This window comes from Mixta intestinalis, assembly GCF_009914055.1.
Lineage (GTDB): Bacteria > Pseudomonadota > Gammaproteobacteria > Enterobacterales > Enterobacteriaceae > Mixta > Mixta intestinalis.
In genome coordinates this window covers 1,371,824-2,294,569 of the sequence record NZ_CP028271.1, presented here as the reverse complement: position 1 = coordinate 2,294,569, position 922,746 = coordinate 1,371,824, and the positions used below count along the sequence as shown (strand labels likewise).

The following is a 922,746-nucleotide window of genomic DNA, read 5'->3' as shown; positions in this document are numbered from 1 at the left end:
TCAGGCATCACCTTCTCTCAGGAAATGAAAGATTCCGGCATGCGTAGTCACGTCTGGGGTAACGTTAAACTCGATACTACCGGCCTCATCGATCGCAAAATCGTGCGTTTTATGAGTGATGCGTCTATTTATGCTTACCTCTCCATGGCCGAAGCGATTAAAGATGCAGGTCTGAGCGAAGAGGCCTACCAGAATAACCCGCGTGTGGGCCTGATCGCCGGTTCCGGCGGCGGTTCTCCGCGCTTCCAGGTATTCGGCGCTGATGCTATGCGCAGCCCGCGCGGTCTGAAAGCCGTTGGCCCTTACGTGGTCACTAAAGCGATGGCTTCCGGCGTTTCTGCCTGTCTGGCGACGCCGTTTAAAATCCACGGCGTAAACTATTCCATCAGCTCTGCCTGCGCCACCTCTGCACACTGCATCGGCAACGCGGTAGAGCAGATCCAGCTGGGCAAACAGGACATCGTCTTTGCTGGCGGCGGCGAAGAGCTGAGCTGGGAAATGGCCTGTGAATTTGATGCGATGGGCGCGCTCTCTACCAAATATAACGAAACGCCGGAAAAAGCGTCCCGTACCTATGATGCTAACCGTGACGGTTTTGTTATCGCCGGCGGCGGCGGTATGGTGGTAGTGGAAGAACTGGAGCACGCGCTGGCGCGCGGCGCGCATATCTATGCTGAGATCGTCGGCTACGGCGCAACCTCTGACGGTGCGGACATGGTGGCACCTTCAGGCGAAGGTGCAGTACGCTGCATGAAGATGGCGATGCAGGGCCTTGATACGCCGATCGACTATCTGAATACGCACGGTACTTCCACGCCGGTTGGCGATGTGAAAGAGCTGGGCGCGATTCGCGAAGTATTTGGTGACCAGCAGCCCGCTATCTCCGCCACTAAAGCGATGACCGGCCACTCGCTGGGCGCGGCGGGCGTGCAGGAAGCCATCTATACGCTGCTGATGCTGGAGCATGGCTTTATTGCACCGAGCATCAACGTTGAAGAACGCGATCCGGCGGCGGAAGGAATGAACCTGATCACTGAGCCTACCGAGCGTAAACTGACCACGGTGATGTCCAATAGCTTCGGTTTTGGCGGCACCAACGCCACGCTGACAATGCGTAAGTATCAGTAAGCGCAGCGTTAATATCAGCCCGGCCTGCGCCGGGCTTTTTTGTGTCTGCGTTACGTGCTGGAGCTGATTTTTGTTCAACAGTGCGCATTTTTCCCTCAGCAGGGTAAAAAGCGTCCGGTTCTGTTGGTGCTTCCGGTCACTTCTATTACACTCCTGCCGTCTGCTGGCAGACACCCTATTTTTTAACGTGGTTTTTTCTTTTAATTAACATCATCGTCATGATGTTGCGTAAGCGTTCACGTTAATCAACGCACCCGGTTCGGCAACTAATGCCGGGCATTAAGGGCGCGCGGCTGACGTGCGCCCGCAATAGCAGGAGAACCGTGACGAATGTCTGAAACGACAATCAACACATCGAGAAAAGCGACAGGGCTTATCGCCTGTACCTCATTTGCGGTCTTTTTAACCTATTTGACCGCCGGGCTGGCTTTGCCCGTTATACCGCTGTTTGTTCATCAGCAGCTGGGTTACAGCAATTTAATGGTAGGTATTGCCGTCGGTATTCAGTTTCTTGCCACGCTGCTGACGCGTGGTCTGGCTGGCAGGCGCGCCGATCGGCACGGTGCCAAGATCACCACACAGCAGGGCATGATGGCGATTGTGCTGGTAGGTGTCGCCTACCTGCTGGCGGCGCAGCTGCCGCTGGTGGCAGCGGGAAAGTTTGCGTTGCTGGTGGTGGGACGACTGCTGTTAGGCTTTGGTGAAAGCCTGTTGCTGACCGGCAATCTTACCTGGGGGCTGGGGCTGGTAGGACCGCGTCGTTCTGGCCTGGTAATGTCCTGGAACGGTATGGCGATTTACGGCGCGCTGGCGGCGGGTGCGCCGCTGGGGCTGCTGATCTATGCACGCTGGGGATTTACCGGTCTTGGCGCGGTAGCGCTGGTGATGCCGCTGATTTCGCTGGCGCTCAACTGCTGGATTCGTGCGGTACCGGTGCAGGGCGGCGAACGTCCTTCGCTATGGCGCGTGGTGGGGCAAATTCTATCGCCCGGCAGCGCGCTGGCCTTGCAGGGCGTCGGCTTTGCGGCAATTGGTACCTTTACCTCACTGTGGTTTGCCGAGCGTCACTGGGGCAATGCCGGTTTTGCATTGAGCGCCTTTGGCTGCGCTTTTGTCATGGTACGTATCTTCTTTGGTGCGCTGCCGGATCGGCTGGGCGGTACGCGCGTGGCGGTGATTTCGCTGCTGGTTGAAGTTGCAGGCCTGCTGCTGCTGGGATTTTCCAGCAACGGCTGGATGGCGCTGGCCGGAGCGGCGTTAACCGGCTGCGGCTGTTCGCTGGTCTTTCCGGCGCTTGGGGTGGAAGTGGTTAAACGGGTAGCACCACAGGTACGCGGCACGGCGCTGGGCGGTTTTGCCGCCTTTCAGGATATCGCCTACGGCGTTACCGGCCCGCTAACCGGCCTGCTGGCAACCTCGCTGGGCTATGGCTCAGTTTACCTCGCCGCTGCCGCCTGTGCCGCGCTCGGCATTCTGTTGACGTTACTGATGAAGAAAGCGGCTTAAAACAGCAACGCGAGTTTGTTTACGCCGCTCCCTTCCTGCATCACGATATGGCGCTGAAAAGCCGGGCGAATGGCCACGCCAGCACAAATTGCCTGAATGTGGCTGCTGATTTACGCCAGCAGCCAAACCAGCAGGGCAATCACCAGCATGGCGATAAACAGTGCCAGCACCGGCTTACCGGCCAGCGGACGCAACGGCGTCGGCAGCCAGGCGACCAGCGGGTTGTAAATCGGCTGCGGGTTAATATCGCTGGCGGCGCGTGGCGTATCGCTTTCGCTAAGGCGTTCAGCGCGGCGGGAAAAGAGCAGGTTCAGAAGATCCTGCGCCTGCGCGGCGGTAAGTACCGTCTGCGGCGTTGCCTGAAAGCGCTGCTGGCTGTGATCTTCCAGCATCTGCTGCTCGGCGCGATCCGGCGGGTGTTTCAGCGCCGCCTCCAGCATCTGTAGCGTAGGCGCATGCTGCTGGCTCAGCGTCTGGCGTACCTGTAAATACTGGGTCAACAGTGGAAAATGGCGTGAAGGGATCGGATCGCCGCTTTTCAGGCCGATCAGCTTCAGAGCAGAGGCCCAGATTGAGGAAGGCTGCTCGCCGGTTACGGCAACCAGCTTCACCACCTGCTGATTCAGCGTCTGATGCTCTGCGGGCAGCAGGGTGCGATCGCTGTTGCGGCTCAGCTGCGGTTGCGGAATGGTCATCTGACCGTTTTGCAGTACGGTCAGCACCTGGCGCAGCTGATCCGGCGACAGTGAACTCAGCACGGTATGCCCGAACTGCTGGCGAATAAAATCGCTTACCGCCTGGCGATTATTGCCCTGCGGCAGCAGCTCGGTCAGCTGCTGCAATAGCTGGCGCGTGGCGTGGTTATTCTGTACCTGCGTCAGCCTGCCGTTGAGAAAATTTTCGGCGGCAGGAAAGTGACGCGATTGCAGCTCCGCATCATTTTTTACCCCAACCTCATGGCGCAATCCGGCCCACAGCTCCGGTGCCTTCAGCGGGCTGAGCGACATAATGCGCACAATCAGCCGTTCCAGCGTGGTACGCTGAGCCGGAGAAAGCGGCTGCTCGCCTGGCGTACCGCCGCGAGAAGGCTGGCCAGCTACAGTTGTGCGATCGCCCTGAGGCGCGCCTGGGCCAGTAAGAGGTTGCATGGCGGAATCCTTAAAACGGCGGGTCAATATCCGGGCCGACCGGAAAGGTGGAGTAGAACGACATAATAACAATCCTGACCGTAAAAAATCCAGGGGCGCGACCTCGCTGCCCCCGTTTTTTCTGTGATGAGGTCAGCCTCACATCCCGTGCGATAAGGCCACCAGAGCTGGCTCAGGCGGTCGGATCGTTTTTCGCTACCTTTTCTGCCCGTTGCTTAAATAGCGGCTGACGTAAGCGCTGCGCCACCATCACGCCCAGCAGCGTGACGCCGCCGCCGATAAAGTGATAGCCGTGTAGCTCTTCATGCAGAAACAGCACGGCGATCGCGGCGGTAAAAATCGGCACCAGATTCATAAAAATGCTGGCGGTGCTGGCCCCCATACGCAACACGCCCTGAATCCACAGGAAAGGAGCGATAATTGAGGCAGGGATACCGGCGAACAATACCAACGGTATATTTTGCGTGGTCAGACTGACGTCTGGCGCGCGCAGGAAGTTGGGGATCAGCAGCAGTACGCCGAAGAAAATCTGCATATAAAGGCTCTGCCAGCCGGGCAGATCAATGGCCCAGCGCCTGGTCAATACGCCATACAGCGCGTAGGAGGTGGAAGCGGCAAACATCATCAGTTCACCTTTTCCCAGCCCGTGCGCCAGCAGTTGCGCAGGCTCGCCCTGGCTTACCAGCCATAACAACCCGGCAAACGAAAGCAGCGTGCCGAGCAGAATACCCTGCGTCGGTGCCAGGCGCAGTATAAACAGGCTCAGCAGCACCGTCAGCAGCGGAATTAACGCGTTCAGAATCCCCATAAACAGCGCGCTGACGCTGTGCGCTGCATAGTAGGTCAGGCACTGATAAAGCACCATCCCCAGTAATCCCAGCACCAGCAGCTTCCACCATACCTGCATTACCTGGCGGCGGTTACGCCAGACGGCAGGCAGCACAAATGGTGTCAGCGCTAACAGTGCCAGCAGCCAGCGATAAAAAGAGATTGCGGCCGGATCGATAGCGCCAGCCGAAAGTTTGCTGACGATAGCGTTAACCGACCAGATCAGTACGGCAAAAAGAGGAAAAAGAAAACTCATGATGATCCCGCCTTAAAACAGAGGGCGCTAGTGTACGCTTGTCCGTTTTCAGGCGGATAGCTAAAATCCAACAAAATTTTTACCCGCTGGGGCGGATCTTCCGCTGGCACGCGGCGGTATGAATTTTCGCAGGGAGTGTGGCACCATAAGTCACTCTTTTCCGTCGATGCAGGTAAGTCGCAGTGAAAATTCTGGTAGATGAAAATATGCCCTACGCTCGTGAGCTGTTCAGCCGCACGGGTGAGGTGGTTGCGGTGCCCGGCCGTCCCATTCCGACGGCGGCGCTGGATGACGCCGACGCGCTGATGGTGCGCTCCGTCACTAAGGTTAATGAGACGCTGCTGAGCGGCAAAAAAATTCGCTTCGTCGGCACCGCTACCGCCGGTACCGATCATGTTGATGAGGATTTTCTCGCCCGCGCAGGTATCGGCTTTTCCGCCGCGCCGGGCTGCAACGCGATTGCGGTAGTGGAGTACGTTTTCTCTGCGCTGCTGATGCTGGCGGAGCGCGATGGCTTTCAGCTCACCGATCGTACCGTGGGCATCGTTGGCGTCGGCAACGTGGGGGGACGTCTGCAAAAGCGGCTGGAAGCGCTGGGAATAAAAACGTTGCTGTGCGATCCGCCGCGTGCCGATCGGGGCGATGAAGGTGACTTTCAGCCGCTGGAAACGCTGGTGGCGCAGGCAGACGTGCTGACTTTCCATACGCCGTTGTTTAAAGAAGGCCCTTACAAAACGCTGCATATGGCGGACGAAACGTTGCTGCGCGCCTTACGGCCGAACGCCATTCTGATCAACGCCTGTCGTGGCCCGGTGGTGGATAACGCTGCGCTGCTGCGGGTATTGCAACAGCGTAACGATCTTAGCGTGGTGCTGGACGTCTGGGAACCGGAGCCGGATCTTAACGTAGAACTGCTACAGCGCGTTGACATCGGTACCGCGCATATTGCGGGGTATACGCTGGAGGGTAAAGCACGCGGCACGAGGCAGGTGTTTGAAGCCTGGACCCGCTTTATCGGCTCGGCGCAGCAGGTTGCGCTGGATACGCTGCTGCCCGCGCCGGAGTTTGGTCATATCACTCTTCATGGCGCGCTCGATCAGGCAACGCTAAAACGTCTGGCACATCTGGTGTATGATGTGCGCCGCGATGATGCGCCGCTGCGAAAAGTGGCCGGGCAGCCGGGCGAGTTTGATCGCCTGCGTAAGCAGTATCAGGAACGTCGCGAATGGTCATCGCTGCGGGTGCAGTGTGATGATGCGGAAGCGGCGGCGCTGCTGCAAAAGCTGGGCTTTAATGCGGTCTGGCAGCCAGCATAATTCTTATTTTTCTGCGTTGCCAGGTTGTTGAAAACCGCAGGGGAATAATCTGAATCAACGGGCGGTGAATATCACCGCCTTCTGTTTTTATGTCATTGTCTGGAGTAAATCACCATGTCTGACGGCTGGAACATTGCCCTATTGGGCGCGACAGGCGCAGTGGGGAGCGCTTTACTGGAGCTGCTGGCTGAACGCGAGTTCCCGGTTGGTGAAATTTATCTGCTGGCGAGCGAGCGCAGCGCCGGAGAGAGTGTACGCTTTGCCGGAAAATCGCTGCGCGTACAGGAGGCCAGCGAGTTTGACTGGGCGCAGGCGCAGCTGGCGTTTTTCGCCGCCGGACGCGAGGCTTCGGCGCGCTATGCCGAAGAGGCAGCCAGCGCGGGTTGTCTGGTGATCGACAACAGCGATTTGTTCGCGCTGGAGCCGGACGTGCCGCTGGTCGTGCCGGAGGTCAACCCGCAGGTACTGGCGGATTACCGCAACCGCAATATTATTAGTGTAGCCGACAGTCTGACCAGCCAGTTACTGTGCGCCATCAAGCCGTTGATCGAGCAGGCAGGTCTGGCCCGACTGCAGGTGACCAATCTGCTTTCCGTATCGTCGCAGGGCAAAGCCGCAGTTGATTCCCTGGCGGGCGAGAGTGCACGTTTGCTGAACGGTATACCGGCGGAAGAGCACTATTTTGGTCGCCAGCTGGCGTTTAACCTGCTGCCGCAGCTGGCAGACGAAACGGGCAGCGTAGCCAGCGAGCGGCGTCTGGTCGATCAGGTGCGTAAAGTGTTACAGGATGAAGGGCTGCCGATTGCAGTGAGCAGCGTGCAGGCACCGGTGTTCTATGGCAATGCGCAAATTGTGTATCTGGAAAGCCTGCGTCCGCTGTCGGCGGAAGAGGCGCGTGATGAACTGGCTCGTAGCGACGCAATCGTGCTGTCGGATGAATATGATTATCCAACGCAGGTCAGCGATGCTTCTGACAACAGCAATCTTAACGTTGGTTGTTTGCGTAACGATTACGGCATACCTGAACTGCTACAGTTCTGGTCGGTGGCTGATAATATCCGCTTCGGCGGCGCGCTGATGGCGATAAAAACCGCTGAGAAGCTGGTTCAGGAGTATCTCTACTGATGACGCAGGCGGTAAATCCAGACGCTTATAAACTGGCGCTGGGCATTGAATATGATGGCAGCCGCTACTACGGCTGGCAGCGGCAGCAGGAGGTTCGCAGCGTGCAGGCGCGGCTGGAACAGGCGCTGTCGCAGGTGGCGAACCATGAGGTAACGGTATTTTGCGCCGGACGCACCGACGCGGGCGTACATGGCACCGGGCAGGTGGTGCATTTTGAAACTACTTCGCAACGTAAAGATGCGGCCTGGACGCTGGGCGTCAACGCCAACCTGCCGGACGATATCGCAGTGCGCTGGGTGAAGGCGGTGCCGGAGGAGTTTCATGCACGTTTCAGCGCAACGGCGCGCCGTTACCGCTACGTTATCTATAATCATCGGCTGCGTCCGGCGATTTTACATGGCGGCGTTACGCACTTTCACTTCCCGCTGGATGCAGAAAAAATGCATCGTGCCGGACAGTGCCTGCTGGGCGAAAACGACTTTACCTCGTTTCGCGCCGTGCAGTGCCAGTCGCGTACGCCGTGGCGTAATGTGATGCATCTGAACGTCAGCCGCCACGGTGCTTACGTGGTGGTGGATATCAAGGCGAACGCCTTTGTGCATCACATGGTGCGTAATATCGTTGGCAGCCTGTTAGAAATTGGCTGCGGCAATCAGCCCGAAGGGTGGATGGCTGAATTGCTGGCGGCTAAAGATCGTAAGCTGGCAGCCGCGACGGCAAGGGCGGAGGGGCTGTATCTGGTCTCCGTTGATTATCCGGCGCGTTTTGCCTTACCGACCCCGCCGATGGGGCCACTTTTTCTTGAAGATTAACAGTCAGGCGCTGCCACTAAGGAACAGTCATGGAGCTCATCCATTTCATTATTGATTTTATTCTGCACATTGATGTTCATCTCGCCGAGCTGGTAGCGCAGTATGGGATTTGGGTGTATGCCATTCTGTTTTTGATTCTGTTTTGTGAAACCGGCCTGGTGGTTACGCCGTTTCTGCCGGGCGATTCGCTGCTGTTTGTGGCGGGCGCGCTGGCGGCGCTGCCGGATAACGATCTGAACGTGCATATGATGGTGACGCTGCTGGTGATTGCGGCGGTGCTGGGCGATGCGGTCAACTACATGATAGGCCGTCTGTTTGGTGAAAGGTTGTTCAGCAACCCGAATTCGCGTATTTTTCGTCGTAGCTATCTGGATAAAACCCACGCTTTTTATGAGCGTCACGGCGGAAAAACGATTATTCTGGCGCGCTTCGTGCCGATTGTTCGCACCTTTGCGCCGTTTGTCGCCGGTATGGGGCATATGTCCTACCGCCATTTTGCGCTGTTTAACGTGACCGGCGCGCTGCTGTGGGTACTGTTGTTCTCCTATGCGGGCTACTTTTTCGGCGCATTGCCGATGGTGCAGGAAAACCTGAAACTGCTGATCGTGGCGATTATCGTGGTTTCAATACTGCCAGGCGTGATTGAAGTATGGCGTCACCGCCGGGCAGCACGGCAGCAAAAACAGCCATAAACCATCACGGCGCAGGGGTATGACCAGATTTTTATCCACAGCGCTGAGTGGTTATGGTTTAATGAGCAACAATTATGGTCTGCTGAAGACGGCTTTAGCAGCAACAAGAAAAACTGGTCTCACCAGGTTCAAACAGAAAGGTCATCAATGAGCTGGATTGAACGAATTCTCAATAAGAGCACAATTACCCCGTCGCGCAGAGCAAATATCCCTGAAGGGGTGTGGACGAAATGCGACAGCTGCGGACAGGTACTTTACCGTGCCGAGCTGGAACGCAACCTGGAAGTTTGTCCTAAATGCGACCACCACATGCGTATGCACGCGCGCGAGCGTCTGCACAGCCTGTTAGATCAGGGCACGCTGGTTGAGCTGGGCAGCGAGCTGGAGCCGAAAGACGTCCTCAAGTTCCGCGACTCGAAAAAGTACAAAGATCGTCTGGCTGCGGCGCAGAAAGAGACGGAAGAAAAAGATGCGCTGGTAGTAATGAAAGGCACGCTGCACAGCATGCCGGTGGTTGCCGCCGCGTTTGAATTCGCCTTTATGGGCGGCTCCATGGGCTCGGTAGTGGGCGCGCGCTTCGTGCGTGCCGTAGAGCAGGCGCTGGAAGATAACTGCCCGCTGATCTGTTTCTCCGCCAGTGGCGGTGCCCGTATGCAGGAAGCGCTGATGTCGCTGATGCAGATGGCGAAAACCAGCGCCGCGCTGGCGAAAATGCGCGAGCGTGGTCTGCCCTATATTTCAGTGTTGACCGATCCGACCATGGGCGGCGTCTCCGCCAGCTTCGCGATGCTGGGCGATCTGAACGTGGCGGAACCGAAAGCGCTGATCGGCTTTGCCGGCCCACGCGTTATCGAGCAGACCGTGCGCGAAAAGCTGCCGCCGGGCTTCCAGCGCAGCGAATTTCTGATTGAAAAGGGTGCGATCGATATGATTATCCGTCGCCCGGAAATGCGCTTTAAACTGGCGAGCCTGCTGGCGAAAATGCAAAATCTGCCCGCGCCGCTGCAGGACAGCGAAGATCGTCCTTCGCCGACGGAAGCGGAGAGCCAAGAGGCCTGACAGATGATGGGAGGGCGTCGTATGCGGCGCCTTTCTCCAGTGAACCGTAACCTTGTGAACGGGACCCATGGAAAATCCTCAACTTCCTCAAGCCACGTCGCCTCTGGCCGCGTGGCTTTATTATCTTGAGCGTCTGCACACGCAGGCTATCGATTTGGGACTGACGCGTGTCGAACGCGTTGCCCGCACGCTCGATCTGTTAAAACCCGCTCCCTTTGTGTTTACCGTGGCCGGTACTAACGGCAAGGGCACCACCTGCCGTACGCTGGAAACGTTGCTGATGGCCGCAGGCTATCGCGTTGGCGTTTACAGTTCGCCGCATCTGCTGCGCTATACCGAACGGGTACGGATACAAGGCGAAGAATTGCCGGAGGCGGCGCATACCGCCAGCTTTGCCGCGATTGAAGCGGGACGCGGCAACACCTCGCTGACCTACTTTGAATACAGCACGCTGTCGGCGTTGCAGCTGTTCAAACAGGCGGCGCTGGATGTGGTGATCCTTGAAGTTGGGCTGGGCGGGCGTCTTGACGCCACCAATATTGTCGATGCGGACGTGGCGGTAATAACCAGTATCGCGCTGGATCATACCGACTGGCTGGGGCCGGATCGGGAAAGTATCGGGCGGGAAAAAGCGGGCGTCTTTCGGGCGGCGAAGCCAGCGGTAGTTGGCGAGCCGGATATGCCGCATACCATTGCCGACGTGGCACAAGAAAAAGGTGCCCGGCTGTGGCAGCTGGGGCGCGACTGGCGCTGGCAGCAACAGGAGAACGGCTGGCGTTTCAGCGATGGTTGCCTCACGCTGGAGAATTTGCCGCTGCCGCAGGTGCCGCTGCCTAACGCGGCGACCGCGCTGGCTGCACTCAGCGTCTCCGGGCTGAAGGTCAGCGAGGCGATAATTCGCCAGCACCTCGATAAGGCGATTTTACCGGGACGTTTTCAGACCGTCGCACAGTCACCGCAGGTGATTCTGGACGTGGCGCATAATCCGCATGCCGCCAGCTATCTTGCTTCGCGGCTGGCGCAGTTGCCAAAACAGGGCGTGGTGCGCGCGGTAGTGGGAATGCTGCACGATAAAGATATTGCCGGTACGCTTGCAAATCTTGCGCCGCAGGTTGATTACTGGTATGTCGCGCCGCTGGAAGGGCCGCGTGGGGCCAGCGCTGAACAGCTGCTGACCACGCTGGCAACCGACCGGGCTGCCGCCTTTGGCTCCGTAGCCGAAGCTTGGCAGGCAGCAATGCAGCAGGCTGCTGAACAGGATATCGTGCTGGTATGTGGATCCTTTCACACGGTAGCACAGGTCATGGAAGCGATAGATATGGAGAAGGGCAGTGGCAAGTAAGTTTCAGAACCGCCTGGTCGGTACGATCATCCTGGTCGCCGTTGGCGTCATCGTTCTGCCAGGCCTGCTTGACGGTAAAAAAAAGCACTATAAAGAGGAGTTCGCAGCGATTCCGCTGGTGCCGAAGCCGGACGATCAGCAGGACAGCGACATGGTGCCGCCGGTAACCCAGGCGCTGCCGACCCAGCCGCCGGAAGGGGCTGGCGCGGCGATTGGCGGCAACAGCAACCGTCCGCCGCAGTCGGCGGACAGCGGATCTACCGTGCCGCAGCAGAACAGCGCACCGTCAGTTGTTTCACCGCCGCCGGTAGTTTCCGCTAAACCGCGCGTCGAGCCGCCAAAACCGAAGCCGGTAGAGACGCCGAAGCCGAAGCCAGTCGAACAACCGAAACCCAAACCGGTCGAGCAGCCGAAGCCGAAACCGGCGGAATCTGCCGCACCTGCGGGTCAGGCTTACGTAGTACAGCTCGGCGCGTTGAAAAACGCCAGTAAGGTTAATGAGATTGTGGCGCAGCTGCGTCTTTCCGGCTATCGCGCCTTTACCGTGCCCGCCACGCCGGTACAGGGGCAGATTACCCGGATTTACGTTGGCCCGGATGCCTCAAAAGCTAAAATGCAGGCGGCGATCGGTGAGCTGAAAAACCTCTCCGGGCTGAGTGGGGTAGTTAAACCCTACAGCGTGCGTTAAGGCGTTTAACTTACAGTATCGATGCCCGGCAAAGTCAATCGTTATCGGGCATTAAACGGCGGCCGCACACCGCCTTTTTTTCGCGCTTTTTTTATTTTTATGCCGCAGGGAAAACGCTACGCAAACGTTTTCTTTTTCTGTTAGAATGCGCCCCGAACTGGATGCAGGGGCCTCATCGCTGGAATAGTTCATGGTCTGGATAGATTACGTCATCATTGGGATTGTTGGTTTTTCCGCTCTTGTCAGCCTGATCCGTGGGTTTGTTCGGGAAGCTTTATCGCTTATCACCTGGGGATGCGCATTCTTTGTTGCCAGTCATTACTATCCCTACCTTGCGGTCTGGTTCACCGGTTTTAACGATCAGCTGGTGCGCAACGGTATCGCCATCGCCGTTCTGTTTATCGCCACGCTGATTGTTGGAGCGATAGTGAACTATGTGATTGGCTCGCTGGTCGAAAAGACCGGATTATCGGGCACGGACAGGGTGCTGGGAGTCTGCTTCGGGGCGCTGCGTGGCGTATTGATCGTGTCAGCGATGCTGTTCTTCCTCGATACCTTTACCGGCTTTTCCAAAAGCCCGGACTGGCAGCAGTCTCAGCTGATCCCTGAGTTCAGTTACATCATCAGATGGTTCTTTGACTATCTGCAAAGCACGTCGAGTTTTTTACCCCGGTAATCGCGCCGGGTGTGCGGCCAATGAGGATATGACAACATGTGCGGTATTGTCGGTATCACCGGTTTCATGCCGGTCAACCAGTCGATTTATGACGCGTTAACGGTGCTCCAGCACCGTGGGCAGGATGCCGCAGGCATTTGTACCATCGATGCGCTGAACTGTTTCCGTCTGCGTAAGGCGAACGGGCTGGTCAACGATGTGTTTGAAGCTCGCCATATGCAGCGTTTGCAGGGCAATATGGGCATCGGCCACGTGCGTTACCCGACCGCCGGTAGCTCCAGCGCTTCCGAAGCGCAGCCTTTTTACGTCAACTCCCCGTACGGTATCACCCTGGCCCACAACGGCAACCTGACTAACGCGCACGAGCTGCGCAAGCAGCTGTTTGAAAGCGGGCGTCGCCATGTCAATACCACCTCAGACTCAGAAATCCTGCTGAATATCTTTGCCCAGGAACTGGATCGCTGTAAGCATCACCCGCTGGAAGCGGACGATATCTTCTCGGCGGTTGCTGCGGTACATCAGCAGGTACGTGGCGCATACGCCTGCGTGGCGATGATTATCGGCCACGGCATGGTCGCCTTCCGCGATCCGAACGGCATCCGTCCGCTGGTGATGGGCAAGCGCGAGCTTTCAGAAGGACGCACCGAATATATGGTGGCTTCGGAGAGCGTGGCGCTGGATACGCTCGGCTTTGAATTTCTGCGCGATGTAGCGCCGGGCGAGGCGGTTTATATCACCACGAAAGGGCAGCTCTATACGCGTCAGTGCGCGGAGAATCCGCGTAACAACCCCTGCCTGTTTGAATACGTTTATTTCGCCCGCCCCGACTCTTTCCTCGATAAAATTTCGGTCTACAGCGCCCGCGTGCGCATGGGCACCAAGCTGGGCGAAAAAATCGCTCGCGAATGGGAAGATCTGGATATCGACGTGGTGATACCGATTCCGGAAACCTCTACCGACGTGGCGCTGGAAATCGCCCGAATTTTGAATAAACCCTATCGTCAGGGGTTTGTAAAAAACCGCTACGTGGGCCGCACCTTTATTATGCCGGGCCAGCAGCTGCGCCGGAACGCAGTGCGCCGTAAGCTGAACGCTAACCGCGCCGAGTTCCGCGATAAAAACGTGCTGCTGGTGGATGATTCCATCGTGCGCGGCACCACCTCAGAGCAGATTATTGAAATGGCGCGCGAGGCGGGGGCGAAAAAGGTTTATCTTGCTTCGGCAGCGCCGGAGATTCGCTTCCCCAACGTTTACGGCATCGATATGCCCAGCGCGACGGAGCTGATCGCCCATGGACGTGAAGTGGATGAGATTTGCCAGCTGATTAAGGCCGATGCACTGATTTTCCAGGATCTGGACGATCTGATTGAGGCGGTGCGTGAAGAGAATCCCGATATCGCCCAGTTCGAATGCTCGGTATTTAACGGCATCTACGTGACGAAAGATGTCGATCAGCAATATCTGGAGTATTTGCAGTCGCTGCGCAACGATGACGCTAAAGCGCTGGCGCGGCAGAATGAGGTGGAAAGCCTCGAACTGCACAACGAAGGTTAATGCTTTGCGGGCCGGTTAATCCGGCCCGCTGTTTTTTTAACGCATTATTTTCTCTTACGCGATGCTTATTGGATTTACTTTTATCAATTCAGGTTACGCGCCTGAGTAAAATAATCGCTTTTAACCTGACGCTCGCTAAAGTGGATTTACCTGATTTAACCGTAGCATACTTTGCGTTCCGGTTATTCATTATTTGGTGTAGCAAAAACAGATTTGGTTTTTCTTAAATAAGAATGTGCCAGTACTTCGAGTTAAGTTATATTATTACAACGGCCTGTATTTATGTTTATCTGAATCAGGTTTTTATCCGCCAGATATAATGCATTTTTATATTAAATCAGTATCAAACTACCAGTGGAAGCGACAAAAAAAGATAGCAGTTAAATTAATGATGAGGCATTCATTTTATTAGTAATTAAAAAAATTACTTAATCTATGAGAAACGGTTTAACTGCTTCTGAATATCTCAATTAATAATTGACTCCTTCCCACTTTAGCGGTATTCCTCACTTAAAAAATATACTATCCGCTTAATTCATGGATGAACATTATGCCAGGCCGTATTACCGTCATTTCTCCCGTTCAGGATCTGTTATTCTGGAAACTGTCCGGGAAAGAAGCGCTTTCCGAACCCTTCAAGTTTACCGTGACGTTATTAAGCACCGCGGCGCAGGTTGACAGCGCCAGCCTGCTGGGAAAACCGCTGACGGTTTCCCTGCCGCTACAAAACTTCCTTTCTGTACGCCATCTGAATGGCAAAATTACCCGCGTGGCAACCGGCGCGCAGGAGCTGGACGGTACGCGCTACGCCAGCTACACGCTGACGCTGGAATCCGATCTGTGGCCGATGCAGCGCGACCGCAACCTGCGCATCTTTCAGGAGCAGACCGTACCGCAGATCGTTAAAACCCTGCTGAACGAATATCAGGTGCAGGTGGAGGACAAACTGTCCGGCAGCTACCGCAGCTGGGAATATTGCGTGCAGTATCAGGAGAGCAGCTTCGACTTTATCAGTCGCCTGATGGAGCTGGAGGGCATCAGCTACTTCTTTCGTCACGAAGAAGGCAGCCACACGCTGGTGCTGACCGACAGCCCGGAGCAGTTTAAGCCCTTCGACGGTTATGAAATCATTCCTTACCACCAGACGCCCGGCGGCGGCGTCACCGGCGAAGAAGGGATCGCTGCCTGGGAGAAGATGGCGCGAGTGACGCCGGGGCTCTACAGCGTTGATGACTACGATTTCCGCAAGCCGAACGCCTGGCTGCTACAGGCGCGGCAGAACCCAACTTCGCCGCAGCCGGGCGGCATTGACGTTTATGAATGGCCGGGGCGCTATGTAGAGCACGGCCACGGCGAGTTTTACGCGCGCATCCGCCAGCAGCGCTGGGCGGTCGAACATCATCAGCTGCGCGGTACGGCCACGGCCAGCGGCCTCTGTCCGGGCTGCACCTTCACGCTGATCAAAGCGCCGACGCCTGGCGACAACGGTGAGTACCTGATTACCGGCGTTGACTATGAGTTTGAAGAGAACCGCTACGCCAGCGGAGGCGAATCAACCCGCCATCAGCTGAAATTCAGCGCGCTGCCCGCCGATATCCCGTTCCGCCCCGATCCACGTACCCGCTGGCCACGCACTTACGGCCCGCAGACGGCAAAAGTGGTGGGGCCTGCGGGAGAATCGATCTGGACCGATCGCTTTGGGCGGGTAAAAGTGAAATTCCACTGGGACCGGGAGGCGAAGGGCGACGATACCAGCTCCTGTTGGATCCGCGTCTCCAGCGCCTGGGCAGGACAGGGCTATGGCGGCGTGCAGATCCCGCGCGTGGGCGATGAGGTGATTGTTGATTTTATCAACGGCGACCCGGACCGGCCGATTATTACCGGTCGCGTCTATAACGAGGCGAGCATGCCGCCGTGGGGACTGCCGGGAGCGGCGACGCAGATGGGCTTTATGAGCCGCACCAAAGACGGCACGCCAGCTAACGCCAATATGCTGCGCTTCGAAGACAAGGCGGGTGCCGAGCAGGTGTTTATCCAGGCCGAGCGCAACATGGACACCAGCGTCAAAAATGATGAATCGCACAGCGTAGGGGCCAACCGTACCAAAAATGTGGCGGGGAATGAAACCACTACCGTTAAACAAAACCGTACCGAAACAGTAGATGGTAACCAGAATCTGACAATCGGAAAAAATCAGGCTGAGACGGTATCCCTCAACAAAGCAGAAAGCATCGGTGTCGCCAAGGCTTTAAGCGTGGGTGCCGCTTACCAGACTACCGTGGGTATGGCGATGAATACCTCGGTGGGGTTGAGCCAATCTTCACAGGTGGGGGTGGAAAAATCTTTATGGGTCGGGGAAAACTACAGCGTCGATGTTGGTCAGGCTCTGTCCTGCACGGTTGGTGTCCGTAAAACGGAAACGGTAGGGCAGGTCTCGGTTACAAATGCTGGCGACCATCTTGAGCTGGTCTGCGGCCAGGCCCGAATTGTATTGACCAGCGATGGCGGAATTTATCTACAGGGAAAACATATAGAGTTGCTGGCGGAGAACGCGCTCAATGGCGATGCGGCTATGACGCAGTGGAACTGCGGCGCAACGCAAGCGCCGCCCTCCGCGCCGGGCGAGTGACAGGATATCCCCCGGAGCGGGTATCAGGGAGCGTAATAAAAACATATGGAGTAGAAAATGAGTGGAAAACCGGCGGCCAGACAGGGTGATAACACAGCGGGCGGACCGATAGTTCAGGGCGCGGCCACCGTAAAGATAAGCGGGAAACCGGCGGCTAGGCAGGGTGACGAGACAGCTGCCGGACCGATAACGCAGGGCTCGGCCACCGTTCTGGTGGGAGGGAAACCAGCGTCCAGACAGGATGATGCAACGTCTGGCGGCCCAATTACTAACGGGGCCGCCACGGTATTGATAGGGGCGCCAAATGGAGTTGCCTGTTCGGCCTGCCCCGGCGGCATGGCGGTCGGCAGCCCGGTCAACCCGTCGCTGGGGGCTAAGGTGCTGCCTTCCGAAACCGACATCGTCTTGCCCGCGCCGCTGCCCTTTGTCCTGATGCGCAGCTACAGCAGTTATCAAACGGATAAACCTGCCCCGGTCGGGCTGTTCGGGCCGGGCTGGCAGTCGCCAGCGGAAATCTTTTTACAGTGCCGCGAGGATGCGCTCATCCTTAACGACAACGGCGGGCGCAGCATTCACTTTGAGCCGCTGCGGCCGGGAGAAATCACCTTCAGCCGCAGCGAGCACCTCTGGCTGGCACGCGGCGGCGCGGCGAACCTGCTGAAGGGCCATGCGCTGGAAGAAACCTGGCAGGCACTGCCCGCTGAGCTGCGGCTCAACCGCCACCTTTATTTTGTCACCGGTGAGGCGACCGGCCCCTGGTGGGTGCTGGGCTATACGGAGCCTTACGTTCCGGACGAGACGGATATCCTGCCGCAGCCGCTGCCGCCGTACCGCACCCTCCAGGGAATTGCTGACCGCTTCGGCAACATCCTGCGCTACCACCGCGCGCCCGACGGCCCGTATAAAAACGCCGTTACGGCGGTCACCGACGGCAGCGGACGCACGTTCCGCCTGGAGCTGGTCACGCTGCCGGACGTGGCGACAGAAAACGGCGGCTGGGGGGCGGACGGCGGCGTGCGCCTGCGGGCGGTGTACCTGACGCATGACCCGGTCCACGGCCCGCGCGAGGCGGCGCTGGCGCGCTATGACTACAACGAGTGCGGGGAGCTGGCCGTGGTATATGACCGCAGCGGGTATCCGGTGCGCCACTTTCGCTATCATCCGCGCCTGGCCGGACGGATGGTGGCCCACCGCTTTGCGGGCAGGCCGGAGAGCCGCTATCAGTATGACGCGCGGGGGCGGGTGACCGTCCAGACCAACCCGGAGGGGCTGAGTTACCGCTTTGAGTATCACCCGGACCGCACCGTGGTCACCGACAGCCTGTCGCGCCGGGAGGTGTATCACTTTACGGGTGAAGGCGGGCTGCGGCGGCTGGTGCAGCACGAGCGCGCCGACGGCACGCGGGTGCGGCATGAATATGACGACAGCGGGCGGCTGACGGCAGACATCGACCCGCTGGGGCGCAAAACCGAATACCAGCTGCACCCCGGCGACGGGCGGCTGCTCGGTATCACCACGCACGACGGGCGTAAAACCCGTCTGGATTATAACCGCCGGGGCCTGGTGACGCAGACCACCGCGCCGGACGGCACCAGGACGGCGCGGACCTACGATGCGCCGGGGCGGCTTACCGCCGTGCGCGACCCGGAGGGGCGCACCGTCCGTTATCATTATCCCGACAACAGCGACCTGCCGGACGTCATTACCGACCCGGCGGGCGGCGAGGTGCACATCACCCGGACGCGCTTCGGCCAGCCGGAGACCGTGACCGACTGCTCCGGCAAACGGACCCGCTGGCATTATGACCGTTACGGACAGCCTGTTCAGGTGGAGCAGGAGGGCGGGCTGCGCACCCGCCTGCACTATGATAATTGCGGACGGCTGAGCGAACAGGAAAATGCCGAGGGTGAAATAACCCGCTGGCGCTATAACGAGGCCGGCGACCTGCTGACCACGCTTTATCCCGACGGCAGTGAAGAGCAGTTTCATTATGGTCCGCGCGGCGAATTGCTTTCACTTTCGCTGGGCGGGCTGACGCGGCACGCTGAGTATGATGCGGCGGGCAGGCTGACGCGGCTGGTCAACGAAAACGGCGCCGAAACCCTGTTCGGTTATGACCTGCTGGACCACCTGACGGAAGAGAGAGGTTTTGACGGACGTACCTGTTGCTATGACTACGATGCTGCCGGACGACTGATACGCAGCCGCGATGCAGGCCGGGTGACGGCATGGCATTATGATGAGGCTGGCCACCTCAGCCGTCTGGTGCGCGAGGCGGCCGACGACGTGCAGGAAGAGGAGCGCTGGCATCATGATATCATGGGACGGCTGACCGAAGTCTCCCACGTCAGCCAGGGGCACCGGGTGAGCGTGCATTACGCCTACAACAGGGCCGGACAGGTGACGGAAGAGCTGCAACGGGTGATTAACCCGCAGGACGAACGGGTCTGGCAGCACCGGGTCAGCCATGAGTATGACGCGCTGGGGCTGCCCTGCATCACGCAGGCGGAGGGGCTGCCGCCGCTGCGCAGGCAAACCTACGGCAGCGGCCACCTGCTGGGCGTGGCGCTGGGCGAACAGAGCCTGGTGGAGTTTACGCGTGACGACCTGCACCGGGAAACGGAGCGGCGCTTCGGCGCATACGTGCTGAACAGCCGCTACACGCCGGCGGGCCGCCTGCAGGGCGCGTACCTGCACGACGATCCGTGGCACGCGCTTAGCCGGCGTTATGGCTATGATGCACGCGGGCGGCTCACCGCGCTGCTGGCCGGCGGCGAACGCCATGACTACACTTATGACGCTGCCGGACGTCTGGTGCAGGCCACGGCGCCGCGCTGGCAACAGCGGTACCGCTTTGACCCGGCGGGCAACCGGCTGTTCCGTGACGGCGTACTGCCCTCTAACCAGCTGAGCGACGACGGAGAATACCGTTACCGCTATGACCGTTTCGGCAGCCTGGTGGAAAAACGCCGCGCGGGTAACGATGATGAGATTCATCAGTACGCCTGGGACGCGGCGCAGCGGCTGAGCCGTTACCGGCGCACGCAGGGAGATCGGACGCTGACGGCGGTCTACCTGTATGACCCGCTGGGGCGGCGGGTGGGTAAACAGGTGCTGAGCCGGGCAGCGAATGAGAGCGGCGCGTCGCAGCTGCAGACCTTCTGGTACGGCTGGGAGGGCGACCGGCTGACGGTGACGGAGCATAACGGCAGGCGGACGCATACGGTATACCATCCGGGCAGCTTCGTGCCGCTGCTGCGCGTGGAGGGGGAAAGGCCGCCGGACACGCCGTCGCTGGCGGAGAAGCTGGCGCAGGAGGCAGGGGTGACCTTCCCGCCGGCGGTAGTGAGCGCGCTGAATGAGGTTGAGCAGGCGCTGCGGGCGGACGCCGCACTGCCGGCGGAAAGCGAGCGCTGGCTGGCGATGACCGGCTTTACGCGCGAGGGGCTGCAGGCGTTTGTGAAGCCGCTGGCATCGTCAGAGCAGCGAATACACCTGTACCACTGCAATCATGTGGGCACGCCGCTGGCGCTGGTGACGCCGGAAGGAAAGGTGGAGTGGCAGGCGGAATTTGACCCGTGGGGCAACCTGCTGCGGGAAGAAAACCCGCAGGGGCTGTATCAGCCGCTGAGGATGCAGGGCCAGCATAAGGATGAGGAGTCGGGGCTCTGTTACAACCGGCACCGTTACTATGACCCGCGGCAGGGGCGCTATATCAGCCAGGACCCGATTGGGCTGGCTGGAGGATGGAATTTATATCAATATCCACTGAATCCACTTCAAAATGTAGATCCTTTAGGATTAAAAAGCTGTGAGCAATTAGCAAAAGAAATTAATGAGTTCGTTAACCGTAATAAAAATAGTAATCTGAATAAAGGGTGTGGTGGAACTCATGGGTTAAAAGCTCGTTTTCCCGATCAAATAAATGGAGCGAACGGGCCCGGCACTGAATCATGGTCTAATCATGAGATGCAAATTAAAAATCAACAAAAAGGCCTTAGAGACAGATTGCAAGATTGGGATCGTCAGGGCTGTGGTGGCGGTGGCGGTGGTAGCGCTGTTCCCGTTGATGCGTGGAAATGGGCAACTAAGCCCTCTCCATCAGAGGCTGAATGGAAAGGAAATAGTGCATTATCTGCTGAAGATGTTGTAACAGGCGTTGTGGTTACTGGTGGAACGATAACTGCTGGCTATTTAATCTATCGAGGGATAAGACTTATCCCATCTTTATTTCCACCTTTATGGCCTACATTGCCTGCAAATATAGCTCTCCCCTAAATGTTAACAGGAAATAATTCATGTATGATGAATTAAAAGACGATATAAATGCAGCTTTCAAAACAGATGAATTTATCTGTTTTGAAAAAAAAAATACAAATGCGAATTGCGATTTTTTATTGCCTTTTGTTAGTTCAGAGAACGATAAACCAAAAGAAAAAATACTCTGGTCTGAGGTATTAGAAAAAGAAAATGATATTCTTGGTTCTATTTTTTCATGGTATGAATGTGATATTTGCTTTCATTATTTATTTCCAACTATTTTACAGCATTGTCTGGAGAATAATTTTTCAGATGACGATGTGCTAATGTGTTTAATGGACAGATTTTCACCGTCTTTTTTTGAATATGGTGATTGCTCTTACTTTAATGAGTTTTCTAATTTATCAAAATTTCAACGTGACGTTGTTAAAGATTTCTTGTTGTTGTTAGAGAGTAAAAATACTTCTTTCCAGGAATCTTGCACCTCCGCGTTATCCGCACTGGACTGGTTGAATTCTAGAGATAAGTTAGTAGAAATAATTAGTTTTAATTTCTCCAAAGAGAATTTATTTTTAATTGAAGATATTACCAGTGAACAAGAAAAAGAAGGTGATTTTTTAAGGCACACTTTATTTAATATAAATTGGAGTGAGCTGGCAACAAAGAATAATTTATTATTAGCTTCAGTAATAGATGATTATCCACTGCTTTCGAATAAGGCTTTTTTATATTTTATTCCGGCATGTATGATTGCAACTTTATATGATTTTTTTGATGAGGATTCAAATATACCATTTAATACTATTCATAATATTTGTTACGCAAATCAACGAAATTTAAAAGATAAATTTATATTTGAAAAATTTAACATTTTTTCACTGGATCAAAAAAAGGCAGTTCAAGCCTTCCTTGAATTGATATTAAAAACTGGACGATCTGAGAAATTTGACAGAAGGAAAATCATGATTTCTTTAATGGAATTTTGGGCAAAATGATTTTTTAAATTACCGCTAATTCAAAGTCATCGCTCATTGTCTCGTTTATTAGCGAACGAAAAGAACTGTAGGCTAAGCGTCATCGAGTATGATGATGCGCTCTGTTACAAGATCATCGGGTTAGCCTGGCGCAGTCGTCTTGGGGCGCCATACAAGCCAGTTTCGCCTGCTCACAGTGGATAAAGATAGCAACCAATCGTTTTATCGACTTGTTTAATACGCAGATAGTGAGGTTAAATGGCGCTAGCGTTTTGTTAATTAGCGCTGCGTTGGCTCAAAGTGGCGCTTTGGTTGTAATCTCCTGCGCTCACGTTCAGAATTACCGCTCCAGCAAAAAGAAAGGCTTCATCATGAAAAGAGTGATCGTCGGTATTTCCGGTGCCAGCGGGGTAATTTATGGCGTGCGTATGTTACAGCTGCTGCAACCGCTGCCGGAGATTGAAACGCACCTGGTAATGAGTAACGCCGCGCGCCAGACGCTGGCGCTGGAAACGGATTATACGCTGCGCGAGGTACAGGGCTTTGCCGACGTGGTGCATGACGTGCGCGATATCGCTGCCAGCATCTCTTCCGGATCTTTCCAGACGGTGGGCATGGCGATTTTGCCCTGTTCGATGAAAACCCTTTCCGGCATTGTGCACAGCTACAGTGATGGGCTGCTGACGCGCGCCGCCGATGTGGTGCTGAAAGAGCGCCGCCGTCTGGTGCTCTGTGTGCGCGAAACGCCGCTGCATCTGGGCCATTTGCGACTGATGACCACCGCCGCCGAACTGGGCGCGATAGTGATGCCGCCGGTACCCGCTTTTTATCATCGACCACAAACGATCATGGAGATCGTCGATCAAACGCTTAACCGCGTGCTGGATCAGTTCGATATCACTCTGCCGGAAGATCTCTTTACCCGCTGGCAGGGTGCCTGATATCACATTAAAAGTTTGGTTTTGGTGCATTAATCCAGCCTGGATCACTTTTCGTGCATCTAATGCACCAAAACGTAACATTATCGCTTCTTCCTGTTATCTATCCTGCTATATTCCCATCACAAACAGAGCCATCAGGTCAGCCGGTCGCTGATGGCGGCGCCTGAGCTATACGCCCCGTTGCCGGGCAAGCTGGCATGAAAAGTGCAATTTCCTGAACGCAACCTGTCACGCATCACATAACAATAAGCTCTTCACTTGAGGATAAACCATGAAAAAGCGAGTTCTGGCTCTCTCTTTGCTGCTGGCTTTCTCCGGCGTTGTCAGCGCTGCCATACCTAAAACGCTGCGTATCGGTAACGATCCTACCTATCCGCCGTTTGAGTCGAAAAATGCCCAGGGCCAGCTGGTTGGTTTTGATATCGATCTGGCTAATGAAATTTGTAAGCGCATCGGTGCCAGCTGCAACTATGTCGAGAGCGATTTTGATGCGCTGATCCCTTCGCTGAAGGCGAAGAAAATCGATTTTATTATCTCCTCGCTCTCCATCACGGAAAAACGCCAGCAGGAGATCGCGTTCTCAGAGAAGCTTTACGCCGCTAATGCCCGCCTGATCGCGCCAAAAGGTGCCAAACTGGAACCAACGCCGGAATCGCTGCGCGGTAAAAATATCGGCCTGCTACAGGGCACTACTCAGGAGACCTACGCCAACCAGTACTGGCGTCCAAAGGGAGTGACCGTTACGCCTTACGCTAATCAGGATCTGGTTTATCAGGACCTGACCGCGGGGCGCATCGATGCCGCCTTCCAGGATGAGGTGCAGGCCAGCGAAGGTTTTCTGAAGCAGCCGGTAGGCAAAGATTACGCCTTCGCTGGTCCGGCGGTAAAAGATGACAAAATCTTCGGCGTCGGCACCGGTATTGGTCTGCGTAAGGATGATAGCGAGTTAAAAGCAGCGATTGATAAAGCCTTTAACGAAATGCGTCAGGATGGCACCTACGACCGCATCGCGAAGAAATATTTCGATTTTAACGTCTACGGCGATTAACCGCCGCTTGGTATGCAGGCTGTCGCGGTTGGGCGGCCTGCTGTCCGTTTTGTTATGCCAGGATTCCATTGATGCTGTATGGCTACTCTGAAGTGATCTTTCGCGGTGCGCTGGTAACGCTGGAGCTGGCGCTCAGCTCGGTGCTGCTGGCAGTGGTGCTCGGCCTGTTAGGAGCGGGTGCGCGTCTTTCCCGCTATCGCTTGCTGGCGCTGTTGTCAGAAGCGTATACCACCTTAATTCGTGGCGTGCCGGATCTGGTTTTGATGCTGCTGATCTTTTATGGATTGCAGATCGTCCTGAATCAAATCACCGAGGCGCTGGGCATGGCGCAGTTTGATATCGATCCGATGGTGGCGGGCATCATTACGCTGGGCTTTATTTACGGTGCCTACTTTACCGAAACCTTTCGCGGCGCTTTTATGGCGGTACCGAAAGGGCAGATCGAGGCGGCAACCGCCTTTGGTTTTACCGGCGCGCAGGTGTTCCGCCGCATTCTGTTTCCCGCCATGATGCGCTTTGCCCTGCCGGGCATCGGCAATAACTGGCAGGTGGTGCTGAAGGCGACGGCGCTGGTATCGCTGCTGGGGCTGGAGGATGTGGTGAAAGCGACTCAGCTGGCGGGGAAAAGTACCTGGCAGCCGTTCTGGTTCGCTATCGTCGCTGGCATCATTTATCTGCTGTTTACCACGCTCTCTAACGGCGTGCTGTGGTGGCTGGAGCGTCGCTATTCGGTGGGCGTCAAAAGGGCGGAATTATGATCGCTATTTTACAGGAATACTGGCAGCCGCTGCTGTGGAGCGACGGCTACCGCTTTACCGGCGTAGCGATTACGCTGTGGCTGCTGATCCTTTCCGTGGTTATTGGCGGTTGCCTGGCGGTGCTGCTGGCGATCGCCCGTGTCTCGCCGATCCGCGCCATCAGCCTGCCGGTCTGGCTGTTTACCTGGGTATTTCGCGGCACGCCGCTCTATGTACAGCTATTGGTTATCTATTCCGGCATGTATACGCTGGAGGTGGTGAAAGGCTCGGAGCTGCTCAGCGCTTTTTTCCGCAGCGGCCTGAACTGTACGCTGCTGGCTTTTACGCTCAATACCTGCGCCTATACCACGGAGATTTTCGCCGGGGCGATCCGCGCGGTGCCGCATGGCGAAATTGAAGCGGCGCGCGCCTATGGGTTCTCTACCTTTAAGCTCTACCGCTGCATTATTTTGCCTGCGGCGCTGCGTATCGCGCTGCCCGCCTACAGTAACGAGGTGATTTTAATGCTGCATTCAACGGCGCTGGCATTCACCGCTACGGTGCCGGATCTGTTGAAAATCGCGCGTGATATTAACGCTGCCACCTATCAGCCTTTTACCGCCTTCGGCATCGCGGCGGCGCTCTATTTAGCCATCTCTTACCTGTTGATTAGCCTGTTCCGCCGGGCAGAGCATCGCCTGCTGGCACATATCAAACCTCTATCGTCCCACTGAGTACCACTATGGCTGAAAATAAACTCAACGTAACTGAACTCCATAAACGCTACGGCGAACATGAGGTGCTGAAGGGCGTATCGCTTCAGGCTAACGCGGGCGACGTGATTACCATTATCGGCTCATCCGGCTCCGGTAAAAGCACCTTTCTGCGCTGTATCAACTTCCTCGAACAGCCGAGCGAAGGCAGCATCACGGTAAATAACCAGCCGGTAAATCTGGTACGCGATAAAGACGGGCAGCTAAAGGTAGCGAATAAGGAGCAGCTACGCCTGCTGCGCACGCGGCTGACCATGGTCTTTCAGCATTTCAATCTCTGGAGCCATATGACGGTGCTGGAGAATGTGATGGAAGCGCCAGTTCAGGTGCTGGGGCTCAGCAAAGCTGACGCACGCGAGCGGGCGCTGCGCTATCTCAATAAAGTCGGTATCGACGAGCGCGCCTGCGCTAAATATCCGGTGCATCTCTCCGGTGGGCAGCAGCAGCGCGTCTCTATTGCCCGGGCGCTGGCGATGGAGCCGGATGTGTTACTGTTCGATGAGCCGACCTCGGCGCTCGATCCGGAGCTGGTAGGCGAGGTGCTGCGTATTATGCAGAAGCTGGCGGAAGAAGGGAAAACCATGGTGGTGGTCACGCATGAGATGGAGTTTGCGCGCCATGTCTCCAGCCATGTGATTTTTCTGCATCAGGGGAAAATTGAAGAGCAGGGGCCGCCGGAAACGCTGTTCCAGCAGCCGAAAAGCGCCCGGCTACAGCAGTTTCTCTCCGGCGCGCTGAAATAGCAGATTGCTGTACGGAGTAATGACAGGGAGTTACAGCACATCCTCCAGCGCGGTTTGCAGATCGTACCAGCGAAAGTGAAAACCCGATTCCTCCAGACGGCGGGGCAGTACATGCTGCCCGCCCAGCACCAGCACCGACGATTCGCCCATCAGTAATCTGATGGCGATAGCGGGCGTGCGCAGCAGCGAAGGGCGTCGCATCGCTTTACCCAGCGTGGCGGCAAACTGTTCATTGCGCACCGCGTAGGGCGAAACCAGATTAAACGGCCCGCGCAATGGATGATCCAGCAGCCAGAGGATGCCGTTAAGCATATCGTCAATATGAATCCACGGCATATATTGTCGTCCGCTGCCGAGCGGCCCGCCAAGCCCCAGTGCGAACGGCTTTTTCATCTGCGCCAGCGCGCCGCCCTCTTTGGCCAGCACCACGCCGGTGCGCAGCAGGCAGACGCGGGTTCGATCGCTGGCGGCGCTCAGCGCCAGGGTTTCCCAGCGCTGACAGAGCTGATGGGTGAACTCATCGTGAGCGCTGTCCTCTTCGGTCAGCACCGCTTCGCCACTGTTGCCGTAGTAGCCGGTCGCCGAACCGGAGAGCAGCACCGCAGGCGGCTCGCTGCTGGCGTTAATCAGCGAAGCCAGCCGCTCGGTAATCTGCCAGCGGCTCTCACACAGCCGCTGTTTTTGCTGCGGTGTCCAACGTTTTGCGGCGATTGGCTCACCCGCCAGGTTAATCACCGCATCGATACCGTTTAGATCATGTTGCTGTGTCAGCCCCGACCAGAGGGTGACCTGCGGGCCAAGCAGGTTGCGTGCCGCCTCGATATTGCGCGTCACCACGCTAACCCGATCGCCACGCGCCAGCAGTCGTGTAATTAGCTGTCGCCCAATCAAGCCGGTACCGCCGGTTATCAATATTTGCATGAGAGCCCTATGTCCGTGTTATTGCTGTCTGTTTAGCATAGAAGAGAACCCTGGGAATAGTGGTAATATCGGGCTGCGCCATTGCCAGGTTGCCCTCCGTCGGGTAAACAGAATGCGTAAATTCTGGACGTTTGATATCTTCCTCACCCGTGAACTGTAGGTATGACAACGCAGCGATTTCATGCTGCTCAGGCTGCAGCGTTCTGGCGAAGCGCTGTTTGCCGGAAAAAAATAGTCACCGCTAACGGAAGACGCGCGGCAGAGCGCCGCTAAACTGATTGAGGGTGCACTGCGCCTCCTCAGCGATGACCAGCAAAATCTGTTTGGCGAATGGTCGATTGCCGATACCGATTTAGCGGTGATGCTTAATCGTCTCGCGCTGCACGGCGATAGTTTGCCGGATAACCTGGCGGCAGTACGCCTGGTTCTGGTGGCAACCTGCGTCAGTGCAGCTTTGGCTGGGTGAATCGGGCAAAAACCGCCGACCGCACGACTTGTGTATTGCGTCCGGCTCGTGAAGCCTTTAATTTAGGGCGGTTTGCGTCAACGTAACGCGAAACCTGTGGCATATCAGCGCGCAATGGGCGCCAGAACGAAAAGGGTTACTGATGGTGGAGCAAAATCAGGATGCCGGTACGGAATGGGTAGACATCGTTAATGAAGATAACGAAGTTATCGCTCAGGCCAGCCGGGCTCAGATGCGGGCACAACACTTGCGTCATCGCGCTACGTATATCGTAGTGCACGACGGCATGGGTAAGATTCTGGTGCAGCGCCGTACTGAGAGCAAAGATTTTATGCCGGGTATGCTGGATGCTACCGCGGGCGGCGTGGTGCAAAGCGGCGAAGCGATTCTTGATTCCGCTCGCCGTGAGGCCGAAGAGGAGTTGGGTATCGCCGCCGTGCCTTTTGCCGAGCATGGGCAGTTCTACTTTGAGGATGAACACTGCCGGGTATGGGGTGGACTATTCAGCTGCGTTTCGCACGGCCCGTTTGCTATGCAGCCGGAAGAGGTGGATGAGGTCTTCTGGCTGACGCCGGAAGAGATCACCGCTCGCTGCGATGAGTTTACCCAGGATTCGCTGAAGGCGCTGTCGCTCTGGCTGAGCCGCAATGCCAATAACGAACCGGTCAGACAGAAAAAAACGGAAGAGGCGAAGTAACAACGTCGGCAGCTGCGAGCGGCTGTAATGGGAAAAGCGTTAGCTCTCGCCAGTTGGTTTAAAGAGCGGAATATCGTTCTGCAATAAAAGAGGCGGCTAAGTTGCCGCCTCTCTGTTTACTGTGTTACAGCACCTTATAAGAAGGTATTTTTACCGTAAGCGTTAATCGCGTTTGGTTGGACGCTGATGACTCAGCACCTGACGCGGCTGAGTACGGCGACCTACCATTCCCATTACACCCGCCAGCACGGCTTCAACGATCATCATGAAGAAAGCGAACCAGCTGGCTTTGGAGGTTGCGGCAGCAGCTTTATCAGCGGCTTCGCGTGCTTTCTGCTCTGCCTGCTGCTTCAGCTCGTTATATTTCTGACGCGCCTGCTGATAGCTTTTCTCCGTCTGATCAACGATCTGTTCTGCTTCCGCATCGGTTTTACCGGTACGCGCTTTGATAATATTTTTCAGCGCATCGCGGTCAGCGGCCTGTAACGTATCCTGATTGCGGGCGATTAAGCCTTTTACCCAGTTAGCCAGATCGGTATCCGCATTCTGCGGGTTGTTAGCAGTGGTCTGCGCCTGGTTCTGCGCGCTGTTTACCGCGTTCTGCGCATCGTTTTGCAGGTTTTCCGGCTGTAATTCAGGCTTACCGGTCTGACGCAGCGTAGTTTCCAGCTCGTTTTGCAGGTCATCAAGATTAATGCCGCTCTCCTGCAGCTTGTCCTGGGCCAGGCGTGCGGCGTGCGGTGCTGCCGCAGAAACGGTATTACCGATAGCGCTCAGTCCGGCACCCATAACATTCATCGCACCGCTAACGGTGTAGTTCACCAGCGTGACCGCCAGCCAGACGCTGAACAGCGTATTTACGCCGAACATCAGCAAACCGTGCAGTGCACCTTCGCGCTGAGCGAGACGACCGCTGACCCACGCACCGACGGCAATCGCAATCAGCATACTGATACCGGTCCAGATAGCGGCGCCGGTGCCGATACCCTCGAGCGGGTTTTGCTCATGTAAAGGATCGATGCTGGCAGTACCGACAGCGGTACCCAGCAGCGTTAATAACAGATGAATCACTACCGAAGTAATAACGCCCGCAAAGATAGCGCTCCATGAAATACGTTTTAGCGGTACACCGTTCAGCGGCGCTTCATGTACAGTCTCTACCCAGCCTGCGTCATGCCGGGTGCGCAAATGATCAGGATGTTCACTCATAATATTCACTCCCTATCGTTATCTTTAAGCCGTTGCCACAAAATTAATTTCTGACGTCATGAAAATAGTGAAACCTGTTATTCAGGCAACTTAAGGCTAGTTAGGGAATGAAGATTTGACCAAAATAATTTTGCAAAATGTGGCAGAAAATAAACTAAATTTTTACCGTTACGCTTATTTTTAACTTTTTATTAAACTATTTGCGTGAGGCGTTTATTGAGAAAATAAAGGGGCGATTTATTTTGCGGTGACCAGAACAACAGCCTGCACGATGAATGAGGAAATAAAAAAGGCGGCCCGCAGGCCGCCCTTAACCGCAAAGGATAATTACTTCTGCTGATCTGCCTGTGAAGCCTGAATAGCTGTCAGAGCGATGGTGTAGACGATATCGTCAACCAGCGCGCCGCGAGACAGGTCGTTAACCGGCTTACGCATACCCTGTAGCATCGGCCCGATAGAGATCAGGTCGGCAGAGCGTTGCACCGCTTTATAAGTGGTGTTACCGGTGTTCAGGTCAGGGAAGATAAATACCGTTGCGCGACCGGCAACCTGTGAATTTGGCGCTTTGGATTTAGCGACATCTTCCATAATTGCTGCGTCGTACTGCAACGGACCATCGATCACCAGATCCGGACGTTTTTCCTGCGCGATACGCGTTGCTTCACGTACTTTCTCTACGTCGCTACCTGCGCCGGAGTTACCGGTGGAGTAGGAGATCATTGCCACGCGCGGCTCGATACCGAAGGCGGCAGCGGAATCGGCAGACTGGATTGCGATCTCAGCCAGCTGCTCCGCGGTCGGGTCTGGGTTGATGGCGCAGTCGCCATACACCAGCACCTGCTCAGGCAGCAGCATAAAGAACACGGAAGAGACCAGCGAGCTGTTCGGCGCGGTTTTGATCAGCTGTAACGGCGGACGAATGGTGTTAGCGGTGGTATGTACGGCACCGGAAACCAGACCGTCTACTTCGTCGCGCTCCAGCATCATGGTGCCGAGCACCACGTTATCTTCCAGCTGTTCCTGCGCAACCACTTCAGTCATGCCTTTGTTTTTACGCAGTTCTACCAAGCGAGCAACGTAGTTATTACGCGCGGCTTCCGGATCGACAATTTCGATGCCTTTGCCCAGTTCAACGCCCTGTGCTGCCGCTACGCGCTGAATTTCATCCGGGTTACCCAACAGCACACACTGTGCGATGCCGCGTTCAGCACAGATAGCCGCTGCTTTCACGGTACGCGGCTCGTCACCTTCCGGCAGTACGATGCGTTTACGTGCGCTACGCGCCAGCTCGGTCAGCTGATAACGGAAGGCTGGCGGAGAGAGACGACGGCTACGCTCGGAGGCGGCGGTCAGTGATTCAATCCAGTCGCTGTTGATATGGCTGGCAATATATTCCTGTACTTTCTCGATGCGTTGCGTATCGTCGCTGGGCACTTCGAGGTTAAAGCTCTGCAGGTTGAGCGAGGTCTGCCAGGTGTTGGTATTCACCATAAATACCGGCAGGCCGGTCTGGAAGGCGCGCTCGCACAATTTGTAAATACGGTCATCAATTTCATAACCGCCGGTCAGCAGGATAGCGCCGATCTCTACGCCATTCATCGCGGCGAGGCAGGCAGCAACCAGCACGTCCGGGCGATCCGCAGAGGTGACCAGCAGTGAGCCGGGACGGAAATGTTCCAGCATATGTGGCAGACTGCGTGCGCAGAAGGTAACGGATTTCACGCGGCGGGTCTGAATTTCACCTTCGTTGATAATGCGCGCGTTCAGATGACGGCTCATATCAATCGCGCGGGTAGCAATCAGCTCGAAGCTCCACGGAATGCAGCCCAGTACCGGCAGCGGGCTGTTGGCGAACAGCTGGTTCGGATCGATATTGGCAACGCTGGCCTTGGTGGAATCGTCAAAGATTTCTGACAGATCGGGACGGGTACGGCCCTGTTCATCCACCGGTGCGTTAAGTTTGTTAATGATAACGCCAGTAATGTTTTTGTTTTTGCTGCCGCCGAAGCTGCTTTGCGTCAGTTCGATACGCTCTTTCAGCTGAGCCGGAGAGTCGTTGCCCAGCGCCATGACGAAGACGATTTCCGCATTCAGCGTTTTCGCGATTTCGTAGTTCAGGGCGGTAGCGAACTGATGTTTACGCGTCGGTACCAGACCTTCTACCAGCACAACCTCAGCATCCTGAGCGTTGGCGTGATAGCGGGCGATGATCTCTTCCATCAGCACATCTTGCTGATTAGATCCCAGCAGCGATTCAACGCGTGACATATGCAGCGGCTCAGCGGCGGGGATAGAGGAGCTTTTACGGATGATGGTGGTAGTCTGGTCAGGCGCATTGTCGCCAGCACGCGGTTGAGCGATGGGTTTGAAGACGCTGAGGCGAACCCCTTTGCGCTCCATCGCGCGGATAACGCCCAGGCTGACGCTGGTCAACCCGACGCTGGTGCCGGTAGGAATAAGCATAATGGTACGTGACACAGTAAACCTCTCAGGTATTTCAGGGTGTCAAAAACAACTCCGTCAGCCGGAGCTGACGGAGAAAAACTTAAGCGGTAAGACGCGCAGCGTCGCGGGCGATAACCAGCTCTTCGTTGGTTGGGATCACCAGCGCCGGACGAGTACCTTCTTTGTTAATGAAGCCTTCCTGACCGAAACGTGCTGCCAGGTTGCGTTCGTGATCGACTTCAAAGCCCAGCAGTGACAGTTTCGCCAGCGACAGTTCACGCACCATCGCTGCGTTTTCACCGATACCGCCGGTGAAGACGATAGCGTCCAGACGGCCATCCATCATGGCGGTGTAGGAACCGATATATTTCGCCAGACGATGGCAGAAGACATTCATTGCACGTTTCGCATCGTCTTTAGTGGTGTAGTTTTCTTCCACATAGCGGCAGTCGCTGGTCACGCCGGTCAGTCCCAGCAGGCCAGATTCTTTGGTCAGCATTTTGTTGATGGCATCAACGTCCATGCCCAGCGTATCATGCAGGAAGAAAACGATCGCCGGATCGATATCGCCGCTGCGCGTACCCATGACCAGACCTTCCAGCGGGGTCAGACCCATAGAGGTATCCACGCATTCACCGTTGCGGATCGCGGAGACGGATGCACCATTGCCGAGGTGGCAGGTGATCACGTTCAGCTCTTCCACCGGTTTGTTCAGCATACGTGCCGCTTCGCGAGAAACGTAGTAGTGGCTGGTGCCGTGGAAACCGTAGCGACGGATACCGTGCTCTTTGTACAGATGGTAGGGCAGGGCATAGAGATAAGATTCTTCAGGCATCGTCTGATGGAAAGCCGTATCGAAAACCGCTACGTTTTTATCAGCGAGGTGCGGGAAGTTTTTCAGCGCTTCGTCGATACCGATCAGGTGCGCCGGGTTGTGCAGCGGAGCAAACGGTGACGCCGCTTTGATATCCTGCACGGTTTCGTCGGTGATAACGACGGAATGGGTCAGCTTTTCGCCGCCGTGGACGATGCGGTGACCGATTGCAGCGATTTGTGCCGACAGCTCTGGTTTTTGTGCCAGAATGTTTTTAACAATGAAGTTCAGGGCTTCGCTGTGGGCAGCGCCCGCACCCAGCGCAGCTTCCTGTTTGGCGCCGTCCAGTTTCCATTTAATGCGCGCTTCAGGCAAATGGAAGCATTCGGCCAAACCTGACAGATACTCTTCACCATCGGCCGGGTTAATGATGGCAAATTTCAGGGAAGAGCTACCGCAGTTCAGAACCAGTACTAACTTACTCGACATGGAAGTACCTATTTGTCAAAAGTGGCTAAAAAAAACGCAATCAGTCTATCATCCTAAGGTATGAAAGCTGGTACAGTAATGATTATCATCATGCTGTCAGCAAAAAAGTTATCCGACAGCAAAAAAAAACGGTAATTTTACGTAAAAATTTGAAAGCGCAGTAGCTTTCTGCGGCTGCGCCTCAGGATAATGAGGAAAATCCGTTTTCAGGGCGTTGATAACGCGCTCAGAATAACGGCAGTGCCTCGTAAAAACAAAATTTTTTGAATAATGTTATATAAAGTTGTGTCGTTGTCTAAATTTTTTAAATCTTGCAAAAGAAGTTGAGGTGAGCCATGGCAAATGAATCCAGCGTCGGCTGGTTTAAAACGTTCCAGCTTGGACAGCGCTACATGAAAACATGGCCGAATGACAAACGCCTCGCGCCGGTTTTCCCGGAAAACCGCATCACAACCGCCACCCGCTTTGCAATCCGCTTTATGCCGCCGCTGGCGGTCTTTACGCTGACCTGGCAAATTGCGCTGGGTGGACAGCTGGGGCCAGCGGTCGCCACGGCGCTTTTTGCCTGTAGCCTGCCGATGCAGGGGCTGTGGTGGCTGGGACGGCGTTCTGTTACGCCGCTGCCGCCTGCGCTGCTGAGCTGGTTCCACGAGGTGCGCGAGAAGCTGCAACAGGCTGGACAGGCAATTGCACCGCTTGAAGGCAAACCCACTTACCAGACGCTGGCGGATCTGCTCAAACGCGCTTTTCGTCAGCTGGATAAAACCTTCCTCGACGATCTTTAACCATTCTCAGTCGGGTGCCCAGATAATTATTTGGCGTCAACCCGGCTTAAATCAAAGAAAGTCAGGCTTGTGATACCTCCTTTTTATCTGCTGTGCGATTCTTGAACGTCCCTTTTTTATGATGTCGAGATACAGGAGATTACGATGGAGATGACGCACGCCCAGCGCCTGATTCTTTCTAACCAGTACAAAATGATGACGCTGCTCGACCCGGATAACGCCGAGCGCTATCGTCGCCTGCAAACCATCATTGAACGCGGTTACAGCTTACAAATGCGTGAGCTGGATCGCGATTTCGGTGAGCTGAGTGAAGAAGTGTGTCGCACCATTATTAACATAATGGAAATGCATCACGCGCTGGCGGTTTCATGGGAAAACCTGAAAGAACAGGCCAGTATCGATCGGCGTCGGCTACATTTTCTCGGTTTTGATGCCGCGACCGAGGCGCGTTACCTGGGCTATGTGCGCTTTATGGTGAACGTTGAAGGGCGCTATACCCATTTTGATGCCGGTACGCATGGCTTTAACGCTCAAACGCCGATGTGGGAAAAATATCAACGCATGCTGGCGGTCTGGCAAACCTGTCCACGGCAATATCACCTGTGTGCGACTGAAATCGCACAGATCATCAACGCCTGAGAAGGAAACGCAAGTGAAGTGCAGAGGCTTTTTGTTTGATTTAGACGGCACGCTGGTGGATTCATTACCGGTGGTGGAACGTGCGTGGAGCAACTGGGGAAAACGTCACGGCATTGCCGCCGATGAGATCCTGAGTTTTATCCATGGTAAACAGGCTATTACTGCACTGCGTCACTTTATGCCTGACAGCAGTGAAGAGACGATCCAGCAAGAGTTTCGCCTGCTGGAAAAAACTGAGGCGGAAGATACCGATGGCATTACCGCGCTGCCCGGTGCGCTTGCTTTGCTGGAACGGCTGGACGCGCTTGATATTCCCTGGGCGATCGTGACGTCAGGTTCTATGCCGATAGCCTCGGCCCGGCACAAAGCGGGCGGGTTACCATTGCCACAGCATTTCGTAACCGCCGAGCAAGTAAAAAACGGCAAGCCTGAGCCGGATGCCTATCTTATCGGCGCTGAACTGCTGGGCCTGTCGCCCGCTGAATGCGTGGTGGTAGAGGATGCGCCCGCGGGCATTCTTTCCGGCCTCGCCGCAGGCTGTGCGGTGATTGCCGTCAATGCGCCTGACGATACGCCCCGCCTTTCCGAAACCGCGATGCGGCTCACCTCACTCGCCTCGTTGTATATCAGTAAAGAAGAGGATGGTACGGTCAGGGTGCTAAACCAACAGTGATTGATTTAACCCCGCTATAAGCGGGGTTATTTTATGGCATGCTGCGCGTAAAGGAATTCTCTGACGCGGAAAAGGCTGTGAATAATCAACTTCTTTGGGTGCTGTGCTTACTGGCGGTAACCGTTTGGCTGTTTGTCTCAGGACGGCTGCGCATGGATGTCGTGGCGCTGCTGGTCATTGTCGCTTTTGTGCTTAGCGGCACGCTGACATTACAGGAAGCGACCATCGGTTTCAGCGATCCCAACGTGATTTTGATTGCTGCCCTGTTCGTGATAGGCGAGGGGCTGGTACGCACCGGTGTGGCGATTCAAACCGGCGAGTGGCTGATAAAAATCGCCGGCAACAGCGAAAGTAAAATGATTTTCTGGCTGATGCTGACCGTAGCCGGGCTGGGTGCCTTTATGAGCTCAACCGGCGTGGTGGCGATTTTCATTCCTGTGGTGCTGAGCGTGGCGGCGAAAATCGGCTCTTCACCCGCAAGGCTGATGATGCCGCTTAGCGTGGCGGCGCTAATCAGCGGTATGATGACATTGGTAGCCACGCCGCCTAACCTGGTGGTCAACAGTGAGTTACAGCGCGAAGGGCTGGAGGGCTTTGGCTTCTTCGCCGTCACGCCTATTGGTCTGGTCGTGCTGGTGCTGGGCGTGGGTTATATGCTGGTGGCACGTTACTGGCTGGCCTCAGCCCCGGTTGATAGCACCTCCGGCAACGCTCCGTCCCGACGACGCAATTTCCGCGATCTGATTCGTGAATATCGCCTCAGCGGACGCGCCCGGCGCTTGTCGATTCGCGCCGGATCGCCGCTGATTGGTCACCGACTGGACGATTTACAGCTACGTGAAAAATATGGTGCTAACGTAGTGGGGCTGGAACGCTGGCGTCGTTTTCGACGCGTGATGGTGGCGGTTACCGGTGAGACCACCTTTCGGGCCGGGGACGTACTGCTAATCGATATGTCCGCCGCCGATATCGATCTGCGCCAGTTTTGCAGCGAGCAGCTGCTGGAGCCGCTTATTCTGCGCGGCGACTACTTCTCCGATCGCGCCCGTGATGTTGGCATGGCGGAAGTGCTGCTGATTCCTGACTCTGAGCTGTCGGGTAAAAGCGTGCGCGAAATTGGTTTTCGCAGCCGCTACGGGATCAGCGTTATCGGCATCCGTCGACGCAATAGTCTGGTTGAAGGGGCATTGACCGATGAACCGCTGGAGCTGGGCGATACGCTGCTGGTTATCGGTGACTGGCGCTGTATCCGTCAGCTACAGCAGCAAAAACGCGATCTGCTGCTGCTGGCGCTGCCCGCCGAAATTGATGATGCGGTGCCCGCCCACAGTCAGGCACCGCACGCGCTGTTTAGCCTGGCGCTGATGGTGGCGTTGATGATTACCGATGCTATTCCAGGCCCCGTTGCCGCGATTATCGCCTGTCTGCTGATGGGGAAATTCCGCTGTATCGATATGGAGAGCGCCTACAAGGCTATTCACTGGCCGGGGCTGATTCTGATCGCCGGTATGATGCCGTTTGCGCTGGCGTTGCAAAAAACCGGTGGCGTGGCATTGGTGGTGCAGGGCCTGATGGATATTGCCGGTGGCAAAGGGCCGCATGTGATGCTGCTCTGCCTGTTTGTGCTCTGTGCAACGATTGGGTTGTTTATCTCCAATACGGCAACGGCGGTACTGATGGCACCGATCGGCATTGCGGCGGCGCATCAGATGGGTGTATCGCCTTATCCTTTCACCATGATCATCGCTATTGCCGCCTCTGCCGCTTTTATGACGCCGGTCTCTTCACCGGTGAACACGCTGGTACTTGGCCCCGGTGGTTATCGTTTCGGCGACTTTGTGAAAATTGGCGTGCCTTTTACGCTGGTGGTGATGGTGGTCAGTGTATTGCTGGTACCGCTACTGTTTCCGTTCTGATTTACAGCGGCGTGTCCTGAGAGATTTCGTCCAGCGACAGGTTGAAGCTGGGGACGAAGACCGAGATAAAGTAGTCCATCTCTTCGCTGCGGCGTTGCTGCAAAGTCTTCTCAAGGCGCGCTAGCGCCCGGCGGAATTCGTTATTACCGGCGGAAAGTTCCTCCAGGCATTTCAGGTAGGCACACAGCGCATCGGCCTGCTTCAGAATGGCCGTTTCTTCCTCGTTTTGCAGCTGCTCATCCAGCAACGGACGCCACGCATCCTGTATCTCGGCGGGCAGCATCTCAATTAACTTGTGGCGCGCAATCTCCTCAATTTTTTTATATTCATGGGCAATCTGCGCGTTGTAATACTTTACCGGCGTCGGCAAATCTCCGGTCAGCACTTCGCTGGCATCATGATAGAGCGCAATCAGGGCGATGCGTTCTGCATTCAGATTACCGTTAAACAATTTATTTTTAATCACGGCCAGCGCATGGGCCACCGTCGCCACCTGCTGACTGTGTTCGGAAACGTTTTCCGTGCGCACATTACGCATTAGCGGCCAGCGGTTAATCAGTTTCAGACGGGAAAGGTGGGCAAAAAAGTGACTCTGCTTCATCGACAAGGCTTCTCCTTCAGGCGGGCTGCGGAAAACGGCGAACCCGATCTCCGCAGCCAGAGTATAGCCTTTTCATGCGATCGGCTACAGCCCACAGGCGCGTAACTGGCCTGCTGGCTTACTGGTGATAACCTTCAAGGAAACGTCCGAATTTGCCGATGGCGAGTTCCAGATCGTCAACGCGCGGCAGAGTAACGATACGCACATGGTCCGGCCACGGCCAGTTAAAGGCGGAACCCTGCACCAGCAGCACTTTTTCCTGTAGCAGAAAATCCAGCACCATTTTCTGATCGTCATGTAGGTTGAATTTTTTTGCATCAATGCGCGGGAACATATAGAGCGCGCCTTCCGGCTTCACGCAGCTGACGCCGGGAATTTGATTAATCAGCTCCCAGGCGCGCTGGCGCTGTTCATAAAGGCGTCCGCCGGGCATGATAAATTCATTAATGCTCTGATAGCCGCCCAGCGCGGTCTGGATAGCATGCTGCGCCGGAACGTTGGCGCACAGGCGCATTGAAGCGAGCATTTCCAGCCCTTCGATATATCCTTTCGCGTGCTTTTTCGGACCGTTAAGCACCATCCAGCCCTGACGGAAACCGGCGACGCGGTAGGTCTTTGACAAGCCGTTAAAGGTAACGGTAAGCAGATCGGGCGCCAGCGCGGCGATAGAGTGGTGCTGCGCGGCATCATAGAGAATCTTATCGTAAATCTCATCCGCAAAAATGATCAGATTATGTTCACGTGCAATCTCAACAATTTCCATCAGCAGCGCTTTGCTGTAAACGGCACCGGTCGGGTTGTTCGGGTTGATTATCACGATACCGCGCGTGCGCGGGGTAATTTTACTGCGGATATCGGCCAGATCGGGGAACCAGCCGGCGGACTCATCACACAGGTAATGTACGGCCTTGCCGCTGGAAAGCGAGACTGCGGCAGTCCAGAGTGGATAATCGGGCGCAGGCACCAGCATTTCATCACCGCTGTTTAACAGTGCCTGCATCGACTGCACAATTAGTTCGGAGACGCCGTTGCCGATATAAATATCCTCAACGGTCACATCGCGCATATCGCGCGCCTGATAGTGCTGCATAATGGCTTTACGTGCTGAATAAAGCCCTTTCGAATCGCTGTAACCTTGTGCTCCCGGCAGGTTGCGGATCACATCTACCAGGATCTCATCCGGCGCTTCAAAGCCAAACGGGGCAGGGTTGCCGATGTTAAGCTTAAGTACCTTGTTGCCTTCTTCTTCCAGACGTTTGGCCTCTTTCAACACCGGGCCGCGAATGTCATAGCAAACATTATCCAGCTTGGAAGATTTTTCGATAATTGTATTCATTACTTAGCGCCTTTACTGACAGAACTGCGTTCCTGCCGTGGAAATAAACCAGCCCAATTTACTCCTCTGATGCCTGGTTTTGAAGGGCTGAACAGGCTTTGGGCGCAACCGCCAGATAAGGGGACACTTACTGGCATGCAACAGTATGCAGCGAGATTTATCTGGTTTAAAAAACTGACTTTAAGATATAAATCAGAATTTATAACTGTCTTCTGGTGTATTAGTGTAAATTTGCCATAACGGTTTGAGATGCTTATCAGAAAAAGAATGAAATTAAGATAAAAAAAGTAGATTGATACAGAATGAAACAGTTAAATTTTACTACTTAAAGAAGGATTAAGAGGGCCAAAGAATAATGAAACTTCGTCCCGGCTTTTCCGTCATCGTATGAATCCCGCATCTCCTGCTACGCATTGGGTTACTTTTCCGGCGATCGGTAAGAAAAAGCAATCCCGAAAAAAAGCCGTATTAATGCTAAAATGATGCTTTATTGATAAGAAAAATGCGATTGGGGCTTAAAAAGTAGGCGTCAATGTGGCAGGATATCCATCAACGGACTTTGTGACAAAAACAGGCATGCTCGTTTGTTGTTCAGGTTAAAGCGATGCAGCCGGAGATTAAGTCCGATAATTTATTACATTTTTGCGTCATGCAGCTTTGCTGACGCCTTATATCGAAGTTATGAACCAGCGGCCCCGACGTTAGCTTGCCTGAAGCTGGCGTGGTTTCCATCAATAAGCGGAGCGCAACTTGCGTTCGTAATGTTAGCGCTTAAGCGCTAAATGATAATTAATCTTAAATACTGGCGGCACTGGCGGTTTTGTATGCATTTCCTCCAGCAGTATTGGTGAACAGCAGCTTTTCTTTAGTCGTTTAAGCTGTCGTTTCTGCAGTCTGGAAACGTCATTTTTGCCATATTAAACTCCGTCCGCCATTTGAACGACGGCAGTCACACCAGGGTAGTTGTTATTAAAAATTTATAAGTGAAGAAAAATATGACTAATGCAAATCGTCCGATACTTAATCTCGATCTCGATCTGCTGAGAACGTTTGTTGCTGTAGCAGATCTTAATACTTTTGCTGCCGCAGCAGCTGCCGTATGCAGAACCCAGTCAGCGGTCAGCCAGCAGATGCAACGCCTGGAACAGCTGGTAGGTAAAGAGCTGTTTGCTCGTCACGGTCGTAATAAATTGCTAACCGAGCATGGTATTCAGCTACTGGGCTATGCCCGTAAAATTTTACGCTTTAATGATGAAGCCTGTACGTCACTGATGTACAGCAACGTACAGGGCGTACTGACTATCGGGGCTTCTGACGATACTTCAGATACCATTCTGCCGTTCTTGCTGAACCGTGTAACCTCTGTTTATCCGAAGCTGGCGATCGACGTACGCGTGAAGCGTAATCCATTTATGATGGAAATGCTGAATCAAGGTGAAGTGGATCTGGTGGTTACCACCTCCAGCCCCGGCTCCTTTACTCATCAAGTACTGCGTACTTCTCCGACGCTGTGGTACTGCGCCGCAGACTATATTTTCCAGCGTGGGGAAGCCATTCCTCTGGTGCTGCTGGACGAGCCGAGCCCGTACCGCGATATGGCGATCGATCATCTGAACGAAGCGGGCATTCCGTGGCGTATCTCTTACGTTGCCTCAACGCTGGCGGCAGTACGCGCGGCCGTTAAAGCGGGTCTGGGCGTTACTGCACGTCCGGTAGAGATGATGAGCCCGGAACTGCGCGTTATGGGTGCTGCCGAAGGCTTGCCGGTGCTGCCTGATACGCAATATCTGCTGTGCCGTAACCCGGACAGCGAAAATGAGCTGGCGCTGGCGATTTTTAACGCGATGGAATCCAGCAACGATCCGTATAACCTTGCGCTGGCCGGTCAGGGCGATGCAATGTTACTGGATGATGAAGAATAAGTATTAAAAATGAGAACTTTTCTCATTCGAAACGGTAATTGTTAAAATAAACCGTGATAAAAAAGCCTCTCGGCGCAAACAAGCGCTAAGAGGCTTTTTTTACAGGCTTTTTTGGCGATCGTTTTCTCTTTTTTACTGGCTTTTTTTTCACCATTTCAATAAAAATGAAACGTACCGCGCTGTACAAAAAAATTTTTGCCTGTATAGCGACTGGCGCGCTTTCTGATAAAAAAATGGTCAGCAATCTGGCGGTTTTTTTATCTAAAAAATTCAAACTGTGTTCTGGATCAAAAAAATAACCCTGCTTTGGGGAAGGAAATCTTCAAGTTTCCTGTCAGAATATGTTTGTTAAATGTGCGATCTATCCGTGCAATACCCACTACACTTAATTTACATCTTGAAACTGACACGATTTAGCCTGATGCTTGCGCACCTTATGTTAATAAGATGATGCAAGTGTAAATTAACGTGTGGATATCTTTGTCAAAGTTGACAAAAGGTTATAGAAAGGGGTAAAAATCCCCATTAAATTGCTGCTTATAGGTTAATGACAGCATAATTTATAAGGTTTTTATCCTTCCCTTGAATTAATGTGGTGTGTTCTCGCCATCGGCTTCGCAGGACGCTAAACGCCACTTTTGATGAGTAAGCAAAGAGTATGTCAACAACCACAGAAGTTATCGCTCATCACTGGGCATTCGCTGTTTTTATCGTTGTCGCTTTTGGTCTGTGCCTGTTTATGCTGACCGGCGGTTGGTTGTTGGGCGGTCGCGCCCGTGCACGCCATAAAAACATACCTTTTGAATCCGGTATCGATCCGGTTGGTAGTACGCATCTTCGCCTTTCTGCCAAATTCTATCTGGTGGCTATGTTCTTCGTTATCTTCGACGTAGAAGCCCTCTTTTTATACGCATGGTCGACTTCTATTCGCGAAAGCGGCTGGGTCGGCTTTGTCGAAGCCGCAATTTTCATTTTGGTGCTGTTGGCGGGTCTGGTCTATCTGGTGCGAATTGGCGCGCTGGATTGGGCACCTGCGCGTCGTCGCGTGGATGTCGATACCAGCAAAGTCACTCACACCAACCCTCAAAAGCAGTAACAGCGAGGCATTAAGATGGACTATACGCTCACCCGCATAGACCCCAACGGTGAGAACGACCGTTACCCCCTGCAAAAACAGGAGATCGTTACCGATCCTCTGGAGCAGCATGTGCACCGTAGCGTGTATATGGGCAAACTGGAGCATGCGCTGCATGACATGGTGAACTGGGGGCGTAAAAACTCTCTGTGGCCCTATAACTTCGGCCTTTCCTGCTGCTACGTTGAAATGGTGACGTCATTCACTGCGGTGCATGACGTTGCGCGTTTTGGTGCAGAGGTACTGCGCGCCTCTCCGCGCCAGGCGGATTTTATGGTGGTGGCCGGTACGCCGTTTAAAAAAATGGCACCGGTAATTCAACGCCTGTATGACCAGATGCTGGAGCCAAAATGGGTTATCTCCATGGGCGCCTGCGCTAACTCAGGCGGCATGTACGATATCTATTCCGTTGTGCAGGGCGTCGATAAGTTCCTGCCGGTTGATGTTTATATTCCCGGTTGCCCGCCGCGTCCTGAAGCCTATATGCAGGCGCTGCTGCTGCTACAGGAATCCATCGGTAAAGAGCGTCGTCCGCTCTCCTGGGTGGTTGGCGATCAGGGCGTTTATCGCGCCAATATGCAGTCCGAGCGAGAAAGGAAACGCGAGGAACGCATTGCGGTCACTAACCTGCGTACCCCGGACGAAATTTAACGCAACTGTATGGATGGGGCCTGACACGATCGCTTTAACATTATAAAACAACGCGCCCCCCATCCTGACACCAACGACTTCGCGCCTGTTTTCAGGCCAGAATGGTGAGTAACGTATGACAGATTTAACCACGCAAGACCTCGCTCAGCCTGCATGGCAAACCCAGGATCACCTGGACGATCCTGTAATCGGCGAGCTGCGTAATCGTTTTGGGCCGGATGCCTTTACTGTTCAGCCTACCCGTACCGGCATGCCGGTGGTTTGGGTAAAACGCGAACAGCTGCTGGAAATCGGGGAATTCCTGCGTAAGCTGCCGAAACCCTATGTAATGCTTTACGATCTACACGGTATGGATGAGCGTCTGCGCACCCACCGTCAGGGGTTGCCTGCGGCTGATTTTTCGGTGTTCTATCACCTGCTGTCCATTGAACGTAATCGCGACATCATGCTCAAGGTCGCCTTGTCTGAAAATGACCTGCACCTGCCGACCTTTACCAAACTCTTTCCTAACGCCAACTGGTACGAGCGTGAAACGTGGGACATGTTCGGCATAACCTTCGATGGTCACCCGCACCTGTCTCGCATCATGATGCCGCCGACCTGGGAAGGGCATCCGCTGCGTAAAGATTACCCGGCACGCGCTACCGAGTTCGATCCTTACGAACTGACCAAACAGAAAGAAGATCTGGAAATGGAAGCGCTGCTCTTCAAACCGGAAGAGTGGGGGATGAAACGCGGCACCGAAAACCAGGACTTTATGTTCCTCAACCTTGGCCCGAACCATCCGTCAGCGCACGGTGCATTCCGCATCATTCTGCAGCTGGATGGTGAAGAGATCGTCGATTGCGTGCCCGATATCGGTTATCACCATCGCGGGGCGGAGAAGATGGGCGAGCGCCAGTCCTGGCACAGCTACATTCCTTACACCGATCGCGTGGAATACCTGGGCGGCTGCGTTAACGAAATGCCTTATGTGCTGGCGGTAGAGAAGCTGGCGGGCATTGTGGTGCCGGATCGCGTCAACGTTATTCGCGTGATGCTCTCTGAGCTGTTCCGCATTAACAGCCATCTGCTCTACATCTCCACCTTTATTCAGGACGTTGGTGCAATGACGCCGGTGTTCTTTGCCTTTACCGATCGTCAGAAAATTTACGACGTGGTGGAAGCGATCACCGGTTTCCGTATGCACCCGGCCTGGTTCCGTATCGGCGGCGTAGCGCACGATCTGCCGAACGGCTGGGAGCGTCTGATGCGCCAGTTCCTCGACTGGATGCCGAAGCGCCTGAAAGAGTATAAAACCGTCGCGCTGAAAAACAGCGTGCTGGTAGGACGTGCCAAAGGTGTTTCCGCCTACGGTAAAGATGAGGCGCTGGCGTGGGGCACCACCGGCGCGGCGCTGCGCGCTACCGGCATCGATTTCGACGTACGCAAAGCTCGTCCTTATTCAGGTTATGAAAATTTCGATTTCGACATTCCGGTCGGCAATGGCGTCAGTGATGCCTACAGCCGCGTGCTGCTGAAACTGGAAGAAATATGGCAGAGCCTGCGCATTCTTGAGCAGTGTCTGAACAATATGCCAGCCGGGCCGTTTAAAGCCGATCATCCGCTGACCACGCCGCCGCCGAAAGAGCGCACGTTGCAGCATATTGAAACGCTGATCACCCATTTCTTACAGGTTTCGTGGGGGCCGGTGATGCCTGCTAACGAATCGTTCCAGATGATCGAGGCAACGAAGGGAATCAACAGTTACTACCTGACCAGCGACGGCAGCACCGTAAGTTACCGCACGCGTATTCGTACGCCAAGCTTCCCGCACCTGCAGCAGATCCCATCGGTGATCCGAGGTAGCCTGGTATCCGACTTGATCGTATACCTGGGTAGTATCGATTTTGTTATGTCAGACGTGGACCGCTAATTATGCACGATCAAAAAATTGCCATCGAAACGATCGACCCGAATGAGGTCTTTGAGCTGAGTGCGGCAGAACGCGACGCGATTGAGCATGAAAAACACCATTATGAAGATGCACGCGCCGCCTCTATTGAAGCGCTGAAAATCGTGCAGAAGCAGCGCGGCTGGGTGCCGGATGGTGCCATTACTGCTATCGCTGAATTGCTGGGCATTCCTGCCAGCGACGTGGAAGGCGTGGCAACGTTTTACAGCCAGATTTTCCGTCAGCCGGTTGGTCGCCATGTGATTCGTTACTGCGACAGCGTGGTGTGTCATATCACTGGCTATCAGGGTATTCAGGCCGCGCTGGAGCAGAAGCTGAACATTAAACCGGGCCAGACGACGGCGGATGGGCGTTTTACGCTGCTGCCAACCTGCTGCCTCGGTAACTGTGATAAAGGGCCGACGATGATGGTGGATGAAGATACTCACGTTCACCTGACGCCGGAAAAAATTTCATCGTTACTGGAGCAGTATCAATGACAGTGAAAACGATCGTTCGTACTGCGGAAACGCACCCGCTGACCTGGCGGATGCGCGACGATAAACAGCCGGTCTGGTTTGAAGAATACCGCAGCAAAAACGGCTACGTCGGCGCGGAAAAAGCGCTGAACGGTATGTCACCTGACGAAATCGTCGCGCTGGTGAAAGATTCCGGCCTGAAAGGGCGCGGCGGCGCAGGCTTTTCCACCGGTCTGAAGTGGAGCCTGATGCCGAAAGATGAGTCGATGAACATCCGTTATCTGCTGTGTAACGCCGATGAGATGGAGCCGGGCACCTACAAAGACCGCCTGCTGATGGAGCAGATGCCACACCAGCTGGTGGAGGGGATGCTGATCAGCGCCTTCGCACTTAAAGCGTATCGCGGCTATATCTTCCTGCGCGGCGAATACGTTGAAGCGGCGGTGCATCTGCGTCGCGCCATCGCGGAAGCGACCGAAGCGGGCTTCCTCGGCAAAAATATTCTTGGCACCGGTTTTGACTTCGAACTGTTCGTACATACCGGCGCGGGCCGCTATATCTGCGGTGAAGAGACTGCGCTGATTAACTCGCTGGAAGGGCGTCGTGCTAACCCGCGCTCCAAGCCGCCGTTCCCGGCATCGGCTGGCGTCTGGGGCAAGCCGACCTGCGTTAATAACGTAGAGACGCTCTCCAACGTGCCCGCTATCCTTGCCAACGGCGTGGAGTGGTACAAAGGACTGTCGAAGAGCGACGACGCCGGTACCAAAATGATGGGCTTCTCAGGACGGGTAAAGAACCCCGGCCTCTGGGAGCTGCCGTTCGGCATTACCGCACGTGAAATTCTTGAAGATTATGCGGGCGGGATGCGCGACGGATTGAAATTTAAAGCCTGGCAGCCGGGCGGCGCGGGTACCGATTTCCTTACCGAGCAGCACCTCGATCTGCCGATGGAATTTGCCAGCATCGGTAAAGCAGGCAGCCGTCTTGGCACCGCGCTGGCAATGGCGGTGGATCATGAGATCAACATGGTGTCACTGGTACGCAATCTGGAGGAGTTTTTTGCCCGTGAATCCTGCGGCTGGTGTACGCCATGTCGTGACGGCTTACCGTGGAGCGTGAAAATTCTGCGTGCGCTGGAGCAGGGCAAAGGGCAGCCGGGCGATATTGAGACGCTGCAACAGCTCTGTCGTCAGCTTGGCCCAGGTAAAACTTTCTGTGCTCATGCGCCCGGTGCGGTGGAACCTTTACAGAGCGCGATTAAATATTTCCGTGAAGAGTTTGAAGCTGGCATTGCGCCGCAGGTGTTCGGCAATACCCGTGCGATTAACGGGATTCAGCCCAACCTGCTGAAAGCGCGCTGGTAAATATAACGCGGTGCCAGAGCTTGTTTCGCGCTATGACGCGAGATAAATAGCCAAAATTTATGTTTAACGCTCGGTCATTCCGAGCCTTACGGAAGCATGTTCACTATGGCTACAATTCATGTAGACGGTAAAGAATATGAGGTGGATGGAGCGGACAACCTGCTACAGGCATGTCTTTCCCTCGGCCTGGATATTCCTTATTTTTGCTGGCATCCCGCGCTGGGAAGCGTCGGTGCCTGCCGCCAGTGTGCGGTAAAGCAATATCAAAACGCGGAGGATACCCGCGGACGCCTCGTCATGTCCTGCATGACGCCAGCCGCTGACGGCACCTTCATCTCCATTGATGACGCCGAAGCAAAAGAGTTTCGTGAAAGCGTGGTGGAGTGGCTGATGACCAACCACCCGCACGACTGTCCGGTTTGCGAAGAAGGGGGCAACTGCCACCTGCAAGATATGACGGTAATGACCGGGCACAGCTTCCGCCGCTACCGCTTCACCAAGCGCACCCACCGCAACCAGGATCTGGGGCCGTTTATCTCTCATGAGATGAACCGCTGTATCGCCTGCTATCGCTGCGTGCGCTACTACAAAGATTATGCTGACGGCAAAGATCTCGGCGTTTATGGCGCACACGACAATGTCTACTTTGGACGCCCGGAGGATGGCACGCTGGAGAGCGAATTCTCCGGCAACCTGGTAGAAATCTGCCCGACCGGTGTCTTTACCGACAAAACCCACTCCGAACGCTATAACCGCAAATGGGATATGCAGTTTGCGCCAAGCATCTGCCAGCAGTGCAGCGTCGGCTGTAACACCAGTCCTGGCGAGCGCTATGGTGAGCTGCGTCGTATCGAAAACCGCTACAACGGCAGCGTAAACCACTACTTCCTTTGCGATCGTGGGCGCTTTGGCTATGGCTACGTAAATCGTAAAGATCGCCCGCGTCAGCCGATGCAGCGTCGTGGCAACGACTGGGTAGCGCTTAATGCTGAACAGGCGATGCAGGGCGCGGCGGATGTACTGCGCCAGGCGAAAAACGTTATCGGTATCGGTTCGCCGCGCGCCAGCGTGGAAAGCAACTTTGCGCTACGTGAACTGGTAGGCGAAGCGAATTTCTCTACCGGTATACCCGCCGGTGAGCAGGCGCGTCTGGCGCTGATGCTGAAAGTGCTGCGCGAAGGCGGCATCCATACACCGGCGCTGCGTGAAATTGAAAGCTACGATGCGGTACTGGTACTGGGTGAAGATCTAACGCAGACCGGCGCGCGCGTAGCGCTGGCGGTGCGTCAGGCGGTTAAAGGCAAGGCGCGTGAAATGGCAGCGGCGCAGAAAGTTGCCGACTGGCAGATCGCGGCGATCCTGAATATCGGTCAGCACGCCAAACACCCGCTGTTTGTTACTAACGTTGATGAAACGCGCCTCGATGATATCGCTGCGTGGAGCTATCGTGCGCCGGTAGAAGATCAGGCGCGCCTGGGTTTCGCTATCGCCCATGCGCTGGATAACGCTGCTCCGGCGGTTAGCGATCTCGACAGCAGCCTGAACAGCAAAGTTGATGTAATTGTCCAGGCGCTGGCCGGGGCGAAAAAACCGTTGATCGTTTCCGGTACGCATTCCGGCAGCGAAGCGATGATTGAAGCGGCGGCAAACGTGGCGAAAGCGCTGAAAGGACGCGGTGCCGATGTCGGCATTACGCTGATCGCCTCTGCGGCTAACAGTGTCGGTCTCGGAATGATCGGCGGCATGACGCTGGATGATGCGCTGGAACGACTGGAAAGCGGCAGCGCCGATGCGGTGGTGATCCTGGAAAACGATCTCTATCGCCATGCGCCGAAAGCGAAAGTAGACGCGGCGCTGCGTCATACGGATAACGTGATCGTGGTTGATCATCAGCATACCGCGACGATGGAGAAAGCAGGGCTGATCCTCTCCGGTGCCAGCTTCGCTGAAAGCGACGGCACGCTGATTAACCAGGAGGGCCGCGCCCAGCGCTTCTTCCAGGTCTACGATCCCGCTTACTACGATAACCAGGTGGTGATGCTGGAGAGCTGGCGTTGGCTGCATTCGCTGCACAGCACCATTGAAAGCCGCCATGTGGACTGGACACAGCTCGATCATGTCATCGACGCCGTTGTGCGTGCGCTGCCGCAGCTGAGCGGTATTAAGGATGCGGCACCGGATGCGTCGTTCCGCGTGCGCGGACAGAAGCTGGCGCGTTCGCCGCATCGTTCCAGCGGACGTACTGCCGCGCGCGCCAATATCAGCGTACACGAGCCGCGTCAGCCGCAGGATGTGGACACCATGTTCAACTTCTCGATGGAAGGCAACAACCAGCCGAGCGCACCGCGCTCTGACATTCCATTCGCCTGGGCACCCGGCTGGAACTCCCCGCAGGCGTGGAACAAATTCCAGGATGAAGTCGGCGGCAAACTGCGTCACGGCGATCCCGGCGTGCGTTTGTTCGAAGCGGCGGCAGGTCAGCTTGCGTGGTTTAGCCAGGTGCCGAACGCGTTTACACGCAGCGGCGGCTGGCGCGTTGCGCCTTACTACAACCTGTTCGGCAGCGAAGAGATGTCACAGCGTGCGCCGGTTATGCAGCAGCGCATGCCGCAGCCGGTGGTGGTCATCAATCCGGCAGATGCCGCCAAGCTCGGCGTTAACGTCGGTGCGGCGCTAGAACTGAGCTGTGCCGGTGAGACGCTACGCCTGCCGGTACGTTTCTCCGAAGCGCTACAGCCGGGGCAGGTAGGTTTACCGCTTGGTATGCCGGGCATTCCGCCGTTCCTGTCCGGCGCTGATATTGACACTCTGCGGGAGGCGGCACAATGAGCTGGTTAACACCGGATGTTATCGATATTTTGCTGGGCGTACTGAAGGCGGTTGTGATCCTGCTGGTCGTGGTGATTTGCGGTGCCTTTATGAGCTTTGGCGAACGCCGTCTGCTCGGCCTGTTCCAGAACCGCTATGGGCCTAACCGCGTCGGCTGGGGCGGCTCGCTACAGCTGGCGGCGGATATGATTAAAATGTTCTTTAAAGAGGACTGGGTTCCGCCGTTTACCGATCGCTTCATCTTTACGCTGGCGCCGGTTATCGCCTTTGTTTCGCTGCTGTTGGCTTTTGCCATCGTGCCGGTCAGCCCCACCTGGGTGGTGACCGATCTGAATATCGGGCTGCTGTTCTTCCTGATGATGGCGGGTCTGGCGGTCTACGCGGTACTGTTTGCCGGTTGGTCAAGTAACAACAAATACTCGCTGTTAGGTGCGATGCGCGCATCCGCTCAGACGCTGAGCTACGAAGTGTTTCTTGGTCTGTCGCTGATGGGCGTCGTGGCGCAGGCGGGATCGTTCAATATGAGCGATATCGTTAATAGCCAGGCGCACCTGTGGAACATCGTCCCGCAATTCTTCGGCTTTATCACCTTCTGTATTGCTGGCGTTGCGGTGTGTCACCGCCATCCCTTTGACCAGCCGGAAGCGGAGCAGGAGCTGGCGGATGGTTACCACATCGAATATTCCGGCATGAAGTTCGGTCTGTTCTTTGTCGGTGAATATGTGGCGATTACTACGGTTTCTGCGCTGATTGTGACGCTGTTCTTCGGCGGCTGGCACGGACCATGGCTGCCGCCCTTTATCTGGTTCGCGATTAAAACGGCCTTCTTCATGATGATGTTTATTCTGATTCGTGCCGCGCTGCCGCGCCCGCGCTATGACCAGGTAATGTCCTTCGGCTGGAAAGTTTGTCTGCCGTTGACGCTGTTGAACCTGCTGGCGACTGCCGCAGTGATTCTGTACAACGCGCAGTAAAGGGGTTGTAACCATGACATTAAAAGACATTATTGTCGGTTTCGGCACCCAGGTACGTAGTATCTGGATGGTAGGCACGCACGCCTTCGCCAAACGCGAAACCCAAATGTACCCGGACGAGCCGGTTTATCTGCCGCCGCGCTATCGTGGACGCATCGTACTGACGCGCGATCCGGATGGCGAAGAGCGCTGTGTTGCCTGTAACCTCTGTGCTGTCGCCTGCCCGGTTAGCTGTATTTCGCTGCAAAAGGCGGAAACCAAAGATGGTCGCTGGTATCCGGAATTCTTCCGCATTAACTTCTCCCGCTGCATCTTCTGCGGCATGTGTGAAGAGGCCTGTCCGACGACGGCGATCCAGCTAACGCCCGATTTCGAGCTGGGCGAGTTTAAGCGTCAGGATCTGGTATACGAGAAGGAAGACCTGCTGATTTCAGGGCCGGGCAAATACCCGGAATATAACTTCTACCGTATGGCAGGTATGGCGATCGAAGGGAAAGACAAGGGCGAAGCGGAAAACGAAGCCAAACCCATCGACGTCAAAGGCCTGTTGCCTTAAGGAGCCCGGCATGGAACTTGCGTTTTATCTTTGTGGTCTGGTGGCGGTGTTAACCACGCTGCGCGTGATTACCCACACCAACCCGGTACATGCGTTGCTGTACCTGATTATCTCGCTGTTAGCGGTCGCTGGCGTGTTCTTTTCGCTTGGCGCTTATTTCGCTGGCGCGCTGGAGATTATCGTTTATGCGGGCGCCATTATGGTGCTGTTCGTCTTTGTGGTGATGATGCTCAACCTCGGCAAAGCGGTGCAGGACCAGGAGAGCCGCTGGCTACAGCCTTCACTGTGGATCGGGCCTGGCCTGGTATCGCTGCTGCTGTTGCTGGTCATGGTTTACGCCATTATGACCGCTAACGATCAGGGCATTGACGGCACGATGATCGATGCGAAAGCGGTCGGCATCAGCCTGTTTGGTCCTTATGTTCTGGCGGTAGAGCTGGCCTCAATGCTGCTGTTGGCGGGCCTGGTGGTCGCCTTCCATATCGGACGTGAAGATCGTCATGGCGAAATCTTAAGTAACCGCGTCAGCGACGCGGCGACAGCGAAAAGTAAGGAGGAGCGCGTATGATCCCTCTGCAACATGGATTGATTCTGGCAGCCGTGCTGTTTGTTCTCGGCTTCACCTCGCTGGTGCTGCGCCGTAACCTGCTGTTTATGCTCATCAGCCTGGAAATCATGATTAATGCCGCAGCCCTGGCGTTAGTGGTGGCGGGAAGCTACTGGGGGCAGGCGGATGGTCAGGTGATGTATATCCTGGCGATCAGTCTCGCCGCGGCGGAAGCCAGTATCGGCCTTGCGCTGCTGCTGCAACTTTACCGCCGCCGTCAAACCCTGAACATTGACACAGTAAGCGAGATGCGCGGATGAATCTTCTCTACTTAACCATACTGCTGCCGCTAATCGGCTTTGTGCTGCTGGCGTTCTCTCGTGGCCGCTGGTCTGAAAACCTGTCGGCGACCGTGGGCGTCGGTTCGGTGGGACTGGCGGCGCTGGTCACGCTCTATGTTGGCATTGATTTCTTTGCCAACGGACAGGCGCTGTTTACCCAGGCGCTCTGGACCTGGATGCAGGTTGGCAACTTTAATATCGGCGTTACGCTGTCGCTCGACGGGCTCTCGCTCACCATGCTGTCGGTGGTAACCGGCGTCGGTTTCTTTATTCATATGTTCGCCTCCTGGTATATGCGTGGGGAAGAGGGCTATTCGCGCTTCTTCGCCTATACCAACCTGTTTATCGCCAGCATGGTGGTACTGGTGCTGGCGGATAACCTGATGCTGATGTATCTCGGTTGGGAAGGGGTAGGCCTCTGCTCTTATCTGCTGATTGGTTTCTATTACACCAATCCGAATAACGGCAAGGCGGCGATGAAAGCCTTTATCATCACCCGCGTCGGTGACGTATTTCTCGCCTTCGCGCTGTTCATCCTCTACAACGAGCTGGGCACGCTGAACTTCCGCGAGATGGTGGAGCTGGCACCGGCGCATTTTGCGGCGGATAACCACATGCTGCAATGGGCAACGCTGATGCTGCTGGGCGGCGCGGTAGGTAAATCTGCACAGCTGCCGTTGCAGACCTGGCTTGCCGATGCGATGGCCGGTCCGACGCCGGTTTCCGCGCTGATCCACGCTGCCACCATGGTAACCGCAGGTGTCTATCTGATCGCCCGTACGCACGGTCTGTTCCTGATGACGCCAGAGGTGCTGCATCTGGTGGGCATTATCGGCGCGGTGACGCTGGTGCTGGCGGGTTTTGCCGCGCTGGTACAGACCGATATCAAGCGTGTGCTGGCTTACTCAACCATGAGTCAGATTGGCTACATGTTCCTGGCGCTGGGCGTGCAGGCGTGGGATGCGGCGATTTTTCACCTGATGACCCATGCGTTCTTCAAGGCACTGCTGTTCCTCTCATCTGGTTCGGTGATCCTTGCCTGCCATCACGAGCAGAACATTTTCAAAATGGGTGGCCTGCGTAAAAGCATCCCTCTGGTTTATGTCTGCTTCCTGGTGGGCGGTGCCGCGCTGTCTGCGCTGCCGTTGGTCACCGCAGGCTTCTACAGTAAGGATGAAATTCTGTTCGGCGCGCTGGTTAACGGTCACGTTAATCTGATGGTTGCCGGTCTGGTGGGCGCTTTCCTGACCTCGATTTACACCTTCCGCATGATCTTTATCGTCTTCCACGGCGAGGAGAAAATTCATGCGCACGCGGGCAAAGGCATTACGCATCATCTGCCGCTGATCGTGCTGCTGGTGCTTTCTACCTTCGTTGGCGCGCTGATCACGCCACCGCTGGCGGGCGTCTTGCCGCAAAGCGAACATGGCGAAACGGGCAAAATGGCGCTGGAGATCGCTTCCGGCGTGGTGGCAATCGTCGGCATCCTGATCGCAGCCTGGCTGTGGCTGGGTAAACGCACGCTGGTAACCAGCATAGCGCGTAGTGCGCCGGGTCGCTTCTTCGGCACCTGGTGGTTCGCTGCCTGGGGCTTTGACTGGCTGTATGACAAAGTTTTCGTACAGCCTTATCTTGGCGTCGCCTGGCTACTGAAGCGCGATCCGTTGAATGCGCTGCTGAATATTCCGGCGCTGGTTTCCAGGCTGGCAAATAAAAGCCTGGTGGTCAGTGAAAATGGCTATCTACGCTGGTATGTCGCCTCAATGGGCGTCGGCGCGGTAGTGGTGCTGGCGCTGATGCTGACGCTGTAAGGTTAGTGAGCGGGAGGCGGCATGCTGCCGCGTCCCACCCGATAAGCTTGTGAAAAAACCTGAGGTTGGGTGCGCCGGTAACTGTTACCGGCGGCTCATCCAGGACTAGAAAAGGGACCGTAACCGCCATGTTATTACCTTGGCTAATTGTTATCCCGTTTGTCGGTGGCTTTCTCTGCTGGCTGGCTGAGCGCTTAGGTGCCAGAACGCCACGCTGGATCGCACTGATTACAATGGGTCTGACGCTGGCGCTTTCACTGCAACTTTGGTTGCAGGGAGGCTATACACTGACCCAGGCCGCTGGCATTCCGCAGTGGCAGTCTGAGTTTTCCGTTCCCTGGATTCCGCGCTTCGGCATCAATTTTCATCTGGCGCTGGATGGGCTCTCGCTGCTGATGGTGGTGCTGACCGGTCTGTTAGGGTTGATGGCGGTGCTCTGCTCCTGGAATGAGATCGAGAAATATCAGGGCTTTTTTCACCTCAACCTGATGTGGATTCTGGGCGGCGTAATCGGCGTGTTCCTGGCAATCGACCTGTTCCTGTTCTTCTTCTTCTGGGAGATGATGCTGGTGCCGATGTATTTCCTCATCGCGCTCTGGGGTCACAAGGCATCAGACGGTAAAACCCGTATTACCGCCGCTACCAAATTCTTCATCTATACCCAGGCGAGCGGCCTGGTCATGTTGATTGCCATTCTGGGCCTGGTATTCGTGCATTATCGCGCGACCGGCGTCTGGAGCTTCAACTATGAAGTGCTGCTGCAAACGCCGATGTCGCATACGGTTGAATATCTGCTGATGCTGGGCTTCTTTATCGCCTTCGCGGTAAAAATGCCGGTGGTGCCGCTGCATGGCTGGCTGCCGGATGCGCACAGCCAGGCACCGACCGCCGGTTCCGTTGACCTTGCAGGTATCCTGCTGAAAACCGCCGCTTACGGTCTGCTGCGTTTCAGCCTGCCGCTGTTTCCTAACGCCTCGGCGGAGTTTGCCCCTGTCGCCATGTGGCTGGGTATTATAGGTATTTTCTACGGCGCGTGGATGGCGTTCTCGCAGACCGATATCAAACGTCTGATTGCCTACACCTCGATTTCCCATATGGGCTTCGTGCTGATCGCTATCTATACCGGTAGCCAGCTGGCCTTTCAGGGCGCGGTGGTGCAGATGATCGCGCACGGTCTTTCGGCGGCGGCGCTGTTTATTCTCTGCGGTCAGCTTTATGAGCGTCTGCATACGCGCGATATGCGTAAAATGGGCGGCCTCTGGGCGCGCATTAAATGGATTCCGGGCCTGTCGCTGTTCTTCGCGGTGGCGAACCTCGGTATGCCGGGTACCGGTAACTTCGTCGGTGAATTTATGATTTTGACCGGCAGCTTTAAAGAAGTGCCGACCATTATCGTCATCGCTACCTTTGGCCTGGTATTCGCATCTGTTTATTCGCTGATCATGATGCAGCGTGCCTATTACGGCGCGCCGCAGTCGGAGACGCCGCTGCGCGGTATGTCTGCGCGTGAATTCATTATGATTATGGTGCTGGTGGTTCTGCTGGTGCTGCTGGGTATCTATCCGCAGCCGATTCTGGACACCTCACACGCTGCGATGAGCAACATCCAGCAGTGGTTTACCGCTTCAATTTCAACTACAAGGCCGTAATTCGCCATGACAATAACTCCTCAACAACTGATCGCGCTGCTGCCGCTGTTGATCGTCGGATTGACGGTGGTGGTTGTGATGCTGTCCATTGCGTGGCGACGCAACCATTTTGTTAATGCGACGCTGACCGTCATTGGCCTCAATCTCGCGCTGCTTTCGCTCTGGTTTGTGGGTCAGGCCGGTCCGATGGACGTCACGCCGCTGCTGCGCGTTGACGGCTTCTCAATGTTCTACACCGGTCTGGTAATGCTGGCGAGCCTGGCGACCTGTACCCTGGGTTATCACTGGCTACAGGGCTTCAGCGACAACTGCGATGAGTTCTATCTGCTGGTGCTGATCGCCGCGCTGGGTGGCGTGGTGCTGGCGAGTGCTAACCATATGGCCTCGTTGTTTATCGGGGTTGAATTGCTGTCGCTGCCGCTGTTTGGTTTGATCGGCTACGCCTTTCGCCAGAAACGCTCGCTGGAAGCGGCGCTGAAATATACCATCCTGTCGGCGGCGGCCTCGTCGTTCCTGCTGTTTGGTATTGCGCTGCTTTACGCTGATTCTGGCAGCCTGAGTTTTGTTGCGTTAGGCAAGAGCCTGACCAACAGCATGTTGCATCAGCCGCTGCTGCTGGCTGGTCTGGGGATGATGATTGTGGGACTGGGCTTTAAACTGTCGCTGGTGCCGTTCCACCTCTGGACGCCGGACGTTTATCAGGGTGCGCCTGCACCGGTTTCCACCTTCCTGGCGACCGCCAGCAAAATCGCCATCTTTGGTGTGCTGATGCGTCTGTTTATGTATGCACCAGTTACCGACAGCGAAGCGGTACGTAACGTACTGGCGGTTATCGCCGTGGTTTCCATTCTGTTTGGTAACCTGCTGGCGATAAGCCAGAGCAATATCAAGCGTCTGCTGGGTTATTCTTCTATCTCCCACCTCGGTTATCTGCTGGTGGCGCTGATTGCGGTGCAGTCACATCAGATGTCGCTGGAAACCGCAGGCGTCTACCTCGCAGGCTACCTGTTTAGCAGCATTGGCGCGTTCGGCGTGGTCAGCCTGATGTCCAGCCCGTACCGTGGTCCGGATGCCGATTCGCTTTACTCCTATCGTGGGTTGTTCTGGCACCGCCCAATACTGTCGGCGGTAATGACAACCATGATGCTGTCGCTGGCGGGTATTCCGCTGACGCTGGGCTTTATCGGTAAGTTTTACGTGATCGCGCTGGGCGTTAGCGCCTCGCTGTGGTGGTTAACCGGTGCGGTAGTATTAGGCAGCGCCATTGGCCTTTACTACTATCTGCGCGTTACCGTCAGTCTCTACCTCAGCCCGCCGGAGCTGCATACTCGTGATACGCCCGCTAACTGGGGCTTTACCGCCGGTGGTGTGGTGGTCCTGATTTCAGCGATTCTGGTGTTGCTGTTGGGTATCTATCCGCAGCCGCTGATTCGCCTGGTGCAGATGGCGCAGCCGCTTATGTAACTCAAAAAAACCATACTGGCCCCGTAGCGATACGGGGCTTTTTTTTGCCCATCGTATTTTACTTCCCGCCGATCCAGAGAAAAGTTAACTATTTCTGTCCACAGGTAACATTGTCCCCTTATATCAGGCATGGATAATAATTTCCCTTGTCTGACAGCCAATTCCATTAATCCATAGCGCCGTGGATGCGGTTTTTTCATTTTCGACTGCCGCTCTGGTGGCTGGTGTCGCCGCTAATAGCAGAACCTTTTTTGGCTTCATTGCTTATCTTTCTGTCCGCCGCCATTTGGCAAAAAAACTGCTACGTGTGGGTAATAAGGCGACCGGATGTGCCCTGTTGTTTTTTCGCAGAATGGCATTGAGCCTGAAACATTGAGCAAATCATTTTTCCGTCATTAAGGAACGCATTTTTTTGATGGAACAGGGTTGATGAAGAAGGCCGTTTAATAAAGCAACCGCAGGGAGCAAAACGCGATGGGAAGTGACTACCTGGCCGCCAAACTCGACGATCCGCTGGTGCATTCCTCGTGGTTCGCCGATTTTATGGGCGGTGTGGTTAAAGGGGCGATCTACGCGGCCGTCGGGGTAGGTGTGGTGGCGCTGCTCGGGCCTGTAGGGGGCTTCCTGGCGGCGATGGCGTTTGGTTTTATCTTTGGCGAGGCGGTGGATGCGTTAGCCGATTTTGCTGGCGAGTTAACGGATAAAGCGTTAGAGGCGTTGGGCCTGAAAGGTCCGCCGGACGGCATTATCACCAGCGGCTCGCCGGACGTCAGAACCAAAGGCAAACCGGCGGCGCGCGCCGCGGGAAAAATCCCGGCGGAGGTGATACGGGCCGAACTGGAGGCGGAGCGGGCGAACCCTTCGCCACAGTCCCCTGAAGCGCTGGCCATCGCCGGACGCACGCTGGAGCGCGCGGCGTCGCTTGCCCGCTTAGTGACGGGCATAACGGCGGGAAAAGCCATTGCCGGCTGGCTGACGGGCGATAAGGAAAAAGAACCGCCGCCCGATCCGGATGCGCCGAAGCCGGTTCCCTCGCCGGAAAGCCCTGTATGGGAGAGCGTGATTTCTCCGGTGGTGACCGCGAAGCACCCCTACGCCAGCCCGGCAGATCACGACACCATCGCATGCAGGAAGGGCCACGTTTTCTCCGGCAGCGGGCTTTATCTGGCCGAAGGCTCGAAAAAGGTCTTTATCAACAGCCAGCCCGCCTGCCGCAACGACGACCGCAGCACCTGCGAGGCGAAAATAAAACACGGGCAGCAGGGGGCCAGGGTGCGTATCGGCGGGCCGACGGTCACGGTACGCGATATTCACAGCGGCAAAAACCCGCTGGCTGCCTTTATGGGGGAAATCGTCGGGTCGCTGGGCGTGGCGATGGTTGCTTCCGGCGGGCGCATGTGCACGCGTTCGCTCGCCTGCGCGCTGGCCGGAGAGGTGGGCAGCGCGCTGCTGGGCTACGCCGCCGGGATGCTGGGCGAGGGGGCCGCGCGGATATTCAGCGAGGCGACCTCGCGCGGTTATCCGGTGCATATCCCCACCGGGGCAAAAATCCTGGCGGGCGAAGAGGAGTGCGATTTCACCCTCGACGGCCGGCTGCCGCTGGTCTGGCAGCGCCTCTACAACAGCCGCAACGACGCCGCCGGGGCGCTGGGCCGGGGCTGGACGCTGCCGCACGAGTATTTCCTGACGCTGACGCCGGTGGCGGACGAGCCCGCGGCGACGGAGGTGACCCTCACCGACCGCAGCGGACGCGTCCTGGGGCTGGGGGCGCTGGTGCGCGGCCAGGGCGTGCACTACCCCGACGAGGGCTTCCGGCTCTGGCGCAGCCTGCAGGACGTCTACATGCTGGAGGACGACGACGGGCTTTACTCGGTGTTTGAGCCCGACCCGCAGGCGGCGGGGCGGCTGCGGCTGGCGCAGCAGCTTGACCGCCACGGTTACGCGCTGCTCTACCGCTACAACCACGCCGGCCAGCTCACCGCCATCCACGACGACGCTTACGAGGTCAGCCTGCGGCTGCACTGGCATCCGGCGCTGAACCGGCTCGCGGAGGTGTGGCTGCTGACCGACGATGGCGAGCGGCGGCTGGCGGGCTATGCGTATGACGCGGCGGGCAGCCTGGCGGCGGTCACCGACGCCGACGGGCGCGTCACCCGTCGCTTTGAGTACGACCCGGCGCACGGCTGCATGACCGCCCATCACTATGCGGGCGGGCTGAGCGCGCACTACCGCTGGCGACGGCTGCCGGTGTTCAACGCGCAGGTACAGGGGGAAGAGGAGGCGTGGTACGTCACGCAGCACTGGCTGGAAGAGCGCGGGCGGGCGCTGGAGCATTATGAATTTGACTACTGCCCGCAGGAGTACCGCGCCGGCGTGACGCGCCGCGACCGTGGCACCACCCACCACCGCTGGGACCGGCTGGGACAGATAACGGACTACACGGACGAGACGGGCGCCCGCTGGACCTTTGACCGGGACGATGCCTCCAGCCTGATTTCCCTCATCACGCCGTCGGGCGACGAATTCCGTATGGAGTATGACGAACGCGGCAACCCCATCGCCTGGATTAATCCGCTGGGCGAAAAAGAGACGCAGACCTGGGTGGAGGACCTGTCGCTGCCGGTGCTGCACACCTTTGCCGACGGCACGCAGGAGTACCGCGAGTATAACGAACAGGGAGACCTGACGGCGCTGCGCGACCGCGAGGGCGGGCTGACCCGCTTTTACTATGACGGCCAGGGCAACCCCGTGCGCATCGTGGACGCGGCGGGCAATGAAACCCGGCTGGAGCACAACAGCCGCGGGCAGCTTATCAAACGCTTCGACTGCTCCGGCTACCTGACGCGCATTTTCTATGACGAACTGGGACGGGTGGAGCGCATCAGCGACGCGGCGGGCCGCGACGTGTCGTGGCAGCGCAGCGCCGCCGGGCTGCTGCTGGCGGAGACGCTGCCGGGCGGCGGGCGGCGCGAGTACGGCTATGATGCCGCAGGGCGGCTGAGCCACGTGCGCGACGAGGGCGGACGGGTGAGCCGCTTTACCCGCAACGGGCGCGGCCAGGTGACGGAGCTGGTCAGGCCGGACGGCACGCGGCTGCGCTGTGACTACGACGACGCGGGGCTGCCCGCGGTGCTGTTTAATGAAAAGGGCGCGGCATGGTACTTCCGCCACGACGTGCGCGGGCGGCTGACGGAGGAGACGGACTGGTCCGGGCAGCGCCGCACCTGGCGCTACGATGCGCAGGGCAGGCCGGTGGAAACGGTGCATTACCCTTATCCGGGCGCGCAGGACGAGCCGCCGCTGACCACGCGGCTGACGTGGGACGCGCTGGACCGGCTGACGGGCAAAACCACGGCGCGGCACCATACCCGCTATGACCATCAGGGCGGCACGTTGACGGTGGAGCGCTTCGCGCTGGCGGAGTGGCAGCAGGCGCAGCGGGAAGGGCGCGCCGCACGGTCGCAGGAGCGGCTGGCGTTTACCTGCAGCCCGGAGGGGCGGCTGACGGCGGAGGAGAACCGGGGCGGCCGCATCGCGCACCGTTATGACGTGCTGGGCAACCTGCTGGAGACGCGGCTGCCGGGCGGCGAGCGGCTGGCGTACCATTATTACGGCAGCGGCCACCTGCAGCAGCTGGACCTGCTGGCGGCGGGAGAGCGGCACGTTATCGCGGCGTACGGGCGTGACCGGCTGCACCGGGAAACCGCGCGCTCGCAGGGGGCGCTGTGGCAGCACGTGGTGTACGACGCGGTGGGGCGGGTCACCGAAAAGCGGATAAGCGCGGACGAGTCGGCCTGCGGCACCGCCCTGGCGGAAACGCGCTTTGTCTGGGACGCGGCGGGCAGCCTGGTGCGGCGCCGCTGGCAGGCGCGCGGCGGGGCGGCGGGACATTACACGGACCAGCGCGGGGCGCAGTACCGCTACGACAGCCGCGACCATCTGCTGAGCGCGCAGGATGAGGAGGGCACCCGGCGGTGGCACTATGACGCGGCGGGCAGCCTGCTGTCGCCGCAGGAGGAGAACATCCTGCACAACCGTCCGGGCCACAGCGGCACGGCGCGCTGCCGCTACGACGGCTTCGGGCGGCTGGCGGAGCGAACGGACAGGCGGCGTAACCGGACGGAGCGCTTTTACTACGACGACGAGCACCGGCTGGTGCGGGTGGCGTTCAGCGGGCACCCCGACTACCGTGAGGCGCGCTACCGCTACGACGCGCTGGGGCGACGCACCGGCAAGACGCTGACGCGCCACGACGGGCGGGAGGAGGAGACCAGATTTTTGTGGTGCGGGCTGCGGCTGTACGGCGAGCGGAGCGAAGCGTCACCGGAGACCGGCACGCTCTATATTTACAACGAAGGCGGCCACGAGCCCGTCGCGAGGGCGGAGCGGCAGGCGGGCGGCGGCTACCGGCTGTACTGGTACCGTACGGCGCTGAACGGGCTGCCGGAGTCGCTGCATGACCGGACGGGCCGCGCGGTGTGGCGGGGCCGCTGCGACGAGTGGGGGGCGCTGAAGCAGGAGAGCCGGTCCGGAGAAGGGGAAAGTCTGCGGCAGAATCTGCGCTTTGCCGGGCAGTACTTTGACCACGAAACGGGGCTGCACTACACTACCTTCCGCTACTACGATCCGGAGAACGGGCACTTTACCCAGCCGGATCCGATAGGGCTGGCGGGCGGGCTGAACCAGTACGCGTATGCGCCAAATCCATTGACGTGGATCGATCCGCTGGGGTTAACTACAGGTGGATGCGGTGTTACTAAAAGTAATAAAAATATTCTATATCATTACACTGACGATGATGGTTTAGCTGGTATATTAAAATCAAAAGAAATGCGTCCGTCTTTAAAAGCTAATAATCCCAAAGATGCCCGTTATGGGGACGGCCAATATTTTACCGATATTATTCCTGGAACCAAGACAAATGCTCAGTTATCGAGAACATTTGTTCGAATTCCGTTCTTAGGTGATAAATTCAAAAATTATATAGCAGTAGACGTCACAGGATTAGATGTGGTTAAAGGACGAGATGGTGTTTTTGTTATACTTAATGACGGAAACTTAAATATTAATGGAAGGGTTGTTGGTTTTGGAGTAAATGAATGAAGTATATAAAAGTGCATTGGGATCATTTATTTGATGATGAGCCTACTGAACTGTACAGTGAAATAGATGATAGCCGATATGAGGTTCGTAAGGTGGAAGTGTTTTCTACTGGAGAGTTAATTTTTTCCGATCAATCTACACCTAAAGATATTTCAACGTTGGGTGAATTACCGATTCCATCTTTAAATGAAATAAATAAAGATTCTCAATTTAAGGCAATATATATAGATGCCGATGAATTCGAAAATGTATGGATAAAAGCCATTAAAAAATAAATAAAAAGCCGGGAGTATTAAATCTTTCCGGCTTTTTATTATCTAACGAAACGGATATGGTGTTTATGGTTTATTCAATCTTGGGGCAACAGAATTTTATTACATTGATATTACCAATGACATTGAACGAAGGATGGGAAAACATATTAATTCAGGTAAGCTGATGCCTGGTTCCAGAATGCTGCCCATTGATGCAAATGTAAATTATGGAAAGGCCAGAGGCTACGAACAATATTACATCGAGGAATATAAAACCCGAACAGGGACGATAGGTGAAGATATGCCTCTACTCACCGTGGCAATAAATATAATTCCTTTGACCATAGCCGGACTGGTGTAAGGGGGCAAGCATTTGAGGCAGCTTATAACAGCAAGCAGAATGGTTTAGGTGGAAAAACAAAGGGGCGTGGATGAGTAATTTTAAATTTTGGGGGTTGGGATAAAAAGCCGAGAACAATGCTTCTTTATGTGTAACCCGGTGATATATTCTGTTTTAAGTTAGGGAAAGATGACTTTTGCTTTGGTAGAGTAATATCTAAAATAATAACTGGGCATGTTATTGAATAGTTTGATTGTATATCAGCCAGGTAAGAAATATCCGAGTAACAGATTAATGTAGAAAAAAGAATTCATTCGCCCATTGTTATTGATACTTATGGTTTATTTGATAAAAAAGTGTACAAACATGGTGAATGGAGAATAATAGGTCATCAGAGCAATTTTTCTCCTGTAGATATTGAGAATGTATATTTTACATACGGAATTGAAAATTCATGTAAGAAATTTGATGTTTTTGACAATGAAATTTTCATATCACAAGAAGAATCAATGTAATATCCAAAACTAGGTCCATATGGTGATTATGATATTAAAAACTTATTAAAAAAATCTAAAAATAAAGTCGGGATAGATTATCAAACTTTCCCGGTTTTTACCATTCAACTTTCTACTACTGTGACCCGAAGAACGGGCACTTTACGCAGCCGGACCCGATCGGGCTGGCGGGCGGGCTGAACCAGTACGCGTACGCGCCGAATGCGCTGACGTGGATCGATCCGTTAGGATTGAATAATTGTAATATTGTCAAAAGAGCGGTGACTCCCGAACAAATGGAGAGTATTCGTGCTGGTAATGGTATAACCAGAGCAACGCCTTATCACAGAACAACGCCGCCCCAACATGTTGCAGGTGCTCCGCATTCACGTGACCCTTGGATTTCTACTACCAGAAGCCAGGCGTCAGCAGAGTATTTCGCTACTCATGGCGGGACTCGTCCGGCAAACCCTATTATAGAAATTGATTTATCTAAAATACCGCAAGAGAGAATATTGGATGTTTCAACAGTTCAAAAAGCTACTGAAAATTTACAAACACCGTTTACTCGAAATGCTGCCGCAGCACATCAGGAAGTTTTGATATTTGGGGAGATTCCGCATGAAGCCATCATATTTAAATAGGTGAGTTATGTTGAATGAAGTAAAGGAAAAAATAATTGACAATAATTTCGTTAATGATATTAGAATTAGTATGAATTTTAATGTCGATGAGTATAATAAATTGATATCTAACCTAAAAATTCTTTCCAGTCTTTTGAAAAATGAGAGATTTATAGATAAGGAGTTAGCTTTATATTTATACGAAATGCCTCAAATGATAAGAAATGCATATGCTAGTTTTGATAAGTGTGAAAACAAACCAGAAATAGCATTAAGTTTAGAAGAGGCGTGGATCGAACTGGATTCATTAGTGATTAACTGTTTGAGCTGAATAAATTAAAGGCCGGAAAGATCCTTAAAACATCCTGGTCTTTTATTATTTAGCTTTCGTTCAATCCACTAAACAATTGTCCGGGCCACAGCGGGGAGGCGCGCTACTGCTACGACGAGCTGGGGCGGCGCACCGCCAAGACGCTGACGCGCCAGGGCGGAGCGGCAGGCGGCTACCGGCTGTACTGGTACCGTACGGCGCTGAACGGGCTGCCGGAGTCGCTACGACGAGTGGGGCGTGCTGAAACAGGAGAGCTGTACCGGAGAAGGAGAAAGTCTGCGGCAGAATCTGCGCTTTGCCGGGCAGGACTTTGACCACGAAACGGGGCTGTACTGCACTATCTTCCGCTACTGGGCATTTTACCCAGCCGGACCTGACAGGGCTAAAAGGCGGTTTAAACTGACCTGCCCATGATTAACTGACAGTAAAGATAAATTTTTTTTTATGCAAGAAGTGGATTCAAAATTTCTACATCACTTATTGATGAAAAAATCAATGAAATATAATTATGGATAATTTATACATAATTTTCATGCCAAATTTTAAAGGATTGCCCAGTGAAAAAAATAAACTTTTTAGCATGTGCTCTTCCTGCAATATTGTTAATGGGATGTGTGGCTAAACCACCAATTGCAACAGAAAGTGAAATGAAAGAGGCTGCTGCCTTTACTTTGAATGTCGATGCTTCTCAGGTAGCGATTTCCGATATAAGCCAAAATGGTGTAAAAACTAATTTTGTTGCAACCGTAGGAAAAAAAGCGCACCGCTGTTATGTGACTAAAGCCGCAGAAACAAAACTTTATGGCCTGATACCACTAGGAGACGGCAGTACGGTTTCTGATGCTATTTGTGCTGGTGGAAATGGAAATTCGGTTTCTGGTAGTAAAACATGTGACGCGTTGTCAAAAAAAGCGGGACGTTGTTGAGTTGTTGATTAATAAAAATAAGTGAGCGCTATCAAAAGAGATAGCGCGAACCTGTAAATCATCCTGTGTAACTGCCACTGTAAGCATCCCGCATAATCGTGCCATTCACATTCAGAGATTATTCGACATAAACAATCTACCAATGAAGGAGATCGCCAGGCGTAAAGCCCGTTTCCGGGTGCTCGACGGGATCGTGGCAAGCGGCGACTGTACGGCGAACGGAACGGCACCGGAGACCGGCACGTACTATTTTATAAAGGAGTTGGCGAGTTGGTGGCGGTAGTCAGGAAGGCGGCTACCGGCTGTACTGGTAGGCGGTGCTAAACGTGCTGTATTACAGCAAATACTACAATCCAAAAAAAGCATAAAAGCCAGCAGCGTGCATGCTGCTGGCGATAAAACCAAATGCTATTTTCGGTAATTCCTTATTTTAACAGCTGCGGCTCCCAGTCTGTGAAAATGGCCTGTAGGTTGTATTGCTGTGCTGCCGTTTCAGTCAGCTGATAGCGTTCGCCACCCTGAGCCGCGCCTGGCCCACGGTTTTCAAACTCCCAAAAACGGCTGTCTTCGGGATAAAACCACTGTTTTTCTCCAGCTTTATTCTTACCGGACATTTTGTCCCAGCCGTAGATATGGTCGTCGATTTCGCAGTTGATAAAGGCTGCCAGCCCGATAGCGTTTGGATCGGCGTAGCGCCCATCCTCAAACTGTGTGGTGGGATGCCATGGACGCCCCAGCGCAAAACTCTTCGCCGGCACACCTTTCTCTTTGAATAATCTGCTGTTAAAGAAAATTAGCCCATACTGCTGCGTTGAGGGCGTAGAGGGGGCGGTGATATAGCCAAGCGGTGGTGCGATATCGCTACGTCCACGTGCGACAATGTCGCATCGATCAAATACCGCAATGCCGGAGCCGAAGATAAAGTCGACGTGACCGCTTATACGGCAGTCGGTAAAGTAGCTGCGGCTACCGCTTTTGCTGTAAAAGGTGTCCTGAAAGCCTTCCAGCGTCACCTGACGGAAGCGGGCTTTATCGACGTTTTCTGCCACCATCAGCGCTACGGCCTGGGTATCCTTCAGCTTGCGAGGATCGCCTGAGGGCAGGGCAGCATTAGCAGGAAAATCAAAGCTGTTGCGAATGGTCAGATTTTCAAGCGTTACGTTGCTGGCGCGTATTTCCACGGTGCTGGTGCGCGAGGTACCAAGCTTCTTGCCGTTGCTGTCCAACGCCCCGGCGGGCGTATTCGCTTCAATCTGCGTCTCTTCACGCGATTGGCCAATCAGCGTTACCGGTTTATCAATGACCAGCCGCTCCTGCCAGCGTCCTGATTTGATCAGGATACGCCACGGCGTGCCGCTTTCCGGCGCAGCCGCCAGTGCCTGAGCGATAGTGGCATATTCTCCTGACTGTGGCGTCGGGGAAACGACGGCGTTCCATTCCGTCGCCTGAGCGCTACAGGCGGTAATACTCATGCCTGCCATTAGCGCGGCAACACAGAAAAATTGCTTCATTAGCTTCTCCTTAGGGTTTCAGTTTGTCAGCCAGCGCGTTGAGCGCTGTGTTCTGACGAATCTGTTCAGCAACAATAGCGGCAACGGCCTCCGCGCCTTTCTGCTGGAAATGGGTAGCATCTGGGTTGCTGCGAATGCCCGCTTTTTGGGTTTTATACCAGGGATAGCGCGGATCGTTAGGATCGACTGCCAGCCAGTAATCCATCCAGTCATGTGCATGGGCGTTAGCAAAGGCGATGGTTTCCCGCTCCAGCTCAATCAGCGGAACGCTGTTACGGCTGGCTGTCTGTCGAATGGTCGCGACATAATCACCGCTAAAGCGGTAGCCCGGCTTATTCTTCGTAACGTGGCTGCTCACCACCACATCCTGCGGTCCTTGCTGAAAAGCGATTTTACCAGCCGCGTTTTTTACCCTGGTGGTTGGGGTAAACAGCACCGGCGTCGCACCCGCCTCGCGTGCCAGATTGATGTAGCGCTCCAGCGAATGCTGGAATGACATATCCGGGCGGCCTTCAGGATGCTGCGGCTTGCCCTGAGCATCGTTGGGGTAGGTGCAGAGGTTTTTCACGTCGGATGTGCCACGTAGCGGCTTGTCGCCGTTGCAGTTCTCATCGTTATGACCGTGGGCGATAAAAATATAGTCGCCGGGCTGCAAAAAGCGCCCCATCTGGTGATACCAGCCTTCGTTATAAAAATCGCGACTGGAGCGTCCGGCACGAGCACCGTTTAGTACAACTACGTCGCTGTCATCACGAAACTGCTGCTGAAAAACCTGTCCCCAGCCCATGCGCGGCAAACGCTGAACTTCATAGGTAGCGGCGGTGGAATCGCTAACGATCAGGATACGCGTTTTTGCCTGTAAAATTGCCTGACGATCGTTTAATGCCCGCTGTAGATCAAGCGGCTCCCAGGCTCCCTCTTTCTCCAGACCGGCTATGGGGCGAAATGCGATATCGGTCAGCACTGCGCCACTCGCTTCGCCGCTGTTATTATCGTAACCGCGGGTATGATTAATCACCGACAGCAGACGTGTCATACCATCACCCGGCTGAACCGGCGTGCTAATCGGATCGATCTGCTCCGCCCGCATCCCCAACTGCTGTAGCGCTGCCTGCATCCCAGCGCGGAAATTGGCCAGCGGCGCGGTCAGAAGTTCGGCATTGAGCTTCGCGGGCGTACCCCGTTCCACCCATTGCTGAGGGCCGATATAACCCAGTTTGCTCGCTACTTCCGTCACCATCCGGTCAGTAAAAGGCGTAATGTTCGCAGTATTAATACCGTCCTGTTTAACATTCAGCAGTAGTGAGGCCATACAGCGGGCGCGGCGGATATCGCTGTTAATGCAATCGATTGAAGTACCGCCTTCCGGTAGTGCGCTATTCATCGCGGACAGGGTAAACGGTGGCGTCAGCGTATCCACCTCCAGCGAATAGCGCCCATCCGCTGCGGTTGTCGTTGTTAGCTGTTTACCGTTACTGTCAATGACGCTAACCTGCGCGTCGGCAAAAGGCACTTCCGCCACCACCATTCCCTGCAACAGGGTAGCGGCATTGGCCATCGCCGGTAGCGCACACAGCAGCGTCAGGTTTTTCACGGGAAAGTTCATCTTGGTTCTCCAGACAGGTAAAGAAATCAGAAGCGATAGGTGAAGCCCGCTTTTAACAGCACCTCACGCCCATCATTGACTTTACTTTTCGCCACGTCTTCGGCCCCCAAATTCAGCTGTAGGCGCGGGAAGATGTTCCAGTCAATATCAATATCATGTTGATAATCATGTTTTTTATTATCAGCGAGGATGTAATCTGCCTGATAGTAATAGGCTTTACAGGAGAGCGTCAGATTATCCAACGGCTGGTAATTAATCCCGGCCTCGATACGATGACGATGGCGGTTCTGCTCATCCTCTTTGGCGACGGCACGGGTAATTTTGCGGTAGTCGTAGCGATACTGGGTATAGAGGGAAACCGGAGTGGCCACCTGCCATGCGAGCTTCAGGCCCGGCGTATAACGAGCACCCGCTTTTTGCGTATCGCTAATATCACCGCTGGTGCCTTCTCCGCTGGTACCGCCGGAATAAAAGCGAGCCTCAATATTAGGCGTCAGGGTGATCTGTGGAAAAAGTTGATAATCGTAGCCCACCTGAAGGGAATAGGCGTTAGAAACCACGTCATCCAGGGTGGCATCTTTATTTTTGTTATACAGGTGGATAGTAATATCTACCCAACCCCCATTGTCTGCCTGATGCAGAATACCGAATTTTTCGCTGTGAAAGTGATTTTCACTGGCGTACTGATGCTGATAATGAATAAAGGTTTCAGAGGCCAGCGCGGCGCTGCTTAATAAAGCAACGTTAACTAAACATGTTGCCAGGAAGAGATTCTTTTTCATACCGATTACGCTCGCTAAAAATGTTATTATTTAAATTTATATTTAACGCCGATTTTAAATTTACCCTGACGTGATTTAGAGGTGTTGGAAACGGAGACGTCATCAATTTCAAGATAGGGCTGCCACTGTTGCCAGGAATACTGAATTTTAAACTGGTGTTCGTAATCGGTTTTACCATCTCTGTAAACGCTGTAACGGTTACTGGTAAATACACCGTTTTTGTATGTCCAGGAATCGTTAAGATTATCGCCAACGTAGAGGTTAAAAACGTATCCCAGCGAGAGGTTAGGGATACCGTTCCAGCTAATACCGGTATCGATACGGTGGCGTGCCGTATCCGATTTGGCACGATATTTTTCGCCAGCGTAGCCATATTTATCGCTTTTGCTAATGGTTTTATAGCGTGAGCTGCGGGAAGGTTTTTTTATCTCATAGCGATAACGGGCGTAGGTGGACCACTTTTTATTGATGGAGTAAGTGTATTTTACGCCAGGCTGGTAGCCAACGGAGCTATTGCCGTATGACACTTCAAAGGAAGGCGTCAGGGTACTTTTTTTATCGTCGAATTTAAAATCTTTTTGAACGACGATGCCGCCAGAACCGCCCTGCATATCATCCCATGCAACATCGTAGTTTTTATTGCCTCCGGCAGCACTGGCGAATTTAATTTCATACTGCCATAACGATTTGGTTTTATGAATGAGTTTATAAGAATCACTGTGACGGCGATCCATCGTTTTGAAATTATGCTCGTACTGTAGAATGGTTTTTCCATCTGCGGCTAATAATGATGGAGAGATTATTAGCGCCAGTCCGGCTATTATGACGCTATCACCTTTAATTTTCATACCCCCTCCTGACGTGGGTGTTATTATACAAAAACGCTTTTTAACCCTGATGTATTGCATGTTGTCAGGCATCCATTGCAACAAGATGCGTTGACGCGCTGAAAATATATTGCTGCAGTAACTGAAATTACTATGAGTTGCAGCCGCAGCCCGGACGCGCTTTTCCGAATCCAGCAACTCTGGTCAAAGAGATATTCTGCTACCGCTGTGGCTACAGCTATTATTTATGTCCGCCCGACGATCCAGCCTCGCTAAATTGAGAAATAATTTAATTTGTGTTTAATTAATGTTGTTTATCAATCTTTCTGTTTTATGAACCGTATTTTCATTTATTTTGAAAAATCGTTCTGAGATGCCGATCTGATATTTGTAACAAGATGTGAAATAGCAAAATTCCTTGCTGATAAAGATAATCTTAAAGCGGAAAATAATTGAAAAAATGTTTAATAACATGAGGTTGTGATTGTTTTCCATTTTGGGAGACGTGCTGACCTGTGGTTACAGATAAAACGCATGCGTATAATGCATAAACTTTTTCCTGGTATAACTGCCGTCGCCTCAGGGTAATAAAATGAATTAACAAGCCGAAATTGAAGAGCGTAAATAATTAATGCAATGTTAACGCCACGATAAAACCTGCAATCGTGGCTATCCTGCGCGTTACCGCCAGACTGATGCTACTCGTGCCCCATATCTCATACCTCAACGCGGCGTTACGTTATTGCGAGATCGGGTAGCCGTTTAGGTTGCTTCACTCATCATTAAGGTACGCTGGATGTTAATCAGTCCACGTTTCTGCATCGTGTGCTTACGCGACGTTGTTAGCCGTGTTTTAATATTATGGCTGCGATAAAAAACAGGATTTATGGTCTGGTGCGCCTCAGGCGGCGACACTGTTTGCGGAGGGATGAGTGTGGAATTAACCTGGTATGATTTGCACCATAGCGAGCTGAGCGTTCATCAGCTGTATGACCTTCTGGCACTGCGCAACCGCGTTTTTATCGTGGAACAGCAGTGCGCCTATGAAGATATCGACGGTCAGGATTTAGCGCGTGATAACCGGCATGTCTTTGCGCTCGGTGAAGGGCGATTGCTGGCCTGCGCGCGTCTGCTGTCGCCGCTGGACGATAACAGCCCGGTGACCATTGGACGTGTCATCGTTACCAGCGAGGCGCGTGGCCTGCGCCTCGGTTATCGACTGATGGAACAGGTGATGGTCAGCTGTCAGCGATATTGGCCCGATCGTCAGCAGGCGCTCTCCGCGCAGGCACATTTGCAGGCTTTTTATATGCGCCTCGGCTTTAAATCCGTTGGCGATATCTATCTTGAAGATAATATTCCACATATTGCGATGGTAAAATAGCCTGCGATCGGGCATAGCGGGCGGGGCCTTTACTCCGCCTGTGGCTTAGCGACTAAAGTCGGCAACTGCCTGTAGCGGCTTGCTGAGAAAGTTACGGGTTGCTTCATCCGCCAGGATGTTCTCTTTTCCTTATATCCGTTACCTGTGCAGTCATCGTTTCCGGTCCGTCATGGAGAGGCAATGAATCAGGCGGCAGCAATAAAAACGGCGAGATTATCTCGCCGCTATAATTAGCCTGCCGTCATCTGACGATCATCGATATATTTCCGCTGATCCGGCGGCGGTGGGAAATATTGATAAAGCCAGGTTTCGCTCAGCGTCTCCTCTCTGGAACGCAGGAACATACGCATTTCGACCGGGTCGGTAGCGTCACTGTTGGGATACCAGTCAAACAGAATGCGATAGCCGTTCAGCGGCTCCACATACAGAATTTCCACCTGCTTAATGGTACCGGCAGAGACGGTAATCACCGGCTCGATGCCCTTTGGCGCGGCAGCTTTCAGATCGCCATCGACAAAGTCTACGGCGAAGCGGCGACACCAGACATCCGGGAAGTGCTCGCCGGGCGCCCAGCCCTCCGGGAAGCCACCAATGCCGGAGCGGGTTGCTTTAACGCGCGCCAGTTCGCTGTGCACCGGCGGCAGGCCGCTCCAGTAAAGTTTGTACTGGAAGGCGAGCGTATCGCCCGCCTTAATCGGCTGCTCTGGCTGCCAGAAGCAGACGACATTATCCAGCGTTTCGCCGGTGGTGGGGATCTCCATCAGGTTGATTGCGCCTTTACCCCAGTGGCCTACCGGCTCGACCCACAGGCTGGGCCGCTTGTCATACCAGCCGATGACATCCTGATAATCTTCAAAATCATGGTTCAGTTGCAGCAGGCCAAAGCCGCGCGGGTTTTCATCTTCATAGGCGTTAAACTGTAGCTTGCGCGGATTATTCAGCGGGCGCGCAATCCACTCGCCTTTGCCGGTCCACATCGCCAGCCGGTCGGAATCATGAATCTGTGGATGATAGGTATTGCACATCCGGCGCTCGCTGTTGCCGCAGCTAAACATGCTGGTCATTGGCGCAATACCGAGCTGAGGAATCGCTTTGCGTGCGCAGAGGTGGTTTTCCACTTCCATCACCACACGCTTCGGCTCGCAGTGAATCACAAATTTATAGGCACCGGTCAGGCTGCTGCCGTCGAGCAGGGCATAAACGGTGAAGGTAGTGTCATCCGCTTTGGGCGTCTCAAACCAGAAGGCAACGAAATCGGGAAACTCTTCCTGTCCGCTGCTAAAGGTATTAACCGCCACGCCGCGTGCCGACAGGCCATATTGATAAGTCTCATCTACCGCGCGGAAATAGCTGGCACCGAGAAAAGAGACGATATCGCGCCGCGCCAGCTCCGGCTGTTTAAACGCACGGAATCCGGCGAAGCCAAGATCGGTTTTGCCTTCCAGCTGTTGGGTATCAACATTGGCGTTATGGTAGTTAAACAGCTCAGGCCGGAAGTGAATTTCCCGTGCCTCACGGCTGGCGGCGTCCACGCTGAACATACGAATGCGGCGCTTAAAGCCCATGCCAACGTGGAAAAACTGCACGTCCAGCTGGCGATTATCAATGCCGTTCCACAGCGAATGGTCTGCGTCATACTGAATAGCGTTGTAGGCCTGTGGCGTCAGGGTCGCCAGCGTATCAGGCAGCGGGCCGGGCGCGCCGCCCCAGGGTTTTTGCGCCATTTCGGCGGCTTTTTTCTTCAGCACCTCAAAGTCGAAGCGCGTCGCGGTACCGTCTGCGATGCCATCTTCTGCCCAGGCGGATTGCGCAAATAGCGTGGTCAGTCCGGACATACCGCTGACCGCAGCGAATGCCATTGACGTTTTCATAAACATTCTTCGATTCATGCCAGAAACGATTTCCTTGTGCTGAACGAGTTTGTAGTGACTGTCGTGCCGCTGAGCCCGTTTGCCACGGCGGGGCCAGGGCTACAGTCAGCTACGACAGGCGGGAGCGGTAAAAATTCAGTACGCAGAAAATTTATCAGATTAATCAAATAAAACTACGGATTTCACGCTGACGCTATCAGGCAATTCCTGGCGGCGCAGACGAGCGAGCGGCAGAAAACTGTCTATAGTTAGTGAACATGCATATGTTTTACACGGAGGAAGAAAATGGCTGTAACGACTGACCCGCAAGACAAGCGCGATCCGCTGCTGACGGAAGAGCCTCAGGTAGCCGGTGAGCCGCAGGAAACGCGTCTGGATGACGATTTAACACTGCTTACCGAAACGCTGGAAGAAGTGTTGAAATCCTCCGGCGATCCGGCTGATAAAAAGTATATCGAGCTGAAGGCCAGGGCGGAGCAGGCGCTGCACGATGTTAAACATCGCGTCAGCACAGCGTCTGATTCCTACTACTACCGTGCGAAACAGGCGGCCTACCGTGCGGATGATTACGTTCATGAAAAACCGTGGCAGGGTATCGGTATCGGCGCTACTGCCGGTCTGATCCTCGGCCTGCTGCTGGCGCGTCGCTAACCGCGCTGGTGCTTTACCGCCTCCGCATCCCCGGCGGAGGCGGGCAGCGCACAATAACCGCCCCAAACCTTGCTATCGCTGGATAAACATCCAGCAGAATACCCGGCAAAAGATTAGCCAAACTGTTCTGCATCAACATTCCACCCCGACGACCCTCTTACACTAATTACCTCTTTCTACTTAGGAGGTTCTGTGTATTCGCTCTCTGCCGCTTACGCTGCACTGCTGGCCCAGCTGGCTGACATTCACAGCGACGAAGCGGGCTGCCGCGCGCTTACCGTTCCCCTTGATGCCGCTGGGGATTCTCTTGCCTGGCTTAGCGCCCAGTCACTGCGCCCTCAGCTCTGGTGGCAGCATCGCTCAGGTCATGAGCAGGTGGCACTTTGCGGCGCTATCGCACGTTATCAAACGCTGTATCAGGCTGAACAGGCGTGCCGCCGCCTGCCGTCAAACTGGCGTATCTGGGGCGGTAACCGCTTTGAAGCGGCTAACAGCTTTTTCTTTCTGCCGCGTCTGATGTGGCGCCACGATCGCAGCGGCGATCGGCTGACGCTGTTTCTCTATAGCGAGCACAGCCTGCGTGAGGATGCCGATGTTGCCGTACGGTTTCTGCAACAGCTACGGCTGCCGCAGCCTCTGCCGACGCTGACCGCAAATTTACAGCGTCGTGATTGTCAGCCGGAACAGGCGGAGTGGTGCCAGCGCGTAGAAACCGCGCTGGCGACCATTGCTACCGGCGTGCTGGAAAAAGTGGTACTGGCGCGCAGCGCCGATCTGTTCTGGGATCGTCCGCTGCCGCCTGAAGCGCTGCTGGCGGCCAGCCGCCGCGTCAATCCGCGTTGTTATCAGGTAATGCTGCGCTTTGATGATGACAGCGCGCTGGTGTGCGCCAGCCCGGAGCGGCTCTGGCTGCGCCAGCAGAACGAACTGCTGACCGAAGCGCTGGCAGGCACTGTCGCCCGCGACAGCCAGCCCGATGTTGCCCGGCAGCAGGCGCAATGGCTGCTGCACGATCGAAAAAATCGCCGGGAAAATGGCCTGGTGGTGGAGGATATCTGCCAGCGGCTACGGCGCATGGTCAGCGGGCTGGAGGTGATGCCGGTTGAGCTGGTGCGGCTGCGTAACCTACAGCATCTGCGGCGGCGTATTCACGGCGAGCTGCGCAGCCGTAGCGATGCGCTCTGCCTGCAACGCTTACAGCCTACGGCGGCGGTAGCGGGACTACCACGTGCAGCGGCGCGGGCCTTTCTGCAACGCCATGAACAGCTAAATCGCGACTGGTATGCCGGTTCGCTGGGCTTTATTTCCCGTCAGAAAAGTGAATTTTGCGTCACGTTGCGCTGTGCCTGGCTATGCGGCGAACGGGTGCGGCTGTATGGCGGCGCTGGCATCGTCGCCGGTTCCGATCCGCTGCTGGAGTGGCAGGAAACGGAGAATAAAATGGCGGCGCTGGCGGCGTTGCTGCCCGGTGGAACCGCTGCCAGTCGTGCGGCGTCAGCGGAATCGCCTGCGGCAGCAGAGGTATCGTCTGCTGTCGTTGATGCCGAGTCATGATCCCGTCGCGCTGTACACCTGAGACTAACCCGATGCGAGATGCCGTTAACCTATTGGGAGAGGAATATGTCCGTCAGTAGCTTCAACCGCCGCTGGGCGGAGCTGATTATCGCCGTGCTGACGCGCCATCAGGTGCGTCATATCTGCATCGCCCCAGGCTCTCGCTCTGCGCCGCTAACGCTGGCGGCAGCCAGTCAACCCGCACTGACCTGCCATACTCACTTTGATGAGCGCGGCCTGGGCTTTTTGGCGCTGGGCCTGGCGAAAGGGCTAAACGCGCCGGTGGCGTTGATCGTTACTTCCGGCACTGCGGTTGCCAATCTGCTGCCAGCGGTGATTGAGGCGCAGCTTACCGGCGAGCGGCTGATCGTGCTGAGCGCCGATCGCCCGCCGGAGCTGATTAACTGCGGCGCGAACCAGGCGATTATCCAGCCGGGAATCTTTTCCCATTTTGCCCGCCGCTGCGATCTGCCGCGCCCGACGCCGGAAATTGACGCCCGCTGGCTGGCAGCCACGCTGGATGAGGCGATTGACGCTACACAAACGGGCGCGCTGCATATTAACTGCCCCTTTGCCGAACCGCTTTATGGTCCGGAAGATGATGCCTGGCGCGACTGGCTGGCGACGCTGGATGAATGGCCGCAGCAGGCGCATCCGTGGCTCAGCCACCACGGCCTGAGTGCCGTGACGCCGCAGCCGGACTGGGCCGGGTGGCGTGAAAAGCGCGGCGTGGTGGTTGCCGGACGTTTGCAGGCCGGGCAGGGCGTTTTAGTGGCGCAGTGGGCAGCAACGCTTGGCTGGCCGCTACTGGCAGACGTGCAGGCGCAAGCCGGTCAGCCGCTGCCCTGCGCCGATCTCTGGCTGAACAGTCCGCAGGCGCAGCAGCTACTGGGCCAGGCGGAGCTGGTAATACAGTTTGGCGCTAACCCGATTGGCAAACGGCTGTTGCAATGGCAGCAGCGGGCGCGTCCACGGCAGTGGTGGTTAATCGATCCGCTGCCGGGACGACGCGATCCGGCGAACCAGCCCGGCCGACGATTTATCTGTGACGTCAGCGAATGGCTACGGGCGCATCCGGCGCTGGAGCAGGCACCCTGGGCCCCGCAGCTGGAGACGCTGGCTGCCCGTATGCAGCGTCAGGCGGGCGCGGCGGTGGTTGAAGTTGACGAGGCGCAGATGGCGCACCGGCTGGCTGAACTTTTACCTCCGTCTGGTCAGCTGTTTCTCGGCAACAGCCTGCTGGTACGGCTGGTGGATGCGCTGGCGCAGCTGCCGGCGGGCTATCCGGTCTACAGCAACCGCGGTGCCAGCGGCATCGATGGGCTGATTGCGACCTTTACCGGTATTCAACGCGCCTGTTCGCGCCCGATGCTGGCGCTGCTGGGCGATATCTCCGCGCTTTACGATCTTAACAGTCTGGCACTGCTGCGTCAGACCACGGCACCGCTGGTGCTGGTGGTGGTCAACAATAACGGCGGGCGCATCTTCTCGCTGCTGCCAACGCCACCCGATCGGCGTGAAGCGTTTTTTACCATGCCGCAGGCGGTTAACTTCGCTCCGGTGGCGCAGATGTTCGGCCTGGGTTACCAGCAGGCGACCAGCTGGGCTGCGCTACAGACAGCCGTTCAGCACGGCTTTAGCCAGCCAGGGGCGACGCTGGTGGAGTTTAGCGTACCGCCGGAGAGCGGTGCCGAAGTCTTCGCGCGGCTGGTAACGATGGGAGCGCAGCTATGATCCTACATGCCCGCTGGCAGGGCCATCGCCGCAGCTGTAAGCCAACGCTGGTCTGGCTGCACGGCTTTCTCGGCTCGGCTGAAGAGTGGCTGACGGTGCAGCAGGCTTTTCCCGACTGGCCGATGCTGAGCATCGATCTGCCCGGTCACGGCGGCTCGCGCAGCCAGCGCGTTAGCGGCTTTGACGCACTCAACGAGCAGCTGAGCGCTACGCTGCGTCATCATCAGACTCATCATTACTGGCTGATCGGCTATTCGCTGGGCGGGCGCGTGGCGATGTACTACGCCTGTCGCGCCGCGCTGCCGGGCCTGTGCGGGCTGGTGGTTGAGGCGGGGCATCCCGGCCTGCGCGACGAGCGCCAGCGTCAGCTGCGGCTGGCGCACGATCGGCAGTGGATCCAGCGCTTCCGCGATTTGCCGCTGACCAACGTGCTGGAAGCCTGGTATCGGCAGCCGTTGTTTATGGATTTAACCGAGCAGCAGCGCGGTGAGCTGGTGAAACAGCGCAGCGCAGGCCACGGCCCCTCGCTGGCGGCGATGCTCAGCGCCACCTCGCTTAGCCATCAGCCCAATCTGCTACCTGAGCTGCACCGGCTACGCGTGCCGTTCAGCTACCTGTGCGGCGAATGGGACAGTAAATTTTTACAGCTGGCGGTAGAGGCGCAACTGCCGCTGCATACGGTGCCCGGCGCAGGACACAACGTCCATCGCGCCGCGCCCGCCGCTTTTAGCGATCGACTGGCGCAGCTGCTGCGTCAGCCTACCTGATCTTATGGAGACCCTGAATGCTTTATCCCGATGACCAACAGCTTACCGCCCCCGTTGAATGGCACGACTGTAGCGGCGAGTTTACCGATATCCGCTACCACAAATCGCCGGAGGGAATCGCCAAAATTACCATCAATCGCCCGCAGGTACGCAACGCGTTTCGCCCGCTGACCGTGCAGGAGATGATGATGGCGTTGCAGGATGCACGCTATGACGAAGGCATCGGCGTAATTATTCTCACCGGCGAAGGCGATAAGGCGTTCTGCTCCGGTGGCGATCAGAAAGTGCGCGGCGACTATGGCGGCTACCAGGATGAAGGCGGCGTGCATCACCTTAACGTGCTCGATTTTCAGCGCCAGATCCGCAACTGTCCAAAACCGGTGGTGGCGATGGTAGCCGGTTACGCGGTGGGCGGCGGTCACGTGCTGCACATGCTGTGTGACTTAACCATCGCGGCGGATAACGCCCGCTTTGGCCAGACCGGGCCGAAAGTCGGTTCCTTTGACGGCGGCTGGGGCGCTTCCTATATGGCGCGCATCGTCGGACAGAAAAAGGCGCGTGAAATCTGGTTCCTGTGCCGTATGTATGATGCACAACAGGCGCTGGAAATGGGACTGGTCAATACCGTGGTGCCGCTGGCACAGCTGGAAACGGAAACGGTGCGCTGGTGCCGCGAAATGCTGTGCAACAGTCCGATGGCGCTGCGCTGCCTTAAGGCGGCGTTGAACGCGGACTGTGACGGTCAGGCAGGTTTACAGGAGCTGGCCGGTAACGCCACCATGCTGTTCTATATGACGGAAGAGGGGCAGGAAGGGCGCAACGCCTTCAACCAAAAACGCCAGCCTGATTTCCGTCCGTTCCGGCGTAACCCCTGATGCGTCAGGCGAAGCTGTGGCGCTATGCCATTCCAGTGGAAAGCGGCGTGGTACTGCGCGATCGACGTCTGACGCAGCGCGAAGGTCTGCTGGTACAGTTGCAGGAAGGAGAACGACAGGGCTGGGGTGAAATAGCGCCGCTGCCGGGCTTTAGCCACGAAACGCTGGAGCAGGCGCAACAGGCCAGCATCGCCTGGCTGGCCGACTGGCTTGCTGACAAACCGGTTGCCGAGAGCGATCTACCGTCGGTGGCGTTTGGCCTGAGCTGCGCCCGCGCTGAACTGTATGGCGAGCTGCCGGAGGCGGCGAACTGGCAGAGCGCGCTGCTGTGCAAGGGCGATCCGGACGAGCTGCTGCTTCAGCTGGCGGCACAGACGCCGCCGTGCGCCAAAATGAAGGTTGGGCTGTATGAAACGGTACGTGATGCTATCCAGGTAACGCTGCTGCTGGAAGCGTTGCCGACGCTGCCGCTGCGGCTGGACGCCAACCGTAGCTGGACGTTAGAAAAAGCGCGGCGTTTTGCCGATCGCCTGACGCCGTCACAGCGTGCACGCATCGCCTTCATTGAAGAACCCTGCCGCACGCCGGAAGAGAGTCTGCGTTTCGCCACCGAAAGCGGCATCGCTATTGCCTGGGATGAAAGCCTGCGCGAGCCGGGTTTTCAGCTTAGCGCCCAGCCGGGCGTCGTGGCGGTGGTGATTAAGCCAACGCTGAGCGGTGGCATTGCGCAGCTGCAACAAATCCTCGCCAGCGCGCAGCGGCTGGGATTGCAGACGGTTATTAGCTCGGCGCTGGAATCGAGCCTCGGCCTGACGCAGCTGGCGCGCCTTGCCCACTGGCTGACACCGCATGTGACGCCTGGGCTGGATACGCTGTCGCTGATGCGTCAGCAGCTGGTGCGACGCTGGCCCGGCTGTGAACTACCGCTACAGGAGCAGGGGCAATGGACGCGGATTTGCTGATGCACGATTTTCCGTGGCGCAGGCTGGCAAATATTGCGCCCGACGCCGTGGCGATCGCTACACCAACGGAGACGCTGAACTGGCGCACGCTGGCGCAGCGACTGGATGCACTTTGTGCCGGCTTTCAGCAGCAGGGGGTGCAGGCCGGAACGCTGGTGGCGCTGCGCGGTAAAAATAGCCTTACTTTGCTGCTCGCCTGGCTGGCGCTGATGCAGGCGGGAGCAACGGCATTGCCGCTGAATCCGCAGCTGCCGCCCGCCACGCTTCAGCCGCTGCTGTCAGCGCTACGCCCCGATTTTATGCTTAATCTGGCCGATGCGCTGATGGAAAGCCCGCCGCCGCTGGCGCTGCGTCGCGTTACTTTGCCGCCGCGTTGTCGCTGGCAGCCTGACGCTATTGCTACGCTGACGCTGACCTCCGGTTCCAGCGGCCTGCCGAAGGCGGCGGCGCACCGTTATCAGGCGCTGCTCGCCAGCGCGGCGGGCGTGAATCAGCTGATGAATTTTACCGCCGACGAGCGCTGGCTGCTGTCGTTGCCGATCTGTCACGTTTCCGGTCAGGGTATTGTCTGGCGCTGGCTGCTGGCGGGCGGCTGCCTGGCGATTCCTGATGTGGAGACGCCGCTGGCGCAGGCGCTGGCAGGCTGTAGCTTTGCTTCGCTGGTACCGACGCAGCTGTGGCGGCTGTTGCAGCTGCCGCAGCCGCCTGCCGGACTCAAGGCGGTGCTGCTGGGCGGCGCGGCGATTCCCCCGGAATTAGTAGCGCGCGCCGAGGCGGTGGGTATCCGCTGCTGGTGCGGCTACGGCCTGACGGAGAGCGCGGCGACGGTGTGCGCCAAACGCGCCGATGGTCAGCCCGGCGTCGGTCTGCCGCTGAGCGGACGTGAGGTGCGCATCGTCAATGAAGAAATCTGGATTCGCGGTGTGACGCTCGCCAGCGGTTACTGGCGGGAAGGGCAGCTTCAGCCGCTAACCGACGCGCAGGGCTGGTTCCACACCCGCGATCGGGGACGCTGGCATCAGGGCGAACTCCAGGTGCTGGGCCGAATGGATAACCTGTTTTTCAGCGGCGGCGAAGCGGTACAGCCGGAAAGCATTGAAAGCCTGCTGCTTCAGCATCCAGCCGTTAATCAGGCGTTTGTGCTGCCGCAGCCGGATGAGGAGTGGGGAGCCAGGCCAGTAGCGCTGCTGGCGCTGGATGCCGACGGGCTGCTGGAGAGCGTGGCTGACTGGGCGCAATCGCGGCTGGCAAGCTTTCAGCGCCCGACACGCTGGCTACCGCTGCCGGAACATATCAACGAAGGCGGCATTAAGCTATCGCGTCAGCGGCTGGCAGAGTGGCTACGGGCGCAGCCCTAATCGTGGCGTATAAAAAGCCCGGCACAGAGCCGGGCTGAGCAGGTGTCTGCGCGGGGTGTGACGCAGAATGTCATCCCGGAGGTCAGGCAACATCCCCGGCTATTTCCCCGCGCATCAGCGTTAGCCCTGTAATGCGCGCAGCGCGTCTTCCACGCCCGCACCGTAGGCGTCATCCACCTGACGGAACAGGGCGATTTGCCGCTGCTGGATAAACGCCGGTACCTGCACCAGTTCACTGGCGATGCGGGTGAACATGCGCTGATGCTCCTCTGCGCTCAGCTGATTAAACAGTGCGCGCGGCTGGCTGAAGTAGTCGTCATCTTCACGATGGTTCCAGCGATCGGCAGCCCCTTCCAGCGACAGCGGCGGTTCGCTGAAATCGGGCTGCTCCTGGAACAGACCGAAACTGTTCGGCTCATAGGTTGGGCCGTTACCGCTGTTGCCGTCCACGCGCATCGCTCCATCGCGATGATAGCTGTGGAACGGGCACTTCGGCGCGTTAACCGGAATTTGATGATGGTTGACGCCCAAACGGTAGCGGTGCGCATCGCCGTAGGAGAAGAGACGCCCCTGCAACATGCGATCCGGTGAGAAGCCGATGCCGGGCACCACGTTCGCCGGACTCATCGCCACCTGCTCTACCTCAGCGAAATAGTTATCCGGGTTACGGTTCAGCTCAAACTCGCCCACCTCAATCAGCGGATAGTCAGCGTGCGGCCAGACTTTGGTCAGGTCAAAGGGGTTGTACGGCGTCTGCGAGGCCTCTTTCTCTGGCATCACCTGCACATAAAATTTCCAGCGTGGAAAATCGCCGCGCTCGATCGCTTCAAACAGATCGCGCTGCGAGCTTTCACGATCCCGTCCGATCAGCAACGCCGCCTCATCGTCCATCAGGTTAGCGATGCCCTGCTGACAGCGCATATGGAATTTCACCCAGAAGCGCTCCTGTTGGTCATTGATAAAGCTGTAGGTATGGCTGCCGAAGCCGTGGATATGGCGATAAGAGTGCGGTAGGCCGCGATCGCTGAAATCGATTGTCAGCTGATGCAGCGCTTCCGGCAGATGGGAGAAAAAGTCCCATTTATAGGTGGCGTTGCGCAGGTTGGTGCGCGGATCGCGTTTTACCACGTGGTTGAGATCGGGAAACTTGAGCGGATCGCGCAGGTAAAACACCGGCGTATTGTTGCCCACCAGATCCCAGTTGCCCTCCTCGGTATAGAACTTCAGCGAGAAGCCGCGAATATCGCGTTCGGCATCGGCTCCGCCGCGCTCACCGGCAACGGTGGAGAAACGAATAAAAAGGTCGGTTTTCTTGCCCACCGCAGAAAACAGCCTGGCGCGGGTAAAGCGGGTGATATCCTGGGTAACGGTAAAGGTGCCGTAAGCGCCGGAGCCTTTGGCATGCATGCGACGCTCCGGGATTACCTCACGATCGAAATGCGCCAGCTTCTCCAGCAGCCAGACATCCTGCAATAGCAGCGGCCCACGGCGTCCGGCAGACATAGACTGATTGTTATGGGCGACCGGTGCGCCAGAAGCGGTAGTAAGACCTTTTTTATTCATGTGGCGTTTCTCTGTCGGTGTGATTGTCAACGGTTTAATCTTATAAAATTTGCGTTTTAATTGGATAAACCTATTACTGGCGCTATTTTGCCCTCGCTACCGCTGCGCTGACAATCTGGCAAAAGCTATCGCTGCTATCTCTGAAACTGTGCGCCGCCGGGAGATTTACGTTGTATTCGCCAGCGCGCCTTTCTACAGTAAAAGCATCAACCACAGGAGGACGTGAAGTGATTAGAGTGGAAATGCTCTCGACGGGCGATGAAGTGCTGCATGGTCAGATTATTGATACTAATGCGGCCTGGCTGGCGGACATGTTGTTTCAGCACGGGCTGCCGATGACCAGCCGCGCCACCGTAGGCGACAGCCTGAGCTCGCTGGTGGAAGTGTTAACGGAGCGTAGCCACATTGCCGACGTATTGATCGTTAACGGCGGACTGGGGCCAACCAGCGACGATCTCAGCGCGCTGGCGGCGGCTACCGCCTGTGGCGTAGAACTGGAAATGCAGCCCGCCTGGCTGGAAAAGATAGAGGCGTTTTTCGCCAGCCGTGGACGACCGATGGCGCCCAGCAACCGCAAGCAGGCGGAGATCCCGGCGGGCAGCGAGCTGATTGATAACCCGGTTGGCACCGCCTGCGGTTTCGCCGTCACCCTCAACGACTGCTGGATTTTCTTTACTCCCGGCGTGCCGTCGGAATTTAAAGTGATGGTAGAGCAGCAGATTTTGCCGCGCCTTAAAGCACGCTATGCGCTGCCGGAGCCGCCGATCTGCCTGCGTTTAACCACTTTCGGGCGCGGCGAGAGCGATCTGGCCGCCGAGCTGGAGCCGCTGCCGCTGCCGGAAGGTGCGGTGATGGGTTACCGTTCTTCAATGCCGATCATTGAGATCAAGCTGACCGGCCCGGCTTCGCAGCGGGTGGCGATGGATCAGGCCTGGCAGCAGGTGCGCTTACAGCTGGCGGAATGCACACTGTTTGAGGGCACGGAAGGTTTGCCCGCACTGCTGGCGCGTCAGCTGCACGAGCGACAGCTAAGCCTGACCGTCAGCGAACGCTTCAGCGCCGGACTGTTGCAGTGGCTGCTGGCCTCGGCGCAGGTGCCGATGCGGGCAGGCGAAGTGCTGCCCGCTGGCAATGAGTCGCTGGCGGCGCTGGCGCAGCAGGCGCAGGATCGGGCCGCCGCGCAGCCCGCGTCAGTGGCGCTCTGCGTCGGTTCGTTACAGGATGAGCAGCTCGGCTTTGCGCTCTCTACGCCGGATGGCCTGTTTGCACAGCGCGTGAAGTTCAACAATCAGCGCCATACGCTGAAAACGCGTCAGGAGCTGGTGGCGATGATGGCGATGAATATGCTGCGCCGCTGGCTGCACGGCATGGAGGTCAGCACCGGCCACGGCTGGGTTGATATTGTGGAAACGCTGAAAGCGTAAGTGGCGCCCTCCTGACGTCACGGCCTGAAGAAAAAGACTGAGCCCGATCCGCTCAGTCTTTTTTTTGGCTGTATCGCGCCGTCAGGCTCCCAGCGTTGCGCCGCCGTCAATCACCATATCCTGTAACGTAATATGGCTGGCTGCGTCGGAAGCGAGGAAAAGCACGCTGCTGGCAATCTCATTGGGCAGGGCGATTTTCCCCAGCGGGATACCCAGCTTAAACTGCGCGGGCAGCCCGTCAATCAGGCGCTGGCGTGCGGCAGGATCGTCACCGAGCATCCCTTCCAGCATCGGCGTCAGCGTGGAGCCAGGGGAAACCAGGTTGCAACGAATGCCCCAGGGGGCTAATTCCAGTCCGGCGCTCAGGCAGAGACTGCGCATTGCCGCTTTTGAGGCGCAGTAAGCCGCCATATTGACCCGTGGCACGTGGGCAGCGTTCGAGACAATCGACACGATATTTCCGCGACGTTGCCGCTGAAAGTGGGGGATCGTCAGCTGGAACAGATTAAAGGCGGCTCCGGCGTTAACGTTTAGCGACTGCTGCCACGCCTCCCAGCTCATGGTTTCCAGCGCCCCCAGCCGCAGAATACCTGCGCCGTTCACCAGCACATCCAGATCGCCCGCCGCCAGCAGAGGTGCGCACGCCTCCCTGACGGCAACGGGATCGCTGAGATCCAGCGTCACCGTAGTAAAAGGCAGATCGCGCCGTTGAAAGGCGAGATCGAAGCCGATCACCCTGGCACCCGCCTCAACAAAGCGCATCGCGACCTGTTCGCCGATGCCGCTACCGGCACCGGTCACCCAGACGGTTTGCCCGCTAAACGACATCATACTGCCTCCTGCCGTTCAGCAACCTCAGCCAGGCCGCCAGCGTCGGCTGTTTTACCAGCGCCACAAAGTCCAGCTCGTGTCCCTCTTTACGCCAGCGCGAAGCCAGCGACATGATGCGTACCGAATCCAGGCCATAGTCGAGCAGGTCGTCATCGTCGGCCAGCTGTTGCGTATCCTCATCCAGCATCGGGGCCAGCAGTGCCAGCAACGCTTCCCTATGCCAGGCCTGCGGCGGGGCGACCAGTTCATCGAGCGCGCAGGCGGTAGTCAGTACCCGACCCGATCGTCCGGCGGTATAACGCAGCGCCATCTCATGCTCCTGCTGGCTAAAATCCGCCAGCGCGTCGGCGACCATAAATGGCTGAATGTCACGCATAAAGGCGTCGGTAGCGGTAGTCAGACAGCCGATGTGGGCGTAGATGCCGCCGATCAGCAGCTGATCGCGTTGCAGGGCGTTAAGCCGCGCTTCCAGATCGCTACGCTGAAAAGCGCTGTAGCGCCACTTCACCAGCACGCAGTCCTGCGGAGCGGGAGCCAGGGTCGGGACAATGCGCTGCTGCTCCGGCGTGCGGTTAAGGCCGGGCCCCCACATATCATTGAGCAGCGCCCGATCTTTCTCGCTCTGTTGACCGGGCTGGGCGGTATAAAACACCGGGATATTGAGCTGATGGCAACGCTGGCGCAGCGCAGCCAGATTAGCGATAACCTGGCGGATCATTGCGCTCTCCCGATCCCAGAAACTCAAAAAATAATCCTGCATATCATGGATAAGCAGCGCACAACGCTGCGGCTCAAGCTGCCAGCGCACTTTATTTTCCGGCAGCGTGGCGGGCAGTGGATAATCCTTTAACTGGGGAATGCTCATGCTATGCCTCCTTCACTGGATGCGGCGGCCATCGTCCGCAGCTGTTGTTTATTGACTTTGCCTACCGGCGTCAGCGGCAGCGTGGGAAGAAAAATAAAACGATCCGGCAGCTTGTAATCGGCGATGCCCAGTCCGCGCAGATAGCGGCGCAGCGCTACCGCTTTTACTTCTTCACGGCTGACGATAAAGGCGCAGCTTTTCTCGCCCAGCATCGTATCGGGTACCGCCACCAGCGCGGCGTGCAGGACTGACGGATGGCGCAGCAGCAAATGCTCAATCTCTTCCGCCGCCACTTTTTCTCCGCCGCGATTGATCTGATCTTTTTCCCGGCCCACCACCTGCAAATAGCCGTCGGCGAGCTGGATCACCACGTCGCCGGAGCAGTAAAAGCCTTCGTCGTCAAACACGGCGCGGTTATGCTGCGGGCTGCGGTAGTAGCCGCGAAAAGTGTAGGGGCCACGCGTCATCAGCAGCCCCGGCTCGCCTGCGGGCAGCGGGTTGCCGTCAGCATCGGCAACCCACACCTCGTCATCCTCGCTGATCGGTTTGCCCTGGGTGGTAAAGCGGTGCAGATCGTCATCATCCAGGCGGGTGTAGTTCACCAGCCCTTCCGCCATGCCGAAAACCTGCTGTACCTGGCAGCCCAGCTCGGCGGGGATACGGCGTGCCAGCGATGCCTCAATGCGTGCGCCGCCTACCTGTAACAGCGTCAGGCTGCTCAGCGCCCCGGCGTTGCCCGCCAGCCTCACCGCCTCCAGCCAGACGCTGACGGCAGGCGGCACCAGCGCAACATGATTGACCTCATAACGTGAGATCAACGGGAAGCAGCTGTCCGGGCTGGGATCGGGTGCCAGTATCACCACGCCGCCCGCATAAAAAACGCCCAGTGCGCCAGGCGAACTCAGCGGGTAGTTATGCGCCGCGGGCAGGGCACAGAGAAAGCGGGTGCGATCGCTGACGCCACACAGCGGATTGCTGGCGCGAATGCTGTAGTAATAGTCGTTATGGGTGCGGGGGATCAGCTTGGGCGTGCCGGTGCTGCCGCCGGAGAGCTGAAAAAAGGCCACTTCATCGGCAGGTGTCGGCGTGGGTTTAAAATCGCCCATATTTTCTGCCAGCAATGCGCTGAGCGACAGCCGATCCGCAGGGGTGGCGTGATGCAGCAGCACGGTTTGCAGCGCAGGGCAGCGCGTCGTGAGCGCTCCGATAAAACTGTCGTCGGTGAAAAGGCGATGGTGCCGATCGGCAATCAGCAGCGCAGGGGCGATCTGATCGGCGTAGGCGACCAGCTCGCTGCGCTGATGGCTGAACAGGGCATTGACCGGTGCTACGCCGAGATGCAGCAGGGCGAAAAAGACGATATAAAACTCCGCCTCGTTGCCAAGCTGTACCAGTGCGGTTTGCCCGCGCTGCACGCCGCGCCGCGCCAGCGCTGCTGCCAGCCGCAACGCCGCGTCGTTCAGCTGCTGATAGCTTAAGGCTTGTTCGTTACAGAGGATGGCCGTTTCGCGCCGCCCGGCATGACGGGTGAGAATATCGGTTAGCGGTAGATCGATCCAGTAGCCCTTTTCACGGTAGCGACGGGCCAGCGCGCAGGGCCAGCGATTAAAGGCGATCATGAGGCCTCCTGTAGCTGCGTGCAGCCAAGCGCCCGTAACATCGTGCTGAGTTTGACGCCGGTTTCATGCCATTCGTTTTCCGGCTGTGAATCCGGCACGATGCCGGCACCGGCAAACAGCGTAATGCGCCGTGGCTGGATATAGCCGCAGCGTATGGTGACCACCCACTCGCCGTTGCCCTGCGCATCGCACCAGCCAACAATGCCGCCAAACCAGCCGCGCTTAAACGGCTCCAGCTGCTGAATCAGCGCGTGTGCGCGCTGCCATGGCGCGCCGCACAGCGCCGGGGTAGGGTGCAGCAGACAGGCCAGCGACAGGGCGTTTTCCTGGGGATGCAGCACGCGGCCCTGTACCCGGGTCGCCAGGTGCCAGAGCGCTGGCGTATTGATTGGCTCCGGCTCCGGCAGCATCAGATACTGACAGCGTTCCGCCAGTCTTCGCCGGATCGCATCGGCCACGATCTGATGCTCATGCCGATCTTTACGCGAGGCGAGCAGCGCCGCGCGTAGCCGCGCATCCTGCGCCGCATCGGCGGAGCGCTGGGCCGAGCCAGCCAGCGGCATGGAGTCAATCTCCTCGCCCCGTTTGCGCAGCAGCAGTTCCGGGCTGGCACCGATTAATACCCCGTCCGTCAGCGGCAGATGAAAGTTATAGCTGTCCGGGTTCTGGCGATTCAGCTGTTGCCACAGGCGCAGGGCATGCTGCGGCTGCGGCAGATCGATATGCAGCAGTCGTGACAGCACCACTTTTTGCAGTTCGTCACGCGTAAGCTGGCGCAGCGCGGCGCTGACCATCTGACAAAAATCGTCATGATCGGGCTGGAAGCGGCAGGCTCCCTGCACCACGGCTTCCGGTACAGGCGTGGCCGCTATCGCCGTGCGATCGAGCCAGTGATATTCCGCAGGCGCAAACAGCGCGCTGGGCTGGCTTTTATCGAAGGGAATCGCCCCGATAACGATGGGGTTCTCTACTCCGGCGTGCTGCGCCTGATGAAAGAGTGCCTGTAGGCGCAGCTGAAACGTGCCGTTGGCAAGGTGACCATACTCGGCGGGCTCCGTTAGCGAGGCGATCCGACCGCGAGCCAGCAGGCTTTTATGGGGTGAAAGAAATAGCGTGTCTTCAGGTTGAAGTGATTGGCGCAGCGTTGGACGTGGCGCGTTGGCGATACCAGACAAAATAAAATCCCTCTTGGTGGTTTGATTGGCGCGCCGGTGCTCGCTCCCCTGTCCAGGGGAGCGAATCCGCCTTTCCGTTAACGGCCCGAAAAGGCGGTGCCAGACGGCCTGGTATTACCAGCTGTAGCTGAGCGTAGCGAACATGCTGCGGCCAGAGCCGTAGAAGCAGGCTGCGCTACCGCTACAGGAGGCGACGTAGTGCTTATCCGTCAGGTTATTGACGTTGAACTGCAAAGTGGCCCCTTTGAGCGGCGCGCTAATCTCCGTAAGGTCGTAGCGCGCCATCAGGTCATACAGCGTTCGGGCCGGAACGCGGAAACTGTTACTGTTATCGCCGTAGCTGGTACCGGTATAGCGCGCGCCGGTACCCAGCGTCAGGCCGGTCAGCGGACCTTGCAGAAAGCGATAGCTCCCCCAGATCGCCGCCATATGCTCAGGAAGCGCCGCCGGAGTTTTTCCCTTTTCCGCCGCGTTGTTGCTCTGTTTGATGGTTGAATCGGTAAAGGTGTAGCTGGCGATAAGGTTGATGGCGGGCGTCAGCTGGGCATGCAGCTCGGTTTCAACCCCTTTTGAACGCACCTTGCCGATCTGCTCGTTGTAGCCGATAACGCTGTTGTAGGAGGTGATATTTTTCTGTGCGATATCAAACAGAGACAGGCTCAGCAGGGTATCGCTGCCCGGCGGCTGGAATTTCAGTCCCACTTCGGTTTGTCTGCCGGTGGTGGGGCTGAAAGGCGCGGTTCCCGGCGCGCCGCGCTCAAGGTTTGGCTCAAAAGAGGTGCTGTAGCTTATATAGGGCGACAAGCCGACATCAAAGGCGTAAAGCAGCGCGGCGCGCCCGGTAAACTGGCTGTCGTTTTGCTGCGCATGGCTGGCGTCGGCGCGATCGTCGGTGCGCACTTCGCTCCAGTCCTGACGGCCTGAAAGCAGCAGATTCCAGTTACGCCACATCAGCTGATCCTGCAAATAGAGCCCTGCCTGATCGAGCTTTTTATGGGTGTCGATTGACTTCCGCATCTGGCTTTCATCAATCGGTATGCCGTAAACCGGGTTTGCCCAGTCCAGGTTGTACTCCTCTCCTCCCACGCGCCACAGCTCGGAAATGTGCTTGCTCCATTTATAGTCAAACCCACCGATCAGATTGTGGGAAATCTCTGCGGTCATGAAAGTGGCGTTGAGATGGGTATCGATCGCCAGTTCATCGGTTTGGCTTTTTTCACGCTGGGCGCGCCGTGAAATGCTGGTTTGTGAAATTTCCGGGTTGCTCCAGGTGTAAACCAGATATTTGTCTTTGCTCTCAATGGTGGAGTAGCGCAGGTTTTGCACCAGCGTCAGGTTGTCGTTGATGTTGTGATCGAACAGCCAGCCAACCGAAATCTGCTCGCGCTTCGCCTGGTTATAACCCGGATCGCTGACGTTGAGATCGTAGGGTATGTATTGCCCTTTGTCGGTTGGCGTGACGGTGCCGATCTGGGGCAGAAAGTTGCGGTAGCCCGCTTTAGGATCGTTTTGATAGCTGGTCAGCAGGGTAAAGCTGGTTGCGCCGTTCGGCAGCCAGGTTAACGCCGGAGCAATCGCCACGCGCTCCTGTTTGTAATCCTTCACGAACTGATGTTGCGTGCTGGCAATACCGTTCAGGCGGTAGAGCAGGCTGCTGTCATCGTTCAGCACGCCGCCAAAATCGAAGGCCACCTCGCCCAGATGCTGATTGCCGCCGCGTATCTGTAGCTTATGGATGGGCAGCGCGGTGGGGCGCTTGCTGGTCATGGCGATCAATCCGCCCGGATTAACCTGGCCGTAAAGCACCGAAGCGGGGCCCTTAACCAGCTCGACGCGCTCCAGCAGCCAGGGATCTAACTGTCCCGTTGCGTTGCCCTGGCCGCTGAGACCGTAGCTCAGGCCGTCGAGAAATTTAGGCGCGTAGCGGAAACCGCGCGTCACCACCTCATCATTGCGGTTAGAGGAACCGCGATAGTTGGTGAAGGCACCGCTGGTGTAGTTAAGCGCATCGGCAACGGAGGTCACGCCCAGGGCATCCATCTGATCGCGGGTGACCACCGAGATAGTTTGCGGCGTTTTGATCAGCGGCACAGCGGTTTTGGTTCCGGCGGCACTGCTTTTTGCCACCATGCCCTGTAGCGGTGCACCGGGAGGTTCTACCGCGCCTGCGGTTACCACCAGCGTTTCTTCCGGCGTATCGGCGGCGATGGCGGGTAACGCCACGCTGAGCGAGGCAGCGAGCAGCGCTTTACCGATGCGTGGTGGGGAAGGGGGAAAGGCTCTTTCATGGTTATTTCTCATCACGACTCCCTGGATAATTGTCCATTTCGGAAAAAGAAAATTAATAAGAAGCTATTAACTATGCCTGGAGCGATGGCGGCACCTTTACAGCGGGGTGTCACGGCGGGTTTTACCAGACGCCAGAAGGCATGACTGCACAAAACGTCGATAAGCGTATTGCAAACAAAAATTGTTATCAATATCATTTTTATTTAAGTTTTAGGAAGTTTGTATCATGTCACGCTGGCGGCGTGACCTTTGGAGGAAATGAAAAAGGGAGGGGAGCATGACGATACGACCGGCCGGAACAACCGGCGACTGGCTGGCTGCCGGCGATGTTGACAGCGACGCCTGGTGGTTAAAGATTGCCACAGCAGGCACGCCGCTGGTGGAGCGGCAGCCGGATGATGAACGGCTGAAATTGATTTTTTTCTGGCGCGATCCTGGCGGAAATGAAACCACCTCCGCTTTTCAGCGCGTCTACCTGGATATTAACGGCGTGACTGACCATCACAGCTTTACGCCGAAAAGTCTTGAGCGGGTGCCCGGCACGGCTGTGTGGTGCGGTACGGTACTGGTGGAACCCGACTGGCGCGGTAGCTACAGCCTGATCCCGATTACCGGGGCGCAGCTACCGCCGCAGCCGCAAGGTGATGCGGAACAGCAGCATCAGCAGCAGCGCGAGTGGTGGTGTTCGCTGTTTCCCTGTGCCATCGCCGATCCGCTCAATCCCAATATGCCGCTTGACGGCGTCCTTTCCGCTATCCACCTGCCGCAGGCGCTCAGCCAGCAGGCCTGGCGTGACGTGGATGCTGGTTTATCCTCTCTGCCTGCGGATGACCTCGCTTTTGAGTGGCACAGCGCGCGCCTGGGTAACCGGCGACGGGTCTGGCTCTGGCAGCCAGAGGCCGGTGAGGATATGCCGCTGATTATTCTGCTCGACGGGCAAAAATGGGTAAAAACGCTCTCTCTGCTGCCGGTGCTGGAGGCGCAAACCCGGCTGGGCGGGCTGCCTGCGGCGGTGTGGCTGATGATTGATGCCGTCGATAATGATGTGCGCTCGCGTGAGCTGACCTGTAACGCCGATTTCTGGCTGGCGGTACAGGAAGAGCTGCTGCCGCTGGCGCGGCAACGCGCTGCTTTCACCGACGATCCGGCGCGCACGCTGGTCGCCGGACAGAGCTACGGCGGGCTTTCCGCGCTCTACGCCGCGCTTTTCTGGCCGCAACGCTTCGGCTGTGTGCTGACCCAGTCCGGCTCGTTCTGGTGGCCGAATATGCGTTTTATGACCCACTTCGCAGAACGGGAAAGCCATGAGCCTGGTTTCCTGACGCAGCAGGTGGCCCGACATCCCGATGCCGTGCCGCTGCGAATCTTCCAGGAGGCTGGCCTGCGCGAGCAGGACATTCACTTCGTTAACCAGCAAATGTACCAGGCGCTGATCGCCGCCGGACATCAGGTGAATTACCGCAGCTATCAGGGCGGGCACGATGCGCTTTGCTGGCGCGGCGGCTTAATTGACGGCGTGCGCTGGCTGCTTGAAGCAGACGCGGCTGAACCCTCCCTTCCACCTCTCCGATTAAGGAAAAGCGATGAGCCAGCAACATAAAAACCCCTTCGATGATGAAACGATAGCGTTTTATGTCCTGATTAACGCCCGGCGGCAATACAGCCTCTGGCCTGAGTTTGCCGCTATTCCGGCTGGCTGGCAGGTTGAATTTGGACCGGAAAAACGCGCCAGCTGCCTTGAGTATGTTGAACGCGAATGGCAGGAGATGCGTCCGGCGAGCCTGCAACGCAGCACTCATTAACGGTAACACCCGCGAGGGAACGACTGATGACCGAAAACCAGCAGCATTCATATTCTTCTTCTCTGCTGACGTTGCCGCTGGTGGCGGCGCAGCCGGGTATCTGGATGGCGGAGCAGTTAGCCGACAGCGCCGGCACCTTTAACGTCGCCCACTATGTGGAATTTTATGGCGAGCCGGACTGCGCGCTGTTTGCCGAGGCGATCCGCTACGGACTGGCCGCCGCGGATATGGTTCATGTGCATTTTGGCGAAAACGCCGCAGGTGAGCCGGAGCAGTATTTGCGCCATCACGTTATGGCTGACGAAGTACCCGATCCGCAACGGCTCGATTTTACCGATGGCGAGGATGGCGAAGCGCGCGCGCTGGCGTGGATGCGTGCCGATGTCACCCGCCCGCCGTCGCTTAGCGGCGATGCACCGCTGTGGCATCAGGCGCTGATTCGTGTAGCGGCAGGCGAGCCTGCGCGCTGGTTCTGGTATCAGCGTTTTCATCATTTACAGCTGGACGGCTTTAGCTTTACCGCGCTGACCAACTGGATCGTGACCATTTATCAGGCGCTGCGCCGTGGCGAACCGCCGCCGCCGTCGCCTTTTACCTCCTTTGTGGCAGTTGCGGCAGAATATGCGGCGCTGCAAACCAGCCCTGAATGGCAAAAAAGTCGCGAGTTCTGGCGCGAGCACGCCGCGCAGCTGCCTGCACCGGTAAGCCTGGCGCTGGCCGAAGAAATTAACGCAACGGATAATACGCTGCCGCTACAGCAAACCTGCTCGCTGGCAGATATCGATCTGGCGGGGGCCGCACGCGCTACCGGACGAGAGGCGGCAGAGCTGCTGATGGCCGGGATCTGCCTCTACTTTAGCCGTATGAGCGGCGAACCACGCCTGAGCATCGGCTTTCCGTTTATGCGCCGCATGGGATCGCAGGCGCTGACCGCGCTGGGGCCGGTAGTGAATGTGCTGCCGCTACAGCTGGAGATGAGCGCCCGAACGTCGTTAAACGACGCCGCCACCACGCTGGCGCAGGAATTGAAAACGGTGCGACGTCATCAGCGCTATGAGGCGGAGCAGCTACGACGCGATTTGCAACTCGTAGGCGGTGAGGGCGCACTCTACGGCCCGGTGCTCAACTATAAGGTCTATCACGACGAGCTGTGGATCGATGGGCAGCCGACAGTCACGCATCCGCTGGCGATGGGGCCGGTGGACGATCTGGAAGTTGAAATTGCACAACGTCAGGATGCGTTACAACTGCGATTGATTGCCACTCCAGGGCGCTACGGCGCCGAAACGCTGCGCCAGCATGCCGGACGGATAACGCATCTGTTACAACAGCTTTTCGCCGCGCCGGAAAAAGCGGTGGGTGACTGCTCGTTAATGACCGCAGAGGAAGCGCAGCAGATCGCCGCATGGTCGGCAGGCACGCGTATTGCGCCGGATGCGCAACAGACTTCGGTGCTCGACTGGCTGGCGCGCCGCGTGACGCGCGCCCCAAATGAGGTGGCGGTCATCAGTGGTCAGCAGCGCCTGAGCTGGCTGGCGTTGCATACTAAAAGCATGCAGATGGCGCGTGAACTGATAGCGCGTGGTATCGGCGCGGAGGATGTGGTGGCTATTGCACTACCGCGTAGCGAGCTCAGCGTGGTGGCAATTTTTGGCGTGCTTGCCAGCGGAGCCGCCTGTCTGCCGCTGGATCTCGATTATCCGCCGGAGCGGCTGGCGTTGATGTGTGATGATGCCCGTCCGGCGCTGATCCTCACGGTTAGCGACACCGCAGCGCGCCTGCCTGAACATTTTCCGCTCTGCAAACTGGATGCGCCCGACGTGCAATCGCTGCTGGCACGTCATGCCTCCGGCTGGATTACCGATGCTGAGCGACGGGAGCCGTTGCAGGGTGAACATCTCGCCTACATTATTTACACCTCCGGCTCCACCGGCAAACCCAAGGGGGTGATGAATAACCATAAAGGGCTGCTGAATCTGCTGACTTCCCACGCCGTACAGCTGTTCGGGCCTGCCATCGCCGCATTTAACGCCACGCAGCCGCGCCGTATCCGTGCCGGTCACACCGCCTCCTTCTCCTTCGACTCCTCCTGGGAGCCGCTGTTTTGTATGTTAATGGGTGCGGAATTGCTGATTTTTGACGAAGAGATGCGGCGTGACGCCTGGGCGGTGGTGCAGCAGATGCGCCATACGCCGGTGGATATTATGGATGTGACGCCCTCTTTCCTGTTGCAGATGATCGATGCCGGGCTGCTGGAGGCGGGGCAACCCGCGCCGCGCCTGTTGATGATTGGCGGCGAGGCCGCTACGCCACGGCTGTGGGAAATAATGCGCGCCAATCCGCAGATTGCTTTCCATAACTATTACGGCCCTTCGGAATACACCATTGATACGCTGGGCGCGGCGGTGAGCGATGTCAGCCAGCCAGCAATTGGGCGTCCGGTCGCCAATACCGATGTCTGGCTGCTGGATGAGCGGCTACAGCCGGTGCCGGTTGGCGTGGCGGGTGAACTCTATATTTCCGGCCCCGGCATTGCACGCGGCTATCTGCGTCGTCCTGAACTGACCGCCACACGCTTTGTGGCTAATCCGTTTCGTCCTGGCGAAGTAATGTATCGCACCGGCGATCTGCTGCGCTGGCGGGTGGATGGTCAGCTGGCCTTTATTGGGCGAGTGGACGATCAGATTAAGGTACGCGGCTTCCGGGTGGAGCTGGGTGAAGTGGAAAGCGCGCTGGCATCGCTGGCGGAGGTCAGCGGTGCCGCGGTAATCGCACAGCCGCAGGGCGCTACCTGGCGGCTGGTGGGCTACTGCGCGATTGCCGATCGACAGGTACGCCAGCGTGCAAATCTGGTGAGCGAGCTGCAAAGCGCGCTGGCGCAGCGGCTGCCGGACTATATGGTGCCCGCAGTGCTGATGGTGCTGGAGACGCTGCCGCTTACCGTTAACGGCAAGGTCGATCGCCGGGCGCTGCCCGATCCGGGCGAAATAGCGCGCACGATAAGTCGGGAAGCGAGCACGCCGCAGGAGCATCTGATTTGTCAGGCGATGGCGCAGGTGCTTGGGCTGAACGCGGCAGGCGCGGATGATGATTTCTTTGTGCTCGGCGGCGACAGTATCTCTGCGATGTCGCTGGGCAACCACCTGCGTCGTGCGGGCTGGCAGCTGCGTCCGAAAGAGGTTTTCGCCGGCAGAACGCCCGCGGCGATGGCGCGACTAATGACGCCGCTTGATGCGCTGCCGGAGCAGGTTGTGCAGCGTAGCGGCGTAGTTAACAGCCTGCCGATTCTGCGCTGGTATCATGCGCAGGGACAGCCTCTTTTTGCGCACGGCGTGTGGCTTAAAACGCCCACGGCGCTTACCCTGGCGCGGCTAAAATCGCTAATGACAACCTTAACCCAGGCGCATCCGGCACTGGGCGCACGGCTGAGCGGGGCGGATCTGCTGATTGACGGCGAGGGCGATCCGCAGGCGCAGTGCCATGTACAGTGCATTGATGAAAATACGGATAGCGCGGCAGAGCGGGCATTCCATTTTGCCGTAGCGCAGCTTGATGCGCAGGCGGGGCGGCTCTGGAGCGCCGTGCTGCTGGAGCAGAACGACCAGGCGGTCGGGCTGGTGCTGGTGATTCATCATCTGGTGACGGATGGCGTCTCCTGGCGCGTGCTGCTGGAAACATTGCCTCTGGCGGCAGAAGAACCGGCTTCGCTGACGCTAAGCGGCAACAGCCTGGTAGACTGGAGCCGGTGGCTGGAACAGCATGGTGACCGTTACCGCGCTGAACTCCCTTTCTGGCGTGAAATGCTGGCATCGCCCTGTTGCTGGCCCGACGCTGAGCCGCTGGATGCACATCTGGATACCCAGGCAACGCGTGGTGAAATCCGCACGCTGCTTTCTCCGGCGCACAGTGCCGCGCTGTCAGGGGCGCTGCCGTCCGCCTGGCGCAGCCGTACGGATGTGCTGCTGCTGGCGGCCCTGCTGATCGCCTGGCGCACCTGTACCGGTCAGCGCGGTTTGCGGGTTAACGTGGAGTCGCACGGACGCCCGGATGAAATCGATCTCTCGCGCTGCGTCGGCTGGCTGACGGCGGAATATCCGCTCTGGCTCAGCCTGGGCGATGACGACGATGAGGCGCTGAACGCCGTGCGGGCGGTAAAAGCGGTGACGGAGGCGGTAAACGACTATGGCGTAGGGTATGGCGTGCTGCGCTGGCTGCTGCCCGATGCGCCGCTACGCGATCTGGCACAGCAGCATCCGGCACCGGTGCTGTTTAACTATCTTGGATGTATCGGAGAGGCGGGTAGCGAGAGCTGGACGCCGCATGCCGCGACCGGGCTGTTCCGTGACGGTCTGGCGGTCTACAGCAGCCCGCAGATGCCGCTCTCTCATCCGCTGGAAATCAACATCTTTGCCGGTCAGGGTGCGACGCCGCAGCTGGCGATCCATTGGGGATTCGCCCGCCGCTGGTTGCAGGAGGAGACGATCGCCGCGCTGGCGGAGGCCTTCAGCGATGCGCTGGAACAGCTGGTTACTTTTGCGCGTGTTGCTCCACAGCGGGCGCAGGATACGCTGGTCGCGGCGCAAACCGGCATCGTCGGGCTGACCGAGGCGGACGTCGAGGCGCTGCGCCGTCAGCATGGCGCGCCCGGCGATATCCTGCCGCTGCTGCCGCTGCAACAGGGGCTGCTGTTCCACGTGCGCACCCGACAGACGGCGGGTAGCTATAACTCGCTGACCTGCCTGACGCTGCGCGGTGAACTGACGGAGGCGCGGCTGTCGCGCGCCCTGAACCAGCTGGTGGCACGCTATCCCCAGCTGGCGGCACGCTTTGACAGCGAGCTGGCCCCGCAGCCGGTGCAGATTTTGCCGCTGGCGGGCGATAAACGGCTTTGCTGGCCATTGACCTGCATCCAGCTAACGCCTGACGAGACGGAGGCGGCGGCGCTGGCCTGGCACGAGCGTGAAGAGCTGAAACGTCTGCTGCTGGAGGGGCGCGGGCCGCTGCTGCATGCGCGCTGGCTGCGTCATGTCGATCCGCAGCGCCATACCCTGTTCCTGACCGCCCATCATCTGGTCGTGGATGGCTGGTCAACGCCGGTTGTGACAGGCGATCTGCTGACGCTGCTGAATGATGAAAGCGCCCGTCTACCCGCGCCGCCGGTCGCCTACGGCACGCTGGTGCGCCAGCTGGCCGCTCGCGACGTTGAGGCCTGCGCGGCGGCCTGGGCCGGGAGAATGGCAGGCGTCAGTCCCACGCTGCTGTTTGGCGAACAGCCCGATAGCGGACCGGTGACCACGCTTATCCATAACCTCAGCCCGGCGCAGGAACAGGCGGTGCAGCAATTCTGTCGCCGTCACGGGCTTACGCTGAATACGGTAATGCAGGGCGTGTGGGGGATGTTGCTCAGCATAATGAGCGGCAGCGATGAAGTAGTCTTCGGTTCGCCGGTATCGGGGCGCACCGCCAGCGCCGATGCGCTGGATCGCCAGGTGGGGTTGTTCAGTAATACGCTGCCGGTCCGGGTCACGCTGGATATGACGCGCCCGGCACTGGAGCAGCTACAGGCGTTGCAGCAGAGCCAGATTGCCTTGTTAGAGTATGACAATATCGGCCTGGCTGATATCCAGCGTCAGGCGGGCGTCGGCACGCTGTTTGATACCCTGTTGGTGGTCGAGAACTATCCCGCGCCGCACCAGTCGGCATCATCACCTGACGCGTTGCGCTGCGAGGCGATAACCAACCGCGGCTATACCCACTATCCGGTGACGCTGCTGGTGCTGCCGGGTGAGGGCATCGCCCTGCATCTGGAATATCGCCCTGTGCTGCGCGATCCGCAGGCGTGGCTGGATCGCTTTGCGCGGCTGCTGATGCAGCTTACCGCCCAGCCGGATATTCCGCTCTGGCGCTGGAACCTGCTCAGCGAACAGGAACAGGATTTTCTGCATCAGATTAATCAAACTGCGCATCCGCTTGCCCCGGAAACGCTTTATCAGGCGATTCAGCGGCAGTGCGCGACGACGCCCGACGCGCTGGCCCTGCTGGACAGTGAAGAGCGGCTCACCTGGCGGCAGATGCACGATCAGGTCTGCGCGCTGGTGCAGCGGCTTCAGGAGGCGGGCGTGACGGCGGGGGATGTGGTCGCCGTGGCGCTGCCGCGTTCGGTCCGTCTTAGCCTGGCGTTACAGGCGATTGTCGCGCTCGGCGCGGCCTGGCTACCGCTTGACGTCGGCTATCCCGATGAGCGCCTGCGGCTGATGCTGGAAGATGCCGCACCGCGTCTGGTGATCGCCGACAGCGAACAGGCGACAAGGTTTGCCGATGTTGCGCGCTGCCTGCGTTTTGATGCGCTGGCGCACGGCGCGGCCCGTGCGCCGCGGCTGCCCGCTGTCGATCCGCAGCAGGCGGCCTATCTTCTCTATACGTCTGGTTCAACCGGGCGGCCAAAAGGCGTGCTGGTCAGCCATGAAGCGATTATTAACCGGCTGCGCTGGATGCAGGCCGCGTTCCCGCTTGGTGAGCAGGATGTGGTGCTGCAAAAAACCGCCTGTAGTTTCGATGTCTCGGTATGGGAATTTTTCTGGCCGCTGATGGTAGGGGCACAGCTGGTAATGGCCCCGCCGGAAGCACACCGCGATCCGCAGGCGCTGCTCCAGCTGATCGAGGATTATCACGTCACCATCCTGCATTTTGTGCCGTCGATGCTGGCCAGCTGGCTGGATGCGCTGATGCTTCAGCCGGAGGCCGCCACGCGTTGCGCTACGCTGCGCCAGGTCTTTTGCAGCGGGGAGGCGCTGTCGGGCGAACTGGCGCGCCGCTTCCGGCAGCTATTGCAGGCACCGTTGCACAATCTCTATGGCCCGACGGAAGCGGCGGTGGATGTCAGCTGGCAGCCCGCCGACGCGGCAACGCTGGCGTCGCTGAACGCTGCCGGCGTGCCGATTGGCCGTCCGGTCTGGAATACCCGGCTCTACATCCTTGATAGCTGGCTGCGTCCGCTGCCGCCGGGTGCGCCGGGTGAGCTCTGGCTTAGCGGCGTGCAGCTTGCCCACGGCTATCTGAAGCGTCCGGATCTGACCGCCAGTCGCTTTGTCGCCGATCCCTTTGCGCCCGGCGAACGCATGTACCGTACCGGTGATATTGCCCGCTGGCGCACCGACGGCGCGGTGGAATATCTGGGACGCAGCGACGATCAGCTTAAAATCCGCGGGCAGCGCATCGAGCTGGGCGAAATTGAACAGGCGCTGTTAAGTCTGCCGGGCATCGCTCAGGCGGCGGTAGCGCCGCGTCAGTTAAGCCGGGGGGCGGCGGAGCGGGACAATCGCCAGCTGGTTGCCTGGCTGATCGCCAGCGGTGAACGCGTGCCTGACGAGCAGACACTACGGCTGGCGCTCTCCGCCTGCCTGCCCGCGCATATGGTCCCGGTTCGCTATCTTTTCGTCACGCAGTTTCCGCTGGGGCCGAGCGGCAAGCTCGATCGCAAGGCGCTGCCGCTGCCGGAGCGGATAGAGAGTCAGGGCGAGGCTCCTGCCAGCGACAGCGAACGGCAGGTAGCGGCGCTGTTTTCGCAGCTGCTGGGCGTGGAGAACGTCTGCGCCGAAGATGATTTCTTCACGCTTGGCGGTCATTCGCTGCTGGCGATGCAGCTGGCGTTGAACCTGAGGCGCTGCTTCGATCGGCCGATCGCTATCGGACAGGTAATGGCGGCGCGCACGGTGCGTCAGCTGGCTGCGCTGATGGATGGCGAACCGGCTGCGGCAGATCATAGCGGAACCGACGAGCTGCTGACGCTGCGCAACGGAACGGGGCCAGCGCTGTTCTGTTTTCATCCGGCATCCGGCTTTGCCTGGCAATACAGCGGCCTGCTGCGCTACCTGCAGGGCGATTATCCGATTATCGGGCTACAGTCACCGCGTCCAACCGGCGCGATCGCGACGGCGACGGATATCGATGCCGCCTGCGAACGCCATCTGGCTAATCTGCGCCAGCGGCAGCCGCACGGCCCTTACTGGCTGCTGGGCTACTCTCTTGGCGGCACCCTGGCGCACGGCGTGGCGGCGCGGCTGGCGCAGCAGGGCGAGCGGGTGGCCTTCCTGGGACTGCTGGATACCTGGCCGCCGGAAGGACAGGACTGGAGCGGGCCGGATGAAGAGCAGGCACGGGAAGAAGTGGCACGCGAGCAGGCGGAGTTTATGGCCGATGCGGAGCAGGAGAGCGATGCGCATTTGCAGGCGGAGAAACAGGCGCTTTTCAGCGCTATCGTCGCCAACTATCAGGATGCGGTGCGGCTGCTCTCCCACGCCAGCACCGGCTACTATCCTGGCAATGCCACGCTGCTGGTTGCCACGCGCACGCTACCGCCGGGAATGGACCCGCGTAAAACCTGGGCACCTTATGTGGCCGGGCTGGATATCTATCTGCAGGAATGCGAACACGCGGATATTCTCTCGCCACAGACGCTGGTCAAACTGGGACCGCTACTGAATCAGCTGATTCAGCCGTCGGATACCCAGGCAAACGGGACGGCGTCTGGGTTATGACGCCGCGTCGACAGGATGCAGCCGCGGCTCCGGCTGCGGCGTAAAGGGAAGGCTATGAGTAAAAAATCCTTTTTTCTTGATTTCAGCCTGTTGAAATCAAACCCCTGGTTCCGGGCGATTTTTATCGCCCGTATGCTGTCGGTTTTCGCGCTCGGCATGCTGGCGGTCGGGGTGCCGGTACAGGTGCAGCAGATGACCGGCTCTACGTTACAGGTCGGGGTGGCGGTGACCATCGAAGGGATCGGCACCTTTATCGGTCTGCTGTGGGGCGGCGTGCTGGCGGACAGGCTGGATCGGCGCAGGCTGATTCTGTTTGCCCGAGGCACCTGCGGCGTCGGCTTTATTCTGCTCAGCCTCAACGCCTGGGCGTCCACGCCTTCGCTCTGGGTGCTCTGGCTGCTGGCGGCCTGGGACGGCTTCTTTGGCGCGCTTGGCATGACGGCGCTGATGGCAGCGATCCCTAATCTGGTAGGGCGTGAGAACCTTGCCGCTGCCGGGGCGCTCAGCATGCTAACGGTGCGCCTGGGAGCTATCGTTTCACCGGCGCTCGGCGGGCTGATCATTATGGCGGGCGGCGTCGGAATGAGCTTTGCCGTCGCGGCAGCCGCCACTCTCTGTACGCTGATCCCGCTGACGCGTTTACCCGTGATGAAGCCAGAGCCGGGAGAACCGGAACATCCGCTGCGCGCCATGCTCGGCGGCATCAAGTTTGTCGTCAGCCATCCGGTCGTTGGCTGCGTGGTGCTGCTGGGAATGCTGATCAGCGTCGCCGGTGCGATACGTATTCTTTTCCCGGCGCTGGCGCAGGAGAGCTGGCAGGTTGGGCTTTCTCAGGTGGGGCTGATGTATTCCGCCGTGCCGCTGGGCGCGATGACAGGCGCGGTGACCAGCGGCTGGATAGCGCATCATTCACGCCCTGGCGTGATGCTGTTAATCAGCGCCAGCGCCGCCTTTGGCTCGCTGGCCTGCCTCGGCCTGGCCGGACATTTTATGCTGGGGCTGCTGGCGCTGGTTTGCTACGGCTATTTTAATGCCATGGCGTCGCTGTTGCAGTTCACCCTGATTCAGAGCTATACGCCGGATCGTCTGCTGGGCCGGGTGAACAGCCTGGGCACCGCGCAGGATGTCAGCGGCGATTCGCTGGGGGCGCTGGGGCTGGGGGCGCTGGGGCGGCTGCTGCCGCCTTCGCTCACCGCACTGACTTTCGGGGCCTGTGCGCTGGGCGTGGGCGTTTTCATCAGCCTGCTGGCACCGCCGCTGCGCCGCTGTCGCTTTATATCGTCGCCGGAGGAGGTGACGGAGGCGTAAGCGCTGAGCAAAGCGCGACAAGTACGCCGTGCGTATCCAGCTGATAGTGAGCGGTAAAGATCGCACCACGCGGCAGCGTCGCCGCAAGGCGGCGCGTTAGTTGCAGGCTAAGGGTAGCGCGCTGCGTATCGATAGCGATCAGCGCGGCGGCGTCAAAGCCAAAAAATTGCTGAACCTGAGGCCAGAGCGCCTTATACAGGCTCTCTTTGGCGGAGAACAGCGCCAGCAGCCCCTGCTCGTCTGCCAGCGCTGAAGCGCTGATAACCGCTCGTTCGGCGGCATTGGCAAACATCGTCGCTATCTCCGGCATGTCGGGGCGAGCATTTTCGATATCAATCCCCGGCGACAGATGACTGGCGGCAGGGGCCAGCACGGCGATAGCGCGATTGTCGGTATGAGAGATAGAACCGTGCCAGCCGGCAGGCCAGAGCGGAGCCGAACGGCTGAACGGTAGCGCGCTGGCGGCAACACCTGCTTCCTGTAACAGCATGGCGGCACAGTAGCGTCCGGCGAGATATTCAGCCTGACGTTTCATCGCTGCGGCGTGCAGCGGCGGCGGAAAGGGAATGCCCGCGTGCAGAAAATCCGCAGAGCGAAAAGCCTGACGGTCAAACTCCGCCAGGCAAAAACGCAGCGCCGGGAAAGCGGTAAGGTAACCGCCCTGCGCGCGGTGGATAAAAGGCGGGGCGGCGAAAGCGTGGGTAACGGTCAGCATCGGCGGCGATTAGCGTGTGCCGAACAGATCGTTCAGCCGCTGTACCAGCCCCATCGCGCTGTAATAGTCGAGACGGAAGGTTTCGGCCCCTAACGGGTAAACCTGTTTAGCGGCTACCGCAGGCTGGTGGCTGAGCAGCGGGCTGGCCATTAAAGATTGCACGCTGTTGTCGGTCGCGGCGAACAGCAGCAGGGTTTTGCCGGTCAGGCCGTTAACCAGGTTTTCGCCCATTAACGGCACGATATCCTGGCGCTTGCCCTGAGTGGCGCGCGGGCGCACGTTTTTCGGCAGCGGGGCCAGCGTCATGCCTGCCTGTTGCAGAAATTGCCCCTGTGCCGATTCCGGCGTCCACAGGTTAGCCGACTGGGAGTGAATGTCCCATACCAGCGCATTTACCGGCTGGGCAGGCAGTTTGATATGCTGTTTCATCTGCTCCATCGCCCGGTTGAAATGGGCGATGCGTTCCGCCGCCTGCTTTTCATGCCCGGTAATATCACCAAGCAGCGTCAGAAGCTGCTGCCAGCTTTTATCGTCATAATTCACCACTACGACCGGTGCCAGCGCCGACAGCCGATCGTAGAGCGCCAGCGCGGAATCGCCGCCGGTGGCGCTGACCAGGATCAGGTCGGGCTTCTGGATCGCCACCATCTCGACGTTAGGCTCTCCCGGCGGAATTCTGGTGACGCCGCGCTCACGCGCGACAGCGCCCCATTGCCGGAAGAAACCCCGATCGTCGGCAATGCGGTTGTTGGCGATGGTGGAGCCGCTGGCGACTACCGGCGCGTCAATTGCCAGCAGCGATCCGGTGAGCGTAACGCTGGTTGAGACAATGCGCTGTGGCGGCTGAGTCAGCGTATGCATGCCGCGCAGATCGTGAAACTGGCGCGGCCAGCCCGCCTGTTGTGCAAAGGCGGCGTGTGCCAGGAAAAGGGTGGTCAGAAAAAGGAGCCAACGGCTGGCGGTAGTCGCAATCACGAGTTCATCCCTGTTTACCAGTAATAAGACGCATTTTCATCGTCTGGCTAAAGGGATGCAAGCGTTATTGACGGGATGATGGCTGCGGTGGAAAAGCGAATAACGGGCCGTCGCCCGTTTTACAGCTCTATTTCAATATCGCCGTTGGCTTTGCAGCAGCAGGGCAGAATTTCGCCCTGCTGAATAAAGGCCAGCGGCTGACCGGCATAGCTGACTTCGCCCTTTACCAGGCGTGTGCGGCAGGAGCCACAGTATCCTTCGCGACACTGATATTCCACGCAAATGTTATGCGCTTCCAGCAGCGCCAGCAGCGAAGGATGCTCGTCGCTGCATTCCAGCTGTGCGCCGGAAAGGCAGAGTTTGATGGTCATGCCCGCCATGGTTACAGCTGGAAATCGTCGAAGTCGTTTTCGCCCACTTCGGAATCGATCTGGCCTACCAGGTAGGAGCTAACCTCAACTTCCTGCGGCGCGACCTGCACGTTATCGGAGACCAGCCAGGCGTTGATCCACGGAATCGGGTTGGATCGCGTCTGGAACGGCAGATCCAGCCCTACCGCCTGCATACGAATATTGGTGATGTACTCAATATACTGGCAGAGGATATCTTTGTTCAGGCCGATCATTGAGCCGTCGCGGAACAGGTATTCCGCCCACTCTTTCTCCTGAATCGCTGCCAGTTTGAACAGGTCATAGCACTCCTGGCGGCACTCCTGAGCAATCTCCGCCATCTCCGGATCGTCTTCGCCGCTGCGCAGCAGGTTCAGCATATGCTGGGTGCCGGTCAGGTGCAGCGCCTCATCGCGCGCAATCAGGCGGATAATTTTCGCATTGCCTTCCATCAGCTCGCGCTCGGCGAAGGCGAAGGAGCAGGCGAAGCTGACGTAAAAGCGAATCGCTTCCAGCGCGTTCACGCTCATCAGGCAGAGGTAGAGCTGCTTTTTCAGCGCGCGCAGGTTGACGTTAACGGTTTTGCCGTTGACCTGATGAGTGCCTTCGCCCAGCAGATGCCAGTAGCTGGTCATCTCGATCAGATCGTCGTAGTAGGCCGAAATATCGCTGGCGCGCTTCAGGATCTGCTCGTTGGTCACGATATCATCAAATACCAGTGCCGGATCGTTGACGATGTTACGGATGATATGTGTGTAAGAGCGCGAGTGGATGGTCTCCGAGAAGGCCCAGGTTTCCACCCAGGTTTCCAGCTCCGGGATAGAGATCAGCGGCAGCAGCGCCACGTTCGGGCTGCGTCCCTGAATAGAATCCAGCAGCGTTTGATATTTCAGGTTGCTGAGGAAGATATGCTTTTCATGCTCCGGCAGCGCCTGGAAATCGATGCGATCGCGTGAAACGTCTACCTCTTCCGGACGCCAGAAGAAAGAGAGCTGTTTTTCAATCAGTTTTTCGAAGATGTCATATTTTTGCTGATCGTAACGCGCGACGTTAACCGGCTGACCGAAGAACATCGGTTCCAGTAGCTGATCGTTTTTGTTTTGTGAGAAAGTGGTGTAAGCCATATTTCATTCCACATGCTAACGGGACAGGCTGGCCTCGCGAGCGGGGCGCTGACAGCCGTTCTGACCGCAGATACTGCGGCCTGCCATGTTGTGACCGCGCCTGGCGCGGCCAAAAGAAGTGTCATGACCGGCTGCCTGCCGGTCAGACCCGATTAAATTTTACAGGCGCCGCTTTCGCAGCCGTCGTCCTGGATAGCAGGCGCGATATCATCCTGCGCATCTTCCGCACCGTCACGGGTGTTCTGGTAGTAGAGCGTTTTTACGCCGAACTTATAGGCGGTGAGCAGATCTTTCAGCAGCTGCTTCATCGGCACCTTGCCGTTGGCGAAGCGGGACGGATCGTAGTTGGTGTTCGCCGAAATCGCCTGATCGATAAATTTCTGCATCAGGCCAACCAGTTGCAGATAGCCATCGTTGCCCGGCATTTCCCACAGCAGCTCATAGCTCTCTTTCAGACGTTCGTACTCCGGCACCACCTGGCGCAGGATGCCATCTTTCGAGGCTTTAATGCTGATATGGCCGCGCGGCGGCTCGATACCGTTGGTAGCGTTAGAGATCTGTGAAGAGGTCTCGGACGGCATCAGCGCGGAGAGCGTGGAGTTGCGCAGGCCGTGCGTTTTGATCGCTTCGCGCAGCGTATCCCAGTCGAAATGCAGCGGCTCGTTGCAGATCGTATCCAGATCTTTTTTGTAGGTATCGATCGGCATAATGCCCTGGGCGTAAGTGGTTTCATTGAACCACGGGCAGGCACCCTGTTCCTTCGCCAGCTCGTTGGACGCCTTCAGCAGATAATACTGAATCGCCTCAAAGGTTTTGTGCGTCAGGTTGTTGGCGCTGCCGTCAGAATAGCGCACGCCATGCTTCGCCAGGTAGTAGGCAAAGTTAATAACGCCGATACCAAGCGTACGGCGGCCCATTGCGCCGCGCTTCGCCGCCGGAATCGGGTAATCCTGATAGTCGAGCAGGGCGTCGAGCGCACGTACCGCCAGCGTTGCCAGCTCTTCCAGCTCGTCCAGGCTGTCGATAGCGCCAAGGTTAAAAGCGGAGAGCGTACAGAGCGCGATTTCGCCGTTTTCGTCGTTTACATCCATCAGCGGCTTGGTCGGCAGGGCGATTTCCAGACAGAGGTTAGACTGGCGCACCGGCGCGATAGTTGGATCGAACGGGCTGTGGGTGTTGCAGTGGTCAACGTTCTGAATATAGATACGACCGGTGGAAGCGCGCTCCTGCATCATCAGCGAGAAGAGATCGACCGCTTTCACGCGCTGCTTGCGGATGCTTTCATCCTGCTCATATTTCGTATAAAGACGCTCAAACTCATCCTGATCGGCGAAGAACGCGTCATACAGGCCCGGCACGTCAGAAGGGCTGAACAGGGTGATATCCTGGCCCTTCAGCAGGCGCTGATACATCAGCTTATTGATCTGTACGCCGTAATCCATATGGCGCACGCGGTTGCCTTCCACGCCACGGTTATTCTTCAGTACCAGCAGGCTTTCAACTTCCAGATGCCACATCGGGTAGAACAGCGTTGCCGCACCGCCGCGCACGCCGCCCTGCGAGCAGGATTTCACCGCCGTCTGGAAATGTTTATAGAACGGAATGCAGCCAGTATGGAACGCTTCGCCGCCGCGAATCGGGCTGCCCAGCGCACGGATACGCCCGGCGTTGATGCCGATACCGGCGCGCTGGGAAACATATTTCACGATGGCGCTGGAGGTGGCGTTAATGGAATCCAGGCTGTCACCGCACTCGATCAGCACGCAGGAGCTGAACTGGCGGGTCGGGGTACGCACGCCGGACATAATTGGCGTTGGCAGCGAGATTTTAAACGTGGAAACCGCGTCATAAAAACGCTTCACATAATCCAGACGCGTCTCGCGTGGATAGTTGGAGAACAGGCAGGCGGCAACCAGAATATAGAGGAACTGAGCGCTTTCATAGATTTCGCCGCTGACGCGGTTCTGCACCAGATATTTGCCTTCCAGCTGCTTCACCGCCGCGTAGGAGAAGTTCATATCGCGCCAGTGGTCGATAAAGCCATCCATCAGCTCGAACTCTTCGCGGCTGTAGTCTTCCAGCAGATGGCGGTCATATTTACCCATTTCGACCATGCGCGAGACCTGATCGTACAGTGCAGGCGGCTCAAACTGGCCGTAGGCTTTTTTACGCAGGTGGAAAATGGCCAGGCGAGCGGCCATATACTGATAATCAGGCGCGTCACGTGAAATCAGATCGGCAGCGGCCTTGATGATGGTTTCGTGAATATCGGAGGTTTTAATGCCGTCGTAGAACTGGATGTGCGAACGCAGCTCAACCTGAGAGACGGAAACGTTATTCAAACCTTCCGCAGCCCAGTCGAGAACCCGGTGGATTTTATCCAGATTGATGCGCTCTTTGCGGCCATCGCGTTTAGTGACGAGCAGACTCTGATTCATGTCGCGTTTTACCTGTCCGTGAAAAGTGTTCCCCCTGTTTATACACAGACTGCTCTTTGTGAGTAACTCTGTGGATAAACACTATATGTAGGGGTTGAAGAATGAATGAACAACTAGATGGTGAGTATTCTAGTAAGTTATCGCTCCAGCACAATACTGATTTTGTCTTGCTGAAGACTTGCTTTTTTCAGCTTTTTTCTTAAGTCCGCGTTTCGCAAGGCCCACCGGCTTGTCAATGCCGAAGCAAAAAAAAATGAAATTTTGATCGAACGCTGGTTTTCTGAACATTGCGCTAACATCCAACTTGCGCCATGCACCTTTTCTGCTAAATGGCTGCCCGATTATCTGGCGAATACGGATGAAAAAGCAGCAAAATGAAGGGATAAATCAAGGATAAGTAAATAAAAAGGAAAAATATTGTTCTTGTGGGGGAAGCAGGTCGCCGGATGAAACCGACGACCTGCGGGTTATTTCAGGCGCGCTTTGATCTTCTCAATCATCATGGCAATGGAAATGCCGTAACGATCGTGTAGCGTCGGCAGCGCACCGGCGTCCAGGAACGCATCGGGCAGGGCAATGGTATCGAAATCGACATGCACCCCTTTACGCATCAGCAGCGAGGCCACCGCTTCGCTCAGGCCGCCTACCGCCGTATGGTTTTCGGCGGTGATCACCAGACGTCCCGGTTTCGCCGCCTGCTCCAGGATGGTTTTCTCATCCAGCGGTTTAATGGTAGGCGAGTGCAGTACCGCTACGCTGATGTTCTCCTTGCGCAGCTGCTCCGCAACCGCCAGCGCGCGCATGGTCATCAGGCCGGAGGCGATAATCAGCACATCCTTGCCGTCTTCCAGCAGTTTTGCCTTACCGATTTCAAAGCGATAGTGATATTTATCCAGCACCACCGGCACCTTACCGCGCAGCAGGCGCAGGTAAACCGGGCCGTTATGCTCAGCCATCGCTGGCACCGCCTGCTCAATATCGAGCGCGTCGCAGGGATCGATAATCGTCATGCCGGGAATGCCGCGCATGATAGCCATATCTTCCGTCGCCTGGTGACTGGGGCCGTAGCCGGTAGTCAGGCCGGGCAGGGCGGCAGCGATTTTCACGTTCAGGTGTTCTTCGGCGATCACCTGATGGATAAAATCGTAGGCGCGGCGCGTGGCGAACACGGCGTAGGTGGTGACGAAGGGAATGAATCCCTCTTTCGCCATCCCGCCCGCCGCGCCCATCAGCAGCTGCTCTGCCATCCCCATCTGGAAGAAGCGATCCGGGTAAGCCTGAGCAAAGATGTGCAGGTCGGTATATTTTGCCAGGTCGGCGGTCATGCCGACAATATTCTGACGCTGGCGCGCCAGTTCCACCAGCGCATGACCGAACGGCGCGGAGCGGGTTTCCTGACCTTCTTCCGCAATGGAGGCGATCATCGCCGAGGTGGTCAAACGGGGTTTAGACTGTGACTGCGACATCATGCGACTCCTTGTGGTTGAGCATCTAATATGGCCAGCGCTTTCTGCCACTCGTCGGCATCGACGCGGATAAAGTGGTTTTTGTCACGTTCCTCAAGGAAAGGAACGCCTTTGCCCATCAGCGTGTCGCAGATAATCACGCGCGGCACCGGTGCGCTATGGTTTTTAGCGTTATCGAAGGCGGCAATCACCTGACGCAGATCGTTGCCGTCAACGCGCTGTACGTACCAGCCGAAAGCGGCCCATTTGTCGTGCAGCGGTTCATAACCGAGGATTTTCTGCGAGTTGCCGTCCGCCTGCTGGCGGTTGACGTCAACCAGGTTAATCAGGTTATCCAGCCCGTGATGCGCCGCTGACATCGCTGCTTCCCAGGTAGAGCCTTCGTCCAGTTCACCGTCTGACATGGAGTTGATGATCAGCGCCGGATTTTTTTTCTGTTTCAGACCCAGCGCCATACCGACCGCGATGCTCAGCCCCTGGCCCAGCGAACCGCCGGAGATTTCCATCGCTGGCGTATAAGACGCCATGCCGGACATCGGCAGGCGGCTGTCGTCGGAGCCGTAGGTTTCCAGCTCGCTTTCCGGGATGATGCCCGCTTCAATCAGCGCAGCGTAGTAAGCGATAGCGTAATGGCCGTGCGACAGCAGGAAACGATCGCGGCCTTCCCATTCCGGCTCGTCAGGGCGGAAATTCATGGTGTGGCAAAAAGCGGTTGCCAGCACATCAGCGATACCCAGCGCCTGCCCGATATAACCCTGACCCTGCACCTCTCCCATACGCAGCGCGTAACGGCGAATGCGCCAGGCTGCTGCGGCCACCTTCTGTAATTCACTCTGTGACATAGTCTGTTCCTCAGCAGGTTTAGTGGATTAACATTCCGCCGTTCACGTCGAGCGTAATGCCGGTGGAGTAAGCGGAAAGCGGGCTGGCCAGGAACAGCGCCGCGCCGGCGATATCGCTGGCGTCACCCAGACGGTTAAGCGGGATACCGGCGAGAATAGACTGACGCATCTCGTCGGAAAGTTTACCGGCGGTGATATCGGTCTGAATCAGGCCGGGGGTGATGGCGTTAACGCGCACGTTATCGGGGCCAAGCTCACGCGCCATCGCTTTCATCAGGCCCAGTACGCCTGCTTTAGCGGCGCTATAGTGCGGCCCACCGAAGATGCCGCCGCCGCGCTGGGCGGAAACGGAAGAGATACAGATGATGCTGCCGGCGCGCTGACGGCGCATGGTAGGGATAACCGCCTGTGACATCAGCAGCGTACCGCGCAGGCTGACATCCAGCACCGCGTCGTAGTTGTCGCGTTTGATATCCATCAGCTTGATTGGTTGGGTAATGCCGGCGTTATTTACCAGTACGTCGATACGGCCATATTTCGCCAGTACCTGTTCAATCGCAGCGTTGACCTGCTGTTCGTTGGCAACGTTAGCGGCGAGGCCGAGGTGATCGCTACCGAGCTGGCTGGCTGCTGCTTTGCTGGCCCCGGCGTCCAGATCGATAATCACCACTTTTGCGCCCTGGCTGGCAAACATTTTGGCGGTGGCGAAGCCCAGACCGCGAGCGGAAGCGGCACCGGTAATAACGGCAACTTTATCTTGTAACAGCATAATTAACTCCATTCATAACAGTAAGAATAAACAGGAGGAATCGGTTTATTGCGGCTCGTCCAGCAGGCAAATTAATACCAGGCCGATAGCTGCGCAGACACCGAAATAAGTGAATACCGCGTTGAAGCTGCCGGTTTTATCAAGCAGGAAACCGGCAACCATCGGAGAAACAAAACCGCCCATATTGCCGCCGCTGTTAATAATGGAAGCGGCAATCGGGTAAGTTTTACTGTCGGCGACTGCCATGCCGTAGGCGGTAAAGGCGGGCCAGCCGATATTAAGGCAGAGACCGACCATAAACAGGCCAGCGCAGATCGTCAGGGTGCTGCCGGAAATATTCAGCATCACCAGCATCATAATTACGGTGGTGACAGCGGTGAACATCATGGTGGGTTTACGGCGGCGGCCCAGCAGTTTATCGGAAATAAAGCCGCCGCTAATCGCACCAATTAATCCGCCGATACAGGGCATGGTGGCGACGAAACTCATATTAACGAAGTTAAAACCTTTCTCCTGCACCAGGTAGAGTGGAATCCAGGTTAATAAACCGTAGAGCACGCTGACCATCATAAAATAGGCCAGAAAATCGCCGATAATATTTTTCGATTTAAATAACCCTTTTGCGGTATCGATCGGGGCCAGTTTTTTAACCCGAATGATGCGGTCAAGCCGCGCGAATTTAGGGTGCATAATTAAATTCTGGCGCGGTTTTTCGCTGGTGCTGCCGTTATCGGCATGAATAATATCCAGCTCGCCCTGGGAAACAAAACGGCTCTCTTCCGGTTTGGTTTTTACCAGCAGATACCAGGCAACGGCGATCGCCATGCCGGGAATGGCAAAGGAGAAAAAGACCCAGCGCCAGCCCCAGGTAACAGCAATCCAGACCGCCAGCGGCGGTACGATAATCGGCGCGAACATGGTGGCAGCGATAAAGACGCCGGTGGCGGTTGCTTTCTCTTTTGCCGGAAACCAGTTATTAATGGTAGAAGCCAGGCCAACCGGGCAGGGGCCTTCGCTCAGGCCCAGCGCCAGCCTGATCCATTTCAGCCCCAGCACCGAAGTGGCGGTACCCATTAGCCAGGTAAAAAAGGAAAAGCCGAAGATGGAAAGGGCGACGGCACCGCGTATTCCTTTTTTAGCAATGAAAAATCCGGCGGGAATCTGGCTCAGCGCATAGCCCAGGAAAAACATACTGGCAATAGCGCCCGCTTCGAAATTATTGATGTGAAATTCATCAATAATAAAGGGCAGAACGGCACCGATATTTGTTCGGTCAGCGTAATTTATCGCATAAACAATAAATATTAGAGTAAGAACAACGAAACGATAATTGGTGCGCCTGACGTGCGGAAAGGCGGTGGCTTCTATTTTCGACATGTTATCAGCCTCTTTTAAAGATATGGCATGAGTCAGATTAAAGTTTGTAGGGCATTCATTTTTTCAACGGTTTTTTTCACCAGGTGGGTTGAATATATGCATTGAAAAAATAATGGGAAGTTAAAAAACTTCAATTGTGGCTGAGGAAAATTTGATTCGTGACTGGCATCATAAAGATAACGCCAAAAATGGCTGTTTTGATAAATAAAGTGATGTCAATGAACCGAGGTGAAAAGTGTAATTGCGATCACGAATTAATGGCGCGTTTGCGATATCACCGGGAGATGATTAATTTCCAGACGCGATAAATTGTTGCTATGCAGCGGTTAAGATATACTTTCGACGTTTATTGCTGACGGCTGAGGATAATGTGATCGATGTAAAGAAAAATGTGCTTCCTTTACCCTCGTTGAAAAATTTGTTGGCATTTATCGAGGTGGCAAATTCCGGGAGTATTAATAATGCCGCAGAGGTATTAAATATTACCTCTTCTGCGGTAAGTCATCAGATCGCTGCGCTGGAAAGCTTCCTTGGTAAAAAACTGTTTATTCGCAGCGGTAAAGGGGTGACGTTAACCCTGACCGGCGAGACCTATCTGAAAGAAATCTCTGGCCCGCTGAACCTCATTGGGCGGGCGACTGAAAAGGTGATGAGCGATATCCATCACGAACATTTGCGCGTGCACTCTTCGCCCAGTTTTGGTTTGCTCTGGCTCATGAAGAGGCTGGATAAATTCAGGCAGGCCTGGCCTGATATCCAGCTTAACCTGACCTGTTCTTATGAAAATGTACAGTTCGCCAGGGATAATGTGGATATTGATATTCGTCACGGCTTTTCCGCCTGGCCGACGCTCAACGTAAAGACCATCAAGAATGAGAAAATGATTGTGCTGGCAGCGCCTGACTACCTGGCGCGCCATCCGGTCTCTTCACCGGCATCGCTGGTGGCGTGCGATCTGATCAACTCCGAGGTCACGCTAATCGGCTGGTACGCCTGGTTCTCGTGGCACGGCGTGGAATATAAAAATAAAAGTTTTGTCTTCAGCTTCGATCGCTCCTATATGAGTTTCGAGGCCGCCTGTATGAATACCGGTTTTATTCTGGAAAGCAATCTTCTGGCGCAGGATTACATTAATACCGGTAAACTGGTACCGGTATTTGACGATCAATATGCGATGCCAGTTAATTCCCATCATCTGGTGTTTCCCCACGCTAATGAGAAAAAAGAAAAGATAAGATGCTTTCTGAAATGGCTGGAAGATGAATTAAATAAAGTGAACTTTCATCTGTAATTCACAACGTATCAGATCGGCCATTACTTTATTTGCAAGCCATAAAAAAACATAAGCCGCCTTGTTTAATTTACCTGAGTTATTTCTGAGGCGGCCTGGGATAATTCTTCTGTTAAGGTGAAGACTTTTTTTGTCTCCTGCCCGCTTAAAATATAAAAACATTTAAAATCAATAAGTTAATCTTGAATGATTAGCGTGGCTAATTTTATATAGTGCGGCGGCTATTTATTATGAATGCGACTTTCATCACGTTAATCCACATCGGATAATTTATAAAATTATTATTCAATAAAAATGAAATATTTTTTCATTTATACGGGAACCGATACTGGAAAAGGACGCAGAGCCGATACAGGCACCACTGACGTAACCGTGCGTCTGTGAAAAAAATAAAAACAATAAGTTACGTTGGAAACACCAAGGAAATTGCCATGAAAACCTTACCTCTTGTCTTACTTCTTAGCGGTGCCAGCGGCGCTTATGCTGCCGAAACGCTACCAAGCGTCGACAGCCTCACGTGGCATACGATTACGTTTGGACAATCTACCGATAAAAATTTTGCGACTAATGTACTGCCGGAAAAAGTGGGCGTTAACCAGGTTACCTTCGGTAACGCTAAAAAAGCCGCCGCGCAGCCGGAAAAACTGAACTTCCCGGCGACTATCGAAAGTCGCGGCGGCAAGATCGGTAACAGCCATGACGGCCTGACCTTCTGGTATACCCGCCTGCCGACCAGCGCCAATATGGTGCTGGAAGCGGAGGTGAATATTGAGCAGTTTGGCCCGGAAAACGAGGCTAAGCCTGCCGGTCAGGAGGGCGCAGGCCTGCTGGTGCGCGATATTCTTGGCAAACCGCGTCAGGAAGAGATCAAAGTTGGCTATGAGGAATTTCCCGCCGCCTCCAATATGGTGATGAACGCCATTATGACGCAGGATAAAGCGACGCATCACCGGGTGCAGGCAACGCTTATCGCGCGTAACGGCGTGACGCAGAGCTGGGGCAATACCGGCGTGGAAATTAAACGGCTTCCCTATCAGCGTGATATCGATCTGCGTAAATCGTCCCATTTCCGTCTGCGCCTGGCGCGTACCGACAGCGGCTTTACCGCCGCGTGGGCACCGGCCGGTAGCGATCGCTGGGTAACGCAGCAGGTTAATGACCCGGATCGCATCAAGGTGCTGGATAGCGAAGGCTACTACGTGGGCTTTTTCGCCGCACGTAACGCGCGTATGACGGTGCATCAGGCGCGTCTGACGCTTTCGCCGCATACCGCCGCTCCGGCGGAAAAATTTGTCAGTAAGCCGCGACCGGCTAACGTAGAGATCGCTTCAGCGGCGGTTTCCGCTTCACCGGACTATCTGTTCCAGCTGCGCAGCGATCGCGACGGCAAACTGATGGTCAACAGCGATGGCATCGAACGTGCTGGTGGCATGGCGCTGGAAGCGGGTAAAATGATCGGCGTGCCGGTGCCGTTAAAAGCGGAGAAAACGCCGATCTATTATACGCTGACGCTGGCCAACGGCGAGAAAATTACCGGAACGCTGAACGTGACGCGGAAAACCGTCGCCGATGCCAATAACCTGTACGCCTCGCCGCAGGGCAGCGCGCAGAACGACGGCAGCCAGGCACATCCGCTTGATGTTGCCAGCGCGGCAGAACTGCTGGCACCCGGCGGCGTGCTCTGGCTGGAAGAGGGCGTTTATCCTTACACCACGCTGACGACAGCCAGCAGCGGCACCGACGATCAGCGCAAAAAAATGCGCCCGCTCGGCGGCAAAGCGGTGTTCCACGGCCTGAAACTCGCCGCCAGCTATTGGGATATTGAGAATATCGAGGTTACCAAAAAAAGCTTCTCTATCTCCGGCAGCTATAACCTGATCCAGCGCGTGACGGCGTATCAGGCAGACGATACCGGGATCTGGGTCTCTTCGCCTGCGGGTCTGGGACGTGCGCTGTGGGCAAGCCACAACGTGATCGCCAATGCCGAATCCTGGGGTAACAAAGATCCTGGCCTGATCAACGCTGACGGTTTCGCGGTGAAAATGCGCGTAGGGGAAGGCAATAAGCTGGTTAACTGCTTCTCCCATGACAACGTGGATGACGGCTACGATCTGTTTAATAAAATCGAGGATGGCCCGAACGGCGTGGTTACCATTGAAAATAGCGTGGCGTTACGCAACGTCAATAATGGTTTCAAACTGGGCGGCGAGGGGATTCCGGTGGCGCATCGCGTTATCGACAGCGTAGCGATTGAAAACGGTATGGACGGTTTTACCGATAACTTTAACCCCGGCGCGCTGTGGGTTAACAATAACATTGCCATCGATAACCATCGCTTCAACTTTATCTTCCGCCCCGGCCCTTATACCCAGCCTGATAATCAGGGCACCTTCAGCGGCAATATTTCGCTGCGCAGTAAACCGGCGCAATATGTTGATGCGGTAGTGGGTAATATCGACGCCAGCAACAGGTTTCAATTGAGCGAAAAACGCTAATCGCGTCTCCTGTTACGACAAAAGCGCCAATGCTGGCGCTTTTGTTTTATCTGACGATTGTTTTTACGTCAGGGAGTGCGATCAGGCGCCGTGACGGGTGTGCAGCATATAGTTAACGTCAACGCCGCGCCCAAGGCGAAAGGTGTCGCTCAGCGGATTGTAGTGCAGGCCGATGATATGCTTCTCACGCAGCGGCGTTTCATCGATCCAGTGCAGCAGCTCCGCCGGACGGATAAATTTTTTCGCGTCGTGGGTGCCGCGCGGCACCATGCGCAGCACATACTCAGCGCCGATTACCGCCATCAGCCAGGATTTAGTATTGCGGTTAATGGTGGAGAAAAAGACATCGCCGCCCGGCTTCACCAGCCTGGCGCAGGCGTGTACCACCGAACGCGGATCGGGTACGTGCTCCAGCATTTCCATGCAGGTCACCACGTCATAAGCGCCACTATGTTCATCGGCATGCTCTTCCACCGTTTGTTGAATGTAATTAACGCTGATGCCGCTCTCCAGCGCGTGCAGACGCGCCACCTCCAGCGGTTCGGCACCCATATCAAGGCCGGTCACCTCTGCGCCTTCGCGCGCCATGCTCTCCGCCAGGATGCCGCCGCCGCAGCCAACGTCAAGTATCTTCTTGCCAAACAGACCGCCGGCATGTTCGGCGATATAGTTCAGGCGCAGCGGGTTGATGCGGTGCAATGGTTTAAATTCACCCTCCATATCCCACCAGCGTGACGCAACCGCTTCGAATTTCGCGATTTCATCATGATCCACATTGCCTGCACGCGCGCTCACACTCATCTTTTTTCACTCCTGACACTGTTTTCCGGAGTATACATCTTCTCGCGGCGATCGGCACGGCGTGACAAACGTGAAAGCGCGCTTAAAACACCGCTTTCCGTTCACCGTAGGGCTGCGATGTGATATACTTTCGCACCTTTAAATCCGGGATAAATGTAGAGGGATAGCGGCTCCATGAGCGACCTTGCCAGAGAAATCACACCGGTTAATATTGAGGAAGAACTGAAGAGTTCCTATCTCGATTACGCCATGTCGGTCATCGTTGGCCGTGCATTACCAGATGTTCGCGATGGCCTGAAGCCGGTCCATCGTCGCGTGCTTTATGCAATGAGCGTGCTGGGGAACGACTGGAACAAACCTTACAAAAAATCTGCCCGTGTCGTTGGCGACGTCATCGGTAAATATCACCCGCACGGCGACTCCGCCGTTTATGACACCATCGTGCGTATGGCGCAGCCGTTCTCGCTGCGCTACATGCTGGTGGATGGCCAGGGCAACTTCGGTTCCATCGACGGTGACTCTGCCGCGGCGATGCGTTATACCGAAGTGCGCATGGCAAAAATTGCCCACGAGCTGCTGGCGGATCTGGAAAAAGAGACCGTCGATTTTGTGCCGAACTATGACGGCACCGAGCAGATTCCCGAAGTGCTGCCGACGAAAATTCCTAACCTGCTGGTAAACGGCTCGTCAGGTATCGCCGTTGGTATGGCCACCAACATTCCACCGCACAACCTCACCGAGGTGATTAACGGCTGTCTCGCCTATATCGACGATGAAAATATCAGCGTCGAAGGGTTGATGGAGCACATCCCTGGGCCTGACTTCCCGACTGCCGCCATCATCAACGGGCGTCGCGGCATTGAAGAAGCTTACCGTACCGGACGCGGTAAACTCTATATTCGCGCCCGTGGCGAGGTGGAAACCGACGCCAAAACCGGTCGCGAAACCATCGTCATCCATGAAATTCCCTATCAGGTCAACAAAGCGCGCCTGATCGAGAAGATGGCCGAGCTGGTAAAAGATAAACGTATCGAAGGCATCAGCGCCCTGCGCGATGAGTCCGATAAAGACGGTATGCGCATCGTGATCGAAGTGAAACGCGATGCGGTAGCGGAAGTGGTGCTGAACAACCTCTATTCGCTGACGCAGTTACAGGTTTCTTTCGGTATCAACATGGTGGCGCTGCATCAGGGCCAGCCGAAGATTATGACGCTGAAGGAGATTCTGGAAGCCTTTGTTCGTCATCGTCGTGAAGTGGTTACGCGTCGTACTATTTTCGAACTGCGCAAAGCGCGTGAGCGTGCCCATATCCTTGAAGGCCTGGCGATTGCGCTGGCGAACATCGATCCGATTATCGAACTGATCCGTCATGCGCCAAGCCCGGCAGAAGCGAAAGCGGGCCTGGTGGCGCGCGCGTGGGAGCTGGGTAATGTGGCTGCCATGCTGGAACGTGCCGGTGATAATGCCGCACGTCCTGAGTGGCTGGAAGAGGAGTTTGGCATCCGTGACGGTCGTTACTACCTGACCGAACAGCAGGCGCAGGCGATCCTCGATCTGCGTTTGCAGAAGCTGACCGGCATGGAGCACGAGAAGCTGCTGGATGAGTATAAGGCGCTGCTGGAGCAGATCGCCGAGCTGATCTACATTCTGGAAAGTGCGGAACGCCTGATGGAAGTGATTCGTGAAGAGCTGGTCGCGATCCGCGATCAGTTCGGTGACGAACGTCGCACGGAAATCACCGCCAATAGCGCCGATATTAATATCGAAGACCTGATCAACCAGGAAGATGTGGTGGTCACGCTGTCGCATCAGGGCTACGTGAAATATCAGCCGCTCTCTGATTACGAAGCGCAGCGTCGCGGCGGTAAAGGAAAATCGGCGGCGCGAATTAAGGAAGAGGATTTTATCGATCGTCTGCTGGTGGCCAACACCCACGACACCATCCTCTGCTTCTCCAGCCGTGGGCGTCTCTACTGGATGAAGGTTTATCAGCTGCCGGAAGCGAGCCGTGGCGCGCGTGGACGCCCGATCGTCAACCTGCTGCCGCTGGAAGCCAACGAGCGTATTACCGCCATCCTGCCGGTGCGTGAATACACCGAAGGCACCAACATCTTTATGGCGACCGCCAGCGGCACCGTGAAGAAAACCTCGCTGACCGAGTTCAGCCGTCCGCGCAGCGCCGGTATTATCGCCGTCAACCTGCGTGAAGATGATGAGCTGATCGGCGTGGCGCTGACCGAAGGCAGTGACGAAGTGATGCTGTTCTCTGCCGCCGGTAAAGTGGTGCGTTTCGCCGAGCAGGCGGTGCGCGCCATGGGCCGTACCGCCTCAGGCGTGCGCGGCATCAAGCTGGCGGAAGGCGATCGCGTGGTATCGCTGATCGTGCCGCGTGAAGAGGGCGCAATTCTGACCGTTACGCAAAATGGTTACGGTAAACGTACCGCGAATAGCGAATACCCAACCAAATCACGTGCGACTCAGGGCGTTATCTCCATCAAGGTCACCGAACGCAACGGGCCGGTCATCGGTGCGGTGCAGGTAGAAGACAGCGATCAGATCATGATGATCACCGACGCCGGTACGCTGGTGCGTACGCGCGTTTCAGAAGTCAGCGTGGTTGGGCGTAACACCCAGGGCGTCATTCTGATTCGTACTGCGGCGGATGAAAATGTAGTCGGTCTGCAACGCGTGGCGGAGCCGGTGGAAGAAGAAGAGCTGGATGCGATCGACGGCAGCGTGGCGGAAGGGGAGGAGGATATCGCCCCGGAAGTGGATACTGACGACGATATCGTGGACGGCGAAGAAGAGTAACACGCTTCTTTAGCTCACCCTGTAAAAGGCCGGTTTTCCGGCCTTTTTTTTGCCTGAAAATGGCGGCTGCGCTTGCGGATCGAGATGTTGTCAAACAGAGAGGCCAGAGCGAACGTCTGGCTTTTTTTGTCATCTACGGCTACTGTAGCGGGATCGAAATTTTTACTATTGGCTGGCGGCAGCGCCCAGGTTTCCCTTGAAATATCTCGTTTCGTTTCGCACTACGCTCAGGATTTCCCGCTATCTGTTTCGCGCGCTGGCGCTGATGCTATGGTCGCTGGGCGCGCTGTTGACCGCCTTTTACATCATCAGCGTGCTGCACGAACAGGAAGCGCAGGCGCGGCAGGAGTTTACGCTTAACTACGATCAGGCGCAGTGGTATGTACGCCACTCTGCCGATATTACCCGCGAGCTGAAATATATTGCTGAGAATCGCCTGAGCAACAGCGCTAACAGTATGGACTTACTGAACGGCGTGTTCCCCGGCAAGGCAACGCTGCCACAGTTTTATCCGCTGGTGCGCCAACTCCAACTGTTCGGCAATGAGCAATACCTGGCGTAACTCACTCGAGTCACTAAGTTATTTCCTCAACTACTGGAAAACCAATTTCGCCTCCTCCTATGAGCTGAACCGCGTCTTTTTTATCGGCGGTGAAGGGCTGTGCATGGCTGATTTCGGCATCGGCAACGGCTCGGTGGATCGTGAACGCACGGTAAAAACGCTGCACGAGCGTATCCTGCGCTACCGCAACAGCAGCGCTGACGAACGCAAAAGTAGCCTCTACTGGGTCAGCAATAACGGTCAGCCGGGCGGTGGCTACTTCTACATGATTACCCCGATCTACATCGCCAATAAACTGGAAGCGCTGCTTGGCATTGAGCAGAACATCCGTCTGGATGATTTCGTTACGCCGGGCAACCTGCCGGTCACCGCTACGCTGATCGACGAGGATAATAAGCCGCTGCTCTCCTCCAATCGCGGGCGCGTCGCCTTTGCGCTGGATGAAATTCCCGGCGATAAAGCGTGGTTCGGCTATGTGGACAGCTACAAGCAGCTGGTGCTGAAGAAAAATCTGCATCCTTCAAACCTCAGCATCGTCTATTCGGTGCCGACGGACGTGCTGGTAGAGCATCTGAAGCTGCTGATTATTAACGCGCTGCTGCTTAATCTGGTCAGCGCCATTATCCTGTTTACCCTGGCCTGGCTGTTTGAGCGCCGTATGTTTCTGCCAGCGGAAGAGAACGCGCACCGGCTGGAAGAACATGAGCAGTTCAACCGTAAAATTGTCGCCTCCGCGCCGGTCGGCATCTGTATTCTGCGCACGCGTGACGGCACCAATATTCTCAGTAACGAGCTGGCGCACAACTATCTCACTATGCTGACGCAGGAAGATCGCCAGAAGTTGACGGAAATTATTAGTGGTCAACAGGTTAACTTTGTCGATCTGCTGACCGGTAGCAATACTAACCTGCAAATCAGCTTTGTGCATTCGCGCTATCGCAATGAGAACGTGGCGATCTGCGTGCTGGTGGACGTGAGCGCGCGCGTAAAAATGGAAGAGTCATTGCAGGAGATGGCGCAGGCGGCGGAGCAGGCCAGCCAGTCGAAATCGATGTTCCTCGCCACCGTCAGCCATGAGCTGCGTACCCCGCTGTACGGTATTATCGGTAACCTCGACCTGCTGCAAACTAAGCAGTTGCCAAAAGGGGTGGATTCGCTGGTGACGGCGATGAACAACTCTTCCAGCCTGCTGCTGAAGATCATTAGTGATATTCTCGATTTCTCGAAAATTGAATCCGAACAGCTAAAAATTGAGCCGCGCCCCTTCGCGCCGCGTGAGGTGATCACCCATATTACCGCCAACTACCTGTCGCTGGTGGTGAAAAAGCGCCTGACGCTCTACTGCCTGATCGAATATGACGTACCGGTAGCGCTGGATGGCGATCCGATGCGCCTGCAACAGGTGGTATCGAACCTGCTGAACAACGCCATCAAATTTACCCACACCGGCTGCATTATTCTGCATACCTATACCCACCAGGGTTATCTGACGGTGCGCGTGCGTGATACCGGCGTCGGTATCGCGGCAAAAGAGATCAACCGGCTGTTCGATCCCTTTTTCCAGGTGGGCACCGGCGTACAGCGTAACTTCCAGGGGACCGGGCTGGGGCTGGCGATCTGTGAAAAGCTAATCAACATGATGGATGGCGATATTGACGTGGAATCGGAGCCGGGTATGGGCAGCCAGTTTACCGTGCGTATTCCGCTCTACAACAGCCAGGTAATGACGCCGCTGCTGCATGAAGGACTACAGGATAAACAGGTGTGGCTGGCGCTGCGTAACGATCTTCTGGCTGACTTCCTGACGCGTCTGCTGACGGCGCACGGTATTCAGGTTACGCGGCTGGAGGAGCAGGCGTGGCAGCCGGACGATGTGATCGTCGCCGATTATGATTTTCAGCCGGAAGAGCCGGTGCGGGCGGTGATTGTTTTCGACGGTGGCCATATCGATATGCCTTACGAAACCGCGCCAGGACGCTGGATCTACAGCACCGCCATGCCGCACGAGCTGCCTGCGCTGCTGGGACGTATCTACAGCGTGGTGGTGGAAGTGCCGGACGGGCTGACTGCGTTACCGGCGCTGCCGACACAGCCGGGCGTCGATAATCACGATATCCTGATACTGGTAGTGGACGATCATCCCATTAACCGCATGCTGCTTTCCGATCAGCTGGGGTCGCTTGGCTATCGGGTGAAGACCGCTCAGGATGGGGTGGATGCACTGAATGTCATCAGCCGCAGCGAGATCGATATTGTGCTGACCGATGTCAACATGCCCAACATGGATGGTTATCGCCTGACGCAGCGTTTGCGTCAGCTGGGGCAAACCTTCCCGGTGATTGGCGTCACCGCGAACGCGCTGGCGGAAGAGAAGCAGCGCTGTATGGAAGCGGGGATGGATAACTGCCTGTCGAAACCGGTTACGCTTGATACGTTGAAAAGTTCGCTGGCGATCTATGCGGAGCGCGTGCGTAAGACGCGTGGCGCGTAGCAGGTGAGGGCGTAACGCGTCATCCCTGACGCGTCGGAACGCTGCCCTGACGGGCAGGCGGGTTTACTCTTTATCCGCCTGTGGCGTGGTGCTGACGGAAGAAAGGTAGTTGAGCAGGGCGATATCGTTATCCACGCCCAGCTTCATCATTGCCGATTTCTTCTGGCTGCTGATGGTTTTAATACTGCGGTTCAGCTTTTTAGCGATTTCGGTAACCAGGAAACCTTCAGCGAACAGGCGCAGCACTTCACTCTCTTTCGGCGACAGGCGTTTATCGCCATAGCCGCCCGCGCTGATTTTCTCCAGCAGTTTGGCAACGCTTTCCGGGGTATATTTCTTCCCTTTCTGCAATGCCGCCAGCGCTTTTGGCAGGTCAGTAGGCGCGCCCTGTTTCAGCACGATGCCTTCGATATCCAGATCCAGCACGGCGCTGAGGATTGCCGGGTTATTGTTCATGGTCAGAACAATAATCGACAGATCGGGATAGTGACGTTTGATATATTTGATCAGCGTAATGCCGTCGCCATATTTCTCGCCAGGCATGGAGAGATCGGTAATCAGGACGTTGGCGTCCAGTTTGGAAAGGCTGTTAATCAGTGCTGTCGAGTCTTCAAACTCACCAACTACGTTGACCCATTCAATCTGTTCAAGAGACTTACGAATACCAAACAGAACGATTGGATGGTCATCGGCAATAATTACGTTCAAATTATTCATCTTATTGGTTACCTTGCTGCAGCAGTTCGTTGACATAGGCGTCAATGTCACTGGTGGTATTTTTGATGTTTAAATCGTCACTCGCTTTAATTTGCTGTTCCAGCTTTTCACAAAGCTCCTTGCCGGGTGCCAGATTAAGCATGGCAAATACCCCTTTCAGGCGATGTGCCGTCTGAGCAAGCGTCGCATAATCCCTGAGCGACGCCTCAGTATACAGTCTCTCAACATCTTCCGGTACTGTCTCGACAAATAGCTGGTAGTAACCACCGCTTAACAAATGCGTGGCTTCCTCCTCCTGTTTATCTTCTTCCGCCGTAAGCGACATATCCTGAGAAAGCTGCTTCTCAATCAGCTGTAACAGCGCATCCTGCAGAGCGCTACTAAGGTTAAAGTTAACCCGGTACTGCCGTTCGTTCAGAACGGTAAAGCCCAGTTCATTATCTGTCAGCAACAGCGACCAGCCGGAAAGGTGCGCCGGATCGTCAGTGATCAGAATATCGTGTGGCTGTTCGGCAAAACGTTCATCTGGCGTAATACATTTCGCTCCCCAGTTCTCCAGTTGATGAGTCACGATCTTACGCACGTCATCAACGGCGATATCAATCAGCATGGTGACATCTTCCAGTAGCTTCTCTTCCTGCTGCTGCTGATGTTCCGGCGGCACGTGTAGCGTGATGTTGTAACGCGTGCCGATTTCCGGGCGCGCCATAATCTCCAGCTGACCGCCCATCTGCTTACAGAGCTGGCGACAGAGGAAAAAAGCCAGCCCGGAAGCCTGCCCAAAGCGATCCGCAGAGGTTTCGCCGAGGAAGGGGAAATCGTGATTGCCCAGCTCATCGGGCGTGAGGCCCGCACCGGTATCGATGATCTGAATATGTAACAGCTCAGGACGATCCGCAGGTGCATCCAGCTCCAGCGAAATTTTGCCCCAGCTGGTGGTGGTCAGCGAATAATGCAACAGGGTAAACAGCACTTTATAAATGGCGCGGCTGTCGCCAAAACGCATCTCATCGCTGTTTAACTGATTGCGCACCAGCAGCGTCAGCCCCTTACGGCGTGACAGCGGCAGCAGCGCCAGCGTCAGTTCATCCAGCAGCGATTGCAGCTGGAAAGAGCTGGCGTCCGGCGCCCAGTCATGCGTTTCCAGCCGGTTGAGCAGCACGATATCATCCACCAGTCGTGCCAGCGCCTGGCTACTTTCCAGCGCGTCAATGGCGCGTTCATCCTCGCTGGTATCGCTAAGCGCCTGTAACTGTTCTACCACCTGCTGTAACGGACGGTGCAGCGCATGACCCAGATTCTGCATTAGCTGCTGCCGTAGCTGATGATTACGGTCCAGCACCTGCTGCGCCTTTTGTAGCTTCTTGTTCACCAGCAGTTCGCGATCCTGATCGCGCATCATAAACAGCTGCGTATGCGGTGAATGGTGGCTGCGGGCGTGGCGAATTTCATACACCTCGTTGTTGACTGTCGCCTGCAATACGCCCTGATGCTGATCGGACATATTAACGATCTTTTGCAAATTAAGATGCGGCAGCAGATGTTCAGCGATTTTGTTGCTGATAATGGTGCGGTTGCTGGCGAAATCATACACCAGCAGTCCAAGTGGCAGGCTGGAGACGATCTCTTCGTTCAGCATACGCAGCGCGTCCAGCTCGGCGCTCTGATTGTCGCCAGGGCGCAGCGTCTGCTGACGCAGTAAAAACAGGCCTGCCAGCGAGAGCAGAATCAGCAGCAGATCGATAATCAGCGGCCACATCAGGTTGTGCAGCGTATCCCAGGCGAGGGTGCTGAGCGGGATACGGTACGTCATCTGCAACGCCGTGCCCGGCAGCGAGGCGGCGATTTCCACGTTCGGATTGCTGAGGCTGATGCGGGTGTTCAGCAGCTCATCTTCGCTTTCCGGGCCGCCGTTCAGCGACGTATCCTGCTTCAGCTGGAAGTTCTCCAGCGGCATATTGTGCGGGATAAGATCGTTGATCGGCATATCAAACGCCACCACGGTTGCCAGGTGACCCGGCTGGTTGAAGGTGGTGCGCACGGTAAAGTAGTGATCGTTTTGCCAGGCGAAGCGGCGCAGCGGCGAGAAACTTTCGCGCTCGTCGAGCGCATTGGCCTGCTGTAACATTTCGGTACGGCGTGCTTCGACGATATTGCTGATGGCGCTCTCTTTATAGCGCGTTGCCATATCTTTTAACGGCAGGGTAGAGATCAGGATCAGGCTGTTATCCTGACCGTTGAGAAAATACATCGACCAGGTGCTGTTTTCCGCGCCCCACAGCGTATCGAGATAGTTGGACATGCGCAGCGTCATATCCAGCGTACTGCTGTCGTGCGAGCCGAAAATCAGCGCCTCGGTTTTGCGCCGGGTTTTCTCCAGATAGTAGACATCCGGGCGCAGGCGCGTCTCCTGCAGGCTGGCCGATGGCGTTGTACCCGCTGCGCTGGTCGCCAGATTTTCATAAATCTGCCAGGTGGCGAAGCGGTAGGTATCGATGCGCTTCTGTACCGCATGGGTAATATCCGCCATCGCATAGCGCTTTTCCATCAGCCAGGCGTTGACCGAGTTATGGATCATAAAGCCCAGCGCCAGCAACAGCAGCAGAATAAACAGCATGAAAAACCGTGTTACGTTGCTGGAGGAGAGAGGAAGCTTGTACATCATAATGAAAGGAAGTACCTGACCATTTAACGAGTCACCAGCCGTGCGCTGGCAGCAACCGCCACCAGAAGCACCACGATGACGGCGAAGGCGGTCACCAGGCTAAACCCGTGAGCCACAAAACCAATTAACGCCGGACCTGCCAGAATACCCGCATAGCCGATCGTTGTCATGGCAGAGATGGCAAGATTGACCGGCATTGCGGTCTGACGGCCTGCCGCACTGAACAAAATCGGCACCGTATTTGCCGCGCCGAAACCAATCAGCAGGAAAGAGAGCAGGGCGATAAAGGGGCTGTTAACGCTGATCAGCAGCAGCACGCCGAGCGCCGCGCAGAGGCAGCCGCCGGTCAGCACTGCCCGGTTGCTGAAACGATTTACGACGCGATCGCCGGTCAGACGACCGATGCTCATGGCAACAGAGAAAACCGCATAGCCAAGACCAGCCTGAGCCGCAGGCATAGCGCGTTCCTGTGTTAACAGCAGCGCGCTCCAGTCCAGCACTGCGCCTTCGGTAAGAAACAAGATAAAACAGAGCACGCCGAGAAACAGCACCCAGCCGCGTGGAATTACAAACAGCGGCGTATCGTCCTGATGCATACGCTCGGTCAGTATCCAGCGCTGACTGCTCAACAACAGCAGCGCCAGCACCAGCAGTACCACCAGCACGGACTGTAGCGGCGACAGATTCAGCCACAGCATCACGCTAACCAGGCCTGCCCCGGCGATGCCGCCGACGCTGTAAAAACCGTGAAAGCCGGACATCATGGTACGCCCGGACGCTTTCTCTACCTCAACGGCCTGAATATTCATCGCCACGTCCAGCGTGCCGATTGCCGCGCCAAACAGCATCAGAACCGCCGCCAGGGTGATTGGCGATGAAAGCGTTGCCATCAGCGGCAGCATTACCATCACCAACAGTGAGGAACAGAGGATAACGCGCCTGCAACCCTGTTTGCCTACCAGCGCGCCGGTCAGGGGCATGGCAATCAGCGATCCCAGGCCAAGAAACAGCAGCAGACCGCCAAGCGCCGCATCGCTAACCATCAGGCGTGATTTCGCATAGGGTACCAGCGGTGCCCAGGCGGAGACGGCGGTACCGGCAACCAAAAAAATTATCCGGGTTGCTATCTGGGTGGCGGTTTGGCTTTTTAGCGCCTGTCCTGCTTCTGCCGAACTCATTGGTTGTTTTCCATAATAGGTAGAGGAGTCCTTTTTAACACAGAACACATCGCTAAAGCAGCGTTTCATCGGGCAAAGAGCTTAGCGGTGCCCGTTCTGTATCAGAAAGCTTATTAAACGATAAAATAGCGGTTGTTAATCAATTTTCGTCGCAGAGTGGTTTTTTCAGGAAATTTCCTGGCTAAAAGGCGCAAAACCGGGCACATCGCAGCAGCTATGTTGCCGTTATCTGGTCTGAATCCGGTTTCACCGATCGGTAATACCGCCAGCGTTACAGCGCAGGATTTTGGCAATCGTGCAAAAAATAACCGTTCAGAAAATCGTTACTATCCTTTTTTCGCTGGTCCTAATCTGAGCCGCCTGACAGGTTTTTTTGTGCAAAACCTCACCAATTGAGAAAAATAATAGCGGCTCATCCGCGATTGTAAAACCTCTCTTTCCGCTGAACGGGCAATAAGGCCAGCGCAAGCTGATGCGGCATTAACTTTCACTTAAAACAAATAATTAGTAAACCTATTGTTAATTAATTTTATAATTAACGCTAACTCAACATAAGTAATTCTTACTGTTTAAATCGTTTTTTCTAATGATTACGATAAAAATTATTCACCGCCAGCGCAGCGGTTTTTGATTATATCTGAAACAGTAAAAACGAAAAATAACGCATCGCATTTGATTAAACCAGGGTTGCAGACCGTATTCTTCCGTCATCTCCCCTGCTTTGCACCGGGCAAGTTTCAATCTAAAGACGTGTCGCGGCTTTCCGTAAGGCTCGCTAACTATAAGCATTTCTTTACTTTGATTAATTAAAACATTACCTCAACTTGTGCAAAAAAGGGGTTTCAGATGGCACAGCTCTCCTCCGGGCGCGTGGATATCATTTCGCGCGAAAACGGCACCTTACTCTCGCAAAACAGCAGCACGGCCTCCCGCACCGTTTTACTCAGCGAACCCAGCGTTGTACGGATTAACGGCACGCGATCCGCAGTGGCATCGTTTGAACGACAGGGTGATGATCTGATTCTGCATATGCAGGATGGCAGCGTGGTGCGCTATCAGCGTTTCTTCCTCGATCAAAATGGCGAACACAGCGAACTGGTCTTTGACGACGGGGTTAATCCGCCTGAGCATGCGATTTTTCCGGCTGCCAGCGAGGCGGCTGACGCAACCACGGCAATGGCGGTTACGCCGACCTATGAATCCCTTGGCGATATTGAACCGCTGCTGTTGGCGGATAACTCGCTGATTGGCGAAAACCTGACGACCGCAGTGGGCGTGGCAGGCGTACTTGGCCTGGCGGGGATTGGCATCGCCGCCTCCGGCGGCGGTGGCGGAGGTGGTGGCGATGACAACAATAGCGGCGGCGGTAACGGCGGCGGAGATAACGGCAACGGTAACGGCGGTGGTAACGGCGGCGGAGATAATGGCAACGGTAACGGCGGTGGCAACGGCGGCGGAGATAATGGCAGCGGTGGTGGTGATAATGGCGGCGGCGATGGTGGCGGAGGTGACAACGGCGGCGGCGGTATCCCCGAACCGGCGCTGGGCACCATTACTATTACGGAACCGGTCAGCGGTGATGGCTACCTTAGCGCCAGTGAAACTCAATCGGCGCTGATTATCAGCGGCACGACAACCGGCATCAGTGCGGGCAGCACCGTCACGCTGACGTTTAACGGCGTGAATTATACCGGCACCGTAGGCAGCAACGGTAGCTGGAGTATCACCATTCCAGCCTCCGCGCTGGGCGGTCTGGGCAACGGCGTCCAGAATATTACCGTTACGGTCGTCGACGGGACCGGCGATACGGTTAGCGACAGCGGTCAGCTCAACGTGCTGGTTACGCCGCCGCAGCCTACGCTGAACCCGCCGTTTGGCGACGGTACGCTGGATGGCAATGAGGCGGGCAACGATCAAACATTAACCGGCAATACCGGAGCAACCGGGCCGGGACAGAGCGTTACGGTCACTATCGGCGGCAACGATTATAACGGCACCGTAGGCAATGACGGTAGCTGGAGTGTCACTATTCCCGGCGGTGATTTGCAAAACCTGCCGCAGGGGGAGAATCCGATAACGGTCACCGTCACCGATCCTGCGGGTAATAGCGGCAGTACCACCAGCAATGTGACGGTTGATACTGCGCCAACGCCCGCCACAGGTACGGTAGATACCCCCATTTCCGGTGATAATATCCTCAGCGGCGATGAGCTACAGCAGGATCTGTTAATTAGCGGTACCGGAACCGCTGGCGATCGCGTTACGGTTAACTTCGACGGCGTAGACTACACGGGCGTGGTGCAGGCCAACGGGCGCTGGGTCATCACTATTCCGGCGAACGCGCTGGGTAACCTCACCGATGGCGACTACCCGCTCCAGGTGTCGATCACTAACGCGGCGGGCACCACCACGGTGATTGGTGAAACGTCGCTGGCGGTCGATCCGTCGCTGCCTGCCACCACGCTGACGCTGGATCCGATTGCAGGCGATGGAATTTTAAACGCGACAGAGCAGGACAGTCCGTTGACGCTGAGCGGCAGCGGCAGCCCTGGCGATACCGTCAGCGTCACGCTGAACAATATCAATTACCAGACCACGGTAGGCGAGGATGGCAGATGGTCGCTGTCAGTACCTGCCAGCGATTTGGCGGCGCTCGCCGATGGCGACTATGCGCTTAGCGCAACGGCAACCAGTCCGGCAGGCGGCGTCTATACGCAGCAGACGGTACTGACAGTAGACACTGCACCGCCTGCGCTGACGCTGGATACACCGCTGGCGGGCGATGGCTACCTGAATAATACCGAAGCTGGCGCGCCGCTGGCGGTTAGCGGCACCGGCGAGGCGGGTTCAACCGTCACGGTGACGCTGAACGGTACGGATTACACCACCACCGTGGCAGAGAACGGCCAGTGGACGGTTTCTGTTCCTTCTGCCGATCTCTCCGCGCTACCCAACGGTAACTATACGCTGACGGTCAGCGCGACCGATGCTAACGGCAATACGGCAACCAGTAACAGCTCGCTGGCGGTAGTGGCCGATCCTGCGGCGCTGCCTGGCGTAACCCTCGATCCTTTCACCGGCGATAACCAGCTAGATAACGCAGAACAGGCGATCGATCAGCAGGTTACCGGCAGCACCACTAACGTCAGCGCAGGCCAGACGGTCACCGTAACCCTGAACGGCGTTGACTATACCGGCACGGTAGCGGCTGATGGCAGCTGGAGCGTGACCGTTCCCGCTGCTGATTTAGCCGCGCTGGCAGATGGCAGCCAGACATTAAACGTGACGGTTAGCGACGTAGCCGGTAACAGCGCCAGCGGCAGCGAAAGCTTTACCGTTGCGCCACCCAACAGCGGCGCAGCGATTGCCATTGCGCCCGTCTCAGTTGATGGCTATCTCAACGCCCAGGAAGCGCAGCAGCCGCTTACCGTCAGCGGCAGTACCGCGCAGGTAGCGGAAGGCAGTGTGGTAACGGTCAATGTAAATGGCAACAACTACACCGGCACGGTGGCGGCAGACGGCAGCTGGAGCGTAACTATACCGGTCGCCGATCTGGCAGCGCTAAACGACGGGCCGCTGACGGTCACCGCCAGCGTGCCGGATGGCAACGGCAACACCCTGAGCGACGACGCGACGTTAAATGTGGCGATAACGCCGCTGCCAACGCCGGTACTGGATACGCCATTTGGCGACGGCGTGCTCTCTGGCAGCGAACTGACCGAGGACCAGACCCTGACCGGCAGCACCGGCATCAGCGGCGGCGGTCAGGAGGTGGTGGTTTCGCTGAACGGCAATGATTATCCGGCAACGGTAGACAACGACGGCAACTGGACGGTAACCGTACCGGTCGGCGATATTCAGGATCTGCCGCCGGGCGATAATCCGGTTACGGTTACGGTGACCGACGTAGCGGGTAATACCAACAGCGCCACGACGCCGGTGACGGTTGACGTTAGCTCGCCTGCATTGACGGTCAATCCGCCATCCGGCGACGGCGTGATTAATGCCGCAGAACAGGATAATCCGCTGGTGATCAGCGGCTCCACCGATGCGGGCAGCAGCGTGACGGTTAATTTTGACGGCGTGGATTACCCGGCAACGGTTGCGACAGACGGTAGCTGGAGCGTTAGCCTGCCGGCCAGCGCGCTCCAGACGCTGGACGACGGGCGTTACGATGTTACCGTTACCGCCACGCGTCCAGACGGTGCCAGCACCACGACGCAGACGCCGGTTGCTATCGATACCAGCGCCCCGCTTTTTACCATTAACCCTCCGGCTGATGATGGCATCCTTAATGCCACCGAGCAGGGCGAGGCGCTCACCATTGGCGGCAGCGGCAGCGCGGGTGACAGCGTGATCGTCACGCTCAATGGCGTAAACTACGCCACCAGCGTCGGCAGCGATGGGCAATGGTCAGTCAGCGTACCCGCCAGCGATCTTGGCGCATTGAGCGATGGCAACAGCTATCCGGTAAGCGTGCTGGTGACCGATGCCAGCGGCAACCGCAGCAGCGATCGGGTTTCGTTGCAGGTTGATACCACGCCACCGGCGTTAACTATCGATCCGCCGTCTGAAGATGGCCTGCTCAACGCCGCCGAACAGCAGCAGACGCTGACCCTGACCGGCAGCGGCGAAGCGGGCAGCACCATTACTGTCACCCTTAACGGCGAAACCTTTGAAGGCACCGTTGGCGTTAACGGTCAGTGGCGGGTGGAGGTGCCGCCTGAGACACTGGCAACGCTTAACGAAGGGCCAAATACCATTACCGTTAGCGAACGTGATGCGGTTGGCAACGTAACGACCGGGGAAACCATCCTGACGGTTGATGCCGCCGCCGCCAACCAGCCAGCCATTAGCGTGGCGGTAGATATCTTCGCCGGTAACGGCGTGCTGGGCAGTGCCGAACAGCAGGTTGCCCAGCAGCTGACCGGCAGTACCACGAACGTTGAGGCCGGACAGACGGTAACGGTTACCCTGAACGGTGCCAGCTATACCGGTCTGGTGGATGCCGAGGGCAACTGGAGCGTCACGCTGCCCGCAGAGGCGCTGAATGCGCTCAACGACGGTAGCCAGACGCTTACCGTGACCGTTAACGACGCGGCGGGCAATAGCGCCAGCGCCAGCGCCGATTTTACCGTCAACACCGCGCTGAGCGGGATCGCACTGGCCCCTGTGGCGGGCGATGGCTATCTGAACGCGGCGGAGGCGGCGCAGGATCTGGTTATCAACGGCACCAGCGCCAACGTGCCGGAAGGCCGCACCGTAACAGTGACCTTTGAAGGGCAGAACTACACCGCCACGGTTACGGCAAACGGCAGCTGGAGCGTCACCATCCCGGTGGCTAATCTGACCAACCTGACGGATGGCCCCTTAACCATCGTTGCCAGCACCACCGATGCCACGGGCAGCACGGTAAGCAGCGACGCCACGCTGAATGTGGCGGTGAATGCGCAGCCGTCGGTAACCATTGATGCACCGTTTGACGATGGCTATCTCAACGCCGCCGAACAGGGACAGGATGGCGTACTGACCGGCAGCACCGGTATTAGCGGGCCGGGACAAACGGTAACGGTGACGCTGGACGGCAACACCTATACCGGTACGGTAGCGGCGGACGGCAGCTGGAGCGTTACGCTGCCCGCTACCGCGCTTGGGGCGCTCAATGACGGCGATACCCCGCTGACAGTGACGGTCAGTGATGCGGCAGGCAACAGCGACAGCGGCAGCGTTATCCTGACGGTGGATACCAGCGCACCGCCGGTTACGCTGGAAACGCCGGTCAGCGGCGGCGCGCTGAACGCTAACGAAGTGACGCAGCCGCTGGAACTGAACGGCAGCGGCGAGGCGGGCAACACCATCACCGTTACCCTGAACGGCAACGATTACACGACCACCGTAGGCGATAACGGGCTCTGGACGCTGAGCGTGCCCGCAGCCGATCTGGGCGCGCTGGCTGACGGCAGCTATACGCTGAGCGTCACCGCCAGCGATGCGGCAGGCAATGCCACCACGGTGGATACGCCGCTGACGGTCAAAGCGGAAACCGCGAATCTGCCGGTACTGACGATTAACGATTTTGCCGGTAACAATGTGCTGGACGGTGCGGAACAGCAGACGTCGCAGCTGCTGACCGGCACCGCAACCAACGTTGAGGCGGGGCAGATCGTTACCATTACGCTGGATGGACAGACCTATGATGCCGTGGTGCAATCAGGCGGCAGCTGGAGCGTCAGCGTACCCGCCAGCGCGCTTGGTAACCTGGCTAACGGCACCGTGACCATTAGCGCGGCGGTCAGCGATGTGGCGGGCAACACCACCTCGCAGTCGCTGGAGGTCACCGTCAATAACGCGCTGTCGGGGCTCTCTGTTGATACTCTCAGCGATGATGGCTATCTCAGCGCCAGCGAAGCGGGCGAAGATCTGCTGGTCACCGGCACCAGCGCCAATCTGACCGCAGGCACGCCGATCACCGTCACCTTTAACGATCGCACCTACACGGCTACCGTGGGCGAAAACGGCAGCTGGAGCGTGACCATTCCGGCCACCGCGCTGGCTGGACTGTCTGACGGCACCACCACATTAACGGTTAACGCTACCGATGCGGCGGGCAACCCGGTCAGCAGCAGCAGCGATCTGAATGTCATTATCAACAGCCTGCCGGATGCAACGCTGCAAACGCCGTTCGGCGACGGTATCCTGAACGCGGCGGAAAGCGGCGTCTCGCAACAGCTGCTGGGCAATACCGGCGTCACCGGTGCGGGGCAGATTGTGACCGTCAGTCTTAACGGCACTGACTACAGCGGCACGGTAGACAGCAACGGTAACTGGCGTGTCACGCTGCCAACCGAGGCGCTACAGGGACTGCCCGCCGGAGAAAGTCCGCTGCTGGTTACGGTCAGCGATGCTGCCGGTAACACCAGCACGGTAGAGAGCAGCGTGACGGTAGATACCACGCCGCCAACGCTGAGCGTCGATGCGATAGCGGGCGATAACCGCGTGAACGCCGCTGAAGCCGCCGCGCCGATCGCCGTCAGCGGCAGCACCGATGCAGGCGAAGGACAGACGGTGACCATCAGCCTTAACGGTCAGACCTGGACCACGCAGGTGGATGCCAACGGCAACTGGACGCTCGACCTGCCCGCCGGGGCGCTGGCTGGCATTAACAGCGGTGACTATCCGTTTAGCGTCACCGTCAGTGATGCGGCTGGCAACCCCACCACCAGCACCGGCACGCTGAACGTGCAGAATGCGGTGCTGGCACCGACCATCAACACGCCGTTCGCTGATGGCTATCTCAACATTAACGAGGCGGAAAGCGCGCAAACCCTGACCGGCACCAGCGGCGTAACCGGTGCCGGACAGACGGTTATAGTCTCTATCGACGGCGCAGATTACCCCGCAGAGGTGGATAATAATGGCAACTGGACGCTGACGCTGGATGCGGACACGCTACAGGATCTTGCCGCAGGCGTACTGCCGATTGTGGTCACGGTCACCGATGCGGCGGGCAACGTTGGCACGGTAGAAAACGCCGTGACCGTTGATTACACCGTGCCGACGCTGACGCTGGACCCGGTAGCGGGCGACGACATCATCAACCAGGCGGAAACGCGTCAGGATCTGGTGATTAGCGGTAGCGCCGACGGTGCCGATATTGGGCAAACGGTAACGGTTAATGTTGGCGGGCAGACGCTGCAAACCGTGGTACTGAACGATGGCAGCTGGCGCGTTACCGTACCTGCCAGCGTTCTCCAGGGACTGAACGATGGCGAAACTACCGTCAGCGTTACGTTGACGGATGCCGCCGGTAATACGACAACACTCGATCGTCCATTAACGGTAGTAGCGAACCCTACGGATCTGCCACAGCTGACGCTGGATACCATCTCCGGCGACGGCTATATCAACCAGGCGGAGGCGGGACAGCCGTTAATTCTGACCGGCAGCAGCACCAACCTGGCCGCCGGAGATACGGTGACCGTTACCCTGAACGGTGCCAGCTATACCGGGCTGGTGGATGAGGCGGGCAACTGGAGCGTAACGCTGCCGCAGAGTGTGGTCGGGCAGCTTGCCGATGGCCCGCAGAGCATTATTGTCAGCGCCACCGATGCGGCAGGTAATCCGGCTTCTGCCACAGGCAGCGTGACGGTCGTTGCCAGCGCCGCCAGCCAGCCGACGATTACCCTTAATCCGGTTACCGGCGATGATATTGTCAACGCGCAGGAGGCGGGCGATGGGCTGACCATCACCGGTGGCAGTCAGCGTCTGCCGGAAGGCAGCAGCGTTACCGTCACCCTGAACGATCGGGAGTACACCACTACCGTTGACGCTAACGGCAACTGGAGCGTCTCCGTGCCGCCCGCCGCAGCGCAGGCGCTGCCGCAGGGCGATAACCGCGTCACCGTCAGTGGCAGTGACTTGGCGGGCAACCCGGCGCAGGATAGCGAAATCGTTACCGTCGATACCGCGCCGCCGACGCTGGTGGCTATTGAGCTGGGCGCAGGCGCAGATAACATTCTGAATCTGGCAGAGTCGCTGGCGGGTATTAACGTCACCGGGCAGAGCGAACCGGGCCAGCTGGTTACCGTGACGCTTAACGGGCGCACCTATACCGGCGCGGCGAACGGCGAGGGTAACTTCTCGATCGCTATTCCCGGCGGCGATCTACAGCAGCTTGATGACGGTACGTTGCCGGTTACCATCTCGGTTACCGATGCCAACGGTAACGTTAACAGCGACACTATCGATCTGACGGTGGCAATTAATACGCTGCCGACGCTGACGCTGGATACGCCGTTTACCGATGGCGTAATTGGCGCGGCGGAGGCGGCGGTTGAACAGACGCTGAGCGGCAGTGCCACTAACCTGGCGGCGGGGACCGAGGTGACGGTAACTATCGGTTCGCTGAACTTTACCACGGCGGTAGACGCCGATGGCAACTGGCAGGTGGCTATTCCGGCCGATACGCTGAACGCGCTGGCGGACGGCACGGTGACTGTCGTTGTCAGCGCCGTCGATGCGGCAGGAAACCCGGCCAGCGCCCAGAGCAGCGTCGATCTGCTGATTGCCACGCAGCCGGAAGCTGCGCTGAATACGCCGTTTATCGATGGTGCGTTGAACGCTGCTGAAGCGGGCGCGGGCCAGGTGATTAGCGGTACGACCGGCATTAGCGGCGCGGGCCAGACGGTCAGCGTGGTGATTGATGGGCTTAATGATGGACAGCCGCTAACGGCTAACGTCAACGCTAACGGCAGCTGGTCGCTGGCCCTGACGCCACAACAGCTGGCTTCGCTGGCGGATGGCACCCACAGCATCACGGTAACGGTCACCGATCGCGCGGGTAACAGCGACACCGCATCGCTCGACTTCACTTCTGTGACTACCTTACCCACGGTAACGCTGGAAACGCCGTTTGACGATGGGCAGCTGAATGCGGTTGAGGCCGCCAGCGGCGCTACGCTTAACGGCACCACCGGTATTACCGGCACGCAAACGGTGGTGGTGACCATCAACGGCGGCAGCTATCCGGCGACGGTAGATGCGCAGGGCAACTGGTCATTGACCCTGACGCCGGAACAGCTACAGGCGCTGCCGGACGGTACGCTGCCGGTTACGGTTACCGTTACCGATGCGGTAGGCAACAGCGACAGTGCAAGCGTGCCGGTGCAGGTTATTGTTAATAATCTGCCTGATGCGACGATCAACCTGCCGTTCGGCAACGGTGCGCTGAGCGCGGCGGAGGCAGACGTGACGCAAACGCTGAGCGGACAAACCGGCGTCAGCGGCGCAGGGCAAACGGTCAGCGTGGTGATTAGCGGCTTTAATAACGATGAGCCGCTCACCGCTACGGTGGACGCGCAGGGTAACTGGACGCTGAACCTGACGCCCGCACAGTTGGATACGCTTGGCAACGGTACGCATACTATCACCGTGACCGCCACCGATGCGGTGGGCAACACCAGCGTTACCGCACCGCTGGAAGTGACCACGGCGGTAACCTTACCACAGCCGGTTATTGATACGCCGTTTGGCGATGGCGTGCTGAATATCAGCGAAGCCGCAGGCTCGGTGACCCTGAGCGGTAACACCGGCGCTACCGGCGATAATCAGGGCGTACAGTTAAGCATTGATGTGAACGGCACGCTTTATACCGGCACGGTTGACGCAAATGGTGACTGGACGGTGAATCTGCCAGCAGGCGCATTAAGCGGGTTGGATGACGGTACGCACAATATTGTGATTACCGTGGTCGACAGCGCAGGCAACGTGGTGCAGAGCAGCGAAACCTTTACCTCAGCGCAGACGCCGCCAGCGCCAACGGTGAACCTGCCGTTTGGTGATGGTCTGCTGAATGCGGCCGATGCTGCCGCAGGCGTAACGCTGAGCGGTAATGCAGGTGGTGCAACCGGCATCACCGTCACGCTGGGCGGCCAGACCTTGCCGGCTACCGTTAACGCTGACGGCAGCTGGACGCTGGATCTGCCTGCCGCAACGCTCAACGGGCTGGCGCAGGGCAGCGGTAGCCTTACTGTGACCGCCACCGATGCCAGCGGCAACAGCAGCAGCATAAGCGATGAATTTACCGTTAATACCAGCGTGCCGGTGATTACTATCGGTGATTTCGCCGGTGACAATGTGCTGAACTACGCGGAAAGCATCGTATCGCAAACGCTTAGCGGTAGCGCCACCGGTGCCGAGCCGGGTTCACTGGTGACGGTCTCCGTGGGCGGCAACACCTTCAACGGCATCGTGGATGCCAACGGCGGCTGGAGCGTTAACGTGCCGCCGGAGACGCTGGGACAGCTGACGGCACCCAGCGCTGATATCAGCGTCACCATTGTCGATCCGGCAGGCAACAACGCCAGCGCCACCGCCACCATCGGCGTCAACCTGACGCCACCGGCGGAACCGTTGCTGACGCTGGCAACCGTTGCCGGTGATAACATCCTTAATGCCAGCGAGGGGCTGCCGACCTTTAGCGGCACCTTTGCCAATTTCGATGCCAGCGGCGGCACGATTACCGTGTCGGTAAACGGTACGCCGATTGCCACTGTTCCGGTCACCGGGGCTAACGGCAGCTGGACAGTTACGCCTGAGGCCGGAACTTTCCCAGCCGATGGCAGCTATACCATTACGGTTAACGCCACCGGTCCGGCAGGCGAGACCTCTGTCGGCTCGACGCTGGTGGTGGATCGTACCGCACCAACCTTAACCATCAACGACTTTGCCGGTGATGGCTACCTGAACGGTACGGAAGTATCCAGTTCTCAGGTGATCAGCGGCACCGCTTCAGCGTCAGAAGCGGGGCGTACCGTCACCGTCACGTTCGGTGATAACAGCTATCGCGCTATCGTGCAGGCTGACGGCACATGGCGCACCACCGTACCCGTCGCCGATCTGCAGGCGCTGGAAGATGGCAATGTGCCGATCGCCGCCACGCTGAGCGATGCGGCAGGGAACGTTGGCAGCGCTACCGGTAGCGTAACCGTTGATACTGGCGCGCCGCTGCTACAGCTGGATGCGCTGCTCGGTAACAACATCCTGAACGCCGCCGATATTCTGGTTAACCAGGTCCTGACCGGACGCGCCAGCGGCGCGGAAGGACAAACCATCGGCATCTACCTGGGCGACGGCAATCCCATCGCCACGGCGGTGGTGGCGCAGGATGGTACTTTCAGTATCGATCTGTCGCCGGAAGTGCTTGGCAGCCTGACCGAAGGGCCGCTGGTGCTGGGCGTGCGCGTTGGCGACGAGGCGGGCAACGTAACGGATGCGACGCTGACCGTCAATAAAGTGGTCAACGGCGCGCTCAATCTGATTGTGGATTCGGTGTTTGGCGACGGCTTCCTTAACGCCGCCGATACCGCTATTGGCCAGACTATCAGCGGGATCGCTGAATCGGCGGGCATCGGCGCGACGGTATCGCTGACGCTGGGCGGCACCACGCTGACGGCGGCGGTAGGTCAGGACGGCAAATGGGCGATTGTGGTACCGCCCAGCGTGCTGGGGCTGTTGCAGGATGGCAATATCGATCTCAATCTGACGCTGACCGATGCCGCAGGTAACCAGCGCTCGGTGACGGAAACCGTCACCGCCATCGTTGATAACCTGCCGGTGATCGGCAACCTGACCGGGCTGTTCGGCGGCGATAACCTGCTGAATATTGCCGAGCTGGGCCAGGCGCAAACTATCGGTGGGGTGATTGATGCTGCTACCGGCTCGATTGTTACCGTTACCTTAGGCAACCAGAGCTATCAGACGCAGGTTACCGCAGGCGGCAACTGGGGCGTCACCATCCCGGCGACAGATCTTGGCAATCTGCTCGACGGCACGCTGGCGCTGGGCGTACAGGTGACTGACCCGGCGGGCAATACCGCCTCGCAGTCGGTAAATATTGGCGTCTTTGGCACCGCGCCGGTCATCAGCCTGAACCCGATCTTTGGCAACGGCTTCCTGAACGCGGCGGAGCTGCTGGTCAACCAAACCATCAGCGGCGTTGCGCAGAATGTCGCCGCCGGCTCGACGGTTAATATCAGTATCGGCAACAGTACCGTGACCGCTACCGTTGGCGCTAACGGGGCTTTTACCGCCACCGTCACGCCGGACATTCTCGGCACCCTGACCCAGGGTAATCTGGATGTCAGAGCCAGCGTTACCGATGCGGCAGGTAATACCACGTCGACTACGGGTGGGCTGGTGGTAGATGTTACGCTGCCGACCATTAACCTTAATCCGCTGTTTGGCGATGGCCTGCTGAATGCGGCGGATGCGCTGGTGACCCAGGTTGTCAGCGGCACTATCGGCAACGTAGAGCCGGGTGCGCGCGTCAGCGTTGCTATCGGTGGGCAGACGCTGGTCACTACCACCGATGCTAACGGTGCCTTCAGCGTTGCGCTGCCGCCAACCCTATTGCAGGGGCTGGCGGACGGCAATCTGACGGCCAGCGTAACGGTGACCGATGCGGCCGGCAACAGCAGCACCGTAGCCTCACTGCCTGCGCTGGTGGGTATCCATAATCTGCCGGTGATCACGCTCGATCCGCTGTTTGGCGATGGCGTGTTGAATCTGGTGGAATCGCTGGTTACGCAGAATATTACCGGCACCGTCGCCAATGCGGCGGCGGGTAGCCAGGTGCGGGTGAATATCGGTAACGTAGTGGTGAACGCCACCGTGGGCAGCGATGGGCGCTTCAGCGCGGCGGTCACGCCGGATATTCTCGGTACGCTGCTGAACGGCAACCTGACCGTGGGCGTTTCGGTGACCGATCCGGTCGGCAACGTCTCCAGCGTCAGCACCGGATTGCAGGTAGGTATCGCGAATCCGCCTGCGCTGACGGTAAACACTATTTTCGGTGATGGCGTACTGAGCGCTGCCGATCTCAGCACCGCGCAGATTATCAGCGGCGGCAGCAGTAACCTCGGCAGCGGCAGCAGCGTGACGGTCACGCTTAACGGACGCAGCTATACCACTACCGTTGGCAGCAACGGTAGCTGGAGCCTGAGCGTGCCGCGCACCGATTTGGCCGCGATTAACGATGGAACGCAGACGGTAAGCGTGCGTGCTACCGACGCCTACGGCAACGTGGCGACCGCTAACGGCAACGTCAGCGTGATCGCCCATACGCCGCCAACGCTGACCATCAGCTCGGTATTTGGCGACGGGTTGCTGAACGCGGCAGATGCGCTGACCACGCAGACCATCAACGGTACGTCGACCAATGCCGAAGGCTCGACGGTAGTGGTCAGGTTGGGTGGGAATAACTACACCGGCACCGTTGGTGCTAACGGCGCATGGAGCGTGGCGGTACCGCCAGCCAGCCTGGCGTCAATCGCCGACGGCACGCAGACGGTGAGCGTCAGCGTCACCAACAGCGCGGGCACCAGCGGATCTACCAGCGGAACGGTGCAGGTAGGCACCCATACGCTGCCGACCGTCACGCTGAACAGCTTCTTTGGTGGCGACAGCTATCTGAACCTGGCTGAAGCAAACACCACGGAAACCATCAGCGGCACCGCGACCAACGCTATTGGACAGACGGTCACGGTCAACGTCGCCGGTACGCAATACACCACCACGGTGGGCGCTAACGGTAGCTGGAGCGTGAACGTACCGTCAGCAACATTACGCAATATCTCTGACGGTAGTCACTCGATTAACGTGTCAGTCAGCGACGCGGTAGGCAACACCGCCTCCGCCAGCGGCAGCTTCAACGCCATCACCCACAACCTGCCGGCTATCGGTGTGGATCCGGTGCTCAGTCTGGTCAGCGTGCTGCTGACCGGCCTGACCATCAGCGGCGGCACGCTGAACCTGCGTCAGGGCACGGTAGTTAACGTTACCCTGAACGGCACCACGCAGCAGGCGACGGTGGATGCGCTGGGGCGCTACAGCGTGAAATTTACCGGCGGATTGCTGACCACGCTGAGCCTTAACTCTATCGTCACCGTTACCGCAGTGGATGCGGCGGGTAACCGCGCCAATACTTCTACCACGCTGTTGCTGGGATCGCTGTTGCCGGTAGCCTCTTCCGGCGAAGTGGCGGCGCTGTCGCTGATGGCGGTATCGGCAGATGAAGCGCTGGCCAGCGATCATCAGCAGGAGCACAGCGCTGTTGCCAGCGGCACCACTGAGCAAACGGCGGTACAGCTGACCACCAGCGGCCCGATAACGCCAGACTCTACCTTAACCACCGAAGCGGATATTCAGGCTCCGGCGGCGGCAACCGTTGATGCAGCCAGCAGCAAGGAGGCGGCAGCCAGCAGCGCGGTGGTGGCAGAAACCGCTACGGATGATATCGGTGCCTTTACCATTGGCGGGCTGACTATCGTACTGGCAGACGGTACGCGGCAGCAGGGCGAGGCGGTTACCGGTGGAGACGGTAGCGACACGGTGATCGTCAACGATCTGGGCTTTACGCATATCGACGGCGGTGCAGGCACCGATACGCTGGTGCTGAACGGCGAACATATGCAGTTGGATCTCACCTCGCTGGGACTGAAGGTAGAGAACATCGAAGTGCTTAATCTGGGCCAGTCTGGCACCAACAGCGTGAAACTGGATCTGAATGAGGCACTGAAGATTACCGATGTACCGGAAGACGATCTACTGATCAAGGGCGCTGACGGCAGCCAGGTGACGCTGGCGAACACCGACGGCGGCGTCTGGAGCAGCGTTGGGCAGCGTGAGGTGGATGGACAGATGTATGATATCTATCACAACTCCGCGCTGGCGGCGAACGATACCCTGGGCGATGTGCTGGTGCAGCATAACCTACAGGTACATGTGGTGTAACAGACTGAACGTAGCGGGGCGCCAGCGCCCTGTATATCAGAGCAAACGGGGCCATGCGCCCCGTTTTTTGTCTGTGCCTCAGGCTAATTATTAATTAACTGTATTTAGATTATATGGAGGCGGAATGACTTAACAGATATCAGGCCATTTTTACCGTAACCCTTTCTTATCAGGCAGAGAATAAGAGCTCGGGTAATGAGCGGGCGCAGGGCAGCATAATTAATACCGACTGAAAATAATCATGCACCAGAAATTAATATTACTAATCTATATGATGAATTGACGTTATTGTTTACTCTGCGCATTATATGCGCCGATTACGCTAACTCATTTTTTTAGATGGTTTTTATGTTCCTTTTTATTGGGCTAACTTAGCTCAGGTGCACGCCAGGCTTATATTTCAGACAATGAAAGTATAAATAAATTTGTGAGATACGTTCTGACCAAGTGACAGGATGCGTTGACTCACAGCAATTTTTAATCTGGAGCCACAGGAGAATTATAATGACCAATAGTACCTCGCGGCAGCAACTCGCCGCCGCACTCTCTTTTTCTGAAAATACGTTACTGGCTGATGCTGCACCTGTTGATCTCGCCGCTACGCTGGCTGCTATTACCAGCGGCGGTCATGCCGAGGCGTTTACCGCACCGGATAGTGCTGTCATCATTAATCCTGTTTCCGGCGATAACCACATCAGCGTTGGTGAACACGGCGAGCAGACAATTATTTCCGGCTATGTCAATAACGGCGCGCCGGGAGATATGGTACTGGTAACGCTGAACGATAAAACCTATACCGGCACGCTGGACAGCAATGAAATGTGGTTTGTCAGCGTGCCCAAAAGCGATATGTCAGCCATTGCGGACGGCAAAGTCGTGTTTAACGTCGAGCATACTGACGGCGCAGGCGAACTCCATCAGCAGGAGGGCTCCTTTACGCTCGCTTCTGATGCCAACGTGCGCTATTCGCCCAGCCTGTTTATTAACAAAGTCACCGGAGACGACGTACTGAGCGCCGTCGAGCGCGGCGGCGATCTGCTGATATCGGGATGGGGACGCTGTATTGGTGAGGGCTATGAGATTAAGGTCACGCTGAACGGCCACACCTACACCACCAAAACCACCAAAGACAGCCGCTGGATTGTCACTATACCTCAGGAGGATTTGAAGTACCTGCCAGAAGGTCAACTGACGATACAAGCTTCGCTGGGCGGAACGGGCCACACGGCCGAGGCGGCCCGGCAGGTAACGCTGACCTATGGCGGGGCGGATAAGGAAACCCCGGTACTGACGATAGATGCCATTTCCGGCGATGATAATGTCATCGCTACTGAAATCACCAGTACTTTCTACGTTACCGGGCATGCGGAGAACATCGCGCCTGACAGCAAGGTTAAACTGGTGATAGGCGATAAAGTCTATAAGGGTATCGTCACCAGCGATGGCGTCTGGAGCGTCGAGGTCAAAGATCTTCAAGCGCTGGTGAATGGCGGTTCTACCCATGCCACCATCAGCTATCAGGATCGGGACGGTAATCAGTTCGCCACCACGCGCGAGATTAAAACCGCGACGGGCAGCATTGACTCTCCTCGCAATCCGATAAACTTTGAATTTGAAGCGATTGCCGAAGACAACGAGATCAGCGGTGAGGAAAGGAATCAGGATTTAACCATCAGGGGGACGTTTACCTCTGGCGAAGGCGTTGGTGTCGGGGAAACCGTCTATGTGACGCTGAACGGCAAAACCTATACTACCGTTGTGCAGCAGAGCGCCGATGGCAACTCAGATTATTACTGGCAGCTTGATATCCCGGCCAGTGATGTGGCGGCGTTAGAGCTGGGCAGCTATACCGTGGTGGCTTCGCTGGATGCTACAACGGATGGTAATAACCAGGTCGTTAACAGCACCCAGGCAACAACGTTGACCGTTGTGGACAAGGATATCGCCATTAACGCTATCTCCGGCGATAACCAAATCAGCGTTGGCGAGCATGGCGAGCAGACAATTATCTCTGGCTATGCCAATGACGGCGCGCCGGGAGAAACGGTGCTGGTGACGCTGAACGATAAAACCTATACCGGTACGCTGGACAACAACAATATGTGGTTTGTCAGCGTGCCCAAAAACGATATGTCAGCCATTGCGGGCGGCAAAGTCGTGTTTAACGTCGAGCATACTGACGCCGCAGGCGTACACCATCAGAAAGAGGGGACTTTTACGCTGGTTTCTCCTGATGTCAACGTGCGCTATTCGCCCAGCCTGTTTATTGACAAGGTCACCGGAGACGATGTACTGAGCGCCGTCGAGCGCGGCGGCGATCTGCTGGTATCGGGATGGGGACGCTGTATTGGTGAGGGCTATGAGATTAAGGTCACGCTGAACGGCCACACCTACACCACCAAAACCACCAAAGACAGCCGCTGGATTGTCACTATACCGCAACAGGATTTACAGGATCTGCCGGCAGGCGAGCTGGTGCTGCTGGCCTCGGTGGGCCGACCGGGCCACACGGCCGAGGCGGCCCGGCAGGTAACGCTGACGCATAGCGGAGCGGACAAGGAAACGCCGGTACTGACGATAGATGCCATTTCCGGCGATGATAATGTCATCGCTACTGAAATCACCAGTACTTTCTACGTTACCGGGCATGCGGAGAACATCGCGCCTGACAGCAAGGTTAAACTGGTGATAGGCGATAAAGTCTATAAGGGTATCGTCACCAGCGATGGCGTCTGGAGCGTCGAGATCAAGGATCTCCATGGCCTGGTGAATGGCGGTTCCGCCCATGCCACCGTCAGCTATGAGGATCGGGACGGTAACCAGTACGCCACCACGCGTGAAATTAAAGTTGCGACGGGCAAGGATCAGTATCGCTATCCGATGCACTTTGAATTTGAGGAGATTGCCGGGGATAACCAGCTCAGCGGTGAAGAAAGGCATCAGGATTTAACCATCAGGGGGACGTTTACCTCCGGCGAAGGTCAGGGGGTCGGAGAAACCGTCTATGTGACGCTGAACGGCAAAACCTATACTACCGTTGTGCAGCGGGGGGCCGCCGGTGACAATTCCGATAATTACTGGCAGCTTGATATCCCGGCCAGTGATGTGGCGGCGTTAACGCCCGGTAGCTATACCGTGGTGGCTTCGCTGGATGCCGCACCGAGGATGGGCAAGCAACTTGTAAACAGCACCCAGGCAAAAACCATAACCGTAGTAGATACGGATAGCTACATTCATCCTGTCTCCGCTGATAACCACATCAGCGTTAATGAACATGGTGAGCAGGCCATTATCTCCGGCTATGCCAATGACGGCGCGCCGCGAGAAACGGTAACGCTGAACGATAAAATCGATACCGGCACGCTGGACAGCGTACTTCATCAGAACGAGGGCGCTTTTGCGCTGGCTTCTGATATCAATGTGAACCATTCGCCCAGCCTGTTTATCGATAAGGTCATCGGTGACGATGCGCTGAGCACCGTTGAGCGCGGCGGTGATTCCACCGTGGAGGCTTCCGTCAGTGACTGGCTGCAATGGAACGGCTCACAGGTTACGCAGACGCAGGTGAAAATTAACCATGTTGATGAGAATGACATGGCAACTCTCAGCCAGCCCGTTGAATCGCAGGATATTGATGTGGCATCGCTTATCGGGGCTTCAGCTCTGGGGCTCCAGAATGAGCAGCCCACCCTCACGGCATTAATCGATCGCCTGACCATGGTAGATGAGTCACAGCAGGAGATTAGGGTAGATAATCCAGCGTCTGTTTCGCTTGCTGAAATAGAGAGTATCCCGGCAGCGCCAACAGAAATGTGGCAAAACCTGGCGGCTGTGCATCAGAGTGCTTCGTTAAGCGATATCACGGCGCAGCATCCCTATGTAAGTGAGAACACACTGGACGATCAGCTTCAGCAGCCGCATCTACAGCCGTTGGTATAATGGTTTAGTCAGGCTTAAGATTTTATCTGCTTGATTGAGTTATTTTTTTAATGTTTACGGCGGCGATAGCCGCCGTTTTTATTTGTTTCGGCGCTGTATTGCGTAGGAAATATCAGTGATGTTGGTAAATAAAAAACGAGCTCAACGGCAAAATTACATCATTTGATTAATAAAATGAATGGAAGTTTGTAATAATTCATGATGTTATTTTACAAGCAAGTATTGCTATGACGGATGGCGCGGAAGCCCGTCCGCGCGTAAGGATAATAAAAAGGTTAACTCAGCCAGATGCGTAAACTCCTTGTTTCTTTTTGCCTGAGCGCGCTGTGGAGCGCCGCCGGGCATCCCGTCTGGGCCGCGTCAGAGCCGAAAGCCGAATTTAACTGGCGCGCCGCGCCCACTGAAGAACAGATCGCTACACTGAGCCTGCGTGAGGCGATTCTGCGTGCCTTTGCCCGTAACCCGCAGATTGCCCAGGCCGCCGCGCAAATCAACGTTGGCACGGCGGAGCTGGATGCGGCGGAAAGTGCCTGGTATCCGCAGATCTCGTTACAGGGCAGCGGCGGGCGTTCTCATCAGACCGATTCTTCCGGCAGCCTGAATAATAACGCCTCCGGTGGCATTACCCTCAGCCAGCTGCTGTACGATTTTGGTCGCACCAGCGGTGCGATCAACGAGCAACACGCGCTCTCTGACGCTTATCGCTTCGCCCTGTTCGATACCATGACCACCGTCGCCGCCGATACGCTTCAGGCCTATCTGGAAGTAAAGCGCTACCAGGCGCTGGTGGTTTCGGCACGCAGAAATATCGATTCGCTGGAACGCGTGCGCGATATCGCCATGCTGCGCGCTGATGCCGGGCTTAACTCTCAATCTGATGTATTGCAGGCGGGGACGCGGCTGGCAGGAATGCGCGCCACGCTGGAGCAGTACCGCGCCCAGCAGCGATCCGCTCAGGCGCAGCTTACCGTGCTGACCGGTGTGATCTCTGACAACCTGCCTGAACTGCCGGAATCGCTGCTGAAACAGCAGGTGACGCTGGATCGCATCGCTTATGAAAAGAGCGCGGCGGTGCGCAGTGCGCAGGCGAGGCAGGAGGCGGCGCGCGAGCGCATCAGTCAGGCGGCCTCTAACCACTGGCCGACGATTAGGGTCGAGGCGGGACGCACCCGCTATGAAAATGACAGCCGTTCCTACTGGAACGATGAGCTACAGCTGCGGGTTGAAGCGCCGCTTTATCAGGGCGGGCTGGTTAACGCTAAAACCCGCTCGGCAGAGGCGGAGCGCCAGGCGGCGCAGGCGGAGATCCAGCGTGCCAAGCTCGATATCAATCAGCACGCCTCTACCGCCTACGCCGATATGATCGGCGCGCAGCAGCGTCAGCAGGCGGGCGAGGCGCAGCTGGCCAGTGCGGAGCACACCCGTTCGGTCTACGCCGATGAATACCGGCTCAGCAAGCGCAGCCTGAACGATTTGCTCAGCGTCGAGCAGGATGTATTTCAGGCCGACAGTATGCGTATTTCAGCGTTGTATGACGGCTGGAGCGCCACGGTGCGTTACGCCGCAGCGGTAGACAATCTGCTCGATATTATCGGTATCGATCGCGAGAAAAACAGCGGTGAACTGCTGCCTTCATTGCAGTAGTGAGCGGGCAACGACAGATAAATAAGGTAGCCACTATGACAACCTCGACCGAAAACTGGATTGCGGCGATGCTGCGGGTCGCCGCCCGCTTCGGCAAGCCCGCCGATGGCAAAACGCTGCGCCAGCAGATGCGCTGGTTTGAAAATCTGACGCCGGAGCAGCAGCTGGAGCGGCTGGCGGGCCTGTTAGGTTTACACCTGACCATGACGCCTCGCGATAAGCTGCGCTGGCGTCAGGAAGTGACGCCGGTGATCCTGCTGCTGGAGAATGGCAGCGTGGCGGTAGTGGAAGCTATCGACGCCGACGGGCGTGCGCGCTACTGGCTGAGCGAGGGCGGTGACGTGGTGCGCGAAAGCGATCTGACGGAGCTGCTGGCGCAGAGCCAGCAGCAGGTGGCGGTGCCCGGCGTGGCAGCGCGTGGACGTGATGCGCGCATTGATGAATTTGTACAGCCCTGGGAGCAGCACTGGTTCTGGAAAAACTTTCGCGGAATGGGACGGCGCATTGCGGAGATCTCGCTCGCCTCGATAGTCAGTAACGTACTGGCGCTGGCGGGCATTCTGTTTTCGATGCAGATTTATGACCGCGTGATCCCGGCGCAGTCGGAGTCGACGCTGTGGGTGCTGTTTATCGGCGTGCTGATCGCCGCCGCGATTGAATACCTGATCCGCCTGATGCGTACCCAGGTTTCCGATCTGATGGGGAAACGCATCGATCTGAAGGTCTCGTCAATGCTGTTTGCGCGCGCGATGAATATTCGTAATGAGGCCCGCCCGAAATCCACCGGATCCTTTATCTCTCAGCTGCGTGAAATCGATCAGGTACGCGAGCTGCTGACCTCCACCACCGTCGGCGCGGCGGCGGATCTGCCGTTTATCATTCTGTTCCTGTTCATTATGGGGTTTATCGGCGGGCCGCTGGTGATTATTCCGCTGCTGGCGATTCCGTTAATTGTTATTCCTGGCCTGCTGGTACAGATCCCGATGGCGCGGCTGGCGAAAGAGGGGCTGCGTGAAGGGGCGCTGCGTAACGCGGTGCTGGTGGAGACCATCGAAGGGGTGGAGGATATCAAGGCGCTACAGGCGGAGCCCTATTTTCAGCGGCAGTGGGAGCAGACTCACGAGGTGAGTGCGGCGATCGGCATGAAGCAGCGGCTGTGGGGCGCGCGCCTTACCGGCTGGGCCTCGTCGGTACAGCAGCTGACCTACGCCGGGATGCTGGTGTTCGGAACTTACCTGGTGCTGGCGGGAGATATTACTACCGGTACGCTGGTCGCCAGCAGCCTGCTCTCTTCGCGTACCATTGCGCCGCTGATGCAGCTGACGATGATCTTCTCGCGCTGGCAGCATGCCAAAAGCGCCATGAACGGCCTGGATGAGCTGCTGAAGAAGCCGCTCGATCAGCCGGAAGCAGGCGAGATGGCGCACTGCCCGACGCTGACCGGTCATTACGATTTGCGTAACGTGCAGTACACCTATGATGAAGAGAATGTGAAGAACGTCCTGAATATCGGCCAGCTACAAATCAAGCCGGGCGAGCGCGTTGCGCTGCTGGGCAAAGTTGGGGCCGGTAAATCGACGCTGCTGAAGCTGTTGGCCGGGCAGGCAAAACCAACACAGGGCAAAATTATCGTTGATGGCGTGGATATCAACCGTATCGATCCGGTGGATTTACGGCGTCAGCTTGGCTGGCTCTCACAGGATTCGCGGCTCTTCTTTGGTACGCTGCGGCAGAACCTGATGCTCGGCAACCCTCACGCCAGCGAGCAGGAGATGTTGCAGGCGCTGCGCATCAGCGGAGCACTGGGTTTGGTGCAGCAGGATGCCGCCAGCCTCGATCGCATTGTGAACGAAGGGGGACGCGGGCTGTCGGGCGGCCAGCGTCAGATGGTGTTGCTGAGCCGTATGATCCTGCGTCAGCCGCAGGTAGTGCTGCTGGATGAGCCTACCGCTTCGATGGATGAGCAGCTGGAAGAGCATGTGATTCGCCAGATGTCGAGCTGGCTGAGCGGGCGCACGCTGGTGCTGGTCACCCATCGTCCGGCGCTGCTGAAGCTGGTGGACAGAATTGTGGTCATGGATAACGGGCGTATCGTGGCGGACGGGCCGCGCGATGAGATTCTGCGCGCCGCCGGAGCGGTGAAGCCCGCAAAAGGAGATGCCGCATGAGTCAGATCACGGTAGAAAATGAACTGAAAAAGCGTGAGCGCAATACTTCGCTGATTATCTGGTTGTGCAGCGCGGCGCTGCTGATTTTCCTGGTATGGGCGCACTTCGCTATTCTTGATGAGGTCACGGTAGGGACCGGCAAAGTGACGCCTTCCACGCGTGCGCAGGTGATTGAGAGTCTTGATGGCGGTATTGTCAATCAGCTCAACGTGCATGAAGGGGATATTGTTAATAAAGGGCAAATCCTTGCGCGCCTCGATCCGACGCGCTTTCAGTCTAACTTCGGTGAAGCGCAGGCCAAAGTACGCACCCTGCGCGCCTCGGCGGAGCGTCTGCGCGCTGAACTGACCGGCGCGCCGCTGAAATTCAGCGCGGAAACGCTACGTGAGCCGGAGCTGGTGGCGCGTGAAACGCAGCTGTTTGAATCACGGCGGCGTAATTTGCAGGAAACCGTCAGCAACCTGCAACAGTCGCTCAGCCTGGTACAGGATGAACTGCGCATGACCGAGCCGCTGGTAGCAAAAGGCGCGGCGGGGCAGGTTGAGGTGATCCGCCTGCGTCGTCAGGTCAGTGAGCTGCGCGGGAAAATCGATGAGGCGCGTAACGAATATGCGGTACGCGCTCGTGAAGAACAGGTGAAGAACAACGCGGAGTTGGATGCGCAGCTACAGGTGCTGACCGGTAAAGAAGATCAGCTGACGCGCGCCACGCTCTACTCGCCAGTGCGCGGCATCGTTAAAGATATTCAGGTGACTACGGTTGGCGGCGTACTACAGCCGGGCGGCAAGCTGATGGAGATTGTGCCGCTGGAGGATCAGCTGTTAATTGAAACTCGCATCAACCCGCGTGATATCGCCTATATCCGTCCCGGCCTGCCTGCGGTAGTAAAGGTGACCGCCTATGATTCATCAATCTATGGCGATCTGCGGGGTGAGGTAGAGACGGTATCGCCAGATACCTTGCAGGATGAAGTAAAGCGCGATCAATATTATTACCGCGTCTATGTACGTACGCAAAAAGCGGAGCTGGTGAATCGGGCCGGGCGTAAATTTCCTATCGTTCCCGGAATGGTTGCTAATGTGGAAATTAAAACCGGACAGAAGTCCGTAATGGACTATTTAGTTAAGCCATTAAATAAAGTTAATGAGGCCATGCGCGAACGTTAATTTAGCGCAGTGAATTATGTAAGTGCAGGAAATGAATAAAAAAAGCCGGACAATCAATGTCCGGCTGAAAATAAGGGTAAAACAGCTCATTCGGGGTGAATGAAGGTAATAATCAAATAAAATGATGATAGCGGGATCTATTCTATAACTGAAGTTGAGAAAATTTTTATCATTCAGTGCTTAACGTAGCGTTACGTTTACTTTTCATTAGCTTTAAATCAAATTGTTTTTTATCAAAATGTGCGAAATTATTTAGCGTGTCGTGCTGTATAAAAGTTCCCCTCTATTTACATCTGTTACCAGTAAATAATATAAAGAAACAGTTTCGGAAATTTAGTAGCATTTTCGTGATGGATTAATACGTCTGTCAACTTAACAATGAGGTGCCGGCTGAAAATTAATCGTTCAGCTTGCAGTGGCAAAATAAGGCACATAACCAGAGGGTAATAATAATGAAACGTCATATTCTCTCGCTGATGATCCCCGCGCTGTTGGTAGCTGGCTCTGCGGGTGCAGCAGAAATCTATAACAAAAACGGCAACAAACTTGACCTTTACGGCAAGGTAGACGGCCTGCACTATTTCTCTGACAACGATGGTAGCGATGGCGACAACTCCTACGTGCGTTTTGGCTTCAAAGGCGAAACCCAGATTTCCGATCAGCTGACCGGCTACGGCCAGTGGGAATACCAGGTTGCCCTGAACCATTCCGAAGCGGAAGGTACTGAAGATAACTTTACCCGCGTTGGCTTCGCCGGTTTGAAGTTCGGTGACGCAGGCTCTTTCGACTACGGTCGTAACTACGGCGTGGCTTATGATATCGGCGCATGGACCGATGTGCTGCCGGAGTTCGGCGGCGACACCTACGGCGCGGATAACTTCCTGTTCCAGCGTGCCAACGGCGTGGCAACCTACCGTAACAACAATTTCTTTGGTCTGGTGGATGGCCTGAACTTTGCTCTGCAATATCAGGGTAAAAACGACAGCAACCCGGAAGAACCCGGCACCCGTAAAGCGGTGGCGCAGAACGGCGATGGCTGGGGCCTGAGCACCACTTACGATCTGGGCAACGGCCTGGGCCTGGGTGCGGCGATGTTCCAGTCTGACCGCACCAACTACCAGAACAGCGGTGCAATTCTGGGTAACGGTGACAAAGCAGAAGCCTACACCGGCGGCCTGAAATATGACGCCAATAACATCTACCTGGCGGCAATGTATACCCGTTCCATCAACGCAACCCGTTTCGGCAGCAGCGATAACCCGGCGGCTTACGGCTTTGCGGATAAAGCGGATAACTGGGAACTGGTTGCGCAGTATCAGTTCGATTTCGGTCTGCGTCCGTCTCTGGCCTACGTCAGCTCTCGCGGTACCGATGTTCAGGGCTGGGGCAAACAGAACCTGAAAAAATATATCGATGTAGGTGCGACTTACTACTTCAACAAAAACATGTCTACCTATGTTGATTATCAGATCAACCTGCTGGACGACAACGCGTTCACTGACGCTGCCGGTATCAATACCGACGACGTAGTAGCGCTGGGTCTGGTCTATCAGTTCTGATGACGCTATAGCGGGTATAAGGCGACGCCTGGCGTCGCCTTTTTTTATGCCGCCATTTCCCGTTACGTAAGTGCTTGCGCCCGTTTGTTGCGTGATTTTTATGCGATCGAGTACAACCGGCAGCGTCAACGGACTCTTTAGGGGGAGCGGTTAAGTGAAGGTTAAGGCGCGTTTGTTAATATAGGACGGCAACGAAGGAGGAAGAAAACAGGCCACTTTACACGTAGCGGCCTGTTAAGGTGCTACCTAGCGGCGGCGGGGACGGTGAATCGTACGTATACGCGTACTTTTATAGTGTTTAACACCAGCGAAAAGGCTTACTGCGGTGAAGAACAGCAGCAGGATAATAGCTTGCATAAGGGTCTCCTGGTTAATCAAATCGCTATAAAACGCCGTGAGAAGACACCTGTTTCAGTGCGCCATTCAGGCGGAAGCCGAAAACCGACTCAAGCGAAATGAGACCACCTTACACTTGTTAAGGTTTGTAGTACCAGTTAACAAAAAGACATATAAAGGGCGAGAAAAATGCAAAAAGTAGCGCTGGCGGTAATAGGACTGCTGGCATTGCTGGTAACGGGCTGCGATCGACAGCAGGATAATACCGATTCCGGCGTAGTATTGCAGGGCAAAACCATGGGCACCCAATGGCGCGTAAGTCTGGCTGGCGTGCCCGCCGATCGCGTAGCGGCGCTGCGAGAAAAGATTCAACGGCGGCTGGATGCTGACGATCATGAACTTTCTACCTGGAAAAAAGAGTCGGTACTGTCGCGCTTCAATCAGGATCGTAGTGGGATGCCGCAGCCCATCAGCAGCAATATGGCGGATATTATCACCGTTGCGCTGCGTATCGGCAGGCTGACCGATGGCGCAATGGATATCACCATTGGCCCGCTGGTCAATCTCTGGGGGTTTGGCCCGGATAAACAGCCGCCGCATACGCCTTCCGAGGCGGATATCGCCGCTGCAAAGGCGTTGACCGGACTACAACATTTACAGGTTATCGAGCGGGGCGAAGGCGCTTTTCTGCAAAAAGATTTACCGGGGCTGTATGTTGATCTCTCTACCGTCGGCGAGGGTTTCGCTACCGATCATCTGGCGCGGCTGATGGAAGAAGAGGGGATCGCTAACTATCTGGTTTCGGTGGGTGGCGCGGTGCTTAGCCGGGGACACAACGCTGCCGGTAAAGCTTGGCGGGTAGCGATCCAGAAACCTACCGATCGGGAGAATGCGGCTCAGGCGCTGGTCGATTTGCAGGGCCACGGCATCAGCACGTCCGGTAGCTATCGCAACTATTATGAACTGGATGGCAGGCGCATTTCGCATGTGATCGATCCGCTGAGTGGACGCCCGATTGAGCATCGGCTGGTTTCGGCGACGGTTATTGCCACCACCGCGCTGGAGGCCGATGGCTGGGATACCGGGCTGATGGTGCTGGGCACCGATAAAGCAAAAGCGCTGGCGCTGCGGGAAAATCTGGCAGTCTACCTGATTACTAAAGATAAAGAGGGGTTCAGTAGCTGGATGTCGCCGCAGTTCCGCGCGTTTCTGTTGCAGCAGGCAGCCAACGCTGAGTAGCATGGCTGAATCATAATGCGGTAAAGGAGAACAACCATGTTAGATCTCTTTAGCGATGAGGCACCCTGGGCAGAGCCGCTGGCCGATGGTGCGGTTATTCTGCGCCGCCGCGCCCGTCAGCAGGGTGAAGCGCTGCTGACATCGATCGCGCAGATTGCCGAACAGAATCCTTTTCAGCACCGCATTACGCCCGGCGGCTATCGTATGTCGGTCGCAATGACCAACTGTGGCGATCTGGGATGGTCAAGCGACAGCCGCGGCTATCAATATACCGAGGCCGATAACCTTAGCGGGCATCGCTGGCCAGCCATGCCGCAGCCGTTTCGCCTGTTGGCACAGACGGCTGCGCAGGAAGCGGGCTTTGCCGGTTTTCAGCCCGACGCCTGTCTGATTAACCGCTATGAACCGGGCGCTAAGCTTTCGCTGCATCAGGATAAAGATGAGAAGGATCTGCATCAGCCGATCGTCTCAGTGTCGCTCGGCCTGCCTGCGGTATTTCAGTTCGGTGGCTTTGCGCGTGGCGACGGCGTGCAGCGTGTTTTACTGGAGCATGGCGATGTGGTGGTATGGGGCGGCCCGTCACGGCTGCGCTTTCACGGCATTCTGCCAGTAAAGCCGGGCGTGCATCCGCTGGCAGGACCGTATCGCTATAATCTCACCTTCCGCCGCGCGCGCTGATAGCGCAGTTGAGAATTATTATTGCTATCAAACGGCTTCTCATTAAACTGCATGCTGCTTTTGTTTTTATCAGGATGTTTTTATGGAGTTGCTGTCCGTTGTCTGTAAACAGTACCGCTGGCCGTTTATTGCCGTCATCGTTCTTAATCTGCTGAGCGCCGCGCTTGGCATCGGCCTTATCGCCTGGATTAATCAGGAACTGATTGCCAGCGTTAACACCTCAATGGCGGTGCTGCCGGAATTTCTTGGTTTACTGCTGCTGTTGATGGCGCTGACGCTGGCTTCACAGATGGCGCTGACGCTGCTGGGACACCGCTTTGTCTGGCGGCTACGCGGCGAGTTTATCAAACGTATCCTGGATACCCAGGTGGAACGTATCGAGCAGATCGGCAGCGCTCAGCTGCTGGCGAGCCTGACCAGCGACGTGCGTAATATCACGATGGCTTTTGTGCGCCTGCCGGAGCTGATTCAGGGGGTTATTTTAACCCTCGGATCGGCCATCTACCTCGCCTGGCTGTCGCCGCGTATGCTGGCGGTCAGCGCGGTGTGGATTGCGGTGACCCTGGTCGGCGGCTGGCTGCTGGTGGCGCGTGTTTATCGCCATATGGCGGCGCTGCGAGAGACGGAAGATCGCCTGTACGCTGATTATCAAACGGTTATTGACGGACGCAAGGAGCTGGCGCTGAACCGTGAGCGGGCGCAACTCATCTACGATACCGTTTATCAGGAAAACGCTAACGCCTATCGCCATCATATCGTGCGTGCCGATACCTACCACCTCAGCGCGGTAAACTGGTCAAATATCATGATGCTGGGCGCCATCGGCATGGTGTTCTTTATGGCGAACGGCCTTGGCTGGGCAAACACGGCGGTAGCCGCCACCTATTCGTTGACCCTGCTGTTTTTGCGCACGCCGCTGTTACAGGCGATGGGCGCGCTGCCGATGTTACTGAGCGCCCAGGTGGCCTTTAATAAACTGCGTACTTTCCAGCTGGCGGAGTGGCGCGAACATTTTGCACCGCTGCCTGCGGTAGCTGACTGGCAGACGCTGGAGCTGCGCGATCTGGTGTTTCATTACGGTGAGAAAGGTTTCACCGTGGGGCCGGTTAACCTGACGCTCAGACGCGGCGAGCTTATATTTCTGATCGGCGGCAACGGCAGCGGTAAATCAACGCTGGCGATGCTGCTGACCGGGCTCTATCAGCCGGTTTCCGGCACCATCTTACTGGATGGGGAAGTCATCAAGGATAACGAGCATTATCGCCAGCTGTTTTCGGCGGTCTTCACCGATCCGCACCTGTTCGATCGGCTTATCGGCCCCGGTGCGCTACCGGCCAGTCCGAGGCTGGTACAGCAATGGCTGGAGAAGCTAAAAATGCAGGATAAGCTGAAGCTGGAAGGTAACCGGGTACTGAATTTGCAGCTGTCGAAAGGGCAAAGCAAGCGTCTGGCGCTACTGCTGGCGGCGGCGGAGCAGCGCGATATGCTGCTGCTGGATGAGTGGGCCGCCGATCAGGATCCGCATTTTCGCCGTGTTTTTTACCGTGAACTGCTACCGTGGCTACAGCAGAGCGGCAAAACGATTTTTGCTATCAGCCATGACGATCACTACTTTACCCAGGCGGATCGGCTGCTGGAAATGCGTGACGGACAGCTGTATGAGCTGACCGGCAGCGAAAGGGAGAAAGCCACGCTGGATGCGGTGCAGCGCACCGATACCGGACGCTAAAATCTGATGCTGACTTCGGAATCGCGCCTGGCGGGCATCATCGGCGTTTTTATCGCTGCGGTAGTATGGGGCACCACCGGCACGGCGGCGACGTTTGCGCCTGCGCTTAGCCCGCTGGCAGTGGGCGCTGTGGCGATGGGCGTGGGTGGGCTAATGCAGGGAGCGATTGCCATTGCCGCGATTAAACGGCAGCGACGGCTGATTGCCCATCAGTGGCGCTATTTGCTGACCGGTGCGCTGGCGGTAGCCGTCTATCCGCTCGCCTTTTATACCTCTATGCGCTTCGCGGGCGTAACCGTTGGCACTGTTATTTCTATCGGCTCTGCGCCGCTGCTCTCCGCGTTGATTGAATACCGGCTCGATGGCTTACGCCTGACGAAACAGTGGATGCTGGGTGCGACGGTGGGTTTACTGGGTATGGTTCTGCTCTGCTTTGCTGAAAGCGGCAGTCATAGCGCGGGAGGTGAGGCGGGATATGCGCTGGCTGGTATCCTGTTGGGGCTGTTAGCGGGCTTTACCTACGCGCTTTACTCCTGGTCCGCCCGCCGTATGATGCAGCAAAAGATAGCGCCGCGTGCCGCAATGGGCGTGACCTTTGGCGCTGGTGGCTTGCTGTTGATGCCGGTTCTGTTGCTGACCGGCGCACCGTTATTTGCGGCATGGAATAACGCTGCCGTGGGTCTCTATATGGCACTGATCCCGATGTTTATTGGTTATCTCTGCTATGGCTACGGGCTGGCGCGCATCCCCGCCAGTATGGCAACTACCATTACCCTGCTGGAACCGGTTGTTGCTGCTCTGCTGGCGGTGCTGTTGGTAGGGGAACGGCTACCGCTGTCCGGCTGGAGCGGCGTGGGCCTGATTATCTTCTGTCTGGCGATCATCACCTTACCGGTGGAAAAACTGTTCAGATGCCGCGCGGCAGGGAAGGCATCGCGTTAATATCTTCCGTCTGCTCTAATTCACGCAAAATGCCGCAGTGTCGTGCCGTGCGATTGGTATGGCAGCATCCCCTTAGCTCTGTTAGCTGCTTTTCCAGCACGTTCAGCTCCTGAATCTTCGCCTGAACATGATGCAGATGACGATCGATTAGCGCATTGACCGCGCCACAGTCGGCGTCGGGCTGGCTGCGTGCCTGCAACAGCGTACGAATCTCCTCGTGAGTCATATCCAGCGCCCGACAGCGCCGGATAAACTTCAGATTTTCCAGATGATGGCTGTCGTAATAGCGATAGTTGTTGAGATTACGCAGCGCCGCCTGTAGCAGCCCTTCACGCTCGTAATAGCGTACCGTTTCTACCGAACAGCCTGCCAGTCGTGCCAGTTCGCCAATTTTCATTTTATTTTTCTCCTGCTTGACCCTGAAGTAACTACAGGGTTTTAAATGCCAGTATAGGTTACCGGGGAGGGAAAGGATATGAGTGATTGTTGCGGAAACCGCAATTGCAACGCAGGGCAGGGAAAAGAGGAGGCGGCGAGCGCATCAGGCCGCTTTACCGCCTTTACGCCGCTGTCGACAAAGGCAGCATGCCAGAACGCCGAAGTTACCGCGCCTTCGCAGCAAAAGGCAGGCAGCGCCAGCGATCAACGGACGCGTATTCTGATTAAACAGATGGATTGTCCGGTTGAAGAGACGCTGATTCGTAAAAAGCTGGGCGCTATGCCAGGTATCAGCGCGTTAGAATTTAATCTGATACAGCGCGTGCTGACGGTGACGCACGCGCCGGAGGCGCTGGAGCCGCTGCTTGCCGCTATCCGCTCGCTGGATTTTGAACCGGAGCTGGTGGTTGATGAAACCTCGTCGGGCGCGCCGCCGGAGAAGATGCGTATCTGGCCGCTGGCGCTGGCGGGTATTGCCGCCGCCGCAGCGGAAATCGCGCACTGGAGCGGTCTGCCCGGATGGGTGCAGGCGGTACTGGCGCTGCTGGCGATCGCTGTCTGTGGCCTGGATACCTATAAGAAAGGCTGGACGGCGCTGAGAAACGCCAATCTGAATATCAATGCCCTGATGAGTATTGCCGTTACCGGCGCGCTGGCGCTCGGGCAGTGGCCAGAGGCGGCGATGGTAATGGTGCTGTTTACGCTGGCTGAAATGCTGGAGGCGAAATCGCTGGATCGCGCACGTAACGCGATTGGCTCGCTGATGCAACTGGCACCGGAAACGGTCAGCGTGCAGCAGCCGGATGGCACCTGGCAGGAGAAGGAAGTGAAGAGCGTCGCGCCCGGTAGCCTGATCAGGGTAAAACCCGGCGAACGTATCGGCCTTGACGGCACTATTGTGCGTGGGCAGTCGGCAATCAATCAGGCGCCGGTTACCGGAGAAAGTCTGCCGGTCGAGAAACAGGAAGGGGATACGCTGTTTGCCGGTACGCTGAACGGCGCGGGCGTACTGGAGTATCGCGTTACCTCAGCGGCGGCAGACTCTACGCTGGCACGGATTATTCGTGTGGTTGAGCAGGCACAGGGAGCCAAAGCGCCGGTACAGCGTTTCGTCGATCGCTTTTCTCGCATTTATACGCCGCTGGTCTGTGCGCTGGCGCTCGCGGTAGCGCTGCTGCCGCCGCTGATTATCGGCGGTGAGTGGCGGGAATGGATCTATAAGGCTTTGGTGATGCTGGTGATTGCTTGCCCCTGTGCGCTGGTCATTTCCACGCCGGTAACGATTGTCAGCGGACTAACGGCTGCCGCACGTCGCGGCATTTTGATTAAAGGCGGCGTTTATCTGGAACAGGGAAGAAGGCTGAAATGGCTGGCGCTGGATAAAACCGGCACGCTGACGCACGGCAAGCCGGTTCAGACCGACATCATCCCCTTTGGTTCCCTGGATGCGGCGCGTTGTCAAACGCTGGCGGCAAGCCTGGCGGAGTATTCCGATCATCCGGTTTCACAGGCGGTGCTGGCGGCGACGCAGTCAGATCGGCTGCCGGTAGCCCAGTTTACCGCGCTGTCGGGGCGCGGCGTCTGCGGCGTAATTCAGGGCGTCAGCTACAGCCTGGGCAATCTTCGCCTGATGGAAGAGCGGGTTAACTGCCCTGATGCCGTGAAAACAGCACTGGCTGAACAGGAAAAGCAGGGAAAAACGGTGGTTATGCTCTGTAGCGACAGCGAACTGCTGAGCCTGTTTGCCGTTGCGGATACGATAAAAGAGAGTAGCCGTGAGGCCATTGCGCAGCTGCATCAGCTGGGTGTCAGAACGGTCATGCTTACCGGCGATAATCAGGGAGCGGCGCAGGCGATTGCCGCGCAGGTTGCGGTTGATGAAGTTCACAGTAACCAGCTACCGGAAGATAAGCTGGCAGCGGTGGAAAACCTCGCTGGGCGTGGTGCTGTCGGTATGGTAGGCGATGGCATTAACGATGCACCCGCGCTGGCGCGCGCCGATATTGGCTTCGCGATGGGCGCGATAGGTACGGATACCGCCATCGAAACCGCTGATATCGCCCTGATGGACGACGATTTGCGCAAAATACCTGCTTTTGTGCGCTTGTCAAAACGCACCAGCGGCGTGCTCTGGCAAAATATCGTGCTGGCGATGGGGATTAAGATTGTCTTTCTGGCGCTGACGCTGGCGGGTATGGGCTCGTTGTGGATGGCGGTATTCGCCGATGTTGGTGCCAGCCTGCTGGTGGTTGCCAATGGCCTGCGACTACTGCGGCAATAGATTACAGACATAAAAAAACCAACCCGTAAGGGTTGGTTTTTTCGGAGTAATTTGGTCGGCACGAGAGGATTTGAACCTCCGACCCCCGACACCCCATGACGGTGCGCTACCAGGCTGCGCTACGTGCCGATATGTGGACGCTATAGTACCTGGAATCTCGCTAAAAGCAAGATGCTTACGCGCTAACTGCTTTATTAATAATCCGTTAGCGCGAAATTGCACCGCCGCAATCGCGGCGGCAAGGGAGCGTCGTCCCCGATGAGGACGGCGGCTTCCCGGTTATTTCTGCCATTACGCCTTAAAAGGCGGTTTCCAGCGTTTTCAACACCCGATACTCCTCATCAACCAGCAGCAGCGTTTTCCATTTATCAAAGGTCAGGCAGGGGTGCGAGATACCAAACAGCAGAATATCCCCCGTCTGCACATCGGCCCCCGGCGTCAGTTGCAGCATACAGTGCTGATCCATTATCCCGACGCTGGTCATGGAGCCCGGCGTCAGCGGCAGCGCTTTGCCCGCACGATAGTGCGCGATCGGCTGCGGCAGACCGGCGTCGAAAGCCGCGTCGCGCTTGCCGAAATTAACCACCGCGAGGGCAGGTTCCGGCACCGACTGCACCATGGCGACGATCTCCAGCGCGCAGGCAAGATCGCCGCCGATAGCGCAGGCCGTGGCGTCACGCGCCATCAGCGCGTTCTGCGCCTGTTGGTAGATGCCGTTATCGTGCGTGATATAGCAACCGGGACGGATCACGATGCGGCAGTCGGTGGGTTTTTCCGCAGCCAGCCAGACGTTGCAGACTACGTCATACCAGACGGTGCCGGCACCGGTAAGGATAAACTCGCCGCTTACCCAAACCGCCATGCGACAGGCCAGCGCGGCGGCATCCCGCAGCAGTTTTTCAATCTGCGGCCGTGGATTGGCGTCGTGCAGCACGCCCTCATAGAGTTCCAGCCCGCGCAGGCGCAGCCCCGGCAGCTGAGCGACCGTTTCCGCCAGCACCAGCGCCTCGGCAGCGGAGCGGCACCCGCAGCGTCCGCCCGTGACGCCAAGCTCCACCAGCACGTCCAGCCTCTGCTGCTGCGCGCTGAAAAAGGCGGAGAGCGTTTTCGCCTGCTGCGGATTATCAACGCAACAGATAAACTCCGCCGTCGGATAGCGCCGCTTCAGCTGCGCCGCCAGCTGCATATTGGCGTTGCCCGTAAGCTGATTGGCCATCAGCACGCGCCGGATGCCGCTGAGCATCGCCGCCTGCGCCTGCCAGGCGCTGCCGACGCCGATAGCCCAGGCGCCAGCCTGCTGCTGTTGCTGAAAGATCCACGGCGTCATGGTGGTTTTGCCGTGGGGCGCCAGAGATACGCCGCGTCGATCGGCATAGCGCTGCATCCAGCGGATATTATTCTCCAGCGCCTGCGCTTTAATCACCGCAGCGGGCAGGCAAACTTCCTCATGCAGAACCCTGGCACCCTCCGCTGACGGGCTGAACATAGCGTCGCACTTATGCGCCGCCAGACCGCTATCGACCATCATTCCGCGCTCCTTACCGGAGTGGCGTCAGCGCGCGGCGTCTGGCCGTCGTTTTCCCGCTCTGCGGTAATCATCTGCAAAACCGCTTCGCGTGAAAGCGCGTTTTGCGGCGTCAGTAGCGTAACCACCACCGCCGCAACGACGCTGACGGCGAGGGCGGGCAGCACCGGGTTGCCCAGCGCGGCGGACCACTGCGGCGAGAAGATCACCGCAAGCGACGTCAGGCTGCCGCCCAGCAGCGCGGCAATGCAGCCCTGCCAGTTAAAGCGCGGCCAGAATTTACCCAGCAGCACGGTTACGCACATTCCGGACATGATCATCGAGATCATCTTGGTGATATAGCCGATGATATCGTTGGAGGTCAGTGCGAAAATCAGCGCCAGCAGAATTACCCCCAGCAGGAAGAGGCGCGACAGGCCGATCGCCTTTTCCGGCGGCGGCATCTGGCCGACGATCATGGTGTAGATATCGCGCAGGATAATCGAGACGCCGGCAATAGCGTCCGAGCTGCCGGAGGAGAGGTTAGCGGACATCCCGGCGATCAGCACCACCATCGCCACGACATGGGGCAGCGCGTTGGTGGCATACAGGAAGGCGAAGCCTGAGTTGTCCAGTTCAGGGTTCATCACGTGGGTCGCCATGCCGATAATGGCGGGCAGGAATGAAAAACCCATATAGAGCAGTCCGGTGATAATAAAAGACTGGCGGATAGTGCGCGTCGAGGCCGCCGAATAGATGCGCTGGCGATAGGAGGGGGTGGCCAGTACGCCGATGCCGATCACGGTCGCCAGCGAAATTGCCGGCAGCAGGCCGAGTTTGCCGATGCCGAACAGCGTAAAGGCCTGCGGATCGGTTTTCGCGACAATAACCTCCCAGCCGCCGACATAGCTGACCGACATCGCCGCCAGCACGATAAAGCCCACGAACAGCACGACGGATTGCAGAGTATCGATCCAGGAGACGGCTTTATAACCGCCGATGCCGACGTAGAAAATAAAGCCCACGGCGATAATGATTTTGGCGAGGGTAATATCGATTCCCGCCGCCCAGGCGAGATAGAGGCCGCCGCCCAGGATATGCGCTCCCAGCCAGCCGATCGAGGCGAGGAAAATCAGCAGCGCTACCAGATTTTTAACGATGCGGCTGCCGCCGGTGTAGTAGCAGATCTCTTCGCTCATAGTCATAAAGCGCAGATTTCTCAGCGGGCCGAACAGCCATGCGGTAAGCAGAATGCCGGAGGCACCGCCGAGGCCGTACAGCATCCCCGCCCAGCCGTTGCTGTAGCCGAAGCTGACCGCGCCGATGCTGGAGCCGGTGCCGACCATGGTGCCGACGGTAGAACCGAGCGTCAGTAGCATCGGTAGTTTTCTGCCACCGAGTATAAAATCTTCCCCGGTTTTCTGGTGGCGCGTAACATACCAGCCAACCGCCATCATGGCGAAGGCGTAAAGCAAAAACCATGTCAGGAAATTATTATGTTGCATAATATATCCTTGTTATATCAGAGGGTTACTCTGTGTTAGCTTTTGAATTTAGCGTTGAAGCAGGTGATATCCACTTCCACCATGCAGTCGACCACCAAATCGGCGACGCAGCAGATCCTGGCGGGCGGATGCGCGCCGAAGAATTTTTTGAACACCCGGTTAAAGGATTGGAAGTAGCGGGCATCGGTAAGGAACACCTTCATATGCACGATATCCTCTATGCCGAAGCCCGCTTCATGCATAATGTCGAGGCAGTTCTCAATGGCCTGCGTTGACTGGGCGACGATGCCGCCGTCGATAATCTCGCCATCCACCATCGGCGTCTGACCGGAGACGTAGAGCCAGCCGTCGGCGGCTACCGCTTTAGCAAAGGGCAGCGCCTGGCCGCCAGTACCTGCAGAACCTTCCACACCATAACGTTTCATCATTTTTCCCCTGTGATTACTGATTGGCTGCTAAAAATTTACCTGCGCGCTGGCCGGTCATCGCTTTGTCGCTCCAGCTGAGCACGCCGTTAACCCATACCCGCTCAATGCCGACGGCCGCCTGCTTCGGATGCTGAAAGGTGCCTGCTTCATTCACGGTTTGCGCGTCGAAGAGGGTCAGATCGGCGAACCAGCCCTCGCGGATCAGGCCGCGTTGCGGCAGCCCGAAACGCTGGGCGGACATGCCGGTCATCTTGTGGACGGCGGTAACCAGCGGAAACAGCTTTTCGTCCCGGCTGTAGTGGCCGAGCACGCGTGGAAAGGTGCTCCACAGGCGGGGATGCGGGTTAGGATCGCAGGGCAGGCCGTCGGATCCGATCATTGCGCTTGGGTGTTGCAGCACGCGGCGCACGTCAGCTTCATCCATCTGAAAATAGATGGCGCCTGCCGGCAGCAGGCGACTGGCCGCTTCATGCACGTCGGTCTGCCAAAGCCCGGCGATCTCCTGTAGGGTTTTACCGGCCATCTGCGGAAAAGGGGTGGACCAGGTGATCAGGATGTCGTAATCGGTGGTGACCTGCCGTAGATCGAGGTTGGACGATCCGGCGCGGTAGGGATAAACGTCACAGCTGATTTCCTGCTGCTGCTGATATTGCTCAATCAGCGCCAGAGTTTCGGTGGTGCGTCCCCAGTTTTTCGCCCCGGCGCATTTATGGTGTGAGATCTGCACCGGCACGCCGCCGTGACGTCCCACGTGGAAAGCTTCCTGCATCGCCTCGATAATGCCGTCATATTCGGTGCGCAGATGGGTGGTATAGATGCCGTGATATTCGGCCAGCAGCTCCGCCAGCGCGCAAACCTCCTCTGTCGAGGCGTTAACCGCGTTACCGTAAGAAAGCCCGGTACTCAGCCCCAGCGCGCCCTGTTGCAGCGCCAGGCGCAGCGTTTCACGCATCGCCGCGATCTGCTGGCTATTGGCGGGCTCAAGCAGAGAATCCACGCAGTTATTGCGCAGCGTGGTATGGCCGATCAGCGTGGCTACGTTAACCGAAGGGGTAACGGCATTGATGCCATCCCGGTAGCTGGCTAAGTCCGGGTAGTGAAATTCATCCAGCTCGCCCAGCAGGTTGATGGGATCGGGCACCTGATCCTGCATGACCGCGCAGGCGGCGCTGATGCCGCAGTTACCGACGATAATGCTGGTCACGCCCTGGGAAGTTTTTTCGATATAGTCCGGACGCTTAATCACCGCCAGATCGTCATGGGTATGGACATCAATAAAGCCGGGCGCCAGCGTCAGTCCGTGGCAGTCAAGAGTGGCGTGCGCCTCTTCATTAATGGCGGGAGCGATGCGCGCGATGCGATCGCCCACTACCGCCACGTCGGCGCGATACGCCGGACTACCGGAGCCGTCAATGACGGTGGCGTTTTTAAACAGCCAGCTGATTTTCATATGGACTTCCCGTTCTGCTGTGATGGCGTGATAAAGCGCTGATGGGCAGCGATAAACGCCAGCGCCTGTCTTTGCGTCTGCTCAGCAGGCTGACCTGCCCGATAAAGCTCGCCACCGATACCGGCACCGGCGCAGCCTGCGGCCAGGTAGCGCGGCAGCGTCTCTGGCGTGACGCCGCCGACGGCGAACAGCGCGACGGAGGTCGGCAGCACCGTTTTCAGCGCCCGGACATAATCGGGGCCGAAAAAGCTGGCGGGAAAAAGCTTGAGCTGCCGCGCGCCCGCTTCGATGGCGATAAACGCTTCCCCAGGCGTGGCGCAGCCGGGCATCGCCTGCATGTCATGGTGCAGCGCCCGGCGTATCACCGCCGGGTTGCTGTTGGGGGAGATAATCAGCCGGCAGCCCAGCGCCGCCAGGCGATCGACATTGTCCACGCTGAGCACCGTGCCCGCGCCGATGGTGACGCGATCGCCGTAGGCGCTGACCGCGTGCCCGATACTGGTTTCCCAGTCCGGCGAATTAAGTGGAATTTCAATGGCCGTAAAGCCTGCCTCAATCAGCAGCGGAAGATGGCTGTCGATCTCTTCCGGCCTGATGCCGCGCAGAATGGCGACCAGCGGCGCGATAGTCATAGTTTTCATCGGGAGGTTCCTGAAGGTGAGATGCCTGAACAAAGCGGGGCAGAGCTGGCTGAACGCATCAGTATCTGCTCCATAACGGCGACGGCACCGCTGCCGGAGAAGGGGCGTTCAGGCCGATCCTCCGCCAGCAGCATGCTGCCGCTAAAAAAGGGATCGTCGGCGATCAGCGTTGCCAGCGCCTGTTGCAACACCGATTTGCCGCCGATGGCGATGGCGATATCGCCGGTGAGATTGAGCGCGGCGCTGTGCTTAAGCGCCTGCAGATCGGAATAAAACGCGGCACCGAGCAGATAGCTGGCCTTCTGACAGTGGCTGGCGGGCGTAAAGCGATCCAGCAGGCGTACCGCAAAGCAGCTACGGCTAATGCCGAGGCGACGACAGGAGGCGGCACCTTTTAACAGGTATTCGCGATCCAGCTCATGAGTGAATTCGCCGTCGAGCGAGTTTTTTAAAATGGTCTGGTGGGTGAGGACATCAAGCAGCTCGCCGGCCATCGTGGTGACGCAGCTCAGAATGCGCTGCTCTTTATCTACCAGTACAAATTTTGAATGGGTACCCGGCAGCGCGACCAGCACCGGACCGCAGATATGATGCTGCGCCAGCAGGCCGAAGGTTTCTACCTCTTCGCCGCGCATCATATCCATGGCGTCGATGTTGTTAACGTCGATGCTGGCGACGGCGTTTTTCACGCCGGGGATAAACCAGATGGGCTGCGGTGCGATCTCCGGCAGGATATGGGCCACCGCGCCAGCCGCCAGATCGGCAAAAGAGACCGGCGCGGTGAGATGCGGAACGGCATGCAGCCCCAGCTCGGCGGTGATCATGCCCGACGCCACGATCGCATAGCGCTCGCGGTTAACGCCGCCGATCTGCCTGAACAGGCTTTCCAGCATGCTTTTTATCGCGCTCATCAGCGTGCCGCGATCGCCGGTAACGGCGATATCGCGCACGCCCACCGCGTTGCTGCTGGCGGCAACGATCTTTTTATCGCGCCAGAGGCGTACCCTGGTATTAGTTGTTCCGGCATCAATGGTGACAATAAGCATGGGTTTTCCCTGACTTGCTGATGTTTTGGAATGTTGTTCCTTTTTTAGAGGTTAAATTTATAAAATAGGAATGTCATTCCGTTTTTTCAGCTTTGGTGATGCGCTTCACAGCAAAAGGAAGGGCGGCGACGGCATATCAGCGCCGAATAAAAGCGGAGAAATAAGCTAACTGTTTAAAATGAAAGCGTTTTGCCAGGCAGGGCAATGCGGGTACAATAGGCTTTTTTCTGGCGGGAATGATTTGTATGGCAAATGGTGATAACGCCGCCTCTTCCGGCGTGGACAAGGTACTGACGATTCTTGAAGAGATCAGCGACCATCCTGAGGGCATATCATTGGTGGAGCTGGTTAAGCGTACCGGTATCGCCAAAACCACGCTGTTTCGTACCCTCGAAACCCTGCGCGAACGCCAGTATGTAATGCAGGACAGGCTGACTGAGCGCTATCATCTGGATCTGAAAAGCCTTGAGCTGGGTATCAAAGGGCTGATGAACGTTAATCTGGTGGAGGCTTCAATCCCCTGTCTGAAAGTTCTCTCGGCTACCACTTCTGAAACCTGCTTCCTGGGCGTCTATCACAGCGGCTACGTGGTTTATCTCTACAAAAGCGAAGGCACGCTTTCTATTCAGACCCATGCGCGGCTGGGCGCGCGGTTGCCCGCCTACTGTACCGGCATCGGCAAGGCGCTGCTGGCTTACCAGCCGCTGACCGAGATCGATCGGGTATTAAGCGAGCCGCTGGTTCCCTTTACCGAAAAGACCATCGTCGACCGGGTGACGTTGTATGAGACGCTGGCGGATATACGCCTGAAAGGCTATGCGCTGGATAACGAAGAGAACGAGGAAGGGCTGACCTGCGTGGCGCGGCCGGTGTTTAACTACACCAGGGAGATTGTTGGCGCGCTGAGCGTGGCGGGGCCGACGCACCGTATGCAGCATAAAATTGCCGAGGTTAACGAAGAGCTTGCTCAGGCTTGCGGTTTGATCTCGCGGCGGCTGGGATTTGTACAGCGTTAAGCGCCGTTGTCGCGCCCGGGTGCAGGGCGCGTATCAGTTAGCAATAAAACGTTTCTCTTCGGTCAACACCTGTAGCAGCAATGCCAGCTCAAGCTTGTGATCTTTCAGCTGTTGGCCCTCGCGATCCCAGGCCTGGGAGCTGCCGTTAGCGTTTAAAATTAGCGTCATCTGCGGCGTAGTAATGATCAATCTATCGCGATCGGCGCTGGTAACCCAGTTATGACGCCGCTGGGCGGCAAAGAGATCCTCACCCTGTGAATATTCAGCCGCAGGCGTGCTGACGTGCAGCAGGCGCTGCATCAGCGTCGTCATCACATCCTGATGATCGGTCAGCCGGGTAATCGTCTGTGCCGGCGTATTAGGCCAGTGAATCACCAGCGGCACCTGCAGAAGCGCGCGGTTGCCGTCGCTGACTTTACCGTTTAGCGGCACCGCCTGCTGCGCGGTAATGACCACCACGGTTTTCTCCATCAGCCCCTTCTCCTGCAAGGTGGTCAGCACCTGACTAATTTCATTATCCACCTCTTTAGCGCTGCGTCTGTAGTGCTGCATACGCTCTTTACCGCGTTCAGGCAGATCGCGCAGGCCGTTATATGAGATCCAGGAAAACCACGGCGTGCGTCCTGACGGCAGCGTACCGAGCCAGCGTTGCCACTGGGAAGTCGTCTGGCTGTTAGGCTGATCGTTAACGGTAGGCAGAGAAAAATCGGCCAGTAGAGCCTGACGATAAAGCGGCGAACGGAAGCTGTCTGAAGCGAACAGGCCAAACTGATAACCCTGCTGATTCAGCGCGTTGATAAAGGCAGAAGGGATACGGGAGGCGAGTACGCCATCCATATAGCTGGGCGAAATGCCGTAAAACAGACCGAAAAGCCCGCTGTCTGGCGTGTTGCCTGCGGTAAAGTGCTGACTGAAACGCACGTTCTCCGCGCTGAAGCGGGCAAGGTTTGGCAACGCTTTAGTCAGCGTCGCCTCGTTAAGGCCATCAACGGTAATAATCAGTAGGTTATGGCCTGCCCCGGCGTCGCGGAATTTAATATCGCTTAGTGGATAAGCGACGGAAACCGCCTCCGGGTTGCCCTGCTGCACCAGGCGACGCTGATACTCCTGCGCATCCAGCAGGCCGTGCTTCTCAAGGAAACGTCTCGCGGTCATGGGATAGGAGAGCGGCAGGTTAGAGCGCTGCATGGTAATAGGGCGATAAAAGTTAGCATCCGCCCAGATATAGAGCAGATGGCTGGCAAAGAATGCGCAAATAAACAGCGCGGCCAGCGGCTTGCCGAAGCTGCGTCGGTTCAGGCTGCGCAGTTTTTGCCAGCTCCAGGTAGCAAACAGCATCTGGACAAGGAAAATGGCTGGCACGCTGATAAACATCAGCTGCCAGTCGCGTGCCATTTCGCTTTGGTCCGGGTTGACTACCAGCTCCCACACCACCGGATTAAGGTGAAGATGAAAGCGATAGAACACCGCGCTGTCAACCAGCAGCAGCGTTAGCCCGGCGGTAGCGACAATAGCAGAGAGAAAGCGCAGCAGCCGCTGCGACATCACCACAAAAGTCAGGGGAAAGATCAGGAGCAGATAAGCCGCAAAAACGATAAAGCTGAAATGGCCGATCCAGCTGGTAAAGGCGTAAATACGCCCCGCCAGCGAACCGGGCCAGTCGGCGACCAACAGGTAACGGCTGCCCAACAGGGCGGCGAAAATAATGTTAAACAACGCGAACCAGTGCCCCCAGCTGATCATCTGGGAGACTTTTTCACGGTAGCGCTGCCGATTGGTAACCATATTTGCGGTCAGATCATCACATTAATGAGCTTTATCTTCGCGTACCGAGGCCTGAAGCGCATCTGCGAAGGAACGGGCCAGCGCACGACGCTGAGCGGGCGCCACGCTGGTATTGATTAAGTTGGTGACCATATTTCCCAGCACCATCAGGGAAAGATCGGTCGGCGCATGGTTTTCTTCCAGCACCTGCACCAGCTGCGCGAGGATCTTCTCCACGCGTTCGTCACTGTAACGGGATGATTGTGGCATAACCTTTAACTAATACGTATTGAAAAGGCGGTATCTTACCGTAAGCATGCCATTTTTTCTGCAATTTTATCGTTAGTACTTCGTTAAACTTCGGCAGAACCCGGCAATCGCACATCCGCTGGTTGATTGCAACGGCGCACGGTGTTTGAATACGCGCCTGAAGCTAAAAGGAGAGTCTAACATGAGTCTGGATATCGACCAGATCGCCCTGCATCAGTTGATCAAACGCGATGAGCAGACGCTGGAGCTGGTACTGCGTGATAGCCTGTTGCCGACCACCCAGGCCGTGTCGGAGCTGGTTGAGGAGCTGCATCGGGTTTACAGTGCCAAAAGTAAGGCGTTCGGCCTGTTTAACGAAGATAGCGAACTGGCGCAAACGCTGCGTGAATGTCGTGAGGGTCAGCAGGATTTTCTGGCCTTCAGCCGCGCCGCTACCGGACGCCTGCGCGATGAACTGGCGAAATATCCCTTTGCCGAAGGCGGCGTGGTGCTGTTTTGCCACTATCGCTATCTGGCGGTAGAGTATCTGCTGGTGGCGGTACTCAACAGCCAGAGCAGTATGCGCGTCAATGAGCAGCTGGATATCAGTAGCGTTCACTATCTGGACATCAATCACGCCGATATCGTGGCGCGCATCGATTTAACCGAATGGGAAACCAACCCGGAATCGACGCGCTATCTGACCTTTTTGCGCGGGCGGGTAGGGCGTAAAGTTGCCGACTTCTTTATGGATTTCCTCGGTGCCAGCGTAGGGCTGGATACCAAAGCGCAAAACCGCGGATTGTTACAGGCGGTGGATGATTACTGCACTGAATCCAGCCTGGATAAGGCTGAGCGCCAGAACTATCGTCAGCAGGTCTACAGCTACTGTAACGAGCAGCTACAGGCAGGAGAAGAGATCGCCATTGAGGATTTGGCGAAAGAGCTGCCGCCGTTGGGTGAGAAAAATTTCCGCGAATTTACCCAGGAGCAGGGCTACGAGCTGGAGGAGAGCTTTCCGGCGGATCGCAGCACGCTGCGCCAGTTAACTAAATTTGCCGGTAGCGGCGGCGGGCTGACCATTAATTTTGATGCCATGCTGCTCGGCGAGCGTATTTTCTGGGATCCCACCACGGATACCCTGACGATCAAGGGTACACCGCCTAATTTACGCGATCAGTTACAGCGCCGTACCAGCGGCAAGTAAGCGCAGGCGTACGGGGTATTTCCCAAGCGCAGGCATAAAAAAACGCCGCGATTGCGGCGTTTTTTCATCGTTGTTGCGATTAAGCGCGAACGAAGTCGATGTGATGCAGTTTCGGCTTGAACGGGTGACGCTGTACAGCCTGTACTTTCACTTTGGTTTCTTTGCCATCGATGTTCAGAACCAGTTCTTCAGTGTAGAAGCCAGGCTTAGCCTGCATGTTCATCACAGAATCGTGATCCAGTTCGATAGAAACAGCTGCTTCCTTGCCACCGTAAACGATAGCCGGGAATTTGTTAGCTGCACGCAGGCGGCGGCTCGCACCCTTACCCTGCTCTTTACGTTCAGTTGCATTGATAGTTAACATGGTAACTCTCTTTAATAAATGACGCTGCTACAGGCGACCCAGCAGCAGCCTGGATTGTTCAGCTCTTGTCAGACAAAAGCGCGCGGCATTATAGCCATCTTTACCGACGGGCGCAAACGGAACACGCCGCCTGCGTAAGTTAGCGTAACTCGTTAGCGCGGCGATAGCGCCCCTGATAGTCGAACACCTTTTCGCGCACCTGCCAGAACTGCCCGCGAGCGCGCGCCACCACAAAATCGGGATGGCGCAGCAGCGGCTGGAGCGCCACGATATCGTTGGCGTTTTGCCAGCCGAGCGGTACGCCGGGCGCACGCTGATGCGGGCGCATAAACAGCTGTTCGAAAGCGGTGCGCTGCGCAGGCGTTTGCAGCCGAAAACGTTCGCTGACGCTGGTGCCATCCTCATCGTAATAGGTCGCTTTCAGCCATTCGCCTTTGTCATCGCGCCCCGCCTGTAACGTCATGCCGCCACAGCGCAGCACCAGCGCATCCTTAAGTTTGAGCGCCGCTTTCAACATATCGTCAGGATCGACCAGCACCGCGTCGCATTCATGGCAGCGGCGGGCGGCAATATCGTTCTCGGCGTTACAGTGCGGGCAGCTTTTAAAGCGGAAGCGATAATCGCACTGTTCGCGATGGCCTTCATTATCCTCCAGCACGCCCTGACAGCGGCGACCGAAGTGCTCGATAAGGGTGCCGTCGGCGGTGGTTTTTCCCCAGAAAGTATTGGCGAAACCGCAGGCCGGACAGAAAACCTGTACCGGTACGTTGTCGCTTTTCCCCTTTGGTGCGCCAACTTCTGGCGTAAAGAGATCGTGCGGGTTACCGGCGTAGTCGAGGATCAGACAGTCGGTTTTCCCTTCACACAGACGCAGGCCGCGCCCGACGATCTGCTGATAGAGGCTGACAGATTCGGTAGGGCGCAGGATAGCGATCAGATCGACATGCGGCGCATCAAAGCCGGTGGTTAAAACCGCCACGTTAACCAGATATTTAACCTGCTGCTGCTTAAAAGCAGTAATCAGCGCATCGCGCTCCGGGCCGGGCGTTTCAGCGCTGACCAGCGCTTTACCTTCCGGCAGCAGCGACAGCACCTCTTTGGCATGTTCGACGGTGGCAGCAAAGATCATGACGCCTTTGCGTTCGGCAGCGAACTCGACGATCTGGCTGATAATATGCGGCGTAATACGCCGCTGCTGTTTCAGCTCGCGATTCAGATCGGCTTCAGAAAACAGGCCGTTAGCCTGGGCGCTCAGGCGGCTGAAATCATATTGCACCACCGGCATATCGAGGCGCTCCGGCGGTACCAGAAAGCCGTGCTTAATCATATAGCGCAGCGGTAATTCGTAGATACAGTCGTGAAACAGCGCGCCCTCATCGCCGCGTACCATGCCATGATAGTGATAGCGATAAATCCACCCTTTACCCAGACGATAAGGTGTGGCGGTCAGACCAAGCAGGCGCAGCTGCGGATTGTGCTGACGCAGATGCGTCAGGATCTGTTGATACTGGCTGTTTTCATCATCGCCGATGCGGTGGCACTCATCAACGATCAGCAGTGAAAACGCGCTGTCGAACAGTGTCAGATTACGCGCTACCGACTGTACGCTGCCGAACACCACTTTGCTCTGGCTCTCTTTGCGTGCCAGACCGGCGGCAAAAATATCCGCTTCCAGCCCCAGCGCGCAGTATTTGCTGTGGTTTTGTGCCACCAGCTCTTTGACATGCGCCAGTACCAGTACGCGCCCGCGCGCCAGACGAGCCAGTTCGGCGATCACCAGGCTTTTACCCGCTCCGGTAGGCAGCACGATAACCGCAGGCTGGTGAGAACGACGAAAGTGGTTGAGCGTGGCGGCAACCGCTTCCTGTTGATAGGGACGCAGAGTGAAAGACATGGTGATAGCGCATTCTGGAAACCGGCCCTCATTATGCCATGAAAGCGGGTGAAACGGCATTTCACTCTGTCAGCTGCCGACAACTCCAGGTATACTGGGCGCTTCACATGCGCCAGAGCGCATCTCTCCAGGTCAGACAACAGGCACCAAACCAGCAATGCGACTTGATAAATTTCTTTCCCAACAACTGGAAGTCAGCCGGGCTATTGCCGCACGGGAATTACGGGCGAAACGCGTCACGGTAGACGGTGAAATCGTGCGCGACGGCGCGTTTAAAGTGCAGCCGGAACATCAGGTTGAATATGATGGCAATCTGCTGCAGCTTCAGGTCGGCCCGCGTTACTTTATGCTGAATAAACCGCAGGGCTATGTCTGCTCCACCGACGATCCCGATCATCCTACCATCCTTTATTTTATCGAGGAGCCGACGGCCTGGAAGCTGCACGCGGCAGGGCGGCTTGATATTGATACCACGGGCCTGGTACTGCTGACCGATGACGGACAGTGGTCGCACCGTATTACTTCGCCTCGTCACCATTGCGAAAAAACCTATCTGGTGACGCTGGAATCGCCGCTGCGCGAGGATACCGCGCAGATCTTCGCCGCTGGCGTGCAGCTGCATGGCGAAAAGGCTCCTACCAAACCAGCGGTGCTGGAAGCCCTGAGTGATACCGAAGTGCGTTTGACCATCAGCGAAGGGCGCTACCATCAGGTGAAACGTATGTTTGCCGCAGTGGGTAACCATGTCGTTGCGCTGCATCGCGAGCGTATCGGCGACATCGTGCTGGATGCCGCGCTGGAGCCGGGGGAATACCGTCCACTGACCGAAGAAGAGATTGCCAGCGTCGGCGTGCCGCGCTGATGCGGCAAGGTTCAGCTTTTCGCGAGGCAGCAGAGGGAAAATAAGTGGTAAATAAAGTTAAAAATTCAGCGACAGGGCTGGTGGTGATTCTTGGCCTGCTGGCGATGCTGATGCCTTTATCGATTGATATGTACCTGCCAGCGATGCCGGAGATCGCCAGAGAGTATGGCGTCAGCGCCGGCAGCGTGCAGATGACGCTCAGCGCCTATATTCTCGGTTTTGCGCTGGGTCAGCTGTTTTATGGCCCGCTGGCGGACAGCTTTGGCCGCAAGCCGGTGATTACCATCGGTACGTTGATTTTCGCTCTGGCGGCAGCGGCCTGCGCCATGTCGCAGAGCGTTGAGCAGCTCATTAATATGCGTTTTCTGCATGGTCTTTCAGCTGCGGCGGCCAGCGTGGTTATCAATGCGTTGATGCGTGATTCCTTCTCGAATGAGGAGTTCTCGCGCATGATGTCCTTTGTAATGCTGGTGACTACCGTTGCGCCGCTGCTGGCACCGATTATTGGCGGCTGGCTGCTGGTGTTATGGAGCTGGCACGCTATTTTCTGGAGCCTGTCGCTGGCGGCGCTGGCGGTGACGCTGATGGTGGTTACGCAGATCAAAGAAACCCTGCCAAAGGAGCAGCGTCAACGCTTTCATCTGCGCACCACGCTACGTAACTTCCTCTCGCTGTTTCGCCATAAGCGCGCCTTCAGCTATATGCTGGCGAGCGGTTTCTCTTTTGCCGGTCTGTTTTCTTTCCTTAACGCCGGGCCTTTCGTCTATATCGAGGTCAATCACGTATCGCCACAGCATTTCGGCTATTACTTTGCGCTCAACGTGGTGTTCCTGTTTATCATGACGTTGATCAACAGCCGTTCCGTACGCCGTTTTGGCCCACTGGCGATGTTTCGCTTTGGCCTGATAATACAGTTTTTAATGGGCATCTGGCTGCTGATCGTCAGCGCGCTGAATCTGGGCTTTCTGCCACTGGTGTTTGGCGTGGCGCTATTTATCGGCTGCGTGGCGATGGTTTCCTCCAACGCGATGGCGGTGATCCTCGATGAGTTCCCGCATATTGCCGGTACTGCTTCTTCCCTGGCGGGAACGCTGCGCTTTGGCGTGGGGGCGATTGTTGGCGCGCTGCTCTCTCTGGCTAATTTTGCCAGCGCCTGGCCGATGGTCTGGTCAATCGCGATCTGTGCTACGCTTTCCCTGCTGCTTTACTGGTATGCCAGCCGCACGCGCAAGCCTGCCGCTGCTCATTAAAGGATAAACATCCCTGGCAAAAATGTGATTTGTTGCTTATATGTGAAGTTATTCTCGCGCAAAAGTTACGCAAATGAAGCAAAAATGGTTGTTTCTGTTTGCTGAACGCGGTACATATAGCAACAAAATGAGAGATAACTCTCAAAATTCTGTCACGATAACGCGCAGCGCGTTGTATGCAGCCCGGTTGGTTTTTATCCGACGTTAAACGGGCTGCGTGTTAATTCGCTGAGCATCAGATGCCCTGGGGATTGCATTTGAACACTTTACCGATGTCGGTCGTGCACCGCTTACCGCAAAGCTATCGCTGGGCTGCTGGCCTGGCCGGTGGCGTGGTTGAGTCTCACTCGTCAAACACGCTGGCGGCGGCAGACGATCTGATCGGTCTGCGTCTGCTGAGCCATGACGGCGCGCCAGCCTGGGAGGTGATGCAGAAGCTGCGTGCGATGCTGGCGGAAATTCAGGTGGAGTGTACGCTGGTAGAGTGGCAGGGCGAACCCTGCCTGTTTGTACAGCGTAGCGATGAGAGCGCCGCCACGGTTCGACTGAAAAACCAGGGCGTTGCTATTGCTGAGACCTTTATCACCCAGCCAATTTGACGGCGACGATTCCCGTTATCAACCCACGCTTTGCGCCATCAGCTGCCGCGTATAATCCTGCTGCGGTGCGACAAAAAGCCGTTCACACTCGCCTTGCTCAATAACTTCGCCCTGACGCAACACGATTACCTGATGGCAAAGTGAACGTACCACTTGCAGATCGTGACTGATAAAGATCCAGGCGATGCGATGTTCCCGTTGCAGTTTCTTCAGTAGCTCCAGGATCTGTTTTTGTACTGAACGATCGAGCGATGAGGTTGGTTCATCAAGGATCACCAGCTCCGGTTGCAGAATCAGCGCACGGGCAATGGCGATGCGCTGGCGCTGACCGCCGGAGAATTCGGCGGGGTAGCGATGGCGAGTATCGGGATCGAGTCCCACTTCCTGCATCACCTTCACGACCTGTTCTTCTCGTTGCTGTGCGGTCAGCGCAGGGCGGTGCACATGCAGCCCTTCCTCTATGATTTGCAACACGCTCAGGCGTGGGTTCAGCGAGGAGTTGGGATCCTGAAAAACGACCTGCAGGCGTGGACGCCAGGGAAGCATCTGTCGACGGCTCAGGTTTTGCAGCGGCTGTCCGGCAAAACGGATTTCGCCCTGCGAGGCAATCAGCCTTAGCAGCGCCAGCCCGGTGGTACTTTTGCCAGAGCCGGACTCGCCGACCAATCCCAGACTTTCGCCGGGGCGCAGGCTAAAGCTCAAACCTTTCACTGCATGATGCTGATGCGTCACGCGTCGTAGCAGCCCGCGCTTCACCGCGAAGGAAACCTGTAGATTATTCACTTCAAGCAGGGGAGGCAGGCTGGCATCGATAGGTTCCGGGCGGCCTGCCGGTTCTGCGTCTATCAGCTTGCGCGTATAGGGATGCTGCGGTGCGGCAAACAGCTGGTTGCAGCGGTTATGTTCCACAATTTTACCGTTCTGCATAACGCTGACGCTGTCTGCCAGCTGACGCACAATATTAAAATTATGAGTGATAAACAGCAGCCCCATATTCAGCTCCTGCTTCAGCTCTTTCAGCAGCGTCAGAATTTGCGCCTGCACGGTGACATCCAGCGCCGTGGTTGGCTCATCAGCAATCAGCAGTTCCGGCTGGGTCAGCAGCGCCATGGCGATCATTACGCGCTGGCGTTCACCGCCGGAAAGCTGATGCGGGTAATCCGCCAGACGAGTGCGGGCATGACGAATGCCTACGCGGTCGAGACAGCTCAGCATTTCCGCGCGTGCGGCTTCACGCCGCATGCCGCGATGCAGCGACAGCACTTCATACAGCTGTTTCTCCAGCGTATGCAGGGGATTCAGCGAAACCATTGGCTCCTGGAATATCATCGCCATACGGTTGCCGCGCAGCCGCTGTAGGGTGCGTTCATCGGCGCGCAGAATATCTTTCCCGGCGAACAGGATCTCGCCCTGTGGCCAGACCGCTGGCGGTGAGGGCAACAGGCGCATAACCGACAGTGCGGTGATACTTTTGCCGGAGCCGGATTCGCCCACCAGCGCCAGCGTTTCGCCCGCTTCTACGGCGAGGGAAACATCATCCACCACCAGGCGTTCGGTGTTGCCACGGCGAAAAGCGATGCTGAGGTGATTAATACTGAGCAGGGGAGAAGCCATATTATGATACCTTCGCGGGATCGAACGCGTCGCGTACCGCCTCGCCGATAAAAATCAGCAGCGACAGCAAAATCGCCAGGGTGAAAAAGCCTGCCAGACCAAGCCACGGTGCCTGCAAATTGTTTTTTCCCTGCAACAACAGCTCGCCCAGAGAAGGCGAGCCCAGCGGCAGACCAAAACCGAGAAAGTCGAGTGAGGTGAGCGTAGTGATGGAACCGCAGAGGATAAAGGGCAGCCAGGTTAATGTCGCTACCATTGCGTTAGGCAGCATATGGCGCAGCATGATGCGGCTGTCGCTGACGCCAAGCGCCATCGCCGCACGAATATAGTCAAAGTTGCGCGTGCGCAGGAATTCGGCGCGCACCACGCCCACCAGACTCATCCAGCCAAAGGCGACGGTAATCGCCAGTAGCCACCAGAAGCCAGGCTGAATGACGCTGGAGAGCATAATAATTAAAAACAGCGTCGGCATTCCCGACCAGATTTCAATGATGCGCTGCCCCAGCAGATCGACCTTACCGCCAAAATAGCCCTGCACTGCGCCAACCGTAACGCCAATAACGCTGGATATCAGCGTCAGCATAAAGCCGAACAGCAGGGAAATCCGCGTGCCGTAGAGGATGCGCGCCAGCACATCGCCGCCGTTGGCATCGGTACCCAGCCAGTTTTGTGCCGAGGGCGGAGAAGGAAAGGGCACCGGCGTAGCGAAGTTAATCGTGCTGTCACTAAAGCGGATTGGTGCCCACAGCGCCCAGCCATCCTGCGACAGGCGCTGCTTCAGCCAGGGATCCTGATAATCTGCCAGCGTGGCGAAAGGGCCGCCAAAATCGCTTTCGGTATAGTCAAACAGTAGCGGGGCATACCAGCGATCCTGATAGTGCACCAGCAGCGGTTTTTCGTTTGCCAGCAGCTCTGCGCCCAGACAGAGAAGCGCAATCAGCATAAACAGCCACAGCGACCAGTAACCGCGGCGGTTCTCCCTGAAGCGTTGCCAGCGCGCCTGGTTGACCGGATTTAAACGGCTCATCAACGTCCCTCAAAATCGATGCGGGGATCGACCAGCGTGTAGGTCATATCGCTCAGGATATTGAGCAGCAGGCCGATCAGCGTAAAGATATACAGCGTGCCAAACATTACCGGATAATCACGCTGAATGGTGGCTTCATAACCCAGAAGACCAAGACCATTAAGAGAAAACATTACCTCAATTAGCAACGAACCGGTAAAAAACATGCTGATAAACGTGGCGGGAAAACCGGCAATCACCAGCAGCATGGCGTTACGGAATACGTGGCGATAGAGGATTTTATTCTCATCCAGCCCTTTGGCGCGCGCGGTTACCACGTACTGCTTGCGAATTTCATCAAGAAAGGAATTTTTTGTCAGCATCGTCAGGGTTGCGAAGCCGCCGATTACCGTTGCCAGTACCGGCAGGGCAATATGCCAGAAATAATCGCCAATCTGTGCATACCAGGGTAACGCATCGAACTGCGGCGAGGTGAGACCGCGCAGCGGAAACCAGTCGAAATAGCTGCTGCCTGCAAAAAGAACGATCAACATGATGGCGAACAAAAAAGCGGGTATGGCGTAGCCGACAATAATCAGGGCGCTGCTCCAGATATCGAAAGCGCTGCCGTTGCGTACCGCTTTTTTAATGCCCAGCGGTATCGATACCAGATAGATAATCAGCGTGCTCCACAGGCCGAGCGAGGCGGAAACCGGCAGGCTATCTTTAATCATCTGCACCACCGAGGCGCTGCGAAACAGGCTGTTGCCAAAATCGAAGCGGATATAGTCCCACAGCAGGTTAAAGTAGCGCTCATGCAGCGGCTTATCGAAACCGTAGCGTTTGGTGATTTCCGCCACTACTTCCGGATCGAGCCCGCGTGAGCCGCGATACTGGTTATCGCCAGGCGAGGGGTTCAGTGCCGCACGGTTACCGCTGGTTTCACCGCCACCGCCGGGTAATCCGCTGGCGTGCCCAAACTGTATGTTGGCCAGCGCCTGTTCAACCGGACCACCGGGGGCGATCTGCACAATAAAAAAATTCAGCGTAATAATTGCCCACAGCGTGGGAATAATCAGCAGCAAACGACGAATAAGATAAACGCCCAAACCCACTCCTTAACGCCGCTGGGCCGGCAATTTCGCAGCTTTGTTAACATCGTACCACCAGTTTTCCAGCCCGACGGCATAGGCAGGTGTTATCGCCGGATGGGAGAATTTATTCCACCAGGCGTAGCGATCGTTGGCGCTGTACCACATGGGGATGCGGTAGTAGTTCCACAGCAGTACCCGATCCAGCGCACGTCCCAGCGGCAGCAGCGCCGCTTTATCGCCCTGCTGTGCCAGAATACGATCGATCAAAGCATCCAGCACCGGGCTTTTTACCCGCGCCTGGTTCCAGCTGGAATCGATAAACGGGGATTGCCACATCTGTCTCAGCGAGCTGTTAGGCCAGGGCATCGCGTAATACGTTGATGGCACCATATCATAATCACCCTTACGCAGGCGCCGCAAATATTGTGAGCTGTCAACCTGGCGAATTTCCATGGTAATGCCAAGCCGTTTCAGGCTGTGCTGGAACGGCAGTACCCAGTTAATCGTACTGCCGCTGCGCACCAGCAGTTCGAAATGGAATGGCTCACCGGCGGCGTTTACCAGTTGACGATTTTTGAGCTGCCAGCCAGCCTGCTGCAATAACGACAGTGCCTTAAGCAGGTTATCGCGATCGTAGCCGCTGCCGTTGCTGACCGGCGGCTGAAAACGCTCGGTAAAGGCTTCATCCGGGATCTTCCCTTTATAGGGTGCGAGGATTTCCAGCTCGGCGGCGTCGGGATAATCGACAGCGGCATATTCGGTGTTCTGGAAATAGCTGCTGCTGCGTTTGTAGGAGCCATAAAATAGCGCTTTGTTCATCCATTCAAAATCAAACGCCAGCGTCAGCGCCTGACGTACACGGCGGTCGCTGAACAACGGCTTCTCATTATTAAAGGCCAGCCATGCGGCATCGGTAGTCACATTATTGGGACGCGCTTCCTTAACGATCTGCTGCTTATCAAAGCTGTCGCCACGATACTGCGTTGCCCAGTTTTTGGCGGAGCCTTCAGCACGAAAATCGAAGGCGCCTGCTTTAAAGGCTTCAAACGCGACGTTATCGTCCAGATAGTAGTCGTAGCGGATGGTGTCGAAATTAAAACGCCCTTTGTTTACCGGCAGGTTAGCCGCCCAGTAATCTTTTACGCGCGAGTAGGTTATATACTGACCTACTTTGTAAGCGCTGATGCGATAAGGCCCGCTGGAGAGCGGGGGATAGCCCAGCGGTTCGTTAAACTTACGGTTATGCCAGAATTTCTCTGCCAGTACCGGCAGGCTAAACAAGCCTAACATTTGGCTTTTATCCGCCTTCGGCAGTTCAATACGTACCGTCAGCCGGGAGATCGCTTTTACCTTGACGCCTTTATAAACCACCCGAAAAGAGGGAACGCCTTCGGTCATAAATTTTTCAAAGGTAAAGGCGACGTCCTGCGCGGTAATTGGCGTGCCGTCATGAAAGCGTGCCTGAGGGTTAAGCGTTATTTCTGCCCATTTAAAATCAGCAGGATAGCGGGCATATTCAGCAATCAGCGGATAATAGCTGCCAATTTCATCGTCCGAGGTAACAAACAAAGTGTCATACAGCTTGTCGGTTCCGCTTCCTGGATAACCGCGTGAGGCGTAAAGGTTAAAGTTATCGTAGTTACCAATGACCGCCAGGGTGATTTTGCCGCCTTTCGGCGCGGCCGGGTTAGCGTAATCATAGTGATTAAAGTTGACGTCATATTTCGGTTTTCCCAGCTCGGAAAAGGCGTAGCTTTCACGAATAATATTTGCCTGCGCGCTTAGCGACACGCCGATAAAAAAAGTCAGTATAAACAGACGAAGTAGCATCAGGTCAGTAAACTCCCGCATCAATAAGCGGCGCTCCGGTGCGCTCTGGTTGCCGACGCTGAATGGTTTCGGACGGCGCCATCAGGATAAAGTGGCCTGGCGTTTTTGCAAATAGCAAATCAGTTCATTAGGCGGTAACGGGCGGCTGAAAAGATAACCCTGGAAATGGGTTACGCCGCGTTTAAGCAGCCATGCGGCCTGTTCTTCAGTTTCAATTCCCTCGGCAACGGTTTTTAGCTTCAGCTTGCGTGCCAGGTTCAGCACCGCATCCAGCACCGGTGAAGTGATAGTTTCCATACCGATGCTTTGCACAAAGCCACGATCGATTTTCAGATAGTCGAAGCAGAATTTCTCCAGATAGATCAGGTTGCTGTGACCGGTACCGAAATCATCGATGGCGATGGTAATCTGGCGGGCGTGTAACCAGTCAAAAATTTCCGTGGCATTCTGTTCGGAAACCATGGTTCTTTCGGTGATTTCAAACACGTAGGCAAAATGATCCTGTGGCATGGCTGCAATCCACTCCTTCACATCCTGACGGAAGGCTTCATCGGTCAGATGCCCCGGTGCGATATTCATGCCCAGCGTGGTGCCGGGCGGCAGATAGCGGCACAGCAGTTGAGCATCCTGTGCCACCAGTTCAAACAGATGGCGCGTCAGGGGAACAATCATATTCTGACTTTCGGCGTAGGTGACAAAGGCATCAGCAGGAATCGGGCCGGTGACCGGATGCGTCCAGCGCAACAGCGCCTCAAGGCCGCAAACACGCCCCGACTGCGCCTCAATCAACGGTTGATACACCACATGAAACTCATTGTGCTTAATCGCCTGTAAAATCTCTTTACCGGGACGCTGGCACAGCAGGAAAAACAGCCAGCAGCCTGACGCGGCTAACATCGCCAGCAGCAGCCCTATCAACAGCGTTAGCGTGATATCCCGTGAGGGCAACGCTTCGCCGTAGAGATAGAATGTCAGCCCATCTTCGGACAGGCTAAACTGGCGCAGCGGTGCGGCAGGCAGCTGCGCACGCGCCAGCAGCTGATTATCCCACAGGCGCAGCGCCTTATCGCCTACGGCAATGGCCAGATCGTTGATGCCTTCCTGTTGGGCCGCCAGCAGCAGTAAAGGAGCGATATTCAGATCCAGCGTGGCGACGATACCTTCATCTGGTACGTCAGGGCGTGACAGCCACAGCAAAAACGCCGGGCTGTTCGGCATCATTGGCGTACCGGCAACCAGACGGAGATCGCGACTGCGGGAATAGTTTAACGATGAGGAAAAAGTTCGCACCGGAAGCCGTAGCGCGCCGGTAGCTGATGAGCACCAGATATCGCCGTGGCGCACCAGCAGAATAGTGCGGATACCATGGGTAAAGGTGGCGCGGGTACTGAGATCGTTACTGATACTCTGGCAGTTATCATCGCTGTAGGGCAGCAGCGGTAGCAGATTCTTTTCAAGCGTGCGGAAGGTTTCCTGCAGCCAGGCTTTACTGGCATCAGCCAGCCGATCGTGCTGTTCCGCTCGTTTCTGCTGAATAATAAAAAGCATAACGGCACTAAAAAGCAGGAAAAAGAGAAGGCCTGCTGCGGCGCTGAACCCGGCTATCCTGCGTGGATAAGCGGCATGACGCTTGATAACTTTGGATAACGGCATGGTGCTTCGTCTCTCGCTTCAGGCCAGCTTTTATAGTGCAAGGCTGTATAGCCGCCTCCGTTAATAATGGTGGAGGATATAACGAGTCGGGATATAAAGTCTCGTTATTCTGTTTAACGGCTGGGGCAGCATATTAATCCAGATAAAAAGCTCCACACGAAAAAAAACGCTACCGGGGCAGCGTTTCTCTTTGCTCATTAAATAATAATACGGGCTTCAGGGAGTGATTAACTTTGCGTCCTGCTCAGTACGCGTCGGGCTTCCCGATAACGGTTTTTCCAGTAGGTGTCATTAAGGCTGGAGATCATTACACCGCTGCTGGTTGAAGCATGGACAAAGTTATCGTTGCCCAGATAAATACCTACGTGACGTCCGGTAGAGCCGGAACGAAATAGCACCAGATCGCCGGGGCGCAGCTTACCGCGTGCTACCTGATGGCCGGTATCCTGTTGTTCCCACGTCGAACGGGGCAGGTCCAGACCAAACTGCTCACGGAAAGTTAATTGAACAAAAGCGGAACAGTCAATGCCGCGTTTGGTTGTACCACCAAAACGATAGCGCACGCCTTTCCAGTCGGCATATTGTTCCAGAATACGCGATTTAATATCGACATTCTGCACCATTTGTTCAAATTCATCCTGAGACGCTTGAAGTAAAAAACCATTGTGGTTATTAACTGCATGGGTCTCAGTTTGTTCGTTCTGTCCGTGATGACCACTACATGCTGAGAGTAATGTCGCCAGCGCGACAGCAGGGATTGCCCGCAAGATATATCTCAGGAAAGGTTGAGATTTGACCATTATGTTTATTATCCCTTGAAGTCCTTACGACCGGAGGCCGCTGATTAATGAGCAAAACGGCATGAGAATAATTACAGCGACGACATAAGACAATTTCTGAATCTTTAAAATGTGTAAATCCGCACATTTTTTTGTCAGAAACTGCGTTTTAACGTTCGCTTATCTCAGGCTTTGGCTGAAGTTACACGATCGGAAGCCGCATGGCGAGCGGTTTTACGCACTTTTTTTCAGGTTTTATTGGTGCGAAAATAATATGTAATCATTTGGTTAATTTATCGGCAATCATGAAGAGATAATGGCGAGATTAGGGCGGGTTTACTGGTCTAATTTAGCGAATAGAGGGAAGATGCGGCAAAAAACGCTGGACAAAAAGCTACCAGATATAATAAGCGCTTAAGGTTGTTGATTAGTTTTCTTAATTCTTTATTAGCTATCTAATGATAAGGCGATCAAAAAAGCCCGCCAGTAATTATTCTGGCGGGCCTGTTTTAGCCTGTTTTACCCGGCTTATATTTACCGGGGAGCGTACGGTAAAGCCAGTTAATCAGCAGGTCGCTGGCGGGTGTTATCAGCCACCAGCTTAATCCCATCAGGACCACCGACAACGAGCCTACCGCTACATCGGTAAACCAGTGAGCGCCAGCCATAATGCGCGGCAGAGAAAACACAATGGCAATCAGCAGGGCTGTCACAAAGGCTCTGATGCCAAAATAGCGCAGCATAAAGCAGGCGAAAATAATCAGCATCATGCCGTGATCGCCGGGGAAGCTGTCTTTCGAAGCGTCTTTAGCCGGAATGCCGGTCAACTCGCTAACGCGCCAGACGTTATCAAAAAACAGCGTCGGACTGGAATGTTTTACCGGCAGCAGATGGCCCAGCTGATTAAGAACCACCGCCGTCAGCAGCATACAGATACCGATCGCCAGCATCCGACGCCGCCCCTCGGGTGTTTCCCGACGCCAGAAAGACCAGTAAAGCAGCCCCATCGCCAGCAAAGAAACCGCATCGAAACCGCGAAAGTTGGCGATTGCCAGCGCGAAAGCGAAAGCATGGCTGGTGGCCATATGCTGGTTAAACCAGAAAAATATCGATTTATCAATGCTGAACCAGGCGCCGTGATTTGCTGGCAGATACCAGGATAAAAACAGCACTACCCCGGCCAGATTCAGCAGCAAAATAGCCGCTAACCGTTTTGCGTTCATAGGATCCCAAATCAATGGTCGAAAATAACGTTGTAAATTAACGTTAATTGTTTAAACGGAGTTTCAACAGTTCGCTTTGCAGCTGATTCCAGTTAGCGTCACTGTGATGGATAATCTCAATGCGGCTATCCGGCGGCGGTGCCTGCCGCGTTTCAATGTGAAAATCAGCACCCTGTCGGTTAATACTGACCGCGCCTTCAGCAATGCGCATGACCCCTTTAACGCGCTCAACCGGTGCCAGACGCGCCCACTCCAGAATGCCGACGGTATCGAAAACGGTGTCGCTGTCGAATGCCCAGCCACAGGCATAATAGCCCTGTCCCTGATTCAAGGCGCGTCGCCAGGGAACATGGCGATCGACACGTAGCGCGGCAAGGCCGGAGTCGCGTTGATGTTGATGATGGAGCTCTCCCTGTGGCAGTACACGCAGGTTACGCCGTGGCTGCGCCAGCAGCGCAGGATCGATTCGGCCATATTCAGTACAAATCAGCTGACGATCGCCAGGCTGAGCGGCATGCCACTGCTCCAGTGCCTGACGATCTGCTTCCTGCCAGCGATCCTGCTTATTGGCAATAATGATATCTGCCGCCGCCAGCTGATCGCGAAAGTTTTCATTTTCGCGTATGCGCGGGTCGCTTAGCTGGCGCGGATCGATCAGCGTCAGGGAAGCCTGTAACGTCAGCCAGGGCTGATAGGCTTCGGCGCTGAGCATATCCAGAATCTGCTTTGGATGGCCCAGGCCAGTGGGTTCAATCAGCAGGCGATCAAGCGGGTGCTGACGTAGCAGCATATTCAGACCTACCTGCATTGGCAAGCCGTTAACGCAGCACATACAACCGCCGGGAATTTCCTTTAATACGGCACCGCTCTCGGCCAGCAGTGCACCATCAATACCGATTTCGCCAAACTCATTCACCAGTACCGCCCAGTTTTCATTTGCTGGTTTATGTGCCAGCAAATGCAGCAGCGTGGTGGTCTTACCGCTACCGAGGAAACCGGTGATTAAATTGACCTGGATCATCTTTTCTCCTTTTTTTACTGCTTGTCGTTTTTTTTATTTATGAAATTAAAAATTATGCCGTTATTTAAGAGTATGGAAAATCCATTACCTTGCGTCACGGAGCGACACATGAAGTATATTGTTTTACCTTTTTTACTACTTTTTTCTTCTTTGGCTGGAGCTTTATCTGTCCCAGCTTCCAGCGGTACGGTTTTTATTACCGGCGTTATCATTAATGGGCAGGAAAACTGTGACTTTTCACTTGAGTTGCAAACGCTGCATAGCAGCTGTAACGATGACGGAGATTTTGAAACGCTGTCGATGCCGCTGGTTGATTTCGCCAAATACAAACAGCGAACGTTTGATAAGACCGATCTGAACTGGCTCGACAGCGAGCGAAGTAAAGTGGAATTAGTGCTTAGCTACCGCTAATCTCTCTTTTTGCTGAACATAACATTTACCCCGACAGTCAATAAACTACCGGGGTAGTGTGTTGTACTTACTCAGCGCGGCCCATATAGCGACGTTCGGCGATATGAATGCGTATTTTGTCGCCGTTGCTGAGGTATTCCGGAACCTGGATCGACAGGCCGGTGCTCATTGCTGCGGGTTTAGTTCGGGCGCTGGCTGAGGCACCTTTAATGCCGGGTGCGGTATCAACAATTTCCATATCCACGGTTTGCGGCAGCTCCAGCGCCAGCACCTGTCCATCCATAGTCAGTACCTGTATGCCCGGGATGCCACCTTCAGGAATAAACAGCAGCTCTTCTTCTATTTGATCTTTCTTAAAGCTGTAGGGCGTATAGTCTTCATCATCCATAAAGACATATTCGTCACCATCCACGTAGGAAAAGGTGACCGAACGGCGACTCAGTGAGATTGCATCAAGGATATCATCACCCTTAAAACGCTCTTCTACCTTCAGGCCGGTGCGGATATCGGTAAAACGCATTTTATACAGCGTGGCAGCGCCACGTGCGCTGGGGCTTTGAATATCAATATCTTTTACCAGCAGCAGCTTGCCGTTCCAGGTGACGGCCATTCCGCGTTTAATTTCGTTAGCTTTTGGCATGTTAGCTCTCTCTTTAATGGCGTAATAATGAAGAATCGCGACAAAGTACGCCTGGGCGAGGGATCAGGCAAGATCCCCGGACGATTTTTAGCAAAGTGCATAGCATTTAAGGCGACAGGCTGCTATTGTCGCGCAGTTTTCACAAGGGGAAAGGTATGGAATGTCGCACCGCCTGCGGAGCCTGCTGTACAGCACCGTCTATTTCATCGCCGATTCCCGGTATGCCGCATGGCAAGCCGGCTAATACGCCCTGCGTGCAGCTGGATGAGGATCTTCGCTGTAAAATCTTTGGTTCACCGTTGCGCCCCAAAGTGTGTGCCAGCCTGCAACCCTCTGCGGAGATGTGCGCCTTAACGCGTGAGCAGGCGATAACCTGGCTGCTTACGCTGGAAGCGGCTACTGCCCCCTGATACGGTACTGGCCGGTCTCTTTTCTTCTCTTCTCGCTACACCTCTTCTTTTTAGCTGAAGCATGCTGAAAAAATATCCGAATTTCATTTTGGTTTCAGCTACCATTTCAGCTTCTGCATTGGGGTTATTCCGAAAAAGTAAATGAAATGTGCGTCAGTTCAAAATTATGCTACGTAGTTTGATGTAGAACTTGCGCGCCAGAAACCTGTGCACCAAACTACTTGAAACGTTTCAGCGTTATCTCGGTAGTAATGTTGGCATGGGATAACGCTTTTTTTCTCAATACGGCTGAAACGATTCAATTTCAGCAGGAGAGGAGATCTATGTTCCAGCTTGATATTAGCGCCATCCATCCTGGCCAAACGGCCAGCAATAAGGAAGAGGCGATTCGCCAGGTTGCTGCTGCGTTGACGGCGGCTGGAAATGTCGGTGAAGGCTATGTGACCGGCATGCTCGCACGTGAACAGCAGACCTCAACCTATCTTGGCAATGGTATTGCTATTCCCCACGGCACTACTGATACCCGCGATCTGGTACTGCAAACCGGCATACAGGTTTTTCAGTTTCCGCAGGGTATCGCCTGGGGTGACGAGCAGACTGCTTATGTGGTGATCGGTATTGCCGCACGTTCTGATGAGCATTTGGCGCTGCTGCGTCAGCTGACGCACGTCCTGAGCGATGACGATGTTGCCGCCGAGCTGAGAACAACGGATTCCGCGGAAACGCTGCGCAGCCTGCTGATGGGTGAAAAGCAGGGCAGCGAATTTAAATTTGATACTTCACTGATCGCCGTGGAGGTTAACGCCAGCGATTTGATGACGCTACAGGCGCTCAACGCCGGTCGTCTTCAGCAGGCGGGCGCGGTGGATGCGCGCTTTGTCGCGCAGGTTATCGGCGCGAAGCCGCTGAATCTGGGGCAGGGGATCTGGCTGAACGACAGCACCGAGGGCAATCTCGGCAGCGCCGTGGCGGTAAGCCGTGCGGCTCAACCTTTTGACGTCGATGGCGAAACGGCAGCGATGCTGGTAACCGTTGCCGTAACGGATGATAAGCCGTTGCAGGTGCTGAACTACCTGAGCGATCTGCTGCTGAAGCAAAAAGCTGAACGTCTGCTGAAAGCGGACGCGGCAGGCGTACTGGCGTTGCTGACCAGCGAGGTCAACGAGCAGGCAGACGTGCTGACAGCAGAATTTATCATCCGTAACGAGCATGGTCTTCATGCCCGCCCGGGTACGGCGCTGGTCAGCGTTATTAAGAAATTTAACTGCGACGTAACGATTACTAATCTCGACGGCAGCGGTAAACCGGCTAACGGACGCAGCCTGATGAAGGTCGTCGCGCTGGGCGTGAAAAAAGGACATCGCCTGCGCTTTACCGCCAGCGGTGAAGATGCGCAACAGGCGCTGGAAGCAATTGAGGAGGCAATTAACAGCGGCCTCGGTGAGGGTGCAGCATGAGCAGACGCGTAGCAACTATTACCTTAAATCCGGCCTATGACCTGGTCGGTTTCTGCCCGGAAATTGAGCGTGGCGAAGTCAATCTGGTGAAAACTACCGGCCTGCATGCCGCAGGAAAAGGCATTAACGTAGCGAAGGTTCTGAAGGATTTAGGCATCGACGTTACCGTCGGCGGCTTCCTGGGAAAAGAGAATCAGGATGGCTTTCAGCACCTGTTCAGCGAACTGGGTATCGCCAATCGTTTTCAGGTAGTGCCGGGCCGCACGCGCATTAACGTCAAGCTGACCGAAAAGGATGGCGAAGTTACCGATCTTAATTTCTCCGGTTTTGAGGTCAGTAATCAGGACTGGGAGCGCTTTGCGGCAGACTCGCTGAGCTGGCTGGGGCAGTTCGATATGGTTTGCGTCAGCGGCAGCCTGCCATCGGGCGTGACGCCGGAGGCCTTTACCCGCTGGATGAGCGCACTGCGCACCCATTGCCCGTGCATTATTTTCGACAGCAGCCGCGAAGCGCTGGTCGCCGGGCTAAAAGCCGCGCCATGGCTGGTAAAACCCAACCGTCGCGAACTGGAAATCTGGGCCGGGCGCAAGCTGCCGACGCTGAAAGAGGTGATTGAAGCGGCGCATGCGCTGCGCGAACAGGGCATCGCTCATGTGGTGATCTCGCTGGGCGCAGAGGGCGCGCTGTGGGTTAACGCTTCCGGTGAATGGATCGCCAGGCCGCCTGCCTGTGAAGTGGTCAGCACCGTGGGTGCCGGGGATTCAATGGTAGGCGGGCTGATTTATGGCCTGCTGATGCGCGAATCCAGCGAGCATACCTTGCGCCTGGCGACAGCAGTCGCTGCGCTGGCGGTAAGCCAGAGCAACGTCGGTATCACCGATCGTACCCAGTTGGCCGCCATGATGGCACGCGTCGACCTGAAACCCTTTAACTGACAGCGGGAGAGACATAATGAAAACGCTGCTGATGACGGACTCTTCGCTGGGGCTTGCCTCCGGCTATATGGCGAAACAACTTATCGCGGCCGCGGCGGGCAACGCAGGCCTGACGCTGGTGGAAAATCCTGCCGACGCCGAACTGGTCATTGTACTGGGTGACCGGATGCCAACGGACGATGCGTTAAATGGTAAAATGGTATGGCTGGGCGATGCTGCACAGGCAGTACGCGATCCGCAGGCGTTGTTGGCTCAGGCCAAAGCAGAAGCCAGACCCTGGCAGGCTCCGGCTGCTGAACCGAACGCTGCGTCCATCGACACTGCACTCCCGAATGCTATGAAGCGCATTGTGGCGATCACCGCCTGTCCAACCGGCGTGGCGCATACGTTTATGGCGGCAGAGGCGATTGAAACCGAAGCGAAAAAACGCGGCTGGTGGGTGAAAGTAGAAACTCGCGGTTCCGTTGGTGCCGGTAATCCTGTTACACCGCAGGAAGTGGCCGAGGCCGATCTGGTGATCGTTGCGGCGGATATTGAAGTCGATCTGACGAAATTTGCCGGTAAGCCGATGTATCGTACCTCTACCAGCCTGGCGCTGAAGAAAACCGCGCAGGAGTTTGATAAAGCGCTGGCAGAAGCCCGGCCTTATCAGCCGAAAGGCAGTCAGCCTGGTGCGGCAGAGACGGGTGAACAGCAGAAGGAGCGGGCCGGTGCCTATCGCCATCTGCTGACCGGCGTCTCCTATATGCTGCCGATGGTCGTGGCGGGTGGCCTGTCAATTGCGCTTTCTTTTGCTTTTGGTATTAACGCATTTAAAGAGCAGGGGACACTGGCAGCGGCGCTGATGCAGATTGGTGGCGATACCGCTTTTGCGCTGATGGTGCCGGTGCTGGCAGGTTTTATCGCCTTTTCCATCGCCGATCGCCCTGGCCTGACGCCGGGTCTGATCGGCGGGATGCTGGCCAGCAGCGTTAACGCAGGCTTCCTCGGCGGTATTATTGCCGGTTTTATCGCCGGTTATGTGGCGAAGTTCCTCAGCAACAAGGTAAAACTGCCGCAAAGTATGGAGGCGCTGAAGCCAATACTGATAATTCCGCTGGTGGCGAGCCTGATTACCGGTCTGCTGATGATTTATGTTGTGGGTACGCCGGTAGCAAAAATCATGGAAGGCCTGACCCACTGGCTGGGTAACATGGGCACCGGCAACGCGGTACTGCTGGGCGCAATTCTTGGCGGCATGATGTGTGCCGATATGGGCGGTCCGATTAATAAAGTTGCCTATGCGTTCGGCGTGGGCCTGCTAAGTTCGCAAACCTATGCCCCGATGGCAGCGATTATGGCTGCCGGTATGGTGCCGCCGCTGGCAATGGGCCTGGCAACGCTGCTGGCACGCAGGAAGTTCAATAAAGGCCAGCAGGAAGGGGGCAAAGCGGCGCTTGTGCTGGGCCTGTGCTTTATCTCCGAAGGCGCGATTCCGTTTGCGGCGCGTGACCCGATGCGTGTACTGCCGTGCTGTATCATCGGCGGTGCGGTTACCGGCGCGATTTCCATGATGGTCGGCGCGAAGCTGATGGCACCGCACGGTGGCCTGTTCGTGCTGCTGATCCCCGGCGCGATTACGCCTGTGCTGGGTTACCTGCTGGCGATTATCGTGGGTACGCTGTTGGCGGGTATCGCCTACGCCATCCTGAAACGCCCGGAATCGGAATTGGTAAAAGCCTGATTTATATTGCGTCATGCAAAACGCCAGCCCTGCGGCTGGCGTTTTTGTATGTGACAGATGCTTATTGCGTGAGCGCCGGATCGCGCTGCTGCGACTTCAGCCAGGCGATCTCATCCTTCCAGATATCGGGATTGATAGTTTCCAGAATCAGCGGGATGTTATCGAAACGGCTGTCTTTCATCAGCCAGCTAAATACGGTGGTGCCGATATTCCCTTCGCCCAGGCTATGATGGCGGTCAACGCGGCTGCCGTAAGCGCTTTTGGCATCGTTCAGGTGCATTCCACGCAGGTACTGAAAGCCAACGATACGCTCAAATTCAGCAAAGGTTGTCGTGCAGTCCGCCTCGCTGCGCAGATCGTAGCCGCCAGCAAAAGCGTGGCAGGTATCAATGCAGACGCCGACGCGTGATTTATCCTCCACGCCATCAATAATTGCTGCCAGATGCTCAAAACGAAAGCCGAGATTACTGCCCTGACCGGCGGTGTTTTCAATAACGGCGGTAACGCCGGTGGTTTTATCGAGCGCGATATTGATCGATTCTGCAATGCGGCGCAGGCAGGCGGCTTCATCAATCTGGTTAAGGTGGCTACCGGGATGGAAGTTAAGCAGCGACAGACCGAGCTGCTCACAGCGCTGTAGCTCATCAATAAAAGCCGCACGGGATTTCTCCAGCGGCTCCGCCTGCGGATGCCCAAGGTTGATCAGAAAGCTGTCGTGCGGCAGGATCTGGGCGCTGCTGTAGCCATATTTTTCGCAGGCGTTGCGAAACGCGCGAATGGTTTCCGGCGTGAGCGCCGCAGCGCGCCATTGCCGCTGGTTTTTAGTAAACAGCGCGAACGCCGTGGCTTCCAGTTCGTGCGCACGCACTACCGCCTGATCCACGCCGCCCGCCGCGCTTACGTGAGCGCCGATAAATTTCATGCCGTTCTCCTGTTGATGATCGTGCCTGAGCAAACAGGTCATGATAACTGATGCGCTCAGGGCATGAAATGGTGCACCAGCAGGTTAAGCGCGCCGCCGCCCAGCATCAGCCAGATAAACAGCAGCAGCCCCAGCAACAGCGGGCGTATACCAGCCTGCTTCAGCGCGCTGATATGCGTAGTCAGCCCCAGCGCGGCCATTGCCATCGCCAGCAGCAGGGTATCGACTTGCTCAATGGCCGCAATCCAGCGAGCGGGCAGCAGGTGGAATGAGTTAAACAGCGCGACGGCAATAAACAGCAGGGCGAACCAGGGGAAGGCGAGAGCGCGTTTTCCCTCTTGCTGTTGCGGAACCAGCTGACGTAGCCGTGCGGAGAGCAACAGCAGAAACGGTGCCAGCAGCATCACCCGCAGCATTTTAGTGATCACCGCCGCGTTTTCTGTTTGTGGAGCGATGGCGTGGCCCGCCGCAACCACCTGCGCCACCTCATGCACGGTGGAGCCGGTATAGATGCCAAACTGCGCGGCGCTCAGTGCTGGCCAGAAATGGTGCGCCAGCGGCCAGAGCAACGGCCAGATAAAAATCGCCAGCGTACCGAACAGTACCACCGTGGCGATCGCCACTGCTACCTTTGATGTCTGCGCCTTAATCACCGGCTCGGTAGCCAGTACCGCGGCGGCACCGCAAATGCTGCTGCCTGCGCCAATCAGCCAGCAGGTTTCACGATCGAGCTTTAGCCAGCGCTGTCCCAGCCAGCAGGCGAGAAAAAAGGTGGAGCTGAGTGTCAGCAGGTCGATAACAATGCCGCTGGCGCCCACGTCAGCAATTTGCTGGAAAGTCAGGCGAAAGCCATAAAGCACAATCCCCAGCCGCAGCAGCCGCTGCTTCGCCAGCAGAACGCCACTGTCACAAAAGGTACTCAGAGGTGGATAAAGGCTGTTTCCCAGCACCATCCCAATCACAATTGCCAGTGTCAGGGCGCTCAGGCCGAGGCCGGTGAAGCTGGGTTGATTGCCCAGTAGCAACGCAGCTGTGGCAATCACGCCGGTTAACAGCAGGCCGGGCAGATAACGCCCCGGCGTAGGTAGTGATTTGTTTATCGTTACATCAGCCATACTTCGTCTCCCGTCACTGACGGAGAGTGTGCACCTTCACTGGCTTAAAAGAGAAATTGATTATATATTTATAATCAATCGAAATAATTGATATAAGCGCGGAGTATACGATGTTGTTTGAGAGTATGCGGCGCTGGGTGCGGCCGATCAAAAAGGATTCGCTGACGCTGTGGTTCGCCTTTCGCGATGCGCGTACGCCGCTATGGCTGAAACTGTTGGTCATTCTGCTGGCCGTTTACGCTTTCAGCCCTATCGATCTCATTCCTGATTTTATCCCGGTTCTGGGGCTGCTGGATGACGCCATCATCGTGCCGCTCGGCATCATATTGCTGCTGCGCCTGCTGCCGCGCGAGGTTCGTCTGAGCTGTGAAGCTCAGGTAGAACAGCAACGACAGCAGGGCAAAAGGTTGTTTGGTCGTGCTGGCTTATTAACGGTGCTGCTGATCTGGCTGGCGATAGTTTTCTGGTGCATCCATCATTTTATGGCATAAGGAAAAAACCTTGCACATTACGCTGCGGCAGATTGCTGTTTTTACCGAGGTGCTGAAAAGCGGCTCTACTACGCAGGCTTCTCAGCTGCTTTCCCTTTCTCAGTCGGCGGTTAGCGCAGCGCTGGCCGATCTGGAGGGACAGCTGGGAGTACGGCTGTTTGACCGGGTCGGCAAGCGGCTGGTGCTGAACGAACATGGACGATTACTTTATCCGCGTGCGGTGGCATTGCTGGAGCAGGCAGCCGATATCGAGCAGCTATTCCGTGAGGATCAGGGTGCGATTCGGCTCTACGCCAGTAGTACCATCGGCAACTATCTGCTGCCGGGCATGATCGCTGACTGGCGTCGTGATTATCCCCATTTGCCGCTGGAGCTGAGCGTTGGCAACAGCAAGGATGTGATTGATGCGGTAGCCGATTTCCGCGTTGATTTAGGGCTTATTGAAGGTCCCTGTCACGTCAGTGATATTGTCAGTCATCCCTGGCTGGAAGATGAACTGGTGGTTTTTACCGCCCCGGATGCGCCACTGTTACGCCAGCCGGTGACGCTGGAAAGCCTTGCCGCCGCCCCCTGGATTTTGCGCGAACAGGGTTCCGGCACGCGGGAAATTGTCGATTATCTGCTGCTGTCCTATCTGCCGCAGTTTCAGCTGGCGCTGGAGTTGGGCAATTCCGAAGCGATCAAACATGCGGTACGCCACGGCATGGGCGTCAGCTGCCTGTCGCGACGCGTGGTGGCTGAGCAGCTGGAGAGCGGCTCGCTGGTGGAGGTGACGATTCCACTGCCGAAACTGTCGCGCACGCTGTATCGTATTCATCACCGGCAAAAGCATGTCTCTAATGCGCTGAATCGATTCCTTAGTTATTGTCGGGAATAGGTCCCGGCGCGACGGACGCCTTTGCTAATAATCCGGGCCGCATCATGAAGGTAACTTATAACGATCCGTTATCGCTATACTTGACCGGGTGAATTGTTACAATCGCGGCCTCATTTTTTACCCATTTACAGCGTTTAAATATGGTTCAGGATAAAAAAACAACACAGCAGCCAGGGTTAAAACGCGCGCTTAAGGCGCGTCATTTAACCATGATCGCTATTGGCGGTTCGATTGGCACCGGGCTGTTTGTCGCTTCAGGCGCCACGATTTCTCAGGCGGGCCCCGGCGGTGCGCTGCTTTCTTACGTTCTTATTGGCCTGATGGTTTACTTCCTGATGACCAGCCTGGGCGAACTGGCTGCCTTCATGCCGGTTTCCGGCTCTTTCTCCACCTATGGTGCCAAATATGTCGAAGAGGGATTTGGCTTCGCGCTTGGCTGGAACTACTGGTACAACTGGGCAGTCACTATCGCCGTTGACCTGGTGGCATCACAGCTGGTGATGAGTTACTGGTTCCCTGACACGCCGGGCTGGATCTGGAGCGCGCTGTTCCTCGCGCTGATGTTCCTGCTGAACTATATCTCCGTGAAGGGCTTCGGCGAAGCGGAATACTGGTTCTCGCTGATTAAAGTCACCACCGTGGTCATTTTTATCGTTATCGGAATACTGATGATGATAGGCATTCTGCGCGGCGGTGAAAATGCGGGCTGGCATAACTGGCAGATTGGCGATGCGCCGTTCGCCGGTGGCTTCTCTGCAATGATTGGCGTGGCGATGATCGTCGGCTTCTCTTTCCAGGGCACCGAACTTATTGGTATCGCCGCGGGCGAATCGGAAGATCCGGCGAAAAATATTCCGCGCGCGGTGCGTCAGGTTTTCTGGCGTATTCTGCTGTTCTATATTTTCGCCATTCTGATTATCAGCCTGATTATTCCGTATACCGATCCCAGCCTGCTGCGTAACGATATAAAAGATATCAGCGTTAGCCCTTTTACGCTGGTGTTTGAGCACGCGGGCCTGCTCTCGGCGGCGGCGGTGATGAACGCGGTGATCCTGACGGCGGTGCTGTCGGCGGGCAACTCCGGCATGTACGCCTCCACGCGTATGCTGTTTACGCTGGCCAGCGAAGGTAAAGCGCCGCGCATTTTTGCGAAGCTGTCGAAGAATGGCGTGCCGCGCAACGCGCTGTACGCTACTACCGTCGTAGCGGCGCTCTGCTTCCTGACCTCAAAATTCGGCGATCAGCAGGTTTATCTGTGGCTGCTGAATACCTCCGGGATGACCGGCTTTATCGCCTGGCTCGGCATTGCTATCAGCCATTACCGCTTCCGTCGCGGCTACGAAGCGCAGGGTCACAGCCTGGCGGATCTGCCTTACCGCTCTGGTTTTTTCCCGCTGGGGCCGATCTTTGCCTTTATTCTCTGTCTGATTATCACGCTTGGGCAGAACTATGAGGCGTTCCTGAGTGACACTATCGACTGGTATGGCGTGGCGGCTACCTATATTGGCATTCCGCTATTCCTGATAATCTGGTTCGGTTACAAGCTGACGCGTCGCACCCGTTTTGTACGTTACCGCGATATGGAGTTTCCCCGTTTCGGTGATTAACGGTCAGGACTAAAGCCGTGAACGTAAAGGCGCGACGCAGGTCGTGCCTTTTTGTTTTAATCAGGTTATCAACGTCACCGTTACAAATTGCATTGATAATCATTATCATTTGATTTATTGTTCCAGCCCTGACCATGCAGGCTTTCTGCCAGAGGCAAAAAACCATAGTAAACGGGCGCTTATTATCAGGCTAACGCTGTAAAAAGCGGTAATCTGAAGGCTGACCCGCCTTGTCCGGAATGACGGATACTGACAGGATTTAACATGAGTGTAACGCATAATTCTGCGCCCCTTGACCGCACGGGATCGCCTTTGCCGGTAATGGGACGTTACCACCAGCTATTAAGGCGTCGCCTGCTGCTGATCGGCGTACTGCTGTTGGCTATTCTGGCCTCGCTGATTCTCGATTTTACGCTTGGCCCCTCCGGTCTGACGCTGGATACCCTGTGGCACACGCTGCTACAGCCGGAGAGCGTGGATGCCGGTACGCGCGTCATCGTCTGGGAAATTCGCCTGCCTTACGCGCTGATGGCGGTGGTGGTAGGGCTGGCGCTCGGCCTGGCTGGCGCAGAAATGCAGACCATCCTCAACAATCCGCTGGCCAGCCCTTTTACGCTGGGCGTCTCCTCGGCGGCAGCTTTCGGTGCTGCGCTGGCGATTATTCTTGGTATCGGTATCCCCGGCATTCCCGATCAGTGGTTTATCTCCGGTAACGCCTTTGCTTTTGCTCTGTTCGCCGCGTTGATGCTTGATGGCGTCACCCGCTGGACGCGCGTCGCCTCTTCGGGCGTGGTATTGTTTGGCATCGCGCTGGTGTTTACCTTTAACGCGCTGGTCTCCATGTTGCAGTTTATCGCCAGCGAAGATACCTTGCAGGGGCTGGTATTCTGGACCATGGGCAGCCTGGCGCGCGCCTCATGGGAAAAGCTGGCGGTGCTTAGTATCGCGGTAGTGATAATGCTGCCGTTCTCGCTGATGAGTTCATGGAAGCTGACCGCGCTGCGCCTCGGTGAAGATCGGGCGGTCAGCTTCGGTATCGACGTGCGCCGTCTGCGTCTTGGCACGCTGCTGCGCATCAGTATCCTTTCCGCGCTGGCGGTCGCTTTTGTTGGGCCGATTGGCTTTATTGGCCTGGTTGCGCCCCATATTTCACGTTTAGTGTTTGGTGAAGATCACCGCTACTACCTGCCCGCCAGTGCGCTGACCGGGGCACTGGTGCTGTCGATGGCTTCGGTTGCCTCGAAAAATCTGATTCCGGGCGTGATTATTCCTGTCGGCATTGTTACCTCGCTGGTGGGCGTGCCGTTCTTCCTGACCATTATTCTGCGTCATCGGGGGAATGTCTGATGGAAGGCTTACAGATCCGCGGCTTTCATACCGGTTATCCAAAACGCAAAGTAATTGAAAACCTTAGCGTGCCACAGTTGCCGCGCGGCAAAATCACCGTGCTGCTGGGGCCTAACGGCTGCGGCAAATCCACGCTGCTGCGTGCGCTGGCCGGTCTGAATCCGGCGCAGGGTGAACTGTGGATCAACGGGGAAGAGCTGCTGGCATTACCTTTCTCCCGCCGCGCCGAGCGGGTGGTTTATCTGCCGCAGTCGTTACCGGCTGGCGTGCATTTGCACGTGCTGGAATCGATTATCGTCGCCCAGCGCGCCTCCGGCGCTTCAGGCGGCAGCGCCAGTGAAGCTGAGGTGATGGCACTGCTGGAGCAGCTGGGTATTTCTCATCTGGCGTTAAGCTATCTCGATCAGCTTTCCGGCGGACAAAAGCAGCTGGTGGGATTAGCACAATCGTTAATTCGTCGTCCTGAATTATTATTACTTGACGAACCATTAAGCGCGCTGGATTTAAATTATCAGTTTCACGTAATGGATTTAGTCCGGCGGGAAACGCGGCGGCGCAATATTATTACGGTGGTGGTGGTGCATGATATTAATATCGCGCTGCGCCATGCCGAACACGTATTAATGCTGAAGCAGGGTAAATTAATTGCCGATGGCGAACCGGCGCAGGTGATCACCGCGCAAAGCCTGGCGCAGGTCTACGGCGTGCGCGGGCGCATCGAACTTTGTTCGCAGGGCACACCGCAGGTGTTAATCGACGGGCTGGTCGCCGAGCCTGGCCTGTAGCAGGCAGAGAAATAAAGGGTGGCGGACGCCTGTGTTCGCTATCAGCTAAATAATCTGATACGACAAGATAATTATTATTAGCGTCCGGGTATCCCGGACGGAAAATGGCAGTCTGTTGGCGATGATTATCGTCTTTTCAATGTGGGCATGAGCGTAATTTTATCCTTACTATTGTTACCTCATGGAGAGAAGTATGTTCCGCTTAAATGCCGTGATGCGCGCAGGTATCTGCTCGTCTGCTGTTATTCTGTCACTGCCGGTTTATGCCGCAGGAGAAGATCATAATGAGACGATGGTGGTTACCGCCTCGGCAAATGAAGTTAATTTACAGGATGCGCCTGCCAGTATCAGCGTGATTACCAGCGAAGAGCTTAAGCGCAAACCGGTACAGAACCTGCGTGACGTACTACGTGAAGTTCCGGGCGTGCAGTTAACCGACGAAGGCGACAATCGTAAGGGCGTCAGCCTGCGCGGGCTGGACAGCAGCTACACGCTGATTCTGATTGATGGCAAGCGCGTCAATTCGCGCAATGCGGTATTCCGCCATAACGATTTCGATCTTAACTGGATTCCGGTAGACGCCATCGAACGTATCGAAGTGGTGCGCGGCCCCATGTCTTCACTGTATGGCTCCGATGCGCTGGGCGGCGTGGTTAACATCATCACCCGCAAGGTTGGCAAAGCCTGGCACGGCACCCTGAGCGCCGATACCACCTTGCAGGAACATCGCGATCGCGGCGACAGCTATAACGGCAACTTTTTCGCCAGCGGCCCGCTGGTTGACGATCTGCTGGGTGTGAAGGTTTACGGCAACCTCGGCAAGCGTGAAAAAGATGATGCGCCCTCTGCCAGCAGCGGCGATTCTCCGCGTATTGAAGGCTACACCTCGCGCAACGGCAACGCGGAATTTACCCTGACGCCCAGCGATAACCAGGAGATCGGTGTCGGTTATGGTTTCGATCGTCAGGATCGCGATTCCGATTCGCTGGATAAAAACCGCCTGGAGCGCCAGAACTACAGTCTGAGCCACAACGGACGCTGGGATTTTGGCAACACCGAGCTGCGCTTCTATGGCGATAAAATCGACAACTATTCCAGCGAGATGATTACCTCGCGTAATAACAGTCTCGACGGCAAGCTGGTCGTGCCGCTGGCCGATATCAATCAGCTACTGACCTTCGGCGGCGAATGGCGTCACGATAAGCTGAGCGATGCGGTTAATCTGAAAGGCAGCGGTAGCACCTCCGCCAGCCAGTATGCGCTGTTTGTGGAGGATGAATGGCGGCTGCTGGAGTCGCTGGCGCTGACCGGCGGCGTGCGTATGGACGATCATGAGACCTACGGCGATCACTGGAGCCCGCGTCTCTATCTGGTATGGAACGCCAGTGATACCGTCACGGTGAAAGGCGGCTGGGCCAATGCCTTTAAAGCACCTTCGTTATTGCAGCTTAGCCCGGACTGGCAGAGCAACTCCTGTCGCGGCAGCTGTGCGGTAGTCGGCAGTCCGAAACTGAAGCCGGAGACCAGCGAAAGCTTTGAGCTGGGGCTCTATTATCACGGTGATGAAGGCTGGCTGGATGGCGTAAGCGGCAGCGTGACCGCTTTCCAGAACAATATTGACGATATGATCAATATTGCACGTACCTCTAACAAAGCGCTGGCACCGGGTTACAGCAACTTTGTTGGTTTTGATAAAGATGGTAAGCCGGTATTCCGTTACTACAACGTCAACAAGGCGCGTATTAACGGTGTGGAAACGGAACTGAAGGTGCCGTTTAACGATAGCTGGAAGCTGACGCTGAATTATACCTATAGCGACGGACGCGATCTTAGCAACGGCGGCAATAAGCCGCTGAAAGAGCTGCCGCTACACACCGCCAACGGAACGCTGGACTGGACGCCGCTTGACGACTGGAACTTCTATTTGCAGGCTAACTACTCCGGCGAGCGTCGTACGCTGAAAAACGATGGCAACACGCCGGGTGGCTATGTGCTGTGGAATACCGGTGCCAGCTGGCAGGCGACGAAAGCGGTTAAGCTGCGCGCAGGCGTGCAGAATCTGCTGGATAAGGATTTCAGCCGTGATGATTACGGCTATACCGAGGATGGACGTCGCTACTTCCTGGCGATGGATTACAACTTCTGAGGCCGGTAAAAAGGGCGGCCTGCGCCGCCCTCAATGTTATGCCAACAGATGCTGCGCATGGAAACGCAGATGATCCTCAACGAATGAGGCGATAAAGAAGTAGCTGTGATCGTAACCCGGCTGAATGCGCAGCGTCAGCGGCCAGCCGGTTTGCTGCGCTACCGTTTCCAGCCGCTCCGGCTGGAGCTGATCGGCAAGAAACTGATCGCTGTCGCCCTGATCGATCAATATCGGCAGCTGCGCCGCCGCCTCCTGCATCAGCAGGCAGCTGTCATACTGCCGCCACTGTTCACGATCCTCGCCCAGATAGGCGCCGAGCGCCTTCACGCCCCAGGGCACCTCGCTGGGATTGACGATAGGCGCAAACGCGGAAGCAGAGGCGAAGCGGTGCGGATTACGCAGCGCCAGCACCAGCGCGCCGTGGCCGCCCATTGAATGGCCCATCACCGCCTGACGATCGCTGATGTTAAAGCTGGCGGCGATCAGCGCTGGCAGCTCCTCATTCAGATAGTCGTACATGCGGAAATGCTGTCGCCACGGCTCCTGCGTCGCATTCAGATAGAATCCGGCCCCCTGACCGAGATCGTAAGCCTCGTCGTTCGGCACCTCGTCGCCACGCGGGCTGGTATCCGGCATCACCAGCACCAGGCCCAGCTCCGCCGCTACCCGCTGCGCGCCCGACTTAACCGCAAAGTTTTCATCGGTGCAGGTCAGGCCAGCCAGACACCAGACTACCGGCGGCGGCGTGTCGCCTTTTGGCCCCGGCAGAAAGATGCCAAAGGTCATATTGCAGCCGAGCTGCGAGGAGTGGTGGCGCCAGCGCTGCTGCCAGCCGCCAAACAGACGATGTTCTTCCAGTAATTCCAGCGTGGTTGGCATTGCGGCTCCTGTTATTTACGGAAATGCACCACGGAGCGAATCGATTTGCCCTCGTGCATCAGATCGAACGCCTCGTTGATCGCTTCCAGCGGCATGGTATGGGTAATAAAGTCATTCAGCTGGAATTTCCCGTCAAGGTAATCCTGGACGATGCCCGGCAGCTGTGAGCGGCCTTTGACGCCGCCGAAGGCGGAGCCGCGCCAGACGCGCCCGGTTACCAGCTGGAAAGGACGGGTAGAAATCTCTTCGCCCGCGCCCGCTACGCCGATAATCACCGACTCGCCCCAGCCTTTGTGACAGCACTCCAGCGCTGAACGCATCACGTTAACGTTACCGATGCACTCAAAAGAGAAATCCACGCCGCCGTCGGTCATCTCAACGATCACTTCCTGAATCGGCTTGTCATAATCTTTCGGGTTGATCAGATCGGTAGCGCCCAGCTTACGTGCCAGATCGAATTTGCTGGTATTGATATCGATACCGATAATGCGGCCCGCTTTCGCCATCTTCGCGCCGATAATCGCCGACAGGCCGATGCCGCCGAGACCGAAAATTGCCACGGTATCGCCTTCCTTCACTTTAGCGGTATTCATCACCGCGCCCATGCCGGTGGTCACGCCGCAGCCGAGCAGGCAAACTTCTTCCAGCGGTGCCTCTTTACTGATTTTCGCCAGCGAGATTTCCGGCACGACGGTGTACTCGGAGAAGGTTGAGGTGCCCATATAGTGGAAGATCGGCTTGCCGTCTTTAAAAAAGCGGGTGGTGCCGTCCGGCATCAGCCCTTTGCCCTGCGTAGTACGAATCGCCTGGCAAAGGTTGGTTTTGCCGGAGAGACAGAATTTGCACTTGCCGCACTCCGGGGTGTAGAGCGGAATGACGTGATCGCCTGGTACCACGCTGGTTACCCCTTCACCTACCGCTTCGACAATGCCGCCGCCTTCGTGCCCAAGAATCGCCGGGAAAACGCCTTCGGGATCTTTGCCCGACAGCGTGTAGGCATCGGTATGGCAGACGCCGGTCGCCACGATGCGTACCAGCACTTCACCTTTTTGCGGCGGCATCAAATCCACTTCTTCAATTTTCAGCGGTTCGCCTGCGGCCCAGGCAACGGCGGCGCGGGTCTTAATCATTTCCATTTATACACTCCTGAGGATGCATCAACTCATCGTTAACGGGTTTGTCGTCGAACTGCTCAATGATCAAATATTTCAGCGCTTCCACATTGGGAGTAAAAGCGTCGCGCCGCCACAGCAGCCAGGTGGCGGTATCGCGGAACCTGGCCGGTAGCCGATGCGCCTGCACCCGCTCGCGTCCCGGCATCTGTGCCAGTACCGATTCGGGCAGCAGCGCCACGCCAGCGCCGCTGGCAACGCAGGCCATCATCGCGTGATAGGACTGAATCTCCATCACGTTATGCGGCTGCACGCCGCCATCGCGGAACCACTCTTCCAACAGCAGGCGATAAGAACAGCTGGTGCGAAACGCAAATACCGTATCACCGCTGGCATCCGCCGCGCTGCGGATCGGCGCATGGTCGACGCTGGAAATCAGCGTCATCTGCTCGCGAAAGGCGATACAGCCATTCAGTTCGTCATAGTGGGCGGGGCCGTCAACCAGCGCCGCCGCCAGCGTGCCTTCGCGCACACGATCGATGATCTCGCCGGAGGTGCCGGTGATCAGCGACAGCGCCACCGCCGGGTAGCGCTGATGGTAGGCGGCCAGCAGATTCGGCAGGCGAGTGGCAGCGGTACTTTCCATTGAGCCGAGGGCGAAGTTACCGCCCGGTTCACCGGTGCGTGCCATACTTAACGCCTCTTCGCTGAGCGCCAGAATACGCTGCGCGTAACCAAGAAAATTATGGCCCATCGGTGATAAACGCAGACGCTGTTTTTCACGAATAAACAGATCGCCCCCGATCTCCTGCTCCAGCTGGCGCAGGCGCGTGGTCAGATTGGAAGGGACTCGATGCAACTGTTCTGCGGCGCGCGCCACCGAACCGGTTTCCGCCACCGAACAGAACATACGTAACTGGACTAAATCCATCTGTTCTCTTACCGTAAGTAACTTCATCTTAAACATTCACTTTTCGTGAGTTTAAACGGCGGGCATGATGGATGCAATGGCTAAACAACAAAAGATGAGGCCGCAATGCAGCAAAGGGATGGTAAAGCGGAGACAAGCGCAGGGCGTATTGCGCTAAGCGCGCTATTGTCGCTGGTGGTGGCAATGGGGATTGGGCGCTTCGCTTTTACGCCGCAGGTGCCGTTAATGATCGGTGATGGTCAGCTAACGTTAACCAGCGCCAGCCTGGTGGCGGCGCTGAACTACCTGGGCTACCTGTGCGGATCTTTTGATGCGATGCGGGCGCGTCATCATGTCGAACGACGGCTGCATGCGGGCATGTGGGGCGCGGTATTGCTGACGTTGCTCTCCGCGTTGCTCGCTAACCCCTGGCTGCACGGTGTCGCCCGCCTGTTGATCGGCTGGGCCAGCGGCTGGGCGATGGTGCTGGTGGCGGCCTGGAGCAATGAACAGCTGCTGCGCCACAACCGGCCTGGGCTGTCGGCCATGGTGTTCGCCGGGCCGGGCGTCGGGATCGTGCTGAGCGGGCTGCTGGCGATGCTGCTTAACGTCTGGCACGTGGCGGCAGCGGGTGCCTGGCTTGCCTATGGTAGCCTCGCGCTGCTGCTGGCGTTGATTATCGCGCCCGCTCTGCCGCGCCACGGCGAGCTGCATCGCTCGGAAACCGCTCCGGCACCGCTGGTGCTGAACGGCAACCTGAAACGGCTGGTGTTCAGCTACAGCCTGGCGGGCTTTGGCTATATTCTGCCCGCCACCTTTCTCTCGCAGCTGGCGGCGGCGCGCTTTCCGCACAGCCCGTTTGCCCAGTTCGTCTGGCCGATTTTTGGCGGCGCGGCGGTGGCTGGCATTCTGCTGGGTATCCTTACCCGACGTTGGGCAAGTACCCATAGCCGACTGGCGCTGGTGCTGTGGTTACAGGCGCTGGGGGTGTTTATCGGCGGCATGGCACCCGGACTCGCCGGGCTGGCGACGGGTGCCTTGCTGACCGGCGGCGGCTTTCTCTGCGTGGTGCAGCTGACATTACAGTACGGTCGCGAGCTGGCACCGCAGCATACGCGCTATCTGGCCGGGCTGCTGACCACCGGCTACGCCATCGGTCAGCTGGTAGGGCCGATGCTCTCCTCTCTCTCCAGCCTGCTGTGGCAGCGGCTCGATCCGGCACTGTATTTGGCGGGCATGGCGCTGCTGCTGGCTGGCGCGCTGGTCTGGCGCCGCGCTGCATGAAGGGATTTCAGCGACGATTAAAGGGATTCACTGGATAAACGTCCCGGAGTGCTTCAGAATACGCGCTCTGATTACTATTCCGATAACGACGCGTGCGCGATTGTCGGTAAGTTACACCTGCAGGAGAAACATCACATGGTGACGTTAAGTCATGAAGCCGCTCTGGTCCACGAAGCGCTGCTGGCGCGTGGCCTGGAAACCCCGCTGCGTGCGCCTGCGCGTGAAATGGATGACGAAACGCGTAAGCGCCTGATTGCTGGTCATATGACGGAAATCATGCAGCTGCTCAATCTCGATCTGGACGATGACAGCCTGATGGAGACGCCTCACCGCATCGCTAAAATGTATGTGAACGAGATTTTCTCCGGCCTCGACTACGCTAATTTCCCTAAAATCACCCTGATCGATAACAAGATGAAAGTGGATGAGATGGTGACGGTGCGCGACATTACGCTGACCAGCACCTGTGAGCACCACTTTGTTATCATTGACGGCAAGGCTACCGTCGCCTATATCCCGAAAGATAAGGTGATCGGCTTATCGAAAATCAATCGTATCGTGCAGTTTTTCGCCCAGCGCCCGCAGGTGCAGGAGCGTCTGACTCAACAGGTATTGATCGCGCTGCAAACGCTGCTCGGCACCAATAACGTGGCGGTCTCTATCGATGCGGTGCACTATTGCGTGAAGGCGCGCGGCATTCGCGACGCTAACAGCGCCACCACAACCACGTCGCTGGGCGGGCTGTTTAAATCGAGCCAGAATACGCGCCAGGAGTTCTTGCGCGCGGTGCGCCATAACTGATTGCTTTTTCGCCGCAGATGAGGCGGCAGGAAACGTGCATGCAACGACAAATCACGCTTGATTTTATTCGTGGTCTGGCCATTCTCGGTATCCTGCTGCTGAATATCAACGGCTTCGGTTTACCTTCTGCCGCCTACCTCAATCCTGCCTGGCAGGGCGTTCCCTCATTTGGCGATGCGCTAAGCTGGGCGCTACTCGATCTGCTGGCGCAAAGTAAATTCCTCACGCTGTTCGCCTTACTGTTCGGTGCGGGCCTGCAAATGCTGCTGCCGCGCGGTAAGCGCTGGATACAGGCGCGGCTGACCTGGCTGGTGATTATCGGATTTATTCACGCCGTAATGCTGTGGGAAGGGGATATTCTGCTGGCTTACGGCATCGTCGGGCTGATTGCCTGGCGTATGATCCGCGAGGTGCCTTCGACGCGCTCGCTGTTCAATACCGGCATCATGCTCTACCTGGTCGGCGTCGGCGTGCTGCTGCTGTTTGGTTTGATTTCATCCCCTACGCCAACACATACCTGGCTGCCTGGTGCGGCGGAGATCCAGTATGAGGCCGCCTGGAAAGTGGGCGGCGGCCTGGAAGCGATGCGTAACCGGCTTGATCATCTCTCTTCTATGCTGCTGGCACTGGGCGCGCAGTATGGCTGGCAGCTGGCGGGGCTGATGATGATCGGCGCATCGCTGATGCGCAACGGCTGGCTACGGGGGACCTGGAGTCGCCGCCACTACCGACGTACAGCGGCGATTCTGCTGCCGCTGGGCTGGCTGATTCAGCTACCGGCTACCTGGCTGCAATGGCATCTGGAGTGGAGCTATCACTGGACGGCGTTTTATCTACAGATGCCGCGCGATTTGGCCGCACCTTTCACCAGCCTTGGCTATGCCGCACTCTGTTTCGGTTTCTGGCCGCAGCTGGCGCAGTTGAAAATAACCCAGGCGATCTGCTGCGTTGGGCGTATGGCGCTGACCAACTATCTGCTGCAAACGCTACTCTGCACCACGCTGTTTTATCACCTCGGCCTGTTTCAGCACTTTAGCCGTAGTCAGCTGTTGCTGCTGGTGGCACCGGTGTGGCTGGTTAATCTGCTGCTTTCCACGCTCTGGCTGCGCTATTTCCGTCAGGGGCCGCTGGAATGGTTATGGCGCAGGCTGACGCTACTGGCGACCGGCAGCGCCGCGCCAGGCGGATAATGACCGGTATCACAAAGGTTAAAAAATTGTATGTAACCGTTTTCATCCGTGTGACGTAATTCACGCAGCCTCTGCGAGCGGCCTGCCAGAATAGCCGCCAGCTATCCTATGCGGCAGGTGAGTCATGCAAAAATCTCTCTCAGGTAATCGCTTATGATTACCATTCGTGATGTGGCGCGTCAGGCGGGCGTCTCTGTCGCCACCGTTTCCCGCGTGCTGAATAACAGCAGCGCGGTGACGGCTGAAACCCGTGATGCGGTGTTACAGGCGGTGGAAGGGCTGGGCTATCGCCCTAACGCCAACGCGCAGGCGCTGGCTACCCAGGTCAGCGATACCATTGGCGTCGTGGTGATGGACGTTTCCGATCCCTTCTTTGGCGCGCTGGTTAAAGCGGTAGATAGCGTGGCGCAGCGCGTGCAAAAGCATGTGCTGATCAGCAACTCCTGGCATCAGGAAGAGAAAGAGCGCCACGCCATTGAAGTATTGATACGCCAGCGCTGCAACGCGCTGGTGGTCCACGCCAAATCCCTTTCCGATGCTGAACTGGGCAACTTTATGGACCAGGTGCCGGGAATGGTGCTGGTAAACCGCATTTTACCCGGCTACGCGCACCGCTGCGTCGGGCTGGATAACGTGACCGGCGCAGCGATGGCCACGCGTATGCTGCTTCAACAGGGGCATAGCCGTATCGGCTATCTCAGCTCCAGCCATCCCATTGAAGATGTCGATCAGCGCCGCGCCGGTTGGCTGATGGCGCTACAGGAGCAGGGCATTGTACCGCCGGAAGTCTGGGTTGGCAGCGGCGAGCCGGATATGCAGGGCGGCGAGGCGGCGATGGTCGAGCTGCTGGGGCGCAACCTACAACTTAGCGCCATCTTCGCCTATAACGATGGCATGGCGGCCGGGGCGCTGACGGCACTAAAAGATAACGGCATCACAGTACCTCACCATTTTTCGGTTATCGGCTTCGACGATATTCCGATATCGCGCTATACCGATCCACAGCTCACTACCGTGCGTTATCCCATTGTTTCTATGGCTAAATTGGCCACCGAGCTGGCGCTAAAGGGCGCGGCGGGCGAGCTGGATAGCGATGCACAGCACTGTTTTATGCCCACTCTGGTGCGGCGTCACTCGGTGGCGGCGCGGCAAAATGTGGCACCGGTCACTTTTTCCACCGATTCATCCATGTAACCGTTTTCAATCTGTGAGTAAATTCACAGTTAATTAACATTGTGCTCACTATGATATCAGCGTCTAAACGTTGCTGAAACATAATGTAACGGTTGCATTACCCCTTAACGCAGCCAGTTATCAGCGTCATGTAACATTTTGTCACTACTCTCAGGAAGCGTTACCGCACAGGGAAGTCAGGTTTTGTGTCAGCAAGCCATCGGCTTTGGGTAACGTTTTCTTAACCACCCGCCTGAGCCGATTTTTTTCACTGCCTGTCCATTGCTTCGCCTGTTGGTGAAGCAACAGAGGTAGAACGACCCTGTAAAAACCGGAGATACCATGAATAAGAAGGTTTTCACCCTCACTGCCCTGGTTGCCAGCATGATGTTTGGCGCAACGGCGCACGCAGCAGATACTCGCATTGGCGTCACCATCTATAAATATGACGATAACTTTATGTCGATGGTGCGTAAGGATATCGAAAAAGACGCGCAGGCCGCTGGTGGCGTACAACTGCTGATGAATGACTCGCAAAACGACCAGTCCAAGCAGAACGATCAGATCGACGTACTGCTGGCGAAAGGGGTAAAAGCCCTGGCGATTAACCTGGTCGATCCGGCGGCGGCTGCCGTGGTGCTGGATAAGGTGCGCGGCAACGACGTGCCGGTGGTGTTCTTTAACAAAGAGCCGAATGCCAAAGTGCTGGCCAGCTATGACAAAGCTTACTATGTCGGCACCGACTCTAAAGAGTCCGGCGTGATTCAGGGCCAGCTGATTGAGAAACACTGGAAGGCAACGCCCGCCTGGGATCTGAACAAAGACGGGCAGATTCAGTTCGTGCTGCTGAAAGGGGAGCCGGGCCACCCGGACGCCGAAGCGCGTACCAAATATGTCATCGACACCCTGAACAAAGAGGGCATCAAAACGCAGCAGCTGGCGATGGATACCGCAATGTGGGATACCGCGCAGGCAAAAGATAAAGTTGACGCCTGGCTCTCCGGCCCGAATGCCAACAAAATCGAAGTGGTGATCGCCAACAACGACGCGATGGCGATGGGCGCGGTAGAAGCGCTGAAGGCGCATAACAAATCCTCGATTCCGGTGTTTGGCGTCGATGCGCTGCCGGAAGCGCTGGCCATGGTGAAATCGGGCGCGATGGCCGGTACGGTGCTGAACGACGGCGCTAACCAGGCGAAAGCCACCTTTGAGCTGGCGAAAAACCTCGCCGCTGGCAAACCGGCTGCCGAAGGCACCAACTTCAAACTGGAAAATAAAATCGTCCGTATTCCTTACGTGGCGGTAGATAAAGAGAACCTTTCTCAGTTCAGTAAATAAAGGTATGCGGGCGCGTCCTGAACGCGCCCTTATTTGCCAGACGCAGACACTTTTCAGCCAGGTAAATTATGGCCAGCGAAAACAGTACACAGCAGCATGAATTCCTGCTGGAGATGACGCATGTCAGCAAGTCATTTCCCGGCGTGAAGGCTTTGGACAATGTTAATCTGAGAGTCCGGCCACATTCTGTACACGCGCTAATGGGGGAGAACGGCGCGGGGAAATCTACCTTATTAAAATGCCTGTTTGGTATTTACAGTAAAGACAGCGGATCGATTCTTTTTCAGGGGAGAGAAGTTAATTTTAAAAGCGCGAAAGAAGCGCTGGAAAATGGCGTATCGATGGTGCATCAGGAATTAAACCTGGTACTGCAACGCTCGGTAATGGATAACATGTGGCTGGGGCGCTATCCAAAAAAAGGGCTGTTTGTCGATCACGATAAAATGTATCGCGATACTAAAGCCATTTTTGATGAACTGGATATCGATATCGATCCGCGTGATAAAGTGGCGCAGCTGTCGGTTTCGCAAATGCAGATGGTGGAAATCGCCAAAGCTTTTTCCTATGACGCCAAAATCGTTATTATGGATGAGCCAACTTCCTCGCTGACGGAAAAAGAGGTAAACCATCTGTTTACCATTATCCGTAAGCTAAAAGATCGCGGCTGCGGCATTGTTTATATCTCGCATAAGATGGAGGAGATCTTTCAGCTGTGCGACGAAATTACCATCCTGCGTGACGGTCAGTGGATCAATACTCAGCCGCTGGAAGGGCTGGATATGGATAAAATTATCGCCATGATGGTGGGACGTTCCCTGAACCAGCGCTTCCCGGATAAAACCAACGTGCCGGGCGAGGTGATTCTGGAGGTACGCGGCCTTACCTCACTGCGTCAGCCCTCAATTCGCGATATTTCATTCGATCTGCATAAAGGGGAGATCCTGGGCATCGCCGGACTGGTGGGCGCTAAACGTACCGACATTGTCGAAACGCTGTTCGGCATTCGCGAAAAGGCGAGCGGCACGATTAAGCTGCACGGCAAAGCGATTAATAACCACAGCGCGAATGAAGCAATTAATCATGGCTTTGCTTTGGTGACCGAAGAGCGCCGCTCGACCGGTATTTACGCCTACCTGGATATCGGCTTTAACTCGCTGATTTCAAATATCCGCCAGTATAAAAATAAGCTCGGCCTGCTGGATAACAGCCGGATGAAAAGCGATACCCAGTGGGTAATTGATGCCATGCGGGTAAAAACGCCGGGACACCATACCTCTATTGGCTCTCTTTCTGGCGGCAACCAGCAGAAAGTGATTATCGGACGCTGGCTGCTTACCCAGCCGGAAATATTAATGCTGGATGAACCGACGCGCGGCATCGATGTAGGTGCCAAGTTTGAAATTTATCAGCTTATTTCTGAACTGGCGAAACGCGATAAGGGGATCATTATTATCTCGTCCGAAATGCCGGAGCTGCTGGGTATTACCGACAGGATTCTGGTGATGAGCAATGGCCTCGTCGCCGGTATTGTCGAAACGAAAAACACCACGCAAAACGAAATATTACGTTTAGCGTCGTTACACCTTTAATGATGTAAGGGCTGTTTACCATGAAAGCTACAACGAAAAAGAATGCGCTGACCTGGTTGAAAGAGGGAGGCATCTATGTTGTTTTGCTGGTGCTGTTAGCGATTATTATTTTCCAGGACCCGACATTCCTTAGCTTAATGAACCTGAGTAATATTCTTACCCAATCCTCGGTGCGTATTATTATCGCGCTGGGCGTTGCCGGGCTGATTGTTACCCAGGGCACCGACCTTTCTGCCGGTCGGCAGGTAGGGCTGGCGGCGGTAGTGGCGGCAACTATGCTACAGGCGATGGACAATGCCAATAAGGTGTTTCCGCAGCTGGATACCGTGCCTATTCCGCTGGTAATCCTGACGGTCTGCGTAATTGGCGGCCTGATCGGTCTGCTGAACGGTGTTATTATCGCTTACCTGAAGGTGACGCCGTTTATTACCACACTGGGCACCATGATTATCGTCTACGGTATCAACTCGCTCTACTATGACTATGTGGGTGCGTCGCCGATCGCCGGTTTTGATGCGGGTTTTTCGACATTCGCTCAGGGCTTCCTGCGCTTTGGTGATTTTAAACTCTCCTACATTACCTTCTACGCCGCTATCGCTATCGTGTTCGTCTGGATCCTGTGGAACAAAACGCGCTTCGGGAAAAATATTTTTGCTATCGGCGGCAATCCGGAAGCGGCAAAAGTTTCCGGCGTTAACGTACCGCTGAACCTGATCCTGATTTATGCGCTTTCCGGCGTGTTTTATGCCTTCGGTGGCCTGTTGGAAGCGGGGCGTATCGGCAGCGCCACCAACAACCTGGGCTTTATGTATGAGCTGGATGCCATCGCCGCCTGCGTGGTGGGTGGTGTCTCCTTCGCCGGTGGTGTTGGTACGGTGGCGGGCGTGGTGACCGGGGTGCTGATTTTTACCGTAATCAACTACGGCCTGACCTATATCGGCGTGAATCCTTACTGGCAGTACATTATTAAGGGCGGCATTATCATCTTCGCCGTGGCGCTGGATTCGCTGAAATACTCTCGTAAGAAGTAGTTCGACGCGGCGGGCCGCTTCCGCCTGCTTGCTATCAGCTAAATAAAAGCCGACTTCACGTCGGCTTTTTTACGATCATTTTTTCTGCCGCCGCTGTTCCAGCTCCAGCAGCTGTTCCGGCGTTACCGCAGGATAACTTTGCGCGCCCTGCGGCACCTCATGCACTGCCGGAATCGGCACCAGCGGACCAAGAAAACGCGGCTCACGCTTCATAATATAGAGATCTGCCAGCGCGCCGAGACGCGCCGCCACCTCACGCGCGCGTACCGTCAGCATATTTTTCGGCGACGGCACGGCGTAGCATTGCGCCTGAATACCCATATGCAATGCGATATAGAGCGCGCGCTCGCAGTGGAAACGCTGGGTGATAATAATGAAATCGTTGGTATCGAATACCTTACGCGTGCGCACAATAGAATCGAGTGTACGAAAACCCGCATAGTCCAGCACGATATCGGCAGGATTAACGCCTGCGGCGATAAGATCTCGACGCATAGTCATCGGCTCGTTGTAGCTGTGCTGCGCATTATCGCCGCTCAGCAGTAGATAATTCACCTTTCCGCTGTTATAGGCGTTCAGCGCGCCCTGAATACGGTAGTAGTAATATTGGTTCGGCACCCCGGTGCGGTAATACTTGGCGGTACCCAGCACTACGCCCACCTGGCGATGCGGCAGCGAGGTCAGATCGTCGTAGATCCATGGCGCGGTTTTCCAGGCGATCCAGCGATCGAGGCCGAGCGCAGCCAGTATCATCAACAGCAGGATGATGGCCAGGCCATATGTCATGCGTTTCAACATGTTCGGCGTGCTCAGGACGGGGCGAAGGATAGTTCAAGGCTACTTGAGCCGTTAACACGAAGCAAGCACGCGCCGGTCAGGCGCGGCTTTTTTAAGCAATCTCTGCCGCCATTAGCAGCAGAGCGCTTTTTTTGCTAAATAGAGGTGCGACGATAGTTACGGTATTGCGGCAGCCAGAAGTTATTAGCGATCGCTCGCGACAGCACATCCTCTGACGTTACTACCGCCACGCCCGCCAGCTGTGCCGCTTTGCCAACCGCCATGGCGATCACTTTGGATACGCCCTGTATGTCTTTAATCTCCGGCAGCACCGGGCCTTCGCCGTCGTTTACCAGCGGCGAACAATCCGCCAGCGCGCGGCTGGCGGCCATCAGCATACTGTCGGTGACGCGGGTCGCGCCGGAGGCGATCACGCCCAGGCCAATGCCCGGAAAAATATAGGAGTTGTTACACTGGGCGATTGGATAGGTTTTATCTTTCCAGGTTACCGGGGAGAAAGGGCTACCGGTCGCGACCAGCGCAGCGCCATCAGTCCAGGCGAGAATATCCGCCGGAGTCGCTTCCACGCGTGAAGTGGGGTTAGAAAGCGGCATTACGATGGGACGTGCGCAGTGGCGATACATTTCACGAATAATCTCTTCGCTGAACAGCCCCGGCTGACCGGAAACGCCAATCAGGATATTTGGTTTGGCGTTGCGCACCACGTCCATCAGCGAAATTGCATCGCTCGGTAAATTCCAGCCGGTGAGGTTTTCGCTCTTCTGCACCAGCTTGCCCTGAAAGCCAAGCAGGTTCGGCAGTTTGTCGGTCAGCAGGCCGAAGCGGTCAACCATAAAGACTTTGGCGCGTGCTTCTTCATCGCTTAGCCCTTCCGATTTCATCTGGGCTATAATCTGTTCGGCGATACCACAACCCGCAGAGCCCGCGCCGAGGAATACCACGTTCTGATCGCGCAGACGGCTGCCCGCAGCGCGGCTGGCAGCGATCAGCGTGCCGAGCGTAACGGCAGCGGTGCCCTGAATATCATCGTTGAAGCAGCACAGCTCGTCGCGGTAGCGTTCCAGCAGCGGCATAGCGTTTTTCTGCGCGAAATCTTCAAACTGCAACAGCACGTTTGGCCAGCGGCTGCGCACCGCCTGGATAAACTCATCGACAAAGCGTTCATACTCTTCGCCGGTAATGCGTGGATGACGCCAGCCCATGTAGAGCGGATCGTTGAGCAGCTGCTGATTGTTGGTGCCGACATCCAGCACCACCGGCAGGGTGTAGGCTGGACTGATACCGCCGCAGGCGGTATAGAGCGACAGCTTGCCGATAGGAATACCCATACCGCCGATCCCCTGATCGCCAAGGCCGAGGATACGTTCGCCATCGGTAACCACGATCACTTTCACATTCTGCTTGGTGGCGTTTTGCAGCATATCTTCAATGCTGGCGCGGTTGGGATAGGAGATAAACAGACCACGGGCGCGACGGTAGATTTCAGAAAAATGTTCGCAGGCGGCACCGACCGTTGGGGTGTAGATAATCGGCATCATCTCTTCCAGATGATTATCGAGCAGACGATAGAACAGCGTTTCGTTGGTATCCTGGATATTGCGCAGGTAGACGTGCTTATCGTTATTGTTCTTGAAATCCTGGAACTGACGCCAGGCGCGTTCAGCCTGTTCTTCAATCGTTTCCACCGTTTCCGGCAGCAGGCCGTTAAGGTTGAAATCGTTGCGCTCTTCAACGGTGAAGGCGCTGCCTTTGTTCAGCAGGGGAAATTCCAGCAGGATAGGGCCTGCGTAGGGGATATACAGCGAACGTTTACTTTCGTAATCGAGTTCCATGCGGCGTTTGCTCCGGTTACAGGCACATTCTCTTAGGGGAAGTGACCAATGTTTTAGGATGACAGGGTGTGCCACGATCCTAAGAATATTCTCGCAGAAGTACAGCTTTTGTTAACGTCTGATAACAAAAGCTGTAAATTTTTTTTGCATGCAGAAGGGATAACTTGTTGTCAGATTACGCTTTTTGCAGCGTAACCACGTCCAGCTGGTGACAGCCGAGCGCCTGTAGCGCAGCGGCAGTGGCGGGCTGCTGTCGCAGTCGCGCCTCGCTGTTTTCTGCCAGTACCGCACGGGTAATCTGCTGGCAGTTCTCGCCATGCATATTAAGTAAAATCAGCGCCGCCTGTAGCGGAGGCAGGCTGGGGTTAAAAGCGGCGTTCTCAATGTAACCACCCTGATAGCAGGTGCCGCTGGCGGTTTGCAACGCGATGCCGCTGTGGGCCTGGCTGTAAGGCGCATGGCTGCGGTTAGCGGCAGCGATAGCCATCTGCGTCAGCGCATCGCCCGTCAGACGATAGCCGTGATCGACGTTATCCATCACCAGCGAGGTGATATTTAAATCGCGCGGACCAAAGGCGTCAGGCAGGTAGTCTGCCAGCGTTGTCACCGGGCGGTTCGGCAGACTGATGCGCAGCGCCGTGCCGCTGTTCAGCTCATTCATAAACTGGCGGCAGTGGCCGCAGGGTGTGTAATTAACGGTGATGGTGGCCAGGCCGCTTTCGCCGCGTAGCCAGGCATGAGTGACCGCGCTCTGTTCGGCGTGCACGGTTTGCTGCATGGTGGTTCCGATAAATTCCATATTCGCGCCGAAATACCAGTGCCCGCTGTTGCCGCGCGCAATAGCACCCACGTCGAATAGCGATATCGGCGTAATGGCGCAGGCGGCGGCTAACGGCAGCAGCGCCAGCGCCAGCGCGTTTTCATCTAATCCGCTCTGCTGGCAAAGCATTTTAACCTGGTCAGGTGTAAAAAAAGCGGCGAAATCCTCAGCGTCCAGCATCGGAAGAAGCGCAGCCTGTAAATCAGCCGCTAAGCCAGCAAAAGCCGGGCGAAAACGTAAATGCATTGCATGCCTCTTATAACGGGATCTGGCCCCAAATTGTAAAGCACCGGAATGGGGTTATATGTGATCTTTGTCGCTACAGCAATGCAAGGCATGAAATGAAATTACAAATTGCGCGATCTCTCGCAAAATTTAGCATGATCGCTGTAGTCTAGCCGAACAGCTTCAGCACCAGCGGGAAAAGGAAGGGCGCCAGTAATGAGGTAATAATGCCGCACAGCACCAGCGCCAGCGAGCTAAAGGCCCCTTCCTGAAAATCGAGCTCGGCGCAGCGTGCAGTACCCAACGCATGTGAAGCGTTGCCGATTGCCAGTCCGCGTGACGCTTTGGTCTTGATCCGCAACAGGTTCAGCAACATATGACCGAATACCGCGCCGAGCACGCCCGCCATCAGTACGCAGATGGCGCTGATTGCCGGGATGCCGTGCAGCGAGGCGGAAACGGCCATCGCAATCGGCGTCGTAACCGATTTTGGCATAATGGTGGCGGCAATTTCCGGTGTGGCACCGAGCCACAGGGCAATCGCGGTGCCGGAAACCATGGCGGTCACGCTGCCGATAAAGCAGATACTGATAATGGATTTCCAGCGTGCACGAATCTGATGCAGCTGTTCAAACAGCGGTAGCGCCAGCGCCACTACCGAAGGCTGCAACAGATGATTAAGAATTTCACTGCCCTGAAAATAGCGCGCATAGGGCATATTGATCAGCAGCAGTAGCGGAATAATGATCGCCATCGAAACCAGTAGCGGGTTGAGTAGCGAAATTTTTACCCGCGCTGCCAGCCGTCGGGCAGCAAAAAAGACCGCCAGCGTCAGCGGCAGCGACCACCAGATATCACTCATCTTTATTTTCTCCGATAATCGGCCTGCCGTGCAGACGATGAGAACTGTAACCTACGATCACCAGTACCAGCAGGGTACTGATAACACAGGAAATAACGATAGGCCCAAACTGGGCAGTGAGAATATCGGTGTAGTTCATCACGCCGACGCTAATCGGCACGAACAGCAGCGCCATATAGCGAATCAGCAGGTGGCAGCCAGGTTTCACCCAGTTTAACGGCACAATACGGGTACAGAGCAAAATAAAAAGAATCAACATACCGAGGATGCTGCCGGGAATGGCGATCGGCAACAGCGAAGAAACCGCAATGCCGGCATACAGGCAGAGATAAATAATAATGAAGGCGCGTAGGTAGCACCAGCAGGCAGAGAGCACGTTGGACATCGCAGACTCCTGTTTTAACTACAAATCATCATACGCTGAATCGCTTAACTGTGCTACCGATCACATTTATGTGCAAGGTGATGAGTGGCCTGGGCGAAGCGGCAGGGCTTTAGATAATGATAGTGTGCTAAATAAGAATATCGAAATATTAACGTGCAGATATGAAAGTAAAACGCTGGGTGTGGCGACTGATAAGAAGACAGAGAGGGATATCGCCTCGCCCGAGTGGGCGAGGCTTGCTGCAATAAAGGCTTTCCCATCGCTGAAGGTGGAGAAAACCTTATTACCGCTACGTTTATTTCACCGGCATACCGGGCTGTGCGCCGCTGTCTGCACCGAGGATAAAGAGATCTTTACCGCCCGGTCCGGCAGAGAGCACCATCCCTTCCGAGACGCCAAAACGCATTTTACGCGGTGCGAGGTTAGCGACAATAATAGTATGGCGGCCCACCAGTACCGACGGATCGGGATAAGCAGCACGAATGCCGGAGAAGATCTGGCGCGTTTCACCACCGACATCCAGCTCCAGACGCAGCAGCTTATCGGATCCTTCAACCAGCTCGGCGGTTTTGATCAGCGCCACGCGCATATCCACCTTCGCGAAATCGTCGATGGTAATGGTTTCGGCGATGGGATCTTCAGCCAGCGGGCCGGTTGCAGCCGGTTTCGCGGCGGCGGCGTCCTCTTTCGAGGCTTCAATCAGCGCATTCACCTTCGGCATTTCGATACGGCTGTAGAGCGCTTTAAACGGCGCAACGTCATGATTCAACAGCGGCGTATGAATCGCATCCCATTCCAGCTCGGTTTTAAGGAAGCCTTCAACGCGCTCGCTTAAGCTGGGTAACACCGGTTTCAGCCAGGTCATCAGCACGCGGAACAGGTTGATGCCCATGGTGCATATTGCCTGCAAATCGGCATCGCGGCCTTCCTGCTTCGCCACTACCCACGGTGCCTGCTCGTCCACATAGCGGTTTGCTACATCTGCCAGCGCCATAATTTCACGAATGGCACGACCGTATTCGCGGCTGGCCCAGGCTTCACCAATGCTTTCCGCAGCATCGGTAAAGGTCTTATACAGCGCCGGGTCTGCCAGCGTATCCGCCAGTTTGCCTCCGAAACGTTTAGCGATAAAGCCCGCGTTGCGGGACGCGAGGTTAACCACTTTGTTAACGATATCGGCATTAACGCGTTGCACGAAATCTTCCAGGTTCAGATCGATATCATCGATGCGTGATGAAAGCTTCGCCGCGTAGTAGTAGCGCAGGCTGTCGGCGTCGAGGTGCTCAAGCCAGGTGCTGGCCTTGATAAAGGTGCCGCGCGACTTGGACATTTTGGCACCGTTAACCGTCACGTAGCCGTGTACGAACAGGTTGTTCGGCTTGCGGAAGTTGCTGCCTTCCAGCATCGCGGGCCAGAACAGGCTGTGGAAATAGACAATGTCCTTACCGATAAAGTGATACAGCTCGGTGGTGGAATCTTTTTTCCAGTATTCATCAAAGTCGAGATCGCCGAGCTTGTCGCACAGGTTCTTAAAGGAACCCATATAGCCAATCGGCGCATCCAGCCAGACGTAAAAGTATTTACCCGGCGCACCTGGAATTTCAAAACCGAAGTAGGGCGCATCGCGGGAGATATCCCACTGTTGCAGGCCCGATTCAAACCACTCCTGCATCTTATTCGCCACCTGCTCCTGCAATGCGCCAGAGCGGGTCCAGGCCTGTAACATTTCGCTGAACGACGGCAGGTCGAAGAAGAAATGTTCGGAATCGCGCATAACCGGCGTTGCGCCAGACACCACCGATTTCGGATCGATAAGCTCGGTTGGGCTGTAGGTGGAACCACAGACTTCGCAGTTATCGCCATACTGGTCGGCAGCTTTACATTTCGGACAGGTGCCTTTCACAAAGCGATCCGGCAGGAACATGCCTTTTTCCGGGTCGAACAGCTGCGAAATGGTACGGTTTTTAATAAAACCGTTCTCTTTCAGGCGGCCATAGATCAGCGCCGACAGCTCACGGTTCTCATCGCTGTGCGTAGAGTGATAGTTGTCATAGCTGATGTTAAAGCCAGCGAAATCTTGCTGATGCGCCTGACTCATCTCGGCAATCATCTGTTCCGGAGTGATACCCATCTGCTGCGCTTTCAGCATAATCGGCGTGCCGTGCGCGTCGTCAGCACAGATGAACCAAACCTGATTGCCGCGCATTCGCTGGTAACGGACCCAGATATCGGCCTGGATATGCTCCAGCATATGGCCAAGATGGATGGGACCATTTGCGTACGGCAGAGCGCACGTTACCATTATTTTTTTCGCGACTTGAGTCATAGCGGGACACGTTTCTTCTGGTTAAAAAGGGTCTTAGATGGTAACCGAAAGCTTGACCCGGCGTAAACAAAGGGATGATCGCATTGCCAGGCAAACACGCTTTGCCTGGGCTTCTGGTATGCTTAAGCCGAAACTGATTATATCCGGCGGGCCTGGCAGCGGAGGCTGGTTGCGCGTTGGATATAATATAACCTGAACGATAAGGAGAAGGGATGAGTTCACAATCCCACGGGGCATTTTCGCCCGACACGCTGCGCGCTATGGTCGCCGGCATCTTGGCCACTTTTGAACATCCGACGCTGAAGCATAACCTGACCGCACTTAAGGCATTACATCATGTGGCGCTGATGGATGGCACACTGCATATCGACATTAAAATGCCTTTCGCCTGGGGCAGCGGCTTCGAAACACTGAAAGAGCAAGTCAGCGCTGAACTGCTGCGCATCACCGGCGCGCAGGCGATTGACTGGCGGCTGAGTCACGATATCGCCACCCTGAAGCGGGTAAAAAATCAGGCGGGCGTTAACGGCGTGAAAAATATTATCGCCGTCAGCTCCGGCAAAGGCGGCGTCGGTAAATCCAGCACCGCAGTGAATATGGCGCTGGCGCTGGCTGCTGAAGGGGCGAAAGTCGGCATTCTCGACGCCGATATTTACGGGCCATCTATTCCCACCATGCTTGGCACTGAAGATCAGCGTCCCGCCTCGCCGGACGGCAAGCATATGGCACCGATTATGTCGCACGGCCTCGCCACTAACTCCATCGGCTATCTGGTGACGGAAGATAATGCGATGGTGTGGCGTGGTCCGATGGCCAGCAAGGCGTTGATGCAGCTATTGAATGAAACGCTATGGCCAGAGCTCGATTATCTGGTGCTGGATATGCCGCCGGGTACAGGCGATATTCAGCTGACGCTGGCGCAAAACATTCCGGTTACCGGTGCACTGGTGGTGACGACGCCGCAGGATGTTGCGCTGATTGATGCGCGTAAAGGCATTGTCATGTTTGAGAAAGTTGAGGTACCGGTACTGGGCGTGGTGGAAAATATGAGCATGCATATTTGCAGCAACTGCGGTCACCATGAACCGATCTTCGGTACCGGCGGTGCGCAGCTGCTGGCGGAGAAATACCATACCCGTCTGCTCGGTCAACTGCCGCTGCATATCCATCTGCGTGAGGATCTCGACGTTGGCGAGCCGACGGTTATTCGTCGACCCGACAGCGAGTTTACCGCGCTTTACCGTGAACTGGCGGGTAGTGTTGCGGCGCAGCTTTACTGGCAGGGCGAGGTCATTCCAGGCGAAATCGCCTTCCGCGCCCTGTAAGCCTTTTTACAGCGCCTGCTGATAGAGTTCCCGTACCTGCTCACGCGTAGCGGTGCGGGGATTCGCTGGCGCGCAGGGATCGGCCAGCGCCTTGTCCAGCCAGTTTTCGATATCTTTCTCTTCAATGCCCAGTTCGCGGAATCCGGCGGGGATACCAACCTGACGGGCAAGCTGACGCAGCGCTTCAATCGCGGCGTGGCTGGCGGCTTCCTCATCCATTGCCGACGTATCAACGCCCAACGCGGTGGCGATGCGGGCGAAACGCGCTACGCTTGCCGGACGATTAAACGCCGCGACTACCGGCAGCAGAATCGCGTTGCAAACACCGTGCGGCAGGTTATGGGTAGCACCCGGCTGATGCGCCAGCGCATGCACCAGCCCCAGGCCCGCGCTGTTAAACGCCATCCCTGCCAGATATTGCGCGCAGGCCATCATTTCCCGCGCTTCGCGGTTGCTGCCATCTGCTACTGCGACCGGCAGCCAGCGATGAATCAGCCGGATAGCTTCCAGCGCGTTAGGATCGGTCAGCACGTGCGCGCCTTTGGAAACGTAGGCTTCCAGCGCATGTGTCAGCGCATCCATACCGGTGGCGGCGGTAACACCTGCCGGAATGCCCAACATGACGCCCGGATCGTCAACGGCGATATCGGGGATCAGGTGGCTGTCGATAATCACCTGCTTAACCTGACGCGCGCTGTCGGTAATCACCGCGTTGCTGGTCGCTTCAGCGGCGGTCCCGGCGGTGGTATTGATGGCTACCAGCGGTACGCCTGGCTGCTTCACCTTACCGACGCCCGCGTAATCAACCGCTTTGCCGGGATTGGCGGTAAGAATTTTTATTCCTTTCGCGCTGTCAATTGGGCTGCCGCCGCCGAAGGCAATCAGGAAATCGCACTGCTGCTGGCGAAAAGCGGCCAGACCCGCCTGCACCTGTTCTTCAGTAGGATTCGGTGCCACACCGGTAAACAGGGCGTAAGGGATATTCTGCCGTTGCAGGCTGTCGGTCAGGCTGCGTGTCAGGTCCAGTTCAGCCAGCTGCCCGTCGGTGACGATCAGCGCCTTGCCCCATTTTTTTTGTGCCAGCAGCTGTGCCAGATCCTCAATGGCCCCGTAGCCATGCAGGCTAATGCCCGGTAACGCCAGTAAAAAGCTCATCTTTATCTCCCACGATTAGTTACGCGGATGCCAACGGCATCCGGTGTAGCGGTTCACAAAAAGCGCGAACGCGATTCAAAAAAGATGCGACAACCTGAATTGTCGCATTTTAACTGAACTACACCACTACAACCGGTTCGGGTTTCGGGTATGGTTGAACGTGAAATAGCTTCGTGTTTAGTCGCTTTCTTGCTCGCTTATTGATAAATCGGACGTATCTAAACTGCTTAAATTTGTGCACCGTTGCACGCTCTCGGTTAGCCCTCAGATGCCGCCCACGCTCACCAGAGCGATTCACAGCGTTCATTGCTATCTCGTGATACCACTCGCCGTCCAGCTCATAAAACTTCCTGTAGTGGCTTCCTATGAATTCAAAATTAGAGGCCTGGTAAACCACACCCGCACGCCCGCAGCGCTCATCCGCGAATGACTGCACCCACTGAACAGACGGATGAAGCTGCTTTATCGCCTTTAGCGAATAGCTGATCGCCCTTGACTCAGAATTGCGAGGCATACAGTCGTGCAACCACATCCGGTTGAGCTCCATATATTCCCGATTACCCGTTCCCAGTACCACTCGCCGACCACTGTTCGGTTCATGGCGTAGCCGAACTGGAGCACACCAACCAGATCACGCCCGGAGAATACCCCCAGATGCAGGTATGAATTATTAACGAAACGGCCTGAATAATGCTTTGCGACAACGATAGCTCTTGCCAGCCAACAGGGGATAGTCTCGACCCTTAGTTCGTGTGAACCGTAACCGACTACCTGGCCGTCATACATGACGGGCGCAGGCTTGGTTAGTACGCGTGATTTGTTCTCTTTTCCCACTATCTTGTTCTTGCCCTGTGGGATGCTCTGCGGCATTCGAGATTGATATGAGACGTTTGCAGCGCGGGCACTTGACCTCTACGCTATTAAAAACGCCCTTAAACAGCAACTTATTGCAGTTCTTACAGCGGATTTCTTGCATTTTTGACCTCCGTTATAATTTAATGGAGGTCATTTTATTTACGCCTGTTAGTTGGCGGGGTTTACTACATCATAATTGATCGATATCACCGATCAATTATTCGTTAATCGATCGGTGTTGGTGTTTTATTCGGGTGTTTCGGGCCACTCAATGTCCGGGGCCACGCTGGTGTCCACACGGTTCAACAATACCCGGTATTTTTTCCAGGCCGTCTGCAACGCGGTTTCTTCGTCTGTGGCAATGTCGAGGTCTACGGCATCCTGTAGCGGTGCAATAGCCGCCGCTGCCGCCGCCAGCAGGGACGATTTTTTAGATTCCGCATTCGCTATCAATTCATCCTGCGTAGGCGCTGGCTGGTCACCCCACGCCGGTAGCCCATCATCACCCGTCACCATGATTTTTCCTGCCGGGGCCGGGGTGGAGCCAAATTCCTGGTAGATTTCGTCACTAACAGGCTTGGCGTCATCCGGCCACATCCCGACGTCGTTGTAATCGCTAAAAAGTGACCCCGGGAATAGCAGGTTTTTTGATGTGCTGTAGTAGTACTGTTCCATAATTAATATCCTGTAGCCTCAAAATACACACCAGAGATTCCGTGGTAATCCCAGTTAGCACAAGCTGCAACTTTCATCTGTGATTTGCTGATTGCCTTACCGTATGCAGAAATAATTTCTGTGGAGTTGTTTCCGGCCTGAGAAATGGCCGTAACACTCATTGATGCGCAGGCGCTCGGAAATGGAATGGGGAAATTTGCAGTGACTACTGTATTATCACCAACATTGACGATCCCCCATTGTCTGATAATTCCGGTTGTTGTGTCTTTGTGCCAGCCATTGGTTGCTTTTGAAGCGGTATTTTTGAGCTGGTAGCGACCATCACTTTCGCCTTTTGAGTATGCGCCAACATCACTTGCTGAAGGCTTATTCCCGGTGGAGTAAATTGTACCTGCTACCGATGGAACATTGAGAATTTTTTGTCCATCGGTTGAACCTTCTTTTCTGAACGCTATATACAAACTACCGTTACCTTGCTCAATTAGAATATTACGACCTACAGTGCCAGTCCCCACTCTTGTATCGGTTAAACCTATGCCAGGATACTCCTTAGTTATAGATACGCCAGCGCGGAAAGTAACACCGCCCTGGAATGTACCACCATTAGTCGCACTGACCGCATCAACATCAGATGCTTTTGGTTTATTTTGAGTGTTATATTGTGCTGCCCACGGACTCCAGTTAACCGTATTCGAAGGTTTACCTCGTGAGTATATCTGGCCTGTAGAGTAGGTAACATAAATTTGCGCCACAACAGAGTTTTTCAGCACGAGCAACGTCCCGGCCACCGACTCAGGGTAGTTGGTGCCTGACGTTGCATTAGTATTCAGATTCTGATAGTAAATGCCAGGAGTCTGGTATGTATTCAGGTCGGCGCCAGCCCCAATAGCAGTAGACAGACCAAAGATATCCTGTGACGTGACATTAACATTCCCTGTCAGCGAATGGCCATTAATGGTTGTGGTTTTAGGCACGCCATTAAGGTTATCCAGAGCAGCTTTCTGTGCCGATGCGCCTTTATCTTTAATCTCACTTAGCAGGTTATCGCGTAGCAGAGCGTTTTTATTGACGATGGACTTAATTGCTGCGGCTAACTGATTAAGCTGCGTTTTAACCGGCGTAATTCCGCTTTCCGTTAAAACATTTAATAGCTCGGCCTGTACGATATTAAACCAGTCCTGTCCCGGCCAGCTTGGGGACTGAGTACCTGCCCCCTCTGTAAACCAGCGCGTGGTATTATCCTGCATGGCGCCGACTGCGGGCATTGACGAAACGCCGCTGTTATTGTCCAGGTGAAACATAATTATTCCTCGTCGGGATAAATAAATTTATAAATCTGGTGAGCCGGTTTATATTTTTCCAGCAGACATTCCAGCGCGCCGGAGTCATAAACCCGCAGCGGCGTTAAACAGTTATCCAGCACGGTAGCATTGCGGTAGCTGACGCCGTTTTTAACATTGACGTTGGTGGTATATTGCCCCTCGTCAGAATCCGTTAACTCAACGTCATAGCCATATTGCGCAGCCAAATCCTCATAGAACGGACGGCACAGGCTACCCACCATTTTTAGCTTGTTATCCGCCGCAAGCTGGCGGGTGTTAATCGTGCCGGTTTCGCTGGTGCAGTCCGGTAGCCCCAGAAACCGCTCCCAGTCCTCCAGCAGCAGCGTTGACGTTATCGGAAACCGTTCATCCAGCATCCGGGTAGCTACGCTGTCGGCGGTTTTGAGCGAGTCAGACAGCGCTCCGGCCAGCGCGGCCAGCCTGCTTGATGGCGCCTTATTCCATGCCCGGCCCACAGGCAGCAGTTGCAGAAACGCAGTCTGATACGGCGTCAGATATTCAGCCTGATCGCGCTCATCAATCTGCATATCGTTATCTACAGCCATGTGATTTCGCCCACCGTCAGCAATTCGGTTGCTTCGGAATACAGCACGTCATCGGCAGGCGAACGCAGCTTAAAGTCGGTCAGGCCCGATACTTTAGCGATAGCCCGGATAATATGGGACTGCGCGAGGGAGCCGCCCGGCTCGGACTCGTTATAAAACAGCGATACCAGCGCGCTTTTTACGGCGTTTTGCATGGCCTCGGTATTCGGGGAAATTAATATTTCCATATCCACGGGCTTTGGCGTGGCCGCAAATACCGTAATAACAATGCCGTCCGGCGCGCCAACAATTAACCCTGTTACCGGGTCTTTATGCGAATAGATATATTCCGAAACGCGGGTAATATCCGCCTCTTCGGGGAATATATTGTCGTTGTTATCCATAACGAACGTCACACCCACCGTGCCGCCGCCTTTCCAGGTTGGCAGGCACCAGGCGCGGGTTACGCCTGTGCATTCACGCGCCCAGCGCACATAATCATATTTATTGCCACCGAACGGCGGATACTGGACACGAAATTCCAGCCGGGCCAGCAGCTCGCCGACGCTTTCAATATCCGCACCGCCGACAATCCCCGCAGTGGTGATACCCTGCGCGATAACATATTCCAGCGGTGTGACCAGCGTCAGCGCCGTACCGGCAGCAACGTTGCCACCGGCCCCGGCATTAATCGCCGTGAGAACGACATCCAGTGTTCCGGCAGCACCTGCGCTTGCCGCTTCGGTGTTGATATACAACTCGCCGTCAGCGCGCTGCCAGCGCGTATTAGCGGGGATGGTGACGGCATCCGTCACCGTCATTGTGACTGTGCCACTGGCGGCGGTCGCCTGCTTACGGCGCACGCCCCAGTGCTGGCAGTGTTTCAGCAGTTCGGCTTCGTCGGCATCGCTGGCGATAATCTGGCGGCTCACCCACGACACATGCTCATGAACACCCGCCGCCAGCCCGGCATTAGCGTAGGCCAGTGCCCCCAGGGTGGTTTCGTTGGCCTGCGGCCAGGTGCCCGGCAGGCGCTGCTGAACGTTCTGTTCTGTACGGGCGATCAGGTCAGTGAGGCCCGGCGCTTTATACGGCATTTAAACCCCGCTAAAACTGGCTTTAAAAGTGAATGGTTGGGTGGTGCCGTCCGGTAACGACAGTTCAATTTCAAGCAACAGCATTTCCTGCCCGTTCTGCCTGACGCGGCTCGCGTATACCGCGATTTTTGTCACGCGTCCGGCGGCTTTCAGCCACTGCAACGCTTCCAGCGCGTAAGCCGCTGCTCTGTCCAGAACAGACTGGAGCGTCTTTTCACGCGAGAGCAACCACAGCCGCGAACCGATTGGCCTGTCGCGATAGCTGTCGCCCCACCAACCCCGGCGATCACCATCTGAGCCGGGCAGCTCGTCGGAATCCTGCGCCCGGCGGTCAGTAAACAGCGAAATAATCACCGCTGTCGTCAGTGTGCTGTCGGTGAGCATATCGATACCGTCCAGCGCGATATCCCCGAGCCCGTTGTCCCAGACGATCGCAATATCTGTCGTCATTGCATCGGCCCCGTTGTGCCGTCACTGTCGCCCTTGTGGGTGTGTTTGTCGGTCGATTTGCCGTTAATAATCGCGTCGGGCGCCGTGATATGGCTCTTAAACTGGCTCTGCCCCGTGACGGTCAGCCCTTTCTGAATCTCAACGTCGCCGGTAATGACAGTTTTCGGGGTATCCAGTGTTACGCTCTCATCGGCGTACACCTCGACGGTTTTACAGGTAATAATCAGCCGCCCGTCCTGGGTCAGGCGCAGCCGGTGCCCTTCGTAGTGATAAAGGCCAGTGTCGCCCGCTTCAAGCCCTGTAGGCCGATAGCGGCGGTCTTCAACCACCAGAGCGACAGCATGGTCGCGGTCAGCCCCGACACAGCCAATAATCGCCTCAGCCCCGGCGAGCGGGACGCTAATCAGCCCGTAGTTCTGGAGGCGCTCAACGTCATCCGGGGTTTCGTCATCGAGCATCGACACCTGGACGTTCTGCGCCTTCAGCGAATCATTGACCATGTTCACCACGGCGCGGCCCAGCATCAGGCGTACACGGCGCATAACCGGGGCCAGCATACGGCTCAGGGTCATATCATTCATTACGGGCGTTTCTCCGGGTGTTTGCGATAATATTCTTCGACCAGAGCATCAACGCCGCCGCTGGACTCCGCTTTTTTGTTCTTACGGCCTTTGCTGTCCGGCTCAACCGGCACCAGGTACGCATCGCGCGGTCCCAGGGTGAGCGTGGTTGTCAGTCCGTCCCGATCGTCGAGCGACAGCACGGCCTTGCTGACCAGCAGCGGCCCGGTTGTGATACCGAATTTCGACGCGTCGATATCGACCAGCACATTAGGCAACCAGATACTGCCGTCCCGGCGCTGCCAGCCGTCCAGCTTTGCCTCAAACTCAACCGACTTTGCCAGGCGGCGGCGCTGCTCACGAACGGCGCGGGCGGTGGCCGTCTGCCCGGTGGTTTTGCTGTCCGCAAGAATGATTGTCGGACGGTAGCGGGTGACTTCCGGGTCAGTGGTACTGCCTTTCTGGCTGGCAATAGCGGCGGCTGTCTGTGTGTCGCCGGTTTTGCCGCTGGCGCGCCCGTGACCAACAACGCGGTACTCGCTGAACCGGTCACGAAAATCCTCGTTGTAGTCCAGCTCCAGCAGGTTATCGCCCAGCACCAGGGTGTCGCTGTACGCCGCGTCTGCGTGGGTGAAAACCAGATCGCCTGCGGCGTTGGTTGTCATCAGTACGCCACGGGCACGGGCAGCACGGCCCAGCGCCTCGTATACCGTCTCTGAATAGTCCAGGGTGAATGACGGAAACGGTGCCGCCGATTCGCTGTCAGTCAGCTCCCGGCGCACAGCAATGCCGTAGGGCGCGGTCAGGTCGCTGGCTATCTGCTGTAACGTCCGGTTCTTCCACTGACCACCCTTGTAGATGGCGGCGCAGTCCACCAGGTCAGCGGTTTTGTCGCGACCGGTGATCGTAATTTTCATGCTGTCCGCCTGCATCTGGCGACGGCGCCCGTCGGTGTAACCGGTAATCACAACGCGATCGTCAATCGTCAGCGTGAACGGCTTACCCGGCGCCAGAGACGACAAATCCGTTTCCACCTGAACGTTAACGCCCAGGTCGAAATAGCCGCTCAGGGACTCAATCGAGCGGTTGATCGTAATCGACGTCCACCCGGTAAAAATTTTGCCGTCCACGCGCAACGCAACGTCATTCATCAATCACCTCGATATCCACACCACCCGGCACAAACAGCGGATTGTCGACGCTGTTACGCCGCGCCAGCCTCTGCCACTGCTGCGCGCTGCCGGTCTGACGGTACAGCGTCACCAGCGCGGGTTCAGTTCGGGCCAGCCGGACAGAACTCACACCAGACAGGCGTAGCCCGCGATGGCGTAAATCCTGCACCGTCAGCAGGCGCAGGCGGGTAATCGCAGCGCTGTCTGTTGCATAACCGGAATCTGCCGCAGTCAGTGCCGCCGCATCGAGGGCGTTACCGATATCAACGGCGACCCGTTCAATGTCGGTGCGGCTCTCGAATTGCGGCCAGTCACTTTCAATCACGCTGACGGTACTCTCTGAGGTTACCGCCGTTGAGCTGGTCGCTGGGATTATTACGTCTGACACACTGGCAGCAGAGGCAACCGAGCTTGCCGTAGTGGCGTCGGCGGTCAGTTGCGGCGCATGAGGGGTAACGTCCACGCTGTCGGCATCGATGGCCTGCGTCAGCACGCCGGAGGCCGCTGCCGCCTGCCCGGCCAGCGCGCCGGTACTGGCAACGTGGAACAGCACGGCCACATTGCTGACGGCGGCGTCAGGGATGTGGGTGACATCAACAGAGGCCTGGCGTTTGTTGAGATGCACGCCCAGACGCTCGTAAGCCCGGAATGCGTTTGAGGCGTCGCATATATTGGACAGGCCATCGAGCGCACCGAGGACATTTGCCGCCAGCAGCGCGGGGGCGTTCAGCATCCCTTCGGCGGAACCTTTTACCGCAGCCACGGCGCCCAGCAACTGATTGACGTCATCGAGCACGCCGATATTCTCCACGGCATCATAAACGTCATCAAAAACGCCAGTGATGGCGTTCAGTACAGCGGTTGCGCCCGCCGTGCCTTCCTGCACGGTTTGCCATGCGCTGGTCAACGTATCGCCCAGGCTGCCAAAGAGGCTGTCCTTCTGGTTGGCGACGGCGTTTGCCGTGTTCTGCGTAGCCTGCGGCGCGTTGTCTGTCGCCGCAGGGTATACGGTTATCGTAAACTCATAAATGTTTAGTTCGTCAGCGCTGCTGCGGCATTCGAACGAGTCCACCATCACCTGCTGAGTGCCAAATTCCGGGTGAACAAGTTCGGCGCTGCCCGCGGCCTCCAGTGCATCAATCAGGGCGTCGCGCTGCGTGCTGGCGCTGTTGCCGAGCACAACGGCGGTAAACGTCCGTTCACGCAGTTTACGACCCAGATCGTTGGCGCCACCGGTATCGCGTAGCGGGTACTCGCGTTTGACGATGCGACGCCCACCGCTTTGCTTCTGCTCACGGTAGACCAGGAACGGCACCCCACGCAGGCTACCGGTGCCGGTGACCGCTCCCCTCAGTCCGAGGGAATCACGGGCGCTGTTAATTGCAGCTACTGTGCTTTCAAACATACGTTAAAACCCCGGAATAAAATTGGAGCCGGTGTAGACATTCAGCCCCATCCCGGACTCGTTAACGGTCGTGCTGGTCAGGCGCAGACCATCAGCCAGCTCGACCTGAAGCCGCGCATTAGCCTCAACTTTCTGCTCCTGCGGTGGCGCCGGGTCTTTGTTGTCCCATTTGCTGTACATGTCAGCCACAAAACCACCGAGATAGTCACCCACGACGCCGCCCAGCGTGGCACCCGCAATAGTGCCTAACGGCCCGGCAATAGAGCCGATTGCACCGCCCACCCAGGCGCCCGCCGTACTGCCCACTGCACCGCCTTTGTCGTGGAGACTGGTATTCTCATCAAGCAGTGTGGGGGCCAGCATGACGGCACTGAGCGCGGGGCCACCCAGACGGCGGGCAAGGCCACCGCCTGCCTTGCCGAGCCAGCCCAGCGCCTGCCCACCTTTCGCCGCAACCCGGCCCACAGCCGTACCGCCCAGCCACTTACCCGCCGAGCCGAGCCAGCCGCCCACAGCCTTACCCGCGCCGGACAGCGCATTCCCTGCGCCACTGAATAAACGGGAAACAATGTTTGCTTTCTTCGGTACGGCGGCTGGGAGTGACGGTGATACCGGAACGCGACGGGGTTTATTTCGTCCCGGGCCGCGCTTACGTTTCCCTTCGCCGGTGTAGACATCGCCGCCACCCATGCCGCCGACAGGCCAGTTGGTGACAAAAACCTGCTGTACCAGTTGAGGGTTGGGAATGACACCGGGCAGGCCCGGAGCACCACCGCCATTGCGGCGGTTACGCATCCACTTATAGGCACGGTACGGTGTCCGAATGGGCCAGCGAGCCAGTTGCCAGGCAGGGCGCGCCAGACTGGCGCCAGCGCGCAGCATCTTATTAGTCAGCCAGATACCGCCGATAACTGCCGCCAGCTTCTTGAGGCTGACGATGTTATCGTCCACCCATGACAGCGCCTGTCGCCCGACGCTCAGGGCGCTCCAGGCTTTGCGGGCGCCGCTCTGAATCGCGTCAAACGTTGAGTTAAAGCGGGCGGCCAGGCGGTCGGTGATGCGGTCAAGCTCGCTGATTCCATGGACGTCCGGCTTGCTGATACGGTCATACCAGGCCAGCACGCTGCGTAACTGATTTTTCAGGCGCTCAAACGGCCCCTTGTTCATCAGCTTGTCGGCGAACCCCTCCCAGACGTCGCCCATCTGGGCGGTCAGGCCCGTCCAGGAGTTCATGGCGTTCTTTTGTGCGCCCTTCGCTTCATCTTTTAGTAGCTGAAAAACCAGGCCAATTGATTTAGCCCCTAGCTTTCCAGTCTCCCCAAGCCTTCGGACTTCCCGCTCTGATTTCCCTGTGGCTTCAGCCAGCGTTCTGTACACATTAATGCCGTACCCGGTCAGGATATTGGCATCGGCGGCGGTAATTTGCTGACGGGCAAACATCTGCTTGAGCTGCATCGATGCGCCCTGGGCGGCGCTCAAATCCCACCCCTTGAGTGCGCCCTGATCTTCCAGCATGGTGATAAAGTCCTGAGCGCCTTTATCCGTCATGCCGAACGCTTTGGACGAGGTGAATTCCTGCATCACACCCGTTAAACCCCAGGTGCTGTCCTTCGCGTTCTGGATAGCCCAGGCCATCATTTGCTGGGCGTGGGCCTTGTCGCCCTTGTACAGTGAGTTCAGCGCAATACGCTGGTTTTCACGGGTCGCAGCGATATCGATAAAGAACTTTTTCGCTGTGTAACCGGCACCAGCCAGGCCCAGCGCACCCGTTGCGATGCCCCTGAATGCGCCGGTAGCTTTAGCGCCGAGACGGTCTATGGAGTTGGAGAGTTCAACAACACCGGCGCGCATACTGCGCATGGCTAACCGGCTGCTGCGTGCCATTGAGCCGATGTTGCCGGAGAACTGACGGGAACGCTGGGCGATGTTGCCCATCAGGTCGATAATGATTGATGCGCGTAGGTTTCGCCCGGCCATGTGATTATTTTCCTTTGGTGATTTTTTCAGCCTGCTGGCAGTACCGGAAAAGCCTTGATAGCGGCTGGGCCATCGCCCACTCGGGGCCACCTTTCATGATGACCCCGACCGCTATCGCAGCCCGCTCGACATCATTCCGATACCGCAGCCACTCGCCCCCGTTCTGACGCCAGCTTTGTCGCCGCTGCGGAGTCTTTCATCTCGGACGCGATGGTCAGACGCTCAAAATCGCCGGTTGACAGTTTCTTGAGCATGACCACCGACAGCGGCCCCTTGATGCAGCCCACGCTGCTAATCTGGCGGCGTAGCAACTCGACACCCATTTGCGCCGCGCTGGACACCAGTTGCGGGCCGTTGCGGGTTTCGACAACGCGTTCGGATGCGAGCTGTGCGTCAATGATGTCGCCCGCCGTCAGTTCGCGAAACGTGACGTCATACTGCATTTCAGCGTCTTCACCGGTGCCGTATGGCAGGCCATCTGCCAGGCGAAAACCGCCGTTTTTAAGCTGCTCCAGAATTTCCTGCTCCAGCATTACTGCTTCATCCCGTTGTGACATGGTTTCCCCTTATGCGATGCGCTTACTTTCTTTTGCGGTGAATGAAATGGAGATTTCGCCCCCATCGTTTTTCGGCTCGTCTGACTGCCAGGCATTCGCCATGAGCCAGGTTTCGCCCGTATCCGCCTGGAATTCGACGGTGACGTTATCCCAGGCGATGACTTCATCCAGCCCGATATCCCCGCCGCCCGGAATTTTGCATTCCACTTTCGCGGCGCGGGGCTTGCCTTTCCAGCCATAGACGCGGGAGCCAATAACATCCTCGCGGGTGGTGCCGGACGGGGTGAATGATGCCCCCTCCATTGTTTCCAGTTCGCGGCCATTCACACGGATGAACGCAACGCCCTGGCGCTGATTTCCTGCCATAAATCCTCCTTACTACAGGATGAAGCGGAGCTGTTCCGCGAAAATTCTGAACTGGTTAATCAGGTTCGGCCCGGCCAGCACATCGATGCGATTACGGTCGCTGCTGTTGCGCGTGACCAGCAACTCGTCCTTGTACGTGTCGAAGTCTTCAACCAGCCCGGCAAGCTCCCATTCCTGGAACAGGGCCAGCAGCTCAGTTTTGATAATGGATGGCGTCACAACCGCCTGACCCGGCGCAAAGTTCGTTCCATCATCGGCCAGCTTATGGCGCGGGAATTTCTGGGTGATGCGCACACGGGTTGAGTAACGCAGATAACTGAGCGTGGCGATGGTGTTCACGTCCAGGTAGGACGGGTCAGGGTCGCCGTAGCTGTTTGTGCGGTACATTGTGATCAGACGTTCAATCTGCACCTCGCCACCGTCATTCACGGTGAACGTTGAGATGCCGTCGAACAGCAGCGAATTACGCTCGGCCCACGTAAAGCGGTCTTTCAGCTCAGGCGGCATCAGGCCCGGAATCGTCAGCGTCTGGAGCGGGCGCGCCGGGTCAATCGTGAGCGATGCAGCAGCAACCGCGCAGAGGCTGGCGCACCAAACGTACTGCGGCTGTGGTGTGGCCGGAACGCCCAGGCAGCAAATCAGGTGATCGTTACGGCTCAGACCAAACTCAGTCAGTCCGCCAAGAGTGCCGTGGTACGACGTCACCGCGAAGCCGTCCGCCTGATTCACTGGCCCCCAGCGGTCTTTCAGCTCGGTGCGCAGCAGGTTCAGGTTAGGCTCATCGAGATACGGCATGACGATGTATTTGTACTGCTGCTCGCCCATGTTCGCGACAGCCGCCGCAATGCTCGGGTTATCCGTTGCACCGGCAGGATACGTAACACTGGCATTAATGCTGCCCGGCAGCGCCTCGCCACTGTAGTAGTTCCAGCGGACGTCCGTTGGCGCCGAGCGCCCGGCAAACTTTGCCGTCAGCACGATATCGGCGTGTGTGTCATCGCCATCATCGCCCCCGGCATCCGGCACGACCTCCGCCGTTACCGGCAGGTCTGAGGTGCCGTTAATCAGTTCCGCCAGTGCATCGGCAATCTGTGCGCCGGTATCATCCGTCAATACAGAAACCGCCAGGCGCGTACCACCAACATAGGTCACCAGCACACCGCTGCCGGTGGCCGTACCATTCAGATTGATGGTTGCCGCCTCTGTGCCGCTGCCGTCGCCCTGCGGGATGCACCACAGCTCCGCCGTGCGGTTGATATCCAGAAACGACTGGCACATCAGGTGCATCATGGAGCCCTGACCAAATGCCGCCGACGCCTGAGACGCGGAATAGATGCGAAGGGGTTGATCGTTAATCGCTGACCCCACAGGCTGGCCGTCTTTGGTTGCGCGCTGGCCGAACATCAGCACGCGCTGGCGCGGCTGCGGCGTTCCGGTTACCGCGTTGCTGTTATCGAATTCGATGTAGGTAATCGGTACGCGCAACTCACCGGCGCCGGGAACCTCGTTGAAAGAAATATCGCTCATTTCGCTTTCGCCTTTTTGGTTTTCTGCGTGGACTCAATCACCACCACATCACCGGCAGCGGCACGGCGCAGCCAGTACGCATTGCGCGGCTTGCTGGCACCCGCTTTGGGTAACAGCTTCATTGTGCGCGGGTCGCGAACAGATCGCCCCGGCGCTGGCCTGATGAAAAACAGGTCTTCAGCCATCGTTATTCTCTCTCTCGTTTACGTTGATATGGGCTGCAAATTCCGGGGTGCCGTCCGGCAGGCACCACGTCTGCCAGTGCCGTTCGAAGTCATCGAGCGAGCTGGTATCTGTGTCATCCGGTAGTGGTGTCCGGGCACTGAAATACAGGCCATACAGGGCGACGCCCTGACTGCCCTGGGCGTCGGTATACAGGTTTTGCGCTTTAGTCAGCGCCAGCCCTGTTGACGGCCCGAATGAGCGGCCATTCACACTGGAAACCAGACGCTCGACAATCTGGTACACGCCGAGACGGTCAGCCTCGCGCCCGTTGAGCAGCTCTGCGGCCACGTAGAACACCCAGCGGCTTTCCACCTCGCGGCGGGTACGCCCCTCACCGCAACCGAGCCAGGCCAGATAGACCGCAGGCGGAGACATCAGAATCCGGCGAATATCGATATCCGACCAGGTACCGGGGTGGGTATCGACCTGGCGCAGCGTGGCGCCGAATACCTCACGAACGCGGGCCAGCAGGGCGGTTTCCGTTTCCCCAATCATCAGATAAACCCCCGTTGCTTACGTGAGAACACCAGCGGATCGGCCACCACCTGCGCCAGATTTTCACTGTCCGGCGCGGTGGCCGTATCAGCGTCAACGCCGAGCGGGGTTTTGCCATCGCGGACGCTTTCGAGCCAGCGTACCGCGTCTTTGTAACGCTGCGTGGCCTGCTCGGTGGCGCGCATGTCGTTAAGGTAATACCAGGCAATGACGCAGCACTGCTGCGCCAGCGCGCCGGGCACCACGGACAGCGGCAGCGTGTAGCGGGCGGAGATATAGCTGTCAATCAGGGCGCTGGCGTCATTCAGCGCGTTCTGAATAATCGCATCATCAGGCTTGCCGTCTTCGGTCTTGCTACTGGTGAGCAGGTCGAGGTTGCGGCGCTGGTAACGCAGACACATATCGCTGACCGTGGCGTACATGATTAACCCTCGTTGGTTCCGGCCAGAGCAGCTTTCAGTTGCTCGCTGGTGATGGTTTCACCCAGCGCGTCACAGACCGCCGCCACGCGCGGGGCGCCTGCCCTGGTAAAGTGCTCAGGGTTACCTTGCTCAAGTCCTGCAATCGCCGCCAGAATACGTGTATTAAGCTGGACAGTATCCACGTGCTCACCATCTAACTGGGTGGCGATTCCCTCTTCAGGCTTCACGTCGTCCATGACCAGAACGTCCATCCCCCGCGATTCACCGTCCGGCGACGCTGGCGTTTCAGATACCACAGCGACAGAGAGCACCGGGTCAGCTTTAAGCACGGCGAGCTGTTGAGCGGTAACGCCGTCAATGGTGCTTTTACCGCGAACCAGTGAATAACCCGCACGGCGGTAGACCGGGCGCGGACATTTGACTTCCACACAACAAAGCGCTGCGCCGCTTTCCTGAGCCCCATCGCCAGCATTGCCAGCGCTGTTTTTAATTTCGTCAGACATGACACAGATTTCTCCTTTAAACAGGGATTAAAGGCGGCGTGAACCGCCTTTAAATGGGCTTACAGGTAGTCAGCGACAATCAGTTTCAGCTTGCCTTTCATCTCGTTAGAGACGGTGGTATTCCCCTCTGCAAACAGCTCGCGGTTCAGCAACTGCGTGGCCTGTTTTTCCAGACCGGCTGGGACAACAATGTGCGTTGGTTTCAGGCCGAGTTTTTTGCCGCCATCACCTTCAAAGCCACGCATCATCTGCCAGCCACCCCAGAGATTGCCCAGGGTCAGGTCACCCTTAACGGCGACGGCCATCTGCCAGAAAGAAAACCCGGCTGCACGGCGGGCACTGGCACCGAACAGGAATTCGTTTTCCATGAAGACGTGATCGTCGGTTACGCTGGTTTTCGTAATGAGCTCGGGCTTGCGGCGCTCCTGGAAAATCAGTGGTTTTACAGCTCGGGAGCAGTCCAGCAGATAGAACGGCAGACCTTCCCACGGCACATCCTCACCATCAGCATTCTTACCCGGCGCCTGAGTCAGGATGTTGGAGACATTGACCACCGTACCTGTCCCATCCACGTTCGGGTAAACCGGGTGCTCGTCATCAAAGAAGTTCTGGCCGTCATAGCAGGCCTGGCTGAATCCGTCTTTCAGCAGCGCAAACACCAGTTCGTCCGGCTGAACACCCGCAGCGCGGCCCATCTCCTGGAAAACCGGGCGATAAACTCCCAGGTTGTCATCCTCAAAATCGTCGCGGGGGATGCCGACGGTGCCCTGGTAGGTTTTGTTGGTGATGGTGTAGCCATGCGCCTGCATCTGCTGGATGGTGCGCTTACCAACCCACTCGACCAGCGACGGGAATTTACCCAGCCAGCCGTATGTGTTGGATTTAGATGATGACGGTACTGTCATCGCAATTTCTGCATACTGTGACGGGGCATCGCCCAGACCGCCCTGAAAATCCTTGCGGTAGGTGGTCATCAGTGCAGAGATTGAGGCCGGGGTAACGATCATGCCTGTTCATCCTCTTTGAGTTTCTGATACTCCGCATCGGTGATGCCGAGCGCTTTAGCTGCCGCTTTCTCATCTGCTGAAAGCGCTGCCAGCCGCTCTTTCTGCGACTGCTCCACGCCTGGCGTGGTGACGGTCTGCATGGCAGACAGCGCGGCGATAGGCTGCTTCTGGTCGAGCTGCGCCGAGAGCGCGGCAACGCCAATCTGCCCGCCGAGCTGCTCGAAGTAACCACGTTCGCATTTGAAAATGCGGCCTTCCTGTTCGGCTTTATCCAGTACGGCGGACAGTGTGGCAGTGGAATGCTGGCCGCTTACTTCCGCCAGTTGCTTACGCACGGCGTTGTAGGCCTCGACCGGGACATACTTCGTCAGGTCAACGGCACCCGCTGACGCAGTTCTGGCGGTTTCCAGTTCGGCAGAGAGCGCCGCGACCTTGCCCGCTTCAACTTTGATAGCGTCGAACGCGGACAGCGCAGCCGTTGCCTGCTCGTCAGTGATTTCCGCTTTTTCGGGCACGGTAATGCCCAGACGCGCCAGCAACTGACGCAGCTTTTCGTTCATGGGGTGGTTCTCCTGTTGAGGTGAATCGTCGGGGAATTTCGCAGCCAGCGCCGCCAGGCGTTTCATGCCCGTCGCGCCGGGGTCGTTTGTCAAAGCAGCCATGCGCAACGACGTTGGCTCGCCGTTGGCGGCATAGGGGAATACAGCAGAGAGATAACCGAATTCCCCGTTGTCGATACGCTGGCGGGCAACGGGCGTCCAGCGGGGCCTGATGAACAACCCCTCGTTTTCGCGCCACTGCATTTCGTCAGCGTTAAACCAGCCAGCAGCCGCCAGAGACTCCGGAGGGAGCGCAATATCCTTCTGCATCTTGCGAAGCTGGTTGTGCTCGTAATCAATCAGCACGTCCTGGCCGAGGGCACGCACGCCAGCAATCAGCCGGGCGGCGATATCGGCATTCATCAGCCAGCCTTCCGGCACGTCTTCCGGACGGCCATCGCGGGAACGGAACCGACCGGCAGGCAGCAACTGATACCAGCCATCATCAACGGCGGTCGCGGCCAGCATGGCAATACCGACAGGGGCTTTTTCTGCTCCGGCGTTCAGAATGGCGACGGCGATAGCGTTTTTGTTCATGGCCTGCTCATGTAAGTGACTGAGCGGCCATTTTCAGCGGTACGCGTGAGGGGATGGGTTTATTACGTTTGACTACTGACAGAGGGGGAAACAGCGAAAAAATGGGAAACGGGGCGGGAGGGTGTCGCGGGTCGCGTTCAAACCCCGTTTAATTCGCTCTGAGAGCGTTTAAAAGATTGCGGGCACCTCATTGCGCGCCCTGAATCGTATCACGCCCCTGTGGCGCGTTCAGCGCGTTTTTTGATGGCGTTGAAGATATCCGCCTCGCCAGGCTTATCCAGCCCCATGTACGGACGCGCAGGAACCGCTGCCGGGCCGGGGGGCATTCCGGCAGTTCCCCCCCACTGGTGGATAGCGGCGTATACCTTCGGCGAACCAATCAGGGCATAGTCCGGGCCGTAATCGGTTGTAATGCTGCGGGCAAGGTCGCCATTCAGCGTCAGGATTTTCCCCGGTGTGTAGCCGTGCCGCTCGCGCCATGCCAGATATGGGTCGCTCCATGATGACCAGTGGTTACCCGTGATGGGATCGGCTTCCTGCTCGAATGCCTGTTCGGTGGACGACAGCAGCGCCCCGGCAGCGATGCGGGGAATCTCCCGATCGTTCGCCATAGCGCCCAAACCGGCAAAGGCTGTCTGGATGCGGCGGACATCCACAACAACCGCTAAGTCGATGCTCATTTACTGACCTCCTGAGGTGTCGTATACTGGTCGTAAGCCGGTATACGCTTAACGGTAAAGCGGTGTGCCAACAGGCGCATGTATACGGGTTCGATTCCCGTTACCGGCTTAATCAACACTTCCCTCCAGTACCTCCAGCCAGCCCCCGGCAATATCGGTTTTCAGGCTCTGCACTTCAACACGATAGGCGTTAATCAGCACATCCAGCGTATCCGGCACCCGTTTAACGGACTGCGCCGCGTTCACCGCCACTTTGGCCGCGCCATCGCTGCTGGTGACGATGTACAGCAGATTATTGTGCCGTTTGTCCCACAGCACTGCCTGCGGTGCCGCCATCAGCGTGGGCAACAATTGCAGGTCTTCCGGCTGGAGCGCCACACCGGTTTTATGGTGCTTCGCGCTGTCGGCGTGCATCAGGCTTTTCTCGCTCATGACAAGCAGCCGTGACGGCTCCGTTCCGGTACGCTGACGCACGGCGTTCGCGACGCTCTCGGTCATAAATCCCAGCGTCTGCACACCGTGACCGGCGCGTCGGGTATCCATCAGACGTCTGGCCCAGAGTGAAAACGACAACTGACGCTCGCGGCTGTTGTTCAGCGACTGGACAACCTGCTCGCGCAGACGGGCGTCGCGGGTTTCCACCAGTTTACGGATTAATGACTGGTCCGTACCAAATGCCGCCGAACCGGGATTGTATGACCAGCCCACATCCGGGGTCATTTTCACACGGCCATTATCAAACGTGGTTGAAGTGGTGCGGAACAGTTCGCCCGTGGTTTCGTCAACACCCGCGTCTACTTCATGAGTATGAATGAACGAGGCGCCATAGCTGACTTTAAGGCCCAGCGCTTTCATACGCGCAGCGGACAGCGCACGGACACGACAACGGCAGCTCCATCCGTTAGGCGGGTAATGCGTTTTCCAGAACGGATCATCGTAACGAAATACCATCAGATGCAGCTTTGCATGTTCTGGCCGGGTTCTGCTGTCCATGATTGCCACGTACTGCCAGAACGGAAACTCCTCCGCCGTATTCATCATCTGGGCGTAACGGCCAGCGTTATACGCCGTGCGGGTATTCACGTTGTAGATGGTGGCAAGACGGCGTGGACTGCCTAACTGGATCTCTTTCGCGTTGCCGTCACCATCAACGACGATCTGCTTTCCCCACCATCCCAGTTTTTGCAGACGTGGGGCCAGCGTTCGGGTGAACTCCCGTTGCGTGATGCCATCGTGAATCGCCCGGTCAACTTCATCCCTGATGGTATTCAGCACATCCAGACGCGCAGCTTTTGCGACGGTAAAGGCGCGGGCGTGCGCATCGATCAGTTGCTCGTACCAGTTCCATGTGACGCTATAACCTTTTGCCCGAAAGTACGCGACGGCCTCTTTGGGTGGCAGTCTGGCGGCATAGGCCAGGTCAACGGTCTGTGGCATCGAGTCGCCCCCATAAGTCCGCGAAAAAAATGGCACGGGTGAGCAGGTCAATCAGAGCGCTGTCATCCAGCTCGCTGTAAAGCGTACCAGCCTGCTTTAATGCTTCCTCCGGGCCATCTTTAATAATGGCCGCAATGACGGGTTTCAGCATGGGGTCAACGGCCTGTTGCAGTTCTGACGCGGTGACCCCTGCGGCCATTTCGTCGGGCGCATCTGTAACGCCGTCCTGCGGTAGTGCTGACAGCGCAGCCTGGCCTGTCGGTGCCGGATCAACGCCATCCGGCGCAGTACTCTGTACGCTGAATACCGGCTCATCATCGGCAGGCTGCGGAATATTCAGTTTTGACTGAACCCACGACACCGGCACCGGCATACCCGCCGCCAGTTTCGGGATCGCATCCGCGAAAATGGCGATGTCCTCGGCCTCGCTGGTGTCAAAATCCATGCGCGGCAGACGGCGCGGGTCTACCGGGCTGCGGCTGTTGAGTGCCAGCAGCGGGAACAGCAGATCGCGACCGATGGTGCGTTCAAGCTGGCGCACGTCTGCGTTGCGAATCTCATGGCGCACCTCGTTGTGTACCTCACCCAGTGAACGGGCGCCTTTATCGCCCGCCTCGGTGGTGAGCGTACCGCCCAGGATTGCTTTGGACATCGCTTTTTCGGCCCAGCCCATCATGGCTATAAACGGGTCTGCCTGGCCGTTAGCCGCGCTCTGAAAGTCCAGCGTCATTCCCATCGGGATAATCCCGCCAGCACGGCGACCAATATCCATGACGGCCTGCATTAACGTTGCCTTTTCGCGGGCCGTGGCGCCGGTGGGATATTTACCGACGCGCATCGGCAGGCCGTACACCTCCAGAAATTCGGCAAAGTCGCGCACGCTGTAATTTTTGAAGATGAACGGCCAGACCAGCGTTCTGACCAACCCGTGGGTGCCCACATAGCCGGTACGTGATTTTGCCTGATGCCGGAACCAGCCGAACGGCTGTAGCGACACCCCTTCATAGCTGCCATCACGCAGCCGCAGCTCGTTCAGGTTGTCAGGGTTGGCACAGAACAGCGCGGCGTCGCGATGATGCAGCGCGACCGGCACACGCATTTTACCCAACCAGCCCCATTCGATTTCCTGGCAGGAATACCCCTTCAGGATAGCGTCACCGGCATCAAAAATACCGTCTTCAAACCAGGCCGCATCGCGCAGCAGTTCGTCCAGCATTTCCGCATCCCGCTTTTCCTGTGCGCTGGCGTTCTTCGGCGGCTTGATGCTCCATTCCAGCCCCTGAATCGCAAGACGGCGCTTGCTCAGTTCAGAGAACAGATGTGTGTCTTTCTCTTCCATGTCAAAGGCGAGATCTGCCTGGGCGGACAGGTCACCGCGTTCGGCATCGCGCAGCAGCTGCGCGGCGCAGTTCGGTGTAATACCGCTCGACGGGTGCTCCTGCGTGCGCTTCATCACCAGCGCCAGCGCCTCCTGTTCTGTCTGCAATTCGTCGTCAAAGTCGAACGGCTGACCGGTTAAATCAACAATCTGGCCCATTACCAGCACCCCCGCTCATATTCATGGTATTCGTCGTTATATTCGTCATCGCTGGCACTCTCATGCCGTCCGGGAATGGCCCGGACGCTGTCTTCATCAATCACAAATCCGTTCATATACGATGCCCGGACAGCCATACACAAAGCGACGGCGCTGTCGCCGTGGCGGCTGTGCCTGCCGTCAGAGTCTTTTGTCCGGCCTTTATCAATCTGTGGCACGCCTTTGACCACCTTGATTTGCAGCAGGTCGTCCAGCGTGGTCTGGTGGCGTGCAATGGTGAGATTCTGAGCTTCAAACTCGCCCTTAAGTTTTGGCATCCACTCCTGATACCAGGCGGTGGTGAGATGAACGCAATCAATCATCTCCGGGCCGTAGACCAGCCGCGCCGCCTCTGCCAGATAACCGCCGTTACCGGTGGCGTCGAATGCAGCGCCGATAAACCGGGGGAGACGCGCCAGGATGAACAGCATGATTTGCCGTTGCTGGTCATAAGTGAGATTGCGCAGCTCGACACGAAAGGCCTCGCGCTTGCGCAGATCTTCGGTAATCTCCAGTGGAATAAATACGGTCAGGTCGCCGCGCCGGGCAAAGTCCTCGCCGAACGCGTGCTTGTGGTTCGGATTCAGTGCGGCCAGCAGCGGCGCCAGCTCCTTATCGCACCAGTCGGACACGATGTTTTCACGCGTTGCCGGTGACAGCGATTCGAAGTTGTCAGGGGCTTCAAACCGGCAGATCGGAATATCGCGGGCCTGCGTCATGGCCGCTTCAATCAGCACACGCGACAGGTAGGCGCCACCGCTTTTCTTCGGCACGCAGCCGTATTCCTCGTCGGCGGACTCTTTATCCGGCGCGTTCCGGTACAGGTCGTCGCGCCATTTCTTTTCGGCATCCGGCGACCATTCCTGACCGGTTACATAGCAGATACGCTGATACAGACCATCGGCGATCGCATCGTCCAAAGTGATGCGGTGTACGCTGTAGTCCTTGCGTCCCTCGCGTGAATCCTGAATGTACTGATTAAACAGGTTATCGACGCCGTTATGCGTGGAGATAATACGCACGCGAGCGCCCCACATCGTGAGCGCCATTGCCGCTTTCAGCAGCTCGTCCAGCGATTCATGGAATGCCGCTTCATCAATCACCACGTCGCCCTGGAGGCCGCGCAGGTTAGAGGGGCGGGAGGACAGCGCCTGGATTTTGAAACCGCTGTTCGGAAAGCGAATCATGTAGGTCAGGATTTCTTCGCTTTTGTCGCTGTCCCAGAATGTCTGCTCATAGACGTCAGCTTTCGCCAGTTGGTTGAACGCCCTGGCGAACAGCGCGCAGGCGGCGATGTATTCCAGTGCCATCTCCTGACGGGAGCCCACATAAAACACGTTACGGCCAGCGCGGCGGCGCGGTTTTGCTGCGGTGATAACATTACGCCCGGCTTCGGCCCATGTCAGACCGGTTCGGCGGCTTTTCTCCGCGATACAAATCTGGCTGTCGTCTTCAAACCAGCGGGCCTGATAGCCCAGAAAAACGGGGTCATTCTTCGGGAATGCGTCAGCAACGTCGGTCGTGATTTCCACGCCCAGCTTGCTGGCTTCCTCCTGAAGGTCAATTTTGCGTGGTTCGCTCAACGCCGTCATAAGCGGCTTTTTGCGCCCGGCCATATAATTAAACCCTTATCTTAACCATGGAAATGCGAGACTGCTCTGGTAAGGTTACGTTCGCTATTAACCCTGTTACGAGAGGCACTTATGAAAGAAAAGCTCACCATTGACCAGAAACTCCAGATTGCGACAATTGCCGGGCGTATGTTCGAGTCGACGCGTGACAAGGGTGTATCCCTGTCATTTCCCCGGCCAGAGGAAAGAGTATCCGCTGAAGAAAACGCGTTTCGCACCTTTTACCAGATGGTCGAACGGATCGTTACTGGCGAACCTGAGCACGAGTAATTATCTGGCCCGCCGTTGACGGGCCATCTACCATCTGCATGAGCAGATATAACGCCTCAGCCATAATCCAACTGGCAACTTTAGGATCGGAATCAATCATTTCCTTTAACAGGGGATATAACCTCAGGGCCAGTTCAGTTGAACTTTTGTAATCAATTTTTTCATTAGCCATTTTTCACTTCCTGCTCAGTCAGAGAATAAAACTCGTCCAGCGTCATATCTTTACAGATTGCCCGTGACATCAGACCGCAGAGGCCACCAGTAAGCAGTGGTGATAACGCCACCACACGAAAAGCATTTGTATGGGCGTCGGACAATAATCTTTGCCAGTTATGCACCGTTTCACTCCTACGCTTTACCCAGCAGCACATTGCGAATCCGCTGCTCCAGTTCTTCACTCATTCCGTCCTGCCCGCGCAGCTCGTCGCTGACCGCATTTGCAGCTTCCTCGGCGAATGCCTGGCGAATCTCTTTCTCCCGCTTGTGGCTGGACATTGCCGTTGCTTCCAGCCGCTGGGCGGCCAGCATGGCGTTTTTGAGCATATCGATATCGACCGCCGCTTCGGGGTTGTTAACCTGCTGCATCATGGCTTTAAAAAGCTGGCTGCGGGCCATCTCCAGAATCAGTTTGGTCGTTTCGCCCATCGGCTTGTCGCCGAGCTGTTCAGTCAGTGCGGTGGTCATTTCGCGCAACTGGCGCAGGTTGGCACCCACCTGTTCGATGCTGGTCGCGTAGCGGTTCAGACCGCTGCGGGACAGCTTCATATCGTCGGGCAGGCCCGCGTCATCAATCAGGGCGTTAATCTCTTCCAGAATCTGCGCCTGGGGGATGGATTTATCCCGCAGCATTTCATGCAGGGTTTTACGCACGTTATCCGGCAATAAATCGACCTTTGAAGCCCGGCCACGGGTAGGTTTAGCCTTTTCCATTTGCAGGCTCCTTAGCGTGCTCGCGGGCGCTTCACGCCGGAAACCTTTGCACGGCCTTCGGCAACATCCTGTCCCCGACCGGTAATGGTGACGACATAAAAGCCGCTCAGGTTTTCGACAGTAACCAGCCCCTGCTCGGCCAGCCAGTCAATCAGCCCCCGAACCAGGTCACGCGAAACGTTATGGCCGTAGGCATCCAGGCAGTCCTGTAAAATCGACTCATTCGCCTCGTTATTGCAGTCCATAAGAGAGCGCAGAATAACCAGGCGGCGGTCTTCGGTCAGAATGTCGTTAATCATCGTTTGTTTCCATTCACAGCGTTTTCGAGTAACAGTTCAAGCTGGTGTGAAATAGCTTTCATCGTGCTGCCCAGCACCTTCACTTCGCCGCTCATATCAGCCATGCGCAGACGCATCTCATGCATGTCCTCCGCGCCGGGCATGTTGGCGTAACGTGTTTCCATCTCTGTCAGGCGGTTTTCCAGCCTCTCGACCCGCTCCGTGCTGGCGAACGTGCGACGCAGCGCCCACCAGGCGATACCTGCGACGGCACTCAGGAGCGCCAGTGCACCGGTCAGCACCGGGTAAAAATCCATACTTCAACTCCCTGAGCGGCAGTAATGACAATGGGTAGCCATCGGCTGAACGGCCAGCACAGACGGCGCTATTGGCCTGCCACAACCGGCGCAGGCGCGGGGCGAATCAAACGGCGCCCCCTGTGGGGTAGAATACGCGCACCCCTGTTGTTGCCAGATATCACGGAGCAGGCTGTCCAGCTCCGGGGGCTTGGCGTCCATAAATTCGTTTCCTCTGTTCGTCCTGCTGGCGCGCTGCCGCCTTATCGCGGTTGCACTGCCCGAGCGCCGTTAGCAGGTCGGCATTCCACAACAACGAACTGCGCCACAGGAACGGCACCGGCATAGCCGGAACCGGCGTGGGGGCCAGCAGCTCTGCGTCAATCTGAGGTGATAAAACCACTGGCGGCACGGGTTGCGTGTTCGAGCTTTTGCAGCTCGCCAGCAGCGGCAGCAGGCACAGGGCCGTTACTGCAACCGCCAGCCGTTGCAGCGGTGATTTTTTGTTTTGCGTCATCGCGTTGATTCTCATCTGCGGCGCGGGCGGCGATGTTTGCGGCCCTGATAGCTGAAAAAACCTGCATGGCCTGCACCTGGTTCTGTAGTAACCATTCGGCGGTGTTACGGGCCTGCGCCTGCAACTGCACATCCCGCCGCAGCGTGGCGTTGTCGCTGCGCAGGTTGTCAATGCGGTGGGTGGCAACGACCAGGCTGATTGCGACGGCTACAGCAGCACCGGCCAACAGATATTTACCGCAAATCATCAGGCCCCCTGACATTCCAGATCGCCATTTCGACGTTGCGCCGGTTCATCAGTCCTTTCCACTTATGACCCGCAGCGAATACCCAGCGGGCCATCTGGTCACGGGCTCCGGCAAAATCACCGGCGTTCAGCCGTTTCAGGAGGGTAGATTTGGCAAATGCACCGGTGCCGGTATTGAAGACGAACGTCGCCAGCGCAGTACGCTGGAACGGGGTCAGGGGAACCTTAACGAGGCGGTCAATCGCGGCATAAACCGGCTTTAAATCCTGGTCGAGTAGCGTCATACACTCAGCGTGGGTATACCGCCGCATCTTGATATCCGGCCCGGTGTGGCCGACGCAGACTGTCAGCACTCCGGCGACATCGCGATACGGCTCGTATGCGATGCCCTCCAGATGTACCAGCGTCTCGCGGGTCATTTCGTGGTAGCCACCCCCGGCCAGCACGATGGCAAGCAGTGACGCACTCAGTGTTTTGGGGAATTTTGAAGCCATCGGTTTATTCCGTAAGAATTTAAACCGAGGATAAATATTGGGATGTTGGGTGTGGGTTTCTTATGCAATATGACAACCCGCGCTCTCGAGCGCAGCCGGTTGCAGAGGATGGGTCAGGCGAACATGTCAGGCTGACGGCGCCGGGTATGCAGGCGGCGCTGCTGGGCCAGAATGTTGTAGGTCTGGGGCTGGGACAGGCTGTACTTGCGGCGCAGATGCTCGATGTTGCGACCGTCAAACTCGCAGTAAATCATATCATCGCGGATAGCGTTCAACATCCGGACGCCGGTCGGCAGGTAATAGGCACGACCACCCATGTAGTGACTCATTGCCACCGCCAGCTTGCGCGCTGCGGCGCGTGGGTCACCCGTGATGCCCTGGCGGGTTAACTCCGCCTCCATCACATCCACCAGGTCAACGAGAGACTGAGGCCACGCCGCCTCAAGCTCTGCTGCCGGGATTTTGTCGATATGCCCGAGCACCTGCTCCAGTTGCGGGTCATTATCGAACATATCTGTCTGCTGCTCTGCCATGCTGCACCTCCTGATCGTTTGTACAGTGAGCATACAGTATACAAAAAAATCCCGCAAATCAGCGGGATTTATTCAGATGACCGGGCGGGTTACTTGTCTCGCTTGCAGCGATAAGTTTTGAAGAATTTGATGTCATCTCGAAGATAGAGATTTTTACCCGTCTTATCGACTATGAAGAACTTCGATACGGCAGGGTTTCTCATTGATGAGTATGTATAGCTCATCCCCTTTACAGCCAGCTCTTTTGAATCATCTAACTCTGGCTCTTCGTAAAGGGTAAACACGTCGCCTGATTCCAGATCCTGCCATGAGCGCAGGTCTGGGGCCATATGTAAGCGGGTGCCGTGGCATGACCAGAAACCAGACGCAGGGTCAGCCTTTACCGTTTCTTCATCGGGGTTACTGGCGTCAGCCGCCGCAGCCATCATGCTGCACGTTGCCAGTAAAACTCCCGCTATCCACCTGGTGTTAATCACGTTTTCGTTCCTCCTTCCCCGTCAAATGCGGCCATTATCCATCAGAGCGCGCCCCTCGCATTGACGGAGCGCAACCCCTGTTAACGTATCGTTTTTTTGTACAGCTCGCAGATCCGTTCATAGGTGCGACGGATACCTGTATCTGGCAATCGCTCCAGCATACAACGCATGTGCCAGCGTTTCAGGCTTTCCAGAACGACAGAAGCCTGATCGCCACGCAACCATGCCAGGCGAGCAACACCGGCGCCGCCGTTCTTAACGCGGGTGGTACGCTGGACAAAGGCATCCAGCGCTTTGTCGCTGCCATCTGTCACGTGCCCTTCGCGGTGCATGATGCGCCATATCACCCGGATTTTATCGGTAACGCCTGCGGGAGCCGTGCGAGAGGGCTGGCGCCGCTTAAATCCCTGTTCCTGCATGGCATGCAACACCCGTTCAAGTTCGGCAGGCTTCAGGTCGCGACAGCTTGTTTTGCCAGGAACCACGCGACCAATCATTACACGATAGGTATCGTCATCAAGCGTCAGTTCGCGCCGGGCAACGTGGATCAGTTTGATTAAGTTAGCCCTCTGCATTTTTCATCACCTCAGAAACTGGTGTTACCAGTTCCAGCCCCTCAATTTTGCGGTACTGGCGAACCAGGGAGGCTGCGGAGTTGAAATAACACACCCAATACTCAACCACATCATACAGATGGGCATTCTCTTTCTGCTTTAACCATCGCTTACCACCTTTCATCTTTGATATTTTACGGATAACCGAGGCTCCAGGGCGGCGAGTCTGTCGACGCCAGATATGCTGCACTAATGGCCGAAACTGCTCATGCGTAGGTAAGCCCCATGCCGTACTGCGCTCCCCGTTAACCCAAACAATTAAGGCCATTTTATTCTCGGCAATAAATCCTTTATTAACCGTAATTTCCTCACCTGAGGGCATCCTGAATGTAACTTCGCCATACATCCTATAGAGAGTATTCTGGATACCGTTCCAGTGCTCTTTTGAAATCGACATTATTTGTTCCCCCGTAAGGCAATCATCCGTTGATAAAGCTCAGGAGCTTTACCCGTACCGTGCTCTGTCGCTGCGACATAAAGCCGTGACAGCTCATCCCAGTTTTCAAGGTATGGCGCTATTGGTGGATAAACGGCGCAGATTCTTGGGAATGCCTTACGTATGGCCGGAACCTTTTCAACCAGGCGCCAGCACCGTCCAAAATCAGAAGGATCACGCGGGAAACTGAATCGCCCGGATTTGGCCCCGAGCCAGATGGCCGCCATTGTTTCGCTACTTAGTCCGGTGTCTCCACGAACAAGCCATTGACCAATCTCAGCAACACTCAGAAGCCGGGATGCGAGCGTGCCAGCCAGGCCGTTGTACTTTGCTGCTGTACGCAGAAACCCTTCATCAATAACCGGTTCATACTCTTTGAACGGCTGTTCACCAGACAGGGGAACGGCGCCATCCTCAGGATAATGCAGGGCTTCAATGAGCAGCCCCTCATATTGTTCCAGCCCTTCGCCAGGGCTTGCCGCAATGGTGCCGGTACGGATGCAATACTCGTCGTCCAGTTCGTCGCTTTGCAGGTCTGCTGATACCTCCAGCCCGGCAAACTCAGCCGCCTCAAGAATCTGACGCGCCGACAGAATCAGAACCGTATGGCGCTGGCTACGTACAGTCTGAATTGCCTCCCGTACCATATCAGGCAGAAATTCCTCATTAGCGTTAAGCTCCTGACCGTTAATCGCCCGGATAAGGCAGTTAATCGCATCATTTCTCCAGCGAAGTTCGTCATCATTCCTTTGAGCAATCATAATCTGGCCTCCCTTGTATCCAGTGGCATGTAGCGGAGTACATACCGGTCTACAAGCTCACCTGTTGAAAGGCACTTAAAACAGCTTAACCGGACATCAATACTCGCGAAGATAAAGCGGGGCCATCCTTGTTCCTGCTTTATTGAATTGAGTTCGGCAACGACATCAATGGATTCGCACGTCCTCGGGCCTCGGGCCAGGCGATAAACCCAGCCAGGCAGAGCACACCCTTCAATCCAGTTGTAAGACTGGCGGCGAGATTCGGTGGAGAGCAGGTCATAAAACCCGTTGCACTCTGACAGCGCCATGCGATCGACGGCATTACGCAGAACGGGAATAACGTCGCGGGGCTCCGCATTAACCGCCGCTGCAATATCGCGGCAGGTAGCCGGGCCGTTGGCCCGGATAAACAATTTAATCTCAGTAATAATGCTCATAACATCACCGCCATTTTATAGACCAGGAACGAACCACCAACGAACAGCAGCCACAGAAAAGCCTGCGCGGACGGGGTATATTTCATCGCCGCGCCTCCGCCCGCTGCTGCTCGCTAATCATCGCCTGAGCGGCGCGCATGAGCAGACCGATCGCCATCCGCGCACGATGCGCTGACAGGCGCTTACTGGTCTTTGGATCGCAATACAGAGCCTCAGCCATTTCTAACTGTTCCCGAGCATCGGCCAGCAACTCACTGACAGCAGGAGCAAACGGACTAACGGGGTCGGATTCAATGCCAACACGCTGGGCGAGGCGGGTGAGTTTCCGGGCTTTTTGCTGCTCAATCATGTCATTCATACCGTTGTGCCGTAGCTGTTCAATCATGATTTCAACGTCGGCTGCTTCTTCTGCTACGGCATTCCCGTTGGCCTTATGGTTAATAAAACGAGTGGTCGCCGCAGCCAGTTCGCTGCATTCTTCCGCGACGGTTAACACCTGAGCATCAAACCCCCAACAGGCCAGAGCTGCGTCATAAATTTTGGCTTTATTCAATTCCATCGTGTATTTCTCCTGAATTCGGCGCGAACGAGTCCCTGACGCGCTGCGCCGAATAAAATCTAAAATTGGTTTTTTATTAATTCAGGCTGATTTAAATATCTGCCGTTTGTTCAAACGGAATAATAGAAAAATCTTCAATACCCGAATTAACTTTAATACCTGCCACTCCAATGACTGCTGTCGGCTCGTTCAGAATGGCCTCTTTATTGATTTCCTCTTTGGTGCGAATAAAACGCTCAAGCTTCAGTCGCTTCAGAGTCTCCATAACTGAGTCCATGCCACGAATGGTGACGGAGGGTGGGCGAGTTCGCCAGCAGACATCACCAGTCACCAGATTTGCTGACTTAACCTTTCCATTGTTCGTCAGGTCATCGCGGTTAGCTTCACACCAGCTTTGAATGCCTGCTGAAAGCATTTTGAAGTCGTCTTCAAGCGGCTTCATTTGCTCCGCATAGACCTCCGTAATAGCGGCGATTTTGTCGTTCATTTCCGTTTGCATACGGGCCACAGTACGCTGAACATCGCCAAGCTTACGGATATCGCGAACAACATCCTCGCGGCTTTGCGGAACATACAGCGCCGCAGCGTTTTTAATGCGTTTCGGTTTACTGGCCATAATTAAAACTCTCTCAGTCTTTTTGCGAATCGGGATAAGGCCTTTACGGCCTCGTTCTGGTCTGCCGCTTCGGGTACTCCCGGCACCAGCAGATCGTCATTAGTGCGGGAATGGCGTGCCAGGACGCTTACCGCAGAGCGCACTTCTTTATTGTCACCAACCAGAACGGGCAGCGCGCCGTCCGGGCATGATTTACCGAATTCGATTAAGCCTGATGCCCAGGCATAAGCTACTATTTTCATCTTTGATTCCCTTTAAATTAGCGCCAGATAATCTGGCAATCATTCAGGCTGGCAATCCACACGGAGCGGGTGCCGGTTTCACAACGTTCAATAATTCGGGTGGCGCGCTGCACCAGTTCCGCAGGCGGGCAGGCAATCTCAAGCAGCGGACGGCGCATAAAAACGCGAATATCAGTTACACGGCTACCACGCTGTCGCAGCCAGTCCTGCGCCGCTTCTGCCATGCTTATGTGTTCAGCGATTTTTTCGATAATCATTGTTATCCCCTCAACAACGAGCCAATATCGACATCCAGATCTAAATCCCTGAATGCATCACGCAAATAACCCTCGTTGATGCGTTCACCTTTACCGTGAGCCGTCATTGCGGCAAGGCGCAGGGCATGATTCAGAATGCGCAGCGCCCCCGGTTTTTGAGCAATAGCCTGTAATAGCTGGCGTTCGCTATCGCCGGTAATCTGCCAGGCATCGGCAATGGCATTAACGTCCGCTTTTTTGGTCTTATTTATCGCCGTGCGTTTTGCAATACGGGAAAATAAGCGGGCAAATTCGACGGTGCGGTTACCGCCGGTCATATTGGAATAAACACGGTGATTCCCCATCAACACCAGGCCGATTCCCGCAGACTCCTGGAGTAAACGCAGTTCCTCCAGCGCTTCGATTTGCAGGTGGTCAGATTCATCGATAATGACCAGCCCCTGCGTACCGTCCAGGCGGCGGCGCAGGGCGCGGGACAACGGGCCTTTTCGGCGAGGGGCGTCATTCATCCCCAGCGCATACGCCAGCTCGGTCAGGCATTCAAGAACGCTGGCACAAGACGGGGTGATCGTAATCATCCACACGTTGTCGTTTGAGCGGCAATATTCGCGGGCGGCGGCGGTTTTACCCACACCGGGGTTACCACAGATAACAGCGATGCTCTCAGTGAGGCGGGCAAAGCGCATGGACGTCCAGATTTGCCGTGACGTGTAGGTTTCTATAAAGCGCGGCGGCTCCGGCAGCTCTGAGGCGGCGTTCTGGTTCTCAATCCAGCGGGCCAGCGTGGTAGCAACGCGCTCATTATCGCCATTATATTTATCGTTCATGAAGCCGCTGATTGTGCCGGAGCTGATTCCGGTTTCACGGGCCACCTGAGCGTAAGTAGCGCGACCGGCATCAACGAGCGTGCGCAGGCCTGCGCGAATATCGGTAATATTCACCATAATTAACTCCAGTTATTTAAATTCGGTTTAAATAATGTCTTTGCGTTTATTTAATTCGAGAATATCCAGCGAATTATTCAGATATTCGTCGTTATCAGGCAGTGATTCCTCGTCAACTGCGTGCGCTATTGCGGTATTGCCGTGCGTCTGGGGGCGGAATACGGCAACAACACGGGATTCCGGCGCTTCCGGCTCGGCCAGGCGGGGCATAAGCTCGGATATCTCCAGTGCGTCTTTCTGCTTCTGGGCTGCAATAGCGGCGTCAGTTGCCTTTTTAAGCCGTTTTTGCTGGCGGGAGTGCTCACGCCCGGCCTGAGTGTCATTGAACGCTACAGGCGTGATACACGCGGCCTCACAGATAAATTTACCGTCCAGTGTGTAGCAGAAAACGTTGCCGTGCAGGTTCTGCGGGTCAAAACGGACTACAACCTTGCGAATATCGGCATTCATCAGCGCCATATTGTGGTAAACGTTTTTGGCGCCACGCAGCGTACCGCCTGCGGTGAGGGCGAACTCCCCCTTGCGGTTGACTGTAACGGCCTCCGCTGGCAGCAGGAACAGGCGCAACTGCTCTGCCGTAGGCTTGCGGACGATGGTTTTTGGAAATTCCCGCTCGAAAGCCTGGTCAAAGGAAAGCTGGCCCGCGCATATTTCAGTCTGGCGCCCGACCTTCGCATTAAACATCGCCACGCCCTCGGCCAGAATCTCCAGAAACTGTTCGGCCTCAATCACTCTGGAGCCGTAGTTGTCGGGTTTTGCCATCGGGTTCGGGCCGGTGTACGCGCCAGACAGCGCCGGATGCTTATCAACGTATTCCTCCATGCCACCAACACCGAAGGCGCGCTCGATGGGTTTTGCCTGGCCCCAGCCCTTGCCAGCAACAACGCTTGTCCAGTGGATGGTGGCGCCAATCAGCGGAAAAAGCCCGGTCGGGTCGTCCTCGCGCACTTTAAATCGGTAGCGGTTTTTAACGCCGCCGGTCAGCCATTTGTTAGCCGCTGCGCGGGTGTTATCTATAGTGATGTGGAAATCTTCCGGGATGCCGTACTTCTTAATGACGTCCATAAAGCTCAAGCGAATGGAGTCAGTGTTTTCACTCACATCACAGCGGAAACCAACGATTTTCCGGGTTTTAACGTCCTGCCAGAACCAGGTTTTAGGGCGCAATATCTCGCCGTTAAACCAGCGCACAAAGACGTTGTGCTGATAGCCATCACCATTAATCCATTGCAGGGCGTTCAGGTGCTCAACCGTACGGCGCTGAGTCGGGAGCAGGTGCATCAGCGCATGCTCGCCCTGACGGCAGGCCACGGCCATTGTTTTGTCCACGTTTTGCTGTACACGCCGGTACGCGGTTGAATAGGAGGGAATCGTCCAGCCGTGCTCACGTGCCGCTAGCTCCAGGCGTTCATAGCATTTGCGGAATGCCGGTTGCTCGGGGCGGAGGTAATCGGCCAGCAGGAACTGCCAGGCGTCGTCATCAAAGCCAGCCTGTTTTGATTCATGCTTCGCGCCGCCGCGCCGGTCAATCAGAACAGCGACCCAGTCAGCCTTTGCGTATTTTTGTACCCGGTAATACTTATCCCGCAGCGACGCTGCGCTGACGTCATAACGACTGGCCGCAGTCTGAAAGGCCGTTTTTGCAGTGATGCCGCTCGCGATCAGTTCGTCGGCCAGCATAACCACAGGGTGCCAGCGTTCAGCGAGCTGACGCTGTGAATCACTGGCCGCATCCCAGCGCTGCCACAGTGCACGCCGCTCTGAGTCCAGGGAGGATGACGCCGGGCGGGCAAGCTCAATCACGCCCTGGCTGGTTTCAACAACACCCTGCTTTAGCAGCAGCTCGGCGCGGGCCTCAACGGGAAGGGCATCAAGGCGATACTCTACAGCTTTTGAGCCCTGGCGTTTGCGGAAAAGTTCGTTACGGCCACAAACCAGCCCTTCAAGCTTGCGGCGGATATTAGCCGGGCTAACAGGGAAACCAGATAACCCCACGCACTCCTGTACTGTTACCCATTGAGTTGTCTGCATTTCCCTACCTCCGAATACCGACTCGGCCAAATCAGAGCCGGTGAGACTTCCAGATAATTTGCAATGATCGCCTCGTAACGAGGGATATGGCAGCGGAGCACATTACGCATGGTGTCAGGGTTCAGTCCGGCTTCGCGAGATAATTGTGCGAGCGTCTTACCTTTCATGCGAATGGCGGCTTTTACCTGCTCCGCGTGCCAGTCTTGAACTTGGTTTTTAACTGACATCGTGCAATCCTTATGGGTTACCGCTATCGGTAGCCGTTAACGGTTACCGGTTCGAGCATAAGATATCGCCTTAAAGTTCGAATGTAAACAGGAAATCGAATTTTATTTCGAGGTGCTATTGTCGGAAAAAATAGCGCTTTATTTCTATTTAAACAGCAAGTTAGCCTTAAAATAGGTTGTATTATGAGCAAAAAAGCAAATCAAACTTTTCGTTCTGGTGAGATAGTTCACTTCGGTGAGAGGCTTAGAGAGGCTATGGATGGTGAGTCCAATTCAGCGTTCGCTAAAAAGTGCGGGCTTTCTGAAACAGTAATTCGAAATTATCTGGCAGGTAAAAGCTATCCAGGGATTGATAAGCTTCCGGCGATTGCAGAGGCTTCTGGTCGTTCTATTGAATGGCTGGTGACGGGAGAAGAGCCTCAAGATGAACGCGCTACCACAGCGACTCAGGCCGAGTTAGAACAATGGTGGGGAATGATTCGAAAATCTCTGTCAGGGCATGAACTAGCTGCTATTGTAAGAGCGTTCCAGGAGAATGGTAAGAAAGCCCTATTAGGGGGCAAAGAAGCCGGTATGCAGGCCATCCCGGAGCTTTCTCAGTCAGCTATTAATACCGCCATAATGTTTGAAGCTCTTCCCGAAGAAGAACGTAGAGAGATTTTGGCTAAGCACGGCATCGCTAAACAGGGCGGCCCTGTAGCGCCAGAACAGGAACCACATAAGACACAGAAAAAGGCTGGTTAACAGTGAGGATAACAGGCCACACCACGAATACCCCGAACGAGTTAATAAGTGGCGTGCAAAATACTTCTTTTTGATGAGTGTTTTTTGACCGAAGTCAGGCCAGTCAAGCAGCATTGTTACCAGCCTTGAAGTGTTTTTAAACGGTATTAAAGCGCGTATGAGGTTCTTTTAAAAAGTCGCGCATAAAGTGAATCAAATCCCTGACTTTTGAAATTTGTCGTATTTCATCGCTGAGGTGCAAATCCCAGGCATCTGAGCAGCCCAAGCCCCACCAGCCCTACGTCCCACCAGTTCCCGTAACCTCCAATCTGATCCCGGTTTAATGTCGTACCTCTAGTGAATCAATACATCCGGCAGATAAAAATAAAACTAGCGCTGCGCGGGAGGGGAAACCTTTCTGCTACGGCCAGCCGCGTCGGAAAACTGGCGCTGAGAATAAGAACGGGAAGAGACGGCTCACGTTTTTTATAATGTTAATTAGATAAGTTTAATTTTATTAAAACGTTAAAACTATAGTGGTACGAATTGAGCCGTGCAGATATTTTTTACAGAAAAAAATGAAGGCGTTGTGGTAGATAAATTATAATCGTTGTTGAGGATTGAGCGAATCTGGCTAATTTATTTATGTTTGAAATTTTGTGAGTGCCGTAACGTTATTGACATGAAAAAGCGTTTATTCAGGGGGTAATTTAAATTAGCAGGCAGGAATTTCTGGCAATGAATTAACCTTGCGGATACTTTTAATGTCTTCTGTATAATATTTTAGCTATGCAGGAATTTATAATCATCAGGCGTAATAAAAAGGGCTCTATTAATGTTAGCTTGTATTACTGCTACGCTACCTTTAACAGAAAGTGCCTTAGATGATTTTTCGCATAGAAAATTATTTGAAAAATTTTCTTTTTAATGTTGGGCTGTTAAATAAAAAGATATAGATTAACTTAATTGTCATGTGAACATGACGTTAATGATGGAAATAAGCCTGAAATGGTTTACGATAAACTCGGTTGCTCAACTTTAACAGGGCTACAGTCAGGTTTAGACCGAAACCACAGCACCTCACTTTTTTAGCTCGGAAACAGAGTCAGATAATTTTTATGCTGCAACAAGTGTGGGTGGCTCAGGGAAAATTGTTGTGAGAGCAAATAAGAAAAGGGCAATATCCCTTTATAAAAAAAGACAGAACAAATTCTTATAAATAATTTTCCATTTAGTTAAATATTATGCTGAAAATTTTGAAGCGGAGGAGGTAACTGATGGTGCTCGTAAACCCTATTATCCATAATATATTATTCGTCATATCGGTTTTTTTATTGAACCAAAAATGTACGCCTGATTTGGAAAGGTTTGTATTGCTGTTTTTTCTAATTTTAGCGTTGTTATCTTTACTTTGCGATCTCGTTTATTTTTTGGATGTTAAAAAATTTATTTATTTGGTTTTTCTGGTTGTAAAATCATTGCTTGTTGTACTGATATTATTTAATGGAAAAGGGGTGGCTGGCTCAGAGCGCTATATTGCACATGAAGGAAATATTTATTTTTACTATCAGGAAAGTATTACGGATCCAGGTGCATATCTTGTTATTTATGAAAAAAGTAATGAAATTAACCCCTTCCTTTCTTTCCGGATTAAAAAAAGATCTTTTTTTATTAACGGTTCAATTGATTTAATAATAATAAAAATGTCAGAAGGCATCTATTGCCTGATGAGCGATGAACAACGCCAATACAAACTTGATACAAGACGCTGGACATTGAAAATAATTAACAACGAAAGCAAAAAGGGTAAGAAGGATAGTCACTGGTAATTTTTGTTACTGGCATACTGGATATGCGCGGCTTTCTTATAGTGCATCAGCACATACTTTCCCTGTTCACTTTCGCCCTGCGACATAACTTGCCAGCCGTGATGCAGATAAAAATCCTGCGCGCGCTTATTTGCCAGCAGGCATTTTAATGCGCCGGTAGCGGTAAAGCGCTCCTGTACCGCCTGTAACAGCGCGCTGCCAACTCCCTGGCCCTGAAATTGCGGATCGACAAACAGACTGTGCAAAAAATTGTCGTTTTCCAGAAAAGCGGCGAAGCCCAGCCGGTGTCCATCTTCCTCGGCAACCAGTATCGTTTCACCTAACACCACCCGATCGAAATCCTCCAGCTGCCAGCTGTTGCCATTAAGCCAGGTCCAGTTTGCCTTGCGTGCGGCCAGGAACAGGGTGCGCAGAAAAGGGCGGTCGGCTTCGGTAAAAGGACGGATATGCAAGGTTTTCTCCCCGGTGAAGCTATTGTCTCAGCGAATGCTAATAAACTTAGCACCGTTAATAAAAAACGGGAGGGGAGACAGCAACAAATACGATGATGTGGGCTGTGGCTGAAACAGGCTAAACAAAGCGCCCCGCGTTTTTAAAAGACGCGAGGCGCTGGTCAATGCGCGTATGACGGCAGCGTTAGGGTTGCCGCCATATCAGCGCTTATGCTGCACTTGGCGGAGCGACGTGCGCGGTGTTTGGCGGCGCCTCTCCCTGATATTTCTCGATCTCCAACTGAGCCATATGCCCGCAGTTACCCTGTGCCAGCATTGAGCTACCGATATCCAGCGTCAGGCAGTTAACGTTACCGTTGCGGCACAGCGCGCCCGTTTTCGCAGGATCGGCAGGATCGTACCAGGCACCTTCGCTAATGCGTACCACACCCGGACGGATATCAGGGGTAACCACTGCGCCCACCAGGATCTGCCCGCGATCGTTGAAGGCACGTACCAGATCGCCGCTGCGGATACCGCGACGGGCAGCGTCCTGCTCGTTGATCAGGATCTCTTCACGATTGGCAACGGCATGCTTCTCACGCAGCGGGGTGTTATCCAGCTGAGAGTGCAGGCGATATTCAGGATGCGCGGTGTTCAGCGACAGCGGCCAGCGCTTCGCCGCCTCGCTGCCGTGCCACTCCTGCGGCGGTAGCCAGCCGGGCAGGCCTGGACAGTCGGGATAGTTCATGCTCGCCACGCGTTGTGAGTAGATTTCGATCTTGCCGGAAGGCGTGCCCAGCGGATTGAGCAGCGGATCGGCGCGGAAATCGGCAAAGCGCACCCATTGCTTATTTGCTTCCGGGATCGGGAAGCGGATATAGCTGTTCGATTGCCAGAACATATCAAACGGCGGCAGTGCAACGCCTGCGGTCCGCGCCTGGCTTTTCATATTGTCATACATCGACTTCAGCCACTGCATCTCATCTTTACCGTCGGTAAAGGCCTGCTCGACGCCGAGACGTACCGCCATAGCACGGAAGATATCGAAATCGCTGCGTGCGTCATGCTGCGGTGCCACGCACTGATGCATCGGGAAGACGTAAAGCTGCGAGTAGTCGCCGCCCATCTCCACATCGTTGCGCTCATAGCTGGTGGTGCAGGGCAGCACAATATCGGCATGCTTGGCGGTAGCGGTCCAGTAAGGTTCCTGCACCACGATGGTTTCCGGCTGTCGCCACGCCTGCAGCAGATTGTTAGTATCCTGATGGTGGTGGAAAGGATTGCCACCCACCACGTAGACCATTTTAACGTGCGGATAGGTAATCTTCCGGCCGTTAAAGTTAATGGTTTTGCCAGGGTTTGCCAGACAGTCAGCGATACGCGCCACCGGAATCGGTGCGGGCGCGTTAGCCGGTGACTCACCGGCACTGATGCCGGATATAATGCCGCCGCGCGCCGTCGGACTGCCGCCAGAGGAGTAGTGATAGCTGAAACCGAAGCCGCCGCCCGGCAGACCGATCTGCCCCAGCATCGCCGCCAGCGTTACCAGCAGCCAGTGCGGCTGCTCGCCGTGATGCTGACGCTGAATGCCCCAGCCCGCCATAATCATGGTGCGCTTCTGGGCCATTTCGCGCGCCAGGTTACGAATGACCTCCGGCTCAATGCCGCAAATACCGCTTGCCCATTCAGCATCTTTTACCACGCCATCGCTTTCGCCCAGCAGAACGGCACGGAAGCGATCGAAGCCGACGGTATAGCGGTGCAGGAAGGCTTCGTCATGCAATTTCTCGCTCAGCAGCGTATGGGCAATACCCATGATCATCGCGGAGTCGGTGTAGGCGTGCGGTGCGATCCATTGCGCGTTCATCTGCTTCGCGCCCGGCTGGTAGATAGGATCGATGGTGATAACGCGCACACCTTTTTTGGCCAGTTGCGCAAAACCGTCAAGGCCGACGTGATCCGGCACGTTCCAGCTGTTTTTCAGCGTAGTGTGTGGGTTACAGCCCCACAGCACTACCAGTTCGCTGTGCTCCAGAACGTTGGGCCAGCAGGTCTGTTGCTCATAGACTTCCATCGAGCCAACCACGTGCGACATGATCACCTGTGCAGCGCCGGTGGAATAGTCCCCGCTGTAGTTCAGGAAGCCACCGGCCAGGTTCATCAGGCGCTGCAACAGGGCGCGGCAGTTATGTAACATGCCGGTGCTCTTCCAGCCGTAGGAGCCAGCGTAAATTGAACCAGGCCCATCGTTTTGTTGCAGACGGCGAATTTCATTGGTGACCAGCTCGATAGCCTTGTCCCAGCTGACCGGCACCCATTCATCGCTGCCGCGTAGCTCGGTACGGCTGCCCGGACCCTTCTCCAGCCAGCTTTTACGCACCATCGGCGTCTTGATGCGGTTCGGCGCATAGACCTGCCAGGGCACCATCTCAATCAGCTCGTTAGGTGCCGGATCGTCCTGTACCGGCTGAACGCCGATCATACGACCATTTTCAACAATCGCTTCAAACGCGCCCCAGTGTGCGGCGGTAAGGATGCCTTTTTGCGCCGGACGCAGCGCGGTAAACTGCGGCAGCGCCTGACCAATGGCTTTTGCCAGCGCTGATTTGCTGTAGCCAAACTGCAACGCACTGGCTGCCACCAGGCCGCCGCTGGCCTGTAAAAAGCGGCGGCGCGACCAGTTTGAGAGTTGATTCTTTGTCATTTTTCGCTTCCCTCAGAAATCACGCTATCGCTGGCATGTTTTTGTGCATACTGCGTCAGTAAGCGCAGCTGTTCTTCACTTAGCGAGGTGCGCGGTGCCATGCCTTTCATTACGCCGATCCACTGATTAGCGTTAAAGTGATTCAGCGCCGTCAGGCCGTGACAGCCGGTGCAGTTAGCCGTCATCAGGCCGGAGGCGTATTGCCAAATTTTCTGCTGATCTTCGATCAGGATGTTTTTTGGCAGCCAGAAAGTCAGTTCGACCTGGTTCCAGCGCTGTCCGGTTTCGCTGTCGGTTTGCGAGTTGATAACCTTGACCTGCGACGAGGCGGCTTCATCCAGCACAGCGCTCAGGATGCGTTTACCCGGCGCGGCATAGATAGCGCCCGTCACATCCTGTTGCTGCCAGCCATCGAGGCGAGCCTGAAGCTGATCGCCGTTATGCTGCAATACCGTGACCTGCGTAGATGGGAAAAGGGTGCCGTCGGGCTGCTCATTGTCGAGCGTTAAGCGGAAAGACTGCGTGGCAACGGCGTACAGCGTGGTCGCTTTTTCCGACGTGTGGGCAGCCGCAGCTAACAGCTGTGATGCCCCACTGGCATTGCTGGCGCTCATGTCCGGCAGGATATGCGCGACGCCGCGGTGACAGTCGATACAGGTTTGGCCTTCGCTAATGGCTACCGGATGCGCTTTACGGGCTTCCGGGCGCTGCGCCAGGATATCCATCGCCTCAAAGCTATGGCAGCTGCGGCAGGTAGCGGAGTCGTTCGCCTTCATGGTTTTCCATACTGACTCTGCCATGCTGAGCTTATGCGCGTTATATTTCTCTTCGGTGTTTATCTTTCCGGTAATTTCCCCGTAAACATCTTTCAGCGCCCCGATTTTAGTCAGCAGATAATCAACTGGCTGGTGGGGAACGTGGCAATCAGCACACTCTGCACGGATGCCTTTTGGGTTTTGAAAGTGAATGCTGCCCTGATACTCCGCCAGCGGGCGCTCCATGCTGTGGCATGAAACGCAAAATTCGCTGTCGCTGGTTTTATGCATAATGGTTGCGCCGCCAGCCAGTAGCGCCGCACCGATAACCGCCCCCAGTAATATCAGTCCCAACATTGGCCAACTTTTAAGCCAATGAAAGCTCAAAAGGCGCCTTTTCCTCGCCATGTAACCTCCTGGTTTTTCATTATTTATAGCTACAGGATTAGCCCTGTTTAAAAAGCAGTTCTGTATACCTCCAATTAAGTAGGTTGGGGTTGTGCATTATCAAAGAATGCTGGTTTTAGATGAGCAGAAAGAAAGAAGAGTGACGCAGATAATGGTTTCAGGCAGTAAGTCAGCGAAATCTGGATAATTTTTCGCCAGTGAATAAGATTATGCTTACCGTTACAGAAAAACGCGGTTGGAAAGAGCGTGGCAAATAATTCTTCGAACGCAATTACTAAGTAGTTACAACATACAAGACATTAATGAACCCATCATCGAGGCAGCGGCGCTGTTATAAGGCCACTGGCTGGGCAGAAGCTAAGCCTGACAGCAACAAAAGATTAATCTGAACGGGTGTTAGCATTAATCAGCAGCGTGTTAAATAATCCGCTCTGGATTTTTATCGTTTTTTTTGATTAGCTTCAGGATTAATTGTGGCTGACCTGTGTTAGCCTGGGGAAATGTATTATCAAAAGGCAGAAATAAAGATGAAAATGAAGGCAATTTTGCTTAGCGCGCTTTGCGTCACTGCTTCAGCCTGTGCTGAAAAAACGCCGACCACATCCGTCGATCATCCGGCACTGGAAACCGTAGCGCCTTATCCGGCGGCGGAAAAAGGACAGGTTCGCCAGGTGATTTATCTGCCGCCGCAGCAAAATGAAGAGCTGTATAAAGTTGAACTGCTGATCGGTAAAACCATGGAAGTAGACTGTAATCACGTCATGATGGGCGCTCAGGTAGAGCAACAAACCCTGACCGGCTGGGGTTACGACTACTATGTAGTGAAGGGGCTGTCGGCTCCGGCCTCAACACGTAAAATGTGCATCAATGATGACAAGCGGCAGGAATTTGTCCCGGCCAATCTCGGTGCCTACAGCCTGCTACGCTACAATAGCAAGCTGCCTGTCGTGATCTATACGCCTGCCGACGTTCAGGTGAAATATCGTCTGTGGCGCGCAGAGGCTGAGGTTAACGACGCGGTTGCGCAGTAATTTCGTGCGGCGGTGCCGATAATGAGCATCGCCCGCTTCCCATCAAGAGAGTAAACCATGAAAAAGATGATGATGCTGACCGTGCTGGCGCTGGCTGGCTGTAGCCGTGCGCCTGAACCGCAAAAGAATACACCGGCAATTGGCATGCCGAATCCGGCATCGGCCTACTGTATTCAACAGTCAGGCACGCTGGAAAGGGTGCAAACCGCAGAGGGTGAGCTAAGCTACTGTCGCCTGCCCAGCGGCGAGCGCATCGAAGAATGGACGCTGTTCCGTCGCGACCATCCACAACGAGCCAGTTCGTTACGTTAACGGCAAGGGTTTTATGCCGCTGAAGCTGTCCTGATTGATGCGAAAGGGAAGCGAAAAAATTATTCTCGTCAATCAGGCATTTTCTTTTACGTGACGCAAATCCATGCTTACCATTAATGTTTTTCATCGCTGAATATATGGACTTTCAATGCGTCATTCTGCTTTTCTTCTTCCGTTGATTGCGCTGCTGGCCGCCTGTAGCAGCAAGCCAACCACACCACCACCAACGCAAACCGGTAATCCTTTTCTGGGAGATGGTGGATTTTTACTTAAGCCTGCCCATGAAATTCAGCCGTTGAGCGGCGATTTTTCCGGCAATCCGGCGGCAGAGCGTTTTATCGATAAAATGGTGCAGGAGCATGGTTTTAATCGCCAGCAGCTGCACAGCGTACTGGCACAGACCAAACGTCTGGATTGGGTGCTGCGCCTGATGGATCGCCAGGCACCTACGCCAGGTTATCAGCCGCCTTCAGGGCCTAACGGCGCATGGATTCGCTATCGCAAAAAATTTATTACGCCTGATAACGTGCAGAAAGGCGTGGCGTTCTGGAATCAGTATCAGGATGCGTTACAGCGCGCGCAGCGGGAATATGGCGTACCACCGGAAATTATTGTCGGTATCATTGGCGTCGAAACCCGCTGGGGTAGGGTGATGGGCAAAACCCGCATTATTGATGCGCTGGCAACGTTGGCTTTCGACTATCCGCGTCGGGCAGATTATTTTAGCAGCGAACTGGAGACGTTCCTGCTGATGGCGCGGCAGGAAGGCGACGATCCGTTGGATCTGCGCGGCTCCTATGCCGGTGCAATGGGATACGGTCAGTTTATGCCCTCTTCTGAAAAGCGTTACGCGGTTGATTTCAACGGCGATGGTCATATCAACCTGTGGGATCCGGTTGATGCTATCGGTAGCGTTGCGAACTATTTCAAACAGCACGGCTGGCAGGCGGGCGAAACGGTAGCGGTACCTGCCAGTGGACAGGCACCAGGGCTGGAAAACGGCTTTAAAACCCGCTACAGCCTGGCGAACCTGGCAGCGGCAGGCCTGCGTCCACAGGTGCCGATTAGCGGTAATCCACAGGTAAGCCTGCTGCGTTTTGATATGGGTAAGTCTTATCAGTACTGGTACGGGTTGCCTAATTTTTATGTTATTACCCGCTATAACCACAGCAACCACTACGCGATGGCGGTCTGGCAGCTGGGTGAGGCGGTAGGTCTGGCGCGCCGGGGACGTTAACGTTGCCAATAATGAAGCCGCTGGCTTTGCAGGCAGCGGCTTTCTACATTGTAGCGGCGGAACAGATTATCCGTGACGCCCGTTTGTTATCTTCAGGCGCGGTCAGCGATTGCTCGGTGTACCATCACCAGCAGACGAAACCGCCATCTACCAGCAGATCCACGCCGGTGCAGAAAGAGGCCGCATCGCTGGCGAGGAACAAAGCAGGGCCGGCCATCTCTTCAACCCGCGCCATACGCTGCATTGGCGTCTGGCTTTCGAACGCCTGCGTCTGATGAACCATCTCCGGACGGGTGTTCATCGGTGTCGCCGTATAGCCGGGGCTGATGCTGTTAACGCGGATATTTTTATCTACCCACTCCATCGCCAGGCTTTTTGACAGATGGATGACGCCCGCTTTCGAGCTGTTATAGTGCGCCTGTTCCAGTCCACGGTTAACAATCACGCCGGACATTGAGGCGATGTTGATAATCGAGCCGCCGCCGCACTGCGTCATCAGTTCCGCTTCCGCTTTACAGGAGTTCCAGACGCCGGTGAGGTTAATATCAATTACCTGCTGCCACTGTTCGCTCTCCATTTCCAGCGCCGGGTTAGCGTTGGCAATACCGGCGGCGTTTACCGCCACGTCCAGCCGGTGATAGCGGTTTTTCACCGTCGCAATCGCCTCACGCAGATCGTCGAGCTTGCGCACGTCGCCGGTGAAGGCGCAGGCGTCACCACCCATCTGCTTGATCTGTTTCACTGTTTCATCAAGGCCGCCATCCTGACGCAGGTCAAAGCAGGCCACTTTAGCGCCGGCACTCGCCAGCGCCAGCGCGATGATTTGACCGATGCCGCTACCGGCCCCGGTAACGAAGGCGACACGATCGTTTAATGAAAATAGCGTTTGTGCAAAATCTTTATTTAGCATGGTATTGCCTCCAGATAGTTTCATTAATCAGGCGGATTCTGTTGAGGTCAATGATTCATCTTTTCCGGTTTGAGCTTTTTTATCCAGCGTGACAAAGCCTGTCAGGAAAATACTGACAACATATAAAATGGCGAAAACGACCAGTACACCGCGAGCGCCAATGCTGGTAAACAGTAACGCAACCAGTGATGGACCAACGAAGCTGGAAAGACCTGCACCGAGATTCAAGACGGACATAGCCGCACCTTTTCTTTCCGGTTCCAGTGACGGAACCAAAGCTGTAAGCGGACAAAAACCAGCGATAAGTGCACCATATATACAGCCCATCAGTAGCATGGCTGGATAATTACCACTAAACCATACCGGCATCCACGCCATTAGCAACATGGTACAGGCACAGCCAAAGCCACCGAATATTTGTACGGTTCTTCCCCAGCCGATACGATCTCCTACCATTCCCCAGATAAGATTAAAGGCGATATTAACTGTAAAGGTTAGTGCCCATACCTGGAGCCACTGTTCAGTGGTAAATCCATGCTGCGCCAGGTAAACCGGGAAGAATACCGGTAGAGCAAACTGCGAAGTGGTGTTAATTAATCTTACCAGACCGCCAATGCCGACTTTAGGATTATCACGAATAATAGATATGCCGCTCATCAGAATAGAGAGCTGTTCGCCGACAGTAGTCTTTTCACGCACGTTGCCTTTTACACAAACCAGCACAATAACCGTACCCGCCAATGCCCATACAATGGCGCTCCATAAAATACCAATGTGGCCTAATACCGGAATCATTAATGATGCATAAAAATTAGCAACGATATAGAGACCGCCGGTGAAGGCTAAATAAAACCAACCCACGGCGGTCGCCAGCGTTTTGGCCGGATTGCGATAGGTTACCCATACCAGGAATGAGTAACAAAATAGCGGATAACCCAAGCCACGTATGCAATAAGTGGGAATAATAATGGCGAAATTCATCGTAGGCAGTGCTATCAGCAAGAACAGCACCTGACCAATCAACCAAAACATTGCACCGAGAAGCATGGTTTTTCTCGGTCCCAGCGCTTCCGCCATTACGCCGGAAAGCCAGGCGCCAATTGCAACAGCGATGCCATAAATGGCAATAAGCGTTGCGCTTTGCGGCATGGTCAGGCCGCGATCGATAAGATAAGGAGATATCCACGCCTGTTCAACGCCGTCTCCTACGATAAAGAGGAGAACGCCTAATAATCCCCATATCAAATCTGTTCTTAGGCCGAGAAATGTCCTCGGCTCTGAATGAGCTGATGTCATATATTACTCCACTGGAATGTAAAGTATTAACTGGGTGGTAATTAAGACATAATTAATCCGCCATCGACGTTAATTGTCTGACCAGTAATATACGCAGCGTCATCGGAGGCTAAAAACATGACCAGACCGGCAACATCGCTGGGTTTTCCTGCACGTTTCATAGGAATATTACCAACCCATTCCTGCATCAGTTCACCTTTGCCGTAGGTTTTTTCTGGCGTGCTGAGAATTTCACCCCAAACTCTGTCGTTATATTCCCACATTTCTGTTTCGATAATCCCAGGGCAAAACGCATTTACCGTAATATTATACGGGGCCAGTTCCAGTGCCAGGCTTTGCGTAATGCCAATAACGCCCATTTTACTGGCGGCATAGTGCGGTGTATAAATAAAACCGACGCGCCCCTGACCTGAGGATGTATTGATCAGACGTCCGCTCTTTTGTTTGACCATATATTTTGCTGCTTCACGGCAGCATAACCATACGCCAGTGGTATTTACGCTGAGTACGTCATCAAATTCTTTACGACTCATTTTGTCAAAATGTTCGATAGTGATAATACCGGCGTTTTGCACAGAAACATCAATGGACTGGAAACGATCCCAGGCCAGTTTATAAAGTTCAGCAACCTGTTCTTCTTTCGTTACATCGGCAACAAAAGAAACCACTTCGCCGCCATATTTCTTTTTCAGCCGCTCAGCTGTTTCGTTAACCGCTGAAGAGTAATCGGAGATAACTAAATTAGCCCCGATAGCGGCAAAGCGCTCGGCAATGCCTTCGCCAATGCCGCGAGCCGCGCCGGTAATAACGACGGTTTTATTATTAAATGAACTTTTCATGGAGTATCCGTCCTTTCAGAGTTGATAGAGAGTGCGTTCTACAGCCTGTTGCCATTCACGCCAGCGTTTTTGCAGGCGACCATGTCGCTCCATATTGGGGCGAAAGGTATAGTGCACAGGAAGGTAGGGTTTAAGATCTTTTCCAGTAACGTTATCCACCGCTTTGCGTGCCAGTAGGGCAGCGCCCAACGCTGATAATTCAGGAATATCGCTGCGCATTACCGGGCATCCCAGCAGGTCTGCCTGGTATTGCATCAGCCAGTCATTTTTTGTCGGACCGCCATCAACCATCAGGGCGGTTAAGGTAAAGTCAGGGTGCTGGCGCATCGCAGCGACCACATCGGCAATTTGATAGGTAATAGCTTCCAGCGCCGCACGGATCAGATGCGCACGTTTCACGCCCCGGTTCAGGCCACAGATGAGGCCTCTAGCGTTATCTGCCCACCAGGGTGCGCCCAGACCGGTCAGCGCGGGCACAAAATAAACGCCGAGCGTATTTTCTACCGAGGCGGGAAGCGTATTGAGCTCGTGGTTCAGTTCATCCTGGGGCAGTTCGCTGAGACCGGTGCTGTCTGCCATCCAGGCCACTGCATCACCGGTGTGGGGAATATTGCCTTCCAGCCCGTAAACCAGGTTTTCGCCATTATGCCAGGCGATGGTGGTCGCTAACGCCTGAATATTGCACTGTGCTGAATTGACCGGAGCCATAACCGAGGAGCCGGTGCCGTACGTCGCCTTAACACAGCCCGCTTCGCCCAGCGCATGACCGAACAGCGCCGCATGAGAATCGCCTACCATCGCCATGACCGGAATGCCATCCGGTATGCCGTTTACCCCTTTGGTATAACCAAACAGCCCGCTGGAAGGTTTAATATCCGGCAGCGCCTTGCGCGGGATCTGGAAGATTTTCAGCATTTCCTCGTCCCAGTTTCCGGTGACCAGGTTCAGCAGCTGAGTACGTGAAGCGTTAGAATAATCACAGTAAAAAGATTCGCCTGCGGTCAGATTCCACAGCAGCCAGCTGTCGATAGTACCGAGACAGATTTCGCCTTTTTCCGCCAGCGCAAAGCCGTTGGGGACTGAATCCAGTAGCCAGCGCAGCTTCGAACCGGAAAAAAGCGGCGCGACGGGCAGACCGGTTACGGTTTTAATTTTGCTTTCGAGATTATCGCGGCGTAACCCTTCACAAAAATCTGCGGTGCGCGAACACTGCCAGCTCAGCGCGGCGTGTAGCGGCGCACCGCTGTTGCGATACCAGCCGATAGCGGTTTCACGTTGATTGCTGATCGCCAGCGCGCTTACCTTGTCTGCGCCGACCGCCTCAATCGCTTTCGCCAGCACCTGAACAGAAGCCTCAACTAACAGCGTTCCCGATTGCTCAACCCAGCCTTCGCGCGGCGTCTGGATGGACAACGGTTGAGAGAACTTAACCAGCACTTCTCCGGCTTCGTTCAGCGCAACGGCTTTTGCATTGGTGGTGCCTTCATCAAGCGCAATGATAATGTTTTTTGTGATCGACATCAGGGGGCTCCAATTCGCAAGTCATTCAGGCACTAATATCGCGAAGGCAGGACGCTGGTGCTTATGGGCTGTTAGCCTGTTTACAGGGACGAGTGCGCCGCATTGCTTCCGCTGTGTTCTTTTGAATATATATTCACAGTTGATTATATATTTTGTGTACGATAGCCAGAATCTTCGGTCTGGGCTACAGGCAAAGTTTGCGAATGTGCTTACTATCACATTTCTCGATCCGCTAACGGCACAGAAATGAACGTTGACGAGAGGATTAGCATTTCATTTATCGTAAGGTTTTGGCGTTACCCTGCTACTAATAAGCAATGAGGGCGAACGCCAAAGCTTAGGCGGAAGGAAGGGGGAGCTATTCTTTGACCAACGCTCTGGCAGCATGATAATCGGTGATCAGGATATCGATATAGCCGCCCTGTAATGCACCTTTGATCGCCGCGACTTTGTCACGTCCACCGGCCAGTGCCACTACGTTCGGGCATTTTTTGACTTTATCTAATGCCATGCCGATAACCGGATCTTCATGCTCGGCCAATACCGGCGCGCCATTTTTATCATAGTAGTGCAGGCAAATATCGCCTACGGCACCGCGTTCGGCCAGTAACTCCAGCATCTCCTCGCGATAGTAGTTACCGGAGGTTTTCAATAGCTGAGATGGTTCCAGAATACCGATACCGACAATCGCGATATTCACCTCATCAAAATGCGCCACGACATCGGCGACATCCGGGCTGGCAATCAGGCGGGCTTTATCGTCGGTAGAGCCTTCAATGCTCTGCGCGGGCAGCAGCCAGGCACGGCAGTTAAGCTGCTGTGCCAGCGTTTGTGTCAAAATGGTGGCCTGGACATTGCCGTTTGGGCCAACGCCGCCCAGCAGTTGGATAACACCGCTGGCTTTCAGATTGGGCGTATGTACTTCGTCCACCATTGCCCGGATGGTGGAGCTCCACGAAGAGATGCCAACCAGATCGTTAGGGCGCAGGCGGGTTTCAATATAGTGCGCGGCGGCGGAACCGATGGCGCGTTTAATGGCGCTGTCCGTTGCATCTTCTGCCACATCCACGACGATGGCCTGCTTAATGCCGTAGCGCTCTTCGATCCCTTTCTCAATATTCAGAAAAATATTGGAAGGCTGAATCACGCTGATTTTAACTAAACCTTCTTTCTGACAGCGCGTAATAGCGCGTGAGACAAATGATTGTGAGAGCGACAGGGTCTGCGCGATCTCAGACTGCTTAAGTCCTTCCAGATAGTAAAGTGTGGCAATTTTAACTAACAGACGCTGTTCATCCTGCTTAGCCATGCTGTTCCTCAATGGTTTTCTTAAGTGCAGCCAGTATGTTTTAGCCGGTCATGATACGCGAAAAGACGCACAGTTTAAGTGTGATGAACCTCAAACTTTTATCAAACTTGCGGTAAGAGACTGGACAATGCGTGAACGGAGATCATACACTTTGAATATAAAATCAGTAATGAATATTTATTCATAACGATAAAGACCGCAACCTTTGTTAGTGAAGTGCCTGCAACAAAGTCTGTGCAGGCACCTTTTTTTACACTACGGAATAAATATTCATTAAGGAATAACTATTCGGAGGCGTATGATGAATCCCTTTTTACTGTCAGTTCCTGAACTTGAGAAAAAGGCACGTGCGGTACGGCGTCACATTATCAATCTGAACGCTAACAGCCCGGCTGGCGGCCATACCGGTGCCGATCTGTCTCAGGTAGAACTGCTGACAGCGCTCTATTTTCGTATTTTGAACTGCGCGCCGGACCGGCTGAACGATCCCGATCGCGATATCTATATCCAGTCCAAAGGTCATGCGGTGGGCTGCTATTACTGCGTGCTCGCTGAAGCTGGCTACTTCCCGCAGGATTGGCTTGCAACCTATCAACATGCCAACTCCCACCTGCCGGGACATCCGGTAAAACAGAAAACGCCCGGTATCGAGTTAAACACCGGCGCGCTGGGGCATGGGCTGCCGGTTGCGGTAGGGCTGGCGATTGCTGCCAAACGCGACAACAGCAAACGTCGTATTTTCCTTATCACCGGCGACGGCGAGCTGGCGGAAGGCAGCAACTGGGAAGCGGCAATGGCGGCGGCGCATTATAAGCTGGATAACCTGGTAGTGATTAATGACAAGAATGGGTTACAGCTGGCGGGCGCTACGCGCGACATTATGAACAGCGATCCGCTGGATGAGAAATGGCGCGCCTTTGGTATGGATGTCACCGAATGCCAGGGTAACGATATGACTTCGGTGGTGAACGCGCTGGAGAATTTACCGCCGCGCGGCAAGCCGCACGTAATTATCGCCCACACCACAAAAGGCGCTGGCGTTTCATTTATTGCGGGCAAACCGGAATGGCACCATCGCGTACCTAAGGGTGATGAGATTGCTCAGGCGATGAATGAGCTTAAAGATCTTTGATGGAGGAGATGAAAAGTGAATAACGCAGAACATCTGGCGAATGTAATGGTGACGGCGTTTATTGATGCCGTCGAGCGGGGCGTCGATGTTGTTCCCGTTGTGGCTGATTCGACCTCCACAGCTAAAATCGCGCCTTTTGTAAAACAGTTTCCCGATCGCCTCGTGAATGTCGGTATCGCAGAGCAGACGCTGGTCGGTGTCGCCGCCGGTCTGGCAATGGCGGGAAAAGTGGCGGTAACCTGTAACGCCGCGCCGTTCCTGATTGCACGCGCCAATGAGCAGGTCAAAGTAGATATCTGCTACAACAACACTAACGTCAAGCTGTTTGGCCTGAACGCTGGTGCCAGCTATGGCCCGCTGGCCAGCACCCATCATGCGATCGATGATATTTCCGTAATTCGCGGCTTTGGTAATATTCAGATTTTCGCGCCTTCTTCACCGCGCGAGTGCCGCCAGATTATTGACTATGCGCTGGAGCATGTTGGTCCGGTCTATATTCGTATGGATGGTAAAGCGCTGCCGGAACTGCACGATGAAGCCTGGCGCTTTAAACCCGGCGCCGTGGATGTGTTGCATGAAGGGAATGATATTGCGCTGGTGGCGATGGGCTCAACGGTGCATGAGGCGGTTGAGGCGGCTGAACTGCTGGCGCGCAAAGGTATTGCCGCCTGTGTCATTAATCTGGCTTCTATTCGTCCGCTGGATCGCGATGCGCTGAGCCAGAGCCTGAGCGGTATTAAGTACGTGATTTCCGTCGAAGAGCACAATATTAACGGCGGCGTGGGCAGCATCGTCGCAGAAGTGCTGGCTGAATACGGTCATGGCGCACGTCTGAAACGCCTCGGCATCCCGGATGGTGAATATGCGCTAGCTGCCGACCGTAAGGATATGCGTGCCTGGCACGGTATCGACGCGGCAGGCATCGTGAGCCAGGCGCTGCGCCTGTTAAATCATCAATAAGCCTTATTAATCTCAATGCCTGACGGCCTGCGTAAGCGGGCTGTCAGCTGGTGGAGGTTTACAGGCATTACCTCGTGGCAGCGTTCCATTTGCGCGTGATGAAACTGGTAGGCAGGCTGAGTGCGTTAGTGGGTTTGCCTTCATGTACAAGAACAGCCGCTTATGCAGCTTTATAAACAATGCTTAGATGGATAGAAGAGAAGTTAAAACACTAAAAAAAAATAAAACAATCATTATCAAAAACAAGGTAAATTTAATTTTCAACCATGATACTTTTTCATTGGGTAAGCCTTTGATGAAATCATAATGAGCAGAATCCATATTCCTGACCGGAAAACTCCCCTTTTTAAATATGAACGGGAAGATGAAATAAAAATCTTTCTGAAAGGTCAGAAATATCCCTCCTGCTTGCGCAAGAATTATTCCTGCTGGTACATAACCAAATCGTTCTTTAAAAGCATCACACAATAGAATATGTTGTTTGTTTTTTAGAACAGAATACCCAATTGCGATAAATCCAAAGATTATACACAATAGTGTTGAGGTCGCAGACAGGATACCCACTATTCACCTACCGTCTTGTAAATAAGTTCACCGAGATTTTCACCTTGATCTGACAGGAATTGACCGCCTGCATAACCTCCACCAGTACCAAGAATTATACCACAAGCTAATGCACCTGCTCCAGCAGCTTCTATTGTCAAAGCACCTAATACTACAGTGCATATACCTGTGCCTATAGCTCCGCCTCCAATGCTTCCAATTATGCCACCAGAAAAACTACCGATCTCAGTGTACTTCTTTTTAGTACATTCGGCCTTTCGCCCAACAGAACAAGACTCATTGATTTCGTTTATTGAATGAAAAGCGCTAAAACCAATCCCGATATATCCTGTGTATCGCATTGCTTTAACGTATTTAGCTGCCCGTTCGATGTGCGTTGCATAACCTTCGATATCGCTAATGCCTGTTTCATTCCATTTATGAGTTATCGATTTAGTTGATAAACCAAGCGCACTTTTTAATTTGTGGTATTCACCGAGTTTCATTCCTTTATTAAGGAAGCCAACTTTAAGTATACGATCAAGTTCCTTGAATAGTTGAGCACGTTTAACATAGAACTGCTCACCAATTAATGCGCCTCGCGTCATATAGGCGTTTTTATAAGTTTCCTGGATCTCTTTCAAAATTTTTTCAATGTTCTCAAAATATTTACCAACCGGTTCGGCAGCAAGGCCAATACCTTTATCTGCAATGCTGGTGAAATTAGCTATGGTGGCGTAATGTTTGTGCAGGAAATTAGCTTCTTCGTGGGTTAACGGTTCCAGCGCGGCATCAATCCGTGCTTTTGCTGCCTGCATATGCGCGATCTGCTCGCTATCCTGCTTTTCAGGATCAACCAGAAGCATAATCGAACCGGCTTTATAACTTTTGTCTGCGCCGTTCAGCGTAGCAAATAGCGCTTTGGCTCCTGCTGGTGGGGTGCCTGTGAATAACAGACGCTGCCAGGCTTCTGTAGTACCACCATATGGGAGAACGGCAAAACCAGCGTCTGTGCCAGTTTTCTTCTTCGCTGACTGTGCATATTGCTCTGGCTCTGCCTGCTGCTGTTGAGAGGCAACAAGAGTGGTGGCTGCGGTTGACGTTTCAGCCTGATATTTTGCTGGCGCATAAGAAGGGGATGTACCTGGGCCTATCGGACCCAAAGGGGCTATGATTCGGTTAGATCCAGAAGGACAGCCGCATAAAACAGCACATCTGTCGACGGCAACAGGTATTTGATGAATTCTGCGGTGTGGTTCGGCTTCAATAATCTTCCCTTCTTTACCACATTTTGGGCAAGGCGTAGTTTTGTCCCCCAGAACAATTGGACGGCGCCCAAGAATATGGCCTACTGACAGAGAAGGAATAAGTTTTGCTCCAGTAGTGGTTTGATCACCGCTTAATGCCTGTCCTTTTCCCAGTACGTTAGGGCGCATCCCTCCCGTTGAGCCAACGGTATACTGATTCATAAATCCTTTTACCTGCTACAGAAATTATCATCGTGCTTATTTTACAAACAATAACCATAGGCACAACAAAATAAAATGAGGTTGGGGTAATCTGTTTTTTGTGACGAAAGAAAACATCTTATCACTTAACCATATTACACATACCCCAAAAAGGCCTTCTTCACCGTTTACAAGCTTCTCTGCTGGCATTACTATCCTGACAAGGATTAATGTTGAATCCCAACAACTTGTAATAATGACTCGGGGTGCCCTTCCTTGTGAAGGCTGAGAAATACCCGTACCACCTGATCTGGATAATGCCAGCGTAGGGAAGTCAGATGCCTGCCCGGCATTGCCTTCTTAAGCGCCGGCCAGGAGCATTATGAAACAACCTGACCTGCCTGATACCGCGCTTGTTGCGCAATCTCTTTCTCTCTTCCGCCAGCGCGCGCCGCTAATCCACTGCATGACTAATGATGTGGTCCAGTCCTTTACCGCTAACGTGCTGCTGGCGCTGCACGCTTCGCCTGCGATGGTTATTGATGCCGATGAAGCGGCACAGTTCAGCGCTATTGCCGATGCGTTGTTGATTAACGTCGGTACTCTGACCTCCACGCGCGCTAAAGCCATGCAGGCTGCGGTAGAGTCGGCCAGCGCCAGCGCTACACCCTGGACGCTCGATCCGGTCGCGGTAGGGGCGCTGGATATGCGCAGTGCCTTTTGCCAGCGGCTGCTGACGTTAAAACCCGCCGCTATTCGCGGCAATGCCTCTGAAATTCTTGCGTTATCGCTACAACAGGTGGGTGGGCGCGGTGTGGATACACAACATCAGGCAGAGGAGGCGCTGGCTGCCGCGCAGCATCTGGCGCAGCGCTGCCAGAGCATCATCGTCATAACCGGCGAGGTGGATTACGTGACCGATGGCGAACGTACGTTTGCTGTGCATGGTGGATCGCCGCTGATGACGCGCGTGGTCGGTACGGGCTGCGCGCTGTCGGCGGTAGTTGCGGGCTTTGCGGCGCTGCCGGGTGACAGATTACAGCACGTCGCCAGTGCCTGTTGTGTTATGGCCTGTGCAGGCTCGCAGGCGGCATCTGAAGCGCATGGGCCAGGCAGCTTCATTCCGGCATTTCTCGATGCATTGTGGAATCTGAACGAGGAGAAACTGAAATGATGCGGATTAATGCGTTAACTATCGCTGGTACCGATCCCAGCGGCGGCGCAGGTATTCAGGCTGATTTAAAAACCTTTTCCGCGCTGGGCGCTTACGGTACCAGCGTAATTACCGCGTTGGTGGCACAAAACACCTGCGGCGTCCGTTCGGTTTATCGCGTTGAGCCGCAGTTTGTCGCCGCGCAGCTGGATGCGGTGCTGGAGGATGTGCGCATCGACAGCGTTAAAATCGGCATGTTATCAGAAAGTGATATCGTAGAGGCCGTTGCAGAAAGGCTGAGCCGTGCCGTGATCCCCTGGATTGTGCTCGATACCGTCATGCTGGCAAAAAGCGGCGATGCGCTGCTGTCGCCGCAGGCGGTCAAAACGTTGCGCCAGCGTCTTCTGCCGCAGGTTTCACTGATTACGCCTAACCTGCCGGAGGCGGCGGCGCTGCTGGAAACCCGCCCCGCTCGCGATGAAAATGAGATGAAACAGCAGGGCAGAGCGCTACTGGATCTGGGCTGCGAGGCGGTGCTGATCAAAGGCGGGCATCTCAGCGATACTGAAAGCCCGGACTGGCTGTTTACCCAGCACGGCGCGCAGCGCTTTACCGCGCCGCGCATCGCTACCCGCAACACGCATGGCACCGGTTGTACGCTTTCCTCGGCGCTAACCGCGCTGCGCCCTCGACACAGCGACTGGGCCAGCACCGTAACGGCAGCGAAAGCGTGGCTACAGGGCGCGCTTGAGCAGGCCGATACGTTACAGGTGGGTAAAGGCCAGGGGCCGGTGCACCATTTTTACCGCTGGTGGTAGAGGTTGCGTTTTTAGCGAGAAGATATTGCCCTGCATCAGCAGGGTTCAAACCATTCGCTATTCTGTTCTGCAATCGGGGTAATAGAGAAAATCATCTCCTGAAGATGTCGACGCATCGCCTTTTCGGCACCGTCGGCATCCTTATTACGCAGCGTGCTGAAGATCTCTTCATGTTGTTCAATCACGCTTTCCGGCGGAGAGACGTTGCTGAGCGTCAGGAAGCGCACGCGATCCATCGTGGCCTTGATATTCTCTACCGTTTCCCACGCCAGCTCGCAGTTAATGCTTTGCGCGATGAGCCGGTGAAATTCATCATCCAGCTGTAAGAATGCCTGAGCGTCATGACGCTGCGCCGTGATTTTTTGCAGCTGAAGATTATGCTCCAGCGCCATCAAAGCTTCGGACGAAGCTTCTGTCGCCGCGCGACGCACCACGGCAATCTCAACGGCCTCACGAATAAAGCGGCCATCGGCAACACGCTGCGCGGAAATTTTACGTACGAAGGTGCCGCGCTGCGGCAGAACCTGCACCAGTCCGGCTTCCGCCAGCTTGATAAAGGCTTCACGCACCGGCTGGCGAGAGATATTAAAGCGGGAGGAAACTTCCTTTTCTGACAGCAGCGAACCCGGAGGAATTACGCAGGTCACGATATCCCGACGCAAAAAGCGGTAAATCTGCTGGTTAACGGGTTCGCTGGTAGTAATGATGTAGGGTATCGACATGCGACAACTTCCTGAGCTGGCTGGACGCGAAAGCGTTCAGTCTAAACAGACCGTCAACTCCGCGCCAGCGCTTTTTTGCAGGAATAATCAATAGCTTGTTATTACCCGCTTAACGGTTTCTTTTGCTCCAAACTGCTGTAGCTGCTGATAGAAATGCAGGACACGTGCCGTAAACTGCGCATTTGTCGGTAAATCTTCACCAAATACCTTTTTCAGCGAGAGTAGTGCCGTGATACGCGCCTCGCCGTCGGTGCTTTCACTGACGAGTTGAGCCAGCGTCTCTTTCAGCGGATCGTTGATCTCAATGGCGGCACCCTGTTCATCGACGCCGCTGACATAGCGTATCCAGCCTGCCACGCCCAGCGCCAGCAGATCGAAACGGCTCTGATGCGCCAGATGCCAGCGAATACTGTCGAGCCAGCGCTGCGGCAGCTTTTGCGTGCCGTCAGAGGCGATTTGCCAGGTGCGGTGTTTGATGGCGCGATTTTTATAGCGGGCAATCAGTGAATCAGCATAAGCGTTAAGATCGACATTTTGCGTGCGCAGCGTCGGTGCCTGCTCTGCCAGCATCAGCGTATGGGCGGCGCGCAGGAAATGCTCGTCGGCCATACAGTCGCTGATATGCTGATAGCCAGCCAGATAGCCCAGGTAGGCGAGGAATGAGTGGCTGCCGTTGAGCATGCGCAGCTTCATCTCTTCAAAAGGCAACACATCCTGCACCAGCTCCGCACCGGCTTTTTCCCACGCCGGACGACCGTTGACAAAATTATCTTCGATCACCCACTGGAAGAAAGGCTCGCACTGTACGGCAACCGGATCGTAGCAGCCCAGTTTTTCGCCCAGCGAATCCAGTGCTTCCTGTGTCATCGCCGGTACGATGCGATCTACCATGGTGGAAGGGAAGGTCAGGTGCTGACGGATATAGTCGGCGAGCGCGGCATCCTGCGCCTGTGCCAGCTGCACCACAACGTTACGCGTGACGTGGCCGTTTTCCGGCATATTGTCGCACGACATCACGCTGAAGGGCGATAAACCGCGATCGCGACGGCGGCGGATAGCCGCCAGGATCACGCCCGGCAGCGACTGCGGCGCATCGGGATGCGCGAGATCGTGCTGAATAAATGGATGCTCCAAATTCAGCTCGCCCGTGGCCGGATGGTGGCAGTAGCCTTTTTCCGTCACCGTCATGGATACAATAGCAATTTCCGGCTGGCTCATCGCTTCGATAACGGCATCAATGCCGTCGGTACGGGCATCAATAGCCGCGCACAGCGTGCCGATAACGCGCGAGGTTTTGCCGCTGTCCGCCATTTCGGTAACGCTGTAAAGATGATCCTGCTTACGCAGGTCATTGACCAGGTTACTGGTGCTCTGCAAATTAATTTCACACTCGATGTAACCCCAGTCGCTCTGCTGTTCGCGCGCCAGGCGATCGGCACAGACGGCCTGATGAGCGCGATGAAAAGCGCCGAAGCCGATATGCAGAATGCGTGGGCGCAGCTGAGTGCGGTCATAGTCGGGAAGTTTAACGTCGTTGGCCAATGTCTCAACGGATAGCATGGAAGAGTCCTTCTGACTTAACGTAAAAGGCGCGCCGGAGCGCGCCGGAAAAATTAGGCTGAAACAGGCGTATTGCTGGCTTTCGGGCTTTTGATAACAAACAGTACTAGGAAGGCACCGAGCGCGGCGATAACGCCCGCCAGCACAAAGGCACTGTCAAATTTGCCGGTATGCTGCACGATAAAGCCGGTAACGATCGGACCGATGATACCTGAAATGCTGCCTACCAGGTGGATAAAGCCGCTGATGCCGCCCACACGGCTTTTATGCACCACGTCCTGAATGATTGCCCAGTAAATTGCCCCAGTGATATAGAGGAAGAAGATGGATACCGACATCAACAGTACCGCAGATGTCACTCCTTCTACCGTACCCGCCAGCGCGACACAAAGCGCAGCAGCCAGTAACGCGACCACCAGCACAATTTTTCGTGACAGCAGCAAACGCCCGGTGATGTTAAAGATTTTATCAGAGATCCAGCCGCCGAGCGCCAGTCCGACGAAGCCGACGATCCACGGAATCACGGTGGTCATACTCATGGATTTAATATCCAGCCCGTGCGCCTGCACCAGATAAGCCGGGAACCAGCTGAGGAAGAAGAACAGAATATAGTTGTAGCAGAAGAAGGCGAAGGCGGTAACCAGAATAATCGGCTGGCGCAGATAGTAGCCCAGGCCGTGTGATGCCTGTGACAGTTCCGGCTCATCGCCCGGCTGTGCCTCTTTCAGTTTCTCAATCAGCGCACGCTCTTCGGCAGAAACACGTTTGCTGCGTGCCGGATTATCCGCAGCGACAAAGAACCAGATAACCATCCAGACGATGCCGATTGAGCAGATGATAACGAAGGCCGGACGCCAGCCGAACGCCAGCGCCAGGTAGCCGATAATCGGCCCGGCGACGGCACCGCCGAGCGGTGAGCCAGCGCTCAGGAAGCCCATTGCGGTGGCGGCCTGTTTTTTCGGGAACCAGCCGTTGATCGCCTTGTTCGCCGATGCGCAAATCGGGCCTTCCGCCATGCCGAACAGCACGCGCAGAATCAGCATCGACCAGAAACCGGTGGCAATGGCAGTCAGGCCGCAGAACAGTGACCACATACCGACGGCGAGGCCCATGACCAGCGTCGGGCCATATTTATCGGTGGCGAGACCGCCAATAAAGTTAAACAACGCGTAACCGAAAAAGAAGCTGCCGAAAATCATGCCGAACTGTTCAGCATTGAGCATCAGATCTTTTTCTATCATCGGCACGGTGAGTGAGAGGGCAACGCGATCGAGGTAGTTGATCATATAGACCAAAAACAGCAGAAGTACGATGGTCCAGCGTAGGTTCTTGAACATGGTATCTCCGTAATATTCTGATAGTTATAATATTTACGGGAGGGCGACATGGTCGCCCGACCCTGGTTTATTCAATAGATAAAATGACTTTGCAACAGGTGCGCGGATCTTTTTCAAACAGCGTCATCGCCTGCTCAACCTGTTCCAGCGGGAAGTAATGCGTCACCAGCTTCTCCGGCTGGATAGCGCCGCGCTCCATCCACTCGATTACCTGTGGGAAGCGGTGGCTGTTAAGCCGTGAGGTAAACAGCGACAGCTCTTTACTGGTCAGGCTCTGTTGGGTAATGGTGCAGGGTTCGGCGGAAAAACCGAGCAGCCCGATACGTGCTGCCGGAGAAGCCAGCGCCGCGGCTTCTGCCAGAATAGAAGGATGGCAGGCGGCATCGATAATCAGCGTTGGCTGAACACCTTCAAGCTGGGCGGCCAGCGGCGTCTCGCTGTTATTAAACACCGCGTCGGCACCGTTTTCTTTTGCCATTGCCAGGCGTTCCGGCAGACGATCGGCTACCAGCACCTGCTTCACGCCGTAAACGCCTTTCAGCGCCTGAATTGCCGTCAGGCCCATCGGCCCGGCACCGTAGACCAGCGCGATATCCTGCGCCGTCGGTTTCAGGAAGGCGGCAATATTGGCGGCGATGGTAAAGGGCTCGATCAGGCTGGCGAGCTTATCGGGAATGCTGTCCGGCACGCGCCAGGCGTTGCTGGCAGGCGCAACGGCATACTGGCTGAAGCCGCCGTCGCGGTGAACGCCGATCACCTGTAGCTCACGGCAAACATTAGGACGGCCTACTGAGCAAGGGTAACAGTGACCGCAGCTGACCACCGGATCGACCGCCACGCGTTCACCGATACGACCACTGTCTACGCCGGGGCCTACGGCATCAATAGTGCCGAAAAACTCATGACCGATAACGCGCGGGTAGCGGGCAAAAGGGTTGTGACCGTGCCAGATATGCACGTCAGAACCGCAGATGCTGGCATAGCGTACTTTAACGCGCACTTCGCCTGCGGCAGGTTCAGGCAGCGGACGATCCTGGATGCGCAGTTCGTTCGGCTGTTCAATAACGACGCTTTTCATCTTGTTCTCCTTACCAGTTCCACAGCGTGCCGTCTTCCAGACGCGCTACCGGCAGATAGGCCGGGTCATAGGGATATTTCGCTGCCAGCTTCTCATCAAATTCGATGCCGAGGCCCGGCTTGTCGCCCGGATGCATATAGCCGTTATCAAAGGTCCAGTTGTGCGGGAACAGTTCCAGCATCTGTTCGGAGTAGCCCATATATTCCTGTACGCCGAAGTTCGGCACCCAGAGATCGAAGTGCAGCGCCGCCGCCATGCAGATCGGTGAAAGATCGGACGGGCCGTGCGAGCCGGTGCGAACCTGATAGAGCGAGGCGAAATCGGCGATGCGGCGCATACCGGTGATGCCGCCAGCGTGGGTGATAGTGGTGCGGATATAGTCGATCAGCTGCTCTTCAATCAGCTGTTTGCAGTCCCAGATACTGTTAAAGACTTCACCCACGGCAATTGGCGTAACGGTATGCTGGCGGATCAGACGGAAGCACTCCTGGTTTTCCGCAGGTGTCGGATCTTCCATCCAGAACAGGCGGTAATCTTCAATGCGTTTGCCGAAGCGGGCGGCTTCGATCGGCGTCAGACGGTGGTGCATATCGTGCAGCAGGTGCTCATCGAAACCAAAGCGATCGCGCACCGCTTCAAACAGCTTCGGCGTGAAGTCGAGGTATTTTTCAGTAGACCACAGTTGCTCTTCCGGCCAGTTGCCTTTGGTCGCGGGCTCATAGGCCAGGCCTTTACCTTTCGCCATGCCGTAGGTGGTTTTCATGCCCGGCACGCCGCACTGCACGCGAATCGCCTTAAAGCCCATCTCTTTATGGCGCGCATAGTCTTCCAGCACTTCATCAATAGTGTGGCCGGTAGTGTGGCAGTAAACCATAACGCCGGTGCGTGAGGCTCCGCCCAGCAGCTGATAGAGCGGCATATTGGCTGCTTTTGCTTTGATATCCCACAGTGCCATATCGACGGCGGAAATAGCGGACATGGTGACCGGGCCGCGACGCCAGTAGGCGCCTTTGTAGAAGAACTGCCAGATATCTTCAATCTGATGCGCATCACGGCCAATCAGCTGTGGGCAAATATGATCTTTCAGGTAGGAGGCGACCGGTAGCTCGCGCCCGTTAAGCGTGGCGTCGCCGATACCGGTCAGGCCTTCGTCGGTGGTGATTTTAAGGGTGACAAAATTCCTGCCGGGGCAGGTAACAAACACTTCAGCTTTAACAATCTTCATTTTCTGACCTTTATAACGACGGTGAATGCCTGAAATTTATGCTCTGTCGTACTACCATACAAGTGGTCTGATGCGAATGAGCGATCGCCGTCACACTGTTTTTTAAGACGGTTAATGTTGTTACCAGTCCTGATATTCTTTTTGTCTTTTAGCGGATACCGTTTCCGACAGGCGCAGGATATCGATCTGCGATAGCAGACCGGGTACGATCGTACAGGCGGTCAGCCCACGATCGTTGCCAGCTGGGCCAGCCGTTGCCGGTTTGCAGCAGCATAAATCAGGGAGAGCACGCTGAGGAAAAATCGATCGGAAATGGGCCTGTCTGTAGAGGCAACCGGTGGCAGACAGGCGTACAGTAAGGATCAGGCAAGTAACGGGCAGAGCGGCGGCAGACGACAGGCCAGCGCGCCGGGCACCACGTCGATATAAAATTCGGTGCCGCTGAGCGGTTCGCCATCGAGGTTAAAGGTCATTTCATTTGGCGAGGTAATTTTCAGCCAGGGCAGGGTAGCGGCAACGATATTGGGATTCTGTTCATCGCTGGTCAGCGAATGCAGCAGCGTCGAAAGCAGTTCCTGCGACGTGATGATGCTGAGATCCAGCAGCCCGTCATTAATCAGCGCCCGGGGACAGAGACGCTGCCCGCCGCCCGCCTGACGTCCGTTGCCGACGCCGATGGCTAGCGCATCGCCGCGCCAGTCAAAGTTGGGGCCGCTGATGGTGCAGCTGTCCGCCTTTAGCGTATCCATGCGCATCAGACCATGAATAAAATAGGAGACGCCGCCCAGTGCCGATTTCAGCTTTTCCGGGGTTTCGGTCGTGATACGGGTGCCAAAGCCGCCCGTAGCCATATTGATAAAATAGCGATCGCCGTTTACGCGCGCGAGATCAATATTGACCGCTTTGCCAAAGATAGCCAGCCGCAGCGCGGCACCAGGCTCTTCGGGAATACCGGTGCTGGTGGCAAAATCATTGGCGGTACCCAGCGGTAAAATACCGAGTACCGGGCGCGAGGCGACAGGCAGCTTTGCTAACGCGTTCGCCAGTTCATTAATGGTGCCATCGCCGCCGCCTGCCACCACGGTGGCTGCGTTTAATCTGATGGCCTCCTGCAAATAGCGTTCGCCGTCACCCGCTTCCCAGGTAACGCGCACCGCTATTGGATAGCCTTCATCACGCAGCGCGTAAATCGCCTCGCGCAGCGCATCATTACCGGCACCTTTTCCGTTGAGAATGACCAGCGTCAGAGCCTGTTGTTCCATGCTATTTCCCTTGGCAGCTAATTACGCAGAGTATTGCATTGAGTTTATAGCACAGACAGAAGAAACGCAGCGTGGCGGCGGGGCTTTAGGAGCATACCGAAAGAAAAAACCCGCGCGGGGGAGCCGGGCGGGCGAAGGAGGTGGTTCCTGGTACAGACTGCTGTTTATTTTTACTCGTTTTAGCAGGCGCGATGTTAACGAGAAACCGCGCTGGCTAATGTGATCAAATTCTAAAAACGGTCACTCAGCGAAATTATTTTACCGTGGTGGTTTGATTTTCTCGGTGTGGATCACGTGTTGTGGTGCCATTCAGGTTACGCATCAGCAGCGCAAAGGCGATATCCATGTCCGCCGGAACCGGCAGCCAGACGATGTGCCCGTTGCCTGGCGCGACGTCCACCAGCTGGCCTTTATCGTTTTCCAGTGAGGCCAGCGTAAAGTGAAGGTTTCCGGCTGGCGTCATCAGTTCCAGGCTGTCACCGAGAGAAAATTTATTTTTTACCGCCACCTGCGCCAGATCGCCGCGCCGTTCGCCGGTAAATTCGCCAACAAACTGTTGACGATCGGAGACAGAATAGCCGTAATCATAGTTCTGATAACTGTCGTGCGTATGACGACGCAGGAAGCCCTCGGTATAGCCGCGATGCGCCAGCCCTTCCAGCGTTGCCAGCAAGGTGGGATCGAAAGGCTTACCGGCGGCAGCATCGTCGATGGCGCGGCGGTAAACCTGGGCGGTACGGGCGCAATAATAAAATGATTTCGTGCGGCCTTCGATTTTCAGCGAATGGACGCCCATGCGCGTCAGGCGTTCGACGTGCGCTACCGCACGCAGATCCTTCGAGTTCATGATATAGGTGCCGTGCTCATCCTCGAAGGCGGTCATGTATTCGCCGGGACGCATCGCTTCTTCAATCATAAACACTTTATCGGTCGGCTGGCCCGTGCCGAGGGTGGGCGTGATGTTTTGTACCGGGATAGGCTCATGCTGATGGACAATATTGCCCACTTCATCTTCTTTGCCTTCCTGCACTTTATATTCCCAGCGGCAAGCGTTAGTGCAGGTTCCCTGGTTGGGATCGCGCTTGTTGATATAGCCGGAAAGCAGACAGCGACCAGAGTAGGCCATGCAGAGCGCGCCGTGGACGAAAATCTCCAGCTCCATCTCTGGTACCTGGCGGCGAATTTCTTCGATCTCTTCCAGCGACAGCTCGCGCGACAGAATCACGCGCGTCAGCCCCATCTGCTGCCAGAATTTTACCGTCGCCCAGTTCACCGCGTTTGCCTGTACCGACAGGTGAATTGCCATCGCCGGAAACGCCTCACGCACCATCATAATCAGGCCGGGATCGGACATAATCAGCGCGTCCGGCTGCATCTCGATAACCGGCTGTAGGTCGCGGATAAAGGTTTTCAGTTTGGCGTTATGCGGCGCGATATTTACCACCACGTAAAACTTTTTGCCCAGCGCATGCGCTTCTTTGATGCCCTGCGCCAGATTCTGGTGGTTGAATTCATTATTGCGCACGCGCAGGCTGTAGCGCGGCTGGCCGGCATATACGGCGTCAGCGCCATAGGCGAAGGCGTAGCGCATATTTTTCAGCGAGCCGGCGGGAGAGAGGAGTTCCGGTTTAAACATAGCGTTCTCAGTCTGATGTCAGGTCAGATATTGCGGACGGGCACATCGACATTGATGGCCCGTTAAAAGGGAGAAGAATTCTAAGCGCCGTACAGCGTGATGTAAATTGCGCTAGATCAAACGACACACATCCGCTTCCCAGCGATAGCCCATGCCGTAGACGGCGCGAATAAAGGGCTGATCGGCGTCCAGCGCTTCCAGCTTGCGGCGCAGATTTTTGATATGGCTGTCGATGGTGCGGTCGGTCACTACGCGGTAGTCATCATACAGGTGGTTCAGCAGCTGCTCGCGTGAAAAGACTTTACCCGGTTCCTGCGCCAGCGTTTTCAGCAGGCGAAACTCGGCGGGCGTCAGATCGAGCGTTTTGCCGTCCCAGCTTGCCTGGAAGCGTCCTTCGTCAATCACCAGCGGCGAGGGCGATGCGGCTTCTTCTGCCGGACGGCGGCAGCGGCGCAGAATAGTTTTTACGCGCGCCACCACTTCACGTGGGCTGAACGGTTTGCAGATATAGTCATCTGCGCCAATCTCCAGCCCCAGCAGCCGATCGATCTCCTCGATTTTGGCGGTCACCATAATGATCGGCAGTTCAGAAAAGCGCCGCAGCTCGCGGCAGACCGACAGACCATCAAGGCCGGGCAGCATCAGGTCCAGCAACAGCAGATCCGGCGGCGTCTGCTGCACAAAGCTTACCACCTCATCGCCGCGCGCCAGGTGATGAGTGCGGTAGTTGGCCGCCTGCAGATAATCAATCATCAGCTGAGCAATCTTCGGCTCATCTTCCACAATCAGGATCAGTGGCTGGGTAAATTCATTCATGGGCTGACTGTTCAGAGTTTATCATGCGGTAAGTCTACTCTGATTTGCAGTCCACCTAAATCGGAGTGATCCGCAGACATCACCCCGCCATGCGCTTCGACAATATTTCGACAGATAGCCAGCCCCAGCCCGGAACCGCCGCTGGCGCGATTGCGCGATCCTTCGGTGCGGTAGAAGCGTTCGAAAATCTGCTCGCGTTGCGCGTCATCCACTCCCGGCGCGGAATCATCGATCAGCAGCCGCCAGCCTGCGGTGCTGGCGTAAAGCGCCAGGCTGACGCTGCCGTTGCGATCGGTATAGCGCAGGCTGTTTTCCAGCAGGTTAGTAAACAGCTGAATCAGCCGGTCAGGATCGCCAAAAAACGGCGCGTGCTCCGGCAGTTCCAGCTTTAGCGTCAGGTTATGGCTGGCGTAGCGGGCGTGAAAATTACCGGCCACCATCTCCAGCAGCGCCGCCAGATCGGTATTGCTTTTACGATAGGCGAGGGCACCTTCATCGGAAAGCGACAGCTGATGCAGATCGTCCACCAGTTTGGTCAGCGTGCCGACCTCCATCAGCAACGAACTGACCGCTTCCGGCGTTAACTTACGTACGCCATCCTGCATCGCTTCCAGCTCGCCGCGCAGGATCGCCAGCGGCGTGCGCAGCTCGTGGGAAATATCTGCCATAAAGGCGCGGCGCATACTTTCATTCTTTTCCAGCGAGCTGGCGAGACGGTTGAAATCCTGTGCCAGCCGTCCCAGTTCATCGTTACTGCTGACCGCCACCCGGCTGGTAAAGTGTCCCGCCGCCAGCTGATGGGTGCCTGCCACCAGGCGTTTTACCGGTGCCAGCAGGCCACGCGACATCAGCCAGGTTACCGCCGCCGCCAGCAGCGTAGACAGGCCAACAATCAGCCAGCTGGTGCGCCGTTGCTGTTGATCGAAGTTGATATCGGCGCTGCGCGTCAGCCGCTCCGGCGGCGAGCCGACCACCCAGCCAACCACGTGGCCGTTATCGGTGGTGATACTGTGCCGGATGCCCTCCTGTGGCACCCGCGCGTGAGGGCCAAACAGCACGCGATAGCGCTGATCGACCACCCAAAACTGTGTGCGCCAGCCGTGCGGCGGCAGGTAGTTATTGTTATCGGGATTCTGCTCCAGCGAGCGCAGGATTGAGAACATCGACCGGTTATTATTGCGCAGGAAGTTCCAGTTGCCGTGCTGCTGATACTGCTCCGCCAGCGCCTCGCTCATTAGTGTCAGCCGCTGCTCGTTGCCGCGCTTGATGTAATCAATAAAGCCATGCTCGAAGCTGAGGCGTACGCCCCAGTGCATGGTGATCAGCACCAGCATGCAGGTAAAGAAAATCGCGCAAAACAGCTTTGCGCTGATGCCAAAACGCAGTTTATCCATTAACGTGACGATCTCCTGCGGCTCAGGACCGCATTTTTACTGTTTTCTTTCGGTACGCGCCAGAATACCAGCGCGGCCAGCGCAATAATCAGTGCCACGCAGAGCCAGGTGTGGATAAAGGTTTCATGTGCCATGGGGCTGTCGGCAGCGGCATGATGACCGAAGGCACCCAGCAGCAGCCCGGCAATGGTGACGCCGATACTCATTGAAAGCTGCATTACCATCGACAACAGGCTGTTGCCGCTGGAGGCGAGGTTATCCGGCAGTTCCTTCAGCGTCAGCGTATTCATCGACGAAAAGCGAATCGCGTTGACCATTCCCTGGAAGAACAGTACCACCGGCAGCGCCCAGGTCCAGCCCAGCAGCGCTACCAGCGGAAACAGCAATACTACTACGGCGAGCGCCAGCGTCGATCCGACCAGCACATTGCGGTAGCCGAAGCGGTTGACGATCTGCACTACGATACGCTTCATCCCCATATTGCCAAGCACCATCGGAATCATCATCAACCCGGCGTGAAACGGACTGTAGCCGAGGCCGAGCTGTAAGAACAGCGGCGTCATAAATGGCAACATGCCGCTGCCGATGCGCCCGGTCAGGCTACCGAGCAGGCCGATGGAATAGGTACGGTTAGCGAACAGCTTCAGGCTGAACAGCGCGTTATCGTTGCCGCGCGCATGCATCAGATAGAACAACAGCGCAAACAGGCCGGTGAGCAGCAGCAGCCCCAGCTTCAGCGGCGCGGTATCGTGCTGACTGTCCAGCGCCAGCGTCAGCGTTGCCATACCGATTGCCAACAGCAGAAAGCCGGAAAAATCAAAGCGGCGCGTTTGCATCGAGTAGTTCGGCATTAGCGTCAGGGTAGCGATAGCGCCAATAATGCCGACCGGCAGATTAATCAGGAAAATCCAGTGCCAGCTGGCGTACTCTACCAGTACACCGCCCAGTGCCGGCCCGACCAGCGGACCTACCTGTCCCGGCAGCGTGACGAACGTCATTGCCGCCATATACTGTGCGCGTGGCACGATCTTCATCACCGTCAGGCGCCCCACCGGCACCAGCATCGCGCCGCCGAACCCCTGTAGCACGCGTGCCAGCACCAGCTGATCCAGCGAACCGGCCAGGGCGCAAAACAGCGAGCCGAGGCTGAACAGCACGATGGCGCTAAAGAAAATGTTGCGCACGCCAAAGCGATCCGCCAGCCAGCCGCTGAGCGGCAGCGTGACGGCGACGGTCAACACGTAGGAAACCACCACCGAATGCATCTGGAGCGGATCGACGCCCAAATCACGCGCCATTGAGGGCAGGGCGGTGTTAACGATAGTAGTATCCAGCGTCTGCATAAAGAAACCGATGGCGACGATCCACAGCTGCCAGCGTACCGATGCAGATTGAGCATTCTTCATAATTTGCCTCTGTTACACGTCGAGCCTGCCGCCAGCCAGCCTGAAGGCGGGTTAACCGGCCACAGGAACTGGCTGTTTACGTCGACGCAGCTTATCCATATAGAGATAAACCACCGGCGTGGTATAGAGCGTTAACAGCTGACTCATTACCAGGCCGCCAACAATGGTAATCCCCAGCGGTTGTCTTAGTTCCGCACCATCCCCGCTGGTCAGTACCAGCGGCAGCGCGCCCAGCAGGGCAGCCAGCGTGGTCATCAGGATCGGGCGAAAACGCAGCAGTGACGCCTGATAAATGGCCTCGCGTGGTGCCATGCCGCTGTTACGCTGCGCGTCCAGCGCGAAATCAACCATCATAATGGCATTTTTCTTCACGATACCGATCAGCAGCATGATACCGATTAGCGCAATCAGGCTGAACGGTGCGCCAAATCCCTCCAGCGCCAGCAGCGCGCCGACGCCCGCCGATGGCAGGGTCGAAAGGATAGTAAGCGGATGTACATAGCTTTCATATAATATGCCCAGCACAATATACACCGTGGCGATAGCTGCAATTATCAGCCAGAGCTGGCTGTTCTGCGTCTCTTTAAACACCTGTGCTGTGCCAGCAAAGTTGCCGCGCACGCTGGAAGGAACGCCAAGCGCGGTCATGGTTCGTTCGATGGATTCTGATGCCTGCGACAGCGAAACGCCTTCCGGCAGGTTAAAGGCAATGGTTGACGCGGCGGAAAGCCCCTGATGGTTGACCGACAGCGGCGCGTTAGAAGGCTGCCAGCGGGCAAACCAGGAGAGCGGGATCGCCTTGCCATCGCCGTTGACCACAAACATCTGATCGAGCGCGCTGATATCCTGGGTGTAGCGCGGGTCGACTTCCATCACCACTTTGTACTGGTTTAGCGGCTGATAGATAGTAGAAACCTGACGCTGACCAAAGGCGTTATTGAGCAAGGCATTGGCGTCCGACACGCTGATACCGAGCCGCGCCATACTTTCGCGATCGTAAGTCAGCGCCATCTCCGCGCCCTTATCCTGCTGATCGGAGCTGACGTCGGCGAGATCCGGTAGCTTGCTGAAGGCCTGCCGGATTTTCGGCTCCCATTCACGCAGATCGCTCAGGCTGTCCGACAGCAGCGTGTACTGGTAGCTGGCGTTGGCCTGGCGTCCGCCGACGCGAATATCCTGTACCGGCATCAGGAACAGGCTGGCACCCGGCTCTTTCGCCAGCTTGACGCGCAGGCGGGCAATAATCTGTTGAGCGCTCTCTTTGCGCTCAGAGAGCGGCTTCAGCGAAATAAACATCGAACCGCTGTTGGTGCGCGAGCCGCCGGTAAAGCCGGTCACGTTATCTACCGCCGGATCTTCACGGATAATTTTCATAAAGTCTGACAGCTTGCCGCGCATTGCCTGGAAGGAAATGCTCTGATCGGCAGAGATAAAGCCCATCAGCCGCCCGGTATCCTGTTCCGGGAAAAAGGTTTTTGGAATAGTGATATAGAGGTAAATCGTCAGGCCGATGGTTGCCAACAGCACCAGCAGCGTCCAGCGTGCGCGATCGAGCACCCAGTGCAGCGAACGGCCATAACCGTGCTGTAGCCCCTGCATCATACGGTTAAAATGATTATTGCGCGGCGCCTCGCTGCGCTTTGCCTTCAGCAGCCAGGCGCACATCATCGGCGTTAAGGTCAGTGAGATCACCAGCGAAATCAGGATCGCCACCGACAGCGTGACGGCGAATTCGCGGAACAGACGCCCAACCAGACCGCCCATCAGCAGCAGCGGAATAAACACCGCCACCAGCGACACGCTCATCGACAGTACGGTAAAGCCGACTTCTCGTACCCCCTGTAGCGCCGCCTGCAACGGCTTCATGCCCGCTTCAATATGGCGGGAAATATTCTCCAGCACCACGATGGCGTCATCCACCACAAAGCCGGTGGCGATGGTCAGCGCCATCAGCGACAGGTTATTCAGGCTGAAGCCGCACAGGTACATGGCGGCAAACGTACCGATCAGCGATACCGGCACCGCCACCGCCGGAATCAGCGTGGCGCGTCCGGAACGCAGGAACAGAAACACCACCAGAATCACCAGCGCTACGGCGATCACCAGCGACTGCTCTACCTCTTCCAGAGAGGCGCGAATGGTTGGCGAACGGTCCTGGGCGATGGCCAGCGAAATGGCAGCGGGAATCGATTCACGCAGTTCTGGTATTTCGGCGCGGATACGATCCACCGTCTGAATGATGTTGGCCTCGGCGGTTTTGCGGATCACCAACAGTACCGCCGGTTTGGCGTTGGTCATCCCGGCGTTGCGTACGTCCTGTACCGAGTCGCTGACCGTGGCGACATCCTGCAAGCGTACCGCCGCACCGTTGTTGTAGTGCACTACCAGCGGGCGATACTCCGCGGCGGTTTTTAGCTCATCGTTGGTTTTCAGCTGCCAGCGCTGTGTGCCGGTTTCCAGCGCCCCCTGTGGGCGACGCACGTTGGCGGCGGAAATGGCCGAGCGCACCGCATCCAGTGAAACGCCCTGATTAAACAGCGCCTGCGGGTTGAGCGCCACGCGCACGGCGGGCAGTGAACTGCCGCCAACGGTAACGTCACCGACGCCTTCGATCTGCGACAGCTTCTGCGCCAGCTGCGTGGAGGCGTAATCGTAAAGCTGACCGGGCGTCCAGTCATCCGAGGTCAGCGTCATAATCATAATCGGTGCGTCGGAAGGGTTGGCTTTGCGCCAGTTGGGACGGCTCGGCATCCCGCTCGGCAGCAGGCTTTGCGCCGCATTGATCGCCGCCTGTACGTCGCGCGCCGCGCCGTTGATATCGCGATCGTAGTCAAACACCATAATGATGCGCGTACTGCCCAGCGAACTGGTGGAGGTCATTTCGCTGACGCCGGCGATGCGTCCCAGCGAGCGCTCCAGCGGCGTGGCAACCGAGGATGCCATGGTTTCCGGCGAGGCGCCCGGCAGCGAGGCGCTGACCATAATCACCGGAAAATCAACCTGCGGCAGCGGCGCGACCGGCAGCAGGCGATAGCCGAGGATGCCCACCAGCGCGATCGCCAGCGTCAACAGACAGGTAGCGACCGGGCGATAGATAAACAGCGCAAAGAATTTCACGGACGCGCCTCCCCGGAATGCAGGCGTCGGCGCGTATAGTGCGCCAGGCGATCGAACAGCAGGTAAATAACCGGCGTGGTGAATAGCGTCAGTACCTGACTGAGGATCAGCCCGCCAACCATGGCGATACCGAGCGGGCGGCGTAATTCTGCGCCAACGCCGGTGCTCAGCATCAGCGGCAGCGCGCCTAACAGCGCCGCCAGCGTGGTCATCAGAATCGGACGGAAGCGCAGCAGGCAGGCCTGATAGATCGCCTCGTAAGGCGTTTTACCCTGTTCGCGTTCGGCGGCAAGGGCGAAGTCGATCATCATAATGGCGTTTTTCTTCACGATGCCGATCAGCAGAATGATGCCGATGATGGCGATCACATCCAGCTCATGCCCGCTGAGCATCAGCGCCAGCAGCGCGCCGACGCCTGCGGTAGGCAGCGTGGAGAGAATGGTGATGGGATGAATAAAGCTTTCATACAGCACGCCCAGCACGATATACATCGCCACGATAGCGGCGACAATCAGCCAGACCGTGCTGCCCAGCGCCGCCTGGAAAGCCAGCGTGCTGCCCTGGAAGCGGGTCATGATATCTGACGGCATGGCGAGATCTTTCTCCGCCGCGCCAATCGCCTTAACCGCTTCGCCCAGCGAATAGCCTTCGCTCAGGTTGAATGAGAACGTCGTTGAAGGGAACTGATCGAGATGGTTTACCGTCAGTGCGCCGTGCCGCTGCTCAATTTTTGCCACGGTGCTGAGCGGCACCGCGCCGCCGTCGCTGGTGGCGATACGGATATCGTTCAGCGCGGCAAGACCTGGTGTCTGGCGGGTATCCTGTTCCAGCACCACGCGATACTGGTTGGCCTGGGTATAAATAGTGGAAATCAAACGCTGACCAAAGGCGTTATACAGCGCGTTATCGATATCGCTCATGCTGATGCCGAGGCGGCTGGCGCTGTCGCGATCGACGTTCACGTAAGCTTCCAGCCCTTTGTCCTGCCAGTCGCTGCTGACGTCTTTCAACTGGGGCAGGGTACGCAGACGGGCCACCAGCTGCGGCACCCATTCGCTCAGTGACTCCAGCGAACTGGTTTGCAGGGTAAACTGATACTGGGTGCGGCTCAGCTGGGTATCGATGGTCAGATCCTGCACCGGCTGTAGCCAGAGCGTGACGCCGGGCAGCTGCGCAACCGCACTTTGCAGGCGCTCCACCACTGCCGGAATACGGTCGTCGCGTTCCTCCAGCGGCTTGAGGTTGATCTGTACGCGGGCGCTGTTCAGCGCCGGGTTGGTGCCGTCCACGCCGACAAAAGAGGTCACGCTCTGCACCGCCGGATCGCGTTCGATAATCGTTGCCACATCGCGCGTGCGCTGTGCCATGCTGGCATAGGAGACGCTCTGCGGTGCCTGCAATGTGCCCTGAATAATGCCGTTATCCTGTAGCGGGAAGAAACCTTTGGGGATCAATACCCACAGCAGCAGCGTCAGCAGCAGCGTTGCCAGCGCCACGCCCAGCGTTATCCACGGATGTTGCAGCACGCGCGTCAGGCCGCGCCCGTAAAAAGCAATAATGCGTTCAAACATTGCTTCGCTGGCACGGGAAAAGCGATTCTGCTTGCGCAGCGATTCTGCATTCAGCATGCGGGCGCACATCATCGGCGTCAGCGTCAGCGAAACAATGGCGGAGATTAATATCGCTACCGCCAGCGTCACGGCGAACTCGCGGAACAGGCGCCCGACGATATCGCCCATAAACAGCAGCGGGATCAGCACCGCAATCAGGGAAAAGGTCAGTGAGATAATGGTAAAGCCGATTTCACCCGCGCCTTTCAGCGTTGCCGCCAGCGGCTTCTCGCCCTGTTCGATATAGCGTGAGATATTTTCAATGACCACGATAGCGTCGTCCACCACGAAACCGGTAGCGATGGTCAATGCCATCAGCGTCAGGTTATTGATGGAGAAACCGAGCAGGTAGAGCACGGCAAAGGTGCCGATCAGCGAAAGCGGTACCGCTACCGCCGGAATAATCGTGGCGGGCACGTTGCGTAAAAACAGGTAGATAATCATTACCACCAGCGCCAGCGCCAGCAGCAGTTCCATCTGCACATCGTGCACGGAAGCGCGAATATTGGTGGTGCGATCGGAGAGCAGGGTAACCTCAACCGATTTTGGCAACGAAGCGGTCAGCTCCGGCAGCAGGCTGCGAATATTGTCGGCGGTGGCGATAATATTTGCGCCCGGCTGACGCTGTACGTTGAGCACGATTGCCTGCTGGCGGTTGGCCCAGGCACCCAGCCAGCTGTTTTCCGCGCCCTGTTCCACGGTGGCGACATCGCCCAGCCGGACCGGTGCGTTGTTACGATAGGCAATAATCAGCTGACGATAATCTTCCGCCGACTGCATCTGATCGTTTGCCGATAGCGTAATCGAGCGTTCCGGGCCGTCCATGCTGCCTTTTGCCGAGTTAACGTTGGCGCTGGCGATGGCGGTACGTACCGTTTCGCTGTCAAGGCCGAGCGAGGCGAGCGCCTGCGCATTCATTTTTACCCGTACTGCCGGGCGCTGCCCGCCGGACAGCGTCACCAGGCCGACGCCGCTGACCTGCGAAATTTTCTGGGCGATACGGGTTTCCACCATATCCTGCACCTGGGTCATCGGCATACTGCTGGTGGTTACCGCCAGCGTCATAATTGGCGGATCGGCGGGGTTGACCTTACTGTAGACCGGTGGATTAGGCAGATCGTTCGGCAGCAGGTTGGTGGCCGAGTTGATCGCCGCCTGTACTTCCTGTTCGGCAACATCAAGCGGCAGCGTTAGCTGAAACTGTAAGGTTACCACCGAAGCGCCGCCGGAACTCTGCGACGACATCTGTTGCAGGCCGGACATCTGGCCGAACTGACGCTCCAGCGGTGCGGTAATCGCCGACGTAACAACATCAGGACTGGCTCCGGGATAAAGCGTAACGACCTGAATCGTCGGGTAATCCACTTCCGGCAGGGCGGACACGGGTAAGAAGCGATAACCGAGGATACCTGCCAGCAGAATAGCCACCATCAACAGGGTAGTGGCAACCGGGCGCAGGATAAAGTGGCGGGATGGCCCGCCGGTGGCGTTAGGAGGCAAAACCTGCATCAGGCGCGATCTCCCTTAGCGCGATCGCCACGTGTGCGTTCGGCTTTTTCAGGCGGGGTCGTTTTCTCTTCGGCGGCAGCGGTTGACTGCGGGGCTACCACTTCAACCGTTGCGCCTTCCGTCAGGCGATCCAGTCCGTCAGTGACCACGCGTTCGCCCGCGCTCAGTCCGGCGCTGATGACGACTTTCTGGCTGTCCTGTAGGCCGGGCGTGACGCTTTTCTTACTGACTTTATTATCGTTATTCACTACCCAGACAAAGTTGCCTTCGCTGCCCATCTGTAGCGCGGCGGCGGGGATCACTACCGCATCGTGCAGAGTATTGACTTTCAGGCGCGCATTAACGAACTGATTAGGGAACAGGCGATCGTCTTCATTGCTGAAGCGTGCTTTAAGCTTGATGGTGCCGGTGGTGGTATCGATCTGGTTATCCAGGCTCAGCAGCGTGCCGCTGGTCAGCAGCTCGCTGTTGCTGCGATCCCAGGCCTCGACCAGCAGCGGCTGGCCCGCTTTCTGCGCCTGTAAAATCGCCTGAATGGTATTTTCCGGCAGGGTGAACAAAACATCGATAGGGTGAGTCTGTGTCAGTACCACCAGCCCGCTGGTATCGCCGCTGGAGATATAGTTGCCAACGTCTACCTGTTTCAGGCCAGCGCGACCATCAATAGGGGCGGTAATGCGGCTGTAGCTGAGATTCAGCTCAGCGCTGGCGACGCTGGCTTCATCAGCCTTGATGGTGCCCAGCGTTTCGCTGACCGCTGACCGCTGAGTATCCAACTCCTGCTGTGAAACCAGATGGGTTTTCGCCAGTTTTTCATAGCGCGCCAGGTCACGACGCGCGTTAGCAAGAGTGGCGCGATCGCGTGCTAACTGGCCCTGTGCCTGGCTTAGCGCAACCTGGTAGGGACGCGGATCGATCTCAGCCAGCAGCTGGCCTGCTTTAACCTGTTCGCCTTCCTTAAAGTGGAGTGCCATTAGCTCACCATCGACGCGGCTGCGTACCGTCACCGTATTGGCGGCGGTAACGGTGCCGAGGCCGGAAAAGTATTGCGGTACGCTTTGCGTCTGCGCGGTGGCTGCCTGTACCGGTGCCAGCGGCATATTGCGCCTTCCACCTTTGCCGCGCTGTTGCTGTGTCGGCTTACCGCCCGCGCCTTCCGTACCGCTGTCTACGCCATGTGGCCAAAGGAAATAAGCAGCGACGGCGACCAGCGCAACAAAGATGAGTAACAGCGTTTTTTTCGAGATACGGCGTGAGGCATTCATTGCGGTTTTTTGCTCTCCGGCAGTGTAATCAAAGGTTCCAGGCGGGTCAGCAAGGCCGCTTCCCGCTAAGGTAGCTAGTGTAATTATTAAATAAGATAAAAAAATGGAGGAATTAAGAATAACTGTAAGGGTGCAGTAAGGCTGACGTAAGTATCTGCGATCTCGCCGCGTGAGACAAATCTGACGGCGATTTTTTCTTTTCGTATCAGCATGCCATAAATTACCAGGGCAGAGGCGTGGATGTTTGCTACGCTCATCAACAGGTTGGCAACAGATTAATTAAGGAGAACAATGATGAGTCAGATTGAAATCCGTCAGCTGGGGCGCAGCGGCATTGAAGTGCCCGTGCTGACCTTTGGTGGCAACGTGTTTGGCTGGACCGTCGATCAGAATACCTCGTTCTCACTACTGGATGCGTTGGTAGAAAAAGGGCTCTGGTTCATCGATACCGCTGATGTGTATTCCCGCTGGGCACCGGGCAACGAGGGTGGCGAATCGGAGACTATTATCGGTAACTGGCTGAAAAAAAGCGGCAAGCGCAACAGCATTATTTTGGCGACCAAGGTAGGGATGGAGCTGTCGCCAGAAAAAACGGGACTGGCGGGCAAATATATTCGTCAGGCGGTGGAGGATTCACTGCGCCGTCTGCAAACCGACTATATCGATCTTTATCAGGCGCACCGCGATGACGATCAAACGCCGCTGGAAGAGACGCTGAGCACCTTCGACGATCTGATCAAAGAGGGTAAGGTACGCGCTATCGGCGCATCCAACTATTCAGCGGCCCGCCTGAGCGAAGCGCTGAAGGTAAGTGAACAAAACGGTCTGGCGCGCTACGAAACCCTGCAGCCGGAATATAACCTCTACGATCGTAAAGAGTATGAGAGTGGGCTGGAGCAGGTAGCAAAAGAGAACGGCCTCGGCGTGATTAACTACTATTCGCTGGCCAGCGGTTTCCTGAGCGGTAAATACCGTCGCCCGGAAGACGCCAGTAAAAGTCAGCGTGGGCAGGGCGTGGTAGAGAAATACCTTAACGATCGCGGGTTGCGGATTTTACAGATGCTGGATGAGGTAGCGCAGGCGCGCAACGTTTCTCCGACGCAGGTTGCGCTGGCCTGGCAGATTGCCCGTCCGGGTATCACCGCGCCTATCGTCAGCGCAACTTCGCTGGAACAGGTGGATGAGCTGGTTAAAGCCGCCACGCTGCGTCTGAATCTCGATGAGATTGAAAAACTGACCCAGGCCAGCAGCTATTAAGCCAGAGGCGAATAACAGGTAGTGCGGGCACCTTGCGGTGCCCGTATTGACTGCGGCGTTTTCGTTAACGCCTGAACGCTTCCAGAATCAGGCGAAAACCAGCTGCGCCCAGCGTGCCAGCCCGGCGGTGACGGAGCCGAAATCATCGCCGGAAGCCAGCGGAATATTCGGTAACTGCCGCTGTAACGCCTGGCGCAACAGCGGTGAGCGGGCGCTACCGCCGGTCAGATAGATCATATCTGGCATGGTACCGCTGGTTTCCAGCGCCAGCGCAACCTGTTCCTGAATACGATCCAGCGGTGCGGCAATCGCCGTCTCCAGCCCGGTACGGTCCACTTCTTTTTTTGCCAGATCCGCCTCGATAAACGCCAGCGCCGCTTCCACTTCCGTCCGGTCGGACAGGGCAATTTTGCTCTCTTCCGCCGCCCGCACCAGACGATAGCTGAGACGCTGCTGCCATACTTTCAGCAGACGCTGCACTTTTTCCGGCTGGCGGGCATCGCGGATCAGATCCAGCAGCAGCTTGCGGCAGGCGCTGGAGTAGAACTCGCTCTGTGCCGGTACGTCGTTAATCGCCACCGCATTCCACCACGGCAGCGCAGGCAGGGCGATGCCTTTTTGCGTTTCGCCGCCAAGACCGAGCAGCGGCATCAGCTCTTTATAGGCCAGCGCGATATCAAGATCGTTACCACCGACGCGGCAGCCGCTGTGGCCCAGCAGGCTACTGGCACGATCGGCGCTGTGGTGCCACTGCGGACCCATCAGCAACATACTACAGTCGGTAGTACCGCCGCCGATATCGACGACCAGCACCCGTTTTTCCTCGCTCAGGGTTGCTTCAAAATCCAGTCCTGCGGCGACCGGTTCAAACTGGAACACCACATCACGAAAACCGGCGCGGCTGGCGGCGCGGGCGAGGATGCCCTGCGCCTGACGGTTAGCCTCTTCGCCACCCAGCCCCTGAAAGTTAACCGGACGTCCGATTACCGCCTGTTCAATTGAACGATCCAGCTGCTGCTCAGCGGTCTGACGGATATGCAGCATCATGGCGCAGACCAGATCTTCAAACAGAGCGATTTGCTGCGGCTTCAGACCGCTGGCACCGAGGAAAGATTTTGGCGACTTAACAAACCACACCTCTTCAGGATCGGCCATGTATTGCGCCAGCGCATCAAGGCCGAAACGCACGCTGCCGGGCGTGACCTCAATATCTTCTTCGCGGTTGAAGGTGATGGCGCGCCGTAGCAGCGCCTGATTTTCCGCCTCTGGCGTTGGCACCTGGTGGTGGCGAAACAGCCACTCGCTGATCGCTTCACGCGTTGGACCACACAGCATAGAGGGCAGATAAGGGGAATCCTTTTCCAGTTTAAGTAGCCGTGGCGCGCCTTGCTCCACCACGGCTACGGAACAGTTAGCCGTTCCGTAATCGAAACCGATAAACACAGAATTTCACCCTCTTCGAAAAAAGGGGGTGACTTTACCGGAGCCGACTGAGCGTGGCAAATGTTTCGCGTATTCCTGCGGGGCGGATAGCATTAGCGGCTATTTGATAGCGAAAAAGCTGTTCTCCAGCAGGCCGCTTAGCGGTTCACCGCTGTTAACCGCCGCCCCCCCAGACCGCATCCACGCCAATACTGCCCAGCGTGGATAACGCTACCGGCAGATCTACCGGTCCGGCAACGGTAGCGATACGCAGCCGCTGAGCCTGGCCGTGGATAATGGAAACCAGCATCTCGTCCATCAGATTGCAATGTACATTGGCGATCAAATCGGGTGCCATTTGCAGAAAATCGATCGCATCCTGCGGCAGACGATCGAAAGCGTCCAGATTACGCCCAAAGTGACGCGACATAATGCGGCAACCCTGCTGGCGCAGGCGTAGCAGCACCGGAAACAGATGGTGAGCATGGTTTAGCAACATAGAGGTTTCCAGGCTTACGATCAGCAAATCGCCATGTAACGGACTATTGTCTAAGCGATCGAGCAACCGATCCAACTGTTGCGGATCCAGCAGGCTTTCCGCCGCCAGCGGCAGCACCACGTTCAGCGCTTTACGGGCGACGCCTGCGGCGCACTGGTTAAAAAAGCTGTTGAGCAGCGCCTCGTCCAGCTGCTGACGCAGCGCGGCGTCCGTCAGGCTGGCGCGAAACGCTTCGACATCTACCTCATGATCCTGCGCATCAAGAATGCGCGCCTGTAGCAGATGGAAATTTGCCGACTGTGGCTTATGCGGCGCGGATACCGCCCAGGCTTGCCAGCGTATCGGCTGCGCAATCAGCCTGACGATATCCGCATGCGATAGCGCAACCTGCTGCTCGCGTTGCAGGCGAGTTTCATATACCGACAGCTGACCGCGTCCGTTGTGTTTGGCGTTGTAGCAGGCGAGATCGGCCTGCGCCAGCACTTCGCTGCTTTGGCAGTTGTGTACGTTAATCGTGGTGAGCCCTGCGCTGGCACCGATACGATGCAGTTTTCCTTCCCAAAGAAAACGATAATCGTTGATGGCGTTGACGATGCGCTGTACCGCCTGTTGCGCATCCTGCAACGGACAGTCGGGCAGCAGCAGGCCAAACTCATCACCGCCGAGGCGTGCCAGAAAATCGCTGCCGCGCAGCTGGTGGCTCATCAGTTCTGCCAGTTCGCGCAGCAGCGCATCGCCCGCAGCATGTCCGGCGCTGTCGTTAACCGCTTTAAAGCGATCGAGATCGATAAACGCCAGTGCATGCTGCTGTTTTTCCGCCGCTGAAAGTAATAGCCGCTTTAGCTGATGCTCAAAGCTGGCCCGGTTCGGCAGCCGCGTCAGCGTGTCGTGAGAGGCGCTATAGTGCAGCCGCTTCAGGATTTCTCGTGATTCGCTGACGTCCTGAATCACCAGTACGCTGCCGATATTTTTCCCTTCCAGCGTTTTCAGCGGCGTCATGCTGTAATGAATGGCAAACTGTTCGCCAGAGGCGTTATGCAGAATAAGATCGCGGTCAAGTTCAGTCACAGTGGTCGCATTGGGCAGATTGCAGCGCAGAATATTCTCTATTTCTACACCGTGGGCACCGTGAGTAATACGCAGTATCGTACTGATGGGTTTACCTTCCGCCTGCTCCTGCGTCCAGCCGCTCATTTGTTCGGCAACTGGGTTCATAAAGTTGACGCGCAGCTCTTCATCAATGCTGATAACCGCTTCGCCAATGGCATCCAGCGTAATCAGCATCCGCTCTTTTTCCTGATAGAGCGCGTCATTAAGCTGGCGCAGTTCGGTAACATCCTGATTAATTCCTAACATACGTGTTGCTTTGCCATCGGCGTTAAACAACATATTCGCCTGTGACCGGATATAGCGGATGCCGAGACGGGTAACGATACGACATTCCAGAATAAAAGGTTGGTTCTCTTCGAGCGTGCGGCGCACCGCCTCCTTTGCCAGAGTGCGATCGTCAGGGTGGAGGCGATTTAACCAGAATCCATAGGTAGGGCGATCGCTGTCGTCCAGCTCATAAATGGCAAACATGCGCTTGTCCCAGCTCATCTGGTTACGTGTGACATCCCACTCCCAGACGCCTATTCCCCCCGCCTCGTTAGCCAGCGTAATCCGCTCCATCAGGCGCTGATTCTCCGCCTCGCTGGCGCTGATATGTTTTTTTTCCTCCTGAAAAGCGTACATCACCATGGTCATAATATGGCTGGGGATCAGGACCAGCAGAAACGGCAGCCAGGGCGCGGTAATCATAAAGTAGGGATTAGCGGTGTGCAGTTCGATCAGGTGAAACGCCAGCATTAGCGACATCAGCGAAACGTTGGCGAAAAAAATGAAAAATGCCTCCAGCCGCGGCAGGCGTACGGCTACCCAGAACAAGATTACAATCACAAAAGTAAAGGGCCAGGGTAAAAAGCGCAGTGCCAGGCAGCACAGCAGCAGCGAGGCTGCCAGCGTCAACAGCATCTCCAGCAACGCCTGCTGCGTAATCCGCTGGAAGTAACGCGATTGCCACAGCAGGCAAATCGGCCCCAGCGTCAGCATCCCGATAACCTCTGAAAGCACCCAGGTGCCAAAAAAATGCAGGCCGGGCACGCCGCCGCTAACGTGTTGCCACCAGAGTGCCATCAGCCCGCCCAGCAGCGGCGTCAGGATGCCGGTTGCTACCGCCATTTTGCACCAGCTGAACAACGAGTCGAGCGGCGCATCCGCGCGCAATAGCCTGCGCAGTAGCCATCCGCCCACGATACTTTGCAGCAGATTAATTACGGACCAGGCGAGCGGCGGCCAGCGCAGACCGAGAAAGAGGGCGTTGGCACCCAGCGTGCCGAGCAGGCAGGCGGTGAGCAGGATCACAAGAGAAGTAGACCGCTGGCGAAAGACTACCGCCGTCATGATGGCGGTGGCATACCAGAGCGGGGAAATTCTGTTATCGAGCGCCATCAACGCCAGGCAAAATAGCGAGGCAAAAAAGCAGAGCAGGCCCAGCAATAAAGCGGGCCTGAAAATGGAGGCGTCGTTGTACGCGGGCGAAAAGGTATCGGTAGTCATCCACGAGTCCGGCTGGCCTGCCAGCCACTGCTGAACAGGCGTGATATCACTACCGTGATGCTAGCACAGCCTGGCTAACCTGACCTGTTGCCAACCGCAGAAATCGCTGCGCTATTCAAAGGATTGATAACCGGCCTCTCGCTGTTTTAACAGGTCGGCACGCGTCCAGGGCTTCTCCAGCCCGGCAATATCGGCAGACAGGTGTTCAAGAAAATTTTGCGTTGTTGCGATGCGTCCGTGGCCCATAATGATCAGCGGCAGAACCAGTGCCGCGCTAAGCTGTGGCAAAGAGAAACCTTTCAGCTGCGTATGCCGCTGTGATATCAGGAACAGCGTGCTGAGGGTAAAGCCCAGCAGCAGCCCGGCAGCCACCTCGCTTTTTGAATGCGCATGCAGAACCAGGCGCGATGCGCCTACCAGCAACGGCACCATGTAACCAATAGTCACTGCCACGCCGCGCCAGAAAGCCGGTAAACGACCTGACAGCAGCCACAACATGACGGGCCAGAGCGTGGCCGACATTGCGCTGTGGCCGCTGAAGCCGGTGAAATTGAAACGTGCGCTGCCGATACCGAATCCCATAAATAAAATTTTCGACACGCTGACAATCAGGCCAGCCAGACCGAAGGCCAGTATCCAGCACCATATCGTACGGCGGTCATCGCTTTTCCACGGCAGAATTAACGCGATAAGGATTGCTGTGGGGATCAGCAACATGCTGTCGCCAAAATAGGTAATCGTTCTCCAGGACATAGCTAACCTTATATTTATGTGGATACCCTCCGTCAACGGACGCAGGGCGCGCGCAACGCGGTAAATAAAAAATAAGACGTTACGCACGTACAGCAGTTTATCGATGAAAACCTGACAGCGCTAAAGGAGAAAGTCTGAAAAGCGTGCGTTCAGCCACGCATAACGCCAGCCCGCCCGCGCCGGGCCGCTTTTTTCTGGCATCGCATCAGCGATATCCCTATAATTGCCGCCAGTTAACCCTCTCAATATCTGACTGAACGCTAAAGATGATGTTTTTATATCGCTTTGGTGCCACGTCACACAGTTATCAGGTCTTTAATTTTATGACTGACAAGTCTCATCAATGCGTCATTGTAGGTATCGCAGGCGCATCTGCATCAGGAAAAAGTTTAATTGCCAGCACGCTGTATCGCGAGATTCGCGACCAGGTCGGCGATGAACATATTGGCGTGATTCCTGAGGACAGTTACTACAAAGACCAAAGCCATCTCACTATGGAAGAGCGGGTTAAAACTAACTATGACCACCCCAGCGCGATGGATCACGATTTGCTGTTACAGCATCTGCGGGCGTTAAAATTGGGGCAGCATATCGATCTGCCGGTTTACAGCTACGTTGAGCATACGCGCACTCAGCAGACGGTACAGCTGGCACCGAAGAAAGTCATTATTCTGGAAGGCATCCTGTTATTAACCGATGCACGCCTGCGCGAAGAGATGAACTTCTCTATTTTTGTCGATACGCCGCTGGATATCTGTTTGATGCGTCGTATGAAACGCGACGTTAATGAACGTGGACGGTCGATGGATTCGGTCATGGCGCAGTATCAGAAAACCGTGCGTCCGATGTTTTTGCAGTTTATCGAACCTTCAAAACAGTATGCCGATATCATCGTGCCGCGCGGCGGCAAAAACCGCATCGCCATTGATATTCTGAAAGCCAAGATCAATCAGTTTTTTGAATAAGAGAGGCCGTTGGCAACGCTGAAGCAAAGGAGAGTTAAGAACAATGAGATTATGCGATCGCGATATTGAAGCCTGGCTCGATAACGGCAAGTTGGTTATTTCGCCGCGTCCGCCGGTGGAACGGATTAACGGCGCGACCGTTGACGTGCGGCTCGGTAACCAGTTCCGTACTTTTCGCGGCCATACCGCCGCCTATATCGATTTGAGCGGCCCGAAGCATGAAGTAAGCGCGGCGCTCGATCGGGTGATGAGTGATGAAATTGTGCTGCCGGAAGGCGAGGCGTTTTTCCTCCATCCGGGCGAACTGGCGCTGGCGGTCACGCTGGAGTCGGTGACGCTGCCTGACGATCTGGTCGGCTGGCTGGACGGACGCTCTTCGCTGGCGCGTCTTGGGCTGATGGTGCACGTGACCGCGCACCGTATCGATCCGGGTTGGCAGGGCCGGATCGTGCTGGAGTTCTATAATTCAGGGAAATTGCCGCTGGCGCTGCGTCCGGGAATGCTTATCGGTGCGTTGAGCTTTGAGCCGCTTTCCGGCCCTGCTGCGCGTCCGTATAATCGTCGGGAAGATGCGAAATACAAAGGACAGCAGGGCGCGGTCGCCAGCCGTATCGATAAAGATTAACTGCCTGAACAGGGGATGGGATGAGACGATTAATTACCACGCTGGCCATTTTATTCGTCGTCATTGTGGCTGGGATGACCACGCTGGTATTGTTGGTGAATCCCAACGATTTTCGTAACTACATGGTGCAGCAAGTCGAGCAGCGCAGCGGCTATCAGTTGCGCATTGAAGGCGATCTGCGCTGGCACGTCTGGCCGCAGCTCAGCATTCTCGCTGGGCGGATGTCGGTTACCGCGCCTGGGGCGCAGCAGCCGGTCGTGATGGCGGAAAATATGCGCCTCGATGTCCATCTCCTGCCTTTACTTTCCCATCAGCTCAGCGTTAAACAGGTGATGCTGAAAAACGCCGTGGTGCGCCTGACGCCGGAGAGCGACGCGCGACGTCCGGATGATGCGCCGGTCGGCCCCTCCGATTCTGCGCCTGCCGAACCTGTCAGAGGCTGGACGTTCGATATTAACAGCCTTGAGGTGACGGACAGCCTGCTGATTTGGCAGCCGCGGCAGGGCGAAGAGATCAATTTCCGCGACCTTAATCTTACGTTGACGCAGGATAACCGACAGGAAGCGATGCTGTCGTTGGTGACACGCGTCAGTCGCGATCAGCGTGAGCTACAGTTGGCGCTAAACGGCACGATGAATGTCGCGGAATATCCACATCGTCTCAGCGGCGCTGTTGAGGAGCTTAGCTGGCAGCTGCGCGGTGCTGGTTTACCTGCGACGGGCGTGCAGGGGAAAGGCAGCCTGCAGGCGGAATGGCTTAATGACAGCCAGCGTTTCGCGTTGCGTAACATGGCGCTGACGCTGGGAGAAAGCCAGCTGAATGGCACCATCAGCGGCAGCCTGAGTACTAAACCAGCTTTCGCTATCGATATACATGCACCGCGCCTCGATCTTGATACGCTGATGGGGCTGAATCGCTCATCAGCGGCTCCCGATGTCACATCGGCTGCGGTAAGCGTACGTCCGCCGGTAATAGCCGAGCCGGTGCGCGGCGAAGATCAGCCTTTGAATGGGATAACCGCCGCGCTGAAGCTGCGGGTTGATGCGCTGCGCTGGCGGGGTATGGATCTGCAACAGGTTGCGCTGGATGCGGATAATCAGCAGGGCGAAGTGGCGTTAAAAACCTTTTCTGGTCATGCAGGCGCAGGCGAGTTTTCTCTGCCCGGCACGCTTGATATGCGTAGCACGCCGGTACAGGCGGTATTACATCCTACGCTACGTAATATTACGCTGGCGCCGTTGCTGGAAGCCTTTTCTCTGCCGCCGACGCTGGACGGTCAGCTGTCGTTAACGGGCAGGCTAAACGGCAGCGGGCTGAGCGTGGCTGATTTTCACCATCGCTGGCGCGGTGAGGCGGACATTGAGCTGACTTCGGCGCAGATTATCGGCATGAATTTTCAGCAGCTGGTACAACGTGCGGTGGCGCGCAATAGCGATCGCGTCAGCAGCGAAGAAGATACGGATGACAGTAATCTGACCCGTATGGATAAGCTACAGGCAAAGGCAACGCTGCATGATGGATTGCTTAGTTTGCAGGCGCTTCAGGGCGGTACCTCGCGCTTTCAGCTGAGCGGGGGAGGGCAGATCGATCTGGCCCGCCGCCAGTGCGATATCACCTTCGGGATACAGGTTACGCAGGGCTGGAAAGGCGATAACGCGCTGATCGCGGCACTACGGCAGTCTGCGATACCGCTGAGGCTCTATGGCGGATGGGATAATCTGCAATATAACCTGCAGGTCGATCAGCTGCTGCGCCAGCGCCTGGAAACGGAAGCTAAAACGCGTATTGACGAGTGGAAAGCGCGTCATCCCGATAACGCCTCGTCCCATTGAGACATATTACGCAAAACGGCGCCCTTTACGGCGCCGTTGTTTATGGTTTACGTAACGGATAGCGTTGCGCTGCCGCCACGGTTTTACCCGCTATACCTCATAGTCAGGTTCAGGCTGCTGTAGCGGCACGATTTGTACTTTCTGTACCCGGTGGCTTTCCACTTCCAGCGTGCGAAACAGATAATCGCCTACCTGTAGTTCTTCTCCCGGCTGAGGAATATGCTGGAGACGATCCATCAACAGGCCGGCGATAGTGTGATAATCCCGTTTTTCATTCAGTGGCAGTTCGATATACATCACCAAATCGTCGAGCGGCATGTGGCCATTTGCCAGCCAGCTGCCATCATCGTTCTGGCGAATATCATAACGTGCGTCTACCTCTTCGCTCTCATTAGGCAGGTTACCGGCGATAGTTTCCATGACGTCGCTAAGCGTCACCACGCCTTCTACGGAGCCAAACTCATCAACCACAAAAGCGAAGTGGGTGCGGGCGCTGCGAAATTGCTCCAGTGCCAGCAGCAGCGTTAGCTGCTCAGGAAATACCAGCGGCTGGCGGATAAGCGCCCGCAGATCAAGGGAGTGGGTATGCAGCGTCTGATGTAGCAGATCGATGACGTGAACGACGCCGAGCGGCTCGTTGCCGTTTTCCGTCACCAGCAGGCGCGTATGCTGGTTATTATCCAGCTGCGCCATGATCTTTTCAGGGCTGTCGCTGAGATCGATATGCTCAATATCGTGACGGGAGGTCATTATGCTGCTGACACTGCGCTGTGCCATCCCCATTACGCGCACGATCATCTGGCGTTCCTGCTTATTAAATACCGCACCCTGTTCGCTGGCGTCGGCTACCAGTGACGCGGTATCGCGATCCAGCTCTGCCTCGGTACTTTCACCGCGCAGCAGATGCAAAACCGCCTCTGCGGTGCGTTTACGCAACGGCATCTTTGCTGAAAGGAAACGGCGGCGGTTGAACTGTGACAGCTGGTTAAACGATTCGATCAAAATAGAGAAGCCAATCGCCGCGTAGAGATAACCTTTGGGAATATGAAAGCCAAACCCTTCTGCAATCAGGCTGAAGCCGATCATTAACAGGAAGCTCAGGCAGAGGATAACAATGGTGGGATGACCATTGACGAAGCGGGTAAGAGGTTTGCTGGCGAGAATCATCAGGAAAATGGCGATAACTACCGCTGCCATCATCACCAGCAAATGATCAACCATTCCGACGGCAGTGATTACCGCATCAAGGGAGAAGACCGCGTCCAGTACCACAATCTGCGCTACCACTGGCCAGAAGCGGGCACCGTGCTTCTGGGGCTTATCATCCAGATCGCTGCCTTCCAGCCGCTCGTTAAGTTCCATTGTGGCTTTAAATAGCAAAAAAACGCCGCCGATCAGCATAATAAGATCGCGGGCGCTAAAGCCGTGGGAAAAAAGTGTGAAAAGTGGGCGCGTTAGCCCGGTGAGCCATGAGATAGAAGCCAGTAATACCAGGCGCATTATCAGCGCCAACAGCAGACCGGTAACCCTTGCGCGATCGCGCTGTGCTGCGGGCAGTTTCTCCGCCAAAATAGCGATAAAAACCAGATTATCAATTCCCAGTACCAGCTCCAGAACTATTAGCGTAACCAGTCCAGCCCAGATTGACGGATCGGCGATCCATTCCATACCTTTTTACACCTTGTGAAGTGATTAATTACCTTAATCGATGATGGGATCACAATAATGAAAACACAACGTTTTCTGAGATTAATCCTAAATAAAAAACCGACAAGCCTTATTCAATACTCATCAGACATCAGGTTAGAGTTGAAATTATAGATTTTTAATCAAGAATGACAGGCGTGAACTATTAACATTTGCTGGTGAAATAAACGGGTTTTATTCGTGTCGGTGGATAAATGTTATTATCAAGCCGGAATTATCTGGAAAAAAAAGAAAGGTTCGATTGCTTTAAGTTGCTGAATTAAAAAGTTTAATTTTTATAAATCTTAGTCTTATTCTGAAAGTGCTATGGATCTGCTTCCTCAAGCTTGTCACAACCAGTCAATAGTATAAAAATCTAGCCATAACTTATGTGATCGAACCGAGATAATTGTTGCGGTTTAACGCAGCGCACTCTGATAAAAGCGCTATTTCTCGCGCTTTTAAGAAACTTATAAAGCCCGTTCGTTTCACGCTTCACTATATAGCCTTGTTTCTGATTAAACAGCATTGGTAGCTGAAAGCCAGGGGCGGTAGCGTGCTTAAGCGCTCATGCAGCGAACATAATATACACGTCAATAGTAATTTATAGTTTTCTGTTGTTTTAAGACTAACGCCAACTAAATGCGACAGAATATAGAGTTCTAACGGTAGCCTGGCGTACACCACATTAACCGCTACGTATCCAGATAGTGACGTAACAGTTAATGAGAACAGACAGGCTGCATTCAGGGATTGAACAGGAGGGCGGGCTGCCACCATTAGCGCCAGGTGTTGGACTCAGCAGCTTTAGCGGCAGGAACATTTATGCATAAAACGAGGGGCAAACATCTCATGACGGAACAGCAATAGTTGGAGCAGATTGGTCGTGAATTAACGTTTATTCATGAACATTTTTTTGCGGCGACACACCGCTTTAGACAATAAATCAGCAATAGCGATGATAATTCAATGATGAAATCGAAACTTAAGTTGGCCCCGTTACTGGTGTCAATCTCACTTATTAGTGGCTGTACCGTGGTCCCAGGGCAAAATGTTTCTACTGGCGGTAAAAATGTTATTAAACAGCAGGACGCTGACTATGACATTAATAAAATGGTTAATGTATACCCATTAACGCCGATGCTGGTGGAGCAGCTGCGCCACCGTCCTGTTGTAGCACAACCGAACCCCTTGCTCGACCAGGAAGTGGCTAATTACGAATACCGTATCGGCGTAGGCGATGTATTAAGCGTCACGGTTTGGGATCACCCCGAGCTGACGACACCTGCCGGGCAATACCGTAGCGCCAGCGATACTGGCAACTGGGTGCACTCAGACGGGACGATCTATTATCCCTACATTGGTAAAGTTAAAGTGGTAGGTAAAACTATTCAGCAAGTGCGTAGTGAGATCCAGCGTCGCCTGGCGAGCTATATTGAAAGCCCGCAGGTTGATGTCAATATCGCTGCCTTCCGCTCACAGAAAGCCTATGTTACTGGCGAAGTAGGTACTTCCGGTCAGCAGCCAATCACAAATATTCCTCTGACCGTACTGGATGCCATCAACGCCGCAGGTGGTCTCGCAGCGGATGCCGACTGGCGCAACGTTATCCTGACGCATAATGGTCGTGAGCAGCGTATTTCACTACAGGCGCTGATGCAAAACGGCGATCTGACGCAGAACCGCCTGCTTTATTCGGGCGATATTCTCTTTGTGCCGCGCAATGACGAACTGAAGGTGTTTGTTATGGGCGAAGTGACGCGCCAGCAGACGTTGAAAATGGATCGTAGCGGTATGACCCTAACGGAAGCATTAGGCAATGCGGAAGGGCTGAATCAGGAAGTCTCTAACGCAACTGGCGTATTTGTTATTCGTCCTAATCGCCAGCAGGGCGGCAAGATTGCCGATGTTTACCAGCTAAACACTGCCGATGCGACGGCTATGGTGCTGGGTACCGAATTCCAGCTCGAGCCGTATGACATCGTCTATGTAACTGCAACGCCGCTGACACGTTGGAACCGCGTTATCAACCAGCTTCTACCGACCGTCAACAGCGTACGTTACAGCATCGATTCGGCGCACGATATCAGAAACTGGTGATGAGTATGTTTAATTCAATACTCGTTGTTTGCGTGGGGAATATTTGTCGTTCGCCAATTGGCGAAAGGTTGTTAAAGCGCTACTGCCCGCAGATAACGGTAGCATCCGCTGGGCTGGCGGCGCTGACAGATTACCCCGCCGACAAAAACGCCGTAAAAGTGGCAGAACAACATAGCCTCTCGCTGGAAGGACACCGTGCACGGAAATTAACTTCCGCGATGTGTAGAGAAAACGATCTGATCCTGGTGATGGAGAAACAACATATCAATGATATCAGCCAAATTGCGCCGGAAGTTCGTGGCAAGACGATGCTCTTTGGTCATTGGTGTAACGGTCGAGAAATCACGGATCCATATCGAAAAAGTATAGAGGCTTTTGAAGCTGTATATCTTTTACTGGATGACGCTGCTCAGAAATGGGCCCACGCATTAAATCGATAATCAGGCATAATAATGGTCAATAAAAAATCAGATAGCTCGCAAAATATTGCAGATGCCAAAGATGAAATCGATGTAGCCCGTTTATACGGTTCATTAATCGATCATCGCTGGCTCATTACTGGCGTAACCGCGCTATTCGCCGCTATCGGCGTAATTTACTCCATTTTGGCTACACCCATCTACCGGGCCGATGCGTTGGTACAGGTAGAGCAAAATCAGGGTAGTCTGGTGCTAAGCCAGGTTTCCAGCCTGATGCCGGATACTAAACCGGCATCTGATGCTGAAATCGGCCTGCTGATGTCCCGAATGGTACTGGGAAAAACCATTGACGACCTAAACCTGCAAACTACGGTCACACCGAACTATCTGCCGGTTGTAGGGGCAGGCTGGGCACGTATGATGGGGCAACCTGAGAAGAAAATCGCCGTCTCCCGTCTCGAAGTGCCGCCTGAATTAATCGGCACAAAGCTGGAGCTGGAAATTGGTGAAAATAAGACATTCACCCTCTCCGGAGACGATGGCGAGCTGGTAAAAGGCAAAATTGGCGAATATGCCGGTCAGGGCAAGGTGAAAATTCTTGTGTCCGATACCGATGCGGGCCCGGGCGATAGCTTTACCGTACAGAAAAATGGCTATCTGCCAACCTATAACGATCTGGTGAGTCGCCTCAGCGTTGTCGATCAAGGCAAGGATACTGGCGTACTGGCGTTGACGCTGAATGGTACCGATCCGCAGCTTACTGAAAAGACCTTGCGTACCATTACCGAGAACTATCTGCTGCAGAATATTGAGCGTAAATCTGCTGAAGCGCAGAAAAGCCTTGATTTTATCAGCCGCCAGCTGCCGGAAGTGCGCCAGAAGTTGGATGATGCAGAGAATAAGCTGAATGCGTTCCGTCAGGAAAACGATTCGGTGGATCTGTCGCTGGAAGCGAAATCGATGCTGGATACCATGGTAAACGTGGATAATCAGCTAAACGAGCTGACCTTCCGTGAGGCAGAGATTTCCAAACTTTATACTAAAGAGCATCCGGCCTATCGTACGCTGCTGGAAAAACGCCAGACGCTGCGTAACGAGAAGAAAGCGCTGGAAGGCAAGGTATCAGCACTGCCGAAAACGCAGCAAGAAATTATTCGCCTGACGCGTGATGTTGATGCCGGCCAGGCAGTATTTATGCAGCTGCTGAATAAACAGCAGGAACTGAGCATCAATAAGGCCAGCACCGTAGGTAACGTGCGTATCGTTGACCCTGCGCTGGTACTGAACAAGCCGATCGCACCGCGTTCCGCCATTATTATCGCCGTTTCTCTGGTTCTCGGCCTGCTGGTTTCCACCATCTACGTGCTGATGAAAACCATTCTGATTCGCGGCATTGAAAGCCCGGAACAGCTGGAAAACAGCGGTATCAACGTTTATGCCAGCATTCCTATTTCCGAATGGCAGCAGCAGCGTGACCGTCAGATTTCTGCCTTAAGTAAAGAGAAAGGTAAGAAAGTACCGCGCAGCGGCGAGTTGCTGGCTCTGGCTAACCCGACCGATCTGGCTATTGAGGCCGTGCGTAGCCTGCGCACCACCATGCACTTCGCTATGATGGACGCGCGCAACAATATCATCATGATCTCCGGCACCAGCACTGATATTGGTAAGACCTTTATCAGTACTAACCTGGCAGCGGTGGTTGCGCAGTCTGGTCAGCGTGTACTGTTTATCGATGGCGATATGCGTAAAGGCTATTCCCATGAGCTGTTTAGCGGCGATAACCGTCACGGGCTTTCCGAGCTGCTGTCAAACCAGGCTTCACTGGAGCAGGCGATTCGACCGACTAACGTTAATGGACTGGATTTTATTCCGCGCGGTCAGTTACCGCCTAATCCATCAGAATTGTTAATGAGCCAGAGATTTATTGATGTGATGGAAACCGTGCAGAAGCATTATGATATCGTCATTATCGATACGCCGCCGATTCTGGCCGTTACCGATGCTGCGATTATCGGGATGCAGGCTGGCACCAGCATGGTGGTAGCAGGTTTCGAAAAATCAACGGTGAAAGAAGTAGAAGTCAGCGTGCGTCGTTTCGAGCAAAACGGTATCGAAATCAAAGGTGCCATCATGAACCTGGTTGTGAAGAAAGCCGCCAGCTATTACGGCTACGGTTATTATCACTACAGCTACGAATCTACCAAGCCCTCCTGAAATGATGATAGCGCCAGCCGCTTACGGCTGGCCTTTTTGAGGTTTTTAAAACGAATTTATTGAGACTGATGTTATGACTGAGTCTACGCCTTTAATCAGCGTTGTTATTCCTACCTTTAATCGTGCCGATATCATTTTAAAAACACTGAACAGCGTTCTGAATCAGACTTACCGTCATATTGAAGTCTTTGTGGTGGATGACGCTTCTACCGATGATACTGCTGTAGTAATGGCAGGCGTACAGGATGAGCGGGTATGCTTTATTCAGCTGGAAAAAAACAGCGGCGGTACGCGCCCACGTAATGAGGGCATTGAACGCAGCCGCGGTGAATTTATTGCGCTGCTGGATTCAGATGATGAGTGGGTGCCGGAAAAACTGGAGAAGCAGCTAAATTTCCTGCGTCAGCAACCGGGAAAAAATCGCGTCTGCATGACAGCTAAATATAATAAGCGCCCAGAAGGACTTCACCTGCGCCGAAATAAACCAGTGGATAAATATGCTTCTGTTATGGAATATCTTTTGCTGGGCAATGATTTTCAGACCAGTACGTTAATGCTGGATGCCGCTATAGCAAAGCAGGCGAAGTTTGATCCTGCGCTGAGAAAGCATCAGGATTGGGATTTTGCGCTGCGGCTACAGGAACAGCACGCCAGTTTTTATTATCTTGATTTACCATTAACTATTTATGACGATTCTGATTCGACAGCGCGGATTTCTTCTGATGGGAAACGTGATAAGTCACTAATCTGGCTGGAAAGTATTAAAAAACGTGTACCCAGCTATATCTGGTTTGGTTTCTACGCCAAAATAATTGCTGATAGCTATTTGCTGTCCAATGAGAAAGGCAAGGGTGTTGCAATATATTTAAAATTACTCTTTTCGGGGAAAATTAAACTCAGCCACTTTATAGCGATGATGAATGAACGGGTAAAAAAGTTAGCCACTATTACCGCAAAACGTTTCGTTCCGGGGAAGTGATTTTAAAACAGCAATCAGAACGGCGAAAATATAATGAAATTTGTATCCCTAAAGATAGGTATAAGAAAAAATCGCTATCTCTATTTTGATCCGCATATGACCTTTATGCTGTTCCTGTTTATGATGTTGGTAATGATAGCTGTGGCGCTGGTGAAAGAATCGGTAATGAAACCCTATTTTTTCTCCGATCAGATCACGATTTTTAGCTTTATGAAACTTACCTACAGTTTTGGACCGGGAAACTCCTACGGTAGTACCGCCTATTTTTATAAGCTGTTAGGTTTTGAACAAAGCTCTATTGTTTTTGCGCTCATCTCAGCCATGATAATTATCAGCACCTTTGTGTTCATTTTTATCAAAGTGCGTGGCGGATCGATGAATATCCTTGATCTTGGCGTATTTTTATTCTTTTGTTTTTCATCCATGATCAACCTGACATGGCAGAGTAAAGACTTCATTGTTTTTTTAATAATGATGCCTTTATTGATTACTTTTTTTAATCGTACAGCCGGACTGCTGATATGGACCTGCTTTGCCATCTTTTACGCCTATTATTTTAGGACGTATTGGTTTTTATTTCTTATTGAATTCTATGTATTGTTATTAGCTTCACGCTATGTTTCTGACTGGAAATGGCTCTTTGTTATGTGCTTATTTTCGCTGTTGGTGCTGGCATTCGGCTTTCAGTATGGTTTAGGTATTGATGTCGATAATTTTCGTAATGAGGTTAATGAGCACAGGCTGGACAGTACGGGTGACGGCAGCAATACGCTGATTCGCCCCTGGTTTCCAACAGGCAACCCTGTGTTTGGCTGGCTTAACGTAAGTTTAACGTGGATAACTTTTTTTATCCCGTTTCCGCTTATTTTAATGTTGTCGCCTTATTATGTAGTGATTTCCTTCTTCATTGTTCTGATGTTCAAAAGAATATGGCAAACTCTTAACGCGGCTCTAAAAGATCGGACTTACCCACTAATAGTGAGCTTTTCTTTAATAATTATTTCATATACCGTTATTCAAAGTTTGTTTGAGCCGGATTATGGTAGTTATCTGCGCCATTTGTCGCCATTTTATCCGTTAATGTTTTACGTTTATTTAAGTTTTGGGAAATTCAAAAAGGAAGAGTAAATGAAAATCCTTCATGCTGCTGAGACCATAAAAGGTGGCGTAGCCACGGTTTTAAAGCAACTCGTTGCGGCACAACAGGATGACAGAGAAACATACCGTATTCAGTGCCTGATCCCTGCGGATCAGGCCGGTGAACTGGATACGGCCCATGAAGAGAATGTCGTAAAATGGGAGCGAAAAGGTCGGTCGGTTGGTGCTTTAATTTCTTTTGCCACAGCCTTTTGCCGTGCGGTAATTCTTTTTAAACCCGATGTTGTGCATCTTCATAGCTCTTTTGCTGGCGTTATAGGCCGAGCCTGTTTGATTCTGCTATGGCCAATAGTAAGACCGAAAGTCGTTTATTGCCCCCATGCATTTAGTTTTTTAATGCAAACCAGCGGCGGAAAGAAAAAAATTTACGCACTGATAGAAAAAGCGCTGCTGCCAATGACCGATGCGATTATCTGTGTTAGTCAGTATGAAGCTGACCAGGCCAGGGCGCATGGCATTAAAGGGGATAAATTATTCGTTATTCATAACGGTGTACCACAGCGCCATATTATCAGACCAGATAAAACTGACGATACACGTATTAATATGTTGTTTGTTGGGCGTTTTGATTATCAAAAAGGTTACGACATCTTGCTGGATGCAATGAAGCGTAACCAGAACCCTAATATTCATTTAACGTTAATTGGTGACAGCGTACATAGCGCAGAACATATTGAGAAATTGCCGCAGGCGGAATATACCGGTTGGTTAAAAGCTAGTCAGATGGAACCCTATTTTATCGCCGCTGACGTACTGGTAATACCCAGCCGCTGGGAGGGCTTCGCTATGGTGCCGTTGGAGGCGATGAGTTATTCGTTACCCATTATCGCCAGCGATGCGACTTCTTTACCAGAAGTGGTCATTAATAATGAAACGGGTTATCTGTTTAAAAATGGCGATGCCGACTCCTTGCTCTCAGTTTTTAACCGCTTAGAAAAATCTGATTTAAGCAAAATGGGGAAAAAAGGAAATCAATTATATACAGAGAATTTTACTTCTCAGGCTATGATAACCAAAACGCATAGTTTATATGCCGACATAATGAAACGTTGAATATCAAATTGACTATAGCGAGGTCTAAGACATGTCTTCAATCATGCATGAATTAGGCAGGGAAGATAATAAAATGACAATGGCCAGTGGATTTCGCTCGCGTACCAATGCGTCGATTATTTCCATCATACAGCGATTTTCAGACATTTTTGTTATGTTTATGGGGCTTTATATTTTGGCCCGTATCGAATCTCAGCCCTTTTCATCGTCCTGGTGGTTACTTTCGCTAACCGCCCTGGCGCTGTTTCAGATGATTGGCGGGATTACCGATTTTTATCGGTCGTGGCGCGGTGTCAGTTTTGCCACCGAGTTACAGATCATTTTGCAAAACTGGGCGTTAAGTATTCTGATTACTGCCGGTGTGATGGCTCTTATCAGTGAACTGGATCTTAACTTTAAAGCATATCTGCTATGGTTTGCGATTGTCAGCGTTGGTTTTATTATCTCGCGCTCGGCTATTCGTTATTTTGCACGCATTATACGTAAGTTAGGGTACAACACGCGTAACGTTGCCATTGTGGGCAATATGCCCATTGGCGTTTCACTTGCTAATAGTTTCATTAACGCTCCCTGGATGGGGTTAAACGTTGTTGGGCTTTATTCTGACGTTGCTAATGAATCTCGTAGTGGTGCAGGAAATATCAACTACTGCGGTAACCTGGAACAACTGTTGGTCGATGCTCGCGAAGGGAAACTGGATAAAATTTATATCGCTATGGCGATGTCTGAGGAAGCAGCCATTCGCGATCTGGTAAGCAGACTTTCTGATACCACCTGTTCCGTTATGCTGATTCCTGATATTTTTACCTTTAATATTTTACAGTCTCGTACGGAAGAAATTAACGGTGTTCCGGTAGTACCGCTGTTTGAAACGCCGATGCACGGTATCAATATGGTGTTGAAACGTCTGGAAGATATCGTTGTCTCCTCTTGTATTTTGTTATTTATTTCTCCAGCCCTGCTGACTATTGCCGCGTTGGTAAAATTTACCTCACCGGGCCCGGTAATTTTCCGTCAGGTGCGTTATGGCATGGATGGTAAGCCAATTAAGGTATGGAAATTCCGCTCTATGTCGGTAATGGAGAATGGTGATACGGTGAAGCAAGCCACCAAAGGTGATGCGCGCATTACGCCAATTGGCCGTATACTGCGTTCAACCTCGCTTGATGAACTGCCACAGTTTATCAATGTGTTGAAGGGTGACATGTCTATCGTGGGACCACGTCCGCACGCGGTAGCGCACAATGAGCAGTACCGCTCCATTATTCAAGGCTATATGTTACGTCATAAGGTTAAACCGGGTATTACCGGTTGGGCACAGATTAATGGCTGGCGCGGTGAAACCGATACGCTGGAAAAAATGGAAAAGCGCGTTGAGTTTGATCTGCAATATATCCGTGACTGGAGCCTGTGGCTCGATATGCGCATTATTTTTCTGACTCTCTTTAAAGGCTTTATCAGCAAAACTGCGTATTAAGCGCAGCGGACATAAGAGAGCAGCTGATAAAAACCGTATCCCGCAGGGGTACGGTTTGTATTTTATCATAGTGAAAGCGGACTTCACGCCTGCTTAGATGTGGATTATGAGCTTAAAAGAAAAAACAGTAAAGGGAGCCAAGTGGTCTGCGATGTCGACCCTGTCGACAATCGGCATAGGCTTCCTGCAAATGACGTTGCTGGCAAGATTAATTGATACACACCAGTTCGGTTTACTGACTATTGCTATGGTCATTATTTTACTGGCAGATACGCTTTCCGATTTCGGTCTGTCAAATTCGATTATCCAGCGTAAGGAGATTTCTGAGACTGAGCTTTCAACGCTCTACTGGATAAATATTCTTATTGGTTTAATCGTGTTTGGTGTTGTTTTTAGCTGTAGTGGCATAATTAGTACGTGGTTAAAGCAACCCGATCTTAAGTTACTTATTCAGGTATTATCTGTCGCTTTTCTGATTATTCCTCATGGACAACAATTCCGTGCGCTACTGCAGAAAGAACTTGAATTCCCAAAAATCGGTTTAACCGAAACGCTGGCGGTTACCCTCGGTTTTATTGTTACTATGGGTGCCGCATGGATTAAGCCGCAGGCGATAACCGCTATCTGGGGATATCTGGCGATGGTGACCGTACGGACGCTGATGTTCTCCTGGTACGGACGCAAAACTTACCGGCCACGCTTTCATTTCTCATTTCGCACTATTACCTCCAACCTGAAATTTGGTGCTTACCTGACTGCGGATAGTTTGATCAATCAGCTAAATGCTAATGTGGCAACGGCAGTGCTGTCTCGTACTTTAGGTGCGGCTATTACTGGTGGTTATAACCTCTCCTATAACGTTGCGGTAATGCCGCCAACTAAATTAAACCCTATTATTACCCGTGTGCTGTTTCCAGCCTTTTCTAAAATTCAGGATGATCAACAGAAGCTACGGGATAATTTTTATAAATTACTGTCACTGGTTGGCCTGCTTAATTTTCCTGCGTTGTTAGGTCTGTTAGTCGTAGCTGAAAATTTTGTGCTGTTTATGTTTGGTGAAAAATGGCACTTTATTACGCCGATTTTGCAGGTTCTCTGCGTAGTGGGTCTGCTACGTTCGATTGGTAATCCGATTGGTTCGCTGTTGATGGCCAAGGCGCGTGTTGATATCAGCTTTAAATTTAACGTGGTGAAATTTTTCCTGTTTGTTCCTGCTATCTGGATTGGAGCAAAAATAGGCGGAGGTTTTGGTGCCTCATTAGGATTTTTAGCAGTGCAGGTGCTTAATACCTGGCTGAGCTATTTTATTCTGATCCGCCCGGTTCTGGGAACAAGTTATAAGCAGTATTTGTATAGTATCTGGATGCCATTTCGTATGGCGTTGCCGACATTGGCGGTGCCCTGGATTATAGGACTGTTCCTCTCGACTTCGGTTTCGCTTCCTGTAATCTTAGCCGTTCAAATTATTTCAGGAGGGATGATTTTCCTGGTTTCGGTTTTAATCAGCCGCGATCCGCTGATTGTGGAAATCAAAAATCACCTCTTTAAAAATCCAAAACTTCGTCGAATTTTAAGAGCGGGAAATTAATCATGCACCATATGGATAAACTTAAAAATTACCTGTCAGTTATTGATGAAGTGGTTCCCCCCGGTAGCAAAGTGGTTTACCTGGATATCCCTCTTCATCTTAACGTTGGCGACCTGTTAATCTATAAGGGCACTGAACAGTTCTTTAAAGAACGTCAATATCAGGTATTAGCACGGCGTACTGATAAAACCAGCATAAAATGGCTATCGGAAAACCGTAATCTACCAAAGGATACCATTATTCTGTTACATGGCGGTGGTAACTTTGGCGATTTATATGTTCATCATCAGCGCCTGCGTGAAGCCGTTGTAGAAATGTTTCCACATCATAAAGTGGTTTTTCTGCCACAGACGGTTCATTTTAAAGATAAAACAAAAATGCTACAGTCCGCCCAGATTTTGCGTCAGCATAAAAATCTGACTATTTTCTGTCGCGATGAGCGTAGCAAGCAAATACTTGAAGAGCACTTTTGTCGTGATGTGCGTCTTTGCCCGGATATGGCGCATGCCTTGTGGAACGTTTTTCCAAAACAGAACGCTAATGATATCAAACGTGAAACCTTATGGATGATCCGTAAAGATATTGAAGAAACGAATGTCGAAGGCCTGCCGGGTATGCCTGGGCCTGAAGGTTATGAAGACTGGGAAGATATCTGTACCGATCAGGATCGCTCTCAGACGCAGATTTATCTAAATTTTGAACGTATTAACCGTACTTTAAGTACGCGTCTGTTCAATACGCCACAAAAGTGGGGCGAGTATACCGACACGATGATAAACCGGATTAACGGTTATTTTATGTCACACGATACCGTAGTAACCTCACGTATGCATGGTCATATTCTGTGTTGCCTGCTTGGTATAAAAACTAAACTGCTGGATAACTCTTACGGTAAAAATTCAGGTTATTATGCCTCCTGGACAAAAGATGTCCCTGATTGCGAGCTGATTACCCTATGACAGAAGCGCCAACGATTCCTAAACTTTCCGTTATTATTCCTGTTTATAACGTATTGGATTATGTTCAGGAGGCTGTAGATTCAATTCTCACACAGTCTGTAAAGCCATGGGAAGTCATTATCGTCGATGATGGTTCAACGGATGGTTCTGGCGATCTGGTGGAAACGCTGTATGGTTCACATCCGCTGGTAAAAATTATCCATACTACCAATAGCGGACTGGGTGAGGCGCGTAATACGGGTACGCGTGCTGCTACTGGTGATTATATTTACTACTTTGATTCGGATGATATTTCTGTGGATGGTCTGATCGCGCAATTTTATCAGACACTGAAGCAGCATCCTGATATGGAAATATTCGCCTTCTCAGCGAAGTCCTTTGAGGATCAGGTAGCAAAAAGTCGGGGAGAGGAACAGTCACAGCAGGTGAGACTAATTTCCTATCGCCGTCGTATGGAACGGGTTTTTCCAGATGGAGAACAAGCGTTTAATGCTTTGTCGGAAGCCAATGCCTTTATTCCTAACGCGTGGCTTTATATTTATGCCCGAAAAGTACAGGTACAGCATCAGCTCTTTTTTCTGCCAATTATTCATGAAGATGAAGAGTTTACCCCGCGCCTCTTTTTTGCGGCGGGTAAAACCTGTGTGACAGATAACGTCTACTTTCAACGACGCGTTCGTATGGGTTCTATCATGCAAAGTTCGCGGTCAGAAAAAAATGCTATTGGCTATTTGCGTGCCTGTGACGCGCTGGAAGGCCTGATGAAGCGAACTTCTGATAAAGAGAGCCGCAAATATTTACGTGCGCGCATCGTTAAAAATATACTTAACGTTATCGGCGTGGCAAAAAGTACTGGCGTAACATTTAGCGATAAATCGCAGAGGGACCTGGATATCCTGATTTCCCGCTATCGTAATCTGGATATTACGCTGGCGGAAAACAACTACTTTGCATGGCGAGTATTTAATTTTGCTCTGAAACAGTTAAAAATTCGCGACGCCTGAAAAGGCCCATGTATCTTTAGTTGGTATTGATTTTAAGAAGCCTCAGCTATCCAGCTGAGGCTTTTTTTTAAACCGGTTTTATCATTTTTTGCGTCGCCAGATTTAACCAGGGAGACTCTGGTGCGCCGCCAAGTGCAACATACACCGCGTTACTGTTAACGCAAACATTCTTCCCGGCATGCTTGCTACGCTGATTCAGATTTGAATTGAGTGATGAGAGCTGTGCGCTGGTGTAAGTAAAATTACTGCGAATACCGATATTTCCTTCTACTAACCAGCTGATATCCGGTGCGCTACCATCACTATAAACCAATGCCATCGATTTATCTGCGCTAACCATATTATGGGTTACCAGCAATGATTGTTTAATACCGCTTAGTTCGGCAAAGCGTTCTGAACCGCTAACGCGTGTATTCTGTATGCTAAGATTATCTACATTCGGTAGTTTGAAGACCGTCGTCGCTCCATTGTAAGTATCGCCGTTTATTGCAATATTACCGCCGGTGCCTTTAACAATTTCCATACCTTTCCCGGTACCATTGAGCTGATGGTAGCAGTTGCTGCTGGTGATAGTGACATCTTTACCGGTAGTAATCTGTGCAGCACGCGCAAATCCTTGTGTGTCCAGATTATTAATGCGGAAACTTTTCGGTTGGTTAAGATAGAGTGCGGTGTTAGTACGTGCACCTTCATTAATCATACTACCGGAGAGGGTGATATCATGTTCTCCGGTCTGGGTCGCAATGGCAAAGCCGTAAGCCTCGGTGCCTTTGGCAATCAGTACGGTACTGTCAATATTAATGCCTTCGTTAAAATTGACCACCGCTATCGCCGCTTTAATGGGGCGCCACGCTTTACCGTTCACGATGTCGGGACTATTGCTGTAGCGGATAGTGTTTTTTACGTTAATATTTTTGCACTGAATATAGGCTTCTCCCCACCATGTGGCCCCGCCCATAGATATATTACCTATTGATATACCGTCGGTAATATTTTCCATGGCAAAATGGCGACGAAAGCTCCCCTTAGCCATGTTATTCGCCATAATGATATCTTTATGATCGAAATCACGCAGGTACTTGCGCGCTCCCGGTAGCCCTTCGGCATGGAAGGCCAGGCGTGCATCTTCCCCGGCTTTACAGTAAGCGTGGTTGCCAGTCATGATAGTGCCCGAGCCCCATATCGTTACCGCATCGCCCCGGTCCTCGCCGAGCTTAGACCGTAGATCGCGCATACCTGTGCCTGCGCCTAAGCACTCAAGGAACCAGTTGTTAACAATTTTCGTACCCCATGCGCCAAAACCTGCAGGCGCGACAACAGACTGCAGCATGCGGTAAAAATAACAGTTAGCAATTTCACAGTAATTAGCGGAAATCATTATTCCACCCTGACGCCCGCCAGTTTCGCTTTTTAACAGCATTGGGTTATCGAATACCATGCCATGTATTTGCGTGGCGTCAGCTTTGAGTTCCAGTAGAAACTCATTACTCATATTGCGTAGTGGCGTGATTATACCGTTTCCACGCCCTTCTATGATCTGATTTTTTACGGTTAACTTGATTGATTTGTTTATGCTTACCGGGGTGTCGATAGTGAGGTATTTCTTATCCTCTGCTAACTGTTGTAAAGCAGCATAATTATCTACCGGGCCATGGTTATTGTGCACATCGCTACGAATTTTCGCCCAGGAGGTAGATGCATGATCGAGGATTATTCCTGGTGCGCCATCAATTTTACTTCGGGTACTTTCAGGCTGGGCAGATGCGGGCGCAGCGTTAGCTCGCGTCAGGCTACCAATAGTGCCAACGGCTGCCGCAGAGACCAGTATCTTTGTAAGCGCTTTACGTCTTGAGCTGATACGTTCATTACTGGCTTTTTCATTAGTGCTCATTTCTGACCCTTGTTAGAATGATTACGCCAGCCTTTATTATTCATTTCGCTCTGCTAATTGGAAGCGGTAATATTTAAATTCAGATAAAAGAAAACGATTTTTTACATATAGAGATGGAAGCGGTTTTATTATCAGATTAATCTCAGCAAATAAAACTTGATGTTATTTACCGTAGATGTGTAGAGCAACAGTAAAATGCCGTGTCCCTAAATTCAGATTGTGACTAAAAAAAATTTATTTATTTGATTTATCCGTTGGTTTTACAATCAGCACCGCTATACAAACAGCAGGAAAATTTTCAGAATAAGATTATACTTAACGATCATGCCTTTATTGCATAATCGAAATAATGCCGTCACATCATACATGGAAAAATTATGACTAAGCTTAAAGCAGTAATCCCCGTTGCGGGCCTCGGAATGCATATGCTCCCTGCTACTAAAGCCATTCCTAAAGAGATGCTGCCGATCGTTGACAAACCGATGATCCAGTACATCATCGATGAGGTTGTAAAGTCAGGCATCAAGGAGATTGTATTGGTTACACACGCGTCTAAAAACGCCGTTGAAAACCACTTTGATACCACTTATGAGCTGGAAGCACTGTTAGAGCAACGAGTAAAGCGTCAACTATTAAGTGAAGTACAGTCAATTTGTCCGCCGGGCGTGACAATTATGAACGTACGCCAGGCGCAGCCGCTGGGCCTGGGGCACTCCGTTTTATGTGCTCGTCCGATGATCGGCGACAATCCTTTTGTTGTTGTGCTGCCTGATATCATTATGGATGATTCCACTGCTGACCACCTGCGTTATAATCTTGCCGCGATGGTCGCGCGTTTTGAAGAAACGGGTCGCAGTCAGGTACTGGCAAAACATATGCCGGGGGCCGATCTTTCTGAGTACTCTGCTATTTCTACGCAGGAACCGCTGGAGAATGAGGGTAGCGTCAGTACCATTACCAGCTTTGTGGAGAAACCGGAGAACACGGCGCAGTTGGATTCCGATCTGGCGGCGGTAGGACGCTATGTTCTTTCTGCCGATATCTGGTCTGAACTGGAAAAGACAGAGCCGGGGGCCTGGGGACGTATTCAGCTAACGGATGCGATTGCCAGCCTTAGCAAGAAACAGCCTGTGGATGCCTGCCTGATGACAGGTAACAGCTTTGACTGTGGGCGTAAGCTGGGCTACATGCAGGCATTTGTTACCTATGGTCTGCGCCATAACCAGCAGGGCACAGCGTTTCGCGACGCGATCAAGCAATTGTTGGCAAAATAATTCCTCATCATTTTTCGCCGTACTCTGTGCGGCACAAAGGAGTTCACATGGCTATCCTGGTAACGGGCGGAGCGGGCTATATCGGCTCTCATACGGTATTGGCGCTGTTGCAGCGCGGTGATGACGTGGTGGTAATCGATAATCTCAGCAATGCTTCACGTGAGTCGATCCGTCGTGTTGAGAAACTGGCTGGCAAACAAGCGACCTTCGTTGAGGGTGACATTCTGGATCGTGCTTGCCTGCGTGATATTTTCGCCAGTAATTCGATTACTGCCGTTATCCATTTTGCCGGACTGAAAGCAGTAGGCGAATCCACCCGTAAGCCGCTGGAATACTATGAAAATAATGTGTCCGGCACGGTTGTACTGCTGGAAGAGATGCGTAATGCAGGCGTCTTTAACTTTATTTTTAGTTCTTCTGCTACCGTCTATGGTGCTAACGCGCCGGTTCCCTACGTCGAAACGACACCGATTGGCGGTACTACAAGTCCTTACGGCACCTCAAAGCTAATGGTAGAGCAGGTGATGCAAGATTATGCAAAAGCTGACGGCCAATTCAAAGGTATTGCACTGCGCTACTTTAATCCAGTGGGTGCCCATGAGTCTGGCGAAATCGGTGAAGACCCGAATGGGATTCCAAATAATCTGTTGCCCTATATTGCTCAGGTTGCTATTGGTCGTCTGGATAAACTGGGTATTTTTGGCGATGATTACGACACGGAAGATGGTACGGGTGTGCGCGACTATATCCATGTCGTCGATCTGGCAGAGGGACATCTTAAAGCGCTTGACCACTTAGAAAATATGCAGGGTTATAAAGCTTACAACCTCGGTGCGGGTAAAGGTTACTCCGTAATGGAGATGGTAAAAGCGTTTGAAAAAGCGTCTGGTAAGCCTGTGCCCTATGAAATTAAGCCGCGCCGTGATGGCGATTTGCCTGCTTTTTGGGCGGATGCTTCGCTGGCAGATAAGGAGTTGAACTGGCGTATCACTCGTGGTATCGATGACATGATGCGCGATACCTGGAACTGGCAGTCAAAGAATCCTAAAGGGTACCGTTAGACTTTTTTATCTGAATCAGTAAAGATATGAATATATTAAGAATATTCATATGTGCAAGATAATACCGAAAGGTGACTATGGCTTCTGGTAACAGAAGCCTTTTCTTATTTAGATGCCAGGTAAATAACAGATAAACGAACAGGAATTGCCTTCGAAAGCGAGCGGTAAGAATATTAAACCCTTGGGGCGAATCAATAACGTAATGCCGCCATGATGGGGGAAAGAACAGGAGCTTATATTTTAAGCGAGTTGCTTGCTTAGCAAACAATTAGCCTATCAGAAAACGTTTAGCGCATACATTACTCGCTAAATAACTGATTCTAAGCTTGTCTGCACACAACGATGGTATGAGAATAGTCAGATTCTCGTGTACTTTAGTAGCGGTTACGCTAACGTTGTATAAAAAATTACCGCATTGCTCTTTCAGACTATGCTTGTTTAGATACTGAGCCGTTGAAGCATCTGGTTGCTTAAAGCCAGGGGCGGTAGCGTGGGCATTTGCAGGTATCTATAGTCAATCTCAACACTGGTGTAAACATGCAAGAAATCGTGCTTGTTTTTTTGGGCGCGCTAGCGCTGCTTTTTCTCTCTCGCAAGATAGCCAAGAGGGTTGGGTTAGTTGACAAACCTAATGCACGAAAGCAGCATAGCGGTCACATACCTTTAGTGGGTGGTGTATCTATATACCTTTCTCTATGGATCATTTACTTCCTGCAGCCTGAGTGGTTACCTGACTCTTCAATCTATATGATTTGCGCTACACTGCTTATCGTCGTAGGTGTGCTGGACGATAAGTTCGATTTGCCGGTCATGCCGCGCATGGCTCTACAGGCATCAGTGGCTGGAATCATGATGTATAACGGTCTTTACCTCTATTCGCTAGGCAATATTTTGTTTGGATATGATTTGGTGCTAGGCGTATTAGGTTACGGCATTACGCTATTAGCCGTAGTCGGCGCTATTAACGCCTTCAATATGGTTGATGGTATTGATGGCCTGTTGGGGGCTCTGTCTTCCGTTACTTTTGCGGGACTAGCGGTTGTATTCTGGATGGGGGGAAGGGATAGTATGGCGCTATGGTGTTTATGTTTAATGGTGGCATGCTTACCCTATATCCTGCTTAATCTGGGCATTCCATGGGGCCGTAAGTTTAAGGTTTTTATGGGAGATGCGGGTAGCACGCTGATAGGGTTTACCGTTATCTGGCTGTTGATCGTAGCTACACAAGGCGAAGACGCCGTAATGCAGCCAGTAACAGCTCTCTGGCTGATCGCTGTTCCTTTAATGGACATGATACGAGTGATGATTGTTCGCATACGAAGAGGGGACAGTCCCTTTAAACCGGATCGGGAGCATTTGCACCATCTGTTACTTAACCGGAATATGAAGCCTGTTAAGGCGCTTTTAACTGCATGTACAATTTCATTTATGTTGGCTTTATTCGGTATTGTTTTAGAAAAAATTAATACGAATCAGATGCTGGCTTTAATGTTATTTCTTGTTTTATCATTTTTATATTCTATATGGTGTAATAAAGATACTTTGAAAAGCAGTAAGCAATGCAAAATAATGAAGGAAAATAGATAATTATCTAAAGGTTATATCATGAGATTTATATTTTTATTACATGATGATTTAAGAGTAAAGTTGTATGCCCGCCTTAAAGAAAAGGCACATGAATATGGAATAAAGAGTCAGTTTTTATGCTTTTCTATCGCATGTTACAAAAGCTTAATAAGGTTGGGGTTTAAAAAAGATTCTCTTCTGGTTTACGATGACTTGCGTTTTTTAAATATAATAAGCAATAAAGAGTTAAGTAATAGTATTGATGTTATCGCTTCGTTTTTAACAGTGAGTTCTGCACAAAAAGTAGCATCATCAACTTATGCGGCTTTGATTGAACAAACAGCAAAAGGAAGTACAGAGGAGGTTGTAATTTTTGGCGGTAATGGCTTGCATGTTTTTGATAAGGTTGCCAAGTTTTATGCTTCACAATATCAACAAGTTTATACGGTTTTTACAGAACTTGCTAATATAGAAGGAAAAGTTTTTTTTGATCCTGAAGGCTCGAATGCTAGTTCATTATTTTATGAGTTATTGAAAAATAATAAAATTGATTTTTCACAAGCTAAAAATGTCGAGGGTTTTGATAAATGGAGAGAAGAATATTGTTATGAAAAGCTAAAAGATCATACAGTACCCCAGGTTAAATCATTTTCTCATAAAAAAAATATTATTCATCGAATCTATGGGGCATGCGAACTTTTAACTAAGGTAAGCTCATATCAAAAGCTTAAGTTACTAGATGTATTATCTAATAAAAATAAAATAGTTAAAAAAATAGATAAAAGTGCTTGGTTGCCTTGGTTAGAAAAAGAAATTAAATGTAAAGATTATATTTTTTTTCCTCTACAGGTATTTAGCGACTCTCAGGTTAAATTACATTCTCATGTGGATGTAAAGCAGGCATTAATTAAAGCAATGCAAATTGCAAAAGAGGATGGGATCCCTTTATTGGTAAAACCTCACCCAGCTGAATTTGATAGTAAAGTAATAGATATAATTATCGGTTTGAAAAAAGAGCAAAATTTTTTATTAAGTGACGACAATACTTTCAAGCTTATAAAAAATTCTCAAAAAGTCATCGTGATCAATTCTACTGTAGGATTGGAAGCTATATTACTTGGCAAACATGTAGAGTTTCTTGGTCTAAGTTTTTATAAATACTTGCAGGATGATTATAAAATGAATTATTACATTAACCATTGGCTCATTGATATAGATATATTTTCGCCTTCTCCCTTGAAAAATGAAGTCTTTGATAAGATCGTAAGTATTGCTAAGATGAAAAAATAAAATGTTAAAAGCTATTTTTTCTATGGCAATAGTAAAGGTTCTAACCCTGGGTTTTCCTTTATTAATCATCCCTTTATTGATCAATAATATGGGGTTAGTTAAATACGGTCATTATGCTGTGCTTTTTGCTACTGCGAATATTATTGCTACATTTATTAATTACGGTTTTGACTATACGGCTAGCAGGGATCTGGCACGGACCCATATACCAGAAGAAAGAAATAAACTTTTTTCCGTTTTCCTTTTCTGCAAAATTATTATTTTTATAATAATTTTGCCGCCCGGTATTATTATAGCCATTCTAAAATCTTATCCTTTTTGGGATATTTTTTCAGTCTTGGTTTACTCAATATCACAGGTTTTAATACCTATATACGTTTTTCAGGGACTAAAGAAAATGGAGTATTTAATATTTAATACTCTCTTTTTAAATGTGACTTACTTATTTGTATTGCTGTTATTCTCATTTTTGGGTATTTCCCTGTCTGGTGGTAAAGCTTTCTTTATTTATGGATTAATAACCCTTTTAGCTTCTTTTTGTATGTTTTTTTATATAAGAAAGGCATTTTCTATAAAAATCACTCCTGTAAAGATAACGCAAGTTAAAGAGAAATATCTTGATGGGTTAGCAATTTTTATTTCAAGAATTTCCAGTGCTGGATTATCTCAAGTCAATTTAATTGTATTAGCTCATACATTAACACCTTCTGCTCTAGGATATTATGCTGTTGGAGATAAGTTAATCAGAGCAGCAAACTCAATATTTTTTGCTTTTCAACAAGCTACTTATCCTTATTTTTGTCAGAAAAAACAAATGAAGAAATTTAATCAATTATTGGTTTTATTGATTATAAGTTCTTTGCTGGCAGTGCTGGTTATAATTTTATCATCTGATTTTATAGCCACAATTCTGTTACAGAATGCTGAAGATGGGAGCATTTTCGTTTTAATATCATGGGCATTGGTTCCTATGGCAATCAGTGGGATGATCGGCGTTAATTATCTTTTAGCGAATGATATGAACATAGTTTTTTCTACTTTGCTTTTTTTAGGTGCACTATTAAACCTTAGCTTGCTTTATATTCTCTCTAGCTTGTTTTCGTGGTATGGAGCAGTTAATACGCTGATAATAACGGAGACTTTTTTGGCTATGACGATGATTGTCATCTATTTATATAAAGAATATTTTTTGGATGAAAAAATATGATCTTCCAGGATGCGAGATTAGAGTTTATTTTATTGCTATTATTAATAGCTCTATCTTTTTTCTTGCCAACAGTTAGCTGTTTATTGATAACGATATTTTTGGTTATTTATCCAATCAGATATAAATTAACATATAATCTGATCTTGTTTAATTTCTTGATCTATTTCTCACTGGTCGTTGCTCAAAAACAAATTGGATTAGGCAATGATGATTTTGCAGGCTATATTAGCTCGCTGGCTAATAATAAATTTCCTTCATGGAATGATAATGTTTTTGATTTTTTATTCTGGTTGTTATCTTCGATCATCTATCCGTTGACCAATGATGGGAAAGAATATATTTTTATAGCATCCATAATATCTTTTTTACCTCTGGTTATTTTTTTTTCAAAAGCTTTATATTTAAAAAATAATAAATTAGAAAATGTAAGGATTAATGCTTTATTTTTGGGCTTTTTTTGTCTGCTTTTTATTTGTTCGATGAGTTTTTGGAATCTATATGGCAATTATTTGCGGCAAGCATGGGTTATGTCTTTTTCTTTATTAGGCTTAATGGCAATAACGAAAGGTAAGAATATACTTGCACTGGTATGGGCTACTTTGGCTTTAATAACGCATGGGACGGGAGTTATAGTTTTTGCAGGTTTGGCCGGAATAATTTTTTTCAGAAAGATTAATATCAGATTAATCATTAATATCTTGCTTATTTCAGCTTTATTATCAGTTATCATGAATCCGCTAAGAGTGCTACTACCTTATTTAATTAATGGGGTTGCTAATAAAATAGAGTTTTATTTAACCTGGCAAGGGCTATCATTCGGTACTACTGCATCCTATCGAATAATGATGGTTGCAATAGTCTTATTATTCATAAATATAAAATTTTACTTATTCAAAACAGATAAGTTGCTTTTATACATGATATTGTTTCTTTCATTTTATTGTTTCATTAGTCTGAGTGTTTCTAGTGTTCCAAAAGCAGTGGAGCGTCTTTATTACCCTACTATGATATGGTTTTATTTAGTCGTTGCTCGCTTCTTTGCTGTGTTTATATATCGTTTCTGTCAAAGTCAGCCTAATTTTACAATAATGAATTTTACGGTTTTACCCATTTTGTTTTTGTTCTTTTTTGTTTCTCTGGGGGGCACATTTAAATATAACCCTTCATATTATGCCGGGGAAATTGAAAATTTTATTTTCTTTTCGCCTTTTTTTAGTTAGAGGTTATATATGGTTAAAAAAGTCGCTGTAATAATTCTTGCTCATAAAAATGCCGAGTATATAAATTACATTTGTAAAATTTACAATGATATTAACTTTTATGTGCATGCGGATTTGAAACAAAAGAAGTTTTTTAATGATTTATTGAATGCAAAAAAAAATAATAATAATTTGTTTTTGGTTACCGAACGATATGACGTTAATTGGGGAGGAAACAGCCTGGTGAAGGCTACTTTATCTGCTTTAAAACAGTCATTGTTGTGTGAAAAGAACTTCTATTTCCATGTCATGAGTTCTGAGTGTTTACCTGTTAAGTCCTTTGAGTTAATGGTTAGAGAATGGAAAGAAAAATATCATAATGGAATCTTAATGGAATGCATTAGCCATAGTAGGCAATGTTGGCGTTTAAGGCGTGAAGCTCCGCATGCAGATACACCGTTACAACGTGTTTTATTAGGAAAATTAATTACTAAGGCGATTAGGTATTTACCTTTCCTTTTCTCAAAGGCAAAAATAGATAAAGATGAATATTTATTTGGTTCACAGTGGTTATCCATTCAGCGTCCTGAACTAGAAAAAATTATTGCTGCCAGTACTGATTCAGTTATAAAAGAATTTGATAAAATTTTATGCTCTGACGAGCATTTTTTTCAAATTATGGCTAAGCGCGTAGGATTAGAAAAAAAAATAACTAATTATAATTTAAGATATGTGCACTGGTTAAATGCGAGAAATAGCCCTAATTATTTGAGTTATGATGATATTAGTAATATAGCAAAGAAAAATGAATGCTGGTTTGTTCGAAAAGTAAACCAAGATGTTTCAATAAAATATTTAAGAAATTCACATGAATAAAAATATACAATATAGTGTGCTTATGTCCTTATATTATAAGGAGAACCCTGGGTACTTAGATAAATGCCTGCTTAGCTTAGCAGAACAAACGATTTTACCCGCACAAGTTGTGATTGTTTATGATGGGAATATCAGTAATGAGTTGAATATGGTAGTCCATAAATGGATGGATCAATTAAATATCGATATTATTCAGCTAAATAAAAATGTGGGGTTAGGAAAGGCACTGAACGAGGGATTAAGGCATTGCAATTATGATTTAATTGGACGTATGGATACCGATGATATTTGCTTACCTAAGCGTTTTGAAATACAGTTAGAAGCTTTCGAGAAAGATCCTATGCTTTCAATTCATGGCGGCTATATTGCTGAATTTAATTCCATCATAGAACAGCAAACAGGATTAAGAAAAGTTCCTTTAGATAATGAAGATATTATTCGTTTTTGTAGATTGAAAAATCCCTTTAATCATATGACAGTTATGTTTCGTAAGAAAGTTATTGAAGAGATAGGTGGATACCGACATCATTTATTTATGGAAGATTATAATTTATGGATCCGTTTATTAAGCTCAGGATTTAAGGGACGAAATGTAGATCAAGTTTTAGTTTATGCCAGGGCAGGGGATGCTATGTTAAAAAGGCGAAAGGGACTTCAGTATGTTAAAAGTGAATGGCAACTTGCAAGGTTAAAAAAGGATGTAGGTTTAACTGACAATATAACTATGGTAAAAATATTTTTACTGCGTAGCTTACCCCGTCTCTTACCTACATCTATATTGAAATTATTATATACTAAAATAAGAAACTAATTTAACTCGAGGAAATTATGACTATAGCACTAATTGGCGGCGCCGGATTCATTGGAAGTCGGCTTGCTAATAGACTCTCGAAGGCGGAAGTATCTTTTATTATACTTGATATTAAAAAAAGTCAAGCATTTCCAGAATTATCGCGATACTGTAATATTTTATCTATTGATGAATTACGGGAACATCTTGTTGGTGTTACGACTATTATTAATCTGGCTGCTGAACATAAAGATAACGTTTCGCCGGTTAGCCTTTATTATGATGTCAATGTTGAAGGTTCCAAAAATATTTGTAAGGTTGCAGAAGAGTTGGGTATAAAAAATATTATATTTACCTCTTCAGTAGCTGTTTATGGTTTTGTTGAAAGTGAAACGGATGAAACTGGCACATACAATCCATTTAACCATTATGGCATATCTAAATTACAGGCAGAAATTGAATATAATAATTGGATTGGCAATGACTCTAACAAAAAGCTAGTTATAATACGTCCAACAGTAGTCTTTGGTGAAAACAACCGTGGTAACGTTTATAACCTTTTTCGACAAATTGCCTCTGGAAAATTTTTAATGATAGGCTCAGGTAACAATAAAAAATCGATGGCTTATGTTGAAAATGTTTCTGCCTTTATTGAACATGCAGTTAACTTTCAACCCGGACATCACGTTATCAATTATATTGACAAACCTGATTACACAATGAATGAGTTGACAACTATCATTACTCGTTCCTTAGGTAAGAAAGAAAGTAATATCAGAATACCTTATTTTATTGGTTTACTCGGTGGATATGTTTTTGATTTGCTATCTAAAATTATGAGACGTGAATTTCCTGTAAGCAGTATACGTGTTAAAAAATTTTGCGCACGCACACAGTTTAGTTCAAAAAATATAGGTCGTTATGATTTTATTCCACCTGTTTCGCTCGAAAAGGGTATCGCAGATACTGTAAAAAATGAATTTTCCAAATTCTGAGTTGGTTGAATTTTAAGCGCTTAATGAGTTTGATCACACCTATTGCTACCTTCGTTCTTAAAAATCAAGGTAGCATGTAACGCCTTAGCTGCTAAGTTTATTTGTTAAAGAAGTCGGTATTATAGTGGTTTTAAACAGACAGGAGTAGATAATGTCTAAGCAACAGATCGGCGTTGTAGGTATGGCAGTGATGGGGCGTAACCTGGCTCTCAACATTGAGAGCCGTGGTTATACCGTATCCGTTTTTAACCGCTCGCGTGAAAAGACTGATGAAGTTATCGCCGAAAATCCGGGCAGAAAACTTGTACCTTATTACAGCATTGAAGAGTTTGTCGATTCTCTGGAAAAACCACGCCGCATTTTGCTGATGGTGCAGGCCGGGGAAGCGACTGACAAAACTATCGCTTCACTGACTCCTCATCTGGATAAAGGCGATATCCTGATTGATGGCGGTAACACCTTCTATAAAGATACTATTCGTCGCAATAAAGAACTTTCTGAACAAGGTTTCAACTTTATCGGCACTGGGGTATCAGGCGGTGAAGAGGGCGCGTTGAAAGGGCCATCAATTATGCCCGGGGGACAGAAAGAAGCCTATGAGCTGGTTGCGCCGATTCTGGATAAAATCGCCGCGCGTGCCGAAGGTGAACCTTGCGTGACTTATATCGGTCCGGACGGCGCTGGCCATTATGTGAAGATGGTGCATAACGGTATTGAGTATGGGGATATGCAGCTGATCGCTGAGGCTTATTCTCTGCTAAAAAATGCGCTGGGTTTGAGCAACGAAGAGTTAGCGAAGACCTTCAGCGAGTGGAACCAGGGTGAGTTAAGCAGTTATCTGATCGACATCACCAAAGATATCTTTACGAAGAAAGATGAGCAGGGCAACTATCTGGTTGACGTCATTCTGGATGAAGCGGCAAACAAAGGCACTGGTAAATGGACCAGCCAAAGTTCGCTGGATCTGGGCGAGCCGCTATCACTGATCACCGAGTCCGTTTTTGCCCGCTATCTTTCCTCCCTGAAATCTCAGCGGGTGGCTGCTTCCAGGGTACTGAGCGGTCCGACAGCTCAATCCTTCAACGGCGATAAATCAGAATTTATCGAGAAGGTGCGCCGCGCGCTTTATCTGGGGAAAATCGTCTCTTATGCGCAGGGCTTCTCCCAGCTGAAAGCGGCTTCCGATGAGTACAGCTGGAACCTGAACTACGGTGAAATTGCGAAGATTTTCCGCGCAGGCTGCATTATCCGCGCTCAGTTCCTGCAGAAAATCACTGACGCGTATAAAGATACGCCGGATATCGCGAATCTGCTGCTGGCGCCTTACTTTAAAAATATCGCCGATGAGTACCAGCAGGCGCTGCGTGATGTGGTCTCCTGGGCGGTGCAGAACGGTATCCCAACGCCGACCTTCTCTGCGGCTATCGCCTACTATGACAGCTACCGCTCCGCTGTGCTGCCAGCCAACCTGATCCAGGCGCAGCGCGACTATTTCGGTGCGCATACCTACAAACGCATCGATAAGGATGGCGTCTTCCATACCGAATGGCTTGACTGAAGTTAGGTTGTTGAAAAAACCTCCCATCGGGGGGTTTTTTTATTATTTTCAGATAACTCTCTGCGCAACCTCTGCTATTATTTTCTTCTGGTGTTTATTAATTTGCGTTTCATTTACTTAGTTGGACCTGTCGGAAACATGAATGTAAAAGATAAGGTAGCTTCAGATCAGTCTTTAATCCATCAGACCTTTTATAACAATGATGATGATTTGGATCTGATGGATGTTGTAATGCAGTTATGGAATAGCAAAAAAACGATTATTGCTACAATAATTCTGTTTCTGATTTTTGCTACAGGCTATCTGTTTTTCGCTAAAGAAAAATGGATTTCCGAAGCAATTGTAACCCAGCCTAGCGCGGGGCAGGTGGCAAACTATAATGCTGCGCTTAGTGTATTGTACTCACAAACGCCGCAGGATAAGCCAAGTGTGGCTGAGTTACAGCGCCAATTGTTTAGTCGTTTTAGCGCCTCTCTTTATGCACTTTCTGGTTCTTTAAAGAATTTGGAGAGCCCACTATATCTGCAAATCGCGCCGGTAAATCCCGGACAAAACGAACCATTAAGGATAACTTTTACGGCCGAAACGGCAAAAGAAGCACAGGCACAGTTAACCCATTTTATCAAGTTAGTTAATGATGATGTTGTGAACGACTACGGTGCTGATATTCAACATAATATGCAGGTAAAGCTACGCGAGCTTAATGACTCGCTGGCTTCACAGGTTGAAGTTGCACAAAATAAAAAGCAGCAACGTATTAATGAATTAAAACAGGCATTGAAGATTGCTGAAAAATCTAAAATTATTGCATCACAGTTAACTCAGGCGGAGTTTTTATCAGATGACACGTTATACCTTTTGGGCTCCAGAGCATTAGGTGCGGCGGTTGCCAGTGAGGCGACTCGCCCGTTGCCGCTGGACGATAACTATTACGCCACCCAGCGATCTTTACGTTTAATCAAAGACTTAAAAATCCAGTTTGATAATCTGCAATCATTTCGATATGTTATGCAGCCTGATTTGCCTATTAATCGAGATAGCCCCAAGCGCGGCTTGACACTGGTGCTTGCTGTATTGCTGGGTGGCATAGTTGGCTCAGTAATTGTACTGGGGAGAAATATGTTTCTTTCCTGGAAGCAACGTAAGCAATCTGTCTGATTAACTCTGAGAAGAGGGCGCTGCGTATGTTGCAGCGCCAGGCTGTTTAAGATTTATGCCGTGCGCGCAGATTGTTGATAATCGCACTTAGGTCGAGGTTCTGATCCTGTAGCAGTACCATCAGGTGATAGAGCAGATCGGAAGCTTCATTAGTGAGCTCATGGCGATCGTTTACCGTAGCCGCCAGCGCGGTTTCAACACCTTCCTCGCCAACTTTTTGCGCGATACGCTTGGTGCCGCTGGCATAGAGTTTTGCCGTGTAGGAGCTGTCGGGATCTGCCTGTTTACGCGCCGCCAGCAGCTGTTCCAGCTGCCAGAGGAAAGCCCAGTCCGGCGCAGTAGGTGAGAAACAGCTTGGGGTGCCGAGGTGGCAGGTTGGCCCAATCGGCTGCGCCAACACCAGCAGCGTATCGTTATCGCAGTCGGGCGTAATGCTGATCACGTTAAGGAAATGACCGGAGGTTTCGCCTTTTGTCCAGAGACGGTTTTTGGTACGTGACCAGAAGGTAACTTTACCTTCGCTCAGGGTTTTTGCCAGCGCCTGCTGGTTCATATACCCATGCATCAGGACTTCGCCCGATACGCTATGTTGCACGATGATCGGCATCATGCCGCTGGTTTTCTCCCAGTCAAGCCGGGAAAGCTGCTGTTCTGTTAACACGGGCGAATCTCCACATCATGTTCAATCAGGAACCGTTTCAGTTCGCCGATATTAATAATCTGTTTATGGAATACCGAGGCGGCCAGGGCACCATCGACGTTGGCATCGCGGAATGCTTCAAGAAAATGGTCCACAGTGCCAGCACCGCCAGAGGCGATAAGCGGTACTTTGCATACTTCACGGACTTTTTGTAGCTGAGTAAGATCGTAGCCGTTGCGCACGCCATCCTGGTTCATCATATTCAGCACAATTTCACCGGCACCGCGCCTTTGCACTTCCTGCACCCATTCCAACGTTTCCCACTGGGTTACCCTGGTGCGCTTTTCATCACCGGTATACTGATTAACCTGATATTTACCGTTCTGCTCGTTGTACCAGGTATCAATCCCAACCACAATACACTGCACGCCAAAGCGATCCGCCAGGCGGGTAATCAGTTCGGGATCGGCCAGCGCTGGCGAGTTAACCGAGATTTTATCGGCACCAAAAGAGAGAATGCGCGCGGCATCTTCAACGCTTTTAATACCGCCAGCGACGCAGAAGGGGATGTCGATAACGTCAGCGACCCGTGCTATCCAGCTTTTATCCACTACGCGACCATCGCTGGAGGCGGTAATATCATAAAATACCAGTTCGTCGGCGCCTTCATCCGCATAGCGCTGCGCCAGCGGTACGATATCACCGATAATTTCGTGATTGCGAAACTGTACTCCTTTCACTACCTGCCCGTCGCGCACGTCAAGACAGGGAATTATCCGTTTTGCCAGCATGAAATCGCCTCCGAAACCGTAAATTTATTTTCCAGCAGGGCGCGCCCAACGATAACTCCGCGCGCGCCGCTGTGACGCAGGGCGGCGATATCCGCCAGTGAGCCGATGCCGCCGGAAGATTGAAAGGCAATCTGCGGGAAACGTGCAGAAACTTCCTGATAAAGAGTCACATTTGAGCCGCTCAGCGTGCCGTCGCGTGAGATATCGGTACAAAGAACGTGTTGCAGGCCATAAGGCAGGTACTGTTCGATAACCTGCTCCAGCGTAACGCCAGCCGCCTCTTGCCAGCCGCTGATCGCCACCTCTTTGCGGTTATATGCGTCAATACGTACATCCAGCGCCAGTACTATCGCCTGCGGGCCGAATTCGCTAAACCAGCGCTGTACCTCTTCCGGCTGTTTTACCGCCGTCGAGCCGACCACTACGCGTGTGGCACCCGCCTCCAGCAGTGCGGCGACATCATTGCGGCTGCGGATGCCGCCGCCCAGCTGGACCGGCACCTCAACGCCCGCCAGCAGAGTTTTCAGCAGCCCAAGCTGGCGCGCCGCGGGATCTTTCGCGCCGGTTAAATCAACCAGATGCAGCATCTCTGCGCCCTGACGCTGATAATCTTGCAGGCGTGGCAATGGATCGCTGCCATAGCCGCGCCGCTGTCCGTAGTCTCCCTGATGCAGACGCACCACTTCGCCATCAATCAAATCTAATGCCGGGATAATCATCCGTTACATCTCCAGGAAGTTTTTTAGCAGCTGAGCACCCGCCTTGCCGGAACGCTCAGGGTGAAACTGGACGCCATAAAAATTATCTTTCTGGATGGCGGCGCTGAAAGGCTCGCCATACTGACACTGCGCGATAGTAAAGGCGCTGATTGGCATCGCGTAGCTGTGTACGAAGTAAAACCAGCTCTCCTCTTCAATGCCGCGAAACAGATGATGGCCCGCCTGCGGCGTGACGCGGTTCCAGCCCATATGGGGCAGCGGCAGGCCGCAGTCCGGCATCTGAATAACCGGCTGATCGATAATTCCTAACGTTTTGATGCCGCCGCTTTCTTCACTGACGCTGGCCAACAGCTGCATCCCCAGACAGATGCCGAGTGTCGGCTGGGTACAGGCTTTTATTAGTTCAATTAAATCGCGCTCTTCCAGCTGATCCATCGCCGCCTGCGCGGTGCCGACGCCGGGCAGAAGAAGCTTGTCCGCCGTCAGCACGATATCGGCATCGCGGCTAACCTGCGGCGTATAGCCCAGGCGCTGAATGGCGGACTTGACCGACGACAGGTTGGCGCAGCCGGTATCCAGAATCACCACGTTCATTACAGCACTCCTTTCGAGCTGGGCAGCGTGTTACCTTCCACGCGAATCGCCTGGCGCAGCGTACGGCCAAAGGCCTTAAACAGGCTTTCCACGCGATGATGATCGTTTTTGCCTTTGGTTTTCAGGTGCAGCGTGCTGGCCATTGAATAGGAGAGCGAGCGGAAGAAGTGTTCCACCATTTCGGTGCTGAGATCGCCGACGCGCTGGTAGTTAAATTCTGCTTTAAACTCCAGATGCGGACGTCCGGAAATATCCAGCGCGCAGCGTGCCAGGCATTCATCCATCGGCAGCATAAAGCCGAAACGTCCGATGCCGCGTTTATCGCCCAGCGCCTTCAGCAGCGCTTCGCCAAGCGCCAGGCCGGTATCTTCCACGGTATGGTGATCGTCGATATAGAGATCGCCTTTCACTTCGATATTCATGCGCAGGCCGCCATGAGTAGCGATCTGGTCGAGCATATGATCGAAGAAGCCCACGCCGGTATTAATTTTGCTACCGCCTTCACGATCCAGCCAGACTTCAATCTCAATTTGCGTCTCTTTGGTGTTGCGGTTTACCTTCGCATAGCGGTCGCGCTGCGTCAGTTTCTGACGAATCGCCTCCCAGTCCAGCCCGTCCTGGCTGTAGCGCAGCCCCTGGATACCCATATTTTGTGCCAGCTCGATGTCGGTCGCGCGATCGCCGATGACATAGCTGTTGGCTTTATCCAGTGCCCCTTCAGCCAGCCACGCCTCTACCAGTTTTGTTTTTGGCTTGCGGCAGTCGCAGTTATCGGCAGGCAAGTGCGGACAGATCAGCACCTCATCAAACCGCACTCCCTGTGAACTGAAGATCTGCATCATCAGGTTATGTGGGCCGTCAAAATCGGTCTGCGGGAAACTGGCGGTGCCGAGGCCGTCCTGATTGGTGATCATCACCAGCTGATAGCCTGCCGTTTGCAGCGCCAGCAGTGCTGGGATCACGTTCGGCTCAAACGCCAGCTTTTCCATGCGATCCACCTGAAAATCTTCCGGGGGTTCGCTAATCAAGGTGCCGTCGCGATCGATAAAAAGGATTTTCTGACTCATGCTTGCTCCATAGTGTCGACGCCAGCCAGGGCCTGTAGTGCGACGATCAGGCGTTCGCACTCGTCGCGGGTGCCGATGGAAATGCGCAGGCAGCCGGCAAGACCTGGGTTTTTGTTTTGGTCGCGCAGAATAATGCCCTGGTCCCACAGGGTTTTAAATACGCGCGGTGAATCGATGAAGCGTACCAGCAGATAGTTAGTTTCGCTGGCAAACACCTGCTCGACGCAGGGCAGACTCGCGAGCGCTTCAGAGAGCCAGTCGCGGTTGGCGTTCAGCTCTGCTACATGACTGCGCATCAGGGCGATGCCCTCGGCGCTCAGCGCCTGCGCGGCGATATCTGCTACCGGCGTCGCCAGCGGGTAAGGGGCGATGACTTTCAGCAGCAGATCAATTACCGCCGCATTCGCCAGGGTAAAGCCGCAGCGCAGACCCGCCAGCGCGAAAGCTTTCGATAGGGTGCGCAGCACCACCAGATGCGGATAGTCGGCAATCCAGCCCGTCAGCGTCGCCTGCGGGCAGAATTCAATGTAGGCCTCATCGGCGATAACCAGTGCTTTACCGCGCGTCATTTCCAGTAGCTGACGCACAGCGTCCGGGTTGATCAGGTTGCCGGTAGGATTGTTGGGGCTACAGATATAGATCAGCTTAACCCCTTCCAGCGCGGCGGCGATGGCTGGCAGGTTCAGCTGCCAGTCGGCCAGCGCGGGAACGGTGCGATATTCGATACCGATGGTTTCAGCGCTGACGCTGTACATGCCGTAGGTGGGTGGGCAGAACAGGATGGCATCTTTTCCCGGCTCGCAGAAGGCTCGCATCAGCAGTTCTATGCCTTCATCGGCACCGCGACTGACCAGCACCTGCTGCGGCGTTAGTCCGGCGTAGTCAGCGTAGCGTTCAATCACCTGTTTCGGCTGGCATTCGGGATAGCGGTTCAGCGTCTGCTGCGATAGTTCAAAAGGCACCGGCAGCGGATATTCGTTGGCGTTGAGCCAGACATCGCCCTTGCCGCCAAGGCGGCGCGCAGATTGATAGGGCGTCAGCGCCTGGATATTGGCGCGTGCCAGCCGGGTAATAGTGTCACTCATGCTTGCTCCTTTAGCGCGGCGACGCGCAGCGTAACGGCATTTCTGTGGGCGATAAGCTGTTCTGCGGCGGCCAGCGTCTCAATGGTGGAGGCCAGATTGAGGAAACCCTGCGGCGTCAGTTCCTGAACCGTCATACGCTTCTGGAAATCGGCCAGACCGAGGCTGGAACAGGTTGCGGTATAGCCGTAAGTAGGCAGGACATGGTTGGTGCCGGATGCGTAGTCGCCTGCTGATTCCGGCGACCAGTCGCCGAGGAATACCGATCCGGCGCTGGTGATCTTATCCACCAGCTCACGCGGCTGCTGCGTCTGAATAATCAGGTGTTCCGGTCCGTAACGGTTAGATATTTCCACGCACTGTTGCAGGTCGCGAGCGACGATCAGGCGGCTGCTCTCCAGCGCCTGACGTGCGGTAGCGGCGCGTGGCAGCTGCGCCAGCTGCTCCTCGACCGCCTCTGCTACCGCCTGCGCCAGCTTGCGCGAAGGGGTAAGCAGAATCACCTGAGAGTCAGGACCATGCTCCGCCTGTGACAGCAAATCAGAAGCGACAAAGGCGGGCGTTGCCTGCTCATCGGCAATCACCAGCACTTCCGAAGGGCCGGCGGGCATATCAATTGCCGCACCGTCCAGCCGCTGGCTGACCTGGCGTTTGGCCTCGGTCACCCAGGCATTGCCGGGGCCAAAGATTTTATCCACTTTCGGCACCGACTCGGTACCGAAAGCCAGTGCCGCAATCGCCTGCGCACCGCCAACCTGAAAGACTTCCTGCACGCCACACAGCCGGGCGGCATAAAGAATTTCATCCGCGATCGGCGGCGGTGAGCAAAGCACCACGCGCTGGCAGCCGGCGATGCGGGCAGGCGTTGCCAGCATTAATACAGTAGAGAAGAGCGGTGCTGAACCGCCGGGGATATAGAGTCCCACCGAGCGAATCGGGCGCGTTACCTGCTGACAGCGTACGCCTGGCTGGGTTTCAATATCCACCTCGGGCAGCTGCTGGGCGCGGTGAAACGCTTCAATGTTAGCGACGGCGGCGGCCATCGCCTGTTTAATCTCATCGCCGAGTCGGTCAGCGGCGGCAGCGATCTGCGCCTGACTGACGCGCAGTTCGTCAACCTGAATGTTATCAAAGGCGGCGCTGTAGTCGCGCAGGGCGGTATCGCCCGCCTCGCTGACGCGCGTCAGGATAGCGCGCACCGTCTGGCTGATATTCTCGGAGGCGGAAATCGCCGGACGGGTCAGCAGCGCCTGCTGCTGTGCCTCATCGCACAGCTGCCATTCTGTCAGCGTATCAAAGCGGTTCATGAGCTTACTCCATCATCTTCTCAATCGGCAGAACCAGGATTGAACTGGCACCCAGCGCCTTCAGTTTTTCCATCGTTTCCCAGAACAGGGTTTCGCTGCTGACCATGTGCATCGCCAGGCGGCTTTGATCGCCCGCCAGCGGCAATACGGTAGGGCGTTCAGCACCCGGCAGCAGGGCGATAACCTCTTCCAGCCGGTCGCTCGGCGCATGCAGCATGATATATTTCGATTCACGCGCTTTGATCACGCCCTGAATGCGTGTCATCAGCTTATCCACCAACTCCTGCTTTGCCGCCGGTAATTCGCCGTCGCGTTGAATCAGTACCGCTTTGGAGCGATAGATCACCTCTACTTCACGCAGGCCGTTGGCTTCCAGCGTTGCGCCGGTAGAGACCAGATCGCAAATGGCATCGGCCAGGCCCGCGCGCGGTGCCACTTCTACTGAACCGTTAAGCAAACAGGATTTAAAAGAGACGCCTTGCTTATCAAGATATTGCTTCAGCAGGTGAGGATAGGAGGTAGCGATACGTGAACCTTGCAGGCACTGGACGCCGCTATAGTTATCACCCACCGGCATCGCCAGCGACAGGCGACAGCCGCCAAAGTCAAGACGGCGCAGGGTAAAATAACGCGGATCCTCGCCCTGGGCACGGCGGTTGAGCAGTTCCTCTTCCAGCACGTTTTCGCCGACGATGCCGAGATCCACCACGCCATCCATTACCAGGCCGGGAATATCATCGTCACGCACGCGCAAAATATCGATCGGCATATTTTCAGCGAAGGCGATCAGGCGCTGCTGTTGCAGATTAATTTTGATGCCGCAGCGTGCCAGCAGCTCGCGTGATTCATCACTTAAACGGCCAGATTTCTGCATAGCTATGCGTAAGCGGGTGTTATCTAACATCTCTCCAGTCCTCTTGTTATCTATCCTGTCGGTTGCAGTCAGCCAAAAAAAAGCCCCCGGAAGAAGATCTTCCGGGGGCTATTTCGCGCTCTGCACCACTGGAAGATCCTGAACGTCTTCCAGCACACATCGCCTGAAAGACTAGTCAGGGTGATGGTGGTGATTGAACTGAACGCGTGTCATAAAATTCTCTGCATGTATATTCATTTGCCTGTCAATTAACCTAGCGGAGTTAAACTTTATTGGCAACCGTTTTTTCACGATGGCCGGTAATCTCTTCGCTGGCGACGTTGTCACGTTTAAAACGGTGGCGTAGCCTTAAAGATTATCAGGCAGATGCGTCAGGAGTGAGGATGAAAAAGGTCGCGATTGTAGGTCTTGGATGGCTGGGGATGCCGTTGGCGATGGCGCTAACGGCGCGCGGCTGGCAGGTGACGGGCAGCAAAACTACCCCGGACGGCGTTGAGGCGGCGCGTATGTGCGGTATCGAAGGCTGCCAGCTGGCTCTGACGCCGGAACTGGAGTGTGATGCAGATGAACTGGCGGCGCTGCTGGCGGTGGACGCGCTGGTGGTGACGCTACCCGCCAGCCGCACCGCTGAAGGAGGTGAAAACTATCTGCGCGCGGTGCAGAACCTGGTCGACAGCGCGCTGGCGTCTAATGTGCCGCGCATTATCTTTACCAGCTCCACCTCGGTGTATGGAAACGGTAACGGTATAATGCAGGAGGACAGCCCGCTACAACCGGTCACCGTCGCCGGAAAAACGCTGGTGGCGCTGGAAAACTGGCTGCACGATCTGCCGGGCACCTCGGTGGATATCCTGCGTCTGGCAGGGCTGGTTGGGCCGCAGCGCCATCCAGGACGGTTTCTTGCCGGGAAAACCGCCGTGCCCGATGGCGAACATGGGGTCAATCTGGTGCATCTGGATGATGTGGTGGCGGCCATTACCCTGCTGCTGCAAACGCCGCAGGGCGGGCGTACCTATAACCTCTGTGCACCTTCTCATCCCTCCCGGCAGCAGTTTTACCCGGCGGTAGCTCGCCAGTTGGGGCTGACACCGCCTACCTTCGCCTCCGCCGCTGATGAGAAAGGTAAGCTGGTGGATGGCAGCAGGATCTGCCGTGAGCTTGGCTTTCGCTACCGCTATCCCGATCCGGTGAGTATGCCGCTCGGCTAACGGCAGCGGATCTATACGCCCAGCCGATCGCGCAGTGCGTACCAGGCGGCACCGACAGCGGTTAACGGCACCTTAAAGCGCCGCCCGCCCGGAAACGGCAGATGCGGCAGCCGGGCGAAGGCGTCAAATCGCTCGGCATCACCGCGCAGAGTTTCCGCCACCAGCTTGCCCGCAAGATGGGTAAAGGTGACGCCATGCCCGCTATCCCCCTGAATATAGTAGACCTGCTTATCCAGGCGGCCCAGCTGTGGCATACGCGATAACGTCAGCAGGAAATTGCCGCTCCAGCAGTGGCTCAGCCTGACATTGCGCAGCTGCGGAAAGGTTTTTAACAGTTTGGGGCGGATCAGCGCTGCAATATCCTGCGGCTCGCGCGCGCCGTAGATGACCCCGCCGCCATACAGCAGACGGTTATCGGCGGTCAGCCGAAAATAGTCCAGCAGATAGTTGCAATCCTCCACGCAGTAGTTGTCCGGCAGCAGCGCCAGCGCCTGGTCAGCACTCAGCGGTTCGGTCGTCACAATCTGCGATCCGCATGGCATACTTTTACGGCTGAGGCGCGGCTCCAGCTCCGGTGCCAGGTAGGCGTTACCGGCGAAGATAAGATATTTCGCGCTGACGTCGCCGCATGCGGTTTTTATCCGGTTCGGCGTACCGTAAGTAACCTCATTCACCGCCGACTGTTCATAGATGCGTCCGCCATGACGCCGGATCGCCTCCGCTTCACCCAGCGCCAGGTTTAACGGATGAAGATGGCCGCCGCGATGATCCAGCAGTCCTCCCACGTAGCGCTCGGTAGCGATAGCGCGCCGGATGCCGCGTTCGTCCAGCAGCTCCAGCTGGTGATTGCCGTAGCGTTCCCACTGACGTTGCTGCTGGTGCAGATGCTGCATCTGGCGCGCGTTCAGCGCAGCGAAAATACCGCCGGGGCGATAGTCGCAGGCGATAGCGTAGCGATCGATACGGTCACGGATAATATCGGCACCTTCGAACATCATGCTGCCGAGCATGTGCGCCGCATCCGCGCCGTAGCGTTGTTCAATCACATCGATATCGCGGCTGTAGGAGTTCACCACCTGTCCGCCGTTGCGCCCGCTGGCACCGTAGCCGACGCGCGCCGCCTCCAGCACCACAACATCGTAACCCGCTTCGGTAAGAAACAGCGCCGAGGAGAGACCGGTAAAACCCGCGCCGATAATACAGACGTCGCACGTTACCGAGCCATCCAGCTGCGGCCAGGGCTGATGCGGGTTTACCGTTGCAGCGTAATAACTGTCGATATAATCCACGGCGCTTCTCCCTGATTTAAAAGTTAGCGGGCGTATGGGCGCTGACGATACGGCAACGCTGTGAAGAGGTATTACTGAAGCTGTGTGGCTGCCCGGTATCAATCACATAGCTCTGACCGGCGTGCAGCTGGTAGTGCTGTCCGCTTACGGTCAGGGTGATTTCGCCTTCCAGCAGTGTGCCGGTCTCTTCGCCGGGATGACGGATCTTCTCGCCGGTGGTGGCACCCGGCTCATAGGTTTCCAGCAGCATCGCCAGATTATGGCTGGCGCTGCCGTTATGGATAAGCTTTAGCGAGACGCCCTGGCCGCCGATATCGACCAGATCCTGCGGTTCGATAACGATTTTCGGCGGGCTTTGCTTCGCGGGATCGGAGAAAAATTCCGACAGTGACAGTCCGTAAACCTTAAGTAGCTTTTGCAGCGTACTGACGGCGGGGCTGACCTTATCCTGTTCAATGGTGCTGATGGCACTGTGGGTTAATCCGGCAAGCTCGGCGACGCGCCGCTGGGATAAACCTAACTCCTGCCGGATTTGCGATAAGCGCCGTCCGGGCGCCAGAGTAGCTTCATTCATAGCCGCTTTTCCTTACGGTATTGATGACAGGCATGGAGAAAAGCCTCAAACAGCCGCGAAGAGGCTTCATCATGTTGGTAACGCCATTCGGGGTGCCACTGTACGCCAAGAGCAAAAGGGTGGTGGGGCACGGAAACCGCTTCAATTACGCCATCCGGGGCGGTTGCCTCTATCTGTAGCAAAGGGCCGGGATGATGGATGCCCTGCTGGTGTAGCGAATTAACCCGCAGCGAGGTTGTGCCGTGCAGCAGCTGTGCCAGTCGTCCATCGGGTGCCAGTTGGATAGCATGCGTCGGCGCGTACTGCTCAGCCAGCGGCGCATCGCCATTGGCATAGTGCGTGGTCTCGCCGATCGGCAGCTGGCGGTAAAGCGTGCCGCCGGTCGCTACCGCCAGCTCCTGCATGCCGCGACAGATAGCCAGCAGCGGAATATGCAGCGGCAGCGCCTGGTCAATCAGCGCCAGCGCCAGCTCATCGCGTCCGGGATCGGCCAGCTCTTCTTTTCCCATTGCTTCGTAGCGCCAGGGTTCGATATTGCTCGGGCTGCCGGGCAACAGCAGGCCATCCAGCAGCGGTAAAACGCGTCGGGTAATAGCTTCGCCCTGGCCGGGGCGGTGGGGCAGAATAATGGCGATGCCGTGCGCATCCATAATCGCATCCAGATATTTCTGATGCAGCGTAAAAGCAGGATGCCCCTCGTGTACCGCGTGGCAGGCCACTACGCCAATCAGCGGCTTGTCCATTATTCTTTCCATATTATCCCCGTTTAAACTGGTCAATATTTCTGACAAAAACGCACCGGACACGCTGATTTGTACAATATATTTTCAATCTAGACAGGCTTTGTTCAATATTCAAACTGCTGCGTAACATTTGCACACTTTTTGCCTTATGACTATGTTCTAAATGTGGCCGTTATTTCGAGCATGACGTGCTTCCTTTCTGAACGGTAAATGGCGGGTGGGATCATGACAAACCTGGTGGAAGTAGAAGACTTCACGCGACATAGTGAAGAGATGCGAACCAGCGCGTTCCAGAATGAGGTAAAAACCTATCTGGAACGCCATCCTGAAACGCAGTATGTCGATATACTTCTTAACGATCTGAACGGTGTTTTTCGCGGTAAGCGTATTCCGGTAGGCAGCCTGGCAAGGCTGGAGAAAGGTTGTTACTTCCCGGCGTCGGTATTTGCGATGGATATTCTCGGCAATACCGTAGAGCAGGCGGGCCTGGGCCAGGCGCTGGGCGAGCCGGACAATATCTGCACGCCCGTCGAGGGTACGTTGGTTCCTGCCGCTTCCGATCCCATCCATATTGCACAATTGCTGTTGACCATGTGCAACCAAGATGGCACTCCCTTTGACGTTGAACCCCGTAATGTTTTGAACTCTCTCTGGCAGCGTTTGCGCAACCGGGGACTGTTTCCGGTGGTAGCGGTAGAGCTGGAGTTCTATCTGGTCGATAAACAGCGCGATCCCGAAGGTTTTATCCAGCCGCCCTGTACGCCAGGCAGCGATGAGCGCAACGTGCAGAGCCAGGTTTATTCAGTAGATAACCTCGATCACTTCTCACAGGTACTGGGCGATATCGATCGACTGGCTCGGTTACAGGGCATTCCCACCGACGGCGCGCTGGCGGAGGCGTCTCCGGGGCAGTTTGAGATTAACCTGCATCATACGCGTAATGTGCTCAGCGCCTGCGACCATGCGCTACAGCTGAAAAGGCTGATACGCCAGGTAGCGGAAAACCATGGCATGACCGCCACCTTTATGGCTAAGCCTTATGAAGAGTATGCGGGCAGCGGCATGCATGTGCATGTCAGTATGCTGGATGCCGCCGATCATAACGCTTTCGCCTGCGATGACGGCAGCGACTCGCCGCTGCTGAAGCGGGCGCTGGCAGGGATGATCGATTTGATGCCCGCCTCAATGGCGCTGCTGGCACCGAACGTCAACGCCTTCCGCCGTTTTCGTCCCGAATCCTACGTGCCGCTACGCGCCTCATGGGGACATAACAACCGTACGGTTGCGCTGCGCATTCCCTGCGGCGATATCGATAACCGGCGCGTGGAGTACCGCGTGGCCGGTGCCGACGCCAATCCCTGGCTGGTAATGGCCGCTATTTTTGCCGGTATCCTGCATGGACTGGACAGCCCGCTGACGCTTCCGGGGCCGGTGGCCGGTAACGGCCATGAAGCGGAGGGCGCGTCGCTGCCGGTCAGGCAGAGCGAAGCGCTGTATGAATTCTCCCGTAGCCAGGCACTACAGAATTTGCTGGGCGAGCGTTTTAGCTTTGTCTGGCATAGCTGTAAGCATTATGAGCTGATGCAGTTTGAGCGGCTGATTACCGCCACGGAAATTGACTGGATGTTGAAAAACGCCTGAGGCGGGCAGCTATGAACGCCTGAATAATGGCGGGATTGGGATGGAAGCTCAAACCAGCGAGAAGGGTATTAAAAGGCGGTATTTAATTGCCCGCGATGCGCGCGTAATAGCCTGCTTTTCTTGCTTTTTCTGATTGCCGAAAAAGAAATTGTTACTGAAGGTCTCAAGATCTTGTCATCTGGCTTCAGTGGGTGCAAAATACGCCCCCTGCAAAATAGGATATAACCGGCGCTTGAGGCGTCGGTTATTTTTTTGCATTTAACCAGGTTAATTTGTCAAAGAGGCCGGCCTACGTGCCGGATAGATACTTACACAAAACACGTATATCGTGTGGTTTTGAGGATACAAAGATGGGGCAACTCGTTAACTTCTCACCAGCATGCGCTGGTATTCGTCTCCGTGATGACTATGGTGCAGGCGGCATTCATTCAGCCACCTCTCTCACGCCTCTGAAGAACCTCTCTCGCATAACGCGAAGTTTCCCTGTGGTCCGCCCTAATCAGGCCGCCGCTATGGGGGGACTCAACCATGTCGCATGATGTCCACCACACCTCGCAGCCGCGTACACATCTGAAAAAAACGCTGACGCTGATGCCGGTTGTCATGATTGGCCTGGCCTATATCCAGCCCATGACGCTGTTTGATACTTTTGGTATTGTTTCCGGGTTAACCGGCGGTCACGTCGCTACGGCTTATGCCTTCGCGCTGATTGCTATTCTTTTTACTGCGCTGAGCTACGGTAAACTGGTAAACCGCTTCCCATCGGCGGGTTCCGCCTACACGTATGCGCAAAAGACCATCAGTCCGCACGTCGGCTTTATGGTTGGCTGGTCATCGCTGCTTGATTATCTGTTTATGCCGATGATCAATATCTTGCTGGCGAAAATCTATTTTGAAGCACTGCTGCCGGGCATTCCGTCCTGGATCTTTGTAGTGCTGTTGGTTGGCTTTATGACGCTGACCAATCTGCGCGGTATTAAAACCGTGGCAAACTTTAACAGCGTTATTGTCGTTATGCAGGTGGCAGTGATTATTGCCCTGGTCTGCATGGTGATTTATGGCGTGGCGCACGGCGAAGGTGCCGGTACGCTGGTTAGCAGCCGTCCGTTCTGGTCGGAGGATGCGCACGTGGTGCCGATGATTACCGGTGCGACGATTCTCTGCTTCTCGTTTCTCGGTTTTGACGGCATCAGTTCACTCTCTGAAGAGACGAAGGATGCCGAGCGCGTGATCCCGAAAGCGATCTTCCTGACGGCACTGGTTGGCGGCGTTATCTTTATCGCGGTCTCTTACTTCCTGCAGCTCTATTTCCCGGATATTTCGCGTTTTAAAGATCCGGACGCGTCGCAGCCGGAAATCATGCTCTACGTGGCGGGTAAAACCTTCCAGTTCGGCATCCTGATTTTCTCCTGCGTAACGGTACTGGCTTCAGGTATGGCCGCCCATGCGGGCGTAAGCCGTCTGATGTACGTAATGGGGCGCGACGGCGTCTTCCCGGAGCGTTTCTTCGGCTATGTGCATCCGAAATGGCGTACTCCGGCGCTTAACGTGGTACTGGTTGGTGCGATTGCGCTGCTGGCGATCCGTTTTGATCTGGTCACGGCGACCGCACTGGTGAACTTCGGTGCGCTGGTGGCTTTCACCTTCGTTAACCTGTCAGTTATCGCGCAGTTCTGGATTCGCGAGAAGCGCTGCAAAACGGTGATGGACAACATCAACTATCTGCTGCTGCCAATGTGTGGTGCGCTGACGGTAGGTGCACTCTGGATCAACCTCGAAGAGAGCTCAATGATCCTGGGGCTGATCTGGGCGGCAGTAGGTGTTATCTACCTGGCTTTCGTCACGCGTAGCTTCCGTAATCCGGTGCCGCAGTACAGCGAAGAGTCGCTCTGATTCATGCCTGAGGCCAGGCTGTTCTCTGGCCTTGCCTGAACAATTACATCAGGCCGGACAAGCGTCCGGCCTTTTTTACGTCTGCTCATCCGATAACAGCGCTGTTTTGTGCGATACGATGGCTCTTTTTCTGCGTGCTACAACATTGTTCACTCCAGGTTTTAATGTTATCAGCCTGGTCCTCTTGTATCCGCCCGCCAGCTCCGCTACCCTTCGCCAGCAATTCGTGCCTGAAACAATGGAGTTGGCAATGTTTAAAAAAGTAGTGGTAGGTAGCGGTCTGGCCCTGATGCTGGCGGCGGGTTCAGCGCAGGCGATTGAAGGTAGCGTTGATGTGGGTGAGCATTACACCAACCTGAACGTTGGGCTGGGCACGACTACGCCGGGCCTGAGTCTGTCCGGTAACTGGATGCGCAGCGATCATGACGGTGACGTTAGCGGCTTGCGTCTGGGTTATAACGTGGAAATCGGTTCCGTTTTCCTCAGCCCGGGCATCAAAGCGATGTGGATCGATCCGCAGGATGGTAAGGATGGTTTTGCCGCCGCGGTTGGCGCAGGCGTCAGCATTCCGGTAACCAACATGCTGGGCCTCTACGGTGAATATTACTATTCGCCGGAAGCCTTTACCGATCACCTCGACAGCTACCAGGAAGCGTCTGGCGGCGTTAGCTTTACGCCGATTTCGCTGTTGAACGTGCGCGTTGGCTATAAATATGCCGAACTGAATAATAAAGGCAACCGTAAAGATAACGTGCTGGCAGATGGCCCTTACATTGGTGCCTCGCTGCGTTTCTGATTGGTTTTGTGCAGCATAAAAAGCCGTCCTCAGAGACGGCTTTTTATGGTCATAAAACAGGGTTACGAGACTAATTCGCGCGCGTACTCGTACAGCGCCTTCAGCTGCGCCATTTTATCGTTATCGCCCTCATGCAGATTTGCCAGCGACTCCAGCTCCAGCAGAAATGCTTCGATACGCTCACCGTTCAGCACCTCGCGTCGATGCTGTAACCAGCGCTGTTGCTCGCTGTCATCCAGCGTGCCGGGGAAGTTGCGGGCGCGGTAACGGAACAGCAGTTTTTCAATGCGTTCATCGTTAAAGGTTAAATCAAGCGCGGGCAGGTTCGCAGGTGCCGACTGCTGGATAATGCCCATCGCGGTTTTGTCGGCATCGCTGAAAAAACCGTTATAGAGCTGGGCATCAACATCTTCGGAAGGGGTAAAGGGCTCGGCCTCAGCATAAATTGCGACGACTTTCTCGCGAACTTCCGGGTGTTGACGCAGCAATTTAAGGTTATCCAGACAGCGCTGTCGATCGATTCCCAGACGCTCCGCATCTTCCGGACGCAGCGTACTGGCGGGTGCCAGCACCGGGCACTTATTGCTGTGTACCAGTTTAATCGGTACGGCTGACGCGCTGCCTAACTGCTGGTGCGGCGTATAAAGCCTTTCACGCAGCGCGTTGGCATCCAGCTCCAGCAACGGCGCCATATCTCCAGCGAGGTCGCAGACGATCAGCGCATTGCGGTTTTCCGGATGCCAGGCGAGTGGCGCGATCCAGCTGGTATTACCGCGCAGTGCGCCGAACATACCGGAAATGTGCACCAGCGGCTTCATTTGCGGGATGTCGATCAGCGTATTGATCTTCTGCTTGCTGCGATGCCGGAAGAGGAAATCAAACAGCTTCGGCTGTTTAGTTTTCACCAGCTTCGCCATAGCGATCGTGGCATAAACGTCTGACATCGCATCGTGTGCGTGACTGTGTTCGACACCGTTCGCCTTAGTCAAATGCTCCAACTTAAAGCTGGGCAGCCCGTCATCATTTTCCGGCCAGTGAATACCGTCAGGGCGTAGCGCGTAACAGGCGCGCATTACATCCAGCAGATCCCAGCGTGAATTGCCGTTTTGCCAGCTCCAGGCGTAAGGATCGAAGAAATTACGGTAAAAAATATTACGCGTTACTTCATCGTCGAAGCGCACATTGTTGTAGCCCACCACGCAGGTGTTTTCGACGGTAAACAGGGCATGAATGCGGCGAGCAAATTCCGCTTCATTCACGCCGCGCGTCCGTGCCTGTTGTGGCGTAATTCCGGTAATCATGACCGCTTCCGGCTGTGGCAGATAATCATCCGCAGGCTGACAGTAAAACACCTCCGGTTCGCCGATGATATTAAAATCCATATCGGTACGAATGCCGGCAAACTGCGCCGGGCGATCGAGCGCCGGACTTTTGCCGAAGGTTTCATAATCATGAAAAAGGAAAGTTGGTTGATTTTGCTTGTCGGCCACGGTTTTTAACTGCCTTTTATTGTCTGCATAACACGCTATTTTACAGATGATTATAGAATTTGCGTTTTGGTTGTTCCGCGCTGCATGCCTGTGCGCCATTCTTCCCGGAGCTGTTGATAAAGTATGGCTTGTCTGGTTCCGGGAAGCGCAGCAAAACAGCAGGGCATCAATAACGCTGTGCTCTATGGTAAACCATATTGGGATACAGCAAAAATCTCAGTTCCTGACGGGGCGGCTATCTTTTACATCATAGCGGAGCGGTATACAGGCGTTGTTTGCCCGATAACGTTTATGGGCAATTGTGTTTTACTGTTGGGATTTGGTTTCTTTTACCAATAAAATTGTATCTTGCTTCACTGGTATAATGGTGAGCAACGGTTTTTTTAACCTGTAAAATGGTATTTATCGCCAATAAAAAAGAGGGCATTTGCCCTCTTATCCTTACCGCCTGAGCTAGCGCTTTCTGCGATAAATACGGTGTTCAACCATAGTGCCGATGATGCTTACGGGCTTTTCCCAGGAGCGACAGACGGGATAATCGCTGTTTAAAGGGACCAGTTCGAAGTCTTCTTCGCCTTTCGGGCCCTGACCAACAGGACGATATTTTTTAAAGGTCGCCTCATGGCAGCCGTTACGCGCCACCACGAACTCCCCCGGCGTTGGGTAGATTTCAGCATCAATGATAACGATGTCGCCTTCCCTGAATTCCGGCTCCATAGAATCACCGCGAATGCGTAGCGCAAAGGAGTGTTCTGACATCTCAGCGGTGGTCAGCACATATTCGAATTCACTGGCATCGGGCAGCGGCTCGGCATCGGTAAATGCTCCGGCTTGTACATAACTCAAAACAGGCACTCGGCGGGCTCCATAATTATAATCAGTCGCGACATCCCCTCCAAGCAGCAGCCATCTGGCATCGCATTCAAGCGCGGTAGCCAAAGTCAGAATGCTGCGTGGTTTAAGTGTCTTTCCGTTCTCTATAGCCTCAACGGATTGCTGGCTAATACCTGCACGTTTGGCAACTTCTGCCTGAGTTAAGTTCAATTCAGTTCTGCGTTTCCTGGCTCTGCTGGCGAGATTCATGGCTTGACTCCTTTTCTGGTATCGATAATTACAGATAAGGTTGTATTTGACAAACCATAATAGCTGTGAGGTAATTACAGGTAAAGTTGTTAACTTTTAAGGACTCATTCAGTGAAAGGTACGGCGCTTGTTTGCCTGAGGATATAACACAAGGCACTGAGCAGCGCTTGCCCACCACAACATAAAGGCGAACTGTGTTTTAACTCGCTGAATTCACTGAACAACGCCGCTTTAGCCTGCTGCACTAACCCCATAATGAACAACGTTACACGGACCGTTGACGAAAAGAAGGGTCAGAAAAGCAGTTGGCATAGCAAGTTAATAACTTTTTGCATGTAAAAACATGCAGCACGCGAACTGGAACTGCGGGCTCACAACCACGAAAAGGAAGGCGCGGTTCTCTAAAATTTCAGTAGCAAATTTAGAGGCAGGACTATGCGGGATATTCAACAGGTTTTGGAACGATGGGGTGGTTGGGCTGCCCGTGACAATAGTGGAGTAGGGTGGTCACCCGTTGCCGCCGGGTTTAAAGGCATCGTCTCTGTGGCGTCATCAACGCGCCCTTCATGTTGTGATGATGATGGTCTGATTATCGATGGCTGTGTTAGCCGACTGCAACAGATCCGCCGGGCGGATGAACTGGCTGCGGTGATGTTGTATTACGTCTACGGTTTATCAAAACGTGAAATTGGCCGTCGCGCTAAAATTTCTGAACGTGAAGTCAGGCGACGTATTGAAACGGCTGAAGGCTTTATTGAAGGCTGTTTATGCATGCTGGATGTACCTTTGCAAATGGATTCAGAGGTCGAAAAAAAAGTTGAAAAAAGTAGTAGTGCGGGCCGCAAAAACTACGCTACGCTGGTATGAGTTGAAATTCTGACTTCAACATAAGCCCCACATCGCTGGGGCTTTTTCTTTTCTTGTCTACAGCAACAGGCTCACTTCGGTGGGCTTTTTTTTTGCGCCCGGCGCGCTCCTTTAACTGCACAGCCACCTGCAAGGTGGGAGATGATGAATATGCACAGCGAACCCCATACCTGGCCAGAATGGCTGAATATTTTTCACAGCTGGTGGCGCGGAGAAACGCCGATTGGTGCCGTGCTGCTGGCCATTGTGATGGCATCACTACGCGTTGCGTATAACGGCGGAGGCCGACGGAAAATGTTGCTTGAAGGGCTGCTCTGCGGAGCGTTAACCCTCTCAGCTGCCTCCACGCTGCAATATTTCGATTTACCGTATTCGCTTGCTATCGCTATTGGTGGCGGCATCGGTTTTATCGGCGTTGAACAATTTCGCAAAATTATCACAGGCATTATCAATAACCGTTTTGGAGGAAAATGATCGTCAAATTATTTGGAATGGAGTGTCATCAACGTAAGGAGAAACTATGGGGCAAAGAGAAACAGCCCAACAGATATGGAATTATCTGACGGGACGAGGGTGGACCAGCCAGTCGGTCGCAGCGGTATTAGGCAATATGCAGTCTGAGAGTGGAATTATTGCCGATCGCTGGGAATCCGATTGGGTAGGGAATATGGCCGGTGGTTATGGATTAGTGCAATGGACGCCAGCCACAAAATATATTAACTGGGCAAAATCAAACGGGCTGGCTTACCGGGATGTAATCAGCCAGTGTAAACGCCTTGAATGGGAGGTCGCGAATAATCAGCAATTTTATCATCCTAATATGACGTTTAAGCAGTTCACTCAGAGCAGACAGTCACCTGAAACGCTGGCGGATATTTTTATTCGTTACTATGAACGGCCTTCTAACCCAAACCAGCCGCTCAGACAAACGCAGGCCAGATACTGGTTTAATCTGCTTAATAAAAATACAACCACACCGAAACCTACACCGAGTGTTCCCAACAAAAAAGGAGAAACGACGATGCAATGTATTTACTGGAGACCAAATGCAAAAAATACCGGTCAGGATGCTTATTATTTTAATGGCGTCAGCGTGAAATATATTCCTCACCCGGATTCAGTTAGTATCCTGAGAACGATTTATAAGGATAATAACGGTAAAGCTATTCCGGAGTACCATTGGGTGAATAAAGCGCCGTGGTGGATAAGGCTGGAAGCGGTTTGTGTAAAACAGTAAAGAGCAACATAATGGCAGCCATCCGCAAAAAGATGGCTGCGTGTTGTAAAAATAGCTGTATGGGAATAATTTTATTTTGCAAAGAGCCCTGGTTTTTATCAGGGCCTTTTTATTACTATTAAAAACGGAGTTTTATAATAATGTCTAAAGTTACTAAATTAAAATACCCGGTGATCCTTGTTCCCAGCCTTTTTGGTTTTGAGAAGATTGCAGGAATATATCCGCTCTTTTATGGCGTGCAAAAAGTGCTTGAAAAAGCGGGGGCGGTGGTATTTACCGCGCCTATTTCGGTTGAAAACAGTAATGAAGTACGTGGAGAGCAGTTAATCGCTTCGATAAGAGATGTCATCAAAAAAACAGGCGCGAAGAAAGTTAATCTTATCGGATATAGTCAGGGGCCGCTGGCCTGTCGCTACGCCGCAGCTAAACATCCGGAGCTGGTGGCGTCCGTAACCTCTATATGTGGCGCGAATTATGGATCGGAATTTGCGGATTTAGTCAGGGCGGCAATTAAACCCGGCGGACTGCCTGAGCTGATCGCATCAACGGTAATGGATGCTTTTGGGAAGTTTATGTCGGCAATAACTGGTAATCCTGGGCTGCCGCAAAGCTCCATTGCCGCGCTGGATTCATTAACAACCAAAGGCGTAGCAGCGTTTAATGCTAAATATCCGCAGGGACTTCCCGCCGTCTGGGGTGGAGATGGCCCGGAGGTGGTTAATGGCGTTTACTATTACTCCTGGAGTGGTGTAATAAATTACAACCCCTTTACCCAGGGATTTAATAATCTCGATCCGGCTCATATCGCGCTGGTCGCAACCTCTTTACTGTTTACCAAAGAGCGCTTTCAAAATGATGGCCTGGTTGGGCGCTATGCGTCCCACCTGGGGAAAGTCATTCGTTCTGATTATAATATGGACCACCTTGATGCGGTTAACCAGACGATGGGCATAGTAAGCTCTGAGGCGAAACCGCTTAAAATATTCGAAGAACATATGGAAAGGCTGAAGTCAAAAGGCCTTTAATTAACGCACTATCACAGCATCCTATTATGGCGGCCGCGCTTATGCGCGGCCTTTTTCTTTTTTATGGCTCTGGCTGGCATGGAGCCGCCTAACGAGCAGGAGAACCTATGAACACCGATAAGACCGCACGCGGTATCAGAAATAATAATCCCGGCAACATACGCTGGGGAGATGAATGGAAAGGACTATTACCGGAAAAACAGCGAACCGATAAATGTTTTTGTCAGTTCCGATCGGCAGAGTATGGGATCAGGGCAATGATCATTATTTTGCGTAACTATCAGCGTAAACACGGCCTGAATACGATTAACGCGATTATTCAGCGCTGGGCACCTGCCAGTGAAAACAATACGCAGGCCTATATTGATAGTGTGGCACTGGCTACGGGCCTGGCACCGGATCATGTTATCGATACTGGAGACAGCCGTTTTATGATGAAGATATTGCAGGCGATCATTAAGCATGAAAATGGCGAGCAGCCCTATGCCTTTGATGTACTGGTACGCGCCATTAAGCTGGCGGAGGAACAATGATTTCATTGCTCAGAGAAAAAGGGATTCGTTTTTTTCTGCCTGCGGTGGTGATGGTCATTGCGGCGCTGTGCATCCTGCTGGCTAATAGTCGGGCCGATCTGGCGGCTGCGCAAAACGATAATCGCATCCTGCATAGCGATAATATATTGCAGGGGCAGGTTATTGCCGCGCAGGCATTCAACTTTAACCGATTTAATCAGGCCGCTGAATATACCAGCAAGCTGAATTCATTGATCGATGCGGAAACCGATAACGTTACCATCGAATACCGGGAGATACTTCACCATGAAAAAACCTGCGATCTGCCTGTTCCTGCTGATATCGCTGACGGGTTGCTCAACTACGCGGAACGTTTACGTGCCAGCACCCTGCACGCCGATGCCGCAAACGCTGACCCAGCCGGTGATCGTACCGCTGCCGCCAACACCCTGAGCTACTGTCAGGCAATTTTGTGGATTAAGCCGTTGTTGGCTGCCATCGACAAGGCAAACGGCCAGCTGACCGCCATCCGGCAATTAGAACAGGAGCGGAAATAACCGGAGAGGAAAGGCCGTTTACCAACGTTTGACAATAACCCGGCCCCACCGAAGCGGGGCCAGATTACCGCAACCGCTGTAGCGAGCGCGGTATTAACGCAGCGCGCCGGAGGTTTCCACCGGCTCCAGGCAAGGCTCCATCTCAACAGGAATACTTTTATACGCCGGGATGCCGCTTTGCGTATCGTGGCTGTCCAGCGGCACCATGATGTTGGCTTCCGGGTAATAGGCAGCTACCGAACCGGGTGCCATATCCAGTACCACAATCGTCAGGTTATCCATACGGCGTGAGGTGCGGTTACCTTCGGCATCAAGCGCGATGATATTAACCTTATCGCCTACGCGTAGCCGACGATGTTCCGCTTCATCCGCGTTGATAAACAGCACGTCGCGCCGTCCAGTTACGCCGCGGTAGCGATCGTTGAGCCCATACAGCGTAGTGTTGTACTGATCGTGACTGCGGAGCGTGGTCAGAACCAGATCGTGACATTTTAGCGACCGTGGATCTTCGTTGACGCCTTCCATCACCATAAACTGCGCCCGTCCGGTAGGCGTATGCCATTCTCGCTCAGAGGCGGCGTTACGCAGGCGGAAACCGCCCGGCTGCTGCACGCGTCGGTTGTAATCCTGAAAGGCCGGGAAAACAGCTTCGATTGCCTCGCGGATAAAGCTGTAATCTCCAATCATACGATCCCAGTTGACTTTACTGTTGGGCAGCGTTGCTTTCGCCAGGCCCGCCACGATAGCGGGTTCCGATTTCAGGTGCGGTGAGGCAGGTTTTAGCATACCGCGCGAAGCGTGCACCATCGACATTGAATCTTCTACGGTAATGCTTTGCTCGCCAGAGGCCTGGATATCCTGTTCGGTACGGCCCAGCACCGGCAGAATATAGTTATGTTTGCCCAGCAGCAGATGCGAGCGGTTCAGCTTGGTAGCCATATGCACCACTAAATCGAGCTTGCGCATCGCTTCAAAGGTAACCTGCGGATCGGAAATTGCTTCGGCCAGATTGCCGCCGAGGCAGAGTAGCGCTTTTGCCTTACCGTCGCGCATCGCCTGGATGGCGGCAACTGCACCGTGACCATGCTCCTGCGGCGGCTTAAAGCCAAACACCTTTTCAATATTGTCGAGCAGTTCCTGAGACGGTATTTCAGTAATGCCCACGGTACGGTCGCCCTGAACGTTAGAGTGACCGCGCAGCGGGCAGATACCCGCGCCAGGCTTGCCGATATTGCCGCGCATCAACAGCAGGTTAGCGATTTGCTGGACGTTTTGCGTGCCGTACTGATGCTGCGTAATACCCATACCGTAGCAGATGATAGTTTTTTCTGCGTTGGCATACAGGCGGGCGATATTAAGGATCTCCTCATAATCCATTCCGCAGACTTTCAGCAGGTGCTCCCAGTCGGTTGCGTCAAGATCCTGCTTCAGCGCCTCAAACCCTTCCGTATGCTCGTTGATAAATTGCTCATCGATCACGCCTGGTTCGCCAGCCTTCAGCGCCCGTTCATGCATCGCCAGCAGCGCCTTCATTACGCCTTTAAGCATCGCGGCATCCCCGCCGACGCGCACTTTGTAATAGGTGGAGGCGAGGGCGGTTGAGCTAAGAGAGAGCATTTCAATTGGGCTTTGCGGTGAGGTAAAACGTTCGAGTCCACGTTCGCGCAGCGGATTGATCGCGACGATGGTGGCTCCGCGTTTAGAGACTTCGCGCAGCGTACCCAGCATACGTGGATGGTTAGTGCCGGGATTGTGGCCGATGCACAGCACCAGATCGCACTGGTCGAAGTCGTCCAGCGTGACCGTACCCTTACCGACGCCAATCGACTGTGGCAGGCCAACGCTGGTAGGTTCATGGCACATGTTCGAGCAGTCAGGGAAATTGTTGGTGCCATATTCACGGGCAAACAGCTGATAGAGAAAAGCCGCTTCGTTAGAGGCGCGCCCGGAGGTATAAAATTCTACGCTATTGGGATCGTCATAGCTTTGCAGCTTCTCGCCAATCTCGCGGAAGGCGGTTTCCCACTCAATCGGCTGATAGGTGTCGCTGGCGGGATCGTATTTCATCGGATGTGTCAGGCGACCTTCGCCTTCCAGTTCAAAGGCGTTGCGATGCCAGAGTTCGCTAACAGGATGGGATGCAAAGAATTCCGGGGTAGTTCGCTTGCTGGTGGCTTCCCAGGAAACGGCTTTGGCGCCGTTTTCGCAAAACTCGAATGAGGAAGCATGGCGTGGGTCAGGCCAGGCACAGCCGGGACAGTCAAAGCCCTGCGGCTGATTGACTTTAAATAAGGCGATAACATCTTGCTTTACCGACATTTGACCGCGTAACGCATCAGCAACCGCTTTTAGCGCGCCCCAGCCGCCAGCCGATCCACCATAAGGAGCAATACCAATTGTACGATTCTGATGTTTCATATTTCTCTGGGTTCTGTTGTTAATTCGTTACTAAAGGGTAGGTCAAGCTGCCTGTATCGGGGGTATTCTTAGAAGAAAAATGGATCTAATTGCTTTCGAAATATTACAACGGGAATAAGCGCATCGGCAGGAAGATACATTGCGTAATGATTAAACTGTGCTAAACATTAAAGGGAAATATCTGAACAGGAGGTTATGATGAAAAAGAGCGCATTATTAGCATTTGTATTTGCCGCCGCCCTGCCGCTGGCGGGATGTTCCAGCAGTAATTATTACATCCATACTACCGATGGTCGTACTATCGTGAGCGATGGCAAGCCAAAAGAGGACAATGCTACCGGGCTGATCAAATATAAAGATGCCAACGGAAATGAGCAGCAGATCAACCGCTCCGATGTAAAATCCATGACGGAAATTCCCCACTAATTTTCGCCATCGCATTATTTATAAAGCCACCGTCGTGTGGCTTTTTTAATAACGGGATTAGGCTAAGTCTGTGCAGCACCAACAGCCGCTTGAGATATGGTAACCATTGCCGCCAGATCGCCGCCATCGTAGCGGTAAAACAGCGGCAAGAGTCATGACTGACCGGTAGTTAAATACATAATTTTTTGCAATTTATTAAGCAAAAAAGTAGCGCGATGCCGTAAAACAACGCCCTCATTTAATTCGAGTTTATGACTGAGGATGTTCCGTTGAAAAGGCGTCAGCTTGCAGGTATCACTGGTTTACTGTTTTTAGCACTTCAGGCCCACGCCGATGGGGCCGCGGTTTCTTTTCCGCTGACGCCGCCGCCGGTTGACGCCGCCTCCTGGGTATTGATGGATGCCACTACCGGTCAGGTGCTGACCGAAGGCAACGCCGATGAACAGCGTAATCCAGCCAGCCTGACCAAGCTGATGACGGGGTATGTCGTTGACCGCGCTATCGATCAGCACCGCATCAGCCGCGATGATATGGTGACGATCGGTCAGGATGCCTGGGGCGCGGGAAATCCGGTGTTCAAAGGCTCCTCGCTGATGTTCCTTAAGCCGGGTGAGAAAGTGTCGGTACGCGATCTCAGCCGTGGCGTGATTATCGATTCCGGTAACGACGCCTGCGTGGCGCTGGCCGATTACGTTGCTGGCAGTCAGGAAGCGTTCGTTAAAATGATGAACGACTATGCGGCGAAGCTGGGGCTGAGCAACACCCATTTTGAAACCGTACACGGGCTGGATGCGCCGGGGCAGCATACTACCGCGCGCGATTTGGCGGTGCTCTCACGCGCCATTATCAGCGGGGAGCCCGATTTTTATCAGATGTATAGCGAGAAATCGCTGACCTGGAACGGTATCACTCAGCAAAACCGCAACGGGCTGCTGTGGGATAAAAATCTGCACGTGGACGGCCTGAAAACTGGCCATACCGAAAGCGCGGGCTTTAACCTGATCGCTTCCAGCCTGCAAGGGCGTCATCGGTTGATTGCCGTGATTATGGGCGGTAAAAGCCCGAAAGGGCGCGAAGAGCAGGCGCGTAAGCTGCTGGTCTGGGGCAACAGTAATTTTGATACCGTGCAGCTGTTCCATGCAGGTAAAGCGCTGGGTAAAGAAACGGTCTGGTACGGCAATCCCCATCAGGTGGAGGTAGGCACCACCGAGGATATTTCACTTTCGCTGCCGCGTAGCGCGATTGAAAGTATCAAGGCGAAATACATTATCGATCGCAAAGATCTTGAAGCTCCACTGAAACAGGGTGAGCGGATCGGGACGATTCAGGTTATCGATAAAGATAAGGTATTAGCCAGCTATCCGCTAATGACGCTGAATAAAGTTGAGGAGGGCGGCCTCGTAACGAAAATCAGCGATTATCTGAAACAGAAATTGTAATTATCCGGCAGAGGCCCGACACGGCCTCTGCTTTTCTCTCTCCCGCCTGAATATTTTCCCTGCCTTATGGCTCCCTCTTTCTCTCTATCCTGTTCTGCCCGCGCGTTATTTTTTATTGCATGCCGCTTGACCCTGACGCCGCGTTAGCCTTTACCCTTGGCTATCGTTGAGCGAGGAGAAAGTCATGTTATTAAAAGCAGGTGAACTGGCCCGGCGCACGGGCGTGACGGTGCGCACGTTGCACTATTACCACAGTATCGGGCTGTTGGTGCCTTCTGCGCGCAGTGATGCTGGCTACCGGCTCTACCATCGTCGGGATATTCGCCGTTTGCATCAAATTCAGGCGCTGAAACGGCTGGGCGTGCCGCTGGCAGAAATCGGCGCTTTGCTGAGCAATGGTGCACTTTCATTACCGCAAATCCTCACTCAACAACTGGATGCACTCGATCGTCAGCTGGCGCAAATGCAGCAGCTGCGCCAGCGTCTGGGAAATTTACACCAGCAGCTGACGCAGGGCGGCGAACCGGAGCTGGCGGACTGGCTAACCACATTAGAGATGATGACTATGTACGACAATTACTTCACGGCGGAAGAGCTACAACAGCTGCCCTTTTATCAGGCTGATGCGCAACGCGAAGCCGAATGGCAGCAAATGGTACAGGAACTACTGGAGTTACAGGATCGCAGCATCGCGCCTTCATCACCGCAGGCGCAGCAGCTGGCACGTCGCTGGATGTGTACCCTGGAGCGTGATACGGCACACAATCCGGCATTTCTGGCGCGCCTGACCAGCATGCATCTGACTGAACCGGCCATGCAGCAGCAAACCGGCATTACGCCAGCGATGCTGGACTACATCACCCACGCTTTTGCTGAAAGTAAACTGGCGATTTTTCGACGCTATCTGGATGAACGGGAATACGCTTTTCTACGCGCGCACTATTTTGATCGTATGCAGGAATGGCCTGCGCTGATGGCGCGACTAAATGAAGCGATGACGCGTGGCGTCGCGCCAGATGCGGCAGAAGCGCGTGCGTTAGGAGCATACTGGCTGGAGTTGTTTCGTTCCTATGCCAGTGACGATTCAACAATGCAAGGCAAAATCCGACAGGCGATGCAGCAGGAGCCGGAGTTGATGGAGGGGACCTGGCTAACGCCAGCGCTATTAAATTACCTCCAGGCTGCGGTGGCAGCCAGCCTCGCCGCAGGCTGAAGTCACATAAAGCTATCATTAGCGTCCGTTGCTAACTGGCGGGCGCACTTTTATCAGGCCGCCTGCTTTTTTCCTGCATTGCCAGAGGTTTAATGTTTTTGCAAAGTTAAAACTGACTTACATATATGTTAAATCAGGAAAAATCGTCCTAAATGACAGACGAAAGTCTCATTTCTGCCCTCGCTTCAGGTTATGATGTTAATCTGAAACTTCAGGAAACCGGAGAGATCTTTTGCGCCCTGACAAGCCGCTTTCAGCCGTCGAGTTTCGCGTCTATCGCCATTACCGTATCATTCACGGCATACGCATCGCGCTGGGTTTTATTCTGACTTTTTTGCTGGTTCGCCTGAGCGAAATTCCGGAAGGCAGCTGGCCGTTGATCACGTTGGTCGTGGTTATGGGGCCGGTTTCATTCTGGGGGAATGTATTTCCTCGTGCGTTCCAGCGTATCGGCGGTACGGTATTTGGTTCAATCTCCGGGCTGATCGCGCTCAAGCTGGAGCTCTATTCTCTGACCGCAATGATGCTTTGGTGTACGGTGGTGATGTTTATCTGCGGTTACCTGACGCTGGGTAAACGTCCCTATATGGCCTTACTGATCGGCATTACCCTGGCGGTGGTGTGTGGCGCACCCGCAGGCGATATGACTACCGCGTTGTGGCGCAGCGGAGACGTTATTCTCGGTTCCATGCTGGCGCTGCTTTTCACCAGTATCTGGCCGCAAAAGGCCTATATCCACTGGCGCATCAAGCTCTCCGATACGCTTACCACAATAGCGAAAATCTACCATACGGGCTTTTCCCCTAATCTGGTGGATAAGCCGCGCCTGGATAAGCCGCTGCGTCGCATACTGACTGATGTGGTAAAGATGCGCACATTGCTGGAGCCTGCCAGTAAAGAAACACGTATTCCTAAAGCGGTACTGGAAGCGATTCAGACCACTAACCGTAATATACTCTGCACGCTGGAGCTACAAATTAACGCCTGGTGGTCTTCGCGCGCCAGTCATCTGATTCTGTTAAATGCATCTACGCTACGGCGTACGCAGCAGATGACCGAAAACACCTTCAACGCGCTGGCGCAGATGCTGATCAGCGGCAACACCGACAAGATGTCCGCTAATCATCATGAACTGGTGGAGATCAGCCGCGAATTGCATCAGCTGCTAGCAGAGAACGACAGCGATCGGCTGGTGGAAACGCCCATCCATGGCTATGTCTGGCTTAGCCTGGAGCTGGCGAAGCAGCTGGAGCGCCTGTCCGATCTGATTAGGCTGACGATGCGCAAATAGGCGCTTCGGCAACAAGCGGCTGTGGCTGCACGCGTTTTCGCGCTAAAATGTGTCACAGTCCGAATTTAAATGTGAAGATTGCCTTCGGCGGCGGCAAGCCGCTAAGCTGAAGGCTACGACAATACCGCCTGTTCAGGCAGGCCCAATGAAAGGTGTCAAGATGGAAAATGCAAAGCAATCATTTCATGACGTGCTGGAGTTCGTGCGTATGTATCGTCGCAAAAATAAGCTGCAGCGCGAAATTCACGATGTAGAGAAGAAAATTCGTGACAACCAGAAACGCGTGCTGCTGCTGGATAACCTGAGCGAGTACATCAAGCCGGGCATGAGCGTTGAGGCGATTCAGGAAATTATTGCCAGCATGCGCAGCGACTATGAAGATCGCGTGGACGAGTACATCATCAAAAACGCCGATCTTTCTAAAGAGCGTCGCGAACTGTCGAAACGACTGAAGTCGATGGGCGAGCACAAAGTGCCATCACAGAATCAGTAATCTGCCACCGGCAATTGCCAGTTGAACTCTCCGGGCCACTTTGCGGCCCGGTTTTATATATCGCGCAGATGGCTTTTACCGTTCATTGACGTCGTTACCGGCAGATGAGCGTCCAGATCTGCTGTTGCAATGCCTGCTCGTTAGGGCGCGCAATATGACAGGTCTCGCCTGAGGGTAGTGTACTACGCAGCGGCCAAGACAGGTTATAGATATCGATTGAGGCGATGCCGCCTGCGGAAACGGTACCCCGGTTACGATTTTCCGCATCATAAAGTATGCTGCCGAAGGCGAGCGCGCTGCCATCGACCTGCTTAGCACGCACATAGTGCTGCTGCTGGCGTGACGCTGAAAACTCTACCTCAACAATCGCCCCCTGGCGCGGTACGCGTCGCTGTACGGATCCGTCGATTTTAACGGTATGTCGATTCTTACGATTAAGTATCGGCGTTAACTCATTGTAGTAATAAGGCACCAGTCCCGGCACCACCGCATTCCCCCAGCGGTCAGTTTTCACATGCTGAGCGTTTTCCACGCCGATACTGCGAATATGGGAAGTATGAACAATCGCCGCGCTCTCATTTATATACTGGCCCAGCGTCACACCGTGATGATGCGCCACTATCGAGCCGCGCTGTCCCAGTACCCACTGTTCCGCCTTACTGCTTTGTGACCATGCGCCGCGCGTTACGCCAAAACTGGAGTTATACAGGGCAGAAGCGTTGTACTGATACGCTTTATCGCTGCGTGAAGCGCCTAATGTATAGTTCAACGCGTTATCTGCCCCTGCGGCACCGCTAAAGGAAACCTGACTGCTGTGGCTGATGCCGCCTGTCTGGCTGAAATCAAGGTAATATTTCCTTTCCCGGCCCAGCGGAATGCTGAGATTGAGTGAAATATAGTTTTCACCGGCGCTGTTGGACTGATAGCGGCGGGAAAAAGAGGTCAGCAGCGTTGCGCGTCCGGGATGAAAATTGAGGCTGGCCTGCCAGCTGCGATTGCTTTCCCCGTTCCAGCGTATTTCCTGACTGTAGTTCAGTGCTAAATTGACGTCTTCAATATTTTGGTTGAGCTGCACGCTGTATTTATCGCGATAGCCGCTATAGGTTGAGTGCTCATCCTGCATCATTTGATTAAACTGGCGGTAGCCGGGAGTAAAGCGATGCGTGGCAGAGGCGTAGATATAGCTGTCGGTAAGCGGCAAATAACGGCTCAGACCCAACTGTAGCTGGTTTCCCGACAGGCGACGCGTATTACGTTTCATCTGGCTGTGATTAAACAGCAGGTTAATCCCGCCCACCCATCTGAGGTTTGCGCCCAGCCCGGAGGCGAAATTTTGATAGTCTGCGGCATACTGTGTCCCTTCCAACAGCGTAAAGGTATTGTTCAGACCATACATTAGCGTCCCTTCCATCAGCTGCTGTTTATCAGACTGACGGCTGCGCCCTGCGTTAAACGTATAGCGCAGGCTTTTTGCAGGCACCTGAAAGCTACTGTTGTTAAACGGCTGGATAAAATGCTGCTGTTTGCCGTTGGCTTCGGTAACGGTGACATCAATATCGCCCGCTGAAGAGGAAACCGGAATATCGCTAATATTAAAGGCACCCGGCGGGATCTGGCGTGTCGCAATCACATAGCCGTTTTGTTTGATGATTACCGTGGCGTTGGCGCTAACTGAACCGATGATAGCGGGAATATAGCTGCGTTCGATATTGGGAAACATCGCCATATTGGTCGCCATTGTCACACCGCGTAGTGACGTGCTGGAGAACAGGCGTCCGTTGGTATAAAAATCGCCGAGGGTTAAGGTGCTGCGCAGCGTATCAATATCATACGCCAGCCAGCTGGTACTGCTCTGATAGCGCGGATTACTCATCTCCGGTGCGGTAATAAAACCGTTGTTACGGAAACGTAACCCGGCGATATTAATACCGTTGGTCAGGTTACCGTACAGATCTTTGGTATGGCTGGATTGATATTCGTTACGCTGGGCGTAGAGATCGTAATTAATAAAGGCCGCATTAATGCCGTTATCCCATTTCCAGCTTGGAGCAACATCGTAAGGGTTGGGCAAGCGCCAGTCACGTTGAGGCACGGTAATAAGCAGCTGGTTTTCGCTCATATCGATATCAAACCGGGCGCCTTCCACCCAGCCTGCCAGGAAGTCACTTTCGCGCGGACAGGTTTCGAGCTGCACTCCCCACTCCTGCAAATCCCGACAACGGAATAGCGGTTCGCTGCGGCCATGATTAAGCTGAAAGATAACCTTCTGCCGTGCCATCTCATGCTGATTAATAATAATCGTCATCAGATAGCTACCGGGCAGAATATCGCTGTCGCGGTTAAATACTTCCGCCTCGCTTTGCGTTATTTTGCCGCTGTCTTCCAGCAGTGAAAGATCAAATTCTTCTGCTGCCATTAGCGGCGTACAGCTCATCAGCTGGAGTAATAACAGTAACAGGGCTGCGGCGGGTTGCTTTGCCTTTATCATTACTTTCCTGCCGGCGAAAAAAGCCATGGAGAAACTCCATGGCTGTTTTTTAATAGGGGGAGGGAAGAAAATTAACGGTATTCGCTTACGAAGGAGACGTCAGAGGCAACGTCACCGCCTTTTACTTCTTCAGCAAGGCGTGTATAGCGAACCGTCATAGTGAGGTTATCGTCCCCTTTATTCAGCACATTAAACAGCGTACTGGCCGGAATCGGTTCGTTAGGCTTCAGTATCTGGTTATTGTTGACGTCTATTACTTCCAGGCCAATACCATTATTTTTATCACTGGAGTTGCTTAAGGCATTAACCTGCTGGCTGCTGGCATCACCTTTCATTGTCATAACGACGTGATCTTGCAGATTACCTGCTTCACAGTTTACGTTGATATTAAATTGTTTCGAGCCTTTCTCGATAGACTGGCCCACGTTAACGCTCAACAGATCGGCAGCACCAATGGTGTCCAGTTGCACAGTTTGTTCAGCGCTGACAACTGCGCAGGTAGGTTCAGTCACCTGACCGCGAAAGTGCACAACACCGTCATTACCGGCAAACGCTGCGGAAGACGCCGCTAATAGCAGACCTAAAGAAATTGCGTTCAATTTCCTCATGATACCATCCTTATTAATGCAAATAATAATTAACGTACATATCGGAAAATAATAACCAACCTGTACGCCTGTGATTCAGTGGATATTTACAGCTTTATATCTACCGTATCACTGTTATCACCGTAGTCATCGATAATATTGTAATGAATCATCGATGAGCCTCGATAGTTTTTAATGGTTAGCGTTTCGCCCGGGGCTACCATATCAGCAACAAGCGGACTTGCTGTGTTATTACCTTCCCAGACTTTATTAAAAGTAATGTAATAAGGTGTTGGATTGGTGACGGTCAAAGTGTTGCCAGCGCGCTTCCATTTTAATTTCAGGTAGTCTTTATCCATTTCTGCTGGCACGCCATCAGGACGGTAAAGCACCTTAACCCTGGTCAACATGACCAGCAATAGCTGGGAGCCACCCTGGTTCTTGTCTACCTTAGGAATTTCTTTAACGTTCAACCAGTAGAGCTGCTCATGCGGTTTTTTTTCCAGCTCAGGATCGATCGCTTCCACATTTATTGCTACTTTATGATTCGCCTTAATTTTTATCAGCGGTGGCTGAACAAAAATATCTTCTTGCGTACCATTGTTAGCATCTGTTATCCAGTTCTGGATTAAATAATCGCGGTTTGTAGGATTATTAATTTTAATTGTCCCTACACCATCCTGTGCGCTGATAATAACCCTGCTTTGATCAAGTGTTAGTGAAGCCTGTGCCTGAAACACACTAAAAATGAGCATCAATGAAGCTAACAGGACACTTTTATTTACTTTATCTAACAAACAATGTTTTTTTACCAGGTTACTCAGTTTCATAATTTTTTACCAAAGAGATGCGTAGCATTTTCTTTGTTAGGAAAATTCCTAATTGAGTTGATTCGACGGCATAAGATTAATTTTATTAGTAACCTTTTGTCAATGTGCACATTTTTGGCGTTTTGCTGTTACAGCTGGGTGTTTATTTATTTACAAGTGAGTTATATCGGATTCACATTGATACATTAAATAAAGATAAATGGAATAAAGGGGACCATTGATATGTTTAAAATCATTTTGTCGCGTTTCCCGATTTTAAAACTATTAATAACGTTAATTGTTCATTCAGTATTTTTAAAGAAAATTTGTGCTATTTTTGTTTATTGATGCGAGGCCAGGAGAAAACATCAGTTAGTAACGCACGTAAATAGTAGGGTTACCTTCTTCCTTTTTGTCTTTTATCTAATTTTTTATTTTGAAATATAATGGCAAATTAGTTTTTTTATCTGTAAATTAATGATTTTGTGGTTAATAACTCCAAATTTATCTTTATTGTTCAGTGCGTATCGTATGTTTATCATGCTTTAACTCAAATTCAACAACCACAATAAAACTTATAGATTTATTTTAGTGCGCGAAAAAAATACTGACACAGTAGGTAGGGAATTTGGCGGGAGTAAAAGAAACTTTCGCATCAGTAACTGCTGAGAAATCAACCGGCATATACGGCGAACTGGCGGGCAGGCAGAAAGCTGACAAAGGATGAGCTGCTATCGGCGAGCAAAATTTGGCAAACAGAACAGGATCGGGACGAAGAAGATAAGAACGATAAAGAGGCGAGCGTTGAGCAAAGGGCAGAAAGCAAAAAAGCAGACGCCAGGCGTCTGCTTTTTCTAAATTTGGCTCCTCTGACTGGACTCGAACCAGTGACATACGGATTAACAGTCCGCCGTTCTACCGACTGAACTACAGAGGAATCGTGTGAACGGGGCGCATAATATCGAGGGTGCCAGACGTTGTCAAAGCCTGTTTTACGAAAAATCTTCTGACTGCTGAAGAATTCAGCAGGCTTTCCTCTGGATCGTGATGCAATCGGCGTGTCGCTCCACTCAAACCTGACTATGGTTACTGGGATGATGTAAAAGCGAGGCGAAAGGAATGATCAAGTCACAGGTGGAAAATCTGGTAAGGCAGCGACTGGCGCTAACGACAACCCAGCGTAAACAGAGCGTACAGGCGATAGCGAGAGGGCAGTCGGAGCAGGCTGAACCGGACCTTCGACGCGCACAGCGCTACGCGTTTCAGCGTTTAACAGAGCAAACGGCGATTATTGGCCCCGACGTTGATTTTTTACCGACCGTGTTTTTTCAGCAGGGCATGCGACAGGCGCGGGCGGTAGGGCTGTTGCGCGAAGATGACGTTCCTAAAGGCACCGCTTTTTTAATTGGTGCCGGGCTGTTGCTTACCTGTTTCCACGTGCTGCCGGAGCGTCAGCGTGCTGCCAGCTACAGCGTGGAGTTTGGCTACTGGTTAAATGAGCGAGGCGAGGCACCGGCGACAACGCGTTATGCGCTGGATGCCGACAGTTTCTGGCTCACCAGTCCGGCAGAGAGGCTGGACTGCACGTTGGTTGCGCTGGGCGAAAAGCTGGCCGGCAATGCAGACTTAACGCAGCTGGGGGCAATTATGCTCAGCGATCGCACCGATAAACACCGTCTGGGGATGGCGGTTAATATTATCCAGCATCCCGGTGGTGCGGCTCAGCAGGTGGCGCTGCGCGACAATTTTTTGCTGGCGCGCGGGGCGGCAAACAGCGAAGCGGCTAACGTTTTGCACTATACGGCAGATACCGATGAAGGCTCTTCTGGAGCGCCGGTTTTTAACGATAGCTGGCAGCTGGTTGCGTTGCATCATGGTGCAGCGCAGGATGAGAGCGGTACGCCGGTAAATGAAGGCATCCGCGTTAGCGCGCTGGTCGACTGGTTAAAAAGCGAGGCCATCAGGCTGGATGCACCAGCCAGACAGCGACTGGTTGGCGCGTTGCGCGGTGAGAATCCGCCGATGCTGACGGCGCAGGCGGCACCGGACGCCAACTATGCTAACCGTAACGGTTATCAGTCAGGATTTATTAATGGCTATGAGGTTGCGCTGGCACAAATTATCGCCCCCAGAGCGGAAGAGATCGCGCCATTGCGATGCGGCGCGACCGGCACCGCAGCGATCCTCGATTATCAACATTTTTCGCTGGCAATCTGTGCGGCGCGGCGCATTGCGTTTCTTACCGCCACTAATATTGACGGCGCGCGCTACATTGCTATTAATCGCGACAGTGGTCAGCCTTCACTGTTGCCGGAAGCGGATAGCTGGTATGAGGATAGTCGCATGGATAGCCGCTATTACCTGACGCAGTCATTTTATCGTGAGTTCAGCCGCTGGTTCGATCGCGGTCATCTAACTCGCCGCAGCGATCCTACCTGGGGCACGCCGCAGGAAGCGGTGCGTGCCAATAAAGATACCTTTCATTTTACCAACTGCTCACCGCAGCATTTTCGCTTTAATCAGAGCCTGCAATACTGGCAGGGCGTGGAGCGTTACATCCTGGAACATGGCGTACTGCAAAGTAAAAAACAGATTACGGTGCTGACCGGGCCGGTGCTTAACGATCAATGGCGGCAGTATGGTGACGTAAAAGTGCCGCTGATGTACTGGAAAGTGGTGTTGCGTCTGGGGCCAGCAGGGGAGCCGCAGGCTACCGCGTTACTGGTCTGTCAGGCAAACCTGCTGGATGAACCTCGTCGGGTTATCGCCCGTGCGCCGCAGGATAGCGTGCCGCAGGTAGATGAGTTTCGGGTGACGGTAAGCGGGCTACAGAATCTGACCGGGCTGGATTTTTCCGCTTTCGAAGCGTGGGATAGCTGGCAACCGGCACCGTCACTGCGTGCCGAACCGCTTCCGGCGGCGCTGATTATGTCATGGCGCGATCTGCTGTAGTCCGTTGAAACCAAAGCTTTAACTGCGTCGTTTTAACGCGGCGCATCCGGGCGGCGCAGATAGCGCAGCGTTGCCGTTACCGCCAGCTGGCGGTTGCGCCTGATGCTCTCTGCCTCATCGTTATCAGGGCTGAACAGGGCGTTAAAGGTATAGCGATTAGAGACGTGATGGACGCAGATGCTGCTGATCAAACGATGCACATCCAGCGTATCCACGTGCTCATAAAACAGGCCTGCCTGCTGTCCGCGCGTCAGAATATCCTCCAGTACATCCAGTGCGCTGCGGTTCAGCGCCTTAATACGTGATGACTGGGTGATATAGCGTCCGCGCAGCAGATTTTCACTACAGACCAGGCGCATAAAATCAGCATGAGAAGCGTGATAGTCAAAGCTCTCTTCCACCAGCCGCGTTATCGCCTTTTCTGGCGGCATCGCTGTCAGGTTAAGTCCGGTTTCATGCTGGCGAATCTGCTGATACACCAGCTCCAGCACCGCTATATAGAGATTCTCTTTGTTGCCAAAGTGATAGACCACCATCCGTTTAGTGGTCTCTGCATAGCCTGCGATTTGCTCCAGCCGCGCGCCCTGCATACCGAATTCGGCAAACGCCTTCAGCGCGCCATCAAGGATGCGCTTTTTCAAACCTTCTGGATCGTTCTTACGTTTTGCCTGTTCAGCCATTGTGGACCGCATTCCTGTTAACTCAACCGCTGGCAGAGTAGCCTGTTGTTCCGTTAATAACAACCTGGTTACATTCAGCTGACATGCATTACAGGCAATGGCAGGAACACGCTATTTACCGATGAGCAATAACCGGCAGACACGTGCGAGATGAGAGGGGAAAGGCGATGAACCTCAGGTTGACTCACTTATCACCGGGCGTAAAACAAGCCTGTCCTGGCTGACAGAAACGCAACAAAACGCCAGCAGGCAGGAGCGAAGCGGAAAAAATAGCGGCGTTCGCTAAAGCTTTGCTACCAAAGTAAATTTGGCGCTAAACGTTAATAATTCTTATTTTTTATTAGAGCATGTCTTTCCTGCTACGAGCTCCTATGATGAAAAGGATTGTAACAGGGTGATGTAACGTTTCTATAAGACGCTCAGACGTCGAGTACGCTAAAAAAATTAACGGGCAGAGTACTATTTCTCTTATTACCGGTATCGATCCGCATTGTGTACCACAGTTAATACAGGATATTGAAACCCAGGGTTATGCGGTATTAGAAAATGCGGTAACTGAGGAAGGGCTGATGCGCTTTCGCCGTTGGGTAGAGGAAGTTAGCTTCGGCACCGGACAAGGCTATCATGCTATTTTTGGCGACGTGGAAAAAATCGACCGTACGCCGCTGGCGGAACTGAGTGAAAATGCCGATTTTCGCCAGCTAATGCTACTAATGGCGGAGAAAACGCTGCATCTTCGCTGGCCGATCAGTCAGTTTTAGCGGTGCTGCGTTGTGTGCAGGGAGAGAGCGGTAAAAGGAAATCGAACGCGTTCCACTACGATGCCAGCGTCATTACCATGCTACTGCCGATTGAAATTCCGCAGCAGGGCACGGCGCGAGGCGATTTGGTGCTGTTTCCTAACCTGCGCCGCTTTCGTTCCAGCGTACTGTTTAACGTGCTGGAAAAAATGCTGATGCAAAACGGGCTGTCGCGCCGTCTGTTAACCTGGGCGATTAAGCAACGACTGGTTAAGCCAATGACGCTGCATCTCCAGCCGGGCAACCTCTACTTTTTCTACGGCTATCGCTCCTTTCATGCTAATGGCGCCTGCGATCCGGCATTTCGCCGCGCAACGGCACTGTTTCATTTTGGTGATCCACATTATGGCAGCCTGTTAACGCGATCCATTGTGAAAGTAAACCGCCTGCTGGCGAAGTAAGATGGCATGACGCTTTGTCTGTGCCATCCGGAAAGGAATAACCTGAACGGTGGAGATAAGAAATGATTCAGTGTAAACGCGTTTATCAACCAGTAACTGAGGACGATGGTTATCGGGTGCTGGTGGATTATCTCTGGCCACGCGGTATCAAAAAAAGCGCGCTGATGCTGGATGAATGGGCCAAAAATGTGGCACCCGATCCCGCGCTGCGTAAGGCTTTTCATCAGCAAGAAATCGATTTCGCCCGTTTTAGCGAACGGTATTGTTCCCAGCTGCTTGCGGCGCCTGAAAACTGGCAGCCGCTGCTGGACAAAGCGCGCGCCGGAAACCTGACGCTACTATTTGCCGCACGTGATGAGCAGCATAACCAGGCTCGTGTGCTGGCTGAATTTTTACATCAACGGCTGGAGGCGAACTGAACGGGTTATTGTTGTTTTCCTTTAATTTAAAAGATACTAACCTGTATATTGTGATGATAATGGTAAAGGAATTTAATGGGTGGCAGTTAACTTGTTGCCTGAAAAAATCAGTCCTGCCAACGCCCGCGCTGGGCCGGCCTCTTTCCCGTATCAGGCCTGCGCTTTCCATGTACTCAGTCGGATTTATCCGGCCCTGCTTTATGGGATTAACATGCACCCTATTGATCGTCCGCGTTTTGCCCTCTTTTTTATTGCATTAACGTCCTTCTTCACTTTGCTGCTGTGGCTCTTTTTACCCGCCGAAGTGCTGATCTATCACACCGAAGAAGGGCGTATTGTTGAACAACTAACGCTGTATGCCTATGGCCTGGCGATTTTTCTGCTGCTGGTACTGCCTGTTCCCACGTTTAAGCCGTTAACCCGTTACGCCGTGATCGTTGTCCTGCTTACCATGATGGCCAGAGAAGCCGATCTTCATAAGGCGGTAGCGGATATGAGCATGATAAAGCTGCGTTTCTGGACGGGTAATTTGCCTTTGCACGATAAGCTGATAGCGTTCGGCTTTTTGGCTCCAGCGGCGCTGGCCTGCCTGTGGCTGTTGTTTAAGCAGGGGCGGGCGACGCTGCGTGCGGTAAAACAGCGTATCCCTCATGCAATCAGTATCGTTTCGTTCATTGCGCTTATTGCCCTGACGAACTTACTCGATCGTTCTCTGGGCATAGTCAAAGAGTGGCTGGGCTGGCACGCGCCGCACTGGCTGGTGGCGTTACAAACCTCGCAGGAAGAATTCCTTGAGCTGGCGTTGCCTGTGCTGGCAGTTATCGCGCTACTGCAATATCGGCGCAGCGTGATGTATGCACAAAAAGCCTGCCTGTTGCCGCAGCCGTAACTGCACAAGTGTGGCGTATCGCTTAAGGTGATGGCGCATCTGTATTTAGCGTAGGAAAGAAATATAGCCGCGCAGAAAAGCAAAAAGCCCGCTCGGTTTTCCCTGAGCGGGCTTCTCTAAATATGGCTCCTCTGACTGGACTCGAACCAGTGACATACGGATTAACAGTCCGCCGTTCTACCGACTGAACTACAGAGGAATCGGTTGATGGCGCGAATATTACCTGGCCTCCGACATGTTGTCAAAGCCTGTACAAGGTTTTGCAGCGCGTTTGCTGGCAAAACCAACAATTCGCGCCGTTTTGCTCAACTATGCCGCTTTTTCTTCCGTTAAAACGGCAGCCTTATTGGAAAAAAGCGCATTCAGATCAGCTGTGATAAAGCGGAAACGCGCCAAACAGCACGCCCCCTGCCAGCAGCGCCATACTTACCAGCACTCCCCATTTAATAGCGAAACGCTGGTGGTCACCAATATCGACTTTTGCCAACCCAACCAGCAGATAGATTGACGGCACCAGCGGGCTAAGCAGGTGGAAAGGCTGACCGATGATTGAGGCGCGTGCAATTTCCTCTGCGCTGATGCCATAGCCCGCTGCCGTTTGTGCAATAACCGGCAGGATGCCGAAATAGAACGCGTCATTGGACATAAAAAAGGTAAACGGCAGGCTGACCACTGCGGTAAATACCGCCAGATAAGGGCCGAAACTATGCGGAATCACCGCCAGCAGGCTTTTTGCCATCGCATCCACCATGCCGGTGCCAGAGAGAATGCCGGTAAACACCCCAGCGGCAAAAATCAGCGATGTTACCGCCAGCACGTTAGCTGCATGAGCGCCAATGCGTGCCTTTTGTTGTTCAAGTGAGGGATAGTTCAACATCACTGCAATAGCGAACGCCAGCATAAACAGGATATGAATTGGCATCAGGCCGGCGACCAGCAGCACCAGTAGCGCGGTGGTTAAAATAAAATTAGGCCAGAACATTTTAGGGCGTCGATTTGCCTCACACTCATCGGCATCACCCTGTCCCAGGCTGACATCAGTCATCTGATGGCTTTCCATCGTCATAATTCCCAGGTGACGTCGCTCACGCAGCCCGAAATAGACCGCCATTCCTACCAGCGTGCAGCAGGCCAGCAGCATCGCCGGGATCATTGGAACAAATATATCCAGCGCATCGATACGTAGCGCCGCCGCTGCGCGTGCAGTAGGGCCGCCCCACGGCGAGAGGTTCATAATACCGCTGGCGAGGTTAACCAGGCAGGTCATTGCCAGCACGTTCATACCCAGTCGTTGATAGAGCGGTAAAAAAGCCGCCACGGCGATCATATAAGTGGTGGAACTATCGCCATCGAGGGAAACCAGCAGCGTCAGTACCGCAGTGCCAACCAGTACTTTTAACGGATCGCCGCGTACAATTTTCAGGATCAGACGCACCAGCGGATCAAACAGACCAGCGTCAATCATCAGGCCAAAGTAGAGGATGGAGAAGGTTAACATGACGCCAGTAGGGGCCAATGTCTTAACGCCGCTCAGCATCATATCGCCCAGCCCATGCCAGTAGCCGCCAGCCAGCGCAAACAGCGTAGGCACAATAATCAGCGCAATCAGCGCCGACATTCGCCTGGTCATGATCAGGTACATAAAGCAGATCACCATCGAAAAACCCAGCACAGTCAGCAAATTAATTTCCTTTTCAGTTAGAAGGTACGGGCACGCCATTCGGCTTACGCATGGTGATGAAACCTCGTCCACTATGATGCAGAGTTATCAATCCACCGTCTGTCGAGGTAAAAAGTTAACGCTGTGATTATTTCATCTGAAGTAAGCAACTGTTTTTATAATGATTTTGTGCAATAAATTAATGACATAATTTTTACAATCGCCATGTGCTGAAGCGAAAATAGTGATGAGCGTCATGTTTTGAACGCGGCATGGTGAGAGTTTTGTGAGCCCGGTCGGAGGAAGAAAAAAATGAAAAGGCATAAGATGAGCTGCCTGCCCATCACTAACGCAGCCGGTGCATGCTTATAGTGCACCGGCTGCGTTGCATCCTGTTTTTGCATGATTTCAGGTCACGGTTGCCAACCTTGCGCCATCGTTTTCTCTTATTTTATCGATGCTTAGTTAAGCGCAGCCTTAATACGCAGGCTCGGTAAAAACTGGCCTGCATATTGCAATTCTCCATTACAGGCGCGACAGGAGCTCTGTGCTCCTGACGGCATCCAGATCCCGTAACGGAGGCAATATGAACTTAAGACGACTCAAATATTTCGTAAAAATCGTCGATATCGGCAGCCTGACCCAGGCCGCGGAAGTGTTGCACATTGCGCAACCGGCGCTTAGCCAGCAGGTTGTTACGCTGGAAAGTGAACTGGATCAGCAGCTACTGATCCGGACGCGGCGAGGCGTTACGCCGACCGAAGCGGGAAAAATTCTCTACGCGCACGCCCGCGCTATTTTGCGCCAGTGCGAACAGGCACAGGCGGCAGTCATTAACGTTGGGCACGCCTTAAGCGGGCAGGTGGCTATCGGTCTCGCGCCGGGTGCTGTTGCCTCATCGTTAACTATGCCGCTGCTGCAAACGGTGCGCGATCGCTATCCTGATATTCTGATTTATCTGCACGAGAACAGCGGCAGCCAGCTAAATGAAAAGGTTATTGATGGGCAGCTTGATATGGCCGTGCTGTACGATCGAACACCAACGGCGGGGATCAGCAGTACGTCGCTGATTAAAGAAGATCTCTGGCTGGTGGGCACCGGCGATGCGCCGGGCGCAACGGTAGAACTGGCTGAAGTGGCACAAATGAGCCTGTTCTTACCACGCGATTACAGCGCGGTGCGCAAGCGGGTGGATGAAGCCTTTACGTTGCGCCGCCTGAGCGCACGTATTATTGGAGAGATTGAGTCACTGTCAACATTGTCCGCCGCCGTTTCCAGCGGGATGGGCGTTACGGTGCTGCCAGAATCAGCGGCACGTACGCTGGCGAGCGCTTCCGGCGGCTGGATGGCGCGCATCCTCTCTCCGTCGCTCAATTTGCCGCTGTCACTGAATGTTTCTGCCACGCTGGCGCTCTCGCCCTCTGCACAGGCGGTAAAGGCCATTCTGCTTTCGCTACTTAGTAAACCTGAGCTGGAGGATCGCACGTTAATGCTGGTGAGCTGAACCTGATTCTGGGCTGCAAGCGGACGCAGCGGATGCGTCCTTCTCTTATCACTTAAAAGCATAACAGACCGATTTTTATTATTTGTTGCTATCAATACGTCTGCATAACATAAAGACAACATTGACGAACAGATAAGGAGAAGCGGTGTGAATTTTCAACAGCTTAAAATTATTCGCGAAGCCGCACGCTGTGAATTCAACCTGACGGAGGTGGCGAACACGCTTTTTACCTCCCAGTCTGGCGTCAGCCGCCATATCCGCGATCTGGAAGATGAACTGGGCGTGGAGATTTTCGTGCGTCGCGGTAAACGATTGCTGGGAATGACGGAGCCGGGCAAGGCGCTGTTGACCATTGCCGAGCGTATTCTGGATGAGGCGAGCCGCGTGCGGCGGCTGGCGGATGTCTTTACCAACGAAACCAGCGGCGTCCTGACTATCGCCACCACGCATACCCAGGCGCGTTACAGCCTGCCGAAAGTCATTAAAGCCTTTCGCGCCCTCTGGCCGCAGGTCCGACTGGAACTGAATCAGGGTTCGCCGCAGGAGATTGTCGCGATGGTAGCCGCCGGTGAAGCGGATATTGGTATCGCCAGCGAACAGCTGGTCAATCAACCGACGCTGGCGGCCTTTCCCTGGTTCAGCTGGCATCACGCGCTGCTGGTGCCGAAAGGGCACGCGCTGGAACATGAACCGCAGCTCTCTCTCGCCACGCTGAGCCGCTACCCGCTGATTACCTACCGGCAGGGCATTACCGGGCGCTCACGCGTGGATCGTGCGTTTCAGGCGGCAGGGCTGAAACCTGATATTGTGCTCAGCGCCCAGGACTCGGACGTAGTGAAAACCTACGTTGAGCTGGGGCTGGGCGTCGGGATTCTGGCGGATCAGGCATGTCAGCTGGAAGCAGAAGCTACGCTGACGCGCCTCGATGCGCGCCATCTGTTCGATGCCAGCACCGTCTGGCTTGCGCTAAAGCGCGGGCAGCTACAGCGCAACTATGTCTGGCAGTTCCTGGAACTGTGTAATGCTAACCTGTCGCTGGAGGAGATTAAGCGCCAGGCGCTTAGCCTTCAGGAAGAGGACGATCCGGTTATCGACTTTCAAATCTGAAGGTGAGCGGCGATTGCACTCTGCCGCCGTAGCCAGTAATGTCGATTTTTTTCACCTCAGGATGGTTATCCATGCATGTTCGTCCCATGACGCCAGCGGATCTTGCCGCCTGTGCTGCGCTAACGCAGGAAGTAAAGTGGCCACATCGCCTTGCCGACTGGCAAATGATGCTGGCGCTGGGTGAGGGGCTGGTGGCAGAACATCAGGGCCGTATCGTCGGCAGCACGCTTTACTGGCGCTGGGGGACACAGCGCGCCACGCTTGGCCTGATTATTGTGGCGGGTGCGATGCGCGGTCAGGGGATCGGCAGCGTACTGCTGGAGCAGGCGTTACAGCAACTGCCAGGCATGACCCTGCATTTGCACGCTACTGCCGCAGGCGCGCCGCTCTATCGTCGCTTCGGTTTTGCTGGCAAAGATGAGGTTGTTCAGTATCAAACGCCCCGGTTGAGCGTGCTGCCACCGGTAACAGGAACAATGCAGGCGGCAACCCACGACGATCTGCCCGCGCTGGCACAGCTGGATTACCGCGCTAACGGTTTTCAGCGCCTTCCATTGTTACAACGGCTGTTGGCTGACGGGGCCAGTATTATTCTGACGCGTCAGCAAGGCATACCTTCCGGTTTCGCCGTTACCCGGCGTTTTGGTCATGGTTTCAATATCGGGCCGGTCATTGCGCCGGATGCGGCAACGGCGCAGCAGCTGATTGCCCAGGCGATGCAGCCGCTGACGGGCGAGTTTGTACGTATCGACAGCCGCCGCCGGTGTAATCTGGGGGCGTGGCTGGTAGGTTTTGGCCTGGAGGCGGTAGATACGCCGCTGCGTATGGTACGCGGCGAAGAGTGGCAGCCGCAGGAGATGACGGCCTGGAGCCTGATGAGTCAGGCAATGGGCTGATTGCTGGGGTCAGCTATGCTTAAAGTCTGTGTAATCTGAGAGGGAAGAGACAGACGATGGCAATGAAGACCAGCGATTTTTTCGTGGAGCGGCTAAAAGCCTGGGGCGTAACCCGTATTTATGGCTATCCTGGTGATGGCATTAACGGCGTGCTGGGCGCCATTCAGCGCGCCAACAAAGCGGGTGCCGGTATTGAATTTATTCAGGTGCGCCATGAAGAGATGGCGGCATTTATGGCGGTGGGCCATGCCAAATTTACCGGCGAACTGGGCGTTTGCCTCTCTACCGGCGGTCCCGGCGCGACCCATCTGTTAACCGGCCTGTATGATGCCAAACTCGATCATGCTCCGGTGCTGGCGATTTCCGGCCAGGCGGAGACCACTTCTCGTGCATCCAGCTATCAGCAGGAGCTGAACCTCGATCGCGTCTTTTCTGACGTGGCAAATTTTGTGCAGGAGGCGGCGGCTCCGGCACAGGTGCGTCATCTGGTCGATCGTGGCGTACGTATCGCAAAAGCGCAAAATGGCGTGGCGGTGCTGATTCTGCCGAAAGATTTGCAGGATGAACCCTGGCAGGCACCGCCGCATCTGCACGGCTTTACCCATTCCGGTCCCGGCTATCAGCGTCCAAAAGTGGTGCCTTATCATGAAGATCTGCTGCGTGCCGCTGAGGTTCTGAACGCGGGAAAAAAGGTGGCGATCCTGATCGGTTCCGGCGCACGCGGCGCGGCGGTAGAAGTGGTACAGGCGGCGAATCTGTTGGGTGCTGGCGTGGCGAAAGCGCTGCTGGGCAAGGATGTGCTGCCGGATGACGCGCCCTTTGTTACCGGTGCTATTGGTCTTTTGGGGACGAAACCCTCATCGGAAATGATGAAACATTGCGATACGTTGCTGATGGTTGGCAGTGGCTTCCCCTGGACAGAATTTCTGCCAGAGGAAGGGCAGGCGCAGGCGGTACAGATCGATATCGATCCGGCGATGCTGGGGTTGCGCTATCCCTGCGAAGTAAACCTGCACGGTGATGCGGCAGAGACGTTGCGTGCGCTGCTGCCGCTACTGAAACATAAGGCGGATCGTCACTGGCAGGAGGATATTGCCCGCCAGGTTCAGGAGTGGTGGCAGGTAATGGAAGAGCGGGCGATGGCACCAGCGAATCCCGTCAACCCGCAGCGGGTAGTGTGGGAAATGTCCCCGCTGTTGCCGGAAAATACCATTGTGACCTCCGATTCTGGCTCCTGCGCCAACTGGTTTGCCCGCGATTACCGGGTGAAGCAGGGGCAGCGTGCCACGCTTTCTGGCGGCCTCGCCTGTATGGGCGCGGCGGTGCCTTATGCTATCGCGGCAAAATTTGCCTTTCCGCACCAGCCGGTAGTGGCGCTGGTCGGTGATGGCGCAATGCAGATGAATAACCTCGCTGAATTGATTACCATACAGAAATACTGGCAGGGCTGGGGCGACGGACGCCTTATTGTCTGTGTTTTCAACAACCAGGATTTAAACCAGGTGACCTGGGAACAGCGTGTGATGGAAGGTAATCCGCGCTTTGAAGCCAGCCAGGATATTCCCAATGTTCATTATGCTGCCTTTGCCGAGATGTTGGGCCTGAAAGGCATCTATGTGGATGACCCGGAAAAGCTCAGTGCAGCATGGCTGGAAGCGCTGAACAGCGATCGTCCGGTGGTGCTGGAATAAAAACCGATCCGGAAGTGGCACCTTTGCCGCCGCATATCACCTTTAAGCAGGCAAAAGCCTTTATGGCATCGATGATAAAAGGCGATCGTGGTGCGGCGCAGGTGATCGGCGATACCGCCAGCCAGTTGCTCAATGAAGTGCTGCCGGGGAAAAAGAAGTAAGGCTGACGCATTAATGCTATCTGCCTGACGGCGATAGCAATTGACGTCGATGTCGTCCGGCCGCCGTGCGCGGTCGGGCTGTGACGCAGCAGAGGTTAAAGCGTGCTTAAAGAGGATAATACAATGCAGGCCACAAATAGCCCCGTCTGGTTAATTACCGGCTGTTCGACCGGCTTCGGTCGTGAGCTGGCGGAACAGACGATAAAACGCGGTTTTAACGTGGTAGTGACCGCGCGTGATGTGCAGAAAGTTGCCGATCTGGTGCAGGGCAATGAGCAGCGGGCTCTGGCATTAGCGCTGGATGTGACCGACAGCGCCAGTATTGATAAGGCGGTTAGCGCCCGCGCTGGAAAAATTCGGCACTATTGATGTGCTGGTGAACAACGCTGGTTATGGTTATCAGGCCTCAATCGAAGAAGGCGTGGAAGCGGAAATTCGCGCTCAGTTTGATGCTAACGTATTCGGCCTGTTCGCGATGACGCGTGCGGTGCTGCCGGTAATGCGTAAGGCGCGTCGTGGCCACGTTATTAATATTACCTCGGTAGCGGGCCTGATGGGCTTCCCCGGTTCCGGTTACTACGCCGCCAGTAAACATGCGGTGGAAGGTTGGTCTGACGCGCTGGCAACGGAAGGCGCGCCGCTCGGCATCAAGGTTACCTGCGTTGAGCCGGGCCCGTTCCGTACCGACTGGGCCGGACGCTCGTTGCATCAGACAGAAAACCGTATCGAAGATTACGCAGAAACTGCCGGGGCGCGCATGAAAAATACCGCCAACTACAGCGGCAAACAGCCGGGCGATCCGGCACGAGCCGCCGCCGCGATGATTGCGCTGGCAGAAAACGACAATCCGCCGCGCCATCTGGTGATGGGGGCCTTTGGTTATGAGGCGGTCACCACTAAGCTGCGTGAACGTCTGGCGCAGATCGAAGCCTGGAAAGAGACAACGCTGGGCACCGATTTTCCGGCAGAATAATGATAAAAGCCGGTTGGTCTGCTTTTAAAGGCCAACCGGCCTTATGGAATATCGCGACACGTGCAGCCACGGTTAAACGGTATCAGTTACGATGCGGACTATTTTTTAATTGACTGTTCTGACCACGAGTTGTTTATGATTAATACCCGGCTCTTTTCCCAAAGTAACCTGTAATTTCTTAGGATGTTTTTTTAGCAGGGTAGAGAGGTTTTTAGCGCCATAGTTTTTAGTTTTAAATGCAGGGATCGCCTGTTTTAGCATGTTGCCTATTTCACTCACCGTTGCCCATTTTTTATCTTTCTGATTATTGATAAAATTTGCAATCATTTTTATAAGTTGTTCTTCGGGCGATGACGCAGATTTAGGGTTGGTTTTTATTTTTTCTTTCGACTGCGCCTCCTTTTCTTTAAAAATATCAGTAATGATAAATTGATTGCAGGCTTTCTGGAAAGGCGCAGGCGTTCGGTCGTTACCGAAACCGATTACCGTCAGGGCTGACTCCCGAAGCCTGATTGCCAGCCCGGTAAAATCACTGTCGCTTGAGATCAGGCAATAGCCATCTAAATCGTTGTTGTATAATAAATCCATTGCATCAATGATCAGGGCGCTATCGGTAGCGTTTTTACCTTTAGTATAGGCAAACTGCTGTACTGGCTTAATGGCATTGTCCTGCAACATTTTTTTCCAGCTGGCGCTTTGCGGCGAGGTGAAATCACCATAGATGCGCTTAATTATGGCATTACCCATAGAGGAAATTTTATTTAAAATATTTTCAATTGTCGCAGGCTGTGCATTATCGCCATCAATGAGTACGGCGAATTTTTTTATTTTATTATTCATGTGTAAATCCTTTTAGATTAACCCCAAAAAAATAAATGTCTGGATAATAATTTATTTATTGTTAATTCAGCCTGAATTATCTTCCTGTCACTTTCGGCTGATAGTTCTGTATCCGGTAGCTATATCATAACCGGTGCTTGTGATAAACGGCGAAATAAGGAAAGTAGTGGTGAAATCGCAGGGATAGGCGTTAACAGCGATAGCTGCCCGGAGCGGGCAGTTAAGCTATTCGACAGGATGATAATATATGAAGCGTTGAGGCGGGGAACGGTTATCCAGCCAGCCTTTTATCCAGCATTCGCGCAATTTTATCCGGCGGCACCGCCTGGCTGAACAGATAACCCTGTAGCTGATTGCAGCCAGCCTCTTTTAACGCCGTCATCTGCCCGTTGGTTTCCACACCCTCGGCTGTTACCGTCAGGCCCATTGCATGGCCCAGGCGTACCACCGACTCAATAATGGCCGCCGAGTTTTCCGCAACGCCCAGCGATTGGGTAAAGGAACGATCTATTTTAATCTTATCCACCGGAAAGTGGCTCAGATAGTTCAGGCTGGAGTAACCGGTACCGAAATCATCCAGCGCAATACGGAATCCCGCTTCACGCAGGGCAATAATGATAGTACGCGCTTCACGCTCATCTTCTATCAGCACGCCTTCGGTAATTTCCAGCTCAATATTGCGTGGATTAGCACCTTCCGACTGAACAATATCCTGAAAACGCTGAACAAATCCGGCAGCGCGAAACTGTAAAGGTGAAACGTTCACCGCAATGGTTAGCGTCGGCCAGCGTAGCGAAACGTGACACGCTTCGCGCAGTACCCATTCCCCGATCTGTAAAATCAGTCCGGTTTCTTCAGCAATGGGGATAAATTCAGAAGGCGGAATCGCGCCGCGCTGGGTATGATGCCAGCGTAAAAGCGCTTCAAAGCCCACTATCTGATTGCCGGAGATATCCATCAACGGCTGATACCATACCTCCAGCCCCTGATGCTGTTGCAGCGCGCTGCGCAGATCGGCGGCAATCTGCTGTCGCGTCTGCACCGATTCGTCCATTGCGCGGGCAAAGAGGCGATACTGACCGCGCCCGTCATTTTTTGCCTCATACAGCGCTATATCCGCTTTGCGCATCAGCTCCTGACGCTCGGTTCCATCCTGCGGGGCCAGCGCTGCGCCGATGCTGACACCAACCCAGGCTTCGCTACCAAGCAGCGTGTAGGGCAGGCTCAGCGTGGTAATAATCTGCTGACAAAGCGTGTCTACAATTTCCAGCTGCTGAACCTCTTCTATCACAATAACGAACTCATCGCCGCCAATCCGGCCTACGGTATCGGATTCGCGCAACAGTGCAGAGAGGCGATGCGCCACTTCGATAATCAAATCGTCACCGGCATGGTGACCATAGGTATCATTGATATTCTTAAAACGATCGAGATCGAGCAGCAGCAGCGCCGTCTGACTGTGACTGCGCGTTGCGCGCGCCAGCGCCTGGGTCAGACGTTCATCAATTAACGCACGGTTGGCGAGGCCGGTCAGTACATCGTGAAAGGCCAGATGCTGTGCCTGCGCTTCGCTGGCTCCCAGCCGCAGCATTGACTGTGCCAGTCGTAGCCGTAGCCGCCAGAGGCGCAGCACCATGCCTGCACAGACCAGCGTAGTGACTAAGAGTACCGCCGCCATCAGCGGAATTAGCAGTTTAAGCATCTGGAGGCCGGGACGTTCAGGAAGCCAGGCAAAGTAGCCCGCTGACACGCCAGGACGTGACATCAGCTGAAAGCGTGCCTGTCCGGGCGGCGCGGTTTTTTCGCCAATATAGTGCAGGTGATTAATCAGGCTGCGCTGTGCCAGCGCATTCAGAAAGCCATCGTCAAGATATTTGATACTGATGAGACGATAGCCGCTTTGCGCATCCTCGCTGCCGATGGCGCCGATCGCCATTAGCGCAGCGCGGCGATCGATACGGGCAAAATCGACATTATCCTCTATTATGCCACTGCCGTGCGGCTGCGGCTGACGCAGCAGCCAGGGCGCAATCGCATCTTCAAACGATCGCCAGCGGCGGTTATCGATGCGCTGGCCGTTCTGCCAGCCAATCAGCACCTCATCCTGTGGGTTGAGGATAAAAATATCCTGATGACCGAACATCTGATACAGCCAGCGGCCTACGTTTTCATCCAGCCAGCGCATATCGAGCTGCGGCTGCTGTAAAAGCTGGCTGAAAGGTGGCCAGTTAGTCAGGCTGTGTAGCTGGCGCTGATGCTCTGTCATGCTTTGCGCAAATGCGGTTTTGATGATGTTTTCCTGCTGAATCACCGCCTCGTGATTACTGTGTTTCGCGGCCCAAAAAACGCTGAAGCTGGCGGTACACCAGATAATCGTCAGCACCAGCGCTAAGGGAAAGAAAACTTCCCGAATAAATTCGCGGCGGAAACTCTCCGGAAGTTGATCTTTATTGAACATTCATCCACCCGCTTTCCGATCCTGATGCCCTAATTGTGACAGATAAAAAATAATTTGCGCCCCACAGATACAGGCGTGGCGGCAACCAGGGGGACAAAGAGTAAAAATGCAGCTGGCGTCCCGATTGATGAGTTTTTCTGATTTTTCTGCCGCGTTGCTTAGGTTTTCATCCGGCTGCCATTAGCGCGTCACCGCATTGTCATTCTGTGACGGTAAAGTGACTGTCAGCGCGGTTCCTGTACGGGATTACTGGTACAAATGAATTCTGTCAGCTATTCTGAATATACCTCAACCTGCTTTAGCCAAAATTTACTGGAGCAGGGTAGCGATACCGCCTGTGAACGTCTGCTGGCGGTGCTACGTCCGGCCAGCCAGGAAGTGGCTGCCGCACTGGCCTGCCGGGAAGGCGAACAGGTCATCCATCTGCGCACGCTGCGTTGGCGAGAAGATGTTCCGGTCTGCATAACCCATCATTTTCTGCCACAGCTTGCCTGGTGGTCACAGCTTCAGCACTATCGCAGTGGATCGCTGCACGATTTTTTACAACAGCGCCAACAGCCGCTTAGCCTGGCGCAAATCCGCATCAGTATGCGCCGCGCACAGGCGAAAGCGTGTCAGCTATTGGTTGTGCCGCTTCAGGCATCGCTGCTCTGTATCCGTACGCTAAGTCGAACCGCAGACGGGCAGCTGGGCGAATATACCGTCAGCCTGACGCGCGGCGACATGACAGAATTAATGCTTGAGCATCAAGCGAAGAATAATGGAGAAGAACAATGAGTTTACTGGCGAGCCTTAACCGCCCCGTAGTGGAGACGCAGCCTGTACTGCGTCGAATTTTAAAAGCGATGAATGAGCCAGGCGTAGCGGTGATGCTGCCCTGTGATGAAGCATGGGAAGGGTTGTCACCTGCGGCTACCGCACTGCTCTCTACCCTGAACGAAGCGGAAGCACCGCTGTGGCTGGATGAGAAACTGAATACGCCTGCGCTGCGTGCCTGCCTGTTGCAGGCCCACGCCGCACCGCTGACTGATAAACTGCCCGCTGCGCTGGCGCTGCTGCACAGCGACAGCGATCCCAGCCTGGCAACTATTTGCGCGCCCGGCGCGACGGTGATCCTGGAGGTGCCCGCGCTGAATGGCGGCCTGACTTTGCGCCTGCGTGGTCCTGGTATTCAGGAGCGTCGTGCTATTGCGCCGCAGCTGCCGCCGCAAACGCTCGCATTTTTGCGTGAATGGCCGATGGACGGGCAGGGCATTAATCTGATGCTTACCTGTGGTGAAATGCTGATGGTGCTGCCGCGTACCGCTCAGATTGAGGTGTGCTGACTGCCGCAGGGTTTGCCGGTGTCGTACTGACGCTGAGCAGAGTAATCACGCTGTCAGGCTGGATTGACGTCAGCTTGCGTTCAGGCAAGAAAAGGGGAGACAGAAAAGAAAAGGTTGGCCCTGCTACAGAGGACCAACCGGGCTTTTGCCGCAGGCGCTAAAACAGATAGTTGAGATTAAACATACCGGAGGTCTGCCTGTAGCTGTGCGTACCGAGGGTACGGGCGATATCCAGTCCGCCGACAAATTTCCGACTCAGCCGGATTTCGCCGCCCACCTTCATTTCCGCCAGGTCTCTTCCTCCCTGCAACCAGTTTTTGCCGCCGTCCATCTGCACGGCAAAATTTTCCGTATTATGGATCCAGCTGGCCTGTACATAGGGCGATAAATACTGACCGGTAACGGCGAGGCGTGCACCCAGATGCGAGGTCAGGATGGTGTTTCCCTGCTGCTGGATAACGGTCCCTTGAGCATTGGTAAAGGCGTTGGCGTGGAAGCCCTGATAGATAAGCTGGGCGTTAGGTGTCAGCGTTACTGCCCCGGCGCTAAAGTGATAACCGCCTTCTACCGAGGCGAGAAAGCCTTTAGCCTTATATTTTTCATTGTCTAAATCGTCGCCTTTTACCGAGTCAGTAAACCAGCCGTGCTGTAGCCACGTATCAACATACGCCCCGCCTGGTGCATCCGCATCGCTTGCCCAGCTGGCATACAGACCGAGGCTGTAGCCGTTAATTTGCCCGCGGGCGCCGTAGCCGCTCAGCGTTGAGCGGGTGCTATTTTTATGGTTGCCATAGCTGACGAAAGTGCCAAGTGTCAGCGCATGCTGGTTTGCGCCGTACAGGGACAGCAGATCGCTGCCAAGCTGGGCCGTATAGGTAGTGCCGCGCGTGGAGAGCTGCCCGCTGTCGTCCTGTCCTTTGCTGTGGCTTCTGATCTGGCGCAGCCACAGCGCCGAATAGCTGTGCTTGCCCGTAGCTGGATCGATGCGCTTCTGTTGAGCGGCGCGGTCAGCATAGCGTAACGAAAACATGCTGTTCATCGCCGCCCGGTTGGCAATATAGCTGCCGCTCTCAGGATGATATACCCTCGTTGGCGTTGGCGTTGGCGTTGGCGTTGGCGTTGGCTGCGGCGTTACGTCCGGAGCAACGGGTGTTACGTTCGAAACTGGCGGTGTTTCCGGGGAGAGAGGCTGATACTGGCTGGTTAAATACCAGCTATTTTCCTTCGGGCGTAAAAAGTATTCATACAGCCCGGCGGTTACGCGCCCCTGCTGTTTAAATTCGGCGGAGGAGGCCCCTTCGACGCGGATCAGCTCAATGCCGTTTTGCGTCAGCGCCCCGGTGCCGTTAGCGTTATTGATGCGGACATAGGTTTTACCGGCGGCATCGCCTTTAATCAGCAGCTTATCCGTAGGCGAGCTGTCGTCGCCCAGCCGGGTATTCATCACGATCAGTGCATCATCGCCGCGATAGTTCCCGTCAACCGTTAGCGTCTGAAAACGCTGCTGCCGATCGTCGAAAGAGAGGGTCGCGCCGTTCAGACTAAGGTTGCTGATATGACTGTCGCCGCTCATATTCCACCTGCTGGTCGCGCCGGATAAGTGCAGATTTATCACGCCGCCGTTCAGCGTATCGGTAATGCCGGTCAGGGATGCGCTATATGCCGGATCGTTGGCGATATTTATTGTGCCGCCATCGGCAACCATTTTGCCCGTGATTGCCAGGCTGGATGCGTTAATTGTCGTTTCACCGCTGGAATAAATGGCATAGACGCGGTTAAAGTTGTCAACGCCGTTACCGGCAGCCTGGTTGTTGTTTTCCAGCACCACCTCGCCATTGATATTTACCTTACCGGTGTTATAGATATGGTAAACAGAGTCCCTGGTATCGTTACTGCTTCTCCCGTACGAGGCGGCAGAGCGCATACCCGCCAGTTCTATTGTTCCTGTATTGTACAGGCCGCAATAATTATCATTGCCGCGCTGATTGGTGCTCGAAACAGTATAGTTTCCATGGATTTTAATTATTCCGCCTTTATTACTAATACCAATAAAGTTATCAACGTGAGCATTATCCATATCCGCCGCCAGCGATGAGCTAATATTTAGCGCCCCGGCAATATCAATATTACCTCCGCCTCCGTTAGATTTACTCTGGTTATCAATACCCGAAAAGCTCGTTGTGCCAGCAACGCCCGACGTAACATGGCGCTGAATAGTAATATCTTTTTTCGCCGCCATAAAACCATACTGGTTGCTGATGCCGCTGCTTTCAAAAGTGTTGTGTAACGTCAGTCGTCCATTTAACGTCAGATTGTTATAGTCAAAAATAGCGATGCCGCTGTTGTTGCGGTCGGGATTCTTGCGCGAGTTAATAATGGTCAGGTCGTTTAAAATCTCCAGCGTCCCGGGCGCATCCCAGCGGGTAACGGCCAGGGCGGCAGGCGCGTTGAGCGCTTTACCATTATCGTTAATGGTTAGCGTATTTTCTGAGTTAAGTCTGACGGTATTGCTGTTAACCGCAACGCTCAAGTTACTAATATTATCAACCAGCGTTACATTGTAATCCTTATTGGTTAGTGAAGGGGGGCTAACATTTTCCACTTCTTCGAGGCTAACGATATCCTTCCAGTTGCTTAAATCCGGGCTGGATAAATCGTAATTAAGCTCATCAACTTGAACTATAGTGATTGATAAGGCTGTCTGAGGAATAAAAAAGGCGGTACCTAAGGCTAACGCGGTGATCCTGGCTAACGAGTTAAGTCTGAACGCAATGGGCGTGGTCATCATAATCAAACAATCCCTTTTTATAATTAACTTCCTGTTTATTTGGTCAATAAGTTATTTATTGATAGTAAATAACTCAGAAAAAATAACCGGAAATTAACTTTTAGTCAAAAGCAGAATTGTAATGAAAATGTGAAAACATATTGTTATGGTCTATTGGTATTTACTTATCGATCGTTGCAATCGATCTTTAAGAATAATTTGTTGACTTAAATCACATAATTCAATCAATAATTAATTGAGTATCAATAATTTAATAACTTTTGATTAAAATTTAAAAATTAATTAATCGCTTCGATAGGATAAACTTTTAATAATGACCAGAGATTAAATAAATTCATGATAAGCACTGAGTGTCGGTTAAAAATCGCTCGAAGAAATCTCACGGTGGCAGGCCTGAGGTGCACGTTTGGACACCATTGGTATCCCCAGGTAAATCCGCTACCAGAAGGTGTCAGCGCAGCTAGTAAATTGACTTAAATCAGAAAATTCAATAATCCCGGCAGAGAGTTTCCCTTAAATAACCTTTTCGTGCTATATTTGTCCCATATAACGCTATTTTTCCATTTAACGAGGCACTCAGACAGGTCATTTTTTTACTGACACAGTGAAAAATTATGCTGACAGATAGTAAGCCATTTTCTCCCTACTTCCCCGGTATCGTTCTGGTTGCACCGATCGCTATCTACGAAACTCACTGGTGCAGCGAGCTGTAGCTTCTTTTAGCTTTCGTTAGCCGCTGTGTGCCCGTTTTCGCCACAACATTCCTGTTGCATACCGCGCCTCAGAACAGGCTGACATTGTCATTTTCATTTTTCTGCTTTCCACCATGCTGAATCCCGATAAAACAGCATATGGCAGGCTATTGTTTGTAATTATGACGTCTTGAGGGAATAAAGATGAAATATTGGTTATTTTTACTGTTTTCCATTATTGCGGAAGTAACGGGTACGCTGTCGATGAAGTATGCCAGCATGAACGGCGGGCAGCTGGGCCATCTGGTTATGTATTTAATGGTTACGCTTTCCTATATTGCGTTGTCGCTGGCGGTAAAACGTATCGCGCTCGGCGTGGCCTATGCGCTGTGGGAAGGCGTCGGCGTACTGCTGATTACGTTGTTTAGCGTAATGTTGTTCGCTGAGCCGCTGCCGCTGATGAAGGCGGGCGGTCTGCTGGTGCTGATTGCTGGCATCGTGCTGCTCAACGGCGGCACCGAAAAAGTCAGCCGTAAAGCAGTAAAAAAAGGAGGCCAGCATGCAACCGCTTAATATATGGCATATCGCATTTTTAATTCTGGCGGTAGTGCTGGAGATAGCCGCTAATATTTTCCTGAAATATTCCGATGGCTTTCGTAAAAAGCTGCCGGGAGTGCTGTCGCTGCTGTTGGTCATGGGGGCGTTCAGCGCGCTGGGGCAGGCGGTAAAAGGTATCGATCTGGCGGTAGCCTATGCGCTGTGGGGCGGCTTTGGAGTGATCGCCACGCTGGGAGCTGGGTGGGCGCTGTTTGGACAACGTCTGCGCCCGCGCGGCTGGGCAGGATTGACGTTGCTGCTGATCGGGATGGTTATGATTAAGCTGGCCTGATATTACCGTTTGAGCCGGTGTGATGGGGCCGCCAGTATGGGGAAAGCACGGCGACGTTCCCATCGCCGCTTGATAGCAACAGCAAAAAGGCACCTGCGGGTGCCTTATTTACTGGATTAGCGAAACGGTGGCTCGTTAAAGGTACGTAATTTCCGCGAGTGCAGTTTATCGCCTTCGGCGCGCAACAGCTCTACCGCCCGAATACCGATTTGCAGGTGTTCAGAAATCGCACCTTCGTAAAAGCGATTTGCCTGGCCCGGTAGCTTAATTTCGCCATGCAACGGTTTGTCGGAGACGCAAAGCATAGTGCCGTAGGGCACGCGAAAGCGGTAGCCCTGAGCGGCGATGGTGGCGCTTTCCATATCTACCGCTACCGCACGGCTGAGGTTAAACCGCAGTGCCGAAGCAGAGTAGCGTAGCTCCCAGTTGCGGTCGTCGGTGGTCACTACCGTACCGGTACGCAGCCGCATTTTGACCTCCTCGCCCGGCATGCCGCTAATTTCTCTGGTGGCGTCATACAGCGCCCGCTGTACTTCAGCGATGCTTGGAATCGGGATATCGGGCGGCAATACCGCATCCAGCACATGATCGTCGCGCAGATAGGCATGCGCCAGCACATAGTCGCCGATCTGCTGGCTTTCACGCAGGCCGCCGCAGTGGCCAATCATCAGCCAGGCATGGGGGCGCAGTACTGCCAGATGATCGCAAATGGTTTTCGCATTAGATGGTCCGACACCGATATTCACCAGCGTGATGCCACGTTGGTTAGGAGAGATGAGATGCCAGGCAGGCATCTGGTGCTTTTTCCACGCCAGATCGGAAAGGGCGGCTTCGGCATTCTCCGTGTCTTTGGTAATCAGCACGCCACCGGCGCAGGAGAGAGCGGTATAAGGGCTGTTCTCATCGGCAATCTGCTCACAGGCCCAGCGCACAAACTCATCAACATAGCGCGTATAGTTAGTGAACAGGATAAACGGCTGAAAATGCTCCGGCGGTGTGCCGGTATAGTGCCGCAGGCGTGCCAGCGAAAAATCGGTGCGCAGCGCGTCAAAGTGGCTCAATGGAAAAATGCTGGTGGTATTAAAAATACCGTCTGCTGTTTCATCACCGATATTCGCCAGATCGGTAGTCGGGAAATGCTTCGCCAGCGCACTGCTCATGGTGCGATCCAGTTCCAGATCGGAACCATCAATGACGTAGGGGAAGGGGATTTCCTGACGTGACGGACCAACCGTAATAATCACATCGTAGTCGCGCTCAATAACCGCCAGCTGCTCGCGCAGGTAGTGGCGCAGCAGCTCCGGTCGCGTAATCGTAGTGGCGAAGCTTCCGGCATGGCTGAAACGCCCCCACGCGCGGCTACGGTTTTTCTGCGGTGAGGTGCCATCCCAGCTGATGCGCAGTTCAGGATAGACAAACAGGCCGTCTGCACGCGCCTGCGCATCGGGCAACTCTCCCTGCTCAATAAAAGCTTTAATCGCATCGCGCAGTGCGTTAACCGCCTGATAGTAAAGCGCGTCCAGCTGCTCCAGCGCCTGGGCGGTATTCAATCCTTCAACGGGTTGGTTGTTCATTATCCCCTCTCCTGAAATTATCGGCTTTGGCTGGAATATAGCGCAGAATCAACGCGTCAGGACGGCTCAGGCGGGCAAAGTTGTGTCTGAACGTAAGCGGAGAGGTAAGCGGCAGGCTCAGGCTGCCGCACAGGATCGGCGCGGCGCTAGTGAATCATATGGCTATGCGCAGGTGCGCCGGTTTGTAACAGCACCACCAGCTGAGAGAGCGGGCTGCTAAGAACAAACTGGTGACAGCCGGTGGTGGACATCAGCTGCGACATTGCGACCGCCAGACTGGCCAGCGCGGTTTCCGGCGGCATATTTTGCTGTTGTAACAGCTCCAGCAGTTCCTGAACGGTATCCTGGCTGGCGGTGGCGACTAACGGTTGCGGTTGTGAGGGTGAAGTTTCATCGCATGGTTTCATACGCGGCGCTCCTGACAGACAAATTCCTGATATACCTGAGCGCTATATATTGGCGCTACCCCATTTTTCAAGAGTGGAAAATCGGGAATTTATCAAATTGTGTGATACCTCGCAGCCCGGCATCCTCGCCTGCCCAGCGCCTGTGGTTATTTTTATGGCGCACGTTGCGGCTACCCGCAGCGGGCGTTTTTAGCCTATTGTTATTTATTGCGTTGTGGCGCAAATGCTGCAACCGTAACAAAGCTTAAGGAGAACCAGGATGAGCGAAGCGATTACCATTGTGGCCACCATTATTGCGAAATCAGGTGAAGCCGATACCGTCGAGCAGGCGCTGCGTAATGCCGTACGTGATGTACATGGTGAGCCGGGCTGTGAGCAGTACACGCTGCATAAAGATCTCGATAAGCCGGGCCAGTTTGTCATGGTAGAACGCTGGGGTTCAGAAGCGCAGCTGCAACAGCACAGTGAAGCACCGGCATTTCTGCGTCTGGTAGAAGAAATTAAAGATCGAGCCGAACTACAGGTGACTAAGCTGAAAGTCCTGGCGGGTTAATTTGGCGCAGGCTGTTGGGTACTCTGCCGACAGCCTGTTTAATGGAGCCTGTCAGCAATCTTCAGCAGCCACCAGCAGGATAAAATATTTTCATTCGCTCTATTACGGGCAGGAGTATGACTGTCGGAAGAAATACTGATGTATTATTTCAGGGCGAATGTTTTATTAAAGTAAATAAATTGTGTTGAAAATTAACAACGGCAGGTCTATTAAATGCTCCGCCGTTGGGAATTGTCATCTTCAGGAACTATTCAGCTATTTATAGCTATCTTATTATCATTCACCTCATTATGAATGATGCGGGAGGTGTTGACTTAACCGCCTCATCAATAAGCAAGCTATACCGAATAATACAGTAATATACCACTTATTTTCCCGTAACGGCCTGTAATGGTGGTAGTTTTTTTAAAATAAAAATAACAATCCGAGAGCATATCTTTATCTTTTGCTGCTTTTTTTTATCCAATATTCAACTGAAGCGATCCAGCTATTCGCTTTATGCCTCCACAGAAGATATAAAAGCGCCCTGTTTATTCGCCTAATTGGATTGGACTATTAAATCAGGGAGAACCAATGCACGAATACTTATTATTTACGCTGGGAGTCGTGCCGCTCTTACTCATGGTCTTTTTAATTCTGAAAGTTAAACTGGCCATTCATTATTCTGTTTTGATCACGCTCGCCCTGACTTACGGGCTGACCTTCTTTTTCTGGCATACGCCAGTAACTACCCTGAACTCCGCTATCGCCTACGGTGCCCTTAAAGGGCTGTGGCCTATCGTCATCGTCATTCTGGGCGCGATTTTCAGCTACAACCTGATGCAGGCTACCCGTGCGATGGATATTCTGCGCGAGGTGCTGGCCAGTATCAGCGATGATAAACGTATTCAGGTACTGCTTATTTCCTGGTGTTTTGGGGGATTTCTGGAAGCGGCGGCGGGTTACGGTACTGCGGTAGCCATTCCTATCGGTATCCTTATTGCGCTCGGCTTTAACCCGATGAAGGCCGCTATCGCCTCGCTGGTAGCCAATACCGTACCGACTGCCTTTGGCGCAGTTGGTATCCCGGTATCCATTCTGGCTGAGCTGGTGAACCTGCCGGTGCATACGCTGGGCGGTACCGTTATTCTGCAACTGGCGCTGTTTAATATCCTGCTGCCGTTTGTGATCGTTTGCATTATCGGCGGTGGCCTGAAAGCGATACGCGGTGTGTTTGGTATCACACTGCTGTGCGGCGTGGCCTCGTTGATCCCGCAATATTTTGTCGCTATCTACCTGGGTGCTGAACTGCCTGCCTTTGCCGGTAGCCTGGTCAGCCTGATCGCCGTCGCGCTGGCGGGCCGTGCCCGTAACGGGAAAACCGATCCGGCCTGGCGTATTGATACGGTACAAAAAAATGAAACTACGCCGCGTTCCGCAGGCGTACTGCTTAAAACCTGCTCTATCTATATCTTTATTTTTCTCTTCGTACTGCTCTGCTCGCCGCTGTTTCCGGGCGTTAAGAGTGCCGTTTCACAGATCGCTTCCGTACTGCACTTCAACCTGGCGAACGGCACTACGTTGGCACTCAGAATTGAGTGGTTAGCAACGCCCGGCGTGCTGATTATTCTGGCGTCTGTTATCGGTGGCTTTATTCAGGGCGCTTCGGCGGGTGGCATGCTGCGCGTGTTCGTGAATACCCTGCTACAGCTTAAAAACTCGATTATCGCCATTATGGCGGTGGTGGCGTTAGCGACGGTGATGGATGTCAGCGGGCTTATTTCCACGCTGGCGCAGACGCTGGTTAACCTGACGGGCGGGGCCTACGTGTTTATTTCTCCGATTATCGGGGCATTAGGTACTTTTGTCACCGGTAGTGACACCAACTCCAACGTGCTGTTCGGGAAGCTGCAAACGATGGCGGCAGAAAAACTGCACATCGATCCAAACTGGCTGGCTGCCGCCAATACATCCGGGGCGACAGGTGGGAAAATGATTTCTCCACAGAGTATTGCTATCGCCGTTTCCGCAGCGCGTATGGAAGGGCAAGGCAGCACTATCATGGCGGGTACCATGAAGTATTGTGCCGCCTACATCATTATTCTTGGGCTGGAAATTGGCCTGTTTTATTACTGGTTCATGGCGTGATAGCTCTGCGACGTGGAGCGAAATAAATAACAAATGAAGCAATGGAGTTCTTATCGTGAACGTTAATTTTTTTGTTACCTGTATCGGTGACGCGCTGAAATCGCGCGTGGCCCGTGACACGGTATTGCTGCTGGAGCAACTGGGTTGCCAGGTAAATTTTCCTGAGAAACAGGGGTGTTGCGGTCAGCCCGCGATTAACAGCGGTTATATCAAAGAAGCCATACCGGGCATGAAGAACCTTATCGCTGCGCTGGAGGAGAATAACGATCCTATCGTTTCGCCAGCGGCTTCCTGTACTTACGCCATTAAAACGTATCCCAGCTACCTGACGGATGAACCCGAATGGGCACGCCGTGCAGAAAAAGTTGCGGCGCGAATTCAGGATCTCACCTCGTTTCTTGTCAATACGCTCGGTATCGTTGACGTTGGCGCTCGTCTGCCGGGCAAGGCGGTTTATCATCCCTCCTGTAGCCTGTTTCGTAAAATGGGCGTGCGGGAAGAGCCGCTGGCCCTACTGAGTCACGTTGAAGGGCTGGAGCTGATGCCATTCAAAGGGCAGGAGACCTGCTGTGGTTTTGGCGGCACCTTCTCAGTGAAAATGGCGGAAATCTCCGGTGAGATCGTTAAGGAAAAAAGCAGCCATTTGATGGAGGCGCAGCCTGACTATCTGATTGGTGCCGATGTCAGCTGTCTGTTGAATATTGGCGGACGCCTGCAGCGCGAAGGCCATCCGGTGAAAGTGATGCATATTGCCGAAGTCCTGATGAGCCGCTAAGGAGAATGTCATGTATTTAAAAACCAGTGATGAAGATTTTAAAATACGCATTCGCCAACAGATTGACGACCCGATCATGCGTAAAGCGGTGGCGAACGCGCAGGAGCGCATCGGCGCTAACCGTCAAAAAATGGTGGATGAGCTTGGCAACTGGGAACAGTGGCGCGAGCGCGCCATGCAGATCCGCGAGCATGTGCTGAGTAATCTGGACGCTTATCTCTGGCAGCTGTCAGAAAAAGTGACTGCCAATGGCGGACACGTCTATTTTGCCAAAACCAAAGAGGATGCCACGCGCTATATCCTGCAGGTGGCACAGGCAAAAAACGCTAAAAAAGTGGTGAAGTCCAAGTCGATGGTGACCGAAGAGATCGGTATGAACCATGTGCTACAGGATGCCGGTATCCAGGTGATAGAAACCGATCTGGGAGAATATATTCTCCAGCTGGACCAGGATCCGCCTTCACACGTCGTGGTGCCTGCGATCCATAAAGATCGCCACCAGATTCGTCGTGTGCTGAATGAGCAGTTGGGCTATGACGGGCCAGAAACGCCGGAAGCTATGACGCTGTTTATCCGTGAAAAAATCCGTCAGGACTTTCTCAACGCTGAAGTTGGCGTTACCGGCTGTAACTTCGCCGTCGCGGAAACCGGATCGGTATGTCTGGTTACCAACGAAGGTAACGCCCGCATGTGCACCACGCTGCCTAAAACGCATATTGCGGTGATGGGGATGGAGCGTATTGCGCCAACCTTTGAAGAAGTGGACGTGCTGATCACCATGCTGGCGCGCAGCGCGGTTGGTGCTCGTCTCACCGGCTACAATACCTGGCTGACCGGGCCGCGTGAAGCGGATAACGTTGACGGTCCGGAAGAGTTCCACCTGGTCATTGTCGATAACGGGCGTTCTGCCGTGCTCGGCTCGGAGTTTCGTGACGTGCTGCGCTGCATCCGCTGTGGCGCCTGTATGAATACCTGTCCGGCCTATCGCCATATTGGCGGTCACGGTTACGGTTCTATCTATCCCGGCCCTATCGGTGCCGTTATCTCGCCGCTGCTTGGCGGTTATGAAGACTTTAAAGATCTGCCTTATGCCTGCTCGCTCTGTACCGCCTGTGACAGCGTATGTCCGGTACAGATTCCGCTTTCTAAACTGATTCTGCGTCACCGCCGGGTGATGGCGGAGGCGGGCATTACGCCGAAAGCGGAACAGCGGGCGATTAAGATGTTTGCCTGGGCCAACAGCCATCCGAAGATGTGGAAGGTGGGGATGATTGCCGGTGCCCATGCGGCCAGCTGGTTTATCAAAGGCGGCAAGGCACCGCTGAACGTCGGCGCGATCCGTGACTGGCGCGAGGCGCGAGATTTGCCTGAAGCGGATGGTGAAAGCTTCCGTAGCTGGTTCAAAAAACATCAGGCGCAGGGGAAAAAGAATGGATAACCGTACTGATTTTTTAACAACGATTGCCGGGGCGCTGGGCCGCGAGCTGCGTACTGTTCCTGATGCACGTCCTGAGCCGCTTAATAACTTCGCTCAGACGCGGCTGACCGAGCTTAGCCAGCAGCAGCGCTGTGATGCGTTTATTGAATTCGCTTCTTCGGTAATGATGGCGTATTGCGAGCTGACCAGTGAACAGGATGCCCCGGAAGCGGCACTGCGTCTGTGTGACAAGTATGGTCATCAGCCGGTGGTGGTCAGCGGGGATGCGCGCTTAGCCGAACTTGGCATTACGGCTCGCCTGCAGGAAGCCTGTGAAGCGGTGATCTGGAACCCGGCGCAGGGTGAGCAGAATATCAGGCTGGCGGAGCAGGCCAAAGTCGGTGTGGTATACGCGGAATATGGCCTGACGGAATCCGGCGGCGTGGTGCTGTTTTCTGCGCCGGAGCGCGGGCGTTCCGTTAGCCTGCTGCCTGAAACCTCGGTTTTCGTTCTGCGTAAAAGCACGATCTTACCGCGCGTAGCACAGCTGGCGACGATACTTCATCAGAAAGCAGAGCAGGGCGAGCGTATGCCATCCTGCGTGAATATCATCGGCGGCCCCAGCTCCACGGCAGATATCGAGCTTATTAAGGTTGTTGGCGTTCACGGCCCGGTAAACGCCGCCTACCTGATTATTGAGGATTGCTGACGGGTAAACCTCGTGCTTTTTCACGTAAGATAAAGATGAAACGCCAGCGCTTAAGCTGGCGTTTCTGTTGTCATATTTCACTCCAACCTTCATTAAGTCACCCGGAGAGTTACTTTCCGTTCCCTTCAGCGCCGCCACGGAATTCGCCGTATTGACCGAGCACTGAGAAAACTTCGCCAGGACCCTGATTTCAGGCTGGGCGTCCCGTTACCGACAATACCTTTGAAAAGGTCGAACCTGAACCGGAGCGTCAGTCCCTTCATGACGGGTGTCGAATAGCGAAACCTGCGGATACGCGCCTAACGCGATGCGGGATTCTTTTCGACTGAAGCGATATTTGAGATACCAGAGGCGTGAACCGCCCGGATTGACGAGCAGATACAGATCATGAAAATCGGTCAGTTTAAAAGGATTATCAGAAGGCTTGATACTACGGATTTTCGCGTCGGACAGGGATATATGGAGTCATTCCATTATCGAACTGAAATGACCCCAAATCAGACCATTAATTTCGCCGGATGCGTAGGGAAAAACAGATACGTATCAGAAAAGATTTTCACGCTAACTTATTGAAACCTAACTGAATAAGGACTTATAAGCACGCCTGAAAACGGGAATTTGGCTCCTCTGACTGGACTCGAACCAGTGACATACGGATTAACAGTCCGCCGTTCTACCGACTGAACTACAGAGGAATCGGTTGATGGCGCGAATATTACGGATTTCTGCCGCCATGTCAAAACCCTTTTGCAGCGTGCCGTATCAACTGGAGAAAGCGTAAGCAGTTCGCCGGATTAATCAGCAGAAGCAGCCCGAAAACGTGGCTTTCTTAAGGTATTGTTGTGGTGGCCTGCGACAATAATTGGCGTATTATATGCTTGCGGCAAGGATGATTGAGCGTGACGACGGTGAAAAAACGAAGTTGTAATAAAGCGTTAAACCGTATCGGAAAGATTTTGCATAATCGCTGACCATTGCCCATCATCATTATTCTCACCTTCATTATTGTCATCGAGTCGATTTTGCAAACTTTACTCGTCAAACTCCGGCACGCCATCGAAGGCACGGCGTGGTATCCGAAACGGCGTTCCTACAAGGTGCTGTTCTGGCGTGAAATCACACCGCTGGCGGTGCCAATCTTTATCGAAAACCTTTGCGTGCTGTTGATGGGCGTGCTCAGTACTTTTCTGGTCAGCTGGCTGGGCAAAGAGGCGATGGCGGGCGTCGGTCTGGCCGACAGCTTCAATATGGTTGTAATCTCCTTTTTCGCCGCGGTCGATCTCGGTACTACGGTGGTGGTTGCCTTCAGCCTCGGTAAGCGTGACGGCGAGCGCGCGCGTGCCGCCGCGCGTCAGTCGCTGGGGCTAATGACCGTGCTTTCGTTGCTGCTGGTGGGGGTGATTGAATTCTATGGCCATGTCATCATTGATGTTATCGCCGGCAGCGCCAGCCCGGAGGTAAAAGAGCTGGCGCTCAGCTACCTGCAAACATCGGCCTGGAGCTATCCGGCGGCGGCTATTGCGCTGATCGGCAGCGGCGCGCTGCGTGGCGCGGGGAACACCAAAATCCCGATGCTGATTAACGGCGGTATGAACATCCTGAATATCATTATCAGCGGCGTGTTGATTTACGGCTGTTTCTCCTGGGAAGGGCTGGGTTTTATCGGTGCCGGGCTGGGGCTGACGATAACGCGTTATATCGGCGCGATTAGTGTCATTATTGTGTTAATGGTGGGATTTAATCCGGCGCTGCGTATTCCGCTGCGCAGCTACTTTAGCCGCTGGAACAGTAAAATATTGATGGAAGTGCTGGGCATCGGCGTTCCGGCCAGCATCGAGTCCGTGCTGTTTAACGGGGGTAAACTGCTGACGCAGGTATTTGTCGCCGGGATGGGCACCAGTGAAATCGCCGGTAACTTTATTGCTTTTTCAATCGCCTCGTTGATTAACCTGCCGGGCAACGCTCTGGGATCGGCTTCAACGATTATCGTCGGGACGCGCCTCGGTAAAAATCAGGTATCGCAGGCGACACTTCAGTTGAAACACATCTTCTGGTTGTCCACTTTGGGGCTCTGCGTGCTGGCTTTCCTTTCGGTGCCCTTTGCCGGGCTGCTGGCGCGTTTTTATACCCATGAGGCAGACGTTATAGAAGTGGTGAAAAAACTGGTCTGGCTGAATGCCGCCTGCATGCCGATCTGGGCTGCTTCATGGGTGCTGCCCGCCGGACTGAAGGGCGCACGCGATGCCCGTTATACCATGTATGTATCGATGCTGAGTATGTGGGGAGCGCGCGTAGTGGCAGGTTACGTGTTAGGCATCATGCTGGGGATGGGCGTGGTCGGCGTCTGGTTAGGCATGTTCCTCGACTGGATGGTGCGCGGCGTCTGCTTCTGGCAACGTTTGGCCAGCGGCAAGTGGCTAAAAAAATACTGGAAGTCTGCCGGGAAAAGTGTCGAAGCAGAGCAGGGTACATCGTCATAAATGAACAGGCGGCTCCCTGATTGCCTGCAAAATCGGCAGGGAGCCGCCTGTTTGGAAAGGATTACAGCGAAGAAAGCACATGACGCTGCGCTTTCCAGCGCGCTTCCACCTTCTCTGGCTCATGTAGCTTAAAGGTCACGCCAGTTGCGACTTCCGCGTAATCAGAGCGGTGCACCATAATATTGCCAATGTCGATTTCAAACACCGCCAGCTTCAGGTCGGTTTCATTTTCAGCAATCTGAATGGCGCGCCCACGCATCTCAATAATGCCTTTATCGTAGGCCAGCGCTACGGAAAGGCGGCCATCACGGCGTAAATTTTCGCTGGTATGCGAGTCAGGCCACAGCGCGACGCGCAGCGTCTGACGATCGACCGCAAATACTTCCCCCAGACTAAGCTGAGCAGCGTGCGGCCAGCCTTCGGCATCCACGGTAGAGAGTCGTACTGCTTCATTAACCGGCTGTGGCGTAATCTCGCCGCGCAGTCGATTAAATACCGCCTCCGGCAGCTCCACGATCGGTTCTGGACGGGTGTAAACCTCGCTTTGACTTTCCATGATGCCTCCATAACATTTTTTAAACATAGCGCTGAGTATAGACGCTGAGAGCGAGTGTGTTGTCAGCCGGTTTTCTGAATAACCCGCCGGACAAGTGAAACATGCCGTTTGCGCTTAGCCAGCGGTGTAGAAAGGAAAATGCTCTGGCAAGGGGGATATAAAGCGGCAAATCCGCTGTCTGGGCAGATGAACATCAATCTGAGCAGGTTACTTATCTGTGCTGCGGTTGAATTTTTCAACCGCTATGTTCCATTTTAAAATTGCAGTTTCCATTTTAATACGATGTTCAAATGAGCATCCGCGCCTGAACTACCTTTTTTCAGCTCATCTTTTTTAGATGTTATCCTTGTGGCTTACCTGCAATATCTATATTTAATTGATTGATGATTAATGGTTTTTTCTTGAAGTTGTTGCCTGATCGGTAAAAAACCCCTCACAGTTAGCCTGCAAACGTTACTGCCAATTTCCTTATATTTGATCTGTCTCGCAAAACGAATTAAATATTTCATTTATTTTGTTTGTGAAAAATAATTACCGTGATGAAGAAACCGCATACTTCCGTTATCACGTAGTACGTCATCCTGGCGGGATAATTTTTTTAACCGTTCGCTGACAGAACACAGGCAGACGCACAGATCATTGAATGTTTCGTACGGTGCGGCAGGCAAAGAATTGATGAAAGTAGAGCAGGGGTTCCCCCGGTTTAAACGCGACAGGCTCTTGAGAGTTGTCACTATTAGCAGTTGAGATCATGGAGAAAAGTATGGCTGGCATCGAAAAGTTGCAATATTTGGTTGGTGGGCAATGGCGCGACTCTAAAACCGAGCGCTATATGGATGTATACAACCCAAGCACCGGCGAAGTCATGGCAAAAGCGCCGTGCTGTACTGAAAAAGAAGTATTGGATGCTATCGAAGCCGCTAAAAATGCCTTTCCGGCATGGTCAAATACCCCGGCGATCAAGCGTGCGCAGATCATGTACCGTGTGCGTGAATTGCTGATGCAACATGAAGAACGTCTGACTGAACTGGTGGCGAAAGAAAACGGCAAGGCCTGGGGCGATGCGCATGGTGACGTTCTTAAAGCCAAAGAGGGAACCGAGCTGGCCTGTGCTATCCCAACGTTGATGGCGGGCGAAAACCTGATGGACGCTTCCGCTGGTATTGATACCAATCTTTATCGTGAACCGATTGGCGTATTTGCTGGCATCGTACCGTTTAACTTCCCGGCGATGATCCCGATGGGCTGGATGGCGCCGCTCTGTATCGCAGCAGGTAATACGCTGGTCATTAAAGCAGCCAGTATGACACCGATGACCTGTATGGAAATTACCAAACTTTATCAGGAAGCGGGCATACCGGATGGCGTTATTAACATCGTAACCTGCTCGCGTAATGAAGCCGATCTTCTGCTGACGCATCCTGATGTCAGCGGCGTCTCTTTCGTTGGTTCTACTTCGGTTGGCCTGCACGTTTACTCCAAAGCCGCTGCGCATGGTAAACGCGTACAGGCGCTGTGCGAGGCGAAAAACCACGCGCTGGTGCTGGACGATGCGCCCATTAACCGTACCGCTGCCGGGATTATTAACGCGGCCTTTGGCTGCGCGGGTGAACGCTGTATGGCGCTGCCGGTCGTTGTCGTACAGGATGAAATCGCCGATAAGCTGATTGCTGCCGTGGTGGAAAAAGCTAAGCAGCTGAAAATTGGCCCGGGCTATCTGCGCGATACCGATATGGGGCCGGTAATATCCAAAGATCATAAGCAGTCCGTGATTAACTGGATCAATAAAGGTATTAAGGAAGGCGCTAAAGTGGTGCTCGATGGCCGCAACATCAGCGTGGCAGGCTATGAGCAGGGTTTCTACGTTGGGCCAACGATCCTCGATCATGTTACGAAGGAGATGAGCGTCGGTACTGAGGAGATCTTCGGGCCGGTGCTGTGCTTTAAGCGTGTAAAATCGTTTGAAGAGGGGCTGCGCCTGATGAACGAAAACCCATTTGCTAACGGATCGGTCATTTTCACCCAAAGTGGCTACTATGCCCGTGAATTCCAGAAACGCACCCATGGCGGTATGGTTGGCATCAACGTAGGCATTCCGGTTCCGGTTGGCGTGTTCCCGTTCTCAGGCCATAAACAGTCGTTCTTTGGCGATCTGCACTGTCTTGGCAAAGATGGCGTGCGTTTCTACACCGAATCGAAATGCGTCACTTCACGCTGGTTTGATGAAGAGGAAGCCAAACGTGAAAAAGTCGATTCCTGGGACGGAACAATTTAAACTTCGCGCTAAATAAATGGTTACTCCGGATATTGCCGCAGCGGTATTCGGAGTTAACGCCAGCAAATGCTGTTCCGCATAAATCTTTCCTTTGCATTTACTTTAAACTCTGGCATCTCCTGAATCTCCTCCCCACAAAAAATTTTTCATGGTTTGAAAGGCAAGTCTGCTATATCAGAAGGGGCCTCAGCCGCAAAGCTTCTGTGAAAAATTCCGGATGTAGGGAGACGTGGCAGGGATCGAACTTTACCGTCAATGCTCCCCTTTACTGCCTCAGTTCGCCGGTCGATGTTGTGCCTCATCGTGAATTCCCGGTTGCTGATAACCGACATCCTTTAGAGTATCACTTGAATATTTCTCCAGTTGAGGCTGGATACATTCTGACGCAGCGCTACCCTAAGTTATTTTTAACCAGAAGGTGAACTATTATTTATACAGCGTTGTTGATTATAATTCAATGCAGGAATAGTGTTAGCTTACATAAAATTTCATCCTGTATTGTTAGATATTGTAATATTGACACTTTATTTCCTTTAAAGTAATTTTAATGAAGATCAGGTAATGGAGTTAGCGATAGCTTCATTATGTAATTTTACAGAGATTAATAAAAAATATCTTAAAATGATAAAGTAATAGTGCTCATGATATAAGGTTTTATAAGGAGGTATTTTGTACCTGGCAGGGATGATTATAACAGTTTTTTTATTGCTTTATTTGCAACCCATCTGGATTGTTAGCCTTTTGGGTATGTATGCTGTTCTCTATAAATTTTTTTTGCCAGCAAGGATAAAGAGAAATAAAGTTTGTTCCTGTTTGCAGTTCAGTTTAATGATTGCCTTTGTTGTCGTTTTTTGGGTTAAATATGGCTGGGGAGCAGGCGTTTTTTCTGTTGTTTGTATGATGTTTACTGAAATTATAATTTTTGATGACCAGAATAATGAAAAAGTTATTAATGAGTGCGTAGTGGCACAGCTTAACCCGCAGGATAAGAAAAGGTGGTATGGACTGGATTACATACAAATATCACAAACAGGGAAAAGTTGTTTTTCTGGAAATGAACGTGTTATGGTTGGGTCTGATATTAACTATGGCACTATACCAAATGTATTAGAATGCGAAGGCGAAAGAGAAATAAATTACGAAGAATGGGCCTTTTCTTTTATCGTTAAGATAGTATGTTCAATTCCCGGAGGAGAATATATTTGTCCTCCAGAAGCGATAAAAAAAACTTATGCCGATCATGCTCAGTGTCTACTGATAGCCTACGGAAGGAAAAATAAAAAACAAATTGGCCTGGGATATAAAAATATCTATATTTCTTTTCCATCTGACGTGCTGGAAGCTATTGCCGTGGTAGAAAACACATGCAGAGATCAACGCTGGTATACATTAGCTTTTGTTTTAGCAAAAGAAAATAATAATATTGAAATAAGTTTTCGACATGTCAATAAAAAGGAAAATATTTATCAATTAGCCGTTCATTTGTCTGATGTATGGGATATCAGGATAACTGAGAAATATATCAATTACAATTGATCGTAAATGATTTTTATCCGTTTTCTGACATGTTATTCTTAATTTTACTGCTTCGTCAAAAAATGCTTCGATTGAATTAAGGCAGCAAAAAGCCCGCTCAGGTTTCCCTGAGCGGGCTTCTCTAAATTTGGCTCCTCTGACTGGACTCGAACCAGTGACATACGGATTAACAGTCCGCCGTTCTACCGACTGAACTACAGAGGAATCGGTTAAGTGGCGCGAATATTACCGTTAGCTTACCGGGCTGTCAACATTAAAAAACGGCTATTATTCAGCCGGGTAGCTTATGCCGCTCACGCCTGCGGCATATTTTCCGGCAGCGGTGCGGCCAGCGGTTGCAGGCGCGCCAGCGGATCCTGGCGATAAAAGCGCGTCATACGCTGGTAAAAACCAGGGAAGCGCTGCGCCAGCAGATCGGGGGCGCTGAAAAAGTACTCTGACAGAACCGCGAAACACTCCGCCGGATCGGTTGCGGCGTAGGCATCAATCGAGGCGGCGTTTTCTCCCACCAGATCCACTTCCTCCTGAATCGCCTCCATCGTAGCGTGTAAATCCTGCTCCCAGCCAGCCACCTCTCGCAGCGGAATCGCCGGAACGCCGTTAGTGTAGCCGCTGCCGCGCGCGTCCAGCTTGTGGGCAACCTCATGCACAATCAGGTTGAATCCACTGAGATCGAATGAGTCCTGAATATCCAGCCAGTTAAGAATAACCGGTCCTTGCTGCCAGCTCTGACCCGACTGTACGCTGCGATCGCTGTGCACCAGACCATCCTCATCCTGCCAGCTATCCTCAGCGACAAAAGGTGCCGGGTAAATCAGCACCTCATGAAAACCGTCCAGCCATTCCAGCCCCAGCTTTAATACCGGCAGGCAGAACAGCAGGGCGATGCGCGCATGATGTAAAGCTTCCAGCCGTAGATTGGAAAGCGATACCAGCCGTTTCTGATGTAAAAAACGCTGCGCCAGCTGCACCAGTGCCTGCTCCTCATCGGGCTGAAGTGACGCAAAGATAGGCGCTGATAGCGCCTCTTGCCAGGGGAGCGGCGCTGGTTCAGCTTTTTCTTTCCACGGCCATTTAATCATCGCAAAACTCGCTCGGCGAAAAGTGAATAATTGCGTACCATGCCGCAGCCTGACCTGTCACGCAATCGCTGAATCAGCTAAAACGGGGGAAGGTCACAGCCTTTTATCAGACGCGGCGAAATTCGATCACCCATACCCAGGGATTGACTTCCCAGCTGGTGCCGCCGTACTGTTTTTCCCAGGCTTTGCGATAGGCTTCTTTTGGTGCAATAGATTCGCTGTTCATCGTGAAAAAGTGATTCAGGAAATGCGAATCGGTCTGTACCCCTTCCGCCATCACGTCATCATCGCTGATATCCTGAATGCGTTCCGCACGCACGCCGGTGATCAGTAAATCGATGCGGCTGGCCCAGCGCGGCATATGAATGCCAGTTTGCCAGCCAAAGGTTTCGCTTTCTTCATCGTGCTGGTGGCTCAGATCGCGACTGTCGGCGCGGTACTGACAATATTTCGGCTGGCGGAAACTGGCAGGCGTGCGCTCGTAGTCCTGAATTTCTGCCGGAGGAACGATAGGGCCGCGCCAGGTTTCGCGCACCCACAGCCGATCGCCCGGCTGACCATACGGGCACTGATAGCTCAGATCTTCCATGCTCATCATTTTTTTGCCGTGCAGGTAGTTACTGGTTACGTCAACAGCGTAGCAACCTTCATGATTATCCTGTCCTGGACCAAAAGGCTGTGACTTCATAATTCGCCGGGTTTGGGTTTGCTGGCCAGCCAACAGGGCGCGCACGCGTTGTTCAGAGAACAGAATTGGCCTTTCTTTCATCATATACCTCATTTTTCTTTTTTCTTAAGTACCCGGTAACATTTATGGGAAACAGGCAATAAGATAAATCCTAACATTACTCATGATAAAAGGGGGCAATCATTTCAATAATTATTCATGAGAACATATTATGAAAATGATCTGGCTACCCCCTGAAATGCAGCGATTTATCCGGACGCAGTAAGCATTATCTTTAACGATAAATGAAATCCGCGTCTCATCGCTTTATTGTATATTCTTACAGTGGCTTAATGCATCGTAAAGCATAAAAGCCCCTTTCAGGATAATAAGTTTGACTTAAGTCATGAGCCTATCAATATGGCACATACTGGTCTGACATGCAGTACGCCTGTTGTCTGATTTATCGTTACTTCATTACCATTTCTTATATTTTTTCAGATTTAACCTTACTGCTGAAAGACTAAGCTTGTTTCAATATTGTTGTTTTTTTGTAATGTAATGGCTATATCTTGATTTGGATCGCATTTTTGACTGCCTGACTACAGGGATTACAATGGCGTTCAGCTTCACTCAACTGCCATAAAACGGCGCTATATCCGCACGGGAAGCCGCTTTCCCGGCTCGCATACTGTCCTGCCGCGTTGTAACCTGCTTACGCTAATAATAAGGAGAAGACGATGTCCCTTACGCACTGGCAATCCCGCTTTGAAACCTGGCTACACGCCAGCTGGTCGCAGGATGACAAAGCGCACGACATTGCGCATTTGCGTCGCGTCTGGAAAACGGCACAGCAAATTATGCAGGGCACCGAAGCCGATCCGTTGGTCGTGGTTGCCGCCTGCTATTTTCACGATGTGGTTAACCTGCCCAAAAACCATCCGCAGCGGCATCTCGCTTCAACGCAGGCGGCGGCGGAAACACGACGTATCCTGAGCGAGGCATTTAGCGATTTTCCGGCTGAGCTGCATGATGCGGTAGCTCATGCGGTACAGGCACACAGCTTTAGCGCCGCCATCAAGCCGGAAACGCTGGAGGCTCGCATTGTGCAGGATGCAGACCGGCTGGAATCACTGGGAGCGATTGGTCTGGCGCGGGTGTTTTACACTTCCGGCGTGCTGGGAAGAGCGCTGTTCGACAGCGAGGATCCGTTAGGGCGTGCTCGTCCGCTGGATGACAAACTCTGGACGCTCGATCACTTCCAACAAAAGCTGCTGCGCCTGCCGGATACTATGCAGACCGCAGAAGGGAAGCGGCTGGCACAGCATAATGTTGCTTTTCTGGTGACCTATATGGCCAAGCTCTGTGCAGAGCTACAGGGTGACATGGTTTCTCTCGATGAATCGGTACTGCGTGATTTCATGCCTGTATCAGGCGAATATTAAATTTTTGTGACAGTCTGTTAAATTTACTCCCGTTCCGCCAGGATGAGCCAAACAATCAGGAGAAACGGTATGAGTGAAACGGTTAGCTTAACGATCAAAATTGATCCCGCATTAAAAGAAACGTTAAAAACGCTGGCGCTGGAAAAGCAGCTTTCGCTGAGTGAGGAAGTAAGCCAGCGTTTGCAGACCAGCCTGTTAAATCAGCCTCACCCGGCAATCGACAGCTCACACACGGCAGAGTTGGCAACCCTGGAGGAGGAAACGCAGGAAGAACCGACGCCTCAGCTTACCAGCAGCGAACTCAAACAGCTCCGCACGCTGCTGAAGAAAGGCAAAAAGAAAAAATAGCCTACATAAACCGGCGCGCTTTATGAAAGGTGCAGCGCCAGTTGCCTCCTCTTTTTTAAGGCGAGGGCGCTTTACTGCGTCAGCGCCTTATTCACTTCTGCCTGACCACCCACAAACCCTGTACCTGTGTTCTTCTGTGTATTCAGGTTTGCCCAGTTTTATCCAGGACGGGCTGACGCTGATTATTTCAGCGCGACGGGACGCAGAACGCATAAGCAGCAAAGCGGAATGCTATCTGATAGAGCGCTGGGTCAAACTGGTGATACACTTGCCGCACTTTTTACCAAAACAGCAAAGTTATGAGCGAATTTGATGAAGTGGCGCTACGGCTGGCGCAACAGGCGCAGGCAGATGCGCAGCAGAAGCGGCTGGAAGATCAGGCATTGTTGCAAAAGGTGCTGGACGTTTACGATCGGAAAAGCGTTGCGGCCTGTTTGCGTCAGCTTAATCAGCATGAATGGACGCGCGAATCGCTGGGCCGCTGGCTGGCGGGAAAGGGAAGCCAGCGATCGCTAACCGCCGCAGAAGTGGCACTGTTGCGTCAGATGCTGCCCGCGCCGCCGACGCATCATCCTGATTACGCTTTTCGCTTTATCGATTTGTTTGCCGGTATCGGCGGAATTCGTAGCGGTTTTGAAGCTATCGGCGGTCAGTGCGTATTCACCAGCGAATGGAATAAACATGCGGTGCGTACCTATAAAGCGAACTGGTACTGTGACGAGCAGCAGCATCGCTTTAATCAGGATATTCGTGACGTCACCCTAAGCCAGCATGCTGATATTGATGAGCAAACGGCGTGGCGGCATATTGATGAAAGCATCCCGGATCATGATGTACTGCTGGCGGGCTTTCCCTGTCAGCCCTTTTCGCTGGCAGGCGTCTCCAAGAAAAATGCGCTTGGACGCGCTCACGGTTTTGCCTGCGAGGCGCAGGGCACGCTGTTTTTCGACGTCGCGCGCATTATCGCCGCGAAAAAAACGGCCATCTTCGTGCTGGAAAATGTCAAAAACCTGAAAAGTCATGATAAAGGCAATACCTTTCGCATTATTATGCAGACGCTGGATGAGCTGGGCTACGAGATAGCGGATGCTGATGCCACCGGGCCAGATCCGAAAATCATCGACGGTCAGCATTTTCTGCCGCAGCATCGCGAACGTATCGTGCTGGTGGGGTTCCGACGCGATTTACACCTGAAACCGGGCTTTACCCTGCGCGATATCTCACGCTTCTGGCCGCAGCGGCGGCGCACGCTGGCGGAGCTGCTGGAGCCGCAGGTTGATGAGAAATATATTCTGACGCCGACGCTGTGGAAATATCTCTATAACTATGCGCGTAAGCATCAGGCGAAGGGTAACGGCTTCGGCTATGGCCTGTTCGATCCGGCCAGCGCACATGGCGTGGTGCGCACGCTGTCGGCGCGTTACTACAAAGATGGTTCGGAAATTTTGATCGATCGCGGCTGGGATCGCGCTCTGGGCGAGAAGGATTTTAATCATCCAGAAAATCAGCTGCGTCGTCCCCGGCGGCTGACGCCGCGTGAATGCGCCCGGCTGATGGGGTTCGAAACGCCGGAAGGGAAAAGGTTCCGCATTCCGGTTTCCGATACTCAGGCCTATCGTCAGTTCGGCAACTCGGTGATCGTGCCGGTCTTTGCCGCTGTCGCGCAGCTGCTACAGCCGTGGATTGCCGAGGCGGTCAGTAAGCGATAGTGCACAGGCCACAGCAAAATGCTGGCTTTAGCCTGGCAGTTAAGAAGGTGCGCTTGTAAATTATTACAACAGGCGCACCGGTAATTTGCTGCTTTTCCCTTCTGGCGCATACACTGTTAGCAGGTGAAAAGGAGAAATTGCTATGGCTGATGTGCATTCCGCCGCGGTGCGCAGTAAAAATATGCGCGCCATCCGCACGCGTGATACCGCCATCGAGCAGCGTCTGGGCGAGCTGTTAACCGATCGCGGATTTCACTATCGGGTTCAGGATAAAAACCTGGCGGGGCGGCCCGATTTTGTTCTGGAAGAACAGCGGGCGATTATTTTCGTACATGGATGCTTCTGGCATCACCACCACTGTTATCTGTTCAAAGTACCCGCTACCCGTACCGCCTTCTGGATGGGGAAAATCGGCAGCAATGTAGAGCGCGATCGCCGCCACGTTGCCCAGCTAACACAGCAGCAATGGAAAGTGCTGGTGGTGTGGGAATGCGCACTGCGCGGTAAGCTGAGGCTGGATGATGAGGCAATTATCAGCCGTCTGGAGGAGTGGTTGCTCGCCAGCGACAGTAATGCTGCCATCGATCATCAGGGCATGCATCCGCTCACGCTACCGGCGGAATAGCTGGAGCCGCGCCCGCCAGCAGAAGCTGAAGAGGCGCAGCTTATAGCGCTTCGCTTAGTCTGACTCTTTACGGGGCGCGGTGACGGAGGAGCGCGCCGGGAACAGGGTTTTCCCCAGCGTTACCAGCACTACGGCGAAAATAATGATAGCCAGCGCCAGCCATTCGCGAGGCGTCAGCATCTCGTCGCCAAAAGAAGTACCCAGCAGCACTGCCACAACCGGATTCACGTAGGCGTAGCTGGTTGCTACCGCAGGCGTGACGTTACGGATCAGATACATATAGGCGTTAATGGCGATAATTGAGCCAAACAGCATCAGATAGCCCAGCGAAAGAAAACCCTGCAAATCGGGCAGTGCGGTGAGGCGTTCACCGCTCAGCACGCTGGCTAGCAGCAGCGCCACGCCCGCCACCAACATTTCAATCGCGCCCGCCATCGCACCGGTCGGCAGGGTAATGCGCGAGCCGAGAACCGAACCGAACGCCCAGCTCAGCGCCGCCGTCAGCACCAGCAGCGCGCCCTGTGGATTGCCCGCCAGATGGCCACCGCTGTTCAGCAGAATGATGCCTGCCAGACCTACCAGAATACCCAGCCACTCAATTTTGCGTGTGCGGATACCGAACAGTCGGCTAAAGCACATAGCGAATAACGGCACCGTCGCTACCATCACCGCCGCCAGGCCTGATGGAACCTGTTGATGTTCAGCCAGCGTAACCAGGCCGTTACCTACCGCCAGCAGCAGCAGACCAATCAGACCTGCGTTAATCGTCGCCCGAAGCGTCGGCAGCGGCTGGCCGCGCCAGCGCAGAAAGATAAACAGGATCAGCCCGGCAAGCAGAAAGCGCAGGCCCGCGAGCAGCAGCGGCGGCCAGCTCTCCACGCCAAGACGAATAACAAAATAGGTTGAGCCCCAGACGATATACAAGGTAAACAGCGCCAGAGAAAGCGGCAGCAGCGAGGAGGTGGAGCGAGACATTTTTTCAATCCGATGATAATCAAAGGCTTTAATCTGCCACGAAAGCAGAAAAATTACCTGATTTTTTCCGGTTACCACAATGCGATCTGGCGCAGAGTTTGCCAAACCAGACCATAATTGGTTAGATCGCTGTTTTAGCCTGATGACTCTGGGGGGCGGGATGTCCAGTATTAAGCTGACGGTAAGGCGGCTGTATAAGTTGCAGGGTGAGCGCATGGTCAATACGCACGCGACGGCGCGGATTTATGTCGGCGAAACCCTGATAGCAACGGAAGAGATCACCGGCATGACCGAAAGTTCGGTGAGTAAATATTTACACCACCACGCCGGTAAGGGGCCGGTGCGCGTTGAGTGGGACTGTGAGGGCATCGCGGATATGGCGGTCAGCGAAATTGAAGTATGCCCCTGCTGTCAGCACGATGAACCATAAAATAAGGAAACTAACTTGGCTGGAAGTAGCTTACTGACACTGCTTGATGATATCGCCACGCTGCTGGATGACATCTCCGTAATGGGAAAAATTGCAGCGAAAAAGACCGCAGGAATGCTGGGAGACGATCTGTCGCTGAATGCGCAGCAGGTTACCGGCGTCAAGGCGAACCGTGAATTGCCGGTGGTCTGGGGTGTCGCTAAAGGCTCATTCCTCAATAAGCTGATTCTGGTGCCGCTGGCGCTGGTTATCAGCACCTTCGCTCCCTGGGCGATTACGCCGCTGTTAATGATCGGTGGTGCCTACCTCTGCTATGAGGGAGTGGAGAAGGTGATGCACAGCCTGCATCGCGATAAAAATGCTGAATCGCCTGAGGCACGCCAGGCGCGTCTGAAAAAGTTAATTGAGCAGGACCCGGTTGGCTACGAGAAAAAGAAAATCAAAGGGGCGGTGCGCACCGACTTTATTCTCTCGGCGGAGATTGTCACCATCACGTTAGGGGTGGTTTCCGCCGCCTCGCTGCTGGATCAGATCCTGGTGCTGGCTGGTATTGCCATTGTGGTTACCATCGGCGTTTACGGCATCGTGGCCGCCATCGTAAAGCTGGACGATCTTGGTTACTGGCTGAGCGAAAAAAAGGCAGCGGCTGCGCAGGCTATCGGTAAAACGCTGGTGGCGGCAGCGCCCTGGTTAATGAAAATATTGACGGTTGTCGGCACGCTGGCGATGTTTCTGGTGGGCGGCGGTATTATTGTGCATGGCGTCCCCCTGCTGCATCATGCTATTGCTCACTATAGCGAAGGTTTAAGCGGCCTGGTCACGATACTTCTGGAGAACGGCGCGAATCTGGTGGTGGGCTTTATTATTGGTGCGATCGTGCTATTGGTGGTTAATCTGATTGCCAGACTGCGTGCTTAAGGTATAAAGAGCGGCGCTATTTCACTAACGGGAGCAGGCCATGAATGACGATATGTTTGAATTTGACATCGATGCACAGCTGGAAGCGGCTGAAGCTAACGCGGTAAAAAAAGCCAGCGAAGTGCCTGACGAGCTGGATGATGAAGCGGATTGCGAAGGCTGTAAAATTTAGTTGCCTGCATTAATGCCCGCTTCGCGCTTTTTCAGCGTATAGCCGGATTAAGCAATAGCCATAAAACGGACGCATGTCCGTTTTTTTTCGTCTTTTTTCAGCCACCTGCGGTTCAAACTCAGGCGTAATTTTTATCTGCTTTGTTTATATTCCGTGATTTTCACTGGCTATTGCGCGTTACGTCCAGCTTTTTAACTGCCTTAGAGGAAAATTTAAAAACGGCCTGCTATACATAGTGGATACTTTTTTTACCTTAGCTTAACAAAGGAGGCCGCAAGTGTTTATCAACGTTAGTGATGAAGTGAAACATAAAGAGAATGGTCAGACGATGATCGTGACTGGTATCGCCAGTGGTATGATCGAGTGTCGCTGGTATGACGGTTACAGCGTAAGACGCGAAGCGTTTCATCGGGATGAGCTGTCTCTTATCCATTCGTCCAGCCAGCTTGCCAGCTAAGCCTCGTCAGCTCGTCCGCCAGGCTTGACTGGCGGATAGCTGTTTTGTACATTTGGTTCATTATTTCCTTTTTTTGCGTGTAAAGCGCGCCTTGAATGAACCAGGTGAACCATGTCAGAAGAAAATCATCGTCATGCTTTTTCCGCCAGGCTTATTGAAGCCTGCAATCGTAAAGGTCTTGAGGCGCACGGACGCGGCGTGCTGCTGGCGCGGGCGCTCTCTGTGACGCCGCGTGCGGTAGGCAAATGGCTGAACGGTGAAGCCCTGCCGCGTGATGGTAAAATCCAGGCGCTGGCTGACTATCTTGATGTCAGCCGCGAATGGTTACAGCTTGGTACCAGCACGCTGGATAATAACGTGGGTGCCGTAGCGCAGGCGGGTACTTTCCACTGCTATCCATTAATCAGCTGGGTCAGCGCCGGGCGCTGGAGCGAAGCGGTTGAACCCTGGTCACGCGCCGAGATCGATCGCTGGCCCGCCACTACGCGCCATGTCAGCGAAGGCAGCTTCTGGCTGGAGGTAAAAGGAGATTCCATGACTTCGCCCGTGGGCCTGAGTATCCCGGAAGGTATGATGATCCTTGTCGATCCCGATATCCCTGCCACATCAGGTAAACTGGTGGTTGCCCGCCTGGTCAATGCCAATGAAGCCACCTTTAAACGCTATATCGAAGATGGCGAGCGTAAATACCTTAAACCGCTGAATCCTGAGTATAAAATGCAGGAAATTCACGATGATTGCCGCATTATTGGCGTGGTGGTAGAAGCAAAATGGGAGAATCTGGCATAAGCGCTAACATTAGCAATATGAACGAATAGTGCTTGCCGTTAATGTACTTTTAGTTCATTATTAGTTCATCCTTTAACCGTCAGGAGAAAAGGGATGGAGATGATAATGAACGGCGTCGTATTGCTGTTGGGTATGGCAAAAGGTTGTCTTAACCGGCTAACGCTACAGGAATGGGGCTATCTGCTGGGCGTGGCTTTTACTCTGTTGCGGGGGATATTGATCTGGTATGACAATCGTACCGAGCAGCGCCGTCGCACCGCCATTTTTGAGCGCTACGCCGGAGAGCTGGCGCAGCACGGTGTTCGCCGGGCGTGGAACAAGCTGCGCAGACTGGAAGCAAAATCGTCGCCATCCGATCGTGCTAAAAAATAGCGGGATGCGGTCAGGTTGCCGTCTCGTCACGCAGGCGAACATCAGCCTGGGTCCGGTGTTACCGAAACAGCGCCGCTATTCCTCTGACGGATAGCTTTTTCCGCAGACGATAAGTGAAAAACAGTGACTACACTGTAGTTATCATGGCTTAAACCGGGAGTGCTCAGGCGTGTTGATTAATTCTTTGTTTCGCCGCCTGAGATCGGAACGGCATCCACATGCTATTGTTCACCTCTGCTTTATCCTGGTTTTGTTTTTCTCTACCTTTCTGACCTGGCGTGAAGTGTTGGTGCTGAAAGAAACCTATGAAACGGAACGACAGATTAAACTTTCTGCCGTGGCCGATCGGCTGGAGCGTCAATTTCAGTTTAGCCTTGATAGCCTGCTGTTTTACCGTCGTATGTTGCAATATGCGCTGGCCAACCCGCGGGATACAAATGACAGCCGGTACGCTATACGCTTGTTCAATGAGCTGCGCTTGCAGCCGAGCTGGAGTCTGAACGTGAACACGCAGCGCAATATGCCGCTGAACGGCGTTTCCGATCTGTGGCTGCGTTCTTTAGCGCTGCTCGATCGCAGCAATGGCTATCGGCTCCAGAATGAGCTTCGCGCTGCACTGGAATTCAGCTTTATACTGCAATTTACTGAACCTGAAAAAGATTTCGAACAACGTCTGTGGTATCTGTCACGAGCTGGTTTTTTTATCAGTTCTGTTCCTCCCGTCGATAGCCAGCAGATATTGTCCAGTTATTACACCATGATCCATCGTGCCTATTTCACCGATATGATGCCTGAGCGTAACCCAACCCGTCGGCTGCGCTGGACCGCCTCTTATCCTGACAGCCTTAATGGGGGCGTGGTGGTTACAGTTAGCGTGCCGGTTGATGATGATAACTACTGGTACGGCGTGCTGGCGATGGATTTTGCCAGCGACAAGATTTATACCTACTTACGGCAGGCAATACCTGTCGGCGGGCAGGATACCGTGCTGTTATTAGATCGCGCGAGGAAACCACTGGCCGCCTCCGGCAGTATTCCCTTGCGGGACGCAGAGGCGCTCTTTGATGCGGCGGAGCGCGAGCAGCTGCGTCAGCAGATGGCGCAGGGTAGCAGGGGGCAGTTACGCATTGGCAGTCGTTTTGTCAGCTGGACGCGCATGCATAATTTTGATGGCCTTCTGCTTAGCGTACAGTCCCTGAAGGAAGGTATTCAGGGCGAAACCGGGCGCGTTACGCTGGTTCTGCTGATCATCTGGCTGTTTTTTACCTTAATGCTGCTGCTTGCCTGGCTAACCGTTGAACGCCTGGTAGATAAGCTGTTGAAGCTACAGCGCAATCTTTATCAGCGCGCCAGCTATGATCCACTGACGCAGCTGTTAAATCGGGGAACCTTTTTTGAGCAGGCAAATCCTCTCTGTGCGCTGTGTGAGCTTCACCAGCAGCCGTTGGCTTTAATACAGCTGGATATCGATCATTTTAAACAGGTAAATGATACCTGGGGGCATCATATTGGCGATCGGGCGTTGCAGCATACGGCCACGGTGATCCTGTCACAGCTGCGAGCCAGCGATCTGTGTGGGCGCATCGGTGGGGAAGAGTTTTGTATCGTGCTACCCGAAACCGATGGGCAAGAGGCGAGTAAAGTAGCGGAACGGATACGTAGCACGCTGGCTGCCGCAAAGCTGGAAATTGATGAGAAACATTCTCTACTTATTACCGCTTCGTTTGGCGTGGTTAGCAGTCAGGAGCAGGGAAGCTGGGATATTGAGAAACTACAGCCGGTTGCTGACCGTCGGCTCTATATGGCGAAGCAGCGTGGCCGTAATCAAATCTGCTGGCTGGATTAAGTGTGCCCGCAATACGTATACGCTAGCTCTTTTTATTTTGTTGAAATAAAATGCATTGCTATTACTTTTTTATGATGTTCAATTTGTTTGATTGAACGGAATTAATCTAAGGAATGTTAAGGTAAGTAGCATGAACGCAATGAAAAAAATGGCTATATCAAATATTTTTGGCTTATGTCATGCCATATTATTTGCACACTTATCTTCTCTTAAAGTAATGCATAATGCCAGCCCTCAACATTTCTATGATGTACTGCTTAGTATCGTTTCTTTTTTTGGCTTCAAATATATAGCAATACTCATTATGAATTTTTTCTTTGAAGATAAAGTTTAAAATTATTTCTTATATTTTATATGGATAACCTTATACCGTTGCCATGCGGACGCTGGCGCGTCCGCAGAGCGAATTAAACTTTCCCCTGATTATCTTCTTCCACCGCCTGGTAAATGCGCTGCAAAATATCCGGGAAGGCAGATTGCACGCGGCTCCAGCTGGGAATAAACGGTTTATCGTTAGGCCGTTCCATAAAAGATTGCCCGGCGTCGAGAATCGCCTGGGTAAACATCTCTACCGCCGCTTCTTCACTGTGCTGATCGAAATGCAGTCCGTTCATGCTGGCTTCATGACTGTAGATTTCCATCATATCCAGCGCGTTACGGTAGTAGGTGGCCTTCAGTACGCGGAAAGAGTCGCTGGTCAGATTGACGCCCATCGTGGCCAATTTACGCAGCAGGGACTGAACTATATCATTGCTCATGCGGCGCAGGCCGCCGGTGCCATCCTCTTCGGAGAGCGGCTGGTGCTTGTGATCGTAGTTATGCGCAATTTCCACCTGGCAGCTCTGGCGCGTAGTGTAGTTGCGGTAAATCTCAGACAGTACGCCGATCTCCAGCCCCCAGTCGCCGGGGATTTTGATATTGTTCAGCACATGTGTACGCATGGCAAACTCGCCGGAAAGCGGATAGCGGAAGCTGATGAGATAATCGAGATAGTCGGAATGTCCATACACCTGCTGTAATGAGCGCAGCAGCGGCCCCACCAGCAGACGCCCCACGCGCCCGTTCAGCTTATTATTCGCCACGCGCGCATAAAAACCCTTACAGAACTCATACTGAAATGCCGGATTTGCCAGCGGGTAGAGCAGGCGCGCCAGCATACCGCGCTCATAGGTGACGATATCGCAATCGTGCAGCGCCACGCAGCTGCAGCGATCGGAGGCGAGCGTATAGCCGGTACAGAACCAGACGTTACGCCCTTTACCCGGCTGGCTGGGTGATAAACCCTCTTTATCCAGCTCGGCGTCCAGCGCCTTCAGGCGCGGGCCATCGTTCCACAGGATGCGGTGACGCTGCGGCAGGCGTGAGAAAAATTCACGGGCAAAAAGAAACTGATCGCGATCGGCGCGATCGAGGCCAATGACAATCTCCTCCAGGTAGGGCACTTTCGCCAGCTCCTCGACGATATGATCGAGAGCCGGGCCTTCCAGTTCGGAAAACAGCGAAGGCAAAATCAATCCCATTTTACGTTTATGTGCGAACTGCACCATTTCGCTTTCCAGCGCCTCGGTTGAGCGCCCGGTCAGGTTATGAAAATTGGTAATTACGCCGTTCTGGAAAAAATCACTCATATCTGGCTCCACATACGTCAATCGGGCGCAAGGGCCGCGATGAGATCATTCCTGCGAGATAAAATAGTCGAGGCCTTCACACCAGCCGGTGGGGCCATATTCCATCGTCTGATAAACATGACGCTCATCCTGTCGCGTCAGCGCTACCGGGCTTTTGCTGTATCCCTTGATCACTACGGCATAATCGACGCTGTCCAGCATCGGCGCATCGTTAGGGCCGTCGCCAAGTCCAACGGTAATGAAACGCTTTCCTCCTGAAGTGGTCATGTTTTGTAGCAGCCAGCGCAGCGCCGCGTCTTTGCCGCTGCCTTTGGGCATGACGTGCCAGAACCGTCCACCCTCTACCAGCATCAGCGCCTCCTGTTCCAGCGCCTGACGAAAACGCACCAGCTGCTCGTCACTGTCGCGCCATACCAGCGGCTCCGATGCCTCGCGCATCCGTGCCAGCGCAACGCTTGCGGGCGGCAACCCGGTAATATCCGCCAGCTCTTTTTCAGTAAAATCCACAAAGCCGGTAAAACGAAAATGGTGCTGTTGTTGCAGGCGGCGCAGGCAGTGGCAAATCTCATCGTAGTTTTTACCGGCGTGGTAACGCACCATCTCGCCTTTGGCGTTATCAATCTGCACCAGCGCGCCGTTCTCGGCGATAAAGGGCGCACCGGAAAAGCCGAGCCGCTGTTGCAGCGGGATAATTTCCGCAGAGGTTTTACTGGTACAGATCACTAACGGTATCTGCGCTTCGCGCAGGCGGGCCAGCCAGCTCTCCGCCGGTTGCCAGCTATAGGTATGGTGATCCAGCAGGGAACCATCGAGGTCGGTGACGATCATTAAGGGATCTTGCAAATTCGGCATGGCAAAGTCCTCGTGGTAACGGCGTCCGCTACGATAAATACTGATGCCTAAGTATAACGAGAGTTGTTAACTATGCCGGGGTGGAGGTGACAGGGAAGTTAACTTCCTGCTCAGAATATTCTGGAATTAAAGCGCAAAAAAGCGGGTTGATAATAATCAGGTGCGGTATTTAAAGAAGGCTAACCTGTCGATTTTAAAGATTTAACCCAAACTGGAGCGAAACGGCAGCATTTGTAACCATCAGAAACCAGGATTTTTCCTGGGTGGCAATAATTGTATTCTGGAGCGGTAAAGGAGTTTCCTGGTGTAACGAATTTTTTTGACAATGCTGTCTTCCCGACCCGGTTCAGGGTCGGGATTTTTTTGCCTGCGGAATGGGTAAGCTACTTTATTTCGCTTATCCAGCAATCACGAATATCCAGCTCAAAACGCTGTGCCAGCTCAGGTGAGACGGCATTAAGCAATCTCGCATGCTGTTCCTGCTCCCATTCGCTGTAGCTATCCATTTTACTGAATGCCTCGGTATGATCAGAAGAGGAAGGGGTGGGCATAGCAGCGTTGCCGGGAAAGAGGTAATCGTTCATCGCCATCTCCTGAAACCAGGCAGAAAGCAAAAGTATAGTTGAGTTGTACAAAAATACAGCAACAGCGATCGCGAAAAGGGTGAAATAAGAAATCCCCTAAAAAGGCCCGCGTTAAGCGGGCAAAATCCTTGTTACTTTTAGGTTGACTGCGCCTGTGGGGGTTGGTGCAGTGGCAGGAAGTGTAAGCAATCGCCGTGTAAGAAGTCTCGTTGCAGTACGTTAAGGAAACGCAAATAACACAGACAAAAGGCGTTGCTCTTAGCCTGCAACAGGCAGCAGCCAGAATGGCACACGGGAAGTATCGTCAGATTTACCTGCGCTTACAGGAAGGAATCAGACGGCCTGCTACACTGAGTGATTGATAACACGAGCAAAACAGGAGGGGCTATGGATTTATTACGTATTATTATTGCGATTATATTGCCGCCGCTGGGGGTGTTTTTACAGGTCGGTTTCGGCGGTGCCTTTTGGCTGAATATCCTGCTTACGTTGCTGGGTTATATTCCCGGTATTATTCATGCGGTCTGGGTGATTGCGCGGCGCTAGTTCCGCGTTTATTCTCCGCTGTTAGTACAGGTATTCGAACAGGGGGAGCAGATTAAGATGAAGGTTAATGACCGCGTGACGGTAAGAACCGATGGCGGCCCGCGTCGGCCCGGTAAGATTCTGGCGGTAGAAGGCTTTAACGAAGGCACCATGTATCTGGTGGCGCTGGAAGATTACCCGCTGGGGATCTGGTTCTTTAATGAAACCGGGCATCATGACGGTATTTTTGTTGAGCCCGCAGCAGACAGCGCATAGTAAAAAGCCACCTCTCCGGAGGTGGCTTTTTTAACGCGCGGTGGAATTAAAAGGTCTCCCAGCTCTCTTCTTCAGATGATGGCTGACCTTTCTGCTCCGTTTTCGGCCGTGGGGCTTTCAGCGCTTTCGGGGTGGCAGCGAGGTTAACCGATGCGGTGAGCGGCTGTTCCAGCTGCGTTAGCTGAAAAGCGGCAACCGCCTGTGTCAGGCGAGCCGCCTGTTCCTCAAGTGAGGCGGCGGCGGCGGATGCCTGCTCAACCAGCGAGGCGTTCTGCTGGGTAACATTATCCATCTCGGTGACCGCCTGGCTTACCTGCTGAATGCCGCGGCTCTGCTCGTCGGAGGCGGCGGCAATCTCTGACATAATGTCGGTAACGCGCTGCACCGCCTCAACGATATCGGTCATGGTTGTTCCGGCATGGCTCACCTGTTCTGAACCCTGACGAATTAAATTCACCGATTCGCCAATCAACCCTTCGATCTCTTTTGCCGCCTGGGCACTGCGCTGCGCCAGGCTGCGTACTTCGCTGGCGACAACGGCGAAGCCGCGCCCCTGCTCACCGGCGCGTGCCGCCTCTACCGCTGCGTTCAGTGCCAGAATATTGGTCTGGAAAGCGATACTGTTAATGACGGTGGTAATTTCAGCAATTTTCTTCGAGCTGCCGGAAATATTGTTCATGGTATTAATCACACCGCTAACAATATCACCGCCTTCGCTCGCTTTGCCGGAGGCGTCGGCAGCCAGCTGGCTGGCGTGATGCGCGTTATCCGCGTTCTGTTTTACCGTGGCGGTTAGCTGTTCCATACTGGCGGCGGTCTGCTCCAGCGCGGAAGCCTGCTGCTCGGTACGTGATGAAAGATCGGTGTTGCCTGCGGCTATTTCACCAGAACCCTGATAAATCGCCACGGCACCTTCACGCACCACGCCGACGGTATTCACCAGCGCCTGCTGCATCGCCTGTAAATTAGCGCTCAGCATACCGATTTCGCTGCGTCCCCAGCGGCGGAGCGGGGCGGTTAAATCGCCTGCGGCAATACGCGCGATGCGCTCGCCCGCCTGATGCAGGGGATGAATCACTACCCGACGCAGGAAAACAAAGGTTATTAGCGTCAGCACCAGCGCTACGGCAAATGCGCTGCCCATAATGATAAAGCCTAAATTAGCCTGGTCTGCCGCCTGATGATTGATCGCATCGGCGCGATCGGTACGAATCTTAATCGCCTTCAGTAAAATTTCGTTATAGCTGTCGTCCAGCTTACGCGTAACGTCTGTTTCCTGCGCGATGGCGCTCTCAAAACTGCCCTCTTTCGCGAAACGCACCATGGGCTTCAGCCCCTGGTTAAGGTAGACACTAAAACGCTCTTTTAACGGTTCATCCAGTTCAGCGTCGGCTTCACTTTTGTGTGGTCGTTGAAGATAGATGTCAAAGCTCTGCTGCGCCTGGATCAGACGCTTCTCGGCACTGGCAATCAGCGTACGATACTCATCGATCTCACCAATACGCGCCGCCGCAGCAGCATGGATCGCTACCAGTCTGGCGGTGCGTAAATGATTAGAGCTGTTAGAAATTCCCATACGTATCTGAATTTCATGGGTTGCCTGGTCCAGCGAGCGGTTGCTCTGCAGCAGGAACCAACCGGAAAGTGCAATGCTTAGCGCGAAGAGCACCAGGATACCGCTGAAAATCGTGGTGAACATCGGAACCAGACGCAGGTGCTGCCAAAAACTAACCTGCTCTTGGGTTTCATCGGAGGAGATGGTTTTCATATCCTTTTGCTCTCTGTAAGGTAAGTTAAGCGATGACAGATTCGTAATAAGCATCGGCATTCACAGCAAAAGGATTAATGAATTAAATGAGAAGTGTGTCGCAAATAGCAAAAGGAAAAAAAAGGCCGAAAAAATCGGCCTTTTTTCTTATCTTACATTGACATAGATGCCAGAAGTCACATTATCGGTTAAGCGCACCACATGGTAAATCACCTGTTTGTTATGGGTTTTAATTTTGCGCTTAATATTACCTTTATGTGACGAAACCGTTTTAGCTTTAATCTGCATCTTATCGGAGATCTGAATGGTATCGTGCCCCGACATCCACATCTTAAGCATATTTGATTCGGTCTGGCTGAGCGTCAACGGATTGACGTCGATGCCGGAAACGCTGCGTGTGGTCGTGCTGACCTTCTTCTGTAAATAGCCGCTGAGCAGTTTATCTAACGTAGCGGACTTTATCGATTTTGACGTAATAATCAGGTTCTTGCGAACGTAGAGATATTCCTCAAAATGGATATTGGCAATAGCCATAAAGATAAAAAATATCGTATCAGGATGCTGTAGAATAATATTACGAATACGCTCGCTGGAGTCGGCTTCGTGAATGAAACATTCTTCATTAATAAAAACGACGCCAGGTTTTACCTGCTGGCATTTTATTAGTAGCTGTTCAATGTCATTAACGGATGAGATATTTTTCTTTTTAACTCCCTTTGCTGCCATGTAATCCATTAATCCCAGACGTGTGTAGTTGCATGAATCCATAATAATCGTTGGCATGATAGCGACCCTCACCAATTTGTTATCCGTTTAAATCAACGATGAATACGCGTTACGGTACGGGAAAGATTTCTATTAACAATCTTGTAATTTTACTCAGCTGTGCTGAATTCGAAACGGTGCATGGTTGAGGTCATCTTTCTTCCTTGTATTTACAGCACATTTTGCGTAAGGCAGCATAAATCACTGCCTTAAGCGCAGCAGAACGCGAGCTGCTACTTGTCATAATGACAATTTGCCCCGGTTCAGCGTCAGTTGCAACTTTCAGGACGCTTTCACTATCGCGCACAACTAAGATAATCCTGATGGGACAAATCTTAAAATCATTTGTTTCCCGAATGAATGGCGAACTCAGGAGCGCTGACAATGCCGCAAAAAATCCATTTAGACAAGAAAAAAACGCAAAAAAATTTTTCCTTTCGAAAACATCCGCTTGCGAGTTTATCTTTTGCCGGACCAGACGTTGAGCCCGTTACGAATTCCATATTTAAAATACGCGATGTCCCATTTATTGCGAATATTTTTCACATCTAAAACCCATTTATCAGAATTTCCTTAGTGAAATTCTGATAAAAATGGTTTGAAAATTGCGCAGAAACATTTTTGATGCTTAAGTATTGGTAGGGCGCACATTAAGAAATGTTGTAGTTTAGTTTTTAGGTAACTCAGAAAGTATGTCAGAAAGTAAATCAAAGACTTCGCTGAACAGATGCTCACAGAAAGGGGCCAGAAGCGGCATAAGTATACCGATTGTTAAAATTCCGATCGATAAGGTTACAGGGAAGCCGATGGCAAAAACGGAGAGTTGTGGTGCAACGCGGTTTAACAAACCCAGGGCCAGGTTGATGGTAAGTAATAAAATGATTAGCGGCAGCGCCAGGCGCATCCCGTTCAGGAAAATTAACCCCCCGGCTTTAGCAAGCGCCAGGAATGCATTGGCATTAAGTGGGTCTCCACCAATCGGTAAAGTATGAAAACTGTCTGCCAGCAGTGAAATTAGCCACAGGTGACCATTGAAGGTCAAAAACAGTAGCATTGCCAGCATATCCAAAAAGCGTGCCAGTACCGGCATATTCAATCGGCTACCGGGATCGAAGAAGGTAGCAAAAGAAAGCCCCATTTGTAATCCGATGAGTTCACCCGCCATACGCACCGCAGCAAAAGCAAACTGCATGGTAAAGCCCAGCGCGATGCCAATCAGTAGCTGCTGAAGCAACAGCCCGAAACCGCCAACGGAAAATAATGTGACCTGCGTCGGCGGCAGCGTTGGTGCCAGAATCCAGGTAATCATGACCGCCAGACCAATTTTGACCTTTTTACTGACGGCACGTTCACTGAAAATTGGCGCAGTGCTGAACAGCGCAAGCAGGCGCACCAGCGGCCAGAAGAACTGACTGACCCAGAGCATAAGTTGGCTGCTGTCCAGCGTTAACATAAATTTCTCGCAAAAGCGGCGGAGACGGGCAGTGCCGTTAGCCGATAATATAGGGCAGGTTGCTGAACAGCGTGCGGATATAGTCCAGCAGCAGGTTAAGCATCCAGGGGCCTGCCACCACCACGGTAGCCGCCACCGCCAGAATTTTGGGGATAAAAGAGAGCGTCTGTTCGTTAACCTGGGTTGCCGCCTGCAACAGACTGATCAGCAGGCCGCTGATTAACGCCGCCAGCAACAGGGGGGCGGCGACCATCAGGGCGACTTTCATTGCGTCGTGGCCAAGGACCATTACCGATTCTGGGGTCATGATTGCTCCGGGGATCAGGAATAGAAGCTCTGCGCCAGCGAACCAACCAGCAGCTGCCAGCCATCCACCAACACAAACAGCATCAATTTAAACGGCAGGGCGATGGTTGCCGGTGGCACCATCATCATTCCCAGCGCCATCAGTACGCTGGCGATAACCAGATCGATAATCAAAAACGGAATAAAGACGGTAAAGCCAATCTGAAAAGCGGTTTTCAGCTCGCTGGTAACGTAGGCGGGCAGCAGAATACGCATCGGCACTGCTTCCGGCCCGGCGATAGGCGCAGTATTGGCAAGGCGGGCGAACAGTGCCAAATCTGCTTCACGCGTTTGGCGCAGCATAAATTCACGCAGCGGCTGCGCGCCTTTTTCCAGCGCCACATCCACGGAAATTTTGTCCTGACTGAACGGCAGATAAGCGTCCTGATAAATCTTATCGAACACCGGAGCCATGATAAAAAAGGTCAGGAACAGCGACAGCCCCAGCAGTACCTGATTGGGCGGCGCAGAGGGTGTCCCCAGCGCGTTACGCAGCAGGCCAAATACGATGATGATGCGGGTAAAGCTGGTCATCATCAGCAGAATGGCGGGTAAAAACGTTAGCGAGGTGATAAATACCAGCGTCTGCACGGGCAGCGACCAGCTCTGCCCGCCGCCGGGCAGCGGCTGTGTTACCAAACCGGGCAGCTGAGCATGTACCGCTGGCGTTAACAGCAGCAGAGGCAGCAACGGAAGCAGACGACGAATCATTGCGGTTTTCCGGGACGTTTTACCAACGTCTGTAAAAGCTGACGGAAATCAGGCGTCACCGCAGCGGGCGATGCCTCCTGTTGTGTGGGGTCCTGTGCTGGCAGCGTATGCAGATGCGTGATCTGTTGCGCGGTAACGCCCAGCACCAGTCGGGCGTTGTCCACGTTAACAATGATCACGCGCTCGCGCTGTCCTACCTGCACGCTGGCGCTGATGTTCAACGCCTGCGGGCCGCCGACGTGCTTCGGCGCAAAACCCAGCCGTTTCATCAGCCAGGCGCAGGCGAGGATCAGCAGCACGATAAGCGCCAGCACGCTGCTGACCTGCGTCAGCGCCGAGCCGGTAGAAAACGTGGGCGGGGCGGCGTGCGAAGCAGCGGGCTGCTGACTATAGCTATTCATGGTTAACGGCTCAGACGACGCATACGTTCAGAGGGCGTAATAATGTCGGTGATGCGCACGCCATATTTATCGTTCACCACCACCACTTCGCCCTGAGCGATCAGGTAGCCGTTAATCAGAATATCCAGCGGCTCACCGGCCAGACCTTCCAGCGCCACTACCGAACCCTGCGTCAGGCGCAGCAGCTCTTTAATGGTCATCCTGGTACGGCCCAGTTCCACGGTCAGCTTGACCGGGATATCCATAATCAGATCGATATCCTGCAACGAGCCGCCGAGATCTTTACTCTCCAGCGATTTGAATACGCTGTCGCCGGATGACACGCTATCGGCTGCGGCCTGTTCGCCCATCGCTTCAGCCCACAGATCGTCCGCAGAGATAGCATCATCGGACGGTTTATTACTGTCATTCATCGGGCTGTTCCTCATTCAGCGAATTCAAAATCGGGTTAATTAAATGTTCTACACGCAGCGCGTACTGCCCGTTCAGAGTGCCGTACTGGCTGGTTAATACCGGTACGCCATCGACGTGAGCGATAATGCGATCCGGCTTTTCGATCGGTAACACGTCGCCCGGCTTCAGCTGCAAAATGCGCGACAGGCGCAGAGAAACGTCGGCGAAATTGGCGATCAGCTCCAGCTCGGAGTGCTGCACCTGTTTCACCAGCGTTTCGCGCCAGTGGCGATCTTCCTGGCGCGAGTTCTCCAGCGGCGGATTGACCAGCAGCTCGCGCAGCGGTTCAATCATGCTGAAGGGAATACAGATGTTGAATTCCCCCACCAGGTTGCCGATCTCGACATGAAACGGCGTCGTTACCACGATGTCGTTCGGCGAGGTGGTGATGTTGGTAAACTTCACCTGCATTTCCGAACGCACATACTCCACATCCAGCGGATAGATCGCTTTCCAGGCGTCGCTGTAGCCTTCCAGCGCCAGCTTAAGCATGCGGCGGATCACGCGCTGTTCGGTATGGGTAAATTCGCGTCCCTCTACCTTGGTAGGGAAACGTCCATCGCCGCCGAACAGGTTATCCACCGCGATAAAAACCAGGCTGGGCGAGAACACAAACAGGGCGGTTCCGCGCAGCGGCTTCAGGTGGATCAGGTTCAGGTTAGTTGGCACCGGCAAATTGCGGGCGAACTCATGGTACGGCTGAATCTTGATCGCGCCGACGCTGATATCCGGGCTGCGACGCAGCAGGTTAAACAGCCCCATACGGAACTGGCGCGCAAAACGTTCGTTGATAATTTCCAGCGCCTGCAGACGTTCGCGCACCACGCGACGCTGGGTATTGGGATCGTAGGGGCGAATATTGTCATCGCCCGTACTCTTATTTTTTTCATCTTCCGCGCTTTCACTGTCGCCGTTGAGAAGCGCGTCAATCTCAGCCTGGGAAAGAATGCTATCGCCCATTAACTCACCTCAAAATGAAGGCGGTAAACAGCACGTCGCTGACTACCTGCGCAGGTTGGCCCTTAACCAGCGGCGGTGCCAGCACCTGCTTAATCTGTTCTACCAGCGCCTGCTTGCCCGGCTCCGTTGCCAGCTTTAATGCATCCTGGCGTGACAGCAGCAGCAGCAGGCGGCTGCGCACTTCGGGCAGATAGTCATTCATCCGCAGACGCGTCGCCTCATCCGGCAGACGCAGGGTAAAGCCCACGTACAGCACGCGATCGGGATCGTTATCCGCATTGACCAGGTTAACCGTAAACGTATCAAGAGCAAAAAAGACCGGTGCGGCAGGCGGTTCCACTTTTACGGACTCCGCGTGTCCGCCGGTTTTATTCATCATTCGCCAGACTGCATAGCCTGCCACGCTGCAAGCGGCCAGCGTTACAACCAGTAACACCGGAATCAGGATGGAACGTTTGCGGCCTTTGGCTTTCGCGTTATCAGACATTTTGCAGAAATACCCTGTGAATTATCTGGGGCAGGCCATCGTGGCGAGCCGAGAGTGATTATCCCGCGTCTCTCGCCGGTCAATGGGGGGAAAAGACGCGCCTTTTGCTTTTACCTTTGGCGTTTGTTGCCGTCAGGCGAATGTATCTACAGCGCTGCTACCCGCCGCACGCGCCTGCAGGGAGGCGGGAACCGCCAGCGGCGTTAACTCTTCGTCAGCCTCTGGCGTCAGGGAGAATGCGCCCGACGAACGCTCCTGACGCGGTTCCTGCTGCCCGCTGAAGCTCTGGCTCTGCGGGAAGGCGTCGCTGCTGACGTTGCTCTGGCTCAGGTTGATGCCGTTCTCCGCCAGCGCGTTGCGCAGATGGGGCAGGGCCGCCTCCAGCGCGGCGCGCACCTGGCTGTGACCGGAAACCATGCTCAACTGCGCCTGATCGTTATCCAGCCTCAGGCTGATCTGAATCACGCCTAAATCTTCCGGGTGCAGCCGCAGCTCGGCTTTCTGCTCGCCGTTACGGTTGAACATCAGAACCTGCTGGCTGACCGCCTGCTGCCACTCCGGGCTGCCCAGCTGCGCGTTAATCTGCGGTGTGCCTGGCGTCATGGCGGTGGCTGAGGGCATCGGCGCTGTGGTGACGGCGCTGGCGCTGTTCATCACCGCCGACAGCGTATTCAACGCATGCATCGGCACACTCTCTTTATTCTCTTTTTTCTCATCCGGCGATACGCCGTTCAGCGCTGTCTGGAAAACAGGCTGGCTGTCGCCATCAGCGTTACTGGCCGAAGCGGGCGTGGTACTGTTACCCGGTAGCGCGGCGCTTAACGTGGTTTTTTCACCGTCAGCCTGCGCTGAAGCGATCGGCGCGTTAGCTGGCGTCAATGCTTTTTGCAGGTTGCCAATCTGCGCTCCCGGCAGGCCGACAGCGCCAGCTTCAGCCTCCAACGTCAGCTCGCTGCTTTGTACTCTCTGCGGCTGTTGCTGCGGCGCAGGCAGCATGGCAAACAGCGCCTGTAACGCCTGCTGATCGGCCGTGCTGAGCGTCTCCGGTTTTAGCCGCTGCTTATCATCGGCGTCCTTGTCGCTCTCTTTAGTTTTTTCCGGCATCAGCAGCGCATTCAGCGCATCCGGCTTCTCCAGCGCCGCCAGCAGCGAACTGAGTTCGGTTGGCGGTACTTTCTCCGTCGGCGTTTTTTTTGTCCCGACGGTCGGTGTCGCGTCGTTTCCGGCCTGCGGCGCTAATGTCAGCAGACGATTGCCGAGCAGCGTTAAAAACGCTTCCGGCAGCGTGGAGGCCGTCTTGCCGTCGCCGCCGAAGGTGGCAGAAGGGACAGCACCGCTATCGACGCTGAGGGGATTAACCGATGTTGGCAGCTTAATCATTCGCCTTTCCTCAATGATGCCCGTTGGGCATACTCATCCATCCGTTTCTGATCGAGACGGTTTTCCTGTAGTAGTTCGTTGGCCTGCGAACGTGCCTGTAGCGTCTCCCAGGCGTGCAGCCGCTGTTGCTTATTGCGCCAGGCGTTCAGCGCCTGCTCGACCTTTTGCGTACACTGCGCCAGCTGGTGTCGATGCTGTTCAATCGCCTTTTCCAGCGTCTGAATAAACTGGTGGTAGTTGCTCCAGCGCGAGCTGGCAATGCCGGAAGAGAGGTTATCGTTCAGGCGGTGGCGATATTCATCCTGATAGTTCAGCAGCATGGTGAGCTGCTCGTCAGCCTGCTGCTGGGCGCGACGCATCGTACCCAGCCGGATGGCCGCTTCCTCCACCTCTTTTTGCGCCAGATCGCGCAGGGTTTCCATTGCACTGTTTGCTTTTGCCATGCTGAGTTGACCTCACTTCACGCGTCGGGCGTTGGCCCGGCGACATCAACCAAAAATCGCCTGCAAATGCAGGCAGGCGTCGTCATAGCGGCTCTGCTCGAAGATGCCCTGTTGCAGAAAAGATTCCAGCATCGGCCAAAGCTTGATGGCTTTATCCAGCTGCGGATCGCTACCGGCGGCGTAAGCACCGACGCTGATCAGATCGCGGTTGCGCTGATAGCTGGAGAGCAGCTGCTTAAACTGGCGTACGCGGGCGTAGTGCGCCTCATCGATCAGCGCGGTCATTGCCCGGCTGATTGAGGCTTCTATATCGATGGCCGGATAATGTCCCGCTTCTGCCAGACGACGTGACAGCACGACGTGGCCGTCGAGAATGGCGCGCGCCGAGTCGGCAATTGGATCCTGCTGATCGTCGCCTTCGGTCAGAACGGTATAAAAAGCGGTGATTGAACCGCCGCCGTCGATGCCGTTACCGGCGCGCTCGACCAGCGCGGGCAGTTTGGCGAAGACCGAAGGGGGATAGCCTTTGGTCGCCGGTGGTTCGCCTATCGCCAGCGCAATCTCGCGCTGCGCCATGGCGTAGCGGGTCAGGGAATCCATAATCAGCAATACATGCTGACCGCGATCGCGGAAATCTTCGGCGATGCGCGTGGCGTAAGCGGCACCCTGCATACGCAGCAGCGGCGACACGTCCGCCGGGGCGGCAATCACCACCGAACGCGCCCGGCCTTCGCTGCCGAGGATATTCTCAATAAAATCCTTTACTTCGCGTCCGCGCTCGCCGATCAGCCCTACCACGATCACGTCCGCTTTGGTGTAACGTGCCATCATGCCGAGCAGCACCGATTTACCTACGCCAGAACCGGCGAACAACCCCATGCGCTGCCCGCGTCCTACGGTTAACAGCGCATTAATCGCCCGCACGCCGGTATCCAGCACGTCGGTAATCGGCGTGCGTTGTAGCGGGTTAAACGGTGGCGTAATCAACGGTGCACGGTAGCCGGTTTCCGGCGCGGGCAGGCCATCAAGCGGACGTCCGCTGCCGTCCAGCACGCGGCCCAGCAGCTGCGGCCCTAGCATCAGTTGTTTGCCGATCTGGGCACCGTCGCCGCGTGCAAAAACGCGTGCGCCGGGCAAAATGCCTTCGACTTCTTCCAGCGGCATTAAGAACAGCTTCTGACCGTTAAAGCCAACCACTTCGCTTTCCACTTCGGTAATCTGCTTGCCGTCGTGACGTTCAATGACGCAGGTAGCGCCGAGCGGTAGCTGCAAGCCGGTCGCCTCCAGCACCAGGCCAGTGGCACGCGTCAGGCGTCCGTAGCGGCGCACGTTGGGCACCTCCGCGATACGCTGCTCAAAGGCGTCCAGCGAACCGAGCCAGCGGGAAAGACGGGTTGTCATCAGAGTTCTCCCGGTGCCGCCAGGCGGCACAGCTCATGCCAGCGTGTCGCCACGCTGGCATCGAGATCGCCATCTTCCGCACTCAGTTTGCAGCCGCCGGGATGCAGGGAATTATCTGCCAGCAGACGCCAGCCGTGCAGATCGAGCGTCGGGCCGAGCGTCTGCTCAATGCGTTGTAAATCATCAGGATGCACCCGCAGCTGTGGTTTGCCGTTAAACATCGGTTCCTGCTGAATCATCTGCTGGATCTGGCGCAGCAGAGCAGAGCCATCAACCGCAGTGGCCTGGCCAATCACCTGACGCGCCGCCTCCAGCGCCAGCTGCAACAGGCGCGAAGCGATGACACTGTCGAGCGCTTCCAGCGTGTGCTGAAACTCGGTGACCAGCTGCTGCATACGCGCCTGGATCGGTGCCTGCTGCTGCTGCGCCTCCGCAAGCCCCTGCTGGAAACCAGCGTCGTAACCCGACTGCTTGCCGTCCTGAAAGCCCTTATGCTGCCCTTCGGCGTAGCCCTGGGCGTGCGCATCCAGCCGCGCCTGTAGCTGGATCTGCTCCAGCTGCGAGGCCGGGGAGGGCAGCTCTGTTTCTTCGTCGCCGCTGTCGGCAATATCCAGCTCCGGCAGCGGTTCGCTGACCGACTGTTCGAAACGCATCAGATCGTCAGGCTGCCAGCGCTGCCACGGACGGGAAGAGAACGCATCAGACATAGGTTTCCTCGGCACCGCCAATCACCATTTCGCCGCTTTCCGCCAGACGACGGACAATCAGCAGGATCGCTTTCTGTTCGTTCTCTACCATCGACATGCGTACCGGGCCGCGGTTGGCCAGATCGTCGCGCAGAATATCGGCGGCGCGCTGCGACATGTTTTTGAGGAACTTCTCGCGCAGCGGCTGTTCGGCACCCTTCAGCGCCACCAGCAGCGACTCCGATTCCACCTCCTGCAACAGGCGCTGGATGCTGCGATCGTCCACGTCCACCAGGTTTTCGAACAGGAACATCTCGTCGATAATTTTCTGCGCCAGCTCGCCGTCGAACTCGCGTACCGCCTCCATTACCGCCTCTTCCTGATGCGTTTTCATCAGGTTGATAATTTCCGCTGCGGTTCTCACGCCACCCATCTTGGCGCGTTTGAGGTTCTGACCATCAAGCAGCGAGTTGAGCACTTCGGTCAGCTCCGCCAGCGCCGCAGGCTGTACGCCGCCGAAGGTAGCGATACGCAGCATCACATCGTGACGCAGACGATCGTCGAACAGGGCGAGGATATCCGCCGCCTGCGAACGTTTCAGATGCACCAGGATGGTGGCGATAATCTGCGGATGTTCGTCGCGGATCAGATCGGCCGCCGCCGGTGGTTCCATAAAGTTGAGCGTTTCCATGCCGCTGGTGGTTTCGCGCGTTTCCAGAATATCTTCCAACAGCGTGGCGGCGCGCTCTTCGCCCAGTGCCTTGACCAGCACCGAACGCAGGTAGTCGTTGGAGTTAAGGCTCAGTGCGGCAAACTGCTCGGCATCCGCCTCAAACTCGCGCAGCACTTCCGCCAGCTGCTGATGCGAGACCTGGCGCATATTGGCCATCGCCGCGCTAAGGTGTTGCACTTCGCGGGTGCTGAGATGTTTGAACACCTCAGCTGCGCGATCTTCGCCAATTGTCATCAGCAGGACGGCGCTTTTTTCAGTACCGGTCAGACTCATAGTTCGTTACTCATCCATTGGCGGATAACCAGCGCCACAACGCGCGGATCGTTTTCAGACATATCGCGGATGCGCTGGCTCATGACTTCGGCGCTCATGCGATGTTTCGATTTACGCTCCTGCTCCTGCTCATCTTTGCTGAGCGAGACGGAGTAGGCTTCTTCCTGCTGGCGCTGCTGTGTCTGGGCCGCGGCCTGCTCTGCTGCCTGCTTGATCATCTCCTGCCTGCGCTGAAGCTGCGGGCGTACCATTTTGCGGTAGAGTACAAAGGCAACCAGCGCTACCAGCAACCAGCGTCCGGCGTTCATCAGCTGCTCAAAGAACGACTGCTGTTGCCAGAACGGCAGATCGCCGCCGGTGACATCGCTCTGGGTAAACGGCGAGTTCACTACGTTGATGCTGTCGCCGCGATCGACGGAGTAGCCCATCGCCTCACGCGTCAAATCTTCGATCTGTTTCAGCTGCTTCTCGTTCAGTGCGACCGCCTTGCCCTTATCATCGGCGCGATAGTTGACTACCACGGCAACCGACAGGCGTTTCACGCTGCCCACGTTCAGTTTGGTATGACGAATAGTGCGATCCAGCTCGTAGTTGGTGGTGTCGTCATGATGCGTATTTGACGGCATCGCACGGGCAGTACTGGTGCTGGTCGCAGTGCCGCTGTTGGCGGCGGCATTATTATTGGTGCCGCTGGTATTGGTTTTCGGCGTCTCAATTGGCGCGCTATTGGCTGGTGCGGGCTGGTTCGAGAGCGCGCCCGGTACGCCACCGGGATACTGGCCGCCAAGCTGTTCGCTGCTGCTGCTCTGACGCGAACGAATCGCGGCGTTAGCCGGATCGCTGTTCGGCTTGTACTGTTCTTCAGTCTGCTCACGCGCATCAAAATCGAGCTGGGCAGTCACCTGCGCATGCACGTTGCCGCTGCCGACAAGCGGTGCCAGGATCGCTTCAATACGCTGCTGATAGCGGCTTTCCACTTCGGTGGTGTATTTCAGCTGGGCATCATTCAGATCGCGTCCGGCGGCATCGGAATGGGTCAGCAGGCGACCGCTCTGATCGACTACCGTCACGTTACCCGGTGGTAAACCGGCAACGCTGCTGGAAACCATATGGACGATGGCGCTGATCTGGCCTTCATCGAGCGCGCGCCCCGGTTGCAGATTCAGCGTGACCGAGGCGGAAGGGGATTTCTGCTCGCGTACGAATAGCGTCGGTTTGGGCATCGCCAGATGGACACGAGCACTTTTTACCGGGCCGAGAGTTTCCATGGTGCGCGCCAGCTCGCCTTCCAGTGCGCGCTGGTAGTTCACCTGCTCGCTGAACTGGCTGATACCGAATTTTTCTTTATCCAGCAGTTCAAAGCCAACGGCACCGCCTTTCGGCAGCCCCTGCTGCGCCAGACGCAGACGTGGCTCGTGCACTTTTTCCGCCGGCACCGTCAGCGCGCCGCCGTTCTCTTCAAAGCGATAGGGGATATTCATCTGAGTCAGCTGCGTGACGATCGCGCCGCCATCCTCATCAGAGAGGTTGTTATAAAGGACGCGGTAATCGGGCGCTTTCGCCCACAGTACCAGTGCGACAACGATAGCGGCAGCGGCGGCCGCCGCAATAATCAGCGGGATTCGCGGATTCGCGCGCAGGCGAGCAAGAAGGTCATTAAAGCCTTTCTTATCTGCTGTATCCTGGGTTGCGGTAGCATTCATGACCATTTCCTGCCTGACTGTTGTCCGGACTCTGTGTTAAGTGGTGACAAAACTGACTCCCTGATGCGGCTTAGAAAAGTTCCACCTCAATGGACGCCATTATTTTCCGCGCCATGAATTTCGATGGGTCAAAAAGCCATGTTTTTTGCTGTCATTTGTACCCTTTGTCTTATTGACTTTGTGTTAAGTTTTGTTCCGAAAATCGGACAGACCGCCAATAATGAGGGTTAACATGGCAATCCAGGGGATAGAAAGCGTGGTTCAACAGCTGCAGCTTGGTGCGCTGCAGGCCAGTAACAGAACGACTGAAACTACTACGCAGGCAGATTTCGCCACGCAGATGCGCGCAGCGCTGGATAAGATCAGCGAAACGCAAAACAGCGCCCGCACGCAGGCGCAGAATTTTGAGTTAGGTAAGCCCGGCGTGGCGCTGAACGATGTGATGGTCGATCTGCAAAAATCATCTATTTCCATGCAGATGGGCGTGCAGGTGCGTAATAAGCTGGTTTCCGCTTATCAGGAAGTGATGAATATGCAGGTGTAGGTTATATAAGTCGCTGATATTAATAATTAATAATCAGCCGATCCCATAGCGTGGGGCACGGATGGGACAAAGTCAGTTCATTTTGGGTTCAACCTGATCCTTACTGTTATCTGACATCGACGCGCCGTAAACCTGATAGGCCATCTGGAAATTTGCGTGTCCTATCTGTGCGGCAACATAGTTGGGATTTGCTTCGGCTGCCAGTGACCAGCAGGCATACATGTGCCAGGACTAATAGGCTCAGCGATAACGAATTCCGGCGCGCTGAAGCGCAGATTTCAATGACTGCCCAAGAATCGACTGGATAAACCATAACCGCATTTATCTCATGCATTATGGAAGGGGGAACATTCAGACCATGTTAACTTCTAATATTACCGGAAACAGGTTAACCCTGCCTGAACCGGCAACTTAATGTCGGTTGATTATTCTCTTACCTGTATACCAGCCTGTTAATGCACCGGCTACGGATAATAACGGAGTGCCAATCAAAAAAATGGCAAAATTTTGTGACATCTGATCCTCACCGTAAATGGGGCCGACAAGATAGCCACAAATTGTTGGGAGCATGAGGATCATCAGGCCAGCTCCAGCCGCCGCCCCAGCAAGTATAAAGAGCAATAATTTTATAAAATTCGCCAAAACCGGATCTCCTTTGCATTTGAGAAACTACTCCAGACGTTCTCAATACTCAATCCCCACTGGATGCGTAAATAGCTGAGACGAGTTGTCAGCCGGGATCCGTTCCATAAATCAATGTGGTCGCCGCTGCGATTCAGGAAAGTTTCATTATTATGCCGCCAATAGTCTTTGAAAAAAATTATTCCTGTTTGATTTTTCAACGTTTTTTCGAAGTTGTCTACATTAACTTTTACTACAGGAAACACGCCTGGTATAGTTGTTCGTTCCAGGGCTTTCGCCAGTTCTTCAGCTCGTAAAATATGCCCGGCGCTTTTAGGATGATGCCAGCAGAATTTTGCATGCAATTTGGTTACATCATATCCACAGCGTGCCAGAGCAACGCCAACTCTGATAGCGCACTGATCGCTAAACGCTTTATGCCCTTGACGATCACGACACGGATATTCATCGCCCTTTATCTCCGGGTGTGCATTCCAGAGCGCGTTAAAAGTGATGCCCATTGAATTATCCTTAGCATTCTTACTGTTAAAAATACAGTGAGATAGAAGCCTATCTAACAGGCTAATATATAAACAAAAATAGTGCAGAGTAATGTATTTAAAATGAAGTCTATCTTTACAGTAAGGACTCTAAGTGGAAAACGCTGATAGTTAACCCTGGTAACCCTAAAAGGCTTGCAGTTTAGCGTTACTGGGATTGTTATAATAGGCACAGTAAAAAGCATCAGGAAACAAGCGAAGTTTTAACCCCGCCTTCTCAACGAGACTTCTTGCTGTCCGGGCTGATTCCAAAGGGATACAGTGTCCATCACAAGTTACCATTGGACGACACAGGAACAAACGATTTCTCTAATCTGGTGTTGATCAAGAATACAACCGCACATTCTGTTTTAACAACCACGCAAAATGCTATTAGCCGTGGCATGGTATCAGGAGAGCATAAAACGGTTTTATGGCCTGTTCCCAGAGGAGTAATTTACCCATGAGGAAAAAGATGAGTAGTTTAGCGTCCGCTGTAAATGAATTTAATCGGCTGGGTGAAAAGATGGGGTATGAGATCAACCCACCTTATACAGGGTCGATCCCTTCCTGTGATTTTGGGCGCGGCATTGTACAGAAGACAGCATTTTGGCAACAATATGAAAAATTGTTGCGTATCAGTAACGGTCTGTTTGCTGATGGACATACATTTTATGGTTTGACGACAGACAATAATGAACCCGGACTGATTGAATTTAATACAGTGTTAAACACACAGGGTTTTGAATTTGAAAGTATGAAAGGACGTATTGTTATTGGTGAGAATAATACGGATACACTCTATTACGATACGCTGACAGGAAAATGGGAATCCTGCGATCGTATTGGCACTGAGAATGTATGGGAATCATGCAATACTCTGGCTGAGCTGTTAGAAACTCAAATAACTATGTTGAAAGAAAGCCATCCGGATATAGCCTGAAAAGGGCTTAACCGCTTTAATACGTAAAAACTTTTTAAAACGCCTGGATCAATACTACGAAAAATGAATTAGAGAACCTTGCCATCTCGTTACGGTTTACTGCGCTGTAAAAAATAGCGAACGAGATGGCAGGCGTCATTATGATGCCAGTGAAGCGTGCCGCTCTGCCGCTATCAGGCAGTTTTGCATCAGCATGGCAATCGTCATAGGACCGACGCCGCCGGGAACCGGCGTTATCGCTCCGGCGATCGCCTGCACCGCGTTAAAATCGACGTCGCCGCAGATATGTCCGTTGCTGTCGCGGTGAATACCGACATCTACCACCACCGCGCCGGGCTTAACATAACGGCTGTCTATAGCGCGCGGTTTGCCGATAGCAACGATAAGAATATCGGCGCGCTGGCAAATTTGCGGCAGATTTTTGGTCTGCGAATGGCAGATCGTAACCGTCGCATTTTCATGCAGCAAAAGCTGAGCCACCGGTTTCCCCACGATATTGCTGCGTCCCAGCACCACGCACTCCTTGCCCGCTATCTCAATATGGCTGCGTTTTAGCAGCTCGATAATGCCTGCGGGCGTGCAGGGCAACAGCCCTGCATGATTCATCGAAAGCGCGCCGACGTTCTGCGGATGAAAACCGTCGACATCCTTGGCGGGGCTGATAGCCTGGATCACCGCCTGGGTATCGATAGATGGGGGAAGCGGCAGCTGCACCAGTATGCCATCAACATCATCGCGCCGGTTCAGGGTTTCAATATGCTCCAGCAACCCGGCCTGGCTAATCGAATCGGGCAGGGTGATCACCAGAGAACGGATGCCAACGTATTCGCAGGCGCGATGCTTATTATTAACGTAAATCGAAGAGGCAGGATCGTTACCCACCAGGATAACCGCAAGGGTAGCGTCACGCTGTTGAGCGTTCAGCTGCGCCTTTAACTCTTCTTTTATCGTTGCGGCAATCTCTTTGCCATTAAGTAAAACCGTCATTTTGCTCTCCGCTTAAAACAGCCCGCTGATCAGGCCATCCTCGTTGAGGTCGATAATATTGGCCGCGGGTGTTTTAGGCAGGCCGGGCATGGTCATGATTGATCCGGTTAACGCCACAACAAACCCGGCACCGGCAGAGACATACACTTCACGGATATTGATGCTGAAACCGGTTGGATGGCCCAGCAGCGTGGGATCGTCTGACAGGGAGTATTGCGTTTTTGCCATACAAACCGGGAAGTGGCCGAAGCCCATGCTCTCTATTTTCGTTAGCATGGTGCGGGCTGCGGCGCTCCAGGTCACGCCATCGGCACCGTAAATTTCTTTCGCAATAGTTTCTATCTTGTCGCTTAATGGCAGCGTATCCGGATAGAGCGGCTGAAAATGCGCAGTTTCATTCTCCAGGGTATTGATAACCTCTCTGGCCAGCTCAACGCCGCCCGCGCCGCCTTTTTCCCAGACCTCCGCCAGCGCAAAGCGGCATCCCCGATCCTGACAGTACTGGCGGATAAAAGCATGTTCTTTGGCGGTGTCGCTGACCCAGGCGTTGAGCGTTACCACTACAGGAACGCCATATTTTTTCAGGTTCTCAATATGTTTGCCGAGGTTAACGATGCCTTTTGCCAGCGCCTCCATATTTTCGTGCTGCCACTCATTTTTTCCGGCACCGCCGTTATATTTCAGCGCCTTGGTGGTAGCTACCAGCACGACGCAGCTGGGCCGTAAGCCGCTCATGCGGCATTTAATATCGAAGAATTTTTCCGCGCCTAAATCAGCGCCAAAACCCGCTTCGGTGACTACAATATCAGCCAGTTTCAGCCCCAGCGTAGTGGCTCTTACGCTATTGCAGCCGTGCGCAATATTGGCAAAAGGGCCGCCGTGAATAATCGCGGGGGTATTTTCCAGCGTCTGGATAAGGTTTGGATTAATCGCATCTTTAAGCAGGCTGGACATCGCGCCCACCGCCTGAAGATCGGCAGCGGTAACAGGATCGCCGCTGCGTGAGTATGCAACGATAATCCGTGCCAGCCGCTGTTTTAAATCGCTGATATCTTTAGCAAGGCAGAGGATCGCCATAATTTCAGAGGCGACGGTAATCACGAATCCGTCTTCACGTACCACGCCATCTTTCGGGCCGCCCAGCCCCACCACCATATGGCGTAGGGTACGGTCGTTCATATCCATGCAGCGCTTAAAGACGATTTTTTTAGGATCGATATCTAACGCATTGCCCTGGAAAATATGATTATCGAGCATCGCCGCCAGCAGATTATTGGCGGAGGTGATGGCATGAAAATCACCGGTAAAGTGCAGATTAAGGTCTTCCATCGGCACCACCTGGGCATAGCCGCCGCCTGCTGCACCGCCTTTCATCCCGAAGCAGGGGCCGAGGGAAGGCTCACGCAGGGCGATAACGGCGTTTTTGCCGATATGATTTAAGGCCTGTCCGAGGCCAACTGTTACCGTGGTTTTGCCTTCGCCTGCGGGAGTAGGATTAATGGCGGTCACCAGCACCAGCTTGCCATTTTTCCGATTGCTGATTTTTGACCACAGGCCGTTGCTGAATTTTGCTTTGTATTTGCCGTACAGCTCCAGATCGTCCGGATCGATACCCAGCTTCTCAGCGATAGCCTGAACGGGTAACAGATGCGCTTCATGGGCAATTTGAATATCCGATTTCATTTTTTAGTTCTCACTTTTGATGCTTATCGCAAGGTGGATCGTGTTTTATTTACGCTATAGGCGTGCATCGCGCGGTGGCGAACGCCTTTTACCGATTCTGTTATTGTGCTCATCGCTTTGCCTCCTTATCCACAGGGGAGCGTTTTTTTATGGCGCGGGTTAGGCGAATAACTACCGGTGATAATAATATGAGGGCGGTCAGATTAGGCAGTACCATCAGTCCATTAAACATATCCGCCATATTCCATACTACATCCACCTTGATGAGTGAGGCGCAAAATATAAATATGACGACAATGCACTGATAAATACGCACGGCCTTTTTATTATTAAACAGGTAGCGAATATTCATTTCGCCGTAGTAATACCAGCCGATAATAGTGGTAAACGCGAAACACAACAGCGCGAAGGAAATAAAGATGCTGCCGAACCGCCCGAAGACCCAGGAGTAGGCCATTTGCGTCAGCTCAATGCCCTGTAACCCCTGATAAACGGACATAAAGGAGGCGGCTTGTTGCCCGCCAGCATCCCACATGCTCAGGCCAGAAGTAATAATCGCCAGCGCGGTGATCGTGACGATAACTGCAACGACGAAGACCCCCATCATAGCGATAAGGCCTTGCTGCTCTTCATTTTCTACCTTTGCCAGCGCGTGCGCGTGGGGCGTGGAGCCCATGCCAGCCTCATTAGAGAAGAGGCCGCGAGCGATACCGAAACGCATCGCTTCCTGAATCGCGATACCGATACCGCCGCCGAGCACCGCCTGGGGATTAAAGGCAGCAACAAAGATGATTTTAAATGCCGGAATAATCCATTCATAGTTATAAACCAGAATGACAAAGGTACCGGCAAAATAAAGCACCGCTTTTATCGGCACAATTTTTTCGGTAAACGAGGCGATGCTGCCAATGCCACCAATAATTACAAAGGCGGTCAGCGCGGCGACGATCAAACCGCTGACCCAGAGCGGAATACTTAATGAGCCATAAAAAGCTGAGGCGATAGAGTTAGACTGCACCATATTGCCAATAAAGCCGAGCGCTAAAATAATCAATAGCGCAAAAAGTACCGCCAGCCATTTACAGTGCAATCCCTGTTCAATGTAATACGCCGGGCCGCCAACGACCTGACCTTCTTTATCCTGAGTACGGTATTTCTGTGCCAGAATCGCTTCGGCATAAATGGTTGCCATGCCCAGAAAAGAAGAGACCCACATCCAGAAAATAGCACCAGGGCCACCAGCCAGAATTGCCGTCGACGGGCCGGCTAAATTACCGGTTCCCACCTGACCAGCGATAGCGGTAGTAACGGCCTGGAATGAACTCATTCCCCGTTTATCTGCTCGTTTACCAAACAGAGAGATGTTGCCAAATAGCGATGTAATGCTCGCTTTAAAGTAACGAACCTGTACAAATCCCAGGGCAATGGTGTAATAAATACCCACACCGCAGAGCAAATAGATTAGTAGTTGGTTCCATAGCAGATCATTTACCTGATTAACAAAGTGACTCAAGATATCCATCTTGCCGATTTTCCTGTTTATTTATTAGCTATACGCTACCTGTCTTGCCGGGGCATTTTAATCGCCGCCGAATAAGAAGGTTTGGATCTATATCATCGCGTTACATCGAAACGATATCGATTGCGCAGGTTTATTTGGCAAAAGCCGGGGGTGGACACCCCCGAAAAGCTACCGTTAATCGTCTGGCGGCAGACAGCCGCAGCAGAGATGGCGATCGCCATAGACATCATCGAGCCGTTTCACCGTCGGCCAGTATTTACTGGTCGCCTGATGAGGCGCAGGAAAAACTGCCAGCTTCCGGCTATAGGGATGCGTCCACTCTTCCGTCAGCTCCTGCTGCGTATGAGGCGCATTAACCAGAGGATTGTCGAGCAGCGTCCATTCGCCGTTAGCTACGCTTTTGGCTTCATCATAGATACTGCGCATGGCGGCAATAAAGCGATCCAGCTCCTCCAGGCTCTCCGATTCTGTCGGTTCAACCATCAACGTGCCCGCTACCGGAAATGACATGGTGGGCGCGTGAAAGCCATAATCGATCAGCCGTTTTGCCACATCCATTTCGCTGATGCCGTAACGCTCTTTTAAGGGACGAATATCCAGAATACATTCGTGGGCAACATAGCCGTCCCGCCCATAATAAAGCACCGGGAACAGGTCATTAAGGCATCTGGCGATGTAATTGGCGTTGAGAATCGCCACCTGCGAGGCCCGCTTCAGCCCCTGCGATCCCATCATACGAATATACATCCAGCTTATCGGCAGGATTGAGGCGCTGCCGAACGGCGCAGCGCTGACCGCCCCCAGCCGCGTCAGCCGTTTCGCATCACTGACTACGCAATGCCCAGGAACAAAATCCGCCAGATGTGCCTTAACGCCGATCGGCCCCACGCCCGGACCGCCGCCGCCGTGCGGAATGCTGAAGGTTTTATGCAGATTAAAGTGGGAAACGTCAGCGCCGATAGTGCCCGGCGAGGTGAGGCCGACCTGCGCATTCATATTGGCACCGTCTAAATAGACCTGGCCGCCATACTGATGGACGATCTGGCATACGCGGCGAATATTTTCTTCATAAACGCCATGCGTTGATGGATAGGTGACCATCACGCAGGAGAGCGTATCTCCCGCCTGTGCCGCTTTTTTCTCCAAATCGGCGAGATCAATATTGCCGTGGCGATCGCAGCTAACCACTACAACGGTCATGCCCGCCATATGAGCGGAAGCCGGGTTGGTGCCGTGCGCGGAGGCCGGGATCAGACAGATATGGCGCTGTGGCTGCTGGCAGCTGTGCTGATAACGTCTGATGGTCAGCAGACCGGCATATTCTCCCTGTGCGCCGGAGTTGGGCTGCATACAAATGGCATCATAGCCGCTGAGGGCAATCAGCCACTGCGAGAGTTGATCGATCAATATCTGATATCCCTGAGCCTGTTCCGGCGGGCAGAATGGATGCAGCTCGCTAAACTCAGGCCAGGTTATCGGCACCATTTCTGCCGCCGCGTTGAGCTTCATGGTACAGGAGCCCAGCGGGATCATCGCCTGATTGAGCGCCAGATCCTTTTGCTCCAGCTTATGCAGATAACGCATCATTTCCGTTTCGCTGTGATAGCGCTGAAAAACGGGATGGGTGAGGATGGGCGTGTTGCGTAGCAACGCCGGTGGGAAGGGCGGTTCGCTGTTGCGTACCAGCTCGGCATCGAGTGCTTCGATATCCAGTACGGGAGCCTGACCGGTCACTACGGCGATCAGGGTAAGAATATCTTCCCTGGTGGTCGTTTCATCCAGCGAAATACCGATGGCGTCTGGCAGGTCGCTACGCAGGTTAATCTGCTGCCTCTGAGCGCGTTTCAGGATCGCCGTTTTATCTTGTACCTGAAGGGTTAAGGTATCAAACCAGCACTGATGGCGCAGGGAGATGCCTGCCTGTCGCAGCCCGATTGCCAGCAGCGTGGTAAGCCGATGGATACGCCGGGCGATACGCGAAAGCCCCTGTGGGCCATGATAAACGGCATACATGCCTGCAATAACGGCCAGCAGCACCTGCGAAGTACAGATATTGGAGTTTGCTTTCTCCCGGCGAATATGCTGCTCACGCGTTTGCATCGCCATGCGCAGGGCCGGGTGACCGGCAGCATCTCTGGAGACGCCAATAATGCGTCCCGGCATGGCGCGCTTATACTCATCACGACAGGCAAAAAACGCGGCGTGCGGGCCACCGTAGCCCATGGGAACGCCGAGACGCTGAGCAGATCCCAGCACGATATCTGCGCCCAGCTCGCCTGGCGACTTCAGTAGCACCAGCGCCAGCGGATCGGCGCAGACGCAGGTAATAATCTGCCGCTGTTTCAGAGTGGCGATCGCCGCGTCGAGCCGATAAACGTTGCCTTCACTGCCGATCAAAGGAAGCAGGGCACCGAACAGCGCGTCGTGATCGACGGCGTGAGAAAGCTCATCGACAACAATTTCAAATCCCAGCGTTTCCGCGCGCGTTTTCACCACGTCCACAATTTGCGGATGTACATCGCGGCAGACAAAAAAACGGTGAGCGGTTTTATCGTTGCAGACCCGGTACGCCATCGCCATCGCTTCGGCGGCGGCAGTGGCTTCATCCAGCAGCGAAGCGGAGGCCAGCGGCAATCCGGTTAGATCGATAATCAGCTGCTGAAAGTTTAATAATGCTTCCAGGCGTCCCTGTGATACCTCCGGCTGATAGGGCGTATAGGCGGTATACCAGCCGGGATTTTCCAGCAGGTTACGCCGGATAACCTCCGGCATCAGCGTGCCGTAATAGCCCATGCCGATAAAGGATTTGTAGCGTTGATTCCGGCTGGCGATAGCTTTCAGCTCGTTTAAGGCTTCATGCTCCTGCAAACCTTCGCCAACATGAGGAGCAGAGCGTAACGCTATATCCGCAGGCACAATGTTCCGGGTCAGCTCATCCAGCGTCGTGACGCCCAGAGTGTTCAACATGGCTGATATTTGTGCGTCAGAAGGACCAATATGGCGACGGACAAACGCATGACGATATTCAAGTTGTTTTAATGTTTCTGTCATTGTGAATAGCTCCTTATTGATGCCAACCCTATTGCGATATATCACGAGACTCCGTGTGGCGAGATTAGTCGGCAATCAGAGAGTGATAATCTTCTGCGCACAACAGCCCGGCGGTCGGGTCCGGCTGGTCGCTTTTTATTAAAAAAATCCAGCCCTCTTCATAGGGTGAGCTATTCACTAATTCGGGCGTGTCATCAAGCAGACTATTTACCTCGACGATTTCACCGTCGATCGGACTATAAATATCAGAAACGGCCTTAACGGATTCTACCGTCGCGCACTCTTCACCGGTCTGATAGCATTTCTCTTCCGGCGGTAAATCGATAAAAACCACATCGCCCAATAGCGATTGCGCATGTTCTGTAATGCCTACACGGAACAGGCCATCACCTTCGTCCTTTACCCATTCATGGGAATCGGTATATTTCAGATCGGCGGGTATATTCATTATTTCTTCTCTCCTGTTGTTATTTCAGGGAACAACTTTCCGTTGTCTCTTCCTTTTTTCAGACTGGGCAGAGCTATATTTGTTGAGCATTAATCAATGACGCTTTTCCCATTACGTACAAACAGCGGTTTTACAATGCGAACGGCATGAGGTTTTCCGCGCAGCGTTACGCTTGCCTCATCGCTAATATTTACCGGCAGCCGGGCAAGGGCGATACTGCAATTCAGCGTGGGCGAGAACGAACCGCTGGTAATGGTGCCGTAGCAGGTTTCTCCCTCAAGGCTGCGGCACGTTACGGAAAGCTGGTTGCGTAATATGCCTTTATCCTGCATAACCAGGCCGACCAGCTGCTCCTGAATGGCATGGCGCTGTTTTTCTAACGCCTGCCTGCCGATAAAATCACGCTGCGGTGGCTCCCAGCCGATGGTCCAGCCCATATTCGCCACCAGCGGCGAGGTCTGCTCATCCATCTCCTGCCCGTAGAGATTCATGCCAGCTTCCAGGCGCAGCGTATCGCGAGCGCCGAGACCGCAGGGCGTGACGCCCGCATCCAGCAGTGCCTGCCAGAAGGTTGCCGCCAACGTTGAGGGCAGCGCGATCTCATAACCTTGCTCGCCGGTATAACCCGTTGTGGCGATAAACAGCTGCCCGGTCTGTTTACCAAAAAAGGGTTTCATTCCGGCAATATCGTTCTGTTGGGCAGAGGTCAGCAGCCGGGAGACTTTCTGCTGCGCCTGAGGCCCCTGAACGGCAATCAGCGACAGGTCATCGCGTGGTTGAATGTCAACCTGATACCGGGAAGCGTGTTGCTTAATCCAGGCGAGATCTTTCTCGCGCGTAGCCGAATTGACCACCATGCGATAGTGTTGCTGGCTGAAAAAATAGACGATCAAATCGTCTATTACGCCGCCCTCGTGGTTAAGCATGGCGCTATATAAAGCTTTACCTGGCGAAGTTAATTTATCGATATTATTAGCCAGCAGGTAACGCAATAATTGATACGATTTAGCACCATGAATATCTATTACGGTCATATGCGAAACATCAAACATTCCCGCATCGTTACGAACGGCATGATGTTCGTGAATTTGCGAGCCGTAATGCAGCGGCATCAGCCAACCGTGAAAATCCACCATGTGGGCATGACATTTTTCATGCAGGGCACACAGCGCCGTCGTTTTTAAGTTTTGATTATTCATTTCTTTAATCTTCCCATTAGCGCCGTGCGCCTTAAGTGAAAACAAAAGCATCCGTCATTTAACAGAAATGAGTGCCGATGATTATGTTGACGGACTAATAATAAATATGTGCAAGCGATCACAATAATATCTATTTCTGGTTGGACCGCAGTAATAACTCCTTGTGACAGGGTGGGTTTTTATCTGGTTTAATTAATCTATCCTGCTGTTTTTTAAAGTGAATGCTTTCATTTTTCGTAGCGAACAGATAATTATTTTGTATAAGTCGGACGCGTTGTTAAAAAACGATGGGCTTTATTTTAAAACGCGATATTCTCTGAGGCTTAATTTCTGCTGGCTGATTCGTTTCATTTATTTGACGCCGCGTTAACCCGATAAGGGAACAAAAAGGTATTAATTTGCTGACCGGCAGTGATTTATTTTATCGGAACTGCATGAATCCGTTCAGTTAATATTGATTAGAGCGTCGGGCAGCAGAAAGTCGATATTTAACTGGCACAGGAAGCCTCACTTTTACTGCCGCGCACGTTGTCAGGCTGCATTTCGCTGGAAGGCGATCGTTATTTTCACGCATAAATTTATTTCCATAAAATAATCTTGATTTTTTATGGTGGCAGAAGGAAATTATTCTCTGTCGGCGAGGCCCGTACCAACAAGGGTGCTTAACTATTTCTGATACTTTTTATCAAAGGAAATGTGATGAACGGAAAAATCAGACCGCTGAATGCTGAAGAGCTGAAACGTATTGCTGGTGGCAGAATCTGGCGCGATCCATCATTTGATGCGCTCAAAAAAATCAGGGATGCGATGCAAAAAATAAAAACGAGGCGTTAGTATTATCCCCCTTAAACAGAAGCCGGATAGCTTAGATCTGGCGGTTTTAGCTGCTGATGGTGTTTATCATACTGATGCAGAACACAGGTTTGTCTGTCAGAAAAATCCAATAGTTAGCGTGTTAATGATGATCAAAGCAGTAAGTTCATCAGAAAAAGCGTTAATGCTTTTTGGTATACTTCTCTGCCGGTATCCATTCTGATTTAAGGAGCAGCGATGAACAAAGGTTATCTGGCCACGGCAATGGCGGCGGCATTTATGCTGGCTGGCTGTAACACCACCGGGCCGCTACCGGGAAATGAAAAAGCGCAAAAAACCCAGGTTACCTATCAGTGCAGCGATGGAGAACAGCTGGCGGCAACTTACTACAATGGCGAGCCTAACCGGCTGGCGATAGTGAAAAAGGGCAATCAGCCCGCGCTGGTGATGGTCAACGTGGTGGCTGGCAGCGGTGCAAAATATGTTGGCAATATTTATGAGTGGTGGACAAAAGGCGACAGCGGTAACTTTACTCAGCTGATGGATAACACCATTACCGAGTGCCGTTCGCACGGTTAACGGCTGAGCGTTATCGGGTTTTTCAGGCGGATGCGGCTGTTTTCGGCACCATCTGCCTGATTAGCTTTTTTTGGGCAAACACCCGTCTGTGGCCCTTTTTGCCGTATCAGTATGCGCCTTTATTCTTTTGTCTTTTTCCTTACTGACGGTTCTTTACTCGTGGCGTATTGATAATCGTGGCTTTACTGTTTTTCCGGGGCAGGTTTAGCCAGGCAGTTAGACGTTTCTTTACATTTCGTTGCGTAGCGCCTGAAAAAATCCTTTTTATTTTGCCTGGTTAGCATAGTAAAAGATTTAAAAATAAAGCTTGCGCCGGGCCGGGTTACATGAGTAAATAGCGCATCGGTTTGGTAGACAGACCTTATGAAAGCAGTTTTAGTAAAGCAGTCCTCATTTAAAGCGTTATCTCAGATACCCCTTCTTCGTGAGCCTCTTCTAAGTGCCCAATAAGTATTCTCTGCAATACAGACCTGTACGCCACAATAGCTGGCTCATCCATTAAGAAGGAAGTATCAATGTCTAATAAAATGACTGGTTTAGTAAAATGGTTCAACGCTGAAAAAGGCTTTGGCTTTATCTCTCCGGAAGACGGCAGCAAAGATGTATTCGTACACTTCTCCGCTATCCAGAGCAACGATTTCAAAACCCTTGATGAAGGCCAGAAAGTTTCTTTCTCCGTTGAAAACGGCGCGAAAGGCCCTTCAGCAACTAACGTTGTTGCGCTGTAAGTTTCACTGATTCTGTTCGGCTTTCCAACAGCGATGACGGTAGTAACCTGAGCGGTGAAGGCGAGACAGAATGTGATGACTGCGTAATGCAGCGGGCGGCTAAAGTAGCTTCCCGCATAAAAAGCCCACTTCGGTGGGCTTTTTTGCGTCTGGAGGAAAGCCGGAAAGATTAACTGTGACGATAACGGCAAGTGTTAGCTTTACTTCAGGGGAGGCGCTGGCCGCTGCCTATACTGTTTAAACCCTTGTCGGGTTAGTGGAGGTAAATATGTCAGAGCGCCCTGATGCAATCGATCCGCTGGAAGATGATGAGTCTGTACCGCAAACGCCTGATGACAGCATCGATGATGATGATATTGCCGACGATGATGATATGGCATATGACGACGATGAAGATGTCGTAGATGACGATGATATCGCGGACGATGAAGATATCGCCGATGAGGATGGTGTCGATCTGGATGAGGACGACGAAGACGCCGGCACGGTCATTTAAACTAAAAAACCGCCCCGAAGGGCGGTTTTTTTGTGGCGAGTGCTTATTCCGCTACCAGCCACATATCCGCTTCGTCAAACATCTCCTCAACGATGCGGATAATAATTGATTTGTCGCTTTTGCTGGCATCGCTTTCAATCGCGTTGCGCTGCATCGCTTTAGCCTTAACCTCGGCGTCCGGGAAGGTGCGGTGAATACGTTTTTGCAACTCCTCCAGGATCATTTCATGCGCGCCAGGCAGACCGGCAACATTGCGCTTGTCATAAATCAGTTCAACAAACATAGGTAGCAATCCTCTTGATTCCGCACCGCTTGAAGCGCCACTCATCATACTGGATAGGTAAACAGTATCAAGCGCAATTTTAACCGCCAGCGGGAAATTTCTTCGCACGGAGATGGTGCAAAAGGCCCCGGTAAACGCTTCGCCTACAGCTGGTTTTTCTGACAGAACGCTTCCCACGTCATGCCGAGCGCGGCGGCATGCTCCTTGAGATAGGCTTCAATCGCCTGCATCGCCACTTCTTTATCAGGCTCAGCCAGCTGAATAGAGAACAAAATCGCATCCTGATTTTTAGCGCGCAGGAACGCGGCGTAGAGGCGATCGGCCTGCATATCGCGATACTGCGCCAGCGTCATATTAAAGCTGTCCGCTTCCTCCTGTTTCAGCTCGTCAAGCGCCGCCTGAAAATCGGGATGGGCGGAAAGAAACATGGAACGGGCAATGGCGTAATATTCCTGAGGCGTTTTCATGAAGGTAACCTGTCGATAGAGATGCGCTAAGTGTAACCTGAGCCAGACCCGCTGTCAGGAAAGGGGCGTGCAATCGCGGGAATGTTATCCATTTTGCGTGCCTTGCCGCGAAAAGCTCTGCAACATACTATCGGTGGCGTAAGTCTCTTGCGTGTGCCTGGGGAAAATTATAACGTAGCCGCCATCGAAAGAAGGTTAGGGAGCCAGGATGAAAAAGTGGATGCTGTTGGGCGCGCTGGCGCTGACGGGTTGTGCGCAGATTACTCAATACCAGCAGGCGGTAAAAACCCCGGCGCCAGCCAACCTGCAGGGTTACTGGCAAACCAGCGGGCCGCAAAGCGGGCTGGTCAGTGACCAGGCGATTGGCAGCCTGATTATCTCTGCGGAAGGCGATACGCTGGACTGTCGCCAGTGGCAGCGGGTGATCGCTAAACCTGGCAAACTGACGCTGCTGAGCGGGCAGTATGTCAACGTCAATAAACAGCTGCGTGTGATGCCGCTGGAGCTGGAAGGCGACGTGCTGCATTACGACAAGCTGAAGCTGAAAAAAGTGGCGCGGCCAACGCTGGAATGTCAGCAGGCGCTGGAAGCGGTTAGCGCTCAGCCGGATGCGGTGGTCATCCAGAATATCCAGCCGCAGCTGATGCGTGCCGTTTTTGCCGATCCGTCTGCGCCGCAACCGGTGCAACAGCCGGAGCCAACGGCGCAGCAGCCTGCCTCGCAACCCTGATGCACTTTATGACGCGTCATTCGGCGCGTCATGACTGCCTGCCGGTCAAACTGGTTCTTATTGCGTGTCGATCACCCAAACGCTGACGCTGCCAGCGTTACAGCGGAACTGAGCGCTGCCCAGGGCATCCATGGTGATGCTTTCCTGACGGTGGCCCAGATCGTCGCGCCAGACCGTTCCGGCAAACGCTTCCCCCAGGGTGATGCGCTTTTCGCCATCGCTGCCGTTTGACAGAACCACCACGCAGCCCGGATGGTCCGCGGTGCCACGGCGGCTGAAGGCAATGCAGTTCGCGCTATCGAAATAGTCGGTCTGAATGCCGTGCGCATAGCGCTGTCGCGCGCGGATCAACGCCTCCAGCTCATCAACAACGGGCATCTCGATAGTGCAATACTCGCCGTCTGCGCCTTCATCCTGATAGCTGGCACCAAACAGATCGGGATAGAAAATTGTCGGCACGCCCTGTTCACGCAGCAGGATCAGCGCGTAGGCCAGCGGCTTAAACCACGAATCAACCGGTGCCTCCAGCGACTGCAACGGCTGTGTATCATGATTGGCTACCAGCGTGGCCGCATGAGCGGGTGCCCGCGCCGTTAGCGTGTCGCTGAACAGCGTGCGTAAATCAAAATCCGCGCCCAGCTGCGAGGCCTGATGAAATTTCATCTGTAGCGGTGCGTCAAACAGCAGCGCCTTGCCTGCCAGCCGATCGAGGTAACGCAGCAGCGTCTCTACATCATGTGACCAGTATTCCGCCACGATAAACATCGGCTGTGATGCCGTGGCCTGTACATGCTCGATCCACTGCTTGCAGAACCACGCCGGAATATGCTTCACCGCGTCAAGGCGAAAACCGGTGCAGGGCAGCGTTTCCATCAGCCAGCGCGCCCAGTACTTAAGTTCCTCACTCACCGCACGGTTACGGAAATCGATATTCGCCCCCATCAGATAATCGAAGTTGCCCCGTTCGTCGTCAACCTGGTCGTTCCAGCCATCGCCGCCGTAATCATTTTCGATTTTAAAGATGCCGCTTTCATCAGGGTTTTCGATATGGTCGATGCCGCTGAAGCAATGATAGTCCCAGATAAAGCGCGAATACTTGCCTTCTCTTGCCGGAAAGGTAAAGCGTGTCCAGGCCTCCGCTGAGATAATTTCTTCATCAATTTCGTCGCGATTATCGGGATTAACCCGCCTGACGCTGATGCGCTCTTTCTCATCGGCACCCATTTTATGATTCAGCACCACATCTATCAGGACATCGATCCGGTGTTGGCGCAGCGTCTCTACCGCCCGCAGTAGCTGAGCCTTATCGCCATATTTGGTAGCGCACGTGCCTTTTTGCACAAATTCGCCCAGATCGAACAGATCGTAGGGATCATAGCCAACGGAGTAGCCGCCGGACTCCCCTTTATAGCAGGGCGGTAGCCAGACGGAGGTAATGCCGATTCCCGCCAGCCAGGCGGCGCGCTCCGCAACTTCCGGCCACAGGCGACCGCCATCGGGATAATACCAGTGGAAAAACTGTAACAGCGTAGGGTTGCGCATATCCTTGCTCCATATTCGCGTTTGCCATCAAGTATGGTCGAGCGTTAGCGGAGCGGACGGAGAAACGGAAATTTTCCGCTTCTCCGCTCAGGTTACGTTAGTCAGAGATCGCCAGGGGAAAGGAGAGTGCCGGAAAGACGCCCGTAGGCAGAGGTGATATTTTTTTGCTGGTTGCCCTGGCTGACCAGCGCGCGTAGCTCATCCATACGGTTGGCGAGCAGGGTTTTCACCTGGGTTTCGTTATCCAGCAGCTGGCGCAGCAGCGGACGGATCTGTGCCTGTACCGCTGCGGGCAGCGTTGCGCCATCCACCGCCTGGGTTACGCTCTCCACCGCCTGCAAATAGCTGACTTCCTGGCCTATCAGGGCATCCCACTGGCCCTGTTGCGCCAGCGAGAGCAGGGTATTACTGAGCATCAGTAGCTGCTGATAGCCGCGTAACAGATCAAGATGGGCAGTCATTAGCGCACATCCTGAGCGGCGTGCGGGCCGATCTCTTTCCAGGCGTCGGCGATATTGCTCAGCAGTCTCTCTACTTCTTCAATTGCGGCGGCGTCATTATGCAGATTGGCATGCAGCAGACGCCGCGTCATATACTCATACAGATCGTCAAGGTTGGCGGCAATATCGCCGCCCGCCTCGTGGTTCAGCCCGGCGCGCAGGCCGTTGGTGATAATATTAATCGCCTTCGACAGCGCCTGGCCTTTGCCGGGAATATCACCCTGTGCCATCAAAATGGTCGCTTTTTTCATCGCGCTTAATGCGCCATCAAACAGCAGTACCACCAGCTGATGCGGGCTGGCACTCATCACGGCACTTTCAACACTGACCTGTGCGTAGGCCTGAATTCCCGATTTTGCGTACATAATGACTCCTTGAATTAGCTCATCGCTGAGAATTGCTGCGTCAGATAGTTCCCCGTTTGCGTCAGCGAGGAAACCAGCGAGCTTAAGCTGGTGAACTGGCTTTTATAGCGCGCCATGGTGGCTTCGATCTGGGTGTTTGTCCGATCGTACTGATCGGAGAGACGTTTCAGCGAGGTGTTAATGCCATCTTCCGCCCGCTGGATCGCACCGTCTGAGTCCAGCATCGAATCGAGCAGGTTGCTGGCCTGGGTAGCAAAGCCGGTGGTCTTGCCGTCGCCGGAGAGAAAAGTAGTAACGCTGGCCGATTTTTCATTCAGCGCTTTGTTCAGTTTATCGCTGTCCACCGTCAGCTTGCCGTTGAGATCCTGGGTGACGCCGATCTGCGACAGCAGCGAAAATTCACCGCCCGACTGCGAACTGGAGAGCACTGAACGCAGGCGCGTCTGAATATTGCGCAGCGTGCCGTCGCCCAGCAGATCGCCGTTGCTGCTGTCCTGGGCATCCGCTCCCTGCTCAACGGCGGTATATTTGGTCTGGTTGCCGATGGTGGTTTGCAGCGAGTTATAGGCATCTACGTAGGCCTGCACTGCGGCGATCATCGGCTGGTTATCTTTGGCTACCGTCAGGGTTTCCGGGCTGCCGACGTTGGTTTTGCTCAGCGTCAGGGTAACGCCTTCCGGCGCGTCGGTAATGGTGTTGCTGCTGCGGGTGATCGCCACGCCGTTGATGGTCAATTCGGCGTCGGCGGCGGCAACCTGCTCGGACATACCGTTAGCGGAGGCGCTTTTGTCGTAACTGATATATTGCGCCAGCGCGCTGTCGTCGGTAGCGATTGTCATGGCGTTGGCGGTGCCGGTATCACGAGCGGTCAGCGACAGGTAATACGTATTGTCATCAGATTTGATGATGCTGGCGGTGACGCTGCCCTGCTGTTTGTTAATCGCATCGCGGATATCCGACAGGCTGGTTTGATCCTTGCTCAGCGTGACGGTCATCGGCGTTTTCTGGCCGCTCTGTGTAATGGTAATGGTGCGCGTGGCCAGCGAACTGTCGCCCAGATCGCTGTCTTTGCTACTGGCCGCTTTCGACAGTAGCGACTGCGCCTGCGCCAGCTTGCCAACTTCAACCGAATAGTTGCCTGCGGTGGCATCATTCGCCAGTACGGCGCTGAAGGCGGTATTGGTGCTGGTGACCTTGCTGGCGGCGATTTTCGAGGTATCTTTCAGTGCATCGGCGGCGGTTTGCAGTTTTTCCAGCGAAGTTTGCACGATGCCCCACGCGGTCAGCTTTGCCTTATAGGAGCTTTGCTGCGTAGTGATCGGGGTCAGGCGCGTTTTTTCAGACGTCTCAAGGCTATCATACAAGGTTTGCAGGTTGGTGAGACTGGTACCCGCACCGAGAGAGCTAATACTTGCCATTTTTTAATCCTTCGTTGGTTGACTATCACTGGGGTGGGTATCGGCAGCGTTCGGCAAAAGATTAGCGCGAGTGTGAAAAATCTATGTGCGGATAAAAAGCCCTTCTTTATGCATCTTCCGGCTTTTATCCATGGCTGAATTTTTCAAAAAATTTTCTAAAGGTTGTTTTAGGGCTGTCGATAATCAGGGGGACGGTGATGAAGCCGGATAACAGATGCCTGAATCTGAAACAATTTTTAAAGGAAAACCATCATGGCAGTTATTAATACTAACACTCTGTCGCTGACCACTCAGAACAACCTGAATAAATCTCAGTCTTCTCTGGGTTCAGCTATTGAGCGCCTGTCTTCTGGTCTGCGTATCAACAGTGCAAAAGATGACGCAGCAGGTCAGGCGATCGCTAACCGCTTTACCTCTAACATCAACGGCATGACCGTTGCCGCGCGTAACGCCAACGACGGCATCTCTATGGCGCAGACCGCTGAAGGCGCGCTGAGCGAAATCAACAACAACCTGCAACGTGTGCGTGACCTGACCGTGCAGGCGCAGAACAGCACCAACTCTGCTTCCGACATCGACTCCATCCAGGCTGAAGTTAACCAGCGTATGGCTGAGATCAACCGCGTCACCAAGCAGACCGACTTCAACGGCACCAAGATCCTCGACAACACCGCCAGCAAAGATTTCTCTTTCCAGGTGGGCGCGAAGGATGGCGAAACCATCTCCATCACCATGGATGCCAGCAGCGGCTGGAACAAGTATGACGCCACCGCAGCGAGCGGCGCGGGCACCGCCACCATTGCGGCCAGCGATCGTAAAGTGCAGACGCAGGGCTTCGACGTGCTGGCTAACTCCGGCGCAACTGATAACACCGGCCCGCTGGCAACCATCGATGCGGCGATCAAGAACGTCGATACCCAGCGCAGCACCCTGGGCGCGTCCCAGAACCGTTTCGAATCTACCGTAACCAACCTGAACAACACGGTGACCAACCTGTCAGCGGCCCGCAGCCGTATTCAGGACTCTGACTACGCAACGGAAGTGTCCAACATGTCCCGCGCGCAGATCCTGCAACAGGCTGGCAGCTCGGTACTGGCGCAGGCCAACCAGGTGCCGCAGACCATGCTCTCCCTGCTGCGTTAATCCTTTACTACGCGGTATTCAGCGCCCTCCCTGTGAGGGCGTTTTTTTTGCTTTTTTGGGTCGTTTAGCGTTGTTGATTAATTCCAGAAGGCGGCAAAAAAAACCTAAAGTCCGGCTTAACCTTGTCGATAACACTAATGACGGTGATGAAGCCGCAGGCCATATGCCGCAATCTAATATAACCTTTAAGGATACTTATCATGGCAGTTATTAATACTAACACTCTGTCGCTGACCACCCAGAACAACCTGAACAAATCTCAGTCTTCTCTGGGTTCAGCGATTGAGCGCCTCTCTTCTGGCCTGCGTATCAACAGTGCAAAAGATGACGCAGCAGGTCAGGCGATCGCTAACCGCTTTACCTCTAACATCAACGGCATGACCGTTGCCGCGCGTAACGCCAACGACGGCATCTCTATGGCGCAGACCGCTGAAGGCGCGCTGAGCGAAATCAACAACAACCTGCAACGCGTGCGTGACCTGACCGTGCAGGCGCAGAACAGCACCAACTCTGCTTCCGACATCGACTCCATCCAGGCTGAAGTTAACCAGCGTATGGCTGAGATCAACCGCGTCACCAAGCAGACTGACTTCAACGGCACCAAGATCCTCGACAACACCGCCAGCAAAGATTTCTCTTTCCAGGTGGGCGCGAAAGATGGCGAAACCATCTCCATCACCATGGATGCCAGCAGCGGCTGGAACAAGTATGACGCTACCGCAGCAGACGGCTCCGGCACCGCAACTATCGCGGCGACCGATCGTAAAGTGAAAACTCAGGGCTTCGACGTGCTGGCTAATGCTGGCGCAACCGACGGCACCGGCCCGCTGGCCGTTGTTGATGCGGCGATCAAAAACGTTGATACCCAGCGCAGCACCCTGGGCGCGTCACAGAACCGTTTCGAATCTACCGTGACCAACCTGAACAACACGGTGACCAACCTGTCAGCGGCCCGCAGCCGTATTCAGGACTCTGACTACGCAACGGAAGTTTCCAACATGTCCCGCGCGCAGATCCTGCAGCAGGCTGGCAGCTCGGTACTGGCGCAGGCCAACCAGGTGCCGCAGACCATGCTCTCCCTGCTGCGTTAATTCTTTACTACGCGGTATTCAGCGCCCTCCCTGTGAGGGCGTTTTTTTATGGCAAAAAAAGCACCGTAACCATCACGCTGTTTCACGCTTTGTTTAGCCTCGCTCATCGGAAAATAGGGAGAGGTTTATTCAGCCGCTACATATCCGTGCGGCGTTATATGGCGGGAAAGATGAAAAAGATTTTAATCAGTGCTGATGCAATGGATAGCTTTAATGAACAATCTACCTATATCGTCAGGGCGATTGAGACGCTTATCGCTGCCGGGTATCACATTGAACTGGCAACCTGGCGCTGTGGGCATAGCGTGCAGCAGGCGCTGACCGATTACCGGCAGACAGGACAGCTTCAGCTGACGCTGGGGGAAGGGGAAGCGCAGGAAACGGCATATTATGCGGTACTGGTGTTTAAAGGCTACCTCAGCGCCGCGCTGATCGCGCAGCTGGAAAAAAATACGCTGCAAACACGCTTTATCTTCCACCATCTTAGCTACAGCAGATTGCAGGAAACCGAGCTGGATACCGCGCTGGAAAACCAGCTGGCCAGCCAGGTATTTACTTGGACGCCCTCGGTTGCAGAAAGCCTGATCGCGGAAGGTCTCGATCCTTCGCTGCTGCAAACGCTCTCCTTTTCGTTCCCCAATGCGCCGCAACCGCAGGCCGTTGCGTTGTATGACGCGGTGGAGCTGGGGCTGGACGATCTGCGCCAAAATGATGAAGCACAGGTGACACTGAACGCAGAGGTAAACGAGGCGCTGTCCCGACTGCTGGCGGCGCTGGCAGAACCGCCGCGCCTGATTGCGCCATTAAGCGCAGATGCGCTGCGTCAGCTTTCGCTACACGGCAAAATCTGTATCGGCAACCTTGAGGATGATTACAACGTTGGCAAGTGGCTACAGCAGCGTAGCCCCAGCGTCACGCGTGAAAATATTCTGAAAAGCTTCCTCGCCGCCGCCGATGGCAACCGTATCGGCGTGTTGATTCTGGACGGCGATAACGATCGTGTCGCGCTGGAACGCAGTCTGGATTCGCTGGCGCAGCAGCGGCTGACGCCGCAGGTCATATGCATCGCCGATCCCGACGGGCGCTGGCAGAACGATGCGCTGGTAGCGCAGATCAATCTGTTGCCACACGACAACCGCACCTGCCTCAACCTGCTGGCGCAGAGCGGGGCGCTGGAATGGCTGATCGTGATGCCCGCAGGCTGGCAGCTGTTGCCGCATGCGCTGCTTACCTTTGCCGAATATCATCTGCGTGCGCCGCAGGCCCGCGCCCTCTACTGCGATGAAATCTACTATCAGAGTAAAGAGCAGCAGCAGATCGTGCTACGTCCCGGCTGTAATCTCGATCTGTTGCGTAGTTTCCCCTATGCGGGCGCGGTGCTGTCGCTGGATATGCGTGCGGCACTGGCGGTAGGCGGCAGTGAAAGCGATCTGGCACCGCTGCCGCATTACGATCTGGCGTGGAAGTTTATTGAGCGCGAAGGGATGCAGGCGTTTGCTGCTATTCCTGAAGTGCTGGTGGAAGCACCGCTGGCATTTAACCACTGGAAGCGTCAGCCCGCGCTGCTGGCAGCGGCACAGCATAATCTGACGCGTCACTATCAGCGTTTTGGCCTGGCGGCGACGGTCGTCAGCGACGAGGCGCAGGGGATCTGTCGCACTCGCTATCCGCTGGATGAAAGCGCCGTGGTAACGGTAATTATCCCCAGCAAAGATAACGCCGCGCTGCTGAAAAACGCCATCGAAAGCCTGGCGGCGCATACCCACTGGCAGCAGCTGGAAATTATCGTGGTGGATAACGGCTCCACGGAGGAAGAAGCGGTCAGCTATCTGGCGCAGCTGCGGACGCTGGAGCCTGGCACGCTGCGCGTGATCGATTATCCCGCCGCCTTTAACTACGCGGCGATGATTAACCTGGCGGCAACGCAGGCGCGCGGCAGCTATCTGCTGCTGCTGGATAATGACTGCGAGGTGCAGGATCCCGCCTGGCTGGCGACGCTGATGGGCATCGCCCAGCGGCCCGAAGTTGGCGCGGTGGGGCCAAAGCTCTGCTTCCGCGACGGGCGCATACAGCATGGCGGTTACCTGACCGGTATCCAGCGCGGCGTGGTCAACCCTTTTGAGTTCAGCGCGGCTGGTGATGCGGGCTATCTGCACTATCTTCGCGCCACGCATAACGTTTCGGCGGTGTCCGGCTCCTGCCTGCTCACCCGCACCGCTTTATTCCATGAGGCAGGCGGCCTGGATGAAGAGGCTTTTGCACTGTTTTATGCCGATGTCGATTACTGCCTGAAGCTCAAAGCGAACGGCTATGTGATCAGCTGGACGCCAGAGTGCAGCGTGCTGCATATGGGTGGCGCAACGCTGCTGCTGACGCAGGAAAAAGCCGCTACCGCGCTGGCGAAAGAGGAGGCGCAGCAGCGGCTGATAGCGAAATGGCGTCATGCGCTGACGCAGGATAGCCGTTACCATCCGCAGATGGCGAAATATGGCGAACCCTTTACCGTTTCCGAACGAATGGCGCGCCTGTTTCCGGCGCTGCCGGGACATCCACTGCCGCGCTTTATGGCATCGCATGCTAACTGGTACGGCTGTGGCAACCACCGGGTGATACAACCCTGGAAGGCGCTGGAGGAGAACGTCCTGACTGAAGGCGGGCTGTATTCTGGCGCGCCGAAGGTGCTGGAAGTGGCGGAGATGCAGCCGGACACCATTCTGTTACAGTTGCCCTCCGGCGTCGGCTTCCCCGATCTGATGCGGCAGTATCGCCAGCAGTGCGATGCGCGCATCATTGTCGAATACGATGACTTTTTACCTAATCTGCCGATAAAAAGCGCTTTAAAGCACAGATTTCCACAACATATCGTCAAAGCGCTGCGCCGCGTAATGGCGCAGGCAGACCGGGTGGTGGTTTCAACTTTTCCGCTGGCGGAGGCCTATGCTGATTTCCATCACGATATTCGCGTGGCACAAAACCGGCTGGCGGTCGATCAGTGGGGCGCGCTGATGAGCCAGCGCCGCACCGGTAAAAAAATCCGCGTCGGCTGGGCGGGCGGCGGCAGCCATACCGGCGATCTGGAGATTATTCGCCCGGTGATCCAGGCGCTACAGGATGAGGTGGAGTGGGTGTTTATGGGAATGAAACCGGAAGGCGTGCGGTGCGAATTCCATACCGGCGTGCCTTTCGATCTCTACCCGGAAAAGCTGGCCAGCCTGAATCTCGATCTGGCGCTGGTGCCGCTGGAGATGAACCACTTTAACGTCTGCAAGAGTAACCTGCGGCTGCTGGAAATTGGTGCCTGTGGCGTGCCGATTATTGCCACGCGTATTGAGCCTTATCAGTGCGGCCTGCCGGTTACTCTGGTGGATAACCGCTTTAAAGCGTGGATTTCTGCGATCCGTATGCACCTTGCCGACATGGAAATGACGGCAAAAATGGGCGATGCGCTGCGGGTGGCGGTACATCAGCACTGGATGCTGCGCGCAGAGGGGCTGGATGAGTGGCGTCACGCCTGGCTGGACGACTAATCAGCCATCATAAAAACGCCGCTTATCAAAAGCGGCGTTATAGTTTCTGGCGCGTGATTAAATCACGTTGGGATAGCGGGCGTTATCCTGGACCAGCATCGCTGCCAGCGTGCCCAGCGCAGATTGCCAGTCGCCAGGGCGGGCGTCGGTTTGACGCTGGCTGCCCAGCACCGCGCTGGCGGGACGCAGCGCATCCTGTGCATAATGGCGGCTGCTGATGGGTTGCAGCCGGTTCAGCGCCGGATTACCGGTCAGCGCCTGGTAGTGACCGAAAATTGCCAGAGCAAACTCATACCAGCTCACCGCCTTATCGCCGCTGTAGTGGTAAATGCCTGCCGCCGTGGGATCGGCCGCCAGGCGGATCATCATCGCCGCCAGATCGCCCGCGTAGGTGGGGCAGCCGCGCTGATCGTTGACCACGCGGATCGTCTCCTGGCCCTGCGCCAGGCGCAGCATCGTTTTAACGAAGTTGCTGCCATATTCGCTAAATATCCAGGAGCTGCGGATCACAATCGCCTGCGGCAGCATCGCCTGCACGCGTTTTTCACCTTCCCATTTGCTCAGGCCGTAGAAATTGATCGGGCAGGGGAGATCGCTTTCGGTATAGGGTGCGCTGCGGCTGCCGTCAAAAACGTAATCGGTAGAGATGTGGATCAGCTGTGCGCCCGTTTCACGCGCCGCCCGCGCCAGATTCTCCGGCCCCAGCGCGTTTATCTTCATTGCGCGGATGCGATCGATCTCCGCCTTATCGACGGCGGTATAGGCGGCAGCGTTCATGATGACCTGCGGGCGAAAACGGCGCACGATACGATCTACCGCCTGGCGATCGGTAATATCCAGTTCCGCCGAACCGCAGGCGAGCATCACCCAGCCCGCAGGAAAACGATCCAGCAGGCAGCGGCCCAGCTGACCATAGGCACCGGTTAACAGTATGCGCATGGCATCAACTCCGTCAGAGATAATCCTTGTTGATCTTTTTCCGACAGCAGCGGTGCGGTAACCGGCCAGTCGATATTGATTGTCGGATCGTTCCAGCGCAGGCAGGCTTCATCCTGCGGCTGGTAGTAATCGGTACATTTATATTCAAAATCCGCCTCTGCTGAGAGCACTACAAAGCCGTGTGCCAGGCCGGGCGGTATCCACAACTGACGTTTATTCTCTTCCGAGAGAATGACGCCTTCCCACTGGCCGAAGGTGGGCGAACCGGGACGAATATCCACGGCGACGTCAAATACCTCGCCGCGTACCACGCGCACCAGCTTGCCCTGCGGGCGGGTTTTCTGATAGTGCAGCCCGCGCAGTACATGGCGGGCGGAGCGGGAGTAGTTATCCTGGACGAACTCCGCCTCAATGTTCAGCAGCTGCTGATAGCGGCGCTTTTCGAAGGTCTCAAGAAAAAAGCCGCGCGCGTCGCCGTAGACCGCAGGCTCGATGATTTTTACGTCCTGAATACGCGTATCGATAACCCTCATGGTTCCACCAGCAGCAGATGCAGATAGGCGCCATATTGCGTTTTGCCAAGATCGCGCGCCCGTTCACGCAGCGCTTCGGCGCTCAGCCAGCCCTTACGCCAGGCGATCTCTTCCAGGCAGGCCACCTTGAAGCCCTGCCGTTTCTCAATGGTGTGAATAAAGTGCGAGGCCTCCAGCAGGCTGTCGTGCGTGCCGGTATCGAGCCAGGCGAAGCCGCGCCCCAGCAGCTCTACTGTCAGCAGGTTATCTTCCAGATACATCTGGTTCAGGGTGGTGATTTCCAGCTCGCCGCGTGCCGAGGGCCCGATCTGTTTTGCCATCGCGCATACGTGGCGGTCGTAGAAATAGAGGCCGGTAACCGCGTAGTTTGATTTGGGCTGAGCGGGTTTCTCCTCCAGCGAGATGGCCCGCATCTGGTGGTTAAACTCCACCACGCCGAAGCGCTCCGGGTCCATAACCTGATAGCCGAATACCGTGGCACCGACATCACGCGCGCTGACCGTTTCCAGCTTTTTTGCAAAGCTCTGACCAAAGAAAATATTGTCGCCCAGCACCAGCGCGCAGCGGTCGCCCGCCAGGAACGCTTCACCGATGATAAATGCCTGCGCCACGCCTTCCGGCTTCGGCTGTACCGCGAAGGTCAGTTGAATACCAAACTGGCTGCCATCGCCCAGCAGCCGCCGGAACGCCGGCAGATCTTCTTGCGTGGTAATCACCAGAATCTCATTAATGCCCGCCAGCATCAGCACGGAAAGCGGATAGTAGATCATCGGCTTGTCATACACCGGCAGCAGCTGTTTCGATATGCCGCAGGTAACCGGATGCAGTCGGGAGCCTGTGCCGCCGGCAAGTACGATACCTTTCATACAGAGTCTCGATGTCAATAAGTAGGGGGGCCTCTCAGGGCATGACCTAAAGATTACGCCTCGCCTGATTCGGCAATGGCGCAAATAAAGAGGCAAAGCAGAGGCTTTATTGCGGATAACGGCAGGCGGCTACAGAAAAGTGCCAGGCTGTCGATAATCAGGCAAAACAGGTCGTTGGCGCGGCGGCGATCGGTATAACGATTGAGCGCTGTTGCTGTTTTATCCGAACCGTTTAAGCAACGCGTGCGGTTTATCGTGGCGGGCCGTAGTAACCGCCTGCATCCCGCTAAAATCGATTCCGCAACTTACCGTGAGGAAGATGAGAGCTTAACGGCCTTGCGCCGATAGTGGTCACACACATTTTCGAAATAACCCGTCTTTTTTACCCCTATTCTGCCAATCGATCACCCTACAGAACCGGATAATCATGCCGATAACGTAACTAACGCAGGGTAGTCAAAGTGAACGATCTCTATACCGCCGACGGCGTGATGGATAAGCATTCGCTGTGGCAGCGATATGTACCGCTGGTACGCCATGAGGCGTTGCGCCTGCAGGTACGGCTGCCCGCGAGTGTTGAGCTGGACGATTTACTGCAGGCCGGAGGCATCGGGCTGCTGAATGCCGTGGAGCGTTACGACGCGCTACAGGGCACCGCGTTTACCACCTATGCCGTGCAGCGTATCCGTGGCGCCATGCTGGATGAACTGCGCAGCCGCGACTGGGCACCGCGCAGCGTGCGCCGCAATGCGCGTGAGGTGGCGAGCGCCATGCACCAGTGCGAACAGACGCTGGGACGCGCCGCATCGGAACAGGAAGTCGCTAAGCAGCTCAATGTTTCGCTGGAGGAGTACCGTCAGATTTTGCTGGATACCAATAACAGCCAGCTTTTCTCTTACGACGAATATCGTGAAGAACATGGCGACAGTGCGGAACTGGTGACGGAAGGGCATGAAGATGCTAACCCGCTCCACCAGCTGATGGAAGGGAATCTCCGTGAACGTGTCATTGAAGCGATCGAGGCGCTGCCCGAACGCGAAAAAATGGTGCTGACACTGTATTACCAGGAAGAGCTAAACCTGAAAGAGATTGGCGCCGTGTTAGAGGTGGGCGAGTCCCGCGTCAGCCAGCTGCACAGTCAGGCGATTAAACGCCTGCGCGCCCGGTTAACGGGAGCGCGCTGACAGCGTTAGCTCTCGCTTTCGAGGACATATAACCGGGGGTCTCCTTAATGGGAACCAAACTAAAAACGAGGCCATTAAGCCGTTATCTTAAAGATTTCAAACATAGCCAAGGTCATTGCTCGCACTGCGGTAAAGTTCTCGACAGAATGGCGTTAGTCTTTCGTGGACAGATTATCAATAAAGAAGCCATTTCCCGGATGGATCAGCCTATCGACGATCAGGTCTGGCTTAAATTACAACATGAACTGACCGCGCTCTGTCGGTTTTGTAGCGATATTTATTGTAATACCCATCCCAACTATTTCGACATTATGGCGTTTAAACAGTACCTGTTTGAACAGACTGAAATGAGTCACAGCACCATCCGCGAATATGTGGTTCGCCTGCGTCGGCTGGACGATATGCTGTCGGCGAAAAACTATCCGGCGGAAAAATTACGCGGCGGCAGCTGGCACGAATGTCTGGAGAACGATCTGCCGGACGCCGGAAATAATAATTATCGTATCGCCCTGCGCAAATACGATCAGTTTTTAGGCTGGCAGCGTAATTAGGCGACAGGCACGGGTGAGTTTTCATCCGTGCCGCGCTGACTTTTCTGAAAACGCGCTAAATCAACGCGCTATCACACGAACTGACCATAGATCGCCGTCGCATCTTCTGCAACACTGTAGCCATTAACCTGTGCGCGTGGAGGCTGCTTTGTCCCTGTCTAACCTTATTCAATTTCCCCGTCTTGAGCTGATCGGTGCGCCGACGCCGCTGGAGCATTTGCCGCGTCTCTCCGACTATCTGGGGCGCGATATCTTTATCAAGCGTGATGATATTACGCCGCTGGCGCTCGGCGGTAACAAGCTGCGCAAGCTGGAATTTCTCGCGGCGGATGCGCTGCGCGAAGGGGCAGACGTGCTGATTACCGCCGGGGCGATCCAGTCCAACCATGTGCGGCAAACCGCGGCGGTAGCGGCGAAGCTGGGACTGAAGTGTCTGGCGCTGCTGGAAAACCCGATCGCTACCCAGGCGGAAAACTATCTCGGTAACGGCAACCGTCTGCTGCTCGATCTGCTTGACTGCGAAATCGAAATGGTAGAAGCGCTACACGCTCCGGCACAGCAGCTGGAAGAAGCGCGTATTCGGCTGGAGGCGCAGGGCTTTCGGCCTTACGTGGTGCCGGTAGGCGGCTCGAACGCGCTGGGAGCGCTGGGCTACGTCGAATGCGCGCAGGAGATTGCGCATCAAAGCGAAGGCGTGGTGGATTTTGCCGCCGTGGTCGTGGCCTCCGGCAGCGCCGGAACGCACGCCGGGCTGGCGGTCGGCCTGGAAGCGCTGCTGCCGGATACGGAGCTGGTTGGCGTGACAGTGTCACGTAAATCAGACGATCAGCTGCCGCTGGTGCATACGCTGCGGCAGAATCTGGACGGGCTACTGCACAGCAACAGCCAGGCTGATATTACGCTCTGGGATGACTACTTCGCGCCGCGCTACGGCATGCCGAACGAAGAGGGGATGGAAGCGGTGAAACTGCTGGCGCGACTGGAGGGCATCCTGCTCGATCCGGTCTATACCGGTAAAGCGATGGCGGGCCTGATCGACGGCATCAGCCAGCAGCGTTTCCGTCGCGAAGGGCCGCTGCTGTTTGTGCATACCGGCGGCGCACCGGCGTTATTTGCTTATTATCCTTCCGTCTAATCGTAAAAAATGAAAAAGGTTTATAATCAGTCCGTTCACTCATCTTTTGCCGCCGACGCGCTCTGCGGCAAAAGAACTTAGCCTGACCGCTCGGCTTTGCTTTCCGACACTGCGTCGGCAGGCAGTTTGCACACAATCCAACAATAAACGGGGTTAATATGATCTTCTCTCAGGTACGTCGACAGCTGGTGCTGGGCGCAATGGCGATGGCGCTGGTGGCTGGCGTCAATATGAAAACCTTCGCAGCGGAAAACCTGCTGAACAAGGTTAAAGAGCGCGGCAGCCTGCTGGTAGGGCTGGAAGGCACCTATCCGCCGTTCAGCTTCCAGGATGAGCGCGGTAAACTGACCGGATTCGAGGTGGAATTTGCCGAGGCGCTGGCGCAGCATCTGGGCGTGAAGGCGAGCCTGAAGCCGACCAAGTGGGATGGCATGCTGGCCTCGCTGGATTCAAAACGCATCGACGTAGTGATTAACCAGGTGACCATTTCCGACCAGCGCAAGAAAAAATATGACTTCTCCACGCCCTATACTGTTTCCGGCATCCAGGCGCTGACCCGTAAAGATAAAGAGGGCAGCATCAACAAGGCGCAGGATCTGGCAGGTAAAAAAGTGGGCGTCGGCCTCGGTACCAACTATGAAGAGTGGCTGCGTGCTAATGTCAAAGACGTTGATATCCGCACCTATGATGACGATCCGACAAAATATCAGGATCTGCGCTCTGGCCGTCTTGACGCCATTCTGGTCGATCGCCTGGCGGCGCTGGATCTGGTGAAGAAAACCGGTAATACCATGGCCGCAGCGGGCCCGGCGTTCTCACGCCAGGAAGCGGGCGTGGCGCTGCGTAAGGGCAATGAAGATCTGCTGAACGCCATCAACCAGGCGATTGCGGAAATGCAGAAAGATGGCTCGCTGAACAAGATTTCCGAAAAATGGTTTGGCGCGGACGTCACTAAATAATGCAAGAGAGTATTCAACTGGTGCTGGATTCAGCACCTTTTTTATTGAAGGGCGCGGTTTTCACCCTACAGCTCAGCATCGGCGGCATGTTCTTCGGGCTGGTGCTGGGCTTTATACTGGCGCTGATGCGGCTCTCCGCGTTCTGGCCCGTCGCCTGGCTGGCACGCATTTATGTTTCGATCTTTCGCGGCACGCCGCTGATCGCGCAGCTGTTTATGATCTATTACGGTCTGCCGCAGTTTGGGATTGAACTCGATCCTATCCCCTCGGCGATGATTGGCCTGTCGCTGAACACCGCCGCCTACGCTTCTGAATCACTGCGCGGCGCTATCGCCGCCATTGAGCGCGGTCAGTGGGAGGCGGCGGCAAGCATCGGCATGACGCGCTGGCAAACGCTGCGTCGGGTGGTACTGCCACAGGCGGCGCGTACCGCATTGCCGCCGTTGGGCAACAGCTTTATCAGCCTGGTAAAAGATACCTCGCTGGCCGCCACCATTCAGGTGCCGGAGCTGTTCCGTCAGGCGCAGCTGATCACCTCGCGCACGCTGGAAGTGTTCACCATGTATCTGGCGGCGTCGCTGATCTACTGGATCATGGCAACGGTGCTGTCAGCGCTGCAAAACCGGCTGGAAGCATGGGTTAACCGCCAGGATCGGGAGGAAAAATGAGCGCCATTGAAGTGAAAAAGCTGGTGAAACAGTTTAACGGTCAGACGGTGCTGCACGGTATCGATCTGGAGGTGGCCTCCGGCGAAGTGGTGGCGATTATCGGCCCCAGCGGTTCGGGTAAAACCACGCTGTTGCGCAGCATCAACCTGCTGGAGGAGCCGAACAGCGGCACCATTAAGGTAGGTGGCATCGAAATCGACGCGGCGCAACCCATCGGCAAACAGAAAGAGCGTGTGCGCCAGCTACGGCAGCAGGTGGGCTTCGTTTTCCAGAGCTTTAATCTGTTTCCGCATCGTTCGGTGCTGGAGAACATTATCGAAGGCCCGGTGATCGTTAAGGGCGAACCGAAAGCGGAGGCGATTGCCCGCGCGCGTATGCTGCTGGAAAAGGTAGGATTGCAGGGTAAAGAGAATAGCTATCCACGCCGTCTTTCCGGGGGGCAGCAGCAGCGCGTGGCGATTGCCCGAGCGCTGGCGATGCGCCCGGAAGTGATTCTGTTTGATGAACCAACATCGGCGCTGGACCCGGAGCTGGTGGGCGAGGTGTTAAACACCATTCGTTCGCTGGCGCAGGAGAAGCGCACCATGGTGATCGTTACCCATGAAATGAGCTTCGCCCGTGACGTAGCCGATCGCGCTATTTTTATGGATCAGGGGCGTATCGTCGAACAGGGCCCGGCAAAAACGCTGTTTGCGCAACCGCAGCAGGCGCGTACCCGCCAGTTCCTGGAGAAATTCCTCAGCCAATAGCTGGCCCGGTATGCTCTGGGTTAGTCTTAAATATTAAGCTGTTACGGGCGATTGGTAATGCCGATCGCCCGTTTTTATTCATGCCGCGCGCCGTTTCTCTGCGAGTGATTAGGGCCGGTTATTTTTTTTAAGATAAACGCTACAGCCTTTCCTTTCCTGCCCCGTCAATAATCCTGATCTGGCTGACCAGCCATTTTTTCCTACCACACAGCAGGAAACAGCAATGAACAATAAAAAAAGTGAAGAAATACAGTGGGTGAACACGCTGAAGGGCGGATGTATCCTGCTGGTCGTGTTATACCACGTCGTGCTGCCGGGTTTTGAAGGTACGTTAAAATACCTGACGGCAGGAAGTTTGCCCGCTCATCTCTGGGTGGCGTTTAATACCGTACTGTCGCCGCTGCGTATGCCCGCATTCTTTTTCGTTTCCGGGATGCTGGCGGCGCGTGCCATCAATGAAAAACCCTGGCAGGCGGTATTTACCAGCCGGGTAACCAACCTGTTTTATCTCTATATCCTCTGGGGCGTTATTCAGTGGTTCTCTATTTATGGCATTTCCTCAGAAATTACGCATCACCGCATCTCCAGCAATATTAACGCCTCCTATGCTGAATCACCGCAGGAGTTTGTTTCGCTGATGCTGATGGCGATGAGCAGCTCCTGGTATCTCTATGCACTGGGGCTGTTTTTCCTGTTCGCCAAGCTGTTTCGCCAGCAGCGTTTGCCGCTGATTATCGTCGCGGTGCTGCTGAATTATGCAGCGGTAGAGAAAATTATTCCCGGCTGGGGCCCGGAAAGCCTGTCGCAATATTTTATCTATTTTATTATGGGCGCTTTCTGGAGCGTGCAGGTGATTGCTCTTAGCGAATGGCGCAAAAGTAATTTTCTGCCTTGGCTGGGGCTGGGTGTGCTGGCGGTGGTGCATCTGCTGCTGGGAATGGAAAAGAACCTGTTTCTCTGCACCCTGACTATTTTTGCCTGTATTGCTCTGTGCCGTACCCTGAATGCCCACTTTAACATGGCGTGGATGAACTGGATCGGTAAAAATACGCTGCAAATTTACGTGCTGCATCGCATTTTTATCGAATATTTTGGCATGACGGCCATTCTGTTCGCGCTCGATCATCACCTGTTTAATTCCGCGTTGTTTTCGCTACTGTGGGCAACTGCGTTTCCGTTCGCGATGGTTGTACTCTGTTCGCTTTGCTCTATTGCGGTCTGGAAGCTGCTGAATAAGGGGCTGGGGAAATCGCTGTTTATCTATCCGCGCCTGCTGCGTATGAAGTTTGACGTCTGATGCTAATGGTCAATATTGTCGCGCCTCGGCGCGGCAATATTATTACCCTGCGCCTCAGCAAATAAACGGCGGTTAATGATTAAAACAGTAAATGCTTCCAACACAATAAAACAGTTATCCAATACGCGGTAGTTAATGTCCAGAAATTCAATAAATTATATTCTCTGTATTCATGCCCGTTATCTTGCGTTTTTGACCGGCTATTTTTCAGCAATTGCGCTCAAATCAGGTATTTGCCTATTAATATTTAATTATTAAACAGAAAAAACGATTAGACAGGCATGGTTTTATTTATCATTATCAATTTCCTTTTTTATCAATATTAATATAATGCCGCTTCTTAGGTATACCAACACTTATTCACCCGTCAAGAGTGGCATGAAAATTTTTTCTTTCCAGTTATTTATTGGTTTTCCAGTTAACCGCCAGGCGATCAAAATTAAATATATTTTGATATATATGGATAGCGAACTAAACAAGGATGTTTGATCGGTAATAGAATAACTACATGGAAATAAAAACCAGCGGCATGGATGCTTTACAACGCGCGTAACCTTTCCCGACAAGTGATAAAAGAAAGGCCGTTAAAATAAAAGATATTATTCCCGTCTGCTATCGGTATTTTATTTCCTTAAAACCAGAATTATTTTTCATGCAATAATTCTGCGCCTGCGTTAATCATGGCAAATGTGGCTTCTGTTCCGGCGATCTGTCCATTCAACGTGCTATCCGTGCGCCGTCAACGACGCGAAAAGAAGATCTCGCTCTGATCTCCATGCATTTCAGGGCGTTATCGCTATCTTCCACCAGCCGAAAAAAGGTGTTACCGCACCGGGCAGAAGATAACTTTTATTATGGGTTTTACCCCATTTAACTGGCAATGAAAGGAAAGATAATGAGCTTCGAACGTATTATTAAAGAACAGATCGATGAGTTAACCGACTTTGATATTAATAAACTGGTCAGCGATACGCTGATTGAGGATATCGGGCTTGCCAGCCTCGATTTCCTTTCTATTCAGGTCAACATTAAAAGAGAGCTAAATATCGACGTCGATCTGAATGCGCTGACGGAAGTGCAGCCGCGTACCTACGGCGATCTGTTACAGTTCTTCAGGGAAAAATATGGCGACTGCGCAGTGAGTGGTCGCCCATGAATAGAGTGGTTGTCACAGGTTATGGCGCTATTTGTGCGCTGGGAAATAATGCGCAGGCTATCTGGCAGGGTATTTTAGATAAACAGCTAGGCTACGCGAAACTGGGCGATCCGCCAAAAAATGTTAACGCCCGTTTTTTTGGCAAGATAAATCAACCGCTGGATACCGGGCGATTTTCAAAAAGAATTCTGAAAAACACGCCGCGTTTTGCCCAGCTGGCGCTGATCGCCGCTCAGGAAGCGGTAGAAATGGCCTTCGGCGAAGGCGGCTCGCCGCAGGGTTATTACGCGGATATCGAATGCGGTGCCATCGTTGGCACTGGCTGGGGCGGTTTTGATAACACTGCGGCCAATTATTTCGCCTGGCACGAAGGCACACCCTCTATCCAGAGCTGCTTTCATACCATGCCAAGTATTGCCACCGCTGCGATCGCCATTAACTGGAATCTGAAAGGTTATCAGAGCACGCCAGTTGCCGCCTGCGCCACGGGCAGTATTGCCGTTGGCGAGGCGTACGAAATGATTAAAAGCGGCAGAATGAAAATGATGCTGGCCGGCGGCGCGGAAAGCACGCTGACTCCTTTCCCAATGTGGTCGATCGACGTGCTGGGCGCGCTGAGCAAAGAGCAGGAAGATGCGCATAAGGCATGTTGTCCTTTCAGCAAGGAGCGCAGCGGCTTTATCCTGGCGGAGGGCGGCGCGGTAATTTGTCTGGAGTCGCGCGAGCACGCCCTTCAAAGAAATGCGCTTATTCTCGGTGAGATCGTGGGCTATGCGAACCATAGCGACGCCTATGTCAATCTTACCGCGCCCGCGCCCGATCTTACTGGCCGGATTACCACCATTACGCAGGCGCTTAAGCAGGCCGGGTTATCACCCGATCGGATTGATTATATCAACGCCCACGGCACTTCAACACCAATGAACGATGCCAACGAAACCGAGGTGCTGAAGCAGGTATTCGGTGAGGCGATCTGGCAGATCCCGGTGAGCAGCACCAAATCCTATACCGGTCATCTTATTGCCGCTGCGGGGGCGATAGAAACGCTGTTCTGCCTAAAAAGCATTCAGGACAGGATAGTGCCCGCCACGATTAACTACCACACGCCCGATCCGCAGTGCGATCTTAATTATGTTCCTAACCATCACCTTTATAACCAGCGGTTAGAGCATGTAATCAACGTAAATTATGGGTTTGGTGGAGCAAACAGCTGCCTGGTCATAAAAGGGCATTCCGATGACGACTAGTTTTTCTCAGGATCAAATAAGCGAGTGGGCTTACTTTTCAGGCGATCATAATAAAGTCCACTTTGATGAAGCGATCGCCAAAAAGAATGGCTTAAGCGGGGTAATTGTGCAGGGCATGCTGGTGTTGCAGGACGCCAAAAATGCGTTAACCCAGTATATCGGCGGCCCCAGCAGGATGAAGTTTTACCTGAAGGAGCCGGTTTATCGGGATAAAGAAATTGTCTATTTAATCTCCAGGAAAAATGATGAACATCACCTGAAGGTTCACGATATTGATGGCTGCTGCTGTATTACCGGGCGCGCCAGCCCTGAAAAAGGCGAAACGAATATCGTACAGGCTAAACATAACATTGCGATAGATCGTCCCTTCCTGGAAAAGCAAATTCAGCTCTATCAGGCGCTCTACCCGCAGGTGGGATATAGCTGGATGATTATGGATGCCTTGCTTTTCAGCGTCTGTTTTAAATATCAAAACGGCGATCCTTTTTACGCTAAGGCGCAAAAAATTACCCTCGAACCGGACAAAAGCAAAGTCGTCACCTTTCAGGTCGATCAGGATATTTTGATTACCGAAGATATCCTGACCTACGACTGCGCGGATCTGGACGATCTGACCTTTTATTATGAGGATCAGGACGTTCTGAAAGAGGACTATTCGGTTTACAGCCTGCTTAACTACCAGATTTATCGTCGGGACAAGCTACTGTACCAGGCATCAATGGGCAGTATTACCAGGGCTTTCGAGGCACAAAACCGGGCAATCAACAAACGGTAAAGTCATGACAAACAAAAAATGGATTTTTGTGACGGCGGGCAGCCGTGGCATCGGCGCTGAGATAGTCAGACGGCTGGCTGAAGAAGGCTACAGCGTTATCTTCACCTGGCACACTAATCAGGAGAAGGCCGAGCAGCTGGTGCAGGCGCTTAATAACAAGGGGCTCTCCTGCCGCTGCTATTGCTGCGATGTCAGAGATCACGCGGCGGTAAAAGACCTTTGTGAGCGGTTATTGCAGGCATTTGGCGCACCTTTTGGCATCGTGAATAACGCCGGTATCAGCAAGGACAAACTGCTGATCAATACCGAGGTTAGCGAGTGGCAGGAGGTAATGGATATCAATATTAACTCGGTGTTCTACACCATCCGTAACCTGCTACCCGCCATGATTCAGGCCTGTCAGGGCGCGATTATTAATATCGGCTCGGTGGCCGGACTACGAGGCAACGCCGGGCAAAGCGTCTATTCAGCGACCAAAGCCGCCCAGGCGGGGCTGACAAGAAGCTTAGCCAGAGAAGTAGGGCTGTTTCAGATCCGCGTGAACTGTATCGCACCAGGCCCGATTGAAACCGATATGTTGACCGCGCTACCGGATAAAAAGCGTAAGGCGCTAACCGGCCAGACGGCGTTAAAGAAATTTGGTCAACCGGCTGACGTAGCCAGCATGGTTTCTTTCTTACTTGGCCCCGGCGGTGAACATATTACCGGACAAACGCTGGTAATTGATGGCGGTCTCTCTGTTTAAACAGGATGAAATAATGAAGCTCAGAATGGTACCGAAAGAAGTCTTTGAGGTAATGGATCTCAACGGGCAGTTTAACTATCACTGGTCTCCTGATGCTGTTTTTTCGCTGGTTGGCCTGGGCACCTCCTATTTGCTGGAATTTTTTGAGTTTTATGGCGATGCGATAAGCAAGTATTACGATCGCTTCGTTAAAAATACCGCTTTTGAGGATGACCGTTTCCATACGTTTATCTCCCAGGAGCGAAGACACGCGGCGGCACATAAGATGCTTAATTTGTTTATGACCAAAAAGTATCTTCCTCCCGCCAGAGAGAAATACCATCCCCGCGTCTATGACTTTATGTATCCCACTTATAAAGAGTTTGTGGAGCCGATTATTGCGGGTATTGAAGAAGATGCTGCGAAAGGCATGACGCTCGACAGCCCGCATTTTCGTGAGGCGTTAAAAAGCATCGCCATCTTTGAAACGGAAGTCTGTATGGCGGCGTTTTCATTCTTTGAAAACCTGTTTGATAAGGGAAAAATCACTCATATTATCAATCAGTCACAGAACCTCGGCGTGCTTTATCTGTTTGGCTATCACTACGCTGAAGAGATGGAACACTGTCATGTTTCCATTGAAACCTATGAGACAATTTATGGTGAAAAACTGTGGACGCAGAAAGAGGTGGATAATTATCTCAATAACGCCGACATACTGACGCGACGGATTATTAACGCCACGCTATTTGTCGCCAGAGAGTTAGGTGCAGAGGTTTCCGTGCGGCAAATCGCGTTCAGGCTGCCCGCGAAAAACCGTATGGTTGCCGTCGGCTTTAATGCCAACGATCCGCAAATAAACAGCAGAATTCATTATTTCGTTGAGAAATGGGATAGCGAATGGGAGCCGTTGCTCCGCGCTAAAATCCATGAGGAAATTAAACGGCGTCAGGTAGCGTAACGCAACGCCCGCTAAAAATTTTCTGCTGTATACCCTAATGCGCCACCGGCGCAGCGGGAACTGAGGGCGGCCTGCTATCACTCGCCGACGGTGCCTGGTAAATGGCTGCCCGCTTAAGGATAGGTCGGATCATGGACGGTAACATGGAACTTTATCATCTCAGGCTGGATAGCGGTGAGACCATCGCAATAAACCACTACGCGCCAGCGAGCTCATTCAACGGGGAAACAGTTGTTTTTGTTCATGAAGACAACAACAAAGATTTTGTCGATGAAATTACGGTGAATTTAATTAATCAGGGCATGCAGGTTTACAGCTTAAACCTGTCGCAGCACCATCCTTCATCGCAGGACATTGAAAACCGCACCGCAACGATTATTAACGCCTGCTATGAAGAACTGGTTGGCCGATCGCCTGATTATCTTAACGCCTTGACCTTTATTTCCTGTGACGCAATGGCGCTGCGGCTTGCCGCCTGGGTACACGACTACGCGCCGCAAATTAAAAGCCTAATCCTGTTCTGTCCAACGCCAGCGCTGTCAGAAGCAGACAGGCTTTATCGCACCAGCCCCGGCAAAGAAATTGATGACTATACGCTAAAAAAATTCCGCACGGATTCAGCCGCTATCTACACGCCGACCCTGCTGGTGATATCCAAACAACCGAACGCCGCCGATAGCGCATTTTACAAGCGGCTGGGAAGTTTAAAAAAGAAGCAGGTGGTTATCAATAGCAATGCCTCCGGGGTGAGCCACCTGTTTACTCAGGAGATTATTAATTTTCATGGCACCGTCAGAGCGGAGGATCGGGACTATTCATTTTTATTACAGGCGGACAGCACGGGTTATACCTGGCAGGAAAATTACAAGCTGATGCAGCCGGAAAGCCATCTTCTGCGGCGTTGCTACTGGCAGCTGAACAAAGCGGCGTTGCTTATTGCTGGGCAGTTCTCCACCGGGATTAAAATCGGCCTGCGTCAGGGGTTCGATTCCGGGGCGATGCTTGATTATATCTATGAGAATCAGCCGAGCGGCGGTAGCTGGCTGGCACAGCGTATCGATCGTGCCTACCTGAACAGCGTGCCCTGGCAGGGCGCCAGAGCCAGGAAAAAATGGGTGCATGAGCATATCACTACGGCGATAGAGCTTTTGGCCGACGCGGGGAAAAAAATTAATTTGCTGGACGTAGCCGCCGGACACGGACGCTATATTTTTGAACTGAGCGACAGCTTAATGGCGCGTATCGATCACGTTTTAATGCGCGATTACGACAGCCGTAACGTTGAGTTTGTGAATCAGCTGATCGCAGAAAAATCGTTAGGCCACAAAATAACCTATGAAAAAGGGGATGCCTTTGCGCCTGACGCGTTAGCCACGCTGCCGCGCGATCGAACGCTGGCGGTCGCCTCAGGTTTTTATGAGCTGTTTGATGATAACGCGATGGTACTGAATTCAATGAAGGGCGTTTATGACGCGCTGGAGCCGGGCGGGATACTGGTGTATACCGGCATTCCCTGGCATCCCAGACATGAATATATGGCGCGCGTCATGACCCGCAACCGGGACGGGAAACTGTGGGTGCTGAGACGCCGTACCCAGCAGGAGCTGGATTACCTGATTCGTCAGGCCGGTTTTACCAAAATAAAACAGCGCATGGATCCCTGGGGCATCTATTCCATTTCCATGGCGCGTAAAGGGGAAGCAGCCGCGTCGGAATAAGGGCGGTTTACCGCCTTGTTCGCTATAGCCTTGGAAAGTAAAAAGCCACCTTCAACCCTGAAGGTGGCCCGATCATTAATAACGAGATGGCTTTCTGCCGGTGTGTTAACCGATAGTCATCAGACTGGCATTGCCGCCTGCTGCCGCGGTGTTAACGCTCAGCGCACGCTCCAGCAGCAGACGCTCCAGCAGCACATTGGTCTCGCCGCGGGCGAAGCCCTGTACCGAAACAATCGCGCCATCACGCGCCGCTACCTGCTGACACAGCAGACGTAGCCGATCGGCATCGCCGTGATAGATTACCGCGTCGAAAGCCTGTTCCTGCGCCAGCGGCTCACGCGCAAAATCGATACGCGCTCGTACCGCTTCCGGCAGCGACTGCGCCAGTTTGCGGTGCAGCTCATCATCTTGCCACAGTGCGCGGCTGCCGACGCTGGTTACTGCCGCCAGCTGAATCAGCGCATCCTCTTCGTTATCCGCCAGGCAGAGTACGCGCTCGCGCGGCAGTAGCGTATAGGTATTGCGCTCACCGGTAGGGCCGGGCAGCAGACGCACCGTGCCGCCCTGCGCCAGTTGCTCATAGCGCTGGCAGAGCGCCGCCAGTTCCGGCTTCGCTTTAGCCCATGCGCTTAATGCCCGATGCGCTTCAAGCAGCGCAGGGCGCAGCGTGGCGTCCAGCGTGCGCTCGGCGTCGTGGCGATCCAGCGTCACCTGCAACGCGTTTTCCGGACGCCAGGAGAGCAGGCGATAAAGGTAGAGCGGGCCGCCCGCTTTCGGGCCGGTGCCCGACAGCCCTTCACCGCCAAACGGCTGGACGCCGACTACCGCGCCCACCATATTGCGGTTGACGTAAAGGTTGCCAACTTTGGCGCGCTGCGTTACCTGGGTGATGGTTTCATCGATGCGGGTATGCACGCCAAGCGTCAGGCCATAACCGGCAGCGTTAATCTGTTCTACCAGCTGCGGCAGCTCGCTGCGCGTAAAGCGCACCACGTGCAGCACCGGGCCGAAAATCTCTTTATCCAGCTCGTCGATGCTGTTCAGCTCAATCAGCGTCGGCATGATAAAGGTGCCCTGCGTCCACTCCTTACGATCCTGCACATTCTCCTGCGCAGCCTGAAACACCGTCAGCCCTTTGGCGCGCATCGCCTGAATATGACGTTCGATATTTTCTTTCGCCTCGGCGTCGATTACCGGGCCGATATCGGTTGAGAGGCGCTCCGGATTACCCATGCGGCACTCCATCATCGCGCCGCGCAGCATCGTCAGCGTATGGTCAGCCACGTCTTCCTGAATGCAGAGCAGGCGCAGTGCCGAGCAGCGTTGTCCGGCGCTGTCCCAGGCGGAGGAGACGATATCCAGCACCACCTGTTCGGTCAGCGCTGAGGAATCAACGATCATCGCGTTCAGGCCGCCGGTTTCAGCAATCAGCGGCGTCGGACGCCCCTGCGGATCGAGACGCCCGGCGATATTACGCTGTAACAGCGTGGCGACCGCGGTGGATCCGGTAAACATCACGCCGCGCACCCGCTCGTCGCTGGTTAGCTGGGCACCCACGGTTTCGCCCAGGCCCGGCAGCAGCTGAATCACGCCAGCGGGCACGCCCGCTTCGTGCAGAATGCGCACCGCCTGCGCCGCGATCAGCGGGGTTTGTTCGGCGGGCTTCGCCAGCACGCTGTTGCCTGCCGCCAGCGCGGCGGCGATCTGACCGGTAAAAATCGCCAGCGGGAAGTTCCACGGGCTGATACAGACCACCGGCCCCAGCGGACGATGGGTTTCATTATCGAAATCGCTGTGTACCAGCGCAGCGTAGTAATAGAGGAAATCGACCGCTTCGCGCACTTCGGCGATGGCGTTGTTAAAGGTTTTGCCCGCCTCGCGCACCAGAATGCCGATAAGCGTCTGCATTTCGCCTTCCATCAGCTGCGCGGCACGCTCCAGGATAGCGGCGCGCTCCTGCGGCGGCGTGGCAAACCAGATCGGCCCGGCGTTCACCGAGGCGGTCAGCGCCTGCGCGACTTCCTGCTCGCTCGTCTCGCGTACTTCACCAACGATATCCGTAGGATCGGCCGGGTTGATCACCGGGCGCGTTTCGCCGCTGCCCAGCTCGCCGTCGATCATCGGTTCGGCACGCCACGGCTGTGCGGCGCTGCTCAGCAGGGCGCTGGAGAGCGAGGCAAGACGATGTTCATTCGCCAGATCCAATCCGGCGGAGTTAGGACGCGCATTGCCATACAGATCGCGCGGCAGCGGGATCTTTGGATGGGGCAGGCCGATAGTGCCTTCGCTGGCGGCAAGGCGTTCTACCTGCTGCACCGGATCGGCAACCAGTTCATCCAGCGGCAGCGTATTATCGGCAATGCGGTTAACGAAAGAGGTGTTCGCGCCATTTTCCAGCAGACGGCGCACCAGGTAGGCGAGCAGCGTTTCATGGGTGCCGACCGGCGCATAAATGCGGCAGGGACGGTTCAGCTTGCCGTCGGCGGTTTTGCCTACCACCTGTTCATACAGCGGCTCGCCCATACCGTGCAGGCACTGGAACTCATACTGGCCCGGATAGTAGTTGTTGCCGGCCATATGATAAATCGCTGCCAGGCTGTGGGCGTTGTGGGTGGCGAACTGCGGATAGATCAGGTTCGGCACCGCCAGCAGCTTACGGGCGCAGGCGAGGTAGGAGATATCGGTGTAAACCTTGCGGGTATAGACCGGATAACCTTCCAGCCCCTCCATCTGGGCACGTTTGATTTCGCTGTCCCAGTAAGCACCTTTAACCAGACGGATCATCAGGCGGCGACGGCTGCGCTGCGCCAGATCGATTAAGGAATCAATAACGAACGGGCAGCGTTTTTGGTAGGCCTGAATAACAAAGCCGATGCCGTTCCAGCCTTCCAGCTCTGGCTCAAAGCAGAGTTTTTCCAGCAGATCGAGCGACAGCTCCAGACGGTCGGCCTCTTCAGCATCGATATTAATGCCGATATCGTAAGAGCGCGCCAGCAGCGTTAGCGATTTCAACACCGGATAGAGTTCATCCATCACGCGCTGGTACTGGGCGCGGCTGTAGCGCGGGTGCAGGGCGGAAAGCTTGATGGAGATGCCGGGGCCTTCGTAGATGCCGCGCCCGTTAGAGGCTTTGCCGATAGCATGGATCGCCTGCTGATAGGAAACCAGGTAGGCTTTGGCATCGCTGGCGGTCAGCGCCGCTTCGCCCAGCATATCGTAAGAGTAGCGGAAGCCTTTCTCTTCCAGCTTGCGTGCATTAGCCAGCGCTTCGGCGATAGTTTCGCCGGTAACAAACTGCTCGCCCATCAGACGCATCGCCATATCCACGCCTTTGCGGATCAGCGGTTCGCCGCTCTTGCCGATAATGCGGTTCAGCGAGCGCGACAGATTGGCTTCGTTATGGGTGGAGACGAGACGACCGGTAAACAGCAGGCCCCAGGTGGCGGCGTTAACAAACATCGACGGGCTGCGTCCCAGATGCGACTGCCAGTTGCCGTTGCTGATTTTATCGCGGATCAGCGCATCGCGCGTTGGCTTATCGGGAATACGCAGCAGCGCTTCGGCCAGGCACATCAGCGCCACGCCCTCCTGCGAGGAGAGCGAGAACTCCTGCAACAGGCTTTGCACCATACCGGCGCGCCCGGTTGCCCCTTTTTGGTGCCTCAGCTTGTCGGCCAGCGTCCAGGCAAGCCGATGCGTTTTTTCCGCCAGCGCCGTGGGCAGGCGCGCCTGCTCCAGCAGCATCGGTACCGCTTCCGTCTCCGGCCGACGCCATGCAGAAGTAATCGCAGCGCGAGCGACAGTTTGCGGTAGAATGTGCTCCGCAAAGTCAAGGAAAGGCTGGTGCGGCTCGTCTGTCAGAGGCTCGTCACCCTCGTTGGCGGCGTTTTGCAGAGGAAACTCCGCTGGCTCGGCACCCTGTTCAAGCTGTTGTAAATAGTTGAAAATCGCCTGTTTAATCAGCCAGTGCGGCGTGCGATCGATCTGCTGGGCGGCCAGTTTAATCCTGTCGCGGGTGGATTCGTCCAGTTTGACACCCATAGTGGTTGTTCCCATGCCTTAAACGCTCCTTAACGCCATATAAACCTTTGTAACGCGCAATATCACCTATGTTGCAACTTTGTGCAACCGTGTTAAATGTGAGCTTGTTAACACTCTGTACAAACGTTGATTTGTTAAATCCGACAAAGCGGCACAGAACTTGCTGCAAGATCCTCGCCAGTTATGCAGTAGCCTGAAATTTGGCGTTCTTTTACGGTTGCGACACAGGTATAACCGGTTGAAATGTGACCTGGTGCAACCTTCTGCACTTAAGGTGAAAACGAAAGGTGAATTCGATGTATCTGCTGTGTTAAATGCATTGTGTGCAATGTACCTTTCCGGCAGGATAGCGCGCCACAGAGACAACGATGAAATAAAACCGCTGCGTTCCGGCGGACAGACAGGGCAAATAACCCTCTGCTTAATACCGATAATAAATGGAGAACCTGATGACAGTAAGTACACCTATGTTGGTGACATTCATCATCTATATTCTTGGCATGGTGTTGATCGGCTTTATCGCCTGGCGCTCAACCAAAAACTTCGATGACTATATTCTTGGCGGGCGTAGCCTTGGTAGCGTGGTGACCGCGCTCTCCGCAGGGGCATCGGATATGAGCGGCTGGCTGCTAATGGGCCTGCCGGGAGCGATTTTCCTCTCCGGGATTTCCGAAAGCTGGATCGCTATCGGCCTGACGCTGGGTGCCTGGCTGAACTGGAAGATTGTTGCCGGACGTTTGCGCGTGCAGACCGAGCATCATAATAACGCGCTGACGCTGCCCGACTTCTTTACCAGCCGCTTTGAGGATCGCAGCCGACTGCTGCGCGTGATCTCTGCCATCGTGATTCTGGTGTTCTTTACCATCTACTGTGCGTCAGGCATCGTGGCCGGTGCGCGCCTGTTTGAGAGCACGTTCGGCATGAGCTACGAAACGGCGCTCTGGGCAGGGGCGGCGGCGACCATCCTCTACACTTTCGTTGGCGGCTTCCTCGCCGTTAGCTGGACCGATACCGTCCAGGCCAGCCTGATGATCTTCGCGCTGCTGCTGACGCCGATTATCGTTATTATTGCCGTAGGCGGCTTTGATGATTCGCTGCGCGTGATTGAAGCAAAAAGCCTGGAAAACCTCGATATGCTGAAGGGCCTGAACTTCGTGGCGGTCATTTCGCTGCTGGGCTGGGGGCTGGGCTACTTCGGCCAACCGCATATTCTGGCACGCTTTATGGCGGCGGATTCGCACCGTTCCATCCGCACCGCGCGTCGCATCGGCATGGCGTGGATGATCCTCTGCCTCGGTGGCGCGGTGGCGGTCGGCTTCTTTGGCATCGCCTATTTCCAGAACCATCCTGAACAGGCAGCGGGCGTGACGGAAAACGGCGAGCGTATCTTTATCGAGCTGGCGCGTATTCTGTTTAATCCGTGGATTGCCGGGGTACTGCTGTCGGCGATTCTGGCGGCGGTAATGTCCACACTGAGCTGCCAGCTGCTGGTCTGCTCCAGCGCGCTGACGGAAGATCTCTACAAAGGCTTCCTGCGTAAACACGCCAGCCAGAAAGAGCTGGTGTGGGTAGGGCGCGCTATGGTGCTGGTGGTGGCGCTGATCGCTATCCTGCTCGCCTCTAACCCGGAAAACCGCGTGCTGGGCCTGGTCAGCTACGCCTGGGCCGGTTTTGGTGCCGCCTTCGGTCCGGTGGTGCTGTTCGCCGTCTGCTGGAAGCGCACTACGCGTAACGGCGCGCTGGCGGGGATGGTGATCGGTGCGTTAACGGTGCTGGTGTGGAAACATTACGGCTGGCTCGATCTCTATGAAATCATTCCAGGCTTCCTGTTCGCCAGTATCGCTATCTTCGCGATCAGCCTGCTGGGACGCGGCCCTTCCGCCGAGGCGCAGGCGCGCTTCGAGGCCGCAGACGCAGAGTTTAATACTCACTAACTTCCCTTCGGGCCGGTAGCGATACCGGCCTTCATGTACTCACTTTCAGCGGCGAATAGCAGAAGGGTGATAGCTGGAAGGCGACTGGCCGGTCACGCGGCGAAACATGGTAGAAAACGACGATCCGCTGTCATATCCCAGCGACAGGGCCACTTCATTGACCGATTTTCCTGCCACCAGTTCGGTAAGTGCAAATACCACGCAGGCGCGCTGACGCCAGGCGGAAAACGACATCCCGGTTTGCTGCAAAAAATGACGACGAAAGGTGCTGGCGCTCATAAACAACGCATCGGCCCAGGCCGTGGCGCTGTCGTGGATAGAGGGCGCGGTTAAAAACTGCTGACAGCGAGCCAGCAGCGAGGCCTGTTGCGGCAGCGGGATTTCAAACTCTCTGACCGGCATGGCGGCCAGCTCCTGCAACAGCAGCGCCACCAGTAAGCTATCGCGCCTGCTTTCATAGCGCGGCGTCAGCATCACCGCCTCGATCAGCAGTTGTCGCAGCAGCGGCGAAACGGAGACGATTTTACAGCGATCGCCCATTTGCAAAGCCCCGGCGCTGGTCGGTTCGATATAGAGGCTGCGCGTTGTTACGCCAATAAAGGTAACGCTGTGTGACGTCTGCGGCGGTATCCAGACTGCATGCTGCGGCGGTACGGTCCAGCTGCCTGACTGCGTATAAACGTGCATCAGTCCGGTAGCGCCATACAACAGCTGCGCCCGTCGGTGGCAATGCTCAGGCAGCCGATAGCTGCCGGGATAATCGTTGCCCACCGCCACGACTTCACGATCGATCCCGTCATAGTCATCAATGTGAACGTTTCGCATCGCCACTCGCCCGCGCCGTTTTGACCGATTCACAAGGGTAAATGAGCGCGGCTGAAATGGGAAGCGCGCAGGTAAGCCAGTAAGCTTCTCGCCTCTCCGGTCATGGGGTATTTGCGCCCCTTTTGTAAGGACAATAAGGTGAATGAGATCGTATTGATTGTGGCTGTCGGCTTCGCTACCGGCATTACTACCGTGCTGTTTGGCTTTGGTGGCGGCTTTGTGGTGGTGCCGTTTGTTTATCAGATTATCAGCCGACAGCCTGCGCTTTCGCTGCATGCGATGCATATCGCCGTTGCCACCTCAACGGCGGTGATGATATTTAACGCTGGCTGGGCCAGCTTTCAGAACTGGCGTGCAGGACGCCTGCCGGTAAATACGCTGTTTCCGCTGGTCTGGTTTATCGCCGTCGGTGCGGTTGCCGGCACGCTGCTGGCGAGGTGGCTGGCGGATGGCGTAGTCAGATGGTTGTTTATCGGCTATCTGCTGTTTACCCTGGCGGACTGCCTGATGCGCAAAGGGTTTCTTGACCGTCCCGCCGCCCGCAGGTTGTCGGGGTTAACCACTGGCGCTGGCGGTACGGCAATCGGCGTTGTTGCGGCGTTACTTGGCGTCGGCGGTAGCGTGATGACGGTGCCGCTGCTCAGGCGGCATGGCTATGCGATGCGCGACTGCGTCAGCGCGGCAAATCCACTTTCGCTGCCGGTAGCTATTTGCGGTGCGGTAACCTGGTATATCAGCGGCCTGCATCTGGTCTCGTACAGTGGCTATCTCGGCTTTATTAACCTACAGATTGCGGCGCTGCTCAGCGCGGCGGGCTGCCTCGGTATCCTGTTTGCCCGCTACGCCATTCCGACAGTAGCCGATCGCCTGCATGCGCGAATTTATCTGCTGTTGTTGCTGATTGTACTACTGGCGATGACGCTGTAGTGCAGTGTCGATCGGTCTGGATGCTTTGGTACGAGTTGCTGGCTCAAACTTGCGCCATTATCCTCTGTTTCCGGGTACTCCTTAACGATTAGCGTCGCCAGGCCAGCGCCCGGACCAGACGGTCGCCCGCTTTCTGCACCAGCAGCACCAGCGCCAGCAGCACCACGATAGTCGCCGCCATAATCTGGTTATCGAAGCGCTGATAGCCGTAGCGGATCGCCAGATCGCCAAGACCGCCGCCGCCTACCACGCCCGCCATCGCCGAGAAACCGATTAGCATTACAATGGTTAACGTGACGCCCGCAACCAGCGAAGGCAGCGCTTCCGGCAGCAGCACGCGGCTGACGATATGCCACAGGTTGCCGCCCATTGAAACCACCGCCTCCACGCGCCCACGATCGACCTCATCCAGCGCGTTCTCAACGATACGGGCGAAAAAAGGAAACGCGCCGAGGGTAATCGGCACAACCGCTGCGGTGCTGCCGAGCGTCGTGCCGATCAGCAGGCGGGTAAAAGGAATCAATGCTATCAATAACACCACAAAGGGCAGGGCGCGCCCGGTATTGACCAGCGTGTTTAACAACAGGGCAAGGGGGCGATGCGGTAGTAGCCCGTCCCGGCGCGTCAGGAACAGCAGTACCCCAACCGGCAGCCCCAGCGCCACGGTAAATAACGCGGCAAGCGCCACCATATAGAGCGTTTCGCCAGTGGCGTTCAGCAGCAGCGCCTGAAAGCGATCCCAGTTCATGCTACGCATCGTGATAGCTCCTGCGGTTGATAGCGGGCGATAAAGGCACGGTCCGCCTCACCATCCTTCAGCAGCATCTGTCGCAGCCGTCCATCCTGACGATGCATAATCTGCGTCAGGCTGCCGCTTTCCACCAGGCGTCCATGCTCAAGCAGCGCCGCGCCGTCGCAGATGCGCTTAACCACCGCCATTTCATGGGTGATCAGCACGATGGTGATATTCAACTGCCGCTGAATATCGGCCAGCAGATCGAGAATTGACGCGGTGGTTTCAGGATCGAGCGCGCTGGTAGCCTCGTCACACAGCAGATAGCGCGGCTCAACCGCCAGCGCACGTGCGATGCCGACGCGCTGTTTCTGCCCGCCGGAGAGCTGCGACGGCCAGGCGTTGCCATACTGTTCCAGCCCCACACGCTGCAACAGCGCGTTGACCCGCCTGCGCCGCTCGGCGGCGGCCACTCCGGCGATCTCCAGCGGCAGATCGATATTGTCGTGTACGTTGCGCGAATGCAGAAGATTAAAGTGCTGGAAAATCATCCCCATCTGCTGGCGCTGGCGGCGCAGCTGCGCCAGATTGAGTCGGGCGATATCGCGCCCGTCGATCTCAATGCGCCCTGACGAGGGCGGCTCCAGCAAGTTGAGGCAGCGCAGCAGGGTGCTTTTACCCGCGCCGCTGCGTCCGAGGATGCCGAAAATCGCTCCTTCCTCAATGGAAAGGGTGACGTTGTCCAGCGCTGGTGAGGCAGCGCCGGAATAATGTTTGCTGATGTTGTCGAGTTTAATCATGCTGTTCATCCGTAACCGGGATCACCGAGCCGTTGTAGTGCTGACGGATAAATGCCGCTACCTGTGGCGAGGTCAGATCTTTCGCCAGCTGGGCGATGCGCGCGTCTTTTGCCAGCTGTGGCGTGGTGACCAGCAGATTGCCGTAAGGGTTATGGGCGGCGGATTCCAGACCCAGCGCATCTTTCGCTGGCGTCAGACCCGCCTCCAGCGCGTAGTTGCCGTTAATCACCGCAGCATCCACGTCATCCAGCGCGCGCGGCAGCTGCGGCGATTCAATCTCAACAATCTTGATCTCTTTCGGGTTATCGGTGATGTCCTGCGGCGTCACCAGCGTTGCGCCGCTATTATCCAGCGCCTTCAGGTGAATCAGCCCTTTATCCTCCAGCAGCCGTAGCGCACGGCTCAGGTTGGTGGTGTTATTCGGCACCGCAATGTTTGCACCCTGCGGCAGATCCGCCAGACTTTTTACCCGATGCGAGTAGATGCCGAGCGGTTCAATATGCACATCGGCCACGACGCTGAACGTTTTGCCCAGCGCCTTCTCCTGATCTTTCAGGTAGGGCAGATGCTGGAAATAGTTGGCATCCACATCGCCCGACGCCAGCAGTTCATTGGCATTAACGCCGCCGCTTAGCTCGATGATGTCGAGATCCAGCTTCGGATCGATTTGCTTCACATACTCCAGAATTTCCGCGTGCGGCACCGGATCGGCGGCGATACGCAGCGGTGCGGCTTTCAGACTCTGGGCAACCAGTAATGAGAGCCCGGCAAGGGCAAAAAGGGTCTGCTTAATCATCATTTTTCTCTCAGGGTGAGTAAATTATTGCGGCAGGCGCTGTTCGGGATAGAAACGCTGCGCCACTTCAGGATGTGAACGCAGTCGGCCTTTGAGGTAGTTCCAGCCCACTTCGCGCAGCAGTGGATTAAGCGGATCGCTGGTCGGCCCCTGTGCCTGACGCGCCAGGGTCTCCGGTAGCTGATAAACCGGCACCACCGCATCCAGCTGCGCGCCGAGGAAGAAGGCCGCCGACAGGCGTTCGAGATCGGGGCGTGGTGATACCACACGATGAACGGTGGCGCGCAGATAGCCGTTGGTTGCCAGCTCCAGCAGCTCGCCGATATTCACCACGAAAGAACCCGGCAGCGGCGAGGCGGCGACCCAGTTATCGGGCGACAGCTCTACCTCCAGGCCGGGCTGATCGTCCTGGAGCAGCAGCGTCAGGAAGCCGGAATCTTTATGTGCGCCCACGCCCTGACGGGATTCTGCGTCGCTGCGTCCCGGATAGCGAATCAGCTTGATATGCTCGTTGGGATAAGTACCGTAGAGGTTATCAAAGGCATGACGCGGCAGCTGTAGCGCTTCGGCCAGCGCGCGTAGCAGTTCCAGCGCCACCTGCGTCATCTCCTGCTGCCAGCGGGTAATCACCTGTTGTAGCTCCGGCAACGCCTCTGGCCACTGATTTGGCCCCTGCATCCGCTGCCAGGCGGGCGCATCTGGCGTGACCGGCAGGGCGTCACGCTCGGCACCGACATCGAACTGCTCGCGGAAATCGGGCTGGCTGCGGGTGATCTCCACGCCAGCAAGGTTATAGCCGCGAAAATGGGGTGAGTTCGCCATCTCCACCTTCAGCTTCTCCTGCTGCGGCAGGGCGAAAAAGGCGCGAGCGACGCGCTGTACCTCATCCAACAGCGACTGCTCAACACGGTGATTAACCAGGTAGAAGAATCCGACATCGCGGGCGGTCTGACGCAGCTGATTGATAACCCGCTGGCGCGGCGCGCCCTGGCCTGAGAGCAGCGAGAAATCGATTACCGGGAGCGTTAATGAAGCGGTGTGGCTCATAGCAATATTCCTGTTGACGACGGTTGCCTGCACAGTGCCATTTCGCCAGGTGCTTCACTACCAATTAATTGTGCTATCTATATGCAAAGGATGAATAGCGCAGAGAAAAGTTTCAGCCCTGGCGGAAAATATTAAGAGATTTCTGACAACAGTCTGAAAAACTTGATATTTGAAATGTCCCGAAGGAATGTTCTATTATCTGGCTGCTTCTTAACTCTGTAACGCCCTGCTACATGGATTGTCGGGCGGCAAAGACCTCCCGGAAAAGCAGTTAAACGTTACTCTTTTCTGTGATATCAAAAATAATATCAGGGAAGAAAATGACCTTATATTCCATTAAGCCTGCCTTTCAGGCATTGCTACGCCCGTTAATGTTTTTTTTAGACCAGCACGGCGTAACGGCGAATCATATTACGCTTACCGCTATTATCATGTCGTTATTTGCCGGGGCGCTGCTAATTATTATTCCCTACCATGAGATTTTCTTTTTGCTGCCTGCGGTTTTATTTATTCGTATGGCGCTTAATGCACTGGACGGGATGCTTGCCAGGGAGTGCAACCAGGCAAGCCGCCTGGGAGCAATATTGAATGAAATCGGCGATGTTATTTCAGATATTGCGCTCTATCTGCCGTTTATTTTTGTTGCCGGGAGCCAGTTCTGGCTGGTGCTGGCGCTGTTGTTTGGCACTGTGCTGACCGAGTTTTGCGGCCTGCTGGCGCAGACGCTGAACCAGACGCGTAGCTACGCCGGGCCGCTTGGCAAAAGCGATCGTGCGCTGCTTTTTGGCTGTTGGGGACTATGCCTTGCGCTCTGGCCAACGCTGGCACCCTGGAGCAATCTGGTCTGGATCGCGGCGATTCTGCTGCTGATCTGGACGGCAATTAACCGCTGCCGTAGTGCGATGGTGCAGGAGTCAGAAAGATGACGCTGCTGATAAAATCGCTGGCGGTTATTTTTGCGCTGCTGTTGCTGGCTACCTTTATTACCGCGCTGCTGGTCTGGCGGCGTCCGGAAAAAAACTGGCGTGAGCTGCGATTGCGTATCCGCACATGGTGGATCATCATTATATTATTTTCGCTGGCCATGGCCAGCCCACGCTGGCTGGCGCTGCTGTTCTTTGCGCTGGTGAGTTTCCTCGCGCTGAAAGAGTTTCTTACCCTGATTGCGTTTTGCCGTTTCGATCGCATTCCTCTGCTGTGGATGTTTATCGCTATTCCTATTAATTACTGGCTGGTGGGCATGAACTGGTATGGATTATTTATCATCTTCATTCCGGTTTGGTTCTTTCTGCTTCTGCCTGCGCGCATGGTAATGACCGGCAATACCCACGCTTTTTTAAGCAGCGTATCCATGCTGCACTGGGGGCTAATGACCACCGTATTTGCCTTTGGTCACGTTGCCTGTTTGCTGGTGTTGCCGGGGAATAACAGCGAAGAGGGCGCGCTGCTGGTGTTGTTTCTGGTCGGGCTCACTGAGTTTAACGATATTATGCAATACCTGTGGGGGAAACTGCTGGGGAGAATTAAGATAACGCCGAAGGTCAGCCCAAATAAAACGCTGGCCGGGCTGCTGGGCGGTATTGTCAGCACCGCCGTCGCCGCGCTGTTTGTCGGGCCGATTTTAACGCCATTAGGCTGGGATATGGCGCTACTGGCTGGCGTGATTATCGGTATTAGCGGTTTTTACGGCGATATCGTGATGTCCGCTATTAAGCGCGATATTGGCGTAAAAGACAGCGGTTCGCTGCTGCCGGGACACGGCGGCATTCTCGATCGGCTGGATTCACTGATTTTTACCGCGCCGGTCTTTTTTCATTTTATCCGTTACTTTAGTTACTGAATAGATTGTTAAAACGCACGCTGCGGTTTTTGTTCACACGCTTGGTGGTCTGGCCGGTTATCTGGCTGTGGCTAACGGTCAAATATAGCGAGCGATTATCGCAGCAGGGGCCAAAGATAATTGTCGCCAATCATAACAGCCATATGGATATGTTTGTTTTACTTTCGTTGTTTTCGCTGCGCACGCAACAGAAAGTGCATCCGGTAGCCGCTGCCGATGATTACCCGCGCAATAACTATCTGGCGTGGTTCACGTTGAATATCCTGAATTACGACATAACCTGTTGTTTTAACACTTACATTACGTTTGTGTACAAAAAAATAGCGTTTTCTACATGAAAAATCTGTACAGATAAGTCAGTTTTGTATAACTTTGTCCTCTGTCGGAAGATTGTTTTTTAACCTTAGCGAAGGACATACTATGCGTCAGGACGGATACCAGGCTTCACCCGCGAGCGACCTTGCCCGTTATTTCAGCAATGCCGCTCTGCCCACCCAGCAGGAAACATTGGGTAAGATCGTGGTTGAGATTCTGCATGCGGGTAAAAATCTTAATCGCAAGGCAATCTGTACCAAGCTGCTCCGTCGTCTGGAAGTCGCTGGCAGCGCTGAAGAAGAACAGCATTACAAAGAGCTTATTCGTCTGCTTTTTGTCAGCGATGCCTGATATTATCCGGGTGGCCTCACCGCGTTCCCGCTGGGTATCGTCCGGTTATCACTCTCTTTTTCACCGTTGAACGCTGGTTTTCAGGCAATAACAGGCTAATCTGAGCATTCAGGCCTGGTGAGCTGTTAATAGCAAACGGGGTCTGCGTTTAGCGCTGATAGGGTATTGTCCTTATCGGTGAGTGACCCAGGAAAGCGGATATGAACAGAAGTGACGACGAAAAACTGAAAGACATTATGATGGGCGAAGCGGTGCTGGCGCTGCTGCATGGCGGCGGCGCGGTCTCCGTCGCTACGCTTATCACCCGATTACAGGCGCTTGCCGTTGGTGAGCGAGATGACGCACGCCGGCTGGCCTGCGAACGCGCTATTGCTGAAGTACGCGAGAGCGCAAGCGTTATGCGCGAGCGTAACGCGACATCGGTCAATGACAGTAACAGCGTACAGTATCTGTTTGCGCAGGGCGGTTCGCCCGACGACAGTAAAAAACACTAATCGCCAGTCGTTTTCCCGCTCAGTTCATTTTCTCGGCGATTAGCCGAACGGCGCGTAGCAGATGCTCCCTGTGCGCCTCGTCAACGGCCAGTTCGACATGCTGTTGTAGCAGGGCGGCAATATCGTGCATATGTATCGGCCTTCCGTTAGCGAGCAGCAGTGACACCGCATAACCTATCGCTGCATGGACCTCTTCCGCGATTTTCCCCTGTTCATCAACCAAAAGCGCGCCTCCATAGAGTGAGCTGAACAGACATACAGCTTATCATTGCAGTGGTTGGGCAAACAATTGTTCAACCGTTTCGCTACAAACAGCCTGCCTGAAATACTCACCATTAACAAATAATCACATCAGGTCACTTGTTTTTTTCTTGCCGATAATGATAATCGGTATCGTTTACATTTACGCTTCTTTACGTCATTTTACCTTCGGCCCTGTTGAGGACCCCGGCATGTTTGTTCCATTTCTGATTATGTTGCGCGAGGGGCTGGAAGCCGCGCTGATTGTCAGCCTGATCGCCAGCTACCTGAAGCGTACCCGGCGTACCCGCTGGTTTGGCGCAATGTGGGCGGGGGTGTTTATCGCCGCCGCGATCTGCCTGGCGCTTGGCCTGTTTATCAACGCCACCACCGGTGAATTCCCCCAGAAACAGCAGGAGCTGTTTGAAGGGCTGGTGGCGGCGATTGCGGTGATTATCCTTACCTGGATGGTGTTCTGGATGCGCAAAGTGTCGCGTAACGTCAGGGCGCAGCTGGAAGAGGCGGTCGATCAGGCGCTGCAAAAAAGTGGCGGCGGCTGGGCGCTGGTGCTGATGGTATTTCTTGCCGTGGCGCGTGAAGGGCTGGAGTCGGTCTTTTTCTTACTGGCTGCGTTTACTCAGGATGTCGGTATCGCGCCACCGCTGGGTGCGGTGCTGGGATTGCTCAGCGCAGTAATTATCGGCGCGCTGATCTACTGGGGCGGTGTCAGATTGAACCTGGCGAAATTCTTCAAATGGAGCAGCCTGTTTATCATTTTTGTCGCCGCCGGGCTGGCTGCCGGGGCGATTCGCGCCTTCCACGAAGCGGGCCTCTGGAACCATTTTCAGGACGTTGCTTTCGATCTCAGCACGACGCTTTCCACGCATACGCTTTCTGGCACGCTGCTGGAAGGGCTGCTGGGCTACCAGGAAGCGCCTACCGTCAGCGAGGTAGCGGTTTGGCTGCTCTATCTGATTCCAGCGCTGCTGCTGTTTTTTATGCCTGCCCGCCCGACGTCGCGCGCGCTGAGCCAGTAACACTTACTTTGTCAGGGAATCTATCCATGAAAATCTTTAACTGCCGCCATACCGTGCTGGCCTCTCTGCTGGCCTGTTCCGCTGCCTCCGCCGCTGATATTCCGCAGGTTAACATCAGCGTTAACGATAAACAGTGCGAGCCGATGGCGCTGACCGTCGCGGCGGGTAAAACGCAATTTATTATCCGCAATAACAGCCAGAAAGGGCTGGAGTGGGAAATTCTGAAGGGCGTGATGGTGGTTGAGGAGCGGGAAAATATCGCACCGGGCTTCACGCAGAAGCTGACCGCTAATCTGGTGCCCGGCGAATATGAGATGACCTGCGGCCTGCTCAGCAATCCGAAAGGAAAGCTGATCGTTAAATCGGCGGCGGGGCAGGAGAGCGGCGACCAGCCAGCGCTGATGCAGCTAAGCGGCGCCGTCAGCGCCTATAAAAGCTGGGTGATGGCAGAGGTTACGCAGCTGGTCAGCGGCACCAAAGATTTTACCGATGCGGTGAAGGCGGGCGATCTGGCAAAAGCGCAATCGCTGTATGCGCCAACGCGCCAGCACTATGAACGTATCGAGCCGATTGCCGAGCTGTTCTCCGATCTGGATGGCAGCATTGACGCGCGCGAAGATGATTATGAGCAGAAAGCGGAAGATCCGAAATTCACCGGCTTCCACCGCCTGGAAAAAGCGCTGTTTGGCGATCGCAGCACTCGCGGTATGACGAACTACGCCGATCGCCTTTATCAGGATACGCTGGAGCTGCAAAAGCGTATCAGCGAACTGGCTTTCCCGCCGGGTAAAGTGGTAGGTGGCGCGGCTGGCCTGATTGAGGAAGTGGCGGCGAGTAAAATCTCCGGCGAAGAGGAACGTTACAGCCGTACCGATCTGTGGGATTTTCAGGCCAACGTTGACGGCGCGCAGAAGATCGTCAACCTGCTACGTCCGCAGCTGGAAAAAGCCAATCCGCAGCTTTTAAGTCAAATCGACGGCAACTTTAAAAAGGTGGATGCGATTCTGTCTAAATATCGCACCCAGCAGGGATTCGCCTCTTATGAAAAACTCACCCTGACCGATCGCAACCGTCTGAAAGGGCCGGTTACCGCGCTGGCAGAAGATCTGGCGCTGCTGCGCGGCACGCTGGGGCTGGATTAAGCGATATGGCGAAAATGAACGATGCGGCGATGCCTTCACGCCGTCGTCTGTTAAAAGGTTTTGGCCTGCTGGGCGGGGCAGCGATCGCCGGTAGCTGCCCGGTCAGCGGCGCGACCGGCGAACGTTTTTCACCGGGAGCGCTTTCACCTGCGACGAGAGAGGATCGCCAGCCGTTTTACGGCGCGCATCAGGCCGGGATCGTCACGCCGCAGCAGGCGGCGATGATGCTGGTTGCTTTCGATGTGCTGGCGAGCGATAAGGCAGATCTGGTGCGGCTGTGTCAGCTGCTTACCGACCGCATCGCATTTCTTACCCAGGGCGGCGAGGCACCGCCAACCGACAATCCGCGGCTGCCGCCGCTGGATTCCGGTATTCTTGGCGCACATATCTGGCCGGATAATCTGACGATAACCGTCTCGGTGGGCGCGTCGCTGTTTGACGAGCGCTACGGTCTGGCGGCGCTGAAGCCCGTGCGGTTACAGACCATGACGCGTTTTCCGAACGATGCGCTGGATGCCAGCTTTTGCCACGGCGATCTGCTGTTGCAAATTTGCGCCAACACCCACGACACGGTGATTCATGCGCTGCGCGATATCGTGAAACATACGCCTGATTTGCTCAGCATACGCTGGCGACGTGAAGGTTTTATTTCAGATCACGCGGCACGCAGCCGGGGCAGGGAAACGCCGATCAATCTGCTGGGCTTTAAGGATGGCACCGCCAATCCTGACACGGCGAATAGCGCGCTGATGGAGCAAATTGTATGGGTGACGCCGGAGCAGGGTGAACCCGCCTGGGCTGGCGGCGGCAGCTATCAGGCGGTGCGCATCATTCAGTTTCGCGTTGAGTTTTGGGATCGCACGCCGCTTGGCGAGCAGCAGACCATTTTCGGGCGTGAAAAGCTGAGCGGCGCACCGCTCGGCATGCAGCATGAGCATGACGAGCCGGACTATCGTCAGGACCCGGAAGGAAAGGTTATTCCGCTGGACGCCCACATTCGTCTGGCCAACCCGCGCACGCCGCAAACGCAAAGCAGCCTGATGCTGCGGCGCGGCTACAGCTATTCCGCCGGGGTTACCGCCGCCGGACAGCTGGATATGGGATTGCTGTTTGTCTGCTATCAGCACGATTTAGAAAAAGGCTTTTTAACGGTACAGCAACGGCTAAACGGCGAAGCGCTGGAGGAATATATTAAACCGATCGGCGGCGGCTATTTCTTTGTGCTGCCCGGCGTAAAAAATAATCAACATTATCTGGCACAGCCGCTACTGGAAGCCTGATATTTAGCGCCTCTCGCCAGCTTAGCGCTACGGGAGGTTATTTTAAAATCCGTTTTTTCCTGCCCGTTTTAGCGCGTTCTGATCTTTCTGAATTATCTCAGCTTTATTTTTATCTGGTTAATTCATTGTTATTTAAGATAAAAAAACAAAGGTGCTGTCGGAAAGTTCTTTTTGTGCCTAAATTTTGTGCATTTGGTTAAGCTGCTGGTTGCAAATTTAGCTAAATCTGTTGCACTTTAGACAGAGCGGTCGTCTGTTATGTTCATCTTTGACGATGGAGAATGCGAATGGAAACGTCCTGTAGAGGACAACCGGTAGCTAAAAAAATATCGCACTGTTTTTCGCGAGAGGATTTCTTTCTCTCGTTTATTTTCCTCTCTTGTTATTTTCACAGCGTCATCCTTTCTCTTTTTCTTATCGGGCGTATACCGGCGGTATACACCTGTTTATCAACGGCTCGTAAGGCTCTGAAGGAAGCCAACCTCTAAAGCGTTCACGTAATCGCGCCAGAGATCCTCCGGCGCGGGAAATGAAACCAACTGTAAGGTGCCACTATGGGAAGACAGAAAGCAGTGATCAAAGCGCGTCGTGAAGCACGTCGGGTGCTACGGAGCGATTCACGCAGCCATCGGCAGCGTGAGGAAGAATCGGTCACCTCGCTGGTGCAAATGGGTGGGCTGGATGCGATCGGCATGGCGTGCGATTCACGCGACCGTGCGCCGATTGAAGCCCGAAATGATGCTCAGGCGCACTATCTCAACGCCATAGAGACAAAACAGCTGATCTTCGCCACCGGTGAAGCCGGCTGCGGCAAAACCTGGATCAGCGCCGCAAAAGCGGCCGAAGCCCTGATTCATAAGGATGTGGACAGAATCATCGTTACCCGACCGGTATTGCAGGCGGATGAAGATCTCGGCTTTTTGCCGGGTGATATCTCAGAAAAATTCGCCCCTTATTTTCGCCCGGTCTACGACGTTCTGGTTAAACGTCTTGGCTCTTCCTTTATGCAATATTGCCTGCGTCCCGAAATCGGTAAGGTGGAGATTGCGCCCTTTGCCTATATGCGTGGACGTACCTTCGAAAATGCCGTGGTGATCCTTGATGAAGCGCAAAACGTCACCGCCGCGCAGATGAAAATGTTTCTGACTCGCCTGGGCGAAAACGTCACGGTGATTGTGAATGGCGATGTAACGCAGTGCGATTTGCCCGCAGGCGTGACATCAGGACTGGCCGACGCGCTCGATCGTTTCACTGAAGATGAGATGGTAGGTGTGGTGCGGTTTGGACAAGAGGATTGCGTGCGTTCCGCGCTTTGCCAGCGCGCGCTGCACGCTTACGGTTGATTGAGTGAGTAGTCTGTAGCCAAAGCCCGGACGCGAGTTCGGGCTTTTTTGTCTATGGAAAACCTCAGCCAAGCTGGGAGGGGGCCATAAACTTTCAGCCCGTTATTAAAACCCTTTTTAATTTGTTAAGGCATCTTGCGGTCTGGCAACTGCAAGAATTAAACGAGAAAACAAAAGGGGGCCCCCAATGGGGGACGAAAAGAGCTTAGTGTACATCCGATGGAACTGTAAATATCACATCGTTTTTGCTCCGAAATATCGTAAACAGGCGTTCTATGGAGAGAAACACAGAGCCACAGGCAGCATTTTAAGAAAGCTTTGTGAATGGAAATACGTGAGCATTCTGGAAGCGGAATGCTGTGTGGATCACATCCATATGCTTCTGAAGCCCCACTAAAGATGAGCGTGTCGGATTTTCATGGAGTGTTTAAAGGGAAAGAGCAGCCTGATGCTCTATGAGCAATTTAGCGATTTGAAGTTCAAATACCGTAACAGGGAGTTTTGCTGTTGGGATTATTACGTTAATACGGTAGGGGAAAATACAGCCAAGCTCCAAGATAACATAAAGTACCAACTTGAACAGGATAATTGAGGTTTTCCCAGTGCACACGCCAGCTTTTGCTGATTTGCGGATATTTATCGCCCCAGACTTTCGCGAACGCATCCAGCGCCATCATTGCTACCTCTTCGGTCGGGATCTGATAAACCGTCTTCAGGCTGCTGGTGATGGCTTTATAGTCCTTCCAGGACACATATTTCAGGCTGTTACGCACCATATGGATGATGCACAGCTGGATATGGGGTTGCGGGAAGACGCTGTTTATTGCATCCGGGAAGCCATTCAGACCGTCCACACAGACAATCAGGATGTCCTGAAGGCCACGGTTTTTCAGCTCCGTCAGCACGCTCAGCCAGAACTTTGCTCCTTCATTTTCGGCCAGCCATATACCCAGTAATTCTTTCTGACCTTCGGTGTTGATACCCAGCGCCAGGAAGACGGCTTTGTTGATTACGCTGCCATTCTGAAGGACTTTGACGACAATGCAGTCCATATAAACAATGGGATACAGCGCATTCAGCTGCCGGTTTTGCTACTCAGTGACCTGCTCTTTTACGGCGTCGGTAACTTCAGATATCAGCGTGGGTGACACATCTGCGTCGTACATCTCCTTGAAGGTGACGGCGATTTCGCGGGTAGTCATACCTTTGGCGTATAAGGATAAAATCTGGCTGTCCATCTGCGTAATACGCGTCTGGTGCTTCTTAATCAGCTGCGGTTCGAAGGTGTTTTCACGGTCACGCGGCGTGTTCAGTTCGATCTCGCCGTCATCGCATAACACCGTTTTTGACGAGTAGCCATTACGGGTGTTTGAGCCTGTTTTGGGCGCATTTTTCTCATGTCCGAGGTGGTCAGTCAGCTCTGCATTGAGCGTCGTTTCGACGGTAAGCTTCGTCAACATGCGGGAAAAAGCATTAAGATCGGCTTCGGTTTTAAGGCATTTAGCCAGTTCAGCCGCAAGGGCCTTGAGTTTCTTTCCATAATTGCCTGTCTCCGTTACTGGAGTGAACATATCAAAATCAGGCAATTACACAACTTTAATTATAGTCTCACTATAAGCAAAAATTAGTAACTGGGGAGACATATTTAATGAATTGCCAGTATGGTGATTAAGGTGTATTTAAAGTTTGTAAAACTATATTATATTGTTATACCAGTTAGGTAGCTTTCTAATTTACTGTTTCGGGGGATCAGATGAATAACAATCCAATTAAAATAAAAAGAAACTTGAGTGTTGGAGATTTGGATGCCGAAACTGATAATGAATTCTTAGATAGTTGCTTTATTGATAAGGGGTATCTAGAAGATTTATTGGATGTAAAAAATCCCCGTTCAATTATTGTTGGACGGGCTGGGTCGGGAAAAAGCTCCCTTCTCTATAAAGTAAGCACTTCTATAGATAATTATAAAAAAATTAATCCTAATGATATCTCTGTTAAATTTCTTGAATGCTCCGATATAATTCAGTCATGGACAGGTTAGGGGTTAATTTAGATTTGTTTTATAAAATGCTATGGCGGCATATTTTAATAATAGAATTAGTCAGGCTTAGATATAAAATAAAAAATGAAGAAGACAATGAAAGTTTTTTTAGAGGCTTGGTCGAAAGGTTCAATCGTGATGAAATTAAGCAGAAGGCAATAGCTTACTTTAGAGAATGGGGTGATAAATTCTGGTTAGATACAGATGAACAATTAAAACAAATTACAAGAAAGCTTGAGGATGAGACTAAAGCTAACTTGGAACTAAAATATTCAGGAATCGATGTTTCTTTAAATGGGGCAAGCAAACTTAGTGATGAACAAAAAACTGAAGTAACTCAAAGAGCAAGCCAAGTCGTAAGCAGTTTGCAGATTAAAAAATTGAATGAAATGTTAGATATGCTAGCTGAGTATTCTTTTAAAGACTCGCAAAAGCATTATTATCTGCTGATAGATCAACTTGATGAGGATTGGGCTGATACTCATACAAGATGCAAATTCATCAGAGCCTTAATTGAAGAAGTAAAAGGATTTAGAAAGATAAGACATGTCAAAATATTGGTTGCCCTTAGAAAAGATTTAATAGATATGGTTTTTGGTAAGACGCGTGGAGCTGGTTTCCAGGAAGAAAAATACGAGTCATATATCCTGCAAATTCAATGGAGTCGTGATGAGCTAAATGATCTTGTCCAAAAAAGAGTAAGGGAGACATTCAAGCGTGTATACACAAACGACCAAGTAACTATCAAAGATATTTTTCCGGAAGCAAGAAAGGCTGCTCATGGGAAAACTGCGATGGAGTATATATTAGAGAGAACCCTACTTAGGCCAAGAGATATACTTCAGTTCATAAATGAAACGTTCAAGGCTGGATATGATAAAGATAAAATTACATGGAAATTAATCTATGAAGCTGAAAAAATATATTCAGAAAAAAGACTCAAATCTTTAAAGGAAGAGTGGGGAGAGACTTACCCTTCTTTTGAAGAGACAATTGAGATATTGAGAGGTAGGGGATCTACTTTCAATTATATTGATTTCAAAAATTCTCAATTTGACTCAGTAATTACTAAACTATCTACTAAACAAAATGAAGATCCTTGTGTTATAACAGCAAAGAATTTTCTTCAGGTTACGGGCTCTACAGAAAATGACGTATTGAATGCTATTTTAGCATGCCTGTATAAAGTAGGTGCTGTTGGTATAAAGTTAGAAACAAACAATTCCTTCATTTGGTCTTACAGAAATAAAAGCGCAATATCAATAGGTGAGGCGGAGCGAGCTAGTCAAATAAAAATACATAAAATGTTACATAGGGCGCTAGATATTAACTCCAACTCTGGCAATGTTTAATGATTTTTTTGAGATGCGTGGTGTCTGGGATAAGAAATACCCAAAAATCAGCAAAAGATGGCGTACTCATTGGAAAAATTTCAACGCCTTCTTCGGCTATCCTGCAGATATTCGTAAAGCGATCTACACGACCAACGCTATCGAATTGCTGAACAGTGTGATCCGTCAGACGATAAAGAAACGAAAAGTGCTCCCGACGGATGACCCGGTACGAAAGGTTATTTATCTGGCAATCAAAGATGCGTCGAAAAAATGGAATATGCCGATGCAGAACTGGCGGCTGGCAATGAGGGGTTTTATTATCGAGTTCGGTGACCGCCTGAGCGATCACCTTTAATACATTAGCAGTTACACAGAATTACTGACAGGCCCAATTATTTACAGGGTCTATCAGTCAGAGAACCTCAACTACCTCAAACTCTTCAGCGATCAGTTCCATATCTTCAGAAAAAGAACCTTCCTCCGTAAAAAATCGCTGATGTTCTTTTCTCCAGTATTCAAGGCTTAAATCGCCTTCACCTTCCTTGCGAGCAAACTCTCCGGTAACATCACAAAATCGTATTAGTCGCATCGAAACCAATCTGATAACGCATACAGGTACACCCTGACCATCAAGGATGATGTTATAACTGCCAATCCTGGGAGCAGTTTCTTCCTGCTGATAAGAAGCAAAAGAGCCACATGAGGCCGTTTTAATCCCTTTAACAATAAGGTCTGCAAGCTCGTTAGCCAGTTCCGGGCTGTCACCTATTTGCGAAGCATTCGCGCCTGGGTATTTTATTTTTAACTCCTCAATAGCGTTCATTAAAAACTCGCTTAGATTGTATAGATAAATTCCCATTTATACCGTACATATACTACCTGGGCATTAACATTCGCGCTTTCATATTGAAACTTCAGGTCCGCTTTTCGCTCTTGAGGGACAACCATACTTAAATCTTCAGCAAATCTGAACCAGAAGCAGATGTTGCGTTAGGCGTGTTCATCAGCTTGCATTCAGGCTTCAAAATAAAAAGCAGAGGTGTTTTCAGGACGCCTCTGCCAATATTATTTTCAATCAGCCCACGTTGATAACGATTTTTCCAAACACACCTTTATCAAGCTGCTCCAGTGCTTCCGGCAGTTCACTGAAACGGAATGACTGGTTTATCACCGGTTTCAGTTTGAGCCAGTCAACGGCCCGGATAAAATCTTCAAGCGCCCGGCGATGTCCCACGCCAATACCCTGAACAGTTGGAGACTTCAGTAACAACAGAGCTCCCGAAGCTGAAGTATCGTGCGTGTCCATCATTCCTATCAATGAGATTCGACCATGTGAAGCTACCGCGCGCACAGAGTCTGCAAAGTTGCGTCCCCCTACTGTATCCACAACGTGATCAATGCCGCGTTCATTTGTCAGTCGGTAAATGGCTTCAACCCAGTCCTCTTTTTTACGGTTAATACCGTGATCGGCACCGAGCGCCGCCGCAGCTGCCAGTTTTTCATCGCTGGATGAGGTAACGAAAACTTCGGCACCCACCGCTTTAGCTATCTGCAGAGCGAAAAGGGCCACACCGCCGGTTCCCTGAACAAGCACAGTTTCACCGGCACGAAGGCCGCCGCGTTCAATCAGGGCAAACCAGGCCGTAAGTCCGGCACAGACCAGCGTGCTGGCTTCGGCATCGGTAAGTGTCTGCGGGGCTTTGACCAGCCACTCTTCATTCATAATCACGTACTCAGCCAGCACCCCCTGGATCGCATAGCCTATCGTGTTGTAGTGCGGATTTTTGGCATTGTTATTCAGCTTTCCGTCAATCCAGTCTGCGTTAAAGGATGAGATAACGCGGTCTCCCTGGCTGAAGCGAGTGGTGCCAGGTCCGATAGCCTCAACCACGCCAGCCATATCAGAACCCGGCGTAAAGGGCATTGGCATACCATTCCCCATTCCACCTTCAATGATGACCTTGTCACGGAAGTTGAGGGAGACGGCATTTACCCGAACCAGAACTTCGTTCGGGCCGGGCTGAGGTATTTCTGCTTCCGTAAGCTTAAGATTCTGACGTCCTGTTTCATTTAACGCCCAGCGTTTCATTGTGCGATTCATAAAGCCTCCTGAGAAATAAATCATTGATGGTCAGAACTATAGCATTGCCTGTTTGGTTACAGTGGAGATAGTATTTCTCTCTATTGATTCCTCACGGGCGACAATATGAAAGGTGAGATGAACAGTATTGCTGTTTTTGTGGCCGCAGCTGAATCGGTGAGTTTCTCGCAGGCTGCTGAAAAAATGCACGTTACGCGCTCGGCAGTCGCGAAAACCATATCCCGGCTTGAGGAGAGGCTTGGTGTAAGCCTTTTTAACCGCACAACCCGCAGCCAGAGCCTCACTGATGAAGGTTCGCTTTATTATGAATTCTGCCGCCGGGCGTTGAATGAAATAAAAACGGCGGAGGATATTCTGGAGAGCGGCAAGCTTCAGGCAAGCGGAAAACTAAGAGTGACTGTACCGGTTTTGCTCGGACACTTCTGTATTTCACCGTTACTGACCACATTGGCAAAAGAACATCCACGGCTGGAACTGGAAATTTCATTCAGCGATCGTCAGGTCGATTTGTTGGAGGAGGGGTTTGATTTGGCTGTCAGAATCGGCGCACTGGCTGACAGCAGCAGTCTGATAGCCCGCAAGCTGGCCTCTCACACGATGGTTTTCTGCGCTTCTCCGGATTATATCCGACAGGCCGGCGAGCCTGCTTCGTCAGAAGAACTAAAGGAACATGTAGCCGTTGCCTATATTCATTCAGGACGCATTCTGAAGTGGCGGGTTAAAAACCAAAGGGATGAAATTGTGGAAATAACCCCACCTGCCAGAATCATGATGGATGATATGCAGGCGGTAAAAGATGTTGCGGTAACGGGAGGCGGCATCGTCTGGCTGCCTTACTGGCTGGTACGGGAGCAGCTTGTCAGCGGCAGCCTGACAGAGATATTAAAGGAGCAGTCTTCGGGAAGCTGGCCTGTATATGCTGTGTGGCCGCGCACTCCTCATTTGTCTCTGAAAGTCAGGTTGGCCGTGGATAAACTGGTTAATGAATTGCCGGCTATGATGGCCGCTGTTGAGGCGCAGATTTAATCTCCGCTTTTCGCTTTTAGCAGCTCTTCAGCTCAGTTAGTTAAGCCCGCTAAGTGTCAAAAGCGGACGTTGTTTTCCAACTATTACCCAGGCCTGCGAACTACCTCATCTTCATCCCTTAAATTCTCAATGTATCGATAACCGCTCGTAGAGCGGGTGACACATTGCGGTGCGGATAATAGATATATGCCCCCTCCAGGCGCTGGCTGTAGCATTGCAAAACTCTGATCAGCGCCCCCTGTTCTATATCATCAGACACCAATTCCTCCGGAACATAAGCCAGTCCCAGACCTAGCCTGGCGGCTTTAGCTTCCATATAGCTGTCAGCAAAGGCCCATTGTCCCTGAGGTTGATGGGTGATCTTTTTACCGTCCTGATTGAGTTCCCATGCATACAGGCTGCCGTCGCCGAACTGGTAAGCGATGCAGGGATGAACCACTAAATCTGTGGGGGTTTGCGGAAATCCGTAGCGACGAAAGTGCTCAGGCGTGCCGACAACAGCCATCTCCATATCGGGCGAAATGCGCACCGCGACCATACCGCTACCCACTTCCGAGCCCAGACGTATACCGGCATCGAAGCGCTCAGCAATAATATCGACAAACCGGCTTTCGCTGATGAGCTCCAGCCGAATATCTGGGTAGCGTTGTTTAAACACCGCCAGCTTCGGCAGCAGCACTTTATCAATGGCGTGCTGGCTGGCATTAATACGGACCGTACCCGATGGTGTATGGCGATAATGGGCCAGCGTGGCGAGCCCCATATCTAAGGCGTCAAATCCAGATTCGACGGTTCGATAGAGCAACTCGCCGGCATGGGTGAGCGATAACTTGCGCGTGGTGCGCACCAGAAGCTGCACGCCCAGTCGTTCTTCCAGCTCGCGCACTGCACGGCTAATTCCTGACTGTGCCAGGCCAAGCCTCTGCGCGGCGGCGGTAAAACTCCCTTCTCGCACGACCTGCATAAACAGATAGAGATCGTTATAGTTTTCCCGTTTCGCCATCATCCTTCCCCTGTTGCCGCATCACAATTCAGAACAATATGGTATTAATCTTAGCATTTTTCACCCTCTAATCAGCACTATTACTGCTAACTATAATGTGTGCATTGCAACAAAGCACAGCAGCGTTGTCCGTATGAAACCTGTATCTGGCACGTTTTATGAAGGGGATTTTGATGACTGCTTTTACCCAAAAATTGACAGCCGCGATACCCGCCATGCTGTTATGCGCGTCATTAAGTGGAGTCACAAATATGAGTTACGCTGATACAACCAATCCGAACGCGCCCGTTTCGCTGGTCGAGAAATGGGATAAAACTTTTGCTGAGAGCACGAAAAAAGTTGATCACCGTAAGGTGACCTTTCCGAACCGGTACGGGATCACCTTAGTCGGGGATCTCTACATCCCGAAGGATCGTGGTGATCGCAAGCTGGCAGCTATTGCTGTTAGCGGCCCCTTCGGGGCGGTGAAAGAGCAATCCAGCGGCCTGTATGCACAGACGCTGGCTGAACAGGGATTTGTCACTCTGGCTTTCGACCCTTCATACACGGGCGAAAGCGGCGGCTACCCGCGCAACGTCGCATCTCCGGATATCAACACCGAGGATTTCAGCGCGGCGGTTGATTTCTTAGGTCTGCAAAAAGAGGTGGATCGCAACCGCATCGGGCTGCTCGGTATCTGCGGATGGGGCGGCATGGCCTTAAACGACGCCGCGATGGATACGCGTGTCAAGGCGGTGGCGACCAGCGTGATGTATGACATGAGCCGTGCGATGGGGCATGGTGTGGGCGATGGCAAAGACCGCTATACCACTGCCGATCGTCGTGCCGTATTGCAGTATCTGAACACGCAGCGCTGGAAGGATGCGGAAAATGGCTCTTTCGCGCCAGGCGGGCATGACATTTATGTTGATGAGAAGGGCAACGTCACCGCTTCCGATCGTATTCTGCCGGAAACTCTGCCCGCGAATCCTAATCCAGTATTGAAAGAGTTCTTTGATTATTACCGCATGCCGCGTGGTTTCCATGCGCGTTCGGTCAACTCAACCGGTGCCTGGAATGCAACCATGCCGCTGTCATTTATGAATATGCCGCTGCTGAGTTACGCCAATGAAGTTACTATCCCTACACTCATCGTGACCGGCGAAAAAGCCCATTCACGCTATTTTGCTGAAGATGCCTTTAAGGCAATCGGCAGCAAAGAGAAAGAGTTAGTGATTGTCCCTGGGGCAAACCATGTTGATCTGTACGACAACGTTGCGGGTAAGATCCCATTTGCCAAATTTGAGCAATTTTTCAAAGCAAACTTAAGGTAACCAGAAAAGTTTACCAGGCCACCTGCCATAAACGGGTGGCTTTTACCTGCCTGGTGTGACGCAGAATATGTCACATCGCCTCGTATTCTCACCCACCTATTATGTCGTTATTCCCTGAATAACTTCTGACCCGACTGCGCCTGAATCTGGCTGGTTCGATATTAAGGGATGCTAATAATGTCCACTGTAAGTCTAAAACCATCATACGAAAAAACGCATGCATACTGGAGCAGCGTATTTGCCATGACGCTTTGCGTGTTTGTTCTGATCGCTTCTGAGTTTATGCCAGTCAGCCTGCTTACACTCATTGCCCATGATTTGCACGTTACCGAAGGGCTGGTAGGGCAAGGAATTGCCGTCTCTGGCGCGCTGGCGGTGCTGACCAGTCTGACTATCTCCCATATTGCCAGGGATCTGAATCGTAAATATCTTCTGCTGGGACTGACGGTCTTAATGGCCATATCGGGAATAGTTATCACCATAGCGCCTGACTATCCGGTTTATATGCTGGGGAGGGCTCTGATTGGCGTAGTCATCGGAGGGTTCTGGTCAATGTCGGCTGCAACCGCCATTCGGCTCGTGCCACAGCACCAGGTTCCACGCGCACTGGCAATTTTTAACGGCGGCAACGCGCTGGCCACCGTTGTAGCTGCGCCGCTTGGTAGCTATCTGGGGACAACCGTCGGTTGGCGTGGGGCCTTTTTATGTCTCGTCCCCCTTGCGATAGCTGCGTTCATCTGGCAATGGGTCAGCCTGCCTTCGATGGAAAGCGATAAAACACAAAAACCACAGGGATCTGTGCTTCGTCTGTTCAGCGTCGCCATCGTACCAACGGGACTGCTGGCCTGTGGGCTCTTCTTTATGGGGCAGTTTGCTTTATTTACCTACGTGCGCCCTTTTCTGGAGAGCGTCACCAGGGTGGGACCTTCTGACCTTTCTCTGATTTTGCTCGCAATAGGCGTAGCAGGTTTTGTCGGCACAACGCTCGTCTCAACATTCCTGAACGCCAGGTTTTATCAGACCTTAATCATGATCCCGTTGCTTATGGCAGCGATTGCCGGTGCATTACTGCTGCTCGGACACCATATCTGGGTTGTTGCCGTTTTACTCAGCCTGTGGGGGCTACTTGCGACGGCTGCGCCAACAGGGTGGTGGACATGGATAGCACGGGCGTTACCCGAAGATGCAGAGGCGGGTGGTGGCCTTATGGTTGCAGTGATCCAGCTATCTATTGCACTTGGTTCAACGGCTGGAGGTCTGGTATTCGACAGTCTGGGATGGAGAAGTACTTTTGGTTTAAGTGGTTTGTTACTTCTGGGGGCGGTAGCGATGACGTGTGCTACATCCCGTAAAAATAGGAAGGCGCACTAGCGCAATCCTTTTATTTCTGGCGTGTGCTCTTTAAGGGCATACGGTAGAGGGGGGAATGTCCGATCTTCGCGCAAAGCAGACGGCATAACACTTAGGCCTGGCTGCCTGGCTGCCAGTTGGCGAGTAAACCGGCTGATAAATGGTCCTGAACTTCGGAGCCTGCATCAGCCAGCACCGTATTTTCTGACTTTTATGGATAATATAGTTGTCCATGATGAGCGTGGTGGTTTTCGCCCGCCGGTACGTTGCGTTAAGTCGCTTCAGCAGGCTGATGAACAGCGCCGAACCTTTACTGTTGCCGCTATATAGCTGATGTTGCCCGTTCCGCAGTGCAGCGCTCCGGCCAGACAGTATTTTTCATTCTGTCCGGTGTCTTTCGTCACGGAAAATGGGGGCTATGATTGGTATCGCTCAGTCCGGTTGATGTTTTGGCGATTGAATCAGATCGCACAATCCGAATTGCGTTCCTTAGTAAAAGGCATATGGGGAAAAGTCGCTGTTTATGCCAACACTGCTGCAACTGCTGAGCTGCGAGATGGTCAGCAACGACATCGGGACAGGTATTTTACCTGAGTCAGTTGGAGATCATTTCCAACAAAAATTTCACTATCGAAAGCTGCTTTTAACTGACCATTGGGCGAAACACAGAATCTTTATTTGCTATAAAAACTGGGCGTCGCTGAACCCGGCGATGAGAAAACAGCTCTGTTCCCTGAAAGAGATCATTCTCTGAATTTTCTGGTATAGAATAACATTTCAAACATTACGCTATATAGCTACAGGCCTATAGAGGTTTATAACTTGAGCATCTAACGTTGATTGCTCCATCATGATGCAAATAATGGCTAACGAGCTTCCGCTTCTCACTCTTTTTAGTACCGCTCCTCATAGTTGGCGGCTATGTATCAAAAGCGAAATTATAAATGTTTTCAGTGTTAATTTCTCGAAAATGGACTTGTTGTTTATAATAACCCTATCGATATAGTTAGACGTATTTTTTTTGAATAATATAAAATGAACTTATAATATGAATGAAAATTTTTATCTTTTAATTGTTGAATTTCAAGAAAATGTTCAGGCTGCTTTAAAGCTAATGTATCGATCTGGTATTAAAATGCCATCAAGTCGCAGTGAATGGATAGAATCAGATATACCCAGCAGTGGCGAGTTAGAAGGCGGTGTTAAATATTATAAACATGGGGCTGGGTGCTGGGTAGGGTTAGATTCAGGCGAGGTGGATTTTGATTTTGGATTGCAGGGTAAGGTTGGAGGGTTTAATGCCTGGTGGTTAACCCGCTTTGCAGGAAACAATATAGAAACTTACGGTTTCAGAAATTTTGACGATATATTTGAGCATATAAATAAAGCGTTAGCTGATGGGGAGCTGATTTATCCAGAACATGATCTTTACTATATTGCTAATGTTCCATATACCTACGCTATAGACACAGATAGCAGAAATTCTGGGGATATGCTTCCAAGCCGCAATCATGACCGTGTACTAACACTTAAAATTCATTATTTCGAAACGGCTGAACTTATGTTTAAAAATTACGATAAACTCGATCAGAAAATGCAACGAAATGGTTATTTAAGCCAGCGTGAAGAAATTGAGATGAGGATTTATTTGTCTACATGGTTAGGTTTTTTAGGTGTGGTCTGCGAAGGCTTTCGGAAACTAAATATGCGGGTATTGCTCGATAATAATCGCCCAATTAGATTTAAAGAATTATTACCAATTTCGGATAGTATCAGAAATTCGATGAAAAAAACTCGGATTCACTCAGGATATTTAGAAATAATGTTTTTCATCTTAGAGAAAATAACAGGTTTGCATATTATTTTTTTGATAAGGAAGTTGAACGGCTTATATGGGCCCGTGAATTGCACATGGCACTTTCAGGTTTTTTTTCGAAGTATAGAATTTTCTGTAAAGTGCATTGTGTTATTAATGGGCGTAAAGGCGAAAGCGATTGATAAGGAAAAAGGTAATGCGCCGTAAGAAAATCTCTCTGAGATAATGAGTTAAGCTATTCATTTTATGTCAAAAAAATATTCTTTTTTCGTTTGAAGCGAACTTGATGATTTTCTGTGAGTCCGCTAAGTGCCAAAAGTAAATATCCTCTTTTCAATTATGGAAAATGATTCTCATTAACATGTAACGCGATGTGATGTTTAATAGCGTTTTATGTTTTCAGGGAAAGTGAAATGGGCACTCGATTTTCGACATTGCGGCGTATTCCCGGTGGCGTCTGGATTATTGGTTTTGTCAGTCTTTTGATGGATGTTTCTTCTGAAATGATCCACAGCCTTCTTCCACTTTTCATGGCAACAGCTTTAGGGACGCCAGTCATCGTTATCGGACTTATAGAAGGGCTGGCTGAAGCTACGGCACTGTGCATCAAAGTGTTTTCAGGAGTTATCAGCGATTACAGTGGAAAACGTAAAGGGCTTGCTGTCCTTGGGTATGGCCTCGGTGCATTCAGCAAGCCACTGTTTGCGTTGGCCTCAAGCTCAGGGATGATATTCAGTGCCCGCATGATTGACCGTGTCGGAAAAGGAATACGGGGTGCACCGCGAGACGCTCTCGTTGCAGACGTTACGCCGCCTGAGATCAGAGGGGCGGCGTATGGCCTACGTCAGACTCTGGATACTATGGGGGCGTTTCTGGGGCCGCTACTGGCTGTGGGGCTGATGCTGTTATGGAACAATGATTTCCGCGCCGTTTACTGGGTTGCAGTTGTGCCAGCATTTCTGGCCGTTGCGCTGTTATTCTTTGGATTACATGAACCGCGTACACCGGTTACTACAGTCAGAACTAATCCGGTGAAAAAGGAAAACCTAAAAAGGCTGGGTGTGGATTGCTGGTGGGTGATAGGACTGGGCGGAATATTTACTCTCGCCAGATTTAGTGAGGCTTTTTTGGTTCTGAGGGCGCAGGAAGTCAGTATTCCCCTGGCTTTAATTCCCCTCGTAATGGTTGCTATGAATATTGTTTTTTCATTTACAGCCTATCCATTTGGGCGCTTATCAGACAACATCAGTCACAGGCGGTTACTCCAGATGGGACTCGTTGTGCTCATCGTGGCCGATTTAGTGCTCGCCCTGAGCCATTCCTGGTCAGGAATCATTATCGGTGTTGCATTGTGGGGTGTGCATATGGGAATGACCCAGGGCCTGCTGAACACCATGATTGCGCGCACAGCACCAGCTGATCTTCGCGGTACGGCGTTTGGATTTTTCAGTTTGTTGAGCGGAGTAGGATTACTGAGTGCCAGCCTGGGGGCAGGGCTGTTGTGGGACATCTGGGGTTCCGCTTCAACATTTTTTTCAGGCGCTATGATCTGTGTTTTGACGCTAATACTGACGCGTTTTGTGCCGGAAAAGTCTTAGTGAATTTGTCCTTGACCGTGATGTTCTGATATCAGGTAGTGGAACCACTTTAAAATCATCATTAGTCGGAGGGGTTTTATTCCCTGTCTGCTCCTCGCGCAAAGCAGACGACATATCACTTAGGCCGGGCTGCCTGGTTGTGACGAGTAAACCGGCTGATAAATGGTCCTGAACTTCGGATCCTGCATCAGCCAGCGCCGTGTTTCTGACTTTTTTAAGAATCGTGTAGTGGCGCAGTATCACTTGACCACTACGGACCGCTATTGCTGGGTCAGATCAAATATCCTCAATTTACTCTGCTATTGATCGTTACTGGAAAACGTAAGTTTTAGGATGTTTATACAACAATTAGTTGATCTCAAATAATAATTTATCACCTGAATTCCGAATACTCCTTTTGTGTTACAGAAAAAATCTAATAAAAATCAAAGTCGTTATATCAATACATGCATAACGACGGTTAAAAACTGTGAGCAATCAAAGCGAGTATCTATGAAAATAAAAAGTTCTGACGTTTTGCTGGCTGCTGAAGTCAGCCGGCGGCGTTTAATGAAAACCACTGCGCTTAGTGGTCTGGCGATAGCCAGCAACGCATTTACCCTGCCTTTTACGCAGATTGCCCGAGCGTCTGACACGTTTTCCACAAAAAGCGAAAAGACCGTCTGGAGCGCCTGCACGGTGAACTGCGGCAGCCGCTGCCCGCTGCGCATGCACGTAGTAGATAACGTCATCAAATATGTAGAAACCGATAACACCGGCGACGACGACTATGAAGGTCTGCACCAGGTTCGCGCCTGTCTGCGCGGCCGCTCAATGCGCCGCCGGATCTACAATCCGGACCGCCTTAAGCAGCCGATGAAGCGCGTCGGCAAGCGCGGTGAAGGGAAATTCGAGCCGATCGGCTGGGATGAAGCCTATGACATCATCGTCAGCAACATGCAGCGCCTGATCAAAGAGTACGGCAACGAATCCATCTATCTGAACTACGGCACCGGCACGCTGGGCGGCACCATGACGCGCTCCTGGCCGCCGGGCGATACGCTGATCGCCCGCCTGATGAACTGCTGCGGCGGTTACCTGAACCACTACGGGGACTACTCGTCCGCACAGATTGCTGAAGGTCTGAACTATACCTACGGTGGCTGGGCGGACGGCAACAGCCCCTCCGATATTGAAAACAGTAAGCTGGTGGTGCTGTTCGGCAATAACCCCGGCGAAACCCGCATGAGCGGCGGTGGGGTAACGTACTATCTGGAGCAGGCGCGAGAGAAGTCGAACGCGCGCATGATTATTATCGATCCGCGTTATACCGATACCGGCGCAGGTCGTGAAGATGAGTGGATCCCGATCCGTCCGGGTACGGATGCCGCGCTGGTCAACGCGCTGGCCTGGGTGATGATCGAAGAAAACATGGTCGATCAGCCGTTCCTCGATAAATACTGCATCGGCTATGACGAAAAGACCCTGCCGGCAAGCGCGCCGAAAAACGGCCACTATAAGGCTTACATCCTGGGCCAGGGCGATGACGGCATCGCTAAAACCCCGGAATGGGCGGCGCAGATTACCGGTATTCCGGCCGAGCGCATCGTCAAGCTGGCGCGTGAAATCGGCAGCACCAAACCGGTTTACATCAGCCAGGGCTGGGGTCCGCAGCGCCATGCGAACGGTGAAATTGCCACCCGCGCGATCTCCATGCTGGCGATCCTTACCGGTAATGTCGGGATTAACGGCGGCAACACCGGCGCCCGCGAAGGCTCCTACGAGCTGCCGTTTGTGCGCATGCCGACCCTGGAAAACCCGGTCAAAACCAGCATCTCCATGTTCATGTGGACTGATGCAATCGTACGCGGCCCGGAGATGACTGCACTGCGCGACGGCGTTCGCGGCAAGGATAAGCTGGATGTGCCGATCAAGATGATCTGGAACTATGCCGGTAACTGCCTGATCAACCAGCACTCTGATATCAACCGCACCCATGAAATCCTCCAGGACGACAAGAAGTGCGAGCTGATCGTGGTGATCGACTGCCATATGACCTCTTCGGCGAAGTATGCCGATATTCTGCTGCCGGACTGCACGGCGTCCGAGCAGATGGACTTCGCGCTGGACGCCTCCTGCGGGAATATGTCCTACGTGATCTTCACCGACCAGGTGATTAAGCCTTATTTCGAGTGCCGGACCATCTATCAGATGACCAGCGATCTGGCAAAACGCCTTGGCGTGGAGCAGCAGTTCACCGAAGGACGCACCCACGAAGAGTGGATGCGCCATCTGTACCAGCAGTCGCGTGAAGCGATTCCTGAGCTGCCGACCTTTGAAGAGTTCCGCAAGCAGGGGATCTTTAAGAAGCGCGATCCGGAAGGGCATCACGTTGCCTATAAAGCGTTCCGGGAAGATCCGCTGGCCAATCCGCTGTCCACACCGTCGGGTAAAATCGAGATCTACTCGCAGGCGCTGGCGGAAATCGCCGCCACCTGGGAGCTGCCGGAAGGCGATGTGATCGACCCGCTGCCGATCTATACCCCGGGCTTTGAAAGCCGCAACGATCCGCTGATCAAGGAGTATCCGCTGCAGCTGACCGGCTTCCACTATAAGTCTCGCGTTCACTCCACCTACGGCAACGTCGATGTCCTGAAGGCCGCCTGCCGTCAGGAGATGTGGATCAACCCGCTGGATGCGAAGCAGCGCGGGATTAACAATGGCGATAAGGTGCGCATTTTCAACGGTCGCGGCGAGCTGCATATCGAAGCGAAAGTGACGCCGAGAATGATGCCGGGCGTGGTGGCGATGGGGGAAGGGGCATGGTATGACCCGGACGCGAAGCGCATTGACCAGGGCGGCTGTATTAACGTGCTGACGACCCAGCGCCCGTCTCCTCTTGCCAAGGGGAACCCATCACATACAAACCTTGTTCAGGTTGAAAAGGTCTGAGGAATAGGCGATGACAACTCAGTATGGATTTTTTATTGATTCCAGCCGTTGCACCGGTTGCAAAACCTGCGAACTGGCCTGCAAGGATTACAAGGATTTAACCCCGGAAGTCAGTTTCCGCCGTATTTATGAATACGCGGGCGGTAACTGGCAGGAGGATAACGGCGTCTGGCATCAGGACGTTTTTGCTTACTATCTGTCCATTGCCTGCAACCACTGCGAAGATCCGGCCTGTACCAAAGTATGTCCAAGCGGGGCGATGCACAAACGAGAAGACGGTTTTGTGGTGGTGGATGAAGAGGTCTGCATTGGCTGCCGCTATTGCCATATGGCCTGTCCGTACGGCGCGCCGCAGTACAACGCCGTTAAAGGCCACATGACCAAATGCGATGGCTGTTACGACCGCGTGGCAGAGGGTAAGAAACCTGTCTGCGTGGAGTCCTGCCCGCTGCGCGCGCTGGACTTCGGCCCGATTGACGAACTTCGCAAAAAACACGGTGGGCTGGCCGCGGTTGCCCCGCTTCCCGGCGCACATTTCACGAAGCCGTGCATTGTCATCAAACCGAATAGCAACAGCCGCCCGACCGGGGATACCACCGGTCATCTGGCAAATCCGAAGGAGGTCTGAAATGGGAAATGGGTGGCATGAATGGCCGCTGGTGCTGTTTACGGTACTCGGCCAGTGCGTCGTGGGCGCACTGATTGTGAGTGGGCTTAGCTGGTTTGCGATGAAAGACGATGCCGCCCGGCAGCGTCTGGTGCGCAGCATGTTTTTTCTCTGGGTGGTAATGGGGCTGGGATTCCTGGCATCAATCATGCACCTGGGATCACCGATGCGAGCATTCAACTCCCTTAACCGCATTGGCGCATCCGCGCTAAGCAATGAAATCGCCGCAGGCTCAGTCTTTTTCGCTGTAGGCGGATTCTGGTGGCTGGTTGCTGTGCTGGGTAAAATGCCGCCCGCACTGGGAAAGCTCTGGCTACTGGTTAGCATGGTGCTGGGCATCGTCTTCGTCTGGGCAATGACCCGCGTTTACCTGATCGATACCGTGCCGACCTGGCATACTGGCTATACGACGCTGGTGTTCTTCATGACGGTGTTGCTCAGCGGTCCGCTGTTCGCGGCGTTACTGCTACGGGTTTCCGGCGTCACTTTTAGCGGAACCACGTTCGCCAGTATCAGCGTACTGGCATTGCTGGTCAGCGTGGCGGTCATTGTCCTGCAGGGCATGTCACTGGCGACGATTCACAGTTCGGTTCAGCAGGCCTCTGCGCTGGTGCCGGATTACGCCTCCCTACAGGTGTGGCGTGTGATGCTGCTTGCCGCCGGGCTGGGCTGCTGGATCTGCCCGTTGGTACGTCGTAAAGAGCCACATGCTACCGGCTTACTGTTGGGTCTGCTGTTGGTGCTTGGCGGCGAAATAATGGGGCGCGGCCTGTTTTATGGCCTGCACATGACCGTCGGTATGGCAGTGGCGGGTTAACAAATCGGTACGGGGAAACCCGTACCTTTCAGGACAATTTCTATGACAGCGTTTAACCACAGTGATGATTTTTCCATGACGGCACGCGTACTTGGGGCGCTGTTCTATTTTGCGCCGGACAGCACGGAAGCCGCACCGCTGGTTTCAGCACTATCGACGGATGGCTGGCAAACGCAATGGCCGCTTCCGCCAGCCGTATTATCACCGCTGGTAGCAGGGTTTAAGAGCAATAGTGATGAATCTCTGACAGAGGCCTTTCAGCGTTTATTTGTCGGCCCCTATGCCTTGCCGGCACCGCCATGGGGTTCTGTCTGGTTGGATCGAGAAAACGTTCTGTTTGGGGAATCTACGCTGGCCCTACGTCAGTGGATGTACGACAACGGCATTCACTTCGAAATTCAGCAGAACGAACCGGAAGATCACTTTGGAGTATTGTTGTTGATGGCGGCATGGCTATCGGAGACGGGGCGATACAGTGAATGCGAACAGTTGCTGGCCTGGCACCTTTTTCCGTGGTCATTCCGTTTCCTCGATATTTTTATTGAGAATGCCGATCATCCTTTTTATCAGGCATTAGGTGAGTTAGCCCGTCAGACTCTGACACAATGGGTATCGTATTTGCCGCTCCCGGTGGCGGTGAAACCAATAACGCGATAAGCCCATTCTTTTCCCGTATCAGGACGGGTCAATGTACACAAAAAAGCCTGAACTTTCGCTCAGGCTTTCTCATTGAATAATGGCGGTGAGGGGGGGATTCGAACCCCCGATACGTTGCCGTATACACACTTTCCAGGCGTGCTCCTTCAGCCACTCGGACACCTCACCACATTGTCAGCTGCCACCGCTCTGGGTGGCAACGGGGCGCTACTATAGGGAGTTGCCCTGACAGGGTCAAGCACTATTTTTCTCAGGCGTTACGCCCGGTTAAGCCTTAACCAGTAAGCATTGCCTCTGCGCGTCATAAAACTGCCATCAGACGGTAAAAAAAAGATCACCTCACTGTCGCACACTGCTTACACAGCGTTGATGCTCTTATTAACAAGGATTAAATGGATGAAAAAACAGCCTTTATTTGCCGTCTCGTTGCTGGCGGCGCTGGTGTGCGGCAGTGCGGCGGCGGAGATGTCTACCATTACGCGTGCGGCGCAAGGTGATATCACCCAGTTTGGTGGCGCACGGCGCTTTAGCGGCGATCAGACCGAAGCGCTGAAAGCCTCGCTCAGCAATGCGCCCGCGAAAAACGTTATTCTGCTGATTGGCGATGGCATGGGCGATTCGGAAATCACGCTGGCTCGCAATTATGCGCTGGGAGCGGGCGGCTTTTTTAAAGGTATCGATGCGCTACCGTTAACCGGTCAGTATACCCATTATTCCCTGGATAAAGAGTCGCATAAGCCGAGCTATGTCACCGATTCGGCAGCCTCGGCCACCGCCTGGTCTACCGGCGTCAAAACCTACAATGGCGCGCTGGGCGTTGACGTTAACGGCAAAGACCATATGACCCTGCTGGAGATGGCGAAGGCGGGCGGCAAAGCAACTGGCAACGTCTCTACCGCCGAACTGGAAGATGCCACGCCTGCCGCGCAGATATCGCATGTGACCTCGCGTAAATGCTACGGGCCGGAAAAAACCAGCGAGCTGTGCGCCAGCAATGCACTGGAGAAGGGCGGCAGAGGATCGATTGCCGAGCAGCTGCTTGTTGCTCGTGCCGATGTCACGCTGGGCGGCGGCGGTAAGACCTTTAATGAAACGGCAAAGGCGGGTGATTATCAGGGGAAAACGCTACGCGAGCAGGCGCAGGCGCGCGGCTACCGGCTGGTGGATGATGTTAACGGACTGAATGCGGTCACCGAGGCGAATCAGCAACAGCCGCTGCTGGGGCTGTTCAGCGAAGGCAATATGCCGGTGCGCTGGCAGGGGCCAAAAGCGAGCTATCACGGTAATATCGATAAGCCTGCCGTTACCTGCGAAGTGAACGCGGAACGCCCCGCCTCTGTGCCGACGCTGGCACAGATGACCGATAAAGCGATTACGTTGCTCAGTAAAAATCCGCGTGGCTTTTTCTTACAGGTAGAAGGTGCTTCTATTGATAAACAGGATCACGCCGCTAACCCGTGCGGTCAGATTGGCGAAACGGTCGATCTGGATGAGGCGGTGCAGAAGGCGCTCGACTTTGCCCGTAAGGATGGCAATACGCTGGTTATTGTAACGGCAGACCATGCGCACTCCAGCCAGATTGTGGAAAACGGCACCAAAGCGCCAGGGCTGACGCAGGCGCTGAATACCAAAGATGGCGCGGTAATGACCGTCAGTTACGGTAACTCAGAAGGAGAATCGCAGGAGCATACCGGCACGCAGCTGCGTATCGCTGCTTACGGCCCGCATGCGGCCAACGTAACCGGCCTGACCGATCAAACCGATCTGTTCTTTACTATCCGTGATGCGCTGGGTCTGAAGCCCTGATGCGAAAAAGGCGAGCCAGGCTCGCCTTTTTTATCGGCTTAACGCCAACCTCAGGAAGATGACTTCACGCGATTAGCGAAACTTTTACGCAGTTTTTGCAGCTTGGGCGGAATGACCGCCAGGCAGTAGCCGTTACGCTGGCCCGCGCCTTCCCAGTAATCCTGATGATAATCTTCTGCCGGATAAAATTCTTTCAGCGGCTCGATAGTGGTCACGATGGGATCGCTGTGATCCTGCTGCGCGCGGGCGATAGCCGCTTTCGCTTCAGCTTCCTGTTCCGCGTTGGCGGGAAAAATTGCCGAGCGGTACTGGGTGCCGATATCGTTGCCCTGACGGTTAAGCTGGGTCGGATCGTGTGTGGCAAAGCTGATATCCAGCAGATCGCCATAGCCGATCTGCTGCGGATTGAAACCGATGCGGATCGCTTCAGCGTGCCCGGTAGCGCCGCTGCATACCTGCTCATAGCTGGGGTTAGGGCGCGTGCCGCCGGTATAGCCGCTTTCAACCGATTCTACGCCAATAAGATCTTTGAATACCGCTTCGGTACACCAGAAGCAGCCGCCCGCAATTACCGCATATTCGATTGCCATTCTTTTACTGTCTCCAGATAGGATCGTGAAGCTTAGTCTTTCATCCTCGCATAACCTGCGGTTAACGAGCAAATAACCCCGCTCTTTCTGTTCAGCAAAACGGCTAACAGGAAGAACTTTCATGTTACATCAGCCGTTTGCCAGGATGCGGGGCCATTTATCATACGCTTTGAGAGGCATTCTGCCGCTACCGCTGGCAACAGCAAGAACATTAACGGCTGGTGAGGCGGATTGCGAGGCCGCCCGCCGCCGCCAGGGTTGCCAGCGCGACGACACCGTTCCAGCCCGCCAGCGCCAGCGCGTGACTGCCCAGCGCTGCGCCGCTCGCCATGCCGATAAACACTACGGTAAACATCACCGCGTTCAGGCGGCTACGTGCTGCCGGATCGAGGCTGTAGATTAGCGTCTGGTGAGCAATTAGCGTGGCCTGTAGCCCCAGATCAAAACCGATGGCGGAGATAACGATCACCGTCAGCTGTGCCGGTGGTGACAGCAGCGGCATAACAAACATCAGGGCAAAGGAGAGCGTGACCAGCGCCGCGCCGATGCGCGTTACCTGGTTCGGGCCACGGCGATCGGCAATCGCTCCGGCAATGGGTGCAGCCAGCGCACCCGCCGCCCCCGCCAGGCCGAAGGCACCCGCACTGGCACTGCCGAGGTGATAACGCTCCGCCAGCATCAGCGCCAGCGTTGACCAAAAGGCGCTAAAGGCAACCGACAGCAGGCCCTGTGCCAGCGCCGCACGGCGCAGCGGAGCGTGACGCAGCCAGAGCTGTCCCAGCGAACGCAGCAGCGCCAGGTAAGAGAGGCGCGAACCAGGCGTAAAGCGCGGCAGCGCCTGCCAGATCGCCAGGGTAATTAACAGTACGCCGAGCGCGGCGGCGGCATAGACGCTGCGCCAGCCAAACCAGTCGGCAACCGCACCGCTGATGACCCGTGACAGCAGAATCCCCGCCAGCAGGCCAGTCATCACCGTACCGACGGTCTTACCGCGCTGCTGCTCGCTGGCAAGCGTTGCCGCCGCCGGAATAATATCCTGCGCTACGGTAGCCGCCAGCCCCATCGCCAGGCTGGTTAACAACAGCATGCTAAAGGAACCGCTCAGGCTGCAAAACAGTAGCGTCAGCGCCAGCAGCAGCCCCTTCAGCAGAATGATATGGCGACGATCGTAGCGGTCGCCAAGCGGTGTCAGAAACAGAATGCCGAGCGCATAGCCGAGCTGGGTCAGCGTCGGCACCAGGCCGGTATCAGCGATGCTGGCGTTAAAGCTGCCGCCCACCGCGCCGAGCATCGGCTGACTGTAATAGATAGAGGCCACGCTCAGCCCGGCACCGCTCGCCAGCAGGAACTGCGTGCTGCGTGACAGGCCGCTGGCGTTAGCGGTGGAAGAGGACAGTGAAAGCGACATGAGGATCTCTCCGAAAGCGAATGTACGGCTATTTTTCGCTTTTGGCGGCGTAATGGGTAGCCGTCGCCGGGGTAAAACTGTTATACGTAATACGTATGAAAGACTCAAACGCTATCGGCACAGACCGTATAACGCTGTTGCATACTTTCGTGCGCATTGTCGAGAGCGGCAGCCTCTCCGCCGCCGCACAGCAGATGCAAACCAGCCAGCCCACCGTGAGCCGCCGTTTACAGACGCTGGAGCAGTTGCTTGGCGCACGTTTAATTCAGCGCACCACTCACCATATGAAACTGACCGATGATGGCGAGCGCTGTTATCAACATGCGCGCCGCCTGACGGAGCAGTGGCTGCTGTTGGAGGACGATCTGCATGCCGTCAGCGATGAGCCGGTCGGCGTATTGAGAGTACGTGCGCCACACGCCTTTGGTCAGGATCAGCTGATCGCACCGCTGGGCGATTATCTGCGCCGCTATCCCCTGACGCGTATTGAGTGGTCGCTTAACGATCCGACGCCCGACTTTATTGCCGACGGTATCGACTGCGCGATCCACGTTGGTGACGTTACCGATCCGTCAGTAGTGGCAATTTTGCTGGCGGAGGTACCACGTATCGTGGTGGCCGCGCCTGACTTGCTGGCGCAGTTTCCGCCGGTGTGTCAGGTTGAGGATCTTACCCGGCTGCCCTGGTTGGCGCTGAGCATTTTTTACAGCAATGAAGTGATACTGCACGCTGCGCACAGCGGCGAACACTTTCAGTTCCCCATCGTGCCGCGCCTGAGCAGCGACAGCCTCTACGCGGTACGGCGCGCCGCGCTGGATGGTCTTGGCGTGGCGATGGTTTCTGCCTGGGTAGTAAAAGAAGATTTGCAGGCGGGGCGTTTGCAGCAGTTAACGCCCGGCTGGCAGGCACCACCGCTGCCGGTTTATCTGCTCTATCCCTATGCCAGCTACTATCCGGCACGCCTGCGCCAGTTTATTGCGCTGATGCGCGAGGTGATGCCGCGCATTACCGGCACGCAGCCGCCCAGCCGTCAGCCGCGTCCGGCACCTTAATCCGGCAACCTCCTGACGCGTCTCGCGCCGCGCCTTCTATACTTTCTGATATTAAGGAGGCGCTTATGTGCGGACGCTTTACACAAATTCAGTCGCGTGAAGCCTGGCTAACGATGCTGGGCGATCGGGAAGAGAGCGCTATTGCCTGGGATGATCAGCCGATAGGGCGTTATAACGTCGCGCCCGGCAGCAACGTGCTGTTGCTCAACCACCGTGACGACGCGCTGCATCTCGATCCGGTGTTCTGGGGCTATGCGCCTCCGTGGTGGCATAAAGCACCGCTGATTAACGCACGTGGCGAAACTGCGGCGGAGAGCAAAATGTTTCGTTCTCTCTGGCAGCACGGGCGGGCGGTTGTAATGGCCGATGGCTGGTTTGAATGGAAGCGTGAGGGCGATAAAAAGCAGCCTTATTATATTTTTCATCGCCAACGGCAGCCGCTGTTTTTTGCTGCCATCGGTCATGCGCCTTATGGACAGCCGCATGAGAAAGAGGGCTTCGTGATTGTTACCGCCGCCAGCGATCGCGGTATGGTCGATCTGCACGATCGGCGTCCGCTGGTGCTGGAGGCCGAAGCGGTCAGCGCCTGGCTCCATCCTGACACCTCGGCCCGTCGCGCCAGCGAACTGGCGCAGCAGGGAGCAATGGATCCGCAGCAGTTTAGCTGGCACCCGGTCAGCCGGGCGGTAGGCAATCCGCATCATCAGCAGCCGGAGCTGGTGGAACCTGTCGACGATCCGCTCTGCTGAGGCTGAAACATCGTTTAGTTCGGCAAAATTCAGTCAATTCTGAAAATGGCTCCCTGCCTGGCGAAGGCAAAATTCGCGTCTATACTGAGTTGTTACGATGTTCGCAAGAAGTGATGCGAGATGGGCAGTCGGCTTCGCGCCGACGAACAACAGGTTAACTCAGGGGAGAGTCGTCATCGTTCGATATCCAGCATTATGCCACTCATCTCTTTCAGAAGCGCCGTAAACCTGCCCACGCTCGCCTCCTTCCGCCACATTTGACTGTTTTCTGTCCGTTGATAGTGCTGCTTTGGGGCATAACCCGCCAGCGTAACGGATGCGTTTCAAACCCGGAGGAAGAGTGTGACAACCGTAGCAGCAGAAAATGCAGTACTTCCCTCACTGAGCGGCGGCCTCTACGCATTCTTCTTTGATGTTGACGGGACGCTGGCCGCCATTCAGCCGCGTCCTGATGAAGCCTTTATTCCCGAATCTGTACGACAAACGCTACAGGCGCTTTATCGTCTGAGCCACGGCGCGCTGGCGCTGGTATCGGGACGCCCGATCCACGAGCTGGACAGGCTGGCTGCGCCGCTGCATGCGCCTGCCGCCGGCGTACACGGCGCTGAAAGGCGTGACGCCAGCGGTGAGCTGCATCGCCTGTCGCTGCCCGCCTCGCTGGGGCAGGAACTGAGCGATACGCTACACAAGGCGATGGCGCAGTGGCCCGGCACCCAGCTGGAAACCAAAGGGATGGCCTTTGCGTTGCACTATCGCCGTGCCGAACAGTATGAAAACGACGTTATGCAGCTGGCAGAGAAGCTGGTGGCACGCTACCCGGAGCTGGCGCTGCAGCCCGGTAAATGCGTGGTGGAGATTAAACCACAGGGCGTGGACAAAGGAGCAGCAATTCAGACTTTTATGGGAGAAGCGCCGTTTGCCGGACGTATTCCGGTATTTATTGGTGATGATTTGACGGACGAAAAAGGATTTCTTGCGGTCAACGCGCTGCAGGGCATCTCCGTCAAAGTCGGTAAAGGCTCAAGCCAGGCGCGCTATCGCCTGCATGGGGTAAATGAGGTTCACGCCTGGCTGGAGCAGATTAAATTACAATTAGAGCAAGACGAAACAACGTCGGTAAGGAGTCAAGGTTATGAGTCGCTTAGTGGTCGTATCTAACCGTATCGCTGTACCAGATGGTTCAAAAGCCAGCGCTGGCGGATTGGCGGTTGGCATCCTCGATGCGTTAAAGACGACAGGGGGTTTATGGTTTGGCTGGAATGGCGATATCAGCGCCATTGGTGAAGAAGATAATGACGATCTTGATATCGTCAAACATGAAGGTATTACCTACGCCTCTTTTCCGCTGAATCAGAACGACTACGATCTTTACTACTGCCAGTTCTCCAACACGGTTATCTGGCCCGCCTTCCATTACCGCCTCGATTTAGTTGAGTTCCAGCGTGAAGCCTGGGACGGCTACTGTAGCGTTAACGAACAGCTGGCTCAGCGTCTGCTGCCGCTGATTGAGCCTGACGATATTCTGTGGATCCACGATTATCATCTGCTGCCGTTTGCCGCCGCGCTGCGTAAGCGTGGAGTGAAAAACCGTATCGGTTTCTTCCTGCACATTCCTTTCCCGACGCCGGAAATCTTTAACGCGCTGCCGCCGCATAACGAGCTGCTGGAGATGTTGTGCGATTACGATCTGCTTGGCTTCCAGACTGAAAACGATCGCCTGGCGTTCCTGGAAAGCATGGCGCAGCTGACCACCCTGCAGGAGAAAGGTGAGAAACTGCATTGCGCCTTCGGTCATACCTTCGCCACCGAGGTTTACCCTATCGGCATTGAGCCGGACAGCATTAAAGAGATGGCGGAAGGCCCGCTGCCGCCGAAGATGGCCGCGATGAAGCGCGAGCTGGGCGATGCGAAAAATATTATTGCCTGTGAACGTCTCGATTACTCCAAGGGGCTGCCGGAGCGTTTTCTGGCCTATGAAGCGCTGCTGGAAAACTACCCGCAGCATCGTGGCAAAATCCGCTACTCGCAGATTGCGCCGACATCACGCGGTGATGTACAGGCTTACCAGGATATTCGTCATCAGCTGGAAACCGAAGCGGGGCGCATCAACGGCAAATATGGCACTCTCGGCTGGACGCCGCTCTATTACCTTAACCAGCATTTCGATCGCCGCCTGCTGATGAAAATTTTCCGTCTGACCGATGTGGCGCTGGTTACACCGCTGCGCGATGGGATGAACCTGGTGGCGAAAGAGTACGTAGCGGCGCAAAACCCTGAGGATCCGGGCGTGCTGGTGCTGTCGCGCTTTGCCGGGGCGGCAAATGAACTCACCTCCGCGCTGATCGTTAACCCTTACGATCGTGACGAAGTTGCGGCGGCGCTGGATAAGGCGATCACTATGCCGCTGGAAGAGCGTGTTTCCCGCTATAACGATATGATGGCGGTACTGCGTAAAAATGATATTTCCCACTGGCGTGAAAGCTTCCTGAAAGATCTGCGGGCGATTACGCCGCGCAGTGAAAGCGATCGCGCTGACAACAACGTGGCGACACTATCGCGCCGCGCCTGATTGTTCTGCGCTCGCGTATCGACAGGGATGTTGATACGCGCTTACCTGCCTGACGCATTTCCCTGCCTCCTTTAGCACATTTCCCGCTATTAACTCTGCTGTTCTCTCTGACCGTGTTGCCGTCGATTTTTATCCGTTCTGATAACGCCGTGGCAAAACAGCTGCGCTCAGGCCACGTTAAAATGCTGCCGTTGGCGTTCCGTCACCGGAGAATATGCTGCGTTCTGCTGAGTGAGCGTAAAAACCTGAAGACAAGCCTTTTGCACACTTTTTACGCGCTTGCGGTATTTTTCGGCTAAAACTGCCGGGGCAGGCATAAAGAATAACGGCACGCTGCCGATAGTCATGGCGAGTAGTTGCCCGTTACGTACCAAACATTCATATCTCTAATGTCACAGATAGTTACATCTGCTGATACCCTTCATACACTGCTGCTTCACTGTTAACGAACCGTTGTCAAAACGCCGTAATTTCGTCCTTTTGCCATTTGCAGCAGATTCGTCTTGCCTGGAAACTGTTTTCCTAAGTGATTAATATCACGACTTGTTTGCTGCGCTCTTAGTAGCATTAAATGCTGTTTTTACAAAAACTGACAGATGTTAATTTCAGGTGAAACGGCTGTCGCCCCACATATGGCAGGTATCGCATAAAAAGCAAACTTATGTGAATTTTTTGTTTAAATTTAGATAAAAACTTAGCAAAAAAGGGCTTTATTGGTTGCGTTATGCACTATTCACAAGCGTTACTGATGGATTTTTTGTGGCAATTTGCTTTAAAAATGTGATCTTGATCACACTTTATCTAAAATTTTACCTGTCGCTCGTTGTATGTCGAAATCAGAGGGGATACATTTGCACGGCTTTCAGAATAATCTTAAAAAACTGTAAGCGAACGTCACGGAAGAAAATACAACTCAAGTAATAGCTGGTCTGATGACATGACTGTTACTGATTCAGGATCCTGGAGGGACGTAAAACCATTGCGACAGACATTGGGCTTCGTCTCTACTTTTTTTGCCATCTTTAGATTCACCAGCCAGCAACCAAGAATGCGGTAGCCATTCCGCACAGTTAAAAGTAGTGTTAGTCAGGATGGAAAAAGAATGGGCACATCCGAATTATTAAAACATATTTACGATATTAATTTGTCATACTTGCTGCTTGCACAACGTTTAATTAACCAGGAAAAAGCTTCTGCAATGTTTCGCCTTGGTATTGATGAAGCCATGGCGGATGCACTCTCCCAGTTGACGCTGCCGGAGATGGTTAAGCTGGCAGAAACTAACCAGCTGGTATGCCAGTTTCGTTTTAACGATCACAATATTATTAACCGCCTAACGCAGGAATCTCGTGTGGATGATTTACAGCAGATCCACACCGGCATTTTATTATCCAGCCGTTTATTACGCGACGCCGCCAAAGACGAAGCGCCGAAAAAGAGGGCGGTATAATGAGTGAAAAAAGTATTGTTCAGGAGGCGCGTGATATTCAGCTGGCGATGGAGCTGATTACGCTTGGCGCGCGCTTACAGATGCTGGAAAGCGAAACCCAGCTTAGCCGTGGGCGCTTAATTAAATTATATAAAGAGCTGCGCGGCAGTCCGCCGCCGAAAGGCATGCTGCCGTTTTCTACCGACTGGTTTATGACCTGGGAACAGAATATTCACGCCTCGATGTTCTGTAACGCCTGGCAGTTTCTGCTGAAAAGCAAGCTGACCAGCGGCGTGGATGCGGTCATTAAGGCGTATCGCCTCTATCTGGAACAGTGCCCGCAGTCAGATGACGGCCCGCTGCTGGGGCTGACCCGCGCCTGGACACTGGTACGTTTTGTGGAAAGCGGCATGCTTGAACTGGCCGACTGCAAATGCTGCGGCGGCAGCTTTATTAACCATGCGCATCAGCCGCGGGGTAGCTTTGCCTGTAGCCTGTGCCAGCCGCCATCAAGAGCGGTAAAAAGACGTAAACTTTCAACAGAGACTGCCGATAACATTTCACAACTGCTGGATGAACAGGTTAAACGCGCCGTTTAAGATTGTTCGCATTGTGGAATGGCATCCAGCAGCGGTTTTTAACCGCTGCTTTTTTTTTGCCTCCACGTTGCTGAATAACGCCTGCGGCTCTCTGGCTTAACTTCCACCAACACGTTACTGACGTAAGGATTTATTGTGCTGGTAATTCTGGGTTATATCCTCGTTGTCGCTTCGGTGTTGGGCGGCTATATGATGGTCGGCGGGCACCTTGGGGCGCTTTATCAACCTTCTGAACTGTTGATTATCGGCGGTGCAGGTATTGGCGCTTTTGTTGTGGGTAATAACGGCAAATCTATCAAGGCAACAATAAAAGCCTTTCCCTTACTGCTGCGCGGCTCAAAATATAATAAAGCCGTTTATATGGATTTGATGGCGCTGCTTTATCGTTTAATGGCGAAATCACGCCAGCAGGGGATGATGTCGCTGGAACGCGATATTGAAAATCCAAAAGAGAGTGAAATATTCGCCAATTATCCACGTATTCTTGCTGACAATAAATTAGTCGATTTTATTACCGACTATATGCGCCTGATGATCAGCGGCAATATGAACGCCTTTGAAATTGAGGCGCTGATGGATGAGGAAATTGAGACCTATGAGCACGAATGTGACGTACCGGCGCAAAGTTTAGCGGCGGTAGGTGATTCGCTCCCGGCGTTCGGTATTGTGGCGGCGGTAATGGGGGTGGTGCATGCGCTGGCCTCGGCGGATCGTCCGGCGGCAGAGCTGGGCGCGCTGATTGCGCATGCGATGGTGGGAACCTTCCTCGGTATCCTGCTGGCCTACGGCTTCGTCTCGCCGCTGGCGTCGGTGCTGCGCCAGAAGTGTGCGGAAACTACCAAGATGATGCAGTGCATTAAGGTTACGCTGCTCTCCAGCCTTAATGGTTATGCGCCGCAGATCGCCGTTGAATTTGGGCGCAAAACGCTCTATTCCACCGAACGCCCGTCGTTTACCGAACTGGAAGAGCATGTGCGTAACGCGAAATCGCCCGCTAAGCAGACATCGGGCCAGGACGCATGAAACACGACAATCACCCGATTGTGCTGGTGAAACGGCGCAAGCATAAAAAACATGAGGGTGGTCACGGCTCGTGGAAAATCGCCTACGCCGATTTTATGACCGCGATGATGGCGTTTTTTCTGGTGATGTGGCTGATCTCGATCGCTAATCCGCAGCAGCTGGTCAAAATTGCGGAATATTTTCAGACACCGCTAAAGGTGGCTATCACCGGCGGTCAGCGCAACAGCGACAGCAGCAGCCCGATTCCCGGCGGCGGCGACGATCCGACGCAGAAAATTGGCGAGGTGCAAAAGCATATCGATATGGATGCGGAAAAGCGCAAGCTGGATGAAATTCGCCTCAATCGCCTGCGTGAACGGCTCGATCAGCTGATCGAGTCAGATCCGCGCCTGAAAACGCTGCGGCCTCACCTGATTATTAACCTGGTGGAAGAAGGGCTGCGCATTCAGATTATCGACAGCCAGAACCGCCCAATGTTTAAAACTGGCAGCGCGCAGGTGGAGCCGTATATGCGCGATATTCTGCGCGCCATTGCGCCGATCCTGAACGATCTGCCCAATAAAATCAGCCTGGCAGGGCACACCGACGATTTCCAGTACGCAATGGGCGATCGTGGCTACAGCAACTGGGAGCTGTCGGCGGATCGCGCTAATGCTTCACGCCGTGAGCTGGTGGCGGGCGGCCTTGACGGCAGCAAAATGCTGCGCGTGGTAGGCATGTCCGACACTATGCGGCTGAAAAACCGTGGTGGCGATGAGGCGGTTAACCGACGCATCAGCCTGCTGGTACTGAATCACGATACGCAGGCGCAAATCGAAAAAGAGAATGCCGAAAGCGACGTAACGACGCTCAGCGATCCGCAGAGCATCAAACAAATTACCGCACCGGCGCAGCCGACCGATGCGGCTATTAACCCAGATCATCAACCTTCACAGGCCGCGTCGGCCCGTCAGGAGCCGCCGTCATCAGCCGCTCCCGTTAACCCGTCGCAGCCTGATCGCGACTCACAGCAGAGGTGATAACCGTGAGCATGGATATCAGCGATTTTTATCAGACATTCTTCGATGAAGCTGACGAGCTGTTGGCGGACATGGAGCAACACCTGCTCGGATTAGATCCGCAGGAGCCCGATTCAGAACAGCTTAACGCCATTTTCCGTGCGGCTCATTCGATTAAAGGCGGAGCGGGTACCTTCGGCTTTGCGGTTTTGCAGGAAACCACCCATATCCTGGAAAACATTCTGGACGGTGCGCGCCGGGGCGAGATGCAGCTCAGCACTGACATTATCAACCTGTTTTTGGAAACCAAAGATATCATGCAGGAACAGCTCGATGCCTATAAGGCGGGACAGGAGCCCGACGCCAACAGCTTTAAATATATCTGTGAAGCGTTGCGCCAGCTGGCGCTGGAAGCGAAGGGAGAAACCATCGCGCCGGTGAAAAAGATTGATTTCGCTCCGGCAACCGCTGAGGTAACGACAGGCCTGCGCCTGAAGCTGAGCGATCTGAAGCCGAACGAAGTTGGCCTGCTGCTGGAAGAGCTGGGTAACCTCGGCAGCGTCAGCAACGTGATCAAAGGGGAAAACAGCCTCGAAGCGACGCTCGATTCCTCGGTGGGCAAAGACGATCTGGTCGCGGTGCTCTGCTTCGTGATTGAAGAATCGCAGATTAGCTTCCCGCAGGGCGCAGCCTCCGCACCGGTTGCCGAACCTGCGCCGCCGACAACGATGGCCGAGGCGGAAATTGCCGCCACGCCTGCTGCATCCGTGAGCGAATTAGCGCCTGCGGCGAAGCGTGAACCGAAGAAAGTGGCTCCGGCGAAAACCAGCGAGTCCAGCAGTATTCGCGTGGCGGTAGAGAAGGTCGATCAGCTGATCAACCTGGTTGGCGAACTGGTGATAACCCAGTCGATGCTGGCACAGCGTTCCGGTGCGCTCGATCCGGTGGCCCACGGCGATCTGCTGAACAGCATGGGCCAGCTGGAGCGCAACGCCCGCGATTTGCAGGAATCGGTGATGTCGATTCGTATGATGCCAATGGAGTATGTTTTCAGCCGATTCCCGCGCCTGGTGCGCGATCTGGCCAGCAAGCTGGGCAAAGAGGTAGAGCTGACGCTGCTTGGTAGCTCTACCGAGCTGGATAAAAGCCTGATTGAACGCATCATCGATCCCTTAACTCATCTGGTGCGCAACAGCCTCGATCACGGTATTGAATCGCCGGAAAAACGTGTCGCCGCCGGGAAAAGCGCGGTAGGCAACCTGACGCTCTCCGCTGAGCATCAGGGCGGCAATATCTGTATCGAAGTGATTGATGACGGCGCGGGACTGAACCGCGAACGCATTCTGGCGAAGGCGCTCTCCTCCGGCCTGCCGGTCAGCGATGCGATGAGCGATGAAGAGGTGGGAATGCTGATTTTCGCCCCCGGCTTCTCCACTGCCGAACAGGTCACTGATGTTTCCGGGCGCGGCGTCGGCATGGACGTAGTGAAACGTAATATCCAGGAGATGGGCGGCCACGTTGAAATCGCGTCGAAGCAGGGTAAAGGCACCACCATTCGTATCCTGTTGCCGCTGACGCTGGCGATCCTTGACGGCATGTCGGTGCGGGTGGCCGATGAGGTATTTATCCTGCCGCTGAATGCGGTGATGGAATCGTTGCAGCCGCGCGCGGAAGACCTGAAGCCGCTGGCAGGCGGCGAGTGCGTGCTTGAGGTACGCGGCGAATATCTGCCGCTGGTCGAGCTGTGGAACGTCTTTGACGTACAGGACGCGAAAACCGAAGCGACGCAGGGCATTGTGGTGATCTTACAAAGCGCCGGGAAACGCTATGCGTTACTGGTCGATCAGCTGATTGGTCAGCATCAGGTGGTGGTAAAGAATCTGGAAAGCAACTACCGCAAGGTGCCGGGCATCTCCGCCGCCACCATCCTCGGCGATGGCAGCGTGGCGTTGATTGTCGATGTTTCGGCGCTGCAATCATTGAACCGTGAGAAGCGCGTGGCCAGCGCTGCGTGATCAAACCAATTAAGGGTAAAGCTATGACTGGAATGGCAAATGTAACGAAGCTGGCCGGGGAGACCGTTGGCCAGGAATTTCTGGTATTCACGCTCGGCGATGAAGAGTATGGCATCGACATTCTAAAAGTGCAGGAGATCCGTGGCTATGACCAGGTTACCCGCATTGCCAATACGCCTGCCTTTATCAAAGGGGTAACTAACCTGCGCGGTGTGATCGTACCGATTATCGATCTGCGCATTAAGTTCGCGCAGCCTGGCGTCGAGTACAACGATAACACGGTTGTGATTGTGCTGAATCTGGTACAGCGCGTGGTGGGCATCGTGGTCGATGGCGTTTCTGACGTGCTGTCGCTAACTGCCGAGCAGATTCGTCCTTCGCCGGAGTTCGCCGTCACCATGTCCACTGAGTATCTGACCGGGCTGGGCGCGCTGGGCGATCGCATGCTGATTCTGGTCGATATTGAGAAGCTGCTGAGTAGCGAAGAGATGGCGCTGATGGACACGTTACGCAGCGCCTGACGGCAGGTAGTAAAGTTAGTTGATTATAACGGCGTGACAAAATAAAAAAAGGGCGGCATAATGTCGCCCTTTTACTATATAATTCAGAAAAATCCTACCAGATTCATGTTAATGAAAAGATGCTTTTTTAGCATAGCGAGTAACAAATAAAACTTTCACACTTAGTTAGAAGTCAGGTTTAAACAGCAGGAAACAATCATGTTAAAGGATAATAACATTCACAATACATCACGGCTGTTTTGCAGAATATATGCCAAGCATATAAAAGAAACGGTTTATCATCGCTTATTGCGCCATTGCCGTTTATACCGTCTCCTTTTTCCATACCTCTTATTAATTACAAACTACAAGATTTATTTTTACCCGCAACACAGTAGTAATTCGTTTTAATAATGTCAGAAATGACTTCTTTTTAAGAAATAACAGAAGTCACGCACTCTGTCAGATTGTTTTTTATCGCTGTAGAATTGTCTGGCAAAAGCCGCCGAGAAGGCGCTATAGGGTTGCGGAGACCGGTGACAACCGTACAGGCTGCTGCCGCGCCTGCCTTTGGAAGTGCTGTAACGTTCGGGCTCCGTGCCGTATGCGATCAACAATAAGGGACTTGTATGTTTAAAAATATAAAGATTGTGACAGTTATGTTTTTGATACTGGCACTGTTTGGCGTTATGCAAATGGTTACTAACGGGTTCTATTTTAAATCCGTCAAAGATAATCGGGCTAATGTTAAAACCGAAGAGCTGCATAGTTTGCGCCGTACTCATTTACATTATCTCCGGGCTTCATTACTGCAGGTGCGTAGTTCACTGAACCGCGCCGCGCTGCGTATTAATATGTATTCTGAAATGCGTAATATGGATGCGCAGACGGAAGAGCTGCTGGCGCTGGCGGGTAAACAGCTGGCAAACGCCGAGGCGAAATATGCTGAGTTCCAGCAGGTACATCAGCAGATAAGTCATCTGGATCATAAAAATCTCGATAGCAAGGAGTTAATTGATTCTTATCAGGAGCTGTATAAAAAATTACAGGAACTGAAAACGCTACTTTCCCAGCGCGATATGCAAGGCGCTCTCGACCAGCCGACGCAGAGCTATCAGGATCGGTTTGAACAGGCTTACGATCGGTGGATTAAAACCAACCGCGAGCAGTCACAGCAAACCAGCAGCGAAAGCGAAAATAATTATTCAGAGTCGTTAATGCTGGCGGGGCTGATGATGGTGCTGGTCTTGATCGCCCTGGCGGCGATGTGGGTGGTGCTGCAGCGTATCCTGCTGCGTCCGCTGGATGGCGTTATCGCGCATATTAAGCGCATTACCGAAGGCGATCTGACGGCAAAAATTGAAGTGACCACTCATAACGAAATGGGCCAGCTGGCGGAAAGCCTGCGTGATATGCAGCGTTCACTGGCGACAACCGTGCGCGACGTGCGCAGCGGCGCAGATATCATCTATACCAGCGCCAGTAAAATCTCCCTGGATAGCGGCGATCTTGCCTCCCGTACCGAGCAACAGGCGGCTTCACTGGAGCAGACCGCTGCCAGCATGGAAGAGCTGACGGCGACGGTGAAACAGAATGCCGATAACGCACGTCAGGCGTCACAGCTGGCACTGAGCGCCTCGGAAACCGCGCAGCGCGGCGGCAAGGTGGTAGACGGTGTGGTGAAAACCATGAGTGAAATTGCCGACAGCTCGAAGAAAATTGCCGATATTATCAGCGTGATCGACGGCATCGCCTTCCAGACCAATATCCTGGCGCTGAACGCGGCGGTGGAAGCGGCGCGTGCCGGTGAGCAGGGTCGCGGCTTTGCCGTAGTGGCAGGCGAAGTACGTAGCCTGGCACAGCGCAGTGCTCAGGCAGCGAAAGAGATTAAAGATCTGATCGTGGACTCAGTCAGCTGTGTTGATACCGGCGCGGAGCTGGTTAACAGCGCGGGCGAAACCATGAGCGAAATCGTTGATGCCGTTAATCGCGTGACCGATATTATGGGCGAAATTGCCGCTGCTTCCGATGAACAGAGCCGTGGTATTGAGCAGGTTGGTCAGGCGGTAACGGAAATGGACGGCGTCACGCAGCAGAACGCCGCGCTGGTGGAGGCTTCTGCCGCCGCCGCCGCCGCGCTGGAAGAGCAGGCCAGCCGCCTGGGTAAAGCCGTAGCCGTGTTTACGCTGCCCGTCGGTGAAAAAAGCCCTGAGCGTTCAGGTGCACCGGCGCTGACCTTAAAACCAGGCGCGGCGCTGGAAAAAAACAGCACATCCGCTGAGGATAACTGGATCACCTTCTAATCCTTCCCGTTTCTGACTCCCCTCCGATGCCGTCATTTGACGGCATCTTTTTTATGTCGATTCTTCAACCAACCGATTTTTCATCAGCGACGATAAACGTTGCCGTATCGTTGCCGATAACCTGCTGGTAGCTCATTTTCTCAATACCAGGGGTAAGTATGTTGAAGCGAATCAAAGTCGTGACCAGCCTGATTGTGGTGCTGGTTATTTTCGGCGTTATGCAGCTGCTGGCGGGCGGGCTGTTTTTCCAGGCGCTGAATCAGGACAAAACCAATTTTTCCGTCTCGCAAACTTCCAGTCAAAACGTGGCGGCGCTCACCGATGCCTGGATCGCGCTTAACCAGACGCGTATCACGCTGAACCGGGGCATGCTGCGCCTGCAAAGCGATATGGCCAGCAATATCAACGGCGGCGGACTGGATGCGCTGGTGCAGCAGAGCCGCAGTCAGCTGGCGGAAGCGGCTAAACAGTACCGCTTATATAAGGCAACGCCGGATACGCCGGGCCTGGACGATGCGCTGTCGCAGCGCATGGAAGAAAAATACAACATTCTGGCGAAAACCCTGAGCGATATGACTGAGCTGCTGGCGGCGAAGCAGCTGGAGACGATGTATAAACTCAATATCGAACAGAAGCAGAATGAGGCCCAGGCGGTCTACACCGAATGGCGCAGCGCACAGGCGATGCTGTCGGCAAAAGGCATTGCGGGAAACGAACGTGCGTTTAATACCATGCTGTGGATACTGGGTACGGTAATGACGCTGGTGCTGGCGGTGATCGTGCTGTGCTGGTTCGGCCTGCAACGTATCCTGCTCCAGCCGCTGCAAAAGGTGATGCAGCATATTCAGGCTATCGCCAGCGGTGACCTGACACAGCCGATTGAAGTGGAAGGGCGTAATGAGATGAGCCTGCTGGCGGCCAGCCTGCAGAACATGCAGCAGGAGCTGGTACGTACCGTCAGCGACGTGCGCGACGGTTCCGACGCCATCTATACCGGTGCCAGCGAAATCACCGCAGGCAGCAACGATCTCTCTTCGCGTACCGAGCAGCAGGCCGCTTCACTGGAGCAGACCGCCGCCAGCATGGAGCAGCTGACCGCCACCGTGAAGCAGAACGCGGAAAACGCACGCCAGGCGTCGCAGCTGGCGCTGAGCGCCTCGGAAACCGCGCAAAAGGGCGGGCAGGTGGTGGATGGCGTGGTGAAAACCATGAGCGACATCGCCGGCAGCTCGAAGAAAATTGCCGATATCATCAGCGTGATCGACGGTATCGCCTTCCAGACCAATATCCTGGCGCTGAACGCGGCGGTGGAAGCGGCGCGTGCCGGTGAGCAGGGGCGCGGCTTTGCCGTGGTGGCGGGTGAGGTGCGCAATCTGGCGCAGCGCAGCGCCCAGGCGGCGAAAGAGATCAAATCGCTGATTGAGGATTCCGTTGCGCGCGTTGATACCGGCTCTGCGCTGGTGGGTACCGCCGGTGAAACCATGAGCGATATCGTCAGCGCGGTAACGCGCGTCACCGATATTATGGGCGAGATCGCCTCAGCGTCGGATGAGCAGAGCCGCGGCATCGATCAGGTAGGCCTGGCGGTGACCGAGATGGATCGCGTTACGCAGCAGAACGCCGCGCTGGTGGAAGAATCCGCCTCGGCAGCGGCCGCGCTGGAAGAGCAGGCGAGCCGTCTCAGCCAGGCCGTTTCGGTATTTAAAGTGCGTCACAGCCAGGTCAGCCGCACCGCCGTGCTGAAAAGGCCCGCGCCCGGCAAAACCGCTGCGCTGAAGCCTGCTGGCGCATCCGCTACGGATACTAACTGGGAAACCTTCTAATCCCGCTATTCATGATTAACCAATGCCGCTCTCCGGCGGCATTGTTGCTCTCCCCGTTCGTCAACGGAAAGCCGCCCGCCCGACAGCGTTACGGCTACGCAGTTAATTGCAGATAAGGATAAAGATTCGGTTTGCCATGCCGATAAATCTTGTCATTCCAACCACGCTTTAAGGTCCACCATGTTTAAGCATATTAAAGTTGTGACGGCACTGATCCTGGTGCTGGCGATTTTCGCTGTACTGCAAATAGCCTCCAGCGGGCTGTTCTTCAACGCCCTGAAAGGGGATCGGGAAAATTTCGTGCTTTCGCAACAGATCCAGCGTGAGCAGATCAGCCTCAACGCGGCCTGGGACGCGCTGATTCAGGCGCGTAACACCCTTAACCGCGCCGGTATTCGCTACATGCTGGACGCTAACCATATGGGCAGCGGCAGCACCGTTGCCGAGTTGGTAGCGCTGGCGAATCAGCAGCTGCAAACCGCCGATAAAAGCTTTACCGCCTATAGCGCCGAACTGCCTGAAGACGTAAAAAACATGCCTTATCTGGTGGCGGTCAATGACAAATATAAGGTACTGCATGATGCGCTGAGCGAGCTGGTGCAGCTGCTGGGGGCGGGCGACCTGAAAGGGTTTGTCGATCAGCCGACGCAGGGTTTTCAGAACGATTTTGAAAGTGCTTATACCGTCTGGGCGCAGACCACCAGCGGCCTGATGGCAGCCGGTGCTGACCAGAACGAAGACGCCTATCAGCGCGCGCTGTGGATTATCGGCATTGTACTGCTGATGCTGGCAGGCATCGTGGCGCTGGTATGGATGGGGATGCACCGCATCCTGCTGAGCCCGCTGAAATCAACCATTGAGCATATCCGCCATATCGCCAGCGGCGATCTAACGCAGCCGATTGAAGTGGAAGGGCGTAATGAGATGAGCCTGCTGGCGGCCAGCCTGCAGAACATGCAGCAGGAGCTGGTACGCACCGTCAGCGACGTGCGCGACGGGTCTGACGCCATCTATACCGGTGCCAGCGAAATCACTGCGGGCAGCAACGATCTTTCTTCGCGTACCGAGCAGCAGGCCGCCTCGCTGGAGCAGACCGCCGCCAGCATGGAGCAGCTGACCGCCACCGTGAAGCAGAACGCGGAAAACGCACGCCAGGCGTCGCAGCTGGCGCTGAGCGCCTCGGAAACCGCGCAGAAGGGCGGCAAGGTGGTGGATGGCGTGGTGAAAACCATGAGCGACATCGCCGGCAGCTCGAAAAAAATCGCTGATATCACCAGCGTGATCGACGGCATCGCTTTCCAGACCAATATCCTGGCGCTGAACGCGGCGGTGGAAGCGGCACGTGCCGGTGAGCAGGGACGCGGCTTCGCCGTGGTGGCGGGTGAGGTGCGTAATCTGGCGCAGCGCAGCGCCCAGGCGGCGAAAGAGATCAAATCGCTGATTGAGGATTCCGTCGCGCGCGTCGATACCGGCTCGGTGCTGGTGGAGAGCGCGGGCGAAACCATGAGCGATATCGTCAGCGCGGTGACACGCGTCACCGACATTATGGGCGAGATCGCCTCAGCGTCAGATGAGCAGAGCCGCGGCATCGATCAGGTAGGCCTGGCGGTGACCGAGATGGATCGCGTTACGCAGCAGAACGCCGCGCTGGTGGAAGAATCCGCCTCGGCAGCGGCCGCGCTGGAAGAGCAGGCGAGTCGTCTCAGCCAGGCGGTTTCTGTGTTCAGAATTCGTAAAGAATTCGCTGCCGCCGCCGTTAACGTATCTGTGGCAACGAAAAAAACGCAAAGCGCAGCGCCGTCAGCGGCAGCGCGTAAAGCCGCCGTCGCAACGGATGAGAACTGGGAAACCTTCTGATTCTCCAGGCGGCGGGCCAGACGAGGTCACACAACAGAATGTCGCGCCGGGAGAAGTAAGCGGCGCTCTGTACCCGTTAAATTGCTTTTGTTGGGTGAACCTGGATGAAGAAATCGACACTACTGGCACCACCTGAGAGCACCACGCTGCTGGCCCAAATGGTCCAGCGCCTGCCGCTCTCCGATACGCACTTTCGCCGTATCAGCCAGCTTATTTATCAGCGAGCCGGTATCGTGCTCGCCGATCACAAACGTGAAATGGTTTACAACCGGCTGGTACGCCGCCTGCGCACGTTGAATATTGATGATTTCGGGCGCTACCTCGCGCTGCTGGAAAACGATGCCAACAGCGCCGAGTGGCAGGCGTTTATTAACGCGCTGACCACCAACCTGACGGCTTTTTTCCGCGAGGCGCACCATTTCCCTATTCTGGCGGATCACGCCAAACGGCGCGGCGGCAGCTACAACGTCTGGAGTACTGCGGCCTCTACCGGCGAGGAGCCATACTCCATCGCCATGACGCTGGCGGAAACGCTGGGCGTCGGGCCGGGGAAGTTTTCGGTCCACGCCAGCGATATCGATACGCAGGTACTGGAAAAGGCCTCGTCAGGCATCTATCGCCAGGAGGAACTGCGCACGCTGTCGCAGCCGCAGATGCAGCGTTTCTTTTTGCGCGGCACCGGGCCGCATACCGGGATGGTGCGTGTACGGTCGGAGCTGGCGAATACGATCAGTTTTGTCCAGCTGAATCTGCTGGCGCATGAGTGGGCGCTGCCTGGCCCCTTTGATGCCATTTTTTGCCGCAACGTGATGATCTATTTCGATAAAGAGACTCAGGAAAAGATCCTGCGGCGTTTTGTCCCGCTGCTGAAGCCGGGCGGGCTGCTGTTTGCCGGTCACTCGGAAAACTTCAGCCAGATCAGTAAAGAGTTCTATCTGCGCGGGCAGACGGTCTATGGACTGACGAAGGAAAGATCATGAGCAAAATCACCGTAATGTGCGTTGATGATTCAGCGCTGATGCGACAGCTGATGACGGAAATCATTAACAGCCATCCTGATATGGAGATGGTAGCCACTGCACCCGATCCGCTGGTGGCGCGCGATTTAATCAAGCAGTACGACCCGCAGGTACTGACGCTGGATGTGGAGATGCCGCGAATGGACGGCCTCGACTTTCTGGAAAAGCTGATGCGCCTGCGCCCGATGCCGGTGGTAATGGTCTCTTCCCTGACCGCAAAAGGCTCGGAGGTGACGCTACGTGCGCTGGAGCTGGGGGCGATCGATTTCGTCACCAAGCCACAGCTGGGCATTCGCGAAGGGATGATGGCCTACAGCCAGATGATCGCCGACAAGATCCGTGCGGCGGCACGCGCCCGGCTGGTGCCGCGTGTGCCGCAGGCGGCTCCGGCGCTGCTGAAGGCGGGCCCGCTGCTGAGCAGCGAGAAGCTGATCGCTATCGGCGCGTCAACCGGCGGCACCGAAGCGATTCGCCATGTGCTTCAGCCGCTGCCGGTCACCAGTCCGGCACTGCTGATTACCCAGCATATGCCGCCGGGCTTTACCCGCTCCTTCGCCGAGCGGCTAAACAAGCTGTGCCAGATTACCGTGAAAGAGGCGGAAGATGGCGAGCGTATTCTGCCAGGGCACGCCTATATCGCGCCCGGTGCCATGCACCTGGAGCTGGCGCGTAGCGGCGCTAACTATCAGATAAAGCTGAACGATGGGCCGCCGGTTAACCGCCATAAGCCGTCGGTGGACGTGCTGTTTAAGTCGGTGGCGCAACATGCCGGACGTAACGCCGTTGGCGTGATCCTGACCGGGATGGGCAACGATGGCGCGGCGGGGCTGCTGGAGATGTACCGCGCCGGAGCCTGGACCATCGCCCAGAATGAAGCGAGCTGTGTCGTTTTCGGCATGCCACGTGAGGCGATTGCCTACGGGGGAGCCAGTGAAGTGGTGGATCTGCACCAAATCAGCCAGCACATGCTGGCAAAAATTAGCGCCGGACAGGCATTGCGAATTTAACCGGGCCCGTCCAGCGGGACGAATAACACAGGAGTAGATATGGCTGACAAGAATATGCGCTTTTTGGTGGTGGACGATTTCAATACGATGCGTCGTATCGTCCGTAACCTGCTGAAAGAGCTGGGCTTCAATAACGTTGAAGAAGCGGAAGATGGTGCTGATGCGCTGACCAAACTGCGCGCAGGCGGGTTCGATTTCGTCATTTCCGACTGGAACATGCCGAATATGGATGGTCTGCAACTGCTGCAAACCATCCGCGCCGACGCCACGCTGGGCAAGCTGCCGGTGCTGATGGTAACCGCCGAGGCGAAGAAAGAGAACATTATTGCTGCCGCACAGGCTGGTGCCAGCGGCTATGTCGTTAAACCTTTTACCGCAGCGACCCTGGAAGAGAAGTTAGGTAAGATCTTCGAAAAATTAGGTATGTAAGGAGACGTGATGAGCGAACTTACGAAACCAGCGACCGATGCGGCTTCGGCGCAAGATATTATCTCACGCATCGGCTCCCTGACGCGTATGCTGCGTGACAGCCTGCGCGAGCTGGGGCTGGATCAGGCGATTGCGGAAGCGGCGGAAGCGATTCCCGACGCCCGTGACCGCCTTGATTACGTGGTGCAGATGACGGCGCAGGCGGCTGAGCGGGCGCTGAACTGCGTCGAAGCGTCGCAGCCGCGTCAGGAGGCGCTGGAAAGCGGTGCTAAAGATCTAAAAACGCGCTGGGATGCCTGGTTTGAAAACCCTATTGAGCTGGCGGACGCGCGCGTGCTGGTTTCGGATACGCGCGATTATCTGGCTATCGTGCCGGAACACACCTCCTTTACCAATGCGCAGCTGCTCGACATTATGATGGCGCAGGATTTTCAGGATCTGACCGGTCAGGTGATTAAACGCATGATGGATGTGATCCAGGAGATTGAGCGCCAGCTGTTAATGGTGCTGCTGGAAAATATGCCGGAAGCGAACGCGCGCCAGAAGCGGGAAGAAAATAGCCTGCTGAACGGCCCGCAGATCAACGCCGCCGCGCCGGGCGTGGTAGCGAACCAGGATCAGGTTGACGATCTGCTTGATAGTCTGGGTTTTTAAGTACAAGGCCGCCATTCGTTAACCAGCGCGGCGGCCTGCTGTTTTACGTAGCGGACTGGCATTACGTCAGCCCGCCGCGTCCATTCCCGAAATAACCCCTGTTTCACCCTGCTACTCGGCGCATTAAAACCTGCCGCTTTTGGCAACCTATGCTGCATTCCCATTCCGGCGCAGGTTTTGCAACGTGGCTGAAGAGAGCGACGAGGAAAAAACAGAATCCCCCACACCCCACCGACTTGAGAAAGCGCGGAAAGAGGGACAGATCCCGCGCTCGCGCGAGCTGACGTCGCTGCTGATGCTGGTGGCGGGGCTGCTGATCCTCTGGATGGGCGGCGAGCCGATGGCACGCCAGCTGGCAGACATGGTCGCTTCCGGCTTTAGCTTCGATCACCGGCTGATCAACGATCCGGGCCAGATAGTACGTCACGTCAGTCGTTTGCTGGGTCAGGCGGTCTGGGCGCTGCTGCCGATGATGGGTGGCCTGGTGCTGGTGGCTATCGCCGCGCCGATGCTGCTTGGCGGGATGGTGCTGAGCGGTAAATCGATCGCGTTTAATTTCGGCAAACTCAATCCGCTGAGCGGCCTGAAGCGCATGGTCTCCTCACAGACCTGGGCCGAGCTGTTGAAAGCGGTGCTGAAGGCGGCGCTGGTTGGCTCGGTGGCGGGCTGGTATGTCTGGGCAAAATGGCCGGAGATGCTGCGGCTGATTACCGAGTCACCTTTTGACGCGCTGGCGCACGGCCTGAATATGGTGGCGGTGTGCTGCTTTCTGGTGGTGCTGGGGCTGGTGCCGATGGTCGGTTTTGATGTTTTCTGGCAGCTGTTCAGCCATTTCAAAAAGCTGCGTATGTCGCGTCAGGAGATTCGCGATGAGCATAAAGAGATGGAGGGCGATCCGCACGTTAAAGGGCGTATTCGCCAGGCGATGCGCGCCGCCGCCCGTCGCCGCATGATGGCCGATGTGCCGAAGGCGGATGTGATCGTCACCAACCCGACGCACTATTCGGTGGCGTTGCAGTATGACGAGAAGAAGATGAGCGCGCCGAAGGTGCTGGCGAAAGGCGCTGGCGACGTGGCGCTGAGAATTCGCGAGCTGGGTAAAACGCACCGTGTACCCATTCTGGAAGCGCCGCCGCTGGCGCGTGCGCTATATCGCCACAGTGAAATCGGTCAGCACATTCCGGGGGCGCTTTACGCGGCGGTAGCCGAGGTGCTGGCCTGGGTATGGCAGCTGAAACGCTGGAAGCGTGAAGGCGGGCTGATACCGAAGAAACCTCAACGTTTGCCGGTCCCGGCTGAACTGGACTTTGCAGGAGAAACACGATCCGATGGCTAATCTGGCCGCTTTACTTCGCTTACCGGGTAACATGAAAGATTCGCAGCTGAAGGTGCTGGCTGGCCCGCTGCTGATTCTGATGATCCTGTCGATGATGGTGCTGCCGCTGCCGCCCTTTATCCTCGATCTGCTGTTTACCTTTAATATCGCGCTTTCCATTATGGTGCTGCTGGTGGCAATGTTCACCCAGCGCACGCTGGAGTTCGCGGCGTTTCCTACCATTCTGCTGTTTTCTACCCTGCTGCGTCTGGCGCTGAACGTCGCCTCAACGCGTGTGATTTTGCTGGAGGGGCATACTGGTGCGGCAGCGGCGGGGCGTGTGGTGGAAGCCTTTGGGCACTTCCTGGTTGGCGGCAACTTCGCCATTGGTATCGTGGTATTTATTATTCTGATCATCATTAACTTTATGGTGATTACCAAAGGTGCCGGACGTATTGCCGAAGTGGGCGCGCGTTTTGTACTGGACGGTATGCCTGGCAAGCAGATGGCGATCGATGCCGATCTGAACGCCGGTTTGATCGGCGAGGAGGAGGCGAAGAAGCGCCGCGCTGAGGTCACTCAGGAGGCGGATTTTTACGGCTCAATGGACGGTGCCAGTAAGTTTGTTCGTGGTGACGCCATCGCGGGCATTATGATCATGATTATTAACGTGGTCGGCGGCCTGCTGGTGGGCGTGGTGCAGCACGGTATGCCGCTCGGCGCGGCGGCAGAGAGCTATACGCTGTTGACCATCGGTGACGGTCTGGTGGCGCAGATCCCGGCGCTGGTGATTTCCACCGCGGCGGGCGTGATCGTGACGCGCGTCAGTACCGAGCAGGATGTGGGCGAGCAGATGGTGAACCAGCTGTTCAGTAACCCACGCGTGATGATGCTGAGCGCAGGCGTGCTGGGTCTGCTGGGTCTGGTGCCGGGCATGCCGAACCTGGTCTTTTTGCTGTTTACCGCCGCGCTGCTGGGTCTGGCCTGGTGGCAGCGTGGGCGCGAGATGCAGCCGAAGCTCGCCGTGCCGTCGTCGATGCCGCGCGCGCAGGAGAGCGCCGCTACGGTGGAAGCCACCTGGGGCGATGTGCAGCTGGAAGATTCGCTGGGGATGGAGGTGGGTTATCGCCTGATCCCGATGGTGGATCAGCAGCAGAACGGCGAGCTGCTGGGACGTATCCGCAGTATTCGTAAGAAGTTCGCGCAGGAGATGGGCTTTTTGCCGCCGGTGGTGCATATTCGCGACAATATGGATTTGCCTGCCGCACGCTATCGTATTTTGATGAAGGGCGTGGAGATCGGCAGCGGCGATGCTTACCCTGGGCGCTGGATGGCGATTAACCCCGGCACTGCCGCCGGGAGTTTGCCCGGTGAAACTACGGTCGATCCGGCGTTTGGTCTGGCCGCCGTCTGGATTGACAGCGCGCTGAAGGAGCAGGCGCAGATTCAGGGCTTTACCGTGGTAGAGGCCAGTACGGTGGTGGCGACGCATCTTAATCATCTGATCGGCCAGTACGCCAGTGAGCTGTTTGGGCGTCAGGAGGCACAGCAGCTGTTGGATCGCGTGAGTCAGGAGATGCCGAAACTGACAGAGGATCTGGTGCCGGGCGTGATTTCACTGACCACGCTGCATAAGGTGTTGCAGAATTTGCTGGCGGAGCGGGTGTCGATTCGCGATATGCGCACCATTATTGAGACGCTGGCGGAGCATGCGCCGGTGCAGAGCGATCCTTATGAGTTGACGACGGTGGTGCGCGTGGCGCTGGGCCGTGCTATTACGCAGCAGTGGTTTCCCGGCAGCGGCGAGGTGCAGGTGATCGGTCTGGATGCGACGCTGGAGCGGCTGTTGTTGCAGGCGTTGCAGGGCGGCGGCGGGCTGGAGCCGGGGCTGGCGGATCGTTTGTTGGATCAGGCGCAGCGTGCACTGCAAAATCAGGAGATGCTGGGCGCGCCGCCGGTGCTGTTGGTGAATCATCCGTTGCGGGCGTTGCTGGCGCGTTTTCTGCGCCGCAATCTGCCGCAGCTGGCGGTGCTTTCTAATATGGAGCTGACCGATAACCGTCAGATTCGTATGACGGCGACGATTGGAGGTCAGTGATGCGGGTGTTGTTGGCGTTGGCGCTGTTGTTGCCGCTGGTGGCGCAGGCGACGGGCGGCGCGTGGCAGGGCAGCGCCGTGGGCGTGGCGTTGAGTAATCGTGGCGTTGAGGCCGCTTCCGCGCCGGTTTCGCCGCCGGAGTCGATTTCCGGTGTGATGACGCTGATTTACTGGCGTTTTGAGTTGACCGGCCCGCAGCCTGCGGGGTTGCAGGTTAAGCTTTGTTCGAGTACCCGCTGTACGCCGATTGAGGGAGCGAGCGGCTCGACGCGCGGGCTGACGAATGTTCCGGCGGGCGATACGTTGCGTTTTATTTATAGCGTCCCAGGGCAGGGACGGCTGTTTCCGGTGCTGCGGGTGCGTAGTAATCAGGTGATGGTGAATTATCAATAAGTCAGGCCGTGTTGGGGGGATGGGATTCGTACCGAGCCGGTTATCGCAAGATCTGAATCGAGCCGTTTGTGATGACATTTTAACCGTGGCGGTATAACAAGGTTTGTATTGTGCCGGTCGCAGGAGGGGTAACCCGTTCGGCGGGACGGCATAAACCCGTCCCTGGGGCCTCCGCCCGCGCCTTCCCTGGCGCGGGAGGCCCGCCTCATCGTGCTACCCCTCCCGCTTCCCATAGATCGGCGCTGCCGTAACTTAACTGTTAGTTTCTGAAATTGGTCTCGAAAGCTAACCGGGCGGCGGCAAATATCCACAAAAGCTGAAGCCGGGAGAGGAGAGGCTGCGAAGTAAAGCTTCCGCGTCAGGGATGACGCGGCAGAGCCTCCAGGGATGGATTTACGGCGTCTTTACGTAGCGGCCTTTCTCTCCACAGGCAGGCGCAATACCTACGCCAGCCTCAGAGTCCGCCGCAATTAATCCCAAAGCCGGCCAAATAAAAATCCACGCCGAAGCGTGGATTCAATAACCTGATTTAGCGTTAAAACGAGTTTACATACGCTCAACCGTCTCAATACCCAACGTATCCAGACCCTGCTTCAGCGTTCTTGCCGTCAGCAGCGCCAGCTTCAGGCGGCTCTGACGTACCGCTTCATCTTCCGCTGACAGAATCGGACAGTGTTCATAGAAACCGGAGAACAGACCAGCCAGATCGTACAGATAAGCACACATCACGTGCGGCGTGCCGTCACGTGCAACCTGGGTAATCGTCTCTTCAAACTGCAACAGACGAGCCGCCAACTGTGCTTCGCGAGGATCGAGCAGCTGAATCTTGCCTGCCAGCGCTGCGGTCTCATCAATACCTGCCTTACGGAACACCGACAGCACACGCGTATAGGCGTACTGCATATACGGCGCGGTATTACCTTCAAAGGCCAGCATATTATCCCAGTCGAAAATATAATCGGTAGTGCGGCTCTTCGACAGATCGGCATATTTCACCGCGCCGATACCAACGATATTCGCCAGCTTGCGCAGCTCATCGGCATCCATATCCGGGTTCTTCTCTGAAACCAGTGCCGTGGCGCGTTCCACCGCTTCATCCAGCAGATCGGAAAGCTTAATGGTGCCGCCGCTGCGAGTCTTAAACGGACGTCCATCTTTACCCAGCATCATGCCGAACATATGGTGTTCCAGCGGCACCGATTCCGGCACGTAACCCGCTTTGCGCACGATGGTCCACGCCTGCATCAGATGTTGATGCTGACGGGAATCGATGTAGTAAAGCACACGATCGGCGTGCAGCTGCTCATAACGATATTTCGCGCAGGCGATATCCGTTGTGGTATAGAGATAGCCGCCATCCTTCTTCTGAATGATGACGCCCATCGGTTCGCCTTCCTTATTCTTAAACTCATCAAGGAAAACAACGGTGGCACCTTCACTCTCTACCGCCAGCCCTTTGGCCTTCAAATCGGCAACGATGCCTGGCAGCATATCGTTATACAGGCTCTCGCCCATCACATCTTTACGCGTCAGCGTCACGTTCAGACGATCATAAATCGTCTGGTTCTGCGTCATGGTGATATCGACCAGCTTTTTCCACATGGTACGGCAATATTCATCGCCGCCCTGCAGCTTCACCACGTAACCGCGCGCACGTTCGGCGAACGCTTCATCTTCATCGTAGGTCTTTTTCGCTTCGCGATAAAACGTTTCCAGATCGGAAAGGGCAATCGCTTCATGATGCTCGCGCTGCTGTTTTTCCAGATAGGCGATCAGCATACCGAACTGAGTACCCCAGTCGCCGACGTGGTTGGCACGAATAACGTGATGGCCGAGGAACTCCAGCGTGCGGGCCGCCGCATCACCGATAATCGTTGAGCGTACGTGTCCCACGTGCATCTCTTTCGCCACGTTTGGCGCAGAGTAGTCAATCACGATGGTTTCCGCCTCTACCGGCGTCACGTTCAGACGCGGCGAAGCGAGGGCGCTTTCGGCCTGCTGTGCCAGCCATTCCGGTGCAAGGAAAATGTTAATGAAGCCCGGACCGGCGATTTCAACTTTGCTGGCAATGCCGTCCAGCGCGAGATGCTGCACAACCTGCTCGGCCAGCTGGCGTGGTTGCTGCCCCAGTTTCTTCGCCACCGCCATAATGCCATTGGCCTGGTAATCGCCAAACTGGACTCTGGCCGACTGACGAACCATAGGTTCGCAATCTGCTGGCGCGCCAACGGCGATCATCGCCTGACTAACTTTTTCGGAAAGGAGAGCCTGAATATTCACCGAGTTACCTTCATCTGTCTGCATTGCCCGCCGCGTTGCGGTTACGGGCACGATCGTCACGACGCCTGACAGCCTGGCAGGTTGCTGTACAATAGCGCCGGGGGAAAAAAGAAGGGGAGAAGTATACTTGATTTGGAGGAAGGCGTCAGCAGCCCCAACGGGCGGAAACACGGCTGAGTATGTTTCCGCCGGGGTGAAAAAAGGTTAGCGGCGGCGAAAGTGTCTGTATGGATTGCTTACCGTTTTTTCATTACGCACCTTCCAGTGGCGGGAGATAGCAAACCCCATCAGCGCGATAAGAACTGCAATAATAATGAGTTTAAACATATAGCCATTCCTTGTGTGATGGTTCGGGTAAATTTATAAGAAAGGCTTAGGAGCCGCAATTGTTGCTCTGTCCAATTAGGAATTACCTTAAGCCTGAAACAAACGTAATGGAAAACATTAACTTAATGGTGTTTTTATAAAATATTTTTTGGTCTTGTACCGTGCTAAACTGGACATTAATACGATAAATTACGTTAATTTATCAAGAAAATTAAACTTAAAGAGTTATTTTATAACTATCAATGGCCTTGTGATTGCGGTCGCATGGCGCAAATACTTTAGAAAAATTGTATAAATGTGAGGGCTAATTGTGCCGTTCAGGAATAATCTGGAAGCGCTTTCTGACCTGGCAGAAGACCTGCCGCGTTTCGAACAACAGCTGCTTGAGTTAGCGGAAAGGTTGGGATTGACGCTGGAAGGGCGGGAAGCCGACCATATTTCGCTGCGTTGTCACCAGAACGCCACGGCGGAACGCTGGAAGCAGGGGCTGATGCAGGTAGGGCATCTGTTCTCAGAAAAGATGATCAACGGACGACCTATCTGTTTATTCGAGCTGCATACGCCGATAAAAGTAGGTCCGTGGCGCATCAGCGTGGTTGAGCTGCCCTGGCCGGGTCAAAAGCTTTACCGGCATGAAGGCTGGGAACACGTTGAGATAGTGCTGCGTGGCGATCCACAAACGCTGGGCGCGCGGGCGATGGCTCTGTTATCCGACAGCGGTCTGCTCCAGCCCGGCATCTCGTTTAAAACCAGCGCGCCGCAGGGAGAGGGCGAACGCCTGCCAAATCCGACGCTGGCGGTAACCGATGGGCAAATCACCATTAAATTTCATCCGTGGAGCATTCAGGAGATCGTGGCCAGCGAGCAGGCGTAACCCTAATGTCACCTGTTTTTGCCACTTCAGCCTGGCGCTGTGATGGCGGTCTATCCATAGATCGAAATTGAATGCCATGATTAGTCTTCTCATTATACTGCCCTGCAAACTGAGCCCAACGGAAATCAGGAAACCAGCCAGCAGTCATTAAACAGGAGGATGAAATGGTTAAACTGGAAGTATGCTGCTACGGAGTGGACTGTGCGGTTGTTGCGCAGGAAGCGGGTGCCGATCGGGTTGAGCTATGTGCGTCACCGAAAGAGGGCGGGTTGACGCCTTCCTTCGGTATGTTGCAGGCGGCGCGGGCGCAGCTTCACATACCTGTTCATCCCATTGTTCGTCCACGCGGCGGCGATTTTTGCTACAGCGCAAGTGAATTTGCTGCGATGAAATCTGATGTGGCGATGATTCGCGAGCTGGGCTTTCCGGGAGTTGTGTTCGGTATGCTGGACGCTGATGCGCATATAGATATCAGTAAGATGCGCGAGATTATGCTGCTGTGTGGCGATATGCAGGTCACATTTCACCGCGCCTTTGACCTCTGCCACAGCCCAAAACGCGCGCTGGAAACGTTGACCGGGCTGGGCGTTGCGCGCATTCTGACATCGGGACAGCAGCAGAGCGCCGAAAGCGGAATTGTACTGTTAAAGGAACTTACTGAGCTAAGTGACGGTCCAATCATTATGGCTGGTGCGGGCGTGCGGTTGAGCAACCTGCAAAAGTTCCTGGATGCCGGTATTCGTGAGCTGCATAGCTCCGCCGCGCAGCTGGTGGCGTCACCGATGCGCTACCGCAAAGCGGGCGTATCCATGAGCTCCGCCATTGAAACCGATGAGTTCAGCCGCCACTGTGTGGATGGCGATATGGTTGAGGCGATGAAAAGTTTTATGCAGTTGAACAGGGTCCGGGTCGCCTGAGCCCAACAGTTTTTGCCGCGCAGCACGCCGTTCCTCAGACGTGATGTTTGCAAGTACCAAACCCCAGCCTCTTGTTGGGGTTTTTTTTATTCTATCGCCAGCCTGCGACGTTGCCTTCTTCTTGATGCGCTGACGGTTCCTTCTTTCGTTGCGGCCATACATTTCCCTTTGCGGACACGTTATTCCGTTCAGACGCCTCCTGGCACAGCATTATTTATGCACAATTTCGCTCTTGTTACGGCATTTCCGATTAATGACCTGGTAAAGACAGGGTTAATTTGTTTCTATTAATTTGCCAGTAAATAATATTCTCAAATGGAATTATACGTGTCGATCATCAGTTCTTTCTTTAACTGATAGTTTAATGTTTCAACATTAAACAGGGATAACTTATTATCAGCTTAACAGGACATTATAAAGCAACGCTTTATCATGAGAAAAATGTCGTTAATATCGTAAAAGGAAAGTGAAAAAACCATTGGGTAAACGTCAGGTTCATGTAATCATTTGATTTAAAATTGAATTTTTTAGCCGGGCGGCAACATGGGTTTATTTTCCAGTTATTTTTGGTATTCAATTCAGTGTTATCCTGAGCGGTTGATCTGTTTTTCAGTAGTTTTTCTTTTGCCTGCCAGCTTCCTTACGCTTCCATAAACCCGTTCAAAATATCGTTCTGATTAGATTTTTCCTAACACAATTAGCCAGTTACAACTTATTAAAAAATAATTAATGAGAGATTTTTTTGTTGGCTTACAGAGGCGTATAATTGCCGCTGATGCTGTTTTTTTCTGCATCAGACAGGGTAAAATCAGAATAAAGTAATATTATTTACTACTAAATAATGAGTGCGGAAAGATATTATTTTATTATGATCGCTGATGAAATGTTAATTTTTGTTCGGCCGCATGGCATATTGGGCGGTAAAAGGTAAATATCTTATGAGGCAACAAAGCCTGCGGGGGCATATCAATCTCCCGGCCAGCTATTTTGGTATGGTATTGGGTATCATCGGAACAGGCTTTGCCTGGCGTTATGCAGCAACGATTTGGCCAGTTTCGGTGCTGCCGGGGGTAGTATTAATTAGCCTGGCGGTAGTCGTATGGGCGCTGCTGGCCGGTTTCTTTATTGTGCGTTTGATCCGTCACCCTGAGGCGGTGCTGGATGAGGTGCGTCATCCGTTAAAGGGCAGCTTTGTAAGCCTGTTTCCTGCGACAACGATGCTGGTTTCAATTGGCGTTACACCCTGGTCACGCCTTCCTGGCGAAGCGCTGTTTATGACTGGCGCTGTGATACAGCTGGGATATGCTGCCTGGCAGGGGGCCGGTTTGTGGCGGGGTGCTCATCCCGCGACGGCGACAACGCCGGGCCTCTATCTCCCTACCGTAGCGAATAACTTTATTAGCGCTATGGCCTGCGGTGCGCTGGGCTATCACGATATTGGTATTCTGTTCCTGGGCGCTGGCATATTTTCATGGCTTAGCCTTGAACCTGCCATACTGCATCGGTTACGCAGTCACGGTGAAATGCCGCTGGCGATACGCCCGGCGTTAGGTATCCAGATGGCTCCGGCGTTTGTTGCCTGTAGCGCCTGGCTTAGCGTTAACGGCGGGGAAGTTGACGTGCTGGCGAAGATGCTGTTTGGCTACGGTCTTTTACAGCTGCTGTTTATGATTCGTCTTATTCCGTGGTATGCCAGCCAGCCTTTTAACGCCTCATTCTGGAGTTTTTCATTCGGTGTTTCTTCGTTGGCAAATACGGCGCTTCATTTGGGACACAGCGCTCCCGGTGGCGCATTATACGATCTTTCCATCCCGCTTTTTATTCTGGCAAATCTTGTTATTGCCTTACTGATTATTCGCACGTTGTGGCTTCTGTTACAGGGGAAATTACTGGTGCGAGCAGAGCCATCATCGCCTGAGCCGCTAAAAAATAGCTAAATGAATCACTGATTTTTATATGTCCTTTCAGCCTCGCTTTCGCGGGGCTTTTTTACTCTGCCTTCGCTTTACGTTCAGTTAATAATCAGGCTGCTAATATAACCAGCCTTACCTTTCTGCCCATTTTAACTGGATAAACAACATTATAGCGGTAACTTCCATCTGTTTTCCGGGCTGATAGTTGCATTCTCTGCCGATTGTTTTTCTTTCCTGGTTAATTGTATCGCTGTCGTAGCAGTTATCAACGAGCGGGATATCATAGTTAATGTCACGTATTAAGATTATTCTCAGATTGTTCATTTGTGTTATTGTATAATCGTCACCAGCGTTGATGATTTCAGCTAATGACAGTACCTGATATGGAAACCTGAGGCGTGACTAAGATGAAAAGCAGGGTAGCAGGAGCGGTAATTGCGATAATGATATTAGCCGTAGCGGGATGCAAAGAAGAGGAAGGCATCCACTTTGTTAAAAATCCCGATAGTCCCGGTGAAGTGTTAACGCCCCCCGGCTGGGCCAGCATAGCGCGTGAAGAACTGCAAAGCGCACTTTCGATGAGCATTTTTACTGCCAGATGCAAATTGTTATATCGCAACAGCCGCTGGTTTGTTGGCTGTAAGCCAGTAAAAGCTGAGACGCCAGTGACCTTATATTCGATCAAAGAAAACGAGGCGTTAAAGGACAGTTTTACCGCCACGGCCTTTAACCAGCGAGCCAGACAATATACCCGTCAAAATGTGTTGCTGCGACAGATCGTGGTTTCTGATGATACAGAGCAGTCGGCATTGATCGCCGAACGGCTACAGCAGGACTTTGCGGCTTTAAACGGCGCGTAAGTTTTTTTTCGGTCTTAACCTGACGCTGGCAAAACGGCGTTGAGCTTACCGCGTGTAACAACGGCTGCCTGCTGGTGGCTTGTGCCTTATAGCCGCTGATTGCCCGCACCTTTAAGTTGATAATTATCCTCGTTGTACGCTGCCGTTCTCATAACGGGCAGCTCACCCCTGTCAGTAAAATTTTCCTCCCATCTTTTTTGCTGGTTTTTCTGGCGATCGCTGTTTTGACGATTTTATTATTGGCGTTGCTATTAATTTTAATACCTTTGATTGTTCATTATTTAATCAAATGTGATGTGATCTTTATCAAATCCTCTGTTAACCGTCGCCATCATTGATAACTCTTTCTTACTACATAAGTACTGCTTGACCATAAGAGTTAGAAATCATTTTTTATTGTTTATGATAATTATGTTATTGATATTTAAATGTATTTATTGTGATGGGCTTTTTCTTTTACCATATGATTCTTTAACTTAGCTCATCCAGATTACGCCCTGTTAGCAGGTTCTTTGTTGTAATTATTTGATTTTATTGTTATTTAATGGAGACTGAAAGTCATTGCGACTACAACAGGAAAGAAATTCTGATGCTTAAGGGAAAAAATTTATAAATTTTTTCGCCTCTTTTTATCATTAAGCCGGCGTAATCAATTTTTGGAAAAAATGGTTAATTGACGCAAGGTTAGCGTATTGCCTGGCCCCGGCAAAGCGCGTGGCTCCTACGTTTAGCTATCAAAAATCTCCCCTCCTGCACGATTTTTTTCAGTAAACAAACTTGACTCTTTTTTAATAGCTAATAGTATTTTTAATAACAAAGGTTATGAAATGTGGTGAATGTGTTAACCGCCTCGTCAGCGAACTTATAAGCCGCATTCATGCTTCGAGGGGTTGTTGAAGCATAGTTAACCCACGGAACGGCGCTGTAGCGTCGATGGGGAGTTGGATAACTGACGGGCTGCGTAGCTGAAGAGGTTCGCCATGATTTATGTCTTATATCGTGTCGCCGGTGGGCAATACTGCGAAATCACCTTACCGGATGAAGATGTGGCGGCTTACCGGCGCAAATCACGGATTAAAAAGATAGCGACGCCGATAAGTTCGGCTGAAGAGGAGAGCTCTACTGCTGGCAAACGCGGGTCATCCACGGTTAAGAAGCCGTTGGACGGGCCTTCGAGATAGCGATAGACGCTGATGCGTTCGTTGACGCGGGCGATAACAAGGTCACCTGATTCCGGCGGAAGATCGGTATCAATGATGACGATACTGCCCGCAGTGGCTTCAGCACAACCGCTGTTTCGATCGATAAGGTAGGCTCGCCAGGTTTTTTTTGCGCGGATGCCATTAGGGGTGGTGACGGTTTCGCCGGTTTTACCGGCCAGCGTCCAGACAGGCACGTCACTGGCTGCGGGAGCTTGCGAAAAGCCTTCTTTGACTGAAGGCCCTTGCATCTCTCCCTGACCTTTGGCCAGCCATTCAACGTTAACGTTGAGGGCTGCCGCGATGTCGACCAGCTTACGCGAGCCGGCGGCCTGACCTTTCGTCAGACGCCAGATAGTCGGCTGAGAAACGCCGGATGCTTTTGCCAAAGCACCCTGCGTCATCCCGGCCATTGTCATCGCCATATTGAGCCGCGTAGCAAGAGAATCTGTTTTCATAAACGAAAATTTATAGCGTGCCGTATTGTTCGTCAAACACGCTTTGCTATGGCCTGAGTTTATACGTTTTGTTATGGATTCCCAGCATTATACATAACAGAACGAAAAGCACCAATGTACCAGAGCCAATTTTTAACAAGGTCACGGGGTAGCTGTAAAAAGGAGCGTAAAGATGAGCGAAATAATAAAAATTCTTAAATTTGAAGAGGGCTATCGGGCCAAACCTTATATCGATACGGAAGGTTTTCCGACCGTGGCTTACGGTATCAAACTTGGGCCACGCGGCTGCCCGATAGAGCACTATACCTTTACGGTTCCTGAAGCTGTAGGCAGTGCCTGGCTGGAAATCCTGTTAAATAATAACAGGTTACAGATGAATGGCATTCCGGTTATTGTCGATGCGCTTCAGCACTGTAACGAACCACGTAGCGATATTTTATACAGTATGGCATGGCAAATGGGCGTTGAAGGTTTGGCGGGCTTTAAAAATATGCTGGCCCTGATAGCACAAGAGAACTTCACCGCCGCTGCCAGCAGTATGTTGATGAGCAAGTGGGCACGGCAGACGCCCAACCGGGCGAAGCGTCATGCTGAAGTGATGCGTAGCGGCAGCTATGAAAGCTACAAAGGAGTAATCAAATGACCATGAAGCTAAAACTGGTAAAGGACTGGCCTGACTGGTGGCGCTGGCATTCTACGAAAGCGCTGGTGTTGCTGGGTCTGCTACCAACTGTCTGGCTTGAAATGCCGCCTGAGTGGAAAGCAATGATTCCAGCCAGCTGGCTACAGGCTGCTTCTTTCATCATCATGCTATTGGGAATGTTTTCCCGTATTACGCGACAAAAGGTGCCGCCGGGACAGCAAACCACGTCAGAAGATGGCGAGGTTGAAAATAACGATACTGAAAATAAACACCAGGGCTAAATAACAAAAACGGCAAAAAAATAATTTCCGTAATACAAGCGGAAAGGGAATTCCGCAACCTGAATCTGTGTGCTGAGTATTTTAACAAGGACTAAACCCTTTAATTATTTTATTCTGGAGGTTCATCATGGCTGTAACTACATCTTCGCAAAAAATCAGTGCTAATAGCGCAACCGATTATACCACTGATAATACCGCTGCCTTTCAGGCGCTGCTTAATAAAGAAAGATATGTCATCGTCGACACCATTATTAATCTTTCTGCGCAGATTAAAACTGCCTTTGAAGGGCAGATTATCGAAGGTGCCGAAACGGGTGAAATCCGGCCTATCGGCACGGCGATGAGTACTAAAGCGATGCTTGTGCTGAAACATCAACGCTGTCGGGTACGTAATTTAAAATCCACTAACCCACTCCTGCTGCAAAGCAATGCGTCGGGCAGCGCAGGAGGACGTCAGGGGACTATCGATATTCAGGCAGACTTCTGCGTGATTGAAGGCTGCACCATGATTAATCAGGTTAACGCGGTGATTGCCAGCACCATTCAGCGCGCTCACGGTTCGCGTATTATTGGTAATAACTTTCTTGATTGTCTTGGCGTTGGTCTTGAAGATCGTGGTGATGCGGTCAGCATCTGGGGTTCCGGCACGGTGATCGCCCATAATTATGCTTCCTGTAAAGATGGCACCGACGGGCGTATCGCCTTCCATGCTGAAGCGCCGGTAACCACCAACAGCGGACGCGCGGAGCTGGATGCGCAGCATATTATTATGGCGAATAACCTGGCCTATGGTCCTTTCCGTCGTCACTTTGTGATGGAGGGCATCAGTAACGGTAGCTCGATCGGTAACGTGTCGATCGGTGGGGCGACCTGGTGGGGCGAAGCCTATATCATGTGTACTAACGTTGTGGTGGAAAATACCATCAAATATACCCGTACCGCCAACGATACGCAGGGCAGCAACTGGGCACCAAAACGTGGGGCGATCTGCGTACAGAACTGGTCAAGTAACGTTAATATTCGTTCGACGGTGGTGATGGATGAAGGCTCGGTAGGGGATGGTTTTGTCCTCGATCGTTCTTCAACGGTACAGGGGGCGCATAAATTAACGCTACAGGTATCGATGGTGAATAAGGGGGATGCCAAAAACAACGGCTTTAACCTGGTTCCCTCAGAAGATATCCATCTGAATAACTGTTATGCCGAAGGCTTTGCGAATCTGATAAAAACATCGACCAGCAACTATAACAAGATCCTGATCACCGGCTGTCGTCTGATTGGGAACGGCACCGCCACGGGGATTCTTGTTCAGGGAGGAACGGGCGGTACGATCTCAATTAACCACAGTATTATTGATGTCGGCAGCAGCAGCTATGCGCTCAACCTGCCTAACCTGGCGAAGGTCCATATTACCAGTACAGGCTATGTGGCAGGTCAATATGCCGTTGGGTTGCAGAATATTACCGAGAAGTTTGTTATGAGTAACTGCTATAACCTTAACTCAGCCGTACCGCTGAGCGTGCGTTATACCAAAGTTAACTCCACCGGTGGTTTTGCCATTGCAACGCAAGGTGATGTGCCGGAGATTGAATGGTTGTTTAACGAAAACGACGGAATTACCTGTGGCTTTGTCTACTCGCAGGCACAGCTTAACTCCGCCACCTCAACGGTAAATACCGTTGGTAAGGCAATGGGGAAAATTGTCCTGGGCTACGGTGCGGATAAAAAACTGCGTTACTACTACGCAACGGCACCTGCTGCTAAAGGTTCATGGATCTCCTTTGATAATACCGAAACCGTAACGCCGGTATAATTTATCGGGCCTTGCCATCATGCAGGCGGGCCCGGTTTATTCTGGTGATATTTCTGTCGGGCCGGGTGGTAGCATTACTAAACCATCCGGCCTTATTGTTATCAGCCTGAAGGAGAGCGTATCGCCACGGTTTCGCTAAAGTAGGCGTGATATTGTCATCTGCCTGAAATAGCTATTTTACTATTATCTCAGGAAGCCAAAGGTGAGTTACAGATGTGCAGTCCGGCTGAAAGGGGAAAAAGAAATATTAAATGTGTTTTTAATAGTCACGTAAGAATAAAGCGTAATTTTATTATATTCACTGGCGTCACTAAACGGATGTACTGTTAAGATAAGGATGATAAAGAAAGCCACGGGCAACCGGACGTTGAGCTATAATACAGGCAGATAATGACGCTATAATTATCTGATAAGCAACAGAACGGGTGTCGCAGGCCATTGCATCAATTGCCGTTTCGCTAACGTCAGCTTGCTTTTGTAAGCCTTCCGTATTTTCGGAAGGCATTTTTTATGCCAGGTATTGGCGCATTACTTGAGTGAGGGATTATGAAGTCTGTATGTCTGGCTTTTATTATCGGTAGTGGCTGTTTGATGTCTGGCAACGTGGCGTTGGCGGCAGAGACGTGCCACGCCGATTCTGAAGCGATAAAAAACAGCAATAATGTTATTTTGCTCGGCGGCATGGCAAAAGGCAAAATTAAACAGGTAGTTATGGGCGAGTTTGGTAAAAACGTCAATTCGCAGAAACGCCTGTTAAGTCAGTTTGATAGCTGCGGTCAGCTTACCGTTGCGGATATGAGTTACGATAAAGTTGAAAAAAATGTGGTGCTGGCAATGGTGCAGCATATCACCCGCGTCAGTCAGGGGTGGCTCGCGGAATATCAGATTTCGGTCAAGGTAAAAAAAGCGGATGCGCTGGTTGAGGTGACGCATAAAAAAGGCGTAATCAATTATATGGTGGGCAAAAAGGGTAATATTATCAGCGCCAGCGACAGCTTTTTGCTGATGGGGAATAAAGGGTTTACCGAAACCATCTATAACTATGATAAACAGCTGCGTTTGCTGAACAGCGTGGCGCGCGGTTCTGACGAGTTGGCAAACGGTGAATATCACTATAGCTGGAGCCGCGATGGGCTGTTGCAAAGTAGCATTTCCGAAAAAGTGAAGGAACGCTACCGCTATGATAAGCAGCAGCGTGAACAGCAGTTGCTTACTATTAGTACCACGCCTTCCGGTGCGATTACCGCACTCAGTGAATGCCAGAGCTGGGATAGCGTCGGCAACTGTACCCTGAGCTATTTGCAGGAGACCGAAACGGATGGAAAAGCCGCCCAACAGCGTCAGCTCAGTATCGCCACGCGCTTTGAATACTGGGATCGCATGGCGGATGATAAACGCTGAGTAGTTTATTAACCGTAGCGTTGCTGATGCGCCTTTTTGCGCCGCAGATAGTCTTCATCGGCGCGAATTTTGTCCCAGTAGGTTTTAAAAATTGCGGCTGATTCCGCCTTTTCCGCATTAATTTGCTGTGGCAGCACCTGACGCTGCGCATCATATTTTTTGCCGCCGGGATGGTTGGCGTAGCGGCGTGCGCGGGTAAAGCCCATCTGGATAAACTTACGCGCCATATCCATACCGACAAAATCATCCTGCTGGCGGTACGCTTCAAACAGCGCCATGATTTTTTCCGCCGACTCATGGGCAATCTCTGGGGTGCGGAAGCGCCAGTGGGGCAGAATTTCTGATTTATAAGGTTCGACGAGCAGTACCCCCTGTTCGCCACGCCCCACCTGATAGCGCTCCGGATGCTGGCGGAAGTCGATTTGCGTGAAATCCTGCTGGTAATCAAACTCTTTCATTGTCCCTCCTGCGGCTGTTACGCTAAGTTTAGTTACCGTCCCGGCACTCTGCTTTTTTCTCTAAGGAACGCGCTATGATTTCGTCGCTGTTGGCCTTTCTGGTCGCTATCATCATTCTGACCCTGACACCTGGATTTGATACCGCGCTGGTGCTGCGTACTTCAGCCGCCTGTGGCTGGCGTCGGGCGCTGGCGACGGCGTTGGGCGTTGCGGGAGGCTGCTTTATCTGGGGCGTGGCGGTAGGATTTGGTCTCGGTGCGCTGCTGTTGGCTTCGGAAATGGCTTATAACTTGCTGAAATGGGTGGGGGCCGCTTATCTGCTGTGGCTGGGCGTCGGCCTGCTGCTGCGTCCGCGTAGCGCGTTGCCCAATGCGCAGGAGCAGAAAACCGCGCCGGGCTGGAAGGCGCTGTTTATGAAAGGGCTGCTGGGTAATTTGCTGAACCCGAAAGTGGGAATTTTTTATGTGTCGTTCTTACCGCAGTTTATTCCGGCTGGCGCGTCGGTGGCGGTCTGGAGCAGCGCGATGTCACTCACGCATGCGTTCATCGGCCTGCTGTGGAGCGGCATGCTGATTGTCGGTACGCGCTATTTCGCCGAAAAGCTGCGGCGTCCGATTGTAATGAAAGCGATGGATCGTCTGACCGGCTGCGTATTTATCGGTTTTGCCGCGAAGCTGGCACTGTCGCGCCGCTAATGTAAAAGGCGTGGTGGGTCGGATAGTTATCGCCAGACAAACAGGGCGCCCGCAGGCGCCTTTTTTCATCAGGGCTTGCGGGCTACCAGTACGGCACGCAGCGGTGCCGGATAGCCTTCCAGCGTTTTACTGCTGTCGTGAGGATCGAGGAAATCCGCCAGCGATTCGGTGGTCATCCAGTCGGTACGACGCTGTTCTTCCGTACTGGTGCGCGAGAAATCGACGATGCGCACGTCGACAAAACCGCATTTCTCCAGCCAGCGGCTCAGCGCCGGAGCGGAAGGAATGAACCAGACATTGCGCATCTGCGCGTAGCGTTCGCCGGGCACCAGTACATCATGCTCGTCGCCCTCAATCACCAGCGTTTCCAGTACCAGCTCGCCGCCGCTGACCAGCTGACTTTTAAGCTGGAACAGATGATCGAGCGGTGAACGGCGATGGTAGAGCACGCCCATAGAAAATACCGTATCGAACGCCTTCAGCTCCGGCAGCTGTTCAATACCCAGCGGCAGCAGATGCGCGCGCGGGTCATCGCCCAGCAGCTTACGCACCGCCTCAAACTGACAGAGAAAAAGCTGAGTGGGATCGATGCCAACCACCAGCGCGGCACCGGCACCCACCATACGCCATATGTGGTAGCCGCTGCCGCAGCCGACATCCAGCACGGTGCGATCGGTCAGCGGCGAAATATGCGGCAGTACGCGATCCCATTTCCAGTCGGATCGCCACTCGGTATCGATGTGTGTGCCGTAAAGGGAATAAGGGCCTTTACGCCACGGCATCAGGTTGCGCAGCAGTTTCTCTATGCCCTGACGCTGACGCTCGCTGAGATCGTCACGATCGGCGCTGACGCTCTGTTGCAGATCGAGATGCTGCGGCGTCAGCAGCGGCAGATTATCCACCGTTTTTTGCCAGTTGCGGAAATGGCCGTGCAGATTTTCACGCTGCCAGGCAGCCAGCTGCGCCGGAAGCACCTCAAGCCAGCTTGCCAGCGGGCCCAGCGCAATCTGTTGGTAAAATTTGCCAAACTCAATCATGCCTTAACCTGCTTTCAACGCCACCAGAGAACCAAAGTTGAAGCACTGGAACCAGAGCTCGCTGTGCTCAAAACCCGCCTGACGCAGACGCGCCTTATGGGTTTCTACCGAGTCGGTCAGCATCACATTTTCCAGCATGCTGCGCTTCTGGCTGATTTCCAGCTCGCTGTAGCCATTGGCACGCTTGAAATCGTGATGCATGTTAAACAGCAGATCGCCGACGTCAGCATCTTCAAAACTAAATTTCTCTGACAGCACCAGCGCGCCGCCCGGATTGAGTCCCTGATAAATGCGCTGTAACAGCGTCAGGCGATCGTCCGGCGCGAGGAATTGCAGGGTAAAATTCAGCACCACCATGGAGGCGTTTTCGATTGGGATATGGCGAATATCGGCCTCGATCACCTCAACCGGCGTGGTGGCGCGAAAGGCATCGATATGACGGCGGCAGCGCTCAATCATCGCCGGTGAGTTATCGACGGCAATAATTTTGCAGCCTTCCGCCTGCACCGAACGGCGCACCGACAGCGTGGCGGCGCCCAGCGAGCAGCCGAGGTCATAAACCTGGGTGTTGGCTTTGACAAAGCGTTCGGCCAGCATGCCGATCATGGAGATGATATTGGAATAACCCGGCACCGAACGCTGGATCATATCGGGGAAAACTTCAGCTACGCGCTCGTCAAAGGTCCAGTCGCCCAGTTTATCAACAGGCGCGGAGAACAGCGTATCTCGATTAGACATAGGGGTAAATCCGGTCAACTACGGAAAGGCGCATATTCTGGCAGAAAGCGCGGCAGACTGCATCTTTTGCGCGACAGCGTAAGAATCGACGCGAAACGGCGAAACTGTAACCGGGCGCACGCTTTTTTTCGGGGTGGTTTTTATTCTGTTACCCAGCAGAGGCCAGAGGAGAAGAGGATGAAGACAGCCAGAGAAGGCAGTTTACGCTTATTAACGCTCGGTGAAATTGCGCTGGCACGCACTGTTTTTAACGGATCGATTGTTTATTCACGCGTCTGGATTCACTGTGACAGCTATTTGCCGTTCGGTTTACAGCGCCGTAATACCGCGATGACGCCCAATGGCGAAATATGGTTTCGGAAGGAGCTCTATCGGACTGATTTTTCGAATATTTTTGTGCCCGTTGGATTAAAACACCTTTTTATCCATGAAATGATGCATGTCTGGCAACATCAAAAGCATATGTGGGTCAGGACACGCGGCCTGATGAGCTGGGCCGCAGATTATACCTACCGGCTTGATGGCAAACCGCTGTTAAGTTATTCGTTAGAGCAACAGGCACAGATTGTAGCGGATTATTACGTTTTAACGACTTTTGGTTATGCAACCTGGGATCGACTGAGGAAAATAAATTTCCCCGTCGTTACCTGTCAGGGAAGTAGCGAACCGGGTAATTTATTGTCTCGTTATCGCCAAACGATTTTTTCACGGTTATATGGAGGATAACTATGCGCTTCAGGCAACTCGTAACTGTCATGGCAGTGACAATGGCCTTAACCGCCTGTGAGGGTAAAACGCTCTCTCTTTATTCGGCTAAGATAAAAACTTTTAATAATCAAGTATGTGTAATGATTGACGCAAAAAAAGGCGAATATCTAAATATGCTGGAAATTTCCTCCTCTGATGAAAAAGAAACGTTTTTCAGACGCTATTTTTCCAGCCAGGAGAGTGAGACGATTCCGCTTACAGCTGATACCTGCGTACCGGTTTTTAATTATCCGTTTCGGGAGGGGTATGCGTATGGTGTGATGATTTCTACCATGTTTAAAGGCGCAGGGCAAAATGGTGGCAGAAACTTCGTCGCTTCCTTTACTCTCTATCGCGCTGGCGGCGAGCTGAGCGCCACCAGCCTGTAATACCGCTCAAAACAGTGCGGCCTGCTGCGGCCAGTCCGGCGCGTCGCCCACCTGCGGTAGCGCCTGTTGCAGACGGGGCCACAGCCGCTGCACCAGATCCAACACTTCGCCAATATCGGGCGTATGAATAAACAGCCAGGGCGTGCCGCTGGCCTGCCAGCCCGGCAGTTTACTCAGCCAGTCCTCGAACCAGATTTCATTCTCCTGAAGTGATTCGCTGCCGATAAATCGCACCATCGGATCGCTGGCGGTCATAATAGCGTGCGGCGGTACTTTCGGTTTCTTCGCTTTGGCATCCAGCGTCGCGGGGCTGGTGGCACGGGAAGCGTGAACCGGGCGGCTGTCAAGGATCACACGGTTAACGCCGCGCTGATGCAGGCCGCGATTTAAGGCGCGTTCCGCCTCGCCTTTGGCGAAAAAAGCGGGATGGCGCACTTCAACGCCATAGCGGAAAGCGACGGGGAGCCGATCGAGAAAAGCCCACAGCGCGGTGAGCGCATCGGGGCCAAAGGCGGCGGGCAGCTGCAACCAGTATTGCCCGATGCGTGTGCTCAGCGGATCGAGCGTGCGGAAAAAGGTTTCTACTAAATCATCGCAGTCGCGCAGCCCTGACTGATGGCTGATGCTGGCGGGGAATTTAAAACAAAAGCGAAACGCATCGCTGGTCATCGCCCGCCAGCGCTGTACCACCTCCGCTTTCGGCAGGGCATAGAGCGTAGTATTGCCTTCCACGCAGTTAAAATAGCGGGCGTAATCGGCCAGCGTTTCCAGACCGTAGCGTTTCCAGTGTGGATGCTGCCACTGCGGCAGCCCCAGACGAAATGTCGACATGTAGCTCCTGTAGCGGGCGGGCTGCCCCGCCCGAATCCGGTTACAGCGCGGCGATAATCTCCTCCACGCGGCGCACTTTGGCGATGCGTGGGAAAATCCACTCCATGCTGCCGTTATGTTGCTCAGCGCTGCCTGCGCTGCAAATATCTTCGGCAATCACCAGGTTAAAGCCCAGTTCCCAGGCGTTGCGTGCGGTAGATTCTACGCCAATATTGGTGGCAATGCCGCCCAGCACGATAGTATCAATGTTGCGACGGCGCAGCTGAAGCTCCAGATCGGTGCCGTAAAAGGCGCCCCACTGATGTTTTACCACCTCGATATCGCCCGGCTCAACGCCCAGCGCGGGCGGATAGTTCCACCAGTTTTCCGGCAGCGCGCCATGCGCCGGTGCAGCATCGACCTCCTGCTGCAGGGCGTCGGCAAAATCAGACGCCCAACCAACACGTACCAGCACTACGGGCGCATTAACGGCACGGAATTTTGCCGCCAGTTTCGCTGCGCCGCTGACGACCTGCTGCGCGCTGTGCGGGCCGCCAGCAAAAGGCAAAATGCCTTCCTGCAAATCAATTAATACCAGGGCGGTTGATGTAGGATTGAGTTTCATCATGCTCTCCGTGAATAAAAGAGTTTAAGCCTGAGCCAGCTAAACCGCACCAGACAAGAAGAAAAATGTCGTGAATTCATGAATTTTGTGAATTTCTGTGTGCATAGCGCTAACATTAGCCTGCACAGGGCAACAAATGAACGCGCTTTGCGCTCTGCACGCCGTTCCCCCTTATCGCGCCTTGCTTTTTACATTATAATGCCTGCCTTTTTGCGGCAGCGTCTGCCTGACGGTTATCCGCCGGATAGCCGCACTACACGACGACACAACCGGGCTGCCCATGCTGCAGCGGCGAAGTTAAAAGGATAGCGTTATGCGTACAGAATATTGTGGACAGGTCAATCTGTCTCATGTTGGCCAGCAGGTAACTCTCTGCGGTTGGGTTAACCGCCGTCGCGATCTGGGGAGCCTGATCTTTATCGATATGCGTGACCGCGAAGGTATCGTCCAGGTCTTTTTCGATCCCGATCGCCAGCAGGCCTTTGAACTGGCCTCTGAGCTGCGTAACGAGTTCTGCATTCAGGTCACCGGCGTGGTGCGTGCGCGCGACGAGCGCAATAAAAACCCCGATATGGCTACCGGCGAGGTTGAAGTTTTTGCTACCGAACTGACCATCATTAACCGCGCTGAACCGTTGCCGCTGGACTCCAACCAGGTCAACACCGAAGAGGCGCGCCTGAAATATCGCTATCTCGATCTGCGTCGTCCGGAGATGGCGCAGCGCCTGAAAGCGCGTGCGAAAATCACCAGCTTCGTGCGCCGCTTTATGGATGATAACGGTTTTCTCGATATTGAAACGCCGATGCTGACCAAAGCGACACCGGAAGGGGCGCGTGACTATCTGGTGCCGAGCCGCGTGCATAAAGGCAAATTCTACGCGCTGCCGCAGTCGCCCCAGCTGTTTAAACAGCTGCTGATGATGTCCGGCTTCGATCGCTACTATCAGATCGTAAAATGCTTCCGTGATGAAGACCTGCGCGCTGACCGTCAGCCGGAGTTTACCCAGATCGATGTGGAAACCTCCTTTATGACCGCGCCGCAGGTGCGTGAAGTGATGGAGCGCATGGTGCGCCAGCTCTGGCTGGAAGTGAAGGGCGTTGACCTGGGCGAGTTCCCGCAGATGACCTTCGCGGAAGCAATGCGTCGCTACGGCTCCGACAAACCCGATCTGCGTAACCCGATGGAGCTGGTGGATGTGGCCGATCTGGTGAAAGATGTCGAATTCAAGGTTTTCTCCGGCCCGGCCAATGACGCCAAAGGCCGCGTAGCGGCGCTGCGCGTACCGGGTGGCGCGACGCTCAGCCGTAAGCAGATCGATGAGTACGGTAAGTTTATCGAAATTTACGGTGCGAAAGGGCTGGCCTATATCAAGGTCAACCAGCGTGCGCAGGGCCTGGAAGGTATCCAGAGTCCGGTAGCGAAATTCCTGACGGCAGAGATCGTTGAGGCGATCCTGGCGCGCACCGGCGCACAGGATGGCGATATGGTGTTCTTCGGTGCTGATAAAGCCAACGTGGTGGCGGATGCGATGGGCGCGCTGCGTCTGAAGCTGGGTCGCGATCTGAATATCACCGACGATAAAGCCTGGCGGCCGCTGTGGGTAGTGGATTTCCCGATGTTCGAAGATGACGGTGAGGGTGGTCTGACGGCGATGCATCATCCGTTTACCGCACCACGCGATATGACGCCGGAAGCGTTGAAAGCCGCGCCGGAAACCGCCATCGCCAACGCCTACGATATGGTGATTAACGGCTACGAAGTGGGCGGTGGTTCGGTACGTATCCATAACGGACAGATGCAGCAGACCGTGTTCGGTATTCTTGGTATTACCGAAACGGAACAGCGCGAGAAGTTTGGCTTCCTGCTCGACGCGCTGAAGTTCGGTACGCCGCCGCATGCGGGCCTGGCGTTCGGCCTTGACCGTCTGGTGATGCTGTTGACCGGCACCGACAATATTCGTGACGTTATCGCTTTCCCGAAAACCACCGCCGCTGCCTGTCTGATGACCGAAGCGCCGAGCTTCGCTAATCCGGCCTCGCTGGAAGAACTGGCGATTCAGGTGGTGAAAAAGGATAAGCCAGAGAGCCTGTAAGATGAGCTACAAGCATCCGGTTTCGGTACTGGTGGTGATTTATGCGCAGGATACCGGGCGGGTGCTAATGCTGCAACGGCGTGACGATCCTGCGTTCTGGCAGTCGGTTACCGGCAGCCTGGAAGTGGGAGAAACGCCGGTTGAGGCGGCACGGCGCGAAGTGTTTGAGGAGCTGGCCATTGATGTGGCGGCGGAAGGGCTGACGCTGAAAGATTGTCAGCGTCAGATTGAGTTTGAGATCTTTACCCACTTCCGCCATCGCTACGCCCCTGACGTCACGCATAATACCGAACACTGGTTCTGCCTGGCGCTGCCGGGCGAACGCCGCGTTATTCTGAGCGAGCATCTTGCCTGGCAATGGCTGGATGCGACTGAGGCCGCCCGCCTTACCAAGTCCTGGAGTAACCGCCAGGCAATTGAAGAATTTGTCGGCTAATCCTTGCCGACAGCCGCGCCGCGCACTGCAAAGAGCATCGCTGTTTCTGGCGCGAGCGTGCTGAAGCCATCAGTCGATGTGACTGATACAAAATCAACAGCGTCAGGCATAAGGCGCGCTGTCTCCCCGGCAGGGGATGCTGGCCTTAAGGGTGTCTGACCGGTGTCAAACTGGAGAGAGCAGAGTTATGGCAGGTCATAGTAAATGGGCCAACACCAAGCACCGCAAAGCGGCACAGGATGCCAAACGCGGTAAGATTTTCACCAAAATTATTCGCGAGCTGGTTACCGCAGCCAAGCTGGGCGGTGGCGATCCCGGTTCTAACCCGCGTCTGCGTGCCGCGATGGATAAAGCGCTGTCCAACAACATGACGCGTGACACCATGGATCGCGCTATCGCGCGCGGCGTAGGCGGCGACGATAACAGCAACATGGAAACCATCATCTATGAAGGCTACGGTCCCGGCGGCAGTGCCATTATGGTGGAATGCCTGAGCGACAACCGCAACCGTACCGTGTCTGAAGTTCGCCACGCCTTTACCAAATGCGGCGGCAATCTCGGCACCGACGGCTCCGTGGCCTATCTGTTCACCAAAAAAGGGGTGATCTCCTATGCGCCAGGCCTGGATGAAGATACGGTAATGGATGCGGCGCTGGAAGCGGGCGCAGATGACGTGGTCAGCTATGACGACGGCGCTATCGACGTGTTCACGCCGTGGGAACCTTCGGTACGGTAAAAGATGCGCTGGACGCTGCTGGCCTGAAAGCGGAAACGGCAGAGGTGACGATGATCCCGTCGACCAAAGCGGATATGGATGCGGAGACTGCACCTAAGCTGATGCGCCTGATCGATATGCTGGAAGACTGCGACGACGTGCAGGAAGTTTACCATAACGGTGAGATTTCCGACGAGGTGGCGGCCACTCTGTGATGGCCCCGGCGATGATTCAACCTGACGGAGTAGCCTGATGGCGATAATTCTGGGCATCGACCCAGGTTCCCGTATCACCGGCTATGGCGTTATACGTCAGGTGGGGCGACAGTTAACCTATCTGGGCAGCGGCTGTATCCGCACCAACGTTGTCGATCTGCCGTCCCGCCTCAAGCTGATTTATGCTGGCGTCAGTGAGATCATCACGCAGTTTCAGCCCGACTTTTTCGCCATTGAGCAGGTCTTTATGGCAAAAAATGCCGATTCAGCGTTGAAGCTGGGTCAGGCGCGCGGCGCAGCGATTGTGGCGGCGGTGAACCAGGATTTGCCGGTATTTGAATATGCGGCCCGGCAGGTGAAGCAAACGGTGGTCGGCATCGGCAGCGCGGAAAAAAGCCAGGTGCAGCATATGGTGCGCACCCTGCTGAAGCTGGCGGCGAATCCTCAGGCCGACGCCGCCGATGCGCTGGCGATCGCCATTACGCACTGCCACGTCAGCCAGAATGCCAACCGGCTCAGCGAGTCGAAGCTTACCCTGACGCGCGGCAGGCTGCGTTCATAACCCTTTATCAGGCTGGATATTCATCCAGCCTTTTTTATGTTATAACTCTGACACTTTCTCTCCCTACCCATTAAAGGAAGCTACTGTGATAGGTCGTCTGCGAGGCATTATTCTGGAAAAACAACCGCCGCTGGTTCTGCTGGAGGCAAACGGCGTGGGATATGAAGTCCACATGCCGATGACCTGCTTCTATGAGCTGCCGGAACTGAACCAGGAAGCGATTGTTTTTACCCAGTTCGTGGTGCGTGAAGATGCGCAGCTGCTCTACGGCTTTAACAGCAAGCAGGAGCGCGCGCTGTTCCGCGAGCTGATTAAAGTTAACGGCGTCGGGCCTAAGCTGGCGCTGGCGATCCTCTCCGGTATGTCGGCGCAGCAGTTTGTGACCGCCGTCGAGCGTGAAGAGGTGGCAACCCTGGTGAAGCTGCCGGGCGTGGGCAAGAAAACCGCCGAGCGTCTGGTAGTGGAGATGAAAGATCGCTTTAAAGGAATGCATGGCGACCTGTTTGGCGGCGACGCGACCTTTACGCTGACCAGCGAAAACGCGCAGCCGGAAAGCAACGACGCCGAAGCCGAAGCGGTTGCCGCGCTGGTGGCGTTGGGGTATAAACCGCAGGAAGCCAGCCGGATGGTCAGCAAAGTGGGCCGCCCGGATGCTGATTGTGAAACCCTGATCCGTGAAGCGCTGCGTGCCGCGCTCTGAGGTAAACCATGATTGAAGCCGATCGCCTGGTCTCACCCGGCAACATCAGCGAAGAAGAAATTATTGACCGCGCCATTCGCCCGCGCCTGCTGGAAGAGTATGTTGGCCAGCCGCAGGTGCGCGAGCAGATGGAGATCTTTATCAAGGCGGCGAAAATGCGCGGCGACGCGCTCGACCACCTGCTGATTTTCGGCCCGCCGGGGCTGGGTAAAACCACGCTGGCGAATATCGTGGCGAATGAAATGGGCGTCAACCTGCGCACCACCTCCGGCCCGGTGCTGGAAAAAGCGGGCGATCTGGCAGCGATGCTCACCAACCTTGAGCCGCATGACGTGCTGTTTATTGATGAGATTCATCGACTTTCGCCAGTGGTGGAAGAGGTGCTCTATCCGGCGATGGAAGATTACCAGCTCGATATTATGATTGGCGAAGGCCCGGCGGCGCGCTCGATCAAGCTGGATTTGCCGCCCTTTACGCTGATTGGCGCTACCACCCGTGCCGGTTCGTTAACTTCGCCGCTGCGCGATCGCTTCGGCATTGTGCAACGCCTGGAGTTTTATCAGGTAAAAGATTTGCAGCATATCGTGGGCCGCAGCGCCGCCTGTCTGGGGCTGGATCTCAGCCCGGAAGGGGCGCTGGAAGTGGCACGCCGGGCACGTGGCACGCCGCGTATCGCTAACCGGCTGCTGCGTCGCGTGCGTGATTTTGCCGAGGTACGCGCTGATGGCGTGATGAACGGCGAAGTGGCGGCGAAGGCGCTTGATATGCTGAACGTCGATAACGAAGGCTTCGACTATATGGACCGCAAGCTGTTGCTGGCCATTATCGATAAGTTTACCGGCGGCCCGGTGGGGCTGGATAACCTGGCGGCAGCGATTGGCGAAGAGCGCGAAACCATTGAGGACGTGCTGGAGCCTTACCTGATTCAGCAGGGCTTTATTCAGCGTACTCCGCGTGGGCGCATCGCTACCCAGCATGCCTTTAAACATTTCGGCCTCAGCCGCGAAGTATAAAAAAACGCCAGCAAATGCTGGCGTTTCTGTCTGAGAGCTATAGCAATCAGGCGGGGACGTTTTTCAACTGACTGAAAATAAACAGCAGCGCAGCACATAACACCACCGAAGGGCCGGCGGGCGTGTCGTAAAAGGCGGAGAACGTCAGGCCGCCGGTTACCGCAATTATGCCGACGCCGATAGCCAGCAGCGCCATCTGCTCCGGCGAACGGGCAAAGCGCCGCGCAGCGGCGGCGGGGATCACCAGCAGTGAGGTAATAATCAACGCGCCGACAAACTTCATCGCCACGCCGATGGTCAGTGCGGTTACCAGCATCAGCAGCATACGGGTGCGGGCGATATTTACGCCATCCACCTGCGCCAGCTCCGGGCTGATGGTCATCGACAGCAGCGGACGCCACTGCCAGGCCAGCCCCGCCAGTACCAGCGCCACGCCGCCGCCGATAATCATTAAATCGTCCGGCGTCACCGCCAATAAATCGCCAAACAGATAGGCCATTAGATCGACGCGCACGTTAGACATCAGGCTGACCACCACCAGCCCCAGCGACAGCGCGCTGTGCGCCATAATTCCCAGCAGGGTATCTATAGCGAGGTGAGGGCGACGTTCCAGCCAGACCAGGCCCAGCGCCAGCAGCAGCGTAACGGCGATGACCGCATAAAATGGGTTAACGTTCAGCAGCAGGCCGAAAGCTACCCCCAGCAGTGACGCGTGCGCCAGCGTATCGCCGAAATAAGACATACGTCGCCAGACCACAAATGAACCGAGCGGGCCAGCCGCCAGCGCCAGCATTACGCCGCCCAGCCAGCCGGGAAGTAATAATTCCAGCATTATTTTCCTGTTCCTTTGCGCAAAACAATCCGCCCCTGTAAATCGTGACGATGATTATGGTGATGGCGATAAATTGCCAGCTGCTCGGCACCGCGTGGGCCAAACATGGCGATAAATTCGGGGTGACGGGAAACCGCTTCCGGCGTGCCGGAACAGCAGATATGGTGGTTAAGGCAGAGCACCTCATCGGTTTTCGCCATCACCAGGTGCAGGTCATGTGACACCATCAGCACGGCGCAGTTAAGCTCCAGCCGTAGCTGATTGATCAGATCATAGAGCGCTACCTGTCCATTTACGTCAACGCCCTGCGTCGGCTCATCCAGCACCAGTACGCGCGGTTGATTCAGCAGCGCCCGCGCCAGCAGCACGCGCTGTGCCTCGCCGCCGGAGAGTTTCTGCATTGGCGCAAACTGCAAATGTCCCGCCTGAACCCGCTTGAGCGCGGGTAACACATCTGCCTTGCGCGTCGCCGGACGCAAACGTAAAAACCGATCGACGGTTAACGGCAGGGTGGCATCAAGATGCAGTTTTTGCGGCACGTAGCCGATACGCAGCGGATCATCGCGCGTAATTGTACCGCTGTCCGGCGCGATCAGGCCCAGCACCACGCGTACCAGGGTCGATTTACCGGCACCGTTGGGGCCGAGCAGCGTCAAAATGCGTCCAGGTTGCAGTGATAATGAGATATTTGACAATACCTGACGCTGACCAAAGCTGACGGAAATATTTTCCAGGCTGATTAATGTTGTCATCGCTATTAAAACTTGCAGAAGTTATCGAATGTTATAATATCACATTTTCTCACCCCGTCACGATGGATTGAAGCATTATGTTACAGAATAAAAAGGCATTGTTTTCCCTGCTCTTACCCCTTGGCGTTGCCGCTTCGCTAAGCGCGCCCGCCAGTGCAGCGGTGGTCGCCTCGATCAAGCCGCTGGGCTTCATCGCTTCTGCCATTGCAGAGGGCGTAACGCCGGTAGATGTTTTGCTGCCGGATGGGGCTTCTGAACACGACTATGCGCTGCGTCCATCTGACGTCAAACGCTTGCAGGACGCGGATCTTGTTGTCTGGATTGGACCGGAAATGGAAGCCTTTATCAGCAAAACCGCCAGTGCGTTTCCCGCACAGAAAAACCTTGAGTTAGCCAATTTACCAGAGGTTAAACCGCTGCTAATTACCGGCGCGGAAGATGAGGATGAGGAGCATGAGGAAGATGAGCAACATCATGACGCCGCGCATGAACATCATCATCATGGACAATATAATATGCATCTGTGGATGTCCCCGGAAATAGCGCGCCAATCTGCGGTTGCAATCCACGCAAAATTATTGGAACTTATGCCGCATAGCAGAGCCAAACTGGACGCGAACCTGCAACATTTTGAGTCACAATTGACGAAAAGCGACGAGCAGATAGCGCGTCAGCTGGCACCCGTTAAAGGAAAGGGATATTTCGTTTTTCACGATGCCTATAGTTATTTTGAAAAACACTACGGTCTCACGCCGCTTGGCCATTTTACCGTGAATCCTGAAATTCAACCGGGTGCGCAGCGTTTACATCAAATTCGAACACAGTTGGTTGAGCATAAAGCGACCTGCGTTTTTGCTGAGCCACAATTCAGACCAGCGGTCATCGATGCCGTTGCCAGAGGGACACAGGTACGTAAAGGTACGCTCGATCCACTGGGAATGGGCATCAGCTTAGGAAAGGACAGTTATGTGAAATTCCTCTCACAGCTGTCGAGCCAGTATGAAAGCTGCCTGAAAGGAGCATGAGGAATCCTGAATAGTGCAACAGATAGCCCGCTCTGTCGCTCTGGCATTTAATAACCTGCCACGGCCCCATCGCGTAATGCTTGGGTCGCTTACCGTGGTTACTTTGGCCGTCGCTGTCTGGCGGCCTTATGTTTATCATCCGGGTGAAACCTCACCCATTGTGAAAACCATTGAGATTGATAAAGAAGAGTTGCGTTCGCTGCTGCCTGAGGCCAGCGAACCGCTCGATCAGCCCGCACCTGCGCCGGAAGACGATCTGCCGAAAGATGAAATAGATCAGGACGTCACGGCGGAAAGCGGTACCCATGATTATGTGGTTTCCAGCGGCGATACGCTGAGCAGCATCCTTAATCAGTACGGTATCGATATGGGCGAGATCAACCAGCTGGTGAAGACAGATAACGCTCTGCGCAGCTTGCAGGTGGGGCAGCAGATCTCCTGGACGCTCACCGATGACGGCGAGCTGAAACGCCTGAGCTGGGAGATGTCGCGTCGGGAAACCCGCACTTACGATCGCGTTGGTAACGGCTTCAGGATGTCCAGCGAGATGCAAAAGGGCGAATGGAAAAACAGCGTGCTGACCGGCGTGGTAAACGGCAGCTTCGTGACCAGCGCGCAAAATGCCGGGCTGAGCAGTGCTGAAATCAGCAGCGTCATCAAAGCGCTACAGTGGCAGATGGACTTTCGCAAACTGCGTGCCGGTGACCGCTTTAGCGTACTGATGTCGCGGGAAGAGCTGGATGGTAAAAAGGAGCAGAGCCAGCTGTTAGGCGTGCGTCTGCGTACCGGCGGGCGCGATTATTACGCTATCCGCGCCGAAGACGGTAAGTTTTACGATCGCAGCGGCTCTGGTCTGGCGCGCGGCTTTATGCGTTTTCCTACCGTGAAGCAGTATCGTGTCTCCTCCAATTTCAATCCGCGCCGTTTGAACCCGGTGACCGGGCGCGTTGCGCCGCATAAGGGCGTCGATTTTGCGGTGCCGAACGGAACACCTGTGCTGGCGGTGGGTGATGGCGAAGTGGTGCAGGCGAAATACAGTTCCGGTGCCGGTAATTATGTCGCTATTCGTCATGGACGCCAGTATATGACGCGCTATATGCACATGAGCCGCCTGCTGGTGAAACCGGGCGATAAGGTGAAGCGCGGCGATCGTATTGGGCTTTCCGGTAGTACCGGACGCTCTACCGGTCCGCATATTCACTATGAAATCTGGATCAATAATCAGGCGGTGAATCCGCTGACGGCTAAGCTGCCGCGTACGGAAGGGCTGACCGGTAAAGATCGTTCCGCCTACCTTGCGCAGGTCAGGGAAGTGCTGCCGCAGCTGAAGCTAAAATAAGCCTGAGATAACCTTACCTGCGGGCGACGTGTTGCCGTCGCCCGCCCGATTTGCTGCTTTATGCAGCAAAATGTAGCAAATTCCCCCTGTTTTTCCTGTGGATTACGCCTTGCCCGCGGTAACCGTTGCAAATTTGTCTGCCCGCACTATCATTAGCCGGTTATTGATTGAGGCGAGTGCATGGAAAACAGCAAGAAAAACAATACAGAATTTATCCCTACCTTTCAGAAGTCCTTCCTGATGCCGAAATACTGGGGTGCCTGGCTGGGTATCGGTGCGTTTGCCGGAATGGCACTGTTGCCGCCTGCATTGCGCGATCCCATTCTTGGCGCAGCGGGACGTCTTGCTGGACGCTTTGCCAAAAGCGCTCGCCGCCGGGCGCAAATCAACCTGCTTTATTGTCTGCCGGAGCTGTCTGAAGCCGAGCGGGAAACCATTATTGATGAGATGTTTGCCACCGCGCCGCAGTCGATGGTGATGATGGCTGAGCTGGCGATGCGTAAACCGCAGCGGGTACGCGAGCGGGTTCGCTGGCACGGTAAAGAGATTATCGAGTCAATGAAGGCAGAAAAACAGAACGTGATTTTTCTGGTGCCGCACGGCTGGGCGGTGGATATCCCGGCGATGCTGCTGGCCTCCGAAGGGCAGAAAATGGCGGCGATGTTCCACAATCAAAGTAATCAGCTGTTCGATTATATCTGGAACTATGTGCGTCGGCGTTTTGGCGGCAGGATGCACGCACGCAACGATGGCATCAAGCCCTTTATCAGTTCGGTGCGCCAGGGGTACTGGGGCTACTACTTACCCGATCAGGATCATGGCGCTGAACACAGCGAGTTTGTTGATTTCTTTGCCACCTATAAGGCTACGCTGCCCGCGGTAGGCCGCCTGATGAAGGTGTGCCGCGCACGCGTGGTGCCGCTGTTCCCGGTGTATAACAGCAAGACGCATCAGCTGGATATCTATATTCGCCCGCCGATGGACGATCTGCTGGAGGCGGACGATCGTACGCTGGCGCGGCGGATGAATGAAGAGGTTGAGATTTTTGTACGCCCGAACCCGGAGCAGTACACCTGGATCCTCAAGCTGCTGAAAACACGGCGTGAAGGGGAAATCGAACCCTACCGACGTAAAGATCTTTATCCGCGCCGCTGAGACGGGCGCAGCATAAAAGAAGCCCCGCAAAAGCTGCGGGGCTGTTTGATTAAGCCAGAATGTTTATCGTTTTCGCCCTCAGGTGGCGTCAGCAACATCCTTAGCCTCATTTAATCGGCTGCGCCGTTTGCGCTCACGCAGGAAAGCGGTCACTAAAACCAGCCACAGCAGGCCGCTCACCAGATTGATCAGGCTAAACCAGGCCGCGCCGCCGTGGAAGTAGCCATATTTCGATACCTCAATACCCAGCGCAAAAGCGATAATGCTGACCATGCCGAGCATCGCCGCCACGCTGCCTTTACCGGCATTGCTGGAAAAGAGCGTCAGACGATAAAGCCCGGCGTTGACCATGCCTGCGCCATACGCATAGATACTGAGCCCGGCGGTCAGCCACAGATAGCTGTGACGATCCAGTAGCGAAGTCACCATCGCCAGCCCCAGCCCCACCAGAATCGGCCACGCGCCCAGACGCAGCGGGCTTTCAATCGGCAGGCGGTTCGCCAGTTTCCCCAGCGTCAGGTTACCGGCGATCATCGCCAGAAATACCGGCAGCTGTAGTAGCGCGTAATCCATGCGCGTCAGACCCTCATCCTTAATCAGAATCACCGGCGACAGCGCGACCCAGGCGAGAATCGGAATAAATACCAGCCCGATTGCCAGCGAGCCGGACATAATCTGCCGTTCGCGTGCCAGCGTCAGGTAGGTGCGTCCCAGGCTGCGCAGGTTGACAGATACGCTGCGATCGCCTGCGGTTTCCGGCATCGCGCGCCACAGACCAATCAGCGCCAGCGCGGCGATAATCGCGAACAGCCAGAACATGGTGCGCCAGTCGCCGACGGTCAGGAAAGCCGCGCCTGCCAGCGGGCCAGCCAGCGGTGCCAGCAGGGCAACGTTAGCCATTAGCGCCATAATGCGCACGCTGCGCGCTTCATCAAATGCTTCCTGGATGGCGGCGTAGCCTACCGCACCGATAAAGCAGAGGCTGGCACCCTGTAAAAAGCGCAGGGCGACAAACTGCTGAATAGAGGCAACCCAGTGCGTCAGCGCACAACAAACGATAAAAAACAGTACGCCGCTCAGCATCACCGGGCGACGACCATACTTATCGGAGAGCGGGCCAAGCAGCCATTGCAGAACAATGCCGCCAATCAGATAGGCGGTCAGCGAAGTGGAAACCCACTCGGCACCAACGTGAAATTCGCTGGTTACCAGCAGCATACCGGGCTGAATCATATCGTGCGCAATATAGGTAGCGAACTCAAACAGCACCAGCGAGAGGGGAAATAACAGATGCCTGAATGTCAGGTGTGAAACCGGGGTATAGGCGGCCATGCAGGCTTGCTCCAGAAAGATAAAAAACGCGACCGCAAGGGCGGCCGCGTCAGTATAACGTTTAAATCATATTACCTGAGAATGATTAGCGATGCGCGTAAACGGCGATCGGATTACTTAGCTCGCCCGCAAACTTCAGGTTCTCCGCCGGATCGGACAGATTGATCATCTGCTGATTATTTGCCAGCTGAAGCCGGTTCAGGCAGGAGAGCGCAAAGGTTGGTGCAAACAGATCGTAGCGGGCAAACTTGCTCGCCAGCTGCGGGTGCGCCTGCTGATATGCCTGAATGCACTGCGCTACGCGCTGCCAGAAACGCGCCTCCGGCAGCGTACCGCTCTCATCGAGAATGGCGGAAATAAAGCGGAAAATGCAGTCGAAGACATCGGTAAAGATCGACAGGATTTTCAGATTTTCCGGTACCTCTACCGCCAGTCGCTGTGCCTTCTCCGGCAGTACTGCATCCGGGTTCAGCACCGCAATTTCCTCGCCGATATCCTTCATCCAGGCGCTGACCGGCACGTTGTTGTCGAATTGCAGGATCAGGTTTTCGCCGTGCGGCATAAAGACGATATCGTGCTGATAGAAGCAGTGCAGCAGCGGGCTGAGATAGCAGGTCAGGTAGCGGTCGATCCATTCCTCTGGTGCCAGCCCGGAATCGGCAATCAGCGCAGGCAGCAACGCCTGCTGATGACGATCGATATGCAGCAGCGAAGCCATCGTCATCAGGCGTTGGCCAGGCTGAAGCTGGGGGAGCGGATTATCGCGCCACAGCGCGGCGAACATTTTCTTATAGGCCGAGTCGCCCTGAATCGCACGCTCATAATAGCGGTTATGATAGCCGATGGCCGCCACCTCGCGCAGGATGCGGAAATTGCACTGCTTCAGCCACGGGTCCTGCTTAACAATCCCTTCCAGCCACTGATTCACCGCGGGCGTGGTCGCCATATAGTAGGGCGAAAGGCCGCGCATAAAGCCCATATTCAGCACCGACAGCGCGGTTTTCACGTAGCGTTTGGTCGGCTGGCTGCGGTTAAAGAAGGTGCGGATAGACTGCTGCGCCTGATAGTTATCTTCGCCTTCGCCCAGCCAGATAATGTCGCGCGCGGCGATATCGGCGGCAAACACCGTCAGCAGCTTGTTCTGCCACTGCCAGGGATGAACCGGCATCAACAGATAATCCTGTGGATCGACCGCCAGCGCCCGCAGCCGATCGGTAAAGGCTGCCAGTGTGCTTTCGCCCAGCTCCTCTGTCATCAGCTGCTGATAGCCTAACGCGTCGATACTGGAGAAGTGGGCGTTACGCACGTGTACCGCCACCCATACCAGACGAATTGGAGCTGCGGCCTCTGGCGCATAGGCGAGGTAGTCACGCGCATCAAAGCCGATGCGCCCATTATTAGCAACGAAGCAAGGATGGCCTTCGGTCATTGACGCTTCTACCGTCTGGAAATCGGCCTTAACCAGCGCCGCGCTGTCCGGGTTTCCTTTTTGCAGTTTATAGACGCTGCTGCACAGCGTACTGGTGATCTCTTCCATGTAGGTTGCCAGCATAGCAGCGGGTATGCCGATCTGCTGGTTAAATTCGATAATAAACTGCAACGCATCCAGCGGCAGCGGCGTGCCGTTCTCACTTTTCTCCAGCGAATCGGGATCGATTTGCCAGTGATCGAGCGCCAGACGACGGGCGCGAAAATGATAAACCGCTTCGCCGCCCGGTACTGCCAGCTGCCAGCTATTCTCCGCAGTGGGCTGGGGAGCGATCAGTTTCTCATGGGCGAATTCAGCAATGGCTTTACGCACCAGCAATCGATTTGCCAGCGCCCAGCTGTCGCCGGTGAGATGTTGCCCGTGAGCGAATTGAGAAGTGGTGGTCATGGTTAAGGATTCCTGCAATTGAGCCTGCTGATAATCTTCGCGCTGGCAAAAGGCGAGCCAGGCCGTTTTATGTCCCATATCGATGGTGTGCTGGTAGCGAAAACCGGCGCGTTTATTGAGACGATGAATTTTTTCATTACGCACGTCCGGCTCAACGACCACGCGCCGCACCTGCGGCTGGCTGAACAGAAAGTCCATCACCGTGGTAAATACCTGCCAGCTGAACTGCGCTACCGGCTTTTCGGCAGGTGCGATCAGAATATGCATACCGTAATCGTCGGGCCGGGCCGGGTAGTGCTGCGCGATTTCATCCTGCTGTGCACGGTAAAACTCCATCAGAAAAACCGGCTGGCCGTTGCACAGACCGATAATCGCCGCCTGCGGATTATCGGCGGTCAGCTGTTGATAGAAATGGCTTACCTGCGCCAGCGAATCATTCTGCATTCCCCAGAAGCGGGCATACTCCTGGGTCACCCAGCGATGGATTAGCGGCGCATCCTGCGCTGTCATGGGGCGCAGGGTGAACTCGCCCGCCGGACGATGGCATTGGTATAAGGTGTTCATCTTATTGCTCCGATTCTGCCGGGAAGGTCTGGAAGGCGATGCGCTGTTCAACCGGGTAAACTTCGCGTCCGGTAATTTCACGAATCAGCACCGAATTGCGATAGCAGGCCATGCCAAGATCGGGGGTGACAAAGCCGTGCGTGTGCAGCTCGGCGTTTTGCACAAATACCCGGTTGTGACGATCGATGCTGTAGTTGCGCTGCACCGCGTAGCGCCCCTGTTCATCCCAGCGCAGGCGGCTGGCGATACCTTCAATAAACTGCGGCGGCTGATAGTGATAGCCGGTTGCCATCACCAGACCCTCGGTGCGTCGCGTATAGTGCTGATCCTGCTCGCGCTGGTGCAGCGAAAGCTCCAGCTCATCGTGCGGCAGACGGCGCAGGCCGGTAAGCGTCGAGTTGGTAAACAGCCGTACTTTTAAGTCGCCATCCAGCTGCTTGATATACATCAGATCGTAGATATCGTTGATCAGGCTGCTGTTGATGCCTTTAAACAGGTTTTTATGTCCGGCGTTCAGTTCGTCGCGCTTACGGGCGGGCAGGGCGTGGAAATAGTCGATCCACTCCGGCGAGGTCATCTCCAGCGTTAGCTTGGTGTATTCCAGCGGATAGAAGCGCGGCGCACGCGTCACCCAGTTCAGCTGGTAGTCATATCGATCGATTTCACTCAGCAGATCGTAGAAGATCTCCGCCGCGCTCTGACCGCTACCCAGTACGGTAATAGACCGCTGCGCCTGTAGCTTCGCTTTGTTTACCAGATAGTGACTGGAATGCACCACGCGATCGTGCAGGGGACGACTGCACTCCGGCAGCCAGGCGACCGGGCCGGTGCCCAGCACCAGTCGGCGCGTCAGCCAGCTACGACGTTCGCCGCTGCGCGTATCGACAGTATGCAGCTGATAACATTCGCGGCTCTCATCGTAGCTGGCATACTCGACGCGTGTGTTCCAGCGCAGGTTGTTCAGCTGCGAACAGGCCCACTGGCAATAGTGGTTATATTCCTTACGCATCAGAAAGAAGCTTTCGCGGATGTAAAAGCTGTACAGCTTGCCTTTCTGTTTCATGTAGTTCAGCAGGCTGAAGGGACTGGTGGGATCGGCCAGCGTCACCAGATCGGCCATAAACGGCGTTTGCAGGTGGGCGCTCTCCAGCATCATGCCGGTATGCCAGTCGAAGCCAGGATTCTGATCGAGGAACAGGCCGTTAACCTCTTTCAGCGGTGCCGTCAGGCAGGCGAGGCTAAGGTTAAACGGGCCGATACCGATGCCGATAAAGTCATAAATGGTGTCGTTCATCACGATGCCCTTACTGATTGGCTGCGCTTAAGGCGTGCTGCTGTGAGAGTTCGCGTCCGTAGTGGGCGATCAGCGCGATAACCTCTTCCATATCCGCCACGCTGGTTGCCGGATTAAGCAGCGTAAACTTCAGGTACTGACGTCCGTTGACTTTGGTGCCCGCGACAACCGCGTTGCCGGAGCGAAACAGCGCCTTACGGATTTGCGCGTTAACCTCATCTGTCACTTCCGCGTTCAGGCCCGGACGCGGAATAAAGCGGAACACCTGGGTGGTCAGCTCTGGCGCGTGCAGTACCTCAATCGCCGGATGCGCCTGCAACAGACGATGCGTCTGCTGCGCCAGCGCCAGCACGTTGTCAAAGGCTTCGCCCAGCTTCTGCGCGCCCATAATGCGCAGCGTCATCCACATTTTCAGCGCATCAAAGCGGCGGGTGGTTTGAATACTTTTATTTACCAAATTCGGCGTGCCTTCCTGCTGGGCGCTGAGCGGATTGAGGTAGTCGGCATGCACCGTTACATGGCTCAGGTGCTGGCTGTCGCGCACGAAGAAAGCACCGCAGCTGACGGTCTGGAAGAAAGATTTGTGGTAATCGACGGTAACTGAATCGGCATGTTCAATGCCGCACAGACGTTGACGGTGCTGCGGTGAGACCAGCAGGCCGCAGCCGTAGGCGGCATCTACATGCATCCACAGCTGATAGTGACGGCAAATATCGCTCACCGCCTGTAACGGATCGATGCTGCCGAAATCGGTGGTGCCAGCGGTAGCGACCACCGCAACCGGAATCAATCCTTGCTGGCGGCACTGCTGAATCGCCTGCTCCAGTTTAGCGGCGTCCATGCGATAACGATCGTCATGGTCAACGGCAATCACCGCGTCATAGCCGAGGCCGAGAATGGCGGTTGATTTCTGAATGCTGAAGTGGCTCATTTTCGAGGTAAAGATACGCCACTTGCCCGCTTCCGGCGGCAGGCCGCGCTGTTTAATCAGGTATCCCGGATGCTGGCGGGCGCACCAGCTGTCACGCGCCAGCAGCATCGCCATCAGGTTGGACTGGGTGCCGCCGCTGGTAAAAATCCCGTCCGAACCGGTGGGCATGCCGATACGTTGCAGTGTCCAGTCGATGACTTTCTGCTCAATCAGCGTGCCGCCCGCGCTCTGATCCCAGGTATCGACCGAACTGTTTACCGCACTCATAATCTGCTCCGCCAGCAGCGAAGGCAGAACGATGGGGCAGTTGAGATGAGCGACATACTTTGGATGATGGAACCAGACCGCATCGCGCAGATAAACGTCGGACAGTTCGTTCAGCGCGGCCTGTTCGTTACCCAGCGGTTTATCTAAATCGATGGCGCGCAGCGTTGGGGCCAGCTCTTGCGGCAAAATACCGCTGAACGGTTTTTCTGTCTGCTGCAGCTGCTGGCGAATCAGCGCCAGCGCGCTTAGCGTCTGCTGCGCATACTGCTCCAGCTGTGCCTGGTTAAAGAAAAAAGCGCTGCTGGTGGCGGCGTTCTGGCGATCTGTCGCGATATTTTGTGTTTTTGCGGAAACCAAAGCCATTTCCTGACCCTTTTTGGACGTAAGAAACCCGTACCGACATAAAAAATATGACGGCCCTGTATGCCTGATGCATAACGGCATCAGTTAAGTTTTTTTAATATTTAAGCGGGCAGCGTAGTGACAGCCACCATAAATAAAAAGAGGGAGATAACTTTTTGGAGCGATAATCCTCCCGTTTTGTACGGATATTGCGATTTTTGTTAGGCAAATGCTGCGTTTGATAATATAAATGCGATTATAAATAGCAATCATTATCATTCAATAAGATTTTGGTGACAATTTAGTGATAAGTAAAATTAATATTTAAAATGTGACTTTGATCACATTTTGCTTATTGGTGAGTTGCTGAAAAGCGCTGAAAAATGTCAGCGTCTGCGCCTGGCTGAAAATCAGGCTGTAGAGAAGATATGAATATCAGAAAGGAGATGAACAGAAACAAGGCTACCGCAACCGCAGGCGGGTTACGGTAGCCAGAAGATTACTCGACGCGCAACACGCGGCTGGTATTGGTGGTGCCGGTAGTACTCATTACGTCGCCCTGGGTAACGATCACCAGATCGCCTGATACCAGGAAGCCTTTATCACGCAGCAGGTTGATGGCATCATGCGCTGCCGCCACGCCATCGTTATTGCTGTCGAACAGGACCGGCGTAACGCCACGATAAAGCGCCGTCAGGTTGAGGGTGCTTTCATGACGTGACATAGCGAAAATCGGCAGGCCGGAGGTGATGCGCGAGGTCATCAGCGCGGTACGCCCTGATTCGGTCATGGTGATAATAGCGGTAACACCCTGCAAATGGTTAGCGGCATACATTGCCGACATCGCGATCGCCTCTTCCACGTTATCAAACTGTACGTCGAGACGATGCTTCGATACGTTGATGCTTGGCACTTTCTCCGCGCCGAGGCAGACTTTCGCCATCGCGCTGACGGTTTCCGCCGGATACTGACCGGCAGCGGTTTCCGCCGAGAGCATCACCGCATCGGTGCCGTCCAGTACCGCGTTCGCCACGTCCATCACTTCTGCGCGGGTCGGCATTGGGTTCGTGATCATCGATTCCATCATCTGCGTCGCGGTGATGACGGCACGATTCAGCTGACGCGCGCGACGAATCAGCGCTTTCTGGATGCCTACCAGTTCCGGATCGCCGATTTCCACACCGAGATCGCCGCGGGCAACCATGACCACATCGGAAGCCAGAATAATGTCATCCATTGCAGCCTGGGTAGAGACAGCTTCGGCGCGTTCCACTTTGGCGACAATTTTGGCTTCGCTGCCGGCTTCCTGTGCAAGACGGCGCGCATAGTTAAGATCTTCGCCGCAGCGCGGGAAGGAAACGGCCAGGTAATCCACGCCGATTTTTGCCGCGGTGATAATATCTGCTTTATCTTTTTCGGTCAGCGCCTCGGCGGAAAGGCCGCCGCCCAGCTTGTTGATGCCTTTATTATTGGAGAGCGGACCGCCCACGGTCACTTCGGTAAATACCTTGCTGTCGCGCACTTCCAGCACTTTCAGCTGTACGCGCCCGTCGTCGAGCAGCAGAACGTCGCCCGGCACTACGTCTTCCGGCAGACCTTTATAATCGATGCCGACTTTTTCCTTGTCGCCTTCGCCTTTACCCAGGCTGGCATCCAGCAGGAACTTGTCACCGACATTGAGGAATATTTTCCCTTCTTTAAAGGTGGAGACGCGGATTTTTGGCCCCTGCAAATCGCCAAGAATCGCGACATGACGCCCTAACTTAGCGGCAATTTCACGTACTTTATCTGCCCGCAGCTGATGATCTTCCGGCGTGCCGTGAGAGAAGTTAAGTCGCACAACGTTAGCCCCGGCAGCGATAATTTTTTCCAGGTTGTTATCGCGATCGGTAGCTGGGCCTAAAGTGGTAACGATCTTGGTTCTTCTGAGACGTCGAGTCATGAGTTTTCCTTAAGGTGTAGAAGCCTGAGTAATGCACAGAGTAAGCGTGAATGTTCTGTTTATGATTTTTAAATGGCAGCGGGTAATATTCCTTTTTGCTCGTTGCTCTCCTCGCGTCCTTCTCATCGCTGAAAGTGTGAGGATGGTTGCGATGACCACAATACTGACAGCCGTGGCTAAAGTCACTCTTCCTGCATGGCAAAGAAAAGCTTCATTGATAACAGACAAAATTTCGCCTGGCCTGACAGCGTAAAACACATCCGTACTGATTAACGCGGCGCGGAAAACAGGCCGGTTTCTTTATCCAGTCGCGACGATTTCAGCGCCTCTTTTACCCGCCGCAGGTTATCGCGAAAGCCAGCGCCACGATGCAGCGTAAAGCCGGTAGCCAGCACGTCGATCAGCATCAGCTGCGCCATACGTGAAACCATCGGCATATAGATATCGGTATCCTCCGCGACATCGAGCGCCAGCAGCAGCGAAGCTTCACGCGCCAGTGGCGAACCGGAAGCGGTGAGCGCCAGCACCACGGCCCCGTTCTCCCGCGCCAGCTGCGCCAGTTCCGTCAGCGATTTGGTGCGGCCGGTATGGGAAATCAGCACCACCACATCATCTGCGCCGCTGTTAATGCAGCTCATGCGCTGCATCACCACGTCGTCGGAGTAAATTACCGGCACGTTAAAGCGAAAGAATTTATTCATTGCGTCGTGTGCCACCGCAGCGGAAGCGCCCAGCCCAAAAAAGCTGATTTTTTTCGCGCCCGCCAGGAGCTCGACGGCCCGTTGCAATGCCCGCATGTCCAGCTGCTGACGCACCTGTTCCAGACCGGCCAGCGCCGAATGGAAGAGCTTTTCACTGTAAATGTCGATGCCATCATGCTCGTCAATATTGCGGCTCACCCATGGCGTACCAGCCGCCAGACTTTGCGCCAGCTGCAGCTTAAAATCAGGAAAGCCTTTGGTCTGCATATGGCGACAAAAACGGTTGACGGTTGGATCGCTGACGCCAGCGCTGGCCGCCAGCTGGGCGATGCTGGAGTGCATCGCAATCTCTGGCGCGGAGAGAATAGTCTCGGCCACTTTACGCTCGGATTTACTCAGAGAGGAAAGCTGCGCCTGAATTTTTTCCAGCATGTTATTCATAAAAAAGCGCTCATCACTTCTGACAATTTCATTTACAGGTGCATCCGATGGCAATTTACTGAGAATATACCGCTCAGGCACGACGACATGGCAGCACCGGTAAAACGCAGTGCAATGTTTTTTGCCAGAATATGAACTGCGTCTGATTTTACCGGGCAAAAGCCATAAAAAAGAAACGGTGAAAAGGGCACATTACCAGGCGAAAACGCCGCTAAAGTAACCGGTCATAGCAAAAGGAGCGGGTGCAGGTTTACCCGCGCCGGTTAAACACAGTACATTGTGCCGAAATAAAATTACAATAAGAGCTGAGCCAGTTGAGAATTTTGCGGTTCAACTCATCCTGCAACGAGGAGAAAAGAATGGCGGTAACACAAACAGCCCAGGCATGCGATCTGCTCATTTTTGGTGCCAAGGGCGATCTGGCACGGCGTAAACTGCTGCCTTCCCTGTATCAGCTGGAAAAGGCCGGACAGATCCATGAGCAGAGCCGTATTATCGGCGTCGGGCGTGCTGAATGGGATAAGGCGGCGTACACCAAAGTGGTGCGTGAGGCGCTGGAAACCTTCATGAAAGAGAAAATCGATGAAGCGCTGTGGGATCGTCTCAGCAACCGCCTCGATTTCTGTAACCTGGACGTTAACGAAACCTCGCATTTCACCAAGCTTGGCAAGATGCTGGATCAGAAAAACCGCGTCACCATCAACTACTTCGCTATGCCGCCCAGCACGTTCGGTGCGATCTGCAAAGGTCTGGGTCAGGCGAAGCTGAACGCCAAACCGGCGCGCGTGGTGATGGAAAAACCGCTTGGCACCTCGCTGGAAACCTCGCAGGAGATCAACGACCAGGTTGGCGAATATTTTGACGAAAGTCAGGTTTTCCGTATCGACCATTACCTCGGTAAAGAGACGGTACTCAACCTGCTGGCGCTGCGTTTCGCTAACTCGCTGTTCGCTAACAACTGGGATAACCGCACCATCGACCACGTGCAGATCACCGTGGCGGAAGAGGTGGGTATCGAAGGACGCTGGGGCTACTTTGATAAAGCGGGCCAGATGCGCGATATGATCCAGAATCACCTGTTGCAGGTCCTGACCATGATCGCCATGTCGCCACCGTCCGATCTCAGTGCTGACAGCATTCGTGACGAAAAGGTGAAGGTATTGCGTTCATTGCGCCGTATCGATCACAGCAACGTGCGTGAAAAAACCGTACGCGGTCAATATACCGCCGGGTTTGTCCAGGGCAAGAAAGTGCCGGGCTACCTGGAAGAAGAGGGGGCTAATAAGGCCAGCAGCACCGAAACCTTCGTCTCTATCCGCGTTGATATCGATAACTGGCGCTGGGCAGGCGTACCGTTCTACCTGCGCACCGGTAAACGTCTGCCGACCAAGTGTTCTGAAGTCGTGGTTTATTTTAAAAACCCGGAAATGAACCTGTTTAAAGAGTCCTGGCAGGAGTTACCGCAGAACAAGTTGACCATTCGCCTGCAACCGGATGAAGGGGTGGACATTGAAATTCTGAATAAAGTGCCGGGACTGGATCACAAACATAACCTGCAAACCACTAAGCTTGACCTGAGCTACTCTGAGACCTTTAACCAGTCGCATCTGGCCGATGCCTACGAACGTCTGCTGCTGGAAGCAATGCGCGGCATTCAGGCGCTGTTTGTGCGCCGCGATGAGGTGGAAGCGGCATGGACCTGGGTTGACTCTATTATCGAAGCCTGGGCTGCCGATAACGAAGCGCCCAAACCGTACCAGGCCGGGACCTGGGGACCGGTAGCTTCCGTCGCGATGATTACCCGTGACGGTCGTTCCTGGAACGAGTTCGAATAATTCAATCTCGCTAAGCCCGCAGAACGCGGGCTTTTTTTTGCCCAAAAACGCGCAATAAAAAAATGAACCGTAGTTTCAAAAAAGGCGAAAGAGCATGGACGGGAAAGGTAAAAATCGGGTATGGTATGGGCCGTTTCCTTTGCTGCGCGGTGACGCGCCATTATTGCCAGTGGTCGGAAAGTTCGCTGGCCTGACAGGAGAGTAAAGCGATGAAAAACTGGAAAACAAGTGCTGAAGCGATTCTGACCACGGGACCGGTAGTACCGGTTATCGTTGTCAATAAACTGGAACATGCCGTGCCGATGGCGAAAGCGCTGGTCGCTGGCGGCGTTCGCGTACTGGAAGTGACGCTGCGTACGCCGGTAGCGATGGACGCAATCAAAGCGATTATTCAGGAAGTACCTGACGCAATCGTGGGTGCCGGAACGGTGATTAATCCTCAGCAGCTGGCGGAAGTGACCGCGGCAGGCGCGCAGTTTATTATCAGCCCCGGTATTACCGAACCGCTGTTGCAGGCGGCGGTAGAGGGAACCGTACCGTTGATTCCGGGCATCAGCACCGTATCAGAACTGATGACCGGTATGCAGTATGGTCTGCGCGAATTTAAATTCTTCCCGGCGGAAGCCAACGGCGGCGTAAAAGCGTTGCAGGCGATCTCCGGTCCTTTCTCTCAGGTACGTTTCTGCCCAACCGGTGGCATTTCACCGAAAAACTACCGCGATTACCTGGCGCTGAAAAACGTGCTTTGTATCGGTGGTTCCTGGCTGGTGCCGAACGACGCGCTGGAAGCGGGCGATTATCAGCGCATTACCGACCTGGCGCGCGAAGCGGTGGCTGGCGCACGCTAAGTGGTATCTGGCTCTCCCGCTGCGGGAGAGCCGTAAACCTCAGCCGCGTACCTTTACCGCGCCCGCCGCCGCGACTGCCCGCGTCACCGCGTCTTCAATCGTTTCCGCTGTCGCCAGCGCCACGCCCATACGACGTTTTCCCGCGATTTCCGGTTTTGCAAAAAGCCGCAGCTGTAGCCCGGCACCAAGTGCCTGCGCCACGTTATCGTAGCTGACGTCGCGGCTTTCCAGCTCTGGCAGGATCACGGCAGAAGCCGCAGGGCCATACTGACGTATCGCGCCTACCGGCAGGCCAAGGAAAGCACGCACGTGCAGCGCAAACTCAGAGAGATCTTGTGAAACCAGTGTGACCAGGCCGGTATCGTGCGGGCGTGGCGATACTTCACTGAAGATTACCTCATCGCCGCGTACAAACAGTTCCACGCCAAACAGACCATAGCCGCCCAGCGCCTTCACGACTTTTTCTGCGATGGCCTGCGCACGCTGTAGTGCCAGGTCACTCATCTGCTGCGGCTGCCAGGATTCACGGTAATCACCATCCTCCTGACGATGGCCAATCGGCGCACAGAAATGGATGCCATCGACAGCGTTAACGGTAAGCAGAGTGATCTCAAAATCAAAATTAACCACGCCTTCGACAATCACTTTGCCTGCACCAGCGCGTCCACCCTGCTGCGCATAATCCCACGCCTGTGCCAGCTGTGCTCTCTCGCGGATAAAACGCTGTCCTTTGCCGGATGAACTCATTACCGGCTTCACGATACAGGGAAAGCCGATCTCTTCCACCGCTGCGTTAAACTCAGCCTGGCTGGCGGCGAAGCGGTAGCGTGAGGTAGGCAGCGCCAGGGTTTCGGCGGCAAGACGACGAATACCTTCGCGATTCATGGTCAGCAACGCTGCGCGGGCATTGGGCACCACGCGTTGACCCTGCTGCTCCAGCTCAATCAGCGTATCGGTAGCGATCGCTTCGATTTCCGGCACCACATAATCAGGGCGCTCCTGCGCAATGACCTTCTTCAGCGCTTCGCCGTCGAGCATATTGATTACGTGACTGCGATGAGCGATGTGCATCGCTGGCGCATCGGCATAGCGATCGACGGCAATGACCTCCACGCCCAGCCGCTGACATTCAATCGCTACCTCTTTACCCAGTTCGCCAGATCCCAGCAGCATTACGCGCGTCGCGCCCGGACGCAGCGCGGTTCCCAGTGTCGTCATAGTTCCTACCTGAAAAGTGAGAAAAACAGATCGCGCCGCAGTATATACGAAAACGTTTGCGCTGCCAGCCTGATGGGAAAACTTGATCTCAAAATCCTGCCTGATATACTGTATAAAAATACAGTAACCGAGGTGAGTCATGGCTGTTGAAACCAAATTTGTAGTGGTCAGAAAAGGTGAAGAAAAAATGACATTTGCCAGCAAAAAAGAAGCCGATGCGTACGACAAAATGCTCGATATGGCTGAGGCCTTTACTGACTGGCTGTTGCAGAGCGAGCTGTCGCTGGAAGAGGCGCAGCTGGAAAATCTGGGTCTGTTCCTCGCCGAGCAGAAAGAGGCAGTTCAGCACATCCTGCGTACCAGCAAGCTGCCGGAAGCGCAGCCAGCCGGGAAAGCGCCGAAGGTTGCCGCTGCGGATGAAGAGAGCCAGAAAAAGGTACGCGCGGTTAAAGCGGCCTGATTGATGTTGCAGCCCGGTGATTTTCAGCCACACTTGATGAATCAGGCGGCTGAGCAGGGCATATCGCCCGCGCTACAGATATGGCGGGCTGCGTCTTACACTATTGCCTCCGGCGCGCTGCCCGTGCGCCGGGCGTTGCCTTAACAGGAACGAGCCATAGCCTGTTGTCATAAAGGCCACGCTCTCCAGTCTGACGTTGCGCCACCTGCTGCGCGGCGTTTTCTTCTGTTTGCTCCCGCTTACGCTTCTTGACTTCCGGTGCACTAACCTGAAAAGCAGGCGATAAAAGGAGAACCTATGGGCAACTGGCTGCAACAACTACAACAGATGTTAGGTAATACGGCAATTGGCAACGCGGGCGCAAAGGCGCAGGGTGGCAGCGAGGCGCTAAATAAAATGCTGGCGCCCGGTGCGCTGGGTGGCCTGGCGGGTATCCTGATCTCCAGTAAGTCCTCCCGTAATCTGCTGGGTAAATATGGCAAAAATGCCCTGATTATCGGCGGCAGCGCCGCAGCGGGCGTGTTGCTGTGGGATAAATATAAGCAGCGCGTACGCGAAACGCATCAGAACGATCCCCAGTTTGGTCAGCAGGCGACGCCGGTCGATCGGCGGGCCGAGCGCTTAATTACCGCGCTGGTGTTTGCCGCTAAAAGCGATGGTCATATGGATGGAGAAGAGCTACAGGCGATCAGGCAAAATATTCATCAGGCGGGCTATGGCGAGCAGGCTGAAGCGCTGATTCAGCAGGCTATCGATCGCCCGCTCGATCCTCACTGGCTGGCGCAGGAGGTAAAAAACGAGGAAGAGGCGCTGGAGCTCTACTTCCTCAGCTGCGCGGTTATCGATATCGATCATTTTATGGAGCGCAGCTATCTTAAAGAGCTGGGCGATGTACTGAAAATTCCTGCTGACGTGCGCGAAGATATTGAAAAAGATATCCGCCAGGAAAAACAGCAGCTCCCTACCTGATCGGCCTCGCGCAAGGTTTGCCGCAGCCTGGAGACAGGCTGCCGACCGTTTTTTACCGTTCCTCGCTTGGCAAGCATGGCCTTAACTGCCAACCTTAATAGATGTTTGTCTGGAAACAGTAATCGCTATGATGCCACCGAAAGCAAAAAAAATTGCCCATGAAATGACGCTGCACGGCGATACCCGCGTCGATAATTATTACTGGCTGCGCGACGACCAGCGCGAAGATCCGGATGTACTGGATTATCTGCATGCGGAAAATAATTATGGTCATAAGGTTATGCTGTCGCAGAAAGCGCTACAGGATCGTTTGCTGAAGGAGATGGTAGGGCGCATACCGCAACAGGATTATTCGGTGCCCTATGTAAAAAATGGCTATCGCTATCAAAGCCGCTATGAGGCCGGTAACGAGTATGCCAGCTACCTGCGCCAGCCCGCAGATACCACCACGCCTGACGAGTGGGAAGTGCTGCTGGATGCCAATAAACGTGCGGCGCACAGTGAGTTTTATACCATGGGGGCGCTGGAGGTCAGCCCGGATAACCGCATTATGGCGCTGGCGGAGGATTTTCTTTCGCGCCGTCAGTACGGTATTCGCTTCCGTAACCTGGAAACCGGCAACTGGTATCCGGAGGTGCTGGAAAATGTTTCGCCCAGCTTCGCCTGGGTTAACGATTCCAAAACGCTTTATTACGTGCGTAAAGATAAACAGACGCTACTGCCTTATCAGGTATGGCGACATAACGTTGGCGAGCCACAGCAAAAGGACGAGCTGGTGTATGAGGAGACGGACGATACCTTTTACCTCAGCGTACATAAAACCACCTCGGAACATTTCGTGCTGATTGCGCTGCACAGCACAACCACTACGGAGATTCATCTGCTGGATGCGGAATATGCCGATGCGCGCCCGCGTGTTTTTGTACCGCGCCGGAAAGGGCATGAATATACGCTCGATCATTACGACTACCGTTTCTGGCTGCGATCTAACCGTGAAGGCAAAAACTTTGGTCTTTACCGCACCAGCTATCTTGATGAAGCGCGCTGGGAAACCATCATTGCGCCACGTGAGCATGTGGTTGTGGAGGATTTTCAGCTGTTTCGCGACTGGTTGGTCGTGGAGGAACGGCAGCGCGGCCTCTCCAGCCTGCGGCAGATCTGCTGGCGCACCGGAGAAACCTTCGGTATCGCCTTTGACGATCCTGCTTATGTCACCTGGCTGGCCTTTAACGCTTCGCCGGAGACCAGTAAATTACGTTACGGCTATTCATCGATGACCACGCCTACCACGCTGTTCGAACTGGATATGGATACCGGCGAACGGCGCGTCCTGAAGCAGACACAGATTGCGGGCTTCGACTCCGCTCACTACAAAAGTGAACATCTGTGGATCAAGGTGCGTGATGGGGTGGAAGTGCCTGTTTCGCTGGTTTATCACCGTCAGCATCATCAGCCGGGAAAAAATCCGATGCTGGTTTACGGATATGGCTCCTACGGTTCGATTATGGATGCGGATTTCAGCTCCAGCCGTCTCAGCCTGTTGGATCGGGGGTTTATCTATGCCTTAGTGCACGTGCGCGGCGGTGGCGAACTGGGCCAGCAGTGGTATGACGATGGGCGTCTGCTGAATAAGATGAACACCTTCAACGACTTTTTGGATGTAACGGATGCGCTGGTGCAGCAGGGCTATGGCGATCCGCAGCGGCTGTATGCGATGGGCGGTAGCGCTGGCGGGCTGCTGATGGGTGCGGTGATTAACCAGCAGCCGGAGCGCTTTCATGGCGTTGTCGCGCAGGTGCCCTTTGTTGATGTGGTGACTACCATGCTGGATGAAACCATTCCGCTCACTACCGGTGAATATGATGAGTGGGGGAATCCAAACGACGCGCAATATTACCACTATATGAAGCAGTACAGCCCTTATGACAATGTCGGCGCTCACGCCTACCCGCATATGCTGGTTACCACCGGGCTGCACGATTCTCAGGTACAGTACTGGGAGCCGGCAAAATGGGTAGCAAAGCTGCGTGAACTGAAACAGGATGAGAACCTGCTGCTGCTCTGTACCGATATGGATTCCGGACACGGCGGGAAATCGGGGCGCTTTAAATCCTATGAAGGCGTTTCGCTGGAGTTCGCTTTTATTATCGGCCTGGCGCAGGGTACGCTGCACAGCGGTAGCGGCTACTAATCCTGCGCCTGGTGAACCTGCTTTTGCAGTGCATCGCGCAGGGCAGGTTTCAGATCCGGTATGGTTTTCAGCATCCAGCGCAGGTATCCGGGATCGCGTTTGGCAACGTCAGCGATCGCCTGTCCGCGATACTTCCCGAACGGCATGACCTCGGTGCTCCCGGCCTGCGAAACCGGTAGCGCGGCAGCCATACGCGCCGCATCCCAGCCGGAGGTTTCCATAATGCGAATCAGCAGGGCAGCGGTCACGTAGCAGTCATACAGTGCCCGATGGGCATGCAGATCGGCCGGTGGTGTTACCTCCAGCCGTAAGTGCTCGCGCAGCGCCTGATTGCTGTAGGTCAATCCCGGCCAGAGCTTGCGCGCCAGTTTCATGGTGCATATCCACTCGCCATGCATCTCCGGCAGCATACGACGATCGAAGCTGGCATTGTGCGCCACGTAGTAAGGGCTGCCGTGATAGCGATGGATTAGCGCCTCGATCGGCGGCTTATTGGCTACCATCGCTTCGGTGATACGATGTACTGCCATCGCCTGACGGCTGATGGGACGATCCGGGCAAACCAAATCGCTCATGGGATTAACAATTTGCCCGTCAATTACGTCAACGGAGGCGATTTCAACGATACCGCCCTGTAAGCCGCAGGTTTCGGTATCAATAACGCGTAGCATAAAGCCTCTTAGCGCAGCGGCGCACTTTATTTACTTTTTGGTTCCCACGGCAGGCGGGAGAGATTTAGCGAGGTTTGTCGGTGATGCATCAGACGCTGGCGAAACCAGTCGCGCAGGGCTTCCGGCTGTTCCCGCTCAACGAGCTCCGCTACCACCGGCATATTGTAACGTTCTTTAAAGGCAACGCCAGCGGCAGCCAGATCTACGTTCACTTTATCTTTCTCTTCCTGTGGAAGTGTTGCCAGATTGTTAGTCATTTTTTACTCCTTTGTGTAAGTGCGACGCGGCCTGTCAGGATCGCCGTTATTGCCTCGACACGCTTCTGTACGCGGGGTATGCTGCGGCCTCGTTGCGGACAACCACGATAGTTTACAGGATGAAATCATGTTGAAAACCCGCTTCTCTGCTTTAACCGGTGCTGCCGTGCTGGTACTGGCAGTCGCTTTTTCTCCAGCGGTGCTGGCCCATGCCCATCTTAAATCGCAATATCCTGCCGCCAACGCGAATGTTGAGGCCTCTCCACAGGCGCTAACGCTGACTTTTTCAGAAGATATCGAGCCGGCATTCAGCCATGTTGAGATTATCGGCGCTGACCAGCAAACCATGCCAACCGCAGAGGTGGAATGCGCACCAAAACAGCATAATCAGCTGATCGTCCCGCTGGAAAAACCGCTTGCTGGCGGCAGCTACCAGGTTAACTGGCACGTGCTGTCAGTCGACGGTCATAAAACCAAAGGAAGCTACACTTTCAGCGTGAAATAGTCATGACGCTGGAATCTGTCTATATATTCTGTCGTGCGCTCCATTTTGGTGCGCTGATGCTGCTGGTGGGCAGCGCCTCTTACAGCGTGCTGCTGGCGCCGCGTCGCTATCGACCGCTGCCTGGTCAGCGCTTCATGCCGTTGCTGAGCGGCTGTGCGCTGCTCTCTTTGCTTAGCGCGCTGGCTATACTGGCGGCACAGACCGGGTTGATGAGCGGCGACTGGCATAATGTTTTTCAGCTAAGTATCTGGCGAGCCGTGCTGAGTACCGGTTTTGGTCAGGCCTGGCAGCTGCAGCTGCTGTTTGCGCTGCTGGCGTGTCTGTCTCTGGCGGGACGGGGCGCTACGCGTCAGCGTTTGCTGCTGCTTTGCGGCCTGATTCAGCTTTGTACACTGGCGCTGGTGGGGCATGCCGCCATGCAGGACGGCTGGCCCGGCGTAGTACAGCGAATTAACCACGCGGTGCATTTAACCGGTGCGGCTTTCTGGGCTGGTGGCCTGTTGCCACTGTTGTGGCTGATGCGCGATGCACAACAGCCTGCGTGGCGCAGCGAAGCGATATGCACCATGATGCGTTTCTCCCGTTATGGACACCTGGCCGTGGCGCTGACGCTAATCAGCGGCATTATCAATACCGCTTTTATTGTCGGCTGGCCGCTACCGATCGATAATCCATACCGACAGTGGCTGCTGCTGAAAATTGGGCTGGTAGGCATAATGGTCTGCACCGCGTTGTTTAATCGCTATTATCTGGTGCCCCGTTTTCGACAGTCGGGCGGTGAGGCACAGCGGAGATTTGTTCATGCAACACAGTTTGAGCTATGGCTTGCTGTTGCGGTGGTAGTCATCGTTAGCCTGTTTGCAACGCTCCAACCCGAATAAATAAGGCCTGGAAAGCCAGGCGCAAGTAAGACAATAAGGTAACGCAATGAAGAAAATTATTGGACTGGCACTGGCGCTGGGATGTTGTAGCAGCGCACTGGCGGCTTCGGAGGTGATCACGGTGAGCCGCTTTGAGATCGGTAAAGATAAGTGGCCGTTTAACCGTGAAGAAGTGATGCTCACCTGTACCAAAGATCATGCGCTGTTTGCTATTAATCCCAGCACGCTGATGCAATATCCTCTGAATGAAAAAGCGGAGCAAAAGGTGGCGGCAGGACAGGCCCAGGTGCAGTCCATTGCAGTGATTCAAAATGACGATCCGCAGCGTCCGGGTGAAAAAGCCAGCCTGCAACCTATCCTCGATCGGGCGGAAAAACTCTGCAACTAACCTCCGTAGCGATCTGTTTTGGCGCGGTTGTTCCGCGCCGCTTCTCTGTAGTCAAAGGTGGCGCTAAAAGACAGCGCCCTGGCTAAGTTCTGCCGTTAGCATCACAGAGTTCAATTCTTCTTTGCCGCTCGCTACATCCGGCTGGAAAAAACGTGCGCCTGTTCTATGCTTTATAAGGCAAGGCGACATCGCCTGCATCAATGCCAACTTTTAGCGCACGGCTCTCACAAGAGCCATTTCCCTGGACCGAATATAGGATTCGTATTCGGTCTTTTTTTGTTTTCTTTTAAAATCAATATGTTATGCGCCACCCGTCCGAAAATGTCCGAAATATGTCCGAATTTCAATATCCGGTCTTTTTCTCCGGTGGCGTTATTAAAGTAAAACTGTCATCGCGTAAATCAAGATATTTAGCCGTCATTTTCTCCGATTTATGCCCCAGCAACTGCTGAGCAAACGCCTTACCATATTCAGCTTCGTACATGCGCCCGGCCAGGCTTCGGATTTCATGAAACGTAGGTGGAGTGTCCGATACAATACCAGCCTCTTTGCGAGCATCAGCAAACCGCTTCGTTAAATTATCAGGATGCATCGCACCGTCCGGGCTGTTCTTTCGAATGCCGGTGCTGATTAGAAAATCAGATTTCCTGATAGTGCGGCAGCGTTCAATGATTTCGCTTAGCGTTAAGCCAGCCTGTTTCAGTTTCAACGCCAGCGGGATCGCTATCCGCTCCCCCGTTTTTCCCTGTTCAACGTACAAATGATTTTCACGGATATCACTGAATCGCATGTTAACAATATCCTCCCGGCGCTGGCCGGTTACCAGAGCTAAATCCATAGCTAACACAAACCAGCGGGGCTGCTGTATAGCTGCTGCACGTATAGTCTGGTATTGTGCAAAATTGATTAACCGCGAACGCTGCACTGTGATTTTAGGGGCCCTTGTGGGGGTAACAGGGTTGCTTACTATATGGCCCGCCACAACAGCTTCGCGGAACATGTCAGATAGCGTTGAACGTAGACCGCCAGCCATAGTTTTTTTATCTGCAATAATCCACTCTTCCAGGAACTCAGCTATGTGACGCGTCGTAATTTCTTTCAGAGCCAAATGTCCCATTTTTTCATTGATAGTCTTTAGCTGATTTCTTCGTATTTTATACGTGTTATTTGCAAGATTTCGCCGGTTCAATAAATCATCATATTTCTCTATCCACTCGCAGAGAATTATATCCTTCTCATTTTTTATTTTTTCCAGTAATGCGACAGGGGAGTAATTTTGCTCAATGTAATGATTTGCCTCTATCGCCTGAGCAATCGCATCTCTACGAGCTAAATTTCCTAGAGAAATTTCTTTCCCGGTAACCGGATTGCGCCAATAGAAAGCATTCCGTTGCTTTCTGTACGTCAGATTTTTAGGCAGATTGGCGTCGTACTTTCTTTTCCGTGTCACGAATCACTTTTCTCATAAAGTCATTTTTTGCTGGTAAATCGCTTTGAGATTTTTTTATTTTCATTCCCAGCATTAAATCATTGGGTTTTACGTAAATTGCATTCGGGTCTATATAATATTGTCTCCCGTGTTTTTCCGGTGGTGGATAAAAATTACCGTTTCGCGCCCAGCGCCGCAGGGTATTTATATTAGGCGGAGTTGTGTAATGGTTATCCGCCCATTCAGTCAGAGTTATCTGCATTATTCACCTCACGACCGGCCAGCATTTTAACACTGGCCGCATATCTAAACTGAATTTTAAATATCACTATCCGTTATGACCGCGCTTTATTTAGCCTCAGCACTTCAGCGCGGCAGGCGCTCCACGACAAAAGCCAGCCTTCCCATTCCCTTTGCCGATCTATCTCTCTGTATTCACCAGCCCTCAGATCATCTCCTTCTGGGTGACGTTCCAGCATTGGATACTGATAATGGGTTCTGACGTGCTTCTCAAACGTCTGTCGTGCCAGATTATCATCCGGCACCTTCACCGGCTCAGCGGTTAACGCAGCCAGGGCGATTTTTGCAATATGCCTGAATTCACTTTGCGGAACAAAAACATCATACCCATCATCTATGTTATCGATATAACCCTGTAGCTGTTTAATCAGCGCCTGTCGTTTCTCATTGGTCATTTTCATTCTGCCACCTCTCCGCCAGCTGCTTTGATTGCCGCACGCACATCATTACATTCCCAGCCTGGATTGCCGTTGGACATAAACCCGTGTTCCGACAACCTCACAACAAACGGCGCTGGCGGCGCGGGGCGGGTGAATAGCGGCTTGCTGCGCCAGAATTTTAGTTCAGTCGCTAGAATTCTCGCAGTGTGGGATATCGGCGAGTTGTCATCATTAGCCCACCCCAGGCCCATGTCTAAATTTTTCACATACGTGATGTGGTCAGGTACTGCAACCGGCTCCTGCTGCGCCAGCTCTGTCAGCGTCGTCTCGGCTTTCTCGACTCGCTGCTGTAGCTCTGCAACGATAGGCAAAATTCGCCGTGTCAGTTCGCGCTGTGCATCACCGTTATAAATATCCGGCTCACCCAGCCCACCGAATCCCGCAAAAAAATCGCCAATTTCGTGCTTGATTAAATTCTGAATGTCCATCATTTCCCCTCCCTGGCGCTTTCAATGAGTCCAGTCCATGCGTTTAATATTTCGCATTCGCGGATATTACGCCTGGCCTGCCGACGAGATGCGTGAACCTGCACTAATGCACCTGAGCGCGTCATGATTCGTGTATTACTGTGCCAGTGCGTCATTCCGAGCGTACGGCGGGCAATTCGATTACTTATGCGTTTAGCCATCATTTCCCCTCCATCAGCTCAGCGGCTTGCCCGAATACCTTCACCCACTTCAATGATTCTTCCAGGGCTAAATCAGGTCTGTTTTGCCGCATGCATCCCACGATATAGCCATGAGCGCCGATAGCCTCAGTAATGAATTGCATTCCAGCGGGTTTAATCTCTTGCTCGCGCAACTCTGCTATCTGCTCGCGTAATTCAGCTATCTGCGCGTCACGTTGCGACAGGGCGTCGAGTAGCGCGATAGCGTTATTTGCGCTAACCGATTCAGCTAATCGTGCGTAATTTTCATTTTCAGCTGTGAAATCGGGATTTGACGCATCACAGGACACTGTAAAAACAATACCGGATTTATTGCGCAGATATAATTTTCCGTGATATTCGACGAGTTTTAACGGCTCCTGCTCAATGCATTTCTCTGCCGCTTCGCGCATACGTTTTGTTAATTCTGTAATGTCAGTCATTGCTGTTGTCCCTTCAGTTCATTGCCTGCCATTGCAATCAAAATCACTGCTGCTACACCTGACGCCATGCCGATAAACAGCCCGATCGTTATTCCAATCATCAATTCCATAATTTCTCCTGTCGCAGCGCGTTTGCTGTTTCGGGCGTCACGCGGCGTGTTCCTTGCTGGCTAATAATTTGGTGCCGTACGACATCAGGGCATCGCGGCGTACTGTCGAAATGCGGCAGTGAGTACGTGGCCACGGATGCCAGATCAGCAGGCATGAGCCTTTGCTGTTGCCGCCAACCGGCTTACCTGTAATCGGGTTAACGAATGCCAGCCTGCCGCCGGTAATTAGTCTGATTTCGCTGGCCGTTTCCTCTGCCTCCTTGAACCAGCCGACTGACGGATCGGACGGAACGAGCATCACGCAACCCAGGCCCGCAAACGTTTTTTCGTCAGCCGCTTTACGGACAAATGGGCCGATGTCGCTATATGGTGGATTGAGCCACACATACCCGCCGCCATAGGCCATTGCCGCAGACCAGTCTGTTGTCAGGGCATTCTGTTGTTCGGTGATGAAAAACGGGCAGAGCGTGTTATGTTCGCTGGCCGCTGCGTCAAGCTGGAAGTTGAATTCTGCATTCAGCGCTGCAAATATCTCCGGTGGCGTGCGCCAGCAGTCGCGTTGTTCTATGGGGGTGTTACTGCCTCCATAATCAGCCACGTTTATCTCCTTGGTCTGTTCACTACGTCGTTGATTAGTTCTGCCGCTCGCTGAGCCCGAAGAGGATTGCGAATAACTTTTCCCGATGGCGTTACCCAGCCGCGTTCCTTGCGACTGTAGGGAAGGGCGATGCGCCCGACCCGGATTGCGTCTTTGCTGTGGTTCACACCGCCCCCTGCATTTCATCTTTGCGGATCTGGTAAACGTCTGTCGCCGCGCTCAGGCGTTCTGTATCCGCTGCCAGCAGCCGGGCCGCGTAGCGGTAGCACTTATCCAGCTCCGCGACATCTTTGGCTTTGCTTGCTGCCTCAGTGAAATCAGCCAGTAATTCGTCCGGCGTGCGCTGCGGTGGGCTGGCTTCTGCGTTAATTTCGTGTTCCGGCTGCGGTTTGCTGTTGATCAGGTTGTTTAATTCCTGCCGGGAACGTGCCGGGGTGACGTCGCGTTCAGCGCGCTGTGAAGGCTCGAATTCGTCCGGGGTATAGACGCCCAGGATCACGTCAGGGCAGTAGAGGCGCGCCCAGTATTTGACGGCCAGATACGCTAGTTGCTGTTTCGGCGCCGTTTTCCAGAGTGGTGAATTGCGCGTTGTAACGAACTCCATATACAGAGGCTCGCCCCAGGTAATCTCTGTTTCGCCGCGCAGCACCGCGCCAACGCGGACGCACAGCCCTTTTTCTGCTGCCGGGTTTTTTTCGCCGGGGCGAAATTTATCCCACGGCCCGCCGTATTCGTATTTAAAGCGGCCCTGGACGGCGGTAGAACTGGTGATCACTGCGTTTACCAGCTGTGCCTCATAGCCCAGGGTGCCGTTAACCAGATGTGTTTTTTGCGCCACAGCGTAGGGATTCATGCCCCATTGTGCTGCCTGTAGTGCTACTGCCAGACAGTCAGCCGGTTTACCGGACAGGTGTGCTGGTACGGTAGCTTTGCCCATTGCCATGACCTCGGCGAACGCATGCAGCTTTTGCAGGCCGGTCGGGCTGAAAATGGCTGCTTTGGTGTCAGCCTCATTAACCGGCGCCTGGATAATTTCATTGCTCATAACAGATCCTTTCTTTTGGCCCATTCCGGGCGCGTAATCTCTTCAATGCCTCCCCAGTTATCCGTTTCGCGGCACTCGTGGTAAGCGCGCAGATCGCGCCGGAACGCGTCATAGCCTGCGGCCACGTCGTCTTCGCTGAGCTGGAATACACGGACGGGGTAGCGACCACAATCGATCGACTCGCTAACCGCGATAAAAACGAAAAGAGGATATTCGGCGTAGTGCGTTGCTGCTGAAAACCTTCGCGATAGAACGCGTCCTGGACGTGATAGCGGAACTCGGCGACGTGTGTCGCAAAGCGGGCCATGTCAGCCACTTTCTTCACATCAATAACCACAGGCTGCCATTTCAGGAATTTGTCAGGCCGGATGCGGCACAGTTCGCCTGTCTCGTCATCGTTCCAGTAAAGCGATGCTTCACAATGCCCCTCAGCCTCGAGCAGCCAGCGCGCCGCGGGATGGGCGAGTGCGCTGTCGCGCATCAGTTTCAGCTTCCGTCCCTGTTCGGCATCCATGACAGTCATGCCCATGCCCCTACACTCAGTAAGAAACTCAGCTTCAGCCGCTTTACCCGCTGTGGTTCGCCGGTTGAATGTTGGTGCCACGATGAAGCGCTTATCAAACTCGTCAGGCTCCAGCAACAGGCAGTGAAGGGCTGTGCCCATGTCCAGCGCCTGTAATTTTTCTTCATCCACCGGCGCGGATTCCTGCCACCGCAGTAGCGCCGGACTAAGCGCCACCATGTCCAGCTGCGATTTACTCACGCCGGACCCGGCGTGGTAATCAGCGTTGCTGAGGTTGAAGTAAACGCCTGGCTCCATCAGACGGCCTCCATGAACCCGATCTGAATGAGGCTGTCGAGTTCCTCCGCTTGCAGGCGCGCCAGCTGGTCAACAAATTCAGCGTATGCGTCCTGGGCTTTGTCGCTGCGCATAAACAGACGTTGCTCGATCGGCAGGTTATGCATCGCTGCAAACTCTGTCGCCGTTTCCGGGTATTTGTCGGCAATGTCTGCCGCCAGGCTATCAATGCGCGCCATGCGCTGAGCTTCGGCCTGTTCGCCAGCGTCCAACTGTTCTTTATGGCGCTCCTGAATCATGTATGCGTTCATTTGCGATTTCCTGAAACTGGTTGTAATATCCAGGCTCTGTGCAATGCCGCCTGGCGTTGTTCCGGCTTGCTTTCGACGGTCAGCCGGATTAAAGACCCGCTTCGGCGGGTTTTTTCTTAATGCGTTGCGGGTTGCCCGCGATGATCAAGACAGACCTCGATCAGCTCATCAGTAACCCGCGTTTTCACTGCCAGCGAATCCAGATACAGCCCCTGCATCACGTTTGCAGAAGCGCGCCATGTGCGGCCTTTGTGGCGTACCAGCATTCCTGGTTGCACGTTGTCGCGTGGCAGGTGTGTTGTTCCGTAAAACTGCATATTTCCTCCTGTAATAAGCTTCGGTGGTGCGATGAGACACCGAGGCGCTAACTCGCTTATTTCCAGCCGCTCTGTTTTTGTATTGGTCACCAGTAGCTGTGACACAGTCGATTTACTGGTCTTTGCGTCGACCGGCGCTGCAGCTTGCTTAAGCACACCTCACCACACCCCGAAGCCCACTAAGGGCAGAAAACCAAATTGTTAAAGAGCGTGCCGTTACGCCCGGCTGGCGGAACATTTGCTGAGTAATCACTGAGCCGTGATTGCTGTCGATGGGATTAATTTAGAATAACCGAAGGTTTGTGACAAGGTGTTTTTTGTAGAAAAACCTAAATTTTAAGACGAGAAGAATCAAGCTATTGATAATTAACTAAGAAGTTGGGTTACTTACCTTGAGATTTTCTTCTGCGCTTTTCCGCTTCAAGGAGTTCTTGGAGGCGCTTACTGTTGTTTTCGTTTCTGGCCCGAAGCTCATTCAGGAATCCTTGCTGATCAGAGACAGGGAGCGCATCAAATAAATCCAGCAATTCCAGTTGGGTTTCAGTCAGCTCTCGTTGCTCTTCGACTGGTAGTGGCTCCCCTGGCTCCTGCGTATCCTCGCCGAATAGCAGCCAGGCAGGAGTACATTGCAGGCCCTTACTTAATGCAAACAAGCGTTCTCCGGTGGGCTGAGTCTCTCCACGTTCCCATTGCGAGATTGTAACGTGCGCGACTTTCACCAGTTTGCCTAATGCGGCCTGGGAAAGTTTTAGCTCTTTGCGTCGCCTAAGCAGGCGCGCCCCAAAATTATCTTTTTCCATATTAGGTAATTCTAATAGCCTCTTGACTTAAAATTCCCTACAACATAGTATTTTTAGGAAAACCTAAGGAGGGTGTGTAGGTGTTTAAAAAAGATGCAATTGAGTTTTTCGGGAGTAAATCCAAGCTGGCAAGGGCTGCTGGCGTGGCTGCGTCTTCTGTTTCCGTTTGGGGTGATTTAGTGCCTGAAAAAAATGCGATGCGGCTACAGCTGGCCTCTCATGGTGTTTTGCAATATGACCCTGAAATTTACAACCAATACATTAGGGCAAAACGTAAGAAGGAACTGAATCATGAAAATCAGTCCGCCGGTTGAAGCCGTAGCTGATGAGATCGAGGCGTGGGCGCTGGCGGCAGGATGGAAAACCGTGGCGCTGGCGATTGCAGAGCAGTATCACGCCAGCGGCGGCGGTGACATTTTGCCTGTTGCAACGTCAGAGCTGGCACTGAAAAACGTCATTCAGCGCGTCAGGCGGATTCTGCGCGGGTGTGATGGGCCACGCTACCGCGTACTGGCGGAGCAGTTAAAGCCTGCGGCGCTGGCGGCGCTACCTGCTGAGCGGCGTGCGCATATCGAATCGCCGGGCGATCCGATACTGCTGGCAGCACGTGCGGCGAAAGAAGGGATCAAAGCTGTAAACGCCGTAAATCTAGGAGCTGCTCCGGCGCTGATCATCAAAGAGATTAACGAGGCAGTATCAGCGTTTCTGGAAACGAAAGCGGCATTTGAACGGATGTCGCATGATGAGGGGTGGCTGGCAGCGAGCACTGTCCAGCCAAGTTACGAGTTCATGCAAAACCAATAACGGGTGAAATTATGCCAGGACTGACTGGATATGTAAATAGCGGCAGGGGGGCGCATGGCTAACCCGGCACAAAACGTAGTACCGATCAGGCCCGAACTGCGGGCCGTGGAGCAGCGCGTGGCTGACACCGACAATGGATATACACGTCTGGCAAACGAGCTACTGGAAGAACTGATAGGCGCCAACCTGACGAGGAATCAGGCAAAAGTTGCCTTTGCTGTTTGCCGGAAAACATACGGCTTCAACAAGAAAGTGGACCGTATTACCGACAGCCAGTTAAGTCAGTTGACCAGGCTGCCAAGGCAGAAGGTGAATAAGGCCAAAAATGAGCTTATCGCCATGAAAGTATTGATAAAAGATGGCCTGTCTATTGGCCCCAACAAAAACCTTGCGGAATGGCAAATCCCTGAGTGTCACCAAGATGGTGTCACTGTCACCAAAACGGTGACAAAAAGTGTCACCAAAACAGTGACAGGGTTGTCACCAAAACGGGGACACACAAAAGACACTATTACAAAAGACAATAGTAAAAGATCATCGTCTGAGAATTCTGGCGAATCCTCCGACTCATCTCAGAAAAATCTTTCTGCACTTCGTCCTGAAGCAGCAATTCAATCACCAAAGGGCGATAAGTGGGGAACCGCTGACGACCTGAAAGCCGCCGAATGGATGTTTAGCAAGGTTCAGAAGGTTGCCCCCGCAGCACGGGGACCAAACTGGGCGGCCTGGGCTAATGACATACGTCTCATGCGATCTGCATTGGAAGCCACGCACTATGACATCTGCGAAGTTTTCAAATGGGCCAATGCTGACCATTTCTGGCAAACGAACATCCTTTGTCCTGCGAAGCTTCGTGAGAAATGGCTGACGTTGACTGCGCAAATGGCGCAGCCGTCACGCCAGCGCGCCACGGCGCCGCAACAGCCAGTGCCACACTGGAACAGCCCCGAATCTTGGGAGGATTTCATATGACAGCGCGACTAATGCAGGCGATCGCTAATCGTGACAGCGCCACCCTGGCGCATATCGCTGGCAATGCACCGGCGCAGACCTACAGCACGGCGGGCGTGGTGAACAGAGAAGCAGAACGCCTTGTTGATGCACTGTTTCGCCAGCTAAAGCAGGTTTTCCCCGCTGCCAGCGCAACTAACCTGCGCACAGAGGCTGACGAAGCCGCAGCCAAGAAGCAGTGGATCGCCGCGTTTGCCGAAAATGGAATCCGATCCCGTGAGCAACTCTCTGCCGGGATGAAAGTTGCCCGCGCCAGCGCATCTCCGTTCTGGCCGTCGCCTGGGCAGTTTGTTACATGGTGCCGCGATGGTGCCGCCGTAGCTGCCGGACTGCCAGCCGCCGACGAGCTGGTTGCAATGGTGCATGCATACTGCGCCCGACGCGGTTACTACGACGCGCCGGAGGCTTACCCTTGGACGAATCCGGCGCATTACTGGCTCGTGACGGGGCTATACAGCGATATGCGCGCTAACAACTGGACAGATGCTGAGCTGGCGGCCCATGCAAAAACCGAGCTGGCGCGCATGGCGGCGCGTATCAGCAGTGGTGAGAAAATTCCAGAACCGGCCCCGATGATTGAAAAACCCAAACATCAGCCTGTTTCGCCAGCGCGGGGGCGGGAAATCATCGCCGAGCTACGCCGCAACGTCCTGAACAAATCACGCAAAAATATTTAATTGAGGCTGAATATGTACAATCCAACACCAAAGAAAAACGCAGTATTGCGAGCTATTTACGATGCCGGACATCCTCTGACGTTTACGGAGATTCGCCAGCTGACGCAGGAGTCAGATCCCTACAGCGCGCTGCGCAGCCTGCGCAATGAACGGTTGGTGACGTTTGTTGATGAGCAGAATTCCCGCCGCTACAAAATCACTCTGGCGGGCGAGGGGATCGCGGAGAAAATCAACCCGCGCACGCTGACGATCCCGCGTGCGGCATGTCGTATCCGTCCGACGAATATTTTCGATGAGTGCCGCCGGAACTGGGTCAATCTGCGGATATTTCAGATTATGGGAAGTACGCGGCGCGGTACGGCGGAGGTGCGTTGATGACAGAGCTATCGGGAGTTGTCGCAGAAAACGTTATGGACGTAGCGCCAGGACTGGGCATCAAGGTGATGGTGCTGGATAACGTCCAGCGGATTGTCCCTGTTGAAGATATGCAGCGGGCCTGCGAATGGCTGGGGGTGGATATGAAGGCGCTAACAACTGCGGGCAAACAGTTCTTCTGAACTCATAATATCGCCTGGCTTAAGTGGCTGAACACTGAACGCATGGCTGTTAGGATAAAAATGACAATGGTGAAAAAATAATCTTTTTTTAAAGATTTATGTCTTAAGGAATATTGAATAAATAATCAGGGTGACAATATATTTATTTGAGATATCTTAGCCGCATTTACACACAAATTAAGGGGTTTTAATGACGGCGCAGCAGGTTACTGAGCTTGAAATCGCGTATGCCGGAGAAGCATACTCAAACAATGAAATTGATGCGAAAACTTTGGGGGAGGCTCTCACCTCGCTGAGTGGGCTAATAGAACATGCAGAAAAGATTTTACATGGTGAAGCGGCAGAACCACAGGTTAGTATTAAAGCTATTCAGGAAGGTTCATTCACTCTTTTAGTTTCAGTACTAGGAAGTCTCTCTACGTTGCAACTTCTTGGGCTTTCGGCAGCTACTGGTGCTGGCGCGGGAAGCTTAATGGGAGTTCTGGAATGGCTCCGGGGACGCAAACCTCAAGAGGTCATAATTGATGAGGCTAGTAATCGCGCTACGCTTGTTGTGGACGGAGAAAGAATTGACTGCTCAAATGACCTTCAGAAATTAGTAACAAGCCCAGCTATTCGTAATGAAATTTCTAAGTTGATTTATCAACCTCTTCAGACAGAAAACCAATCTGTCTTCACGGTAAAAAATGCGGACAGGGTTGAGGTTGTTACTATCCCTCAACATGCTTCTGAAGCGTTTAAACCTGTACGTTTTACTGTTGAACAGCGCATCCATGAGGAAGCACAGACCATTAATGTCAAGTTTACAAAACTAAGTTTCACCTCAAACGCAGGCTGGAAAATGGTTCTTCCTAACGGTGATGAAGTCGGTGTGAAGATGGAAGACGCTGCGTTTCTTGAACGCGTGAACAATAATCAAGCTTCGTTCAGTAAAGATGACCTATTTGTGGTGAATGTTACAAAAATTGTCAAAGAGACTAATGGTAATTTTGGAAATCCTACGTACACTATCACCCAAGTTGTGAGGCATCGCGCAGCTGATGAACGACGTATTCTATAGGTAATCCAATGTCCATACTAAGTTTAATGATGGTAATTACAGCTATGGTGGCCGGTTTCATGCTGGCACGCTTTGCTGTTTATCATTTACTCGTATGGTTAAAACCAAGTAAGACGCTGAAACTTACTTATGTTGACCAAAGTGGGGTACAGCATTTTCGTGAGGTATCACTTGAATCGCAAGATGCCCGCCTGTTAGTAAAAACTCTGAATGAAATTCAGAGCAATGCAAAACGGGACGGTGAATGATACAGCATAAAAAATATCTTGCTTGTCAGGCATGGTGTACGCCGCTTGTAAATTTGTTGCTAGTTAAATTAGGTGCGGTTGTAGGTTTATCAAAAGATTTTAATTATTTTATTCCCGGATTAGCTGTCGTTGCTTCTCACTTCTTTCTTTTACTACTAATGCTGATTAATGTGCCGAGCATTGAAGATGTTCGCTTTAAAATGGATATTTCTAAGTCACGTAAGTTATTAGAAAACCTGAAGAAAGAATGTACTTGCCCAGAAGAAATAGCTGAAATTGATAAGGCTCTTGCGGCTTTACGAAGTAAATTAATCCAAAAGTCGTTAAGCGATGTCGAACATTCAATGGCTGTGCATACACAAGCTTTAAAAAGCGACGCAGAAAAATCTTGACGTGGGTTATCTGCTATCTGACAAAACTACTTGCTAAATCTTGCTGAGAATATTGCGAGAAGTAAGTTCATTCACTCCTTCAGTGTTATGTTCTTCACCCTCATGAACCTGTTAAGTAAGAGCAATCGGCGGGGAGCGATCCCCGCCATCTCTAACGCACCCGCTTTACCTGTTTTTATCAAGGATGTTGCCGTTTCTGGCCCGTTCCAGCAGCTCCACAAACAACCGTTCTGAGACGACGATGTCGTCCGGTGCCAGCGGCAGCACTGACACTGTTTCGCCATCTGCATAAACCTGCGCTCGTTCTGCCGCTACTGGGGGCACGATACTGTTATTAACGCCACGGAGCGCCATATTTTTGACGTGTACGATTTTCAGTAATTCGTTCAGCTGCGATTTATACGCATTAATTGTACTGAAAAATTCCTCACGGGTTCCCGTTTTCATAATGAGCGTGAGCATAGCGAGATTATCGTTAGCGTCAGTAAATGATACTGTGTGACCTGTCGTTATGTTGAATGTCTCCGCGTCGTTAAACACATCATCAGCGCTGCCGAAAAAATTGACCAGCGCATTTTTATCCCATGAAAAATCCGTGCTACCTGCCAGCGCTTTTAATACTACAGGGTCTGTCAGTTGCCGGTTGTTTTTCCTGTAGTCATCATCAAACCAGTCAGAGCAATTGTTAACGATGATACAGTCAACAGGGTTATTTTTATTGACGACTCCATACGAGTAAATAACGTCGCCGAATTCGCTCAGTTGTGACTCAATTAGCGAAGCTATTTTCTCGTTAATTTCGGCATTAAAAATATAAATTTTTTGTTTCATGTTTGTTTCCTGGTTGTTGGTGCGGAATTTACCCAGGAATGATGTCATAAATTACCAAAAATGCCGTATCGGTAAACGCAAATTGTGCTAATATTGCTGAACTGTGTTAGTTGAACGGGTAACTGTATGACGATATACAAAGATATAGCGCGCCGTCTGACAGCAGCGCGGCAACGGCTGGGACTTTCTCAGGCTGGCCTTGCAAAAATCTGTGGCTGGTCACAAACGCGGGTAAGCGGCTACGAAAACACAGCGCGTAAATTATCAATTGATGATGCGGTCACTGTTTCACGCGCGCTGAATATGCAGCCAGCTGAGTTGATATTTGGAGATACGGAATCTGTTCAGTTAGCGCCGGATGAACTTAAGCTTTTGAATCTATACAACAAATTACCTGGTGCTGAGCAGGAGCGAATGTTAATATTGTTTGAGACGAGGCTCAACGAGATTGAACAATATGTTGCCGAATATCTGCGCAAGTCTCGCATAGTTTAAAGAAAAAACAACAATCAGAGACTGCTTTTTACTACTTGATTTAGCTCAAATTGCGTTTAGATATGAATCATTACCGCGTTGACCCTTTCGTCTGCATCGTGTCAAATATGCGGCACTTAATTCGGGGTATGAAAATGTCTGAACACGTCAAATATAGCGATGTTAACATTCCGGGAGATTTAATTCCCGGCCTCAGTGAGCTGTCCGGGCCAGCGCTGATATATTTTGAGTCGGGACGGGCGCAACGCGGATTTGTATTACGTGATGATGAGTTTGTAACATCACTAAGTGGATTCGCGGAAATGTTACACCTGGCGGGGTTAAAAAAGTGGGAGTCAGGATAATTCCTGTTATAATGAGTGTCGGTCTGAACAACCGCTGAGTAATTGCTGTGCCATCAGAGACAAATACGATGGCGCATTTGCAACTAATTAAACACACATCAGGAATTCTGATCCCGGCCACGCCGGAGACCAGTGATATTCTGCAATCTAAAATCAGGGTTGGTGCTGTATTGTCCGGTGAATTCCGGCAAGTGCGCAATCCGGCGTTTCATCGCCGCTTCTTCGCCCTGCTAAACCTCGCATTCGACTACTGGGAACCAACCGGTGGCGCAGTTTCTGACGCCGAACGTCGGATCGTTAGCGGCTATGCAAGGTTTCTCGCAACGTATGGCGGAAACGAAGCAGTGTTGCTGGATGCCGCTGAACATTATCTTGATCGCGTGGCCCGTCGCCGCATTACCAGCGGCTCGATCAGCGCCTGTAAATCGTTCGATGCATTCCGCGCCTGGGCTACAACAGAGGCGGGCTATTTCGACGCCATTCAGATGCCTGACGGCACTATAAGCAAACACCCTCGCAGTATCTCATTTTCAAAAATGGATGAAACCGAGTTCCACCAGCTGTACCGAGCGGTGCTTGATGTGCTGTGGCGCTGGGTGATGTCCCGCGCATTTAAAACTGAGCAGGAGGCAGAGAACGCCGCCGCCCAGTTGATGAATTTTGCGGGGTGATGGCGATGAAAAAATCCTGGTTTGATCACCCTGCATGCACATACGAAGAGGCGGAGGAACTGCTACGGCGCTACCGAGCGCGTGGAGTCCGTGCGGAAAAAATGCTGGGTGCCGATTGTCGCCTGTTCATCGTGCGCGCGCAGCTGCCGGAGGGTAAATATCGGCCGCGCAAGTCACGCACGTTTCAGCAGCGGATATGGGAATGACTATGGCAAATCTACGTAAAGCTGCTCGTGGTCGCGAGTGCCAGGTGAGGATACCCGGCGTCTGTAATTTCAATCCCGAAACGAGCGTGCTGGCGCATTACCGCATGGCCGGAACCTGCGGTACAGGATGCAAACCTGATGACTGGCAGGCGGCTATTGCCTGTAACTGTTGCCATGACGTCATTGATGGTCGGGTTAACACAGGGTACACGCGTGAAGAACTGCGCCTGATGCACGCTGAAGGCGTTCTGCGCACACAGAAAATCTGGAAAGAAGAGGGGTTAATATGATCTATCCATCCACGACCGGCAGCGCCGGGGAAATGATCCACTTAAACACCCTCGAAAGCGTGTGGGTGCAGGGCAAGCTGCGCATGTGGGGAAGGTGGTCATATATCGGCAGCGGGCAGGCAGGGAACATGTTTAACCAGTTGCTGACTACTAAAAAACTCACGAAAACCGCTATTAATGAAGCGCTGCGTCGGATGAAAAAAGCGGGTATCAGTAAACCGGAGCTGGAGGCATTTTTACGGGAGATGCTGGAGAGTAATAAAAAAAGTCATCTGGCGCACTGCACAGATACTGAGGCTCTTAAGATCGAGCGTGTCATTTGTGAAGTGCTGCGGGATCATCCGCAGCTGATCAGGCTACTACATCAGCGTTACGATGGACGCGGCAAGAGCAAAAAGGCTCTGGCCTATGAATTAAACGAAGGGCATCCCGAATGGTGTTTACGCACCTGCGAAACGCGCATTGACGTATGGCTAAAAATGGCCGAATCGATGCTTTACCGGCCATTGTGTGACGCATTCGACACAGATAGCGGCAAGTTTTGCTTGCATGTTTGCGCAAAAACTGATTGAATTGCTGTATGCTTCGCAAAGCTGTGCCGCGAGGCGATAGGCAAAACATGAACACCTAAAAAACCCGCTATTGAGCGGGTTTTGTCGTTTATGGCCCTAAATTCCCCTCCTGCTAAGGTAAACAAAAAGGTTGACTGAGTAAACATTAATGTTTACTATAATCACATGTTCAACAGACAGGAGGAGTTGTGAAGCAAAGCGAGTTCAGGCGGTGGCTTGAATCTCAGGGAGTCGAAGTTTCAAACGGTACAAACCATCTGAAACTGAGACACAACGGGAAACGAAGCGTAATGCCAAGACATCCTGGAGCTGAGTTAAAAGAACCACTGCGAAAGGCCATACTCAAGCAACTTGGCCTGAATTAACAAACCAGCCCCGAAGGGCTGGTTCTCGCGGAGTTTCACTAACAAATTATGCGATACCCTATAAATCTTGAGCCGTGCGACGGCGGTTATGTGGTTTCGTTCCCCGATATACCGGAAGCGCTTACGCAGGGCGATACGCGAGAAGAAGCGCTGGCTATGGGGCTGGATGCGCTGATTACCTCATTTGATTTCTATTTTGAGGATAATCAGGCCGTACCACTGCCGGGGGCGATTACTGGTGATTTTGTAGAAGTTCCCGCCAGCGTGGCATCAAAAGTCCTGCTGCTTAATGCGTTCATTGCTTCCGGCTTAACTCAGGTTGAGCTGGCGGCGCGTATGGGCGTTAAAAAGCAAGAGGTAACACGGATTTTCGATCTGCATCACTCAACGAAAATCGATACCATCCAAAAAGCACTGGCGGCCTTGGGTAAACGGCTTGAATTAGTTGCTGCCTGACAGAATAAGCATTCCCCTGTGCGGTTTATCCCCGCTGGCGCGGGGAACACGGGGTGCCAAAAAAAGGCCGCACATTGGCGGCCTTGATTATTATCTGCGTGCTATCTCCTTTCTTGCTAAATCAGAGAGAAAAGCTGACCTGTTTTTATAATGTCCGTTCTGCTCTATATATCGGTCAATCGCATTGAGTAGATTGCCGGGCATTGTCAGATTGAACTTAATCGCCTTTGTCTCGTATTTGGTCGGATCAATTTCTACCAGTGCAAGAAAGCCGTCATCCTGGGTAAGACGTTTGTCACCCAGATAATCGGCCGGATCACGCGGCGCGGGCACATGCCCGCCTTGCTCTGTCAAGACCTCCATGTGAGTGGCGAAAGCCTTTTCAGCATCACGAATGGCATCCTCGAAAGAGTCTCCGGCAAAGAAGCATCCTTCCACGTCAGGAAAATAGCCATCGTATGTGCCGCTTTCAGTTTTAAAGATAAAGAGTGGATAAATCATATATATACCTCACAGGTTAGCGGCGATGAATGTGCGGAAGGGGGCGGCTTGCGCCGCACCCTGTTACAACAATTTGAGACCCGAAATCTCTTGGGCCTGCCGGATAATCCCCTTTGAAGCATCTTTGCGGGGATGGGGTACTGTTATTATTTTCACTACCCCTGGTTTACTTAGCGTTACGTGACTACCCGTTTGACGCTGTTTAACCCATCCATCAGCCAGTAATTGTTTTATTAGTTCCGCACTGCTCATCGACCCTCCATCTCGTTAACATGTGGGTATAATACCTACTTTATGGGGTGGTGTCAATATTTTGTGGGTGCTATACCTACTTTTTTTTGGCCCACTTCGGCGGGCCTTTTTCATATCTGCGTTTCGGAGTTCCTTCACAACTACACAGCACCCGCGCCTGGCGAGGTGAGAGATTATGAAAATGCATAATGATCTGCATACCTGGCCAGACTGGCTGGAATTAATACAGAGCTGGTGGCGCGGCGAAACACCTGTGGGTGCGGTGCTGCTGGCGATCGTCATGGCAATTTTGCGCATCGCGTACGGCGGCGGCGGCTGGAAAAAAATGGTTCTGGAGGGTCTGCTGTGTGGTGCGCTGACGCTCACTGTTGCATCGGGACTGGAATATCTGGAATTGCCCCGGTCGCTGGCAGTAGCCATCGGTGGCGGCATCGGTTTTATCGGCGTTGAGCAGTTCAGAAAAATCATTTTGAACATCATTAATGTTCGGCTGGGAGGCGGCAATGCAAATAGGTAAACGCGGTATCGCCCTGATTAAACAATTTGAGAGCTGCGAACTGATGGCATACCGCTGCCCGGCGGGTATCCTCACCATCGGTTATGGCCACACATACGACGTTCGCGCAGGTGATACATGCACGCCCCGGCAGGCTGAGCTGTGGCTGACAGAGGATTGTCAGGTAGCGGAACTGACTATAGAGAGCAACGTGACAGTGCCGCTCAATCAAAATCAGTTTGATGCGCTGGTGTCGTTTGTATTCAACCTGGGCGCAGGGAATTTCGTTAAATCCACATTGCTGAAAAAACTGAATGCTGGAGATTATACAGGCGCGGCGGCTGAGTTTGACCGCTGGGTAAATGCTGGTGGGCGCAAACTGCCGGGGCTGGTTAAACGCAGGGCAGCGGAAAAGGCGTTGTTTCTGTCATGAATGGGTTACAAAAAATAGCAGCCGTATGTGTTGTCGCTGCGCTGGTTGTGGCATTGCATTACCGGCACGCAGCAGAACGGCAATCACGGCGCGCTGACGCTGCTGAGCAGCAACTAGCACAGGCGAACAGCACTATCAGCGATATGCAGCGCCGCCAGCGGGCCGTTACTGAACTGGATGCCAGATATACTCAGGATTTAGCCGATGCGAAAAATACTATTGAGCGCCTGCGTAACGATGTTGCCGCTGGCCGTAAGCGGCTGCGTGTCGCGGCAACATGTTCGGCAGTGCCTGCCACCGCCACCGCCACCGGCATGGATGATGCAGCCAGCGCCAGACCTACTGACGCCGCTGAACGGGATTATTTCACTCTCAGAGAGCGGATCGAAACAGCAGCAGTGCAAATAGCAGGTTTGCAGCAGTACATCAGGGAGCAGTGCCTGAAAAATTAAAAGTGGATTATTTGGACCAGAAAGTGTATAAAACGTGTTATAGTGTGTAGTAGTTGTAGTTAGCCAAAAATAGCTCTTTAATACACGTCTCTGAGAAAGAGAAAAATTCCAAAGCCTCGACGCCTGTCGGGGCTTTTTTGTATCCGAATTTCACCGCGCACCGCATGCGCATCCCCACGCCCACGTCGAACCAAACCCTTTGAAATGAGCCTTTGAGGAAGTCAGTTAGTGCTGGCGAGCCTCGACGGGCTGATTTCCTGTGCGGCAAAGGTTCATCTCAAAGTAAGGAAAACGCTATGAAGAATTTGTCAGTGCTTCCAGCCTTCGACTTCCGACAAATGGTAATGCCATCCGATCGCGGCATTATTACCACATCGGTAAAAGTGGCTGAGTATTTTGGCAAGCGCCATAAAAATATACTCCGCGCCATCAGGAGCCTGGAATGCTCGCATGAATTCGCCCGGCTCAATTTTGAGCCCACTGATTTTATTGATAAAAATGGCGATGTTCAGCCCATGTTTAACATTACCAGAGATGGGTGCATGTTCCTCATTATGGGATTTACTGGTCATGCCGCAGCGGCAATAAAGGAGAGTTACATTGCTGCATTTAACTGGATGGCAGAACAGCTTAACAGGCGCAATGCAATGGGTGAAGAATTACAGCACCGTTACGCTATCAAGGAGACACGGTCCAAGCTGAAGGGCACCATCGGCAGCCGTCTGATGAATGAGCGTAAGAAAGAGAAGCGCGTGCTGGCTATTGAACATGAGCAGATTATGGCGATCACTCAGCCTCAGTTAATCCAGTGACCATCACAAGGCGCATTTGCGAGTAGCGCCTTAGGATGATCGATTTTGCTTCACCAAGAACAGTCTCAGGGATAAAGTATAACTTTATATTTTTAAGGAGATTGTCATGCAAGACTGGTTTGTTTCTTGGCGGGAAGTGGGAAATTTTGAAAATTGTGGATATCAGGTCTTTGCATCCGATAGTAAAGACCCTGCTCATGTCCTAGCGGAGCAGATGAAAGTGATTGCTGCACACAATGGGTTAAATCCGAGAGATTTGTTAGTAGTAGCGTTTAACAAAGTATAAATACCAAATTTACTAATAATCCGCCTCCGGGCGGTTTTTTTACGCCTGTTTCTTGGTGCGACTACCCCGGCGGGCGGTGGGGCGAATAACACCCGCAGCACAGGAATTGGTCGGCCCCAGGCCTAATCCTGCCAGTGGCCTGTGCGGACAGCCGGAGAGACGGCGCATATTTCCTGTTATGGAGTCAGCATGATAAACATTCCTGGCACCCCGATCATTGGGGGCACTAATTCCGGTATCTGGACGCCCGGCGCCGTATTAATCGGCAACAGCAGTGCCGCCGGCCAGGTTGTTGATGTGATCGATCTGACGTCACCGGCGCTCGATTCGCGGGTAACGTTTACCGGCCCGGCCTATCGATATTTTAACGCTACCGGCGCGCTGGTGGAGTGTTCAGAAAACGAATGGCCGCTCGAATATCGTAACGGATCTGCAATCGGCAGGCGTGAGCCGTTCGCGGCATCGTCAAACGCTATCAGTGCATTGCAGGCTGAGTATATGACGATCGGCGCGCCTGACGGCTGGCTGACGCAGTACACGGAGAAATCCGGAAACACATATCACCGTCTGAGATTTAACACGACAGCTACTGGCCCGCTGACGCTGCAGATATTTTATAAAATTCTCGGTCGCGAAAATCTCTGTCTGCGCATCGCAACAAACACAGCGAACAACTACAGGAACATCGGTATCAACGGCGGTGAAATCACATATGCTGGCGATGGCATTACTAACACTGCAATAACAAACTGCGGCGACGGCGTGTATCTGCTGCGCGCGGCGATGAATTACGTCAGCGGCGTTCTGGGCCTGCTGACTGCGGAGGCGGTGGTTACGAGCGATGATCTGCCGCGTGTCGCCACTTTGGACGCTAATGCCGGTTTCTATGTTGGCTATCCGCAGCTAACGGCTGGCGAACTGGCAGCGCCGCCGCTCGATCTCGGTGAATCTCTGCCCGCGTCGTCAGTTGTTATCGATACGTCTGCAGCGCTTCGGATCACAGTGCGCTACAGCGACGGGACAACAGACAGTTACGACACGCCGGGCGTCGCATTCACGCTGCCGGCTGGAGAGCGGCATATTAAACGAATAGAGCTGAAACAATGACAATATCAATCACACTCACCAGTGAACCTGTACAGATAACTGACGGTACGAATGGCGCCCACGTTACTGTAGAGCGCGGCTCTGTGCAGTACGCAGATTCAGCTGACAGCGAAGCTTGGCATTCGCTGCGCGGGACTGTGCTGGGTATCCCGCAGCCCCGCGTTGTCTGGATGAAGGTTTGGTCAAGTCAGGGTGCGGAAATCAGTGTAACGAGGTGGACTGAATAATGGCAAAACCGGACTGGGGCGAGCTTCAGAAACGGTTCCTGTCCGATCATGCCGAAACTGGCATTTCCCCCAAGGCGTGGTGTGAACAGCAGGGACTGAATTACACATCAGCGCGCCGGTACATCAAAAAACCCGCTGCGCAGCAAAATGCGCAGACAGAAATGCGCAGTAGTGCGCAAAAGCAGAGTAAAACGGAAATTGCGCAGGAATCGATTACGCAGAATGCGCAGAAAGATGCGCAAGAAAGCGACGGGGTACTGAAAGCGCAGCACGAGATGTTTGCGCAGAACGTTGCGCAGGGGATGGGCCAGAAAGAGGCGGCTATCTGTGCCGGGTATTCACCGACGCGGGCGGAGTCACAGGCCAGTATTCTGATGAAGCGCCCGGATGTACGGGCACGTGTCAGAGAACTGCGGCAGGAAGCCGCGTTGCTGGTGTCGTTCAACGCTAAAGACCTGGCTGATTTATCGTATAACGCCGCGAAAGCTGCGCTGAATGATAAAAAATTTGGGCAGGTGGCTCCAAACATTAAAAACGCCGCCCAGCTGACCGGCATCGAAATGAGCAACAATAAAACAGAGGTCAACGTTGATCTGGCTGGCCTGAGCTACGGCAAGGTTTGCGTTGTCACTCCTGCGACGTGCCCGCCTGAAGTGTGGGCTGCGCATATGGAGAAGCTGCGCGAGGGAAAAACGACAGCCCAACAATAATCGACGGCGTTCTGTATTCGTTCAGCAGCGACTGGGTGCCAGGCGTTCTCTATGATGCGCCTGTAGGTTCGGTGCGCTGGCGCTGGATGTATGGCGGGCGAGGCGGTGGTAAATCGGTAGAGATTGCCCGTGCGCTGGTATTGTTGGGCGCGAATGAGTCAATGATTATCCTGTGCGCCCGTGAGTTTCAAAACTCAATTGGCGATTCGGTGCTGGCGCTGCTGGAATCAGAAATACATTCTCTTGGCCTGAGTCATTTCTACCAGGTAAAAAATAACGAAATCACTGGCCGCAACGGCACGCGATTTACATTCAAAGGCCTGCGCAACAATATCAACTCCATTAAATCGATGCACGGGATTCGCATCTGTTGGGTGGAGGAGGCGCAGACGGTATCGCAGGACAGCTGGGATATTTTGACGCCGACTGTCCGCGCCAATAAATCCGAAGTGTGGGTATCGTATAACCCTCGCGAAGAGCAGGATCCTACCCATCAGCTGATGCTGCGCCACCAGGCAGATCCGCCGGACGGCGGCACCATTATCCGCAAGGTTAACTACTGCGATAACGCATTTTTCCCGGACGTACTCCGGCAGGAAATGGAATATTGCAAGCGCATCGATTATGAGGCGTACGAACACATCTGGCTGGGGATGCCAAAGGCACTCAGCGAGGCTGTTATTTTCTCCGGTAAATACCGGGTTGAGGCGTTCCCTGATGATCTGTGGGAAAGTGCCGATCGTCTGTTTTTTGGCGCGGATTTTGGGTTCGCTAATGACCCCAGCACGCTGATCCGATGTTTCATTCTCGGGCGGAAACTTTACATCGAGTATGAGGCATACGGTGTAGGCGTCGAGCTGGATGAACTACCGCAATTCTATGATTCAATCCCGTTATCACGGCAATGGCCTATCCACGGCGACAGCAGTCGCCCTGAGACAATCAGTTATCTGTCGCGGCAGGGATTCAATATCGACGGCGCAACAAAATGGCCGGGCAGCGTAGAGGATGGTATCGCGTACCTGAAGGGGTTTGAGGAAATCATCATTCATGAGCGCTGCAAGCACATGATTGATGAGGCGCGGCTCTACTCCTACAAAGTTGATCGCATGACCGGCGATATCCTGCCGGTGGTGGTAGACAAGCATAACCATTGCTGGGATGGCGTGCGCTATTCGCTCGATGGCTATATCACCAGTGAGGGCGATCTGGGCGTGTGGGCGATGCTGGGAAAACAGTAAAAACAGCCGTTTCAGACTGAAAACAGGCTATGCATTTTCGGCCCTGTTTTATGCACGTTTTATTCACTCCATTTCCCGGTGTTTTAACCAGCAATCTGCTGAAAATACGTCGTTTGCATCGATTCGGTGGCGAGTGCCGTTCCGTAGGTGCGGGCAACGTCCATTATGTTAAATAGTACCCGTTTTTAACAAATTATCTGTGAGGGAATATGTCCCGAAAAAAACGCCAACACGGCACAAAAACGCCCGTTGCGACTGCTGACGGGTACAACAATTTCACTGCAAAACTCGGCGGATACACGAAGAACATCCAGTCTGCCGGTACATACATGCCGGGCTACATCTCACGTAACCGCGTACAGCTCGAGTTTGCCTATCGGTCATCGTTTCTGGTTGGTGCCGGTGTGGATGCGATGGCGGATGATATGACCCGCAAAGGGATCAATATCAGTTCAAAACTGGAGCCAGGGCAACAGGGAAAGCTGGAAACGTTCTGGGACGACATAGCGATATGGGACGGCATCAACGACACCCTGAAATGGTCACGACTGTACGGTGGCGCGTTGCTGGTGGTGCTGATTGACGGGCAGGATATGTCTACGCCGCTGTGCCTCGATCGCATCAAAGAAGGGCAATTTAAGGGCGTGCTGACGCTCGATCGCTGGCAAGTAAACCCAAGCTATTACGACCTGATTACTGATTATGGTCCGAATTTTGGCTTGCCGAAATTTTATAAAGTGGTGACAAATCAGCAGGGCATTCCGCCGTGGAAAATCCACCACAGCCGCCTGATTCGCTGGGAGGGTGATTCTCTGCCGTTCCAGCAGGCACAGACAGAAAACGGCTGGGGCATGTCGGTTGTAGAACGCATTTTTGAGCGCGTCCAGGCATTTGACACCGCGACGGCAGGCACTACGCAGCTGATACACAAGGCGCATCTGCGTACGTATAGCATTGACGGGTTGCGCAAAATACTGGCATTGCCGGACGACAGCACGCTGGTGGCAGGGCTGCTAAAACACCTGGACATGATCCGCGAATTTCAGACCATTGAGGGCATGACCCTGATGGATAAAAACGACGAGTTCCAGACGCACAGTTATTCGTTTGCCGGTATTGCTGACGTCATTTTGCGTTTCGCGGAGCAAGTAAGCGGGGCTACCGGCATTCCGCTGGTACGTCTTTTTGGTCAGTCGCCAGCGGGTTTCAACACTGGCGACGGGGATCTGGAAAACTACTACAGCCGCGTCAATACACTACAGGAACGCCGGTTACGCAGACCGTTACGCTGGTTGCTGGATATCAGCTGGCGTTCGCTGTTCGGCGAGCCGCTACCCGATGATTTCACGTTTGAATTTAACAAACTGTGGGAAATGTCGGACCTGGACCGGGCAACAATGGCAAGCAACGTAACAACCGCGCTGGCTACGGCCGTGCGTGATATTGGCATGACGCCAGCAGCGGCGCTGAGCGATTTACGCAATCTGTCAGACGTAATCGGCATCGGTGGCTCAATCACTGATGAGGATATTGAAAATGCGAAGAAAGAGCTGGAGGAGCCTGAATTTGAAACCGGCGCTCCGCCGCCGCTCGGAAATTCAGTATCGCAAAAACCTGTTGGCGATAGTGAGCCAGATAAACGCGATCGTAACTGGCTCATACGATGGTTCACAAAGTAGCGCCGACACAATAGCCGCCCATCTGTTCGATTACTCACAAACCATCAGCGACTGGGCAGAAATGGCCGGGCGTCGAATGTTTTTGCAGGTTGAGGATGAGGAGTGGCGGCAGTGGCGGTCGGTTTCTGAGGATATTTCCGCCGGGCTGCGGGACGTTATCGGCAATACGCCAATCGGTCAGGTGGCACAGGATATCGTTTACCGGCAGATTCAGCTGATGAAATCCCTGCCGCTGGAAGCCGCCGACCGGGTGCGCGATATTCAGAGCCGCGCCGTGCAGGCGGTTATTACTGGCGAACGTCCCGACGCGTTGTATGAAATGATCATGCAGTCGGGGGATGTGGCCGCAAGCCGGGCGCGAATGATTGCCCGCACCGAAATTGGCCGTGCCACCGGCGCATTAACACAGGCCCGCGCGCTGGCTGTTGGCTCTGAGGGGTACTGGTGGCGCATCGAGGGCGCAGGAACGCGGGATTCTCACCGGAAAATGAAAGATAAATTTGTGCGCTGGGATAACCCGCCGACGCTTGACGGCATGACCGGACACGCCGGTTGTCTGCCGAACTGCAAATGTTATCCCGATGTGCAAATACCTAAGCCGCCGCGAGCGGCCTTTTTATTGCCTGAAAACAGGTGACCCATGCAATATTTTTTCACTACCCGCCTGGGCGAAACGCGATTTGAACTGGCGGATGGCTCGCTGCTCTGCAAGGACGTACCGATCGCCCGCACCGGCACCCAAACATACCTGCCTGAAGAGATCGATCTGGAACCTGGCCCGGACGGACTGGTGGTTGTTTACCGTACCGAGGATGAGGTTTTCTCACCAGAGACTGTTGCCTCATTTGAGGGCGTGGCGGTCACGCTGGGACATCCGGAGGACGCCGACGGCAATATCGTTTTTGTTAACCCGGCCAATTATGCGGAGCTGGCTCATGGTCATATCCAGAATGTGCGGCGCGGCACCGGTGATAAATCGGATCTGCTGCTGGCCGATGTGCTGGTGAAGCGGCAAGAAGCCATCGATGCAATAAATGCTGGTCTGACGGACGTCAGCTGTGGCTATGACGCGCAGTACAAACAACTCAGCCCTGGCAAAGGCAAACAGTATCAAATTACCGGAAATCACCTGGCGATCGTTGACCGAGGCCGGGCCGGTTCCCGTTGCGCTATCGGGGATTCCGCCCCAAAACCAAAGGAGAAACCGCTAATGTCCTGGTTTAAAAGCCTGGCAAAAGCCATTAAGACCAAAGATGAGGATGCGTTGCAGCAACTCATCGACGAGGCGCCTGATATGCCATCAGACGGCATGTCATCTATTCCCGGCGTCACTATCAACATGAATGTGCCGTCACAGGCAACCTCTCTACCGGCAGAGCAGCAGACCACGGCCGACGAAAAGCCGGAGGAAGAGGATAAACCTACCGGAGATGAAGAGGTGCCCGCCTGGGCACAGGCCATTATTGCCCGCCTCGATAAGCTGGAGGGGAAAACTACCGATTCGAACCCTGACCCCAAAGATACGCCAACGGGTGATGAGGACGCTGAAGAGGATGCGAAAGTAACCGGCGATGCGGCGTACAAGCGAAACCTAATCGCAGATGCAGAAATTATTCTGCCGGGCTTCAAACCGACCGGCGATCAGGGGCTAAAACGTCAGGTTCTGAATCAGGCAGTGCAAACTGGCGACAGCCTGAAAGCATTTGGGATCACTGATTTCACTAAGGCTCCCAAGGCCACAGTTGATGCGATTTTCACTGCTGCCGTGGAACTGAACAGAGCAAAAAATCACATCACGCCGACCGCCGTAACGCCCACGCGCGACAGCGCACGCGGCCCAATCACCCCGGCTGAACTGAACAAAATCAACGCCGATTTCTGGAAACGCAACAAGTAAGGCAACCACATGGCTGGAAAAGCATACATCACACGCATGGGAATGGGTTTCCCGGGCGCGATTACCCGTCAGCAGGATCTGACCACTGAACCTGCAATTCTCGACGCAGCAAAACCGTTTGTCGCCTACGGGCTGGCAGGCAAATACAAAGACGGCAAGTTTGTGCCGCTAGAGGCGGGCGACACGGTTGCGGACGTGGTGGGTGCATTTGTTCGCCCATACCCGACCCATAACCCGACCGATGTTCGCTCGCTGGGCGTTACTGCTGGTTATACCGGTGATGTGCTGAAGCGTGGCTATATGTGTGTGGCCGTGCCGTCAGCGCAGGCCGCATCGGCAACAAAAGGCGCGCCGGTCTATGTGCGAGTGGCTGCCGCGACTGAAAACAGCCCGCTGGGTGCGTTTTTACTGGCGCCGGATGCAACCGCAGCGAATACACCAAAATTACCAGACGTAACCGTTATGGGGGCGGGCGATGATGCTGCAACGGCAACCCACGGCAACGTTGAAATCGCGTACAACATTTGAGGAATCCCATGTTAACTATTGATAAACAGACTATTGACCAGGCTGGCGCTTTCCTCGTTGGCGAGCTGGAGCGACTCGATCAGACGTTAAATCTGCCGCTGGTTTCCTATAAATGGTCACGCGATATGCCGCTGCGTAGCGACGTTTCTATCGCTGATGAGCTGTCCTCATTCACTAACACAGACCTGGCTGCCGCTGGTGGCGTTAATCCGAACGGTAAAAACTGGATTGGCAAAAACTCTACGGCGATTCCGGGCGTTAGCCTCACCATTGAGAAAACCGCGCAGCCGTTAACGCTGTGGGGGATGGAGCTGGGCTGGACACTGCCAGAGCTGGCGTCAGCTCAGCAGCTGGGTCGACCGGTTGACTCGCAGAAATACGATGCGATGCAACTGAAATGGAATATGGACATCGATGAGCAGGTTTACATCGGTGACTCAGCGCTGGGTGTTACTGGCCTGCTGAACCTGCCTCAGGTAACCCCGCGCGCTGCCGCTGCCGCATGGGATAACGCATCCCCGGATGACATTGTGCAGGATATCAACATCGTTCTGACCGATGCCTGGGTGAACTCCGGTTACGCTATTTGCCCGCGCAAAATTGGTATGGCTCCTGAGCTGTTCGGTCTGCTGGCGAGTAAAAAAGTATCTGATGCAGGCAATATCTCCGTGCTGGAATACGTGAAAATCAACACCATCGCATTCCAGGAAAACGGCGAGCCGCTGGAAATCGTCTCCATGAAATGGGCGTCAAAACGCGGTGCAGTCGGTGCGCATCGTATCGTTGCGTACACGCAGGATGAAAAATTCATTCGCTTCCCGCTGGTGCCGCTACTCAGCACGCCGCTGGAATATCGCGGCCTGTATCAGTTGACCACCTATTACGGTCGCCTGGGCCAGGTGGAAACGCCATATGGTAATACCATCTCCTATCTGGACGTGCCCGCATAAACGGAGACAATTATGAAATATCTCGTAAATACGGCTGCTGTGTTGAATTTTCCAGACGGCACAAAAGTGGCGCTGGCACCTGGCGTACAGGATTACCCGGAAAAGGTGGCCGCGCACTGGGCGTTCAGCGCTCATGCTCGCCCGCTGTCTGCATCTGATGTCGCGGAGAGCGAGCAGCAAAAAACGATGGCTGAGCAAATCGCGGCGCTGAAAGCGGAGAATGCTGAAAAAGATGCGCTTATCCTGACGTTGCAGGCGCAACTCGCCACAGGTGGCGGCGCGCAGGAGAATGCAGGGGCTGACGGCGAGACCAACCCGAAAAAGGACGGTGCCAGTGGCAAAAAACAGCAAACTGCCAACAGCTGAACAATTCCGCGCTGATTTCCCCGAATTCAATCATCCCCGATATACCGACACATCGATAAATTTCTATCTCGGCATGGCCGACACGCTGCTGGACCAGGACAGGCACGGCGATCAGTTTGTGTATCTCGCTGAACTGTTCACGGCGCATTACATCGAGCTGCGCGGGAAAACTGCCGCTGCTGTCGCTGCTGGTGGCGGGGTGAATACCGCCAGCGGCGGCGTGGTGACGTCGAAATCCGTGGATAAGGTCAGCGTGGGCTATGACGCCTCGGCCATCGTCAACCCTGACGCCGGGTTCTGGAACAACACCGCCTACGGGCGTGAGTTTTTCTGGTGGTGGTCGATGTTCGGCGCCGGTGGTCGCCAGTTGTTATGAGCGGGGTAAAAATCAGGCGGGATAACGCCGCTGATGTTCTGGCTGCGCTGGAGCGTCTGACAAAAATGGATGTGCTTGTGGGTATCCCTGCGGAGAGGTCGGAACGGACAGACGGCGCGCCGCTGAATAATGCGGAGCTGGGTTACCTCCACTCTACGGGCGGGACGGTAGAAATTGACGGTCAAACCGTTACGCTGCCGCCGCGCCCGTTCCTGGATATGGGAATTGAGGATACCCGTGCAACAACAACGGAGCATCTCAGAGCCGCTGCCGAGTTAACGCTGGACGGAAAAACCGACGCGGCGCTACAGGAGCTGGAACGGGCCGGGATGGTTGCCAGCAATGCGGCAAAACAGGTCATCGGTTCCGGTGATCGCCTGCATCCTCTGTCTGAAAAAACACTGGAGCGCCGCCGCGCCCAGGGCATACCCGGAGAAAAACCGTTGTATGCCCACGGCCATCTGTTGCGCTCAATAACCTATGTCGTGAGGAATAAATAATGCCGTTTCTCGATGTTTCCGATGTGCTGTTTGATCCGGATTTTTGCGATCCGTCGCTGGTGGTGACCAGGCGTTTGCAGGTGACCGATGATGACGGATTTACCCGCAGCGCCACGGAAAAATCGCAGTTTTCCGGTGTGGTGACGGTTGACCGGTCACTGGAAAACCGGCGAATGCAGACAGGGCAGGTTATCAGCGGCGCCATTCTGGTTATCACAACGGAACGCCTGAGCAGCGGAAAAGCAGAATATGACGCCGATATCGTGACATACCAAGGGCGTGATTATCGCGTGACGTTTGTCGATCCGTATACGGCATATGGTGCGGGGTTTGTTCAGGCACACTGTGAGCTGTTGCCGTTTGACGGAGGAATACCGGATGAATGACAGCACGGCGTCAGGCTGGCTGATGCCTGTCCGGGAGTCGCCAGTCTACGATGAAGATCTGGACAGGTTATTCAGCCGCTGGATTCGGGGCGTAACCGGATTGCCAGAAAAAACTGTCTGGCCACGCTGGCAGCCTGTACAGCGAGCGCTACCGTCGGCGGAAAAAAACTGGTGCGCGTTCGGCGTGATGAATGTAACGCCGGACGATAATCCGGCGTTCATGAACCAGACAGACGACAGCACAGAACTGTGGCGGCATGAAATCGTTGAATGTCTGATCTCGTTTTACGGCCCTGCCGGTATGACTCTCGTCAGCCGGTTCCGTGACGGTTTGACTGTTGGCCAGAACAATGCGGATCTGAACAGAACGGGCCTTAGCCTGGCAGACTACAGGCGAATTTATTCCGTTCCCGAACTCATCAATAACCAGTGGGTGCGCCGGTACGATCTGACCGTGCGCCTGCGCCGCAAAATTATCCGCGAGTACGGCGTTAAATCGCTGCTCGATGCGAATGTAAAAATTACCGGAGAGTAAAAATGTCCCAGGGCTTACCTGTTTCGAGGGTGGTTAACGTCACCATCGATATGTCCCCGCGCGCCGCCAGTGCGCGTAATTTTGGCTCGCTGCTGATTATGGGCGCGTCATCAGATGTTATCGATCCACTGGAGCGAATGCGCTCGTATTCAACAATTGAGGATGTCGCCACTGATTTCGGCACAGATGCGCCGGAATATAAAGCGGCGGCGCTGTATTACCAGCAGTCCCCGCGTCCGGTGGATCTGTTTATTGGCCGCTGGGTTAAAGAGGCATCGCCGGGCATGTTGCGCGGCGCCATCCTGACCGCAGAGCAGGTGAAACTCAGTAATTTCACTGGCGTAACCGATGGTGCCATGAAAATCACCGTCAACGGAAAGTCGGTAAATATCACCGGCGTGGATTTATCGAACGAGACGAATCTGAACGGTGTCGCACAGCGTGTCGCGGAAAAAATCACTACCGCTACAGTCCTGTGGGACGCAAATAATAGTCGGTTCATTGCGTCATCCTCTACCGCCGGAAATAACAGCGCGGTGGGATTTGCCACGGCACCTGCCACAGGTACGGATCTGTCGGCGCTGTTGGGGTTATCTCGTGAGCGCGGTGCTGTGGCTGTGGCTGGGCTGGATGGTGAATCCGCGGCTGATGCTGTGGCTACGCTGGCGGATTTTTCCAGCGCCTGGTACGGGCTGATCGTCGCTGCTGACCTGGTCCCTGAGGATGTTACAGCCATTGCTGAATTTGTGGGGGCCAGCGGCACGTCGCGCGTTTTCGGCTACACCACGCAGGATACAGGCGTGCTGGACGGTACCAGTGACGCGGATATTGCCTCGGTGCTGAAGGCGGGAAATTACGGGCGGGTATTCACGCAGTATTCCTCCTCATCACCGTATGCGGCTGCATCTGCGTTTGGCCGTGCGTTTACCGTCAATTTCGGCGGCAATAACACCACTGTAACCCTGAAATTTAAACAGGAGCCGGGCGTTACGGCTGAGCTGCTGCGCACGTCCCAGGCGGATGCGCTGGTGGCGAAAAACTGCAACGTGTTTGTTCGCTATGACAATGACACAGCCATTTTGCAGGAAGGGGTTATGGCAAATGGCGATTTTTTCGACGAGCGCCACGGTCTGGACTGGCTGCAAAACTATGTTCAGAACAATCTCTATAACCTGCTGTACACCAGCACCACGAAGGTGCCGCAAACCGATCCCGGTGGCACGCGCCTGCTGGCAAATGTCGAACAGTCAATGGAACAGGCGGTTAATAACGGCCTGATAGCGCCGGGCGTCTGGAACGGCGGGCCGCTGGGCCAGTTGTCAACCGGTGATACGCTCACCAAGGGGTATTACGCCTATATCCAGCCAATGGCGGAGCAGGCACAGGCCGATCGCGAGAAACGTAAAGCGCCGCCGATTCAGGTCGCCTGTAAGCTGGCCGGTGCCGTTCATTTTGCTGATGTGCTGATCACTGTTGTGCGCTGAGGAATAAATCATGCCTACCTATTCATTTATGGACGTTTCCGCCTCCATGACGGGGCCGACTGGCGTTATCGATCTGGGTTACGGGTCGGCCAACTCAGAAGAGGGGATCGTTGTCTCGATGGCTGAGGCCAAAAATACCATGACCATTGGCGCCGATGGTGAGGGGATGCACAGCCTGCACGCCGGAAAATCCGGCACCATCACCGTCAACCTGTTGAAAACATCGCCGGTTAATAAAAAACTTTCCATCGCCTACAACGCACAAAGCCAGTCATCAGCGCTGTGGGGCAACAATGTGTTTGTGATCCGCAACCATGCGTCAGGTGATATCGCTACGGCGCGCGGCGGGGCATTCCAGAAAATGCCTGACTGGCAGAACGCCAAAGACGGCAACACGGTGGCTTGGGTGTTTGACTGCATCAAAATTGATTCCATGCTGGGAGAATTTTAATTATGGAAATCGAACTGAAGGGCAATATTTATCGCGCCGGAAAACTCAGCGTATTCGATCAGCTGAAAGTATCGCGCAAATTGCTTCCTGTGCTGGGCGGCATGGTTGGCGAATTAAAAAAACTGCAAGCCGGCCAGGCGGACATAGAAACGCTGCTGCCGGTGATTGCCGATACGGTTGCGGGTATGAGCGACAGCGACTGTGATGCGATTATCCATCCGTGTCTGTCGGTCGTCTCACGTCAAAACGGAAAAACATGGGCGCCGGTATTCCGTTCTGGCGAACTGATGTTCGACGATATAGATCTGATGACTATGTTACAGCTGGTAGCCCGTGTTATCGGAGAGTCGCTGGGAAATTTTTTTCCCGAACACCTCGACAGCGAGACAGCCAGCCCGCAAACGGTTTGATCCTCGACACCCTCCCTGACGGGGAGGATTTTCTGATGATGCCGGTTGACGCTGGCTATATCCCCTACACCGCACTGAAAGACGGCTCGGTCGATCTGGCTGATATTGCACGCATGAATGACTGGCTGAGCATGAAACAGGATAACGAGGCGCGCATAGCGCGCTGGAGAGAGGCTAATAGTGGGTAACGTTGACACTATCCGCGATTTTCTGGTGAGCCTGGGATTTAACGTTGACGAGGCAGGAAAACGCAAATTTCAGAGCGTCCTGACGGGTGTCACGGCCAACGTGCTGAAGTTGGGCGCGACGGTTGAGGCGACGGCGCTGTCGGTGGTGGGGTTCACCACAAAAATATCCGCAGGTCTGGAGCGGCTCTACTGGGCCTCACAGCGCACAGGCGCTACTGTCGCCGGGATAAAAACGCTGGGTTATGCCGCTGCGCAAACCGGTAGCAGCGCGGAGGCGGCACAGAGCGCACTGGAAAATCTGTCGCGTTTTTTGCGTAACAGCCCCGGCGCTGAGGGGTTCCTGAACCGGCTGGGCGTACAGACGCGAGACGCCAGCGGCAATATGCGCGATATGGCGTCGATATTTACCGGCGTTGGTCAGCGGCTCAGCAGTATGCCGTATTACCGGGCGAACCAGTACGCGCAGATGCTGGGTATTGACGAAAACACGCTGATGGCGATGCGGCGCGGGCTGGCCGGGTTTACGGCGGACTATCAGTCGATGCTGCGGGCCATGGGCTACGACGCTGAAAAAGCAGCGGCGCAGTCGAATAAATTCATGACATCGATGCGCGGTCTGACGTCACTGTTCGGCATCCTGCGCGATAAAATCGGATCGAACCTGGCGGGCGGGCTGGCCGGAACGCTGGAAAATCTGCGAAAAAAAATCCTCGATAATTTCCCAAAAATTGAGGAACTACTGACCCGTGCAATTCAGGGCATTATCCGCGCCGGGGAGGCAGTGACACGGATAGTGTGGCGGTTGATGCAGGCAGCCGGGGAGATATTCGACTGGTGGAACAGCCTGGACGATCAGAGCAAAAAGCTGATCACTACGTTTGGCGCATTCACTGCGGCTGTCTGGGCGTTAAACCGTGCGTTTTTTTCCTCACCGATCGGCATTATTACCGGGCTGGTGGCGGCGCTGTTGCTGCTGTATGACGACTATCAGACCTGGAAAGAGGGAGGAAAGTCGTTTATCGACTGGTCAAAATGGCAAACGGAAATCGCGCAGGCAAAGCAGGCGTTTATCTGGCTGCGCGATAAGTTATCCGGGCTGGTGGATGCTGTTGGCGGCTGGAAAAATTCGCTCAGTATTCTGGCTACGTTTATCGCCGGTGCCTGGGTGGCTAAGGTGCTGGGGGCGTTTGGAAAAATTGCGGGCTTGCCGATCCCTCCCTGGCTGAAATTGTGGGGCCTGTACGCGGGCTATCTGGTGTCGGACAGGGAAAATATCAGCGCCAGCGCAAAATCGTCACTCAGCTACGCAAAACGCAATATTGGTGATGCGCTGCGCTGGATGGGTATCGACACCGATTACGGGCGTAAGAATACGGTGCAGGGAACGCCGGACGCTGCACTGGATATCCCCGGCAATCAATCTGAGTTGTACGCCAAGCAGGTTCGCCGCCCGCGCCCCTCCCGTGCAGGCGTGGAATTACTGGGCTGGTTGCAACCAACACTCAGCAGTCTGGAACGGCTCTATCGGTTACCGGAGGGGTTGCTGCGGAGTGTTGCAATTGCTGAATCAAGCGGCAATCAGTTTGCTGTTTCTGGCGCCGGAGCTAAGGGGCTGTTTCAGTTTATGGACGGCACGGCGCGGGATATGGGACTACGTGGGAACGATGTTTTCGACCCCGTTAAATCAGCGCAGGCGGCAGCTCGTTATCTTTCCCAACTGCTGAAAGTCAATGGCGGTGACCTGGAGCGGGCGCTGGCCTCTTACAATTGGGGCCTAGGCAACGTGCGTAAGCACGGTATGGCGCTGATGCCACAGGAAACCCGAAATTATATCCCCAGAGTGCTGAGTAATATGCCTGGAGCGGGCGGTAGTGGTATCCAGCAGGAAACGACAATTAATGTTTACGGCGCGACTGATCCTGTGGCAACCGGCATGGATATTGCCGGGCGGCAAACCGGTGTGAATGCACGGCTGATCGGTCAGTTAACACAGAGGGCGTACTGATGGATATTCTGTCCACGCTGTTTTCACAACAATCCCGGAAAATCGGTCTGCTGGTGCCCGATGTGGTTATTTCAGAAAAACATGCGGATACGCTGGAAATCACCGAGCACCCCGTTGAAATTGGCGCACCTGTAGCCGATCACGCCTACGCACGCCCGGCAGAATTGACAATGGAGGTCGGTTTTGCCGGTGGCGGCTCGTTGCTGGATTTTTGGGATACGTCAAATATCGGCCTCGGCTTGGGCCTCAGTCCGCAGGAGACCTATCAGCAGATTCTCGATTTGCAGGCGAGCCGTCAGCCGTTTGACGTGATTACAGGAAAACGGCAGTACAAAAACATGCTGATCCGGGCCATTGAGGTGACCACCGATAAACACACAGAGAATGTGTTAATGGCGGTGCTGACGCTGCGTGAACTGAACATGACGCAAACGGAGACGGTAACCGTTGCCGATCAGGACAATATGCAGGATGGGGCGGCAACGGCAGGCGTAAAAAACGGAGGGGTTAAATCAACCAAACCTTCGCAGAATGTCAGCCTGTTACAGCGAGCATCGGAGGTGCTGGGTGCTAATTTCTGAAATTCCGTTGTCAGCCACGAACCAGCAATTCAGCATCAATCTGTCAGGGACCGTCTGGCAGCTGCGTATTATCTGGCGTGATGTGGCGGGATGGGTGCTGGATTTACAGAACAGTGCCGGAGACGCGGTTGTTTCGGGTATTCCTCTGATCCCTGGCGTGGATTTGCTGGCGCAGTACGGATATCTGCAACCGGGCGGGAAACTGGTGTTGCTGAACAATAGCGATGAATTACCTGGCACGGACGAGCTGGGAGGCGTGGCAAATCTCTATTGGATTACCGGTTAACCTTATTTGGCAAAGATGAATAATGTAGTTACTATTCAATACTGTTTTTTAAGAGACATGAAAGATTTATCAAAACTATACGGATGTGAGGATTGAATTATGAAATGGATGGTGATATCTGCATTGTTTTTTTCGACGACAGCGATAGCTGGAAATATTCAGGATTTTTTTAATAAACATAAAAAATTAGAAGATAATTATTTGGTTAAACGTGAAATTATTAATCGCGCCACATCAAATGCGGCCTTGGATGCCGTTTTATCAGGACATGATGCGGAATATGGAGATGTTTTATTTAAAAAACATGGCGATAAATACGCGCACTTGGCATTACAGCAGATTGTTTCTGATTGTGGTTTTGCTTTTGCAGATAACGGTGCCTCACTTTCATCACTAAGAAAAGATGATTGCCAGTTAGTGAAATCTGAATCTAATTGATGTCTGTGTAGGCAGATGTCACCTATAAAATTGCAAACTGTAAAACCTGCTACGGCAGGTTTTTTTACGGATAAACCATATGTCACAGAACTGGATTCGTAAATGCTCCCTGATTGTAGCGAGCGACAGCGGAAACGGGCTGGAACTGTCCACGTTTAAAACCACGTTCAACATCAGCTGGCCGGATACCCGGTGGCCGCGCACGGCGGTTTTTAAAATCTGGAATCTGTCAGCAGCGACCGCAAACCGCATACAGGCCGGAGAGTTTACTGGCGTACAGCTGGAAGCGGGCTATCAGGACAATTGCGGGCTGATTTTTACCGGCAAAATTCGGTATTCGATTACCGGCAGGGACAGCCCGACGGATATATTTGTGATTATCCAGGCCGTGGACTCACATGATGCGTATAACTACGCCACGTTAAATACCACGCTGGCCGCCGGGCATTCGTTGGCAGAACAGCACCAGACGCTACTGTCAGGCCTGCAACCCTACGGGATCGTGCGCGGTGCCACGCCGGATTTCAGCAGCGTCCGCTTCCCACGGGGCAAAACATTTTTCGGAATGGCACGCGATACAGCGGATAATCTGGCGGGGCAATGCCGGGCGTCCTGGCAGTATGTTAACGGGCAGCTGGTGCTGGTGCCGGATGATAAATATGTGCATGAGGCTGTTGTCCTGAACAGTGCCACCGGCCTGATCGGTCTGCCGCAGCAAACAATCGGCGCCGGGGTAAACGTACGCTGCCTGATTAATCCCGCCATTCAGATAAACGGACTGATCCGACTCGATCAGGAACTGATTTATCGAACCATGTTACCCGGCAGTGATATATCCGCAGCACCGGGCAGAATTAACACGGTCAATAACGGGGCGCTGCAACAAACTGACGGCAGTATTTCGCAACCGGCCAGCATTTCTACAGACGGGGAATATATCGTGAAAAATATCACCTATACCGGCGATACGCGCGGAAAACCCTGGTATATGGACCTGGTTTGCATCGCGCGCGGCAGCGCGGATCTGATGAGCAGCTCGACAATGATGAGGACAGGCTGATGGCAGTTTCAGTATCAGAACGCGCGGGCGGTGAGGCCGAACTCCTGGAAATATTCCGACATGCTGTCTCGTCTCAGCTGCGCGTGGCGATGCCCGGTATTATCCAGTCATTCGATCCCGACGCGGTAACCTGCGTTGTGCAGCCAGCAATAAAAGGCGCGGTGGGAGATGCGGCGGGAAACATTACCTCGATCCCGCTGCCGCTGCTGGTGGATGTGCCGGTAGTATTTCCGCGCGGCGGCGGCGTTACCCTGACTTTTCCGGTCAATCCCGGAGATGAATGTCTGGTTATTTTCGGTGACCGGTGCATAGATTTCTGGTGGCAGAACGGCGGCGTACAGGAGCCGGTAGATCCGCGCCAGCATGATCTGTCCGATGCGTTTGCGCTGGTGGGTCCACAGTCGCAGGCAAAAAAAATCAGTGGCATCAGCACTACGGCGGCGCAACTGCGTACCGATGACGGCCTGGCGTTTATTGAGATAGACCCGGTTAGCCATGCGGTGAACATAACAGCGCCCGGCGGGCTGAACGTGACGACGCCGCTGGCAACATTCAGCCAGGCGGTAACGATTAGCGGCCTGCTGACCTGGCTGGGCGGCATGATCGGCAGTCTGGCAACGGGCACAGCGGCAAAAATTACCGGAGCCATTGAGTTTTTTGGCACGCTGAAATCGAACGGGAAAAATATCAGCGACAGCCACACGCATAGCGGCGTTCAGCGTGGCGGTAGCAATACAGACGGGGTGAGTTGATGCGATACCGACGCGAGAATGAAAACGGAGATTACACGTTTGGCCAAGGCGATAACACATGGCTGATAAACTCTCCGGAGGCCGTTGCTCAGGCGGTAAAAACCCGGCTGGCGCTGTGGCGCGGTCAGTGGTTTCTGGATACCACTGCGGGCACGCCGTGGCGGCAAACCGTGCTGGGTAAACCGTATACGGATGCCTACTACATGGCGCTGCGCCAGCGCATTCTGAGTACACCCGGCGTCCGCGAAATATTGTCATTTACAGTAAACCGCAATCCTGACACGCGTAGAATTACGTTTACAGCGCGCATCAGCACCCTGTACGGCGAAACCTCAGTCAACAGCGAGGCATAATGTTAAATCTGGACACATTAGGCCTGGCGGCCACCGTGACCGCCAGCGGGATCAGTGCGCCTGATTATCAGACGATACTCGACACTCTCAGTATGTATTTTCGGCAGATTTACGGCGACGACAGCTATCTGGACCCGGACAGCAAAGACGGCCAGATGATTGCCATTTATGCGCTGGCGATACATGACGCCAACAACGCTGTTATCGCAGCATATAACAGCTACAGTCCATCCACCAGCAGCGGTGCGGCACTGTCGAATAACGTGGCAATTAACGGTATATCACGGCATGCGTCCGGGTATTCGAATACTGACGTAATTCTGGTCGGGCAGGTTGGTACGACTATTCAAAATGGCGTGGTGAGAGACCGAAGCGGGAACACCTGGCGATTACCGGAACAGGTCATTATTGATACTCATGGTCAGGCCATCGCCACGGCAACCTGCACAATTCCCGGGGCTGTTACCGCCGCGCCCGGCGATATTAGCGAGATTGCAACACCGACGCGGGGCTGGCAGTCAGTAACTAACCCGGCGACGGCCACAACTGGACGCCCGGTAGAAACCGATCCGGAGCTGCGCCAGCGGCAGAAAAAATCGGTGGCGCTGCCGTCCCGTACTGTTCTCGACGGCATCCAGGGCGCGGTTAGTCTGATACCGGGCGTGACCCGTCAGCGCGGTTTTGAAAACGATACTGACAAAACCGACAGCAACGGCATCCCGGCCCATTCGATAGCGATGATTGTAGACGGCGGTGATGTTAATGCTATTGCCAGCGCTATAGCACTGAAAAAAACGCCCGGTACCGGCACGTTTGGCGACACGTCTGTTACGGTTGTGGACGCCTACGGGATGCCAAAAATTATACATTTTTCGCGGCCTCAGGATGTGCCGGTTATCGTTGAGATCGCACTGACCGCGTTCACCGGTTACACCACGCTGACGGGCGATAAAATCCGCGCCGCTGTGGCCGCATATATCAACCAGCAGCTGATCGGCGATGCTCTCTATCTGACCCGGCTATATTCACCTGCCAACCTGCCAGGGGAGGAGGGTCAGACCTATGACATTACGTCACTCAAAATTGGGCGTTCTGTCGGCGCTCTGGCCGAGAGCAACCTGGCTGTTGCGTTTAATGAAGCGGTGATTTGTTCAGAGAATGATATTTCGCTGGTGGTGACATCATGAAGGATTACACCGATTACATCACGCCGCAGCACCGCCCGGCGGCGAAATTCACAGAACATATCCGGCTGATAACCCGCCCGTTTATCGACATAGCCACTCAGGCCGGGCAACTGAACGCACTGTTCAGTATTGACCACGGTAACGGGCCACAGCTTGATGCCGTGGGCGAGTGGATCGGGATGTCGCGCTACGTTAAAACGCCGATTACTGGCGTGTATTTTGCGCTGGATACTGAGGGTGTGGGGCTGGATCAGGGCAGCTGGAAAAGGCGCTACGATTCTGACAGCGGCTTTACAGAGCTGGATGACGAAACCTACCGGGCGATCCTGCGCGCAAAAATTCGCGCGAATCACTGGGATGGCTCCTGTGAAATGCTGGCAGAAATCTATCAGGGTGTGATTCCTGACAGCAACGCGAAAATTTTCTTTGTAGATAACCAGAATATGTCGATGGATGTATATCTGACCGGCGGCGTAATCCCTGAGGTTATCAAGGCCGTTCTTCGGCAGGGGTATCTGAATATCAAGCCGGGCGGTGTGCGCGTGAATAACTATACCGATTCAGAGGGGGGCAACGGCATATTTGGTTTTGACGTGAACAATGATTATATCGATGGGTTTGATACCGGCAGCTGGTCAATAAAATTATAGGAAGTAAAAAATGGCTAAAAACGAATTTTTACCGTTCGCTACGGCGGATGGCGCTAATGTATTGTCTGGTGATGAGTATCAGAAATTAACAGCGCGTAATAACGGTTTCAGTGCCGGTGTCGCGCGTTCGCAGGAACTCAATACGGTCTGGCGACAGGCATCCGTTATTGCGCATGTGGTGGCGCAGTTTATTGCGAATAACAGCGGGCAGGATATTGTCGATAATGGGGACAGTGATTCGCTACTCACATACTTGGAAGATGCTCTACAGGGTAAAATTAATAATACCGTACCTGCGGCCAGCCTGACTAATGCCGGAATTATCAGGCTCAGCAGCGCTACAGACAGCGACGATGAAACAATGGCAGCAACGCCGAAAGCGGTCAAGGCTGCATATGATATGGCTAAAAATGTCAGTATTGATGGTATGTATCCCGTCGGGATTGTCCTGTGGTTCGCACAGAATAAAGACCCGAATAAGCAGTTTCCGGGAACAACGTGGAAATATATCGGGGAGAGCCGCACGGTGCGTTTGGCCAGCGCTGACGGCAGTGATGTTATGACCACCGGTGGCGCCGATTCGGTAACGTTAACAACCGCAAATTTGCCTGCGCATAATCATTCGTTTTCAGGTAATACCAGTTCGTTTGATTACGGGACGAAAACAACGAATAATACGGGGGCTCACGCTCACGGCGGCGTGTTATCACGTAATAACCCATATAAAATCGGCGGCTCGAATCAGTCTGTGATAAATTATTCCCTGCTAGGTAATACTGACAGCGCTGGCGCCCACGCTCACACAGTTGGAATCGGTGCGCATTCACACACCGTTTCAGGGACTACGGGAAACGCAGGTTCTGGTACAGCAATAAATATCACGAACGCATACGTGAAATTAATGGGCTGGTGGCGCACTGCATAATTAATACGCAAGAGGGGGGTAGAAGACTACCCCTTAACTTTGGCGCGAAATGCATTAGCAATTTTTAATTTTAATATCCTTAATTTTATCCTCAGAGATCTCTTTTTCTTTAACTGTTCCCATATTTTTCTTTTATTCTCGACGATCTGCGCTCTCTCCTCATTTGTATATTTTTGGATTGTTGAGTCGCTTTCATGGATGCTCGTCTCAATGAGAATGGGTTTCACAGAATATATATCGCTGATACCGTACTCATAAATAACATTCCATTTATCAGCCACCAGCCAGACGGGATAGAGAAAGGCAAGCAGGGCTTCTGCCGCTTTTTTATTAATTAAATAACCATGCGTCCCTTGCGCTTCCAGCACCTTATGCAATGCGTATTCGCCCGTTATTTGTCGGGTCGGCTTTTTCAGATACTTTTGCGTTTTTGTCAGCAAAACAATACAGGGTTTGCTTTCATCAATCTGACGTTCCAGCGTTTCTATAACGTTGCTGGCGTGAGGGGGGATAGAGGCATCATCTTCCAGAATAAGCGCTGAGGCTATATCATGCTCAACGATATAACGGTAAATATTGATGTGGCTCAATGCGCAACCTAATTCGCCGTTTGTAATGGCATAGTTAATCGCTCTGGTGTGCTGTTTCTGTTCCTGTTCTGTTAATGCAGCCCCATCCACCGCTGGTGTGATTTGATAATTAATTTTACATTCGTTTAAATTTTTTTCTATATCACGTCTACGCTCTGTTGAACGAGCCAAGTTTATAACAAAAACGCTACTATTCATCTGTGAACTCATATTTTTTTAAACAATTTTTGACGAGGACAGGATTATACATAAATAATGGCGGTTTATCCCCGCTCACGTGCGGGGAACACCAACATCCTTAATTCCGGTTATTAATGGTTTATATATGAATGGAAAAATAAAAATCTCAGGTATTTTGCGAAGGCCTGACGGCATTGCTATGCCTGATGTAACAATAACTGTTACCAGTGCTAATAACTCACTTAGTGTGCTGAGGCATATTACTAATACTCAAAAAACAGACGATAGTGGACGTTACGAATTTAATTTATTGCCCGGCGGTTACAACGTCACCGTGTCATATCCACAGGGGCGAATTGAAAAACTGGGCGGTTTCACTTTGGAGGAAGGCAGCCCCACAGGTACGTTGAATGATTATCTGCTGTACGGCCAGCCGCTGATGACCGATCCCGTTGTGTACGAAGAAATAAAAAAAATCCACGAAAAAATGCGGCTCAGCGTCAGCGCAGCGGGAAGCGATAGCGCAGCCGCACTGGCCGCCGCAGAACAGGCGCAACAGGCCAGTACGTCGGCGAAAAAAAATGCTGAGCAGGTTATTGCCGCTCATCAGAAGGTTATTGCCGCTCATCAGAAGGTTATTGCCACTCATCAGGAGGTTATAGCCGCTCAGCAGGCGGCGCAACAGGCGCGGGAGGTAGCCGTGGCTGCTGCTGTTGATGCCGCTGCCGCAGCGGCGATAGAAACCGAAAAATTGGCTGAAAAACTGGCTGTTGACGGTTCAGAAATCACGGGGCACGGCGCTACGACGATCGCGAACGTGCTGGACAGTCACGGCGCGACCACATCATCACGCGGAATAGGATTTGGGCCTAACGATATTCCAGATCTAAAAACAGACCACTCTGCGGCGCTACAAAAAATGCTGAACACGTACAAATATATCGTGTTTGATACTGTTGTTAATTGCGCCGGGACGGTAAAAACGGGCGGAGCAGGGCAGGTTATCAGCGCAACAGGGATCGGTGAGCTGCGTCCTGTAGGCGAGGCGATGAGCAAAAAAAGCCTGCTGGTACTGACGCATGAGCGTTGCATTGTTGCAAAAATGCTGTTTACGAACCCGCTGTTATTAAAATCTCAAACCGGCGGACGTCAGTGCGCGGTTGAGGTTAGGGCAGATAACTGCACAGTTCTCGACTCGACGTTTATCAATCAACTGTCAGGCGTGCTGGCAACGTCCACGTATGCGCCGGCGCACACAAAAATTTTGGGCAATCGTTTTATAGATCACTTGGGCGCAGGCGACGGCGAGGGACGTGATGATAGCTCATACGGCGAGGATCGCGGTGATGCTGTGACTATATGGGGCAGTAGTTCTATTATCGCTAATAACCACGCGGAATGTCGTCTTGGCGAGGACGCGCGAATCGCATTTCACGCTGAATACCCCGTTTCGAAACCGACGAATGCGCGTGAAATCGATGGTTGCCATACGCTAATGATCGGCAACTATGCCCGCGGCAGTTTCCGCAGGCATTTTGTAATGGAAGGTATTACCAACGGTTTGATGACCAACAATATCTCAGCCGGAGGCGCAACGTGGTGGGCTGTAGCTGTCATCCAGTGTACAAACGTAAAAACCGATAACCGCATTTATTGGGATAATACGGGCAGCACAGCGGGTGCAAAATGGAGTCCGATTCGTGGCGCGATTGCAGCAGTTAATTTTAATGAAAATGTTTCTTTTAATGACAGCGTAAAATTTTCTACTGATGCCCAAGGTTATGGATTCGTAATCGCAACACAAACCGGCGAGCATGTTATTGATCTGAACGTTTCGCTTTCCTGCGCGGGAAATGAATACGCGACATATTTACTGCGTCCGAAATTATTACGCATGCAGGGGGTGAAAATTGACGGGGCGGAGAACGGGCACAGGTTTATCGGTGCAAACAGTAAAACTGGATTTACCCCAACCGTTTATGACACCGACGGACATGTTAATACAGCGTCTAAATGCGTAACAATGGATACCGGCATCAACGGCCGCTGGATTGCGCGTAACTGCGAATATCTGAGCGCTGGAGACACCGCATTTCATTTGTTCAATATGGACCAGTTATTTTTTCAGAACTGCTCGTTTGATGCTAAAAAATATTCTGTGCAAACAGAAAATACGAAATCAATAAAAATCACTGGCTGCTCCAGCAACAGTAATGTTCCGCTGCCGGTACGAGTTGATTTAAAAACAACGGGTGTAATAGGGCTAAATGACTGGTTTTTTGACGGCAACGCGCTGACCGTGGATTTTGTGTATACGGAGGAATCGCTAACTGATATCAATTCGCCACTCAACGTGAAACACAAATGGCCTGGAAGGGTGATAAGCACCGAAACAGCGCAGTATGTAGCAGCCGGCGGCGCGCCGGGCAGCGGCTGGGTGCCGCTGAGCGGTGGGGAAAAAATCACGCCATCTGCACCCCCTGAGCCAGAAGTTTAAACGTCGAGACGCCTCGCAATTCCAGCATGCCGTGCTGGCATCGTCCTATTCTGAGTGTATTTTGTTGGCACTACCAACAGGAAGGAACTAACTATGAATGGATTTAGTGAGCAGGCAGGTGAGGCAGTGCGGGATGTGCTGGGGGATGCGGTGTATGCGCTGCTGGCGGCAGGCAGGCCAGTCAGCAATGAGGCGTTGGCGGCGGTAATCACAGAGCAGTATGCAGCAGAGCCTGATTTAGCCGCTGAGCTGGCGCTCGATCTGTTGGATAGCTCATCAACATAGCCGCCAGGAAAATGCGCTGAATAACGCACGAAATTTACACGAGGATTAACGAAAAAAATGGTAAGCGTTTGAATATAAAGGCGCGTAAAAGTAAGTATTTTTGTTCATTATTTAAACGCTTTGTTTTGCAAGTAACTGAAACTTAGTACATTTTTTCGGTTTTAATGTATAAAGGATTCGTATTCGGTCTTTTTTTATTCTTCTTTAAAATCAATAAGTTATGCACAGTATGCACGAAAATACACGAAAATTACACGAATTTTGATATTCGGTCTTTATCGCGGAATGCTAATCCTCGTATAACTGCCATCCCGTGAATCGAGGTATTTTGCCGTCATTTTCTATGATTTATGGCTCAGCAAAGCTGTTAACGGCGCATTGTGGCTGGACCCTAAAACCAGACGACTGTTACATTGACTTGAAAATAAAGGTATGGCTCGCCAGGAAATTGAGCTGAATTATCTGACAATACAGCTCAAACAGAAGCGAGTAGAGAACGATGGTTAATCCGCTCGATAAACGATTTTTTCTGTACCCTGCATTTGATAAATAAGGCTGATAAATTTTTTATCAGCCTTATATTATACAGTAAATACCCGACACTTATTTTTTCCTGGGAGGTGCATTGCCCCTGCCATCACCGGATGGATTACCGGTTTTGCTGGGCCAGTTTGGATTGCTTCCTTTGGAACCGTTGCTTTGGCCGGAGTTGCCCGATGAACCTTTGCTTTTAGACATAGCTTATTACCTTTAATAGTTTACAGGAATAAAACTCACAGACAGGTTTATACAAAAATATCACTGGTTACTATACTTTTATTAGTAATAATAGCTTAAAAATTACTCAAATTTATTTTTGATGACATATAAAATAACCAAAAATATTTTTCTGACTTTATTTTTTAACCATAACAGGATTGACTTAGCCTGACTGAAGCTGACAGGAAATCCTGCCAGCTCCAAGACAGATTATTTACGGCCTAACAGATAGCCCAGCACGATGCCTGCGGCGGCGGCAATCGCTAATCCACCAAGAGGGTTTGAAGAAACCTGATCTCTTACCGTATCGGCAGCATCCCTTACCGCGTAGCTTGCCTGATTAGCGTACTTACGCGCTGTACCTTCAGCCTGATCGCTATAGCTGTCGGTTGCGCGCCCGTAAACTTCCTGCGCCTTGCCCGCACCTTCACGCACTTTATCTTCAACTTTACCCAGCATTTTTTTCTCCTTTGGCATAGTGAGTAAGTAAAGTCTAGCAGAAATAAAATCAATCAATTGGAGCCTGGCTACCGATGCGGTGAGAAGGGATGTTTTTGCTTCGTTAATATGGATATAGCGTCAACAAACGGTCAGTTATTGATGGTTTTGGTTACATCATTTTTTTGCTTTTATCGTCATAATTTTTTGTTTTTTAACATAAAAATATAAGGCGTATCTTTTTTTGTATGTTGAAAGGAGTAGCGGGCAAACATATTTGTAAAAAAACGTTGTCAAAAACCTGATTGCAAACAGTATGTAATTAAGATAAATCTGCAAGATCGGCCTTCTCAACGTACTTTAAAAGTAAATACCAGAAACCTATAATAGTCGACTTTATTTAACCGCTATCCTGCTCGGTGCACTATTTTTTTGCCACTAATTTTATTAATTAATACGTTTTTAATTCTTTTCAGCTGATACCATTTCGTTTCTCTTTTTAATTTATTTATTACTTTTCTGCGTAGTAACGATCTTTCAGTTCTCTCTTTCTCCAGCGCAGAGTTATTCTTATCTGGATCTGTTGTGCTAATGATTTCTTTATCAAGACACCAGATATGAATACCACCAAGATCGCGAAAAATAGTCCATCTGTCGGCTTCGAATCGGACAGGTAGATTATATTTACGCAGCGCCAGGGCGGCAGTTTTATTTATAACATAGCCGTGTGCACAACTACCATAAACCAGACGATAAAAGGTTAGTTGTTTGCTGAAACGACGGGTAATGGATTTATTATACGTGTCAGCGGCAGTTAAAATATAAATTTCCGGTTTACTGTTACTGATAGAAGCTTCAATTTTACTGAGATACGCATGTAAGTCTGTCTTAAAGGTTGCGTCATCCTCAAGAATCAGGGCACAGTTAAGGTTTTCGTTAATTATTTTAGCATAGATGGTTAAATGGCTTAGCGCACATCCTATTTCACCCAGCGTTAAGCCGCAGGCAGGATAGTCCGCTGTCACCGCAGAAATGACCTCTTGCGGTAGCTTCTTGCCGTTAACAGCTTTAATAAGATGATAATCAATGTCGTGTTGTTTACATTGATTTGTTATTTTTTCTTTACGCTCTACTTCTTCTTCTAAATTGATAATAAAAGTTTTCATTTTAAATAATTACAGGTGAGCCGTTGTTTTTTTATTCATTGTTTAGAAAAACAACACTCTGGCATGGACAGGTTTTAAGCCACTATATCAAAGCGTATAAAAAGTGTAATTAAAGCTAAGCCGGGAATAGTCTACAGAGTTGCTCTCTTTTGTGGTATTCACGACTAAAGCCTTATTTATTTACAATAAAAACCAGGCGTATTTTTACAGGTGGGAGCAAATACAGGAAAAGGAAAACCCGCCAATGAATATTTTTTAGCGGGCTGATATTTAAAGTCTACAAGTCAGGATAAATCAAAGCCAATAAGTTTTTGAGTTGCCTGTGCACCGGGCATCATCTGCTGAATACCACAAACTAACTCGTCGCCTGCCTGTTGTAACGCCTCCAGCGGCATTGCGGGCAGACTTTCCAGAATAAACCACATCTGGCTGGCTTCAGCACTAAGTCGGGTTCGTATTCCCTGACGCCAGTTCCAGCGGCGACAGGTTACGCCCCGATCGTCACGCCAGATAACTTCTCCCGGTTCCGGCGATTCATCTGTCGGCTGGCCTTCCTTTGTCGTATCGAATAGTTCGGTACCATCCGCTATGGTAAGTCGCGGTTCGCCTGCATAGGCTGCGAAATTTTCCCCGCCTACCGGAATGGCGTAACGAATGCTGATAGCGTTATACAGATCGACAACCGGATCGATGGCGGGCATGGTGCCATCGCGCAGCACTCGCTTACGCAGGGCATCAGCCGAGCAGGGCGTACGCTTTGGCTTAGCGCCGAACGCGCGAAAAACCTCATTCCATGCGTTAAGGTGAGCTTCTGCCCACGGCGCTTCGTTTGCCATAACAGATTCACAGGCCAGCCTTAATGCCTCTCCGGCAATCTCAGGATGCGCTATTGGTGCAGCCTGAACGACGATGCTTAGCGCCCGGAAGCCTGGCGCAAGACGTGCAATAGCCGGGTCAATTGACGGCGAAACAGAAAACATAACATAATCCCTGATTGACTAATTTATCCTATAGTAGTGACCGATGACTAAAAAAGTCAATAAAATGACTAGTGCCGGGGCGGATATTGATAGCGTCAGCGCCGCCGTCTCTTCCAGTATCAAAGCCTGGCGTAAACAGCAGAAACTGTCGCTGGATGCGTTATCCCGCCGGGCCGGGGTCAGTAAAGGTATGCTGGTTGAAATCGAAAAGGGCAGCGCGAATCCCAGCATTGCCATCCTGTGTAAAATTGCCGCCGCGCTCGGTTTATCCGTGGCAGATATCGTTAACGTTACCCGTGCGCCTGATGCATGGTTAATTACAGGCGATGAGATCCCTGTGCTGTGGCAGGGTGAAAAGGGCGGTTCTGCGCGTTTACTGGCCGGGAGTAGCGGCCCGGATATGGTGGAGCTGTGGCGTTGGGAGATGTTTCCTGGGGAAGTTTTCTCTTCATCGGGGCATCCAGCCGGTACCGTTGAGCTGCTGCACGTTGAAAAGGGCATTTTGGCACTCAAAACCGCCGTCTGCGAGTTAATGGTGGCTCAGGGATGTTCGGCGGTCGCCAGAACAGATAACGCCCATCAGTATGCTAACTGCGGCGACACGCCGCTGGTATTTACTATGACGGTGTCCGAGCCGCACCGTTAGTAACAAGGCTCCGGCAGTCTCTGTCTGGCCGCATTTTTTGATCCTGGCTAAGGCCAGTCCGATTTTTTTAAGCGACAACAGAGAAGAACTTGCATAGCCGCTAACCGTTTGTGTAATAATAGTTTCCACGCGCTGTTGAGCATCCTCTGTTCGGCAGCCGCCTAAAGCGGGTATCGTATAATGGTATTACCCCAGCTTCCCAAGCTGGTGACACGGGTTCGATTCCCGTTACCCGCTCCACTTTTACTTTTATGTTTCCGCTAACCTTTGCCATTTCCTCTGCCGCAGACCTGTGCTTTAGATGCCAGATAACCGTATTAAAGTGCCTCAACCATCTACAAAGCGGTCTGGATGATCTGCTCCGCAGCCTTAACGACGATGCCGACAAGAGCCGCTTATTAAATCCTGATGATATTATTTTACTGGAACTAATAAGCATCGTTCCTGATAGTTTCATTTAATGTTATCAATACTATTATTCACTTTATGCTTGCCGCTTTCGCACCTAAATTCACAAAGAATGAATTTATGATCCCGCCTTCGCGGGCATAACGTTAACTGCGCCGTACTGCTCAAAAAAAGAAAGCACATTATTTTTCCAGTCATCAAACTCCTCCTTTTGGGTACAGCGGAACAGTAGCTTTGTAGCATTTTTACACGCCGTGGCAGGTTGCCGCTGCGTCAGAAATCTCCATCTGATTACGCTGTCTGATAATCATAAAAAGCTGTCGGCCTGAATAATAATCGCGTCATCAAGCTTAAGGGCTGACTTATTTCATTGCGAACTGAGGCATAGCCTGACGCCTCTGAGCAAAAGGATATTGTCATGTTTAATCGCATTGTGGCGACAGCACCATTGCCTGAAGCATTATTATTTTGGTCACTTACCGGGCGTGAAGCACTGTCAGAACCTTACGTCTTTGACGTTGAGTTGTTAAGCACGCAGCCTCGCATCGACAAGGCGGCGCTGCTGGGCAAGCCGCTGACGGTTTCCATCCCTTTATCGCAGAGTCCGGAACCGCGTTATCTTAACGGGAAGATCACCTCGGTTGATATTTATAGTCAGGAGCTGAGCGGCACACGTTACACCGTTTACCGTTTGCGGATGGAATCCGATCTCTGGCCGCTACAGCATGACCATAACCAGCGCATTTTTCAGGATAAAACCGTACCGGAAATCGTCAAATCGCTGCTAACAGAGAATCAGGTTGTATTCGAAGATCGGCTGACCGGCAGCTATCGGCTATGGGAATATTGTGTACAGTATCAGGAGAGTACCTTCAATTTCATCAGCCGGTTAATGGAGCTGGAAGGGATCTATTACTACTTTGAACATGATGCGCAGCAGCATAAGCTGATACTGGCGGATGATGCCGATTGCCATACTGCGGTATCCGGTTATGAGTTTATTCGCTATCAAAGTACCCCTGACGGTGCCGTGCCTGATGAAGAGGGGATCAGTCAGTGGCATATTCGCCACGATGCCACGCCGGGTCTTTATACGCTCAATGATTATGATTTTCGTAAGCCTTACGCCTGGTTAATGCAGGCCCGGCAGAACCCGGTAGCCCCGAAACCGGGTAGCGTCGATTTCTACGACTGGCCGGGGCGCTATGTTGATTCAGCCCAGGGCGAGCGCTACGCGCGTATTCGTCAGCAGGTATGGCAGGCAACGCATCAAACTTTGAGCGGCACGTCTACCGCATTGGGGATCGCCTCCGGACGTACTTTTACGCTCTTTCAGGCACCGCATGCTGGTGATAACAACGACTATCTTGTTACTTCTGTTGACTATAATCTGCGGGAAAACCGCTATGCCAGCGGAGATAACCAGCTTGCTCAGTATCGGCTTGATTTTACGGTGCTCCCGCGTGAAGTGCCGTTCAGAGCGCCGCTTTCTGCCCGCTGGCCACGTACTTACGGCCCACAAACGGCGCGGGTTGTCTGCCCTAAAGGGCAAACTATCTGGACGGATAAATATGGGCGGGTAAAAGTCTGTTTTCACTGGGATCGCGAAGCGCAGGGCGATGATACCAGCTCCTGCTGGGTGCGGGTTTCCAGCGCATGGGCCGGACAGGGTTTCGGTGGCATACAGATCCCACGTCTCAATGATGAAGTTGTGGTGGACTTCATTAATGGCGATCCGGATCGCCCAATTATTATTGGCAGAGTCTACAACGAAGCGAATATGCCGCCGTGGGAATTACCGGCTAACGCCACCCAAATGGGTTTTTACAGCCGCACCAAGGAAGGCACGCCGGATCAGGCTAACGCCTTACGCCTTGAGGACAAAGCAGGTCAGGAAGAGGTCTTTATCCGGGCGCAGAAGGATATGAACACGCTGGTGCTAAACGATCGCTCGACCCATGTCGGCAACGATCACCGGGAAACTATCGCCGGTCACCAGAACATTGAGATCCAGAAAAATCAAACTCAGGCCATTCATGGTCATCAGAACGAAACGGTGGATGGCGATCGGCAGCAAAGCGTGCACGGTAGCCAGACAGAAACCATTGACGGCAACCGTCAGCAAACCACCCACGGCGAACAGACTGATACCGTTGACGGAAACCAGACGCGGTTAGTGAAACAAAATCTGGCGGAAACCGTGCTGATTGCCAAAGCCGAAACCATTGGCGCGGCGAAAGCCTTATCTGTTGGCGGGGCATATCAGACAACCGTTGGCGGCGGTATGAATACGACCGTCGGTCTCCATCAGGCTGAAGAGATCGGGCTGAATAAAACGCTGTTGGTAGGACAAAGCTACGGACAGAAAATCGGTGATAATTTAACGCAAACGATAGGTGGCAATTACAACCAAAAGGTTGATGGCAACAGCAACCAGTCCGTTGGTAAAAAACAGCTTATTGAAGTGGCCGATGAATTACAGATCGCGGTGGGCGCTGCCATGCTGGTTATGAAAAAGGATGGCACCATTATTATCAAAGGCACCCATATTACTATCGATGGCGATCATATCAGGCATACCGCGCAGGATATCAATCATAATTAGGAGGCGGTATGTTAAAGCAGAGCGTAACGCCATATCTGGTTGTGCAATATTTTGATTTATTGTCGTCAGGCTATCGCCAGAGGAATAAATTGTTTTCCTCTTGTCAGCATGATTATAACCAGTTAATCCGTTGGGATAGCCTTCTTACCGGCTACTTACAAGGGTTAACGTTGCTGCCGGAGGCTGCCGAAGAACATATCCAGGATGTTATTTCAGAGTCCCTGCTCAATAAAGGCAATCTTTTTACTATTGCGCTGTATGCGCTGGCCATCAACAGCGGCAGTTATCTGCATGCCATTCTGACGCTTGCACAGACGTCGGTAGAATTTGATGAGGCGGTAAGAGACGCAATTCTTTGGGCACCCCAGCACTCAGTGCTGTGGGATCTGCTGCCCGATTATCCGCTTTATCACGCCTGGGCGCTCACGGCCAGACCAGATATAAAAATCAACCCGGCAATTAATTTGCGTCACTTCTCTACCACCGGCGCATCGGTGTTAACGGCTGGCGCGCTGATGGCTATTTATCAACGCAACAGTACCCTTTATTTCCGCCTGATTGAGCAGCTGCTATCGGAGAAAGAGAATGCAAAAATTACTGCCATTGCCAGCCTGTTAACAACGCAGGCCTATTATGCGTATAAGACGGTAATAAAAGAGGCGCTATATCAGCTAACACAGTCATCCCAGCCTGCGATCGCAGAATATGCGGCAAAGTTGCTGATCGTTAAATCCTTTCTGTCTGCTAAGGATTACCTGGATTTTCTGGCAAACGATGTCAGAAACCACCGTCTTTATATTAACGCACTGGGATTGTATGGCGATGCTGCGGTAATTCCGGAATTAGCCCGGCTTCTGGAAGAGAAGGAGTTTGCCCGCCTGTGTGCCATGACCATTTATACCATTACCGGATCGTTACCGGAAAAGGATGGATGGGCCGGAGAGGCTCCTGATACAGAAAACGCATCGCTATCGTTAGACGTGAATGGCTTTCCTGTTGAGGATCCTGATGTGGGATTAACGTGGCCCGATAAGCATTGTTTTGATCGGTGGTGGGCACAGAACCGTTCCCGTTTTGCCGCTGGTCATCGCTATCTGGCAGGCAAAGATGTGCGGGACAGCTCAGGTATCGCCTCGCTGGTACAAACGGAAAGCCTGTATATCGCCGGGCTGGCGGCAAGCCGCCTGTCGGACAAGGCTCCAGCGCTTTCTGAATGGCTGCGTTTGCCAGCCTGTAAAGGGATGCCGCAACTGTTGCGCCAGCATATTACCGCTCCGGGAGGAAAAGCATGACGCTAACGGTAAATATTAACGGATTAACGCTTTGTCATAAGGGAAGCCGGGGTATCAGCCGCTGTACGCTGCCGGATGTCTGCAAAACGCCGCCAAACGGTATGCCGGTGCCTTACGGTAATACCGCGTTTTCAAAGGATTTAACGCAGGGCACCCACTCGGTCTTTGCTGACGGCGGCAATATGATTGCCCATAACGCTTCCTGCTTCGCCAGCAGCATTCTGGATGAGGCTGGTTCTATGGGCGGGGTGGTGTCTGGCGTGAATCGCGCGCGGGCGGAGTGGATCAGCCACTCGTTCGACGTCTTTTTTGAGCGCAAGCCTGCCTGTCGTCTGACAGATAAGATGTTTATGAACAGCCGGAATACCGTCAACCTGGCGGGGCTGTTGCAGGAAGCGCTGAATAAAAGTATTAAAGATTTTGAAGAATTAATCTGTAAATGGGCGAAAGAATGCTACCTGGAACACTGTAATCGGCTGGGTTCTAAAGGGAGCGGCGCGAAATATGCGCATTTTCAGGACTGTCTGAACGACAAAATACGAGAGGACACTTACCGGGGAGGACGACCTGAAGGGCGTGTGGCGAATGAAGTTTCTTTTGAAAAGATAGACGGAAAGTGGTGCCCGGTCATGTCAAAAAAATCGCCGGAAAATTTCTCAACGAACCCTTATACCCCTTCCGGCGGGCGGCGGCTGGATATTGTCTTGTCAGATGGCGACAAGATTACGCGTATTTACGATGTTAAGTTTCCTGGCGATGACTTTGCACCAGGACAGCTTGAAGCTTATGAAGATATAGCGGCAGATGCAGAAGGAGATTTTAGCGACTATTTTTTTGAGGAAGAATGCAGTGACTGGCCGCCGGAGTGCCCTAATGAAAAAAGGGCTGCTGAAGAGCGTGCTACTGCTCGTCAGCCAGAAGAAGAGACAGAGAAATCGGTAGAGCCTGAAGAAACGGACTGGCTGCTGGTTGCACAGGTTGTTCTGGCGGTAGCGGCCACCGTGTGCCCTTTGGATGGTCCGGCGGGTGATGCTGTTGCCTGGGCGTCGGTGGCCACCAGATTAGCAAGAAGGGCCAGAACGGTAAAACCGGCCTTTTAACCGTTTTTTCTCAGGCTATGGCTTAATGGAATGTTTGAGGATGTATGAAAAAAGAGACGGAATCATTAGGGGAGTTGCTGCCTGACGAACATAATCTGGCGCAGCTGGACCAGATTGCTGTTAAAGGAAAAAATACGATTCGGGCCAGAATTGCGCTGGGCATGGAGCTGTTTATCCCGCCGCGCGATGTCCGTCAGCTTTATCCCGCGCTGAACCAGCTGGCGGAAGATTACTACCGGCGCTTTGCTCCCTGGTTAAACAGCTATTCGCTGTCAGGTGCGTCACGGATTTCGCTAATGAGAAAGGACTTTCTGAAAAAGCTGGCGAACAAAATGGCTAACCTGAACTATGAGGCCAACTTTGAAACACACCTTTTTTATGACGATACCGGGCAGGGAAAAATTTTCAACGCCAGCCCCTGGCAGGCACGATTTTACGGTAAGCCGCAGGAGAACAAAGGATTATCCAGCGTTACTGCTTCCATTCCGGTCTGCGATGAGCAGGGCAATCCCCGCTTTGACACTTTGCTGGAAATGGTTCTGCAATGGTGTGACGTGGTAAAGCCCGCGTTTGGCACCGCCGGGTTTTGTTTCTCTTACTCCGGTTACCCTGCAGCTAAATATACCTGGCCTTTGCTGCAACGCCATCCGGGACTGGAACATATGGATGATATCCGGTTTTTTGTGGAAACCCGTTACGTCGATGAAGATGGCGAGCATCGTATTATTAATCGAATCAAAGGTGTGAGCTGGCTGACGGTGCTGGGCGATGCGCTGGTCGAAGAGCTGGGCGGGCTGGAACGCTGCCGCGAGGCGCTGGAGCCGGAGTGTCATGTCCAGTCTTATGATGGCGGTATTGTCATTATGGCCGGGCCGGTGCCGCAGCTGGGTGATACTTATCAGGGAATTGTGCCGCAGCGCTACCGCAAGGTTGCCGCTTTCACGCGTCCGATCCGCTTTGAAAATTACAGGAATTATTTACTCAAGCTTGATGAACCCCTGGATCGGCGCGAGGCCACGCTGCAATGGATTCGCCGCTTTGATGATTAATCTTTTCGGTACAGGAAAATGGGTTGCCAGAAAGTGTTCGCTTATGTCGCGGCGAAAAAATTATTGCCTGGCTATCGGTGACCGCAAAATTAGCAAGAAGGCCCAACGGTCTTTCCGTTTCTCAGGTGATGTTTTGTGGAATTGTTGAAGGATTAATGAAAAAAGAGACGGAATCATTACGGGAGTTGCTGCCTGACGATCATAATCTGGCGCAGCTGGACCAAATTGCTGTTAAAGGAAAAAATACGATCCGGGCCAGAATTGCGCTGGGCGTGGAGCTGTTTATTCCTCCACGTGAACAACGGCAGCTTTATCCCGCGCTGAACCAGCTGGCAGAGGATTACTACCGACGCTTTGCGCCCTGGTTAAACAGCTATTCGCTGTCAGGCTCGTCGCGCGTCTCCCTGATGAGAAAGGACTTTCTGAAAAAGCTGGCGAACAAAATGGCTAACCTGAACTATGAGGCCAGCTATGATACGCACCTTTTTTATGACGATACCGGACAGGGAAAAATTTTCAACGCCAGCCCCTGGCAGGCGCGATTCTATGGCTGTGGCGTAAACAGAGAAGACAGCCTTTCCAGCGTGGTTGCCTCCATTCCGGTCTGTGATGAACAGGGCAACCCGTACTTTGACACCTTGCTGGAAATGGTTCTGCAATGGTGCAATGTAGTGAAGCCCGCGTTTGGCACCGCCGGATTTTGCTTCTCCTGCTCAGGGCCGCCTTCGGCCCGCTATACCTGGCCGCTGCTGCAACGTCATCCGGGGCTGGATCATATGGATGATATCAGTTTTCTTGTAGCGACAACTTACGTAGAGGATAAAAAGCGTAAATACATTACCAACCGTATCAAGGGCGTGAACTGGCTGACGGTGCTGGGGGATGCGCTGGTGGAGGAGCTGGGCGGGCTGGATCGCTGCCGCGAGGCGCTGGAGCCGGAGTGTCATGTCCAGCCTTATGATGGCGGCATTGTCATTATGGCAGGGCCGATGCCGCAGCTGGGTGATACATATCAGGGGATCGTTCCGCAGCGCTACCGCAAGGTTGCTGCTTTTACGCGCCCGATCCGGTTTGAGGATTATGACGGCGAGCTGATTGATGTTGATGAGCCGCTGGACAGCCGCGAGGCCACGCTGCAATGGATTCGCCGCTTTGATGATTAATCAAACCAGGCAAAGCATGACGGGAGAAAGGATATGCTGAGTAGCAGTAAGGAAAAAAAAGTATCGCGGCCTGTAGGAGAAACGGCGATGCAGAATACAACGCAGGATGAAATCTGCCTGGTCTCCGATAAAAAGATCACGCTGCGCTGCGGTAAATCGAGCATTACGCTCTACCCGGATGGCAAAGTGATGATTAAAGGCGACTATATTTTCACCGATGCTGAAGGGACCAACCGGATAGCGGGTGGACGGGTTGAGCTAAACTGAGGTTGGGGGCACAGGGATGTGGCGTCTGAAAAATGAAACGCGCTATGCCGCTGAGCGGGGCTGGATACGAGACAGCGCGGGCAAAGAAATCTGGATCGTGGCGATAAAATCCACCTATAACATTCTTCCGTCAGGTATGCTGGCGCTGTCGCCAGAGCAGCCGCCCGTCTGCTGCGGACCGGTTAAAGATTTTAAAACCGGCGAGCTGCTTTATGAAACGGACCTGGGACCAGAAAAACGTTACACCGATATTATCCTCAATGGTCATGTCTGGGTGCCGGAAACTACCCGTCATTCTCCGGTACTGGCGGGCTTTAAGGCGGGAACGCTACTACTACGCCTGGCGAAAATCTGGCCCCGGCGTCCTCTCGCTTATGCGGAAAATATTGACGGCTTTATTAAAATCCCGCTGATCTATCAAAATATGGCAACCGGCTCTGCCCATAAAGGCGAATTTTATAACCCGCAGGGCACAAAAAAACCGGCGATTGAATTTCATCACGACGATGACAGCGAGATTGGCTTTGGGCCGCTTCCGGCGCACTGGCGTGGGCGTGCTGCGCTGGCAGGAACCTATGATGCACACTGGCAGGCCACGCGTTATCCGCTGCCGCCGCAGGATTTTAATCCACTTTTTTGGCAGATCGCAGCCAAACCACAGCAGACGACGCTGAAAGGCGGCGAACGGATCGGTCTGGCGAACCTGCTCTCTCCTCACCAAAGCACGAATCCCGTAATGAGCTTTTCTCTGCCTCGTCAGGCGTTAATGTTAACCACCACTTTTTCCGACGGCACGACAACAGAGCAGCGCCCCAAACTCCATACGCTGATACTGGAGCCAGACTACCCGCGCGTCAGCCTCGTATGGCATAGTGCGTTACACTGTCACGATAGAGTCAATCAGCTCAAGTCCACCCGCATCTGGGAGAAAACACGGATTAACCAGCGCGATCGCCAACCGTCGGACGGCGCGTTCCCGGAACTGGAGCAGGCATGACTATTGAAATTGTCGCCGCAGAGTGTTTATTTCCTGCCGGGCCAACGATTGAGCTGGCCGATATTGCCATAAAAACCCAGCTGGCGCTGGTCAGAAAACATCCGCTATATGTCGATCGCTGTGGCGTACCCATTAAAGCGAGTTTTTTCCCGCAGCTTAAGGTTACGGGCGCGGCACGCTGGGAAACGTTGGCAAACGAATTACTGGCTAACCTGTGGAAGAAGCTGAGCGCGCTACCCGCCCCGGAACGCTACCGCCTCTGGCTGATCCTTCCCCCGGTCGATCGCATCGGCGTTCCGGCAGAACTGGAACAGGTCATGGTTCGGTGCGCCGAAGCGCATAGCGTGCGCTGGGACACGATTCGGTTGCTGAGAGGCGGCGCGGCGCAGGCGGGGCTTGCGCTCCGGGAGATCGTCAACAGGCAGAAGGAGAACCAGAAAAGAAACGAACGGGTTTTTGATATTGTTTTAGGCGTTGAATGCTGGCTGATGATGGAAACGCTGACAAAGCTGGATTCAGAGCGGTTGCTGCACGGGAGCTACCGATTCGATGCTGGCGAAATGGTGCCTGAGCCCTATGGTTTTGTGCCGGGCGAGGGGGCAGCGGCGATTGTGCTGGGGACGGGTAGCGGGCAGGGTTGCTGTCTGTCAGCAGCGGGTATCGGGCAAGAAACCGATCTGCATCAGGCTGATACCGCCTGTACCGGTATCGGGCTGGCAAGTGCGGCAATGCAGGCGTTGCAGCAGGTCAGGACGGAACAAATTACCCATATCGTTTCCGATCTCAACGGGGAAATCTGGCGTGCAGATGAGTATGGTTTTGCGCTGACCCGACTGCATGCTTTTCTTTGCAGGGATGATTACATAAGGGTTACGCCCGTTCTGTCGTCAGGCGATCTGGGCTGCGCCAGCCTGGTAAACCATATCGCTGTTATCGCCTGGCGCTATAAACAACGCACTATCGGCAAAGATGAGAGCACGCTGATTTTATCCAGCTCGCCGGATAGCCTGCGCTGCGCGGTGGTATTAACCGCCGGTAACCTCTGACAGGGCGATCGTGTATTGCTCGTGGCAGCTATTTTTAGAATATCACCCCATCTGGCTGTTACCGCAGACGCGCAACACTTCCCGGTGGCGAAGTTGTCTGCTAAAAATCGTTGAAGCCACGTTTTGTTGGTAAGCCTGTACCAATAGCGATATTCCTAATTATTATGGTCTTATGACGGAAGCACTGGTACTGGAAAGGGCATCTCCGTTGCGCCTGTCGTCAAATTTACCCTCGCCGCCAGCGCAATAAAAGCGCTGCCGTACCCGATAAAGTCTCTGCGCTGCATAGCGGTCCTCATTAATTTGTGTAATAAATGGCTGAGCGTTAAGCGTAGTAAAAATGTCATCTCCGGGTTTTCATCCGTCCGGTCAGTTAACTCACCATTCGGCAACGCGGTATCAGCGGGCCGTCAGGAAAATAAAAGATGCATACTAAACCGGCAATATTACTGGCAGGCGTTATGGCGCTGGCACCCGCGCTGACGCAGGCAAAAACGGAAACGCAACATACCCACTGGGGAACGCGCTGGCAGCATTTGCCGCAGACGCCTGCGCCGGTGGCGGATCTCACTACCGGCTACGCGGCGGTCAACGGCATTCAGCTCTGGTATGGCGTGGCTGGCCAGGGTTCGCCGGTTATTTTGCTGCACGGTGGCCTGGCAAACAGCGACTACTGGGGATGGCAGGTGCCGGAACTGGCGAAACATCATCAGGTTATCGTGGTAGACAGCCGTGGTCACGGGCGCAGTACCCGCAACGCCCAGCCTTACGGTTATGATTTAATGACCGATGATGTCGTTGCGCTAATGGATAAATTACATATCGATAAAGCCGATATCGTAGGCTGGAGCGATGGCGCCATTATTGGCCTGGATATGGCGATGCGCCACCCGCAGCGCGTGGCGAAGGTGTTTGCCTTTGCGCCTAACGCCACCACCAGCGGCGTTAAACCCGGCGTGGAAAACGATCCTGTGTTCGCTGCCTACATTGCCCGCGCTGGTGAAGAGTACAAAAAATTGTCGAAAACCCCCGACGGCTACCAGGCGTTTGTCACGCAAATCAGCAAAATGTGGCAGACGCAGCCGGAATGGAATGATGAGGCGCTACGCAAGATTAAGGCGCAGGTATTAATTGTCGATGGCGATCGTGATGAGGCGATCGATCGGGCTCATCTTGAACATATTGCCGCTACCATTCCCGATGCCGGGCTGCTTATTTTACCCACCGTCAGCCACTTTGCTTTTTTACAGGCACCGAAAGAGTTTACCGATGCGGTTATCCACTTTCTTGACGATCGGTAACGGCTGAAGGCCGGGCTACCCGCTAACCGACGATAAGTTTATGGACCAGGCGGGCAAGAATTTCCAGCAGCATCAGGCTGCCGATGAAAAGAAAGATCAGCATGATAATAAATTTTTTCTGGCTATCCATTTCGCCTGCGCCTTATCTGGTTACTTCAGCGCAGTGAGTTTAGCGGTTGTAGCCTTAACCGCAGGTCAATATTGCGGTTAAGGTGGGCAAAAGGCGGAGAGATGGTGAATGATGTTGCCTGCTTGTGCGGCATCGCGGCGGGAGCTAAGGCACTCAGCGCATGACGTATATCAGGCGCGAAACAGTTTTCCGTCGCGCACCAGCTCGCGTGGATAGCTGTTTTTCAGGCGCTGCCCAACCTTTTTCGCCAGGCCAATGGGCTGTTGCTGCCAGGTTACCAGCACCTCATCACGCGGCAGCGGCTTTTGTGGCCAGATATCCCGCCCGCGATACCATTCTTCCGCCTCGCTCTCTTCCAGCTCAACGCTGTTCGTTGCGTCCGGGCGCGCCAGTGCGACAATGGCCTCATGTTGCCAGCGACAGCCTTTTGCAAAGGTTTCCGCCAGCTTTAATCCGATACGGGAGAAGCGCACACGCCCAATTAAGGATTCCACCGTCGTCGGGAATAACCAGATCTCTTTATCACGCTGCCACAGCGTGAGTGAATCGTCCCAGTGCAGGCCTGATTTGGCGGCGGCCTGTTTTATCAGCTGCGCATCCTTACGGGACAGCGGGCTGAAAGGGAATTTTCCCACTTTGTAGCCGGGCTGCTGCATCGGTTCCACCGCCGCCGTTTTACGCAGCCGCGCCACGAAAAACCCTTCGCTGTCAAACAATTGAGGAAAGACATGTAAAAAACCTTCTGCCGTTGCTGCCTGTTGCGCGCCGGGAAACAGCTGCGCCAGCGATTCAATCTCCACCGCATCCGGGTAGCGTTCGCAAAGCCAGCTCACCACCTGCTGATTTTCCAGACGGTTGAGGGTGCAGGTTGAATAGATCAGCGTGCCGCCCGGCTTCAGGGCATGGAAGGCGCTGTCGATCAGATCGCGCTGAGTGGCAGCGATGGCGTGGGTGCTTTCCAGCGTCCAGTTGCGCAGCGCGTCGGCATCTTTGCGGATCACACCTTCACCGGAGCAGGGGGCATCAAGCAGGATGGCATCAAAGGCTTCCGGCAGCGCCGGGCCAAACACGCGTCCATCAAAGTGGGTCAGCGCCGTATTGCTGACGCCACAGCGGCTGAGGTTAGCGTGCAGTACTTTTACCCGGCTGGCGGCATATTCATTGGCCAGAATCAGCCCCTGATTATTCATCAGCGCCGCCATCTGGGTAGTTTTCGAGCCGGGTGCCGCCGCGACGTCCATTACCCGCTCAGGCTGCGGCTGCGCCGCGAACAGTGCGCTGACCGGCAGCATTGAACTGGCTTCCTGAATATAGAACAGCCCGCTCAGATGCTCCGCCACGCTGCCCAGCGGCAGCGCCTCATCGCTCTCGTCGCGCTCAATCCAGAAACCTTCTGCACACCAGGGAATCGGCGTCAGCCGCCAGCCATAGCGTGCCGTCTGGCGTAAAAAGTCGTCCACGCTGATTTTCAGGGTATTGACCCGCAGGCTGCGGCGTAGCGGTTGCTGGCTGATAGCGAGAAAGGCTTGCAGGCTCGCCTCATCGGGCAGGGTTTGACGCATCAGGTCAAGGAAGGCTTCAGGGAAGCTGGCTCTGGATTGTTGGGCCACGACAGAGTTCCGGTAGTTTCAGGTAAGAACAGGGCGGGAAGTGTAACACAGCTGCGGCAAAAGCCGATGAAACGGGAGCCCTGTGCGGGCTCCCGGTAACCATTACGAGGAGGGGATCGCCGTTCCCCATTTACGCCATTCTTTCGGTTCTTCTTCCTGCAGCAGGAAATGTTTGCCGGAAGCGGCACGCGGTGCCAGCGGAACGGTTGGCGGCGTAGCGAACTGGATGCCGCCGCGAATGAACTGCTGGAAGGTGCCGGTTTTCACCACGCCGCCAATCAGACCAAACTCCAGGTTATAACCGGAGGCGAGCCAGAATACGGAGTTGTTGCGCACCAGATGCTGATATTTTTTGCTGATGCGCAGCTGCACCTGAACGCGATCCGCCATGCCGCCCAGCGAGGTGCCGGTTACGGTGCCTACCTCCACGCCGCGGAACAAGACCGGCGTACCGATGCCCAGCGATCCCGCTTCCGGCGCATCGACGACGATATTCAAACCGTCGAGATAGCGAGAATCGGTAATCGTGGTTTCCTGTAGTTCAAAGCGGCGCAGCGGCCCACCTTTACCCGGATCGACGTTGATGTAAGGCTGTAGCAGCGTTTCCAGATGATTGACGCCGGTAGCTGAGATCTCCGGGGAGACCACCGAGAAGCGGCTGCCGGTGCGGGCGAAGCTGTCAACATATTCGGGGTAGAGCACTGCTTTGGCAATCACCTGATTGTGAGCCGGGTTAAGCGCCAGCGTTTCTACCTGACCGATATCGATACCAAGATAGCGAATCGGCATCCCGGCGGCGAGTTTGCTGCCGTCATAGGTATGCAGCAGAATCTGGCTGCCGACGGCGCGTGCGGCGGTTTCGGAGTGGTAAAGCACGCGCCTTTCGCTATTGCTGCTGCGTGCCCCGGCCAGGTTATCAAAACTGATCGCACCGCGCAGCGCCCGGTTCAGCGGCGAGGCTTCTACCGTCAGGCCCGCGCCGTTCAGCTGCACCTTCGCGCCGCCTTCCGCCCAGAATACGCTGTCGGGCGTCAGCAGCTTGCGGTATTCCGGCTTGATATGTACCGCCACCAGAAACTCGTTTTCCTTCGGCGTGACGTCAACAATCTCCCCGACCTGGAATTTGCGGTAGAGCACCACTGAGCCAGGCTGAATATCGGGCAGACTGTTGGCGGTCAGTGTTAATGTGGTTGGCGGCTGTTCGCCGGTAATGCCTTCCTCCGCTTTCTCTGCATTCGCGTAGAGCGGATAGTGATTAAGCGGTGCACCTTTTGCCCCCGGCTCAAGCCGGATACCGCCATCGATCCACTCGCTGGCGCTGGCACCCAGCACTTTCATACCGTCCAGGCCAAATTTCACGTCAAGGCGGCTGTTGATAATAAATTTGCTGTCGGCATGAACCAGATGACGATGTTCCGGGGCGATCGCCGCCTCAAACTCCACCCCTTTGGTGGTCAGGATACGGCGGATAACCTGGCCGATTTCGATACCGCGCAGCATAATCGGCTGCCCGGCGTTGATGCCGTAGCTCTCTGGTGCGGTCAGGCGGACGGAAAGGACATTAGGTTGCTGCAACAGCGCCTCATTGCTCTGTCGCACCTGGAAATGCTGTTGCGGTTCTCCCTCGCCGGGGAAGAGTTCCAGCGTGGCACCGGTCAGCAGCGCGCTCAGGCTGGGATTATTCAGGCTGACTTTCGGGCTGTGCATTTCAATGCGCGTACCGCTGCGCATCAGGCTAACGACGGAGGGATCGAGCGTCAGTTCACCGCTGACTTTTCCGCCCGGCTGGAGCGTCATTTTGGTCAGCGTACCCACTTCCAGCCCCTGATAAATCAGCGGCGTGCTGCCTTCTTTCAGATCTTTTCCGTCGGGCAGATCGAGCGTCACGATGACGCCGCGCTGGCTGTGCGCCAGGTCGGGGTAGAGCTGATAGTTACTTTCGCTGGCGGCCTGTTGAGAAGAGGGCGGTGAATCAAAAGCGATCGCGCCGTTAACCAGTGCCGTCAGGCTTTCCAGTTCAATCTTTGCGCCGTTAAGACTAACGTCAGCCTTCATGCCGGAAACGTTCCAGAAACGGCTCTCTTTTTTTACCAGGTTGGTAAAGCGGCGTTCGATCAGCACATCAACGGTGACGCCGTTGTTATCTGGGGTGATGGTGTAATCATAAACGCGTCCGACCGGAATTTTGCGGTAGTAAACCAGCGAGCCGGTGTTGAGTGAACCGAGATCGGGCGCATGCAGATGTACCAGCATCTCACCGGTATTCACGCGGTATTTGGGCTGGGTATCCAGCGCCACAAAATGCTCTTTTCGCTGCCCTGATTTGCCCGGCATCATGCCGATATAGTTACCGCCAACCAGCGCATCCAGCCCAGAAACGCCTGCCAGTGACGCTTTTGGCGTGACCAGCCAGAACTGGGCATCCTCACGCAGCGCGTCACGCATATCGCTTTTAATGCTGACCCGCACTTTTATCGTACGCAGATCGTCGCTGAGGCTGATGCCCTGTACGGTGCCGACCTCGACGCCCTGATAGCGCACCGGCGTCCGGCCCGGCACGATGCCGTCAGCCTGAGCGAAATCGATGGTGACCGTGGTGCCGCGCTCCTGATAGTTGGTCCACAGCAGCCATCCGGCGATCATCAAAGCGATAAAGGGCAGCAGCCAGAACGGCGAGATTTTACGCTTGTTGGTAATACGCGCTTTAGTCGGTGTAGTCGGCGTGTGTTGCATGAGCATCCCAAATCAGACGGCTATCCAGCCATTGCACGGCCAGGATAGTTAAAATTACCGCGGCGCCAAAGTAGAAGGCAGCCGGTCCCATAGTAAAAGCCAGCAGCTGATCGCGATTTACCAGCGACATGGTTAATGATATGACGAACAGATCTAACATCGACCAGCGTCCAATCCACGTCACCAGACGCAGAAGCCGGATGCGGGTTTTAAGTCCCTGCTGGCAGCGAAAATGAATGCTGATAAGCAACACCAGCAGGACCAAAACTTTCGTAAAGGGCACCAGAATACTGGCGATAAAAACGATGGCGGCGACCGGAATGTTGCCGGATCCCAGCGAGAGAATGCCGGAGAAAATGGTATCTTCCTGGCGGCCGCCGTTGAGGTAAATAATTGAAATCGGCAGCAGGTTAGCCGGGACCAGCAGCACGGTGGCGGAAATCAGCGCGGCCCAGGATTTTTGCAGGCTGTAAGGGCGACGATGCGCGAGGCGCGTATGGCAGCGCGGGCAGCGTCCGCGATCGTCCGGCATGCCGGTGTGATGACAGTTCAGGCAGATTTGCAGTTTTTCCAGCGGCACATCCGGCTGCGGCTGCGGATAGAAGCGGTGCCACAGCTGCTCAACGTTCAGATGAATCAGGGTCAGCAGGCTCAGCACCATCAGTGAAACAAAGGCCACCAGCCCGTAGCCTGCCTCAATATCGGCATAATCCTTAACCTTGATTGACGCTACGGCGATGCCCACCAGATAGATATCAAGCATCACCCACTCTTTCAGCCTGTCGAGCATTAGCAGTACCGGGCGCAGGTTCATCCCCAGCCGATCGCCGAAAAAGAGAAAGGCGATAGCAGCAACCAGCGTGACGGGTGCGCCAATAGTACAGAACGTCACCATCGCGGCGGTCAAAATATCGCCCTGCATGGTCATCTGCATAATCCCTGCCAACAGGCTGGCGCGGATTGGCGTGCCAAGCAGGCGAATTTGAATCAGCGGTTCGGTAAAGGCGAAAGGCATCAGCAGGAACATGGTCACCGCCATCGCCGTCAGACGGGTCATTGACCAGTCGCGTCCGTTGAGGATTTTCGCGTTACAGCGTGGGCAGTGCGCCGACTGACGCGATGTCACATCCGGTAAGGAAAAAAGGGTATCGCATTGCGGGCAACGCTGATAACGTTCATGGGGCAGAACGTGACTGATGGTATGTATTTTCATATATTGCCGCAGTAACCCTCGCGTGCAGCTATGCACGGTCCTTAAAACGATGCAAAACGGACGCTGAGGGACATAGCCCGTTTTGATAATCCGATCCGCCAGAATCTAAGGTTATATTAACTACCGGAATGATTCACCTTGTGGCGGTGGATATTTAATGCTTATTTAACCGGACGGCACCTGTGTAGCCGTCCGATTGCTTTTAAGATGGTAAGGAAATGGACAAAAAAGAATTTTATCACGACCTCAACCGCGATCTGCGTGCGCTGATCGCCGGTGAAACCAGTTTTCTGGCCGCGCTTGGCAACAGCAGCGCGTTGCTGTTTGAACGGCTGGAAGGGGTTAACTGGGCAGGTTTCTATCTGTTAACAGAAGAGAAGACGCTGGTGCTGGGGCCGTTTCAGGGCAAGATCGCCTGCGTGCGTATCCCGGTAGGCCGTGGCGTATGCGGTACGGCGGTGGCTGAACAAAAAGTGCAGCGCGTGGATGACGTGCATGCGTTTCCAGGCCACATCGCCTGTGATGCGGCGAGCAACGCGGAAATCGTGCTGCCGCTGATCGTGGAAGGTGAAACTATCGGCGTACTGGATATCGATAGTACGGTATTTAATCGCTTCGACAGCGAGGACGAAATCGGCCTGCAAACCTTTACTGACGGGCTTTGCACAGTGTTAGCCAACAGCGATGTTAAAAAATTTATTCACATGAATCGCAGCTAAAGCGCTGGATTTCGTGGCAATTGGCGATGGGGTCATTATAATGTCGCCTGTTCATGCCTGCGGCTTGTTGGCCACCCGTTGTAATCAGGAAATTTCATGGAAAATCAACCTAAGTTGAACAGCAGTAAAGAAGTCATCGCCTGGCTCGCGGAACGCTTTCCGCACTGCTTTAGTGCCGAAGGTGAAGCGCGTCCGCTCAAAATCGGTATCTTTCAGGACCTCGTGGAACGTGTTCAGGGCGAAATGGGCCTGAGCAAAACGCAGCTGCGTTCAGCGCTGCGTCTGTATACCTCCAGCTGGCGCTATCTGTATGGCGTTAAAGCGGGTGCTACCCGCGTCGATCTGGACGGCAACGCCTGCGGCGAGCTGGAAGAACAGCATATTGAACATGCGCGCAAACAGCTTGAAGAGGCGAAAGCTCGTATTCAGCAGCAGCGTCAGCAACAGCAGGCGAAAAAACGTGAAGCCGGTGAAGAAACGCCTGCGCGTCGTCCGCGTAAAGCGGCGGCTAACCGTAAGCCCGCTGAAGGTGAGCGTCAGCCCGCCCGCAGAGCGCGTGCTAACGATGCACGTCCTGCCCAGGAACGTGCACCAGCCGCACCGCGCCAGCAACAGCCGCGTACGCAGCCCGTCACTGATACCTCCGCGCTGCAGCCGGGCCAGAGCATTAAGGTCAAGGCGGGTAAAAACGCGATGGATGCCACCGTTCTTGAGATCTCTAAGGATGGCGTTCGGGTACAGCTGGCTTCCGGACTGGCAATGATCGTACGCGCAGAACACTTACAGTTCTGAAACGGAGGCCACCCTGGGCATGAACAATCTTTTCAAGACGAGTATCATGGCGGGCCTGCTGCTGGCAGGTCACGCCTTTGCTGCTGACAGCATTACCCGTGCGGAGCAGATTCCGCAGCTGCATGAAGAGCCGCAGCACGCCACCGTTAGCGAACGTGTAACCTCACGTTTTACCCGCTCTCATTACCGCCAGTTTGACCTCGACCAGCAGTTTTCGGCAAAAATCTTCGATCGCTATCTGAACATGCTTGATTACAGCCATAACGTGCTATTGGCATCGGACGTGGCGCAGTTTGCCGACAAAAAAAGTACGCTGGGCGATGAGCTGCGCAGCGGCAGGCTGACGGTATTTTACGATTTATTCAATCTGGCGCAGAAACGCCGCTTTGAGCGCTATCAGTATGCGCTGGCGAACCTGAATAAACCGATGAATTTCAACGGTAACGATACTATCGATACCGATCGTAGTAAGGCACCCTGGCCGAAAAACGTTGCTGAACTGAACGCGCTGTGGGATGCCAAGGTGAAGTATGACTGGCTTAGCCTGAAGCTCACCGGTAAAAAAGATAATGAAATTAAAGATATCCTCACCAAGCGCTATAACTCAGCGATCCGCCGTCTGACGCAGAGCAACAGCGAGGATGTGTTCCAGCTGGCGATGAACGCCTTCGCCCATGAGATCGATCCGCACACCAATTATCTCTCGCCGCGCAATACCGAGCAGTTTAATACTGAAATGAGCCTGTCGTTGGAAGGGATCGGCGCAGTATTGCAGATGGACGAGGATTACACGGTTATCAACTCAATGGTAGCGGGTGGACCGGCGGCGAAAAGCAAAGCGCTGAACGTGGGCGATCGCATCGTTGGCGTGGGCCAGCCGGGTAAACCGATTGAGGATGTTATCGGTCTGCGTCTTGATGACGTGGTAGCCAAGATCAAAGGGCCGAAGGGCAGCCGGGTACGCCTCGAGATCCTGCCCGCAGGCAAAGGCACCAAAACGCGTACCGTCACGCTGATGCGTGAACGGATCCGTCTGGAAGATCGGGCGGTGAAAATGAGCGTGCATAACGTCGGTAAAGAGAAAGTGGGCGTGCTGGATATTCCCGGCTTCTACGTTGGCCTGACCGATGACGTTAAGGTGCAGTTGCAGAAACTGCAAAAACAGCACGTAAACAGCATCGTTATCGATCTGCGCACCAACGGCGGCGGGGCATTGACCGAAGCGGTTTCCCTCTCCGGTCTGTTTATTCCCAGCGGCCCGGTTGTGCAGGTACGTGATAACAACGGCAAGGTGCGTCAGGACAGCGATAATGACGGCGTGGTCTACTACAAAGGCCCGCTGGTGGTACTGGTTGACCGCTTCAGCGCCTCAGCATCAGAAATTTTTGCCGCCGCCATGCAGGATTACGGGCGGGCGCTGATTGTCGGCGAGCCAACCTTTGGTAAGGGCACCGTGCAGCAGTATCGCTCGCTGAATCGCATCTACGATCAGATGCTGCGCCCGGAATGGCCTGCACTGGGATCGGTGCAGTACACCATTCAGAAATTCTATCGTATCAACGGCGGCAGCACCCAGCGTAAAGGCGTGACGCCGGATCTGATGATGCCAACCGGCGTTGAAGCGATAGAAACCGGCGAGAAGTTTGAGGATAACGCTCTGCCCTGGGACAGCATCGATGCGGCAAGCTACAGTCGCACGGGCGACGTACGCAATCTGGTGCCGCAGCTGAGCAAAGCGCATGAAGAGCGTATTGCACAGGATGCGGAGTTCCAGTACATCATCAAGGATATCCAGCGTTATAACGCCATGAAGGATAAGCGCAACATTATCTCGCTCAATCTTGCCCAGCGTGAGAAAGAGAACCATGAAGATGATGCGCTGCGTCTGGAACGCATCAACGCACGCTATAAGGCACAAGGGAAGAAGCCGCTGGCGAAACTGGAAGATCTGCCGAAGGACTATAAAGAGCCCGATCCTTATCTGGATGAGACGGTTAACATCGCCAACGATCTGGCGCAGTTGCAACCGACGCAGTCTTCAGCAAAAGGCAGCGCGGCAAAGTAACACGCTGACGCTAGCTGGCTGACAGAGGCACCGCTCAGGCGGTGCCTTTTCTTTTCTGTGCATTTTACTGCCGGATGCATCGCCACCAGGAAGCGGGGTTAAAAAAGAGTGCGACAAAATGTAAAGTTATGTCTTTTTAGACACTTAAACGTTAAGGACGCTTGAAATGCTCAACGGTGGCCCTACGATGTATATCCGCGCATGGGCGCTTAGTTAACTGAGGAAGAAGAAAGTTTATGATGCGTATTGCTCTTTTCCTGCTAACCAACCTGGCCGTGATGTTGGTATTCGGGCTGATCCTCAGCCTGACGGGAATTCAGTCAAGCAGTGTGCAAGGCCTGATGATTATGGCAGGTCTGTTTGGCTTTGGCGGTGCGTTTGTTTCACTGCTGATGTCGAAATGGATGGCACTGCGTTCCGTTGGTGGTGAAGTGATTGAACAGCCACGTAACGAAACGGAACGCTGGCTGATGGACACGGTAGGGCGTCAGGCGCAGCAGGCGGGCATCGGTATGCCGCAGGTAGCGATTTATCATGCGCCGGATATCAACGCGTTCGCTACCGGCGCACGTCGCGATGCGTCGCTGGTGGCGGTATCAACCGGCCTGCTGCAAAACATGAGCCGTGACGAGGCGGAAGCGGTACTGGCGCATGAAATAAGCCATATCGCTAACGGTGATATGGTCACCATGACGCTGATTCAGGGTATTGTGAACACCTTTGTCATCTTCATTTCCCGTATTCTTGCGCAGATTGCGGCAGGCTTTTTGTCGGGCGACCGGGAGAATGAAGAGGGTGGCAACGGTAACCCAATGGTCTATTTTGCCGTCTCTATGGTGCTGGAACTGCTGTTTGGTATCCTGGCGAGCATGATCACCATGTGGTTCTCGCGCTATCGTGAGTTCCATGCCGACGCCGGTTCCGCGCGTCTGGTTGGACGTGAGAAGATGATTGCGGCGCTACAGCGGCTGAAAACCAGCTATGAGCCGCAGGAGCCGGGCAGCATGATGGCGTTCTGTATCAACGGTAAAGGCAAATCGCTGAGCGAATTCTTTATGTCGCATCCGCCGCTGGATAAGCGCATCGAAGCGCTACGCAGCGGACAATATCTGAAATAATCGCAAAAGCGCCCTTCGGGGCGCTTTTTTTTAGCTTAAGCGTCACTGGTGGGCTGACGCAGTCGCGACAGGCTGAACAGCGCAGCAACGGAAGAAAACAGTCCCGCCAGCAGCAGTGAAGCATAGGTGCCCTGAGTGTTAAACAGATTAAACATCAGCGCCACCAGCGCCGCGCCGCTGGTTTGTCCGAGCAGACGAGCGGTTCCCAGCATACCGCTGGCACCGCCGCTACGATGACGCGGTGCGGCGGAAATAATCGTGTGGTTATTGGGTGACTGGAACAGCCCAAAACCGGCACCACACAGCACCATTCGCCAGATAATATCGCCGTCTCCCGGCGCGGCTGGCAGCAGAGCAAGGGCAAACAGCCCGGCGGCAAAAAGAGCCAGTCCGATCCCGCCCAGCAATCCGGCATGAAAGCGCTCCAGCAGCCGCCCGGCGATGGGAGACATCACCATGGTCGCCAGCGGCCAGGGTGTGAGCAATAAACCCGTTTCCACCTCGCTACGCCCAAGTACGCTTTGCAAAAAGAAGGGCAGCGAAACCATCGCCAGCATCTGGGCCAGGAAGGAACAGATAGAGGTGCAAAGAGAGAGGGAAAAAATGGGGATGCGCAGTAAATCGACTGGCAATAGCGGGTTGGTCATAGCGAGCTGGCGGCGAATAAACAGCGTGCCGATAATCAGCAGCGCCAGAAGTTCAGCCAGAATCAGACGATAGTCCTGTCCCTGTGCCGCGCCGCTTAATGCTGACAGCAGCAGGCCAAAGGTTAAGGCGTTCATAATGGCGCTAAGAATATCGAACCGCTGGAACGATGATTGTTGCGGGTTTTCCGGCAGGAAGCGCCAGGCAAACAGCAGCGCCAGCATCCCGACAGGCACGTTGATTAAAAACAGCCACTTCCATGAGGCGACAGAAAGAATGGCCGCCGCTACCGTAGGGCCCGCCGCGCTGGAGACGGCGACAATCAGCGCGTTGATCGCCATACCGCGTCCCAGATAGCGTTGAGGATAAATAATACGTATCAGCGCGGTGTTAACGCTCATCAGCGCCGCGCCGCCAAAGCCTTGCAGAATACGTGCGCAGGTTAACATAACCAGCGAGTCAGAAAAGGCGCACAGCAGCGAGGTTGCGCTGAACAGCAGCAGGCCCGCCTGATAGATGCGCCGGTAACCCAGCAGATCGCCAAGAAAAGAGAACGACAGCAGTGAAATAATAATCGCCAGCTGGTAGGCGTTAATAATCCACACTGATTCCGCCGGGCTGGCCTGAAACTGGCGCGCAATGGTAGGCAGCGCAACGTTGGCTATGGTGCCGTCAAGCACGGCAGCGCTAATGCCCAGTGCAATAGCAGCAATAGCGCCGTAACGGCGCGGTAACGGTAAACCATCCATATGGGGGATACTCGCAATAGAAGTTAATGAAGGTGAATAATAACCATGCTAATGACTATTTGTTACGTAGCACATCAATTCCGATAAAAAATGTCTACAGATGTGCTTAGTGTGACGTAGACATATTGCCTGATAATAACAGAGCCACGTATACTGGAAATGGCGTTCCATTTTAAATAAAACAATTTTAAAAAGGCTCTTACTATGGCGAATGCAGATGGAGATAAACAACCGGATTCGGTTTCCTCGGTATTAAAAGTGTTTGGTATTTTACAGGCGTTAGGCGAAGAACGCGAAAATGGTATCACCGAGCTTTCTCAGCGCGTGATGATGTCAAAAAGCACCGTCTATCGTTTTTTACAGACGATGAAGTCGCTGGGATATGTCTCCCAGGAAGGCGAGTCGGAGAAGTATGCGCTGACGCTCAAGCTGTTTGAGTTAGGTGCCAGGGCGTTGCAGAACGTCGATTTAATCCGCAGCGCTGATGTTCAGATGCGCGAGCTCTCGCGACTGACAAAAGAAACGATCCACCTTGGCGCGCTGGAAGAAGACAGCATTGTCTATATTCACAAAATTGATTCGCTCTACAACCTGCGCATGTATTCGCGTATCGGGCGCCGCAATCCGTTGCACAGTACGGCAATTGGCAAGGTTCTTTTAGCCTGGCGCGATCGTGCAGAAGCGCGTGAAATTTTGAAAGATGTGGATTTTCGCAAGAGTACGCCGCATACCATTGGCAGCGAAGCTGAGCTGCTGGAAACGCTGGATATGGTGAAAGCACAGGGGTTCGGTGAGGATAATGAAGAGCAGGAAGAAGGGCTGCGCTGTATTGCGGTGCCGGTTTTTGACCGCTTCGGCGTGGTTATCGCCGGTATGAGTATTTCCTTCCCGACAATTCGTTTTTCGGAAGAACGCAAACATGAATATGTTGCGATGCTGCATCGCGCTGGACGGTTGTTATCTTCGCAGTTGGGCTATCACGACTATCCCTTCTGACCCGAATTAAGGCGGCGCTTGTAAAAGCGCCGCACGCCGCTTACGAATTGTTATCCACCACCCTGGACATTTTTCTCAATAACGGGCACTCTGCCACACCGATAAAGCTGCTGTCGCCGTGCAGATACTGCGCTTTTACCATACCCTGAGCCGTTAAATACTGACACTGTAAGCCGATACCGGCAAAATTCTTATGACTACCGGTCAACACGCCATAGCCTGTCAGCAACAATCCCAGCCAGATCAGCGCCAGCAGACTCACAATTCGAAGCAATATTTTCATTTTATCTTCCTGTAAACGTGGCAAGCTTCCCGCTTGCTGCCGGAACCCAACAGCATAATGGTGCCGCCTGTCACAATCGATCGGAGGATGCCGAAAGCTCAGCCTGATACCCGTTTCGCTGCTATCAATTCCCTTATTAAAGGGTAAAATTGTCGACAAAACCGAGAGTAAACAGAGGCAAATATGAATGAGATAAACAGCGGCGCAGGCGTGCTGCCGCTTATCAGCGCTATCGCTTTTGCGCTGGTAGGGCTGATCGCCTGGTTTTACGTCAACCGCGCCAGCGTACGTGCCAGCGAGCAAATTCGCCTGCTGGAGGCGCTGCTGGAAGAGCAGCGAAAACAGAATCTGATGCTGCAACGGTTAGGGGAGCAGGCGCGGGAACAGGGGGAAAATACCGCAGAGAAGCCGCAGGATGAAGACTTTACCCGCCTGATCCCTGAACGATAATGCACCGGCATGCTGCTAAGGAGCAAAACCTTGAAGTGGAAAAATCCCTGGTATGACGCCTCTTTGCCGCACCATACGCCGGAGGGGTTCCGTAATCTGGAAGCCGATCTGCGTCAGCCGGGAGATTTACAGCGCTGGCGTAACGAACGGAAGGCACAGGGGCTGCCTTTGCCACCGGCGCAGGGCTATGACGCTTTTACTCAACGGTGGTGGCAGCCTGCCGATTTGAGCGGCGAGCAGGATGCAGTCTGGTGGCTGGGTCATGCCGCCCTGATGCTGCGTCTCGATGGGCGCTATGGGCTTATCGATCCGGCGCTTTCGACAAGGGCCTCACCGCTGCGCTTTTACGGACCGAAACGTAAAACGCCCGCGCCGCTGGCTATTGCCGATTTGCCTGCGCTCGACTGGGTGCTGATCTCCCATAATCATTACGATCATCTTGATAAACCCACTATTCGCGCTATTTTACGCCGTTTTCCGCAGGTGCAGTTTATTGTGCCGCTGGGGCTTGAACCCTGGTTCCGGCGCATCGGTGCGCGTCAGGTCGTACAGCTGGACTGGTGGCAGCAGACGCAGCGGCATGGCATCACTTTTCATGCTGTTCCTGCGCGGCACTGGAGTATGCGCACGCTTACCGATCGTAACCGCTCGTTATGGTGCGGCTGGACCATCTCCGGCGCGTCGCTGAATTTCTGGTTTTCTGGCGATAGCGGGTATTCCGATAACCTGTTGCAGATTGCTCAGCGCCTGGGGCCGTTTACGCTCGCCGCTTTGCCAATAGGCGCTTATGCACCACGCTGGTTCATGCGCGGTCAGCATATGGATCCGCAGCAGTCGGTAGCGCTGCATCAGGCGGCAGGCGCACCGGTCACTATCCCTATTCACTGGGGCGTGTTTGAACTGGCGGATGAAGCCCTGGATCAGCCTCTTTCCGAGCTGGATGAGGCGATGACAGCGGCAGGGCTGGATAAGAAACGTTTTCGTCCATGGAAAATAGGCGAAAGCGGAAGTTTAGATATTATTAACCAGGAAAAATCTGATAAATGAGTGCCGGGTTTTTATAAAGCCATGCGCTCAGAGCAAACGCGTGGCGAACTTATTCTAAGGCGCTGCGTTTCTTTAATAATAAAGAGCTGCCTTTATTTAGGGCAGGGCAAAGAATATATTCCTTATTTTGGTGCAGTGACGCTTAAGACATTAACCTTTATTCTGAGACGCAACTTTTTTCTGGTTTTTTCTGGTCCTGGGATGATGCGCAAACGCTCTCTGATAAAAGGGTTGATACTGCCATAATTATGCAATATTTATCTGGCAGAGCGATCGCCAGGTAAGCTTACGGCAGAGACGCACGTCTCTTCAGCGCCATGCACAGCTGGGTGAACAATGGTTGATACCGCTAAAAAAGCCGTGTGGCTTAGGTTTTTAATCTGTTGCATAATGCATAAATGTGCAAAGAATGCGATGAATTTGTATTAACTGTGTGGTGGATCGATCGCTGTTTAAAAATAACTTGCCATAAATTATCGAATATGTGATAACGCTATTAAGCAAAACGAGGTACAGCTCTGTTTATGTATGGCATATTCAGTAAAGAAGTAACGAGTAAAGACGTTGACGTTGAATACCGCTTCCTTGCCGAACCTTATATTAGTGCCTCATTCAGTAGTGTCTCTGGTTTTCTGTCAGTCGCCTTCGGGCAAATAAACATTCTAAGGAATTACAAAAATGGCAAAAATTAAAGGTCAGGTAAAGTGGTTCAACGAATCCAAAGGTTTTGGCTTCATTACCCCGGCAGACGGTAGCAAAGATGTGTTCGTTCACTTCTCCGCTATCCAGGGTAACGGCTTCAAAACCCTGGCTGAAGGCCAGAACGTTGAGTTCGAAATTCAGGATGGTCAGAAAGGCCCGGCAGCGGTTAACGTTGTGGCGATCTGATAGCATCGCAACGTCTTGGCCGCCTGCGGCATAAAGATGAGCAAAGGCCCCGGTTAATCGCCGGGGCCTTTCTTTTTGGCGGATGACGCTGTGGTGCTCAGCGTGTAAAATGCGCGCCTGTTTCAGCCAGAGAACGCGTTATGCATTATCTTTGCCCCCTCTGTCAGCAACCGCTGACGCTGATTAACCACAGTTGGCGCTGCGCGCAGCAGCATCAGTTTGACCAGGCGAAAGAAGGCTATGTCAACCTGCTGCCCGTGCAGCATAAACGCTCCAGAGAGCCCGGCGACAGTGCGGAAATGATGCAGGCGCGGCGGCAGTTTCTTAACGCGGGCCATTATCGACCGCTGCAACAGCACGTGGCATCATTGCTGGCGCAACGTTTACCGGCGTCGGCAACGCTGTTGGATATTGGCTGCGGTGAAGGCTATTACACTGCTGCGGTAGCCGATGCGCTGGATGCAGAGTCACGCGTATGCGGGCTGGATGTTGCTAAAGTGGCGATTCGCGCGGCGGCGAAGCGCTATCGCAACATCGATTTTTGCGTTGCTTCCAGTCACCGTTTGCCCTTTGCCGATGCTTCGCTGGATGGCGTTTTACGTATTTATGCGCCCTGTAAAGCGGCAGAGCTGGCACGCGTAGTCCGTCGCGGCGGCTGTTTGCTGACCGTAACGCCGGGGCCGCGCCATCTGATGCAGTTTAAGGCCTTAATCTATCAGCAGGTCAAGCTGCATGAGACGCAGCAGGAGACGCTACCGGGATTTGAGCTGGAACAGGAAGATCAGCTGAGCTATCCGCTGTCGCTGACGGGAGAGGAGGCGGTTACATTATTGCAAATGACGCCTTTTGCATGGCGTGCCAGTCCCGCTGTCTGGCAGCGGCTACGTGACAGCGCTACCTTTGCCAGCGAAGCGGATTTTATGGTGCGTCTCTGGCGTCGCGACTGATCTGACGCCCGCGCCTTATGCGGCGGGCCTCAGGCGAAATGCTGCCACAGGATCTCGCCGCCGATGGCGATCAGCACCACGCCGCCGAGGATCTCGGCACGTTTCCCCAACAGTGGACCAATCAGCCGCCCGATGAGCATGCCGATAGTGGTCATGGTAAAGGTGGAAAGGCCAATCAGCAACGCGGTCAGCAAAATATTGACCTGTAAAAATGCCAGGCTGACGCCGACCGCCAGGGCGTCGAGGCTGGTAGCGATAGCGGTGGTAGCCAGCAGCAGCAGGCCGTGCTGCTGCACCGGCTCGCAGGGCGTACTGTGCTGACGGCAACCTTCAATAACCATACGTCCGCCTAAAAAGCAGAGCAGGATAAAAGCGATCCAGTGATCCCAGCGGGCAACAAATTGGGTAGCAAACTGGCCCAGGCTCCAGCCTATCAACGGCGTGATCGTTTCAATGATGCCAAAAATAAGGCCGGTACGTAGCGCTTCGCGGATACGTGGACGTTGCAGGGCGGCGCCTTTACCGATTGCGACGGCAAATGCGTCCATAGACATGCCAAATGAAAGGATAAGCAGAGCGGAAAAGTTCATCGAAGTCGTAACCTCGGCCGGGAATACCATAACCTGATGCGCCTTCCCAACCAGACAGGCACATCGGTCAATGGTCTCGCCTACCAGAATTGGTCGCACATGCCACGTTGAAATAACAACGAGTATGTTGACAGGTGCATTTCCGTATTAAACAGAAATCGGCTACTCCCCAATAACGGCGCTCACCTTACCACATAATTATTTTTCGTCAAATAAAATTATAATACCGGACGCGTTATATGGATAAAGGAAAAGAAGATGATAAGCAGGAGTAAAAATAATCCTGATAATGTTAAGGGAATGGTAAAATAATAAGCGGTGACGGTTTCTCGTGCCGCCAATATAGCAAAGGCTATATGCCTTTTGCTATATTTTAACTTTTTGATTTATAATCATTTATGTGAAATATCTTCCGGCTTGTCCAGTTGTTGTAGCTGAGAAATTCGTTTTCTCTGTCCAGGCTGAATAATCAGAACGCCGTCCTCAGATCAATTCATACCCTTTATGCGATCATAATTAATCCATCCGTTGTCGAAGAAAAAGCCTGGTTCCTGAAGTAATTTGTGTGGCGTACGAATCCACAACAGATTAATCAATACCGCTATCAATGCCATTAATCATGCTGTAGCGAGTGGCAGTCAGAATATTCTAAATAAGAATCATTATCATCTCGATAAAATAAAGCGGGTAATTTTATTGCGTCGCTGTGAAGAACAGCTGAATGTATTTGCTCACGGCTGCGCGGCATAATCGATCGCCCGCCAATTCAGATAATCGCCATTATGCGCCAGACAGATTTTCCTGCGGTTGTGCGAACCTGACACCAGCCGGGCAGTGCTTATGGATATAACCGGCACTCCGGAGACCCCTGCCCAATAGATTCTGGTCCGTGCAAAAATGAGTACTGTGACCGCTCTCGTTTGTTTGCATGCTTATTTTTTCATTTTAAATAATTTGGTTGGTTGTTGTGGCTACGTAAATTTTTGTTAATTTCGCCAAATCAAATTGACGATCCGGCGGCGGCTGTTAATATCAACTTTCCTTTTTAACTACAGGAGTAGCGGGCCTCAGCCCTCCCTATGGACTGTCACCGAAGTTGCCTATCCACGCCACCGGGTCATCCGGCTTGTTTCTTTACGCCTGTCGGCGTCACACATTGTTTTTCTGCCTGCTTCCGTTGCGCTACGGTCACTGAACCCTGCGTCCGGTTTTCCTGTTGCTTTTTTCGGAGTCTGTAATGGAATTCCTTTTAGATCCTTCGATTTGGGCCGGTCTGCTGACGTTGGTTGTTCTGGAGATCGTGCTGGGTATTGATAACCTGGTATTTATCGCCATCCTGGCCGATAAACTGCCGCCGAAACAGCGCGATAGAGCGCGCCTGATTGGCCTGTCGCTGGCGCTGTTGATGCGTCTGGGGCTATTGTCGCTGATATCCTGGATGGTAACGCTGACGAAGCCGCTGTTTACTGTTGCGCAGTTCAGCTTTGCCGGACGCGATCTTATTCTGCTGGCGGGCGGTATCTTTCTGTTGTTTAAGGCGACCATGGAGCTGCATGAGCGGCTGGAAAACCGTCAGCACGACGGCGATGGCAACCGAAGCTATGCCAGCTTCTGGGCAGTTGTTATTCAGATTGTGGTGCTGGACGCCGTGTTCTCCCTTGATGCGGTGATAACCGCCGTGGGTATGGTTAACCACCTGCCGATCATGATGACCGCCGTAGTGATCGCCATGGGCATCATGCTGCTGGCCTCGAAGCCACTGACTAACTTCGTTAACGCTCATCCTACGGTAGTAGTGCTGTGCCTCAGCTTCCTGTTGATGATCGGCCTGAGTCTGGTAGCGGAAGGCTTCGGCTTCCATATTCCAAAAGGCTACCTCTACGCGGCTATCGGTTTCTCGATTCTGATCGAACTGTTTAACCAGATCGCGCGTCGTAACTTTCTGCGCCATCAGTCGCACCGTCCCATGCGTGAGCGTACCGCTGAAGCCATTCTGCGTCTGATGGGTGGACGTCGTGGTGTCGCGCAGCAGGCGGAAACCGGCAGTGTGCCGGTTGAAAATCCAACTCTGCCGCAGGAAACCTTTAAGGATGAAGAGCGTTACATGATTAACGGCGTGCTGACGTTGGCCTCGCGCTCTATCCGCAGCATCATGACGCCGCGTGGCGATATCTCCTGGGTGGATGCCACCAGGCCGCTGGATGAGATCAGAATGCAGCTGCTGGATACCCCGCACAGCCTGTTTCCGATTTGTCGTGGCGAGCTGGATGAAGTTATTGGTGTGGTGCGGGCGAAAGAGCTGCTGGTGGCGCTGGAGCACGGCGTTGATATTGGCACCTTTGCCGCCTCATCGCCGCCGATTATCGTGCCGGAAACGCTCGATCCGATTAACCTGCTGGGCGTGCTGCGTCGTGCCAAAGGCAGCTTCGTGATTGTGACCAATGAGTTCGGTGTGGTACAGGGGCTGGTTACGCCGCTTGACGTGCTGGAAGCGATTGCCGGTGAATTCCCGGATGAGGATGAAACGCCCGATATCATTGCTGATGGTGACAGCTGGCTGGTGAAAGGCGGTACCGATCTGCATTCGCTACAGCAGTGGCTCGACTATCACCAGCTGGTGAAACCAGGCGATGATTACGCCTCGCTGGCGGGCCTGCTGATCGCTCAGAAAGGGCAGCTGCCGCAGCCGGGTGAAGTCATTGATATGCCGCCGCTGCATTTTACCATCGTTGAGGCGACCGATTACCGTATCGATCTGGTGCGTATTACCAAAGATCGCTCGCCACACGAAGATGAAGAAGAGTAATCCTGCGCCGGAGCATTCAACGCTCCGGCAATCAGCATTTCCCGCTTTGCTGCTCTGCCAGCCAGGCGGGAAATGCCTCCAGCGGCATCGGTCGCGCATAAAAATAGCCCTGTAGTGTATCCACGCCGCGCTGACGCAGATAGCTTGCCTGTTCGGCGGTCTCCACGCCTTCCGCCACCAGCCGAATATTCAGGCGCTGGGCCAGTGAAATCACCATATCCGTTACCGTTGCATTAATGGCATCGGTGCCGATGGCGGCGGTAAAGATCTTATCCAGCTTCAGTACATCCGGACTTAGCGTTTTCAGATAAGAGAGCGAACTGTGACCGGTACCAAAATCGTCAATCGCTACCTTGACGCCCAGCTGGTGCAGCTGAGCAACTACCGCCTGATCCACCACCGGCAGCGCATCGCGCTCGGTTAGCTCCACGATAAGACCGGGTAACGGATTGGCGGGCCACCACAGCTTCTGCAAATCATCAACGATCGCCCGGCGGTGAAAATGACTGGCGGCGACGTTAATCGCAATATGAAAATTTGCGCACTGCGGCAGTTGGGGCAGATGCTGTACCACCTCCGTAAGAATAAAGCGCGTCAACGGCGCTACCAGATTCTGGCGTTCAGCCAGCGGAATAAATACATCGGGGGAAATCCATCCCTGGCGTGGGTTATGCCAGCGCAGCAGCAGTTCAATACCGCAGCAGTTGCCGCTGTTGCCATCAATCAGCGGCTGGCAGTAAACCATAAACTCCTGTGCCGAAAGGCCATAACTGATCTGCCATGACAGGCTCATGCGGTTGGCGGTCGCCAGCCAGACGATATAGCCTGTCAGCAGGCTGAGCAGCAGGGCCAGCGGCAGCTGTGAAGGCAGTGACAGCAACGCGAGGTGGGACGGTGCCGGACCAAACAGCGTAATGGTGAAAGGGTAGCGTAGCGAGCTTTGCTGATAGCTGACCTCATCTTCAGACGGCATCGCCTTTTCGATCAGCGGATTGCCATATTCCAGGCTTTTGCCGCCCACGTTGAAAATCGCACGCTCCACCCAGGGCAGCGTCGGTTCCAGCAGATAGCTGCTCATCAGTTCGATATTGATAACCTGTAAAATACCGGCGCGATTATCCAGTGATTTGGGTGTCCAGAGCAGCAGTACCGGCGATCCCTTTAACAGGTAGTCATCCACGCTGAGCGCCATATGTTGATTATTTACCGCCAGCTCCGGGTAGGTATCGCTAAAGGAAATAGCACGATCGCCATAAATACTTGAGCAGTAGATTAGATCGTTATCCACCAGCAGAATAGCGCGTACGGTTTGCAGCGAGGAGATTTTTTCGTTGAGCAAAAAGCGCACGTCGTTACAGCTCAGCCCTATCAGTGCCAGCGTATTATTGGCGGAGACATCCAGCGGCGAGAAAAAACGATCGAAGCGCTGAATCGCGTTATCAGCGAAATGATACGACTGCTGTTCAATGCGGTTTTTTTCTTCAAAAAAACGAAAGGTTAACGTCAAAATAAGCACCAGCGCAGCGACTATCGACGCAATAAATAACCGTTTCCGTCGAAACTGTCCGACAACCTGCTGGGATACTTGCATCCGTAGCCACCCTGAAAGCACAAATAAAAAACCGACATTTTGATATCGGCAATCGCCGCATTAAGTTTAGTTACGTCAATGAAAAAAGCGTTTTGTCTGGCGAAGAAGTGCTGGCGGTGAAACAGAATAAACGCTGTGACAGCCGGGGCTTCGGGCATAAAAAAGGCAGCGTTAAAAAACGCTGCCGTAGTTAATGCGGTGACGATATTGATTAGTCGCACTGCACCTTAATGGCAAGACCGCCGCGTGAGGTTTCACGATATTTGGCGTTCATATCTTTACCGGTTTCGTACATCGTCTCGATAACTTTATCGAGGGACACGCGAGCCTCGCTGGTGCGGCGCAGCGCCATGCGCGCTGAGTTGATCGCCTTAACCGAGGCGATAGCGTTACGTTCGATGCAGGGCACCTGTACCTGACCGGCAACCGGATCGCAGGTCAGACCGAGGTTATGCTCCATACCGATTTCAGCAGCAACGCAAACCTGTTCCGGGCTGGCACCCAGCAGTTCGGCCAGGCCCGCTGCCGCCATAGAGCAGGCCACGCCGACCTCACCCTGACAGCCAACTTCGGCACCGGAAATAGAGGCGTTCATTTTATACAGCGCGCCAACCGCTCCTGAAGCGAGGAAATAGCGGATGAAAATATCGGGGCTGACCGATTCGATAAAGTGATCGTAATAGGCCAGCACCGCCGGAACGATACCGCAGGCACCGTTAGTCGGCGCGGTCACTACGCGTCCACCAGCGGCGTTCTCTTCGTTAACCGCCAGGGCAAACATATTTACCCAGTCGATAACGTTCATCGGATCGTTAGAAAGCTTGCCGGAAGAGACCAGCATCCGACGCAGCGCGGCGGCACGGCGCGGTACGCGCAGCGGACCAGGCAGCACGCCCTCGGTATTCAACCCGCGATCGATACAGTCGCGCATGGTTTGCCATACGGCGGCGAAATAGCTTTCGATCTCCTGGCGGCTGTGCAGCGCCAGCTCGTTTTTCATCACCAGACCGGAAAGAGAAAGACCGGTTTCACGACAGTGCGCCAGCAATTCCTGCGCTGAGTTGTAAGGATAGGGGACGGAAACCTCATCCAGCACCGACTGGCCAAAATGTTCTTCGTCGACGATAAAACCGCCGCCGATAGAGTAGTAGGTCTTACTGTAAATGCGTTCTTCACCAGCGAAAGCGTGGATACGCATGCCGTTCTCATGCAGAGAAAGGTTTTCGCTGCGGAAGTTCATTCCGCCGTCGCGCGGGAAATCAACCTCGTGCTGGCCGTTCGCCAGCAGCAGACGTTCACGCTGTTCAACGTCGCGAATAAAAGCGGGGATGGCATCGATATCCACGCTTTCAGGCGATGCGCCAGCCAGGCCCATAATAATGGCGATGTCAGTATGATGGCCTTTACCGGTGAGTGAAAGCGAGCCGTAGACTTCTACGACGATGCGCGTAACGTCCAACAGCCGGTTATCCCGGATCAAATCATCGACAAATTGTTTGCCGGCTTTCATCGGGCCCAGGGTATGGGAACTGGACGGGCCAATGCCGATCTTAAACATGTCGAAAACGCTAATCACGCTACACGCTCCTTAATTATTCATTGCGCAGTGCAAAAATGCACAGCGTATAGTAATCATCCCGGTGGTTAAAAATTCATCTTTTCGCATGAAATAATCTAATTACTTCCAGCAGGAAAACTTATTCACGCTGGAGAAATGATCAGAACGATGAATACCACGGCAATTTTTTGCCCTGAACCAAACTTATCCGAAACGGCATCAGAAATCTCCTGGTGGTTCAGCGCGCCAAATATAACGACTTTGGCCCGTTTGGGAAGTGATTTGGGTCGCTTACTGAAGAAATTTTAGTGAAATATCATGAAAAGCGTGCTTTTTACACAATATTAGTTGGCTAAATGGCGTTCAGTTCAGGCATTACCTGTAGGCTAAGCTGACGAATAATACCCGCCGTCATGCCCCAGACAAAGTAATCCTGATACCAGGAAAGCCAGACACGATGATGCAGGCCGCCACGATGAATATCCAGTGGCGCGTAACGGGAGAGGCGCAGCGCTTCCTGTAGCGGCATTTCGAAAATGGCGTCCACCTCATCGGCGTTGGGATACCAGCGCAGATCCGGCGGAATAATCGCCACTACCGGCGTCACCTGAAAACCGGTGCTGCTGCTTACCGCTGGCAACGTACCGATAATGCGTACCTGCCGCGGTTGCAGGCCAATCTCTTCATGCGCCTCGCGCAGGGCGGTAACGTGGAGCGAGATATCGCTGGCATCGCGCATTCCGCCGGGAAACGCCACCTGGCCCGCATGTTTGCGCAACTGAAGGGCGCGTCGGGTCAGCAGCAGCCCCGGCTGCTGGCGTGCGACAACCGGCACCAGCACCGCCGCCTGACGGCGCGCCGGGGGCGCTGGCGTCACGATCGGCGGCGGCTGTAGCTGAAAGCGCGTCAGGAAACTATCAAGCGTCAGCAGAGAACTCATAGCGTCTCGTTTTCCAGTACGGGCAAAATCCGGCGCAGCTTATGCAGCGTCTCCTGATATTCCAGTTCCGCTTCGCTGTCCGCCACGATGCCGCCACCGGCGGCGCAGTAAAGCTGACCCCGTTCGGCAATCAGCGTGCGAATGGTAATGCTGCTGTCCATCTTTCCGCAACTGCTCAGATAGCCGATGCTGCCGCACCAGGCATTGCGCCGCTGCGGTTCCAGCGTTTCGATGATCTCCATTGCCCGTACTTTCGGCGCGCCGGTAATCGATCCGCCGGGAAAACAGGCGCGCAGCAGATCGCAGGCGCTCAGTTCTGGCTTCAGGCGGGCGCGTACCGTGCTGACCAGATGGTGCACGGCGGGGAAGGGTTCGACAACAAACAGCTCCGGTACCGTTACGCTGCCCGGCTGCGCCACGCGTCCAATATCGTTACGCAGCAGATCGACAATCATCAGATTTTCCGCACGATCTTTTTCCGAATTCGCCAGTTTTAACGCCTGCTGGCGATCTGCCTGCGCATCTTCCAGACGCGGCAGCGTACCTTTAATCGGGCGTGTTTCGATTCGATCGCCATCCAGCGCCAGAAAACGTTCCGGTGACAGACTCAGCACCGTGCTCTGCGGCAGGCGCAAAAAGGCGCTAAAAGGTGCACGATTGCTGCGGTTCAGACGCTGAAACGCCTGCCACTCATCGCCCTGATAAGCGGCCTGAAAGCGCTGTGCCAGATTGACCTGGTAGCAGTCGCCCGCCTGTAGCCAGGCCTGTATGCGTTCAAAGCGTTCGCGGTAGCCTTCCGGCGTCATGTTTGACTGCCAGCGGCTGGTAAGCTGAAAGGGCGTGCCTGGCCGATGAGGCGGCAGCGCATTGAGCCAGCGTAGCCGCGCGCCGTCGCCCTGACGATCGATAAGCGTTAACCTCTGCTGCTGATGGTCAGCAATCAGCGCCCAGTTATAGATACCTGTGGCCATATCTGGCGTGAAGAGATCCGCATCCGCCTGCTGCGGCAGGCGCTCGAAGCGTCGGCCCAGATCGTAGCCAAACAGCCCCAGCGCGCCGCCCTGAAATGGCAAGTCATCACGCGGTGGCACGGAGGCAAGCAGCGCCGCCTGCTCAGCCTGCAACAGCGCCAGCGGATCGGCGGTTGATTCCGTGACACTGTCACCTTTAACGATGCGCGTCAGCCTGCCAGCGGTTTCCAAAGTGGCAACAGGATCGGCCACCATGATATCGAAGCGGCTGTCGGGGTGATCGGCAAAACCAGAGCTGAGCAGCATCGCCCAGGGCAGATGCGCCACGCGTTGAAATAAGCTGGAAAGCGCGTCAGGCGCATAGGGTAAAGCATGGTAGACTACGGGCATCACTCTCTACGGCATCGGTAGTGGACAAACGGCAAGCCTGGCATATTTTGCCTGCGCTGACATCTGTTTGTTACGCCATTAAATCAACAGGAGCCAGGATGTTTACAGGTTTACCGGCGTTAAGCCACGAGCAACAGCAACAGGCAGTAGAACGCATTCAGCAGCTGATGGCTGACGGCATGAGCAGCGGCGAGGCGATTGCGCAGGTGGCGCAGGAAATCCGCCAGACGCATACTGGCGGACATATTGCGGCACGTTTTGAGGATGAAGAGGAAGAATAAATCAGGCCGGGTTCAACGCGGCGATGATTTTAATTTCTACCCTGTATTTCGGGTTCATCAGGCTGGCCTGCACGGTGCAGCGCACCGGCGCGTTGCCTGGTGATACCCAGGCATCCCAGGCGCGATTCATGGCGGCGAAATCTGCTTTATCCACCAAAAAAATCGTAGCGTCGAGGATCCGGCTCTTATCCGATCCGACGCGCGTCAGCAGTTTATCAATCACCGCCAGCGCGTTTGCGGTCTGCGCTTCGGCATCCTCATCCAGATTTTCCGGTACGCTGGTGTAATAGACAGTGTCGTTATGAATAACCGCTTCCGACATGCGGTGTTCAGGATCGATACGGGTAACAGACATAGCTGGCTTCCTTATTCCATGTTTTACCCCACTAGCCTGGCACAGTTAGCCCTGCGCTGTCATCTGTTGTAGAGCAGGGGCAGGAATGCTGACATAATCAGGCCGTTTTAATACAACCCGTGAGGATATGTGGCAGACGATTTTGCAGCCGATGGCGCTCTGGCGCAGGCGATACCGGGCTTCAGGCCGCGTGCGGCGCAGCAGCAGATGGCGACAGCGGTCGCGCAGGCGATAGCCGCGCGCAGTGAACTGGTGGTTGAGGCGGGAACCGGCACCGGAAAAACCTATGCTTACCTGGCACCGGTGCTGCGCGCCGGTAAAAAGGCGATCATTTCTACCGGATCGAAGGCGCTACAGGATCAGCTTTACAGCCGCGATCTGCCGTTACTGACAAAGGCGCTGGCGTACAAAGGCAAAACTGCGCTGCTGAAGGGGCGCGCCAACTATCTCTGCCTGGAGCGGCTTGAACAGCAGGCGATGACCGGCGGCGAACTCAACGTACAGATGCTCAGCGATCTGGTTTATCTGCGCAGCTGGGCCAGTGAAACACTGGATGGCGATATCAGCAGCTGCGGCGGCGTGGCAGAAGACAGCGCCATCTGGCCGCTGGTGACCAGCACCAATGACAACTGCCTCGGCAACAATTGCCCGCTCTATAAAGAGTGCTTTGTGGTAAAAGCGCGCCGCCGGGCAATGGATGCGGATGTGGTGGTGGTTAATCATCATCTGTTTCTGGCAGATATGGTTGTGAAAGAGAGCGGTTTTGCCGAATTGATCCCGGAAGCGGACGTCATGATTTTCGACGAAGCGCATCAGGTGCCCGATATTGCCAGCCAGTACTTCGGCCAGCAGCTCTCCAGCCGTCAGCTCCAGGATTTAGCCAAAGATATAATTATCGCCTATCGCACCGAAGTACGAGACGTTCAGCAGCTGCAAAAATCTGCCGATCGCCTGGCGCAAAGCGCGCAGGATTTCCGGCTGGCGCTGGGCGAACCCGGCTTTCGCGGTAACCTGCGCGAAGTACTGGCCGATCGCGATGTCCAGCGGGCGTTGACGCTGCTGGATGATGCGCTGGAGCTGTGCTACGACGTGGCAAAAATGTCGCTGGGGCGGTCTGCGTTGCTGGATGCTGCTTTCGATCGCGCCTCGCTCTATCGCACACGGCTGAAGCGCCTGAAAAATATCAATGAACCGGGCTTCAGCTACTGGTATGAATGTACCTCGCGCCATTTTGTGCTGGCGCTGACGCCGCTTTCCGTCTCCGAGCGCTTTCGCGAAGTGATTAACGAGCGTCCCGCCGCCTGGATATTTACCTCAGCTACGCTGGCGGTAAACGAACAGATGACGCACTTTATGGAGCGGCTGGGCGTGCAGCAGGCACAGAGTATGATCCTCACCAGCCCGTTTGACTATGCGCGCCAGGCACTGCTCTGCGTGCCGCGCGATCTGCCGTCGCCCAATCAGCCCGGCGGCGCGAAACAGCTGGCGCGACGCCTGCTGCCGCTGATTGAAGCCAACAACGGACGCTGCTTTTTCCTCTGTACCTCCCATCAGATGATGCGTGCGCTGGCGGAAGAGTTTCGCGCCAGCCTGACGCTGCCGGTGCTGCTACAGGGCGAAACCGGCAAGGCGCAGCTGCTGAAGCAGTTTGTTGAGGCGGGAAACGCGCTGCTGGTGGCCACCAGCAGTTTCTGGGAAGGGGTGGATGTGCGCGGCGATGCGCTGTCGCTGGTGATTATCGATAAGCTGCCGTTCACCTCGCCGGACGATCCGCTGCTGAAGGCGCGAATGGAAGACTGTCGCCTGCGCGGCGGCGATCCCTTTGATGAAGTGCAGCTGCCGGATGCGGTAATAACCCTGAAACAGGGTGTGGGGCGACTGATTCGCGATGTTGAAGATCGCGGTGTGCTGGTCATTTGCGATAACCGGCTGGTGATGCGTCCGTATGGCGCGGTATTTCTTAACAGTCTGCCGCCGACGCCGCGTACCCGCGATCTCGATCAGGCCGTGCGTTTTCTGCATCGCTCCGATGACAAGTAATTCCTGTCAGGCTGTGCTAAGATGCGCGCCGAAAAAAATTTCTCGCCTGAGGTTGTTATGTCCGCGCGAATTTTAGCTATTGATACCGCTACTGAAGCCTGTTCGGTAGCGCTGTTGCTGGAGGGCGTTGTTGATGCCCATTTTGAACTTTGCGCACGCGAACATACCCAGCGCATTTTGCCGCTGGTCGAAGCGATGCTGACGCGCCATCAGCTGGCGTTAACCCAGCTGGATGCGCTGGCGTTTGGGCGCGGTCCAGGCAGCTTTACCGGCGTACGTATCGGCATAGGTATCGCGCAGGGACTCGCCTTCGGCGCGGGTTTGCCGTTATTGGGCGTCTCTACGCTGATGACCATGGCAGAAGCCGCATGGCAGCGACACGGTGCCCGCCGCGTGCTGGCGGCGATCGATGCGCGTATGGGGGAAGTCTATTGGGCGGAGTATCAGCGCACCGATGACGGCGAATGGCTGGGCGAGCAGAGCGAGGCCGTATTAAAGCCGGAGGCGGCGCTGGCGCGCATGCAGCAGCTGTCGGGTGAGTGGACGACGGTCGGCACTGGCTGGCAGGCGTGGCCGCACCTTATGGCAGAAAGCCCGCTGACGCTCCAGACCAGTGAAATTACTCTGCCGAGCGCCGAGGCGATGCTGCCGCTGGCGCAACGACTGTGGCAGCAGGGCAAAGCGTTGCCGCCGGAGCAGGTGGAACCCGCCTATTTACGTAATGAAGTCGCATGGAAAAAATTACCGGGTCGCGAATAGGCTGGCAGCAACTTAATTATTGCGCAATAGTCTAATCTGGCAGTTCCCAGGAGAAAGCTATGCGTAAATATCTAATTAATGGAGCGACCATAATGGTTGCACTGCTGTTGACCGGCTGCGTCACTATTCCTGACTCAGTGAAGAGCCGTTCACCCATGCCACAGCAGGATCTGCTGCGCGTAAATAATGCACCGCAGCTTTATGTCGGTCAGGAGGCCCGCTTCGGCGGTAAAGTGGTGAAGGTAACTAACCTCGACGGTCATACACGGCTGGAGATCGCCACGCAGCCGCTGGATGACGGGGCGCGTCCGATTCTGGGTTCTGCGTCGGTTGGGCGGATCTGGGCTGACGTCAACGGTTTTGTCGATCCGGTTGATGTGGTTAACCAGATGGTGACGGTTGTCGGCACCATTAAAGGTAGTGAAAAAGGCACCATCGGCAAGGCCAGTTATAACTATGTTGTACTGGCGGTAAGCGGCTATCAGCGCTGGCATTTACAGCAGCAGGTCGTGATGCCGATGCAGCCAATTGATCCCTGGATCTGGTATGGGCCCACGCGGCACCATCCGGGTTACTGGGGACCCAATCCATGGATGGGTTATTACAATACCGGTCCTGCTCAGGTACAGACTTTTCTTACTGAGTAAGCGTGACGGTAGTTGTATTGCGGCCCGGCCACAGGCGATGTGACCGGGCCGTTTTGTTATTAATAATAAAGAAAATTTAGTGATGGGCTTCGCAGCCTGAAAAGCGCGCACCAGGCATACTGGTACAATGAGTTAATATAATGTTAACCATTGTTAATGAATATGCGCATCGAGGCTGTGATGGCGATTAAATATGATTTCCGAGGTGAATCCTTGAATAAGGTCTGGCTGAACCGTTATCCCGCCGATGTGCCTGCCGAGATTGACGCTGACCGCTACACGTCATTGATCGATCTGTTTGAGCAGGCGGCCCAGCGTTATGCTGAACGTCCCGCATTTATTAATATGGGGCAGTCGATGAGCTTTCAACGACTGGAACAGCGTAGCCGGGCTTTCGCCGCGTATTTACAGCATAAGCTGGGATTAAGCAAAGGCGATCGGGTAGCTATTATGATGCCCAACCTGTTGCAATACCCGGTAGCGCTGTTTGGCATTCTGCGCGCCGGAATGGTGGTGGTTAATGTCAACCCGCTCTATACCCCGCGCGAGCTGGAACATCAGCTTAACGACAGCGGCGCTAAGGCGATTGTTATTGTTTCTAACTTTGCGCATACCCTGGAAAAAGTGGTGGCGAAAACGCAGGTTGAGCATGTTATTTTGACCCGGCTGGGCGATCAATTATCGCCGGGTAAAGCCACGCTGGTGAATTTCGTCGTTAAATATATTAAGCGGCTGGTGCCGAAATATAATCTGCCGGATGCCATTTCGTTTCGCAGCGCGTTACAACAGGGGGGGCAACTGACCTATACCCGCCCGGCAATTAACAATGACGATCTGGCATTTTTACAATATACCGGTGGCACTACCGGCATTGCGAAAGGGGCAATGCTGACGCACCGTAATATGCAGGCGAACCTGGAGCAGACCAAGGCTACTTACGGTTCGCTGCTGCGTGACGGTAAAGAACTGGTGGTAACTGCGCTGCCGCTGTACCACATTTTCGCCCTGACCGTGAACTGCCTGCTTTTTATTGAGCTGGGCGGGCAGAATCTGTTGATTACCAATCCGCGAGATATCCCAGGCTTTGTGAAAGAACTGGGGAAATATCCTTTTACCGCGATTACCGGCGTCAATACGCTGTTTAACGCGTTGCTGAACGATAATAACTTCCAGCAGCTCGATTTTTCCACGCTGCGCCTTTCCGCCGGTGGCGGTATGTCAGTACAAAAAGCGGTGGCGGAGCGCTGGGAAAAACTGACCGGTCACTATCTGCTGGAGGGCTACGGCCTGACGGAGTGCTCGCCGCTGGTGTCGGTCAATCCCTATGATATTACCTGCCACAACGGTAGCATTGGCCTGCCTGTTCCTTCGACCGATATCAAGCTGGTGGACGATAACGGCGATGAAGTGGCGGAAGGGCAGCCAGGCGAGCTGTGCATCAAAGGCCCGCAGGTGATGATGGGCTACTGGCAGCGCCAGGACGCCACCGATGAGGTACTGAAAGCGGGCTGGCTTTATAGCGGTGATATCGTCAGCGTCGATAAAGAGGGCTTTTTACGCATTGTCGATCGTAAAAAAGATATGATCCTGGTTTCCGGCTTCAACGTTTATCCCAACGAGATTGAAGATGTGGTGATGCAGCATCCAAAAGTGCGCGAGGCGGCGGCGATTGGCGTGCCCAGCGATCTTTCCGGCGAAGCGGTAAAAATCTGTATCGTCAAAAAGGATGATTCGCTGACCAAAGAGGAGCTGATCGCCCACTGTCGCCGCCAGCTGACCGGCTATAAGGTGCCAAAGATCGTTGAGTTTCGTGACGAGCTACCGAAGACCAACGTGGGCAAAATCCTGCGCCGCGCCCTGCGTGATGAGATAAGCAAAGCGCCTGCCGCCTGACCGGGCGTAATATGATAGACTGGTAACGAAACGCCGGACAATCCGGCGTTTTTACTGTCATTTTACTGAGTATCAGCGACGTGAACGAACCGCTGCCAAGAGAGCAAGGATTTGAATTACACCTACATCACGACCAATGAAGCGCTGGAAGCCTGCTGTGAGGCGGCGCGCCAACATCGCGCGATTGCGCTCGATACCGAATTTGTCCGCACCCGCACCTACTATCCGCAGCTGGGCCTGTTGCAAATCTATGATGGTGAACAGGTTACGCTGGTGGATCCGTTAACGATTACCGCCTGGCAACCGCTGATCGATCTGCTGAGCGATGAGAAGGTAACCAAGTTTTTGCATGCCGGTAGCGAAGATCTGGAGGTTTTCCTGCACAGCTTCGGCGTATTGCCGACGCCGCTTATCGATACGCAAATTCTGGCGGCCTTTAGCGGACGTCCGCTCTCTATGGGTTTTGCCGCAATGGTTGAAGCCTTTACCGGCGAAGTGCTGGATAAGAGCGAATCGCGCACCGACTGGCTGGCGCGCCCGCTTTCGACACGTCAGTGCGACTATGCCGCCGCCGATGTATTCTGGTTGCTGCCAATCGCCCACACCTTAATGGATGAAACCGCATCGGTGGGGCGGCTGGAGGCGGCGCGGAGCGAATGCCTGCTGCTTTGCCAGCGCCGTACCGATATCCTGCAACCGCAGGAGGCGTATCGCGAAATCGGTAATGCTTCGCTGCTGCGCCCGCGTCAGCTGGCGGTACTGCAACGTCTGGCGGCCTGGCGTCTGAAGGTGGCACGTGAAAAAAACATGGCGGTCAACTTTGTGGTGCGCGAAGAGAACCTGTGGAAGGTGGCGCGCTATCAGCCAGGTACGCTGGGCGAGCTCGATCATCTGGGCCTGAGCGGTCACGAAATCCGCTTCCACGGCAAAGCGATGCTGGAGATGGTGGCCGACGCTAACGCGCTGCCAGAAGAGAGCCTGCCGTCGGTACTGGTCAATATTAATGAGCATCCGCACTACAAAAAAGCTTTTAAGGCGCTGAAGGCGGTGGTGCAGGGCGTCAGCGAGCGCAGCGGGTTAAGCACCGAGCTGTTAGCGTCGCGTCGTCAGATTAATCAGCTGCTTAGCTGGCACTGGCAGATTAAACCGCGCGAACGACTACCGGAACTGATAAGCGGCTGGCGGGGCGAACTGATGGAGCCGGAAATCAGGCAGGTGCTGGCTGACTATCCGCAATAGCCAGCAAAAATTTTCCCCTGCGTAAGGCAGGGGAAGATCAGGAATGGAGAAGGGTCATTTCGCAGCTTCTTCCATTTCCGGCAGCGTTACGTTGAGCTCCAGTATCGATATATCGTCGCCGCGCTGATCCAGCTGCACGGTGACCATTTCTGGATCGATCTTCACATATTTGCAGATCACTTCCAGAATATCGCGCTTGAGCTGCGGGAGATAATGGGGCTCGCTATCGCCCCTCCTGCGTTCAGCTACGATAATTTGCAGCCTTTCCTTGGCGATATTAGCGGTGTTCTTTTTACGGGATAAAAAGAAATCGAGTAAGGCCATGGTTTATCCCCCGAACAGGCGTTTCAGGAATCCCTTCTTCTCTTCTTCAATGAAGCGGAAGGGACGTTCTTCACCGAGTAAACGGTCAACGGTATCGGCATAGGCTTTACCCGCATCAGATTCTTTATCCAGAATCACGGGCTCACCCTGGTTAGAGGCGCGCAGCACCGACTGATCTTCCGGGATTACGCCAACCAGCGGAATCCGCAGAATTTCCAGCACGTCTTCCATGCTCAGCATATCGCCACGGCTAACGCGACCTGGGTTATAGCGCGTCAACAGCAGATGTTCTTTTACCGGCTCCTGACCATTTTCAGCGCGGCGCGATTTAGAGGCAATAATGCCAAGAATACGATCGGAATCGCGCACGGAAGAGACTTCCGGGTTAGTGGTAATAATGGCTTCATCAGCAAAATAGAGCGCCATTAGCGCGCCGGTTTCGATACCCGCCGGTGAATCACACAGCACGAAGTCAAATTCCATTACGTTCAGTTCATTCAGAACTTTCTCAACGCCTTCGCGCGTCAGAGCATCTTTGTCTCGGGTTTGTGAAGCAGGCAGTATATAGAGGTTTTCTGTGCGTTTATCTTTAATCAGTGCCTGGTTCAACGTGGCGTCGCCCTGGATCACGTTAACGAAATCATAAACTACGCGTCTTTCACAGCCCATAATCAGATCGAGATTACGCAGACCGATATCAAAATCGATCACCACGGTTTTTTTCCCTTTCTGTGCCAGACCGGTTGCGATGGCCGCGCTTGACGTGGTCTTGCCAACGCCCCCTTTGCCGGATGTAACTACAATAATGCGTGCCATATATAAGAATTCCTTATAAAGAAAAGGGGCCTAATTCAAAGTCTGTATTGTCAGCGCGCCATCCTTCAGGCTAAGGCGCGCCGCTTTCGCAAAATATTCCGCCGGAATCTGATCCATAATCCAGTACTCGCCCGCTATGGAAACCAGCTCCGCAGATAAACTGGTACAAAATATCTGGCAGTTGCGATCGCCGCTGGCACCTGCCAGCGCCCGACCACGCATCATGCCGTAAATATGTATATTGCCGTCGGCGACCAGCTCAGCGCCCGCGCTGACGCTATTGATAACAATCAGGTCGGCGTTGCGAACATAAATCTGTTGACCGGAACGTACCGGCGTCGTCACCACGCGAGTTTTTGTCACCACGCTTTCTGACGCGGGTGCCGCGATTGGTTCAGGACTTCTCTTTTGTTCTTTACCTTCCGACAAAATTGGCAGACCGGCGCGGGCAATCATGTGCTTCAACGCCTCATCTTTACAGCCACTAACGCCAACAATACGTAATCCCGTTGAAGCGATAGCCTGCTGCATCTGCTTCCAGTTTACCTCGCCGTCCAGCGCGGCAACGTTTAAAACCACGGGCGCATTTTTGAGAAAGGCGGGGGCCTGGTCAATTTTGTCCTGAAGCGCCTGACGAACCACATCGGGATGCGTGTGGTGTAAATGAACAACAGACAGAGTAAAACTACTGCCTTTAAACTCGATTGGCGTTTGCGACATCTGTCCTGGCTCAGTCCTGTTATGTCTAAACCCGACTAAATTATGCCTGATTTAGCCAGCGCGTAATCAAGGCGGGACATTATTCCTAACTACTGCAAGCATGTTATAGTTACTGTTATATTGAGGCAAGACACCACCCCGCTTAATTCGAGTAAAAAATATGTTTTGTGTGATCTATCGAAGTCCCCTGCGAGACCAAACTTATCTCTATGTTGAAAAAAAAGACGATTTTTCCCGCGTGCCGGAAGCGCTGCTGCGCGGCTTTGGTAAACCGCAGCTGGCTATGGTGTTACCCCTTGAACGCACTAAGAAACTAGCTAATGCCGATCTGGAAAAAGTAAAACAGTCGCTACAGGAACAAGGTTATTATTTACAGCTTCCGCCGCCGCCAGAAAATCTGTTGAAATTACATCTGGAAAAACGCAAAACGTCTTAATTAAGATTCATCTGTAAAATAATAAGTCGTTGAATAAATCTTCAATTTAATTACCGCTGGCCGCAATGGATTAATAAGGAGCCGCTATGAAGCTAAATGCCCCAGGTGCAACATTGCTTGCAATAATGCTGGCGGGATGCGCCAGTGAAAATAGCGCCTCGCCCACACCGCCATCGGTCAGCGCTACCGCCACGCCCGTTACCAAAAGCGGCGGCTTTTTAACCGCGCCGGAGGGGAAGACCACGCTGGCGCAGCAGGGCCGCGATCCGGCGCAATTCCCCGGTTACGTTGAACAGCTTAAGGCACAGGCGCGCGCGCAGGGTATCGATGCGCAGACGATTGACAGCGCCTTCGCGAACGTTCATTTCGTCGATCGGGTTATTAAATTAGATCGCAATCAGCCGGAAAAGAAAATTACGCTGGATGACTATCTGGCGCGCGTCATGCCGGAGAAAAAAATCGCGCTGGCGCGCAGCCGCTATCAGCAATATCAGCGCGAGCTCGGCGCGGTCAGCCAGCAGTACGGCGTGCCGCCGCAATATGTCGTGGCGCTCTGGGCAATGGAGAGCAACTTCGGTCAGATCCAGGGGCGTGAGGATATTATTTCAGCGCTCGCGACGCTGGCGTTTGAAGGCCGTCGCGAAAGCTTTTTCACCGGTGAGCTAATGGCAGCGTTAAAAATGATCCAGCAGGGGCATATCAGCGCGGCGGAGATGAAAGGCTCCTGGGCTGGCGCGATGGGGCAGAACCAGTTTATGCCCAGCTCTTATCTGCGCTACGGCGCTGATGGCGATGGCGACGGTAAAATCGATATCTGGCGTAACACCGATGATGTCTTTGCCTCAACGGCAAACTACCTGGCAAAAGAGGGCTGGCAGGCCAGTGAAGGTTGGGGAAGTGAGGCGGTGCTGCCGGTCGATTTCGATGTCAAACTGGCAGGTATTAAAACCGGGCAGGCAAAAAGCGTCGGCGACTGGGAGAAACTGGGCGTCCGGCTGAGCGATGGCGCAGCGCTGCCTGATACCCGGCAGCGCGCCTGGGTCGTTTTGCCGGATGATATGGCCGGACGCGCTTATCTGGTTTATGACAACTTCCGCACTATCATGCGCTGGAATCGCTCTTATTATTTCGCTATCAGCATTGGCAAAATGGCGGATGCGGTAGCACAGTAATAGACTGGCGTCGGGGCGACGCTGGTCACACTCAGTAAGGGGAAAGATATGTATCAACATCGTAACTGGCAGGGCGCGCTGTTAGATTTTCCGGTGAGTAAGGTTGTGTGCGTCGGCAGCAACTACGCAAAACATATTAAAGAGATGGGCAGCGCAACGCCGCAGGAGCCGGTAATTTTTATCAAACCGGAAACGGCGCTGTGTGACTTGCGTCAGCCGCTGTCGATTCCGCAGGATCTCGGTGCGGTGCATCATGAGGTTGAACTGGCGGTGCTGATTGGCGCTACGCTGAAACAGGCCAGTGAAGCGCACGTGGCACAGGCGATAGCGGGCTACGGCGTTGCGCTCGATCTCACCCTGCGCGATATCCAGGCCGGCCTGAAAAAAGCGGGTCAGCCGTGGGAAAAGGCGAAAGGGTTTGATAACTCTTGCCCACTCTCCGGTTTCATTCCCGCCAGTGAGTTCAGCGGCGATCCGCAGCAGAGCGAGCTGAAGCTGGTGGTCAATGGTGAGGTGCGTCAGCAGGGCAGCACCGCCGATATGATCACGCCGCTGCTGCCGTTGATTGCCTATATGAGTAAATTCTTTACCCTGCGCGCCGGTGATGTCATTCTGACCGGCACGCCCGAGGGCGTAGGGCCGCTGCACGCTGGCGACAAGCTGGAAGTGTCGCTGGCCGGTCACGGCGTGAGTACGCGCGTGCTGTGATACTTGCATCTCAGGCCTGAACTGTTTATAAGGTGCGCTTTTGCTTAACCGGACATCACAATGACTGATACCCCTTTCTGGCAGGTGAAAAGCCTGGAACAAATGAGTGATGAGGAATGGGAATCCTTGTGCGATGGTTGCGGACAGTGCTGCCTGAATAAGTTGCAGGATGCCGATACGGATGAAATCTATTTCACCAATGTCGCCTGTGACCAGCTCAATATCAAAACCTGCCAGTGCCGTAACTACGAGCGCCGCTTCGAATATGAAGAGGACTGCATCAAACTGACGCGTGAAAATCTGCCGACCTTCTCCTGGCTGCCGCCCAGCTGTGCCTATCGTCTGCTGGCGGAAGGAAAAGGATTGCCGGTATGGCATCCGTTACGCAGCGGCTCAAAGGCCGCCATGCATGCCGCACGTATTTCCGTGCGGCATATTGCGGTGCGTGAAAGTGAGGTAGTGGACTGGGAAGATCACATTATCAATCGACCGGAATGGAAAGCCTAATCCAGCCGCGCCCGATTACGCCACGTTGCTAAAATGCTCCTGGCGCTTTGGTTTAAACGCCTGCGCAATCAGTACCAGCAGCGCCACAAGCAGATAGGCGGCAAAAATCACCATTAGCCACTCCGGCATGCCCAGCGTCAGGAAGGACCAGACGCGCTCGGCACAGTCGCCGGAAGCGACGAAAACCGACGGCAGCCATTTATCCAGCGGTAACCAGCTGGGGAAACGGGCAGCAAAATCGCAAGTGACAAAAGGGCTTGGGTGCAGCTGAATCATGGTATGTTCATAAGAGAGACGTAGTCCCTCCCAGGCACTGTAAAGCCAGATTACCAGCGCCGCATAGCGCAGCGGCGTTTTCGGTGCGATAGCTCCTGCCAGCCCGGCACCCATAACGCCAAACAGCGCGCAGCGTTCATAGATGCACATCACGCAGGGTTTGAGCAGCATGACGTGCTGAAACCACAGCGCCACCATTTCAAGCGCAAATGCAGTCAGCGCCAGTAACAGCCAGGCGCCGCGTCCTGTTGAGCATTTATTAAGATATCGCAACATAATTCATTCCATGTCATTAGCGTTGAACCGGCAGTGTAAAACAAAAAAATTTCGCTGCCAGCCAGGGCAGCGAAAAAAAGTGGATCTGAATTAACCTTATCGTCTTTTACCGCGGTAGCGGATAGCACGCTACAGTACCGGCAGGGTTAACCAGCCATGCTGCATCAGCCACTGCGTCACTGGTTCAAGCGTATACATAATGCAGAACAGCCCAACCAGAGAAAGTACCAGCGTATAGGGCAGCGCCATCCACACCATGCGCCCATAGGAGAGGCGGATGAGCGGTGCCAGCGCTGAAGTCAGCATAAACAGAAACGCCGCCTGGCCGTTAGGCGTGGCTACCGATGGCAGGTTAGTACCGGTATTGGTGGCTACCGCCAGCAGTTCAAACTGTTCCAGACTGATAGCGCCGTGGGTAAAGGCGTTTTTCGCCTCGTTGATATAGACCGTACCGACAAAAACGTTATCCGAAATGGAAGAGAGCAGACCGTTAAAAACATAAAACCAGGTCAGCTGCGTATTGGCTTCAGCCTGCAATACAAAGTGAATTAACGGGCTGAACAGGTTTTGTTCCACAATAACAGCGACGATGGCGAAAAATACCGTCAGTAGCGCGGTAAACGGCAACGCTTCGGAAAAGGCGCGTCCAATCACATGCTCATCGGTCACGCCGCACAGCGAGGTCGCCAGAATAATGACCGACAGGCCAATCAGCCCCACTTCAGCCAGGTGCAGCGCCAGTGCACAGATCAGCCAGACGGCGATAATGCCCTGTATCCACAGATTCAGTCTCTCCTGGCGGGTGCGTTTCTGGCTCGCTTCGCGATCGTAATCCATCAGCACGGCGCGCACCTTCTCCGGTAGCGGTTCACCGTAACCAAACAGGCGAAAACGCTCCAGCACCAGGCAGGTTATTAAGCCGCAAATCAGTACCGGTACGGTAACCGGCGCCATACGCAGGAAGAAGCCAACAAAATCCCAGCTGGCTGCTTTGGCAATAATCAGGTTTTGCGGTTCGCCAACCATGGTCATGACGCCGCCCAGCGCCGTACCCACGCCCGCCTGCATCATCAGGCTGCGTAAGAAGGAGCGGAATTTTTCCAGCGTCTCGCGATGCGCTTCATCACTAAGGCAGCCGTCAGCACCTTCCCCTTCAGAGAGAACGCGATGATAGATATCGTAAAAACCGGCGGCAACGCTGAGCACCACCGCGACCACCGTCAGCGCATCGAGAAATGCGGAAAGGAAGGCGGCGGCAAGGCAGAACGACAGTCCCAGCCAGACCTTAGAGCGAATGGTCAGCAGCAGCCGGGTAAAAACGAACAGCAGCAGCTGGCGCATAAAATGAATACCGGCCACCATAAAAATCAGCAGCAGCAGGACTTCAAGATTATTCGCCAGCTCCTCTTTAACCTGTTCCGCGCTGGCCATGCCGATAACGACGGCCTCCAGCGCCAGCAGGCCGCCGGGCATCAGCGGATAACATTTTAGCGCCATACCGAGCGTAAAAATGAACTCCGCTACCAGCAGCCAGCCAGCAAGAAAGGGGCTGACGAAGAAAAACAGCAGGGGGTTAATCACCAGGAAGCCCAGCAGCGTCAACTTATACCAGTCGGGAGACTGTCCGAGAAAATTACGCGTAAAAGCGCGCCCAGGGGAAATATCCATGTGCAAAAGTAACCTCATGCGAATTAAGTAAATTTCAAATGCAAAGGGTAATCGTCGCTTACGATGGTGGCAATGCGCTTACGGCTAAACAGCCGAATAATCTCGTGAATATTTGCGCCGGGTTAAAGTTTTAACCGCAGCGAGGCTAGGTGATGCCTGGGCCCTCTGGTATGATGAGCGCCATATTGCCTGATGATAAAGCAACGAGAATATAACGCTATGGTTATAAAGGCGCAGAGCCCGGCCGGGTTCGCGGAAGAATATATCATTGAAAGTATCTGGAATAGCCGTTTTCCTCCTGGGTCCATCCTCCCTGCCGAGCGCGAACTGTCTGAATTAATCGGCGTCACCCGCACCACACTGCGCGAAGTACTTCAGCGTCTGGCGCGTGACGGCTGGCTGACGATTCAGCACGGCAAGCCTACGCGGGTTAATGATTTCTGGGAAACGTCCGGCCTGAATATTCTTGAAACGCTGGCGCGTCTCGATCACGATAGCGTACCGCAGCTGATTGATAATCTGCTTTCCGTACGTACCAATATTTCCTCTATTTTTATTCGTCGCGCCATCCGCCACTTTCCCGAGAGGGCGCGCGAGGTGTTAATCAGTGCTGAAGGCATTGACGATCAGGCGGATGCCTATACCGAGCTGGACTACCGTATTTTCCGCGGTCTGGCTTTTGCATCGGGCAACCCGATTTATGGCCTGATCCTTAACGGTCTGAAAGGGCTCTATACCCGCGTTGGGCGTCACTATTTCGCTAACCCGGAAGCGCGCCTGCTGGCGCAGCGCTTTTATCAGCAGCTGCTGGCGTTTTGCGATGGTGCCGATCCGGAGCATATCGTGGCTGCCGTACGCGATTACGGGCGTCGCAGCGGTGATATCTGGCACAGCATGCAAACGTTGCCGGACGATTTGCAGCGCCGCTGAGCCGTCTGAAGCAGCGTAAGCGCTGTTAAATGACAATAAAAAAGGCCGGAAACATCGTCGGCCTTTAGATTGCTACGCTATCGCTACAGCGAGTTAGGGCGCGGCGGACAGCGATCCAGCATCTCTACGCTCCCATCCTCATTTTGCTGTTCAAGATGTACATCAAACCCCCACAGGCGATGCACATGCTTTAGCACTTCGCGGCGGCTTTTATCCAGCGGCGCACGCTGATGCGGCACATAGCGCAGCGTCAGGGAACGATCGCCGCGCAGATCGACATTGTAAACCTGAATATTGGGCTCAAGGTTGCTCAGGTTGTACTGTGCCGACAGCTGTTGACGGATAGCACGATAGCCCGCTTCATCATGGATCGCCGCAATCTCCAGATAGTTATTGCGATCGTCATCCAGCACGGTAAACAGGCGGAAATCGCGCATTACCTTCGGCGACAGGAACTGGCTGATAAAGCTCTCATCTTTAAATTCGCGCATAGCAAAATGCAGCGTCTCCAGCCAGTCTGAACCGGCGATATCAGGGAACCAGTAGCGATCTTCTTCCGTCGGTGACTGACAGATGCGCTTGATATCCTGGAACATGGCAAAACCGAGTGCATAAGGGTTGATGCCGTTATACCACTGACTGTTGTAGCTGGGCTGAAACACCACGTTAGTGTGGCTGTGCAGGAACTCCAGCATAAAACGCTCGGTTACTTTCCCTTTATCATACAGATGATTCAGGATGGTGTAGTGCCAGAAGGTGGCCCAGCCTTCGTTCATGACCTGCGTCTGTTTCTGCGGATAAAAATACTGGCTGACCTTACGCACAATGCGCAGGATCTCACGCTGCCAGGGCTCCAGCAGCGGGGCGTTCTTCTCCATAAAGTAGAGTAAATTTTCCTGTGGTTCAGAAGGGAAACGCACTTTCTCCGCATGGACTTCCTCTTTTTCGCGGCGCGGCAGCGTACGCCAGAGGGTATTTACCTGGCTTTGCAGATATTCTTCACGACTCTTCTGCCGGGCTTTCTCCTCCTGAAGCGAAATTTTTTGCGGGCGTTTGTAGCGATCGACCCCATAGTTCATCAGCGCGTGACAGGAGTCGAGTAGTCGTTCCACCTCTTCAACGCCATAACGCTCTTCGCATTCGGCAATATAATTTTTGGCGAACAGCAAATAGTCGATGATCGAGCTGGCATCGGTCCAGCTGCGGAACAGGTAGTTATTTTTGAAAAATGAGTTATGGCCGTAGCAGGCGTGCGCAATCACCAGCGCCTGCATGGTAATGGTGTTCTCTTCCATCAGGTAGGCGATACAGGGATTGGAGTTAATGACGATTTCATACGCCAGTCCCTGTTGGCCATGTTTGTAGCGCTGCTCGGTTTCGATAAACTTTTTGCCAAAAGACCAGTGGGCATAGTTAATCGGCATCCCGACGCTGGAATAGGCATCCATCATCTGCTCCGAGGTGATGACTTCAATTTGATGCGGGTAGGTTTCCAGCCGGTAGTGTTTCGCTACGCGGTCGATTTCTGCCAGGTAGGTATCGAGTAGCTCAAAGGTCCAGTCGGGTCCGTCACTGAGTCGTTTGCTGTCCTTAACCGGATCGTCAAATATAGTCGTCATTGCGCACCCCTCATTGATGAATCTGCCTGAGCAAGCCGTTGCCGTGCAGATTTCTGTTGTTTAAGGCTCATCCCGAACAACACGGCCTAAAAAATTAGGCGAACACAGAGTTAATGATAGTTCACTGTTTTCCATCTGAAACCTGAATGCAACCGGAAACGGCGATACAAAATAAAGCGGCAGGAAAAATGGAGATTTTAAATAATGAATAATACGATTATTTTTCTCTTGTGCAGAATAATATATTGCACACTTCCTTTTCTGCTGGGAATGATAATTTCTGCTGATCGACCTTCATTTAATCCATTATCGCCTCACTTGCTGCTGGTTATGGTGCAAAAGCACTATTTTCTACCGAAATAACCGCCATTGCTTGTTTTTACTTACCGTGAAGGTAAAAAAGATGTGAAATATGTCAACATTATGTGTTGTAAGATGCGGCAAAATTATCATCCGCCGTGTAGGCTAACATTCAGAATATTGTTCTTTAATGATCTCTCCTGGGGGAGCTATGCGTGTTGTCATTCTGGGAAGTGGAGTTGTCGGCGTAGCCAGCGCCTGGTATCTGGCACAGGCGGGACATGAGGTAACGGTGATCGATCGCCAGTCAGGCGCTGCACAGGAAACCAGTGCCGGAAACGCCGGGCAGATCTCGCCGGGCTATGCGGCACCCTGGGCAGCACCGGGCGTACCGCTAAAAGCAATGAAGTGGATGTTTCAGCGCCATGCGCCGCTGGCGATTCGACTCGACGGCAGTCGTTTTCAGCTGGAATGGATGTGGCAGATGCTGCGTAACTGCGATATTCGTCACTATCAGGAAAACAAAAGCCGCATGGTGCGTATTGCCGAATATAGCCGCGACTGCATGAAGGTACTGCGTGAGCAGACCGGTATCCGGTATGAAGGGCGTCAGGGCGGCACGCTACAGCTGTTTCGCACCGCTCAGCAATATGAGAGCGCCAGTAAAGATATCGCCGTGCTGGAAGAGGCGGGCGTGCCTTATGAACTACTGGAAGCGCATCAGCTTGCCCGCGTTGAGCCTGCGCTGGCAATGACACAGCATAAACTGACCGGTGGGCTGCGGCTGCCGAATGATGAAACCGGTGACTGCCAGCTGTTTACGCAACGTCTGGCGGAGATGGCCGTGCAGGCCGGGGTGACTTTCCGCTTTAACACGCCGGTGGATCGCCTGCTGCGTGAAGGAAACCGTATCGTTGGCGTGCAGTGTGGCAACGAGGTGCTGACGGCGGACAGCTATGTGGTGGCTTTTGGTTCCTGGTCTACCGCGTTGCTGAAAGATATCGTCTCTATTCCTGTTTATCCGCTGAAAGGCTATTCGCTGACTATTCCATTGCGCGATGAAGCGGGTGCGCCGGTTTCTACCGTGCTGGATGAAACTTACAAAATTGCGATTACGCGCTTCGATCGGCGTATTCGCGTCGGCGGTATGGCTGAGATCGTCGGCTTTAATACGCAGCTGCCACCGGTACGGCGCGAAACGCTGGAAATGGTGGTACGCGACCTCTATCCCAACGGCGGTTTTGTTGAGCAGGCAAGCTTCTGGACCGGCCTGCGCCCGATGACGCCGGACGGCACGCCCATCGTCGGCGCAACGCCGCTGAAGAATCTTTATCTCAATACTGGTCACGGTACGCTCGGTTGGACGATGGCATGCGGTTCAGGCCAGCTGCTTTCTGATATCATTTCCGGCAAAAGACCGGCAATTGCCGCAGATGACCTGTCGGTACACCGTTATCTGCCTGGTTTCTCGCCGGTAACGCATCCGCAGCTACCTAATGCTAACGTTGCACGTTAATGAGTTACAAGGAGAGGCTATGTCACGTCCGATTGTCGCAACCATTCATAGCGCTGCGTTGCGGCAAAACCTGGCAATTGTGCGTCAGGCCGCGCCGGATTCCCGTATCTGGTCTGTTGTAAAAGCGAATGGCTACGGTCACGGCATCGATCGTATCTGGCAGCATTTGAGTGATACCGATGGCTTTGCTTTACTCAACCTTGAAGAGGCAATTCTGCTGCGCGAGCGCGGCTGGAAAAAACCGATACTGCTGCTGGAAGGTTTTTTCCACAGCGATGAGCTGGCGCTGCTGGATCGCTATCGGTTGACTACCAGCCTGCACAGCAACTGGCAAATCAAAGCGCTGGCGCAGGCGCGGCTGAGCGCGCCACTGGATATTTATGTCAAAGTTAATACCGGCATGAATCGGCTGGGCTTTTTGCCGGAGCAGGTCCATAACGTCTGGCAGAAGCTACGCGCGCTGGAAAACGTGGGTGAAATGACGTTGATGACCCATTTTGCCGAAGCGGAAAGCGCAGAAGGCATAGTCGAGCCGATGAAGCAGGTGGAGCGGGCGGCAGAAGGGCTGGACTGCCCGCGTTCGCTGTCGAATTCGGCGGCAACGCTCTGGCATCCTGAGGCGCACTTCGATTGGGTAAGGCCGGGCATCGTGCTGTATGGGGCCTCGCCCAGCGGTCAGTGGCAGGATATCGCCAGTACCGGTCTGAAACCAGCCATGACGCTTACCAGCGACGTTATCGCCGTGCAAACGGTGAAGGCGGGTGCAGGGATTGGGTATGGTTATCGCTATCATGCGTCTGAAGAACAGCGTATCGGTATTGTCGCCTGCGGCTATGCCGATGGCTATCCGCGTCACGCGCCTACCGGCACGCCGGTTATGGTGGATGGCGTGCGCACCCGAACGCTGGGAACCGTTTCTATGGATATGCTGGCCGTAGATTTAACGCCTTGCCCGCAGGCCGGCATTGGTTCGAAGGCCGAGCTGTGGGGTGAGCAGATCAAAATTGACGAGGTGGCCAGCAGTGCCGGTACCGTTGGCTATGAGCTGATGTGTGCGCTGACACCGCGGGTACCGGTTGAAGTCCGTTAAAACGAGAGCGCGGTAAGCGAACCGCGCATCTTTTTACTGTAGCGCCACGCCAGAAACGTGAGCGCTGCACCTGCCAGCATCATCAGCGCCAGCGCATCTTTTTCTTTCAGCGGCAGCGCCATCATCAACAGCCCGGCAGACGAGCCGCCCGCCATCTGAATAAAACCTGCCAGCGCCGACGCCACGCCAGCCTGCTGGTGATAAGGCTCCAGCGCGTAGCTGGTGGCGGGGCCAACGGTAAAGGCCAGCCCGGCAACGGATACCGCTACCGGCAACATATAAAGCGCCCAGTGGGTTTGCAGTGACGCAGGTAGCATCTGTTCGCCAGCAAACAACAATACGCTGCCCAACAGCATCGCCAGCGTGCCCAGCGCCAGACAAACGGGACGTCCTACCTTGCGAATCATTTTATTAACCAGCACGCTGACCAGCATGATCCAGAAACCATTAGCGCCAAAGGCGATGGAAAACTGTAAGGCGCTCAACTGGCCTTCGGTCATCAACACGTGCGGCGCCAGCGAAACGTAGGTGAGTACCATTCCTAACGCGCCGGCATTGGCAAAGGCGAAGGCCAAAAAGCGTGGCTCACGCAGGATTGCGCCATACTGACGCAGCGGCAACCCTTTAACCTTGCGCGTATCCGCCGGACGCGTTTCCGGCAGCAACAGGCCAATCAGCACGCTGATAAACAGCGCGTAGCAGGCCAGGAACCAGAAGGGTGCACGCCAGCCGAAGGCCTCGGCAAGAAAGCCGCCCAGCATCGGTGCCAGCGCTGGCACAATATTCAGTGCGCCGTTAAGAAAGCCGTAGGCACGAGCCGCGTCGTCACCGGTCAGGCGATCGCGCACGCCGCTGAAAGCCACTACCGCCGTACAGCAGACGGCGCAGCCCTGTACCACGCGTGCCAGTAAAAACATCGGCCAGTTCAGCGCGCAGGCGGCCAGGGCGCTGCCGCAGATGTAAAGCAGCAGGCCGATCATCGCTATTGGTTTTCGGCCAAAGTTATCTACCAGCGGTCCGGCGATAATCTGCCCCAGCCCCATTACTAACAGGAAAATTGGGATAGTTGTCTGTACCGTGGAGACCGGCGTTGATAGCCCCAGAGCAATATCCGGTAGCGTGGGCAAATAGAGATCGATGCCCAGCGGAGCCAGTAGCACCAGGCTAAGCAACAGAAAGGTAAATTTTTGCATAGAAAAAGGGTTGCCCTGAATTTTTTAAGCTGCACAGGGTAAAGAGATGTTAAACAAAAAGAAAGAAGAATGATAAAAAGGGGAGCAGCGAGGTACTGCCCCGGACGGCGATCGGCGTATCAGGCAGGTTTTTTCAATACCCAGCGATCCTGTTGCTTATCATAGTGGCAGATTTGCAAATCAACCGGCTCACCGTCGATCCAGGCAGGAACGCTGGTTTCCTGATCCCAGCCGTCAAGCTGGTAGCTGAGTCCGGGATTAGTTTGACAGGGGATGCTGACGGTATCTATCTTTTCGGCATCCAGATCCGCATCAATAATCTCGTAGCGACCAATTTTGACTACATGACCCATAGTTATTCCCTCCAGGAAAGACGTGAGCTTTAAGCGTAGTCGCTCCGGCAGGAAAATCGAGCCGCAAAACCTGGAACCGGATTATTCTTTCTCTTCAGGTACGCGCACGCCGATTTTAATCACCTGATTATCTTCTTTCTCCGCCACCGTCCAGATAAGGTGGTTCCATTCCACCTGATCGCCGACGACCGGCGCACCGCCCAGCATGCCCAGAATGAGCTGGCCCAGCGACTGCTGATCGTTCGTCTCTTCATCCAGATCGAGTCCGTAGATCTGTGCCACATCGCGTAGCCGTGCATCGGCTTCCAGGATAAAGTCGCCAAAGAAACGCTGATCGAGCGCTACCGGCGGCGACTGGCTAAACAATTTGCCGAGCGCGGGCAGATCGCGTTCGCGCCCGATCACGCACAGTACATCGCCCTCGCGCAGGCGGGTGTTACCGGTAGGGTGCATCAATACGTTATTGCGAAACAGCGCCGCGATCCGCGTTTCGCGTGGCATATGCAGATCGCGCAGCGCCGCGCCAACGCACCATTTATCGGCGCTCAGCTGATAAACAAACTGCTCCCAGGGGTTTTCAGGATGAATATCAAGCCCGGCGCGGCTGATCGGCGAGGCGGTAGGGGGGACGATCACTTTTGCCTTCCGCGCCGCAAAGCCTAACGAGGTGCCCTGTAGCATCAGTGATACCAGCACCACGAAAAAGGCGATATTAAAGAACAGTGAGGCGTTCTCCAGCCCCGCCATCATCGGAAACACTGCCAGTATAATCGGCACCGCGCCGCGCAGCCCGACCCAGCTGATAAAAACGCGCTCGCGCAGGGTAAAGCTGCGGAACGGCAACAGCCCGACCAGTACCGAAATCGGACGGGCAAACAGAATCAACCAGAGTGACAGCAACATTGCCGGAACGGCGATATGCCAGAGATCGGACGGCGTTACCAGCAGGCCCAGCACCAGGAACATACCGATCTGGCTCAGCCAGGCCATACCGTCAAAGGTTTGCAGGATGCCGTGTCGGTTGCGAATCGGGCGATTACCTAGCAGGAAGCCGCAGAGATAGACTGCCAGAATGCCGCTGCCTTCCAGCACGGTGGTCAGTGCGAACACCAGAATACCGCCGCTGACGGCCAGCAAGGGATAGAGGCCGTTTGCCAGGGAAATACGATTGATAAGCTGCTGGATCGCCCAGCCCCCGCCCAGCCCCAGCACGATACCAAGACCGAACTGCTGGATAAGATGCACTACAAACATCCAGCTCAGGCCGGTTTCGCCCCGTTGGATCATTTCGATCAGGGTGATGGTCAGGAAAACCGCCATCGGGTCGTTGCTGCCGGACTCAATCTCCAGCGTGGAACTGACGCGTTCGTTAAGCCCTTTATCACCCAGCAGAGAGAAAACGGCGGCGGCATCGGTTGAGCCGATAATGGCCCCGATCAGAAAGCCCTGCATCAGATCGAGACGAAACAGCCAGGCGGCAGCCAGCCCGGTTAATCCGGCGGTAATCAACACCCCGACCGTTGCCAGCGATAGCGCCGGACCAAGCGCGACGCGTAGCGAGCTGGCACGGGTACGCATGCCGCCATCCAGCAAAATCACCGCCAGCGCAAGGTTAGAAACCAGATAGGCGAGCGGATAGTTATCAAAGGCGATGCCGCCGATGCCGTCCACGCCGGTCAACATGCCGAGCGCAAGGAAGATCACCAGAATAGGGATGCCAAGGCGTGATGAGAACGAGCTAAGCAGAATGCTTGATGCCACCAGTACGGAACCGATAATGAAAAGACTGTAAATCGTGCTGGCGTTCAAAGCGGATTCTCCTCACAAAGCAGGCTGGTTAAGACAAGGCTGGACGTCGCATTACTATAACCGTTTTAAAAAGATAATGCTTTATCAATAGCTTGTCCCAGCTGATTAGGGAAAGGTTTTATTTTTTTCGCGTTGCCTCGCAAAACTAAATTGATTAAAAAAAATACTGGATATCCAGCCAGTAATCAGTATACTATTTGTACTCCCGCATGGGGCTGTTGCTGTTTGCAAGACAATGGTGAAGCTATGATGATTTCAACTGAGAGCCTGAATGCTCTTCATCAATCCGTCACGATGAGTAGCCGCGAAATCGCAGAGATGACCGGTAATACGCATGGCGAGGTGAAACGTCTGATAAAGAGCCTGGAAACCGCGCAGCGGCTGTCGCAGCCGCTTACCGCCTGGGACTATGAAGCTGAAGGAACGGTGCGCCAGGAGTATCGCCTTAATAAGCGTGACTCGGTGCTGGCCGTAGCACGTTTATCACCGGCGTTTACCGCTGAAGCGCTGGATCGCTGGCAGGAGCGTGAAAAAGTGGCGCATCTGCCCGATTTCACCAATCCGGCTGAAGCGGCACGTGCCTGGGCTGAACAGTTTGAGCAGCGCCAGAAGGCAGAGCAGCAGCTGGCGCTTTTTGCACCCAAGGCGGAGTTCTTCGACCGTTATGTCACGGTGGAAGAGGAGTCGCTCGGTTTTCGCCAGCTGTGCAAGATGCTGAAAGTTAAAGAACCAGATTTTCGTCAGTTTCTGCTGGAGCGCAATATTATGTACCGTCTGAACGGAACGCTGACGCCTCATCAGCAGCACCTTAGCGCCGGGCGTTTTACCCTACGCTCTGGCGTGGGCGAAAATCAGCACGCGTTTTCTCAGGCGCGCTTTACGGCGAAAGGGGTTAAGTGGGTGGCCAGCCTGTGGGCCGGACATATTGCCTCGCAGCCAAAAGGCGCTGCGGCCTGAAAACAGGTCTCATTATCTGAAGTGTGGCGCAGTAAAAAGCCGGTCAATAACGACCGGCTTTTTGTTATCTGCTTAAGGGTGCGGCATTGAAGCCGACTGGTTTAGGGCGCGCTCTGAAACCAACATCACCGACGTTGTCTCAACTCTCCGCCGCCTGTCGGTGAAACAGTTCGCGGAATACCGGATAGATATCTTCCGGTTCGCGAATGTGCTGAATAGCGAAGTTATCAAACGTTGCCTGTAAATGCTCATATTCGCGCCATAGCGTTTGATGCGCGCGCCGGGTAATCTCGATATAGCTATAGTAACGCACCACTGGCAGGATGTTTTTTGCCAGAATTTCATGGCACAGCGGCGAATCATCGGCCCAGTTGTCGCCATCTGAAGCCTGTGCAGCGTAGATATTCCACTGCGTGGGATCGTAGCGCGCTTTTACTACCTCATCCATTAGCTTAAGCGCGCTGGAAACAATGGTGCCGCCCGTTTCCTGCGAGTAGAAAAACTCCTGTTCGTCCACCTCTTTTGCCTGCGTATGATGGCGGATATAAACCACCTCGACGTTTTTATAGGTTCGGCTCAGGAACAGATAGAGCAGAATATAAAAGCGTTTCGCCATATCCTTTGTGGGCTGATCCATCGAGCCGGAAACGTCCATCAGACAAAACATTACCGCCTGGCTGGACGGTTCCGGGCGTTTCTCGAAGTTTTTATAGCGTAGATCGAAGGTGTCAATAAACGGCACGCGCTCAATGCGCGCCCGCAGCTCGGCAATCTCTTTTCTGAGCCGCTCTTCCTCCAGAAGCTGTGCCGGCTCCGCTTTTTCTGTCAGCAGCAGCGCCTCTTCCAGTTCGTGCAGCATGCGCCGTTTACCTGCCGTCATCGCGGTACGCCGCGCCAGGGAGTTTTGCAACGAGCGTACCACGCTGATGTTGGCTGGCACGCCATTGGAAGTGAAGCCCGCACGATGCGTTTTAAACTCGTTCATCTGTCGCTGCTGCGTTTTACGCAGATGCGGCAGCGCCAGATCTTCAAACAGCAGATCGAGATATTCATCTTTTGAAATCTGGAAAACAAACTCATCCTGTCCTTCGCCATCCTGGCTGGCGTTGCCCTGACCACTGCCGCCGCCTCCGCCACCGCCCTGAGGACGTTCAATACGATCGTTCTGTACGAAGTGATCGTTGCCAGGATGAACGCGATGGCGGGTGCCGCCGCGTCCCTGATGAAAAATGGGTTCGTTAATGTCATCTACCGGAATCGAAACGGATTCACCACTCTCAACGTCGGTCACCGAACGTTTGTTAATGGCCTCGGAGATCGACTGTTTGATTTGCGACTTATAGCGGCGTAAAAAGCGCTGACGGTTTACCGCGCTCTTGTTTTTGCCGTTGAGTCGCCGATCGATAAAATAGGCCATAGCTCCCCCAACAACGTTGTAAGCCAGGCCGGGCATCGCGCCCGACCTGTTTTATGCTTTGATTACGCGTTTATTGCTTACACGCCTTCACTCAAGATGATTTGCGTACGCGCAGATACCATTCGCACAGCAGACGAACCTGCTTGCGGGTATAGCCTTTCTCCATCATGCGGTCGACAAAATCGTCATGTTTCTTCTGCTCGTCGGTAGATGTTTTCGCGTTAAACGAGATAACCGGCAGCAGTTCTTCGGTGTTAGAGAACATTTTCTTCTCAATTACCGTGCGCAGCTTCTCATAGCTGGTCCAGTTAGGGTTACGACCATTGTTTTGTGCACGGGCACGCAATACAAAGTTGACGATCTCATTACGGAAATCCTTCGGATTGCTGATGCCGGCGGGTTTTTCAATTTTTTCCAGTTCGGCATTCAGTGCTTCACGATCGAACAACTGTCCGGTATCGGGATCGCGGTACTCCTGGTCCTGAATCCAGAAATCGGCGTAGGTGACATAACGATCGAAGATGTTCTGACCGTACTCGGAATAGGATTCCAGATAGGCGGTCTGAATTTCTTTGCCGATAAACTCCGCATATTTTGGAATTAAATAGCCTTTTAAAAACTCAAGGTACTTTTCCGCCAGCTCCTGCGGGAACTGCTCGCGTTCAATCTGCTGCTCCAGCACATAGAACAGATGCACCGGGTTTGCCGCCACTTCGGTATGATCGAAGTTGAACACGCGTGACAGAATTTTAAAGGCAAAGCGGGTCGAAAGGCCGTTCATGCCTTCGTCAACGCCAGCGTAGTCGCGATATTCCTGATACGATTTTGCCTTCGGATCGGTATCCTTCAGGCTTTCGCCATCGTAAACCCGCATCTTGGAATAGATGCTGGAGTTTTCTGGCTCTTTCAGCCGTGAAAGGATAGAGAAGCGCGCCAGCGTTTCCAGCGTGCCGGGTGCGCAGGGCGCATGGGTCAGCTCACTGTGGTTAAGCAGCTTCTCATAGATTTTGATCTCTTCCGATACGCGCAGGCAGTAAGGCACCTTGACGATATAAACACGGTCAAGGAACGCCTCGTTGTTTTTGTTATTACGGAACTGTACCCATTCCGATTCGTTGGAGTGCGCCAGAATAATGCCGTTGAAGGGCAGCGCGGAGATCCCTTCGGTGCCGTTATAGTTACCCTCCTGCGTGGCGGTCAGCAGGGGATGCAGCACCTTGATTGGCGCTTTGAACATCTCGACGAATTCCATAATCCCCTGGTTAGCGCGGCAGAGCGCGCCGGAGTAGCCGTAGGCGTCGGGATCGTTCTGGGCGTGGTTTTCCAGCTTGCGGATATCTACTTTACCCACCAGCGCGGAGATGTCCTGGTTGTTTTCATCACCCGGTTCGGTTTTGGCAATCGCCAGCTGTTCGAGGATAGAAGGCCAGACCTTGACCACTTTAAAACGGGTAATGTCGCCGCCGAACTCATGCAGCCGCTTGGCCGCCCAGGGTGACATAATCGTACCGAGATAGCGGCGCGGTACGCCGCACTCTTTCTCAAGGATATTGGCATCTTCCTGCGGGTTAAACAGGCACAGCGGATGATCGTTTACCGGACTGCGTTCGCCGTCAGCGCTAAGCACATAAATCGGCACGCGCTGCATCAGCGATTTCAACCTTTCGGCCAGCGACGATTTCCCGCCGCCTACCGGGCCTAACAGGTAAAGGATCTGTTTCTTCTCTTCCAGCCCCTGAGCCGCGTGTTTCAGGTAGGAAACGATTTGCTCAATGGCTTCCTCCATCCCATAAAACTCTTCAAAGGCTGGATAGCGCGCAATAACGCGGTTTGAGAACAGTCGGGAAAGGCGAGGCTCCTGGGCAGTATCCACCATTACTGGCTCACCAATAGCCATCAATAGTCTTTCTGCCGCGTTGGCGTATGCACTGCGATCCTGTTTACAGGTGGTCAGGAATTCCTGCAGTGTGAACTCTTCGTCCTTGGCAGCTTCATAACGCTGACGATAGTGATCGAATATATTCATAGCGATGCCCGTCCTTTCGTTTTTAGCACAGGTAAAGGAAGCGTTATAAAAGGTGTATCAGCTTCCGGAAAATATTCTCTTGGGAGTACAGCAACCCTTATGCCAACCTGACGTATTTTTATCGGGGTACACAAATTTAATGGTTACTCTGCTCGAACGAATCACATAGGTTACTTTTAACTGTAGATGGCATTTCAGGAAATTTCTTTCATGCCATTTGATTTGCGCAGGAAAGTGAGTCAGGGAATAGAGAAGGCCCTTGCGGGGCGCGGGTTGTAACGAGTTTGTAAATAAAAACGCTTTTTTCTTTCGTTACCGCCAGGTTAGTCACGCAACAGGAAGCGTAAAAGTATAAGGATTTAAAACTGTCGCACATTAGCGTTAAACTAACTGTCTCATTGTTATATTTACGGAAGAAATATATTGTGAACCAATTCAAAATTAGCGCGCTTGCTCTGTTATTACCAATATGTGGTTTTGCATATGCAGAAGAGGCACATCCGCTGACGGTAGGGGCATCGGTAATCTATGCACAAAGCCCTTACAAAGGCGGTCAGGATCGTTACATACCGCTTCCGGTCATCAACTATGAAGGTGACCGCTTCTGGCTGCGTACTTTGCAGGGCGGATACTATCTGTGGAAAGACCAGCAGGATCAGCTTTCACTGACGTTAGCCGGTTCAGCGCAGCGTTACGATTCCAGCGATAACGATCTCGGCGCGATGAAAGGTCTGGATAAACGTCGCATGACCTTAATGGGCGGCGTTGAGTATCGTCATATTGCTGACTGGGGAATGGTGCGCACCAATCTGCTGGGCGATGTGCTGGATAAGAGCGACGGCATCGTCTGGGATCTGACCTACCTTTATCGTTTCGATTTTGGTGATTTCAGCGTGACGCCAGGAATTGGGGCTACCTGGAGCAGTGCTAACCAGAACCGCTATTACTACGGGGTTTCCGGTCATGAATCGGCGCGTACCGGCATCAGCCGCTATCGTCCTGATGACAGCTGGAGCCCTTACGTCGAACTGAGCGCAAATTATCGTCTTGGTGAGCGCTGGAATGCGGGCATCTATACGCGTTATACCCGCCTGGCCGATGAAGTTAAAGACAGCCCGATGGTGGATAATAACTCTCAGCTAACGGTCTGGACCGGTATTAGCTACAGCTTCTGATCGGCTGCGTTAAAACGGAGCGTTTAGCGCTCCGCTGCACCGGCATGGTGCTTGCCTGATGTGCAATGGAGGGAACATGAGCAGAACCGTAAAATTTACTGACGAGCTGAGCCTGCCCGCTATCGGTCAGGGAACCTGGTATATGGGTGAACATGCGAGCCACCGTCGCTATGAAGTTGCCGCTTTACAGGCGGGTCTTGACTGTGGCCTGACGTTGATCGACACGGCGGAAATGTATGCGGAGGGCGGGGCGGAGTGCATCGTCGGTGAGGCGCTACAGGGAAGACGCGATCGCGCCTGCCTGGTATCAAAATTTTATCCGTGGAACGCGGGTGTGGTGGATGCCATCGAGGCGTGCGAACGCAGTCTGAAGCGGTTACAAACTGACTATCTTGATATTTATCTGCTGCACTGGCGCGGTAATGTTCCGCTGGAGGAAACTATCCGGGCGATGGAAACGTTGCAGCAGCAGGGTAAGATCCGTCGCTGGGGCGTTTCAAACTTTGATATCGATGATATGCGCGATCTGTGGCAGGAACCGGGCGGCAGCGCCTGCGTGACCAATCAGGTCCTTTATCATCTGGCTTCACGCGGCATTGAGTTCGATCTACTGCCAGCCTGTCGTGAGCAGCATCTTCCGGTGATGGCTTACTGCCCGCTGGCGCAGGCGGGGCGGCTGCGACGCGATCTGATGACGAATCCCGAATTACAGGATATTGCCCGTCAGCTGGGTATCAGCGTGGCGCAGTTGCTGCTGGCATGGGTGATAAGGCAGCCGGGCGTTATGGCGATTCCGAAAGCCAGCAGCGTGACTCACGTGCAGGAAAATGCGGCAGCACTGACGGTCAGCTTAAACGATGAGCATCTGGCTCGTATGGATGCTGTTTTTCCGCCACCGCAAAGTAAACAGCCGTTGGATGTGGTTTAACGGAAAAATGGCAGAGCCGGGCAGACGCCCGGCTTTTTTTAACGCTTATTCCGTACGCGGAAGGTGGTGGCAAGGCGGGCAGGTTGCTCAACGGTGCTTTTCATTGGCCGGTTAATCCGTGCGGTTTCCACACAAACCATGGTTTTATAGCCTTCGTTCGCCATATCGTCCATGCTGCATGAGAGCTCCACGCCAGGGTTCCAGGTTACCACATCGCTGTGATGGTGATGGTAAACCTCGATAACGCGCTGTCCCTGCCGATCGTGAATCAGGCTGCAATCGTCCGGCTGGGTATAGATGCGATCGACTCGCTGCGTATAGCGCTGTTTGCCGTCAGCGGAGGTGCCCGGTTCGCCATCCTTAACCTTATCAATATAAGGATTGCCCAGGCCGCTAACTTCTACTTCGGTGATATCGGCAACGCAGAAGTAGCTGTGCAGGGCGCAGGTAGCCTGGTAATCGCCATGGGCTTCCAGTTCAATTTCACAGCGTTCGCCCAGGCGAAAACGGGCAAACAGCGTGAAATCATGTGGCCACAGCGCTTTGGTTTGTTCATTGCTTTCCAGCACCAGCGTCAGCAATACATTCTCTTCATTCTCATCATGCGCGGAAAGCGTCCAGGGCTGCACGCGTGCAAAGCCGTGTCCCGGTTTGCCTGCCGGACCAAACCACGGCCAGCATATTGGTACGCCACCGCGAATCGCTTTGCCGTTGCTGAAGGCTGTTTTCTCGCTCAGCCAGATAACCGGCTTTTCTCCGTTAGGCTGCCAGGCAATAAGCTGGGCGCCCTGTAGGGTAACGGCGGCGCGCACTTTCGGATGGTTAACCACCAGTACCGGCAGTTCGCCAATCTGACGCAGGCTCAGGTAAGGGGAGATCTGATCAACCACGGGAAGAGAAAACAGTTTTTCGGTCATGATGATAGTACCTTGCTGGAATTCAGACGATAAAAAAGGGCGACCGTAGTCGCCCTCAACGTTTAGTCTGTCACTGCTGCTTATTTAGAAGCAACCAGTGCGATCAGATCCAGAACTTTGTGAGAGTAGCCGGTTTCGTTATCATACCAGGAAACCAGTTTCACGAAGTTGTCGTTCAGAGCGATACCTGCGCTGGCATCGAATACAGAAGTCAGGGTTTCGCCGTTGAAATCGGTAGAAACCACTGCGTCTTCGGTGTAGCCCAGAACGCCTTTCATGTCGCCTTCAGAAGCGGCTTTAACAGCTTCACAGATTTCAGTGTAAGAAGCCGGTTTAGCCAGACGTACAGTCAGGTCAACTACAGATACGTTCGGAGTCGGAACGCGGAACGCCATACCGGTCAGTTTACCGTTCAGTTCCGGCAGTACTTTACCTACTGCTTTAGCAGCACCGGTAGAGGACGGGATGATGTTCTGGGATGCGCCGCGGCCGCCGCGCCAGTCTTTGTGAGACGGGCCATCAACGGTTTTCTGAGTAGCGGTGGTAGCGTGAACGGTGGTCATCAGACCTTCAACGATACCGAATTTGTCGTTGATAACTTTAGCCAGCGGAGCCAGGCAGTTGGTGGTGCAGGATGCGTTAGAAACGATATCCTGGCCAGCATATTTGTCAAAGTTGGCACCGCGAACAAACATCGGAGTGCTGTCTTTGGACGGACCGGTCATAACCACTTTTTTCGCACCAGCAGTGATGTGTTTACGCGCGGTTTCGTCAGTCAGGAAGATACCGGTTGCTTCTGCTACCACGTCAACACCGACTTCGTCCCATTTCAGGTTAGCCGGGTCTCTTTCAGAGGTAACACGGATTTTTTTGCCGTTTACGATCAGCGCGCCGTCTTGCACTTCAACGGTGCCATCGAAACGGCCGTGCGTTGAGTCATATTTCAGCATGTACGCCATGTATTCCGCGTCCAGCAGGTCGTTGATAGCAACGATTTCGATGTCTGAACGCTGCTGCGCAGCACGGAAAACGATACGACCGATACGACCAAAACCGTTAATACCTACTTTGATAGTCATATATTCCACCAGCTATTTGTTAGTGAATAAAAGGTTGCCTGTAAAATTACAAAATCCTTACCAGGCGTCAAGCGGAATCGTGTCAATTATTGCGACAGGTCAAACCCATTTCAGAGAATTCTGCCGTTTAAAACCGCTTTCACTACTCTTTACCAGTACGGATCTTGCGGCTTCATGAGCGAATATAAAGGGCTGACCTTTATGAAGAGTGACCTGTATCACAAATTGGCGGTCAGGCCATGCCTTGAGCTTGTCAGGCACAAAATATTAACCTGTTCTTGTTAACTGCTTGTTAGAATACTAGCTGATTTTTTAAGAATAACATTGCCAGAGATGATGAAAATGGCTAAAGAATTGAACGATCGTACGCCTGATAACCAGCTCAGTGAGATGCAGCGCTATGTTACTCAGCAGCGCGGTACCGAACCTCCGTTCAGCGGTGCGCTGTTGCACAACAAAGCAGAGGGGATTTATCACTGTCTGATCTGTAATGCGCCGCTGTTTTTATCGGAAAGTAAGTATGATTCCGGCTGCGGCTGGCCCAGCTTCTATCAGCCTTACAGCGAGGAGGCGATCCGTTATCTGGAGGATAATTCACACGGTATGCAGCGCATTGAGATTCGCTGCGGTAGCTGTGATGCCCATTTGGGGCACGTTTTTCCCGATGGCCCACAGCCGACCGGTGAACGTTACTGCGTGAACTCTGCATCGCTAAGCTTTAGTGATAACGACGGCAAACAGACGCGAGGCTAATTATGAAATCTGAACTTGAGGCGATTATTGCTGGCATGACGCCGGAACTGTATCAGCGTCTGGTACTGGCGGTTGAAACCGGTAAATGGCCCGATGGCGTGGCGCTTTCTGAAGAGCAAAAAGAGCATTGTATGCAGTTGGTTATGCTGTGGCAGTCGCGCCATAATCAGCAGCCGCAGCATATGAGCATCGGGCAGGGCGGTGAGCTGGTAACACGTTCAAAACGTGAACTGAAAGAAGAGTTCGGTATCAGTGACAACGTCACGCGCATTACGCTACAGTAATCCGTTGCGTTAAGCCTTATTTGCTATCCCGCCCGCAGGCGGGATTGTTTAATAACGAATAAGTGCGCCGTTAGCTGCCATCTCCTCCAGCGCCCGTTCGCTGTCCTGTGGCTGTAGATTAACGCCGCGGCAGCCTGCAACCACCACTTCTACGCCATAGCCCAGCCGCAACGCATCCAGCACGCTGAATTTAACGCAGTAATCCGTTGCCAGCCCCATCATCACCAGCTGATTAATGCCACGCTGGCGTAGCCAGGCGTCCAGCCCCGTTTGGCGTCGGTGACCGTTATCAAAGAAGGCACTATAGCTGTCGATATCGCGCTGCTCGCCCTTATGAAATACCACATCAATATAGTCACGCTGTAGCGCTGGATGAAATTCAGCCCCCCAGCTCTGCTGGATCGCATGGTCGGGCCACCAGATCTGCGGCAGACCGTTCAGCTCGCCGAGCGTATTAACCGCCTCGCCAGAAACCGAAGCGAAGCTACCATGATCGGCGGGATGCCAGTCCTGAGTGGCGATAACCGGTTCGCCACGTTGCCGGAATGTCGCTGCCAGGCGATTGGCGACGGCGATAGTGGCATCACCGTCAGCAACGGCCAGCGCGCCGCCCGGGCAAAAGTCATTCTGTAGGTCGATTAAAATCAATGCCTGCGTCATCAGATTTGTTCCTGTTGCTCATCGGGCGTCAGTTCACCGCGCAGATTAACCTGCATCAGGTGGCGAACCTCTTCGCTGTTTAACGGCTGGCTAAGCAGGTAGTGCAGCTTGGTCAGCGTTGCCTCAACGGTCATATCAAAGCCGCTGATAACGCCAGCGTGCGCCAGCGCGTTGCCGGTTGCGTAACCGCCCATATTCACTTTACCTGACATACACTGCGTCAGGTTTACCACTACGATGCCACGCGCTGATGCTGCTTCCAGTTCGGCGAGAAACTCGGCGTTTTGCGGGGCGTTACCCACGCCGTAAGAGCGCAAAATTAGCGCTTTCACCGGCTGCCGTAAAAAGTTGCGTACCACATCGGCGGAAATGCCCGGATAAATTGTCACCACGCCAATGGGCTGAGGCGTAATCGGATGCACCAGCAATTCACCCACGCCACGCGGTGCGGCAGGCGTATTCAGGCGACGAATATGTATGCCTGCTTCCAGCAGCGGCGGCAGATTAGGCGAGGCAAAAGCATTAAAGCCATCGGCATGGGCTTTAGTGGTGCGGTTGCCGCGATAAAGCGTGTTATTAAAAAACAGGGTCACTTCTTTAATCGGATAGTTAGCGGCGACAAACAGCGCGTTCAGCAGATTTTGCTGTCCGTCAGAGCGCAGTTCGGCAAGCGGTATCTGTGACCCGGTCACAATAACCGGCTTCGCCAGATTTTCCAGCATAAAGGAGAGTGCCGAGGCGGTAAAAGCCATGGTATCGGTGCCATGCAAAATCACAAAGCCATCATACAGCGCATAGTTGCGCTGGATATCTTCAGCGATAACCTGCCAGTCCTGCGGTGTCATATCGGAGGAGTCAATCAGCGGCTGATACTCATGAATCGTAAAATCGGGCATTTCCGCACGATGAAACTCTGGCATCGCTGCCAGCTGCTGTTGCAGATGGCCGGAAACCGGAATATAGCCCTGCTCGGAGCGCTGCATACCGATGGTTCCACCGGTATAGGCAACGTAAATGGATTTCTTTTGCATGAAAAGCGACTCAGCTTTACGGAAAAGTCGCAGTATACGGTAAAGCTCAGGGAAGAGCAGCCCGACCAGCGTTGTGCCGGTCGGGCTGAAGCGAGATTAACGCACTTCGCCGCAGGTCAGGCAGATAGCGTAGCGGTTCTGCGGATCGTTAAAGCGATCGAACAGGCCCGGTTGTTTTTTCATCGCGCTAACCACGTCGGCCATCGGGGCGGGAAGCCAGGCCTGTAAGGCGTTTGGCAGCATGGCGCGGGTTGATGCATCCATCTGACCCAACAGCATATCGATCAAGGCGGGCTCGCTGGTAAGCCAGTTCAGACGCACCTCTTTCAGCTTCGCCAGCTCTCCGGCTTTTGCGATGGCGTCATCAAAATCGCCCAGCGCATCAACCAACCCGTTGGCCTTCGCATCGTTGCCGGTCCAGACGTGGCCCTGAGCAATCTGATCGATCTGCTGCGGCGTTTTCTTCCGGGCTTTTGCCACCAGGCTGATGAAATTGTGATAGCCGTTCTCGATGCCGAGCTGCATCATCTGCTGCACTTCCGGCGGCAGCGCTTTGGTCATAGTTATATCGGCCAGTGGCGAAGTGGCTACGCCGTCAGTATGTACGCCGATTGCATCCAGCGAGTTTTCTACCGTGTTGATCACACCGAAAATACCGATGGAGCCGGTAAGAGTGGAAGGACTGGCCACGATATAGCTGGCTGGCGTGGAGATCCAGTAACCGCCTGACGCCGCCATGCCGCCCATCGAAACCACAATCGGTTTGCCAGCCGCTCGCGCAGCTGCCAGTTCCTGACGAATCAATTCCGATGCGGTAACGCTGCCTCCGGGGCTGTTAACGCGCAGGATAATCGCCTTAATATTTTGATCGAGTCGGGCCTGGCGAATCTGTGCGGCAGTAGTATCGCTGCCTACCGATCCTGGCGTTTCTTCACCATCCATAATGGCACCCGTTGCCAGAATGACGGCGACGTTACCGTTCTGTGTGTTGCTATCCTTAAGCGGATAGTCGTAGATGCTGATGGCGTTATAATCCTGGCCCTGCTTGTTCCAGCCGAACTGCTTCGCCAGCAGCTGCTCGGTTTCAGAACGCGTCGCCAGCTGATCGACCAGCTTACGATCTTTAGCGTAGCGCGCTGTATCTCCACCCGTTTGCTGTAAGGCTTGTAATAATCCCTGTGCGCCGGGGAAAAGCTGCTGCGGCGTAATCTTACGATTAGCGGCAACCACGTTCAGATAGTTTTGCCACAGTTCGCCAACCCAGCGGCTGTCTGCTTCGCGCGCGGCGGGCGACATATCATTACGCAGGAAAGGCTCTACCGCTGATTTATACGTGCCAACCCGGAATACGTGTGAGCTAACTTTCAGCTTATCCAGCAGTCCTTTGTAATAAAGCGTATTGGTTGCAAAACCGTGCAGATCGACCGTGCCCTGAGGGGAGAGGTAAATCTTATCGGCATAGCTGGCAAGATAGTATTGCGCCTGGCTGTAGCTGTCGCCACTGGCGTAAATCGGTTTACCGCTCTGGCGGAATTCACTCAGCGCCTTTCCGATATATTGCAGAGAGGGCTGATCGGCACCGGCGAAATTACGCAAGTCCAGTACGATGCCGGTGATTTTATCGTCAGTTTTGGCCTGCCGAATGGCGGCGACGATATCAAACAGCGAATTTTCCTTGAGGCGATCGCTGCCAGAGCCCAGCAGCTGCCGGCCTATTTTGCTCAGTTTATCGCTGACTGACGGCTTATCGACCACCACGCCGGAAAGATCGACCTTCAGCGCGCCACGCGGTACATCCACCTGCGTACCGGGATTTTTTACCTGTTGCCAGATACCGATGCCAACCAGTAAGAAAAAGATAAAGAATAAATTAAGGATGCAATCGCGAACAAAGTTCAGCACCCGCCACGTCCATTTAAAAAAGCCTGCTATGATTCGCCACACCGTGCGCATGTTTTCTCCATAATCATCAGACAGCGGGCAGAAAAACAGCTTTTCTGCCAGAATTTCATCCACATCCTAAAGAGCGGCAGAGCAAAAGTCAGTAGGAAATCGCTCATCTCTGTAACAAAACTTCAGCCTGTGGTAGTTTAATAAGAATGCTAATCATTATCAGGAGGAGCCAATGGAAGCACTACATTTACTGGTTAACCGCCGTTCCGCATCGCGTTTAACCGAGCCTGCACCGGCTGGCGAAGCGCTGGAAAATATTCTGCGGGCTGCAATGCGCGCGCCGGATCACGGCACGCTTCAGCCCTGGCGTTTTCATATCATTGAAAAAGAGGGTCTTGAACGCTTCAGCCAGCTGCTGGAACAGGCGGCTCGCGATGGTGACCAGGATGAAAAAGCGATTGAAAAAGCGAAACAGGCACCGTTTCGTGCGCCGATGATTATTACCGTTGTGGCGCACTGTGAAGATCATCCTAAGGTGCCGCGCTGGGAACAGCTGCTTTCCGCTGGCTGTGCGGTTATGGCGATGCAGATGGCTGCGATGGCGCAGGGATTTAACGGTATCTGGCGCAGCGGTGCCTGGACAGATAATGACGCGGTGCGAAAGGCCTTTCACTGCCGCGAGCAGGATGCGATCGTTGGCTTTCTCTATCTCGGTACGCCGCAGCTGAAATCCTCTACTACGGTTTTACCGCCTGAAACTGCTCCATTTGTCAGTTATTTCTGACAGACCCGCCGCGTTTATTCTGGCAGGGTGGCGCTTTAGCCCTGCTTTTTCTTTACGCTGCGTTACAGGTGACTTATCACGCCACGGCTAACGCGTTAACATACGGCCAGTGATGCGGATGAAGGAGCCATCAATGAGCCAGAGTATTCGTCTAACCCAATACAGCCACGGCGCTGGCTGCGGGTGTAAAATATCTCCCCAGGTTTTAGAAACTATCCTGCAAAGCGAGCTGACGGCGTTCCACGATCCGCAGCTGCTGGTGGGCAATGAAACACGTGATGATGCAGCCGTGTACGATCTGGGAAACGGTACGGCGGTGATTAGCACTACCGACTTTTTTATGCCTATCGTTGATGACGCATTTGATTTCGGACGCATTGCCGCAACCAATGCGATTAGCGATATTTACGCCATGGGCGGCAAGCCGATAATGGCGATCGCTATCCTGGGCTGGCCGCTGGAAAAACTGCCGCCGGAAATTGCGCGGCAGGTAGTGGAAGGCGGGCGCAGCGTCTGCCATGCTGCCGGTATCACGCTTGCGGGGGGACACTCTATCGATGCGCCTGAGCCTATTTTTGGGCTGGCGGTGACCGGCGTGGTTCCCAGCGAACGGGTGAAAAAGAACAGCGCCGCCGAAGCGGGCTGTACGCTGTTTCTCACCAAACCGTTGGGGATTGGTGTGCTAACCACCGCCGAGAAAAAATCGCTGCTGCGCCCGGAACATCAAGGGCTGGCGCGTGACGTCATGTGTCAGCTAAACAGCGCTGGCGAACAGTTTGCCCGTCTCTGCGGTGTAACGGCGATGACCGATGTCACCGGTTTCGGTTTACTGGGGCACCTGAGCGAAATTTGCCAGGGTTCTGGCGTACAGGCGCGGGTACATTTTTCCGCCGTGCCGCGTCTGCCAGGCGTGGATGATTATATTGCCGCAGGCTGCGTGCCTGGCGGTACCCAGCGTAATTTTGCCAGCTATGGTCATCTGATTGGTGACATGAGCGAGTCGCAGCGTAAGGTACTGTGCGATCCGCAAACGTCCGGTGGTTTGCTGGTAGCGGTACGTCAGGATGCCATTGACGAATTCCGTCGGCTGGCTGATAGCCTGATGCTCTCCGTCAGCCAGATTGGCGAATTAATTCCGGCCAGTCCCGGTGTTCCCTTGATTGAAATATTGCCGTAAGAGAGCCTTGCCCCATTAATGCGCCTGTTTATTGCTGAAAAGCCAAGCCTGGCCCGTGCTATTGCCGATGTGTTGCCAAAACCGCATCGGCGCGGAGAGGGCTATATTGCCTGTGGAAACGATCAAATAGTTACCTGGTGCGTGGGGCATCTGCTGGAACAGGCGCAGCCTGACAGCTACGATAGCCGCTATGCGCGCTGGGTACTGGCCGATCTGCCGATTGTGCCGGAAAAGTGGCGTCTTCAACCGCGTCCGTCGGTCGCGAAGCAGCTGAATGTCGTAAAAAAACTGTTGGAACAGGCCGATGAAGTGGTCCATGCCGGTGACCCGGATCGCGAAGGGCAGCTGCTGGTGGATGAGGTACTGGATTACCTGGCGTTGCCTGCTGAAAAGCGAGAGAAAGTACAGCGCTGTCTGATTAACGATCTCAACCCACAGGCGGTGGAACGTGCTGTAGGCCGCCTGCGCCAGAACCGGGAATTTATCCCGCTGTGCGTTTCAGCATTGGCGCGTGCGCGTGCCGACTGGCTGTACGGTATCAATATGACTCGCGCCTGGACGCTGCTGGGCCGTAACGCGGGCTATGATGGCGTGCTGTCGGTAGGGCGCGTACAGACGCCGGTACTGGGGCTGGTGGTGCGGCGCGATGAAGAAATTGAGAACTTTATCCCCAAAGATTATTTTGAGGTTAAGGCACATATTGTAACGCCTAAAGAGGAGCGATTCGTCGCTATCTGGCAGCCGAGCGATGCCTGCGAGCCCTGGCAGGATGAAGAGGGGCGATTGTTGCATCGTCCGCTGGCGGAGCATGTGCTGGCGCGCATCGGTGGTCAGCCCGCACTGGTTACCAGTTATCAGGATAAGCGCGAAAATGATACGGCACCATTGCCGTTTTCCCTCTCCAGCCTGCAAATTGAGGCGGCAAAACGCTATGGCCTCAGCGCCCAAACCGTGCTGGATACCTGCCAGCGCCTGTATGAAACCCATAAGCTGATTACCTATCCCCGCTCCGACAGCCGCTATCTGCCGGAAGAGCACTTCGCCGGACGTCAGGCGGTGCTGAACGCAATCAGCGTACATCAGCCCGATATGAAACCGCCTGCGGATTTCGATACGCAGCGTAAAAATCGTTGCTGGGATGATAAGAAAGTGGATGCGCACCACGCGATTATTCCTACCGCACGCAGCAGCGCGGTGCGGCTAACCGATAACGAAGCTAACGTTTATGGCCTGATTGCGCGTCAGTATCTGATGCAGTTCTGTCCCGATGCGGTTTATCGCAAATGCGTTATCGAACTTGATATCGCCGGCGGCAAATTTATCGCTAAAGCGCGCTTTCTGGCCGAGGCGGGCTGGCGGGCGCTGTTAGGCAGCAAGGAACGCGATGAGGAAAACGATGGTACGCCGCTGCCGGTAGTAGCGAAAGGCGATGAGCTTCTGTGTGAAAGGGGCGAAATTGTCGAGAAGCAAACGCAGCCGCCGCGTCACTTTACCGACGCCACGCTTTTATCAGCGATGACCGGGATCGCCCGTTTTGTTCAGGATAAAGATCTAAAGAAAATCCTGCGCGCAACCGATGGTTTAGGTACGGAGGCGACGCGGGCAGGTATTATTGAACTTCTGTTCCGCCGCGCCTTCCTGGTTAAGAAAGGGCGTTACATCCGCGCCACCGAGGCGGGCAGGGCGTTGATTCATTCCCTGCCTGAAATGGCCGCTCGACCTGATATGACGGCGCACTGGGAATCAACGCTAACGAAGATCAGCGAGAAGGCCTGTCGCTATCAGGATTTTATGCAGCCGTTGGTAGCGACACTGCATGACCTTATTGCGCAGGCGCGCCAGCAAAGCACGGCTCGCGCATTTCGTGGCGTAGCGGCACCCGGTGGTAAGAGCAAGCGTCGCGGCAAAAAGGCGAAAGCGAAGGAGGCAGAATAGTGAAACGGGTATGGGGCATCGCGCTGATGTTATTGATCGGCACGGCGGCGCAGGCGCACCGTCATGATTATGGTACGGGAAACGGCGGCAGTACGTCAGGTAACAGCGATGTGGTGGTGGACTTGCCGCCGGAGGTCTGGACGCAGGGACAGAATGGCACACAGGCATCTCCCTGTTTACGCTGCTGTACCTATGAAAATCGCAGCTATTCTGAAGGTGCGATCGTGAAGGCGGAAGGAATATTGTTGCAATGCGCGCGCGATGAGAAATCGCTGGGAACCAATAATCTTATCTGGCGCATAGTTAAATAAGTCACGCTGCGGATGGACCCGCAGCGGCTGGTTTTTACAGACTGAATTCAGCCCAAATCGGAGCATGGTCGGAAGGTTTTTCCATGCTGCGAATCTGATAATCAATGCCGGTATCGATGCAGCGCTGCGCAAGCGGGCGCGTGGCTAACATCAAATCGATACGCAGGCCGCGATTATCATCAAAGCCTTTTGAGCGGTAGTCAAACCAGGAGAAACGGTCAGCGCAGTCGGGGTTAGCCGCACGCCAGGTATCTACCAATCCCCAACCCAGCAGGCGATCCATCCACTCGCGTTCTTCCGGCAGGAAAGAACATTTGCCGGTGCGCAGCCAGCGCTTGCGGCTCTCTTCGCCAATGCCGATATCCAGATCGCTGCTGCTGATATTCATGTCGCCCATAATAACAACCCGATCATCGGCTTTCAGATGGGTTTCCAGATAATTTTGCAGATCGCGATAAAATTTCTCTTTCGCCGGGAATTTAGTGGGGTGGTCACGGCTTTCACCCTGAGGAAAATAGCCGTTGATGACGGTGATATTACCTGCCGGGGTAGGGATGTCAGCCATAATCAGGCGACGCTGCGCCTCTTCATCATCTTCCGGAAAACCGCGCTGCACTTTTACCGGCATTTCCCGTGTCAGCAACGCCACGCCGTAATGGCCTTTTTGCCCATGATAAAAGACGTGATAGCCCAGCTTGCTGACCTCATCCAGCGGAAACATATCGTCGTGGACTTTGGTTTCCTGTAGGCCGATAACATCTGGATTATGCTGGGCGATGATAGCTTCAAGCTGATGGGGGCGAGCGCGCAGCCCGTTGATGTTAAAAGAGATAAATTTCATATTGCGTTAACTGCCTGATAAAAAGATGGCGGAATGTTAACAGAAGCAGGCGCAATATGTCACGGTAAGGCGTGGCGTGCTGCGCACGTTGTCTCGTGCCGCTCGACTCGAACCTTGTCGAAGGTTCTTACCTTCTCCCGTTACGGAGAAATGGGGGCGTTGAGTAAAGAGAGAGTTCAGAGATAAACAGAGGATGGTGGTGGGAGAAGGATTCGAACCTTCGAAGTCTGTGACGGCAGATTTACAGTCTGCTCCCTTTGGCCGCTCGGGAATCCCACCAGATAAAACCGTTTAAATAATGCTTGTCGCTTTCAGCTTAGTCAATCGCCGCTGTCTTTCCACTCGAACCTTGTCGAAGGTTCTCACCTTCTCCCGACAGTGGAAACATTAACCGTTTCACTCTGGTTCAGTGTATCGTCAATATTGAAAATGGTGGTGGGAGAAGGATTCGAACCTTCGAAGTCTGTGACGGCAGATTTACAGTCTGCTCCCTTTGGCCGCTCGGGAATCCCACCACTGGTCAGACATAAATGCCTGAAAGCGGGGCGCATCATATCAAATGATTCGATACTGTAAAGCGCCCCGCGGGAAAAAGCGTATCGTTCGCCGCTTTTTTATTCATGACGCCGCTTTGCTGAACAGTCGGCACCGTAAAAATTACAGAATAATAGTGCGGTTGCCGTAAACGAAAACCCGCTGACCCAGTACTTTATCCAATGCACGGCTCAGGACATTCTTCTCTACGTCTCGTCCTGCTCGCATCATCTCTTCTGCCGTATAACTATGATCGACGTTAATCACATCCTGCATAATGATCGGGCCTTCATCCAGATTGTCATTCACGTAATGCGCCGTCGCACCGATAATTTTAACGCCGCGCTCATAGGCCTGGTGATAAGGGCGCGCGCCGATAAAGGCAGGCAGGAAGGAGTGATGGATATTGATAATCTGATTCGGATAACGCTGTACAAAAGCAGGCGTCAGCACGCGCATATATTTCGCCAGCACCACATAATCGGGCTGGTAGCGATCGATCTGCTCCGCCATCTTATTATCATGCTCTTCGCGGCTCAGACCTTCGTGGCTAACCAGAACAAACGGAATATCGAAGCGTTCAACCAGCGAGCGTAGCGTATCGTGATTGCCGATCACGGCGGCAATTTCCATATCCAGCCCGCCAAAAGCGCTTTTCATCAGCAGATCGCCCAGGCAGTGTGCTTCTTTGGTCACCAGAATCACTACGCGGCGGCGTCCGGCACACTGAAGCTCGCGCACCGATCCCTGCGGCAGAGCGCCATCTAAATCGGCCAGCAGCGTGGCGTCATTAAAAATACCTTCCAGTTCGGTGCGCATAAAAAAGCGCCCGGTACGGTGATCGACAAACTCATTATTCTGCACAATGTTGAGTTCATGCTTGTAGCAGATGTTAGTGATTTTGGCGATAAGACCTTTGGCGTCAGGACAAATCGTTCGGAGGACTTTTCGTTGTAAATTTTGCGCTTGCATCTGTATCAATCCTGTCGAAGCGGGAGAATAATGAAACTGAACGGCACCAGTATTACTGGCCGCAACACTTTTTGTATTTTTTCCCGGAGCCACAGGGACAGCGATCGTTTCGCCCTACCTGCGGTGCGGTTCCGTCAATATAGTACCAGCGTTGATCCTCGCGAACAAAGCGCGAGCGTTCGTAAACCGCGCCGGGACGTCCGTTTTCGAGGTAACGCGCAAAAAATGTCACCCAGGCTTCGTTTTCCTTCTCTCCGTCTTCGCATGCAATTATCCTCAACCCCAGCCACTGGGTATGAGGGAAACTTTCAGACAATGCCTGGCGCAGCTGCGCGGAGCGATGAGTACTGTGCCACGTGTCCACCAGATAGTCAGCGTTGTGCTGGCTGTAGGCGGTATAACGCGAGCGCATTAAGGCTTCCGGGGAAGGGGGGAACAGGTCGCCACTTAGATAGCGACCGCAACATAGGCTATACTGCAAACCGCTGCAGCATGGGCAGTTTTCAGACACGTTGACTCCAGGTTTTGCAACAACAGGACTAAAGGCGTTATTTTACGATATGTTATCTGACCCTGACGCTTAACGCCATTCAGCGAAGTAAGGGTTAAAACAGGAATGCAATGAGACAGGTAAAGATTGGACTGGCGCTAGGCTCAGGCGCCGCCAAGGGATGGGCACATATTGGTGTTATTAATGCGCTGGCGCGCGCGGGCATACAGCCTGATGTGATTGCTGGCTGTTCTATTGGCGCGCTGGTAGGTGCAGCGCAGGCTACAAACCGGCTGGCACTACTGGATAAATGGGTACGTTCGTTCAGCTACTGGGATGTGATTCGGTTGATGGATTTTTCATGGCAGCGGGGCGGTTTGCTGCGCGGCGATCGCGTTTTTAACCAGATCCGTCGGCTGATGCCTGATGAGTCTATCGAACAGTGTCATCTCCGTTTTGGCGCAGTTGCTACCAATCTGAGCACCGGACGTGAACTCTGGTTAACCGAAGGTGATTTACATCGGGCGCTGCGCGCTTCCTGCAGTATGCCGGGGCTGCTGGCACCCGTTGAGCATAAAGGCTACTGGCTGGTGGATGGAGCTGTCGTCAACCCGGTTCCGATCTCGCTGACCAGGGCGATGGGAGCCGATGTCGTTATTGCTGTAGATCTCCAACACGATGCGCATTTAATGCCGCAAGATTTGCTCTCCGCGTCGCCAGCACAAACCACGCCGGATACGGAACTGGTAACCTGGCGCGCCCGATTACGTCAACGCCTCGCTCAGCGTCTGACGCAGCGCCGCGCAACGCTTGCGCCAGGCGCGATGGAAATTATGACCACCTCTATTCATGTTCTGGAAAATCGTTTGAAACGCAGCCGCATGGCGGGGGATCCGCCGGATGTTTTACTTCAGCCCTATTGTCCCCAAATCAGAACGCTTGATTTTCATCGCGCAGAGGAAGCGATTGCAGCAGGGGAAGCTGCAGTTGAGAAGAAAATGGATGAATTATTACCGTTAGTACAAAGCCGGTAATGAGAATGGGTCAATTATACATGTCACTTCAGTCAATTCTGACAGGCACAAGTGCGCATCTTGAACCACTATTGAATTATCTGGCTTACAGGGGGAAGCAATGGAAAAACCATTAACAGGAAAACAGATCCTGGTTGTTGAGGATGAGGTTGTTTTTCGCTCCCTGCTGGAAAATTTCTTAAGTTCGCTTGGTGCCAGTCTGCTTGTCGCCAGCGATGGTCTTGATGCTATCGAAACGTTGCGCTTGCATCAGCCCGATTTACTGATCTGCGATCTGGAAATGCCGCGTATGAACGGTATCCAGCTCGTAGAACATTTACGTACCCGCAATAATCAGGTTCCCGTACTGGTCATTTCCGCTACTGAGCAGATGTCCGATATCGCTCACGTTCTGCGCCTTGGCGTGCAGGATGTTCTGCTGAAACCGATTAAAGATATGGAGCGCCTGCGTGAGGCAGTCTACGAATGCCTCTATCCTTCAATGTTTACTTCACAGGTCGAAGAAGAAGAGCAACTCTTTCAGGACTGGGATGCTCTGGTTAGCGATCCTTCTGCGGCGGCCAAGCTCCTTAAGCAGTTACAGCCGCCGGTTCAGCAGGTGATAGCCAACTGCCGTATAAACTATCGTCAGCTCACAATGGCGGAGCAGCCTGGGCTGGTACTGGATATCGCCGCGTTATCGGATAAAGATCTGGCGTTTTATTGTCTGGATGTTACGCGCGCAGGTGATAACGGCGTGTTGGCGGCCCTGCTGCTACGGGCGTTGTTCAATGGCCTGTTGCAGGAACAGCTTTCCGGACAAAAACAGCGTTTGCCGGAATTAAGCAGCGTATTAAAGCAGGTTAATCTGTTATTGCGCCAGGCGAATCTAAAAGGGCAGTTTCCTTTATTAGTCGGTTATTATCATCAGGTACATAAAAATCTGATTCTGGTTTCCGCAGGTTTAAACGCAACGCTAAACATTAACGATCAGGAAATACAGCTTAGCAATGGCGTCCCTCTGGGAACGCTGGGAAGCACGCATCTTAATCAAGTTAATCAGCAGGGCAGTGCCTGGCAGTGCCAGGTGTGGGGGAATGGTGGGCGGCTGCGCCTGATGTTGTCGCCTGAATAATAAACAATTGTTTTTTATTTTTTGCACTTCACAGACAGTTGTAACTATAACATTTACACTTGGGTAATAATCTTAATTTCGCTGGAAACATCTTATCCAGGATAAATCCGGCGGCTTTGAACTGATATACTCGTTTCGTTTTTTAAATTGACATATCAAGTATTAACTTGAACGGCCTATAAGAGAGGTGCCTTAATGTCTGCCTATAAGTCTAAAGTAAAAAAAGCGGTAATCCCTGTTGCCGGTTTGGGGACGCGTATGCTACCCGCAACCAAGGCCATTCCAAAAGAAATGCTGCCGCTGGTTGATAAACCGTTAATTCAGTATGTCGTTAACGAATGTATCGCTGCCGGGATTAATGAAATTGTGCTGGTTACGCACTCATCAAAAAATTCTATCGAAAACCATTTTGATACCAGCTTTGAGCTGGAAGCGATGCTGGAAAAGCGCGTGAAGCGTCAGCTGCTGGATGAAGTCCAGTCTATTTGCCCGCCCCACGTGACTATTATGCAGGTTCGTCAGGGTATTGCTAAAGGGTTAGGGCACGCGGTAATGTGCGCGCATCCGTTAGTGGGTGACGAGCCGGTAGCGGTGATTCTGCCTGACGTTATTATTGACGAATATGAATCTAACCCGACAAAAGATAACCTGGCGGAAATGCTGAATCGCTTTGATGAAAGTGGTCACAGCCAGATTATGGTGGAGCCTGTTGCTGACGTGACAGCGTATGGCGTTGTGGATTGTCAGGGAGCGGAACTGCAACCTGGTGACAGCGCACCGATGGTGGGTGTGGTAGAAAAACCGAAGGCAGATGAAGCGCCGTCGAATCTGGCTGTTGTAGGTCGCTATGTCCTTTCTGCCGATATCTGGCCTCTGCTGGCTAAAACGCCTCCGGGAGCGGGTGGTGAAGTACAGCTGACTGACTCTATCGCCATGCTGATGGAAAAAGAAACGGTTGAAGCGTATCACCTGAAAGGCATTAGTCATGACTGCGGCAATAAGCTGGGCTATATGCAGGCATTTGTAGAATATGGTTTACGCCATCCGTCGCTGGGCAATGATTTCAAACAGTGGCTGCACAATACAGTTGAAAATAAAAAGTAATAATTCACACAGCAACAGGATAACACAATGAAAGTCACCGTATTTGGTATCGGCTATGTGGGTCTGGTTCAGGCTGCGGTATTGGCCGAAGTCGGACATGACGTTCTTTGTATTGATGTCGACGAAAACAAAGTCGAAAATCTGAAGAAAGGGATCATTCCTATTTATGAGCCAGGTTTAACGCCGCTGGTTAAGCAAAACTATGAGGCGGGCCGTCTGAACTTTACTACCAATGCCGAAGAGGGCGTCAATCACGGTGTAATGCAGTTTATCGCCGTAGGTACGCCGCCGGACGAGGATGGCTCTGCCGATCTGAAATATGTTACCGCCGTTGCCCGCACAATTGCTCAGCATATGAAAGAGCATAAAGTGGTGCTGGATAAGTCTACTGTACCAGTGGGGACGGCCGATCGCGTTCGCGGGGTTATGCAGGAAACGCTGAATGCGCGGGGCGTGGATTTAACCTTCGACGTGGTTTCTAATCCAGAATTCCTGAAAGAAGGGGCGGCAGTCAGCGACTGTATGCGTCCTGAGCGTATTGTGGTTGGGACTGACAACGAAGAGGTGGTTGAACTGCTGCGTGAACTGTATGAGCCGTTCAATCGTAACCACGATCGTCTGATTCTGATGGATATTCGTAGCGCAGAGCTGACCAAGTATGCTGCTAACTGTATGCTGGCAACTAAAATCAGCTTTATGAATGAGATTTCCAATCTGGCAGAGCGTCTGGGTGCGGATATCGAAAAAGTGCGCCAGGGGATTGGTTCCGACTCTCGTATTGGCTATCACTTTATCTATCCGGGCTGCGGTTACGGTGGCTCATGCTTCCCGAAAGATGTGCAGGCGCTGATTCGTACCGCTGAAACCATTGGCTATAAGCCTCGTCTGTTGCAGGCGGTTGAAGATGTCAATGACGATCAGAAAATGAAGCTGCCTGGCTTTATTAAGCGTCACTTTGGCGACGATCTGAAGGGTAAAACCTTCGCACTGTGGGGCCTGGCGTTTAAGCCGAATACCGATGATATGCGTGAGGCTTCCAGCCGCGTGCTAATGGAAACGCTCTGGGCCGCTGGTGCAACGGTACAGGCTTTCGATCCTGAAGCGATGGATGAAGCTCAGCGTATTTATGGCCATCGTGCCGATCTTAAGCTGATGGGAACCAAAGAAGCGGCCCTGCAGGGTGCCGATGCACTGGTCATCTGTACCGAATGGCAAAATTTCCGTGCGCCGGACTTTGACGTCATTAAAAACGCCTTAAAACAACCCGTGATTTTTGATGGTCGTAACCTGTATGATCCAGAACGTACCAGCAAACGCGGTTTTGTTTATTATGCAATTGGCCGCGGAGCGTCTATTCAAATTGCATAATTAATGAGGAAATTATGAACTATCTGGTTACCGGCGCGGCAGGCTTTATTGGTTTTCACGTGACCCAACGCCTGTTGTCAGCCGGTCACCAGGTTGTCGGTATCGACAACCTGAATGATTATTATGACGTTAATCTCAAACACGCCCGCCTTAATGAAATTACTTCCGCTGATTTTACCTTTATTGAAGCTGACTTAGCCGATCGTGATGCGATGGCTTCTCTGTTTGCGCAGCATCGTTTTCAGCGAGTCATTCATCTCGGTGCCCAGGCTGGGGTTCGTTACTCTATTGAGAACCCACACGCTTATGCGGACGCTAATCTGATTGGTCATCTCAATATACTTGAAGGCTGTCGGCATCATAAAATCGAGCATCTGTTATACGCTTCCTCCAGCTCCGTTTATGGACTGAATCGGAAAATGCCTTTTTCTACCGATGACAGTGTTGATCATCCGGTATCGCTTTATGCAGCGACAAAAAAAGCAAACGAGTTAATGTCCCATACTTATTCTCACCTGTATGGTATTCCCACGACCGGATTGCGGTTTTTTACCGTGTATGGTCCATGGGGAAGGCCTGATATGGCGTTGTTTAAATTTACACGCGCTATTATTGCTGGTGAAAATATTGACGTTTATAACAATGGCGAAATGCGTCGGGATTTCACCTATATTGATGACATTACTGAATCTATCTATCGTTTGCAGGCGGTTATTCCTCAAAGCGATGCCAGCTGGACGGTTGAAAAGGGTTCTCCGGCTACCAGTTCGGCACCTTACCGGGTCTATAATATTGGAAACAGCCAGCCTGTCACGCTGATGGCTTATATAGATGCGCTGGAAAAAGCGCTGGGTATTAAAGCGCGTAAAAACATGCTGCCGATGCAGCCCGGCGACGTGCTGGAAACCAGCGCCGATACGCAGGCCTTGTTTGAGGCGATCAGCTTTAAACCACAAACCAGCGTGGAAGAGGGCATTCAGCGCTTTGTAGACTGGTACAGGGCGTTTTACCGGGTGTGATGTCAGTTATTCAGAGATAAAAAAGGAAGCTGATAGCTTCCTTTTTTTATGGGTATACCTGGTGTGATAAAGAGTGCAACAAAATGATCAACAAAAAACCCCATCGGGAAATGGGGTTAAGGGAAGCACCCTGAACAGGAATTACAGCAGGAAATCGTCCAGCTGTTTGCCTTCCTCTTCAATGGCTTTCTTGATGACTGCTGGAGTACGGCCCTGGCCGGTCCAGGTTTTAGTTTCGCCATTTTCATCAACGTATTTATATTTAGCCGGACGTGCAGCACGTTTAGCTTTACCGCTTGATTTAGTTGCTGCCATAGTTTGCAGCAGTTCATTCGGGTCAATACCATCTGCAATCAGCATTTCACGATATTGTTGAAGTTTACGTGTACGTTCTTCAATTTCAGCCTGCGCCTGGCTTTCTTCTTCACGACGTTCGTTAACGATGACTTCCAGTTTTTCCAGCATCTCTTCCAGAGTTTCCAGAGTACATTCTCTGGCCTGGGCGCGCAGTGTACGGATATTGTTCAGAATTTTAAGTGCTTCGCTCATTGTCCTAATCTCAAAATATATTGGGTGGGAGAAATGTTCTGCCTGATAATAATAGAGGCGGAAAAAAAGAACTGCAATAGTTAATTTTGTAAGAAATTCACAAAGCCTTTTTAAAGTGCGATTTGCATAACGCAATTGGTGGAAAGTTATAGATGCCGAAAGCGAAAATAAGCGCGTCGCTTTAAACGTCCTCAGGATACAAAGGGGCTATCCGTTAACCTATCGTTTAAATCAGGGTATAGCTAAACCTTAGTCAACAATAGGAGAGTTTTTGTCAGCCTTTGTCAAAGCGTTGATAATAAGAAACAGCTTTGTGCTTTTATCATTTTATGCTCAGCCACCCATTATGACAGAAGTGCTGTTGGGGTAACCCTGCGTTGTGGTTAAAGAGGATATTCTTATTGGAAGGGGCCCCCGCCATAGCACAGGCGTTGTGATACAATCCGAACGTTATTTTTGTTTAACCCTTTTGGCGGAGTTTGGCCCATGGCTCAGCTTTATTTTTATTACTCAGCGATGAACGCTGGGAAATCCACCGCATTGTTGCAGTCTTCTTATAATTATCAGGAAAGGGGGATGCGTACGCTGGTCTGGACTGCGGAGATAGACGATCGCTTTGGCAGCGGTAAGGTAAGCTCACGTATCGGTCTTTCGTCGCCGGCGAAATTGTACAACAGTCAGACTTTACTGATGCATGAAATTACTGAAGAGCATCAAAAAAAGCCGGTACACTGCATTTTGGTTGATGAATGCCAATTTCTGACTCGTGATCAGGTTAGAGAACTTTCTGATGTGGTCGACTACCTTGATATTCCCGTACTCTGTTATGGCTTGCGTACTGATTTCCTCGGTGAATTATTTAGCGGCAGTCAGTATTTATTAGCCTGGGCTGACAAACTGGTTGAATTAAAGAGTATTTGCCACTGTGGACGCAAGGCAGGAATGGTACTACGGCTTGATGGTAATGGAAAACCTTTCGCTGAAGGGGAACAGGTTGTCATCGGTGGTAACGAGCGTTATCTCTCCGTCTGCCGTAAACACTATAAAGAAGCCCTTGCTAACGGCTTTCTGACGCCGGTTAAACTTGACTGAATGGATACCTATAGTGAGGGAGGTAACGTAGCCTGTAGCGGCTTACAGCGCGTTTATGGAGAGGTAATGAAACAGGGATAAGTTCAGAGCAGAACATGTCAGCAAACACTCTATTTTCCACACTGAAACTAACATTTTTATCTGGTAGCAACAGCAATAAAAAAACCCGCCGAAGCGGGTTTTTTATCACCTGATGAATCAGGCTTTTTTAGTTTTCCGGGTCGCTTTCGTTTCCTGAACCGGCTGAGCGCTAATTGCTTCAGATACGGATTCAAACGGTTCTGCATATTCACGACCGTAGAACGTATCCAGCATAATCTGTTTCAGTTCAGCAATCAGCGGATAACGTGGGTTAGCGCCGGTGCACTGGTCATCAAACGCATCTTCGGCCAGTTTATCGACTTTCGCCAGGAAGTCAGCTTCCTGTACGCCAGCTTCGCGGATGGATTTCGGAATGCCCAGCTGCGATTTCATCTCTTCCAGCCATGCCAGCAGTTTTTCAATTTTCTGCGCGGTGCGGTCGCCTGCGGCGCTCAGGCCAAGATGATCGGCAATTTCGGCATAACGACGACGCGCCTGCGGACGGTCATACTGACTAAAAGCGGTCTGCTTGGTCGGGTTATCATTCGCGTTATAGCGAATAACGTTTGAAATCAGCAGGGCATTAGCCAGTCCGTGCGGAATATGGAACTCTGAGCCCAGTTTGTGCGCCATAGAGTGACATACGCCAAGGAAGGCGTTCGCAAAAGCGATACCGGCAATGGTTGCGGCGTTATGCACACGTTCGCGCGCCACCGGATTTTTAGCGCCGTAGTGGTAACTGTTTGCCAGATTATCTTTCAGCAGCTTAAGCGCCTGCAGAGCCTGACCATCGGAATATTCATTAGCCAGCACGGATACATAAGCTTCCAGCGCATGGGTGACGGCATCGAGACCGCCGAACGCGGTCAGCGATTTTGGCATATTCATCACCAGGTTCGCATCGACAATTGCCATATCCGGCGTCAGCGCATAATCCGCCAGCGGATATTTTTGGCCCGTTGCATCGTCGGTTACTACCGCAAACGGTGTAACTTCAGAACCGGTACCAGATGTCGTGGTAATAGCGACCATTTTCGCCTTCACGCCCATTTTCGGGAACTTGTAGATACGTTTACGGATATCCATAAAGCGCAGCGCCAGCTCTTCAAAATGGGTTTCCGGATGTTCGTACATTACCCACATGATTTTGGCCGCATCCATTGGTGAACCACCGCCGAGCGCAATAATCACGTCCGGTTTAAAGGAGTTCATCTGTTCAGCGCCTTTACGCACGATGCTTAATGTCGGATCGGCTTCTACTTCAAAGAAAATTTCGGTTTCGAGGCCGTGAGACTTCAGGACGGACGTAATCTGATCGGCATAGCCGTTATTAAACAGGAAACGGTCGGTGACAATAAATGCACGTTTCGCGCCATCCGTTGCCACTTCTTCCAGCGCGATTGGCAGCGAACCACGACGGAAATAGATAGATTTAGGAAGTTTATGCCACAACATATTCTCAGCTCGCTTGGCCACGGTTTTCTTATTAATAAGATGTTTAGGTCCAACGTTCTCCGAAATGGAGTTACCACCCCAGGAGCCGCAGCCCAGCGTCAGAGAAGGAGCCAGCTTAAAGTTATACAGGTCACCGATACCGCCTTGAGAAGCAGGCGTGTTAATCAGAATACGCGCGGTTTTCATTTTGTCGCCAAAATAGTTAACGCGTTCATGCTGATTATCCTGATCGGTATAGAGGCAGGAGGTGTGACCGATACCGCCCATCGCCACCAGTTTTTCAGCTTTATCTACCGCCTCGGCAAAATCACTGGCGCGATACATTGCCAGCGTCGGCGACAGTTTTTCATGCGCAAAAGGTTCGGATTCATCAACTACTTTAACTTCACCGATCAGGATTTTGGTATTTGCCGGTACGTTGATGCCTGCCATTTCAGCAATTTTCACTGCTGGCTGACCAACAATCGCTGCGTTGAGCGCACCATTTTTCAGCAGAATATCCTGAACCGCTTTCAGTTCTGTGCCTTGCAGCAGGTAGCCGCCGTGGCTGGCGAAGCGTTCACGTACGGCTTCATAGACGGAATCTACTACGATAACAGACTGTTCAGACGCACAGATAACGCCGTTATCGAAGGTTTTTGACATCAGGATAGAAGCTACGGCGCGTTTAATATCGGCCGTTTCATCAATCACTACCGGCGTATTGCCTGCGCCAACGCCGATGGCCGGTTTACCTGAGCTGTAGGCCGCTTTCACCATGCCCGGGCCACCTGTTGCCAGGATCAGGTTGATATCGGGGTGATGCATCAGCTGGTTAGAAAGTTCGACAGAAGGTTGATCGATCCAGCCGATAATATCCTTCGGTGCACCGGCAGCGATAGCGGCCTGCAATACGATGTCTGCCGCTTTGTTAGTAGCATCTTTTGCACGTGGATGCGGTGAGAAGATAATACCGTTACGGGTTTTCAGGCTGATCAGTGCTTTAAAGATAGCGGTTGAGGTCGGGTTGGTGGTGGGAACGATACCGCAAATCAGGCCGGTAGGTTCTGCGATGGTAATGGTGCCGAAGGTATCATCTGTTTCGAGGATGCCGCACGTCTTCTCATCTTTATAGGCATTGTAAATATACTCTGAGGCAAAGTGGTTTTTAATCACTTTATCTTCCACAATACCCATACCTGATTCCGCAACGGCCATTTTAGCCAGCGGAATACGGGCGTCGGCAGCAGCCAGCGCAGCAGCGCGGAAGATGTTGTCGACCTGTTCTTGAGTGAAGTTGGCATATTCGCGCTGTGCTTTTTTCACACGTTCAACGAGTGCGTTAAGTTCAGCGACATTGGTAACGGCCATAATGCTCTCCTGATAGAAGTTAAACTCTTTTAGTAAGCGAGCCTGAAGAAAACCTTTACCAGCATCACGCTGTGCAGGGCGCGCATTTTTGCGCTTTACTTATTTTCATGCCGTTTACTGAAAGAGTTTCTATGGCAGTAGCGCTAAAACATACAGCGCCTGTCGTTATCAACTCCTTTTGATGCTGTGAGCTTACCTGGATCGAGGTAGGCTTTTGTTGATGCAGATCAATATTCCTCAAAGCTGACACCTTTCAGCAGGCTTGTTTTTTGAACTGGATCGATTTTTTCACAATATAATGGGGAATTATTGTTAATTCGAATCACATGCTAATCAGGTTATTAACAATAGCGTTTATACCTAATATTGATGCTTAGTTAAGCATATTATGCTGGCATAATGGGCTGGTTGCCGTGAGGCTTTTCTATTAAATTAAGCCAGTTAACTTTAGCACAGTTTTGTGGAGTGGTGTGTGAATAACCTGGCGCTGGATTTGTCTGGCTATATTAAATTTTTTGTCGGTCTGTTTGCGTTGGTTAACCCCATCGGCATTATTCCGGTGTTTATCAGCATGACCAGCTATCAGGCTGTTGCTGAAAGAAATAAAACTAACCTGACGGCGAATCTGGCCGTGGCGATTATCTTGTGGTCCGCGCTTTTCCTGGGCGACGCCATCCTGCACGTTTTTGGCATCTCTATTGATTCTTTCCGTATCGCAGGGGGAATCCTGGTGGTGACCATCGCCATGTCGATGATTAGCGGCAAGCTGGGGGAGGATAAACAGAATAAGCAGGAAAAATCAGAAACGGCAGTACGCGAAAGTATTGGTGTCGTGCCGCTGGCGCTGCCGCTGATGGCCGGACCGGGCGCAATCAGCTCGACTATCGTCTGGAGTACCCGCTACCACAGCTGGCTGAATCTGTTTGCTTTCAGCGTGGCCATCGCACTGTTTGCTTTCTGCTGTTGGCTGCTTTTTCGTGCAGCACCGATGATGGTACGCGTGCTGGGACAAACCGGCATTAACGTTATTACCCGTATCATGGGCCTGCTGCTGATGGCGCTGGGCATCGAGTTTATCATTACCGGCCTGAAAGCCAGTTTTCCGGGCCTGCTGGCTTAACCTTCTGCGGGCGTTTGCGCTGTCTCATCAACAGAGGGCAGGCCCGCTTCTCGCTATCTTTCCTGTGATAAATGTTGCGCCCTTTAATTGTGCATGCGTACCAGCTAATGCACTTTTTTAGGGCGTTTATTCATCTGGCTTTACCGCTGCATACCTTATTAGCTTCTCTGTTGAACTTTCCCTTATACGTTTAATTCCCTGTCAATGTGATTATTTTCACATCATAGCATGCGTTATTTTTTTCATTTATAAGCCTTTTATCAGGGTTACCTGCATTACGGCAGCTAAAAATGCCAGGTAAAAACAAAGTTATAAACTTTTGCTTGTTTTGTAACCGATGAAAGATCTTGACCGCTACGCTTACTGTTTTTATGCTTTTTTTCGGTATTGATATCAGTAGGATAGATCATAGTTTGTTGGTAAAAATAAACCTTTCTTGATATCAACGATCGTGATAAAAGAGAAATAGATAACATTTTTGGCATTTGTATCTGGCGCAAAAAAATTCATCTATTAATTTCCGGTAAAAGAAATTTCCTTTCTCATAAATTGAGAATGAATTTTGCTTAACTGCCTGAGCGGTAACTTTTTAAGAGCAAGGAACCGAATGAAATCAGCCATTTTCAAGCGCTACAGCAGTGTAACAATAACCGTTCTGTTCGCTTCGTTATGTAATGCACAAGCTGCCAGCGTACCGCCGGGAACGAAGCTGGCGCAGCAACAGGCAATTACCATCAATAACGGTAGCGAGGTGGCTTCACTCGATCCGCATAAAACGGAAGGCGTGCCGGAAACCGAGGTGATTGCTAATTTGCTGGAAGGGCTGCTTTCAACTGATAATTCAGGGCACCTGGTACCCGGCGTTGCCGAACACTGGCAGCAGGAGAAGAATGTCTGGACCTTTACCCTGCGTCCAAATGCGCGCTGGAGCAATGGCGAGCCGGTAACGGCGCAGGATTTTGTCTATAGCTGGCAGCGCCTGGCCGATCCGAAAACGGCATCTCCCTACGCCAGCTATCTGCAATATGCGCACATCGCTAACGTGGATGAAATTATTGCCGGACGGCAGCCGCCATCTGAGTTGGGCGTTAAGGCGCTGGATGCACATCACCTACAGGTTACGCTGAACCAGCCGGTACCTTATTTTGCCGCTATGCTGGCGCACACCGCCTTAAAGCCGGTTTATCGCCCGGCGGTAGAGCAGTGGGGCGATAAATGGACGCGTCCGGAGCATTATGTGGGTAACGGTGCCTATACGCTAAGTGACTGGATCGTTAATGAAAAAATTACGCTGAAGCGTAATGCGCAATACTGGGATAATGCCCACACGGTTATTGAAACCGCCACCTTTTTACCGATTAGCTCAGAAACCAGCGATGTTAATCGCTACCGCAGCGGCGATATCGATATTACAAACAGCGCCGTTCCCCCGGAACTGTTCCCGAAGTTGAAAAAAGAACTGGGCGCACAGGTTCACGTTAGCCCTTATCTCTGCACTTTTTATTATGAATTAAATCATCGACGTCCGCCGTTTAACGATGTGCGCGTGCGTACTGCGGTGAAGCTGGCGCTGGATCGGCAGATCATTGCCGAGAAGGTCATGGGGCAGGGGCAGATTCCCGCTTTTGGCTTCACGCCGCCCTATATTGACGGTGGACATTTTACCGCGCCCGCCTGGTTTAATCTGACGCAGGCGCAACGTAACGCTGAGGCGAAACGGCTGCTGGCGGAAGCGGGCTATAGCGCCGATAAGCCGCTCTCCTTTGCACTGCTCTATAACACCTCCGATCAGAATAAAAAGCAGGCGATTGCTGCTGCCTCCATGTGGAAAAAGAATCTTGGCGCTAACGTTACGCTGCAAAATCAGGAGTGGAAAACCATGCTGAATACGCGGCATGAGGGCAATTACGACGTTGCACGTGCGACTTGGTGTTCCGATTATAACGAGCCGTCCACCTTCCTTAATATGCTGCTCAGCAATTCTTCTACCAATACGGCTTTTTACCGCAGCCCGGCATTCGATACGCTGATTGCCCGATCGCTTAACACTACCGACGATGCCGAGCGTGTCGCGCTTTATCAACAGGCAGAGGCGCAGCTGGATAAAGATTCAGCGCTGGTGCCGGTTTATTACCGCGTCAGCGTGCGGCTGGTTAAGCCGTGGATTGGTGGCTATACCGGTAAAGATCCGCAGGATCATCAGCAGATTAAATATTATTACATCACCCAACATTAACCTGACGTCCGACACAGATTGGATGCAGATGATGGTAGCCCTTAAGTAAAAATACACCCGTCCAGCTTCAGGTTCCGAAGACTGCGACAGGTTACCCGGACAGCGGGAAAAGCCGCAGGCTGATGCCGCGGTAATTATAAAAAACTGGAGTAAACATGAACAACATCACAAAAAAAGGCCTGGTCGCGCTGAGTGTTATGGCGGCGCTGGGTGCATTAACGGCAACCAGCGCGCTGGCAGCTAACGTGCCGGCTGGCGTTCAGCTGGCGGATAAACAGGAACTCATCAGGGGTAACGGTGCCGAGCTGCAATCGCTCGATCCGCATAAAGTGGAAGGGGTACCGGAAGCTTACGTTAGCCGCGATCTTTATGAAGGGCTGGCAATTACCGATGACAACGGCAAAGTGATACCGGGCGTCGCGGAGAGCTGGGAAAGCAAAGAGGGCGGTAAGGTTTGGATTTTCCATCTGCGCGATACGGCAAAATGGTCCAATGGCGAACCGGTGACGGCGAAAGATTTCGTCTACAGCTGGCGTCGCCTGGCCAGCCCGAAAACCGCCTCTCCCTATGCCAGCTACCTGCAATATGGCCACCTGCTGAACGTTGACGATATTATCGCCGGTAAAAAAACACCCGATACGCTGGGCGTAAAAGCGATTGACGATCGTACGCTGGAAGTAACGCTGAGCGAGGCGGTGCCCTATTTTGATAAGCTGATTATTCATCATTCAATGTCGCCGGTTTATCAGCCAGTAGTGGATAAATTTGGCGATAAGTGGACGCAGCCGGAAAACTTTGTCGGCAACGGCGCGTTTAAAGTCAAAGAGTGGGTAATCAATGAGCGTCTGGTCGTAGAGCGCAACCCGCAATACTGGGATAACGCACACACCGTACTGAATAAAGTCACCTTCCTGCCAATCTCTTCTGAGGTCACCGATACCAACCGCTATCGCAGCGGCGGCAGCGATATGACCTATAACTATCTGCCGATCGAGCTTTATCAGAAACTAAAAAAAGAGATCCCGCAGGAGATCCACGCCGATCCCTATCTCTGCACTTATTATTATGAAATTAACAACCAGAAACCGCCGTTTAACGACGTGCGCGTACGTACCGCGCTGAAACTGGGTATCGATCGTGACATTATCGTCAACAAGGTGAAGGCGCAGGGTGAAGATCCCGCCTGGAGTTACACCCCGCCTTATACTGATGGTATCGCGATTACTAAGCCAGAATGGATGAACTGGACGCAGGAAAAACGCAACGAAGAGGCAAAGAAACTGCTGGCGGAGGCGGGCTATGGCCCCGGCAAACCGCTTACCTTTAATCTGCTCTATAACACCTCCGATCTGCATAAGAAACTGGCTATCGCCGCCGCCTCTATCTGGAAAAAGAACCTCGGCGTAGAGGTAAAACTGCAAAATCAGGAGTGGAAGACCTTCCTTGATACCCGTCATCAGGGCAACTTTGATGTGGCTCGCGCTGGCTGGTGCGCCGACTATAACGAGCCGACCAGCTTTTTAAACACCATGCTTTCCGGCAGCAGCAACAATACCTCGCACTATAAGAGCGAGGCGTTTGATAAACTGCTGGCGCAGGCGCTAGCTGCCTCCAGCAACGCTGACCGTAGCCAGTTCTACAGCGAAGCAGAAAAACAGCTGGATAAAGATTCCGCTATCGTGCCGATCTACTACTACAAAAACCTGCGTCTGGTGAAACCTTACGTCGGCGGCTACAGCGGTAAAGATCCGCTGGATAACTCACACGATAAAGATCTTTATATCATTAAACATTAATGCAGGTTTCCGGGCGGCCTCGTGCCGCCCCTTGATGAAGCAATATGGCTTCAGCCTTGGTGCTGAAGCCATAATTATCGGGTACGGGCAATGTTAAAGTTCATTCTGCGTCGCTTCCTTGAAGCTATTCCGACGCTGTTTATTCTGGTTACCATTTCCTTCTTTATGATGCGCCTGGCGCCTGGCAGCCCTTTTACCGGCGAGCGTGCCTTAACGCCGGAAGTTATGGCAAATATCGAAGCGAAATATCATCTAAACGATCCCATATGGAAGCAGTACGGCAGCTATCTGGTTCAGCTGGCGCACGGCGATTTTGGTCCTTCCTTTAAATATAAAGATTATACCGTTAACGATTTAGTGGCCGGTGCCTTTCCGGTTTCAGCGAAGCTTGGCGCGGCGGCATTTATTTTCGCGGTGGTGCTGGGAGTAACGGCGGGAGTCATTGCGGCATTAAATCAAAACAGCAAGTGGGATTATGCGGTAATGAGCGTCGCGATGACCGGCGTGGTGATCCCCAGCTTTGTGGTTGCGCCGCTGCTGGTGTTAATTTTTGCCATTACGTTGAAATGGCTGCCCGGCGGCGGCTGGAATGGCGGGGCACCTAAATTTATGATTTTGCCAATGGTGGCGCTGTCGCTGGCCTATATCGCCAGCATTGCGCGTATTACCCGCGGCTCAATGATAGAAGTGATGCATTCTAACTTTATTCGTACCGCACGTGCGAAAGGGCTACCGCTACGCCGCATCGTGCTGCGTCATGCACTAAAGCCAGCGCTGCTGCCGGTACTTTCTTATCTTGGCCCCGCTTTTGTCGGCATTATTACCGGTTCCATGGTGATTGAAACGATTTATGGCTTACCGGGTATCGGTCAGCTGTTTGTTAATGGTGCGCTGAACCGTGACTATTCGCTGGTATTAAGCCTGACGATTCTGGTCGGCACGCTGACCATCGTGTTTAACGCCATCGTTGATGTGCTGTATGCCGTTATCGATCCGAAAATTCGCTATTAATTCCGGGGTTCGCCATGTTATTGAGTAAAAAAAATAGCGTTGCGCTGGATTCCTTCAGCGAACAACTTGAGGTAGAGGGGCGCAGCCTGTGGCAGGATGCGCGGCGTCGTTTTATCCATAACCGTGCAGCGCTGGTCAGCCTGTTTACGCTGCTGCTGATCGCGCTGTTTGTGATAATCGCGCCCTGGGTATCGCCGTTTACCTATGACGATACCGACTGGGCGATGATGTCCGCCGCGCCGGATATCACTTCCGGACACTACTTTGGCACCGACTCCTCCGGGCGCGATCTGCTGGTGCGGGTCGCGATTGGTGGGCGTATTTCACTCATGGTGGGCATTGCCGCAGCGCTGGTGGCGGTGGTGGTTGGCACGCTGTACGGCACGCTGGCCGGTTACCTCGGCGGCAAAACCGATTCGGTGATGATGCGTCTGCTGGAGATCCTTAACTCCTTTCCGTTTATGTTCTTCGTAATCCTGCTGGTTACCTTTTTCGGCCAGAACATCCTGCTGATCTTTGTCGCTATCGGCATGGTCTCCTGGCTTGATATGGCGCGTATCGTGCGCGGGCAAACGCTGAGCCTGAAGCGTAAAGAGTATATCGAAGCGGCGCAGGTTGGCGGCGTCTCCACTATCAATATTGTGTTGCGCCACATTGTGCCTAACGTGCTGGGCGTGGTAGTGGTGTATGCCTCGCTGCTGGTGCCGGGCATGATCCTGTTTGAATCCTTTCTCAGTTTCCTGGGATTGGGTACTCAGGAGCCGCTCAGCAGCTGGGGTGCTTTGCTCAGCGATGGCGCTAACTCGATGGAAGTGTCGCCGTGGCTGCTGCTCTGGCCCGCCGGTTTCCTGGTGGTTACGCTGTTTTGCTTCAACTTTATCGGCGATGGCCTGCGTGACGCCCTCGATCCGAAAGATCGTTAAGGAGTTTCCCGATGAGTACGATTGAACTGGAACCAGCGGTAACGCAAAACGCGGGAAGCGACCTGTTGCTGGATGTGAAAGATCTGCGCGTCACCTTCAGCACGCCAGACGGTGCGGTTACCGCCGTAAATAACCTGAATTTCAGCCTGCGGGCGGGGGAAACGCTGGGGATCGTCGGCGAATCCGGCTCCGGCAAATCGCAGACCGCCTTTGCTCTGATGGGCCTGTTAGCCAGTAACGGAAACATCACCGGTTCGGCGCGTTTCAACGGTAATGAAATCCTCAACCTGCCGGAGAAACAGCTAAACCGGCTGCGGGCTGAGCAGGTGGCGATGATTTTTCAGGACCCGATGACCTCGCTCAATCCCTATCTGCGCGTCGGCGAACAGCTAATGGAAGTGTTGCAGCTGCACAAAGGGATGAATAAGGCGCAGGCGTTTGAAGAGTCGGTGCGGATGCTGGATGCGGTGAAAATGCCGGAAGCGCGTAAGCGCATGAAAATGTACCCCCATGAGTTTTCCGGCGGGATGCGTCAGCGCGTAATGATCGCGATGGCGCTACTCTGTCGGCCTAAGCTTTTAATCGCTGACGAACCCACTACCGCGCTGGATGTGACCGTTCAGGCGCAGATCATGACGCTGCTGAACGAGCTGAAAAATGAATTCAACACCGCCATTATTATGATCACTCACGATTTAGGCGTGGTGGCGGGCATCTGCGATAAGGTGCTGGTGATGTATGCGGGGCGCACCATGGAATATGGCAAAGCGCGCGATGTCTTTTATCAGCCGACGCATCCTTATTCGCTGGGGCTGCTCAGCGCGGTGCCGCGTCTGGATACCGAAGGCGATACCTTGATGACGATTCCGGGCAATCCGCCGAACCTGTTACGCCTGCCTGGAGGCTGTCCGTTTCAGCCGCGTTGCCCTTACGCTATGGAAATTTGCGCCAGCGCGCCGCCGCTGGAACCCTTTGGCGAAGGGCGGTTGCGTGCCTGCTTTAAGCCGGTGGAGGAATTAGCATGAACGCCGTAGCTGAGAAAAAAGTACTGCTTGAAATTGCCGATCTGAAGGTGCATTTCAATATAAAAGATGGCAGACAATGGTTCTGGCAGCCCGCTAAGACGCTCAAGGCGGTAGATGGCGTCAGCCTGCGCCTGTATGAAGGTGAAACGCTGGGCGTAGTGGGCGAATCAGGCTGCGGCAAATCGACGCTGGCGCGGGCGATCATTGGTCTGGTGAAGGCAACGGAAGGGCGTGTCGCCTGGCTGGGGCGCGATCTGCTCGGTCAGAGCGAAGAGGAGTGGCGCAAGGCGCGCAGCGATATCCAGATGATTTTTCAGGATCCGCTGGCCTCGCTGAACCCGCGTATGACCATTGGCGATATCATTGCCGAACCGCTGCGCACCTATCATCCTTCGATGCCGCGTCAGGAAGTCAAAGATCGCGTCAAAACGATGATGATGAAAGTGGGGCTGCTGCCGAACCTGATTAACCGCTATCCCCATGAGTTTTCCGGCGGTCAGTGCCAGCGTATCGGCATTGCGCGTGCGCTGATTCTGGAACCGAAGCTGATTATCTGCGATGAGCCGGTATCGGCGCTGGATGTTTCTATTCAGGCGCAGGTGGTTAACCTGTTACAGCAGCTTCAGCGCGAGATGGGGCTGTCGTTAATCTTTATTGCTCACGATCTGGCGGTGGTGAAGCATATTTCCGATCGCGTGCTGGTGATGTATCTGGGCCACGCGGTTGAGCTGGGCACCTACAGCGAGGTGTATAACAATCCGCAGCATCCTTATACCCGTGCGCTGATGTCAGCCGTGCCGATCCCCGATCCCGATCGGGAGAAAAACAAGGAAATTCAGCTGCTGGAAGGGGAGCTGCCGTCGCCGATTAACCCGCCATCGGGCTGCGTGTTTCGTACGCGCTGCCCGATCGCCGGGCCGGAGTGCGCAAAAACGCGTCCGCTACTGGAAGGCGGTTTTCGCCACGCGGTTTCCTGCCTGAAGGTTGATCCGCTGTAAACACCTGTCAAAACGGCTGCGCAAGGGCAGCCGTTTTTCTCTTCAGATATCTGTCGCAGGCGCAACGCTGCGCTATTCCCGCCAGAGAATATGGCACAGCTTATGATCTTTCTCGCGGCAGAGCAGCACGCGTGCGAACACGTCGGTTACCGGTTCGCCTTCCGCTTCGCCGAGACCAATCACTACCTCAGCAAAAAAGTCCGGATTGAGATCGAAATCAACATGCTCCTGCCAGTCTTCAGAAGGATCGAACAGCTCCGCGCCGCCGCGCTCTTCAAACTGTAAATTAAACAGGATGATATCAGCCGGATCGAGATTATCACCCGCCAGCTCAAGAAAAATATCATAAGCCTGTTCCAGCGTTTCATCTTCGGTAAGACGGTTATTTAAGTCCATGATCTATCCTGTATGCCCGCAGGCGTGGTCGCATTTCCGCACCTTTTACAGTAACGGGCTAAAGAAGTAAAACAGTCGTTCAACGATTCGCTGCCACCAGGCGCGATGAGCCCAGCGTTTAATATCTACCAGGCGGGAGCGGGCAATATAATCATCCTGTACATGCGCCAGATCGCTGCCGAAGCCGTCATCATCAATCACCAGCGTAATTTCAAAGTTGAGCCACAGGCTGCGCATATCCAGATTAACCGTACCAATCAGGCTAAGCTGACCATCCACCAGCACGCTTTTAGTGTGCAGCAGGCCGCCTTCAAACTGATAGATTTTTACCCCCGCCTCCAGCAGCTCGGTAAAGAAGGCGCGGCTGGCCCAGCCGACCAACAGCGAATCATTATGCCGCGGCACGATAATACTCACCTCAACGCCGCGTAGCGCGGCGGTACAAATGGCATGCAGCAGATCGTCGCTGGGAACAAAGTAGGGCGTCGTCATAATCAGCTGCTCACGTGCTGAATAGACCGCCGTCAGCAGCGCCTGATGGATCATATCTTCAGGAAAGCCAGGGCCGGAAGCGATCGTCTGAATAATATGCCCGCTCTCCTGCTCGAACGGCATAATATTGGTATCCGGCGGCGGCGGCAGAATACGTTTGCCGGTTTCAATTTCCCAGTCGCAGGAGTAGATAATCCCCATGGTAGTCGCTATCGGGCCTTCCATACGCGCCATCAGATCGATCCACTGACCGACGCCCGCCTCCTGTTTAAAGTAGCGCGGATCGACCATGTTCATGCTGCCGGTCCAGGCGATATAGTTATCGATCAACACCATTTTACGATGCTGGCGTAAATCCATCCGGCGCAGGAAAACACGTAGCAGGCTAACCTGGAGCGCCTCCACCACATCGATACCGGCGTTGCGCATCATCGCTGGCCACGGGCTGCGAAAGAAAGTGACGCTACCCGCTGAATCGAGCATCAGACGGCAGTGAACGCCGCGCCGCGCCGCCGCCATCAGCGATTCCGCTACCTCATCCGCCAGGCCGCCCGGATGCCAGATGTAGAACACCATCTCAATATTATGCCGCGCCAGCTGGATATCGCGGATCAGCGACTTCATGGTGTCATCGGAGCTGGTCAGCAGCTGGAGCTGGTTACCTTTAACCCCGGCAATGCCCTGGCGATTTTCACACAGCTGAAACAGCGAGCGCGCAACATCGCTGTGTTCGGTGGCGAAAATGGAATGGCAGCTTTTTAAATTGTTCAGCCACTTGGCCGTTGAAGGCCACATGGTGCGTGCGCGTTCTGCCCGGCGCTTCCCCAGGTAGAGCTCACCAAAAGAGAGATAAGCGATAATCCCCACCAGCGGCAGAATATAGATAATCAGCAGCCAGGCCATTGCTGACGTAACCGCGCGCCGCTTCATCAGAATACGCAGCGTTACGCCCGCAATCAGCAACCAGTAACCAAAAAACAGTAGCCAGCTGATCAGAGTATAAAATGTAGTCATTAAGTGGAAATCCAGTTCGCGCTTTGATGGATGAAGTGTACGTGGAGATGGCGGAGTGCGAAACCCTTTGTCGGCGTCAGTGAAGGATGTTGTGTCGCGCCAAATGGGTTTATAATGCGCCGCGTTGTTATGCAATCGGGTATTTGTTATGAGGCGGAGCAAAAACGAAGTTGCTCGCTGGCGCATGTTGCGTCAGGTTCAGCGCAGGCGTTCGCGCTGGCTGGAAGGGCAGTCGCGCCGTTACGGGCGTATCCATGTCATTCGACATCGGCTGGCACAGCAGCAGCGCCGTTCGGTACTGTTTATTCATAATCAGTTCTGACGATGATAAGCAAGGGAGCATTCGGCTCCCTGTCTGTCACTCACAGGCCTTCTTTCTTTCTGCCGCTATCCCTGCTGAACCCGGGTTTACCGCTGACCTCATTGAGTCAAAGGTTTTTACCGCCGCATTTCCATTAGCGAAAAATAGCTCATCCCTGAGCTAAATGCCTCCATCATGGAGTAGCTTATGAGTTATTTTAAACGTAGCTGAACACTGAAATTCCTCAACGTACCACTTTAGTATTAGGATGTTTCCTGGGAAATAACCGTAGCCGCAAAAGGCTAAACGCGTACTTCCTGCGTTGGCTGAACAATACTCTCCAGCGCCCGGCGGTAAATATCGCATCGTAAGGTGTCTTCTTCTGTCTCAAGTTTTTCAATCAGAGCCAGAATAATATCTTTATTACTGAACGCGCTTTTTACCGTAGCCAGTTCATTGCGGATTGCCGCAATAACCTCTTTCTCACTGTTAAACTGCGGTGCAGACGTTTCGAAATATTGAGAAATCTGAGACTCCGTAGTAGAAACCTGTTGCATGATAAAGCCCCATAAAATGGCTGCGCTCCGCAGTGCAATAACAGCGATGCGGCTGACGCGACACATAAATAAAAAATGCTAAAAATGGGTAAAAACGCCACTTTCAGCGATGAAGTACAGCATGATTAATTGCCACCGCATAAACTTATACAACAAATTTAAAGTTGTACAATTTGTAGTTAAGCTTTTTGTGTGGTCAGATGAGTGCGGCTTCTCTGTTGCCGCGAGCGAGGTTGAGGGCAGAATGACAGACACGTAGTAAACTGCCGGACAGGAAAACGGCTATCCGGCAGAGAAGGGGGTTTGGAGCAATGACAGAAAGTTATTCGTCTTACCGTGATTTACATCGCACGTCGGAACGGCTTGACGGCGACCTGCTTATATACGCCAGCGGCAATATAAGGATCGTCTTCCGCCCAGGCCTGCGCGGCCTCCAGCGAAGGAAACTCTGCAATGACCGTTGAGCCGGTGAATCCCGCAGCGCCCGGATCGTTACTGTCAACGGCGGGCATAGCGCCAGCAACAATCAGGCGTCCCTCATCCCGCAGCAGTTCCAGGCGGGCAAGATGAGCCGGACGCACAGCTTTACGCTTTTCCAGCGAATCAGCATTGTCTTCAGCATAAATGACATACAGCACGATAGTTACTCCTGTAGGGGGCGGGTCAGTTTGGCAGTTACGTTAAGTTATCGTAATTGCTTGTGCAAATGAAAAGATAAAACATTGTTGACCTGCCGCAACGAACCGGTTTTTTACACTTTTTTCTGATCCGCACGGCGGCTGAGTTGTTGAAACTGATTGCTATTTGCATTTAAAATCGATGCTTCACTTAATCAATCGAATAGTTATGACAACGCTGACGACTCCTTTACCTCGCCGCTTATCAATACCCGTATTGCTTTCAGTGGTGCTGCACGGCAGCGTGATTGCCGCTTTGCTTTATACTTCATTTCATCAGGTGATTGAAGCGCCTAAAACTTCGCAGCCGATTAGCGTCTCGCTGGTGGCACCCGAAGTGCAGCCGGAGCCTCAGTCTGCGCCACCGCAGGCCGCGCCGGAACCACAACCGGAGCCTGAACCCGAACCGGTGCCGGAGCCGCCGAAACCAGAGCCGGTAGCGATTCCGAAACCGAAACCTAAGCCTAAGCCGAAACCGGTTAAAAAAGAAGTGGTCAAACCGCGTAAAGAGGTGAAGCCGCATACCGAACCGCGTCAGGCTTCGCCGTTTGATAATGATAACCCGTTGTCGGCTTCTGCGCGTCCATCTACCGCGCCGACGCGCTCTTCCGCGCCTTCGCGCTCAATATCTACCGGGCCGCGGGCGCTGAGCGTGGGCAAGCCTGCCTATCCGGCGCGCGCATTTGCGCTGCGTATCGAAGGGCGCGTTCGCGTGCAGTATGATGTGGATAGCGACGGACGCGTTGACAATATCCGCATTCTTTCCGCCCAGCCCCGCAATATGTTTGAGCGCGACGTTAAACAGGCGATGAGAAAATGGCGCTATGAAAGCGGCAAGCCCGGCAGCAATTTGACGATGACCATCGTGTTCCGTATTAACGGTGGCACCAGCATGGAATAAAACCGCCAGCTGAAAAAATGGCTACCTTTGGGTAGCCGTTTTTTTATCTACTCTGCCGACTGAAAGTGGCTTTTCCCGGCAGGGAGCGGGCGCGATTTTCCATTTTCATCAACCGCGACGTAAACAAAGCTTGCTTCGGTGGTGCAGTAGCGCTGGCCCAGCGGCTCGGAAGAGACTTTTTTAATCCATACTTCCACGTTAATCGTCATCGAACTGGTGCCGGTGCGGATACAGCGGGCATGGCAGCTAACCACATCGCCTACGGCAACCGGTTTAAGAAAGGTCATCCCATCCACGCGCACCGTAACCACGCGTCCTTCAGCGATCTCTTTCGCCAGAATCGCTCCGCCGATATCCATTTGCGACATCAGCCAGCCGCCGAAAATATCCCCGTTGGCATTGGTATCTGCCGGCATTGCCAGGGTACGTAGCACCATTTCGCCTTGCGGCTTGCGATCGTTGTCCATTGCGCTGTTCTTTTATCATGGTAAAAAAAGCCCGGCGATGAGCGTCGGGCGATAACGGTTATTTTTGCTGTTGCGGCATCAGGCGGTAAATATAGATACCGCATATCAGAGTAAACAGCAGCGTCAGCCCGGTAAGGCCGAACACTTTAAAGTTAACCCAGAATGCCTGCGGCAGCCAAAAGGCAACGTAGATATTCGCCGCGCCACAGGCGAAAAAGAAGATTGCCCACGCAATATTCAGTTTGCGCCAGACCGGCTGCGGCAGCTGAAGCTCTTTACCCAGCATCGACTGGATAAGTGGTTTTTCCATAAAAAACTGGCTGTAAAGCATAGCCAGCGCAAACAGCACATAAATGACGGTGACCTTCCACTTAATAAACTCATCGTTATGGAATATCAGCGTCAGGGTGCCAAATACCGCGACCAGCACAAAGGTCACGATAGTCATTTTTTCCAGGCGGCGATAGATAATCCAGCCGATCACCAGCGCCAGGCCTGTAGCCACAATCAACGCCCCGGAGGCGACATAAATATCGTATAGCTTGTAGAAAACGAAGAAGACGACAAGCGGAAGAAAGTCGAGTAGTTGTTTCATAGTCAATTCCAGATGGTGCCTGAAAGTAAAAACGTAACGGCATAGCAGCTATGCCGTTTGCTTTTAACGCAGCAGCATATAAAGACGGAACAGATAAATTACCAGTATTGCTGACACCAGGTTGCTCAGAGCATTAATCACTATTGCGGCGATGTTGACAGGCAAAACGGCAAATGAAGACGACATCAGCAGCAGCGCCAGTTTAGCCAGTATCCAGACCAACACCGCTGGTGAAATCAGTTTGATATTCGCCCAGGCGAGGCGTGAGCTGGCGCGCATAGCGGCAATAATCCCGGTTTTTTCCGTAGCCAGAATCACCGGCGCCAGGGAAAACAGTATGCCCAGGATAATGCCGGGGACGACCAGCGCCATAAAGCCCAGCTGTACCAGCAGCGTGATGAGAAACGTCAGCAACAGCAGGCGCGGCAGTAAAGGCGCGGAAGCACCGATAGCGCGCAGGGCGCTGATACGCTGGCCCGATGAAACCAACGGGATCAGACAGAGCATCCCGCCCAGCAGCAGCGTATTGCCCACCAGCGACGCAAAGGTGCCGGCGGCTGAAGTGCGTAGCAGCACCTGTTGCTGTTCAGGTGTCATATTCTGAATGATTTCGATCAACGAGCTGGCGTTGCCGTTATCTCCTTCATTGAGAATAGAGAGCTGATCGGCACCTGGCGTGAGCGCATGGTTAAGCATGACCGTTATAAATGAGGTCAGTAGCGCGATCAGCACAACTGTTACCAGCTGATGGCGTAAAAAATTACCCGTGTCACGGTATAGCGAGCCCGCCGTGATGGACATGTACACTCCTTTGATAATAACCGGTTTACAGATCCGGCGATTGTACATGGTCTGACGCTGAACTGGCACCCAGACTTACATAACTTTCCGTAACCGACGGCAGGCTGGCAGAAAACAGCGGCGGCAGGCCATATTTTGCCCGTGCGCGATCGCAGGCTTCATTCCAGACGCCATTCTCGCCCGACATGGCAAAATCACGGCAGGGCGTGGGACGGTTTTCATAAATGCCGCAGGAAACGCACTGGCCCACTTCGCCCTGCAAGGCGACACAGCGCGGCGCGCGTGCGTTGGTGCCGCGCATATTGCGCATCAGCAGGTTAAGCGGCTCGGTCATGTCAGCAGGGACGCATCCGCCGGCATCGTCAGCTTCAGCCCAGTAAAAGGAAACACGGAAATGGGCGCAGCAGGCGCCACAGGAAACACAGGGATTAAGAATATCGCTCATTTGATCGCCCGCCCCTCCGAGGCATCGAACCAAAATCTCACGGGAAGAACAGCAAAATAATCCTTTCGCTTTTTTCTCGCAACGTAAAACTCACCATTTAGAGTGATAAATTTTAACATTTAGACAAAGCGGGTTACCGGATGCCCGGTTTTCCTATTTTAAATTCAAACGCATTTTAAAAAAAAGCATAAGGCACAATTTGCCAGGCAAAAGTCAAAAAGAAATGCTGCGTTTCGGTAACGCCGCCGCCTCAGCAAACCTGTTTATACCGTTGAAGACATTAAAGCGCGATAAATGTCTACTTTAGCCTGGATCTGAATCTGGCCGGTGTGATGGTGTAAGAATCCGAAGCGGCAAAAGTTGTGCTATAGATCACGGTGTATTTCAAGCGAAACCGGAGGCGTTTATGACACTTGCGTTAAAAAGTGATCTACTGGTAGGAGCGGTATTAGTGGAGGTGCTTCGTCAGCATCCTGAAATTAAGCTGGACGGCGATTTTGTCGATGCTGTCATTAAAATGGGCGAGGCGCTGTGTGAAAAGTTTCCACGTGAGGCAGAAAAAGTGATTAAGCCCGTGGTCTGAGGGACTATTTTGCACTTAACTTTCTTTTGTCAGGCAGATGGGAAAACGGTAATGTCGGACAATAACCGGGGACAAATTTAACGCGCAGGGCCATAAATAGCGACGTTCTGCCCCGTATCGCCTGATTTGACGTCATCCGTTGGGCGCGGAGCGGAGAGTTGTCAGCAGCATCGATGTCTTTCAAGGCCGCGCTCTCGCGGCCTTGAAAGACAGCTTATTTAATCTGCATGTTGTTAACCACAGACTTCACGCCAGGTACGCGGCGCGTCACTTCCACTGCGTGATTAGCCATTTGCGGCGAAGAGACAAAACCGCTCAGCTGTACGCGACCTTTAAAGGTTTCGACGTTAATCTCGCGCGCTTTCAGCGTTTCATCGCGCAAAAATTCTGTTTTTACTTTCGTGGTGACGACGGTGTCGTCAATATAGCCGCCGGTGCCTTCCTGTGTTGACGTTGGCGCACAGGCGCTCAGCAACAGTGCGACGACGGCTGCGGTGGCTGTACCGGTAAACAATTTCATTAGTTTCATCCTGCTACTCCCTGTTTAAAAAGGCTGTTACCGTTTCGATAAACGGCGACTTAAGTGTGGTTGAGGGTAGCGGAAAATACAAATCGGGAAGGGAAAAAAGATGTTTATAAAGAGTGCCTTACCTGATGTAAGGCACTGGGAAGATTAATGCGTGGCTGCCTTCAGGCCGCTGACAAATTGCTTTAACTCGGCCAGCATGGTTTCCGGCTCTGCGTGGTAACGCTCAATAATTTTTACAATGGCCGAGCCGGATATCACTCCGTCAGCACCGGAAGCGATCGCCTGTTTGACCTGTGCCGGCTCGGAAATGCCGAAGCCCTGTAACGTAGGAGCGGCGTTATACTCACGTAGCTTATCTACCAGATGTTTCAACGGCAGGCTGGCGCGGTTTTCCGCACCGGTTACCCCTGCGCGCGACAGCAAATAGATGTAGCCGCGCGCGTATGAGGCGATAGCGCGCAGCAGATCGTCATCGGCGTTAGGCGGGCAGATAAAGATCGGGGCGATATGATGACGCAACGCTGCCTGGCGGAAGGGGGCGGATTCCTCAACAGGCACATCGGCAACCAGCACTGAATCGACGCCTGCCTGCGCGCAGCGGGCATAAAAATCATCAATGCCGTTGGTAAACACCAGGTTGGCATACATCAGCAGACCGATGGGCAGATCGGGATATTTCTGACGTATAGCCGCCAGCATTTCAAAACAGTGCGCGGGCGTGGTGCCGGAGGCAAAGGCGCGCAGCGTAGCGTTCTGAATGGTCGGGCCATCGGCCAGCGGATCGGAGAAGGGAATACCCAGTTCCAGCGCATCTGCTCCCGCTTCTACCAGTGCATCAATAATTTGCAGCGAAAGCGTCGGCGTGGGATCGCCCAGCGTAACAAACGGAACAAAGGCACCTTCTTTCTTATCCTGCAGGCGCTTAAACAGTTGTTGGTAACGTTCCATCAGATTTCTCCCTGCGCTGTCAAAATATCGTGAACGGTAAAAATATCTTTATCGCCGCGTCCTGAAAGGTTAACCACCAGCAGCTGCTCTTTTTCCGGGTTCTGCTCGATCATCTTCAGCGCATGTGCCAGCGCATGAGAAGATTCCAGCGCCGGAATAATGCCTTCCGCGCGACACAGTTTTTTAAAGGCTTCCAGTGCTTCGGCATCGGTAATGGAAACATAATCGGCGCGCCCAATGCTGTTCAGATAGGCATGCTGCGGCCCCACAGAAGGGAAGTCCAGCCCGGCAGATACCGAATAGGATTCTTCAATCTGCCCATCTGCGGTCTGCATCATCGGTGATTTCATACCGAAGTAGATGCCAACGCGACCGTGTTTCAGCGGAGCACCGTGCTCGCCAGTTTCAATGCCGTGTCCGGCTGGCTCAACGCCAATCAGCGCCACATTCGGCTCATCGATAAAGTCAGCAAACATGCCGATAGCGTTCGAACCGCCGCCGACGCAGGCAATAACCGCATCCGGCAGGCGTCCTTCTGCTTCCTGCACCTGCACTTTCGTTTCTTCGCCGATCATGCGCTGAAATTCACGTACAATGGTGGGATAGGGATGCGGCCCGGCGGCAGTGCCCAGCATATAGTGAGCTTTCTCGTAGCTGCCGGACCAGTCGCGTAGCGCCTCGTTACAGGCATCTTTCAGCGTAGCGGAACCGCTGTGTACCGGGATGACTTCCGCGCCCATCAGCCGCATACGAAATACGTTAGGCGACTGACGTTCAACATCTTTCGCACCCATATAAACGCGGCATTTAAGGCCCAACAGTGCGCTGGCGAGGGCCGAGGCGACACCGTGCTGGCCTGCGCCGGTTTCCGCAATGATTTCGGTTTTACCCATGCGTTTTGCCAGCAGTGCCTGGCCCAACACCTGGTTGGTCTTGTGTGCGCCGCCGTGCAGCAGATCTTCGCGCTTCAGGTAGAGGCGCGTTTTCGTGCCTGCGGTCAGGTTACGGCACAGCGTCAGAGCGGTAGGACGGCCCGCATAGTTTTTTAACAGGTCGATAAATTGCGCCTGGAAGTCTGCATCGCGCTGGGCGCTGACAAAGGCTTCTTCCAGCTGACGCAGCGCGGGCATCAGAATCTGGGGAACATACATACCGCCAAATTCGCCAAAGTAAGGATTGAGTAATGTCATATGCGTTGGTTTCCTTTTAGCCGCCCACAGCCTGCGGGCGTTATGTCAGTAGGCGCGCAGCGTTTGAAACACGGCGGCGATTTTTTCTGCATCCTTGACGCCCGGCGCGCTTTCAACGCCGGAGTTAAAATCGAGCCCGGCGCAGCCCAGCTGTGCGGCAGATACGCAGTTATCCGCACCCAGACCGCCCGCCAACAGCACGTTATCCAGCGGCTGGCCTGCCAGCAGCGTCCAGTCGAAATGCTGACCCGTACCGCCTGCGCCGTTATCCAGCACGTAGCGTGAAATCTGCTGCAAATTGCGCGATGGCAGCGCATCGCCCACGCTGAGCGCTTTCCAAATCGCCGTGCTTTGCGGCAGGCGGCTGCGTAGCGCATTAATGTAGGCCTGATCTTCGCTGCCGTGCAGCTGAACCGCGCTGAGTTGCAGCGTTTCGGCACTGGTGACAACGTCACTAATTGCCGCATCGCGGAATACACCAACGTAGCAGAGCGGCGCGGCAGCGACGATCTGCTGTGCCTGGCTCAGCGTCAGCTGACGCGGTGAGCCAGCGGCAAAAATCAGTCCGCCATAAACCGCGCCCGCCTGCCAGGCCGCCTGCGCATCTTCTGGTTTAGTCAGGCCGCATACCTTATTTTCGCCAAACAGCACGCGCCGTACCGCCAGATGCAGGTTCTCTTCGCCCATCAGCGCCGAGCCGATCAAAAAGCCGTTGGCAAAGCGGCTCAGCTCGCGCACCTGTGCATAGCTGTTAATACCCGATTCGCTAATCACCGTTACGCCGTGACCGAGGCGCGGTGCCAGCTGGCGCGTACGATTAATATCAACCGACAGATCGCGCAGGTTGCGGTTATTGATGCCTACTACCTTCGCGTCCAGTGCCAGCGCGCGTTCCAGCTCCGTTTCGTTACTTACCTCGGTCAGGATACCCATCTCCAGGCTGTGTGCGACGGCAGCCAAGCGAGCGGTACTGCTCATCATCCAGCACCGAAAGCATCAGCAAAATCGCATCTGCCTGATAGTGGCGCGCCAGATAGATCTGAAAGGGATCGATAATAAAATCTTTGCACAGCACCGGCTGGGTGATAGCCGCGCTCACCAGCGGTAAAAAATCGAAGCTGCCCTGAAAGTATTTCTCATCGGTAAGCACCGAGACCGCCGACGCGTAATCTTTGTAAACGTGCGCAATAGCCAGCGGATCGAACTCTGCGCGGATGACCCCTTTGGAAGGCGAAGCCTTTTTACACTCCAGGATAAACGCGGTACGCGCACCCTGAAGCGCATGATAAAAGCTGCGTGTGGAAGGCGTCAGCTGCTGCTGAAATGACGCAAGCGGCTGCGCCTGTTTACGCTGCTCGATCCACAGCGCTTTATCTCTGACGATATGGTTCAGTACGGTTTCCTGCATCTTTAGCCTCTTGCTGCTAATGCGACGACGCGCTCATAGGCCTGGCCGCTGGCGATAGCGCTCAGCGCTCGTTGGGCATTCTCGCGTAAATCTTCATTACCAAATATTTTCAATAACATCGCTACGTTAGCGGCTACCGCATGCTGGTGCGCGCGTTCGCCTTTACCCTGAAGTAATTGCGCAAGGATGTCACGGTTTTCTTCAGGCGTGCCGCCTGCCAGCGCCTCTTTAGGATGATAAGGCAGGCCGAAATCTTCCGGCGTCAGCTGATAGCTGGTGATATCGCCATCGCGCAGCTCTGCCACCTGAGTGGCACTGTGCACTGCGATTTCATCCATGCCGCCGCCGTGTACCACCGCCGCACGCTGATAGCCCAGCACGCGCAGCGTTTCCGCGATTGGCAGCACCAGCTCGGGGCTATAAACGCCAATGACCGCCAGCGGCGGGCGTGCCGGATTGATCAGCGGTCCCAGTACGTTAAACAGCGTCCGGGTTTTAAGCTGCTGGCGAACCGGCATCGCGTGACGGAAACCGGTGTGATATTGCGGGGCAAACAGAAAACAGACGTTAAGATCGTCCAGCGCCTGCCGCGCTTTTTCCGCAGGCAGATCGAGACTGATGCCAAAGGCCGCCAGCAGATCGGATGAACCGGACTTACTGGAAACGCTGCGGTTGCCGTGTTTGGCCACTTTCAGACCGCAGGTCGCGGCGACAAAAGCGCTGGCGGTGGAAATATTGATGCTGTTACTGCCGTCGCCGCCGGTGCCGACGATATCGGCAAAGGCGTAGCCGGGGCGCGGGAAGGGACGTGCGTCAGCCAGCAGTGCGGATGCCGCACCGGCAATCTCTTCCGGGCGTTCGCCACGAACTTTCATTGCTACCAGCACCGCCGCCAGCTGCGTTGGTTCCAGCTTTCCGGTGATGATCGCCGTAAACAGCTGGTGGCTTTCCGCCTGCGTCAGGGGCTGCGCCTGATATAACTTCTCCAGAATATGATGCATCGCGTGCTCCTCCGCTTATGCCAGCGCCCAGGCCAGAGTTTGTTCCAGCAGGCGTGCGCCCTGCGTGGTCAGAATGGATTCCGGGTGGAACTGAAAGCCACACACCCGATCGGCGTCGTGCCGTACCGCCATTACCATGTTGTTATATGTGGCATTTACGGTCAGCTCCGCAGGGATATCGCTACCCACCAGAGAGTGATAGCGCGCCACCGGCAGCGGATTACTCAATCCGGCAAACATCGCCTGCTGATCGTGATGAACCGCTGACGCTTTGCCGTGCAGAATCTCGCCCGCCTGACCGACACGCCCGCCGTAAGCCTCTACAATCGCCTGATGACCCAGACAGATGCCGATAATCGGCAGCTGCCCGCGCAGTCTCCGCAGCAGGGCGGGCATACAACCCGCCGCTGATGGCGTACCGGGGCCAGGGGACAGCATCAGTATCGGTGTTTCCATCTGTTGCAGCTGTGTAATCAGGGTATCGACTGCAACGGTATTGCGGTAAATCACTACGCGATGACCAAAGGTGCGTAGCTGATCGACGAGGTTATAGGTAAAGGAATCGATATTATCGAGCAGCAGGATATCGGCCATCAGAAACTCTCCTCGCAGTGATGTGCGCTGGCAATGGCACGCAGCACGGCGCGTGCTTTGTTGCGGCTTTCGTCCGCTTCCGCCTGCGGCTGTGAATCCAGTACCACGCCTGCGCCAGCCTGTACGGTGGCAATGCCATCCTCAACGTACGCCGAGCGGATAACGATACAGGTATCAAGATCGCCACTGCCGGTAAAGTAGCCAACGGCACCGCCGTAGGCGCCGCGGCGAGTGCCTTCTGCGTCAGCAATCAGCTGCATGGCGCGTACTTTCGGTGCGCCGCTCAGCGTGCCCATATTCATACAGGCGCGGTAAGCGTGCAGGACATCAAGGTCGTGCCGCAGCGTACCCACCACGCGTGACACCAGGTGCATGATAAAGGTGTAGCGATCCACCTTGGTCAGATCGGCTACATAGCGGCTGCCGGGCTCGCAGATACGCGCCAGATCGTTACGCGCCAGGTCAACCAGCATCAGATGCTCCGCCAGCTCTTTATGGTCGGTACGCATTTCCAGTTCGATACGGCTGTCCAGATCGCGATCGAGCGAACCATCGGCGCGTCGCCCGCGCGGGCGTGAACCGGCGATAGGGTAGATTTCAATCTGCCGCGAGGCGGCGTCATATTTCAGCGAGCTCTCCGGCGATGCGCCGAACAGGGTGAAGACATTGTCCTGCATAAAAAACATATAGGGGCTGGGATTGTTGTTTTTTAATGTCTCGTAAGCCGCCAGCGGCGAGGGGCAGGGTAAAGAGAATCGGCGTGACGGCACAACCTGGAAGATTTCGCCGCAGCGGATCGCCTGCTGCATGGTGCGTACCACTTCACAGTAGGTTTCATCGCTCTGGCTACAGCTTAATGCCATTTGATCAACGTGCGGTACCGGCAGCGGCTGAGCAGGCTGTAGCATTTGCTCATGCAGCTGGCGCAGACGGCGTTGCAGGCGCTGAAATTCTCCGGTTGAAGGGGCGAACAGGCTGGCCTGTAGACGTGCGCTCTGCTGCTGATGATCAAGCACCAGTAGCGTTTCCGCCAGGTAAAAACAGTAGTCGGGGCAGCGCTGTTCATTGCTCAGTTCAGGCAGTGGCTCAAAGCCCGCAACTAAATCGTAGGCGAACAGCCCGCCCAGCAGCATCGCTTCTCGTTCATCTTGCGGTGCGGCTACCAGTTGTGAAATCAGGCGCAGCGCATCGAATACCGACAGCGATTTCAGCCGTGAATCTTCATCCTGGGCGGCGCTGGTGGCGGGGAATACCAGCGTCCGGCTGTCGGGATGAAGATGATTTTCTACCGCGTCCGGCAAGACGGCATCCAGCAGCGGCAGCAGTTGACTGCCGTTTTCCGACAGAGCCTGTACCGTCACCTGGTTACCCAGCGCGGTAATGCGCAGCGCGCTGTCGACAATCAGCAGGCTTTTCAGATTACGCTTGCTATCGATATCCGCCGACTCCAGCAGCAGGGTTGCCGGACGAGCGCCGCACAGCTGATGAAAAACCGCAGCGGGATCTTCGCGGTAGGGCGCTGAGCCGGTAATCAGTTTTAATTGTGGTTTTGCATTCGACATAATCGGTTCTCTGAATTGCGCTCAAAAAAAAGCCCGCTTCGGCGGGCTCAGGTATCAGCATGTGATGAATACAGATGCGTGATGTCGTCGCCCTTCAGCAGAAGTGCGCCACCAGCAAAACATCAGATCGTGGTTGAATAACATCATCATGAATACCCTTGCGTGAACTTGTGTACTAGTTAACTGGTTCGAGGTTTGAATGTCAATACTTTTTTATAGGGTGGTTAATCCGCTATGATGCGCCTGACTTTATTTGTTTCTCAGGAGTTATTTTGACCGCGACAACGCCAATAAGCGCCTTCCCTGTTTACGACCTGCACAGCCATACCCGTGCATCTGATGGCCTGTTAACGCCGGAAGCGCTGGTGCAGCGTGCCGTTGAGATGCGCGTTGGCGTACTGGCGATCACCGATCATGACAGCGTGGCGGGGCTGGCTGCCGCCAGAGAAGCGATTGCCGCGCAACAGCTGCCGCTGCATCTGATTGACGGCGTAGAAGCTTCTACGCTCTGGGAGAATCACGAAATTCATATTGTTGGGTTGGGGATCGATCCTGTCCATCCGGCCATGACTCAATTTTTAGCCGGACAGGCTGCCTGTCGGCTGGCACGTGCGCAGCTGATGGGCGAACGGCTTGAAAAAGCGCATATTCCCGGTGCGCTGGAAGGGGCACTGGCGCTGGCGGAAGGGGGCGCGATAACGCGTGGACATTTTGCTCGCTGGCTGATTGCGCAGGGTAAAGCAGACAATATGGTCCAGGTTTTTAAGCACTATCTGGCGCGAGGGAAAACCGGTTATGTGCCGCCACAATGGTGTACAATTAAACAAGCCGTTGATGCTATTCATCATTCTGGCGGCTATGCGGTGTTGGCACATCCGGGGCGTTACGATCTTTCCGCTAAATGGCTGAAGCGCCTGATTGCGCATTTTGCCGAGAGCGGAGGCGATGCGATGGAGGTGGCGCAATGCCAGCAGCCGCCAAACGAACGCAGCCAGCTGGGACGCTATGCGCAGGATTATCAGCTTGCGGGCTCCCAGGGTTCCGATTTTCATCAACCCTGTCCGTGGATCGAACTGGGCAGAAAGCTGTGGCTACCGGGCGGCGTTGAAGCCGTATGGTCCCGCTTTCCATCCCTGATGCCCTCTGCGGAGAGGTGATAAGAGGTTAGCTATGAGTCAGATTTTTCATATTCATCCCGATAATCCCCAGCCGCGTCTGATTAGCCAGGCGGTGGACGCGCTGAACAAAGGCGGCGTCATTGTCTATCCTACCGATTCTGGCTATGCGCTGGGCTGTCGGCTGGAGGATAAAAACGCCATGGAGCGTATTTGCCACATTCGCCAGCTCGACGGCAACCATAACTTCACCCTGATGTGCCGCGATCTTTCCGAGCTGTCGACCTATGCGCACGTCGATAACAGCGCGTTTCGCCTGATTAAAAACAATACGCCGGGCAGCTACACCTTTATTCTGAAGGGCACGAAAGAGGTGCCGCGCCGCCTGATGAATGACAAGCGAAAAACTATCGGGCTGCGCGTACCGTCCAATGCGGTAGCGCTGGCACTGCTGGAGGCGCTGAACGAGCCGATGATGTCCACCTCACTGATGCTGCCGGGTAATGATTTTACCGAGTCCGATCCGGAAGAGATTCAGGATCGCATCGGCAAGCTGGTGGATTTGATTATTGACGGCGGTACGCTGGGACAGCAGCCGACCACGGTAGTCGATCTCACCAGCGACACGCCGGAAGTGGTGCGTGAAGGCGTGGGCGACAGCCGTCCCTTTCGCTAAAAGCTGACCTGACCGGCGCAAGGCCGGTCGCTTTATCCCGCAATTGAAGCGTCAAGCCAGGCTTTAAAATCAGCGTACGGAATATACAGCGATACATCCTTCAAAATTACCTTATTGCTGCGGCGGTTTTTTATTGCATTGCTGTAGCCAATAATAACGCCGCCAATCGAATCATCCTGATTGTAGACCGCTCCGCCTGACATTCCCTGAACCACGCCCGCATTAGAAGCCATCGCCATGCAGGGCGCTTTATTCCAGTCGTTGCGGATAGCGGTACGGGCGAGGTTGACGCCGCTGGAAGCGACCGGCATCGCAGAGATAAAGCTGTAGCCATACATCTTCACGCTGTCGCCGATACGGCTGGGACGAAACACCGGCAGCGTTTTCATCTCGTTTTTATGATAAACGATTGCCAGATCGCAGTATGGATGCCAGGCTTTCACCCGCTGCACCGAATATTTAGCAACGTGCGCCGCCGTCAGGCTATATTCGGGCGTCAGGGGAATGCTGGTGCCAAGCGTGCCAAGACCTAAAACGGTAGGTATACCGGTAAAGTTCATATCCACCCGCTTCATCGCCTCGCGGCTGTATTCATAATGGCCGACCGAGCAGCCTGACAGCAACAGCGTCACCGCCGTTGCCAGTAAGATACCGTTTTTCATTGGGTTAATAGCCTTTAGGGTACGCCGATAAATCCCTGGTGAAGATGAATGGCGTACAAGTCAGGTGCCTGCGATAGCACCGAATGCCGATCGGTACCGGCGTGATTTTGTAACTAACCGGAAAATTTTTTATTGAGGTATAAAATGCTGCCTTCTGATAAGGCGTATTTGTATTTTTTTGAACCGCAACCATTTTACCTGTTGTCCTGTCAGAAACAACTGAGCCTTGATACAGGTGTTTCTGCACGCCGGTTGCTTCGCGGCAGCCGTCAAAGCCTGACAGGGTTATCGGCAGCAATGCGGAAAACTACAGTTTTTGGTTAACGATAAAGGGATTTTATTTTTATGCGCAGTAGACGCTTAGCGGGTTATCGTTTTTTTAGTGCCGGAGTTTGGGCTGTATAAATTTGACAGAATAGGTTATGGGATAACGCTTAATGGTTATTTTCTGGAGGATAACATTCTTACTAATTAAGTTTCCCCATAAACCCACAGTAAATTAATGTGTTTATGGGGAAAGAGTCATCGCTGTTTTAGCTTTATATTAAAAACTGCAATGTTTACCGAAAGAGAGTGCCGATCAAAAAATCAGATCGGCCTCTCTGTATGGCAATATCAGTTTTATTAGCTGAACAGTGAGTGAGAAACATTTCCGGTGCCAACAGATTCGCGGTAATGAGCCAGCGTATCTGCAATCATATCACGCCCGAAAATTGCGCCACCGATCCCGCCAATGATGCCGCCGATAAACGGTGTAAGCGCATAGCCAACGAGCTGGGCGATACCGCCAACGATAAATCCGCCTGCTCCGCCAAATTTACCTGCGATAGACATGCCGGTCATTGCGCCGTCACCTAAACCCCAGATAAAACCTTCCAGTGCTTCATCCATTGATGCAACCACTGCACCAGAAATCTGCTGAGATTCGATTTGAGTTAATTCACGCATGTTGTTCTCCTTAATAGAATAATATTTATTTTTTTACCGCCGACAATAATTGTGTCTGCTGGCAGTGGGGTAATTATGCGTTTTATTTTTCATGAATCAATAAGGTTGTGAAAAATCTAAGTTTTACTAATTATCCGTAATAAATACTATTTTCACCAAGGATATTTCCTGAAAACTATTTTTAATTGGTAACCTGATAGAGGTATATGAATTTTCATGTTGCTATAGAAAATGAATTAAATGACTGATTCAAACATATATCAGTTATATCAGTTATATCAGGCCAGGCAGAAACGATGAGTTATGCAGCATTGTAAATAAAGCATTATCAATTTTTGAAGAACTGCACTTTTTATTGTTAACTATGCTGGGAAATTTAAGTAGAAATAGTGAAGCTCTGACTGTGCCTCACAATAAACAAATAATCTTTCCTACTGATTCTTTATAGTTATTATTGGTTTCTTTCAGATGTGACAACAACAAGGGTTACACGGTAATAAAAATAATGTATAATGGCGGTGATGGTTGGTATTAAACCATTGAAATTAAAGGTTTTTATTCTCCCACCGACGCCTGTGAAGGCGACAGCGAGGCCGCTCAATGAGCGAAAAGTTACAAAAAGTATTAGCGCGGGCCGGTCACGGTTCCCGTCGCGAAATCGAAGCAATGATCTCCGCCGGACGCATTAGCGTTGATGGCAAACTGGCAACGTTGGGCGACCGTATCGAACCCAACGCCATGGTAAAAATCCGTATTGATGGTCATATCGTCTCCATCAGTGAATCCGCCCAGCAGGTATGTCGCGTACTGGCTTACTATAAGCCGGAAGGGGAACTCTGTACCCGCAACGACCCGGAAGGCCGGCCTACCGTTTTCGATCGTCTGCCGCGTTTACGTGGCGCGCGCTGGATTGCCGTTGGACGTCTGGACGTTAACACCTGTGGTTTACTGTTGTTCACTACCGATGGCGAGCTGGCTAATCGTCTGATGCACCCCAGCCGTGAGGTTGAGCGTGAATATGCGGTACGCGTGTTTGGTCAGGTTGACGATGCGAAAATCCGTCAGCTTAGCCTGGGCGTGCAGCTGGAAGATGGTCCGGCCTCGTTCCGTACCATTAAATTCACCGGCGGCGAAGGGATGAACCAGTGGTATAACGTCACGCTTACCGAAGGGCGCAACCGTGAAGTGCGTCGCCTGTGGGAAGCGGTTGGCGTACAGGTGAGCCGCCTGATCCGCGTGCGTTACGGCGATATCACCCTGCCGAAAGGCCTGCCGCGTGGCGGCTGGACGGAGCTGGATCTGCAGCCGGTTAACTACCTGCGTGAGCTGGTAGGCCTGCCGCCGGAAAGCGTGAGCAAGGTGCCGGTAGAAAAAGATCGTCGTCGTACCAAGGCGAACCAGATTCGTCGCGCCGTGAAGCGCCATTCGCAAATGGGCAGCCTGCGTCAGGGTAACAACGGCAATCGCCGTTCCAGTACGCGTAACAAAAGTAACGGTTAATCCATACGTTCCGGCGGGCTACACGCCGGAACGCTCTGCTTCACTCTCCCTCCGCCTGTGATATTTTTCACACTTTTGCATAAAGACAAGAAACAGGAATTGCGCCGACAAATAACGCAAAGTGATGTGCCAGGCAGCGCCATATACTGTCGCCTCTGAAGATAAAAACAGGGAGCCTGGAATGGGTACGACAGCAAAGCTATCGGCAAGCTATGTAGTTATTGGCGTTAAAGAAAAAACAGGTTATGGACTCGGTGATTTCGCCTCCAATCTGTCATTCGGTTTTGTCTCTTTATTCTTACTGTTTTTCTATACCGATATTTACGGCATCAGCGCGGTACAGGCCAGTTTAATATTTGTTATTGCGCGAGTGATTGACGCAATCTTTAATATTCTGATTGGTTTTGCTATAGATAAAACGCAGAGTAAATATGGCAAGCTACGCCCCTGGCTGCTGTATGGCTCAGTGCCTCTGGGATTTTTAACCGTGCTCTGTTTTGTGCCGTTTGGCGGAGAGGCAAAATTCGGCTATGCGCTGATTTCCTATACTCTCTACTGCCTGGCCTATACGGCGGTGAACACGCCTTATTCGGCATTAACCAATCGTCTGACGCAGCATGAGGCATCACGCTCTTCGCTGTCGGTATACCGCTTTGTATTGGCTATCGTTGGCTATCTGATCGTGTCAACCACGGCAGACTGGCTGATTGCGCCGTTTAATGATAAACAGCTCGGCTATGTCTTTGCCGTTTCCTGCTTCGCATTGTTGGCGACATTCATGTTTCTGGCCTGTTTTGGCATGACCAAAGAACGGGTAGGCGAGGAAGAAGAAGTCAGCGCGCCAACGCTGCGCGACATGTTCCGTGCGGTATTAGGCAACGCGCCGCTTATCCACCTGTCACTCTTCACCGTATTCTTTTATATCGCTTATACCGTATGGATGGCGATCGCTATTTACTTTATTAAATACATTATCGGTAATGAGGGGTTTACCGCGCCTTTCTTTATGATCCAGTCTGCGGCTTACATTATCGGAACCATTATTTCTGAAAAAATTATTGTGCTGATGGGCAAAAAGAAAATGACGCTGCTGGCGCTATTGATCGGTGTACTGGGCGTGCTGATGCAATATTTTATCGCTGGTAATAATATCTGGCTGATTATGAGCGGGGTATGCCTCTACAGCATTACGCTGGGGATGGGGTTTGTCGCCATGTGGTCAATGATTGCGGATACCGTGGAATATGCCGAATGGCATCATGGGGTGCGTTCAGAAGGGGCAATTTACGGCTTCTTTAATTTTATTACCAAAATTGCGATGGCTATTGGCGGCGGCTGCGCGGGATGGATGCTGGATTTCTATCACTACGATGCGGGCAATATTACCGCCAGCGCGATTAACGGCATCAACGTGCTGATGACCTTATTCCCCGGTGCGATGTTTGTTATCGGTGCGATATTTGTCGCCTGTTATTCGCTGGATGAAAAGACCTATCGCGACATTGTGCAAAAAATCAGCCTGCGTAAGCAAAACGCGCTTTAACCTCAGGGAGTCCGAGAGATGAACAGTAATTTCAAAACCATTATCGCCGCGATGACGGCAGAGGAAAAAGTGGCGTTGCTGACCGGCAGTGGACTGTGGCGCACGGCATCACTACCGCAGCATGGCATTAGCGATATCGTAATGACCGATGGCACCTACGGCGTGCGCTATAGCAGCGCGCAAATCGATGGTGAAGAGAAATGGAGTATGGATGACTTTATTTCGGTTATTACCCAGACCGCCGATCGAGCCAGCGCGGAAGAGCCAACGGCAAAAGGGGGAAGTGAAGCGCTGTTCAGCGCTTCTCTGCCGGCAACCTGTTTTCCGAATGGCTCCAGCCTTGCCTGTAGCTGGGATGTGGAACTGGTGCGGCAAATGGGCCAGGCGCTGGGACGCGAATGTCAGCAAATGGGCGTCAATATTCTGCTGGGGCCGGGCATTAACATTCGCCGCACGCCGCTGGCAGGGCGCGGCTATGAATATTACTCGGAAGATCCGGTGGTCAGTGGCGATCTCGCAGCGGCATTAATTAACGGACTACAGGAAGAAGGCGTTGGGGCCAGCCTGAAACATTTTGCCGCTAATAACTCTGAATATCGCCGTACCGAGATGGACTCGATTATCGAAGAGCGGGCGCTGCGTGAAATATACCTGGCCGGTTTTCAGCGTGCGATAGCTAAATCGCAGCCCTGGACGGTGATGTCTTCTTATAACCGCCTCAACGGCGTACAAACTTCGCAGGATCCGTTTCTGCTTACGCAGGTTTTGCGCGATGAGTGGGGCTATGACGGGCTGGTCATGTCTGACTGGTACGGTATCAAGGATCGTCCGGCGTCGCTGTTGGCGGGCAACGATCTGGCGATGCCGGAAACCCGCCGCGATAAACAGACGCTGCTGGCGGCGATTGTGTCCGGTGACGTGCCGATGGAAGTCGTGGATCGCGCCTGCCTGCGTATGCTGACGCTGCTGGATAAGGTTCAGCGCCATCGTCGCCCACAAACGCGTGCTGATTTTGCGGCGCATCACGCTTTATCGCAGCGTTTAGCGGCAGAATCTATCGTTCTGTTGAAAAATGAAGGCAACCTGCTGCCGCTGGACGCGCGGAAAACGCCGCGCATTGCGGTGATCGGCAAGCCTGCGCAAGAACCGGTCATTCAGGGCTCCGGCTGCGCGACGACGGTGCCTTATCTACTGGATCGCCCGCTGGATGAGATTTTTGACCTCGCAGGGGATGACTTTACAGTCTCCTGGGCGGTTGGCTCGCCGGATGATGCGCACAGCGATGGGCAGGCGCTCGCCCAGGCGCGTGAAGTAGCGCAGGCCGCCGATGTCGCGGTGGTGTTCGTCAGTACCGCAGTAGGTGAGGATGGTGAAAACGGCGATCGACAGGATCTGTGCATCCTGCCGACGCATGAACGTCTGATACGAGAAGTCGCGGCGGTACAGCCAAACGTAGTGGTAGTGCTTGCCAACAGCGATGCGGTAGTTATGCCGTGGCTGGGGGAATGCCGGGCGCTGCTGGAAACGTTCTTCGCCGGTCAGGGGATGGGGCGTGCGGTGGCGGAAATCCTGTTCGGTAAGCGCAATCCGTGCGGTAAACTCACCGTGACGATGCCGAATTCGCTGGAAGAGACGCCAGCCTGGCTGCACTATCCCGGTGAAAATCAGCGTCATTATTATGGCGAAGGTCTGTTTGTCGGCTATCGCTATTATGATAAACGTCAGATTACGCCGCAGTTCCCGTTTGGCTTTGGCCTGAGCTATACCCGGTTTGCCTATGCCAATATAGCGCTTTCGGCATCGCGAATTGGCGCGGAGGAAACGCTGAACGTTGCGTTTGATTTGACCAACTGTGGTGAACGCGAGGGTAAGGAGATCGCCCAGCTTTACGTGACGGCCCCCGCCGGTGAGCTGATTCGCGAAGTACGGGCGCTGAAAGCCTTTACTAAAGTGACGCTGGCCGCTGGCGAAACGCGCCGCGTTAACCTCTCTCTGCCAATAGCCGATCTGGCCTGCTACCATCCGGGGTTAGCGGATTGGGTGGTCACGCCGGGAAGATGGCAAATTTTTGTCGGTGCTTCCTCGCGCGATCTGCCGCTGTCCGCCAGCCTAGAGGTGGATTGTCCACCGCGCTACGTGCCGCTGCGCGCTGATAACTCTTTGCAGCAGCTGATCCAGCAGCCGGAAGCGTTCGCCCGCGTAGTGGCGCTGATCGCCGCAAAGAGCGGGTTGCCCGAACCGCAGGTGCGTGAAAAGCTGATTCGTCTGGCTCCGGATATGGTTTTCGGATTGCTGACATCCTTAACCGAGTTCCTGGCGCTGGATATTGAGCGTGATGAACTTAATGCGGCGCTGACCGGGCGTCAGTAAGCAACAATCCAGGAGATAAGGCGTGTTTCCTTTTTCAGTGACTCATCCTCGCCCGGCGGCACAGACCGGGCAGCAGACGGTGAACAGCGGTTACGAGCTGATCGCCTTCGACGCCGAGAAGCTGAACGTATTCGCTGCCGAGGTTCGCTACTGCGAACCTCACTGGCATGCGGCGCCTGAACTGATCACCGTGCTGTGCGGGCGCTTTACCGTGGCGGTAGGGCAACAGCAGGTGGAGCTTGGTCAGGGAGATATGCTTTATCTCAATGCCGGGGAGGTGCATTCCCTCAGCGCAGAAATGGCGGGCAGCCAGCTGGTGACGGTGCAGTTTTCTCCGGGGCTGTTTGATGAAATGCATCCTGCTTTACAGCTTAACTGGTGTACCGTCGGGCGTACCAGAAGGGCAGCAGATGATGAGGTCTTACGGCGATTAATCATGCTGCTGGAACAGCTGGTGGATAATCGCACGCCGTTTCAGCGTATCGCGGCTATTTACCTGTTACTTGATGCTTTAGCAACCGCCGGGGAACCGTCGCAGCGTGCGGAAAGTTCATTACGTGAAGAGTCGATGATCAAAAAGGGCATTGATTATATTAACCTGCACTATGATCGACCGCTGACGCTGAGCGAAGTCGCCAGCCATGCTGGCATGAGCTATTCGTGGTTCTCCCGACTGTTTAAAAAGGTCAGCCGCTATAATTTCAAAGAGTATTTGACGCTGGTGCGGTTAAACAAAGCACGAAATCTGCTGCGCGATACGCGCACGCCCATCACCGACATCAGCCATAGCTGCGGCTTTCAGGAGCATAAATACCTGATTGCCGCCTTCAATAAATATTGCGGTCTGACGCCGACCGAATATCGCAAACGTTTTGTCTCCCGGCAAAACGCGCTCAGCAATGAACTGGCAGCGGGTGAGGACTGTCATTGTCTGCCGCTTAACCGCGCTCTGCTGGCGCGGCTGGCATCTAATAATCAATCCCCATCTGCGCCTGAATGCCCGCATCAAACGCATGTTTCACCGGACGCATTTCGCTGACGGTATCAGCCAGTTCAAGAATGTCGCGATGGCAACCGCGTCCGGTAATGATGACCGTTTGATGTGCCGGGCGATGGCGCAACGCATTCAGCACATCCTCCAGCGGCAGGTAGTTGTAGGCCACCATATAGGTGAGCTCATCCAGCACCACCAGATCCAGCGTTTCATCCGCCAGCATACGCAGGCCGTGTTGCCAGACCGTCAGGCAGGCGGCGGTGTCGCTTTCGCGATCCTGCGTATCCCAGGTAAAGCCGGTCGCCATCACCTGAAATTCTACGCCGTGCGGCTCCAGCAGATTACGTTCGCCGTTTGGCCATTCACCCTTGATAAACTGAACCACGCCCGCTTTTTTGCCATGACCAACAGCGCGGGTTGCGGTGCCGAAGGCGGCAGTGGTTTTACCTTTGCCGTTGCCGGTAAACACCATCAGAATGCCACGTGTTTCGCTGGCGGCGGCAATGCGCGCCTCCACCTGCTCTTTGAGGCGCTGCTGGCGCTGTTGATGACGATCGTTTTGCGCCATTATTCTGCCGGCCCCGGTTTGCGCCCTGGCTGGGCGTCAAAACTGATGCCGGTTTTACGGCGGCTGTCATCGCCCATCAGGTAAAGGTAGATCGGCATAATTTCCGCAGGCGTTTTCAGCTTTGCTGCATCCTCTTCCGGAAAGGCGCTGGCGCGCATTTTCGTTCGCGTCCCGCCAGGATTAATGCAATTTACCTGCAGATTACGGTTTTTATACTCTTCGGCCAGCACCTGCATCATGCCTTCGGTAGCAAATTTTGATACCGCATAGGCACCCCAGCCTGAACGCCCCGTGCGGCCAACGCTGGAGCTGGTAAAGACTAACGAGCCCGCCTCCGATTTCAGCAGCAGCGGCAGCAGCGCCTGGGTAAGGAAGAAGGTCGCGTCAACATTGACGCGCATCACCTGCTGCCAGATTTCCGGAGCCAGGTCGGCAAGCGGCACAATTTCACCCAGTAGCCCTGCGTTGTGCAGTACGCCATCCAGTCGCGGTATCTGCTGTGCCAGCCGATCGGCAAACGCATGGCAGCTTTCCGGCGTCACCGTTGCCAGATCGAGCTGACAAACCAGCGGCACGGCTTTGCCCAATGCGCCGATCTCATCGCTGACGCGTTGCAGCTTTTCTGCGTTACGGCCCAATAAAATAACCTGAGCGCCGTAGCGCGCATAGGTCAGGGCCGCTTCGCGTCCGATACCGTCACTGGCACCGGTAACAAGAATGATTCGGTGATTAAGCAGATCGCTTTTAGGTTGATAATGCAAAACGGCTTCCTCGGCGAGTAAGAGCTCAGCACGGGGCTGAGGAGAGCGAATGGGGGAGTTATGCCTGAAAAAAGGATTCAGTTCAACGCCGTCGCGCCCATTTCCTGCATCTGCGTTGCATTACAGGCGACGAAGTAAAACGACTCAGCTACACTACGGCTCTGGTTTCAGCAAGGATATAAGCAAAGGCGGATCGAGTGGATTTATTATTCTGGTATGCATTATTTTTGGCAAAGGTCGTTACCGTTGTGCTGGCAATCGCTGCGGTTGCTCTCATTGTGGTCAATGTGACTCAGCGTAAGCGTGGACAGCCCGGACAGCTGCACGTAACCCAGCTCAACGAGCGCTACCGCGAAATGAAGAATGAAATGCAGCTGGCAGCGCTGCCGCCGCAGGAGCAGAAACTGCGTCATAAGGCTGAAAAGAAAAAGCAGAAGCAGGAAGCGAAAGCGGCAAAACAGCGGGCGAAGCAGGGAATTTCCAGTACCGATGGCAAACCGACGCTTTACGTGCTGGATTTTAACGGCAGCATGGATGCCGGTGAAGTCACCTCGCTGCGTGAAGAGATTTCAGCGATTACTGCGGTAGCGCGCGCGCAGGATGAAGTGCTGCTGCGGCTGGAAAGCCCTGGCGGTGTCGTTCACGGTTACGGACTGGCGGCATCACAGCTACAGCGTCTGCGCGAAAAGGGCATTCCGTTAACGGTCGCGGTAGATAAAGTTGCCGCCAGCGGCGGTTACATGATGGCCTGCGTCGCCGATCGCATTATCGCCGCACCTTTCGCCATCATTGGATCGATCGGTGTGGTGGCGCAGGTGCCAAACTTTAACCGTCTGCTTAAGCGTAACGATATTGACGTTGAGCTGCATACCGCAGGTGAGTATAAGCGCACGCTGACGCTGTTTGGTGAAAATACCGAGCAGGGACGTAACAAATTCCGTGAAGATCTTAACGAGACGCATCAGCTGTTTAAGCAGTTTGTACAGCAGATGCGTCCGGTGCTGGATATCGATCGGGTGGCAACCGGCGAGCACTGGTACGGTAGCCAGGCGCTGGAAAAACAGCTGATTGATGCACTGGGCACCAGTGACGATCTGATTATCGATCGTATGGCGCAGTTTAACGTAATCAGCGTGCGTTATACGCGGCGTAAAAAACTAATGGAGCGCTTTACACAAAGCGCTGCCGACAGTGCCGCACGTCAGCTGATGAAACTGTGGCAGCGCGGCGACAAACCGCTGTTGTAATTTCCCCATGACGCCCGGCCTGCTATCCGTCGGGCGTCATTCTGCTAAATGATATTTTTCCGATAACGCTACCGTCAGCGCTTTAAAAATATTAAATACCGCGGTACTTTTCGCCGTTGGCAAACCATTTTCGTCGAGAAAATAATCGCCGCGAAACACCAGCAGATGCCCGTTTTGCTCGACTTCGCTAACCTTAACCCCGGCAAAATAATCGTCATGTTCGCTGATTAGCGCATTCGCTTTTTCAATGAGTTGTTGACGTGAAAGCGGTGAAGTTTTGGCGTTCATTATTTAATCCCATTTTGACAGACCCATATTCTCTTCTATATTACTGGCCTGTTGCCGTTGACCGCAAATAGCGTGTGGATATGTCTGCGCAGGAAAAAAGCGGCAAGGGTGGCGTAAAACCAGGCAAGATGCTAATTAAGTTGCGTATCAGATTTTATCAGGTACAGTGTGGGCGTTTCAGGGTCCGGGCGTAAAAATGGCTTTACGCTGGCGGCGGGAAGTGCCGGTTCTCAGCTAAAAATCGTCGTTAATCAGCGCGATAAGCTGAAAAGTAAGCGGATATCCGCAGCAAAAAAGACCGGGTTGATTTTTTTCAATCCGCAGCAATATAGGTTGACATGCTGACTGGCAACGCTGGAAAACGCCATCATTACATTCGGACGTATTCATCAGGTAAAGGTAAATATGGGTAAAGCTCTCGTAATAGTCGAGTCCCCGGCAAAGGCCAAAACGATTAATAAATATCTCGGTAAAGACTACGTGGTGAAATCCAGCGTTGGTCATATACGTGATTTGCCGACCAGTGGCTCGACGGTGAAAAAGAGCGCTGATGCTAAACCAGCCAAAAAAGGCAAAAAAGATGAAAAGACGGCGCTGGTTAGCCGTATGGGCGTCGATCCCTGGCACGGCTGGAAAGCTGACTATCAAATATTGCCCGGTAAAGAGAAAGTTGTCTCTGAACTAAAAGCGCTGGCGCAGGAAGCCGATCATATCTATCTCGCAACTGACCTTGACCGCGAAGGAGAAGCCATTGCGTGGCACCTGCGGGAAGTGATTGGCGGCGACGATCAACGCTTCAGCCGCGTCGTGTTTAACGAAATCACCAAAAATGCGATTCGTCAGGCGTTTGAAAAGCCGGGCGAACTTAATATCGATCGCGTTAACGCCCAGCAGGCGCGCCGCTTTATGGACCGCGTCGTGGGCTATATGGTTTCTCCGCTGCTGTGGAAGAAAATTGCCCGTGGCCTCTCCGCTGGACGCGTGCAGTCCGTTGCGGTGCGGCTGGTGGTAGAACGCGAACGCGAAATCAAGGCATTCGTACCGGAAGAGTACTGGGAGCTGAGCGCCGATCTCACCACGCCGAAAGGCAGCGATCTGCCGATGCAGGTTACGCATCAGGGTGATAAGCCATTCCGTCCGGTCAATAAAGAGCAGACGCAGGCGGCGGTCAGCCTGCTGGAAAAAGCCCGTTTTCGCGTCGAAGATCGTGAAGATCGGCCAACCAGCAGCAAGCCGGGCGCGCCCTTTATCACCTCGACGCTGCAACAGGCAGCCAGCACCCGTCTGGGCTTCGGGGTAAAAAGGACCATGGCGCTGGCGCAGCGGTTGTATGAAGCGGGGCATATCACCTATATGCGTACCGACTCAACCAACCTGAGCCAGGATGCCGTTACTATGGCGCGCGGTTATATCGAATCTACCTTCGGCGAAAAATATTTGCCGAAAAACCCCAACGCTTACGCCAGCAAAGAGAACTCGCAGGAGGCACACGAAGCGATCCGCCCCTCTGACGTCAACATCCAGCCTGAACAGCTGAAAGATATGGAAGCGGATGCGCAGAAGCTGTATCAGCTGATCTGGCGTCAGTTTGTTGCCTGTCAGATGGTACCGGCGCAGTATGACTCCACCACGCTGACGGTAGCTGCTGGCGAGTTCAGGCTGAAAGCCAAAGGGCGCATTTTGCGTTTTGACGGCTGGACTAAAGTGATGCCAGCGCTGCGTAAAGGCGATGAAGATCGTATTTTACCGGCGATTGAGCCAGGCGATGAGCTGAATCTCCAACAGCTTAATCCCAGCCAGCACTTTACCAAGCCACCGGCGCGTTTCAGCGAAGCTTCACTGGTACGCGAGCTGGAAAAACGCGGTATCGGTCGCCCGTCCACCTACGCGTCGATTATCTCCACCATCCAGGATCGTGGTTACGTGCGTGTAGAAAGCCGCCGTTTCTATGCTGAGAAGATGGGGGAGATCGTTACCGATCGCCTGGAAGAGAACTTCCGCGAGCTGATGAATTACGATTTCACCGCCCATATGGAAGACAGCCTCGACCAGGTGGCAAACGATCAGGCCGAATGGAAAGCGGTACTGGATCACTTCTTCGCAGATTTCAGCAAGCAGCTGGATCAGGCGGAAAAAGATCCGGAAGAGGGTGGCATGCAGCCGAACCCGATGGTACTGACCTCTATCGACTGCCCAACCTGTGGGCGTAAAATGGGGATTCGTACCGCCAGCACTGGCGTGTTCCTTGGCTGTTCCGGCTATGCGCTGCCGCCGAAAGAGCGCTGTAAGCAGACCATCAACCTGATTCCAGAAAATGAAGTTCTGAATATTCTGGAAGGTGATGATGCGGAAACCAACGCGCTGCGCGCCCGCCGCCGCTGTCAGAAATGCGGTACGGCGATGGACAGCTACCTGATCGATAATCATCGTAAGCTGCACGTCTGTGGTAATAACCCCAGCTGTGACGGTTACGAAATCGAGCAGGGCGAGTTTCGCATCAAGGGCTACGATGGCCCGATCGTTGAGTGCGAAAAATGTGGCTCTGAGATGCACCTGAAAATGGGCCGCTTCGGTAAGTACATGGCTTGTACCAACGACGAGTGTAAAAACACCCGTAAGATCCTGCGTAATGGTGAAGTTGCGCCGCCGAAGGAAGATCCGGTACCGCTGCCGGAACTGCCGTGTGAAAAATCGGATGCCTATTTTGTGTTGCGCGACGGTGCTGCGGGCGTATTCCTTGCGGCTAACACCTTCCCGAAATCGCGTGAAACCCGTGCGCCGCTGGTAGAAGAGCTACAGCGCTTCCGCGACCGTCTGCCGGAGAAGCTGCGCTATCTTGCTGATGCGCCAGCCACCGATGATAAGGGCAATAAAACGATGGTGCGCTTCAGCCGTAAGACCAAACAGCAGTACGTCAGCTCTGAAAAAGATGGCAAGGCGACCGGCTGGTCGGCCTTCTTCGTTGACGGCGCGTGGCGCGTAACGGAAAAATAATGGTGTAGTTAGTGCCAAAGGCCAGTCAATGACTGGCCTTTGTTTATTGCGCGGTCGATAGCGATATCGGCCTTTTCTTTGTCTGCCTTATAGCTAAAAGCTATACATCAGATTGAGAAATGTTATAGTGGTTATAGTATCACCTTCTGAATTTTCCTAACGCTATACCCGTTCGTTAAGCGCCTTGTTTGCGGATTTCTCCCTGGCTGCGCGCGGGTTCAGCGCGTGGCGTTATCATCGGGATGAATGACAATGAAATTACAGCAGCTGCGTTATATCGTGGAAGTGGTTAATCATAATCTGAACGTCTCCTCAACGGCGGAGGGGCTGTATACTTCGCAGCCGGGTATCAGTAAACAGGTGCGCATGCTGGAAGATGAGCTGGGCATCCAAATCTTTGCCCGCAGCGGCAAGCATTTAACTCAGGTCACGCCTGCCGGTGAAGAGATTATCCGTATCGCCCGTGAAGTGCTTTCTAAAGTGGAGGCGATTAAGTCGGTAGCGGGTGAACATACCTGGCCGGACAAGGGATCGCTGTATGTCGCCACGACGCACACGCAGGCGCGTTACGCGCTGCCGGGCGTGATTAAAGGCTTTATTGAACGCTATCCGCGCGTGTCACTGCATATGCATCAGGGATCGCCAACGCAAATCGCCGAAGCGGTGGCCAAGGGCAATGCTGATTTCGCGATTGCTACCGAAGCGCTGCATCTGTATGACGATCTGATTATGCTGCCTTGCTACCACTGGAACCGGGCCATCGTTGTGACGCCCGATCATCCGCTGGCGGGCAAAAGGGATATCACCATTGAAGAGCTGGCGGAATATCCGCTGGTTACCTATACCTTTGGCTTCACCGGACGCTCCGAGCTGGATACCGCTTTTAATAGGGCAGGGCTTTCCCCGCGTATTGTCTTTACCGCGACCGATGCCGATGTCATTAAAACCTATGTCAGATTGGGGCTGGGCGTTGGCGTCATTGCCAGCATGGCGGTAGATCCGGTCTCCGATCCCGATTTGGTGCGTATCGAAGCGGCTGATATTTTCACTAACAGCACCACTAAAATTGGCTTCCGTCGTAGCACCTTTTTACGCAGCTATATGTATGACTTCATTCAACGCTTTGCTCCGCATTTAACGCGCGATGTTGTAGATACCGCCGTTGCTTTACGTTCTAACGAGGATATCGAAGCAATGTTTAAGGATATTCGACTGCCCTTTAAATAATAAACCACATAAACAGAAAGGTAATAAGGTCGCATTGGCGGCCTTTTTTACTTTAATACCAGCCAATTACACACTTTACAGAATCTTTATGATTATTTTTCTATAAATGAAACATTCATCACATGTTTTTTTATTGTAATTAATTAATTGCGAAACAGTACACACTTTCATGCGGGCACTTTTGCAGAGTGCCAGGACTATTCTCATACTCAATTTAAACCGAGCCGTAAGCGCAGCTATCAGGCGGTATGAATGTGTTTTTGTCTGTTATTCTCTGGATCGGTTTAAGCGTTTTTGTGTAATATTTGACTTAAGGAGAGCAGCGTCTTTGATAGGTTAGTTAAATTATACTGATAGGAATGTAGGTCAACGATAAATTGTACTAATCGTTCAACTCAACAAAAATAGCTGGATTTTTGGTCTTAAAATGTTTAGGATTTCTCCTAAAAGCTGATTGGTGTTATCAATCATTTTATCGAGAGTGATTATCAAATCTATGGCTATGAGAATATCAGTACAACCTGTTGTACAGGGCAGCACAAATAACGTAGCACGCAGCGGAATGAGTCTTCGCCGTAAAGCCTGGTTGGCAGTCTTTGCCGCTTCTGGCCTGTTCTGGATTGCTGTTGCATTACTGGTTTGGCAACTCTGGAGTTAATTATGTGGGAACAAGCAATGCGTATTAAAGCGCAGCCGGTCCGCAAATTAAAAACGGGCAGCTGTACGCCCAAGCCGCAGGAAAAAGTGGTGATTCCGCAAGAATGGGCGCTTAACGATGCTCAGCGCAGCTTTATCGAATTAATGAGTGATAGTAACGATAAATAAACCACAATTACTTTCAGTAAATAATTATTTAAAAATAACTACTCACATATTCCTTCCTGTTGATCGGTAACCCGATCGGGCGTTTTTTAACCGCCTGAAGAACGTAACCACACGGTATTCGGTAGAATCTATTTAGTTGTTAAATAGATTCGGTGTTCTGTGTCTTAATGCGTCGGAAATCGACCTGAGAGGTGAAAATGAATATTTCTCTGTTCTCATTTTTTAGTGCTTCTGCCTATTCGCTGCTGATTTGGATCGCGGCCTTTTGGCTGTTTATACAGTAATACCTCTCAAACGTACTATTTTCTTCTGACGCCCCGTCTGTTTACAGCGGGGCGTTCTGTTTTCTCCTTTCATTGTTTTCTCCGCTTTGACTTATTTCTGCCGGTGTGTCGATTTGTGTTGTTATCAAAACGTTAACTCTGGTTTGTACTATCTTTAACGCAGACCTTATCGTCTATCAGGTTATTAAGAATGTGATAATAAAGGAGGAGCTATGTCGTTATCCCTGCGAGATATGAGTCAGGACACGCTGGATGTTGACGGGCAGCGCTATTATTTTTATAGCCTTCCGCGTGCCGCTCAGCAGCTGGGCGATCTCTCCCGCTTACCAAAATCCCTTAAAGTATTAATGGAGAACCTGCTGCGCTGGCAGGATGAAAGCTCCGTTACCGCTGAAGATATTCAGGCGCTGGCCGACTGGCAGAAAAGTGCCCATGCCGATCGTGAAATTGCTTACCGTCCCGCGCGCGTGCTGATGCAGGATTTTACCGGCGTACCGGCGGTGGTCGATTTAGCCGCGATGCGTGAAGCAGTGAAACGGCTTGGCGGTGAGGTAGCCAGAGTTAATCCGCTGTCGCCGGTCGATTTGGTGATTGACCATTCTGTCACCGTCGATCGTTTCGGTGACGATGACGCGTTTGAAGAAAATGTGCGCCTTGAAATGGAGCGTAACCACGAGCGCTACGTCTTTTTGCGTTGGGGGCAGAAAGCCTTTGATAAATTCCGCGTGGTGCCGCCTGGTACCGGTATCTGCCATCAGGTAAACCTGGAATATCTGGGTAAAGCGGTATGGCATGAAGAGCAGGAAGGCAAACGCTTTGCCTGGCCCGATACGCTGGTCGGCACCGATTCGCATACCACCATGATTAACGGCCTCGGCGTATTGGGGTGGGGCGTAGGCGGCATTGAGGCAGAAGCGGCGATGCTCGGTCAGCCGGTATCGATGTTAATTCCTGATGTGGTCGGCTTCAAACTGACCGGCAAGCTGCGTCCTGGCATCACGGCGACCGATCTGGTTCTGACCGTGACCCAGATGCTGCGCAAACATGGCGTGGTTGGCAAGTTTGTTGAATTTTATGGCGACGGGCTGGACGATCTGCCGCTGGCCGATCGGGCAACCATTGCGAATATGGCTCCGGAATATGGCGCAACCTGCGGCTTCTTTCCTGTCGATAGCGTAACGCTCGGCTATATGAAACTGACCGGCAGAAGCAGCGAGCAGGTAGCGCTGGTTGAAGCCTATGCGAAAGCGCAGGGGCTATGGCGCAATCCGGGGGATACGCCGGTATTTACCAGTACCCTGGCGCTGGATATGGATGACGTTGAAGCCAGTATTGCCGGGCCGAAGCGTCCACAGGATCGTGTGGCGTTGGGTGCAGTGCCGCAGGCTTTTCAGCAGAGTAACGAGCTGGAAGTTAACCACGCGCAAAAAGCGCATCGCCCGGTGACCTGGTTCGATGGCGAACAGCAGCATGAGCTGAGCGATGGCGCGGTGGTTATCGCCGCCATCACCTCCTGTACCAACACCTCTAACCCCAGCGTGCTGATGGCGGCGGGTTTGCTGGCGCAAAAAGCGGTTACGCTGGGACTACAGCGTAAGCCGTGGGTGAAAGCATCGCTGGCTCCGGGTTCTAAGGTGGTATCGGATTATCTGGCTACCGCACGTTTGACGCCCTGGCTCGATAAGCTGGGCTTTAACCTGGTGGGCTACGGCTGTACCACCTGTATCGGTAACTCCGGCCCGCTGCCAGAAAATATCGAAAACGCCATTAAGCAGGGCGATCTGACCGTGGGTGCCGTACTGTCAGGTAACCGTAATTTTGAAGGGCGCATTCATCCGTTGATCAAAACGAACTGGCTTGCTTCGCCGCCGCTGGTGGTCGCCTATGCGCTGGCGGGGAATATGAATATCAATCTGCAAACCGACCCTATCGGCGAAGATCAAAGCGGTAAGCCGGTCTATCTGAAAGATATCTGGCCTTCGCCGGATGAAATTACCGCGGCGGTGCAGCAGGTTTCCAGCGATATGTTCCTGAAGGAATATTCGGAGGTCTTTGACGGCACACCGGAATGGCAGCAGATTAGCGTCAGCGAAGCGGCTACCTATGACTGGGATGAAAGCTCAACCTATATCCGACTGTCGCCTTTCTTTGACGATATGGAGAAAACGCCGAAGCCGATTGAAGATATCAAAGGCGCGCGTATTCTGGCGATGCTCGGCGACTCCGTTACGACCGACCATATTTCTCCGGCAGGCAGCATCAAAGCGGAAAGCCCGGCGGGACGTTACCTGCTGGCACACGGCGTTGAGCGTACCGATTTTAACTCCTACGGTTCGCGTCGCGGCAACCATGAAGTGATGATGCGCGGGACTTTTGCCAATATCCGCATTCGTAATGAAATGGTACCCGGCGTGGAGGGCGGCATGACGCGCCTGGAGCCAGGCGGTGAACCGCTCTCTATCTACGATGCGGCGATGGCCTGGCAGAAGCAGGGCGTACCGCTGGCAGTGATTGCCGGGAAAGAGTATGGCTCCGGTTCCAGCCGCGACTGGGCTGCAAAGGGGCCACGTTTGCTTGGCGTGCGGGTGGTTATCTGTGAATCCTTTGAGCGTATCCACCGCTCAAACCTGATCGGCATGGGCATTCTGCCGCTGGAGTTTCCGCAGGGCGTTACCCGCAAAACCTTGCAGCTAACCGGCGATGAGCGGATCGATGTGGAAAATCTGGCGGCGTTGACGCCTGGCGGCACGGTGAAGGTAACGCTAACGCGCCCTGATGGCAGTAAGGAGGAGCTGGCAACCCGCTGCCGTATCGATACCGGTAATGAGCTGACTTATTACCAGAACGACGGCATCCTGCACTACGTTATTCGTAATATGCTGAATTGATAAAAAAGCCGGGTAGATAAACCCGGCTTTTTTTATCTTCACGATTTGGGCAATAAATGGCCCATTTTTTCCGCTTTGGTATCAAGGTAATGGGCGTTTTTTGGGTTACGCCCCACGACCAGCGGTACGCGCTCAACGATATTAATACCTGCTTCGCTGAGAATCTCCACCTTACGTGGATTGTTGGTCAGCAGGCGCACTTCATCCACGCCCAGCAGTTTGAACATATCGGCGCACAGCGTGAAATCACGTTCGTCAGCGGCGAAGCCCAGATGGTGGTTCGCTTCAACGGTGTCGTAACCTTTATCCTGTAACGCATAGGCGCGGATTTTATTCAGCAGGCCGATATTGCGCCCTTCCTGACGATGATAAAGCAGAATGCCGCGGCCCTGTTCCGCTATTGCATTCAGTGCCGCTTCCAGCTGAAAGCCGCAGTCGCAGCGCAGGCTGAACAGCGCATCGCCGGTCAAACATTCAGAATGAACGCGTGCCAGCACGGCTTCACTGCCGCTGATATCACCAAACACCAGCGCGACATGATCGTGGCCGGTAGCCAATTCTTCAAATCCCACCATGAGGAAGTCGCCCCAGGGCGTGGGCAGTTTAGCTTCTGCCACCCGTTTAAGCTGCATGTGACTCTCCAGAACCATCTTAGGTTGCGCTATCATCAAGCTAGCGCGTATTGGTCAGCTTGACCGAAATTATTGTGAACTATTTTGCCATAACCCGCCCGGATACAGGTAATACGACGTAACGATTGAAGCGATAACGCACGATTATCCATGTTGTTCTGGTTATGTTGTTAATTTCTAAGCTATTATTAAATTCCAAACGGCAGTTTTCAATAACTATAAGGAAGAAACATGCTGGAGATAGCAAAACGCACGGCGTTAGGCGCACTGTTACTGTCGATAATGCCGCTTGCCATATGGCTTTCCGGCTGGCAGTGGCAGCCGGGTGCCAGCGGTCCGGGGCTGCGCTTTCTGTTCTGGATGACGGAAACCGTTACGCGTCCCTGGGGCATTCTTACCAGCGCGTTGCTGTGCGCCTGGTTTCTCTGGTGCCTGCGTTTTCGCCTGAAGCCTGCATTACTTTTGCTGGCGATCATGGTGTCAGCGATTCTGGCGGGTCAGTATGCTAAGTCGTTTATTAAAACGCTGGTGCAGGAGCCGCGCCCTTATGTACTCTGGCTGGAAAAGACACACAATATTCCAGGTGAGCGATTTTATCAGCTGGATCGTCCGGCACGTAGCGCGATGGTGCAAAAGCTGGTTGCTGATGATACCCATATTCCCTTATGGCTGAAGCGTCACTGGGCGTTTGAAACCGGTTTTGCGTTTCCTTCCGGGCATACCATGTTCGCTGCCAGCTGGGCGCTGCTGGGTATCGGCCTGCTCTGGCCGCGTCGCCACTTAAAAACCGTCTGGGTATTGATGATATGGGCCGTGGCGGTCATGGGGAGCCGGGTATTGTTGGGGATGCACTGGCCGCGCGATCTGCTGGTGGCGACCTGGATCAGCTGGCTGCTGGTAACGTTCGCCAGCTGGCTGACGCAACGGCTGTGCGGGCCGCTGACGATTCCGCCTGATGAACATCAGGAGATCGCCCAGCGCGAGCAGGAGAAAAAAAGCTGATTGCAAAACGGCTTTTAGGCCCCATAACCGAAATATAAGAACACGCTATTTATCATCATGCTAAGTTAAGACGATTTCTGATCAAGCATCGTTATAACATTTTTGGCATAATCCTTTTGCTTACACCGAATTACAGGACGACATGTGAAATATTTACTGATCTTTTTATTGGTTCTGGTGATATTTATCATCTCCGTTACGCTCGGTACCCATAATGACCAGGTGGTGACGTTTAACTATCTGATTGCACAGGGCGAATACCGTATTTCCACCTTGCTGGCTTCCCTGTTTGGTGCCGGTTTTGTACTGGGCTGGGCAATTTGCGGCCTCTTCTGGCTGCGGGTACGCGTAGCGCTGGCAAATGCTCAGCGTAAGTTGAAACGTCTGCAACAGCAGACGGTACAGACCGAAAGCGTCAAGCCGTCACAGCCGACCGCCGTCAAGGAATAACTTTTCATGTTGGAACTGCTGTTTCTGTTACTGCCCGTGGCTGCGGCTTATGGCTGGTACATGGGGCGCAGAAGTGCGCAGCAGGATAAACAGCAGGAAGCCAACCGCCTGTCGCGTGACTATGTCGCTGGCGTAAACTTTCTGTTGTCAAACCAGCAAGACAAGGCAGTCGATCTCTTTCTTGATATGTTGAAAGAGGATAGCGGCACGGTAGAAGCGCATCTGACGCTGGGTAACCTGTTTCGTTCGCGTGGCGAGGTCGATCGTGCCATTCGTATCCACCAGTCCCTGATGGAAAGCGCGTCGCTGAACTATGAGCAGCGACTGTTGGCGGTGCAGCAGCTGGGGCGGGATTACATGGCGGCAGGGTTCTACGATCGCGCTGAAGAGATGTTCGGTCAGCTGACGGATGAGACAGATTTTCGCCTCAGCGCGCTGCAACAGTTGCTATTGATCTATCAGGCAACCAGCGAGTGGCAGAAGGCTATCGACACGGCAGAAAGGCTGGTCAAGCTGGGTAAAAGCCGTCATCAGATGGAAATCGCACATTTTTACTGTGAGCTGGCGCTACAGGCGATGAGCAGCGACGATCTCGATCGCGCGCTGAACCTGCTGAAAAAGGGCGAGGCTGCCGATCGGCAGAGCGCTCGCGTCTCTATCATGATGGGGCGCATCTTTATGGCGAAGGGTGACTATGCCCGTGCCGCCGCCCACTTGCAGCGCGTCATCGAACAGGATAAAGAGCTGGTAAGCGAAACGCTGGAGATGCTGGAGAGCTGTTATCAGCATCTGGCGCAACCGGCGGCCTGGGCTGACTACCTGCGCCGCTGTGTGGAGGAGAATACCGGCGCGCAGGCTGAGCTCTATCTGTCCGATATACTGGAGCGCGAAGAAGGTGCTGAAGTGGCGCAGATGTATATTAATCGCCAGCTTCAGCGCCATCCCACGATGCGTGTTTTTCATCGCCTGATGGATTTTCACCTGCATGAGGCGGAAGATGGGCGGGCGAAAGAAAGTCTGATGGTACTGCGCGATATGGTTGGCGAGCAAATTCGCACCAAGCCGCGCTACCGCTGCCAAAAATGCGGTTTTACCGCGCATGCGCTCTACTGGCACTGTCCTTCCTGCCGTGCCTGGTCCTCAGTTAAACCTATTCGCGGGCTGGACGGGCAGTAGGCTATTAATGCCCGCTGCTGCCTTCGCCGGCGGTATCAGTTCTTTTTTTAGTTACAACATACTGAAAGATAACAACAGCATGCCTGGCTCACCAGCGGAGAGTGAGGTCAGCCAGAAACAGAATGACAGACGAGGAGAAAGGTTAAGGCTGTTTTCCACTGCGCTGCGCAGGTAAAATGGCACCGTTTTCTCCTGCGCCTTGCGCCGCTTATTGTTGAAGGAATAGCCATGTCTCAACCTCAAAACCTCATCGACTCGCCTGTTTTAGTCGCGCTTGATTATGCCGATCGCGATCGCGCGCTGGCTTTTGTTGACCGTATCGATCCCCGCAGCTGTCGGCTCAAGGTCGGCAAGGAGATGTTTACGCTGTTTGGGCCGCAGTTCGTTCGCGATCTGCATCAGCGCGGTTTTGAGGTCTTCCTCGATTTGAAATTCCACGATATTCCTAACACCGTTGCTCATGCGGTGGCCGCCGCCGCCGATCTTGGTGTCTGGATGGTCAACGTCCACGCCAGCGGCGGGGCACGTATGATGACGGCAGCCCGCGAGGCGCTAAACGGTTTTGGCGCGCAGGCCCCGTTATTGATTGCGGTAACGGTACTGACCAGCATGGAAGCGACCGATCTGCACGATATTGGCATCACGGCGACACCAGCGGAGCATGCGGCGCGGCTGGCGCGTTTGACACAGCAGTGCGGGCTGGATGGCGTGGTTTGTTCCGCTCATGAGGCGACTACGTTGAAACAGCAGCTGGGTCAGGCATTTCAGCTGGTCACGCCCGGTATCCGTCCGGCAGGCAGCGATGCAGGCGATCAGCGTCGTATTATGACGCCGGTACAGGCGCAGCAGGCGGGCGTTGACTATATGGTAATTGGGCGTCCAATCACCCAATCCGACGATCCTTCCGCTACCCTGCAGGCGATACTTGCTTCGCTGAAGGAGCGCGTATGAGTAAGGATAATCCTCTGGTCTATTCCACTGACGGCGGACGGATTGCCCAGCCGGAAGTGAAAGCGCCGCGCCCGAAAGGTGATGGCGTGGTGCGTATTCAGCGACAAACCAGCGGTCGCAAGGGGAAGGGCGTCTGTATTATTACCGGTCTCGATCTGGACGATGCCGGACTGAATAAACTGGCTGCCGAACTAAAGAAAAAATGTGGCTGCGGCGGTGCGGCGAAAGAGGGAACGATTGAAATTCAGGGTGACAAACGCGATGAGTTAAAAAGCCTGCTGGAAGCCAAAGGTTTTAAAGTAAAACTGGCGGGCAGTTAAAAAAGCAGGGCCGCTTAATAAGCGGCCCCGTTATCATAGTAGATGCGCTGCGTAGCCTGTCATTATTATTTAAATATCAGTCAATCTGGTGACCGATAATACCGCCCACTGCGGCACCGCCTACGGTACCGAGGCCGCTGCCGTTGGTCAGCACAGAGCCGCCGATAGCCCCCGCGCCTGCACCAATAGCGGTGTTGCGGTCGCGTTTAGACCAGTGGCTGCACCCTGTCAGCGACAGCGCCAGAACAGTAGCCAGAACGGTAGCAGAAAGGCGTTTTGCATTTTTTGTCATAATCACTTCTCCTTAATTGTGCTCGCCGAGGAACCCTTTAAGTATAGACGGCTTGCTCTGCGTCTCTGGTTCGCTGACGGTTTATTTTCGATTGCTTACACATCCCAGTTTGTGCCGCTTGCGTAGCGGAACAGGCTCAACTCCCCCGCGTCCTTTCCGTCAGGAACAGCAATAACCACTAATGCTAAGGGTGCTAATTATCACCCCTGGTTAAATTGTATCAATTAATTATAGGTACTACCAAAAATTGCAACAGGTTAAAAACTCCTAATTAACTTCGCAAAAACTCTGATTCAGCTAAATTGCGTCATCTAATCAGCCAGCGTTTCCATACCTTTACCGCACCAGTCCACTAACAATAAGGTATTCACTGGATGCAGGATGGAATATTTATGCTGGAACAACTTAAAGAACAGGTACTTGCGGCCAATCTTGCCCTACCGGAACATCAGCTGGTGACTTTTACCTGGGGAAACGTCAGCGCTATCGATCGTGAACGCGGGCTACTGGTGATTAAGCCTTCCGGCGTTAGCTATAAAGCTATGAAGCGTGACGATATGGTAGTGGTAGCGCTGGAGAGTGGTGAGGTTATCGAAGGTGATAAACGGCCATCTTCAGATACAGCCACACATCGGGCGCTCTATCAGGCCTGGGAAAATATTGGTGGTATTGTGCATACCCATTCGCGCCACGCCACCATCTGGGCGCAGGCGGGGCGCGACATTCCAGCCTGGGGCACCACCCATGCGGATGATTTCTACGGTGCCATTCCCTGCACGCGCATGCTGACGGATAACGAAATTGCAGATAGCTATGAGTGGGAAACCGGTCAGGTCATTATTGAAACCCTGCGCCAGCGTGATATTGCACCGCATACCGTTCCGGCGGCGCTGGTACATTCGCATGGCCCTTTCGCCTGGGGCAAAAATGCTGAGGATGCCGTACATAATGCGGTGGTGCTGGAGGAGGTAGCCTATATGGCACTTTTTAGCCAGCAGCTTGCGCCTGCGCTGCCGACGATGCAGCAAACGTTGCTCGATCTTCACTGGCAGCGGAAGCATGGAACGAATGCCTGGTATGGGCAAAAAAATTGACGCTAATCTCAATATTGAAAACGCGGTTCAATTTTTTATAAAACAACGTTTCAAAAATATAGGCGAGATCACTTTTTCCATCTAAAAATAGGGTTATGTTGCGCGCCAACGACCCTATTGGGCCGTGCAGGACCGAATCATTGTCCTGTTTAACTAAGGTGGAAAAAAATGCAAATCAAGAAAGCTATCGATAAAATTCCAGGTGGGATGATGTTAGTGCCCCTCTTTTTGGGGGCGCTTTGTCATACCTTTTCCCCCGATGCGGGTAAACATCTGGGATCGTTTACCAACGGTCTGATGAGCGGGACGGTGCCGATTCTGGCCGTCTGGTTCTTCTGTATGGGCGCGTCGATTAAAATCAGCGCTACCGGTACCGTGCTGCGTAAATCAGGCACGCTGGTAGTGACTAAAATCGCCGTTGCATGGATCGTTGCCGCTATTGCTTCCCGTTTTATCCCTGAAAATGGATTTGAAGTGGGTATGCTGGCAGGGCTTTCTACACTGGCATTAGTGGCCGCGATGGATATGACCAACGGTGGTCTTTATGCATCGCTGATGCAGCAGTACGGCACAAAAGAAGAGGCGGGTGCCTTTGTTCTGATGTCGCTGGAATCTGGCCCGCTGATGACCATGGTTATTCTGGGTACGGCAGGTATCGCATCGTTTGAGCCGCACGTATTTGTCGGCGCGGTGCTGCCTTTTGTTGTGGGTTTCACGTTAGGCAACCTCGATCCTGAGCTGCGTGAATTCTTCAGCAAAGCGGTGCAGACCCTGATTCCTTTCTTCGCATTCGCGCTGGGTAATACCATCGATCTTTCCGTGATCGCGCAGACAGGTCTGCTGGGTATTCTGCTGGGTATTGCGGTCATCATCATAACCGGTATTCCGCTGATTATTGCCGATCGTTTGATTGGCGGCGGTGACGGTACGGCGGGCGTGGCAGCGTCCAGCTCAGCGGGTGCTGCGGTGGCAACGCCGGTACTGATTGCGGAAATGGTGCCGCAGTTTAAACCGGTAGCGCCTGCGGCAACTACGCTGGTGGCAACGTCAGTGATCGTAACCTCACTGTTAGTGCCAATCATTACTGCTGTTTATTCTAAGTGGGTGAAACGTCAGCGTATTGCTGCTGACCAGACCGCTGCAATTAAGTAATCTCTTGCCAGCCTCACCGACGATTTGTCGGTGAGGCTTTCTGCTTTTTATCTTAAAAATCAGACCTTCATTCAGTGTTGTCTCGCTCTGCATTACGCTGGTGTTGCGTTTAACGCATCACTAATACAGAGGATGAGACTATGTCAGTAATTAACCAACCCACCTGCAGACTGTTCACCGAAGCTGGACAAACTTCCCAACTGGATGCTTATTATGAAGAAGAGCGACGTACCATGTGGATGTTGCTACGGGCGGAACCGCGTCCATCCTTCAATCACGCGCTGATCGAAGAGATCATGAACCTGAGCTACGCTGCTCAACGTTCAGGCTTAACGATCGATTTTTGGGTCACCGGCTCGCTGGTGCCGCAAATGTTCAACGCCGGTGGCGATCTCAGTTTTTTTGTCGATTGTATTCAAAACGGGCGCCGTGAAGCGCTGCGTGCCTACGCGCGTGCCTGCGTAGACTGCATTCATGCAGCGGCACGCGGTTTTGATACCGGTGCGGTAACTATCGCGATGGTGGAGGGCAGCGCGTTGGGCGGCGGCTTCGAGGCGGCACTGGCCCATCATTTTCTGCTGGCCCAGAATAACGCCCGTATGGGATTCCCGGAAATCGCTTTTAACCTGTTTCCCGGCATGGGCGGCTACTCGCTGGTGGCCCGGCGTGCGGGCATGAAGCTGGCGGAAGAGTTGATCTGCGACGGTGAAAGCCATACCGCAGAGTGGTTTGAAACCCGCGGCCTTGTGGATCGGCTGTTTCAGCCGGGAGAAGGCTACCGTGCCACACGCACCTTTATTGATACGCTGCGTCCGAAACTCAATGGCGTTAAGGCGATGCTGAAGGCGCGTCAGCGCGTGTTGCAGTTAACTCGTGCTGAGCTGATGGATATCACCGAGGACTGGGTGGACTTTGCTTTTTCTATTGAAGAAAAGGATCTCGCCTATATGGCACGCCTGGTGCAGTTGCAAAATCGTCTGAGTTCACAGCTGCGTAAGGCTAGCTAAGGGCTATGCTTCAGGCATAAACCTCGTTAACAGGAAGTACTAAGCACCAGCAGAACGCTGAGCCAGCCAATGTTCCAGCTTGTCTGCGGGCATTGGCTTTCCGTAATAGTAGCCCTGGCGCTCATCGACGCCGTTCTCCAGTAAAAACTGCTCCTCTTTTTCCGTCTCCACGCCTTCCGCGATAACCCGCAGATGCAGCGCTTTCGCCACTGCGACGATAGCATGTACCAGCGATTGCGATACCGGACGCTCATCCACGCCGCGCACAAAGCTTTGATCCAGCTTGATAGCATCAATCGGCACCCGGGCCAGCTGGGAGAGCGAGGAGTAGCCGGTACCAAAATCGTCCAGATGTACTTCCGCGCCCAGCTCGCGAAACTGGTGCATCAGATGCAGCGCCTGCTGCTCATTTTCAATCAGGCAGCTTTCGGTCAGTTCAATATCGATTGGGCTGACGGTGATGCCGTTTAACTGTAGCGCCTGTTTCAGATCGTTGTAGATACTTTGGTCGATAAGCTGTCGTGCGGAGACGTTTACCGCAATGCGCAGAAAAATGCCTTTTTGACGCCAGGTCAGAATCTGCTGTAGTGCGGTAAGCAACACCCAGCGTCCCAGCGGGACAATCAGGCCGGACTCTTCGGCATAGGAGATAAACTCATTGGGCGGGATCAGGCCGCGCTCCGGCGACAGCCAGCGCACCAGCGCCTCTGCGCTGTAAACCTTGCCGTTCGGGCTGATTTTGGGCTGATAGTGGATAATCAGCTGATGATGCTCCAGCGCTTTACGCAGGTTAGTATCGAGCCAGAGGTATTCAAATACCCGCTGGTTCATCTCCGGCGAAAACAGACAAACCTGGCCGCGTCCGCTCTCTTTGGCGTGATACATCGCCGTATCGGCGTTACGAATCAGGTTTTCACGATCTTCGCCATGCTCCGGGGCCAGCGCAATACCGATAGAGCAACCGGTATAGACTTCAATCAGGCCGATGCGAAAAGGCTGGCGCAGCCGGGTAAGAATACGGGCCGCCATCGCTTCCAGCGCTGCCTGGTTGCTGTTTTCCGCCAGCACGATAAACTCGTCGCCGCCGAGCCGCCCCAACGTTTGCTGCGCTTCCAGGCAGGAGAGCACCGCCAGCGATACCGCCTGCAACAGCTGATCGCCGAACATATGACCGTAGGCGTCGTTCACCTTTTTAAAGTTATCCAGATCGAGATAAACCACGCCGATCTGACCATCACTGCGCTTTTCCAGCACTTCGGTAATGCGCTGGTGAATGGCGTTACGATTCGGCAGGCCGGTCACCGTATCGGTATTCGCCAGCACGCGCAGCCGCTCCTGCGCGCGCCGCTCTTCGGTAATATCGGTGCCGGAGCAGATCAGATAGATTTCGTTTTTGCCGCTGCCGCTGTGCACAAATTTATTGCGGAACAGAAACAGACGCTGGCCCTTGCGGGTTTTAATCCAGCGCTCTACTTCATAGGAGCTGCCGTCGCGGAAAAAGCCGGTAATGTTACGGCGCGACGCCAGCGCCTCCTGCCTGGTCATAAATAGCTTAAAGACGTTACGCCCGATCACTTCCTGCTCTTTCAACCCGGTATACTCCTCGCTCAGGCGATTAAAGCGCTGAATATTGCCGTGCTGATCGAGAATAACGATGACTGAATTGGCTTCCGATACGACCTGTTCGGCAAAAGAAAGCCCCTGCGTCAGATCGCGCGCCACCGATGAGGTATCGCCCCAGGCCGAAGCGGTGCCCGCCCATTCGCCCTGATTGACCTTGCGCCCGACAAAGTGCATCGGTAGCTCTTCACCACGTAGATTAATGACCAGGTTTACGCTGGATGTCACCACGGTCATGGCGCGCAGCAGCTGTGCCTGAGAAGAAGAGAGCGGCACGGCGAGATTGGTATCCGCCAGCTCTTCGCGTGATAGCCTGAGCGCATCGCTGTCGGATGTAAGGTGCCAGTAGGGGCTGCGAGTACCAAACAGCGTAAAGAGTAACGTTTGCCCCTGATCGTCAAGCATACGGACCATCCTATAAAAAGAACGCGCGAACTATCGTTATTTTAGTAATACTTTCCGCCCGAATACATAAGCACAGCGCGCATCAGAACGAATATTTTTCTGTTGAAAATTAACATTTAGCGCAGCAGATGAGAATAAAGCGCCATTTTACATGGCGCAAGCGAAGTTATACCGCACAGGGATACTATCAGGCAAAACGGAAGGTTAACACCGGTTAATGATTCAACAGGGGCACTTTCCGACTTTACCTGCCTGGCTGGGAAAACGTGCTTCAAGGCAGTAGCGATGAAACGCCTTCTCCGACATCGGCGGCGTGGCAGGATGGTGCAGCCGCATATGGCGCAGATAGGTTTGGTAATCCTGTACGCCAACCATCAGGCGAAAACTCTGCGCCAGCCGTTGCCAGAACAGGCGCAGGCCCCGTGGTGCGGTGGTTGCTGGCGCAGACAGTAACCGACAGCGATAAATGAGCGGCGCCTTGCGTGGCGGCGGTAATAAAAAGTATTCAGACATGACGCGCCTCCTTACGCAGTGCAGGCGTGGTTTCCTGTGTGGTGGGGCGCTCGCTTTTCAGGGCGCGGCGAATCACAAAAAAGGCGGCAATCAGCATCGTGACGGCAACCAGCATAAAGAAGGCGCACAGCGCGGCGTTAATCTGATTGCTCAAGACAATCGTCTGCATATCCGCGATGCTTTTTGCCGGGGCGATGATTACACCCTCATTGATCGCCTTGCTGAATTTGTTCGCCTGCGCCAGAAAACCAATCGCGGGTTTCTCATGGAAGATTTTCTGCCAGCCTGCGGTCATCGAGGTAATAAACAGCCATGCCGTCGGCAGAATCGTTACCCAGGCGTAGCGCTGTTTCTTCATTTTAAACAACACCACGGTACCCAGAATCAGCGCCATTGAGGCCAGCATCTGGTTACCGATGCCAAACAGCGGCCAGAGCGTATTGATGCCGCCCAGCGGATCGACCACACCCTGGTACACGAAGAAGCCCCAGCCTGCCACCGCCACGGTGGTTCCTGCCATATTGCCCAGCCAGGAGCGGTTGTTTGCCAGTCCTGGAATCAGCGTGCCCGCCAGATCCTGCACCATAAAACGGCAGGCGCGGGTACCGGCGTCCACGGCGGTAAGAATAAACAGTGCTTCGAACAGGATGGCAAAGTGATACCAGAACGCCATCATTGCGCGGCTGTTAAACACATCGGTAATGATATGCGCCATACCAACGGCAAAAGTAGGCGCGCCGCCAGCACGTGAAAGTATCGAGGTTTCACCAACGTCGCGGGCAATGCCGTTCAGCATCTCTGGCGTGACCACAAATCCCCAGCCGTTAATCACCTGTGAGGCATTTTCCACCGAGGTGCCGATCAGCGCCGCTGGCGCATTCATGGCAAAATAAACGCCTGGATCGATCACTGAAGCGCAAATCAACGCCATAATGGCGACAAAGGATTCCATAAGCATTGCGCCATAGCCGATAAAGCGGATATGGCTTTCACGCTCGACCAGCTTCGGCGTGGTGCCGCTGGAGACCAGCGCATGAAAGCCGGAGATCGCGCCGCAGGCAATGGTGATAAACAGGAAGGGGAACAGCGCGCCGGAGAAAACCGGGCCGCTGCCGTCAATAAAGCGCGAAACGGCGGGCATTTTCATCTCCGGCATGGCGAACAGAATGCCAATCGCCAGCCCGACGATAACGCCGATTTTTAAAAAGGTAGAGAGATAATCGCGCGGTGCCAGCAGCAGCCAGACCGGCATCACCGAGGCGATAAAGCCATAGGCGACCAGCACCCAGGTCAACGTGGTGCCTTTCAGCGTAAAGAAGGGGCCCCAGTAAGGATGCTGAGCGATATCGCCGCCGTAGATAATCGCCGCCATCATCAGCACGAAGCCAATCAATGAAACCTCAGCGATTTTCCCCGGACGCAGGAAACGCATCCAGATGCCCATCAGCAGCGCGATAGGGATTGTCGCGGCAATGGTAAACAACCCCCACGGGCTGTTCGCCAGCGCTTTCACCACCACCAGCGCCAGCGCCGAGAGAATAATGATCATCACGCCAAGCGCGCCCAGCATAGTAATCACCCCGGCAAAAGCACCCAGCTCCTGGCGCGCCATCTCTCCCAGCGATCGTCCGTCACGTCGCGTCGAGATAAACAGCACCAGGAAATCCTGTACCGCACCGGCCAGCATGACGCCAACCAGAATCCAGATAGTGCCGGGCAAAAAACCCATCTGTGCCGCCAGAATAGGGCCGACCAGTGGTCCGGCACCGGCAATCGCCGCAAAGTGATGCCCGAACAATACCCATTTATTGGTGGGCACATAGTCAAGGCCGTCGTTATAGCGTTCGGCGGGCGTGATGCGGTTATCGTTAAGTTCGAAGATATTCCTGGCGATAAACAAACTGTAAAAGCGGTAAGCGATGCTGTAGCAGGCGACTGCCGCGACCACCAGCCAGACGGCGTTAACCGGCTCGCCCCGGTTAATCGCCAGCATGGCGAAAGCAAAAGCGCCAATCAACGCCACGGCTAACCAGGTTAGGCCGGTTCTGACGTTTTTCATGACTTACTCCTTGTAGCATCCAGAGGAAAAGGGATGGGGATATTAAGCAAGTTAAAAGTAATTTAAAGAATTGCTAAAGAAAGGAGGAGTTTAAGGAAGTGTGAGGCGGCAGGCGTTTTTAACAGTAACGAAAGTAAGAGAGGAAAAATAAACGGAAGCGGGACAGCTAAATGGCTGTCCCGTAAGCGCGTTATCAGGCAGCGGGGCGTGCCACGATACTGCGGGTTTCCATACGAACTTCGGCGATAGTCACCTCAATAACATCAGTCACGCGATAAACCACGTCGCCTTTTACCTGCACCGTGCCGCTTTCCTGGCTGCATACCAGTTCATCGCGCACCGCGTGGATAAAGGGGGCTGGGATAAAGGCGACGGCACCGTTATCCAGCAGACGCACACGCATACCACCACGGGAGATATCGATAATCTCAGCGCTGAAGCGGGTATCGCTGCCCGCCGCTTTTTGCAGGAAACGGGCATAGAGCCAGTCACCCACATCGCGCTCGGCCATACGATTCAGACGACGACGCTCACTCATTTTCAGCGTGATTTCATCGGCAGGGCGCGGTGCGCTTTCACCACGAATAATCGCTTTCAGCAGGCGATGATTGATCATATCGCCATACTTACGAATTGGTGAGGTCCAGGTTGCATAGGCTTCAAGGCCCAGCCCAAAGTGCGGGCCCGGCTCGATGCTGATTTCTGCAAAGGACTGGAAACGACGAATACGGCTGTCGAGGAACTGCGTTGGCTGTGCATCCAGCTGGCGGCGCAGCTGACGGAAACCTTCCAGCGTAGCCATTGCGGTTGCGTCGGCTGTGATGCCATGATTCGCCAGCACGGCGGCTGCCTGCTCAGCGTTAATGGCGTCAAAGCCCAGATGTACGTTATAGATGCCGAAACCAAGCTTCTCGCGCAGCACCATCGCGGCACAGATATTGGCAGCGATCATCGCTTCTTCAACGATACGGTTAGCGATACGGCGCGGCTCTGCGATGATATCCAGCACTTCGCCTTTTTCTCCCAGCAGGAAGCGATAGTCGGGACGATCTTTAAACACCAGCGCATGTTGCTGACGCCACGCTACGCGCGCCTGGCAAATACGGTGTAGCAGACGGATCTGCCGGGCAATCGCTTCGCTTGACGGCTGCCATTCACCGCTGTTTTCCAGCCAGTCGGAGACGTCGTCATAGACCAGCTTGGCTTTAGATTCGACCCAGGCCGCAAAGAAATGCACGTCGGACAGGCTGCCATCCTGGGCGACGGTTACACGACAGGCCAGCGCCGGACGGCGCTCATCAGGACGCAGCGAGCAGACATCGTCAGAAAGTTCGCGCGGCAGCATCGGGATATTAAAGCCCGGCAGATAGTTGGTGAAGGCGCGTTCGGCAGCAATGGCGTCCAGCTCGCTGTCGGCAGGGACGTAAGCGGTAGGATCGGCGATGGCGATAGTCAGGCGCAGCGCGTTATCGTCCAGCTCTTCGACAAACAATGCATCGTCCATATCTTCCGTGCTGGCGCTGTCGATAGTGACAAAATCCAGCGCGGTAAGATCTTCACGCTCCAGTTTTTCATCCAGCATTTCGCTGAAGTTAACCGCTGGTGCTTCACGCTCAAGGTTATGACGTGACAGTGTCACCCACCACGGTGCCAGATGATCGTCACCGGTGGTAATAAATTCTGTCAGCTCAGCGTAAAAACCGCGATCGCCTTTTAACGGATGGCGACGCATTTCCGCCACTGCCCAGTCACCCGCCTGAAAATCATGCTGCAGGCTGCGCGCCGGACGGCAGGGAATGGCGTCCTTCAGCAACGGATGGTCAGGGACGATTGACAGACGATCGTCTTTTTTCTGCACCCGGCCAACGAAACGCGTCAGGAAAGGCTCTACCAGCGTTTCCGGCTCAACAATTTCGCGATCTTTGTCAGTTTGCAACGCTGCAATCACCCGGTCGCCATGCATCACTTTCTTCATCTGCGGCGGCGGAATAAAGTAGCTTTTTTGTGCATCGACTTCTAAGAAACCGAAACCTTTTTCGGTGCCTTTTACCACCCCTTCCACACGCGGCGTCTGGGCATGAAGCTTCTCTTTAAGCTGCGCAAGCAGCGGGTTATCCTGGAACATAGTTGTTTTTAGTTTCGTGGCCTAAGAGCGGCAGACAGTTTTACGCGATTACCTGTCATGCAGCAAGGTGTAATAAACGCAAAAAGCCGGGTAGCTCCGGCTTTTTACACAGACTTACAGCCTATCAGGCAATACGCTGCGAGGCCACTTCCACCGTAAGTGAAATTTTCACCGGTATGGATTTAGAGGTTGGCGTGCCGCTGCCGTCGCCAAAGCTGGAGAGGGGAACCAGCGGGTTGGTTTCCGGGTAATAGGCCGCCAGGTTACCGCGTGGAATATTGTAGGGCACCAGCTTAAAGCCGCTGACGCGACGGGTAATCCCATCGTTCCACAGGGTTTCAATATCCACGTTCTGTCCGGCGCTGTAGCCCAGCTCGCGCATATCTTCCGGGTTGATAAACAGCACTTCGCGCTGGCCGTAAACGCCACGATAGCGATCGTCGAGGCCGTAAATCGTGGTGTTGTACTGATCGTGCGAACGCAGCGATTGCAGGGTAAAAGGTACCTCAATATCGCCCAGCTGCGGGTAAAGCGACGTTGGCAAAGCCGCCGCGCTGAAGTGCGCTTTACCGTCCGGCGTATTAAAACGCAGCTCTGCCGCGGCGTTACCCAGATAGAATCCGCCGGGCTGCTCGCATTTCTTATTGAAATCGGCAAAACCTGGGATGGTGGCGGCGATATGGTCGCGAATTTTGTTGTAATCCGCCGCCAGCGCCAGCCAGTCAAGGTTAAAGCTGCTGAGTACGGCGTTAGCGATGCCCGCCACAATGGCGGTTTCAGAGCGTTGCGTGTCCGCCAGCGGCTTGCCGACACCCTCAGAGGCGTGCACCATACTGAAGGAATCTTCCACGGTAATAAACTGCGAGCCGGTCGCCTGCATATCCTGCTCGGTACGGCCCAGCGTCGGCAGGATCAGGCTGTCGTGCCCCGGCACCAGATGGCTGCGGTTCAGCTTGGTGCTGATGTGCACGGTCAGGCCACAGCGCTGCATCGCTTCTTCGGTACGCGGGCTGTCCGGCGCGGCGGCGGCAAGGTTGCCGCCCAGCGCGATCAGTACTTTAATTTCATCACGCAGCATCGCTTCCAGCGCCTCAACGGTGTTGTGGCCCGGTGCACGCGGCGGTTCAAAATTAAAATGTTTTGCCATCGCATCAAGGAAAGCCTGAGACGGCTTCTCATCGATACCCATGGTGCGGTTGCCCTGTACGTTACTGTGGCCGCGCACCGGGCACAGACCTGCGCCTTTTTTGCCGAGCTGACCAAACAGCAATTGCAGGTTAACGATCTCGCGTACGGTATCCACCGAGTGTTTGTGCTGGGTAATGCCCATCGCCCAGGTACAGATAACGCGATCGGCGCTCTGGTAGATGGCTGCCGCCTCACGCAGCTGTTGCTCGCTCAGGCCGGACTGCTGCACGATCTGTTCCCAGCTGGTGGCGTCAACGGCGTCCAGATAATCCTCCACGCCCTGGGTAGTGGCGCTGATAAAGGCATCGTCAAACAGACCTTTTTCGCCTGCGGCGATACGGGCGCGATGCGTTTCCGCCAGCGCTTTAACCATACCGCGTACCGCAGCCATATCGCCGCCGAGGTTAGGCTGGTAATAGGTAGAACTAATGGTGCCCGCTTTCGAAGTTACCACTTCCAGGGGTTTCTGCGGATCGGCAAAACGCTCCAGGCCGCGCTCGCGCAATGTATTGAACGTAACAATGCGTGCGCCGCGATCGGCAGCATGACGCAGGCTGTGCAGCATACGCGGATGGTTGGTACCGGGGTTCTGACCGAAAACAAAGATTGCGTCTGCATGATCGAAATCGTCCAGACGGATAGTGCCTTTGCCCACGCCGATACTGCGCTTCAGGCCGGAGCCGCTGGCTTCATGACACATGTTCGAGCAGTCAGGGAAGTTGTTGGTGCCAACCATGCGCCCAAACAGCTGATAGAGCCAGGAGGCTTCGTTGCTGGCGCGCCCTGAGGTGTATAGCTCCATCTGATCGGGGTTGTCCATTGCGTGAATATGCTGAGCGATCAGCGCAAAGGCGTTATCCCAGCTAATCGGTTCGTAATGGTCGGTCAGACGGTTATAGCGTAGCGGCTCGGTCAGGCGGCCCTGATACTCCAGAAAATAGTCGCTTTGCTGGTAAAGGGTGCTGACGCTGTGCTGCGCGAAAAAGTCAGCATCGACGAAGCGACGAGTTGCCTCCCAGGTTACCGCCTTAGCACCATTTTCGCAGAAGCTGAAGGTGCTTTTATTGTCGTCTCCCCAGGCACAGCCTGGGCAGTCAAAGCCTTTAGCTTTGTTCATGCGCATCAGGTTACGCATGTTTTTTAACGCTTGTTTGCTGTCAATAACGAAACGGGTGGTCGCTTCCAGCGAGCCCCAGCCGCCCGCCGCGGCCTGGTACGGTTTTATTTGCGATTTGAATTTCATATGGATGCAGGTGTTGGTGTTTAAGAATCGTTAAATATTTATTGCGTCTTTTGCTGGGGAGTCTGCTTCTGGTTAAATATTTTGTCTAATTGATTGACTTAATGGTGTGATAGGTTTCCTTTATCGCGGCGTCAAAAAGTGTGAATTCGCTCAAATTTTATCCTTTGCCAACCGCTGCCTGGGCGGTGTGAATCCCATAGCTGGCTAATAATGAAGCTTTCTGCCCAGCGACAGAGGCCTTTGATGAAAGATTTCACCAGCAAGATTCACGCGTTCGGCAAGGCATTGATGATGCCTATTTCAGTGATAGCCGCCGCCGGTATTTTTCTTGGCGTGGCCGCTGCGATGCAAAACCCTGCCATTACCGGCGATGCGTTCGCCAGTATGCAGACGCCGCAAATAATCATCAGCTTTATTCGCAAGGTGGCGGGGGCGCTGTTTGCCAACCTGCCGGTCTTTTTTGCCGTTGCCAGCGCTATCGGCCTGGCAAAGGCGGAGAAGCCGACTGCCGCCTTTGCCGCCGTGATTGGCTTTATCGCTATGCATGTTGGTATCAGCGCTACGTTGGCTGCGAAAGGGATAACGTCGCAAACCACTACGCCAGAAGCGCTACAGCAGGCCGGAATGGATCAGACCACGGCGATGATGACCTCGGCAGAATATATCGATATGCTGGGGATCTTCACCTTTAACATGAGCGTCCTGGGTGGGGTAATTGCCGGGCTGCTGACGGTGATGCTGCATAACCGTTTTTATACTCAGCAGTTGCCGACCGCGATCAGCTTTTTTGGCGGGCGACGTTTTGTACCGATCGTTACGGTAGTGGTGCTGCCGCTGGTGGGGGTACTACTGGCACTGATTTGGCCGACCATCGGCGCAGGCATCGCCTGGGTTGGCGAGTTTATCGGTAAAAGCGGGCAGTACGGCGCTTTTTTACTCGGTACCTGCGAACGATTGCTGATCCCCACCGGGCTGCACCATATTCTGAATGAAACCGTACGCTTTACGCCGATTGGCGGCATTGCCACCGTCGATAATCAGACTATTGTGGGGGCGCTGAATATTTTCAACGCCTCGTTGACGCATCCCGGAACTATCCCGGATGATATCGTGCGTGGCGCAACCCGTTTTCTTGCTCAGGGAAAAATTCCGGTAATGATGTTTGGCCTGCCGGCGGCGGCGCTGGCAATTTACCACACCGCGCGCCCGGAGCATAAACAGCGCGTTAAGGCGCTGGTGCTGGCGGGGGCCTTAACCTCATTTACTACCGGTATTACCGAGCCGCTGGAATTCTGCTTCATTTTTGTTTCGCCTGTGCTTTATATCCTGCATGCCTTGCTGACCGGCCTCTCATTTATGCTGATGTCGATGCTGCATCTGATGATTGGCAACGTGCAGGGCGGTGCTATCGATCTGGTGGTGTTCGGTATTCTTGGTGGAGCGAAAACCCACTGGTGGTGGACGCTGGCGCTGGGCGTGATTTACGCGCCGCTGTACTACTACGGCTTTAAGTGGGTGATCAGGCGTATGAACGTTGAAACGCCGGGACGCGAAGTGGAAGAGCAGGAGACGGCACCGCAGGCGTTTAGCGTCGATGATCGAACCAAAGTCATCATCAGCGGGTTGGGCGGCGAAAATAACATTGAGGAAGTTGACTGCTGCTTTACCCGTCTGCGTGTCCGGGTGAAAGATATGAAAGAAGTTGTGGATCAAACCCTGATGTCTACCGGTGCCAATGGGGTTAATCGCGTCAGCGATCATGACGTTCAGGTTATCTATGGGCCGCAGGTAGAGAAGATCGCTAACGAGGTTAAAGTCGCGCTCGGCGTTGCCTGATACGGATCGGGCCAAATGAACGTCGAACAGGGCGTGACCGCGCTATTTTTCAGCAGAAGGTAAACTATAGTCAGGGGAAGACCTGTACTTTAGGGGAGTAGAACCATAAATTAGTTTTATAAATAATGACGGCATCTTCTCGCTTACGGTTCGTCCGGTTTGAATTTAAACCACCTAAACGCTGCGTGCAGCCCGAAAAATGCGTCTGTAAACGAGGAGATGGCACAATAGTGCGGTCACACCAGGGGAACCCCATACCGTAAGCTGGTTATTTCGGTAACAATATAAATACAATTAAATTTAAGTATAAGGCTACCTGCGGGTGGCCTTTTTATTGGTTGTCAGAGCAGTCTGCATTTCCGGCGTCTGTTCAGGCTATCGCCTATACTCTGTTAACTTACCTGCGTTAATGGAGGAACCTATGTCAGAACGTCCCGACCACAACAAGCCTTTCCCGGACGACCATAAACATCATGGCCTGCCTGAAGTTGCGCCACACGCTCCTAATCCTTATGAAGAGGATGATTTCGCTGCTAATGGCGCGCCAGATCGGGCGGGAGAGATCCCGCGTAAGCGTGATGACAGCAGCGATGATAAAGACGATCCGTACGATACCGACGGCAAACACTAATCTGATGATGACATCAACATGATAAAAAACCCCGACATTTCCGATCGGGGTTTTTTATTTCTCCCGAGATAAAGTTGTCTGTTTTTAACGCAATAATGTTCGTCTGAAGCTACTGTTCCCCTGCAAACTGTGAGTTATGAAACAGAATGCACATAAGGTTATTCCTTTTCCTCTGTATTTTTATTTTTAGCTGCCGATAACTTATAAGAGCGGCAGCATAAGCGCTACGTCGCCGTGACGAGAACAAGAAACACATTATGGACATCCCATTGTGAGCTTATGCCAGCCACAATAATAACCCAGAGGTAACAATGGATAACTTCCAGAAAGATATTGATGAGAGAGCGAATCTCGCCTTATCCAATAAATTCGAACTGTTATTATTCCGTCTGGGGTCATCTCCTGATGGCGAAAAGGCTGAGCTGTTTGGTATTAACGTGTTTAAACTGCGCGAAATCGTACCGATGCCAACCATTACCAAAGCGGCAGGCATGCAGTCACCGCTGCTGGGAATGGCCAATATCCGTGAGCAAATTATCCCGGTAATCGATCTGGCTGCCGTGGCGGGCTGCACGCCCTCTACCGGCTTAAATTTGCTGCTGGTAACGGAATATGCGCGTAGTACGCAGGCTTTTGCCGTCGAGTCGGTTGATAATATCGTGCGTCTTGACTGGAACCAGGTACATACTGCTGAATCAGGCATCAGTACCCGCAATATTACCAGCATTGCCTGTCTTGAGAGCGACGGGCAAAGCAATAACCTGGCGATGGTGCTGGACGTTGAGCAGATCCTTTATGACATCATGCCATCGGTACGCGACGCCGCTCCGCAGGAAGTTAAGGGACGTACCTTCAATATTAAACCTGGCGCATCAATCATCGTCGCGGAAGATTCAAAAGTTGCACGGACGATGCTGGAGCAGGGGCTGAAAACCATGGGCCTGCCGGTGATGATGCATAATACCGGTCTGGAAGCCTGGGAAAAAATTAAGCGCATTGCTCATGAGGCGCAGGCGGCCGGGCAACCGATCAGCGAGCGTATCGGCCTGGTATTAACCGATCTGGAAATGCCGGAAATGGATGGTTTTACGCTGACGCGTAATATCAAGCGCGAAGAATACCTCAAAAAAATTCCGGTGGTGATCCACTCATCACTATCCGGCAGCGCCAATGAAGAGCATGTTCGGAAGGTAGGTGCCGATGGCTATGTTGCCAAATTTGAAATTAACGAGCTGGCGGAAGCTATTCAGGGCGCGCTGGAAAAAGCGGCGGTCAGAATGGCGTAACGCGCCGCGTTAATGGCAAACGTATTGTATTGCCCGGCATAAAACGCCGGGCTTTTTATTCAGCTCTTTTCAGGCCAGGCAACGGCGGGGATACCGTTCAGTTTCGGCGCGGCAAACAGCGGTCCCTGGAAATGATAAATTCCGGCGGCTTCCAGCCACATCCATTCTTCGGGCTTTTCGACGCCCTCAGCGGTTACGGCAATTTCCAGCGATGAACAGCACTTGATAATGGCCTGGACGATGGCCTGTTTCGGGCCGCTTTTATGCACGTCGCTGATAATATTCCGATCGATTTTAATCCGATCGGGCTGGAAACGCGTCAGCAGCAGCAGACCGGCAGATCCCGCACCAAAATTATCTATCGTTACGCTAATTCCTGCCGCTTTTAGCTGTTTAATCGAGGTTTCGAACGCGTCGAGGCGTGAAATAACCTCGTTTTCCGTCACTTCGACCACAATTTGTTCAGGAACCAGGCCGTTGGCCTGAATTTCTGCCAGCAGAAAATCAACCGCGTCTGGCACCATAACCAGCGACATCGGCAGCAAGTTGATTGAAAGGGTTAGCCCTTCGATACCCAGCTTATTGGCCAGTGCAAAAGCCTGCTTTTTCGATTTAACATCGACGTCATAGACCTCATCCCTGGAAAACTGAGCAAAGTACTCGCGCAGGGAAGAACCGTCTGCATTACGCATCAGCGCTTCAAGTGAGACAATGCTGCGTGAGAAGGGATCGATAATTGGCTGGAAAGCGTAGTGGTAAGGCGTCGCGTCAGCAGGAATCACCTCGCTCTCCATGCTGACTTCCTCATCAGCGATAAAATCCCAGGCATCCGCAGGCGGCACTTCAAAATAATTCTCTTTTTCCCTCGCTTCGACAAAGGTGCGAATAAACAGCAGCACCCGGTCATCATAGGTCAGCTGATATTTGGTGGTTCCTTTATCAAATACCGCCTGAAGAACCGTATTCGGATCGTATTCACGCAGATCGAACAGCTCCATTCCAGTGTTGCCGAAACGGCGAGCAGGGGCGTAGTCGCGCATTAGCTCGACCAGATTATGATGTCGGCTATCTTTACAGATACGTTGGTAGATGGTGAGCACTGCGTCTTCAGGACCCTCCAGCACCTGAAAAAAATGGGTTCCGTTGAACAGCAAAATACCAGTGACATCATATAATTCATTGAGTCGGTTGGCTTTGCTTACCATTTCTTCCAGGGTTTTTACCGGGACGTCATCGCAGAGATGGCTGCGATAGATGAGTGTTGAGAGCATGGAGTGTTCCAGATTCTTCGCTTTAGTGCCGCATACCTTACCAGAAGCCTTCGTAGGGTTGTCCAGAACTATCTGATCCACTAAGGTAGGCGGTAGAGATCCTTAATCAGAGGCAGTGCTGTGATACGTGAAAAACTGAAACGGCCAGAAGGTAAGAAATTTCTTCTGGCGATATTTGTCGTATTTTGTGTGGCGCTGACGATTCTCATTCGCGCCACCATCGGTGGCGTGGTGGAAGAATATAATATGCCGCTCTCTACCTGGACAACGCAAATGTATTTATTACAGGGCGCAATGGTACTGGTATATACATTGGTATTAACCCTGATTTTCTCTCTTCCGCTGGGATTTTATTTCTTTGGCGAGAAGTCAGACCGCTGACGACAGGCATCAGACAGCACCGCCTGCGTCAATTGCCTCCTGCGGTACGTTACGAAAGCTAATTGCCAGACGGTTGTAAGCGTTGATCAACCCAATCGCCATAGTGAGATCGGCCAGTTCTTTAGCGGTAAAGATGGCAGAGGCGGCTTCAAAGTCCCGATCCGGAACGTGGGTTTCCGCGACTCGCGTTACCGTTTCGGCCCATAATAACGCTGCCTTCTCGCGCTCGGTGAAAACGTTTTCAGCTTCCTGCCACACCTGGACAAGGGACAGCTTCACCGGACTCAGCCCTTTCTTTAACAGATCGCGCGTGTGCATATCCAGACAGAATGCACACCCGTTTATCTGACTCACCCGCAGGTAAACTAACTCGACAAGCGTGTTATCCAGCCCACATTGTGCGATATAGGCGTAGACGCCGCCGAGGGCTTTTACTCCGGCAGGGGAAGTTTTAGTGTAATCAATACGTTGGCTCATTATAGTATATCCATTTTCAGTGAATTTGAGCCAAGCTTAACAGCTGGATATTACGTTAAAAGAACCAAAATTGAATGATTTCTCTGTACCACGCTTGAGTTGGTCACTGATGAAGCGAATGGACAAAACAGACGCACCTGACCTGAAGAGCGGTGTGGTTTATACCGGTATCGGGAGTGGAATGATGAGAAAAAAATTGGCGTTAACCATCGATCGTAAAACAAAGGTGCCAATTTCTGAGCAAATCCGTCGCGGAATCACTGAAGCAATACGGGAAGGCGTATTACTCCCTGGTACGCGGCTGCCGTCCTGGATTGATTTAGCGGTTCAGCTCGGCGTATCACGTGGAACAGTAAAAACAGCGTATGATCGTTTGTTTGACGAACAGCTGGTGGTGACGTCCCGCTCGCGGGGGACCAGCATCGCTGAGCATTTACCTGCCAACATGGTCTGTCCGGTATCTCCTGAACCGCTCCCAGCCTCGGAGATGTACCAGGAGTATTGGTCGCCAGCTGGCGTCTTCCAAATGGGTGTTCCTGCCGATGATGCTTTTCCCGTGCCGCTATTTTCTCGACTTTTTGCTGCCGCAGCCCGCGAGACAATGTCTTCCAGCCATCACTACGGCGATCCGAGGGGAGAAAGTGCGCTGCGCCGTGAAATTGCAGGGTTACTGGTACTCTCACGGGGAATAAAGTGTCATCCCTCGCAAATTTTTATCACGGCGGGTTTTACCGGCGCGCTGGGATTAATATTACATGCGCTCTCTTTAAGTGGTCAGAAAGCCTGGGTTGAAAATCCAGGTTTTCCGCCCGCGAGAAGGGCACTGGAACTTGCCGGTTTAACGATCGTGCCGGTGAGCGTGGATGCTGAAGGTATAAACACAGAGCATGGCATCCGGCTGGCTCCCGAGGCGGCCCTTGCACTGGTGACACCAGGACAGCAGGCACCGCTGGGTATGACATTGTCCCGGACAAGACGCAACCAGTTACTGGCCTGGGCGCACCAAAACAGTAGCTGGATCCTGGAGGATGATTACCTGGGCGAACTTCAGCTTAATCGCCGGGCGGCTCCGGCACTCGCCTCCCAGGATACCAGTGGTCGGGTAATACATATTGGTTCTTTCAGTAAGACTATCAGCCCGAAGCTCAGGCTGGGATTTGTCGTTGTGCCGCACTCGCTAATTGATGTCGTGGCTGATGTCGCCGCCTGCCTTTCTCCGGCTCCGGATCCGGCCCTGCAAATGGCAACGCGTGCTTTTTTAAATGAAGGGCACTTTCTGCGCCATCTGCGAAAAATGAAAAAAATCTATGGTATCCGCAGTATCGAGCTGGCAAAGATACTGCAACAGGCAGGCTATCGTCCTGAAATCAATGGGTTATCCGTGTTGTTGCCTCTTGCTGAAAATGTATCAGACCGGGCTATCGCTCGCCACGCATACCATTATAATCTGGCTCCTTCGCCGTTATCCGGATGGTATTTACCCGGTATCCCTGCGCGTTCAGGATTGCTGCTGGGTATTTCAGGTAAACATGACGCAACACTGGAACAGGCTTGTGAGCAGCTTGATAGCCTGATACGAAAGTTCTCCACCTGATGTAATCCGCCATAACGCGCAGTTTTTACCGCGTGGGATTAGCTGCTAAAGCGTATAAATATTGTTCAGGAAAGCAGAGCGAAATGTTGTGCGATGTTTGTCGAACAGGGCAGAAAGAGAAGATTGAACGTTAATATTTGCTCTGGAGTTGGTGGGTCGTGCAGGGTTCGAACCTGCGACCAATTGATTAAGAGTCAACTGCTCTACCAGCTGAGCTAACGACCCGGAGCGGTGCTAATAATAGTCCTGTTGAGCATGAGATGTTTGAGATATATCAAATAATCAATAAAAAATCGATTCGACAGCCACAATAATGGTGCTACTTACTATTGTTATCTGATGTCACATAGAAAGTAGTGATATGTGGTTATATTTTGCTCGCTTTAAGTCGATGTTAGCGTGAGGCGACGAGTGATTTTTACAGCAGCGTATCATTTTAAGCATTCATCTACCGTTCTGTTATCTTACTGTCATTAGTTAACCTGAATAATCAGTACCATTCTGAACCTGAAAGCACATCGTTACGAAGCGGTTTTACCCGCTTTTTCGCGACAGTTGCGCCCGTTGAACCCTGGCTAAACAATAATCTTTACTTCCGGTTAGCGCCTCTATCTTTTTTCGGTATAAAGCTACTTTAAGTTAACGGCGGATTTATAAAATCATATTCAATGGTTACTTCTGAATAGTACGGATGGCTTATATTTTGCTGGTGGAGAACGTAATAACGGAATTATTAATATATAAGCGTATGTCAAATCAGTCCTTTGCTCACTTTTATACGCTGAAGTTAAAGGAGTACAGCTAATATTTTACTTCAGATGCCTTATTTTTCTCTGATTCGTCAGGGCGATTATTAAATAAATTGCAGGGCGATATTATGTCAAAAAACTCTCTTATTTAAATTTTTCTGCTGATATCTTAGCTTTCTGCCATCAACGGGAAGTGGCACCCGCATATAGTTAATATGCTAAGATAATTCTGCTATAAACATATGACAGCCCCTTTTACTCAAGCGATAACAATCAGGCTGGCATGGTAGATTTTTCGCCAGCATGCCTGCCAGTACATCATCTTCATGTGCCAGGATTTTATCTATCTTAACTGGTTGAATTATAATAACTATGGATATAAAACAGCTTATTTACCTGTGTAATCTGGAGCGAGAACGTCATTTCGGGCGTGCGGCAGAAGCCAGCTTCGTTAGCCAGCCGACGCTGTCCATGCGCCTGAAAAACCTGGAGCGTGAACTGGGCCTGTCTTTGATTAACCGCAGCAATAACTTTGATGGCTTTACCGCTGAAGGAGAAAGGGTGCTGGCCTGGGCACGTGAAATTGTTTCCGTCTACCAGGGCCTGAAGCTGGAGGTCGAGTCGCTAAAGCATGGCGTAAACGGCACGCTGCGTATCGGTGTGGTGCCGCAATGCAGCGTATCGCTGCCGCTACTGCTGAAAATGGTCAGCAATCGTTATCCGCAGCTCGATTACCGTGTGGCCGTGCTTAGCGCCGATCAGCTGCTGGAAGCGTTAACCAGCCATACGGTGGATGTCGGCATCGGCTTTTTCGAACTGGCTACGCTGCGTGAACTGCATTTTCAGGCAGAATCCTTAACAGATAATGGCGTTGAGCTGGTCTATCACCCCGATCATTTCCCTCAGCTGGATGAGCTCGAGCAGCTGCGTATGGGGGATATCGCCACGCTACCGCTCTGTCTGGCGGAGCCTACCCGCTATTTTCGACGTTACCTGGACGCCAGCTTTCGCGAAGCGGGAGTAACGCAGCGGGTGATTCTGGAAAGCACCTCGATTTTTCAGCTGCTACAGGGCGTGCAGGTAGGTTTAGGCTGCCTGATCGCACCGGCAGGACATCTGTTACCTGAAATGAACCCTGACTTGCATCATCGCCCGCTGGCAATTGCACCGATGGCGCGTCATGCGGCGGTCGTCATCGCCGAGCCGGGGAGGGCCACACCGCTGTCGCAACACTTTTTTGACGAGGTGCGGCGTATCCTCAGTGAGGCCTAATCGCCAAGCAGCGTCTGCATCAGGCGATTATTCCAGCCAGCCAGCGCGACAGATTGTATTAAGGAAAAAATCTCGGCCTGCGTCAGGCCCAGATCCAGCAACGGCTGGATCTGGGCTGCGCTGAGGCGGTCCGGCGTACGCGTCAGCTGTGCGGCAAAGGTAATAATCGCCTGCAGGCGCGGCTGGCGATGGCTGGCGCTCAGCGCGGCATCAATACTTTGACGCAGCGCCGATTGCCACGGCCCATCGTAGCGATCCAGACAGGGCTGGCTGCCGTTAATACGCGCTGCGACCGCCTGTGCCAGCTTCTCTTCGGTGGAAGCGGCTGGCAGCGTAGTTTGCAGGGTGTTACGCGCTTCCAGCGCTGCCGTATCCCAGGCAAGCAGCCAGACGATCTCCGCCAAATCGACGTTTCCTCCTGCTTTGTCTATTACCATAAGCTGACGATCGCTGGCATAACGACGCTCCAGCAAAGGCAGGCGAGCAGGCAATTTTGGCTGCGCCGAAAAACGCTGCGCTTCTGCATCGGTCATATTATTCAACCCCGGTAGCCAGCGAACCGGTAGACGCAGCAGTGCCTGGATGCCCGATACGACGCGTGCCTGATAGCTGACAAAACCAATTATCTGACCGAGGCTGATAATATCTGGCGTGGTTAAACCGACATCGTCAAGCCGCCGCAGCGCCGCAGCATCAATTACCGCCGGCGAGCTGGCGAGCTGGCGCGCAAATTGCGTCATCTGGGTGAGCCGGTTATTACTTTCGCGTGAAGAGTCAGGGCCGGGCAGGGGATTAAGTCGTGCGGCGTAGTGATTACACAGACGTTGCACGCCCGTTACCTGTGCCACGGTCAGGGCGCTGGATAAACGGTCATACAGGGTGAGCGTCTGGGTCAGCGTGGTAGTGACAGCGTGCGGCAACAGCAGCAGACTGAGCCGCTGACCTGCCTGTAGCGTTGGCGCAAAGCGCTTAAACAGCGGTGTCAGTTCATCGCCGTTTTGTTGCAGACCCAGTAAAAATCGGTCCTCAACGTCAGCCGCTTCGGGGTAAAGCGGAGGCGCCTGCCCGGCGCGATAGCTGGCCTGGGTTTCATGATACCAGTGGCTGTTGCCAGCGTAACGGCGTGGTTCCATGATCCTTCCTTTCACAAGTGAGCAAACCCAACAACGTAAGCGCAGAAGAAAACGCCATAAATTCGGGTCAAAGTGGCAGGCTATCGTGCAACAAGCGAAAGGCAGCATCAAAGAATGTTCAGCGATAACAAATAGCAGAAAGCTATAACGTCAGCAGAAAAGCGCAGGCGGGAAGAAAAATGGGCGCGGTAGATACCGCACCCGGCAAAATCTTATTTCAGTTCCAGTTCGTTCATGGCAGCGATGCTGAAGCCGCCGTCAACGTGAACCACTTCACCGGTGATACCACCAGCCAGATCGGAACAGAGGAATGCGGCGGAGTTACCCACATCTTCAATGGTCACGGTACGGCGAATCGGCGTTACCGCTTCGCAATGCGCCAGCATTTTACGGAAGTCTTTGATGCCGGAAGCAGCCAGCGTACGGATCGGACCGGCAGATACGGCGTTAACTCGCACGCCTTCCGGGCCCATGGCGTTCGCCATGTAACGTACGTTTGCTTCCAGAGACGCTTTCGCCAGACCCATCACGTTATAGTTCGGGATAGCGCGTTCTGCGCCCAGGTAAGAGAGCGTCAGCAGCGCTGAATTCGGGTTCAGCATAGCGCGGCACTCTTTTGCCATCGCCACAAAGCTGTAGGCGCTGATGTCATGTGCGATTTTAAATCCTTCGCGGGTAACGGCATTAACGTAGTCACCATCCAGCTGATCGCCGGGGGCGAAGCCGATGGAGTGAACGAAACCGTCAAACTTAGGCCAGGTTTTTGCCAGTTCAGTAAACAGCGCTTTGATGCTCTCATCTTCAGCAACGTCACAGGGCAGCACGATATCGGAACCCAGGTCTTTCGCGAACTCTTCTACGCGGCCTTTCAGTTTATCGTTCTGATAGGTGAAAGCCAGCTCTGCGCCCTGTTTGTGCATCGCCTGTGCAATACCCCAGGCGATGGAGAGTTTACTGGCAACGCCAGTAATCAGAATGCGCTTACCGGAAAGAAAACCCATAGCTGTAATCCTTTTGGTCATTGTTGTTGGCGGCCGCAAAGCTCAAAAAATGCGCGACCGCGTTAATCGACCCGGCGATTCTAGCACGAGTCTGCGGATAGCGTTAATCCGACCTGTCGGTTGAAGAAAAGCATCCTGTTCGGCGTACTTAAGCCGGCGGATCGCGACGCCAGGCATCCGCTGTTAGCGCCTCACCGAAGTGGCTGGCGATCATGCGACGGGTCAGGTTATGCAGCGGTGCCGCCAGTACGTCCGCCGTTCCGCCGCGTTCCACCACTTCGCCGTGGCTCATCACCAGCACCTGATCGCTGATATGTTTCATCATGCCGAGATGCTGGGTAACGAATATATAGGAGAGGCCATGCTTATCCTGAAGCTCCAGCAGCAGATTTACCAGCTGCGAGCGCATCGACATATCGAGCGAGGCCATCGCTTCATCGGCGATAATCACTTTCGGCTGCAAAATCAGCGCCCGCGCCAGGCCGACGCGCTGCTTCTGGCCCGGAGCCAGCATATGCGGATAGTAAGCGGCGTGGTCGGGCAGCAGGCCCACCTGACGCAGCGTGGCATTAATGCGTTTTTCACGTGCGGCGGCATCCAGCTCGCTGTTCAGGCGCAGGGGGAAATCAAGAATATGTCCGATACGCTGGCGAGGATTCAGCGCGGTGGAGGGATCCTGAAATATCATGCGGATTAACTTGCTGCGAAAGCCATAATCGCCATAGTGAAGCGGGCGATCGTTAATCACGATTTCCCCAGCGCTGGGTTCAACCATGCCGCTGAGCATCTTTGCCAGCGTCGATTTACCGGAACCGTTTTCACCGATAATCGCCAGCGTCTGACGTTCACGCAGGGTAAAGCTGACCGATTTGACCGCCTCAACGTGCTGACGGCGGAACAGGCCGGTACGGTAGCGCCAGGTTTTGCTGAGGTTGCGCACTTCCAGCAGGGTTTCGACCATCAGGCGTTCTCCATATTTAACGGAAAGTGGCAGGCGTAAAGGTGGTTTTTCGAGCCGGCCAGACGCGGTGTCTCAATACATTTTTTCTGCGCGTAGGGGCAGCGTGGGCCAAGACGGCAGCCGATCGGCAGATGCTCCAGCGAAGGAATCGCCCCCGGTAGCGTATTCAGGCGGCTTTTATGCGGCAACGCGCTGCCGAAGTCGGGCATCGCGCGGATCAGCGCCTGAGTATAGGGGTGATGCGGCGTGGCGATCAGATCGCTGCTGGCGGCCGTTTCCACTGTTTGCCCACAGTAGAGCACGTTGATGCGGTTGGCCCACTGGCTCATGGTGCGCAGATCGTGGCTAATCAACAGAATAGTGGTGTTGTTGTTCTGGTTGAGGCGGCTTAACAGGCGGAAAATCTGTGCCTGGGTGGTTGGCTCCATGGCGTTAGTTGGCTCATCGGCAATCAGCAGGCGCGGCTGGTTCGCCAGCGCAATGGCGATCATCACCTTCTGACATTCCCCTTCGGTCAGCTCATAGGGATAGCTGCGCATGATATCTTTATGATCTTTAATGCCCACGCGATGCAGCAGTTCCACTGCGCGCGCGTGACGCCAGCGAAAGCGTTGATACCAGCGTCCCTTCCAGGTCCAGCCGGGTATCGCCTGAATCAGCTGACGCCCGATGCTTTCGGAGGGATCGAGGCAGGATTGCGGCTCCTGAAAAATCATCGATACGTTATGACCGACGATACGGCGGCGCTCACGCGGCGACAGGCGCAGCAGATCGATATCATCGAAGCGCATCCGATCGGCGCTGACGCGCCAGTTATCTTTGGTCACGCCGCAGATCGCTTTAGCAATCAAGCTTTTACCAGAGCCAGACTCCCCCACCAAACCGCGAATTTCACCTTCATTCAGCGTCAGGTTAACGCGATCGACCGCCTTAACCGGGCCGTCGGCGGTCATAAACTCAATGGTAAGGTTACGAATATCGAGTAACGGCATTATTCCACTCCTGCCACAATGGCGCGGCGAATCCCGTCGCCCAACAGGTTGATAATTAATACGCTCAGCATAATTGCCGCGCCGGGTAGCATCACTGTCCAGGGCGCCACGTAGATCAGTTCGAGCGCGTCGCCCAGCATCGCGCCCCATTCCGGCGAGGGCAGCTGTGCACCGAGATCGAGAAAGCCCAGCGCGGCGATATCGAGAATCGCCATTGACAGCGCACGGGTAAATTCGCTGACCAGCAGTGGCAGAATATTCGGCAGAATTGCGTAGCGCAGAATGCCCGCGTTGCTGGCACCGTCCAGCCGTGCCGCAACGATATAATCTTTTTCCAGCTCATCGTGTACGGCGGTATAAATGGCGCGTACCAGCCGCGGCAACAGCGCCAGCCAGACCGCCAGCAGCGCATGTTCCAGCCGTGGACCGATAAAAGCCACCACCACGATCGCCAGCAGCAGCGAAGGGATCGACAGCAGCGTATCGAGAATATGATTCATCACCGCCGAACGCAGGCCGTGCGTAATACCTGCCAGCACGCCGAGCACCACTGCGCACAGCCCCGCCGCCAGCGTCACCAGCAGAGCGGAACCGACGGTCGGCGCCGTGCCGCTCAGCAGACGGCTCAGCACATCGCGCCCCAGATCGTCGGTTCCGAGGAAAAAAGAGACGTCGCCATAGCGCGACCAGGAGGGCGGTAGCAGCTGATAGCCGAGGAACTGCTGATCCAGGCCATAAGGAGCCAGCCAGCCGCCGAACAGGCAAAGCAGCAGCAGGGCGATAAAACCGTAGAAGCCGACCATTGCGCTGGTATCGTGATAAAACAGACGCCAGGTATAGCGAAAGGGACTGGGTAGCCGCTTCTCGGCGTAGATATTATCGGAGGGCATACCATTCCTTATGTTTCAGCGGGGACATTATCGCGCCCAGAATATCGGATATTATATTGACGACGATCACCAGGCTGCCGACCACCATCACGCCAGCGGAGATCGCCGCGTAATCCTGCTGGCGGATGGCGTTAATCAGCCAGCGGCCCAGACCTGGCCAACTGAACACCACTTCAGTGATCATCGCCAGCGTCAGCATGGTGGAAAATTGCAGGCCAAGACGTGGAATTACCGGCGGCAGCGCATTATGCAGAACGTGACGACGAATGACCGTAAAACGCGACAGACCGCGCGTAGCGGCAGCTTTAACATAGTTTTTATCGATCACATCGCTGGTGCTGTTGCGCAGCAGGCGGATAATCTCGGTAGTGGGGCCGACCGCCAGCACGGTGACCGGCAGGATCATATGCATTATCACGCTGACAATCATCTCATTGCGCCACGGGGAGTCGCTGAGCAGCGCGTCAACCAGCGCAAAACCGGTTACCGACTTAAGCTGATAAAGCAGATCGATACGACCGCTGACCGGCAACCAGCCGAGGTTGAGCGAGAAAAACAGCGTCAGCAGCAGCGCCAGCCAGAAGACCGGCATGGAAAAACCGAGCAGAGAGAAGGCACCAATGGCGCGATCCTGCCACTTATTGCGCGTCACGCCCGCAATAATACCTAGCGGAATGCCTAACAGCAGCGCCAGCGCGAACGCCAGAATACAGAGTTCCAGCGTGGCCGGAAATACATCACGCAGTTGCAGGTTGATCGACTGGCCGTTAATGCTGGAAACGCCAAAATCAAGATGCAGCACGCCATCAAACCAGAACCACCAGGCATCCAGCAGGGAGGCACCCTGCAACGGCGCATGCGGAGTAAAATAGCTCAGGCTGAAGGCCACCAGCGTCAGCATAATCAGCGTAACCAGCAGCAGAACCAGGCGACGCAGCGTATAGATAATCACGGTTTTGACTCCTCGCCGTTATCGCGATGCACCCCGGCAAAAGATGCATTGCCAAACGGGCTTAACACCAGACCCTGGATATCGTGCCGGTAGGCCTGCAGGCGCAGTGAAGAGGCCAGCGGCAACACAGGAAGTTCACGAGCCAGGATCTGCTGGGCCCGATCGTAACGCTCGATGCGTGCTGCCAGCTGTTGTGACAGCAGCGCCTGTTGCAGCTCAGTATCAAATTCAGTATTGCACCAGTGCGCGTAGTTAGTCTGAGAATTAATCGCAGCGCAGCTGAGCAGCGGGCGGAAAAAACTGTCCGGATCGTTACTGTCGGTGGCCCAGCCGGTCAGCGTCAGATCGTGATTCATCTCCATTAAACGCGCTTCCTGAAAGCGGCCTTCCACCGACACAATGGTTACGCGTACGCCCACCTGCGCCAGATCGGCCTGAATCAGTTCGGCGGTTTTAAGCGGGCTGGGATTCCAGGACTGTGAGGCGGAGGGCACCCACAGGGTCAGTTCCATTTTTTCCAGCCCCAGTTTTTTCAGCTGCTCCCGCGCTTTATCCGGATTGTATTCGGTAATACGCGCGGCGTTGTCATAGGCCCAGGAGGCGCGTGGCAGCACCGACGCTGCGGTTTCCGCCGTGCCGTAATAAATTGATTCCATCAGACGTTCGTTATTGATCGCCAGCGCCAGCGCCTGACGTACCTCAACGCGATCGAGCGGCGCTTTGCGGGTATTAAACGCCAGGTAAGCGATGTTCATACCGGGACGCAGCGTCAGTCGCAGGCGCGGGTCATCGCGCAAAATAGTCAGCTGACTGGCTGCCGGATAGGCCAGCACATCGCACTCGCCGGTCAACAGTTTCGATAATCTGCCGGTGCCGCCTGCGCCCATATCGATGACTACCTGCGGCATGCGCGGCAAACCTTTCCAGTAGTCGGGATTACGCGCCAGGCGAACATACTGGCCAGCGCGATATTCGTTCAGCATAAACGGGCCGGTGCCGACCGGCTGCCGATCCAGTACTTCCTGACGATCGCGTGCCGCCAGCTGCTGTGCATATTCTGCTGACAGTACCGGTGCGTAGTGCGTCGCCAGATGCCACAAAAAGGAGGCGTCCGGGCTTTTCAGGCGGATCTCAACGGTGTCGTTATTAATCTTTTTAACGCTCTTTACCGCATCGGCATATTGCAGGCTGTCAAAGTAGGGGTAGCTGCCGCCATTAATATCGTGCCAGGGATGATGGCGATCAAAAATACGGGCGAAGCTGAAAACCACATCATCAGCATTCATGGTGCGGCTGGGCGTAAACCAGGCGGTTTTCTGGAAGGGAACGCGATGGCGCAGGTGAAAGCGGTAAGTCGCGCCGTTATCCAGCGTTTCCCAGCGTTCCGCCAGTTCAGGAATCAGCCGATAGGTATAGGGATCGACATCCAGCAGGCGGTCATAAAGCTGCGCGGAGAGCGTATCAACCACCAGGCCGCTGCTGGCAAGCTGCGGATTGAAGGTATTCATGACGCCGCTGACACAGTAGACGAAGCCGCCGTTACGAATATCTTCTGGCGGTGCAGCGTGGGCCGCCGTACCGAGCAGCAGACAGCCGGACAACAGCCTGGATAAAATTTTTAGCATAGAAGGTTAACGTTTAAGGGTAGACAGGCAGAGTGTATCGCACTCTGCAAGTTGTCCCAAAGTTTGCCGGGGTGGCCGCTGTTTTTTCCACCGTTCTGCGTTGTCAGCAGGAAAACAGCCACGGTGATAGTATGGGAATGAGAAATATTCTCATTAAATGACTTTACAAACGATACTGAGAATGATTACTATTACTGCGCGCTTCAAAGGTGGCTCTACCGGAGAAGGCACGACATTGCTCACATTGCTTCCAGTATTTACTTGCCCGCCGATGCGGGCTTTTTTTTTGTCTGACGTTCTGGGAAATTTCAGATCTGATCCGCTTTTCCTGATCTTCTGCCGATCAGCGTTTAGTCTCTAAGGACGTAAACAAAAAGGAGAAGACAATGAAAATTCAAACCGTACTGTTGCTGGCTGGAATGGGCGTAATGGGTCATGCTGCCGCAGAGGCACCGCGTAACCCGATTAGCGTACACGTATTAAATACCCAGACTGGTAAACCGTCACAGGGCGTCAAGGTAGACCTGGAGCAGCAGCAGGGCGATAAGTGGGTACGTCTGGCCAGTAAAACGACCGATGCCGACGGGCGTATTGCCGCTTTCTACCCCGATGGCAAAAATTTTAGTGCCGGGCAGTACCGCGTGACCTTCCATACCGGCGACTATTTCCACAGCCAGCAAAAAGAAACCTTCTTCCCGGATGTACCGGTGAACTTCCAGGTTAGCAACACGCAGGAGCACTACCATATCCCGCTGTTGCTGAGCCAGTACGGTTTTTCAACCTATCGCGGCAGCTGATTATTTTACTTGCCTTTGCATGAACGGTTTTATAAAAACAGTGGGTATGGCGATCGGTGGGTAGATCGCCATTCTTTTTTATAAACAATTCCATTTTCTTCATTAGTTTTGTCACGCGGGTATTGTGAACTAAATTAATGGTATTAAGTTTCCATACAGAACTTGATTCATCTGATTTGTAAAATCATTATTAACTTATATCTGCTTTTTTTCCTGTAAGGATTAAGCCGGTTGACATCATTTCGCTGATGTGTCAATTAATTTTATTATAGGTAAATAATGATAGTTTCAGTTCAGGTTTTGCGCGCTGTGGCAGCATTAATGGTTGTAATGCATCATATCGCTATTAAGGGAGAGCAGTATCATAATGGTGCTTTAGGTTTCTTCCATGTTGGGCAATTTGGCGTTGATCTGTTTTTTATTATTTCCGGCTATATTATGTGCTATACAACTGACGGTAAAAAATGCAATTTTGGTCAGTTTATAAGCAGACGATTCAAAAGGATTATACCGCTCTACTGGGCTATTACAGGCGTTGCGCTGATTATCTACATCATTGCCCCTTCAATGGTAAACAGCTCAGGTGGCGAAACCAGTATTATTTCTTCATGGACGCTGTTTCCTTTAGGAAAGAAACTTTTAGTTAATAATGGATGGACGCTTAGTTATGAGTTTGCTTTTTATTTCATATTTGCAGCTGGTTTAATGTTTAACAGTGCAGGCAAGCGTATTTTAGCCGTATCATTAGTATTATTATGTTTAGTATTGTTGGGGTTCTTTTTCCAGCCTGATAATCCATCCCTTAAATTCATTACCAAATTTATTATGCTGGAATTTATTCTTGGAATGGTTGCTTTTTATATTTTAAAGCGTATGACACTATCCAGGCGCGTCTGCTTTGCGTTACTAACGCTTGGTATTCTTCTCTTAGTTATTCAAAATGAAACTGGCGTATATCAAAGTGTGGCAGGCCGATTAGTCAGTGGTGGTGTACCAATGTTCTTTATCTTTTCTGGTTTTGTTGGGCTGGAGGATTTCTTCAAAAGCAGTGCGTTTTGGGGCAAAGATTTGTTAATTTTAATTGGTGAATCTTCATACTCTCTTTATCTGGTTCATGCTTTTACTGTGGCTGCCGGCGCAGTAATCGCGAAAAAATTGCATTTTGCTCATCATACCTGGTGGTTTACTTTATTACTGTTGTCAGGTTCAGTTATAGGTGGAATCCTCTGTTGGCGCTTTGTCGAATCACCGCTAAACGCCTTATTTAAGGCGAAAGGAGATAAAGTGCCGGTGAAAACTGCCATAGCACGTTAACCCCTCTGGCGCGGCGTCAGGTCATGTTTTTTCAGCATTGCGCGCCACTGATGATAGGTAATTCCTAACAGTTCAGCGGCGCGCCGTTGATTATGTTGTGCCTGTTGCAGGCTTTTTTTCATCAACGCTTTTTCCTGCTGCTGCTGCCAGAGGCGGAGATCCAACGGTAGGGCGGGAAGGGCGTCTGATGACGCTGCTTTGTCCTCAGGTACTACGGTCTGTGGGCGGCGGACAAACGGATTGATAATGATATTATCCAGTTCGTTATCAGCGGTAGCGTGACGATAAACGGAGCGTTCCACCACGTTCTTTAACTCACGAATATTGCCCGGCCAGGCATAATCCAGCAACGTCTGTTTCGCGGCGGCGGAAAAGCCGGGAAACAGCGGCAAGCCCAGCTCGCGGCACATCTGAATCGCGAAATGATCGGCCAATAGCAGAATATCGCTGCAGCGCTCGCGCAGCGGCGGTAGCTGCACCACGTCAAATGCCAGCCTGTCGAGCAGGTCGGCGCGAAATTTTCCCTCCTGCGCCAGCTGCGGCAGATCGGCATGGGTGGCACACACCAGCCGCACGTTAACCTGTAACGACTGATTACCGCCTACGCGCTCCAGCTGACCATATTCAATAACGCGCAGCAGTTTTTCCTGCACCAGCATCGGTGCTGTCGCCAGCTCATCCAGAAATAATGTGCCGCCATCGGCACGCTCAAAACGCCCCAGATGGCGCTGACGCGCGCCGGTAAAAGCCCCAGCCTCATGGCCAAAAAGCTCAGAGTCGAGCAGGTTCTCATTAAGCGCCGCGCAGTTAAGCGAAATAAAGGGGCCCTGCCAGCGTTCGGACAGGTAATGCAGACGGCTGGCGATCAGCTCTTTACCGGTGCCGCGTTCGCCAATCACCAGAACCGGCTTATTAAGCGGCGCGAGCCGAGAAACCTGCTCCAGCACTTCCAGGAAGCTATTCGCTTCGCCCAACAGATTCTCGTTAAACTCTGCCATGATTAAATTGACCAAAAGTTAGTGTTTTAAACTAAGTTACAATGTGTTGCCCGTCAGGTCAATTTTATAAATCCATTAAATTCAGCTAATTAAAAGTTGGCACGTAACTTGAATTGGATAAAGCGAAAGCGACAATTAGCGCTAACTATTGAGGAGTTAATTATGGGTATTTTTTCTCGTTTCGCCGACATCGTGAACGCCAACATCAACACGCTGCTGGATAAAGCCGAAGATCCGCAAAAAATGGTGCGCCTGATGATTCAGGAGATGGAAGATACGCTGGTTGAAGTCCGCTCCACCTCGGCCCGCGCGCTGGCGGAACGTAAGCAGCTGCTGCGCCGTATCGAACAGGCTCAGCTACAGCAGAATGAGTGGCAGGAAAAAGCGGAGCTGGCGTTACGCAAAGATAAAGAAGATCTGGCCCGTTCTGCGCTGATCGAAAAACAGAAACTCACCGATTTGACCGCTTCGCTGCAACAGGAAGTGGCGCAGATTGATGAAACGCTGGCGCGTATGAAAGGCGAGATCGCCGAGCTGGAGAAAAAGCTGATTGAAACCCGCGCTCGCCAGCAGGCATTAACGCTGCGTCATCAGGCGGCTTCTTCTTCCCGCGATGTGCGCCGTCAGCTGGACAGCGGTAAGCTGGATGATGCGATGGCGCGTTTTGAATCTTTTGAGCGTCGTATCGACCATATGGAAGCGGAAGCGGAAAGCCATCGCTTTGGTAAAAGCAAAACGCTGGATCAGCAGTTCGCCGAGCTGAAAGCCGATGATGCCATCAGCGAGCAGCTGGCGGCGTTGAAAGCAAAAATGAACCGCAGCGAATAAGCGTGAAAAGCACGCCCTGGCTGTTATGCAGGGCGCTGCCAGCTGTTGATTTAGCCGTTTTGCCCGCGAAGGGCGATACCTTCAAGGAGAGAGAATGAGCTCACTATTTCTTGCCATACCACTGACTATTTTCGTGCTGTTTGTGGCACCGGTCTGGCTGTGGCTGCACTACAGCAATCGCCAGAACAACGCTGCCAGCCTCTCTTCCGGCGATATGCAGCGCCTGCAACAGCTTACGCAGGATGCCAAACGCATGCGCGAGCGCATACAGACGCTGGAAGAGATTCTTGATGCAGAACACCCGGAATGGAGGCAGCCATGAGTAACAGCCGATTCAGCGATAAAAAATTGTGGCGTATTCCGCAACAGGGAAAAATTAAAGGCGTTTGCGCCGGGATTGCCCACTACCTGGATATCCCGGTAACCCTGGTGCGGGTCATTGTGGTGCTGTCGATGGTGTTTGGCCTGTTTATGCTGACGCTGCTGGCCTACATTATCCTCAGTTTTGTGCTAAAGCCGATGCCCTCATACATTGAGGAGGAGGCTGCGCCACCGCGAGCGGATGAGCTGCTGGATGCATTAAGCCATGAGATGGCGCGCAACGAAAGCAAACTGCGCCAGCTGGAACGCTACGTAACTTCAGAAACCTTTAGCGTCCGTAGCCGTTTTCGTCAGCTTTGATAACAGGCTGGTCCGGGTTCGCCCGCCGGCCTGCTTTTAAGCCCCGAGGAGAAGTATGTCGAATTTTCGTCAACGCGCTTATCGCGCAACGCCGGTGCTGAAAAGCGCAGGCAAACAGTTACTGATCCATGGGCTGATGCTGGCACCTGCCGGGATCAGCGGCTGGGCAATAAAATCCGTAGCGCGTAAGCCGCTGCGTTTACTGATCGCGTTCACGCTGGAGCCGTTGTTGAGAAAGGCCGCCAGCCGCCTTGCTTCCCGCCTGCGTCCCCCGACGCATTAACCGGCGAGTCTTCTCTTTATCAGGTGTGATGTCGCCAGTTAGCCGTTTTCTTCATGAATACAGTACACTGACGGTCAGCTTGTCGGGCGTTTTCCTTTTCCTGACATTATGAACGCAGCAAGGACAGACCTGATGAAACGAATTCAACATGAACTGGCGGCATGGGTAAACCGGGGCGTGGATCGCCACCTGCGCCTGGCGGTAACCGGCCTCAGCCGCAGCGGGAAAACGGCCTTTATTACCTCGCTGGTTAATCAGCTGCTGAATGTACACGCCGGAGCACGGCTGCCGCTCTTTTCCGTCGTACGTGAAGAGCGGCTGCTGGGCGTGAAACGCGTGCCGCAGCGTGATATGGGTATTCAGCGTTTTACCTATGATGAAGGGCTGGCCCAGCTGTATGGCAATCCACCCGCCTGGCCGACGCCCACGCGCGGCGTTAGCGAAATGCAGCTGGCACTGCGTTTCCGCTCGCAGGATTCGCTGCTGCGCCATTTCAAACAGACCGCCACGCTCTGGCTGGAGATCGTGGATTATCCCGGCGAGTGGTTGCTCGATCTGCCGATGCTGGCACAGGATTACTTTAGCTGGTCGCGGCAGATGAACAGCCTGTTGCAGGGAGATCGTGCAGAGTGGGCCGCCGACTGGCGACGGCTCTGCGCCACGCTCGATCCGCTGGCACCCGCAGACGAAAATCAGCTGGCCGCTATCGCTGATGCCTGGACCGCTTCATTGTTGCGCTGCAAGCAGGAAGGGCTGCACTTTATTCAGCCGGGGCGCTTTGTGCTGCCCGGTGAGATGGCCGGTGCGCCGGCCCTACAATTTTTCCCCTTGCCGCAGGAGTGCATGTCAGATGAAACGCGCCTGGCACAGGCGGATAAGGGCAGCACTATCGCTATGCTGCGTCAGCGTTACGATTATTACTGCCAGCACATCGTTAAAGCCTTTTATAAAAACCATTTCCTCGGCTTCGATCGCCAGATTGTGCTGGTGGATTGCCTGCAGCCGCTTAACAGCGGTCCGCAGGCGTTTAACGATATGCGGTTAGCGCTGACGCAGCTCATGCAAAGTTTTCATTACGGGCAACGCACGCTGTTCCGCCGCCTGTTTTCACCGGTCATCGATAAGCTGCTGTTTGCCGCAACCAAAGCGGATCACATTACCGTCGATCAACATGCCAACCTGGTGTCGCTGCTTCAACAGCTGGTACAGGATGCCCGACAGAATGCGGCTTTTGAAGGTATCGGTACGGATAACATCGACTGTATCGGGCTGGCCTCGGTGCAGGCGACGCAGAGCGGTATCGTCGATCACCAGGGCGAAAAAATACCGGCGCTGCGCGGGCATCGGCTGGGTGACGGCGAGCCGCTGACGGTTTTTCCCGGTGACGTACCGTCGCGCCTGCCGGGTAACGCTTTCTGGCAGTCACAGGGATTTCATTTTGAACAGTTCCGGCCACAGATGCTGGAGGTCGATCGTCCACTGCCGCATATCCGCATGGACGCCGCGCTGGAATTTTTACTGGGAGATAAATTGCGATGAATCAGCCGCCGTTGAAACCGCGTATCGATTTTGCGCAACCGCTGGAAAATGAGCCGGCGCAGGTGCTAAAACCGGCGCAGCGCTTTGATGCGCTGGATGAGAGCCAGTTTATCCTGCGTCAGGATGAGGAGAGCGACGTGGAAACGCCGCGTGATGAACTGATGGTCGAGCGTGCGTTACGTCCCCGGCGCAGCATCTGGCGTCGCATGGTTACGGCAGGCATCGGCTTGTTTGCCGCCAGCGTGATAGCGCAGGGCGTGCAGTGGACGCTGGATGCCTGGCAGCAGCAGCAGTGGTTTGCGCTGGGCGCAGGCGCAGCGGGGCTGTTGATTGTGCTGGCCGGCGTCGGCGCATTGGTTACTGAATGGCGTCATCTCTGGCAGCTGCGTCAGCGAGCTGAAGAGCGGGATGTAGGCCGCGAGCTGCTGCACAGCCACGACAACGGGCGTGGTAAAGCCTTTTGCGAAAAACTGGCGCAGCAGGCGGGACTCGATTTGGGACACCCGGCGCTACAGCGCTGGCAGGCATCGCTGCATGAAACCCATAACGATCGGGAAGTGGTCACGCTTTATGCGCAGCTGGTGCAGCCGGTGCTCGATCGTCAGGCGCGCGCCGAAATTAGCCGCAACGCAGCGGAAGCCACGCTGATGATCGCCGTCAGCCCGCTGGCGCTGGTGGATATGGCCTTTATCGCCTGGCGCAACCTGCGCATGATCAACCGTATCGCCGCCGTGTACGGCATCCAGCTGGGCTATTTCAGCCGCATCCGCCTGTTTCGTCTGGTGCTGCTGAACATCGCGTTTGCCGGTGCTTCTGAGCTGGTTCGCGAGGTAGGTATGGACTGGCTGTCGCAGGATCTGGCGGCGCGGCTTTCCGCACGTGCCGCCCAGGGCATCGGTGCCGGGCTGTTAACCGCGCGGTTGGGAATTAAAGCAATGGAGTTGTGTCGCCCGTTGCCCTGGCTGGAAGATCGTCCGAAGCTGGGCGATTTTCGCCGTGAGCTGATTGGTCAGCTGAAGCGCAGCCTGCAACCGCGAGCGGCCAAAATGGAAAAGTAATCTGCCGCTACGTTTACCCGCTGGCGCAAAGCGCACAAATCGGGCTTTTTTGCGGACCATCTCCAGCGGCTGTTCTGGTCTAAGTAAAAATTTTGTTATAAACATCTAAAAAATGGCAGAAGCGCATGATTATCAATAACGCTTCCGCTACACTTCTTGCCCAACGCCGCGTACTGTCAACTTATCCTGACAGAGCGCTTCTGGCTTATCGCAAGTTGGCGTATTATTTCATAATTCGCTGTTACCAAATTCAGTAAGGCCTACCCAATGCGTTTGGAAGTCTTTTGTCAGGACCGAATTGGTCTCGCCCGTGAGCTGCTCGATCTGCTGGTAGAACGCAGTATCGATCTACGGGGGATTGAAATTGCGCCGATCGGTCGTATCTACCTTAACTTTTCCGCTATCGCTTTTGACCTGTTCAGTCAGCTAATGGCGGAAATACGTCGTATTCCCGGCGTTACCGATGTGCGCACCATCTCTTATATGCCGTCGGAGCGTGAACATCGGGCGCTTAGCGCCTTGCTGACCGCGATGCCGGAGCCGGTTTTTTCCATTGATATGAAAGGCAAGGTGGAGCTGGCGAACCCCGCAGCGCAAAGCCTGTTTGACCTCGATGAACATAAAATTCGTAACTACGCCATCGCTTCGCTGGTCAGTGGGTTTAACTTCACCCGCTGGCTGGAAGGCGAGCGGATTGAGGCGCAGACGCAGCGCGTGGTGATTCAGGGACGCGACTTTTTGCTGGAGGCGCGTCCCGTCTATGCGGCGGAAGAAGAGGGCGCCGCGCTGCCGGTTGGGGCGATGGTGATGCTCAAATCCACCGCCCGCATGGGACGCCAGCTGCAAAATCTGGCGGTCAACGATGACAGCGAGTTTCAGCATATTGTTGCGGTCAGCCCAAAAATGCGTCAGGTAGTGGAGCAGGCGCGCAAGCTGGCGATGCTTGATGCGCCGCTGCTGATCGTTGGCGATACCGGCACCGGCAAGGATATGCTGGCGCGCGCCTGCCATCTGCGCAGCGCACGTGGTAAACAGCCGTTCCTGGCGCTCAACTGCGCTTCGCTGCCGGATGATGTGGCGGAAAGCGAGCTGTTTGGTCATGCGGCGGGGGCTTATCCCAACGCGCTGGAAGGTAAAAAAGGTTTCTTCGAGCAGGCTAACGGCGGTTCGGTGCTGCTGGATGAGATCGGTGAAATGTCACCGCGGATGCAGACTAAGCTGCTGCGCTTCCTTAACGACGGAACTTTCCGCCGCGTGGGAGAAGAGCATGAGGTGCATGTGAATGTGCGGGTTATTTGCGCCACGCAGCGTAATCTGACCGAGCTGGTGCAGCGCGGTGAGTTTCGTGAAGATCTCTTTTACCGCCTTAATGTGCTGACGTTAAACCTGCCGCCGTTGCGCGATCGCCCTCAGGATATTTTGCCGTTAACCGAGCTGTTCGTGGCGCGCTTTGCCGATGAGCAGGGTGTGGCGCGTCCCCGGCTTTCGCCGCAGCTCAACGCGTTTCTGACGCGTTACAACTGGCCGGGCAACGTGCGTCAGCTGAAAAATGCGCTCTATCGTGCGCTGGCGCAGCTGGATGGCTATGAGCTACGTCCGCAGGATATTATGCTGCCGGAGTTTACCGAGCAGCTGGCGCTGGATGAGCAGGCGATGGAAGGCTCGCTGGATGAGATCACCAGCCGCTTTGAACGTTCGGTGCTGACGCGCCTTTACCTTTCTTATCCCAGCACGCGCAAACTGGCAAAACGACTGGGCGTTTCTCATACCGCCATTGCCAATAAGCTGCGCGAATATGGCCTGAGCCAGAAAAAAGGGGAAAGCGAAAGCTAAACCGTGGCGTGATGAGCGGGCGCTTCGGGCATCCGCTTTGAATACAAGAAACAGAACAGGCAATTTTGATATTTAAAAGTAATCAGGAATAGCGCCCCCTGACGGGGGCGAAACCGCATCGGTCAGGTTACTTCAGCGCGGCCAGCGCGGCATCGTAATCTGGCTCGGTAGTAATCTCATTTACCAGCTGGCTGTAGAGTACCGTATCGTTTTCATCCAGCACTACCACGGCGCGCGCGGTCAGCCCCTGTAGCGGGCCATCAGCGATCGCAACGCCATACTCTTCCTTAAAGTTGCCGCCGCGCAAGGTGGAAAGCGTCACCACGTTAGACAACCCATCGGAGCCGCAAAAGCGCGACTGCGCGAATGGCAGATCGGCAGAAATACACAGCACGACGGCGTTCTCCATTTCGCCCGCCAGTTGATTGAATTTGCGCACTGAAGCGGCGCAAACGCCGGTATCGATACTGGGAAAAATATTCAGTACCTTACGTTTTCCTGCATAGTCGGAAAGAGAAACGTCAGAAAGGTTTTTTGCCACCAGCGTAAAGGCAGGCGCTTTTTCGCCCGCCTGCGGGAATTCTCCTGCTACGCTAACCGGATTACCCTGAAAATTAACGGTCTGAGACATAATCTATCCTTTTACTTTTGCTTAACAAGATTAACAGTGTAAAGGAACCGACAAAGGTGAGACAGTAAATTATATAACAGACAGTAATCTTCCAACGCCGCCGGGACTGCGTATATTGCGAAGTGCATCGCATCCGTGGCGTTCCTGTTGCCGCTAACGAGAGAAAAAGATGAGAACGGTTAAAGTTTATCCGGAAGCATGGCCGCTAATTAAACCTTTTGTCATTGCCCGCGGCAGCCGTGAACAGGCAGGCGTAGTGGTGGTAGAACTGGAAGAGGATGGCGTTAAGGGTGTGGGCGAATGTACGCCTTATCCGCGCTATGGCGAAAGTGAAGCCTCGGTGCTGGCGCAAATCACTTTACTGCTGCCGCAGCTGGAGCGGGGAATGACGCGCGAAGCGTTGCAGCAGGCGCTGCCCGCCGGAGCGGCGCGTAACGCTATCGACTGTGCATTATGGGATCTGGCCTGTCGCCAGCAGCAACAAACGCTGTGTCAGCATCTTAGCGTCACGTTGCCCGACAGCGTCAGCATGGCGCAGACCGTCACGCTGGATACGCCGGAGCTGATGGCATCCAGTGCGCTGGCCCTGTGGGAAAACGGTGCCGTCTTGCTGAAAATTAAGCTCGATAACCACCTGATTACCGAACGGTTGATGGCGATTCGTAGTACAGTGCCGGAGGCGCGGCTGATTGTCGATGCAAATGAGTCCTGGCATAGCGAAGGGTTGGCCGCCCGCTGTCAGCTGCTGGCCGATCTTGGCGTAGAGATGCTGGAACAGCCGCTGCCCGCTACCGATGACGAAGCGCTGGCTAACTTTATCCACCCGCTGCCGATATGCGCTGATGAAAGCTGCCATACGCGCAGCAGCCTGGCGGCACTGCGCCAGCGCTATGAGATGATTAATATCAAACTGGATAAAACCGGTGGGCTGACCGAAGCGTTGGCGCTTGCCAGCGAAGCTGAACAGGCCGGACTCGACCTGATGCTGGGCTGTATGCTCTGTACCTCGCGTGCCATCAGCGCCGCGTTGCCATTGGTAACGCGGGCGCGTTTTGTCGATCTTGACGGGCCGACCTGGCTGGCAGTGGATGTGGAGCCGGGTTTACAGTTCGGTAGCGGCAGAATCGATTTTACTGCTGCCAGTTAATGGCTGGTTTAGCGTGCTTCGCCGGAAGCCGTGTAGACATGGCGTTATCATTAATGCCTGTGAAAAGCCTCGCAGACCGTTAAACGGCAACGAGTAAATGGTAAAATAGCTGGTTCAGGATCAATAATTTGCATTAACGTGCCGGTTAGCATAAGCCTCCGTCACGCTTTAGCCATTCCGGCAGCTTTAAAGGTAGGACAAGATGAAATCATTTCGCATTACGTTGGGCGCGTTTTTGCTGACCACGCTTTTTTCTGCGGCGCAGGCGGCAGACGTACCGCCCGGTGTGCAGCTGGCCGAGCGTCAGGAAATCGTACGACATATTAAAGATGAACCCGTATCGCTCGATCCGATTAAAGCGGTAGGCCTGCCGGAAATTCAGGTACTGCGCGATCTCTTTGAAGGGCTAACCAATCAGGATGCGGACGGAAAAGTTGTACCCGGCGTTGCGCTTAGCTGGCAGAGTAATGATAACCAGAGCTGGATCTTCACCCTGCGTCAGGATGCGCGCTGGTCCGATGGTGAACCGGTAACCGCGCATGATTTTGTTTACAGCTGGCAACGGTTGATAGACAGTAAAAACGCCTCGCCGTTTGCATGGTTTGCCGGTCTGGGCGGCAATTCAGAATGCGGAAGCCATAATTCTGGGACACCAGCCGCCGGAAAGCCTGGGCGTCACTGCGCTGGATAACTATCATCTGAAAGTGACGCTGGAACGTCCGGTACCCTGGTTTCCCAGCCTGACGGCGCACGCCAGCCTTTATCCTGTACCACATCAGGCTATTGAGCAATGGGGTGATAGCTGGACAGCACCGGGACATCTGGTGGGTAACGGTGCCTATCGGCTGCAAAATCGGGTGGTAAATGAAAAAATCGTGCTGGTGCGCAACACTCACTACTGGGATAACGCACACTCGGTCATTAATCAGGTCACCTTTCTGCCGATTAATGACGAATCCGGGGCCACCAAACGTTATCGCGCCGGTGATATTGATATCACCGAATCCTTTCCTAAAAATCTCTATAACATGCTGAAAAAGACGCTGCCGGGCGAGGTTTATACGCCCGATCAGCTAGGCACCTACTATTACGCGTTTAATACGCAGCAGGGGCCGACGGCTGACGCACGTGTGCGCCAGGCACTGTCATGGAGCATCGACCGCCGCATTATCGCTGAGAAAGTTCTGGGGGCCGGTGAAAAACCTGCCTGGCATTTTACCCCTGACGTGACGGCGGGCTTTCAGCCAAACCGTCTTTCTTACAGCAGCACGGGCAGGAAGAATTGAATACCCAGGCGAAAGCACTGCTGGCTGCGGCAGGCTACGGACCCACGAAACCGTTGCGTTTAACGCTGTTATACAACTCCTCGGAAAACCACCAAAAAATTGCAATTGCCGTGGCTTCAATGTGGAAAAAGAATCTCGGCGTGGAGGTTAAGTTACAGAATCAGGAGTGGAAAACCTACATCGACAGCCGTAATAGCGGCAAGTTTGATGTTATCCGCGCTTCCTGGGTAGGTGACTACAATGAGCCGTCAACCTTTCTGAGCCTGCTGACCTCCAGCCATAGCGGGAATATTGCCCGTTTCCAGAGCGCGGAATATGATGCGGTACTGGCGCAGGCAAGCAAGGAAAGTAACGCGCAGGCACGTAACGAAGACTATAATCGCGCCGAGCAGATTATCGAGGAGCAGGCACCGATAGCGCCAATCTACCAATATACTAACGCACGCTTAATTAAGCCGTGGGTGAAAGGATATCCGATTAATAACCCGGAGGATGTCGCCTACAGCCGCCAGCTTTATATTGTGAAGCACTGAAGCATAACACGGCTTTAGTGCGCTTCGCGGCGTATCCTGCCCGCATCTCCTTCGCCCCGGTCTGCCGGGGCGTTTTCTGTCCGTTCCTCTTTCAAACGCGGTTAACGTCGCGTTCTGTTGCACTTTTCCCCGGTTGTCTGTCTTCCGATAACCGCAGAAGGATTGCTTCTGCATGGCGGCAGGCTAGACTGTATCGTATTGATTCTGCGGCTTAAGAGGCATGACGTGAACGTCATTGAAGGAAAAGCGCTACAGGTTTCAGATGCGATTATTGCCTGTCAGCTTGACGGACAGGGCGGGCTGATCCCGATTGAAGATAAAGATGTGATTCACTGTGAGCGCCCCTGCTGGCTGCACCTTAACTATACCCACAAGCAGAGCGCTGAATGGCTGAACTCAACGCCGCTAATCCCTGATACCGTGCGTGATGCGCTGGCGGGCGATAGTCTGCGCCCGCGCGTCAGTCGGCTGGGCGACGGCTTTATGATTACGCTGCGCAGCGTCAACCTGAACAGCGATTCACGTCCCGATCAGCTGGTCGCCATTCGGGTATTCATCAACGACAAACTGATTGTATCAACCCGCCGCCGTAAGGTTTACGCTATTGATGAGGTACTGACCGAGCTGCAAAACGGTAACGGACCGGTTGATGGCGGCAGTTGGCTGGTGGAGCTGTGCGATGTCCTGACCGATCACGCCAGCGAATTTATTGAAGATTTACAGGATAAAATCATTGAGCTGGAAGATGCGCTGATGGATCAAAGCGTACCGGCTCGTGGTGAACTGGCGCTGTTGCGCAAGCAGCTGATTGTTATGCGGCGCTATATGGCCCCGCAGCGTGATGTCTACGCACGGCTGGCAAGCGAAAAGCTGGGCTGGATGGATGACGATGAGCGGAGGCGTATGCAGGAGATATCCGACAGACTGGGGCGCGGGCTGGACGATCTCGACGCCAGCGTTGCGCGTACCGCGGTGCTGGCCGATGAAATCGCGTCGGTGATGGCGGAAGCGATGAACCGGCGCACCTATACTATGTCGCTGCTGGCGATGATCTTTCTTCCCACCACCTTTCTGACCGGTCTGTTTGGCGTCAATCTGGGCGGAATCCCCGGTGCCGAGAGTCATTATGGCTTTGCGATTTTCTGTCTGATGTTAGTGTTGTTGGTGGGTGTCGTTGCCCTGTGGTTGCACAAACGTAAGTGGTTATAAATGCTGGATACAGGGGAAGTGAAAAGCGAAAAAAAGCTGATCGGCATCAATAAACGTTATAGATGACTGGGGCAAGCTCTCTCTCGCAGGTGAATGCAACGTCAAGCGATGGGCGTTGCGCTCCATATTGTCTTACTTCCTTTTTTTGAATTACTGCATAGCACAATTGATTCGTACGACGCCGGCCTGAAAGCCGGCTTTTTTTTGCCGCTTCGCCAGCATCTACAACTTCTTCTATGCTTAATCATTCAGCAGAAGAGGAGAAACGATATGCGCACGATGTGGACGCCCGACCAGATTTCCGCTTCCGACCCTGTACCTACCGATCCGGTTCCCATTCCTGAGCCGATACCTCAGCCACAACCACAGCCCGATCCCGCACCAAATCCCGATCCGATTATCGATCCACCGCCTCATATGAAACATTAATCAGAGCCGCCATCCCTGACCGATGAGGATGGCGGCTAACCGCTTATTTTACTTCGATAATGTCGAGACGTTCGCCTGCGGCAGGCTCTTCTTCATCCTGCCGCCAGCCAACCGGCTGTAGCGGCAGCGTTTCACGATCGAAAGCGAGATCGCCGCCATCCACCACTTCGCTGCCGTGCTGAATACCTTTGAAATCAAACAGCGCGGTATCGGCCAGATGCGAAGGCACCACGTTCTGCATCGCGCTGAACATCGTCTCGATACGTCCCGGATAACGCTTGTCCCAGTCGCGCAGCATTTCGGCAATTACCTGACGTTGCAGGTTGGGCTGCGATCCACAGAGGTTGCAGGGAATAATCGGGTACTGACGCGCAGTAGCGAAGCGTTCGATATCTTTCTCGCGGCAGTAGGCCAGTGGACGAATCACAATATGTTTGCCATCGTCGCTCATCAGTTTCGGCGGCATCCCCTTCATTTTGCCGCCATAGAACATATTTAAAAACAGCGTTTGTAGGATATCGTCGCGGTGATGTCCCAGCGCGATTTTGGTGCAACCCAGTTCGGTAGCGGTGCGGTACAGGATACCCCGGCGCAGGCGCGAGCAGAGTGAGCAGGTGGTCTTGCCTTCCGGAATTTTATCTTTAACGATGCCGTAGGTGTTTTCTTCGACGATTTTATATTCGACGCCAATAGATTCCAGATACTGCGGCAGCACATGCTCCGGGAAACCCGGCTGTTTTTGATCGAGGTTAACCGCGATCAGCGAAAAATTGACCGGCGCGCTTTGCTGTAAATTACGCAAAATCTCCAGCAGGGTGTAACTGTCCTTGCCGCCAGACAGACAGACCATAATGCGATCGCCTTCTTCAATCATATTGAAATCGGCAATGGCTTCGCCCACGTTGCGGCGTAAACGCTTTTGTAGCTTGTTCAGGTTGTACTGCTCTTTTTTGTTTGTTGCTTGATTTTCTTGCATTTTTTTGTTGTCTCAAATACCAAAGGGGGCATGCAGGGGGCAAAGTTTTTATAACGCTAGCCGGACATTTAGCATTTCGACCCGATTACCGTTCAGTTCTTCAATCCAGGCAGCGTAAATTTCATACACCATTTGCGCGTTCTCTTGCCCTATCTGGTTAGCTATAAATGACGGATTAGCACCGGCAGATAACAGCCAGCATGCATAAGTATGGCGCGTATGGTACGGATTACGTCGCCGAATACCAGCACGTTTTATCGCTGTCTCCCACCAGGGGTCAATGTGAACAGCGAAGCGTACGTTTTCCGCTCCACTTTGGTGTAAGCATAACGTCGGCAGACTCACTTTCAGTGGGGCCGGATGATGCTGTAATCCACTCTGGTACCAGGAAGGGGAAATAAGGGTAATAAGCTTTCACACTCCCAGGTCCAGCTATTCGTTATTATAAAACAATGGGTTTTTTTGGGTGAAGAAATGCTTATAAGAATTTACTCAGATGAAAAGAAAAACGATTTTATTAATCCGTGGCACTAAAATTAACGCATGAATTTTAAAGAATTAAAAATTAATGATTAAAAAAAGATCGCTGTGTTATTCTCAACAGGCTAGTTGGAGTACGCCAGGTAAATAGGTCTGTTTATTTTATAAAATAGAGAGGATTCCTATGTCAGTCTCCACATCGTCGTTAAATATCAAAGTAGATGGTCCTGATGATTTCACAACGGATCATACGCAAGCCATTCAGGAATTATTAAACAGAACCACCCATGTTATTATTGACACTGTTGTTAATCTTGCCGGACAAATTCAAACCGGGTTTGACGATCAAATTATTGCGGGTACAGAAACCGGAGAAATCAGGCCAATTGGAAGTAATATGGCTACGCAATCGATGATTGCCCTGAAACATCCGCGCAGTAAGATTTTAAATCTCATTTCAACCAATCCTTTATTATTGCAAAGCGATGCTGAACCCAGAGATGGAGGCGGACGCCAGGGTACGGTGGATATTCAGGCAGATTTCTGTCTGGTTCAGGGCTGTACCATGACCAATCAGGTTAATGCGGTCATCGCTGACTCAACCTACCGCGCACACGGCTCGCGTATTCTGGGAAATTACTTTTTTGATTGTATTGGCGTCGGGCGTGAGGATCGGGGGGGATGCGGTCAGCATTTGGGGATCGGGAACCGTGATTGATGGTAATTACGCCTCGTGCAAAGAGGGCACCGATGGCCGTATTGCTTTTCATGCTGAAGCGCCGGTTACCTCAAACTCCGGTCGCCCTGAGTTTGATGCACAGCATACGATTATGACCAATAATCTGGCCTGGGGATCTTTTCGCCGTCATTTCGCTTTTGAAGGCATCAGTAATGGTGTTTCTATCGGCAATATTTCCATTGGCGGGGCCACATGGTGGGGAGAAGCTTACATCATGTGTACCAATGTTATTGCCGAAAACACCATCAAATATACACGCCCCGACGGGCAGTCTGCGGGTGCCAACTGGAAGCCGAAACATGGGGCTATTTGTATCCAGAACTGGTCAAGCCATGTCAATATCCGTTCAGTTGTTTTGATGGAGGAAGGCTCCTCCGGGGCCGGGGTTATTCTTACGCGCTCTTCCACGGTGGCGGGAGAACATAAACTCACGTTACAGGTTTCCATGCGTAATAAAGGCGATGAAAGCAACAACGCCTTTGATCTGGCACCGGCGGAAGATTTACATTTGAACAATTGTTATGCCGAAGGATTTGCTAATCAAATTAAAGGAGTTACGGCGGATTATAATCATCTGTTACTTAGCGGATGCCGGTTAGTGGGTAATGGCACGGCTAGCGGGATCCTTATCCAGGGCGGTAGCGGCGGAAAGCTGTTTATTAACCAAAGTATTGTTGATGTGGGAACCAATGATTACGCCATGAGCCTGTTTCAACTTGCCAGGGTACGTATTACCGGTACCGGTTATGGGGCCAATAAATATGCCGTGAGCCTGCGCGATATTAAGGAATCGTTTATCATAAGTAATTGCTATAATATTAATTCTGCAGGGGCGTTGTCTTTGCGCTATGCCAAAACGGACTCATCAGGCTCCTTAAACGTAGCGACCAGTGGCGAAGTGCCAGAAATAGAGTGGGTGTTTAGTAATAATGAGGGAATCAGCAGTGGTTTCGTCTACTCTCAGGCTCAGCTAAAATCATTAACCGCTAAAATTAATGCGGTTAATAAAGCTATAGGAAAAACCGTTATCGCCTACGATGCGGATAAGAAACTACGCTATTACTATTCGTTAGGTACAGAAGCAAATTCGCCCTGGGTATCGTTTGATAGTACCGAAACGTTAAACCCGGTGTAATTTGCGATGCCTTCCGTATAACGCGGAAGGCATGCTTTGCTCAGCAGCTGATTGTGCCGGGTACTGTCTGTATAAATACGTTCAGAGTCGCCAGGCGGGCAACAGAGAGCAGTTTCAGTGGATTCCGTAAGCGAAACGAGAGTTTTCCTGGTGACTTTGCCATCAAAAAATTAAGTAAAAAGTTGTTTCATATCTCGACGCATCGATAAACGTCGCTTATGCTGGCAGCGCCTTTATTTTATTCGATGGGAGCCCGACATATGAAAGCAGCCACCTTTCTGCTTGCCGGCGCAGCGCTGTTGCTTTCCGCATGCAGCAGCAGCGACGATAGCGAACCGCCGCAGCAGGCTACCGCCGCACACGTTCAGCCCAGAGTGTCCATGTCTTCACTGGCAGAAAGCAATTGCGCCAGCGCTGGTGGAACACTGGCTTTTTCACGTCAGCTTGACGGCAGTAGCGTGGGGATGTGTCAGTTAGCGAATGGACGACGCTGTAGCGAAAGCGCGCTGGAAAGCGGCAGCTGCGCACGTTTCTGATGCGGACGCGCCAGGCGCGTCCGCGTTACTTATCAGTTAACCTCGTTCGGACAGGCTTCACCTTTCTTCAGCTGCTGAAGATTGGACAAGGTGGTTTCCGAAATAGCGGTTAACGCCTCAGCGGTCAAAAACGCCTGATGACCGGTAAACAGCACGTTGTGGCAGGCGGAAAGCCGACGGAAAATGTCATCCTGAATGACATCGTTGGACTTATCTTCAAAAAACAGATCGCGTTCGTTCTCATACACGTCCATCCCCAGCGAACCAATCTTCTGCTGTTTTAACGCATCGATCGCCGCCTGAGAATCGATCAGTCCGCCACGGCTGGTATTGATAATCATCACGCCATCTTTCATCTGGCTGAACGCACTGGCATTCAACAGATGATGGTTTTCCGGCGTTAGCGGACAGTGCAGCGTAATTACGTCAGATTCTTTAAACAGCGTTTTGATGTCGACATATTCCGCACCCAGTTCCAGCGCCTGCGGGTTAGGCCAGGGATCGAACGCCAGCAGACGCATACCAAAGCCTTTCAGAATGCGCAGCGTGGCAATGCCGATTTTACCGGTGCCGATGACGCCAGCGGTACGTCCATGCATGTTAAAGCCGATCAGCCCCTCCAGCGAGAAGTTAGCGTCGCGGGTACGCTGATAGGCGCGATGAATGCGTCGATTCAGCGTCATCATCATGCCCACCGCATGTTCTGCCACCGCCTCCGGCGAGTAGGCCGGTACGCGTACCACTTTCATGCCCAGCTCTTTCGCTGCCTCCAGATCGACGTTATTAAATCCGGCGCAGCGCAGCGCGATAACTTTGACGCCCTGGGCGCTAAGAATTTCCAGTACCGGGCGACTGGCATCATCATTAACAAAAATGCAAACGGCTTCGCAGTTAACGGCGTTGATCGCCGTCCGCTCAGTAAGCAAGAAATCGAAATATTCGATCTCGAAACCAAAATGCTGGTTGACGTGATCAAGATATTTCTTGTCGTACTGTTTGGTGCTGTAGACCGCAAGTTTCATTGTCGTCTCCTTATTGTCTTCTTCCTCTATTCTAGACTGACTGCCAGAGGCGCGTAACCAGGAATCTGCGGGCAGTCTCGCGAATCGCTTATCCGCAGGCAGCAATGATGAGAAAAGCGCTCGCAAACCTTCACCCGGCCTGACGATCGTGCCATCATAGCCGCCGGAATGTTTTCAGAACGGGACTGTCATGGCAATGCGTCGGCGCGTGTTTTTCGCTTTAGCCTCGCTGCTGGCGCTGGTTCTGCTGGTGCTGACGCTGTTGTTAAGCGTGACGTACTGGCTGCCGCGCCTGGCGGGTGTCTGGCTGCCGGAAGGCACCCGTATTGCGCTTGATACCGCGCCACGCTGGCGTCAGGGCACGATCCATTTTCCGGCGGTGCGCTACCTGGCCGGTGACTGCACGCTGGCCAGCGCTGATGATTTAACCCTGGGCTACCGCCAGGCGCGCTGGCAGGCTGGCGCACGGCGTCTGGCGCTGGATAGCGCCTGCCTGAGCCAGCTGCCCGCCAGCGACAGCGGTGACGCCAGCGCCCCACGCACGCTGGCGCAGTGGCAGGCTCTGTTGCCGTCAGCCGATGTCGTTGTTCAACAGCTTATCGTTAATCCTTATCAAAGCTGGGCCGGTGCGCTGCGCCTGACGCTCGATCGGGCTGCGCAACGGATCGATTATCAGGGCGATAACGTGCAGTTCAGAGCCGATCTACAGGGACAGCATCTGACGCTGCGTCAGTTAACCGCCCAGGCGCCGATGCTCAGCCAGCCGGTTAGCCTGCATGGATCGCTGACGCTGGCTCCGTTTGCCGATGGCGTGCCGGAGCGCGGGCAGCTAACCGGCGATTTTACCCTGACGCAGGTGCCGCACCCGCTGCGTCTGGCCCTCGACTGGCAGCAGAACCAGGGCAAACTGACGCTGCATCAAACCGATGAACAGACGACGCCGCTGGTGGAGCTGCCCTGGCAGGTCACGCCGCAACAGATCGCGATCACCGCGGGCCGCTGGCGCTGGCCATGGGCTTCGCAGCCGCTGGCGGGCGGTGTGGCGCTGACGCTGAGCCACTGGCAGCAGGGGCTGGAGGCGACAGAGATCGTCGGGCGCATGAATATGTTGACGCAGGGGCGCGGCGGCAAAGGCAACGTGGTGCTGACGCTGGGGCCGGGCCATCTCTCTTACCGACAGCGCGTTGCCGCTGCGTCTTACCGGCGAAAGCAAACTGGCCGCGCTGCAATTTTATGCGGCCTTACCGGGCACGCTAAATGGTTCGCTGCTCGATCCTCAGCTGCGTATCGCACCCGGCGCGCTATTGCGGATGCGCGGGCGGCTGCTCTCCACGCTGGAAGTTGATGAGGCGCGCTGGCCGCTGGCGGGCATCACGCTTTCGTCATCCGGCATCAACGGGCGCTTGCAGGCCATCCTGCGTGCGCATGACGCCAGTCGCGGACGCTTTACCTTACATCTTGACGGACGTGCCGCGAGCTTCTGGCCCGACAGCGGGCGCTGGGCCTGGCGCTACTGGGGTAACGGCTACCTGGCACCGCTGGCGGCGCGCTGGGACGGCATGGGTACTGGCAACTGGCAGGATAGCGCCATTACGCTCGATACGCTCTCTACCGGTTTCGATCGTTTGCACTATGGCATGGTAACCGTCAGCCAGCCACGGCTACGGCTGGCACAGCCGCTGGTCTGGCAGCGCGCCGCCGAAGCGCCTGCTTTTAGCGGTAGCCTGACGCTGAAAGCGGGCGAAACGCGCTTTAGCAGCGGTGGCCGGCTGCCGCCTTCCGATTTACAGATTGCGCTGCACGGCAGCGATCCGGGCCACTTCCTGTTTAACGGGGATTTACGCGCTGGTGAGATCGGCCCGGTACGCGTTAACGGACGCTGGGACAGCGAGCGCCTGCGCGGTCAGGCCTGGTGGCCGCGCCAGTCGTTGACGGTGTTCCAGCCGTTGCTCGATCCCGATCTGAAAATGCGGATCGCCGACGGCTGGCTGCGGGCACAGGTAGCCTTCTCCGCCGCCGATAGCCAGGGCTTTACCGCAGGCGGGCACTGGGTGGTGCAGGATGGTGCGGTCTGGATGCCGGACAACAGCGTACAGGGGATCGATTTTTCCCTGCCTTTCCGTCTGCGCCAAAGCCGCTGGTATTTCGGTACTCACGGGCCGGTATCGCTGCGCATCAAAACCATCAACAGCCAGTTTCCGATTAGCGCGGTGACGGCGGATTTACAGGGCAGCTGGCCGTGGGACGAAGGCTCGCCGTTAACTCTCAGCAACGTGAGTATGGCGCTGCTGGATGGCAGCCTGGCGATGCCGCAGCTGCGCCTGCCTCAACACCAGGCGGCGATTATTCGCCTGAACGATATCAGCCTGAGCGAGTTAACCACCGCGCTTAAGGTAAAACAAATTGCGCTCTCCGGGCGTATTAACGGTGAGCTACCGCTGTGGCTGAACCATTCGCCCTGGCTGGTGAAAGATGGCTGGATCGCCAACAGCGGCAGCCTGACGCTGCGGCTGGATAAGCAGATGGCGGACGCCATCGCCAGCAATAATATCGCTACCGGCGCGGCGCTGGACTGGCTGCGCTATATGGAAATCTCGCGTAGCTGGGCCACGCTTGACCTCAACGCCATCGGCGATCTGACGATGCAGGCGCAGGTCAACGGCACCAGTCGTTTCAGCAACCGCGATCAGCATGTAAACCTCAGCTATCGCCATCAGGAAAACCTGTTTCAGCTGTGGCGCAGCCTGCGCTTTGGCGATAATTTGCAATCCTGGGTAGAGCAGAACGCCGCTCTGCCGTCACAGAAGGGATCGACCCATGAAAACTAATCGGCTGCTGCTGGTCTGCTGCGGCATGTTGGTCGGTTGCGTACCGCGCATTGAGGTTGCTGCGCCGAAAGAACCGATCACTATCAATATGAACGTAAAAATCGAGCATGAGATCCACATCAAGGTTGATAAAGATGTGGAGGCGTTACTTAAGAATCAAAGCAATCTCTTCTGAGCGGAGGCATGATGAAAAGCTGGGCCAAATTCTGTTTGCTGGCGGTGTTGGTATCGCCGCTGGCGCAGGCGCTGACGCTGGATGAGGCGCGTCAACAGGGGCGCGTGGGCGAAACGCTTAGCGGCTATCTGGCACCGCGTCAGCAGGATAAAGAGACGCTGGCGTTAGTGAAACAGATCAATCAGGGACGTGAGGAGCATTACCAGCAAATAGCGCAGCGTAATCGCTTAACCACGGCGGAGGTGGCACGGATTGCAGGGGAGAAGCTGGTGCAGCGCGCCGGGCAGGGGGAATATGTGCTCGGCATTAACGGGCAGTGGCTGAAAAAGTAATGCTGGTCGCGCAGCGGCGACCAGCGATCATCATCAGGCGTTAGCCAGCTGTGCCAGCGTCTCTTTCGCTTCGGTGGTGGCTTTGGTGGCCACTTCCGGGCCGTAGGCGATACCTTCCGCGAAGACAAAGTTAACGTCGGTAATGCCGATAAAGCCCAGGAACAGCTGTACATACGGCGTCAGCAGATCGGACGGGGTATCTTTATGAATGCCGCCACGGCTGGAGATAATCACGGCACGTTTGCCTTTCACCAGGCCTTCCGGACCCGCTTCGGTATAGCGGAAAGTCACGCCAGCGCGGGCGATCAGATCAAAGTAGTTTTTCAGCTGGGTCGGGATATTGAAATTGTACATCGGTGCCGCAATAACAATCACATCGTGCGCGTTCAGCTCCGCAATCAGCGTATCTGACAGCGCCAGCGCGTCCTGCTGACGCGGGGTCAGGGCTGCATCGGAAGGACGCAACGCGCCTACCAGTTCACCGTCCAGTACCGGAATCGGGTCGGCTGCCAGATCGCGTACCGTTACCTGGTCACCGTTGGCTTTTGCCTGCTCAGCATAAAAATCTGCCAGCTGGCCTGACTGTGAATAACCCGCAAGAATGCTTGATTTTAAAATTAATACTTTGCTCATGATTTTTTCCTGTCTGCTAATAGGGAAGTCTGCCTGCTCAATGGCTTACACTGTAGGGAGTTTAATGCAGCAGTGATAGCGTAATATTTCGAGTCCGATGTTCGAAATAATTGAACAAGCGCAGGCGGGCCATCCCTGCCTGTACCGCCTGTGGTAACATAAGCCACAGTAAATGAACGCAATGTCGGCGCACGTCGGCTACGCGACGGCCATAACAGCAAACAGAAGCCGCCGCGTTAAAAAGGTAATGAATATGTCTGTGGAATCAAACGCATCGCCGCTGTCACCTTTCTGGGCGCGGCTGAATCAGGTTACGCTGCGCGATCGCCAGCGGCTGCAACGTCGCCTGCACGGCGCAAAAAAGGTAAAAAATCCTGCCGCACAGCAGGGCATTGCTGAAGAACTGGAAAAAGAGTTCGCGCTGGCGGAGCAGCGTCTGCAACAGCGTCAGGCGGCCACGCCCACCGTTCGCTTCCCGGAAAATCTGCCGGTCAGCCAGAAACAGCAACAGATTGCTGAGGCGATCCGCGATCATCAGGTGGTTATCGTTGCCGGGGAAACCGGTTCCGGTAAAACCACCCAGCTACCTAAAATTTGCCTGACGCTGGGGCGCGGGGTAAAAGGGCTGATCGGCCACACCCAGCCGCGTCGTCTGGCGGCACGTACCGTGGCGAACCGTATTGCCGACGAGCTGGAAACCTCGCTCGGCGGCTGCGTTGGCTACAAGGTGCGTTTTAACGATCAGGTTAGCGACACTACGCAGATCAAGCTAATGACCGACGGTATCCTGCTGGCGGAAATCCAGCAGGATCGCCTGTTAATGCAGTATGACACTATCATCATTGATGAGGCGCACGAGCGCAGCCTGAATATCGATTTCCTGCTTGGCTACCTGCGCGAGCTGCTGCCGCGTCGTCCCGATCTGAAAATTATCATCACTTCGGCGACCATCGATCCGCAGCGTTTTTCACGTCACTTCAATAATGCGCCGGTGATTGAGGTTTCAGGCCGCACTTATCCGGTTGAGGTGCGTTATCGCCCGGTAGTCAATGATGTGGAAGAGAGCGATCGCGATCAGCTGCAGGCGATTTTCGACGCGGTGGATGAGCTGGGGCAGGAGAGCAGCGGCGATATCCTGATTTTCATGAGCGGCGAGCGTGAAATCCGCGATACCGCCGATGCCCTGAGCAAGCGCGATCTGCCGCACACGGAGATTCTGCCGCTCTACGCGCGTCTGTCGAACGCCGAGCAGAACCGCGTCTTTCAGTCGCACAGCGGGCGGCGCATCGTACTGGCGACCAACGTTGCGGAAACCTCACTGACGGTGCCCGGTATCAAATATGTTATCGATCCCGGTACTGCGCGTATCAGCCGCTACAGCTATCGCACCAAGGTACAGCGTTTGCCGATTGAGCCGATATCGCAGGCCTCGGCCAACCAGCGTAAAGGGCGCTGCGGGCGCGTTTCCGAAGGTATCTGTATCCGTCTCTATTCCGAGGAAGATTTCTTAAGTCGCCCGGAATTTACCGATCCGGAAATCCTGCGCACCAACCTGGCCTCGGTTATCTTGCAGATGACGGCGCTCGGCCTCGGTGATATCAGCGCTTTTCCTTTTGTCGAAGCGCCGGATAAGCGCAACATTCAGGATGGCGTGCGGCTGCTGGAGGAGCTGGGTGCAATCGGTGAAGAGGAACATGGGCGCTATCGCCTGACGCCGGCGGGACGCCAGCTGGCGCAGCTGCCGGTCGATCCGCGACTGGCGCGTATGGTGCTGGAAGCGCAAAAATATGGCTGCGTGCGTGAAGTGATGATCATCGTTGCGGCGCTGTCGATTCAGGATCCGCGCGAACGTCCGGTAGAAAAGCAGCAGGCGGCAGATGAGAAACATCGTCGCTTCGCCGATAAAGAGTCGGACTTTATCGCCTTCGTTAACCTGTGGAACTATTTACAGGAGCAGCAAAAGGCGCTCTCCGGCAACGCCTTCCGCCGCCTGTGCAAAACCGATTATCTCAACTATCTGCGCGTGCGTGAGTGGCAGGATATCTACACCCAGCTGCGCCAGGTGGTCCGTGAACTGGGGATGCCGGTTAACAGCGAACCGGCACCTTACCGGGAGATACATACCGCGCTGCTGACCGGCCTGCTTTCCCATATCGGCCTGAAAGATGCCGAAAAGCAGGAGTACAGCGGCGCGCGCAACGCCCGTTTTTCTATCTTCCCTGGTTCGGCGCTGTTTAAAAAGCCGCCAAAGTGGACCATGGTGGCGGAGCTGGTGGAAACCAGCCGCCTGTGGGGACGTATCGCTGCGCGCCTCGACCCGGAATGGATTGAGCCGATTGCCCAGCATCTGCTGAAGCGCAGCTACAGCGAGCCGCACTGGGAGAAAGCGCAAGGCGCGGTGATGGCGATGGAGAAAGTGACGCTGTACGGCCTGCCGATCGTCAGCGCACGCAAGGTTAACTACAGCAAAATCGATCCGGCGCTGTCGCGCGAGCTGTTTATCCGGCATGCGCTGGTGGAGGGCGACTGGCAAACCCGGCACGCCTTCTTTAAGGCCAACCAGAAGCTGCGCAGCGAAGTGGAGGATCTGGAACATAAAACGCGCCGCCGCGATATTCTGGTGGATGACGAAACGCTGTTTGCCTTTTACGACAGCCGCGTAGGGCACGATGTGGTTTCCGCTCGCCACTTCGACAGCTGGTGGAAAAAGGCCAGCCAGCAGACGCCCGATCTGCTTAATTTCGATAAAGAGATGCTGATTAAGCAGGGAGCCGACAGCGTCAGCAAGCTGGACTACCCCAACTTCTGGCATCAGGGCAACCTTAAGCTGCGCCTCAGCTATCAGTTTGAGCCGGGCGCAGATGCGGATGGCGTTACCGTACATATTCCACTGCCGCTGCTGAATCAGGTTGAGGAGCGCGGCTTTGAATGGCAAATTCCCGGATTGCGCCGCGAGCTGGTGGTGGCGCTGATTAAGTCGCTGCCGAAACCGGTACGGCGTAATTTTGTCCCTGCGCCTAACTACGCCGAGGCGTTTTTAGGGCGCGTCACCGATAGTGAAACGCCGCTGCTGGATGCACTGGAACGTGAGTTTCGTCGTATGACCGGCGTGACGATTGACCGCGAGGCCTGGCAGTGGGATCAGGTGCCCGATCACCTGAAAATGTCGTTCCGCGTGCTGGATGAACACAACCGCAAGCTGAAAGAGGGCAAGGATCTCGCCGCGCTGAAGGCGTCGCTGAAAGATAAAGTGCAGGAAACGCTGTCGAAAGTTGCCGATGACGGGCTGGAGCAGAGCGGCCTGCATATCTGGAGCTTTGGCGATCTGCCCACGCAGTTTGAGCAGAAACGCGGCAACTACAGCGTCAAGGCCTGGCCGGCGCTGGTGGATGAGAAAGATAGCGTAGCGATCCGGCTGTTTGACAGCCAGCACGAGCAGCAGAAGATGATGTGGCGCGGTCAGCGGCGTTTGCTGTTGCTGAATATTCCGTCGCCGATTAAGTATCTGCATGAAAAATTGCCGAACAAGGCCAAGCTGGGGCTTTATTTTAACCCCTACGGTAAGGTACTGGAGCTGATTGATGACTGTATCAGCTGCGGTATCGATAAGCTGATGGCAGAAAACGGTGGCCCGGCCTGGAAGGAAGCGGATTTCCAGCAGCTGCATGATAAGGTGCGCGCCGGGCTGAACGATACCGTGGTGGACATCGCTAAGCTGGTGGAACAGATCCTGACGGCGGTGTTCAATATCAACAAGCGGCTGAAAGGGCGCGTGGATATGACGATGGCGCTGGGACTGTCCGATGTGAAGGCGCAAATGAGTGGCCTGGTGTATCGCGGCTTTGTGACGCAAAACGGCTGGAAGCGGCTGCCCGATACGCTGCGTTATTTACAGGCGATTGAGCGACGGCTGGAAAAACTGCCGGTCGATCCGCACAGCGATCGCGCGCGGATGTTAAAGGTGGAGCAGGTGCAGCAGGCGTGGCAGAGCTGGCTGAACAAGCTGCCGCCCACGCGGCGCGATGATGAAGATGTGCAGGAGATCCGCTGGATGATTGAAGAGCTGCGCGTCAGCTATTTTGCCCAGCAGCTCGGCACGCCTTATCCTATCTCCGATAAGCGCATTCTACAGGCAATGGAGCAGATCGCCGCCTGATGCCCGCTGGCCGCAGCGTTACTCTGCGGCCAGCGCCTCTAAATCATCGCGAAACGCGGTCACGGCAATGGCGCGGTTATCGGCGCGCCAGCGATCCACCGCTGCCGGGGCCGAACTTTGTACCGCAATCAACCGCCAGCCCTCGTCAGTTTGCAGCAGCAGCGGCGAGCCGCTGTCGCCAGGCAGGGTATCGCACTGGTGCGACAGCACTGAACGCTGCGCCCAGCCGGTAATCAGGCAGCCGCTGTGTGACCAGAGCGCATCCAGATGATCTTCCGGATAGCCAGCCTGGGTAACCTTACGCCCGCTGCTTTTCAGCGCGGCGGTAAGATCGCTGCGTGAACCGGCAAACAGCGGCACCGGCGTGATGCCGGAAGGCGGATTGCGCAACACAATCAGGCCGTAATCCAGCGGCGCTGCCGAAGGCGGCACAATCCAGCCATCGCCGTCAGCCTTTAGTTTTTTCCCCAGGCCGGGATTAACCCGCGCCTGGATATCATGAATTTCATAGCGCCAGCCGCTGTCGCTGGCGATAAAGCGTAGTGCCACCGGTTTATCAAGAATGCCCGGCGGCGTTACCAGGCAATGGCCTGCGGTCAGCGCCAGATGAGTGGAGATGAGCGTAGCGCTACAGAGGTTGCCGCTTTCGGTTTCCAGCTGGCCGATAGCTTCCCAGGGCATGCTGTCAGCGGCATCGATCGGCTTACGATCGTCATGACCAAAAAACAGGGTTTGGAGTTCTTCCGGGCTGAGGCCGTCATCATCGCCGCCATCATCCGCATGGGTAAAAAAGGGAAAACAGAGTAAACCCACTATTAACACAGCCGTTATGCGCATATCTCTCTCAAAAAGGGGAGAATAAGAATAAAGGGTTAACACGCGTCAGGCGTTAACTATAGTCGGTGAGCAATAAAAAAGGGAGTTTAATCCAGAATATCAGTACGCTACAGCATCAAATATAGAAGCAGGCCGCAATAACGCCACAGAGTATCATCACGGCAAGAATTATCTCGAAACGATAGCGACGTATCATTTCCGCTACTCCAGGAAAAAACGCCCGGAAATCCGGGCGCTCACAGGCTGTTATTCAGGAGCGTACCCCTGTGATTATTTTGCGGTAGCTTTAACGGCTTTTTTGTGGTGCTTTTTAGCCGCCTGAGCTTTCTGTGCTACTGGTTTTGCCGCTGCTTTGTGATGTTTTTTAGCGGCCTGAGCTTTCTGCTCTGCCGGTTTGGCGGCTGCTTTATGATGTTTTTTCGCAGCCTGGGCTTTCTGCTCCGCCGGTTCAGCCGCTTTTTTGTGATGCTTTTTCGCTGCCTGCGCTTTCTGAGCGGCCGCTTTCTTGTGTTTATGATGCATCACTTTATGCTGAGCTTTTGCTGGCGCAGCGGTTGTGGTGGTTGCCGTTGCGGCAGGCGCGGTAGCTGGAGCAGCGGTGGTTTCAGCGGCAAAGGCAACGGAAGAGATACCCATAGCAGCGGCTACAACCAGAGCGAATAATTTTTTCATTGCAAAACCCTCGAATGTTTCTTCATGTATTAGCCCACTGCGGGGCCGGTGAAGAGACTATAAAGAAAGGCTGCGGGGCTTTCCGTGAGTGATTGGTATCGGCGTGTAACCGAATGTACAAGGCGGGGAAACCGGCCTGCGGCAAATATCAGGCCGGTAAAGCAGGGTTACAGGTAGCGCTGCTCCAGATGGCGACGGAAATGCTGCGGATTCAGATCTTCACCGCTTGCCTGCGCGATCAGCTGCGCCGTGGGGAAGCGGCTGCCGTGACGCCAGATATTCTGTGACAGCCAGTCGAAGATCGGTTGTAATTCGCCAGCGGCAATCTGCGTATCCAGCTGCGGCAGGGCGCGCCTGACTGCCTGGAACAGCTGTGCTGCATACATCGCGCCCAGCGTATAGGTAGGGAAATAGCCGAAGGCACCGTCGGTCCAGTGAATATCCTGCATACAGCCGTCGCGGTAGTTGCCCTGGGTATCCAGCCCCAGATAGCGCTGCATTTTTTCATCCCATAGCGCCGGAATATCTTCCACTTCAATATCGCCGCCGATCAGCGCCCGTTCAATTTCATAACGCAGAATAATATGCAGTGGATAGCTGACTTCATCGGCATCGACGCGAATAAAGCCACGTTTTACCCGCTGATTCAGGCGTACAAAATTACCGGGCGTTAACGCTGGCTGTTCCCCCATCTGCGCGCTGACCAGCGGCAGAATATGTTGCAGGAACGGCGCGCTGCGCGCCAGCTGCATCTCAAAAAACAGGCTTTGCGATTCATGAATGGCGGTAGAGCGGGCCAGCGCCACCGGCTGTCCACGCCAGGTTTTCGGCAGGTTTTGCTCGTAACGGGCATGCCCGGTTTCGTGAATCACGCCCATCATGGCGCTGACGAACTCATTTTCGTTATAGCGCGTGGTGATGCGCACATCTTCCGGTACGCCGCCACAGAAAGGATGGGCGCTGACGTCAAGCCGTCCGGCGTTGAAATCAAAGCCGAGCAGCTTCATCAGCTGCAGGCCAAGCTGACGTTGTGCTTCAACGGGAAATGGGCCCAACGGTATATCGACCGGCTCCGCCGACTGTTTCGCCACAACGCGTTCTAACAGATCGGGCAGCCACTGAATCAGATCGCCAAAGGTGGCATCCAGCTGCGCGCTGGTCATGCCCGGTTCGTAGAGATCGAGCAGGGCGTCATAGCGTGAGCAGCCTGCGGCCTGCGCCCGAATTTCCGCCTCTTCCCGGCTGAGGCGCACCACTTCTTGCAGATTGGCGGCAAAGCCCTGCCAGTCATTAGCCGGACGCTGCTGGCGCCAGGCGTGTTCGCAGCGTGAACCGGCAATCGATTTGGCTTCCACCAGCGCGGCGGGCAGCAATGCCGCCTGTTGCCAGGCGCGACGCATCTCCAGCAGATTGGCCTGTTCCACATCGTTCAGCGTTTCCTGCTGCGCTGCATCCAACCAGGCTTCCATGCGGCTGTCGGTCAGGATCTGATGCTGCAACACGCTCAGCTCCGCCAGCGCTTCGCCGCGTGCCTGGCTACCGGCTGGCGGCATCATGGTTTGCATATCCCAGCCCGCGATGGCGGAAAGATGACCGAAGCGCGCCAGGCGCTGAAAAGTCCGGGTCAGATGTTGATAAGCTGATGTCACGCATATCTCCTTGATAGATTAGGGACGGGGCGCCGTCGTGCCCCGCAAAGGTAAATCAACCGGCCAGCAAAAGCGAACGCTGGCACCGCCCAGCGGGCTGCTGTCGATGGCAACAAAGCCGCTCAGCGCCTGCGCTACCGATTGCACGATCGCCAGACCCAGGCCGCAGCCGCCGGTAGCGCGATCGCGGCTGGGATCGAGCCGGACAAAGGGTTCCAGCACCCGTTGGCGCTCTTCGGCAGGAATACCGGGGCCATCATCTTCCACCTGCAGGCAGGCCAGATTACCGTCAAACCACAGGCCCACCCGCAGCCGCTGCTGCGCGTAGCGCAGGGCGTTATTGACCAGGTTATCCAGCACCCGCTCCATCAGCCGCGTATCCGATACGCCAAAATTTTCGCGCTGCGGCAGATCGAGCGCGATATCGTAGTGGGGATGCACCGAACGAATATCAGCGATGCGCTCGCTGAGCCAGCCGGCAAGATCGACCGGCTGCAAGAACAGCTCCACCTGAGGTCGATCGAGGCGGGCGTAGGTTAACAGCTCCTCAATCAGCGACTCCAGCTGACCAATATCGCGATTAAGCGCGGCGGATTCCGGTGCGCTGAGATTGTCGCTCATCTCCAGCCGGTAGCGCAGGCGCACCAGCGGCGTACGCAGCTCGTGCGCGATATTATCAATCAGCTGTTTTTTACTGGTGACCAGCGTATTGACGTTATCCGCCATCTGATTAAAGGCGACGCCGAGACGCAGCAGGCTGGAGGCGTTATCAAAATGAATGCGTTCATCAAGATGCCCCTGACCGAAGCGCTGGGCCGCCGATTCCAGCTTGAGCATATCTTTCCAGTAGGGACGCATCCAGATAAACACCGGCAGCGCCAGCGACATGCCGATAAAGGCCAGCAGCGCGATATCCAGCAGCCGCATCTCATGCAGATAGAAAAGGTAGGGAATCGGCCCCACCGCCAGAACATAGTGGCTGCGGGGAATATGTTGCAGGAAGGTGTATTCATCATCCAGCGCGACAATTTCCCCGGCGCGCAGGCGGCGCATGCTGCCGGGATCGAGGTGGTATTTACTCATCGGCTCGATATGCAGCTTAAAGGAGAGATTAAGGTCGAGATTATTGATGGTCTTGTTCCAGTCGCGCGGTGGGATCTCGCGCAGCTCGCTGCGCATCAGATAGAGCGAGCTTTTCATTAGATCGTCCATCGACTGACGCCCGGCACGCTCGGCGGTGAACTTGTAGACCAGGCCGACCAGCATGGTCATGACCAGAAAGCAGACAAACAGCAGCAGGTAAAACTGGATAAAAAGTTTTCTCATTCTGCGTGCGCTTCCCAGGCGTGCGGCGCAAACAGATAGCCTTTGTTGCGAATGGTTTTAATGCGGTAGGGCTCGGTAGCGCTGTCATGCAGTTTTTTACGCAGGCGTGAAATGGCTACGTCGATGCTGCGATCCATACCGTCATAGCTGACGCCGCGCAGCGTTTTCAGCAACGCATCGCGGTTGAGGATCTGTCCGGCGTGAATCGCCAGCTCCCACAGCAAATCATAATCGGCGGTGGAGAGGGCGATAATCTCACTGCCCAACGTGACCTGGCGATTAAGCGGATCGATCGTCAGCGAACCGAAACGCAGCGCCTTCTGGCTGTTAATCACCGGGGCGATTTCATCATGCTGTGTCGCGCTTGCCTGACGTAAATGCAGACGCAGACGCGCCAGCAGTACCGCAGGCGGCGTGGTTTTCAGAATATAGTCGTTAGCGCCCATCTCCAGCGACAGAATATGATTCATATCGCTGTCCAGCGAGGTGAGCAGCACAATCGGGCCGGGCCAGACGGCGCGCAGATCGCGGCAGAGCGTCATGCCATCTTTGCCGGGCAGCATAATATCCAGCATCACCAAATCGGGGTGCTCACGGGCAATCACCGCTTCCGCACGGTCGCCGCGACTTTCCACGATCACATCCAGTCCGTGACGGCTGAGCCAGGCGGCAATCAGTTCGCCCACGTCAGGATCGTCTTCAACAAAAACAATTTTATTCATGATGTATGGATAATCAGGCTGCAACTTCAGGCAGCATAGCCTTTTCTGAGAATAACAACCATCAACGCCCATTAAATAACGTAAGAGGTATAGTACAAGTAAGAGAAACTATGCCATTATATCTGAAGGGTTGTTAACGCAGGTTGTAACCCTTTTTTTCTGGCCAGGAGGAGAGTGAGGGTGTCAGATAAACAGCTGGCGTCGGCGGACCTGAAAGATCGCATCTGCTTCAATTATACCGATTTTCTTGCTGCATCCTGCAAAAAACGCTGGAGCTTCGTCGATGCCATTTATGGCGTCATGCCGATCTTCGGCATGGTAACGCGCAGTCCGGCGGATTCGCAGCGGCCGCCTTCCGAACGGCTAAAAGAATTAGCGCTACAAATCATTTCAACCCAGGTCAGCGATGAAATTAACATTGCGCGCCTGATTACGCTGGCTGAACAACAGCACATCGCCCAGTTTGATATTCTGCTGCCGTACCCGCTTTCCAGCGAGCAGCTTGACGCGATTCATCGCGAATATCGTAAGCCGCTGTCGCTTTCGCAGCATGAAGAGCGGCTGACCATTCAGTTCCCAGCCGCCCCGCACTGATTATCGCATTAGCAACCACGATGCTGGCAGCGCGCCCACGAGCAGTAGGGTAATAGCGCTGCGCTCGGCAATACTGAGCGCATGCCGCGCTCTGCCGCCGCGGCGGGCAAACAGGAACAGCAGCATGCCTGGCGCGTAGAGTATCACCGACAGCAGCAGGTGCAGCGGGCCGGAAGCGTACAGCAGCCACAGCCCGTACAGACAGGCACCAAGCGCTACAAAAGTCAGGCGCGCCTGGCCTTTTCCCCATACCAGCTTCAGCAAATAGGCACCGACCAGAAAATAGGGCACCAGCACCATTTCCGAGGCGATAGTCAGCAGCGTGTTGTAGTCAGAATTGGTCAACCAGATCAGGATCAGGCACACCTGCACGCTGCCGTTAGTCAGCCACAGCGAGGCGGACGGGGCGTTATGGCGATTCTGCCTGCTCAGGCTGCGTGGAAATGCGCCCTGCTGCGCTGCGATCAACGGCACTTCAGCCGCCATGATGGTCCAGCTCAGGTAGGCACCGCATACCGAAACCACCAGGCCCAGTGCGATAACGGCGTTGCCCCAGGAACCAATCAGGCGGGTCATCAATCCCGCCATTGACGGATTGCGCATCTCCGCCAGCTCGGCGCGCGGCACAATGCCCAGCGACAGCAGGGTTACCAGCAGATAGACGCAGAGCGCAGCCAGCACCGCCAGCAGCGTCGCTTTTCCGACGTCGCGCTTATTGCGCGCGCGGGCGGAAACCACTACCGCGCCTTCAACGCCGATAAATACCCACAGGGTGATCAGCATCGTCTGCTTCACCTGGCTCCAGACCGGTTGTCCCAGCTCGACGCCGGTGAAATCAAAGCGGAAGCGATCGAGATTAAAGGCAAAGATTGCCAGCACGACAAACAGCCCAAGCGGCACCAGCTTGCCGAGCGTGGCGAGCAAGTTGATGCTGGCGGCGGTTTGTACGCCGCGCAGAACCAGCCAGTGTACCAGCCACAGCAGCAGTGAGGCACCGAGCATCGCCTGCCAGGTATTGCCGTCGCCAAAAACGACATGCCCCGGTGAATCGGTAAAGAAACTTAGCGCAGAAAAAACAATGACCAGATAGGAGACGTTGGCGATCACCGCGCAGAGCCAGTAACCCCAGGCGGAGCTGAAGCCGACCAGTTCGCCGAAGCCGTCGCGGGCATAGGTAAAGATGCCGCCATCCAGTTCCGGTTTCAGACGCGTCAGCAGCAGCATCGCCAGCGAAAGAAAAAGAATGCCCGCGCCGGTGATGGCCCAACCGATTAACAGCGCCGCCGGACTGGCGACCGCCGCCATATTTTGCGGCAGGCTAAATACCCCTGCGCCCAGCATTGAGCTGAGTACCAGCGCGGTCAGCGCGCTAAGGCCTAATTTCTTGTCCAAAAAACCGTCCTGAAACAGAATAAATAACCAGGGAACCGCGTTGCGGCTGTCTTTTCATCAGGCAGAAAGAAAAGGTAACCTTCATTTGCACTGAAATGAGGCGGCGATTTTACGGAGTGCAGGGCTGTCGCGCAATGCGAGTCTATGCAAAAAACGCTACAGAATATTCAGATTATGACGGAGCGGCCCAGGAGCCGCTCCGGGAGAGGATTATTTAAACAGATCGGCGGTAACGGTGAGGTTGCCGCCGCTCTGATTCTGCCACTGGCGGGTCACGTGATAGTACTTCGCTCCTTTGGCTGCGGCGCGTTTAGCAACCGCTTCGGAGATCTCCGTTGGCGTACCGAAATGACCGGTAAAGGTGACGGTATCAAACGGCTGCATCTGTGCCGCGGTAATGGCGTTCACTTCCTGAATTTTGGTGCCGCTCGGCAGGGTTACCGTATAGCGATCGACGGAGCTGGTCTGGGTTTCGAAGAAGCGACCAACTTTGCTGCTTGGCGCTTCTGACGAGGCGACGCCCGGCAGCTCAACCTGTTTCGCTGCGGCACCGCCAGCGGCCAGCGCCGCTTTACCCGCGTCGGAATCGCGAGGGATCACGTTCGGGCTTTGTACCTGACGCTTGGGCGCATCGGCTTTATAAACATAGGCGGTCACGTACTGGTTGCCGCCGCTGTTGGCATCAATCTGACGCACGATAAAGAATGAGGCCGCGCCTTTCTGTTTGGCAGCTTTACCGATCGCTTCGTTTACGTCTGGCTGGCTGCGGTAAAAGCCGCTGATGGAAACCGTGTCATAAGGCTCCAGCGCATAGGCTTCGCCTTTTGGCAGCTCTTTTACGCCGCTGAAGTAGCGATAGGTATGGCTCTCGTCGGCCGCAGGCGCATCGGCGCGATAAAGATCGGCGGTGACGCGCCAGTTGCCGCTGTTACCGGTGGCATCGTTAATACCCTGAATATAGAAAGCAGCGGCGCCCAGGGCGTCGGCACGTTTAGAGACTGCGGCGCTGGCGTCGCCAATAGAGTTAAAACGACCGCTAATATTAATACGTTCGAATGGTTTTAACGCGGCCGCTTTTTCTGGTGCGAGCTCCTGCGCCGCCTGGGCGGTCAGCGTCATGGAAGACAGCAGGGCAGTCACCAGAAGAGTGTTCTTCAGCTTCATAAAATAATCCTTCGCCTTACGCAAAAATTGAGTACGAAAACGTGCTGGACTCTTGATGTGTAACAGATTAGCTGCCGATTATTGCATGTAATAACGGCCGCTGTCTCAGCCAATTTATGCGATTAAGACGCACAGATTTCTCTACTCAACGAGCGCGTCGAGACTATCGGTTTTATATGTACTTTTCATGTCATTTAACGCTATAACAGGTTAGTAATACAAACTATTAAGATAACTGGTTGTTAACAAAAAGTAAATTTACGGTTTTGTTGTGATTTGCAAACGTTAAATACAGCATAAAGCTGCTGCGTAAAGCATCTTCTCGTGGAGAAAATAAAGAATTAGCCCGCTAGTAATACATTTTTGTGCGAAAAGCACTAACGTGATCGTTGTAGCTAGATCGTAAGACATATATTCAGTAGGTTATAACACTTTGATACAAAATATGGGGCGAACAGCGGATCGTTTATTCCGCCGTTCAGGGTCAACACTAACCGATGAAAGGGAAAACTATGTTAATTGGAGTACCCAAAGAGCGGTTGTCTAATGAAGCACGCGTTGCCGCGACGCCAAAAACGGTAGAGCAGCTGCTGAAGCTGGGATTTAGCGTGGCGATTGAGCAGCAGGCGGGCACCGCAGCCAGCTTTGAAGACAGCGCCTATCAGCAGGCGGGGGCCACACTGGTGGATCGCCAGCAGGTCTGGCAGTCTGATATCGTGCTTAAGGTCAACGCGCCGGATGATGAAGAGATTGCGCTACTGCGTGAGGGCAGCACGCTGATCAGTTTTATCTGGCCCGCGCAGAACCCGGAGCTGATGGAAAAACTGGCGGCCCGCAAGATTAACGTGATGGCAATGGATGCGGTGCCGCGTATTTCCCGTGCGCAATCGCTTGATGCGCTGAGTTCGATGGCGAACATCGCAGGCTACCGTGCGGTAGTGGAGGCAGCGCATGAATTTGGGCGCTTCTTTACCGGCCAGATTACCGCTGCGGGCAAAGTTCCCCCGGCGAAAGTCATGGTCATCGGCGCAGGCGTGGCTGGCCTGGCCGCTATCGGCGCGGCGCGCAGTCTCGGTGCCGTCGTCCGTGCTTTTGATACCCGCCCGGAAGTGAAAGAGCAGGTACAAAGCATGGGCGCGGAGTTCCTCGAACTGGATTTTAAAGAGGAAGCGGGCAGCGGCGACGGCTATGCCAAAGTGATGTCACCCGAGTTTATCGCTGCGGAGATGGCGCTGTTCGCCGCGCAGGCAAAAGAGGTGGATATCATTATCACGACCGCGCTGATTCCGGGCAAACCGGCTCCGCGCCTGATCACCGCTGAGATGGTAGCGGCCATGAAACCTGGCAGCGTGGTAGTGGATCTGGCGGCACAGACCGGCGGCAACTGTGAGCTGACCGTGGCGGATAAGGTGATCACCAGCGCCAACGGGGTGAAAATTATCGGCTATACCGATCTGCCAAGTCGCCTGCCGACGCAATCCTCCCAGCTTTACAGTACCAACCTGGTAAATCTGCTGAAGCTGCTGTGTAAAGAGAAAAACGGCGAGATCGATATCGATTTCGACGATGTGGTTATCCGTGGCGTGACCACGGTACGCGACGGAGAAGTCACCTGGCCTGCGCCGCCGATCCAGGTTTCTGCCGCGCCCAAAGCCGCGCAGCCGGAAACGGTCGCACCGGTGGCAGAGACGAAACCCGCCGCGCCGTGGCGTAAATATCTGCTGCTGGCGCTGGCGATTATTCTGTTCGCCTCCCTTGCTAACGTGGCACCTGCGGCTTTCCTCTCACACTTTACCGTTTTCGCGCTTTCCTGCGTGGTGGGGTATTACGTGGTGTGGAATGTCAGCCATGCGCTGCATACGCCGCTGATGTCGGTAACTAACGCCATCTCTGGCATTATCGTCGTAGGTGCGTTATTGCAAATTGGTCATGGCGGCTGGGTAACCTTCTTTGCCTTTATCGCCGTGCTGATTGCCAGTATCAACATCTTCGGCGGTTTTACCGTCACCCAACGTATGTTGAAAATGTTTCGTAAAAACTAAGGAGTAACAATATGTCTGGCGGATTAGTGACTGCAGCCTATATTGTTGCGGCCATACTTTTTATCTTCAGCCTGGCGGGGCTTTCAAAACATGAAACCTCGAAGCAGGGTAATATTTTCGGCATGGCGGGCATGGCGATTGCGCTGCTGGCGACCATTTTTGGACCTGACGCAGGCAGCATCGGCTGGATTCTGCTGGCGATGGTTATCGGCGGTGCTATCGGCATCCATCTGGCAAGAAAGGTTGAGATGACCGAAATGCCGGAGCTGGTGGCGATCCTGCACAGCTTCGTTGGTCTGGCCGCCGTACTGGTTGGCATCAACAGCTATATCGATCATGGACCGGGGCTGGAAGCGGTGATGGAGAATATTCACCTCACCGAAATTTTCCTCGGCATCTTTATCGGTGCGGTGACCTTTACCGGTTCGGTGGTGGCGTTTGGTAAGCTGCGCGGCAAGATCTCCTCGCGTCCGCTGATGCTGCCGCATCGCCACAAGCTCAATCTGCTGGCGCTGGTGGTTTCCTTCCTGCTGCTGGTGATGTTCGTGCGCACCGAGAGTGTCGGGCTACAGATCTTTGCACTATTGATTATGTTGATTATTGCCCTGGTCTTCGGCTGGCACCTGGTGGCTTCTATCGGCGGGGCGGATATGCCGGTGGTGGTTTCGATGCTGAACTCCTACTCCGGCTGGGCAGCAGCGGCGGCAGGCTTTATGCTGAGCAACGATCTGTTGATCGTAACCGGCGCGCTGGTCGGCTCCTCCGGTGCCATCCTTTCCTACATTATGTGTAAAGCGATGAACCGTTCCTTTATCAGCGTTATTGCTGGCGGCTTCGGCAGTGACGGAACGGCAACTGGCGATGAAGAGGAGAGCGGTGAATACCGTGAAATCAGCGCGCAGGATACCGCTGAGCTGCTAAAAAATTCCACCTCGGTCATCATCACGCCCGGCTACGGCATGGCGGTGGCACAAGCGCAGTATCCGGTTGCTGAATTGACGGAAAAACTGCGCGCGCGCGGCATCAACGTGCGTTTTGGCATCCATCCCGTGGCGGGACGTCTGCCAGGACATATGAACGTGCTGCTGGCGGAGGCGAAAGTGCCCTATGACGTGGTGCTGGAAATGGATGAGATTAACGATGACTTCACCGATACCGATACGGTACTGGTGATTGGCGCGAACGATACCGTTAACCCCGCCGCGCAGGAAGATCCGCGCAGCCCGATTGCTGGCATGCCGGTGCTGGAAGTCTGGAAGGCGCAAAACGTGGTGGTGTTTAAACGTTCGATGAATACCGGTTACGCCGGGGTTCAGAATCCGCTGTTCTTCAAAGAGAATACGCAGATGCTGTTTGGCGATGCCAAAGAGAGCGTTGATGCTATTCTGAAAGCGCTTTAAGCCTGATAAAAATGGGCTGTCGACACGATGTCGGCAGCCCGTTTTCGTTTTCCCACAACCGCACGTCCGTCAGTCGCGTTTAATCATCTTCATCATCATCGTCGTCCAGCTCAATGGGTGAGGTGAAATTGTCCGGCTTAATCACCAGCAGATCGCAGCGTAAATGATCGATAACCTGCTCTGCGGTATTACCGAGGAAGGCTGCCGACAGCCCGGTACGCCCAATCGTACCCAGCACCACTACGCCCGCGTTCAGATGCTCCGTCAGCTCAGGGATCACTTCTTCCGGCAGGCCTTTAGCGACGTGGGTGAATTTTTCATCAATGGAAAATTTCTGCCGCAGCGCTTTCATTGCCACCAGATGCTGACCGCGAATAGCGTCGTTATAAACGCTGGGATCGAAATCGGGCAGCTCGATAGCGATATTGATCGGCGTAACCGGATAGGCGCCCACCAGATGTACTTCGGTATGGTTTACCATTTCCGCCAGTTCGGTGGTTTCACGGATAAGCTTCTGGTTCAGCTCATCGTGATGCGGCTCTTCGCTGGCAAGGTTAACCGCCACTACTGCGCGCCCCTGTTCCGGCCAGGGCTGATCTTTAACCATCCAGACCGGGCAGGGACACTTGCGCAGCAGATGCCAGTCGGTTGGCGTAAAGATGACCGACTCCAGCCGATCGTGCTGGTGTGCCATTTTCAGCACTAAATCGTGCTGACCGGATAACACTTCCTGAATGATGGCTTCGAAAGGGCGGTTATGCCAGACGACTTTAATTTCGATATCGACGCCCGCTTCCAGGTAGGCGTGCGCCTGTTCGCGAATCCATTCTGTCCGTTGGCTGATTACCCCTTTGCGCATGGTGACGCGCTCATCAGGTGACAGAAGGGTGGTCATCTCATAAGAAAAATCATAAATAGGCAAAAAGGCCTTAATTTTGCCGCCGATTCGCTGATTGAGATAGACAGCCCGACGCAGCGCGGGCTGATCGTCCTGCTCAGGATCTATCGCCACCAGAATGTTTTGATACTTAACCATAACGGCTTCTCCTAACACCAGAGCGTGTCAGCTAAAGATAGCCCATTAACAGGTCAGGAAAAAGAGAAAAAGTTCCAGCCGGATCAACAAAATAACAAATTGTGACCCGGCCAAATATCAGGCAGCGCCGCGGCTTTGACCAGCCAGATCGGCCAGCATGGTGTGGTCTTCGATGGTGATATATTTGCCTTTTACTGCCAGCATGCCGCTTTTCTGGAAGCGTCCCAGCAGGCGACTGATGGTTTCCACCGTCAGGCCAAGATAGTTACCGATATCGCCGCGCGTCATGGTCAGACGAAACTCGCGCTGGGAGAAGCCGCGCTGACCAAAGCGCCGCGCCAGGTTCCAGATAAAGGCCGCCAGGCGTTCTTCAGCATTTTTCTTCGACAGCAGCAAAATCATATCCTGATCGCCTTTGATTTCGCCGCTCATCAGGCGCATCATCTGCTGACGCAGGGCGGGCATTTTGCCGGAAAGATCGTCGAGCGTCTCAAAGGGAATTTCACAAACCATTGAGGTTTCCAGCGCCTGAGCAAAGCTGGGGTGATGGCCGGAACCGATAGCGTCAAAGCCAACCAGATCGCCCGCCAGATGAAAGCCGGTGATTTGCTCATCGCCCTGTTCGGTAATGGTATAGCTTTTAATCGTCCCGGAGCGAATCGCATACAGCGAACGCAGTTCGTCACCCGCTTTAAACAGCGCCTGACCTTTCTGAATCGGCTTTTTACGCTCGATAATATTATCCAGCTGATCCAGCTCATGTTCATTCAGCGTGAACGGGATACAAAGTTGACTGATGCTACAGTCCTGGCAATGAATTGCGCAGCCACCAGACTGTATGCGACGAATGCTTCGTTTTTCCGGGATCATCTGACATCCTCAACGATAATTGACTGAGGTCAATTTTAACATTTTTCTTGCGCGAAATGGAATCCATAAGCGCACATTTAACCGCATAAAAATCAAGGGTGTTATCATCAGATAACATTAATGTAATTAATGGGGTAAAATATGTGCTTTATTTTGTTAACGAACAAAAACAAAGAAATTTTCCAACAAGGTCTGTCTCAAAATGTGCTTTTAACACTTAAGTAGCCCGAAAGATGGCATGAATAAATTGGCGAAAAAGTGCGTATTTCAGCCCTCTCAATGGCGCATCGACGACCGCTTTGGCAATGTGCTGCTAATCAGTTAAAATTGCCGCGACGTTACCCGTTTTTTTCTTCTTCGTGCATTGCCACGACATATCAGGCGTGAGGTAGGCCCCATGAACCTTGACGATAAAGATCTGTTTCGTGACGCCATGGAAGATGTCACTCCGCTGAAAGATTGCGCAAATGTTCACTGGCTGAAAACGTCAACGCCGAAAACGCCGCGACCGCCAGCGAACGAAGAGATGGAAAATTTTCTTATTCGGGGCTTTCTCGATATCGTTCCGCTCAGCGAGCCACTGGAATATAAAGCCGAAGGCATCCAGCAGGGAGTACTGGATAAGCTACGTCTGGGTAAGTACCGGCTGGATGCCAGCCTGAATTTGCTGCGTCAGCCGGTGGAAAACTGCCGCCAGCAGCTGTTTACCTTTATGATGGAAGCACGTAAGGACAACCTGCGTAACCTGCTGATTGTGCATGGCAAAGGGAGGGAGGATGAATCCCACGCCAATATCGTGCGCAGTTATCTGGCGCGCTGGCTACAGCAGTTTGATGATGTGCAGGCGTTCTGCATGGCGCAGCCGCAGCACGGCGGCAGCGGCGCGATTTATGTTGGTATGCGTAAAACGGAACAGGCGCGGCTGGATAATCGTGAACGGCACGCCAAGCGCAGCCGGTAACCCGCAGGCTGACCTCTGTCAGCCGCTTACCTTTCTCTAACCGGAATGGCTTTTTCGGATCGTCGCCAGTAAAATTTCAGCGCTCAGGCTCAGCGTATGGCCTGAGCGGGTAATAATTCCAACCGGTTCGCCGGGGCCGTGCGAAGCGATGGGCAGGGCAGCCAGCGCGCTGTGCAGCAAATCTTCTTTTACCGCGCCGGACGGCACAAACCACACGTAGTCATAACGTAGCGCCAGTTGACGCGCCAGCGAAGTGGAGGAGGTTTCCACACAGCTGGGCGGCAGTTTGCAGCCTTGCGCATCCATCATCGCCTGAGCGATACGGCGCGGTGCCGTGCCTTCCGGCGAGATCACCACCGGCCATTGCAGAGCGCGTGATAACGTGACGTTGTCACTTAAAAGCGGATGCTCCGGTCTGACTACCAGCCGCAGCGACTCCAGAAACAGCAGCTCATAAACCAGGCCTGACATCATCTCAGCATCGGCCATACGTCCGATCCCAAGATCAAACTCGCCCGCCTTCAGTCCCGCCAGTAATACATTGTTATGTAATGTTGCTACCTGTACCGTGGCCTGCGGCTGCTGTTGATGAAAGCGATCGAGAATTTGCGGCAGCATCCCCATCGCCGCCGTGGTCAACGCGCCCAGACGAATAACGACCGGACGATCGCTCGCAGGATTAGCAAATGACTGCCCGGCATGGTTGAGCGCGTCCAGCACCTTTACAGCGTGAGTAAGGAACTGTTCGCCGATAGTGGTCAGCTGGGCACCCAAACGTCCGCGCTCGAACAAGCGCGCGCCAGTCAGCTCCTCCAGCTCGTTAAGCGTTTTGGATAACGCGGGCTGGCTCAGGCTGAGCGTTTCCGCCGCGCGGCCCAGCGTGCCCTGCTGTGCGACCGCAACGAACGTATGTAGATGGCGCAGTCGAATGCGCTGATTAAACAGGTAGTTTTTTTCCATAACCAGAGAGTAGGAAGGCTAACGGAACAAACGCAAGCGCCAGATTGTGATTTTGTTAACTTTATTGCAAATTAAATTTAACATTAGCATTGTTTGTATAATAAATCACCTGTCTTAATCGAGCAAAAGTAATCTTACTTTTATTTAAGATGACTTTTCCGTATGAATAATTGTTCAATAACCTCTTGAAAAAGTACCGTTAAAAAAATAAACGTTTGAAATTTGCACAATGGCAAGGTCGTAGCCAAATGAGATTGAGTTTCGTTATGATAAGTATTTCTATTCTATTGCGGGCGGATGCGCTTGCTGGCAACCAGCCGCGGAGGGAGTGCATTGAACAGTACACAAGCTATTGATGTACGCCAGCTTATTAATCAGCACGGCCTCAGCGCCTTTCAGCGCCGCCTGATTACGCTGAGCTTTATCATCGTTGCGATGGACGGCATGGATATTGCGCTGATGGGATTCATTGCGCCAGCGCTACGCAGCGCATGGCAGATAACCAGCCACCAGCTTGGCCTGGCAATTGGTGCCGCGCTGGTCGGTCTGGCGCTGGGAGCGATGTTTGCCGGTCCGCTGGCCGATCGCTATGGCAGACGCTGGATCATTATCGGTAGCGTTTTCTTTTTTGGTCTCTGGACGCTGGCAACGGCCATGGCGCAAAGCATTGAGCAAATTATGCTGTTTCGCCTGCTGACCGGCCTGGGACTGGGCGCGGCGATGCCAAACGTGGCAACGCTGATATCAGAGTATGTCCCGGAACGTAAACGCGCCTTTCTGATTACCGTGGTGTTCTGCGGTTTCACCTTTGGGGCCGCCAGCGGCGGGGTAGCTGCCTCATGGCTGATTCCTGGCTTCGGCTGGCACACGGTATTGCTGATGGGGGGAATTTTGCCGTTGCTGCTGGTGCCGCTGCTGCTGTGTTATTTGCCTGAATCGGTGCGCTTTCTGCTGGCGCGCCAGGCACCGGTATCGCGTATCCGGGCTATTGTCGAAAGAATGTGGCCGGAGCGCATGCCTGAAGAGAGCCGTTTTCTCTATCCCGCCGCGACGACATCCGATGTCAGCGCTATCGGTACGGTACTGTCTGAACGCTACCGCTTTGGCAGCCTGATGCTGTGGGGCGGCTATTTTATGGGGCTGTTTCTCGTCTATCTGATTGGCAGCTGGATGCCTGCGTTAATTGGCGATCTGGGGCTAAGCGTTACCGCCGCCGCGCTGATTACCGCCATGTATCAGGCGGGAGGAACGCTGGGATCGCTGTTTGCGGGCTGGCTGATGGATCGCATAAACCCTAACCTGGCGCTGGCGATCATTTACTCTGCCGGTGCCCTGGCAACGCTGTTGCTTGGCTGCGTACCGGCGCAGCCGCTGCTGATGGCGGTTATCGCTTTCTGCTGTGGATTCTGCTTTAACGGTGCCAATACCGGTATGAACGCGCTGGCAGCCAGCTACTATCCGGTGCAGGCCAGGGCGACCGGAGCCAGCTGGATGCACGGTATCGGGCGTCTGGGCGCGATTCTCAGCGCGGTGGTGGGCGCAGAAATGCTGACGCTGGGCTGGTCCTTTAGCCAGATATTTATGCTGCTGGCGCTACCGGCGGTGCTGACCTCGTTAATGTTGCTGGCCAAGCAGCGGCGCGGATAATCACGCGGTTGAACTAATATGTAAACGCGACGTGACAACAATCCTCACCGCACTTTTACTGTATTGATCACAAATTTAACATCTATTCTCCGCCGCGCTGGCGCTTGCTTTACAGTGATGACAAACAGGCGCAACTAAGGCGGGGCTATGGAAAAGTTTGTCAGCGCGGATGCCCTCCGCGAACGTTTTTCTCAGGCGATGTCGGTCATGTATCAGCAGGAAGTGCCGCAGTACGGCACGCTGCTGAAGCTGGTAGCAGAAGTGAACCAACAGGTGCTGGCGCATGATAATGCGCTGGCTGAGCGGCTGGCGGCGACGGATGAACTGGCGCGTCTCAGCGTGGAGCGTCATGGGGCGATTCGTGTCGGCAGCGCACAGGAGTTGAATACGCTGCGCCAGCTGTTCGCCATCATGGGGATGTATCCGGTCGGCTATTACGATCTGGCTCCTGCGGGCGTACCGGTACATTCTACGGCGTTTCGGCCAACGGAAGGCGCTGCGCTACGGCGTAATCCGTTTCGCTTGTTTACCTCGCTGCTGCGGCTGGAGTTAATCGAAGATATCGCGCTGCGGCAGAAAGCCGCGTCGATACTGGCCGAGCGCCAAATCTTTACGCCGCGCTGTCTGGCGTTGATTGAGCAACACCGGCAACAGGGTGGGTTGAACGAAGAGCAGGCAGAGGAGTTTGTGCGTGAGGCGCTGGAAACTTTCCGCTGGCACCAGCAAACTACGGTCGATCGCGCCACCTATGATGCGCTGCACCAGCAGCACCGGCTTATCGCCGACGTCGTCTGCTTTCCCGGCTGCCATATCAACCATCTGACGCCGCGCACGCTTGATATCGATCGCGTGCAGGCGCTGATGCCGCAGTATGGTATTACGCCAAAGGCGATTATCGAAGGGCCGCCGCATCGCCGCGTACCAATCCTGCTGCGACAAACCAGCTTTAAGGCGCTGGAAGAGGCGGTGATGTTTCGCGACGGTAGCGCCGGATACCATACGGCACGCTTTGGGGAAATTGAGCAGCGTGGCGTTGCGCTGACGCAAGCCGGACGCGAGCGCTACGATCGGCTGCTGGCGCAGGCGGGGGGAGGTGCTGATAATCAACAGCATCAACAGGCGCTGGCTGACGCCTTCAGCGATTTCCCGGATAGCGAAACGGCATTACGCCAACAGCGACTTGCCTGGTTTGAATACCGGTTAACGGAGCAGGGACGCCTGCAGGAGATGCCGCCGCAGGCGGATTGTGAAACGCTGATTGCGCAGGGGCTGCTGGCAGCCGACCCACAGGTATATGAAGATTTCCTGCCGGTCAGCGCTGCCGGTATCTTTCAGTCCAACCTGGGTGACGGCAGGCAGGAGGTCTTCTCCGGCGGTGCCGGGCGTGCCGGGTTTGAAGCGGCATTAGGAGCGCCGGTCATTGATGAAATGTCCCTGTATGCAGCTCGTCAGGCAGAAAGCCTGCGCCGCTGTGGATTGCAGGATTACTAGCTCACCGAATCTGCTTATTTATTTCTCTCCCCGTCGTTTATTCTTCTCCCTGATAGTGCAGGCCGCATTGTTGGCCTGCTTACCCTGCTAACATATAAATTTTATTTACGTTAAATATTGACATGTAGCCTGGCGTTGCTCTGGATTTGTTTATCACTGGGCCATGCCGCTATGGCGTAAATCCGTAATTATGGCAAGCGGCATCAGCATAATCTGCAAAATCACCGTCAGCATGGACAATGAAACCGAGCCTGCGAATAATAAAATCGGGCTTTACAATGGAAAAAATAATGAGAAATGAACCTTTAACCATTCACACAGCTGAAGGTGCATTACGCGGTACAGTTGATGACGGCGTTTTTGTTTTCAAAGGCATTCCCTATGCTGCGCCACCGGTTGGGGCGCTGCGCTGGCGCGGCCCGAAGCCGGTTGCCCCGTGGCAGGGCGTACGTGATGCTCTGCAATGGGGCAATGCCAGCTGGCAAAACCGTGAATATTGTGTACTGGCGGGCGGCGGCGAGCCCGGCCCGCTGAGCGAGGATTGCCTCTATCTGAACGTCTGGACGCCAGATATGGAACCTGCCCGGTCTCTGCCGGTCATGGTATGGATTCACGGCGGTGGATTCAGCATTGGCGCCGGTGGATTACCTCCTTACAACGGGCGGGCGCTGGCTGCCCGTGGCGTGGTGCTGGTGACGCTTAACTATCGGCTGGGGCACCTCGGTTTCTTTGCGCATCCGGCACTGGATGCCGAAGTGCCACAGGGTGAAGCGATCAATAACTTCGCGCTGTTGGATCAGATTGCCGCGCTACAGTGGGTGCAGCGTAATATTACTGCTTTCGGTGGCGATCGGCGCAACGTCACTATTTTTGGTGAATCCTCTGGCGGGCGCAGCGTGCTGTCGCTGTTCACCTCGCCGCTGGCCGCCGGACTGTTTCATAAGGGTATTGTGCAGAGCGCCTACAGTTTGCCGGATAAAAAACGGGCTGAGGCACTGGCCTGTGGCGTGGCCGTGGCGCACCACCTGGGGCTGGATAACGCCACGGCAGAAGAGCTGCGCGCCTTGCCCGCCGACAGCTTCTGGTCGCTGCCCGCTCATTTGGGCAACGGGCCGGTGGCTATCGCGGGCGATCGCGTGCTGCCGAAGCCGATGGTGGAGGTTTTCACTGCGGCACGTCAGCATCGCTATCCGCTGATGATTGGCTATAACAGCGATGAAGCCAGCGTGCTGGAATATTTTGGCGTTAATGCGACCGCCGTTATTACCGAACTGCGTGCCCGACGCCCGCTGGCGCTGAAGCTGATCCGCTCGCTGTATGACGAGCACGATGATGTGCGGCTGGGGCGTAAAGTGGCGCGGGATATGGCGTTTGGCACCATGACCCTGCTGGCTGTGCAGGCGCAGCAGCGGCGGGGCGTGCCGGGATGGCGCTATTACTTTGACTACGTCTCAGAAAACTCGCGCGATCTCTGCCGCTATGGCAGCTGGCACGGCAACGAAATTCCCTACGTTATGGATACGCTGAACGCTGAAAACGTGCAGATGGCGGATCGTCCCTTTACCGCAGGGGATCGGCAGTTTGCCCATCGCGTCAGCGAATACTGGCTGCGCTTTGCGCAGGACGCGACGGAGTTTTCCCATCAGCTGGCGGGCGAAACGCCCTGGCCTGCCTGGCGATCAGGGGAGGATATTACGCTGCGCTTTGGCATGAAGGGAGAGGCGGCAATCGTACCACAGCGCCGCTTTATGCGGCTACGACTGCGCCTGTTGCGTTTGCTGGCGCGTGCGATGGTGCGGCTAACAGTATAACTTTACCAAACGCTGCCGATAACAGTCAGGAAGCCCGCCGGAGAGGCGGTATATCCACGGTTGTTGACCGAACTGAGGCAGCTATGCAGCTATTAAAAAATTTCACCATACGCGCCGTCATGCTTTCTATCCTTGGCCTGTTTTGTTTACTCTGGTCGGCGGTTGGCATGTACAGCGTCCATTCGTTAAATGCCCTGAGCGAAGGGAACAGCGTCGATCGGCAGCTGGTGGCGCAAATGACCACGCTCAGCAAAGGAAACGATCAATACTTTCGCTTTGTGACCCGCCTGTCACGCGTGATGGAGACGCGTGCCGCTGGAGGAACGCCGGACGCCGCGGCGTTTGATAATGTACAAAAAGCGCTTGATGGCATGACGCAGCAGCTGGCGCAGTTTACCTCGGCCGCGCCGGGGCCGATGGATGCCGCCACCTCCACGGCGGTAGAAGAGAGCTGGGCGCGGCTACTGGAGCAGGGCGTCAAGCCGCAGATGCAGCTGGCACAGCAGGGTTCGCTGGAGGATTATCGCCGCCATGCCAACAGCGTGACCCCGGCGCTCAGCCGCGAATTTGGCGCGCTGACGGAAAAATATAACGCGGTGGCGAGCGTGATGCTCGATCAGACGCGCGTCAGCGTGGATCGCATTACCATTATTACTCGCATCACTATTATCGTGGCGGTGATCTGTGGCCTGCTGATCCTGCTGTTTACCGATCGCTATCTGGTCACCATGCTGGTGCGCCCGCTGGATCGCATTCGCGATCGTTTCCGTAGCATCGCCGATGGCGATTTGAGCCAGCCAATTGATGATTTTGGTCGCAACTGTATCGGCAAGCTGGTGCCGCTGCTGCGTGCCATGCAGGACAGCCTGCGCGACGCTGTCAGCGCCATTCGTGGCGGTACGGAGAATATTTATCGCGGCGCGGCGGAAATCTCAATGGGCAACAACGATCTCTCTTCACGCACCGAGCAGCAGGCGGCGGCGCTGGAGCAGACCGCCGCCAGTATGGAACAGCTAACGGCAACGGTGAAGCTGAACGCGGAGAATGCGCGTCAGGCCAGCGAACTGGCTGATAACGCCTCGTTGACCGCCAGCGAAGGCGGCAGGCTGGTAAATGATGTGGTCACTACCATGTCCGGCATTTCAGAAAGCTCAAAGAAAATTGCTGAAATTACCAGCGTAATTAACAGCATCGCCTTCCAGACCAATATCCTGGCGCTGAATGCGGCGGTAGAGGCGGCGCGTGCCGGAGAGCAGGGGCGCGGCTTCGCGGTGGTAGCGAGCGAGGTACGTAACCTGGCCAGCCGCAGCGCCGGTGCGGCAAAAGAGATTGAATCGCTGATTGGTGATTCGGTGCAGCGCGTTAACAGCGGCTCCAGACTGGTTAATGAAGCGGGCAGCACCATGAACGCTATCCTGCAGGCGGTCAGTAACGTTACTGAGATCATGAAACAGATCGCCTCCGCCTCGGAGGAGCAGAGCAAAGGCATCGCGCAGGTAGGAATCGCCGTTGCCGAGATGGATACGGTAACGCAGCAGAATGCCTCGCTGGTTGAGGAAGTTTCTGCCGCCGCCAGCGCGCTGGAGCGCCAGACCGAAGATTTACAGCGTTCGGTAGCGAAGTTCCGGCTGTCAGCGCCGGGCAACAGCCAGGCGGTAAAAGCCTCGCTGTCCATTACCGCGCCGGTGCGACAGCATGCGATGCCCGCCAGCGCTGGCGTGAAGGAGGAATGGGTATCCTTCTGATCCTATTGTCCTGATATCGGCAGGTTGCCGCCCTGATAAGGCGGCAGCCTGTTTTCTTCTCAGGAACCGCTGAACTGCAAATAGGCCACCTGGGTTTGCAGATATTCTTCCAGGCCGTGACGTCCGTCGGCACCGCCGATGCCCGATTTACGCCAGCCAGCGTGAAAGCCCTGCATCGCCTCGAAGTTTTCCCGATTGATATAGGTTTCGCCAAATTTTAGCTGGCGTAGCGCGGTCATCGCGGTATTAAGGTTCTGCGTATAAAGCGAGGAGGTCAGGCCATACTCGCTGTCGTTAGCCAGCGCGATCGCCTCATCCAGCGTGCGGAACGTTGCCACCGGCAGCACCGGGCCAAAAATTTCCTCCTGCATTATTGTCATCTCCTGGGTTACGCCGCTAAGGATGGTGGGCTGAAAGAAATAGCCGGTCGCTGCTGCACGCTTTCCGCCGGTAACCAGCTTCGCGCCCTGTTCCAGTGCTTGCGCAACTTTCTGCTCAACCCGTTGCAGGGCTGCGGCGTTAATTAGCGGGCCCATATCGATGTCGTGCTGTTCCGCGGGATTGCCCCAGCGGATCTGGCTGAACGCCGCCGTCAGGCGCGTCATAAAGGCATCGTAAATTCCTTCCTGTACGTAAACCCGCTCCGCGCAGTTACATACCTGGCCGCTGTTAATGATGCGCGAACTGACGATCGCTTTTACTGCCAGATCGAGATCGGCATCGTTCATCACAATTGCCGGAGCCTTGCCGCCCAGTTCCAGCGAAACCTTCGTCACGTTTTGTGCCGCAGCGGTCATGGTTTGGATACCGGCATTTACGCTGCCGGTCAGGCTTACCATACCGACTTTGGCATTAGCGGCCAGCTCCTGACCGACAACCGGGCCATAGCCGAAAACGATATTAAATACGCCTTTAGGCAATCCTACCTGTTGCACAATCTCAGCAAAGATAGCGGCGTTCAACGGCGTCACCTCACTGGGCTTCAGTACAATGGTATTGCCGGTAATTAACGCTGGTGCCGCTTTGCGGGCGATCAGAAAGAAGGGAAAATTCCACGGCAGAATACCGGTGGTAACGCCGATAGCCCTTTTAAAAACGAAAATATTTTCATTAGGGCGATCGCTCTGCACGATCTCTCCTTCATAGCGTCGTGCCCATTCTGCCATATAGTCCAGATAGTCGGCGGTAAACAGCACCTCAGTTTGCGCCAGCCCCTGCGTTTTTCCGCCTTCAGCCACAATGGTGGCGGTCAGTTCCTTCACGCTGGCGGATTCCGCTGGCGATTTTGTGCAGCCAGACGCCGCGCTCTACTGCCGGTAATGCTTCCCAGGCAGGCTGCGCTGCGGCGGCGGCGTCAATGGCGCGTCGGGCATCCTCCACGCTGCCTTCCGGCACCCGTGCGATGACGATTTCCGTTGATGGGTTAACAACATCAATCCAGTTGCCCTGATGTGAAGTGAATGCGCCATCAATAAACATCTGCTTTTGTAGGGTACTCATCGGCCAGGTCTCCGTTATTGATTATGGCTTTCGTGGTTAATGAAAAGATAATGATTTGTATCATTCATCCACCTTGACCTGCCACATCGTGTTTTACCTTCACCTCATTGCCAGAATTAGCGTTTAGCTGGCAAAAACACACGAATTTCCACAATAACAGCGGTAACAGGGTTAATTTGGTTGAGTTGCAACAGGTTATGAACCGAATTTCACGTTTACTGGTGCAGCGGTGATGTAATGGATTTGTGATCGCTATCGAGACTACCTGCTTATTTTTGCCACAGTGTGCGTCGACAGGGCAGTCAGCTAAAGGCTGAGGGGGAAATGAACTCTTTAGACTCGCGGTAACCGGGAGAGTCTTCTCCTGCGGCCTCAACCTTATAAAGGAATAACGATGAACAACGCAATCCTGGCAGGTATCTTGTGGCATCTGGTGGGCGCTGCCAGCGCCGCCTGCTTTTATGCTCCGTTTAAACGCGTCAGACAGTGGTCCTGGGAAACGATGTGGTCGGTAGGCGGCATTATGTCGTGGTTGATTCTGCCGTGGGCGGTGAGTGCCGTACTGCTGCCTGATTTCTGGGGCTACTTCCAGCAGTTCACGCTGGCTCAGCTGCTGCCGGTGTTTCTGTTCGGTGCCATGTGGGGCATCGGCAACGTGAACTACGGGCTGACAATGCGCTATCTCGGGATGTCGATGGGTATCGGCATCGCCATTGGCATTACGCTGGTAGTGGGAACATTAATGACGCCGCTGTTGCAGGGGCGCTTTATGGTGTTGTTCAGCTCCACCGGGGGGCGTATGACGCTACTGGGCGTGCTGGTTGCGCTAATTGGCGTTGGTATTGTGTCTCGCGCAGGTTTCCTGAAAGAGCGCGCGATGGGGATCAGCGCCGAAGAGTTCAACCTGAAAAAAGGCCTGTTACTGGCGGTAATGTGCGGGATTTTCTCTGCCGGAATGTCGTTTGCGATGGATGCGGCGAAGCCGATGCATGAAGCGGCTGCCGCTGCCGGTATCGATCCGCTCTACGTAGCGCTGCCCAGCTATGTGGTGATTATGGGCGGCGGTGCGATGGTTAATCTGGCCTACTGCTTTATCCGCCTGGCGGTTAAACCTTCACTGTCGCTGCGCGCCGATCTCTCGCTGGCGAAGCCGCTGCTGCTCGCCAATGTTAGCTTTGCGATGCTGGGTGGCCTGATGTGGTATCTACAATTCTTCTTCTACGCCTGGGGCCACGCCAATATCCCGCCACAGTACGATTTTGTCAGCTGGATGCTGCATATGAGCCTGTATGTGCTGTGCGGCGGTATTGTAGGTCTGCTGCTGAAAGAGTGGCAGTCGGTAGGGCGTCGTCCGGTCAGCGTACTTTCCGTTGGCTGTCTGGTAATTATCCTGGCGGCGAACATTGTTGGTCTGGGTATGGCAGGTTAACCAGTCGGGCAGGGAGGCCAGCCGCGTAAGACGCGTGCTGGCCTTGTTTATTGCTCCGGTACGGGCTGAACGCCTTTACCGGTACGCATAAAACGCTGCCGCCATGCGCTGGGCGTCAGCTGGGTTTCGCGGGTAAATACCACAGAAAAGTAGTTACTGTCGTCAAAGCCACAGCGTGCTGCCACCTCGCCAATCAGCAGATCGGTACTGCGCAGCAGATGTTTTGCCTGGCAGAGCCGTAACTGGCGCAGATAGTGACCAATTGTCATGCCGGTTTGCTGACGGAAGAGCTGCTTCAACGCCCGTTCGCTGAGCTGATTATGGTGGCAGAAGGCGGCGAAATCGAAAGGGCGTCCGGTATTGGCCTGAATGGCCGACATCAGCAGATCGAGCTGCTCTCCTTCCGGTAGCTCCCCGGCGCGTTCGGCCACGTAGCGATGCCGCCGCAGAATCAGCGTTAACTGCAAAAACAGCGCCTCTGCCAGCTGCATCGACAGCATATCGGTCTTACGGCTTTCCTGCTCCAGCTGAGAAATTACCCCGCGTACCAGCGCCATGCCGCGCGTGGTCAAACGCCAGTGGGCGTGATAGTCGGCATCATCCAGCGGCAGCAGCTGCGACCACTCCAGCCCCAGCCGAAAGCGCTCCGGGCAGTAAAGAATGTTATCCAGCACCAGATCGTTGACCGATTCGAAGCTGTGGCAGTCGTTATGACGGATATAAAAAAGATCGCCGCAGGTTATCAGCCACGGGCGATCGTTCAGCACATGCAGGCCGTTGCCGCGCCAGACGATGACGATCTCATTAAATTCATGACAATGCGGAGAAAAGACAGGCTGCGGGGCGCGATCCTCTACCGCCACCGGCATCGCTTCTGAAGGAAAATAGTCCGCTTTCGCCAGTATTAGCCCCATGCTGTGCTCCTGTTACCACATCTGCTGCCGCTCAGCGCGCGGCGCGCAGCCAAATTCCCGGCGAAACAGCGTGGAAAAATGATTGCTGTCGCCAAACCCGCACTGATAGGCGATATCGGTTATGCGCATATCGCTGTGGCGCAGCAGGTGACGTGCCTGCAACAGCCGTAGCCGGTTCAGATAGCGCTGCGGCGTGCTGCCGGTCTGCTGCTTCAGCTGGCGATGTAGCGTGCGCAGCGACAGTGAGAAGCGATCGGCCAGCGCATCCCAGTCGATATCCTCGCTGTAGTGTTCGTTTAGCCAGTCAAGCAGCCGCAGCAGGCGCGCCTCCTGCGCATCACTTTCCTGTTCACGGCAGCCCTGGCGTAGCAGCAACAGCAGCTGCATAAAGGTCAGTTCCTGGCGCAGGCGCTGTTCGGTGGCATCGCCGTCTTCGGGCACCTGTAACTGTGCGATCAGTATTTTAGCCTGCGCCATTACCCGATTGCTGATGCGCCAGTGGGAAGGGTAGCGCCCGTCGCGCTCCTGCGGCAACAGATCCTGTAGGCCGGTCAGAAAGCGAAACGCCTGCGGGCCGCGCCACAATACATTGGTTAAATAAAGGTTCTCGGTTTGCTCATAAAGATGACGGTCATGATCGCGTACAAAGCAGACGCAGCCGCCACAGAGCGACTGAGGCTGACCGTTAAAGATATGGATACCTGCGCCCTGTTCCACCAGCACAATTTCATGAAAATCGTGGTGATGTTCCGGAAACATTCCCTGCGGTGCCCGCGGTTCGATCGCTATCGGCTGATCGCCGTCAGAGAAAAAATCAGCGCTATGTAACACGGTCATCTGTGCATCCTCATTTATCTGTTTGCGACCGATACTAGTCAGCGCGCGCCTAAATTACCTTGAAATTTGCACCGCAAAACAGCCTTAAACGGTTAATTTTTCAAGAAACGACTGAAAATATTCAGAATTGCGGCAAGAGTCACATCGCATTGTCGGCGCAATGAAAAACAGAACTGTGAGTTGCTTCACGTCTTTCTTTACGCCCCTGCCAGCGGGCGTTCTGAAGTGGCAGCCTCAGCAAGGTGTGGAACTGGCGGCATTTTTACACTGGTGAGCATGTTTCATCAGGAAGCGAATCATATGACGCACCACAATTTTGTAGCCATCGATCTCGGCGCCTCCAGTGGCCGCATTATGCTGGCACAGTACCAGCCGGAAGAGCAGTCGCTGACGCTGGAGCAGATTGGCCGCTTCGCTAACCAGCGCCAGCAAAAACAAGGATATGACTGTTGGGATCTGGATGGCCTTGAGCAGGCGATCCGCGACGGGCTGGAACAGCTGCTGGAAAGAGGCATCGTGCCGGAAAGTATTGGTATCGATACCTGGGGCGTGGATGTGGTGATGCTCAATCAGGCAGGTGAACGTGTCGGCCTGCCGGTTTCTTACCGCGATAAGCGCACTCACGGTCTGATGGCGCAGGCACAGCGCGAACTGGGACGCGATCTTATCTGGCAGCACACCGGCATTCAGTTCCTGCCGTTTAACACCCTTTATCAACTGCGTGCGTTCAGCCAAATGCATCCAGAACTGCTGGCTGAAGTGGCACATGTGCTGATGATCCCCGATTACCTGCAATATCGCCTTACCGGTCAGCTGAACTGGGAATATACCAACGCCAGCACGACGCAACTGCTGAATCTGGCAACCGGCGAATGGGATCGCCAGCTGCTGAGCTGGGCAGGTGCGCGGGCAGAATGGTTCGGCACGCCGCAGATGCCAGGCACGCCGGTGGGCGAATGGCAAAGCCGCAGCGGTCTGCGTATTCCGCTGGTGGCGGTAGCAACGCACGATACCGCCAGTGCGGTGCTGGCAACGCCGCTGGCCGCGCCTGATGAGGCTTATCTCTGTTCCGGTACCTGGTCGCTGCTCGGCTTTGAAAGCCAAACGCCCTTCAATAATCAAGCGGCGCTTGACGTCAACGTGACTAACGAGGGCGGCGCGGAAGGGCGCTACCGGGTGCTGAAAAATATCATGGGGCTGTGGCTGCTACAGCGCATTTGCAGTGAACTGGAAATCACCGATCTCTGCGCTCTGATCGATGAGGCGGCGTGCTATCCCGCCTGCCAGTCGATTATCGACGCCAACGATGCCCGTTTTATCAATCCGGCCAGTATGGTGCGCGAAATCCAGGATGCCTGTGCAGAGCAGGCGATGCCGGTGCCTCACAGCCCGGTGGCACTGGCCCGCTGTATCTTTGACAGCCTGGCGCTGCTTTATCGTCAGGTGGTGGAGGAGCTATCGACGCTGCGCGGTTCAGCCTTTAGCCGCCTGCATATCGTTGGCGGCGGTAGCCAGAATCCGCTGCTTAACCAGCTGTGCGCTAACGCCTGCGGCTTGCCGATTTCTATCGGTCCCGTTGAAGCCTCCACGCTGGGCAACATCGGCAGCCAGCTTATCGCCCGTGGCGAACTGGCGGATGTGGACGCTTTTCGCCGCTGCGTGGCAAAAAACTTTCCGTCTCAAATCATTCAACCACTCTCAGACAGCGCGCTGACCGACAGCTGGTCGCGTTTTCAGGCGCTAAAACAACCGCGTAAGGAATTATGCTTATGACCAGGCTTACAGAACAGGCTTTTGAACTGGCGAAACAACGCTTTGCCGATATCGGCGTCGATGTGGAAGCCGCAATGAATCAGCTGGATCGCATCCCGGTTTCCATGCACTGCTGGCAGGGTGATGATGTACGCGGTTTTGAAAATCCTCAGGGCGCGTTAACCGGCGGTATTCAGGCGACCGGCAACTATCCGGGACGTGCGCGTAACGCCGCCGAACTGCGGGCAGACGTGGATCTGGCGCTGTCGCTGATTCCGGGGCCGAAGCGGTTTAATCTGCACGCCATCTATCTGGAAAGCGATCGCCCGGTCGATCGTAATGAAATCGAGCCGCAGCACTTCGCTAACTGGGTCAGCTGGGCGAAAGAACGCCAGCTGGGACTGGATTTTAATCCGACCTGCTTTTCCCATCCGTTGAGCGCTGACGGTTTTACGCTCGCTCATGCGGATAAAAATATTCGTCAGTTCTGGATCGATCACTGTAAGGCCAGCCGTAAGGTTTCCGCCTGGTTCGGTGAACAGCTCGGTACGCCCTCGGTAATGAATATCTGGGTGCCGGACGGGATGAAAGATCTCACTGTCGATCGCTTCGCGCCGCGCCAGCGTCTGATGCAGTCTATTGATGAAGTGCTGACGGAAAAACTCGATGCGGCACACCACATCGATGCGGTGGAAAGCAAGCTGTTCGGTATCGGTGCTGAAAGCTATACCGTTGGCTCAAATGAATTCTGTCTCGGCTACGCCGCCAGTCGGCAGATCGCCCTGACGCTGGATGCCGGACATTTCCATCCGACTGAGGTGATTTCTGACAAAATCTCCACCGTGATGCTTTATGTGCCGCGCCTGCTGTTGCACGTTAGCCGCCCGGTACGCTGGGACAGCGACCATGTCGTGCTGCTGGATGATGAAACCCAGGCCATCGCCCAGGAGATCGTGCGTCAGAAACTGTTCGACAAAGTACATATCGGCCTGGACTTCTTCGATGCCTCCATCAACCGCATCGCTGCCTGGGTTATCGGCACGCGCAATGCGAAAAAAGCGCTGCTGCGTGCGCTGCTGGAACCGACCGATAAGCTGCGGGCGCTGGAATCTGCCGGTGATTACACCGCGCGCCTGGCGCTGCTGGAAGAGCAAAAATCGCTGCCGTGGCAGGCAGTTTGGGAAATGTGGTGCGAACGCCACGATGTCCCGGCGGATGCAGGCTGGCTGCGCAGCGTGCGTGATTATGAAGAACAGACCCTCAGTAAACGCTAAGGATTTTACAATGCAATCAATTCTTTCTTCCTGGTTTGTGCAGGGTATGGTGAAAGCCACCAGCGATATGTGGCTGAAGGGCTGGGACGAGCGCAACGGCGGTAATGTCAGTATGCGTTTGCTGCCGCAAGAGGTGGCGGATTTTGCTCATGATTTCGTTGCCGAACCCCGCTGTGTCGAGCTAACCCATCCGGCACCTGGCCTGGCGAACGACTGGTTTATCGTTACCGGCTCCGGCAAATTTTTCCGCAATGTCCAGCTCGATCCGGCTGACAGCCTGGCGCTGCTGCAGGTGGACGAAAAGGGGCTTTCCTACAAAATTCACTGGGGGCTGGCAAACGGTGGCCTGCCGACGTCGGAGCTGGCGGCCCATTTTCAGTCGCACAGCGTGCGTAAGCAGCTGACCAACGGTGCCGATCGCGTGATCATGCACTGCCATGCCACCAATTTTATGGCGCTCAGCTATGCGATTGAACTGGATTCGGCGCGGCTGACCCGCCTGCTCTGGGAAGGCAGTACCGAATGTCTGGTGGTATTCCCGGACGGCGTCGGTATTGTGCCGTGGATGGTGCCCGGCACTGACGAGATCGGCAACGCCACCGCAGAGCAGATGGCTTCTCACAGCCTGGTTATGTGGCCTTTCCACGGCATTTTTGGTGCCGGACCGACGTTAGATGAAACCTTCGGTCTGATCGATACCGCGGAAAAATCTTCCGAAGTGGTGGTGAAAGTGCTTTCGATGGGCGGCATGCGCCAGAGCATTACTACCGAACAGCTGGTAGCGCTGGGCAAACGCTTTAAGGTCAAGCCGTGGCAGGCGGCGCTGGATATTGGGCCAGCCTATGTTGCGTAAAGCGTTCGTTATGCAGGTCTATCCGCACTGTCATGAAGCCTATCAGCAGCGCCACTCTCCCATCTGGCCAGAGCTGGAACAGACGCTGAAGGCGCATGGCGCGCATCACTACAGCATCTTCCTTGATGAACAGCGCAGCCTGTTATTTGCCTGCGTGGAGATTGAATCGGAAGAACGCTGGGAAGCGGTAGCGCAAACGGAAGTATGTCAGCGCTGGTGGGCATCGATGCGTGAGCTGATGCCAACCAACCTTGACAACAGTCCGGTCAGCCAGCCGTTAAAACAGGTGTTTTATCTGCCATAAAAAAAGGGCGGTGAAGGCCGCCCTTTTTGATCGTTAAGTCACGTATATGATTGCCCGTCAGTTCCGCCTTTGATTAGCCATTGCTGCGCAGTTGAGGGTAGCGGCGGAAAATAAAAATGCACCAGAACAGCGCCAGCAGGCCAATAACGGCGCCGACATTGCCAACGTCCGCCATTCTGAAATGCAGGCTGACCTGATTTCCCAGTAGCGCCCCGGCACCGATACCGATATTGTAAATACCAGAAAACAGCGACATCGCCACGTCAGTCGCATCCGGTGCCAGCGACAGTACCCGCACCTGCATCGCCAGGCCTATCGTCATCATGCCCATCCCCCAGACAATGCAAAGCACCGATACGGCAAACGGGTGTACCGCCGCAAGCAGCAGCAGCCCCATACAGAGGGTGATCAGCCCAATCGCGCTCAGCAGTAGCGCCGAAGGGAGTTTATTGCCGAGCAGACTGAAAATAATGCTGCCGATAATACCGGCGCTGCCAAAGATCAACAGCAAAAAGGTCGTGAAGTTCTCACCCTGCGAGGCGATCGCCTGCATAAAAGGCTCGATATAGCTGTAGGCGGTATAGTGCGCCGTCACTACCAGCGTCACCAGGAAATACATACTGACCAGCGCCGGACGTTTAAACAGCATCGGCACGCTGCTAAGCGAACCGGTATGTTCGCTGGGCAGTTTCGGCAGCAGCTTAACCAGGATTAGCATCAGGGCCAGCGCTGAGACACCAATCATGCCAAAAGTAGTACGCCAGCCCAGGTACTGACCGATAATGCGTCCGATCGGCACGCCTAATACCATCGCCAGCGCGGTGCCGGTAGCCAGCATGCTGAGCGCCTGGGTTTTCTTACCGGCAGGCGCAACGCGAATCGCCAGCGAAGCGGTGATTGACCAGAAAATCGCATGCGCCAGCGCAATACCGATGCGCGAAGCCACCAGCACCCAAAAATTCCATGCCAGCAGCGATAGCACATGACTCAGGGTGAACAGCATGAAAATAGCGGTGAGCAGTAAACGCCGCTCGATATTGCGCGTGACCAGCATCAGCGGCAGCGACATTAACGCCACCACCCAGGCGTAGATAGTCAGCATTACGCCCACCTCCGGCGTTTTCATCGCAAACGAGGCGGCGATATCGGAAAGCAGGCCCACCGGAACAAATTCAGTGGTATTAAAAATAAAAGCTGCCACAGCCAGCAGCACAACTCGTAGCCAGGCTGTTTTACGGGAAACGGGTGTTTGCATGGGATTTACTGAATGCCAGACGCATGAAAGAGTTAAAGAAGATAGTGATGTTAGCATCAAAAGGTGACGTGCATCACATTACGCCGTCTATTGTGGTTGATTTAACGTGCAAGTGAAACAGTGAAAATAAAAAAAACGGCGCGGTGGGGCAGAAGGCTGACCTGAATTTTATCGCGCTCTGTTTACCTTGCCTGAAGCGCATCGCCCGCCAGCCGGGCTTTACTGGGGGCAGACGGGGGAGATATTTATGAATATGTGCCCCCGCCTGCGGGTTATCTTCAAAAAAGTAACTGTGTTTGTTATATTATTTTGCATTGATTCTTCACCGCCGTGGCCCCAAAAAGAACCATATCCGCCGTAACCCAGGATGATGAAATGTTAGATTACCGCTTCCCGACAGCTTTGCAGATGGTTTTGAGCGTAGCGATGGCGGAGCAATCAGGAAAACGTTCCACCAGCGCCATTCTGGCGTATGGTCTGGAAGCAAATCCCAGCTTTATTCGTAAATTAATGGTGCCGCTTACGCGTGATGGCATTATTGTTTCCACGTTGGGCCGCACCGGTTCGATTCATCTTGGACGCCCGGCCGATCAAATTACGCTACGCGATATTTATGTTTCGGTGATCGAGGATAAAAAAATCTGGGCCTCACGACCTGAGGTTCCGGCCCGCTGCGTGGTTAGCGCTAACGCCTGCTGGTACTTTAAGTCTATCGCTCAGGAGGCGGAAGAGGCCTCGCTGAAAGTGCTGGCGAAGCGTACGGTAGCCGATGCGCTGGAAGAGCTACAGAAAAAAGATACCAGCGGCTGCGATGCCGTCCCGGAACCCGAACCGGAAGATCTGAGTAAGAAGAGCCGCTAAATGCGGCTTTTTTTATGGTTAAAATAAGCCCGCTATGGCGTATTACGCGGCGATTGCCGGAGCGTATTCAGCGGCTCAGGCAGGCCTGAATGGTTTATTTCATTAGTTACAACATACTATAGGGCTAAGAATTAAACCACATCAGCATTGTGCAACTATAAAAGTCAACCAGAGAAAAACGGGGAATATTTACCGGTTAAAAAGATGTTTTGCTTAAGTGATTGATATTAAGTATGAAAATAACACGTCGTTAATCATAGTAACATTCCTGATGCTCTTCATTTTTATCCATAATTTTATTATAGATATAGCCAAATATGCACCATAAAAGAAAAGCCGTTACTATCCATAACATTACTGATGTCATCCTAAAAATAAACGCGGGGCATCTTATCTTTGTTTTAGCGAAGTTTCAATTAACGGCATTGCCTGAGACAGAAATATGCGTTTATCTTTTAATTAAAAACGTCGGTATTAAATAAAAGTTAAATAGTCTCTTATTGATTATAAAAATATCGTCAATCCGGAAAAATAAAAATATCAATGCGCATCCCGACGCCGCCATATCTGTTCCCACTGCTGTTCCAGCCGACGGCTGGTGCTGTCAGTAGCAACCGCGCCAGCCAGCTCGCCGGTAAAGGCGCTCAAAACGCTGCTGAGTTCAATTTCAATCTGACCGCTTGCGCTCGTTCGCCACAGCAACCTGCCGGACTGCATTGCCATTTCAAGCTCGACAGCTGACCTGCGAGTCATATTTTCCACTTCAGCTATTTGCAGCCACATGACGAATCGTCTCCGTTGCGATTACCTGTCAATGGTATCGGCAAAAACAGTCAAATCCTGATTGATTAATAAAAAGTTTTATACTTCAAATGGTTGTTGGCAGGTCTATGCCTTGTTTTGCCTGTGGCCGCAGGGGAAGGGGCTTTTAATGTATCAATATAATTTGCAATTTCTGACAAATTCAGTCACCGTTAAATGTAACTGCAACAGATACTGATACTATTAGCCCTGGCGACGGGAGAACAATGATGAGAAGTGACGCATTTATTCACGATCTGATTGACTGGATTGATAACAATATCGAAGGCCGACTTAATCTGGATACCGTATCGGAGCGGGCGGGTTACTCCAAATGGCACCTGCAACGCATGTTTAAAGAGCATACCGGCTATCCGCTGGGCGAATATATTCGTTCACAGAAGCTGAAAAAATCGGCGGATCGCCTGACGACCAGCAACGAACCGATCTTAAACGTCGCTATTTCGTTAGGTTTTGATTCCCAGCAATCCTTTAATCGTAGCTTTAAACGCCAGTTTGGGCAGGCGCCCGGCGCGTGGCGTCGTAGCGCAGGGCAGCAGCACGATAAATCACTGCAACGCTAAGTGAACGCCAGGGCCGGACTTTCCGGCCCGCGTGGTTTATTTCCCCTGGTTACACGTTTTTATCGGCGCGCCGTCGTCAGTTTTGATTCGCATTGACCCTGTCATTTTCCGGATAATCGTAAAACGTTCAGCTGCCGTCATTCAACTTGTGTGAATGCAGTAACCCAACGGACATTCCGCTCAGATAATCAGGCTGCTATAGTGCCCGCATCGTTGCTACGTCATAAAAAATTATGTCTAAGAAACTTTGGCTGGGCCTGATTCTTGTACTGGCGGGCGCTTTTATCGGCCTGCGTCCTCATTTTTCTTCGCAGAAGGATGCCGGGCAGGCTACTAAGACAAATGATATTAATGCGCTGACCGCCGAGCGGCGGGTTGCGCGTTATCTGCAACAGCATCAGCGCTTGCCAGATTATTACATCACCAAAAGCCAGGCGCGACGCCACGGCTGGGTAGCCGCAAAGGGAAACCTCTGCCAGGTACTGCCGGGGCGCGCTATCGGTGGCGATCGTTTTGCCAACCGGGAAGGTGGTCTGCCGGCGCATGCCGGACGAAACTGGTATGAGGCAGACGTTAACTATCGCTGCGGGCGTCGTGGTACCGATCGCCTGCTTTATTCCAGCGATGGCCTTATCTACCTTACCACCGACCACTACCGTACTTTTCATCGTCTGGAGTAAGCCGTGCTGGAAATGCATTTTGACTTCTCGATTCTTAACAGCCGGATGGCCTTTTATCGCAGCTTTGCTGAACAGAGCGGCGCAGGCGAGCATTTTGGCGCGAATCTGGATGCGTTGTGGGATGTCCTGACCGGAGAGTTGGCGTTACCGGCGCGCCTGTGGCTGTACCATTTGCCGCCCCGCGCCGAACGGGGCGAACTGGCAGCCATTATTGCGTTACTGGAAGAGGCCGCCTGCGAGCTGGACGGCGAGTTGATTTTACAGCCTGCCTGACGCTCAGCAAAACGCGGGACGCATCCGCCCGTCCCGCTAATTTTTACCCCTGAATCAGCTTCAGCGCTTTCAGCAACGGCAGACGCGCAGCGTCGTCGATTTCGCTGCCGCCGGCATAGCCGTTATTTTCAACAATCAACGTGTTCAGCCCAACCAGCCAGTCATAAATATAAAATGCGGTGGTATTCGCAGGCGCGGCGGAGAGCCGCGTCAGGCGCTGCGCGTGACCAAAGCTGACGGCGGGCGTCTGCGGCTGCGCAAAAATTTTATTGCCGCGGTTCACGCGGCTGTCGGGCCGTTCGGCAGCCTCACGCTTAAGAAAACCGAGCCAGGCAACAAAATCGCCCAGTACGGTGAGCGCACGTGATACCTGACGATCGACTTTCCCTTCGCGCGGTGCGCCAGGCGCTTCATGTTCGGTCAGCGTACGCAGCAGGTTACCGGCGACATCAAGACGGAAGCTGGCGGTGATCAACTCCTCAACCAGCATCTGCATGGCGTTTTTACTTATCCCTAACAGGGAGAGCAGGCCATCATTGTCGGGCAGGCTGCGTAGGTGATGGATCCAGTAGCGCTGTACATTATGAGCAAACAGGCTGTCGCAGTCCGGCGTCGTATCTTCGCTGTCGCTGGCCAAAGTCGGTGCGGGACGATCGCTGAACAGATCGAACTCAAAGCCGATACCAAAATGGCTGCTGGGCAGATCGGGTTCGGCGGGCAAGTGTTGCGCACCGCTCGGCTGTTGCTGCGGCAGCAGATAGATAGCGCGTAGCTGCTCACGCGAAGGCTGTAGCCGTTCCAGCAGTTCACCGTGCAAACCGGTGCGGGTTTGCAGTGCCTTCAGCAGGCTGTCGGCGATTTGCTGCTTGTGCTGTAAATCATCGACCGGCTGGGCCCAGTTAATCAGCAGGCGCTCGCCCAGCTCAAGGCGCACACGCTGTACGCGCCCCTGTAGCCGCGCCAGCCGGCCTTCTGCTTTTACCTCAGCCTGTAGCCAGGCGGCCATGCGTTCAATACCGCCCGCATCCTGTGCCAGCATCGATCCCCAGTCGCTGCCCGCCACGCCGGTTTGACGCTGTACCGCTTCATCAATATTCACCGGTTGCAGGTAACGCCCGTCAAAGCGGGTCACCGCCCAGATCAGTACCGGCTTTTGCGCGTTTGGCCTTTCTCCTTCGGCACGCGGCATGGTTTTCAGCCACTGCGTCAGCATGCGCCCCACCTGGCTGGCGTCCTGACGCTGGCTGGCGGCGGTGCAAACCAGCACGCGATCCAGCGCCTGGCGTTCGCCATAAAATTCAAGAAACAGCGCGCGTCGGGCGCGCATCAGGCGTGCCGCCAGAGGATTACGCTGCGCGGCCTGCGCCTGTTCATGGCGTGCGTCTTCTTCCAGTGCGGCACCGTAACCGGGAATATCTACCGCTTCGACGCGATCGAACAGCGCCTGACGCGGCGGCATGGCAAGGGGAATCAGCACCTCCAGCGTCAGCAGCGTCAGCTCCGCCAGGGAAAGCGGCACCGGGCGCTGGCTGCGCGTTGGTGTGCAGGGTATTACTTCCACCAGACGATCCTGCGCGCCGTTCAGCGTGCTCGTTGCGTTGCTGAACAGCAGCTCTGATGGCAGCAGGGCGTCATCAACCAACAGCGAAAGCGGTGCCAGCACGCTCGGCGCATGATGCAGCGCGTGCAGCGTATGCGCCAGCTGACGCCACAGCGCGGTCAACGTTTCATCGTCGTTCCATAACAGCGCCAGCAGCTGGGCACGATCGTCCACGTCGAGCCAGGGGGCCAGTTCGCAGGCCTGCGGCCAGAAATGACGGTTAAGCAGCGCGGCACGCCCGCTATCCTGACGGCGACAGAAATCCCACAGCGCCACCAGCTCCTCGCTTGCCATGCCTTCCACCGGCTGTGGCTGACGCAGACGCTGCAAATGTTCCAGCCGCGCCTCCAGCGTTTTCGCTTCGCTGTCGCCTTTTGGCTGCTGTAAAAAGGCGGTCAGTACCATGCGGGTCATTTCCGCCTCGCTCAGCAGCGTCAGCGTCAGCGGCCTCACCATATCTTCGGCAATGTGCAGGTGGCTGAAGCGGATCGCCATGCCATAATCCTGATTGCCGGGGTTGATGTGGGTCAGGTAATCGAGCGTTTTACCGGCGAGCTGGGTAGCCAGCCGCCCCTGGGCATCACCGACCAGCGCCTGTAGCAGCGAAGCCTTGCCCGCCTGGGAAAGGCCGTAAAAGCCGATGGTCTGCGCCTGTGCCAGCGCGGTTTCCGTCTGGCGCAGCTGATATTTACCGCGGCGCAGCGCCAGCTTCAGACCATCCGCCTCCATATCCAGGCGCGGCGACTGCACGCGCTGGGCATCGACCCAGGCCAGCGCCCGATCGATACCGTGATTCATGTTCTCAACCTGCTGGCTGAGGGGCGATGCCTGCTGTGTCAGCGTAACGGCTCTCATTTCTTAAATACGCTCCCGCTGTCGATCCAGTATTGGGCATTGGCATTGCCGCTGGCGGACAATGTATTAAGTTTCAGGCTGAGCTGCGATAGCGGCACGCGCGTACCGTCATCCAGTCGGGCGTCGGCCAGCACGAAACGCTCTGGCGAACCGGACTGTGCGCCGGGTTCCACCGCCAGCTTCACGCGCAGCACGCTGTCGCCAGCCACTTTGCGCGCCAGCTGCGCGTCGTTAAGGGTCAGGCTATAGAGCGGCGAGGCCAGCCAGCGGTCGTTATCCAGCTGGCGGAACCCCAGGCAAACATTGCCGCGAATCTGGAAGCTGCTCTTGCGATCCGGCGTCCAGGACGGATCGTCGAGATCGATCTCGCTGTAGCAGACGTTATCGCTGGTAAGCGCGTGATTATCATCCAGCATGCCGAGGTAGCGAATGGTCGAGTAGGGCTGGAAATCGCCCGCTTTGAACCAGAAGCTTGAAAGGCGCAGATCGAGCGCCAGCAGGCAGAGCATCGCGCCGACGGCGGCGGTCGACTTCGGGTTATCGATGCGCCCCATTTTATTAAACGGATACCAGTCGCTGGTGTGATAGCCCTCCAGCGAGAGAATGCGGCTGCCCGGCAGCGGTTGCAGATGACGGAACAGCGCCTGTACGCCGGGGAAACGCGAAGGGCGTCCGGTTAACAGCAGCACATCGCAGCTGTAAAGCGACACCACTTCCGCCATCGAGCGTAACGCAGGAACGATCGCCATGCGATGCGACAGAAACTCGCCGTGCAGTTTGCTGAGGCTAACCACCATCGGCACCTGCAAAATATCAAACGTCTGCTGCCCACCGAGGGCGCGCTGCGCCTCGCTGTTGATGTAGTCCAGCACTGCCGCGCCGGGGCGCTGCGTCAGCAGCTCACCATACAGCGCCTCAATTTCGGCGCTGACGTCGAGCGGATCGTAGCTTTCATAGCGCTCCAGTACCGCCTGCGCCAGCGGAATAAACAGTTGAAGCGTTGCCTGCTGGCGTAGCGTGGAGAAGCCGTCCATACGTCCGTCATAGCCGAACAGCTTATCCAGCAGAATATCGGGATTCGCCAGTCCGGCCCGCTTCAGCGCGGCATGCAGCGCAGGCAGCACATAGAGCTGGATGACATCCAGCAGGATATCGTCACCGGCCACCTTAAAACCTTCGCGGAACAGCAGGCGCGGGTTAATCTTGACGTTATTGCCCTGGCCGTCATCAAGCGCATAGTGGGTAATTGCCAGATCGGTGGTGCCGCCGCCAATATCGATCGAGGCGATGCGCAGGGTTTTGCCCGCCGGTTCATCAGCCTCACGCAGGCGATCGGGGCGCGCCATGCTGGCGAAAAACGCCTCGGCGCGCCCGGCGAAATTGACCTGAGTTTCGTTAAACAGGTAAACCATCTGACCGCAGGTCGCTTCATCCCACTCCATCTGTACATCAGGAATCGGGCGGCTGCTGAGTGCGTTTCGGTCGTCGCGATCGAAGGCGGCATCGGTGGGATGCCAGCCCATCGCTTTCCACACCAGCCCGATGGCGTCCTGCATCCGGCAGCGGAAGATTTCCCGCTCCGGCTTTGGCATCGCCGAGGGCAGCGTCAGAATGATATGCCGCAGCTGACGCGGCGCGTAGCTGTGCGGCATCTTCTGCCGCTGAGCGGCGCTGTTCATCTGCATCATCGCCTGCGCCAGCAGTTCACTGAGCATAAAGGTCATCAGCGAACTGCGGCTGTAGTGGGCGGAGAAAACCGGCAGCCGATCCTCTTCAGGAATGCGCCACAGCGGTTCGCCTTCGTCATTAATCAGCGTCATCAGCGGCTCGGCGATCGCCTGTGGTTCTGCGCGATCGCTGCGGTTAAAGCGCCAGCCAGCGGCGTAGCGCGCCTCATCCCACAGATAACGGCGCGGGCTGGAAATGCCGGTGGTGCCTTCGGTTCCGGCACGTTGTAACGACATGCGGCTCGCTTCGCGTCCAACGCGCGTCAGCGACGGCCAGACAAACGCGCCGTCGCGCCCGCTCTCCAGCGAGAAATTCTTTTTACCGAAGCTGGCTTCGGCGAACTCTACGCGGCTGTCGAACATTTCGTTGTAGACGTGGTGCGGCAGTGAAAGATCGCGCAGCTGTAGCTCATAGGTCTGCTTCAGCCCGTTGACCTCATCGGGATGATCTTCCACCAGGATGCCGCAGGTATGAGAGTTGCCCACGTCGAGGATCAGATCGACATTTACCACCGGCTCCTGCAACGTTGCCGCCAGCACGCGGATATCGGTGAGCGCCAGCTGGTTGCCAAGCAGCTCCAGCAGGTTCAGGTAGTGTGCCTGATACTCAAATTCACGCAGCGCCAGCTTGATTTCGCTTTCACGACGCGCTTCCTGCTCCGTGGCGCGCTGGGTAAAGACTTCGCGCAGCCAGCCGTCTACCCAGGTGAGATCGAGAAACTCGCCCAGCTCGTAATTATGCCAGGCGAGGGCGAAAGCCACGCCGTTATTGGCGTCGGCGGGCGTCAGCATCAGGCTGGCCTGTTCGCTCTCATCGGCACAGCTCTGGGTGTCAAAGGCCATCACCACGCGGTGGGTGTTACCATCCGCATCGGGGCTATCCAGCGCAATGATCTGCATACGTGCCCAGTTTTCCGGGCCGCCGATAAACTGGCGCGGCGGGGCGCAGCGCAGGATCGGCAGCGGTAGCCACAGGCCGTTTAACAGCGCCAGCGACTGGGCCAGCGTGGTGCTGCACTCAGGCTTCACCACTTCCGGCGCCGCGCCGTTTTCCAGCGGCAGCAAATAGCGCCCGCTGGCGGCGTCATGCGTGATGCGCAGCAGCGGGCCGTTCGCCGTCTGGCGTACAAAACAGCGCGGCTGGCTGTCGTTGAGGCTGATAGCGAAATCGAGAAACTGAATGCCGCTGTCGGCGATCAGCGTAATTTTTTGTTTAAAATCTGTGATGGGCGCCAGCATTGTTATTTACTCTCACGCTTGATCGATATCGGATATGTGACATCGCTGCCAAATTGCGCTTCACACACGGCGGCGCCATCTCCCTGTTTACATACCAGCTGCGGCATTTTATAGCGGGTACCGTTAGCGCAGCGCGCAGTATAACGGCTGTTAATCACCAGATTGCCTGAGCTCATCAGGCCAGCGGAGGTTTCCGCCTTGCAGCGGGTGCCGTCACCCTGGACGATGGTCGCGGTGCCTTTACCGTCACGAATTTGATAGCGCAGGGTGGGTGCCTTAAAGCCAGGTAGTTTTTTAACCTGTAATGAAGCGCGCCAGTTGCCATCAAGGAAACGGACCGATCCAATACGTACCGCATCTGCGGGCATTACCAGCGCATCTTTAGGAACAGGCGCGGGCGGTGCCACGGGGGCTGGCGGCGGCGTTACCTCGACCTGTGCCGCGGCAACCGGTTCGGGCGCAGGAGGAGGCACAACGACAGTTGCATGATGCAGCGGCAGCGTTTTATGTAGCTGGCTCGATTTTTCCTGCATCTCCGGCGGGATCACCACGTGCGGTTTGATATCTGCTTGCGGCTGTTTAACCGGCACGGCAGCTACCGGTGCTGGCGTCTGCGGCCAGTAACTGAACGCCAGCGCGGCGGCCACGGCCAGCACCAGCGGCGGCACGACCCACAACAGACGACGACGACGCGGCGGTTGTGGCGACGGTGCAACTGCGGCTTCGATTTGCGGCTCTTCGCTTTCGTTAAGTTCGGTAACGGTCTGATAGGCGCTTACTGAGGCTGATGGACGCGGCGCAGGCGGCGCTACTGGAGCAGGCGCTACAACTACCGGTTCCGGCGTCACGACAGGCGCTGGCGTAATAACCGGCGGCGCGTCATCTTCCGGCGGCTCTGGCTGCAACGTTGTGCGCAGGCAGTCGAGCGCATCGCTGCGTGAACGCTTATCCAGTTCGACAAAACCCCAGAAGGTTAATACCGGGCGTCCATCTACCAGATAAACATATTGTCGGTCGGGAAACTGAAACGCTTTGCTCAGCAGCGCGCCGAACAGCTTCATCGCGGGTTTTTCCGCGCTTAGCGCGCGCTGGCTCATTGCCATCAGCGTTTGCTGATGATTTTCAAGCTGCGTTAACGCCTGCTGGCGTTCGCTTTCGCTGGCGGCGTGCCAGGATTTCACTTTGCCGGAGAAGGGCGCATACCAGTCGATGCGGTCACCCAGTTCGTTGGCCTGTGGAATAGCCAGACAGTCGGCCAGTTTTTGCTGTTTGCGCAGGCGCAGCGTTTCGCGAAGCTGGAGCGCTGAGAGGTAAACCGGCTGACCGTTTTCCCCTAAAGCCAGTACGGCATCCAGATTTCCGCTGCGTAAGAATGTTTTTGCCACCTGTAAGGGCCCTTATTTGACGCTGCCAGAGGCAGAAAATCGTGAGATATCGGCGATCCGGGTGATTTTATCTGTGCATGAGACAAATCAAACGTCAGAAAAGAGCGCGTATTTGTTTTATATTCCTGGCGCAAGGCACTCAGAGCAGCGGCTGGTCGCCCTTTACCGCGTCCAGGGCGTATCAGCGTGATGGCAAGAATGCGCGTTTCACTCCAGCCAGCGACGCGAACGGATCGCCGAACGTCCATCCTCAAACAGTAAAAAGACGATGTTCTCCGTCATCATTAACAGGATGAATTTGCGCTGACGGCACACGCTGTCCGAGCGGAGCCATTTAATCGACATAATCCATTCTGTTATAAAGTAATTACTCACCGAATTAATCAGTATGAGATTAACGAAAAGGGGAGGTGTTGCATCTCCATCTTTAATGTTTTAAGAGTATTCTTAAAAGCGTTGTAAAAGTTTTTATTTAACGACGTGGATAATTAAAGCCAGAATGAGATATCACTGAACTTCTTTTTGCTTAGTAGTAAAAGCGGTAAGAAAATATTTGCACTTCGTTGTGTTGCTTCTACAGTTAATAACGTTGTTCCGCTTGCTTATCTCCCGGTGGGAGTAAGTTGATCATTTGAATGTGAGAAAAAAAGAGGAATTTTTATGACTCAATATCGTGGTGGAGCAGGTAATTTTGCTAACGATCGGCAACGTGCATCTGAAGCAGGAAAGAAGGGAGGCCAGCGCAGCGGCGGTAACTTCAAAAACAACCCGCAGAAGGCGTCAGAAGCGGGACGCAAAGGCGGCCAGAACAGCCATGGCGGAGGCCGTAAACCGGCAGAATAAAATAAGTTCAGATACGTTGTTTTAATGCCCCTGCACTCCGGCTTAATGTGTATAAATCAAGCCGGAGTGATTGCTCTTATCTTAATATTTACTTCTTACACCTTCCTACCTCTTTTTCGTTATTATTTTTATTTTTCCTTTTGGTCATCGATTATTTATCTTCCGTTATTAATTTCGTTGATTTATTTTTTGCTGATTATAAAAAGAATTAATAACGCGGTTGGGTACTGCAAACCTGGACAAAGAGGTTGATACTTGTACAACTATATTGGTTGCCAGCGAAAATACCTTGCGATTAAATGTTTGTTCTTAATGGCTATGCAAGGTAAATAATCTCAGCTGACGAAAAAGGGCAGTCGTTTTTTCCCGCAGGTCGGTACGCTCAGGAATACCATCAGAACCCCGGAACGGCAGACAGTTATATATGTTTTGCCCTGTTGCGTTTTAGCCTTTATCAGCCTTGTCTCTCACCGTTGAGAACGCAGGCTGGTTATTCCCCACACCAGCACGCCCGCCGCTAATCCCCAGAATGCCGCGCCGATGCCGCCCAGCGTAATACCGGAGGCGGTGACCAGAAAAGTTATTATTGCCGCATCGCGGCGTTCTTCATGCTGTAAGGCGCGCTGAATGCTGCCGGTCAACGTACCGATTAGCGCCAGGCCCGCCAGCGTCTCGATCAGCACCGGCGGCAGCGAGGTCAGCAGCAGGCCAACCGCGCCACCAAACAGGCCCGCCAGCAGATAAAATAATCCGGCAATGGCCGAGGCGCGCCAGCGCTGTTGCTTATCAGGATGGACCTCATCGCCCATGCAAATGGCGGCGGTAATCGCGGCGATACAAACGGAAAAACCGCCAAACGGCGACAGCAGCAGGGCGATCAGGCCGGTCCAGCTAATTAGCGAAGAGACAGATGCACTGTAGCCATGTGCCTGTAGCGTGGCGATGCCAGGCGCATTTTGTGAGGCCATGGTAACCAGAAAATAGGGCAGTCCGACGCCGAGCAGCGAGGCAAGCGTAAATTCGGGCATGGTCAGCGTGGGCCAGCGCAGAGTCGCCAGCGGCTGGGTGACATGCAGATCGCCACGCAGCAGCACAACCGCCAGGCCGGTCAGCAGGGTAATAATAATGGCATAACGCGGCAACAGACGACGTGCCAGCACCCAGCCTGCGCACATTGCGCCGCACAGCGTCAGATCGATTTGCAGCGCGGCGAACGCCTCCAGGCCAAAACGCAGTAAAATGCCCGCCAGCATTGCTGCGGCAATTTCCTGCGGAATGATTTTCATCAGGCGGGCAAACAGGCCGGTAATGCCGCACAGTACAATCAGCGCATTGGCAAACAGAAAGATACCGATGGTTTGCGGCAGTGTAACGCCGTCCAGACTGGTAGCCAGCATCGCCGCGCCGGGCGTTGACCAGGCGGTCAGTATCGGCTGGCGATACCAGAGAGAGAGGCCAAGCGAGCTGATGCCCATCGCTACGCCCAGCATGGTAAACCAGCCGCCGATCAGATCCGTTGTAGCACCTGCGGCAGAAGCGGCCTGAAAAACTATCGCCGCTGAACTGGCATAGCCAATGAGCGTGGCAACAAAACCTGCTGCCAGTTGAGGAAAAGTAAAGCCGCGTGCACGCTGCGTCATTAACATAGTAAGCTTGCTCCTTGTGCGTTATAGCGCACAAGATAGCATCGTGCGCTATCGCCTACAAGTTAACCAGAAAGCAGAGGATCGCCATGCAGCTTTTATCGCAACATCTTGCACGCACGCTGAAAGCGTTACGCAACCAGCGCCAGTGGAGCCTGACGCAGGCGGCGGCGCAAAGCGGCGTCAGTAAGGCGATGCTGGGGCAGATTGAACGCGGCGAATCCAGCCCAACGGTTGCTACGCTGTGGAAAATCGCCACCGGTTTTGAGGTGCCGTTCTCACTGTTTATTACCGCACCGGAGAGCGATACCGGCGTGATGCACTATCGTGAAGGCGATCGCCCGCCGTTTCGCCAGCCTAATGCGCAGATGCGGGTCACGCCGCTGGTTAATTTCGATCCGCAGCTCGGTTTCGATCTGCTGGAGATTGAGTTTGCACCGGGCGCATTAAGTGAATCGACGCCCCATGCGCCTGGCGTTACCGAACATGTGGTGGTCATTCGCGGGCAGCTGGCGGTGCAGGTGGCGCAGCGCTGGCACCGTCTGAAGACAACGGAGGTGCTACGTTTCCAGGCTGATGCGCCGCACGCTTACCGCAACGATAGCGATGAGCCAGCGCTGATCCACGATCTTATTCACTATCCACGCCCGGGCTAAGAAAATATGACTATCACCATCAAAACCGCATCGCCGCAGAGTTTTGCCGTGCTGCGCACTATCGAACTGGCCTCCTTTACGACGCTACGTGCGACAGGCGCGGTAACCGGCCCGGCAGAGGCCAGTAGCGAAGAGGATTTACAGCGTTATCTGGATGCCGGGCTGCTCTGGGCGGCGCTGGCATCTGAAACGCTCCCGGTCGGTTTTCTTGGCGCGTATCAGGAGCAGGGCTGGTTGCATATTGCTGAAATGGATGTCGATCCTGCATGGCAGCAGCGAGGTATCGGGCGACGGTTAATGGAACAGGCCATTGAGGAAGGGCGAGAGCGAAAACTTCAGGGCATCACGCTGACCACCGATCGCTTCGCGCCGTTTAACGCGCCTTTTTATGCCTCGCTGGGGCTGCATATTGTGGCGTGGGATGCGTGCCCGGAAAGACTGAAGGCGATACTGGCAGCAGAAAGCGCGGCGGGATTCGATCCGCGCCGCCGCGTAGCGATGATGATGGTTTTCTGAAACCTATTCAAACTCCCAGCTCAGCGCCGCACCGACGCCGTAGTTGCGTCCCGGCGCTGGCTCAAAGTAGCGTCCGTTACCTTCGTTAACGATTACCGAGCCGACATAATGGCGGTCAAACAGGTTATCGATGCGCCCAAACAGATTAAGCATCCAGCGCCCGGAACGAAGCTTATAGCCGCCGTTCAGCGCGGTAACGGCGTAAGAAGGGGCCTGCTCGCTGTTGCGATCGTTAACCTGGATCTGACTCATATAACGTAGCTCCGCGCCGCCGTACCAGCCTGTTTCCGGCGCGTACTCCAGCGCGGCGAAGGCCATGCTGCGCGAGATGCCCGGTAGCCGGTTACCGCGCGGCACGCGTTTCGCCGGGCTACAGGCGCTGTCGCCGCAGATACTGTCGCGATAGGTGGCATCCAGCAGCGTCCACGCCATACGCAGCCGCCAGTCCATCGAAAATTGCTGATCGAGCGCTAACTCCAGCCCGCGACGGCGTGTCTGCCCGGCATTTTTATAGCTGCTGCGCCCGCCCTGGCTGTTAGCCACCACAATTTCATTTTTGGTATCGGTCTGGAACAGCGCTGCGCTTATCAGCCCATTGCCAATGCGGGTTTTACTGCCGATCTCCAGCGTATCGCTGGTCGCAGGCTGAAGCAGGTTATTCAGCCCGCCCTGATTATCGGCGCGATAGGAAAGCTCATTAATGGTAGGTGTTTCAAAGCCGCGTCCGGCAGAGGCGTAAATATTCCAGCCATCGGTCAGGGCGTATTTCAGCGAGGCTACCGGCAGCCAGCGGTGATAGCGCGCTTCGCCGCTGTCGTCGCCGTTATCGGGATCGCTGGCGCTGCCGTTACCGGGCCGGGTGTAGTTATCATTGTCGTCGAAACGTACCGTACTGAAACGCACGCCCGCATCCAGCGTCAGCGCGGAAGTCAGTTGCCACGAGGTTTGCAGATAGGGATCGAGGTTCCACATCAGGTTGCGTTCGTCGCGTCGCAGATCGCCTTTCTGACCATACTGCGCCGCGCCGTTGCGCCAGATAAAGTTCTCATACCCTTTGCGATGCTCGGTCATGGTTTCATAATCGAGGCCGCCGGTCAGACTCACCGGCAGCGATGCCAGCGTACCGCGATGTGTCCAGCGCACATCAACGCCCTGATAGTGGCGGGTTAAATCAATCACGCCGCCGGCGTGGGTGGCTTTGAGCTGCGGCGCACGCGGGATCGACTGATACTGTACCGTTTCCCGTTCGCCTGCCCAGGTCATCAGGCTGAGCTCGTCGTTGTCGCTCATCTGACGCTGATAACGCAGGCCTGCCTGGGTTTGCCTGATGGTTTTACGCGTATCAAAACTATCCGCACGCGGCGACTGGCGAGGGTTGCTGTGCCATTCGGCGTTGGTTAGTCCGCCGGGGTCCTGCGCCTTGGTATCGACGCTGTTAAACAGCAGCGTTAATGTACTGACATCGTCAATGCGTACGCCAAGCCGGGCGTTGCCGATATTACGATGGGCGCTGCTGCGATCGCGGTAACCGTGCGTGCTGAAGCGAGTGGCGGAAACCGTATAGTTCATCTCGCCGGGCTGGCTGTTTTCGCCGGTCGCACCCTGGGCTTTTAATCCGTAGCGCCAGCTGCCAAAACTGCCGTAGTAGCTACTGGCCTCGATGCTGGCAGGCGGCGTTCCCTGCTGGCTGGTAATGTTAATCACGCCGCCGGAAGAGTTGCCATAAAGCGCGGAGAAAGGGCCGCGCAGTACTTCCACGCGATCGATTGAGTTTAAATCGATATTGGAGGTTTGTCCCTGACCATCCGGCATGGTGGCCGGAATGCCGTCCAGATAGATGCGCATTCCGCGCACGCCGTAGGTAGATCGTGAGCCGAAGCCGCGTATTGAGATCTGAAGATCCTGCGCATAATTTTGCCGGTTCTGAATTTGCAGGCCAGGCAGCCCGGAGAGGTTTTCCGACAGGTTGATGCCAGGCGCGGCGAGACGGATATCATCGCCGCTAACCACGCTGACGGCGGCGGGGGTATCCAGCTCAGAGAGCCCCACTGACGAAGCGCTAACCACCATAGGCGACTGTTCGCTGGCGGCTCCGGCAGTGCCACCGTATAACGCAGCCAGCAGTGGCGCGGCTAAAAAAGAAGAGGGTAGCGAGACTATACGGGTTATTTTCATTGCAAGCGTCCTGCACAGATAGTGATTACGTACCTTTCGTAACCTATGGGCGTAAGTCTGGCACGGCTGTCATATTTTGCAAAAGTGACTGACATAAAATTGTTTTAGGGTCCTGAGACAAACGGGCGTACATTATCCTTTTATTCTCGCTACATGTCTTAACGGCTTATCAGTTGTCAGATATCTATTAATTAACCTGAAGATTGAAAGGGGAATATTTTCCTGCTGAGTTTTACTTTATGTAATATTTTTCCGTTTATTCTTCTTTAAAGGGGTGTTTTTTACCGAAAAAAACAACTTCATTTTAGTTACGATATTTCTGTTTTTATAAGTATTATTTCGCTTTGAGTTTTCTATTAGGTGAATGTTAGTATAGAAAGAGTGAGAAATAAAAAATTTATAAAAATAGTGATCTGCTTAACATTAATTTATTTGGTGCCTTTATATTTTTAAGCCGTAGTTATCTTTCCATAACCTAAATAAGGAGCGAAAATGCGAGTATTAAAAACTAGTGAAATAGTATTAATCAGCGGTGCTTCTAACAACGGCTTTTGGACTGCTGTCGGAAGATATGCAGGAAAATGTTATGGCTATTATATGAATAATATAGAAAACAGCGTTAAAAATGGAACATTCGGATATGGGATATTTGGCGGATGAGAAAATTAACTGATAAAGAAATCAACAAGGTTAGCGGTGGTGCAAGGCCGGTGATTGCAGCTGCCCTTGCCGTTGGTGGGTATTTACTCAAAGATGGCTGGTCTCATACCGATCAGATCGTTAATGGGTTCCGTGCTGGATATCGCAGCACAAGAAGATAAAATATGAAACTAGTCTAAGAGCCTTTTTATGGCTCTTAGACTTTCTCCGGGATTATCTGAAAATCTTTATTTATATATTCATTACCTTTCATTCCCGCAATGGTTTTGATCAGAGTGTGTCACTTGATGTTTTAACCTGGTAAGTAAACCGTTTTCTGTTATTAGCCTCCCTGTTGCCAACCAGAACAAATAGCAAATTAAACATTAGCGCTATAATATTGCTTTTTATAATTTATGACATAAGATATTTTATTCGAAACATCTTCTCTTCATAAAAATATTGCAGGAAACATTGAGTGTTGTATAGTTAATTATTGTTGCTGTGTACTATAAGCATCAATAGCTTCGTCACTTTTCTGCAATTAAAGAAGGATGAGTTGAATGAATCAGCACTCTACTGTTGCGGTACTGGGCCTCGGTGCCATGGGGCACGCTTTTGCCGCTAATCTGCTGAAGAATCATTTTCGTGTGGCGGGCTGGAACCGCACCCGCGCGCGCGGCGAGGATCTGGTTAGCAGCGGTCTGGCGCTGTATGACGAGCCACAGCAGGCGGTAGCCGAAGCAGAAGTGGTACTGGCGATGCTGGCAGACGGCGCGGCGACCGAAAGCGCCCTGCGTCAGATCGCCCCCGCGCTGCGCCAGAATGCGATTTTTTGTCAGATGGGCACCATCGGCGTAGAGGCGACGGACCGGTTGATCGGCTGGCTGGCGGAGACACGCCCTGATGTGGTTTATATTGATGCGCCGGTATCGGGCACTAAAGCACCAGCGGAAAAGGCACAGATTCTGGTGCTGGCCAGCGGCGATCGCCAGCGGGCGGCAGCGCTGGAGCCGGTTTTCGCCGCTATCGGCAAGGGCACGCGCTGGTTGGGCGAGGCGGGAGCCGGATCGCGCATGAAACTGGTGGTCAACGCCTGGCTGATTGCGCTGATGCAGGGGCTGGCGGAAAGCACCAGCCTGGCGCAGCAGTTTGGCTTCACGCCTGACGATCTGTGGGCGGTGCTGGAAGGCGGGCCGCTGGCTGCACCCTATGCAAAAGTGAAGCTTGATACCATCAAAGGGGGCGACTATACGCCGCAGATGCACCTGACATGGGCGCTGAAGGATGCGCAGCTGGCGCTGGATGCCGCTGAGGATCAGTCGATGCCGGGGCTGCAACATATCGCCCAGCTCTGGCAGCAGGCGGTAGACGCGGGCTATGGCGAACAGGATCTTTCCGTAATTTATCGCTTCCTGACCGGCAAAGAGTAAAGCGTAAAGCGGGCGATAGCCCGCTTTAATCGCCCGGCAATATTAATCCGCCTGCTGATACTGCTCCATCGTCGCCTTTTTACAGGCTTCCTGATCCTTGCGGTTCTGCTGCTTCACCTTTGCAGGCAATTTAGCGTAGGCGGCAGCCACTTTTTCCGCCTCATCCTGATTAAAATCGGGCTTATCCATCGCGTAAGGCGCAGTACCGCGCTTCGTCATATCTTTCAGCTTCTGTACGTATTGATCCTGTGTTTGATTGGTTGGCTGCTGCTCGCTGGTCATAGCGCACAGCCCCGCAATATAGGATTGCGCTTCGTTGCTTACGTCCGTAGCTGCCTGCGCCGCGCCGCCGCACGCCATCAATAAAAGTATCGCCAGTTGCTTCTTCATTACTGCTCCTTTTCGCATGATGTCTTACTGACTTCGTGCGTTAAGCATAGTTGAGATATGGCTTTACGGCGTCGTCGTTGGGCGCAGCAGTAGCTGATTCTCCGCTTTTCGCTGGCCCTGAGCATCGCTAATCCAGGTTTTGATCTCCAGCGGCGCGCCGGTCGCTGGCGTTACGGAAATATCGGCCCGTTTCACCCCTTCATCCGCCGCGATATCCACTTTCTGCTCGCCCTTGTTGAGCGTGCGCTGGCCCTGGCGGACCGTCCAGCCCAGCGTGGCATTTGGCAGCGGCTGCCAGTTATCGTTGATGGTCCAGAGTCGGAGCTGTACCGGCTGATTGGCCTGCCATTTTAGCGTTACCGGCTCGATGGAGGGCAGCAGCGGCTGATAGGCGCGCTGAAGCGCGTAGTAGCCTGCCTTCGGCTGACGCAGATAATCCACCACGCCCCAGTTAATCGACGGCCAGATTTCCACAAACATAAACTGGAAGAGTGCGGTTACCGGCTGAAAGCGCTGACGACGATAGCTTTCCGCCGCCATCGCGACCAGATCCGCCTGGTAGCGCTGGGTGTTGGCGATAAATTCCGCCATGTTGTTGCCGCGCGACAGCTTCGCGAACTGGAAGGTCTGTATCGGCTGGAAGTTGTGATATTTCCAGCTGGCCCATTTTGCATCGCCTGGTGCGGTGCTGGCGGGCCACCAGTCTTTGGCAGGAATAATGGTTTTTAACGTGGCGAGGCGTGGCAGCGCCTGAGCGCCGAACTCGGTAATGATGCCGGTTTTAGCCGGTTGCAGCACATCGGTCATGGTGCCGAAATACCAGCCCTGCCAGTAATGCTCTTCAACCGAGGAGAAAGGGTGGACAATACGCGAGCGATCCTGCGCCAGGGTATCCGCCACGCGCTGCATCAGCTTACGGTTAAGGTTGTTGTTCCAGTCGGGGAAACGTTTTTCCATCCACGGCGAGTTAAACGGCGGCTCGTTCTGTCCTCCCCACACGATGATAGCGGGTGAGTTGCCGAACTGCTCCACCATCTCCTGCGTCTGGCGTGCGGCGTTGTCAGCAAAGGCGTTGCTGTCATTATATCCCCACTGAAGCGGTACGTCCTGCCAGATCATCATACCCATCTCATCCGCCTGACGATAGAGCGCGCGTCCGGCGACGTGTCCATGTACGCGAATGGCGTTGGCGTTCATCCGCTGCACCAGCGTCAGATCGCGCCGATATTTTTTATCGTTCATGGTGCTGAGCCAGGCGGAGCCGATATAGTTGGTGCCGCGCAGATAGATGCGCTTGTCGTTTAGCAGCCAGCCTCGGTTGTCTGGCTGCTGCTCTATCTTGCGCAGCCCGGTGCGGCTGCTCTGACGATCCATAATGCCCTGTTCATCGCGCAGGGTGGCGGTGATGCGGTAGAGGTTAGGTTTGCCGTAGCCACGCGCCCACCAGAGTTGCGCTGCGGGCATCGGCAGGGTAACGGAAAGCCGCTGTTTATGATCTGTTTCAGGTGACAACGTCACGTTTTCACTGTGTTGATAGGATTGACCGCTGAAGTTAGCGGGCGTGGCGCGCAGCTCCAGCGTGGCTTTGCCTGCCTTCAGCGCCCGATAATCAATCTCAACCTTAAGCTGCGGATATGCCAGGCCCTGTGACCAGTCGGGCCGCAGAATCAGGTTATCGATGGTTGCCCCTCTTGACAGATGCAGGTGTACCGGTGCCCAGATGCCGCCGGAGTTGGCATCCTGGCCCTGTGGCGTCCAGGCACCGCCGGGGCGGGCATCGTGCTGATTAAGGATGCCTTTCATCAGATTTTTATGCAGTGGCCAGACGGTTTTTGGATCTTCCCAGGGGCTGTCAACGCGCACCGCCAGCCGATTATATTTAGTGACATTGTCACTGATATCCACCGCGAAGCGCTGGAAATAGCCTTCGTGTTGCGCCAGGCGCTGACGGTTAAGCCAGACGTCCGTCTGATAATCAACGCCGTCGAACACCAGCGTTGCCATAGTATCCTGCACCAGCGGCGGCAGGCTGAACTCGGTGCGATACCAGAGCGCGCCCTGATGATCCCAGCCCGCGCTGTACCAGTTCGCCGGAACGCGTAGCTTACGCCAGTCGCCATCGCTGCCGCGCCAGCCGCAAAAGCTCGTATCGTTGGCGTCGTGAGCGCGCCACTGACCTGCCAGCGACCAGCTTACCGGCATCGGCACAGGGGAAGCCGCCTGAACGGAGAAGCAGGCACCAAAGAAAAGCACAGGCCAGCAGAGCTTCATGATTCCTCCTTCAGGCGATGGAGCATCGCCAGAATTTGTTCGCGCTGCGCCTCAAGCTGAACCGTCAGCGCCTCATGGTTAAGCGGCATCCGCTGTCCGGCGGCGTGCTCGATTTCCTGCAACAGTTGCACAAACTCTTCGAAGCCGAAAGTCGCCGCTTCGCCGCGCAGCTTATGCGCCAGGCGACGGATATTGTCGCCATTCTGCTGATGCAGCGCCTGTTGCAGTTCGTTTACCAACTGCGGCAGTTCCCCGGCGAACAGCGTCAGCAGCTCATTGAGCAGTTCAGGATCGGTGCCAAGCCGGGCGCTAAGCATCGCCAGATCCAGCGGTGCGGGCGGCGCAATTTTCGCTACATGCGCGTTATCAAGCGTCATCACGCGAGCGATTTCACTTTGCAGTACATCGGGCGATACCGGTTTGGCGATATAGCCGTCGAAGCCGTGCTGTAAACAGAATTCCCGGTCGCCCTGCATGGCGTGTGCGGTCATCGCGATGATGCGCTGGCGCGGGCGCTGCGGATTACGCGCCTCCATCTCCCTGATCAACGTGGTGGCGCGTTCGCCATCCATCTCCGGCATTTGTAGGTCCATCAGCACCAGATCCCAGGGTTGCCGATCGAGTTTATCCAGCGCTTCGAGGCCGTTGCTGACGATTTCATAGCGATGTCCCATTTTTTGCAGCAGAAAGCCCGCCAGTTTCTGATTAACCAGATTATCTTCCGCCAGCAAAATATGCAGCGCGAGCGTATCGGGCCGGATGGCGGGTTCCGCCGGACGTACGCGCGTCGGTACCTCGTTGTCCGGCACCGCCAGCGTTGCCAGCAGCGCATCATGCAGCTCTTTCTGATCTACCGGCTTGCTGAGAAAATGGGTAACGCCGATTTTTTTCAGTTCTCCGGCATCCATAAAGCGGCTCATGGAGCTGAGCATAATGATTTTGCTGCCGCTCAGCGCGGGATTGGCGGTCAGTTCCTGCGCCAGCGTCATGCCATCTTTTTCCGGCATCTGCGCATCCAGCAGAATCAGCGGAAAATCGTGGTTTTCCTCCAGCAGCGCCAGCGCCTCCGTCGCGCTACTGGTGGTCATCGGCCTCATACCCATATTGCGCAACATATCGCGCATCAGGCGGCGGTTAGTGGCGTTATCATCCACCACCAGCACGTTCAGGCCGCTGAGCAGCGGTGAAATATTCAGCGGCGTGCCGGGCTGCGCCTGTTCAGGCAACGGCAGGGAGAAACTAAACACGCTGCCTTTGCCCGGTTCGCTGTAAACCGTCAGCGCGCCGCCCATGATCTCAACCAGCCTCGCGGAGATGGTCAGCCCCAACCCGGTGCCGCCGTAGCGGCGGGTTGTGGAGGTGTCCGCCTGGCTGAAGGATTCAAAAATCAGCTGCTGCTTTTCTGGTGGGATGCCGATGCCGGTATCGCGCACCTCAAAGCGCAGGCGATGCCCCGGCTCCAGCGGTTGCAGCTTCAGCTCGACTTCGCCCTGCGGCGTAAACTTCAGCGCGTTGCTGACCAGGTTAGTCAGCACCTGACGCAGGCGTACGGTGTCGCCACTGATGCTGTGCGGCACTCCGGCGGCGATATTGACCAACAGCTCCACCGATTTTTCGCTGGCGGCGGGCATCAGCGGGCGCACGATTGACTGAATAAACGGCCTCAGTTCGAAAATCTCTTCGTCGATCTCCATCTTGCCCGCCTCGATTTTCGAAAAATCGAGGATGTCGTTAATGATGCGCAGTAGTGATTTGGCGGAATGCAGCACCAGCGACATATAGTCGCGCTGTTCGTCGGTGAGCGAGGTATCCAGGCAGAGTTGAGTCATGCCGAGAATGCCGTTCATCGGCGTGCGGATCTCATGGCTCATATTGGCGAGAAATGCGCTTTTCGCCTCGTTCGCCGCCTGTGCCGCCGCTGCCGCCTGCTGTGACAGCCGCTCCGCCTCTTTGCGTTTAGTGATGTCCTGTAAGGTGCCGATGGCGCGCTCCATCTCGCCGCGCATATTCATGCTGACCACCTGACCCGACAGCAGCATCCAGCGGTAGTCGCCGCTCTGATGCAGCAGGCGGATTTCGCAGTCAAACACCGGCACGCTGTCATTGCTGGCACGTTGCAGCATATCCTGTACGCGCTGCCGATCGTCGGGATGCACCAGCGTATCGAGAAAAGTAGCGCTGTAGTGCCAGGTTTCGCGCGGATAGCCGAGCATCACCAGCAGCGCATCGTTTACCTGCAAGATATCGGCGCTGACCTGCCAGTCCCAGATACCGATATGGGTTGACTCTGCCGCCAGCAGAAAATCCTCATGCAGCTGCTGGCGCGACTGGCTGGCGAGATCGAAATCGGAAAGATCGGTGTGCAGGCTGACGATGCCGCCTTCTGGCGTGCGGTTATGCTGAATAAAGACTTTGCGATCGACCAGCTGGCGCAGCTCGCTGTTGTTATCGATGCGGCAGCGCTTGATCATATTGGCGGTGAACTCCGCCTTGCCACGCGTATCCTCCGACATATAGGTCGCATCGGCGAATCCTTCCGCCAGCTCGGCTAAGGTGGTGCCGACGCACAGCCGATCGCTGATGGAAGGATAAAAACGACCAACCTGTTGATTCCAGCCAACCAGCCGCTCGCGTGCGTCAAAGACAAAAATGGCGGCGCGAACATAATCCAGATCGTCGGGCAGTATGCGCTGCGTCATAGTGACTCCTTATCGCCAGAGTGGCGTCGGGCTTCAGGGCGCATGAGGCATTTCCGTCGGTTTACGTTCCTGCGGAAAGCACTGGCGCGGGCGGTTGAATACGTCGGAGAGGCGCTGCGCGAAATAGCTGTCGTTCGTCAGCTGGCCCTGCGGCAGCAGCGGCCCCATGTTCGCCTTGTAGAACAGCGCCTCCAGCACCGTGGCATTGGTGGAGAGGGTAATGGCGCGGTTATAGTCGCCCGTCGCTTCGGTGCGGCCTTCAAACCAGCCGCGATCGGCGTCATATTGCAGGCGCGTCATGCGCATCAGCGCATCGGTAAAGTCGGTGTCCCACAATGCCCACAAACCGAAAACCGCACGGGTGGAAACCTGCGCCAGACGCGGATAGTAGTTGCCATCATCGCCCAGCGTGTTCCAGGCGTAGCCGTTGGCGTAAAGGGTATCGTTCACATGCCAGGGGGCGGCGGCAAGATTGAAATCGCTGCGGGCGGTGAGGATTTTTTCCCGCCGCCAGCGCTGCTCCTGCGCCTGATACATCTGGCTGGCGCGCTGACGCAGCCGCTGAACGGTATCGCGCCCGGCACCCGGCAGATCCCAGCCATATTCCAGGCCGCTCAGGGCGTAAGGCATAGTGGTAATGGCTGCTGGCGTCCAGGTCGTGCGCGGATCGCGCGCGTCGATATCCAGCGCCATGCCGTAGAGGATCACATGCTGGGAAGGGGGCTGAAGGGAGAGCTGGTTAGGGAAACCCCAGAGGCCGAAACCGGCGGCGCTATATTCGCTGTCGCCCAGACGTCCCTCCTGGCGGGTAATCAGCTTGCCATTCTGCAACAGCCCGGCGAACAGCTGGCCCTGATCATCAACAATCTGGCAGAAATTCCAGCGCAGCACCACGCGATCGAGATATTCGCCGTAGGCGGGATGGCGCACCGCGACGATGCGCAGCGCCATCAGCAGGCGGGCAATATCCTGCGATGACCAGCCGATGCTTTTTGGCGCGTTGCTGTAATCGATCATGGTATTGCTGCCGGTGTTATAGAGTCGGTTCGGCAACCCGGCAGCGGAGAGCGGCATACGGTTCAGGGTGCCGATAATGCGCGTCAGCCGCTGATCGAATTCCACCTCGTCAATCAGCTTCAGCTCCCGCGCCGCCGTCAGAGCGATCGGCGTATCGCCTATCTGCCACAGGCTGGCAACGGGGCGCTTATCGCTGCCGTTAACCAGCCCGGTTTGCGGCTGGGTATTATTGCTGAAGTAGCGCCAGGCAACCTGCGCCCAGCGCTGTTCCTCCGGCGTCAGCGCACCCATACGTGCGCTGGTGTGCCAGCCGCCCTGAACCAGCCAGCGCCATGCCGCACCGTTGTTGTGCGCCAGGGCAATCACCGCCAACAACAGCAGCGCCAGCAGGATAAAAAGCGCTCGTCTGCGCGTTACTGTTTGAGACATGAGGTAGCCACCGGCGGCAATTTCACAGGCGCATCGTCGTTTTTACAGGTAGCGCATTTGCAGTTTTTGTCGGCCGGAGCGCTGCGCACCGCTGTGCCGCTCTGATTGCACCAGGTTTTTACCGGCTGTGTGATCTCCAGGAAAGGACGATTGCGACGTGTGTTGTTCGGCTCGAACAGATCCACCAGACGACGATCCCACAGCGACGGCGCATATTCCGGCCTGCGCGGATTGTCGCTGTTGAACTTCAACAGCTTGCCTTCTTTTTTGAACAGCAGCGCTTCCAGCATGATGCCGTTATTGTTGGCGGTAAACTCCCTGATCGGGCCGTCGCCGTTTTCATACAGCCCCTCGTAGTAGCCTTTATCTTTCTCGTCGGCGTTCTCAATCGCGTCCAGCAGGCGGTCGGTGTAGGGGGAATCCCACAGTACCCACATGCCAAGCGCCGCTTTCAGCGATACCGCCGCCACTTCCGGTACATATTTGCCCTTATCGGTAATGGTGTTCCAGTTAAAGCCGTCGCTGAAGACGGTGTCATAGACGAAGTACGGCGCTTTATCGAGCTGATGCTCGGAGCGGGCGGTAAGGGTGCCGGTGATCATGTAGCGGTTTTCCTGCGCCTGATACACCCGATCGGCAAAATCCTTCATCCACGGATGGCTGAAGTTATTGCGGCTGTCGTCGCGGTCGTCGCTTTTGTCCCAGCCCATCTCCAGCCCGTGCAGCAGGTAGGATTCGGTCACTACATAGTTATGCTGGCTGGTCAGGCGCGGATCGCGTGAATCGTAGGGCACCAGTACGCAGTAGATATCGGCCAGTGCGTAAGGCTCCGGGCGGCTGCCCTGGCAGGTGGAGAAACCCCAAAGCTGATAACCGGCGGCGGCGTACTCTTCATAGCCGAGGCGTCCTTCCTGCACATACATCGGCTGCTTATTTTGATCGAGATAGGCACCGTAAAGCGTGCCGCAGTCATCGACGACGTGAGTGAAATCCCAGCCCAGCACCACATTATCGATGCTGTTGCCATATTCCGGATAGCGCTCCTTAAGGATCTTCAGCCACAGCAGCATGCGCCCGATATCGATGGCGGAGAAACCGATCTCGCCCGGTTTGTTCAGGTAGTCCACCTTCTGCGCGCTGATGGTGTTATAGGCTTTGTTCGGTACCTGATCGCGGAACAGCACCAGCTTGTTCAGCGTCCCCAGAAACTGTAACAGGCGACGGTCAAATTCTGCCTTGTCGATAATGCCCAGCTCGCGCGCGGCGGTAAGCGCCGCCAGATAGGAGGCGCTGTCCCACATGGTGGTGGAAGGGTAATTGTTTACAGCGTTCACCAGGCCGGTTTTCGGCTGATAGTTGGCAACAAAATATTGCCAGGCGTTTTTGGCGATAGCCATTTCACGCGGCGTCAGCTCGCCGTGGCGCACCGGATAATCCGCCGCCGGCAGGCTGATAGCACGGGCCAGCAGCGGCAGCAACAATAGCCCGGCCAGCAGGCAGCAGAGCCAGCGATGGGGAAGCGATGGGAAGTAGGTGGCCTGTTTCATTCAGCGTTCACTCTTTGGTTAGGGGCGGGCACCTCATCGGCGGGCGTCCAGAGGCAGGCAAGGCAGAGCAGCTGGCCGTGAGCGATATAGTTCAGGCTCTCCAGCACCACCGCGTTGGTATCGGCATCAATGCGCGCATTAACACTATTGTCAGGATTAAAACCGGCTTTCCAGCCGCGCCCCGGCTCCAGCATCGGCAGCATCAGCTGGCGCTTCTCCTCGCTCCATGTGTTGCGAAACAGCGCATACCAGCTAAAGGCGGAGCGGGTGGAGGCCAGGGGATGCGCGGTAAGCGAGGCCTGCGGCGGATCGTTCTCTCGCGTCGTATCAGCTTGCAGGTTGCGCGGCAGCGGCTGCGCGCCGGGCAGCGCGTGCACAAAATCAGGCGCCTGCTCGGCATAGTCGGTGCTGATAACCGGACGGCGCGACGATTCGCCGGTACGCTGCTGCTGTATCTGCATAATACGCCAGGCGATCTCACCGCTGCGCGCATCGAAGCCCAGCTCCAGCCCGCTCAGCAGATAAGGCAGGCTAATCAGCGACGGCTGTTTGCCCCACGGCGTGCGCAATCCTTCGTCCGGCACCGAAATGCCGTCAATCTCTACCATTTTGATGCCGTCGGGCGGCTGGCTCACCGCCAGGCTGGCGGCGGTGTTGATGGTGCGCAGCATCAGCGCGGCGTAAAGGCGATAGCCGTAGCTGCCGCGCCGATCGTCATCGCGCAGCTGCCAGCGGTTAACCGGCAAACTGGCTCCCTGCGGCACACCCGCCTGAAGCAGGCCGGAGAGCTGCCAGCGCGCCAGCAGTTCGCTGACCGCAAAGGCGTGCTGCGGATAGCGCCACTGTAAGATTTGCAGCGGCACCATCAGACGCGCCATATCTACCGGCGGCGCGCTCTCGTTGCTCAGCGGTTCCAGGGTCTGCGCATCCCAGGCGCTGGCGGGCAGCTGACCCGGCAGCAGCGGCAGCTCGCTTAAGGTGGTCAGCGCTGCCCCGATGCGCTGGTCAAACTCCTGGGCAGAGATAATATTTAGCTGACGTGCGGAGATGGTCGCCAGCAGGTAGCTGCCGCCGTTCCACAGGCTGAACCAGGGCTGTTTGTCTTCGGCGTTGACCATACCGTTCAGCTGGGTGTTGTTGATAAAATATTGCCAGGCGACACGCGCCCATACCGCCTCGTCAAAGGTCAGTTCACGCGGCTGCGGCAGCGGCGGAAAATCCTTACTCAGCACCACGCCTTCGGTGGTTTCTACCCGCGTCGGCATCTGGCGCTCAACCCAAAGCACGATAGCAAAGGCGATCAGAAAACCGATCAGGATAGTGAGGTAGCTGCGTGCGCCGATGAGTCCCTCTTTCAGCGTGCTCATAAGGCGCTCTCCTGCGAGGGCGGCGTCCACATGGCGGCCAGAATCATCGGCGTCATGGCGGCGATATTGACCGCGCCCCAAAAAATATTAATCACGTAGCCGGAAGGATCGTCCACCTTGCCGAGCGCCACCTGTACGCCGCCCCAGGCCAGCCCGACAATCGTCAACACCACGATGGCGATTTGCGGTTTCACCAGATAGAGAAAACGACCGCTCTGACGCTCCTTCGGCGTAACGTCAAACTTAATCCGCTCGCCTTTCAGCACCATATTCAGCGCGCGCAGGTTAACGGAGAAAAAAGAGAGGTAGGAGGCGCGCCCATCCCAGGCGGAAATCCCCCAGGTACCAAACATAAACGCCAGTTCGGAAACGATAAAAAACGGCAGAAAATGCAGGTAGAAGGGCGTGGAGTAAGCGGAAACCGGCGGAATACCGGTAAACAGGTAGACCAGCGGTGAAATCAGGAACACCGTGTTCCAGACACAGGCGAGATAAGACCAGAAGGTGGTGGCATACATCAGCGTCTGCGGCAGGCTGAGGCGAAAGCGCTTGCGGCTAAACAGGCGATCGTGAAACAGAATATCGAGCGAACCGGCGGCATATTTAAAACGCTGGATCATCCAGGTGAGCAGATCCTGTGGCGACAGCATTTTCGATTCGATTCCAGGATGCATAACTGAGCGCCAGCGCCGTTCGCTGTCGCCGTGCAGCACGATGGAAGTATAAATATCTTCAGAAACGTGAAATTTATAGGGCGTCAGCTCGGTATCGGCAATGACGTGCGGGCGCATCGCCAGGCTCAGCGCGTTACGCGTCTCTTCATCACGAATATCGCGGGTAAAACGGCCAATTTCCTGCTCCACGCTAAAGACATAGCCGCGCAGCGCTGCCTGCATGATCGCCTCGCGCCGATGGATCGACGCCGCGCCGCAGCAGAAAGCGGCGTTTGCCCAGTTACGGCGGCGCAGAATCACGTCATAGAACATGCGCGGATCGTTAAAGAAGGGATCGCGTCCGACGGTCAGCGGGCCGGCAACCAGCTCCAGCAGGCGGCCCGCGCCATAGCCGAGAATGCCGCCGTGCCGCCGCAGCTTTTCCGCCACGCGCTCGCCTTCCGGCAGATCGAAAAACCACTGCGGCGTCTGTACCCAGGCGACGTCCGGGTCACGGAAGTAGCCCAGCGTATGGGTCAGCAGCGTCGGGAAAACGCGCGTATCGGCATCGCAAATCACCAGAAAATCGCCGTCGGTCTGTTCCAGTCCATTGCGCAGGTTACCCGCCTTGTAGCCGATATTATTGTCGCGGGTGATGTAGTTAACGCCTTCTTCTTCGCACACCGCACGCATCGCCGGGCGGCGTCCATCATCCAGCACGTGAATGCGGTAATCGATTTTTACCGGGCAGCTTACCTTTAACGCATCGCGGATAGAAAGCCGCACCAGTTCCACATCCTCGGAATAGGTGGCGATAAACAGATCGACTTTTACCGGACGGGCATCGCCCTGTTCGGCTGGCGGCAGGCACTGATTGATATCCTCCGGCGGCAGCTGCGGCTGCGGGTCCTGCTCGCGCCAGAGGTTGATGGTAAACAGCAGGGTGCCGATCCAGGCAAGGGTTTCCGCCAGCACCAGCGGCACCGCGTACCAGAGCGCATCCATATTCAGCGAGGCGGTCCAGCGCCAGCGAATGTAGTTCGCGCCGAGGATCAGCCCTGCAACGGCCAGCACCTGCCATAACCACTGCACCACTTTCGGCGTGCGCAGCGGCGGCGGTGGACGACGATGTTCGAATTTAGAGAAGTAAAAGTCCATTGGCATCCCGCTAACGCAAGTAAATACGTAATTATTCGTTATGCCCTGATAGTTGAAAGTGAAGAAAAATTAACAAAAATTATTGATATTTATCGCTCTTGTCTGCATGAAATCTTAGTTGACTAGCGAAACGTTTCAAGATGTCGCTTCACAGTTACATAACTTTACCTTATAAATAATTGTAATTAATAAATATTTTTATTGATGTTAAATTAAATGCGGTATTAATTTCTCTTTTGTTGCTACAGATCTACAATTTGTTACCAGATAGCATGCTTTAGTATTTCTTTGAAAATAGATATTTAATTATGCAGGCGGGTTAATGATTATGGCGGATGTGACCACGGTTTCGGCGGCAGAAACAGCCGCGCCAGCCTCTTCCCGCTGGGCCTATGCGCTGCCGGGGCGGCGTGATTTACGTATCGACATGCTCAGAGGCATTGCGCTGGTAATGATGGTTGTCGCGCATACCGAAGTGATGTCGCTGTTTAATATCCTGACCTGGGAACGCTTCGGGCTGACTACCGGGGCCGAAGGTTTCGTCATCATGGCGGGCTTTATGTTGGGGATGCTTAACCGCCAGCGCCTGCAAAAAGAGGTGCTGCTGACTATCAGCTGGAACCTCTGGCGGCGCGCCGGGAAGATCTATCTGGTGAATATCGTGGTGATCCTGTCGATACTGCTGCTGTCGCATCTGCCGGTTATCAATACGTTCGAAGTTACCCACTTTGTCGATCGCTATTCTGGCGTGCAGTGGGCGCTGTTTCCCACTACGCCGCAAATCCGCGAAACCTGGTTCAATATCATTCTCTATTTGCAGATCGGGCCGCATCAGACGCAGATCCTCGGCCTGTACGTTTTCCTGCTGCTGGCCAGCCCGCTGTTTCTCGCCATGCTACAGGCGGGAAGAGTGGCTATCCTGCTGCTGCTGTCGCTGTGTGGCTACGTCAGCTATCAGCTCTGGCCGCTGCGGCTGACGGTGGCGGAGTTTGAATTCGCCTTTCCGCTGCTTGCCTGGCAGCTGATCTATATCCTCGGCATGTGCTGCGGCTGGTATAAGGATGAGCTGATGTCGCTGGCGCGTACCGGCCCCGGACGAGCGGTAATGGCGCTGATGGTTTGCTATGCACTGGCGATGATGTTTGTTGCGCAGAATCACACTAACCCCTTTATGCCGCCGGCGCTGCTGATGCATGTGATCCCAGCGGCGGACTTTAACTGGTTTTATCATCACCTGGCGGGGAAAAACGCGCTGGGGCCGTGTCGGGTGCTGAACGATTTCTGTCTGATTCTGAGCGTCTACCTGGTGCTGACTTTCTGCTGGCAGCCGCTGTATCGCGCCTTCGGCTGGTTCCTGATTCCGCTGGGCCAGCACTCACTCTACACCTTCATCCTTCACGTTTACTTTGTGCTGGTGGTCAGCCAGTTCGTTCATTTTGATTTATGGCATCAGGCATGGGTGCGTAACACCCTGGTGCATCTCTGCATCCTGGGCGCGCTGTGGTTTATGGCGAAAAAAGAGATCGGCGGACGTTTTATTCCTAACTGACAGAGGATGTATCCATGGGAAACGGCAGGTTGGCGGGCTGGCAAGGCGGAGTGCTGTTAGCGCTGGGCGCTGCGGCGTTTTCCGCCAGCGGCGAAACGGCGACCAAAAGCAGCGACATGGCTGCCGTAGACAACGGCGAACCGGTGCAGGCGGGGGTGTTTACCACCCGCTGGGGACGCCTGTTTTCCGGCAACAAAGATAAATTCTCCGGCGCGCTCAGCTTCAGCAGCGGCCTGAAAGATCAGTGGCTCTCTATTCCCAACGGTTCTGATTCGGCGCGGCAGAAGAAAAAAATCAATCAGCTGATGAACCTCAGCCTGCAATATTCGCCCTACAGCTACTGGTTCGCCAATATCACTCTGCGCGCACCGATTACCGACACCAGCAAATACACCACTGATTTCCGCTACAGCTTCGGCTACGACGACTGGCACGCCAATACCCTTAGCCTGGTTTACAGCAACTACGGCGATAACCACTTTTTCCCTTCCGGCAACAAGCGCCGCACCTACTTTGAGCAGGGCGCGTTTACCCTGGCCTGGAAGTTTTCGCTGCCAAAGAGCATTGAGCGCCATTTGCTGATTCAGCAGGGGGATTCGCTGGTCTGCCAGACCGGTTACAGCTGGATACCGCGCTACTATTCGCTGGCGGATAACGATCTGCGATCCAATAAAAACGTCTTCCTTGGCGGCTGTGGCTATACCTTTAAGCAACATTTTTTCGTGCGCGCCACCGCGTTCTGGTTCCCCGATAGCGCCCAGCAGCAGCCGTGGAACGGCGATTACAGCTACAGCTTCGGTTATGCGGGCTATACGCCAGGTTCCTTTTCCCTTCAGTACGCCAATTACAGCGGTACACGCTATCCAGGACGCAGCAGCAGTAACGCGAAATTCCGCGAAGGCACTATCAGCCTGATCTGGTTTTTGCCATTTTAAGGGACACGCTATGCCAACTGACCAGACCATCCTGATCGTCGATGATTCCACTACCTACCGCAAGCTGATTGCCGGACTGCTGAAGAAGTGGGGCTATAGCGTCTATGAGGCGGAGAACGGTGAAGATGCGCTGCGGGCGCTGCTGAGCTGGCCGATCAATTTGATGATCAGCGACTGGGAGATGCCGGTAATGGACGGCCTGACGCTCTGCCGCCGGGTGCGCGCCCAGTTCAGCGATCGCTATATCTATCTGATACTGCTTACCGCCCGCGAAAGTATCGACGATCTGCGTGCCGGATTTGAGGCAGGTGCCAATGATTTCCTGCGCAAGCCGGTTAATCAGATTGAGCTTCAGGCGCGCCTGCATGCCGGGCAGCGCATCCTCGATCTGGAACTGATGCTGGCAGCGCGCAATGCGCGTCTTAGCGAGGCGCTGAAGCAGATTGAAACCGATTTACAGGCTGCCGCCAGGCTACAGCAGTCGATCCTGCCTGCCCATAACCTGCGCAATGGGGACTATCGCGCCGACTGGCTGTTTGTACCCTCCGCCTATGTTTCCGGCGATATCTTCAATTTCTTCCCGCTCAACGAGCGATACGCTGGTTTTTACGGTGTTGATGTCGCCGGGCATGGCGTCGGTGCGGCGATGGTTTCGCTGGCGGTGGCGCGACAGTTTTTGCATGGCCGCACCGTGGAACCCTTTCTGTTTACCGCCGGACAGCCGACGCCGCCGCATGAGGTGGTGCGCATTCTGAATCAGCGCTTCTGCGCCGAAAATGATGAGGTGCTGAGCTATTTCACCATGGTGTATGGCGTGCTGGATACGCGCAGCGGAGAAGGGCGACTTTGCCAGGCGGGACATCCAACGCCGTTAATCGTGCGCGCCAGCGGTGAGGTTATTGCGGTGGGCGAAGGCGGCATGCCGGTTGGAATGATGGAAGGGCTGACCTGGGATGAACAAACCTTTCTGCTGGCGACGGGCGACCGGCTCTGCCTCTACAGCGACGGCATTACCGAGTGTGAAAATCCGCAGCATGAGCTGTTTGGTCAGCATCGGCTGGAAGCGCTGCTGATAAAAGAAGCGCAAACGCCGCTGCCGCAGCTGTTTCCACACATCAGCGCGGCGTTAATCCACTGGCGCGCCGAAGCGGAAGCGCTGGAAGCAACGGTTACCGATGATATTTCCCTGTTTATTATTGAACATCACCCCCTGTCAGAGGAAAAACGATGAAGCTGGAGATCGCTCAGAGTGACAACGTCACTGTTATTACCCCGGTAACGCGTCGGCTTGACGCCTCGGTAGCTAAGCCGTTTCGCGACGAAGTGATGGAGCAGATTAACGCAGGCCAGACGCGTTTGCTGCTCGATTTCTCCCGCGTCGATTTTATCGACAGTAGCTGTCTGGGCACGCTGATTTCACTGCTGAAGGCGATCAACGGCAAAGGTGAAATGGCGCTCTGCGCGCTGAATCCCAATATCCAGAACATGTTCAAACTGACGCGCATGGATCGGGTATTTACGCTTTGTACCACGCAAAACGAAGCGCTCTCGGCGCTGCATGGAAAGGGGTAAGGATGAGCGAACCTGATGAAAAAATCATTACCTTGCCCGCCACGCTTAACAGCCTGCCGCTGCTGGGCGAGCGGCTGCGGCAGTTTTTAGCGCCGCGCCAGCTGGCGGAGAGCTGGATATTTATGCTGGATCTGGCGCTGTGCGAGGCGGCGACCAATATCATCCGCCACGGCTATCGCGAGGATAAAACGAAAAGTTACGGTGTAACCTTTTCCGGTGACGATCGGCAGGTTACCGTGACGCTGTATGATACCGGGCAGCCGATACCGTCCGCGCTGTTGCAGGCAGCAATTAACGCCGCCGAGCCCGAGGTAGAAGATATCGATCGGCTGCTTGAGAGCGGGCGCGGTTTGCGATTGATTTATGACTGTGTTGATGAGGTTGGCTATCAGCAACAGGGCAACGCCAATCTGATGACGCTGCGAAAAAATTTGCCGACAACGGACAGGTAAGGCTGCGCCCGGACGGTATATCATATTCCACCCGCTTCTAAATTCTTCAGCCGCGTTTCATATACACTAACCTCAGAAAACAGCTGATAAATTTATACCTGACGCGAAAGGCGACCTGATGAAAAACGGCGATGACCTGAAGAAGTTACATGTAAGCACCCAGCTATCGATGCTCGGCAGAAATCCCAATGAGCAAAGCGGGTTTGTTAATTCTCCGGTTTATCGGGGATCGACCGTGGTTTACAACAACTGTGAAGACCTCAGGCAAAGGAAAGCACCGTTCGCCTATGGCACCTCAGGCACGCCCACTATCGCGAATCTGGAAAATGCCTGGACAACGTTGTGTCATGCGGCGGGAACGGTCATTTCATCCTCCGGGCTGGGGGCGCTGGCGCTGGCGTTGTTTGCCACCACTAAAAGCGGCGATCATATTCTGGTGACTGATTCGGTTTATCGTCCATTACGGCATTTTTGTAACACCCTGCTGAAAAAATATGGCGTTACCACCACCTATTACGATCCGCTGGCAGGCGCGCAGATTGAATCGCTGATAGAGGAAAATACCCGCGTCATTCTGCTGGAGTCGCCCGGCTCGCAGAGTTTTGAAGTGCAGGATATTGGCGCGATTGTGGCGGTGGCAAAGCGGCATCACATCAGCACTATTATGGATAATACCTGGGCGACGCCGATCTTCTTTCAGGCGCATGCGCTGGGTATCGATTTATCGGTAGAGGCGGCTACCAAATACCTCGGCGGGCATTCCGATCTGCTGATGGGGATGGTGTCGGCAAACGCATCCCACTGGCCCGCCTTGCGGGCAACCTATGATGCCATGGCGATGCTGCCGGGGGCGGAGGATTGTTTTCTCGCGCTGCGCGGCCTGCGTACCATGCATTTGCGGGTGAAAGAGGCGGAAGCCAGAGGTCTGGAAATGGCGCACTGGCTGAAGGCGCAGCCGGAAGTAAGCAGAGTGTTGCATCCGGCGTTTCCTGAATGTCCGGGACATGAAAACTGGAAAAAATACTTCACCGGATCGACCGGGCTGTTCTCCATCGTGCTTGATGCGCGTTTTCGTCAGGAAAACGTTGATAATATGCTGAATCATATGGATATCTTTAGCATGGGATTCTCATGGGGCGGGTTTGAAAGCCTGATTATTCCTTTTGACTGTACGGAATACCGCACCGCTACCGCCTGGCAGCCGGGAGGGATGACGCTGCGCCTGCAAATCGGGCTGGAAGATATCGACGATCTGAAAAACGATCTAAAAGCGGGCCTCCAGCGCCTGTATTAGCGTCAGTGGGAGGCCTGTTTATGCGGCGTCAGCGAAACAGCTTCTGCACAAATTTAATCCAGGCGGGACGCCATACCGCCATTTCATGTCCGCGCTGCGGGTAGAAATCATAATCGAAACGGATATTCTGCTGCTCCAGCTGGCGCTTCAGCCCAGCAATATCCGCACCGGTTACGTTATCCAGTTCGCCGGTTGCCAGCGTAAAGTTCCTGAGCTGCTGGTTGATCGCCTGCGGCTGCGCCAGCCGCGCGCTGACCGCCTGATTCGGTACGGTTTCGGTTGTCACGCCGCTAAAGCTGGCCAGCCAGCGGAACTGTTCAGGATGCGTCATGCCGCTGACCAGCGCCTGATAGCCGCCCTGCGACAGCCCGGCCAGCGCGCGTCCATCCCCATCCTGTCTGACGTGATAGCGTCGGTTAATCAGCGGAAGAATATCCTGCATCAGTTCACGATCGGCAGCCTCGGCGTTGCGCGGATAAAATTCCCGCCGTCGATCTGCCGCCGCAACATCTTCCGGGATCAGACCGGAGGTATCGGTTTCGGTATCCGGCATCACCACCAGCATGGGGACGATTTTTTTCTCCGCCAGCAGGTTATCCATAATTTGCGGTATGCGCCCCTGCACCACGGCAGACAGGCCGGTATCGCCAAAGCCGTGCCAGAAATAGACCACCGGCAGCGGTGCGTTCATTGTTTCCATGCCCGGCGGTGTCCAGACATAGAGCTGGCGCTCCCGGCCCAGCGCTTCAGAGTGATAGGTCAGGGTATGCAGCTCGCCGTGCGGCACATTTCGTTCATCCAGCAGCGATCCCGGCACCAGGATCAGGCTGGTATTCACCTGTCGCTGCGGTTTAGGCAGTGCACCGGAAGGATCGATAATGCGCATACCATCCACGCTGAAGAAATACTCATACAGGTCAGGAGCCAGCGGCGCGCTGCGCCATGACCAGATGCCACGCTCATCCTTTTGCAGCGGCTGAACCCGATAAGACTGCGGCGTTGCGCCGGTTACCACCGCAACTTCGCGAGCCTGCGGGGCGTAAAGCCGCCAGGTGATGCTGCGATCCGCGTTTACCCGCGTCTGCCACGCGCTGACCGGCAGCGTTGGCGGTGGAGAGGCGGGCAGGCTGTTCGCCGCCAGCGAGGAAAAGCTCAGGGTAAACAGCAGCGGAATCGTGCGCATGAATATCTCTTTTGATGTGAAGGCGATAGCCAATGCTAAAGATATAGTTTTTTTCTGCCCGTTTTGCCTGCCTGTCGCGATATCTGTTAACCAACCTCGTGAGATAAATCCCAGAAATCGTTTACAGCGATCCCCAAATTTTTTGAGCGTGCATAGTTAAAGGATAATTTTTTCAGGAGGGCCAGAAAATTGATAGCGTTATCTGATGAAGTTGAGCTGGATGAGGAGTTTTTAGCGTTGGTTGGCAAGGCGGTTGTTGCGCTGGCACAGGAGAAAAGACCGTTAAGTTATGATGCACTCTGTTCACGTCTCTCCAGGCTGGCGGACAGCGCCGATGATGATGAACTCATCATTAACTGCTGGCGGGCGCGACGTTTACTAAAAAATAGTGTGAGTTTAATCAAATAAAATGAACGGCCGCGTACCGCATTTACCATCAACTGCTTTGCCGGAAATCAGCTATAAAAAAGTATCATTTCCGCAAGGACGACATCATGGCGTTTGATCTTCATGCTTATCTGGCTCGCATCGGCTACAGCGGCTCGACGCGCCCATCACTGACTTCGCTACAGCAAATACACCACGCGCATGTCTGCGCCATTCCGTTCGAAAACCTCGACGTGCTGCTTGACCGTCCCATTCATCTGGAAACCGAAGCCATCCAGGAGAAGCTGGTGGTGGCCCGTCGTGGCGGTTACTGCTATGAACATAATTCGCTGTTACTGCTGGCGCTACAGGCGATGGGTTTTGACGCGCGCGGCCTGGCGGCGCGTGTGGTTATTGCTCAGCCGCCTTCAGTGCCGCCGCGTACCCATATGCTGTTGTTGGTACAGCTGGAAGAGGAATTCTGGATTGCCGATGCAGGTTTCGGCGGGGCGACGCTAAGCGGCCCGATTCGGCTGTTGCCCGATTGTATACAGCATACGCCGCACGGCGACTATCAACTGGAATCGCTGGGAGAAGAGTGGCTGTTGCGCCACCGACGCGGCGATCAATGGCTACCGCTCTATCGTTTCGATCTGGTGACGCAATATCCCTCGGATTATCTGATGGCAAACCATTTTGTTTATAGCTGGCCACACTCCCATTTCCGTCAACATCTGCTGGCAGCGCGCTATCTGTCGGATGGTGGACAGGTAGCGCTGGAAAACCGCCGCTTCAGCCGTTACGCCGCCGGAAAAGGTGAGCGTCATACGCTGGACGATCTCAGTGCGCTCTATCGGCTGCTGCATGAGGAATTCCAGCTGGGGCTAAAGCATTCGCTGTACGGCATCAGCGAAGAGGCGTTTATCGAGATGATGACGCGTCTGGCGCAGCGCGAAAAAAGCAGCACCCTGTAGCCTGGCTATACTTATCCTCCTGTACGCAAACCAGGAGGATGTATGCCCGATAACCGTAATCAGGATTTAATGCCCTATAACCTTTTCTACTGTGATGGCACTATTCTGGCGCAGAACATTGATGGTCATATCATTGAACTGGGCCAGGCCGAGGTGCACGATGGGCTGATCGGGTATCAGATTGACGGTAGCGATCTGCACGGTGAAAATTACGCTTCGCCGGAAGAGATGCTGCTGGCGCTGGGCGAGCAGCTCGATTTCCTGTTTCTTGACGGTCAGTTTACCAGCCTGCCGGATCACAGCGACCGCTGGCTGGAGCATATCGAAACCGCGCCGGTACAGCAGATTAGCCTGCATGAGCTGGGCAGCGGTACAGAAGAGGAGGATCCGGTGCCGGTAAGCGACGAAGATCCAGGCATACGCAACGACTGATACAAGGCCGAATTTTTACTTCAATAAAAAAGGCGCCCGCAGGCGCCGTATCTCGTATTGTGTCGCTTAGCCAACCGGCTGCGTACGAATCAGGTAATCAAACGCGCTGAGCGAGGCTTTTGCGCCTTCGCCGCTGGCGATGATAATCTGCTTGTACGGAACGGTGGTACAGTCACCGGCGGCAAACACGCCTTTAATATTAGTTTCGCACTTCGCATCGATAAGGATTTCGCCCATCTGATTACGTTCAACCGTGCCGTCCAGCCAGGTCGTATTCGGCAGCAGACCAATCTGAACAAAGATCCCCGCCACGTCCAGCTGATGTACCGTCTCGTTAACGCGATCTTTATATTCCAGGCTGGTCAGCTTGCTGCCGTCGCCTTTCACTTCCAGCGTCTGGGCGTTAAGGATGATATCCACGTTTTCCAGGCTGCGAACTTTCTGTTGCAGTACCGCGTCCGCTTTCATCGCTGGCGCGAACTCAAGCAGGGTAACGTGCTCAACGATACCGGCCAGATCGATCGCCGCTTCCACGCCGGAGTTGCCGCCGCCGATTACCGCCACGCGCTTGCCTTTATACAGCGGGCCGTCACAGTGCGGGCAGTAGGTAACGCCACGGGTACGATACTGATCTTCGCCCGGTACGTTCATGTTGCGCCAGCGCGCACCGGTAGCGATGATAATGCTGCGTGATTTCAGCAGCGCGCCAGAGGCGGTTTCAATCGCATGCAGGCCGCCTTCAACGCTGGCCGGAACCAGTTTGCTGGCGCTCTGGCTGTCGATTACGTCGATGGCGTATTCGCTAACGTGCGCTTTCAGCGCGCCTGCCAGCTTAGCGCCTTCGGTTTTCGGTACGGAGATATAGTTTTCAATATCGACCGTATCCAGCACCTGCCCGCCGAAACGCTCGCCGAGCAGTGCGGTGCGGATACCTTTACGTGCGGAGTAGATTGCCGCTGCCGCACCCGCCGGGCCGCTGCCGATAATCAGTACGTCATAGGCGTCGCGCTTGTTCAGCTCATCCGCCGCACGTTTGTCGGCGTTAACGTCTACTTTGCTGACGATTTCCGTCAGGCTCATGCGGCCCTGGCCGAACTCTTTGCCATTCAGGAATACCGCCGGAACGCCCATTACGTTGCGATCCTGAATCTCATTCTGGAACACGCCGCCATCGATCGCCGTGTGGCTGATGCGCGGGTTAAGAATTGCCATTAGGTTCAGCGCCTGCACTACGTCCGGGCAGTTGTGGCAGGAAAGCGAGTAATAGGTTTCAAAGTGCAGGTCATCATCCAGCTGGCGGATCTGATCCAGCAGCGCCTGCGTCTCTTTAGACGGATGCCCGCCGGTTTGCAGCAGCGCCAGCACCAGCGAGGTAAATTCGTGACCCAGCGGCGAACCGGCAAAACGCGGGCCGGTAGTGCTGCCTGGGTTAGTAATCAAAAAGGAGGGCTTACGCACCGGCAGAGAATTATCTATGCGGAACGTGACTTTCTCTGACAGTTCAGCGATTTCGCCCAGCAGTTCTTTAATTTCAGCGGATTTGGCGCCGTCGTCCAGCGTGGCGATTAACTCAACAGGCTTAGTTAATTTCTCAAGATAGGCCTTGAGTTGGTTTTTCATCGTGGTGTCGAGCATGAGGGTCTCCAGGAAAAAAATCGGGTGCCGCAGCACCCGATGAAATAAATAGCGAAAAGCCGGTGGCGCTTTTAGATTTTACCAACCAGGTCGAGAGAAGGAGCCAGCGTTGCTTCGCCTTCTTTCCATTTCGCCGGGCAAACTTCACCCGGGTGGCTCGCTACATACTGAGCCGCTTTCACTTTGCGCAGCAGGTCAGATGCGTCACGACCAATGCCTTCCGCAGTGATTTCTACAGCCTGAATGATGCCTTCCGGGTCAACGATGAAGGTACCACGGTCAGCCAGACCCTGATCTTCACGCATGATGTCGAAGTTACGGGTCAGCGCGCCAGTCGGGTCACCGATCATCGCGTATTTAATTTTAGCGATGGTGTCAGAGCTGCTGTGCCAGGCTTTGTGAGTAAAGTGGGTATCGGTAGAAACGGAGTAGATGTCTACGCCCATTTTCTGGAATTCTGCATAATGGTCAGCAACGTCGCCCAGCTCGGTCGGGCAAACGAAAGTGAAGTCGGCCGGATAGAAGAAGAAAACGCTCCATTTCCCTTCGACATCTTTCTCAGTCACTTCAATGAACTCACCGTTTTTGAAAGCGCTGTTTTTGAACGGTTTGATTTTGGTGTTAATGATAGACATCTGTTATTCCTCCATTTGGGTTAGCGTGAAAGTTACCGAAAAACGTGATGAAGATCTAATGCGTATCCATTATCGAATCAATAAGTAAAACCTAACAAGCTGTCAGCGATTGATATCGTAATGGTGTGTTTTCGGCCTTCTGCGGCGATCAATCCTTACTTCTTCTTGCGGCGACAGAGTAAACCTTAAACAGGCAATTCTGACCGCTCCCATCATACGCCGGGCACCACGGGACAATCCAGCCCGATTACACGTTAAGCTTGCCGCTTATCTATCGTGTTGTGACACATCACGCAAAGCTTAACCGCCACTCTTCCGTTTTTCAGGGTAACAGCACGTCTTTGAAGATAACTCATTATCAGAAAAAAGATATCAGCAGTTTCCTTTCAGGACAAAATAGCAATAGCGCTAATGTTACCGGTAAAGTTGCCGATAGTTGCGATGCTTATCACAATATTTGAGGGAGCTATGTCCTTTTTTAGCCGTATTAAAACATCCACCTTTCTGATTGGTTGCATTGCGCTGTTTGGTTTACTGCAAGTTATTTCAGGAGGTCTGTTTCTTCATTCACTCAGCAACGATAAAGACAACTTTTTTACCGCTTCGGCGGCCAACGATAAGGTAACGGCGTTGACTAACTCCTGGTACGCACTAAACGCCGTGCGTTCGGATGCCAACCGTATCGTTATCTGGATTCAGCAGGAGGGCACCGGCAGTACCAGGCTGCCCGGCATGATTGAACATGGACGTCAGCAGTTGCAGGAGGCGGAGCGCTGGTATCAGCGCTATCAGCAAGGTGACGCACTACAGGGACTCGATCCAGCGCTTACGGCACAGCTGAACGCCAGCTATAAAGCCTATGCCACGCTGCTGCAACAGTTGATGGATACGGCGGAAACCCACAGTCTTCAGGCGATGTTCGCCATCAACGCCGCGCCTAAACAGCAGGCGATGCTGGAGGATTACGAACGCTGGCGCAGCGCGGTAAACCAGCTAACCAGCCAGGCTTCGGAACAGAGCCGCGAGGCTTTTGGCCAGATGAAAGCGCTGCTGGGTGGCATTATGGTACTGGTGTTGATCTGTATCGCGCTCTGCTGGCGCGTGCTGCAACAGGTGCTACTGCGGCCGCTGGTGGCGGCGCTAAACCATATCGACGCTATCGAGCATGGCGATCTGACGCATCCGCTGAAACGGGACTCGCAGGCGCGTAATGAAATGAGCCGCCTGCATAACGGCCTGGCGCGTATGCAGCTGGCGCTGGCAAAAACCGTCAGCCATGTTCGCAGCGGCTCCGATACCATTCTCACCGGCGTCGACGAAATAGCCACCGGTAATGCCGATCTTTCATCGCGTACTGAAGAACAGGCGGCGTCGCTGGAGCAAACGGCGGCCAGCATGGAACAGATTACCGCCACGGTAAAACAGAATGCGGATAATGCTTTGCAGGCGTCAAAGCTGGCGATTAGCGCTGCGGCTACCGCCGAAAAAGGCGGTGGTATCGTTGATGGCGTGATCAAAACCATTTTCGGTATGGAAGAGAGCGCGAAGAAAATTGCTGAGATTACCAGCGTGATCGAAAGCATCGCCTTTCAGACCAATATCCTGGCGCTGAACGCGGCGGTAGAGGCGGCACGCGCCGGGGAAAACGGGCGCGGTTTTGCTGTTGTGGCGGGTGAAGTACGCAATCTGGCAAGCCGCAGCGCGGTGGCAGCGAAAGATATTAAGAGCCTGATTGAGGAATCCTCCACGCGCGTAGAGCAAGGAACAAAACTGGCGGCGGCGGCAGAAGCGTCAATGGAAGCAATTGTGACTGGCGTTAAGCAGGTACGCGATATTATGGATGAAATTTCCTCCGCTTCAGAGGAACAGAGTCGCGGCATTGAACAGGTTGGCGTGGCGGTTTCCGAGCTGGATCGGGTGACGCAGCAAAACGCCTCGCTGGTGGAGGAGTCTTCGGCGGCAGGTAGCCTGTTACGGGAGCAGGCCCAACATCTGCATCAGCTGGTTGCAACTTTCCGTCTTGATGCGCAGGCCGCTCAGTTTAAGGCGATTGCTACTCCGGCTCCGCGTACTGTTGCGCAACGTCCGGCGGCGACGATCGCAACGGCAGAGTGGGAGGCATTTTGAGGCTGAACCAGCGCTAAAAATAAAGCTAAACATATAAAACATCTCGACGTACAGGGCGTTATAAAAGAGCTTTAGCACTCTGTGATTAGCTGACGGTTTTATCGCCGTCAGCTATTTAATGTGATTAAACAGGGGGCAAGTGAGCAGGTTGATATAACATCAGATTTATAAGAAAAAGCTTCTTTTTTTGCGCTTTTTTACAAAAAACGAAAAAGTAACGCTATTCGTCCGAGGCCGAAAAAGGAATAATAATTAAGGCAGGGAAAGCTTTTCAGCCTGCGATTAATTAAAAAGCAGACTTTATAAGTCATTACGTTCTCAAATAAAGGAGCTGAGATGAAAATATTAAGTTATTCAGCGTGTTGTAAGGTGGGTGGTGCCGGTGCCATCCAGGATATGATCGTATGTTATTATGAAAATAAGTATGGTTCGCTGTTTCCGGGCAATGCTAAGGCGCTCGAATTAGGAAAAAGCATCGGGGCGAATATTGGGAAAACCACGGAGTCACAACTTAACCAGCTAACTTCAGAAAAGCTGAAGGTTACTTTTATTAAGGCGCTTGAAAAGAAATATGCTATTTAAATGCTGAAAAATAATTATGGCAATTAAAAGGATCGGTTTATATTTAATTTATCAATAAAAACAGCGTCAACGAACTAAAAATAGCCGCTGTGAAATTACCTTCACAGCGGTTTTTGCCGCAATATTCTTATTCAATCATTTTTTTAATTATTTGTTCATAATCCATGGTGGCAATAAGAGAGCTTATATTCCGCCTTTGTTACGAAGAAATACCGGTTTTACCGCGATAGCGTCCTTACTGGTGCTCATATGTGCCGTTTGCCTGAGATAATCCCGGAAGTGTGGCGTTTGTCGGTGCAGTTGATAATCCTCCTCACTGGCATAAACCTCATAGAAATACCAGCGGTTCGGAGTCTGTGAGTCTGTAGCGGCATACATGGCTAACACGCCTTTCTCTACTTTGAGCGACTCCGCCATTTCAGGAAGGACAATGTTTTTAAATTTGGTCTGAAATTCAGGCTTTACCTCGACGATCACCAGATTATTGATGGTTCGCTCATTTGGTATGATGCGTTTGTCCCCCAGAAACTGTGGCTCAAGAGTAATTTTCTTTTTCCGATCGATAATGTCAGATGCACGATCAGCGAATGCTCTGTATGGTGCGGCATTCAGATGTTTGCAGTAAGCACTCTTGTTTTCATAGAGTTCGACCATGAATGCCTGAGCTGCATTGTCGCTGCGTTGCAGGGCATACATCGCCAGCGTACCTTCTTCATGATCAATCGAAGCAGAAATCGTCTGTCTGGCCACGTCTGCAAAATCTTTGTCCCGAGCGGGCTGGACACCAATCTCGAAGATATTCATCACTCGCTTATCCTGCGTGTCCGGTTTTGTTGCAAAGACAGGGCTGCTTATTAGCATGCAAATTAAAAGCATAAGGGTCTTTTTCACGTTGATCCTTTTACTGAAATTACTGTTTAAGACGTTCGATAAGTTTGTATGGGTAGGAAGGTAGCCAATCGCTGCTGGCGCTCTCAAAGACCAGGGGAGGAAGCCACGTCATACCTGCGTGCAGGGCACTGGCTTTCATCGGTAAAAACACATCCGCAAGCGATACCCCGATCCTGCCGTCTGGCCCGTAAGTGGAGCTTCCACCCGCAGCCGTACTGACAACAAAAAACAATGCTGCTGCTCTGCGCTGACGTAACCCCATCCTTCCTCCTGTCTACATTTCATGAAAGTGAATAAGGGCTACCGCGACCAGACCTGCTTAACGTCTTTCGTTTGCGGCGTGTTTTGCGCCATGATCCCCGTCAGAACATGCGGCTGGTAGGTTTCTTCCAGAAACTGGATTTCCTCCGGGCTCAGTTGAAGATTTACTGCGTTTACCGCGCCATCGACGTGGTCTTTTTTTGTGGCCCCTACGACAGGTGACGTGACTTTTGTCAGCAGCCAGGCGAGAGATATTTCTGTCATGGACACCTGATGCCGCTCGGCAAGTTCGGCTACACGCTCAATAATGATCCGATCCTGTTCAGCCGTGCTGTCATATTTTCCACGCGCATAGTCATCCTCTGTGGCTCGCCGCGTGTGGCCTTCTTTACGGGAGAGACGACCGCTGGCCAGCGCGCTATAGGGGGTCATTGCAATATGATCTTCAGCGCACAGACCGAAGAGCTCTCGTTCATCTTCACGCATGATCAGGTTGTAGTGGCTTTGCACGGAGACAAAGGGCGTCAGTCCTTCGCGTTCGGCAAGGGCGTTCGCCTTCGCCAGCTGCCAGGCATAGCAATTTGAAATACCAATAGCGCGCACTTTGCCCGCAGTAACGGCGGTATGCAGCGCTTCAAGCACGTCAATAACAGGCGTGTTGTAATCCCAGATGTGGTAGATGTAGAGGTCGATGTAGTCCATCCCCAGATTCTGCAGGCTCTGGTCGAGCGATCGGGCTATGGCCTCTTTTCCGCTGATACCCCCGGCAATTTGCGCGGCGGTTCGTGGCAGAAACTTGGTGGCCAGCACCACATCCTCGCGTTTTGCCATCTCCCGCAGCGCCCGGCCAACGTATCGCTCGCTGGAGCCGTTCTGATAGGCGATAGCGGTATCGTAAAAATTGATGCCGTTTTCGAGGCCGTAGCGAATGATGTCCCGGCTTGCTGTTTCGCCCAGCGTCCAGCGATGCTGGCCCGTCAACGGATCGCCAAACCCCATACATCCCATGCAGATGCGAGAGACCAGTAAGTCACTTTTACCTAGCCGGGTATACTGCATCGTTATTCTCCCTCTGGATTATTTACGAACGGTATTGAGCAGATCGACAAGCCTTGAAGCGTGCGCCCTGGCAAGCGTTTTTTGCTGTGCGATTTTGTCGGCATCCCGGTCGGCATAGCTGATACCACAGGTATAAACCGGCGACAGCAGCTCAAGATTGCACAGTCTTGCCGTGGTCTCGAACGGAATAAGATACTCTTCAATGGCATGGCCAAAGAAACCGTCAGCGGTATAGAGCTCCTGTGGCGCCCCTGTAGTGAAGGAGAGGATCAGCTTTTTACCGCCCAGTTTTGCCGTTGAGCCATGCGCGAAGCCGTGGACAAAGACCTCGTCCAGCCATTGTTTCATTAACCCGGGCAGCCCATACCAGGAAAAAGGGAACTGCCAGACAATCACATCGGCCCTGAGCAGGCTTTCCTGCTCCGCAGCGATATTGAATTTGCCGTCCGGGTAGAGCCAGTCCAGACGACGAATTTCAGCATCGGGAAGGGCGGTCGCCACTTCATCAAGGATAGTAGCGTTGGCGATGGAATGGGTAAGCTCAGGATGACCTGAAACAACAAGGATATTTTTCATTTCAATTAATCGGATGGCTGGAAACGACACACAGCACGGGTTTGTCTGCAGGTTTCATATCGGGCCTCACTCTTTATTTTTAAATTCAGCGGCAAAGAGATTTTCCCAGTTAATAAAGGATCCAAGCGGAATGCACTCAAAGCTTAATAAACCTGCTTTTGCCAGCGGAAATTCGGCCATTACGCTCATCGCTTCATCGACAGAGTCACATTCAAGAAAAATAGCAACGCCAGGTCTGTCCTGACGAAAGTAGATGTCGCGGATGAAGCCTGATTTATACAATCCCCAGGCGTGCAGTGCTTCAGCGTTAAGGTGTGGAGCATATTTTTCCAGCGATGCTCCAGGTGCGGGGATATCCAGACATAAAATTCGCATCATAGTCTCCTGAACTCAGCACGTTGTAGAAAGAGATAAAAGTATAAGAGGCGCATTTCAGGAAGATTAGAGGAGCATTGACTTAAGCATATTTAGGCTGTACTTAATAATCAGGCGGTGATTGTTTTAGGAACACATTATGAATAACGCCCTTTATAACCAGATACGCATCTTTCAGAGCATTGCACGTGAGGGCAATATTTCGGCAGCCGCAAGAAAACTGGAAATTACGCCTCCCTCCGTAAGCAATGCGCTTAAGCTGCTGGAAGAGCATATCGGCCATCCGCTTTTTGTGCGTACGACCCGCCGTATAGAGCTGACGGAAACCGGTCAACTGTTGCTGGAACAGACCGCTGCGGCGGTGGAGTCGCTGGAAAATTCGCTTGAAAGCATTCGCGACCAGAATCAGGAGCCCTCTGGTATCGTGCGAATCACGCTCTCGCGTTTTGCCTATTTGTTAATACTTAAGCCTGCAATGACGAAATTCTGTCAGCAATATCCGGGTATACAGCTGGAAATATCGGTTTACGACGGTACCGTGAATATTATCGAAGAGCGTTTTGATCTTGGGATCCGTTTCGGCGATATCCTCGAAGGTGGGGTGGTAGCTCGACCGTTAATGAAACCCTTTCGTGAAGGGTTATATGCATCCTCAGCTTATATCAGCGAGCATGGAATGCCTCAGGTACCGTCAGACCTCAGTCAACACAAGCTGATTGGCTACCGTTTTATCACTAACAACCGCATCCTTCCGTTGATCCTGAACGATCGCGGAGAGCAGTTGACGGTTGAAATGCCCGGGCAGTTAATCAGTAACGATATTGACGTTATGGCCGACGGGATCCGTAACGGGCTGGGAATTGGACGTTTGTTTGAACCCATCTGGCAGTTACAGCCCGACAGGGAGCACTTTATACCCGTGATGGAGAACTACTGGAAAACCTACCCGCCAGTGTATCTCTATTACCCCAAAAACGCGGGTAAAACAAAAAGAGTGAAGGCCCTGATTGATTTTCTGATATCCGCTACGGGGCGATAGAGACAATAACTCATCGTTCAGTATGGAGGCGCTATTTCACAACCCCAGCGGCCTGGCCTCCTGTAGGAACTCTATCAGAAGGCGAAGCCCGGTCGGCAATTGCCGACGGCTTGAATAATAGATATGAAAACCTGCCTCCAGCGGGGACCATTCCGTAAGCACCAGGCGGAGCCGTCCATCCTTCACATAGGGAGCAACAAGAGGCTCCGGAAAATACATCAGGCCAGCCCCGCCCAATACGGCCACAAGGCCCGTTTCAGCCTGATTGACTGTCACTGAGCCAGGCACAGTGATTTGGTACGTTTCGCCGTCTCGCTCAAGTTCCCAACGATAAATTCGATCGTCGCCGAGACGATTGCTTATACAGCGATGGTGTAATAAATCATCCGGATGTTCAGGTGTTCCATAGCGTTCCAGGTAGTCGGGGGATGCTGCGATAACCCAGCGAATGTCGGCAGATAAACGCCGGGCAACCATATCTTCCGGGACGGTGCCACCATAGCGGATACCGGCATCGAAGCCTGCATCAGTGACGTCAATCATACGGTTACTGGCCACAATATCGATTTCAATATCGGGATAGCGATCCATAAAAGCGGGCATGACCGGCGCAAGCAAAAGATTTGCCGCTTCAACGGCAGCATTGATGCGGATACGTCCGGTAGGCGTATCACGATATCGGTTAAGCGATTCAAGCGCGCCTTCTATGGTGTCGAAAGGCTGGAGGACAGACTGAACCAGTTCTTCACCTGCTGCCGTAGGTGTAACGCTCTTGGTCGTGCGATTAAGCAGGCGAACCCCGAGCCGGGTTTCCAGTCCCTTCAGGGCATGACTAAGCGCTGATGCACTGACACCTAATTCAATCGCCGCACGGCTGAAACTGCGATGACGTGCAATAGCCATGAAATAAATGAGATCGGCAACATCAGCTCTGCTTATTTGCATACAGAATAGTTTTCCTTTTGCGGCGTTAAGGCCCGAATGAGTTGATAAGGAAATGATATACACCTTAGACCGATTAGGGCTAATCCATTGCTGAATTTTTTTCACAAGTCCATCCACTCATGTCCTCTCACTGAACACGTTGTGCTTCGTTATTCTTGAAAATTATGCGCTCTGGCCGCTGGCCCTGGTCAGGGCGGAACATTCACACAACGGAGCCGTTTATGAACTATACGCATCTTGGCCGCACCGGCCTGAAAGTCAGCCGCCTTTGTCTCGGAACCATGAATTTTGGTGACGTCACCGACGAGAAGACCAGTGCCCGCATTTTGGATGAGGCGCTTGAGGCGGGTATAAATTTCATTGATACAGCAGACGTGTATGGCACCGAACAATCACCCGATATCCAGCAAGGTTCGGGGCTGTCCGAGGAAATTATTGGTCGCTGGCTTCAGCAGGGTGGCCGCCGTGAACGTATCGTCCTTGCGACGAAAGTCTATCAGCCTATGGGACCAGGTCCGAACGATCGCTGTCTTTCTGCTTATCATATTCGCAAGGCCTGCGAGGACAGTTTGCGACGGCTTAAGACCGACCATATTGATGTCTATCAGATGCATCACATCGATCGTCATACGCCATGGGAAGAGATCTGGCAGGCAATGGAGCTCCTTGTTCAGCAGGGAAAAGTTCTTTATATCGGTAGCAGCAATTTCGCGGGCTGGGATATTGCGACTGCGCAGTCAGTTGCTACGACTCGTCATTTCCCTGGCCTTGCCGCCGAGCAAAGTCTCTACAATCTGACAGCCCGAACTATTGAACTGGAGGTCATTCCCGCATGCCGTCATTTTGGCCTGGGGCTGATTCCCTGGAGCCCACTTGCCGGAGGGTTGCTTGGTGGCGTACTGAAAAAGATGGCAAGTGGGCGTCGTGCAAGGCCCGCTTTTTCCCGTCTAATCGAACAGTACCGTCCGCAGCTGGAAGCCTACGAAAGATTATGTGAGGACCTCGGCGAAACCCCTTCTAATGTGGCTCTTGCGTGGCTCCTACAGAATCCTGTCGTTACTGCTCCACTTATCGGGCCTCGTACGGTCGAACAACTCCAGGAGGCGCTTCACGCAACGACAATCACGCTATCAGACGACACCATGAGCTGTCTCGACGAAATCTGGCCCGGACCCGGGGGAGAAGCGCCCCAGGCTTATGCATGGTAATTACCAAATTAATGAATCCTTTCTTCGTTATATGGAGTTCCAGTTTATGAGTAAGATGATGCATGACCAACATTCTGCTTCCGTACCCGCTTCTCAGGATCGTCGCAATTTTCTGATCGCCGGAGCTGGTCTGGCGTTGGCCGCTACCACCCTTGGCAGGAGCGGTGCAGTGATGGCGAAACCGGCGGGTCAGGACACGTCGAACGCCTCTTCGGATGCTGTTCCCGTCCAGAAGGAAACCTTAACCACGCGTAAACTCGGCTCGCTGGAGGTTTCCAGCATGGGATTAGGGTGCCTGCCGATGGTGGGGTATTACGGCGGTGGTCCGCGCGATCGTAAAGCAATGGTTTCGCTCATCCGGGCAGCCTTTGAACAAGGTATCACGTTCTTTGATACTGCTGAGGTGTATGGCCCCCATCTCAGTGAAGAATTTGTCGGGGAAGCACTGGCCCCTGTTCGCGATCGTGTGGTGATTGCCACTAAGTTCGGTTTCGGTGTCGAGGAGGGTAAGCCTACATCCCTTAACAGCCACCCTGACCATATCCGCCGTGCCGTAGAAGGCTCGCTAAAGCGTCTGAAAACGGACCACATCGATCTTCTTTATCAGCATCGCCCCGATCCTCATGTGCCGATCGAGGATGTGGCGGAAACCGTGAAGACGCTGATCCAGCAGGGTAAAGTTAAACACTGGGGACTGTCGGAAGCGAGTGCCAGGACAATCCGGCGCGCACATGCGGTACTCCCTGTGACCGCAGTACAGAGTGAGTATGCCATGTGGTGGCGTGAACCGGAGACGCGGATATTTCCAACGCTCGAAGAGCTGGGTATCGGCTTCGTACCTTACTGCCCGACCGCCCGCAGTTTCCTTGCCGGGGCAGTCAATCCAAGTCAGCGGTTCGACAGCACAGATCGGCGGCATAACCTGCCACGCTTCCAGCCCGATGCACTGGCCAAAAACATGGTACTGCTTGAATTCGCGCAGTCGTGGGCCCGTCGCAAAAACACCACTCCAGTTCAGTTCGCGCTGGCCTGGGTTATGGCTCAGCGGCCATGGATTGTCCCCATCCCGGGTACTACGCAATATCCGCACCTGATAGAAAATAGCGGTGCACTGCAAGTCCGGTTGACGGACAGCGAGCTACGCGCAATCGATGCGGCGCTTGCCAAAATCCCATTGCAGGGCGGTCGTGCAGATCCGTTTACCGAAAGTCAGTTTGATAAAAGTCAGTGACCGGGAATACGTTACCTGGGAGACCCGGCAATGCCGGGCCAGGGTAGGGTGTTAACAGTTCTGGATTGCTAAAGGCGGAGTGAGTGAAGGCGGCGTATCCGGAAGCGGGGGAACGATCCCGTCAACAGGGTGTGGCAGATAGCGTGCCTCGAGTTCCGTGATTTCTGCATCGCTAAGTGAAAAGTCCAGCGCGCTAATAGCCGTGGAAAGATGTTCTGGTTTCGTTGCGCCAATGATCGGTGCTGTGATGACCGTTTTTGATAACAACCAGGCAATTGCAACATAAGCTCTTGGCACATCGTGCTTTTCGGCAATTTTGGCAACAACATCAATAACGGGCTTATCCAGAAGGGCTGCGTTCTCGTACATTTTTAACGCAAAGGCATCGTTTTGCGTTCGTCGGGACGTGACAGCCCAGTCGCGCGTGAGCCTGCCGCGTGCCATCGGACTCCAGGGGATCACTCCAACGCCCTAGTCTTCACACAGGGGGAGCATCTCGCGCTCTTCTTCCCGGTAAAGCAGGTTGTATTGAGGTTGCATCGTTATAAATCGGGTCCAGCCGTTACGCTCAGCTGTATGCTGCATTTTTGCAAAGCGCCAGGCCACCATAGACGATGCGCCGATATGTTGCGCCACGGAAAGAAGGTCTTTGTCGCCACAACGATCTCGTCGCGTCTGGCCATTTCTCTCAGCGCTTTTCCAGTAATCTCTTCTGAACTTCCGCCCGAGTAGATATTCGCGGTATCAAAAAAATTAATGCCTGCTTCAAGCGCCTGACGGATGAGCGGTCGTGACGCCTTTTCATCCAGAGACCAGGGCTGAGGCAAACGTTCAGGTTCACCATAGCTCATACAACCGAGACAAAGACGGGAGACTTTCAAACCGCTACGACCCAGATTCACATACTTCATTCAGTGTTCCTTCTTTTATTGCCAGCAATTCTGTATGTGACAGGTTATTGCACTGAAACGAAGGTAACCAGCAGTCGCAGCTGAATAGTGTTGTGAATTATGCTCACAAATAGTTGTGGTCAGCGAAAGGCTTTACTGAAGAATACAATCACAGAACCCATTTCCAGTGTCATATACAAAAGAATATGCTAAAAATCTGGAGTCTGTCTCTAATCCAACCGCGTATTACTCATCAACGTTTTCCATCAAATCCACCATCGCGCCTTTATGCGCTTCAACGTAGCGAATATAGCGCATCAACGTTTCCGGTTTTTTCCAGGTGCCTTCCTGCATAATCTGCGCCACTGAATAACCTTTACGGGCCAGATCCTGTGCGGCACCGACGCGTGCGCTGTGTCCGCTCCAACGCCGGTAGCGATTTTTATTGGGCCTGGCGGTGGCACTCTGTCCGGCTACCTGCCAGGCGCGGGTAAAGATACTTTTCAGCGCGGGCGTACTCATCGGCTGGCGAGTGGCAATCAGCACTTTACCCGAACGATGAATCGGGCAAAACAGAAAGGCTTCCGGCTCACCAGTCAGACCGGAGGCGATCAGCCATCTGGTCAGCACCGCTGAGGATTTTGCGCTCAGCGCCTTAACCAGGCTACCGGTATCCAGCAGCGTTTTGGTCCACGAGCCTTCAAGAATAATACGGCCATCTTCTGCGCGCATAATATCGCCAACGCGAAAGCGCGCAACCTCGCTGATACGCATCAGAGTGCTGTACGCCACATGTAAAAATGCCAGATCGCGCAGATTTTGCAGAGTTTGATTTTCCGCCCAGGCCGCCTCGACCTTTTGCAGATCGCTGATATGAAACGGCACCGCCTGTCCGGTACGTTCGCCGGAGATCACCGCGACGCGGTTAATTTTTTTACGTGCGCGGGAAACCAGCGGAGAAGTAGAGGGTGGCACCAGGCCCGCATTGCGATGCAGCATGGCAATCAGCGACTGATGCGTACCGATGGTAGAAGAGGCCCGCCCAATAGACTGTAAATAACTGAGATAGTCGCGCAGATCTTCCGGCGACATCGGCAGCAGCGAACGACCGTTGGCTAACGCCCAGCGATGACAAACGCGCATAACGCTCAGCAGCTGCCGCCACGTATTAGGTGAGAAGGCATCTTTATCCTGCACAAATTCCCGCAGGCGCTGGGCAAGATCGTCATCTGTCGTTGAGAGCGGAAGAAGCGGGGCAGCGGTGACTATTTCATCCATATTTGTACAACTTATCGGCAAAACAGCAGGCGATCGCGCTACGTGAATTCTGAGAAATCGTCAGGGTCATAACCCGGTAAATTTCACGTAGCGTTGTCATTTACTGGCGATATCTTCGCCAGGTGCAAACGTGACAGATGATGCTTTTTCATTCAGCAGGATCTGGCATAGCCGCTCCCGATTATCAGGATCGAGGTGCGATCCGCATCATAGCGGCTTTCAATACGAAAGTCGCTAACTTTATATAATGCCAATTATATAAAGTTAGCGATCCGGATCGATCGGTTAGCGTTGTGTGCTCGGACAGGTGGCGTTGGGGTTAACCCGTGTACCGTAAGATGTTGTCGGCAGATAATGTCAGGCAGAGCTTAAGGATGTGGAGGCAAACGATCGTGCCCTGAAAATGTCCCCTGCCGCCAGGCGACAGGGGAAGGTTCAGAAAGAGATCATTTTACCTGGAGAGAGCTTAGCGGAAATGCCCAGCAGGGTTTTCGCCAGCGGAATCGCTACCGGCGCCAGAGCGCGCCCAATCATTAGCGGCGTATGTTTGATAGCGGTCAGCATGGCAAAATCGGTGTTGGCGTTAATAATATCATCCCTGATCGCTTTGCCGATCCGCACCGTTTGCGCGATGCCGTGACCGCTCCAGCCGTGTACCGAATAAATCCTGCCGTTCTTGCCGCTTCTGCGGCAGTCGGTGGCACCGTTCAGCGTCAGATCGGTGGTGCCGCTCCACGCAAAATCCAGCTCCAGCTCAGGGCGATCGGGGAAAACCGCACGCATACGCGAGGTTAAATAATCCACCGTTTTACTGTTGTCCCAGCGCATTCCCGTGCCCTGACCGCCGAAAAGCAGGCGCTCGTTACGCACCGGGCGATAGTAATCGATCTGCAACTGTGTGTCGTAAACCGGCTTGCCGGTTGGCAGCAGGGTTTTCGAGCCGCCTTCCACCGGCGATGTGACGCCCACGTAAGTGTAAAAAGGAATCGTGGTGGCGTTGTTTTTATCCAGCAGAGTATGGGTGGCGTCATGCACCGCGATTACCACGCCGCGTTTGGCCTTGATTACGCCCTCTGCGGTATAGACGCGGGTAACACCGCCGATCTCTTCGATTTTTATCACCTCGCTGTGCTCATAGACGCTGCCGCCGTTTAACAGGAAACCGTAAATCAGCCCGCGATTAAGCGCCAGAGAGTGAACCTGCCC

The 922,746-nt window shown here is 54.1% G+C and carries 829 protein-coding genes, 11 tRNA genes, 22 pseudogenes, 2 riboswitches and 2 other annotated features (2 of these 866 only partly in view); of the genes and pseudogenes, 480 read left to right on the top strand and 382 right to left on the bottom strand.

Annotated elements, in window-relative coordinates; translation table 11 throughout:
• Both fabB and C7M51_RS10680 read left to right on the top strand, forming a co-directional pair.
• Positions 1 to 1,128, top strand: the 3' portion of a protein-coding gene (gene fabB / locus C7M51_RS10685; RefSeq protein WP_160621778.1) for a beta-ketoacyl-ACP synthase I. It extends 90 nt beyond the left edge of the window; the window shows 1,128 of its 1,218 coding nt (coding positions 91–1,218); its start codon lies beyond the left edge, outside the window; its stop codon occupies positions 1,126 to 1,128.
• Between the two features lie 330 nt (positions 1,129 to 1,458).
• Positions 1,459 to 2,634, top strand: coding sequence for an MFS transporter (locus tag C7M51_RS10680; protein ID WP_160621777.1), 1,176 nt, complete (start codon positions 1,459 to 1,461; stop codon positions 2,632 to 2,634).
• A gap of 110 nt (positions 2,635 to 2,744) precedes the next feature.
• Here C7M51_RS10680 and flk read toward each other — a convergent pair whose 3' ends face one another.
• Both flk and C7M51_RS10670 read right to left on the bottom strand, forming a co-directional pair.
• On the bottom strand, positions 2,745 to 3,782 hold the full coding sequence (gene flk, locus C7M51_RS10675; protein ID WP_160621776.1) for a flagella biosynthesis regulator Flk: 1,038 nt from the start codon (positions 3,780 to 3,782) through the stop codon (positions 2,745 to 2,747).
• A 172-nt stretch (positions 3,783 to 3,954) separates the two neighbouring features.
• The gene (locus C7M51_RS10670) at positions 3,955 to 4,866 is read right to left on the bottom strand and encodes a DMT family transporter (RefSeq protein WP_160621775.1); all 912 of its coding nucleotides are present in this window, start codon (positions 4,864 to 4,866) and stop codon (positions 3,955 to 3,957) included.
• A 182-nt stretch (positions 4,867 to 5,048) separates the two neighbouring features.
• Here C7M51_RS10670 and pdxB point away from each other — a divergent pair, with 182 nt between their 5' ends.
• From pdxB to hisP, 17 genes are all read left to right on the top strand, one after another.
• On the top strand, positions 5,049 to 6,182 hold the full coding sequence (gene pdxB, locus C7M51_RS10665) for a 4-phosphoerythronate dehydrogenase PdxB (RefSeq protein ID WP_160621774.1): 1,134 nt from the start codon (positions 5,049 to 5,051) through the stop codon (positions 6,180 to 6,182).
• Positions 6,183 to 6,296: 114 nt separating this feature from the next.
• Positions 6,297 to 7,307 carry an aspartate-semialdehyde dehydrogenase gene (locus tag C7M51_RS10660; RefSeq protein ID WP_160621773.1) on the top strand — a complete coding sequence of 337 codons (1,011 nt, stop codon included), beginning with the start codon at positions 6,297 to 6,299 and terminating at the stop codon, positions 7,305 to 7,307.
• Positions 7,307 to 8,119: a tRNA pseudouridine(38-40) synthase TruA gene (truA, locus tag C7M51_RS10655; protein WP_160621772.1), complete on the top strand. Its 813-nt coding sequence runs from the start codon at positions 7,307 to 7,309 to the stop codon at positions 8,117 to 8,119. Before C7M51_RS10660 ends, truA begins: the two co-directional genes overlap by 1 nt.
• Before the next feature lie 29 nt (positions 8,120 to 8,148).
• The gene (locus C7M51_RS10650; RefSeq protein WP_160621771.1) at positions 8,149 to 8,811 is read left to right on the top strand and encodes a DedA family protein; all 663 of its coding nucleotides are present in this window, start codon (positions 8,149 to 8,151) and stop codon (positions 8,809 to 8,811) included.
• 147 nt (positions 8,812 to 8,958) lie between these two features.
• On the top strand, positions 8,959 to 9,870 hold the full coding sequence (gene accD / locus C7M51_RS10645) for an acetyl-CoA carboxylase, carboxyltransferase subunit beta (protein WP_160621770.1): 912 nt from the start codon (positions 8,959 to 8,961) through the stop codon (positions 9,868 to 9,870).
• 67 nt (positions 9,871 to 9,937) lie between these two features.
• Positions 9,938 to 11,212 carry a bifunctional tetrahydrofolate synthase/dihydrofolate synthase gene (folC, locus tag C7M51_RS10640; RefSeq protein WP_160621769.1) on the top strand — a complete coding sequence of 425 codons (1,275 nt, stop codon included), beginning with the start codon at positions 9,938 to 9,940 and terminating at the stop codon, positions 11,210 to 11,212.
• On the top strand, positions 11,202 to 11,900 hold the full coding sequence (dedD, locus tag C7M51_RS10635) for a cell division protein DedD (protein WP_160621768.1): 699 nt from the start codon (positions 11,202 to 11,204) through the stop codon (positions 11,898 to 11,900). Before folC ends, dedD begins: the two co-directional genes overlap by 11 nt.
• 190 nt (positions 11,901 to 12,090) lie before the next feature.
• Positions 12,091 to 12,576 (top strand): colicin V production protein, encoded by a 486-nt coding sequence (gene cvpA, locus C7M51_RS10630; RefSeq protein ID WP_141177879.1) that lies wholly within the window; start codon positions 12,091 to 12,093, stop codon positions 12,574 to 12,576.
• Between the two features lie 36 nt (positions 12,577 to 12,612).
• Positions 12,613 to 14,130, top strand: coding sequence for an amidophosphoribosyltransferase (purF, locus tag C7M51_RS10625; protein ID WP_141177880.1), 1,518 nt, complete (start codon positions 12,613 to 12,615; stop codon positions 14,128 to 14,130).
• Positions 14,131 to 14,680: 550 nt separating this feature from the next.
• The gene (locus C7M51_RS10620) at positions 14,681 to 16,759 is read left to right on the top strand and encodes a type VI secretion system Vgr family protein (RefSeq protein ID WP_160621767.1); all 2,079 of its coding nucleotides are present in this window, start codon (positions 14,681 to 14,683) and stop codon (positions 16,757 to 16,759) included.
• 57 nt (positions 16,760 to 16,816) lie between these two features.
• Positions 16,817 to 21,037 (top strand): RHS repeat-associated core domain-containing protein, encoded by a 4,221-nt coding sequence (locus tag C7M51_RS22310; RefSeq protein ID WP_160621766.1) that lies wholly within the window; start codon positions 16,817 to 16,819, stop codon positions 21,035 to 21,037.
• A 20-nt stretch (positions 21,038 to 21,057) separates the two neighbouring features.
• Positions 21,058 to 22,014 (top strand): hypothetical protein, encoded by a 957-nt coding sequence (locus C7M51_RS10610; protein WP_160621765.1) that lies wholly within the window; start codon positions 21,058 to 21,060, stop codon positions 22,012 to 22,014.
• A gap of 350 nt (positions 22,015 to 22,364) precedes the next feature.
• Positions 22,365 to 22,934 carry a UbiX family flavin prenyltransferase gene (locus C7M51_RS10605; RefSeq protein WP_160621764.1) on the top strand — a complete coding sequence of 190 codons (570 nt, stop codon included), beginning with the start codon at positions 22,365 to 22,367 and terminating at the stop codon, positions 22,932 to 22,934.
• Between the two features lie 271 nt (positions 22,935 to 23,205).
• A complete protein-coding gene (locus tag C7M51_RS10600) occupies positions 23,206 to 23,982 on the top strand; it encodes a lysine/arginine/ornithine ABC transporter substrate-binding protein (protein WP_160621763.1) in 777 nt (258 codons plus the stop codon).
• A 71-nt stretch (positions 23,983 to 24,053) separates the two neighbouring features.
• Complete coding sequence (gene hisQ / locus C7M51_RS10595; protein ID WP_160621762.1) at positions 24,054 to 24,740, top strand: histidine ABC transporter permease HisQ; 687 nt, start codon at positions 24,054 to 24,056, stop codon at positions 24,738 to 24,740.
• A complete protein-coding gene (locus C7M51_RS10590) occupies positions 24,737 to 25,453 on the top strand; it encodes an ABC transporter permease (protein WP_160621761.1) in 717 nt (238 codons plus the stop codon). Before hisQ ends, C7M51_RS10590 begins: the two co-directional genes overlap by 4 nt.
• 8 nt (positions 25,454 to 25,461) lie before the next feature.
• On the top strand, positions 25,462 to 26,235 hold the full coding sequence (gene hisP / locus C7M51_RS10585; protein WP_160621760.1) for a histidine ABC transporter ATP-binding protein HisP: 774 nt from the start codon (positions 25,462 to 25,464) through the stop codon (positions 26,233 to 26,235).
• A gap of 30 nt (positions 26,236 to 26,265) precedes the next feature.
• Here the strand turns inward: hisP and C7M51_RS10580 are convergent, their stop codons facing one another.
• A complete protein-coding gene (locus C7M51_RS10580; protein WP_160621759.1) occupies positions 26,266 to 27,156 on the bottom strand; it encodes a TIGR01777 family oxidoreductase in 891 nt (296 codons plus the stop codon).
• A gap of 169 nt (positions 27,157 to 27,325) precedes the next feature.
• Here C7M51_RS10580 and C7M51_RS10575 point away from each other — a divergent pair.
• Both C7M51_RS10575 and yfcD read left to right on the top strand, forming a co-directional pair.
• Positions 27,326 to 27,674: pseudogene (locus C7M51_RS10575) on the top strand (glutathione transferase); the annotation flags it as partial.
• Positions 27,675 to 27,764: 90 nt separating this feature from the next.
• Entirely contained in the window at positions 27,765 to 28,319 is a 555-nt protein-coding gene (gene yfcD, locus C7M51_RS10570) for an NUDIX hydrolase YfcD (RefSeq protein ID WP_160621758.1), read from the top strand.
• Between the two features lie 162 nt (positions 28,320 to 28,481).
• Here yfcD and C7M51_RS10565 read toward each other — a convergent pair whose 3' ends face one another.
• From C7M51_RS10565 to ackA, 3 genes are all read right to left on the bottom strand, one after another.
• A complete protein-coding gene (locus tag C7M51_RS10565; protein WP_160621757.1) occupies positions 28,482 to 29,528 on the bottom strand; it encodes a TIGR04086 family membrane protein in 1,047 nt (348 codons plus the stop codon).
• Positions 29,529 to 29,855: 327 nt separating this feature from the next.
• Positions 29,856 to 32,006 (bottom strand): phosphate acetyltransferase, encoded by a 2,151-nt coding sequence (gene pta, locus C7M51_RS10560; protein ID WP_160621756.1) that lies wholly within the window; start codon positions 32,004 to 32,006, stop codon positions 29,856 to 29,858.
• Between the two features lie 67 nt (positions 32,007 to 32,073).
• Positions 32,074 to 33,276: an acetate kinase gene (gene ackA, locus C7M51_RS10555; protein WP_160621755.1), complete on the bottom strand. Its 1,203-nt coding sequence runs from the start codon at positions 33,274 to 33,276 to the stop codon at positions 32,074 to 32,076.
• A 335-nt stretch (positions 33,277 to 33,611) separates the two neighbouring features.
• Here ackA and yfbV point away from each other — a divergent pair, with 335 nt between their 5' ends.
• The 4 genes from yfbV (at position 33,612) to C7M51_RS10535 (ending at position 37,289) form a co-directional block, all read left to right on the top strand.
• The gene (gene yfbV, locus C7M51_RS10550) at positions 33,612 to 34,061 is read left to right on the top strand and encodes a terminus macrodomain insulation protein YfbV (RefSeq protein WP_160621754.1); all 450 of its coding nucleotides are present in this window, start codon (positions 33,612 to 33,614) and stop codon (positions 34,059 to 34,061) included.
• A gap of 144 nt (positions 34,062 to 34,205) precedes the next feature.
• Positions 34,206 to 34,700, top strand: a complete 495-nt coding sequence (locus C7M51_RS10545; protein WP_160621753.1) for a YfbU family protein — start codon at positions 34,206 to 34,208, stop codon at positions 34,698 to 34,700.
• Positions 34,701 to 34,713: 13 nt separating this feature from the next.
• Positions 34,714 to 35,373: a sugar phosphatase gene (locus tag C7M51_RS10540; RefSeq protein WP_160621752.1), complete on the top strand. Its 660-nt coding sequence runs from the start codon at positions 34,714 to 34,716 to the stop codon at positions 35,371 to 35,373.
• A 77-nt stretch (positions 35,374 to 35,450) separates the two neighbouring features.
• Positions 35,451 to 37,289, top strand: a complete 1,839-nt coding sequence (locus C7M51_RS10535; RefSeq protein WP_160621751.1) for an SLC13 family permease — start codon at positions 35,451 to 35,453, stop codon at positions 37,287 to 37,289.
• A 1-nt stretch (position 37,290) separates the two neighbouring features.
• Here C7M51_RS10535 and yfbR read toward each other — a convergent pair whose 3' ends face one another.
• Together yfbR and C7M51_RS10525 are read right to left on the bottom strand one after the other, a co-directional pair.
• Positions 37,291 to 37,890 (bottom strand): 5'-deoxynucleotidase, encoded by a 600-nt coding sequence (gene yfbR, locus C7M51_RS10530; protein ID WP_160621750.1) that lies wholly within the window; start codon positions 37,888 to 37,890, stop codon positions 37,291 to 37,293.
• 118 nt (positions 37,891 to 38,008) lie between these two features.
• Positions 38,009 to 39,226, bottom strand: a complete 1,218-nt coding sequence (locus C7M51_RS10525; protein ID WP_160621749.1) for a pyridoxal phosphate-dependent aminotransferase — start codon at positions 39,224 to 39,226, stop codon at positions 38,009 to 38,011.
• 995 nt (positions 39,227 to 40,221) lie between these two features.
• Between C7M51_RS10525 and lrhA the strand changes: the two genes are divergently transcribed.
• The 22 genes and pseudogenes from lrhA (at position 40,222) to C7M51_RS10420 (ending at position 64,952) form a co-directional block, all read left to right on the top strand.
• Positions 40,222 to 41,148 carry a transcriptional regulator LrhA gene (gene lrhA / locus C7M51_RS10520; protein WP_160621748.1) on the top strand — a complete coding sequence of 309 codons (927 nt, stop codon included), beginning with the start codon at positions 40,222 to 40,224 and terminating at the stop codon, positions 41,146 to 41,148.
• 658 nt (positions 41,149 to 41,806) lie between these two features.
• Positions 41,807 to 42,244, top strand: coding sequence for an NADH-quinone oxidoreductase subunit A (locus C7M51_RS10515; protein WP_160621747.1), 438 nt, complete (start codon positions 41,807 to 41,809; stop codon positions 42,242 to 42,244).
• 15 nt (positions 42,245 to 42,259) lie between these two features.
• Positions 42,260 to 42,934, top strand: coding sequence for a NuoB/complex I 20 kDa subunit family protein (locus tag C7M51_RS10510; protein WP_160621746.1), 675 nt, complete (start codon positions 42,260 to 42,262; stop codon positions 42,932 to 42,934).
• Positions 42,935 to 43,049: 115 nt separating this feature from the next.
• Positions 43,050 to 44,849 carry an NADH-quinone oxidoreductase subunit C/D gene (nuoC, locus tag C7M51_RS10505; RefSeq protein ID WP_160621745.1) on the top strand — a complete coding sequence of 600 codons (1,800 nt, stop codon included), beginning with the start codon at positions 43,050 to 43,052 and terminating at the stop codon, positions 44,847 to 44,849.
• Between the two features lie 2 nt (positions 44,850 to 44,851).
• Positions 44,852 to 45,367: an NADH-quinone oxidoreductase subunit NuoE gene (gene nuoE / locus C7M51_RS10500; protein ID WP_160621744.1), complete on the top strand. Its 516-nt coding sequence runs from the start codon at positions 44,852 to 44,854 to the stop codon at positions 45,365 to 45,367.
• A 2-nt stretch (positions 45,368 to 45,369) separates the two neighbouring features.
• Positions 45,370 to 46,710 carry an NADH-quinone oxidoreductase subunit NuoF gene (gene nuoF, locus C7M51_RS10495; protein WP_160623630.1) on the top strand — a complete coding sequence of 447 codons (1,341 nt, stop codon included), beginning with the start codon at positions 45,370 to 45,372 and terminating at the stop codon, positions 46,708 to 46,710.
• Between the two features lie 105 nt (positions 46,711 to 46,815).
• Complete coding sequence (nuoG, locus tag C7M51_RS10490; protein WP_160621743.1) at positions 46,816 to 49,539, top strand: NADH-quinone oxidoreductase subunit NuoG; 2,724 nt, start codon at positions 46,816 to 46,818, stop codon at positions 49,537 to 49,539.
• Positions 49,536 to 50,513: an NADH-quinone oxidoreductase subunit NuoH gene (gene nuoH / locus C7M51_RS10485; RefSeq protein WP_160621742.1), complete on the top strand. Its 978-nt coding sequence runs from the start codon at positions 49,536 to 49,538 to the stop codon at positions 50,511 to 50,513. Before nuoG ends, nuoH begins: the two co-directional genes overlap by 4 nt.
• Positions 50,514 to 50,526: 13 nt before the next feature.
• Positions 50,527 to 51,069: an NADH-quinone oxidoreductase subunit NuoI gene (nuoI, locus tag C7M51_RS10480; RefSeq protein ID WP_160621741.1), complete on the top strand. Its 543-nt coding sequence runs from the start codon at positions 50,527 to 50,529 to the stop codon at positions 51,067 to 51,069.
• Between the two features lie 10 nt (positions 51,070 to 51,079).
• Positions 51,080 to 51,637 carry an NADH-quinone oxidoreductase subunit J gene (gene nuoJ, locus C7M51_RS10475; RefSeq protein WP_160621740.1) on the top strand — a complete coding sequence of 186 codons (558 nt, stop codon included), beginning with the start codon at positions 51,080 to 51,082 and terminating at the stop codon, positions 51,635 to 51,637.
• Positions 51,634 to 51,936, top strand: coding sequence for an NADH-quinone oxidoreductase subunit NuoK (nuoK, locus tag C7M51_RS10470; protein WP_141175848.1), 303 nt, complete (start codon positions 51,634 to 51,636; stop codon positions 51,934 to 51,936). The genes nuoJ and nuoK overlap by 4 nt, the downstream gene beginning before the upstream one ends.
• Positions 51,933 to 53,768 carry an NADH-quinone oxidoreductase subunit L gene (nuoL, locus tag C7M51_RS10465; RefSeq protein ID WP_160621739.1) on the top strand — a complete coding sequence of 612 codons (1,836 nt, stop codon included), beginning with the start codon at positions 51,933 to 51,935 and terminating at the stop codon, positions 53,766 to 53,768. Before nuoK ends, nuoL begins: the two co-directional genes overlap by 4 nt.
• Positions 53,769 to 53,896: 128 nt before the next feature.
• Positions 53,897 to 55,417 (top strand): NADH-quinone oxidoreductase subunit M, encoded by a 1,521-nt coding sequence (gene nuoM, locus C7M51_RS10460; protein WP_160621738.1) that lies wholly within the window; start codon positions 53,897 to 53,899, stop codon positions 55,415 to 55,417.
• Positions 55,418 to 55,423: 6 nt separating this feature from the next.
• The gene (nuoN, locus tag C7M51_RS10455; RefSeq protein WP_160621737.1) at positions 55,424 to 56,881 is read left to right on the top strand and encodes an NADH-quinone oxidoreductase subunit NuoN; all 1,458 of its coding nucleotides are present in this window, start codon (positions 55,424 to 55,426) and stop codon (positions 56,879 to 56,881) included.
• A gap of 474 nt (positions 56,882 to 57,355) precedes the next feature.
• Positions 57,356 to 61,984, top strand: coding sequence for an HYD1 signature containing ADP-ribosyltransferase family protein (locus tag C7M51_RS10450; RefSeq protein WP_160621736.1), 4,629 nt, complete (start codon positions 57,356 to 57,358; stop codon positions 61,982 to 61,984).
• Positions 61,981 to 62,259 carry a DUF6881 domain-containing protein gene (locus tag C7M51_RS10445; protein ID WP_160621735.1) on the top strand — a complete coding sequence of 93 codons (279 nt, stop codon included), beginning with the start codon at positions 61,981 to 61,983 and terminating at the stop codon, positions 62,257 to 62,259. Before C7M51_RS10450 ends, C7M51_RS10445 begins: the two co-directional genes overlap by 4 nt.
• Positions 62,260 to 62,392: 133 nt before the next feature.
• On the top strand, positions 62,393 to 62,599 hold the full coding sequence (locus C7M51_RS10440) for a hypothetical protein (protein WP_160621734.1): 207 nt from the start codon (positions 62,393 to 62,395) through the stop codon (positions 62,597 to 62,599).
• A gap of 143 nt (positions 62,600 to 62,742) precedes the next feature.
• Complete coding sequence (locus C7M51_RS22745) at positions 62,743 to 62,826, top strand: hypothetical protein (RefSeq protein ID WP_425281009.1); 84 nt, start codon at positions 62,743 to 62,745, stop codon at positions 62,824 to 62,826.
• Between the two features lie 377 nt (positions 62,827 to 63,203).
• Positions 63,204 to 63,335, top strand: a pseudogene (locus C7M51_RS22740) (RHS repeat-associated core domain-containing protein); the annotation flags it as partial.
• Between the two features lie 33 nt (positions 63,336 to 63,368).
• Positions 63,369 to 63,716 (top strand): DUF7587 domain-containing protein, encoded by a 348-nt coding sequence (locus C7M51_RS10430; RefSeq protein ID WP_244323819.1) that lies wholly within the window; start codon positions 63,369 to 63,371, stop codon positions 63,714 to 63,716.
• A gap of 7 nt (positions 63,717 to 63,723) precedes the next feature.
• Complete coding sequence (locus C7M51_RS10425; protein ID WP_160621733.1) at positions 63,724 to 64,026, top strand: hypothetical protein; 303 nt, start codon at positions 63,724 to 63,726, stop codon at positions 64,024 to 64,026.
• Positions 64,027 to 64,673: 647 nt separating this feature from the next.
• Positions 64,674 to 64,952, top strand: coding sequence for a hypothetical protein (locus C7M51_RS10420; RefSeq protein WP_160623629.1), 279 nt, complete (start codon positions 64,674 to 64,676; stop codon positions 64,950 to 64,952).
• A 425-nt stretch (positions 64,953 to 65,377) separates the two neighbouring features.
• On the opposite strand, the gene C7M51_RS10415 is transcribed toward C7M51_RS10420, so the two are convergent.
• From C7M51_RS10415 to C7M51_RS10400, 4 genes are read right to left on the bottom strand one after another with little or no spacing between them, the layout of a single operon-like run.
• Complete coding sequence (locus tag C7M51_RS10415; protein WP_244323837.1) at positions 65,378 to 66,433, bottom strand: pectinesterase family protein; 1,056 nt, start codon at positions 66,431 to 66,433, stop codon at positions 65,378 to 65,380.
• 40 nt (positions 66,434 to 66,473) lie between these two features.
• Positions 66,474 to 68,069: an SGNH/GDSL hydrolase family protein gene (locus C7M51_RS10410; RefSeq protein ID WP_160621731.1), complete on the bottom strand. Its 1,596-nt coding sequence runs from the start codon at positions 68,067 to 68,069 to the stop codon at positions 66,474 to 66,476.
• 26 nt (positions 68,070 to 68,095) lie between these two features.
• Positions 68,096 to 68,851, bottom strand: a complete 756-nt coding sequence (locus C7M51_RS10405) for an oligogalacturonate-specific porin KdgM family protein (protein WP_160621730.1) — start codon at positions 68,849 to 68,851, stop codon at positions 68,096 to 68,098.
• Between the two features lie 26 nt (positions 68,852 to 68,877).
• Positions 68,878 to 69,699 carry an oligogalacturonate-specific porin KdgM family protein gene (locus C7M51_RS10400; RefSeq protein WP_160621729.1) on the bottom strand — a complete coding sequence of 274 codons (822 nt, stop codon included), beginning with the start codon at positions 69,697 to 69,699 and terminating at the stop codon, positions 68,878 to 68,880.
• Between the two features lie 913 nt (positions 69,700 to 70,612).
• Between C7M51_RS10400 and C7M51_RS10395 the strand changes: the two genes are divergently transcribed.
• Positions 70,613 to 71,062 carry a GNAT family N-acetyltransferase gene (locus C7M51_RS10395; RefSeq protein ID WP_160623628.1) on the top strand — a complete coding sequence of 150 codons (450 nt, stop codon included), beginning with the start codon at positions 70,613 to 70,615 and terminating at the stop codon, positions 71,060 to 71,062.
• 230 nt (positions 71,063 to 71,292) lie between these two features.
• On the opposite strand, the gene C7M51_RS10390 is transcribed toward C7M51_RS10395, so the two are convergent.
• Complete coding sequence (locus C7M51_RS10390; protein ID WP_160621728.1) at positions 71,293 to 72,951, bottom strand: glucan biosynthesis protein D; 1,659 nt, start codon at positions 72,949 to 72,951, stop codon at positions 71,293 to 71,295.
• Positions 72,952 to 73,218: 267 nt separating this feature from the next.
• On the opposite strand from C7M51_RS10390, the gene elaB reads away from it, so the two are divergent.
• The 7 genes from elaB (at position 73,219) to menE (ending at position 80,834) form a co-directional block, all read left to right on the top strand.
• On the top strand, positions 73,219 to 73,584 hold the full coding sequence (gene elaB / locus C7M51_RS10385) for a stress response protein ElaB (protein ID WP_160621727.1): 366 nt from the start codon (positions 73,219 to 73,221) through the stop codon (positions 73,582 to 73,584).
• A 192-nt stretch (positions 73,585 to 73,776) separates the two neighbouring features.
• On the top strand, positions 73,777 to 75,138 hold the full coding sequence (locus tag C7M51_RS10380; RefSeq protein ID WP_244323818.1) for an isochorismate synthase: 1,362 nt from the start codon (positions 73,777 to 73,779) through the stop codon (positions 75,136 to 75,138).
• Between the two features lie 66 nt (positions 75,139 to 75,204).
• On the top strand, positions 75,205 to 76,872 hold the full coding sequence (menD, locus tag C7M51_RS10375) for a 2-succinyl-5-enolpyruvyl-6-hydroxy-3-cyclohexene-1-carboxylic-acid synthase (protein WP_160621726.1): 1,668 nt from the start codon (positions 75,205 to 75,207) through the stop codon (positions 76,870 to 76,872).
• On the top strand, positions 76,869 to 77,639 hold the full coding sequence (gene menH, locus C7M51_RS10370) for a 2-succinyl-6-hydroxy-2,4-cyclohexadiene-1-carboxylate synthase (protein ID WP_160621725.1): 771 nt from the start codon (positions 76,869 to 76,871) through the stop codon (positions 77,637 to 77,639). The genes menD and menH overlap by 4 nt, the downstream gene beginning before the upstream one ends.
• A 17-nt stretch (positions 77,640 to 77,656) precedes the next feature.
• Entirely contained in the window at positions 77,657 to 78,514 is an 858-nt protein-coding gene (gene menB / locus C7M51_RS10365; protein WP_160621724.1) for a 1,4-dihydroxy-2-naphthoyl-CoA synthase, read from the top strand.
• Positions 78,514 to 79,476, top strand: a complete 963-nt coding sequence (gene menC, locus C7M51_RS10360) for an o-succinylbenzoate synthase (protein ID WP_160621723.1) — start codon at positions 78,514 to 78,516, stop codon at positions 79,474 to 79,476. The genes menB and menC overlap by 1 nt, the downstream gene beginning before the upstream one ends.
• Complete coding sequence (gene menE, locus C7M51_RS10355; protein ID WP_244323817.1) at positions 79,458 to 80,834, top strand: o-succinylbenzoate--CoA ligase; 1,377 nt, start codon at positions 79,458 to 79,460, stop codon at positions 80,832 to 80,834. Before menC ends, menE begins: the two co-directional genes overlap by 19 nt.
• 120 nt (positions 80,835 to 80,954) lie before the next feature.
• On the opposite strand, the gene C7M51_RS10350 is transcribed toward menE, so the two are convergent.
• Positions 80,955 to 82,397: a catalase gene (locus C7M51_RS10350; RefSeq protein ID WP_160621722.1), complete on the bottom strand. Its 1,443-nt coding sequence runs from the start codon at positions 82,395 to 82,397 to the stop codon at positions 80,955 to 80,957.
• 227 nt (positions 82,398 to 82,624) lie between these two features.
• Here C7M51_RS10350 and C7M51_RS10345 point away from each other — a divergent pair, with 227 nt between their 5' ends.
• Positions 82,625 to 83,821, top strand: coding sequence for a nicotinamide mononucleotide deamidase-related protein YfaY (locus tag C7M51_RS10345; RefSeq protein WP_160621721.1), 1,197 nt, complete (start codon positions 82,625 to 82,627; stop codon positions 83,819 to 83,821).
• An 81-nt stretch (positions 83,822 to 83,902) separates the two neighbouring features.
• Here C7M51_RS10345 and dhbA read toward each other — a convergent pair whose 3' ends face one another.
• From dhbA to C7M51_RS10320, 5 genes are all read right to left on the bottom strand, one after another.
• The gene (gene dhbA, locus C7M51_RS10340; protein WP_160621720.1) at positions 83,903 to 84,652 is read right to left on the bottom strand and encodes a 2,3-dihydro-2,3-dihydroxybenzoate dehydrogenase; all 750 of its coding nucleotides are present in this window, start codon (positions 84,650 to 84,652) and stop codon (positions 83,903 to 83,905) included.
• Positions 84,639 to 85,517: an isochorismatase family protein gene (locus tag C7M51_RS10335; protein WP_160621719.1), complete on the bottom strand. Its 879-nt coding sequence runs from the start codon at positions 85,515 to 85,517 to the stop codon at positions 84,639 to 84,641. Before C7M51_RS10335 ends, dhbA begins: the two co-directional genes overlap by 14 nt.
• A complete protein-coding gene (locus tag C7M51_RS10330) occupies positions 85,514 to 87,136 on the bottom strand; it encodes a (2,3-dihydroxybenzoyl)adenylate synthase (RefSeq protein ID WP_160621718.1) in 1,623 nt (540 codons plus the stop codon). The genes C7M51_RS10335 and C7M51_RS10330 overlap by 4 nt, the downstream gene beginning before the upstream one ends.
• On the bottom strand, positions 87,133 to 88,311 hold the full coding sequence (locus C7M51_RS10325; RefSeq protein WP_160621717.1) for an isochorismate synthase: 1,179 nt from the start codon (positions 88,309 to 88,311) through the stop codon (positions 87,133 to 87,135). Before C7M51_RS10325 ends, C7M51_RS10330 begins: the two co-directional genes overlap by 4 nt.
• Before the next feature lie 114 nt (positions 88,312 to 88,425).
• A complete protein-coding gene (locus C7M51_RS10320) occupies positions 88,426 to 90,612 on the bottom strand; it encodes a TonB-dependent siderophore receptor (protein ID WP_160621716.1) in 2,187 nt (728 codons plus the stop codon).
• Positions 90,613 to 90,877: 265 nt separating this feature from the next.
• On the opposite strand from C7M51_RS10320, the gene fes reads away from it, so the two are divergent.
• The 4 genes from fes to entS are packed head-to-tail and all read left to right on the top strand — an operon-like array spanning position 90,878 to position 102,247.
• Positions 90,878 to 92,200, top strand: a complete 1,323-nt coding sequence (gene fes, locus C7M51_RS10315; protein WP_160621715.1) for an enterochelin esterase — start codon at positions 90,878 to 90,880, stop codon at positions 92,198 to 92,200.
• Positions 92,184 to 92,402: an MbtH family protein gene (locus tag C7M51_RS10310; protein ID WP_160621714.1), complete on the top strand. Its 219-nt coding sequence runs from the start codon at positions 92,184 to 92,186 to the stop codon at positions 92,400 to 92,402. Before fes ends, C7M51_RS10310 begins: the two co-directional genes overlap by 17 nt.
• 26 nt (positions 92,403 to 92,428) lie before the next feature.
• Positions 92,429 to 100,939 (top strand): non-ribosomal peptide synthetase, encoded by an 8,511-nt coding sequence (locus C7M51_RS10305; RefSeq protein ID WP_160621713.1) that lies wholly within the window; start codon positions 92,429 to 92,431, stop codon positions 100,937 to 100,939.
• Positions 100,940 to 100,993: 54 nt separating this feature from the next.
• Positions 100,994 to 102,247 carry an enterobactin transporter EntS gene (entS, locus tag C7M51_RS10300; RefSeq protein ID WP_160621712.1) on the top strand — a complete coding sequence of 418 codons (1,254 nt, stop codon included), beginning with the start codon at positions 100,994 to 100,996 and terminating at the stop codon, positions 102,245 to 102,247.
• Here the strand turns inward: entS and C7M51_RS10295 are convergent.
• The 9 genes from C7M51_RS10295 to C7M51_RS10255 form a co-directional block, all read right to left on the bottom strand.
• A complete protein-coding gene (locus C7M51_RS10295) occupies positions 102,213 to 102,962 on the bottom strand; it encodes a 4'-phosphopantetheinyl transferase family protein (protein WP_160621711.1) in 750 nt (249 codons plus the stop codon). The genes entS and C7M51_RS10295 overlap by 35 nt on opposite strands.
• Positions 102,963 to 102,971: 9 nt before the next feature.
• Positions 102,972 to 103,937, bottom strand: a complete 966-nt coding sequence (gene fepB / locus C7M51_RS10290; protein ID WP_160621710.1) for a Fe2+-enterobactin ABC transporter substrate-binding protein — start codon at positions 103,935 to 103,937, stop codon at positions 102,972 to 102,974.
• 119 nt (positions 103,938 to 104,056) lie between these two features.
• On the bottom strand, positions 104,057 to 104,308 hold the full coding sequence (yfaE, locus tag C7M51_RS10285; protein WP_425281008.1) for a class I ribonucleotide reductase maintenance protein YfaE: 252 nt from the start codon (positions 104,306 to 104,308) through the stop codon (positions 104,057 to 104,059).
• Between the two features lie 11 nt (positions 104,309 to 104,319).
• Positions 104,320 to 105,450: a class Ia ribonucleoside-diphosphate reductase subunit beta gene (nrdB, locus tag C7M51_RS10280; protein ID WP_160621708.1), complete on the bottom strand. Its 1,131-nt coding sequence runs from the start codon at positions 105,448 to 105,450 to the stop codon at positions 104,320 to 104,322.
• Between the two features lie 152 nt (positions 105,451 to 105,602).
• The gene (nrdA, locus tag C7M51_RS10275; protein ID WP_160621707.1) at positions 105,603 to 107,888 is read right to left on the bottom strand and encodes a class 1a ribonucleoside-diphosphate reductase subunit alpha; all 2,286 of its coding nucleotides are present in this window, start codon (positions 107,886 to 107,888) and stop codon (positions 105,603 to 105,605) included.
• A gap of 467 nt (positions 107,889 to 108,355) precedes the next feature.
• On the bottom strand, positions 108,356 to 109,354 hold the full coding sequence (locus tag C7M51_RS10270) for a transketolase family protein (RefSeq protein ID WP_160623625.1): 999 nt from the start codon (positions 109,352 to 109,354) through the stop codon (positions 108,356 to 108,358).
• Entirely contained in the window at positions 109,354 to 110,196 is an 843-nt protein-coding gene (locus C7M51_RS10265) for a transketolase (protein WP_160621706.1), read from the bottom strand. Before C7M51_RS10265 ends, C7M51_RS10270 begins: the two co-directional genes overlap by 1 nt.
• A 19-nt stretch (positions 110,197 to 110,215) precedes the next feature.
• A complete protein-coding gene (locus tag C7M51_RS10260; RefSeq protein WP_160621705.1) occupies positions 110,216 to 110,965 on the bottom strand; it encodes an SDR family NAD(P)-dependent oxidoreductase in 750 nt (249 codons plus the stop codon).
• Positions 110,966 to 111,010: 45 nt separating this feature from the next.
• Positions 111,011 to 112,342 (bottom strand): MFS transporter, encoded by a 1,332-nt coding sequence (locus C7M51_RS10255; protein ID WP_160621704.1) that lies wholly within the window; start codon positions 112,340 to 112,342, stop codon positions 111,011 to 111,013.
• 370 nt (positions 112,343 to 112,712) lie between these two features.
• Between C7M51_RS10255 and C7M51_RS10250 the strand changes: the two genes are divergently transcribed.
• Positions 112,713 to 113,633 carry a LysR substrate-binding domain-containing protein gene (locus C7M51_RS10250; protein ID WP_160621703.1) on the top strand — a complete coding sequence of 307 codons (921 nt, stop codon included), beginning with the start codon at positions 112,713 to 112,715 and terminating at the stop codon, positions 113,631 to 113,633.
• Positions 113,634 to 114,064: 431 nt separating this feature from the next.
• On the top strand, positions 114,065 to 116,128 hold the full coding sequence (locus C7M51_RS10245) for a right-handed parallel beta-helix repeat-containing protein (RefSeq protein ID WP_160621702.1): 2,064 nt from the start codon (positions 114,065 to 114,067) through the stop codon (positions 116,126 to 116,128).
• Between the two features lie 81 nt (positions 116,129 to 116,209).
• Here C7M51_RS10245 and ubiG read toward each other — a convergent pair whose 3' ends face one another.
• Entirely contained in the window at positions 116,210 to 116,929 is a 720-nt protein-coding gene (gene ubiG / locus C7M51_RS10240; RefSeq protein ID WP_160621701.1) for a bifunctional 2-polyprenyl-6-hydroxyphenol methylase/3-demethylubiquinol 3-O-methyltransferase UbiG, read from the bottom strand.
• 174 nt (positions 116,930 to 117,103) lie between these two features.
• On the opposite strand from ubiG, the gene gyrA reads away from it, so the two are divergent.
• Together gyrA and rcsC are read left to right on the top strand one after the other, a co-directional pair.
• Complete coding sequence (gyrA, locus tag C7M51_RS10235; RefSeq protein WP_160621700.1) at positions 117,104 to 119,740, top strand: DNA topoisomerase (ATP-hydrolyzing) subunit A; 2,637 nt, start codon at positions 117,104 to 117,106, stop codon at positions 119,738 to 119,740.
• Positions 119,741 to 119,936: 196 nt separating this feature from the next.
• Positions 119,937 to 122,793: pseudogene (gene rcsC, locus C7M51_RS10230) on the top strand (two-component system sensor histidine kinase RcsC).
• Between the two features lie 63 nt (positions 122,794 to 122,856).
• Here rcsC and rcsB read toward each other — a convergent pair.
• Genes rcsB through C7M51_RS10215 form a run of 3 tightly spaced genes read right to left on the bottom strand, consistent with a single transcriptional unit; the run spans position 122,857 to position 127,353 of the window.
• Positions 122,857 to 123,510, bottom strand: coding sequence for a response regulator transcription factor RcsB (gene rcsB, locus C7M51_RS10225; RefSeq protein WP_038625137.1), 654 nt, complete (start codon positions 123,508 to 123,510; stop codon positions 122,857 to 122,859).
• A 1-nt stretch (position 123,511) separates the two neighbouring features.
• Positions 123,512 to 126,175: a phosphotransferase RcsD gene (rcsD, locus tag C7M51_RS10220; protein ID WP_160621699.1), complete on the bottom strand. Its 2,664-nt coding sequence runs from the start codon at positions 126,173 to 126,175 to the stop codon at positions 123,512 to 123,514.
• Between the two features lie 23 nt (positions 126,176 to 126,198).
• Complete coding sequence (locus tag C7M51_RS10215) at positions 126,199 to 127,353, bottom strand: MFS transporter (protein ID WP_160621698.1); 1,155 nt, start codon at positions 127,351 to 127,353, stop codon at positions 126,199 to 126,201.
• 132 nt (positions 127,354 to 127,485) lie between these two features.
• On the opposite strand from C7M51_RS10215, the gene C7M51_RS10210 reads away from it, so the two are divergent.
• From C7M51_RS10210 to C7M51_RS10160, 11 genes are all read left to right on the top strand, one after another.
• Complete coding sequence (locus C7M51_RS10210; RefSeq protein ID WP_160621697.1) at positions 127,486 to 127,749, top strand: hypothetical protein; 264 nt, start codon at positions 127,486 to 127,488, stop codon at positions 127,747 to 127,749.
• A 450-nt stretch (positions 127,750 to 128,199) separates the two neighbouring features.
• On the top strand, positions 128,200 to 142,644 hold the full coding sequence (locus tag C7M51_RS10205; RefSeq protein ID WP_160621696.1) for an Ig-like domain-containing protein: 14,445 nt from the start codon (positions 128,200 to 128,202) through the stop codon (positions 142,642 to 142,644).
• Positions 142,645 to 143,148: 504 nt separating this feature from the next.
• The gene (locus tag C7M51_RS10200; protein WP_160621695.1) at positions 143,149 to 146,583 is read left to right on the top strand and encodes a hypothetical protein; all 3,435 of its coding nucleotides are present in this window, start codon (positions 143,149 to 143,151) and stop codon (positions 146,581 to 146,583) included.
• A 288-nt stretch (positions 146,584 to 146,871) separates the two neighbouring features.
• A complete protein-coding gene (locus C7M51_RS10195) occupies positions 146,872 to 148,227 on the top strand; it encodes a TolC family outer membrane protein (protein ID WP_160621694.1) in 1,356 nt (451 codons plus the stop codon).
• 35 nt (positions 148,228 to 148,262) lie between these two features.
• Positions 148,263 to 150,395 carry a type I secretion system permease/ATPase gene (locus tag C7M51_RS10190; protein ID WP_160621693.1) on the top strand — a complete coding sequence of 711 codons (2,133 nt, stop codon included), beginning with the start codon at positions 148,263 to 148,265 and terminating at the stop codon, positions 150,393 to 150,395.
• Positions 150,392 to 151,561 carry a beta-barrel domain-containing protein gene (locus C7M51_RS10185; RefSeq protein WP_160621692.1) on the top strand — a complete coding sequence of 390 codons (1,170 nt, stop codon included), beginning with the start codon at positions 150,392 to 150,394 and terminating at the stop codon, positions 151,559 to 151,561. Before C7M51_RS10190 ends, C7M51_RS10185 begins: the two co-directional genes overlap by 4 nt.
• Before the next feature lie 452 nt (positions 151,562 to 152,013).
• Complete coding sequence (gene ompC, locus C7M51_RS10180) at positions 152,014 to 153,120, top strand: porin OmpC (protein ID WP_160621691.1); 1,107 nt, start codon at positions 152,014 to 152,016, stop codon at positions 153,118 to 153,120.
• 525 nt (positions 153,121 to 153,645) lie between these two features.
• Positions 153,646 to 154,695 carry an FAD:protein FMN transferase ApbE gene (gene apbE, locus C7M51_RS10175; RefSeq protein ID WP_160621690.1) on the top strand — a complete coding sequence of 350 codons (1,050 nt, stop codon included), beginning with the start codon at positions 153,646 to 153,648 and terminating at the stop codon, positions 154,693 to 154,695.
• Between the two features lie 36 nt (positions 154,696 to 154,731).
• A complete protein-coding gene (alkB, locus tag C7M51_RS10170) occupies positions 154,732 to 155,373 on the top strand; it encodes a DNA oxidative demethylase AlkB (RefSeq protein ID WP_160621689.1) in 642 nt (213 codons plus the stop codon).
• 82 nt (positions 155,374 to 155,455) lie between these two features.
• Complete coding sequence (locus C7M51_RS10165) at positions 155,456 to 157,102, top strand: multidrug ABC transporter permease/ATP-binding protein (protein WP_160621688.1); 1,647 nt, start codon at positions 155,456 to 155,458, stop codon at positions 157,100 to 157,102.
• Between the two features lie 6 nt (positions 157,103 to 157,108).
• Positions 157,109 to 158,044 carry a DMT family transporter gene (locus tag C7M51_RS10160; protein WP_160621687.1) on the top strand — a complete coding sequence of 312 codons (936 nt, stop codon included), beginning with the start codon at positions 157,109 to 157,111 and terminating at the stop codon, positions 158,042 to 158,044.
• Here the strand turns inward: C7M51_RS10160 and cadR are convergent.
• Positions 158,010 to 158,441: a Cd(II)/Pb(II)-responsive transcriptional regulator gene (gene cadR, locus C7M51_RS10155; protein ID WP_160621686.1), complete on the bottom strand. Its 432-nt coding sequence runs from the start codon at positions 158,439 to 158,441 to the stop codon at positions 158,010 to 158,012. The two genes, C7M51_RS10160 and cadR, sit on opposite strands and share 35 nt — an antisense overlap.
• Positions 158,442 to 158,519: 78 nt before the next feature.
• Here cadR and C7M51_RS10150 point away from each other — a divergent pair, with 78 nt between their 5' ends.
• Positions 158,520 to 160,763: a heavy metal translocating P-type ATPase gene (locus C7M51_RS10150; RefSeq protein WP_160621685.1), complete on the top strand. Its 2,244-nt coding sequence runs from the start codon at positions 158,520 to 158,522 to the stop codon at positions 160,761 to 160,763.
• Positions 160,764 to 160,815: 52 nt separating this feature from the next.
• Here C7M51_RS10150 and C7M51_RS10145 read toward each other — a convergent pair.
• The 7 genes from C7M51_RS10145 to C7M51_RS10115 all read right to left on the bottom strand — a co-directional run bounded on the left by C7M51_RS10145 (position 160,816) and on the right by C7M51_RS10115 (position 167,337).
• Positions 160,816 to 160,892: transfer RNA gene (locus C7M51_RS10145), tRNA-Pro, on the bottom strand.
• Positions 160,893 to 161,061: 169 nt separating this feature from the next.
• A complete protein-coding gene (locus C7M51_RS10140; RefSeq protein ID WP_160623624.1) occupies positions 161,062 to 162,249 on the bottom strand; it encodes an amino acid deaminase in 1,188 nt (395 codons plus the stop codon).
• A 38-nt stretch (positions 162,250 to 162,287) separates the two neighbouring features.
• Complete coding sequence (locus C7M51_RS10135) at positions 162,288 to 163,772, bottom strand: sodium:solute symporter family protein (protein ID WP_160621684.1); 1,485 nt, start codon at positions 163,770 to 163,772, stop codon at positions 162,288 to 162,290.
• A 35-nt stretch (positions 163,773 to 163,807) separates the two neighbouring features.
• Positions 163,808 to 164,200 (bottom strand): RidA family protein, encoded by a 393-nt coding sequence (locus tag C7M51_RS10130; protein WP_160621683.1) that lies wholly within the window; start codon positions 164,198 to 164,200, stop codon positions 163,808 to 163,810.
• A 13-nt stretch (positions 164,201 to 164,213) separates the two neighbouring features.
• Positions 164,214 to 165,650 carry an N-acyl-D-amino-acid deacylase family protein gene (locus C7M51_RS10125; RefSeq protein ID WP_160621682.1) on the bottom strand — a complete coding sequence of 479 codons (1,437 nt, stop codon included), beginning with the start codon at positions 165,648 to 165,650 and terminating at the stop codon, positions 164,214 to 164,216.
• The gene (locus C7M51_RS10120) at positions 165,647 to 166,291 is read right to left on the bottom strand and encodes a 2-dehydro-3-deoxy-6-phosphogalactonate aldolase (protein ID WP_160621681.1); all 645 of its coding nucleotides are present in this window, start codon (positions 166,289 to 166,291) and stop codon (positions 165,647 to 165,649) included. Before C7M51_RS10120 ends, C7M51_RS10125 begins: the two co-directional genes overlap by 4 nt.
• The gene (locus C7M51_RS10115) at positions 166,288 to 167,337 is read right to left on the bottom strand and encodes a 2-dehydro-3-deoxygalactonokinase (RefSeq protein ID WP_160621680.1); all 1,050 of its coding nucleotides are present in this window, start codon (positions 167,335 to 167,337) and stop codon (positions 166,288 to 166,290) included. The genes C7M51_RS10120 and C7M51_RS10115 overlap by 4 nt, the downstream gene beginning before the upstream one ends.
• Before the next feature lie 245 nt (positions 167,338 to 167,582).
• Between C7M51_RS10115 and C7M51_RS10110 the strand changes: the two genes are divergently transcribed.
• Positions 167,583 to 168,353, top strand: coding sequence for an IclR family transcriptional regulator (locus C7M51_RS10110; protein WP_160621679.1), 771 nt, complete (start codon positions 167,583 to 167,585; stop codon positions 168,351 to 168,353).
• Between the two features lie 33 nt (positions 168,354 to 168,386).
• Here C7M51_RS10110 and yejM read toward each other — a convergent pair whose 3' ends face one another.
• Both yejM and C7M51_RS10100 read right to left on the bottom strand, forming a co-directional pair.
• Positions 168,387 to 170,138, bottom strand: coding sequence for an LPS biosynthesis-modulating metalloenzyme YejM (yejM, locus tag C7M51_RS10105; RefSeq protein ID WP_160621678.1), 1,752 nt, complete (start codon positions 170,136 to 170,138; stop codon positions 168,387 to 168,389).
• 21 nt (positions 170,139 to 170,159) lie between these two features.
• Complete coding sequence (locus C7M51_RS10100) at positions 170,160 to 170,387, bottom strand: YejL family protein (RefSeq protein WP_160621677.1); 228 nt, start codon at positions 170,385 to 170,387, stop codon at positions 170,160 to 170,162.
• 181 nt (positions 170,388 to 170,568) lie between these two features.
• Between C7M51_RS10100 and yejK the strand changes: the two genes are divergently transcribed.
• Positions 170,569 to 171,573: a nucleoid-associated protein YejK gene (gene yejK / locus C7M51_RS10095; protein ID WP_160621676.1), complete on the top strand. Its 1,005-nt coding sequence runs from the start codon at positions 170,569 to 170,571 to the stop codon at positions 171,571 to 171,573.
• Between the two features lie 79 nt (positions 171,574 to 171,652).
• On the opposite strand, the gene rplY is transcribed toward yejK, so the two are convergent.
• Both rplY and radD read right to left on the bottom strand, forming a co-directional pair.
• The gene (gene rplY / locus C7M51_RS10090) at positions 171,653 to 171,937 is read right to left on the bottom strand and encodes a 50S ribosomal protein L25 (protein ID WP_160621675.1); all 285 of its coding nucleotides are present in this window, start codon (positions 171,935 to 171,937) and stop codon (positions 171,653 to 171,655) included.
• A gap of 139 nt (positions 171,938 to 172,076) precedes the next feature.
• Complete coding sequence (gene radD, locus C7M51_RS10085; protein ID WP_160621674.1) at positions 172,077 to 173,831, bottom strand: DNA repair helicase RadD; 1,755 nt, start codon at positions 173,829 to 173,831, stop codon at positions 172,077 to 172,079.
• Positions 173,832 to 173,988: 157 nt separating this feature from the next.
• Here radD and rsuA point away from each other — a divergent pair, with 157 nt between their 5' ends.
• From rsuA to C7M51_RS10070, 3 genes are all read left to right on the top strand, one after another.
• Positions 173,989 to 174,693 carry a 16S rRNA pseudouridine(516) synthase RsuA gene (gene rsuA / locus C7M51_RS10080; RefSeq protein ID WP_160621673.1) on the top strand — a complete coding sequence of 235 codons (705 nt, stop codon included), beginning with the start codon at positions 173,989 to 173,991 and terminating at the stop codon, positions 174,691 to 174,693.
• Between the two features lie 104 nt (positions 174,694 to 174,797).
• Entirely contained in the window at positions 174,798 to 175,943 is a 1,146-nt protein-coding gene (locus tag C7M51_RS10075; protein WP_244323836.1) for a Bcr/CflA family multidrug efflux MFS transporter, read from the top strand.
• Positions 175,944 to 176,200: 257 nt separating this feature from the next.
• Positions 176,201 to 176,542, top strand: coding sequence for a YejG family protein (locus C7M51_RS10070; RefSeq protein ID WP_160621671.1), 342 nt, complete (start codon positions 176,201 to 176,203; stop codon positions 176,540 to 176,542).
• An 18-nt stretch (positions 176,543 to 176,560) separates the two neighbouring features.
• Here C7M51_RS10070 and yejF read toward each other — a convergent pair whose 3' ends face one another.
• From yejF to C7M51_RS10030, 8 genes are all read right to left on the bottom strand, one after another.
• Positions 176,561 to 178,156: a microcin C ABC transporter ATP-binding protein YejF gene (gene yejF, locus C7M51_RS10065; protein WP_160621670.1), complete on the bottom strand. Its 1,596-nt coding sequence runs from the start codon at positions 178,154 to 178,156 to the stop codon at positions 176,561 to 176,563.
• A 1-nt stretch (position 178,157) separates the two neighbouring features.
• Positions 178,158 to 179,183 (bottom strand): ABC transporter permease, encoded by a 1,026-nt coding sequence (locus tag C7M51_RS10060; protein ID WP_160621669.1) that lies wholly within the window; start codon positions 179,181 to 179,183, stop codon positions 178,158 to 178,160.
• Positions 179,183 to 180,271, bottom strand: a complete 1,089-nt coding sequence (locus tag C7M51_RS10055; RefSeq protein WP_160621668.1) for a microcin C ABC transporter permease YejB — start codon at positions 180,269 to 180,271, stop codon at positions 179,183 to 179,185. Before C7M51_RS10055 ends, C7M51_RS10060 begins: the two co-directional genes overlap by 1 nt.
• 9 nt (positions 180,272 to 180,280) lie before the next feature.
• Complete coding sequence (locus C7M51_RS10050) at positions 180,281 to 182,086, bottom strand: extracellular solute-binding protein (protein WP_160621667.1); 1,806 nt, start codon at positions 182,084 to 182,086, stop codon at positions 180,281 to 180,283.
• Positions 182,087 to 182,167: 81 nt separating this feature from the next.
• Entirely contained in the window at positions 182,168 to 183,739 is a 1,572-nt protein-coding gene (locus C7M51_RS10045; RefSeq protein ID WP_160621666.1) for a cyclic di-GMP phosphodiesterase, read from the bottom strand.
• Positions 183,740 to 183,966: 227 nt separating this feature from the next.
• Positions 183,967 to 184,539 carry a bifunctional murein DD-endopeptidase/murein LD-carboxypeptidase gene (gene mepS / locus C7M51_RS10040; RefSeq protein WP_160621665.1) on the bottom strand — a complete coding sequence of 191 codons (573 nt, stop codon included), beginning with the start codon at positions 184,537 to 184,539 and terminating at the stop codon, positions 183,967 to 183,969.
• A gap of 488 nt (positions 184,540 to 185,027) precedes the next feature.
• Complete coding sequence (locus C7M51_RS10035) at positions 185,028 to 185,741, bottom strand: phosphatase PAP2 family protein (protein WP_160621664.1); 714 nt, start codon at positions 185,739 to 185,741, stop codon at positions 185,028 to 185,030.
• Between the two features lie 43 nt (positions 185,742 to 185,784).
• Positions 185,785 to 186,762: a CobW family GTP-binding protein gene (locus tag C7M51_RS10030; protein ID WP_160621663.1), complete on the bottom strand. Its 978-nt coding sequence runs from the start codon at positions 186,760 to 186,762 to the stop codon at positions 185,785 to 185,787.
• Between the two features lie 108 nt (positions 186,763 to 186,870).
• Between C7M51_RS10030 and C7M51_RS10025 the strand changes: the two genes are divergently transcribed.
• The gene (locus tag C7M51_RS10025; RefSeq protein ID WP_160621662.1) at positions 186,871 to 187,173 is read left to right on the top strand and encodes a hypothetical protein; all 303 of its coding nucleotides are present in this window, start codon (positions 186,871 to 186,873) and stop codon (positions 187,171 to 187,173) included.
• A 67-nt stretch (positions 187,174 to 187,240) separates the two neighbouring features.
• Here C7M51_RS10025 and yeiP read toward each other — a convergent pair whose 3' ends face one another.
• Positions 187,241 to 187,813: an elongation factor P-like protein YeiP gene (gene yeiP / locus C7M51_RS10020; protein WP_160621661.1), complete on the bottom strand. Its 573-nt coding sequence runs from the start codon at positions 187,811 to 187,813 to the stop codon at positions 187,241 to 187,243.
• A gap of 155 nt (positions 187,814 to 187,968) precedes the next feature.
• On the opposite strand from yeiP, the gene C7M51_RS10015 reads away from it, so the two are divergent.
• The 4 genes from C7M51_RS10015 to fruA all read left to right on the top strand — a co-directional run bounded on the left by C7M51_RS10015 (position 187,969) and on the right by fruA (position 192,338).
• Complete coding sequence (locus C7M51_RS10015) at positions 187,969 to 188,223, top strand: YkgJ family cysteine cluster protein (protein ID WP_160621660.1); 255 nt, start codon at positions 187,969 to 187,971, stop codon at positions 188,221 to 188,223.
• A gap of 323 nt (positions 188,224 to 188,546) precedes the next feature.
• Complete coding sequence (fruB, locus tag C7M51_RS10010; protein ID WP_160621659.1) at positions 188,547 to 189,680, top strand: fused PTS fructose transporter subunit IIA/HPr protein; 1,134 nt, start codon at positions 188,547 to 188,549, stop codon at positions 189,678 to 189,680.
• Positions 189,677 to 190,615: a 1-phosphofructokinase gene (gene fruK, locus C7M51_RS10005; RefSeq protein WP_160621658.1), complete on the top strand. Its 939-nt coding sequence runs from the start codon at positions 189,677 to 189,679 to the stop codon at positions 190,613 to 190,615. Before fruB ends, fruK begins: the two co-directional genes overlap by 4 nt.
• A gap of 16 nt (positions 190,616 to 190,631) precedes the next feature.
• Positions 190,632 to 192,338, top strand: a complete 1,707-nt coding sequence (fruA, locus tag C7M51_RS10000) for a PTS fructose transporter subunit IIBC (protein ID WP_160621657.1) — start codon at positions 190,632 to 190,634, stop codon at positions 192,336 to 192,338.
• A 61-nt stretch (positions 192,339 to 192,399) separates the two neighbouring features.
• Here fruA and nfo read toward each other — a convergent pair whose 3' ends face one another.
• Both nfo and C7M51_RS09990 read right to left on the bottom strand, forming a co-directional pair.
• The gene (gene nfo, locus C7M51_RS09995) at positions 192,400 to 193,260 is read right to left on the bottom strand and encodes a deoxyribonuclease IV (protein WP_160621656.1); all 861 of its coding nucleotides are present in this window, start codon (positions 193,258 to 193,260) and stop codon (positions 192,400 to 192,402) included.
• Between the two features lie 56 nt (positions 193,261 to 193,316).
• Complete coding sequence (locus tag C7M51_RS09990; RefSeq protein ID WP_160621655.1) at positions 193,317 to 194,375, bottom strand: YeiH family putative sulfate export transporter; 1,059 nt, start codon at positions 194,373 to 194,375, stop codon at positions 193,317 to 193,319.
• A gap of 110 nt (positions 194,376 to 194,485) precedes the next feature.
• On the opposite strand from C7M51_RS09990, the gene C7M51_RS09985 reads away from it, so the two are divergent.
• From C7M51_RS09985 to cirA, 6 genes are all read left to right on the top strand, one after another.
• Entirely contained in the window at positions 194,486 to 194,866 is a 381-nt protein-coding gene (locus C7M51_RS09985; RefSeq protein ID WP_160621654.1) for a YkvA family protein, read from the top strand.
• Between the two features lie 10 nt (positions 194,867 to 194,876).
• Positions 194,877 to 195,743, top strand: coding sequence for a DNA-binding transcriptional regulator YeiE (yieE, locus tag C7M51_RS09980; protein WP_160621653.1), 867 nt, complete (start codon positions 194,877 to 194,879; stop codon positions 195,741 to 195,743).
• A 140-nt stretch (positions 195,744 to 195,883) separates the two neighbouring features.
• On the top strand, positions 195,884 to 197,350 hold the full coding sequence (locus tag C7M51_RS09975) for an amino acid permease (protein ID WP_160621652.1): 1,467 nt from the start codon (positions 195,884 to 195,886) through the stop codon (positions 197,348 to 197,350).
• A gap of 264 nt (positions 197,351 to 197,614) precedes the next feature.
• Entirely contained in the window at positions 197,615 to 198,697 is a 1,083-nt protein-coding gene (locus tag C7M51_RS09970) for a FecCD family ABC transporter permease (RefSeq protein ID WP_160621651.1), read from the top strand.
• Positions 198,697 to 199,482 (top strand): ABC transporter ATP-binding protein, encoded by a 786-nt coding sequence (locus C7M51_RS09965; protein WP_160621650.1) that lies wholly within the window; start codon positions 198,697 to 198,699, stop codon positions 199,480 to 199,482. Before C7M51_RS09970 ends, C7M51_RS09965 begins: the two co-directional genes overlap by 1 nt.
• A gap of 193 nt (positions 199,483 to 199,675) precedes the next feature.
• Positions 199,676 to 201,628, top strand: a complete 1,953-nt coding sequence (gene cirA, locus C7M51_RS09960) for a catecholate siderophore receptor CirA (RefSeq protein ID WP_160621649.1) — start codon at positions 199,676 to 199,678, stop codon at positions 201,626 to 201,628.
• A gap of 36 nt (positions 201,629 to 201,664) precedes the next feature.
• Here cirA and fghA read toward each other — a convergent pair whose 3' ends face one another.
• Genes fghA through ptrR form a run of 3 tightly spaced genes read right to left on the bottom strand, consistent with a single transcriptional unit; the run spans position 201,665 to position 204,550 of the window.
• A complete protein-coding gene (fghA, locus tag C7M51_RS09955) occupies positions 201,665 to 202,507 on the bottom strand; it encodes an S-formylglutathione hydrolase (protein ID WP_160621648.1) in 843 nt (280 codons plus the stop codon).
• 11 nt (positions 202,508 to 202,518) lie between these two features.
• Positions 202,519 to 203,643 carry an S-(hydroxymethyl)glutathione dehydrogenase/class III alcohol dehydrogenase gene (locus tag C7M51_RS09950; protein ID WP_160621647.1) on the bottom strand — a complete coding sequence of 375 codons (1,125 nt, stop codon included), beginning with the start codon at positions 203,641 to 203,643 and terminating at the stop codon, positions 202,519 to 202,521.
• Positions 203,630 to 204,550, bottom strand: coding sequence for a putrescine utilization regulator PtrR (gene ptrR, locus C7M51_RS09945; protein ID WP_160623623.1), 921 nt, complete (start codon positions 204,548 to 204,550; stop codon positions 203,630 to 203,632). Before ptrR ends, C7M51_RS09950 begins: the two co-directional genes overlap by 14 nt.
• Positions 204,551 to 204,655: 105 nt before the next feature.
• Here ptrR and C7M51_RS09940 point away from each other — a divergent pair, with 105 nt between their 5' ends.
• The 7 genes from C7M51_RS09940 (at position 204,656) to mglC (ending at position 212,935) form a co-directional block, all read left to right on the top strand.
• Complete coding sequence (locus tag C7M51_RS09940; RefSeq protein WP_160621646.1) at positions 204,656 to 205,813, top strand: YbfB/YjiJ family MFS transporter; 1,158 nt, start codon at positions 204,656 to 204,658, stop codon at positions 205,811 to 205,813.
• Between the two features lie 135 nt (positions 205,814 to 205,948).
• Entirely contained in the window at positions 205,949 to 206,614 is a 666-nt protein-coding gene (gene folE / locus C7M51_RS09935; RefSeq protein WP_160621645.1) for a GTP cyclohydrolase I FolE, read from the top strand.
• Between the two features lie 38 nt (positions 206,615 to 206,652).
• Positions 206,653 to 207,804: a DUF418 domain-containing protein YeiB gene (yeiB, locus tag C7M51_RS09930; protein WP_160621644.1), complete on the top strand. Its 1,152-nt coding sequence runs from the start codon at positions 206,653 to 206,655 to the stop codon at positions 207,802 to 207,804.
• Between the two features lie 153 nt (positions 207,805 to 207,957).
• On the top strand, positions 207,958 to 208,998 hold the full coding sequence (gene galS / locus C7M51_RS09925) for an HTH-type transcriptional regulator GalS (protein WP_160621643.1): 1,041 nt from the start codon (positions 207,958 to 207,960) through the stop codon (positions 208,996 to 208,998).
• A 321-nt stretch (positions 208,999 to 209,319) separates the two neighbouring features.
• A complete protein-coding gene (gene mglB, locus C7M51_RS09920) occupies positions 209,320 to 210,315 on the top strand; it encodes a galactose/glucose ABC transporter substrate-binding protein MglB (RefSeq protein WP_160621642.1) in 996 nt (331 codons plus the stop codon).
• 68 nt (positions 210,316 to 210,383) lie between these two features.
• On the top strand, positions 210,384 to 211,904 hold the full coding sequence (mglA, locus tag C7M51_RS09915) for a galactose/methyl galactoside ABC transporter ATP-binding protein MglA (RefSeq protein WP_160621641.1): 1,521 nt from the start codon (positions 210,384 to 210,386) through the stop codon (positions 211,902 to 211,904).
• A gap of 20 nt (positions 211,905 to 211,924) precedes the next feature.
• Entirely contained in the window at positions 211,925 to 212,935 is a 1,011-nt protein-coding gene (gene mglC / locus C7M51_RS09910; RefSeq protein WP_160621640.1) for a galactose/methyl galactoside ABC transporter permease MglC, read from the top strand.
• A gap of 75 nt (positions 212,936 to 213,010) precedes the next feature.
• On the opposite strand, the gene sanA is transcribed toward mglC, so the two are convergent.
• The 6 genes from sanA to metG all read right to left on the bottom strand — a co-directional run bounded on the left by sanA (position 213,011) and on the right by metG (position 220,183).
• The gene (gene sanA, locus C7M51_RS09905; RefSeq protein ID WP_160621639.1) at positions 213,011 to 213,733 is read right to left on the bottom strand and encodes an outer membrane permeability protein SanA; all 723 of its coding nucleotides are present in this window, start codon (positions 213,731 to 213,733) and stop codon (positions 213,011 to 213,013) included.
• Positions 213,734 to 213,867: 134 nt separating this feature from the next.
• Positions 213,868 to 215,565 (bottom strand): NAD-dependent malic enzyme, encoded by a 1,698-nt coding sequence (locus C7M51_RS09900; RefSeq protein WP_160621638.1) that lies wholly within the window; start codon positions 215,563 to 215,565, stop codon positions 213,868 to 213,870.
• Between the two features lie 175 nt (positions 215,566 to 215,740).
• Positions 215,741 to 216,631 carry a cytidine deaminase gene (gene cdd, locus C7M51_RS09895; protein ID WP_160621637.1) on the bottom strand — a complete coding sequence of 297 codons (891 nt, stop codon included), beginning with the start codon at positions 216,629 to 216,631 and terminating at the stop codon, positions 215,741 to 215,743.
• A gap of 148 nt (positions 216,632 to 216,779) precedes the next feature.
• Entirely contained in the window at positions 216,780 to 217,472 is a 693-nt protein-coding gene (locus C7M51_RS09890; protein WP_160621636.1) for a CidB/LrgB family autolysis modulator, read from the bottom strand.
• On the bottom strand, positions 217,465 to 217,857 hold the full coding sequence (locus C7M51_RS09885; RefSeq protein ID WP_160621635.1) for a CidA/LrgA family protein: 393 nt from the start codon (positions 217,855 to 217,857) through the stop codon (positions 217,465 to 217,467). The genes C7M51_RS09890 and C7M51_RS09885 overlap by 8 nt, the downstream gene beginning before the upstream one ends.
• A 295-nt stretch (positions 217,858 to 218,152) precedes the next feature.
• Positions 218,153 to 220,183, bottom strand: a complete 2,031-nt coding sequence (gene metG / locus C7M51_RS09880) for a methionine--tRNA ligase (RefSeq protein ID WP_160621634.1) — start codon at positions 220,181 to 220,183, stop codon at positions 218,153 to 218,155.
• Positions 220,184 to 220,395: 212 nt separating this feature from the next.
• Here metG and apbC point away from each other — a divergent pair, with 212 nt between their 5' ends.
• Positions 220,396 to 221,508, top strand: a complete 1,113-nt coding sequence (apbC, locus tag C7M51_RS09875) for an iron-sulfur cluster carrier protein ApbC (protein WP_160621633.1) — start codon at positions 220,396 to 220,398, stop codon at positions 221,506 to 221,508.
• 6 nt (positions 221,509 to 221,514) lie between these two features.
• Here the strand turns inward: apbC and fucO are convergent, their stop codons facing one another.
• The 22 genes and pseudogenes from fucO to C7M51_RS09770 form a co-directional block, all read right to left on the bottom strand.
• Positions 221,515 to 222,663 (bottom strand): lactaldehyde reductase, encoded by a 1,149-nt coding sequence (gene fucO, locus C7M51_RS09870; protein WP_160621632.1) that lies wholly within the window; start codon positions 222,661 to 222,663, stop codon positions 221,515 to 221,517.
• A gap of 118 nt (positions 222,664 to 222,781) precedes the next feature.
• Positions 222,782 to 223,449 (bottom strand): annotated as a pseudogene (locus C7M51_RS22305) (Mom family adenine methylcarbamoylation protein).
• Positions 223,442 to 223,639 (bottom strand): Com family DNA-binding transcriptional regulator, encoded by a 198-nt coding sequence (locus tag C7M51_RS09865; RefSeq protein WP_160621631.1) that lies wholly within the window; start codon positions 223,637 to 223,639, stop codon positions 223,442 to 223,444. Before C7M51_RS09865 ends, C7M51_RS22305 begins: the two are co-directional and overlap by 8 nt.
• Positions 223,640 to 223,764: 125 nt before the next feature.
• Positions 223,765 to 224,193: a tail fiber assembly protein gene (locus C7M51_RS09860; protein WP_160621630.1), complete on the bottom strand. Its 429-nt coding sequence runs from the start codon at positions 224,191 to 224,193 to the stop codon at positions 223,765 to 223,767.
• A gap of 2 nt (positions 224,194 to 224,195) precedes the next feature.
• Positions 224,196 to 225,494: a pyocin knob domain-containing protein gene (locus C7M51_RS22300; protein WP_208852130.1), complete on the bottom strand. Its 1,299-nt coding sequence runs from the start codon at positions 225,492 to 225,494 to the stop codon at positions 224,196 to 224,198.
• A gap of 2 nt (positions 225,495 to 225,496) precedes the next feature.
• Positions 225,497 to 226,081, bottom strand: a complete 585-nt coding sequence (locus tag C7M51_RS09850; protein WP_244323816.1) for a YmfQ family protein — start codon at positions 226,079 to 226,081, stop codon at positions 225,497 to 225,499.
• Entirely contained in the window at positions 226,072 to 227,157 is a 1,086-nt protein-coding gene (locus tag C7M51_RS09845) for a baseplate J/gp47 family protein (protein WP_160621629.1), read from the bottom strand. The genes C7M51_RS09850 and C7M51_RS09845 overlap by 10 nt, the downstream gene beginning before the upstream one ends.
• Positions 227,158 to 227,607 carry a phage GP46 family protein gene (locus C7M51_RS09840; protein WP_160621628.1) on the bottom strand — a complete coding sequence of 150 codons (450 nt, stop codon included), beginning with the start codon at positions 227,605 to 227,607 and terminating at the stop codon, positions 227,158 to 227,160.
• Positions 227,604 to 228,188, bottom strand: a complete 585-nt coding sequence (locus C7M51_RS09835) for a phage baseplate assembly protein V (protein ID WP_160621627.1) — start codon at positions 228,186 to 228,188, stop codon at positions 227,604 to 227,606. Before C7M51_RS09835 ends, C7M51_RS09840 begins: the two co-directional genes overlap by 4 nt.
• On the bottom strand, positions 228,188 to 229,321 hold the full coding sequence (locus C7M51_RS09830) for a phage baseplate assembly protein (RefSeq protein WP_160621626.1): 1,134 nt from the start codon (positions 229,319 to 229,321) through the stop codon (positions 228,188 to 228,190). Before C7M51_RS09830 ends, C7M51_RS09835 begins: the two co-directional genes overlap by 1 nt.
• Entirely contained in the window at positions 229,311 to 230,744 is a 1,434-nt protein-coding gene (locus C7M51_RS09825; protein ID WP_160621625.1) for a DNA circularization protein, read from the bottom strand. The genes C7M51_RS09830 and C7M51_RS09825 overlap by 11 nt, the downstream gene beginning before the upstream one ends.
• 3 nt (positions 230,745 to 230,747) lie before the next feature.
• The gene (locus C7M51_RS09820; RefSeq protein WP_160621624.1) at positions 230,748 to 232,721 is read right to left on the bottom strand and encodes a tape measure protein; all 1,974 of its coding nucleotides are present in this window, start codon (positions 232,719 to 232,721) and stop codon (positions 230,748 to 230,750) included.
• A 131-nt stretch (positions 232,722 to 232,852) separates the two neighbouring features.
• Complete coding sequence (locus C7M51_RS09815; protein ID WP_160621623.1) at positions 232,853 to 233,278, bottom strand: phage tail assembly protein; 426 nt, start codon at positions 233,276 to 233,278, stop codon at positions 232,853 to 232,855.
• Between the two features lie 9 nt (positions 233,279 to 233,287).
• Positions 233,288 to 233,644: a phage tail tube protein gene (locus tag C7M51_RS09810; protein WP_160621622.1), complete on the bottom strand. Its 357-nt coding sequence runs from the start codon at positions 233,642 to 233,644 to the stop codon at positions 233,288 to 233,290.
• A 12-nt stretch (positions 233,645 to 233,656) separates the two neighbouring features.
• Complete coding sequence (locus C7M51_RS09805; protein ID WP_160621621.1) at positions 233,657 to 235,171, bottom strand: phage tail sheath subtilisin-like domain-containing protein; 1,515 nt, start codon at positions 235,169 to 235,171, stop codon at positions 233,657 to 233,659.
• The gene (locus C7M51_RS09800) at positions 235,168 to 235,356 is read right to left on the bottom strand and encodes a DUF2635 domain-containing protein (RefSeq protein ID WP_208852129.1); all 189 of its coding nucleotides are present in this window, start codon (positions 235,354 to 235,356) and stop codon (positions 235,168 to 235,170) included. The genes C7M51_RS09805 and C7M51_RS09800 overlap by 4 nt, the downstream gene beginning before the upstream one ends.
• On the bottom strand, positions 235,349 to 235,891 hold the full coding sequence (locus tag C7M51_RS09795) for a DUF1834 family protein (RefSeq protein ID WP_160621620.1): 543 nt from the start codon (positions 235,889 to 235,891) through the stop codon (positions 235,349 to 235,351). The genes C7M51_RS09800 and C7M51_RS09795 overlap by 8 nt, the downstream gene beginning before the upstream one ends.
• The gene (locus tag C7M51_RS09790; RefSeq protein ID WP_160623620.1) at positions 235,891 to 236,316 is read right to left on the bottom strand and encodes a gp436 family protein; all 426 of its coding nucleotides are present in this window, start codon (positions 236,314 to 236,316) and stop codon (positions 235,891 to 235,893) included. Before C7M51_RS09790 ends, C7M51_RS09795 begins: the two co-directional genes overlap by 1 nt.
• Positions 236,316 to 236,816, bottom strand: a complete 501-nt coding sequence (locus C7M51_RS09785) for an HI1506-related protein (RefSeq protein WP_160621619.1) — start codon at positions 236,814 to 236,816, stop codon at positions 236,316 to 236,318. Before C7M51_RS09785 ends, C7M51_RS09790 begins: the two co-directional genes overlap by 1 nt.
• 59 nt (positions 236,817 to 236,875) lie before the next feature.
• On the bottom strand, positions 236,876 to 237,823 hold the full coding sequence (locus C7M51_RS09780) for a Mu-like prophage major head subunit gpT family protein (RefSeq protein WP_160621618.1): 948 nt from the start codon (positions 237,821 to 237,823) through the stop codon (positions 236,876 to 236,878).
• Positions 237,820 to 238,959 (bottom strand): phage protease, encoded by a 1,140-nt coding sequence (locus C7M51_RS09775; protein WP_425280999.1) that lies wholly within the window; start codon positions 238,957 to 238,959, stop codon positions 237,820 to 237,822. The genes C7M51_RS09780 and C7M51_RS09775 overlap by 4 nt, the downstream gene beginning before the upstream one ends.
• A 209-nt stretch (positions 238,960 to 239,168) precedes the next feature.
• Positions 239,169 to 239,639, bottom strand: a complete 471-nt coding sequence (locus tag C7M51_RS09770) for a phage virion morphogenesis protein (protein WP_160621617.1) — start codon at positions 239,637 to 239,639, stop codon at positions 239,169 to 239,171.
• Between the two features lie 36 nt (positions 239,640 to 239,675).
• On the opposite strand from C7M51_RS09770, the gene C7M51_RS09765 reads away from it, so the two are divergent.
• Positions 239,676 to 239,748, top strand: a tRNA-OTHER gene (locus tag C7M51_RS09765).
• Here C7M51_RS09765 and C7M51_RS09760 read toward each other — a convergent pair.
• The 3 genes from C7M51_RS09760 to C7M51_RS09750 are packed head-to-tail and all read right to left on the bottom strand — an operon-like array spanning position 239,748 to position 244,268.
• The gene (locus tag C7M51_RS09760) at positions 239,748 to 241,076 is read right to left on the bottom strand and encodes a phage minor head protein (RefSeq protein ID WP_160621616.1); all 1,329 of its coding nucleotides are present in this window, start codon (positions 241,074 to 241,076) and stop codon (positions 239,748 to 239,750) included. The genes C7M51_RS09765 and C7M51_RS09760 overlap by 1 nt on opposite strands.
• A complete protein-coding gene (locus tag C7M51_RS09755) occupies positions 241,060 to 242,613 on the bottom strand; it encodes a DUF935 domain-containing protein (protein WP_160621615.1) in 1,554 nt (517 codons plus the stop codon). The genes C7M51_RS09760 and C7M51_RS09755 overlap by 17 nt, the downstream gene beginning before the upstream one ends.
• Positions 242,613 to 244,268, bottom strand: a complete 1,656-nt coding sequence (locus tag C7M51_RS09750) for a hypothetical protein (protein ID WP_160621614.1) — start codon at positions 244,266 to 244,268, stop codon at positions 242,613 to 242,615. The genes C7M51_RS09755 and C7M51_RS09750 overlap by 1 nt, the downstream gene beginning before the upstream one ends.
• Positions 244,269 to 244,355: 87 nt before the next feature.
• Here C7M51_RS09750 and C7M51_RS09745 point away from each other — a divergent pair, with 87 nt between their 5' ends.
• A complete protein-coding gene (locus tag C7M51_RS09745; RefSeq protein WP_244323814.1) occupies positions 244,356 to 244,553 on the top strand; it encodes a hypothetical protein in 198 nt (65 codons plus the stop codon).
• Here the strand turns inward: C7M51_RS09745 and C7M51_RS09740 are convergent.
• The 21 genes from C7M51_RS09740 to C7M51_RS09645 form a co-directional block, all read right to left on the bottom strand.
• The gene (locus C7M51_RS09740; RefSeq protein WP_160621613.1) at positions 244,528 to 244,725 is read right to left on the bottom strand and encodes a hypothetical protein; all 198 of its coding nucleotides are present in this window, start codon (positions 244,723 to 244,725) and stop codon (positions 244,528 to 244,530) included. The genes C7M51_RS09745 and C7M51_RS09740 overlap by 26 nt on opposite strands.
• On the bottom strand, positions 244,718 to 244,891 hold the full coding sequence (locus tag C7M51_RS09735) for a hypothetical protein (RefSeq protein ID WP_160621612.1): 174 nt from the start codon (positions 244,889 to 244,891) through the stop codon (positions 244,718 to 244,720). Before C7M51_RS09735 ends, C7M51_RS09740 begins: the two co-directional genes overlap by 8 nt.
• 10 nt (positions 244,892 to 244,901) lie before the next feature.
• The gene (locus C7M51_RS09730) at positions 244,902 to 245,483 is read right to left on the bottom strand and encodes a DUF3486 family protein (RefSeq protein WP_160621611.1); all 582 of its coding nucleotides are present in this window, start codon (positions 245,481 to 245,483) and stop codon (positions 244,902 to 244,904) included.
• An 11-nt stretch (positions 245,484 to 245,494) separates the two neighbouring features.
• On the bottom strand, positions 245,495 to 245,782 hold the full coding sequence (locus C7M51_RS09725; protein WP_160621610.1) for a VpaChn25_0724 family phage protein: 288 nt from the start codon (positions 245,780 to 245,782) through the stop codon (positions 245,495 to 245,497).
• Positions 245,779 to 246,078: a DUF2730 family protein gene (locus C7M51_RS09720; protein ID WP_160621609.1), complete on the bottom strand. Its 300-nt coding sequence runs from the start codon at positions 246,076 to 246,078 to the stop codon at positions 245,779 to 245,781. Before C7M51_RS09720 ends, C7M51_RS09725 begins: the two co-directional genes overlap by 4 nt.
• A 160-nt stretch (positions 246,079 to 246,238) precedes the next feature.
• Complete coding sequence (gene lysC, locus C7M51_RS22735) at positions 246,239 to 246,460, bottom strand: Rz1-like lysis system protein LysC (RefSeq protein ID WP_425280998.1); 222 nt, start codon at positions 246,458 to 246,460, stop codon at positions 246,239 to 246,241.
• Positions 246,438 to 246,821: a DUF2570 domain-containing protein gene (locus C7M51_RS09715; RefSeq protein ID WP_160621608.1), complete on the bottom strand. Its 384-nt coding sequence runs from the start codon at positions 246,819 to 246,821 to the stop codon at positions 246,438 to 246,440. Before C7M51_RS09715 ends, lysC begins: the two co-directional genes overlap by 23 nt.
• Complete coding sequence (locus C7M51_RS09710) at positions 246,808 to 247,314, bottom strand: lysozyme (protein ID WP_160621607.1); 507 nt, start codon at positions 247,312 to 247,314, stop codon at positions 246,808 to 246,810. Before C7M51_RS09710 ends, C7M51_RS09715 begins: the two co-directional genes overlap by 14 nt.
• A 113-nt stretch (positions 247,315 to 247,427) precedes the next feature.
• A complete protein-coding gene (locus tag C7M51_RS09705; RefSeq protein WP_160621606.1) occupies positions 247,428 to 247,847 on the bottom strand; it encodes a Mor transcription activator family protein in 420 nt (139 codons plus the stop codon).
• Positions 247,848 to 247,936: 89 nt separating this feature from the next.
• Positions 247,937 to 248,323, bottom strand: coding sequence for a hypothetical protein (locus C7M51_RS09700; protein ID WP_160621605.1), 387 nt, complete (start codon positions 248,321 to 248,323; stop codon positions 247,937 to 247,939).
• An 80-nt stretch (positions 248,324 to 248,403) separates the two neighbouring features.
• On the bottom strand, positions 248,404 to 248,898 hold the full coding sequence (locus C7M51_RS09695; protein WP_160621604.1) for a gp16 family protein: 495 nt from the start codon (positions 248,896 to 248,898) through the stop codon (positions 248,404 to 248,406).
• On the bottom strand, positions 248,885 to 249,334 hold the full coding sequence (locus C7M51_RS09690; protein ID WP_160621603.1) for a hypothetical protein: 450 nt from the start codon (positions 249,332 to 249,334) through the stop codon (positions 248,885 to 248,887). The genes C7M51_RS09695 and C7M51_RS09690 overlap by 14 nt, the downstream gene beginning before the upstream one ends.
• Positions 249,334 to 250,134, bottom strand: a complete 801-nt coding sequence (locus C7M51_RS09685) for a hypothetical protein (protein ID WP_160621602.1) — start codon at positions 250,132 to 250,134, stop codon at positions 249,334 to 249,336. Before C7M51_RS09685 ends, C7M51_RS09690 begins: the two co-directional genes overlap by 1 nt.
• A complete protein-coding gene (locus C7M51_RS09680) occupies positions 250,131 to 250,571 on the bottom strand; it encodes a hypothetical protein (protein ID WP_160621601.1) in 441 nt (146 codons plus the stop codon). Before C7M51_RS09680 ends, C7M51_RS09685 begins: the two co-directional genes overlap by 4 nt.
• A gap of 82 nt (positions 250,572 to 250,653) precedes the next feature.
• Positions 250,654 to 251,130: a nucleoside triphosphate pyrophosphohydrolase family protein gene (locus tag C7M51_RS09675; RefSeq protein WP_160621600.1), complete on the bottom strand. Its 477-nt coding sequence runs from the start codon at positions 251,128 to 251,130 to the stop codon at positions 250,654 to 250,656.
• A 91-nt stretch (positions 251,131 to 251,221) separates the two neighbouring features.
• A complete protein-coding gene (locus tag C7M51_RS09670) occupies positions 251,222 to 251,746 on the bottom strand; it encodes a host-nuclease inhibitor Gam family protein (RefSeq protein ID WP_160621599.1) in 525 nt (174 codons plus the stop codon).
• Between the two features lie 2 nt (positions 251,747 to 251,748).
• Positions 251,749 to 251,988: a host nuclease inhibitor protein gene (locus C7M51_RS09665; RefSeq protein ID WP_160621598.1), complete on the bottom strand. Its 240-nt coding sequence runs from the start codon at positions 251,986 to 251,988 to the stop codon at positions 251,749 to 251,751.
• A 17-nt stretch (positions 251,989 to 252,005) separates the two neighbouring features.
• Entirely contained in the window at positions 252,006 to 252,245 is a 240-nt protein-coding gene (locus C7M51_RS09660; RefSeq protein ID WP_160621597.1) for a hypothetical protein, read from the bottom strand.
• A gap of 2 nt (positions 252,246 to 252,247) precedes the next feature.
• A complete protein-coding gene (locus tag C7M51_RS09655) occupies positions 252,248 to 253,186 on the bottom strand; it encodes an AAA family ATPase (protein ID WP_208852147.1) in 939 nt (312 codons plus the stop codon).
• A gap of 30 nt (positions 253,187 to 253,216) precedes the next feature.
• Entirely contained in the window at positions 253,217 to 255,220 is a 2,004-nt protein-coding gene (locus C7M51_RS09650; RefSeq protein WP_160621595.1) for a transposase domain-containing protein, read from the bottom strand.
• A complete protein-coding gene (locus C7M51_RS09645) occupies positions 255,199 to 255,447 on the bottom strand; it encodes a helix-turn-helix domain-containing protein (RefSeq protein WP_160621594.1) in 249 nt (82 codons plus the stop codon). The genes C7M51_RS09650 and C7M51_RS09645 overlap by 22 nt, the downstream gene beginning before the upstream one ends.
• A 183-nt stretch (positions 255,448 to 255,630) precedes the next feature.
• On the opposite strand from C7M51_RS09645, the gene C7M51_RS09640 reads away from it, so the two are divergent.
• Both C7M51_RS09640 and C7M51_RS09635 read left to right on the top strand, forming a co-directional pair.
• Positions 255,631 to 256,191 (top strand): helix-turn-helix domain-containing protein, encoded by a 561-nt coding sequence (locus C7M51_RS09640; RefSeq protein WP_160621593.1) that lies wholly within the window; start codon positions 255,631 to 255,633, stop codon positions 256,189 to 256,191.
• Positions 256,192 to 257,447: 1,256 nt separating this feature from the next.
• On the top strand, positions 257,448 to 257,999 hold the full coding sequence (locus C7M51_RS09635; protein ID WP_160621592.1) for a hypothetical protein: 552 nt from the start codon (positions 257,448 to 257,450) through the stop codon (positions 257,997 to 257,999).
• On the opposite strand, the gene C7M51_RS09630 is transcribed toward C7M51_RS09635, so the two are convergent.
• The 3 genes from C7M51_RS09630 to C7M51_RS09620 all read right to left on the bottom strand — a co-directional run bounded on the left by C7M51_RS09630 (position 257,990) and on the right by C7M51_RS09620 (position 262,300).
• Positions 257,990 to 258,451: a GNAT family N-acetyltransferase gene (locus tag C7M51_RS09630; RefSeq protein ID WP_160621591.1), complete on the bottom strand. Its 462-nt coding sequence runs from the start codon at positions 258,449 to 258,451 to the stop codon at positions 257,990 to 257,992. The two genes, C7M51_RS09635 and C7M51_RS09630, sit on opposite strands and share 10 nt — an antisense overlap.
• A 208-nt stretch (positions 258,452 to 258,659) precedes the next feature.
• Positions 258,660 to 261,137 carry a trimethylamine-N-oxide reductase TorA gene (gene torA / locus C7M51_RS09625; RefSeq protein WP_160621590.1) on the bottom strand — a complete coding sequence of 826 codons (2,478 nt, stop codon included), beginning with the start codon at positions 261,135 to 261,137 and terminating at the stop codon, positions 258,660 to 258,662.
• Positions 261,134 to 262,300, bottom strand: a complete 1,167-nt coding sequence (locus C7M51_RS09620) for a NapC/NirT family cytochrome c (protein WP_160621589.1) — start codon at positions 262,298 to 262,300, stop codon at positions 261,134 to 261,136. Before C7M51_RS09620 ends, torA begins: the two co-directional genes overlap by 4 nt.
• A 527-nt stretch (positions 262,301 to 262,827) precedes the next feature.
• Here C7M51_RS09620 and eco point away from each other — a divergent pair.
• The 3 genes from eco to mltB all read left to right on the top strand — a co-directional run bounded on the left by eco (position 262,828) and on the right by mltB (position 264,880).
• Positions 262,828 to 263,331 carry a serine protease inhibitor ecotin gene (gene eco / locus C7M51_RS09615; protein ID WP_160621588.1) on the top strand — a complete coding sequence of 168 codons (504 nt, stop codon included), beginning with the start codon at positions 262,828 to 262,830 and terminating at the stop codon, positions 263,329 to 263,331.
• Between the two features lie 57 nt (positions 263,332 to 263,388).
• Positions 263,389 to 263,643: a putative hemolysin gene (locus C7M51_RS09610; protein WP_160621587.1), complete on the top strand. Its 255-nt coding sequence runs from the start codon at positions 263,389 to 263,391 to the stop codon at positions 263,641 to 263,643.
• Between the two features lie 148 nt (positions 263,644 to 263,791).
• Complete coding sequence (mltB, locus tag C7M51_RS09605) at positions 263,792 to 264,880, top strand: lytic murein transglycosylase B (RefSeq protein ID WP_160621586.1); 1,089 nt, start codon at positions 263,792 to 263,794, stop codon at positions 264,878 to 264,880.
• Positions 264,881 to 265,004: 124 nt separating this feature from the next.
• On the opposite strand, the gene C7M51_RS09600 is transcribed toward mltB, so the two are convergent.
• From C7M51_RS09600 to C7M51_RS09580, 5 genes are all read right to left on the bottom strand, one after another.
• Positions 265,005 to 265,790 (bottom strand): SDR family oxidoreductase, encoded by a 786-nt coding sequence (locus C7M51_RS09600; protein ID WP_160621585.1) that lies wholly within the window; start codon positions 265,788 to 265,790, stop codon positions 265,005 to 265,007.
• A gap of 27 nt (positions 265,791 to 265,817) precedes the next feature.
• Positions 265,818 to 267,086 carry an MFS transporter gene (locus tag C7M51_RS09595; protein ID WP_160621584.1) on the bottom strand — a complete coding sequence of 423 codons (1,269 nt, stop codon included), beginning with the start codon at positions 267,084 to 267,086 and terminating at the stop codon, positions 265,818 to 265,820.
• 41 nt (positions 267,087 to 267,127) lie between these two features.
• Positions 267,128 to 267,925 (bottom strand): SDR family oxidoreductase, encoded by a 798-nt coding sequence (locus C7M51_RS09590; RefSeq protein WP_160621583.1) that lies wholly within the window; start codon positions 267,923 to 267,925, stop codon positions 267,128 to 267,130.
• Between the two features lie 15 nt (positions 267,926 to 267,940).
• Positions 267,941 to 269,446 (bottom strand): FGGY family carbohydrate kinase, encoded by a 1,506-nt coding sequence (locus C7M51_RS09585; protein WP_160621582.1) that lies wholly within the window; start codon positions 269,444 to 269,446, stop codon positions 267,941 to 267,943.
• 358 nt (positions 269,447 to 269,804) lie between these two features.
• Entirely contained in the window at positions 269,805 to 270,755 is a 951-nt protein-coding gene (locus C7M51_RS09580; RefSeq protein WP_141175725.1) for a sugar-binding transcriptional regulator, read from the bottom strand.
• A 301-nt stretch (positions 270,756 to 271,056) separates the two neighbouring features.
• Here C7M51_RS09580 and C7M51_RS09575 point away from each other — a divergent pair, with 301 nt between their 5' ends.
• Together C7M51_RS09575 and C7M51_RS09570 are read left to right on the top strand one after the other, a co-directional pair.
• Complete coding sequence (locus C7M51_RS09575) at positions 271,057 to 271,887, top strand: transketolase (RefSeq protein WP_160623617.1); 831 nt, start codon at positions 271,057 to 271,059, stop codon at positions 271,885 to 271,887.
• A gap of 15 nt (positions 271,888 to 271,902) precedes the next feature.
• On the top strand, positions 271,903 to 272,847 hold the full coding sequence (locus C7M51_RS09570) for a transketolase family protein (RefSeq protein WP_160621581.1): 945 nt from the start codon (positions 271,903 to 271,905) through the stop codon (positions 272,845 to 272,847).
• A 183-nt stretch (positions 272,848 to 273,030) separates the two neighbouring features.
• Here C7M51_RS09570 and C7M51_RS09565 read toward each other — a convergent pair whose 3' ends face one another.
• Positions 273,031 to 273,411: a hypothetical protein gene (locus C7M51_RS09565; protein WP_160621580.1), complete on the bottom strand. Its 381-nt coding sequence runs from the start codon at positions 273,409 to 273,411 to the stop codon at positions 273,031 to 273,033.
• On the bottom strand, positions 273,411 to 274,748 hold the full coding sequence (locus C7M51_RS09560; protein ID WP_425281007.1) for a PAAR domain-containing protein: 1,338 nt from the start codon (positions 274,746 to 274,748) through the stop codon (positions 273,411 to 273,413). The genes C7M51_RS09565 and C7M51_RS09560 overlap by 1 nt, the downstream gene beginning before the upstream one ends.
• A 342-nt stretch (positions 274,749 to 275,090) precedes the next feature.
• A riboswitch (TPP riboswitch) is annotated at positions 275,091 to 275,187 on the top strand.
• A gap of 33 nt (positions 275,188 to 275,220) precedes the next feature.
• Between C7M51_RS09560 and thiM the strand changes: the two genes are divergently transcribed.
• Both thiM and thiD read left to right on the top strand, forming a co-directional pair.
• Entirely contained in the window at positions 275,221 to 276,012 is a 792-nt protein-coding gene (gene thiM, locus C7M51_RS09555) for a hydroxyethylthiazole kinase (protein WP_160621578.1), read from the top strand.
• Entirely contained in the window at positions 276,009 to 276,809 is an 801-nt protein-coding gene (gene thiD / locus C7M51_RS09550) for a bifunctional hydroxymethylpyrimidine kinase/phosphomethylpyrimidine kinase (protein ID WP_160621577.1), read from the top strand. Before thiM ends, thiD begins: the two co-directional genes overlap by 4 nt.
• 35 nt (positions 276,810 to 276,844) lie before the next feature.
• On the opposite strand, the gene C7M51_RS09545 is transcribed toward thiD, so the two are convergent.
• From C7M51_RS09545 to C7M51_RS09485, 13 genes are all read right to left on the bottom strand, one after another.
• A complete protein-coding gene (locus C7M51_RS09545) occupies positions 276,845 to 277,531 on the bottom strand; it encodes a GntR family transcriptional regulator (protein ID WP_160621576.1) in 687 nt (228 codons plus the stop codon).
• An 87-nt stretch (positions 277,532 to 277,618) separates the two neighbouring features.
• The gene (locus C7M51_RS09540) at positions 277,619 to 279,091 is read right to left on the bottom strand and encodes a mannitol dehydrogenase family protein (RefSeq protein WP_160621575.1); all 1,473 of its coding nucleotides are present in this window, start codon (positions 279,089 to 279,091) and stop codon (positions 277,619 to 277,621) included.
• Between the two features lie 53 nt (positions 279,092 to 279,144).
• Entirely contained in the window at positions 279,145 to 280,428 is a 1,284-nt protein-coding gene (locus C7M51_RS09535) for an MFS transporter (protein ID WP_160621574.1), read from the bottom strand.
• A gap of 67 nt (positions 280,429 to 280,495) precedes the next feature.
• Positions 280,496 to 281,506: a Zn-dependent oxidoreductase gene (locus C7M51_RS09530; RefSeq protein WP_160621573.1), complete on the bottom strand. Its 1,011-nt coding sequence runs from the start codon at positions 281,504 to 281,506 to the stop codon at positions 280,496 to 280,498.
• 10 nt (positions 281,507 to 281,516) lie between these two features.
• The gene (manD, locus tag C7M51_RS09525; protein WP_141175716.1) at positions 281,517 to 282,731 is read right to left on the bottom strand and encodes a D-mannonate dehydratase ManD; all 1,215 of its coding nucleotides are present in this window, start codon (positions 282,729 to 282,731) and stop codon (positions 281,517 to 281,519) included.
• 362 nt (positions 282,732 to 283,093) lie between these two features.
• Positions 283,094 to 283,993: a lipid kinase YegS gene (gene yegS / locus C7M51_RS09520; RefSeq protein ID WP_160621572.1), complete on the bottom strand. Its 900-nt coding sequence runs from the start codon at positions 283,991 to 283,993 to the stop codon at positions 283,094 to 283,096.
• A 253-nt stretch (positions 283,994 to 284,246) separates the two neighbouring features.
• The gene (gene trhP / locus C7M51_RS09515) at positions 284,247 to 285,629 is read right to left on the bottom strand and encodes a prephenate-dependent tRNA uridine(34) hydroxylase TrhP (protein WP_160621571.1); all 1,383 of its coding nucleotides are present in this window, start codon (positions 285,627 to 285,629) and stop codon (positions 284,247 to 284,249) included.
• A gap of 111 nt (positions 285,630 to 285,740) precedes the next feature.
• A complete protein-coding gene (baeR, locus tag C7M51_RS09510) occupies positions 285,741 to 286,445 on the bottom strand; it encodes an envelope stress response regulator BaeR (protein WP_160621570.1) in 705 nt (234 codons plus the stop codon).
• A gap of 11 nt (positions 286,446 to 286,456) precedes the next feature.
• Positions 286,457 to 287,839 carry an envelope stress sensor histidine kinase BaeS gene (baeS, locus tag C7M51_RS09505; RefSeq protein ID WP_160621569.1) on the bottom strand — a complete coding sequence of 461 codons (1,383 nt, stop codon included), beginning with the start codon at positions 287,837 to 287,839 and terminating at the stop codon, positions 286,457 to 286,459.
• Positions 287,839 to 289,245 carry a multidrug transporter subunit MdtD gene (gene mdtD, locus C7M51_RS09500; protein ID WP_160621568.1) on the bottom strand — a complete coding sequence of 469 codons (1,407 nt, stop codon included), beginning with the start codon at positions 289,243 to 289,245 and terminating at the stop codon, positions 287,839 to 287,841. Before mdtD ends, baeS begins: the two co-directional genes overlap by 1 nt.
• A 51-nt stretch (positions 289,246 to 289,296) precedes the next feature.
• Positions 289,297 to 292,362 carry a multidrug efflux RND transporter permease subunit MdtC gene (mdtC, locus tag C7M51_RS09495; protein WP_160621567.1) on the bottom strand — a complete coding sequence of 1,022 codons (3,066 nt, stop codon included), beginning with the start codon at positions 292,360 to 292,362 and terminating at the stop codon, positions 289,297 to 289,299.
• The gene (locus C7M51_RS09490) at positions 292,359 to 295,481 is read right to left on the bottom strand and encodes an MdtB/MuxB family multidrug efflux RND transporter permease subunit (protein WP_160621566.1); all 3,123 of its coding nucleotides are present in this window, start codon (positions 295,479 to 295,481) and stop codon (positions 292,359 to 292,361) included. Before C7M51_RS09490 ends, mdtC begins: the two co-directional genes overlap by 4 nt.
• A complete protein-coding gene (locus tag C7M51_RS09485; RefSeq protein WP_160621565.1) occupies positions 295,481 to 296,746 on the bottom strand; it encodes an MdtA/MuxA family multidrug efflux RND transporter periplasmic adaptor subunit in 1,266 nt (421 codons plus the stop codon). The genes C7M51_RS09490 and C7M51_RS09485 overlap by 1 nt, the downstream gene beginning before the upstream one ends.
• A 294-nt stretch (positions 296,747 to 297,040) precedes the next feature.
• Between C7M51_RS09485 and C7M51_RS09480 the strand changes: the two genes are divergently transcribed.
• Positions 297,041 to 298,003 (top strand): aldo/keto reductase, encoded by a 963-nt coding sequence (locus tag C7M51_RS09480; protein WP_160623616.1) that lies wholly within the window; start codon positions 297,041 to 297,043, stop codon positions 298,001 to 298,003.
• Between the two features lie 87 nt (positions 298,004 to 298,090).
• On the opposite strand, the gene yegD is transcribed toward C7M51_RS09480, so the two are convergent.
• The 3 genes from yegD to C7M51_RS09465 form a co-directional block, all read right to left on the bottom strand.
• Positions 298,091 to 299,446, bottom strand: coding sequence for a molecular chaperone (gene yegD / locus C7M51_RS09475; protein WP_160621564.1), 1,356 nt, complete (start codon positions 299,444 to 299,446; stop codon positions 298,091 to 298,093).
• 154 nt (positions 299,447 to 299,600) lie between these two features.
• Positions 299,601 to 302,522, bottom strand: a complete 2,922-nt coding sequence (locus C7M51_RS09470; RefSeq protein WP_160621563.1) for a diguanylate cyclase domain-containing protein — start codon at positions 302,520 to 302,522, stop codon at positions 299,601 to 299,603.
• 111 nt (positions 302,523 to 302,633) lie between these two features.
• Positions 302,634 to 303,275, bottom strand: a complete 642-nt coding sequence (locus C7M51_RS09465; RefSeq protein ID WP_160621562.1) for a phosphatase PAP2 family protein — start codon at positions 303,273 to 303,275, stop codon at positions 302,634 to 302,636.
• A 323-nt stretch (positions 303,276 to 303,598) separates the two neighbouring features.
• Here C7M51_RS09465 and udk point away from each other — a divergent pair, with 323 nt between their 5' ends.
• Genes udk through asmA form a run of 3 tightly spaced genes read left to right on the top strand, consistent with a single transcriptional unit; the run spans position 303,599 to position 306,697 of the window.
• Positions 303,599 to 304,240 (top strand): uridine kinase, encoded by a 642-nt coding sequence (udk, locus tag C7M51_RS09460; protein WP_160621561.1) that lies wholly within the window; start codon positions 303,599 to 303,601, stop codon positions 304,238 to 304,240.
• 43 nt (positions 304,241 to 304,283) lie between these two features.
• Positions 304,284 to 304,865, top strand: a complete 582-nt coding sequence (dcd, locus tag C7M51_RS09455; RefSeq protein WP_160621560.1) for a dCTP deaminase — start codon at positions 304,284 to 304,286, stop codon at positions 304,863 to 304,865.
• Between the two features lie 20 nt (positions 304,866 to 304,885).
• Entirely contained in the window at positions 304,886 to 306,697 is a 1,812-nt protein-coding gene (gene asmA, locus C7M51_RS09450; protein WP_160621559.1) for an outer membrane assembly protein AsmA, read from the top strand.
• 90 nt (positions 306,698 to 306,787) lie between these two features.
• Here the strand turns inward: asmA and C7M51_RS09445 are convergent, their stop codons facing one another.
• Positions 306,788 to 308,365: a TerC family protein gene (locus C7M51_RS09445; protein WP_160621558.1), complete on the bottom strand. Its 1,578-nt coding sequence runs from the start codon at positions 308,363 to 308,365 to the stop codon at positions 306,788 to 306,790.
• A gap of 987 nt (positions 308,366 to 309,352) precedes the next feature.
• Between C7M51_RS09445 and C7M51_RS09440 the strand changes: the two genes are divergently transcribed.
• From C7M51_RS09440 to C7M51_RS09395, 10 genes are all read left to right on the top strand, one after another.
• Positions 309,353 to 310,483 (top strand): polysaccharide export protein, encoded by a 1,131-nt coding sequence (locus C7M51_RS09440; protein ID WP_160621557.1) that lies wholly within the window; start codon positions 309,353 to 309,355, stop codon positions 310,481 to 310,483.
• Between the two features lie 5 nt (positions 310,484 to 310,488).
• Complete coding sequence (locus tag C7M51_RS09435) at positions 310,489 to 310,923, top strand: arsenate reductase/protein-tyrosine-phosphatase family protein (RefSeq protein ID WP_160623615.1); 435 nt, start codon at positions 310,489 to 310,491, stop codon at positions 310,921 to 310,923.
• Positions 310,924 to 310,935: 12 nt separating this feature from the next.
• Positions 310,936 to 313,116 carry a tyrosine-protein kinase Wzc gene (gene wzc / locus C7M51_RS09430; RefSeq protein ID WP_160621556.1) on the top strand — a complete coding sequence of 727 codons (2,181 nt, stop codon included), beginning with the start codon at positions 310,936 to 310,938 and terminating at the stop codon, positions 313,114 to 313,116.
• 73 nt (positions 313,117 to 313,189) lie between these two features.
• The gene (locus C7M51_RS09425) at positions 313,190 to 314,095 is read left to right on the top strand and encodes a glycosyltransferase family 2 protein (protein ID WP_160621555.1); all 906 of its coding nucleotides are present in this window, start codon (positions 313,190 to 313,192) and stop codon (positions 314,093 to 314,095) included.
• A gap of 33 nt (positions 314,096 to 314,128) precedes the next feature.
• The gene (locus C7M51_RS09420) at positions 314,129 to 315,223 is read left to right on the top strand and encodes a hypothetical protein (protein ID WP_160621554.1); all 1,095 of its coding nucleotides are present in this window, start codon (positions 314,129 to 314,131) and stop codon (positions 315,221 to 315,223) included.
• Positions 315,224 to 316,306: a glycosyltransferase gene (locus C7M51_RS09415; RefSeq protein ID WP_160621553.1), complete on the top strand. Its 1,083-nt coding sequence runs from the start codon at positions 315,224 to 315,226 to the stop codon at positions 316,304 to 316,306.
• A 73-nt stretch (positions 316,307 to 316,379) separates the two neighbouring features.
• Entirely contained in the window at positions 316,380 to 317,783 is a 1,404-nt protein-coding gene (wcaJ, locus tag C7M51_RS09410; protein WP_160623614.1) for an undecaprenyl-phosphate glucose phosphotransferase, read from the top strand.
• A gap of 106 nt (positions 317,784 to 317,889) precedes the next feature.
• Positions 317,890 to 319,371, top strand: a complete 1,482-nt coding sequence (locus C7M51_RS09405) for an MOP flippase family protein (protein WP_160621552.1) — start codon at positions 317,890 to 317,892, stop codon at positions 319,369 to 319,371.
• 2 nt (positions 319,372 to 319,373) lie between these two features.
• Positions 319,374 to 320,330, top strand: coding sequence for a polysaccharide pyruvyl transferase family protein (locus C7M51_RS09400; protein WP_341874759.1), 957 nt, complete (start codon positions 319,374 to 319,376; stop codon positions 320,328 to 320,330).
• A complete protein-coding gene (locus C7M51_RS09395) occupies positions 320,327 to 321,334 on the top strand; it encodes a glycosyltransferase (protein ID WP_160621551.1) in 1,008 nt (335 codons plus the stop codon). Before C7M51_RS09400 ends, C7M51_RS09395 begins: the two co-directional genes overlap by 4 nt.
• A 67-nt stretch (positions 321,335 to 321,401) precedes the next feature.
• On the opposite strand, the gene C7M51_RS09390 is transcribed toward C7M51_RS09395, so the two are convergent.
• Positions 321,402 to 323,225, bottom strand: a complete 1,824-nt coding sequence (locus C7M51_RS09390) for a hypothetical protein (RefSeq protein WP_160621550.1) — start codon at positions 323,223 to 323,225, stop codon at positions 321,402 to 321,404.
• 377 nt (positions 323,226 to 323,602) lie between these two features.
• Between C7M51_RS09390 and galF the strand changes: the two genes are divergently transcribed.
• The 11 genes from galF to wzzB all read left to right on the top strand — a co-directional run bounded on the left by galF (position 323,603) and on the right by wzzB (position 336,199).
• A complete protein-coding gene (gene galF / locus C7M51_RS09385) occupies positions 323,603 to 324,499 on the top strand; it encodes a UTP--glucose-1-phosphate uridylyltransferase GalF (RefSeq protein ID WP_160621549.1) in 897 nt (298 codons plus the stop codon).
• Between the two features lie 47 nt (positions 324,500 to 324,546).
• The gene (galE, locus tag C7M51_RS09380; protein WP_160621548.1) at positions 324,547 to 325,560 is read left to right on the top strand and encodes a UDP-glucose 4-epimerase GalE; all 1,014 of its coding nucleotides are present in this window, start codon (positions 324,547 to 324,549) and stop codon (positions 325,558 to 325,560) included.
• Between the two features lie 537 nt (positions 325,561 to 326,097).
• Positions 326,098 to 327,147: a UDP-N-acetylglucosamine--undecaprenyl-phosphate N-acetylglucosaminephosphotransferase gene (wecA, locus tag C7M51_RS09375; protein ID WP_160621547.1), complete on the top strand. Its 1,050-nt coding sequence runs from the start codon at positions 326,098 to 326,100 to the stop codon at positions 327,145 to 327,147.
• An 18-nt stretch (positions 327,148 to 327,165) separates the two neighbouring features.
• Positions 327,166 to 328,416: a capsular polysaccharide export protein, LipB/KpsS family gene (locus tag C7M51_RS09370; protein ID WP_160621546.1), complete on the top strand. Its 1,251-nt coding sequence runs from the start codon at positions 327,166 to 327,168 to the stop codon at positions 328,414 to 328,416.
• A 1-nt stretch (position 328,417) separates the two neighbouring features.
• Positions 328,418 to 329,623 carry an oligosaccharide flippase family protein gene (locus C7M51_RS09365; RefSeq protein WP_160621545.1) on the top strand — a complete coding sequence of 402 codons (1,206 nt, stop codon included), beginning with the start codon at positions 328,418 to 328,420 and terminating at the stop codon, positions 329,621 to 329,623.
• The gene (locus C7M51_RS09360) at positions 329,620 to 330,843 is read left to right on the top strand and encodes an EpsG family protein (protein WP_160621544.1); all 1,224 of its coding nucleotides are present in this window, start codon (positions 329,620 to 329,622) and stop codon (positions 330,841 to 330,843) included. Before C7M51_RS09365 ends, C7M51_RS09360 begins: the two co-directional genes overlap by 4 nt.
• Before the next feature lie 9 nt (positions 330,844 to 330,852).
• The gene (locus tag C7M51_RS09355) at positions 330,853 to 331,698 is read left to right on the top strand and encodes a beta-1,6-N-acetylglucosaminyltransferase (RefSeq protein WP_160621543.1); all 846 of its coding nucleotides are present in this window, start codon (positions 330,853 to 330,855) and stop codon (positions 331,696 to 331,698) included.
• Positions 331,691 to 332,509, top strand: coding sequence for a glycosyltransferase (locus C7M51_RS09350; protein WP_160621542.1), 819 nt, complete (start codon positions 331,691 to 331,693; stop codon positions 332,507 to 332,509). The genes C7M51_RS09355 and C7M51_RS09350 overlap by 8 nt, the downstream gene beginning before the upstream one ends.
• A gap of 17 nt (positions 332,510 to 332,526) precedes the next feature.
• Positions 332,527 to 333,483: an NAD-dependent epimerase/dehydratase family protein gene (locus C7M51_RS09345; protein WP_160621541.1), complete on the top strand. Its 957-nt coding sequence runs from the start codon at positions 332,527 to 332,529 to the stop codon at positions 333,481 to 333,483.
• A 151-nt stretch (positions 333,484 to 333,634) separates the two neighbouring features.
• Positions 333,635 to 335,041 carry an NADP-dependent phosphogluconate dehydrogenase gene (gene gndA / locus C7M51_RS09340; RefSeq protein WP_160621540.1) on the top strand — a complete coding sequence of 469 codons (1,407 nt, stop codon included), beginning with the start codon at positions 333,635 to 333,637 and terminating at the stop codon, positions 335,039 to 335,041.
• 138 nt (positions 335,042 to 335,179) lie between these two features.
• A complete protein-coding gene (gene wzzB, locus C7M51_RS09335; RefSeq protein ID WP_160621539.1) occupies positions 335,180 to 336,199 on the top strand; it encodes an LPS O-antigen chain length determinant protein WzzB in 1,020 nt (339 codons plus the stop codon).
• A 46-nt stretch (positions 336,200 to 336,245) separates the two neighbouring features.
• On the opposite strand, the gene hisIE is transcribed toward wzzB, so the two are convergent.
• Genes hisIE through hisG form a run of 8 tightly spaced genes read right to left on the bottom strand, consistent with a single transcriptional unit; the run spans position 336,246 to position 343,303 of the window.
• Entirely contained in the window at positions 336,246 to 336,860 is a 615-nt protein-coding gene (gene hisIE / locus C7M51_RS09330) for a bifunctional phosphoribosyl-AMP cyclohydrolase/phosphoribosyl-ATP diphosphatase HisIE (protein ID WP_160621538.1), read from the bottom strand.
• Entirely contained in the window at positions 336,854 to 337,630 is a 777-nt protein-coding gene (gene hisF, locus C7M51_RS09325; protein WP_160621537.1) for an imidazole glycerol phosphate synthase subunit HisF, read from the bottom strand. Before hisF ends, hisIE begins: the two co-directional genes overlap by 7 nt.
• On the bottom strand, positions 337,612 to 338,349 hold the full coding sequence (hisA, locus tag C7M51_RS09320) for a 1-(5-phosphoribosyl)-5-[(5-phosphoribosylamino)methylideneamino]imidazole-4-carboxamide isomerase (protein WP_160621536.1): 738 nt from the start codon (positions 338,347 to 338,349) through the stop codon (positions 337,612 to 337,614). The genes hisF and hisA overlap by 19 nt, the downstream gene beginning before the upstream one ends.
• 3 nt (positions 338,350 to 338,352) lie before the next feature.
• The gene (gene hisH / locus C7M51_RS09315) at positions 338,353 to 338,943 is read right to left on the bottom strand and encodes an imidazole glycerol phosphate synthase subunit HisH (protein ID WP_160621535.1); all 591 of its coding nucleotides are present in this window, start codon (positions 338,941 to 338,943) and stop codon (positions 338,353 to 338,355) included.
• Complete coding sequence (gene hisB, locus C7M51_RS09310; RefSeq protein ID WP_160621534.1) at positions 338,943 to 340,010, bottom strand: bifunctional histidinol-phosphatase/imidazoleglycerol-phosphate dehydratase HisB; 1,068 nt, start codon at positions 340,008 to 340,010, stop codon at positions 338,943 to 338,945. Before hisB ends, hisH begins: the two co-directional genes overlap by 1 nt.
• Positions 340,007 to 341,095: a histidinol-phosphate transaminase gene (gene hisC, locus C7M51_RS09305; RefSeq protein ID WP_160621533.1), complete on the bottom strand. Its 1,089-nt coding sequence runs from the start codon at positions 341,093 to 341,095 to the stop codon at positions 340,007 to 340,009. Before hisC ends, hisB begins: the two co-directional genes overlap by 4 nt.
• On the bottom strand, positions 341,092 to 342,399 hold the full coding sequence (gene hisD, locus C7M51_RS09300) for a histidinol dehydrogenase (protein ID WP_160621532.1): 1,308 nt from the start codon (positions 342,397 to 342,399) through the stop codon (positions 341,092 to 341,094). The genes hisC and hisD overlap by 4 nt, the downstream gene beginning before the upstream one ends.
• A 4-nt stretch (positions 342,400 to 342,403) precedes the next feature.
• Positions 342,404 to 343,303 (bottom strand): ATP phosphoribosyltransferase, encoded by a 900-nt coding sequence (gene hisG / locus C7M51_RS09295; RefSeq protein ID WP_160621531.1) that lies wholly within the window; start codon positions 343,301 to 343,303, stop codon positions 342,404 to 342,406.
• Between the two features lie 44 nt (positions 343,304 to 343,347).
• Positions 343,348 to 343,469 (bottom strand) — a sequence feature (His leader region).
• A gap of 187 nt (positions 343,470 to 343,656) precedes the next feature.
• Between hisG and C7M51_RS09290 the strand changes: the two genes are divergently transcribed.
• Positions 343,657 to 344,481 (top strand): SDR family oxidoreductase, encoded by an 825-nt coding sequence (locus C7M51_RS09290; RefSeq protein ID WP_160621530.1) that lies wholly within the window; start codon positions 343,657 to 343,659, stop codon positions 344,479 to 344,481.
• An 11-nt stretch (positions 344,482 to 344,492) separates the two neighbouring features.
• On the opposite strand, the gene C7M51_RS09285 is transcribed toward C7M51_RS09290, so the two are convergent.
• From C7M51_RS09285 to puuD, 3 genes are read right to left on the bottom strand one after another with little or no spacing between them, the layout of a single operon-like run.
• Positions 344,493 to 345,770 (bottom strand): NAD(P)/FAD-dependent oxidoreductase, encoded by a 1,278-nt coding sequence (locus C7M51_RS09285; protein WP_160621529.1) that lies wholly within the window; start codon positions 345,768 to 345,770, stop codon positions 344,493 to 344,495.
• 16 nt (positions 345,771 to 345,786) lie between these two features.
• Positions 345,787 to 346,344 (bottom strand): HTH-type transcriptional regulator PuuR, encoded by a 558-nt coding sequence (gene puuR, locus C7M51_RS09280; RefSeq protein WP_160621528.1) that lies wholly within the window; start codon positions 346,342 to 346,344, stop codon positions 345,787 to 345,789.
• Positions 346,341 to 347,099 (bottom strand): gamma-glutamyl-gamma-aminobutyrate hydrolase, encoded by a 759-nt coding sequence (gene puuD, locus C7M51_RS09275; RefSeq protein ID WP_160621527.1) that lies wholly within the window; start codon positions 347,097 to 347,099, stop codon positions 346,341 to 346,343. Before puuD ends, puuR begins: the two co-directional genes overlap by 4 nt.
• A 213-nt stretch (positions 347,100 to 347,312) precedes the next feature.
• On the opposite strand from puuD, the gene C7M51_RS09270 reads away from it, so the two are divergent.
• The 3 genes from C7M51_RS09270 (at position 347,313) to C7M51_RS09260 (ending at position 351,417) form a co-directional block, all read left to right on the top strand.
• On the top strand, positions 347,313 to 348,728 hold the full coding sequence (locus C7M51_RS09270; RefSeq protein WP_160621526.1) for a glutamine synthetase family protein: 1,416 nt from the start codon (positions 347,313 to 347,315) through the stop codon (positions 348,726 to 348,728).
• 528 nt (positions 348,729 to 349,256) lie between these two features.
• A complete protein-coding gene (locus C7M51_RS09265; RefSeq protein WP_160621525.1) occupies positions 349,257 to 350,621 on the top strand; it encodes an APC family permease in 1,365 nt (454 codons plus the stop codon).
• Positions 350,622 to 350,871: 250 nt separating this feature from the next.
• Entirely contained in the window at positions 350,872 to 351,417 is a 546-nt protein-coding gene (locus C7M51_RS09260; RefSeq protein WP_160621524.1) for a YfaZ family outer membrane protein, read from the top strand.
• 62 nt (positions 351,418 to 351,479) lie between these two features.
• Here the strand turns inward: C7M51_RS09260 and sbcB are convergent, their stop codons facing one another.
• Both sbcB and C7M51_RS09250 read right to left on the bottom strand, forming a co-directional pair.
• Entirely contained in the window at positions 351,480 to 352,907 is a 1,428-nt protein-coding gene (gene sbcB / locus C7M51_RS09255; RefSeq protein WP_208852127.1) for an exodeoxyribonuclease I, read from the bottom strand.
• Positions 352,908 to 353,360: 453 nt separating this feature from the next.
• Entirely contained in the window at positions 353,361 to 353,990 is a 630-nt protein-coding gene (locus C7M51_RS09250) for a LexA family protein (protein WP_160621522.1), read from the bottom strand.
• A 435-nt stretch (positions 353,991 to 354,425) separates the two neighbouring features.
• Here C7M51_RS09250 and C7M51_RS09245 point away from each other — a divergent pair, with 435 nt between their 5' ends.
• From C7M51_RS09245 to C7M51_RS09220, 6 genes are all read left to right on the top strand, one after another.
• Complete coding sequence (locus tag C7M51_RS09245) at positions 354,426 to 354,857, top strand: antiterminator Q family protein (RefSeq protein ID WP_160621521.1); 432 nt, start codon at positions 354,426 to 354,428, stop codon at positions 354,855 to 354,857.
• Between the two features lie 144 nt (positions 354,858 to 355,001).
• Complete coding sequence (locus C7M51_RS09240; protein WP_160623612.1) at positions 355,002 to 355,331, top strand: phage holin, lambda family; 330 nt, start codon at positions 355,002 to 355,004, stop codon at positions 355,329 to 355,331.
• A gap of 46 nt (positions 355,332 to 355,377) precedes the next feature.
• On the top strand, positions 355,378 to 356,094 hold the full coding sequence (locus C7M51_RS09235; protein ID WP_160621520.1) for a phage tail tip lysozyme: 717 nt from the start codon (positions 355,378 to 355,380) through the stop codon (positions 356,092 to 356,094).
• Positions 356,095 to 356,234: 140 nt separating this feature from the next.
• The gene (locus C7M51_RS09230) at positions 356,235 to 357,119 is read left to right on the top strand and encodes an esterase/lipase family protein (RefSeq protein WP_160621519.1); all 885 of its coding nucleotides are present in this window, start codon (positions 356,235 to 356,237) and stop codon (positions 357,117 to 357,119) included.
• Positions 357,120 to 357,226: 107 nt separating this feature from the next.
• Complete coding sequence (locus tag C7M51_RS09225; protein ID WP_160621518.1) at positions 357,227 to 357,652, top strand: structural protein; 426 nt, start codon at positions 357,227 to 357,229, stop codon at positions 357,650 to 357,652.
• Positions 357,649 to 358,188 carry a hypothetical protein gene (locus C7M51_RS09220; protein ID WP_160621517.1) on the top strand — a complete coding sequence of 180 codons (540 nt, stop codon included), beginning with the start codon at positions 357,649 to 357,651 and terminating at the stop codon, positions 358,186 to 358,188. The genes C7M51_RS09225 and C7M51_RS09220 overlap by 4 nt, the downstream gene beginning before the upstream one ends.
• A gap of 93 nt (positions 358,189 to 358,281) precedes the next feature.
• Here C7M51_RS09220 and C7M51_RS09215 read toward each other — a convergent pair whose 3' ends face one another.
• Positions 358,282 to 360,606 (bottom strand): FdhF/YdeP family oxidoreductase, encoded by a 2,325-nt coding sequence (locus C7M51_RS09215; protein ID WP_160621516.1) that lies wholly within the window; start codon positions 360,604 to 360,606, stop codon positions 358,282 to 358,284.
• 198 nt (positions 360,607 to 360,804) lie between these two features.
• Between C7M51_RS09215 and C7M51_RS09210 the strand changes: the two genes are divergently transcribed.
• The 5 genes from C7M51_RS09210 (at position 360,805) to C7M51_RS09190 (ending at position 365,468) form a co-directional block, all read left to right on the top strand.
• Entirely contained in the window at positions 360,805 to 361,032 is a 228-nt protein-coding gene (locus tag C7M51_RS09210) for a YgdI/YgdR family lipoprotein (RefSeq protein WP_160623611.1), read from the top strand.
• Positions 361,033 to 361,301: 269 nt separating this feature from the next.
• On the top strand, positions 361,302 to 362,471 hold the full coding sequence (dacD, locus tag C7M51_RS09205; RefSeq protein ID WP_208852126.1) for a serine-type D-Ala-D-Ala carboxypeptidase DacD: 1,170 nt from the start codon (positions 361,302 to 361,304) through the stop codon (positions 362,469 to 362,471).
• Positions 362,472 to 362,655: 184 nt separating this feature from the next.
• Positions 362,656 to 363,684, top strand: a complete 1,029-nt coding sequence (locus tag C7M51_RS09200; RefSeq protein WP_160621514.1) for a MerR family transcriptional regulator — start codon at positions 362,656 to 362,658, stop codon at positions 363,682 to 363,684.
• A gap of 232 nt (positions 363,685 to 363,916) precedes the next feature.
• Complete coding sequence (locus tag C7M51_RS09195; RefSeq protein WP_160621513.1) at positions 363,917 to 364,975, top strand: FUSC family protein; 1,059 nt, start codon at positions 363,917 to 363,919, stop codon at positions 364,973 to 364,975.
• Positions 364,976 to 365,135: 160 nt separating this feature from the next.
• Positions 365,136 to 365,468: a DUF496 family protein gene (locus C7M51_RS09190; RefSeq protein WP_160621512.1), complete on the top strand. Its 333-nt coding sequence runs from the start codon at positions 365,136 to 365,138 to the stop codon at positions 365,466 to 365,468.
• A gap of 94 nt (positions 365,469 to 365,562) precedes the next feature.
• Here C7M51_RS09190 and C7M51_RS09185 read toward each other — a convergent pair whose 3' ends face one another.
• From C7M51_RS09185 to C7M51_RS09165, 5 genes are all read right to left on the bottom strand, one after another.
• Positions 365,563 to 367,956, bottom strand: coding sequence for a fimbria/pilus outer membrane usher protein (locus tag C7M51_RS09185; RefSeq protein WP_160621511.1), 2,394 nt, complete (start codon positions 367,954 to 367,956; stop codon positions 365,563 to 365,565).
• Between the two features lie 71 nt (positions 367,957 to 368,027).
• Positions 368,028 to 368,564: a fimbrial protein gene (locus C7M51_RS09180; RefSeq protein WP_160621510.1), complete on the bottom strand. Its 537-nt coding sequence runs from the start codon at positions 368,562 to 368,564 to the stop codon at positions 368,028 to 368,030.
• An 86-nt stretch (positions 368,565 to 368,650) separates the two neighbouring features.
• On the bottom strand, positions 368,651 to 369,373 hold the full coding sequence (locus tag C7M51_RS09175) for a fimbrial biogenesis chaperone (RefSeq protein ID WP_160621509.1): 723 nt from the start codon (positions 369,371 to 369,373) through the stop codon (positions 368,651 to 368,653).
• 567 nt (positions 369,374 to 369,940) lie between these two features.
• Complete coding sequence (locus C7M51_RS09170; RefSeq protein WP_160621508.1) at positions 369,941 to 370,246, bottom strand: hypothetical protein; 306 nt, start codon at positions 370,244 to 370,246, stop codon at positions 369,941 to 369,943.
• Positions 370,214 to 370,289 (bottom strand) — tRNA-Asn (locus tag C7M51_RS09165). Before C7M51_RS09165 ends, C7M51_RS09170 begins: the two co-directional genes overlap by 33 nt.
• Before the next feature lie 182 nt (positions 370,290 to 370,471).
• Between C7M51_RS09165 and C7M51_RS09160 the strand changes: the two genes are divergently transcribed.
• The gene (locus C7M51_RS09160; RefSeq protein WP_244323813.1) at positions 370,472 to 372,304 is read left to right on the top strand and encodes a DNA/RNA non-specific endonuclease; all 1,833 of its coding nucleotides are present in this window, start codon (positions 370,472 to 370,474) and stop codon (positions 372,302 to 372,304) included.
• Between the two features lie 32 nt (positions 372,305 to 372,336).
• Here the strand turns inward: C7M51_RS09160 and C7M51_RS09155 are convergent, their stop codons facing one another.
• Complete coding sequence (locus tag C7M51_RS09155) at positions 372,337 to 372,984, bottom strand: TetR/AcrR family transcriptional regulator (RefSeq protein ID WP_160621507.1); 648 nt, start codon at positions 372,982 to 372,984, stop codon at positions 372,337 to 372,339.
• A 569-nt stretch (positions 372,985 to 373,553) separates the two neighbouring features.
• Between C7M51_RS09155 and C7M51_RS09150 the strand changes: the two genes are divergently transcribed.
• The 4 genes from C7M51_RS09150 (at position 373,554) to C7M51_RS09135 (ending at position 375,493) form a co-directional block, all read left to right on the top strand.
• Positions 373,554 to 373,745: a hypothetical protein gene (locus C7M51_RS09150; RefSeq protein ID WP_160621506.1), complete on the top strand. Its 192-nt coding sequence runs from the start codon at positions 373,554 to 373,556 to the stop codon at positions 373,743 to 373,745.
• A gap of 14 nt (positions 373,746 to 373,759) precedes the next feature.
• On the top strand, positions 373,760 to 374,185 hold the full coding sequence (locus C7M51_RS09145; protein WP_208852125.1) for a hypothetical protein: 426 nt from the start codon (positions 373,760 to 373,762) through the stop codon (positions 374,183 to 374,185).
• Positions 374,186 to 374,247: 62 nt separating this feature from the next.
• The gene (locus C7M51_RS09140) at positions 374,248 to 374,604 is read left to right on the top strand and encodes a DUF488 domain-containing protein (RefSeq protein WP_160621505.1); all 357 of its coding nucleotides are present in this window, start codon (positions 374,248 to 374,250) and stop codon (positions 374,602 to 374,604) included.
• Between the two features lie 211 nt (positions 374,605 to 374,815).
• Positions 374,816 to 375,493 carry a hypothetical protein gene (locus C7M51_RS09135; protein ID WP_160621504.1) on the top strand — a complete coding sequence of 226 codons (678 nt, stop codon included), beginning with the start codon at positions 374,816 to 374,818 and terminating at the stop codon, positions 375,491 to 375,493.
• Between the two features lie 123 nt (positions 375,494 to 375,616).
• On the opposite strand, the gene C7M51_RS09130 is transcribed toward C7M51_RS09135, so the two are convergent.
• Both C7M51_RS09130 and C7M51_RS09125 read right to left on the bottom strand, forming a co-directional pair.
• A tRNA-Asn gene (locus tag C7M51_RS09130) sits at positions 375,617 to 375,692 on the bottom strand.
• Positions 375,693 to 375,860: 168 nt separating this feature from the next.
• Positions 375,861 to 377,174, bottom strand: a complete 1,314-nt coding sequence (locus C7M51_RS09125) for a CitMHS family transporter (protein ID WP_160621503.1) — start codon at positions 377,172 to 377,174, stop codon at positions 375,861 to 375,863.
• 565 nt (positions 377,175 to 377,739) lie between these two features.
• Here C7M51_RS09125 and nac point away from each other — a divergent pair.
• The 5 genes and pseudogenes from nac to C7M51_RS09100 all read left to right on the top strand — a co-directional run bounded on the left by nac (position 377,740) and on the right by C7M51_RS09100 (position 383,485).
• Positions 377,740 to 378,657 carry a nitrogen assimilation transcriptional regulator NAC gene (gene nac, locus C7M51_RS09120; protein ID WP_160621502.1) on the top strand — a complete coding sequence of 306 codons (918 nt, stop codon included), beginning with the start codon at positions 377,740 to 377,742 and terminating at the stop codon, positions 378,655 to 378,657.
• A gap of 147 nt (positions 378,658 to 378,804) precedes the next feature.
• Entirely contained in the window at positions 378,805 to 379,764 is a 960-nt protein-coding gene (gene cbl / locus C7M51_RS09115) for an HTH-type transcriptional regulator Cbl (protein ID WP_160621501.1), read from the top strand.
• A gap of 71 nt (positions 379,765 to 379,835) precedes the next feature.
• Positions 379,836 to 380,660, top strand: coding sequence for a GNAT family N-acetyltransferase (locus C7M51_RS09110; protein WP_160621500.1), 825 nt, complete (start codon positions 379,836 to 379,838; stop codon positions 380,658 to 380,660).
• A gap of 56 nt (positions 380,661 to 380,716) precedes the next feature.
• Positions 380,717 to 382,512, top strand: a pseudogene (locus tag C7M51_RS09105) (thiamine pyrophosphate-requiring protein).
• A 123-nt stretch (positions 382,513 to 382,635) separates the two neighbouring features.
• Positions 382,636 to 383,485: pseudogene (locus tag C7M51_RS09100) on the top strand (oxidoreductase).
• 105 nt (positions 383,486 to 383,590) lie between these two features.
• Here the strand turns inward: C7M51_RS09100 and C7M51_RS09095 are convergent.
• Positions 383,591 to 384,325 (bottom strand): NYN domain-containing protein, encoded by a 735-nt coding sequence (locus C7M51_RS09095; protein WP_160621499.1) that lies wholly within the window; start codon positions 384,323 to 384,325, stop codon positions 383,591 to 383,593.
• A 271-nt stretch (positions 384,326 to 384,596) separates the two neighbouring features.
• Positions 384,597 to 386,783 (bottom strand): putative bifunctional diguanylate cyclase/phosphodiesterase, encoded by a 2,187-nt coding sequence (locus C7M51_RS09090; protein WP_160621498.1) that lies wholly within the window; start codon positions 386,781 to 386,783, stop codon positions 384,597 to 384,599.
• A 258-nt stretch (positions 386,784 to 387,041) separates the two neighbouring features.
• Between C7M51_RS09090 and C7M51_RS09085 the strand changes: the two genes are divergently transcribed.
• Together C7M51_RS09085 and phnH are read left to right on the top strand one after the other, a co-directional pair.
• A complete protein-coding gene (locus tag C7M51_RS09085; protein WP_160621497.1) occupies positions 387,042 to 387,560 on the top strand; it encodes a UTRA domain-containing protein in 519 nt (172 codons plus the stop codon).
• Positions 387,557 to 388,108: a phosphonate C-P lyase system protein PhnH gene (phnH, locus tag C7M51_RS09080; protein ID WP_160621496.1), complete on the top strand. Its 552-nt coding sequence runs from the start codon at positions 387,557 to 387,559 to the stop codon at positions 388,106 to 388,108. Before C7M51_RS09085 ends, phnH begins: the two co-directional genes overlap by 4 nt.
• A gap of 157 nt (positions 388,109 to 388,265) precedes the next feature.
• Here the strand turns inward: phnH and C7M51_RS09075 are convergent, their stop codons facing one another.
• Positions 388,266 to 390,896, bottom strand: a complete 2,631-nt coding sequence (locus C7M51_RS09075) for an autotransporter outer membrane beta-barrel domain-containing protein (RefSeq protein ID WP_160621495.1) — start codon at positions 390,894 to 390,896, stop codon at positions 388,266 to 388,268.
• A gap of 896 nt (positions 390,897 to 391,792) precedes the next feature.
• On the opposite strand from C7M51_RS09075, the gene mdtJ reads away from it, so the two are divergent.
• Complete coding sequence (gene mdtJ / locus C7M51_RS09070; RefSeq protein WP_160621494.1) at positions 391,793 to 392,161, top strand: multidrug/spermidine efflux SMR transporter subunit MdtJ; 369 nt, start codon at positions 391,793 to 391,795, stop codon at positions 392,159 to 392,161.
• Positions 392,148 to 392,477: a multidrug/spermidine efflux SMR transporter subunit MdtI gene (mdtI, locus tag C7M51_RS09065; RefSeq protein WP_160621493.1), complete on the top strand. Its 330-nt coding sequence runs from the start codon at positions 392,148 to 392,150 to the stop codon at positions 392,475 to 392,477. Before mdtJ ends, mdtI begins: the two co-directional genes overlap by 14 nt.
• Positions 392,478 to 392,593: 116 nt before the next feature.
• On the opposite strand, the gene C7M51_RS09060 is transcribed toward mdtI, so the two are convergent.
• Complete coding sequence (locus C7M51_RS09060) at positions 392,594 to 394,051, bottom strand: AMP nucleosidase (RefSeq protein WP_160621492.1); 1,458 nt, start codon at positions 394,049 to 394,051, stop codon at positions 392,594 to 392,596.
• A gap of 146 nt (positions 394,052 to 394,197) precedes the next feature.
• A complete protein-coding gene (locus tag C7M51_RS09055; RefSeq protein WP_160621491.1) occupies positions 394,198 to 394,458 on the bottom strand; it encodes a hypothetical protein in 261 nt (86 codons plus the stop codon).
• Positions 394,459 to 394,717: 259 nt separating this feature from the next.
• On the opposite strand from C7M51_RS09055, the gene C7M51_RS09050 reads away from it, so the two are divergent.
• From C7M51_RS09050 to C7M51_RS09030, 5 genes are all read left to right on the top strand, one after another.
• Positions 394,718 to 395,011, top strand: a complete 294-nt coding sequence (locus C7M51_RS09050) for a putative quinol monooxygenase (protein WP_160621490.1) — start codon at positions 394,718 to 394,720, stop codon at positions 395,009 to 395,011.
• A gap of 573 nt (positions 395,012 to 395,584) precedes the next feature.
• Positions 395,585 to 397,138, top strand: coding sequence for an L-lactate permease (locus C7M51_RS09045; RefSeq protein WP_160621489.1), 1,554 nt, complete (start codon positions 395,585 to 395,587; stop codon positions 397,136 to 397,138).
• 55 nt (positions 397,139 to 397,193) lie between these two features.
• The gene (locus C7M51_RS09040) at positions 397,194 to 397,913 is read left to right on the top strand and encodes a (Fe-S)-binding protein (protein ID WP_160621488.1); all 720 of its coding nucleotides are present in this window, start codon (positions 397,194 to 397,196) and stop codon (positions 397,911 to 397,913) included.
• 10 nt (positions 397,914 to 397,923) lie between these two features.
• Positions 397,924 to 399,351, top strand: a complete 1,428-nt coding sequence (locus C7M51_RS09035; protein WP_160621487.1) for a LutB/LldF family L-lactate oxidation iron-sulfur protein — start codon at positions 397,924 to 397,926, stop codon at positions 399,349 to 399,351.
• Positions 399,344 to 400,039, top strand: coding sequence for a LutC/YkgG family protein (locus tag C7M51_RS09030; RefSeq protein WP_160621486.1), 696 nt, complete (start codon positions 399,344 to 399,346; stop codon positions 400,037 to 400,039). Before C7M51_RS09035 ends, C7M51_RS09030 begins: the two co-directional genes overlap by 8 nt.
• Before the next feature lie 258 nt (positions 400,040 to 400,297).
• On the opposite strand, the pseudogene C7M51_RS09025 reads toward C7M51_RS09030, so the two are convergent.
• Together C7M51_RS09025 and C7M51_RS09020 are read right to left on the bottom strand one after the other, a co-directional pair.
• Positions 400,298 to 400,498, bottom strand: a pseudogene (locus C7M51_RS09025) (Arm DNA-binding domain-containing protein); the annotation flags it as partial.
• 160 nt (positions 400,499 to 400,658) lie between these two features.
• Positions 400,659 to 400,734, bottom strand: a tRNA-Asn gene (locus C7M51_RS09020).
• A gap of 327 nt (positions 400,735 to 401,061) precedes the next feature.
• On the opposite strand from C7M51_RS09020, the gene C7M51_RS09015 reads away from it, so the two are divergent.
• The gene (locus C7M51_RS09015) at positions 401,062 to 402,519 is read left to right on the top strand and encodes an EmmdR/YeeO family multidrug/toxin efflux MATE transporter (protein ID WP_160621485.1); all 1,458 of its coding nucleotides are present in this window, start codon (positions 401,062 to 401,064) and stop codon (positions 402,517 to 402,519) included.
• Between the two features lie 61 nt (positions 402,520 to 402,580).
• Here the strand turns inward: C7M51_RS09015 and C7M51_RS09010 are convergent, their stop codons facing one another.
• The gene (locus C7M51_RS09010) at positions 402,581 to 403,075 is read right to left on the bottom strand and encodes a pyridoxamine 5'-phosphate oxidase family protein (protein WP_160621484.1); all 495 of its coding nucleotides are present in this window, start codon (positions 403,073 to 403,075) and stop codon (positions 402,581 to 402,583) included.
• A gap of 763 nt (positions 403,076 to 403,838) precedes the next feature.
• On the opposite strand from C7M51_RS09010, the gene C7M51_RS09005 reads away from it, so the two are divergent.
• Both C7M51_RS09005 and C7M51_RS09000 read left to right on the top strand, forming a co-directional pair.
• Positions 403,839 to 405,350 (top strand): CoA-acylating methylmalonate-semialdehyde dehydrogenase, encoded by a 1,512-nt coding sequence (locus C7M51_RS09005; RefSeq protein WP_160621483.1) that lies wholly within the window; start codon positions 403,839 to 403,841, stop codon positions 405,348 to 405,350.
• 669 nt (positions 405,351 to 406,019) lie between these two features.
• The gene (locus C7M51_RS09000; RefSeq protein WP_160621482.1) at positions 406,020 to 406,886 is read left to right on the top strand and encodes a hypothetical protein; all 867 of its coding nucleotides are present in this window, start codon (positions 406,020 to 406,022) and stop codon (positions 406,884 to 406,886) included.
• A 128-nt stretch (positions 406,887 to 407,014) separates the two neighbouring features.
• On the opposite strand, the gene C7M51_RS08995 is transcribed toward C7M51_RS09000, so the two are convergent.
• The 3 genes from C7M51_RS08995 to C7M51_RS08985 all read right to left on the bottom strand — a co-directional run bounded on the left by C7M51_RS08995 (position 407,015) and on the right by C7M51_RS08985 (position 408,737).
• Positions 407,015 to 407,090 (bottom strand) — tRNA-Asn (locus tag C7M51_RS08995).
• Between the two features lie 89 nt (positions 407,091 to 407,179).
• Positions 407,180 to 407,968, bottom strand: coding sequence for a DgsA anti-repressor MtfA (mtfA, locus tag C7M51_RS08990; protein ID WP_160621481.1), 789 nt, complete (start codon positions 407,966 to 407,968; stop codon positions 407,180 to 407,182).
• A gap of 106 nt (positions 407,969 to 408,074) precedes the next feature.
• Positions 408,075 to 408,737 (bottom strand): ASCH domain-containing protein, encoded by a 663-nt coding sequence (locus C7M51_RS08985; RefSeq protein WP_160623608.1) that lies wholly within the window; start codon positions 408,735 to 408,737, stop codon positions 408,075 to 408,077.
• A gap of 638 nt (positions 408,738 to 409,375) precedes the next feature.
• Here C7M51_RS08985 and C7M51_RS08980 point away from each other — a divergent pair.
• From C7M51_RS08980 to C7M51_RS08960, 5 genes are all read left to right on the top strand, one after another.
• Positions 409,376 to 410,080, top strand: coding sequence for a phosphohydrolase (locus tag C7M51_RS08980; protein WP_160621480.1), 705 nt, complete (start codon positions 409,376 to 409,378; stop codon positions 410,078 to 410,080).
• Positions 410,081 to 410,149: 69 nt separating this feature from the next.
• Positions 410,150 to 410,428, top strand: a complete 279-nt coding sequence (locus tag C7M51_RS08975) for a hypothetical protein (protein ID WP_160621479.1) — start codon at positions 410,150 to 410,152, stop codon at positions 410,426 to 410,428.
• A gap of 22 nt (positions 410,429 to 410,450) precedes the next feature.
• Complete coding sequence (locus tag C7M51_RS08970) at positions 410,451 to 410,741, top strand: hypothetical protein (protein WP_160621478.1); 291 nt, start codon at positions 410,451 to 410,453, stop codon at positions 410,739 to 410,741.
• Positions 410,728 to 412,137: a DNA cytosine methyltransferase gene (locus C7M51_RS08965; protein WP_160621477.1), complete on the top strand. Its 1,410-nt coding sequence runs from the start codon at positions 410,728 to 410,730 to the stop codon at positions 412,135 to 412,137. The genes C7M51_RS08970 and C7M51_RS08965 overlap by 14 nt, the downstream gene beginning before the upstream one ends.
• A 142-nt stretch (positions 412,138 to 412,279) precedes the next feature.
• A complete protein-coding gene (locus tag C7M51_RS08960; RefSeq protein ID WP_160621476.1) occupies positions 412,280 to 412,762 on the top strand; it encodes a very short patch repair endonuclease in 483 nt (160 codons plus the stop codon).
• A gap of 54 nt (positions 412,763 to 412,816) precedes the next feature.
• On the opposite strand, the gene yedA is transcribed toward C7M51_RS08960, so the two are convergent.
• On the bottom strand, positions 412,817 to 413,737 hold the full coding sequence (gene yedA / locus C7M51_RS08955; RefSeq protein ID WP_160621475.1) for a drug/metabolite exporter YedA: 921 nt from the start codon (positions 413,735 to 413,737) through the stop codon (positions 412,817 to 412,819).
• Positions 413,738 to 413,897: 160 nt separating this feature from the next.
• Between yedA and C7M51_RS08950 the strand changes: the two genes are divergently transcribed.
• From C7M51_RS08950 to C7M51_RS08920, 8 genes are all read left to right on the top strand, one after another.
• Positions 413,898 to 414,167: a hypothetical protein gene (locus tag C7M51_RS08950; protein ID WP_160621474.1), complete on the top strand. Its 270-nt coding sequence runs from the start codon at positions 413,898 to 413,900 to the stop codon at positions 414,165 to 414,167.
• A 15-nt stretch (positions 414,168 to 414,182) separates the two neighbouring features.
• The gene (locus tag C7M51_RS08945) at positions 414,183 to 415,085 is read left to right on the top strand and encodes a DUF808 family protein (RefSeq protein ID WP_160621473.1); all 903 of its coding nucleotides are present in this window, start codon (positions 414,183 to 414,185) and stop codon (positions 415,083 to 415,085) included.
• A 40-nt stretch (positions 415,086 to 415,125) separates the two neighbouring features.
• Positions 415,126 to 415,257, top strand: a complete 132-nt coding sequence (locus C7M51_RS22610) for a hypothetical protein (protein WP_280115543.1) — start codon at positions 415,126 to 415,128, stop codon at positions 415,255 to 415,257.
• Positions 415,258 to 415,534: 277 nt separating this feature from the next.
• Positions 415,535 to 415,714, top strand: coding sequence for a YodC family protein (locus C7M51_RS08940; RefSeq protein ID WP_160621472.1), 180 nt, complete (start codon positions 415,535 to 415,537; stop codon positions 415,712 to 415,714).
• Positions 415,715 to 415,825: 111 nt separating this feature from the next.
• Positions 415,826 to 416,503, top strand: coding sequence for a LexA family protein (locus C7M51_RS08935; protein WP_160250065.1), 678 nt, complete (start codon positions 415,826 to 415,828; stop codon positions 416,501 to 416,503).
• Between the two features lie 93 nt (positions 416,504 to 416,596).
• Complete coding sequence (locus tag C7M51_RS08930) at positions 416,597 to 416,875, top strand: hypothetical protein (protein WP_160621471.1); 279 nt, start codon at positions 416,597 to 416,599, stop codon at positions 416,873 to 416,875.
• Between the two features lie 169 nt (positions 416,876 to 417,044).
• A complete protein-coding gene (gene dgcQ / locus C7M51_RS08925) occupies positions 417,045 to 418,721 on the top strand; it encodes a cellulose biosynthesis regulator diguanylate cyclase DgcQ (RefSeq protein ID WP_160621470.1) in 1,677 nt (558 codons plus the stop codon).
• A 130-nt stretch (positions 418,722 to 418,851) separates the two neighbouring features.
• Positions 418,852 to 419,055 carry a hypothetical protein gene (locus C7M51_RS08920; RefSeq protein ID WP_160621469.1) on the top strand — a complete coding sequence of 68 codons (204 nt, stop codon included), beginning with the start codon at positions 418,852 to 418,854 and terminating at the stop codon, positions 419,053 to 419,055.
• 73 nt (positions 419,056 to 419,128) lie between these two features.
• On the opposite strand, the gene C7M51_RS08915 is transcribed toward C7M51_RS08920, so the two are convergent.
• The 3 genes from C7M51_RS08915 to C7M51_RS08905 all read right to left on the bottom strand — a co-directional run bounded on the left by C7M51_RS08915 (position 419,129) and on the right by C7M51_RS08905 (position 421,785).
• Positions 419,129 to 420,349, bottom strand: coding sequence for a glycosyltransferase family protein (locus C7M51_RS08915; RefSeq protein WP_160621468.1), 1,221 nt, complete (start codon positions 420,347 to 420,349; stop codon positions 419,129 to 419,131).
• Between the two features lie 45 nt (positions 420,350 to 420,394).
• Positions 420,395 to 421,201 (bottom strand): mannosyl-3-phosphoglycerate phosphatase-related protein, encoded by an 807-nt coding sequence (locus C7M51_RS08910; protein ID WP_160621467.1) that lies wholly within the window; start codon positions 421,199 to 421,201, stop codon positions 420,395 to 420,397.
• Between the two features lie 383 nt (positions 421,202 to 421,584).
• Positions 421,585 to 421,785, bottom strand: coding sequence for a DUF2525 domain-containing protein (locus C7M51_RS08905; RefSeq protein ID WP_160621466.1), 201 nt, complete (start codon positions 421,783 to 421,785; stop codon positions 421,585 to 421,587).
• A 387-nt stretch (positions 421,786 to 422,172) separates the two neighbouring features.
• Between C7M51_RS08905 and C7M51_RS08900 the strand changes: the two genes are divergently transcribed.
• Both C7M51_RS08900 and dsrB read left to right on the top strand, forming a co-directional pair.
• Positions 422,173 to 422,331 (top strand): YqaE/Pmp3 family membrane protein, encoded by a 159-nt coding sequence (locus tag C7M51_RS08900; protein ID WP_141177948.1) that lies wholly within the window; start codon positions 422,173 to 422,175, stop codon positions 422,329 to 422,331.
• A gap of 57 nt (positions 422,332 to 422,388) precedes the next feature.
• On the top strand, positions 422,389 to 422,586 hold the full coding sequence (gene dsrB / locus C7M51_RS08895) for a protein DsrB (RefSeq protein ID WP_160621465.1): 198 nt from the start codon (positions 422,389 to 422,391) through the stop codon (positions 422,584 to 422,586).
• Positions 422,587 to 422,632: 46 nt separating this feature from the next.
• Here the strand turns inward: dsrB and C7M51_RS08890 are convergent, their stop codons facing one another.
• From C7M51_RS08890 to fliF, 15 genes are all read right to left on the bottom strand, one after another.
• Positions 422,633 to 424,354, bottom strand: a complete 1,722-nt coding sequence (locus C7M51_RS08890; RefSeq protein WP_160621464.1) for a methyl-accepting chemotaxis protein — start codon at positions 424,352 to 424,354, stop codon at positions 422,633 to 422,635.
• Between the two features lie 147 nt (positions 424,355 to 424,501).
• Positions 424,502 to 425,137 (bottom strand): transcriptional regulator RcsA, encoded by a 636-nt coding sequence (gene rcsA, locus C7M51_RS08885; RefSeq protein WP_160621463.1) that lies wholly within the window; start codon positions 425,135 to 425,137, stop codon positions 424,502 to 424,504.
• 649 nt (positions 425,138 to 425,786) lie between these two features.
• Positions 425,787 to 426,572 (bottom strand): flagellar biosynthetic protein FliR, encoded by a 786-nt coding sequence (fliR, locus tag C7M51_RS08880; protein ID WP_160621462.1) that lies wholly within the window; start codon positions 426,570 to 426,572, stop codon positions 425,787 to 425,789.
• A 37-nt stretch (positions 426,573 to 426,609) separates the two neighbouring features.
• Entirely contained in the window at positions 426,610 to 426,879 is a 270-nt protein-coding gene (fliQ, locus tag C7M51_RS08875) for a flagellar biosynthesis protein FliQ (RefSeq protein WP_160621461.1), read from the bottom strand.
• A gap of 14 nt (positions 426,880 to 426,893) precedes the next feature.
• Positions 426,894 to 427,625 carry a flagellar type III secretion system pore protein FliP gene (fliP, locus tag C7M51_RS08870; protein ID WP_160623607.1) on the bottom strand — a complete coding sequence of 244 codons (732 nt, stop codon included), beginning with the start codon at positions 427,623 to 427,625 and terminating at the stop codon, positions 426,894 to 426,896.
• Positions 427,625 to 428,029, bottom strand: a complete 405-nt coding sequence (gene fliO, locus C7M51_RS08865) for a flagellar biosynthetic protein FliO (RefSeq protein WP_160621460.1) — start codon at positions 428,027 to 428,029, stop codon at positions 427,625 to 427,627. The genes fliP and fliO overlap by 1 nt, the downstream gene beginning before the upstream one ends.
• Positions 428,030 to 428,031: 2 nt before the next feature.
• On the bottom strand, positions 428,032 to 428,442 hold the full coding sequence (gene fliN / locus C7M51_RS08860) for a flagellar motor switch protein FliN (RefSeq protein WP_160621459.1): 411 nt from the start codon (positions 428,440 to 428,442) through the stop codon (positions 428,032 to 428,034).
• The gene (fliM, locus tag C7M51_RS08855) at positions 428,435 to 429,442 is read right to left on the bottom strand and encodes a flagellar motor switch protein FliM (RefSeq protein ID WP_141177940.1); all 1,008 of its coding nucleotides are present in this window, start codon (positions 429,440 to 429,442) and stop codon (positions 428,435 to 428,437) included. The genes fliN and fliM overlap by 8 nt, the downstream gene beginning before the upstream one ends.
• A 4-nt stretch (positions 429,443 to 429,446) precedes the next feature.
• Entirely contained in the window at positions 429,447 to 429,929 is a 483-nt protein-coding gene (fliL, locus tag C7M51_RS08850) for a flagellar basal body-associated protein FliL (protein ID WP_160621458.1), read from the bottom strand.
• Positions 429,930 to 430,061: 132 nt separating this feature from the next.
• Positions 430,062 to 431,309 (bottom strand): flagellar hook-length control protein FliK, encoded by a 1,248-nt coding sequence (locus C7M51_RS08845; protein WP_160621457.1) that lies wholly within the window; start codon positions 431,307 to 431,309, stop codon positions 430,062 to 430,064.
• Positions 431,306 to 431,752: a flagellar export protein FliJ gene (gene fliJ, locus C7M51_RS08840; protein ID WP_160621456.1), complete on the bottom strand. Its 447-nt coding sequence runs from the start codon at positions 431,750 to 431,752 to the stop codon at positions 431,306 to 431,308. Before fliJ ends, C7M51_RS08845 begins: the two co-directional genes overlap by 4 nt.
• 45 nt (positions 431,753 to 431,797) lie before the next feature.
• Positions 431,798 to 433,153 (bottom strand): flagellar protein export ATPase FliI, encoded by a 1,356-nt coding sequence (gene fliI, locus C7M51_RS08835; RefSeq protein WP_160621455.1) that lies wholly within the window; start codon positions 433,151 to 433,153, stop codon positions 431,798 to 431,800.
• The gene (gene fliH, locus C7M51_RS08830; protein WP_160621454.1) at positions 433,153 to 433,860 is read right to left on the bottom strand and encodes a flagellar assembly protein FliH; all 708 of its coding nucleotides are present in this window, start codon (positions 433,858 to 433,860) and stop codon (positions 433,153 to 433,155) included. The genes fliI and fliH overlap by 1 nt, the downstream gene beginning before the upstream one ends.
• The gene (gene fliG, locus C7M51_RS08825) at positions 433,853 to 434,845 is read right to left on the bottom strand and encodes a flagellar motor switch protein FliG (RefSeq protein ID WP_160621453.1); all 993 of its coding nucleotides are present in this window, start codon (positions 434,843 to 434,845) and stop codon (positions 433,853 to 433,855) included. The genes fliH and fliG overlap by 8 nt, the downstream gene beginning before the upstream one ends.
• Positions 434,842 to 436,548: a flagellar basal-body MS-ring/collar protein FliF gene (fliF, locus tag C7M51_RS08820; RefSeq protein ID WP_425280997.1), complete on the bottom strand. Its 1,707-nt coding sequence runs from the start codon at positions 436,546 to 436,548 to the stop codon at positions 434,842 to 434,844. The genes fliG and fliF overlap by 4 nt, the downstream gene beginning before the upstream one ends.
• A gap of 232 nt (positions 436,549 to 436,780) precedes the next feature.
• Here fliF and fliE point away from each other — a divergent pair, with 232 nt between their 5' ends.
• On the top strand, positions 436,781 to 437,092 hold the full coding sequence (gene fliE / locus C7M51_RS08815) for a flagellar hook-basal body complex protein FliE (RefSeq protein ID WP_160621451.1): 312 nt from the start codon (positions 436,781 to 436,783) through the stop codon (positions 437,090 to 437,092).
• A gap of 411 nt (positions 437,093 to 437,503) precedes the next feature.
• Here fliE and C7M51_RS08810 read toward each other — a convergent pair whose 3' ends face one another.
• Complete coding sequence (locus C7M51_RS08810; protein ID WP_160621450.1) at positions 437,504 to 437,734, bottom strand: hypothetical protein; 231 nt, start codon at positions 437,732 to 437,734, stop codon at positions 437,504 to 437,506.
• The gene (locus tag C7M51_RS08805; RefSeq protein ID WP_160621449.1) at positions 437,719 to 438,234 is read right to left on the bottom strand and encodes a type VI secretion system amidase effector protein Tae4; all 516 of its coding nucleotides are present in this window, start codon (positions 438,232 to 438,234) and stop codon (positions 437,719 to 437,721) included. Before C7M51_RS08805 ends, C7M51_RS08810 begins: the two co-directional genes overlap by 16 nt.
• A 493-nt stretch (positions 438,235 to 438,727) precedes the next feature.
• On the opposite strand from C7M51_RS08805, the gene C7M51_RS08800 reads away from it, so the two are divergent.
• The gene (locus C7M51_RS08800; protein WP_167522365.1) at positions 438,728 to 439,195 is read left to right on the top strand and encodes a YrhA family protein; all 468 of its coding nucleotides are present in this window, start codon (positions 438,728 to 438,730) and stop codon (positions 439,193 to 439,195) included.
• A 138-nt stretch (positions 439,196 to 439,333) separates the two neighbouring features.
• Here C7M51_RS08800 and folD read toward each other — a convergent pair whose 3' ends face one another.
• The 6 genes from folD to gcvT all read right to left on the bottom strand — a co-directional run bounded on the left by folD (position 439,334) and on the right by gcvT (position 448,085).
• A complete protein-coding gene (folD, locus tag C7M51_RS08795; RefSeq protein WP_160621448.1) occupies positions 439,334 to 440,182 on the bottom strand; it encodes a bifunctional methylenetetrahydrofolate dehydrogenase/methenyltetrahydrofolate cyclohydrolase FolD in 849 nt (282 codons plus the stop codon).
• Between the two features lie 12 nt (positions 440,183 to 440,194).
• The gene (locus C7M51_RS08790) at positions 440,195 to 441,865 is read right to left on the bottom strand and encodes a formate--tetrahydrofolate ligase (RefSeq protein WP_160621447.1); all 1,671 of its coding nucleotides are present in this window, start codon (positions 441,863 to 441,865) and stop codon (positions 440,195 to 440,197) included.
• Between the two features lie 109 nt (positions 441,866 to 441,974).
• Positions 441,975 to 443,387 carry an alanine/glycine:cation symporter family protein gene (locus C7M51_RS08785; RefSeq protein WP_160621446.1) on the bottom strand — a complete coding sequence of 471 codons (1,413 nt, stop codon included), beginning with the start codon at positions 443,385 to 443,387 and terminating at the stop codon, positions 441,975 to 441,977.
• A 174-nt stretch (positions 443,388 to 443,561) separates the two neighbouring features.
• Positions 443,562 to 446,438 (bottom strand): aminomethyl-transferring glycine dehydrogenase, encoded by a 2,877-nt coding sequence (gcvP, locus tag C7M51_RS08780; RefSeq protein ID WP_160621445.1) that lies wholly within the window; start codon positions 446,436 to 446,438, stop codon positions 443,562 to 443,564.
• A gap of 64 nt (positions 446,439 to 446,502) precedes the next feature.
• Positions 446,503 to 446,886: a glycine cleavage system protein GcvH gene (gene gcvH, locus C7M51_RS08775; RefSeq protein ID WP_425280996.1), complete on the bottom strand. Its 384-nt coding sequence runs from the start codon at positions 446,884 to 446,886 to the stop codon at positions 446,503 to 446,505.
• Between the two features lie 89 nt (positions 446,887 to 446,975).
• Positions 446,976 to 448,085, bottom strand: a complete 1,110-nt coding sequence (gene gcvT / locus C7M51_RS08770; RefSeq protein ID WP_160621444.1) for a glycine cleavage system aminomethyltransferase GcvT — start codon at positions 448,083 to 448,085, stop codon at positions 446,976 to 446,978.
• A 699-nt stretch (positions 448,086 to 448,784) separates the two neighbouring features.
• Here gcvT and C7M51_RS22605 point away from each other — a divergent pair.
• The 4 genes from C7M51_RS22605 (at position 448,785) to C7M51_RS08755 (ending at position 450,701) form a co-directional block, all read left to right on the top strand.
• Positions 448,785 to 448,919, top strand: coding sequence for a hypothetical protein (locus tag C7M51_RS22605; protein ID WP_280116113.1), 135 nt, complete (start codon positions 448,785 to 448,787; stop codon positions 448,917 to 448,919).
• Between the two features lie 216 nt (positions 448,920 to 449,135).
• On the top strand, positions 449,136 to 449,477 hold the full coding sequence (locus C7M51_RS08765) for an MliC family protein (RefSeq protein WP_160621443.1): 342 nt from the start codon (positions 449,136 to 449,138) through the stop codon (positions 449,475 to 449,477).
• Between the two features lie 515 nt (positions 449,478 to 449,992).
• The gene (gene cspE / locus C7M51_RS08760) at positions 449,993 to 450,205 is read left to right on the top strand and encodes a transcription antiterminator/RNA stability regulator CspE (RefSeq protein WP_141177924.1); all 213 of its coding nucleotides are present in this window, start codon (positions 449,993 to 449,995) and stop codon (positions 450,203 to 450,205) included.
• 268 nt (positions 450,206 to 450,473) lie between these two features.
• Positions 450,474 to 450,701, top strand: a complete 228-nt coding sequence (locus tag C7M51_RS08755; protein WP_160621442.1) for a hypothetical protein — start codon at positions 450,474 to 450,476, stop codon at positions 450,699 to 450,701.
• A gap of 43 nt (positions 450,702 to 450,744) precedes the next feature.
• Here the strand turns inward: C7M51_RS08755 and C7M51_RS08750 are convergent, their stop codons facing one another.
• The gene (locus C7M51_RS08750) at positions 450,745 to 450,984 is read right to left on the bottom strand and encodes a DinI-like family protein (RefSeq protein WP_141177922.1); all 240 of its coding nucleotides are present in this window, start codon (positions 450,982 to 450,984) and stop codon (positions 450,745 to 450,747) included.
• Between the two features lie 143 nt (positions 450,985 to 451,127).
• Positions 451,128 to 451,451 carry a DUF6388 family protein gene (locus tag C7M51_RS08745; protein ID WP_160621441.1) on the bottom strand — a complete coding sequence of 108 codons (324 nt, stop codon included), beginning with the start codon at positions 451,449 to 451,451 and terminating at the stop codon, positions 451,128 to 451,130.
• A 208-nt stretch (positions 451,452 to 451,659) separates the two neighbouring features.
• Between C7M51_RS08745 and yedD the strand changes: the two genes are divergently transcribed.
• Positions 451,660 to 452,181: a lipoprotein YedD gene (gene yedD, locus C7M51_RS08740; protein WP_160621440.1), complete on the top strand. Its 522-nt coding sequence runs from the start codon at positions 451,660 to 451,662 to the stop codon at positions 452,179 to 452,181.
• A gap of 57 nt (positions 452,182 to 452,238) precedes the next feature.
• Here the strand turns inward: yedD and amyA are convergent, their stop codons facing one another.
• The 4 genes from amyA to fliD form a co-directional block, all read right to left on the bottom strand.
• Positions 452,239 to 453,723 (bottom strand): alpha-amylase, encoded by a 1,485-nt coding sequence (gene amyA, locus C7M51_RS08735; RefSeq protein WP_160621439.1) that lies wholly within the window; start codon positions 453,721 to 453,723, stop codon positions 452,239 to 452,241.
• 101 nt (positions 453,724 to 453,824) lie between these two features.
• Positions 453,825 to 454,184, bottom strand: coding sequence for a flagella biosynthesis regulatory protein FliT (gene fliT / locus C7M51_RS08730; RefSeq protein ID WP_160621438.1), 360 nt, complete (start codon positions 454,182 to 454,184; stop codon positions 453,825 to 453,827).
• Positions 454,184 to 454,588 carry a flagellar export chaperone FliS gene (gene fliS / locus C7M51_RS08725; RefSeq protein ID WP_160621437.1) on the bottom strand — a complete coding sequence of 135 codons (405 nt, stop codon included), beginning with the start codon at positions 454,586 to 454,588 and terminating at the stop codon, positions 454,184 to 454,186. Before fliS ends, fliT begins: the two co-directional genes overlap by 1 nt.
• 14 nt (positions 454,589 to 454,602) lie before the next feature.
• A complete protein-coding gene (gene fliD / locus C7M51_RS08720; RefSeq protein ID WP_160621436.1) occupies positions 454,603 to 456,006 on the bottom strand; it encodes a flagellar filament capping protein FliD in 1,404 nt (467 codons plus the stop codon).
• Positions 456,007 to 456,258: 252 nt separating this feature from the next.
• Here fliD and C7M51_RS08715 point away from each other — a divergent pair, with 252 nt between their 5' ends.
• From C7M51_RS08715 to C7M51_RS08705, 3 genes are all read left to right on the top strand, one after another.
• A complete protein-coding gene (locus C7M51_RS08715; protein ID WP_160621435.1) occupies positions 456,259 to 457,149 on the top strand; it encodes a flagellin N-terminal helical domain-containing protein in 891 nt (296 codons plus the stop codon).
• Positions 457,150 to 457,349: 200 nt separating this feature from the next.
• Positions 457,350 to 458,240, top strand: a complete 891-nt coding sequence (locus C7M51_RS08710; protein ID WP_160621434.1) for a flagellin N-terminal helical domain-containing protein — start codon at positions 457,350 to 457,352, stop codon at positions 458,238 to 458,240.
• Between the two features lie 170 nt (positions 458,241 to 458,410).
• Positions 458,411 to 461,767 (top strand): glycosyltransferase, encoded by a 3,357-nt coding sequence (locus C7M51_RS08705; protein WP_160621433.1) that lies wholly within the window; start codon positions 458,411 to 458,413, stop codon positions 461,765 to 461,767.
• Positions 461,768 to 461,824: 57 nt separating this feature from the next.
• On the opposite strand, the gene rfbD is transcribed toward C7M51_RS08705, so the two are convergent.
• From rfbD to rfbA, 3 genes are read right to left on the bottom strand one after another with little or no spacing between them, the layout of a single operon-like run.
• A complete protein-coding gene (gene rfbD / locus C7M51_RS08700; protein ID WP_160621432.1) occupies positions 461,825 to 462,706 on the bottom strand; it encodes a dTDP-4-dehydrorhamnose reductase in 882 nt (293 codons plus the stop codon).
• Positions 462,691 to 463,239, bottom strand: coding sequence for a dTDP-4-dehydrorhamnose 3,5-epimerase (gene rfbC, locus C7M51_RS08695; protein WP_160621431.1), 549 nt, complete (start codon positions 463,237 to 463,239; stop codon positions 462,691 to 462,693). Before rfbC ends, rfbD begins: the two co-directional genes overlap by 16 nt.
• Positions 463,236 to 464,105 carry a glucose-1-phosphate thymidylyltransferase RfbA gene (gene rfbA, locus C7M51_RS08690; protein ID WP_160621430.1) on the bottom strand — a complete coding sequence of 290 codons (870 nt, stop codon included), beginning with the start codon at positions 464,103 to 464,105 and terminating at the stop codon, positions 463,236 to 463,238. Before rfbA ends, rfbC begins: the two co-directional genes overlap by 4 nt.
• A 461-nt stretch (positions 464,106 to 464,566) precedes the next feature.
• Here rfbA and C7M51_RS08685 point away from each other — a divergent pair, with 461 nt between their 5' ends.
• The 13 genes from C7M51_RS08685 to C7M51_RS08625 all read left to right on the top strand — a co-directional run bounded on the left by C7M51_RS08685 (position 464,567) and on the right by C7M51_RS08625 (position 477,229).
• Positions 464,567 to 465,289: an RNA polymerase sigma factor FliA gene (locus C7M51_RS08685; RefSeq protein ID WP_160250088.1), complete on the top strand. Its 723-nt coding sequence runs from the start codon at positions 464,567 to 464,569 to the stop codon at positions 465,287 to 465,289.
• Between the two features lie 47 nt (positions 465,290 to 465,336).
• Complete coding sequence (gene fliZ / locus C7M51_RS08680) at positions 465,337 to 465,840, top strand: flagella biosynthesis regulatory protein FliZ (protein WP_160621429.1); 504 nt, start codon at positions 465,337 to 465,339, stop codon at positions 465,838 to 465,840.
• A 148-nt stretch (positions 465,841 to 465,988) separates the two neighbouring features.
• Positions 465,989 to 466,975: a D-cysteine desulfhydrase gene (locus C7M51_RS08675; RefSeq protein ID WP_160621428.1), complete on the top strand. Its 987-nt coding sequence runs from the start codon at positions 465,989 to 465,991 to the stop codon at positions 466,973 to 466,975.
• Positions 466,976 to 467,133: 158 nt separating this feature from the next.
• Positions 467,134 to 467,934, top strand: coding sequence for a cystine ABC transporter substrate-binding protein (tcyJ, locus tag C7M51_RS08670; protein ID WP_160621427.1), 801 nt, complete (start codon positions 467,134 to 467,136; stop codon positions 467,932 to 467,934).
• The gene (gene tcyL / locus C7M51_RS08665; protein ID WP_160621426.1) at positions 467,934 to 468,602 is read left to right on the top strand and encodes a cystine ABC transporter permease; all 669 of its coding nucleotides are present in this window, start codon (positions 467,934 to 467,936) and stop codon (positions 468,600 to 468,602) included. The genes tcyJ and tcyL overlap by 1 nt, the downstream gene beginning before the upstream one ends.
• Positions 468,599 to 469,351 carry an L-cystine ABC transporter ATP-binding protein TcyN gene (gene tcyN / locus C7M51_RS08660; RefSeq protein ID WP_160621425.1) on the top strand — a complete coding sequence of 251 codons (753 nt, stop codon included), beginning with the start codon at positions 468,599 to 468,601 and terminating at the stop codon, positions 469,349 to 469,351. Before tcyL ends, tcyN begins: the two co-directional genes overlap by 4 nt.
• Positions 469,352 to 469,574: 223 nt before the next feature.
• A complete protein-coding gene (locus tag C7M51_RS08655) occupies positions 469,575 to 470,648 on the top strand; it encodes an acyltransferase family protein (protein ID WP_160621424.1) in 1,074 nt (357 codons plus the stop codon).
• A gap of 895 nt (positions 470,649 to 471,543) precedes the next feature.
• Positions 471,544 to 471,804 carry an acyl carrier protein gene (locus tag C7M51_RS08650; RefSeq protein ID WP_160621423.1) on the top strand — a complete coding sequence of 87 codons (261 nt, stop codon included), beginning with the start codon at positions 471,544 to 471,546 and terminating at the stop codon, positions 471,802 to 471,804.
• Entirely contained in the window at positions 471,801 to 473,051 is a 1,251-nt protein-coding gene (locus C7M51_RS08645) for a beta-ketoacyl-[acyl-carrier-protein] synthase family protein (RefSeq protein ID WP_160621422.1), read from the top strand. Before C7M51_RS08650 ends, C7M51_RS08645 begins: the two co-directional genes overlap by 4 nt.
• Complete coding sequence (locus C7M51_RS08640; RefSeq protein ID WP_160621421.1) at positions 473,041 to 473,826, top strand: MaoC/PaaZ C-terminal domain-containing protein; 786 nt, start codon at positions 473,041 to 473,043, stop codon at positions 473,824 to 473,826. The genes C7M51_RS08645 and C7M51_RS08640 overlap by 11 nt, the downstream gene beginning before the upstream one ends.
• Before the next feature lie 4 nt (positions 473,827 to 473,830).
• Entirely contained in the window at positions 473,831 to 474,571 is a 741-nt protein-coding gene (locus C7M51_RS08635) for an SDR family oxidoreductase (RefSeq protein WP_160621420.1), read from the top strand.
• A 13-nt stretch (positions 474,572 to 474,584) separates the two neighbouring features.
• Positions 474,585 to 475,511 (top strand): metal-dependent hydrolase, encoded by a 927-nt coding sequence (locus tag C7M51_RS08630; protein ID WP_160621419.1) that lies wholly within the window; start codon positions 474,585 to 474,587, stop codon positions 475,509 to 475,511.
• Positions 475,512 to 475,642: 131 nt separating this feature from the next.
• Positions 475,643 to 477,229, top strand: coding sequence for a class I SAM-dependent methyltransferase family protein (locus C7M51_RS08625; RefSeq protein ID WP_160621418.1), 1,587 nt, complete (start codon positions 475,643 to 475,645; stop codon positions 477,227 to 477,229).
• A gap of 105 nt (positions 477,230 to 477,334) precedes the next feature.
• On the opposite strand, the gene putA is transcribed toward C7M51_RS08625, so the two are convergent.
• Positions 477,335 to 481,285, bottom strand: a complete 3,951-nt coding sequence (gene putA, locus C7M51_RS08620; protein WP_160621417.1) for a trifunctional transcriptional regulator/proline dehydrogenase/L-glutamate gamma-semialdehyde dehydrogenase — start codon at positions 481,283 to 481,285, stop codon at positions 477,335 to 477,337.
• Positions 481,286 to 481,719: 434 nt separating this feature from the next.
• On the opposite strand from putA, the gene putP reads away from it, so the two are divergent.
• Positions 481,720 to 483,204: a sodium/proline symporter PutP gene (gene putP, locus C7M51_RS08615; RefSeq protein WP_160621416.1), complete on the top strand. Its 1,485-nt coding sequence runs from the start codon at positions 481,720 to 481,722 to the stop codon at positions 483,202 to 483,204.
• A gap of 45 nt (positions 483,205 to 483,249) precedes the next feature.
• Here the strand turns inward: putP and C7M51_RS08610 are convergent, their stop codons facing one another.
• On the bottom strand, positions 483,250 to 484,029 hold the full coding sequence (locus C7M51_RS08610; protein ID WP_160621415.1) for an AraC family transcriptional regulator: 780 nt from the start codon (positions 484,027 to 484,029) through the stop codon (positions 483,250 to 483,252).
• A gap of 138 nt (positions 484,030 to 484,167) precedes the next feature.
• Between C7M51_RS08610 and C7M51_RS08605 the strand changes: the two genes are divergently transcribed.
• The gene (locus C7M51_RS08605) at positions 484,168 to 484,956 is read left to right on the top strand and encodes a sulfite exporter TauE/SafE family protein (protein WP_160621414.1); all 789 of its coding nucleotides are present in this window, start codon (positions 484,168 to 484,170) and stop codon (positions 484,954 to 484,956) included.
• Positions 484,957 to 485,044: 88 nt separating this feature from the next.
• Here C7M51_RS08605 and C7M51_RS08600 read toward each other — a convergent pair whose 3' ends face one another.
• The 4 genes from C7M51_RS08600 to C7M51_RS08585 are packed head-to-tail and all read right to left on the bottom strand — an operon-like array spanning position 485,045 to position 488,332.
• Positions 485,045 to 485,713 carry a methionine ABC transporter permease gene (locus C7M51_RS08600; RefSeq protein ID WP_160621413.1) on the bottom strand — a complete coding sequence of 223 codons (669 nt, stop codon included), beginning with the start codon at positions 485,711 to 485,713 and terminating at the stop codon, positions 485,045 to 485,047.
• Positions 485,701 to 486,489, bottom strand: a complete 789-nt coding sequence (locus tag C7M51_RS08595; RefSeq protein ID WP_160621412.1) for a methionine ABC transporter ATP-binding protein — start codon at positions 486,487 to 486,489, stop codon at positions 485,701 to 485,703. Before C7M51_RS08595 ends, C7M51_RS08600 begins: the two co-directional genes overlap by 13 nt.
• Positions 486,482 to 487,285 (bottom strand): MetQ/NlpA family ABC transporter substrate-binding protein, encoded by an 804-nt coding sequence (locus tag C7M51_RS08590; RefSeq protein ID WP_160623604.1) that lies wholly within the window; start codon positions 487,283 to 487,285, stop codon positions 486,482 to 486,484. Before C7M51_RS08590 ends, C7M51_RS08595 begins: the two co-directional genes overlap by 8 nt.
• Positions 487,286 to 487,309: 24 nt before the next feature.
• Positions 487,310 to 488,332 (bottom strand): isopenicillin N synthase family dioxygenase, encoded by a 1,023-nt coding sequence (locus C7M51_RS08585; protein WP_160621411.1) that lies wholly within the window; start codon positions 488,330 to 488,332, stop codon positions 487,310 to 487,312.
• Positions 488,333 to 488,652: 320 nt separating this feature from the next.
• On the opposite strand from C7M51_RS08585, the gene C7M51_RS08580 reads away from it, so the two are divergent.
• The 5 genes from C7M51_RS08580 to C7M51_RS08560 all read left to right on the top strand — a co-directional run bounded on the left by C7M51_RS08580 (position 488,653) and on the right by C7M51_RS08560 (position 491,332).
• The gene (locus C7M51_RS08580) at positions 488,653 to 489,258 is read left to right on the top strand and encodes a CDP-alcohol phosphatidyltransferase family protein (protein WP_160621410.1); all 606 of its coding nucleotides are present in this window, start codon (positions 488,653 to 488,655) and stop codon (positions 489,256 to 489,258) included.
• Positions 489,255 to 490,172, top strand: coding sequence for a phosphatidate cytidylyltransferase (locus C7M51_RS08575; RefSeq protein ID WP_160621409.1), 918 nt, complete (start codon positions 489,255 to 489,257; stop codon positions 490,170 to 490,172). Before C7M51_RS08580 ends, C7M51_RS08575 begins: the two co-directional genes overlap by 4 nt.
• A 29-nt stretch (positions 490,173 to 490,201) precedes the next feature.
• On the top strand, positions 490,202 to 490,510 hold the full coding sequence (locus tag C7M51_RS08570; RefSeq protein WP_341874757.1) for a 1-acyl-sn-glycerol-3-phosphate acyltransferase: 309 nt from the start codon (positions 490,202 to 490,204) through the stop codon (positions 490,508 to 490,510).
• 82 nt (positions 490,511 to 490,592) lie between these two features.
• Positions 490,593 to 490,838 (top strand): regulatory protein YcgZ, encoded by a 246-nt coding sequence (gene ycgZ, locus C7M51_RS08565; RefSeq protein ID WP_160621407.1) that lies wholly within the window; start codon positions 490,593 to 490,595, stop codon positions 490,836 to 490,838.
• Between the two features lie 200 nt (positions 490,839 to 491,038).
• Complete coding sequence (locus C7M51_RS08560) at positions 491,039 to 491,332, top strand: hypothetical protein (RefSeq protein WP_160621406.1); 294 nt, start codon at positions 491,039 to 491,041, stop codon at positions 491,330 to 491,332.
• A gap of 19 nt (positions 491,333 to 491,351) precedes the next feature.
• On the opposite strand, the gene C7M51_RS08555 is transcribed toward C7M51_RS08560, so the two are convergent.
• Positions 491,352 to 491,555, bottom strand: coding sequence for a hypothetical protein (locus C7M51_RS08555; RefSeq protein ID WP_160621405.1), 204 nt, complete (start codon positions 491,553 to 491,555; stop codon positions 491,352 to 491,354).
• A gap of 229 nt (positions 491,556 to 491,784) precedes the next feature.
• Between C7M51_RS08555 and efeU the strand changes: the two genes are divergently transcribed.
• The 5 genes and pseudogenes from efeU to tnpA all read left to right on the top strand — a co-directional run bounded on the left by efeU (position 491,785) and on the right by tnpA (position 496,966).
• A complete protein-coding gene (efeU, locus tag C7M51_RS08550) occupies positions 491,785 to 492,609 on the top strand; it encodes an iron uptake transporter permease EfeU (RefSeq protein WP_160621404.1) in 825 nt (274 codons plus the stop codon).
• Between the two features lie 26 nt (positions 492,610 to 492,635).
• On the top strand, positions 492,636 to 493,751 hold the full coding sequence (gene efeO, locus C7M51_RS08545; RefSeq protein ID WP_160621403.1) for an iron uptake system protein EfeO: 1,116 nt from the start codon (positions 492,636 to 492,638) through the stop codon (positions 493,749 to 493,751).
• Between the two features lie 5 nt (positions 493,752 to 493,756).
• Entirely contained in the window at positions 493,757 to 495,031 is a 1,275-nt protein-coding gene (efeB, locus tag C7M51_RS08540; RefSeq protein ID WP_160621402.1) for an iron uptake transporter deferrochelatase/peroxidase subunit, read from the top strand.
• Positions 495,032 to 495,585: 554 nt separating this feature from the next.
• Positions 495,586 to 496,374 (top strand): phosphate starvation-inducible protein PhoH, encoded by a 789-nt coding sequence (gene phoH, locus C7M51_RS08535; RefSeq protein WP_160621401.1) that lies wholly within the window; start codon positions 495,586 to 495,588, stop codon positions 496,372 to 496,374.
• Positions 496,375 to 496,561: 187 nt separating this feature from the next.
• A pseudogene (gene tnpA / locus C7M51_RS08530) lies at positions 496,562 to 496,966 on the top strand (IS200/IS605 family transposase).
• Here tnpA and C7M51_RS08525 read toward each other — a convergent pair.
• Positions 496,932 to 497,945: pseudogene (locus C7M51_RS08525) on the bottom strand (IS256 family transposase); the annotation flags it as partial. The pseudogenes tnpA and C7M51_RS08525 overlap by 35 nt on opposite strands.
• A gap of 182 nt (positions 497,946 to 498,127) precedes the next feature.
• Here C7M51_RS08525 and C7M51_RS22455 point away from each other — a divergent pair.
• The 3 genes and pseudogenes from C7M51_RS22455 to C7M51_RS08515 form a co-directional block, all read left to right on the top strand.
• Entirely contained in the window at positions 498,128 to 498,415 is a 288-nt protein-coding gene (locus tag C7M51_RS22455) for a hypothetical protein (protein ID WP_244323812.1), read from the top strand.
• Entirely contained in the window at positions 498,403 to 499,767 is a 1,365-nt protein-coding gene (locus tag C7M51_RS08520; RefSeq protein ID WP_244323811.1) for a P-loop ATPase, Sll1717 family, read from the top strand. The genes C7M51_RS22455 and C7M51_RS08520 overlap by 13 nt, the downstream gene beginning before the upstream one ends.
• 25 nt (positions 499,768 to 499,792) lie before the next feature.
• Positions 499,793 to 500,104 (top strand): annotated as a pseudogene (locus C7M51_RS08515) (transposase); the annotation flags it as partial.
• A gap of 57 nt (positions 500,105 to 500,161) precedes the next feature.
• Here C7M51_RS08515 and C7M51_RS08510 read toward each other — a convergent pair.
• Both C7M51_RS08510 and C7M51_RS08505 read right to left on the bottom strand, forming a co-directional pair.
• Positions 500,162 to 500,572, bottom strand: coding sequence for an ASCH domain-containing protein (locus C7M51_RS08510; RefSeq protein ID WP_160621400.1), 411 nt, complete (start codon positions 500,570 to 500,572; stop codon positions 500,162 to 500,164).
• 252 nt (positions 500,573 to 500,824) lie between these two features.
• The gene (locus C7M51_RS08505) at positions 500,825 to 501,850 is read right to left on the bottom strand and encodes a zinc-dependent alcohol dehydrogenase family protein (RefSeq protein ID WP_160621399.1); all 1,026 of its coding nucleotides are present in this window, start codon (positions 501,848 to 501,850) and stop codon (positions 500,825 to 500,827) included.
• 105 nt (positions 501,851 to 501,955) lie between these two features.
• Between C7M51_RS08505 and C7M51_RS08500 the strand changes: the two genes are divergently transcribed.
• On the top strand, positions 501,956 to 502,876 hold the full coding sequence (locus C7M51_RS08500; protein ID WP_160621398.1) for a LysR family transcriptional regulator: 921 nt from the start codon (positions 501,956 to 501,958) through the stop codon (positions 502,874 to 502,876).
• A gap of 118 nt (positions 502,877 to 502,994) precedes the next feature.
• Here the strand turns inward: C7M51_RS08500 and C7M51_RS08495 are convergent, their stop codons facing one another.
• Complete coding sequence (locus C7M51_RS08495) at positions 502,995 to 503,879, bottom strand: LysR family transcriptional regulator (RefSeq protein ID WP_110123703.1); 885 nt, start codon at positions 503,877 to 503,879, stop codon at positions 502,995 to 502,997.
• A gap of 173 nt (positions 503,880 to 504,052) precedes the next feature.
• Between C7M51_RS08495 and C7M51_RS08490 the strand changes: the two genes are divergently transcribed.
• Together C7M51_RS08490 and C7M51_RS08485 are read left to right on the top strand one after the other, a co-directional pair.
• On the top strand, positions 504,053 to 505,192 hold the full coding sequence (locus C7M51_RS08490) for an alpha/beta hydrolase (RefSeq protein ID WP_160621397.1): 1,140 nt from the start codon (positions 504,053 to 504,055) through the stop codon (positions 505,190 to 505,192).
• A 177-nt stretch (positions 505,193 to 505,369) separates the two neighbouring features.
• On the top strand, positions 505,370 to 506,563 hold the full coding sequence (locus tag C7M51_RS08485; protein WP_160621396.1) for an MFS transporter: 1,194 nt from the start codon (positions 505,370 to 505,372) through the stop codon (positions 506,561 to 506,563).
• 117 nt (positions 506,564 to 506,680) lie between these two features.
• Here the strand turns inward: C7M51_RS08485 and C7M51_RS08480 are convergent.
• Positions 506,681 to 506,931 (bottom strand): annotated as a pseudogene (locus C7M51_RS08480) (transposase); the annotation flags it as partial.
• 134 nt (positions 506,932 to 507,065) lie between these two features.
• Here C7M51_RS08480 and C7M51_RS08475 point away from each other — a divergent pair.
• The 7 genes from C7M51_RS08475 (at position 507,066) to dmsD (ending at position 515,028) form a co-directional block, all read left to right on the top strand.
• Positions 507,066 to 507,296, top strand: a complete 231-nt coding sequence (locus tag C7M51_RS08475) for a type 2 periplasmic-binding domain-containing protein (RefSeq protein WP_160621395.1) — start codon at positions 507,066 to 507,068, stop codon at positions 507,294 to 507,296.
• A 294-nt stretch (positions 507,297 to 507,590) separates the two neighbouring features.
• The gene (locus C7M51_RS08470) at positions 507,591 to 508,565 is read left to right on the top strand and encodes a DUF6896 domain-containing protein (RefSeq protein WP_244323810.1); all 975 of its coding nucleotides are present in this window, start codon (positions 507,591 to 507,593) and stop codon (positions 508,563 to 508,565) included.
• Positions 508,566 to 508,771: 206 nt separating this feature from the next.
• Positions 508,772 to 509,956, top strand: coding sequence for an MFS transporter (locus C7M51_RS08465; RefSeq protein ID WP_160621394.1), 1,185 nt, complete (start codon positions 508,772 to 508,774; stop codon positions 509,954 to 509,956).
• 492 nt (positions 509,957 to 510,448) lie between these two features.
• The gene (dmsA, locus tag C7M51_RS08460; protein ID WP_160621393.1) at positions 510,449 to 512,887 is read left to right on the top strand and encodes a dimethylsulfoxide reductase subunit A; all 2,439 of its coding nucleotides are present in this window, start codon (positions 510,449 to 510,451) and stop codon (positions 512,885 to 512,887) included.
• A 10-nt stretch (positions 512,888 to 512,897) separates the two neighbouring features.
• Positions 512,898 to 513,515: a DMSO/selenate family reductase complex B subunit gene (locus C7M51_RS08455; protein WP_160621392.1), complete on the top strand. Its 618-nt coding sequence runs from the start codon at positions 512,898 to 512,900 to the stop codon at positions 513,513 to 513,515.
• Position 513,516: 1 nt separating this feature from the next.
• Positions 513,517 to 514,371, top strand: coding sequence for a dimethyl sulfoxide reductase anchor subunit family protein (locus tag C7M51_RS08450; protein ID WP_160621391.1), 855 nt, complete (start codon positions 513,517 to 513,519; stop codon positions 514,369 to 514,371).
• A 42-nt stretch (positions 514,372 to 514,413) separates the two neighbouring features.
• The gene (gene dmsD, locus C7M51_RS08445) at positions 514,414 to 515,028 is read left to right on the top strand and encodes a Tat proofreading chaperone DmsD (protein WP_160621390.1); all 615 of its coding nucleotides are present in this window, start codon (positions 514,414 to 514,416) and stop codon (positions 515,026 to 515,028) included.
• An 80-nt stretch (positions 515,029 to 515,108) separates the two neighbouring features.
• On the opposite strand, the gene C7M51_RS08440 is transcribed toward dmsD, so the two are convergent.
• A tRNA-Ser gene (locus C7M51_RS08440) sits at positions 515,109 to 515,196 on the bottom strand.
• A 228-nt stretch (positions 515,197 to 515,424) separates the two neighbouring features.
• Between C7M51_RS08440 and phoA the strand changes: the two genes are divergently transcribed.
• Positions 515,425 to 516,834, top strand: a complete 1,410-nt coding sequence (phoA, locus tag C7M51_RS08435; RefSeq protein WP_160621389.1) for an alkaline phosphatase — start codon at positions 515,425 to 515,427, stop codon at positions 516,832 to 516,834.
• Between the two features lie 50 nt (positions 516,835 to 516,884).
• Here the strand turns inward: phoA and msrA are convergent, their stop codons facing one another.
• Entirely contained in the window at positions 516,885 to 517,424 is a 540-nt protein-coding gene (gene msrA, locus C7M51_RS08430) for a peptide-methionine (S)-S-oxide reductase MsrA (protein WP_160621388.1), read from the bottom strand.
• A 211-nt stretch (positions 517,425 to 517,635) separates the two neighbouring features.
• A complete protein-coding gene (locus C7M51_RS08425) occupies positions 517,636 to 518,832 on the bottom strand; it encodes an MFS transporter (protein WP_160621387.1) in 1,197 nt (398 codons plus the stop codon).
• 95 nt (positions 518,833 to 518,927) lie between these two features.
• Here C7M51_RS08425 and C7M51_RS08420 point away from each other — a divergent pair, with 95 nt between their 5' ends.
• The 4 genes and pseudogenes from C7M51_RS08420 to otsA all read left to right on the top strand — a co-directional run bounded on the left by C7M51_RS08420 (position 518,928) and on the right by otsA (position 523,202).
• Positions 518,928 to 519,884, top strand: coding sequence for a LysR family transcriptional regulator (locus tag C7M51_RS08420; protein ID WP_160621386.1), 957 nt, complete (start codon positions 518,928 to 518,930; stop codon positions 519,882 to 519,884).
• A gap of 65 nt (positions 519,885 to 519,949) precedes the next feature.
• On the top strand, positions 519,950 to 520,633 hold the full coding sequence (locus C7M51_RS08415) for an SOS response-associated peptidase family protein (protein WP_160621385.1): 684 nt from the start codon (positions 519,950 to 519,952) through the stop codon (positions 520,631 to 520,633).
• A gap of 342 nt (positions 520,634 to 520,975) precedes the next feature.
• Positions 520,976 to 521,769, top strand: a pseudogene (otsB, locus tag C7M51_RS08410) (trehalose-phosphatase).
• Entirely contained in the window at positions 521,766 to 523,202 is a 1,437-nt protein-coding gene (otsA, locus tag C7M51_RS08405; protein WP_160621383.1) for an alpha,alpha-trehalose-phosphate synthase, read from the top strand. The pseudogene otsB and the gene otsA overlap by 4 nt, the downstream one beginning before the upstream one ends.
• Before the next feature lie 167 nt (positions 523,203 to 523,369).
• On the opposite strand, the gene C7M51_RS08400 is transcribed toward otsA, so the two are convergent.
• Positions 523,370 to 523,549 carry a hypothetical protein gene (locus tag C7M51_RS08400; protein ID WP_160621382.1) on the bottom strand — a complete coding sequence of 60 codons (180 nt, stop codon included), beginning with the start codon at positions 523,547 to 523,549 and terminating at the stop codon, positions 523,370 to 523,372.
• Positions 523,550 to 524,304: 755 nt separating this feature from the next.
• On the opposite strand from C7M51_RS08400, the gene flhD reads away from it, so the two are divergent.
• From flhD to cheW, 6 genes are all read left to right on the top strand, one after another.
• Positions 524,305 to 524,652, top strand: a complete 348-nt coding sequence (gene flhD / locus C7M51_RS08395) for a flagellar transcriptional regulator FlhD (RefSeq protein ID WP_084971407.1) — start codon at positions 524,305 to 524,307, stop codon at positions 524,650 to 524,652.
• Positions 524,652 to 525,230 carry a flagellar transcriptional regulator FlhC gene (gene flhC, locus C7M51_RS08390; protein ID WP_160621381.1) on the top strand — a complete coding sequence of 193 codons (579 nt, stop codon included), beginning with the start codon at positions 524,652 to 524,654 and terminating at the stop codon, positions 525,228 to 525,230. Before flhD ends, flhC begins: the two co-directional genes overlap by 1 nt.
• A 135-nt stretch (positions 525,231 to 525,365) precedes the next feature.
• A complete protein-coding gene (gene motA / locus C7M51_RS08385; protein ID WP_160621380.1) occupies positions 525,366 to 526,253 on the top strand; it encodes a flagellar motor stator protein MotA in 888 nt (295 codons plus the stop codon).
• Positions 526,250 to 527,272, top strand: a complete 1,023-nt coding sequence (gene motB / locus C7M51_RS08380) for a flagellar motor protein MotB (RefSeq protein WP_160621379.1) — start codon at positions 526,250 to 526,252, stop codon at positions 527,270 to 527,272. The genes motA and motB overlap by 4 nt, the downstream gene beginning before the upstream one ends.
• Positions 527,273 to 527,283: 11 nt before the next feature.
• Complete coding sequence (cheA, locus tag C7M51_RS08375; protein WP_244323833.1) at positions 527,284 to 529,266, top strand: chemotaxis protein CheA; 1,983 nt, start codon at positions 527,284 to 527,286, stop codon at positions 529,264 to 529,266.
• Positions 529,267 to 529,289: 23 nt separating this feature from the next.
• The gene (cheW, locus tag C7M51_RS08370; protein ID WP_160621377.1) at positions 529,290 to 529,787 is read left to right on the top strand and encodes a chemotaxis protein CheW; all 498 of its coding nucleotides are present in this window, start codon (positions 529,290 to 529,292) and stop codon (positions 529,785 to 529,787) included.
• Positions 529,788 to 530,182: 395 nt separating this feature from the next.
• Here the strand turns inward: cheW and C7M51_RS22450 are convergent, their stop codons facing one another.
• Entirely contained in the window at positions 530,183 to 530,551 is a 369-nt protein-coding gene (locus C7M51_RS22450) for a hypothetical protein (protein WP_244323860.1), read from the bottom strand.
• Here C7M51_RS22450 and C7M51_RS22600 point away from each other — a divergent pair.
• The 10 genes from C7M51_RS22600 (at position 530,456) to flhE (ending at position 542,663) form a co-directional block, all read left to right on the top strand.
• Positions 530,456 to 532,069 (top strand): methyl-accepting chemotaxis protein, encoded by a 1,614-nt coding sequence (locus C7M51_RS22600; RefSeq protein WP_280116115.1) that lies wholly within the window; start codon positions 530,456 to 530,458, stop codon positions 532,067 to 532,069. The genes C7M51_RS22450 and C7M51_RS22600 overlap by 96 nt on opposite strands.
• Positions 532,070 to 532,227: 158 nt before the next feature.
• Entirely contained in the window at positions 532,228 to 533,892 is a 1,665-nt protein-coding gene (locus tag C7M51_RS08360; RefSeq protein ID WP_160621375.1) for a methyl-accepting chemotaxis protein, read from the top strand.
• Positions 533,893 to 534,072: 180 nt separating this feature from the next.
• On the top strand, positions 534,073 to 535,749 hold the full coding sequence (locus C7M51_RS08355) for a methyl-accepting chemotaxis protein (RefSeq protein WP_160621374.1): 1,677 nt from the start codon (positions 534,073 to 534,075) through the stop codon (positions 535,747 to 535,749).
• A gap of 104 nt (positions 535,750 to 535,853) precedes the next feature.
• Positions 535,854 to 536,729: a protein-glutamate O-methyltransferase CheR gene (cheR, locus tag C7M51_RS08350; protein WP_160621373.1), complete on the top strand. Its 876-nt coding sequence runs from the start codon at positions 535,854 to 535,856 to the stop codon at positions 536,727 to 536,729.
• Positions 536,726 to 537,775 (top strand): protein-glutamate methylesterase/protein-glutamine glutaminase, encoded by a 1,050-nt coding sequence (locus C7M51_RS08345; RefSeq protein WP_160621372.1) that lies wholly within the window; start codon positions 536,726 to 536,728, stop codon positions 537,773 to 537,775. The genes cheR and C7M51_RS08345 overlap by 4 nt, the downstream gene beginning before the upstream one ends.
• A 39-nt stretch (positions 537,776 to 537,814) precedes the next feature.
• On the top strand, positions 537,815 to 538,204 hold the full coding sequence (gene cheY, locus C7M51_RS08340; protein ID WP_104957647.1) for a chemotaxis response regulator CheY: 390 nt from the start codon (positions 537,815 to 537,817) through the stop codon (positions 538,202 to 538,204).
• Between the two features lie 9 nt (positions 538,205 to 538,213).
• Complete coding sequence (gene cheZ, locus C7M51_RS08335) at positions 538,214 to 538,858, top strand: protein phosphatase CheZ (RefSeq protein WP_160621371.1); 645 nt, start codon at positions 538,214 to 538,216, stop codon at positions 538,856 to 538,858.
• A 184-nt stretch (positions 538,859 to 539,042) separates the two neighbouring features.
• On the top strand, positions 539,043 to 540,194 hold the full coding sequence (flhB, locus tag C7M51_RS08330; protein WP_160621370.1) for a flagellar biosynthesis protein FlhB: 1,152 nt from the start codon (positions 539,043 to 539,045) through the stop codon (positions 540,192 to 540,194).
• Positions 540,187 to 542,271: a flagellar biosynthesis protein FlhA gene (gene flhA, locus C7M51_RS08325; protein ID WP_160621369.1), complete on the top strand. Its 2,085-nt coding sequence runs from the start codon at positions 540,187 to 540,189 to the stop codon at positions 542,269 to 542,271. Before flhB ends, flhA begins: the two co-directional genes overlap by 8 nt.
• Positions 542,271 to 542,663, top strand: a complete 393-nt coding sequence (flhE, locus tag C7M51_RS08320) for a flagellar protein FlhE (RefSeq protein ID WP_160621368.1) — start codon at positions 542,271 to 542,273, stop codon at positions 542,661 to 542,663. The genes flhA and flhE overlap by 1 nt, the downstream gene beginning before the upstream one ends.
• A gap of 546 nt (positions 542,664 to 543,209) precedes the next feature.
• On the opposite strand, the gene argS is transcribed toward flhE, so the two are convergent.
• A complete protein-coding gene (argS, locus tag C7M51_RS08315; protein WP_160623603.1) occupies positions 543,210 to 544,943 on the bottom strand; it encodes an arginine--tRNA ligase in 1,734 nt (577 codons plus the stop codon).
• 204 nt (positions 544,944 to 545,147) lie between these two features.
• Positions 545,148 to 545,270 carry a hypothetical protein gene (locus tag C7M51_RS22595; RefSeq protein ID WP_280115545.1) on the bottom strand — a complete coding sequence of 41 codons (123 nt, stop codon included), beginning with the start codon at positions 545,268 to 545,270 and terminating at the stop codon, positions 545,148 to 545,150.
• A gap of 310 nt (positions 545,271 to 545,580) precedes the next feature.
• On the opposite strand from C7M51_RS22595, the gene C7M51_RS08310 reads away from it, so the two are divergent.
• From C7M51_RS08310 to C7M51_RS08295, 4 genes are all read left to right on the top strand, one after another.
• Positions 545,581 to 546,144, top strand: a complete 564-nt coding sequence (locus tag C7M51_RS08310; protein ID WP_160621367.1) for a VOC family protein — start codon at positions 545,581 to 545,583, stop codon at positions 546,142 to 546,144.
• A 164-nt stretch (positions 546,145 to 546,308) separates the two neighbouring features.
• Positions 546,309 to 547,061 carry a copper homeostasis protein CutC gene (gene cutC, locus C7M51_RS08305; RefSeq protein ID WP_160621366.1) on the top strand — a complete coding sequence of 251 codons (753 nt, stop codon included), beginning with the start codon at positions 546,309 to 546,311 and terminating at the stop codon, positions 547,059 to 547,061.
• Between the two features lie 938 nt (positions 547,062 to 547,999).
• Complete coding sequence (gene tehA / locus C7M51_RS08300; protein WP_160621365.1) at positions 548,000 to 548,998, top strand: dicarboxylate transporter/tellurite-resistance protein TehA; 999 nt, start codon at positions 548,000 to 548,002, stop codon at positions 548,996 to 548,998.
• Positions 548,999 to 549,381: 383 nt separating this feature from the next.
• Positions 549,382 to 549,834 (top strand): hypothetical protein, encoded by a 453-nt coding sequence (locus C7M51_RS08295; RefSeq protein ID WP_160621364.1) that lies wholly within the window; start codon positions 549,382 to 549,384, stop codon positions 549,832 to 549,834.
• Positions 549,835 to 550,888: 1,054 nt separating this feature from the next.
• Here C7M51_RS08295 and C7M51_RS08290 read toward each other — a convergent pair.
• A complete protein-coding gene (locus C7M51_RS08290) occupies positions 550,889 to 551,491 on the bottom strand; it encodes a LexA family transcriptional regulator (protein WP_160621363.1) in 603 nt (200 codons plus the stop codon).
• Between the two features lie 172 nt (positions 551,492 to 551,663).
• Here C7M51_RS08290 and C7M51_RS08285 point away from each other — a divergent pair, with 172 nt between their 5' ends.
• The 4 genes from C7M51_RS08285 to C7M51_RS08270 all read left to right on the top strand — a co-directional run bounded on the left by C7M51_RS08285 (position 551,664) and on the right by C7M51_RS08270 (position 555,629).
• Positions 551,664 to 552,134 (top strand): glycoside hydrolase family protein, encoded by a 471-nt coding sequence (locus C7M51_RS08285; RefSeq protein ID WP_160621362.1) that lies wholly within the window; start codon positions 551,664 to 551,666, stop codon positions 552,132 to 552,134.
• Positions 552,131 to 552,415: a DUF7940 domain-containing protein gene (locus C7M51_RS08280; RefSeq protein ID WP_244323809.1), complete on the top strand. Its 285-nt coding sequence runs from the start codon at positions 552,131 to 552,133 to the stop codon at positions 552,413 to 552,415. Before C7M51_RS08285 ends, C7M51_RS08280 begins: the two co-directional genes overlap by 4 nt.
• Before the next feature lie 127 nt (positions 552,416 to 552,542).
• On the top strand, positions 552,543 to 554,228 hold the full coding sequence (locus C7M51_RS08275; protein ID WP_160621361.1) for a hypothetical protein: 1,686 nt from the start codon (positions 552,543 to 552,545) through the stop codon (positions 554,226 to 554,228).
• A 546-nt stretch (positions 554,229 to 554,774) separates the two neighbouring features.
• Positions 554,775 to 555,629, top strand: coding sequence for a hypothetical protein (locus C7M51_RS08270; RefSeq protein ID WP_160621360.1), 855 nt, complete (start codon positions 554,775 to 554,777; stop codon positions 555,627 to 555,629).
• 8 nt (positions 555,630 to 555,637) lie between these two features.
• On the opposite strand, the gene C7M51_RS08265 is transcribed toward C7M51_RS08270, so the two are convergent.
• Positions 555,638 to 556,087, bottom strand: coding sequence for a DUF4385 domain-containing protein (locus tag C7M51_RS08265; RefSeq protein ID WP_160621359.1), 450 nt, complete (start codon positions 556,085 to 556,087; stop codon positions 555,638 to 555,640).
• 74 nt (positions 556,088 to 556,161) lie between these two features.
• Here C7M51_RS08265 and C7M51_RS08260 point away from each other — a divergent pair, with 74 nt between their 5' ends.
• Complete coding sequence (locus C7M51_RS08260; RefSeq protein ID WP_208852124.1) at positions 556,162 to 556,782, top strand: LysE family translocator; 621 nt, start codon at positions 556,162 to 556,164, stop codon at positions 556,780 to 556,782.
• A 68-nt stretch (positions 556,783 to 556,850) separates the two neighbouring features.
• Here the strand turns inward: C7M51_RS08260 and cmoB are convergent, their stop codons facing one another.
• Together cmoB and cmoA are read right to left on the bottom strand one after the other, a co-directional pair.
• Positions 556,851 to 557,819: a tRNA 5-methoxyuridine(34)/uridine 5-oxyacetic acid(34) synthase CmoB gene (gene cmoB / locus C7M51_RS08255; RefSeq protein ID WP_160621358.1), complete on the bottom strand. Its 969-nt coding sequence runs from the start codon at positions 557,817 to 557,819 to the stop codon at positions 556,851 to 556,853.
• A 3-nt stretch (positions 557,820 to 557,822) separates the two neighbouring features.
• Positions 557,823 to 558,557, bottom strand: a complete 735-nt coding sequence (cmoA, locus tag C7M51_RS08250) for a carboxy-S-adenosyl-L-methionine synthase CmoA (protein WP_160621357.1) — start codon at positions 558,555 to 558,557, stop codon at positions 557,823 to 557,825.
• A gap of 177 nt (positions 558,558 to 558,734) precedes the next feature.
• On the opposite strand from cmoA, the gene C7M51_RS08245 reads away from it, so the two are divergent.
• Positions 558,735 to 559,283, top strand: coding sequence for a type IV secretion protein Rhs (locus C7M51_RS08245; RefSeq protein WP_160621356.1), 549 nt, complete (start codon positions 558,735 to 558,737; stop codon positions 559,281 to 559,283).
• Positions 559,284 to 559,285: 2 nt separating this feature from the next.
• Positions 559,286 to 559,693: a putative T6SS immunity periplasmic lipoprotein gene (locus C7M51_RS08240; RefSeq protein ID WP_160621355.1), complete on the top strand. Its 408-nt coding sequence runs from the start codon at positions 559,286 to 559,288 to the stop codon at positions 559,691 to 559,693.
• A 6-nt stretch (positions 559,694 to 559,699) separates the two neighbouring features.
• On the opposite strand, the gene C7M51_RS08235 is transcribed toward C7M51_RS08240, so the two are convergent.
• Both C7M51_RS08235 and C7M51_RS08230 read right to left on the bottom strand, forming a co-directional pair.
• Complete coding sequence (locus C7M51_RS08235; RefSeq protein ID WP_160621354.1) at positions 559,700 to 560,524, bottom strand: DUF72 domain-containing protein; 825 nt, start codon at positions 560,522 to 560,524, stop codon at positions 559,700 to 559,702.
• Positions 560,525 to 560,564: 40 nt separating this feature from the next.
• Positions 560,565 to 561,131 (bottom strand): hydrolase, encoded by a 567-nt coding sequence (locus C7M51_RS08230; protein ID WP_160621353.1) that lies wholly within the window; start codon positions 561,129 to 561,131, stop codon positions 560,565 to 560,567.
• 310 nt (positions 561,132 to 561,441) lie between these two features.
• Between C7M51_RS08230 and aspS the strand changes: the two genes are divergently transcribed.
• The 6 genes and pseudogenes from aspS (at position 561,442) to ruvB (ending at position 566,861) form a co-directional block, all read left to right on the top strand.
• Positions 561,442 to 563,220 carry an aspartate--tRNA ligase gene (gene aspS / locus C7M51_RS08225; RefSeq protein WP_160621352.1) on the top strand — a complete coding sequence of 593 codons (1,779 nt, stop codon included), beginning with the start codon at positions 561,442 to 561,444 and terminating at the stop codon, positions 563,218 to 563,220.
• 1 nt (position 563,221) lies between these two features.
• Positions 563,222 to 563,656, top strand: a complete 435-nt coding sequence (nudB, locus tag C7M51_RS08220) for a dihydroneopterin triphosphate diphosphatase (protein ID WP_160621351.1) — start codon at positions 563,222 to 563,224, stop codon at positions 563,654 to 563,656.
• Positions 563,657 to 563,843: 187 nt separating this feature from the next.
• Positions 563,844 to 564,586: pseudogene (locus C7M51_RS08215) on the top strand (YebC/PmpR family DNA-binding transcriptional regulator).
• 37 nt (positions 564,587 to 564,623) lie between these two features.
• Positions 564,624 to 565,148, top strand: coding sequence for a crossover junction endodeoxyribonuclease RuvC (gene ruvC / locus C7M51_RS08210; RefSeq protein WP_160621350.1), 525 nt, complete (start codon positions 564,624 to 564,626; stop codon positions 565,146 to 565,148).
• A gap of 85 nt (positions 565,149 to 565,233) precedes the next feature.
• Entirely contained in the window at positions 565,234 to 565,848 is a 615-nt protein-coding gene (ruvA, locus tag C7M51_RS08205; protein WP_160621349.1) for a Holliday junction branch migration protein RuvA, read from the top strand.
• Between the two features lie 8 nt (positions 565,849 to 565,856).
• Positions 565,857 to 566,861: a Holliday junction branch migration DNA helicase RuvB gene (gene ruvB, locus C7M51_RS08200; protein WP_160621348.1), complete on the top strand. Its 1,005-nt coding sequence runs from the start codon at positions 565,857 to 565,859 to the stop codon at positions 566,859 to 566,861.
• 46 nt (positions 566,862 to 566,907) lie between these two features.
• On the opposite strand, the gene znuB is transcribed toward ruvB, so the two are convergent.
• Complete coding sequence (gene znuB / locus C7M51_RS08195) at positions 566,908 to 567,693, bottom strand: zinc ABC transporter permease subunit ZnuB (protein WP_160621347.1); 786 nt, start codon at positions 567,691 to 567,693, stop codon at positions 566,908 to 566,910.
• Complete coding sequence (gene znuC / locus C7M51_RS08190) at positions 567,693 to 568,445, bottom strand: zinc ABC transporter ATP-binding protein ZnuC (protein ID WP_160621346.1); 753 nt, start codon at positions 568,443 to 568,445, stop codon at positions 567,693 to 567,695. The genes znuB and znuC overlap by 1 nt, the downstream gene beginning before the upstream one ends.
• 77 nt (positions 568,446 to 568,522) lie before the next feature.
• On the opposite strand from znuC, the gene znuA reads away from it, so the two are divergent.
• The 3 genes from znuA (at position 568,523) to lpxM (ending at position 571,964) form a co-directional block, all read left to right on the top strand.
• Positions 568,523 to 569,470: a zinc ABC transporter substrate-binding protein ZnuA gene (gene znuA, locus C7M51_RS08185; protein WP_160621345.1), complete on the top strand. Its 948-nt coding sequence runs from the start codon at positions 568,523 to 568,525 to the stop codon at positions 569,468 to 569,470.
• A 13-nt stretch (positions 569,471 to 569,483) separates the two neighbouring features.
• On the top strand, positions 569,484 to 570,809 hold the full coding sequence (gene mepM / locus C7M51_RS08180; protein ID WP_160621344.1) for a murein DD-endopeptidase MepM: 1,326 nt from the start codon (positions 569,484 to 569,486) through the stop codon (positions 570,807 to 570,809).
• A 180-nt stretch (positions 570,810 to 570,989) separates the two neighbouring features.
• Positions 570,990 to 571,964, top strand: coding sequence for a lauroyl-Kdo(2)-lipid IV(A) myristoyltransferase (gene lpxM, locus C7M51_RS08175; protein ID WP_160621343.1), 975 nt, complete (start codon positions 570,990 to 570,992; stop codon positions 571,962 to 571,964).
• Between the two features lie 78 nt (positions 571,965 to 572,042).
• On the opposite strand, the gene C7M51_RS08170 is transcribed toward lpxM, so the two are convergent.
• From C7M51_RS08170 to C7M51_RS08145, 6 genes are all read right to left on the bottom strand, one after another.
• Entirely contained in the window at positions 572,043 to 573,296 is a 1,254-nt protein-coding gene (locus C7M51_RS08170) for an MFS transporter (RefSeq protein WP_160621342.1), read from the bottom strand.
• An 85-nt stretch (positions 573,297 to 573,381) separates the two neighbouring features.
• Positions 573,382 to 575,736: a GNAT family N-acetyltransferase gene (locus C7M51_RS08165; RefSeq protein WP_160621341.1), complete on the bottom strand. Its 2,355-nt coding sequence runs from the start codon at positions 575,734 to 575,736 to the stop codon at positions 573,382 to 573,384.
• A 1-nt stretch (position 575,737) separates the two neighbouring features.
• Positions 575,738 to 577,030, bottom strand: coding sequence for a lysine N(6)-hydroxylase/L-ornithine N(5)-oxygenase family protein (locus C7M51_RS08160; protein ID WP_160621340.1), 1,293 nt, complete (start codon positions 577,028 to 577,030; stop codon positions 575,738 to 575,740).
• A 10-nt stretch (positions 577,031 to 577,040) separates the two neighbouring features.
• The gene (locus C7M51_RS08155; RefSeq protein WP_160621339.1) at positions 577,041 to 578,591 is read right to left on the bottom strand and encodes a pyridoxal phosphate-dependent decarboxylase family protein; all 1,551 of its coding nucleotides are present in this window, start codon (positions 578,589 to 578,591) and stop codon (positions 577,041 to 577,043) included.
• A gap of 478 nt (positions 578,592 to 579,069) precedes the next feature.
• Entirely contained in the window at positions 579,070 to 580,512 is a 1,443-nt protein-coding gene (gene pyk, locus C7M51_RS08150; protein ID WP_160621338.1) for a pyruvate kinase, read from the bottom strand.
• 269 nt (positions 580,513 to 580,781) lie between these two features.
• Positions 580,782 to 581,654 (bottom strand): MurR/RpiR family transcriptional regulator, encoded by an 873-nt coding sequence (locus C7M51_RS08145; protein WP_160621337.1) that lies wholly within the window; start codon positions 581,652 to 581,654, stop codon positions 580,782 to 580,784.
• 359 nt (positions 581,655 to 582,013) lie between these two features.
• Here C7M51_RS08145 and zwf point away from each other — a divergent pair, with 359 nt between their 5' ends.
• Positions 582,014 to 583,489, top strand: coding sequence for a glucose-6-phosphate dehydrogenase (zwf, locus tag C7M51_RS08140; RefSeq protein ID WP_160621336.1), 1,476 nt, complete (start codon positions 582,014 to 582,016; stop codon positions 583,487 to 583,489).
• Between the two features lie 209 nt (positions 583,490 to 583,698).
• Positions 583,699 to 584,337, top strand: a complete 639-nt coding sequence (locus C7M51_RS08135) for a bifunctional 4-hydroxy-2-oxoglutarate aldolase/2-dehydro-3-deoxy-phosphogluconate aldolase (RefSeq protein WP_160621335.1) — start codon at positions 583,699 to 583,701, stop codon at positions 584,335 to 584,337.
• A gap of 39 nt (positions 584,338 to 584,376) precedes the next feature.
• On the opposite strand, the gene purT is transcribed toward C7M51_RS08135, so the two are convergent.
• Complete coding sequence (gene purT, locus C7M51_RS08130) at positions 584,377 to 585,555, bottom strand: formate-dependent phosphoribosylglycinamide formyltransferase (RefSeq protein WP_160621334.1); 1,179 nt, start codon at positions 585,553 to 585,555, stop codon at positions 584,377 to 584,379.
• A 139-nt stretch (positions 585,556 to 585,694) separates the two neighbouring features.
• Here purT and C7M51_RS08125 point away from each other — a divergent pair, with 139 nt between their 5' ends.
• From C7M51_RS08125 to C7M51_RS08115, 3 genes are all read left to right on the top strand, one after another.
• Positions 585,695 to 586,015: a YebG family protein gene (locus C7M51_RS08125; RefSeq protein ID WP_160621333.1), complete on the top strand. Its 321-nt coding sequence runs from the start codon at positions 585,695 to 585,697 to the stop codon at positions 586,013 to 586,015.
• Positions 586,016 to 586,312: 297 nt separating this feature from the next.
• Positions 586,313 to 586,984: a tellurite resistance TerB family protein gene (locus tag C7M51_RS08120; RefSeq protein WP_160621332.1), complete on the top strand. Its 672-nt coding sequence runs from the start codon at positions 586,313 to 586,315 to the stop codon at positions 586,982 to 586,984.
• A gap of 127 nt (positions 586,985 to 587,111) precedes the next feature.
• Positions 587,112 to 589,175 carry a prolyl oligopeptidase family serine peptidase gene (locus C7M51_RS08115; protein WP_160621331.1) on the top strand — a complete coding sequence of 688 codons (2,064 nt, stop codon included), beginning with the start codon at positions 587,112 to 587,114 and terminating at the stop codon, positions 589,173 to 589,175.
• Here C7M51_RS08115 and exoX read toward each other — a convergent pair.
• Together exoX and C7M51_RS08105 are read right to left on the bottom strand one after the other, a co-directional pair.
• Positions 589,172 to 589,846, bottom strand: a complete 675-nt coding sequence (exoX, locus tag C7M51_RS08110; protein WP_160621330.1) for an exodeoxyribonuclease X — start codon at positions 589,844 to 589,846, stop codon at positions 589,172 to 589,174. The genes C7M51_RS08115 and exoX overlap by 4 nt on opposite strands.
• A gap of 26 nt (positions 589,847 to 589,872) precedes the next feature.
• Positions 589,873 to 590,103: a DNA polymerase III subunit theta gene (locus tag C7M51_RS08105; protein ID WP_160621329.1), complete on the bottom strand. Its 231-nt coding sequence runs from the start codon at positions 590,101 to 590,103 to the stop codon at positions 589,873 to 589,875.
• A gap of 127 nt (positions 590,104 to 590,230) precedes the next feature.
• Here C7M51_RS08105 and yobA point away from each other — a divergent pair, with 127 nt between their 5' ends.
• From yobA to C7M51_RS08090, 3 genes are read left to right on the top strand one after another with little or no spacing between them, the layout of a single operon-like run.
• A complete protein-coding gene (gene yobA, locus C7M51_RS08100) occupies positions 590,231 to 590,608 on the top strand; it encodes a CopC domain-containing protein YobA (RefSeq protein WP_160621328.1) in 378 nt (125 codons plus the stop codon).
• Between the two features lie 2 nt (positions 590,609 to 590,610).
• Positions 590,611 to 591,489 carry a copper homeostasis membrane protein CopD gene (gene copD / locus C7M51_RS08095; RefSeq protein ID WP_160621327.1) on the top strand — a complete coding sequence of 293 codons (879 nt, stop codon included), beginning with the start codon at positions 590,611 to 590,613 and terminating at the stop codon, positions 591,487 to 591,489.
• Positions 591,490 to 591,535: 46 nt separating this feature from the next.
• Positions 591,536 to 591,877 carry a YebY family protein gene (locus C7M51_RS08090; protein ID WP_160621326.1) on the top strand — a complete coding sequence of 114 codons (342 nt, stop codon included), beginning with the start codon at positions 591,536 to 591,538 and terminating at the stop codon, positions 591,875 to 591,877.
• A 343-nt stretch (positions 591,878 to 592,220) separates the two neighbouring features.
• On the opposite strand, the gene C7M51_RS08085 is transcribed toward C7M51_RS08090, so the two are convergent.
• From C7M51_RS08085 to C7M51_RS08030, 12 genes and pseudogenes are all read right to left on the bottom strand, one after another.
• Positions 592,221 to 593,327, bottom strand: a complete 1,107-nt coding sequence (locus tag C7M51_RS08085) for a tyrosine-type recombinase/integrase (protein WP_160621325.1) — start codon at positions 593,325 to 593,327, stop codon at positions 592,221 to 592,223.
• Positions 593,290 to 593,568, bottom strand: coding sequence for an excisionase (locus C7M51_RS08080; protein WP_160621324.1), 279 nt, complete (start codon positions 593,566 to 593,568; stop codon positions 593,290 to 593,292). The genes C7M51_RS08085 and C7M51_RS08080 overlap by 38 nt, the downstream gene beginning before the upstream one ends.
• A gap of 73 nt (positions 593,569 to 593,641) precedes the next feature.
• Positions 593,642 to 594,007 (bottom strand): hypothetical protein, encoded by a 366-nt coding sequence (locus tag C7M51_RS08075; protein WP_160621323.1) that lies wholly within the window; start codon positions 594,005 to 594,007, stop codon positions 593,642 to 593,644.
• A complete protein-coding gene (locus C7M51_RS08070; RefSeq protein WP_160621322.1) occupies positions 594,004 to 594,477 on the bottom strand; it encodes a hypothetical protein in 474 nt (157 codons plus the stop codon). The genes C7M51_RS08075 and C7M51_RS08070 overlap by 4 nt, the downstream gene beginning before the upstream one ends.
• A gap of 196 nt (positions 594,478 to 594,673) precedes the next feature.
• On the bottom strand, positions 594,674 to 595,135 hold the full coding sequence (locus tag C7M51_RS22435; protein ID WP_244323808.1) for a hypothetical protein: 462 nt from the start codon (positions 595,133 to 595,135) through the stop codon (positions 594,674 to 594,676).
• 147 nt (positions 595,136 to 595,282) lie between these two features.
• A complete protein-coding gene (locus tag C7M51_RS08060) occupies positions 595,283 to 595,843 on the bottom strand; it encodes a phage N-6-adenine-methyltransferase (RefSeq protein WP_160621321.1) in 561 nt (186 codons plus the stop codon).
• 2 nt (positions 595,844 to 595,845) lie between these two features.
• Entirely contained in the window at positions 595,846 to 596,010 is a 165-nt protein-coding gene (locus C7M51_RS08055) for a DUF1317 family protein (protein WP_160621320.1), read from the bottom strand.
• Positions 596,007 to 596,888 (bottom strand): RecT family recombinase, encoded by an 882-nt coding sequence (locus C7M51_RS08050; protein WP_160621319.1) that lies wholly within the window; start codon positions 596,886 to 596,888, stop codon positions 596,007 to 596,009. Before C7M51_RS08050 ends, C7M51_RS08055 begins: the two co-directional genes overlap by 4 nt.
• Positions 596,885 to 597,708 (bottom strand): annotated as a pseudogene (locus C7M51_RS08045) (PD-(D/E)XK nuclease-like domain-containing protein). The gene C7M51_RS08050 and the pseudogene C7M51_RS08045 overlap by 4 nt, the downstream one beginning before the upstream one ends.
• The gene (gamL, locus tag C7M51_RS08040) at positions 597,708 to 597,998 is read right to left on the bottom strand and encodes a host nuclease inhibitor GamL (RefSeq protein WP_160621318.1); all 291 of its coding nucleotides are present in this window, start codon (positions 597,996 to 597,998) and stop codon (positions 597,708 to 597,710) included. The pseudogene C7M51_RS08045 and the gene gamL overlap by 1 nt, the downstream one beginning before the upstream one ends.
• 116 nt (positions 597,999 to 598,114) lie before the next feature.
• Positions 598,115 to 598,315, bottom strand: a complete 201-nt coding sequence (locus tag C7M51_RS08035) for a cell division protein FtsZ (protein ID WP_160621317.1) — start codon at positions 598,313 to 598,315, stop codon at positions 598,115 to 598,117.
• 383 nt (positions 598,316 to 598,698) lie between these two features.
• Entirely contained in the window at positions 598,699 to 599,115 is a 417-nt protein-coding gene (locus C7M51_RS08030; RefSeq protein WP_160621316.1) for a helix-turn-helix domain-containing protein, read from the bottom strand.
• Between the two features lie 80 nt (positions 599,116 to 599,195).
• Here C7M51_RS08030 and C7M51_RS08025 point away from each other — a divergent pair, with 80 nt between their 5' ends.
• The 9 genes from C7M51_RS08025 (at position 599,196) to C7M51_RS07985 (ending at position 603,864) form a co-directional block, all read left to right on the top strand.
• Positions 599,196 to 599,429 carry a Cro/CI family transcriptional regulator gene (locus tag C7M51_RS08025; RefSeq protein WP_160621315.1) on the top strand — a complete coding sequence of 78 codons (234 nt, stop codon included), beginning with the start codon at positions 599,196 to 599,198 and terminating at the stop codon, positions 599,427 to 599,429.
• Positions 599,407 to 599,919, top strand: coding sequence for a toxin YdaT family protein (locus C7M51_RS08020; protein WP_160621314.1), 513 nt, complete (start codon positions 599,407 to 599,409; stop codon positions 599,917 to 599,919). The genes C7M51_RS08025 and C7M51_RS08020 overlap by 23 nt, the downstream gene beginning before the upstream one ends.
• Positions 599,920 to 599,973: 54 nt before the next feature.
• Positions 599,974 to 600,891: a replication protein gene (locus C7M51_RS08015; RefSeq protein WP_160621313.1), complete on the top strand. Its 918-nt coding sequence runs from the start codon at positions 599,974 to 599,976 to the stop codon at positions 600,889 to 600,891.
• Complete coding sequence (locus tag C7M51_RS08010) at positions 600,888 to 601,607, top strand: replication protein P (RefSeq protein ID WP_160621312.1); 720 nt, start codon at positions 600,888 to 600,890, stop codon at positions 601,605 to 601,607. Before C7M51_RS08015 ends, C7M51_RS08010 begins: the two co-directional genes overlap by 4 nt.
• 12 nt (positions 601,608 to 601,619) lie before the next feature.
• Positions 601,620 to 601,982: a hypothetical protein gene (locus C7M51_RS08005; RefSeq protein WP_160621311.1), complete on the top strand. Its 363-nt coding sequence runs from the start codon at positions 601,620 to 601,622 to the stop codon at positions 601,980 to 601,982.
• The gene (locus C7M51_RS08000; RefSeq protein WP_160621310.1) at positions 601,982 to 602,164 is read left to right on the top strand and encodes a hypothetical protein; all 183 of its coding nucleotides are present in this window, start codon (positions 601,982 to 601,984) and stop codon (positions 602,162 to 602,164) included. Before C7M51_RS08005 ends, C7M51_RS08000 begins: the two co-directional genes overlap by 1 nt.
• 190 nt (positions 602,165 to 602,354) lie before the next feature.
• A complete protein-coding gene (locus C7M51_RS07995; RefSeq protein ID WP_160621309.1) occupies positions 602,355 to 603,224 on the top strand; it encodes an LAPAL motif-containing putative phage structural protein in 870 nt (289 codons plus the stop codon).
• Positions 603,225 to 603,232: 8 nt separating this feature from the next.
• Positions 603,233 to 603,472: a hypothetical protein gene (locus C7M51_RS07990; RefSeq protein ID WP_160621308.1), complete on the top strand. Its 240-nt coding sequence runs from the start codon at positions 603,233 to 603,235 to the stop codon at positions 603,470 to 603,472.
• Positions 603,469 to 603,864 (top strand): hypothetical protein, encoded by a 396-nt coding sequence (locus tag C7M51_RS07985; protein ID WP_160621307.1) that lies wholly within the window; start codon positions 603,469 to 603,471, stop codon positions 603,862 to 603,864. The genes C7M51_RS07990 and C7M51_RS07985 overlap by 4 nt, the downstream gene beginning before the upstream one ends.
• Positions 603,865 to 604,029: 165 nt before the next feature.
• On the opposite strand, the gene C7M51_RS07980 is transcribed toward C7M51_RS07985, so the two are convergent.
• A complete protein-coding gene (locus C7M51_RS07980; RefSeq protein ID WP_160621306.1) occupies positions 604,030 to 604,695 on the bottom strand; it encodes an autoinducer binding domain-containing protein in 666 nt (221 codons plus the stop codon).
• Between the two features lie 126 nt (positions 604,696 to 604,821).
• Here C7M51_RS07980 and C7M51_RS07975 point away from each other — a divergent pair, with 126 nt between their 5' ends.
• The 8 genes from C7M51_RS07975 to C7M51_RS07940 all read left to right on the top strand — a co-directional run bounded on the left by C7M51_RS07975 (position 604,822) and on the right by C7M51_RS07940 (position 608,094).
• Positions 604,822 to 605,190: a helix-turn-helix domain-containing protein gene (locus tag C7M51_RS07975; protein WP_160621305.1), complete on the top strand. Its 369-nt coding sequence runs from the start codon at positions 604,822 to 604,824 to the stop codon at positions 605,188 to 605,190.
• A gap of 134 nt (positions 605,191 to 605,324) precedes the next feature.
• Complete coding sequence (locus tag C7M51_RS07970; RefSeq protein ID WP_160621304.1) at positions 605,325 to 605,534, top strand: hypothetical protein; 210 nt, start codon at positions 605,325 to 605,327, stop codon at positions 605,532 to 605,534.
• 68 nt (positions 605,535 to 605,602) lie between these two features.
• A complete protein-coding gene (locus tag C7M51_RS07965; RefSeq protein ID WP_160621303.1) occupies positions 605,603 to 606,205 on the top strand; it encodes a DUF1367 family protein in 603 nt (200 codons plus the stop codon).
• Between the two features lie 5 nt (positions 606,206 to 606,210).
• Positions 606,211 to 606,411: a hypothetical protein gene (locus C7M51_RS07960; RefSeq protein ID WP_160621302.1), complete on the top strand. Its 201-nt coding sequence runs from the start codon at positions 606,211 to 606,213 to the stop codon at positions 606,409 to 606,411.
• A gap of 2 nt (positions 606,412 to 606,413) precedes the next feature.
• On the top strand, positions 606,414 to 606,701 hold the full coding sequence (locus C7M51_RS07955; protein WP_160621301.1) for a DUF1364 domain-containing protein: 288 nt from the start codon (positions 606,414 to 606,416) through the stop codon (positions 606,699 to 606,701).
• Entirely contained in the window at positions 606,698 to 607,273 is a 576-nt protein-coding gene (locus C7M51_RS07950) for a DUF1133 family protein (protein WP_160621300.1), read from the top strand. The genes C7M51_RS07955 and C7M51_RS07950 overlap by 4 nt, the downstream gene beginning before the upstream one ends.
• 188 nt (positions 607,274 to 607,461) lie before the next feature.
• Positions 607,462 to 607,638: a type II toxin-antitoxin system HicA family toxin gene (locus C7M51_RS07945; protein ID WP_160621299.1), complete on the top strand. Its 177-nt coding sequence runs from the start codon at positions 607,462 to 607,464 to the stop codon at positions 607,636 to 607,638.
• A 48-nt stretch (positions 607,639 to 607,686) separates the two neighbouring features.
• Positions 607,687 to 608,094 carry a type II toxin-antitoxin system HicB family antitoxin gene (locus C7M51_RS07940; protein ID WP_160621298.1) on the top strand — a complete coding sequence of 136 codons (408 nt, stop codon included), beginning with the start codon at positions 607,687 to 607,689 and terminating at the stop codon, positions 608,092 to 608,094.
• 90 nt (positions 608,095 to 608,184) lie between these two features.
• Here the strand turns inward: C7M51_RS07940 and C7M51_RS07935 are convergent, their stop codons facing one another.
• On the bottom strand, positions 608,185 to 608,595 hold the full coding sequence (locus C7M51_RS07935) for a type II toxin-antitoxin system HicB family antitoxin (RefSeq protein WP_160621297.1): 411 nt from the start codon (positions 608,593 to 608,595) through the stop codon (positions 608,185 to 608,187).
• 63 nt (positions 608,596 to 608,658) lie between these two features.
• Entirely contained in the window at positions 608,659 to 608,847 is a 189-nt protein-coding gene (locus tag C7M51_RS07930) for a type II toxin-antitoxin system HicA family toxin (protein ID WP_160621296.1), read from the bottom strand.
• Between the two features lie 175 nt (positions 608,848 to 609,022).
• Between C7M51_RS07930 and C7M51_RS07925 the strand changes: the two genes are divergently transcribed.
• The 32 genes from C7M51_RS07925 to C7M51_RS07770 all read left to right on the top strand — a co-directional run bounded on the left by C7M51_RS07925 (position 609,023) and on the right by C7M51_RS07770 (position 632,598).
• Positions 609,023 to 609,364 carry a phage holin, lambda family gene (locus C7M51_RS07925; protein ID WP_160621295.1) on the top strand — a complete coding sequence of 114 codons (342 nt, stop codon included), beginning with the start codon at positions 609,023 to 609,025 and terminating at the stop codon, positions 609,362 to 609,364.
• Positions 609,351 to 609,776 carry a lysozyme gene (locus C7M51_RS07920; protein WP_160621294.1) on the top strand — a complete coding sequence of 142 codons (426 nt, stop codon included), beginning with the start codon at positions 609,351 to 609,353 and terminating at the stop codon, positions 609,774 to 609,776. The genes C7M51_RS07925 and C7M51_RS07920 overlap by 14 nt, the downstream gene beginning before the upstream one ends.
• Complete coding sequence (locus C7M51_RS07915; RefSeq protein ID WP_160621293.1) at positions 609,773 to 610,228, top strand: lysis protein; 456 nt, start codon at positions 609,773 to 609,775, stop codon at positions 610,226 to 610,228. Before C7M51_RS07920 ends, C7M51_RS07915 begins: the two co-directional genes overlap by 4 nt.
• 296 nt (positions 610,229 to 610,524) lie before the next feature.
• Positions 610,525 to 611,040 (top strand): Rha family transcriptional regulator, encoded by a 516-nt coding sequence (locus C7M51_RS07910; RefSeq protein ID WP_160621292.1) that lies wholly within the window; start codon positions 610,525 to 610,527, stop codon positions 611,038 to 611,040.
• A 106-nt stretch (positions 611,041 to 611,146) separates the two neighbouring features.
• A complete protein-coding gene (locus tag C7M51_RS07905) occupies positions 611,147 to 611,326 on the top strand; it encodes a hypothetical protein (protein WP_160621291.1) in 180 nt (59 codons plus the stop codon).
• Positions 611,327 to 611,515: 189 nt separating this feature from the next.
• Positions 611,516 to 612,433, top strand: a complete 918-nt coding sequence (locus tag C7M51_RS07900) for a hypothetical protein (protein ID WP_160621290.1) — start codon at positions 611,516 to 611,518, stop codon at positions 612,431 to 612,433.
• 226 nt (positions 612,434 to 612,659) lie between these two features.
• The gene (locus C7M51_RS07895; RefSeq protein ID WP_160621289.1) at positions 612,660 to 613,370 is read left to right on the top strand and encodes a terminase small subunit; all 711 of its coding nucleotides are present in this window, start codon (positions 612,660 to 612,662) and stop codon (positions 613,368 to 613,370) included.
• Positions 613,371 to 613,456: 86 nt separating this feature from the next.
• On the top strand, positions 613,457 to 614,611 hold the full coding sequence (locus C7M51_RS07890; protein WP_160623600.1) for a PBSX family phage terminase large subunit: 1,155 nt from the start codon (positions 613,457 to 613,459) through the stop codon (positions 614,609 to 614,611).
• Between the two features lie 209 nt (positions 614,612 to 614,820).
• Entirely contained in the window at positions 614,821 to 616,290 is a 1,470-nt protein-coding gene (locus tag C7M51_RS07885; protein WP_160621288.1) for a DUF1073 domain-containing protein, read from the top strand.
• Positions 616,291 to 616,351: 61 nt separating this feature from the next.
• A complete protein-coding gene (locus C7M51_RS07880; protein ID WP_160623599.1) occupies positions 616,352 to 616,927 on the top strand; it encodes a phage head morphogenesis protein in 576 nt (191 codons plus the stop codon).
• A 3-nt stretch (positions 616,928 to 616,930) separates the two neighbouring features.
• Complete coding sequence (locus C7M51_RS07875) at positions 616,931 to 618,187, top strand: DUF2213 domain-containing protein (RefSeq protein ID WP_160621287.1); 1,257 nt, start codon at positions 616,931 to 616,933, stop codon at positions 618,185 to 618,187.
• A 9-nt stretch (positions 618,188 to 618,196) separates the two neighbouring features.
• Positions 618,197 to 618,715 (top strand): structural cement protein Gp24, encoded by a 519-nt coding sequence (locus C7M51_RS07870; protein WP_160621286.1) that lies wholly within the window; start codon positions 618,197 to 618,199, stop codon positions 618,713 to 618,715.
• A gap of 8 nt (positions 618,716 to 618,723) precedes the next feature.
• The gene (locus tag C7M51_RS07865) at positions 618,724 to 619,665 is read left to right on the top strand and encodes a DUF2184 domain-containing protein (RefSeq protein ID WP_160621285.1); all 942 of its coding nucleotides are present in this window, start codon (positions 618,724 to 618,726) and stop codon (positions 619,663 to 619,665) included.
• Between the two features lie 12 nt (positions 619,666 to 619,677).
• The gene (locus C7M51_RS07860) at positions 619,678 to 620,031 is read left to right on the top strand and encodes an STY1053 family phage-associated protein (RefSeq protein ID WP_160621284.1); all 354 of its coding nucleotides are present in this window, start codon (positions 619,678 to 619,680) and stop codon (positions 620,029 to 620,031) included.
• Positions 620,000 to 620,407: a DUF4054 domain-containing protein gene (locus C7M51_RS07855; protein ID WP_160621283.1), complete on the top strand. Its 408-nt coding sequence runs from the start codon at positions 620,000 to 620,002 to the stop codon at positions 620,405 to 620,407. Before C7M51_RS07860 ends, C7M51_RS07855 begins: the two co-directional genes overlap by 32 nt.
• Entirely contained in the window at positions 620,404 to 620,907 is a 504-nt protein-coding gene (locus tag C7M51_RS07850) for a hypothetical protein (protein WP_160621282.1), read from the top strand. The genes C7M51_RS07855 and C7M51_RS07850 overlap by 4 nt, the downstream gene beginning before the upstream one ends.
• Positions 620,907 to 621,293: a head-tail adaptor gene (locus C7M51_RS07845; RefSeq protein WP_160621281.1), complete on the top strand. Its 387-nt coding sequence runs from the start codon at positions 620,907 to 620,909 to the stop codon at positions 621,291 to 621,293. The genes C7M51_RS07850 and C7M51_RS07845 overlap by 1 nt, the downstream gene beginning before the upstream one ends.
• Complete coding sequence (locus C7M51_RS07840; protein WP_160621280.1) at positions 621,286 to 621,828, top strand: phage neck terminator protein; 543 nt, start codon at positions 621,286 to 621,288, stop codon at positions 621,826 to 621,828. The genes C7M51_RS07845 and C7M51_RS07840 overlap by 8 nt, the downstream gene beginning before the upstream one ends.
• Before the next feature lie 2 nt (positions 621,829 to 621,830).
• The gene (locus C7M51_RS07835; protein ID WP_160621279.1) at positions 621,831 to 623,312 is read left to right on the top strand and encodes a DUF3383 domain-containing protein; all 1,482 of its coding nucleotides are present in this window, start codon (positions 621,831 to 621,833) and stop codon (positions 623,310 to 623,312) included.
• Between the two features lie 10 nt (positions 623,313 to 623,322).
• The gene (locus C7M51_RS07830) at positions 623,323 to 623,763 is read left to right on the top strand and encodes a DUF3277 family protein (protein WP_160621278.1); all 441 of its coding nucleotides are present in this window, start codon (positions 623,323 to 623,325) and stop codon (positions 623,761 to 623,763) included.
• 2 nt (positions 623,764 to 623,765) lie between these two features.
• Positions 623,766 to 624,173, top strand: a complete 408-nt coding sequence (locus tag C7M51_RS07825) for a phage tail assembly chaperone (protein ID WP_160621277.1) — start codon at positions 623,766 to 623,768, stop codon at positions 624,171 to 624,173.
• Positions 624,174 to 624,208: 35 nt separating this feature from the next.
• Complete coding sequence (locus C7M51_RS07820) at positions 624,209 to 624,361, top strand: DUF6889 family protein (RefSeq protein WP_160621276.1); 153 nt, start codon at positions 624,209 to 624,211, stop codon at positions 624,359 to 624,361.
• Complete coding sequence (locus C7M51_RS07815) at positions 624,354 to 626,366, top strand: lytic transglycosylase domain-containing protein (RefSeq protein ID WP_160621275.1); 2,013 nt, start codon at positions 624,354 to 624,356, stop codon at positions 626,364 to 626,366. The genes C7M51_RS07820 and C7M51_RS07815 overlap by 8 nt, the downstream gene beginning before the upstream one ends.
• Entirely contained in the window at positions 626,366 to 626,947 is a 582-nt protein-coding gene (locus C7M51_RS07810; RefSeq protein ID WP_160621274.1) for a phage baseplate protein, read from the top strand. The genes C7M51_RS07815 and C7M51_RS07810 overlap by 1 nt, the downstream gene beginning before the upstream one ends.
• Complete coding sequence (locus C7M51_RS07805; RefSeq protein WP_160621273.1) at positions 626,934 to 627,233, top strand: phage baseplate plug family protein; 300 nt, start codon at positions 626,934 to 626,936, stop codon at positions 627,231 to 627,233. The genes C7M51_RS07810 and C7M51_RS07805 overlap by 14 nt, the downstream gene beginning before the upstream one ends.
• 99 nt (positions 627,234 to 627,332) lie before the next feature.
• Positions 627,333 to 627,671 carry a hypothetical protein gene (locus C7M51_RS07800; RefSeq protein ID WP_160621272.1) on the top strand — a complete coding sequence of 113 codons (339 nt, stop codon included), beginning with the start codon at positions 627,333 to 627,335 and terminating at the stop codon, positions 627,669 to 627,671.
• Between the two features lie 79 nt (positions 627,672 to 627,750).
• Complete coding sequence (locus tag C7M51_RS07795) at positions 627,751 to 628,731, top strand: phage protein (RefSeq protein WP_160621271.1); 981 nt, start codon at positions 627,751 to 627,753, stop codon at positions 628,729 to 628,731.
• Positions 628,731 to 629,483, top strand: a complete 753-nt coding sequence (locus tag C7M51_RS07790; protein ID WP_160621270.1) for a Gp138 family membrane-puncturing spike protein — start codon at positions 628,731 to 628,733, stop codon at positions 629,481 to 629,483. Before C7M51_RS07795 ends, C7M51_RS07790 begins: the two co-directional genes overlap by 1 nt.
• Complete coding sequence (locus C7M51_RS07785; RefSeq protein WP_160621269.1) at positions 629,483 to 629,836, top strand: contractile injection system sheath initiator; 354 nt, start codon at positions 629,483 to 629,485, stop codon at positions 629,834 to 629,836. The genes C7M51_RS07790 and C7M51_RS07785 overlap by 1 nt, the downstream gene beginning before the upstream one ends.
• The gene (locus C7M51_RS07780; RefSeq protein WP_160621268.1) at positions 629,836 to 631,023 is read left to right on the top strand and encodes a baseplate J/gp47 family protein; all 1,188 of its coding nucleotides are present in this window, start codon (positions 629,836 to 629,838) and stop codon (positions 631,021 to 631,023) included. Before C7M51_RS07785 ends, C7M51_RS07780 begins: the two co-directional genes overlap by 1 nt.
• The gene (locus C7M51_RS07775) at positions 631,020 to 631,673 is read left to right on the top strand and encodes a DUF2612 domain-containing protein (protein ID WP_160621267.1); all 654 of its coding nucleotides are present in this window, start codon (positions 631,020 to 631,022) and stop codon (positions 631,671 to 631,673) included. Before C7M51_RS07780 ends, C7M51_RS07775 begins: the two co-directional genes overlap by 4 nt.
• 10 nt (positions 631,674 to 631,683) lie before the next feature.
• Entirely contained in the window at positions 631,684 to 632,598 is a 915-nt protein-coding gene (locus tag C7M51_RS07770; RefSeq protein WP_160621266.1) for a tail fiber protein, read from the top strand.
• Between the two features lie 26 nt (positions 632,599 to 632,624).
• Here C7M51_RS07770 and C7M51_RS07765 read toward each other — a convergent pair whose 3' ends face one another.
• On the bottom strand, positions 632,625 to 633,386 hold the full coding sequence (locus C7M51_RS07765) for a glycosyltransferase family 25 protein (protein ID WP_160621265.1): 762 nt from the start codon (positions 633,384 to 633,386) through the stop codon (positions 632,625 to 632,627).
• 127 nt (positions 633,387 to 633,513) lie between these two features.
• On the opposite strand from C7M51_RS07765, the gene C7M51_RS07760 reads away from it, so the two are divergent.
• Both C7M51_RS07760 and C7M51_RS07755 read left to right on the top strand, forming a co-directional pair.
• Positions 633,514 to 635,865: a prophage tail fiber N-terminal domain-containing protein gene (locus tag C7M51_RS07760; RefSeq protein ID WP_160621264.1), complete on the top strand. Its 2,352-nt coding sequence runs from the start codon at positions 633,514 to 633,516 to the stop codon at positions 635,863 to 635,865.
• A 93-nt stretch (positions 635,866 to 635,958) separates the two neighbouring features.
• Entirely contained in the window at positions 635,959 to 636,150 is a 192-nt protein-coding gene (locus C7M51_RS07755) for a hypothetical protein (protein ID WP_160621263.1), read from the top strand.
• Positions 636,151 to 637,119: 969 nt separating this feature from the next.
• Here C7M51_RS07755 and C7M51_RS07750 read toward each other — a convergent pair.
• From C7M51_RS07750 to C7M51_RS07740, 3 genes are all read right to left on the bottom strand, one after another.
• Positions 637,120 to 637,368, bottom strand: coding sequence for a CsbD family protein (locus C7M51_RS07750; RefSeq protein ID WP_160621262.1), 249 nt, complete (start codon positions 637,366 to 637,368; stop codon positions 637,120 to 637,122).
• A gap of 386 nt (positions 637,369 to 637,754) precedes the next feature.
• Positions 637,755 to 638,513, bottom strand: coding sequence for a glycosyltransferase family 25 protein (locus tag C7M51_RS07745; RefSeq protein ID WP_160621261.1), 759 nt, complete (start codon positions 638,511 to 638,513; stop codon positions 637,755 to 637,757).
• Positions 638,514 to 638,797: 284 nt separating this feature from the next.
• Positions 638,798 to 639,493 carry a B3/B4 domain-containing protein gene (locus C7M51_RS07740; RefSeq protein WP_160621260.1) on the bottom strand — a complete coding sequence of 232 codons (696 nt, stop codon included), beginning with the start codon at positions 639,491 to 639,493 and terminating at the stop codon, positions 638,798 to 638,800.
• Between the two features lie 43 nt (positions 639,494 to 639,536).
• On the opposite strand from C7M51_RS07740, the gene C7M51_RS07735 reads away from it, so the two are divergent.
• The 12 genes from C7M51_RS07735 to C7M51_RS07680 all read left to right on the top strand — a co-directional run bounded on the left by C7M51_RS07735 (position 639,537) and on the right by C7M51_RS07680 (position 651,578).
• Positions 639,537 to 640,139, top strand: coding sequence for a helix-turn-helix domain-containing protein (locus tag C7M51_RS07735; RefSeq protein ID WP_160621259.1), 603 nt, complete (start codon positions 639,537 to 639,539; stop codon positions 640,137 to 640,139).
• Positions 640,140 to 640,305: 166 nt separating this feature from the next.
• A tRNA-Gly gene (locus tag C7M51_RS07730) sits at positions 640,306 to 640,379 on the top strand.
• A gap of 586 nt (positions 640,380 to 640,965) precedes the next feature.
• A complete protein-coding gene (locus C7M51_RS07725; RefSeq protein ID WP_160621258.1) occupies positions 640,966 to 643,152 on the top strand; it encodes a type VI secretion system Vgr family protein in 2,187 nt (728 codons plus the stop codon).
• A gap of 8 nt (positions 643,153 to 643,160) precedes the next feature.
• Entirely contained in the window at positions 643,161 to 644,444 is a 1,284-nt protein-coding gene (locus C7M51_RS07720) for a hypothetical protein (RefSeq protein ID WP_160621257.1), read from the top strand.
• The gene (locus C7M51_RS07715; protein ID WP_160621256.1) at positions 644,441 to 645,544 is read left to right on the top strand and encodes a DUF4150 domain-containing protein; all 1,104 of its coding nucleotides are present in this window, start codon (positions 644,441 to 644,443) and stop codon (positions 645,542 to 645,544) included. Before C7M51_RS07720 ends, C7M51_RS07715 begins: the two co-directional genes overlap by 4 nt.
• Before the next feature lie 44 nt (positions 645,545 to 645,588).
• On the top strand, positions 645,589 to 646,593 hold the full coding sequence (locus tag C7M51_RS07710; RefSeq protein WP_208852123.1) for a type VI immunity family protein: 1,005 nt from the start codon (positions 645,589 to 645,591) through the stop codon (positions 646,591 to 646,593).
• Positions 646,594 to 646,616: 23 nt separating this feature from the next.
• Entirely contained in the window at positions 646,617 to 647,756 is a 1,140-nt protein-coding gene (locus C7M51_RS22295) for a type VI immunity family protein (RefSeq protein WP_208852122.1), read from the top strand.
• A gap of 33 nt (positions 647,757 to 647,789) precedes the next feature.
• Positions 647,790 to 648,023, top strand: coding sequence for a hypothetical protein (locus C7M51_RS07700; protein ID WP_160621255.1), 234 nt, complete (start codon positions 647,790 to 647,792; stop codon positions 648,021 to 648,023).
• A 16-nt stretch (positions 648,024 to 648,039) separates the two neighbouring features.
• Positions 648,040 to 649,020 carry a DUF2169 domain-containing protein gene (locus C7M51_RS07695; protein ID WP_160621254.1) on the top strand — a complete coding sequence of 327 codons (981 nt, stop codon included), beginning with the start codon at positions 648,040 to 648,042 and terminating at the stop codon, positions 649,018 to 649,020.
• Positions 649,017 to 650,066: a hypothetical protein gene (locus C7M51_RS07690; RefSeq protein WP_160621253.1), complete on the top strand. Its 1,050-nt coding sequence runs from the start codon at positions 649,017 to 649,019 to the stop codon at positions 650,064 to 650,066. Before C7M51_RS07695 ends, C7M51_RS07690 begins: the two co-directional genes overlap by 4 nt.
• A gap of 425 nt (positions 650,067 to 650,491) precedes the next feature.
• Entirely contained in the window at positions 650,492 to 651,367 is an 876-nt protein-coding gene (locus tag C7M51_RS07685) for an alpha/beta fold hydrolase (RefSeq protein ID WP_160621252.1), read from the top strand.
• 40 nt (positions 651,368 to 651,407) lie between these two features.
• Positions 651,408 to 651,578 carry a hypothetical protein gene (locus C7M51_RS07680; protein WP_160621251.1) on the top strand — a complete coding sequence of 57 codons (171 nt, stop codon included), beginning with the start codon at positions 651,408 to 651,410 and terminating at the stop codon, positions 651,576 to 651,578.
• Positions 651,579 to 651,667: 89 nt separating this feature from the next.
• Here C7M51_RS07680 and rsmF read toward each other — a convergent pair whose 3' ends face one another.
• The 3 genes from rsmF to yebS all read right to left on the bottom strand — a co-directional run bounded on the left by rsmF (position 651,668) and on the right by yebS (position 657,053).
• On the bottom strand, positions 651,668 to 653,059 hold the full coding sequence (gene rsmF, locus C7M51_RS07675; RefSeq protein ID WP_244323832.1) for a 16S rRNA (cytosine(1407)-C(5))-methyltransferase RsmF: 1,392 nt from the start codon (positions 653,057 to 653,059) through the stop codon (positions 651,668 to 651,670).
• A 150-nt stretch (positions 653,060 to 653,209) separates the two neighbouring features.
• Positions 653,210 to 655,846: a PqiB family protein gene (locus C7M51_RS07670; RefSeq protein ID WP_160621249.1), complete on the bottom strand. Its 2,637-nt coding sequence runs from the start codon at positions 655,844 to 655,846 to the stop codon at positions 653,210 to 653,212.
• Positions 655,812 to 657,053, bottom strand: a complete 1,242-nt coding sequence (gene yebS, locus C7M51_RS07665; protein WP_160621248.1) for a membrane integrity lipid transport subunit YebS — start codon at positions 657,051 to 657,053, stop codon at positions 655,812 to 655,814. Before yebS ends, C7M51_RS07670 begins: the two co-directional genes overlap by 35 nt.
• Positions 657,054 to 657,271: 218 nt before the next feature.
• On the opposite strand from yebS, the gene C7M51_RS07660 reads away from it, so the two are divergent.
• The 4 genes from C7M51_RS07660 (at position 657,272) to htpX (ending at position 661,747) form a co-directional block, all read left to right on the top strand.
• On the top strand, positions 657,272 to 657,772 hold the full coding sequence (locus C7M51_RS07660) for a GAF domain-containing protein (RefSeq protein ID WP_160621247.1): 501 nt from the start codon (positions 657,272 to 657,274) through the stop codon (positions 657,770 to 657,772).
• A 96-nt stretch (positions 657,773 to 657,868) separates the two neighbouring features.
• Positions 657,869 to 658,564 carry an RNA chaperone ProQ gene (gene proQ, locus C7M51_RS07655; RefSeq protein ID WP_160621246.1) on the top strand — a complete coding sequence of 232 codons (696 nt, stop codon included), beginning with the start codon at positions 657,869 to 657,871 and terminating at the stop codon, positions 658,562 to 658,564.
• 19 nt (positions 658,565 to 658,583) lie between these two features.
• Positions 658,584 to 660,629: a carboxy terminal-processing peptidase gene (prc, locus tag C7M51_RS07650; protein ID WP_160621245.1), complete on the top strand. Its 2,046-nt coding sequence runs from the start codon at positions 658,584 to 658,586 to the stop codon at positions 660,627 to 660,629.
• Between the two features lie 236 nt (positions 660,630 to 660,865).
• The gene (gene htpX, locus C7M51_RS07645) at positions 660,866 to 661,747 is read left to right on the top strand and encodes a protease HtpX (protein WP_160621244.1); all 882 of its coding nucleotides are present in this window, start codon (positions 660,866 to 660,868) and stop codon (positions 661,745 to 661,747) included.
• Between the two features lie 35 nt (positions 661,748 to 661,782).
• Here htpX and C7M51_RS07640 read toward each other — a convergent pair whose 3' ends face one another.
• On the bottom strand, positions 661,783 to 663,141 hold the full coding sequence (locus tag C7M51_RS07640) for an MFS transporter (RefSeq protein ID WP_160621243.1): 1,359 nt from the start codon (positions 663,139 to 663,141) through the stop codon (positions 661,783 to 661,785).
• Between the two features lie 204 nt (positions 663,142 to 663,345).
• On the opposite strand from C7M51_RS07640, the gene kdgR reads away from it, so the two are divergent.
• Entirely contained in the window at positions 663,346 to 664,137 is a 792-nt protein-coding gene (gene kdgR / locus C7M51_RS07635) for a DNA-binding transcriptional regulator KdgR (RefSeq protein WP_160621242.1), read from the top strand.
• A gap of 40 nt (positions 664,138 to 664,177) precedes the next feature.
• Here the strand turns inward: kdgR and C7M51_RS07630 are convergent, their stop codons facing one another.
• Positions 664,178 to 664,420 (bottom strand): YobH family protein, encoded by a 243-nt coding sequence (locus tag C7M51_RS07630; RefSeq protein WP_160621241.1) that lies wholly within the window; start codon positions 664,418 to 664,420, stop codon positions 664,178 to 664,180.
• A 183-nt stretch (positions 664,421 to 664,603) separates the two neighbouring features.
• Here C7M51_RS07630 and C7M51_RS07625 point away from each other — a divergent pair, with 183 nt between their 5' ends.
• The 5 genes from C7M51_RS07625 to rlmA all read left to right on the top strand — a co-directional run bounded on the left by C7M51_RS07625 (position 664,604) and on the right by rlmA (position 667,752).
• On the top strand, positions 664,604 to 664,870 hold the full coding sequence (locus C7M51_RS07625) for a YebO family protein (protein WP_160621240.1): 267 nt from the start codon (positions 664,604 to 664,606) through the stop codon (positions 664,868 to 664,870).
• Between the two features lie 30 nt (positions 664,871 to 664,900).
• Positions 664,901 to 665,917 carry an MBL fold metallo-hydrolase gene (locus C7M51_RS07620; protein ID WP_160621239.1) on the top strand — a complete coding sequence of 339 codons (1,017 nt, stop codon included), beginning with the start codon at positions 664,901 to 664,903 and terminating at the stop codon, positions 665,915 to 665,917.
• A 524-nt stretch (positions 665,918 to 666,441) separates the two neighbouring features.
• Positions 666,442 to 666,609, top strand: coding sequence for a DUF2627 domain-containing protein (locus tag C7M51_RS07615; RefSeq protein WP_160621238.1), 168 nt, complete (start codon positions 666,442 to 666,444; stop codon positions 666,607 to 666,609).
• Positions 666,596 to 666,805, top strand: coding sequence for a transcription antiterminator/RNA stability regulator CspE (gene cspE, locus C7M51_RS07610; protein ID WP_004386688.1), 210 nt, complete (start codon positions 666,596 to 666,598; stop codon positions 666,803 to 666,805). Before C7M51_RS07615 ends, cspE (C7M51_RS07610) begins: the two co-directional genes overlap by 14 nt.
• A gap of 140 nt (positions 666,806 to 666,945) precedes the next feature.
• Complete coding sequence (gene rlmA / locus C7M51_RS07605) at positions 666,946 to 667,752, top strand: 23S rRNA (guanine(745)-N(1))-methyltransferase (protein WP_160621237.1); 807 nt, start codon at positions 666,946 to 666,948, stop codon at positions 667,750 to 667,752.
• Between the two features lie 29 nt (positions 667,753 to 667,781).
• Here rlmA and mntP read toward each other — a convergent pair whose 3' ends face one another.
• Complete coding sequence (gene mntP / locus C7M51_RS07600; RefSeq protein ID WP_160621236.1) at positions 667,782 to 668,342, bottom strand: manganese efflux pump MntP; 561 nt, start codon at positions 668,340 to 668,342, stop codon at positions 667,782 to 667,784.
• Between the two features lie 9 nt (positions 668,343 to 668,351).
• A riboswitch (yybP-ykoY riboswitch) is annotated at positions 668,352 to 668,525 on the bottom strand.
• 305 nt (positions 668,526 to 668,830) lie between these two features.
• Positions 668,831 to 668,956, bottom strand: coding sequence for a DUF986 family protein (locus tag C7M51_RS22730; protein ID WP_160621235.1), 126 nt, complete (start codon positions 668,954 to 668,956; stop codon positions 668,831 to 668,833).
• A gap of 623 nt (positions 668,957 to 669,579) precedes the next feature.
• Here C7M51_RS22730 and C7M51_RS07590 point away from each other — a divergent pair.
• Complete coding sequence (locus C7M51_RS07590; protein WP_160621234.1) at positions 669,580 to 671,148, top strand: TerC family protein; 1,569 nt, start codon at positions 669,580 to 669,582, stop codon at positions 671,146 to 671,148.
• Between the two features lie 31 nt (positions 671,149 to 671,179).
• Here C7M51_RS07590 and C7M51_RS07585 read toward each other — a convergent pair whose 3' ends face one another.
• The 4 genes from C7M51_RS07585 to pabB form a co-directional block, all read right to left on the bottom strand.
• A complete protein-coding gene (locus tag C7M51_RS07585) occupies positions 671,180 to 672,739 on the bottom strand; it encodes an EAL domain-containing protein (protein ID WP_160621233.1) in 1,560 nt (519 codons plus the stop codon).
• Between the two features lie 211 nt (positions 672,740 to 672,950).
• Positions 672,951 to 674,315, bottom strand: a complete 1,365-nt coding sequence (gene sdaA, locus C7M51_RS07580) for an L-serine ammonia-lyase (protein ID WP_160621232.1) — start codon at positions 674,313 to 674,315, stop codon at positions 672,951 to 672,953.
• Between the two features lie 334 nt (positions 674,316 to 674,649).
• Complete coding sequence (locus tag C7M51_RS07575; RefSeq protein ID WP_160621231.1) at positions 674,650 to 675,237, bottom strand: CoA pyrophosphatase; 588 nt, start codon at positions 675,235 to 675,237, stop codon at positions 674,650 to 674,652.
• Complete coding sequence (pabB, locus tag C7M51_RS07570; RefSeq protein WP_160621230.1) at positions 675,234 to 676,598, bottom strand: aminodeoxychorismate synthase component 1; 1,365 nt, start codon at positions 676,596 to 676,598, stop codon at positions 675,234 to 675,236. Before pabB ends, C7M51_RS07575 begins: the two co-directional genes overlap by 4 nt.
• 98 nt (positions 676,599 to 676,696) lie before the next feature.
• Here pabB and C7M51_RS07565 point away from each other — a divergent pair, with 98 nt between their 5' ends.
• A complete protein-coding gene (locus tag C7M51_RS07565) occupies positions 676,697 to 676,879 on the top strand; it encodes a YoaH family protein (RefSeq protein ID WP_160621229.1) in 183 nt (60 codons plus the stop codon).
• A gap of 1 nt (position 676,880) precedes the next feature.
• Here C7M51_RS07565 and C7M51_RS07560 read toward each other — a convergent pair whose 3' ends face one another.
• The gene (locus tag C7M51_RS07560; RefSeq protein WP_160621228.1) at positions 676,881 to 677,234 is read right to left on the bottom strand and encodes a RidA family protein; all 354 of its coding nucleotides are present in this window, start codon (positions 677,232 to 677,234) and stop codon (positions 676,881 to 676,883) included.
• A 129-nt stretch (positions 677,235 to 677,363) separates the two neighbouring features.
• Here C7M51_RS07560 and yoaA point away from each other — a divergent pair, with 129 nt between their 5' ends.
• The 5 genes from yoaA to rnd all read left to right on the top strand — a co-directional run bounded on the left by yoaA (position 677,364) and on the right by rnd (position 683,812).
• Positions 677,364 to 679,274, top strand: a complete 1,911-nt coding sequence (gene yoaA / locus C7M51_RS07555; RefSeq protein ID WP_160621227.1) for a DNA repair helicase YoaA — start codon at positions 677,364 to 677,366, stop codon at positions 679,272 to 679,274.
• Positions 679,275 to 679,331: 57 nt separating this feature from the next.
• Complete coding sequence (gene tsaB, locus C7M51_RS07550) at positions 679,332 to 680,033, top strand: tRNA (adenosine(37)-N6)-threonylcarbamoyltransferase complex dimerization subunit type 1 TsaB (RefSeq protein WP_160621226.1); 702 nt, start codon at positions 679,332 to 679,334, stop codon at positions 680,031 to 680,033.
• A 59-nt stretch (positions 680,034 to 680,092) separates the two neighbouring features.
• Entirely contained in the window at positions 680,093 to 680,680 is a 588-nt protein-coding gene (locus C7M51_RS07545) for a Slp family lipoprotein (RefSeq protein ID WP_160621225.1), read from the top strand.
• Positions 680,681 to 680,893: 213 nt separating this feature from the next.
• The gene (gene fadD, locus C7M51_RS07540) at positions 680,894 to 682,573 is read left to right on the top strand and encodes a long-chain-fatty-acid--CoA ligase FadD (protein WP_160621224.1); all 1,680 of its coding nucleotides are present in this window, start codon (positions 680,894 to 680,896) and stop codon (positions 682,571 to 682,573) included.
• Positions 682,574 to 682,684: 111 nt separating this feature from the next.
• On the top strand, positions 682,685 to 683,812 hold the full coding sequence (gene rnd, locus C7M51_RS07535; protein ID WP_160621223.1) for a ribonuclease D: 1,128 nt from the start codon (positions 682,685 to 682,687) through the stop codon (positions 683,810 to 683,812).
• Between the two features lie 54 nt (positions 683,813 to 683,866).
• Here the strand turns inward: rnd and minE are convergent, their stop codons facing one another.
• Genes minE through minC form a run of 3 tightly spaced genes read right to left on the bottom strand, consistent with a single transcriptional unit; the run spans position 683,867 to position 685,672 of the window.
• Positions 683,867 to 684,136, bottom strand: coding sequence for a cell division topological specificity factor MinE (gene minE / locus C7M51_RS07530; protein ID WP_038625795.1), 270 nt, complete (start codon positions 684,134 to 684,136; stop codon positions 683,867 to 683,869).
• A 3-nt stretch (positions 684,137 to 684,139) separates the two neighbouring features.
• Complete coding sequence (gene minD, locus C7M51_RS07525) at positions 684,140 to 684,952, bottom strand: septum site-determining protein MinD (protein ID WP_160621222.1); 813 nt, start codon at positions 684,950 to 684,952, stop codon at positions 684,140 to 684,142.
• Positions 684,953 to 684,982: 30 nt separating this feature from the next.
• Entirely contained in the window at positions 684,983 to 685,672 is a 690-nt protein-coding gene (minC, locus tag C7M51_RS07520) for a septum site-determining protein MinC (RefSeq protein ID WP_160621221.1), read from the bottom strand.
• Positions 685,673 to 685,832: 160 nt separating this feature from the next.
• Here minC and C7M51_RS07515 point away from each other — a divergent pair, with 160 nt between their 5' ends.
• The 4 genes from C7M51_RS07515 to C7M51_RS07500 all read left to right on the top strand — a co-directional run bounded on the left by C7M51_RS07515 (position 685,833) and on the right by C7M51_RS07500 (position 688,495).
• Positions 685,833 to 686,108, top strand: a complete 276-nt coding sequence (locus tag C7M51_RS07515; protein ID WP_160621220.1) for a YcgL domain-containing protein — start codon at positions 685,833 to 685,835, stop codon at positions 686,106 to 686,108.
• An 86-nt stretch (positions 686,109 to 686,194) separates the two neighbouring features.
• A complete protein-coding gene (locus tag C7M51_RS07510) occupies positions 686,195 to 687,280 on the top strand; it encodes a lytic murein transglycosylase (protein WP_160621219.1) in 1,086 nt (361 codons plus the stop codon).
• A 48-nt stretch (positions 687,281 to 687,328) separates the two neighbouring features.
• Entirely contained in the window at positions 687,329 to 687,988 is a 660-nt protein-coding gene (locus C7M51_RS07505; protein ID WP_160621218.1) for a fumarylacetoacetate hydrolase family protein, read from the top strand.
• Between the two features lie 60 nt (positions 687,989 to 688,048).
• Positions 688,049 to 688,495, top strand: a complete 447-nt coding sequence (locus C7M51_RS07500; RefSeq protein ID WP_160621217.1) for a YcgN family cysteine cluster protein — start codon at positions 688,049 to 688,051, stop codon at positions 688,493 to 688,495.
• Between the two features lie 15 nt (positions 688,496 to 688,510).
• On the opposite strand, the gene dsbB is transcribed toward C7M51_RS07500, so the two are convergent.
• Together dsbB and nhaB are read right to left on the bottom strand one after the other, a co-directional pair.
• On the bottom strand, positions 688,511 to 689,047 hold the full coding sequence (gene dsbB / locus C7M51_RS07495; RefSeq protein ID WP_160621216.1) for a disulfide bond formation protein DsbB: 537 nt from the start codon (positions 689,045 to 689,047) through the stop codon (positions 688,511 to 688,513).
• A 129-nt stretch (positions 689,048 to 689,176) separates the two neighbouring features.
• A complete protein-coding gene (nhaB, locus tag C7M51_RS07490) occupies positions 689,177 to 690,715 on the bottom strand; it encodes a sodium/proton antiporter NhaB (protein ID WP_160621215.1) in 1,539 nt (512 codons plus the stop codon).
• A 219-nt stretch (positions 690,716 to 690,934) separates the two neighbouring features.
• Here nhaB and fadR point away from each other — a divergent pair, with 219 nt between their 5' ends.
• Positions 690,935 to 691,645 (top strand): fatty acid metabolism transcriptional regulator FadR, encoded by a 711-nt coding sequence (fadR, locus tag C7M51_RS07485; protein WP_160621214.1) that lies wholly within the window; start codon positions 690,935 to 690,937, stop codon positions 691,643 to 691,645.
• A gap of 83 nt (positions 691,646 to 691,728) precedes the next feature.
• On the opposite strand, the gene C7M51_RS07480 is transcribed toward fadR, so the two are convergent.
• Positions 691,729 to 693,264 (bottom strand): SpoVR family protein, encoded by a 1,536-nt coding sequence (locus C7M51_RS07480; protein ID WP_160621213.1) that lies wholly within the window; start codon positions 693,262 to 693,264, stop codon positions 691,729 to 691,731.
• 511 nt (positions 693,265 to 693,775) lie between these two features.
• Between C7M51_RS07480 and C7M51_RS07475 the strand changes: the two genes are divergently transcribed.
• On the top strand, positions 693,776 to 695,080 hold the full coding sequence (locus C7M51_RS07475; protein WP_160621212.1) for a D-amino acid dehydrogenase: 1,305 nt from the start codon (positions 693,776 to 693,778) through the stop codon (positions 695,078 to 695,080).
• Between the two features lie 19 nt (positions 695,081 to 695,099).
• Entirely contained in the window at positions 695,100 to 696,170 is a 1,071-nt protein-coding gene (gene dadX / locus C7M51_RS07470; protein ID WP_160621211.1) for a catabolic alanine racemase DadX, read from the top strand.
• Here the strand turns inward: dadX and C7M51_RS07465 are convergent.
• The 3 genes and pseudogenes from C7M51_RS07465 to C7M51_RS07455 form a co-directional block, all read right to left on the bottom strand.
• Positions 696,167 to 697,363, bottom strand: coding sequence for a multidrug effflux MFS transporter (locus tag C7M51_RS07465; RefSeq protein WP_160621210.1), 1,197 nt, complete (start codon positions 697,361 to 697,363; stop codon positions 696,167 to 696,169). The genes dadX and C7M51_RS07465 overlap by 4 nt on opposite strands.
• Positions 697,364 to 697,482: 119 nt before the next feature.
• Entirely contained in the window at positions 697,483 to 697,716 is a 234-nt protein-coding gene (locus C7M51_RS07460; RefSeq protein ID WP_160621209.1) for a DUF1480 family protein, read from the bottom strand.
• Between the two features lie 147 nt (positions 697,717 to 697,863).
• Positions 697,864 to 699,477: pseudogene (locus C7M51_RS07455) on the bottom strand (potassium/proton antiporter); the annotation flags it as partial.
• 294 nt (positions 699,478 to 699,771) lie between these two features.
• Between C7M51_RS07455 and C7M51_RS07450 the strand changes: the two are divergent.
• On the top strand, positions 699,772 to 700,482 hold the full coding sequence (locus tag C7M51_RS07450; RefSeq protein WP_160621207.1) for a phage antirepressor KilAC domain-containing protein: 711 nt from the start codon (positions 699,772 to 699,774) through the stop codon (positions 700,480 to 700,482).
• A 139-nt stretch (positions 700,483 to 700,621) separates the two neighbouring features.
• Here C7M51_RS07450 and C7M51_RS07445 read toward each other — a convergent pair whose 3' ends face one another.
• Positions 700,622 to 701,899, bottom strand: coding sequence for a YeaH/YhbH family protein (locus tag C7M51_RS07445; RefSeq protein WP_160623596.1), 1,278 nt, complete (start codon positions 701,897 to 701,899; stop codon positions 700,622 to 700,624).
• Between the two features lie 91 nt (positions 701,900 to 701,990).
• On the bottom strand, positions 701,991 to 703,925 hold the full coding sequence (gene yeaG, locus C7M51_RS07440) for a protein kinase YeaG (RefSeq protein WP_160621206.1): 1,935 nt from the start codon (positions 703,923 to 703,925) through the stop codon (positions 701,991 to 701,993).
• Positions 703,926 to 704,350: 425 nt separating this feature from the next.
• Here yeaG and C7M51_RS07435 point away from each other — a divergent pair, with 425 nt between their 5' ends.
• Together C7M51_RS07435 and C7M51_RS07430 are read left to right on the top strand one after the other, a co-directional pair.
• Complete coding sequence (locus C7M51_RS07435) at positions 704,351 to 705,100, top strand: MipA/OmpV family protein (RefSeq protein WP_160621205.1); 750 nt, start codon at positions 704,351 to 704,353, stop codon at positions 705,098 to 705,100.
• Positions 705,101 to 705,176: 76 nt separating this feature from the next.
• Positions 705,177 to 706,028, top strand: a complete 852-nt coding sequence (locus tag C7M51_RS07430; RefSeq protein ID WP_160621204.1) for an aldo/keto reductase — start codon at positions 705,177 to 705,179, stop codon at positions 706,026 to 706,028.
• A gap of 38 nt (positions 706,029 to 706,066) precedes the next feature.
• Here the strand turns inward: C7M51_RS07430 and C7M51_RS07425 are convergent, their stop codons facing one another.
• Together C7M51_RS07425 and gapA are read right to left on the bottom strand one after the other, a co-directional pair.
• A complete protein-coding gene (locus C7M51_RS07425) occupies positions 706,067 to 706,945 on the bottom strand; it encodes a D-hexose-6-phosphate mutarotase (RefSeq protein WP_160621203.1) in 879 nt (292 codons plus the stop codon).
• A gap of 80 nt (positions 706,946 to 707,025) precedes the next feature.
• Positions 707,026 to 708,024, bottom strand: coding sequence for a glyceraldehyde-3-phosphate dehydrogenase (gene gapA, locus C7M51_RS07420; RefSeq protein ID WP_160621202.1), 999 nt, complete (start codon positions 708,022 to 708,024; stop codon positions 707,026 to 707,028).
• 342 nt (positions 708,025 to 708,366) lie between these two features.
• Between gapA and msrB the strand changes: the two genes are divergently transcribed.
• Together msrB and C7M51_RS07410 are read left to right on the top strand one after the other, a co-directional pair.
• The gene (gene msrB / locus C7M51_RS07415; protein ID WP_160621201.1) at positions 708,367 to 708,777 is read left to right on the top strand and encodes a peptide-methionine (R)-S-oxide reductase MsrB; all 411 of its coding nucleotides are present in this window, start codon (positions 708,367 to 708,369) and stop codon (positions 708,775 to 708,777) included.
• Between the two features lie 2 nt (positions 708,778 to 708,779).
• On the top strand, positions 708,780 to 709,061 hold the full coding sequence (locus C7M51_RS07410; RefSeq protein ID WP_160621200.1) for a YeaC family protein: 282 nt from the start codon (positions 708,780 to 708,782) through the stop codon (positions 709,059 to 709,061).
• A gap of 48 nt (positions 709,062 to 709,109) precedes the next feature.
• Here C7M51_RS07410 and pncA read toward each other — a convergent pair whose 3' ends face one another.
• From pncA to sppA, 3 genes are all read right to left on the bottom strand, one after another.
• Positions 709,110 to 709,721, bottom strand: a complete 612-nt coding sequence (gene pncA / locus C7M51_RS07405; RefSeq protein WP_160621199.1) for a bifunctional nicotinamidase/pyrazinamidase — start codon at positions 709,719 to 709,721, stop codon at positions 709,110 to 709,112.
• Positions 709,721 to 710,752, bottom strand: a complete 1,032-nt coding sequence (ansA, locus tag C7M51_RS07400) for an asparaginase (RefSeq protein ID WP_160621198.1) — start codon at positions 710,750 to 710,752, stop codon at positions 709,721 to 709,723. Before ansA ends, pncA begins: the two co-directional genes overlap by 1 nt.
• A 96-nt stretch (positions 710,753 to 710,848) precedes the next feature.
• Positions 710,849 to 712,705 carry a signal peptide peptidase SppA gene (gene sppA / locus C7M51_RS07395; protein ID WP_160621197.1) on the bottom strand — a complete coding sequence of 619 codons (1,857 nt, stop codon included), beginning with the start codon at positions 712,703 to 712,705 and terminating at the stop codon, positions 710,849 to 710,851.
• A gap of 172 nt (positions 712,706 to 712,877) precedes the next feature.
• Here sppA and C7M51_RS07390 point away from each other — a divergent pair, with 172 nt between their 5' ends.
• From C7M51_RS07390 to C7M51_RS07375, 4 genes are all read left to right on the top strand, one after another.
• Positions 712,878 to 713,429, top strand: coding sequence for an NAD(P)H nitroreductase (locus tag C7M51_RS07390; RefSeq protein WP_160621196.1), 552 nt, complete (start codon positions 712,878 to 712,880; stop codon positions 713,427 to 713,429).
• A 133-nt stretch (positions 713,430 to 713,562) separates the two neighbouring features.
• Complete coding sequence (gene selD / locus C7M51_RS07385; RefSeq protein ID WP_160621195.1) at positions 713,563 to 714,606, top strand: selenide, water dikinase SelD; 1,044 nt, start codon at positions 713,563 to 713,565, stop codon at positions 714,604 to 714,606.
• An 18-nt stretch (positions 714,607 to 714,624) separates the two neighbouring features.
• Entirely contained in the window at positions 714,625 to 716,541 is a 1,917-nt protein-coding gene (locus C7M51_RS07380) for a DNA topoisomerase III (RefSeq protein ID WP_160621194.1), read from the top strand.
• A 26-nt stretch (positions 716,542 to 716,567) separates the two neighbouring features.
• Positions 716,568 to 716,852 carry a YnjH family protein gene (locus tag C7M51_RS07375; protein ID WP_160623595.1) on the top strand — a complete coding sequence of 95 codons (285 nt, stop codon included), beginning with the start codon at positions 716,568 to 716,570 and terminating at the stop codon, positions 716,850 to 716,852.
• Between the two features lie 34 nt (positions 716,853 to 716,886).
• On the opposite strand, the gene xthA is transcribed toward C7M51_RS07375, so the two are convergent.
• The 5 genes from xthA to C7M51_RS07350 form a co-directional block, all read right to left on the bottom strand.
• The gene (xthA, locus tag C7M51_RS07370; RefSeq protein WP_160621193.1) at positions 716,887 to 717,693 is read right to left on the bottom strand and encodes an exodeoxyribonuclease III; all 807 of its coding nucleotides are present in this window, start codon (positions 717,691 to 717,693) and stop codon (positions 716,887 to 716,889) included.
• A 194-nt stretch (positions 717,694 to 717,887) separates the two neighbouring features.
• Positions 717,888 to 717,972: transfer RNA gene (locus tag C7M51_RS07365), tRNA-Tyr, on the bottom strand.
• 151 nt (positions 717,973 to 718,123) lie between these two features.
• Positions 718,124 to 718,208: transfer RNA gene (locus C7M51_RS07360), tRNA-Tyr, on the bottom strand.
• A 142-nt stretch (positions 718,209 to 718,350) separates the two neighbouring features.
• Positions 718,351 to 719,199 carry a formyltetrahydrofolate deformylase gene (gene purU, locus C7M51_RS07355; protein ID WP_160621192.1) on the bottom strand — a complete coding sequence of 283 codons (849 nt, stop codon included), beginning with the start codon at positions 719,197 to 719,199 and terminating at the stop codon, positions 718,351 to 718,353.
• Positions 719,200 to 719,251: 52 nt separating this feature from the next.
• A complete protein-coding gene (locus C7M51_RS07350; RefSeq protein WP_160621191.1) occupies positions 719,252 to 719,710 on the bottom strand; it encodes a YchJ family protein in 459 nt (152 codons plus the stop codon).
• 110 nt (positions 719,711 to 719,820) lie between these two features.
• Here C7M51_RS07350 and rssA point away from each other — a divergent pair, with 110 nt between their 5' ends.
• The 5 genes from rssA to C7M51_RS07325 all read left to right on the top strand — a co-directional run bounded on the left by rssA (position 719,821) and on the right by C7M51_RS07325 (position 725,328).
• Positions 719,821 to 720,723, top strand: coding sequence for a patatin-like phospholipase RssA (gene rssA / locus C7M51_RS07345; protein ID WP_160621190.1), 903 nt, complete (start codon positions 719,821 to 719,823; stop codon positions 720,721 to 720,723).
• A 100-nt stretch (positions 720,724 to 720,823) separates the two neighbouring features.
• Positions 720,824 to 721,837: a two-component system response regulator RssB gene (gene rssB / locus C7M51_RS07340; protein ID WP_160621189.1), complete on the top strand. Its 1,014-nt coding sequence runs from the start codon at positions 720,824 to 720,826 to the stop codon at positions 721,835 to 721,837.
• 195 nt (positions 721,838 to 722,032) lie between these two features.
• On the top strand, positions 722,033 to 722,941 hold the full coding sequence (gene galU / locus C7M51_RS07335; protein ID WP_160621188.1) for a UTP--glucose-1-phosphate uridylyltransferase GalU: 909 nt from the start codon (positions 722,033 to 722,035) through the stop codon (positions 722,939 to 722,941).
• A 27-nt stretch (positions 722,942 to 722,968) separates the two neighbouring features.
• Positions 722,969 to 724,309, top strand: coding sequence for a UDP-glucose dehydrogenase family protein (locus tag C7M51_RS07330; protein ID WP_160621187.1), 1,341 nt, complete (start codon positions 722,969 to 722,971; stop codon positions 724,307 to 724,309).
• 14 nt (positions 724,310 to 724,323) lie between these two features.
• Positions 724,324 to 725,328 (top strand): NAD-dependent epimerase, encoded by a 1,005-nt coding sequence (locus C7M51_RS07325; protein WP_160621186.1) that lies wholly within the window; start codon positions 724,324 to 724,326, stop codon positions 725,326 to 725,328.
• Between the two features lie 141 nt (positions 725,329 to 725,469).
• Here the strand turns inward: C7M51_RS07325 and hns are convergent, their stop codons facing one another.
• Positions 725,470 to 725,877, bottom strand: a complete 408-nt coding sequence (gene hns / locus C7M51_RS07320; protein ID WP_141175585.1) for a histone-like nucleoid-structuring protein H-NS — start codon at positions 725,875 to 725,877, stop codon at positions 725,470 to 725,472.
• Positions 725,878 to 726,363: 486 nt separating this feature from the next.
• Here hns and tdk point away from each other — a divergent pair, with 486 nt between their 5' ends.
• Entirely contained in the window at positions 726,364 to 726,969 is a 606-nt protein-coding gene (tdk, locus tag C7M51_RS07315) for a thymidine kinase (protein ID WP_160621185.1), read from the top strand.
• Positions 726,970 to 727,167: 198 nt separating this feature from the next.
• Here the strand turns inward: tdk and adhE are convergent, their stop codons facing one another.
• Positions 727,168 to 729,855, bottom strand: coding sequence for a bifunctional acetaldehyde-CoA/alcohol dehydrogenase (adhE, locus tag C7M51_RS07310; protein WP_160621184.1), 2,688 nt, complete (start codon positions 729,853 to 729,855; stop codon positions 727,168 to 727,170).
• Between the two features lie 472 nt (positions 729,856 to 730,327).
• On the opposite strand from adhE, the gene C7M51_RS07305 reads away from it, so the two are divergent.
• The 7 genes from C7M51_RS07305 (at position 730,328) to oppF (ending at position 738,964) form a co-directional block, all read left to right on the top strand.
• On the top strand, positions 730,328 to 730,975 hold the full coding sequence (locus C7M51_RS07305) for a YchE family NAAT transporter (protein WP_160621183.1): 648 nt from the start codon (positions 730,328 to 730,330) through the stop codon (positions 730,973 to 730,975).
• Between the two features lie 607 nt (positions 730,976 to 731,582).
• Entirely contained in the window at positions 731,583 to 733,211 is a 1,629-nt protein-coding gene (locus C7M51_RS07300; RefSeq protein ID WP_160621182.1) for an ABC transporter substrate-binding protein, read from the top strand.
• A 155-nt stretch (positions 733,212 to 733,366) separates the two neighbouring features.
• The gene (oppA, locus tag C7M51_RS07295; protein WP_160621181.1) at positions 733,367 to 735,007 is read left to right on the top strand and encodes an oligopeptide ABC transporter substrate-binding protein OppA; all 1,641 of its coding nucleotides are present in this window, start codon (positions 733,367 to 733,369) and stop codon (positions 735,005 to 735,007) included.
• Positions 735,008 to 735,097: 90 nt separating this feature from the next.
• Complete coding sequence (gene oppB, locus C7M51_RS07290; RefSeq protein ID WP_160621180.1) at positions 735,098 to 736,018, top strand: oligopeptide ABC transporter permease OppB; 921 nt, start codon at positions 735,098 to 735,100, stop codon at positions 736,016 to 736,018.
• A gap of 14 nt (positions 736,019 to 736,032) precedes the next feature.
• Positions 736,033 to 736,941, top strand: a complete 909-nt coding sequence (gene oppC, locus C7M51_RS07285) for an oligopeptide ABC transporter permease OppC (RefSeq protein ID WP_160621179.1) — start codon at positions 736,033 to 736,035, stop codon at positions 736,939 to 736,941.
• Between the two features lie 11 nt (positions 736,942 to 736,952).
• Positions 736,953 to 737,966: an ABC transporter ATP-binding protein gene (gene oppD, locus C7M51_RS07280; protein ID WP_160621178.1), complete on the top strand. Its 1,014-nt coding sequence runs from the start codon at positions 736,953 to 736,955 to the stop codon at positions 737,964 to 737,966.
• The gene (gene oppF, locus C7M51_RS07275; RefSeq protein WP_160621177.1) at positions 737,963 to 738,964 is read left to right on the top strand and encodes a murein tripeptide/oligopeptide ABC transporter ATP binding protein OppF; all 1,002 of its coding nucleotides are present in this window, start codon (positions 737,963 to 737,965) and stop codon (positions 738,962 to 738,964) included. Before oppD ends, oppF begins: the two co-directional genes overlap by 4 nt.
• A gap of 72 nt (positions 738,965 to 739,036) precedes the next feature.
• Here the strand turns inward: oppF and C7M51_RS07270 are convergent, their stop codons facing one another.
• Both C7M51_RS07270 and cls read right to left on the bottom strand, forming a co-directional pair.
• Complete coding sequence (locus tag C7M51_RS07270; protein WP_160621176.1) at positions 739,037 to 739,360, bottom strand: HI1450 family dsDNA-mimic protein; 324 nt, start codon at positions 739,358 to 739,360, stop codon at positions 739,037 to 739,039.
• A 45-nt stretch (positions 739,361 to 739,405) separates the two neighbouring features.
• Complete coding sequence (cls, locus tag C7M51_RS07265; RefSeq protein WP_160621175.1) at positions 739,406 to 740,866, bottom strand: cardiolipin synthase; 1,461 nt, start codon at positions 740,864 to 740,866, stop codon at positions 739,406 to 739,408.
• 148 nt (positions 740,867 to 741,014) lie between these two features.
• Here cls and C7M51_RS07260 point away from each other — a divergent pair, with 148 nt between their 5' ends.
• A complete protein-coding gene (locus tag C7M51_RS07260) occupies positions 741,015 to 741,188 on the top strand; it encodes a YciY family protein (RefSeq protein ID WP_160621174.1) in 174 nt (57 codons plus the stop codon).
• Positions 741,189 to 741,469: 281 nt separating this feature from the next.
• On the opposite strand, the gene C7M51_RS07255 is transcribed toward C7M51_RS07260, so the two are convergent.
• Both C7M51_RS07255 and C7M51_RS07250 read right to left on the bottom strand, forming a co-directional pair.
• The gene (locus C7M51_RS07255; RefSeq protein ID WP_160621173.1) at positions 741,470 to 741,724 is read right to left on the bottom strand and encodes a biofilm development regulator YmgB/AriR family protein; all 255 of its coding nucleotides are present in this window, start codon (positions 741,722 to 741,724) and stop codon (positions 741,470 to 741,472) included.
• A 341-nt stretch (positions 741,725 to 742,065) separates the two neighbouring features.
• Positions 742,066 to 742,362, bottom strand: a complete 297-nt coding sequence (locus tag C7M51_RS07250) for a YciI family protein (RefSeq protein ID WP_160621172.1) — start codon at positions 742,360 to 742,362, stop codon at positions 742,066 to 742,068.
• A 208-nt stretch (positions 742,363 to 742,570) separates the two neighbouring features.
• On the opposite strand from C7M51_RS07250, the gene tonB reads away from it, so the two are divergent.
• Complete coding sequence (tonB, locus tag C7M51_RS07245) at positions 742,571 to 743,302, top strand: TonB system transport protein TonB (RefSeq protein ID WP_160621171.1); 732 nt, start codon at positions 742,571 to 742,573, stop codon at positions 743,300 to 743,302.
• Positions 743,303 to 743,349: 47 nt separating this feature from the next.
• Here the strand turns inward: tonB and yciA are convergent, their stop codons facing one another.
• From yciA to C7M51_RS07225, 4 genes are all read right to left on the bottom strand, one after another.
• Positions 743,350 to 743,769: an acyl-CoA thioester hydrolase YciA gene (gene yciA / locus C7M51_RS07240; RefSeq protein ID WP_160621170.1), complete on the bottom strand. Its 420-nt coding sequence runs from the start codon at positions 743,767 to 743,769 to the stop codon at positions 743,350 to 743,352.
• 58 nt (positions 743,770 to 743,827) lie between these two features.
• The gene (locus C7M51_RS07235; protein ID WP_160621169.1) at positions 743,828 to 744,364 is read right to left on the bottom strand and encodes a septation protein A; all 537 of its coding nucleotides are present in this window, start codon (positions 744,362 to 744,364) and stop codon (positions 743,828 to 743,830) included.
• Positions 744,365 to 744,427: 63 nt separating this feature from the next.
• A complete protein-coding gene (locus C7M51_RS07230) occupies positions 744,428 to 745,165 on the bottom strand; it encodes a YciC family protein (RefSeq protein ID WP_160621168.1) in 738 nt (245 codons plus the stop codon).
• Positions 745,166 to 745,190: 25 nt separating this feature from the next.
• Positions 745,191 to 745,610 (bottom strand): YkgJ family cysteine cluster protein, encoded by a 420-nt coding sequence (locus C7M51_RS07225; protein ID WP_160621167.1) that lies wholly within the window; start codon positions 745,608 to 745,610, stop codon positions 745,191 to 745,193.
• Positions 745,611 to 746,016: 406 nt separating this feature from the next.
• On the opposite strand from C7M51_RS07225, the gene C7M51_RS07220 reads away from it, so the two are divergent.
• Positions 746,017 to 746,193 (top strand): hypothetical protein, encoded by a 177-nt coding sequence (locus tag C7M51_RS07220; protein WP_160621166.1) that lies wholly within the window; start codon positions 746,017 to 746,019, stop codon positions 746,191 to 746,193.
• A 214-nt stretch (positions 746,194 to 746,407) separates the two neighbouring features.
• Here C7M51_RS07220 and C7M51_RS07215 read toward each other — a convergent pair whose 3' ends face one another.
• From C7M51_RS07215 to C7M51_RS07185, 7 genes and pseudogenes are all read right to left on the bottom strand, one after another.
• Entirely contained in the window at positions 746,408 to 746,722 is a 315-nt protein-coding gene (locus tag C7M51_RS07215) for a BON domain-containing protein (RefSeq protein WP_160621165.1), read from the bottom strand.
• A 144-nt stretch (positions 746,723 to 746,866) separates the two neighbouring features.
• The gene (gene trpA, locus C7M51_RS07210; protein ID WP_160621164.1) at positions 746,867 to 747,670 is read right to left on the bottom strand and encodes a tryptophan synthase subunit alpha; all 804 of its coding nucleotides are present in this window, start codon (positions 747,668 to 747,670) and stop codon (positions 746,867 to 746,869) included.
• On the bottom strand, positions 747,670 to 748,860 hold the full coding sequence (gene trpB / locus C7M51_RS07205; protein WP_160621163.1) for a tryptophan synthase subunit beta: 1,191 nt from the start codon (positions 748,858 to 748,860) through the stop codon (positions 747,670 to 747,672). The genes trpA and trpB overlap by 1 nt, the downstream gene beginning before the upstream one ends.
• A gap of 45 nt (positions 748,861 to 748,905) precedes the next feature.
• Positions 748,906 to 750,268 (bottom strand): annotated as a pseudogene (trpCF, locus tag C7M51_RS07200) (bifunctional indole-3-glycerol-phosphate synthase TrpC/phosphoribosylanthranilate isomerase TrpF).
• Between the two features lie 2 nt (positions 750,269 to 750,270).
• Positions 750,271 to 751,269 carry an anthranilate phosphoribosyltransferase gene (gene trpD, locus C7M51_RS07195; RefSeq protein WP_160621162.1) on the bottom strand — a complete coding sequence of 333 codons (999 nt, stop codon included), beginning with the start codon at positions 751,267 to 751,269 and terminating at the stop codon, positions 750,271 to 750,273.
• Between the two features lie 15 nt (positions 751,270 to 751,284).
• Positions 751,285 to 751,863 (bottom strand): glutamine amidotransferase-related protein, encoded by a 579-nt coding sequence (locus tag C7M51_RS07190; RefSeq protein WP_160621161.1) that lies wholly within the window; start codon positions 751,861 to 751,863, stop codon positions 751,285 to 751,287.
• Positions 751,863 to 753,425 carry an anthranilate synthase component 1 gene (locus C7M51_RS07185; RefSeq protein ID WP_160621160.1) on the bottom strand — a complete coding sequence of 521 codons (1,563 nt, stop codon included), beginning with the start codon at positions 753,423 to 753,425 and terminating at the stop codon, positions 751,863 to 751,865. The genes C7M51_RS07190 and C7M51_RS07185 overlap by 1 nt, the downstream gene beginning before the upstream one ends.
• Positions 753,426 to 753,448: 23 nt before the next feature.
• Positions 753,449 to 753,545, bottom strand: a sequence feature (Trp leader region).
• Positions 753,546 to 753,697: 152 nt separating this feature from the next.
• Here C7M51_RS07185 and rnm point away from each other — a divergent pair.
• Positions 753,698 to 754,582 carry an RNase RNM gene (gene rnm / locus C7M51_RS07180; protein ID WP_280116112.1) on the top strand — a complete coding sequence of 295 codons (885 nt, stop codon included), beginning with the start codon at positions 753,698 to 753,700 and terminating at the stop codon, positions 754,580 to 754,582.
• A 13-nt stretch (positions 754,583 to 754,595) separates the two neighbouring features.
• Positions 754,596 to 755,216: an L-threonylcarbamoyladenylate synthase gene (locus C7M51_RS07175; RefSeq protein ID WP_160621159.1), complete on the top strand. Its 621-nt coding sequence runs from the start codon at positions 754,596 to 754,598 to the stop codon at positions 755,214 to 755,216.
• Positions 755,217 to 755,248: 32 nt separating this feature from the next.
• On the opposite strand, the gene C7M51_RS07170 is transcribed toward C7M51_RS07175, so the two are convergent.
• The gene (locus C7M51_RS07170; protein WP_160621158.1) at positions 755,249 to 755,878 is read right to left on the bottom strand and encodes a S1 family serine peptidase; all 630 of its coding nucleotides are present in this window, start codon (positions 755,876 to 755,878) and stop codon (positions 755,249 to 755,251) included.
• Positions 755,879 to 756,502: 624 nt separating this feature from the next.
• Positions 756,503 to 756,826, bottom strand: coding sequence for a DUF5862 family protein (locus C7M51_RS07165; RefSeq protein WP_160621157.1), 324 nt, complete (start codon positions 756,824 to 756,826; stop codon positions 756,503 to 756,505).
• A 600-nt stretch (positions 756,827 to 757,426) separates the two neighbouring features.
• Here C7M51_RS07165 and rluB point away from each other — a divergent pair.
• The 4 genes from rluB to C7M51_RS07145 all read left to right on the top strand — a co-directional run bounded on the left by rluB (position 757,427) and on the right by C7M51_RS07145 (position 763,278).
• Positions 757,427 to 758,326 carry a 23S rRNA pseudouridine(2605) synthase RluB gene (gene rluB / locus C7M51_RS07160; RefSeq protein WP_160621156.1) on the top strand — a complete coding sequence of 300 codons (900 nt, stop codon included), beginning with the start codon at positions 757,427 to 757,429 and terminating at the stop codon, positions 758,324 to 758,326.
• Between the two features lie 181 nt (positions 758,327 to 758,507).
• Complete coding sequence (locus tag C7M51_RS07155) at positions 758,508 to 759,869, top strand: MFS transporter (protein ID WP_160621155.1); 1,362 nt, start codon at positions 758,508 to 758,510, stop codon at positions 759,867 to 759,869.
• An 18-nt stretch (positions 759,870 to 759,887) separates the two neighbouring features.
• On the top strand, positions 759,888 to 762,239 hold the full coding sequence (locus C7M51_RS07150) for a beta-glucosidase family protein (RefSeq protein WP_160621154.1): 2,352 nt from the start codon (positions 759,888 to 759,890) through the stop codon (positions 762,237 to 762,239).
• Between the two features lie 22 nt (positions 762,240 to 762,261).
• The gene (locus C7M51_RS07145) at positions 762,262 to 763,278 is read left to right on the top strand and encodes an AraC family transcriptional regulator (RefSeq protein ID WP_160621153.1); all 1,017 of its coding nucleotides are present in this window, start codon (positions 762,262 to 762,264) and stop codon (positions 763,276 to 763,278) included.
• Here the strand turns inward: C7M51_RS07145 and cobO are convergent.
• Both cobO and C7M51_RS07135 read right to left on the bottom strand, forming a co-directional pair.
• On the bottom strand, positions 763,208 to 763,801 hold the full coding sequence (cobO, locus tag C7M51_RS07140; protein WP_160621152.1) for a cob(I)yrinic acid a,c-diamide adenosyltransferase: 594 nt from the start codon (positions 763,799 to 763,801) through the stop codon (positions 763,208 to 763,210). The genes C7M51_RS07145 and cobO overlap by 71 nt on opposite strands.
• Complete coding sequence (locus C7M51_RS07135) at positions 763,801 to 764,562, bottom strand: YciK family oxidoreductase (RefSeq protein ID WP_160621151.1); 762 nt, start codon at positions 764,560 to 764,562, stop codon at positions 763,801 to 763,803. The genes cobO and C7M51_RS07135 overlap by 1 nt, the downstream gene beginning before the upstream one ends.
• Before the next feature lie 197 nt (positions 764,563 to 764,759).
• Between C7M51_RS07135 and sohB the strand changes: the two genes are divergently transcribed.
• Complete coding sequence (gene sohB, locus C7M51_RS07130; protein ID WP_160621150.1) at positions 764,760 to 765,809, top strand: protease SohB; 1,050 nt, start codon at positions 764,760 to 764,762, stop codon at positions 765,807 to 765,809.
• 36 nt (positions 765,810 to 765,845) lie between these two features.
• On the opposite strand, the gene C7M51_RS07125 is transcribed toward sohB, so the two are convergent.
• The gene (locus C7M51_RS07125; protein WP_160621149.1) at positions 765,846 to 766,097 is read right to left on the bottom strand and encodes a DUF2498 family protein; all 252 of its coding nucleotides are present in this window, start codon (positions 766,095 to 766,097) and stop codon (positions 765,846 to 765,848) included.
• A 405-nt stretch (positions 766,098 to 766,502) separates the two neighbouring features.
• Here C7M51_RS07125 and topA point away from each other — a divergent pair, with 405 nt between their 5' ends.
• From topA to acnA, 5 genes are all read left to right on the top strand, one after another.
• Positions 766,503 to 769,091: a type I DNA topoisomerase gene (gene topA / locus C7M51_RS07120; RefSeq protein ID WP_160621148.1), complete on the top strand. Its 2,589-nt coding sequence runs from the start codon at positions 766,503 to 766,505 to the stop codon at positions 769,089 to 769,091.
• 252 nt (positions 769,092 to 769,343) lie between these two features.
• A complete protein-coding gene (gene cysB / locus C7M51_RS07115) occupies positions 769,344 to 770,318 on the top strand; it encodes an HTH-type transcriptional regulator CysB (protein WP_160621147.1) in 975 nt (324 codons plus the stop codon).
• A gap of 496 nt (positions 770,319 to 770,814) precedes the next feature.
• Positions 770,815 to 770,976, top strand: coding sequence for a YmiA family putative membrane protein (locus C7M51_RS07110; RefSeq protein WP_160623593.1), 162 nt, complete (start codon positions 770,815 to 770,817; stop codon positions 770,974 to 770,976).
• 2 nt (positions 770,977 to 770,978) lie between these two features.
• The gene (locus C7M51_RS07105; RefSeq protein WP_160621146.1) at positions 770,979 to 771,143 is read left to right on the top strand and encodes a hypothetical protein; all 165 of its coding nucleotides are present in this window, start codon (positions 770,979 to 770,981) and stop codon (positions 771,141 to 771,143) included.
• 496 nt (positions 771,144 to 771,639) lie between these two features.
• Positions 771,640 to 774,315: an aconitate hydratase AcnA gene (gene acnA, locus C7M51_RS07100; RefSeq protein ID WP_160621145.1), complete on the top strand. Its 2,676-nt coding sequence runs from the start codon at positions 771,640 to 771,642 to the stop codon at positions 774,313 to 774,315.
• A 38-nt stretch (positions 774,316 to 774,353) separates the two neighbouring features.
• Here acnA and ribA read toward each other — a convergent pair whose 3' ends face one another.
• Positions 774,354 to 774,947 (bottom strand): GTP cyclohydrolase II, encoded by a 594-nt coding sequence (gene ribA / locus C7M51_RS07095; protein ID WP_160621144.1) that lies wholly within the window; start codon positions 774,945 to 774,947, stop codon positions 774,354 to 774,356.
• A 231-nt stretch (positions 774,948 to 775,178) separates the two neighbouring features.
• On the opposite strand from ribA, the gene pgpB reads away from it, so the two are divergent.
• The 3 genes from pgpB to lapB all read left to right on the top strand — a co-directional run bounded on the left by pgpB (position 775,179) and on the right by lapB (position 777,575).
• Positions 775,179 to 775,949 (top strand): phosphatidylglycerophosphatase B, encoded by a 771-nt coding sequence (pgpB, locus tag C7M51_RS07090; protein ID WP_160621143.1) that lies wholly within the window; start codon positions 775,179 to 775,181, stop codon positions 775,947 to 775,949.
• A gap of 144 nt (positions 775,950 to 776,093) precedes the next feature.
• Positions 776,094 to 776,399: a LapA family protein gene (locus C7M51_RS07085; RefSeq protein ID WP_160621142.1), complete on the top strand. Its 306-nt coding sequence runs from the start codon at positions 776,094 to 776,096 to the stop codon at positions 776,397 to 776,399.
• Positions 776,400 to 776,405: 6 nt separating this feature from the next.
• Positions 776,406 to 777,575, top strand: a complete 1,170-nt coding sequence (lapB, locus tag C7M51_RS07080) for a lipopolysaccharide assembly protein LapB (RefSeq protein WP_160621141.1) — start codon at positions 776,406 to 776,408, stop codon at positions 777,573 to 777,575.
• A 51-nt stretch (positions 777,576 to 777,626) separates the two neighbouring features.
• Here the strand turns inward: lapB and C7M51_RS22590 are convergent, their stop codons facing one another.
• Positions 777,627 to 777,758, bottom strand: coding sequence for a hypothetical protein (locus tag C7M51_RS22590; protein ID WP_280116111.1), 132 nt, complete (start codon positions 777,756 to 777,758; stop codon positions 777,627 to 777,629).
• 45 nt (positions 777,759 to 777,803) lie between these two features.
• On the opposite strand from C7M51_RS22590, the gene pyrF reads away from it, so the two are divergent.
• A complete protein-coding gene (gene pyrF / locus C7M51_RS07075) occupies positions 777,804 to 778,526 on the top strand; it encodes an orotidine-5'-phosphate decarboxylase (protein WP_160621140.1) in 723 nt (240 codons plus the stop codon).
• Entirely contained in the window at positions 778,523 to 778,846 is a 324-nt protein-coding gene (gene yciH / locus C7M51_RS07070) for a stress response translation initiation inhibitor YciH (protein ID WP_160621139.1), read from the top strand. Before pyrF ends, yciH begins: the two co-directional genes overlap by 4 nt.
• Positions 778,847 to 778,922: 76 nt before the next feature.
• Here yciH and osmB read toward each other — a convergent pair whose 3' ends face one another.
• Positions 778,923 to 779,138, bottom strand: a complete 216-nt coding sequence (osmB, locus tag C7M51_RS07065; protein WP_160621138.1) for an osmotically-inducible lipoprotein OsmB — start codon at positions 779,136 to 779,138, stop codon at positions 778,923 to 778,925.
• A 392-nt stretch (positions 779,139 to 779,530) separates the two neighbouring features.
• On the opposite strand from osmB, the gene araD reads away from it, so the two are divergent.
• From araD to C7M51_RS07050, 3 genes are all read left to right on the top strand, one after another.
• Complete coding sequence (gene araD, locus C7M51_RS07060) at positions 779,531 to 780,232, top strand: L-ribulose-5-phosphate 4-epimerase (protein WP_160621137.1); 702 nt, start codon at positions 779,531 to 779,533, stop codon at positions 780,230 to 780,232.
• A gap of 168 nt (positions 780,233 to 780,400) precedes the next feature.
• Positions 780,401 to 781,384, top strand: a complete 984-nt coding sequence (gene kdgT / locus C7M51_RS07055; RefSeq protein WP_160621136.1) for a 2-keto-3-deoxygluconate transporter — start codon at positions 780,401 to 780,403, stop codon at positions 781,382 to 781,384.
• Between the two features lie 140 nt (positions 781,385 to 781,524).
• Positions 781,525 to 782,391: a crotonase/enoyl-CoA hydratase family protein gene (locus tag C7M51_RS07050; RefSeq protein ID WP_160621135.1), complete on the top strand. Its 867-nt coding sequence runs from the start codon at positions 781,525 to 781,527 to the stop codon at positions 782,389 to 782,391.
• A gap of 39 nt (positions 782,392 to 782,430) precedes the next feature.
• Here C7M51_RS07050 and pdeR read toward each other — a convergent pair whose 3' ends face one another.
• From pdeR to C7M51_RS07025, 5 genes are all read right to left on the bottom strand, one after another.
• Positions 782,431 to 784,416, bottom strand: coding sequence for a cyclic di-GMP phosphodiesterase (gene pdeR, locus C7M51_RS07045; protein ID WP_160621134.1), 1,986 nt, complete (start codon positions 784,414 to 784,416; stop codon positions 782,431 to 782,433).
• Between the two features lie 222 nt (positions 784,417 to 784,638).
• Positions 784,639 to 784,929, bottom strand: coding sequence for a YbdD/YjiX family protein (locus C7M51_RS07040; RefSeq protein ID WP_160621133.1), 291 nt, complete (start codon positions 784,927 to 784,929; stop codon positions 784,639 to 784,641).
• Complete coding sequence (locus C7M51_RS07035) at positions 784,922 to 786,988, bottom strand: carbon starvation CstA family protein (protein ID WP_160621132.1); 2,067 nt, start codon at positions 786,986 to 786,988, stop codon at positions 784,922 to 784,924. Before C7M51_RS07035 ends, C7M51_RS07040 begins: the two co-directional genes overlap by 8 nt.
• Positions 786,989 to 787,181: 193 nt before the next feature.
• Positions 787,182 to 789,113 (bottom strand): exoribonuclease II, encoded by a 1,932-nt coding sequence (locus tag C7M51_RS07030; RefSeq protein WP_160621131.1) that lies wholly within the window; start codon positions 789,111 to 789,113, stop codon positions 787,182 to 787,184.
• 124 nt (positions 789,114 to 789,237) lie between these two features.
• Positions 789,238 to 791,544 carry an FdhF/YdeP family oxidoreductase gene (locus tag C7M51_RS07025; RefSeq protein ID WP_160621130.1) on the bottom strand — a complete coding sequence of 769 codons (2,307 nt, stop codon included), beginning with the start codon at positions 791,542 to 791,544 and terminating at the stop codon, positions 789,238 to 789,240.
• Positions 791,545 to 791,787: 243 nt separating this feature from the next.
• Between C7M51_RS07025 and C7M51_RS07020 the strand changes: the two genes are divergently transcribed.
• The 3 genes from C7M51_RS07020 to C7M51_RS07010 all read left to right on the top strand — a co-directional run bounded on the left by C7M51_RS07020 (position 791,788) and on the right by C7M51_RS07010 (position 795,297).
• Positions 791,788 to 793,380, top strand: a complete 1,593-nt coding sequence (locus C7M51_RS07020; protein ID WP_160621129.1) for a PTS transporter subunit EIIC — start codon at positions 791,788 to 791,790, stop codon at positions 793,378 to 793,380.
• A gap of 421 nt (positions 793,381 to 793,801) precedes the next feature.
• Positions 793,802 to 794,011, top strand: a complete 210-nt coding sequence (locus tag C7M51_RS07015) for a hypothetical protein (protein ID WP_160621128.1) — start codon at positions 793,802 to 793,804, stop codon at positions 794,009 to 794,011.
• A 311-nt stretch (positions 794,012 to 794,322) separates the two neighbouring features.
• Positions 794,323 to 795,297 (top strand): chemotaxis protein, encoded by a 975-nt coding sequence (locus tag C7M51_RS07010; protein ID WP_160621127.1) that lies wholly within the window; start codon positions 794,323 to 794,325, stop codon positions 795,295 to 795,297.
• 59 nt (positions 795,298 to 795,356) lie between these two features.
• Here the strand turns inward: C7M51_RS07010 and C7M51_RS07005 are convergent, their stop codons facing one another.
• Positions 795,357 to 796,568, bottom strand: a complete 1,212-nt coding sequence (locus C7M51_RS07005) for a diguanylate phosphodiesterase (RefSeq protein WP_160621126.1) — start codon at positions 796,566 to 796,568, stop codon at positions 795,357 to 795,359.
• Between the two features lie 120 nt (positions 796,569 to 796,688).
• Here C7M51_RS07005 and C7M51_RS07000 point away from each other — a divergent pair, with 120 nt between their 5' ends.
• Complete coding sequence (locus C7M51_RS07000) at positions 796,689 to 796,949, top strand: DUF2534 family protein (protein ID WP_160621125.1); 261 nt, start codon at positions 796,689 to 796,691, stop codon at positions 796,947 to 796,949.
• Between the two features lie 9 nt (positions 796,950 to 796,958).
• Here C7M51_RS07000 and C7M51_RS06995 read toward each other — a convergent pair whose 3' ends face one another.
• Positions 796,959 to 797,426 carry a carboxymuconolactone decarboxylase family protein gene (locus C7M51_RS06995; protein WP_160621124.1) on the bottom strand — a complete coding sequence of 156 codons (468 nt, stop codon included), beginning with the start codon at positions 797,424 to 797,426 and terminating at the stop codon, positions 796,959 to 796,961.
• Positions 797,427 to 797,544: 118 nt separating this feature from the next.
• On the opposite strand from C7M51_RS06995, the gene pdxR reads away from it, so the two are divergent.
• The gene (gene pdxR / locus C7M51_RS06990) at positions 797,545 to 799,020 is read left to right on the top strand and encodes a MocR-like pyridoxine biosynthesis transcription factor PdxR (RefSeq protein ID WP_244323807.1); all 1,476 of its coding nucleotides are present in this window, start codon (positions 797,545 to 797,547) and stop codon (positions 799,018 to 799,020) included.
• Positions 799,021 to 799,169: 149 nt separating this feature from the next.
• On the opposite strand, the gene C7M51_RS06985 is transcribed toward pdxR, so the two are convergent.
• Positions 799,170 to 799,245: transfer RNA gene (locus C7M51_RS06985), tRNA-Lys, on the bottom strand.
• An 896-nt stretch (positions 799,246 to 800,141) separates the two neighbouring features.
• On the opposite strand from C7M51_RS06985, the gene C7M51_RS06980 reads away from it, so the two are divergent.
• Positions 800,142 to 801,041 carry a LysR family transcriptional regulator gene (locus tag C7M51_RS06980; protein WP_160621123.1) on the top strand — a complete coding sequence of 300 codons (900 nt, stop codon included), beginning with the start codon at positions 800,142 to 800,144 and terminating at the stop codon, positions 801,039 to 801,041.
• Here the strand turns inward: C7M51_RS06980 and C7M51_RS06975 are convergent.
• The 7 genes from C7M51_RS06975 to sapA all read right to left on the bottom strand — a co-directional run bounded on the left by C7M51_RS06975 (position 801,038) and on the right by sapA (position 808,595).
• The gene (locus C7M51_RS06975; RefSeq protein WP_160621122.1) at positions 801,038 to 802,174 is read right to left on the bottom strand and encodes a CMD domain-containing protein; all 1,137 of its coding nucleotides are present in this window, start codon (positions 802,172 to 802,174) and stop codon (positions 801,038 to 801,040) included. The two genes, C7M51_RS06980 and C7M51_RS06975, sit on opposite strands and share 4 nt — an antisense overlap.
• A 212-nt stretch (positions 802,175 to 802,386) precedes the next feature.
• Positions 802,387 to 803,175: an enoyl-ACP reductase FabI gene (gene fabI, locus C7M51_RS06970; protein ID WP_160621121.1), complete on the bottom strand. Its 789-nt coding sequence runs from the start codon at positions 803,173 to 803,175 to the stop codon at positions 802,387 to 802,389.
• Positions 803,176 to 803,323: 148 nt separating this feature from the next.
• Complete coding sequence (sapF, locus tag C7M51_RS06965; RefSeq protein ID WP_160621120.1) at positions 803,324 to 804,136, bottom strand: putrescine export ABC transporter ATP-binding protein SapF; 813 nt, start codon at positions 804,134 to 804,136, stop codon at positions 803,324 to 803,326.
• On the bottom strand, positions 804,136 to 805,128 hold the full coding sequence (gene sapD / locus C7M51_RS06960) for a putrescine export ABC transporter ATP-binding protein SapD (protein ID WP_160621119.1): 993 nt from the start codon (positions 805,126 to 805,128) through the stop codon (positions 804,136 to 804,138). Before sapD ends, sapF begins: the two co-directional genes overlap by 1 nt.
• Positions 805,128 to 806,018, bottom strand: a complete 891-nt coding sequence (sapC, locus tag C7M51_RS06955) for a putrescine export ABC transporter permease SapC (protein ID WP_160621118.1) — start codon at positions 806,016 to 806,018, stop codon at positions 805,128 to 805,130. Before sapC ends, sapD begins: the two co-directional genes overlap by 1 nt.
• A complete protein-coding gene (gene sapB / locus C7M51_RS06950) occupies positions 806,005 to 806,970 on the bottom strand; it encodes a putrescine export ABC transporter permease SapB (RefSeq protein ID WP_160621117.1) in 966 nt (321 codons plus the stop codon). Before sapB ends, sapC begins: the two co-directional genes overlap by 14 nt.
• On the bottom strand, positions 806,967 to 808,595 hold the full coding sequence (gene sapA, locus C7M51_RS06945) for an ABC transporter substrate-binding protein SapA (RefSeq protein WP_160621116.1): 1,629 nt from the start codon (positions 808,593 to 808,595) through the stop codon (positions 806,967 to 806,969). The genes sapB and sapA overlap by 4 nt, the downstream gene beginning before the upstream one ends.
• Positions 808,596 to 808,981: 386 nt before the next feature.
• Here sapA and uraH point away from each other — a divergent pair, with 386 nt between their 5' ends.
• Positions 808,982 to 809,392: a hydroxyisourate hydrolase gene (gene uraH / locus C7M51_RS06940; RefSeq protein ID WP_160621115.1), complete on the top strand. Its 411-nt coding sequence runs from the start codon at positions 808,982 to 808,984 to the stop codon at positions 809,390 to 809,392.
• 279 nt (positions 809,393 to 809,671) lie between these two features.
• Positions 809,672 to 810,706, top strand: a complete 1,035-nt coding sequence (locus C7M51_RS06935; RefSeq protein ID WP_280116110.1) for an acyltransferase family protein — start codon at positions 809,672 to 809,674, stop codon at positions 810,704 to 810,706.
• On the opposite strand, the gene pspF is transcribed toward C7M51_RS06935, so the two are convergent.
• Entirely contained in the window at positions 810,703 to 811,704 is a 1,002-nt protein-coding gene (pspF, locus tag C7M51_RS06930) for a phage shock protein operon transcriptional activator (RefSeq protein WP_208852121.1), read from the bottom strand. The genes C7M51_RS06935 and pspF overlap by 4 nt on opposite strands.
• 162 nt (positions 811,705 to 811,866) lie before the next feature.
• Here pspF and pspA point away from each other — a divergent pair, with 162 nt between their 5' ends.
• The 7 genes from pspA (at position 811,867) to tyrR (ending at position 817,926) form a co-directional block, all read left to right on the top strand.
• Positions 811,867 to 812,532, top strand: coding sequence for a phage shock protein PspA (pspA, locus tag C7M51_RS06925; protein WP_160621113.1), 666 nt, complete (start codon positions 811,867 to 811,869; stop codon positions 812,530 to 812,532).
• A gap of 94 nt (positions 812,533 to 812,626) precedes the next feature.
• The gene (pspB, locus tag C7M51_RS06920) at positions 812,627 to 812,854 is read left to right on the top strand and encodes an envelope stress response membrane protein PspB (protein WP_160621112.1); all 228 of its coding nucleotides are present in this window, start codon (positions 812,627 to 812,629) and stop codon (positions 812,852 to 812,854) included.
• Positions 812,851 to 813,213, top strand: a complete 363-nt coding sequence (pspC, locus tag C7M51_RS06915) for an envelope stress response membrane protein PspC (RefSeq protein ID WP_160621111.1) — start codon at positions 812,851 to 812,853, stop codon at positions 813,211 to 813,213. Before pspB ends, pspC begins: the two co-directional genes overlap by 4 nt.
• A 55-nt stretch (positions 813,214 to 813,268) precedes the next feature.
• Positions 813,269 to 813,496 (top strand): phage shock protein PspD, encoded by a 228-nt coding sequence (pspD, locus tag C7M51_RS06910; RefSeq protein WP_160621110.1) that lies wholly within the window; start codon positions 813,269 to 813,271, stop codon positions 813,494 to 813,496.
• A 132-nt stretch (positions 813,497 to 813,628) separates the two neighbouring features.
• Positions 813,629 to 815,035 (top strand): YcjX family GTP-binding protein, encoded by a 1,407-nt coding sequence (locus C7M51_RS06905; RefSeq protein WP_160621109.1) that lies wholly within the window; start codon positions 813,629 to 813,631, stop codon positions 815,033 to 815,035.
• Entirely contained in the window at positions 815,032 to 816,093 is a 1,062-nt protein-coding gene (locus C7M51_RS06900; protein ID WP_160621108.1) for a YcjF family protein, read from the top strand. The genes C7M51_RS06905 and C7M51_RS06900 overlap by 4 nt, the downstream gene beginning before the upstream one ends.
• Before the next feature lie 267 nt (positions 816,094 to 816,360).
• Positions 816,361 to 817,926, top strand: a complete 1,566-nt coding sequence (gene tyrR / locus C7M51_RS06895; protein WP_160621107.1) for a transcriptional regulator TyrR — start codon at positions 816,361 to 816,363, stop codon at positions 817,924 to 817,926.
• Positions 817,927 to 818,053: 127 nt separating this feature from the next.
• Here the strand turns inward: tyrR and tpx are convergent, their stop codons facing one another.
• On the bottom strand, positions 818,054 to 818,557 hold the full coding sequence (gene tpx / locus C7M51_RS06890; protein WP_160621106.1) for a thiol peroxidase: 504 nt from the start codon (positions 818,555 to 818,557) through the stop codon (positions 818,054 to 818,056).
• A gap of 169 nt (positions 818,558 to 818,726) precedes the next feature.
• On the opposite strand from tpx, the gene ycjG reads away from it, so the two are divergent.
• The 4 genes and pseudogenes from ycjG to ynaL all read left to right on the top strand — a co-directional run bounded on the left by ycjG (position 818,727) and on the right by ynaL (position 823,161).
• Complete coding sequence (gene ycjG / locus C7M51_RS06885; protein ID WP_160621105.1) at positions 818,727 to 819,704, top strand: L-Ala-D/L-Glu epimerase; 978 nt, start codon at positions 818,727 to 818,729, stop codon at positions 819,702 to 819,704.
• A 202-nt stretch (positions 819,705 to 819,906) separates the two neighbouring features.
• Positions 819,907 to 821,523 (top strand): annotated as a pseudogene (locus C7M51_RS06880) (peptide ABC transporter substrate-binding protein).
• 225 nt (positions 821,524 to 821,748) lie between these two features.
• Positions 821,749 to 822,732, top strand: coding sequence for a zinc transporter ZntB (gene zntB, locus C7M51_RS06875; RefSeq protein WP_160621104.1), 984 nt, complete (start codon positions 821,749 to 821,751; stop codon positions 822,730 to 822,732).
• 270 nt (positions 822,733 to 823,002) lie between these two features.
• The gene (gene ynaL / locus C7M51_RS06870; protein ID WP_160621103.1) at positions 823,003 to 823,161 is read left to right on the top strand and encodes a proline-rich small protein YnaL; all 159 of its coding nucleotides are present in this window, start codon (positions 823,003 to 823,005) and stop codon (positions 823,159 to 823,161) included.
• 43 nt (positions 823,162 to 823,204) lie between these two features.
• On the opposite strand, the gene ttcA is transcribed toward ynaL, so the two are convergent.
• Both ttcA and C7M51_RS06860 read right to left on the bottom strand, forming a co-directional pair.
• Positions 823,205 to 824,137: a tRNA 2-thiocytidine(32) synthetase TtcA gene (gene ttcA, locus C7M51_RS06865; RefSeq protein WP_160621102.1), complete on the bottom strand. Its 933-nt coding sequence runs from the start codon at positions 824,135 to 824,137 to the stop codon at positions 823,205 to 823,207.
• A 48-nt stretch (positions 824,138 to 824,185) separates the two neighbouring features.
• Positions 824,186 to 824,407, bottom strand: a pseudogene (locus C7M51_RS06860) (tyrosine-type recombinase/integrase); the annotation flags it as partial.
• A gap of 394 nt (positions 824,408 to 824,801) precedes the next feature.
• Here C7M51_RS06860 and C7M51_RS06855 point away from each other — a divergent pair.
• The 3 genes from C7M51_RS06855 (at position 824,802) to C7M51_RS06845 (ending at position 827,027) form a co-directional block, all read left to right on the top strand.
• Entirely contained in the window at positions 824,802 to 825,335 is a 534-nt protein-coding gene (locus tag C7M51_RS06855; RefSeq protein ID WP_160621101.1) for a hypothetical protein, read from the top strand.
• Entirely contained in the window at positions 825,328 to 826,491 is a 1,164-nt protein-coding gene (locus C7M51_RS06850; protein ID WP_160621100.1) for a hypothetical protein, read from the top strand. The genes C7M51_RS06855 and C7M51_RS06850 overlap by 8 nt, the downstream gene beginning before the upstream one ends.
• A 260-nt stretch (positions 826,492 to 826,751) precedes the next feature.
• Positions 826,752 to 827,027, top strand: a complete 276-nt coding sequence (locus C7M51_RS06845) for a putative hemolysin (protein WP_160621099.1) — start codon at positions 826,752 to 826,754, stop codon at positions 827,025 to 827,027.
• A gap of 32 nt (positions 827,028 to 827,059) precedes the next feature.
• Here C7M51_RS06845 and C7M51_RS06840 read toward each other — a convergent pair whose 3' ends face one another.
• Positions 827,060 to 828,049, bottom strand: coding sequence for a 2-hydroxyacid dehydrogenase (locus C7M51_RS06840; RefSeq protein WP_160621098.1), 990 nt, complete (start codon positions 828,047 to 828,049; stop codon positions 827,060 to 827,062).
• Between the two features lie 190 nt (positions 828,050 to 828,239).
• Between C7M51_RS06840 and C7M51_RS06835 the strand changes: the two are divergent.
• The 3 genes and pseudogenes from C7M51_RS06835 to C7M51_RS06825 all read left to right on the top strand — a co-directional run bounded on the left by C7M51_RS06835 (position 828,240) and on the right by C7M51_RS06825 (position 831,384).
• Positions 828,240 to 830,877 (top strand): annotated as a pseudogene (locus C7M51_RS06835) (YdbH family protein).
• Positions 830,867 to 831,052, top strand: coding sequence for a YnbE family lipoprotein (locus C7M51_RS06830; RefSeq protein WP_160621097.1), 186 nt, complete (start codon positions 830,867 to 830,869; stop codon positions 831,050 to 831,052). Before C7M51_RS06835 ends, C7M51_RS06830 begins: the two are co-directional and overlap by 11 nt.
• Positions 831,053 to 831,063: 11 nt before the next feature.
• Positions 831,064 to 831,384, top strand: a complete 321-nt coding sequence (locus C7M51_RS06825; protein ID WP_244323831.1) for a YdbL family probable chaperone protein — start codon at positions 831,064 to 831,066, stop codon at positions 831,382 to 831,384.
• Positions 831,385 to 831,417: 33 nt separating this feature from the next.
• On the opposite strand, the gene C7M51_RS06820 is transcribed toward C7M51_RS06825, so the two are convergent.
• Complete coding sequence (locus C7M51_RS06820; RefSeq protein ID WP_160621095.1) at positions 831,418 to 832,017, bottom strand: FMN-dependent NADH-azoreductase; 600 nt, start codon at positions 832,015 to 832,017, stop codon at positions 831,418 to 831,420.
• 253 nt (positions 832,018 to 832,270) lie between these two features.
• Here C7M51_RS06820 and hrpA point away from each other — a divergent pair, with 253 nt between their 5' ends.
• On the top strand, positions 832,271 to 836,173 hold the full coding sequence (gene hrpA, locus C7M51_RS06815; protein ID WP_160621094.1) for an ATP-dependent RNA helicase HrpA: 3,903 nt from the start codon (positions 832,271 to 832,273) through the stop codon (positions 836,171 to 836,173).
• A gap of 18 nt (positions 836,174 to 836,191) precedes the next feature.
• Here the strand turns inward: hrpA and C7M51_RS06810 are convergent, their stop codons facing one another.
• The 6 genes from C7M51_RS06810 to rstA all read right to left on the bottom strand — a co-directional run bounded on the left by C7M51_RS06810 (position 836,192) and on the right by rstA (position 841,379).
• Entirely contained in the window at positions 836,192 to 837,010 is an 819-nt protein-coding gene (locus C7M51_RS06810) for a trypsin-like serine peptidase (RefSeq protein ID WP_160621093.1), read from the bottom strand.
• A 115-nt stretch (positions 837,011 to 837,125) separates the two neighbouring features.
• Positions 837,126 to 837,206, bottom strand: coding sequence for a small membrane protein YdgU (gene ydgU / locus C7M51_RS22865; RefSeq protein WP_482805587.1), 81 nt, complete (start codon positions 837,204 to 837,206; stop codon positions 837,126 to 837,128).
• A gap of 74 nt (positions 837,207 to 837,280) precedes the next feature.
• The gene (gene asr / locus C7M51_RS06805) at positions 837,281 to 837,682 is read right to left on the bottom strand and encodes an acid resistance repetitive basic protein Asr (RefSeq protein ID WP_160621092.1); all 402 of its coding nucleotides are present in this window, start codon (positions 837,680 to 837,682) and stop codon (positions 837,281 to 837,283) included.
• 167 nt (positions 837,683 to 837,849) lie between these two features.
• Entirely contained in the window at positions 837,850 to 839,331 is a 1,482-nt protein-coding gene (locus tag C7M51_RS06800; RefSeq protein WP_160621091.1) for a carboxypeptidase M32, read from the bottom strand.
• Between the two features lie 18 nt (positions 839,332 to 839,349).
• Complete coding sequence (gene rstB, locus C7M51_RS06795) at positions 839,350 to 840,657, bottom strand: two-component system sensor histidine kinase RstB (RefSeq protein ID WP_160621090.1); 1,308 nt, start codon at positions 840,655 to 840,657, stop codon at positions 839,350 to 839,352.
• The gene (rstA, locus tag C7M51_RS06790; protein WP_160621089.1) at positions 840,654 to 841,379 is read right to left on the bottom strand and encodes a two-component system response regulator RstA; all 726 of its coding nucleotides are present in this window, start codon (positions 841,377 to 841,379) and stop codon (positions 840,654 to 840,656) included. Before rstA ends, rstB begins: the two co-directional genes overlap by 4 nt.
• A gap of 180 nt (positions 841,380 to 841,559) precedes the next feature.
• Between rstA and C7M51_RS06785 the strand changes: the two genes are divergently transcribed.
• Positions 841,560 to 841,973 (top strand): hypothetical protein, encoded by a 414-nt coding sequence (locus C7M51_RS06785; RefSeq protein ID WP_160621088.1) that lies wholly within the window; start codon positions 841,560 to 841,562, stop codon positions 841,971 to 841,973.
• Here C7M51_RS06785 and C7M51_RS06780 read toward each other — a convergent pair whose 3' ends face one another.
• Positions 841,974 to 843,365, bottom strand: coding sequence for an amino acid permease (locus C7M51_RS06780; protein WP_160621087.1), 1,392 nt, complete (start codon positions 843,363 to 843,365; stop codon positions 841,974 to 841,976).
• Between the two features lie 210 nt (positions 843,366 to 843,575).
• A complete protein-coding gene (ydgH, locus tag C7M51_RS06775) occupies positions 843,576 to 844,529 on the bottom strand; it encodes a DUF1471 family protein YdgH (RefSeq protein WP_160621086.1) in 954 nt (317 codons plus the stop codon).
• Positions 844,530 to 845,041: 512 nt separating this feature from the next.
• Here ydgH and pntA point away from each other — a divergent pair.
• Both pntA and pntB read left to right on the top strand, forming a co-directional pair.
• Entirely contained in the window at positions 845,042 to 846,571 is a 1,530-nt protein-coding gene (gene pntA / locus C7M51_RS06770; protein WP_160621085.1) for a Re/Si-specific NAD(P)(+) transhydrogenase subunit alpha, read from the top strand.
• 11 nt (positions 846,572 to 846,582) lie between these two features.
• Positions 846,583 to 847,971 (top strand): Re/Si-specific NAD(P)(+) transhydrogenase subunit beta, encoded by a 1,389-nt coding sequence (gene pntB / locus C7M51_RS06765; protein ID WP_160621084.1) that lies wholly within the window; start codon positions 846,583 to 846,585, stop codon positions 847,969 to 847,971.
• Between the two features lie 79 nt (positions 847,972 to 848,050).
• Here pntB and uspE read toward each other — a convergent pair whose 3' ends face one another.
• Positions 848,051 to 849,007, bottom strand: coding sequence for a universal stress protein UspE (gene uspE, locus C7M51_RS06760; protein WP_160621083.1), 957 nt, complete (start codon positions 849,005 to 849,007; stop codon positions 848,051 to 848,053).
• Positions 849,008 to 849,124: 117 nt separating this feature from the next.
• Positions 849,125 to 849,877 carry an FNR family transcription factor gene (locus C7M51_RS06755; RefSeq protein ID WP_160621082.1) on the bottom strand — a complete coding sequence of 251 codons (753 nt, stop codon included), beginning with the start codon at positions 849,875 to 849,877 and terminating at the stop codon, positions 849,125 to 849,127.
• Between the two features lie 397 nt (positions 849,878 to 850,274).
• Here C7M51_RS06755 and smrA point away from each other — a divergent pair, with 397 nt between their 5' ends.
• Positions 850,275 to 850,838 (top strand): DNA endonuclease SmrA, encoded by a 564-nt coding sequence (smrA, locus tag C7M51_RS06750; RefSeq protein WP_160621081.1) that lies wholly within the window; start codon positions 850,275 to 850,277, stop codon positions 850,836 to 850,838.
• Between the two features lie 36 nt (positions 850,839 to 850,874).
• Here the strand turns inward: smrA and C7M51_RS06745 are convergent, their stop codons facing one another.
• Positions 850,875 to 851,798 carry a LysR substrate-binding domain-containing protein gene (locus tag C7M51_RS06745; protein WP_160621080.1) on the bottom strand — a complete coding sequence of 308 codons (924 nt, stop codon included), beginning with the start codon at positions 851,796 to 851,798 and terminating at the stop codon, positions 850,875 to 850,877.
• A 333-nt stretch (positions 851,799 to 852,131) separates the two neighbouring features.
• Here C7M51_RS06745 and C7M51_RS06740 point away from each other — a divergent pair, with 333 nt between their 5' ends.
• The 4 genes from C7M51_RS06740 to C7M51_RS06725 all read left to right on the top strand — a co-directional run bounded on the left by C7M51_RS06740 (position 852,132) and on the right by C7M51_RS06725 (position 858,492).
• Positions 852,132 to 853,445 (top strand): MFS transporter, encoded by a 1,314-nt coding sequence (locus C7M51_RS06740; RefSeq protein ID WP_160621079.1) that lies wholly within the window; start codon positions 852,132 to 852,134, stop codon positions 853,443 to 853,445.
• Positions 853,446 to 853,592: 147 nt separating this feature from the next.
• Positions 853,593 to 854,936 (top strand): 2-oxoadipate dioxygenase/decarboxylase HglS, encoded by a 1,344-nt coding sequence (gene hglS, locus C7M51_RS06735; protein ID WP_160621078.1) that lies wholly within the window; start codon positions 853,593 to 853,595, stop codon positions 854,934 to 854,936.
• Between the two features lie 290 nt (positions 854,937 to 855,226).
• Positions 855,227 to 856,747 carry a carboxylesterase/lipase family protein gene (locus tag C7M51_RS06730; protein ID WP_160621077.1) on the top strand — a complete coding sequence of 507 codons (1,521 nt, stop codon included), beginning with the start codon at positions 855,227 to 855,229 and terminating at the stop codon, positions 856,745 to 856,747.
• 83 nt (positions 856,748 to 856,830) lie between these two features.
• Positions 856,831 to 858,492, top strand: coding sequence for a methyl-accepting chemotaxis protein (locus C7M51_RS06725; RefSeq protein ID WP_160621076.1), 1,662 nt, complete (start codon positions 856,831 to 856,833; stop codon positions 858,490 to 858,492).
• A gap of 59 nt (positions 858,493 to 858,551) precedes the next feature.
• Here C7M51_RS06725 and aldA read toward each other — a convergent pair.
• A pseudogene (aldA, locus tag C7M51_RS06720) lies at positions 858,552 to 859,992 on the bottom strand (aldehyde dehydrogenase).
• A gap of 394 nt (positions 859,993 to 860,386) precedes the next feature.
• On the opposite strand from aldA, the gene rhaT reads away from it, so the two are divergent.
• Positions 860,387 to 861,421, top strand: coding sequence for an L-rhamnose/proton symporter RhaT (rhaT, locus tag C7M51_RS06715; protein ID WP_160621075.1), 1,035 nt, complete (start codon positions 860,387 to 860,389; stop codon positions 861,419 to 861,421).
• 47 nt (positions 861,422 to 861,468) lie between these two features.
• On the opposite strand, the gene rhaR is transcribed toward rhaT, so the two are convergent.
• Together rhaR and rhaS are read right to left on the bottom strand one after the other, a co-directional pair.
• Positions 861,469 to 862,335, bottom strand: coding sequence for an HTH-type transcriptional activator RhaR (gene rhaR / locus C7M51_RS06710; RefSeq protein ID WP_160621074.1), 867 nt, complete (start codon positions 862,333 to 862,335; stop codon positions 861,469 to 861,471).
• A gap of 12 nt (positions 862,336 to 862,347) precedes the next feature.
• Positions 862,348 to 863,172: an HTH-type transcriptional activator RhaS gene (rhaS, locus tag C7M51_RS06705; protein ID WP_160621073.1), complete on the bottom strand. Its 825-nt coding sequence runs from the start codon at positions 863,170 to 863,172 to the stop codon at positions 862,348 to 862,350.
• A 300-nt stretch (positions 863,173 to 863,472) separates the two neighbouring features.
• Between rhaS and rhaB the strand changes: the two genes are divergently transcribed.
• From rhaB to rhaM, 4 genes are read left to right on the top strand one after another with little or no spacing between them, the layout of a single operon-like run.
• A complete protein-coding gene (gene rhaB, locus C7M51_RS06700; protein ID WP_160621072.1) occupies positions 863,473 to 864,945 on the top strand; it encodes a rhamnulokinase in 1,473 nt (490 codons plus the stop codon).
• Entirely contained in the window at positions 864,942 to 866,198 is a 1,257-nt protein-coding gene (locus tag C7M51_RS06695; RefSeq protein WP_160621071.1) for an L-rhamnose isomerase, read from the top strand. Before rhaB ends, C7M51_RS06695 begins: the two co-directional genes overlap by 4 nt.
• Before the next feature lie 10 nt (positions 866,199 to 866,208).
• Positions 866,209 to 867,051, top strand: a complete 843-nt coding sequence (gene rhaD / locus C7M51_RS06690; RefSeq protein ID WP_160621070.1) for a rhamnulose-1-phosphate aldolase — start codon at positions 866,209 to 866,211, stop codon at positions 867,049 to 867,051.
• Positions 867,041 to 867,355, top strand: a complete 315-nt coding sequence (gene rhaM, locus C7M51_RS06685; RefSeq protein ID WP_160621069.1) for an L-rhamnose mutarotase — start codon at positions 867,041 to 867,043, stop codon at positions 867,353 to 867,355. Before rhaD ends, rhaM begins: the two co-directional genes overlap by 11 nt.
• A 73-nt stretch (positions 867,356 to 867,428) precedes the next feature.
• Here the strand turns inward: rhaM and C7M51_RS06680 are convergent, their stop codons facing one another.
• On the bottom strand, positions 867,429 to 868,610 hold the full coding sequence (locus C7M51_RS06680) for a sugar transporter (RefSeq protein ID WP_160621068.1): 1,182 nt from the start codon (positions 868,608 to 868,610) through the stop codon (positions 867,429 to 867,431).
• A 375-nt stretch (positions 868,611 to 868,985) separates the two neighbouring features.
• Here C7M51_RS06680 and oqxR point away from each other — a divergent pair, with 375 nt between their 5' ends.
• Entirely contained in the window at positions 868,986 to 869,471 is a 486-nt protein-coding gene (gene oqxR / locus C7M51_RS06675; protein ID WP_160621067.1) for an efflux pump transcriptional repressor OqxR, read from the top strand.
• 540 nt (positions 869,472 to 870,011) lie between these two features.
• Here the strand turns inward: oqxR and C7M51_RS06670 are convergent.
• Positions 870,012 to 870,254, bottom strand: coding sequence for a hypothetical protein (locus C7M51_RS06670; RefSeq protein ID WP_160621066.1), 243 nt, complete (start codon positions 870,252 to 870,254; stop codon positions 870,012 to 870,014).
• Positions 870,255 to 870,502: 248 nt separating this feature from the next.
• Here C7M51_RS06670 and C7M51_RS06665 point away from each other — a divergent pair, with 248 nt between their 5' ends.
• The 3 genes from C7M51_RS06665 (at position 870,503) to C7M51_RS06655 (ending at position 871,809) form a co-directional block, all read left to right on the top strand.
• Positions 870,503 to 870,856: a helix-turn-helix domain-containing protein gene (locus C7M51_RS06665; protein WP_160623590.1), complete on the top strand. Its 354-nt coding sequence runs from the start codon at positions 870,503 to 870,505 to the stop codon at positions 870,854 to 870,856.
• Between the two features lie 233 nt (positions 870,857 to 871,089).
• Positions 871,090 to 871,536 carry a ribonuclease domain-containing protein gene (locus C7M51_RS06660; protein WP_160621065.1) on the top strand — a complete coding sequence of 149 codons (447 nt, stop codon included), beginning with the start codon at positions 871,090 to 871,092 and terminating at the stop codon, positions 871,534 to 871,536.
• 3 nt (positions 871,537 to 871,539) lie between these two features.
• Positions 871,540 to 871,809 carry a barstar family protein gene (locus tag C7M51_RS06655; protein WP_160621064.1) on the top strand — a complete coding sequence of 90 codons (270 nt, stop codon included), beginning with the start codon at positions 871,540 to 871,542 and terminating at the stop codon, positions 871,807 to 871,809.
• A 43-nt stretch (positions 871,810 to 871,852) separates the two neighbouring features.
• Here C7M51_RS06655 and C7M51_RS06650 read toward each other — a convergent pair whose 3' ends face one another.
• The 4 genes from C7M51_RS06650 to C7M51_RS06635 all read right to left on the bottom strand — a co-directional run bounded on the left by C7M51_RS06650 (position 871,853) and on the right by C7M51_RS06635 (position 878,960).
• On the bottom strand, positions 871,853 to 874,264 hold the full coding sequence (locus C7M51_RS06650; RefSeq protein ID WP_160621063.1) for a virulence factor SrfC family protein: 2,412 nt from the start codon (positions 874,262 to 874,264) through the stop codon (positions 871,853 to 871,855).
• Positions 874,261 to 877,230 (bottom strand): virulence factor SrfB, encoded by a 2,970-nt coding sequence (locus C7M51_RS06645; RefSeq protein ID WP_160621062.1) that lies wholly within the window; start codon positions 877,228 to 877,230, stop codon positions 874,261 to 874,263. The genes C7M51_RS06650 and C7M51_RS06645 overlap by 4 nt, the downstream gene beginning before the upstream one ends.
• Before the next feature lie 2 nt (positions 877,231 to 877,232).
• Complete coding sequence (locus C7M51_RS06640) at positions 877,233 to 878,615, bottom strand: SrfA family protein (protein WP_160621061.1); 1,383 nt, start codon at positions 878,613 to 878,615, stop codon at positions 877,233 to 877,235.
• 207 nt (positions 878,616 to 878,822) lie between these two features.
• On the bottom strand, positions 878,823 to 878,960 hold the full coding sequence (locus C7M51_RS06635; protein WP_160621060.1) for a hypothetical protein: 138 nt from the start codon (positions 878,958 to 878,960) through the stop codon (positions 878,823 to 878,825).
• 315 nt (positions 878,961 to 879,275) lie between these two features.
• Here C7M51_RS06635 and C7M51_RS06630 point away from each other — a divergent pair, with 315 nt between their 5' ends.
• Positions 879,276 to 879,458 (top strand): con-10 family general stress protein, encoded by a 183-nt coding sequence (locus C7M51_RS06630; protein WP_038626107.1) that lies wholly within the window; start codon positions 879,276 to 879,278, stop codon positions 879,456 to 879,458.
• Between the two features lie 467 nt (positions 879,459 to 879,925).
• Here C7M51_RS06630 and C7M51_RS06625 read toward each other — a convergent pair whose 3' ends face one another.
• Positions 879,926 to 881,104, bottom strand: a complete 1,179-nt coding sequence (locus C7M51_RS06625) for a benzoate/H(+) symporter BenE family transporter (protein WP_160621059.1) — start codon at positions 881,102 to 881,104, stop codon at positions 879,926 to 879,928.
• A gap of 86 nt (positions 881,105 to 881,190) precedes the next feature.
• Between C7M51_RS06625 and C7M51_RS06620 the strand changes: the two genes are divergently transcribed.
• On the top strand, positions 881,191 to 881,757 hold the full coding sequence (locus C7M51_RS06620) for a helix-turn-helix domain-containing protein (protein ID WP_160621058.1): 567 nt from the start codon (positions 881,191 to 881,193) through the stop codon (positions 881,755 to 881,757).
• Positions 881,758 to 881,763: 6 nt separating this feature from the next.
• Entirely contained in the window at positions 881,764 to 882,273 is a 510-nt protein-coding gene (locus C7M51_RS06615) for a GNAT family N-acetyltransferase (protein ID WP_160621057.1), read from the top strand.
• Positions 882,274 to 882,276: 3 nt separating this feature from the next.
• On the opposite strand, the gene pqqU is transcribed toward C7M51_RS06615, so the two are convergent.
• A complete protein-coding gene (gene pqqU / locus C7M51_RS06610) occupies positions 882,277 to 884,448 on the bottom strand; it encodes a TonB-dependent receptor PqqU (RefSeq protein WP_160621056.1) in 2,172 nt (723 codons plus the stop codon).
• A gap of 492 nt (positions 884,449 to 884,940) precedes the next feature.
• On the opposite strand from pqqU, the gene C7M51_RS06605 reads away from it, so the two are divergent.
• From C7M51_RS06605 to C7M51_RS06595, 3 genes are all read left to right on the top strand, one after another.
• Positions 884,941 to 885,108, top strand: a complete 168-nt coding sequence (locus tag C7M51_RS06605) for a hypothetical protein (RefSeq protein ID WP_160621055.1) — start codon at positions 884,941 to 884,943, stop codon at positions 885,106 to 885,108.
• Positions 885,105 to 885,269 (top strand): bacteriocin, encoded by a 165-nt coding sequence (locus C7M51_RS06600; protein WP_160621054.1) that lies wholly within the window; start codon positions 885,105 to 885,107, stop codon positions 885,267 to 885,269. Before C7M51_RS06605 ends, C7M51_RS06600 begins: the two co-directional genes overlap by 4 nt.
• Positions 885,270 to 885,650: 381 nt before the next feature.
• Positions 885,651 to 886,520, top strand: a complete 870-nt coding sequence (locus C7M51_RS06595) for an NAD(P)-dependent oxidoreductase (RefSeq protein ID WP_160621053.1) — start codon at positions 885,651 to 885,653, stop codon at positions 886,518 to 886,520.
• A gap of 42 nt (positions 886,521 to 886,562) precedes the next feature.
• Here C7M51_RS06595 and C7M51_RS06590 read toward each other — a convergent pair whose 3' ends face one another.
• From C7M51_RS06590 to C7M51_RS06560, 7 genes are all read right to left on the bottom strand, one after another.
• The gene (locus C7M51_RS06590; RefSeq protein ID WP_160621052.1) at positions 886,563 to 886,910 is read right to left on the bottom strand and encodes a hypothetical protein; all 348 of its coding nucleotides are present in this window, start codon (positions 886,908 to 886,910) and stop codon (positions 886,563 to 886,565) included.
• Positions 886,911 to 886,973: 63 nt separating this feature from the next.
• On the bottom strand, positions 886,974 to 889,112 hold the full coding sequence (locus tag C7M51_RS06585; protein ID WP_160623589.1) for a glycoside hydrolase family 2 protein: 2,139 nt from the start codon (positions 889,110 to 889,112) through the stop codon (positions 886,974 to 886,976).
• Between the two features lie 65 nt (positions 889,113 to 889,177).
• Positions 889,178 to 891,880: a PAS domain-containing hybrid sensor histidine kinase/response regulator gene (locus C7M51_RS06580; RefSeq protein WP_160621051.1), complete on the bottom strand. Its 2,703-nt coding sequence runs from the start codon at positions 891,878 to 891,880 to the stop codon at positions 889,178 to 889,180.
• Between the two features lie 33 nt (positions 891,881 to 891,913).
• Entirely contained in the window at positions 891,914 to 893,326 is a 1,413-nt protein-coding gene (locus C7M51_RS06575; RefSeq protein WP_160621050.1) for a DUF3131 domain-containing protein, read from the bottom strand.
• Entirely contained in the window at positions 893,311 to 894,873 is a 1,563-nt protein-coding gene (locus C7M51_RS06570; protein ID WP_160621049.1) for a DUF3131 domain-containing protein, read from the bottom strand. Before C7M51_RS06570 ends, C7M51_RS06575 begins: the two co-directional genes overlap by 16 nt.
• Entirely contained in the window at positions 894,870 to 896,240 is a 1,371-nt protein-coding gene (locus C7M51_RS06565) for a DUF3131 domain-containing protein (RefSeq protein WP_160621048.1), read from the bottom strand. The genes C7M51_RS06570 and C7M51_RS06565 overlap by 4 nt, the downstream gene beginning before the upstream one ends.
• The gene (locus tag C7M51_RS06560) at positions 896,237 to 898,051 is read right to left on the bottom strand and encodes a glycosyltransferase family 2 protein (RefSeq protein ID WP_160621047.1); all 1,815 of its coding nucleotides are present in this window, start codon (positions 898,049 to 898,051) and stop codon (positions 896,237 to 896,239) included. Before C7M51_RS06560 ends, C7M51_RS06565 begins: the two co-directional genes overlap by 4 nt.
• A gap of 328 nt (positions 898,052 to 898,379) precedes the next feature.
• On the opposite strand from C7M51_RS06560, the gene opgC reads away from it, so the two are divergent.
• From opgC to metC, 6 genes are all read left to right on the top strand, one after another.
• Entirely contained in the window at positions 898,380 to 899,600 is a 1,221-nt protein-coding gene (gene opgC, locus C7M51_RS06555) for an OpgC domain-containing protein (RefSeq protein ID WP_160623588.1), read from the top strand.
• 14 nt (positions 899,601 to 899,614) lie between these two features.
• A complete protein-coding gene (locus tag C7M51_RS06550) occupies positions 899,615 to 900,535 on the top strand; it encodes a hypothetical protein (RefSeq protein ID WP_160621046.1) in 921 nt (306 codons plus the stop codon).
• Between the two features lie 10 nt (positions 900,536 to 900,545).
• Positions 900,546 to 901,766 (top strand): PP2C family protein-serine/threonine phosphatase, encoded by a 1,221-nt coding sequence (locus C7M51_RS06545; protein ID WP_160621045.1) that lies wholly within the window; start codon positions 900,546 to 900,548, stop codon positions 901,764 to 901,766.
• Positions 901,763 to 902,107, top strand: a complete 345-nt coding sequence (locus C7M51_RS06540; protein WP_160621044.1) for an STAS domain-containing protein — start codon at positions 901,763 to 901,765, stop codon at positions 902,105 to 902,107. Before C7M51_RS06545 ends, C7M51_RS06540 begins: the two co-directional genes overlap by 4 nt.
• A 2-nt stretch (positions 902,108 to 902,109) precedes the next feature.
• Positions 902,110 to 902,559, top strand: a complete 450-nt coding sequence (locus C7M51_RS06535; RefSeq protein WP_160621043.1) for an ATP-binding protein — start codon at positions 902,110 to 902,112, stop codon at positions 902,557 to 902,559.
• 118 nt (positions 902,560 to 902,677) lie between these two features.
• Positions 902,678 to 903,853 (top strand): cystathionine beta-lyase, encoded by a 1,176-nt coding sequence (gene metC, locus C7M51_RS06530; protein WP_160621042.1) that lies wholly within the window; start codon positions 902,678 to 902,680, stop codon positions 903,851 to 903,853.
• A gap of 28 nt (positions 903,854 to 903,881) precedes the next feature.
• Here the strand turns inward: metC and C7M51_RS06525 are convergent, their stop codons facing one another.
• Positions 903,882 to 905,036 (bottom strand): alpha/beta hydrolase-fold protein, encoded by a 1,155-nt coding sequence (locus tag C7M51_RS06525; protein ID WP_160621041.1) that lies wholly within the window; start codon positions 905,034 to 905,036, stop codon positions 903,882 to 903,884.
• 189 nt (positions 905,037 to 905,225) lie between these two features.
• Here C7M51_RS06525 and C7M51_RS06520 point away from each other — a divergent pair, with 189 nt between their 5' ends.
• The 3 genes from C7M51_RS06520 (at position 905,226) to C7M51_RS06510 (ending at position 906,808) form a co-directional block, all read left to right on the top strand.
• Entirely contained in the window at positions 905,226 to 905,444 is a 219-nt protein-coding gene (locus tag C7M51_RS06520) for a hypothetical protein (RefSeq protein ID WP_160621040.1), read from the top strand.
• An 86-nt stretch (positions 905,445 to 905,530) separates the two neighbouring features.
• On the top strand, positions 905,531 to 906,376 hold the full coding sequence (locus tag C7M51_RS06515; RefSeq protein ID WP_160621039.1) for an arylamine N-acetyltransferase family protein: 846 nt from the start codon (positions 905,531 to 905,533) through the stop codon (positions 906,374 to 906,376).
• Positions 906,377 to 906,418: 42 nt separating this feature from the next.
• Positions 906,419 to 906,808 (top strand): hypothetical protein, encoded by a 390-nt coding sequence (locus tag C7M51_RS06510; protein WP_160621038.1) that lies wholly within the window; start codon positions 906,419 to 906,421, stop codon positions 906,806 to 906,808.
• Positions 906,809 to 906,874: 66 nt separating this feature from the next.
• Here the strand turns inward: C7M51_RS06510 and ahpF are convergent, their stop codons facing one another.
• Both ahpF and ahpC read right to left on the bottom strand, forming a co-directional pair.
• A complete protein-coding gene (gene ahpF, locus C7M51_RS06505) occupies positions 906,875 to 908,443 on the bottom strand; it encodes an alkyl hydroperoxide reductase subunit F (protein WP_160621037.1) in 1,569 nt (522 codons plus the stop codon).
• 71 nt (positions 908,444 to 908,514) lie between these two features.
• The gene (ahpC, locus tag C7M51_RS06500; RefSeq protein ID WP_160621036.1) at positions 908,515 to 909,078 is read right to left on the bottom strand and encodes an alkyl hydroperoxide reductase subunit C; all 564 of its coding nucleotides are present in this window, start codon (positions 909,076 to 909,078) and stop codon (positions 908,515 to 908,517) included.
• 468 nt (positions 909,079 to 909,546) lie between these two features.
• On the opposite strand from ahpC, the gene C7M51_RS06495 reads away from it, so the two are divergent.
• Both C7M51_RS06495 and C7M51_RS06490 read left to right on the top strand, forming a co-directional pair.
• Positions 909,547 to 911,205: a methyl-accepting chemotaxis protein gene (locus C7M51_RS06495; protein WP_160621035.1), complete on the top strand. Its 1,659-nt coding sequence runs from the start codon at positions 909,547 to 909,549 to the stop codon at positions 911,203 to 911,205.
• A gap of 336 nt (positions 911,206 to 911,541) precedes the next feature.
• Positions 911,542 to 911,787, top strand: coding sequence for a hypothetical protein (locus C7M51_RS06490; RefSeq protein WP_160621034.1), 246 nt, complete (start codon positions 911,542 to 911,544; stop codon positions 911,785 to 911,787).
• A 183-nt stretch (positions 911,788 to 911,970) separates the two neighbouring features.
• Here the strand turns inward: C7M51_RS06490 and C7M51_RS06485 are convergent, their stop codons facing one another.
• From C7M51_RS06485 to C7M51_RS06465, 5 genes and pseudogenes are all read right to left on the bottom strand, one after another.
• On the bottom strand, positions 911,971 to 912,648 hold the full coding sequence (locus C7M51_RS06485; RefSeq protein ID WP_167522381.1) for a putative quinol monooxygenase: 678 nt from the start codon (positions 912,646 to 912,648) through the stop codon (positions 911,971 to 911,973).
• A gap of 49 nt (positions 912,649 to 912,697) precedes the next feature.
• Positions 912,698 to 912,901: pseudogene (locus tag C7M51_RS06480) on the bottom strand (NAD(P)H-dependent oxidoreductase); the annotation flags it as partial.
• A 77-nt stretch (positions 912,902 to 912,978) separates the two neighbouring features.
• Positions 912,979 to 913,998, bottom strand: a complete 1,020-nt coding sequence (locus C7M51_RS06475; RefSeq protein ID WP_160621033.1) for an aldo/keto reductase — start codon at positions 913,996 to 913,998, stop codon at positions 912,979 to 912,981.
• A gap of 18 nt (positions 913,999 to 914,016) precedes the next feature.
• Positions 914,017 to 914,574: an NAD(P)H-dependent oxidoreductase gene (locus C7M51_RS06470; protein ID WP_160621032.1), complete on the bottom strand. Its 558-nt coding sequence runs from the start codon at positions 914,572 to 914,574 to the stop codon at positions 914,017 to 914,019.
• A gap of 66 nt (positions 914,575 to 914,640) precedes the next feature.
• Positions 914,641 to 914,949, bottom strand: a complete 309-nt coding sequence (locus tag C7M51_RS06465) for a superoxide dismutase (protein WP_160623586.1) — start codon at positions 914,947 to 914,949, stop codon at positions 914,641 to 914,643.
• Positions 914,950 to 915,088: 139 nt separating this feature from the next.
• On the opposite strand from C7M51_RS06465, the gene C7M51_RS06460 reads away from it, so the two are divergent.
• Positions 915,089 to 915,988, top strand: coding sequence for a LysR family transcriptional regulator (locus C7M51_RS06460; RefSeq protein ID WP_160621031.1), 900 nt, complete (start codon positions 915,089 to 915,091; stop codon positions 915,986 to 915,988).
• Between the two features lie 36 nt (positions 915,989 to 916,024).
• Here C7M51_RS06460 and C7M51_RS06455 read toward each other — a convergent pair whose 3' ends face one another.
• Positions 916,025 to 916,933 (bottom strand): LysR family transcriptional regulator, encoded by a 909-nt coding sequence (locus tag C7M51_RS06455; protein ID WP_160623585.1) that lies wholly within the window; start codon positions 916,931 to 916,933, stop codon positions 916,025 to 916,027.
• Positions 916,934 to 917,154: 221 nt separating this feature from the next.
• On the opposite strand from C7M51_RS06455, the gene C7M51_RS06450 reads away from it, so the two are divergent.
• Both C7M51_RS06450 and C7M51_RS06445 read left to right on the top strand, forming a co-directional pair.
• Positions 917,155 to 918,141, top strand: a complete 987-nt coding sequence (locus C7M51_RS06450; RefSeq protein WP_160621030.1) for an aldo/keto reductase — start codon at positions 917,155 to 917,157, stop codon at positions 918,139 to 918,141.
• Positions 918,142 to 918,187: 46 nt separating this feature from the next.
• Entirely contained in the window at positions 918,188 to 919,372 is a 1,185-nt protein-coding gene (locus C7M51_RS06445; protein ID WP_167522380.1) for an aldo/keto reductase, read from the top strand.
• Positions 919,373 to 919,423: 51 nt separating this feature from the next.
• Here C7M51_RS06445 and C7M51_RS06440 read toward each other — a convergent pair.
• The 3 genes and pseudogenes from C7M51_RS06440 to C7M51_RS06430 all read right to left on the bottom strand — a co-directional run.
• Positions 919,424 to 920,283 (bottom strand): annotated as a pseudogene (locus C7M51_RS06440) (aldo/keto reductase).
• Positions 920,284 to 920,508: 225 nt separating this feature from the next.
• Positions 920,509 to 921,540, bottom strand: coding sequence for a tyrosine-type recombinase/integrase (locus C7M51_RS06435; protein WP_160621028.1), 1,032 nt, complete (start codon positions 921,538 to 921,540; stop codon positions 920,509 to 920,511).
• Between the two features lie 435 nt (positions 921,541 to 921,975).
• On the bottom strand, positions 921,976 to 922,746 hold the 3' portion of the coding sequence (locus tag C7M51_RS06430) for an NAD(P)/FAD-dependent oxidoreductase (RefSeq protein ID WP_160621027.1). Its footprint extends 666 nt past the window's final position; only the last 771 of its 1,437 coding nucleotides appear in the window; its start codon lies beyond the right edge, outside the window; it ends in the stop codon at positions 921,976 to 921,978.

What these genes read in the sequence shown, in the direction of transcription:
- C7M51_RS10680 (WP_160621777.1), top strand. Translation starts at nt 1,459, where the DNA reads ATGTCTGAAACGACAATCAACACATCGAGAAAAGCGACAGGGCTTATC.
- flk (WP_160621776.1), bottom strand. Translation starts at nt 3,782, where the DNA reads ATGCAACCTCTTACTGGCCCAGGCGCGCCTCAGGGCGATCGCACAACT.
- C7M51_RS10670 (WP_160621775.1), bottom strand. Translation starts at nt 4,866, where the DNA reads ATGAGTTTTCTTTTTCCTCTTTTTGCCGTACTGATCTGGTCGGTTAAC.
- C7M51_RS10660 (WP_160621773.1), top strand. Translation starts at nt 6,297, where the DNA reads ATGTCTGACGGCTGGAACATTGCCCTATTGGGCGCGACAGGCGCAGTG.
- truA (WP_160621772.1), top strand. Translation starts at nt 7,307, where the DNA reads ATGACGCAGGCGGTAAATCCAGACGCTTATAAACTGGCGCTGGGCATT.
- C7M51_RS10650 (WP_160621771.1), top strand. Translation starts at nt 8,149, where the DNA reads ATGGAGCTCATCCATTTCATTATTGATTTTATTCTGCACATTGATGTT.
- accD (WP_160621770.1), top strand. Translation starts at nt 8,959, where the DNA reads ATGAGCTGGATTGAACGAATTCTCAATAAGAGCACAATTACCCCGTCG.
- folC (WP_160621769.1), top strand. Translation starts at nt 9,938, where the DNA reads ATGGAAAATCCTCAACTTCCTCAAGCCACGTCGCCTCTGGCCGCGTGG.
- cvpA (WP_141177879.1), top strand. Translation starts at nt 12,091, where the DNA reads ATGGTCTGGATAGATTACGTCATCATTGGGATTGTTGGTTTTTCCGCT.
- purF (WP_141177880.1), top strand. Translation starts at nt 12,613, where the DNA reads ATGTGCGGTATTGTCGGTATCACCGGTTTCATGCCGGTCAACCAGTCG.
- C7M51_RS10620 (WP_160621767.1), top strand. Translation starts at nt 14,681, where the DNA reads ATGCCAGGCCGTATTACCGTCATTTCTCCCGTTCAGGATCTGTTATTC.
- C7M51_RS22310 (WP_160621766.1), top strand. Translation starts at nt 16,817, where the DNA reads ATGAGTGGAAAACCGGCGGCCAGACAGGGTGATAACACAGCGGGCGGA.
- C7M51_RS10610 (WP_160621765.1), top strand. Translation starts at nt 21,058, where the DNA reads ATGTATGATGAATTAAAAGACGATATAAATGCAGCTTTCAAAACAGAT.
- C7M51_RS10605 (WP_160621764.1), top strand. Translation starts at nt 22,365, where the DNA reads ATGAAAAGAGTGATCGTCGGTATTTCCGGTGCCAGCGGGGTAATTTAT.
- C7M51_RS10600 (WP_160621763.1), top strand. Translation starts at nt 23,206, where the DNA reads ATGAAAAAGCGAGTTCTGGCTCTCTCTTTGCTGCTGGCTTTCTCCGGC.
- hisQ (WP_160621762.1), top strand. Translation starts at nt 24,054, where the DNA reads ATGCTGTATGGCTACTCTGAAGTGATCTTTCGCGGTGCGCTGGTAACG.
- C7M51_RS10590 (WP_160621761.1), top strand. Translation starts at nt 24,737, where the DNA reads ATGATCGCTATTTTACAGGAATACTGGCAGCCGCTGCTGTGGAGCGAC.
- hisP (WP_160621760.1), top strand. Translation starts at nt 25,462, where the DNA reads ATGGCTGAAAATAAACTCAACGTAACTGAACTCCATAAACGCTACGGC.
- C7M51_RS10580 (WP_160621759.1), bottom strand. Translation starts at nt 27,156, where the DNA reads ATGCAAATATTGATAACCGGCGGTACCGGCTTGATTGGGCGACAGCTA.
- yfcD (WP_160621758.1), top strand. Translation starts at nt 27,765, where the DNA reads ATGGTGGAGCAAAATCAGGATGCCGGTACGGAATGGGTAGACATCGTT.
- C7M51_RS10565 (WP_160621757.1), bottom strand. Translation starts at nt 29,528, where the DNA reads ATGAGTGAACATCCTGATCATTTGCGCACCCGGCATGACGCAGGCTGG.
- ackA (WP_160621755.1), bottom strand. Translation starts at nt 33,276, where the DNA reads ATGTCGAGTAAGTTAGTACTGGTTCTGAACTGCGGTAGCTCTTCCCTG.
- yfbV (WP_160621754.1), top strand. Translation starts at nt 33,612, where the DNA reads ATGGCAAATGAATCCAGCGTCGGCTGGTTTAAAACGTTCCAGCTTGGA.
- C7M51_RS10545 (WP_160621753.1), top strand. Translation starts at nt 34,206, where the DNA reads ATGGAGATGACGCACGCCCAGCGCCTGATTCTTTCTAACCAGTACAAA.
- yfbR (WP_160621750.1), bottom strand. Translation starts at nt 37,890, where the DNA reads ATGAAGCAGAGTCACTTTTTTGCCCACCTTTCCCGTCTGAAACTGATT.
- C7M51_RS10525 (WP_160621749.1), bottom strand. Translation starts at nt 39,226, where the DNA reads ATGAATACAATTATCGAAAAATCTTCCAAGCTGGATAATGTTTGCTAT.
- lrhA (WP_160621748.1), top strand. Translation starts at nt 40,222, where the DNA reads ATGACTAATGCAAATCGTCCGATACTTAATCTCGATCTCGATCTGCTG.
- C7M51_RS10515 (WP_160621747.1), top strand. Translation starts at nt 41,807, where the DNA reads ATGTCAACAACCACAGAAGTTATCGCTCATCACTGGGCATTCGCTGTT.
- C7M51_RS10510 (WP_160621746.1), top strand. Translation starts at nt 42,260, where the DNA reads ATGGACTATACGCTCACCCGCATAGACCCCAACGGTGAGAACGACCGT.
- nuoC (WP_160621745.1), top strand. Translation starts at nt 43,050, where the DNA reads ATGACAGATTTAACCACGCAAGACCTCGCTCAGCCTGCATGGCAAACC.
- nuoE (WP_160621744.1), top strand. Translation starts at nt 44,852, where the DNA reads ATGCACGATCAAAAAATTGCCATCGAAACGATCGACCCGAATGAGGTC.
- nuoG (WP_160621743.1), top strand. Translation starts at nt 46,816, where the DNA reads ATGGCTACAATTCATGTAGACGGTAAAGAATATGAGGTGGATGGAGCG.
- nuoH (WP_160621742.1), top strand. Translation starts at nt 49,536, where the DNA reads ATGAGCTGGTTAACACCGGATGTTATCGATATTTTGCTGGGCGTACTG.
- nuoI (WP_160621741.1), top strand. Translation starts at nt 50,527, where the DNA reads ATGACATTAAAAGACATTATTGTCGGTTTCGGCACCCAGGTACGTAGT.
- nuoJ (WP_160621740.1), top strand. Translation starts at nt 51,080, where the DNA reads ATGGAACTTGCGTTTTATCTTTGTGGTCTGGTGGCGGTGTTAACCACG.
- nuoK (WP_141175848.1), top strand. Translation starts at nt 51,634, where the DNA reads ATGATCCCTCTGCAACATGGATTGATTCTGGCAGCCGTGCTGTTTGTT.
- nuoL (WP_160621739.1), top strand. Translation starts at nt 51,933, where the DNA reads ATGAATCTTCTCTACTTAACCATACTGCTGCCGCTAATCGGCTTTGTG.
- nuoM (WP_160621738.1), top strand. Translation starts at nt 53,897, where the DNA reads ATGTTATTACCTTGGCTAATTGTTATCCCGTTTGTCGGTGGCTTTCTC.
- nuoN (WP_160621737.1), top strand. Translation starts at nt 55,424, where the DNA reads ATGACAATAACTCCTCAACAACTGATCGCGCTGCTGCCGCTGTTGATC.
- C7M51_RS10450 (WP_160621736.1), top strand. Translation starts at nt 57,356, where the DNA reads ATGGGAAGTGACTACCTGGCCGCCAAACTCGACGATCCGCTGGTGCAT.
- C7M51_RS10445 (WP_160621735.1), top strand. Translation starts at nt 61,981, where the DNA reads ATGAAGTATATAAAAGTGCATTGGGATCATTTATTTGATGATGAGCCT.
- C7M51_RS10440 (WP_160621734.1), top strand. Translation starts at nt 62,393, where the DNA reads ATGGGAAAACATATTAATTCAGGTAAGCTGATGCCTGGTTCCAGAATG.
- C7M51_RS10430 (WP_244323819.1), top strand. Translation starts at nt 63,369, where the DNA reads ATGGAGAGTATTCGTGCTGGTAATGGTATAACCAGAGCAACGCCTTAT.
- C7M51_RS10425 (WP_160621733.1), top strand. Translation starts at nt 63,724, where the DNA reads ATGTTGAATGAAGTAAAGGAAAAAATAATTGACAATAATTTCGTTAAT.
- C7M51_RS10420 (WP_160623629.1), top strand. Translation starts at nt 64,674, where the DNA reads ATGAAAGAGGCTGCTGCCTTTACTTTGAATGTCGATGCTTCTCAGGTA.
- C7M51_RS10415 (WP_244323837.1), bottom strand. Translation starts at nt 66,433, where the DNA reads ATGGCAGGCATGAGTATTACCGCCTGTAGCGCTCAGGCGACGGAATGG.
- C7M51_RS10410 (WP_160621731.1), bottom strand. Translation starts at nt 68,069, where the DNA reads ATGAACTTTCCCGTGAAAAACCTGACGCTGCTGTGTGCGCTACCGGCG.
- C7M51_RS10405 (WP_160621730.1), bottom strand. Translation starts at nt 68,851, where the DNA reads ATGAAAAAGAATCTCTTCCTGGCAACATGTTTAGTTAACGTTGCTTTA.
- C7M51_RS10400 (WP_160621729.1), bottom strand. Translation starts at nt 69,699, where the DNA reads ATGAAAATTAAAGGTGATAGCGTCATAATAGCCGGACTGGCGCTAATA.
- C7M51_RS10390 (WP_160621728.1), bottom strand. Translation starts at nt 72,951, where the DNA reads ATGAATCGAAGAATGTTTATGAAAACGTCAATGGCATTCGCTGCGGTC.
- elaB (WP_160621727.1), top strand. Translation starts at nt 73,219, where the DNA reads ATGGCTGTAACGACTGACCCGCAAGACAAGCGCGATCCGCTGCTGACG.
- menD (WP_160621726.1), top strand. Translation starts at nt 75,205, where the DNA reads ATGTCCGTCAGTAGCTTCAACCGCCGCTGGGCGGAGCTGATTATCGCC.
- menH (WP_160621725.1), top strand. Translation starts at nt 76,869, where the DNA reads ATGATCCTACATGCCCGCTGGCAGGGCCATCGCCGCAGCTGTAAGCCA.
- menB (WP_160621724.1), top strand. Translation starts at nt 77,657, where the DNA reads ATGCTTTATCCCGATGACCAACAGCTTACCGCCCCCGTTGAATGGCAC.
- menC (WP_160621723.1), top strand. Translation starts at nt 78,514, where the DNA reads ATGCGTCAGGCGAAGCTGTGGCGCTATGCCATTCCAGTGGAAAGCGGC.
- menE (WP_244323817.1), top strand. Translation starts at nt 79,458, where the DNA reads ATGGACGCGGATTTGCTGATGCACGATTTTCCGTGGCGCAGGCTGGCA.
- C7M51_RS10350 (WP_160621722.1), bottom strand. Translation starts at nt 82,397, where the DNA reads ATGAATAAAAAAGGTCTTACTACCGCTTCTGGCGCACCGGTCGCCCAT.
- dhbA (WP_160621720.1), bottom strand. Translation starts at nt 84,652, where the DNA reads ATGATGTCGTTTAGCGGGCAAACCGTCTGGGTGACCGGTGCCGGTAGC.
- C7M51_RS10335 (WP_160621719.1), bottom strand. Translation starts at nt 85,517, where the DNA reads ATGAGCATTCCCCAGTTAAAGGATTATCCACTGCCCGCCACGCTGCCG.
- C7M51_RS10330 (WP_160621718.1), bottom strand. Translation starts at nt 87,136, where the DNA reads ATGATCGCCTTTAATCGCTGGCCCTGCGCGCTGGCCCGTCGCTACCGT.
- C7M51_RS10320 (WP_160621716.1), bottom strand. Translation starts at nt 90,612, where the DNA reads ATGAGAAATAACCATGAAAGAGCCTTTCCCCCTTCCCCACCACGCATC.
- fes (WP_160621715.1), top strand. Translation starts at nt 90,878, where the DNA reads ATGACGATACGACCGGCCGGAACAACCGGCGACTGGCTGGCTGCCGGC.
- C7M51_RS10310 (WP_160621714.1), top strand. Translation starts at nt 92,184, where the DNA reads ATGAGCCAGCAACATAAAAACCCCTTCGATGATGAAACGATAGCGTTT.
- C7M51_RS10305 (WP_160621713.1), top strand. Translation starts at nt 92,429, where the DNA reads ATGACCGAAAACCAGCAGCATTCATATTCTTCTTCTCTGCTGACGTTG.
- entS (WP_160621712.1), top strand. Translation starts at nt 100,994, where the DNA reads ATGAGTAAAAAATCCTTTTTTCTTGATTTCAGCCTGTTGAAATCAAAC.
- C7M51_RS10295 (WP_160621711.1), bottom strand. Translation starts at nt 102,962, where the DNA reads ATGCTGACCGTTACCCACGCTTTCGCCGCCCCGCCTTTTATCCACCGC.
- yfaE (WP_425281008.1), bottom strand. Translation starts at nt 104,308, where the DNA reads ATGACCATCAAACTCTGCCTTTCCGGCGCACAGCTGGAATGCAGCGAC.
- nrdB (WP_160621708.1), bottom strand. Translation starts at nt 105,450, where the DNA reads ATGGCTTACACCACTTTCTCACAAAACAAAAACGATCAGCTACTGGAA.
- nrdA (WP_160621707.1), bottom strand. Translation starts at nt 107,888, where the DNA reads ATGAATCAGAGTCTGCTCGTCACTAAACGCGATGGCCGCAAAGAGCGC.
- C7M51_RS10270 (WP_160623625.1), bottom strand. Translation starts at nt 109,354, where the DNA reads ATGTCGCAGTCACAGTCTAAACCCCGTTTGACCACCTCGGCGATGATC.
- C7M51_RS10265 (WP_160621706.1), bottom strand. Translation starts at nt 110,196, where the DNA reads ATGTCACAGAGTGAATTACAGAAGGTGGCCGCAGCAGCCTGGCGCATT.
- C7M51_RS10260 (WP_160621705.1), bottom strand. Translation starts at nt 110,965, where the DNA reads ATGCTGTTACAAGATAAAGTTGCCGTTATTACCGGTGCCGCTTCCGCT.
- C7M51_RS10255 (WP_160621704.1), bottom strand. Translation starts at nt 112,342, where the DNA reads ATGTCGAAAATAGAAGCCACCGCCTTTCCGCACGTCAGGCGCACCAAT.
- C7M51_RS10245 (WP_160621702.1), top strand. Translation starts at nt 114,065, where the DNA reads ATGAAAACCTTACCTCTTGTCTTACTTCTTAGCGGTGCCAGCGGCGCT.
- ubiG (WP_160621701.1), bottom strand. Translation starts at nt 116,929, where the DNA reads ATGAGTGTGAGCGCGCGTGCAGGCAATGTGGATCATGATGAAATCGCG.
- gyrA (WP_160621700.1), top strand. Translation starts at nt 117,104, where the DNA reads ATGAGCGACCTTGCCAGAGAAATCACACCGGTTAATATTGAGGAAGAA.
- rcsB (WP_038625137.1), bottom strand. Translation starts at nt 123,510, where the DNA reads ATGAATAATTTGAACGTAATTATTGCCGATGACCATCCAATCGTTCTG.
- rcsD (WP_160621699.1), bottom strand. Translation starts at nt 126,175, where the DNA reads ATGATGTACAAGCTTCCTCTCTCCTCCAGCAACGTAACACGGTTTTTC.
- C7M51_RS10215 (WP_160621698.1), bottom strand. Translation starts at nt 127,353, where the DNA reads ATGAGTTCGGCAGAAGCAGGACAGGCGCTAAAAAGCCAAACCGCCACC.
- C7M51_RS10205 (WP_160621696.1), top strand. Translation starts at nt 128,200, where the DNA reads ATGGCACAGCTCTCCTCCGGGCGCGTGGATATCATTTCGCGCGAAAAC.
- C7M51_RS10200 (WP_160621695.1), top strand. Translation starts at nt 143,149, where the DNA reads ATGACCAATAGTACCTCGCGGCAGCAACTCGCCGCCGCACTCTCTTTT.
- C7M51_RS10195 (WP_160621694.1), top strand. Translation starts at nt 146,872, where the DNA reads ATGCGTAAACTCCTTGTTTCTTTTTGCCTGAGCGCGCTGTGGAGCGCC.
- C7M51_RS10190 (WP_160621693.1), top strand. Translation starts at nt 148,263, where the DNA reads ATGACAACCTCGACCGAAAACTGGATTGCGGCGATGCTGCGGGTCGCC.
- C7M51_RS10185 (WP_160621692.1), top strand. Translation starts at nt 150,392, where the DNA reads ATGAGTCAGATCACGGTAGAAAATGAACTGAAAAAGCGTGAGCGCAAT.
- ompC (WP_160621691.1), top strand. Translation starts at nt 152,014, where the DNA reads ATGAAACGTCATATTCTCTCGCTGATGATCCCCGCGCTGTTGGTAGCT.
- apbE (WP_160621690.1), top strand. Translation starts at nt 153,646, where the DNA reads ATGCAAAAAGTAGCGCTGGCGGTAATAGGACTGCTGGCATTGCTGGTA.
- alkB (WP_160621689.1), top strand. Translation starts at nt 154,732, where the DNA reads ATGTTAGATCTCTTTAGCGATGAGGCACCCTGGGCAGAGCCGCTGGCC.
- C7M51_RS10165 (WP_160621688.1), top strand. Translation starts at nt 155,456, where the DNA reads ATGGAGTTGCTGTCCGTTGTCTGTAAACAGTACCGCTGGCCGTTTATT.
- C7M51_RS10160 (WP_160621687.1), top strand. Translation starts at nt 157,109, where the DNA reads ATGCTGACTTCGGAATCGCGCCTGGCGGGCATCATCGGCGTTTTTATC.
- cadR (WP_160621686.1), bottom strand. Translation starts at nt 158,441, where the DNA reads ATGAAAATTGGCGAACTGGCACGACTGGCAGGCTGTTCGGTAGAAACG.
- C7M51_RS10150 (WP_160621685.1), top strand. Translation starts at nt 158,520, where the DNA reads ATGAGTGATTGTTGCGGAAACCGCAATTGCAACGCAGGGCAGGGAAAA.
- C7M51_RS10140 (WP_160623624.1), bottom strand. Translation starts at nt 162,249, where the DNA reads ATGTTCAGCCCGTCAGCGGAGGGTGCCAGGGTTCTGCATGAGGAAGTT.
- C7M51_RS10135 (WP_160621684.1), bottom strand. Translation starts at nt 163,772, where the DNA reads ATGCAACATAATAATTTCCTGACATGGTTTTTGCTTTACGCCTTCGCC.
- C7M51_RS10130 (WP_160621683.1), bottom strand. Translation starts at nt 164,200, where the DNA reads ATGATGAAACGTTATGGTGTGGAAGGTTCTGCAGGTACTGGCGGCCAG.
- C7M51_RS10125 (WP_160621682.1), bottom strand. Translation starts at nt 165,650, where the DNA reads ATGAAAATCAGCTGGCTGTTTAAAAACGCCACCGTCATTGACGGCTCC.
- C7M51_RS10120 (WP_160621681.1), bottom strand. Translation starts at nt 166,291, where the DNA reads ATGAAAACTATGACTATCGCGCCGCTGGTCGCCATTCTGCGCGGCATC.
- C7M51_RS10115 (WP_160621680.1), bottom strand. Translation starts at nt 167,337, where the DNA reads ATGCTTATTGTCACCATTGATGCCGGAACAACTAATACCAGGGTACGC.
- C7M51_RS10110 (WP_160621679.1), top strand. Translation starts at nt 167,583, where the DNA reads ATGGCAAATGGTGATAACGCCGCCTCTTCCGGCGTGGACAAGGTACTG.
- yejM (WP_160621678.1), bottom strand. Translation starts at nt 170,138, where the DNA reads ATGGTTACCAATCGGCAGCGCTACCGTGAAAAAGTCTCCCAGATGATC.
- C7M51_RS10100 (WP_160621677.1), bottom strand. Translation starts at nt 170,387, where the DNA reads ATGCCACAATCATCCCGTTACAGTGACGAACGCGTGGAGAAGATCCTC.
- yejK (WP_160621676.1), top strand. Translation starts at nt 170,569, where the DNA reads ATGAGTCTGGATATCGACCAGATCGCCCTGCATCAGTTGATCAAACGC.
- rplY (WP_160621675.1), bottom strand. Translation starts at nt 171,937, where the DNA reads ATGTTAACTATCAATGCAACTGAACGTAAAGAGCAGGGTAAGGGTGCG.
- radD (WP_160621674.1), bottom strand. Translation starts at nt 173,831, where the DNA reads ATGTCTTTCACTCTGCGTCCCTATCAACAGGAAGCGGTTGCCGCCACG.
- rsuA (WP_160621673.1), top strand. Translation starts at nt 173,989, where the DNA reads ATGCGACTTGATAAATTTCTTTCCCAACAACTGGAAGTCAGCCGGGCT.
- C7M51_RS10075 (WP_244323836.1), top strand. Translation starts at nt 174,798, where the DNA reads ATGCTGATGCCTTTATCGATTGATATGTACCTGCCAGCGATGCCGGAG.
- yejF (WP_160621670.1), bottom strand. Translation starts at nt 178,156, where the DNA reads ATGGCTTCTCCCCTGCTCAGTATTAATCACCTCAGCATCGCTTTTCGC.
- C7M51_RS10060 (WP_160621669.1), bottom strand. Translation starts at nt 179,183, where the DNA reads ATGAGCCGTTTAAATCCGGTCAACCAGGCGCGCTGGCAACGCTTCAGG.
- C7M51_RS10050 (WP_160621667.1), bottom strand. Translation starts at nt 182,086, where the DNA reads ATGCTACTTCGTCTGTTTATACTGACTTTTTTTATCGGCGTGTCGCTA.
- C7M51_RS10045 (WP_160621666.1), bottom strand. Translation starts at nt 183,739, where the DNA reads ATGCCGTTATCCAAAGTTATCAAGCGTCATGCCGCTTATCCACGCAGG.
- mepS (WP_160621665.1), bottom strand. Translation starts at nt 184,539, where the DNA reads ATGGTCAAATCTCAACCTTTCCTGAGATATATCTTGCGGGCAATCCCT.
- C7M51_RS10035 (WP_160621664.1), bottom strand. Translation starts at nt 185,741, where the DNA reads ATGAACGCAAAACGGTTAGCGGCTATTTTGCTGCTGAATCTGGCCGGG.
- C7M51_RS10030 (WP_160621663.1), bottom strand. Translation starts at nt 186,762, where the DNA reads ATGATCCAGGTCAATTTAATCACCGGTTTCCTCGGTAGCGGTAAGACC.
- C7M51_RS10025 (WP_160621662.1), top strand. Translation starts at nt 186,871, where the DNA reads ATGAAGTATATTGTTTTACCTTTTTTACTACTTTTTTCTTCTTTGGCT.
- yeiP (WP_160621661.1), bottom strand. Translation starts at nt 187,813, where the DNA reads ATGCCAAAAGCTAACGAAATTAAACGCGGAATGGCCGTCACCTGGAAC.
- C7M51_RS10015 (WP_160621660.1), top strand. Translation starts at nt 187,969, where the DNA reads ATGGAATGTCGCACCGCCTGCGGAGCCTGCTGTACAGCACCGTCTATT.
- fruB (WP_160621659.1), top strand. Translation starts at nt 188,547, where the DNA reads ATGTTCCAGCTTGATATTAGCGCCATCCATCCTGGCCAAACGGCCAGC.
- fruK (WP_160621658.1), top strand. Translation starts at nt 189,677, where the DNA reads ATGAGCAGACGCGTAGCAACTATTACCTTAAATCCGGCCTATGACCTG.
- fruA (WP_160621657.1), top strand. Translation starts at nt 190,632, where the DNA reads ATGAAAACGCTGCTGATGACGGACTCTTCGCTGGGGCTTGCCTCCGGC.
- nfo (WP_160621656.1), bottom strand. Translation starts at nt 193,260, where the DNA reads ATGAAATTTATCGGCGCTCACGTAAGCGCGGCGGGCGGCGTGGATCAG.
- C7M51_RS09990 (WP_160621655.1), bottom strand. Translation starts at nt 194,375, where the DNA reads ATGGCTGATGTAACGATAAACAAATCACTACCTACGCCGGGGCGTTAT.
- C7M51_RS09985 (WP_160621654.1), top strand. Translation starts at nt 194,486, where the DNA reads ATGTTGTTTGAGAGTATGCGGCGCTGGGTGCGGCCGATCAAAAAGGAT.
- C7M51_RS09975 (WP_160621652.1), top strand. Translation starts at nt 195,884, where the DNA reads ATGGTTCAGGATAAAAAAACAACACAGCAGCCAGGGTTAAAACGCGCG.
- C7M51_RS09970 (WP_160621651.1), top strand. Translation starts at nt 197,615, where the DNA reads ATGAGTGTAACGCATAATTCTGCGCCCCTTGACCGCACGGGATCGCCT.
- C7M51_RS09965 (WP_160621650.1), top strand. Translation starts at nt 198,697, where the DNA reads ATGGAAGGCTTACAGATCCGCGGCTTTCATACCGGTTATCCAAAACGC.
- cirA (WP_160621649.1), top strand. Translation starts at nt 199,676, where the DNA reads ATGTTCCGCTTAAATGCCGTGATGCGCGCAGGTATCTGCTCGTCTGCT.
- fghA (WP_160621648.1), bottom strand. Translation starts at nt 202,507, where the DNA reads ATGCCAACCACGCTGGAATTACTGGAAGAACATCGTCTGTTTGGCGGC.
- C7M51_RS09950 (WP_160621647.1), bottom strand. Translation starts at nt 203,643, where the DNA reads ATGGAAATGATTAAGACCCGCGCCGCCGTTGCCTGGGCCGCAGGCGAA.
- ptrR (WP_160623623.1), bottom strand. Translation starts at nt 204,550, where the DNA reads ATGGATTTAGTCCAGTTACGTATGTTCTGTTCGGTGGCGGAAACCGGT.
- C7M51_RS09940 (WP_160621646.1), top strand. Translation starts at nt 204,656, where the DNA reads ATGCAGCAAAGGGATGGTAAAGCGGAGACAAGCGCAGGGCGTATTGCG.
- folE (WP_160621645.1), top strand. Translation starts at nt 205,949, where the DNA reads ATGGTGACGTTAAGTCATGAAGCCGCTCTGGTCCACGAAGCGCTGCTG.
- yeiB (WP_160621644.1), top strand. Translation starts at nt 206,653, where the DNA reads ATGCAACGACAAATCACGCTTGATTTTATTCGTGGTCTGGCCATTCTC.
- galS (WP_160621643.1), top strand. Translation starts at nt 207,958, where the DNA reads ATGATTACCATTCGTGATGTGGCGCGTCAGGCGGGCGTCTCTGTCGCC.
- mglB (WP_160621642.1), top strand. Translation starts at nt 209,320, where the DNA reads ATGAATAAGAAGGTTTTCACCCTCACTGCCCTGGTTGCCAGCATGATG.
- mglA (WP_160621641.1), top strand. Translation starts at nt 210,384, where the DNA reads ATGGCCAGCGAAAACAGTACACAGCAGCATGAATTCCTGCTGGAGATG.
- mglC (WP_160621640.1), top strand. Translation starts at nt 211,925, where the DNA reads ATGAAAGCTACAACGAAAAAGAATGCGCTGACCTGGTTGAAAGAGGGA.
- sanA (WP_160621639.1), bottom strand. Translation starts at nt 213,733, where the DNA reads ATGTTGAAACGCATGACATATGGCCTGGCCATCATCCTGCTGTTGATG.
- C7M51_RS09900 (WP_160621638.1), bottom strand. Translation starts at nt 215,565, where the DNA reads ATGGAACTCGATTACGAAAGTAAACGTTCGCTGTATATCCCCTACGCA.
- cdd (WP_160621637.1), bottom strand. Translation starts at nt 216,631, where the DNA reads ATGCATTTACGTTTTCGCCCGGCTTTTGCTGGCTTAGCGGCTGATTTA.
- C7M51_RS09890 (WP_160621636.1), bottom strand. Translation starts at nt 217,472, where the DNA reads ATGAGTGATATCTGGTGGTCGCTGCCGCTGACGCTGGCGGTCTTTTTT.
- C7M51_RS09885 (WP_160621635.1), bottom strand. Translation starts at nt 217,857, where the DNA reads ATGTCCAACGTGCTCTCTGCCTGCTGGTGCTACCTACGCGCCTTCATT.
- metG (WP_160621634.1), bottom strand. Translation starts at nt 220,183, where the DNA reads ATGACTCAAGTCGCGAAAAAAATAATGGTAACGTGCGCTCTGCCGTAC.
- apbC (WP_160621633.1), top strand. Translation starts at nt 220,396, where the DNA reads ATGAGTTCACAATCCCACGGGGCATTTTCGCCCGACACGCTGCGCGCT.
- fucO (WP_160621632.1), bottom strand. Translation starts at nt 222,663, where the DNA reads ATGAGCTTTTTACTGGCGTTACCGGGCATTAGCCTGCATGGCTACGGG.
- C7M51_RS09865 (WP_160621631.1), bottom strand. Translation starts at nt 223,639, where the DNA reads ATGCAAGAAATCCGCTGTAAGAACTGCAATAAGTTGCTGTTTAAGGGC.
- C7M51_RS09860 (WP_160621630.1), bottom strand. Translation starts at nt 224,193, where the DNA reads ATGGAACAGTACTACTACAGCACATCAAAAAACCTGCTATTCCCGGGG.
- C7M51_RS22300 (WP_208852130.1), bottom strand. Translation starts at nt 225,494, where the DNA reads ATGTTTCACCTGGACAATAACAGCGGCGTTTCGTCAATGCCCGCAGTC.
- C7M51_RS09850 (WP_244323816.1), bottom strand. Translation starts at nt 226,081, where the DNA reads ATGGCTGTAGATAACGATATGCAGATTGATGAGCGCGATCAGGCTGAA.
- C7M51_RS09845 (WP_160621629.1), bottom strand. Translation starts at nt 227,157, where the DNA reads ATGCCGTATAAAGCGCCGGGCCTCACTGACCTGATCGCCCGTACAGAA.
- C7M51_RS09840 (WP_160621628.1), bottom strand. Translation starts at nt 227,607, where the DNA reads ATGACGACAGATATTGCGATCGTCTGGGACAACGGGCTCGGGGATATC.
- C7M51_RS09835 (WP_160621627.1), bottom strand. Translation starts at nt 228,188, where the DNA reads ATGAATGATATGACCCTGAGCCGTATGCTGGCCCCGGTTATGCGCCGT.
- C7M51_RS09825 (WP_160621625.1), bottom strand. Translation starts at nt 230,744, where the DNA reads ATGTTTGAAAGCACAGTAGCTGCAATTAACAGCGCCCGTGATTCCCTC.
- C7M51_RS09820 (WP_160621624.1), bottom strand. Translation starts at nt 232,721, where the DNA reads ATGGCCGGGCGAAACCTACGCGCATCAATCATTATCGACCTGATGGGC.
- C7M51_RS09815 (WP_160621623.1), bottom strand. Translation starts at nt 233,278, where the DNA reads ATGTCACAACGGGATGAAGCAGTAATGCTGGAGCAGGAAATTCTGGAG.
- C7M51_RS09810 (WP_160621622.1), bottom strand. Translation starts at nt 233,644, where the DNA reads ATGGCAGGAAATCAGCGCCAGGGCGTTGCGTTCATCCGTGTGAATGGC.
- C7M51_RS09805 (WP_160621621.1), bottom strand. Translation starts at nt 235,171, where the DNA reads ATGAGCGATATTTCTTTCAACGAGGTTCCCGGCGCCGGTGAGTTGCGC.
- C7M51_RS09800 (WP_208852129.1), bottom strand. Translation starts at nt 235,356, where the DNA reads ATGGCTGAAGACCTGTTTTTCATCAGGCCAGCGCCGGGGCGATCTGTT.
- C7M51_RS09795 (WP_160621620.1), bottom strand. Translation starts at nt 235,891, where the DNA reads ATGATTGGGGAAACGGAAACCGCCCTGCTGGCCCGCGTTCGTGAGGTA.
- C7M51_RS09785 (WP_160621619.1), bottom strand. Translation starts at nt 236,816, where the DNA reads ATGTCTGACGAAATTAAAAACAGCGCTGGCAATGCTGGCGATGGGGCT.
- C7M51_RS09780 (WP_160621618.1), bottom strand. Translation starts at nt 237,823, where the DNA reads ATGATCGTTACCCCGGCCTCAATCTCTGCACTGATGACCACCTACCGC.
- C7M51_RS09775 (WP_425280999.1), bottom strand. Translation starts at nt 238,959, where the DNA reads ATGAACAAAAACGCTATCGCCGTCGCCATTCTGAACGCCGGAGCAGAA.
- C7M51_RS09770 (WP_160621617.1), bottom strand. Translation starts at nt 239,639, where the DNA reads ATGAGCATCGACTTAGCGGTTGTTGTGGATGTCCGCCGCATCCAGACA.
- C7M51_RS09760 (WP_160621616.1), bottom strand. Translation starts at nt 241,076, where the DNA reads ATGCCACAGACCGTTGACCTGGCCTATGCCGCCAGACTGCCACCCAAA.
- C7M51_RS09755 (WP_160621615.1), bottom strand. Translation starts at nt 242,613, where the DNA reads ATGGGCCAGATTGTTGATTTAACCGGTCAGCCGTTCGACTTTGACGAC.
- C7M51_RS09750 (WP_160621614.1), bottom strand. Translation starts at nt 244,268, where the DNA reads ATGGCCGGGCGCAAAAAGCCGCTTATGACGGCGTTGAGCGAACCACGC.
- C7M51_RS09745 (WP_244323814.1), top strand. Translation starts at nt 244,356, where the DNA reads ATGAAAGAAAAGCTCACCATTGACCAGAAACTCCAGATTGCGACAATT.
- C7M51_RS09740 (WP_160621613.1), bottom strand. Translation starts at nt 244,725, where the DNA reads ATGGCTAATGAAAAAATTGATTACAAAAGTTCAACTGAACTGGCCCTG.
- C7M51_RS09730 (WP_160621611.1), bottom strand. Translation starts at nt 245,483, where the DNA reads ATGGAAAAGGCTAAACCTACCCGTGGCCGGGCTTCAAAGGTCGATTTA.
- C7M51_RS09725 (WP_160621610.1), bottom strand. Translation starts at nt 245,782, where the DNA reads ATGATTAACGACATTCTGACCGAAGACCGCCGCCTGGTTATTCTGCGC.
- C7M51_RS09720 (WP_160621609.1), bottom strand. Translation starts at nt 246,078, where the DNA reads ATGGATTTTTACCCGGTGCTGACCGGTGCACTGGCGCTCCTGAGTGCC.
- C7M51_RS09715 (WP_160621608.1), bottom strand. Translation starts at nt 246,821, where the DNA reads ATGATTTGCGGTAAATATCTGTTGGCCGGTGCTGCTGTAGCCGTCGCA.
- C7M51_RS09710 (WP_160621607.1), bottom strand. Translation starts at nt 247,314, where the DNA reads ATGGCTTCAAAATTCCCCAAAACACTGAGTGCGTCACTGCTTGCCATC.
- C7M51_RS09705 (WP_160621606.1), bottom strand. Translation starts at nt 247,847, where the DNA reads ATGGCAGAGCAGCAGACAGATATGTTCGATAATGACCCGCAACTGGAG.
- C7M51_RS09695 (WP_160621604.1), bottom strand. Translation starts at nt 248,898, where the DNA reads ATGCAGAGGGCTAACTTAATCAAACTGATCCACGTTGCCCGGCGCGAA.
- C7M51_RS09690 (WP_160621603.1), bottom strand. Translation starts at nt 249,334, where the DNA reads ATGTCGATTTCAAAAGAGCACTGGAACGGTATCCAGAATACTCTCTAT.
- C7M51_RS09685 (WP_160621602.1), bottom strand. Translation starts at nt 250,134, where the DNA reads ATGATTGCTCAAAGGAATGATGACGAACTTCGCTGGAGAAATGATGCG.
- C7M51_RS09680 (WP_160621601.1), bottom strand. Translation starts at nt 250,571, where the DNA reads ATGAGCATTATTACTGAGATTAAATTGTTTATCCGGGCCAACGGCCCG.
- C7M51_RS09675 (WP_160621600.1), bottom strand. Translation starts at nt 251,130, where the DNA reads ATGGAATTGAATAAAGCCAAAATTTATGACGCAGCTCTGGCCTGTTGG.
- C7M51_RS09670 (WP_160621599.1), bottom strand. Translation starts at nt 251,746, where the DNA reads ATGGCCAGTAAACCGAAACGCATTAAAAACGCTGCGGCGCTGTATGTT.
- C7M51_RS09665 (WP_160621598.1), bottom strand. Translation starts at nt 251,988, where the DNA reads ATGAAAATAGTAGCTTATGCCTGGGCATCAGGCTTAATCGAATTCGGT.
- C7M51_RS09660 (WP_160621597.1), bottom strand. Translation starts at nt 252,245, where the DNA reads ATGATTATCGAAAAAATCGCTGAACACATAAGCATGGCAGAAGCGGCG.
- C7M51_RS09650 (WP_160621595.1), bottom strand. Translation starts at nt 255,220, where the DNA reads ATGCAGACAACTCAATGGGTAACAGTACAGGAGTGCGTGGGGTTATCT.
- C7M51_RS09645 (WP_160621594.1), bottom strand. Translation starts at nt 255,447, where the DNA reads ATGTCAGTTAAAAACCAAGTTCAAGACTGGCACGCGGAGCAGGTAAAA.
- C7M51_RS09640 (WP_160621593.1), top strand. Translation starts at nt 255,631, where the DNA reads ATGAGCAAAAAAGCAAATCAAACTTTTCGTTCTGGTGAGATAGTTCAC.
- C7M51_RS09635 (WP_160621592.1), top strand. Translation starts at nt 257,448, where the DNA reads ATGGTGCTCGTAAACCCTATTATCCATAATATATTATTCGTCATATCG.
- torA (WP_160621590.1), bottom strand. Translation starts at nt 261,137, where the DNA reads ATGACAAAGAATCAACTCTCAAACTGGTCGCGCCGCCGCTTTTTACAG.
- C7M51_RS09620 (WP_160621589.1), bottom strand. Translation starts at nt 262,300, where the DNA reads ATGGCGAGGAAAAGGCGCCTTTTGAGCTTTCATTGGCTTAAAAGTTGG.
- eco (WP_160621588.1), top strand. Translation starts at nt 262,828, where the DNA reads ATGAAAATGAAGGCAATTTTGCTTAGCGCGCTTTGCGTCACTGCTTCA.
- C7M51_RS09610 (WP_160621587.1), top strand. Translation starts at nt 263,389, where the DNA reads ATGAAAAAGATGATGATGCTGACCGTGCTGGCGCTGGCTGGCTGTAGC.
- mltB (WP_160621586.1), top strand. Translation starts at nt 263,792, where the DNA reads ATGCGTCATTCTGCTTTTCTTCTTCCGTTGATTGCGCTGCTGGCCGCC.
- C7M51_RS09600 (WP_160621585.1), bottom strand. Translation starts at nt 265,790, where the DNA reads ATGCTAAATAAAGATTTTGCACAAACGCTATTTTCATTAAACGATCGT.
- C7M51_RS09595 (WP_160621584.1), bottom strand. Translation starts at nt 267,086, where the DNA reads ATGACATCAGCTCATTCAGAGCCGAGGACATTTCTCGGCCTAAGAACA.
- C7M51_RS09590 (WP_160621583.1), bottom strand. Translation starts at nt 267,925, where the DNA reads ATGAAAAGTTCATTTAATAATAAAACCGTCGTTATTACCGGCGCGGCT.
- C7M51_RS09585 (WP_160621582.1), bottom strand. Translation starts at nt 269,446, where the DNA reads ATGTCGATCACAAAAAACATTATCATTGCGCTTGATGAAGGCACCACC.
- C7M51_RS09580 (WP_141175725.1), bottom strand. Translation starts at nt 270,755, where the DNA reads ATGGCTAAGCAGGATGAACAGCGTCTGTTAGTTAAAATTGCCACACTT.
- C7M51_RS09575 (WP_160623617.1), top strand. Translation starts at nt 271,057, where the DNA reads ATGAATCCCTTTTTACTGTCAGTTCCTGAACTTGAGAAAAAGGCACGT.
- thiM (WP_160621578.1), top strand. Translation starts at nt 275,221, where the DNA reads ATGAAACAACCTGACCTGCCTGATACCGCGCTTGTTGCGCAATCTCTT.
- thiD (WP_160621577.1), top strand. Translation starts at nt 276,009, where the DNA reads ATGATGCGGATTAATGCGTTAACTATCGCTGGTACCGATCCCAGCGGC.
- C7M51_RS09545 (WP_160621576.1), bottom strand. Translation starts at nt 277,531, where the DNA reads ATGTCGATACCCTACATCATTACTACCAGCGAACCCGTTAACCAGCAG.
- C7M51_RS09540 (WP_160621575.1), bottom strand. Translation starts at nt 279,091, where the DNA reads ATGCTATCCGTTGAGACATTGGCCAACGACGTTAAACTTCCCGACTAT.
- C7M51_RS09535 (WP_160621574.1), bottom strand. Translation starts at nt 280,428, where the DNA reads ATGTTCAAGAACCTACGCTGGACCATCGTACTTCTGCTGTTTTTGGTC.
- C7M51_RS09530 (WP_160621573.1), bottom strand. Translation starts at nt 281,506, where the DNA reads ATGAAAAGCGTCGTTATTGAACAGCCGAACGAACTGCGCATCCAGGAT.
- manD (WP_141175716.1), bottom strand. Translation starts at nt 282,731, where the DNA reads ATGAAGATTGTTAAAGCTGAAGTGTTTGTTACCTGCCCCGGCAGGAAT.
- yegS (WP_160621572.1), bottom strand. Translation starts at nt 283,993, where the DNA reads ATGGAACAACAGGCTCTGACGCTGGTCATTCTCAACGGAAAAGGTGCC.
- trhP (WP_160621571.1), bottom strand. Translation starts at nt 285,629, where the DNA reads ATGTTTAAACCGGAACTCCTCTCTCCCGCCGGCTCGCTGAAAAATATG.
- baeR (WP_160621570.1), bottom strand. Translation starts at nt 286,445, where the DNA reads ATGAATGAATTTACCCAGCCACTGATCCTGATTGTGGAAGATGAGCCG.
- baeS (WP_160621569.1), bottom strand. Translation starts at nt 287,839, where the DNA reads ATGGATAAACTGCGTTTTGGCATCAGCGCAAAGCTGTTTTGCGCGATT.
- mdtD (WP_160621568.1), bottom strand. Translation starts at nt 289,245, where the DNA reads ATGAAGAATGCTCAATCTGCATCGGTACGCTGGCAGCTGTGGATCGTC.
- C7M51_RS09490 (WP_160621566.1), bottom strand. Translation starts at nt 295,481, where the DNA reads ATGCAGGTTTTGCCTCCTAACGCCACCGGCGGGCCATCCCGCCACTTT.
- C7M51_RS09485 (WP_160621565.1), bottom strand. Translation starts at nt 296,746, where the DNA reads ATGAATGCCTCACGCCGTATCTCGAAAAAAACGCTGTTACTCATCTTT.
- C7M51_RS09480 (WP_160623616.1), top strand. Translation starts at nt 297,041, where the DNA reads ATGAGTCAGATTGAAATCCGTCAGCTGGGGCGCAGCGGCATTGAAGTG.
- C7M51_RS09470 (WP_160621563.1), bottom strand. Translation starts at nt 302,522, where the DNA reads ATGACTACCGATACCTTTTCGCCCGCGTACAACGACGCCTCCATTTTC.
- C7M51_RS09465 (WP_160621562.1), bottom strand. Translation starts at nt 303,275, where the DNA reads ATGTCCTGGAGAACGATTACCTATTTTGGCGACAGCATGTTGCTGATC.
- udk (WP_160621561.1), top strand. Translation starts at nt 303,599, where the DNA reads ATGACTGACAAGTCTCATCAATGCGTCATTGTAGGTATCGCAGGCGCA.
- dcd (WP_160621560.1), top strand. Translation starts at nt 304,284, where the DNA reads ATGAGATTATGCGATCGCGATATTGAAGCCTGGCTCGATAACGGCAAG.
- asmA (WP_160621559.1), top strand. Translation starts at nt 304,886, where the DNA reads ATGAGACGATTAATTACCACGCTGGCCATTTTATTCGTCGTCATTGTG.
- C7M51_RS09445 (WP_160621558.1), bottom strand. Translation starts at nt 308,365, where the DNA reads ATGGAATGGATCGCCGATCCGTCAATCTGGGCTGGACTGGTTACGCTA.
- C7M51_RS09440 (WP_160621557.1), top strand. Translation starts at nt 309,353, where the DNA reads ATGATGAAATCGAAACTTAAGTTGGCCCCGTTACTGGTGTCAATCTCA.
- C7M51_RS09435 (WP_160623615.1), top strand. Translation starts at nt 310,489, where the DNA reads ATGTTTAATTCAATACTCGTTGTTTGCGTGGGGAATATTTGTCGTTCG.
- wzc (WP_160621556.1), top strand. Translation starts at nt 310,936, where the DNA reads ATGGTCAATAAAAAATCAGATAGCTCGCAAAATATTGCAGATGCCAAA.
- C7M51_RS09425 (WP_160621555.1), top strand. Translation starts at nt 313,190, where the DNA reads ATGACTGAGTCTACGCCTTTAATCAGCGTTGTTATTCCTACCTTTAAT.
- C7M51_RS09420 (WP_160621554.1), top strand. Translation starts at nt 314,129, where the DNA reads ATGAAATTTGTATCCCTAAAGATAGGTATAAGAAAAAATCGCTATCTC.
- C7M51_RS09415 (WP_160621553.1), top strand. Translation starts at nt 315,224, where the DNA reads ATGAAAATCCTTCATGCTGCTGAGACCATAAAAGGTGGCGTAGCCACG.
- wcaJ (WP_160623614.1), top strand. Translation starts at nt 316,380, where the DNA reads ATGACAATGGCCAGTGGATTTCGCTCGCGTACCAATGCGTCGATTATT.
- C7M51_RS09405 (WP_160621552.1), top strand. Translation starts at nt 317,890, where the DNA reads ATGAGCTTAAAAGAAAAAACAGTAAAGGGAGCCAAGTGGTCTGCGATG.
- C7M51_RS09400 (WP_341874759.1), top strand. Translation starts at nt 319,374, where the DNA reads ATGCACCATATGGATAAACTTAAAAATTACCTGTCAGTTATTGATGAA.
- C7M51_RS09395 (WP_160621551.1), top strand. Translation starts at nt 320,327, where the DNA reads ATGACAGAAGCGCCAACGATTCCTAAACTTTCCGTTATTATTCCTGTT.
- C7M51_RS09390 (WP_160621550.1), bottom strand. Translation starts at nt 323,225, where the DNA reads ATGAGCACTAATGAAAAAGCCAGTAATGAACGTATCAGCTCAAGACGT.
- galF (WP_160621549.1), top strand. Translation starts at nt 323,603, where the DNA reads ATGACTAAGCTTAAAGCAGTAATCCCCGTTGCGGGCCTCGGAATGCAT.
- galE (WP_160621548.1), top strand. Translation starts at nt 324,547, where the DNA reads ATGGCTATCCTGGTAACGGGCGGAGCGGGCTATATCGGCTCTCATACG.
- wecA (WP_160621547.1), top strand. Translation starts at nt 326,098, where the DNA reads ATGCAAGAAATCGTGCTTGTTTTTTTGGGCGCGCTAGCGCTGCTTTTT.
- C7M51_RS09370 (WP_160621546.1), top strand. Translation starts at nt 327,166, where the DNA reads ATGAGATTTATATTTTTATTACATGATGATTTAAGAGTAAAGTTGTAT.
- C7M51_RS09365 (WP_160621545.1), top strand. Translation starts at nt 328,418, where the DNA reads ATGTTAAAAGCTATTTTTTCTATGGCAATAGTAAAGGTTCTAACCCTG.
- C7M51_RS09360 (WP_160621544.1), top strand. Translation starts at nt 329,620, where the DNA reads ATGATCTTCCAGGATGCGAGATTAGAGTTTATTTTATTGCTATTATTA.
- C7M51_RS09355 (WP_160621543.1), top strand. Translation starts at nt 330,853, where the DNA reads ATGGTTAAAAAAGTCGCTGTAATAATTCTTGCTCATAAAAATGCCGAG.
- C7M51_RS09350 (WP_160621542.1), top strand. Translation starts at nt 331,691, where the DNA reads ATGAATAAAAATATACAATATAGTGTGCTTATGTCCTTATATTATAAG.
- C7M51_RS09345 (WP_160621541.1), top strand. Translation starts at nt 332,527, where the DNA reads ATGACTATAGCACTAATTGGCGGCGCCGGATTCATTGGAAGTCGGCTT.
- gndA (WP_160621540.1), top strand. Translation starts at nt 333,635, where the DNA reads ATGTCTAAGCAACAGATCGGCGTTGTAGGTATGGCAGTGATGGGGCGT.
- wzzB (WP_160621539.1), top strand. Translation starts at nt 335,180, where the DNA reads ATGAATGTAAAAGATAAGGTAGCTTCAGATCAGTCTTTAATCCATCAG.
- hisF (WP_160621537.1), bottom strand. Translation starts at nt 337,630, where the DNA reads ATGCTGGCAAAACGGATAATTCCCTGTCTTGACGTGCGCGACGGGCAG.
- hisA (WP_160621536.1), bottom strand. Translation starts at nt 338,349, where the DNA reads ATGATTATCCCGGCATTAGATTTGATTGATGGCGAAGTGGTGCGTCTG.
- hisH (WP_160621535.1), bottom strand. Translation starts at nt 338,943, where the DNA reads ATGAACGTGGTGATTCTGGATACCGGCTGCGCCAACCTGTCGTCGGTC.
- hisB (WP_160621534.1), bottom strand. Translation starts at nt 340,010, where the DNA reads ATGAGTCAGAAAATCCTTTTTATCGATCGCGACGGCACCTTGATTAGC.
- hisC (WP_160621533.1), bottom strand. Translation starts at nt 341,095, where the DNA reads ATGAGTGACACTATTACCCGGCTGGCACGCGCCAATATCCAGGCGCTG.
- hisD (WP_160621532.1), bottom strand. Translation starts at nt 342,399, where the DNA reads ATGAACCGCTTTGATACGCTGACAGAATGGCAGCTGTGCGATGAGGCA.
- hisG (WP_160621531.1), bottom strand. Translation starts at nt 343,303, where the DNA reads ATGTTAGATAACACCCGCTTACGCATAGCTATGCAGAAATCTGGCCGT.
- C7M51_RS09290 (WP_160621530.1), top strand. Translation starts at nt 343,657, where the DNA reads ATGAAAAAGGTCGCGATTGTAGGTCTTGGATGGCTGGGGATGCCGTTG.
- puuR (WP_160621528.1), bottom strand. Translation starts at nt 346,344, where the DNA reads ATGAATGAAGCTACTCTGGCGCCCGGACGGCGCTTATCGCAAATCCGG.
- puuD (WP_160621527.1), bottom strand. Translation starts at nt 347,099, where the DNA reads ATGGAAAGAATAATGGACAAGCCGCTGATTGGCGTAGTGGCCTGCCAC.
- C7M51_RS09270 (WP_160621526.1), top strand. Translation starts at nt 347,313, where the DNA reads ATGACAAACCTGGTGGAAGTAGAAGACTTCACGCGACATAGTGAAGAG.
- C7M51_RS09265 (WP_160621525.1), top strand. Translation starts at nt 349,257, where the DNA reads ATGTCGCATGATGTCCACCACACCTCGCAGCCGCGTACACATCTGAAA.
- C7M51_RS09260 (WP_160621524.1), top strand. Translation starts at nt 350,872, where the DNA reads ATGTTTAAAAAAGTAGTGGTAGGTAGCGGTCTGGCCCTGATGCTGGCG.
- C7M51_RS09250 (WP_160621522.1), bottom strand. Translation starts at nt 353,990, where the DNA reads ATGAATCTCGCCAGCAGAGCCAGGAAACGCAGAACTGAATTGAACTTA.
- C7M51_RS09245 (WP_160621521.1), top strand. Translation starts at nt 354,426, where the DNA reads ATGCGGGATATTCAACAGGTTTTGGAACGATGGGGTGGTTGGGCTGCC.
- C7M51_RS09240 (WP_160623612.1), top strand. Translation starts at nt 355,002, where the DNA reads ATGAATATGCACAGCGAACCCCATACCTGGCCAGAATGGCTGAATATT.
- C7M51_RS09235 (WP_160621520.1), top strand. Translation starts at nt 355,378, where the DNA reads ATGGGGCAAAGAGAAACAGCCCAACAGATATGGAATTATCTGACGGGA.
- C7M51_RS09230 (WP_160621519.1), top strand. Translation starts at nt 356,235, where the DNA reads ATGTCTAAAGTTACTAAATTAAAATACCCGGTGATCCTTGTTCCCAGC.
- C7M51_RS09225 (WP_160621518.1), top strand. Translation starts at nt 357,227, where the DNA reads ATGAACACCGATAAGACCGCACGCGGTATCAGAAATAATAATCCCGGC.
- C7M51_RS09220 (WP_160621517.1), top strand. Translation starts at nt 357,649, where the DNA reads ATGATTTCATTGCTCAGAGAAAAAGGGATTCGTTTTTTTCTGCCTGCG.
- C7M51_RS09215 (WP_160621516.1), bottom strand. Translation starts at nt 360,606, where the DNA reads ATGAAACATCAGAATCGTACAATTGGTATTGCTCCTTATGGTGGATCG.
- C7M51_RS09210 (WP_160623611.1), top strand. Translation starts at nt 360,805, where the DNA reads ATGAAAAAGAGCGCATTATTAGCATTTGTATTTGCCGCCGCCCTGCCG.
- C7M51_RS09200 (WP_160621514.1), top strand. Translation starts at nt 362,656, where the DNA reads ATGTTATTAAAAGCAGGTGAACTGGCCCGGCGCACGGGCGTGACGGTG.
- C7M51_RS09190 (WP_160621512.1), top strand. Translation starts at nt 365,136, where the DNA reads ATGGAAAATGCAAAGCAATCATTTCATGACGTGCTGGAGTTCGTGCGT.
- C7M51_RS09185 (WP_160621511.1), bottom strand. Translation starts at nt 367,956, where the DNA reads ATGATAAAGGCAAAGCAACCCGCCGCAGCCCTGTTACTGTTATTACTC.
- C7M51_RS09180 (WP_160621510.1), bottom strand. Translation starts at nt 368,564, where the DNA reads ATGAGGAAATTGAACGCAATTTCTTTAGGTCTGCTATTAGCGGCGTCT.
- C7M51_RS09175 (WP_160621509.1), bottom strand. Translation starts at nt 369,373, where the DNA reads ATGAAACTGAGTAACCTGGTAAAAAAACATTGTTTGTTAGATAAAGTA.
- C7M51_RS09170 (WP_160621508.1), bottom strand. Translation starts at nt 370,246, where the DNA reads ATGTCACTGGTTCGAGTCCAGTCAGAGGAGCCAAATTTAGAAAAAGCA.
- C7M51_RS09160 (WP_244323813.1), top strand. Translation starts at nt 370,472, where the DNA reads ATGATCAAGTCACAGGTGGAAAATCTGGTAAGGCAGCGACTGGCGCTA.
- C7M51_RS09155 (WP_160621507.1), bottom strand. Translation starts at nt 372,984, where the DNA reads ATGGCTGAACAGGCAAAACGTAAGAACGATCCAGAAGGTTTGAAAAAG.
- C7M51_RS09150 (WP_160621506.1), top strand. Translation starts at nt 373,554, where the DNA reads ATGCGCTTTCGCCGTTGGGTAGAGGAAGTTAGCTTCGGCACCGGACAA.
- C7M51_RS09140 (WP_160621505.1), top strand. Translation starts at nt 374,248, where the DNA reads ATGATTCAGTGTAAACGCGTTTATCAACCAGTAACTGAGGACGATGGT.
- C7M51_RS09135 (WP_160621504.1), top strand. Translation starts at nt 374,816, where the DNA reads ATGCACCCTATTGATCGTCCGCGTTTTGCCCTCTTTTTTATTGCATTA.
- nac (WP_160621502.1), top strand. Translation starts at nt 377,740, where the DNA reads ATGAACTTAAGACGACTCAAATATTTCGTAAAAATCGTCGATATCGGC.
- C7M51_RS09110 (WP_160621500.1), top strand. Translation starts at nt 379,836, where the DNA reads ATGCATGTTCGTCCCATGACGCCAGCGGATCTTGCCGCCTGTGCTGCG.
- C7M51_RS09095 (WP_160621499.1), bottom strand. Translation starts at nt 384,325, where the DNA reads ATGAATAATAAAATAAAAAAATTCGCCGTACTCATTGATGGCGATAAT.
- C7M51_RS09090 (WP_160621498.1), bottom strand. Translation starts at nt 386,783, where the DNA reads ATGTTCAATAAAGATCAACTTCCGGAGAGTTTCCGCCGCGAATTTATT.
- C7M51_RS09085 (WP_160621497.1), top strand. Translation starts at nt 387,042, where the DNA reads ATGAATTCTGTCAGCTATTCTGAATATACCTCAACCTGCTTTAGCCAA.
- phnH (WP_160621496.1), top strand. Translation starts at nt 387,557, where the DNA reads ATGAGTTTACTGGCGAGCCTTAACCGCCCCGTAGTGGAGACGCAGCCT.
- C7M51_RS09075 (WP_160621495.1), bottom strand. Translation starts at nt 390,896, where the DNA reads ATGATGACCACGCCCATTGCGTTCAGACTTAACTCGTTAGCCAGGATC.
- mdtJ (WP_160621494.1), top strand. Translation starts at nt 391,793, where the DNA reads ATGAAATATTGGTTATTTTTACTGTTTTCCATTATTGCGGAAGTAACG.
- mdtI (WP_160621493.1), top strand. Translation starts at nt 392,148, where the DNA reads ATGCAACCGCTTAATATATGGCATATCGCATTTTTAATTCTGGCGGTA.
- C7M51_RS09060 (WP_160621492.1), bottom strand. Translation starts at nt 394,051, where the DNA reads ATGAACAACCAACCCGTTGAAGGATTGAATACCGCCCAGGCGCTGGAG.
- C7M51_RS09055 (WP_160621491.1), bottom strand. Translation starts at nt 394,458, where the DNA reads ATGAAACCATGCGATGAAACTTCACCCTCACAACCGCAACCGTTAGTC.
- C7M51_RS09050 (WP_160621490.1), top strand. Translation starts at nt 394,718, where the DNA reads ATGAGCGAAGCGATTACCATTGTGGCCACCATTATTGCGAAATCAGGT.
- C7M51_RS09045 (WP_160621489.1), top strand. Translation starts at nt 395,585, where the DNA reads ATGCACGAATACTTATTATTTACGCTGGGAGTCGTGCCGCTCTTACTC.
- C7M51_RS09035 (WP_160621487.1), top strand. Translation starts at nt 397,924, where the DNA reads ATGTATTTAAAAACCAGTGATGAAGATTTTAAAATACGCATTCGCCAA.
- C7M51_RS09030 (WP_160621486.1), top strand. Translation starts at nt 399,344, where the DNA reads ATGGATAACCGTACTGATTTTTTAACAACGATTGCCGGGGCGCTGGGC.
- C7M51_RS09010 (WP_160621484.1), bottom strand. Translation starts at nt 403,075, where the DNA reads ATGGAAAGTCAAAGCGAGGTTTACACCCGTCCAGAACCGATCGTGGAG.
- C7M51_RS09005 (WP_160621483.1), top strand. Translation starts at nt 403,839, where the DNA reads ATGGCTGGCATCGAAAAGTTGCAATATTTGGTTGGTGGGCAATGGCGC.
- mtfA (WP_160621481.1), bottom strand. Translation starts at nt 407,968, where the DNA reads ATGATTAAATGGCCGTGGAAAGAAAAAGCTGAACCAGCGCCGCTCCCC.
- C7M51_RS08985 (WP_160623608.1), bottom strand. Translation starts at nt 408,737, where the DNA reads ATGAAAGAAAGGCCAATTCTGTTCTCTGAACAACGCGTGCGCGCCCTG.
- C7M51_RS08980 (WP_160621480.1), top strand. Translation starts at nt 409,376, where the DNA reads ATGTCCCTTACGCACTGGCAATCCCGCTTTGAAACCTGGCTACACGCC.
- C7M51_RS08975 (WP_160621479.1), top strand. Translation starts at nt 410,150, where the DNA reads ATGAGTGAAACGGTTAGCTTAACGATCAAAATTGATCCCGCATTAAAA.
- C7M51_RS08970 (WP_160621478.1), top strand. Translation starts at nt 410,451, where the DNA reads ATGAAAGGTGCAGCGCCAGTTGCCTCCTCTTTTTTAAGGCGAGGGCGC.
- C7M51_RS08965 (WP_160621477.1), top strand. Translation starts at nt 410,728, where the DNA reads ATGAGCGAATTTGATGAAGTGGCGCTACGGCTGGCGCAACAGGCGCAG.
- C7M51_RS08960 (WP_160621476.1), top strand. Translation starts at nt 412,280, where the DNA reads ATGGCTGATGTGCATTCCGCCGCGGTGCGCAGTAAAAATATGCGCGCC.
- yedA (WP_160621475.1), bottom strand. Translation starts at nt 413,737, where the DNA reads ATGTCTCGCTCCACCTCCTCGCTGCTGCCGCTTTCTCTGGCGCTGTTT.
- C7M51_RS08950 (WP_160621474.1), top strand. Translation starts at nt 413,898, where the DNA reads ATGTCCAGTATTAAGCTGACGGTAAGGCGGCTGTATAAGTTGCAGGGT.
- C7M51_RS22610 (WP_280115543.1), top strand. Translation starts at nt 415,126, where the DNA reads ATGAATGACGATATGTTTGAATTTGACATCGATGCACAGCTGGAAGCG.
- C7M51_RS08935 (WP_160250065.1), top strand. Translation starts at nt 415,826, where the DNA reads ATGTCAGAAGAAAATCATCGTCATGCTTTTTCCGCCAGGCTTATTGAA.
- C7M51_RS08930 (WP_160621471.1), top strand. Translation starts at nt 416,597, where the DNA reads ATGGAGATGATAATGAACGGCGTCGTATTGCTGTTGGGTATGGCAAAA.
- C7M51_RS08920 (WP_160621469.1), top strand. Translation starts at nt 418,852, where the DNA reads ATGAACGCAATGAAAAAAATGGCTATATCAAATATTTTTGGCTTATGT.
- C7M51_RS08915 (WP_160621468.1), bottom strand. Translation starts at nt 420,349, where the DNA reads ATGAGTGATTTTTTCCAGAACGGCGTAATTACCAATTTTCATAACCTG.
- C7M51_RS08910 (WP_160621467.1), bottom strand. Translation starts at nt 421,201, where the DNA reads ATGCCGAATTTGCAAGATCCCTTAATGATCGTCACCGACCTCGATGGT.
- C7M51_RS08905 (WP_160621466.1), bottom strand. Translation starts at nt 421,785, where the DNA reads ATGAACGATTACCTCTTTCCCGGCAACGCTGCTATGCCCACCCCTTCC.
- C7M51_RS08900 (WP_141177948.1), top strand. Translation starts at nt 422,173, where the DNA reads ATGGATTTATTACGTATTATTATTGCGATTATATTGCCGCCGCTGGGG.
- dsrB (WP_160621465.1), top strand. Translation starts at nt 422,389, where the DNA reads ATGAAGGTTAATGACCGCGTGACGGTAAGAACCGATGGCGGCCCGCGT.
- C7M51_RS08890 (WP_160621464.1), bottom strand. Translation starts at nt 424,354, where the DNA reads ATGAAAACCATCTCCTCCGATGAAACCCAAGAGCAGGTTAGTTTTTGG.
- rcsA (WP_160621463.1), bottom strand. Translation starts at nt 425,137, where the DNA reads ATGCCAACGATTATTATGGATTCATGCAACTACACACGTCTGGGATTA.
- fliR (WP_160621462.1), bottom strand. Translation starts at nt 426,572, where the DNA reads ATGTTAACGCTGGACAGCAGCCAACTTATGCTCTGGGTCAGTCAGTTC.
- fliQ (WP_160621461.1), bottom strand. Translation starts at nt 426,879, where the DNA reads ATGACCCCAGAATCGGTAATGGTCCTTGGCCACGACGCAATGAAAGTC.
- fliO (WP_160621460.1), bottom strand. Translation starts at nt 428,029, where the DNA reads ATGAATAGCTATAGTCAGCAGCCCGCTGCTTCGCACGCCGCCCCGCCC.
- fliN (WP_160621459.1), bottom strand. Translation starts at nt 428,442, where the DNA reads ATGAATGACAGTAATAAACCGTCCGATGATGCTATCTCTGCGGACGAT.
- fliM (WP_141177940.1), bottom strand. Translation starts at nt 429,442, where the DNA reads ATGGGCGATAGCATTCTTTCCCAGGCTGAGATTGACGCGCTTCTCAAC.
- fliL (WP_160621458.1), bottom strand. Translation starts at nt 429,929, where the DNA reads ATGTCTGATAACGCGAAAGCCAAAGGCCGCAAACGTTCCATCCTGATT.
- C7M51_RS08845 (WP_160621457.1), bottom strand. Translation starts at nt 431,309, where the DNA reads ATGATTAAGCTGCCAACATCGGTTAATCCCCTCAGCGTCGATAGCGGT.
- fliJ (WP_160621456.1), bottom strand. Translation starts at nt 431,752, where the DNA reads ATGGCAAAAGCAAACAGTGCAATGGAAACCCTGCGCGATCTGGCGCAA.
- fliI (WP_160621455.1), bottom strand. Translation starts at nt 433,153, where the DNA reads ATGACAACCCGTCTTTCCCGCTGGCTCGGTTCGCTGGACGCCTTTGAG.
- fliH (WP_160621454.1), bottom strand. Translation starts at nt 433,860, where the DNA reads ATGTCTGATGCGTTCTCTTCCCGTCCGTGGCAGCGCTGGCAGCCTGAC.
- fliG (WP_160621453.1), bottom strand. Translation starts at nt 434,845, where the DNA reads ATGAGTCTGACCGGTACTGAAAAAAGCGCCGTCCTGCTGATGACAATT.
- fliF (WP_425280997.1), bottom strand. Translation starts at nt 436,548, where the DNA reads ATGAATGCTACCGCAACCCAGGATACAGCAGATAAGAAAGGCTTTAAT.
- fliE (WP_160621451.1), top strand. Translation starts at nt 436,781, where the DNA reads ATGGCAATCCAGGGGATAGAAAGCGTGGTTCAACAGCTGCAGCTTGGT.
- C7M51_RS08805 (WP_160621449.1), bottom strand. Translation starts at nt 438,234, where the DNA reads ATGGGCATCACTTTTAACGCGCTCTGGAATGCACACCCGGAGATAAAG.
- C7M51_RS08800 (WP_167522365.1), top strand. Translation starts at nt 438,728, where the DNA reads ATGAGTAGTTTAGCGTCCGCTGTAAATGAATTTAATCGGCTGGGTGAA.
- folD (WP_160621448.1), bottom strand. Translation starts at nt 440,182, where the DNA reads ATGACGGTTTTACTTAATGGCAAAGAGATTGCCGCAACGATAAAAGAA.
- C7M51_RS08790 (WP_160621447.1), bottom strand. Translation starts at nt 441,865, where the DNA reads ATGAAATCGGATATTCAAATTGCCCATGAAGCGCATCTGTTACCCGTT.
- C7M51_RS08785 (WP_160621446.1), bottom strand. Translation starts at nt 443,387, where the DNA reads ATGGATATCTTGAGTCACTTTGTTAATCAGGTAAATGATCTGCTATGG.
- gcvP (WP_160621445.1), bottom strand. Translation starts at nt 446,438, where the DNA reads ATGACAGAAACATTAAAACAACTTGAATATCGTCATGCGTTTGTCCGT.
- gcvH (WP_425280996.1), bottom strand. Translation starts at nt 446,886, where the DNA reads ATGAATATACCCGCCGATCTGAAATATACCGATTCCCATGAATGGGTA.
- gcvT (WP_160621444.1), bottom strand. Translation starts at nt 448,085, where the DNA reads ATGAATAATCAAAACTTAAAAACGACGGCGCTGTGTGCCCTGCATGAA.
- C7M51_RS22605 (WP_280116113.1), top strand. Translation starts at nt 448,785, where the DNA reads ATGAACGGAAAAATCAGACCGCTGAATGCTGAAGAGCTGAAACGTATT.
- C7M51_RS08765 (WP_160621443.1), top strand. Translation starts at nt 449,136, where the DNA reads ATGAACAAAGGTTATCTGGCCACGGCAATGGCGGCGGCATTTATGCTG.
- cspE (WP_141177924.1), top strand. Translation starts at nt 449,993, where the DNA reads ATGTCTAATAAAATGACTGGTTTAGTAAAATGGTTCAACGCTGAAAAA.
- C7M51_RS08755 (WP_160621442.1), top strand. Translation starts at nt 450,474, where the DNA reads ATGTCAGAGCGCCCTGATGCAATCGATCCGCTGGAAGATGATGAGTCT.
- C7M51_RS08750 (WP_141177922.1), bottom strand. Translation starts at nt 450,984, where the DNA reads ATGTTTGTTGAACTGATTTATGACAAGCGCAATGTTGCCGGTCTGCCT.
- C7M51_RS08745 (WP_160621441.1), bottom strand. Translation starts at nt 451,451, where the DNA reads ATGAAAACGCCTCAGGAATATTACGCCATTGCCCGTTCCATGTTTCTT.
- yedD (WP_160621440.1), top strand. Translation starts at nt 451,660, where the DNA reads ATGAAAAAGTGGATGCTGTTGGGCGCGCTGGCGCTGACGGGTTGTGCG.
- amyA (WP_160621439.1), bottom strand. Translation starts at nt 453,723, where the DNA reads ATGCGCAACCCTACGCTGTTACAGTTTTTCCACTGGTATTATCCCGAT.
- fliT (WP_160621438.1), bottom strand. Translation starts at nt 454,184, where the DNA reads ATGACTGCCCATCTTGATCTGTTACGCGGCTATCAGCAGCTACTGATG.
- fliS (WP_160621437.1), bottom strand. Translation starts at nt 454,588, where the DNA reads ATGTACGCAAAATCGGGAATTCAGGCCTACGCACAGGTCAGTGTTGAA.
- fliD (WP_160621436.1), bottom strand. Translation starts at nt 456,006, where the DNA reads ATGGCAAGTATTAGCTCTCTCGGTGCGGGTACCAGTCTCACCAACCTG.
- C7M51_RS08715 (WP_160621435.1), top strand. Translation starts at nt 456,259, where the DNA reads ATGGCAGTTATTAATACTAACACTCTGTCGCTGACCACTCAGAACAAC.
- C7M51_RS08710 (WP_160621434.1), top strand. Translation starts at nt 457,350, where the DNA reads ATGGCAGTTATTAATACTAACACTCTGTCGCTGACCACCCAGAACAAC.
- C7M51_RS08705 (WP_160621433.1), top strand. Translation starts at nt 458,411, where the DNA reads ATGAAAAAGATTTTAATCAGTGCTGATGCAATGGATAGCTTTAATGAA.
- rfbD (WP_160621432.1), bottom strand. Translation starts at nt 462,706, where the DNA reads ATGCGCATACTGTTAACCGGTGCCTATGGTCAGCTGGGCCGCTGCCTG.
- rfbC (WP_160621431.1), bottom strand. Translation starts at nt 463,239, where the DNA reads ATGAGGGTTATCGATACGCGTATTCAGGACGTAAAAATCATCGAGCCT.
- rfbA (WP_160621430.1), bottom strand. Translation starts at nt 464,105, where the DNA reads ATGAAAGGTATCGTACTTGCCGGCGGCACAGGCTCCCGACTGCATCCG.
- fliZ (WP_160621429.1), top strand. Translation starts at nt 465,337, where the DNA reads ATGGGAACCAAACTAAAAACGAGGCCATTAAGCCGTTATCTTAAAGAT.
- tcyJ (WP_160621427.1), top strand. Translation starts at nt 467,134, where the DNA reads ATGATCTTCTCTCAGGTACGTCGACAGCTGGTGCTGGGCGCAATGGCG.
- tcyL (WP_160621426.1), top strand. Translation starts at nt 467,934, where the DNA reads ATGCAAGAGAGTATTCAACTGGTGCTGGATTCAGCACCTTTTTTATTG.
- tcyN (WP_160621425.1), top strand. Translation starts at nt 468,599, where the DNA reads ATGAGCGCCATTGAAGTGAAAAAGCTGGTGAAACAGTTTAACGGTCAG.
- C7M51_RS08655 (WP_160621424.1), top strand. Translation starts at nt 469,575, where the DNA reads ATGAACAATAAAAAAAGTGAAGAAATACAGTGGGTGAACACGCTGAAG.
- C7M51_RS08650 (WP_160621423.1), top strand. Translation starts at nt 471,544, where the DNA reads ATGAGCTTCGAACGTATTATTAAAGAACAGATCGATGAGTTAACCGAC.
- C7M51_RS08645 (WP_160621422.1), top strand. Translation starts at nt 471,801, where the DNA reads ATGAATAGAGTGGTTGTCACAGGTTATGGCGCTATTTGTGCGCTGGGA.
- C7M51_RS08640 (WP_160621421.1), top strand. Translation starts at nt 473,041, where the DNA reads ATGACGACTAGTTTTTCTCAGGATCAAATAAGCGAGTGGGCTTACTTT.
- C7M51_RS08635 (WP_160621420.1), top strand. Translation starts at nt 473,831, where the DNA reads ATGACAAACAAAAAATGGATTTTTGTGACGGCGGGCAGCCGTGGCATC.
- C7M51_RS08630 (WP_160621419.1), top strand. Translation starts at nt 474,585, where the DNA reads ATGAAGCTCAGAATGGTACCGAAAGAAGTCTTTGAGGTAATGGATCTC.
- C7M51_RS08625 (WP_160621418.1), top strand. Translation starts at nt 475,643, where the DNA reads ATGGACGGTAACATGGAACTTTATCATCTCAGGCTGGATAGCGGTGAG.
- putA (WP_160621417.1), bottom strand. Translation starts at nt 481,285, where the DNA reads ATGGGAACAACCACTATGGGTGTCAAACTGGACGAATCCACCCGCGAC.
- putP (WP_160621416.1), top strand. Translation starts at nt 481,720, where the DNA reads ATGACAGTAAGTACACCTATGTTGGTGACATTCATCATCTATATTCTT.
- C7M51_RS08610 (WP_160621415.1), bottom strand. Translation starts at nt 484,029, where the DNA reads ATGCGAAACGTTCACATTGATGACTATGACGGGATCGATCGTGAAGTC.
- C7M51_RS08600 (WP_160621413.1), bottom strand. Translation starts at nt 485,713, where the DNA reads ATGCGTAGCATGAACTGGGATCGCTTTCAGGCGCTGCTGCTGAACGCC.
- C7M51_RS08595 (WP_160621412.1), bottom strand. Translation starts at nt 486,489, where the DNA reads ATGATTAAACTCGACAACATCAGCAAACATTATTCCGGCGCTGCCTCA.
- C7M51_RS08590 (WP_160623604.1), bottom strand. Translation starts at nt 487,285, where the DNA reads ATGATTAAGCAGACCCTTTTTGCCCTTGCCGGGCTCTCATTACTGGTT.
- C7M51_RS08585 (WP_160621411.1), bottom strand. Translation starts at nt 488,332, where the DNA reads ATGAGCCACACCGCTTCATTAACGCTCCCGGTAATCGATTTCTCGCTG.
- C7M51_RS08580 (WP_160621410.1), top strand. Translation starts at nt 488,653, where the DNA reads ATGACCTTATATTCCATTAAGCCTGCCTTTCAGGCATTGCTACGCCCG.
- C7M51_RS08575 (WP_160621409.1), top strand. Translation starts at nt 489,255, where the DNA reads ATGACGCTGCTGATAAAATCGCTGGCGGTTATTTTTGCGCTGCTGTTG.
- ycgZ (WP_160621407.1), top strand. Translation starts at nt 490,593, where the DNA reads ATGCGTCAGGACGGATACCAGGCTTCACCCGCGAGCGACCTTGCCCGT.
- C7M51_RS08560 (WP_160621406.1), top strand. Translation starts at nt 491,039, where the DNA reads ATGAACAGAAGTGACGACGAAAAACTGAAAGACATTATGATGGGCGAA.
- efeU (WP_160621404.1), top strand. Translation starts at nt 491,785, where the DNA reads ATGTTTGTTCCATTTCTGATTATGTTGCGCGAGGGGCTGGAAGCCGCG.
- efeO (WP_160621403.1), top strand. Translation starts at nt 492,636, where the DNA reads ATGAAAATCTTTAACTGCCGCCATACCGTGCTGGCCTCTCTGCTGGCC.
- efeB (WP_160621402.1), top strand. Translation starts at nt 493,757, where the DNA reads ATGGCGAAAATGAACGATGCGGCGATGCCTTCACGCCGTCGTCTGTTA.
- phoH (WP_160621401.1), top strand. Translation starts at nt 495,586, where the DNA reads ATGGGAAGACAGAAAGCAGTGATCAAAGCGCGTCGTGAAGCACGTCGG.
- C7M51_RS22455 (WP_244323812.1), top strand. Translation starts at nt 498,128, where the DNA reads ATGAATAACAATCCAATTAAAATAAAAAGAAACTTGAGTGTTGGAGAT.
- C7M51_RS08520 (WP_244323811.1), top strand. Translation starts at nt 498,403, where the DNA reads ATGGACAGGTTAGGGGTTAATTTAGATTTGTTTTATAAAATGCTATGG.
- C7M51_RS08510 (WP_160621400.1), bottom strand. Translation starts at nt 500,572, where the DNA reads ATGAACGCTATTGAGGAGTTAAAAATAAAATACCCAGGCGCGAATGCT.
- C7M51_RS08505 (WP_160621399.1), bottom strand. Translation starts at nt 501,850, where the DNA reads ATGAATCGCACAATGAAACGCTGGGCGTTAAATGAAACAGGACGTCAG.
- C7M51_RS08500 (WP_160621398.1), top strand. Translation starts at nt 501,956, where the DNA reads ATGAAAGGTGAGATGAACAGTATTGCTGTTTTTGTGGCCGCAGCTGAA.
- C7M51_RS08495 (WP_110123703.1), bottom strand. Translation starts at nt 503,879, where the DNA reads ATGGCGAAACGGGAAAACTATAACGATCTCTATCTGTTTATGCAGGTC.
- C7M51_RS08490 (WP_160621397.1), top strand. Translation starts at nt 504,053, where the DNA reads ATGACTGCTTTTACCCAAAAATTGACAGCCGCGATACCCGCCATGCTG.
- C7M51_RS08485 (WP_160621396.1), top strand. Translation starts at nt 505,370, where the DNA reads ATGTCCACTGTAAGTCTAAAACCATCATACGAAAAAACGCATGCATAC.
- C7M51_RS08475 (WP_160621395.1), top strand. Translation starts at nt 507,066, where the DNA reads ATGCCAACACTGCTGCAACTGCTGAGCTGCGAGATGGTCAGCAACGAC.
- C7M51_RS08470 (WP_244323810.1), top strand. Translation starts at nt 507,591, where the DNA reads ATGAATGAAAATTTTTATCTTTTAATTGTTGAATTTCAAGAAAATGTT.
- C7M51_RS08465 (WP_160621394.1), top strand. Translation starts at nt 508,772, where the DNA reads ATGGGCACTCGATTTTCGACATTGCGGCGTATTCCCGGTGGCGTCTGG.
- dmsA (WP_160621393.1), top strand. Translation starts at nt 510,449, where the DNA reads ATGAAAATAAAAAGTTCTGACGTTTTGCTGGCTGCTGAAGTCAGCCGG.
- C7M51_RS08455 (WP_160621392.1), top strand. Translation starts at nt 512,898, where the DNA reads ATGACAACTCAGTATGGATTTTTTATTGATTCCAGCCGTTGCACCGGT.
- C7M51_RS08450 (WP_160621391.1), top strand. Translation starts at nt 513,517, where the DNA reads ATGGGAAATGGGTGGCATGAATGGCCGCTGGTGCTGTTTACGGTACTC.
- dmsD (WP_160621390.1), top strand. Translation starts at nt 514,414, where the DNA reads ATGACAGCGTTTAACCACAGTGATGATTTTTCCATGACGGCACGCGTA.
- phoA (WP_160621389.1), top strand. Translation starts at nt 515,425, where the DNA reads ATGAAAAAACAGCCTTTATTTGCCGTCTCGTTGCTGGCGGCGCTGGTG.
- msrA (WP_160621388.1), bottom strand. Translation starts at nt 517,424, where the DNA reads ATGGCAATCGAATATGCGGTAATTGCGGGCGGCTGCTTCTGGTGTACC.
- C7M51_RS08425 (WP_160621387.1), bottom strand. Translation starts at nt 518,832, where the DNA reads ATGTCGCTTTCACTGTCCTCTTCCACCGCTAACGCCAGCGGCCTGTCA.
- C7M51_RS08420 (WP_160621386.1), top strand. Translation starts at nt 518,928, where the DNA reads ATGAAAGACTCAAACGCTATCGGCACAGACCGTATAACGCTGTTGCAT.
- C7M51_RS08415 (WP_160621385.1), top strand. Translation starts at nt 519,950, where the DNA reads ATGTGCGGACGCTTTACACAAATTCAGTCGCGTGAAGCCTGGCTAACG.
- otsA (WP_160621383.1), top strand. Translation starts at nt 521,766, where the DNA reads ATGAGTCGCTTAGTGGTCGTATCTAACCGTATCGCTGTACCAGATGGT.
- C7M51_RS08400 (WP_160621382.1), bottom strand. Translation starts at nt 523,549, where the DNA reads ATGACTATCGGCAGCGTGCCGTTATTCTTTATGCCTGCCCCGGCAGTT.
- flhD (WP_084971407.1), top strand. Translation starts at nt 524,305, where the DNA reads ATGGGCACATCCGAATTATTAAAACATATTTACGATATTAATTTGTCA.
- flhC (WP_160621381.1), top strand. Translation starts at nt 524,652, where the DNA reads ATGAGTGAAAAAAGTATTGTTCAGGAGGCGCGTGATATTCAGCTGGCG.
- motB (WP_160621379.1), top strand. Translation starts at nt 526,250, where the DNA reads ATGAAACACGACAATCACCCGATTGTGCTGGTGAAACGGCGCAAGCAT.
- cheA (WP_244323833.1), top strand. Translation starts at nt 527,284, where the DNA reads ATGGATATCAGCGATTTTTATCAGACATTCTTCGATGAAGCTGACGAG.
- cheW (WP_160621377.1), top strand. Translation starts at nt 529,290, where the DNA reads ATGACTGGAATGGCAAATGTAACGAAGCTGGCCGGGGAGACCGTTGGC.
- C7M51_RS22600 (WP_280116115.1), top strand. Translation starts at nt 530,456, where the DNA reads ATGCAAATGGTTACTAACGGGTTCTATTTTAAATCCGTCAAAGATAAT.
- C7M51_RS22450 (WP_244323860.1), bottom strand. Translation starts at nt 530,551, where the DNA reads ATGAGTACGGCGCAAACTATGCAGCTCTTCGGTTTTAACATTAGCCCG.
- C7M51_RS08360 (WP_160621375.1), top strand. Translation starts at nt 532,228, where the DNA reads ATGTTGAAGCGAATCAAAGTCGTGACCAGCCTGATTGTGGTGCTGGTT.
- C7M51_RS08355 (WP_160621374.1), top strand. Translation starts at nt 534,073, where the DNA reads ATGTTTAAGCATATTAAAGTTGTGACGGCACTGATCCTGGTGCTGGCG.
- cheR (WP_160621373.1), top strand. Translation starts at nt 535,854, where the DNA reads ATGAAGAAATCGACACTACTGGCACCACCTGAGAGCACCACGCTGCTG.
- C7M51_RS08345 (WP_160621372.1), top strand. Translation starts at nt 536,726, where the DNA reads ATGAGCAAAATCACCGTAATGTGCGTTGATGATTCAGCGCTGATGCGA.
- cheY (WP_104957647.1), top strand. Translation starts at nt 537,815, where the DNA reads ATGGCTGACAAGAATATGCGCTTTTTGGTGGTGGACGATTTCAATACG.
- cheZ (WP_160621371.1), top strand. Translation starts at nt 538,214, where the DNA reads ATGAGCGAACTTACGAAACCAGCGACCGATGCGGCTTCGGCGCAAGAT.
- flhA (WP_160621369.1), top strand. Translation starts at nt 540,187, where the DNA reads ATGGCTAATCTGGCCGCTTTACTTCGCTTACCGGGTAACATGAAAGAT.
- flhE (WP_160621368.1), top strand. Translation starts at nt 542,271, where the DNA reads ATGCGGGTGTTGTTGGCGTTGGCGCTGTTGTTGCCGCTGGTGGCGCAG.
- C7M51_RS22595 (WP_280115545.1), bottom strand. Translation starts at nt 545,270, where the DNA reads ATGTTTAAACTCATTATTATTGCAGTTCTTATCGCGCTGATGGGGTTT.
- cutC (WP_160621366.1), top strand. Translation starts at nt 546,309, where the DNA reads ATGGTTAAACTGGAAGTATGCTGCTACGGAGTGGACTGTGCGGTTGTT.
- tehA (WP_160621365.1), top strand. Translation starts at nt 548,000, where the DNA reads ATGAGGCAACAAAGCCTGCGGGGGCATATCAATCTCCCGGCCAGCTAT.
- C7M51_RS08295 (WP_160621364.1), top strand. Translation starts at nt 549,382, where the DNA reads ATGAAAAGCAGGGTAGCAGGAGCGGTAATTGCGATAATGATATTAGCC.
- C7M51_RS08290 (WP_160621363.1), bottom strand. Translation starts at nt 551,491, where the DNA reads ATGAAAACAGATTCTCTTGCTACGCGGCTCAATATGGCGATGACAATG.
- C7M51_RS08285 (WP_160621362.1), top strand. Translation starts at nt 551,664, where the DNA reads ATGAGCGAAATAATAAAAATTCTTAAATTTGAAGAGGGCTATCGGGCC.
- C7M51_RS08280 (WP_244323809.1), top strand. Translation starts at nt 552,131, where the DNA reads ATGACCATGAAGCTAAAACTGGTAAAGGACTGGCCTGACTGGTGGCGC.
- C7M51_RS08275 (WP_160621361.1), top strand. Translation starts at nt 552,543, where the DNA reads ATGGCTGTAACTACATCTTCGCAAAAAATCAGTGCTAATAGCGCAACC.
- C7M51_RS08270 (WP_160621360.1), top strand. Translation starts at nt 554,775, where the DNA reads ATGAAGTCTGTATGTCTGGCTTTTATTATCGGTAGTGGCTGTTTGATG.
- C7M51_RS08265 (WP_160621359.1), bottom strand. Translation starts at nt 556,087, where the DNA reads ATGAAAGAGTTTGATTACCAGCAGGATTTCACGCAAATCGACTTCCGC.
- C7M51_RS08260 (WP_208852124.1), top strand. Translation starts at nt 556,162, where the DNA reads ATGATTTCGTCGCTGTTGGCCTTTCTGGTCGCTATCATCATTCTGACC.
- cmoB (WP_160621358.1), bottom strand. Translation starts at nt 557,819, where the DNA reads ATGATTGAGTTTGGCAAATTTTACCAACAGATTGCGCTGGGCCCGCTG.
- cmoA (WP_160621357.1), bottom strand. Translation starts at nt 558,557, where the DNA reads ATGTCTAATCGAGATACGCTGTTCTCCGCGCCTGTTGATAAACTGGGC.
- C7M51_RS08245 (WP_160621356.1), top strand. Translation starts at nt 558,735, where the DNA reads ATGAAGACAGCCAGAGAAGGCAGTTTACGCTTATTAACGCTCGGTGAA.
- C7M51_RS08240 (WP_160621355.1), top strand. Translation starts at nt 559,286, where the DNA reads ATGCGCTTCAGGCAACTCGTAACTGTCATGGCAGTGACAATGGCCTTA.
- C7M51_RS08235 (WP_160621354.1), bottom strand. Translation starts at nt 560,524, where the DNA reads ATGTCGACATTTCGTCTGGGGCTGCCGCAGTGGCAGCATCCACACTGG.
- C7M51_RS08230 (WP_160621353.1), bottom strand. Translation starts at nt 561,131, where the DNA reads ATGATGAAACTCAATCCTACATCAACCGCCCTGGTATTAATTGATTTG.
- aspS (WP_160621352.1), top strand. Translation starts at nt 561,442, where the DNA reads ATGCGTACAGAATATTGTGGACAGGTCAATCTGTCTCATGTTGGCCAG.
- nudB (WP_160621351.1), top strand. Translation starts at nt 563,222, where the DNA reads ATGAGCTACAAGCATCCGGTTTCGGTACTGGTGGTGATTTATGCGCAG.
- ruvC (WP_160621350.1), top strand. Translation starts at nt 564,624, where the DNA reads ATGGCGATAATTCTGGGCATCGACCCAGGTTCCCGTATCACCGGCTAT.
- ruvB (WP_160621348.1), top strand. Translation starts at nt 565,857, where the DNA reads ATGATTGAAGCCGATCGCCTGGTCTCACCCGGCAACATCAGCGAAGAA.
- znuB (WP_160621347.1), bottom strand. Translation starts at nt 567,693, where the DNA reads ATGCTGGAATTATTACTTCCCGGCTGGCTGGGCGGCGTAATGCTGGCG.
- znuC (WP_160621346.1), bottom strand. Translation starts at nt 568,445, where the DNA reads ATGACAACATTAATCAGCCTGGAAAATATTTCCGTCAGCTTTGGTCAG.
- znuA (WP_160621345.1), top strand. Translation starts at nt 568,523, where the DNA reads ATGTTACAGAATAAAAAGGCATTGTTTTCCCTGCTCTTACCCCTTGGC.
- lpxM (WP_160621343.1), top strand. Translation starts at nt 570,990, where the DNA reads ATGGAAAACAGCAAGAAAAACAATACAGAATTTATCCCTACCTTTCAG.
- C7M51_RS08170 (WP_160621342.1), bottom strand. Translation starts at nt 573,296, where the DNA reads ATGGCCGCCTATACCCCGGTTTCACACCTGACATTCAGGCATCTGTTA.
- C7M51_RS08165 (WP_160621341.1), bottom strand. Translation starts at nt 575,736, where the DNA reads ATGAACACCTTATACCAATGCCATCGTCCGGCGGGCGAGTTCACCCTG.
- C7M51_RS08160 (WP_160621340.1), bottom strand. Translation starts at nt 577,030, where the DNA reads ATGAACGACACCATTTATGACTTTATCGGCATCGGTATCGGCCCGTTT.
- C7M51_RS08155 (WP_160621339.1), bottom strand. Translation starts at nt 578,591, where the DNA reads ATGGCTTTGGTTTCCGCAAAAACACAAAATATCGCGACAGATCGCCAG.
- pyk (WP_160621338.1), bottom strand. Translation starts at nt 580,512, where the DNA reads ATGACTCGACGTCTCAGAAGAACCAAGATCGTTACCACTTTAGGCCCA.
- C7M51_RS08145 (WP_160621337.1), bottom strand. Translation starts at nt 581,654, where the DNA reads ATGAATAACATGCTGGAAAAAATTCAGGCGCAGCTTTCCTCTCTGAGT.
- zwf (WP_160621336.1), top strand. Translation starts at nt 582,014, where the DNA reads ATGGCGGTAACACAAACAGCCCAGGCATGCGATCTGCTCATTTTTGGT.
- C7M51_RS08135 (WP_160621335.1), top strand. Translation starts at nt 583,699, where the DNA reads ATGAAAAACTGGAAAACAAGTGCTGAAGCGATTCTGACCACGGGACCG.
- purT (WP_160621334.1), bottom strand. Translation starts at nt 585,555, where the DNA reads ATGACGACACTGGGAACCGCGCTGCGTCCGGGCGCGACGCGCGTAATG.
- C7M51_RS08125 (WP_160621333.1), top strand. Translation starts at nt 585,695, where the DNA reads ATGGCTGTTGAAACCAAATTTGTAGTGGTCAGAAAAGGTGAAGAAAAA.
- C7M51_RS08120 (WP_160621332.1), top strand. Translation starts at nt 586,313, where the DNA reads ATGGGCAACTGGCTGCAACAACTACAACAGATGTTAGGTAATACGGCA.
- C7M51_RS08115 (WP_160621331.1), top strand. Translation starts at nt 587,112, where the DNA reads ATGATGCCACCGAAAGCAAAAAAAATTGCCCATGAAATGACGCTGCAC.
- exoX (WP_160621330.1), bottom strand. Translation starts at nt 589,846, where the DNA reads ATGCTACGCGTTATTGATACCGAAACCTGCGGCTTACAGGGCGGTATC.
- C7M51_RS08105 (WP_160621329.1), bottom strand. Translation starts at nt 590,103, where the DNA reads ATGACTAACAATCTGGCAACACTTCCACAGGAAGAGAAAGATAAAGTG.
- yobA (WP_160621328.1), top strand. Translation starts at nt 590,231, where the DNA reads ATGTTGAAAACCCGCTTCTCTGCTTTAACCGGTGCTGCCGTGCTGGTA.
- copD (WP_160621327.1), top strand. Translation starts at nt 590,611, where the DNA reads ATGACGCTGGAATCTGTCTATATATTCTGTCGTGCGCTCCATTTTGGT.
- C7M51_RS08090 (WP_160621326.1), top strand. Translation starts at nt 591,536, where the DNA reads ATGAAGAAAATTATTGGACTGGCACTGGCGCTGGGATGTTGTAGCAGC.
- C7M51_RS08080 (WP_160621324.1), bottom strand. Translation starts at nt 593,568, where the DNA reads ATGCAGATAACTCTGACTGAATGGGCGGATAACCATTACACAACTCCG.
- C7M51_RS08075 (WP_160621323.1), bottom strand. Translation starts at nt 594,007, where the DNA reads ATGAAAATGACCAATGAGAAACGACAGGCGCTGATTAAACAGCTACAG.
- C7M51_RS08070 (WP_160621322.1), bottom strand. Translation starts at nt 594,477, where the DNA reads ATGATGGACATTCAGAATTTAATCAAGCACGAAATTGGCGATTTTTTT.
- C7M51_RS22435 (WP_244323808.1), bottom strand. Translation starts at nt 595,135, where the DNA reads ATGACTGACATTACAGAATTAACAAAACGTATGCGCGAAGCGGCAGAG.
- C7M51_RS08050 (WP_160621319.1), bottom strand. Translation starts at nt 596,888, where the DNA reads ATGAGCAATGAAATTATCCAGGCGCCGGTTAATGAGGCTGACACCAAA.
- gamL (WP_160621318.1), bottom strand. Translation starts at nt 597,998, where the DNA reads ATGAACGCATACATGATTCAGGAGCGCCATAAAGAACAGTTGGACGCT.
- C7M51_RS08035 (WP_160621317.1), bottom strand. Translation starts at nt 598,315, where the DNA reads ATGCAGTTTTACGGAACAACACACCTGCCACGCGACAACGTGCAACCA.
- C7M51_RS08030 (WP_160621316.1), bottom strand. Translation starts at nt 599,115, where the DNA reads ATGGAAAAAGATAATTTTGGGGCGCGCCTGCTTAGGCGACGCAAAGAG.
- C7M51_RS08020 (WP_160621314.1), top strand. Translation starts at nt 599,407, where the DNA reads ATGAAAATCAGTCCGCCGGTTGAAGCCGTAGCTGATGAGATCGAGGCG.
- C7M51_RS08015 (WP_160621313.1), top strand. Translation starts at nt 599,974, where the DNA reads ATGGCTAACCCGGCACAAAACGTAGTACCGATCAGGCCCGAACTGCGG.
- C7M51_RS08010 (WP_160621312.1), top strand. Translation starts at nt 600,888, where the DNA reads ATGACAGCGCGACTAATGCAGGCGATCGCTAATCGTGACAGCGCCACC.
- C7M51_RS08005 (WP_160621311.1), top strand. Translation starts at nt 601,620, where the DNA reads ATGTACAATCCAACACCAAAGAAAAACGCAGTATTGCGAGCTATTTAC.
- C7M51_RS08000 (WP_160621310.1), top strand. Translation starts at nt 601,982, where the DNA reads ATGACAGAGCTATCGGGAGTTGTCGCAGAAAACGTTATGGACGTAGCG.
- C7M51_RS07995 (WP_160621309.1), top strand. Translation starts at nt 602,355, where the DNA reads ATGACGGCGCAGCAGGTTACTGAGCTTGAAATCGCGTATGCCGGAGAA.
- C7M51_RS07990 (WP_160621308.1), top strand. Translation starts at nt 603,233, where the DNA reads ATGTCCATACTAAGTTTAATGATGGTAATTACAGCTATGGTGGCCGGT.
- C7M51_RS07985 (WP_160621307.1), top strand. Translation starts at nt 603,469, where the DNA reads ATGATACAGCATAAAAAATATCTTGCTTGTCAGGCATGGTGTACGCCG.
- C7M51_RS07980 (WP_160621306.1), bottom strand. Translation starts at nt 604,695, where the DNA reads ATGAAACAAAAAATTTATATTTTTAATGCCGAAATTAACGAGAAAATA.
- C7M51_RS07975 (WP_160621305.1), top strand. Translation starts at nt 604,822, where the DNA reads ATGACGATATACAAAGATATAGCGCGCCGTCTGACAGCAGCGCGGCAA.
- C7M51_RS07970 (WP_160621304.1), top strand. Translation starts at nt 605,325, where the DNA reads ATGTCTGAACACGTCAAATATAGCGATGTTAACATTCCGGGAGATTTA.
- C7M51_RS07965 (WP_160621303.1), top strand. Translation starts at nt 605,603, where the DNA reads ATGGCGCATTTGCAACTAATTAAACACACATCAGGAATTCTGATCCCG.
- C7M51_RS07960 (WP_160621302.1), top strand. Translation starts at nt 606,211, where the DNA reads ATGAAAAAATCCTGGTTTGATCACCCTGCATGCACATACGAAGAGGCG.
- C7M51_RS07955 (WP_160621301.1), top strand. Translation starts at nt 606,414, where the DNA reads ATGGCAAATCTACGTAAAGCTGCTCGTGGTCGCGAGTGCCAGGTGAGG.
- C7M51_RS07950 (WP_160621300.1), top strand. Translation starts at nt 606,698, where the DNA reads ATGATCTATCCATCCACGACCGGCAGCGCCGGGGAAATGATCCACTTA.
- C7M51_RS07940 (WP_160621298.1), top strand. Translation starts at nt 607,687, where the DNA reads ATGCGATACCCTATAAATCTTGAGCCGTGCGACGGCGGTTATGTGGTT.
- C7M51_RS07935 (WP_160621297.1), bottom strand. Translation starts at nt 608,595, where the DNA reads ATGATTTATCCACTCTTTATCTTTAAAACTGAAAGCGGCACATACGAT.
- C7M51_RS07930 (WP_160621296.1), bottom strand. Translation starts at nt 608,847, where the DNA reads ATGAGCAGTGCGGAACTAATAAAACAATTACTGGCTGATGGATGGGTT.
- C7M51_RS07925 (WP_160621295.1), top strand. Translation starts at nt 609,023, where the DNA reads ATGAAAATGCATAATGATCTGCATACCTGGCCAGACTGGCTGGAATTA.
- C7M51_RS07920 (WP_160621294.1), top strand. Translation starts at nt 609,351, where the DNA reads ATGCAAATAGGTAAACGCGGTATCGCCCTGATTAAACAATTTGAGAGC.
- C7M51_RS07915 (WP_160621293.1), top strand. Translation starts at nt 609,773, where the DNA reads ATGAATGGGTTACAAAAAATAGCAGCCGTATGTGTTGTCGCTGCGCTG.
- C7M51_RS07910 (WP_160621292.1), top strand. Translation starts at nt 610,525, where the DNA reads ATGAAGAATTTGTCAGTGCTTCCAGCCTTCGACTTCCGACAAATGGTA.
- C7M51_RS07905 (WP_160621291.1), top strand. Translation starts at nt 611,147, where the DNA reads ATGCAAGACTGGTTTGTTTCTTGGCGGGAAGTGGGAAATTTTGAAAAT.
- C7M51_RS07900 (WP_160621290.1), top strand. Translation starts at nt 611,516, where the DNA reads ATGATAAACATTCCTGGCACCCCGATCATTGGGGGCACTAATTCCGGT.
- C7M51_RS07895 (WP_160621289.1), top strand. Translation starts at nt 612,660, where the DNA reads ATGGCAAAACCGGACTGGGGCGAGCTTCAGAAACGGTTCCTGTCCGAT.
- C7M51_RS07890 (WP_160623600.1), top strand. Translation starts at nt 613,457, where the DNA reads ATGTATGGCGGGCGAGGCGGTGGTAAATCGGTAGAGATTGCCCGTGCG.
- C7M51_RS07885 (WP_160621288.1), top strand. Translation starts at nt 614,821, where the DNA reads ATGTCCCGAAAAAAACGCCAACACGGCACAAAAACGCCCGTTGCGACT.
- C7M51_RS07880 (WP_160623599.1), top strand. Translation starts at nt 616,352, where the DNA reads ATGGCCGGGCGTCGAATGTTTTTGCAGGTTGAGGATGAGGAGTGGCGG.
- C7M51_RS07875 (WP_160621287.1), top strand. Translation starts at nt 616,931, where the DNA reads ATGCAATATTTTTTCACTACCCGCCTGGGCGAAACGCGATTTGAACTG.
- C7M51_RS07870 (WP_160621286.1), top strand. Translation starts at nt 618,197, where the DNA reads ATGGCTGGAAAAGCATACATCACACGCATGGGAATGGGTTTCCCGGGC.
- C7M51_RS07865 (WP_160621285.1), top strand. Translation starts at nt 618,724, where the DNA reads ATGTTAACTATTGATAAACAGACTATTGACCAGGCTGGCGCTTTCCTC.
- C7M51_RS07860 (WP_160621284.1), top strand. Translation starts at nt 619,678, where the DNA reads ATGAAATATCTCGTAAATACGGCTGCTGTGTTGAATTTTCCAGACGGC.
- C7M51_RS07850 (WP_160621282.1), top strand. Translation starts at nt 620,404, where the DNA reads ATGAGCGGGGTAAAAATCAGGCGGGATAACGCCGCTGATGTTCTGGCT.
- C7M51_RS07845 (WP_160621281.1), top strand. Translation starts at nt 620,907, where the DNA reads ATGCCGTTTCTCGATGTTTCCGATGTGCTGTTTGATCCGGATTTTTGC.
- C7M51_RS07840 (WP_160621280.1), top strand. Translation starts at nt 621,286, where the DNA reads ATGAATGACAGCACGGCGTCAGGCTGGCTGATGCCTGTCCGGGAGTCG.
- C7M51_RS07835 (WP_160621279.1), top strand. Translation starts at nt 621,831, where the DNA reads ATGTCCCAGGGCTTACCTGTTTCGAGGGTGGTTAACGTCACCATCGAT.
- C7M51_RS07830 (WP_160621278.1), top strand. Translation starts at nt 623,323, where the DNA reads ATGCCTACCTATTCATTTATGGACGTTTCCGCCTCCATGACGGGGCCG.
- C7M51_RS07825 (WP_160621277.1), top strand. Translation starts at nt 623,766, where the DNA reads ATGGAAATCGAACTGAAGGGCAATATTTATCGCGCCGGAAAACTCAGC.
- C7M51_RS07820 (WP_160621276.1), top strand. Translation starts at nt 624,209, where the DNA reads ATGATGCCGGTTGACGCTGGCTATATCCCCTACACCGCACTGAAAGAC.
- C7M51_RS07810 (WP_160621274.1), top strand. Translation starts at nt 626,366, where the DNA reads ATGGATATTCTGTCCACGCTGTTTTCACAACAATCCCGGAAAATCGGT.
- C7M51_RS07800 (WP_160621272.1), top strand. Translation starts at nt 627,333, where the DNA reads ATGAAATGGATGGTGATATCTGCATTGTTTTTTTCGACGACAGCGATA.
- C7M51_RS07795 (WP_160621271.1), top strand. Translation starts at nt 627,751, where the DNA reads ATGTCACAGAACTGGATTCGTAAATGCTCCCTGATTGTAGCGAGCGAC.
- C7M51_RS07790 (WP_160621270.1), top strand. Translation starts at nt 628,731, where the DNA reads ATGGCAGTTTCAGTATCAGAACGCGCGGGCGGTGAGGCCGAACTCCTG.
- C7M51_RS07785 (WP_160621269.1), top strand. Translation starts at nt 629,483, where the DNA reads ATGCGATACCGACGCGAGAATGAAAACGGAGATTACACGTTTGGCCAA.
- C7M51_RS07780 (WP_160621268.1), top strand. Translation starts at nt 629,836, where the DNA reads ATGTTAAATCTGGACACATTAGGCCTGGCGGCCACCGTGACCGCCAGC.
- C7M51_RS07775 (WP_160621267.1), top strand. Translation starts at nt 631,020, where the DNA reads ATGAAGGATTACACCGATTACATCACGCCGCAGCACCGCCCGGCGGCG.
- C7M51_RS07770 (WP_160621266.1), top strand. Translation starts at nt 631,684, where the DNA reads ATGGCTAAAAACGAATTTTTACCGTTCGCTACGGCGGATGGCGCTAAT.
- C7M51_RS07765 (WP_160621265.1), bottom strand. Translation starts at nt 633,386, where the DNA reads ATGAATAGTAGCGTTTTTGTTATAAACTTGGCTCGTTCAACAGAGCGT.
- C7M51_RS07760 (WP_160621264.1), top strand. Translation starts at nt 633,514, where the DNA reads ATGAATGGAAAAATAAAAATCTCAGGTATTTTGCGAAGGCCTGACGGC.
- C7M51_RS07755 (WP_160621263.1), top strand. Translation starts at nt 635,959, where the DNA reads ATGAATGGATTTAGTGAGCAGGCAGGTGAGGCAGTGCGGGATGTGCTG.
- C7M51_RS07750 (WP_160621262.1), bottom strand. Translation starts at nt 637,368, where the DNA reads ATGCTGGGTAAAGTTGAAGATAAAGTGCGTGAAGGTGCGGGCAAGGCG.
- C7M51_RS07745 (WP_160621261.1), bottom strand. Translation starts at nt 638,513, where the DNA reads ATGAAAACTTTTATTATCAATTTAGAAGAAGAAGTAGAGCGTAAAGAA.
- C7M51_RS07740 (WP_160621260.1), bottom strand. Translation starts at nt 639,493, where the DNA reads ATGTTTTCTGTTTCGCCGTCAATTGACCCGGCTATTGCACGTCTTGCG.
- C7M51_RS07735 (WP_160621259.1), top strand. Translation starts at nt 639,537, where the DNA reads ATGACTAAAAAAGTCAATAAAATGACTAGTGCCGGGGCGGATATTGAT.
- C7M51_RS07725 (WP_160621258.1), top strand. Translation starts at nt 640,966, where the DNA reads ATGTTTAATCGCATTGTGGCGACAGCACCATTGCCTGAAGCATTATTA.
- C7M51_RS07720 (WP_160621257.1), top strand. Translation starts at nt 643,161, where the DNA reads ATGTTAAAGCAGAGCGTAACGCCATATCTGGTTGTGCAATATTTTGAT.
- C7M51_RS07715 (WP_160621256.1), top strand. Translation starts at nt 644,441, where the DNA reads ATGACGCTAACGGTAAATATTAACGGATTAACGCTTTGTCATAAGGGA.
- C7M51_RS07710 (WP_208852123.1), top strand. Translation starts at nt 645,589, where the DNA reads ATGAAAAAAGAGACGGAATCATTAGGGGAGTTGCTGCCTGACGAACAT.
- C7M51_RS07700 (WP_160621255.1), top strand. Translation starts at nt 647,790, where the DNA reads ATGCTGAGTAGCAGTAAGGAAAAAAAAGTATCGCGGCCTGTAGGAGAA.
- C7M51_RS07695 (WP_160621254.1), top strand. Translation starts at nt 648,040, where the DNA reads ATGTGGCGTCTGAAAAATGAAACGCGCTATGCCGCTGAGCGGGGCTGG.
- C7M51_RS07690 (WP_160621253.1), top strand. Translation starts at nt 649,017, where the DNA reads ATGACTATTGAAATTGTCGCCGCAGAGTGTTTATTTCCTGCCGGGCCA.
- C7M51_RS07685 (WP_160621252.1), top strand. Translation starts at nt 650,492, where the DNA reads ATGCATACTAAACCGGCAATATTACTGGCAGGCGTTATGGCGCTGGCA.
- C7M51_RS07680 (WP_160621251.1), top strand. Translation starts at nt 651,408, where the DNA reads ATGGACCAGGCGGGCAAGAATTTCCAGCAGCATCAGGCTGCCGATGAA.
- rsmF (WP_244323832.1), bottom strand. Translation starts at nt 653,059, where the DNA reads ATGCGTCAAACCCTGCCCGATGAGGCGAGCCTGCAAGCCTTTCTCGCT.
- C7M51_RS07670 (WP_160621249.1), bottom strand. Translation starts at nt 655,846, where the DNA reads ATGCTCATGCAACACACGCCGACTACACCGACTAAAGCGCGTATTACC.
- yebS (WP_160621248.1), bottom strand. Translation starts at nt 657,053, where the DNA reads ATGAAAATACATACCATCAGTCACGTTCTGCCCCATGAACGTTATCAG.
- C7M51_RS07660 (WP_160621247.1), top strand. Translation starts at nt 657,272, where the DNA reads ATGGACAAAAAAGAATTTTATCACGACCTCAACCGCGATCTGCGTGCG.
- proQ (WP_160621246.1), top strand. Translation starts at nt 657,869, where the DNA reads ATGGAAAATCAACCTAAGTTGAACAGCAGTAAAGAAGTCATCGCCTGG.
- prc (WP_160621245.1), top strand. Translation starts at nt 658,584, where the DNA reads ATGAACAATCTTTTCAAGACGAGTATCATGGCGGGCCTGCTGCTGGCA.
- htpX (WP_160621244.1), top strand. Translation starts at nt 660,866, where the DNA reads ATGATGCGTATTGCTCTTTTCCTGCTAACCAACCTGGCCGTGATGTTG.
- C7M51_RS07640 (WP_160621243.1), bottom strand. Translation starts at nt 663,141, where the DNA reads ATGGATGGTTTACCGTTACCGCGCCGTTACGGCGCTATTGCTGCTATT.
- kdgR (WP_160621242.1), top strand. Translation starts at nt 663,346, where the DNA reads ATGGCGAATGCAGATGGAGATAAACAACCGGATTCGGTTTCCTCGGTA.
- C7M51_RS07630 (WP_160621241.1), bottom strand. Translation starts at nt 664,420, where the DNA reads ATGAAAATATTGCTTCGAATTGTGAGTCTGCTGGCGCTGATCTGGCTG.
- C7M51_RS07625 (WP_160621240.1), top strand. Translation starts at nt 664,604, where the DNA reads ATGAATGAGATAAACAGCGGCGCAGGCGTGCTGCCGCTTATCAGCGCT.
- C7M51_RS07615 (WP_160621238.1), top strand. Translation starts at nt 666,442, where the DNA reads ATGTATGGCATATTCAGTAAAGAAGTAACGAGTAAAGACGTTGACGTT.
- cspE (WP_004386688.1), top strand. Translation starts at nt 666,596, where the DNA reads ATGGCAAAAATTAAAGGTCAGGTAAAGTGGTTCAACGAATCCAAAGGT.
- rlmA (WP_160621237.1), top strand. Translation starts at nt 666,946, where the DNA reads ATGCATTATCTTTGCCCCCTCTGTCAGCAACCGCTGACGCTGATTAAC.
- mntP (WP_160621236.1), bottom strand. Translation starts at nt 668,342, where the DNA reads ATGAACTTTTCCGCTCTGCTTATCCTTTCATTTGGCATGTCTATGGAC.
- C7M51_RS22730 (WP_160621235.1), bottom strand. Translation starts at nt 668,956, where the DNA reads ATGGCATTGATAGCGGTATTGATTAATCTGTTGTGGATTCGTACGCCA.
- C7M51_RS07590 (WP_160621234.1), top strand. Translation starts at nt 669,580, where the DNA reads ATGGAATTCCTTTTAGATCCTTCGATTTGGGCCGGTCTGCTGACGTTG.
- C7M51_RS07585 (WP_160621233.1), bottom strand. Translation starts at nt 672,739, where the DNA reads ATGCAAGTATCCCAGCAGGTTGTCGGACAGTTTCGACGGAAACGGTTA.
- C7M51_RS07575 (WP_160621231.1), bottom strand. Translation starts at nt 675,237, where the DNA reads ATGAGTTCTCTGCTGACGCTTGATAGTTTCCTGACGCGCTTTCAGCTA.
- pabB (WP_160621230.1), bottom strand. Translation starts at nt 676,598, where the DNA reads ATGCCCGTAGTCTACCATGCTTTACCCTATGCGCCTGACGCGCTTTCC.
- C7M51_RS07565 (WP_160621229.1), top strand. Translation starts at nt 676,697, where the DNA reads ATGTTTACAGGTTTACCGGCGTTAAGCCACGAGCAACAGCAACAGGCA.
- C7M51_RS07560 (WP_160621228.1), bottom strand. Translation starts at nt 677,234, where the DNA reads ATGTCTGTTACCCGTATCGATCCTGAACACCGCATGTCGGAAGCGGTT.
- tsaB (WP_160621226.1), top strand. Translation starts at nt 679,332, where the DNA reads ATGTCCGCGCGAATTTTAGCTATTGATACCGCTACTGAAGCCTGTTCG.
- C7M51_RS07545 (WP_160621225.1), top strand. Translation starts at nt 680,093, where the DNA reads ATGCGTAAATATCTAATTAATGGAGCGACCATAATGGTTGCACTGCTG.
- minE (WP_038625795.1), bottom strand. Translation starts at nt 684,136, where the DNA reads ATGGCCTTACTCGATTTCTTTTTATCCCGTAAAAAGAACACCGCTAAT.
- minD (WP_160621222.1), bottom strand. Translation starts at nt 684,952, where the DNA reads ATGGCACGCATTATTGTAGTTACATCCGGCAAAGGGGGCGTTGGCAAG.
- minC (WP_160621221.1), bottom strand. Translation starts at nt 685,672, where the DNA reads ATGTCGCAAACGCCAATCGAGTTTAAAGGCAGTAGTTTTACTCTGTCT.
- C7M51_RS07515 (WP_160621220.1), top strand. Translation starts at nt 685,833, where the DNA reads ATGTTTTGTGTGATCTATCGAAGTCCCCTGCGAGACCAAACTTATCTC.
- C7M51_RS07510 (WP_160621219.1), top strand. Translation starts at nt 686,195, where the DNA reads ATGAAGCTAAATGCCCCAGGTGCAACATTGCTTGCAATAATGCTGGCG.
- C7M51_RS07505 (WP_160621218.1), top strand. Translation starts at nt 687,329, where the DNA reads ATGTATCAACATCGTAACTGGCAGGGCGCGCTGTTAGATTTTCCGGTG.
- C7M51_RS07500 (WP_160621217.1), top strand. Translation starts at nt 688,049, where the DNA reads ATGACTGATACCCCTTTCTGGCAGGTGAAAAGCCTGGAACAAATGAGT.
- dsbB (WP_160621216.1), bottom strand. Translation starts at nt 689,047, where the DNA reads ATGTTGCGATATCTTAATAAATGCTCAACAGGACGCGGCGCCTGGCTG.
- nhaB (WP_160621215.1), bottom strand. Translation starts at nt 690,715, where the DNA reads ATGGATATTTCCCCTGGGCGCGCTTTTACGCGTAATTTTCTCGGACAG.
- fadR (WP_160621214.1), top strand. Translation starts at nt 690,935, where the DNA reads ATGGTTATAAAGGCGCAGAGCCCGGCCGGGTTCGCGGAAGAATATATC.
- C7M51_RS07480 (WP_160621213.1), bottom strand. Translation starts at nt 693,264, where the DNA reads ATGACGACTATATTTGACGATCCGGTTAAGGACAGCAAACGACTCAGT.
- C7M51_RS07475 (WP_160621212.1), top strand. Translation starts at nt 693,776, where the DNA reads ATGCGTGTTGTCATTCTGGGAAGTGGAGTTGTCGGCGTAGCCAGCGCC.
- dadX (WP_160621211.1), top strand. Translation starts at nt 695,100, where the DNA reads ATGTCACGTCCGATTGTCGCAACCATTCATAGCGCTGCGTTGCGGCAA.
- C7M51_RS07465 (WP_160621210.1), bottom strand. Translation starts at nt 697,363, where the DNA reads ATGCAAAAATTTACCTTTCTGTTGCTTAGCCTGGTGCTACTGGCTCCG.
- C7M51_RS07460 (WP_160621209.1), bottom strand. Translation starts at nt 697,716, where the DNA reads ATGGGTCATGTAGTCAAAATTGGTCGCTACGAGATTATTGATGCGGAT.
- C7M51_RS07450 (WP_160621207.1), top strand. Translation starts at nt 699,772, where the DNA reads ATGATGATTTCAACTGAGAGCCTGAATGCTCTTCATCAATCCGTCACG.
- C7M51_RS07445 (WP_160623596.1), bottom strand. Translation starts at nt 701,899, where the DNA reads ATGGCCTATTTTATCGATCGGCGACTCAACGGCAAAAACAAGAGCGCG.
- yeaG (WP_160621206.1), bottom strand. Translation starts at nt 703,925, where the DNA reads ATGAATATATTCGATCACTATCGTCAGCGTTATGAAGCTGCCAAGGAC.
- C7M51_RS07430 (WP_160621204.1), top strand. Translation starts at nt 705,177, where the DNA reads ATGAGCAGAACCGTAAAATTTACTGACGAGCTGAGCCTGCCCGCTATC.
- C7M51_RS07425 (WP_160621203.1), bottom strand. Translation starts at nt 706,945, where the DNA reads ATGACCGAAAAACTGTTTTCTCTTCCCGTGGTTGATCAGATCTCCCCT.
- gapA (WP_160621202.1), bottom strand. Translation starts at nt 708,024, where the DNA reads ATGACTATCAAAGTAGGTATTAACGGTTTTGGTCGTATCGGTCGTATC.
- msrB (WP_160621201.1), top strand. Translation starts at nt 708,367, where the DNA reads ATGGCTAAAGAATTGAACGATCGTACGCCTGATAACCAGCTCAGTGAG.
- C7M51_RS07410 (WP_160621200.1), top strand. Translation starts at nt 708,780, where the DNA reads ATGAAATCTGAACTTGAGGCGATTATTGCTGGCATGACGCCGGAACTG.
- pncA (WP_160621199.1), bottom strand. Translation starts at nt 709,721, where the DNA reads ATGACGCAGGCATTGATTTTAATCGACCTACAGAATGACTTTTGCCCG.
- ansA (WP_160621198.1), bottom strand. Translation starts at nt 710,752, where the DNA reads ATGCAAAAGAAATCCATTTACGTTGCCTATACCGGTGGAACCATCGGT.
- sppA (WP_160621197.1), bottom strand. Translation starts at nt 712,705, where the DNA reads ATGCGCACGGTGTGGCGAATCATAGCAGGCTTTTTTAAATGGACGTGG.
- C7M51_RS07390 (WP_160621196.1), top strand. Translation starts at nt 712,878, where the DNA reads ATGGAAGCACTACATTTACTGGTTAACCGCCGTTCCGCATCGCGTTTA.
- selD (WP_160621195.1), top strand. Translation starts at nt 713,563, where the DNA reads ATGAGCCAGAGTATTCGTCTAACCCAATACAGCCACGGCGCTGGCTGC.
- C7M51_RS07380 (WP_160621194.1), top strand. Translation starts at nt 714,625, where the DNA reads ATGCGCCTGTTTATTGCTGAAAAGCCAAGCCTGGCCCGTGCTATTGCC.
- C7M51_RS07375 (WP_160623595.1), top strand. Translation starts at nt 716,568, where the DNA reads ATGTTATTGATCGGCACGGCGGCGCAGGCGCACCGTCATGATTATGGT.
- xthA (WP_160621193.1), bottom strand. Translation starts at nt 717,693, where the DNA reads ATGAAATTTATCTCTTTTAACATCAACGGGCTGCGCGCTCGCCCCCAT.
- purU (WP_160621192.1), bottom strand. Translation starts at nt 719,199, where the DNA reads ATGCAAGCGCAAAATTTACAACGAAAAGTCCTCCGAACGATTTGTCCT.
- rssA (WP_160621190.1), top strand. Translation starts at nt 719,821, where the DNA reads ATGAGACAGGTAAAGATTGGACTGGCGCTAGGCTCAGGCGCCGCCAAG.
- rssB (WP_160621189.1), top strand. Translation starts at nt 720,824, where the DNA reads ATGGAAAAACCATTAACAGGAAAACAGATCCTGGTTGTTGAGGATGAG.
- galU (WP_160621188.1), top strand. Translation starts at nt 722,033, where the DNA reads ATGTCTGCCTATAAGTCTAAAGTAAAAAAAGCGGTAATCCCTGTTGCC.
- C7M51_RS07330 (WP_160621187.1), top strand. Translation starts at nt 722,969, where the DNA reads ATGAAAGTCACCGTATTTGGTATCGGCTATGTGGGTCTGGTTCAGGCT.
- C7M51_RS07325 (WP_160621186.1), top strand. Translation starts at nt 724,324, where the DNA reads ATGAACTATCTGGTTACCGGCGCGGCAGGCTTTATTGGTTTTCACGTG.
- hns (WP_141175585.1), bottom strand. Translation starts at nt 725,877, where the DNA reads ATGAGCGAAGCACTTAAAATTCTGAACAATATCCGTACACTGCGCGCC.
- tdk (WP_160621185.1), top strand. Translation starts at nt 726,364, where the DNA reads ATGGCTCAGCTTTATTTTTATTACTCAGCGATGAACGCTGGGAAATCC.
- adhE (WP_160621184.1), bottom strand. Translation starts at nt 729,855, where the DNA reads ATGGCCGTTACCAATGTCGCTGAACTTAACGCACTCGTTGAACGTGTG.
- C7M51_RS07300 (WP_160621182.1), top strand. Translation starts at nt 731,583, where the DNA reads ATGAAATCAGCCATTTTCAAGCGCTACAGCAGTGTAACAATAACCGTT.
- oppA (WP_160621181.1), top strand. Translation starts at nt 733,367, where the DNA reads ATGAACAACATCACAAAAAAAGGCCTGGTCGCGCTGAGTGTTATGGCG.
- oppB (WP_160621180.1), top strand. Translation starts at nt 735,098, where the DNA reads ATGTTAAAGTTCATTCTGCGTCGCTTCCTTGAAGCTATTCCGACGCTG.
- oppC (WP_160621179.1), top strand. Translation starts at nt 736,033, where the DNA reads ATGTTATTGAGTAAAAAAAATAGCGTTGCGCTGGATTCCTTCAGCGAA.
- oppD (WP_160621178.1), top strand. Translation starts at nt 736,953, where the DNA reads ATGAGTACGATTGAACTGGAACCAGCGGTAACGCAAAACGCGGGAAGC.
- oppF (WP_160621177.1), top strand. Translation starts at nt 737,963, where the DNA reads ATGAACGCCGTAGCTGAGAAAAAAGTACTGCTTGAAATTGCCGATCTG.
- C7M51_RS07270 (WP_160621176.1), bottom strand. Translation starts at nt 739,360, where the DNA reads ATGGACTTAAATAACCGTCTTACCGAAGATGAAACGCTGGAACAGGCT.
- cls (WP_160621175.1), bottom strand. Translation starts at nt 740,866, where the DNA reads ATGACTACATTTTATACTCTGATCAGCTGGCTACTGTTTTTTGGTTAC.
- C7M51_RS07260 (WP_160621174.1), top strand. Translation starts at nt 741,015, where the DNA reads ATGAGGCGGAGCAAAAACGAAGTTGCTCGCTGGCGCATGTTGCGTCAG.
- C7M51_RS07255 (WP_160621173.1), bottom strand. Translation starts at nt 741,724, where the DNA reads ATGCAACAGGTTTCTACTACGGAGTCTCAGATTTCTCAATATTTCGAA.
- tonB (WP_160621171.1), top strand. Translation starts at nt 742,571, where the DNA reads ATGACAACGCTGACGACTCCTTTACCTCGCCGCTTATCAATACCCGTA.
- yciA (WP_160621170.1), bottom strand. Translation starts at nt 743,769, where the DNA reads ATGGACAACGATCGCAAGCCGCAAGGCGAAATGGTGCTACGTACCCTG.
- C7M51_RS07235 (WP_160621169.1), bottom strand. Translation starts at nt 744,364, where the DNA reads ATGAAACAACTACTCGACTTTCTTCCGCTTGTCGTCTTCTTCGTTTTC.
- C7M51_RS07230 (WP_160621168.1), bottom strand. Translation starts at nt 745,165, where the DNA reads ATGTCCATCACGGCGGGCTCGCTATACCGTGACACGGGTAATTTTTTA.
- C7M51_RS07225 (WP_160621167.1), bottom strand. Translation starts at nt 745,610, where the DNA reads ATGAGCGATATTCTTAATCCCTGTGTTTCCTGTGGCGCCTGCTGCGCC.
- C7M51_RS07220 (WP_160621166.1), top strand. Translation starts at nt 746,017, where the DNA reads ATGACACTTGCGTTAAAAAGTGATCTACTGGTAGGAGCGGTATTAGTG.
- C7M51_RS07215 (WP_160621165.1), bottom strand. Translation starts at nt 746,722, where the DNA reads ATGAAACTAATGAAATTGTTTACCGGTACAGCCACCGCAGCCGTCGTC.
- trpA (WP_160621164.1), bottom strand. Translation starts at nt 747,670, where the DNA reads ATGGAACGTTACCAACAACTGTTTAAGCGCCTGCAGGATAAGAAAGAA.
- trpB (WP_160621163.1), bottom strand. Translation starts at nt 748,860, where the DNA reads ATGACATTACTCAATCCTTACTTTGGCGAATTTGGCGGTATGTATGTT.
- trpD (WP_160621162.1), bottom strand. Translation starts at nt 751,269, where the DNA reads ATGCATCATATTCTGGAGAAGTTATATCAGGCGCAGCCCCTGACGCAG.
- C7M51_RS07190 (WP_160621161.1), bottom strand. Translation starts at nt 751,863, where the DNA reads ATGGCCGATATCCTGCTGCTCGATAATATCGATTCCTTTACCTATAAC.
- C7M51_RS07185 (WP_160621160.1), bottom strand. Translation starts at nt 753,425, where the DNA reads ATGTCGAATGCAAAACCACAATTAAAACTGATTACCGGCTCAGCGCCC.
- C7M51_RS07175 (WP_160621159.1), top strand. Translation starts at nt 754,596, where the DNA reads ATGAGTCAGATTTTTCATATTCATCCCGATAATCCCCAGCCGCGTCTG.
- C7M51_RS07170 (WP_160621158.1), bottom strand. Translation starts at nt 755,878, where the DNA reads ATGAAAAACGGTATCTTACTGGCAACGGCGGTGACGCTGTTGCTGTCA.
- C7M51_RS07165 (WP_160621157.1), bottom strand. Translation starts at nt 756,826, where the DNA reads ATGCGTGAATTAACTCAAATCGAATCTCAGCAGATTTCTGGTGCAGTG.
- rluB (WP_160621156.1), top strand. Translation starts at nt 757,427, where the DNA reads ATGAGCGAAAAGTTACAAAAAGTATTAGCGCGGGCCGGTCACGGTTCC.
- C7M51_RS07155 (WP_160621155.1), top strand. Translation starts at nt 758,508, where the DNA reads ATGGGTACGACAGCAAAGCTATCGGCAAGCTATGTAGTTATTGGCGTT.
- C7M51_RS07150 (WP_160621154.1), top strand. Translation starts at nt 759,888, where the DNA reads ATGAACAGTAATTTCAAAACCATTATCGCCGCGATGACGGCAGAGGAA.
- cobO (WP_160621152.1), bottom strand. Translation starts at nt 763,801, where the DNA reads ATGGCGCAAAACGATCGTCATCAACAGCGCCAGCAGCGCCTCAAAGAG.
- C7M51_RS07125 (WP_160621149.1), bottom strand. Translation starts at nt 766,097, where the DNA reads ATGAACGCCAAAACTTCACCGCTTTCACGTCAACAACTCATTGAAAAA.
- topA (WP_160621148.1), top strand. Translation starts at nt 766,503, where the DNA reads ATGGGTAAAGCTCTCGTAATAGTCGAGTCCCCGGCAAAGGCCAAAACG.
- cysB (WP_160621147.1), top strand. Translation starts at nt 769,344, where the DNA reads ATGAAATTACAGCAGCTGCGTTATATCGTGGAAGTGGTTAATCATAAT.
- C7M51_RS07110 (WP_160623593.1), top strand. Translation starts at nt 770,815, where the DNA reads ATGGCTATGAGAATATCAGTACAACCTGTTGTACAGGGCAGCACAAAT.
- C7M51_RS07105 (WP_160621146.1), top strand. Translation starts at nt 770,979, where the DNA reads ATGTGGGAACAAGCAATGCGTATTAAAGCGCAGCCGGTCCGCAAATTA.
- acnA (WP_160621145.1), top strand. Translation starts at nt 771,640, where the DNA reads ATGTCGTTATCCCTGCGAGATATGAGTCAGGACACGCTGGATGTTGAC.
- ribA (WP_160621144.1), bottom strand. Translation starts at nt 774,947, where the DNA reads ATGCAGCTTAAACGGGTGGCAGAAGCTAAACTGCCCACGCCCTGGGGC.
- pgpB (WP_160621143.1), top strand. Translation starts at nt 775,179, where the DNA reads ATGCTGGAGATAGCAAAACGCACGGCGTTAGGCGCACTGTTACTGTCG.
- lapB (WP_160621141.1), top strand. Translation starts at nt 776,406, where the DNA reads ATGTTGGAACTGCTGTTTCTGTTACTGCCCGTGGCTGCGGCTTATGGC.
- pyrF (WP_160621140.1), top strand. Translation starts at nt 777,804, where the DNA reads ATGTCTCAACCTCAAAACCTCATCGACTCGCCTGTTTTAGTCGCGCTT.
- yciH (WP_160621139.1), top strand. Translation starts at nt 778,523, where the DNA reads ATGAGTAAGGATAATCCTCTGGTCTATTCCACTGACGGCGGACGGATT.
- osmB (WP_160621138.1), bottom strand. Translation starts at nt 779,138, where the DNA reads ATGACAAAAAATGCAAAACGCCTTTCTGCTACCGTTCTGGCTACTGTT.
- araD (WP_160621137.1), top strand. Translation starts at nt 779,531, where the DNA reads ATGCTGGAACAACTTAAAGAACAGGTACTTGCGGCCAATCTTGCCCTA.
- kdgT (WP_160621136.1), top strand. Translation starts at nt 780,401, where the DNA reads ATGCAAATCAAGAAAGCTATCGATAAAATTCCAGGTGGGATGATGTTA.
- C7M51_RS07050 (WP_160621135.1), top strand. Translation starts at nt 781,525, where the DNA reads ATGTCAGTAATTAACCAACCCACCTGCAGACTGTTCACCGAAGCTGGA.
- pdeR (WP_160621134.1), bottom strand. Translation starts at nt 784,416, where the DNA reads ATGCTTGACGATCAGGGGCAAACGTTACTCTTTACGCTGTTTGGTACT.
- C7M51_RS07040 (WP_160621133.1), bottom strand. Translation starts at nt 784,929, where the DNA reads ATGTCTGAATACTTTTTATTACCGCCGCCACGCAAGGCGCCGCTCATT.
- C7M51_RS07035 (WP_160621132.1), bottom strand. Translation starts at nt 786,988, where the DNA reads ATGAAAAACGTCAGAACCGGCCTAACCTGGTTAGCCGTGGCGTTGATT.
- C7M51_RS07030 (WP_160621131.1), bottom strand. Translation starts at nt 789,113, where the DNA reads ATGTTCCAGGATAACCCGCTGCTTGCGCAGCTTAAAGAGAAGCTTCAT.
- C7M51_RS07025 (WP_160621130.1), bottom strand. Translation starts at nt 791,544, where the DNA reads ATGAAATTCAAATCGCAAATAAAACCGTACCAGGCCGCGGCGGGCGGC.
- C7M51_RS07020 (WP_160621129.1), top strand. Translation starts at nt 791,788, where the DNA reads ATGAAAGATTTCACCAGCAAGATTCACGCGTTCGGCAAGGCATTGATG.
- C7M51_RS07015 (WP_160621128.1), top strand. Translation starts at nt 793,802, where the DNA reads ATGTCAGAACGTCCCGACCACAACAAGCCTTTCCCGGACGACCATAAA.
- C7M51_RS07010 (WP_160621127.1), top strand. Translation starts at nt 794,323, where the DNA reads ATGGATAACTTCCAGAAAGATATTGATGAGAGAGCGAATCTCGCCTTA.
- C7M51_RS07005 (WP_160621126.1), bottom strand. Translation starts at nt 796,568, where the DNA reads ATGCTCTCAACACTCATCTATCGCAGCCATCTCTGCGATGACGTCCCG.
- C7M51_RS06995 (WP_160621124.1), bottom strand. Translation starts at nt 797,426, where the DNA reads ATGAGCCAACGTATTGATTACACTAAAACTTCCCCTGCCGGAGTAAAA.
- pdxR (WP_244323807.1), top strand. Translation starts at nt 797,545, where the DNA reads ATGGACAAAACAGACGCACCTGACCTGAAGAGCGGTGTGGTTTATACC.
- C7M51_RS06980 (WP_160621123.1), top strand. Translation starts at nt 800,142, where the DNA reads ATGGATATAAAACAGCTTATTTACCTGTGTAATCTGGAGCGAGAACGT.
- C7M51_RS06975 (WP_160621122.1), bottom strand. Translation starts at nt 802,174, where the DNA reads ATGGAACCACGCCGTTACGCTGGCAACAGCCACTGGTATCATGAAACC.
- fabI (WP_160621121.1), bottom strand. Translation starts at nt 803,175, where the DNA reads ATGGGTTTTCTTTCCGGTAAGCGCATTCTGATTACTGGCGTTGCCAGT.
- sapF (WP_160621120.1), bottom strand. Translation starts at nt 804,136, where the DNA reads ATGGTCGAAACCCTGCTGGAAGTGCGCAACCTCAGCAAAACCTGGCGC.
- sapD (WP_160621119.1), bottom strand. Translation starts at nt 805,128, where the DNA reads ATGCCGTTACTCGATATTCGTAACCTTACCATTGAGTTTATGACCGCC.
- sapC (WP_160621118.1), bottom strand. Translation starts at nt 806,018, where the DNA reads ATGCCCTCCGATAATATCTACGCCGAGAAGCGGCTACCCAGTCCCTTT.
- sapA (WP_160621116.1), bottom strand. Translation starts at nt 808,595, where the DNA reads ATGCTAAAAATTTTATCCAGGCTGTTGTCCGGCTGTCTGCTGCTCGGT.
- uraH (WP_160621115.1), top strand. Translation starts at nt 808,982, where the DNA reads ATGAAAATTCAAACCGTACTGTTGCTGGCTGGAATGGGCGTAATGGGT.
- C7M51_RS06935 (WP_280116110.1), top strand. Translation starts at nt 809,672, where the DNA reads ATGATAGTTTCAGTTCAGGTTTTGCGCGCTGTGGCAGCATTAATGGTT.
- pspF (WP_208852121.1), bottom strand. Translation starts at nt 811,704, where the DNA reads ATGGCAGAGTTTAACGAGAATCTGTTGGGCGAAGCGAATAGCTTCCTG.
- pspA (WP_160621113.1), top strand. Translation starts at nt 811,867, where the DNA reads ATGGGTATTTTTTCTCGTTTCGCCGACATCGTGAACGCCAACATCAAC.
- pspB (WP_160621112.1), top strand. Translation starts at nt 812,627, where the DNA reads ATGAGCTCACTATTTCTTGCCATACCACTGACTATTTTCGTGCTGTTT.
- pspC (WP_160621111.1), top strand. Translation starts at nt 812,851, where the DNA reads ATGAGTAACAGCCGATTCAGCGATAAAAAATTGTGGCGTATTCCGCAA.
- pspD (WP_160621110.1), top strand. Translation starts at nt 813,269, where the DNA reads ATGTCGAATTTTCGTCAACGCGCTTATCGCGCAACGCCGGTGCTGAAA.
- C7M51_RS06905 (WP_160621109.1), top strand. Translation starts at nt 813,629, where the DNA reads ATGAAACGAATTCAACATGAACTGGCGGCATGGGTAAACCGGGGCGTG.
- C7M51_RS06900 (WP_160621108.1), top strand. Translation starts at nt 815,032, where the DNA reads ATGAATCAGCCGCCGTTGAAACCGCGTATCGATTTTGCGCAACCGCTG.
- tyrR (WP_160621107.1), top strand. Translation starts at nt 816,361, where the DNA reads ATGCGTTTGGAAGTCTTTTGTCAGGACCGAATTGGTCTCGCCCGTGAG.
- tpx (WP_160621106.1), bottom strand. Translation starts at nt 818,557, where the DNA reads ATGTCTCAGACCGTTAATTTTCAGGGTAATCCGGTTAGCGTAGCAGGA.
- ycjG (WP_160621105.1), top strand. Translation starts at nt 818,727, where the DNA reads ATGAGAACGGTTAAAGTTTATCCGGAAGCATGGCCGCTAATTAAACCT.
- ynaL (WP_160621103.1), top strand. Translation starts at nt 823,003, where the DNA reads ATGCGCACGATGTGGACGCCCGACCAGATTTCCGCTTCCGACCCTGTA.
- ttcA (WP_160621102.1), bottom strand. Translation starts at nt 824,137, where the DNA reads ATGCAAGAAAATCAAGCAACAAACAAAAAAGAGCAGTACAACCTGAAC.
- C7M51_RS06855 (WP_160621101.1), top strand. Translation starts at nt 824,802, where the DNA reads ATGTCAGTCTCCACATCGTCGTTAAATATCAAAGTAGATGGTCCTGAT.
- C7M51_RS06845 (WP_160621099.1), top strand. Translation starts at nt 826,752, where the DNA reads ATGAAAGCAGCCACCTTTCTGCTTGCCGGCGCAGCGCTGTTGCTTTCC.
- C7M51_RS06840 (WP_160621098.1), bottom strand. Translation starts at nt 828,049, where the DNA reads ATGAAACTTGCGGTCTACAGCACCAAACAGTACGACAAGAAATATCTT.
- C7M51_RS06830 (WP_160621097.1), top strand. Translation starts at nt 830,867, where the DNA reads ATGAAAACTAATCGGCTGCTGCTGGTCTGCTGCGGCATGTTGGTCGGT.
- C7M51_RS06825 (WP_244323831.1), top strand. Translation starts at nt 831,064, where the DNA reads ATGAAAAGCTGGGCCAAATTCTGTTTGCTGGCGGTGTTGGTATCGCCG.
- C7M51_RS06820 (WP_160621095.1), bottom strand. Translation starts at nt 832,017, where the DNA reads ATGAGCAAAGTATTAATTTTAAAATCAAGCATTCTTGCGGGTTATTCA.
- hrpA (WP_160621094.1), top strand. Translation starts at nt 832,271, where the DNA reads ATGTCTGTGGAATCAAACGCATCGCCGCTGTCACCTTTCTGGGCGCGG.
- C7M51_RS06810 (WP_160621093.1), bottom strand. Translation starts at nt 837,010, where the DNA reads ATGCGCATAACGGCTGTGTTAATAGTGGGTTTACTCTGTTTTCCCTTT.
- ydgU (WP_482805587.1), bottom strand. Translation starts at nt 837,206, where the DNA reads ATGATACGTCGCTATCGTTTCGAGATAATTCTTGCCGTGATGATACTC.
- asr (WP_160621092.1), bottom strand. Translation starts at nt 837,682, where the DNA reads ATGAAAAAATTATTCGCTCTGGTTGTAGCCGCTGCTATGGGTATCTCT.
- rstB (WP_160621090.1), bottom strand. Translation starts at nt 840,657, where the DNA reads ATGAGAAAACTTTTTATCCAGTTTTACCTGCTGCTGTTTGTCTGCTTT.
- rstA (WP_160621089.1), bottom strand. Translation starts at nt 841,379, where the DNA reads ATGAATAAAATTGTTTTTGTTGAAGACGATCCTGACGTGGGCGAACTG.
- ydgH (WP_160621086.1), bottom strand. Translation starts at nt 844,529, where the DNA reads ATGAAGCTGAAGAACACTCTTCTGGTGACTGCCCTGCTGTCTTCCATG.
- pntA (WP_160621085.1), top strand. Translation starts at nt 845,042, where the DNA reads ATGTTAATTGGAGTACCCAAAGAGCGGTTGTCTAATGAAGCACGCGTT.
- pntB (WP_160621084.1), top strand. Translation starts at nt 846,583, where the DNA reads ATGTCTGGCGGATTAGTGACTGCAGCCTATATTGTTGCGGCCATACTT.
- uspE (WP_160621083.1), bottom strand. Translation starts at nt 849,007, where the DNA reads ATGGTTAAGTATCAAAACATTCTGGTGGCGATAGATCCTGAGCAGGAC.
- C7M51_RS06755 (WP_160621082.1), bottom strand. Translation starts at nt 849,877, where the DNA reads ATGATCCCGGAAAAACGAAGCATTCGTCGCATACAGTCTGGTGGCTGC.
- smrA (WP_160621081.1), top strand. Translation starts at nt 850,275, where the DNA reads ATGAACCTTGACGATAAAGATCTGTTTCGTGACGCCATGGAAGATGTC.
- C7M51_RS06745 (WP_160621080.1), bottom strand. Translation starts at nt 851,798, where the DNA reads ATGGAAAAAAACTACCTGTTTAATCAGCGCATTCGACTGCGCCATCTA.
- hglS (WP_160621078.1), top strand. Translation starts at nt 853,593, where the DNA reads ATGGAAAAGTTTGTCAGCGCGGATGCCCTCCGCGAACGTTTTTCTCAG.
- C7M51_RS06730 (WP_160621077.1), top strand. Translation starts at nt 855,227, where the DNA reads ATGAGAAATGAACCTTTAACCATTCACACAGCTGAAGGTGCATTACGC.
- C7M51_RS06725 (WP_160621076.1), top strand. Translation starts at nt 856,831, where the DNA reads ATGCAGCTATTAAAAAATTTCACCATACGCGCCGTCATGCTTTCTATC.
- rhaT (WP_160621075.1), top strand. Translation starts at nt 860,387, where the DNA reads ATGAACAACGCAATCCTGGCAGGTATCTTGTGGCATCTGGTGGGCGCT.
- rhaR (WP_160621074.1), bottom strand. Translation starts at nt 862,335, where the DNA reads ATGGGGCTAATACTGGCGAAAGCGGACTATTTTCCTTCAGAAGCGATG.
- rhaS (WP_160621073.1), bottom strand. Translation starts at nt 863,172, where the DNA reads ATGACCGTGTTACATAGCGCTGATTTTTTCTCTGACGGCGATCAGCCG.
- rhaB (WP_160621072.1), top strand. Translation starts at nt 863,473, where the DNA reads ATGACGCACCACAATTTTGTAGCCATCGATCTCGGCGCCTCCAGTGGC.
- C7M51_RS06695 (WP_160621071.1), top strand. Translation starts at nt 864,942, where the DNA reads ATGACCAGGCTTACAGAACAGGCTTTTGAACTGGCGAAACAACGCTTT.
- rhaD (WP_160621070.1), top strand. Translation starts at nt 866,209, where the DNA reads ATGCAATCAATTCTTTCTTCCTGGTTTGTGCAGGGTATGGTGAAAGCC.
- rhaM (WP_160621069.1), top strand. Translation starts at nt 867,041, where the DNA reads ATGTTGCGTAAAGCGTTCGTTATGCAGGTCTATCCGCACTGTCATGAA.
- C7M51_RS06680 (WP_160621068.1), bottom strand. Translation starts at nt 868,610, where the DNA reads ATGCAAACACCCGTTTCCCGTAAAACAGCCTGGCTACGAGTTGTGCTG.
- oqxR (WP_160621067.1), top strand. Translation starts at nt 868,986, where the DNA reads ATGTTAGATTACCGCTTCCCGACAGCTTTGCAGATGGTTTTGAGCGTA.
- C7M51_RS06670 (WP_160621066.1), bottom strand. Translation starts at nt 870,254, where the DNA reads ATGTGGCTGCAAATAGCTGAAGTGGAAAATATGACTCGCAGGTCAGCT.
- C7M51_RS06665 (WP_160623590.1), top strand. Translation starts at nt 870,503, where the DNA reads ATGAGAAGTGACGCATTTATTCACGATCTGATTGACTGGATTGATAAC.
- C7M51_RS06660 (WP_160621065.1), top strand. Translation starts at nt 871,090, where the DNA reads ATGTCTAAGAAACTTTGGCTGGGCCTGATTCTTGTACTGGCGGGCGCT.
- C7M51_RS06650 (WP_160621063.1), bottom strand. Translation starts at nt 874,264, where the DNA reads ATGAGAGCCGTTACGCTGACACAGCAGGCATCGCCCCTCAGCCAGCAG.
- C7M51_RS06645 (WP_160621062.1), bottom strand. Translation starts at nt 877,230, where the DNA reads ATGCTGGCGCCCATCACAGATTTTAAACAAAAAATTACGCTGATCGCC.
- C7M51_RS06635 (WP_160621060.1), bottom strand. Translation starts at nt 878,960, where the DNA reads ATGTCGATTAAATGGCTCCGCTCGGACAGCGTGTGCCGTCAGCGCAAA.
- C7M51_RS06630 (WP_038626107.1), top strand. Translation starts at nt 879,276, where the DNA reads ATGACTCAATATCGTGGTGGAGCAGGTAATTTTGCTAACGATCGGCAA.
- C7M51_RS06625 (WP_160621059.1), bottom strand. Translation starts at nt 881,104, where the DNA reads ATGTTAATGACGCAGCGTGCACGCGGCTTTACTTTTCCTCAACTGGCA.
- C7M51_RS06620 (WP_160621058.1), top strand. Translation starts at nt 881,191, where the DNA reads ATGCAGCTTTTATCGCAACATCTTGCACGCACGCTGAAAGCGTTACGC.
- C7M51_RS06615 (WP_160621057.1), top strand. Translation starts at nt 881,764, where the DNA reads ATGACTATCACCATCAAAACCGCATCGCCGCAGAGTTTTGCCGTGCTG.
- pqqU (WP_160621056.1), bottom strand. Translation starts at nt 884,448, where the DNA reads ATGAAAATAACCCGTATAGTCTCGCTACCCTCTTCTTTTTTAGCCGCG.
- C7M51_RS06605 (WP_160621055.1), top strand. Translation starts at nt 884,941, where the DNA reads ATGCGAGTATTAAAAACTAGTGAAATAGTATTAATCAGCGGTGCTTCT.
- C7M51_RS06600 (WP_160621054.1), top strand. Translation starts at nt 885,105, where the DNA reads ATGAGAAAATTAACTGATAAAGAAATCAACAAGGTTAGCGGTGGTGCA.
- C7M51_RS06595 (WP_160621053.1), top strand. Translation starts at nt 885,651, where the DNA reads ATGAATCAGCACTCTACTGTTGCGGTACTGGGCCTCGGTGCCATGGGG.
- C7M51_RS06590 (WP_160621052.1), bottom strand. Translation starts at nt 886,910, where the DNA reads ATGAAGAAGCAACTGGCGATACTTTTATTGATGGCGTGCGGCGGCGCG.
- C7M51_RS06585 (WP_160623589.1), bottom strand. Translation starts at nt 889,112, where the DNA reads ATGCCGGTAAGCTGGTCGCTGGCAGGTCAGTGGCGCGCTCACGACGCC.
- C7M51_RS06580 (WP_160621051.1), bottom strand. Translation starts at nt 891,880, where the DNA reads ATGACGCAGCGCATACTGCCCGACGATCTGGATTATGTTCGCGCCGCC.
- C7M51_RS06575 (WP_160621050.1), bottom strand. Translation starts at nt 893,326, where the DNA reads ATGTCTCAAACAGTAACGCGCAGACGAGCGCTTTTTATCCTGCTGGCG.
- C7M51_RS06570 (WP_160621049.1), bottom strand. Translation starts at nt 894,873, where the DNA reads ATGAAACAGGCCACCTACTTCCCATCGCTTCCCCATCGCTGGCTCTGC.
- C7M51_RS06565 (WP_160621048.1), bottom strand. Translation starts at nt 896,240, where the DNA reads ATGAGCACGCTGAAAGAGGGACTCATCGGCGCACGCAGCTACCTCACT.
- C7M51_RS06560 (WP_160621047.1), bottom strand. Translation starts at nt 898,051, where the DNA reads ATGGACTTTTACTTCTCTAAATTCGAACATCGTCGTCCACCGCCGCCG.
- opgC (WP_160623588.1), top strand. Translation starts at nt 898,380, where the DNA reads ATGGCGGATGTGACCACGGTTTCGGCGGCAGAAACAGCCGCGCCAGCC.
- C7M51_RS06550 (WP_160621046.1), top strand. Translation starts at nt 899,615, where the DNA reads ATGGGAAACGGCAGGTTGGCGGGCTGGCAAGGCGGAGTGCTGTTAGCG.
- C7M51_RS06545 (WP_160621045.1), top strand. Translation starts at nt 900,546, where the DNA reads ATGCCAACTGACCAGACCATCCTGATCGTCGATGATTCCACTACCTAC.
- C7M51_RS06540 (WP_160621044.1), top strand. Translation starts at nt 901,763, where the DNA reads ATGAAGCTGGAGATCGCTCAGAGTGACAACGTCACTGTTATTACCCCG.
- C7M51_RS06535 (WP_160621043.1), top strand. Translation starts at nt 902,110, where the DNA reads ATGAGCGAACCTGATGAAAAAATCATTACCTTGCCCGCCACGCTTAAC.
- metC (WP_160621042.1), top strand. Translation starts at nt 902,678, where the DNA reads ATGAAAAACGGCGATGACCTGAAGAAGTTACATGTAAGCACCCAGCTA.
- C7M51_RS06525 (WP_160621041.1), bottom strand. Translation starts at nt 905,036, where the DNA reads ATGCGCACGATTCCGCTGCTGTTTACCCTGAGCTTTTCCTCGCTGGCG.
- C7M51_RS06515 (WP_160621039.1), top strand. Translation starts at nt 905,531, where the DNA reads ATGGCGTTTGATCTTCATGCTTATCTGGCTCGCATCGGCTACAGCGGC.
- C7M51_RS06510 (WP_160621038.1), top strand. Translation starts at nt 906,419, where the DNA reads ATGCCCGATAACCGTAATCAGGATTTAATGCCCTATAACCTTTTCTAC.
- ahpF (WP_160621037.1), bottom strand. Translation starts at nt 908,443, where the DNA reads ATGCTCGACACCACGATGAAAAACCAACTCAAGGCCTATCTTGAGAAA.
- ahpC (WP_160621036.1), bottom strand. Translation starts at nt 909,078, where the DNA reads ATGTCTATCATTAACACCAAAATCAAACCGTTCAAAAACAGCGCTTTC.
- C7M51_RS06495 (WP_160621035.1), top strand. Translation starts at nt 909,547, where the DNA reads ATGTCCTTTTTTAGCCGTATTAAAACATCCACCTTTCTGATTGGTTGC.
- C7M51_RS06490 (WP_160621034.1), top strand. Translation starts at nt 911,542, where the DNA reads ATGAAAATATTAAGTTATTCAGCGTGTTGTAAGGTGGGTGGTGCCGGT.
- C7M51_RS06485 (WP_167522381.1), bottom strand. Translation starts at nt 912,648, where the DNA reads ATGCTAATAAGCAGCCCTGTCTTTGCAACAAAACCGGACACGCAGGAT.
- C7M51_RS06475 (WP_160621033.1), bottom strand. Translation starts at nt 913,998, where the DNA reads ATGCAGTATACCCGGCTAGGTAAAAGTGACTTACTGGTCTCTCGCATC.
- C7M51_RS06470 (WP_160621032.1), bottom strand. Translation starts at nt 914,574, where the DNA reads ATGAAAAATATCCTTGTTGTTTCAGGTCATCCTGAGCTTACCCATTCC.
- C7M51_RS06465 (WP_160623586.1), bottom strand. Translation starts at nt 914,949, where the DNA reads ATGCGAATTTTATGTCTGGATATCCCCGCACCTGGAGCATCGCTGGAA.
- C7M51_RS06460 (WP_160621031.1), top strand. Translation starts at nt 915,089, where the DNA reads ATGAATAACGCCCTTTATAACCAGATACGCATCTTTCAGAGCATTGCA.
- C7M51_RS06455 (WP_160623585.1), bottom strand. Translation starts at nt 916,933, where the DNA reads ATGCAAATAAGCAGAGCTGATGTTGCCGATCTCATTTATTTCATGGCT.
- C7M51_RS06450 (WP_160621030.1), top strand. Translation starts at nt 917,155, where the DNA reads ATGAACTATACGCATCTTGGCCGCACCGGCCTGAAAGTCAGCCGCCTT.
- C7M51_RS06445 (WP_167522380.1), top strand. Translation starts at nt 918,188, where the DNA reads ATGAGTAAGATGATGCATGACCAACATTCTGCTTCCGTACCCGCTTCT.
- C7M51_RS06435 (WP_160621028.1), bottom strand. Translation starts at nt 921,540, where the DNA reads ATGGATGAAATAGTCACCGCTGCCCCGCTTCTTCCGCTCTCAACGACA.